This window comes from Caulobacter sp. GW821-FHT12D05, from assembly GCF_058807295.1.
On the sequence record NZ_JBXAQO010000003.1, the window covers coordinates 1 to 838,100 of the forward strand.

793 protein-coding genes, 4 tRNA genes, 21 pseudogenes and 1 riboswitch are annotated in these 838,100 nt (G+C 67.9%); of the genes and pseudogenes, 406 read left to right on the forward strand and 412 right to left on the reverse strand.

From position 1 onward, the window contains the following. Positions 1-77: transfer RNA gene (locus AC1RRR_RS12740), tRNA-Met, on the forward strand. Between the two features lie 411 nt (positions 78-488). Here the strand turns inward: AC1RRR_RS12740 and AC1RRR_RS12745 are convergent. From AC1RRR_RS12745 to AC1RRR_RS12755, 3 genes are read right to left on the reverse strand one after another with little or no spacing between them, the layout of a single operon-like run. Continuing rightward, positions 489-2,120: a Na+/H+ antiporter gene (locus tag AC1RRR_RS12745; protein ID WP_492813571.1), complete on the reverse strand. Its 1,632-nt coding sequence runs from the start codon at positions 2,118-2,120 to the stop codon at positions 489-491. Between the two features lie 29 nt (positions 2,121-2,149). Beyond that, positions 2,150-2,851 carry a response regulator gene (locus tag AC1RRR_RS12750; RefSeq protein WP_492813573.1) on the reverse strand — a complete coding sequence of 234 codons (702 nt, stop codon included), beginning with the start codon at positions 2,849-2,851 and terminating at the stop codon, positions 2,150-2,152. Continuing rightward, positions 2,848-4,305 (reverse strand): ATP-binding protein, encoded by a 1,458-nt coding sequence (locus AC1RRR_RS12755; protein ID WP_492813574.1) that lies wholly within the window; start codon positions 4,303-4,305, stop codon positions 2,848-2,850. Before AC1RRR_RS12755 ends, AC1RRR_RS12750 begins: the two co-directional genes overlap by 4 nt. 242 nt (positions 4,306-4,547) lie before the next feature. Between AC1RRR_RS12755 and pal the strand changes: the two genes are divergently transcribed. Next, positions 4,548-5,084 carry a peptidoglycan-associated lipoprotein Pal gene (gene pal / locus AC1RRR_RS12760; protein WP_492813575.1) on the forward strand — a complete coding sequence of 179 codons (537 nt, stop codon included), beginning with the start codon at positions 4,548-4,550 and terminating at the stop codon, positions 5,082-5,084. Positions 5,085-5,163: 79 nt separating this feature from the next. Here the strand turns inward: pal and AC1RRR_RS12765 are convergent, their stop codons facing one another. The 8 genes from AC1RRR_RS12765 to AC1RRR_RS12800 form a co-directional block, all read right to left on the reverse strand. Beyond that, complete coding sequence (locus AC1RRR_RS12765; protein ID WP_492813577.1) at positions 5,164-5,730, reverse strand: hypothetical protein; 567 nt, start codon at positions 5,728-5,730, stop codon at positions 5,164-5,166. A 71-nt stretch (positions 5,731-5,801) separates the two neighbouring features. Next, entirely contained in the window at positions 5,802-6,905 is a 1,104-nt protein-coding gene (locus AC1RRR_RS12770; RefSeq protein ID WP_492813578.1) for a glycosyltransferase, read from the reverse strand. Between the two features lie 2 nt (positions 6,906-6,907). After that, positions 6,908-7,996, reverse strand: coding sequence for a glycosyltransferase (locus AC1RRR_RS12775; RefSeq protein ID WP_492813580.1), 1,089 nt, complete (start codon positions 7,994-7,996; stop codon positions 6,908-6,910). Continuing rightward, positions 7,996-9,315, reverse strand: coding sequence for a lipopolysaccharide biosynthesis protein (locus tag AC1RRR_RS12780; RefSeq protein ID WP_492813582.1), 1,320 nt, complete (start codon positions 9,313-9,315; stop codon positions 7,996-7,998). Before AC1RRR_RS12780 ends, AC1RRR_RS12775 begins: the two co-directional genes overlap by 1 nt. Beyond that, positions 9,308-10,510 (reverse strand): CDP-glycerol glycerophosphotransferase family protein, encoded by a 1,203-nt coding sequence (locus AC1RRR_RS12785; RefSeq protein ID WP_492813584.1) that lies wholly within the window; start codon positions 10,508-10,510, stop codon positions 9,308-9,310. The genes AC1RRR_RS12780 and AC1RRR_RS12785 overlap by 8 nt, the downstream gene beginning before the upstream one ends. Positions 10,511-10,593: 83 nt before the next feature. Further along, positions 10,594-11,502, reverse strand: coding sequence for a glucosamine inositolphosphorylceramide transferase family protein (locus AC1RRR_RS12790; protein WP_492813585.1), 909 nt, complete (start codon positions 11,500-11,502; stop codon positions 10,594-10,596). Between the two features lie 79 nt (positions 11,503-11,581). After that, positions 11,582-11,824 (reverse strand): hypothetical protein, encoded by a 243-nt coding sequence (locus AC1RRR_RS12795; protein ID WP_492813587.1) that lies wholly within the window; start codon positions 11,822-11,824, stop codon positions 11,582-11,584. 99 nt (positions 11,825-11,923) lie between these two features. Beyond that, positions 11,924-13,405 (reverse strand): CYTH and CHAD domain-containing protein, encoded by a 1,482-nt coding sequence (locus tag AC1RRR_RS12800; protein ID WP_492813589.1) that lies wholly within the window; start codon positions 13,403-13,405, stop codon positions 11,924-11,926. A 101-nt stretch (positions 13,406-13,506) separates the two neighbouring features. Here AC1RRR_RS12800 and bioB point away from each other — a divergent pair, with 101 nt between their 5' ends. The 4 genes from bioB to AC1RRR_RS12820 all read left to right on the forward strand — a co-directional run bounded on the left by bioB (position 13,507) and on the right by AC1RRR_RS12820 (position 18,360). Then, a complete protein-coding gene (gene bioB / locus AC1RRR_RS12805; RefSeq protein ID WP_492815233.1) occupies positions 13,507-14,535 on the forward strand; it encodes a biotin synthase BioB in 1,029 nt (342 codons plus the stop codon). A gap of 280 nt (positions 14,536-14,815) precedes the next feature. Beyond that, entirely contained in the window at positions 14,816-16,387 is a 1,572-nt protein-coding gene (locus tag AC1RRR_RS12810) for an alpha-N-arabinofuranosidase (protein WP_492813591.1), read from the forward strand. An 11-nt stretch (positions 16,388-16,398) separates the two neighbouring features. Beyond that, positions 16,399-17,502 (forward strand): glycoside hydrolase family 43 protein, encoded by a 1,104-nt coding sequence (locus AC1RRR_RS12815; RefSeq protein WP_492813592.1) that lies wholly within the window; start codon positions 16,399-16,401, stop codon positions 17,500-17,502. A gap of 54 nt (positions 17,503-17,556) precedes the next feature. Then, positions 17,557-18,360 (forward strand): hypothetical protein, encoded by an 804-nt coding sequence (locus tag AC1RRR_RS12820; protein WP_492813594.1) that lies wholly within the window; start codon positions 17,557-17,559, stop codon positions 18,358-18,360. 33 nt (positions 18,361-18,393) lie between these two features. On the opposite strand, the gene AC1RRR_RS12825 is transcribed toward AC1RRR_RS12820, so the two are convergent. The 5 genes from AC1RRR_RS12825 to chvI form a co-directional block, all read right to left on the reverse strand. After that, a complete protein-coding gene (locus AC1RRR_RS12825) occupies positions 18,394-18,663 on the reverse strand; it encodes an HPr family phosphocarrier protein (RefSeq protein ID WP_492813595.1) in 270 nt (89 codons plus the stop codon). A gap of 5 nt (positions 18,664-18,668) precedes the next feature. Next, positions 18,669-19,076 (reverse strand): PTS sugar transporter subunit IIA, encoded by a 408-nt coding sequence (locus AC1RRR_RS12830; protein WP_291880350.1) that lies wholly within the window; start codon positions 19,074-19,076, stop codon positions 18,669-18,671. Positions 19,077-19,151: 75 nt separating this feature from the next. Next, the gene (locus AC1RRR_RS12835; RefSeq protein ID WP_492813597.1) at positions 19,152-19,613 is read right to left on the reverse strand and encodes an HPr kinase/phosphorylase; all 462 of its coding nucleotides are present in this window, start codon (positions 19,611-19,613) and stop codon (positions 19,152-19,154) included. Further along, complete coding sequence (gene chvG, locus AC1RRR_RS12840; RefSeq protein ID WP_492813599.1) at positions 19,610-21,229, reverse strand: two-component sensor histidine kinase ChvG; 1,620 nt, start codon at positions 21,227-21,229, stop codon at positions 19,610-19,612. Before chvG ends, AC1RRR_RS12835 begins: the two co-directional genes overlap by 4 nt. Beyond that, complete coding sequence (gene chvI, locus AC1RRR_RS12845) at positions 21,204-21,917, reverse strand: two-component response regulator ChvI (RefSeq protein WP_492813600.1); 714 nt, start codon at positions 21,915-21,917, stop codon at positions 21,204-21,206. The genes chvG and chvI overlap by 26 nt, the downstream gene beginning before the upstream one ends. Before the next feature lie 223 nt (positions 21,918-22,140). Here chvI and AC1RRR_RS12850 point away from each other — a divergent pair, with 223 nt between their 5' ends. Then, positions 22,141-23,841, forward strand: coding sequence for a hypothetical protein (locus AC1RRR_RS12850; RefSeq protein ID WP_492813602.1), 1,701 nt, complete (start codon positions 22,141-22,143; stop codon positions 23,839-23,841). Between the two features lie 12 nt (positions 23,842-23,853). Here AC1RRR_RS12850 and AC1RRR_RS12855 read toward each other — a convergent pair whose 3' ends face one another. Continuing rightward, entirely contained in the window at positions 23,854-24,159 is a 306-nt protein-coding gene (locus AC1RRR_RS12855; protein WP_492813603.1) for a GNAT family N-acetyltransferase, read from the reverse strand. 162 nt (positions 24,160-24,321) lie between these two features. Between AC1RRR_RS12855 and AC1RRR_RS12860 the strand changes: the two genes are divergently transcribed. Further along, positions 24,322-24,633, forward strand: coding sequence for an EthD family reductase (locus AC1RRR_RS12860; RefSeq protein ID WP_492813605.1), 312 nt, complete (start codon positions 24,322-24,324; stop codon positions 24,631-24,633). On the opposite strand, the gene pseC is transcribed toward AC1RRR_RS12860, so the two are convergent. Further along, on the reverse strand, positions 24,630-25,787 hold the full coding sequence (gene pseC, locus AC1RRR_RS12865; RefSeq protein WP_492813607.1) for a UDP-4-amino-4,6-dideoxy-N-acetyl-beta-L-altrosamine transaminase: 1,158 nt from the start codon (positions 25,785-25,787) through the stop codon (positions 24,630-24,632). The genes AC1RRR_RS12860 and pseC overlap by 4 nt on opposite strands. Then, positions 25,784-26,824, reverse strand: a complete 1,041-nt coding sequence (gene pseB, locus AC1RRR_RS12870) for a UDP-N-acetylglucosamine 4,6-dehydratase (inverting) (RefSeq protein ID WP_492813608.1) — start codon at positions 26,822-26,824, stop codon at positions 25,784-25,786. Before pseB ends, pseC begins: the two co-directional genes overlap by 4 nt. A 119-nt stretch (positions 26,825-26,943) precedes the next feature. Between pseB and AC1RRR_RS12875 the strand changes: the two genes are divergently transcribed. Then, positions 26,944-27,363, forward strand: a complete 420-nt coding sequence (locus tag AC1RRR_RS12875) for a hypothetical protein (protein WP_492813610.1) — start codon at positions 26,944-26,946, stop codon at positions 27,361-27,363. Here AC1RRR_RS12875 and tadA read toward each other — a convergent pair. Further along, complete coding sequence (gene tadA / locus AC1RRR_RS12880; protein WP_492813612.1) at positions 27,356-27,844, reverse strand: tRNA adenosine(34) deaminase TadA; 489 nt, start codon at positions 27,842-27,844, stop codon at positions 27,356-27,358. The two genes, AC1RRR_RS12875 and tadA, sit on opposite strands and share 8 nt — an antisense overlap. Before the next feature lie 52 nt (positions 27,845-27,896). Between tadA and AC1RRR_RS12885 the strand changes: the two genes are divergently transcribed. Beyond that, complete coding sequence (locus AC1RRR_RS12885) at positions 27,897-29,171, forward strand: pseudouridine synthase (protein ID WP_492813614.1); 1,275 nt, start codon at positions 27,897-27,899, stop codon at positions 29,169-29,171. On the opposite strand, the gene AC1RRR_RS12890 is transcribed toward AC1RRR_RS12885, so the two are convergent. Then, positions 29,168-30,139 (reverse strand): CPBP family intramembrane glutamic endopeptidase, encoded by a 972-nt coding sequence (locus AC1RRR_RS12890; RefSeq protein WP_492813616.1) that lies wholly within the window; start codon positions 30,137-30,139, stop codon positions 29,168-29,170. The genes AC1RRR_RS12885 and AC1RRR_RS12890 overlap by 4 nt on opposite strands. A gap of 134 nt (positions 30,140-30,273) precedes the next feature. Between AC1RRR_RS12890 and AC1RRR_RS12895 the strand changes: the two genes are divergently transcribed. Continuing rightward, on the forward strand, positions 30,274-30,897 hold the full coding sequence (locus AC1RRR_RS12895; protein ID WP_492813617.1) for a TMEM175 family protein: 624 nt from the start codon (positions 30,274-30,276) through the stop codon (positions 30,895-30,897). Beyond that, a complete protein-coding gene (gene rsmD, locus AC1RRR_RS12900) occupies positions 30,897-31,466 on the forward strand; it encodes a 16S rRNA (guanine(966)-N(2))-methyltransferase RsmD (protein ID WP_492813619.1) in 570 nt (189 codons plus the stop codon). The genes AC1RRR_RS12895 and rsmD overlap by 1 nt, the downstream gene beginning before the upstream one ends. Here the strand turns inward: rsmD and AC1RRR_RS12905 are convergent. The 5 genes from AC1RRR_RS12905 to AC1RRR_RS12925 all read right to left on the reverse strand — a co-directional run bounded on the left by AC1RRR_RS12905 (position 31,453) and on the right by AC1RRR_RS12925 (position 35,270). Beyond that, a complete protein-coding gene (locus AC1RRR_RS12905; RefSeq protein WP_492813621.1) occupies positions 31,453-31,728 on the reverse strand; it encodes a YjhX family toxin in 276 nt (91 codons plus the stop codon). The genes rsmD and AC1RRR_RS12905 overlap by 14 nt on opposite strands. Before the next feature lie 330 nt (positions 31,729-32,058). After that, a complete protein-coding gene (locus AC1RRR_RS12910) occupies positions 32,059-32,382 on the reverse strand; it encodes a DUF3060 domain-containing protein (RefSeq protein ID WP_492813623.1) in 324 nt (107 codons plus the stop codon). A 74-nt stretch (positions 32,383-32,456) separates the two neighbouring features. Continuing rightward, complete coding sequence (locus AC1RRR_RS12915; RefSeq protein WP_492813625.1) at positions 32,457-34,496, reverse strand: AsmA family protein; 2,040 nt, start codon at positions 34,494-34,496, stop codon at positions 32,457-32,459. A 103-nt stretch (positions 34,497-34,599) separates the two neighbouring features. After that, positions 34,600-34,704: a hypothetical protein gene (locus tag AC1RRR_RS12920; protein WP_295111711.1), complete on the reverse strand. Its 105-nt coding sequence runs from the start codon at positions 34,702-34,704 to the stop codon at positions 34,600-34,602. Positions 34,705-34,778: 74 nt separating this feature from the next. After that, on the reverse strand, positions 34,779-35,270 hold the full coding sequence (locus tag AC1RRR_RS12925; RefSeq protein ID WP_492813626.1) for a hypothetical protein: 492 nt from the start codon (positions 35,268-35,270) through the stop codon (positions 34,779-34,781). Between the two features lie 129 nt (positions 35,271-35,399). On the opposite strand from AC1RRR_RS12925, the gene AC1RRR_RS12930 reads away from it, so the two are divergent. From AC1RRR_RS12930 to AC1RRR_RS12940, 3 genes are read left to right on the forward strand one after another with little or no spacing between them, the layout of a single operon-like run. Next, positions 35,400-36,041: an HAD-IA family hydrolase gene (locus AC1RRR_RS12930; protein ID WP_492813628.1), complete on the forward strand. Its 642-nt coding sequence runs from the start codon at positions 35,400-35,402 to the stop codon at positions 36,039-36,041. A 27-nt stretch (positions 36,042-36,068) separates the two neighbouring features. Next, a complete protein-coding gene (locus AC1RRR_RS12935) occupies positions 36,069-36,353 on the forward strand; it encodes a 4a-hydroxytetrahydrobiopterin dehydratase (RefSeq protein ID WP_454718311.1) in 285 nt (94 codons plus the stop codon). A gap of 44 nt (positions 36,354-36,397) precedes the next feature. Continuing rightward, positions 36,398-37,183 carry an SDR family oxidoreductase gene (locus tag AC1RRR_RS12940; protein WP_492813630.1) on the forward strand — a complete coding sequence of 262 codons (786 nt, stop codon included), beginning with the start codon at positions 36,398-36,400 and terminating at the stop codon, positions 37,181-37,183. 175 nt (positions 37,184-37,358) lie between these two features. Here the strand turns inward: AC1RRR_RS12940 and spdR are convergent, their stop codons facing one another. Both spdR and AC1RRR_RS12950 read right to left on the reverse strand, forming a co-directional pair. Continuing rightward, positions 37,359-37,916, reverse strand: coding sequence for a stationary phase response regulator transcription factor SpdR (gene spdR / locus AC1RRR_RS12945; RefSeq protein ID WP_291880393.1), 558 nt, complete (start codon positions 37,914-37,916; stop codon positions 37,359-37,361). 76 nt (positions 37,917-37,992) lie between these two features. Then, a complete protein-coding gene (locus AC1RRR_RS12950) occupies positions 37,993-39,393 on the reverse strand; it encodes an ActS/PrrB/RegB family redox-sensitive histidine kinase (RefSeq protein WP_492813632.1) in 1,401 nt (466 codons plus the stop codon). Between the two features lie 74 nt (positions 39,394-39,467). On the opposite strand from AC1RRR_RS12950, the gene AC1RRR_RS12955 reads away from it, so the two are divergent. The 4 genes and pseudogenes from AC1RRR_RS12955 to AC1RRR_RS12970 all read left to right on the forward strand — a co-directional run. Continuing rightward, entirely contained in the window at positions 39,468-40,058 is a 591-nt protein-coding gene (locus AC1RRR_RS12955; RefSeq protein ID WP_492813634.1) for an SCO family protein, read from the forward strand. A 151-nt stretch (positions 40,059-40,209) separates the two neighbouring features. After that, positions 40,210-41,472 carry a polyhydroxyalkanoate depolymerase gene (locus AC1RRR_RS12960; RefSeq protein ID WP_492813636.1) on the forward strand — a complete coding sequence of 421 codons (1,263 nt, stop codon included), beginning with the start codon at positions 40,210-40,212 and terminating at the stop codon, positions 41,470-41,472. A 55-nt stretch (positions 41,473-41,527) separates the two neighbouring features. Further along, positions 41,528-42,247: a M48 family metallopeptidase gene (locus AC1RRR_RS12965; RefSeq protein ID WP_492813637.1), complete on the forward strand. Its 720-nt coding sequence runs from the start codon at positions 41,528-41,530 to the stop codon at positions 42,245-42,247. Beyond that, positions 42,240-42,365, forward strand: a pseudogene (locus AC1RRR_RS12970) (hypothetical protein); the annotation flags it as partial. The gene AC1RRR_RS12965 and the pseudogene AC1RRR_RS12970, both read left to right, overlap by 8 nt. Positions 42,366-42,382: 17 nt before the next feature. Here the strand turns inward: AC1RRR_RS12970 and AC1RRR_RS12975 are convergent. Further along, positions 42,383-44,344 (reverse strand): transglycosylase domain-containing protein, encoded by a 1,962-nt coding sequence (locus AC1RRR_RS12975; RefSeq protein WP_492813639.1) that lies wholly within the window; start codon positions 44,342-44,344, stop codon positions 42,383-42,385. A gap of 260 nt (positions 44,345-44,604) precedes the next feature. Between AC1RRR_RS12975 and recQ the strand changes: the two genes are divergently transcribed. The 3 genes and pseudogenes from recQ to AC1RRR_RS12990 form a co-directional block, all read left to right on the forward strand. After that, complete coding sequence (gene recQ, locus AC1RRR_RS12980; RefSeq protein WP_492813641.1) at positions 44,605-46,446, forward strand: DNA helicase RecQ; 1,842 nt, start codon at positions 44,605-44,607, stop codon at positions 46,444-46,446. A gap of 47 nt (positions 46,447-46,493) precedes the next feature. Next, the gene (locus AC1RRR_RS12985; RefSeq protein WP_454713705.1) at positions 46,494-46,817 is read left to right on the forward strand and encodes a hypothetical protein; all 324 of its coding nucleotides are present in this window, start codon (positions 46,494-46,496) and stop codon (positions 46,815-46,817) included. Continuing rightward, positions 46,807-46,913, forward strand: a pseudogene (locus AC1RRR_RS12990) (hypothetical protein); the annotation flags it as partial. The gene AC1RRR_RS12985 and the pseudogene AC1RRR_RS12990, both read left to right, overlap by 11 nt. Positions 46,914-46,919: 6 nt before the next feature. Here AC1RRR_RS12990 and mmcB read toward each other — a convergent pair. Then, the gene (mmcB, locus tag AC1RRR_RS12995; protein ID WP_492815235.1) at positions 46,920-47,375 is read right to left on the reverse strand and encodes a DNA repair putative endonuclease MmcB; all 456 of its coding nucleotides are present in this window, start codon (positions 47,373-47,375) and stop codon (positions 46,920-46,922) included. A 133-nt stretch (positions 47,376-47,508) separates the two neighbouring features. On the opposite strand from mmcB, the gene AC1RRR_RS13000 reads away from it, so the two are divergent. After that, the gene (locus tag AC1RRR_RS13000) at positions 47,509-48,567 is read left to right on the forward strand and encodes a hypothetical protein (RefSeq protein ID WP_492813643.1); all 1,059 of its coding nucleotides are present in this window, start codon (positions 47,509-47,511) and stop codon (positions 48,565-48,567) included. Here AC1RRR_RS13000 and AC1RRR_RS13005 read toward each other — a convergent pair. From AC1RRR_RS13005 to AC1RRR_RS13015, 3 genes are read right to left on the reverse strand one after another with little or no spacing between them, the layout of a single operon-like run. Beyond that, complete coding sequence (locus AC1RRR_RS13005) at positions 48,564-49,100, reverse strand: lipocalin family protein (RefSeq protein ID WP_492813644.1); 537 nt, start codon at positions 49,098-49,100, stop codon at positions 48,564-48,566. The two genes, AC1RRR_RS13000 and AC1RRR_RS13005, sit on opposite strands and share 4 nt — an antisense overlap. Further along, a complete protein-coding gene (locus AC1RRR_RS13010) occupies positions 49,097-49,627 on the reverse strand; it encodes a lipocalin family protein (protein WP_492813646.1) in 531 nt (176 codons plus the stop codon). The genes AC1RRR_RS13005 and AC1RRR_RS13010 overlap by 4 nt, the downstream gene beginning before the upstream one ends. Positions 49,628-49,682: 55 nt before the next feature. Beyond that, positions 49,683-50,810: a ferritin-like domain-containing protein gene (locus AC1RRR_RS13015; protein WP_492813648.1), complete on the reverse strand. Its 1,128-nt coding sequence runs from the start codon at positions 50,808-50,810 to the stop codon at positions 49,683-49,685. Positions 50,811-50,957: 147 nt separating this feature from the next. Here AC1RRR_RS13015 and AC1RRR_RS13020 point away from each other — a divergent pair, with 147 nt between their 5' ends. From AC1RRR_RS13020 to AC1RRR_RS13030, 3 genes are all read left to right on the forward strand, one after another. Then, positions 50,958-51,665, forward strand: coding sequence for an NAD-dependent deacylase (locus AC1RRR_RS13020; protein ID WP_492813649.1), 708 nt, complete (start codon positions 50,958-50,960; stop codon positions 51,663-51,665). Positions 51,666-51,838: 173 nt separating this feature from the next. Further along, complete coding sequence (locus AC1RRR_RS13025) at positions 51,839-52,321, forward strand: GFA family protein (RefSeq protein ID WP_492813651.1); 483 nt, start codon at positions 51,839-51,841, stop codon at positions 52,319-52,321. A 65-nt stretch (positions 52,322-52,386) separates the two neighbouring features. After that, positions 52,387-52,665: a hypothetical protein gene (locus AC1RRR_RS13030; RefSeq protein WP_492813653.1), complete on the forward strand. Its 279-nt coding sequence runs from the start codon at positions 52,387-52,389 to the stop codon at positions 52,663-52,665. 1 nt (position 52,666) lies between these two features. Here the strand turns inward: AC1RRR_RS13030 and AC1RRR_RS13035 are convergent, their stop codons facing one another. From AC1RRR_RS13035 to AC1RRR_RS13045, 3 genes are read right to left on the reverse strand one after another with little or no spacing between them, the layout of a single operon-like run. Beyond that, positions 52,667-53,164 (reverse strand): GNAT family N-acetyltransferase, encoded by a 498-nt coding sequence (locus AC1RRR_RS13035; RefSeq protein WP_492813654.1) that lies wholly within the window; start codon positions 53,162-53,164, stop codon positions 52,667-52,669. Next, positions 53,164-53,571: an SWIM zinc finger family protein gene (locus tag AC1RRR_RS13040; protein ID WP_492813656.1), complete on the reverse strand. Its 408-nt coding sequence runs from the start codon at positions 53,569-53,571 to the stop codon at positions 53,164-53,166. The genes AC1RRR_RS13035 and AC1RRR_RS13040 overlap by 1 nt, the downstream gene beginning before the upstream one ends. Then, positions 53,568-53,969 (reverse strand): metallopeptidase family protein, encoded by a 402-nt coding sequence (locus AC1RRR_RS13045; RefSeq protein WP_492813658.1) that lies wholly within the window; start codon positions 53,967-53,969, stop codon positions 53,568-53,570. Before AC1RRR_RS13045 ends, AC1RRR_RS13040 begins: the two co-directional genes overlap by 4 nt. Positions 53,970-54,098: 129 nt before the next feature. On the opposite strand from AC1RRR_RS13045, the gene divL reads away from it, so the two are divergent. Both divL and AC1RRR_RS13055 read left to right on the forward strand, forming a co-directional pair. Continuing rightward, complete coding sequence (gene divL, locus AC1RRR_RS13050) at positions 54,099-56,411, forward strand: cell cycle protein kinase DivL (RefSeq protein ID WP_492813660.1); 2,313 nt, start codon at positions 54,099-54,101, stop codon at positions 56,409-56,411. Between the two features lie 65 nt (positions 56,412-56,476). Next, positions 56,477-57,421, forward strand: a pseudogene (locus tag AC1RRR_RS13055) (DUF1176 domain-containing protein). Here AC1RRR_RS13055 and AC1RRR_RS13060 read toward each other — a convergent pair. Next, positions 57,418-58,248 (reverse strand): hypothetical protein, encoded by an 831-nt coding sequence (locus AC1RRR_RS13060; RefSeq protein ID WP_492813662.1) that lies wholly within the window; start codon positions 58,246-58,248, stop codon positions 57,418-57,420. The pseudogene AC1RRR_RS13055 and the gene AC1RRR_RS13060 sit on opposite strands and share 4 nt — an antisense overlap. A gap of 162 nt (positions 58,249-58,410) precedes the next feature. Here AC1RRR_RS13060 and ahcY point away from each other — a divergent pair, with 162 nt between their 5' ends. The 4 genes from ahcY to AC1RRR_RS13080 all read left to right on the forward strand — a co-directional run bounded on the left by ahcY (position 58,411) and on the right by AC1RRR_RS13080 (position 62,757). Continuing rightward, entirely contained in the window at positions 58,411-59,802 is a 1,392-nt protein-coding gene (gene ahcY / locus AC1RRR_RS13065; RefSeq protein WP_492813663.1) for an adenosylhomocysteinase, read from the forward strand. Between the two features lie 190 nt (positions 59,803-59,992). After that, positions 59,993-60,844: a bifunctional hydroxymethylpyrimidine kinase/phosphomethylpyrimidine kinase gene (locus AC1RRR_RS13070; RefSeq protein ID WP_492813665.1), complete on the forward strand. Its 852-nt coding sequence runs from the start codon at positions 59,993-59,995 to the stop codon at positions 60,842-60,844. 3 nt (positions 60,845-60,847) lie between these two features. Continuing rightward, the gene (locus tag AC1RRR_RS13075; RefSeq protein WP_492813667.1) at positions 60,848-61,975 is read left to right on the forward strand and encodes a serine hydrolase domain-containing protein; all 1,128 of its coding nucleotides are present in this window, start codon (positions 60,848-60,850) and stop codon (positions 61,973-61,975) included. Then, entirely contained in the window at positions 61,972-62,757 is a 786-nt protein-coding gene (locus AC1RRR_RS13080; protein ID WP_492813668.1) for a transporter, read from the forward strand. The genes AC1RRR_RS13075 and AC1RRR_RS13080 overlap by 4 nt, the downstream gene beginning before the upstream one ends. Here AC1RRR_RS13080 and AC1RRR_RS13085 read toward each other — a convergent pair. From AC1RRR_RS13085 to AC1RRR_RS13100, 4 genes are all read right to left on the reverse strand, one after another. Next, on the reverse strand, positions 62,702-64,108 hold the full coding sequence (locus tag AC1RRR_RS13085) for an MFS transporter (protein ID WP_492813670.1): 1,407 nt from the start codon (positions 64,106-64,108) through the stop codon (positions 62,702-62,704). The two genes, AC1RRR_RS13080 and AC1RRR_RS13085, sit on opposite strands and share 56 nt — an antisense overlap. A gap of 10 nt (positions 64,109-64,118) precedes the next feature. Further along, positions 64,119-65,030: an EamA family transporter RarD gene (gene rarD / locus AC1RRR_RS13090; protein WP_492813672.1), complete on the reverse strand. Its 912-nt coding sequence runs from the start codon at positions 65,028-65,030 to the stop codon at positions 64,119-64,121. 93 nt (positions 65,031-65,123) lie between these two features. Then, the gene (locus AC1RRR_RS13095; protein WP_492813674.1) at positions 65,124-66,152 is read right to left on the reverse strand and encodes an aspartate-semialdehyde dehydrogenase; all 1,029 of its coding nucleotides are present in this window, start codon (positions 66,150-66,152) and stop codon (positions 65,124-65,126) included. Positions 66,153-66,250: 98 nt separating this feature from the next. Further along, positions 66,251-67,585: a TonB family protein gene (locus AC1RRR_RS13100; RefSeq protein WP_492813676.1), complete on the reverse strand. Its 1,335-nt coding sequence runs from the start codon at positions 67,583-67,585 to the stop codon at positions 66,251-66,253. A gap of 126 nt (positions 67,586-67,711) precedes the next feature. On the opposite strand from AC1RRR_RS13100, the gene polA reads away from it, so the two are divergent. Both polA and AC1RRR_RS13110 read left to right on the forward strand, forming a co-directional pair. Continuing rightward, a complete protein-coding gene (gene polA, locus AC1RRR_RS13105; RefSeq protein WP_492813678.1) occupies positions 67,712-70,609 on the forward strand; it encodes a DNA polymerase I in 2,898 nt (965 codons plus the stop codon). Between the two features lie 263 nt (positions 70,610-70,872). Beyond that, positions 70,873-72,798 carry a methyl-accepting chemotaxis protein gene (locus AC1RRR_RS13110; RefSeq protein ID WP_492813680.1) on the forward strand — a complete coding sequence of 642 codons (1,926 nt, stop codon included), beginning with the start codon at positions 70,873-70,875 and terminating at the stop codon, positions 72,796-72,798. Positions 72,799-72,860: 62 nt separating this feature from the next. On the opposite strand, the gene AC1RRR_RS13115 is transcribed toward AC1RRR_RS13110, so the two are convergent. Both AC1RRR_RS13115 and AC1RRR_RS13120 read right to left on the reverse strand, forming a co-directional pair. Continuing rightward, on the reverse strand, positions 72,861-72,998 hold the full coding sequence (locus AC1RRR_RS13115) for a hypothetical protein (protein WP_492813682.1): 138 nt from the start codon (positions 72,996-72,998) through the stop codon (positions 72,861-72,863). A 209-nt stretch (positions 72,999-73,207) separates the two neighbouring features. Continuing rightward, positions 73,208-74,395, reverse strand: coding sequence for an acetyl-CoA C-acyltransferase (locus AC1RRR_RS13120; protein ID WP_492813684.1), 1,188 nt, complete (start codon positions 74,393-74,395; stop codon positions 73,208-73,210). 276 nt (positions 74,396-74,671) lie between these two features. Between AC1RRR_RS13120 and AC1RRR_RS13125 the strand changes: the two genes are divergently transcribed. Then, positions 74,672-77,062 carry a TonB-dependent receptor gene (locus tag AC1RRR_RS13125; RefSeq protein WP_492813686.1) on the forward strand — a complete coding sequence of 797 codons (2,391 nt, stop codon included), beginning with the start codon at positions 74,672-74,674 and terminating at the stop codon, positions 77,060-77,062. 53 nt (positions 77,063-77,115) lie between these two features. On the opposite strand, the gene AC1RRR_RS13130 is transcribed toward AC1RRR_RS13125, so the two are convergent. The 5 genes from AC1RRR_RS13130 to AC1RRR_RS13150 form a co-directional block, all read right to left on the reverse strand. Then, positions 77,116-77,523 carry a YybH family protein gene (locus AC1RRR_RS13130; RefSeq protein ID WP_492813687.1) on the reverse strand — a complete coding sequence of 136 codons (408 nt, stop codon included), beginning with the start codon at positions 77,521-77,523 and terminating at the stop codon, positions 77,116-77,118. A gap of 61 nt (positions 77,524-77,584) precedes the next feature. Further along, positions 77,585-78,286 (reverse strand): TPM domain-containing protein, encoded by a 702-nt coding sequence (locus AC1RRR_RS13135; protein WP_492813689.1) that lies wholly within the window; start codon positions 78,284-78,286, stop codon positions 77,585-77,587. Between the two features lies 1 nt (position 78,287). After that, positions 78,288-79,067 (reverse strand): TPM domain-containing protein, encoded by a 780-nt coding sequence (locus AC1RRR_RS13140; protein WP_492813691.1) that lies wholly within the window; start codon positions 79,065-79,067, stop codon positions 78,288-78,290. A 109-nt stretch (positions 79,068-79,176) separates the two neighbouring features. Beyond that, complete coding sequence (locus AC1RRR_RS13145) at positions 79,177-79,812, reverse strand: LemA family protein (RefSeq protein WP_492813692.1); 636 nt, start codon at positions 79,810-79,812, stop codon at positions 79,177-79,179. A gap of 157 nt (positions 79,813-79,969) precedes the next feature. Next, a complete protein-coding gene (locus AC1RRR_RS13150; protein WP_492813694.1) occupies positions 79,970-81,262 on the reverse strand; it encodes an acyl-CoA dehydrogenase family protein in 1,293 nt (430 codons plus the stop codon). A gap of 121 nt (positions 81,263-81,383) precedes the next feature. Between AC1RRR_RS13150 and AC1RRR_RS13155 the strand changes: the two genes are divergently transcribed. Then, positions 81,384-81,806, forward strand: a complete 423-nt coding sequence (locus AC1RRR_RS13155) for a hypothetical protein (RefSeq protein WP_492813696.1) — start codon at positions 81,384-81,386, stop codon at positions 81,804-81,806. 7 nt (positions 81,807-81,813) lie between these two features. Here the strand turns inward: AC1RRR_RS13155 and AC1RRR_RS13160 are convergent, their stop codons facing one another. Beyond that, positions 81,814-82,704, reverse strand: a complete 891-nt coding sequence (locus tag AC1RRR_RS13160; protein WP_492813698.1) for a hypothetical protein — start codon at positions 82,702-82,704, stop codon at positions 81,814-81,816. Positions 82,705-82,998: 294 nt separating this feature from the next. Here AC1RRR_RS13160 and AC1RRR_RS13165 point away from each other — a divergent pair, with 294 nt between their 5' ends. The 10 genes from AC1RRR_RS13165 to sugE all read left to right on the forward strand — a co-directional run bounded on the left by AC1RRR_RS13165 (position 82,999) and on the right by sugE (position 90,491). After that, positions 82,999-83,331, forward strand: coding sequence for a DUF8200 family protein (locus AC1RRR_RS13165; RefSeq protein WP_291874846.1), 333 nt, complete (start codon positions 82,999-83,001; stop codon positions 83,329-83,331). Between the two features lie 151 nt (positions 83,332-83,482). Next, complete coding sequence (locus AC1RRR_RS13170) at positions 83,483-83,722, forward strand: hotdog family protein (RefSeq protein ID WP_492813700.1); 240 nt, start codon at positions 83,483-83,485, stop codon at positions 83,720-83,722. Between the two features lie 180 nt (positions 83,723-83,902). Next, complete coding sequence (locus AC1RRR_RS13175; protein ID WP_492813702.1) at positions 83,903-84,457, forward strand: F0F1 ATP synthase subunit delta; 555 nt, start codon at positions 83,903-83,905, stop codon at positions 84,455-84,457. A 53-nt stretch (positions 84,458-84,510) separates the two neighbouring features. Beyond that, a complete protein-coding gene (atpA, locus tag AC1RRR_RS13180) occupies positions 84,511-86,043 on the forward strand; it encodes a F0F1 ATP synthase subunit alpha (RefSeq protein ID WP_492813704.1) in 1,533 nt (510 codons plus the stop codon). A 34-nt stretch (positions 86,044-86,077) separates the two neighbouring features. Then, positions 86,078-86,953 (forward strand): F0F1 ATP synthase subunit gamma, encoded by an 876-nt coding sequence (locus tag AC1RRR_RS13185; protein WP_492813705.1) that lies wholly within the window; start codon positions 86,078-86,080, stop codon positions 86,951-86,953. A gap of 46 nt (positions 86,954-86,999) precedes the next feature. Then, complete coding sequence (gene atpD / locus AC1RRR_RS13190) at positions 87,000-88,619, forward strand: F0F1 ATP synthase subunit beta (protein WP_492813707.1); 1,620 nt, start codon at positions 87,000-87,002, stop codon at positions 88,617-88,619. Then, positions 88,619-88,870 (forward strand): hypothetical protein, encoded by a 252-nt coding sequence (locus AC1RRR_RS13195; protein WP_492813709.1) that lies wholly within the window; start codon positions 88,619-88,621, stop codon positions 88,868-88,870. The genes atpD and AC1RRR_RS13195 overlap by 1 nt, the downstream gene beginning before the upstream one ends. Beyond that, positions 88,870-89,130, forward strand: a complete 261-nt coding sequence (locus tag AC1RRR_RS13200; RefSeq protein ID WP_004621865.1) for an ATP synthase F1 subunit epsilon — start codon at positions 88,870-88,872, stop codon at positions 89,128-89,130. The genes AC1RRR_RS13195 and AC1RRR_RS13200 overlap by 1 nt, the downstream gene beginning before the upstream one ends. Positions 89,131-89,301: 171 nt before the next feature. Beyond that, entirely contained in the window at positions 89,302-90,030 is a 729-nt protein-coding gene (locus AC1RRR_RS13205) for a hypothetical protein (RefSeq protein ID WP_492813710.1), read from the forward strand. A 131-nt stretch (positions 90,031-90,161) separates the two neighbouring features. Then, positions 90,162-90,491: a quaternary ammonium compound efflux SMR transporter SugE gene (sugE, locus tag AC1RRR_RS13210; protein ID WP_492813712.1), complete on the forward strand. Its 330-nt coding sequence runs from the start codon at positions 90,162-90,164 to the stop codon at positions 90,489-90,491. On the opposite strand, the gene AC1RRR_RS13215 is transcribed toward sugE, so the two are convergent. The 5 genes from AC1RRR_RS13215 to pdxR form a co-directional block, all read right to left on the reverse strand. Then, positions 90,488-91,237: an alpha/beta hydrolase gene (locus AC1RRR_RS13215; protein ID WP_492813714.1), complete on the reverse strand. Its 750-nt coding sequence runs from the start codon at positions 91,235-91,237 to the stop codon at positions 90,488-90,490. The genes sugE and AC1RRR_RS13215 overlap by 4 nt on opposite strands. Before the next feature lie 54 nt (positions 91,238-91,291). Continuing rightward, on the reverse strand, positions 91,292-92,734 hold the full coding sequence (locus AC1RRR_RS13220; protein ID WP_492813715.1) for an alpha/beta hydrolase: 1,443 nt from the start codon (positions 92,732-92,734) through the stop codon (positions 91,292-91,294). Positions 92,735-92,763: 29 nt separating this feature from the next. Continuing rightward, on the reverse strand, positions 92,764-93,252 hold the full coding sequence (locus AC1RRR_RS13225; protein WP_492813717.1) for an RNA pyrophosphohydrolase: 489 nt from the start codon (positions 93,250-93,252) through the stop codon (positions 92,764-92,766). A 39-nt stretch (positions 93,253-93,291) separates the two neighbouring features. Next, a complete protein-coding gene (locus AC1RRR_RS13230; protein WP_492813719.1) occupies positions 93,292-94,470 on the reverse strand; it encodes a divergent polysaccharide deacetylase family protein in 1,179 nt (392 codons plus the stop codon). Between the two features lie 99 nt (positions 94,471-94,569). Next, on the reverse strand, positions 94,570-95,940 hold the full coding sequence (pdxR, locus tag AC1RRR_RS13235; protein ID WP_492813720.1) for a MocR-like pyridoxine biosynthesis transcription factor PdxR: 1,371 nt from the start codon (positions 95,938-95,940) through the stop codon (positions 94,570-94,572). 130 nt (positions 95,941-96,070) lie between these two features. On the opposite strand from pdxR, the gene AC1RRR_RS13240 reads away from it, so the two are divergent. The 3 genes from AC1RRR_RS13240 to AC1RRR_RS13250 are packed head-to-tail and all read left to right on the forward strand — an operon-like array spanning position 96,071 to position 97,694. Next, positions 96,071-96,640 carry a DUF1579 domain-containing protein gene (locus AC1RRR_RS13240; protein WP_492813721.1) on the forward strand — a complete coding sequence of 190 codons (570 nt, stop codon included), beginning with the start codon at positions 96,071-96,073 and terminating at the stop codon, positions 96,638-96,640. After that, positions 96,640-97,200 carry a DUF1579 domain-containing protein gene (locus tag AC1RRR_RS13245; protein WP_492813722.1) on the forward strand — a complete coding sequence of 187 codons (561 nt, stop codon included), beginning with the start codon at positions 96,640-96,642 and terminating at the stop codon, positions 97,198-97,200. The genes AC1RRR_RS13240 and AC1RRR_RS13245 overlap by 1 nt, the downstream gene beginning before the upstream one ends. Beyond that, positions 97,197-97,694, forward strand: coding sequence for a GNAT family N-acetyltransferase (locus AC1RRR_RS13250; RefSeq protein WP_492813724.1), 498 nt, complete (start codon positions 97,197-97,199; stop codon positions 97,692-97,694). Before AC1RRR_RS13245 ends, AC1RRR_RS13250 begins: the two co-directional genes overlap by 4 nt. Here AC1RRR_RS13250 and AC1RRR_RS13255 read toward each other — a convergent pair. The 8 genes from AC1RRR_RS13255 to AC1RRR_RS13290 form a co-directional block, all read right to left on the reverse strand. Beyond that, complete coding sequence (locus AC1RRR_RS13255; RefSeq protein WP_492813725.1) at positions 97,632-98,435, reverse strand: TolB family protein; 804 nt, start codon at positions 98,433-98,435, stop codon at positions 97,632-97,634. The two genes, AC1RRR_RS13250 and AC1RRR_RS13255, sit on opposite strands and share 63 nt — an antisense overlap. Positions 98,436-98,544: 109 nt before the next feature. Beyond that, positions 98,545-99,933: a S41 family peptidase gene (locus AC1RRR_RS13260; RefSeq protein WP_492813727.1), complete on the reverse strand. Its 1,389-nt coding sequence runs from the start codon at positions 99,931-99,933 to the stop codon at positions 98,545-98,547. A gap of 114 nt (positions 99,934-100,047) precedes the next feature. Continuing rightward, the gene (locus AC1RRR_RS13265; RefSeq protein WP_492813729.1) at positions 100,048-101,103 is read right to left on the reverse strand and encodes a murein hydrolase activator EnvC family protein; all 1,056 of its coding nucleotides are present in this window, start codon (positions 101,101-101,103) and stop codon (positions 100,048-100,050) included. Between the two features lie 15 nt (positions 101,104-101,118). Next, complete coding sequence (gene rlmH, locus AC1RRR_RS13270) at positions 101,119-101,583, reverse strand: 23S rRNA (pseudouridine(1915)-N(3))-methyltransferase RlmH (protein ID WP_492813731.1); 465 nt, start codon at positions 101,581-101,583, stop codon at positions 101,119-101,121. Between the two features lie 56 nt (positions 101,584-101,639). Then, a complete protein-coding gene (rsfS, locus tag AC1RRR_RS13275) occupies positions 101,640-102,071 on the reverse strand; it encodes a ribosome silencing factor (RefSeq protein ID WP_492815236.1) in 432 nt (143 codons plus the stop codon). Between the two features lie 133 nt (positions 102,072-102,204). Further along, positions 102,205-102,867: a nicotinate-nucleotide adenylyltransferase gene (locus AC1RRR_RS13280; protein WP_492813733.1), complete on the reverse strand. Its 663-nt coding sequence runs from the start codon at positions 102,865-102,867 to the stop codon at positions 102,205-102,207. Further along, a complete protein-coding gene (locus AC1RRR_RS13285; protein ID WP_492813734.1) occupies positions 102,833-104,107 on the reverse strand; it encodes a glutamate-5-semialdehyde dehydrogenase in 1,275 nt (424 codons plus the stop codon). Before AC1RRR_RS13285 ends, AC1RRR_RS13280 begins: the two co-directional genes overlap by 35 nt. A gap of 107 nt (positions 104,108-104,214) precedes the next feature. After that, positions 104,215-105,177, reverse strand: a complete 963-nt coding sequence (locus AC1RRR_RS13290; protein ID WP_492813735.1) for a DUF6624 domain-containing protein — start codon at positions 105,175-105,177, stop codon at positions 104,215-104,217. Positions 105,178-105,397: 220 nt separating this feature from the next. Between AC1RRR_RS13290 and AC1RRR_RS13295 the strand changes: the two genes are divergently transcribed. After that, on the forward strand, positions 105,398-106,042 hold the full coding sequence (locus AC1RRR_RS13295) for a DedA family protein (RefSeq protein WP_492813737.1): 645 nt from the start codon (positions 105,398-105,400) through the stop codon (positions 106,040-106,042). 43 nt (positions 106,043-106,085) lie between these two features. Here the strand turns inward: AC1RRR_RS13295 and AC1RRR_RS13300 are convergent, their stop codons facing one another. The 3 genes from AC1RRR_RS13300 to AC1RRR_RS13310 are packed head-to-tail and all read right to left on the reverse strand — an operon-like array spanning position 106,086 to position 107,932. After that, complete coding sequence (locus AC1RRR_RS13300) at positions 106,086-106,925, reverse strand: aldo/keto reductase (protein WP_492813738.1); 840 nt, start codon at positions 106,923-106,925, stop codon at positions 106,086-106,088. Positions 106,926-106,946: 21 nt separating this feature from the next. Further along, entirely contained in the window at positions 106,947-107,591 is a 645-nt protein-coding gene (locus tag AC1RRR_RS13305) for a Pr6Pr family membrane protein (protein ID WP_492813740.1), read from the reverse strand. Next, on the reverse strand, positions 107,588-107,932 hold the full coding sequence (locus AC1RRR_RS13310; protein WP_492813741.1) for an MmcQ/YjbR family DNA-binding protein: 345 nt from the start codon (positions 107,930-107,932) through the stop codon (positions 107,588-107,590). The genes AC1RRR_RS13305 and AC1RRR_RS13310 overlap by 4 nt, the downstream gene beginning before the upstream one ends. A 34-nt stretch (positions 107,933-107,966) precedes the next feature. On the opposite strand from AC1RRR_RS13310, the gene AC1RRR_RS13315 reads away from it, so the two are divergent. Beyond that, positions 107,967-108,827 (forward strand): SDR family oxidoreductase, encoded by an 861-nt coding sequence (locus AC1RRR_RS13315; protein ID WP_492813743.1) that lies wholly within the window; start codon positions 107,967-107,969, stop codon positions 108,825-108,827. Positions 108,828-108,834: 7 nt separating this feature from the next. On the opposite strand, the gene AC1RRR_RS13320 is transcribed toward AC1RRR_RS13315, so the two are convergent. The 6 genes from AC1RRR_RS13320 to AC1RRR_RS13345 form a co-directional block, all read right to left on the reverse strand. Continuing rightward, positions 108,835-109,365, reverse strand: coding sequence for a CxxCxxCC domain-containing protein (locus AC1RRR_RS13320; protein ID WP_492813745.1), 531 nt, complete (start codon positions 109,363-109,365; stop codon positions 108,835-108,837). After that, positions 109,362-109,799 carry a YkgJ family cysteine cluster protein gene (locus AC1RRR_RS13325; RefSeq protein ID WP_492813746.1) on the reverse strand — a complete coding sequence of 146 codons (438 nt, stop codon included), beginning with the start codon at positions 109,797-109,799 and terminating at the stop codon, positions 109,362-109,364. The genes AC1RRR_RS13320 and AC1RRR_RS13325 overlap by 4 nt, the downstream gene beginning before the upstream one ends. Before the next feature lie 90 nt (positions 109,800-109,889). Then, positions 109,890-110,399, reverse strand: coding sequence for a hypothetical protein (locus tag AC1RRR_RS13330; protein WP_492813747.1), 510 nt, complete (start codon positions 110,397-110,399; stop codon positions 109,890-109,892). Between the two features lie 18 nt (positions 110,400-110,417). Further along, positions 110,418-110,771, reverse strand: coding sequence for a VOC family protein (locus tag AC1RRR_RS13335; RefSeq protein WP_454758387.1), 354 nt, complete (start codon positions 110,769-110,771; stop codon positions 110,418-110,420). Positions 110,772-110,815: 44 nt separating this feature from the next. Further along, the gene (locus tag AC1RRR_RS13340) at positions 110,816-111,475 is read right to left on the reverse strand and encodes a class I SAM-dependent methyltransferase (protein WP_492813749.1); all 660 of its coding nucleotides are present in this window, start codon (positions 111,473-111,475) and stop codon (positions 110,816-110,818) included. A gap of 24 nt (positions 111,476-111,499) precedes the next feature. Next, a complete protein-coding gene (locus AC1RRR_RS13345; protein ID WP_492813751.1) occupies positions 111,500-112,456 on the reverse strand; it encodes a fatty acid desaturase family protein in 957 nt (318 codons plus the stop codon). Between the two features lie 67 nt (positions 112,457-112,523). Between AC1RRR_RS13345 and AC1RRR_RS13350 the strand changes: the two genes are divergently transcribed. Beyond that, the gene (locus AC1RRR_RS13350; RefSeq protein ID WP_492813753.1) at positions 112,524-112,862 is read left to right on the forward strand and encodes a lysozyme inhibitor LprI family protein; all 339 of its coding nucleotides are present in this window, start codon (positions 112,524-112,526) and stop codon (positions 112,860-112,862) included. A 3-nt stretch (positions 112,863-112,865) separates the two neighbouring features. Here AC1RRR_RS13350 and ubiA read toward each other — a convergent pair whose 3' ends face one another. Further along, complete coding sequence (gene ubiA / locus AC1RRR_RS13355; protein WP_492813755.1) at positions 112,866-113,801, reverse strand: 4-hydroxybenzoate octaprenyltransferase; 936 nt, start codon at positions 113,799-113,801, stop codon at positions 112,866-112,868. A gap of 134 nt (positions 113,802-113,935) precedes the next feature. On the opposite strand from ubiA, the gene AC1RRR_RS13360 reads away from it, so the two are divergent. Genes AC1RRR_RS13360 through AC1RRR_RS13375 form a run of 4 tightly spaced genes read left to right on the forward strand, consistent with a single transcriptional unit; the run spans position 113,936 to position 116,899 of the window. Next, entirely contained in the window at positions 113,936-114,181 is a 246-nt protein-coding gene (locus AC1RRR_RS13360; protein ID WP_492813757.1) for a hypothetical protein, read from the forward strand. Positions 114,182-114,219: 38 nt separating this feature from the next. Beyond that, positions 114,220-114,498 carry a DUF454 family protein gene (locus AC1RRR_RS13365; protein WP_492813759.1) on the forward strand — a complete coding sequence of 93 codons (279 nt, stop codon included), beginning with the start codon at positions 114,220-114,222 and terminating at the stop codon, positions 114,496-114,498. 59 nt (positions 114,499-114,557) lie between these two features. After that, positions 114,558-115,061 (forward strand): hypothetical protein, encoded by a 504-nt coding sequence (locus AC1RRR_RS13370; RefSeq protein ID WP_492813761.1) that lies wholly within the window; start codon positions 114,558-114,560, stop codon positions 115,059-115,061. A gap of 44 nt (positions 115,062-115,105) precedes the next feature. Further along, positions 115,106-116,899 (forward strand): ABC transporter ATP-binding protein, encoded by a 1,794-nt coding sequence (locus AC1RRR_RS13375; protein ID WP_492813762.1) that lies wholly within the window; start codon positions 115,106-115,108, stop codon positions 116,897-116,899. On the opposite strand, the gene AC1RRR_RS13380 is transcribed toward AC1RRR_RS13375, so the two are convergent. Next, positions 116,880-118,670: a DUF4153 domain-containing protein gene (locus AC1RRR_RS13380; RefSeq protein WP_492813763.1), complete on the reverse strand. Its 1,791-nt coding sequence runs from the start codon at positions 118,668-118,670 to the stop codon at positions 116,880-116,882. The genes AC1RRR_RS13375 and AC1RRR_RS13380 overlap by 20 nt on opposite strands. 124 nt (positions 118,671-118,794) lie before the next feature. Between AC1RRR_RS13380 and AC1RRR_RS13385 the strand changes: the two genes are divergently transcribed. Further along, positions 118,795-119,178, forward strand: coding sequence for an iron chaperone (locus AC1RRR_RS13385; RefSeq protein ID WP_492813765.1), 384 nt, complete (start codon positions 118,795-118,797; stop codon positions 119,176-119,178). On the opposite strand, the gene ppk2 is transcribed toward AC1RRR_RS13385, so the two are convergent. Next, positions 119,175-119,936, reverse strand: a complete 762-nt coding sequence (gene ppk2 / locus AC1RRR_RS13390; RefSeq protein ID WP_492813767.1) for a polyphosphate kinase 2 — start codon at positions 119,934-119,936, stop codon at positions 119,175-119,177. The two genes, AC1RRR_RS13385 and ppk2, sit on opposite strands and share 4 nt — an antisense overlap. Before the next feature lie 46 nt (positions 119,937-119,982). On the opposite strand from ppk2, the gene AC1RRR_RS13395 reads away from it, so the two are divergent. From AC1RRR_RS13395 to AC1RRR_RS13415, 5 genes are all read left to right on the forward strand, one after another. After that, on the forward strand, positions 119,983-120,699 hold the full coding sequence (locus AC1RRR_RS13395) for a 16S rRNA (uracil(1498)-N(3))-methyltransferase (protein ID WP_492813769.1): 717 nt from the start codon (positions 119,983-119,985) through the stop codon (positions 120,697-120,699). Between the two features lie 135 nt (positions 120,700-120,834). Further along, a complete protein-coding gene (locus AC1RRR_RS13400; protein WP_492813771.1) occupies positions 120,835-122,196 on the forward strand; it encodes a glutamate--cysteine ligase in 1,362 nt (453 codons plus the stop codon). Positions 122,197-122,283: 87 nt separating this feature from the next. Next, entirely contained in the window at positions 122,284-124,323 is a 2,040-nt protein-coding gene (locus tag AC1RRR_RS13405; protein WP_492813772.1) for a TonB-dependent receptor plug domain-containing protein, read from the forward strand. 11 nt (positions 124,324-124,334) lie between these two features. Then, the gene (locus AC1RRR_RS13410) at positions 124,335-124,865 is read left to right on the forward strand and encodes a homogentisate 1,2-dioxygenase (RefSeq protein WP_492813773.1); all 531 of its coding nucleotides are present in this window, start codon (positions 124,335-124,337) and stop codon (positions 124,863-124,865) included. A 1-nt stretch (position 124,866) separates the two neighbouring features. After that, a complete protein-coding gene (locus tag AC1RRR_RS13415) occupies positions 124,867-125,847 on the forward strand; it encodes a cytochrome-c peroxidase (protein ID WP_492813774.1) in 981 nt (326 codons plus the stop codon). On the opposite strand, the gene AC1RRR_RS13420 is transcribed toward AC1RRR_RS13415, so the two are convergent. Together AC1RRR_RS13420 and AC1RRR_RS13425 are read right to left on the reverse strand one after the other, a co-directional pair. After that, positions 125,844-125,990, reverse strand: coding sequence for a hypothetical protein (locus AC1RRR_RS13420; RefSeq protein ID WP_492813775.1), 147 nt, complete (start codon positions 125,988-125,990; stop codon positions 125,844-125,846). The two genes, AC1RRR_RS13415 and AC1RRR_RS13420, sit on opposite strands and share 4 nt — an antisense overlap. 68 nt (positions 125,991-126,058) lie before the next feature. Then, positions 126,059-126,538, reverse strand: coding sequence for a DUF427 domain-containing protein (locus tag AC1RRR_RS13425; RefSeq protein ID WP_492813777.1), 480 nt, complete (start codon positions 126,536-126,538; stop codon positions 126,059-126,061). A 91-nt stretch (positions 126,539-126,629) separates the two neighbouring features. Between AC1RRR_RS13425 and AC1RRR_RS13430 the strand changes: the two are divergent. Both AC1RRR_RS13430 and AC1RRR_RS13435 read left to right on the forward strand, forming a co-directional pair. Beyond that, positions 126,630-126,698 (forward strand): annotated as a pseudogene (locus AC1RRR_RS13430) (hypothetical protein); the annotation flags it as partial. 53 nt (positions 126,699-126,751) lie between these two features. Continuing rightward, a complete protein-coding gene (locus AC1RRR_RS13435; RefSeq protein ID WP_492813778.1) occupies positions 126,752-128,656 on the forward strand; it encodes a peptide MFS transporter in 1,905 nt (634 codons plus the stop codon). Positions 128,657-128,783: 127 nt separating this feature from the next. Here AC1RRR_RS13435 and AC1RRR_RS13440 read toward each other — a convergent pair whose 3' ends face one another. Further along, entirely contained in the window at positions 128,784-130,841 is a 2,058-nt protein-coding gene (locus tag AC1RRR_RS13440; RefSeq protein WP_492813779.1) for a TonB-dependent receptor plug domain-containing protein, read from the reverse strand. Between the two features lie 197 nt (positions 130,842-131,038). Here AC1RRR_RS13440 and AC1RRR_RS13445 point away from each other — a divergent pair, with 197 nt between their 5' ends. Next, on the forward strand, positions 131,039-131,536 hold the full coding sequence (locus AC1RRR_RS13445; RefSeq protein WP_492813781.1) for a GNAT family N-acetyltransferase: 498 nt from the start codon (positions 131,039-131,041) through the stop codon (positions 131,534-131,536). Between the two features lie 133 nt (positions 131,537-131,669). On the opposite strand, the gene tldD is transcribed toward AC1RRR_RS13445, so the two are convergent. Genes tldD through AC1RRR_RS13465 form a run of 4 tightly spaced genes read right to left on the reverse strand, consistent with a single transcriptional unit; the run spans position 131,670 to position 134,883 of the window. Continuing rightward, positions 131,670-133,100: a metalloprotease TldD gene (gene tldD, locus AC1RRR_RS13450; protein WP_492813783.1), complete on the reverse strand. Its 1,431-nt coding sequence runs from the start codon at positions 133,098-133,100 to the stop codon at positions 131,670-131,672. A gap of 59 nt (positions 133,101-133,159) precedes the next feature. Next, positions 133,160-133,978, reverse strand: a complete 819-nt coding sequence (locus AC1RRR_RS13455; protein ID WP_492813785.1) for a GIN domain-containing protein — start codon at positions 133,976-133,978, stop codon at positions 133,160-133,162. A gap of 18 nt (positions 133,979-133,996) precedes the next feature. Then, positions 133,997-134,560, reverse strand: a complete 564-nt coding sequence (locus AC1RRR_RS13460) for a DUF1700 domain-containing protein (RefSeq protein ID WP_492813786.1) — start codon at positions 134,558-134,560, stop codon at positions 133,997-133,999. Next, entirely contained in the window at positions 134,557-134,883 is a 327-nt protein-coding gene (locus AC1RRR_RS13465; RefSeq protein ID WP_492813788.1) for a PadR family transcriptional regulator, read from the reverse strand. Before AC1RRR_RS13465 ends, AC1RRR_RS13460 begins: the two co-directional genes overlap by 4 nt. Positions 134,884-135,287: 404 nt before the next feature. Between AC1RRR_RS13465 and coxB the strand changes: the two genes are divergently transcribed. From coxB to AC1RRR_RS13525, 12 genes are all read left to right on the forward strand, one after another. After that, positions 135,288-136,235 carry a cytochrome c oxidase subunit II gene (gene coxB, locus AC1RRR_RS13470; RefSeq protein ID WP_492813789.1) on the forward strand — a complete coding sequence of 316 codons (948 nt, stop codon included), beginning with the start codon at positions 135,288-135,290 and terminating at the stop codon, positions 136,233-136,235. A gap of 22 nt (positions 136,236-136,257) precedes the next feature. Then, positions 136,258-137,922 (forward strand): cytochrome c oxidase subunit I, encoded by a 1,665-nt coding sequence (gene ctaD / locus AC1RRR_RS13475; protein ID WP_492813791.1) that lies wholly within the window; start codon positions 136,258-136,260, stop codon positions 137,920-137,922. Positions 137,923-138,024: 102 nt separating this feature from the next. Then, the gene (cyoE, locus tag AC1RRR_RS13480; RefSeq protein ID WP_492813792.1) at positions 138,025-139,032 is read left to right on the forward strand and encodes a heme o synthase; all 1,008 of its coding nucleotides are present in this window, start codon (positions 138,025-138,027) and stop codon (positions 139,030-139,032) included. Further along, the gene (locus AC1RRR_RS13485) at positions 139,029-139,178 is read left to right on the forward strand and encodes a cytochrome c oxidase system small membrane protein (RefSeq protein ID WP_492813794.1); all 150 of its coding nucleotides are present in this window, start codon (positions 139,029-139,031) and stop codon (positions 139,176-139,178) included. The genes cyoE and AC1RRR_RS13485 overlap by 4 nt, the downstream gene beginning before the upstream one ends. Beyond that, positions 139,159-139,815 (forward strand): cytochrome c oxidase assembly protein, encoded by a 657-nt coding sequence (locus AC1RRR_RS13490; protein ID WP_454713796.1) that lies wholly within the window; start codon positions 139,159-139,161, stop codon positions 139,813-139,815. The genes AC1RRR_RS13485 and AC1RRR_RS13490 overlap by 20 nt, the downstream gene beginning before the upstream one ends. 69 nt (positions 139,816-139,884) lie before the next feature. After that, positions 139,885-140,757, forward strand: a complete 873-nt coding sequence (locus tag AC1RRR_RS13495) for a cytochrome c oxidase subunit 3 (protein ID WP_291877769.1) — start codon at positions 139,885-139,887, stop codon at positions 140,755-140,757. Between the two features lie 72 nt (positions 140,758-140,829). Next, positions 140,830-141,207, forward strand: coding sequence for a DUF983 domain-containing protein (locus AC1RRR_RS13500; protein ID WP_492813796.1), 378 nt, complete (start codon positions 140,830-140,832; stop codon positions 141,205-141,207). After that, on the forward strand, positions 141,200-141,886 hold the full coding sequence (locus tag AC1RRR_RS13505) for an SURF1 family protein (RefSeq protein WP_492813798.1): 687 nt from the start codon (positions 141,200-141,202) through the stop codon (positions 141,884-141,886). The genes AC1RRR_RS13500 and AC1RRR_RS13505 overlap by 8 nt, the downstream gene beginning before the upstream one ends. Next, positions 141,886-143,283 (forward strand): threonine synthase, encoded by a 1,398-nt coding sequence (gene thrC, locus AC1RRR_RS13510; protein ID WP_492813800.1) that lies wholly within the window; start codon positions 141,886-141,888, stop codon positions 143,281-143,283. The genes AC1RRR_RS13505 and thrC overlap by 1 nt, the downstream gene beginning before the upstream one ends. Positions 143,284-143,329: 46 nt before the next feature. Beyond that, positions 143,330-144,589 carry a M16 family metallopeptidase gene (locus tag AC1RRR_RS13515; protein WP_492813802.1) on the forward strand — a complete coding sequence of 420 codons (1,260 nt, stop codon included), beginning with the start codon at positions 143,330-143,332 and terminating at the stop codon, positions 144,587-144,589. Between the two features lie 17 nt (positions 144,590-144,606). Then, positions 144,607-145,185 carry a GNAT family N-acetyltransferase gene (locus AC1RRR_RS13520; protein WP_492813804.1) on the forward strand — a complete coding sequence of 193 codons (579 nt, stop codon included), beginning with the start codon at positions 144,607-144,609 and terminating at the stop codon, positions 145,183-145,185. Positions 145,186-145,217: 32 nt separating this feature from the next. Then, positions 145,218-146,885 (forward strand): putative bifunctional diguanylate cyclase/phosphodiesterase, encoded by a 1,668-nt coding sequence (locus AC1RRR_RS13525; protein ID WP_492813806.1) that lies wholly within the window; start codon positions 145,218-145,220, stop codon positions 146,883-146,885. Positions 146,886-147,003: 118 nt separating this feature from the next. Here AC1RRR_RS13525 and AC1RRR_RS13530 read toward each other — a convergent pair whose 3' ends face one another. Beyond that, complete coding sequence (locus AC1RRR_RS13530; protein ID WP_492813807.1) at positions 147,004-147,597, reverse strand: YqgE/AlgH family protein; 594 nt, start codon at positions 147,595-147,597, stop codon at positions 147,004-147,006. Positions 147,598-147,726: 129 nt separating this feature from the next. Between AC1RRR_RS13530 and AC1RRR_RS13535 the strand changes: the two genes are divergently transcribed. Continuing rightward, the gene (locus AC1RRR_RS13535) at positions 147,727-148,209 is read left to right on the forward strand and encodes a peroxiredoxin (protein ID WP_492813809.1); all 483 of its coding nucleotides are present in this window, start codon (positions 147,727-147,729) and stop codon (positions 148,207-148,209) included. A gap of 149 nt (positions 148,210-148,358) precedes the next feature. On the opposite strand, the gene AC1RRR_RS13540 is transcribed toward AC1RRR_RS13535, so the two are convergent. Beyond that, on the reverse strand, positions 148,359-148,805 hold the full coding sequence (locus tag AC1RRR_RS13540; protein ID WP_492813811.1) for a MarR family winged helix-turn-helix transcriptional regulator: 447 nt from the start codon (positions 148,803-148,805) through the stop codon (positions 148,359-148,361). Between the two features lie 127 nt (positions 148,806-148,932). Between AC1RRR_RS13540 and AC1RRR_RS13545 the strand changes: the two genes are divergently transcribed. Further along, positions 148,933-149,910, forward strand: a complete 978-nt coding sequence (locus AC1RRR_RS13545) for an alpha/beta fold hydrolase (RefSeq protein WP_492813813.1) — start codon at positions 148,933-148,935, stop codon at positions 149,908-149,910. A 10-nt stretch (positions 149,911-149,920) separates the two neighbouring features. Here the strand turns inward: AC1RRR_RS13545 and AC1RRR_RS13550 are convergent. Both AC1RRR_RS13550 and AC1RRR_RS13555 read right to left on the reverse strand, forming a co-directional pair. Beyond that, positions 149,921-150,013 (reverse strand): annotated as a pseudogene (locus tag AC1RRR_RS13550) (hypothetical protein); the annotation flags it as partial. Between the two features lie 45 nt (positions 150,014-150,058). Continuing rightward, entirely contained in the window at positions 150,059-151,816 is a 1,758-nt protein-coding gene (locus AC1RRR_RS13555) for an acyl-CoA dehydrogenase family protein (RefSeq protein WP_492813815.1), read from the reverse strand. 197 nt (positions 151,817-152,013) lie between these two features. Here AC1RRR_RS13555 and AC1RRR_RS13560 point away from each other — a divergent pair, with 197 nt between their 5' ends. From AC1RRR_RS13560 to AC1RRR_RS13580, 5 genes are read left to right on the forward strand one after another with little or no spacing between them, the layout of a single operon-like run. Further along, the gene (locus AC1RRR_RS13560) at positions 152,014-152,646 is read left to right on the forward strand and encodes a YceI family protein (RefSeq protein WP_492813816.1); all 633 of its coding nucleotides are present in this window, start codon (positions 152,014-152,016) and stop codon (positions 152,644-152,646) included. A 29-nt stretch (positions 152,647-152,675) separates the two neighbouring features. After that, positions 152,676-153,950, forward strand: coding sequence for a YceI family protein (locus AC1RRR_RS13565; protein WP_492813818.1), 1,275 nt, complete (start codon positions 152,676-152,678; stop codon positions 153,948-153,950). Then, positions 153,881-154,858, forward strand: a complete 978-nt coding sequence (locus AC1RRR_RS13570) for an L-threonylcarbamoyladenylate synthase (RefSeq protein WP_492813819.1) — start codon at positions 153,881-153,883, stop codon at positions 154,856-154,858. The genes AC1RRR_RS13565 and AC1RRR_RS13570 overlap by 70 nt, the downstream gene beginning before the upstream one ends. A gap of 4 nt (positions 154,859-154,862) precedes the next feature. After that, the gene (locus tag AC1RRR_RS13575; RefSeq protein ID WP_492813821.1) at positions 154,863-155,186 is read left to right on the forward strand and encodes a 1-deoxy-D-xylulose-5-phosphate synthase; all 324 of its coding nucleotides are present in this window, start codon (positions 154,863-154,865) and stop codon (positions 155,184-155,186) included. 27 nt (positions 155,187-155,213) lie between these two features. Further along, entirely contained in the window at positions 155,214-156,623 is a 1,410-nt protein-coding gene (locus AC1RRR_RS13580; RefSeq protein ID WP_492813823.1) for an FAD-binding oxidoreductase, read from the forward strand. Here AC1RRR_RS13580 and AC1RRR_RS13585 read toward each other — a convergent pair. Then, positions 156,598-156,921 carry a hypothetical protein gene (locus AC1RRR_RS13585; protein ID WP_492813825.1) on the reverse strand — a complete coding sequence of 108 codons (324 nt, stop codon included), beginning with the start codon at positions 156,919-156,921 and terminating at the stop codon, positions 156,598-156,600. The genes AC1RRR_RS13580 and AC1RRR_RS13585 overlap by 26 nt on opposite strands. A gap of 78 nt (positions 156,922-156,999) precedes the next feature. Here AC1RRR_RS13585 and map point away from each other — a divergent pair, with 78 nt between their 5' ends. The 9 genes and pseudogenes from map (at position 157,000) to AC1RRR_RS13630 (ending at position 164,303) form a co-directional block, all read left to right on the forward strand. Beyond that, on the forward strand, positions 157,000-157,746 hold the full coding sequence (gene map, locus AC1RRR_RS13590) for a type I methionyl aminopeptidase (RefSeq protein WP_492813827.1): 747 nt from the start codon (positions 157,000-157,002) through the stop codon (positions 157,744-157,746). A gap of 384 nt (positions 157,747-158,130) precedes the next feature. Then, positions 158,131-158,260: pseudogene (locus AC1RRR_RS13595) on the forward strand (hypothetical protein); the annotation flags it as partial. A 191-nt stretch (positions 158,261-158,451) separates the two neighbouring features. Beyond that, a complete protein-coding gene (gene yaaA, locus AC1RRR_RS13600) occupies positions 158,452-159,219 on the forward strand; it encodes a peroxide stress protein YaaA (RefSeq protein WP_492813829.1) in 768 nt (255 codons plus the stop codon). 99 nt (positions 159,220-159,318) lie between these two features. Beyond that, the gene (locus AC1RRR_RS13605) at positions 159,319-160,116 is read left to right on the forward strand and encodes a 3-hydroxybutyrate dehydrogenase (protein ID WP_454713816.1); all 798 of its coding nucleotides are present in this window, start codon (positions 159,319-159,321) and stop codon (positions 160,114-160,116) included. 10 nt (positions 160,117-160,126) lie between these two features. After that, complete coding sequence (locus AC1RRR_RS13610) at positions 160,127-161,200, forward strand: patatin-like phospholipase family protein (RefSeq protein ID WP_492813831.1); 1,074 nt, start codon at positions 160,127-160,129, stop codon at positions 161,198-161,200. Then, positions 161,197-161,634 carry an NUDIX hydrolase gene (locus tag AC1RRR_RS13615; RefSeq protein ID WP_492813832.1) on the forward strand — a complete coding sequence of 146 codons (438 nt, stop codon included), beginning with the start codon at positions 161,197-161,199 and terminating at the stop codon, positions 161,632-161,634. Before AC1RRR_RS13610 ends, AC1RRR_RS13615 begins: the two co-directional genes overlap by 4 nt. Positions 161,635-161,652: 18 nt before the next feature. Then, positions 161,653-162,414, forward strand: coding sequence for a site-2 protease family protein (locus AC1RRR_RS13620; protein WP_492813834.1), 762 nt, complete (start codon positions 161,653-161,655; stop codon positions 162,412-162,414). 64 nt (positions 162,415-162,478) lie between these two features. Beyond that, positions 162,479-163,261: an SDR family NAD(P)-dependent oxidoreductase gene (locus tag AC1RRR_RS13625; RefSeq protein WP_492813835.1), complete on the forward strand. Its 783-nt coding sequence runs from the start codon at positions 162,479-162,481 to the stop codon at positions 163,259-163,261. 76 nt (positions 163,262-163,337) lie between these two features. Beyond that, on the forward strand, positions 163,338-164,303 hold the full coding sequence (locus AC1RRR_RS13630; RefSeq protein ID WP_492815238.1) for an NAD(P)H-dependent flavin oxidoreductase: 966 nt from the start codon (positions 163,338-163,340) through the stop codon (positions 164,301-164,303). On the opposite strand, the gene AC1RRR_RS13635 is transcribed toward AC1RRR_RS13630, so the two are convergent. After that, the gene (locus AC1RRR_RS13635; RefSeq protein WP_492813837.1) at positions 164,300-165,061 is read right to left on the reverse strand and encodes a Crp/Fnr family transcriptional regulator; all 762 of its coding nucleotides are present in this window, start codon (positions 165,059-165,061) and stop codon (positions 164,300-164,302) included. The two genes, AC1RRR_RS13630 and AC1RRR_RS13635, sit on opposite strands and share 4 nt — an antisense overlap. 107 nt (positions 165,062-165,168) lie before the next feature. Between AC1RRR_RS13635 and AC1RRR_RS13640 the strand changes: the two genes are divergently transcribed. Further along, entirely contained in the window at positions 165,169-165,711 is a 543-nt protein-coding gene (locus AC1RRR_RS13640; RefSeq protein WP_492813838.1) for a hypothetical protein, read from the forward strand. Here AC1RRR_RS13640 and AC1RRR_RS13645 read toward each other — a convergent pair. Beyond that, positions 165,708-165,917: a hypothetical protein gene (locus AC1RRR_RS13645; RefSeq protein WP_492813839.1), complete on the reverse strand. Its 210-nt coding sequence runs from the start codon at positions 165,915-165,917 to the stop codon at positions 165,708-165,710. The two genes, AC1RRR_RS13640 and AC1RRR_RS13645, sit on opposite strands and share 4 nt — an antisense overlap. Positions 165,918-166,108: 191 nt before the next feature. Here AC1RRR_RS13645 and AC1RRR_RS13650 point away from each other — a divergent pair, with 191 nt between their 5' ends. The 5 genes from AC1RRR_RS13650 (at position 166,109) to AC1RRR_RS13670 (ending at position 169,834) form a co-directional block, all read left to right on the forward strand. Then, positions 166,109-166,528 (forward strand): TIGR02301 family protein, encoded by a 420-nt coding sequence (locus AC1RRR_RS13650; RefSeq protein ID WP_492813840.1) that lies wholly within the window; start codon positions 166,109-166,111, stop codon positions 166,526-166,528. Positions 166,529-166,559: 31 nt separating this feature from the next. Next, positions 166,560-167,555: an SPFH domain-containing protein gene (locus AC1RRR_RS13655; protein WP_492813841.1), complete on the forward strand. Its 996-nt coding sequence runs from the start codon at positions 166,560-166,562 to the stop codon at positions 167,553-167,555. A 4-nt stretch (positions 167,556-167,559) separates the two neighbouring features. After that, positions 167,560-168,021, forward strand: coding sequence for an NfeD family protein (locus AC1RRR_RS13660; RefSeq protein WP_492813843.1), 462 nt, complete (start codon positions 167,560-167,562; stop codon positions 168,019-168,021). A gap of 101 nt (positions 168,022-168,122) precedes the next feature. After that, positions 168,123-169,076, forward strand: coding sequence for an ABC transporter ATP-binding protein (locus tag AC1RRR_RS13665; protein ID WP_492815240.1), 954 nt, complete (start codon positions 168,123-168,125; stop codon positions 169,074-169,076). Further along, positions 169,073-169,834: an ABC transporter permease gene (locus AC1RRR_RS13670; RefSeq protein WP_492813844.1), complete on the forward strand. Its 762-nt coding sequence runs from the start codon at positions 169,073-169,075 to the stop codon at positions 169,832-169,834. The genes AC1RRR_RS13665 and AC1RRR_RS13670 overlap by 4 nt, the downstream gene beginning before the upstream one ends. Here AC1RRR_RS13670 and AC1RRR_RS13675 read toward each other — a convergent pair. Together AC1RRR_RS13675 and AC1RRR_RS13680 are read right to left on the reverse strand one after the other, a co-directional pair. After that, positions 169,831-170,319, reverse strand: a complete 489-nt coding sequence (locus AC1RRR_RS13675; protein WP_492813846.1) for a recombinase family protein — start codon at positions 170,317-170,319, stop codon at positions 169,831-169,833. The genes AC1RRR_RS13670 and AC1RRR_RS13675 overlap by 4 nt on opposite strands. Before the next feature lie 73 nt (positions 170,320-170,392). Further along, entirely contained in the window at positions 170,393-171,247 is an 855-nt protein-coding gene (locus AC1RRR_RS13680; RefSeq protein WP_492813848.1) for an SDR family oxidoreductase, read from the reverse strand. Between the two features lie 75 nt (positions 171,248-171,322). On the opposite strand from AC1RRR_RS13680, the gene AC1RRR_RS13685 reads away from it, so the two are divergent. Beyond that, positions 171,323-171,697, forward strand: a complete 375-nt coding sequence (locus AC1RRR_RS13685) for a winged helix-turn-helix transcriptional regulator (RefSeq protein WP_492813849.1) — start codon at positions 171,323-171,325, stop codon at positions 171,695-171,697. Here the strand turns inward: AC1RRR_RS13685 and ftrA are convergent. Then, complete coding sequence (gene ftrA, locus AC1RRR_RS13690) at positions 171,694-172,647, reverse strand: transcriptional regulator FtrA (RefSeq protein WP_492813850.1); 954 nt, start codon at positions 172,645-172,647, stop codon at positions 171,694-171,696. The two genes, AC1RRR_RS13685 and ftrA, sit on opposite strands and share 4 nt — an antisense overlap. An 87-nt stretch (positions 172,648-172,734) precedes the next feature. On the opposite strand from ftrA, the gene AC1RRR_RS13695 reads away from it, so the two are divergent. After that, the gene (locus AC1RRR_RS13695; protein WP_492813852.1) at positions 172,735-173,154 is read left to right on the forward strand and encodes a rhodanese-like domain-containing protein; all 420 of its coding nucleotides are present in this window, start codon (positions 172,735-172,737) and stop codon (positions 173,152-173,154) included. 12 nt (positions 173,155-173,166) lie between these two features. On the opposite strand, the gene rnhA is transcribed toward AC1RRR_RS13695, so the two are convergent. The 3 genes from rnhA to ispH are packed head-to-tail and all read right to left on the reverse strand — an operon-like array spanning position 173,167 to position 175,568. Further along, a complete protein-coding gene (rnhA, locus tag AC1RRR_RS13700; RefSeq protein WP_492813854.1) occupies positions 173,167-173,616 on the reverse strand; it encodes a ribonuclease HI in 450 nt (149 codons plus the stop codon). Continuing rightward, complete coding sequence (gene thrB, locus AC1RRR_RS13705) at positions 173,613-174,566, reverse strand: homoserine kinase (RefSeq protein ID WP_492813856.1); 954 nt, start codon at positions 174,564-174,566, stop codon at positions 173,613-173,615. The genes rnhA and thrB overlap by 4 nt, the downstream gene beginning before the upstream one ends. A gap of 42 nt (positions 174,567-174,608) precedes the next feature. Beyond that, positions 174,609-175,568 carry a 4-hydroxy-3-methylbut-2-enyl diphosphate reductase gene (ispH, locus tag AC1RRR_RS13710; RefSeq protein ID WP_492813858.1) on the reverse strand — a complete coding sequence of 320 codons (960 nt, stop codon included), beginning with the start codon at positions 175,566-175,568 and terminating at the stop codon, positions 174,609-174,611. 142 nt (positions 175,569-175,710) lie between these two features. On the opposite strand from ispH, the gene AC1RRR_RS13715 reads away from it, so the two are divergent. The 10 genes and pseudogenes from AC1RRR_RS13715 to AC1RRR_RS13760 all read left to right on the forward strand — a co-directional run bounded on the left by AC1RRR_RS13715 (position 175,711) and on the right by AC1RRR_RS13760 (position 187,368). Further along, a complete protein-coding gene (locus AC1RRR_RS13715) occupies positions 175,711-176,406 on the forward strand; it encodes a Tat pathway signal sequence domain protein (protein WP_492813859.1) in 696 nt (231 codons plus the stop codon). After that, entirely contained in the window at positions 176,403-178,205 is a 1,803-nt protein-coding gene (locus AC1RRR_RS13720) for an arginine--tRNA ligase (RefSeq protein WP_492813861.1), read from the forward strand. The genes AC1RRR_RS13715 and AC1RRR_RS13720 overlap by 4 nt, the downstream gene beginning before the upstream one ends. Before the next feature lie 81 nt (positions 178,206-178,286). Beyond that, on the forward strand, positions 178,287-180,779 hold the full coding sequence (locus AC1RRR_RS13725) for a zinc-dependent metalloprotease (protein WP_492813863.1): 2,493 nt from the start codon (positions 178,287-178,289) through the stop codon (positions 180,777-180,779). Between the two features lie 41 nt (positions 180,780-180,820). Then, positions 180,821-180,911: riboswitch (glycine riboswitch) on the forward strand. Positions 180,912-181,077: 166 nt separating this feature from the next. Further along, entirely contained in the window at positions 181,078-182,190 is a 1,113-nt protein-coding gene (gcvT, locus tag AC1RRR_RS13730) for a glycine cleavage system aminomethyltransferase GcvT (protein WP_492813865.1), read from the forward strand. Positions 182,191-182,200: 10 nt separating this feature from the next. Next, positions 182,201-182,572: pseudogene (gene gcvH, locus AC1RRR_RS13735) on the forward strand (glycine cleavage system protein GcvH); the annotation flags it as partial. Positions 182,573-182,597: 25 nt separating this feature from the next. Continuing rightward, positions 182,598-183,944: an aminomethyl-transferring glycine dehydrogenase subunit GcvPA gene (gcvPA, locus tag AC1RRR_RS13740; protein WP_492813867.1), complete on the forward strand. Its 1,347-nt coding sequence runs from the start codon at positions 182,598-182,600 to the stop codon at positions 183,942-183,944. Continuing rightward, a complete protein-coding gene (gene gcvPB, locus AC1RRR_RS13745) occupies positions 183,941-185,515 on the forward strand; it encodes an aminomethyl-transferring glycine dehydrogenase subunit GcvPB (protein ID WP_492813868.1) in 1,575 nt (524 codons plus the stop codon). Before gcvPA ends, gcvPB begins: the two co-directional genes overlap by 4 nt. Before the next feature lie 134 nt (positions 185,516-185,649). Continuing rightward, positions 185,650-186,072 (forward strand): hypothetical protein, encoded by a 423-nt coding sequence (locus AC1RRR_RS13750; protein ID WP_492813870.1) that lies wholly within the window; start codon positions 185,650-185,652, stop codon positions 186,070-186,072. Then, a complete protein-coding gene (locus AC1RRR_RS13755) occupies positions 186,069-186,512 on the forward strand; it encodes a hypothetical protein (protein ID WP_492813872.1) in 444 nt (147 codons plus the stop codon). Before AC1RRR_RS13750 ends, AC1RRR_RS13755 begins: the two co-directional genes overlap by 4 nt. 79 nt (positions 186,513-186,591) lie before the next feature. Next, entirely contained in the window at positions 186,592-187,368 is a 777-nt protein-coding gene (locus tag AC1RRR_RS13760) for a transglutaminase-like domain-containing protein (RefSeq protein ID WP_492813874.1), read from the forward strand. Here AC1RRR_RS13760 and AC1RRR_RS13765 read toward each other — a convergent pair. The 6 genes from AC1RRR_RS13765 to AC1RRR_RS13790 form a co-directional block, all read right to left on the reverse strand. Continuing rightward, on the reverse strand, positions 187,356-188,426 hold the full coding sequence (locus AC1RRR_RS13765; protein WP_492813875.1) for a 2OG-Fe(II) oxygenase family protein: 1,071 nt from the start codon (positions 188,424-188,426) through the stop codon (positions 187,356-187,358). The genes AC1RRR_RS13760 and AC1RRR_RS13765 overlap by 13 nt on opposite strands. A gap of 328 nt (positions 188,427-188,754) precedes the next feature. Further along, entirely contained in the window at positions 188,755-189,264 is a 510-nt protein-coding gene (locus AC1RRR_RS13770) for a F0F1 ATP synthase subunit B (protein ID WP_492813877.1), read from the reverse strand. 10 nt (positions 189,265-189,274) lie between these two features. Next, positions 189,275-189,808: a F0F1 ATP synthase subunit B family protein gene (locus AC1RRR_RS13775; protein ID WP_492813879.1), complete on the reverse strand. Its 534-nt coding sequence runs from the start codon at positions 189,806-189,808 to the stop codon at positions 189,275-189,277. Positions 189,809-189,938: 130 nt separating this feature from the next. After that, positions 189,939-190,163, reverse strand: coding sequence for a F0F1 ATP synthase subunit C (locus AC1RRR_RS13780; protein ID WP_004615714.1), 225 nt, complete (start codon positions 190,161-190,163; stop codon positions 189,939-189,941). Between the two features lie 47 nt (positions 190,164-190,210). After that, positions 190,211-190,972 (reverse strand): F0F1 ATP synthase subunit A, encoded by a 762-nt coding sequence (locus AC1RRR_RS13785; RefSeq protein ID WP_492813881.1) that lies wholly within the window; start codon positions 190,970-190,972, stop codon positions 190,211-190,213. 5 nt (positions 190,973-190,977) lie between these two features. Beyond that, a complete protein-coding gene (locus AC1RRR_RS13790; protein ID WP_492813883.1) occupies positions 190,978-191,358 on the reverse strand; it encodes an AtpZ/AtpI family protein in 381 nt (126 codons plus the stop codon). 348 nt (positions 191,359-191,706) lie between these two features. Between AC1RRR_RS13790 and AC1RRR_RS13795 the strand changes: the two genes are divergently transcribed. Both AC1RRR_RS13795 and AC1RRR_RS13800 read left to right on the forward strand, forming a co-directional pair. Beyond that, a complete protein-coding gene (locus AC1RRR_RS13795) occupies positions 191,707-192,096 on the forward strand; it encodes a DUF6481 family protein (RefSeq protein WP_492813885.1) in 390 nt (129 codons plus the stop codon). A gap of 130 nt (positions 192,097-192,226) precedes the next feature. Then, positions 192,227-193,006, forward strand: a complete 780-nt coding sequence (locus AC1RRR_RS13800; protein ID WP_492813887.1) for a TSUP family transporter — start codon at positions 192,227-192,229, stop codon at positions 193,004-193,006. On the opposite strand, the gene smc is transcribed toward AC1RRR_RS13800, so the two are convergent. From smc to AC1RRR_RS13820, 4 genes are all read right to left on the reverse strand, one after another. Then, the gene (smc, locus tag AC1RRR_RS13805) at positions 193,007-196,447 is read right to left on the reverse strand and encodes a chromosome segregation protein SMC (RefSeq protein ID WP_492813889.1); all 3,441 of its coding nucleotides are present in this window, start codon (positions 196,445-196,447) and stop codon (positions 193,007-193,009) included. It abuts the gene before it with no gap. A gap of 20 nt (positions 196,448-196,467) precedes the next feature. Next, a complete protein-coding gene (locus AC1RRR_RS13810) occupies positions 196,468-197,073 on the reverse strand; it encodes a thioredoxin domain-containing protein (protein WP_492813891.1) in 606 nt (201 codons plus the stop codon). Continuing rightward, the gene (locus tag AC1RRR_RS13815; RefSeq protein ID WP_492813892.1) at positions 197,073-197,687 is read right to left on the reverse strand and encodes a DsbA family protein; all 615 of its coding nucleotides are present in this window, start codon (positions 197,685-197,687) and stop codon (positions 197,073-197,075) included. Before AC1RRR_RS13815 ends, AC1RRR_RS13810 begins: the two co-directional genes overlap by 1 nt. A 114-nt stretch (positions 197,688-197,801) precedes the next feature. Continuing rightward, positions 197,802-198,341, reverse strand: a complete 540-nt coding sequence (locus tag AC1RRR_RS13820; protein WP_492813894.1) for a DUF721 domain-containing protein — start codon at positions 198,339-198,341, stop codon at positions 197,802-197,804. 47 nt (positions 198,342-198,388) lie between these two features. Here AC1RRR_RS13820 and mutY point away from each other — a divergent pair, with 47 nt between their 5' ends. The 3 genes from mutY (at position 198,389) to AC1RRR_RS13835 (ending at position 201,041) form a co-directional block, all read left to right on the forward strand. Then, a complete protein-coding gene (gene mutY, locus AC1RRR_RS13825) occupies positions 198,389-199,438 on the forward strand; it encodes an A/G-specific adenine glycosylase (RefSeq protein ID WP_492813896.1) in 1,050 nt (349 codons plus the stop codon). A gap of 2 nt (positions 199,439-199,440) precedes the next feature. Continuing rightward, a complete protein-coding gene (gene gloA2 / locus AC1RRR_RS13830) occupies positions 199,441-199,818 on the forward strand; it encodes an SMU1112c/YaeR family gloxylase I-like metalloprotein (RefSeq protein ID WP_492813898.1) in 378 nt (125 codons plus the stop codon). A gap of 248 nt (positions 199,819-200,066) precedes the next feature. Continuing rightward, the gene (locus AC1RRR_RS13835) at positions 200,067-201,041 is read left to right on the forward strand and encodes an alpha/beta fold hydrolase (RefSeq protein WP_492813899.1); all 975 of its coding nucleotides are present in this window, start codon (positions 200,067-200,069) and stop codon (positions 201,039-201,041) included. Between the two features lie 118 nt (positions 201,042-201,159). On the opposite strand, the gene AC1RRR_RS13840 is transcribed toward AC1RRR_RS13835, so the two are convergent. After that, the gene (locus AC1RRR_RS13840; protein WP_492813901.1) at positions 201,160-202,236 is read right to left on the reverse strand and encodes a site-specific DNA-methyltransferase; all 1,077 of its coding nucleotides are present in this window, start codon (positions 202,234-202,236) and stop codon (positions 201,160-201,162) included. A 137-nt stretch (positions 202,237-202,373) separates the two neighbouring features. After that, positions 202,374-203,012 carry a ribonuclease HII gene (gene rnhB / locus AC1RRR_RS13845; RefSeq protein WP_492813903.1) on the reverse strand — a complete coding sequence of 213 codons (639 nt, stop codon included), beginning with the start codon at positions 203,010-203,012 and terminating at the stop codon, positions 202,374-202,376. A 119-nt stretch (positions 203,013-203,131) separates the two neighbouring features. On the opposite strand from rnhB, the gene AC1RRR_RS13850 reads away from it, so the two are divergent. From AC1RRR_RS13850 to AC1RRR_RS13870, 5 genes are all read left to right on the forward strand, one after another. After that, a complete protein-coding gene (locus AC1RRR_RS13850) occupies positions 203,132-205,117 on the forward strand; it encodes an acyltransferase family protein (protein ID WP_492813905.1) in 1,986 nt (661 codons plus the stop codon). Then, entirely contained in the window at positions 205,114-206,004 is an 891-nt protein-coding gene (locus AC1RRR_RS13855) for a glycoside hydrolase family 16 protein (protein ID WP_492813907.1), read from the forward strand. The genes AC1RRR_RS13850 and AC1RRR_RS13855 overlap by 4 nt, the downstream gene beginning before the upstream one ends. A 44-nt stretch (positions 206,005-206,048) precedes the next feature. Further along, complete coding sequence (locus tag AC1RRR_RS13860; RefSeq protein ID WP_492813909.1) at positions 206,049-206,591, forward strand: hypothetical protein; 543 nt, start codon at positions 206,049-206,051, stop codon at positions 206,589-206,591. 69 nt (positions 206,592-206,660) lie between these two features. Further along, positions 206,661-207,269 carry a DsbA family protein gene (locus AC1RRR_RS13865; RefSeq protein ID WP_492813911.1) on the forward strand — a complete coding sequence of 203 codons (609 nt, stop codon included), beginning with the start codon at positions 206,661-206,663 and terminating at the stop codon, positions 207,267-207,269. Positions 207,270-207,309: 40 nt separating this feature from the next. Beyond that, positions 207,310-208,668 carry an MFS transporter gene (locus AC1RRR_RS13870; RefSeq protein WP_492815242.1) on the forward strand — a complete coding sequence of 453 codons (1,359 nt, stop codon included), beginning with the start codon at positions 207,310-207,312 and terminating at the stop codon, positions 208,666-208,668. On the opposite strand, the gene AC1RRR_RS13875 is transcribed toward AC1RRR_RS13870, so the two are convergent. Both AC1RRR_RS13875 and AC1RRR_RS13880 read right to left on the reverse strand, forming a co-directional pair. Beyond that, positions 208,638-209,213, reverse strand: coding sequence for a cysteine hydrolase family protein (locus tag AC1RRR_RS13875; RefSeq protein ID WP_492813912.1), 576 nt, complete (start codon positions 209,211-209,213; stop codon positions 208,638-208,640). The two genes, AC1RRR_RS13870 and AC1RRR_RS13875, sit on opposite strands and share 31 nt — an antisense overlap. A 65-nt stretch (positions 209,214-209,278) precedes the next feature. Beyond that, the gene (locus AC1RRR_RS13880) at positions 209,279-209,875 is read right to left on the reverse strand and encodes a DNA-3-methyladenine glycosylase I (protein ID WP_492813913.1); all 597 of its coding nucleotides are present in this window, start codon (positions 209,873-209,875) and stop codon (positions 209,279-209,281) included. Between the two features lie 128 nt (positions 209,876-210,003). Here AC1RRR_RS13880 and AC1RRR_RS13885 point away from each other — a divergent pair, with 128 nt between their 5' ends. Then, on the forward strand, positions 210,004-210,429 hold the full coding sequence (locus tag AC1RRR_RS13885; RefSeq protein ID WP_291877584.1) for a hypothetical protein: 426 nt from the start codon (positions 210,004-210,006) through the stop codon (positions 210,427-210,429). Here the strand turns inward: AC1RRR_RS13885 and ygfZ are convergent. Continuing rightward, on the reverse strand, positions 210,426-211,226 hold the full coding sequence (ygfZ, locus tag AC1RRR_RS13890; RefSeq protein ID WP_492813915.1) for a CAF17-like 4Fe-4S cluster assembly/insertion protein YgfZ: 801 nt from the start codon (positions 211,224-211,226) through the stop codon (positions 210,426-210,428). The two genes, AC1RRR_RS13885 and ygfZ, sit on opposite strands and share 4 nt — an antisense overlap. A gap of 127 nt (positions 211,227-211,353) precedes the next feature. Between ygfZ and AC1RRR_RS13895 the strand changes: the two genes are divergently transcribed. After that, the gene (locus AC1RRR_RS13895; RefSeq protein ID WP_492813917.1) at positions 211,354-212,514 is read left to right on the forward strand and encodes a glycosyltransferase family 9 protein; all 1,161 of its coding nucleotides are present in this window, start codon (positions 211,354-211,356) and stop codon (positions 212,512-212,514) included. Positions 212,515-212,623: 109 nt separating this feature from the next. Further along, entirely contained in the window at positions 212,624-213,958 is a 1,335-nt protein-coding gene (locus tag AC1RRR_RS13900; RefSeq protein ID WP_492813918.1) for a dihydroorotase, read from the forward strand. Here AC1RRR_RS13900 and AC1RRR_RS13905 read toward each other — a convergent pair. Further along, positions 213,955-215,163 (reverse strand): RNA polymerase sigma factor, encoded by a 1,209-nt coding sequence (locus AC1RRR_RS13905; protein ID WP_492813919.1) that lies wholly within the window; start codon positions 215,161-215,163, stop codon positions 213,955-213,957. The two genes, AC1RRR_RS13900 and AC1RRR_RS13905, sit on opposite strands and share 4 nt — an antisense overlap. Further along, entirely contained in the window at positions 215,164-215,511 is a 348-nt protein-coding gene (locus AC1RRR_RS13910) for a YciI family protein (protein WP_492813921.1), read from the reverse strand. Between the two features lie 114 nt (positions 215,512-215,625). Between AC1RRR_RS13910 and AC1RRR_RS13915 the strand changes: the two genes are divergently transcribed. Beyond that, positions 215,626-217,416, forward strand: coding sequence for a feruloyl-CoA synthase (locus AC1RRR_RS13915; protein WP_492813923.1), 1,791 nt, complete (start codon positions 215,626-215,628; stop codon positions 217,414-217,416). On the opposite strand, the gene AC1RRR_RS13920 is transcribed toward AC1RRR_RS13915, so the two are convergent. Then, entirely contained in the window at positions 217,403-218,044 is a 642-nt protein-coding gene (locus tag AC1RRR_RS13920) for a lysoplasmalogenase family protein (protein WP_492813925.1), read from the reverse strand. The genes AC1RRR_RS13915 and AC1RRR_RS13920 overlap by 14 nt on opposite strands. Before the next feature lie 116 nt (positions 218,045-218,160). Between AC1RRR_RS13920 and AC1RRR_RS13925 the strand changes: the two genes are divergently transcribed. After that, positions 218,161-219,699: an acetolactate synthase large subunit gene (locus AC1RRR_RS13925; protein ID WP_492813927.1), complete on the forward strand. Its 1,539-nt coding sequence runs from the start codon at positions 218,161-218,163 to the stop codon at positions 219,697-219,699. Here AC1RRR_RS13925 and AC1RRR_RS13930 read toward each other — a convergent pair. Both AC1RRR_RS13930 and AC1RRR_RS13935 read right to left on the reverse strand, forming a co-directional pair. Next, on the reverse strand, positions 219,696-220,481 hold the full coding sequence (locus AC1RRR_RS13930; protein ID WP_492813928.1) for an SGNH/GDSL hydrolase family protein: 786 nt from the start codon (positions 220,479-220,481) through the stop codon (positions 219,696-219,698). The genes AC1RRR_RS13925 and AC1RRR_RS13930 overlap by 4 nt on opposite strands. Positions 220,482-220,569: 88 nt before the next feature. Further along, complete coding sequence (locus AC1RRR_RS13935; RefSeq protein ID WP_492813930.1) at positions 220,570-221,922, reverse strand: hypothetical protein; 1,353 nt, start codon at positions 221,920-221,922, stop codon at positions 220,570-220,572. 163 nt (positions 221,923-222,085) lie between these two features. Between AC1RRR_RS13935 and AC1RRR_RS13940 the strand changes: the two genes are divergently transcribed. The 7 genes from AC1RRR_RS13940 to AC1RRR_RS13970 are packed head-to-tail and all read left to right on the forward strand — an operon-like array spanning position 222,086 to position 227,247. Continuing rightward, entirely contained in the window at positions 222,086-223,183 is a 1,098-nt protein-coding gene (locus AC1RRR_RS13940; protein ID WP_492813932.1) for an MBL fold metallo-hydrolase, read from the forward strand. 45 nt (positions 223,184-223,228) lie between these two features. Continuing rightward, the gene (locus AC1RRR_RS13945; RefSeq protein ID WP_492813934.1) at positions 223,229-223,672 is read left to right on the forward strand and encodes a MarR family winged helix-turn-helix transcriptional regulator; all 444 of its coding nucleotides are present in this window, start codon (positions 223,229-223,231) and stop codon (positions 223,670-223,672) included. After that, positions 223,669-224,439 (forward strand): enoyl-CoA hydratase-related protein, encoded by a 771-nt coding sequence (locus tag AC1RRR_RS13950; protein WP_492813936.1) that lies wholly within the window; start codon positions 223,669-223,671, stop codon positions 224,437-224,439. Before AC1RRR_RS13945 ends, AC1RRR_RS13950 begins: the two co-directional genes overlap by 4 nt. A gap of 3 nt (positions 224,440-224,442) precedes the next feature. Continuing rightward, the gene (locus AC1RRR_RS13955; protein WP_492813937.1) at positions 224,443-224,859 is read left to right on the forward strand and encodes a DUF3995 domain-containing protein; all 417 of its coding nucleotides are present in this window, start codon (positions 224,443-224,445) and stop codon (positions 224,857-224,859) included. Between the two features lie 35 nt (positions 224,860-224,894). Next, complete coding sequence (locus tag AC1RRR_RS13960) at positions 224,895-225,866, forward strand: SDR family NAD(P)-dependent oxidoreductase (RefSeq protein WP_492813938.1); 972 nt, start codon at positions 224,895-224,897, stop codon at positions 225,864-225,866. After that, complete coding sequence (locus tag AC1RRR_RS13965) at positions 225,866-226,381, forward strand: hypothetical protein (RefSeq protein WP_492813940.1); 516 nt, start codon at positions 225,866-225,868, stop codon at positions 226,379-226,381. Before AC1RRR_RS13960 ends, AC1RRR_RS13965 begins: the two co-directional genes overlap by 1 nt. Beyond that, positions 226,378-227,247 carry an SDR family oxidoreductase gene (locus AC1RRR_RS13970; protein WP_492813941.1) on the forward strand — a complete coding sequence of 290 codons (870 nt, stop codon included), beginning with the start codon at positions 226,378-226,380 and terminating at the stop codon, positions 227,245-227,247. Before AC1RRR_RS13965 ends, AC1RRR_RS13970 begins: the two co-directional genes overlap by 4 nt. Here the strand turns inward: AC1RRR_RS13970 and AC1RRR_RS13975 are convergent. Next, entirely contained in the window at positions 227,244-227,657 is a 414-nt protein-coding gene (locus tag AC1RRR_RS13975) for a TfoX/Sxy family protein (protein ID WP_492813943.1), read from the reverse strand. The genes AC1RRR_RS13970 and AC1RRR_RS13975 overlap by 4 nt on opposite strands. Between AC1RRR_RS13975 and AC1RRR_RS13980 the strand changes: the two genes are divergently transcribed. Continuing rightward, on the forward strand, positions 227,599-228,078 hold the full coding sequence (locus tag AC1RRR_RS13980; RefSeq protein WP_492813945.1) for a GNAT family N-acetyltransferase: 480 nt from the start codon (positions 227,599-227,601) through the stop codon (positions 228,076-228,078). The two genes, AC1RRR_RS13975 and AC1RRR_RS13980, sit on opposite strands and share 59 nt — an antisense overlap. Here the strand turns inward: AC1RRR_RS13980 and AC1RRR_RS13985 are convergent, their stop codons facing one another. Continuing rightward, the gene (locus AC1RRR_RS13985) at positions 228,079-229,347 is read right to left on the reverse strand and encodes an MFS transporter (protein ID WP_492813946.1); all 1,269 of its coding nucleotides are present in this window, start codon (positions 229,345-229,347) and stop codon (positions 228,079-228,081) included. It abuts the gene before it with no gap. A 96-nt stretch (positions 229,348-229,443) separates the two neighbouring features. On the opposite strand from AC1RRR_RS13985, the gene AC1RRR_RS13990 reads away from it, so the two are divergent. The 7 genes from AC1RRR_RS13990 (at position 229,444) to AC1RRR_RS14020 (ending at position 234,063) form a co-directional block, all read left to right on the forward strand. Then, positions 229,444-229,488, forward strand: coding sequence for a hypothetical protein (locus AC1RRR_RS13990; RefSeq protein WP_454718615.1), 45 nt, complete (start codon positions 229,444-229,446; stop codon positions 229,486-229,488). 64 nt (positions 229,489-229,552) lie between these two features. After that, entirely contained in the window at positions 229,553-230,083 is a 531-nt protein-coding gene (locus tag AC1RRR_RS13995; RefSeq protein WP_492813948.1) for a GNAT family N-acetyltransferase, read from the forward strand. Between the two features lie 32 nt (positions 230,084-230,115). After that, positions 230,116-230,676, forward strand: coding sequence for a DUF1285 domain-containing protein (locus tag AC1RRR_RS14000; protein ID WP_492813949.1), 561 nt, complete (start codon positions 230,116-230,118; stop codon positions 230,674-230,676). After that, complete coding sequence (locus AC1RRR_RS14005; protein ID WP_492813950.1) at positions 230,673-231,332, forward strand: CoA pyrophosphatase; 660 nt, start codon at positions 230,673-230,675, stop codon at positions 231,330-231,332. Before AC1RRR_RS14000 ends, AC1RRR_RS14005 begins: the two co-directional genes overlap by 4 nt. Before the next feature lie 76 nt (positions 231,333-231,408). Beyond that, on the forward strand, positions 231,409-232,662 hold the full coding sequence (locus AC1RRR_RS14010) for a CCA tRNA nucleotidyltransferase (RefSeq protein WP_492813952.1): 1,254 nt from the start codon (positions 231,409-231,411) through the stop codon (positions 232,660-232,662). Between the two features lies 1 nt (position 232,663). Beyond that, positions 232,664-233,368 (forward strand): glutamine amidotransferase-related protein, encoded by a 705-nt coding sequence (locus AC1RRR_RS14015; RefSeq protein WP_492813953.1) that lies wholly within the window; start codon positions 232,664-232,666, stop codon positions 233,366-233,368. Between the two features lie 41 nt (positions 233,369-233,409). Then, the gene (locus AC1RRR_RS14020) at positions 233,410-234,063 is read left to right on the forward strand and encodes an Isoquinoline 1-oxidoreductase subunit (protein WP_492813955.1); all 654 of its coding nucleotides are present in this window, start codon (positions 233,410-233,412) and stop codon (positions 234,061-234,063) included. On the opposite strand, the gene hemF is transcribed toward AC1RRR_RS14020, so the two are convergent. Continuing rightward, positions 234,060-234,947: an oxygen-dependent coproporphyrinogen oxidase gene (gene hemF / locus AC1RRR_RS14025; RefSeq protein ID WP_492813956.1), complete on the reverse strand. Its 888-nt coding sequence runs from the start codon at positions 234,945-234,947 to the stop codon at positions 234,060-234,062. The genes AC1RRR_RS14020 and hemF overlap by 4 nt on opposite strands. 202 nt (positions 234,948-235,149) lie before the next feature. On the opposite strand from hemF, the gene AC1RRR_RS14030 reads away from it, so the two are divergent. From AC1RRR_RS14030 to AC1RRR_RS14040, 3 genes and pseudogenes are all read left to right on the forward strand, one after another. Continuing rightward, complete coding sequence (locus tag AC1RRR_RS14030) at positions 235,150-235,422, forward strand: DUF6289 family protein (RefSeq protein WP_492813958.1); 273 nt, start codon at positions 235,150-235,152, stop codon at positions 235,420-235,422. A gap of 81 nt (positions 235,423-235,503) precedes the next feature. Next, a complete protein-coding gene (locus AC1RRR_RS14035; RefSeq protein ID WP_492813960.1) occupies positions 235,504-236,784 on the forward strand; it encodes an acetyl-CoA C-acyltransferase in 1,281 nt (426 codons plus the stop codon). A 19-nt stretch (positions 236,785-236,803) separates the two neighbouring features. Further along, positions 236,804-236,901 (forward strand): annotated as a pseudogene (locus AC1RRR_RS14040) (hypothetical protein); the annotation flags it as partial. Here the strand turns inward: AC1RRR_RS14040 and AC1RRR_RS14045 are convergent. The 3 genes from AC1RRR_RS14045 to phaR form a co-directional block, all read right to left on the reverse strand. After that, positions 236,897-236,962, reverse strand: coding sequence for a hypothetical protein (locus tag AC1RRR_RS14045; protein WP_125155815.1), 66 nt, complete (start codon positions 236,960-236,962; stop codon positions 236,897-236,899). The pseudogene AC1RRR_RS14040 and the gene AC1RRR_RS14045 sit on opposite strands and share 5 nt — an antisense overlap. 88 nt (positions 236,963-237,050) lie before the next feature. Then, positions 237,051-237,377, reverse strand: coding sequence for a hypothetical protein (locus tag AC1RRR_RS14050; protein ID WP_492813962.1), 327 nt, complete (start codon positions 237,375-237,377; stop codon positions 237,051-237,053). Between the two features lie 49 nt (positions 237,378-237,426). Continuing rightward, a complete protein-coding gene (phaR, locus tag AC1RRR_RS14055) occupies positions 237,427-238,077 on the reverse strand; it encodes a polyhydroxyalkanoate synthesis repressor PhaR (RefSeq protein ID WP_492813964.1) in 651 nt (216 codons plus the stop codon). 218 nt (positions 238,078-238,295) lie between these two features. Here phaR and AC1RRR_RS14060 point away from each other — a divergent pair, with 218 nt between their 5' ends. The 4 genes from AC1RRR_RS14060 to AC1RRR_RS14075 all read left to right on the forward strand — a co-directional run bounded on the left by AC1RRR_RS14060 (position 238,296) and on the right by AC1RRR_RS14075 (position 242,502). Continuing rightward, positions 238,296-239,471: an acetyl-CoA C-acetyltransferase gene (locus AC1RRR_RS14060; protein WP_492813966.1), complete on the forward strand. Its 1,176-nt coding sequence runs from the start codon at positions 238,296-238,298 to the stop codon at positions 239,469-239,471. Positions 239,472-239,591: 120 nt separating this feature from the next. After that, complete coding sequence (locus AC1RRR_RS14065) at positions 239,592-240,314, forward strand: beta-ketoacyl-ACP reductase (protein ID WP_492813968.1); 723 nt, start codon at positions 239,592-239,594, stop codon at positions 240,312-240,314. 134 nt (positions 240,315-240,448) lie between these two features. Beyond that, positions 240,449-241,231 carry a DUF4908 domain-containing protein gene (locus tag AC1RRR_RS14070; RefSeq protein ID WP_492813969.1) on the forward strand — a complete coding sequence of 261 codons (783 nt, stop codon included), beginning with the start codon at positions 240,449-240,451 and terminating at the stop codon, positions 241,229-241,231. A 281-nt stretch (positions 241,232-241,512) separates the two neighbouring features. Further along, positions 241,513-242,502: a LacI family DNA-binding transcriptional regulator gene (locus AC1RRR_RS14075; protein WP_492815244.1), complete on the forward strand. Its 990-nt coding sequence runs from the start codon at positions 241,513-241,515 to the stop codon at positions 242,500-242,502. Here AC1RRR_RS14075 and AC1RRR_RS14080 read toward each other — a convergent pair. The 4 genes from AC1RRR_RS14080 to gloB form a co-directional block, all read right to left on the reverse strand. Continuing rightward, positions 242,499-243,671, reverse strand: a complete 1,173-nt coding sequence (locus AC1RRR_RS14080; protein WP_492813971.1) for an MFS transporter — start codon at positions 243,669-243,671, stop codon at positions 242,499-242,501. The two genes, AC1RRR_RS14075 and AC1RRR_RS14080, sit on opposite strands and share 4 nt — an antisense overlap. Before the next feature lie 9 nt (positions 243,672-243,680). Next, positions 243,681-244,121: a hypothetical protein gene (locus AC1RRR_RS14085; protein WP_295107667.1), complete on the reverse strand. Its 441-nt coding sequence runs from the start codon at positions 244,119-244,121 to the stop codon at positions 243,681-243,683. Between the two features lie 164 nt (positions 244,122-244,285). Then, positions 244,286-244,756, reverse strand: a complete 471-nt coding sequence (locus tag AC1RRR_RS14090) for a cupin domain-containing protein (protein WP_492813973.1) — start codon at positions 244,754-244,756, stop codon at positions 244,286-244,288. Between the two features lie 5 nt (positions 244,757-244,761). Continuing rightward, a complete protein-coding gene (gene gloB, locus AC1RRR_RS14095) occupies positions 244,762-245,511 on the reverse strand; it encodes a hydroxyacylglutathione hydrolase (protein WP_492813975.1) in 750 nt (249 codons plus the stop codon). Between the two features lie 65 nt (positions 245,512-245,576). Between gloB and AC1RRR_RS14100 the strand changes: the two genes are divergently transcribed. The 3 genes from AC1RRR_RS14100 (at position 245,577) to AC1RRR_RS14110 (ending at position 248,376) form a co-directional block, all read left to right on the forward strand. Next, complete coding sequence (locus AC1RRR_RS14100; protein WP_492813977.1) at positions 245,577-246,368, forward strand: class I SAM-dependent methyltransferase; 792 nt, start codon at positions 245,577-245,579, stop codon at positions 246,366-246,368. A 72-nt stretch (positions 246,369-246,440) separates the two neighbouring features. Beyond that, on the forward strand, positions 246,441-246,785 hold the full coding sequence (locus tag AC1RRR_RS14105) for a P-II family nitrogen regulator (protein WP_010918409.1): 345 nt from the start codon (positions 246,441-246,443) through the stop codon (positions 246,783-246,785). 79 nt (positions 246,786-246,864) lie between these two features. Next, positions 246,865-248,376, forward strand: a complete 1,512-nt coding sequence (locus AC1RRR_RS14110) for a phospholipase D-like domain-containing protein (RefSeq protein WP_492813979.1) — start codon at positions 246,865-246,867, stop codon at positions 248,374-248,376. Here AC1RRR_RS14110 and AC1RRR_RS14115 read toward each other — a convergent pair. From AC1RRR_RS14115 to metX, 3 genes are read right to left on the reverse strand one after another with little or no spacing between them, the layout of a single operon-like run. Beyond that, positions 248,333-249,112, reverse strand: coding sequence for an endonuclease/exonuclease/phosphatase family protein (locus tag AC1RRR_RS14115; RefSeq protein ID WP_492813981.1), 780 nt, complete (start codon positions 249,110-249,112; stop codon positions 248,333-248,335). The two genes, AC1RRR_RS14110 and AC1RRR_RS14115, sit on opposite strands and share 44 nt — an antisense overlap. Beyond that, on the reverse strand, positions 249,109-249,768 hold the full coding sequence (gene metW / locus AC1RRR_RS14120) for a methionine biosynthesis protein MetW (RefSeq protein ID WP_492815246.1): 660 nt from the start codon (positions 249,766-249,768) through the stop codon (positions 249,109-249,111). The genes AC1RRR_RS14115 and metW overlap by 4 nt, the downstream gene beginning before the upstream one ends. 5 nt (positions 249,769-249,773) lie before the next feature. Next, on the reverse strand, positions 249,774-250,934 hold the full coding sequence (metX, locus tag AC1RRR_RS14125; RefSeq protein ID WP_492813983.1) for a homoserine O-acetyltransferase MetX: 1,161 nt from the start codon (positions 250,932-250,934) through the stop codon (positions 249,774-249,776). A 77-nt stretch (positions 250,935-251,011) separates the two neighbouring features. On the opposite strand from metX, the gene AC1RRR_RS14130 reads away from it, so the two are divergent. The 6 genes from AC1RRR_RS14130 to AC1RRR_RS14155 are packed head-to-tail and all read left to right on the forward strand — an operon-like array spanning position 251,012 to position 255,381. Beyond that, complete coding sequence (locus AC1RRR_RS14130; protein WP_492813985.1) at positions 251,012-251,524, forward strand: SixA phosphatase family protein; 513 nt, start codon at positions 251,012-251,014, stop codon at positions 251,522-251,524. Continuing rightward, positions 251,521-251,865 (forward strand): DUF952 domain-containing protein, encoded by a 345-nt coding sequence (locus AC1RRR_RS14135; protein ID WP_492813987.1) that lies wholly within the window; start codon positions 251,521-251,523, stop codon positions 251,863-251,865. The genes AC1RRR_RS14130 and AC1RRR_RS14135 overlap by 4 nt, the downstream gene beginning before the upstream one ends. Then, a complete protein-coding gene (locus AC1RRR_RS14140; RefSeq protein WP_492813989.1) occupies positions 251,862-252,920 on the forward strand; it encodes a quinone-dependent dihydroorotate dehydrogenase in 1,059 nt (352 codons plus the stop codon). The genes AC1RRR_RS14135 and AC1RRR_RS14140 overlap by 4 nt, the downstream gene beginning before the upstream one ends. Continuing rightward, a complete protein-coding gene (locus AC1RRR_RS14145; protein ID WP_492813991.1) occupies positions 252,917-253,651 on the forward strand; it encodes a TVP38/TMEM64 family protein in 735 nt (244 codons plus the stop codon). The genes AC1RRR_RS14140 and AC1RRR_RS14145 overlap by 4 nt, the downstream gene beginning before the upstream one ends. Before the next feature lie 9 nt (positions 253,652-253,660). Beyond that, the gene (locus tag AC1RRR_RS14150; RefSeq protein WP_492813993.1) at positions 253,661-255,154 is read left to right on the forward strand and encodes a sensor histidine kinase; all 1,494 of its coding nucleotides are present in this window, start codon (positions 253,661-253,663) and stop codon (positions 255,152-255,154) included. 11 nt (positions 255,155-255,165) lie between these two features. Next, positions 255,166-255,381, forward strand: a complete 216-nt coding sequence (locus tag AC1RRR_RS14155) for a hypothetical protein (RefSeq protein WP_492084807.1) — start codon at positions 255,166-255,168, stop codon at positions 255,379-255,381. An 82-nt stretch (positions 255,382-255,463) separates the two neighbouring features. On the opposite strand, the gene ggt is transcribed toward AC1RRR_RS14155, so the two are convergent. Continuing rightward, positions 255,464-257,203 (reverse strand): gamma-glutamyltransferase, encoded by a 1,740-nt coding sequence (gene ggt, locus AC1RRR_RS14160; protein WP_492813995.1) that lies wholly within the window; start codon positions 257,201-257,203, stop codon positions 255,464-255,466. A 253-nt stretch (positions 257,204-257,456) separates the two neighbouring features. On the opposite strand from ggt, the gene AC1RRR_RS14165 reads away from it, so the two are divergent. Further along, positions 257,457-257,533 (forward strand) — tRNA-Arg (locus AC1RRR_RS14165). Between the two features lie 160 nt (positions 257,534-257,693). Here AC1RRR_RS14165 and AC1RRR_RS14170 read toward each other — a convergent pair. Beyond that, positions 257,694-258,431 (reverse strand): hypothetical protein, encoded by a 738-nt coding sequence (locus AC1RRR_RS14170; protein ID WP_492813997.1) that lies wholly within the window; start codon positions 258,429-258,431, stop codon positions 257,694-257,696. A gap of 334 nt (positions 258,432-258,765) precedes the next feature. On the opposite strand from AC1RRR_RS14170, the gene AC1RRR_RS14175 reads away from it, so the two are divergent. The 5 genes from AC1RRR_RS14175 (at position 258,766) to AC1RRR_RS14195 (ending at position 264,814) form a co-directional block, all read left to right on the forward strand. After that, positions 258,766-260,838: a TonB-dependent receptor domain-containing protein gene (locus AC1RRR_RS14175; RefSeq protein ID WP_492813999.1), complete on the forward strand. Its 2,073-nt coding sequence runs from the start codon at positions 258,766-258,768 to the stop codon at positions 260,836-260,838. A gap of 129 nt (positions 260,839-260,967) precedes the next feature. Beyond that, positions 260,968-262,143 (forward strand): radical SAM protein, encoded by a 1,176-nt coding sequence (locus tag AC1RRR_RS14180; protein WP_492814001.1) that lies wholly within the window; start codon positions 260,968-260,970, stop codon positions 262,141-262,143. Further along, positions 262,140-262,391: a hypothetical protein gene (locus AC1RRR_RS14185; protein WP_492814002.1), complete on the forward strand. Its 252-nt coding sequence runs from the start codon at positions 262,140-262,142 to the stop codon at positions 262,389-262,391. The genes AC1RRR_RS14180 and AC1RRR_RS14185 overlap by 4 nt, the downstream gene beginning before the upstream one ends. 10 nt (positions 262,392-262,401) lie before the next feature. Beyond that, positions 262,402-262,644, forward strand: a complete 243-nt coding sequence (locus AC1RRR_RS14190) for a hypothetical protein (protein WP_492814004.1) — start codon at positions 262,402-262,404, stop codon at positions 262,642-262,644. A gap of 13 nt (positions 262,645-262,657) precedes the next feature. Further along, a complete protein-coding gene (locus tag AC1RRR_RS14195) occupies positions 262,658-264,814 on the forward strand; it encodes a peptidase domain-containing ABC transporter (protein WP_492814006.1) in 2,157 nt (718 codons plus the stop codon). A gap of 181 nt (positions 264,815-264,995) precedes the next feature. On the opposite strand, the gene AC1RRR_RS14200 is transcribed toward AC1RRR_RS14195, so the two are convergent. The 5 genes from AC1RRR_RS14200 to AC1RRR_RS14220 all read right to left on the reverse strand — a co-directional run bounded on the left by AC1RRR_RS14200 (position 264,996) and on the right by AC1RRR_RS14220 (position 274,224). Further along, on the reverse strand, positions 264,996-266,735 hold the full coding sequence (locus AC1RRR_RS14200; protein ID WP_492814008.1) for a DUF6119 family protein: 1,740 nt from the start codon (positions 266,733-266,735) through the stop codon (positions 264,996-264,998). A gap of 103 nt (positions 266,736-266,838) precedes the next feature. Beyond that, entirely contained in the window at positions 266,839-267,537 is a 699-nt protein-coding gene (locus AC1RRR_RS14205; RefSeq protein ID WP_492814009.1) for a M48 family metallopeptidase, read from the reverse strand. Continuing rightward, complete coding sequence (locus tag AC1RRR_RS14210) at positions 267,537-270,587, reverse strand: type I restriction endonuclease subunit R (protein WP_492814011.1); 3,051 nt, start codon at positions 270,585-270,587, stop codon at positions 267,537-267,539. The genes AC1RRR_RS14205 and AC1RRR_RS14210 overlap by 1 nt, the downstream gene beginning before the upstream one ends. Beyond that, positions 270,584-271,804: a restriction endonuclease subunit S gene (locus AC1RRR_RS14215; RefSeq protein WP_492814013.1), complete on the reverse strand. Its 1,221-nt coding sequence runs from the start codon at positions 271,802-271,804 to the stop codon at positions 270,584-270,586. Before AC1RRR_RS14215 ends, AC1RRR_RS14210 begins: the two co-directional genes overlap by 4 nt. Beyond that, positions 271,798-274,224 (reverse strand): type I restriction-modification system subunit M, encoded by a 2,427-nt coding sequence (locus AC1RRR_RS14220; RefSeq protein WP_492814015.1) that lies wholly within the window; start codon positions 274,222-274,224, stop codon positions 271,798-271,800. The genes AC1RRR_RS14215 and AC1RRR_RS14220 overlap by 7 nt, the downstream gene beginning before the upstream one ends. A gap of 561 nt (positions 274,225-274,785) precedes the next feature. Here AC1RRR_RS14220 and AC1RRR_RS14225 point away from each other — a divergent pair. From AC1RRR_RS14225 to AC1RRR_RS14265, 9 genes are all read left to right on the forward strand, one after another. Beyond that, complete coding sequence (locus AC1RRR_RS14225) at positions 274,786-275,352, forward strand: GIY-YIG nuclease family protein (protein WP_492814017.1); 567 nt, start codon at positions 274,786-274,788, stop codon at positions 275,350-275,352. A 351-nt stretch (positions 275,353-275,703) separates the two neighbouring features. Beyond that, a complete protein-coding gene (locus tag AC1RRR_RS14230; protein WP_492814019.1) occupies positions 275,704-276,498 on the forward strand; it encodes a sigma-70 RNA polymerase sigma factor region 4 domain-containing protein in 795 nt (264 codons plus the stop codon). After that, positions 276,495-277,163: a hypothetical protein gene (locus tag AC1RRR_RS14235; protein ID WP_492814021.1), complete on the forward strand. Its 669-nt coding sequence runs from the start codon at positions 276,495-276,497 to the stop codon at positions 277,161-277,163. The genes AC1RRR_RS14230 and AC1RRR_RS14235 overlap by 4 nt, the downstream gene beginning before the upstream one ends. Positions 277,164-277,186: 23 nt before the next feature. Next, positions 277,187-280,501 (forward strand): UvrD-helicase domain-containing protein, encoded by a 3,315-nt coding sequence (locus AC1RRR_RS14240; protein ID WP_492814023.1) that lies wholly within the window; start codon positions 277,187-277,189, stop codon positions 280,499-280,501. Positions 280,502-280,598: 97 nt separating this feature from the next. Next, positions 280,599-281,087, forward strand: a complete 489-nt coding sequence (locus AC1RRR_RS14245; RefSeq protein ID WP_492814025.1) for a hypothetical protein — start codon at positions 280,599-280,601, stop codon at positions 281,085-281,087. A 1-nt stretch (position 281,088) separates the two neighbouring features. Beyond that, the gene (locus AC1RRR_RS14250) at positions 281,089-281,577 is read left to right on the forward strand and encodes a DUF7665 family protein (protein WP_492814027.1); all 489 of its coding nucleotides are present in this window, start codon (positions 281,089-281,091) and stop codon (positions 281,575-281,577) included. Continuing rightward, on the forward strand, positions 281,570-282,049 hold the full coding sequence (locus AC1RRR_RS14255) for a hypothetical protein (RefSeq protein WP_492814028.1): 480 nt from the start codon (positions 281,570-281,572) through the stop codon (positions 282,047-282,049). The genes AC1RRR_RS14250 and AC1RRR_RS14255 overlap by 8 nt, the downstream gene beginning before the upstream one ends. Continuing rightward, positions 282,049-283,413 carry a hypothetical protein gene (locus AC1RRR_RS14260; RefSeq protein ID WP_492814030.1) on the forward strand — a complete coding sequence of 455 codons (1,365 nt, stop codon included), beginning with the start codon at positions 282,049-282,051 and terminating at the stop codon, positions 283,411-283,413. Before AC1RRR_RS14255 ends, AC1RRR_RS14260 begins: the two co-directional genes overlap by 1 nt. Positions 283,414-283,516: 103 nt before the next feature. After that, on the forward strand, positions 283,517-283,960 hold the full coding sequence (locus tag AC1RRR_RS14265) for a DpnI domain-containing protein (RefSeq protein WP_492814031.1): 444 nt from the start codon (positions 283,517-283,519) through the stop codon (positions 283,958-283,960). Positions 283,961-283,985: 25 nt separating this feature from the next. Here AC1RRR_RS14265 and AC1RRR_RS14270 read toward each other — a convergent pair whose 3' ends face one another. Then, positions 283,986-284,756, reverse strand: coding sequence for a hypothetical protein (locus AC1RRR_RS14270; RefSeq protein ID WP_492814033.1), 771 nt, complete (start codon positions 284,754-284,756; stop codon positions 283,986-283,988). A 395-nt stretch (positions 284,757-285,151) separates the two neighbouring features. On the opposite strand from AC1RRR_RS14270, the gene AC1RRR_RS14275 reads away from it, so the two are divergent. Beyond that, positions 285,152-285,586, forward strand: a complete 435-nt coding sequence (locus AC1RRR_RS14275) for a Ros/MucR family transcriptional regulator (RefSeq protein ID WP_492814034.1) — start codon at positions 285,152-285,154, stop codon at positions 285,584-285,586. Here AC1RRR_RS14275 and AC1RRR_RS14280 read toward each other — a convergent pair. Together AC1RRR_RS14280 and AC1RRR_RS14285 are read right to left on the reverse strand one after the other, a co-directional pair. Then, the gene (locus AC1RRR_RS14280) at positions 285,583-286,578 is read right to left on the reverse strand and encodes a HEPN domain-containing protein (protein ID WP_492814036.1); all 996 of its coding nucleotides are present in this window, start codon (positions 286,576-286,578) and stop codon (positions 285,583-285,585) included. The two genes, AC1RRR_RS14275 and AC1RRR_RS14280, sit on opposite strands and share 4 nt — an antisense overlap. A 73-nt stretch (positions 286,579-286,651) precedes the next feature. Beyond that, positions 286,652-288,178 (reverse strand): integrase arm-type DNA-binding domain-containing protein, encoded by a 1,527-nt coding sequence (locus tag AC1RRR_RS14285; protein WP_492814037.1) that lies wholly within the window; start codon positions 288,176-288,178, stop codon positions 286,652-286,654. Between the two features lie 469 nt (positions 288,179-288,647). On the opposite strand from AC1RRR_RS14285, the gene AC1RRR_RS14290 reads away from it, so the two are divergent. The 9 genes from AC1RRR_RS14290 to AC1RRR_RS14330 all read left to right on the forward strand — a co-directional run bounded on the left by AC1RRR_RS14290 (position 288,648) and on the right by AC1RRR_RS14330 (position 297,895). After that, positions 288,648-288,968 (forward strand): STAS domain-containing protein, encoded by a 321-nt coding sequence (locus AC1RRR_RS14290; protein WP_492814038.1) that lies wholly within the window; start codon positions 288,648-288,650, stop codon positions 288,966-288,968. Continuing rightward, a complete protein-coding gene (locus AC1RRR_RS14295; protein WP_291876031.1) occupies positions 288,965-289,330 on the forward strand; it encodes a response regulator in 366 nt (121 codons plus the stop codon). Before AC1RRR_RS14290 ends, AC1RRR_RS14295 begins: the two co-directional genes overlap by 4 nt. Next, the gene (locus AC1RRR_RS14300) at positions 289,327-291,300 is read left to right on the forward strand and encodes a chemotaxis protein CheA (RefSeq protein ID WP_492814039.1); all 1,974 of its coding nucleotides are present in this window, start codon (positions 289,327-289,329) and stop codon (positions 291,298-291,300) included. Before AC1RRR_RS14295 ends, AC1RRR_RS14300 begins: the two co-directional genes overlap by 4 nt. Before the next feature lie 13 nt (positions 291,301-291,313). Beyond that, the gene (locus AC1RRR_RS14305) at positions 291,314-291,814 is read left to right on the forward strand and encodes a chemotaxis protein CheW (RefSeq protein WP_492814041.1); all 501 of its coding nucleotides are present in this window, start codon (positions 291,314-291,316) and stop codon (positions 291,812-291,814) included. Between the two features lie 14 nt (positions 291,815-291,828). Continuing rightward, positions 291,829-293,640, forward strand: a complete 1,812-nt coding sequence (locus tag AC1RRR_RS14310) for a methyl-accepting chemotaxis protein (protein ID WP_492814043.1) — start codon at positions 291,829-291,831, stop codon at positions 293,638-293,640. A gap of 49 nt (positions 293,641-293,689) precedes the next feature. Then, positions 293,690-295,378 carry a methyl-accepting chemotaxis protein gene (locus AC1RRR_RS14315; RefSeq protein ID WP_492814045.1) on the forward strand — a complete coding sequence of 563 codons (1,689 nt, stop codon included), beginning with the start codon at positions 293,690-293,692 and terminating at the stop codon, positions 295,376-295,378. Further along, a complete protein-coding gene (locus AC1RRR_RS14320; protein ID WP_492814047.1) occupies positions 295,378-295,854 on the forward strand; it encodes a chemotaxis protein CheW in 477 nt (158 codons plus the stop codon). Before AC1RRR_RS14315 ends, AC1RRR_RS14320 begins: the two co-directional genes overlap by 1 nt. Before the next feature lie 71 nt (positions 295,855-295,925). Beyond that, positions 295,926-296,786, forward strand: coding sequence for a CheR family methyltransferase (locus AC1RRR_RS14325; protein WP_492814049.1), 861 nt, complete (start codon positions 295,926-295,928; stop codon positions 296,784-296,786). An 8-nt stretch (positions 296,787-296,794) separates the two neighbouring features. Beyond that, complete coding sequence (locus tag AC1RRR_RS14330; protein ID WP_492814051.1) at positions 296,795-297,895, forward strand: protein-glutamate methylesterase/protein-glutamine glutaminase; 1,101 nt, start codon at positions 296,795-296,797, stop codon at positions 297,893-297,895. A gap of 103 nt (positions 297,896-297,998) precedes the next feature. Here AC1RRR_RS14330 and AC1RRR_RS14335 read toward each other — a convergent pair whose 3' ends face one another. Together AC1RRR_RS14335 and AC1RRR_RS14340 are read right to left on the reverse strand one after the other, a co-directional pair. Next, entirely contained in the window at positions 297,999-299,756 is a 1,758-nt protein-coding gene (locus AC1RRR_RS14335) for a hypothetical protein (protein WP_492814053.1), read from the reverse strand. A 94-nt stretch (positions 299,757-299,850) separates the two neighbouring features. Continuing rightward, positions 299,851-301,788, reverse strand: coding sequence for an ATP-binding protein (locus AC1RRR_RS14340; RefSeq protein ID WP_492814055.1), 1,938 nt, complete (start codon positions 301,786-301,788; stop codon positions 299,851-299,853). A 119-nt stretch (positions 301,789-301,907) separates the two neighbouring features. Between AC1RRR_RS14340 and AC1RRR_RS14345 the strand changes: the two genes are divergently transcribed. Both AC1RRR_RS14345 and AC1RRR_RS14350 read left to right on the forward strand, forming a co-directional pair. Beyond that, positions 301,908-302,210 (forward strand): DUF1244 domain-containing protein, encoded by a 303-nt coding sequence (locus AC1RRR_RS14345; RefSeq protein ID WP_492814057.1) that lies wholly within the window; start codon positions 301,908-301,910, stop codon positions 302,208-302,210. After that, entirely contained in the window at positions 302,207-303,547 is a 1,341-nt protein-coding gene (locus AC1RRR_RS14350) for a glycoside hydrolase family 27 protein (RefSeq protein ID WP_492814059.1), read from the forward strand. Before AC1RRR_RS14345 ends, AC1RRR_RS14350 begins: the two co-directional genes overlap by 4 nt. Here the strand turns inward: AC1RRR_RS14350 and AC1RRR_RS14355 are convergent. Then, positions 303,529-304,134: a DUF2306 domain-containing protein gene (locus tag AC1RRR_RS14355; RefSeq protein WP_492814061.1), complete on the reverse strand. Its 606-nt coding sequence runs from the start codon at positions 304,132-304,134 to the stop codon at positions 303,529-303,531. The genes AC1RRR_RS14350 and AC1RRR_RS14355 overlap by 19 nt on opposite strands. Positions 304,135-304,239: 105 nt before the next feature. On the opposite strand from AC1RRR_RS14355, the gene AC1RRR_RS14360 reads away from it, so the two are divergent. Continuing rightward, the gene (locus AC1RRR_RS14360; RefSeq protein WP_492814062.1) at positions 304,240-304,998 is read left to right on the forward strand and encodes a LytTR family DNA-binding domain-containing protein; all 759 of its coding nucleotides are present in this window, start codon (positions 304,240-304,242) and stop codon (positions 304,996-304,998) included. Here AC1RRR_RS14360 and AC1RRR_RS14365 read toward each other — a convergent pair. Then, entirely contained in the window at positions 304,995-306,008 is a 1,014-nt protein-coding gene (locus tag AC1RRR_RS14365; RefSeq protein ID WP_492814064.1) for a LacI family DNA-binding transcriptional regulator, read from the reverse strand. The genes AC1RRR_RS14360 and AC1RRR_RS14365 overlap by 4 nt on opposite strands. 141 nt (positions 306,009-306,149) lie before the next feature. Here AC1RRR_RS14365 and AC1RRR_RS14370 point away from each other — a divergent pair, with 141 nt between their 5' ends. The 14 genes from AC1RRR_RS14370 to AC1RRR_RS14435 all read left to right on the forward strand — a co-directional run bounded on the left by AC1RRR_RS14370 (position 306,150) and on the right by AC1RRR_RS14435 (position 326,752). Beyond that, positions 306,150-307,598 (forward strand): MFS transporter, encoded by a 1,449-nt coding sequence (locus tag AC1RRR_RS14370; protein ID WP_492815248.1) that lies wholly within the window; start codon positions 306,150-306,152, stop codon positions 307,596-307,598. A gap of 466 nt (positions 307,599-308,064) precedes the next feature. Next, a complete protein-coding gene (locus AC1RRR_RS14375; RefSeq protein ID WP_492814065.1) occupies positions 308,065-311,427 on the forward strand; it encodes a TonB-dependent receptor in 3,363 nt (1,120 codons plus the stop codon). A gap of 58 nt (positions 311,428-311,485) precedes the next feature. Next, positions 311,486-313,027, forward strand: a complete 1,542-nt coding sequence (locus tag AC1RRR_RS14380) for a tryptophan halogenase family protein (protein WP_492814067.1) — start codon at positions 311,486-311,488, stop codon at positions 313,025-313,027. Next, a complete protein-coding gene (locus tag AC1RRR_RS14385) occupies positions 313,024-314,499 on the forward strand; it encodes a tryptophan 7-halogenase (RefSeq protein ID WP_492814068.1) in 1,476 nt (491 codons plus the stop codon). The genes AC1RRR_RS14380 and AC1RRR_RS14385 overlap by 4 nt, the downstream gene beginning before the upstream one ends. Beyond that, positions 314,492-315,532 carry a cupin-like domain-containing protein gene (locus tag AC1RRR_RS14390; RefSeq protein WP_492814070.1) on the forward strand — a complete coding sequence of 347 codons (1,041 nt, stop codon included), beginning with the start codon at positions 314,492-314,494 and terminating at the stop codon, positions 315,530-315,532. Before AC1RRR_RS14385 ends, AC1RRR_RS14390 begins: the two co-directional genes overlap by 8 nt. Continuing rightward, positions 315,529-316,245, forward strand: coding sequence for a DUF6445 family protein (locus AC1RRR_RS14395; RefSeq protein ID WP_492814072.1), 717 nt, complete (start codon positions 315,529-315,531; stop codon positions 316,243-316,245). The genes AC1RRR_RS14390 and AC1RRR_RS14395 overlap by 4 nt, the downstream gene beginning before the upstream one ends. 159 nt (positions 316,246-316,404) lie before the next feature. Continuing rightward, positions 316,405-318,423: a glycoside hydrolase family 97 protein gene (locus AC1RRR_RS14400; RefSeq protein ID WP_492814074.1), complete on the forward strand. Its 2,019-nt coding sequence runs from the start codon at positions 316,405-316,407 to the stop codon at positions 318,421-318,423. A gap of 129 nt (positions 318,424-318,552) precedes the next feature. After that, entirely contained in the window at positions 318,553-319,344 is a 792-nt protein-coding gene (locus AC1RRR_RS14405; protein ID WP_492814076.1) for an ABC transporter permease, read from the forward strand. 9 nt (positions 319,345-319,353) lie between these two features. After that, a complete protein-coding gene (locus tag AC1RRR_RS14410; protein ID WP_492814078.1) occupies positions 319,354-320,106 on the forward strand; it encodes an ABC transporter ATP-binding protein in 753 nt (250 codons plus the stop codon). Continuing rightward, the gene (locus tag AC1RRR_RS14415; protein WP_492814079.1) at positions 320,103-321,023 is read left to right on the forward strand and encodes a class I SAM-dependent methyltransferase; all 921 of its coding nucleotides are present in this window, start codon (positions 320,103-320,105) and stop codon (positions 321,021-321,023) included. Before AC1RRR_RS14410 ends, AC1RRR_RS14415 begins: the two co-directional genes overlap by 4 nt. After that, on the forward strand, positions 321,020-323,476 hold the full coding sequence (locus AC1RRR_RS14420) for a glycoside hydrolase family 99-like domain-containing protein (protein ID WP_492814081.1): 2,457 nt from the start codon (positions 321,020-321,022) through the stop codon (positions 323,474-323,476). Before AC1RRR_RS14415 ends, AC1RRR_RS14420 begins: the two co-directional genes overlap by 4 nt. A gap of 8 nt (positions 323,477-323,484) precedes the next feature. Next, the gene (locus tag AC1RRR_RS14425; protein ID WP_492814083.1) at positions 323,485-324,504 is read left to right on the forward strand and encodes a glycosyltransferase family 61 protein; all 1,020 of its coding nucleotides are present in this window, start codon (positions 323,485-323,487) and stop codon (positions 324,502-324,504) included. Beyond that, on the forward strand, positions 324,504-325,673 hold the full coding sequence (locus AC1RRR_RS14430; RefSeq protein ID WP_492814084.1) for a glycosyltransferase family 61 protein: 1,170 nt from the start codon (positions 324,504-324,506) through the stop codon (positions 325,671-325,673). The genes AC1RRR_RS14425 and AC1RRR_RS14430 overlap by 1 nt, the downstream gene beginning before the upstream one ends. Beyond that, positions 325,670-326,752, forward strand: a complete 1,083-nt coding sequence (locus tag AC1RRR_RS14435; protein ID WP_492814086.1) for an esterase-like activity of phytase family protein — start codon at positions 325,670-325,672, stop codon at positions 326,750-326,752. Before AC1RRR_RS14430 ends, AC1RRR_RS14435 begins: the two co-directional genes overlap by 4 nt. Here AC1RRR_RS14435 and AC1RRR_RS14440 read toward each other — a convergent pair. Then, the gene (locus AC1RRR_RS14440; RefSeq protein ID WP_492814088.1) at positions 326,749-327,594 is read right to left on the reverse strand and encodes an oxidoreductase; all 846 of its coding nucleotides are present in this window, start codon (positions 327,592-327,594) and stop codon (positions 326,749-326,751) included. The two genes, AC1RRR_RS14435 and AC1RRR_RS14440, sit on opposite strands and share 4 nt — an antisense overlap. Before the next feature lie 121 nt (positions 327,595-327,715). On the opposite strand from AC1RRR_RS14440, the gene AC1RRR_RS14445 reads away from it, so the two are divergent. Then, positions 327,716-328,606 (forward strand): LysR family transcriptional regulator, encoded by an 891-nt coding sequence (locus AC1RRR_RS14445; RefSeq protein WP_492814089.1) that lies wholly within the window; start codon positions 327,716-327,718, stop codon positions 328,604-328,606. 6 nt (positions 328,607-328,612) lie between these two features. Here AC1RRR_RS14445 and AC1RRR_RS14450 read toward each other — a convergent pair whose 3' ends face one another. The 3 genes from AC1RRR_RS14450 to AC1RRR_RS14460 form a co-directional block, all read right to left on the reverse strand. Beyond that, positions 328,613-328,969 carry a response regulator gene (locus AC1RRR_RS14450; protein ID WP_492814091.1) on the reverse strand — a complete coding sequence of 119 codons (357 nt, stop codon included), beginning with the start codon at positions 328,967-328,969 and terminating at the stop codon, positions 328,613-328,615. Further along, positions 328,966-330,111 (reverse strand): sensor histidine kinase, encoded by a 1,146-nt coding sequence (locus AC1RRR_RS14455; protein WP_492814092.1) that lies wholly within the window; start codon positions 330,109-330,111, stop codon positions 328,966-328,968. The genes AC1RRR_RS14450 and AC1RRR_RS14455 overlap by 4 nt, the downstream gene beginning before the upstream one ends. A gap of 221 nt (positions 330,112-330,332) precedes the next feature. Then, entirely contained in the window at positions 330,333-331,610 is a 1,278-nt protein-coding gene (locus tag AC1RRR_RS14460) for a dicarboxylate/amino acid:cation symporter (protein ID WP_492814094.1), read from the reverse strand. 91 nt (positions 331,611-331,701) lie between these two features. On the opposite strand from AC1RRR_RS14460, the gene AC1RRR_RS14465 reads away from it, so the two are divergent. Together AC1RRR_RS14465 and AC1RRR_RS14470 are read left to right on the forward strand one after the other, a co-directional pair. Beyond that, positions 331,702-331,778 (forward strand) — tRNA-Arg (locus tag AC1RRR_RS14465). A gap of 28 nt (positions 331,779-331,806) precedes the next feature. Then, positions 331,807-332,175 carry a hypothetical protein gene (locus AC1RRR_RS14470; protein WP_492814096.1) on the forward strand — a complete coding sequence of 123 codons (369 nt, stop codon included), beginning with the start codon at positions 331,807-331,809 and terminating at the stop codon, positions 332,173-332,175. On the opposite strand, the gene AC1RRR_RS14475 is transcribed toward AC1RRR_RS14470, so the two are convergent. Genes AC1RRR_RS14475 through AC1RRR_RS14485 form a run of 3 tightly spaced genes read right to left on the reverse strand, consistent with a single transcriptional unit; the run spans position 332,176 to position 335,366 of the window. After that, positions 332,176-332,640 carry a nuclear transport factor 2 family protein gene (locus tag AC1RRR_RS14475; RefSeq protein ID WP_492814097.1) on the reverse strand — a complete coding sequence of 155 codons (465 nt, stop codon included), beginning with the start codon at positions 332,638-332,640 and terminating at the stop codon, positions 332,176-332,178. A gap of 32 nt (positions 332,641-332,672) precedes the next feature. Further along, positions 332,673-334,727 (reverse strand): 2Fe-2S iron-sulfur cluster-binding protein, encoded by a 2,055-nt coding sequence (locus AC1RRR_RS14480; protein WP_492814099.1) that lies wholly within the window; start codon positions 334,725-334,727, stop codon positions 332,673-332,675. Positions 334,728-334,754: 27 nt separating this feature from the next. Further along, on the reverse strand, positions 334,755-335,366 hold the full coding sequence (locus AC1RRR_RS14485; RefSeq protein WP_492814101.1) for a glutathione S-transferase family protein: 612 nt from the start codon (positions 335,364-335,366) through the stop codon (positions 334,755-334,757). Positions 335,367-335,611: 245 nt separating this feature from the next. Here AC1RRR_RS14485 and AC1RRR_RS14490 point away from each other — a divergent pair, with 245 nt between their 5' ends. Continuing rightward, positions 335,612-335,899 (forward strand): hypothetical protein, encoded by a 288-nt coding sequence (locus tag AC1RRR_RS14490; RefSeq protein ID WP_492814103.1) that lies wholly within the window; start codon positions 335,612-335,614, stop codon positions 335,897-335,899. Positions 335,900-336,014: 115 nt separating this feature from the next. On the opposite strand, the gene AC1RRR_RS14495 is transcribed toward AC1RRR_RS14490, so the two are convergent. Further along, a complete protein-coding gene (locus AC1RRR_RS14495; RefSeq protein ID WP_492814104.1) occupies positions 336,015-336,911 on the reverse strand; it encodes a LysR family transcriptional regulator in 897 nt (298 codons plus the stop codon). A gap of 33 nt (positions 336,912-336,944) precedes the next feature. Then, positions 336,945-337,916, reverse strand: coding sequence for an alpha/beta fold hydrolase (locus AC1RRR_RS14500; protein ID WP_492814106.1), 972 nt, complete (start codon positions 337,914-337,916; stop codon positions 336,945-336,947). 351 nt (positions 337,917-338,267) lie between these two features. On the opposite strand from AC1RRR_RS14500, the gene kduI reads away from it, so the two are divergent. The 6 genes from kduI to AC1RRR_RS14530 all read left to right on the forward strand — a co-directional run bounded on the left by kduI (position 338,268) and on the right by AC1RRR_RS14530 (position 347,027). Beyond that, positions 338,268-339,116 (forward strand): 5-dehydro-4-deoxy-D-glucuronate isomerase, encoded by an 849-nt coding sequence (kduI, locus tag AC1RRR_RS14505; protein ID WP_492815250.1) that lies wholly within the window; start codon positions 338,268-338,270, stop codon positions 339,114-339,116. A gap of 13 nt (positions 339,117-339,129) precedes the next feature. After that, complete coding sequence (locus AC1RRR_RS14510) at positions 339,130-340,437, forward strand: MFS transporter (RefSeq protein WP_492814107.1); 1,308 nt, start codon at positions 339,130-339,132, stop codon at positions 340,435-340,437. Next, positions 340,434-341,654: a glycoside hydrolase family 88/105 protein gene (locus AC1RRR_RS14515; RefSeq protein ID WP_492814109.1), complete on the forward strand. Its 1,221-nt coding sequence runs from the start codon at positions 340,434-340,436 to the stop codon at positions 341,652-341,654. Before AC1RRR_RS14510 ends, AC1RRR_RS14515 begins: the two co-directional genes overlap by 4 nt. Before the next feature lie 9 nt (positions 341,655-341,663). Continuing rightward, on the forward strand, positions 341,664-342,911 hold the full coding sequence (locus AC1RRR_RS14520) for a DUF2264 domain-containing protein (protein ID WP_492814111.1): 1,248 nt from the start codon (positions 341,664-341,666) through the stop codon (positions 342,909-342,911). Positions 342,912-343,020: 109 nt separating this feature from the next. Next, on the forward strand, positions 343,021-343,812 hold the full coding sequence (locus AC1RRR_RS14525; RefSeq protein ID WP_492814112.1) for an IclR family transcriptional regulator: 792 nt from the start codon (positions 343,021-343,023) through the stop codon (positions 343,810-343,812). 380 nt (positions 343,813-344,192) lie between these two features. Further along, a complete protein-coding gene (locus tag AC1RRR_RS14530; protein ID WP_492814114.1) occupies positions 344,193-347,027 on the forward strand; it encodes a TonB-dependent receptor in 2,835 nt (944 codons plus the stop codon). Positions 347,028-347,143: 116 nt separating this feature from the next. Here the strand turns inward: AC1RRR_RS14530 and AC1RRR_RS14535 are convergent, their stop codons facing one another. Together AC1RRR_RS14535 and AC1RRR_RS14540 are read right to left on the reverse strand one after the other, a co-directional pair. Next, positions 347,144-348,082 carry a FecR family protein gene (locus AC1RRR_RS14535; protein WP_492814115.1) on the reverse strand — a complete coding sequence of 313 codons (939 nt, stop codon included), beginning with the start codon at positions 348,080-348,082 and terminating at the stop codon, positions 347,144-347,146. Further along, on the reverse strand, positions 348,060-348,653 hold the full coding sequence (locus AC1RRR_RS14540) for an RNA polymerase sigma factor (RefSeq protein ID WP_492814117.1): 594 nt from the start codon (positions 348,651-348,653) through the stop codon (positions 348,060-348,062). Before AC1RRR_RS14540 ends, AC1RRR_RS14535 begins: the two co-directional genes overlap by 23 nt. Before the next feature lie 363 nt (positions 348,654-349,016). On the opposite strand from AC1RRR_RS14540, the gene AC1RRR_RS14545 reads away from it, so the two are divergent. The 4 genes from AC1RRR_RS14545 to AC1RRR_RS14560 all read left to right on the forward strand — a co-directional run bounded on the left by AC1RRR_RS14545 (position 349,017) and on the right by AC1RRR_RS14560 (position 355,963). Continuing rightward, entirely contained in the window at positions 349,017-349,319 is a 303-nt protein-coding gene (locus tag AC1RRR_RS14545) for an HU family DNA-binding protein (protein WP_492814119.1), read from the forward strand. Between the two features lie 132 nt (positions 349,320-349,451). Then, positions 349,452-352,913: a TonB-dependent receptor domain-containing protein gene (locus AC1RRR_RS14550; RefSeq protein WP_492814121.1), complete on the forward strand. Its 3,462-nt coding sequence runs from the start codon at positions 349,452-349,454 to the stop codon at positions 352,911-352,913. Between the two features lie 207 nt (positions 352,914-353,120). After that, a complete protein-coding gene (locus AC1RRR_RS14555) occupies positions 353,121-354,611 on the forward strand; it encodes a pectate lyase (RefSeq protein WP_492814123.1) in 1,491 nt (496 codons plus the stop codon). After that, positions 354,608-355,963 carry a pectinesterase family protein gene (locus AC1RRR_RS14560; protein WP_492814125.1) on the forward strand — a complete coding sequence of 452 codons (1,356 nt, stop codon included), beginning with the start codon at positions 354,608-354,610 and terminating at the stop codon, positions 355,961-355,963. The genes AC1RRR_RS14555 and AC1RRR_RS14560 overlap by 4 nt, the downstream gene beginning before the upstream one ends. Here the strand turns inward: AC1RRR_RS14560 and AC1RRR_RS14565 are convergent. Next, on the reverse strand, positions 355,947-357,425 hold the full coding sequence (locus tag AC1RRR_RS14565; RefSeq protein WP_492814127.1) for a nucleoside hydrolase-like domain-containing protein: 1,479 nt from the start codon (positions 357,423-357,425) through the stop codon (positions 355,947-355,949). The two genes, AC1RRR_RS14560 and AC1RRR_RS14565, sit on opposite strands and share 17 nt — an antisense overlap. Positions 357,426-357,526: 101 nt before the next feature. Between AC1RRR_RS14565 and AC1RRR_RS14570 the strand changes: the two genes are divergently transcribed. The 3 genes from AC1RRR_RS14570 to AC1RRR_RS14580 all read left to right on the forward strand — a co-directional run bounded on the left by AC1RRR_RS14570 (position 357,527) and on the right by AC1RRR_RS14580 (position 363,394). Further along, positions 357,527-357,745 (forward strand): hypothetical protein, encoded by a 219-nt coding sequence (locus AC1RRR_RS14570; protein ID WP_492814129.1) that lies wholly within the window; start codon positions 357,527-357,529, stop codon positions 357,743-357,745. Positions 357,746-357,983: 238 nt separating this feature from the next. Beyond that, complete coding sequence (locus AC1RRR_RS14575) at positions 357,984-360,917, forward strand: TonB-dependent receptor (protein WP_492814131.1); 2,934 nt, start codon at positions 357,984-357,986, stop codon at positions 360,915-360,917. Between the two features lie 107 nt (positions 360,918-361,024). After that, positions 361,025-363,394 (forward strand): glycoside hydrolase family 31 protein, encoded by a 2,370-nt coding sequence (locus tag AC1RRR_RS14580; RefSeq protein ID WP_492814133.1) that lies wholly within the window; start codon positions 361,025-361,027, stop codon positions 363,392-363,394. Between the two features lie 132 nt (positions 363,395-363,526). On the opposite strand, the gene AC1RRR_RS14585 is transcribed toward AC1RRR_RS14580, so the two are convergent. The 3 genes from AC1RRR_RS14585 to AC1RRR_RS14595 are packed head-to-tail and all read right to left on the reverse strand — an operon-like array spanning position 363,527 to position 366,762. After that, complete coding sequence (locus tag AC1RRR_RS14585; RefSeq protein WP_492814135.1) at positions 363,527-364,975, reverse strand: FGGY family carbohydrate kinase; 1,449 nt, start codon at positions 364,973-364,975, stop codon at positions 363,527-363,529. Next, positions 364,972-365,922 (reverse strand): transketolase family protein, encoded by a 951-nt coding sequence (locus AC1RRR_RS14590; RefSeq protein WP_492814137.1) that lies wholly within the window; start codon positions 365,920-365,922, stop codon positions 364,972-364,974. The genes AC1RRR_RS14585 and AC1RRR_RS14590 overlap by 4 nt, the downstream gene beginning before the upstream one ends. Then, positions 365,923-366,762 carry a transketolase gene (locus tag AC1RRR_RS14595; protein WP_492814139.1) on the reverse strand — a complete coding sequence of 280 codons (840 nt, stop codon included), beginning with the start codon at positions 366,760-366,762 and terminating at the stop codon, positions 365,923-365,925. It lies immediately after the preceding gene. A gap of 454 nt (positions 366,763-367,216) precedes the next feature. Here AC1RRR_RS14595 and AC1RRR_RS14600 point away from each other — a divergent pair, with 454 nt between their 5' ends. From AC1RRR_RS14600 to nanR, 7 genes are all read left to right on the forward strand, one after another. Beyond that, positions 367,217-367,828: a DUF2291 family protein gene (locus AC1RRR_RS14600; protein ID WP_492814141.1), complete on the forward strand. Its 612-nt coding sequence runs from the start codon at positions 367,217-367,219 to the stop codon at positions 367,826-367,828. A gap of 4 nt (positions 367,829-367,832) precedes the next feature. Then, positions 367,833-369,332: a sugar ABC transporter ATP-binding protein gene (locus tag AC1RRR_RS14605; protein ID WP_492814142.1), complete on the forward strand. Its 1,500-nt coding sequence runs from the start codon at positions 367,833-367,835 to the stop codon at positions 369,330-369,332. Next, positions 369,332-370,363 carry an ABC transporter permease gene (locus AC1RRR_RS14610; RefSeq protein WP_492814143.1) on the forward strand — a complete coding sequence of 344 codons (1,032 nt, stop codon included), beginning with the start codon at positions 369,332-369,334 and terminating at the stop codon, positions 370,361-370,363. The genes AC1RRR_RS14605 and AC1RRR_RS14610 overlap by 1 nt, the downstream gene beginning before the upstream one ends. A gap of 41 nt (positions 370,364-370,404) precedes the next feature. Next, a complete protein-coding gene (locus AC1RRR_RS14615) occupies positions 370,405-371,259 on the forward strand; it encodes a DeoR/GlpR family DNA-binding transcription regulator (RefSeq protein ID WP_492814144.1) in 855 nt (284 codons plus the stop codon). 8 nt (positions 371,260-371,267) lie between these two features. Beyond that, the gene (locus AC1RRR_RS14620) at positions 371,268-372,218 is read left to right on the forward strand and encodes a D-ribose ABC transporter substrate-binding protein (RefSeq protein WP_492814146.1); all 951 of its coding nucleotides are present in this window, start codon (positions 371,268-371,270) and stop codon (positions 372,216-372,218) included. Positions 372,219-372,236: 18 nt separating this feature from the next. After that, on the forward strand, positions 372,237-373,217 hold the full coding sequence (locus AC1RRR_RS14625) for a sugar phosphate isomerase/epimerase family protein (RefSeq protein WP_492814147.1): 981 nt from the start codon (positions 372,237-372,239) through the stop codon (positions 373,215-373,217). A gap of 157 nt (positions 373,218-373,374) precedes the next feature. Beyond that, positions 373,375-374,070 carry a transcriptional regulator NanR gene (gene nanR, locus AC1RRR_RS14630; RefSeq protein ID WP_492814148.1) on the forward strand — a complete coding sequence of 232 codons (696 nt, stop codon included), beginning with the start codon at positions 373,375-373,377 and terminating at the stop codon, positions 374,068-374,070. Here the strand turns inward: nanR and AC1RRR_RS14635 are convergent. Together AC1RRR_RS14635 and AC1RRR_RS14640 are read right to left on the reverse strand one after the other, a co-directional pair. After that, complete coding sequence (locus AC1RRR_RS14635) at positions 374,067-375,362, reverse strand: alpha/beta hydrolase family protein (RefSeq protein ID WP_492814150.1); 1,296 nt, start codon at positions 375,360-375,362, stop codon at positions 374,067-374,069. The genes nanR and AC1RRR_RS14635 overlap by 4 nt on opposite strands. Before the next feature lie 98 nt (positions 375,363-375,460). Further along, a complete protein-coding gene (locus AC1RRR_RS14640; protein WP_492814152.1) occupies positions 375,461-376,843 on the reverse strand; it encodes a DUF4861 family protein in 1,383 nt (460 codons plus the stop codon). Positions 376,844-376,991: 148 nt separating this feature from the next. Between AC1RRR_RS14640 and AC1RRR_RS14645 the strand changes: the two genes are divergently transcribed. After that, the gene (locus AC1RRR_RS14645) at positions 376,992-380,168 is read left to right on the forward strand and encodes a glycosyl hydrolase (protein WP_492814153.1); all 3,177 of its coding nucleotides are present in this window, start codon (positions 376,992-376,994) and stop codon (positions 380,166-380,168) included. Here AC1RRR_RS14645 and AC1RRR_RS14650 read toward each other — a convergent pair. The 7 genes from AC1RRR_RS14650 to AC1RRR_RS14680 form a co-directional block, all read right to left on the reverse strand. Then, positions 380,158-381,783 (reverse strand): alkaline phosphatase D family protein, encoded by a 1,626-nt coding sequence (locus tag AC1RRR_RS14650; RefSeq protein ID WP_492814155.1) that lies wholly within the window; start codon positions 381,781-381,783, stop codon positions 380,158-380,160. The two genes, AC1RRR_RS14645 and AC1RRR_RS14650, sit on opposite strands and share 11 nt — an antisense overlap. A gap of 70 nt (positions 381,784-381,853) precedes the next feature. Next, positions 381,854-385,096, reverse strand: a complete 3,243-nt coding sequence (locus AC1RRR_RS14655; RefSeq protein ID WP_492814156.1) for a TonB-dependent receptor domain-containing protein — start codon at positions 385,094-385,096, stop codon at positions 381,854-381,856. Between the two features lie 93 nt (positions 385,097-385,189). Next, positions 385,190-386,200 carry a FecR family protein gene (locus AC1RRR_RS14660; protein WP_492814158.1) on the reverse strand — a complete coding sequence of 337 codons (1,011 nt, stop codon included), beginning with the start codon at positions 386,198-386,200 and terminating at the stop codon, positions 385,190-385,192. Continuing rightward, positions 386,169-386,771, reverse strand: a complete 603-nt coding sequence (locus AC1RRR_RS14665) for an RNA polymerase sigma factor (RefSeq protein WP_492814159.1) — start codon at positions 386,769-386,771, stop codon at positions 386,169-386,171. The genes AC1RRR_RS14660 and AC1RRR_RS14665 overlap by 32 nt, the downstream gene beginning before the upstream one ends. 93 nt (positions 386,772-386,864) lie before the next feature. Further along, entirely contained in the window at positions 386,865-388,001 is a 1,137-nt protein-coding gene (locus tag AC1RRR_RS14670) for a hypothetical protein (RefSeq protein WP_492814161.1), read from the reverse strand. A gap of 74 nt (positions 388,002-388,075) precedes the next feature. Beyond that, complete coding sequence (locus AC1RRR_RS14675) at positions 388,076-389,902, reverse strand: hypothetical protein (RefSeq protein ID WP_492814162.1); 1,827 nt, start codon at positions 389,900-389,902, stop codon at positions 388,076-388,078. Between the two features lie 83 nt (positions 389,903-389,985). Next, positions 389,986-391,389, reverse strand: a complete 1,404-nt coding sequence (locus AC1RRR_RS14680) for an amidase (RefSeq protein ID WP_492814163.1) — start codon at positions 391,387-391,389, stop codon at positions 389,986-389,988. Between the two features lie 68 nt (positions 391,390-391,457). On the opposite strand from AC1RRR_RS14680, the gene AC1RRR_RS14685 reads away from it, so the two are divergent. Continuing rightward, positions 391,458-392,447: a P1 family peptidase gene (locus AC1RRR_RS14685; protein WP_492814164.1), complete on the forward strand. Its 990-nt coding sequence runs from the start codon at positions 391,458-391,460 to the stop codon at positions 392,445-392,447. On the opposite strand, the gene AC1RRR_RS14690 is transcribed toward AC1RRR_RS14685, so the two are convergent. Together AC1RRR_RS14690 and AC1RRR_RS14695 are read right to left on the reverse strand one after the other, a co-directional pair. Next, complete coding sequence (locus tag AC1RRR_RS14690; protein ID WP_492814165.1) at positions 392,444-393,802, reverse strand: tetratricopeptide repeat protein; 1,359 nt, start codon at positions 393,800-393,802, stop codon at positions 392,444-392,446. The two genes, AC1RRR_RS14685 and AC1RRR_RS14690, sit on opposite strands and share 4 nt — an antisense overlap. Beyond that, positions 393,803-394,549 carry a Crp/Fnr family transcriptional regulator gene (locus tag AC1RRR_RS14695; protein WP_492814167.1) on the reverse strand — a complete coding sequence of 249 codons (747 nt, stop codon included), beginning with the start codon at positions 394,547-394,549 and terminating at the stop codon, positions 393,803-393,805. A 38-nt stretch (positions 394,550-394,587) separates the two neighbouring features. Here AC1RRR_RS14695 and AC1RRR_RS14700 point away from each other — a divergent pair, with 38 nt between their 5' ends. The 6 genes from AC1RRR_RS14700 (at position 394,588) to AC1RRR_RS14725 (ending at position 400,769) form a co-directional block, all read left to right on the forward strand. Next, a complete protein-coding gene (locus AC1RRR_RS14700) occupies positions 394,588-396,648 on the forward strand; it encodes a toll/interleukin-1 receptor domain-containing protein (RefSeq protein WP_492814169.1) in 2,061 nt (686 codons plus the stop codon). Continuing rightward, complete coding sequence (locus AC1RRR_RS14705) at positions 396,645-397,052, forward strand: hypothetical protein (protein ID WP_454713992.1); 408 nt, start codon at positions 396,645-396,647, stop codon at positions 397,050-397,052. Before AC1RRR_RS14700 ends, AC1RRR_RS14705 begins: the two co-directional genes overlap by 4 nt. Before the next feature lie 11 nt (positions 397,053-397,063). Then, entirely contained in the window at positions 397,064-398,815 is a 1,752-nt protein-coding gene (locus tag AC1RRR_RS14710) for a tetratricopeptide repeat-containing protein (protein WP_492814171.1), read from the forward strand. Positions 398,816-399,097: 282 nt separating this feature from the next. Beyond that, a complete protein-coding gene (locus AC1RRR_RS14715) occupies positions 399,098-399,313 on the forward strand; it encodes a hypothetical protein (RefSeq protein WP_492814173.1) in 216 nt (71 codons plus the stop codon). Beyond that, positions 399,306-400,583 carry a hypothetical protein gene (locus AC1RRR_RS14720; RefSeq protein WP_492814174.1) on the forward strand — a complete coding sequence of 426 codons (1,278 nt, stop codon included), beginning with the start codon at positions 399,306-399,308 and terminating at the stop codon, positions 400,581-400,583. The genes AC1RRR_RS14715 and AC1RRR_RS14720 overlap by 8 nt, the downstream gene beginning before the upstream one ends. 6 nt (positions 400,584-400,589) lie before the next feature. After that, positions 400,590-400,769 carry a hypothetical protein gene (locus AC1RRR_RS14725; RefSeq protein WP_492814176.1) on the forward strand — a complete coding sequence of 60 codons (180 nt, stop codon included), beginning with the start codon at positions 400,590-400,592 and terminating at the stop codon, positions 400,767-400,769. Positions 400,770-400,782: 13 nt separating this feature from the next. Here AC1RRR_RS14725 and AC1RRR_RS14730 read toward each other — a convergent pair whose 3' ends face one another. The 3 genes from AC1RRR_RS14730 to AC1RRR_RS14740 form a co-directional block, all read right to left on the reverse strand. Beyond that, on the reverse strand, positions 400,783-401,160 hold the full coding sequence (locus AC1RRR_RS14730; protein WP_492814178.1) for a DUF6491 family protein: 378 nt from the start codon (positions 401,158-401,160) through the stop codon (positions 400,783-400,785). Positions 401,161-401,234: 74 nt separating this feature from the next. Continuing rightward, entirely contained in the window at positions 401,235-401,843 is a 609-nt protein-coding gene (locus AC1RRR_RS14735) for a glutathione S-transferase family protein (protein ID WP_492814180.1), read from the reverse strand. Next, positions 401,840-402,796, reverse strand: coding sequence for a pyridoxal-phosphate dependent enzyme (locus AC1RRR_RS14740; RefSeq protein WP_492814182.1), 957 nt, complete (start codon positions 402,794-402,796; stop codon positions 401,840-401,842). Before AC1RRR_RS14740 ends, AC1RRR_RS14735 begins: the two co-directional genes overlap by 4 nt. 101 nt (positions 402,797-402,897) lie before the next feature. On the opposite strand from AC1RRR_RS14740, the gene AC1RRR_RS14745 reads away from it, so the two are divergent. Beyond that, the gene (locus AC1RRR_RS14745) at positions 402,898-403,365 is read left to right on the forward strand and encodes an Lrp/AsnC family transcriptional regulator (RefSeq protein WP_492814184.1); all 468 of its coding nucleotides are present in this window, start codon (positions 402,898-402,900) and stop codon (positions 403,363-403,365) included. On the opposite strand, the gene nhaA is transcribed toward AC1RRR_RS14745, so the two are convergent. The 4 genes from nhaA to AC1RRR_RS14765 all read right to left on the reverse strand — a co-directional run bounded on the left by nhaA (position 403,349) and on the right by AC1RRR_RS14765 (position 410,205). Further along, positions 403,349-404,506: a Na+/H+ antiporter NhaA gene (gene nhaA / locus AC1RRR_RS14750; protein ID WP_492814186.1), complete on the reverse strand. Its 1,158-nt coding sequence runs from the start codon at positions 404,504-404,506 to the stop codon at positions 403,349-403,351. The two genes, AC1RRR_RS14745 and nhaA, sit on opposite strands and share 17 nt — an antisense overlap. Before the next feature lies 1 nt (position 404,507). Then, complete coding sequence (locus AC1RRR_RS14755) at positions 404,508-405,785, reverse strand: DUF5690 family protein (RefSeq protein WP_492814188.1); 1,278 nt, start codon at positions 405,783-405,785, stop codon at positions 404,508-404,510. A gap of 66 nt (positions 405,786-405,851) precedes the next feature. Beyond that, complete coding sequence (locus AC1RRR_RS14760) at positions 405,852-407,999, reverse strand: ATP-binding protein (protein ID WP_492814190.1); 2,148 nt, start codon at positions 407,997-407,999, stop codon at positions 405,852-405,854. Between the two features lie 109 nt (positions 408,000-408,108). Next, positions 408,109-410,205 (reverse strand): hypothetical protein, encoded by a 2,097-nt coding sequence (locus AC1RRR_RS14765; RefSeq protein WP_492814192.1) that lies wholly within the window; start codon positions 410,203-410,205, stop codon positions 408,109-408,111. A 147-nt stretch (positions 410,206-410,352) separates the two neighbouring features. On the opposite strand from AC1RRR_RS14765, the gene AC1RRR_RS14770 reads away from it, so the two are divergent. Then, the gene (locus tag AC1RRR_RS14770; protein ID WP_492814194.1) at positions 410,353-411,375 is read left to right on the forward strand and encodes an MBL fold metallo-hydrolase; all 1,023 of its coding nucleotides are present in this window, start codon (positions 410,353-410,355) and stop codon (positions 411,373-411,375) included. Positions 411,376-411,414: 39 nt separating this feature from the next. Here AC1RRR_RS14770 and AC1RRR_RS14775 read toward each other — a convergent pair whose 3' ends face one another. After that, on the reverse strand, positions 411,415-411,918 hold the full coding sequence (locus AC1RRR_RS14775; RefSeq protein WP_492814195.1) for a CarD family transcriptional regulator: 504 nt from the start codon (positions 411,916-411,918) through the stop codon (positions 411,415-411,417). 351 nt (positions 411,919-412,269) lie between these two features. Further along, the gene (gene fdxA / locus AC1RRR_RS14780) at positions 412,270-412,611 is read right to left on the reverse strand and encodes a ferredoxin FdxA (protein WP_295109221.1); all 342 of its coding nucleotides are present in this window, start codon (positions 412,609-412,611) and stop codon (positions 412,270-412,272) included. 276 nt (positions 412,612-412,887) lie between these two features. Here fdxA and AC1RRR_RS14785 point away from each other — a divergent pair, with 276 nt between their 5' ends. Then, on the forward strand, positions 412,888-414,972 hold the full coding sequence (locus AC1RRR_RS14785; RefSeq protein ID WP_492814198.1) for a putative bifunctional diguanylate cyclase/phosphodiesterase: 2,085 nt from the start codon (positions 412,888-412,890) through the stop codon (positions 414,970-414,972). 43 nt (positions 414,973-415,015) lie between these two features. Next, positions 415,016-416,347 carry an ATP-binding protein gene (locus AC1RRR_RS14790; RefSeq protein WP_492814200.1) on the forward strand — a complete coding sequence of 444 codons (1,332 nt, stop codon included), beginning with the start codon at positions 415,016-415,018 and terminating at the stop codon, positions 416,345-416,347. 192 nt (positions 416,348-416,539) lie between these two features. Here the strand turns inward: AC1RRR_RS14790 and AC1RRR_RS14795 are convergent, their stop codons facing one another. Next, positions 416,540-416,827, reverse strand: coding sequence for an RNA-binding S4 domain-containing protein (locus AC1RRR_RS14795; RefSeq protein ID WP_492814202.1), 288 nt, complete (start codon positions 416,825-416,827; stop codon positions 416,540-416,542). After that, positions 416,824-419,370, reverse strand: a complete 2,547-nt coding sequence (locus AC1RRR_RS14800; RefSeq protein ID WP_492814204.1) for a helicase-related protein — start codon at positions 419,368-419,370, stop codon at positions 416,824-416,826. The genes AC1RRR_RS14795 and AC1RRR_RS14800 overlap by 4 nt, the downstream gene beginning before the upstream one ends. Positions 419,371-419,393: 23 nt before the next feature. Here AC1RRR_RS14800 and AC1RRR_RS14805 point away from each other — a divergent pair. Continuing rightward, positions 419,394-419,524, forward strand: a pseudogene (locus AC1RRR_RS14805) (hypothetical protein). Here the strand turns inward: AC1RRR_RS14805 and AC1RRR_RS14810 are convergent. Beyond that, positions 419,521-421,155, reverse strand: a complete 1,635-nt coding sequence (locus AC1RRR_RS14810; RefSeq protein ID WP_492815252.1) for an amidohydrolase — start codon at positions 421,153-421,155, stop codon at positions 419,521-419,523. The pseudogene AC1RRR_RS14805 and the gene AC1RRR_RS14810 sit on opposite strands and share 4 nt — an antisense overlap. A 91-nt stretch (positions 421,156-421,246) precedes the next feature. On the opposite strand from AC1RRR_RS14810, the gene AC1RRR_RS14815 reads away from it, so the two are divergent. Beyond that, positions 421,247-421,822, forward strand: a complete 576-nt coding sequence (locus AC1RRR_RS14815; RefSeq protein ID WP_492814206.1) for a methylated-DNA--[protein]-cysteine S-methyltransferase — start codon at positions 421,247-421,249, stop codon at positions 421,820-421,822. A gap of 279 nt (positions 421,823-422,101) precedes the next feature. Here the strand turns inward: AC1RRR_RS14815 and AC1RRR_RS14820 are convergent, their stop codons facing one another. Beyond that, positions 422,102-422,602 (reverse strand): DUF3617 domain-containing protein, encoded by a 501-nt coding sequence (locus tag AC1RRR_RS14820; protein WP_492814207.1) that lies wholly within the window; start codon positions 422,600-422,602, stop codon positions 422,102-422,104. Between the two features lie 245 nt (positions 422,603-422,847). Here AC1RRR_RS14820 and rpmB point away from each other — a divergent pair, with 245 nt between their 5' ends. Beyond that, positions 422,848-423,147, forward strand: a complete 300-nt coding sequence (rpmB, locus tag AC1RRR_RS14825) for a 50S ribosomal protein L28 (RefSeq protein WP_492814208.1) — start codon at positions 422,848-422,850, stop codon at positions 423,145-423,147. 90 nt (positions 423,148-423,237) lie between these two features. Here rpmB and AC1RRR_RS14830 read toward each other — a convergent pair whose 3' ends face one another. The 5 genes from AC1RRR_RS14830 to cobT form a co-directional block, all read right to left on the reverse strand. After that, entirely contained in the window at positions 423,238-425,040 is a 1,803-nt protein-coding gene (locus tag AC1RRR_RS14830; RefSeq protein ID WP_492814210.1) for an ATP-binding protein, read from the reverse strand. Between the two features lie 211 nt (positions 425,041-425,251). Next, positions 425,252-425,551 carry a hypothetical protein gene (locus AC1RRR_RS14835; protein WP_492814212.1) on the reverse strand — a complete coding sequence of 100 codons (300 nt, stop codon included), beginning with the start codon at positions 425,549-425,551 and terminating at the stop codon, positions 425,252-425,254. A gap of 270 nt (positions 425,552-425,821) precedes the next feature. Beyond that, positions 425,822-426,133, reverse strand: coding sequence for a hypothetical protein (locus AC1RRR_RS14840; RefSeq protein WP_492814214.1), 312 nt, complete (start codon positions 426,131-426,133; stop codon positions 425,822-425,824). Between the two features lie 207 nt (positions 426,134-426,340). After that, the gene (locus AC1RRR_RS14845) at positions 426,341-427,438 is read right to left on the reverse strand and encodes an esterase-like activity of phytase family protein (protein ID WP_492814215.1); all 1,098 of its coding nucleotides are present in this window, start codon (positions 427,436-427,438) and stop codon (positions 426,341-426,343) included. Beyond that, positions 427,435-429,363, reverse strand: coding sequence for a cobaltochelatase subunit CobT (gene cobT / locus AC1RRR_RS14850; RefSeq protein WP_492814217.1), 1,929 nt, complete (start codon positions 429,361-429,363; stop codon positions 427,435-427,437). Before cobT ends, AC1RRR_RS14845 begins: the two co-directional genes overlap by 4 nt. 106 nt (positions 429,364-429,469) lie before the next feature. Here cobT and AC1RRR_RS14855 point away from each other — a divergent pair, with 106 nt between their 5' ends. Then, positions 429,470-429,655 carry a DUF1328 family protein gene (locus AC1RRR_RS14855; RefSeq protein WP_454714025.1) on the forward strand — a complete coding sequence of 62 codons (186 nt, stop codon included), beginning with the start codon at positions 429,470-429,472 and terminating at the stop codon, positions 429,653-429,655. Between the two features lie 78 nt (positions 429,656-429,733). Here the strand turns inward: AC1RRR_RS14855 and AC1RRR_RS14860 are convergent, their stop codons facing one another. Next, positions 429,734-430,891 carry a DUF3089 domain-containing protein gene (locus AC1RRR_RS14860; RefSeq protein ID WP_492814219.1) on the reverse strand — a complete coding sequence of 386 codons (1,158 nt, stop codon included), beginning with the start codon at positions 430,889-430,891 and terminating at the stop codon, positions 429,734-429,736. Between the two features lie 158 nt (positions 430,892-431,049). On the opposite strand from AC1RRR_RS14860, the gene AC1RRR_RS14865 reads away from it, so the two are divergent. Continuing rightward, positions 431,050-431,994: an IMCp domain-containing protein gene (locus tag AC1RRR_RS14865; RefSeq protein WP_492814221.1), complete on the forward strand. Its 945-nt coding sequence runs from the start codon at positions 431,050-431,052 to the stop codon at positions 431,992-431,994. 1 nt (position 431,995) lies between these two features. On the opposite strand, the gene AC1RRR_RS14870 is transcribed toward AC1RRR_RS14865, so the two are convergent. Then, positions 431,996-432,310 (reverse strand): hypothetical protein, encoded by a 315-nt coding sequence (locus AC1RRR_RS14870; protein WP_492814223.1) that lies wholly within the window; start codon positions 432,308-432,310, stop codon positions 431,996-431,998. A gap of 42 nt (positions 432,311-432,352) precedes the next feature. Then, positions 432,353-432,484 carry a hypothetical protein gene (locus tag AC1RRR_RS14875; protein WP_454714029.1) on the reverse strand — a complete coding sequence of 44 codons (132 nt, stop codon included), beginning with the start codon at positions 432,482-432,484 and terminating at the stop codon, positions 432,353-432,355. A gap of 180 nt (positions 432,485-432,664) precedes the next feature. Between AC1RRR_RS14875 and AC1RRR_RS14880 the strand changes: the two genes are divergently transcribed. Further along, on the forward strand, positions 432,665-433,105 hold the full coding sequence (locus tag AC1RRR_RS14880; RefSeq protein ID WP_492814225.1) for an RICIN domain-containing protein: 441 nt from the start codon (positions 432,665-432,667) through the stop codon (positions 433,103-433,105). 70 nt (positions 433,106-433,175) lie between these two features. On the opposite strand, the gene groL is transcribed toward AC1RRR_RS14880, so the two are convergent. Next, positions 433,176-434,819 carry a chaperonin GroEL gene (gene groL / locus AC1RRR_RS14885; protein WP_492814226.1) on the reverse strand — a complete coding sequence of 548 codons (1,644 nt, stop codon included), beginning with the start codon at positions 434,817-434,819 and terminating at the stop codon, positions 433,176-433,178. A gap of 63 nt (positions 434,820-434,882) precedes the next feature. Then, complete coding sequence (groES, locus tag AC1RRR_RS14890; protein WP_291876365.1) at positions 434,883-435,173, reverse strand: co-chaperone GroES; 291 nt, start codon at positions 435,171-435,173, stop codon at positions 434,883-434,885. A gap of 175 nt (positions 435,174-435,348) precedes the next feature. On the opposite strand from groES, the gene AC1RRR_RS14895 reads away from it, so the two are divergent. Further along, entirely contained in the window at positions 435,349-435,759 is a 411-nt protein-coding gene (locus AC1RRR_RS14895; RefSeq protein WP_492814228.1) for a VOC family protein, read from the forward strand. A gap of 32 nt (positions 435,760-435,791) precedes the next feature. Continuing rightward, on the forward strand, positions 435,792-436,220 hold the full coding sequence (locus AC1RRR_RS14900) for a DUF4345 family protein (RefSeq protein WP_492814230.1): 429 nt from the start codon (positions 435,792-435,794) through the stop codon (positions 436,218-436,220). Here the strand turns inward: AC1RRR_RS14900 and AC1RRR_RS14905 are convergent. Continuing rightward, positions 436,204-436,725: a methylated-DNA--[protein]-cysteine S-methyltransferase gene (locus AC1RRR_RS14905; protein WP_492814232.1), complete on the reverse strand. Its 522-nt coding sequence runs from the start codon at positions 436,723-436,725 to the stop codon at positions 436,204-436,206. The genes AC1RRR_RS14900 and AC1RRR_RS14905 overlap by 17 nt on opposite strands. Before the next feature lie 187 nt (positions 436,726-436,912). After that, positions 436,913-438,220 (reverse strand): acyl-CoA dehydrogenase family protein, encoded by a 1,308-nt coding sequence (locus tag AC1RRR_RS14910; RefSeq protein ID WP_492814234.1) that lies wholly within the window; start codon positions 438,218-438,220, stop codon positions 436,913-436,915. Positions 438,221-438,318: 98 nt separating this feature from the next. On the opposite strand from AC1RRR_RS14910, the gene AC1RRR_RS14915 reads away from it, so the two are divergent. After that, the gene (locus AC1RRR_RS14915) at positions 438,319-438,915 is read left to right on the forward strand and encodes a GNAT family N-acetyltransferase (RefSeq protein ID WP_492814235.1); all 597 of its coding nucleotides are present in this window, start codon (positions 438,319-438,321) and stop codon (positions 438,913-438,915) included. A gap of 106 nt (positions 438,916-439,021) precedes the next feature. Further along, positions 439,022-440,404 carry a hypothetical protein gene (locus AC1RRR_RS14920; protein ID WP_492814236.1) on the forward strand — a complete coding sequence of 461 codons (1,383 nt, stop codon included), beginning with the start codon at positions 439,022-439,024 and terminating at the stop codon, positions 440,402-440,404. Here AC1RRR_RS14920 and AC1RRR_RS14925 read toward each other — a convergent pair. Both AC1RRR_RS14925 and mutL read right to left on the reverse strand, forming a co-directional pair. Then, entirely contained in the window at positions 440,401-440,811 is a 411-nt protein-coding gene (locus AC1RRR_RS14925; protein WP_492814238.1) for a VOC family protein, read from the reverse strand. The two genes, AC1RRR_RS14920 and AC1RRR_RS14925, sit on opposite strands and share 4 nt — an antisense overlap. A gap of 48 nt (positions 440,812-440,859) precedes the next feature. Continuing rightward, positions 440,860-442,770 carry a DNA mismatch repair endonuclease MutL gene (mutL, locus tag AC1RRR_RS14930; RefSeq protein WP_492814240.1) on the reverse strand — a complete coding sequence of 637 codons (1,911 nt, stop codon included), beginning with the start codon at positions 442,768-442,770 and terminating at the stop codon, positions 440,860-440,862. An 86-nt stretch (positions 442,771-442,856) separates the two neighbouring features. On the opposite strand from mutL, the pseudogene AC1RRR_RS14935 reads away from it, so the two are divergent. The 3 genes and pseudogenes from AC1RRR_RS14935 to AC1RRR_RS14945 all read left to right on the forward strand — a co-directional run bounded on the left by AC1RRR_RS14935 (position 442,857) and on the right by AC1RRR_RS14945 (position 447,139). Continuing rightward, a pseudogene (locus tag AC1RRR_RS14935) lies at positions 442,857-443,920 on the forward strand (TraB/GumN family protein). Between the two features lie 57 nt (positions 443,921-443,977). Beyond that, positions 443,978-444,913: a TraB/GumN family protein gene (locus tag AC1RRR_RS14940; protein WP_492814241.1), complete on the forward strand. Its 936-nt coding sequence runs from the start codon at positions 443,978-443,980 to the stop codon at positions 444,911-444,913. 138 nt (positions 444,914-445,051) lie between these two features. Then, positions 445,052-447,139 carry a TonB-dependent siderophore receptor gene (locus tag AC1RRR_RS14945; RefSeq protein WP_492814243.1) on the forward strand — a complete coding sequence of 696 codons (2,088 nt, stop codon included), beginning with the start codon at positions 445,052-445,054 and terminating at the stop codon, positions 447,137-447,139. Positions 447,140-447,201: 62 nt separating this feature from the next. On the opposite strand, the gene AC1RRR_RS14950 is transcribed toward AC1RRR_RS14945, so the two are convergent. The 7 genes from AC1RRR_RS14950 to AC1RRR_RS14980 form a co-directional block, all read right to left on the reverse strand. Beyond that, on the reverse strand, positions 447,202-447,771 hold the full coding sequence (locus AC1RRR_RS14950) for a DUF3035 domain-containing protein (protein WP_492814245.1): 570 nt from the start codon (positions 447,769-447,771) through the stop codon (positions 447,202-447,204). Positions 447,772-447,884: 113 nt separating this feature from the next. Then, positions 447,885-448,382, reverse strand: a complete 498-nt coding sequence (gene lspA, locus AC1RRR_RS14955) for a signal peptidase II (RefSeq protein WP_492814247.1) — start codon at positions 448,380-448,382, stop codon at positions 447,885-447,887. 32 nt (positions 448,383-448,414) lie between these two features. Then, on the reverse strand, positions 448,415-451,324 hold the full coding sequence (gene ileS / locus AC1RRR_RS14960; RefSeq protein WP_492814248.1) for an isoleucine--tRNA ligase: 2,910 nt from the start codon (positions 451,322-451,324) through the stop codon (positions 448,415-448,417). A gap of 286 nt (positions 451,325-451,610) precedes the next feature. Continuing rightward, entirely contained in the window at positions 451,611-452,702 is a 1,092-nt protein-coding gene (locus tag AC1RRR_RS14965; protein ID WP_492814250.1) for a S1C family serine protease, read from the reverse strand. Between the two features lie 80 nt (positions 452,703-452,782). Further along, positions 452,783-453,724 carry a bifunctional riboflavin kinase/FAD synthetase gene (locus AC1RRR_RS14970; protein ID WP_492814252.1) on the reverse strand — a complete coding sequence of 314 codons (942 nt, stop codon included), beginning with the start codon at positions 453,722-453,724 and terminating at the stop codon, positions 452,783-452,785. Then, entirely contained in the window at positions 453,724-454,146 is a 423-nt protein-coding gene (locus tag AC1RRR_RS14975) for a MaoC family dehydratase (RefSeq protein ID WP_492814254.1), read from the reverse strand. The genes AC1RRR_RS14970 and AC1RRR_RS14975 overlap by 1 nt, the downstream gene beginning before the upstream one ends. A 10-nt stretch (positions 454,147-454,156) precedes the next feature. Next, positions 454,157-455,017 (reverse strand): TIGR01459 family HAD-type hydrolase, encoded by an 861-nt coding sequence (locus tag AC1RRR_RS14980; protein WP_492815254.1) that lies wholly within the window; start codon positions 455,015-455,017, stop codon positions 454,157-454,159. Between the two features lie 148 nt (positions 455,018-455,165). On the opposite strand from AC1RRR_RS14980, the gene AC1RRR_RS14985 reads away from it, so the two are divergent. Next, entirely contained in the window at positions 455,166-455,732 is a 567-nt protein-coding gene (locus AC1RRR_RS14985; RefSeq protein ID WP_492814255.1) for an NnrU family protein, read from the forward strand. A gap of 134 nt (positions 455,733-455,866) precedes the next feature. Here AC1RRR_RS14985 and AC1RRR_RS14990 read toward each other — a convergent pair whose 3' ends face one another. Further along, positions 455,867-456,553: a 2OG-Fe(II) oxygenase gene (locus AC1RRR_RS14990; RefSeq protein WP_492814256.1), complete on the reverse strand. Its 687-nt coding sequence runs from the start codon at positions 456,551-456,553 to the stop codon at positions 455,867-455,869. Beyond that, the gene (locus AC1RRR_RS14995; protein ID WP_492814258.1) at positions 456,550-457,269 is read right to left on the reverse strand and encodes a methylated-DNA--[protein]-cysteine S-methyltransferase; all 720 of its coding nucleotides are present in this window, start codon (positions 457,267-457,269) and stop codon (positions 456,550-456,552) included. Before AC1RRR_RS14995 ends, AC1RRR_RS14990 begins: the two co-directional genes overlap by 4 nt. 155 nt (positions 457,270-457,424) lie before the next feature. On the opposite strand from AC1RRR_RS14995, the gene AC1RRR_RS15000 reads away from it, so the two are divergent. Continuing rightward, positions 457,425-457,811, forward strand: a complete 387-nt coding sequence (locus AC1RRR_RS15000; protein ID WP_492814260.1) for a hypothetical protein — start codon at positions 457,425-457,427, stop codon at positions 457,809-457,811. Beyond that, positions 457,808-459,019 carry a hypothetical protein gene (locus AC1RRR_RS15005; RefSeq protein WP_492814262.1) on the forward strand — a complete coding sequence of 404 codons (1,212 nt, stop codon included), beginning with the start codon at positions 457,808-457,810 and terminating at the stop codon, positions 459,017-459,019. Before AC1RRR_RS15000 ends, AC1RRR_RS15005 begins: the two co-directional genes overlap by 4 nt. Before the next feature lie 3 nt (positions 459,020-459,022). Here the strand turns inward: AC1RRR_RS15005 and tipF are convergent, their stop codons facing one another. Further along, a complete protein-coding gene (gene tipF / locus AC1RRR_RS15010; RefSeq protein WP_492814263.1) occupies positions 459,023-460,300 on the reverse strand; it encodes a flagella assembly cyclic-di-GMP phosphodiesterase TipF in 1,278 nt (425 codons plus the stop codon). Between the two features lie 188 nt (positions 460,301-460,488). Between tipF and AC1RRR_RS15015 the strand changes: the two genes are divergently transcribed. Together AC1RRR_RS15015 and feoB are read left to right on the forward strand one after the other, a co-directional pair. Beyond that, entirely contained in the window at positions 460,489-460,812 is a 324-nt protein-coding gene (locus AC1RRR_RS15015) for a FeoA family protein (RefSeq protein WP_492814264.1), read from the forward strand. Between the two features lie 4 nt (positions 460,813-460,816). After that, the gene (feoB, locus tag AC1RRR_RS15020; RefSeq protein WP_492814266.1) at positions 460,817-462,721 is read left to right on the forward strand and encodes a ferrous iron transport protein B; all 1,905 of its coding nucleotides are present in this window, start codon (positions 460,817-460,819) and stop codon (positions 462,719-462,721) included. Between the two features lie 78 nt (positions 462,722-462,799). Here the strand turns inward: feoB and AC1RRR_RS15025 are convergent, their stop codons facing one another. The 7 genes from AC1RRR_RS15025 to epmA form a co-directional block, all read right to left on the reverse strand. Continuing rightward, entirely contained in the window at positions 462,800-463,678 is an 879-nt protein-coding gene (locus tag AC1RRR_RS15025; RefSeq protein ID WP_492814268.1) for a 3-hydroxybutyryl-CoA dehydrogenase, read from the reverse strand. Positions 463,679-463,821: 143 nt separating this feature from the next. Then, entirely contained in the window at positions 463,822-464,868 is a 1,047-nt protein-coding gene (locus AC1RRR_RS15030) for a lysine-2,3-aminomutase-like protein (protein WP_492814269.1), read from the reverse strand. A gap of 53 nt (positions 464,869-464,921) precedes the next feature. After that, the gene (locus AC1RRR_RS15035) at positions 464,922-466,070 is read right to left on the reverse strand and encodes a hybrid sensor histidine kinase/response regulator (RefSeq protein WP_492814271.1); all 1,149 of its coding nucleotides are present in this window, start codon (positions 466,068-466,070) and stop codon (positions 464,922-464,924) included. Then, positions 466,067-466,645 (reverse strand): chemotaxis protein CheB, encoded by a 579-nt coding sequence (locus AC1RRR_RS15040; protein WP_492814273.1) that lies wholly within the window; start codon positions 466,643-466,645, stop codon positions 466,067-466,069. Before AC1RRR_RS15040 ends, AC1RRR_RS15035 begins: the two co-directional genes overlap by 4 nt. Next, complete coding sequence (locus AC1RRR_RS15045) at positions 466,642-467,466, reverse strand: CheR family methyltransferase (RefSeq protein WP_492814275.1); 825 nt, start codon at positions 467,464-467,466, stop codon at positions 466,642-466,644. The genes AC1RRR_RS15040 and AC1RRR_RS15045 overlap by 4 nt, the downstream gene beginning before the upstream one ends. A 5-nt stretch (positions 467,467-467,471) precedes the next feature. Continuing rightward, positions 467,472-470,918 carry a response regulator gene (locus AC1RRR_RS15050; RefSeq protein WP_492814277.1) on the reverse strand — a complete coding sequence of 1,149 codons (3,447 nt, stop codon included), beginning with the start codon at positions 470,916-470,918 and terminating at the stop codon, positions 467,472-467,474. A gap of 204 nt (positions 470,919-471,122) precedes the next feature. After that, on the reverse strand, positions 471,123-472,172 hold the full coding sequence (epmA, locus tag AC1RRR_RS15055; RefSeq protein WP_492814279.1) for an EF-P lysine aminoacylase EpmA: 1,050 nt from the start codon (positions 472,170-472,172) through the stop codon (positions 471,123-471,125). 120 nt (positions 472,173-472,292) lie between these two features. On the opposite strand from epmA, the gene efp reads away from it, so the two are divergent. Both efp and AC1RRR_RS15065 read left to right on the forward strand, forming a co-directional pair. Continuing rightward, positions 472,293-472,859 (forward strand): elongation factor P, encoded by a 567-nt coding sequence (gene efp, locus AC1RRR_RS15060; protein ID WP_492815256.1) that lies wholly within the window; start codon positions 472,293-472,295, stop codon positions 472,857-472,859. A 174-nt stretch (positions 472,860-473,033) separates the two neighbouring features. After that, positions 473,034-473,456 carry a PH domain-containing protein gene (locus tag AC1RRR_RS15065; protein ID WP_492814281.1) on the forward strand — a complete coding sequence of 141 codons (423 nt, stop codon included), beginning with the start codon at positions 473,034-473,036 and terminating at the stop codon, positions 473,454-473,456. Positions 473,457-473,530: 74 nt separating this feature from the next. Here the strand turns inward: AC1RRR_RS15065 and AC1RRR_RS15070 are convergent, their stop codons facing one another. The 3 genes from AC1RRR_RS15070 to AC1RRR_RS15080 form a co-directional block, all read right to left on the reverse strand. Then, positions 473,531-476,002: a TonB-dependent receptor gene (locus tag AC1RRR_RS15070; protein WP_492814283.1), complete on the reverse strand. Its 2,472-nt coding sequence runs from the start codon at positions 476,000-476,002 to the stop codon at positions 473,531-473,533. A 118-nt stretch (positions 476,003-476,120) separates the two neighbouring features. Beyond that, positions 476,121-480,143, reverse strand: a complete 4,023-nt coding sequence (locus tag AC1RRR_RS15075; protein WP_492814284.1) for an ice nucleation protein — start codon at positions 480,141-480,143, stop codon at positions 476,121-476,123. A gap of 117 nt (positions 480,144-480,260) precedes the next feature. After that, on the reverse strand, positions 480,261-481,169 hold the full coding sequence (locus AC1RRR_RS15080; protein WP_492814286.1) for a LysR family transcriptional regulator: 909 nt from the start codon (positions 481,167-481,169) through the stop codon (positions 480,261-480,263). 90 nt (positions 481,170-481,259) lie between these two features. On the opposite strand from AC1RRR_RS15080, the gene AC1RRR_RS15085 reads away from it, so the two are divergent. Next, complete coding sequence (locus tag AC1RRR_RS15085) at positions 481,260-482,261, forward strand: NAD(P)H-binding protein (RefSeq protein WP_492814288.1); 1,002 nt, start codon at positions 481,260-481,262, stop codon at positions 482,259-482,261. Here the strand turns inward: AC1RRR_RS15085 and AC1RRR_RS15090 are convergent. The 3 genes from AC1RRR_RS15090 to AC1RRR_RS15100 form a co-directional block, all read right to left on the reverse strand. After that, on the reverse strand, positions 482,258-482,764 hold the full coding sequence (locus AC1RRR_RS15090; RefSeq protein ID WP_492814289.1) for a sugar O-acetyltransferase: 507 nt from the start codon (positions 482,762-482,764) through the stop codon (positions 482,258-482,260). The two genes, AC1RRR_RS15085 and AC1RRR_RS15090, sit on opposite strands and share 4 nt — an antisense overlap. Before the next feature lie 87 nt (positions 482,765-482,851). Next, the gene (locus AC1RRR_RS15095) at positions 482,852-483,241 is read right to left on the reverse strand and encodes a DUF1801 domain-containing protein (protein WP_492814291.1); all 390 of its coding nucleotides are present in this window, start codon (positions 483,239-483,241) and stop codon (positions 482,852-482,854) included. Next, positions 483,238-484,119 carry a LysR substrate-binding domain-containing protein gene (locus AC1RRR_RS15100; protein WP_492814293.1) on the reverse strand — a complete coding sequence of 294 codons (882 nt, stop codon included), beginning with the start codon at positions 484,117-484,119 and terminating at the stop codon, positions 483,238-483,240. Before AC1RRR_RS15100 ends, AC1RRR_RS15095 begins: the two co-directional genes overlap by 4 nt. Positions 484,120-484,265: 146 nt before the next feature. Here AC1RRR_RS15100 and AC1RRR_RS15105 point away from each other — a divergent pair, with 146 nt between their 5' ends. Continuing rightward, a complete protein-coding gene (locus AC1RRR_RS15105; protein WP_492814294.1) occupies positions 484,266-484,388 on the forward strand; it encodes a hypothetical protein in 123 nt (40 codons plus the stop codon). Between the two features lie 86 nt (positions 484,389-484,474). On the opposite strand, the gene AC1RRR_RS15110 is transcribed toward AC1RRR_RS15105, so the two are convergent. Continuing rightward, complete coding sequence (locus tag AC1RRR_RS15110; RefSeq protein WP_454714074.1) at positions 484,475-485,416, reverse strand: electron transfer flavoprotein subunit alpha/FixB family protein; 942 nt, start codon at positions 485,414-485,416, stop codon at positions 484,475-484,477. Beyond that, positions 485,416-486,162 carry an electron transfer flavoprotein subunit beta/FixA family protein gene (locus AC1RRR_RS15115; protein ID WP_492814295.1) on the reverse strand — a complete coding sequence of 249 codons (747 nt, stop codon included), beginning with the start codon at positions 486,160-486,162 and terminating at the stop codon, positions 485,416-485,418. The genes AC1RRR_RS15110 and AC1RRR_RS15115 overlap by 1 nt, the downstream gene beginning before the upstream one ends. Positions 486,163-486,368: 206 nt before the next feature. Here AC1RRR_RS15115 and AC1RRR_RS15120 point away from each other — a divergent pair, with 206 nt between their 5' ends. Then, entirely contained in the window at positions 486,369-486,644 is a 276-nt protein-coding gene (locus AC1RRR_RS15120; RefSeq protein ID WP_492814297.1) for a hypothetical protein, read from the forward strand. Positions 486,645-486,646: 2 nt separating this feature from the next. Here AC1RRR_RS15120 and AC1RRR_RS15125 read toward each other — a convergent pair. The 3 genes and pseudogenes from AC1RRR_RS15125 to AC1RRR_RS15135 form a co-directional block, all read right to left on the reverse strand. Next, positions 486,647-486,733, reverse strand: a pseudogene (locus AC1RRR_RS15125) (hypothetical protein); the annotation flags it as partial. A 63-nt stretch (positions 486,734-486,796) separates the two neighbouring features. After that, a complete protein-coding gene (locus AC1RRR_RS15130; protein ID WP_492814298.1) occupies positions 486,797-487,375 on the reverse strand; it encodes a cob(I)yrinic acid a,c-diamide adenosyltransferase in 579 nt (192 codons plus the stop codon). Positions 487,376-487,384: 9 nt separating this feature from the next. Continuing rightward, positions 487,385-487,591 (reverse strand): twin transmembrane helix small protein, encoded by a 207-nt coding sequence (locus AC1RRR_RS15135; protein ID WP_454714078.1) that lies wholly within the window; start codon positions 487,589-487,591, stop codon positions 487,385-487,387. 366 nt (positions 487,592-487,957) lie between these two features. On the opposite strand from AC1RRR_RS15135, the gene AC1RRR_RS15140 reads away from it, so the two are divergent. The 3 genes from AC1RRR_RS15140 (at position 487,958) to AC1RRR_RS15150 (ending at position 489,524) form a co-directional block, all read left to right on the forward strand. Then, positions 487,958-488,188, forward strand: coding sequence for a CC0731 family SpdR-regulated protein (locus AC1RRR_RS15140; RefSeq protein ID WP_454714079.1), 231 nt, complete (start codon positions 487,958-487,960; stop codon positions 488,186-488,188). Beyond that, positions 488,185-488,832, forward strand: a complete 648-nt coding sequence (locus tag AC1RRR_RS15145) for a TetR family transcriptional regulator (RefSeq protein WP_454758625.1) — start codon at positions 488,185-488,187, stop codon at positions 488,830-488,832. Before AC1RRR_RS15140 ends, AC1RRR_RS15145 begins: the two co-directional genes overlap by 4 nt. 83 nt (positions 488,833-488,915) lie before the next feature. Further along, on the forward strand, positions 488,916-489,524 hold the full coding sequence (locus tag AC1RRR_RS15150) for a TetR/AcrR family transcriptional regulator (protein ID WP_492814301.1): 609 nt from the start codon (positions 488,916-488,918) through the stop codon (positions 489,522-489,524). 6 nt (positions 489,525-489,530) lie between these two features. On the opposite strand, the gene AC1RRR_RS15155 is transcribed toward AC1RRR_RS15150, so the two are convergent. The 3 genes from AC1RRR_RS15155 to AC1RRR_RS15165 form a co-directional block, all read right to left on the reverse strand. Beyond that, the gene (locus tag AC1RRR_RS15155; RefSeq protein ID WP_492814303.1) at positions 489,531-490,031 is read right to left on the reverse strand and encodes an SRPBCC family protein; all 501 of its coding nucleotides are present in this window, start codon (positions 490,029-490,031) and stop codon (positions 489,531-489,533) included. Beyond that, complete coding sequence (locus AC1RRR_RS15160) at positions 490,028-490,360, reverse strand: ArsR/SmtB family transcription factor (protein ID WP_492814304.1); 333 nt, start codon at positions 490,358-490,360, stop codon at positions 490,028-490,030. Before AC1RRR_RS15160 ends, AC1RRR_RS15155 begins: the two co-directional genes overlap by 4 nt. Positions 490,361-490,457: 97 nt before the next feature. Continuing rightward, positions 490,458-491,501: an NAD(P)-dependent alcohol dehydrogenase gene (locus AC1RRR_RS15165; protein WP_492814306.1), complete on the reverse strand. Its 1,044-nt coding sequence runs from the start codon at positions 491,499-491,501 to the stop codon at positions 490,458-490,460. A 201-nt stretch (positions 491,502-491,702) separates the two neighbouring features. On the opposite strand from AC1RRR_RS15165, the gene AC1RRR_RS15170 reads away from it, so the two are divergent. Continuing rightward, positions 491,703-492,611: an AraC family transcriptional regulator gene (locus AC1RRR_RS15170; RefSeq protein ID WP_492814307.1), complete on the forward strand. Its 909-nt coding sequence runs from the start codon at positions 491,703-491,705 to the stop codon at positions 492,609-492,611. Between the two features lie 2 nt (positions 492,612-492,613). Here the strand turns inward: AC1RRR_RS15170 and AC1RRR_RS15175 are convergent, their stop codons facing one another. The 4 genes from AC1RRR_RS15175 to AC1RRR_RS15190 all read right to left on the reverse strand — a co-directional run bounded on the left by AC1RRR_RS15175 (position 492,614) and on the right by AC1RRR_RS15190 (position 504,119). Further along, entirely contained in the window at positions 492,614-494,614 is a 2,001-nt protein-coding gene (locus AC1RRR_RS15175; RefSeq protein ID WP_492814308.1) for a response regulator, read from the reverse strand. A 2-nt stretch (positions 494,615-494,616) separates the two neighbouring features. After that, the gene (locus AC1RRR_RS15180) at positions 494,617-500,466 is read right to left on the reverse strand and encodes a HAMP domain-containing protein (RefSeq protein ID WP_492814310.1); all 5,850 of its coding nucleotides are present in this window, start codon (positions 500,464-500,466) and stop codon (positions 494,617-494,619) included. A gap of 149 nt (positions 500,467-500,615) precedes the next feature. Next, positions 500,616-502,229, reverse strand: coding sequence for a serine hydrolase (locus AC1RRR_RS15185; protein WP_492814311.1), 1,614 nt, complete (start codon positions 502,227-502,229; stop codon positions 500,616-500,618). Positions 502,230-502,436: 207 nt separating this feature from the next. After that, positions 502,437-504,119, reverse strand: coding sequence for an acyl-CoA dehydrogenase family protein (locus AC1RRR_RS15190; RefSeq protein ID WP_492814312.1), 1,683 nt, complete (start codon positions 504,117-504,119; stop codon positions 502,437-502,439). A gap of 95 nt (positions 504,120-504,214) precedes the next feature. On the opposite strand from AC1RRR_RS15190, the gene AC1RRR_RS15195 reads away from it, so the two are divergent. Beyond that, positions 504,215-504,841 (forward strand): glutathione S-transferase family protein, encoded by a 627-nt coding sequence (locus AC1RRR_RS15195; protein WP_492814314.1) that lies wholly within the window; start codon positions 504,215-504,217, stop codon positions 504,839-504,841. Here the strand turns inward: AC1RRR_RS15195 and AC1RRR_RS15200 are convergent. Then, a complete protein-coding gene (locus AC1RRR_RS15200) occupies positions 504,838-505,161 on the reverse strand; it encodes a DUF2322 family protein (protein WP_492814316.1) in 324 nt (107 codons plus the stop codon). The two genes, AC1RRR_RS15195 and AC1RRR_RS15200, sit on opposite strands and share 4 nt — an antisense overlap. A 170-nt stretch (positions 505,162-505,331) precedes the next feature. On the opposite strand from AC1RRR_RS15200, the gene AC1RRR_RS15205 reads away from it, so the two are divergent. Beyond that, positions 505,332-505,889 carry an SH3 domain-containing protein gene (locus tag AC1RRR_RS15205; protein ID WP_492814318.1) on the forward strand — a complete coding sequence of 186 codons (558 nt, stop codon included), beginning with the start codon at positions 505,332-505,334 and terminating at the stop codon, positions 505,887-505,889. A gap of 102 nt (positions 505,890-505,991) precedes the next feature. Here AC1RRR_RS15205 and AC1RRR_RS15210 read toward each other — a convergent pair whose 3' ends face one another. The 3 genes from AC1RRR_RS15210 to AC1RRR_RS15220 form a co-directional block, all read right to left on the reverse strand. After that, positions 505,992-506,510, reverse strand: a complete 519-nt coding sequence (locus AC1RRR_RS15210) for a CPBP family glutamic-type intramembrane protease (protein WP_492814320.1) — start codon at positions 506,508-506,510, stop codon at positions 505,992-505,994. Positions 506,511-506,654: 144 nt separating this feature from the next. Next, positions 506,655-507,761 carry a Rieske 2Fe-2S domain-containing protein gene (locus AC1RRR_RS15215; protein ID WP_492814322.1) on the reverse strand — a complete coding sequence of 369 codons (1,107 nt, stop codon included), beginning with the start codon at positions 507,759-507,761 and terminating at the stop codon, positions 506,655-506,657. A 170-nt stretch (positions 507,762-507,931) separates the two neighbouring features. Beyond that, positions 507,932-509,410: a M20 family peptidase gene (locus AC1RRR_RS15220; protein WP_492814324.1), complete on the reverse strand. Its 1,479-nt coding sequence runs from the start codon at positions 509,408-509,410 to the stop codon at positions 507,932-507,934. A gap of 203 nt (positions 509,411-509,613) precedes the next feature. Here AC1RRR_RS15220 and AC1RRR_RS15225 point away from each other — a divergent pair, with 203 nt between their 5' ends. Further along, positions 509,614-509,913 (forward strand): hypothetical protein, encoded by a 300-nt coding sequence (locus AC1RRR_RS15225; protein ID WP_492814326.1) that lies wholly within the window; start codon positions 509,614-509,616, stop codon positions 509,911-509,913. 1 nt (position 509,914) lies between these two features. On the opposite strand, the gene AC1RRR_RS15230 is transcribed toward AC1RRR_RS15225, so the two are convergent. Then, positions 509,915-510,142 carry a hypothetical protein gene (locus AC1RRR_RS15230; protein ID WP_492814328.1) on the reverse strand — a complete coding sequence of 76 codons (228 nt, stop codon included), beginning with the start codon at positions 510,140-510,142 and terminating at the stop codon, positions 509,915-509,917. A gap of 140 nt (positions 510,143-510,282) precedes the next feature. Here AC1RRR_RS15230 and AC1RRR_RS15235 point away from each other — a divergent pair, with 140 nt between their 5' ends. The 5 genes from AC1RRR_RS15235 (at position 510,283) to AC1RRR_RS15255 (ending at position 513,187) form a co-directional block, all read left to right on the forward strand. Further along, the gene (locus AC1RRR_RS15235; RefSeq protein ID WP_165262165.1) at positions 510,283-510,366 is read left to right on the forward strand and encodes a hypothetical protein; all 84 of its coding nucleotides are present in this window, start codon (positions 510,283-510,285) and stop codon (positions 510,364-510,366) included. A 102-nt stretch (positions 510,367-510,468) separates the two neighbouring features. After that, positions 510,469-511,560 carry a 3-deoxy-7-phosphoheptulonate synthase gene (locus AC1RRR_RS15240; RefSeq protein ID WP_492814330.1) on the forward strand — a complete coding sequence of 364 codons (1,092 nt, stop codon included), beginning with the start codon at positions 510,469-510,471 and terminating at the stop codon, positions 511,558-511,560. Between the two features lie 50 nt (positions 511,561-511,610). Further along, on the forward strand, positions 511,611-511,904 hold the full coding sequence (locus tag AC1RRR_RS15245; protein ID WP_492814332.1) for a hypothetical protein: 294 nt from the start codon (positions 511,611-511,613) through the stop codon (positions 511,902-511,904). After that, positions 511,817-512,785 carry an MFS transporter gene (locus AC1RRR_RS15250; RefSeq protein ID WP_492815258.1) on the forward strand — a complete coding sequence of 323 codons (969 nt, stop codon included), beginning with the start codon at positions 511,817-511,819 and terminating at the stop codon, positions 512,783-512,785. The genes AC1RRR_RS15245 and AC1RRR_RS15250 overlap by 88 nt, the downstream gene beginning before the upstream one ends. 15 nt (positions 512,786-512,800) lie before the next feature. Continuing rightward, positions 512,801-513,187 carry a nuclear transport factor 2 family protein gene (locus tag AC1RRR_RS15255; protein ID WP_492814334.1) on the forward strand — a complete coding sequence of 129 codons (387 nt, stop codon included), beginning with the start codon at positions 512,801-512,803 and terminating at the stop codon, positions 513,185-513,187. Here AC1RRR_RS15255 and ccrA read toward each other — a convergent pair. Continuing rightward, positions 513,184-514,443: a crotonyl-CoA carboxylase/reductase gene (ccrA, locus tag AC1RRR_RS15260; RefSeq protein ID WP_492814336.1), complete on the reverse strand. Its 1,260-nt coding sequence runs from the start codon at positions 514,441-514,443 to the stop codon at positions 513,184-513,186. The genes AC1RRR_RS15255 and ccrA overlap by 4 nt on opposite strands. A 190-nt stretch (positions 514,444-514,633) precedes the next feature. On the opposite strand from ccrA, the gene AC1RRR_RS15265 reads away from it, so the two are divergent. Next, complete coding sequence (locus AC1RRR_RS15265; RefSeq protein ID WP_492815260.1) at positions 514,634-515,365, forward strand: enoyl-CoA hydratase/isomerase family protein; 732 nt, start codon at positions 514,634-514,636, stop codon at positions 515,363-515,365. On the opposite strand, the gene AC1RRR_RS15270 is transcribed toward AC1RRR_RS15265, so the two are convergent. After that, positions 515,362-515,721 (reverse strand): DUF6481 family protein, encoded by a 360-nt coding sequence (locus AC1RRR_RS15270; RefSeq protein WP_492814337.1) that lies wholly within the window; start codon positions 515,719-515,721, stop codon positions 515,362-515,364. The genes AC1RRR_RS15265 and AC1RRR_RS15270 overlap by 4 nt on opposite strands. A gap of 65 nt (positions 515,722-515,786) precedes the next feature. Further along, the gene (locus AC1RRR_RS15275) at positions 515,787-515,996 is read right to left on the reverse strand and encodes a cold-shock protein (protein WP_492814339.1); all 210 of its coding nucleotides are present in this window, start codon (positions 515,994-515,996) and stop codon (positions 515,787-515,789) included. 339 nt (positions 515,997-516,335) lie between these two features. Here AC1RRR_RS15275 and AC1RRR_RS15280 point away from each other — a divergent pair, with 339 nt between their 5' ends. The 4 genes from AC1RRR_RS15280 to AC1RRR_RS15295 are packed head-to-tail and all read left to right on the forward strand — an operon-like array spanning position 516,336 to position 519,509. Then, complete coding sequence (locus AC1RRR_RS15280) at positions 516,336-518,324, forward strand: methylmalonyl-CoA mutase family protein (protein WP_492814340.1); 1,989 nt, start codon at positions 516,336-516,338, stop codon at positions 518,322-518,324. 4 nt (positions 518,325-518,328) lie between these two features. After that, positions 518,329-518,838, forward strand: coding sequence for a hypothetical protein (locus AC1RRR_RS15285; protein ID WP_492814341.1), 510 nt, complete (start codon positions 518,329-518,331; stop codon positions 518,836-518,838). 31 nt (positions 518,839-518,869) lie between these two features. Further along, a complete protein-coding gene (locus AC1RRR_RS15290; RefSeq protein WP_492814343.1) occupies positions 518,870-519,160 on the forward strand; it encodes a nucleotidyltransferase family protein in 291 nt (96 codons plus the stop codon). Next, entirely contained in the window at positions 519,105-519,509 is a 405-nt protein-coding gene (locus AC1RRR_RS15295; RefSeq protein ID WP_492814345.1) for a HepT-like ribonuclease domain-containing protein, read from the forward strand. Before AC1RRR_RS15290 ends, AC1RRR_RS15295 begins: the two co-directional genes overlap by 56 nt. Here AC1RRR_RS15295 and AC1RRR_RS15300 read toward each other — a convergent pair. Beyond that, a complete protein-coding gene (locus tag AC1RRR_RS15300; protein WP_492814347.1) occupies positions 519,506-520,870 on the reverse strand; it encodes an MFS transporter in 1,365 nt (454 codons plus the stop codon). The genes AC1RRR_RS15295 and AC1RRR_RS15300 overlap by 4 nt on opposite strands. 81 nt (positions 520,871-520,951) lie before the next feature. Here AC1RRR_RS15300 and AC1RRR_RS15305 point away from each other — a divergent pair, with 81 nt between their 5' ends. Then, on the forward strand, positions 520,952-521,665 hold the full coding sequence (locus AC1RRR_RS15305; RefSeq protein ID WP_492814349.1) for an extensin-like domain-containing protein: 714 nt from the start codon (positions 520,952-520,954) through the stop codon (positions 521,663-521,665). Positions 521,666-521,752: 87 nt separating this feature from the next. Continuing rightward, positions 521,753-522,505, forward strand: a complete 753-nt coding sequence (locus tag AC1RRR_RS15310) for an extensin-like domain-containing protein (protein ID WP_492814351.1) — start codon at positions 521,753-521,755, stop codon at positions 522,503-522,505. A 7-nt stretch (positions 522,506-522,512) separates the two neighbouring features. Here the strand turns inward: AC1RRR_RS15310 and AC1RRR_RS15315 are convergent, their stop codons facing one another. Continuing rightward, positions 522,513-522,998 carry an SRPBCC family protein gene (locus tag AC1RRR_RS15315; RefSeq protein WP_492814352.1) on the reverse strand — a complete coding sequence of 162 codons (486 nt, stop codon included), beginning with the start codon at positions 522,996-522,998 and terminating at the stop codon, positions 522,513-522,515. A 130-nt stretch (positions 522,999-523,128) separates the two neighbouring features. Between AC1RRR_RS15315 and AC1RRR_RS15320 the strand changes: the two genes are divergently transcribed. The 4 genes and pseudogenes from AC1RRR_RS15320 to AC1RRR_RS15335 form a co-directional block, all read left to right on the forward strand. After that, complete coding sequence (locus AC1RRR_RS15320; RefSeq protein ID WP_492814354.1) at positions 523,129-523,314, forward strand: hypothetical protein; 186 nt, start codon at positions 523,129-523,131, stop codon at positions 523,312-523,314. A 171-nt stretch (positions 523,315-523,485) separates the two neighbouring features. Then, entirely contained in the window at positions 523,486-524,250 is a 765-nt protein-coding gene (locus AC1RRR_RS15325) for an SDR family oxidoreductase (RefSeq protein ID WP_492814355.1), read from the forward strand. A gap of 64 nt (positions 524,251-524,314) precedes the next feature. Further along, a complete protein-coding gene (locus AC1RRR_RS15330; protein ID WP_492814357.1) occupies positions 524,315-526,900 on the forward strand; it encodes a hybrid sensor histidine kinase/response regulator in 2,586 nt (861 codons plus the stop codon). Between the two features lie 12 nt (positions 526,901-526,912). Beyond that, a pseudogene (locus AC1RRR_RS15335) lies at positions 526,913-526,996 on the forward strand (hypothetical protein); the annotation flags it as partial. Between the two features lie 49 nt (positions 526,997-527,045). Here the strand turns inward: AC1RRR_RS15335 and AC1RRR_RS15340 are convergent. From AC1RRR_RS15340 to typA, 3 genes are all read right to left on the reverse strand, one after another. Beyond that, positions 527,046-528,206 carry an aminotransferase gene (locus AC1RRR_RS15340; RefSeq protein ID WP_492814359.1) on the reverse strand — a complete coding sequence of 387 codons (1,161 nt, stop codon included), beginning with the start codon at positions 528,204-528,206 and terminating at the stop codon, positions 527,046-527,048. A 166-nt stretch (positions 528,207-528,372) separates the two neighbouring features. Further along, the gene (locus tag AC1RRR_RS15345) at positions 528,373-530,775 is read right to left on the reverse strand and encodes a putative bifunctional diguanylate cyclase/phosphodiesterase (RefSeq protein ID WP_492814361.1); all 2,403 of its coding nucleotides are present in this window, start codon (positions 530,773-530,775) and stop codon (positions 528,373-528,375) included. A gap of 328 nt (positions 530,776-531,103) precedes the next feature. Further along, positions 531,104-532,939, reverse strand: coding sequence for a translational GTPase TypA (gene typA / locus AC1RRR_RS15350; RefSeq protein WP_492814362.1), 1,836 nt, complete (start codon positions 532,937-532,939; stop codon positions 531,104-531,106). 640 nt (positions 532,940-533,579) lie between these two features. Between typA and AC1RRR_RS15355 the strand changes: the two are divergent. Together AC1RRR_RS15355 and AC1RRR_RS15360 are read left to right on the forward strand one after the other, a co-directional pair. Continuing rightward, a pseudogene (locus tag AC1RRR_RS15355) lies at positions 533,580-533,894 on the forward strand (hypothetical protein); the annotation flags it as partial. 71 nt (positions 533,895-533,965) lie between these two features. After that, positions 533,966-534,646, forward strand: coding sequence for a hypothetical protein (locus tag AC1RRR_RS15360; RefSeq protein WP_492814364.1), 681 nt, complete (start codon positions 533,966-533,968; stop codon positions 534,644-534,646). Here AC1RRR_RS15360 and AC1RRR_RS15365 read toward each other — a convergent pair. Both AC1RRR_RS15365 and AC1RRR_RS15370 read right to left on the reverse strand, forming a co-directional pair. After that, complete coding sequence (locus AC1RRR_RS15365) at positions 534,643-535,416, reverse strand: hypothetical protein (RefSeq protein WP_492814366.1); 774 nt, start codon at positions 535,414-535,416, stop codon at positions 534,643-534,645. The genes AC1RRR_RS15360 and AC1RRR_RS15365 overlap by 4 nt on opposite strands. A gap of 27 nt (positions 535,417-535,443) precedes the next feature. Further along, on the reverse strand, positions 535,444-536,370 hold the full coding sequence (locus AC1RRR_RS15370; RefSeq protein WP_492814368.1) for an N-formylglutamate amidohydrolase: 927 nt from the start codon (positions 536,368-536,370) through the stop codon (positions 535,444-535,446). 179 nt (positions 536,371-536,549) lie between these two features. Here AC1RRR_RS15370 and cpdR point away from each other — a divergent pair, with 179 nt between their 5' ends. Both cpdR and AC1RRR_RS15380 read left to right on the forward strand, forming a co-directional pair. Continuing rightward, complete coding sequence (gene cpdR / locus AC1RRR_RS15375) at positions 536,550-536,906, forward strand: cell cycle two-component system response regulator CpdR (RefSeq protein WP_291871818.1); 357 nt, start codon at positions 536,550-536,552, stop codon at positions 536,904-536,906. A gap of 100 nt (positions 536,907-537,006) precedes the next feature. Beyond that, a tRNA-Val gene (locus tag AC1RRR_RS15380) sits at positions 537,007-537,081 on the forward strand. Between the two features lie 37 nt (positions 537,082-537,118). Here the strand turns inward: AC1RRR_RS15380 and AC1RRR_RS15385 are convergent. Beyond that, the gene (locus AC1RRR_RS15385; RefSeq protein WP_492814370.1) at positions 537,119-537,745 is read right to left on the reverse strand and encodes a TetR/AcrR family transcriptional regulator; all 627 of its coding nucleotides are present in this window, start codon (positions 537,743-537,745) and stop codon (positions 537,119-537,121) included. 93 nt (positions 537,746-537,838) lie between these two features. On the opposite strand from AC1RRR_RS15385, the gene AC1RRR_RS15390 reads away from it, so the two are divergent. From AC1RRR_RS15390 to AC1RRR_RS15400, 3 genes are all read left to right on the forward strand, one after another. After that, positions 537,839-538,390, forward strand: coding sequence for a GFA family protein (locus AC1RRR_RS15390; protein WP_492814372.1), 552 nt, complete (start codon positions 537,839-537,841; stop codon positions 538,388-538,390). Then, entirely contained in the window at positions 538,380-538,673 is a 294-nt protein-coding gene (locus tag AC1RRR_RS15395) for a DUF6958 family protein (protein ID WP_492814374.1), read from the forward strand. Before AC1RRR_RS15390 ends, AC1RRR_RS15395 begins: the two co-directional genes overlap by 11 nt. 68 nt (positions 538,674-538,741) lie before the next feature. Continuing rightward, positions 538,742-539,116, forward strand: coding sequence for a hypothetical protein (locus AC1RRR_RS15400; protein WP_492814375.1), 375 nt, complete (start codon positions 538,742-538,744; stop codon positions 539,114-539,116). A 1-nt stretch (position 539,117) separates the two neighbouring features. On the opposite strand, the gene AC1RRR_RS15405 is transcribed toward AC1RRR_RS15400, so the two are convergent. Further along, a complete protein-coding gene (locus AC1RRR_RS15405; protein WP_492814377.1) occupies positions 539,118-540,734 on the reverse strand; it encodes a hypothetical protein in 1,617 nt (538 codons plus the stop codon). Between the two features lie 81 nt (positions 540,735-540,815). Then, a complete protein-coding gene (sapA, locus tag AC1RRR_RS15410) occupies positions 540,816-542,816 on the reverse strand; it encodes a protease SapA (protein WP_492814379.1) in 2,001 nt (666 codons plus the stop codon). Positions 542,817-543,084: 268 nt separating this feature from the next. Between sapA and AC1RRR_RS15415 the strand changes: the two genes are divergently transcribed. Next, positions 543,085-544,296, forward strand: a complete 1,212-nt coding sequence (locus tag AC1RRR_RS15415) for an OmpA family protein (protein ID WP_492814381.1) — start codon at positions 543,085-543,087, stop codon at positions 544,294-544,296. Between the two features lie 309 nt (positions 544,297-544,605). Here the strand turns inward: AC1RRR_RS15415 and mnmC2 are convergent, their stop codons facing one another. The 3 genes from mnmC2 to motA form a co-directional block, all read right to left on the reverse strand. After that, positions 544,606-546,339, reverse strand: coding sequence for a tRNA (5-methylaminomethyl-2-thiouridine)(34)-methyltransferase MnmC2 (gene mnmC2 / locus AC1RRR_RS15420; RefSeq protein ID WP_492814382.1), 1,734 nt, complete (start codon positions 546,337-546,339; stop codon positions 544,606-544,608). A gap of 90 nt (positions 546,340-546,429) precedes the next feature. After that, complete coding sequence (locus AC1RRR_RS15425; protein ID WP_492814383.1) at positions 546,430-546,756, reverse strand: hypothetical protein; 327 nt, start codon at positions 546,754-546,756, stop codon at positions 546,430-546,432. Positions 546,757-546,838: 82 nt separating this feature from the next. Continuing rightward, the gene (gene motA, locus AC1RRR_RS15430) at positions 546,839-547,705 is read right to left on the reverse strand and encodes a flagellar motor stator protein MotA (protein WP_492814385.1); all 867 of its coding nucleotides are present in this window, start codon (positions 547,703-547,705) and stop codon (positions 546,839-546,841) included. Positions 547,706-547,844: 139 nt separating this feature from the next. Between motA and AC1RRR_RS15435 the strand changes: the two genes are divergently transcribed. Beyond that, positions 547,845-549,161 (forward strand): MFS transporter, encoded by a 1,317-nt coding sequence (locus tag AC1RRR_RS15435; protein WP_492814387.1) that lies wholly within the window; start codon positions 547,845-547,847, stop codon positions 549,159-549,161. A 190-nt stretch (positions 549,162-549,351) separates the two neighbouring features. On the opposite strand, the gene fixK is transcribed toward AC1RRR_RS15435, so the two are convergent. Further along, positions 549,352-549,996 (reverse strand): transcriptional regulator FixK, encoded by a 645-nt coding sequence (fixK, locus tag AC1RRR_RS15440; protein WP_492814389.1) that lies wholly within the window; start codon positions 549,994-549,996, stop codon positions 549,352-549,354. Positions 549,997-550,154: 158 nt separating this feature from the next. Here fixK and fixT point away from each other — a divergent pair, with 158 nt between their 5' ends. Both fixT and AC1RRR_RS15450 read left to right on the forward strand, forming a co-directional pair. After that, entirely contained in the window at positions 550,155-550,460 is a 306-nt protein-coding gene (fixT, locus tag AC1RRR_RS15445; RefSeq protein ID WP_492814391.1) for an oxygen-responsive sensory/signaling system negative regulator FixT, read from the forward strand. Positions 550,461-550,606: 146 nt separating this feature from the next. Further along, positions 550,607-551,083: a hypothetical protein gene (locus tag AC1RRR_RS15450; protein ID WP_492814393.1), complete on the forward strand. Its 477-nt coding sequence runs from the start codon at positions 550,607-550,609 to the stop codon at positions 551,081-551,083. Here the strand turns inward: AC1RRR_RS15450 and fixJ are convergent. Continuing rightward, positions 551,080-551,688 carry a response regulator FixJ gene (gene fixJ, locus AC1RRR_RS15455; RefSeq protein WP_492814395.1) on the reverse strand — a complete coding sequence of 203 codons (609 nt, stop codon included), beginning with the start codon at positions 551,686-551,688 and terminating at the stop codon, positions 551,080-551,082. The genes AC1RRR_RS15450 and fixJ overlap by 4 nt on opposite strands. Next, entirely contained in the window at positions 551,681-553,162 is a 1,482-nt protein-coding gene (locus AC1RRR_RS15460) for a PAS domain S-box protein (RefSeq protein WP_492814397.1), read from the reverse strand. Before AC1RRR_RS15460 ends, fixJ begins: the two co-directional genes overlap by 8 nt. Positions 553,163-553,445: 283 nt before the next feature. Here AC1RRR_RS15460 and AC1RRR_RS15465 point away from each other — a divergent pair, with 283 nt between their 5' ends. Continuing rightward, entirely contained in the window at positions 553,446-554,072 is a 627-nt protein-coding gene (locus tag AC1RRR_RS15465) for a hypothetical protein (protein ID WP_492814399.1), read from the forward strand. Here AC1RRR_RS15465 and AC1RRR_RS15470 read toward each other — a convergent pair. Further along, positions 554,069-555,598 (reverse strand): amino acid ABC transporter ATP-binding/permease protein, encoded by a 1,530-nt coding sequence (locus AC1RRR_RS15470; protein ID WP_492814401.1) that lies wholly within the window; start codon positions 555,596-555,598, stop codon positions 554,069-554,071. The genes AC1RRR_RS15465 and AC1RRR_RS15470 overlap by 4 nt on opposite strands. After that, complete coding sequence (gene cydD / locus AC1RRR_RS15475; protein WP_492815262.1) at positions 555,595-557,193, reverse strand: thiol reductant ABC exporter subunit CydD; 1,599 nt, start codon at positions 557,191-557,193, stop codon at positions 555,595-555,597. The genes AC1RRR_RS15470 and cydD overlap by 4 nt, the downstream gene beginning before the upstream one ends. Before the next feature lie 123 nt (positions 557,194-557,316). Between cydD and AC1RRR_RS15480 the strand changes: the two genes are divergently transcribed. The 4 genes from AC1RRR_RS15480 (at position 557,317) to AC1RRR_RS15495 (ending at position 560,785) form a co-directional block, all read left to right on the forward strand. Further along, positions 557,317-558,882, forward strand: a complete 1,566-nt coding sequence (locus AC1RRR_RS15480; protein ID WP_492814403.1) for a cytochrome ubiquinol oxidase subunit I — start codon at positions 557,317-557,319, stop codon at positions 558,880-558,882. A 14-nt stretch (positions 558,883-558,896) separates the two neighbouring features. After that, complete coding sequence (cydB, locus tag AC1RRR_RS15485) at positions 558,897-560,048, forward strand: cytochrome d ubiquinol oxidase subunit II (RefSeq protein ID WP_492814405.1); 1,152 nt, start codon at positions 558,897-558,899, stop codon at positions 560,046-560,048. A gap of 12 nt (positions 560,049-560,060) precedes the next feature. After that, positions 560,061-560,180, forward strand: a complete 120-nt coding sequence (gene cydX / locus AC1RRR_RS15490) for a cytochrome bd-I oxidase subunit CydX (protein WP_291871791.1) — start codon at positions 560,061-560,063, stop codon at positions 560,178-560,180. Between the two features lie 152 nt (positions 560,181-560,332). Next, positions 560,333-560,785 (forward strand): chemotaxis protein CheW, encoded by a 453-nt coding sequence (locus tag AC1RRR_RS15495; RefSeq protein WP_454714141.1) that lies wholly within the window; start codon positions 560,333-560,335, stop codon positions 560,783-560,785. A 74-nt stretch (positions 560,786-560,859) separates the two neighbouring features. Here the strand turns inward: AC1RRR_RS15495 and AC1RRR_RS15500 are convergent, their stop codons facing one another. The 17 genes and pseudogenes from AC1RRR_RS15500 to tet all read right to left on the reverse strand — a co-directional run bounded on the left by AC1RRR_RS15500 (position 560,860) and on the right by tet (position 575,104). Further along, the gene (locus AC1RRR_RS15500) at positions 560,860-561,339 is read right to left on the reverse strand and encodes an ASCH/PUA domain-containing protein (protein ID WP_492814407.1); all 480 of its coding nucleotides are present in this window, start codon (positions 561,337-561,339) and stop codon (positions 560,860-560,862) included. Between the two features lie 92 nt (positions 561,340-561,431). After that, a pseudogene (locus AC1RRR_RS15505) lies at positions 561,432-561,515 on the reverse strand (hypothetical protein); the annotation flags it as partial. Positions 561,516-561,564: 49 nt separating this feature from the next. Then, on the reverse strand, positions 561,565-562,242 hold the full coding sequence (gene yihA, locus AC1RRR_RS15510) for a ribosome biogenesis GTP-binding protein YihA/YsxC (RefSeq protein ID WP_492814409.1): 678 nt from the start codon (positions 562,240-562,242) through the stop codon (positions 561,565-561,567). Then, the gene (gene yidC / locus AC1RRR_RS15515; protein WP_492814411.1) at positions 562,242-564,098 is read right to left on the reverse strand and encodes a membrane protein insertase YidC; all 1,857 of its coding nucleotides are present in this window, start codon (positions 564,096-564,098) and stop codon (positions 562,242-562,244) included. The genes yihA and yidC overlap by 1 nt, the downstream gene beginning before the upstream one ends. A gap of 7 nt (positions 564,099-564,105) precedes the next feature. Next, positions 564,106-564,558: a ribonuclease P protein component gene (gene rnpA, locus AC1RRR_RS15520; RefSeq protein ID WP_492814413.1), complete on the reverse strand. Its 453-nt coding sequence runs from the start codon at positions 564,556-564,558 to the stop codon at positions 564,106-564,108. A 93-nt stretch (positions 564,559-564,651) separates the two neighbouring features. After that, positions 564,652-564,786 carry a 50S ribosomal protein L34 gene (rpmH, locus tag AC1RRR_RS15525; protein WP_012284717.1) on the reverse strand — a complete coding sequence of 45 codons (135 nt, stop codon included), beginning with the start codon at positions 564,784-564,786 and terminating at the stop codon, positions 564,652-564,654. 260 nt (positions 564,787-565,046) lie between these two features. After that, positions 565,047-566,024 carry an NADPH:quinone oxidoreductase family protein gene (locus tag AC1RRR_RS15530; RefSeq protein ID WP_492814416.1) on the reverse strand — a complete coding sequence of 326 codons (978 nt, stop codon included), beginning with the start codon at positions 566,022-566,024 and terminating at the stop codon, positions 565,047-565,049. A 162-nt stretch (positions 566,025-566,186) separates the two neighbouring features. Then, on the reverse strand, positions 566,187-567,233 hold the full coding sequence (locus AC1RRR_RS15535; protein WP_492814418.1) for an alpha/beta hydrolase: 1,047 nt from the start codon (positions 567,231-567,233) through the stop codon (positions 566,187-566,189). A 38-nt stretch (positions 567,234-567,271) separates the two neighbouring features. Further along, positions 567,272-567,907 carry a TetR/AcrR family transcriptional regulator gene (locus tag AC1RRR_RS15540; protein ID WP_492814420.1) on the reverse strand — a complete coding sequence of 212 codons (636 nt, stop codon included), beginning with the start codon at positions 567,905-567,907 and terminating at the stop codon, positions 567,272-567,274. A gap of 52 nt (positions 567,908-567,959) precedes the next feature. Beyond that, positions 567,960-569,384 carry a flavin-containing monooxygenase gene (locus AC1RRR_RS15545; RefSeq protein WP_492814422.1) on the reverse strand — a complete coding sequence of 475 codons (1,425 nt, stop codon included), beginning with the start codon at positions 569,382-569,384 and terminating at the stop codon, positions 567,960-567,962. Between the two features lie 98 nt (positions 569,385-569,482). Continuing rightward, the gene (locus AC1RRR_RS15550) at positions 569,483-569,731 is read right to left on the reverse strand and encodes a DUF2164 domain-containing protein (protein WP_492814424.1); all 249 of its coding nucleotides are present in this window, start codon (positions 569,729-569,731) and stop codon (positions 569,483-569,485) included. A gap of 111 nt (positions 569,732-569,842) precedes the next feature. After that, positions 569,843-571,225 (reverse strand): flavin-containing monooxygenase, encoded by a 1,383-nt coding sequence (locus tag AC1RRR_RS15555; protein ID WP_492814426.1) that lies wholly within the window; start codon positions 571,223-571,225, stop codon positions 569,843-569,845. Positions 571,226-571,342: 117 nt separating this feature from the next. Beyond that, the gene (locus AC1RRR_RS15560) at positions 571,343-571,489 is read right to left on the reverse strand and encodes a hypothetical protein (RefSeq protein ID WP_492814428.1); all 147 of its coding nucleotides are present in this window, start codon (positions 571,487-571,489) and stop codon (positions 571,343-571,345) included. A 52-nt stretch (positions 571,490-571,541) separates the two neighbouring features. After that, positions 571,542-571,853, reverse strand: coding sequence for a hypothetical protein (locus tag AC1RRR_RS15565; RefSeq protein WP_492814430.1), 312 nt, complete (start codon positions 571,851-571,853; stop codon positions 571,542-571,544). A gap of 63 nt (positions 571,854-571,916) precedes the next feature. Then, complete coding sequence (locus AC1RRR_RS15570; RefSeq protein WP_492814431.1) at positions 571,917-572,234, reverse strand: hypothetical protein; 318 nt, start codon at positions 572,232-572,234, stop codon at positions 571,917-571,919. Between the two features lie 177 nt (positions 572,235-572,411). Continuing rightward, positions 572,412-573,863 carry a carotenoid oxygenase family protein gene (locus AC1RRR_RS15575; protein ID WP_492814433.1) on the reverse strand — a complete coding sequence of 484 codons (1,452 nt, stop codon included), beginning with the start codon at positions 573,861-573,863 and terminating at the stop codon, positions 572,412-572,414. A 35-nt stretch (positions 573,864-573,898) separates the two neighbouring features. Further along, positions 573,899-575,104 carry a Tet(A)/Tet(B)/Tet(C) family tetracycline efflux MFS transporter gene (tet, locus tag AC1RRR_RS15580; protein WP_492814435.1) on the reverse strand — a complete coding sequence of 402 codons (1,206 nt, stop codon included), beginning with the start codon at positions 575,102-575,104 and terminating at the stop codon, positions 573,899-573,901. 69 nt (positions 575,105-575,173) lie between these two features. Between tet and tetR the strand changes: the two genes are divergently transcribed. Then, positions 575,174-575,788, forward strand: coding sequence for a tetracycline resistance transcriptional repressor TetR (gene tetR / locus AC1RRR_RS15585; protein WP_492814437.1), 615 nt, complete (start codon positions 575,174-575,176; stop codon positions 575,786-575,788). 7 nt (positions 575,789-575,795) lie between these two features. Here tetR and AC1RRR_RS15590 read toward each other — a convergent pair. Beyond that, positions 575,796-575,925: pseudogene (locus AC1RRR_RS15590) on the reverse strand (hypothetical protein); the annotation flags it as partial. Then, positions 575,922-577,244 (reverse strand): PQQ-dependent sugar dehydrogenase, encoded by a 1,323-nt coding sequence (locus AC1RRR_RS15595; protein WP_492814439.1) that lies wholly within the window; start codon positions 577,242-577,244, stop codon positions 575,922-575,924. The gene AC1RRR_RS15595 and the pseudogene AC1RRR_RS15590, both read right to left, overlap by 4 nt. A gap of 74 nt (positions 577,245-577,318) precedes the next feature. Here AC1RRR_RS15595 and AC1RRR_RS15600 point away from each other — a divergent pair, with 74 nt between their 5' ends. Then, positions 577,319-577,999 (forward strand): arylesterase, encoded by a 681-nt coding sequence (locus AC1RRR_RS15600; RefSeq protein ID WP_492814441.1) that lies wholly within the window; start codon positions 577,319-577,321, stop codon positions 577,997-577,999. Between the two features lie 120 nt (positions 578,000-578,119). On the opposite strand, the gene AC1RRR_RS15605 is transcribed toward AC1RRR_RS15600, so the two are convergent. The 14 genes and pseudogenes from AC1RRR_RS15605 to AC1RRR_RS15670 all read right to left on the reverse strand — a co-directional run bounded on the left by AC1RRR_RS15605 (position 578,120) and on the right by AC1RRR_RS15670 (position 593,566). Continuing rightward, positions 578,120-581,200, reverse strand: a complete 3,081-nt coding sequence (locus tag AC1RRR_RS15605; RefSeq protein ID WP_492814443.1) for an efflux RND transporter permease subunit — start codon at positions 581,198-581,200, stop codon at positions 578,120-578,122. Between the two features lie 10 nt (positions 581,201-581,210). Further along, positions 581,211-582,263, reverse strand: a complete 1,053-nt coding sequence (locus AC1RRR_RS15610) for an efflux RND transporter periplasmic adaptor subunit (protein ID WP_492814445.1) — start codon at positions 582,261-582,263, stop codon at positions 581,211-581,213. Positions 582,264-582,533: 270 nt separating this feature from the next. Beyond that, positions 582,534-583,706, reverse strand: a complete 1,173-nt coding sequence (locus AC1RRR_RS15615; RefSeq protein WP_492814447.1) for an acetyl-CoA C-acetyltransferase — start codon at positions 583,704-583,706, stop codon at positions 582,534-582,536. Between the two features lie 67 nt (positions 583,707-583,773). Further along, positions 583,774-584,235 carry a hypothetical protein gene (locus tag AC1RRR_RS15620; RefSeq protein ID WP_492814449.1) on the reverse strand — a complete coding sequence of 154 codons (462 nt, stop codon included), beginning with the start codon at positions 584,233-584,235 and terminating at the stop codon, positions 583,774-583,776. A gap of 53 nt (positions 584,236-584,288) precedes the next feature. Further along, positions 584,289-584,660, reverse strand: a complete 372-nt coding sequence (locus AC1RRR_RS15625; protein ID WP_492814451.1) for a hypothetical protein — start codon at positions 584,658-584,660, stop codon at positions 584,289-584,291. A gap of 190 nt (positions 584,661-584,850) precedes the next feature. Further along, positions 584,851-585,201, reverse strand: a complete 351-nt coding sequence (locus AC1RRR_RS15630; protein ID WP_492814453.1) for a hypothetical protein — start codon at positions 585,199-585,201, stop codon at positions 584,851-584,853. A 208-nt stretch (positions 585,202-585,409) separates the two neighbouring features. Continuing rightward, a pseudogene (locus tag AC1RRR_RS15635) lies at positions 585,410-585,559 on the reverse strand (helix-turn-helix domain-containing protein); the annotation flags it as partial. Positions 585,560-585,627: 68 nt separating this feature from the next. Then, positions 585,628-586,638, reverse strand: a complete 1,011-nt coding sequence (mgrA, locus tag AC1RRR_RS15640) for an L-glyceraldehyde 3-phosphate reductase (RefSeq protein ID WP_492815264.1) — start codon at positions 586,636-586,638, stop codon at positions 585,628-585,630. A gap of 52 nt (positions 586,639-586,690) precedes the next feature. Then, positions 586,691-587,692: a glycoside hydrolase family 5 protein gene (locus AC1RRR_RS15645; protein WP_492814455.1), complete on the reverse strand. Its 1,002-nt coding sequence runs from the start codon at positions 587,690-587,692 to the stop codon at positions 586,691-586,693. A 79-nt stretch (positions 587,693-587,771) separates the two neighbouring features. Beyond that, positions 587,772-588,500: a FadR/GntR family transcriptional regulator gene (locus AC1RRR_RS15650; RefSeq protein WP_492814457.1), complete on the reverse strand. Its 729-nt coding sequence runs from the start codon at positions 588,498-588,500 to the stop codon at positions 587,772-587,774. Positions 588,501-588,687: 187 nt separating this feature from the next. Continuing rightward, positions 588,688-590,259, reverse strand: coding sequence for a sodium/sugar symporter (locus AC1RRR_RS15655; RefSeq protein ID WP_492814458.1), 1,572 nt, complete (start codon positions 590,257-590,259; stop codon positions 588,688-588,690). A gap of 42 nt (positions 590,260-590,301) precedes the next feature. Further along, positions 590,302-590,910, reverse strand: a complete 609-nt coding sequence (locus AC1RRR_RS15660; protein WP_492814460.1) for a 2-dehydro-3-deoxy-6-phosphogalactonate aldolase — start codon at positions 590,908-590,910, stop codon at positions 590,302-590,304. 4 nt (positions 590,911-590,914) lie between these two features. Next, entirely contained in the window at positions 590,915-591,829 is a 915-nt protein-coding gene (locus tag AC1RRR_RS15665) for a 2-dehydro-3-deoxygalactonokinase (RefSeq protein WP_492814462.1), read from the reverse strand. Further along, positions 591,830-593,566 carry an IlvD/Edd family dehydratase gene (locus AC1RRR_RS15670; protein ID WP_492814464.1) on the reverse strand — a complete coding sequence of 579 codons (1,737 nt, stop codon included), beginning with the start codon at positions 593,564-593,566 and terminating at the stop codon, positions 591,830-591,832. A 328-nt stretch (positions 593,567-593,894) separates the two neighbouring features. Here AC1RRR_RS15670 and AC1RRR_RS15675 point away from each other — a divergent pair, with 328 nt between their 5' ends. The 4 genes from AC1RRR_RS15675 to AC1RRR_RS15690 all read left to right on the forward strand — a co-directional run bounded on the left by AC1RRR_RS15675 (position 593,895) and on the right by AC1RRR_RS15690 (position 603,205). Next, the gene (locus AC1RRR_RS15675; RefSeq protein WP_492814466.1) at positions 593,895-596,810 is read left to right on the forward strand and encodes a TonB-dependent receptor; all 2,916 of its coding nucleotides are present in this window, start codon (positions 593,895-593,897) and stop codon (positions 596,808-596,810) included. A 132-nt stretch (positions 596,811-596,942) separates the two neighbouring features. Then, on the forward strand, positions 596,943-598,448 hold the full coding sequence (locus AC1RRR_RS15680) for a tryptophan halogenase family protein (protein WP_492814468.1): 1,506 nt from the start codon (positions 596,943-596,945) through the stop codon (positions 598,446-598,448). 282 nt (positions 598,449-598,730) lie between these two features. Next, entirely contained in the window at positions 598,731-600,359 is a 1,629-nt protein-coding gene (locus AC1RRR_RS15685; protein ID WP_492814470.1) for a DUF5597 domain-containing protein, read from the forward strand. Next, entirely contained in the window at positions 600,260-603,205 is a 2,946-nt protein-coding gene (locus AC1RRR_RS15690; RefSeq protein WP_492814471.1) for a TIM-barrel domain-containing protein, read from the forward strand. Before AC1RRR_RS15685 ends, AC1RRR_RS15690 begins: the two co-directional genes overlap by 100 nt. A gap of 115 nt (positions 603,206-603,320) precedes the next feature. Here AC1RRR_RS15690 and AC1RRR_RS15695 read toward each other — a convergent pair whose 3' ends face one another. Then, positions 603,321-604,220 (reverse strand): LysR family transcriptional regulator, encoded by a 900-nt coding sequence (locus AC1RRR_RS15695; RefSeq protein WP_492814473.1) that lies wholly within the window; start codon positions 604,218-604,220, stop codon positions 603,321-603,323. Between the two features lie 142 nt (positions 604,221-604,362). Between AC1RRR_RS15695 and wrbA the strand changes: the two genes are divergently transcribed. The 4 genes from wrbA (at position 604,363) to AC1RRR_RS15715 (ending at position 607,994) form a co-directional block, all read left to right on the forward strand. Then, positions 604,363-604,962, forward strand: coding sequence for an NAD(P)H:quinone oxidoreductase (wrbA, locus tag AC1RRR_RS15700; protein ID WP_492814475.1), 600 nt, complete (start codon positions 604,363-604,365; stop codon positions 604,960-604,962). 500 nt (positions 604,963-605,462) lie between these two features. Further along, positions 605,463-606,284, forward strand: a complete 822-nt coding sequence (locus tag AC1RRR_RS15705) for a flagellin (RefSeq protein WP_492814477.1) — start codon at positions 605,463-605,465, stop codon at positions 606,282-606,284. Positions 606,285-606,566: 282 nt separating this feature from the next. Further along, positions 606,567-607,394, forward strand: a complete 828-nt coding sequence (locus AC1RRR_RS15710) for a flagellin (protein WP_492814479.1) — start codon at positions 606,567-606,569, stop codon at positions 607,392-607,394. A 180-nt stretch (positions 607,395-607,574) separates the two neighbouring features. Continuing rightward, positions 607,575-607,994 carry a hypothetical protein gene (locus AC1RRR_RS15715; RefSeq protein WP_492814481.1) on the forward strand — a complete coding sequence of 140 codons (420 nt, stop codon included), beginning with the start codon at positions 607,575-607,577 and terminating at the stop codon, positions 607,992-607,994. Here AC1RRR_RS15715 and AC1RRR_RS15720 read toward each other — a convergent pair whose 3' ends face one another. Together AC1RRR_RS15720 and AC1RRR_RS15725 are read right to left on the reverse strand one after the other, a co-directional pair. Beyond that, complete coding sequence (locus AC1RRR_RS15720; RefSeq protein ID WP_492814483.1) at positions 607,995-609,578, reverse strand: alpha-L-fucosidase; 1,584 nt, start codon at positions 609,576-609,578, stop codon at positions 607,995-607,997. Continuing rightward, a complete protein-coding gene (locus AC1RRR_RS15725) occupies positions 609,575-611,551 on the reverse strand; it encodes a glycoside hydrolase family 97 protein (protein ID WP_492814485.1) in 1,977 nt (658 codons plus the stop codon). The genes AC1RRR_RS15720 and AC1RRR_RS15725 overlap by 4 nt, the downstream gene beginning before the upstream one ends. Positions 611,552-611,672: 121 nt before the next feature. Between AC1RRR_RS15725 and AC1RRR_RS15730 the strand changes: the two genes are divergently transcribed. From AC1RRR_RS15730 to AC1RRR_RS15740, 3 genes are all read left to right on the forward strand, one after another. Further along, a complete protein-coding gene (locus tag AC1RRR_RS15730) occupies positions 611,673-614,138 on the forward strand; it encodes a glycoside hydrolase family 3 protein (RefSeq protein WP_492814487.1) in 2,466 nt (821 codons plus the stop codon). Positions 614,139-614,152: 14 nt separating this feature from the next. After that, positions 614,153-616,060 carry a sialate O-acetylesterase gene (locus tag AC1RRR_RS15735; protein WP_492814489.1) on the forward strand — a complete coding sequence of 636 codons (1,908 nt, stop codon included), beginning with the start codon at positions 614,153-614,155 and terminating at the stop codon, positions 616,058-616,060. Positions 616,061-616,294: 234 nt separating this feature from the next. Then, the gene (locus AC1RRR_RS15740) at positions 616,295-616,450 is read left to right on the forward strand and encodes a hypothetical protein (protein WP_492814491.1); all 156 of its coding nucleotides are present in this window, start codon (positions 616,295-616,297) and stop codon (positions 616,448-616,450) included. Here the strand turns inward: AC1RRR_RS15740 and AC1RRR_RS15745 are convergent. The 4 genes from AC1RRR_RS15745 to AC1RRR_RS15760 form a co-directional block, all read right to left on the reverse strand. Then, positions 616,431-618,047: a carboxylesterase/lipase family protein gene (locus AC1RRR_RS15745; RefSeq protein ID WP_492814493.1), complete on the reverse strand. Its 1,617-nt coding sequence runs from the start codon at positions 618,045-618,047 to the stop codon at positions 616,431-616,433. The two genes, AC1RRR_RS15740 and AC1RRR_RS15745, sit on opposite strands and share 20 nt — an antisense overlap. Before the next feature lie 77 nt (positions 618,048-618,124). Beyond that, positions 618,125-619,003 (reverse strand): SEL1-like repeat protein, encoded by an 879-nt coding sequence (locus AC1RRR_RS15750; protein ID WP_492814495.1) that lies wholly within the window; start codon positions 619,001-619,003, stop codon positions 618,125-618,127. Between the two features lie 5 nt (positions 619,004-619,008). Further along, on the reverse strand, positions 619,009-620,214 hold the full coding sequence (locus AC1RRR_RS15755) for a TonB family protein (RefSeq protein ID WP_492814497.1): 1,206 nt from the start codon (positions 620,212-620,214) through the stop codon (positions 619,009-619,011). After that, a complete protein-coding gene (locus AC1RRR_RS15760) occupies positions 620,211-620,573 on the reverse strand; it encodes a BlaI/MecI/CopY family transcriptional regulator (RefSeq protein ID WP_492814499.1) in 363 nt (120 codons plus the stop codon). The genes AC1RRR_RS15755 and AC1RRR_RS15760 overlap by 4 nt, the downstream gene beginning before the upstream one ends. Before the next feature lie 153 nt (positions 620,574-620,726). On the opposite strand from AC1RRR_RS15760, the gene AC1RRR_RS15765 reads away from it, so the two are divergent. Next, entirely contained in the window at positions 620,727-622,139 is a 1,413-nt protein-coding gene (locus tag AC1RRR_RS15765) for a S41 family peptidase (protein WP_492814501.1), read from the forward strand. Here the strand turns inward: AC1RRR_RS15765 and AC1RRR_RS15770 are convergent. From AC1RRR_RS15770 to putA, 5 genes are all read right to left on the reverse strand, one after another. After that, entirely contained in the window at positions 622,136-623,476 is a 1,341-nt protein-coding gene (locus AC1RRR_RS15770) for a glycoside hydrolase 5 family protein (protein WP_492814503.1), read from the reverse strand. The two genes, AC1RRR_RS15765 and AC1RRR_RS15770, sit on opposite strands and share 4 nt — an antisense overlap. Before the next feature lie 97 nt (positions 623,477-623,573). Next, the gene (locus AC1RRR_RS15775; RefSeq protein WP_492814505.1) at positions 623,574-624,938 is read right to left on the reverse strand and encodes an alpha/beta hydrolase family protein; all 1,365 of its coding nucleotides are present in this window, start codon (positions 624,936-624,938) and stop codon (positions 623,574-623,576) included. A gap of 58 nt (positions 624,939-624,996) precedes the next feature. Beyond that, on the reverse strand, positions 624,997-625,278 hold the full coding sequence (locus tag AC1RRR_RS15780; RefSeq protein WP_492814507.1) for a type II toxin-antitoxin system RelE/ParE family toxin: 282 nt from the start codon (positions 625,276-625,278) through the stop codon (positions 624,997-624,999). Next, positions 625,275-625,535: an antitoxin gene (locus AC1RRR_RS15785; protein WP_492814509.1), complete on the reverse strand. Its 261-nt coding sequence runs from the start codon at positions 625,533-625,535 to the stop codon at positions 625,275-625,277. Before AC1RRR_RS15785 ends, AC1RRR_RS15780 begins: the two co-directional genes overlap by 4 nt. 37 nt (positions 625,536-625,572) lie before the next feature. Then, a complete protein-coding gene (gene putA, locus AC1RRR_RS15790) occupies positions 625,573-628,662 on the reverse strand; it encodes a bifunctional proline dehydrogenase/L-glutamate gamma-semialdehyde dehydrogenase PutA (protein ID WP_492814511.1) in 3,090 nt (1,029 codons plus the stop codon). Between the two features lie 424 nt (positions 628,663-629,086). Here putA and AC1RRR_RS15795 point away from each other — a divergent pair, with 424 nt between their 5' ends. Further along, the gene (locus AC1RRR_RS15795; RefSeq protein ID WP_492814512.1) at positions 629,087-629,554 is read left to right on the forward strand and encodes an Lrp/AsnC ligand binding domain-containing protein; all 468 of its coding nucleotides are present in this window, start codon (positions 629,087-629,089) and stop codon (positions 629,552-629,554) included. Between the two features lie 187 nt (positions 629,555-629,741). Here AC1RRR_RS15795 and AC1RRR_RS15800 read toward each other — a convergent pair whose 3' ends face one another. Beyond that, on the reverse strand, positions 629,742-630,314 hold the full coding sequence (locus AC1RRR_RS15800; RefSeq protein WP_492814514.1) for a CGNR zinc finger domain-containing protein: 573 nt from the start codon (positions 630,312-630,314) through the stop codon (positions 629,742-629,744). A 91-nt stretch (positions 630,315-630,405) separates the two neighbouring features. On the opposite strand from AC1RRR_RS15800, the gene AC1RRR_RS15805 reads away from it, so the two are divergent. Then, the gene (locus tag AC1RRR_RS15805) at positions 630,406-630,864 is read left to right on the forward strand and encodes a lipocalin-like domain-containing protein (RefSeq protein ID WP_492814516.1); all 459 of its coding nucleotides are present in this window, start codon (positions 630,406-630,408) and stop codon (positions 630,862-630,864) included. A gap of 112 nt (positions 630,865-630,976) precedes the next feature. On the opposite strand, the gene AC1RRR_RS15810 is transcribed toward AC1RRR_RS15805, so the two are convergent. From AC1RRR_RS15810 to AC1RRR_RS15830, 5 genes are all read right to left on the reverse strand, one after another. Then, a complete protein-coding gene (locus AC1RRR_RS15810) occupies positions 630,977-631,939 on the reverse strand; it encodes a hypothetical protein (protein WP_492814518.1) in 963 nt (320 codons plus the stop codon). A gap of 99 nt (positions 631,940-632,038) precedes the next feature. Further along, a complete protein-coding gene (locus AC1RRR_RS15815) occupies positions 632,039-632,848 on the reverse strand; it encodes a hypothetical protein (RefSeq protein WP_492814520.1) in 810 nt (269 codons plus the stop codon). Between the two features lie 199 nt (positions 632,849-633,047). Further along, positions 633,048-634,454: an efflux transporter outer membrane subunit gene (locus AC1RRR_RS15820; protein WP_492814522.1), complete on the reverse strand. Its 1,407-nt coding sequence runs from the start codon at positions 634,452-634,454 to the stop codon at positions 633,048-633,050. Positions 634,455-634,456: 2 nt separating this feature from the next. Continuing rightward, positions 634,457-637,615, reverse strand: coding sequence for an efflux RND transporter permease subunit (locus AC1RRR_RS15825; protein ID WP_492814524.1), 3,159 nt, complete (start codon positions 637,613-637,615; stop codon positions 634,457-634,459). Positions 637,616-637,627: 12 nt separating this feature from the next. Then, on the reverse strand, positions 637,628-638,785 hold the full coding sequence (locus AC1RRR_RS15830) for an efflux RND transporter periplasmic adaptor subunit (RefSeq protein WP_492814526.1): 1,158 nt from the start codon (positions 638,783-638,785) through the stop codon (positions 637,628-637,630). Between the two features lie 186 nt (positions 638,786-638,971). On the opposite strand from AC1RRR_RS15830, the gene AC1RRR_RS15835 reads away from it, so the two are divergent. Further along, positions 638,972-639,568 carry a TetR/AcrR family transcriptional regulator gene (locus tag AC1RRR_RS15835; RefSeq protein ID WP_492814528.1) on the forward strand — a complete coding sequence of 199 codons (597 nt, stop codon included), beginning with the start codon at positions 638,972-638,974 and terminating at the stop codon, positions 639,566-639,568. Positions 639,569-639,709: 141 nt separating this feature from the next. Further along, entirely contained in the window at positions 639,710-640,390 is a 681-nt protein-coding gene (locus tag AC1RRR_RS15840) for a M23 family metallopeptidase (RefSeq protein WP_492814530.1), read from the forward strand. Positions 640,391-640,454: 64 nt separating this feature from the next. Here the strand turns inward: AC1RRR_RS15840 and AC1RRR_RS15845 are convergent, their stop codons facing one another. The 4 genes from AC1RRR_RS15845 to AC1RRR_RS15860 all read right to left on the reverse strand — a co-directional run bounded on the left by AC1RRR_RS15845 (position 640,455) and on the right by AC1RRR_RS15860 (position 645,902). Further along, positions 640,455-641,525, reverse strand: a complete 1,071-nt coding sequence (locus tag AC1RRR_RS15845; protein WP_492814531.1) for an AlbA family DNA-binding domain-containing protein — start codon at positions 641,523-641,525, stop codon at positions 640,455-640,457. A 230-nt stretch (positions 641,526-641,755) separates the two neighbouring features. After that, entirely contained in the window at positions 641,756-642,610 is an 855-nt protein-coding gene (locus tag AC1RRR_RS15850) for a rhamnogalacturonan acetylesterase (protein WP_492814533.1), read from the reverse strand. Next, positions 642,610-644,250, reverse strand: coding sequence for a family 43 glycosylhydrolase (locus tag AC1RRR_RS15855; protein WP_492814534.1), 1,641 nt, complete (start codon positions 644,248-644,250; stop codon positions 642,610-642,612). The genes AC1RRR_RS15850 and AC1RRR_RS15855 overlap by 1 nt, the downstream gene beginning before the upstream one ends. A 215-nt stretch (positions 644,251-644,465) precedes the next feature. Next, positions 644,466-645,902: a sugar porter family MFS transporter gene (locus tag AC1RRR_RS15860; RefSeq protein ID WP_492814536.1), complete on the reverse strand. Its 1,437-nt coding sequence runs from the start codon at positions 645,900-645,902 to the stop codon at positions 644,466-644,468. Positions 645,903-646,247: 345 nt separating this feature from the next. Here AC1RRR_RS15860 and AC1RRR_RS15865 point away from each other — a divergent pair, with 345 nt between their 5' ends. Continuing rightward, a complete protein-coding gene (locus tag AC1RRR_RS15865) occupies positions 646,248-648,437 on the forward strand; it encodes a TonB-dependent receptor domain-containing protein (protein ID WP_492814538.1) in 2,190 nt (729 codons plus the stop codon). Here the strand turns inward: AC1RRR_RS15865 and AC1RRR_RS15870 are convergent. From AC1RRR_RS15870 to AC1RRR_RS15885, 4 genes and pseudogenes are all read right to left on the reverse strand, one after another. Then, positions 648,434-648,901: pseudogene (locus tag AC1RRR_RS15870) on the reverse strand (GNAT family N-acetyltransferase); the annotation flags it as partial. The gene AC1RRR_RS15865 and the pseudogene AC1RRR_RS15870 sit on opposite strands and share 4 nt — an antisense overlap. Then, a complete protein-coding gene (locus AC1RRR_RS15875) occupies positions 648,874-649,482 on the reverse strand; it encodes a GNAT family N-acetyltransferase (RefSeq protein ID WP_492814540.1) in 609 nt (202 codons plus the stop codon). The gene AC1RRR_RS15875 and the pseudogene AC1RRR_RS15870, both read right to left, overlap by 28 nt. After that, positions 649,479-649,736 carry a hypothetical protein gene (locus tag AC1RRR_RS15880; RefSeq protein WP_492814542.1) on the reverse strand — a complete coding sequence of 86 codons (258 nt, stop codon included), beginning with the start codon at positions 649,734-649,736 and terminating at the stop codon, positions 649,479-649,481. Before AC1RRR_RS15880 ends, AC1RRR_RS15875 begins: the two co-directional genes overlap by 4 nt. Positions 649,737-649,830: 94 nt before the next feature. Continuing rightward, positions 649,831-651,237 carry a pyridoxal phosphate-dependent decarboxylase family protein gene (locus tag AC1RRR_RS15885; RefSeq protein WP_492814544.1) on the reverse strand — a complete coding sequence of 469 codons (1,407 nt, stop codon included), beginning with the start codon at positions 651,235-651,237 and terminating at the stop codon, positions 649,831-649,833. Positions 651,238-651,341: 104 nt separating this feature from the next. Between AC1RRR_RS15885 and AC1RRR_RS15890 the strand changes: the two genes are divergently transcribed. Beyond that, complete coding sequence (locus AC1RRR_RS15890) at positions 651,342-651,527, forward strand: hypothetical protein (protein ID WP_492814545.1); 186 nt, start codon at positions 651,342-651,344, stop codon at positions 651,525-651,527. A gap of 175 nt (positions 651,528-651,702) precedes the next feature. Here the strand turns inward: AC1RRR_RS15890 and xylD are convergent, their stop codons facing one another. The 6 genes from xylD to xylR all read right to left on the reverse strand — a co-directional run bounded on the left by xylD (position 651,703) and on the right by xylR (position 659,110). After that, positions 651,703-653,478, reverse strand: coding sequence for a xylonate dehydratase XylD (gene xylD, locus AC1RRR_RS15895; RefSeq protein ID WP_492814546.1), 1,776 nt, complete (start codon positions 653,476-653,478; stop codon positions 651,703-651,705). After that, the gene (xylC, locus tag AC1RRR_RS15900; RefSeq protein WP_492814547.1) at positions 653,471-654,334 is read right to left on the reverse strand and encodes a D-xylonolactone lactonase; all 864 of its coding nucleotides are present in this window, start codon (positions 654,332-654,334) and stop codon (positions 653,471-653,473) included. Before xylC ends, xylD begins: the two co-directional genes overlap by 8 nt. 109 nt (positions 654,335-654,443) lie before the next feature. Further along, positions 654,444-655,190, reverse strand: a complete 747-nt coding sequence (xylB, locus tag AC1RRR_RS15905) for a D-xylose 1-dehydrogenase (RefSeq protein ID WP_492814549.1) — start codon at positions 655,188-655,190, stop codon at positions 654,444-654,446. Positions 655,191-655,195: 5 nt separating this feature from the next. Then, positions 655,196-656,632, reverse strand: a complete 1,437-nt coding sequence (locus AC1RRR_RS15910) for an aldehyde dehydrogenase family protein (RefSeq protein ID WP_492814550.1) — start codon at positions 656,630-656,632, stop codon at positions 655,196-655,198. 16 nt (positions 656,633-656,648) lie between these two features. After that, entirely contained in the window at positions 656,649-657,803 is a 1,155-nt protein-coding gene (locus AC1RRR_RS15915) for a fumarylacetoacetate hydrolase family protein (RefSeq protein WP_492814552.1), read from the reverse strand. 251 nt (positions 657,804-658,054) lie between these two features. After that, on the reverse strand, positions 658,055-659,110 hold the full coding sequence (gene xylR, locus AC1RRR_RS15920) for a transcriptional regulatory XylR (RefSeq protein WP_492814554.1): 1,056 nt from the start codon (positions 659,108-659,110) through the stop codon (positions 658,055-658,057). Between the two features lie 88 nt (positions 659,111-659,198). On the opposite strand from xylR, the gene mobA reads away from it, so the two are divergent. Further along, positions 659,199-659,705, forward strand: a complete 507-nt coding sequence (gene mobA / locus AC1RRR_RS15925; RefSeq protein ID WP_492814556.1) for a molybdenum cofactor guanylyltransferase — start codon at positions 659,199-659,201, stop codon at positions 659,703-659,705. On the opposite strand, the gene AC1RRR_RS15930 is transcribed toward mobA, so the two are convergent. The 14 genes and pseudogenes from AC1RRR_RS15930 to AC1RRR_RS15995 form a co-directional block, all read right to left on the reverse strand. Then, positions 659,702-661,072: a sulfite reductase subunit alpha gene (locus AC1RRR_RS15930; protein WP_492814557.1), complete on the reverse strand. Its 1,371-nt coding sequence runs from the start codon at positions 661,070-661,072 to the stop codon at positions 659,702-659,704. The two genes, mobA and AC1RRR_RS15930, sit on opposite strands and share 4 nt — an antisense overlap. Continuing rightward, complete coding sequence (locus AC1RRR_RS15935) at positions 661,072-662,073, reverse strand: FAD:protein FMN transferase (protein WP_492814559.1); 1,002 nt, start codon at positions 662,071-662,073, stop codon at positions 661,072-661,074. The genes AC1RRR_RS15930 and AC1RRR_RS15935 overlap by 1 nt, the downstream gene beginning before the upstream one ends. A 143-nt stretch (positions 662,074-662,216) precedes the next feature. Beyond that, positions 662,217-663,146, reverse strand: coding sequence for a DUF4198 domain-containing protein (locus AC1RRR_RS15940; protein ID WP_492814560.1), 930 nt, complete (start codon positions 663,144-663,146; stop codon positions 662,217-662,219). After that, positions 663,143-663,655: a DUF2271 domain-containing protein gene (locus AC1RRR_RS15945; protein WP_492814562.1), complete on the reverse strand. Its 513-nt coding sequence runs from the start codon at positions 663,653-663,655 to the stop codon at positions 663,143-663,145. Before AC1RRR_RS15945 ends, AC1RRR_RS15940 begins: the two co-directional genes overlap by 4 nt. Positions 663,656-663,669: 14 nt before the next feature. Further along, positions 663,670-664,299: a PepSY-associated TM helix domain-containing protein gene (locus AC1RRR_RS15950; RefSeq protein WP_492814563.1), complete on the reverse strand. Its 630-nt coding sequence runs from the start codon at positions 664,297-664,299 to the stop codon at positions 663,670-663,672. Between the two features lie 102 nt (positions 664,300-664,401). Continuing rightward, positions 664,402-665,403: pseudogene (locus tag AC1RRR_RS15955) on the reverse strand (HWE histidine kinase domain-containing protein); the annotation flags it as partial. A 42-nt stretch (positions 665,404-665,445) separates the two neighbouring features. Further along, a pseudogene (locus AC1RRR_RS15960) lies at positions 665,446-666,354 on the reverse strand (PAS domain-containing protein); the annotation flags it as partial. A 108-nt stretch (positions 666,355-666,462) separates the two neighbouring features. Beyond that, positions 666,463-667,164: a 2OG-Fe dioxygenase family protein gene (locus tag AC1RRR_RS15965; protein ID WP_492814565.1), complete on the reverse strand. Its 702-nt coding sequence runs from the start codon at positions 667,162-667,164 to the stop codon at positions 666,463-666,465. Beyond that, a complete protein-coding gene (locus AC1RRR_RS15970) occupies positions 667,161-667,550 on the reverse strand; it encodes a group III truncated hemoglobin (RefSeq protein WP_492814567.1) in 390 nt (129 codons plus the stop codon). Before AC1RRR_RS15970 ends, AC1RRR_RS15965 begins: the two co-directional genes overlap by 4 nt. A 66-nt stretch (positions 667,551-667,616) precedes the next feature. After that, complete coding sequence (locus tag AC1RRR_RS15975; protein WP_492814569.1) at positions 667,617-670,403, reverse strand: glycosyl hydrolase 115 family protein; 2,787 nt, start codon at positions 670,401-670,403, stop codon at positions 667,617-667,619. After that, positions 670,403-672,304 (reverse strand): sialate O-acetylesterase, encoded by a 1,902-nt coding sequence (locus AC1RRR_RS15980; RefSeq protein ID WP_492814571.1) that lies wholly within the window; start codon positions 672,302-672,304, stop codon positions 670,403-670,405. Before AC1RRR_RS15980 ends, AC1RRR_RS15975 begins: the two co-directional genes overlap by 1 nt. A gap of 140 nt (positions 672,305-672,444) precedes the next feature. Further along, positions 672,445-674,862: a glycoside hydrolase family 3 N-terminal domain-containing protein gene (locus AC1RRR_RS15985; protein ID WP_492814572.1), complete on the reverse strand. Its 2,418-nt coding sequence runs from the start codon at positions 674,860-674,862 to the stop codon at positions 672,445-672,447. 116 nt (positions 674,863-674,978) lie between these two features. Further along, the gene (locus tag AC1RRR_RS15990; RefSeq protein ID WP_492814573.1) at positions 674,979-676,046 is read right to left on the reverse strand and encodes an SEL1-like repeat protein; all 1,068 of its coding nucleotides are present in this window, start codon (positions 676,044-676,046) and stop codon (positions 674,979-674,981) included. A 47-nt stretch (positions 676,047-676,093) separates the two neighbouring features. Beyond that, positions 676,094-676,582, reverse strand: coding sequence for a winged helix-turn-helix transcriptional regulator (locus tag AC1RRR_RS15995; RefSeq protein ID WP_492814574.1), 489 nt, complete (start codon positions 676,580-676,582; stop codon positions 676,094-676,096). Between the two features lie 104 nt (positions 676,583-676,686). On the opposite strand from AC1RRR_RS15995, the gene AC1RRR_RS16000 reads away from it, so the two are divergent. Then, positions 676,687-677,301, forward strand: coding sequence for a dihydrofolate reductase family protein (locus tag AC1RRR_RS16000; RefSeq protein ID WP_492814576.1), 615 nt, complete (start codon positions 676,687-676,689; stop codon positions 677,299-677,301). On the opposite strand, the gene AC1RRR_RS16005 is transcribed toward AC1RRR_RS16000, so the two are convergent. Continuing rightward, entirely contained in the window at positions 677,298-677,813 is a 516-nt protein-coding gene (locus AC1RRR_RS16005) for a hypothetical protein (protein WP_492814577.1), read from the reverse strand. The genes AC1RRR_RS16000 and AC1RRR_RS16005 overlap by 4 nt on opposite strands. 51 nt (positions 677,814-677,864) lie before the next feature. Between AC1RRR_RS16005 and AC1RRR_RS16010 the strand changes: the two genes are divergently transcribed. Further along, positions 677,865-678,422 (forward strand): alpha/beta fold hydrolase, encoded by a 558-nt coding sequence (locus AC1RRR_RS16010; protein ID WP_492814578.1) that lies wholly within the window; start codon positions 677,865-677,867, stop codon positions 678,420-678,422. A gap of 61 nt (positions 678,423-678,483) precedes the next feature. Next, entirely contained in the window at positions 678,484-679,002 is a 519-nt protein-coding gene (locus tag AC1RRR_RS16015) for a hypothetical protein (RefSeq protein WP_492814580.1), read from the forward strand. Positions 679,003-679,177: 175 nt separating this feature from the next. Here the strand turns inward: AC1RRR_RS16015 and AC1RRR_RS16020 are convergent, their stop codons facing one another. Continuing rightward, a complete protein-coding gene (locus AC1RRR_RS16020; protein ID WP_492814582.1) occupies positions 679,178-681,139 on the reverse strand; it encodes a M61 family metallopeptidase in 1,962 nt (653 codons plus the stop codon). Between the two features lie 230 nt (positions 681,140-681,369). Between AC1RRR_RS16020 and AC1RRR_RS16025 the strand changes: the two genes are divergently transcribed. Further along, positions 681,370-681,957: a LysE family translocator gene (locus AC1RRR_RS16025; protein WP_492814584.1), complete on the forward strand. Its 588-nt coding sequence runs from the start codon at positions 681,370-681,372 to the stop codon at positions 681,955-681,957. Between the two features lie 150 nt (positions 681,958-682,107). Here AC1RRR_RS16025 and AC1RRR_RS16030 read toward each other — a convergent pair whose 3' ends face one another. Beyond that, positions 682,108-683,019 (reverse strand): BON domain-containing protein, encoded by a 912-nt coding sequence (locus AC1RRR_RS16030; RefSeq protein ID WP_492814586.1) that lies wholly within the window; start codon positions 683,017-683,019, stop codon positions 682,108-682,110. Between the two features lie 183 nt (positions 683,020-683,202). Here AC1RRR_RS16030 and dnaG point away from each other — a divergent pair, with 183 nt between their 5' ends. After that, positions 683,203-685,140, forward strand: coding sequence for a DNA primase (gene dnaG / locus AC1RRR_RS16035; protein ID WP_492814588.1), 1,938 nt, complete (start codon positions 683,203-683,205; stop codon positions 685,138-685,140). A gap of 414 nt (positions 685,141-685,554) precedes the next feature. Further along, complete coding sequence (gene rpoD / locus AC1RRR_RS16040; protein WP_492814590.1) at positions 685,555-687,513, forward strand: RNA polymerase sigma factor RpoD; 1,959 nt, start codon at positions 685,555-685,557, stop codon at positions 687,511-687,513. 62 nt (positions 687,514-687,575) lie between these two features. Here the strand turns inward: rpoD and AC1RRR_RS16045 are convergent, their stop codons facing one another. The 3 genes from AC1RRR_RS16045 to AC1RRR_RS16055 all read right to left on the reverse strand — a co-directional run bounded on the left by AC1RRR_RS16045 (position 687,576) and on the right by AC1RRR_RS16055 (position 691,202). Further along, positions 687,576-689,009: a hypothetical protein gene (locus tag AC1RRR_RS16045; protein ID WP_492814592.1), complete on the reverse strand. Its 1,434-nt coding sequence runs from the start codon at positions 689,007-689,009 to the stop codon at positions 687,576-687,578. Between the two features lie 139 nt (positions 689,010-689,148). Continuing rightward, a complete protein-coding gene (locus tag AC1RRR_RS16050) occupies positions 689,149-690,831 on the reverse strand; it encodes a M56 family metallopeptidase (protein ID WP_492814593.1) in 1,683 nt (560 codons plus the stop codon). Further along, entirely contained in the window at positions 690,828-691,202 is a 375-nt protein-coding gene (locus AC1RRR_RS16055; RefSeq protein ID WP_454714238.1) for a BlaI/MecI/CopY family transcriptional regulator, read from the reverse strand. The genes AC1RRR_RS16050 and AC1RRR_RS16055 overlap by 4 nt, the downstream gene beginning before the upstream one ends. A gap of 145 nt (positions 691,203-691,347) precedes the next feature. Between AC1RRR_RS16055 and AC1RRR_RS16060 the strand changes: the two genes are divergently transcribed. From AC1RRR_RS16060 to AC1RRR_RS16080, 5 genes are all read left to right on the forward strand, one after another. After that, positions 691,348-692,292 (forward strand): LysR family transcriptional regulator, encoded by a 945-nt coding sequence (locus AC1RRR_RS16060; protein WP_492814596.1) that lies wholly within the window; start codon positions 691,348-691,350, stop codon positions 692,290-692,292. Between the two features lie 88 nt (positions 692,293-692,380). Next, positions 692,381-693,091: an SDR family NAD(P)-dependent oxidoreductase gene (locus AC1RRR_RS16065; RefSeq protein ID WP_492814598.1), complete on the forward strand. Its 711-nt coding sequence runs from the start codon at positions 692,381-692,383 to the stop codon at positions 693,089-693,091. Between the two features lie 4 nt (positions 693,092-693,095). Then, the gene (locus tag AC1RRR_RS16070) at positions 693,096-693,335 is read left to right on the forward strand and encodes a tautomerase family protein (protein ID WP_492814600.1); all 240 of its coding nucleotides are present in this window, start codon (positions 693,096-693,098) and stop codon (positions 693,333-693,335) included. A 66-nt stretch (positions 693,336-693,401) separates the two neighbouring features. Beyond that, complete coding sequence (locus tag AC1RRR_RS16075; RefSeq protein ID WP_492814602.1) at positions 693,402-694,439, forward strand: NAD(P)H-dependent flavin oxidoreductase; 1,038 nt, start codon at positions 693,402-693,404, stop codon at positions 694,437-694,439. Continuing rightward, positions 694,429-694,557 carry a hypothetical protein gene (locus AC1RRR_RS16080; protein WP_492815266.1) on the forward strand — a complete coding sequence of 43 codons (129 nt, stop codon included), beginning with the start codon at positions 694,429-694,431 and terminating at the stop codon, positions 694,555-694,557. The genes AC1RRR_RS16075 and AC1RRR_RS16080 overlap by 11 nt, the downstream gene beginning before the upstream one ends. Here the strand turns inward: AC1RRR_RS16080 and AC1RRR_RS16085 are convergent. The 6 genes from AC1RRR_RS16085 to AC1RRR_RS16110 all read right to left on the reverse strand — a co-directional run bounded on the left by AC1RRR_RS16085 (position 694,554) and on the right by AC1RRR_RS16110 (position 701,448). Next, positions 694,554-695,060 carry a VOC family protein gene (locus tag AC1RRR_RS16085; RefSeq protein ID WP_492814604.1) on the reverse strand — a complete coding sequence of 169 codons (507 nt, stop codon included), beginning with the start codon at positions 695,058-695,060 and terminating at the stop codon, positions 694,554-694,556. The two genes, AC1RRR_RS16080 and AC1RRR_RS16085, sit on opposite strands and share 4 nt — an antisense overlap. Before the next feature lie 274 nt (positions 695,061-695,334). Continuing rightward, the gene (locus AC1RRR_RS16090; protein ID WP_492814605.1) at positions 695,335-697,413 is read right to left on the reverse strand and encodes a hybrid sensor histidine kinase/response regulator; all 2,079 of its coding nucleotides are present in this window, start codon (positions 697,411-697,413) and stop codon (positions 695,335-695,337) included. A gap of 154 nt (positions 697,414-697,567) precedes the next feature. Further along, positions 697,568-698,635, reverse strand: a complete 1,068-nt coding sequence (locus tag AC1RRR_RS16095) for an endo-1,4-beta-xylanase (RefSeq protein WP_492814606.1) — start codon at positions 698,633-698,635, stop codon at positions 697,568-697,570. A 4-nt stretch (positions 698,636-698,639) separates the two neighbouring features. Next, positions 698,640-699,059 (reverse strand): flagellar export protein FliJ, encoded by a 420-nt coding sequence (locus tag AC1RRR_RS16100; RefSeq protein ID WP_454714246.1) that lies wholly within the window; start codon positions 699,057-699,059, stop codon positions 698,640-698,642. Next, positions 699,059-700,393: a flagellar protein export ATPase FliI gene (gene fliI / locus AC1RRR_RS16105; protein ID WP_492814609.1), complete on the reverse strand. Its 1,335-nt coding sequence runs from the start codon at positions 700,391-700,393 to the stop codon at positions 699,059-699,061. Before fliI ends, AC1RRR_RS16100 begins: the two co-directional genes overlap by 1 nt. A 56-nt stretch (positions 700,394-700,449) precedes the next feature. Continuing rightward, positions 700,450-701,448 (reverse strand): alpha/beta hydrolase family protein, encoded by a 999-nt coding sequence (locus AC1RRR_RS16110; RefSeq protein WP_492814610.1) that lies wholly within the window; start codon positions 701,446-701,448, stop codon positions 700,450-700,452. 219 nt (positions 701,449-701,667) lie between these two features. Here AC1RRR_RS16110 and AC1RRR_RS16115 point away from each other — a divergent pair, with 219 nt between their 5' ends. From AC1RRR_RS16115 to AC1RRR_RS16135, 5 genes are all read left to right on the forward strand, one after another. Beyond that, positions 701,668-702,003: a type II toxin-antitoxin system RelE/ParE family toxin gene (locus tag AC1RRR_RS16115; RefSeq protein WP_492814612.1), complete on the forward strand. Its 336-nt coding sequence runs from the start codon at positions 701,668-701,670 to the stop codon at positions 702,001-702,003. Continuing rightward, on the forward strand, positions 702,000-702,335 hold the full coding sequence (locus tag AC1RRR_RS16120; protein WP_492814614.1) for an addiction module antidote protein: 336 nt from the start codon (positions 702,000-702,002) through the stop codon (positions 702,333-702,335). Before AC1RRR_RS16115 ends, AC1RRR_RS16120 begins: the two co-directional genes overlap by 4 nt. Before the next feature lie 40 nt (positions 702,336-702,375). Then, positions 702,376-703,158, forward strand: coding sequence for a LytTR family DNA-binding domain-containing protein (locus AC1RRR_RS16125; protein ID WP_492814616.1), 783 nt, complete (start codon positions 702,376-702,378; stop codon positions 703,156-703,158). Positions 703,159-703,590: 432 nt separating this feature from the next. Further along, positions 703,591-704,286, forward strand: coding sequence for a response regulator transcription factor CtrA (gene ctrA, locus AC1RRR_RS16130; RefSeq protein ID WP_099581093.1), 696 nt, complete (start codon positions 703,591-703,593; stop codon positions 704,284-704,286). Positions 704,287-704,544: 258 nt separating this feature from the next. After that, positions 704,545-705,918 (forward strand): M23 family metallopeptidase, encoded by a 1,374-nt coding sequence (locus AC1RRR_RS16135; RefSeq protein WP_492814618.1) that lies wholly within the window; start codon positions 704,545-704,547, stop codon positions 705,916-705,918. On the opposite strand, the gene AC1RRR_RS16140 is transcribed toward AC1RRR_RS16135, so the two are convergent. Next, positions 705,915-707,450 carry a PAS domain-containing hybrid sensor histidine kinase/response regulator gene (locus tag AC1RRR_RS16140; RefSeq protein ID WP_492814620.1) on the reverse strand — a complete coding sequence of 512 codons (1,536 nt, stop codon included), beginning with the start codon at positions 707,448-707,450 and terminating at the stop codon, positions 705,915-705,917. The genes AC1RRR_RS16135 and AC1RRR_RS16140 overlap by 4 nt on opposite strands. Positions 707,451-707,768: 318 nt before the next feature. Between AC1RRR_RS16140 and AC1RRR_RS16145 the strand changes: the two genes are divergently transcribed. Beyond that, positions 707,769-708,644, forward strand: a complete 876-nt coding sequence (locus AC1RRR_RS16145; RefSeq protein WP_492815268.1) for a DMT family transporter — start codon at positions 707,769-707,771, stop codon at positions 708,642-708,644. Positions 708,645-708,764: 120 nt separating this feature from the next. Here AC1RRR_RS16145 and AC1RRR_RS16150 read toward each other — a convergent pair whose 3' ends face one another. The 5 genes from AC1RRR_RS16150 to AC1RRR_RS16170 all read right to left on the reverse strand — a co-directional run bounded on the left by AC1RRR_RS16150 (position 708,765) and on the right by AC1RRR_RS16170 (position 714,535). Beyond that, a complete protein-coding gene (locus tag AC1RRR_RS16150) occupies positions 708,765-710,033 on the reverse strand; it encodes a M20/M25/M40 family metallo-hydrolase (RefSeq protein WP_492814622.1) in 1,269 nt (422 codons plus the stop codon). A gap of 43 nt (positions 710,034-710,076) precedes the next feature. Continuing rightward, entirely contained in the window at positions 710,077-712,113 is a 2,037-nt protein-coding gene (locus AC1RRR_RS16155; RefSeq protein WP_492814623.1) for a phosphocholine-specific phospholipase C, read from the reverse strand. 83 nt (positions 712,114-712,196) lie between these two features. Next, positions 712,197-713,297 (reverse strand): Zn-dependent alcohol dehydrogenase, encoded by a 1,101-nt coding sequence (locus AC1RRR_RS16160; RefSeq protein ID WP_492814625.1) that lies wholly within the window; start codon positions 713,295-713,297, stop codon positions 712,197-712,199. Positions 713,298-713,376: 79 nt separating this feature from the next. Next, entirely contained in the window at positions 713,377-713,673 is a 297-nt protein-coding gene (locus tag AC1RRR_RS16165; protein WP_492814626.1) for a putative quinol monooxygenase, read from the reverse strand. Positions 713,674-713,737: 64 nt separating this feature from the next. After that, a complete protein-coding gene (locus AC1RRR_RS16170; protein WP_492814627.1) occupies positions 713,738-714,535 on the reverse strand; it encodes a type 1 glutamine amidotransferase domain-containing protein in 798 nt (265 codons plus the stop codon). Positions 714,536-714,653: 118 nt separating this feature from the next. Between AC1RRR_RS16170 and AC1RRR_RS16175 the strand changes: the two genes are divergently transcribed. After that, the gene (locus tag AC1RRR_RS16175; RefSeq protein WP_492814628.1) at positions 714,654-715,559 is read left to right on the forward strand and encodes a LysR family transcriptional regulator; all 906 of its coding nucleotides are present in this window, start codon (positions 714,654-714,656) and stop codon (positions 715,557-715,559) included. On the opposite strand, the gene AC1RRR_RS16180 is transcribed toward AC1RRR_RS16175, so the two are convergent. Next, entirely contained in the window at positions 715,556-716,029 is a 474-nt protein-coding gene (locus AC1RRR_RS16180) for a chemotaxis protein CheW (RefSeq protein ID WP_454714258.1), read from the reverse strand. The two genes, AC1RRR_RS16175 and AC1RRR_RS16180, sit on opposite strands and share 4 nt — an antisense overlap. Positions 716,030-716,221: 192 nt before the next feature. Here AC1RRR_RS16180 and AC1RRR_RS16185 point away from each other — a divergent pair, with 192 nt between their 5' ends. Next, positions 716,222-716,602, forward strand: a complete 381-nt coding sequence (locus tag AC1RRR_RS16185; protein ID WP_492814630.1) for a hypothetical protein — start codon at positions 716,222-716,224, stop codon at positions 716,600-716,602. Positions 716,603-716,784: 182 nt separating this feature from the next. After that, entirely contained in the window at positions 716,785-717,012 is a 228-nt protein-coding gene (locus tag AC1RRR_RS16190; protein ID WP_492814632.1) for a hypothetical protein, read from the forward strand. Positions 717,013-717,136: 124 nt separating this feature from the next. Here the strand turns inward: AC1RRR_RS16190 and AC1RRR_RS16195 are convergent, their stop codons facing one another. The 5 genes from AC1RRR_RS16195 to AC1RRR_RS16215 form a co-directional block, all read right to left on the reverse strand. Further along, positions 717,137-717,442 carry a hypothetical protein gene (locus tag AC1RRR_RS16195; RefSeq protein WP_492814633.1) on the reverse strand — a complete coding sequence of 102 codons (306 nt, stop codon included), beginning with the start codon at positions 717,440-717,442 and terminating at the stop codon, positions 717,137-717,139. A 154-nt stretch (positions 717,443-717,596) separates the two neighbouring features. After that, positions 717,597-718,151, reverse strand: coding sequence for a bactofilin family protein (locus AC1RRR_RS16200; protein ID WP_492814635.1), 555 nt, complete (start codon positions 718,149-718,151; stop codon positions 717,597-717,599). A 75-nt stretch (positions 718,152-718,226) separates the two neighbouring features. Then, positions 718,227-718,472, reverse strand: coding sequence for a DUF2188 domain-containing protein (locus AC1RRR_RS16205; RefSeq protein ID WP_492814637.1), 246 nt, complete (start codon positions 718,470-718,472; stop codon positions 718,227-718,229). 87 nt (positions 718,473-718,559) lie between these two features. After that, a complete protein-coding gene (cobS, locus tag AC1RRR_RS16210; protein WP_492814638.1) occupies positions 718,560-719,570 on the reverse strand; it encodes a cobaltochelatase subunit CobS in 1,011 nt (336 codons plus the stop codon). A gap of 76 nt (positions 719,571-719,646) precedes the next feature. Then, complete coding sequence (locus AC1RRR_RS16215; RefSeq protein ID WP_492814640.1) at positions 719,647-720,021, reverse strand: RcnB family protein; 375 nt, start codon at positions 720,019-720,021, stop codon at positions 719,647-719,649. Between the two features lie 135 nt (positions 720,022-720,156). On the opposite strand from AC1RRR_RS16215, the gene AC1RRR_RS16220 reads away from it, so the two are divergent. Beyond that, a complete protein-coding gene (locus tag AC1RRR_RS16220) occupies positions 720,157-720,861 on the forward strand; it encodes a phosphatase PAP2 family protein (RefSeq protein WP_492814642.1) in 705 nt (234 codons plus the stop codon). On the opposite strand, the gene AC1RRR_RS16225 is transcribed toward AC1RRR_RS16220, so the two are convergent. Both AC1RRR_RS16225 and AC1RRR_RS16230 read right to left on the reverse strand, forming a co-directional pair. Next, on the reverse strand, positions 720,845-721,282 hold the full coding sequence (locus tag AC1RRR_RS16225; protein WP_492814644.1) for a hypothetical protein: 438 nt from the start codon (positions 721,280-721,282) through the stop codon (positions 720,845-720,847). The two genes, AC1RRR_RS16220 and AC1RRR_RS16225, sit on opposite strands and share 17 nt — an antisense overlap. 80 nt (positions 721,283-721,362) lie before the next feature. Beyond that, positions 721,363-722,628, reverse strand: coding sequence for a family 43 glycosylhydrolase (locus AC1RRR_RS16230; RefSeq protein ID WP_492814646.1), 1,266 nt, complete (start codon positions 722,626-722,628; stop codon positions 721,363-721,365). A gap of 164 nt (positions 722,629-722,792) precedes the next feature. Between AC1RRR_RS16230 and AC1RRR_RS16235 the strand changes: the two genes are divergently transcribed. Further along, positions 722,793-723,998: a saccharopine dehydrogenase family protein gene (locus AC1RRR_RS16235; RefSeq protein ID WP_492814648.1), complete on the forward strand. Its 1,206-nt coding sequence runs from the start codon at positions 722,793-722,795 to the stop codon at positions 723,996-723,998. 17 nt (positions 723,999-724,015) lie between these two features. Further along, the gene (locus AC1RRR_RS16240; RefSeq protein ID WP_492814649.1) at positions 724,016-725,188 is read left to right on the forward strand and encodes a carboxynorspermidine decarboxylase; all 1,173 of its coding nucleotides are present in this window, start codon (positions 724,016-724,018) and stop codon (positions 725,186-725,188) included. A gap of 24 nt (positions 725,189-725,212) precedes the next feature. Here the strand turns inward: AC1RRR_RS16240 and AC1RRR_RS16245 are convergent, their stop codons facing one another. Next, entirely contained in the window at positions 725,213-725,869 is a 657-nt protein-coding gene (locus AC1RRR_RS16245) for a J domain-containing protein (protein ID WP_492814651.1), read from the reverse strand. A 58-nt stretch (positions 725,870-725,927) separates the two neighbouring features. Here AC1RRR_RS16245 and AC1RRR_RS16250 point away from each other — a divergent pair, with 58 nt between their 5' ends. The 3 genes from AC1RRR_RS16250 to AC1RRR_RS16260 all read left to right on the forward strand — a co-directional run bounded on the left by AC1RRR_RS16250 (position 725,928) and on the right by AC1RRR_RS16260 (position 730,181). Then, the gene (locus AC1RRR_RS16250) at positions 725,928-726,200 is read left to right on the forward strand and encodes a BolA family protein (RefSeq protein ID WP_492814652.1); all 273 of its coding nucleotides are present in this window, start codon (positions 725,928-725,930) and stop codon (positions 726,198-726,200) included. Positions 726,201-726,290: 90 nt separating this feature from the next. After that, complete coding sequence (gene cdd / locus AC1RRR_RS16255) at positions 726,291-726,707, forward strand: cytidine deaminase (protein WP_492814654.1); 417 nt, start codon at positions 726,291-726,293, stop codon at positions 726,705-726,707. A gap of 408 nt (positions 726,708-727,115) precedes the next feature. Beyond that, positions 727,116-730,181 (forward strand): TonB-dependent receptor domain-containing protein, encoded by a 3,066-nt coding sequence (locus AC1RRR_RS16260; RefSeq protein ID WP_492814656.1) that lies wholly within the window; start codon positions 727,116-727,118, stop codon positions 730,179-730,181. A gap of 133 nt (positions 730,182-730,314) precedes the next feature. On the opposite strand, the gene AC1RRR_RS16265 is transcribed toward AC1RRR_RS16260, so the two are convergent. The 3 genes from AC1RRR_RS16265 to AC1RRR_RS16275 all read right to left on the reverse strand — a co-directional run bounded on the left by AC1RRR_RS16265 (position 730,315) and on the right by AC1RRR_RS16275 (position 733,670). Next, on the reverse strand, positions 730,315-730,683 hold the full coding sequence (locus tag AC1RRR_RS16265) for a response regulator (protein WP_492814658.1): 369 nt from the start codon (positions 730,681-730,683) through the stop codon (positions 730,315-730,317). Positions 730,684-730,686: 3 nt separating this feature from the next. Continuing rightward, positions 730,687-732,282, reverse strand: a complete 1,596-nt coding sequence (locus tag AC1RRR_RS16270) for an HWE histidine kinase domain-containing protein (RefSeq protein ID WP_492814659.1) — start codon at positions 732,280-732,282, stop codon at positions 730,687-730,689. 101 nt (positions 732,283-732,383) lie between these two features. Continuing rightward, positions 732,384-733,670, reverse strand: a complete 1,287-nt coding sequence (locus AC1RRR_RS16275; protein WP_492814661.1) for an HlyC/CorC family transporter — start codon at positions 733,668-733,670, stop codon at positions 732,384-732,386. 135 nt (positions 733,671-733,805) lie between these two features. Between AC1RRR_RS16275 and AC1RRR_RS16280 the strand changes: the two genes are divergently transcribed. Continuing rightward, positions 733,806-734,369 carry a hypothetical protein gene (locus tag AC1RRR_RS16280; RefSeq protein ID WP_492814663.1) on the forward strand — a complete coding sequence of 188 codons (564 nt, stop codon included), beginning with the start codon at positions 733,806-733,808 and terminating at the stop codon, positions 734,367-734,369. 12 nt (positions 734,370-734,381) lie between these two features. On the opposite strand, the gene AC1RRR_RS16285 is transcribed toward AC1RRR_RS16280, so the two are convergent. Further along, entirely contained in the window at positions 734,382-734,837 is a 456-nt protein-coding gene (locus AC1RRR_RS16285; protein WP_492814664.1) for a MarR family winged helix-turn-helix transcriptional regulator, read from the reverse strand. A gap of 152 nt (positions 734,838-734,989) precedes the next feature. Between AC1RRR_RS16285 and AC1RRR_RS16290 the strand changes: the two genes are divergently transcribed. After that, the gene (locus tag AC1RRR_RS16290) at positions 734,990-735,550 is read left to right on the forward strand and encodes a DUF308 domain-containing protein (RefSeq protein ID WP_492814666.1); all 561 of its coding nucleotides are present in this window, start codon (positions 734,990-734,992) and stop codon (positions 735,548-735,550) included. Between the two features lie 47 nt (positions 735,551-735,597). On the opposite strand, the gene AC1RRR_RS16295 is transcribed toward AC1RRR_RS16290, so the two are convergent. From AC1RRR_RS16295 to AC1RRR_RS16305, 3 genes are read right to left on the reverse strand one after another with little or no spacing between them, the layout of a single operon-like run. Further along, positions 735,598-736,041 carry a hypothetical protein gene (locus AC1RRR_RS16295; protein ID WP_492814668.1) on the reverse strand — a complete coding sequence of 148 codons (444 nt, stop codon included), beginning with the start codon at positions 736,039-736,041 and terminating at the stop codon, positions 735,598-735,600. A 9-nt stretch (positions 736,042-736,050) separates the two neighbouring features. Further along, entirely contained in the window at positions 736,051-737,163 is a 1,113-nt protein-coding gene (gene aroB / locus AC1RRR_RS16300) for a 3-dehydroquinate synthase (RefSeq protein WP_492814670.1), read from the reverse strand. 10 nt (positions 737,164-737,173) lie between these two features. After that, positions 737,174-737,740, reverse strand: coding sequence for a shikimate kinase (locus tag AC1RRR_RS16305; protein WP_492814672.1), 567 nt, complete (start codon positions 737,738-737,740; stop codon positions 737,174-737,176). Positions 737,741-737,800: 60 nt separating this feature from the next. Between AC1RRR_RS16305 and AC1RRR_RS16310 the strand changes: the two genes are divergently transcribed. From AC1RRR_RS16310 to AC1RRR_RS16340, 7 genes are all read left to right on the forward strand, one after another. Beyond that, positions 737,801-739,276 carry a hypothetical protein gene (locus AC1RRR_RS16310; RefSeq protein ID WP_492814674.1) on the forward strand — a complete coding sequence of 492 codons (1,476 nt, stop codon included), beginning with the start codon at positions 737,801-737,803 and terminating at the stop codon, positions 739,274-739,276. Then, positions 739,273-740,190 carry a site-specific tyrosine recombinase XerD gene (locus AC1RRR_RS16315; protein WP_492814676.1) on the forward strand — a complete coding sequence of 306 codons (918 nt, stop codon included), beginning with the start codon at positions 739,273-739,275 and terminating at the stop codon, positions 740,188-740,190. The genes AC1RRR_RS16310 and AC1RRR_RS16315 overlap by 4 nt, the downstream gene beginning before the upstream one ends. Before the next feature lie 6 nt (positions 740,191-740,196). Beyond that, positions 740,197-740,418 (forward strand): alkylphosphonate utilization protein, encoded by a 222-nt coding sequence (locus AC1RRR_RS16320; protein WP_291871567.1) that lies wholly within the window; start codon positions 740,197-740,199, stop codon positions 740,416-740,418. A 61-nt stretch (positions 740,419-740,479) separates the two neighbouring features. Further along, complete coding sequence (locus AC1RRR_RS16325; RefSeq protein WP_492814678.1) at positions 740,480-741,172, forward strand: hypothetical protein; 693 nt, start codon at positions 740,480-740,482, stop codon at positions 741,170-741,172. Between the two features lie 38 nt (positions 741,173-741,210). Beyond that, positions 741,211-741,693, forward strand: coding sequence for a hypothetical protein (locus AC1RRR_RS16330; protein ID WP_492814679.1), 483 nt, complete (start codon positions 741,211-741,213; stop codon positions 741,691-741,693). 313 nt (positions 741,694-742,006) lie between these two features. Further along, positions 742,007-742,702 carry a response regulator gene (locus tag AC1RRR_RS16335; RefSeq protein WP_492814681.1) on the forward strand — a complete coding sequence of 232 codons (696 nt, stop codon included), beginning with the start codon at positions 742,007-742,009 and terminating at the stop codon, positions 742,700-742,702. Next, entirely contained in the window at positions 742,689-744,623 is a 1,935-nt protein-coding gene (locus tag AC1RRR_RS16340) for a sensor histidine kinase (protein ID WP_492814682.1), read from the forward strand. Before AC1RRR_RS16335 ends, AC1RRR_RS16340 begins: the two co-directional genes overlap by 14 nt. Here AC1RRR_RS16340 and AC1RRR_RS16345 read toward each other — a convergent pair. Next, complete coding sequence (locus AC1RRR_RS16345) at positions 744,608-745,090, reverse strand: VOC family protein (protein WP_492814684.1); 483 nt, start codon at positions 745,088-745,090, stop codon at positions 744,608-744,610. The two genes, AC1RRR_RS16340 and AC1RRR_RS16345, sit on opposite strands and share 16 nt — an antisense overlap. Before the next feature lie 216 nt (positions 745,091-745,306). Between AC1RRR_RS16345 and AC1RRR_RS16350 the strand changes: the two genes are divergently transcribed. The 4 genes from AC1RRR_RS16350 (at position 745,307) to AC1RRR_RS16365 (ending at position 748,870) form a co-directional block, all read left to right on the forward strand. After that, positions 745,307-746,308: an aldo/keto reductase gene (locus tag AC1RRR_RS16350; RefSeq protein ID WP_492814685.1), complete on the forward strand. Its 1,002-nt coding sequence runs from the start codon at positions 745,307-745,309 to the stop codon at positions 746,306-746,308. Between the two features lie 157 nt (positions 746,309-746,465). Continuing rightward, positions 746,466-746,840 (forward strand): hypothetical protein, encoded by a 375-nt coding sequence (locus AC1RRR_RS16355; RefSeq protein ID WP_492814686.1) that lies wholly within the window; start codon positions 746,466-746,468, stop codon positions 746,838-746,840. 163 nt (positions 746,841-747,003) lie between these two features. Beyond that, positions 747,004-747,978 (forward strand): transporter family protein, encoded by a 975-nt coding sequence (locus AC1RRR_RS16360; RefSeq protein ID WP_492814688.1) that lies wholly within the window; start codon positions 747,004-747,006, stop codon positions 747,976-747,978. 250 nt (positions 747,979-748,228) lie between these two features. Beyond that, complete coding sequence (locus AC1RRR_RS16365; protein WP_492814689.1) at positions 748,229-748,870, forward strand: response regulator transcription factor; 642 nt, start codon at positions 748,229-748,231, stop codon at positions 748,868-748,870. On the opposite strand, the gene AC1RRR_RS16370 is transcribed toward AC1RRR_RS16365, so the two are convergent. Next, a complete protein-coding gene (locus AC1RRR_RS16370) occupies positions 748,867-749,493 on the reverse strand; it encodes a TetR/AcrR family transcriptional regulator (protein WP_492814691.1) in 627 nt (208 codons plus the stop codon). The genes AC1RRR_RS16365 and AC1RRR_RS16370 overlap by 4 nt on opposite strands. A gap of 158 nt (positions 749,494-749,651) precedes the next feature. Between AC1RRR_RS16370 and AC1RRR_RS16375 the strand changes: the two genes are divergently transcribed. Beyond that, positions 749,652-750,683, forward strand: a complete 1,032-nt coding sequence (locus AC1RRR_RS16375; RefSeq protein ID WP_492814693.1) for a mechanosensitive ion channel family protein — start codon at positions 749,652-749,654, stop codon at positions 750,681-750,683. Between the two features lie 135 nt (positions 750,684-750,818). Then, positions 750,819-751,868, forward strand: a complete 1,050-nt coding sequence (locus AC1RRR_RS16380) for an HpcH/HpaI aldolase/citrate lyase family protein (protein WP_492814695.1) — start codon at positions 750,819-750,821, stop codon at positions 751,866-751,868. Between the two features lie 132 nt (positions 751,869-752,000). Here the strand turns inward: AC1RRR_RS16380 and AC1RRR_RS16385 are convergent, their stop codons facing one another. The 3 genes from AC1RRR_RS16385 to AC1RRR_RS16395 form a co-directional block, all read right to left on the reverse strand. Beyond that, entirely contained in the window at positions 752,001-752,429 is a 429-nt protein-coding gene (locus AC1RRR_RS16385) for an OsmC family protein (protein WP_492814697.1), read from the reverse strand. Positions 752,430-752,475: 46 nt separating this feature from the next. Further along, positions 752,476-753,864, reverse strand: a complete 1,389-nt coding sequence (locus AC1RRR_RS16390; protein WP_492814699.1) for a cytochrome P450 — start codon at positions 753,862-753,864, stop codon at positions 752,476-752,478. A gap of 107 nt (positions 753,865-753,971) precedes the next feature. After that, the gene (locus AC1RRR_RS16395) at positions 753,972-754,169 is read right to left on the reverse strand and encodes a hypothetical protein (protein ID WP_295109836.1); all 198 of its coding nucleotides are present in this window, start codon (positions 754,167-754,169) and stop codon (positions 753,972-753,974) included. A 286-nt stretch (positions 754,170-754,455) separates the two neighbouring features. Between AC1RRR_RS16395 and AC1RRR_RS16400 the strand changes: the two genes are divergently transcribed. From AC1RRR_RS16400 to AC1RRR_RS16420, 5 genes are all read left to right on the forward strand, one after another. Continuing rightward, complete coding sequence (locus AC1RRR_RS16400; protein WP_492814701.1) at positions 754,456-755,418, forward strand: acetyl-CoA carboxylase carboxyltransferase subunit alpha; 963 nt, start codon at positions 754,456-754,458, stop codon at positions 755,416-755,418. 92 nt (positions 755,419-755,510) lie between these two features. Beyond that, positions 755,511-755,942 carry a carboxymuconolactone decarboxylase family protein gene (locus AC1RRR_RS16405; RefSeq protein ID WP_492814703.1) on the forward strand — a complete coding sequence of 144 codons (432 nt, stop codon included), beginning with the start codon at positions 755,511-755,513 and terminating at the stop codon, positions 755,940-755,942. 42 nt (positions 755,943-755,984) lie between these two features. Beyond that, positions 755,985-756,377: a lysozyme inhibitor LprI family protein gene (locus tag AC1RRR_RS16410; RefSeq protein WP_492814705.1), complete on the forward strand. Its 393-nt coding sequence runs from the start codon at positions 755,985-755,987 to the stop codon at positions 756,375-756,377. Between the two features lie 38 nt (positions 756,378-756,415). After that, a complete protein-coding gene (locus AC1RRR_RS16415) occupies positions 756,416-756,817 on the forward strand; it encodes a lysozyme inhibitor LprI family protein (protein ID WP_492814707.1) in 402 nt (133 codons plus the stop codon). A 66-nt stretch (positions 756,818-756,883) separates the two neighbouring features. Then, the gene (locus AC1RRR_RS16420) at positions 756,884-757,861 is read left to right on the forward strand and encodes an NAD(P)H-dependent flavin oxidoreductase (RefSeq protein ID WP_492814709.1); all 978 of its coding nucleotides are present in this window, start codon (positions 756,884-756,886) and stop codon (positions 757,859-757,861) included. A gap of 4 nt (positions 757,862-757,865) precedes the next feature. Here the strand turns inward: AC1RRR_RS16420 and AC1RRR_RS16425 are convergent, their stop codons facing one another. The 4 genes from AC1RRR_RS16425 to AC1RRR_RS16440 all read right to left on the reverse strand — a co-directional run bounded on the left by AC1RRR_RS16425 (position 757,866) and on the right by AC1RRR_RS16440 (position 762,297). After that, positions 757,866-758,420 carry a DUF2199 domain-containing protein gene (locus tag AC1RRR_RS16425; protein ID WP_492814711.1) on the reverse strand — a complete coding sequence of 185 codons (555 nt, stop codon included), beginning with the start codon at positions 758,418-758,420 and terminating at the stop codon, positions 757,866-757,868. 3 nt (positions 758,421-758,423) lie between these two features. After that, positions 758,424-758,651 (reverse strand): GNAT family N-acetyltransferase, encoded by a 228-nt coding sequence (locus tag AC1RRR_RS16430; RefSeq protein ID WP_492814713.1) that lies wholly within the window; start codon positions 758,649-758,651, stop codon positions 758,424-758,426. Between the two features lie 19 nt (positions 758,652-758,670). After that, a complete protein-coding gene (locus AC1RRR_RS16435) occupies positions 758,671-761,478 on the reverse strand; it encodes a pentapeptide repeat-containing protein (RefSeq protein WP_492814715.1) in 2,808 nt (935 codons plus the stop codon). Between the two features lie 90 nt (positions 761,479-761,568). Beyond that, positions 761,569-762,297 (reverse strand): hypothetical protein, encoded by a 729-nt coding sequence (locus AC1RRR_RS16440; RefSeq protein ID WP_492814717.1) that lies wholly within the window; start codon positions 762,295-762,297, stop codon positions 761,569-761,571. Positions 762,298-762,461: 164 nt separating this feature from the next. On the opposite strand from AC1RRR_RS16440, the gene AC1RRR_RS16445 reads away from it, so the two are divergent. After that, entirely contained in the window at positions 762,462-763,079 is a 618-nt protein-coding gene (locus tag AC1RRR_RS16445) for a DUF1349 domain-containing protein (RefSeq protein ID WP_492814719.1), read from the forward strand. A gap of 155 nt (positions 763,080-763,234) precedes the next feature. Here the strand turns inward: AC1RRR_RS16445 and uvrB are convergent, their stop codons facing one another. The 5 genes from uvrB to AC1RRR_RS16470 all read right to left on the reverse strand — a co-directional run bounded on the left by uvrB (position 763,235) and on the right by AC1RRR_RS16470 (position 772,271). Then, complete coding sequence (gene uvrB, locus AC1RRR_RS16450) at positions 763,235-765,493, reverse strand: excinuclease ABC subunit UvrB (protein ID WP_492814721.1); 2,259 nt, start codon at positions 765,491-765,493, stop codon at positions 763,235-763,237. 68 nt (positions 765,494-765,561) lie between these two features. Beyond that, entirely contained in the window at positions 765,562-766,794 is a 1,233-nt protein-coding gene (locus AC1RRR_RS16455) for a hypothetical protein (protein WP_492814722.1), read from the reverse strand. Further along, on the reverse strand, positions 766,794-768,341 hold the full coding sequence (locus AC1RRR_RS16460) for a hypothetical protein (protein ID WP_492814724.1): 1,548 nt from the start codon (positions 768,339-768,341) through the stop codon (positions 766,794-766,796). Before AC1RRR_RS16460 ends, AC1RRR_RS16455 begins: the two co-directional genes overlap by 1 nt. 68 nt (positions 768,342-768,409) lie before the next feature. After that, positions 768,410-771,265 (reverse strand): TonB-dependent receptor, encoded by a 2,856-nt coding sequence (locus tag AC1RRR_RS16465; protein WP_492814725.1) that lies wholly within the window; start codon positions 771,263-771,265, stop codon positions 768,410-768,412. Between the two features lie 118 nt (positions 771,266-771,383). Then, positions 771,384-772,271: a LysR family transcriptional regulator gene (locus AC1RRR_RS16470; RefSeq protein WP_492814727.1), complete on the reverse strand. Its 888-nt coding sequence runs from the start codon at positions 772,269-772,271 to the stop codon at positions 771,384-771,386. Positions 772,272-772,426: 155 nt separating this feature from the next. Here AC1RRR_RS16470 and AC1RRR_RS16475 point away from each other — a divergent pair, with 155 nt between their 5' ends. Further along, complete coding sequence (locus AC1RRR_RS16475) at positions 772,427-773,407, forward strand: quinone oxidoreductase family protein (protein ID WP_492814729.1); 981 nt, start codon at positions 772,427-772,429, stop codon at positions 773,405-773,407. Here AC1RRR_RS16475 and AC1RRR_RS16480 read toward each other — a convergent pair. Together AC1RRR_RS16480 and AC1RRR_RS16485 are read right to left on the reverse strand one after the other, a co-directional pair. Then, a complete protein-coding gene (locus AC1RRR_RS16480) occupies positions 773,404-773,841 on the reverse strand; it encodes a DUF1810 domain-containing protein (RefSeq protein WP_492814731.1) in 438 nt (145 codons plus the stop codon). The two genes, AC1RRR_RS16475 and AC1RRR_RS16480, sit on opposite strands and share 4 nt — an antisense overlap. A 16-nt stretch (positions 773,842-773,857) precedes the next feature. Further along, on the reverse strand, positions 773,858-774,742 hold the full coding sequence (locus AC1RRR_RS16485) for a LysR family transcriptional regulator (RefSeq protein ID WP_492814733.1): 885 nt from the start codon (positions 774,740-774,742) through the stop codon (positions 773,858-773,860). Positions 774,743-774,847: 105 nt separating this feature from the next. Here AC1RRR_RS16485 and AC1RRR_RS16490 point away from each other — a divergent pair, with 105 nt between their 5' ends. From AC1RRR_RS16490 to AC1RRR_RS16510, 5 genes are all read left to right on the forward strand, one after another. Beyond that, positions 774,848-775,591 (forward strand): SDR family oxidoreductase, encoded by a 744-nt coding sequence (locus AC1RRR_RS16490; protein ID WP_492814735.1) that lies wholly within the window; start codon positions 774,848-774,850, stop codon positions 775,589-775,591. A 14-nt stretch (positions 775,592-775,605) separates the two neighbouring features. After that, complete coding sequence (locus AC1RRR_RS16495; protein WP_492814737.1) at positions 775,606-776,505, forward strand: SDR family oxidoreductase; 900 nt, start codon at positions 775,606-775,608, stop codon at positions 776,503-776,505. A gap of 117 nt (positions 776,506-776,622) precedes the next feature. Then, positions 776,623-776,952 carry a PadR family transcriptional regulator gene (locus AC1RRR_RS16500; RefSeq protein WP_492814739.1) on the forward strand — a complete coding sequence of 110 codons (330 nt, stop codon included), beginning with the start codon at positions 776,623-776,625 and terminating at the stop codon, positions 776,950-776,952. Positions 776,953-776,987: 35 nt separating this feature from the next. Beyond that, positions 776,988-778,007, forward strand: a complete 1,020-nt coding sequence (locus tag AC1RRR_RS16505) for a hypothetical protein (RefSeq protein WP_492814741.1) — start codon at positions 776,988-776,990, stop codon at positions 778,005-778,007. Between the two features lie 440 nt (positions 778,008-778,447). After that, positions 778,448-779,599 (forward strand): cell wall hydrolase, encoded by a 1,152-nt coding sequence (locus AC1RRR_RS16510; protein ID WP_492814743.1) that lies wholly within the window; start codon positions 778,448-778,450, stop codon positions 779,597-779,599. Here the strand turns inward: AC1RRR_RS16510 and AC1RRR_RS16515 are convergent. Both AC1RRR_RS16515 and AC1RRR_RS16520 read right to left on the reverse strand, forming a co-directional pair. After that, positions 779,559-780,389, reverse strand: a complete 831-nt coding sequence (locus tag AC1RRR_RS16515; RefSeq protein WP_492814745.1) for an SDR family oxidoreductase — start codon at positions 780,387-780,389, stop codon at positions 779,559-779,561. The genes AC1RRR_RS16510 and AC1RRR_RS16515 overlap by 41 nt on opposite strands. A 181-nt stretch (positions 780,390-780,570) precedes the next feature. Further along, a complete protein-coding gene (locus AC1RRR_RS16520) occupies positions 780,571-780,750 on the reverse strand; it encodes a YegP family protein (protein WP_492814747.1) in 180 nt (59 codons plus the stop codon). Between the two features lie 117 nt (positions 780,751-780,867). Here AC1RRR_RS16520 and AC1RRR_RS16525 point away from each other — a divergent pair, with 117 nt between their 5' ends. From AC1RRR_RS16525 to AC1RRR_RS16535, 3 genes and pseudogenes are all read left to right on the forward strand, one after another. Further along, on the forward strand, positions 780,868-781,425 hold the full coding sequence (locus AC1RRR_RS16525; protein WP_492814749.1) for a DUF1003 domain-containing protein: 558 nt from the start codon (positions 780,868-780,870) through the stop codon (positions 781,423-781,425). Beyond that, positions 781,422-782,327 carry a carbon-nitrogen hydrolase family protein gene (locus AC1RRR_RS16530; RefSeq protein WP_492814751.1) on the forward strand — a complete coding sequence of 302 codons (906 nt, stop codon included), beginning with the start codon at positions 781,422-781,424 and terminating at the stop codon, positions 782,325-782,327. Before AC1RRR_RS16525 ends, AC1RRR_RS16530 begins: the two co-directional genes overlap by 4 nt. 8 nt (positions 782,328-782,335) lie before the next feature. Then, positions 782,336-782,409, forward strand: a pseudogene (locus tag AC1RRR_RS16535) (hypothetical protein); the annotation flags it as partial. A 46-nt stretch (positions 782,410-782,455) separates the two neighbouring features. Here the strand turns inward: AC1RRR_RS16535 and AC1RRR_RS16540 are convergent. The 3 genes from AC1RRR_RS16540 to AC1RRR_RS16550 all read right to left on the reverse strand — a co-directional run bounded on the left by AC1RRR_RS16540 (position 782,456) and on the right by AC1RRR_RS16550 (position 784,009). Then, on the reverse strand, positions 782,456-782,713 hold the full coding sequence (locus tag AC1RRR_RS16540; protein WP_492814753.1) for a hypothetical protein: 258 nt from the start codon (positions 782,711-782,713) through the stop codon (positions 782,456-782,458). A 96-nt stretch (positions 782,714-782,809) separates the two neighbouring features. Beyond that, entirely contained in the window at positions 782,810-782,986 is a 177-nt protein-coding gene (locus AC1RRR_RS16545) for a hypothetical protein (protein ID WP_291871492.1), read from the reverse strand. 81 nt (positions 782,987-783,067) lie between these two features. After that, positions 783,068-784,009 (reverse strand): GlxA family transcriptional regulator, encoded by a 942-nt coding sequence (locus AC1RRR_RS16550; protein ID WP_492814755.1) that lies wholly within the window; start codon positions 784,007-784,009, stop codon positions 783,068-783,070. 83 nt (positions 784,010-784,092) lie between these two features. Here AC1RRR_RS16550 and AC1RRR_RS16555 point away from each other — a divergent pair, with 83 nt between their 5' ends. Further along, positions 784,093-784,773 (forward strand): DJ-1/PfpI family protein, encoded by a 681-nt coding sequence (locus AC1RRR_RS16555; RefSeq protein WP_492814757.1) that lies wholly within the window; start codon positions 784,093-784,095, stop codon positions 784,771-784,773. A 128-nt stretch (positions 784,774-784,901) separates the two neighbouring features. Here AC1RRR_RS16555 and ygiD read toward each other — a convergent pair whose 3' ends face one another. After that, entirely contained in the window at positions 784,902-785,672 is a 771-nt protein-coding gene (gene ygiD, locus AC1RRR_RS16560; RefSeq protein WP_492814759.1) for a 4,5-DOPA-extradiol-dioxygenase, read from the reverse strand. Positions 785,673-785,775: 103 nt separating this feature from the next. On the opposite strand from ygiD, the gene AC1RRR_RS16565 reads away from it, so the two are divergent. The 3 genes from AC1RRR_RS16565 (at position 785,776) to AC1RRR_RS16575 (ending at position 789,369) form a co-directional block, all read left to right on the forward strand. Further along, positions 785,776-786,939: an acyltransferase family protein gene (locus tag AC1RRR_RS16565; RefSeq protein ID WP_492814761.1), complete on the forward strand. Its 1,164-nt coding sequence runs from the start codon at positions 785,776-785,778 to the stop codon at positions 786,937-786,939. A gap of 1 nt (position 786,940) precedes the next feature. Then, the gene (locus tag AC1RRR_RS16570) at positions 786,941-787,714 is read left to right on the forward strand and encodes a tyrosine-protein phosphatase (protein WP_492814763.1); all 774 of its coding nucleotides are present in this window, start codon (positions 786,941-786,943) and stop codon (positions 787,712-787,714) included. A gap of 212 nt (positions 787,715-787,926) precedes the next feature. Further along, positions 787,927-789,369 (forward strand): MFS transporter, encoded by a 1,443-nt coding sequence (locus AC1RRR_RS16575; protein WP_492814765.1) that lies wholly within the window; start codon positions 787,927-787,929, stop codon positions 789,367-789,369. On the opposite strand, the gene AC1RRR_RS16580 is transcribed toward AC1RRR_RS16575, so the two are convergent. Next, positions 789,366-789,770, reverse strand: a complete 405-nt coding sequence (locus AC1RRR_RS16580) for a hypothetical protein (RefSeq protein WP_492814767.1) — start codon at positions 789,768-789,770, stop codon at positions 789,366-789,368. The genes AC1RRR_RS16575 and AC1RRR_RS16580 overlap by 4 nt on opposite strands. Before the next feature lie 69 nt (positions 789,771-789,839). Here AC1RRR_RS16580 and pabB point away from each other — a divergent pair, with 69 nt between their 5' ends. Then, positions 789,840-791,153 (forward strand): aminodeoxychorismate synthase, component I, encoded by a 1,314-nt coding sequence (pabB, locus tag AC1RRR_RS16585; RefSeq protein WP_492814769.1) that lies wholly within the window; start codon positions 789,840-789,842, stop codon positions 791,151-791,153. After that, positions 791,150-791,875, forward strand: coding sequence for an aminotransferase class IV (locus AC1RRR_RS16590; RefSeq protein WP_492814771.1), 726 nt, complete (start codon positions 791,150-791,152; stop codon positions 791,873-791,875). The genes pabB and AC1RRR_RS16590 overlap by 4 nt, the downstream gene beginning before the upstream one ends. Here AC1RRR_RS16590 and AC1RRR_RS16595 read toward each other — a convergent pair. From AC1RRR_RS16595 to AC1RRR_RS16605, 3 genes are all read right to left on the reverse strand, one after another. Further along, positions 791,872-792,435 (reverse strand): TadE/TadG family type IV pilus assembly protein, encoded by a 564-nt coding sequence (locus AC1RRR_RS16595; protein WP_492814773.1) that lies wholly within the window; start codon positions 792,433-792,435, stop codon positions 791,872-791,874. The two genes, AC1RRR_RS16590 and AC1RRR_RS16595, sit on opposite strands and share 4 nt — an antisense overlap. Beyond that, entirely contained in the window at positions 792,435-792,974 is a 540-nt protein-coding gene (locus AC1RRR_RS16600) for a TadE/TadG family type IV pilus assembly protein (RefSeq protein ID WP_492814775.1), read from the reverse strand. Before AC1RRR_RS16600 ends, AC1RRR_RS16595 begins: the two co-directional genes overlap by 1 nt. A 115-nt stretch (positions 792,975-793,089) precedes the next feature. Continuing rightward, entirely contained in the window at positions 793,090-793,533 is a 444-nt protein-coding gene (locus tag AC1RRR_RS16605) for a pilus assembly protein N-terminal domain-containing protein (RefSeq protein WP_492814777.1), read from the reverse strand. Between the two features lie 317 nt (positions 793,534-793,850). Here AC1RRR_RS16605 and AC1RRR_RS16610 point away from each other — a divergent pair, with 317 nt between their 5' ends. From AC1RRR_RS16610 to AC1RRR_RS16670, 13 genes and pseudogenes are all read left to right on the forward strand, one after another. Beyond that, positions 793,851-794,027: a Flp family type IVb pilin gene (locus tag AC1RRR_RS16610; RefSeq protein ID WP_492814779.1), complete on the forward strand. Its 177-nt coding sequence runs from the start codon at positions 793,851-793,853 to the stop codon at positions 794,025-794,027. Positions 794,028-794,226: 199 nt separating this feature from the next. Then, on the forward strand, positions 794,227-794,403 hold the full coding sequence (locus AC1RRR_RS16615) for a Flp family type IVb pilin (RefSeq protein WP_492814781.1): 177 nt from the start codon (positions 794,227-794,229) through the stop codon (positions 794,401-794,403). Positions 794,404-794,556: 153 nt separating this feature from the next. Then, positions 794,557-795,069, forward strand: coding sequence for an A24 family peptidase (locus AC1RRR_RS16620; RefSeq protein ID WP_492814783.1), 513 nt, complete (start codon positions 794,557-794,559; stop codon positions 795,067-795,069). A gap of 212 nt (positions 795,070-795,281) precedes the next feature. Further along, the gene (gene cpaB / locus AC1RRR_RS16625; protein WP_492814785.1) at positions 795,282-796,175 is read left to right on the forward strand and encodes a Flp pilus assembly protein CpaB; all 894 of its coding nucleotides are present in this window, start codon (positions 795,282-795,284) and stop codon (positions 796,173-796,175) included. A gap of 20 nt (positions 796,176-796,195) precedes the next feature. Continuing rightward, positions 796,196-797,899 carry a type II and III secretion system protein family protein gene (locus AC1RRR_RS16630; RefSeq protein WP_492815270.1) on the forward strand — a complete coding sequence of 568 codons (1,704 nt, stop codon included), beginning with the start codon at positions 796,196-796,198 and terminating at the stop codon, positions 797,897-797,899. A 9-nt stretch (positions 797,900-797,908) separates the two neighbouring features. Then, a complete protein-coding gene (locus tag AC1RRR_RS16635) occupies positions 797,909-798,589 on the forward strand; it encodes a CpaD family pilus assembly lipoprotein (RefSeq protein WP_492814787.1) in 681 nt (226 codons plus the stop codon). Beyond that, positions 798,589-800,157: a CpaE/TadZ family protein gene (locus tag AC1RRR_RS16640; RefSeq protein WP_492814789.1), complete on the forward strand. Its 1,569-nt coding sequence runs from the start codon at positions 798,589-798,591 to the stop codon at positions 800,155-800,157. The genes AC1RRR_RS16635 and AC1RRR_RS16640 overlap by 1 nt, the downstream gene beginning before the upstream one ends. Continuing rightward, a complete protein-coding gene (locus AC1RRR_RS16645; protein ID WP_492814791.1) occupies positions 800,158-801,672 on the forward strand; it encodes a TadA family conjugal transfer-associated ATPase in 1,515 nt (504 codons plus the stop codon). A 6-nt stretch (positions 801,673-801,678) separates the two neighbouring features. Then, entirely contained in the window at positions 801,679-802,656 is a 978-nt protein-coding gene (locus AC1RRR_RS16650) for a type II secretion system F family protein (protein ID WP_492814793.1), read from the forward strand. Positions 802,657-802,668: 12 nt separating this feature from the next. Continuing rightward, entirely contained in the window at positions 802,669-803,655 is a 987-nt protein-coding gene (locus tag AC1RRR_RS16655) for a type II secretion system F family protein (RefSeq protein WP_492814795.1), read from the forward strand. Further along, positions 803,652-803,761, forward strand: a pseudogene (locus AC1RRR_RS16660) (hypothetical protein); the annotation flags it as partial. The gene AC1RRR_RS16655 and the pseudogene AC1RRR_RS16660, both read left to right, overlap by 4 nt. Positions 803,762-803,834: 73 nt before the next feature. After that, positions 803,835-804,032 carry a hypothetical protein gene (locus AC1RRR_RS16665; protein ID WP_492814797.1) on the forward strand — a complete coding sequence of 66 codons (198 nt, stop codon included), beginning with the start codon at positions 803,835-803,837 and terminating at the stop codon, positions 804,030-804,032. Positions 804,033-804,237: 205 nt separating this feature from the next. Continuing rightward, on the forward strand, positions 804,238-804,564 hold the full coding sequence (locus AC1RRR_RS16670) for a GIY-YIG nuclease family protein (RefSeq protein ID WP_492814799.1): 327 nt from the start codon (positions 804,238-804,240) through the stop codon (positions 804,562-804,564). Between the two features lie 16 nt (positions 804,565-804,580). Here the strand turns inward: AC1RRR_RS16670 and AC1RRR_RS16675 are convergent, their stop codons facing one another. After that, the gene (locus tag AC1RRR_RS16675; RefSeq protein ID WP_492814801.1) at positions 804,581-805,393 is read right to left on the reverse strand and encodes a tetratricopeptide repeat protein; all 813 of its coding nucleotides are present in this window, start codon (positions 805,391-805,393) and stop codon (positions 804,581-804,583) included. Positions 805,394-805,478: 85 nt separating this feature from the next. On the opposite strand from AC1RRR_RS16675, the gene AC1RRR_RS16680 reads away from it, so the two are divergent. Next, positions 805,479-806,885, forward strand: coding sequence for a leucyl aminopeptidase family protein (locus AC1RRR_RS16680; RefSeq protein WP_492814803.1), 1,407 nt, complete (start codon positions 805,479-805,481; stop codon positions 806,883-806,885). Then, positions 806,882-807,715, forward strand: a complete 834-nt coding sequence (locus tag AC1RRR_RS16685) for a C40 family peptidase (protein WP_492814804.1) — start codon at positions 806,882-806,884, stop codon at positions 807,713-807,715. The genes AC1RRR_RS16680 and AC1RRR_RS16685 overlap by 4 nt, the downstream gene beginning before the upstream one ends. Positions 807,716-807,725: 10 nt before the next feature. Here the strand turns inward: AC1RRR_RS16685 and AC1RRR_RS16690 are convergent, their stop codons facing one another. Next, on the reverse strand, positions 807,726-808,694 hold the full coding sequence (locus tag AC1RRR_RS16690; protein ID WP_492814806.1) for a helix-turn-helix transcriptional regulator: 969 nt from the start codon (positions 808,692-808,694) through the stop codon (positions 807,726-807,728). Between the two features lie 209 nt (positions 808,695-808,903). Here AC1RRR_RS16690 and AC1RRR_RS16695 point away from each other — a divergent pair, with 209 nt between their 5' ends. Next, on the forward strand, positions 808,904-809,149 hold the full coding sequence (locus AC1RRR_RS16695) for a hypothetical protein (RefSeq protein WP_492814808.1): 246 nt from the start codon (positions 808,904-808,906) through the stop codon (positions 809,147-809,149). 28 nt (positions 809,150-809,177) lie between these two features. Here the strand turns inward: AC1RRR_RS16695 and AC1RRR_RS16700 are convergent, their stop codons facing one another. From AC1RRR_RS16700 to AC1RRR_RS16710, 3 genes are all read right to left on the reverse strand, one after another. Then, on the reverse strand, positions 809,178-810,218 hold the full coding sequence (locus AC1RRR_RS16700; protein ID WP_492814810.1) for an alpha/beta fold hydrolase: 1,041 nt from the start codon (positions 810,216-810,218) through the stop codon (positions 809,178-809,180). Between the two features lie 30 nt (positions 810,219-810,248). After that, a complete protein-coding gene (locus tag AC1RRR_RS16705) occupies positions 810,249-810,764 on the reverse strand; it encodes a thioredoxin family protein (protein ID WP_492814812.1) in 516 nt (171 codons plus the stop codon). A gap of 110 nt (positions 810,765-810,874) precedes the next feature. Beyond that, on the reverse strand, positions 810,875-811,576 hold the full coding sequence (locus AC1RRR_RS16710; RefSeq protein WP_492814813.1) for a c-type cytochrome: 702 nt from the start codon (positions 811,574-811,576) through the stop codon (positions 810,875-810,877). A 167-nt stretch (positions 811,577-811,743) separates the two neighbouring features. Here AC1RRR_RS16710 and AC1RRR_RS16715 point away from each other — a divergent pair, with 167 nt between their 5' ends. The 5 genes from AC1RRR_RS16715 (at position 811,744) to AC1RRR_RS16735 (ending at position 815,292) form a co-directional block, all read left to right on the forward strand. Continuing rightward, positions 811,744-812,484 (forward strand): 3-deoxy-manno-octulosonate cytidylyltransferase, encoded by a 741-nt coding sequence (locus tag AC1RRR_RS16715; protein WP_492814815.1) that lies wholly within the window; start codon positions 811,744-811,746, stop codon positions 812,482-812,484. After that, positions 812,481-813,329 (forward strand): prephenate dehydratase, encoded by an 849-nt coding sequence (locus AC1RRR_RS16720; protein ID WP_492814817.1) that lies wholly within the window; start codon positions 812,481-812,483, stop codon positions 813,327-813,329. The genes AC1RRR_RS16715 and AC1RRR_RS16720 overlap by 4 nt, the downstream gene beginning before the upstream one ends. Before the next feature lie 111 nt (positions 813,330-813,440). Then, positions 813,441-814,178: a phosphodiester glycosidase family protein gene (locus AC1RRR_RS16725; protein ID WP_492814819.1), complete on the forward strand. Its 738-nt coding sequence runs from the start codon at positions 813,441-813,443 to the stop codon at positions 814,176-814,178. After that, positions 814,175-814,756 carry a hypothetical protein gene (locus tag AC1RRR_RS16730; protein WP_492814822.1) on the forward strand — a complete coding sequence of 194 codons (582 nt, stop codon included), beginning with the start codon at positions 814,175-814,177 and terminating at the stop codon, positions 814,754-814,756. Before AC1RRR_RS16725 ends, AC1RRR_RS16730 begins: the two co-directional genes overlap by 4 nt. Positions 814,757-814,875: 119 nt before the next feature. Beyond that, positions 814,876-815,292 (forward strand): MAPEG family protein, encoded by a 417-nt coding sequence (locus tag AC1RRR_RS16735; protein ID WP_492814824.1) that lies wholly within the window; start codon positions 814,876-814,878, stop codon positions 815,290-815,292. 135 nt (positions 815,293-815,427) lie between these two features. Here the strand turns inward: AC1RRR_RS16735 and nadC are convergent, their stop codons facing one another. The 3 genes from nadC to nadA are packed head-to-tail and all read right to left on the reverse strand — an operon-like array spanning position 815,428 to position 818,934. Continuing rightward, positions 815,428-816,276: a carboxylating nicotinate-nucleotide diphosphorylase gene (nadC, locus tag AC1RRR_RS16740; RefSeq protein WP_492814826.1), complete on the reverse strand. Its 849-nt coding sequence runs from the start codon at positions 816,274-816,276 to the stop codon at positions 815,428-815,430. Further along, positions 816,273-817,787 (reverse strand): L-aspartate oxidase, encoded by a 1,515-nt coding sequence (locus AC1RRR_RS16745; protein WP_492814828.1) that lies wholly within the window; start codon positions 817,785-817,787, stop codon positions 816,273-816,275. The genes nadC and AC1RRR_RS16745 overlap by 4 nt, the downstream gene beginning before the upstream one ends. 43 nt (positions 817,788-817,830) lie before the next feature. Next, positions 817,831-818,934, reverse strand: coding sequence for a quinolinate synthase NadA (gene nadA, locus AC1RRR_RS16750; protein ID WP_492814830.1), 1,104 nt, complete (start codon positions 818,932-818,934; stop codon positions 817,831-817,833). Between the two features lie 726 nt (positions 818,935-819,660). Between nadA and AC1RRR_RS16755 the strand changes: the two genes are divergently transcribed. After that, a complete protein-coding gene (locus AC1RRR_RS16755; RefSeq protein WP_492815272.1) occupies positions 819,661-822,594 on the forward strand; it encodes a TonB-dependent receptor plug domain-containing protein in 2,934 nt (977 codons plus the stop codon). Positions 822,595-822,788: 194 nt separating this feature from the next. Beyond that, positions 822,789-825,134, forward strand: coding sequence for a hypothetical protein (locus AC1RRR_RS16760; RefSeq protein WP_492814832.1), 2,346 nt, complete (start codon positions 822,789-822,791; stop codon positions 825,132-825,134). Positions 825,135-825,138: 4 nt separating this feature from the next. Here the strand turns inward: AC1RRR_RS16760 and AC1RRR_RS16765 are convergent, their stop codons facing one another. The 5 genes from AC1RRR_RS16765 to AC1RRR_RS16785 all read right to left on the reverse strand — a co-directional run bounded on the left by AC1RRR_RS16765 (position 825,139) and on the right by AC1RRR_RS16785 (position 831,244). Next, positions 825,139-825,735: a hypothetical protein gene (locus tag AC1RRR_RS16765; RefSeq protein WP_492814834.1), complete on the reverse strand. Its 597-nt coding sequence runs from the start codon at positions 825,733-825,735 to the stop codon at positions 825,139-825,141. Between the two features lie 170 nt (positions 825,736-825,905). Then, the gene (locus AC1RRR_RS16770) at positions 825,906-828,224 is read right to left on the reverse strand and encodes a TonB-dependent receptor (protein ID WP_492814836.1); all 2,319 of its coding nucleotides are present in this window, start codon (positions 828,222-828,224) and stop codon (positions 825,906-825,908) included. Positions 828,225-828,435: 211 nt separating this feature from the next. Further along, positions 828,436-830,058, reverse strand: a complete 1,623-nt coding sequence (locus AC1RRR_RS16775; RefSeq protein WP_492814838.1) for an autotransporter outer membrane beta-barrel domain-containing protein — start codon at positions 830,056-830,058, stop codon at positions 828,436-828,438. 99 nt (positions 830,059-830,157) lie between these two features. After that, on the reverse strand, positions 830,158-830,847 hold the full coding sequence (locus AC1RRR_RS16780; protein WP_492814840.1) for a DUF1353 domain-containing protein: 690 nt from the start codon (positions 830,845-830,847) through the stop codon (positions 830,158-830,160). A 61-nt stretch (positions 830,848-830,908) separates the two neighbouring features. Next, a complete protein-coding gene (locus tag AC1RRR_RS16785) occupies positions 830,909-831,244 on the reverse strand; it encodes a winged helix-turn-helix transcriptional regulator (RefSeq protein WP_492814842.1) in 336 nt (111 codons plus the stop codon). 102 nt (positions 831,245-831,346) lie between these two features. Between AC1RRR_RS16785 and AC1RRR_RS16790 the strand changes: the two genes are divergently transcribed. Then, positions 831,347-832,219, forward strand: coding sequence for an NAD(P)-dependent oxidoreductase (locus AC1RRR_RS16790; RefSeq protein ID WP_492814844.1), 873 nt, complete (start codon positions 831,347-831,349; stop codon positions 832,217-832,219). Here the strand turns inward: AC1RRR_RS16790 and AC1RRR_RS16795 are convergent. From AC1RRR_RS16795 to AC1RRR_RS16815, 5 genes are all read right to left on the reverse strand, one after another. Continuing rightward, entirely contained in the window at positions 832,216-832,635 is a 420-nt protein-coding gene (locus tag AC1RRR_RS16795; protein WP_492814846.1) for a DUF1801 domain-containing protein, read from the reverse strand. The two genes, AC1RRR_RS16790 and AC1RRR_RS16795, sit on opposite strands and share 4 nt — an antisense overlap. 9 nt (positions 832,636-832,644) lie before the next feature. Further along, on the reverse strand, positions 832,645-832,845 hold the full coding sequence (locus AC1RRR_RS16800; RefSeq protein ID WP_492814848.1) for a hypothetical protein: 201 nt from the start codon (positions 832,843-832,845) through the stop codon (positions 832,645-832,647). A 5-nt stretch (positions 832,846-832,850) separates the two neighbouring features. Continuing rightward, a complete protein-coding gene (locus AC1RRR_RS16805; RefSeq protein ID WP_492814850.1) occupies positions 832,851-833,285 on the reverse strand; it encodes an SRPBCC family protein in 435 nt (144 codons plus the stop codon). Next, complete coding sequence (locus AC1RRR_RS16810) at positions 833,282-833,608, reverse strand: ArsR/SmtB family transcription factor (RefSeq protein WP_492814852.1); 327 nt, start codon at positions 833,606-833,608, stop codon at positions 833,282-833,284. The genes AC1RRR_RS16805 and AC1RRR_RS16810 overlap by 4 nt, the downstream gene beginning before the upstream one ends. Before the next feature lie 195 nt (positions 833,609-833,803). Continuing rightward, positions 833,804-836,203: a PAS domain-containing protein gene (locus AC1RRR_RS16815; RefSeq protein WP_492814854.1), complete on the reverse strand. Its 2,400-nt coding sequence runs from the start codon at positions 836,201-836,203 to the stop codon at positions 833,804-833,806. A 60-nt stretch (positions 836,204-836,263) separates the two neighbouring features. Here AC1RRR_RS16815 and AC1RRR_RS16820 point away from each other — a divergent pair, with 60 nt between their 5' ends. Both AC1RRR_RS16820 and AC1RRR_RS16825 read left to right on the forward strand, forming a co-directional pair. Continuing rightward, positions 836,264-836,743, forward strand: coding sequence for a Dps family protein (locus AC1RRR_RS16820; RefSeq protein ID WP_492814856.1), 480 nt, complete (start codon positions 836,264-836,266; stop codon positions 836,741-836,743). 27 nt (positions 836,744-836,770) lie between these two features. Further along, a complete protein-coding gene (locus tag AC1RRR_RS16825; protein ID WP_492815274.1) occupies positions 836,771-838,012 on the forward strand; it encodes a cell wall hydrolase in 1,242 nt (413 codons plus the stop codon). Positions 838,013-838,100 lie beyond the last annotated feature (88 nt).

An 838,100-nucleotide genomic window follows, 5' to 3' on the forward strand; every position in this document is an offset into this window, starting at 1 on the left:
CGCGGGGTGGAGCAGCCCGGTAGCTCGTCAGGCTCATAACCTGAAGGTCACAGGTTCAAATCCTGTCCCCGCACCCAGCGTATCCCCAGACATTCTAGCGTTGCTCTTCAACGCCCCTGACATCGTCAGGAGCGCGGCGATTTTGCCGCGCGCATTTAGATCGAAACGGCACATCCCCTGAAGCGGGATGCCCTCCATGCCTTCGATCCTCGCGCAGCGCCCTGCGCACCCCCTCCCCCTCAGAACCCTGCATCACTTTGGCCAAACGCCGCGTCAGCGCGTCGTAGGTCGCCACCGCACCCGGATGGATCGCCACCGCCGACGGTGTTTCGATCCCGGCGCGTTTCTCTTCGAGCTCCGCCTGTTTAGCCCTGCACACAGCGGTCAGTGTGTGGCGCAGAGCCGTCCCAATCGTCGGTCTTCAAGATATCCCTGGCGCCTCTGGCGAGCATGAGCACCAGCGCTTAGCCCTGGTCACTGTTGGCGCCCTAACTGCGCGCTCGAGCCTCGGCCAGATCCAGGTCGCGGGTCAGGCGTGCATGGACCCTGTCATTGACCGAGCGGCGACGGGCCAGCCCGCGAAGCGCGTCACGCTCGGCTTCCAAGGCCGCCAGGCGGATGTCACGCTCGAACGCCAGACTACGCTTGGCGGCGATCGCCACCTCGCCTGACTGCGCCAGGGCGTCGAGGCGGTCGCGATAGACGTCGGCGACACGCGCTGTGGCGGCCTGGAAGTCGTGATCGGCGGCGTGGGCCGAGGCGGTCATCAGCTGCTCGACCGCCAGGATCGCGGCGTTGGCCAAGGTCGTGCGAGCCTGCTCGGCCTGCTCCTGGCTGTCCGTATCGGGCGGCAGCTGCAGGTTCTTCAGCAGCAGCGGCAGGGCCACGCTGGAGATGATCAGCGACAGGATGATCACCCCCGCGGCCAGGAAGATGGCCAGGTCGCGGGCGGGAAAGGGCGCGCCGGCGGCGGTGGCGAGCGGCAGAGTCAGGACGCCGGCCAGGGTGATGGCGCCGCGCGCGCCGGCGCAGGCGGTGGCGGCGATGATCTTCCAGTCCGGGCTGGCCCGCTCCTCGCCGCGTCGGCGGGCGCGCAACAGGGTCAGCTTCAGCGAGCCCCACACCCAGGCGAAACGTAAGATCCCCAGGCCCAGGGTGATCGCCACGACATAGACGCCCAGCCACCAGGCGTCATGGTGACCGGTCGTATGAACAGTCTCGACCGCGCCGGCCAGGATGGAGGGCAGCTGCTCGCCCAGCAGCACGAAGATCACGCCGTTGGCGGTGAACTGCAGGGTGTCCCAGACCATGTTGCGACGAACGCGGGTCGCCGCGACGGTCTGGCGGGCGGCCTCGGAGAAGCTCATCGCCACGCCCGCCGCGACGGCGGCCAGGATGCCCGACGCATGGACCTTTTCAGCCAGCAGATAGGCCGCGAAAGGGATCAGCAGGCTGACCAGGGTCTGGGGGCCGGCGTCCTCGGCGCTGCGGCGCGACAGCCAGGCGTTCAGGGTGGTGACGACCAGGGTGGTCAGGACGCCGATCGCGACGCCGGCGATGGCGACCCACGCGAAGGTCAGCACCGCGTCCTTCAGCACGAAGGTCCCGGTGAGGGCGGCGGCGATGGCGAAGCGCAGGCAGACCAGGCCCGAAGCGTCGTTCAGCAGCGACTCCCCCTCCAGGATGTGCATCAGGCGCTTGGGAATCGGCACCCGCTGGGCGATGGCCGAGACCGCGATCGGGTCGGTCGGCGAGATCACGGCAGCCAGGGCGAAGGCGACGGCCACCGGCATGGCGGGGATCATCCAGTGGATGAACAGGCCCGCACCGACGACGGTCAGCACCACCAGGCCCAGGGCCATCTCCAGGATGATCGGCAAGTCGCGGAAGAAGTCGTCCTTGGGAATGCGCCAGCCGTCCAGGAACAGCAGCGGCGGCAGGAACAGCAGGAAGAACAGCTGCGGATCCAGGGCCACCGGGGCCTTGGTCACCAAAGCGATCAACGCGCCCAGGCCGATCTGCACCAGCGGCGCGGGCACGGCCAGGGGCAGGAAGCGCGCCGCGGCGCCGCTCAACACGACGGCGGCCAGGAGCGCCAGGACGATTTCGACAGTCTGCATGCGGTCCTCGAAATGTTCCTGCTGAACGTCTAGGGCTCATCCTCGGGGGCCAGGCGATAGCCCAGGCCCGGCTCGGTCAGCAGCAGGCGCGGGGAGGCCGGTTCCTCCTCCAGCTTCTGGCGAACCTGACCGACCAGGACGCGCACGAACTGGGCGTCGACCTGGGCGTCCGGACCCCAGACAGCGGTCATCAGCTGGCGATGGGTGACCACGCGTCCGGCATAGCGGGCCAGGCTGCGCAGCAGGTCGTATTCGCGCGGCGTCAGCCGAACCTCCTCGCCCAGCACGAAGACGTGGCGGTCGGCGAAGTTGATCTCCAGGTCGCCGCTCTTGAAGCGGGCCCGGGCCGAGAACCGGCGCTCACGACCGCGCATCGCCGCGCGCAGGCGGGCCAGCAGCTCGCCGATGCCGAAGGGCTTGTTGACGAAGTCGTCGGCGCCCAGGTCCAGGGCGGCGATCTTCTCATGCTCGATGTCGCGGGCCGACAGCACGACGATCGGCACCTCGGACCACTCGCGGATCCGGCCGATCACCGCCTTGCCATCTATGTCGGGCAGGCCCAGGTCCAGGATGACGGCGTCGCAGCCCTCGGCCGCCAGATGCGCGAGGGCCGCCTGGCCGCTGTCGGCGACCGACACCGCATAGCCGGCCGCCTTCAGCGCCGGCGTCAGGGCACGCACCAATTGCGGTTCGTCATCGACGAGCAGGACCTGGGCGAGGGGCTGGGTCATGCGGCGCGCTTTCTGGGGAGTATCAGGCTGACGACGAGGCCCGTGCGGTCGTCCGAACGCCCGGCGGCCCGGATCGAGCCGCCCATCGCCTCGACGAGGCCGCGGGCGATGGACAGGCCAAGGCCCGTGCCCTGGCTGGCCTTGGCCGAGGCCGGCGAGCGATAGAACTTCTCGAAGATCCGCGCCTGGTCGGCTTCGGGAACGCCGGGGCCTTCGTCGGCGACCTCGATCAGCACGGTGTCGTCCAGGGCGCGGACGCGCACGGCGATCGGCCTGTCGTCGTGGCCGTAACGCGCGGCGTTCTCCAGGACATTGCCCAGCGCCTGGTCCAGTAGGACCGGATCGCCCTCGACCATCGCCTGGTCCTCGATGGTCCGCTCGACCACGCAGCCCTGGCGGGCCAGGCGATCGGCGGCGCGATTGACCACTTCGGCGGCCGAGAACTTCTGGCTCTCCAGGACCAGGGCGCCGGACTCCAGCTTGGTCATGCTCAGGAGGTTGGCTACGAAGCGGTTCAGGCGCTCGGCCTCTTCCTCGATCGTGGTGACCAGGTCATCGCGGACGTCCTCGGGGAACTGGCCGCCGAACGCCTTGAGGCTGCTGGCCGAGGCCAGGATCGCCGCCAGCGGTGTGCGCAGGTCGTGCGAGATCGACGAGAGCAGGGCGTCGCGCAGCTGTTCGGTCCGGGCCGCGGCGGCGACCTCTGATCGGGCGGCCGAAACGCGGGCGCGCTGGATGGCGGCCGCGCCCAGGTCGGCCAGGACCTGGATCAGCCGCTCGCTGTCGGCGTCCGGCACACCCTCGGCGCCACGCCAGGCCACGACGCCCAGCTCGGCGCCGTCGGCGACCAGATCGCGAACCCACCAGCCCGGCTGGCTGAAGTCCGGCGGTTCGGGCGGCGCCGACAGCGTCTCCTCGGTGCGCGGGGAACTCCAGACCATGGCGCGATCGACCATGGCCGCCTCGCCCTTGGCGGCCGCGGCCATCTGCTCGACCACCAGCAGGCGGATGGCCATCTCGTCCTCGGCGGAGGAGAGCTGGCGGCTGGTCTCGAACAGGGCGGCGGTGGCGCGGGCTCGGATGCTGTTGCGCCGGGCCTCGTCGCGTAGGCGGCCCGTCAGCCCCCCGGTCAGCATGGCCACCGCCAGGAAGGTCAGCAGCACCAGCACGTCCTCGGTCGAGGCGAAGGTGAAGGTGAAGCGGGGCTCGACCAGATAGACGTTGTAGATCGCGAAGGCCAAAAAGGCGGCGAAGTAGCCGGGAGAGGCGCCCTGGGTGACCGCGGTCAGCAGCACGCCGGCCAGGAACACCATCGACAACCGGGTCGTATCGAACAGACGATAAAGCAGCTCGGACACGCCGGTGGCGCACAGCGTGTAGAGCAGCGCCGCGCCGTAGGGGCGCAGGCGGCGTGCGGCCAAAGTCAGCGGAACGGGGATCGTCTGCGCCATCATCACCCTGGAAAGCTACTCGCGCGCCGGTCGGGGGGCAGGGTCATGCGCCTTGCGCGAGGCAAGAACACACTAGGGGGTCGACCGACGCGCGCCCGGCGCGTTGCGGGAGCGACACCATGTCGATCCCGGTCGGCCGCGGCAATTATGGGCCCGTTATGGCCAGGGCGTTATAAGGTTCTTATGCTTGAGCTTGGCACGGCGGACCGGCTGCATGGCGGCGATCTTTGACCGTCGGATGCGCCATGTCTCGTTTGATTTCCGTTCCCCTGACCCTCGCTGTCGTTCTGGGCCTGTCGGCCTGCGCGTCCAAACCCAAGCCCGCGCCGGTCGCACCCGTCGCCGAAGCTCCGCCGCCTCCGGCCAGCGATCCCTACGCGCCGCCGGCGCTCGACCAGAACCCGGCCTACCGCAGCCTGCAGGAACAGCTGGCGGCTAGCGCTGGCGATCGAGTGTTCTTCGCGCTCGACAGCTACGATCTGAGCGGCGAGGCCCGCCAGGTCCTGGCCGCCCAGGCCCAGTGGCTGGCCAGCCATCCGGACGTGCGCGTGCTGGTCGCCGGCAACTGCGACGAACGCGGCACGCGCGAATACAACTTCGCGCTGGGCGCTCGCCGCGCGTCCAGCGCCCGTGACTTCCTGGTCGCCCAAGGCGTTTCCAGCGCCCGCATCCAGACCGTGTCGTACGGCAAGGAGCGTCCGATCGACGCCGGCGCCAGCGACGCCGCCTGGTCCCGTAACCGCAACGCCGGCACCGTGGTGGTGGATCTGGCGCCGCGTTGATGCGTCCTCCGGCGGCGACAGCCCATCGCCGCCGTCGCCGGCCGGAGCCCATGGCTCCGGCCGGTCCTTTGGTCAGCCATTAGCCGCCGCAATAGGCAGCGACCACGCCCGCGCAAGGATCGTAGGGCGCCGGTGTCGTGGTCGTCGTGGCGGCCGCCGCGCCGCCGCCGGATGCGGTCGCGCCCTGCAGATTGACCAGGACGCTGACGCCGGCCCCGCCGTCGGTAGAGGCCGTGGTCACGTTGGCGCTCTGACCTTCCGCCCGCAGTTGAGCCTGAATGGTCGGGGCGGTCGCGACCTGCTGGGCGAGGTCTGACGAGACCGACGAGGCGACCGAGATCGCCACGCCCGCGCTGATGATGTTGGAGGCCACGGCCTGGATCAGCGCCGCCGAGATCTGCTCCAGCGTCGCGCCGCTCTTGGCCAGGGCCGCGGCCACGGCCGCCTGAATGGCCGCCAGTTTTTGAGCCTTGCTCAGGCGGGCGAAGCCGGGCTGGCTGGCCGCGCCTTGGGCGGCGGCGGCGATCTGCTGTTGCAGCGACGCGGCGGTGACGGCCGGGGTTTGCTGAGCCAGGGCGCCGCTGGGCGCGAACGTCGCCAGCAGGCCCAGCGACAGGGCGGAAACGAGGAAACGATGGGCGCTCATGGCGTGCCTTTCGGGAATGATCTCGAAGACAAGCCAGCGCCGATCACTGTTCTTCGGCAAGTATAACGAACTTATACTGATGCTTGAGGTTGTCTTTCAGCAGTCTTGGATTGAAAGAGCTTGAGATAGGATGAGGCGACGGATGAAATCCGATAGTCTTGGACGGCTTCGATAAGGCGCAGCGGATCTGGCGACGGGGCGCTAAGTTGCGCGTCCAGCGCCGTGGCCAGTCCCTGAATATCGCCGGGCGCGGCGACGGCGCCGAACGCCGGGGCGCTCAGCAGGTCCTTGACCGCCGGCGTGCAGTTCGTGGCGACCACGGGGCGACCCCGTCCCAGGCTCTCTACGATGACCGCGCCAAAGCCTTCGTGCCAGGAGCTCAGCAGAAGCAGGCGAGCGCGATCGAGCCAGGGACGGATATCTGGTTGGTAGCCGACGAATTCGACGCGATCGCGGATACCGAGGCTGGTCGCCAGCGCCTCCAAGTCATCCCGCAACGGGCCGTCGCCTACGAAGGCCAGTCGCGCCTCAAGATCGCGAACCTGGGCGAAGGCCTTCAGCGCAACGTCATAGCCCTTCTCAGGCGCCAGGCGGCCCGCCGCGACGATCAGCTTACCCGAAGCAGCCTGGGCCGGACTGACCTCGTCGTCGAGCGCGGGCAGGGGGATCGCCGTGGCGATGCGGCGGCCGAGCAGGGCGTCGACCTCCGGCAAGGTCTGGGGCGACAGCGTCACGATCGCATCGGCATTGCGCAGGCGGCGGCGGGCGCCGACCTCGAAGGTCCATTGTTTCAGGCCGCTGCGGCCGTGCTTGAAGATCGGAGAGCTCACTTGGGCGACGATGGTCGGCCGGCGGGCGCCGAGGATCTGGGCCACGGAGCGACTGATCGACCAGTGGAAGTTTCCGGGTACAAACAGAACATCGGCGGGCTGGTGGCGCAGATGACGCGCGACAGCGCGACCCAGGTGGATCCGCGACCCGAAGCCGCGCGGGATCGGCGGGACGCACTCGACGAGCTCGACCCGTTCGGAGACCAGGGCAGCCTGGGCGCCGGTCGCTGAGCCGCAAAGCAGGGTTACGGCATGACCCGCCTTGGCCCAGGCGTCGGCCAGACGCAGGGCGACACGCTCGGTGCCGCCGAGCGGCAGGTCGTGCAGGACGACAAGGATCCTCATCTTCAGGCGGCCATGGCCCGCAGCCGGCTCACGATCGCCGCGCCGCGCGCCGCGAACTGGTCTGCGCCGAAGCGGGCCTGGACGCGCGCGCGGGCGGCCTGGCCCATGGCCTCCAGGCGTTCGGGCGCGGACAGGGCTTCAATCAGCGTGGCCGCCAGGGCGGTGGGATCGCGGGGCGGGGTCAGGAAGCCGGTCTCGCCGGGGCTGATGCTGTAGGGCAGCTCGCCCACCGCCGAGGCCAACACCGGCAGACGCGCTTGCATGGCCTCGTGGGCGGCGACGCACAGGCCCTCCGAGCGCGAGGGCTGTAGATAGAGGTGCAGCGTAGCCAGGAACTCAGGCGGATCCTGGCAGAAGCCGAGGAAGCGGACAGTGTCGAGGCCCGCCGCCGCCTTCTGCGCCTCCAGGCGCTCCAGCTCGGCCCCGTCGCCGGCGATCAGCACCTCGAAGGGAGCGGGCGGCGCGAAGCCTTGCGCCCTCAGCTGGGCCAGGGCGTCCAGCAGGACGTCATAGCCCTTCACCGGATGTAACCGGCCTAGCGCGCCCAGTCGCAGGGTCTGGCCGGGACGCCACGGGATGGCCTGGGGCGCGTCGGGTTTCACCGAGAAGATCGGCCAGCAAATCAGTCGATCGGGACCCGGCGCTATCCGCTCGGCGGTCAGGGCGGTGACGCTCTCGGAATCGCCGATCCACAGGGCCGAAGCCGAGCGGCGCGCTCGCAGCAGGGCGCGGTTGGCGGGCTTGAGGAAGGCGGCGTGCTGCCAGCTGACCACCGGCTTGCCCAGCCAACCGCCGACGATCTGGCCCATCAAGGTGGCGCGGGTGAGCGAGGTCCAGACGACGTCCGGCCGCCAGGCTTTCAGCTCGGCGTTCAGCCACGAGAGGGCGGTCAGCTGCTGCTTCTCGCCGGCCTCGCAGACGCGGACCTCCAGGCCAGCGGCCTCCATGGCGACCAAACCTCGACCGTCGCGGCGGCTGAGGGCGAAGACGACGACTTGCGCGCCTTCATCGTGGAGCACCTTGGCGATGGCGGGCACCGGCGACTGGGCGCCGCCGCCTTCGACCGAGTTGATGACATAGGCGATGCGCATCAGGCGGCCTTCGGCGCACGGGCCGCCGGCGCGGCCTGGGTCGCCAGGGCGACGGCCAGCAGGGTCATGGTCAGGAGCGCCTGGGCGACGACGCAGGGGCCGACCGCGCCTTCGCCCCAGAGCGGCAGGGCGATCATCAGCATCGCAACGAGACCCAGGCTCCCCGTCAGATTCATGGCTGCCGACAGGCTGGGACGACCCAGGGCGGTCAGGGCGGCGCTGAGGGGCGGGGCGCACAACAGCAAGGTGCGGGCGATGGCCAGCCACAGCATCAGCCCGCCGGCCGCGGCGAAGCCGTCGCCGCCCATGAGCTTGGCGAAGGTCTCGCCGAACAGACCGAACAACACGCAGATGGGAATAGCGATGGCCATGGTCACGCCGCTGGCGCGGGCGATGGTCGAGATGACAAGCGCCGTCTGGCCCTTGGCCGCCAGCTTGGCCAGCTCGGCATAGGCTGCTTGACCCAGACTCTGGGCGGGCTGGGCGATCACGACGGTGGCGCGCTGGGCGATGGCGAAGAGGCCGGCGGCAGCCGGTCCGGCCAGCCAGCCGATGGCCAACGGGGTCATGCGTGTGGCCAGCTCGGCGAAGGTCACGTCGGCATTGGCGCCCAGCATGAAACGCAGCAGGCCGGGGTTCTCGGCTCGAACGCCGCGTGCGCTGGTGCGGACGGCCAGGGCCCGCAAAGAGCGCGGCATGGTGGCGAAGGCCATGATCCACATCACCGCCCACTCCAGCACCGCGGCGGCCAGCCAGGCCCAGAGGAAGCCGACCAGGCCCCAGCCGCCGGCCCACGCAACCACGGCGCCGATCAGGCGGGCCAGGGCCGGGACCAGGCTGTGGGCGCCCAGAAGGTCGAAGCGTCCGATCACCTGCAGGTAGCCGGCGGCGGTGGCGCGCACCGTGGCCAGCACTGCGAGGCTATAGGGCAGGCTCAGTTCAATGGCGCGCGGCGTCCAGCCCAGCTTGGCGCCGATCCACGGCGCCAGCAGCGCCGCGACGACGACCGCGACGAGACCGCAGGCCAGCTCCAGCAGCGCGGCGAATTTCAGCAGGCGCGCCAAGCGCTGTTCGTCGCCGGCCAGCAGGGCCTGGGCGCCGTAGCGCACGACCGCGTGCCAGCCCGGGAACTCGATGACCCCGCCGACGGCCAGCACATAGGTGTGGACCAGGACCAGCACGCCATAGTCCGTCGGCCCCAGGGCGTGGGCCGCCAGGGCGATGTAGACGAGGCTGACGACCCCGGCTCCGGCCTTGCCGCTCAGCAGACGCAGCGTATCGCCGAAGATGCCGCGCAGCGCGCCGCGATCCTCAGCCATAGGCGATCCGGGCCATCTCGGTCAGGGGTTGCAGCAGTGGCGCGGTCAGGCCGGCGAAGGTCGCCACGGCCCGCGCGGCGCGGCGCGCCGAGGGTTCTTCGGTCAGGTGGAAGCTGTTTTCGAACAGCTCGCGCTGGACCTGGCCATAGCGCAGGGCGTGGTCGGACGAGGCCGTCTCCAGCGCGTCGCCCAGCTGTCCGACGCCGTCGATCACGCGGCCCAGGTTCCAGTGGCCGAAGTTCTTGTCGCCCTGCCAGTCATGGCCCTGCGGATTGAGGAAGATGCACGGCCGCGAGCGCAGCAGGAACTCGTAGACCTGGCTGCTGGCGTCGCCCAGATAGATGTCGGCGGCCTGGGTGTAGGCCATGGTCGTCGACGCGCGGCTGCCCAGGTCGATGTGGATGTTGGGCGCGTTCAGGTGGCGCGGCTCCAGCTTGCCGGGGCGATCGATGCGCAGCTTGTCGATGCTGATCGTGAACGGCCGCTCGAACAGCATGACGTGCGGCGCGAAGATCAGTTGATATTCGGGATGCTCGACGAACCAGTCCAGCACCTGACGGCCGGCGGTGAACCACGACGACAGGTGCGGCGAAACGTGCGGGTTGTAGAGCACCAGCGGTCGGCCGTCGTTGGGCAGCGGACGCGGCGGTGCGGCGGGCGCCAGGTCGAATTTCGGGTAGCCCACCACCGAGATGGCGTCGGGCTTCACACCGGTGTCGCTGACAAGACGCTCGCGGATCTTGGGACCCGAGACCAGCACGTGGTCGAACAGGGCGCTGGCGGGGTCGAAGCCGACGGCTCGGTCGCCGGCGCCGTGGCGGGTGTGGACGACCTTCAGGTGATCCAGGCCGAACTTGGTCTTGAGGATCAGCGAGGTCTTCTCGGCGACCACCAGCACGTCGACCTTGCGGAAGAAGTCGAGGTTGTCGCGATAGAACAGCAGCTTCTCGGCCGGCAGCAGGCCGCCCAGCGTGTGGTTGAGCAGTCGGCTGGAGCGCTTGTTCAGCCCCAGCTCCACGATCGGCAGGCCGGGGCGTCCGCCGCTGATGCGGGTCACCTCGGCCGTCAGCCGGGGATTGGACGTGGCGATGACGATCTCGGCGTCGAGATCGGCGTCCAGCATCGCCAGGGCGATCGGCAGGCTGTGCGCCACCTGATGGACTTGGTCGTGATTGAAGAGGAAACAGATCCGCATATCAATGTGACGCCACCGATCGCGCGGACCCTTACCCACTGTTAAGCTCTGCGGGTTGCGACCTCTCGTCGCGGATAAAATCCTTATAAGGAACGTGTTGCGCCGCGGCCCCGCAGCTTGCGGGCGATGGACATCGCCAGGCCGCGCGGCGAGACCTTGACCCATTTGGCGTCGATCAGGGTGACCGGCCCGCAGGCGCTGAGCGTGTGACGCCCGCCCGTATAGCGTCCCGCATCCTGGGGCGGGGCCAGGACCGGCGTGGCCTCGGCCTCGAAACGGTCGGGCGTCAGGACATTGATGACCAGCAGACGCAGGTCGCCGCCATAGGTGCGGGTGCAGTCCTGGACCGGCAGATGCAGTCGCCCTTCATGCACGAACGGCGTGCCGCCCGGCCGGCTGCTGGCCAGGTCGATCCGCACGGGATTGCCGGGATGCGTGGTCCAGGGACCGAGCAGGCTGTCGGCATAGGCCAGGTGCAGCTTGCCCTGCTTGTCCTGCTGAGACCCGTCCGGCGAATAGGCGCACCACCAGCGGCCTTCCCACTGGAAGAAGGTCGGGTCGATGGCTGGAGTGTCGAAGGCGAACTGCGCGGCCGGCTCCCAGACGTCCGGGAAATGCTTGGCCCGGTACAGGGTGAAGGTCCCGGACCGGAAGGCCTCCGGCGCCATCCAGGTCTCGCCCTCAGCCTCGAACACCATGGGATAGGAAAGGTGCCAGGGCTCGCGCAGCACCGTGCTGCGCGCGACGGGCCGGAAATCGCCGTCGAGTTCCAGGTGGTCGATGAAGCCATGGCGCGTGCGATAGTCGTAGCCCTCGGCGAAGACGTGCAGACGACCGTCGCGCCATAGCCCGAAAGGATCGGCCAGGAATGTGTAGTCCGGCTCTTCCGGGAGCCAGCGGACCTTGGCCTGGTGTAGGCCGCCGCTCTGGGCGATCGCCTGGATGGGGGATTCGAGGATACCGATCCGCCAAATGTCCGAAAAAAGAGGCATGCTTCTGCGCTAGCGCAAAGCGCTGGCGACTTTCAAGTTGGTTTACCGCCAGACCCGTGGTCCCGATCCGGCCGGATCGTCATGCCGCCTGACGGATCAGCGCGGGTTCGAAGCGCTCGGCATGCCAGCGGCCTCGCAAGGTCCCGTCGACGCCATAGACCAGGATCTCGCTGTCGAAGCCGCGAACCGAGGCGCGGGCGGCGAGGAATCGGGCGCGCCGCTCGGCCTGGCCCGGGTTCGTGAAGACGCCCACGAGTTCGTCATCGCCCAGATAGAGGCGCCAACCGTTCGAGGCGGCCAGGATGGAATAGCGGTGCGGCACGACAAGACCCCAACACCGCGATGTCGCGGCTGGGGCCAAACGCCCTGGGTTCGACGGCCGTTCCGTGGGCCAACATGGGCGGTAGTTCGGATTCCGGTCTCACCAGAACGGCTTGGCGTCGAGCAAGTCGTCCAGGGCCTTGCTGGCGGTCTTCAGCAGCTCGTTTTCGTCATCGGCCAGCACCACGCGGGCGGCGTCGCGAGCCAGGGCTTCGTCGCCGTGAGCGGCGGTTTCGACCAGGGTCTGGCGGACATGGCGGTCGTTCAACTGGCCCAGGACGTCCTGCACGGCCTTCGAAGCCTCGATGAAAACCTCGGCGCGTTTCGGATGATCCGGGAAGAGGACCACGAGATCCTCGGCGGCATAGCGCAGGGTCTTGCCCTTCAGGCGCAGCTTGTGACGCGCGTGGGCGTCGAGGTCGGCGAAAGACTTGGCGCGCTTCTTCACCTGCTGGCGGCGATGGTCGAGAACCTGCGCGGCGAACGCATCGGCGCGACCGTTGCGGACGTCCTTCAGCGCCGGATCGTGGGTCCAGGCGCCGGCTTCCAGCCAGGCCGCGGCCTCGAGCAGAACGTCGCGGGCGCGCGGACTTTCCAGCGCCGCTTCCATGCGCAGATAGGCGTTGGCGTGGGCGGCCTTGAGTCCGCGCTCGAAGGCGTCACGGCCGGTGAAAGTCACGCCAGTCACCTGCTTCTCCCAGACCTCGCCGACGAAGACGTCGAGATCGCGGGCGGCGTCGAACTCGCCGGCCAGCCAGTCCAGCTCGGCGTCGAGGCGGTGGGCGGCCTCGTCCTGCGTTAGAGGCTTGAAGATCTTCAAGAGCGCCCGCAGTCGACGGGTCGCCACGCGGGCCTGGTGCACGGCGTCGGGCTCGGGCCGTTCGCGCAGGGCCTCAAGGCCCGCGCAGAGGTGTGTGAGGCCCGCTTGCCCCAGCGCCTGCAGCGCCTCGGCGACCGTGGCGCGGGGCTCCAGCGTCGCGGCTTGGCGACGGGGAGCGGGGGCGTCGACGCCGGCGGCGAGGCCATAGCCGCGCTCGGCCTTGCTGATCAACGACAACCGCAGCGGCACATTGCGCGAGAGCTGCCGGGCCAGGTCGAACAGCGCGCCGGGTTCGCCGGATTTCAGTTCCAGTTCCAGCTCGCAGACCGGCGCGCGCCGGTCGTCGGCGCTGAGTTCGCCACGGTCGAGCGCCGCTTCGATCAACGCCTCGCCGACCCGGACCATCCGCACCGTCCGCTCGACGCGGGTCGTGAAGACCGGCGCCAGATCCTCGCCGGCCAGCATGGCGGCGGCGGGGGTGCGGGCCAGGGCGTCGCGATCGGGACCGGGGCCTGCGATTCTCTCTTCCCACTCGCCGCGCGAGAACACCCCGCCGGCCGAGGCCGATTTCAGGGTCTGCTTGCGGCCGCCCTCGCCGTCGCGCACCCGCAGGCCAAAGCCCGCCTTGCGCAGCGCATGGTCGGGGGTGTCGAAATAGGTGGCGTCCAGCTGGCGCACCGCGCCCTCGCCCTGCAGCTGGGCCAGGGCCAGAACCGCCGCTTCGGGCGGGATCAGGAACTTCAGCTCGATCTCGCGATCCATGGCTTACGAACTCCGGGCCCCGTCCAGCGGCACACCTCTAGCCCAAGTCTTGCCCCCAGTCTTGCCAAGCGTCATGTCCGGGTCCAAACGTGCGCGCCATGATGCAGATCAACACTTCGCAGCCCCGCCATGACTGGACCCTCGATCAAGTCGAGGCCCTGTTCGACCTGCCCTTCATGGAGCTGGTCTTCCAGGCGGCCAACGTGCACCGCGCGTACTTCGATCCCTCCGAGGTCCAGCTGTCGCAGCTGCTGTCGGTCAAGACCGGCGGCTGCGCCGAGAACTGCGGCTATTGCAGCCAGTCGGCCCACTTCAAGACCGGCCTCAAGGCCGAGAAGCTGATGGCTGCCGACGACGTGGTGGCCAAGGCTCGCGCGGCCCGCGACGGCGGCGCCCAGCGCTTCTGCATGGGCGCGGCCTGGCGTGAGCTGAAGGACCGCGACCTGCCCAAGCTGGCCGAGATGATTGGCGAGGTGAAGGCGCTGGGCATGGAGACCTGCGCCACGCTGGGCATGCTGACCGCCGACCAGGCCAAGGCCCTGAAGGACGCGGGTCTGGACTACTATAACCACAACCTCGACACCGGCCCGGACTACTACAAGGACGTGGTGACCACGCGCACCTACCAGGAGCGCCTCGACACCCTGGCCCACGTCCGCGACGCCGGCATGAGCACCTGCTGCGGCGGCATCGTTGGCATGGGCGAGCAGCGCCGCGACCGCGCCGGCCTGCTGCACCAGCTGGCCACCCTGCCGTCCCATCCCGACAGCCTGCCGATCAACGGCCTGGTGCCGGTCAGCGGCACGCCGCTGGGCGACCGCGTGCTGGCGGAAGGCAAGGCCATCGACTCGATCGAGTTCATCCGCACCATCGCCGTCGCCCGCATCGTCTGCCCGAAATCGATGGTCCGCCTGTCGGCCGGCCGCGAAGGCATGAGCCGCGAGCTGCAGGCCCTGTGCTTCATGGCCGGCGCCAACTCGATCTTCGTCGGCGGCAAGCTGCTGACGACCCCGCTGCCGGGCATGGACGAGGACAGCAAGCTGTTCCAGGACCTGGACCTGCGGCCGATGGGCGGCCAGGTGCGGGTCGAGGCCAAGGCCCATGCGCATGAGGTCATCGCGGCGGAGTAGGGCGCTAGCTCCTCCACCGGCTTCGCTGGTCCCCCTCCCCCAACAGGGGAATGCCCATCAGATCCTCCCCCCAGCGGGGGAGGTGTCGGCGCGTAGCGACGATGGAGGGGGAAGAGACCGGGCCAGGACAACTCCCCCCACCGGCGCTTCGCGCCACCTCCCCCTCTGGGGGGGAGGATCTGAGGCGACGCCTCCGACTTCCCCGTCCTTGACAAACCCCGCCCCCGTCGGCTTGGATCGTTTCCAATAGTCAGACAAAATAATCGGGACGGAAGCGGCGATGAAATCCACCTGGATGGCGGCAAGTTTCGCCATGGCTTTCCTGGCAACGGTCCCCGCGCACGCCGCCGAGCCCGCAACCAAGGTCACCATCGACGCCGCCAAACCCGGCGCGATCATCAACCGCAATATACTCGGACAATTCTCAGAACACCTTGGCCGAGGCGTCTACGAAGGCATCTGGGTCGGGACGGACTCGAAGATCCCCAACACCCGCGGCATCCGCAACGACGTCGTGGCGGCGCTGAAGGCGATCAAGGTTCCGAACGTGCGCTGGCCGGGCGGCTGTTTCGCCGACGAGTACCATTGGAAAAAAGGCATCGGCAAAGACCGCCCGACGACGATCAATTCCAGCTGGGGCGGCGTCACCGAGCCCAACACCTTTGGCACCCACGAGTTCATGGACTTCGTCGACCAGATCGGGGCCGACGCCTACATCTCGATCAATGTCGGCTCGGGCACGCCGCAGGAAAGCTCCGAGTGGCTGGAATACATGACCACCGACCTGCCGACGGAGCTGGGTCAGCTGCGCGCGGCCAACGGTCATCCCAAACCCTACAAGGTCTCGATCCTGGGCCTGGGCAATGAGAGCTGGGGCTGCGGCGGCGCGATGACGGCGGCCGAATATGTCCACGAGATGCGGCGCTACGCCAACTTCTCCAAGAGTTTCAACCCAGCCCAGAAGGACCCGAAATCAGGCCAGAAGATGCTGAAGATCGCCGTTGGCCCCGACCGCGACGACTACGGCTGGACCGAGACGGTGATGCAGGCCGCGGTCAAGACGGCGTGGAACTGGAGCATCGATGGCGTCTCGCTGCACAGCTACACCTGGCCCAAGAAGTCTGAGCGAGCGACGGGCTTCGACGCCCACCAATATGCCGAGCTGCTGAAGTCCACCCTGTGGATGGAGGAGCTGGTCACCAAGCATTCCGCGATCATGGACAAGCATGACCCGGAGAAGAAGGTCGGCCTGTATGTCGACGAGTGGGGGACCTGGTTCAAGGAAGAGGAGGGCGCGGCCAAGTCGTCGCTGTACCAGCAGAGCAGTCAGCGCGACGCGATCGTCGCGGCCCTGAACCTCAACATCTTCGCCCGCCACGCCGACCGGGTGCGCGGCGCCAACATCGCCCAGACGATCAACGTCCTGCAGGCGATGATCCTGACCGACGGCGACAAGATGCTGCTGACGCCGACCTACCATGTGTTCCGGATGTATGCGCCGTTCCAGGACGCCCGCGTCGTGCCGCTGGCCTATGAGGCCGGGGCCTACAAGGAGGGCGAGATCGCGCTCCCGCGCCTGGACGCCATGGGCGCGATCGGCAAGGACGGCAAGCTGTGGCTGTCGTTCACGAACCTCGATCCGCGCCAGCCGCTGACCATCACCCCGACGGTGGCTGGCTACACCTTCAAGGGCGCGACCGGCGACACCCTGGCCGGCGACGACATGGGCGCCTTCAACACCTTCGCCGCCCCCGCGCGGGTCAAGCCGCAGCCAGCGGTGATCAAGGCCGGCGGCGTTCTGGAGTTGCCGCCGCACTCGGTGACGGTGATCGGCCTGGATCCGGTGAAGTAGGAGCAAAGACGATGAAACGCCTGCTGAACGCGGCCGTCGCCGCCATCGCCCTGCTGGCCGCGAGCGCGCCGGCCTTCGCCGCCCCCAAGACGCTGGAGCTGGTCGACAAGCTGACCGGTCGCGCCGCCGCCGTCCCGGCCGCCAAGGCCCAGACCAGCTACCTCTTCGTCTATTTCAAGGACGAGACCCACGCGGTCTATTTCGCCACCTCGTTGGACGGTTACACCTTCACCGACGTCAACGGCGGCGAGCCGATCTTCACCGGCGCGCAGCTGGCCGACCAGAAGGGCGTGCGCGACCCCTATATCCTGCGCGGGCCAGACGGCGCCTTCTACCTGGCCATGACCGACCTGCACATCTACGCCCAGCGCGAGGGCTTGCGAACCACCCAGTGGGAGCGTCCGCAGGCCGAATGGGGCTGGGGCAACAACAAGAACCTGATCCTGATGAAGTCGTACGACCTCATCCACTGGACCCACGCCCGCGTGGCGCCCGACGACCTGTTCGACGAGGTGAAGGACCTCAGCGCCGCCTGGGCCCCGGAGCTGATCTGGGATCCGGCGGTCGGCAAGCTGATGGTCTACTACACCACCCGCGTCCACAACGACCCGGCCTACCTGGTCTATTCCTACGCCGACACGGCCTTCACCACCTTGACCACGGCGCCCAAGCGGCTGTTCGACTATCCGACCAAGGGCAAGGCCGCGATCGACGCCGACATCACCAAGGTTGGGGGCAAGTACCGGATGTTCTACGTCACTGACGAAGCGCCGGGGAACATCCGCCAGGCCGTCTCGGACCACCTGACCGGCGGCTACGCCTTCGATCCCACCAAGGTCGACCCTGAGACCGTCCATGCCGAGGCCCCCAACGTCTGGCGTCGCCACGGGACCGACAAATACGTGCTGATGTACGACGCCTTCGGGGCCAAGCCGAAGAACAACATGGGCTTCTCGGAGACGACGGATTTCGTCCACTTCAAGAACCTGGGCCGCTTCAACGAGCCGGACTCGCCGATGAAGGCGACCAACTTCGCCAATCCCAAGCACGGCGCGGTCATTCCGATCACGCCGGCGGAGGCGGAGCGGCTGAAGGGGTATTTCGTCGGGAAGTGACGAGCGGATCATGCACCATCTTCTGCGACTCACGCGGAGGGTGGAAAAAGCGCCATGCTCCTAGAAGACGCATTCCTGAAGAACCTCCATGTCGGACTGCCCCGGCAGGATCGCATGGCGCTTGAAGCGATCGGTTTCGCATTCGAGGCGCTTGGCTACGCGTACGATCGCCTGAGAGAGCATGGGCTTGCGCTCGCGGAGCACCCGCCGGAACAGATGAGGGCGTTCAATCTCACGCCTCTGTTCGTGAACGCCTGGGCTATCGTCGACCACGCGCACTTGGCCCGCAAACTGATCGGCTCGTTGAAGGCCGGCGAGGCGCTATCGGCCTATGTGACCGAGACGGAGGTCGCCACCCGGCTGCGGAACAAGCTGCATCACATCCGGGAGAATCTAGGAAACCTGGCGTCCAAGGAGGGAGGACCACCACTCTTTGGGGCGTTGACCCTGCACGTCGTTCAGGATGGCGATATTCAGCAACTGGAAGGCGGGGAGCCCCGGCTTCTGGGTTGGAGGCAGCTCGTTGTGAATGCCGGGCGTCCGATCTCAATGATGCACAAACTGGCCGATGGGGGCGGAGAGGGCGTCAGAATCGAAGTTCCGATTGGCCGTTTCCTGCTCGAGGCCTTCGATGTTCAGGTGAACCTCAGCGAGTTGGTCTTTTCGGCCCAGCGCGCCGTGCACCACTTCGATACCAAGGTGAAATCGCAAGTGGAGACGTCTGTTCGGGCGGCGGCCCTCGCAGCCGGAAAAGACCCTGAGGAAGAGTTGAAGAATACGGGAATCTCGATGGTCTGGGATATGAAGGTCCGCGCCACTGAAGAGGCTCCGGACATGGATCCTCACTCCGGCGACTAGTTTCGCATCGCGCGCCTAAGGATGAGGTTAGCCCTACCGCTCCTCGTCGAACCGGTTCTCGACCAGCTCGCACAGCGCTTCGAGCGCCGCCTGGGCCTCTGGGCCCTCGGCGGTGATGTCGATCGTCGAGCCGATGCCGGCGGCCAGCATCATCAGGCCCATGATCGAGCGGGCGTCGACGGACGAGCCTTCGCGGCTGACCGTCACCTCGGCGTCGAAACCGGACGCCATCTTCACGAACTTGGCCGAGGCCCGCGCGTGCAAGCCGCGCTCATTGACGATCTCGACCGTTCTGGACGTCATGCCTGCTACTTTTCCCCAGCCAGCACGTAGGAGGCCACGGAGATGTACTTGCGTCCAGCCTCCTGGGCGTGGGCGACGCAGGCTTGCAGGGTCTCGCGCTGGCGCACGCTGGCCAGCTTGATCAGCATGGGCAGGTTCAGGCCGGCGATGACCTCGGCCTTGGTCTGCTCCATGACCGAAATGGCCAGGTTGCTGGGCGTGCCGCCGAACATGTCGGTCAGCAGGATGACGCCCTCGCCGTCGACATCGACTTCGGCGCAGGCCTTCAAGATATCCGAGCGGCGACGTTCCATGTCGTCTTCGGGACCGATGCAGATCGCCTTCACGGCGGCCTGCGGCCCTACGACATGTTCCATGGCGGAGACGAACTCTTCCGCCAGACGCCCGTGCGTCACGATCACGAGCCCGATCATGCCTTGTGTCTCAAACGGGATCCCCATTCCCCTTCGCGACGGGAGAGCGTCGCGCGGGCGGCCTTGATACGCCCGTTAGGATGCGACTCCAAGAGACTGCATCATGCGGTCGATTTTCAAGGGCGCGGCGGGTTCTCGCGGCCACAGGTCGAAGGTGGGGATGGAAACGCCCGCGATCGACGTGAACCGGGGATCGGGCAGTCGCTCGACCGCTTCGAGCGTCTCGACGCAGCGGATGACCAGGGCGATCTGGCAAAAGTCCAGGGCAGGGGCGCGTACGATGCCCAGCCCGCGGATTTCCAGCAGGCCGGCCAGGGCCTCGTGCGGTTTGCCCCAGGCGCGGCCGGCGCTGGCGAAGGTCACGACCCGGTCGTCGGCCACCAGGCGAAAGCCGGTTTCGAGGGCGCGCAAGGCCAGGTCGCTCTTGCCGACGCCCGACGGTCCCTGGATCAGGACGCCGCGCCAGAAGCCGTCCTGGCGGCGGGCGATCAGGCCCCCATGGAGAACCTCTGGCAGAACCTCTGGCGGCCGAATCACGCGTAGGCCTCGGGCAGCTCGACAACGAAGCGGGCGCCGACGATCGCGCCGGTCGCGTCCGTGCGATTCTCGGCGTGGATCAGGCCGCCGTGGGCCTCGACGATCTGGCGAGCGATGGACAGGCCCAGGCCCGAATTGCCGCCGAACGCCCGGCCCTTGGGGCGTGAGGTGTAGAAGCGCTCGAAGATGGTCTCGAGATTGTCGGGCGGAATGCCCGGACCGTCGTCGTCGAGGATCACCGCAACCGTCGTCTTGCCGCGCGGGCGGATCAGGAAGACGCGCACCTCGCCGTCGTCGGGACTGAACGAGCGGGCGTTGTCGATCAGGTTGCGGAACACCTGGCCGATCGGGGTCTCGCGCGCCAGAATCAAGGGTGTCTTCTGGGAGGCCTCGATCGCCAGCTTGACCCGTACGCTGCCGGGCGCGGGGCCGGGGCGCAGCTGGGCCTCGTAGAGGGCGGCCACCTCGACCAGCAGCTTGCTCAGGTCCAGCGCCTTGGGATGCTCGCGCGACAGCTCCGCATCCAGGCGCGAGGCGTTGGAGATGTCGGTGACCAGGCGGTCCAGACGGTTGACGTCGTTCTGCAGGATGGCCAGCAGTCGCGCACGGGCGGCGGGGTCGGTGACCAGGTCCAGGGTCTCGATGGCCGAGCGAATTGAGGTCAGGGGGTTCTTGATCTCGTGGGCCACGTCGGCGGCGAAGCGCTCGATGGCGTCCATGCGCTCGGACAACGAGTGGGTCATGTCCTCCAGCGAGCGCGACAGGTCGCCGACCTCGTCACGGCGCTCGGACAGGTCGGGCAGCGAGATGGCGCGCGCCCCTTGCAGGCGGACATGGTCGGCGGCGCGGGCCAGGCGCAGTACCGGCACGGCCACCAGGCGGTGCAGCAGCACGCTGGACAGCACGATGGCGACCATGGCCACCAGGATGAACGGTAGGAGGGCCTTACGCTCGGCCGAGATGATCTCGTCGATGTCGCCGGCCTCCAGGGTCAGAACGCCCAGGATGGCGCGGACGTGCTGGATCGGGATCGACACCGACACCACCCGCTCGCCGTCCTCGGCCACCCGGACGCCGGCGGCGATGTGGCCTCGGCGGGCCTGGGCGATCTCGTTGGTCAGGTCCTGATGCGCCCGCTCGGCGCGAGCCTGCGCGGCGGGGCTGAGATGCGGGGGGCTGGTCTTCTCGCCGGGCTTGCGGGCCGGCGGCAGCACCTTCCAGTCGACGCGGTCGGCCACCACGAACGAGTCGGCCAGCACCTTGCCGTCGGCGTCGAACAGCCGGGCCCGCTGGCCGCGCGGAATGAACAGCAGCTGCATCAGCTGGCTGGCCGCCGAGGGATCCAGCATCGGCTCGGGATCGCCGATCGTGGCGGCCTGGTCGATGACCTTGGCGATCAGCTGGCCCTGGGTGGTCAGGCTGTCGATCCGCGCGTTGATCAGGCCGCTGCGCAGCTCGTTTAGCACCAAGGCCCCGACGATCACGATCGCCAGGGCCAGTACGTTCAGGGTGATGATCAGCCGTCCCAGCCGCGACCCGCGCGGCCAGGTGAAGCGCTTCCGGCGTTCCGGAGGAGCCTCGGGCGCGGGCTCAGGCTTCGCGGTAACGGTAGCCAACGCCGTACAGGGTCTCGATGGAGTCGAATTCCGAATCGACCTGACGGAACTTCTTGCGCATGCGCTTGATGTGGCTGTCGATCGTGCGGTCGTCGACATAGACCTGATCGTCGTAGGCGGCGTCCATCAGGTTGTCGCGGCTCTTCACGAAGCCCGGACGCTGGGCCAGGGCCTGCAGCAGCAGGAATTCGGTGACGGTCAGACGCACGGGGCGGCCGTCCCACAGGCTGTCGTGGCGCGCGGGGTCCAGGGTCAGCTTGCCGCGCTTCATGACCTTGGAGCCGGCGGCCCCGGCCGCGGCGGTTCCGCCGACCTCTTCCTCCTCCGGACGGGCGCGGCGCAGCACGGCCTTCACCCGCTCCAGCAGCAGGCGCTGGCTGAACGGCTTGTGCATGTAGTCGTCGGCGCCGAGGTTGAAGCCCAGGATCTCGTCGATCTCGTCGTCCTTGGACGTCAGCATGATCACCGGGATCTCGGACGTCTGGCGCAGGCGGCGCAGCACTTCCATGCCGTCCATGCGCGGCATCTTCACGTCCAGGATCACCAGGTCCGGCGGGCTGGCCTCGACGGCTTCCAGGCCGGAAGCCCCGTCATAATAGGCCTTCACCGCGTGGCCGTGGCTTTCCAGCGCCAGCGAGACCGAGGCGACGATGTTCTCGTCATCGTCAATGAGGGTGATGGCGGCCATTTGAGTCGATCTAGTCCTTCGCCTTCTCAATCAAGTCGATCTTATCCATCGACTGGATCAGCTTCAACGCGTGGCGCGGTAAAGCTTTCCATCGGTTCTGTTCGGCCTTTGCGGCCCGAGGAAGGCGCCATTTGTCGGAAAAACGGCGCCTCAACCTCACCTTAAGGTCTTGAGACCCATAGTGGGGCTTCCTGGGGGAGTGGGTTCCCGGAGCAATCGGCACATGAGCCAAGTCCATTACGAGCTTTTTGTCCGGCGGAAAGTCGGCGCGCAGTGGACGCTCGAGATCGCCTCGGAAAACCGCGCGCATGCGCTGCAGGTCGCCGAGGACGTCCTTGAGCAGGGCCGCGCCGTCGCCGTCCGCGTCAGCAAGGAAACCCTCGACAACGCCACCGGCGAATACAAGTCGATCGCCATCTTCACCAAGGGCATGGTCGACGGCGGCAAGCCGAAGAAGGAAGTCGAGGAGCGCGATCCGCTGTGCGTGCAGCCGGCCGACCTCTACACCGCCCACGCCCGTGACCGGATCGGCCGCCTGCTGGAAGGCTTCCTGAACCGGCACAAGGCCACCCCGTTCGAACTGCTGCACCGCCCCGACCTGGTTGAAAAGCTCGAAGCGTCCGGCACCGACCTGCAGCACGCGCTGCAGAAGATCGCCATTCCGGAAGCCGAGGCGCGCGGCCAGTCCGTGCACGAGGTCATCCGCCACTTCCAGGGTCTGGTCGAGCGCACGATCGCCAACCTGACCAAGGCCTTCAAGAAGGGCGCGCTGCCCGACCTCGACAAGGAAGGCTTCGCCAAAGCCGCCGAGCGCCTGGTCGCCGATCCGGACCGCGCCTTCCTGCTGGGGGCCGGCGTCGCCGCCTCGATCGCCGTGGCCACCAACTGGAGCGACAAGATCGCTCGCCTGCTGGACCTGGCCGACGCCGCGCCGGAAGAGCCGCGCGCCCGCGCCGCCGCCCTGGCCGCCATCGAGCAGCCGCTGTCCGAGATCATCGGCTCGCGGGCCGGCATGGGCGACCTGCTGGCGACCACCAACGAAGACCTGGGCGCCACCCTGGCGGCCATGACCCGCCTGACCGGCGGTGTCGCGGTCGAGGCCCTGATCAAGATCGAGAACAGCGTCCGCCACGTCATGCCCGAGCTGTCGGGCACCGCCCGTCGCCTGGGCGAATGGCTGTCGCGCGACGAGTTCCCCAGCGTGCGCAAGGCGATTGCTCAGCGCGTGCTCACCGAGCTGAACGGCGTGCGCCGCCTCAAGCCCAGCGACGCCGAGCAGGAGATCGAATACCTGCGCGCCCTGGCCATGAGCCTGACCGCCGCCGCGGGCCGCATCCTCCAGGCCGAGGACATCCAGAACGCCTTCACCACCCGTTCCAAGACCCTGCTGAACGGCGACTTCATCGACTCGCTGCTGGGCCGCGACCGCTCGGCCCACGAAGAGATCAAGATGCTGATCCGCCTAGCCGAAAACGTCATGGGCGCGGTCAACAAGCGCAATGCGGGCCGCTGGCTGAACGCCAATATCAGCGCCATGCGCTTCGAGAAGGAAATGCGCGCAGGCCCCGACTCGCCGGTCGCCAAGCTCGGCCACCTGGCCGGTCTGCAGCGCCAGCTCACCCGCTCGGGCCTGGTCCGCGAGGACTACGAGCCGCTCTGCGCCAAGCTGGGCGACATCGGCGCCCTGGTCGAGGCCGACACCCGCCTGCTGACCATGCTGGTCCGCGCCCCCGCCCCGCTGCCGCACCGCCTGCAACTCCTGGCCAAGTTGGCCATGGGCGAGGCGGGTCCGAGTGGTCCGGTGGCCGAGAAGGCGCGGATGGAAGCGCTGAAACTGGCGCGGGATCCGAGCTCGAGGGAACAGTTGGCCGGATCGCCCCAGACGATGGACCTGATCAAGACGCTGGTGGGACAGGCGGCCTAAGGGCCGCGCTGACTAGATCCCCAGTATGGTCCGATAGGTCGGGTGCACCACGTCCGCATGTTCGGGATGTTTCTGCAGGTAGCCCGCGAAGAACGGGCAAACCGGCAGGACGAGCAGGCCGCGATCCTTGGCGTCGGCGAGCACGTGTTTGGCGAGGCGGCTGGCGAGCCCTTTTCCTTCCAGCCTTTCGGGCACCAAGGTCTCGGTGATCATCAAACTGCCGGGGGACAGGTTGTAGGTCACCACCGCAAGCTCGCCGTCGACAGGCAGCTCGTAGCGATGCATCTCGGCGTGGTCACGGATCTCGGGGTCGGACATGGCGAGTCTCTGGGCTTTCTGAGTGAAGGCCTGTTTGGGCTTTGACGCGCAAGCGATCAAGCGTTTGGGGCCCGCCTGGCTTCGACCGGGTTTGACTCTTCCCCGACGGCGCCCGGTAGGGTCATTCCTATCGGTCGCTAAGGACCGTTCGGAGAGACCGCCATGGCCGTGTTCACCGTGCTCTATCCCGCCGTCGACGGGGCGAAGTTCGATCTCGACTATTACGAGACGACCCACATTCCGCTGGCCAAGGAAGCCTTCGCGGAAACGGGGCTGGAGAGCGTCCAGGTGCTCAAAGGCTTGGCCGCGCCGGGCGGTGGTCCCGCGCCCTATGTGGCGATCGCCCTCCTGACCTTCCGCGACGCGGCGGCCTTGCAGGCGTCGTTGGCCGGGCCGCGTGGACCCGAGGTGATGGCCGACGTCGCCAACTTCACCGACATCCAGCCGGTCGCGCAGATCAGCGAGGCGCGTTAGCCCAGGATCGCGGCGAGCGCGTCGACCACGCGCTCGACGTCGCCGTCGGTCATGGCCGGGTACAGCGGCAGGGTCAGGCAGCGGGCGTACCAGGCGTCCGCGCCGGGCAGGTCGGCCAGGCCCTGGCGGTTCACGTAGTAGGGCTGGCGGTGCACCGGGATGTAGTGGACCTGCGTCCCGATCCCCTGGCTCTTGAGGCTGTCGACCACCGTGCGGCGGCTCAGGCCCTCGGCCTCGAAGTCGATCAGCACGGTCAGCAGGTGCAGGGCCGGATCGGAATGCGCCGGGCTCGACGTCAGCCGCACGCGCGGCGCGCGCTGCGCCAGCAGTTTGGCGTACAGCGCCGTCAGTTCACGCCGGCGGGCGACGAAACGATCCAGCTTGGCCAGCTGCGACAGGCCCAGCGCGCAGAGCACGTCCGGGATGCGGTAGTTGAAGCCCAGCTCCGGCATCTCATACCACCACGGATCGCCGCCGGGCTGGCGGACCATGCCGTGTGAGCGCAGCAGGCGGGCCTTGGCCGCGAGCTCGGCGTCGTTGGTGGTCAGCATGCCGCCTTCGCCGGTGGCCAGCGTCTTGACCGGATGGAACGAGAAGCTGGCGAAGCTGGAATAGGCGCCGTCGCCGACGGGATGAGCCACGCCGCCGAACGTACCGATCGAGCCCAGCGCATGGGGCGCGTCCTCGACCAGCACCGCGCCGGAGGCCGAGGCCATGGCCTTCAGCGCCGGCAGGTCGCAGACATCACCGCGCAGGTGCACGGGCAGCACGGCCTTGACCCGCTTGCCCTTGATGCCGTTCAGCGCCTTGCCCAGCGTGTCGGGGGTCATCAGGCCGCTGTCGGGATCGACATCGGCGAACACCACCTCGGACCCGACGTAGCGGGCGCAGTTGGCGGTGGCCAGGAAGGTCACCGACGGCGCGACGCAGACATCGCCCTCGCCGACGCCCAGGGCCATCATCGCCAGGTGCAGGGTCGCCGTGCCGTTTGAGACGGCGATGGCATGCTGCGCGCCGACCCTGGCGGCGAAAGCGGTCTCGAAGGCCTCGACCGTGGGGCCGGTGGTCAGGAAATCACCGCGCAGCGCCTCGGCGACGGCGGCGATGTCGTCGTCCTCGATCGTCTGGCGACCGTAGGGGAGGAAGCCGCTCATCGCGCGGCCTTCTCCTCCAGCATGGCCAGCAGGCCTTCGGGGCTCAGCCAGTCGTGGTTGTTGTCGCTGCTGTACGAGAAGTCTTCCGCGACGGGCTTGGCGCCATCGGCGGCCGAATAGGGCGTGCGGCCGAATTCGGCGAAGTTGGGCTCGATGGCGAAGCGGTCCTCGAACTCGACGGTCGAGCGCGAGTCGTCGGCGCTGATCATGATCTCGTGCAGCTTCTCGCCGGGGCGGATGCCGATCACCTTCATGCCGGCGTCCGGCGACATGGCCTTGACCAGGTCGGGCATGGCCATCGAGGGGATCTTGGGCACGAAGATCTCGCCGCCGCGCATCATGGTCAGCGACGACAGCACGAAGTCGACGCCTTCGTTCAGGGTGATCCAGAAGCGGGTCATGCGCGGATCGGTGACCGGCAGCTCCGTCGCGCCCTGGCTCAGCAGGCGGCGATACAGCGGCACCACGCTACCGCGCGAGCCGACGACGTTGCCGTAGCGCACGACGCAGAAGCGTGTGCCGATGTCGCCGGACAGGTTGTTGGCGGCCACGAAGGTTTTGTCCGAGGCCAGCTTGGTCGCGCCATACAGGTTGGTCGGGTTGCAGGCCTTGTCGGTCGACAGGGCCACCACCTGCTTCACGCCGTTGTTCAGGCTGGCCCAGACCACGTTCTCGGCGCCCAGCACGTTGGTGTGGATGCATTCCGACGGATTGTACTCGGCCGCCGGCACCTGCTTCAGGGCCGCGGCGTGGATGACGATGTCGACACCGCGCAGGGCCAGGGTCAGGCGCTCGCGATCCCGGACGTCGCCGAGGAAGAAGCGCAGCTTGCCGTAGGTGGCCTCGTCGAACTGCTCGCGCATTTCGAGCTGCATGTCGCTCTGCTTCAGCTCGTCGCGCGAATAGATGATGACCTTGCGCGGGTCATAGCGTCGCAGCACCGTCTCGATGAAGCGGCGACCGAATGAGCCTGTGCCGCCGGTGACCAGGATCACCTTGCCGTCCAGATCGAGCGATTTGGGAGAAAAACGACCCAAGTCCAGCCTCCTGCGACGTGTGCAGCGCTTCCAAGCGCGGCTACGAATCGTGGTTAACGCCCCTGTTTGCGCCCGCAGATGTAAAGAGGACGTCAACCACGTTGCGGTAGCAAGGCGTCATGCGCCGCACTCGCCTCCTCCCGATCGCCCTGATCGCCGCCCTCGCCGGCGGCTCCCTGGCCGCGCCGACGGTCGCCTTCGCCGGTCACGGCGGGGGAGAGGAGAAGAAGGCGCCGCCGACCTATTTCGCCCTGGACCCGATCAATGCGGTGGTCCTGCGCCGCGACGGCCGCCGGGGCGTGATGACCGTCGAGGCGGGCATCCAGGCCAAGGATCCGACCCTGATGACCCGCGCTCAGGCCTCGACGCCGCGCCTGCGGGCCGCCTTCGCCCAGGTCTTGATGGTCTATGCCGCCGGCCTGCGCGGCGGCGTCGCCCCGGACATGGATCATGTCGGCCGCGAACTGCAGAAGGCCTGCGACCAGGTGCTGGGCAAGCCCGGCGCCCGGGTCCTGATGGGCTCGGCCCTGCTCAGCTAGGTTTGGATTTCCTGCGGGCTCTGAAGAAACCCCGCAGCAGCTCTGCGCTCTCTTCCGCCAGTACGCCGCCGGTCACGTCCGGCCGCCAGTGGCAGGTCGGCTGGGCGAAGAACTTCGGGCCGTGCACGACCGCGCCGCCCTTGGGATCTTCTGCCCCGAACACCACCCGGCCGATCCGCGCATGGCTGATCGCGCCGGCGCACATGGCGCAGGGCTCCAGGGTCACGACCAGGGTGAGGTCGGTGAGGCGGTAGTTTTCCAGCTTGGCGGCGGCGGCGCGCATGACGGCGATCTCGGCGTGGGCCGTCGGGTCGTGGGCGGCGATCGGGCCGTTGCCGGCCGTGGCGATGACCTCGCCGGTCTTCGGGTCCAGGATCACCGCGCCGACCGGGGTTTCGCCGGCCTCGGCGGCGGCGCGGGCGGCGTCGAGCGCCAGCCGCATCATGGCGTGGTCTTGATCCTCGTCCTGATCAGTGCGCATTACCAAGAAAAGCCCATCGAGAGATGCGCCCAGCCCGAGAAGGACGCCGAAAATGACCAAACCTCACGATCCCCTATACGAACCGCACCTCGACGGCGAGGACGGCGATCTGGAGAACGGTCCCGGCGAACGGGTGGCCAAGGCCCTGGCGCGGGCCGGCGTGGCGTCGCGGCGCGAGGTCGAACGGCTGATCGAGGCCGGCCGCGTGGCGATCAACGGCAAGGTGCTCACCACTCCGGCGGTCAAGGTCGCGCCCGGCGACTTCCTCACCGTCGACGGCCAGCTGGTGGCCGAGCGCGAGCCGACCCGGATCTTCCGCTACCACAAGCCCACCGGGCTGATGACCACCCACAACGACCCCAAGGGCCGGCCGACGGTGTTCGGCTCGCTGCCCAAGGATCTGCCGCGCCTGATCTCGGTCGGCCGCCTGGACTTGAACTCCGAAGGCCTGCTGCTGCTGACCAATGACGGCGAGCTGTCGCGCGCCCTGGAGACGCCCAGCAACGCCTGGGTCCGCCGTTACCGCGCCCGCGCCTTCGGCGACACGACGCAGGCCAAGCTGGACAGGCTGAAGGACGGGATCACCGTCGAGGGGGTCAAGTACGGCTCCATCGAGGCCAAGATCGACAAGGCCCATGACAAGGCCGGCGGCGGCAAGAACATCTGGATCACGGTCTCGCTCTCCGAAGGCAAGAACCGCGAAGTCCGCAAGGTGCTGGAAGCCCTGGGCCTGAAGGTCAACCGCCTGATCCGCATGTCCTACGGCCCGTTCGCCCTGGGTCCGCTGGAAGCCGGTCAGATCGAGGAGGTCGGCCCCCGGGTGATCCGCGAGCTCATGGAAGGCATCATCTCCGAAGAGAACATGCCGACCGGCGATCGTCCGAAGTTCGTCGGCATCGCCGCCGCCGTGAAGGCGCCCGGCACGCCGGGTGGCGGTGATCTGCAGCGTCGGGGCGCGCCGCGCGCTGACCGCGATCTCAAGCCGGACGCGCCGGAAAAGCCCGAAAAGCCGGTCTACAAGGCCGGCTGGGCCAAGCCGAAAAAGAAGGTCTCGCCGCACGCGCCGGCGAAGGTCGCCAAAGGTCCCGCCAAGGGACCGGCCAAGGCCAAGCGCCCGACCAAGTCCATCGAGAGCAAGTTCATCGACATCGGCAAACCCGCCGTCCGAGGCAAGCCGGCGGCGGCCCGCCCGGGCGCCAAGCCCGCCGAGGGCGCGGCGCGTCGAGTGTCGGAAAAGCCGGGTCGGGCGGCCCCGCGTTCAGCGGGCAAGCCTGCGGGTGGCGCGGGCGGGCGTGGTCCTGCGCCGCGCGGTGGTCCGAAGCGCTAGGCCGCCGCAGCCGCCGAAGCGCCCGTCCAGCGTCGCAGCGCCGGCCAGCGCAGCGACAGCTCGGCCACGCCGATGAAGCCGGCCAGGATCACCAGGGCGCTGCCGATCAGCCCCGCGCGGAACTCGTGCGGGGCGTCGGGGTGGCTGGTCATCGGCCGGATCAGCAGCACGATGACGGCGTTGTTGGCCGCGTGGGCGCCGACGCCCAGCTCGATGCCGCCCAGGCGCAGGGCCATCCAGGTCAGGCCCGCGCCCATGGCCGCGCGCACCAGGAAGGCGTCGATATTGGGGTCGAAGTGGATGGCGGCGAACAGCAGGCCGTTCAGCACCATCAGCGCCACGGGATTGTGGATGTAGGCGGCGCTCTGCTTCAGCAGCCAGCCCCGGAACAGGATCTCCTCGGCGGCGGCGGCCAGCACCAGCAGGGCGACGGCCAAGGCCCCGTAGATCGCCTGCCCGGCCAGGTTGGGCGAGATACGGCCGATCGGCGGATCCATGGCCTCGCCGCCCAGGGCGGCTGCGCCGACCACGGCAGTCATGACGACGCCGACCAGCACCAGGCCGCCCAGCAGCAGGCGCCAGCGGAACGCCTGACCGGCATTGATGTAGTCGGTGATCTTGCGGTGGTGGATCGCCCCGGCCGCGAACACGAAGCCGACCGCCGCGCCCAGGTTCACGCCGGCCAGCACGGTCAGCAGGAACAGCGACTGGCGCGCGGTCGGGAAGGCCGTGGGCGAGGCCGAGAAGACGGAAAACAGGTCGCCGGCCGCCGGCGCGCCGTCCAGGCCGCTGACCACCAGCATGGCGATCAGGGTCGCGGCGATGCCGCCCAGCAGGGCTCCGACGGCCGCCGCCAGCACGCCGATCGGCACGGCGAACACGGTCCGCCAAGGGTCGCGGTCATAGGGCGACAGGTCGGCCAGGAAGCGCGACCGCCTCACCGCCCCCATCAGCTCGCCCATGCCCATTGTCGGATCGCCTCTTGCCTGTCGCGGCGACTAAGAGGGGGCGGCCACGATCTTGTAAAGCGCGCGCTTGCCGCAGGGCGCTCGGGACGGCACACATCCGGTTACCGGTTGTAAGGGGCATGAGGGAAATGGGCATGAGCGACGGCGTTTTGAGCAAGGATGGGCACGACAGCACGCCCGGGCATCTGCATCGGCTGGTGTTGTTCTCGGACGCCGTGTTCGCCATCGCCATCACCCTGCTGGCCATCGAGATCCACCCGCCGCACCACTGGCATGGCATTGCCGACCTGTTCGCCCAGATGGGCGCCAAGCTGACCGCCTATGCCGTGTCGTTCGCGGTGGTCGGGGTCTGCTGGTTCAGCCACCGCCGGGTGTTCGCCCGTCTGGTCCGGGCCAATGGCGGCCTGGACGTCGTCAACCTGGTGGTCCTGGGCCTGATCGCCCTGCTGCCCCTGGTCACCGAGCTGCTCTGGGAGAACCGGGGCGGCGAGGCCGTGCTGGTCTATGTCGGCCACGTGGCGCTGATCGGCCTGGCCATGGGCCTGGTCTGGGCCTACGCCGCCTTCGTCGGCAAGCTGACCGAGCCGATGCCGACGGGCGAGGCGGTGTTCGTGCTGCTGCGCGTGGCGCTGCTGCCGGGCCTGATGTGCGGGCTGACGATCTTCAGCCTGGTCAAGCCGTGGGGCTGGGCCCTGCTGGCGGCGCTGGTGATCGGCCTCAACCTGATCGGCCGCCGCCTGACGCCGAAGGCCGCCTGATGCGCATCGTCTCGGGCCAGTATCGCGGCAAGGCCATCGCCACGCCGCCGGGCGGCACGACCCGCCCGACCTCCGACCGCGCCCGCCAGGCCGTGTTCAATATCCTGGAGCACGCCGCCTGGGCGCCGGAGCTGCATGGCGCGCGGGTGATCGACGTCTTCGCCGGCTCGGGCGCGCTGGGGCTGGAGGCCCTGTCGCGGGGCGCGGCCTTCTGCCTGTTCGTCGAGACCGACGACGCCGCGCGCGGGGCGATCCGCGAGAACATCGACGCCATGCACCTGTTCGGCGTCACCCGCGTGCACCGGCGCGACGCCACGGATCTCGGCCCCCGTCCGGCCAGCGCCGGCGCGCCGTTCGACATCGCCTTCCTGGACCCGCCCTACAACAAGGGCCTGGGCGAGAAGGCCGTCGCCGAGATGAAGGCCCACGACTGGCTGGCCCCCGGCGCGATCCTGATGTTCGAGCGCGGCCGGGGTGAGGTCGATCCGGTGCTGGACGGCTTCGAGCAGATCGACGCGCGCGACTACGGCGCCGCGCGCGTCCTGTTCTACAAGCTCACCACGCCTTAGCGCCCACTCTGTTGTCGAGTTGGGCGCGCAGGTTGCCCAGCCCCAACCGGGTGATCCGGTAGGGCCCGCCCTCCTGGCTGGCGATCAGCCGCTTGCGTTTCAGCGACTGGAAGACGCCGACATTGCAGTCGGTCAGCGCCCAGCCGTCGCGGGTGATGCAGTCGGCCGAGACGATCTTGCCGTTGTCGTCGCGTTCCAGTTCGATCCGGCCGCCTTGGGCCAGAGCATGCAGCGTGCGTTGCTGCGGTTTGGAGATGTTCAAGGGATTGTCCGAGAGATCGAGGCATACGATCACGCAGCCGCCTGGCGTCTGCGCGGGCGGATAGCGGGCCTCTAGACATTCGAACCGAGGTTCGGAGCCTGTTAGGCCCGCGCCTCGCGCACAATCTCGGACATGAACCACACAAGAAGAGTTGGTGTGGGGAAGATGGGGGAAGAGCCGGCAAAGCTCAAGTTATCCCTCTCCCCTTGCGGGAGAGGGTGGCCCGCGAAGCGGGTCGGGTGAGGGGTTGAAAGGCCTATCCGACAAGTCGGTGCGACCCCTCATCCGGCCCTTCGGGCCACCTTCTCCCGCAAGGAGAGAAGGGGATTCCTACGGCGCCTTGCTGACACTGTTGTCGATGCCGGTGACGCTGACCTTGGGCGGCTTGGTCGCGCGCCAACGGACCGTCTGGTCCGTGCCGGTCACCGTGATGGGCGCGCCGGGAGCCAGGTCGATCGTCACCTTGCTGCCCGTGCCCGTCAGCGTCAGGCCCGCGCAAGCGCCCGTGAAGGTCAGGGCGTGATCCGTGCCCTCGACGACGGCGGCGCGGCCATCGCATTCGATCGTGCGGGACTGGCCGATGCCGGTGACGCGAACCGAATCCGGTGCGCCGGCCAGGCCGGAAACAAGCGCGAGCAGGGACAGGGAAATCATGACGCGGCGGTCCTCAAGGTTACAGCTCGGCTGCAAACGCGCGGGCGGCCTGAAAGCTCCACCGAAGGTAGCGGTTATTTCTTGGCCTTGGCGGGCGTGGTCTGGCTGGCCTTGACCGGCGCGCCCTGCTGGCGGGCTTCGCTGACCAGGCCGGCGCAATCGGCGTCCTTGGCCTCGCCGGTTGTAACGAAGGGCAGCAGGGCGGCCAGCGGGTTGATGAGCGAGCCCAGCGCCGCGGCGATGCCGCCCTGGCCGACGGCCTGGCTGGCGTCCAGGCCGGGCTTCGGGGCCATGATCGGGCCTTTGATGGTGATCGGGATGAACAGCCGCACCAGGCGCGGCTTCTTGCTGTCGCCCTCGATGCGGAAGTCCATGCGCTCGGTGCGCAGGTCCACCGTGCCGCGACCCTTGGCCAGCACGACGCCGGTGTCGGCGACCAGGGTGCTGGTGGTCATCACCCCGTTCTTGACGTCGAAGTCGGCGACGGCGCAGCGCACCGGCGTCTCCTTGTTGCTCTTCGACAGCAGCAGGATCAGGCCCTTGGACGCGTTGACGCCCAAGAGCTCGGCGAAGGCCTGACGGATCTGGCCGCGCGGGGCGACCAGGGTCACCGAACCATCCGCCGTAGAGGCCGCGCGATGCACGCTGTTGCCGGTCCCCGTCAGCTTGGCGCGGGCCATGACCGCGCCCTCGATGGCCGGCTTGCCGTTAGCTTTGAACGGGATGAAGTCCTCCAGCCGGGCGTTCAGCAGGCGCACGTCGATGTCGGTCTTGGGCGTGGCCGGACGGGCGTCCAGACGGACCTTCCCTTTCAGATCGCCGCGCGAGAAGGTCAGGGCGATCGGGTCGACGGTCAGCACGCCCTTGTCCAGGACGACCTCGGCGCTGACCTTGCGCAGGGGCAGGTTGGGCGCGTTCACGGTCTCGGCGCGGTAGCTGACCTTGGCGTCCATGGCGCGGATGCGGTCGACCTGCAGGGTGGCGTCGGGCAGCAGGCGCTGGGTGGCGTCGCGCTGGGCGGCCTCGACCTTCTGGCCGGCCGAGGCGGTCTCGCCGCGACCCGTGGCCGGGGCGGCGCCGAACAGGCTGCCCAGGTCGTCGAAGTCCAGGCGACGCGAGCGCAGGTCGGCCTCCAGATAGGGCCGCTCGCGCCCGGTCAGCACGAAGAGATCGCCGCTGATGTCGCTGTCGCCGACCCGGCCCGACAGCTTTTCGAAGTCGTAGCGGTCGCCCTTGCGCGCCAGGTGGCCCGAGACCTTGTAGGGCGGGGTGTTGGGCAAGGTCAGGCCGGTCAGGTCGTGCAACCGGTTCAGGTCGGCGCCGGAGATGCTGAGCTGGGTCTCGAACCGGCCCAGGTCGAAGGGCTTGGTCACATTGCCCTCGGCGGTGATCTTGGTCGAACCCGCCTGGATCGACGCGTCGAACGGATAGGGCCGGCTGGGCGAGATGTTCAGCAGCGGGCCGCCCGTGATCTGGGCGACGAAGGCCGACTGGTTCAGGCTGCCCTTGCCCTCCAGTACGAAGCGGCCGCCCTTCTCGCCGGCGCGTTCCTGGGCGTTGACCGTGCCGACGAACAGCGCGCCGCGCTGGCGGTCGTCGACCCGCAGCTTGCCCTCGTTGATCACGAACCGCTGGATGGCCGGCAGCTTCAGCGGCTTGTCGCTCTTGGCCGCGCCGAAGGTCCAGTTGGCCCGGCCGTCCTTGTCGCGCAGCAGGCGCACGTCGGCCTTGTCGATGGCCAGGAACGGCAGGATGACGTCGCCCTTCAGCAGCGGCAGGATCTTGATCTGCACGGCGACGCGCTGGACCTGGGCCATCTGGCCGGCGTCCTTGTCGACCGTCTTGGCCCAGGCCGGCTGGCCGATGCGCAGGTTGTAGGCCTCGGCCTTGGGCGAGAACGACCACGGGTGGACCCGCAGGTCGCCGGCGATCACCACCTCGCGCTGAAGTTGGACCGAGGCGTAGCGGCCGATCGGTCCGCGCAGCCAGTTCCAGTCGAAGATCACCAGGAAGGCGATGATCGCCGCGACCAGCGCCAGGGCCGAGCCGATGCCGATGCGCGCGCGCCGAGACAGCCCTCGGAACGGGTTCCGAGGCGGTCTGGGCGCGGGCATGACGTCGGCGGTGGACAGGATCGTGGCTCCGGTTGAACCCTCACAACGCGTGAGGCCGGCGATCGTGTTCCAAATTGAAGCGTTTAGGCCTTGAAGGGCCTCGTCAGTAGACGAGACCGATCCGGCAGACGACCACCCCCGCGATCAGAAATACGGCGATGGCCACGAGTTCATAGGCCTTGAAAAACGGCCGGCTCGGCGTGCGCATGGTTAGTTGTTCCCCCGTCCCATTTTGGTGCGTGTAGACGCTCTTGGCGCAAGGGCGGCGCCACCCGCTTTGGGTTAGGGCGTCTTGCCGGGCCAGATCAGGTAACCGGCCTCGTCGCGCCCGGCGGCGACGTAACCGTACGCATACGGCGGCGGATAGTTTACGGCGGGGCCCCCACGGCCCTGTTCGTAACCATCGCTGTATGCGCGAACTTGTTCGTACTCATACTGATCGACCTGACGGCCATAACGCGACTCACGACGGGGCGCGCCGTAGCGGTCGCCCGCATAGCCGCCGCGTGTCTCAATATCGAGACGGCGGTTGCCGTAGCCCCACTGATCGTGATCGGACCAGCCGCGATCGGCGTCGCACTCGACACGATCCCAGCGATAGGCGCCGCCCGGACCGGTCACCCGGCGCACGACGCAGTCCCCCGGCCCCGAGTTCGGCGGCAGCAGTTCCGAATCCAACGGCAGGCCCACGCCCCGATGCGGCTGTGCCATCGCCGGCGCGGCGAGGCTCACCAAAGTCAGGGCCAGGACAGGCAGGAGGCGGAACGCGGTCATGGAGGTTAACAAAACATTTCCCGAGGCCGGGTGAGTGCGGTTTCACCCAATAAGCGAGCGTGGCCGTGGGCGCTTCCCTTGATGGCGCGCTGGGGCTAGCGTAGCCTCAAACAAGCGTTTGAGGCGGCCATGGCGATCGAGGCGGTGATCTGGGATTTCGGCGGTGTCTTCACGACCTCGCCGTTCGAGGCCTTCCGTCGCTACGAGACCGAACGCGGCCTGCCCGCGGACTTCATCCGCACCGTCAACGCGACCAATGGCGATGTGAACGCCTGGGCAAAATTCGAGCGGGCCGAGATCGACGCGACGGCCTTCGACACGCTGTTCCTGGAGGAGGCCACGCGCCTGGGCCACGCCGTGCGTGGGGGCGAGGTGCTGCCACTGCTTTACGGCGACCTGCGGCCTCGGGTGCTGGACGCGCTGAAGGTCTGCAAGACGCGGTTCAAGGTCGGCTGCATCACCAACAATGTCCCCACCGGCCACGGCCCCGGCATGGCCCAGAGCGCCGACAAGGCGCTGGCGGTGAGCGAGATCATGAGCTTGTTCGATGCGGTGATCGAAAGCTCCAAGGCGGGGGTGAGGAAGCCCGACCCGCGCATCTACCAGATGATGTGCGAGCTGCTGGATGTGGCGCCGGAGCAGTGTGTCTACCTCGACGACCTGGGCATCAACTGCAAGCCGGCGGCGGCCCTGGGCATGACGGCGATCAAGGTCTCGACCGAAGATCAGTTGCTGGCCGACCTTGCCGAAGCGACGAGATTGTCGTTCTGAGAGGACAAAGTTCTCTTGGAGATTCCCATGTCCCGTCCCCGCATCGGCGCCGACGCCGCGATCGCCCAACTGCAAGGCTGGAGCGCCGCGCCGGACCACAAGGACGCGATCGCCAAGACCTTTAAGTTCGCGGACTTCAACGAGGCCTTCGGCTTCATGACCCGCGTGGCGATCATGGCCGACAAGCTGGATCACCACCCCGAGTGGTTCAATGTCTACAACCGGGTCGAGGTGCTGCTGACGACGCATGACGCCGACGGGGTGACGGAACTCGACGTCCAGATGGCGAAGTTCATGGACAGCGCCGCCTGAAGAATTCAAACTCCCGTTTGAATTATAATCGGGAGGACGCCGCAATGGCGCAGAGCACGGGCCGGGTCGCCGGCAAGAAGGCCTTCATCACGGGCGGCGCCCAGGGCCTGGGCGCGGCGGCGGGGCGGATGCTGGCCAGCGAAGGGGCCAAGGTCGCCCTGGCCGACCTGAACCTGGCTGGCGCGCAAGCCGTGGCGGACGAGATCAACGCCGCCCACGGCGCGGGCACGGCCTTCGCCTACCAGCTGGACGTCACCCAGGAAGACCAGTGGGTCGAGGTCCTGGAGCAGGCGACAGCGGACATGGGCGGCCTGTCGGTGCTGGTCAACAATGCCGGCATCGGCGGCGATGGGCCCATCGAGAGCCTGGATTTCGGGCTCTGGAAGAAGGTGATGTCGGTCAATGTCGACAGCGTCTTCCTGGGCGCCAAGCACGCCCTGACCCATATGCGCGCCCACCAGCCCGGCTCGATCATCAATCTGAGCTCGATCGCCGGCCTGATCGCCAACGGCAATTCGCCGGCCTACAACGCCTCTAAGGCGGCGGTCTGGCTGCTCAGCAAGAACATCGCGCTGTATTGCGCCAAGATGAAGCTCGACATCCGGTCGAACTCGATCCACCCGACCTTCATCGACACCCCGATCCTGGACGGCTTCTCGGCCCGGTTCGGCAAGGAGGAGGCCTTCGCCAAGCTGGCCCGCCAGGTGCCGCTGGGCCGCATCGGCGAGCCGAACGACATCGCCAATGCAGTGCTCTATCTGGCCAGCGACGAGAGCAAGTTCATGACCGGCGCCGAGATCAAGGTCGACGGCGGCATCTCTGCGATGTGATGGGAGTATCCTTCTCCCCTTGCGGGAGAAGGTGTCGCCGCAGGCGACGGATGAGGGGTTGAAGAACGCAAAACGCCGCGACCGGCCTTTCGGCTGTCGCGGCGTTTCTGTCTGTGCGACCCCTCACCCGGCCCTTCGGGCCACCCTCTCCCGCAAGGGGAGAGGGGAGGTGGGATCAGCGCGGCGCGCGCTTGGCCAGAATCCGCTGCAGGGTCCGGCGGTGCATGTTCAGCCGCCGCGCCGTTTCCGACACGTTGTGACCGCACATCTCGTAGACGCGCTGGATGTGTTCCCAGCGCACCCGGTCGGCGCTCATCGGGTTCTCCGGCGGGGCTGGGGCGGCGTCCTTGGCGGCCAGCAGGGCGCGGGCCACGTCGTCGGCGTCGGCGGGCTTGGACAGGTAGTCGACCACCCCCGCCTTCACCGCCGCCACGGCGGTGGCGATGTTGCCGTAGCCGGTCAGCATGATGACCTTGGCGTCGGGCCGCGCGTCGCGCACCGCCTCGACCACCTTCAGGCCCGAGCCGTCTTCCAGCCGCATATCCAGCACCGCGTGGGCCGGAGCGGCGCCGCGCAGGATGGTCAGGGCCTCGGCGACGGAAGCGGCCAGGGTCACCTCGAAGCCGCGCTGCTCCAGCGCTCGTCCGAGCCGGGTCCGCAACGGGCCGTCATCGTCCAAAAGCAGCAGCGTCTTGTCCGGCAGGGCCGCGACCAGCTCACCAATATCCGCCATGAAGTCCGCGCCTCCCCAGCGCCAATACTCAACAGGCCAAATAACAACCCATAGTGTCCAGGATACGCAACGTACTTCAAGCCCCGATAAAGCCGGGAGCTTCAAGCGCCGGCCTGGGCCAACGAGCCGAGACTACGGCGCCGCCACGACGTCCATTGCGGAAATCCACGGTGGCGCCGGTTCGTTCCAGCAAGGTCTTTGCGATAAAGAAACCCAGCCCCATGCCGATATGGCCGGTGCGAGAGCCTTCCGCGCCCGGCCGGGTGGTGACATAGGGCTCGCCCAGCTTGGCCAGCACCTCGGGCGAGAAGCCGGCCCCGTCGTCGCGGGCCTCGATAACGATATAGCGGGCGTCGAAACGGGCGATGACGATCACCTCGCTGCGGGCGAAGTCGACCGCGTTCTCGACGATCGAGGTCATGGCGTGGATGATCTCGGGCCTCCGCCAGATGTCGGGCGCGGTTTCTCCCGAAGGACCGTTGACCACGGCCTCGACGCGGATGCCGTGCACCAGATGCGGCTCGATCACGTCCTGGACCAGTTGGACCAGGCTCATGCGCTCGTGCACGGCGTCTTTGGCCTCGGGCATCTCGGTCAGGCGCTGCAGGATCTCGCGGCAGCGGGCGGCCTGGCCGATCAGCAGTTCGGCGTCCTCGCGGATCTCCTCGCTGACGGCGTTGCGGGCCATCTCGCGCGAGACGACCGAGATGGTGGCCAGGGGCGTGCCCAGCTCGTGGGCGGCGGCGGCGGCCAGGGCGCCCAGGGCCGACAGGCGTTGCTCGCGGGCCAGCACGGTCTCGGTCACGTTGAGGGCCAACTCCATCCGCGCGGACTCGCTGGCGGCCTGCCAGGCGTAGGCGGCGGTCAGGCCGATGCCGATGATCCGCGCGCTGACCATGGTCCACAGCATCAGGGTGCTGGGCGTCGGCGAGGGGATCGCGCCGGCTAGGGTGGGCAGCGGCAGGTGGAACAGCGCCAGCGCCACGGTCGAGGCGACGGCCAGCAGGCCAAGGCCCAGGGCGTAGCGCGCCGGCAGGGTGGCGGCGGCCAGGGTGACGGGGGCGATCAGCAGCAGCGAGAACGGGTTCAGCGCCCCGCCGGTCAGGTACAACAGGCCCGACAGCTGCAGGATGTCGAAGGCGATCTGGGCGGTGGCCTCGCCGTCCCGCGCCAGGCGCTGACCGCTGGAGGCCAGGCCCAGGAGCACGTTCAGCCAGGCCGACAGGGCGATCAGGGTGAAGCACAGCGCCCACGGAACTTGCAACTTCAGCGCGAGGCCTGCAATCAGGAGGACGGCCGTCTGTCCGACCACCGAAAGCCACCGTTGGGCCAGCAGGGTGCGAACCCTTAAGCGTCCACGGCGCAGCCCTGGCGCGGTCCAGGACCAGGCGTCGTCTTGCGCCGGTTCCTCACCCGGATTATCGAGCCCTTTATGACGTTGATCGTCGGGCGTTCTCGCGAACGAAACGTCAGTCATGTCCGCAAGATTGTCCATATTCTCGCGCTTGGCGAGAGTGAAAGATCGGGCGGACGCAAAAGGATGAAATGCACATGCCGCGTCACCGCCTTGTCCTGATCCTGGCCTGCGTCGTCGGCCTCGTGGTCACCGCCGGCCTGGCCTGGAACGCGGGCGTGTTCAAGTCCGAGCCTCCGGTGCCGATCGGCGGTCCGTTCCAGATGGTCGACCAGAACGGCAAGCCCGCCACCGAGAAGGTGCTGAAGGGTAAATGGAGCCTGGTGTTCTTTGGTTTCACCTACTGCCCCGATGTCTGTCCCGGCACCCTGCAGGCCCTGTCGGCGGCGACCGACCAACTGGGTCCGAAAGCCAAGGATCTGCAGATCGTCTTCATCTCGGTCGACCCCGGTCGCGACAATCCTGAGCAGATGAAGACCTACCTGTCGAACGACTTCATCCCGAAATCGACCATTGGTCTTACGGGCACGCCCGAGCAGGTGCAGGTCGCGGCCAAGGCCTACAAGGTCTATTACGCCAAGAGCGGCGAGGGCCCGGGCTACACCATGGACCACTCGACGGTGACCTACCTGATGGACCCCAAGGGCCGCTACAAGACGGTGATCCCCTACGGCAGTCCGCCCGACGAGATCGCCCGCCGCGTCGGCGACGCGATGCGTGAAGGCTAAACGGGGCGCGAAGGCTAAAACGGGCGCGAGCGTTGAGAGCGCTACCATCTGCGCGAGCGGTGACGCTGTGACGCGGTGCAAAAAGCTTCCACGGGGTAGACTCCGTTAGGGTCTAACGTGGTATGTTGCATTGCAACATCGCGGATGCGCCATGCTTTACGCTATGCACGAGGCGGCTTACTACGCCTCCACTCCGATGCGCCAGATGGCGCTGGCGGCCCGGGATTTCTGGGGATCACCGCTGAATCCGGCCGCCGACACGGCCTTGGGCCGGCGTCTGCACGCCGGGGCGGATCTGTTCGCCAACATCACTCGCCGCTACGGCAAGCCGAAGTGGGGCCTCGACACGGTCAAGATCGGCCAGGTCGACGTCCGCGTCCGTGAGACGATCGTCTGGCAAAGCCCCTGGGCCCGCGTCATCCAGTTCGACCGCGACATGGCCGACATGCGCCGGGCCGGCAAGTTCAGCCTGGACCCCGCCGTGCTGATCGTCGCGCCGCTTTCGGGCCACTACGCCACCCTGCTGCGCGGCACGGTCGAGGCGTTCCTGCCCGACCACTCGGTGTTCATCGTCGACTGGGTCAATGCCCGCAACGTGTCGGTGCTGGAAGGCCGTTTCGACTTCCACGACTATATCGACCACATCATCCAGATGCTGTCGGTGCTGGGCCCGCGTCCGAACGTGGTGGCCGTCTGCCAGCCCGGTCCGCCGGTCCTGGCCGCCGCCGCCCTGATGGCCGAGCAGAACCATCCTTCGCGTCCGGCCAGCATGACCTTCATGGGCTCGCCGATCGACGCGCGCCTGTCGCCGACCGTGACCAACCAGCTGGCCGAGGAAAAGCCGTTCACCTGGTTCCAGTCGAACATGATCTACACGGTGCCGCCGCCCTATCCGGGCGCGGGCCGGCGCGTCTATCCGGGCTTCGTCCAGCTGGCCAGCTTCATGAGCATGAACGCCGAGCGCCACCAGGAGGCCCATCGCCGTTACTTCCAGGACCTAGTGAAGGGCGACGGCGACAGCGCCGACAAGCACCTAGAGTTCTACGACGAATATCTGTCGGTCCTGGACCTGACCGAGGAGTTCTACCTCCAGACCATCGACATCGTCTTCCAGCAGTACCTGCTGCCCAAGGGCGAGCTGATGCACCGTGGCACGCTGGTGAAGCCGGAAGCCGTCACCGACATCGGCCTGATGACGGTCGAGGGCGAGAACGACGACATCTCCGGCATCGGCCAGACCCAGGCCGCCCACGGCCTGTGCAAGAACATCCCGGACGAGCTGAAGCTGGACTATGTGCAGCCCGGCGTTGGCCACTACGGCGTGTTCAACGGTCGCCGCTTCCGCGAGGAGATCTATCCGCGCGTGCGCAAGTTCATCCGCAAGTGCGATCCGCACTTCGAGGAAGAGGCCTGATCTGACGTCGCGTCGCCCTTGCGAGACGGGGCGGCGCAGACGATCTTAGGCGCAGATGTTCGCGCTTAAGGCCCAACGTTTTTCCGACGGTGATCGACTGGAGATCGGCGGCTGGCCGGTTCGCCTGCGGGTGGACGGCCGGGCGCGCCGGATTTCGCTGCGCGTCGACCGGGCCAAGTCCGAGATCGTCGCCCTCTCGCCCACCGCCCGCCGCCTGAACGAAGCCGTCGCCTTCGCCCAGGAAAAGTCTGGCTGGATCGCCAAGCAGCTGGCGGCCTTGCCCGAGCGGATGAGCCTGGCGCCGGGCGGGACCTTGCGCCTGAACGGTCAAGCCTATCGCCTGGAGGTCGGCCCCGGCCGCGCCCGTATCGACGGTGATCGCATCGTCGCGCCCGACGACGCCAACTGGGGCCTGAAGGTCGTGCGGCTGGCCAAGCGCGAGGCCCTGGCGATCCTGACCGATCGCACCGCTGTCCACGCCGCCGCTCTCAATCGGCCGATGCCTTCGGTGGCCGTCGCCGACCCCAAGGCTCGCTGGGGCTCGTGCCGCCCGGCCACGCCCCGGACGCCGGCGGCGATCCGCTACAGCTGGCGACTGATCCTGGCCCCGGCGGCGGTGGCCGACTACGTCGTCGCCCACGAATGCGCCCACCTGATCGAGGCCAATCACGGCCCCAGGTTCTGGGCGCTGTGCGAGCAGTTGGTCGGCGATCCGGCGCCCCACCGCGCGTGGCTGAGAGCCCACGCGGCGGAACTGCACGCGATCGGGGCGTAAGTCTGAAGGCCCTCCCCCGTGGGGGAGGCGGCCGAAGGCCGGAGGGGGAAGAGCGGGCTATCCGGCTACTTCCCCCTCCGTCGGCTCCGCCGACACCTCCCCCGCTAGGGGGAGGATCTAGATCTCCGCTTCGACCTAGTAAGGCAGCTGATCCGCCGGCGGCGTCGTGCCGGCCGGGGTTTCGGCCGCCGGGCCTTCCGGCGTCGGGGTCGGGTTGATCAGGTCACCGATCGGGTCCGTCGGCGCGACGGGCGGAGGTTCGACGACGCCGCCCGGGATCGGGGTAGCCTTCAGGCGGGGCAGGGCGGCCGACATGAAGGTGCGCCAGACCTCGGCGGGGGCGCCGCCGCCGGTGACCCGCTTCATCGGGGTGTTGTCGTCCTTGCCGGTCCAGACGGCGGTGACGAAGCCGCCCGTGTAGCCGACGAACCAGGCGTCCTTGTAGTCGCTGGTCGTGCCGGTCTTGCCGGCGATGTCGTAGCCGGCGACCTTGGCGCGGGCCCCGGTGCCCGAGGCGACGACCTCGCGCATCATCTGGTTCATGTACTGCAGGGCCGGCGAGCCGATCACGGCCGAGCGGGCGGTCTTCTCGACGCTGTGGTCGTAGAGGACCTTGCCGGAAGCGGTGCGGATCCGCTCGATGCCGTAGCCCTTGGCCAGGAAGCCGCCGTTCGAGAACGGGGCATAGGCCTGGGCCATCTCCATGGGGCTGACCTCGACCGCGCCGAGAGCCATCGACGGATCCAGCTGGATCTTGCTGGTGATCCCCAGGCGGCGAGCGGTGGCGGCGACGTTGCTGGTGCCGACCTCGTTGGCCAGGCGCGCGGCGACCGTGTTGATCGACTGGGCCAGGGCCGTCTGCAGAGTCATCGGACCCAGATATTTGTTGGTGTAGTTGCGCGGCTCCCAATTGCCGATCTTGACCGGCTCGTCGACGACCATGACCGACGGATTGCGGCCGGCCTCCATGGCGGTCAGATAGACAAACGGCTTGAAGGCCGAGCCGGCCTGGCGGCGGGCGGTGGTGGCGCGGTCGAACTGGCTGTCGGAATAGTCGGCGCCGCCCACATAGGCGCGGATGCGGCCTTCGCCGTCGATGGCGACCAGCGCCGCCTGCTGCACGCCCTGGGCCCCGTGGCCCTCGACGCCCAGCTTCACGGCGCGCTCGGCCGAGACCTGGATCGGCAGGTCCAGCGTGGTCTCGACGACGAGGTCCTCGGTCGGTTCGCCGACCAGCGAGCGGACCTGGGCGTCGATATAGTCGGTGAAGTACTGGGCGCGCTGGTTGGCCAGGGTGGCCGAGACCTGCACCGGGGTCTTGAAGGCCTCGTCGCGCTGCTCGGCGGTGATGGCCTTGATGCGCACCATCTCATCGAGAACGATGGTGGCGCGGCGGGCGGCGCGTTCCTTGGCCGAGACCGGCGAATAGCGGGCCGGGCCCTTCATCATGCCGGCCAGCAGCGCGGCCTCGCCGATGGTCAGCTCGTTGGCGGGCTTGTTGAAATAGCGCTGCGAGGCGGCTTCGATGCCGTAGGCGCCGGCCCCGAAATAGACCCGGTTCATATAGAGGGCCAGGATCTGCTTTTTGCTGAACTTCAGCTCCAGCCAGACGGCCAGGATCAGTTCCTGGGCCTTGCGGCGATAGTTCTGGGCCGGGCTCAGGAACAGGTTGCGGGCCAGCTGCTGGGTGATGGTCGAGCCGCCGCGCTGGGGACCGTCATGGGTGGCGTTCCACGCCAGCGACCGCATGATGCCCCAGGGGTTGAAGCCGAAGTGGTGGTAGAACTGGCGGTCCTCGATCGCCACGAAGGCGGCCGGCACGTATTTGGGCAGAGCGTCGATATCGACTGGCGGCGCGTACTGGCTGCCCCGGACCGCGAGCAGGGCGCCCGAGCGATCCAGATAGTTGATCGAGGGCTGGCGCTTGACGTCGTACAGCTTGGACGTGTCGGGCAGGTCGCTGGCGAACACCGCGAAGAAGGCGACGACGAAGATCAGGCCCCAGACGCCCAGGACGGTGCCCCAATAGACCAGGGCCTGGAGCGGGGTGCGCTGCGGCTTGGCCGCCTTGTTCCCGCCGAAGGGTCCGTTCGCCATGGTCGTCCTTGAATTCCTGAGATGCCGCGCGGCCGCGCGTGCTGGCACACGTTCCGTTTAGCCGAAGCCCACAGAACGCGCGACAAGATTGACGAGAAGTGAACGCGCCATGCGGCGCTCTTGTGGCGATGGTTTCTTGGCGCCATGTTGCCACCTATAATTGAGGAAACAAACGGCGAACGACCATGGCGTTCCTAGCTCCGTCAGATGACGCGCTGTCGTGCTTGGCCTCGCCGCCCGAGGCTGCCAAAAGAGCCCCCGTGTACGTTCCTCCCGAATCCCCCGAACTCGACCACGCCCGCGACGTCCTGCGGCGCACATTTGGCCATGCCGATTTCCGGGGCATGCAGGCGGGGGTGATCAACGAGATCCTGGCCGGCCACAGCGCCATGGCCGTGCTGCCCACAGGCGGCGGCAAGTCGTTGTGCTACCAGATCCCGTCGCTGATCCGGCCGGGCGTGGGTTTGGTGATCTCGCCGCTGATCGCCCTGATGGCCGACCAGGTCCAGGGACTGCGCCAGGCGGGCGTGGCGGCCGAGCGGCTGGACAGCAACGTCTCGATGGACGAGCGGTCCGAGATCTGGCGGCGCATCGACGCCGGCGAGGTCGACATGCTGTACCTGTCGCCCGAAGGCCTGATGCAGCCATGGATGCTGGATCGCCTCTCGCGCACGCCGCTCGCTTTGATCGCCGTCGACGAGGCCCACTGCGTCAGCCAGTGGGGTCACGATTTCCGGCCCGAATACCGGATGATGGGCCGCCTCGCCGAGCTCTTCCCCGACATCCCGCGCCTGGCGGTCACCGCCACCGCCGACGCCCGCACCCGCGACGACATTCGTGCGGAACTGCGCCTGCAGGGCGCGGCCGAGTTCGTCGACAGCTTCGCCCGCCCCGAACTGGCGCTCAGCGCCGAGCGCAAGCGGGGTAAGGGCCACGACCGCGTGGTCGAGCTTGTTCTGGAGCGCCCCGGCCGCGCCGGCGTCGTCTATGCCGGCAGCCGCGACTCGACCGAGAAACTGGCCGAGAAACTGAATGCGGAGGGCATTCCGGCGCTCGCCTACCACGCCGGTCTGGACAAGGCTGTCCGCGCCCGCCGGCTGGAGGAGTTCCTCGAGGCCGACGCGGCGGTGATGGTGGCGACCATCGCGTTCGGCATGGGCGTCGACAAGCCCGATGTCCGTTTCGTGATCCACGCCGACCCACCGGCCGCCATCGAGGCCTACTGGCAGGAGGTCGGTCGCGCCGGCCGCGATGGCCAGCCGGCCGAGGGCATCACCCTGTACGGCTCGGCCGACATGGCCTGGGCCGGTCGCCGCATCGAGACCAAGGACGCGCCCGACGAGGTCAAGCAGGCGCAGTCGCGGAAGCTGCGCCAATTCTATTCGATGATGGAGGGCGTCACCTGCCGGGCCGCCGCCGTCCGTCGTTATTTCGGTGAAGAGGGCGTGGCCCCCTGCGGGGTCTGCGACGTCTGCGTCGCGCCGCCGACCGGCATCGACGCCACCGAGGCCGCCCAGAAGGCGCTGTCGGCCGTGCACCGCATGGGCGGCCGCTACGGGCGCGGGCGGATCATCGAGCACCTGATGGGCAAGACCAAGGACGTCACGCCCCAGGAGGCCCAGCTGCCGACCTTCGGCATCGGCCGCGAGTTCAGCCAGCCGACCTGGCGCGACCTGTTCGACACCCTGATCTTCGAGGGTCTGCTGCGCGAGGATCCCAATGACGGTCGGCCGCTGATCGGCTTAGGGGATGTCGAGGGCGTGCGGCAGGTCTATCGCAGCGAGCGCCGCGTGGCCCTGCGCCAGACGACCGAGGCGCCGGAGACGGGACGCGCCAGCACGGCCCGCAAGCGCCGCGAGGGCAAGGCCCTGACCATCCCGCTGGAAAACCAGATGCTGTTCGAGGCCCTGCGCGCCTGGCGCAAGGAGCAGGCCCAGGCCCAGCACGTGCCGCCCTATGTCATCTTCCACGACGCCACCCTGGCCGAGATCGCCGCCGCGCGGCCGGCCACCCTGGCGGCGCTGGGCAAGTCCGGCGGCGTGGGCCAGGGCAAGCTGGACCGTTATGGGGAAGCGGTTTTGAAGGTCGTGCGGGAGAACTAAACCTCGTCCCGCGAGTTAGCTTCCGGTCAAGCCGAGGAGCCTCCCCCATGACTGACATCAGCAGCTTCACCCCCGACACCTCGTCCGCCGCCGCGGCGCTGGACGGCGCCAAGAAGACGACGGCCGAAAAGACCCAGCAGGCCAAGGAAGCGGTCAGCAAGGCCGTGAAGTCGGCCCGCGAGACCGCCACAGAAGTGGCCGCCCAGACCCGCACCTTCGCCTCCGAAAAGGCCAAGGTCGGCGCCGCCTGGACCCGCGACAAGGCCCAGGTCGCCCATCACGCCGCTGAGGAGCACCCCGTGGGCGTCGCCCTGGGCGCGTTCGCGATCGGCTTGGGCGTGGGCTTCCTGATCGCGCGGAATTTGGACTAGCGGGTCCGTCCTCGCCCTTCGACGAGCTCAGGGTGAGGACTAGTGTTGGCGTTCGAGTAGAAACCTCATCCTGAGCTTGTCGAAGGACGAGGTTTCGGCTCCTCAAAGCGTCAATCGCTCCGCATTGACCCCTGCCGCCCGCAAGGCCGCGAGGCGCGCGAACGCCAGCGTCAGGGCTTTGCGACGCGCCGGCGCCAAGGGGGCGAGCGGCGCTTCACGCACGACCGCGCCGCCGAAGGCGTCGGTGACCAGCAGCCCCGGCTCGTCCGGCAGGATACCTTCCGGGAAATGCGGCGCCACCGCGAAGTAGAAGGCGTCGCAATAGGGTGCGTACTCGCCCCACTTTCGGTCGACGCGATAGTCCTCCAGCCCCGACTTCACCTCGACGATCAGCACGTCGCCTTTGGGGCCCAGCGCCATCAGGTCGGCCCGCCGTCCATTTGGCAGCGTCACCTCGGCCAGCGGCGCATAGCCCAGGTCGACCAGCAACCGCGCGGCCCCTCGGGTCACGGCCAAGGTGGTCTCGGGGCGGGTTTGGAGTTCGATGATCACGTCCATCGGCGCGATCATGTTCCAGCTTTGTTCGCGGATCAAGCTTGGAACACGGTTAAATAGCGTCGCGATAGGCGAGCGTGTTTGACCACAACCTCCCCGAGACCTAGCGCTGCCTTGGAAGCACAGCGGGGTGGGCATGAGCGCGCGGATCTGGATGTTGGGCGTGGCGATGGCGGCGGTGGCCGGCGTCTCGAACGCAGGCGTGAAGGCCACGCCGATCGCGGCGGTCGAGGGGCCGGAGACGATCGCCTATGGCGCATTGCGTCCGGGCGCGTTCTTCGCGGCGTCCAGCGGCCGCAACATCCTGATCGGCGGCCTGCTGGGCGCGCTGGTCGACATGTCCGACGGCAAGAACATCGTCGAGAAGAACGAGATCGGCGATCCGGCCGAGCCCATGGCGCGAAACCTGGCGTTCCAGCTGGCCGACCTGCGTGGCGCGACCGTGGACGACCGCCTGCTCGCGCTGGAGCGCATGAAGGCGCCGCAGATCGCCGCCGCCGGCGGATCGGCCCGCTATGTCGTGTCCACCCTCACGACCCAACGCAGCATCATGTGGCACTCGCTCGGCTGGAACCGCTACCGCGTCTACTACATGGCCGGCATGAACGTGGTCGATACGCGGACCCAGAAGGTCGCGCTGGCCGACGGGTGCAAGTGGAATTCCGACAAGAACGGCGCGCCGATGCCGGACGGCGCCCCGACGCGGGCCTCGCTGCTGGAGAACAAGGCGGCGCTGCTGAAGACGGTCTTCGACGAAGCCGGCCAGGCCTGTGAGGCCCAGTTCTCCGCCACCCTGGGCCGCTGGGCGGGACAGGCCATGCCGCGCACGACGCTGGCCGCCGCGTCGCGGGTCGAGACCCTGCCGCCGTCCGAGCCGGTCTACACGCCGCCCGAGCCGGTCGTAGCGGCTGCTCCGCCGCCGCCGGTTCCGGTCCGACTGGTCGAGGCCAAGGCGCCGACCCTCGTCGCTCCGGCCCAGGTCTTGCCGCCCGAACCCGCTCCCGCGCCGGTGATGATGGCGCGGGCCGAGCCGCCGCAGCGGGTCCCGGATCGTTATCCGATGTTCGACCATCGCCTGGCCGCGGCCTATGGCGAGCCGACGCCGTCGCCGGCTTTCGTCGCGCAGTCGTCTGGCGTCCGCGCCGCCGGTCGGGACGCCAACGGCTACCTGACCTGGCCGGGCAAGCGCCCTTAAGGCGCGGGCTGCTTGGTCGGCCGCAGCAGGTTCACATCATAGCCCAGCGCCTTGGCCCGCGCGGTCAGGGCCGCGCGGTCGGCGTCGGTCGGGAGCTTGCGTGACAGCAGCCACAGATACCGTCCCGACCCCTCGCCGACGATCGACCAGCTGTAGTCGTCCGCGTGGTCCAGCACCCAGTAGTCGCCGAAGAAGAACGGACCGAAGAAGCTGACCTTCAGCTTGGCGTTCGTGGCGGTATCGGCGACCTTGGCCTTGCCCTCGCTGACCTTCACTGGGCCGTCCACCGCGCCCTGATGGCAGGTGTTGAGCACCCGGATCAGACCGTCGGGTCGCTTGGAATATTCAGCGGTGACGCCTTCGCAGCCCTTCTCGAAGCGCATGTCGTAGCGGGCCACCTCGTACCAGCGGCCGGCATAACGCTCGAGGTCGACGGCCTTGGCCGGTTGCGGCGCGTTGGGATTGCCGACAGGGCCGGCGACACAGGCCGACAGGCTCAGCGCGGCGACCACCGCGAGGAGGGGAAGTCTCAAGCGCCGGCTCCTGGCGGATGTTGCGGATATTCCAGCTTGGCGTAGCCCAGCTCCTTCACCCGCTCGAGGGCGATGGCCTTGGTGGCGACGGGCATGTCGGGGGTGCGCGCGATCAGCCAGACATAGTTGCCGCCGGGCGTGGCCATGATCGCCCACGAGCCGTCGGCGGCGCAGTCCAGCACCCAGTATTCCTGCTTTCGCAGGCCGCCCAGGAAGCTCATCGTGAAGCGGGTGTTCTGGCTGTTCTCGACGATCTTGCCGTTGGTCGTGAACACCTTCTCGGCGCCCAGGGGCGAGCCGCGATGGCAGACCTGGCGGACCTTGAAGGTCGCCCCCTGCAGCGTGAAGTCGGTGGTCGGGGCCTCGCAGTCGCGCTGGCCGGCGTTGGGCGTGCGGGCGATCTCGAACCAGCGGCCCGAATAGAACTGCGCCGAGACCGGCTTGGCCGGCGGCTTGGCGGCCGCGAGAGCGCTGCCCGACAGCGTCACCGCGATCAGGCTCGTCAGGACGATCTTGGAAAAGCGCATGGGCGAACCTTTGCCTAGGTCCGCCCAAACGCGGCGAGTTGCAGCGAAGTTCCGCTTATTCGGCGGCGATGCTCACGGCGCCCGCGCGACCATCCTTGAAGTTGATGGCCTGCAGGTAGCGGATGCCTTCCTCGGCGATGTCGTCGCCGACCATGCGCTCGCCCTCGTTCTTCAGCTCGTTGAGGTCGACATACATGGCGTAGAACGCCCGCGTGCGGTCGGTGATGATGCCGGCGTTCAGCAGCGTCTTGACCAGCACCCGGAAGATGTTGGTCTGCTCCTTCATGTTCTCCCGACGCAGGTCGTCGGTCATGATCTTCCCGTACTCCTCGACCACCTTGTCGGGATCCAGGCCGAACTCGCGGTAGAGGTCCAGCTGCTGGTGCGGCGAGACCAGGTTGAACAGCAGGGTCTGGAAGCAGTGCGCCGCCCAGTCCTCGATGATGGCGTGTTCCTCGGGGCTCAGCTTGGGCACCGTGCGGTCGGCCCAGATCTTCCCGAACTTGTGGTGGAAGGCCTCGTCGGTCATCACCAGCTGCAGCAGCTTCTTGCCGACCGGGTCGTTGATATTGTTGAAGAAGGTGGCGAAGGCGCCCATGGCCAGGCCTTCCACCAGCATCTGCATGCCGATGATCTTCTTATAGACTTCGGGCGCGCCGATGATCTCGACCAGCAGCGTCTTCAGGGCCGGGCCGCACTCGACCGGGCGGCCCCAGCGGACCTTGATATATTTGGCGAAGGCCGTGACGTGGCGGGCCTCTTCGCGGGTCTGGTTGGCGGCGTATTCCTGGGCGCCCTGGTCCTTGAGCACATGGCACAGGCTGGCCGACAGGTTCAGCGCGCCCTGCTCGCCGTGCAGGATCGACGAGAAGCTGCGCAGCACCGACTGGTTGATGAAGCGGATACGCTGCTTGGGATCGGACAGGTGGTTGGAGACGTAGTCGGTCGACAGGGCGATCACGAGATCCTCGGGCACCAGGGCCTGGTTCTCCATGTCGAACGGCTCGTCGAAATCGATATAGGCCTTGTCCAGCGGATCCCAGAAGTGGTCGTGGGTCGCGGAAATGATCTTGTCGAAGGCGCTGGAGCGGTTGCCGTAGCGGTCGAGTTCGAGCATCGACTCGAAGTCGTCCGGCGCGACCGCGTCGTACATGGCGTCTTTGGTGATGTTCTTGTCGGTCATTGCGGCGCTCCCTATCGGCCGGGTGACGTCCATATGGCCGGGTCCGTCTTGCGCGGGTCCTCAGCGATCTAAACACTGTCAACTCAAGTGAGCGGGCGGGTCAAATTAAAAATGACGGCAGCGTCACCTTCATCGTCTGGAGTCGGAATGAAGATCTTCGTGCTGACCGGAGCCGGCGTCTCGGCCGAGAGCGGCCTGGGCACCTTCCGCGACAAGGACGGGGTGTGGACCAAATACGACCTCAACGAGGTCGCTACGCCGGAGGGTTTCGCGCGTAATCCGGCTTTGGTGCGGGATTTCTATAATGCGCGGCGGGTGAACCTGGCGGGCGCGGCGCCGAACGCGGCGCATGTCGCCCTGGCGCGGCTCGAGGCCGAGCTAGCGGCGCGTGGCGGCGAGCTTTTCCTCTGCACCCAGAACGTCGATGACCTGCACGAGAAAGCGGGCTCGAAGCGCGTGATCCACATGCACGGCGAGCTGGCGGTCACCCGCTGCCATCACTGCCAGGCGACGCGGCCGGACAGTGGGGCTTTGACCGCCGAGGCTGTCTGCGGGTCTTGCGGGAAAGAGGGCGGGGCAAGGCCGCACGTCGTGTGGTTCGGCGAGATGCCGCTGTTCATGGACGAGATCGAGGAGGCGCTGAGCGAGGCGGATCTCTTCGTGTCGATCGGGACGTCGGGGTCTGTATATCCGGCGGCGGGCTTCGTGACCGAGGCCCGGGCGATGGGGATCGCGACCTGCGAGATCAATCTCGAGCCGTCGGCTAACGCCTATGTGTTCGACGAGAAGCACTATGGCGCCGCGAGTGAGGTGGTGCCGGCGTGGGTGGAGACGGTTCTCAGATCCTCCCCCTAGCGGGGGAGGTGGCGCGAAGCGCCGGAGGGGGGCGTTGTCCTGGCCCGGCTTCTTCCCCCTCCCCCTCCGTCGCCGCTCCGCGTCGACACCTCCCCCGCTAGGGGGAGGGACTTGGATCCTGACACCGACTGGCAGCAATCAGGCTATGGAAGGGCAGCATACGGAGCCGCCCCATGCCCAAGCCCCTCAAACCCCCCGCCGAGGAAGCCGAAGGCGCCTGCGCGTGCGGCGCGGTCCGCCTGGCGATCGGCATCCCGGCCCGCTGGTCGTTCCACGACCACTCGGCCGCCAGCCGCCACGCCCAGGGCTGCGCCTATGTCACCTACACGGCCAGCTATCGCAGCCGTTTCCGCTGGCTGGACGGCGAGGACCTGGTCACCCGCCACGAGCACGAAGGGACCACCCGGGGCTTCTGCAGCCGCTGCGGCACACCGATCTTCATGGAGCGCAAGCGCAGCCCCACCATGATCAACCTGCCTCGCGCCCTGTTCGCCGGCCGCACCGGACGCGAGCCGCGCTACCACACGTCTTTGGACGAGGCGCCCGACTGGGCCTATGGCGGCGGCAAGCTGGTCCCGCTGAAGGGTTATCCCGGCGTGATGTGGGAGCGGCCCAAGCCGAAGCGGAAGCGCGCCGCGCTCGACGATTTTCTTTGAGCGCCGCGCCCTTGGCGGGGTGCGACGGGCGCGCCATCTAAGGTCGAGGTTCCATGGAGGGCGCCGTGCACGGCTCCTTTGCTCCGTTTTTCAGCCAGGCCGCCGTCGCGGCGGTTTTTGTCGTCGCCGTCCTGGCCGTCAGGCGTATCTCGGCGCACCGGATCCGAGCCCACTTCGCCGATGAGGGCGTGGTGCTGAGCGTGCGCAACATCGGATCAGGCGGCTTTCTGCTGAGCCGCGACCGGGCGCTGGAGTTCCGAGTCCAGGTCCGCCATCCCGACGGCCTCGTCGTGACCCACGCGGCGGAGATCCCCGCCTGGGGTCCGGTCCGCCGCCTCTGGTGAGCTAGCGCCGCAGCCGGAAGACGCCGCAGCCCGCTTCATGGAACCGCGCGTCGCGTTCGTAGGCGAAGCCGACCTTGCGCAGGACGTTTTCCGAGCCCGCATTACCCTTCACGAGGACGCCGACCAGTTCGGGCTGGTCGCACCGCTCGCGCCAGAGATCGACCATCGCCGTGGCGATCTCGGTCGCCAGGCCCTGGCCCCAGGCGGAGCTGGCCAGGGCGTAGGCGATCTCGAATTCGCGGACGCCTTCCAGGTCGATATAACGCAGCGCCGAGCGGCCGACGAAGGCGCCGTCGGCCGTGCGCAGGGTCCACAGGCCGACGCCATGGTCGCTCCAGTGGCGCAGGCCGGTCTCGATATAGGCGTCGGTGGCTTCGGGCGAACGGACGCCGCCCAGATAGCGTGAGGCTTCCGGATCGAGGTGCAGCGCCACCAGGTCGTCGCGATCCGCCGGCGAGAGCTTTGTAGCCTTCAGCCGGGCGGTCGCGAACGTCTCCATCAGCCGCGCCCCTCCAGCGCCGCCAGCACGCCCGGCTGCACGCGGGCCAGTTCGGCCAGGCGTTCGACCAGGGCGTCCTTGGTGTCCAGCGCCAGGCCGTCGCGCAGCTTGGCCATGCGGTCGCGGACCTTGGTCAGGTCGGCCGCGTTGGCGGCGGTGACCACGGCCGCCTGGTGCTTGCAGGCGCCGAACTTCTCGAAGCCGGGGCAGGTGCAGGAGCCCTCGCCGTTCGGGGCGCGCAGTTCCACGACGTAGAGGTCGCCGACGCTGCCGGTGACGTGGGCGGTGACCTTCTCGTCCTCGATCGCCACGAGGTCGACGTCACCCTTCTCGGCCATGGCCACGCCGGTGTCGAACCAGCGCTCGTCCATGCGTTCACGCCAGGACTCTACGTCGAACAGGCTCATTCCTCGTCCTCGATGCGGTGGATGTCGTCGTCCGACAGGCCGAAATGGTGGCCGATCTCGTGGACCAGCACGTGGGCGATCAGGTCGCCCAGAGTGACGTCGCCGCGCTCGGCCCACTCGTCCAGGATCGGGCGGCGGTAGAGAAAGACCCGCGACGGCTCGGTTCCGTAGTCCAGCACCGAGCGGCGGCCCAGGTCCACGCCCTGGTAGAGACCGGTCAGCTCGAAGGGATCTTCGATGCCCAGGCTGTCCAAGACGTCCTCGGCCGGAAAGTCGTCGACCCGGATGACCACGTCGCCCGACAGCTTGCGGAAGTCGTCAGGCAGGGCGTCGAAGGCCTGCTTGGCCAGGACGGCGAAGTCGTCGAGCGATGGCGCGGAGCGGTCGGACCAGGTCATGACCCTCCAAATAGAGCGATTGGCGCGCGACGCCATAGCCTCCAAGTCATACCCCCTCTGGCCCATAGCCCCCCTGGCCATAGGCGGACTATTCTGAAAGTCTGATTCGAGGACCCGCTGGGCGCACTGATGACTTCGTACGACCTGATCCTCGCGGCGGCGGCTGGCGCGGTTTGCCTCGCCATTTGCGTGACCCTGTGGTCGCTGGGGCAGCGCCGTAACTACGAGGCTCGCCTCGCCGCGCTGAAGAACCGGCTGACGCTGCAAGGCGGTGACGCCCTGGACGCGCCCGCCTGGGTCGAGGCCTTCGACACCGCCGTGCTGGCCGTCGAGGGCGGCCGTCCCAGCCTGGCCGCCGGGGCCGAGGGCTTGGCCGCCTGCGCCCGTGTGCTGGGGGCGCCGGCCGGCGTCGATGCGGTGGTCGCCGCCCTGGGCGCGGTCGATCCGGGTCATGCCCAGAAGCTGACGGCCCTGTTCGAGCGCGGCGAGCCCTGCGTGTTCGAGGCCCGCGGCAGCGGCGGCTGGATCTCGGTCGAGGGCCGCGCGGCCGGCGCCGTAGCCTGGCTGCGTCTGGCGCCCGCCAGCGGCGGTGACGCCAGCCTGCCGTCGGCGACCCGCTTCGCCGCCTTCGTCGACAGCGTGGCCGAGCCCGCCTGGATCGCCGGCGCCGATGGTCAGCCGGCCTGGGGCAACGACGCCTTCATCCGCGCGGTCGGCGCGGCCTCGGCCTCGGCCGCGGCCCTGGCCGGCAAGAGCTTCGATCGCGCCGCCGACGCCCTGGTCGTCGAGGCCGTGGAAAAGGGCGAGCGTCGCGAAGCTCTGCGCTGGATCAATCTGGAAGGCCGCCGCCGGGCGTTCCGCCTGTCGGCCCAGCCGCTGGACGGCGGCGGGGTGGGCGTGTTCTGCGCCGACGTCACCGAGATCGAGGACGTCCGCGACGCCTTCCGCAAGCACGTCGAGGCCCACGACGAGACCCTGAACCACATCGCCGAGGCCGTGGCGATCTTCAGCCAGACGCGGCGGCTGTCTTACTACAACACCTCGTTCGCCGAGCTGTGGGGCCTGGAGCCGGCCTGGCTGAGCGACCGTCCGACCCACGGCGAGATCCTGGACCGCCTGCGTCAGCGCCGCCGCCTGCCCGAGAGCATTGACTATTCCGGCTGGAAGGCCGCTGAGCTGGCCCGCTACGAGGACCTGGGACCCCAGGCCGACGACCTGTGGCACCTGCCCGACGGACGCACCCTCAAGGTCGTGCGCCAGCCTCACCCGCTGGGCGGCATGCTGCTGATCTATTCCGACATCACCGGCGAGCTGCGCCTGAAGGCCCAGTACAACGCCCTGATCCAGGTGCAGCAGGCGACCCTCGACAAGCTGAACGACGCCGTCGCCGTGTTCGGCTCGGACGGCCGCCTGCGCCTGCACAACGAGGCCTTCGAGACCTTCTGGAACGTCAGCGCCTTCTCGCTGGAGGCGGCCGGCGACTTCGAGGGCGTGGTCGAGCTGTGCGTGCCGCGCCTGCACGACCTGGCCTTCTGGCGCGAGCTGAAGGGCCGGGTGGCCGATCCCGATCCGCAGATGCGCGCCCCGACGTCGGGCGAGGTCCGCACCTCGGACGACCGCATCGTCGTCTACCAGAGCCGGCCGCTGCCGGACGGCGCGACCCTGATCGCCTTCGCCGACGTCACCGACACCCGCGACCTGCAGAACGCGCTGTCCGACCGCTCCGCCGCCCTGGCCGAGGCCGAGCGGCTGAAGCGCGACTTCGTCGGCAACGTCTCGTACGAGCTGCGCACGCCGCTGACGACGATCATCGGCTATTCCGAGCTGCTTGAGCGCGCCGACGGCATCTCCGAGCGCGGCCGCAATCATGTGGCCGCCGTCCGCGCCGCCGCCACCCAGTTGGCCCGCTCGATTGACGACGTGCTGGACATGGCTCAGATCGACGCCGGCGAGATGGCGCTGGAGATCGAGGACATCCGCGTCGCCGACCTGCTGCTGAACGCCCAGGAGCGCGCCCTGAAGGACGCCCAGCTGGGCGCCGTCACCCTGGCGGTCGAGTGCGAGGAAGACGTCGGCCTGATCCGTGGCGACGCCAAGCGCCTGGCCCAGACCCTGGATCACCTGGTCGAGAACGCCTTGCGCCAGACCCCGCCCGGCGGTCGCGTCACCCTGCAGGCCCGCCGCGCGCTGGGCGAGGTTCGGCTGGACGTCTCCGACACCGGCCGAGGCGTGCCGTTCCACGTCCAGGCCCACATCTTCGACCGCTTCGTTGGCCGCGATCGTGGTGGTCCCGGCCTGGGCCTGGCCCTGGTCAAGGCGCTGGTCGAGCTGCACGGCGGCTGGGTGGCGCTGGAGAGCGAGCCGGGCGCCGGCTCGACCTTCACCTGCCACCTGCCCGAGACCCAGCAACCGGGCGCCATGCAGCCGGAACTGGGCTTCTAGTGTTTCGCGCGGCGGTCCTGCTGGCGGGGCTGCTGGCGATCGCCGCGCCGGCCCGGGCCGAGGACGTGGCCATCAAGGACTGGTGGGTCGCCTGCGACAATGTCCGTATGTGCACGGCCTATGGCTTTCCGCCCGAGGACGCGTACGGCGTGGTGCTGCGCCTGCGCCGTGACGCTGAAGCCGAGGCGGTCGCCACGTTGGACCTGGGCATCGACGCCGAGACCGCCAAGGGCGTTTCCGGGCCTCTGACCCTGTCGGTCGACGGCAAGGCCGTGGCGCGCACAGAGCGGCCCGAAGGGACGGACGACGAATACCGCACCTGGTCGGTCTCGCCGGCCCAGACGCGAGCGCTGCTGGCGGCGATCGCGCGGGGCCAGGCCCTGGAGGCCAAGGACGGCCAGCGCACCGTCGCTACCGTGTCGCTGGCCGGAGGCTCGGCCAGTCTGCGCTGAATGGACGATCGCCAGAAGCGCGTTGGCGGCGTCACCGCCCTGGTCGCCAAGGGCACCGCCCCGGCCTCGGCGGTTCCGCCGCCGCCGCTCGCGCCGCTGGTCCGGGCGGCCAAGCCCGTGAGCCAGGACGGCTTGACCGACACCCCGCCGGCCGCCGTGCTGGCCGCGGCGAAGCCGATGGACTGCCAGGCGCAGGCGCCCGAGGAACCCAGTTCGAACCGTCTGGCGCCGGGCGTGGTGTTGTGGGTGATCCCCTGCTGGGTCGGGGCCTATCAGATCAGTTCGGCCCTGGTGCTGGCCGACGAGAAGGGCGGTCATGTCCGCCTGGCCGACCTGGGCGGGGCGGGCGACGCCCGGGCCATGGCCACCAACGCCGTGTTCAACACCGACGACCAGAAGCTCTACAGCTACGCCAAGGGGCGGGGCCTGGCCGACTGCGGCGAGTCCCGCACCTATGCCTGGACGGGCAAGGGCTTCGTCCTGATCGAGCGGACCGAGCTGCAGATCTGCCGAGGCCTGCCCGAGGACTACTGGGTCACGATGTACCGCACGCGCTAGTCCGCCGCCTTGGGCGCCTTGGGCCAGGCGCTGACTTCCTTTTCGCCACGCATCACCTGGACGTGGTCGATCCGCGCCGTAACGAAGCACTGGCGGTCCTTGATCCAGTTCGGGGTATTGCCGGTCAGTTCCTTGAAGGTCAGCGCGCCGCGATAGCCGCCGCAGAACACCTGCGATTTTTGGCCCAGATCGGTGATCTCGCCCTCGACCACCAGGGTCAGGTCGCGAGCGAAGCGTTCGGCGTGGTCGCGGCGACCGCGCGCCTGGCTGACCTCCAGCGGAGCCATGCCCGCCGGCAGGGCCGAGGGGCCGTTCTCCTCGTAGGGAATAGCCAGGCCGAAGCTGACGGCGCGAGTCGAGTCCGCCAGTTCATAGCTGGATGTGGGTGGTGGTTGGCGACCCGGAATTCCTGGCCGGATCCCCGGAACCGCCGACCGCACGATGAACGCCGGCGGCCGGCCCTTGGCGTCCAGCTGCGGCCCGCGCCGGGTGTCGACGTTGAAGAAGAACGACTGCAACGGCGGCAGGGCGGCCAGGCCGCTTTCCTTGAAGGTCCCGAAGTTACGGTCGGTGATCTCGCCCAGGCCGACCGAGGTGACCAGCGTTTGCTTCTTGCGGTCGTACAGCCAGCGGCCGGACTGCTTGAAGATGCCGTACTTGCGCGGCTTCTCCTCGACAAAGCGGGTGACGAGGCGAAAGCGCTGGCCGGTGAGGGCGCGAGCGCCGGGGTTGGCGGCGGCCTCGGTCATGGCCTGGCGCAGGCTCTGTTCGTCCAGGGGCGGCGCGTCGGCCGCCAGCAGGGCGAAGGCCAGAAGAAGTCCTGACATTGAGCATCTCCATATGCTCAACTAATGCGCGCGCAAATCGACGATGTGTCAACTTCCGACAGACATAAAGATATCTTTATGCGTTAATTGCTCGATAGGGCTCGGGGTTGTATAGACTGCGCCCAAGACCCTCACTTCCACGACCCGACGCAGGAGCCGCACGTGGCCGACTACATCGTCAAGGACATCTCGCTCGCCGACTACGGCCGCAAGGAACTGGCTATTGCCGAGACCGAAATGCCGGGCCTGATGGCCACGCGCGCCGAGTACGGTCCGCAGCAGATCCTGAAGGGCGCCCGCATCGCCGGCAGCCTGCACATGACCATCCAGACCGGCGTGCTGATCGAGACGCTGACGGCTCTCGGCGCCGAGGTCCGCTGGGCTTCGTGCAACATCTTCTCGACCCAGGACCACGCCGCGGCCGCCATCGCCGCCTCGGGCGTGCCGGTGTTCGCCTTCAAGGGTGAAAACCTGGTCGAGTACTGGGAATACGCCCACAAGATCTTCGAGTGGCACGACGGCGGCTACCCGAACCTGATTCTGGACGACGGCGGCGACGCCACCCTGCTCTGCGTGCTGGGCCCCAAGGCCGAGAAGGATCCGTCGATCCTGAACAACCCGCAGAACGAAGAAGAAGAAGCCCTGTTCGCGGTGATGAAGAAGTACCTGGCCGAAAAGCCGGGCTTCTACTCGGCCATCCGCGCGGCCATCGGCGGCGTCTCGGAAGAGACCACCACGGGCGTGCACCGCCTGTACCAGATGGCCGCCAAGGGCGACCTGCCGTTCCCGGCCATCAACGTCAATGACAGCGTCACCAAGTCGAAGTTCGACAACCTGTACGGCTGCCGTGAATCGCTGGTCGACGCCATCCGTCGCGGCACCGACGTCATGCTGTCGGGCAAGGTCGCGGTGGTCTGCGGCTACGGCGACGTGGGCAAGGGCTCGGCCGCCTCGCTGCGCCAGGGCGGCGCTCGCGTGATCGTCACCGAAATCGACCCGATCTGCGCCTTGCAGGCGGCGATGGAAGGCTATGAGGTCCAGACCCTGGACGACGTCGCCGGCCGGGCCGACATCTTCGTCACCGCCACGGGCAACAAGGACGTCATCACCGTCGATCACATGCGGCAGATGCGTAACAACGCCATAGTCTGCAACATCGGCCACTTCGACTCGGAGATCCAGGTCGCCGGCCTGAAGAACTTCAAGTGGGACGAGATCAAGCCGCAGGTCCACCACGTGGAATTCCCGGACGGCAAGAAGATCATCCTGCTGTCGGAAGGCCGCCTGGTGAACCTGGGCAACGCCACGGGCCACCCCTCGTTCGTGATGTCGGCCTCGTTCACCAACCAGACGCTGGCTCAGATCGAGCTCTGGACGAACAAGGACGCCTACCAGAACCAAGTCTACACCCTGCCCAAACACCTGGACGAGAAGGTCGCCTTCCTCCACCTGGAGAAGCTGGGCGCCAAGCTCTCGACCCTGCGCAAGGACCAGGCCGACTATATCGGCGTGCCGGAAACCGGCCCGTTCAAGCCGGACCACTATCGCTACTAAGAGCGCGTTAGGCGAAGTGTGGGCGGTTCGCCGCCCGGACGCGCGTCAACAGAATTAGCGACAGTTCCGCTACGGAAATCGTTTGAAAATCCAAGGGGAAGGCCTGCCAGCGATGGCGGGCCTTTCTCTTTTGATCGCTTCGGCGAAAGCGCCCTATTCAAGTCCGCATTGCTCGGCTAATCGCTTTTGCATGCCGCTAGCCTTGATCCTTTCCAGCCACGTCGCCGGCAGCCAGGTGGGCGCGACGGCTCAGGCCACCGCCCTGGCGCAATTCCGCATCGACTCGATGGTCGTGCCGACGGTTCTGTATGGCCGCCACCCCGGCTGGGGTCTGCCCGGCGGCGCGCCCGTGCCGATCGAGGTGTTCGAGGGCATGCTGGACGGCATCGAGGCCAACGGGCTGTTCGGCTTGGTCGACTTGGTCATCACCGGCTACTTCGCCACCGCCGCCCAGGCGCGCGCCGCCGCGCGGGTGATCGACGCCGTGCGTGAAGCGCCCCGGCCCAACGGCGCGGCGACCCGCCGACCCATCGTGGTGGTCGACCCGACCATGGGCGACGCCGGCAAGGGCCTGTACATCCCGACCGAGACCGCCGACGAGATCATCGCCGACCTGATCCCGCGCGCCGACGTCGTGGCCTGCAATTCCTGGGAGCTGCAGAAGCTGACCGGGACCGACGCCCGCGACCCGATCTCGGCCATGAAGGCCTCGCGCCTGCTGGGCAAGACGACCCTGGTTTCGTCCGTCCAGCGCGGGGCCGAGATCGGCGCAGTGCTCGCCGACCACAAGGAAGCCTGGCTGGCCGCCCACGCCAAGACCGAGCGCGCGCCCAACGGCACCGGCGACCTGCTGACGGCCCTCTACGCCGCCTCGATCCTGGAGGGGCAGACCTTCTCGTACGGCCTGGCCCGCGCCGTCGGCGGCGTGGCCGAGACCATCACCGCCGCCAACATCTGGAACGCGCCGGAGCTGCCGATCGTCGCCATGGGCGCGCGCATCAAGCAGACTTCGCCGACGGTGCGTATCGAGCGACTGGCCTAAGCGATGAGCGTCGACATCACCGGCCTGTGCCCTGACCGCTTCGCCCACGTCCGCGACGTCTTCGAGGCGAACTTCGAGAACAACGGCGAGCTGGGCGCGCGTTTCGCCTTCGCCATCGAAGGCGAGATCGTCGTCGACCTGATGGGCGGCTATGCCGACCGCAAGCGTGAGACGCCGTTCGGCCCGGACACCCTGACGGCCCTGTTCTCGACCACCAAGGCCGTGGCGGCCCTGCTGGTCGCGCGGCTGGTGGACGAAGGCCGGCTGGCCTACGACCAGCCCGTCGCCGACGTCTGGCCGGAGTTCGCGCAAGCCGGCAAGGCCGAGGTCACCGTCGAGCAGGCCCTGTCGCACCAGGCCGGGCTCTCCGGTTTCCCGGACGAGACCGATCCGGCGCTTTGGTTCGACTGGGACGCCACGTGCGCCAAGCTGGCCGCCATGGCCCCGCTGTTCCCGATCGGCTCGGCCAGCGGCTACCACCCCGTTACCTACGGCTACATCGCCGGCGAAATCTTCCGCCGGGTCGACGGCCGGACCATGGGCACGGCGCTGCGCGAGGATATCGCCGCGCCGCTGGGCCTCGACCTCTGGATCGGCCTGCCCGACAGCGAGCACGGCCGCGTCGCCGACCTGATGCGCCCGACCGCTATGCCGCAGTTCGGCGAGATCAATCCCGCCCTGACCGCCGCCTTCCTCAAGCCCTGGTCGTCGCCCGGCGGCAAGAGCGCGGCCGAGTGGCGGCGGGCTGAGATCCCCTCGGCCAACGGCCACGCCACCGCGCCGGCCCTGGCCCGCCTGATGGGCGCCCTGGCCAGCGGCGGCAGCCTGGATGGCCGCTCGCTGATCACCCCGGCGGGCATCAAGGCCGCCAGCGCCCAGCGCATCCGTGGCCAGGACCTCGTGTTGCCCTACGAGATCAGCTGGGGCGCGGGCTTCATGCGTAATGAGCCGAACCTGTTCTACGGTCCGACGGCCGAGGCGTTCGGTCACTCGGGCTGGGGCGGCTCGTGCGCCTTCGCCGACCCGACGCGCGGCGTCTCGGGAGCCTATGTGATGAACAAGCAGGGCGCGGCCCTGATCGGCGACCCGCGCGCGGTGAAGCTGATCGAAGCGGCCTACGCTTCCCTGTGATCCGCGCGGCGCTCGCCTTCCTGGTTCTGGCGGGCGCGGCGCATGCTGAAGAGCGCGACTTCTGCGCCGACCGGCCCGGCAAGGGCTCGCCGCCGTGCGTCCTGGACAAGGGCCGCTTCCAGGCCGAGGTCGGCGGTGTCGACGCGGCCTTCACGCGCGGGGGCGGGGTCTCGGTCGACGACGTCTCGTACGGCGGGCTGGAGCTGCGGCTGGGCCTGACCTCGACCATCGAAGGCCAGCTGAGCTGGACCGCCCATGAGCGCGTGCGGACCAAGGACCACGGCGTCATCGACACCGTCTCGGGCGCCGGCGACCTGGGCGCTGCCCTGCGGTGGTCGCTGAAGAACCCGGCGGGTGATGGCCTCTCGGTCGCCGTCCAGCCCTATGTCACCGCCCCGACTGGCGCGCACGGGATCGGCAGTGACGTCTGGCAGGGCGGGGTGGTCGTGCCCGTCTCGATCCCGCTCAATGCCGACTGGTCGCTGAGCCTGTCGCCGCAGGTCGAGGCGCGCGAGAACGCTTCGGGCGCGGGTCGCCACGCGGGCTACGCCCTGGCCGGCGGTGTCGGTCGCGCGGTGGGGCCGGTGAACTTGGGCGCGGAGCTGTGGGTCGATCGCGACGACGATCCGTCGGGCCATGTCACCCAGGCCAGCTTCGACCTGACCGCCGCCTGGACGCCCAAGCAGCTGCACGACGTTCAGCTGGACGCCTCGGCCTATGTCGGCCTTAACCGGCGGACGCCGGACCTGGAGCTGGTCGTGGGCCTGGCCCACCGCTTCTGATGGTCGCCGCGCCGACCAGGCCCGCCACGATCGCCGCTACGGCGCTGATACCCATCACCCACGGATAGCCGCCGCCTCCGGGCGCGAAATAGACCAGGCCCAGCACCGCCACGGCCAGCAGGCCGGCGATCCGGGCGACGGCGTTGTTGATGCCTGACGCCACGCCGGAATGACTGGAGGGAACCGCCGCCATCACCGTGCTGGTCAGGGGCGCGACGCTGATCGTCATGCCGAGGGCCAGCACCAGCAGACCGGGTAGCACGCCCGTCCAGAAGCCGCTGGCGATCCACGGCATGCCCAGCAAGGCGAAGCCGACGCCGGCGGTGATCGGTCCAACCGTCAGCATCGCCCGCGCGCCGACTTTGTTGGCGATCCGGCCGGCGAGGCCCGACAACGTCCCCATCACCGCCGACAGCGGCAGCAGGGTCGCGCCGGCCTCCGCGGCCTTGTAGCCGTGCTTGGCGATCAGCTCGTAGGGCAGGAAGAACATCGCGCCGGTCAGGCCGAAATAGAGGGCCAGGGTCAGCAGGTTGGCGCCGCTGAAGGTCGGGGAGCGATACAGCGACAGCGGCATCATCGGATGCGCCTCGCGGCCTTGCAGCACCACGAAGCCGACCAGGATCGCCGCGCCGGCGACGATGGCGCTCCAGACGGCGGGGCTGGTCCAGCCGCGCTCGCCGGCCGCGGTGAGGCCCCAGGTCAGGGCGCCCAGGCCGGCGGCGGCGAGGATCGCGCCGCGCCAGTCCAGGTGCTGGACGTCCGGATCGCGGCTCTCGGGGACCGCCTTCAGGGTCAGCCAGACGGTGGCGGCGGCGATCGGCAGGTTGATCAGGAAGACCGCGCGCCACGACACCGCGTCGACCAGCCAGCCGCCCAGCACCGGTCCGAGCGCGCCGGTCACCGCCCCGAACCCGGCCCAGGCGCCGATCATCGGCCCGCGTCGTTCTTCGTCGAAGGCCGCGCCCAGGATCGCCAAGCTGGCGGGCACGACCAGGGCGGCGGCGATCCCCTGCAAGGCGCGGGCGGCGATCAGCCAGGCGATGCTTGGCGAAAGGGCGCAGGCCAGGGAAGCGAGGGCGAACAGGATCACGCCGATCACGAACACCTTCCTCCGCCCCCAGCGATCGCCGGCCGAGCCGCCGATCAGGACCAACGAGCCGAGCAGCAGCAGGTAGGCGTTGACGATCCACTGGATCTCTTCCGGCCGCGCACTCAGCGCGCTGCGGATCGTCGGCAGGGCGACGTTGACGACCGAGCCGTCAATGAAGGCCAGGCTGGAGCCCAGCACGGTCGCGGCCAGGATCAGCCGGCCGCGACCTTTGGAGATGGCTTCGTCCATGGCGTCGACCATGGACCGGCCGTCAGGCCGGCGCCAGGGCCCGCGTCTTCTTCCAGGCACCGTAGGCGAAGGTCGCCACGCCCAGCCAGATGAACACGAACGACAGCGCCCGCAGCGGCGTGAACGCCTCGCCGAACGCCACGCCCAAGGCGAACTGCAAGGTCGGGGCGATGAACTGCAGGAAACCGACGGCGCTGAGCGGCAGGCGGCGAGCCGACCAGGCGAACAGCGCCAGCGGCACGACCGTGGCCGGGCCGGCCAGGGCCAGCAGGCCGGTGACCCCCGCGCCGGCGCCGAAGTGCCCCTGGCCGCTCGATTGCAAGAACCAGACATAGGCCAAGCCCGGCAGGGCCAGATAGGCGCACTCGACGAAGAGACCGGTCTGGGCGTCGGCCTTCACCTGCTTTCGCAGGATGGCGTAGGCGCAGAACGTCAGGGCCAGGCCCAGCGAGACGATCGGCAGGTGGCCCAGGGCCAGGGTCTGGATGGCCACGCCGACGGCCGCGAAACCGATGGCGACCTTGCCCTCGGTGGTCATGCGCTCGCGAAACAGCAGGGCGCCGGCGGCCATGTTCATCAGCGGGTTGATGTAATAGCCCAGGCTGGCCTCGATCACGTGGCCGGCGTTGACCGCGAAGACATAGATCGTCCAGTTGCTGAAGATCGCCAGGGTCGACAGGGCCAGCACGCCCAGCGTCTTGGGCTGGCGCAGCACCTGGGCGACCTGGCCGCCCTGCTTGGCGATCAGCACGAGGCCCCCAGCCCACAGCACCGACCACAACGAGCGGTGGGCGATCATCTCCCACGAGGTGACACCCAGGTTCGACAGCAGGTGGAAATACAGCGGCAGGAAGCCCCACAGCACGTAGCAGCCCACGCCGGCGGCGTAGGCGGCGCGACTTTCGGTCTGACTCTCGTTCACGCTCGCCGACATGGCGTCGTCCTCATGGTCTGAAATGAAAAAGGGCTCCCGGGAGGTCTGCCCCGGGAGCCCTGATTTCCACCCGCTAGTTGCGGATTTCGGATCTTAGGCGGGGGTCTTCTGCTTGATCAGGCCCTTGTCGTGCAGGAGCTGAGCAATCTGCACGGCATTGAGCGCCGCGCCCTTGCGCAGATTATCGGCCACGCACCACAGCGCGATGCCGTTCTCGACGGTCGGGTCGGTGCGGATGCGCGAGACATAGACCGGGAACTCGCCGGCGGCTTCCTTCGGCGTCATGTAGCCGCCGTCCTCGCGCTTATCGATGACTTCCACGCCATCGGCGTCGCGCAGGATCTCGCGGACGTCTTCCTCGTCCAGCGGGGTCTCGAACTCGATGTTCACCGACTCGGCGTGGCCCACCATGACCGGCACGCGCACGGCGGTGGCGGTCAGCTTGATCGCCGGATCCAAGATCTTCTTGGTCTCGGCCATCATCTTCCACTCTTCCTTCGTGTAGCCGTCCTCCATGAACACATCGATGTGCGGGATGACGTTGAAGGCGATCTGCTTGGTGAACTTCTTGGGCGGCGGGGCGCCCAGGACGAAGACGCCCTTGGTCTGGTCCCACAGCTCGTCCATGCCCTCTTTGCCGGCGCCCGACACCGACTGGTAGGTCGAGACGACGACGCGCTTGATCTTGGCTTCGGCGTGCAGGGGCGCCAGCACCACCACCAGCTGCGCGGTCGAGCAGTTGGGGTTGGCGATGATGTTCTTGGGCAGCTTGTCGACGGCGTTCGGGTTCACTTCCGGCACCACCAGCGGCACGTCCGGGTCCATCCGGAAGTGGCTGGAGTTGTCGATGACGATCGGACCGGCCGCGCCGATCTTCTCGCCCCACGCCTTGGAGATGGCGCCGCCGGCGCTCATCAGCACGATGTCGACGGTCGAGAAGTCGAACTGCTCAAGGTCCTCGCAGTGCAGGATCTTGTTGCCGAACGAGACCTCGACGCCGATGGATTTGCGGCTGGCGATGGCGTGCATCTTGTCGACCGGGAATTTGACTTCCTCGAGGATGTTGAACATCTCGCGGCCCACATTGCCCGTGGCGCCGACCACGGCGACCCGGTAACCCATCGCGCTCTCCTGAAACTTCTGTCCGCGTACCGCGCGGAGCGTGGTTCCCGTACGCCTCAAGCCAGGCGGGCGCAAGGCGAGGAAAGCTGGCGGGGCCTTTAGGGCTTAGGCGGCGCGGCCGGCACGTCCTCCAGGGTGAAGCTCATCGGGATGGTGATGCGCAGGCCGTCGACCGTGTCGCCCTCCTTGGTCCACGGGTTCATGCGCATGATCGCGGCGGCCTTGATCGCCGCGGCGCCGAAGTCGAGGCCGGCCGGCGTCTCGCGCGCGGCCTGGCAGTCGGCGAGTTCGCCCGTGGCGGTGACGGTGCAGGTCACCGCGCCCTCTCCGGAGCGTACGCCGGCCTTGACCGCCGCCTCGGGATAGACCGCGACCATGGCGTCGGGACCCAGGGTGCGGATCCAGCGCGGCTTGGTCATCTTGCGCGCGTCCGGCAGGGCCGGGTCACGGAAGCGGAACGGCACGTCGATCTTCACGCGCGTCGCCGCCTTTGCTTCCTCCGGTGCGAAGGTGAGGCGGAAGTCCTTGGCCAGGACCTTGGCGGCCTTGCCGAAGCCCTTGCCGCGCGGCAGTTCGGAGATGATCTCGCAGTCATCCAGCCCGCCAGTCTTGTCCAGCCCGCAGCGCAGGGCGGCCTGGCCCGAGGGCAGGCCGGCGGCCTCCTTGGGCCAGGCGGCGTCGACCGCGGCCTGGGTCGGGACGCGGGTCCACGGCGGGTCCAGCACGACCGCGGTGCTGCCCAGGATCATGGAGGGATTGGGCGCGCCCCAGTTGATCGGGATCGTCACCTTGCCGCCGGTCACGGCCTGGCCGCCACGGATCTTGGGCGTCATCAGGAATTGCGGGGCCAGCTGCAGGCCGGCCAGGCCGAAGTCGTAACCCTTGGGCGACTCGCTGCGCACGAAGCAGTTCTGCAGGAAGCCCTCGACGGTGACCTGGCACTGGATCGTGGCCTTGCCGGCGATGCCGTCCTCGATGGCCTTCTTGGGGAAGACATTGGCGATCTGGGCGCCGGTCGGCTTGCGCAGCCAGTTGGGATCGGCGTCGCCGGGGGCCAGGAACTCGAAGTTGGTCCGCACCGGCCGCCCGACCACCGAGGCGCCGGCCTCGTCCGTGGCCTTGATCCGCTCATAGCCCACCACCGACAGCGCCGCCTGGCCAAAGCCCTGGCCGGCGGGGTCTTCCTTGGCGATCCTGCAGTCGGCCAGCTTGCCGCCCTCGGCCGCCACGCAGTCCAGCGACGCCTTGCCGGTGGCCTTCGCGCCCTTGGGGAAGGCGGCCTTCATCTTGTCCTTGGGCACGTGAACCTGGAAGCGCGGCTTCCAGCCCTCGGTCTTGATCGGATTGTCATCGTCGTCGTCGGCCCAGGCGGCGTGGACACAGGCGATGGAAAGGCCAGCGGCGAGCAGCGCCGGCAGAAGCTTACGCGACACGGTGAAACCCTGAGCATAGGCCCGCGCGCGACCCCTTCGCTGCTCGACCTTAAGTGGAGAATAAGCCAGTCATTCGTGGTTCGCCAGAGGGTTCCCGACGCACGTCCGGCCCCCTATGTTGCCGCCATGACCGACGTCGCCGCGCCCCCGCTTCCGAACGCTTCCGAACTGACCCAGGACGGCCCCGCCGTCCGGCTCTTCCTGGTCGATGGCTCGGCCTATCTGTTCCGCGCCTATCACGCGCTGCCGCCGCTGACCCGCAAGAGCGACGGCCTGCCGGTGGGTGCCGTCCAGGGCTTCTGCAACATGCTGTGGAAGCTGATGCGCGACATGCAGGGCGATACGCCCACGCACCTGGCCGTGATCTGGGACCACTCGGAGAAGACGTTCCGCAACAGCCTGTACGACCAGTACAAGGCCCACCGTCCGCCGCCGCCGGAAGACCTGATCCCGCAGTTTCCGCTGGTGCGCGAGGCGACCCTGGCGTTCGGCGTGCCGGCCATCGAGCTGCCCGGCTACGAGGCCGACGACCTGATCGCCGCCTATGCCTGCAAGGCCCGCGAAGTCGGCGGCGAGGCGATCATCGTCTCGTCCGACAAGGACCTGATGCAGCTGGTCGGCGACGGCGTCTCGATGTTCGACCCGATGAAGGGCTTGCGCATCGACCGCGAGCAGGTGTTCGAGAAGTTCGGCGTCTATCCCGACAAGGTCGTCGACGTTCAGGCCCTGTGCGGCGACAGCGTCGACAACGTTCCGGGCGCGCCCGGCATCGGCATCAAGACCGCCGCCCAGCTGATCACCGAATATGGCGACCTCGACACGCTCCTGGAGCGGGCCGGCGAGATCAAGCAGCCCAAGCGCCGCGAGACCCTGATCAACTTCGCCGACCAGATCCGCCTGTCGCGGGCCCTGGTGAAGCTGGACTGCGACACGCCGCTGCCCCAGCCGCTGGACGAGCTGAAGGTGCGCGAGCCCGACAAGGAGGTGCTCGCCGCCTTCCTCGAGCAGATGGAATTCCGCACCCTGGCCCGCCGGGTCGGCGACGGCTCGGCCGCCGCGACGCCTGGTACGCTGGACCGCCCGCCGGCGGCTCAGCCCAAGGCCCCGGTCACCACGGTCTCGTACATGGGCGCGGCCGCCCGCGCCGCCGCCAATCCTGTAGCCGAGCCGGTCCAGATCGACCACGCGGCCTATGCCTGTGTGCGTGATCTCGACACCCTGAAGGCCTGGGTCGCCAAGGCGACCGTCAAGGGCGTGGTGGCCTTCGACACCGAGACCGACGCGCTGGGTTCGGCCACCGCCGGCCTGTGCGGCATCTCCCTGGCCGTGGCGGCCGGCGAGGCCTGCTACATCCCTCTGGGCCATTGCGAGAAGGCCGACGGCCTGGCCTTCGAGGCCCCCGCCGACATCGAGCAGATCCCGCTGGCCGACGTCATCGCGACCCTCAAGCCGCTGCTGGAAGATCCGGCGGTGCTGAAGGTGGCCCAGAACGCCAAGTATGACATCGCAGTGCTGTCGCGGTACGGCATCCAGGTCGCGCCGATCGACGACACCATGCTGATCTCCTACGTGCTGGAGGCCGGCCTGCACGGTCACGGCATGGACGAGCTGTCGGAGCTGTGGCTGGGCCATAAGCCGATTCCGTTCAAGCAGGTCTGCGGCACGGGCAAGGGGCAGATCAGCTTCAAGCACGTGGCCCTGCCCGAGGCGACCGCCTACGCCGCCGAGGACGCCGACGTCACCCTGCGCCTGTGGCAGGTGCTGAAGCCCCGCCTGGCGCGCGAGGGTCTGGCCACGGTCTACGAGACCCTGGAACGCCCGCTGCCGACCGTGCTGGCGCAGATGGAGAACAACGGCGTCCGCGTCGATCCCGAGGCGCTGCGCCTGCTCTCCAACGAGTTCTCGCTGCGCATGGCCAAGTTCGAGGAGCGCGCCCAGGAACTGGTCGGGCGTCCGTTCAACCTGGGCAGCCCCAAGCAGATCGGCGACGTGCTGTTTGGCGAGATGAACATGAAGGGCGGCAAGAAGACCGCCACCGGCCAGTGGTCGACCGACAGCGACGTGCTGGAAAGCCTGGCGCTGGAACACGAGCTGCCGCGCGTCCTGCTGGACTGGCGTCAGCTGTCCAAGCTGAAGGGCACCTATACCGAGAACCTGATCGCCGCGATCGCCGAAAGCACGGGCCGGGTGCACACCTCCTACGCCCTGGCCGCGACGACGACGGGGCGGCTGTCCTCGTCCGATCCCAACCTGCAGAACATCCCGGTCCGCACCGAGGAAGGCCGCAAGATCCGCAAGGCCTTCGTGGCCGCGCCGGGCAATGTGCTGATCAGCGCCGACTACAGCCAGATCGAGCTGCGCCTGCTGGCCCACATCGGCGACATCCCGCAGCTGAAGAAGGCCTTCCAGGAAGGCCTGGACATCCACGCCATGACGGCCTCGGAAATGTTCGACACGCCGATCGAGGGCATGGACCCGATGATCCGTCGCCGGGCCAAGGCCATCAATTTCGGCATCGTCTACGGCATCAGCGCCTTCGGCCTGGCCAACCAGCTGGGCATCGGCCAGGGCGAGGCCGGGGCCTATATCAAGACCTATTTCGAGCGCTTCCCGGGCATCCAGGCCTATATGGACGCGACCAAGGCCTTCGTGCGCGAGCACGGCTATGTCACGACCATCTTCGGTCGGAAGATCAATATTCCGGACATCGAGGCCAAGTCCGCCGCCCACCGGCAGTTCGCCGAGCGCGCGGCGATCAATGCCCCGATCCAGGGCGCGGCCGCCGACGTCATGCGCCGGGCCATGGTCCGCATGCCCGCGGCTCTGACGGCCGCTGGCCTGGAGGCCAAGATGCTGCTGCAGGTGCACGACGAACTGGTCTTCGAAGTTCCCGAAGGCGAGGCCGACCGGACCTGTGACGTGGTGAAGGCGGTGATGGAAAAGGCGGCCGAGCCGGCCGTCGCCCTGTCGATCCCGCTGACCGTTGACGCCCGCGCCGCCAAGAACTGGGACGAGGCGCACTAAGGGTTTTATCCGTGTTCGGAGCGAGTGCCAGCTGTCGCCGGCCTCGCCGCGTTCGCGCGCAGGTATCGGCCGAGCGTCTGCAACTTGTACGCAAGTCGTTGAGTTTGTGACGGAAACCGGAAGGATCCTGCGACCTTCCGCCACAGTACAGTTAACAGCCCAGCAACCTTGTAGACCTCAAAGATGGCGGTGTGTTCGGTTGCACGCAGGCTAGGGGGCTAGTCTCGTCCTGACCGAACCTCGCGAGAACCTCGGAGGCTGCGGTGAATTTCGGCAATTTCAGGATCCCCACGAAACTGCTGGTCGTGTTCGGCGTGCTGCTGGCGACCATCGCGACGATGGGCGTGGCGTTGTTCATCAACTCCAAGGTTCTGGAACACTCGGTCGCGCGCACCGACCGCGCCTACAAGGTGATGCAGGCGGCCGACACGGCCACCTTCCGCCTGACCCGCCAGGAAAACTCGCTGCGCGGCTATCTGCTTTCGGGCGACGACTATTACGTCAAGCGCATCGAGACCGTGCACAAGGTCAAGTTCTTCGGCGCCCTGGACAAGCTGGACACGCTGCAGGCCGACAAGGCCCAGGTGCAGGCGATCCGCGACGCCTATGCCGGCTACCGCAAGGAAGCCATCGATCCGGCCCTGAAGCTGGGCGCTGATCCGGCCACCCGTCCGCAGGCCGTCGAGCTGGTCCGTAACGACGGCGTCGCCGACAAGGCCGTGGTGCCGGTCGAAGACGCCCTGGAAGCCATCCAGACCTGGGCCCAGGCCCAGATCGACGCCGAGGCCCTGGCCCAGAAGAAGGCCCAGGCGCTGTCGAACCTGGTGCTGACCGCAGGCATCCTGCTGAGCGCCGCCATTGCTTTGGGCGGTGGTCTGCTGCTGTCGACCTCGATCGCCAAGCCGGTCGCCGCCATGACCGCCGCCATGCGCCGCCTGGCCTCGGGCGACAACGCCATCGACGTTCCGGCCACCGACCGCCGCGACGAAGTCGGCCAGATGGCCGCCGCCGTGATCCACTTCAAGGAAGCCGCGATCGCCAAGATCCGCGTCGAGCAGGACGCCGAGAGCACCCGCACGGCCGCCGAGCGTGACCGCGCCGCCAACGACGACGAGCGCCGCGCCGCCGAGGCCGAGCAGGCCGAAGTGGTCGAGGCCCTGGCCTCGGGCCTGTCGCGCCTGGCCGGCGGCGACCTGACCGCCCGTATCGACGCGCCGTTCGCCGGCCGTTACCAGCAACTGCGCGAGGACTTCAACGAAGCCGTCGCCAAGCTGCAGGAAGCCATGAAGGCCATCGTCGCGGCCACCGGCGGCGTCAACGCCGGCTCGGACGAGATCGCTGAAGCCTCCAACAACCTGTCGCGCCGCACCGAGCAGCAGGCCGCCGCCCTGGAAGAGACCGCCGCCGCCCTGGACGAGATCACCGCCACGGTCCGCAAGACCGCCGCGGGCGCCAAGGAAGCCTCGCAGGTCGTGGCCGCCGCCCGTTCGGACGCCGAGCGCTCGGGCCGCATCGTCGGCCAGGCTGTCTCGGCCATGACCGAGATCGAGACCTCGTCCAGCCAGGTCAGCCAGATCATCGGCGTGATCGACGAGATCGCCTTCCAGACCAATCTGCTGGCCCTCAACGCCGGCGTCGAAGCCGCGCGCGCCGGTGAAGCCGGTCGTGGCTTCGCCGTCGTCGCCCAGGAAGTGCGGGCCCTGGCCCAGCGCTCGGCCGACGCGGCCAAGGAAATCAAGACCCTGATCTCGACCTCGACCCAGCAGGTCGGGGCGGGCGTGGACCTGGTCGGCCAGACAGGCGAGGCGTTGAACCGCATCGTCGAGCAGGTCGCCTCGATCGACGCCCTGATGCAGGAGATCTCGGCCTCGACCACCGAACAGGCCACTGGCCTGAACGAGGTCAACACGGCCGTGAACCAGATGGACCAGGTCGTCCAGCAGAACGCCGCCATGGTGGAAGAAGCCACGGCCGCGACCCACTCGCTGAAGAACGAAGCCGGTTCGCTGGCCAGCATGGTGTCGCGCTTCAAGGTCGGCGCGGAAAACGCCGCCGTGCCGCAGGCTTCGCGTCCGGGTCAGCGCCCGGCGACGCCGGTGGTCAACCGGGCCAAACCCGTCTCGCGTCCCGCGCCGGTGTCGCGTGGCAACACCGCCGTGGCGGTCAGCGAGGACTGGGAAGAGTTCTGATCGTTTAGCCGATCAATAGAGACTTCAAGGGCTCTCCGGGAAACCGGGGAGCCCTTTCTCTATCAGCCCTTGTTCAGGGCGATCGTCTGGAACGACGACTGGGTCGTCTGCGGCCCATGCGGCGCATTGGGGGTCGGCAACGCCAGGCCGATGGCGGCGGCGATGAGGAGGGCGACGGCGAAGAAGGCCTTGCTGGCCATGGTCCTGATCTCTGGTCTGCGTCGTGAAGCGACAATCGCGGACGCTGACGGAGGCGCATATGGCCCCGCTCGCGTCGGGTTCAAGAGCTCGTCGACCAGCGTTCCTGGAAACGCGACGAAGGTGTCCTGATCCGACAAGAAAGGCCGGAAACCGCCTTAACGGTTCCCGGCCTTATTTCAGGGTCGAAATGGAACTTTTCGGGGTCTGTTTAGAAGATCTCGAAAAGACCGGCAGCGCCCATGCCGCCGCCGATGCACATGGTCACCACGCCCAGCTTGGCCTTGCGGCGCTTGCCTTCCAGCAGCAGGTGGCCGGCGCAGCGGGCGCCAGTCATGCCGAACGGGTGGCCGATGGCGATCGAGCCGCCGTTGACGTTGTACTTCTCCGGATCGATGCCCAGCTTGTCGCGGCTGTACAGGCACTGCGAGGCGAAGGCCTCGTTCAGCTCCCACAGGTCGATGTCGTCGACCTTCAGGCCGTGGCGTTCCAAGAGGCGCGGCACGGCGAAGACCGGGCCGATGCCCATTTCGTCGGGCTCGCAGCCGGCGATGGCGAAACCCTTGAACAGGCCCAGCGGCTCGAGGTTGCGCTTGGCGGCTTCCTTGGCTTCCATGATCACCACGGCGGCGGCGCCGTCCGACAGCTGGCTGGCGTTGCCGGCGGTGACGAAGTTGCCCGGACCCTTGACGGGTTCCAGTTTGGCCAGGCCCTCCAGCGTCGTCTCGGGACGATTACACTCGTCCTTGCTGACGACGTAGTCGACCAGGCTCTCTTCCTTGGTCTCCTTGTTGACCACCTTCATCTTGGTGGCCATCGGCACGATCTCGTTGTCGAACAGGCCGGCGGCCTGGGCGGCGGCGATGCGCTGCTGGCTGCGCAGGGCGTATTCGTCCTGATACTCGCGGCTGACATTGTAGCGCTTGGCCACGATGTCGGCGGTGTCGATCATCGCCATCCACAGGGCCGGATGGGTCTTGAGCAGCTTCTCTTCGGTGATGTGGTAGCGGTTCATGTGGCCGCCGGCATTGACCAGCGAGATCGACTCGACGCCGCCGCCGACCGCGACGGGCGCGCCGTCGTTGCGGACATAGTTGGCGGCCGTGGCGATCGCCTGCAGGCCCGACGAGCAGAAGCGATTGACGGTCTGGCCCGAGGTGGTCACCGGCAGGCCGGCCCACATCGCCGCGTTGCGGGCGACGTTCATGCCGGTGGCGCCTTCGGGACCGCCGCAGCCCAGGACCACGTCCTCGACCTCGGCCCCTTCCAGGCCGGCGCGCGACACGGCGTGCTGGATGGCGTGACCGGCCATGGCCGCGCCATGGGTGTTGTTGAAGCCGCCGCGAACGGACTTGGCCAGGCCCGTGCGGGCGTAAGAGACGATGACCGCTTCGCGCATTGAGGCGCACTCCCCGTTAAAACATTAGTTTGAATTGCGCCCACCCTAGACCGGCTTTTCGCGGTGCGAAAGATCACGTGCGCGTCAACGTCAGTCCGATCGCTGGCCGACCCACTTTTCATACGTCGATTTCGAAAGCTTCCGACACCGGTGTCTAAAACACTGATTTCTCAGCTTTTCGTTTCGCGTTGACTTTCCATGATTCCAGGATGAACGCTGCGATTGCGCCGCGAGCTCGACCTCGCGGCGCCAAAAAATGCCGTACGGGAGGTAAGAATGACCAAAGCTACATCGCGCCGTCAGGCGCGTCGCGCGCTGCTGGGCGCCAGCGCGCTCTCCACACTGATCCTGATGCCGGCCCTCGCGGCGGCGCAGCAGCAGAACTCCACCGCCGTCGACGAGATCATCGTCACCGCCACCAAGCGCGACGCGACGATCCAGGACATCCCCTTCTCGATCAACGCCCAGACCGAAAAGGACATCCAGCGTTCGGGCGCCGTCACTCTGGAGGACCTGTCGCGCAACGTCGCCGGCCTGACGATCCAGAACCTGGGTCCCGGCCAGAGCCAGGTGTCGGTGCGCGGCGTCTCGGCCGGCCAGGTCGTCCGCGACCAGCCCGGCGTCAAGGAACAGGTCGGGGTCTATCTCGACGAGTCCGTGATCTCGCTGTCGCTGTTCACGCCCGACATCGACCTGTTCGACCTGAACCGGGTGGAAACCCTGCGTGGCCCGCAAGGCACGCTGTTCGGCTCGGGCTCGGTGGGCGGCACGATCCGCTACATCACCAACCAGCCGAAGCTGGGCGTGAAGGAAGGGACCTTCGAGGCCAACGCCAACCTGGTCGGCGGCGATGACTTCGGCGGCCACGTGAAGGGCGCGGTCAACATCCCGATCTCCGAAAAGGTCGCGATGCGCGCGGTCGGCTACCTGACCCGCTATGGCGGCTTCATCGACGCCCTCAAGGAAGGCGGCAAGAAGGAGAAGAACGTCAACGACGGCACGCGTCGCGGCGGCCGGGTGTCGTTCTATGTCGAGCCGAACGAGACGTTCAACTTCACCCCGCGCCTGGTCTACCAGGAGATCCGGGCCCACGGCTTCAACCGCCAGGAATCGTTCAACCTCTTCGCCAATCCCAACACCACGACGCGGCCCAAGATCACCCTGGGCGAGCGCGAGCAGTACCTGCTGCTGGACGAGAGCTTCGCCGACGACACGATGCTGGCGGACCTGACGGCCAACGTGAACCTGGGCGGCGCCACCCTGACCTCTGTCACCAGCTATATCGACCGCAACATCACCGTGAACCGCGACGCCAGCGCGTTGTCGGGCAGCGTCTCGGTCGACCTGGGCTTCCCGGCGGCGGCGGTGACCCTGCCGTCCAAGCTGGTCGATACGACGGACCTCGAGCAATTCACCCAGGAACTGCGCCTGGCCTCGACGGGCGACGGACCGTTCCAGTGGGTGGTCGGCGGCTTCTATTCGAAGGTCGACCGCATCTATGAGCAGACCCTGCCGACCCCCGGCTACGACGCCTATACGGACGCCACCTTGGGCGCCGGCACCTCCGCGGCGGTGCGCAACGGCTTCGCGGCCAACTCGCCGTACAACGCCTACCTGCCCTACAACATCAAACAGAAGGCGGTGTTCGGGGAGGTGAACTACACCCTGGGCAAGCTGACCGCGACGGCGGGCGGTCGTTACTACGACTTCAGCGAGACGCGGCAGTTCAAGTCCGGCGGCCTGTTCGCCAACGGCGACAACCGTACCGACAAGACCTCGTCGGACGGCTTCACCCCGCGCTTCCTGCTGAGCTACGAGGCGACCGACCAGGTCACCTTCAACGCCCAGGCCTCGAAGGGCTTCCGCCTGGGCGGCGTCAACGATCCGCTGAACCTGCCGCTGTGCTCGGCCCAGGATCGGGCGATCTTCGGCGGTTACCAGAAGTACGACGACGAGACGCTGTGGAACTACGAGGGCGGCGTGAAGTCGCGCTTCGGCGGCGTCACCTTCAACGGCGCGGTGTTCTACACCGACATCAAGAACCTGCAGACGACGCTGGACGCCGGCTCGTGCTCGTCGCGCGTGGTGTTCAACGTGGCCAAGGCCCACACCAAGGGCATCGAGGGCGAGCTGACCGCGCGCCTGGCCTCGGGTCTGGACATCGGCCTGTCGGGCAGCCTGCTGGAAGCCGAGTTCGACACCACGGTGAAGGACGGCACCGGCGCGGTGATCGGCGGCATCCGCGAGGGCAACCGCCTGCCGTCGGTGCCGAAGTTCCAGATCTCGTTCGACGTCACCTACAGCCGCGAGGTGTGGGATGGCGCGAACGGCTATCTGAAGGCTTCGGTGCAGCACATCGGCAACCGCTTCACCCAGGCCAGCGACCAGGAGAACAACCCGCGCTCGTTCGTCTCGGGCCTGCCGTTCGGCGGGGCCACGGGAACCGTGCCGACGGTCGTGAACCTGCAGCTGCCCAGCTATGAGATCGTCAATCTCAGCGCCGGAGTCGAGATGGTGGACGGCGTGGACATCACCCTCTACGTCAACAACCTGTTCGACGAGAACGCCCTGCTGTCCTTCGACCGCGAACGCGGTGGTCGGGCGCGCCTGGGCTACTCGGTGGGCCAGCCGCGCACGGCGGGCGTGACGGTCCGCAAGTCGTTCTAACTCTAGAGAGGGCGGTCGCTTCGGCGGCCGCCCGCCTTCCGCCGGGGTAGGCGCTAGGCCGCCTTCGCCTCCGCAAGCGGGTCCGCATGGCGGTGGACCAGTTTCCAGCCGCCGTCCTCGCGACGGAAGAGTTCGGTGATCCGCAGGTGCATCTCGACCGGCTCGGGCTTGCCAGCGATGTGGACGGTCGCGTGTTGCAGGCCGGTCCAGTAGGCCAGGTCGCCGACGCTGTCGCTGTGCAGGATCTCCAGCCGCGTCTCGCCGCCCTCGCAGAAGGTTTCGGCGTCACGGGCATAGATGTTGGCCACCCACTCGGCGCCTTCCTCATGCCCGCCACGGGGCGGAAAGAAGCTGGCGGGGCAGGCGGTGGCGGCCATCACGCCCAGCGGTCCGGCATGTCCGTTCACATAGGCCTGGGCGGCGTGGCGGCGGATCTCGAGAAAGGCGTCGAAGTCGGACATAGCGCGCTCCTGATGGTCGTCAGAAAAGCGCGCGAGACACGGCTTAGGTTTCCCGAAAGGGCTACCGTTTCGGCAGGATCGTCAGCCCGTCGGGCAGTTCGTTGCGGTCGTCGCCGCGCGGCGGGACGTGGGCGGCCAGGATCTCGCCGGTGCGGGTGACGGCGGCGACGAAGCCGTCGGCGATCCTGCCGGCCTTGAGGCCGCCGACCAGGTCGGCCACGACCGCGTCCCAGACGGTGTCGGGCGCGGCCTTGTAGATGCCTTCGTCGGCGATGACCTCGACCCGATGCTCGGCCAGGGCGGCGAAGATCAGCACGCCGGTGCGGTCACGGGTGACGTGCAGGCCGTGGCCCAGGAACTGCTCCATGGCCGCGCGGCGCACGCGGGCGGTCTTCAGCGAACCGGGGGTGAGGGCGCGGCGCACCGGCGGGATCGAGACGACCAGGGCCGCGATCACGAACACCACCAGCTGCAGCGCGATATAGGTCGACAGCGCCGACAGGATCGCCCCGTCCAGCGCCGCCTGGTGGCCGATGCTCCAGCCGCCGAAGAGGCGCGTCAGCATCTCGGGCCGGAAGCCGGCGAACAGCGCGGCGGCGGGCAGGACCAGCGCCGTGGCGGCGGCCCAGACCAGCGGGGTCTCGCGATAGTCCGACACCTCGGGCGCCAGGACGCAGAAGATCTCGCCGGCGGTGGTCTTTTCCGCCTCGGCGACCGCGCCGGCGATGCGGTCGAGGTCCTGTGGGGTCATGCGTGTCGCCATCTCACCAGCTCCCCGAACTGCCGCCGCCGCCGAACGATCCGCCGCCGCCGGAGAAGCCACCGCCTCCGCCTCCGCCGCCACCGCCGCTCCAGCCACCGCCGCCCCGGCCGCTGTTGTTCAGGGCGCTGAGGATGATCCAGGGCAGGGCTGAACCCAGGCCGCTGCGGCCGCGCCGGCCTCGGAACAGGCTGGAGAACACGAAGATGATGAACAGGAAGACCAGCAGGCCGACGATCGGCGAGCCCTGGGCCTTATGCTTGGCGGGCTGGCTGGCCTCGGCGATGCGGGCCTTGGCCTGGTCGGCGGGCAGGCTGAGCTGCTCGACCAGGGCGTTGGTCCCCGCGACGATGCCACCCTCCATGTCGCCATCGCGGAACTTGGGCAGGATGGCGCTCTGGATGATGACGCTGGAGAGGGCGTCGGTCAGGACGGGCTCCAGCCCGTAGCCGACCTCGATGCGCACCTTTCGGTCATTGGGCGCGACCAGCAGGATCGCGCCCGTGTCCTTGTCCTTCTCGCCGATCCCCCAGGTCCGGCCCAGCTGATAGCCGTAGTCCTCGATCGGATAGCCTTGCAGGCTGGGGACCGTGGCCACGACCAGCTGGCGGCCGGTCGTGGTCTCGAGGTTTTCCAGCTTGGCCGACAGGTCGCGCTCGACGTGGGGCGACAGGATCCCGGCCTCGTCGACCACCCGCCCGGACAGGGCCGGGAAGGTCGGCGCGGCGAGGGCGGGGAGGGCCACCGTCAGGGCCAGCACCAACGCCACCAAAAGCCCGCTCATTCCCGCGAAAGCGGGAACCCAAGCGGACTTGGCCACGGCGACGCCGCGCGAAACCGTCAGGCTCGGCTTGGGTCCCTGCTTTCGCGGGGATGAGCGGAATGGGGACAAGTTACTGGACCTTCGGCGGAGCAGCCGTGGGAGGCGTGCTGAAGTCCACGGTCGGCGCGCTCTGGGCGGCGGCCGAGGCCTGGAACAGCTGGGCCGGCTTCTGGCCACTGTAGAGGGTCTTGGCCCACAGCAGGCTGGGGAAGGTGCGCAGGGTCGTGTTGTACTTCTGGGCGGTCTCGTTGTAGTCGCGCCGCGCGATCGTGATGCGGTTCTCGGTGCCTTCCAGCTGGCTTTGCAGGGCCAGGAAGTTCTGGTTCGATTTCAGGTCCGGATACTGCTCCTGGATGACCATCAGGCGGCCAAGGACGCCCGACAGCTTGTCCTGGGCGGCGGCGTATTGCTGGAAGGCGGCCGGGTCGGTGATGGTCGAGGCGTCGACCTTCACTTGCGTGGCGCTGGCGCGCGCCTGGGTCACCTCGACCAGCACGCTCTTTTCCTGGGCCGCATAGCCCTTCACCGTCGCGACCAGGTTCGGCACCAGGTCGGCCCGGCGCTGATACTGGTTCTGCACCTCGGCCCAAGCGGTCTTGGTCGCCTCGTCCTGGGTGGGGATGGTGTTGATCCCGCAGCCGGCCAGGGTCGCCGGGATGGCGACGATCAGGGCCACGCGGGCTGCGTTACGAGCCAGACGGTTCATCAAATCCCTCCGCGAGAGCCTGCCCGCTTCGAAGAAGCGGATCAGCAGGCTCGTCCAACCAGAATGCGAACATGTATGCCCGCGTATCGCTGTTAGATAGCGAGCCTACCGGTACACGTGAGAGGGCGACAGATTAAACCTTGTCCATCTCGGCGCCCTAGGTTTGGGAGAAGGCGGCCTTGCGCGGACCCATGTAGCCGAACAGCCAGGCGGCCACCTTGCGCATCTGGATCTCTTCCGACCCTTCGGTGATCCGGTAGCGGCGGTGGTGGCGATAGATGTGCTCGAACGGCTTGTGGCGCGAATAGCCGATGCCGCCGTGGATCTGCATGGCCCGGTCGGCGGCCTCGCAGCACAGGCGGTTGGCCCAGTAGTTACACATCGAGACCTTGTCGGAGAGGCGCTTTTCGACCTCGACCTTGGACATCTGGTCCATCTCCCAGGCGGTCTTGCGGATCAGCAGGCGCAGCATCTCGGCCTGGGTCGACAACTCGACGATCGGGAACTGGATGGCCTGGTTCTCGGCCAGGGCCTTGCCGAACGGCTTGCGCGCGCGCGCGTACGCGATGCTTTCTTCTATGCAGAACACCGCCGCCCCCAGGCTGGAGGCCGCCTGGCGGATGCGGTTCTCGTGCACGAAGTGCTGGGCGATGGCGAGGCCGCCGCCTTCGGGGCCGAACATCGCCGACTCCGGGACCCAGACATTGGTGAAGCTGACCCGAGGGTGGTCGGTCGGCATGTTGAAGGTCCAGAGGTACTCCTCGATCTTCACGCCGGGGGCATGGGCCGGGACCAGCAGGGCGGTGATGCCGCGCGCGTCGCCGTCCTCGCCGCTGGTGCGGGCGAACAGGCAGCAGTGGGTGGCCGCATGCATGCCCGTGGTCCACATCTTCTGGCCGTTGATCCGCCAGCCGGCCTCGCCCTTGTGCTCTTCACGGACCGCGCGGGTCTCCATGAAGGTGGCGTCCGAGCCATGTTCGGGCTCCGTCAGCCCGAAGGTCGGACGGAAGGCGCCCTTGTCCAGCATGTCGGTGATCAGGTGCTGCTGGTCGGGCCGGCCGAAGTCGCGCAGCATCAGCACGAACGGATTGTTGCCGACGATCGAGTGCTCGTTCTGCAGGTCGTTGAACAGGCCCAGACCCTTGGACGCCAGGTGCTCGCGGATCACCGCCATCCAGAGGTTCGAGCCGTCCTTGCCGCCGTATTCCTTGGGCAGGGCGAAGCGGTAGTGACCCGCCTGGTCGGCCAGCTTGCGGGCCTTGGCCAGCAGCTCTTCCCACTCGTGGCGCGGCAGGCCGCCCATGTCCCAGTCGGTGCGGGCCCATTCACGGCGATGGTCGAAGAAGCGTTCGTTGTCGTCGCGCGCCTGCAGGGGCGCGATCTCCTTCTCGATGAAGGCGTCGAGCTCGCTCAGATACGCGGCCAGCTCCGGCGGCAGATGGAAGTCCATGGCAAAGCCTCCCTGCACACATCTTATGGTTATGTGGAGAGACTAAGCGCGACGCGCGGTCGCGGCCAACCGTGCCCCTTGGGAACACCGCCTTAACCAAGCAGGGCGTAGGGTTTCCGCCATGATCACCATGGCCGCCTTCGCGATCATCGGCGCCGCGCTCGGAGCTTTCGTCCGTCCGCGCCTGCTGGGCGTGCTGTTGCCGGCGCTGATCGCGGTCACGATCGAGGGCGGGGTCTACTGGGCCATCGGCGTGATGGATCACCAGCCCAACCGCGAAGTGCTGATCATGCGCCTGCAGGCGATCTTCGGCGACGACCTGATCAGCATGGCCGGCCCGATCGCCGCGGCCGCCATCGGCGGCGTGGTCGCCGGGGTGCTGGGCTTCTTCACCGACCCGAAGACCGAGTCGGTGCTGAGCGCCGAGGGCATCCAACGCCGCGTCGGCAAGGACGGCCGCTACGCCCGCGCCGAAGGCATGGTCCAGGACCGCGCCATCCACGCCAAGGCCGAAAGCCGGATCGACCAGATCCTGGGGCTCTGACGCGCGATCAGCGCCGCTTACTGGGCGGCCAGGCAAAGGCCTCGTCACGATTGTGCGCGCCGCGCCAGGATCGCACCCGCAATGTCGAGACCTCCAGCGTCATCACCCGGATGAGTTCGTCGGACGGCCTTGTGCCCGCAGACTGCAACCACTCACCGATGAACTGGCCATAGGTCAGGAGGCGTTCGTCCAGCAGGTCCTGGATATGGTCGAGGGCGTTGTCGTAGGCCTCGGGCGGCCATTCGAAATGGGCATGGGCGTAGTCGACGCCGATCGTGATCTCGTCGCGCTGGGTGGAGATCCACAGTGGCCCGTTCATGTCCGCCTCCGGCGGCGGCGGGACTTCCACCCAGAGATAGGCCTGCTCATCCGACTCCTTCACCTGGGCGTATCCGCGCCAGTCGGGGTGCGCGGCGAACAGTTCGCGCGCGAAGTCGTCGAACGGCGCTTCCAGGCGATCGATCTCCGCTTCCGTGAGGGTGGAAGGGGCCGCGCCGGGCAGGTGGCCGGTGATGCTGAAGCCGCCGCCCGGGACGCCGTCCAGCGGCAGCTTGCCCAGAGACCGTAGCCGATCGCGAAGGCTTAGGATGGACTGGTAGCTGGAGAGCTTGCTCTTGCGCGGGCGCTGGACGTAGGCGCAAAGGGAAAGGCGCTCGATCGCCAGGTAGGGCCGCCATCCCAGCTCGGCGAACGGCGCGCCATGCTCATCGAAGGTTTGCGGCGCTTCGACCTGTTCCTCGACCGCGCCGTCCACCCATTTGATCCAGAGTTGCAAAGGTGGGTCATGGGGCGCGAGCAGGGCGAAAACCTCACGCCATTTGAAATCGGACATCAGCGACGCGCGATAGTTTTCGCGGACGAGCCGCCGATAGGCCTGTGCGAGCTGCTGGGATTCCATCGGCCAAGTTTGGCAGAGAGGGCCGGGTCCGCAACCCACGCGCTCGCCGTTTCCGCGCGGGCCTCGCCGCGTTTCGCCAGGAATCTCTGTTTTCTGAATTATCGACGTATCGACGAAATTCCACTTGCGGAATTTCTGATCACTGATATCTAAGCGATGCTTAGTTCGGATCCGAAGCACCGGTGGGGATATCGGTGCGACACCCCAGATGGGGTGGCGAGATCCGGGCGGCAAGTGCACAGCTTATCGCCGATCAACGATCTAACTGCTTCCCCAACGTCGGAGGGCTTTCTGATGAAGCTCCGTACCCTGGCGGCTGCCGCCGCCTTCACCATGCTCGCCACCTCGGCCTTCGCCGATGGCCGTATCGCCGCCGCCCTGGACGCGCCGGTCGCGGCCAAGACCAAGGTCGTCGCCGGCGGCGCCGTCTTCGTCTGCGAAGGCGCCGAGTGCGTCTCGACCCAAGCCCCCTCGCGGGCGCTCACCGCGGTGGCCTGCAAGGCCCTCGCCAAGGAAGTGGGTCGCGTCGCGGCCTTCGGCGGCGAAACCAAGTCGCTGGACGCCGATGACCTGACCCGCTGCAACGCCTCGGCCAAGGGCGGTTCCGCCCTGGCCTCGGCTAAGTAAGAACACGTATCGCTTTACCTGAGACCAGACGCTTTTGGGGCCGCCGTTTCTCCGGCCCGTCTGGCTGTTTCCTCGAGCATTCGCCTGAACGGGGCGGCGGATTTATTCCGCCGCCTCTTTTCTTTTCCGGACGCGTGATTAGTTGACCGACATGGACACGAGCTTGGCCGCCCAGCTGGAAACCGTTCTGCGCAAGGCCGCGGGCGATGGGACGGCGTTGGCCTCGATGACCGTGGACTATGCCGGCGAGCCCGGCAGCGGCGTCCTGGAGCCCAAGGGCTGGGTCGAGCGGGCCACCCGCAGCCTGGTCTTCGCTCAAGGCGAACTGCGTCGCGCCGACGGCGCGCTGGCGGCTTCGGCCTCGGCTGTGTTCCGCCGCGCCGGAGACTGATCGCGCCCCTTTGGTTGCGACTGCGAAAGGCCCGTGTTATCAGGCGCGCGGCTTCGGACAGGGCGACGCGGACGCGTCGACCTTCCATGTGCTTTTTACAAGCGCGCTCAAGCCTTTAAGCCGCGATAAGGGTTAACCTTCTTGTTCGCGGCCATTTACAACGCACCGGGCGGATACCAAGTGGCGGACGAAACCAAGGCGACGGATGCGGGTCAGCGCTATGCGCAGTCCCTCTTCGAACTGACGATCGAGAACGGCAACCTGGCTAAGGTCGAGAGCGACCTTAAGAGCCTGAAGGCGATGATCGCCGACAGCGCCGACCTGCGCCGCCTGATCGCCAGCCCCGCCTTCACGGCCGAGGATAAGGGCAAGGGTCTCGTCGCCGTGGCCGTGAAGGCCAAGTTCGACCTGCTGACCACGAAGTTCCTGGGCCTGGTGGCCTCGAACGGCCGCACCGGCGACCTGCTGGGCGCCATCACCGCCTTCACCGAACTGTCGGCCAAGCACCGCGGCGTCGTCACCGCCGAGGTCGTCTCGGCCATCGCCCTGTCGGCCGCCCAGCTGAAGGGCGTGCAAACGGCCCTGGCTGAAGCGCTCGGCAAGACCCCCGAAGTTTCCACGCGCGTCGATCCGTCCCTGCTGGGCGGTCTGAAGGTGCGCGTCGGTTCGCGTCTCTTCGACGCTTCGCTCCGTTCGAAGCTCGATTCCCTGAAATTCGCCCTGAAGCGCGCTTAAGCCTTTAATTAAGCGCCTCGAAAAAAATTAGATCGCAGAGAGCCCAGAAGACCATGGACATCCGCGCCGCCGAGATTTCGGCCATCCTCAAGTCGCAGATCGCCAACTTCGGCGAAGAAGCCGCCGTTTCGGACGTCGGCCAAGTGCTGTCCGTCGGTGACGGCATCGCCCGCATCTACGGCCTGGACAACGTCCAAGCCGGTGAAATGCTGGAATTCCCGAAGGCCGGCGTGAAGGGCATGGCCCTGAACCTCGAGCGCGACAATGTCGGCGCCGTGATCTTCGGCGCTGACGCCGAGATCAAGGAAGGCGACGAAGTCCGCCGCCTGGGCGAAATCGTCGACGTGCCGGTCGGCCGTGGCCTGCTGGGCCGCGTCGTCAACCCGCTGGGCGAGCCGATCGACGGCAAGGGCCCGATCCAGTTCACCGAGCGTCGCCGCGTCGACGTCAAGGCTCCGGGCATCATCCCGCGCAAGTCGGTGCACGAGCCCGTGCAGACCGGCCTGAAGTCGATCGACACCCTGATCCCGGTCGGCCGTGGCCAGCGCGAGCTGATCATCGGTGACCGTCAGACCGGCAAGACCGCCGTCGCCATCGACACCATCCTGAACCAGAAGGCCGCCAACGCCGGCAAGGACGAGAGCGCCAAGCTCTACTGCGTCTACGTCGCCATCGGCCAGAAGCGCTCGACCGTCGCCCAGATCGTCAAGACCCTGGAAGAGCACGGCGCCCTGGAATACACGATCGTCGTCGTCGCCTCGGCCTCGGAGCCGGCTCCGCTGCAATACCTGGCTCCGTTCTCGGGCTGCGCCATGGGCGAGTGGTTCCGCGACAACGGCCTGCACGGCCTGATCATCTATGACGATCTGTCCAAGCAAGCCGTCGCCTACCGCCAGATGTCGCTGCTGCTGCGCCGCCCGCCGGGCCGCGAAGCCTATCCGGGCGACGTGTTCTATCTGCACTCGCGCCTGCTGGAACGCGCCGCGAAGCTGAACGAAGACAACGGTTCGGGCTCGCTGACGGCGCTGCCGATCATCGAAACCCAGGCCAACGACGTGTCGGCCTACATCCCGACCAACGTGATCTCGATCACCGACGGCCAGATCTTCCTGGAAACCGACCTGTTCTATCAGGGCATCCGCCCGGCCGTGAACGTCGGCATCTCGGTGTCGCGCGTCGGCTCGTCGGCCCAGATCAAGGCCATGAAGCAAGTCGCCGGTCCGATTAAGGGCGAACTCGCCCAGTATCGTGAAATGGCCGCCTTCGCGAAGTTCGGCTCGGACCTGGACGCCTCGACCCAGAAGATGCTGGCCCGCGGCGAACGCCTGACCGAGCTGCTGAAGCAGCCGCAATACGCCCCGCAATCGGTCGAAGAGCAGGTCTGCGTGATCTACGCCGGCACGCGCGGCTATCTGGACAAGATCCCGACCTCGTCGGTTCGCCGTTTCGAGACCGAGTTCCTGGCCCGTCTGCACAGCGCCCATAAGGACTTGCTTGACGGCATCCGCACCAAGAAGGCCCTCGACAAGGACCTGGAAGCGTCGCTGAAGAGCGCGCTCGACAGCTTCTCGTCGACCTTCGCTTAAGTCCCTCGGAACCGCTCGGAGAGAGTAGCGCCGAATGGCCAGCTTGAAGGAAATGCGCAATCGGATCTCGAGCGTCAAAGCGACGCAAAAGATCACGAAAGCGATGCAGATGGTGGCAGCCGCCAAGCTGCGCCGGAGCCAGGACGCGGCTGAAGCCGCTCGTCCGTACGCTCGGCGTCTGGCTTCGGTCATCGCCAATCTCGCGGCCGGCGTGTCGGGCGACGGGGCTCCGGCCCTGCTGACCGGCACCGGTCGTGACGACCGCCACCTGATCGTCGTCGCGGCGGCCGATCGCGGCCTCGCCGGCGGCTTCACCTCGTCGATCGTGCGGGCCGCGCGCCAGCACATCGACGGCCTGATCGCCCAGGGCAAGGACGTCAAGATCGTCTGCGTCGGCAAGAAGGTCTCGGCTCAGCTGAAGCGCCCGTACGGCGACAAGGTTGTCGAGAACTTCGACCTGTCGGCCTACCGCCAGTTCACCCTGTCGGTCGCCCAGCCGATCGCCGACGTCGTCACGCGCCTGTATGAAGCCGGCGACATCGACATCGTCACGCTGTTCTACAGCCGCTTCAAGTCGGTGGTCATCCAGACCCCGACCGCGCTGCAGCTGATCCCGGCGACCGTCGAAGGCGTGGAAGCGCCGACCGGCCCGACGGCGGTCTACGAGTACGAGCCCTCGGAAGAGGCCATTCTCGAGACCCTGCTGCCGCGCAACCTGACGGTTCAGATCCTGTCGGCCCTGCTGGACAACATGGCCGGCTTCTACGCCAGCCAGATGACCGCGATGGACAACGCCACGCGCAACGCCGGCGACATGATCAAGCGCTACACCCTCGAGTACAATCGTTCCCGCCAGGCCCAGATCACCAAAGAGCTGATCGAGATCATCTCCGGCGCAGAAGCCGTCTGATCTAGCCTAACGACACAAGCACGCAGAGACCGAAAGACCGCACGCCATGGCCAAGACCCCCGCTGCAAAGCCGGCGACCGCCGCCGCCAAGACGCCCGCCGCCCCCAAGGCTGCGGCTGCTCCGAAGGCTGCCGCCACGAAGGCTCCGGCCGCCGCTAAGGCTCCCGCCGCCAAGAAGCCGGCCGCCCCGAAGGCCGCCGCTCCCAAGGCTCCGGCCACGAACCTGGATGGCGCCACCGGCCGCCTCGTCCAGATCATCGGCGCCGTCGTCGACATCGAGTTCACCGGCGAGCTGCCGGCGATCCTGAACGCCGTCGAGACCACCAACACCGCCACCGGCCAGCGCCTGGTGTTCGAAGTCGCCCAGCACCTGGGCCAGAACACCGTCCGCGCCATCGCCATGGACGCCACTGAAGGTCTGGTCCGCGGCCAGCCCGTCCGTGACACCGGCGAGTCGATCCGCGTTCCGGTCGGTCCGGGCACCCTGGGCCGCATCATGAACGTCATCGGCGAGCCGATCGACGAGCAGGGCCCGATCCAGTCGACCCTGTCGCGCCCGATCCACCGCGACGCCCCGACCTTCGCCGAGCAGACCAACACCGCTGAAGTGCTGGTCACGGGCATCAAGGTCATCGACTTGATGTGCCCCTACACCAAGGGCGGCAAGATCGGCCTGTTCGGCGGCGCCGGCGTCGGCAAGACCGTGACGATGCAGGAACTGATCAACAACATCGCCAAGGCTTACGGCGGTTACTCGGTTCTGGCCGGCGTGGGTGAACGCACCCGCGAAGGCAACGACCTGTATCACGAGATGATCGAGTCGAACGTCAACGTCGACCCGAAGGCCAACAACGGCTCGACCGAAGGCTCGCGCTGCGCCCTGGTCTACGGCCAGATGAACGAACCCCCGGGCGCCCGCGCCCGCGTGGCTCTGACCGGCCTGTCGATCGCGGAATACTTCCGTGACGAAGAAGGCAAGGACGTGCTGCTGTTCGTCGACAACATCTTCCGCTTCACCCAAGCCGGCGCCGAAGTGTCGGCTCTGCTGGGCCGCATCCCCTCGGCCGTGGGCTATCAGCCCACCCTGGCCACCGAGATGGGCAACCTGCAGGAGCGCATCACCTCGACGAACAAGGGCTCGATCACCTCGGTCCAGGCCATCTACGTCCCGGCCGATGACTTGACCGACCCGGCGCCCGCCGCCTCGTTCGCCCACTTGGACGCCACCACCGTTCTGTCGCGCGACATCGCCGCCCAGGCCATCTTCCCCGCCGTCGATCCGCTGGACTCGACCTCGCGGATCATGGACCCGCTGGTCATCGGTGAAGAGCACTACACGGTCGCCCGTCGCGTTCAGGAAGTCCTGCAGCAGTACAAGTCGCTGAAGGACATTATCGCCATCCTGGGCATGGACGAGCTGTCGGAAGACGACAAGCTGGTCGTGTCGCGCGCTCGCAAGATCTCGCGCTTCCTGTCGCAGCCGTTCCACGTCGCCGAGCAGTTCACCAACACGCCGGGCGCCTTCGTCCAGCTGAAGGACACGATCCGCTCGTTCAAGGGCATCGTGGACGGTGAGTACGATCACCTGCCGGAAGGCGCTTTCTACATGGTCGGCGCGATCGAAGAAGCCGTGGCCAAGGCCGAAAAGATGGCGGCGGAAGCCTAATGACCGAAGACGCCGATCTGGGCCAATTCTGCTGCGACGAACTGGCGGAAGCGGTGTCTCCGGACGCCAGCGCCAGCCTCATCGAGCATGACAGCGGCCTGATCCTGCTGAACCTCGGCGAACGCGAGGAAGAGGGCGAAACGGGCGTGGTGCTGGCCACCATCCGCTTCTGCCCCTTCTGCGGCACCGAGATCCAGACCGACGAAGACATCGAGGCCGCCCTGGGCGACGTCGAGGAGACCTTCAACTGATGGCCAAGCTGCACTTCTCTCTGGTCGCCCCCGAGCGTGAACTGTTCTCCGGCGACGTGGACCTGGTCCAGGCCCCGGGCTCGGAAGGCGACTTCGGCGTCCTGGCCGGCCACGCCCCGTTCATGACCACCCTGCGCGAAGGCAAGGTGACCGTGAAGGACGGCGCGACGACCAAGGTGTTCGATATCCAAGGCGGGTTCGCGGATGTGGGGCCCGATGGCCTGACCATCCTGGCCGAACACGCCGTCGAAGCGGCCTAGATTCGGGTCGCCCGTACGCTTCTGAAACGCCCTCGTTCCACCCGGATCGGGGGCGTTTTCGTATCTCTCTCGTGCCTGTTTCGTCTCTGGCGCGAAAAAATTACACTTGTGACCCAATCTCCGCCTCAATCGGTAGCCATAAGGGTTGCGAGGGATCGTCTGTCGGTTTTAATGCCGACCTCTCGTCTTGTTGGGGATAACCAGCCTATGCGCCTTGCGCTCGTCAGCCTGATCGCCCTCGGCGCGGTCTCGACCGCCGCCGTTGCCCAGGAAACTGCTCCGGCTCCTGCCGCCGCTCCCGCCGCTGCTCCGGCTCCGGCCCAAACCGCTCCGGCAGCGCCGGCTGATCAAGCTGCTCCGCCCGTCGCCGCGCCGGCCGCTGGCGCCGCTCCGGCCGAGACCTACACCGCTCCGGTCCGTGGTCCGCGCACCACCGACCCGCTGTCGGTCCGCCTGATGGACGTGCTGGACAAGGTCTGCAAGCCGTCGGTCGCTGGCGGCGACTTCGCCCAGTTGGTCAAGGACTACGGCTTCAAGAAGAAGAAGGAACAGTGGGTCCTGGCTCTGGAGAAGCCCTACAACATCACCCTGGACAACCCGGGCTCGAACAAGAACGTCTGCACGATCACCATCGACTATTCGCAGACCCCCGAGCAGGCCCAGGAACTGGCCAACGCCCTGCACGACTACGCCACCTGGGAAAACAGCCCGCAGCTGCGCCTGATCCGCAACGACCAGACGGTCGCCAGCGACTATCGCCGCTTCACCGTGTCGTGGGACGACGCCTGGGCCGGCGGCCACGCCGGTCTGGTGTTCATGCGCCTGAAGAAGACCGACGAGACCTCGGTCGGCAAGAACTTCGAGCGCGCCCAGGTCCTGTACAGCACGACCAGCCGCTAAGGCTCGCCTTGCCCCTCGCGGGCATGGGCTCTATTTAAGCGAGGCGCGGGGGACGACCCCCGCGCCTTTTGCTTTTTGCGAATGCTGATTGTCCGGGGACGACCCCACCTTTTTAGGAAAAGGGGCTCGTCATGGCCTGGATCATTCTCTTCATCGCTGGACTGTTCGAAATCGGTTGGGCCGTCGGCCTGAAATACACCGAGGGCTTCACCAAGCTCGTCCCCACGGTGCTCACGGGCGTCAGCTTGGTGCTGTCCATGGGCCTGCTGGGCTGGGCCGTGAAGACCCTGCCGCTGGGCACGGCCTATGCCGTCTGGACGGGCGTGGGCGCGGTCGGCACGGCCATCGTCGGCATCGTGCTGTTCAAGGAGCCGGCGACCGCCGCGCGGCTGGTCTGCCTGGGCCTGATCGTGGCCGGCATCCTGGGGCTGAAGGTGTTCAGTTCAGGCAGCGCGGCCTAAGCCGCGGCGCGGTCTTCGGCGCTGATGAAGTCGAGGCAGCGCTGGGCGACGTTTTCCCAGCCAGGTTCCCCGGGCAGCCAGTGGCTCATCTCGGGGAACACCTCGACGCTTCCGCCCAGGCGCGCGGCCGTCTGGCGGACCGTGGCCGGCGGGTGGATCACGTCCTGGCCGCCGGCGATGGCCAGCACCGGGCAGCCGGGGGCGGAGACTGACGTCGTCATGAACGGGTCCAGCCACCAGTTCAGCGTCTCCCACAGCGCCCGGCCGCTCTCGGCCGTCATGCGGGCGAAGATCGCCTTGCGCTCGGGGCGGGCCAGCTTGTCGACGCTGTAGCGGCGTACGACGCCGTAGTCGGGCGCGATGGCCTGCAGCCAGTAGGGACCGAAGGTGTAGAGGCTGACGGCCGACACGGCCTCTTCCAGGCTCGCGCCTGAGACGCCCCAGGGCGCCGAGGGGGCCAGCAGGATCAGCTTGGAAATCTTGGCGCGCGAGGCGGCCATCTGGGCGACCAGGCCGCCCATCGAGTGGCCGATCAGGATCGGCGGCGTCTCGCAGGTCTGGGCCAACTGGGCGATCTGGCGGGCGTAGTCGGTCATCGACACGCCGGCGGCGCTGCTGTGGCCGTCATGACCGATCAGGTCGGGCGTCAGCACACGATGACCCGCCGCCTCGAAGGGCTGGCGGAAAGCGTCGAAGGTCCAGCCGCCGCAAAAAGCGCCGTGGACCATGATCACGGGTGCGCGCATGGACGCCCTAGATAAACCCCGCCGACGAAGCAGCCGGCGGGGTTCAGCCTACACTTACTTCGCGGGCTTGGGCGAGGTTTTGGCGGGCGCCTTTGTCGCAGGCTTCTTGGCGGCCGCGGGGGCCTTTGCGGCGGCCGCCTTAGGCGCGGCGGCCGGCTTGGCAGCGGCCTTCGGGGCGGCGGCAGCCTTGGGAGCAGCAGCGGCCTTGGCCGGAGCCTTAGCCGCCGGCTTGGCGGCCGGAGCGGCCTTGGCGGGCGCGGCGGCTTTCGGAGCAGCCTTCGCGGCGGGCTTGGCGGCGGCCTTCGGGGCCGGAGCAGCCTCGGCCTTGGCTTTCGCCGGAGCCTTGGCGGCGGGCGCCTTGGCCGGAGCGGCAGCGGCCTTCTTCGGCGCAGGCGCGGCCTTCTCGGCGGCCGGCTTAGCAGCGGCTTTCGGGGCGACCTTGGCGGCCGGAGCCTTCGCAGCAGGAGCCTTGGCCGGCGCGGCGGCCTTGGGCTTGGCTTCAGCCTTCGGCTTCGGCGCGGCCTTAGCAGCCGGCGCCTTGGCGGCGGGAGCCGGCGCCGGCGTGGGGGCCGGAGTCGGAGCCGGGGTCGCCGCGACCGGGGCCGGTTCGGCCGCCTTTACGGGTTCCGGGGTGGGAGCGGGCGCGGGAGCCGGGGTCGGTTCCGGCTTCGGTGCGGGAGCGGGCGTCGGAGCCGCCGCAGCGGGAGCCGCTGGCGTCTGCTTCTTGCCGCTCAGCCAGTCGATCAGGTCGGAGAGGATGCTCATCGTGTTCGGCTCATCTATGAGGTAATGGGCGTTGTGGGGGTATTCGCGGTAGTCGGCGCCGGCGTACTTCTTGCCGACGAGGCGGACGTCCTCGACGGGTGTCGTACGATCCAGCGCGCCCGCCATCACCAGCACCGGCACGGTGACCTTGCTGGCGTCGACATGGGCGGTCTTGTGGGGGTCCTTGTGCGGCCAGGCCAGGTCGGCCAGCACCTGTCCGCTGTCATAGACCATCTTGGCGTAGAGGCCGTCGTGGCGCTCGGCCGGCACGGCGTTCATGACGCCGAACTTGAAGCCCGTCTTCCACATCTTGCCCGCCTTGGTCTCGGGCTTGGATTGCAGGGCCATGTTCAAAAAGGTGAAGACCGGCGTCAGCTTCGGCTTGCCGCGCGCGTCGGCTGGCGAGCCGGGCGCGAACAGGGCGATGGCGGCGGCGTGGCCGGCCTCGGCGATCTTCTGGGCGATCAGGCCGCCCATCGAGTGGCCGATGACGATCGGTTTGGCGCCGCCATTTTCCTTGGCCAGGGTCTGGGCCAGGGCGCTCATCTCGGCGACGTAGTCGGCCAGGGTCAGGCCGGCCAGGCCCGCGCGGGGACCTTCGACCGTACGCACGGCCGAGCGGATTGTGGGGGCCACGACGCGATAGCCCTCGGCGCGCAGACGTGCGGCGACAGGGTCCCAAACGTCCCCCGCGCACCCGTAGCCGTGAATTAGCAGAACCGTATCCGCCATACCGTTCTCCCCCGCGCCACAGCGCCAGATCAGACGCCGCGCGCGTACCCCGCGAAGGCGGCGACCACTGCTTCGTAGACGCCACGCTTGAAGGGTACGATCAGTTCGGGCGTTTCGTCGAGCCTGCCCCATTTCCAGGCGTCGAACTCGATGTGTTCATCCGCTTCCAGATCGATCTCGGACTCCTCGCCGATGAAGCGATAGGCGAACCAGACCTGCTTCTGACCAAGCCACCCACGCGAGTGTTTCTTGTCGGCCAGGATCTCGGGCGGAAAGTCGTAGGCGATCCAGCCCTCGGTGCGGCCCAGCAGTTCGACGGAGCTGACGCCGGTCTCTTCGGCCAGCTCGCGACGGGCGGCGGCTTCAAGGTCCTCGCCGTCGTCGACCCCGCCCTGCGGGAACTGCCAGTTGTACGGCGGCGCCTGTCGATAGCGCCGGCCCAGCCACACCCGGCCATCCTTGTGGAACAGGACGACGCCGACATTGGGACGATGCTTGGGATACTCACGCTCGGTCATGTCGAGCGTTGTTCCACGACTTGTCGTGGTGCGCCAGTTTTACCGGTGGGCGAGCGCCGAAGCGGGGGCCAGTTGCAGGCCACGCGCCTGCAGGCCGGCGGCCCAGATGCGCACCTGGGTGATGGTCACCGGATAGGCGAAGCCCGAGCCCAGCGATTGGCCGCGACCGGCCGCGCCGTTCTCCAGCGCCTTCAGCTGGCTGTCGATGGCGCCGGCCGACAGCTCGTCGTCGATCACCCGGTCGGCCGAGGCGCGGGGGATCGGACCGGCGCGACGCGCGGCTAGGCCGTCGTCGACAAAGGCCAGGCCACGGGCCTTCAGCACGGCGTTGAAGGTGTTCATCGCCTGGTCGTTGTCGACGAAGCGGGCCCCCAGATAGTTCGACAGGCCGAAATAGCCGGTGGCGCGCGACATCAGCCATTCCAGCTTGCGCACGGTGTCTTCGGGCCGATTGGCGGCAATCAGGGTGTAGGGGCCCGGATCGTTGGCCGGATAGTCGGCCGGCTCCATCGGGGTCTCGAGCAGCACCTCGTGGCCGTGGGCGCGGGCCAGGTCGATCCAGCCTTGCAGGCCCTCGGCATAGGGCGCGAACGACAGGGTAATCTCGCCCGGCAGGGTCTCGATCGCCGCGCGGGTCGTCTGGGCGTTGAGGCCCAGACCCCCGATGACCACCGACACCTTGGGGCGGCCATTGGGCTGGAACGGACGGGCATAGGCTTCAGCCGCCGTACGGCCATCCGCGCCGATGATCGGCAGCGGGCCGCCGCCCGGACCGGGCGCGGTCAAGCCAGCGATCGGGGCCTGGGCCAGGCCCGGACCCTGTTGGACCGGCGGCAGGTTGGCCAGGCCCTCGGCGGGCGGGGCTTCGGGCTCGGCGGCCGGCGGGGCGAACGGATTGCGCGACAGGCCCAGTTGGCCGGGGACCAGCTCGGCCTCGTGGGCGGGATCGCCGCCCAGCGCCTCGCGCCAGCCTTCGGGAATGTTCTTGGTCGCGCCGATCTTGGTCAGCGGCAGGCGAATCACCGGCGAGCCGGCGTGCGGGTCGCTGGTGATCAGCACCAGGGTCGCCAGCGAGGCCAGGAACAGCACGGCCGCGCCGCTGGCGGCGATATAGGGATTGCTGACGGCCGCCATCAGCTTGGCGCGCAGGTCGCCGGTCCCGCCCGAAGCGGGCGCGGCGGCGGCATAGGCGGGCTTGCGCGAGAAGGTGACGGCCATGACCCGCTCAGGCTAGTCGGGAAGCTTCGAAGATATGGTTAACGAGATGCTGCCAAACCGCGTCGGCGGCGCGGCGCGACGTCGCGCCCAAGGGGGCGTTCAGCCTATGGCTTGAACAAGGCGGCGGACCGCTTCGTCGATCCGCGCGGCCTCGATCTGGCCAAAGCCGAGGACCAGTCCTGGGGGCGCCGCACGCTCGGCGGCGTAGGTGTCCAGGGGATCCACGGCGACGCCAAAGGTCGCCGCGCGAACGACGACCGCGCGGGCGTCGGCGGACGGGGCGAGCAGGGCGGTGATGTGCAGACCGGCCGGGGCGGGGATCGGCTCCAGCTTGCCGTCGGCATGGGCCGCCAGGGCGTCCAGCAGGGCCGTGCGCCGCTCGGCATAGACCCGCCGCATCCGGCGTACGTGGCGGGCCAGGTGACCCTCGGCGATGAAGGCGGCCAGGGTGGCGTGCTCGATGGCCGGGCCGTGCCAGTCGCTGCGCTCGCGGGCGGCCAGCAGGGCGGCCCTGGCGCGCGCGGGGGCGACCACGAAGCCGATGCGCAGGGCCGGCAGCAGGCTCTGGGAGAAGGTGCCGACATAGACCACCCGCCCGTCGGGATCCTGGGCTCCCAGGGGCGGCTGCGGCGGGCTCTCGAAGCGGAACTCGCCGCCATAGTCGTCCTCGACCACCAGGGCGTCGTTGCGGGCCGCCCAGGCCGCCAGGACGGCGCGGCGAGCGGGTGAGAGCGGCGGCCCCAGCGGGTACTGCTGCGAGGGCGTCAGGCAGACCAGGGCGGCCCCTTCTGGCAGGGCCTCGACGACCAGGCCCTCGCGGTCGACCGGCGCGGCGACGACCTTCGCCCCGGCGGCGACGAAGGCCTCGCGGGCGGCGGGATAGCCAGGGTCCTCGACCACCACCGTACGACCGGGGCCGGTCAGGGTGCGAGCCACCAGCTCGAAGGCCTGCTGGGCGCCGACCGTGACGATGACGTCCTCGGCCGCGCAGGCCAGGCCGCGGGCGAAGGACAGGTGCCCGGCGATCGCCTCGCGCAGGGCCGGATGGCCGGCGGGCTCGCGATAGACCCCGCCGGCGCGCCCGAACTGTCGCAGCGCCCGGCCCGTCAGGCGGCCCCAGATGTCGAATGGAAAGGCGCTGGCGTCCGGACGTCCGGGGCGCAGGTTGAAGGCTGCCTCGGGCCGCGTGGCGGGGCCTGGCGACGCCTTCGCCGATCCGCCGGCCACGAAGGTCCCGGCGCCGGGCTTTGAGACGATATGGCCCTCGCTCAGCAGCAGGTCGTAAACGGCCATGGCGGTGTTGCGGGAGAGGCCAAGCTGCTCGGCCAGGGCGCGGCTGGCGGGCAGTTGCAGGCCGGGCGCCAGGCGGCCGTCCAGGATCGCCGCCTTCAGCTGCTCGTGCAGCCGGCGGCGCACGTCGCGCGAACCGGCGGGCGGCAGCTGCAGCGGCAGTTCCAGGACGACGCTCATGCCCGACTTTGTGCGCGTGGGCGCGCGCGAGCTCAAGCACCCGCCGCGCGGCGCCCCAAGGTTCGCGGGGATTGGCTCTCGTTCCCGCCCGGCGGCGGCTCCAGAACCCTCGCCAGAGAGGGAGGACGCCATGAAGCGATCGATCGCATGGGGTTTGCTGACGGCTTTGCTGCTGGCCGCGCCGGCCTGGGCCGACCAGGACAACGTCAAGGCCAAGCCCGCCCAGGATATGTCGGGCCTGACCGCTTTCGACCTGCGGGTCGGCAAGTGGAAGGCCACGCACCGCCGCCTGAAGGAGCGCCTGGTCGGCGACACCCGCTGGGAGACCTTCACCGGCGAGCAGGTCTGGTGGAAGACCATGAACGGCCAGGGCAATGCCGACGACAACCTGCTGCGCCTGCCCGACGGCGACTACTGGGGCCTGACGACGCGCGCCTACGACCCCGCGACCGGCGAGTGGGCCATCTGGTGGCTGGACGCCCGCCGGCCCGGCGTCATGGACACGCCGGTGAAGGGCAAGTTCGTAAATGGCGTCGGGACCTTCTATGCCGACGACACCCTGCGCGGGAAACCGATCAAGGTGCGCTTCACCTGGTCGAACATCACCGCGACCGGCGCCCACTGGGAGCAGGCCTTCTCGCCCGACGGCGGCAAGACCTGGGAAGTGAACTGGTACACCGACTTCGAGAAGATCAGCTGATGGACCTGTGTCGCCGCGACCTGATCGGTCTCGCCCTGGCCACGCCCGCCCTGATCGCCGCCCGCGAGGCCTTCGCCGGCGAGGGCAAGGGCTCGATCCACGACTTCGACTTCTTCATCGGCTCCTGGACCGTGCGCCACCGCCGCCTGCGCAAGCGCCTGGCGGGCAACACCGAGTGGGAGGCGTTCGACGGGACCACCGTGTGCCAGGCCCTGCTGGGCGGGGTGGTGAACCTCAACGAAAGCAAGGCCCTGCGCGCCACCGGTCCAACGGCGGGCATGGGGCTGCGGGCCTACGACGCCAAGACCGACACCTGGGCCGACTGGTATCTCAGCGCCGCCAATCCGCACGAGATCGGCCCGCCGGGCATCGGGCGCTTTTCGAACGGCGTCGGGACCTTCCTGTCGGACGAGACCTTCGAAGGCCGGCCGATCAAGGTGCGCGGCCAGTTCCGTTCGCTGTCGCCGACCGAGGCGCAGTGGGACCAGGCCTTCTCGCCCGACGGTGGCGCGACCTGGGAGACCAACTGGATCATGCGCTACTCAAAGGTCGCCGGATGATCGTTCGGCGCGCCCTGGCGGCGGACCTGCCGGTCCTGGCGCCGCTGTTCGATCGTTATCGCCAGTTCTACGGCCAACCGGCTGACCTTGAGCGGGCGCGGGCCTTCCTGACCGAGCGGTTCGAGCGGGGCGAGTCCGTGGTGTTCCTGGCCGTCCACGGCGGCGAGGCGATGGGGTTCGTGCAGCTCTATCCCGGCTTCTCGTCGGTGCGGGCGGCGCGGACCTTCGTGCTCAACGACCTGTATGTCACGGGTGATCGGCGGCGCGGCGGCGTCGGGCGGGCCTTGGTCGAAGCGGCGACGGCGCATGCCCGCGAAGCCGGAGCAGTCGGCCTGTCCCTGGTCACCGGCATCGACAACCGCCGGGCCCAGGCGCTGTACGAAGGCCTGGGCTGGGCGCGCGAGACGGCCTTCGTCGAATACGGCCTCTCCCTAGGGCGCGGGGACCTCGAAGATGTCCATCCGGCCGGGACCGATGGCCGGGCAGTAGGCTGAGTAGAACAGCAGGCCCGGTCGGCGCGGATCGACCGCCGGGCCGTTGTTGATCTCCGCCGAGCAGTTGACCGGCGTAGGCAGCGGCTGGCGGCCGGTGAAGGCCTTGGTCGCGATGTAGAGCTTCACGCCACTCTCGGCCTTCAGATCTCCGGAGGCGAAGACCAGGCGGCCATCCGCCAGCACCGTGGCGTCGAAGTCGTCCAGCGGGCCATTGACGCCGGGACCCAGGTTGCGGACCGGGGTGGCGCCCGCGAGGTCGCCTTCGAACAGATCCTGGCCGCCCGCGCCGCCATGGCCGCTGGACGAGAAGATCAGCTTGCCGTCCGCCGTGGGGTTCGGCGCCCACTCGTCGCCGGCCGTGTTGAAGCGGGGACCCAGATTGCGCGGCGTGCCGTAGACCAGGGTCTTGGGGTCCCGCTCGACCGCCCACAGGTCGTCGCCGCCCAGACCGCCGGGACGGTTGGAGAAGAAATAGACCGTGCGGCCGTCCGGCGAGAAGGCCGGGTCGAACTCGTTGGCTGGCGTCTCGAACGACACCGGCGCGGCCGGGCTCCAGCCGTCGCCCTCGCGGCAGGTCTGGAGGATCTTCCAGTCGTCCTTGGTGGTGATCGACCCCCACAGCATGCAGCGGCCATCGGGGCTGAAGGCTGGGCGGACCTCGGTCGCGGGCGTGTCGACTACACCCGGCATGAACGGCTTCGGGGCTGCGGCCAGGGCGAGGGCGGCGAGAAGGCTCAGCATGGGCCGACCTTACGCCTGCCTTGGCCGCCGACCAGGGGACGATTGCGGAAACGAAAAACGCCGCCCCGGTCTCCCGAGGCGGCGCTGATCTTATCGAGGGCGAAGAGCCCTACTTGTTCTCGGTGACCGGCTTGCCGGCCGCGGCGGCCGCCTTGGCGGTGACCTCGGCGACCTTGGCCGCCGGCTTGGGCAGCTTCGGCGTGTTGGCGACGCCGCCCGACTGCAGCACGGCGATGGCGCGTTGCAGCTGGAAGTCGCCCTTCTTGTCGTCGAAGGCGGTCGGCGGGGCTTCGGCCGGCGCGTGCGGCGCGATGCGGGTCTTGCCCTCGTCGGCGTTCAGCGCGTTCTTGAAGCTGGCTTCGCTGAACCAGACGCGGTTGGCGATGTCCTGGGCCTGGTCGCGGGTCTGAGCGACCTCGAGGTCCGGGGCGATGCCGGTCTTCTGGATCGAGCGGCCCGACGGCGTGAAGTACTTGGCCGTGGTCAGCTTCAGGGCGCCGTCGGCCCCGCCGCGCAGCGGGATCACGGTCTGCACCGAACCCTTGCCGAAGCTGGTCAGGCCGACCAGCTCGGCGCGGTGACGATCCTGCAGGGCGCCGGCGACGATTTCAGCGGCCGAGGCCGAGCCCTGGTTGATCAGCACCACCATCGGCAGGCCGTTCAGCATGTCGCCCGCGCGGGCGTTGTAGCGCTGGATGTTGCGCGGATCGCGGCCGCGCTGGCTGACCACCTCGCCGCCGTCCAGGAACACGTCGGCCACGCCGACGGCTTGATCCAGGAGACCGCCCGGATTGTTCCGCAGGTCGAGGATCAGGCCCTTCATCTTGGGGTTCTTGGCCTTCAGGTCGCTGATCGACGACACGAGGGCGTCGGTCGCCTTCTCGTTGAAGCCGGGCAGGCGCACATAGCCGTAGTCGCCTTCCATGCGGGCGATGGCGGCCTTGGGCTTGATCACTTCGCGGATCAGCTTGACGTCGAACGGATCGGTCTTGTCGCGGGCGATGGTCAGGGTGACGCCTTCGCCGGCCGTGCCGCGCATCTGCTTGACGGCCTCGGTGACCGTCAGGCCCAGCACGCTCTGGCCGTTGACCGCGGTGATGTAGTCGCCGGCCTGGATGCCCGCGCGCGAGGCCGGGGTGCCGTCCATCGGCGAGATGACCTTCACGACGCCGTCTTCGCTGGTGACCTCGATGCCGAGGCCGCCATATTCGCCGCGCGTGGTGTCCTGCATGTCTTCGTAGCTGTCGGGCGACAGGTAGCCCGAGTGCGGGTCAAGGCTGGTCAGCATGCCGTCCAGGGCCGCCTCGATCAGCTTCTTGTCGTCGACCTCGGTGACGTACTGGTCCTCGACCGTGCCCAGCACGTCGCCGAAGAGCTCCAGCATCTTGTAGGTCTTGGTCTTGGGGGCGTTGTTCGCCTGGGCAATGGGGCTGACATAGGCCATGGCCCCCGCACCGAGGACGAAGGCCGAAACTCCGATGAGCAGATACTTGCGCATTAAGGCCCAGAAGGCTCCCTGGCGACGCGCGGCGTCGCAAACCGTGTTTAGCCCCGTCCAACCACTGACAGAGGCCGTAGGTAGAATTACGGCCACCATTACTGAAAAAGTCGTCTATCGCGACTCTTGTTTGAGCCAGCGTTCCGGGTCCGCCGGCTCGCCGTTCTCGCGGACCTCCAGATAGAGCTCCGGATCGGAAGATACATGATCCGGCATCTTCCCGATGGGGGCGCCCGCCGCGACAGATTGTCCTTGTACCGCTGTTATCTGGTCCAGACCGGCCAGAACCAGGTGATAGGCGCCCTGTGATCGCAGGATCAGCACCGCGCCCCAGCCATTCAGCGCGCCGGCATATTCGACGGTTCCGGCGGCGGGGGCGGTGACGGTCAGGCCCTTGTCGACGCGCAAGGTCAGGCCGGGAGACTTGCCGCCGGCCGGCATCTCGGCGCCGAAGCGGCGGACGATGGCCCCGGCGGCGGGACTGCGCAGGTGCAGCGGCCCGGTGGCCTCGACCCGGCCCAGGCCGTCGGTCAGCACGCCCAGGGTGCGCAGCTCGTTTTCCTCGGTCAGGGCTTCCTGGGCGTAGGCGCGCTCCAGCTGAGTCTTCTCGATGATCAGCCGCTCGATCTCGCCCTTGCGGTCGGCGACCACGCTCTCGGCGGTGAACAGCTCGGCCGAGGCGGCGGCGGCCTCGCGGCGCAGGGTCCCCACAGCGGTGGCCTGGCGGGCATAGGCGTCGGCCCGGCGCTGCAGGTCGGGCGTCATGGCCCGGATCAGGATGGCGGCCCGCACCGCGTCGCGGGCGTTGTTGGGCGCGACCAGCAAGGCAGGCGGCGGATCGCGGCGGAACAGCTGCAGGGCCGAGAGCAGCAGCGACAGTCGCTGCCGATTGACGCCCAGGTCGGCCAGGATCGAGCGCTCGCGGGCGTTCAAGGCTTCCAGCCGCGCCCGCTTGGCGTCGACATCGGCGCCGGCGGTGATGCGGGCGTGGTCCAGGCGGTCCAGCTCGGTCCGCAGGTCTTGGATCTCGCGGCGGGTGTCTGCGGCCTGCTGACGGTCCTTGGCGCGCTGGGTCTCGACGGCGCGATCAGCGCGCTGCCAGCCGACCACGACCGTGGGCACGGCGAGGGTGACGGCGATCAGACCGATGACCAGGGGGCGGCGAAGCATCTAGGTCTAGATGCCCTAATCCCTGTGATAGGGCGAGCCCGACAGGATGGTGGCGGCGCGATAGATCTGCTCGGCCAGCATCGCCCGAGCCATGGCGTGCGGCCAGGTCTGGATGCCAAAGGCCATGGTCTCGTTCGCCGAGGACAGGATCGAAGCGTCCAGGCCGTCGGCCCCGCCGATCAGGAACACCACGCGCCGGTTGCCGTCGTCGCGCAGCCGGGCCAGATGGTCGGAAAAGGCGCGGCTCTTCCAGGCCTTGCCGTGCTCGTCGCAGGCCACGACATAGGCGCCCTCGAGGTGCGGACGCAGCACCTCGGCCTCGGCGGCCTTGCCGGGCTTGCGGGCCTCGACCTCGACGATCTCGATCGGACCCAGCGCCAGGGCGCGGCCGGATGCGGTGGCCCGGGACGCATAGTCCACGGCCAGCTGCGCCTCGACCATGCGGCCAAGTTTCCCGACGGTGAGGATGGTGATCTTCATGGGAAAACAGCTCTAGGCCGTCACTCCGCAAAGAGCGACGGCCGAGCGTAGAGAGATCAGTTCGCCGCGGTGCGGTGCGGGGCGTCGACGGCCCAGATCTTCTCGATGTTGTAGAAGCTGCGCACTTCGGGACGGAACAGGTGGATGACGACGTCGCCGGCGTCGATCAGCACCCAGTCGCAGTGCGGCAGGCCTTCGACCCGCGCCTTGCCGTAGCCGTTTTCCTTCAGGGCGCGCAGCAGGTGGTCGGCCAGAGCGCCGACGTGACGGTGCGAACGGCCCGACGCCACGATCAGGCTGTCGGCGACCGAGCTCTTGTCGGCCAGATCGATGTGGACGATGTCCTGCGCCTTGTCATCGTCGAGGCGGGTCAGGATCAGACGCTCGAGCGCCTTCAGGTCCAGGGGCAGACTCAGGCCCGGGGATTCGTTCGAGGACTCGGCGCCGGCCGGGCCTTCGTGCGCATTAAGCGCGGGGTCGCTACGCAGCGTATTGCTCCTTATGGGGTCGCTGTGGATATCCCCCATAGCACGGAATTGGGCGAAAAGTGAGAGTTCGCGTGCGGACGGTCGATTCAGCCGTCGGCTAGAGGCGTTCGGGCAACGCCGAAAAGCTTGGCCTTCAGCCTCGCTTCACGCCTTTTTGCCGCGCTCGCATCGCCGTCGAGGACGCGAAATTCAGCGGTCCCGTCAGGTAGACCCAGGCCGGCGACTTGGCGTCCGGCAGCTTGGCGGCGGCGCTGGCGGGCCAGCGGGCGAAGGCGAAACGACGGGCGGCGGGCGCGGTGCGGGCCTTCAGCGCGATCCAGGGGCGTGAGATCACCGCCACGGGCACCTCGCGCATGATCTGGGTCCAGCCGCGCCAGCGATGGAAGGTGGCTAGGCTGTCGGCGCCCATGACCCAGACGAACTTCACGCCGGGATAACGCGCCCGCAGCACGCGCAGGGTGTCGATCGTGTATTGCGAGCCCAGCCGCGTCTCGGCGTCCGAGACGATCATGCCCGAGCCGCGCGCCCAGCGGCGGGCATTGGCCATGCGTTCGGCCACCGGCCGCGTCTCGTGCGCCGACTTCAGCGGGTTCTGCGGCGAGACCAGCCAGATGACGCGGTCCAGCTCCAGGCGGCGCATGGCCGTCTCGGCCACGTGGGCGTGGCCCTCGTGCGCCGGGTTGAAGCTGCCGCCGAACAGGCCAACGCGCATCCCGGGCTCCAGGTGGAACCCCAGACGTTGCGCGCTCGGCCGACCGGCCTCAGGGACGAGTCTGGCCGGTCCCGCGAACCACATATTTGAACGTCGTCAGTTGCTCGGCCCCGACCGGGCCGCGGGCATGAAGCTTGTCGGTGGCGATGCCGATCTCGGCGCCGAAGCCGAACTCGCCGCCGTCGGCGAACTGGGTCGAGGCGTTGACCAGCACGATGGCGCTGTCGACCTCGTTGACGAAGGCGTCGGCGGCGCTGGCGTCTTCGGTGATGATCGCGTCGGTGTGACCCGAGCCATAGGACCGGATGTGCTGAGCCGCGCCTGCCACGCCGTCGACCACGGCCACGGCCAGGATCGGGGCCAGGTATTCGGTGACCCAGTCCTCGGTGGTCGCCTTCTTCATGGTCGGCTCGATGGCGCGGGCAGCGGCGTCGCCGCGCAGCTCGCAACCGGCCTTGATCAGGGCGTCGGCGATCGGCGGCAGCAGCTTTTCGGCGGCGGCCTTGTCGACCAGCAGGGTCTCGGCCGCGCCGCAGACCGACACCCGGCGCAGCTTGGCGTTGACGACGATGTCGACGGCCTTCTTCAGGTCGGCGCCGGCATGGACGAAGACGTGGTTGAGGCCTTCCAGGTGGCCCAGCACCGGGGCGCGGGCCTCGGCCTGGACGCGGGCGACCAGGCTCTTGCCGCCACGCGGGATGATCAGGTCGATGGCCTTGTCCAGGCCCGACAGGATGGCGCCGACGGCGGCGCGGTCCGGGGTCCTGACGATCTGGACGGCGGCGGCGGGCAGGCCCGCCTTCGCCAGGCCGCGCTCGATCGCAGCGTGGATGGCGAGGTTGGAGTGGATGCACTCCGACCCCCCGCGCAGGATCACCGCATTGCCCGAGCGCACGCACAAAGCGGCCGCGTCGGCGGTCACGTTGGGGCGGCTCTCATAGATCATGGCGATCACGCCGATCGGCGTGCGCACGCGGGCGATGTCCAGGCCATTGGGCCGAGTCCAGCGCGAGGTGGCGACGCCGATCGGATCGGGAATGGCCGCGACGGCCTCGACGCCGGCGGCGACGCCTTCCAGGCGCTTGTCGTCCAGCAGCAGACGTTCCTGCATCGGGGCGGTCAGGCCGTTGGCGCCGGCGCGGGCCAGGTCCTTGGCGTTGGCGGCCAGGATGGCGGCGGCGTCCTCGCGGATGGCGGCGGCCATGGCCTGGATGGCGGCGGTGCGCTGCTCTGGCGTGGCGAGGCGGAGCGCGCGCGCGCCCTCACGAGCCGTCCGGCCCATCCCCGCCATCGTCGCCTGGAGGCTCGCGCCCGCGTCGTCCATCACCCTGGTTCCCTGGTAAGTTATGCTCAGGTTGAGGCTTACCTAGGCCCTTTCAGGGCAGGATGGAACGGGGTTCGTCTGAAAACGGATGGAGTTTGTCTGGGCGGTCAAGGCTTGCAGGTGAAGCGCGCATTGTATTCCGCGAGCGAGCCCATGCCCACTTCGGCCCTGAGCTGGTCGACCCTGACGGGCTCTTCGAGCGGTTGGGTGAAGCGTTGGCCGTCCCGACAGCCACCTTGGGTGCCGTAGCGCTGGTGGCGGCCGGCGTTTGTCGCCACTCGGTCGTAAAGATAGGCGTAGCTCTTTGGATCGGTCTCACCTTTTGCCCGCAACTTGTCGAGCAAGGCCAGGACCTCAGTCTGGAAGGTGACATCATCGTCGGCATGCTGGACCAGCAGCCAGGCATCTCTCTCGGCCTCGCGCCCGTAGCGGGAGATCGCGAACCAGCCACGGTTGCGCACCTCTTGCTTAATCCAGGCCACGTTGTCCGCATCAGCCCGGCAAATGCGGGTCCAAAGCGGCCAACTCGTCAGGTCACGTGCCGAGGGCGAGAGCGCACCCAGCAGAGCATCGTTCTCGAAGGCCCTGCGCAGGGTCTGGTCCATCGCAACGCGCAGAGCAAGCTCACGCCCGCGCGTCGTCTTCTCTGTCTTGGCGCGGTGAAGAAACGGGCGGATCGCGGCATCAAGGCTTAGGTCACCGCTCGACCCGCCAGCCATCAGTGATGACACGGCCCGGTCCCACCGGCGGACAGCGGCTGCAGCGGCGTCACGATCTTCGTGCCACTGGCGAGATGATGCGGCGTGCTGAGCGCCGTTCAGCCCGGCCAGGACCTCGGCCTCGGCATCCGTGCGGCAACGGGCCGGCAACTTGCCGTCCTTCAATCCCATGGCCGTGTTGGCCTTCTCACGGTAGGGGCTTATGGCGTCGGGGCCCTGGTCACTCCGCAGCCGCCAATAGTCGAAGGTGCGGGCCGCGTCGGGATCCTTCAGCAGCCGCTGCAGGGGAAAGTCGGCGGGGGCTGTGCCGGTCGTCATCGCAAGCGCGGCGATCAGCGCGGTTTTCATCATCCCACTTGTCCGACCCAATTTTCATCAATCTAGGATTGATGAACGGAGATAGTGCGCGATGCAAGTTGCGACTGCTCTGGCTGCTTTCCCGACAGCGTCACCATGCCGCGCCCGCCCATAGTGGCATCTTGGTCGCAGTGGGAGCGGTATTCGTCGCCTGGTCACTTCCTCGCCTTATAGCGGGCATCGGGCGCACCTATCTGTGCGTTCCGAGGAGCCCATGGACAGTTTGCTTTCCCCCGTCAGCGCGTTTGTTTCCGAGCACCAGGCTTGGGCCGGTCCGATCCTTGGGGTCCTGACCTTGCTGGAGTCGATGCTCCTGATCGGGGCTTTCGTGCCGGCGACGGCGCTGATGCTGCTGGCTGGCGGTCTGATCGCCAGCGGCGCGCTGGATCCGGTCGAGGTGTTCTTCTGGTGTGTCGCCGGCGCGGTGCTGGGCGACGCCGTCTCGTTCCAGATCGGCCGTCAACTGGGCGCCCGCGCCCTGCGCCATCCGTCGCTGCGTCCGCGTCGCCGCGCCGTGGCCCGCACGCGTCTGTTCGCCCGCCGCTATGGCGTGGTCTCGGTGTTCATCGGCCGCTTTTTCGGCCCGCTGCGGGCCTTCGTGCCGGTAATGGTCGGCATGCTGCGGATGCGCAGCTGGGTCTTCCAGCTGGCCAATGTGACCTCGGCCATGCTGTGGGTCGGCGTGCTGCTGGCCCCGGGCTATCTGGCGGCGCGCGGCCTGGCGCTGCTGGAGCTGCAAGGCTGGGTGCTGTGGCTGGTCCTGGGCGGCGGCGCGATCGTCGTGCTGGGCGGCTCAGCCCTGATCAACGCCCTGCGCCGTCCGGCTCCGCGTCGGCGTCAGCTGGCGCCGACCTTCTAGAGCGAAGAGCCGGCGGACGCACCGCCGGCCCTCGCGATCTCTCCTATTTGGCGTCCCAGGCGTAGGCCTTGTCCAGCCAGTCGCCCAGGCGGCCGTCGGGACGGGCCAGGCCGTGAATCCGCGCCATCTCGTCGGCCGACAACTCGAAGTCGAGGATGTCGAAGTTCTCCTCGATGCGCTTGGGGTTGCTGGTGCGCGGGATGGCGATGATCCCCTGCTGGATGATCCAGCGCAGGGTGACCTGGCCCGGCGTCTTGCCGTGGGCCTTGCCGATCTCGACCAGCACCGGATCGTTGGCGATCTTGCCCTGAGCCAGGGGCGACCAGGCGGTGATCGAGGTTCCCAGTTCGTCGGCCTTGGCCTTCAGGGTCTTCAGCGACAGGTAGGGATGGAACTCGACCTGGTCGGTGGCGATCGGGGCTTCCGACAGCTTGCTGGCCTCTTCCAGCAGGGTCGAGGGGAAGTTCGACAGGCCGATGGCGCGGGTCAGGCCGCGCGAACGCACCTCGTTCAAGGCCTTCAGGGTCTGCGCCAGCGGGACCTCGGGCTTGGGCCAGTGCAGCAGCAAGAGGTCGACATGGTCGAGGCCCAGCTTCTCCAGGCTCTTCTCGGCCGAGCGTTGCAAATCACCGTCGGCGAACTGGTCGATCCAGACCTTGGTGGTCAGGAAGATGTCGTCGCGCTTGACGCCGCTGTTGCGGATCCCCGCGCCGACGTCGCGTTCGTTGCCATAGATCTGGGCGGTGTCGATGTGGCGGTAGCCGACCTCCAGCGCCTTTTCGACCAGCGGGACGGCCGTGCCGTTCTCCAGCTGCCAGGTGCCAAAACCGAGGGCGGGCATCAGGACGTCGCCCGAGCGGATGGCGGGAACGAGCTTGGACATCAGGGAACTCCGGGAAAACGGTCAGGCGGATATAGGGGCGGGCCTCTCCAGCGACACCCTGGTGCGAACGCGTAAGAGGAACACGAAGATCAGGGCCACGGCGGCGAAGGCCAGGCTCATCTCGACCATGGTCAGCACCACCGGCGGATAGCCGCGCTTGGCGACGTTCATGAACGGGTACGGATAGAAGCCCGACAACGCGCCGTGGACCAGGGTCCAGACGCCGAACAGGGCCGGGAAGGCCATGGCCTTGGCCGCCGCGATCCAGCGCGCTTCGCCGTGTCCGCCGCGCAGGGCGACATCGGCCAGATAGGCCAGCGGCGTGATCGTATGCAGGATGAGATTGGAGACGAAGCGCAGGCCTTGCGGGTTCCACTGGCTGGCCAGCATCGTGTGATAGACGACGGCGGTGATCGTCAGATAGGTCGCGATCGAAGCGCGCGGGCCGCTCTGTTCGGCCCAGACCGCGAACGGGCTGGTCGGCGCGACCAGCGGCGCGGTCAGAGCGGCGGCGGCCAGCATGTTCGACAGGATCGTGAAGTAGCTGAAGAACTCGACCGACTTCACGGCCGCCGAGACCAGGGTCTCGTCATAGACCATCAGGCCGTACTGCAGGGCGGGACCGAAGCACGCGACGGCGGCGATCAGGATGCGCCAAGCTTTCATGTGTGCGTCTCGTCCCAGGCTTTCAGGATCTTCTTCGGCGCGGTGGCGCGCCACTGGCGGGTGACCAGCCGTTCGACCGTGCCCGGATGCGCGCCCGCCAGCCGGACCAGGACATAGGGGTAGTTCTTGAAGTGGTCGGTGAAGTGGAAGACGTCCGGCTCGGCCTCGATTAGCATCTCGCGCTCGTCGAACGGCACGGCGGGGCAGACCAGGCTTTCGCCGTCCTCGAACAGGCGGGTCAGGAACTTGCCGTGCGCCTTCAGGCACGGGCGGCTATAGGCGGTCCCGTCCTCGACGCCGGGCAGTTTGAACGCGAAGGCTCTCACGTCTTCGTATGTCATGGGCGTCCTCTCCAACCATGACTATATCTAGCGAATGGACACCGAGAACACCCTGAAGACGCCGGTGCTGGTGCTGGGCGCGACCAGCCTGATCGGCGATCATCTGCTGACCCTGCTCAAGGCCGAGGACCTGAACCCGACGGCGCTGAGCCGTCGGCCGCCGACGCAGGACATCTGCTGGATCGGTGGCGACCTCAAGGACGCCGACCTCGACGAGCGCCTGCCGGTCTCGGCCACGGTGTTCTCGCTGTCGCCGATCTGGCTGCTGGCGCCCGCACTGCCGGCGCTGAAGGCGCGGGGCATGGAGCGCCTGATCGCCTTCTCCTCGACCAGCCGCTTCACCAAGACCGACTCTCCGGACGCCGGCGAGCGCGCCGTGGCCCAGCAGCTGGCGGATGCGGAAGCCGCGGTCCAGACCTGGTGCGCCGCGCACGGCGTGGCCTGGACCATCCTGCGCCCCACCTTGATCTATGACGAAGGCCACGACGAGAACGTCAGCCGCATAGCCCGCCTGGTGAAGCGCTTTGGCGTCATGCCGCTGTCGGGCAAGGGCGAGGGGCTGCGCCAGCCGGTGCACGCCGCCGACCTGGCCGCCGGCGCCCTGGCCGCCGCCCATGCGCCGTCCACCCGCGACCGCGCCTACGACCTGGTGGGCGGCGAGACCGTGACCTATCGCGTGATGGTCGACCGGGTGTTCGAGGGGCTGGGCAAGCATCCGCGCAGCTTGCCGATGCCGGTGTGGCTGTTTGGCCTGATCATGCGCCTGGCCAAGCCGTTCTATCCCGGCGCGACCACGGCCATGGGCGCGCGGATGGGCCAGGACCTGACGTTCGACAGCTCGGACGCGATGCGGGACTTCGCGTGGAGCCCTCGCAAGTTCCACCCGAAGTTCTAGTCCGCGCCTAGTCCGCGTCCGCCAGCACCATGGCGAAGGGCGTCAGGGCGCCGTCCTGCTCGACATAGCCGCTGACCAGCTTGCGGTCGGGCGGGATGACGCCCAGGTCGATCTCCTCGCCGGGGAAGACGACGATACGGCGGTCGCCGATGCAGACCACCAACTCGTAGCCGTCCAGCGCCCGGCGCGACATGTTCTTGATGTAGGAATAGTACGGCTCGCGCCGCCAGGACGCGGGCTTGCCGGCGTCGACCACCAGGTTCAGGCGCTTGCCGTCGCGGTCGGTGTACATCACGAAGCCTGACTTGTCGGGCCGCCACTCGGGACCCAGCTTCTCGGACGTGATCCACAGGCACATGAAGCCCCGGCAGGCCGTTGGGCGCAGCTCGTAATTGCCGCAACCGCCGCCCTTCTTGAAGTGCGAGCACCAGACACCGTCGGCCTTGTCCAGGGCCTCGATCGCCAGGACCTTGCAGCACAGCCCGCACGAGCCGCAGCTCTTGCCGGCGGCGGGTTGGGCGAACTCCAGCTCACTCATGCCGCGAAGCTCCGCACGACACCAAGATCGACATCGCGGTCGGGGCGGATCTCATAACCGCGCTGACCGACCAGCACGTTCAGCGTCAGGCCATCGGCGGCGCCGCGCGCGGCCCAGGCGCGCAGGGTGGCGTGGTAGGGGGCCTTGCGCCAGGCTTCGGGGCTGGCCGGATCGACCTCGACCACCATGCGCTGGCCCTGGTCCTCACGGTGCAGGATGAAGCGCGCCCGGTCGGGCCGCCACTCCTCGCCCAGGCCCTCGCTCTTGAGCCAATAACAGGCGAAGTCGGCGCAGGCGGTGGGGCGATCGGCATAGATCGCGCAGCCCGAACCTTTGCGGAAATGGCCGCACCAGGCGTGCGGCGGCTTGGCCAGCGCCTCCACGCCCATCAGCTTGCAGCACATGCCGCAACCGCCGCAGCTTTTGTCGCCCATCCGCCCCTGCCCGAATTGGCTCAATCGTCAGGAGGCGGACATTACGAAGCTTGTGTGACGGTTTGATGGGGGAGGCGCGTCAGCCGCTCTTCACGGGCAGGCTGAACGGCTCAACACGTATCGAGCGAACGGCGCTTCCTTGGCCCCGCTCTTGGCGACAATGGTCCAGGTCAGCCGATCGCCGTCGCGCCGCCAGCGGTTGACGAAGGTGGCGTCCGGATAGGCGTAGCTAACGTCGAACCCGCCCGGCACCGCCGCGCCCTGGCCCACGGCGGTGAAGTCGCCGCCGAAGCTGTCGGACCAGAAGCCGGAGATCGCCGTGGGCGCGCCGTCCTTGGGCGCCGCGCCCTTGCCACCCAGCACCAGGTGAGCGGCGTAGCGGTCCTTGGGATCGGCGGTCGCGTGGCTGTCGGCCTCGACCGTCAGCATGGTCCCGAGGGCGACCGGGCGGGCGGCGAGGGTGATCTCGACCGCCTTGCCCATCACGTCGCCCGCGCCGCGCCAGCAGCCTTCCAGCGCGCGAACCTCGGCCGGCACGGGCGCCGGCGGCGGATCATCCGCCCAGGCCGCGCCCGCCATCGCCCACGCCAGGACGCTCACCCCCAACACCCGCATGCCCTATTCAACCCCCGTCGCGCTCCAGACGCCCAGCTCATTGCCGGACGGGTCGGTGAAATGGAAGCGGCGGCCGCCGGGGAAGCTGAAGATCGGGGCGGTGATCACGCCGCCGGCCTTGACCACCTTGTCCAGCATGGCTTCCAGGTCGTTGGCGTACAGGATGACCAGCGGACGGTCGGTGGCGCCCTCTTGCGGCTTGGTGAAACCACCGTCGGCGCCCTGGCCCTCGAAGGCGACATAGTCGGGACCGTAGTCGACGAAGCTCCAGCCGAAGGCGGCCGAATAGAAGCTCTTGGTGGCCGGCAGGTCGCCGCCCGGCCACTCGATATAGTCGATCTTGCCGTCCTCGCGCATGGCGGTCTCCTCAAACGATGTTCTGCAAATGTTCTAGTTGGCGCTCACGGCAGAGTCCAGACGCTGGTGCGCTTGACGGCGAAGTCTTCGAGCTCGCGGGTGGTCTCGACCTGGTACTCGGCCAGCTTCACCAGGTCGTCCTTGCGGAAATAGGTGCGGCCCGGATCGCCGATGAACACGCTGGACCCGGCGGCTCGGCCCTGCCGCAGCCAGTCCATCACCGCCTCGGCCATGGGCTTTTCGTAGCAGATGTCGCCGGCCAGCAGCACGTCGGTCACCGGCGGCGGAGCGTCCAGCAGGTTGACGTCGGTGAAGGCGACCGCGACGCCGTTGGCCTCGGCGTTCAGGCCAACGGCCGCCTCGCAGAACACGTCGATGTCGGCCGCCAGCACGCTGGCCGCGCCGGCCTTCATGGCCGCGATAGCGACGATGCCCGAACCGGTGGCGAAGTCGATGACCCGCTTGCCGGCGACGGTCTGCGGATTGTCGAGAATGTAGCGCGCCAGGGCCTGGCCGCCGGCCCAGGCGAAGGCCCAGAACGGCGGCGGCAGGCCGATCTCCTCCAGAGCCTCTTCGGTGAGCTTCCAGATCGGGGTGATCTCGTCGGCCAGGTGCAGCGACAGTTCCGGCGCATGCGGCGTCGGCTGGAAACGCGTGTTGTCGCGGATGAAGGCCCGGCGGCCTTCCAGGGTCTGGACGATCATGCCGCGCTTAGAGCACGGAGCTCGTCAGGCGGCGACCGGTTTGCTGGACGCAGCCTTTAGCACGGTCAGATAGCCCGGCGCGGTCAGCATGCCGGACGTCAGGCCCTTCTTCTCGAGCAGCCGGTGGGCCATCGGCAGGTTCCAGCACGGGGTGTGCATGAACATGTGGTGCTCGGCGTGGAAATTGACGTGGTAGGGCGCGATCAGGGCGCGCTCGAGCCAGTTGGCCTCGGTGGTGCGGGCGTGGCGGAACGGGTCGGGCTCGTCCTTGGCCACCAGGGCGTGTTCGGCGATGTTGCGCAAGCGGGTGACCAGCGGGAACCAGGTGGCCATCGGCACGATCCAGAGGGCCAGCCACGCCCACCAGAGACCGAAGGCGCTGAGCACGACGAGGATACCCAGGTTCCACAGCAGGAATGGTTTCTGCCGCGCGACCTCGCCGGCGAAGATCGCGCCTTTCGGCTGCCCAATGGACTTCGAACCCTTCATCTTGCCGAGCAGCGGTCCGAACCGCTGCTTGAAGAAGGTCTGGCCCGTCAGGTCGCGAATGATCTTCCGCCGCAGGGACGCCCGTGTGGTCGGGAAGGGCGCCGACAGGATCAGGTCCGGGTCCTCGGCCTGCTGGGCGAACTTGTGGTGGGTCAGGTGGTAGGGGCGATAGCTGGCCAGCGAGGCGCCGGTTGGCGCGGCGCACAACCACTCGCCCAACCAGTCATTGACCTTGAGGTTCGGGTGCAGCCCGCCGTGCGCGGCCTCGTGCATCAGGATCGCCAGGCCCAGCTGCCGCGCGCCGATCAGCATCACGGCCAGGACATAGGTCAGCGGGTTCGGGAAGACGACGAACAGCGCACCGGCGCCGATGATCACGGCCCAGGCGTGGGCGACCATCGCGATGCCGCGCCAGGACGAGCGCGCGGAAATTCGCGTCCATTCGTCGGGCGTGAAAAGATCCTGGGGTTTGACACGCGCTGCGACGGCCATGGAACGATCATCGCACATTCAGATTAGGCCTGACAGCATGACCCGACGTCACATTCTGGAGCCCGATATGCGCCGACTGATCCTAGCTCTCGCCCTCTCGGCCGTCGCCATGCCGGCCGCCGCCGCCAGCTTCGATTGCCGCAAGGCTCGGACCTCGGACGAGAAAGCGATCTGCGCCAACCGCGACCTGAACGACCAGGACGTGCGGATGGACCAGCTGTATGGCATTACCCGCCACCTGGTGCCGATGGGCGGTCGCGGCGCGATCATGGACGATCAGCGTGCCTGGCTGCAGGCCCGCAAGGCGTGCGGCGCCAACCAGGCCTGCCTGAAACGCAGCTATGACGGCCGCATCCGCCAGCTGAACACGGTCATGGACCGCGTCTACAGCAACGGACCGTTCTAGTTTTTAGAAGCTGACGCCCGGCTTCCACAGCCCCGCGACCAGGCCGGCGAACACGATCAGGCCGGCGATGGCGTTGGACTTGAACAGCTTCAACGCCGCCGGGCCGTCGTCGACGCGGACGGCGGCCGCCTGGCGCGACAGGTGCAGGGCGAAGAGGGCCGCCAGCGGCAGGAACAGCGGGCCGATGTTCCCAACCCAGCCGGCCGCGACCAGCAAGCAGAACGAGGCCAGGTAGAAGCCGGCCACGCCGATCTGGAGGTGCTGGCCGAGGCGCCGGGTCGAGGACTTGATGCCGGCCAGGGCGTCGTCCTCGATGTCCTGGATGGCGTAGATCGTGTCGTAGCCCAGGGTCCAGAAGATGCCCGCGGCGTAGAGCAGGGCGGCCGACCACGACAGGTGATGGGTGGCGGCGGCGTAGCCCAGCAGGGCGCCCCAGTTGAAGGTCAGGCCAAGCCACGCCTGCGGCCACCAGGTGATCCGCTTCATGAACGGGTAGCCGGCCACCAGGCCCAGCGACAGCACGCCCAGCCCGATCGCCACCCAGCCCAGGGTGAGCAGGATCAAGAGGCTGACCAGGCTGCAACCCACCAGGAACATCCAGGCCTGCTTCACCGTGATCAGTCCGGCCGGGATCGGGCGCATGGCGGTGCGGGCCACCTGGGCGTCGAAGTCGCGGTCGACGATGTCGTTGAACGCGCAGCCGGCCGCCCGCATCAGGGCCGCGCCGATGAACACCGCCAGCAGCAGCAGCGGATTGGGCCAGTGGCCCTGTTCGGCGGCGGCCAGGGCGATGCCTTGCCAGCCGGGCAGCATCAGCAGCCAGATCCCCGCCGGCCGATCGAACCGGCCCAGCTTCAGCCAGGGGCGAAGTCCCACGGGCGCGTGGCGGTCGACCCAGTTGGTGGCGGCGGCGTCGGGCAGGATGGCGGTGGTCGTCATAGGGCGAGGCTTACCGCGCGAGCCGAAAGACGTCCTATAGGGAAGATCGATCCTCTCGAGAGAAATGATCAATTGGATTTATCTCGCCTCAGCGGCGAAGATCCTCCTGCAAGCCATTCGCAGGAGCGACAGCCATGACCACCACCGCCATTCGCCTGTCCGGCTGGAGCCTGCTGATCGCTGGCGTCGGGGCAGGGATCGTCCTGCCGCACCCGGTGACCACCACCCTGTGGACCGCCGCCGCCAAGCTGTTCACCCGCACCGGCGACCACAAGATGGTCCGCCGCCTGACGGCCGCGACCAAGTTCGGCCCGAAGATCCGCCGGGGCCTGGACGGCCGTCCCGCCCGTCGCATCGGCGGGGTGGCCGAGGCGTTCTGAGGCTTCCGGCCGCCGCGCCGAAGCGGTAGCGTCTGCGAATGAGTCTCAAGCCCCGCCGCAAGCGCCGCGACCTGACCCGCGTGGAACGCTGGGCGCTGGACGGCCTGGGCGGCGCGCTGTTCGCCACCGGCGCGGTCGGGGCGTTCGTTCCCGGCATGCCGACCACGGTGTTCTGGATCGGCGCGGTGCTGTGCTTCCTCAAGACCCGCCCCCACGCCGTGCGCCCGATGCTGCGCGTACCGGTGATCGGGCCGGCGATCCGCTGGTTCCTGCGCTGGCGGCCCTTCGGCGGCGGACGCAAGCGGCGGCGAAAGTAGGGCTTGCACCTCAAGGTTGATCCTTGTGAAGTGCGTTCGACTTCGTGAAAGGGGCGGTGATGCGGCGATGGATGCGCGGCGCGATGGTCGTGGTGATGCTGGCCTTCGCTTCGTCCGGCCAGGCGCGGCAGGTCACGGCCGAGGCCGGATCGTTCCGGATCGTCCAGGTCGCGACTGGGGACGCCGAGAAGTTCCTGGCCGACTGGGCCAAGCCCAGCGAGCCCGCTCGCCTGGAGACGCAGACCAGCGCGCGACGCGGCGAGGTCCTGACGACCTTCATCGTCTTCGCGGGCTGCAAGGCCGATACGGCGGGCAACTGCCAGGTGACGGTCGACTACCAGGTGCTCAAGCCCGATGGCGCCGTCTATGCCGATCCGAAGGGCGTCGAGGTCTATCGCGACAAGGCTCCGGCGCCGAACACCTTCTTCCTGTCGGTCTCGGGCCTGGGCCTGCGTTTCGAGCCGCAGGATCCGCTGGGCGCCTACGCCGTCAAGGCGGCCGTGACGGATCATGTCGCGGGGGTCACTGTGCGGACGCAACAGGTTCTGACCGCGACCGATTGAGCGTGGGCGTGACGGGGCGGGTGGAAATCCCTATCTAGCCGCCCATGACCGACGTGATCGAGGATGAAGACGAAACCGGCGCCCGCAAGCGCGCGCTGTCGAACCGCCAGGTGCTGGCCTTTGTGGCCCGCTTCTGGAAGCGGCGGCCGGTGCTGTTCGGCTTCGGCGTCACCCTGACCCTGGTGGCGATCGCCTTCGACCTGGCGCTGCCCTACGCCTCGGGCCACCTCGTGGACACCGTGACCAGCAAGCCGCGCGGCGACGTCGGCGCCTGGCAGGCGCTGGGCGTCTTCGTCGGCGTCTATCTGGCCTTCGCGATCATCCGCAACATCGCCCACCGGTTCTGGATCCCGCTGGCGGCCCGGAACATGGAGGAGATGACCAACGAGGGTTTCGCCAAGGTGCAGGCCTTCTCGTCGGACTGGCACGCCGACAGCTTCGCGGGCGCGACGGTGCGCAAGCTGACCCGCGCCATGTGGGGCTATGACAGCGTCACCGACGCGGTGACCATCTGGCTGGGGCCGGGGATCATCGTGCTGGTCGGCCTGTCGATCGGCATGCTGCTGCGCCAGCCGCTGGCCGGCGTGATCTCGCTGGTCGTCGTCGTGGCCTATCTGTCGGTGAACCTGTGGATCACCGAGCGTTATGTGCGGCCCAGCAACCTGCGCTCCAACGCCCTGGACTCGCAGATCGGCGGGGCCCTGGCCGACGCCGTGACCTCGAACCCGACCGTGAAGAGCTTCGGCGCCGAGCAGCGCGAGGCCGCGCGCCTGGCCGAAGTCACCGCCGCCTGGCGCGACGCGGTGATGGTCACCTGGAGCCGTTTCACCGACGTCTGGCTGGGCCAGAACCTGCTGCTGGTGATCCTGCAGGCGGGCCTGACCGGGGCGATGGTCTGGGGTTGGGCGCAAGGCACGGCCACGCCCGGCGACGTCGCCTTCGCCATCACTGCCTTCATGCTGATGAGCGGCTACCTGCGGAACCTGGGAGAGAACATCCGCATGCTGCAGAAGGGCATCGACGACACCGAGGACGTCGCGGCCTGGACGCGCTTGCAGCCGCAGATCGCCGACGCCCCCGGCGCGCCGGACTTCCAGCCCGGCCCCGGCGGCATCGAATTCAAGGACGTGACCTTCCGCTACAAGGCGGCCGGCGCGCCGCTGTACGACCACTTCTCGCTGAAGATCGCACCCGGCGAGCGGGTGGCGCTGGTGGGGCCGACGGGCTCGGGCAAGTCGACCTTCGTCAAGCTGGTCCAGCGCCTGCACGACTTGCAGGACGGGGCGATCGTCATCGACGGCCAGGATGTCTCGCGTGTGGCCCAGGCGTCCTTGCGCCGCGCCATCGCGGTGGTGCCGCAGGATCCGGCGTTGTTCCACCGGTCCCTGCTCGAGAACATCGCCTATGGACGCCCCGGCGCGACCCGCGAGGAGGTTGAAGCCGCCGCCAGGAAGGCCAAGGCCCACGAGTTCATCCTGCGCCTGCCCCAGGGCTACGACACATTGGTCGGCGAGCGGGGCGTCAAGCTGTCGGGCGGCGAGCGCCAGCGCGTGGCCATCGCCCGCGCCTTCCTGGCCGACGCGCCGATCCTGGTGCTGGACGAGGCCACCTCGTCGCTGGACGTCGAGACCGAGGGCCAGGTCCAGGCCGCCGCCGAGGCGCTGATGGAGGGCCGGACCACGATCGTCATCGCCCACCGCCTGTCGACCGTGCGCGGCGCCGACCGCATCCTGGTGTTCCAGGGCGGCCGCGTCGTTGAGGAAGGCCGCCATGCCGACCTGGCGGCCGGCGGCGGGGTCTATGCCCGGCTGAACGCGATCAGCGCGGGGGTGGCTTAGAGATCTCCAGCCTGACCAGCGCGTCCTTGAGCGGCGGCGCGGGCGCCGCACAGCCGTCGCCGGCCGGGACTACGGCCAGCCGCTGGTCGCCGACGATGAGGTCCTGCCGAGGCCTGGGCTCGGCCAGGCTCACCGTTCCGGCCTTCAGGGCCGCGTCGATGTCGACGCCGGGGCAGATCCCGTTGGCTTGGGCCATGCGCCGCCAGCCGCGGTCGCCGGACTTGAAGATGTCGAGCACCGAACCGCTGGCCAGCAGCACCTCTTCGGTTCCGTCGCCGTCGATGTCCATCATCAGGGCCGAGCAGCGCATGCCGGCGAACAGGCAGGTCGAATCCGAGCCGGCGGCGGTCCAGTCCTGGTCGCGGAAGCTGGCGGGCAGGGTCTTGCCGGCGGGATAGACCGTCATGTTGGCGAAGTCGGGCCCGCGCTTGGTCGGCGCGTAGGTCTTTTCCTTCTGGGCCAGGGCCTCGCTGGCGCGCTTGGCGATTTCGGCCTCGGGGCTGGCCTTCAGCCTCTCCAGCGCATCGCGCCCGTAGCGACCGCTCTCGAAGCGGAGGAACTGGAAGTCGAACTTCTCGGCCGAGACCTTGTCCGCCGCCAACCGCTTGACCTGGCTGGCGACCGACAGGCGCGCCGGGTCGGCGATCGGGGTGAACAGGGCGATCAGCAGCAGCACCGAGACGACGGCCATGATCAGGTTGGTCGGCTCCAGCGGCTTCATCCACGGGCCAGGCCGCAAGGCGGCCAGGGTGTAGCCGCCGGTGAAGCCGACCGCGACCACCAGATAGGCGGCGGCGAAGACCCGGTCAGGCGTCAGGCCATACTGCTCGACGCGCAGCCAAAGGGCGTAGCCCGCCAGCACGACGATCGGGATCAGCAGCAGGCTGGCGGCGCGCGCGGCCCAGCGCAGGATCGCATGCGGCGGCTCGCCCCCGTCCTGGTAGGCGGCGTTGATCAGGATGATCAGGGCGGCGGCGGCTGCCAGCAGCAGGGCGGCGGCGGCCTTGGTGCCCCACAGCGGCGCCAGACCGGTAAAGGGCAGGGTGGCCAGGAAGCCGCCGGCGATCACCACCATCAGGGGCAGCAGCCAGGCCAGCAGGACCAGGGCGACGGTCCGCACGCCGCGCACCAGGCCGGCCCGCGCCTCGGTCAGCTGCACGGCCATGTGGACGGCGGCGGCGAACATCAGGCCGGTGGCCGGGAAGGCGAAGGCGGTCTCGCCGATCAGCTTCTGGATGGCCTCGATGCCGATCAGCTTGAACAGGGCGGCGGCCAGGAACAGCAGCAGCCAGAAGGCGCCGGTGAAGGCCAGGGACAGGAACAGGCGCACGGCGTTGGTGCACGCCAGGTCGAAATAGTCCGCGTACGGCGCCACAGGCTTGCGGACGGCCTCGGCGGGCTGGATCAGGTGGTGGGCGATGAACAGCAGGGCCGCCACGGCGATGAACAGCGGCGGCGACAGCGGTCCCGCGCCCAGGCGATCGGGACCCGCGCCGGTCCAGGCGGCATGGACGGCCAGGATCGTCGCCAGCGCGGCGGCGATCAGGCTCCAGGCGATCAACGCAGGCCGCCGCATGGCCGACAACGCCGCCAGCGGGATCATCGGCACCATCAGGGCGCAGACCAGCAGCGGCGCGTACAGCATCGGCTGGGTCGCCGGCCATGCCTTGGACTCGTCCGCCTTCTGCAGCAGGAACAGCACGATCCCCTGGGCGAGGCCGATCGCCAGCCGCGTCGCGGCGGCGGTGCGAACCTGTTTAGCGTCGTCCATGGAGCCTCCCGTTTGCCGGCACAGCATCACGGTAACGCGCGGTTGTGAAGCTGAGTGTCGGGAAGGGGCCTTTTCGAACGTCCTTGGTCGCGGTCAGATGACCGCGTCCTGCGAGGATCTCGCGATGATGAAACCGCCCGCCGCCTCGATCGACGACTATCTGGAGAAGCTGCCGCCCGACCAGCGCCAGGCGCTGGAGACCCTGCGCGGCCAGATCCGCGCGCTGGCGCCGGAGGCCGAGGAGGCGATCAGCTACGGCCTGCCGACCTTCAAGCTGAAGGGAAACCTGGTGCACTTCGGCGCGGCGGCCAAGCACTGCGCCTTCTATCCGGGCGCGCTGATCGCTGAGTTCGCCGACCGGCTGGAAGGCTTCGAGACCGCCAAGGGCACGATCCGCTTCCAGCCCGAGAGCCCACTGCCGCCGGGCCTGATCGCCGACATCGTCCGGCATCGCATCGCCCAGAACGAAGCGATCGCGGCGGAGCGGGCGGCGAAGAAGAAGCGCTAGCGCGCCAGTCGCTCGTCCTCCAGCGCCGCCGGTTCGAACGAGAAGATCACGCTGGGGTCGGGCTTGGCCACGCCCTTGATCAGCTTCTTGTCGCCGGCCGCGTGCAGCAGCCAGCGGATGACGTTGAGGCGGGCGGCCTTCTTGTGGTCGGCGCGCACGCAGATCCACGGCGAGACGTCGCTGTGGGTGCGCATGAACATCTCGTCGCGGGCCTTGGTGTAGTCGTCCCACTTGTCCTGGGCGACCTTGTCCAGGTCACTGGTCTTGAAGGCCTTCAACGGATCCTCGCGGCGGGCCTTCAGGCGCTCGGCCTGCTCCTCGCGGCCGATGTCGAGCCAGAATTTCACATACCGCAGGCCGTTCTCGACCAGCATACGCTCGAAGGCCGGCACGTCGCGCAGGAACTGCTCCTGCTGCTCGGGCGTCGAGAAGCCCATGACCCGCTCGACCCCGGCGCGATTGTACCACGAGCGGTTGAAGATCACCGCCTCGCCGCAGGCCGGCAGGTAGTCGACATAACGCTGGAAGTACCACTCGCTGCGCTCGCGCTCGGTGGGCTTGGGCAAGGCGACGACGGTGGTGGCGCGCTTGGACAGGTGCTCGGTGACCCGGGCGATCGTGCCGTCCTTGCCGGCCGAGTCGCGGCCCTCGAAGATCACCAGGATCTTGTCGCCGTCCTTGATGGCCTTCTTCTGCAGGGCGATCAGGGCCAGCTGCAGCTGCATCAGTTCATTTTCGTAGTCGTCGGACTTGCTCATAAGCCGACCCTACCCCCGGAAAGTCGAGTTGCGCTAGAAGGACGAAATGATCCGTCTTTTCGTTCCCAACGATCTCTCCGCCGGGGCCGGCGTCGTCCCGTCCGTCGACCAGTCGCGCTACCTGACCTCGGTCATGCGCCAGGTGGTCGGCGATGAAGTCCTGCTGTTCAACGGCCGTGACGGCGAGTGGCGGGCGACCATCATCGAGTCGACCAAGCGGGGTTGTCTGCTGAAAGCCGAGGAGCAGACCCGTCCGATGGAACTCGGTCCGGACCTCGACTTGATCATCGCCATGGTCAAGCGCAGCCGGGTCGAGACCATCGTCGAGAAGGCCGCCGAGCTGGGCGCGCGCCGGGTGCGGCTGACCACGACCCGCCGCACCAATGTCGACTTCGTCAAGCTGGGCCGCCTCGACGCCATCGCCATGGAGGCCGCCGAGCAGACCGGCCGCCTGGACGTGCCCGAGGTCGCCGATCCCGAGAAGCTGGACAAGATCCTCGACGCCTGGGACCCGGCCCGGCGCCTGGTGTTCTGCGACGAGGGCGGTGACGCCAAGCCCGCCATCGAGGCCCTGGCCGGAACCGGCGCGCCGGCCGCCATCCTGATCGGTCCCGAGGGCGGGTTCGCGCCCGAGGAACGCGAGCGCCTGCGGGGGCTTTCCTTCGTCACGCCGGTGTCTCTGGGCCCGCGCATCCTGCGCGCCGACACGGCCGCCATCTCCGCGATGACGCTGTGGCAGGCTGCGGCCGGCGACTGGCGTTAGCATTTAAGGCGAAGGTCGCCTCTTGAGGTTCGCAAAGAAAACGCCCAACTGGGGCGTCACCGAGTATCGCCGTCGGCGGAGAGCATGGGCCCTCTCCACCCTCAGCATCGCAACCCCTGGGGAGGGACGGCTTGCATGGCCGACACCGCTAGCGTCCAAGAGCGTCAACTGACGCTCGCCGATCTGACCGACTATTTCGCCCGCGGGTCCAAGCCCAAGGAGGCCTTCCGCGTGGGGGCCGAGCACGAGAAGTTCGGCTTCTACCTGGGCTCGCACGATCCCGTTCCGTACGAAGGCGACAAGGGCGTCCACGCCCTGCTGACCGGGCTGCAACGCTTCGGCTGGAAGCCCGTCATGGAAGGCGAGGTCATCATCGGCCTGGAGCGCAACGGCGCCAATGTCAGCCTGGAGCCGGGCGGCCAGTTCGAGCTGTCGGGCGCGCCGCTGGCGACCATGCACGACATCTGCGAGGAGACCGGCCAGCACCTGGACGAAGTCAAGACCGTCGCCGACGAACTGGGCCTGGGCTTCACGGGCCTGGGCTTCTCGCCCGTGTGGACACGCGCGCAAGTGCCGATCATGCCCAAGGGCCGGTATGTGATCATGCGCAACTACATGCCCAAGGTCGGCAATCTGGGCCTGGACATGATGCTGCGCACCTGCACGGTGCAGGCCAATCTGGACTTCTCCAGCGAAGCCGACATGGTCGCCAAGTTCCGCATGAGCCTGGCCCTGCAGCCGATCGCCACGGCGCTGTTCGCCAATTCTCCGTTCACGGAAGGCAAGCCGAACGGCTTCCTCTCGGCGCGCGCCAATGTCTGGACCGACACCGACCCGAACCGCACGGGCCTGCTGGACTTCGTGTTCGAGGACGGCTTCGATTTCGAGCGTTACGCCCGCTATGCCCTCGACGTGCCGATGTATTTCGTCAAGCGCGGCGACAAGTATATCGACGTCGCCGGCCGCTCGTTCCGCGACTTCATCGAGGGCAAGCTGCCCGAGCTGCCGGGCGAGATCGCCACGATGAAGGACTTCGCCGACCACACGACGACGGCGTTCCCGGAAGTGCGTCTGAAGACCTATCTGGAGATGCGCGGCGCCGACGCCGGCCCGTGGAGCCGCCTGTGCGCCCTGCCGGCGCTGTGGACCGGCGTGTTCTATGACGACGCCGCGCTCGCGGCGGCCTGGGACCTCTGCAAGGACTGGTCGCTGGAGGACCGCGAAGGCCTGCGCCGCGACGTGCCGAAGCTGGGCTTGAAGGCTCAGGTCGCCGGCCGCTCCGCCCAGGACGTGGCCAAGGACTTCGTCGCCATCGCCAAGTCCGGCCTGAAGAACCGCGCCCACATCAATGGCGGTTTCCTGGACGAGACCATCTATCTGGGCGAGCTGGAACAGATCGCCGACAGCGGGATCACCCCCGCCGAGAAGCTGCTGTCGCTGTACAACGGCGAATGGCAGGGCGACATCAGCCGCGTCTTCACCGACTGCGCCTACTAGGCGAGCGTTTCAACTTAAGGGCCGGGAAAAACCTCGCCCTGGCCGACCCACCCCGTTATGTAGCTGACATACATAACGGGGTTTCGAATGCTGTTCCGATCCATGCTGCTGGCCGGTTCTCTCCTGGCCGGCGTGGCCCACGCCCAGACCGCGACCATCGACGACGTCTACGCCTTGGGCGAGGTTCGGGTGACCGCGCGGGGCAGCGATGGCGGGCTGATCGGCGGCTCGGTGATCAAGGGCGAGGATCTTCGCAAGTTCGACAAGATCAGCGTCGACCAGGCGCTGGACCTGATCCCCGGCGCCTCGGCCGGCAACAGCGGTGGTTCGCGCAACGAGCGGCTGGTGTTCATCCGCGGCTTCGATCGTTTCCAGACCACCCTGTCGATCGACGGCGTGCGGGTGTTCCTGCCGGCCGACAACCGCATCGACTTCGCGCGTTTCCTGACCGCCGACCTCTCCGAAGTGCAGGTCTCCAAGGGCTATGTCTCGGTGCTGGACGGCCCCGGCGGCATCGGCGGCGCGATCAACCTGGTGACCCGTACGCCCCAGGCCCCGTTCGAGGGCGAAATCCGGCTGGGCGCGGGCTTCGACGCCGACGGCTCGCTGAACAGCAACGCCATCTCGGGCCGGGTCGGCGGGCGCACCGAGCACTTCTACGTCCAGCTGTCGGGCGCGCGGAACGAGCGCAACCACTGGGCCCTGCCGGACGGTTATCGCCCCACCACCCTGGAGAACGGCGGCTATCGCGATCACTCCGACAGCGAGGACTGGCGGGTCAACGCCAAGGTCGGCTTCACCCCGCGCGAAGGCGACGACTATTCGCTGACCTTCACCCGCCAGGAGGGTTCGAAGAACGCGCCGTTCCACGTCACCGACACGGCCAGCACCCGCTACTGGACCTGGCCCTACTGGAACATCGACAGCCTGGCCCTGCTGACCCGCACCCAGATCGCCGAGCACGCCTGGCTGAAGACCCGCTTCTATCGCAACACCTTCGAGAACGGCCTGTTCTCGTACGACAACGCCCGCCAGAACACCCAGACACTGGGGCGGGCATTCCGGTCCTACTACGATGACGTCGCCTATGGCGGGAACGTCGAGCTGGGCGTCCAGCTGACCCCGAGCAACACCCTGAAGGCCGCCGCCTTCTATCGCCGCGACGAGCATGTCGAGTGGCAGACCAGCTACGCCCCGCCGCTGACCGAGCCCCGCCAGACCACGACCGAGGACACCACCTCGATCGCGCTGGAAGACACCCAGAGCTTCGGCAAGGACGTCGACCTGGTGGTGGGCGTCTCGCGCGACCATCGCGACCTGTCGATGGCCCAGGACTTCAACACCAACGTCCTGGTGGCCTATCCGCTGACCAGCGACAGCGCCTGGAACGGCCAGGCGGCGCTGGTCTGGCGGCCGACCGACACCGCCCAGCTGCACGCCAGCGTCTCGTCGCGCACCCGCTTCCCGACCCTGTTCGAGCGGTTCAGCTCGCGCTTCGGCACGGCGACCCCGAACCCGAACATCAAGGCCGAGCGGGCGGTGAACTACGAGGTCGGCGCGCGCGGCGACATCACGCCGTTCATCACGGTCGAGGGGGCGGTGTTCTACAGCGACGTTCGCGACGCCCTGATCGCCATCCCGGTCGCCCTGGGCGCGCCGTTCGGCACGGTCAGCCAGACCCGCAATGTCGGCGACGGGGAGTATTACGGGGCCGAGGCCTCGGTGACCGCGCGCGTGACGCCCAAGCTGACCCTGGGCGGCAACTACACCTATCTGCACCGCGACTTCACCGACCCGACCAACGCCGCGTTCCGGCCGCAGGGCGTGCCGACCCACAAGCTGTTCGCCTATGCCGACTGGCAGGTGGCCGAACGCCTGACCCTGACCCCCAGTGTCGAGACCGCCTCCAAGCGCTGGACGGTGACGTCGAGCAGCCTGATCACGCCGGTCCGCTACTACCGCACCGGCGCCTATGTGCTGGCCGCGCTGACGGCGCGGGTGCAGGTGACGCAGAAGATCGACGTGCAGCTGTCGGCCCGCAATCTGCTGGACCAGAAGTACCAGCTGGTGGACGGTTTCCCCGAGGAAGGCCGCAACTTCCGCGCCGACCTGCGGGTCAAGTTCTAGGAGAGATCCCAATGCGCCTGACCGTTCTCGCTGCTCTGGCTATTCTGGCCACGCCGTTCGCCGCTTCGGCCCAGATGGCGCCGGCCGCTCCCGCGCCGGCCTGCGCCGCCATGGACAAGGACCTGCCGGCCGAACTGGCCGCCTGGACCGCCAAGAAGGACCTCACCGCCGCCAAGGGCGTGGCCGACCTGGACAAGGCCGTGCTGACGCCGGGCCAGGCCTTCGTCGCCGCGCTCGCCCCGACGCCGGACGTGACCTACATCGTCCAGCCGGAAAAGCCGGGCGGCACGGTCAGCAAGGGCGGGCTGTTCGCGATCGATATCGCCACGGCGGGGACCTACACCATCGCCCTGGGCACGGGCGCCTGGATCGATGTGCTGAAGGGCGACGCGGCCCAGCGCTCGACCGGCCACGGTCGCGGGCCGGCCTGCACCACCCTGCGCAAGATGGTCAGCTTCGACCTGCAGCCGGGGCGCTATGTCGTGCAGATCTCGGCCAATGCCGAGGCCGCTCTGCCGATCATGGTCGCGGCCAAGCCCTGATATGAAACTGGGGGCGGTCAGCACGGCGCTGGGGCTGATCGGCGCCCTGTGCCTGCTGGCCGCCTTCACGCCGGGCCTCGCGCAGCGGCCCGCCTCTGAAGTCCGCGTCGAGCTGGGCCGGCGATTGTTCTACGACGCCGACCTGTCGATCGACGGGACCATGGCCTGCGCGACTTGCCACGAGCAGCACCACGGCTTCACCGACGGCAACGCCACCCGTCCCGGCGTCCATGGCGATCCGGGGCGGCGCAACATCCAGACCCTGGCCAATGTCGGGACCTTCGCCAGCCTGACCTGGGGCGACCCGCGCGTGACCCGGCTGGAAGACCAGGCCCTGATCCCGATCGCCGGGACCACGCCGGTCGAGATGGGCTTTCACGGCCAGGAAAAGGTGCTGGAAGACCGCATCGGCGGCCAGGCCTGCTATCGCAAACTGTTCGCCGCCGCGTTTCCGGGCCAGGCGGTGAACATGGGAACGATCACCAAGGCCCTGGCGGCGTTCCAGCGGACGATGGTGTCGCGCGATGCGCCCTACGACCGCAAGAAACGCGGCGAGGCGGTCGATACGTCGATCGAGGCCGTGCGGGGCGAGAAACTGTTCTTCGGCAAGGCCGGCTGTGCGACCTGCCACGCCGCGCCGGACTTCACGGATGCGACGGGCCCCAATGCCTTCCACCGCATCGACCTGCCGTTCTCCGGCGACCAGGGACTGGGCGAGATCACCGGCAAGGCGGCCGACAACGGCAAGTTCCGCACGCCGTCACTGCGCAATGTCGGGATCAGCGGACCCTATCTGCACGACGGCTCGGCTCGCACCCTGGCGGGCGCGATCCGGCGGCATCGGATGGCGACGGGTTTGAAGGACGGCGAGGTCGACGACCTCTCCGCATTCCTGCGCACGCTGACCGACGACCGCTTCGTCGCCGATCCGCGCTTTTCGCTGCCGAAGACCTCGTGCGAGGCCGAGGCAGCGAAGCTTTAAAAGAGCGCCCGCACGCCGGCGATGACGCCGACCCACAGGGTCACGGTCGCCGCCAGGGCGAACAGGCGGCCCCAGGCGAGCTTGCGCTGGGGTTGGGTGGTCGTCGCGTGAACAGCGTCCGTCCGATAGGAGACGTAGGCCATGGTTTCCTCCGCGCCCCTCTGATGGGAGCTAGACCGGTATGGTCACGCTCCCAGCGGTTAACGCGGGCTTAAGCCCGGTCTTGGTCGACATTCGGCGGCCAGTGCTCGGCCTGGCTGGAGCCCGAACCGCTGTCGGTGTGCTGGATCACGGCGTCCACGTTCAGGGCGGCCTTGGTCTCGGCGGCGGTCAGCTCGCCGAGCTGGAACTCGACATGCTCGGGATAGAAGGCCACGCGATTGGCGATGCTGCCGACCGCCGCATAGGGGTCCTCGTAGGACCACACCGCGTTCTCGATCAGCTGGGCGTCGCGATAGATGGTGAAGTAGCTGGCGTCGCCCTTGTAGGGGCAGTGGGTGACCTTGTCGGTCCGCCGCAGGAACGCCATCCGCACGTCGTCGCGCGGGAAGTAGTAGACGGCCGGATAACTGGCTTCTTTCAGGACCAGCACGTCATCGCTGTCGGCGATCTCGTGGCCCTCGAACAGCACCCGCACCGTGTTGGGCGATCGGGTGATGGTGATGGGGTGGCTTTCGTCGGGGATCTTCATCGGGGGCTCCCGCCGCAATGGCTTCCCCATGCAAACGCATAGGTAGAAGGCCAAGCTTCAACCCATAGATCGGAACGCCAAGCCCGTCCGGCAAGCCGTTGCTTGTGAAACCGTCGTGCGCGTGATCTTCTCCCCGCCAAATTGGGGCCGGCGGGGATGATTTGACCAATGGGGGGTCTGTCCGCGCCACTCGTTACGTTTCAAGGCTAGCGTATGAACATCGTTATCGCCGCGGGCATCCTGGTCACGCTCGTGACCGGCATTCCCGTTCTTGTGCAGTTGCTGAGGGGCCACCCGCGCGGCCTGATCATCTGCTTCCTGGCCGAGATGTGGGAGCGCTTCTCCTACTACGGCATGCGGGGCCTGCTGATCTTCTACCTGACCCAGCACTTCCTGTTCGACCCCAAGGTCGCCAGCGGCCACTACGGCTCGTACACCTCGCTGGTCTATATCGTGCCCCTGCTGGGCGGCTTCCTGGCCGACCGTTATCTGGGCACCCGCAAGGCCGTCGCGTTCGGCGCGATCCTGCTGGTGGCCGGCCACCTGGCCATGGCCGTCGAGGGCCAGCCGGCCGTCCAGACCCTGACCTATGCCGGCCAGACCTACGAGTTCCAGGCCAGCGGCCGGGGCGAGGAGCGGGTGGCCAAGATGATTGTGGCGGGCAAGCCCTACGACGTCTCGGCGACCGAGACGGGCGACTTCACGATCAAGAACCTGCCGGCCGACGCCGGCCTGCCCGCCGTGCTGGCCAAGGGCGCCTACAAGCTGGACGTCACGGGTCGCGACCCGATGTACCTGAACATCTTCTGGCTGGCCCTGTCGCTGATCATCGTCGGCGTGGGCTTCATGAAGTCGAACGTCGCGGCCCTGGTCGGGCAGCTCTATCCGCAGGGCGATCCGCGCCGGGATCCGGGCTTCACCCTCTACTATTTCGGCATCAATCTGGGCTCGTTCTGGGCCTCGATCCTGTGCGGCATCCTGGGCGTCAATGTCGGCTGGTGGGCCGGCTTCGGCGCCGCCGGTCTGGGCATGCTGGCCGGCTTCGTGATCTTCGTGCTGGGCAAGCCCTGGCTGCTGGGTCGCGGCGAGCCGCCGGAAGGCGCGAACCTGAAGGAGAAGGTCGCCGGTCCGATCACCCGCGAGGTCGTGATCTACGGCGTCTCACTGCTGGCCGTGGCGGCGGTGTTCCTGGTCGTCCAGCGCACCCCGGTGGTCAATGTCACCCTGCTGGCCGGCATGTTCGGCTCGCTGGGCTACATCCTGTGGTTCGCCTTCGCCAAGTGCGAGAAGGTCGAGCGTGAGCGCCTGCTCTTGGCCACGGTGCTGGTGCTGGGGGCGGTGGTGTTCTGGACCCTGTTCGAGCAGGCCGGCTCGTCGCTGAACCTGTTCGCCGCCACCAACGTCAACCTGACCCTGATCTCCAAGCCGGTCGAGTGGTTCGGCGGCTCGGTGGTGCTGGGCTCGCCCGCCCAGCTGACCGCCGCCGGCATCTCGACGGTCGGCAAGTTCTGGGTCAACACCGACTTCAACGCCGCCCAGACCCAAGCCATCAACGCCGGCTGGATCCTGATCTTCGCCCCGGTCTTCGCCGCCCTGTGGACGGTGCTGACCGCGCGCGGGATGAACCCCAACCCGATGATCAAGTTCGGCCTGTCGCTGATCCAGGTCGGGGCGGGTTTCCTGATCCTGCTGGTCGGCGCCCAGTTCGCCGACGGCGCCTTCAAGATGCCGCTGATCTTCCTGGTGCTGATGTACATGCTGCACACGGGCGGCGAGATGTGCATGTCGCCGGTCGGCCTGTCGCAGATGACCAAGCTGTCGCCGCTGCACATGGTCTCGTTCGTGATGGCCGTCTGGTACATGGCCCTGGCCATGGCCAACCTGTTCGGCGGTTGGATCGCCGCCATCGCCGCGACCGAGACCATCGGCGGCCAGGTCCTGAACCCCGCCGCCGCCATGGCCCAGTCGCTGCTGGTCTTCAAGGTCATCGGCCTGGCCGCCATCGGCCTGGGCGTGCTGTTCCTGATCCTGTCGCCGTTCCTCAAGAAGTGGTCGCACGGCGCCGACGAGACCGACCCGCAGCCGATCGCGGACTCGACCGTTACGGGCCAAGCCTAGGCCCACATGAAAGAAGGGCCCCGGCGGCTTGCCCGGGGCCCTTCACGAGGCGTGGAGGGGCCACGCCTCACCTTCGGGTGGGACGGTCTCGGGGGTGGCTCAAACCGCCCGAGACCGTTTCCGCTCCCTACCCAAAGCTCTTGCGCACCTTGACGAACAGGTACGGCTCGAACGGAAGTTCACGGTGCTCGACCTGGGTGACGACGCCCGTCCCCCGGCCGCCGGCATAGATCTCCCGGTCGCGAATCTTGTGCCGGCTGGTCCAGTTGGCCAGCTCGGTGCGGATGGTCAGGTCCTTGCGCGGCCGCCACTCGAAGAAGCCTTCGATCCACTGCTCGAACCTGAACGTGCGGACCTCGCCGACCCGGTAGTAGCGCTGCTCGTTCGGGCAGAAGGTGATCACCCCCCAGCTCCACTTGCCGCCCGGCATGTCGCGGGTGAAGCGCACGTCGCAGGTGAACGGCGTTTGGGCCGAGATGCGGCGCTTGCCCAGGGTGACGGGGTCGGTGACCTCGCTCTGCGCCCACGAGGCCCGCATCTTCAGCTGGCCGCCGCTGACGCCCAGCTTGTCGGTCGGCAGGGTCAGGTTGACCTGGTAGAAGTCGCTGGTCCCGTCGCCGATATTGCCCGGCGCCTCGAAGACCTTGTTGATCGGGATGACATCGACCACGTCCTGGATCTCGGCGTGGCGCCACAGCAGCACCAGGGCGCCGCCGCCCCAGAAGCGCTTCTCCCAGGCCGTCTCCAGCACCCATTTGCGCTCGGGCACCAGGTCGGGATTGCCGGCGTCGACCGTGCCGGTCTCGGTGCCGGCCGACGAAACGAAGTCGCCAAAGTCCAGCTGGCCCACCTCGCGCTCGATCCGCACCCGCAGCTGATCCGTCGAGGTCGGCGACCAGGTCGCGAGCACCCGGGGCTTGGGATAGAAGAACTTCTTCGAGAGGTCGGTGTCGCCGCTCTGGCTGATCTTCGAGACCTCCAGGCGCGCCCCGGCCTCGACGTTCAGCTTGGGACTGGCTCGCCAGATCGCCTTGCCCGACAGCTCGCCGCGCAGCTCCTCGACCTTGACCTGGGCGGCCGGCAGCGGGATGGCGACGCTGTTCTCGAAATAGCGCGTGTCGCCGTCCAGGACGTTGTAGGCGCCTTCCAGCCCAGCCTCGAACGACAGGCTGTCGCTGCGGCGGTGGCGCAGTTCCGAGCGGACGATGGTCTCGCCGGTGTCGGTGCGCGACTTGTAGTCCACGAACAGGCGCGGATCCTCGAAGGTCGAGCCGTAGATCTCGCGATTGAGGTTTTGCAAGACGACCAGCTGCAGGTCCGAGCGGGCCGACAGGGCGCGGTCGAAGCGGCCCCCGAACTCGCCCGTCCAGCTGTGCAGCTTCTCGCCGGTGACCTCGCGGCCTGGGGCGGGGAAGACCCGCGTGGCGGTCACGTCGCGGTCGTAGCCGAAATATTCGAGCTTGGCGTTGACCCGCGCCTTGCCGCCCAGGGTCGGCCGCTGCACCGCGCCGCGCAGCACGTAGTTGTAGATGGTGTCGTAGCCCTTCAGGGCGTCCTTGGCGGTGGGGACGCCCTTGCCGTCGGAGCGCAGACGCACGCCGCCGTCGAAGGTGTTGTCGGTGCGATCCTGGGTGGCCTTCAGCGAGCCTTCCAGGGCGTAGTCGCCCTCGCGACGCGAGCCCTCCAGCTCGACGATCGGACCGAACAGGCCGTCCGGATAGACATAGGTCTGGACGTTGACGACCTTCTGCACCTGGACCGTGCGCTTGAGCACGATGTTGGCCATCACCGTGCGGCCCTGCATGTCGATGCCCGGCGCGCCGCCGCGGATCAGGTCGATGCGCTCGACGGTCGTGGCCGCGATCCGCCGCAGCATGTCGTCCAGCGATTCGTTCTTGGTCGTCGGACGCTCGCCGTTGATCAGCACATTGCCGGCCGCGCCCGCGAAGCCCCGGACGTTGTCGCCCTGCTCCAGATTGAAGCCGGGCAGGCGGGTGATCATGTCCAGCGCCGTGCTGGGCTGGGCGGCGGCGAAGAATTCGGGCGGGTAGGGGATGACGCCGCGCTGGGACGGTTCGACGTCCTGAGCGGCCGGGGCAGGAGCCAAGGCCGCGGTCGAAACGGGTGGGTCGACGTCCAGCGGAGCGACCCCCGCCATGGCCATCAGCAGCACGCTCGCTAGCATCCGTCCGTTCCCCTTTTGAAGGCCCTCCCCAGGGACTTCGCTCGTGGGGGGCAACGTGGCCGGGGGCGTGGCGCGTTGAAAGTTACAAGCGTGAAATGTGGATTAAACTTCCGACACGTTGCCAGTGATCACTATCGCGGAGCCGCTTGCGGCAAGGCTTTGCCGGCCCTAGGTGCTCGGGCTCGAAGGAGCTTGTGATGACCAACGCCGTGACCCCGCTGACGACGAACAACCTGGCCGGCAGCGACGGCGAGGCCTTGCTGGCGCTGAACAACGCCCATGCGGTGGAGCTGTCGTGGCTGGAGCCAGAACGCTTGGCGCATCTGGTGAGCGAGGCCTTCGTGGCGCGACGCGTCGGGGTGGCGGACGCCCTGCTGCTGACCTTCGACCAGGCGGCCGACTATGACAGCGTGAATTACCTGTGGTTCCGCGAGCGGTATCCGGCCTTCGTCTATGTCGACCGGGTGGTGGTGGCCGACAGCGCGCGCGGCAGAGGCTTGGCGCGGGCGCTTTATGACGACCTGTTCGCGGCGGCCAAGGCGGCCGGGCACCAGCGGATCGTGTGTGAGGTCAATTCCGATCCGCCGAACCCGGCGTCGGACAAGTTCCACGCGGCGCTGGGGTTTGTGGTCGTCGGGACGGCCGAGATCCACGGCGGGAAGAAGACCGTCACCTACCTTGAACGCCTCCTCTGATCCGTCTTCCCGGCGAAAGCCGGGACCCAGATCGTAGGGCTGTGAGGCGCATGCAGAAACGCCCGCGATCCTGTTCGGAACGCGGGCGCTCTTGCATCTGGGCCCCGGCTTTCGCCGAGGAAACGGATAGAGGTTAAACCGCCGTCCCACCCACCGTCAGTCCGGTGATCTTCAGGCTCGGCTGCCCGACGCCCACCGGCACGCCCTGACCCGACTTGCCGCACACCCCGATGCCCGGGTCGAAGTCGAAGTCGTTGCCGATCATCGTCACCCGCGTCAGGGCCGACGGACCGTCGCCGATCAGGGTCGCGCCCTTGACCGGCGCGGTGATCTTGCCGTCCTCGACCAGATAGGCCTCGGTGCACTGGAAGACGAACTTGCCGTTGGTGATGTCGACCTGGCCGCCGCCGAAATTGGCGCAGTACAGGCCGCGCTTCAGCGAGGCGATCATCTCCTGCGGATCGTCATTGCCCGCCAGCATGCCGGTATTGGTCATGCGCGGCATCGGCATGTGGGCGTAGGACTGGCGGCGACCGTTGCCGGTGGCCTTCATGCCCATCAGGCGCGCGCTCATGCGGTCGTGCATATAGCCGACCAGGATACCGTCCTCGATCAGGATGGTGCGCTCGGTCGGCGTGCCCTCGTCGTCGACGGTCAGCGAGCCGCGACGGCCGGCCAGCGAGCCGTCGTCGAACACGGTGACACCCTTGGCGGCCACGCGCTCGCCGATGCGGCCCGAGAAGGCGCTGATGCCCTTGCGGTTGAAGTCGCCTTCCAGGCCGTGGCCGACGGCCTCGTGCAGCAGCACGCCGTTCCAGCCCGGACCCAGGACCACGTCCATTTCACCGGCCGGGCAGGCGATGGCGTCGAGATTGACCAGCGCCATGCGCAGGGCCTCGTCGACCTGGCCCTGCCACTTGTCGGGGCTGATCCAGGCCGAGAAGCCGGCGCGACCGCCGGCGCCGGAGCTGCCGGTCTCGCGGCGGCCGTCCTTCTCGACGGTGACCTGGACGTTGACCCGCACCAGCGGGCGCACGTCGCGGATCAGCTTGCCGTCGGCGCGCAGGATCTCGACCACGCGGCGCTCGCCGGCCATCGAGGCCATCACCTGGACGACGCGCGGATCGCGGGCGCGGGCGAAGGCGTCGATCTCCTGGAGCAGGCTGACCTTGTCGGAGAAGTCGGGCGCGCTGACGGGGTTGTCTTCGCCGTACAGCTTTTCATTCGTGGAGCGCGGGCCTTCGGCGCTGACGCCGGCATAGCCGCGCTTGGCCAGCTTGGCCGAATCGGCGGCGCGGCCGATGGCGGCTTCGGAAATCTCGGCGGCGTGGGCATAGCCGGCCGTCTCGCCGGCCACCACGCGCAGGCCGAAACCCTCGCCGCTGTCATAGGAGGCGCTCTTGAGGCGTCCGTCGTCGAAGACGAAGGCCTCGCTCTCGGAGCGTTCGAGGAACAGCTCGCCGTCGTCGGCGCCGGCTAGGGCCTCACCAAGGATCGACTGGGCGCGGTCACGATCGACGCCGGCGGCGTCCAGCAGGGAGGGGGCGGAGATGGGAGCGTTCATGCCTTACAGGTAAGACTTCCGAGCGCATCCGTCACCCCGCCCCTTTTGTCGCAAGCGGATCAATACTCGCGGCGCACTTCGCCGGAGCCGGTGATCTCGCTGCTGACCGACTTGGGTTCGGTGCGCAGTTCGACGTCGCCGCTGCCGGAGATGTCGATCTTGGCCTTGCCCGTGGCGAAGATCGCGCCGCCGCCGCTGCCCGAGACCGCCACGACGGCGTCCTTGGCCTTCAGGTCGGTCAGGTTGGCGTAGCCCGAGCCCGAATTGTCGACCGTGGCCACCTCGACCCGGCCCGTCGCATTGACATCGCCGCTGCCGCTGACCGTGACGCCGATGGCCGGATGGTCGTAGCGGCGGATGTCCAGGTCGCCCGAGCCGCGGATGTCGAAGCGGGTGACGTCCGGGGCGATGACCGTGATCTTCACCCGTTCGGAGTCGCTTTCGATCCGCAGGCCCTGGACGTCGATGGTCACGCGGTCGTGGTCGACCCCGTCGCCGCCATCCAGGAAGATGCGGCCGCCGTCGACCCGCAGGCGGTTGACGTAGTCCTTGGGGCCGGACGCCACGACCTTAGCCTCGGCGCCCTGGACGAAGACCACGTCGACCGGCAGGTCGATAGTCAGCTGGTCCTTGCCCGTCCAGGGCAGGGTGCGGTCGATGCGCGGCGAGGTCGCCTGGCCGGTGACCGTCACCTTGCGGGTCGAGCGGATCACCTTGCCGTCTTCGCGGACGATGACGGTCTCGCCATTGTCGTCGAAGGGCAGGGTCCAGCCGTTCTTGATGATTTCCGGGCCGGCGATGGCCGCCACCGCGGCGAAGCAACCGACGGACAGCGCGAAGCTGGCCCCGGCGACGATGAGCGTATTGCGGATCAACATGGTCCCCTCCTCTTCCGCTCAGGCTTGTTCGATGGCCGGCTTCAGCAGCCGGTAGTGAAGGCGGGCGTACCAGACGACCGCGTTGAAGACCCCGATGGTCACCAGCGTCAGCAGGGCGCCGAAGCAGGTGGCCAGGCCCATCAGGCCCAGGCCCGCCAGGAAGGCGGTGATCGGGCCGCCGGGCGGGGCGGTAAGCGGGCCGGCCGCGAACACGAAGCCGCCGGCGACGAACATGGTCACCACGGCGACCAGGAAGCCGAACAGGACGCCCAGCACGCCCATCAGCAGGGGCAGCAGGAACATCACGTCCAGCGCGCCCAGGCCGATCAGGGCGATGATCGCGCCCATGGCGTTGGACGGCGTCTTCTTCTCTTCCCAGGACTTCAGCCCGGCCTCGGCGCGCATTTCGCGGGCCAGGCGGTCGGGATCGCCTAAGGCGGCGGCGACCTCGGCCTCGGTGCGGCCGGCGGCCTGGCCGTCGGCGAAGTGGGCCTCGTGGTCGGCGACGATGTCGGCGATCGTGGTGACCGGCAGGCCAGCCAGGCCGCGACGCAGGCGGGTGATGAACTCGGCGCGGGTCATGCGGAAGCTCCCACGATGTCGTTGACCGCGGTCGAGAAGGCGGTCCATTCGGCCTTCTGCTGTTCCAGGCTCTGACGCCCGGTCTGCGTCAGGCGATAGTATTTGCGCGGCGGACCGCTCTGGCTTTCCACCAGATAGGTCTCGACCAGCCCATCCGACTGCATGCGGCGCATCAGCGGATAGATCGTCCCTTCCCCCATATCGATGTCCTTCGTGAGCCTGCTGGCGATCTCGTAGGCGTAGCTGTCGGCGTGCGAGAGCAGGGCCAGCACGCACAGCGCCAGCACGCCTTTCTTCAGTTGGATCTCAATCGTTTCCGGCACGGCGTCCTTGGCCTCCGTTGATGACTACCAATTACCGCCTGGTACTGGGTATCACAAGGTACCTATCAATGAACAATGCGTAATGATCCTTGGGGCTTTGGAGGGGCGCTCCAACGCCACTTTTGGGGTGGTGTTGAGAGGGGTTCGCAACTAGCTCCGCCCTTGTGACGCAAAGCGGGCAATCCCATGTCGCGCACGTGGTCTCTGGCGCTTGGCAACCGCTAGCGATGCGCGTATGCAGCCTCCGGACCGACCATCGAGCGGACTGGGCGTCGACGCGCGACTCACCTGTGAGCAGCATCGATTGCAGAGGGCCGGCCCGGGGGTCGTAATACGCAGAATCGGCGCGGCGCGGCCTTGGGTATTCCTGGGTCAACTCGCCGCCGAAACGGGCCGTGAGGGATATGAAGGCGCATTTTTCGGGGATTCGGCGGGTTTTGACGGGCGCGTCCGCCCTCGCCGCTACGATGATGTTCGCGGGGAATGCCCTCGCTGAAGATCTGCTGGGCCAGCCGACGCCGGGGGCGATCGACCTTCAGCCGGCCGCTTCCGAGCTGAAGCACCACGCGATCCAGTTCCACAACCTGGTCCTGATGCCGATCATCACGGCCATCACCTTGCTGGTGCTGGGCCTGCTGATCTGGATCGTGGTGCGCTACAACAAGAAAGCGAACCCGGTTCCGGCCAAGTTCAGCCACAACACCACGGTCGAGATCATCTGGACCCTGGTCCCGGTGCTGATCCTGATGGTCATCGCCATCTTCTCGTTCCGCCTGCTGTTCCACTACAACGACATGCCCAAGCCCTACATGACCGTGAAGGCCACGGGCTATCAGTGGTACTGGGGCTACGAGTATCCGGACCAGAAGATCAGCGAGATCGTGTCGCTGCCCCTGACCAAGGAACAGGCCGACGCCAAGAAGGTCCCGTACCTGCTGGCCGCCGACAAGGCGATGGTCGTCCCGGTCAACCAGGTCGTCCGCGTGCAGGTCACCGGCGCCGACGTGATCCACGCCTTCGCGCTTCCGGCTTTCGGCCTGAAGATCGACGCCATCCCCGGCCGCCTGAACGAAACCTGGTTCAAGGCCGAAAAGGTCGGCGTCTATTACGGCCAATGCTCGGAACTGTGCGGCGTCGATCACTCGAACATGCCGATCGAGATCCAGGTCGTGACCCAGGCCCAGTTCGACGCGTGGGTTAAGGAAAAGGTCGCTCCGCCGGCTCCGGCCGCCGCGCCGGCCGCTCCGGCCGAAGGCGCAGCTCCGGCTGCCGCTGCAGCGACCCCCGCCTCGGCTCCGGCCGCCGCCCCCGCTTCCGCTCCGGCCGCGGCTCCCGCCGCGCCGGCGGCCTAAGACTACGTAGGATAGAAGTCCGATGGCTCACGCCGCAGACACTCATGGCCACGGCGGTCACGACGACGCCGACCACAAGCCGCCCTTCATCGCCCGCTGGTTCTTCTCGACGAACCACAAGGACATCGGCACGCTGTACATCCTGTTCGCCATCATGGCGGGCCTGGTGGGCGGCCTCCTCTCGGGCCTGATCCGCTGGGAGCTGATGCACCCGGGCATCCAGGTGTTCACCGACAACGGCCTGCTGGCCCAGCTCGGCGTCTTCAAGGGCAAGCACGGCTTCAACGCCGTGGTCACCGCCCACGCCCTGATCATGATCTTCTTCATGGTCATGCCCGCCATGATCGGCGGCTATGGCAACTGGTTCGTGCCGATCATGATCGGCGCGCCGGACATGGCCTTCCCGCGCATGAACAACATCTCGTTCTGGCTGCTGGTCGCCGCCTGGATCCTGCTGGTCAGCTCGATGTTCGTCGACGGCGGCCCGGGCCACGGCTTCGGTGGCGGCTGGACGATCTATCCGCCCCTGTCGACCATCGGTCACAAGGGTCCGGCCATGGACCTGGCGATCCTGTCGCTCCACCTGGCCGGCGCTAGCTCGATCCTGGGCGCGATCAACTTCATCACCACGATCTTCAACATGCGCGCGCCGGGCATGACCCTGCACCGCATGCCGCTGTTCGCCTGGTCGGTGCTGATCACCGCCTTCCTGCTGCTGCTGTCGCTGCCCGTCCTGGCCGGCGCCATCACCATGCTGCTGACCGACCGTAACTTCGGCACCCACTTCTTCGACCCGGCCGCCGGCGGCGACCCCGTCATGTTCCAGCACCTGTTCTGGTTCTTCGGTCACCCGGAAGTGTACATCCTGATCCTGCCCGGGTTCGGCATCATCAGCCACATCGTCTCGACCTTCTCCAAGAAGCCGGTCTTCGGCTACCTGGCGATGGCCTACGCGATGGTCGCCATCGGCTTCGTCGGCTTCGTCGTGTGGGCGCACCACATGTACACGGTCGGCATGAGCATCAACCTGCGCGCCTACTTCGTGGCCGCCACGATGATCATCGCCGTCCCGACGGGCGTGAAGATCTTCAGCTGGATCGCCACGATGTGGGGCGGCTCGCTGGAGTTCAAGACGCCCATGCTGTGGGCGATCGGCTTCATCTTCCTGTTCACCGTCGGTGGCGTGACGGGCGTCGTCCTGTCGAACGCCGGCATCGACTACAGCCTGCACGACACCTACTACGTCGTCGCCCACTTCCACTACGTGCTGTCGCTGGGCGCGGTGTTCGCCATCTTCGCCGGCTTCTTCTACTGGTTCGAGAAGATGTGGGGCGTGAAGTACAACGAGTTCCTGGGCTGCCTGCAGTTCTGGATCATGTTCGTCGGCGTGAACCTGGTGTTCTTCCCGCAGCACTTCCTGGGCCTGCAAGGCATGCCGCGTCGCTACGTCGACTATCCGGAAGCCTTCGCGAAGTGGAACTACGTGTCGTCGGTCGGCTACATGATCACCGCCGCTGGCGTGGGCGTGTTCCTGATCCTGCTGCTGGAAGCCGCGATCCGTCGTCGCCCGGCCGTCGCCAACCCGTGGGGCGAAGGCGCCACGACGCTGGAATGGACGCTGTCGTCGCCGCCGCCGTTCCACCAGTTCAGCGAACCGCCGGTGATCAAGGAAGACAGCCACCACTAGGCTGACTTCCGGCTCAATCCGGACCTAAAGCGGGGGCGCGGCGGGGATCCTTAAGGGTCCAGGCCGCGCCCTTCGCCCATTCAGACCGATATATTCCCCTCGATGTCGAAGACCCTCGCCATGACCTCGGAGACCGCTGCGCCCGACACCACGCAGACCGCCAGCTGGAAGGACTACTTCCAGCTGATGAAGCCGCGCGTCATGTCGCTGGTGGTGTTCACGGGCCTGACGGGCCTGCTGGCCGCCCGCGCGCCTATCCATCCCGTGCTGGGCGCCATCGCGGTGCTGTGCATCGCCGTCGGGGCCGGGGCCTCGGGCGCGCTGAACATGTGGTACGACGCCGACATCGACCAGCAGATGCGCCGCACGCGCGGCCGCCCGGTGCCCGCCGGCAAGGTCAAGGGCGAGGAGGCCGCCTCGCTGGGCGTCGTCCTGTCCATCCTGTCGGTGATGTTCCTAGGCTTCGCGATCAACTGGTTCGCGGCCGCCCTGCTGGCCTTCACCATCGTCTTCTACGCCGTCGTCTACACGATGTGGCTCAAGCGCTGGACGGCGCAGAACATCGTCATCGGCGGCCTGGCCGGCGCCCTGCCGCCCGCCATCGGCTGGGCCGCGGCCACGGGCCACGCGCCGCTGAACGCCTGGCTGATGGTCGCCATCATCTTCTTCTGGACCCCGCCGCACTTCTGGGCGCTGTCGCTGTACGTCACCACCGACTACGCCAAGGCCGGCGTGCCGATGCTGCCGGTGGTCAAGGGCGCCAAGGAGACGCGCAAGCAGATCCTGCTCTACAGCCTGCTGCTGATCCCGATCTGCCTGTCGCCGGTGCTGACCGGTCTGGGCGGCCCGATCTACCTGGCCGTGGCAGCGCTGGGCGGGACGGTGTTCCTGATCCTGGCTTGGCGGGTGTTCGCCAGCAAGGCCGGCGACGCGGCCGACCCGCGCGTGGCCGACCGGGCTCTGTACGAAGTCACCGAGGACGAAAAGGCCGCCGGCTCGAAAGCCGCCCGCAACCTGTTCGCCTTCTCGATCCTGTATCTCTTCGCCCTGTTCGCCGCCCTGCTGGGCGAGGCCGTGGCCAACGTGCACGCCCTGGAGCTGCTCAAGTGAATCAACCGGTCGACAACAACGAAGCCGCCAAGAAGGCGCGGAACGGGCGCAACATCGCGCTCGCCCTGGGTCTGGTGGCCTTCGTCCTGCTGGTGTTCGTGGTCACCCTCGTGAGGCTCGGCGGCAATGTCGCGCACCCGCACTAAGAAGCCCGATTCGGAGCTCACCCCGCAGGAGCTGGCCGCCCGCCGCAACGGCAAGGTGGCGCTGATCTGCGCGGCGGCGTTCTTCGGCATGATCGGCGCGGCCTATGCCGCCGTGCCGCTGTACAAGCTGTTCTGCCAGGCCACCGGCTTCGACGGCACGGTGCGCAAGGCGCAGGCCGCCCCGACCAAGATCCTGGACCGCAAGGTCACCATCCGCTTCGACGCCAACATCCGCGACCTGCCGTGGCAGTTCCAGACCCTGCAGGCCAGCCAGGACATCCGGATTGGGGATACGGGCCTGGCCTTCTTCAAGGTCACCAACCCCACCGACAAGCCGCAGACCGGCCGGGCGCTGTATAATGTGGTGCCGGAATCGGCGGGTCCGTACTTCCAGAAGCTGGAGTGCTTCTGCTTCTCCAGCCAGACGATCCAGCCCCACCAGACGGTGGAATTCCCGGTCGTCTATTTCGTGGATCCCCAATTCGCGGACGATCCCGAGACCAAGGGCAAGAACGAGATCACGCTCAGCTACACGTTCTTCCCGGCCGTCGAGGACGATAAGAACAAAAAAGTCGCCGCCACGGCGACGCCTCGTATCGTGGAACCCCTTGGCGGCGCACCGTCGAGAGGGCTATAGCGTTCACAACGACCATGTCGCGGGGGGAACCGGCGACGTGATCAGAGGGATATAAGGGTTAGCAGCAACATGGCCGGCGCCGTCAAACACGACTACCACATCCTTCCGCCCAGCCCGTGGCCGTTCGTCGGCTCGATGGCCGCGACCGTCATGGCGATTGGCCTTATCGGCTGGATCAAGGGCGGCGTGTTCGGCATCGAGAAGGGCAACTGGGCCATCTTCGCGGCCGGCTTCGCGGGCGTGCTCTACACCATGTTCGGCTGGTGGTCGGACGTGGCCAAGGAAGCCAAGGCCGGCGACCACACCCCGGTCGTCTCGATCGGCCTGCGCTACGGCATGATCCTGTTCATCGCTTCGGAAGTGATGTTCTTCGTGGCGTGGTTCTGGATGTTCTTCGAGATGGCGCTGTTCCATCATCACCGCACCCTGTCGGGCATCGAAGAAGTCCGCACCGCCTGGGCCACCTGGCCGCCCGCCGGCGTCGAGACCGTCTCGCCCTGGCACCTGCCGCTGGTCAACACCCTGACCCTGCTGCTCTCGGGCACGACCGTCACCTGGGCGCACCACGCTCTGCAGGTCGGCGACCGCAAGGGCGCCAAGTGGGGCCTGATCCTGACCATCCTGCTGGGCGCGCTGTTCACCTGCATCCAGGTCTATGAATACGCCCACATCAACCACGAGCAGCTGTTCTACTCGGAAGCCGCGGCGAACTCGGGCCTGTACGGTTCGACCTTCTTCCTGGCCACCGGCTTCCACGGCTTCCACGTGTTCGTCGGCACCCTGTTCCTGATCGTGTGCCTGATCCGCCTGCTGAACGGCGCCTTCACGCCCAAGCAGCACTTCGGCTTCGAAGCGGCGGCCTGGTACTGGCACTTCGTGGACGTGGTCTGGCTGTTCCTGTTCGCGTTCATCTACGTGATCTTCGGGGCCTCGGCCCACTAGATCCAAAGATCCAGAGGGGCCCGGAACGCAGACCAGCGTTCCGGGCCTTTTTCGTTTTAGGTCCCTGTGCTGATGACCCCCATCCCCTCAAGCAAGACCAACCCCTACGCCGCCGGCGCGCGCGGCCTGTGCCCCCACTGCGGCGAGGGCTATCTGTTCGAGGGCTTCCTGAAGGTGGCCCAGACCTGCGAAGCCTGCGGCTTCGAGCTGGGCAAGTTCCAGACCGGCGACGGCGCGGCGACCTTCGTGATCCTGATCGCCGGCACGGTCTGCGCGTTCGGGGCGCTGTTTTCGATGTTCGCCTGGAACTGGCCGGTGTGGCTGCTGCTGATCGTCTGGCTGCCGGCGGTGCTGGTCATCACCCTGGGCCTGATGCGCCCGGCCAAGGGCCTGATGGTCGCCGCTCAGATCGCCCAGAAGGCCTCTGAAGCGGGTCGCGCCGATGTCTGAGCCCACCCCGAAGAAACCCGGCTTCCCGATCGGCCTGACGATCGCCACGGGCGTCTCGTTCGCCATCCTGTGCGGCCTGGGCGGCTGGCAGATGCAGCGCCTGCATTGGAAGGAAGACCTGCTGGCCCGGGTCGAGAAGCTGAAGACCGCGCCCGCCGTGCCGCTGGCCAGCGTGCTGACCGCCAGCGCTAAGCCCGAAGACCTGGCCTGGGAGCGGGTCAGCGTCGACTGCACCGACGTTCCGGGCGCGCCGCTGCCGTTGGCCTACGGCGTCCGCGACGGCGACATGGTCTGGCGCGCCCAGGCGGCCTGCGGGATCCAGGCGGGCGGCTATGACCTGATCCTGGTCGATCGTGGCGTCGTGCCCGGCCTGACCGGTCAGGTCCAGGCGCCGGCCAAGGCCTTCGCCGGCCCGCGCCAGGTCATCGGCGTGCTGACGCCGATCAAGCAGATGGGCGGCGACCGCGCCCAGGTGTTCGCCCGCTACCCCGGCCGCAAGCCCGCGCCGCTGGTGCTGATGGCCGAGCGCGAGACCCCGGCGCCGGCGGAAATCACCCCCGCGCCGCTGCCGGCAGAAATTTCCAATCGGCACCTGGAATACGCTCTGACGTGGTTCGGTCTTGCCGTAACCCTGCTGTTTATCTATGCCGCCATGCTCTGGCGGAGATTGAGACCCTGATGCGCTACGTGTCGACCCGCGGCCAGTCCGCGTCCATCGGCTTCCTGGATGCGGTGCTGGCCGGCCTGGCCCCCGACGGCGGCCTGTACGTGCCCTCCGAGTGGCCCAGCTTCACGAAAGCCGAGATCGCCGGCTTCGCGGGCAAGCCCTACGCCCAGGTGGCCGCCGCCGTGGTCGGCAAGTTCGTGGGCGACGACATCCCCAAGGACGACCTCGCCCACATGTGCGAGGAGGCCTACGCCACCTTCGCCCACACGGCTGTCGTCCCGGTCAAGCAACTGACCTCGAACCGCTACCTCTTGGAGCTGTTCCACGGCCCGACCCTGGCCTTCAAAGATGTTGCGATGCAGCTGCTGGGTCGCCTGTACGACTACGTGCTGGAGCGCCAGTCGCGGAAGATGACCATCATCTGCGCCACCTCGGGCGACACCGGCGGCGCGGCCGTCGAGGCGTTCCGGGGCCGCAAGAACGCCCGCATCGTCGCCCTCTTCCCGGAAGGCCGCATCAGCGAGGTGCAGCGCCGGTTCATGACCACGGCCGTCGACGGCAACGTGGCCTGCATCTCGGTGCTGGGCTCGTTCGACGACTGCCAGGCCATCGTCAAGCAGGCCTTCCAGGACGACCAGTTCCGCCATGCCGTGGACCTGTCGGGCGTCAACTCGATCAACTGGGCGCGGATCGCGGCCCAGAGCGTCTATTACTTCACCTCGGCTGTCGCCCTGGGCGCGCCCGAGCGCGAAGTCGCCTTCGTGGTCCCCACCGGCAATTTCGGCGACGCCTATGCCGCCTTCGTGGCCAAGAAGCTGGGCCTGCCGATCCACTCGGTGACCGCCGCCACCAATTCCAACGACATCCTGGCCCGCGCCATGGAGACCGGCCGTTATTCGCGCGGCGCCGTGGCCGCCACCCAGAGCCCGGCCATGGACATCCAGGTCGCCAGCAACTTCGAGCGCCTGTACTTCGAGGCCGTCCGCCGCGACGGCACTGAGACGGGCCGCGCCTTCCGCGCCTTCGCCGACACGGGCTTGCTGGACATCCCGCCGGGCGCCCACGCCTGGATGCGCGAGCTGTTCCGCGGCGCGGCGGTCAGCGAGGCCGACACCGCCAAGACCATGCTCTCGACCCTGAACGAGACCGGCGAGGTCATCGACCCGCACACCGCCGTCGGCCTGGCCGCCGCGCAGGGCGTCGATGTCCCGGCCTCGGTCCCGGTCGTGGTGCTGTCGACCGCCCATCCGGCCAAGTTCCCTGAGGCCGTCCAGGCGGCCACGGGCCTGCTGCCGAGCACGCCGCGCGCCACGCCCGACCTCTCCAAGAAGCCGGAGAAGTTCGAGCGCCTGCCCGCCGACGGTTCGTCGATCAAGGCGTTCGTGCGGACCTTCGCGGCCAATACTTGAGGCGGGACTGGTATTTAGGCTCAAGCGCGCCTAGATACCGCGCCACATGACGACCACTCTTCGCACCCTCCCCAACGGCGTCCGCGTCGTCTGTGACCCGATGCCGGGCCTTGAAACCCTGGCCCTGACGGTCGTGGCGGGACGCGGAGCGGCCTACGAGGATCCGGCGCGGTCGGGCTGGTCGCACCTGCTCGAGCACATGGTGTTCAAGGGCGCGGGCGGCCGTTCGGCGCGCGACATCGTCGAGGTCATCGAGAACCAGGGCGGCTCGATCAACGCCGCCACGGGCTACGAGCGCACCAGCTTCCAGGTCCGCGCGCTCAAGGGCGGCCTGGATCTGGGCATGGACGTCATCGCCGACCTGCTGCGCCGCCCGACCTTCGACCCGGCCGACCTGACCCGCGAAAAGCAGGTGGTGAAACAGGAGATCGCCGAGGCCGCCGATGCGCCCGACGACTACGTCTTCGACCTGATCCAGCGCGCCAGCTGGGGCGACCACCCGGTGGGCCGTCCGATCCTGGGCAGCGACCAGACCGTCGACGCGGCCAGCGTCGAGGCCCTGTCCGACTGGCGCGCTCAGGTCTACGCCGCCGACCGCCTGGTGGTCAGCGCCACGGGCGCGGTGAACGAGGCCGAACTGATGGCCGCCGCCGAGCGCGCCTTCGGCGACCTGCCGGCGACGGCTGGCGCAACGGTCCCGCAGCCGGCGACCTTCATCGGCGGCCCGCAGGCCGAGGCCCGCAAGCTGGAGCAGGCGCATCTGGTGTTCATGCTGCCGGCCTGCGGCTCGCGCCATGACGACTATTTCGCCCTGCGCATCTTCGCCGAGACGCTTGGCGGCGGCATGTCCTCGCGCCTGTTCCAGGAAGCGCGCGAGAAGCGCGGCCTCGCCTACAATATCGACGCCTATGCCGACACCTATGCCGACCACGGCGCGCTGGGCATCTATGCCGGCTGCGCGGCCGGCGACGCGGTCGAGACCGCCAAGGTCTGCGCCGAGGAGCTGGTCAAGCTGGCCGCCAAGATCGACGACGCCGAGTTGGCCCGCGCCAAGGCCCAGTTGAAGGCCCACATGTTCATGGCGCGCGAGCAGCCCCTGGCCCGCGCCGAGCAGGGCGCCGGGCAGGTCCTGCTGTTCGACCGCCTGTATCCGCCGGCGGAGCTGGCCGCCGAGGTCGATGCGGTCACCCCCGCCGACGTCGCCCGCCTGGGCCAGCGCCTGCTCTCCGGCCAGGCCGCCACCGCCGTGCTGGGCGCCAAGTCGGCCCTGAAGGCCGGTGAGGCGTTCTCCAAGGCTCTGGCCTGAGTTTAGAAGGTGCGGCCGTGAATGCCTTGCTGCCGTTCCTGAAGACCCGCCCCCGTCTGCAGCTGGAGGGCAACGCCGTCTATCTGCGGCCGCCGCGTCCGGGCGACCATCGGGCTTGGGCGGCCCTGCGCGCCAAGTCCCGGCCGTTCCTGGAGCCTTGGGAGCCGACCTGGCCCGAGCACGACCTGACCCGCGCCGCCTTCCGCGCCCGCCTGTCGGCCTATGCCCGCGAGCTGGAGCTGGGCGAGGCCTATCCGTTCTTCATCTTCCGCCGCGAAGACCACGCCCTGGTCGGCGCCCTGCGGCTTTTCCACGTGCGGCGTGGTGTCGCCCAGACCGGCTCGGTCGGCTACTGGATCGGCCAGCCCTTCACCCGCCAAGGTCACATGCGCGACGCCGTAGAGACCTTGATCCGCTTTGCTTTCGCCGGTCTGGGTCTCCATAGACTTGAGGCCGCATGCATGCCGGAAAACCACGCTTCGGCCGCGCTTTTGCTGAAATGTGGCTTTTCCGAAGAGGGATATGCGCCCGCTTATTTGAAAATTAACGGCGGTTGGCGAGATCATCGTCTGTTCGGCATGGTCGCGCCCGAGTAGCGGGTGGCCCCGGCCGAGAGTTTGGGACGGGCATGTCTTTTCGTACCGGTGAGCGACGCATCTGGGACACCACCGCCACGCTTGAAGCGTTGGGCGGGGCCGATGTCGCGCTGTGGATCTGGGAGCCCGAAGCCGACCGCCTGCGCCTGAACGGCGCGGCGCGCGCCCTGGGCCTGGGTCCGCTGGCCCCGGAATGTTCGTCCGCCGCCTTCCGCGCCCTGGCCCTGCCGCAAGACCGCGCCCAGGCCGAAGAAGTCCTCAAGGTTCGTGAGCCCGGCTGCGAAGTGGTCGCCCGCTTCCGCGTACGCGGCGGCGAGACCTGCCTCTGGCGGGGCGTGTGGCTGGAGGAGGGCGTCCGCGCCGCCGGCGTCGTCGCCCCCGAAACGAAATTCTCCGCCTCCGAGCGCGACGAGCTCACGGGCCTGCTCGACCGCCGCAGCTTCGTCGCCCGCGCCCGCGAGCGCCTGGGCCAGGACGGCATGCACGAGCTGGTCGTCGCCGACCTGGATCGCCTGCGCCGCCTGAACGAGGCCCTGGGCCACGAGCGCGCCGACCTCGTCCTGGCCGCCCTGGGCTCGCGCCTGGCCGCCGCCTTCCCGTCCGACGCCCTGCTGGGCCGCATCGGCGAGGACGAGTTCGCCGTGCTGTGCGAACCGCAGGGCTATGAGCCGGCGGACATGCTGCGCTCGGCCCTGGAGCAGCCGCTGCGCGTGGCCGGCTTCGACATCCACCCGACGCTGTCGATCGGCGCGGTCTCGGCCGAGGGCGGCCTGGACGCGCCGGACGCCTGCGAGCTGATCCGTCGCGCCGAGCTGGCCGTCGAGGCCGCCGCCTCGGCCGGCCGTGGCGGGGCCGCCGCCTACGGCCGCTCAATGGAGACCGACGGCCTCTCGCGCCTGGCCCTGGAAGCCGACCTGCGCGGCGCCATCGCACGCGGCGAGATCATGCCCTACTTCCAGCCCGTGGTGCGCCTGTCGACGGGCGCGCTGTCGGGCTTCGAGGCCCTGGCCCGCTGGATCCATCCGCGCCGGGGCATGCTGCCGCCCGACGAGTTCCTCCCCCTGATCGAAGAGATGGGGCTGATGAGCGAGCTGGGCGCGCACATGATGCACACCGCCGCCAAGCAGCTGGCGACCTGGCGCGATGCGCATCCGGCGATGGGCGCGCTGACCGTCAGCGTGAACCTGTCGACCGGCGAGATCGATCGTCCGGGCCTGGTGGCCGACGTGGCCGAGACCCTGCGCGTCAACCGTCTGCCGCGCGGCGCCCTGAAGCTGGAAGTCACCGAAAGCGACATCATGCGCGATCCCGAGCGGGCCGCCGTGATCCTGAAGACCTTGCGCGACGCGGGCGCCGGCCTGGCGCTGGACGACTTCGGCACCGGCTTCTCGTCGCTGTCGTATCTGACGCGCCTGCCGTTCGACACGCTGAAGATCGACCGCTACTTCGTCCGCACCATGGGCGGCAACGCCGGCTCGGCCAAGATCGTCCGCTCGGTCGTCAAGCTGGGCCAGGACCTGGACCTGGAAGTCGTCGCCGAAGGCGTCGAGAACGCCGAGATGGCCCGCGCCCTGCAGTCGCTGGGCTGCGACTATGGCCAGGGCTTCGGCTACGCGCCGGCCCTGTCGCCGCAGGAAGCCGAGGTCTATCTGAACGAGGCCTATGTGGACGGCGCCGCGCCGGTGAAGGCACGGGGCTAATTCCAGACCCTCCCCCCAGCGGGGGAGGCGGCCGAAGGCCGGAGGGGGAAGTGCTGCTGAGCCGGCCTCTTCCCTCTCCGTCGGCTGCGCCGACACCTCTCCCTCGGGGAGAGGGTCTCTAAGCCCGGCCCGCCGTCGCCGACAGGTGGTCGGCGGTGATCCCCAGCTTGGCCAGGGCCCGGGTCCATTTGTGCTCGTGGTCCTCGTCGAACAGGATGCCCTCGTCGGCGTCGCAGATCAGCCAGATGTTGTCGCGCAGCTCCTGCTCCAGCTGTCCCGGACCCCAGCCGGCATAACCCAGGGCCAGGATCGCCTTACGCGGGCGGCGCATGCGGCTGGCCATGGCGTCCAACACGTCGCGGGTGGCGGTCAGGCCCAAGCCGTCGGCCACCGGCACGGTCGACTCCGGCGAGTTGAAGTCGTCGGTGTGCAGGACAAAGCCTCGCTCGCGCTCGATCGGCCCGCCAAGCAGGACGAGGTCGCCCGGCGCCTGGATGTCGGACTTCACGCCCAGCCGGTCCAGCAGTTCGTAGACGGTGAGGCCATCGACGGGGCGGTTCACCGCCAGGCCCATGGCCTGTTCCTCGTCGTGGGCGCACAGGTAGAGGACCGTGCGCTCGAACCTCGGATCCTCGATTCCTGGCATGGCGACCAGCAGTCGGCCCGTCAGAAAGTCCGCGTCGTCGTCTTCTTCGTCGATGAAGCTGGCCATGAAGAGAGCATTGGCTTTCGACGTGACGGTTTCAAGTCGCAGACGTTATGAATGCGTGCTTGGCGGCGCCCTCGGTGAGGGATATGCGATCAAGCGCAATTCAATCGCACACACGAGGAAACACGGCCCATGGCGATCCAGGTTGGCGACACGCTGCCCGCGGCGACTTTCATGACCAGCACGGCCGAAGGGCCGGCCCCGCTGACCACCGACGACATCTTCAAGGGCAAGACCGTCGCCCTGTTCGCCGTCCCCGGCGCCTTCACCCCGACCTGCTCGGCCAAGCACCTGCCGGGCTTCAAGGAGAAGGCCGCCGAGCTGAAGGCCAAGGGCGTCGACACCATCGCCTGCGTCTCGGTCAACGACGTCTTCGTGATGAAGGCCTGGGGCAAGGACCAGGGCATCGATGGCGAAGTGCTGCTGCTGGCTGACGGCAATGGCGACTTCACCCGCACGATCGGCCTGGACTTCGACGGTTCGAAGTTCGGTATGGGCGGCCGCTCGCAGCGTTATTCGCTGATCGCCAAGGACGGCGTCGTGACCCAGCTGAACATCGAGGAAGCCGGCCAGTTCAAGGTCTCGTCGGCCGAGTACCTGCTGGAACAGCTGTAAGCGGCTGAGCCGTCTTAGACCCTCCCCCTAGCGGGGGAGGTGGTCGCGAAGCGACCGGAGGGGGAAGAAGCGGGCTGAGCCGGTTTCTTCCCTCTCCGTCGTCCCTTCGGGCCGACACCTCTCCCGCTAGGGAGAGGATCTTGGCGGCGCTATCCCTGCACGATCGCTTCGTGCAGCGCCTGGATCCGCTTGTTGAGCGCCCCCAGGTCCTCGCCTTCCATGCCGGACCGCTCCAGCAGCGTGTCGTTCAGGCATCCCGACTGGCCCAGCAGAGCCCGTCCAGCCTCCGTCATCGTCACCTCGACCCGGCGCTCGTCCTCGAGCCCGCGCCGCCGCGCGACCAGGCCGGCGGCCTCCAGGCGTTTGACCAGGGGGGTCACGGTGCTGGATTCCAGGTCCAGCCGCTCGGCGATGCCGCCGATGGTGACGCCTTCGCCAGCCTCGCCCAGCACGTTCAGCACCAGGTACTGCGGATAGGTCAGGCCTAGCGCGTCCAGCAGGGGCTTGTAGGCGCGGGTGATGGCCATGCTGGTCGCATACAGCGTGAAGCAGATCTGCTGATCCAGCGGGCGCGGAGCGGGGGTCTTGGTCGTCATGGATCCTTCTTACCACGAAAAAGGATATCGCGATAAAGAAAATGGTGGACACGCTGTCGCAGCCGGCCTATGACACTTTTCATTATCGCGATAACAATTATCGCAGACAAGAGATGAGGGTTGATCCATGAGCCAGTCGAACCAAGCTTCCCGTCGCGGCGTGATGACCGCCGGCTTCGGTCTCGCCGCCGTGGCGGCCGCCTCGCTGGGTCAGAGCGCCCAGGCCGCGACCCCGAAGGCTGCCACCACGCCGCACGCCGCGAACCGCGCCGAAAGCGGCTTCATCACTACCCAGGACGGCGTCCAGATCTTCTACAAGGACTGGGGTCCCAAGGACGCCCAGCCGATCGTGTTCCACCACGGCTGGCCGCTGTCGGCCGACGACTGGGACGCCCAGATGATGTTCTTCCTGCTGAAGGGCTATCGCGTCATCGCCCATGACCGCCGTGGCCACGGCCGCTCGACCCAGACCGACAGCGGCAACGAGATGGACACCTACGCGGCCGACGTCATCGCCCTGGCCGACCACCTGGACCTGAAGAACGCCTTCCACGTCGGCCACTCGACCGGCGGCGGCGAAGCCATCCACTACGCCGCCCGCGCCAAGCCGGGCCGTGTGGGCAAGGTGGTGCTGATCGGCGCCGTGCCGCCGGTGATGGTCAAGTCGGCCAAGAATCCGGGCGGCCTGCCGATCGAGGTGTTCGACGGTTTCCGCGCCGCCCTGGTCGCCAACCGCGCCCAGTTCTTCCGCGACATCCCTGAAGGTCCGTTCTTCGGCTTCAACCGTCCGGGCGCCAAGGTCAGCCAGGGCCTGATCGACAACTGGTGGCGCCAGGGCATGACCGGCGGCGCCAAGGCCCACTACGACTGCATCAAGGCGTTCTCGGAGACCGACTTCACCGACGACCTGAAGAAGGTCGACGTCCCGGTCTTCATCATGCACGGCGAAGACGACCAGATCGTCCCGATCGCCGACAGCGCTCACCTGGCCATCAAGCTGGTCAAGAAGGGCACGCTGAAGACCTATCCGGGCCTGCCGCACGGTATGGCGTCGACGCACCCGGAGGTGATCAACGCCGACCTGCTGGCGTTCTTCAAGGCGTAGTTCGCGACCTAACCCACCCGTCATCCCGCGCCTTGTGCGCGGGACCCATTTGTCCGCCGCAGGTGCGGAGCCAATTCAAGCTCTCACGTGAAAGCTGAACCATGGGTCCCGCGCATGAAGCGCGGGATGACGGTTCTGGTGTTGGGGACTAAGCCCCCAGAACCTCAGGCGTCATCGCCGCGAAGTCCTCGGCCCCGATCATCACCCCGGCCGCCGCGCCCGGAACCTGGGCCAGAACCGCTTCGGCGAACACCCGCGCCAGGGCCCGCTTGCTCTCCGCCCACGCCGCGTCCGCCTCGCCGTCGGCCGCCAGGGCGCCCTTGGCGAGCATCCAGCCGCCGACCACGTCGCCCAGCAACTTTTGATAGGCCGTGGCCCCAGACAGCGCGTCCGGCATCGACTTCGTGCGGCGTTCGATCAGCCAGGCGGTGGCCGAGGCCGCCGCGTTCAGGGCCGCTTCCAGGCGCAGGCCGACGGCCTTGAGGTCGCCAGCGACCAGGATCTCGATCGTATCGCGGATGTCGTCCATTAGGTCGCCGACCGCCTGGCCTTCGCCCAGCATCAGCTTGCGGCCGATCAGGTCGATGGCCTGGATGCCGTTGGTTCCTTCGTAGATCGGGGCGATGCGGGCGTCGCGATAGTGCTGGGCCGCGCCGGTCTCTTCGATGAAGCCCATGCCGCCGTGGATCTGCACGCCCAGCGAGGCGACCTGGACGCCGACATCGGTCGACCAGGCCTTGGCGATCGGGGTCAGCAGTTCCTCGCGCAGCTTGGCGGCCGTGCGGGTCGCTTCGTCCGAGGCGGCGCGCGACAGGTCGGCGGCGACGGCGGTCGACAGGCAGATGCCGCGCGCGGCCTCGATATGGGCCTTCATCAGCACCAGCGTGCGGCGGATATCCGGATGGTCGAAGATCCGGCTGGGGCTGGCGCCGGTCCACGCCGAGCGGCCCTGGACGCGTTCCTGACTGAACGCCAGCGCCTGTTGATAAGCGCGCTCGGCGATGGCGGTGCCTTGCGTCCCGACTTGGAGCCGCGCGGCGTTCATCATCGTGAACATGTTGGGCAGGCCCGCCCCCAGGCCGCCGACCAGTTCGGCCTTGGCGCCCTCAAACAGCATCACGCAGGTGGGCGAGCCGTGGATGCCCAGCTTGTGCTCCAGCCCGCCGACCCGCACGCCGTTGGCCTCGCCCAGCGAGCCGTCTTCATTGACCAGCACCTTCGGCGCCAGGAACAGCGAAATGCCTTTCACGCCGGGAGGGGCGTCGGGCGTGCGGGCCAACACCAAGTGGATGATGTTGTCGGCGGCGTCGTGGTCGCCCCAGGTGATGAAGATCTTCTGGCCGGTGATCTTCCAGCCGCCGTCACCGTCCGGCGTGGCCACCGTGGTCAGGGCCGCCAGGTCCGAACCGGCTTGAGGTTCGGTCAGGTTCATGGTGCCGGTCCACTCGCCCGAGACCAGGCGCGGCAGGTAGAGGTGTTTCTGGTGGTCGGAGCCGTGGTGCTCCAGCGCCTCGATCGCGCCCAGGCTCAGCATGGGGCACAGGCCGAAGGCCATGTTCGCGGCCTGGACCATTTCCAGCACCGCCACCTCCAGCGTCTTGGGCAAGCCCTGGCCGCCATGCTCGACCGGCGCGGCCAGGCTGGCCCAGCCGCCTTGCGCGAACTGCTTGTAGCCGTCCGCGAAACCGGGCGCGCAGCGGACCACGCCGTTCTCCAGCTTGGCGCCCACCAGGTCGCCCTGGCGGTTCAGCGGGGCCAGCACGTCGGCGGCGAAAGCGCCGGCCGCTTCCAGCACGGCCGCCACCGTGTCGGCGTCGGCTTCGGGGAAGGCGTCGGCCAGCCGCCCGAAATCCGCCGCATGGCGCAGCGAGAAGGCAAGGTCACGAACGGGCGCGCGGTAGGTCATGCCGAAAAACTCCAGACGGTCGCGGCCTGTTTAGGGAGGGTGACGTTACGTCGCCAAGCCGCTCGCGGCTTTCTGTGCAAGATCACGGTCTCGTGATCGCATGGCGGGCGCCGGGCCCTTCCATCCCACGGTGGAGTTCCTAACTCGGGGAAACAGTAACTGCTGCTGTTTTAGTTTTAACTGGAGCTTCCTCCCCGATGATCCGTCCCTACGCCTATGCGGCGCTCGCCGTTGCTCTCTTCACGGCCCCCGCCGCGCTGGCCGCGCCGGGCGTCTCCTCGACCAAGCCGGCCGACCTGCCCGCCGGCCACTACCTGCTCGACAAGACCCACGCCGTGCTGACCGCCAAGCTCAAGCACATGGGCTTCTCGAACTACACCCTGCGCTTCACCAAGCTGGACGCCGACTTCCACTATGATCCCAAGGCTCCGGAAGCCTCGAAGATCAACGTGACGATCGACCCGGCCTCGCTGGACACCGCCACGGGCGCTGACGCCTTCGGCCTGAAGTTCAACAAGGAGCTGATCGGCGACGGCTGGCTGGAAGCGGCCAAATACCCGACCATCACCTTCGTCTCGACCGCCATCAATGTCGGTGACGGCCAGCACGGCTCGGTGACCGGTGACCTGACCTTCCACGGCGTGACCAAGCCCGTGATCCTGGACGTCATTTTCAACGGCGTCGGTTCGGGCATGATCCCGCTGCAGACCCGCACGGGTTTCTCGGCCTCGACGACGATCAAGCGTTCGGAGTTCGGCGTCGGCAAGTACGCCCCGCTGATCGGCGACGACGTCACGCTGAACATCGAAGTCGAGTTCGAAAAGAAGTAAGCCTGACCTAAGGGATCTGGGAGATGTCCATGGCCGCGAGCCGTACGCGCTACACGACGGTGGCGATCGTCATTCACTGGCTGATCGCCGCGGCCATCATCTTCCAGATCATCCTGGGCTGGCGGATGGGCGACGGGCCTAAGGGCCCGACCACCTACGCCCTGTTCCAGCTGCACAAGTCGATCGGCATCACCATCCTGCTGCTCAGCCTGGCGCGGCTGGCCTGGCGGCTGTTCAACAAGCCGCCGGCCCCGCCCGAGGGCCAGCCGAAGTGGGAGAAGATCGCCTCTCACGTCGTGCACTGGGGCTTCTACGTGATCATGATCGGCCTGCCGGTGACGGGCTGGATCATCGTCTCGACCAGCCGGGTGCCGATCCCGACCCTGCTGTATGGGACCGTGCCGTGGCCGCACATCCCGGGCCTGCCCGAGCTGGCGGCCGGGGCCAAGCACGCCTGGCACCAGGCCGGCGAGCTGGGTCACGGCGTGCTGGTCAAGACCACCTACCTGCTGCTGCTCCTGCACCTGGGCGCGGTGGCCAAGCACCAGATCCTGGATCGCGACGAAGTGTTCGGCCACATGGCCGCCGGCGCCAAGCCGGGGATCAAGGAGCCGCGCCTGTGGCTGGCCGCGGCGGGGCTGGCTGCTGTCGTCGCCGCCGGCTACCTCTACATGCCGGCCGTGAAGGCCGCGCCCGCTCCGGGCCCCGCGCCCATCGAGGAGCCCGCTTCCGTCGCCGCGCCGGCGCCGGCTGACACTGCAGCGCCCGTCGCCGAGGCACCCGCGCCGGCCGAATCCGCTCTGAAGGACCCGGTCGCCTGGACCGTCCAGAAGAGCTCGACCCTGACCTTCACCGCCTCGTGGTCGGGCAGCGGCATCGAGGGCCGGTTCAAGACCTGGAGCGCCGACATCCTGTTCTCGCCGGAAGCCCTGGACCGCTCGAAGGTCACGGTGAGCATCGACATGGCTTCGGCCGCCACCGGCGACGACCAGCGCGACCAGAGCCTGCCCAGCGGCGACTTCTTCGACACCGCCGAGCACCCGAAGGCCACCTTCACGGCGACCAAGTTCCGCAAGACCGGCGAGGGCAAGTTCGTCGCCGACGGGACCCTGGACCTGCGCGGCGTGAAAAAGCCGCTCAGCCTGCCCTTCACCCTGAAGATCGACGGCGACACGGCGACCGCGCGGGGTGTAACGACCCTGGACCGGACGACGTTTGGAGTTGGGCAGGGCGAATGGGCGTCGACGGACGAAATCGCGGCGAAGGTGAAGGTCAGCTTCGCGATCACCGCCAAGAAGAAATAGCGGCGGCCGCCGACGCGCTGCGCGCCGGCGGGCTGGTGCTCTTGCCGACCGAGACGGTCTACGGGCTCGGGGCCGACGCCTCCAACCCGGCGGCCGTGGCGGCGATCTTCGAGGCCAAGGGCCGCCCGCGCTTCAACCCGCTGATCGCCCACGTCGCCGACCTGGAGACCGCCGCGCGGATCGCCGATCTGGACGATCGCGCCTATGCCCTGGCGCGCGAATTCTGGCCCGGTCCTCTGACCATCGTCGCGCCGATCAAGGACACATCAGCCGTCTGTGATCTGGCCCGTGCGGGTCTGGACACCGTGGCCATTCGGGTGCCGGGCCATCCGGTCTCGCACGCGGTGCTGGAAGCGTTCGGCGGCGCGGTCGTGGCCCCTTCAGCCAACCGCTCGGGCCGGCCCAGCCCGACCACCTTCGCCGACGCCGTCGCCGAGACCGGCGACAAGGCCGCCGCCATCCTGGATGGTGGGCCGTGCGCGGTGGGTCTGGAGTCCACCGTCGTCTCGGTGCTGGACGGCTATCCCCGCCTGCTGCGGCCCGGCGCCGTCACTCGCGTGCAGCTGCAGCAGATCGTCGGCCCGCTGGCGGAAGCCGATGACGACGCCAAGCGCTCGCCGGGCCGTCTGGCTTTGCACTACGCCCCCGACGCGCCAGTGCGGATCAACGCCAAGACGCCCGAGGCCGGCGAGGCCTATCTGGCGTTCGGCGACTGGCCCGAGAGTCCGCGCGTTTTCAATCTCAGCCCGGCCGGCGATCTCGCCCAAGCCGCCGCCAACCTTTTCGCGTACCTGCGCGCCGCCGACCGTCTGCGCCCCTCGGCCATCGCCGTCGCGCCGATCCCGGAAGACGGCCTGGGCGAAGCGATCAATGACCGGCTGCGCCGCGCCGCCGGCTTCGTAGGATAAGCCGATGAAGAGCAAGACCCGGATCATGTACGTCGAGGACAAGTCCAAGGGTATCAACGGGCCGGCGCGGATCGGGCGGGTCGTCTCGTCCAAGAGCGGCGAGACCCTGCACTATGCCGGACAGACGTTCTTCGCGCTGCGCCACTCGGGCTTGAAGGCCAACTTCCAGGACAGCGTGACCGGCCATGCGTATTGGATCGCCCGGGCGCGCAAGGACGGCGCCGACCGGCTCTTCAAGGGCGCGGGCGATCCGGCCGTGATCGACGACAATGTGCGCGAGGAATACTGGCGCGACATCCGCGGCCTGCCCGACCCGGCCTTGGGCTAGGCCCGCGAGACGCCTATACTGCGCGCCATGACCAAGCCCGTTCCCGCCGATGTCGTCTCCCGCCTGAAAGCCGTGCTCGGCGAGGGCGGCTGGAGCCAGGATCCCGAGGTGATCGCGCCCAAGCTGGTCGAGTGGCGTGGCCGCTGGAAGGGCGAGACGCCGCTGCTGGTCACGCCGCGATCGACCGCCGAGGTCGCCGCCGTGGTGGGCATCTGCGCGGCCGAGGGCGTGGCGATCACGCCCCAGGGCGGCAATACCGGGCTGGTCGCCGGCCAGATCCCGCACGGCGAGATCCTGCTGTCGACCCAGAAGCTGACGGCCATCCGCGACGTCGACCCGATCGACGACGCCATGGTGCTGGAGGCCGGGGTCACCCTGTACGAGGCCCATCAGCAGGCCGCCAAGGTCGGCCGCCGCTTCACTGTCGGCGTGGCCTCGGAAGGCTCGTGCACGATCGGCGGTCTGATCTCGACCAATGCCGGCGGCACCGCCGTCCTGCGCTACGGCATGATGCGCGAGCAGGTGCTGGGCATCGAGGCCGTGCTGCCCAATGGCGAGATCTGGAAGGGCCTGAAGCGCCTGCGCAAGGACAATACCGGCTACGACCTCAAGCAGCTGCTGATCGGGGCCGAGGGCACGCTGGGCGTGGTCACCGCCGCCAGCCTGAAGCTCCATGCGCTGCTGGCCTCGCGGGCCGTGGCGATCGTGGGCCTGGCCTCGCCGGCCGACGCCATCCAGCTGCTGGCGCGGGCAAAAGACGAGACCGGCGGCGCGGTCGAGGCTTTCGAGCTGATGGGCCGCCTGGGCTTCGAGCTGACCGTCCGCAACGTGCCGGGCCTGCGCGATCCGCTGCCCGACGTCCATCCCTGGTACGTGCTGATCGAGATCGCCAGCGGCGAGCCCGGCGCGGCCGAGGCGGCGCTGGAGCGGCTCTTGGCCGGCGCCCTGGAGCGGGGCCTGATCGCCGATGCGGCGGTGGCCCAGACCGAAACCCAGATGAAGGCCTTCTGGCACATCCGCGAAGGTCACTCGGCCGGCCAGAAGCCCGAAGGGACGGTGTGGAAGCACGACGTCAGCGTGCCGGTCTCCAAGATCCCCGACTTCATCGGCCAGGCCAACGCCGCGATCGAGAAGACCTTCCCCGGCACGCGCATCGTCGCCTTCGGCCATGTCGGCGACGGCAATGTCCATTACGACGTGCTGCAGCCGGTCGGCGGCGACGGCGACGCCCATGAGGCCCAGCGCGAGGCCGGCGCCAAGATCGTCCACGACATCACCGCGACCTTCTCGGGCTCGATCAGCGCCGAGCATGGCCTGGGGGCGATGAAGACGGCCGAGGCCCTGACCTACAAGGACCCGATCGAGGTCGCGGCCCTGCGCGCGATCCGAGGGGCGCTGGACCCGGCTCGGATCATGAATCCGAGGGTGCTGTTTTAGCAACCGCCGCACGCTTGCGGGCGCGCAGGAACAGCACGCCCAGCACGGCGAACGCGCCAGCGGGGATCGTGGCCTTGTAGAAGCCCGGCTGCATGCTGGGCATCAGGCTGATCGCCATCGGCACGAAGCCCCACCTGCCGCTCGACTGTTCCATCCAGAACGCCCCGACGCCGACGAACGACACCACCGCGAACACGATGCGGTGCTTCAACGTCCTGTCACGCAGGACGAAGAACACGGCCACGAACATCGGAAGCGGCCAGAGGAGGGCGGCCAGCAGGCCCAGGGTGTTGCTCATTCCCCGCTGATAGCCGGGACGGGGGCGTTGCGCCAACCTATCTAAGCCGACATCGTGCCTCTTAAGGAGACCCCCGCCATGACCATCGAGAACGAAGACCAGCTGGAGAAGCTGCGCACGGTCGGCAATCTGGTGGCCCGCACCCTGGCGGCCATGGGCGAGGCCCTGGAGCCCGGCATGACCACCCGCGAGCTGGACGATATCGGCCGCGCCCTCTTGGAAAAGGAAGGCGCGCGCTCGGCGCCGGAGCTGACCTACAACTTCCCGGGCGCGACCTGCATCTCGGTGGGGCCCGACTGCGCCCACGGCATCCCCGGCGACACGGTGGTCAAGGCCGGCGACCTGATCAATATCGACGTCTCGGCCGAGCTGAACGGCTATTTCGGCGACACCGGCGCCAGCTTCGCGGTGCCGCCGGTGACCAAACGCGTCGAGCGCCTGTGCCGCGACGGCCGGCGGGCGATGTGGGCCGGCATCAAGGCGGTGCAGCCCGGCGCCCGACTGAACGAGATCGGGCGCTCGATCGAGACCTTCGCCGACAAGAACGGCTACAGCCTGGTCCGCAACCTGGCCAGCCACGGCGTCGGCCGCTCGCTGCACGACGATCCGCGCGAGATCCCCACCTGGTATGAGCCGCGCGACCGCCGCACCATTCCCGAAGGCCTGGTCTTCACCATCGAGCCCTTCCTGTCGCTGGGCGCCGACTGGGTCGAGGAACTGGACGACGGCTGGACCCTGCGCCCGCCCCAGCGCCAGGCGACGGTGCAGTACGAGCACACGTTGGTCGCGACGAAGAACGGGCCGCTGGTGCTGACGCTGGTTTAGCGACCGCGCCCATAGATCCTCCCCCTAGCGGGGGAGGTGGCGCGGAGCGCCGGAGGGGGTCGTTGTCCTGGCCCGGTTTCTTCCCCCTCCGTCGTCGCTACGCGCCGACACCTCCCCCGCTAAGGGGGAGGATCTATGAGCGTTGACCGGCCTCTATCCTCGGCGTTCGCGAGATCGACTTGAGCGAAATCAATCGCTTGTCGATTTTACGCGCCTTCGAATGATCCGCGCTCAGAACCGCTGGACAATGATCCCACCTCGTCGCGAGGAAAGGGCGCACGGCCAGCGACCGTTGTGGCGGCGGGGTGTGATCGAGCGGTGAAGGTCCGAGGGGGATACTCGGACGGTCCGGGGCTTCAGCGTGCTGGCTGAACCCGCCCGCCGCTGGCGTGGTCGAAGGCAAAGGGGTGTGTCTTAGCCATTTTTGGCTCGCCTTCTTCGATCGCCGGGCTTCAGCGGAAACGCGAAAGCCTGGCTCCCGGTAAGGCCTGAACAGGGCCACCTGACGGGACGCTGGCGGATAACGATCGCGCGGAGCGTCTGGCTTCGTCGAAACGGTATCAAACTACTCACACTCCGGACGTCGTCCGGCGCTCCGCATCCCTTTCCATCTTCAGCGGTCTGCCGCGTGAAGCGGCGCCGTCATGTCCACCTCCGTACGCGCCCGGCTAGCGAAGCCGCCTGGAACCCTCTATCTCCCCGCCCATGCTGATGGTCATCTCGCCCGCCAAGTCGCTGGACTTCACCGCGCCCGCCCAGGCCCTGCCCCTGACGACGCCTGAGCTCAAGGCCCAGATCGCCGAACTGGCCAAGGTCGCGCGCAAGCTGACGGCCGCCGACCTGAAGCGGCTGATGCACATCTCCGACGCCCTGGCCAAGCTGAACCGCGAGCGGTTCCAGGCTTTCGATTCCGAGGTCGAGGAAGGCCTGCAGGCCGTCATCGCCTTCAATGGCGACGTCTATGGCGGCCTGGCTGCTCGCGAGCTGGACCGCCCGGCCCTGGAGTGGGCGCAGGACCACCTGCGGATCCTGTCGGGCCTGTACGGCGTGCTGCGCCCGTTCGACGCCTTGCAGCCCTATCGCCTGGAGATGGGCACGCGGCTGAAGACCAAGAAGGGTTCGAACCTCTACGACTTCTGGGGCGAGACGATCTCCAAGACCCTGAATGCCGCCGCCGAGGGCCAGACCGACCCGACGCTGGTGAACCTGGCCAGCCAGGAATATTTCGGCGCCGTCGACGCCAAGGCCCTGAAGCTGCCGGTCGTCACCTGCCACTTCAAGGAAGAGAAGGGCAACGAACTGCGGGTGCTGGGCTTCTTCGCCAAGAAGGCGCGCGGCCGCATGGCGCGCTACGCCATCGACAATCGCGTCGACCGGGCCGAGGGGCTGAAAAGCTTCAACCTGGATGGCTACGGCTTCCGCGCCGATCTCTCGACCGAGGCCGACTGGGTTTTTGCTCGCCCGCAGCCATAATTTCATCTATCGATGAATTTAATAAGGGCTCGCCTCTCGCAATGGCGAGCTATATGTTGCGTTGCAATATCATTGGGGCGTTGCCTTAGGAGCGCGTGAATGGCCGTCGATTTCGGTTTGCAGGGTCAAGTCGCCATCGTCACCGGGTCCACCAGCGGCATCGGTCACGCCTTGGCCGACGCGCTCGCCGCCCAGGGCTGCAACATCGTCATGAACGGCCTGGGCGAGATGAACGCCATCGAGCGGGCCCGCGCCGAGATGGCTGAAAAGCACGGCGTCGAGGTGCTGTATCACGGCGCCGACATGACCAAGCCGATCGAGATCGCCGACATGGTCCGCGCGGCCAAGGCCGAGTTCGGCGAGCTGGATATTCTCGTGAACAACGCCGGCGTCCAGCACGTGGCCCCGATCGAGGAGTTCCCGGACGACAAGTGGGACCTGATCATCGCCATCAACCTGTCCTCGGCCTTCCACGCCACCAAGGCGGCGGTGCCGATCATGAAGGAGCAGGGGCGCGGGCGGATCATCAACATCGCCTCGGCCCACGCCCTGGTCGCCTCGCCGTTCAAGTCGGCCTATGTGGCGGCCAAGCACGGCATCATGGGCCTGACCAAGACGGTCGCGCTCGAGGTCGCCCAGGACGGCATCACCTGCAACGCCATCTGCCCGGGCTTCGTGAAGACCCCGCTGGTCGAGGCTCAGATCGCCGACCAGGCCAAGGCCCGCGGCATTTCGGAAGAGGCCGTGATGAAGGACGTGATCCTGGCGGCTCAGCCGACCAAGCAGTTCGTCACCTTCGACCAGCTGGCCGGCATGCTGCTGTATCTGGTCTCCGACGCCGGGGCCTCGGCCAATGGCGCGGCCTTCCAGGTCGACGGCGGCTGGGTGGCGCAATAGGCTGGGCCCCGTGCCCATCCCGCCCTTCAAGAAGAAACCCGCCGGTCCCCGGCTGCTGAGCCTGGCCCTGCAGGGCGGCGGTTCGCATGGCGCTTTCGAATGGGGCGTCCTCGACCGCCTGCTCGAGGAAGACGATCTGGAGATCCGCGCCGTCACCGCCGCTTCGGCGGGTGCGATGAACGCGGTCTGCCTGGCGCAAGGTCTGATCGACGACGGCAAGGCGGGCGCCCGCAAGCGGCTGGACTCGTTCTGGCGGCAGGTGAACCGGCAGGGCGGCCGTAATGTCTTCGGCGACACCTCGATCTGGACCTCAGCTTTCGGGGGCGCGTTTGGCAGCGGCGCCGACTGGCTGAAGAACACGCCGGGCTGGCGGATGGCCGAGACCTTCGCCCTGTCGCTCAGCCCCTATGAGTTCAACCCGTTCAACCTGAACCCGCTGCACGACACGCTGGAAGCCGAGATCACCTTCAAGCAGATCCGCGAGAAGAGCCCGATCAAGCTGTATGTCGCCGCCACGGCGGTGCGGACCAGCAAGTCGGTGATCTTCCGCGAGACCGAGCTGACGTCCCGCCACATCATGGCCAGCGCCTGCCTGCCCCAGGTGTTCCAGGCGGTGGAGATCGACGGCGAGCCCTATTGGGACGGCGGTTTCCTGGCCAACCCGCCGCTGTGGCCGCTGTTCTATGACGACACGCCGGATGACATCCTGATCGTCAGCCTGAATCCCTTCGTCCGCGATGAGACGCCCAAGACGCCGGGCGAGATCATGGACCGGCTGAACGAGATCACCTTCAACGCCTCGCTGGCCTCGGAGCTGCGGGCCATCGGCTTCGTGCAGAAGCTGCTGGACGAGGGGCTTCTGAAGGACAACGCCCGGGGGCGTTATCGCCGGATGCTGGTCCACGCCATCACGGCCGACAAGCCGCTGGCGGACCTGTCGCTGTCGACCAAGTTCGACACCGAGTGGAGCTTCCTGACCGACCTCAAGGAACGCGGCCGCAAGGCGGCGGAGGCCTGGCTGACCGACTGCGGCAACTGCATCGGGGTGAAGTCCTCGGTCGATCTGAAGGTGGGTTTCCCATGAGCGGCAACCCTGTCCCGACCGTCGGTGTCGTCTGTCTGAAGGGCGACCAGGTGCTGCTGATCCGGCGCGGCCAGCCGCCCCGCCTGAACCAGTGGAGCCTGCCGGGCGGGCGATTGGAATGGGGCGAGACCTTGCAGGTCGCCGCCTTGCGGGAGCTGAAGGAAGAGACCGGTGTAGAGGCTGAGCTCCTGGGCCTGCTCGACGTGGTCGATGGCGTGTTTCCGGCGCGCCCCGGCGGTGAGATCACCCGCCACTACGTGATGATCGACTACGCTGCCCACTGGACCGCCGGCGAGCCCGTGGCTGGCGACGATGCGGCCGAGGCGAAGTTCGTGACCCTGGACGAGGCCATGGCCCTGGTCGAATGGGACGAAACCCGGCGGGTGATCGCGGAGACGTTCGAGAAGTTCGGGACGCTTGCGCTTCCGGCCTAGCTGCACGACATCTCGTCGATGACCGTCATCGAAGCCCGCGCGCCGCGCACCCCGATCAGTCCCAACGCCTTGATCCTGGTCGCCGCCTGCGTTGGCCTGGGCTGGGCAGTGGCGGCTGAGCTCCAGCCGGTCGGCGTCCTGACCTTCGCCTTCGTCGTCGCGGCCTGGATCCTCAGCGTCGGCGTCCACGAGTTCGGCCACGCCTTCACCGCCCACAAGGCCGGCGATACGACCATCGTCGAGAAGGGCTACCTGACCCTCGACCCACTGAAATATTCCGACCTGGTCACCACGATCATCTTCCCCCTGATCGCCCTGGCCCTGGGCGGCATCGGCTTTCCGGGCGGGGCGGTCTATCTGCGCGAGGACCTGATGCGGTCGAAGGGATGGCGGTCGCTGGCCTCGCTGGCCGGGCCGCTGGGGACCTTGCTGGTGCTGATCGTGCTGGGCGTCGCCTCGCCGTTCGTCGCCTCGGAGCCGCTGTACAACGCGCTTTCGATGCTGGCTTTCCTGCAGGCCAGCGCGCTGGTCCTGAACCTGCTGCCGATCCCCGGCCTGGACGGCTATGGCGTCCTCCGGCCGTTCCTGCCGGACGGCGTCCGCGCGGCGATGGCCAAGGTCGAGCGGGTCGGCTTCCTGCTGCTGTTCGCCCTGATCTTCTGGGTCCCCGGCGCCAGCCGTTTCATCTTCGGCGCGGCCCTGGCGATCACCGACCTGCTGGCCGTGCCGCGCGGGGCGATCGCCAGCGGCTGGCAGGCCTTCCACTTCTGGGGCTCTTGACCGCGACGGCCTGACCGCTTCTTCTTCAAACAAGCGTTTCAAGAAGAATGAGGGAGGGTTCGCCATGGCCTACGCGCCGTTCAACCTGTCGGGCAAGGTGGCCCTGGTCACCGGCGGCAATCGCGGCATCGGCCTTGGCATGGCCAAGGCGATGGCCCAGGCCGGCGCCGACATCGTCATCTGGGGCTCCAACCCCGAGCGCAATCTCGAGGCCGAAAAGCAGCTGACCAGTCTGGGCGTCCGGGTGAAGGCCCAGACCGTCGACGTTGCCGACGAGGCTCAGGTCCGCGAAGGCATGGAAGAGGCCGTGGCCGCCATGGGCCGGGTCGACAGTGTCTTCGCCAACGCCGGCATCGGCTACGGCTCGCCCTCGTTCGTCGAGATGAAGACCGAGACCTATCGCAAGGTGCTGTCGGTCAATCTGGACGGCGTGTTCTTCACCCTGCGCGAGGCCTGCCGCCACATGGTCGAGCGGGCCAAGACCGGCGACGCCGGCGGCTCGCTGGTCGGCATCGCCTCGTTGGCCGCCATCGAGGGCGCGGCCCGCAACGAGGCCTATGCCGCGACCAAGGGCGCGGTGATCTCGATGATCAAGTCGGTCGCGGTCGAGCACGCTCGCTACGGCGTACGCGCCAACGCCATCCTGCCCGGCTGGATCGCCACTGACATGACGGCCGGCGCGCAAGGCAACGCCGCCTTTGCCGAAAAGGTCATCCCCCGCGTGCCGGCCCGCCGCTGGGGCGAGCCCGAAGATTTCGGCGGCATGGCCGTCTACCTGGCCTCGGACGCGTCCAGCTACCAGTCGGGCACGACCATCGTCATCGACGGCGGATACTCGATCTTCTAGGGCGGCTAACCTCGCGGCACGCTTGCCGCGCTGGGCAGAGGCCGAAATCCTCCCTGGAAACATGGGAGGAACGATCATGGGCCTGCGCACGCCGCTCTGCGATCTTCTGGATATCCAGCATCCGATCCTGCTGGCCGGCATGGGCGGCGTCTCCTACGCGCCCCTGGCGGCGGCGGTGTCGAACGCCGGCGGCTATGGCGTGCTGGGCATGGCCGGAACCTCGCCGGACTTCATCCGCAGCCAGATGCGGGAAGTCCGCTCGCTGACTGACAAGCCGTTCGGCGTCGATCTCTTGGCCGCCACGCCGGATGCTCTGACCGCGAGCGTCGAGGTCATCATCGAGGAGGGCGCCAGTTCCTTCATCGCCGGCCTGGGCGTGCCGCTGCCGATCATCGAGCGGCTCAAGAAGGCCGGCCTGAAAGTCATGGTGGTCTGCGGGGCGGTGAAGCACGCCGTGAAAGCCGAACAGGCCGGCTGCGACGCCGTCATCTGCCAGGGCGGCGAGGGCGGCGGCCACACCGGCCTGGTCGGGACGCTGCCGCTGGTCGCCCAAGCGGTCGAAGCTGTGAAGATTCCGGTGATCGCCGCCGGCGGCCTGCACGACGGCCGGGGCCTTGCGGCATCTTTGGCCCTGGGCGCCCAAGGCGTCTGGATGGGCACCCGGTTCATCGCCGCGACCGAAGCCCATGCCGGCGACCTCTATCGCCAGGCGATCCTCGAGGCCGCCGACGAGGACACCGTCCGCACCCGCTGCTACTCGGGCAAGCCGATGCGGGTGCGCAAGAACCCCTATGTCGACGACTGGGAGAGCCGGCCGGCCGACATCCAGCCCTTCCCGCAGCAGGCCATGGTCTCGATCCGCAATGGCGCGATGGGCGGCATCGGCGGCCAGGTCGAGGGCCTGGATCCTGAGAAGTCCTGCTTCGCCATGGGTCAGAGCGCCGGTGGCGTGCGCGAGGTGCTGCCGGCGGCCGAGATCGTCGCGCGGCTGGTCAGCGAGGCGGAAGGCGCGCTCGACCGGGCCAGCGCCTTCCGGACCTAGGGGGTCTCGAACTTCGGCAGGATCCGCTTGAAGTGGGTCTCGACCGCGTCGTGGCACTCGCAGGCGCGTTTCTCGAGGGCCGGGCGGTCCAGGATCTCGACCCGGCCGCGGCCGATGTGGATGATCCCGTTGTCCTGCAGCACGCGGGCGACGGCGCTGATCGTCGTGCGCTGCACGCCCAGCATCTGGGCCAGGGTCTCCTGGGTCAGGCGGATCGGCTCGTCGCCCGAACGGTCGTGCGCGAACAGCAGCCAGCGGCAGGCGCGCTGCTCGATCGGGTGCAGGGCGTTGCAGGCCGCCACCTGCATCATCTGGGCGATGAAGACGTCGGCGGCGCGATCAAAGAGGTCGGCCACGACCGGATGCTGGGTCTTGATCTCCTCCAGCCGCGCGGTCGGGATGCAGAAGGCGCGGCCCTGAACGCGGACCACGGCGCGGCCGTAGGCGGGCTTGAAGCCGGCGCTGACCACGCCGCCGATCGCGCCTTCGAAGCCGATGCTGGCGGCCTCGATTTCCTGGCCGTCCGAGGTGACGACCAGCAGCGAAACCTGGGTCGGGCCGCAGGGCATATAGGTGTGCTCGACGTCGTCGCCGGCGTCGAACAGCACCGCGTCGGCGGGCAGGTCGACCAGCACCAGATAGGGCGCGAGCGCGGTCAGCGCCTCGGCGCGCAGGGCCGCCAGCAGGCGGTTGGAGGCATAGGGCGGCGCGGCGTCACCTTCGACGGTGCTGCGGACGATGCGGGCGAGGGCGGACATGCTGATCTCCCGTGAAGCTCGACGGGTAAAGCGCACAGCGCACGGCTTAGTTTCCCGTGGACGGCGAGACTCTTCCGAAGCACCCTTCTGCCGACGGGGAGGCGGCGATGATCGCGAAACGACATCTGAGGCGGCGGCTCAGCCAGTACGGCGCCCTGTGGCTGGGGGCGTTCGTCGTTACCTTGCTGGTGATGGCGGTGATGGTCTTCGCCGTCGGCATGCCAGTGGCGGACACCGCCGACCTGACCCTGCCGGTCGCCTTCGCGCTGCTGGGCTTGGCCGTGATCGCCGGTGTCGGCATCACCGTCGTCAAGGACGTGGGCCTGAGCACCAAGTCGCTGATCACGGCCCTGGCCCTGCTGCTGATCCTGCCGCTGCTCTGGGCGCCGGTGCTGGCCGTCGTGGTCACGGCCGCGATCGCCGGGGCGTCGGTCGAGTACTCAGAGGCCTATGCCCAGTTCCGGATCACGGTCAGCCACCTGATCTACCCGCTGGTCGCCATGCTGGGCGAGGACCCGTTGATCAGCTTCGTCTGGAATGCGTTCCAGGTCGTCGCCTCGATCGTCGGCGCGGTCGCCTCGGCCTTGCAGGTATGGCGCGTGCTCAAGCCGTTGCTGTACGGCGAGGATGAGGAGGCGGCCGAGGCCTAGCTCAGCTGCGTCGGACGGGGCAGCACCCAGTCCTCTTCCTGCACGTGCAGCATCACGGGCAGGCCTAGACCGGCCGGATGTTCGGCCAGGCGGCGAGCCGCATCGCGGGCTTCGCCGCGCGTCTCGTAGGCGCCGAAACGCAGATTGTCTCCGATGATCGACCAGCGGTCACCGACGCGCACGACACCGTAATGCACCTCAGTCATGGGCTTGACCTCCTTGCAGTATCCACAGGAAAGACCCGATCTGTGGCGATCGCAAGGCCTTTATCGTCAAAGCTTTTTTGACACCGGGGGACATTTGTCCCCAGGCTTGCCCCCAAGCTTCGACGTCCCGTTTCTCGCCTTTTGGGCGCGGGCTGATGACAGGTGAGGGGGCTTTGATGATAACTGACGGCATGTCGCGTCCGTTCCTCATCGGCGCCGTTCTGGCCGCCCTCGTCGTCACGCCCGTCCTGGCTCAGGAGCGGGATGCGAAGGACCGTCAGCGCCTCCTGGACCTGGCCTATACGCTGGGCGAGAGCCACGCCCTGCGCCAGGTCTGCCAGGGCGAGACCGACCAGTACTGGCGCTCGCGCATGGTGCGGCTGACCGAGGTGGAGCAGGCCGACCAGGCCTTCGACGCCCAGATGCGCGAGCGGTTCAACACCGGCTTCGCCTCGCGCCGCAGCGAGTATCCGACCTGCGACGACGCCAGTCGGAAGGCCGAGCAGCAGGTCTCGCGCAAGGGCCAGTCCCAGGCCCAGAAGATGTCGCAGTCGGTCCGCCAGGCGCATCGCGAACCGGATTCCATGGCGGACGACGAAGGGCCGCGCTAAGCTCCACCCAAAGTAGGTTGGGAGCAAAGTCTTGGGCAGCGTCGTCGTTCTGATTTTCCTGGGCTTTGCGTTCGTGCTGCTGTTCAGCGCGATCAAGATCGTGCCGCAGGGCCGCGAGTTCACCGTCGAGCGCTTCGGCCGTTACACCCGGACCCTCAAGCCCGGCATCACCATCCTGACCCCGTTCTTCGAGTCCATCGGCCGCAAGGTCAATGTGATGGAGCAGGTCCTGGAGGTGCCCCAGCAGGAGGTCATCACCAAGGACAACGTGTCGGTGAAGGTCGACGCCATCGTCTTCATCCAGGTGATGGACGCCGCGGCCGCCGCCTATCGCGTCGACAACCTGATCTACGCCATCACCCAGCTGGCCCAGACCAACCTGCGCACCGTGGTCGGCTCGCTGGAGCTGGACGAGGTGCTGAGCCAGCGCGACCAGATCAACACCCGCCTGCTCTCGACCATCGATCACGCCACCGGCCCCTGGGGCGTGAAGGTGGCTCGGATCGAGATCAAGGACCTGACGCCGCCGTCCGACATCACCAACGCCATGGCCCGCCAGATGAAGGCCGAGCGCGAGCGCCGCGCGGTGATCACCGAGGCCGAGGGCGAGAAGCAGTCCCAGATCGCTCGCGCCGAGGGCCAGAAGCAGTCGGCCATTCTGCAGGCCGAAGGCCGCCGCGAGGCCGCCTTCCGCGACGCCGAGGCCCGCGAGCGCGAAGCCGAGGCCGAAGCCAAGGCGACGGCCTTCGTGTCGGAGGCCATCTCCAAGGGCGACGTCAACGCGATCAACTACTTCATCGCCCAGAAATATGTCGAAGCGTTCGGCGAGCTGGCCCGCAGCCCGCAGCAGAAGACGGTCATCGTGCCGGCTGACTTCTCCGGTCTGACCGGGACCGTCGCGGGCGTCAGCGAGCTGATCAAGAGCCTGGGCGCGGACACGCCGCGCGCTGCGCCGGCGGCGCGTTCGTCGTCTTCCGCGTCGAGCGCTTCCACCACCACGCCGACCGGCGGCAAGCGCGGAGCCTGACACGATGGACGGCTTGGGAAGCTTCTACGCGCTGCATCCGTTCTGGGTCTGGCTGGCGGTCGCCGCCGCCATCCTGGCCGTCGAGGTCTCGACCGGCACCGGCTGGCTCTTGTGGCCGGCCGCCAGCGCCTTTGTCGTCGGGGCCATAGCCCAGCTGGTGCATCCGGGCCTGCTGGCCGATGTCGGCCTGTTCGCGGCCCTGACCATCGCCACGACCCTGCTGGCCCGGCGCTATTTGCGGCCCGTGCTGGAGCCCAATAGTCCCGACCTCAACGACTCCACCCAACGGCTGATCGGCCAGCGCGGCCAGGTGCTGTCGACCTTCGAGCAGGGCCGTGGCCGGGTGTTCGTCGACGGCAAGGACTGGGCGGCCGAGACCGATGAGCCGATCCCGGCGATCAGCCAGGAGGTCGTGGTCATCGGGGTCGACGGCGCGGTGCTGAAGGTCCGCAAGATCCCGACCTGACGACACCTGCTGACAGAAGACGGCCACTGCCCCTGTTATCCGACGCCGGCGACACCATTTAGCCGGGCATCAGCCACCTAGCAGGGCATGCGCGACGCTGCATCGTCGCGTTTAGGGGAGACGGCGTGACTTCAATCATATCGGTAAAGGGTCTGAACAAGACCTATGCGTCGGGCCATCAGGCCCTGAAGACGATCGACCTGGACATCCGGCAAGGCGAGATCTTCGCCCTGCTGGGGCCCAATGGGGCGGGCAAGACCACCCTGATCAGCATCATCTGCGGGATCGTGAACCCCAGCCAGGGCGTCGTCCTGGCCGACGGCCATGACGTGGTGAAGGACTACCGCGCCGCCCGCACCAAGATCGGCCTGGTGCCGCAGGAGCTGAACACCGACGCCTTCGAGACGGTGTGGGCCACGGTCACCTTCTCGCGCGGCCTGTTCGGCAAGCCGCGCAATGACGCCTTGATCGAGAAGATCCTTCGCGACCTGTCCTTGTGGGACAAGAAGGACAGCAAGATCATGGCGCTGTCGGGCGGCATGAAGCGCCGGGTGATGATCGCCAAGGCGCTGAGCCACGAGCCGACCATCCTGTTCCTGGACGAGCCCACCGCCGGCGTCGACGTCGAGCTGCGCCGCGACATGTGGGAGATGGTCCGCCAGCTTCGCGAGAACGGCGTCACCATCATCCTGACCACCCACTATATCGAGGAGGCCGAGGAGATGGCCGACCGGATCGGGGTGATCAACAAGGGCGAGATCATCCTGGTCGAGGACAAGACCGTCCTCATGCGCAAGCTGGGCAAGAAGCAACTGACCGTGCATCTGCGCGAGCCGCTGACGGCCTTGCCGGCCGGGCTGGCGGGCGATGCGTCGCTGAGCCTGATCAATGACGGCGCCGACCTCGTCTACACCTTCGACACCCAGGCCGACGACACCGGCATCGCCGACCTTCTGAAGCGCCTCTCCGAGAACGGCGTCGACTTCAAGGACCTGCAGACCGACCAGAGCTCTCTGGAAGACATCTTCGTCAGCCTGGTGAGGGCCCCGCAATGAACATCCACGCGATCAAGGCCATCTATCGCTTCGAGATGGCGCGGTGGTTCCGCACCCTGCTGCAGAGCATCCTGGCGCCGGTCATCTCGACCTCGCTGTATTTCGTGGTGTTCGGTTCGGCGATCGGCTCGCGCATGCAGGCCATCGACGGCGTCAGCTATGGCGCCTTCATCATTCCGGGCCTGATCATGCTGTCGCTGCTCAGCGAGAGCATCTCCAACGCCTCGTTCGGCATCTACATGCCCAAATGGGCCGGCACGATCTATGAGCTGCTGTCGGCCCCGGTGTCGTGGGTCGAGACGGTGATGGGCTATGTCGGGGCGGCGGCGACCAAGTCGATTTGCCTGGGCTTGCTGATCCTGGCCACGGCCCGTCTGTTCGTGCCGTTCGAGATCGCCCACCCGTTCGTGATGCTGCTGTTTTTGGTGCTGACGGCGGTGACCTTCAGCCTGTTCGGCTTCGTGATCGGCGTCTGGGCCGACAACTTCCAGAAGCTGCAGATCGTGCCGGCGCTGATCATCACGCCGCTGACCTTCCTGGGCGGCAGCTTCTACTCGATCAAGATGCTGCCGGAGATCTGGCAGAAGATCACCCTGTTCAACCCGGTGGTCTATCTGGTCAGCGGTTTCCGCTGGGCCTTCTACGGCCAGTCGGACGTCGGGGTCGGCGTCAGCCTGGGCATGACCGCTGTGTTCCTGGCCGTGTGCCTGACGGCCGTCTGGTGGATCTTCAAGACCGGCTATCGCCTAAAGGTCTAGTCCTCGTCTTCCGGAGCGTCCTCGGTCTCGACTTCGGTCTCGATCGGGGACGCTGTTTTCAGGCCCTTCATGCCGCCGGCCTTGCCGCCCTTGGCGATCAGGGCCGTCTCGGCGGCGCGGACCATCGGCCGTTCGCGGCTGAAGCCCATCAGCATCTCGCAGGTGTCGAAGAAGCCGGGATCGGTCCGTGTGTCGACCGGCGGCTGCTGCACGACCAGGTGCAGGCCCCGCGCCTTCAGCTTCAGCACGGCGTCGACCAGGCCGGCCATGTCGCCGCCCAGGGCATGGAAGCTGGGCACGGCCAGTGCGCCGCCCGCTCCCAGCGCCTCGACCGCCCGCGCCAGGCCCGGCCGCACGACGCCGGAAGCCAGGCACCGGTCGCTGAACACCTCCTCGCAGCCCGAGAGCAGCAGGCGCTCCTCCTGGGCGGGGCTGAAGAAGATCCCGCGCACGGGCGGCACGCGGTAGTAGCCGACGAGTTTCATCCTCGGTGCTTGGCAAACCGGCCGGCCGTTGGCGAGGACTTTCCGCCGCCGCCGGCCAGCCGCCCACAGCTTCCTAGTCGGCGGTCTTCAGGGCCTGCGCGACCGCATCGGTCAGCGACGTCGTCGGACGGCCGATCAGGCGCGACAGCGTGTGGCCGTCATCGAACAGCCCGCCTTGGCCCGCGCCGACATCCGACTGCGCCAGGATCGCCGCGAACGGCGCCGGCAGGCCAAAGCTCTCCAGGATGCCGGCATAGGTCGCCTCGGGCAGGTCGTTATAGGCGATGACCTTGCCGGTCTGGCGCGAGACCTCGGCGGCAAGGTCGGCGCGGGTGAAGGCGGTGTCGCCAGCCAGCTCATAGACCCGGTTCTCGGCGTCCGGCGTGGCGACCACGACGGCGGCGGCCTGCGCATAGTCACGGCGCGTGGCGGCCGAGATCCTGCCCTCGCCAGAGGCGCCGATGATGGCCCCAGCCGCGATCGCGCCGGCCAGGCTGCTGGTGTAGTTCTCGAAGTACCAGCCGTTGCGCAGCAGGGCGTAGGTCAGGCCCGAGGCCTTGATCAGCGCCTCGGTGGCGATGTGCTCCTCGGCCAGAGCGATCGGCGTCGTGTCGGCGCGCAGGATGCTGGTGTAGGCGATCCGCTTCACGCCGACGGCCTTGGCGGCCTCGATGACATTGCGATGCTGGGCCACGCGCTGGCCGACGGCGTCGCTGGAAATTAGCAGCAGGGTGTCGACGCCTTGGAGCGCGGCGGCAAGGGTCTCGGGCTGGGCGTAGTCGGCGGCGCGGACCGTGACGCCCAGGTCGGCCGCCTTGGCCGGATCGCGAGCCAGGGCGACGATGTCGCCGGCCGGGACGCGGGTCTTCAGGTCTTCGATGACGAGGCGGCCCAGCTGGCCGGTGGCTCCGGTGACGGCGATGGTCATGATCGTTCTCCGTTGATGACGGAAGCGATCTGGGCGCCTTGCTTACTTTCCGTAAGTACGTACATGAATGTAAGTATGAAAGAAAAGACGACCCTCTCCGAAAGACTGGCGCGCGGCGACCTGATGGAGCCCGACTGCCCGTCGCGTGGCGTGCTGATGCATGTCACCAGCCGCTGGGGTGTGCTGGTGCTGATCGCCCTGGAGACCGGCACGCGGCGCTTCAGCGAACTGCGGCGAGGCATCGGCGGCGTCAGCGAGCGGATGCTGGCCCAGACCCTGCAACAGCTGGAAGGCGACGGCTTCGTGCGCCGCGTGGCCTATCAGGTCGTGCCGCCGCACGTTGAATACAGCCTGACGCCGCTGGGCCTGGAGGTCGCCGAGAAGGTGCGCGGCCTGGCCGACTGGATCGAGCTCAACATCGAGCGGATCGTGGCGCGGGAGCCGGCCTAGGCCTGCGCGAACCGTGCCCGGTACGCGCTTGGCGTCGTCGAGAACTGTCGGCGGAAGTGATGCCGCAAGGCCGGCGCGCCCAGACCGACCGCTTCCGCGATCTGGTCGATGCCGGCGGGCGAGGTCTCCAGTAGATCCCGCGCCCGGTTCATCCGCTCGGCCAGCAGCCAGCGCGCCGGAGTGTCGCCGGTAGCCGCCTCGAACCGCCGCAGGAAGGTTCGCTCGCTCATCCCGGCCGCGTCGGCCAGGGCCTTGATGGTGTAGGCCCGCGAGAGGTCGCCGCGCATGCGGTCCAGGATCGGTCCCAGGCGTGATGCTTCGTGCGCCACCGGCACCGGCCGCTGCACGAACTGCGCCTGGCCGCCGTCGCGGTGTGGCGGCACCACCAGCCTGCGGGCCACCGTATTAGCGGCCTCGGGGCCGAAGTCGCGGCGGATCAGGTGCAAACCGAGGTCGATGCCAGCCGCGCTGCCAGCGGAGGTCAGCAGGTCGCCCTCGTCGACATACAGCACGTCCGGCTGGACCTGGATCGCCGGGTAGCGCTCGCGCAGGGCGTCGGCATAACGCCAGTGGGTCGTGGCCCGCCGCCCGTCCAGCAGGCCCGTCGCCGCCAGCACGAAGACGCCTGAACAGATCGACATCAGCCGCGCGCCCTTGGCATGGGCCGCCCGCAAGGCCTCGATCAGCGGTGCCGGCACGGGCTGATCCATCCCGCGCCAGCCCGGCGCCACGATGACGCTGGCCTGCGAGAGCAGCTCCAGCCCGCCATCGCCGACGATCCGCACCCCGCCCAGGCCGCGCAGATCGCCTGGCTCCACGGCGGCCGTGGCGAAGCGGTACCAGTCATCGCCCATCTCCGGCCGGGGCAGGGCGAACAGCTCCACCGCCACCCCGTACTCGAAGGTGCAGAGGCCGTCATAGGCAAGGGCGACGACAAGACGGTTTGGCATGATCTTTACGCTCAGTGTCGATCTCGCCAGCTAACGCGACTAGGCGGCATGCGGCAAGTCTCAGCTCATCAACTGCTGGAGAGCGCCATGAGCTACGTGTCCGAGATCCCCGCCGCGTCCTTCCGCGACGCCGCCGCCCACTTCGCCGCGCGCCTGTCGCTGGAGACCGACTGCGCCGACGTCGCCGCCTCCATGAAGGCCGGCAAGGTCGACTTCGTCCTGCTGCATGTCGTCGGCTCGCCCGAAGCCTATGCCCGCCGCCACGTGCCGGGCGCGATCCACCTGCGCCATGCCGACATGACGTTCGACCGGATGGCCGAGTGGCCCGCCAGCACGCTGTTCGTGGTCTATTGCGCCGGCCCGCACTGCAACGGCGCCGACCGCGCCGCGCTGAAGCTGGCCCAGCTGGGCCGGCCCGTGAAGCTGATGATCGGCGGCATCACCGGCTGGGAAGACGAAGGCCTGGCCTTCGCCACCGGCTCGGAACCCGGCAGCCTTGCCGCCTAAACGAAGCGGGGCCTAAACGAACCGGGGATTGGCCTTGCGCAGGCCTTCGTTGGCGAGCGCGTCGGCGCGCTCGTTCAGCGGATGGCCGGCGTGACCCTTGACCCAGCGCCAGTCGACGTCGTGCCGCGCGCGCGCGGCGTCGAGCCGCTTCCACAGGTCGTCGTTCTTGACGGGGCTCTTGTCGGCCGTCTTCCAGCCGCGGGCTTTCCAGCCCTTGATCCACTCCTGGATGCCCTTCATCACGTACTGGCTGTCGGTGTGCAGCTCGACTTTGCAGGGGCGATTCAAGAGCTCCAGCGCCGAGATCGCGCCCATCAACTCCATGCGGTTGTTGGTGGTCGCCGGCTCGCCGCCGCAGATTTCTTTCTTCTTGTCGCCATAGAACAGGATGGCGCCCCAGCCGCCCGGGCCGGGATTCCCCTTGCAGGCGCCGTCGGTATAGATCGTGACCTTGGGCGTCATGCGAACAGCACGAGCCCTTCGCGGTGGACGGCCAGCTTGCGCTCGTACTCCAGCGGATCCTTGGGCCTAACGAGGGCGCCGGCGGGCGTCGAACCCCAGTCGGCCAAGCGGGTCAGGAAGAAGCGCATGGCCGCCCCGCGCGCCAGGATCGGCAGGGCTTCCTTCTCGGCCGGGCTCAAGGGCCGGCGGCGCTCATAGCCGTTCAGCAGCGCCTTGGCGGCGGTGATGTTGAAGCTGCCGTCGGCCTCGAAGCACCAGGCGTTCAGGGTCACGGCCACGTCATAGGCGTAGCTGTCGTCGCAGGCGAAATAGAAGTCGATCGCGGCGGCGAACTTGCCGTCCGGCTGGAAGAAGACGTTGTCCGGGAAATAGTCGGCGTGGATCGTACCCGACGGCAGGTTACGCGGCCACATCAAGGACAGCTGGGCCAGGTCGTTGTCGATGGTCGCCGACAGGCCCGGCTTGAGGTCCTCGGCCGCCTTGCGGTGCTTGGAAAACAGCGGCGCCCAGGCGCTCTGACCCAGGTCGTTGGCGCGGCGGGCCGGATAACCCTCGCCGGCCAGATGCAGCCAGGCTAGGCCTTCGCCGGCTTCGCGGCAGTGGGCGGCGGTCGGCTTGCGCACCGACAGGCCGGGCAGGAACTCGACGATCGCGGCGGCCTTGCCGCGCAGGGTCGACAGCGTGGCGCCCTTGCGGTCGGCGATCGGCCGGGCGCTGGGATAACCCTTGTCGGCCAGCCAGGTCAGCATGTTGAGGAAGTAGGGCAGCTCCTCGGCCTTCACCCGCCGCTCGTAGACGGTGAGGATGTAGCGGCCCTTCTCCGTCTCCAGCAGGAAGTTGGAGTTCTCCACGCCCTCGGCGATGCCCTTGAACGCCAGCGCGGCGCCCAGGTCGTAGCCTTCCAGGAAGGTCGCGAGTTCTTGGTCGGTGATGTCGGTATAGACGGCCATGGCGCCGGATTGCTCGACGCGAGGCCTCCGGTCAAGCCGCCCTTATGCGGTGAGCAGGCGCGGCAGCTTGAACGTGATGGTCTCGCGGGCCTCGACCAGTTCCTCGACCGTGGTGTCGAAGCGGGCCGAGATGGCGTCGATGACGCCCTGCACCAGGTCTTCCGGGGCCGAGGCTCCGGCGGTCAAGCCGACGCGGGAGACGCCGTCGAACCAGGCCCAGTCGATGCCGCTGGCGTCGTCGATCAGGTGGGCGGCCGTGGCGCCGGCCTTCAGGCCGACTTCCATCAGGCGCACCGAGTTGGATGAGTTCTTCGAGCCGACCACCAGCACCAGCTCGGCCTGTTCGGCCAGGTGCTTGACCGCGTCCTGGCGGTTGGTGGTGGCGTAGCAGATGTCTTCCTTGTGCGGGGCGGCGATGTCGGGGAAACGCTCGCGCAGCAGGGCGATCATGTCGGCGGTGTCGTCGACCGACAGGGTGGTCTGGGTCAGGAAGGCGACGTTGGACACGTCCTTGGGCGTCCAGGCGGCGGCGTCCTTGATGTCCTCGATCAGGGTCACCGAGCCTTCCGGCAGCTGGCCCATGGTGCCGATCACTTCCGGGTGGCCGGCATGGCCGATCAGCACGATCTCGCGGCCGGCGTCGAAATGCTTCTGGGCCTCGACATGGACCTTGGAGACCAGCGGGCAGGTGGCGTCCAGATAGATCATCTGCCGCGACTGGGCCTCGGCCGGCACCGACTTGGGCACGCCGTGGGCCGAGAACACCACCGGGCGGTCGTCGGGCGCCTCGGACAGCTCCTCGATGAACACCGCGCCCAGGGCCTTGAGGCGATCGACGACGTGGCGGTTGTGCACGATCTCGTGACGCACATAGACCGGCGCGCCGAACTTCTCGACGGCGCGTTCGACGATCTGGATGGCGCGATCCACCCCGGCGCAGAAGCCGCGCGGGCTGGCCAGCACGAGCGAGATCGGGCGACGGATCGGGGTCTGGGCGTTCATGGCGCGGAAACTAGTCTCTCAAGAGGCCCGGCGCCAGGAGTCTGCGTCGTTGCGACGTCACGCATATGCCTTTATCAGGCTGCATGACGCCGAAGGGGCTCCATGGCCCCGCTTGGCTCTTCTTGTCCGGAACCGACGTTTCATGCGCCGCACCTTTTCGCTCGCCCTCAGCGCTTTGATGGCCGTCTCGATCGCCGCGACCACGGCGACGATCGCTCACGCCCAAGGCCCCGGCGGCGGCGGTGGCGGTCAGGACGACGGCGACCAGGCCGCCAAGAAGAAGAAGCGCGACGAGGAGTGGAACCAGCCCAAGGCGCCGCTGCCGCAGCTGCGCAACGCCGGTCCGTGCCCCTATGTGAAGGTGCTGTACGACGCCAGCCGCTATGTCGAGTTCAAGGACGCCAAGGAATCGGCCGCCCAGGCCGGCTTCACCGGCGAGATCCAGAGCCTGAGCTCGGGCTGCGCCTACAAGAGCGACGAGCCGATCAAGATCCGCGCCGAGGTCCTGTTCCAGCTGGGCAAGGGCCCGCAGGCTCAGGGCGACAAGCACGTCTACCGCTACTGGATCGCCGTGACCGAGCGGAACCAGTCGGTCATCGCCAAGGAATATTTCGACCTGCCGGTGACCTTCGCCGCCGGCCAGGACCGCGCCTATGCGCGTGAGACCATCGAGCAGATCACCATTCCGCGCGCCGACGCCAAGGTCAGCGGCGGGAACTTCGAGGTGCTGATCGGCTTCGACGTGACGCCGGAAATGGCGGCCTTCAACCGTGAGGGCAAGCGCTTCCGGGTCAATGCCGGCCAGACCGCCCAAGCAGGGACGACCACTAAGCAATGAACGATTTGAAGCGGTCCTTGAGCGAGGCGGCCGCGGCCGCTTTCCAGGCCGCCGGACTTCCTCCCGAGTTCGGACGCGTCACCGCCTCCGACCGACCCGACCTAGCCGATTTCCAGTGCAACGGCGCCCTCGCGGCGGCCAAGAGCGCCAAGCGTAATCCGCGCGAGATCGCGGTGCAGGTCGTCGATATCCTCAAAGGGGATCCCCGCCTGGCTTCGGTGGAGATCGCCGGGGTCGGCTTCATCAACATGCGCGTCAGCGACGAGGCCCTGTCGGCCCGCGTCCGCGAGATCGCCGGGGATGACCGCGTCGGCGCCCAGCTGCTGGAAGACCCGCGCCGCGTCCTGATCGACTATGCCGGCCCCAACGTCGCCAAGCCGATGCACGTGGGCCACCTGCGCGCCTCGATCATCGGCGAGTCGGTCAAGCGCCTGTACCGCTTCCGCGGCGACGACGTGGTGGGCGACGCGCACTTCGGCGACTGGGGCTTCCAGATGGGCCTGCTCATCTCGGCCATCGTCGACGAGGACGCCTTCATCCGCGCCCTGATGGACAAGCTGCCGGAAGCGCCGCGCGGCTTCAGCGCCGCCGACGAAGCCAAGGTGATGGCCGAGTTCGAGAGCCGGATCACCCTGGCCGATCTCGACCGTATCTATCCGGCCGCCTCGGTGCGCCAGAAGGAAGATCCGGCCTTCAAGGAGCGCGCCCGCAAGGCGACCGCCGAACTGCAGAACGGCCGCTTCGGCTACCGCCTGCTGTGGCGCCACTTCGTCAATGTCAGCCGCGTGGCCCTGGAGCGCGAGTTCCACGCCCTGGGCGTCGACTTCGACCTGTGGAAGGGCGAGAGCGACGTCAACGACCTGATCGAACCGATGGTCAACCAGCTGGAGCACAAGGGCTTGCTGGTCGAGGACCAGGGCGCCCGCATCGTCCGCGTGGCCCGCGAGGGCGACAAGCAGGACGTGCCGCCGTTGCTGGTGGTGTCGTCGGAAGGCTCGGCCATGTACGGCACGACCGACCTGGCCACGATCCTGGATCGTCGCAAGTCGTTCGACCCGCACCTGATCCTCTACTGCGTGGACCAGCGCCAGGCCCTGCACTTCGAGACCGTGTTCCGCGCCGCCTATCTGGCCGACTACGCCACCGAAGGCTCGTTGGAGCACATCGGCTTCGGCACCATGAACGGCACGGACGGCAAGCCCTTCAAGACCCGCGCCGGCGGCGTCCTGAAGCTGCACGACCTGATCGAGATGGCCCGCGAAAAGGCCCGCGAGCGCCTGCGCGAAGCGGGCCTGGGCGCCGAGCTGTCGGAAGCCCAGTTCGAAGACACCGCCCACAAGGTTGGCGTGGCGGCCCTGAAGTTCGCCGACCTGCAGAACTTCCGCGGCACCTCGTACGTCTTCGACCTCGACCGCTTCACCAGCTTCGAGGGCAAGACCGGCCCCTACCTGCTGTACCAGTCGGTGCGCATCAAGAGCGTGCTGCGCAAGGCGTCGGAAGCCGGCGCGACCGCCGGCCGCATCGTGATCCACGAACCGGCCGAGCGCGACCTGGCCATGCTGCTGGACGCCTTCGAGGGCGCCCTGCAGGAGGCCTATGACAAGAAGGCCCCCAACTTCGTGGCCGAGCACGCCTACAAGCTGGCCCAGACCTTCTCGAAGTTCTACGCCGCCTGCCCGATCATGAGCGCCGACACCGAAGAGCTGCGGGCCTCGCGCCTGAGCCTCGCCGAAACGACGCTGCGGCAGCTGGAGCTGACCCTCGACCTGCTGGGTATCGAAGCGCCCGAGCGGATGTAACCTCCCTCGCGCCCTCCGGCGGTTGCAATCGCCGCGAGGGCGCAGGACAGTCCCGGCGCTTTTATGCGTTCGGGAGGGGTTATGAATTCGTCCGTGGTCGCCATGTTGATGGCGAGCGTCTGCGTGAGCGCGATCGCTGGGCCGAGCCTGGCCGCCGACAAGGCCAAATCCACCGACAAGTTCGCTGAAGCCACCGCCGGGCTCGAGCGCAAGGACGGGCTGGTTCCGGTCTTCGTCGACAAGAAAGACGGCAAGGTCTTTCTGCTGCTGCCCAAGCCGGGCGCGGACGGGATCGCGGGGCGGTATCTTTACCAGACCTATCTGCGCGCTGGCCTGGGCTCGAACCCGACCGGCCTGGATCGCTCGGCGCCAGGCGACACCCAGATCATCGCCTTCCGCCGCGTGGGCGGGAAGGTCATCGCCCAGTTCGAGAACTGGGGGTTCCTGGCCCCGCGCGGCTCGGCCGACGAGCAGGCGGCGGTGAAGGACTCGTTCCCGGTCTCCAGCGTCTGGTCCAACGCCATCGAGGCCGAGGGCGCGGATGGCCGACTGCTGGTCGATGTCACCAGCTTCCTGGTCCGTGACGCTCAGGGCGTGGCCAAGACCCTCAAGCGCAGCAAGCAGGGCGACTTCCGGCTGAACGACGGCCTGTCCTATGCCGACACCGGCGAGGTGAACGTCTTCCCCCTGAACGTCGAGCTGGAGGCGGTCGAGACCTTCGTCGGCGATGATCCGGGCGGCGAGGTGCGCGGTATCGTGCCGGATCCGCGCAACGTCACCCTGGTGCTGCACCACTCATTCGTGGCCCTGCCCGAGCCGGGCTACATCCCGCGCCAGAACGACCCGCGTGTCGGCGTCATCGACCACACCGTGGCGGACTATTCCGCGCCGCTGAACGAGCCGGTGGTCTATCGCCTGGCGCACCGCTTCCGCCTGGAGAAGACCGATCCCGCCGCCGCCCGGTCGCCGGTCAAGAAGCCGATTGTCTTCTATGTCGACCGCGCCGCGCCCGAGCCGGTGCGCTCGGCCCTGGTCGAGGGCGGACGCTGGTGGAACCAGGCGTTCGAGGCGGCCGGCTTCATCGACGCCTTCAAGGTCGAGGTGCTGCCCGATGGGGTCAGCCCGCTGGACGCCCGCTACAACGTCGTCAACTGGGTGCACCGCCAGACGCGCGGTTGGTCCTACGGCCACGCGGTGGTCGATCCGCGCACCGGCGAGATCATCAAGGGCGACGTCCTCTTGGGCTCGGACCGCATCCGCCAGGATCGGCTGATCTTCGAGGGCCTGCTGGGCGCCGACAAGACCGGGACGGGCGGCCCCAACGATCCGATCGAGATTTCGCTGGCCCGCATCCGCCAGCTGTCGCCGCATGAGATCGGCCACTCGATCGGCTTGCAGCACAATTTCGCGGCCAGCACCTATGCCGGCCGCGCCTCGGTCATGGACTATCCGGGGCCGAAGGTCGCCATCAAGGACGGCCAGCTGGACTTCTCCGACGCCTACGGGCGCGGGATCGGGGCCTGGGACAAGTTCGTGATCGACTGGCTGTACGGCGTGGCCCCAGCGGGCGTCGACGAGAAGGCCTGGCTGAAGGCCAAGGCCGACAAGAGCCAGGCCGAGGGCCTGCGCTATGTCTCCGACGAGGACGCGCGGGGGCAGGATACGCCGCACCCGCTGGGCGCGGTCTGGGACAACGGCGCCGATCCGGTCGCCGAGCTCGACCAGACCATGGCGGTGCGCAAGATCGCCCTGGACCGTTTCGGCCTCGGCAACCTGCCCAAGGGCGCTTCGGTCGCCGACCTGCGCCGCATCGTCGTGCCGATCTACATCTTCCATCGTTACCAGGTCGACGCGACGGCCAAGCTGGTCGGCGGGGTCGACTTCACCTACGGCGCGCAGGGCGATGGCCATGAGGCCAGCAAGCCGGTCCCGGCCGCCCGCCAGGCCGCTGCGATCGACGCTCTGCTGAAGACGGTGACGCCGGCCGCGCTGGACCTCTCCGACAAGACCCTGGATGTCCTGACCTCGGGCCAATCGCAGGGAACCGACCACGCCTACGAGATCGAGACCTTCCAGCAGGGTCCGGTGTTTGACCTGCCCGCCACAGCCGAGGTCGCGGCCGACATGGTCTGGAGCGATCTCTTCGCGCCGGCGCGCCTGAACCGCCTGGTCGAGGCCAAGCGTCGTGACGCCGCCCAGCCGGGCGTCGAGGGGCTGCTGGACAAGGCCCTGGCCTTCGCTGCCTTCGACGGTAAGGCGACCGGTCGCCAAGCCGAACTGGCTCGCCGCGTGCGTCAGCGCATGGTGGTCAGCCTGGCCGACGCCCTGGCCGACAAGAGCCTGTCGCCGACCGCCGCCGCCGTGATCCGCGCGCGCCTGGCCGACTGGGGCAAGGGGCTGACGGCAGCAGCGACCGGCGGCGCGGCCGACCGCGCCCAGGCTCGCGCGCTGGCCGGGATCGTCGCCGACGAGAGCGGCGGTCGCCTGGCCGCCCTGGTCGAGGACGGCAAGGCCAAGGTTGTCACCCCGCCCGGTCCGCCGATCGGCGAGGACGACTGGTTCGGGGATCTTTAGGCCGCGCTTGACTCAGGGGCAGCCCTCCCGCATTGACCCCGACGACCCTCGCGGGAGACGTCGGGATTCGCTCCCGAGGCCGAAGGCGCAACCGCCCCGGAAACGCTCAGGCAAAAGGACCGCGCGGGTTTAGAAACGCTGGAAAGCAGTCGCTCGAAAGAGTGGCTCGCCGAAGGAGCAAGGCCGACCTCAAACAGCAGAGGGGGAAGGCCGGAATCTCTCAGGCACAAGGGACAGCGGGGGCGCGACCAACCGGCGGACGCCGGTCGTCTCGCCGACCCCGCTAGGAGCCCGCACAGTGTCCGATCAAGACCTCAAGAAGACCCCCTTGTTCGACGCCCACGTGGCGCTGGGCGCGCGCATGGTGCCGTTCGCCGGCTACTCCATGCCGGTGCAGTACAAGGACGGGGTGCTGAAAGAGCACCTCTGGACCCGCGAGCACGCTGGCCTGTTCGACGTCTCGCACATGGGCCAGGCCCGCCTGCGCGGCGAGAACCCCGCCAAGAGCTTCGAGAAGGTCGTCTCGGCCGACTACCAGGGCCTGAAGGCTGGCAAGCAGCGCTACGGCGTGCTGCTGAATGCCGAGGGCGGGATCATCGACGACCTGATGACCGCGCGTCCCGACGACGACGGCCTGTTCGTGGTGGTCAACGGCGCCTGCAAGGACAACGACTACAAGATCATCGCCGACGCCCTGGCCGGCGAGGCCACGGTGACCCGTCTGAAAGACCGCGCGCTGCTGGCGCTGCAAGGTCCGGAAGCCGCCGCCGTGCTGGCCGCGCATGTGCCGGAAGCCGCTGGCATGGTGTTCATGGACACTGTCGCCCTGGCCGCCTTCGGCGTCGACGCGATCATCTCGCGCTCGGGCTACACGGGCGAGGACGGCTACGAGATCTCGGTCCCAGCCGACGCCGCCGAGGGCATCTGGAACACCCTGCTGGCCGACGAACGCGTCAAGCCGATCGGCCTGGGCGCCCGCGACAGCCTGCGCCTGGAAGCGGGCCTGCCGCTGTACGGCCACGACCTGGACGAGACCGTCTCGCCGATTGAGGGCGGGCTGAACTTCGCCGTCGGCAAATCGCGCCGCGAGGCCGGCGACTATCTGGGCGCGGCCCGGATCGGCAAGGAACTGGCCGGCGAACTCTCGCGCGTCCGCGTCAATCTCAAGGTGCTGGAAGGCGCCCCGGCTCGTGAAGGCGCCGAGATCGCCGACGAAGCGGGCAATGTCATCGGCAAGGTGACCAGCGGCGGCTTCGCGCCCTCGCTCGGCTTCCCCATCGCCATCGGTTTCGCCCCGCCGGCCTATGCGGTCGTGGGCGCGAAGCTCAAGGTCATCGTTCGTGGAAAGCAGGCCGCTGCAGAAGTGGTCGCCACCCCGTTCGTTCCGAACCGTTACGTCCGCAAACTCTAATCAAGGGCCGACAGAGATGCGTTTCACCAAAGATCATGAATGGGTCGTCGTCCAAGGCGACGTCGCCACCGTCGGCATCACCGCCTACGCCGCCGAGCAACTGGGCGACGTGGTGTTCGTCGAAGTGCCGGAAGCCGGCAAGACCGTGAAACAGGGCGAGAACCTCGCCGTCGTCGAGAGCGTCAAGGCCGCCTCGGACGTCTACGCCCCGGTGTCGGGTGAAGTCGTCGAAGGCAATGCCGAGCTGGGCGATGCGCCGGAAACCGTCAACGCCCTGCCGGAAAGCGGCGGCTGGTTCGCCAAGATCAAGCTGTCGAACCCGGCCGAGGTCGACGCCCTGATGGACCGCGATGCCTACGAAGCGTTCCTGAGCACCCTCTAACTTTCGACCCCACGAAAGCAGATCAATGCGTTACCTCCCCCTGACCCCCGAAGACCGCGTCGAGATGCTCGGTGCGATCGGCGTGACGTCGATCGACGACCTGTTCGTCGACGTGCCGGCTTCGGCCCGCCGCGACGGAACCGTCGACCTGCCGCTGCATGCCGGCGAAATCGAAGTCGAGCGCGAGATGGCGGGCCTGGCCCGTCGCAACCGTTCGGCGGGGGAGGGACCGTTCTTCTGCGGGGCCGGCGCCTATCGCCACCACGTGCCGGCCACGGTCGACCACATCATCCAGCGGTCGGAATTCCTGACCAGCTACACGCCCTACCAGCCGGAAATCGCCCAAGGGACTCTTCAGGTACTCTTCGAGTTCCAGACCCAGGTCGCGGCCCTGACCGGCATGGAGGTGGCCAACGCCTCGCTCTATGACGGCTCGACCGGCGCGGCCGAGGCCGTGATGATGGCCCAGCGCGTCACCCGCCGGAACAAGGCGGTGATGTCGGGCGGCGTCCACCCGCACTACATCGAGACCATCGAGACCCTGGCCCACGCGGCCGGCGTCACGACCCAGGCCATGCCGGCCGCGGTCGACGCCGAGGATGCGGTGATCGCCGCCATCGACGCCGACACCGCCTGCGTCGTCGTCCAGACCCCGAACGTGTTCGGCACGGTCACGGACGTCACCAAGATCGCCGAGGCTGCTCACGCCGCCGGCGCGCTGCTGATCGTGGTCACCACCGAGGCCGTCTCGTACGGCCTGCTGAAGTCGCCCGGCGAAATGGGCGCCGACATCGCCGTGGCCGAGGGCCAGTCGATCGGCAATGGCCTGAACTTCGGCGGTCCCTATGTCGGTCTCTTCGCCTGCAAGGAAAAGTTCGTCCGCCAGATGCCGGGCCGCCTGTGCGGCGAGACGGTCGACGCCGATGGCAAGCGCGGTTTCGTGCTGACCCTGTCGACCCGCGAGCAGCACATTCGCCGCGACAAGGCGACCTCGAACATCTGCACCAACAGCGGCCTGTGCGCCCTGGCCTTCTCGATCCACATGAGCCTGCTCGGTGAGACCGGTCTGCGCCAGCTGGCCGCCCTGAACCACCAGAAGGCCGTGGCCCTGCGCGACGCCCTGAAGGCGGTGCCGGGCGTCGAGGTCCTGACCCCGCGCTTCTTCAACGAGTTCGCGATCCGCCTGCCGAAGAACGCCGCCGACGTGGTCGAGACCCTGGCCGGCCACGGCGTCATTGCCGGCGTGCCGTTCTCGCGCCTCGACGCGGGCGCGGGCCTGGACGACGTGCTGCTGGTCGCGGCTACCGAGACCACGCTGGACATCGACATCACTTTCTTCGCCAAGATCCTGACCAAGGCGGTGGGCCAATGAGCATGAACAACGTCGGCCGCCCCACGCGCCCCGAAACCGCCAACGACGCCGGTGGCCACGAGACCCTGACCGGCAATCGCGGCCTGCTGCAGAACGAAGCCCTGATCTTCGAACTGGACGGCTGGAACAAGACCGGTGTCGACCTGCCGCAAGCCGCCGCGCCGTCGAGCGACCTGGCCGGCCTGCTGCGCGACGCGCCGATCGGCCTGCCGGGTCTCTCCGAACCCGAAGCCGTCCGCCACTATGTGCGCCTGAGCCAGAAGAACCACGCCATCGACCTGGCGCTGTATCCGCTGGGCTCGTGCACGATGAAGCACAATCCGCGCCTGAACGAGAAGATGGCGCGCCTGCCGGGCTTCTCGGACATCCACCCGCTGCAGCCGCAGTCGACCGTGCAGGGCGCCCTGCAGCTGATGGACCGCCTGGCCCACTGGCTGAAGACCCTGACCGGCATGCCCGCTGTCGCGCTGAGCCCCAAGGCCGGCGCTCACGGCGAGCTGTGCGGCCTGCTGGCCATTCGCGCCGCCCACGAGGCGGCCGGCAACGGCCACCGCAAGACCGTCCTGGCCCCAACCAGCGCCCACGGCACCAACCCGGCCACGGCGGCCTTCGTCGGCTACACCGTCGTCGAGATCGCCCAGACCGATGACGGGCGCGTCGATCTGGCGGACCTGGAGTCCAAGCTGGGCGACCACGTGGCCGCCATCATGGTCACCAACCCCAACACCTGCGGCCTGTTCGAGCGCGACGTCGTCGAGATCGCTCGCCTGACCCACGCGGCGGGCGCGTACTTCTACTGCGACGGCGCCAACTTCAACGCCATCGTCGGCCGGGTGCGCCCGGGCGACCTGGGCGTCGACGCCATGCATATCAACCTGCACAAGACCTTCTCGACGCCCCACGGCGGCGGCGGTCCGGGCGCGGGTCCGGTGGTGCTGAGCGAGGCCCTGGCGGCCTTTGCCCCGACCCCCTGGCTGACCCACGGCGACGACGGCTTCGCCATGGTCGAGCACGCGGGCGAGGAGGGCGCCAAGACCGCCTTCGGCCGCATGAGCGCCTTCCACGGCCAGATGGGCATGTACGTCCGCGCCTACGCCTACATGCTGAGCCACGGGGCCGACGGCCTGCGTCAGGTGGCCGAGGACGCCGTCCTCAACGCCAACTACATCAAGGCCCAGCTGAAGGACGTGATGAGCCCGGCCTTCCCCGAAGGTCCGTGCATGCACGAGGCCCTGTTCGACGACAGCTGGCTGGAAGGCACCGGGGTGACCACGCTCGACTTCGCCAAGGCGATGATCGACGAGGGCTTCCACCCGATGACCATGTACTTCCCGCTGGTCGTCCACGGCGCGATGCTGATCGAGCCGACCGAGACCGAGAGCAAGCAGGAGCTGGATCGCTTCATCGAAGCGCTTCGTCTGCTGGCCGGCGCGGCCAAGGCGGGCGAGGTCGAGCGCTTCAAGGGCGCGCCGTTCCACGCCCCGCTCCGGCGCCTGGACGAGACCCAGGCGGCCCGCAAGCCCCGGTTGAGGTGGAAACCTGTGGCAGAAGCGCCACTGGCGGCTGAATAGCAAACACCATACCCCTGTTGCGACCAGAGGGCGCCTTTACGGCGCCCTCATCGGTCCACATATCGGGGGTGCGCGTCGGGGCGCTCTGGCTTTTCCAGGGAGCAAGCGGAGCGCAAGCCCGTTTCGTCCTCCCAATGACTGCTATCGCCCTCGCCATGCCGCGCGCCCGCCGCACCGCCGATGATCTCGCCCGTGAGCTCATCGCGCGATTCCTGCGCGTGATCCTGGTGACGCTGGGCGTGCTGCTGGTCATCGGCGGCATCGTCATCGCGCCGCTGCCGGGCCCCATGGGCCTGCCGCTGACCGTGGTCGGCCTGATGCTGGTGCTGCGCAACTCGTTCAAGGCGCGCAAGCAGTTCGTCCGCTTCCAGCACGCCCATCCCAAGCTGATCTTTCCGCTGCGTCGCCTGCTGCGTCGCGAGCCCGAGGTCGTGCTGGTGGCCTGGCAACAGGCCCTGCGCGTCGAGCGCCTGATCGTGCCGCGCAAGTGGCGCATGGCCGCCCGCTGGCGCAAGTCGTTCAAGCGTCGCGCCGCCGCGAAGCAAGCCGGACGGTGACAGCCACCGCCTCCACGATCGACATCAAGCACAGGGTCCGGCGCCGCGCGCGGTTGGCCTTGCTGCTGCGCGAGTCCGCGGCCCGCGCCTTCCGTTGGATCGCCATCGGCTTCGGCACGCTGGTGATCATCGCCGGCGCGGTGCTGACGCCGCTGCCGGGGCACGTGGGCCTGCCGCTGCTGGTCATCGGCCTGATGATCGTGCTGCGCTACTCGTTCCAGGCCCGGAAAACCTTCATCCGCTGGCAGAAGCGCCACCCCAAGCTGGTCTTCCCGATCCGCCGCCTGATGCGCCGCGAGCCCGAGGTGCTGCTGGTCGTCTGGCAGCAGATGCTCCGCACCGAGAAACTGGTCCTGCGCCGGGCCCGCTGGCGGCTGCTGAAGAAGACCCGCAAGCGCGTGAAGAAGTACGTGGCGCGAAAGATGGCCAAGACGGCCTGACCGCCAAGATCGTCCTGAACCCATCAGGTCCATGGGAATTGTAGCAGGCGCGCCGCCGCCATCGCCCCCAGGACACCTCATGCGTTTCGACGTCGAAGCCTCGCTGACCTACGACTTCGCCACTCCGTGCGAGGTGCTGCTGCTGATCGAGGCGGCGCATGGGCCAGACCAGATGGTCCATTCCGAGGCCCTGACCTTCTGGCCCAATGTCGACGCCGTTCGGGTCGACGATCCCGTCACCCACGAGCGCCGTACGGTGTTCACGGCGTCGGGCCGGGTGAACGCGCTCTACCGGGCCCAGGTCGAGGTGATGCACCGCGACCATGACCTGGCCGACGCCCCGGCCATGGCGATCCGCGACCTCCCCAGTGAGGTGCTGCCCTTCCTGCGCGCCAGCCGCTATGCGCCGTCCGACCGGCTGGAGCGGTTCTGCGAGCGCGAGTTCGGCGACCTGAAGGGCGGGCGTAAGGTCATGGCCATCCTGGATTGGATCGCCAAGCACGTGGACTATTGCTTCGGGGTCAGCGACGCGGCCACGACGGCCGTCGACACCCTGGTCGACCGAGCGGGCGTCTGCCGCGACTTCACCCATCTGGCGATCAGCCTGTGCCGCGCCGCCGACATCCCGGCCCGCGCGGTCAGCGCCTATGCCTGGCGGCTGGAGCCGCCGGACCTGCACGCCATCGCCGAGGTCTATCTGGGCGGACGCTGGCGGCTGATTGACGCCACGGGCCTGGCGCCGATCGAGGGCATGGTCCGCGTCGCCACCGGGCGCGACGCCGCCGACATCGCCTTCATGACCATCTTCGGCCAGGCGACCCTGATCGAGCAGAGCTTCTCGATTCAGGCTGTGTAGCGGTAGCCGTCGACGCCGACATGCTCGGCATTGCGTTCCCGCACCTGAGCGCCGGCCTCGTCGTACAGGAACGGCAGGAAGGCGTAGCGCTTGCCCCGGGTCACCGGCAGGGCTTCGTGCAGCAGCGAGCACGAGAACACGACCGCGCCACCCGTCGGGGCGCGATAGGTGCGGGGACCAAACTCCGGAAAGCGCAGGTCGCCGCCCTCATAGTCTTCGGCATTCAGGTTGATGGTCACGGCGAAGCGGCGGTGGGCGGTGCCCTTGGTGGTGTTGTCGCGGTGCGCCCGGAAGAAGCCGTGGTCGGCCGCGTCGTAGCAGGCCACCAGGTCGCGCTCCATGCGCGTGGCGGCGAACTGGAAGGCCTTGGCGATCTGCGGGGCCAGGCGGCGCTGGATCCGGGCCCGGACGGCGTCGCGCAGCTCGCCCGGCGGCAGCACCAGGTCGCGGCGGATCTTGTGGTTGGGGTCGCGGATCTCGACCGTCCGGCCCTCGAGCTCGCGCATGAAGCCCGAAGCCTCGCCGCCGTCGGCCTCATAGGCCGCGATCAGCATCTGGCACAGCTCAGGCTCGAACAGGCGTGGGACGACCAGCACGGGGGCGTGGAGCTCGACGCCGGCATGGGTCGCTACGGGTGGCAGGCCGGGCAGGATGCGCCCCAGGCGCTCGGTCTGGTCGGCGGGCAGGGTCGCGAGGATCCGGAAGTTCGGGTCGACCAGGATCCAGCCCGACCAGGTGGGGTCCTCGGCCGCCCCCAAGGCCGTGAAGGCCGCGCCGGCCTCGTCCAGCAGCCAGCGCGCGCCGGGCAGGCGGTTCTCGCGGCGGTTCCAGCGTTCGGTGTCACGCAACAGGCCGAAGAAGGCCAGGCTTTCGCCGTCGAAGCGCTCGGCATGTTCGTTCAGCACCTGCTCGACCAGATCGGCGAAGGCTTCGTCGCCGTCGCCGACCAGGGCCAGCAGCAGATAACGCCCGGCCGCGACATCGAACGCATAGCGGGGATTGCCGCGCGAGACGGCGAAGAACGACGGCGCGGGATCGCCGGGCAGCAGCTTGGTCATCGTCCCGCTGTTCTACACGCCAGGTTGCGCCGGCAAGGAAAAAAGCGTCAGGGCGCACCCGATCTCAGTTTCATGACGCGCCGTCTCAATCGGGGCTCGAGCGATTGCGCGCGGGGTGTCGCCGGTGGATCACCCCGCTGTGGCGAGCATCGTGAGTGTCACGCCTGAGCCGCGGGTCCGCCCGCGGACGCCGTTCCCTGAGCAGTGGGATCGGCGCACCCCGCGTTTCAACCCCTGAGGCGCGGGGTGTCGTCGTTTCCGGCCTGGCCAAAAGAAAGGGCGCGGACCTTGCGATCCGCGCCCTCTGTCTTGTTCGCTAAGCCCGCTGCTATTGCAGCTTGGAGCCCAGTTGGCTGATCGCGGCGTCGGCGAGCGGGTCGCTCTTGGCGCCGGCCAGACGGGCCGTCAGCACCGCTTCGGCGGCCTGGGCGGCGAGATCCACCGCCGCGGCCTTCACGTCGGCGGCGGCTTGCGCCTCGGCCTGAGCGATCTTGCGTTCGGCCATCTCGGCGCGGCGCTTGATCTGCTCCTCGAGCTTTTCCTTGGCTTCCTCGGCCAGACGCTTGGCGTCGGCCTTGGCGGCTTCCAGCATGCCCGTGGCCTGGCGCTCGGCTTCCTCGCGCTGGGCTTTCACGTCCGCGAGCAGGGCTTGAGCCTCTTCACGCAGTTGCTGGGCTTCATCGAGCTCGGCCTTGATCTTGGCGGCATAGCCGTCCAGCGCGCCGAACAGCGCGCCCGGCAGGACCTTCAGCACGACCAGCAGGCCGAAGAAGATCACCAGGGCGACCAGAACCCAGAATTCCGGGTTCGAGAAGCTGAACAGGGATTCGTGTTCCATCGTCAGCTCCTTAGGCCAGAGCCGACTTCAGCTCGGCGGCCGTGGCCACCTTGCCGGTCAGCTTCTCGACGATCGCGGCGGCCGTCTCTTCGGCGACCACGCGAACCTGACCCATGGCCTGGTCGCGGGCGGCCTGGATCGAAGCTTCGGCCGCGGCCAGCTTCTCGGCCAGGGCGGCCTCTTCCTTGGCCTGACGCTCGGCGGCTTCGGCCGTGGCCTTGGCCTTGGCGTCCGCTGCGGTCTTCTGGGCCTTGGCGCGAGCCTCGGCCACTTCCGCGGCGGCGGCGCGAGCCTGGGCTTCAGCCTCGTCCTTCATGCGACGGGCGTCGGCGATGTCGCCGGCGATCTTGCCGCCGCGCTCGTCGATCGCGCCGCTGACACGGGGCAGGAGCACCTTCGACAGCACGACATAGAGAACGGCGAAGATGAGCAGCAGCCAAACGATCTGGCCACCCCAGTGCTCGAACTGCAGCTGCGGAAGGCCGCCGCTTTCGTGCTTGGGGGTTTCAGTCGTCTCGACCGTGCCGTGATGTTCCGTCGCCATGGGCGAAGGCGCCTCTCAGCTAGAGCGTCCGCGAACAGGCCGGAAACCGGCCCGCATCAAGAGGACGCGAGAAAATAAGACAAGGAGCGCGGCGCTTCCGAACGAAGCGTCCGCGCTCCCCGGGATCCGATTACGAGAACAGGATCAGGAAGGCGATGACCAGGGCGAAGATGCCCAGGGCTTCCGTCAGAGCCATGCCCAGGAACAGCATCGGGCGCTCTTGAGCGGCGGCGGTCGGGTTACGCAGGGCGCCTTGGAAGTAGTTGCCGAACATCACGCCCAGGCCAACGCCCGCGCCGATCATGCCGAGCATGGCCAGGCCAGCGCCGATGTACTTAGCTGCAGCAGCGTCCATGATAGAGACTCCTTGGAAGGGTATTTGTTGGAAAGACTAAAGGTTGATCAGTGGCTGTCGAGGTGCACGACGTCGTTGATGTAGACGCATGCGAGCACCGCGAACACGAAGGCCTGCAGGAAGGCCACCATGAACTCGAGGGCCGTCAGGGCGACGACCGAGGTCAGGGCCAGGGCCGAACCGGCCCAGCCCAGGACGCCGAGACCGCCCAGGGCGATCACGAAACCGGCGAAGATCTTCAGCACGACGTGGCCGCCCAGCATGTTGCCGAACAGACGAAGGCCCAGGGTGATCGGACGGATCAGGAACGACAGGATCTCGATCGGCACCAGCAGGATGTACAGCACGGGGGGCACGCCCGACGGCGCGAACAGCTTGAAGAACTTCAGGCCGTTCTTGGCGAAGCCGACGGCGACCACGGTCAGGATGACCATCAGGCCCAGCGTCAGGGTTACAGCCAGCTGCGACGTGGCGGTGAACACCAGGAACATGCCCTGGATGTTCATGAACAGCACGAAGGCGAACAGCGTGAAGACGAAGGGCATGAACTTCTTGCCCTCGTGGCCGATGATCGACTCCGCGAGCCCATCGACCAGTCCGTAGAGCATCTCGCCCACCGCCTGCAGGCGGCCCGGGATGACGGCCTTGCGCGCGGCCAGGCTGTAGAACGTGATGACCAGCAGCGCCGCCAGCATCATCGCGGCCACGGAGTTCGTGATCGACAGGTCGATCGCGCCGAGGCCGGGAACGGTCACGGTGGGCAGTTCCACGATCTTCGCGATCTGGAACTGGTGCATCGGATCGGCCATTGGCCCTAGTCTCTCTTCTGCTTGGGGACGGTAGACCCGTCTCCCGTGTGTCCGTCGGCATTCCCTTGTGGGGACGGCGCCGACGCCTGCGCGCTTAGTTTCATCGCCTTGCGGACGATGGAGAATATCGCGAGCCCCAGACCGATCAGCAGACCGCCGACCATGCCCCAGGGGCTCGTGTGGACGTAGTGATCGAGCAGCCAGCCGAAGCCGAGACCCACCAATACGCCCCCGATCAAATCCGCCAACAGACGGTAACCGTCCTGGTTGGCCTTTTCGGTCGCCGCTTTCGCGGGCTTTTCCGCCGCCTTCTTCGCCTCAAATGCGTCGAGCCGAGCGTCGAGGCTTGCGAGGGCCTTGTCGTTCGGTTCGTCGGCCTTGGGCATGGGAAGCGGCAGGTCCGAAAACGCCGCGGACGCGCCAAAACAAGGCGCAATTCCGGCCGGCTTGATCGGCGCGGAACCTATAGACCTCGCTGCGGTGCGTCAAGGCGAGCGGTTCGCGGGCCAAGTGACGGGAATACTTAAGGATTTAGCCTTCGGCTTCGGGCGGGGGCAAAACGATCCCCAATCGGGACCGGTTAACGGGTCTACCAAAGCGCGGAACCGTTCCTATATGGAGCGTGCTCTTTCGGCGTCACCCCCAATAGGCAAGGGGCGACGAACCCGATGACGCATTGATTTTTGCGTAAATCTGGGCTTTAGAGCCGCCGCCTCCAAACAACACGAAGATTCATGTCGCACCTGAAGAACACCGGATTCGCCGATCGTATTTCCTCGCAGCAGGAAGCCAAGAAGGCCATGCTGGCCAAGTTCAAGGCCAAGCCGACCGTGCAGGATCCCGATTTCGACAAGCGTGAAGAGCTTCGCGCCGCCGAACTCGAAGCCGTCCGCGCCGCCCGCGCCGAAGCCAAGGAAGTCGCCCGCCTCGAAGCCCTGGCTCGCCAAGAGGCGATCATGGCCGTCAAGCGCGCCGAGCGTAAGGAACGCAAGACGCAGGAAGCTGCCGAGATGCGCGTCCGCAAGGAAGAGAAGGCCAAGGAGCGCGACGAGCTGCGCGCCCTGGGCAAGACGACCAACAGCAAGCAATCGCGGGCCCAGCAATGGGGCCACCTGCTGGGGTAGAGCCTGTCCGTTTCGGATGGAACATCCGAAACGGAAAAACAGGCTCGCCCTTTAGTGTTGGAGCGTGCTGCGCACGCTCCAATGTGATCAGGGGTCCTTCGGGGCCCCTTTTTCTTGACCTGTTATGCTGATGGCGCATCTCGACGTCCTCGCCAGCCTGTTCGTGGTCGCCGCCCTCGCGGGGGCGCTCGACGCCATCGCCGGCGGCGGTGGCCTGGTGACCCTGCCGGCCCTGCTGCTGGCGGGTCTGTCGCCGGTCCAGGCCCTGGGCACCAACAAGCTTCAGGGCGCCGTCAGCGCCCTGTCCTCGACCACGGCCTTCGCTCGGCGCGGCCTGATCGAGTGGAAGACCGCCCTGCCGGTCGCCGGCGCGGCCGCCGTAGCGGGTCTGTGCGGCGCCCTGTGCGCCAGCCTGCTGTCGCCGCAGCTGCTGCGAGCCATCGTGCCGCTGCTGCTGATCGCCATCGCCCTCTATTTCGGCTTCTCGCGCGCCCTCAAGGCCGAGGACGTGGCGCCACGCATGGCGCTGATCCCGTTCGCCTGTTTCGTCACGCCGCTGGTCGGCTTCTACGACGGCATCTTCGGACCCGGCGCGGGGGCCTTCTACATGGTCGCGATCGTGACCCTGCTGGGCTACGGCGTGCTCAAGGCCACCGCCCACACCAAGCTGGCCAACGCCGCCAGCAACCTGGGCAGCCTGACCCTGTTCATCATCAAGGGCGCGGTCGTCTGGCCGGTGGGTCTGGCCATGGCCGCAGGCGCCTTCATCGGCGCCCAGGTCGGCTCGCGCCTGGCCATGCGCTTCGGGCCCAAGCTGATCCGGCCGCTGCTGGTGGTCATCTCGTGCGCCATGGCCATCAAGCTGCTGGCCGATCCCGCCAACCCGATCCGCCAGGCGATCGGTTTCTAGTTAGGCGACCAGCTTTTCAGCCGTGCTCAGGTCGACGCTGACCAGCTGGCTCACCCCACGCTCGGCCATGGTCACGCCGAACAGGCGGTCCATCCGGCTCATAGTCACCGGGTTGTGGGTGATGGCGATGAAGCGCGTCTGGGTCCGCCGGCGCATCTCGTCGAGCATGTTGCAGTAGCGGTCAACGTTCGCATCGTCCAAGGGCGCGTCGACTTCGTCCAGCACGCAGATCGGGGCCGGATTGGCCAGGAACACGCCGAAGATCAGGGCGCTGGCCGTCAGGGCCTGCTCGCCGCCGCTCATCAGGCTCATGCTGGCCATGCGCTTGCCGGGCGGGCAGGCGAAGATCTCCAGGCCGGCTTCCAGCGGGTCGTCGCTCTCGATCAGCTTCAGCTCGGCCTGGCCACCGCCGAACAGGGCCTGGAAGAGGGTCTGGAAGTTGGCGTTGATCACGTCGAAGGCGGCCAGCAGGCGTTCGCGCCCCTCGGCGTTCAGCTCCTCGATACCGGCCCGCAGCTTGGTCACCGCGCCCGACAGGTCGGCCCGCTCGACGCGCATGATCTCCAGGCGGCCGGCATATTCCTGGGCCTCTTCCTCGGCGCGCAGGTTGACCGGGCCGATGGCGTCGCGCTCGCGTTCCAGGGCGAACAGGTGGGCCTCGACCCCGGCGGCGTCCTTCGGCACGGCCACGGCCTCGCCGGCGACGTGGCGGCCCAGCTCCTCGGGCTCCATGCGGGCCTGTTCGCGGATGGCCGAAGCGACCTCGGCGAAGCGCTGGCGGGCGCCGTCCAGGTGGGCGACCAGCGAGGCGCGTTTCTCGCGGGCTTCGCCGGCGGCCTGCTCGGCGGCGCGGGCGGTGCGGTCGTTGTTGAGGCGCAGGGTCTCGGCGGCCTCCAGGGCGTCGCTGGCCTTGGCGCGGCGAGCCTCTGCGGCGCCGAACTCGTCCAGCAGGGCGACCAGCTTTTCCTGTAAGGCGGCCGGGGCCTCGCGCGCGCCTTCCAGCGCGGCGGCGGCCTTCACGCGGTCGGCCTCCAGGGACTCGGTGCGCTTGCCGGCGGTCTCGGCGCGCTTGGCCCAGTCGGTGCGGTCACGCTCCAGGCTCTCCAGGCGACGCTGGCGGCCGGCGCGTTCGCGGGTCTCGACGTCCAGGGCCGTGCGAGCGGCGCTGGCGGCCTCGCGAGCCTGGGCCGAGGCCTGGCGGGCCTCCGCGAGCTGAGGCTGAAGGTCGCCCGAGGTCTGGGCGGCGGCGTGGGCTTCGCGGGCTGAGGCCAGAGCCGTATCGGACTCGACCTTCTCGGCCTCGAAGCGGGCGATGGTGTCGTCCAGCGATTGCGCTCGCGCAGCCCTCATCGCCTGCTCGCGTTCGAACTTGGCGACCTGCTCGCGGGCGCTGGTCAGCAGGCGCTCGGCGTCGGGCGGACCGCGGCGCTTGTCGCGTAGCAGGTCCTCGATAGCGCGCATGCGGTCGGCGGCGGTCTTCAGGGCGGCGGCGGTGGCCTCGGCGCGCGGGGCCAGGATGTCGATCTCGGCCTCGACCTCGGCCAGGCGGGTGCGCTGCTCCAGGCGCACGGCGGCGGGCTTGGGGGCGTCGGCGCGGGCCACGAAGCCGTCCCAGCGCCACAGGTCGCCTTCCTTGGACACCAGGCGAGCGCCGGGCTTGAGATCCTTCTGCAGGCGATCCCCGTCGGCGCGGGCCACGACGGCCACGTGCGAGAGGCGGGCGGCCAGGGCGGGCGGCGCCTTGACCAGCGGCGCCAGCGGCTGCGCGCCCTCCGGCCAACTCGGAGCTGGAGCCTCGGCGCCGCCCCAGTACGAGGGGGCCTTGGCGTCCAGGGCCGCGTCCAGGTCGTCGCCCAGCGCCGCCGCCAGGGCCGCGCCATAGCCCTTGTCGGGCGCGACGCTGTCCAGGGCCGGGGCGTGGCCGCTCTTGCTGCGCGGAGCCGTGAGCTGTGCCAGGCCCCGGGCTTCCGTGCGCAGGCGGCCCAGCTGGTCCTCGACATTGCGGGCCAGCTGGCGGGCCTGGGCTTCCTGCTCGGCGGCCTTGACCCGTTCGTTCTCGGCCTCTTCCAGCGCCGCGCGGGCGGCGGCCAGGGCGGCCTCGGCATTGGCGAAGCGCTGGCGGGCGTCGGCGGCGGCCGGGTCGATCTCGGGACCGACGGCGGCGCGTTCCGCCTTGGCCTGGTCGAGGGCGCGGTTGGTGCGGTTGGCGCGAGCCTCGGCTTCGGACAGGCGGGCGGCGGCGGCGCGGCCTTGCGCCTCCTCGGCGGCGACGCGGGCGGCCAGCTGCTCGACCTGGGTCTCGGCGGCGGCCCGCGCCGTCTCGGCGGCCTTGGCGGCGGCCTCCAGCTCGGGACCCCGCTCCGGCGCCGCGGCGACCAGGGCGCGGACCTCGGCCAGCTCCGCGTCGATGCGGGCCAGGGCGGCGGCGGCGTCGTCCTTGGCCTGGCTCTCGCGGGCGCGGTCGTCATCGATGCGAGCCAGGTCGTTCTTGAGCCGCTCGAACTCGGCCGAGGCCGCCTCGGCCTCACGCTCGGCGCGGTCCTTCTGGATGGCCAGCTGGCCCAGGATCGCCTGGGCGATGGTCGCCTCTTCCCGCAGCGGCGGCATGGCGGCCTCGGCCTCGGTGATGGCCACCTGGGCGGCGGCGCTGGCGCGGGCGGTTTCTTCAACGGTGCGGGCAGCTTCGGTCGCCTCGCGCTGGGTGCGCTCCAGGGTATCGCGGGCTTCGGTCCAGCGGGCGTAGAGCACGGCGCCCTGCACGGCGCGGATCTCGGACGACAGGCGCTTGTACTTCTCGGCCTGGCGGGCCTCGCGCTTGAGGCGGTTCAGGGCCGTCTCCAGCTCGCGGGCCACGTCCTCCAGGCGCGAGAGGTTGCTCTCGGCGGCCCGCAGCCGCAGCTCGGCCTCGTGGCGGCGGGTATGCAGGCCAGAGACCCCAGCGGCCTCTTCCAGGATGCGGCGGCGGTTCTGCGGCTTGGCGCCGATCAGCTCGCTGATCTGGCCCTGGCGCACCAGGGCCGGCGAGTTGGCCCCGGTCGAGGCGTCGGCGAACAGGAGCTGGACGTCACGGGCCCGCACCTCGCGGCCGTTGATCTTGTAGGTTGAGCCGGCCCCGCGATCGATGCGGCGCACGACCTCCAGCACCGGATCGTCGTTGAACTGGGCCGGGGCCGTGCGGTCGGCATTGTCGATGGTCAGGGCCACGTCGGCGTGGTTTCGCGGCGGGCGGGCGCCGCTGCCGGCGAAGATCACGTCGTCCATGCCGCCGGCCCGCATGGCCTTGGCCGAGTTGGCGCCCATCACCCAGCGCAGGGCTTCCAAGAGGTTGGACTTGCCGCAGCCGTTCGGGCCGACAATGCCCGTCAGCCCGGGCTCGATCCGAAACTCGGTCGGCTCGACGAAGGACTTAAAGCCCGAGAGGCGGAGGCGCTGGAACTGCACGGAGGCGGTCCCTTAGAGGCTCAGCGCTTCGCCGCCGAGGCGAAGGCCTTGGAGAGCACCGCGAAGTCGGCGCTGTGGTCGTAGGGCGCGCCGTTGACGAAGAAGGTCGGCGTGCCCTCGATGCCGTCGTCGATCGCCTTGGCGAAGCGGTCGTTGACCGCCTTCAGCGCCGCGTCGTCGCTCAGGGCCGCCTTGAACTGGTCGTCGGTCAGGCCGTACTGCTTGCCGATGGCCTGCAGGCCCTCGAACAGCCGCTCGCTGCGATAGATCTCTTCCTGCTTCTGGAAGACGGTGGTCAGCACCTCGAAATACTTCCCCGGAATCCGGCGGCACAGCATGAAGCCGGCCGCCGCGAACTCGTTGGGCGGGGTCAGGAATTCGCGGAACACCAGGCGCACCTTGCCGGTGTCGATGAAGCTCTTGCGCACCTGCGGCTGCACCGTCGTCCACCAGTGGGCGCAGTGCGGGCAGCTGGCCGAGGCGTAGACCACCAGCTGGATCGGCGCCTTGGCCGAGCCCAGCACCATGTCGCCCGGAAGCGCCGGCAGCGGCGCGGCGCGCGCGGCCGAGGCGCTGGCGGTGACCGCCAGGCCGGAAACGAGCAGCGCGCGCCGATCCAGAGCCATTATTTCGAGGCTTCCGCGATGGCGGCGTCCAGCTGGGCCAGGGTGGCTTCGCCGCCCTCTTCGCCGCCGACCTTCTTGCCGTTGACGATGAAGGTCGGGGTGCCCTGGATCTTGTCGGCCTTCATCTGCTTGTCGAGGCGCTCGGCCGACTTGGCGGCGTTCTCGTCGCTGAGGCAGCTGTTGAACTGCGCCTCGCTCATGCCGGCCGCGCGGGCGATGGTCAGCAGTTCGCCGCGGATGTCGCCGGTTTGGAAGATGCTGGCCTGGGCGTGGTACAGGGCGTCGGTCACCTGGAAGTACTTATCCTTGCCGGCGCAGCGGGCCAGCATGGCGCCGGCGTTGGCCAGGGTCGGCTCGCCGGTCAGGGCCTCGCGGGCCACGTAATTGACCTTGCCGGTGTCGATGTACTTGGCCTTGAAGGCCGGGAAGACTTCCTCGTTCCACTTGGCGCAGTGCGGGCAGGCGACCGAGGCGTATTCGACGACCGTGACCTTGGCGTTCGGATTGCCCAGGGTCATGTCCTCGGCCGTGACCTTGGTCCCCTTGGGACCGCAGGCGGCGAGACTGGCCGCGAGAGCGGCGACAAGGGTGACGCGGGTGATCAGCGAACGCATGAAAAGGCCCTTCGGCGGTCGATTGGGAAGTTAAACGCGATTCTCGCTAGCGAGCGAAAAAGGCGCAACCGTGACTGGCTCAAGAGCTTGAGCGAGCAGCGCTTGTCAACCGGCTCAGCGCTGCGATTGCAGCACGCCGCGGCCCAGCTTCAAGAGGGCTTGTTTCAGCTCGCCGTCCGGCTGGTCGGCCAGGCTGTCGGTCAGCTCTTTTTCCTGGGCGGCGTCCAGAGGCGGCTTGCGGCGGCGAACCTGCGAGACCGGCGCGGCGGCGGCCTTGACTGGGCCCTGGACGATGCGTAGCCGAGTGACCACGCCCTTGCCCAGCAGCATGTCCAGGCGCGCGGTGATCTGCGGAGCCTGGTGCTGGATCAGCGAGGCCACGGGGCCGTCGACGCGCAGCTCCAGCGCGCCGCCTTCGCCGTTGCGACCCTTGATGATGCGGACCGGCTCCGTCCGACGCGCCAGAGTGTCGCCGACGATCTCGCGCCAGCGGGCCTGCAAGACGGCGGGGCCCTGGCCGAACTGGGTCTCCAGCGCCTTGAGCAGCGGCGCCAAGTTCTTACCGGCCGGCGGCGGGGTGCGGAACTGCGGCTTGGTGCGCTTGCTCCGCAGGATCGCGAGCGCTTCTTCGGCGGTGGGCAGGGGGCGGCGCATGCGGGAAGGCTAGCACGCGGCGGGCCGTTCGCGGTAGGCGAGGGAAGATGAAAGACCGCGATCAGATCCGCTCGGCCCTCTTGGCCTGGTACGACGCCCAGGCCCGCGACCTGGCCTGGCGGACCTCGCCCGGCGACCGCCGCGCGGGCGTGCGCAGCGATCCCTACCGCGTCTGGCTGTCGGAGGTGATGCTGCAGCAGACCACCGTGCCGCACGCTACGCCGTATTTCCTCAGCTTCACCCAGCGCTGGCCGACCGTGTCGGACCTGGCGGCGGTGGAGGACGGCGACCTGATGGCCGCCTGGGCGGGGCTGGGCTACTACGCCCGCGCTCGCAACCTGCTGGCTTGCGCGCGGGCTGTGGCCGACCAGCACGGCGGCGTCTTCCCCGATACCGAGGAAGGCCTGCGCGCCCTGCCGGGCGTGGGCGCCTACACGGCCGCCGCCGTGGCCGCGATCGCCTTTGACCGCGCCGCCAATGTCGTCGACGGCAATGTCGAGCGGGTGATGTCGCGGCTGTTCGCGGTCGAAACGCCGCTGCCGGACGCCAAGCCCGAGCTCAAGGCCCTGGCCGGCGAGCTGGTCACCAACGAGCGCCCCGGCGACTGGGCGCAGGCGCTGATGGACCTGGGGGCCACGGTCTGCAAACCGAAGTCGCCGCTGTGCGATCGCTGCCCGATCGGGGCGTGGTGCGCGGCCTTCCAAGGCGGCGCGCCGGAGACCTATCCCCGCAAGACCAAGAAGGCCGACCGTCCGCGCCGTCACGGCGTCGCCTATGTGCTGACGCGGGGCGACGAGATGGCCCTGGTCCGCCGCCCGCCGAAAGGCCTGCTGGGCGGCATGTTGGGCCTGCCCACCAGCGACTGGCGGGCGAGCCCGTTCACCGACGCGGAGGCCATTGCCGCCGCGCCCGTCGCCGCCGCCTGGCGCGACCTGGGCGCGGTCGAGCACGTCTTCACCCACTTCTCGCTGACTTTGCGAGTGTTCACCGCCCAGGGCGCGAACGACGGCGACTTCGTCTGGACGTCGAGGGAAGGGCTCAGCGCGCTGCCCAGCGTGTTCCTGAAAGCGGCGTTGGCAGCGGAGCGACTGATCTGACCATGCCCAGCATCCACCACGTCGCCATCATCTGCTCGGACTATGATCGGTCCCGGCGCTTCTATGTCGAGGTGCTGGGCTTTGCGGTGATCCGCGAGGTCTTTCGCGAGGCGCGGAACTCGTGGAAGTGCGACCTGGACGCCGGCAACGCCCAGATCGAGCTCTTCTCGTTCCCCTCGCCGCCGCCCCGGCCCAGCTATCCGGAAGCCTGCGGCCTGCGCCACCTGGCCTTCGTCACGCCGGATCTGGAGGCCGAGGTCGCGCGGCTGACCGCGTTGGGCGTCGTGTGCGAGCCGGTGCGGATCGACGAATATACCGACCGCAAGTTCGCCTTCTTCGCCGACCCCGATGGGCTGCCGCTGGAGCTCTACGAGGTCTAGTGGGCCGCCTGATGAGCGGACTGCGTGGAGTTCCGTTAAGGGTGGGAAGCGGCCCACCCGTTGGTGCTCGACATCATCTCATTGACGACGAGAACTACAAATGTAATTCATGCGGTCCGGGCGAACTCTAGCTTGGGGACCATGCAGCCTTGGGAAAATTTATCGCAAGGCCTCTGCGCCGTAGACACTTGGCCTGGATCGGCGCGGCTCTAGCCTTAGGCGCAGCGCAAATGTGTGTTGCGGGGCCTGTGACCGGGCCTCTGGACTATACGCAGCCTGGCCAACTCGTCCCTGTATCCGGTGGAAGACTGCTGAATCTACGCTGCGTTGGAGAAGGGCCGACGACGGTCATTCTCGACGCTGGCGGTGGTCGCTTCAGCACCGCCTGGCGGAAGGTGCAGGGCGAAATCGCCAAGTTCGCGCGCGTCTGTTCCTACGACCGGGCCGGGTACGGCTTTAGCAGTCCCAACGACCGTCCTTCGACGGCGACCAATATCGTGGATGATCTACATCAGGCCCTTGGTCGGGCGGAGATCCGCTCGCCGCTGGTTCTGGTCGGACATTCAGCAGGGGGTCTCTATGCGACGCTCTATGCCGACCTCTATCCCTCCGAGGTCGCAGGGCTTGTTCTCGTGGATCCCGGATTCGCCAGTCAGAGCCACGACAACTTCCTGGCTGCCTGGTCAGGTTATCCCGATATCCTCGCCGAGCAGCGCGCCAAGCAGGTTGAAGGCGGGAAGCTCGTGCGAGAATGCGCCGATCTTGCGCGAGCAGGGCGACTGAAGACCAGCCTGGGTTCGTGCCCCTGCATCACCACGCCCAAGGATCAGCCTGAACTGGCCAGCTACGTCGCGGACTACTGCAGTGGACCCAAACAGTACGAGGGCATGTTGGCCGAAGAGGCCGCGCTGACCGGCATCATCGGCGAACCGACATCGATTTCCAACGAACAGGAGGCCGCCGCCGCTCGCGCGTTCGGAAGCATGCCTCTGACGGTTCTGACCAATGCCTCTGGCTGGAGCTATACGAGGAACGCGGATCTCAACGCGCGGCTGACGATGGTTTGGCGGGCCGGTCACGTGGGCCTGGCGGCCAGGTCCACAAGAGGCAAGGTCATTGTCGTTCCGCAATCTGGCCACACCATCCAGGGGGATCAACCGGGCGCGGTAATCGACGCCATCCGGGAAGTCGTCGGGGATGTTCAGGCTTCACGCCACGAATGATCGCGCCACACATTCGAAACCCGCCAGGACGTCAACCGTGCGAACGTCCCACTAGGGTCGAGCGTCGGCCTCCAGCCTTTCGGCAGCGGCCGGGTTACGAGCGCCAGGCCTACGAGGCTTAGTTCATCCCCGCGCGAACCTGCGCCCGCAGCACGTCGATCGGCGCCAGGCCCGCGTCGGTCTTGAAGTGCCAGTAGGTCCAGCCGTTGCAGGCCGGGGCCGATTGGACCAGGGCGCCGATCTTGTGGATCGAGCCCGACAGGTCGCCGACCGTGATCGAGCCGTCCGGACGCACCTTGGCGGCGTGGTTGCCCTTGCTGCAGTACAGCGTGTCACCAGGCGACAGCAGGCCGGTCTCGACGATGGTGCCGAAAGGCACGCGCGGCTCGGCGCGCTTGCTGCCCATGACCTCGAGGTCTTCCGGCGCGATCGGCACGACCTTGGCGATGCGGGCCTTGGCGTGTTCCAGATATTCGGCCTCGCGCTCGATGCCGATGAACTTGCGGCCCAGGCGCTTGGCGGCCGCGCCCGTGGTGCCGACGCCGAAGAACGGATCCAGGATCACGTCGCCCGGCTTGGTCGTCGACATGATCACCCGGTAGAGCAGCGCTTCGGGCTTCTGGGTCGGGTGCGCCTTCTGGCCGTCGGCGCCCTTGATGCGCTCCTCGCCGGTGCACAGCGGGATGGTCCAGTCCGAGCGCATCTGCACCTCGTCATTGGCCATCTTCAGGGCGTCGTAGTTGAAGGTGTAGCGCTTGGCGTTCTGGCTCTTGGACGCCCAGATCAGGGTCTCGTGAGCGTTGGCGAAGCGGGTGCCCTTGAAGTTGGGCATCGGGTTGGACTTGCGCCAGACGATGTCGTTGAGGATCCAGAAGCCCAGGTCCTGCACGGCCACGCCGACGCGGAAGATGTTGTGATAGCTGCCGATCACCCAGATCGCGCCATCGTCCTTCAGGACGCGGCGGGCGGCCTTCAGCCACGCGCGGGTGAACTGGTCGTAGGCGGCGAAGCTCTCGAACTGGTCCCAGTGGTCGTCGACCGCGTCGACCTTGGAATTGTCGGGACGCAGCAGGTCGCCGCCCAGCTGAAGATTGTAGGGCGGGTCGGCGAAGATCAGGTCGACCGACTTCTCCGGCAGGGCGTTCATCTGCTCGATGCAGTCGCCCAGAATGATGGTTTCCGGCCCGAACTTCATGGTCCCGTTCCTTTAGAAAGCGAACGGAATCATGAGTCTTGCTGGTAAATGCGACGTGTGCAGACGTGGTTAGCGGGGCGTTAACTCTACCCGAAAGCGACCTCTTGAGTCCGATCAGACTCAAAACCTCTTTGTGATCAGAGGGCTAGGTCTTCGGGCGCGGCAAGCTCACCGGCCAGGGCCGCCTTCACCGGCGCCCAGCCTAGGCGGTGGATCGGCGAGGGGCCAAGCTTGCGCAGACCTTCGACGTGGATCGGAGCGTGGTAGCCCTTGTGGCCGGCGAAGCCGTAGCCGGGATAGACCGCGTCCATCTCGACCATGATCCGGTCGCGGGCTTCCTTGGCCAGGATCGAGGCCGCCGCGATCGAGCACGACAGGCTGTCGCCCTTGACCACGGTCTTGATCGGGCACGGCAGCTTGAAGGCGTAGTTGCCGTCGACCAGCGCGATGACCGGCGTCACCGACAGGCCGTCGATGGCGCGGCACATGGCCAGACCGGCGGCGTGCAGGATGTTGAGCTGCGCGATCTCGTCGATCGAGGCCATGCCGACGCACCACGAAATGGCGACGGCCTTGATCTCTTCTTCCAGGGCCGCGCGGGCCTTGGCGGTGAGTTTCTTGGAGTCGTTCAGGCCCTTGGGGATGCGGTCGGGATCCAGGATCACCGCGCCGGCGCTGACCGGCCCGGCCCAGGGACCGCGCCCGGCCTCGTCCACCCCGCAGACAGGACCCTGTCCGCAGGCCAGTTCCAGCATCATGTCGGGTCCGGTGCGCATGGATCGGTGTTTAGGCCGGTTCGCGAGAGCGGAAAAGAAGTTTACGGATGTAATTATTTCTCTTGACGATGAGGCTTGGTCTCGCTCACGTGATTACGACTGTAGTTTCGGGGGCGAGCATGGGTCTGGACTATCGACGCGACATCGACGGGCTGCGGGCCGTGGCGGTGGGGGCCATCGTCATCCATCACGCCTTTCCGAGCCTGCTGCCGGGCGGCTTCGTCGGGGTGGACATGTTTTTCGTCATCTCGGGCTACCTGATCACTCGACTGATCGCAGAGGCGCGCGACGGCGGGAGCTTCTCGTGGGGCGGGTTCTATCTGCGGCGGGCGCGACGGATCGTGCCGGCCTATGTGCTGGCGGTGCTGGTCACGGCGGCGCTGGCGGTCTGGATCGAGATGCCGCGCCTCCTGGCCATGACCGGCGCGGCGACGGCGGCCTCGGGCCTGTTCGTCGCCAACATCCTGTTCACCCAGACCGCCGGCTATTTCGCGCCGGGCGCCCAGCAGAACCCGCTGCTGCACCTGTGGTCGCTGGGCGTGGAGGAGCAGTTCTACCTGCTCTGGCCGGCCCTGATCGCGCTGCTGTCGCTGAAGCCGCTGCGAGGGATGCGCGGGACCCTGGCGCTGGTGTTGTTGGTCGTCTCGCTAGTGCTGGCCCAGGCGACGATCACCAGCAACTGGGCGTTCTTCGGCCTGCCGATGCGGGCCTGGGAGTTCCTGGCCGGCGGGGTGCTGGCCCTAGGCCTGGTCAAGCCACCGGAGGACCGGACCACGGCCAAACTGGCAGGGATCCTCGGCGGGTTGGCGATCGCCGGCAGCCTCATCTGGCTGAACGAGGCCAGCGCCTTTCCGGGCTTCTCGGCGGTTCCTGTCTGCGTGGGAACGGCGCTGCTGGTCTGGAGCGGATCGGGCGCTTTCCAGGGCCTGGCCCCGCTGCGCTGGGCGCCGGTCGTCGGGCTGGGGAAGATCTCGTACTCGTTCTATCTGTGGCACTGGCCGTTGCTGGTCTTGGCCGCCGATGTCGCCCAGCAGCCGCTGACCGCGCCGCAACGCCTGGGCCTGGTCGGGCTGGCGCTGGTCCTGGCGATCCTCAGCTGGCGCTTCCTCGAGCAGCCTTTCCGACGGGGGGCGACCGACCGGCCTTGGCGGCGCCTGGGCCTGATGCTGCTGCCGCTGCTGGCCCCGATCGCCGTGGGCGCGCTGCTGTTCTTCACCCATGGCCTGCCCGGCCGCCTGTTACCCGAGGCCAAGGCCCTGGCCGACCTGGAGGAGACCGACGTCAATCCGGCCCGCAAGGCCTGTTTCGACAACGCCCGCAAGGCCAAGCCCGAGGACTGCCGGTTCGGCGCGACGTCGGACGGAGAGGGTGACGACGTCCTGGTCTGGGGTGACTCCCACGCCGACGCCGTGACCCCCGGCGTCGTGGATTGGGCCATGGCGCGCGGCTGGAGCGTCCGCGAGGTGGCCCGAGGCGGCTGCCCGCCGCTGGTCGGCGTCAGTGTCCGGACGATGTACCGCTTCAAGCTGGAATGCGGGGCGGCTGCCGACCAGGTCCTGGACCGGATCACCGCCGACAAGCGGCTGAAGCTGGTGGTGCTGGCCGCTCGCTGGCCGCTCTATCGCGACGCGCCGCCGTTCTACGACGTCAACTCGCCGCGCGTGACCATGCAGGCCGGCGGCAAGCGCACGGGCTTGGCCGCGCCGCTGGGCCGCACGCTGCGGGCCATCGCCCAGCGCCGTCCCGATCTGCGGGTGCTGATCATCGGTCCGGTCCCGGAGCTGACCCTGGGCGCACCCGAGTGCCTGGGGCAGTCCGCTCAGCTGGGGCTGAAGCCGGGCCGTTGCGCCAGCGTCGACGCCGAGCTGCCGCTGTCTCGCGCCGGTCCGGCCGAGGACGCGATCCGCGCGGCGATCCAGGACCGGCGCGGGGTGGCCGCCGTGTTCCCGTCGCAGACCCTGTGCGTCAACGGCCGGTGCCAGGCGATGATGGACGGCGAGCCGATCTATTTCGACGACGACCACCTCAGCGCCTCGGGCGCGCGGCGGCTGGTTCCGGCCTGGCTTGACGTGGGGTGGCAGGCGCTTGAGCATCCCAGGCCATGAGTATCAAGTCGATCGTCGCCGCCCTCGTCCTGCTGTCCGCCGCCGCGCCCGTCGCCCAAGCCGAGGAAGGCTGGAAACTGGTCTGGTCCGACGAGTTCGACGGCGACCGGCTGGATCAGAGCAAATGGAACTACGCCGCCGACTGCGGCGGCGGGGGCAATGATGAGCGCCAGTGCTACGAGCTCAGTCCCGAGACGGTGTCGGTCAAGGACGGCCTGCTGCGGCTGACGACGATCAAGCGCAAGACGCGGGGCTTGGCCAATCCGTGGGCTGGTCCGACCGGGCCGATGAAGACCGGCGACTACGCCTCGGGCAAGGTCCTGACCCAAGGCCTGGCCAGCTGGCGTTACGGCCGGTTCGAGGCGCGGGCGCGGGTTCCGGGCGGCCAGGGCGTGTGGCCGGCGATCTGGATGATGCCCGAGCTGTCGACCTATGGCGGCTGGCCCAAGTCCGGCGAGATCGACATCCTGGAGACAGTAAACTTGGGCGCGCCCTGTGCGCCGGAGGTCTGCCAGGGCGGGCGCGAGAACCGGATCTTCGGCACCATCCACTTCGCCGGCGATGCGTCCGGCGCTCACAAGCAGGTCAGCACGGGCGCGCCCATGCCGGTTTCACCGGATGGTTTCCACGTCTATGCGGTCGAGTGGACGCCCGAAGCGATCACCTGGTTCGTGGACGGACAGAAGTACGCGGAAGCCAAGGCCGCCGACTGGAAGCGCGACGACAAAGAGGTCGGCGCCGCGCCATTCGATCAGCCCTTCCACCTGATCCTGAACCTGGCCTTCGGCGGCCGCTGGCCCGAGGGCGCGAACGCCAAGGGCGTCGACGAGGCGGTTCTGCCGGCGACCATGGAGGTCGACTGGGTGCGGGTTAGCCAGCGGCCCTAGTGCCGAGCGCTCGGCCGCTCTAGAAGCGGGGCGGGGGAGTTCTCATGACGCTGCTGACCTACGCCGTGCCGCTGCTGTGGCTGATCGCTTCGGCCGGGGCGTTCTTCCTGGTGTTCAAGCCTCAGCCGCGCTGGCCGCTGGTCGGCACGCCCGCGCGGGCCCTGGTCGCGTTCATCGTGGTGTTCTTGGCCGGCGGCGCGCTGACCGCCGTGACCCGTCCGGACGACACGCCCGCGCCCAAGCTGGTGATCCCCCCGCGTCCGGCGAACCTGCCCGAGCCGGCCCTGGTTCGCGCCCATCCCGAGACGTATCTGACCTTGGGCAAGGTGACGTTCATCCGCGGCAAGACCGGATCACTGCTGGCCACCGGGCGGGCCAACAACATCTCGGGCCTGCCGCTGATGGATCCCACGGTCCGTTGCCGGATGATGAGCGGCGACGTCTCGGCGGGGGTAGTCTCGACCGTGATCCGCGCGACCGTGGTCCCCGGCGGCAGCCTGATCTTCGCCGCCGTCGACATGGGCCAGGTCGATGGTCCCTGGGACCACGGAGACTGCGGCATCGTCAAAGCCGAAGTCGCCGGCTAGGCGCGGCGTGCGCCTTGCGGAGGACACAACCGCTCGTATGGTGTCGCTTCCGGCTTTTGGGAGCAGCTGATGCGTAGTGTGAAGATCGCGGTCGCCGCGTTGATGGCTATGGCCCTGGCGGCGTGCGGCCAGCAGAAGGCCTACCAGGCGCTGCCGGACGACATGGATATGGGCAATAAGGACGCTAAGATCACGGTCGTCGAATACGCCTCGGTCGGCTGCCCGATCTGCGCCAAGTGGCAGGCGGAGGTCTATCCGGCCTTCAAGGCCAAGTATGTCGACACCGGCAAGGTCCACTACGTGTTCCGCGAGATGCTGGTCGGCGGCACGGAAGAAGTGACCGTGGCCGCGGGCGGCTTCCTGCTGGCGCGCTGCGCGGGCAAGGACAAGTACTTCGCCGTCAACGACGCGATCTTCGCCGCCCAGCCGGGCATCTTCTACTCACCGCGCGAAACCCTGTCGGACATCGCCAAGTCGGTGGGCATGAGCGAGGACCAGTTCCAGAAGTGCGTCAGCGACGAGGCCCAGATGGCGGCCCTGAACACGCGCGTGCAGAACAACGCCAAGGCCCACGACGTCAACGCCACCCCGACCTTCGAGGTCAACGGTCGCAAGATGGAGCCGGGCTACCACTCCCTGGCCGAGATCGACGCGGCGATCGAGAACGCGGGCAAATAACGAACGGCGTTCGGCGGGGCGTTGCGCCCCGCCTTGAGCCCTGGCACGGTCCGCCCCGGCGGGGCCGCCATGTCGTCGGGAGCCTTTCGTGACTCCATTCCATCATCTGCTGGCCAACAATCTCGTGGCCAACATCACCAACTTCACGGTCTGGTTCGCCCTGACCTTCTACGTCTATCTGGAGACCCGCTCGGTCTTCGCCACCGGCATGATCGCCGGCGTCTATCTGGTGCTGACCGCCGTGTCGGGCATCTGGTTCGGCAGCTTGGTCGATCATCACCGCAAGAAGACGGCGATGGCCGGGTCCAGCGTCGTGTCGCTGGGCTTCTACGCCCTGTCCCTGGCCTTGCTGGCAGCGGCCCCGAAGGGCGCGATCGCCGATGTGGGCCGGCCGTGGCTGTGGGCTCTGATCGGCCTGACCATGCTGGGCGTGATCGCCGGCAATGTCCGCAGCATCGCCCTGCCGACCCTGGTGACGATCCTGGTGCCCGAGGACCGGCGCGACAAGGCCAACGGCCTGGTGGGCATGGTCACGGGCATCGGCTTTTTGACCACCTCGGTGATCAGCGGCTTCCTGGTGGCCTGGGGCGGGATGACCGCGACCTTGCTGTTCGCGGCAGGCTTCACCGTCTTGGCCCTGCTGCATCTGCTGCCGATCAAGGTGGATGAGCCTCGCCCCCATCCGGACGCCCCGACCGAGCCGCGCAAGGTCGACCTGCCGGGCACGATCCGCGTCATCGCCGCCGTGCCGGGCCTGTTCGCGCTGATCTTCTTCGCGACCTTCAACAACTTCCTGGGCGGCATCTTCATGGCGCTGCTGGACGCCTATGGCCTGTCGCTGGTCTCGGTGCAGACCTGGGGCCTGCTGTTTGGCGTGCTGTCGGTGGCCTTCATCGTCAGCGGCGTCGCCATCAGCCGCACGGGCCTGGGACCCAGTCCTCTGCGAACACTGCTGCTGGTCAACCTGATCACCTGGTCGGTGTGTTGCGTCTTCACCCTGAAGTCGTCGATCATCCTGCTGGCGATCGGCTGCTTCATCTGGATGGCGCTCGGGCCCTATGCCGAGGCCGCCGAGCAGACCACCTTGCAGAAGGTGGTGCCGCTGGAGCGCCAGGGCCGGGTGTTCGGCTTCGCCCAGTCGGTCGAGCAGGCCGCCTCGCCGCTGACGGCCTTCCTGATCGGGCCGCTGACCCAGTTCATCGTCATCCCGTTCATGACCAACGGCGCGGGCGCGATGGCGATCGGCGACTGGTTCGGACGCGGGGCCGACCGGGGCATCGCCCTGGTCTTCACCGTGGCTGGGGTGATCGGGGTCGCCGCGACCGTGCTGGCCTTCAACTCTCGCCCGTACAAGCGGTTGTCGGCGGTCTATGCCAGCGGCGAGGCGAAGGCGGCGTAGGCCGACACGACGTCCTCGGTACTCGTAACGGTCGCGTATTCGCCGTGCATGTTCGAGAGGGCCATCACGTGCCAGTCCTCGGCGGGACGCGCGACGCCCAGGATATCGACCTTGTCGTAGGTATAGCAGGCGTCTCCGGGCAAGTTGACCTCGAACCCCAGGCAAAAGGCCGCGCGCACGGTGGCCTCCACGGAATTGTTGGTGCTGACGCCGGCCACGACCAGGCGGGAGATGTCGCGCAGGCGTAGCCAGCGCTCCAGCCCGCTGTTGGCGAAGGCGTCGTTGACGTTCTTCTCCAGCCTGTGCTCGTGCGGCAGCGGCTCGAAGCGTGGCTGAAACTCGCAGTTTTCGGACCCGGCCCAAAAGGATCCGCTGGCCTGCCTGCTGACATGGCGCACATGGACGATCGGCAGATCCCGCTCGCGCCAGACCGCCAGCAGCCGAGCGATATTGTCCTCCGCCGCCGGGTTGTTTCGAGGCCCGGTGTGCTCGGGCAGCATTCCGCGCTGCATGTCGATGATGATCAGGGCAACAGGACTGGGCATCGACCTCTCGTGAAGGACCAGAAAGGATCAGCGTGGAGTCAAAGCTCCAGGTCTGCAACCGATCGTCAGGGGCCCACCCGCTTGGCCATCGCCTTGCATTCCTCATGGCGGAAGCAGGTCACCAGGTGGTCGTTGACCAGGCCGGTGGCTTCCATGAAGGCGTAGACGATCACCGGGCCGCAGAACTTGAAGCCCTTGGCCTTCAGGGCCTTGGACATCTCGACGGCCAGCGGGGTCTGGGTCGGGACTTCGCCGGCGCGCCACTGGTTCTGGATCGGCGCGCCGCCGACCATGTCCCACAGGAACTGGCCGAAGTCCTCGCCGCGCTGCTGCATGTCCAGATAGATCCGCGCGCCCGAGATAGCGGCGTCGATCTTGCCGTTCGAGCGGATGATGCCGGCGTCGGCCATCAGCCGGGCGCGGTCGGTCTCGTCGAACCGCGCGACCTTCTCTGGATCGAAGCCCGCGAAGGCGGCGCGGAAGGCCTCGCGCTTGCGCAGGATGGTGATCCACGACAGCCCGGCCTGGAAACCGTCCAAGACGAGCTTCTCCCACAGGGCGCGGCTGTCCCACTCGGGCACGCCCCATTCGTGGTCATGATAGGCCTCGTAGAACGGGTCGCCGTTCATGCCTTTCCAGGTGCAACGCGTGGGCTCGGTCATGCGGCGAAGCTAGCAGAAGATCGCCGGCTGACTAGAACTTTTGGGGAACATCGGTTCACGAGCGACTGAATTGTCTGTCTCGTGCGTTGGAAGGCCAGAGGGATCGAACCAACGGAGGAAAGACGCTGATGAAGCGCCTCAAGACCTTGGCCATGCTGGCCCTGGCGACCACGGCCATGACCGCCACGCCGGTGCTGGCCCAGCGCCATCATGATCGCGACAACAATCCGCCCGGCCCGCGCGGCGGCCCCGGCACCAACTGGGAGAATCCGCCCGGCTGGCGCGGCGGTCCCGGCGCCTCGCCCGACCGTCGCTACTATCGCTGGAAGGGCCAGCGGGTCGAGTTCCGCTACCGCGACGGCTACTACTACAACCGCGCCTACGGCTATTATCACCCGCGCTTCGGCTGGTGGAATCCGCGCGCCAAGTGCTGGTTCGACAATGACAACAACCCGCCCGGTCCGCGTGGCGGTCCCGGCACCAACTGGGAAAACCCGCCCGGCTGGCGGGGTGGTCCGGGCGCTTCGCCCGATCGCTACGGCAGCTGCCGCTAGATGAGCCAGGCCGGCCGGTCCACCGTGACCGGCCGGCCTTCGACTGTCAGGTCCGCGCCCTCGATGCGGTCCAGCCGCAGGATGGCCATGGCCCGGCCATCGGCGCCGCTCAGAACCTCGCCGGCCCGCAGGCTGCCGCCGGCCAGCACCTCGGTCCCGAAGGCCGGGGCGGGGCCGTCGAAGGTGATCGGCAGCATGCGGTTCTTGATCGTCCCGCGCCGCTTCATGCGGCTGGTCGTCTCCTGGCCGACGAAGCAGCCCTTCTTGAAGTCGATGCCCGCCAGCAGGTCGAAGTCGGCCTCGATCGGATAGTTGGCCTCGCTGCCCCAGTCAGCCGGGCCGGGCACGCCCAGGGACAGGCGCCAGGCTTCATAGTCGGCCTCGGTGCTCTCGGCCTCGCAGTGGCCATAGGCGCGCGCGCCCAGGGCCGGCAGGCGCGGGTCGGTAAAGCCCCCGTCCATCGGCTCGCCAAACGCGGCGATGACTTTGAAGTCGCTGGGCTCCAGCGTCACCTTGGCCCGCAGGCGGTACATGGAAAGACGCGTCAGGATCGCGTCGCGGTGCTCGGCCGCCACGTCGAGCAGAGCTCCGTCTCCCATCTCCTCCGGATTTGCCGCCACGAACACGTCGTAAAGCAGCTTGCCTTGCGGGGTCAGCAAAGCCGCGAAGCGCAGCTCGCCCGGCTGGATGGTCTCGACATCCTGGGTCAGCAGGCCTTGCAGGAAGCTCTTCCAGTCCGGACCGGACACGGCGATGACGGCGCGGGACGTCAGATGGGCGGTGCGAAGCGAGCTCATGACCGCGATATAGGCCCGACCCCGTCTCGCCGCCAATGCGGTCGCGCGACGTTCGGTCGCAGGAAGGTAAAAGCTTAACCGCTATAGCGGGATGCGCCGACTCAACGACCGGCCTATAGATGGTCCGATGACACAGCGGGCCTTCCCGATTCTTTTCATCACGGCCACACGCATCGGTGATGCGGTGCTGTCGTCCGGCCTGATCAAAATGCTGGCCGACCAGATCCCCAACGCTCGCTTCACCATCGTCGCCGGCCCTCTGGCCGCGCCGCTGTTCGCCCACGTGCCGGGCCTGGACCGCGTGATCGTGATGGAAAAGGCCAAGGGGAAGGGCAAGAGCCACTGGTTCAAGCTCTGGAACCAGGTGCGCCACAAGAAGTGGAGCCTGGTCGTCGACCTGCGCGGCTCGGCCACGGCCCTCTTCCTGCGTCGCGAGAAGCGGGCGATCTGGAAGAAGTTGCCCGGCGACGTGGTGCACAAGGTGGTCGACGCCGCCCGCACCCTGAAGCTGGAAGGCGATCCGCCCGCGCCGCATCTCTACATCTCGCCCGACGTGCAGGCCCTGGCCGACGAGCTGCTGGGGGAGGGCGGCCCGATCCTGGCCATGGGCCCGGCCTCGAACTGGATCGGCAAGGTCTGGCCGATCGAGCGCTTCACCCAGACGGCGGCCCAGCTGCTGGACAAGGACGGCCCGATGGCCGGCGGTCGCCTGCTGATCCTGGGCGGCCCCGAAGACACCCGCATGGTCGAAGAGCTGCGCATGGCCTCGGCCCGTGGCCGGACCATCGACCTGACCGGCAAGGTGGATCTGCTGACCGCCTATGCCTGCCTGAAGCGCGCGCGCCTGTTCATCGGCAACGACTCCGGCCTGATGCACATCGCCGCCGCCGCCGGCGCGCCGACCATCGGCCTGTTCGGACCTTCGGACGAGCGCCGCTACGGCCCGTGGGGCGATCGCGCCGAGGCCGTGCGCGGCCCGCGCAGCTTTGACCAGTTCATGGCCATCGATCCGGACCTCTCCCAGGCCATCCGCCACATGAGCGATCTGCCGGTGGCCACGGTGGTCAAGGCAGCCAAGGCCCTGCTGGCCCGCACCGAACCCGAGGCCGAGCTCTCGCCGCAGGAAGCGGTGGTCGAGGAAGTGATCGCGGAAGAGGTCGCCGAGGCTGAAGCCGCTTCGGAACCGGTCGCCGAAGAAGCGGCTGAGTATCTCGAACTCGAAGCCGCCGCCGCCCATTCCCGCGAAGGCGATGATCCAGCCGAGCGAGACAAGACGGTGCGCGACTAGGCCGCCCGTCCGCATGGATCCCGGCTTTCGCGGGGATGAGCGGATATTTGTTGATCGGGGCGTGAGGCGGACCTAGACCCGCTGAAATCCATTCGCAGGAGCCGTCCCCATGACCCAGACCTTCGACCTGATCGTGCGTGGGGGCGAGGTGGTGAACCACGCGGGGCGCGGGATCACTGACATCGGCGTGCGGAACGGCAAGATCGTCGCGATCGGCGACCTGTCCCAGGCCTCGGCCGGCGAGATTTTTGACGCCACCGGCCTGACCGTTCTGCCCGGCGTGATCGACAGCCAGGTGCACTTCCGCGAGCCCGGGCTGGAGTGGAAGGAAGATCTCGAGAGCGGTTCGCGCGGCGCGGCCCTGGGCGGCGTGGTCGCCGTCTTCGAGATGCCCAACACCGAGCCGACGACCACCGATCCGGACGCTTTGGCCGACAAGCTCTCGCGCGCCAAGAACCGCATGCACACCGACCACGCCTTCTATGTCGGCGGCACCCACGAGAACGCCAACTTCCTGGGTGAGCTGGAGCGCTTGCCGGGCTGCTGCGGCATCAAGGTGTTCATGGGCGCCTCGACCGGCTCGTTGCTGGTGCAGGACGACGAGGGCGTCGAGAACGTGCTGCGGCACGTGAACCGTCGCGCCGCTTTCCACTCCGAGGACGAGTACCGCCTGGCCGAGCGCCGCCACCTGGCGCGCCCCGGCGACTGGACCAGCCACCCCGAGGTGCGCGACGCCCAGGCCGCCCTGCAGTCGACCCACCGCCTGGTCCGCATCGCCAAGAACCTGGGCAAGCGCATCCACGTGCTGCACGTGACCACCAAGGAAGAGATCGACTTCCTGGCCCAGAACAAGGACGTCGCCTCGGTCGAGGTCACGCCCCAGCACCTGACCCTGGTCGCGCCCGAGGCCTATGAACGCCTGAAGGGCTTTGCCCAGATGAACCCGCCAATCCGCTCGGCCGACCACGTGGCTGGCGTCTGGCGCGGCATCGAGGCCGGCATCGCCGACGTGCTGGGTTCGGATCACGCCCCCCACACCCGCGAGGAGAAGGCCCGGCCCTATCCGGCCTCGCCCTCGGGCATGCCGGGCGTCCAGACCCTGGTGCCGGTGATGTTGACCCACGTGGTGGACGGCAAGCTTTCCCTCGAGCGCTTCGTCGACCTGACCAGCCATGGCGTCAACCGCGTGTTCGGCCTGGCCGACAAGGGCCGTCTGGCCGAGGGCTTCGATGCCGACTTCACCATCGTCGACATGAAGGCCCGCAAGACCATCACCCACGAGCAGATGGCCAATCGCGCCGGCTGGACCCCGTTCGACGGCTTCGAGGCCAAGGCCTGGCCGGTGGCGACCATCGTGCGCGGCATCGTGGTCATGCGCGACGACGAGATCGTCGCCGAGGGCCGTGGCGAGCCCGTGCGGTTCCTGGAAACCCTGGCGCGCTAAAGGTCGCTTCGACGGCGGAGCAGCCACAGCAGCTCCGCCGGACCGGGCGCCAGCTCGATCGCCCGGTCATAGGCGGCCAGCGCCTCGTCGTGTCGGCCGAGCCTGGCCAGCAGGTCGGCCCGCACGGCATGGAACGGCTGGAAGTCCGCCAGCCGCGCCGCGTCCAGCGCCTCGATCTCCGCCAGAGCCACGGCCGGCCCGCCCAGTTCGGCCAGGGCCACGGCGCGGTTGATCCGCACGAACGGATCGTCCTGGTCGGCCAAGTCATACAGCGCCAGCACGGCCGACCACGGCGGCGGCTCGGCCAGCGAACGGCGTACGCACCACACGCCATGCAGAGCCGCCCGCAGTTGTCGCGGTCCGGGCCGGTTCAGCCGGGCGGCGCGGCGCAGCAGGGCGTCGGCCTCGTGGATCAGCGGCCGGTTCCATAGTCTCGGATCCTGCTCCGACAGCGGGACCATCGCCCCGTCCGCGTCCAGTCGCGCCGGCCGCCGGGCCTCGGCGAACCGCACCGTGGCGGCGAAGGCCAGGCACTCGGGCTCGTCGGGCAAGAGCTCGCCCAGGACGGCGGTCAGGTCCAGCATCTCGCGGGCGTAGCCGGCATGCTGCCCGGCTCCAGCGGCGTCCTCGTGGGCGCGAGCATAGGCGACTTCCAGGGTCGAGAGCACGGCCGCCAGGCGCTCGGGCCAGGCTTCGGGTCCGGGGACCTCGAACGACACCCCGGCCTGGGCGATCTTCTTCTTGGCGCGGGTCAGGCGCTGGAACATGGTGGGCTCAGTGACCAGGAAGGCCCTGGCGATCTCCTGCACGGTCAGGCCGCAGACCAGCCGCAGGGTCAGGGCCGCGCGCGCCTCGGGCGCGACGGCCGGGTGGCAGCAGACGAAGATCAGCCGCAGCCGCTCGTCCGGGATCAGGCGGGCGTCGGAAGCCAGGATGTCCTCCGCCGTGGCCTCTGGCTCCGGCGCATGGGGCGCGAGGCGGCTGCGGACGTTCCGCTTGCGGATCATATCCAGCGCGCACCGCCGCGCCGTGGCATAGAGCCAGGCCGGCGGGTCCAGGGGCGGGGCCGCCGGCCAGACGGCGGCGGCCCGCGCGCAGGCCTCGGCATAGGCCTCCTCGGCCAGGTCCAGGTCGCGGAAGGTCGCGGCGAGGGCGGCGACAATCCGCCCCCCGGCCTCCCGCGCGGTCTGGTCGAGGGTGACCAACTAGCAGTCCGTCGTCGGGCGCACCTCGACCGAGCCGTCGCCGGCCAGCGGGATGCGTTTGGCGACCGCCATGGCCGCGTCCAGGTCGGGAACCTCGACCAGATAGAACCCGCCCAGCTGCTCGCGCGCCTCGGCGAACGGACCGTCATGCAGCGCGTATTGGCCCCCGCTCTTGCGCAAGGTGGTGGCCGTGTCGCCGGTGTTCAGGCCCGAGCCGCCCCGCAGGATGCCCTCTTCCTCCAGCGCCTTGGCCAGGGCCATGTGGGCGGTGATGATCTCGTCCAGCGCGCGGCCGTTGTCGCCGCGATAGAGCTCTTCGTTCTCGTAGATCAGCAGGGCGTATTGCATCTTTGGTCTCCCATGAGCGCGCGGCCATCGCGACGCTTCGACCTGAGAGACGCGCGGGTTCGGTGGAATTCGACAGGTCTTGGAAAAAATGTCGAGGGGGGCGCATAACAGGCCATGGACGGATCAGCCCTCAACACCGCCCCCTTCCGCGACGCTCGCTATGCGCCCCGCGCGCTGGAGGTCGAGCGCCACGGCGAGACGCTGATCCTGCGCAATCCCATGCCCTATTCGGACGCGGTCCAGACCACGACCCAGCCGCTGGCGCGCTGGGCGATCGAGGCGGCGGATAGGGTCTGGCTGGCTGAACGCGATGGCGAAGGCTGGCGGACAGTGACCTATGCCCAGGCCAAGGAGCGGGTGGCGACGCTGGCCGGCGGTCTCGCGCAACTGGGTCTCTCGCGCGGCCAACCGCTGCTGATCCTGGCGCGCAACGGGATCGACCACGCCCTGATCGCCTACGCCGCCATGAGCCTGGGCGCGCCGGCCGCGCCGGTGTCGCCGCAGTACGGGCTGAAGGGCGCGGACCTCACCCGCCTGCAGCACGCCGTCGAGCGCCTGAAGCCCGCCGCCGTCTATGCCGACGACGCCGAGGCCTTCGGCGACGCCCTGGCCGCGCCGTTCCTGGCCGGCCTGCCGGTCGTGGTGAGCCGCAACGCGCGTCCCGGCGACGTGGCGTTTGATGAGTTGCTCAAGAGCCAGCCGGTCGAGCCCGTCGCCCATCCGGAAGACGTCGCCAAGCTGCTGCTGACCTCCGGCTCGACGGGACGCCCCAAGGCGGTGGTCTGCACCCACGCCAACATCGCGCTGAACGCCGCCCAGATCCAAGGCTGCTATGCCGACCCCGAGCCGCCGGTGCTGGTCAATTCCGCGCCCTGGAGCCATAGCCTGGGGGCCAACGCCATCCTGCACATGGTGCTGCACCGAGGCGGGACATTGTACATCGACGCCGGCCAGCCCGTGCCCGGCAAATTCGCCGAGACCGTCCGCAACCTCTCAGAGGTGGCGACAACCTATCACAACATGGTCCCGGCCGGCTGGGGGCTGTTCGTCGGCGAGCTGGAGCGCGACGAGGCCCTGGCGACCAAGTTCTTCGAGAAGGTCCGGGTGATCCAGTACGGCGGCGCCTCGATGGCCCAGTCGATCCTGGACCGCGTCCAGGCCGTGGCGGTGCGCACCGTCGGTGAGCGGATCACCTTCGCGGCCGGCTATGGCGCGACCGAGACCGGGCCGACGGCCTGCAACATCCACTGGCTGAATGCGCGCTCGGGCATGGTCGGCCTGCCGACGCCGGGGACCGCCGTGAAGCTCGTGCCCGCTGGCGACGGCGGCAAGTTCGAGATCCGGGTCAAGGGGCCGCAGGTCTCGCCCGGGTATCTCGACCAACCGGAAGCCACGGCGCAGGCCTTCGACGAGGATGGCTTCTACCGCCTGGGCGACGCCGCGCGGCTGGCCGATCCCGAGGACCCGGCGGCCGGCCTCGTGTTCGACGGTCGGCTGGTGGAGAACTTCAAGCTGGCCAGCGGGACCTTCGTCGCGGCCGGGGCCTTGCGGGTGGCGGCGGTGTCGGCGATCGGCGGTGTGGTCTCGGACGCGGTGGTCTGCGGCGAGGGGCAGGACGGGGTTGGCCTGATGCTGTTCCTGGACGCTAAGGCCTGCGAGCGGCTCGGGGACACGGACGTCGTCCGTGCCCAGATCTTCGAAGGCCTCTCACGCATGAACGCGGCGGCCAAGGGCGGTGGCGGCAAGATCGCGCGCGCCTTGATCTTGGACGGCGCGCCCGACGCGGCCAGCGGCGAGCTGACCGACAAGGGCTATATCAACCAGGCCCTGGCCAGGGATCGGCGGCCGAAAGAGCTGGCGCGGCTGTTCGCGGAAGCGCCGGATGCCGGGGTCATGCGGTTCTAGACTGCAGCGTACGCGCGACGCCGACGCAGATCAGCATCTGGCCGAAATAGTACAGACCCCACACCGCCAGCCCGGTCGCCAGATTGTCCGGCAGCGGACCCAGGCGGGCGAAGATCAGCAGGTCCGACAGCACGAACATCAGCGCCCCGCGCCCGACGCTCTTGTGCGGGAAGTGGCTGCCCAGGGCCGTGGCGGCCATCACCGACAGGAAGACGCTGTAGAGGGCGATGCTCGGCGCGGCGGCGCGGTCGGCGGGCAGCATCCAGGCGATGGCCGTGACCGCCGGGATCAGGACCAGCGGCGCCAGGGCGGCGCTTCGCCGATGGCGCAGATAAAGACCGCTGGCGACGAGGTGCCCCAGCAGGAAGGCGATGGCCCCGACCGTCAGGCCGTGGGTCTCCAATAAGACGTCACCGGCCGCGCCCAGAGCCATGGCCGCCACCAGCAACCAGCCGTCCAGGCTGCGGGCTCGCAACGCCGCGTGCAACGCCAGCAGCGCGACACCAGCGCCCTTCCAGGCGGTCTCGACCAGCGGCGGCAGCTCGACGACCCAGGTCGCGACATAGCTGACGCCGGCGATGACGGACGCGACCAGCGTCCAGCGCGCGGCCGGGCTCATGGCCTTCATGGCAAGTTTTCCCCCCATTTTGTCGACCAGACTGCAATAGCTGCCATCGGCAGCGCAACCGGGTTGGCGGCCTTGCCGAAATGTCGGAGACAGGAGGCATAAAAGTGGAGGACGGCATGAACGGCGCGGACGCCCTGATCACCACCCTGGCCGACAACGGGGTTACCGCCTGCTTCGCCAATCCCGGCACCAGCGAGATGCAGTTCGTCTCGGCCCTGGATCGCGAGCCGCGCATGCGCTCGGTGCTGTGCCTGTTCGAGGGCGTGGCGACCGGGGCTGCCGACGGTTATGGCCGCATGGCCGGCAAGCCCGCCTGCACCCTGCTGCATCTGGGCCCCGGCTACGCCAATGGCGCGGCCAACCTGCACAACGCCCGGAGAGCGTACACGCCGGTGGTCAATGTCATCGGCGACCACGCCACCTATCACCGTGGTTTCGACGCCCCGCTGAACAGCGACATCGCCGCCCTGGCCGCGCCCAACTCGCTGTGGGTCAAGTCGGCCGAGAGCGCCGATAGCGTCGGGCCACTGACCGCCGAGGCCATCGTCGCCAGCTACGGGACGCCCGGCGGCAACGCCTGTCTGGTCCTTCCGGCCGACGCGGCCTGGAACGAGGCGACCGTGAAGGGGCCGGTGGTGACGCCGCCCGCCTTCGCCAAGCCCGACAAGGCCGCCATCGAGAGTGTGCGCAAGGCGCTGTCCTTCGCCAAGAAACCCGTGCTGCTGCTGGGCTCGGGCGCGTGTGGCGAGGCCGCCCTGGCCGCCGCCGGCCGCTTGGCGGCGCATGGCGTGCGCGTGCTGACCGACACCTTCACCGCCCGCCAGGCGCGCGGCGAAGGCCGCTTCCGGCCCGACAAGCTGCCCTATTTCGCCGAGCAGGCCCTCAAGGACCTGGACGGCGTCGATCTGATGATTCTGGTCTCGACCGCCCGGCCGGTGGCGTTCTTCGCCTATCCCGACAGGCCCAGCGTGCTTGTGCCCGAGCACTGCTCGGTCGAGACCCTGTGCGGTCGCGAGGTCGATGCGGCGGCGGCGCTGAACGCCCTGGCCGACGCGGTCGGCGCGCCGGCCTCCGGACCGGTCGAGACCTATGCCGCGCCCGAGGCGCCGGCCGGGCGGTTCGACGCCTGGGCCATCGGCGCCTCGATCGCCAAGCACATGCCGACGGGCTCGGTGATTTCGGACGACGCGGTGACCGCCGGCCTGCCGATCTTCACCCAGACCAAGGCCGCCCGCGCTCACGAGTGGCTGTCGCTGACCGGCGGCGCGATCGGCCAGGGCATCCCGCTGGCGCTGGGCGCGGCCGTGGCCTGCCCGGACCGCAAGGTGCTGGCCCTGACCGGCGACGGCGCGGGCATGTACACGGTGCAGGGCCTGTGGACGATCGTCCGCGAGCAGTTGGACGTCACCGTCGTGGTCTTCGCCAACCACGCCTACCGCATCCTGGGCATCGAGCTGGGCCGCACCGGCGCCGGCAACCCCGGACCTGCGGCTTCGCGGCTGCTCGACCTGGGTGATCCGCGCATCGACTGGGTTCAGGTGGCCCAGGGCATGGGCATGACCGCCGAGCGCGCTGAGACGGCGCAGGCCTTCGATGACGCCTTCGCCCGCGCCATGGCGACGCCCGGTCCGCGTTTGATCGAGGCGGCGCTCTAGCGGGGCAGGGCGGCGTCCAGCGCCTGGGCGATGGCGGTCATGGCCGCCAGGTTCGGGTGATAGGGCGCGGCGCCCGGCGCCGGGTAGTCGTTCATCCAGGGCTGAGCCGCGCAGGCGTCATGACCTCGGCTGAAGTCGTCGGTGGTGATCACCGTGGCGCTACCCGACGTGGCGGCTTCGCGGGTGATGGCCGACAGCCGCGCGGCCTTGGCCCGCGCCGCGTCGGCGTCCGCATCGCTCAGCGGCGTGGCGGCGCAGGCGCCTTGCGGCGGCAAGATCGTCGGATATTCGACCAGCACGATCTTGGCCTTCGGCGCCCGCTGCCGGATCGCCGCGACCATGTCGGTCATGGCGGTTTTCAACGCCGCATAGTCCGCTTCGCCGGGCGTCGTCGCTGGCGCGCAATTGGCTTCGCCGAGCTTGCGGCACGAGGCGCCGTAGAGCCCGCCGACCAGGCCGATGTCGTTGCCGCCGATGGTCACCGTGACCAGGGCCGTGTCGGGCGTCACCGCGTCGATCTGGGCCGGCAGTTCGCCCCACGGCTGGAGGATCGCCGAGGTCTTGGCCCCGCTGCAGCCGACATCGACCAGCGTCAGGCCGCGCTTGGCCGCCAGCTGCTGGGCGTAGTTCCGCGTCGACCGCGCACACCGGGCCGGAGCGCCATCCTGATAAGGCGCGATCCCCAGGCCGGCGGCATAGGAGCTGCCCATAGAGACGTAGCGCTCACCGGCATGAGCCGTCGAGGCGATGAGGGCGAAGGCGAGGGTCAGGGCGCGGAGCATGACGAGAGCCTAGCCAGCCCTTCGGTCAAAAAGAAAGCCCGCCCGGAACGCTCCGGGCGGGCCTCTTCATTCAAGCTCTAGGCTGGGATCAGCTCTTGACCTTGTTGGTCGGCAGCTTGCAGCCGCCGCCGATGCCCTTGGCCTGGACGCAGGAGAGGAACTCCTTGGCGGCCGGCTTGGCGACACCGGTCGGATAGCCCAGCACCCAGCCCGGCAGACCGTCCGAGCAGGCGACTTCGACGAAGCCTTCAGTTTCGGTCGAGCCGATCACGCGGGCGTCCGAGACCTTGCACGAGGCCTTGTTGAAGCCGACCAGGTCCTGGCTCAGACGCGCGAACTGCGTGTCCTTCTTGGTGAAGCTGCAGCGATAGCCGTTGAACTCGGCCGTCAGGCAGTCGAACACCGTGCCGCCGGTGGCGGTGAAGACGGCGATGCCGCCGACTTCGCTGTTCTTGCACTTCAGCTCGACGATTTCCTTCTTCGGGTCTTGGCTCGGCAGCATGCCGTACTTTTCGACGTCGCAGGGGAAACCGGCCTTGGTCGCCAGCTTGCTGTAGAAGCCGGCCTGTTCGGTCTGCGCCGCGACCGCGTCGGTCATGGTGCAGCCGCCGCCGACGAAGCCGGCCTGGGCGCAGGGGATGGCCCGAGCGAAGGCGCCCGAAGCCGCCGTCTGCTGGTACATGTAGCCCTTGCCGTCCTGGCACGAGACTTCGAAATAGTTGTCGGTCTTGGTGCTGAGGACGTAGCGCTTGTCCTTGACGGCGCAAGCAGTACCCGCGGCCGCGGCGCCGGTGTTCAGCGTGTTGACGACGGCCAGCTGGGTCTCACGGTTGGTGAGCTTGCAGCTGACATTGCCGCCTTCTTCGTACAGCAGGCAGCTGTTCACCGTGACTTCGCCGTTGATGTTCAGCGGCGAGACCGTCTGGACGATGTAGCCGGCGCCGCCCTTACAGGCGACTTCGAAGTACGAGTTCTTGGCGCCCGAGCCGATGGCGCGGGTGTTTTCGATGTCGCAGGTCGCGCCGCCCTTCTTGACGAACGGGGCCAGGCCCGCGCCGGGGTTGGCGTTGCCGGGCAGCACGCAGGCCAGGCCGCCGGTCTTGCCGTCCGGACCCGGTTGGCTCGATTCCAGGCAGGTATAGATCTGCGGCGCGACGTCCTTCTTGGCGATCAGCGCGAAGCCCATGCCTTCGTTACAGGCGACTTCGTAGTACTTGGAGCCGGCCTTCTTGTCCTCGCCGATGAAGCGGGCGTCCGAAACCGTGCAGCCAGCGCCGGTGGCCTGGATCAGGGCCGGGGCGTCCTTCATGCCCGCTTCACGCGATTTCGCGTCGACAGCGGCGGGCTTGCCCTTCTCTTCCTTCTGCGCCGAAATAACGACTGCAGGGGTCAGAATGGCGACCGCGAGGGCGGCCGTCAGGCCGATCGCGAAACGCTTCATGGGAAATGTCTCCTGGGTGGATTCCTCGCGCGGACATAAGCGCGTGCCGGTACTAGGGGTCAAGATACCGTCCGACCTGGGCATGATGATGACTGGGTTCGGAGGCAAAAAATGGGTCAAATCAAGGACGAGCGCCGGTTGAACGGCGTCTGAAGGGAACGCGATGCGCGACGGATTCGAAGAGAGCGAGACGGCCGAAGAGACTCAGGAGCCCCGGAAGGGCCGCCTGGTCTATCCGTTCGAGACCGCGCCGGAGCAGGGCTCGGGCCAGGCGGTCGAGGTCGCGCCGGGCGTCCTGTGGCTGCGCATGCCGTTGGGCGGCTCGCTGCAGTTCATCAATGTCTGGGCTATTGCCGACGGGGAAGGCTGGGCGGTGGTCGACACCGGCGTCCAGACCAAGGAGACCAGCCAGGCCTGGCGCGCGGCCTTCGCCGACGCCTTGGGCGGCAAGCCGGTCACGCGGGTGATCTGCACCCACCTGCATCCCGACCATGTCGGCCTGGCCGGCTGGATGACCCGCAAGTTCGACTGCCGGCTGTGGATGACCCGCCTGGAATATTTCCAGTGCCGGATGCTGGTGGCCGACACTGGCCGCGCGGCGCCCGAGGACGGGGTGAAGTTCTTCCACGCCGCCGGCTGGGACGAGGACGCCATCGAAAACTACAAGGCCCGCTTCGGCGGCTTCGGCAAGGCGATCTACGCCCTGCCCGACAGCTATCGCCGCCTCAGCGACGGCGAGGATTTCGACATCGGCGGCAGGACCTGGCGGGTGGTGACGGGGCAGGGGCACTCGCCCGACCACGCCTGCCTGTGGTGCCCCGAGCTCAACGTGCTGATCTCGGGCGACCAGGTGCTGCCGCGCATCTCGTCCAACGTCTCGGTGTTCCCGACCGAGCCCGACGCCGATCCCTTGAGCGACTGGCTGCGGTCGCTGGCCAAGGTCAAGGCGGCGGTGCCCGACGAGGTGATCGTGCTGCCGGCTCACAACGATCCATTCGAGGGATTGCACACCCGGATCGACGGCTTGATCTCGGGCCACGAGCGGGGCCTCTCGCGCCTGGAAAAGAAGCTGGCCGAGCCCAAGCGGGTGGTCGACACGTTCGGCACCCTGTTCGCGCGGCCGATCGGGCCGGACCTGCTGGGGATGGCCACGGGCGAGGCGCTGGCGCACCTCAACTGCCTGATCGGGCGAGGGCGGATCCAGCGCACCGTCGATGACGAGGGCGTGGGCTGGTATTCGGCAAATTCAAGCGCCGCCTAAAAACGCCCGTTTGACATTTCGCATACGAAACATAATCTGGCGCGCATGCCCGTGCCCGCCGACCGCCGCCTGATCTTCCTGCTCAACGCCGGCCATCGGCGCGTGCAGCGCTGGATCGAGGGCAAGATGGCGGCCAAGGGCGTCACCACCGCCGCGCAGTCGGGGGTGCTGTTCTATCTCGGCGAACAGGACGGGGCGCTGATCGGCGAGGCCGCCGACGCCCTGGACCTGGCCCCCTCGGCCATGACCGGCCTGATCGACCGCATGACCAAGGCCGAGCTGGTCGAACGCCGCGCCGATCCCAAGGACGGCCGCGCCATGCGCCTGCATCTGACCGACAAGGGCCGCGCCGCCCGCGAGGCGGCCAAGGCTGGCCTGGACGGCATCAACGCCCACCTGACCGAAGGCTTCACGGACGAGGAGATCGGCGTCGTCGCGCGCTGGCTCTCCAGTCTGCAGACCAAGTTCCCCAAGGGAGATCACCAATGACGGACCACGTTAAGGTCGAGATCGACGCCGGCGTGATGACGCTGACCCTGGCGCGTCCGGAAAAGAAGAACGCCCTGTCCAACGACATGTACGGCGTGCTGGCCGACAGCCTGGAGGCCGCCGAGAAGGATCCGGCCGTGCGGGTCGTGATCTTCCAGGCCGACGGCGACAGCTTCACGGCCGGCAACGACCTGCAGGACTTCGCCGCCCAGGCCACGGGCGCGGCCACCGGCGAGCGCCACGTGATCCGCTTCCTGAAGGCCCTGGCCAATGCCACCCGGCCGCTGGTCGCCGCCGTCCATGGCCAGGCCGTGGGCGTGGGCACGACCATGCTGCTGCACTGCGACCTGGTCTACGTCACGCCCGACGCGCGCCTGACCGTGCCGTTCGTCAACCTGGCCCTGGTGCCGGAAGCCGCCTCCAGCTGGCTGCTGCCGGCCCGTATCGGCCATGCCCGCGCCTACGCCATGTTCGCCCTGGGCGAGGCGATCGACGGCGGCACCGCCGTGGCCTGGGGAATCGCCAACGGCTCGGCCGAGCTGGCTGACCTGCGGGCCCGCGCCCGCGCCGCCGCCGACCAGCTGGCCACCCGCCCGCTGGGCGCCCTGACCACGACCAAGCGCCTGATGCGCGACGCCGAGAAGATCGCCGAGCTGATGGACACCGAAGGCGCGCTGTTTGGCGAACGCCTCAAGACCGCCGAAGCCCGCGAGGCCTTCATGGCCTTCATGGAGCGGCGGGCTCCCGACTTCTCCAAGGTCGGCTAGGCCGTGCTGCTGGCCGGGCTGGTCGCCGGCGTCCTGTTCCTGCTGGCGGCCGTGCACCTCTATTGGGGCTTTGGCGGACGCTGGCCCGGCCACGACGAGGCTTCGATGGTCGAGCATGTCGTGGGCCGGACGCGCGGCATGAAGGCGCCGAGCCTGGTCGCCAGCGCGGCGGTCGCCCTGGCGCTCGCGATCGGCGGCGGTTTCGTTTTGGCCAGCGCCTTGCCGCCGACGCCGTTCGAGCCGTGGCTGCAGGCCGCGCGCTGGGGTCTGTTCCTGGTGTTCGCCGGCCGAGGCCTGGCGACCTATGTCCCGTCCATCTTCCGCTATGCCGAGGGCACGCCGTTCTGGCGCCTCAACCGCCGCGCCTATGGGCCGCTGTGCCTGGCGATCGCCCTGGGGATTTGCGCCATCCAGATGTAGCGTTCCAGACAACAAGAATACGAGGGAGGAACATCATGAGCGATCGCATCACCTCGCCCTTCGGGGCGAAATCGACGGCGCGCGAGGTCGTCGCGGGCCATGACCTGTCGGGGCGGACGGCCATCGTCACCGGCGCGGCCACCGGCATCGGCGTCGAGACGGCGCGGGCCCTGGCCCTGGCCGGCGCGGAGGTGATCATCGCCGCCCGCAAGCCGGACCTGGGCGAGGAAGTCGCCAACGCGATCAACGAAGAGGCGGGCTCTAAGCGCGCCAGCTTCGGCATGGTCGATCTGGCCAGCCTGGCGTCGATCCGCCACTTCGCCAACGTCTGGGGCGACCGGCCCGTCGACCTGCTGATCAACAATGCCGGCGTCATGGCCAGTCCTCTGATGCGCACGGCCGACGGCTTCGAGATGCAGTTCGGGACCAATCACCTGGGCCACTTCCTGCTGTCGGTGCTGCTGGCCCCGAACCTGGTCGCCGGCGCCAAGGCGTCCGGTAAGCGCTCGCGGCTGGTGTCGCTGTCGTCGATCGGCCACCGCCGGGCGGGGGTGAACTTCGACGACCCGAACTACGAGCATCGCGACTACGACAAGTGGGAAGCCTACGGCCAGGCCAAGACCGCCAACAGCCTGTTCGCGGTCGGCTTCGACAAACGCTTCAAGGACCAGGGCGTCAACGCCAACGCCGTCATGCCCGGCGGCATCATGACCCCGTTGCAGCGGCACATGTCGATCGAGGAACAGCGGGCCATGGGCTGGTTGGACGAGAACGACAAGCCGCGCGAGGGCTTCAAGAGCACCGAGCAGGGCGCGGCGACCAGTGTTTGGGCCGCGGTCGGTGACGAGCTGGACGGCGTCGGCGGGCTCTATCTGGAGGACTGCAACCAGGCGGTCCCGTGGAGCCAGGAGCGCCCTTGGAACGGTGTCATGCCCCATGCTCTCGACCCCGAAGCGGCCGACCGCCTATGGGACCTGTCGGTGAAAACGGTCGGAGCCGGCGCCTGATGGACAACCGGACTGTCCTGCGCCTGGCCGGCGTCGCCACGATCGTCGGGTCGGCCATCGATGTCGTCGCGCCGTTCCTGATCTATCCGCGCCTGGTCGATCCGCAGCCGCACCTCGTTTACGTGCTCATCGACCTCCTGCTGATGATCGGCATGCTGGGCGTTTGGTCGGCCAGCCGGCGGAGCGCGAGCGCCCTGGGCCTGATCGGCTTCGTGCTGGGCCTGCTGGGCGTGATGCTGGTGCGGACCTCGTCGGCCAAGATCTTCGGCGAGGCTTCGTACATGATCGCCTCCAGCGTCTGGTCGATCGGCATGGTGGTCTGGGCCATCGACCTGCTGCGAGCCAAGGCGTTCCGCATCTCCGCCGGGCTCTGGATCGCGGCGCTCGTCATCGGCCTTGCGGGGCTGGCGCTGAAGGATCAGGGTCCGATCGCGCACGTGGCCAAGATGAGCTTCATCGTGGGCTTCATCATCGCCGGCATCGACCTCGTCCGAACTCGGGAAGCACGCTCATGAGCCAAACTGGTCCCCTTGGGGGCAAGACCCTCTTCGTCACCGGCGCCTCGCGCGGCATCGGCCTGGCCATCGCCCTTCGCGCCGCCCGCGACGGGGCCAATATCGTCATCGCCGCCAAGACGGCCGAGGCCCATCCCAAGCTGCCGGGCACCATCTACACCGCCGCCAAGGAGATCGAGGCGGCCGGCGGCCAGGCCCTGCCGCTGGTGGTCGACGTGCGCGAGGAGGCCAATGTCCAGGAGGCGGTCGAGAAGGCCGTCGCCCAGTTTGGCGGGATCGACATCTGCGTGAACAACGCCTCGGCCATCTCGCTGACCGGCACGCTGTCGACCGACATGAAGCGCTACGACCTGATGCATCAGATCAATACGCGCGGCACGTTCCTGACCTCCAAGACCTGCATCCCGTACCTGAAGAAGTCGGCCAATCCGCACGTCCTGATGCTGTCGCCGCCGCTAGACATGTCGCCGCGCTGGTTCGGCTCGCACGTGGCCTACACCATGGCCAAGTTCGGCATGTCGATGTGCGTGTTGGGCATGGCCGAGGAGTTCAAGAGCGACGGGATCGCCTTCAACGCCCTGTGGCCCCGCACCGGCATCGCCACCGCCGCCATCCAGTTCGCCCTGACCGGCGAGGAGGGCCTGCGCCACTGCCGCACGCCAGAGATCATGGCCGACGCGGCCTATGCGATCTTCAACAAGCCGTCGCGCGAGCTGACCGGCCAGTTCCTGATCGACGACACCTTCCTGTACGGCGAGGGCGTGCGGGATTACGACCAGTACAAGGTCGATCCGGCCGCGACCCTGATGCCGGACTTCTTCGTGCCCGAGAGCAGCGAGCCGCCGCCGGGGGTGAAGATCGGCTAGCGCTTCTTCTTGGAGGTCGCTGCCTTCTTCGCGCTTGATTGGGCCGCGACCTCCAGCGACTTCCTCGACCATTCCAGCAGGATGTCCTGGTCGTCCAACGCCTCGGCCGGAGCGGTCCAGTAGGCCATCGGCTTGTCGTGACCGAACGGCGCGAAGGCGTGCGAGCCGGCGGCCTCGAACTCGCTCCTCAGGGTCTCGTCGCCCTTGAGGTACAGGGTGTCGTCGTCGATCAGCGCGAAGAACAGGCCGTTCGCATAGACGCCGACTCCGCCGAACATGGAGCGCGAGGTGATGTGGCCCAGCGGGGCCAGTTGCTCCAGAACGAAGTCCCGATAGTCCGCAGAGACCGCCATGCCTGTTTCCGTCCGCACCGCCACGCCCGCAGACGCCGCTTTGATCCACCAGTTCATCCTCGATCTGGCGGACTATGAAAAGCTGCTCGACACGGTGACGGCCAGCGAGGCTGATACGGCCGCCGCCCTGTTCGGCGACAATCCGCGCGCGTTCGCCGACATCGCCGAGCTGGACGGTCAGCCGGTCGGGTTCTCGCTGTGGTTCTACAACTACTCAACCTTCGTCGGCCGGCACGGGATCTGGCTGGAAGACCTGTTCGTGCGGCCATCGGCGCGGGGCTCGGGCGCCGGCAAGGCGCTGCTGGTCAATCTGGCCCGGCGCTGCGTCGCCGAGGGGCTGGGGCGCTTCGAATGGTCGGTGCTGGACTGGAATGCCCCGTCGATCGCCTTCTATGACAGCCTGGGGGCGGCCACGATGGACGAGTGGCTGATCCGCCGCCTGACGGGCGATGGGATCCGCAAGCTGGCGGGCGTCTAGCTACTCCAACCGGTCTGCCTTGCGCAGGTCGGGGAACAGCCAGGCCCAGGCGGCGGTGACCGCCATGGCCCCGACGCCGCCAAAGACCGCAGCCCCGATCGGACCCAGCAGCCAGGCCGCCGCCCCGCTCTCGACCTCGCCCAGCTCGTTGGAGGCGCTGATGAACACGCCCGAGACGGCGGCGACTCGCCCGCGCATGTGGTCCGGCGTGACGATCTGGACCAGGGTCTGGCGGACATAGACGCTGAGCATGTCGGCGCCGCCCAGCACGGCCAGGGCGGCCACCGACAGCCAGACCAGCTTGGAGAGGCCAAACACCACCGTGGCCAGGCCGAAGACCGCGACACCCGCGAACATGATCAGACCCGCATGGCGACGGATCGGCTGGCTGGCCAGGTAGACGCCGACCAGCGAGGCGCCGATGGCCGGGGCCGCGCGCAGCAGGCCGAAGCCGCCGGGCCCGATATGCAGCACGTCCTTGGCGAACACCGGCAGCAGGGCCGTGGCCCCGCCCAGGATCACCGCGAACAAATCCAGCGAGATCGAGCCGAAGACGATCTTGTTGTTCCAGACATAGGCCAGGCCTTCCTTGATCAGGTCGACGCGCGAGCCGGGCTGGGTCTCGGGCTTGGTGTTGCGGCGGATCGACAGCGCCAGCAGGGCGGCGACCAGGTAGAGGACCAGCGAGGTCCCGAAGGCCAGGGCCGGCGAGTGGATCAGCAGCAGGCCGCCCAGGGCCGGGCCGGCGATCGAGCCGCCCTGCCACGACAGCGAGTTCCAGGCGATGGCGCGCGGCAGCAGCGGGCGCGGCACCAGCATCGGCCCCATGGCGCTGCTGGCGGGCGACAGGAAGGCGCGGCTGGCCCCGAACAGCACCGAGATCGCGAAGATCGGCCACAGCTGGTGCGAGCCCATCAGGGCCAGGGTCAGCAGCACGCCGGCGCTGACGGCGTCCAGGGCCAGGGTGGTCGCGACGATCAGCTTGCGGGTCCGGCGGTCGGCATTCTCGCCGGCGACCAGGGTCAGCAGGAACAGCGGCACGAACTGCGCCAGGCCGATCATGCTGACCATGAAGGCCGACTCGCCGACCGAGTGGGTCAGGCGGGCGATGGCGTACACCTGCCAGCCCAAGGCGACCGACTGGATCTGCACGCCCAGGGTGGAGACGAAACGCGCCACCCAGAACAGCAGGAAGTCACGCTCCCGCAACAGGGCGCGGGTAGAGGTGTCGGGAACGGGCTCTGCGGCCGGGGACGCTGGGTCGGACATGGCGCCGAACATAGGGCCAAGCTGTCGCACCGCAACGTTATTGACCTGAGAAAGCCTTGGCCCTACAGCGCGCGCATCTTTTGGGAGTTTCAGGGCATGCGACGCCTGCGACGAATTCAGCGCGAACGCGCCACGACCTGAAGCCCTCCCGGTCGCGCCTTCGCGTCGGGAGCCCCCGACGCCCTTTCGCATTTCCCGAAGGCCGATGACCTCCGTTCAAAAGACTATTTCTCCCGCGCCCTATCCGCCGCTGGTCCATGAGACCCCGGCGATGGAGGCCGCTGTCACTCACCTGATCGACCGGGTCTTTGGCCCCGGCCGTTTCGCCAAGTCGTCCGAGCGCCTGCGCGAGGGCAACACCCTGCTGAGCGACTGCTCGTTCGTGGCCATCCGCGACGGGGCGCCGGTCGGCTGCTGCCGCATGTGGCCGGTGACGATCGGCAGTGAGCCGGTCGCGTTCCTGGGTCCGCTGGCCGTCGATCCCGACGAGCGCAGCGCGGGCCTGGGCCAGGCCTTGGTCGAGAGCGCCGTCGAGGCCGCCCGCGCCGCTGGCTGGCGGGCCGTGCTGCTGGTTGGCGACGGTCCTTATTTCGGCCGGGTGGGTTTCACCAACGCCCACACCGCCGGCGTCGTCATGCCCGGCCCCGTGGACCAGCGCCGCGTGCTGCTGTTGCCGCTACGGCAAGGTGGCGACGAGGGTCTGTCGGGTCTCGTCGCCATCGATCCGCGCGCTTGAGTGCCGGGCTGGTACGGCCTAACTGATCAGTGATGACCGATACGCCGAAAGCCGGACTGGACGGCGTCGCCCAAGCTGCGAAGGCGGCCGGCGTGCGCGGCCTGCCGCCGGTGCATCTGTGGAACCCGCCCCATTGCGGCGAGATCGACATTCGCATCCGCAAGGATGGGGTGTGGTTCCACGAAGGCACGCCGATCGGCCGCGAGGCTCTGGTGCGGCTGTTCTCAACCGTGCTGCGGCTCGATCCGGACGGCTATCACCTGGTCACGCCAGTGGAGAAGATGAAGATCACGGTCGAGGATGCACCGTTCATCGCCACGCGGGTCGACCGCGTGGGCGAGGCGCTCGTCTTCCAGACCAATGTCGGCGACGAGGTCGAGGCTGGTCCCGACAACGTCGTCCGTGTCGAGATCGACGCCGCGACTGGCGAGCCGCGACCCTACGTCCACGTCCGTCGCGGCCTGGAGGCCCTGATCGCCCGCCCGGTGTTCTACGAGCTGGCCGAGATGGCGAGCCTCAACGGCGACACCTGGGGCGTGACCTCGAACGGGGCCTTCTTCCCGATCGCCCCGCCCGGATCGGCGCCGGCATGACGAGAGATGAACGCCGCGCCTGGATCACCAGCCGCCTGCATCCGATCGCGGACTATGATCCGAGCCTCGCCAACCCCATGCGGTCCGACTACGACCTCAATCCGGGGCTGAAGGTCGACAATCCGCACGCCTTGCGCCCCGCCGCCGTGCTGGTGGGTCTGATCGAGCACGAGGAGGGCCTGACGGTGCTCCTGACGCGCCGGTCCGACACCATGCGCAGCCATACCGGCCAGATCGCCTTCCCCGGCGGTCGTTGCGACCCTGGCGAGCTGCCCTGGGAGACGGCCCTGCGCGAGGCGCAGGAAGAGGTGGCGCTGGACCCGGCCCGCGTGACCCTGGCCGGCCTGCTGCACGGCTATCAGACGGTGACCGGCTTCTACGTCACGCCGGTGGTCGGTTTCGTCGATCCGAAGGCGACTTTCACGGCCAGTCCGGAAGAAGTGGCCGACGTCTTCGAGACGCCGTTCGAGTTCCTGATGGATCCGGCCAACCACCAGCGCCAGCACCGCGAGGCGCCGGATGGCGCGCGCCGTCACTTTTACGCCATGCCGTGGAACGATCGGTTCATCTGGGGCGCGACGGCGGGCATGCTTCGGTCGCTGTACGAGGCGCTTTACGACGAAAACGGTCGTCACCCCTCCGAACAGGGCGTTTGACGGCTGGCGAAAACAGGGCCTCCTGGCCTAACAATGTCGCCCCCTAGACGGGCGCAACGCATGAGTGGGAACAGGCGTGAGCACTGAAACGATCGGCCCCGCGCCGTGGATAACCTCGCCGGAGACGAAGGCGGTGATCGCCGCCCTGGAGGCGCGCGGCTATCCGGGCTGCGCGCGGTTCGTCGGCGGCTGCGTGCGCAACACCATCATGGGCAAGCCGGTCGACGATATCGACATCGCCACGACCCTGACGCCCGACCTGGTCATCGACGCCCTGGAGCAGGCGGGCCTGCGCGCGATCCCGACCGGCGTCGACCACGGCACCATCACGGCGCTGTCGGGCGGCCAGCCCTACGAGATCACCACCCTGCGCAAGGACGTCTCGACCGACGGTCGCCGGGCGGTGGTGGCCTTCACCCAGGACTGGGGCCAGGACGCCGAGCGCCGCGACTTCCGCTTCAACGCCATCTATGCCGACGTCGAGGGTCACCTGTTCGACCCGACCGGTCACGGCATCGCCGATGCGCGCGAGGGCAAGGTGGTGTTCGTCGGCGATCCGATGACCCGCATCCGCGAGGACTATCTGCGCATCCTGCGCTTCTTCCGGTTCCAGGCCTGGTACGGCAAGGGCGAGGCCGACCAGAAGGGCCTGGCCGCCTGCAAGGCGCTGAAGGGCATGGTCTCGGGCCGCGCCGCCGAGCGCACCCAGAAGGAGCTGATGAAGATGCTGGCCGCGGAAGATCCGCGCCCAGCCTTCCGCCTGATGGCGGCCACGGCGGTGCTGGGCTCGATCCTGCCGTCGGTGAAGTCGCTGGCCCGCTTCGAAGCCCTGGTCGCCATCGAGACCGAGCAATTGTTCGAGAACGATCCCGACCTGCGCTTGGCCGCCCTGATCCCCGACGACGCCAAGGTCGCCGAGCAGGTGGCCGAGCGCCTGCGCCTGCCCAATAATGTCCGCGACCGCCTGGTCGACGCCGTGGGCAAGAACCCGCGCGTCGTCTCATGGATGAGCCCGCGCGAGGCCCGCCGCGCCGTCTACGGCCTGGGCGTGCGCGCCTTCAGTGATCGGATCAAGCTGGCCTGGGCGGGCTCGGGCCGCGACTCCACCGCCCCGCAATGGCGCGCCTTGCTGGCCCTGGCCGAGACCTGGACCCCGCCGACCTTCCCGCTGTCGGGCGACGAGATCATGATGGCCGGCGTGCCCAAGGGCCCGATGGTCGGCGAGGTGATGCGCGAGATCGAGATCTGGTGGATCGACCAGGACTTCATCGAGGACAAGTTCAGCGCGATCGAGCGGCTCAAAGCCGTGGCTCAGGGGATGGTCTACTAGGATGAAGATCGGCCTGCTTCAGACCGGCCATCCGCCGGGCGACCTGGCGGAGACCTACGGCAGCTATTCGGCGATGTTCGAGGCGCTGCTGGGCGATGGGCACAGCTACCAGGTCTACGACGTCGAGGCGGGCGAGTTGCCGGCCGATCCGGCCGAGAACGACGCCTATGTCATCACCGGCTCGGCGGCCGGGGTCTATGATCCGTTGCCGTGGATCGAGCCGCTGAAGGCTTTCCTGCGCCAGGCCAAGGGCGAGCAGCCGCTGGTCGGTGTGTGCTTTGGCCACCAGATCATGGCCGAAGCGTTCGGCGGCAAGGCCGAGAAGTCCGACAGGGGCTGGGGCGTGGGCCTGCAGGCCTACGAGGTGTCGGCGCACGAACCCTGGATGGACGATGCGGCCCATGTCTCCGTGCCCGGCTCCCACCAGGATCAGGTGACCGCCCTGCCGCCGGGCGCGCGGGTGCTGGGTGGCAGTGCGTTCACGCCCTACGGCATCCTGGCCTATGACGACGCCAAGGCGATCTCGATGCAGTTCCACCCGGAATTCACGCCGGCCTATGCCAAGGCGCTGATCGAGGCCCGGCGCGGGACCCGCTTCACCGACGAGCAGGCCGACGCGGCGATCGCCAGCCTGAGCGCCACGAACGACCGCGTGCGGATGGCCCAGTGGATCGGCCGGTTCCTGGCTCAGGAAACTCAAGGGTAAGCTGAAGCGTTCGAGTCCGGACCCTTCCGGAGAGAACGCTCATGCGCGCCGCTACCGTCGTCATGCTTGCCGGGGCCGTCGCGCTCGCCGGCGCCGTTGTCGCCGGCGCCCAGACCGCGCCTGATACGGCGGCCAAGCCCGCGCCGGTCGCGCTGAAGACCGCCGCCAGCTTCCAGTCCATCAAGGATCCGGGCGCGCGTTCGGTCGCCCTGTTCCAGGAAGCCGGCAAGGTGATCCAGAGCCCGCGCTGCCTGAACTGCCACCCCGTCCAGCGCGCCCCGACCCAGGGCGACGACCTGCATCCGCACAATCCGCCGATGGTGGCCGGCGACAGCGGCCATGGTCCCGCCGGCCTGGCTTGCTTCTCATGCCATACGGCAAAGAACGTCCCGACCTGGGGTCAGGACATCAAGAGCATCCCCGGCGATCCCAAGTGGGCGTTGGCGCCGGCCGAGATGGCCTGGCAGGGCAAGTCGCTGGCGCAGATCTGCGCCCAGATCAAGAATCCGGCGACCAATGGCGGCAAGTCGATGGCGCAGCTGCACGACCACATGGCTCGGGACCACCTGGTCGGCTGGGCCTGGAACCCCGGCGCGGGCCGCGTTCCTGCCCCGGGCACGCAGGCTCAGTTCGGCGAGCTGATCAAGGCGTGGATCGACACGGGGGCCAAGTGTCCCCAGTCACCCAAGGCTTAGAGCCACTTCACCGTCGGCGGCATCGAGCTGAGGATCGATTCGACATTGCCGCCGGTCTTCAGGCCGAACATCGTGCCGCGGTCGTAGAGCAGGTTGAACTCGACGTAGCGGCCGCGCTGGACCAGCTGCTGCTCGCGCTCGTCGGCGGTCCAGGCCTCGCCCATGCGGCGACGGACCAGCTCCGGATAGATCTCGAGGAATGCCCGCCCGACGTCCTGGGTGAAGGCGAAGTCCTTGGACCAGCTGCCGCTGTCGTGGTGGTCGTAGAAGATGCCGCCGATCCCGCGCGGCTCGTTGCGGTGGGGCAGGAAGAAGTACTCGTCGCACCAGGCCTTGTACTTGGCGTACCAGTCCGGATCGTACTTGTCGCAGGCCCGCTGGTAGGCGGCGTGGAAGTCGATGGCGTCCGGGAAGTCCTGTTGGCGCTGGTAGCCGAGCAGGGGCGTCAGGTCGCCGCCGCCGCCGAACCAGCTCTTGGTCGTGGCGATGAAGCGGGTGTTCATGTGCACGGCCGGCACGCGCGGATTGGTCATGTGCGCGATCAGACTGATGCCGGTGGCGAAGAAGCTGGGATCCTCGGCCGCGCCGGGCACGGTCTTGGCCATTTCGGGCGTGAAGGTCCCGTGCACCGTCGAGACGTGGACGCCGACCTTCTCGAACAGCCGGCCATGCATCATGCCCATGACGCCGCCGCCGCCGGCCGGCCGGTCCCACGGCTTCTTCTCGAAGCGGCCGGGTTTGCCCGGATAGAGGTCCGCCGGGGCCTCGTCCTCGAGCTGTTCGAACGCGGCGCAGATCTGGTCGCGCAGGCTTTCGAACCACGCCTTGGCGCGGGCCTTCTTGGCATCGAGGTCCAGGGTGTCGAGGTCTTGATCGGTGCTCATGCCGTCGGATTAAGCCGCTCGGCGTCGCCGCGCAAATAGGGCACCGCGCCTAAGGGGCGGACCGGAGCCTGAAATTGCGATGGCTCATGGCGCCGGCGCAAGCGGTCCCCGTCTTTCTACAAAAGAAATGATCATTCTAGATTGTTCAAATGAAAATACAGCCTTCAATTGTTTTGCGCATTCGCGCGACATGGAGGGTTGGATGAAACTGAAGACCATCATGAAAGCCGCCGCGGCCGCGACGCTGCTGGGGCTGAGCCTGTCGCTACCCGCTTCGGCGGCGCTGCAAAACGGCTGGGACCGAGTCTACTACTCCGACGAAACGCACGCCGAGATCGTTGGTGAGCGCACGCTGTACTGCTCCGGCCAGCAGTACCAATGGTGGGGAACGACATCTCCCTACTTCGAGCAGGATACGTTCGAGTGCCAGACTGACCCGCCGCCGACGCCAATCCCGGGGCCGAAAAACCCTTAGACGTCGATATTCGACAAGAGGCGGCGGGCGCGGTTCTGATCTACTACCTATAGCGAAGTCATTCCGCTTGGGGATCGAACCATGCCCGCCGCCAAATCCGCCTCGAATGTCTGGATCGCCCAGGGCGTCCGCACCCCCTTCGCCAAGGTCGATGGGCCGCTGGCTTCGTACGACGCGATCGAGCTGTCGGTGCCGGTGGTCAAGGCCATGCTGGCCCAGGGCGTGAAGCCTGACTTCGCGGTCTGGGGCACGGTCATTCCGAACCTGACCTGGAGCAACTTGGCGCGCGAGGTGCTGCTGGACGCCGGCGGCGATCCGACCATCCCGGCCTTCTCGACGATCATGGCCTGCTCGACCAGCATGATCGGCGCGATCGAAGCGGCCGGCATGGTCGACGGTCGCGGCCGGGATCTCGCTTTGGTCGGCGGGGTCGAGAGCATGAGCCGGGTGCAGATCGGCCTGTCGGTCGCGCTGTCGGACTGGATCCGCAAGTTCCAGGGCGCCAAGACCGGCGGGCAACGGCTGCAGGCCCTGGGCGCGCTGAACCTGAAGGACGTCAGGCTCTTCATTCCCAAGGTCGCCAACCGGGTCACCGGCCTGTCGATGGGCGAGCACACCGAGATCACCGCCAAGGAATGGAACCTGTCGCGCGGCGACCAGGACGCCCACGCCTTCGCCAGCCACCAGGGCGCGGTGAAGGGCTGGGAGGAAGGTTTCTTCGACGACCTGGTCATCCCGATCGGCGGCGCCAAGCGCGACACCATCCCGCGCAAGGACTCGACGCTGGAGAAGCTGGCCAAGCTGGGTCCCGCCTTCGATAAGACCAGCGGCAAGGGCACGCTGACGGCCGGCAATTCCTCGCCCCTGACCGACGGGGCGGCGGCGATCTGGGTCGGCTCCGAAGCCGGCATGGCCCGCCTGCCGGGCGAGACGCCGAAGGTGAAGATCGTCGACTACGAGGTCACCTCGATCGACCTGCGGCATGAGGGCCTGCTGATGGCCCCGGCCTATGGCGTGCCGCGCATGCTGGCCCGCAACGGCATGACCTATGCCGATGTCGGCCTGTGGGAGATCCACGAGGCCTTCGCGGCCCAGGTGCTGTCGCACATCGCCGCCTGGGAGAGCGCCAAGTTCCTGTCGGAGAAGGCGGGTGTCACGGCGCCGATGGGCGCTTTCCCGCGCGAGCGGATGAACCCGTACGGCGGGTCGCTGGCGCTGGGTCACCCGTTCGGGGCTACCGGGGCGCGGATCCTGAGCCAGGCGGTGAAGGAGCTGGCCGCCCGTCCGAAGGGCGAGCGCGCCATCGTCAGCATCTGCGCCGACGGCGGGCAGGGGACGATAATGCTGCTGGAGTCGGCTTGAAGCGCTGTAGGGCCGAAACCTCGTCCTTCGACAGGCTCAGGATGAGGTTTCTACTGAAGCGACGTCAAAATTAGCCCTCATCCTGAGCTTGTCGAAGGACGAGGGCGGACCCTCAGGTCAACGCCGTGAAGATCAGGGCCACGACGGCGACGTCGAAGATGCGGATGGCGACGGACAGCATGGCGGGCTCGCGGCGTTGATATCGTCAACGTCCAAGCAAGTTCCGCGCCAGCCCGGCGGTTCCCGTTTCGGGACCCGGGCGAGCCCTAGATGTTGGTCTTCTTCAGCAGGCCTGTTGGCGGACGACGATCGGCGGGGCCGGAATATTCCGTCCCGAGATAGGTCGATCTGGCCGTATCGAGCACTTCCTGCCCACCGCGCAGGCCGCGCTTCTGACCCGACTGGCCCATGACATGGGCGGCGAAGGCGGCGAAGCCTTCGCGACGCGGTGGGTCCTGGCGCGGTGGGGGGGCGTCTTCCTCCACGACGAAGACGGCCTCTTGCTCGTCCTCAGGACGTCGGTCATCGCGCGGCGCCGGCAAGGCGCGGCGTGCGGGACCTGGGCGTCGAAGAGGATCGATCGGGCCGTTCATACCCGAATTCGTAGAGCCGAGACGGTTAAGATCGCCTGGACTGTTGTGGTTAAGACTTGTTCGCCAACTTCGCGAGCTGCTCCTGCATCGCTTCCATCTGGCGCTTCAGCTCGGCCAGGGAATCGTCGCCGGCCGGGGCGGCGGCGGGAGCCGGAGCGGCTTCGGCCGGGGCGGCGCCGGCGTCCTCGGGGCGGACATAGGCGAACGGCGAGAACATCTTCATGGCGCGGTCGAACAGGGCCATGTTCTGGCGGATCTGTTCTTCATAGACGCCCATGCCAGGGATCTTGCCGGGGGCCAGCCCTGCGAACTGGCCGCGCATGCGTTCCTGCTGCTTGGAGAAGCTCTCCAGCGACATTTCCAGATACGACGGCAGGAAGGCCTGCATCGAATTGCCGTAGAAACCGATCAGCTGGCGGAGGAACTGGATAGGCAGCAGGTTCTGGCCGCCGCCGCGGTTTTCTTCTTCGAAGATGATCTGGGTCAGGACCGAACGGGTGATGTCGTCATTGGACTTGGCGTCATAGACCACAAAGTCGACGCCCTCTTTCACCATGTCCGACAGGTGTTCGAGGGTCACGTAGGACGAGGACGCCGTGTTGTAGAGGCGACGGTTGGCGTATTTCTTGATGATCACGCGCTGACCGGCGGCCTTCTCGGCGCCGGCGGTGCTTTCGCCTTTTTCAGGGTTCTCGGACATTTCGTTCCCTAGGGCAGCGGTTACATCCGCTTCTCGCACCGCACTATCGCTAATGCAAAGGCATGGCGCCAGTGGTCTGATGACTTGGAGCTGTCGCGAAGGCATGAAAATGTGGTCGTGACGCACGCGGCCGGATGTGCACTTTTGGCGCCGCACTGCAAAAACGGTGACGCTGCAACCGCGAAGGCGTCACGTCAGAACGTCACGGGAGCTATCCAATGAGCGACATCGTCATCGTCTCCGCCGCCCGCACCCCGGTCGGCTCGTTCAACGGGGCGCTCGCCAGCCTGCCCGCCTCCGACCTCGGCAAGATCGCCATCGAGGCGGCCGTGTCCCGCGCCGGCATCACGCCCGCCGACGTCGACGAAGTGATCCTGGGCCAGGTGCTGCAGGCCGCCGCCGGCCAGGGCCCGGCCCGCCAGGCTTCGGTCAAGGCCGGCGTCCCGGTCGAGAGCCCGGCCTGGAGCCTGAACCAGCTGTGCGGCTCGGGCCTGCGCGCGGTCGCCCTGGGCGCTCAGCAGATCGCCGACGGTTCGGCCAATATCGTCGTCGCCGGCGGTCAGGAGAGCATGAGCCAGGCGCCGCACGCCCAGAACCTGCGGGGCGGCCAGAAGATGGGCGACCTGCAATTCGTCGACACCATGATCAAGGACGGCCTGTGGGACGCCTTCCACGGCTACCACATGGGCCAGACGGCCGAGAACATCGCCAGCCGCTGGCAGATCACCCGCGAAGACCAGGACAAGTTCGCCGTCGCCTCGCAGAACAAGGCCGAGGCGGCCCAGAAGGGCGGCAAGTTCGACGACGAGATCGTCGCGGTCACCATCAAGGGCCGCAAGGGCGACACCATCGTCGACAAGGACGAGTTCATCCGCCACGGCGCGACGCTGGAAAGCGTCCAGGGCCTGAAGCCGGTCTTCAACAAGGAAGGCTCGGTCACCGCCGCCAACGCCTCGGGCCTGAATGACGGCGCCGCCGCCCTCGTTTTGATGAGCGCCGACGAAGCCGCCAAGCGCGGTCTCAAGCCGCTGGCCAAGATCGTCTCGTGGGCCAATGCCGGCGTCGAGCCCGAGATCATGGGCACCGGCCCGATCCCGGCCTCGAAGAAGGCGCTGGAAAAGGCCGGCTGGTCGGTTTCGGACCTGGATCTGGTCGAAAGCAACGAAGCCTTCGCCGCCCAGTCGCTGTGCGTGGTCCGCGAGCTGGGCCTCGACCCGGCCAAGGTCAATGTCAACGGCGGGGCCATCGCCATCGGCCACCCGATCGGCGCTTCGGGCGCGCGGATCCTGATCACCCTGGTGCACGAGCTGAAGCGCTCGGGCGGCAAGAAGGGCCTGGCCACCCTGTGCGTCGGCGGCGGCATGGGCGTCGCCATGTGTGTCGAAGCTCTCTGAGAAGAAGAGTTGGGCTGAGACAAAAACGTCGCGCAACCTTAGCCGTGGCCGCGCGCTTCCTCTTGCTGGGGCGCGCGGATCACGTGAACCATAAGAAAAATCGCGATCGGGAGAGATCAGATGACGAGAGTTGCGTTCGTGACCGGCGGCACCCGCGGTATCGGTCGGGCCATCTGTGAACGGCTGATCGCCGACGGCCACAAGGTGGCGGCGGGCTATTCCGGCAACGAAGAAGCGGCAGCCGCCTGCGCCAAGGAACTGGGCGTCATGGTCGTGAAGGGCAATGTCGGCCACTTCGAGGACTGCCAGGCGGCCGTGAAAAAGGTCGAGGCCGAGCTGGGCCCGGTCGACATCCTGGTCAACAACGCCGGCATCACCCGCGACGGCATGCTGCACAAGATGACCTATGAGCAGTGGTCCGAAGTGATCCGGGTCAACATGGACTCGGCCTTCAATATGACCCGCCCGGTAATCGAGGGCATGCGCGATCGCGGCTGGGGCCGGATCGTCAACATCAGCTCGATCAACGGCCAGAAGGGCCAGATGGGCCAGACCAACTATTCGGCCGCCAAGGCCGGCCTGATCGGCTTCACCAAGGCGCTCGCGCTCGAGAACGCCAAGAAGGGCGTGACGGTCAACGTGATCTGCCCCGGCTATATCGACACCGAAATGGTGGCGGCGGTGCCGGAAAACGTTCTGGCCCAGATCGTCGCCGGCATCCCGGTCGGCCGCCTGGGCAAGGGCGAGGAGATCGCCGACATGGTCTCGTTCCTGTCGGGCGAGCGGGCCGGTTTCGTGACCGGCGCGACGCTGAGCCTGAACGGCGGCCAGTACATGGCGTAAGCCAGGTCCTGACGACCTTCCCCGAAGCCTGGACTTGACGCCTGCTGTTGCAGTTTGGCCTCATGCGCGTGGCTTCGGGGTTTGGACGTTAACGCGTCCAAGATTCGCCCCAGTCGGCGGGCAGTACGGATCGCATGAAATTCTGTAAGGCGGAGCTTGGCGATTGGGGTGCGCGCGCGTCCCTGACCATCGCGGCTCTGATGGTCATGGCGGCGTCCGCGAACGCCCAGCAGCTGCCGCACGCGTTGCGGGACGCTCTGCTCGGCCACAAGGGCCCGGCGGAGGCCCGCCGAGTCACAGCCCCGCCCGTGGCCCGCTATGTCTCCGAAGCCGGTGGCGGTTTCATCTTCGACCAGGCCGCGCCCCGCCCCCTGATGAAGTTCGACAACAGCGCCGAGGTCTGGGTGCTGTCGCCGCAAGCCGCCTCGCGTGGCGACGTCATCTATCGCAACGACCTGGGCGAGCCCGTGCTGCGGGTGACCAAGCTGGGCGGGATGATCCTGTTCACCGACGACGCCCCGATGGGCGCGGCGGCCGCCCTGTCGGGCCGGGCCACCTCGATCCAGCCGCCGTCGATCCTGTCGTTCAGCGTCTTCGTCCAGCGGGTGCGCATCGCCACCGCCCGCGCCAGCCGCGCGGCCCAGCGCGACATCGAGTTCTCGACCGTCGAGGACGTGCGGCCCGAGACCTCGGTCCTGGCCGCCGATTCCGCCACCGTGGTCGCCGAGGCTTTCGAGCGCATGGCCCGCAAGGGCGATCGCTCGCTGATCTCGCGCATCGCCCGGGTGCTGCTGGCCGAGGGTCACAAGCCCGCCGCCAGCCTGAAGGATGGTTCGCTGACCATCACCTATTCGCCCGACCAGGGTGTGGCTGGTCGCCCTTCCTCCAAGCGCATCATCAAGGTGATCAACCGCTGACAGAGCGCGTCAGGCGAAGTGTGAGCGGTTCGCCGCCCGGACGCACTCCCGTCTCAAGGGTATCGCTTTGCAAATCTTGCAAGCGTAACCATAAGCGCTCAGTCGTCGTTTACTGGCCTCGAATAGCAGTGTTCGCTGTTCACGGCCTCCTGGCGCCGCTGCCCGCGCACAACCGCGCGTAATGCGACGCTAGCGAGGCTTTTCGCGCGTACGCAAGGTTCTATTGTCTCCTCATGGATAGCCCCGACATCGCCGAGGCGCCCGAACGTGGCCGCCTGAAGATGGCCGACATCGCTCGCATGGCGGGCGTGTCGATCTCGACGGTGTCCCGCGCCCTGGCCGGCAATCCGCTGATCCCCAAGACGCTGCGCGACCAGATCGTCGAGATCGCCCAGACCCACGGCTATGTCGTCAACCAGTCGGCGCGGTCCCTGCGCCTGCGCAAGACCGACACCATCGGCGTCGTCATTCCGCTGGCGCACGAAACCGGACAGCTGATCTCCGACCCGTTCTTCCTGGAAATGCTGGGCCGCCTGGCCGACGAGATCACCCGCCGCAACTATTCCGTCCTGCTGAACAAGGTGATCGTCACCGAGACCGGCTGGCTGGACCGGATCATCCAGTCGCACCGCGCCGACGGCCTCGTCCTGATCGGCCAGAGCACCCAGCATGACGCCCTGAACGCGGTCGCCGACAGCTACAAGCCGATGGTGGTCTGGGGCGCCCAGCTGCCGGGCCAGCGCTACTGCGCGGTGGGCAGCGACAATGTCGAGGGCGGTCGCCTGGCCGTCGCCCACCTGGCCGCCAGCGGCCGCAAGCGCATCGCCTTCTTCGGCGCGGTCGACGCGCCCGAGGCGGCGCTGCGGTTCGAAGGCTACAAGAAGGGCCTGGCCGAGGCCGGCCTGCCGTTCGATCCGGCCCTGGTCGTTTCCACGCCCTACACGATGGAAGAAGCGCAAGAAGCGGCGGGCGCCTTCCTGAAGACGGGCGCGCCATTCGACGGGATCTTCGCCTTCTCGGACGTCATCGCCCTGGCCGCCGTCGGCGCGCTGCATGCGGCCGGCAAGACCGTGCCTGGTGACGTGGCGGTGGTCGGCTTCGACGACATCGTCCTGGCGCGTCACAGCAACCCGCCGCTGACCACCGTGCGCCAGGACCTGGCGTTCGGGGCGCGGGCGATGGTCGATCTGCTGTTCCGCCGCATGGCCGGCGAGGATGCGCGCTCGACCCTGGCGCCGGTCGAGCTGGTGGTGCGCGGCTCCAGCGTCTAGGCGCGGGCCTTCGCGGCGTTGAAGACCAGGGCGGCGGTCAGGGCCAGCGCCATGCCGGTCGCCAGCGCAAAGCCCGCGCGCGGACCGCCGAAGGCGTCGCTAACCGCGCCGATCGCCAGCGGCGACAAGACGGCCGACAAACACGTCACGAACAGGATGAAGCCCGCCGCGGCGCCGTGCCGCTCGACCGGGAAACCGCTGATCGCCCGCGAGTTCAGGGTCGGATAGAGCACCGACATGAAGAGGCCCGACAGCGGCAGCAGCGTCGCCGCCGCCTGGTGTCCTCCCGCCAGGGCGCCCGCGAAACAGGCCAGCACCGCCACGCCGCAGACCGCCAGGGTCCGCGCCCAGCCCAGCCGCTCCAGCGTCCAAGCGCCGGCGAAGCGGCCCACGGCGCGCAGCACGAAGAAGGTCGATAGAGCCCAGGCGCCGGGCAGAAGGGTCTTGGCGCCCTCGGCCGCCAGCAGGGCAGGCATCCAGACATAGACGGCCGTCTCGACGCCGACATAGAGGAAGATGCAGGCGCCATACCCCAGGGCGGTTCGATCGCGGGCGATGGCCAGGGTGGCGATCATGCCGGCGCGCTCGGGCTCTGCCGACGGTCGGGCCGAGGGGAAGCGGACGATCAGGGCCAGCGCCAGCAGGCCCAGAGTCAGAGCGCCGGCCAGGCCGTAGAGCGCTGTCCACGGCAGGCCCGCCGCCAGCATCCGCGCCACGATCGGCGGGCCGGCGATGGCGCCGAGGGCGAAGAAGCCCTCGACGATGTTCATCTCGCGGGCATGCTCAGCTGGCGTGCGAGCCAGGTCGCCGATCAGGGCGATCGCCCCGGTCTTGAAGACGCCGATAGCCAGGCCGCTGGCGAACAACAGCACGAGCAGCGGCGCAAGCGCCCGGTTGAAGGCGATCAGGACCGAGGCCAGCGCGAACAGCGCCAGGCCCAGGATTACCGTCGTCCGGTGACCACGCCGGTCGGCCATGCCCCCCAGGAACAGGCCGGCCAGGGCGATGCCGGCCATGGTGGCGTACTGCAGACCGCCGGCCTCTGTCAGGTTCAGGCCGTAGGCCCTGGCGACCTCCGGGATCAGCACGCCCACGACGTTGGTCGTCATGGCCGTGACCAGGAACATCAGCCAGGCAAGGCCCCGCAGGGCGCGGTCGGCGGCGGGCACGAGGGGGCCTTAGGCCGCCTCGACGCCGATCGTCTTCAGTTCCTTGAGGAAGCGGGTCAGGCTGACGTGCGAGCGCTTCAGGCCCTGCACGACTTCGGGGCGGGCCAGGGCCGAGGACGGGACGATGAAGCCCTCGCGGCCGACGCGTTGCGCCATGCCCTTTTCCAGCATCTCGACGAAGCGGCGGCGCACGGTCTCGTAGGGCAGGCCCAGGGAGTCGGCGACCTGGCGCACGGTCAGCGGACGGCGCTCGTGATCGGGCGGAATGTCGTCGACCTCGGCATAGACGCCGCCGCGGATGTGCGAGCAGTTGCCGGCCCACAGGGTGGTGAAAACCAGGGCGTACAAAAGGTCGGACCCGTGGACCTCATTGGCGATTTCGACCCAGCGCAGGATGTAATCCGTCGCGTAGCGGGTGGCTGCGCGAGCGTTCATGTACTCTTCGGACATCTGTTACTTGGTTCCCCTGGGCCCACGCTATTAACGCGACCAGAAAAGGATTGCATGGCTCAGATACCGACGCCATGCGACCAAGTTACCCACTATGGGGACCCTGTTTGGGGACCCGCGACAGGTTGACGCGGGGGCTGGGGGAGCGCGGTTTCGGCGGCCGCTCACCCTTTCGACGGGCGCCAGTCGGGAGCGGCCATCTCGAAGCCTTCGAAACGGAAGCCCGGCGCGACCGTGCAGCCGACCAGGGTCCAGGCCCCCAGGCTGACGGCGGTCTGCCACCAGTCCTTCGGGACCACCACCTGAGGCCGGCAGCCGGCCCGCAGGTCGGGACCCAGCACATAGGCCGTGACGCCCTTGGCGTCGGGCGGCGACAGGCTGATCGAGATCGGCGCGCCGGCGTACCAGTGCCAGGTCTCGACCGCGTCGACCCGGTGCCAGACCGACACCTGCTCGGCCTCGAGCAGGAAATAGATGCAGGTCGAGGCCGGGCGGCCGTCGGGGCCGGGTTCGTCCTGGAAGGTCTGCTTGTACCAGCCGCCTTCCGGATGCGGCTGGAGGTCCAGCATCCGGACGATTTCCTTGGCGCCCAGGTCGCCGGCGATGGCCCGTTCCGCCTTATTTGGGTCAGTCACGCTACTCATCCCTTGAAGCTGTCCTTGGCGGCCCGGATCTCGGCGAAGGCCTGGGCCGGCGAGGCGGCGTCAGGTCGCAGCAGGGGCGCGCGCAGGAACGGATTGGTGGCCTTCTCGGCCTTGATCGTGGTCGGCACCGTCGGCTCGCCGCGCTCGCGGGCGGCGAAGATCTGGTCGGCGCGGGCCTTCAGCGCGGGGTCGTCGTCGACCGACAGGGCGAAGCGCGCGTTTGAGGCGGTGTATTCGTGGGCGCAATAGACGGTGGTGTCGTCGGGTAGGCCGGCGACGCGGGACAGCGAGTCCCACATCTGCTCGGGCGTGCCCTCGAACAGTCGGCCGCAGCCCAGGGCGAACAGGGTGTCGCCCACGAAGGCGATGGCGCCCTCGGCGTCGTGATAGGCGATGTGTCCCAGGGTGTGGCCGCCGCTGTCGATTACCTCGAACTGCGTCTCGCCCAGCGCGATCGTATCGCCGCCACACAGCACCCGGTCCAGCGGCGCGATGCGGGTCACCTCGGCCGGGCCGGCGATGGTCGCGCCGGTGGCCGTCTTCAGCGCCTCGTTGCCGCCGGCGTGGTCGGGGTGCCAGTGGGTGTTGAGGATCAGGTCCAGGCTCCAGCCCAGCGTGTCGAGCTGCGCCAGGATGGCGTCGGCGTCCGGCGTGTCGATCGTGGCGACCTTCCCGGTCGCCTCGTCGCGGATCAGGAAGCCGTAGTTGTCGGACAGACAGGGGAACTGATGAACGGTCAGGGGCATGTCGGTGCTCTGGTACGAGGGCGCGGGCGCGCCTACAAGGATGGGGCTTCGGCTCTGGAGACTCAATGCGCCGCGACGTGCTGGACCTGCGCGCTTTCTACGCCGCCCCCCTGGGGCGCGCGGCGCGGACCATGCTCACTCGCAAGGTCGAGGAGGCCTGGGGCGATACGCGGGATCTCGACATCCTGGGCGTGGGTTACGCCACGCCGTTCCTGGACGCCGCCCGCGCCCGGGCGCGCCGCGTGGTGGCCGCCATGCCCGCCCAGCAGGGCGTCGAGGTCTGGCCACACGGCGGCCGCAACCAGGCCTGCCTGGTCGAAGAGACCGCCCTGCCGCTGCCCAACGCCATGTTCGACCGCGTCCTGGCCGTCCACGCGCTTGAGGAAGCCGACGACCCGGCCGCCCTGCTGGCCGAGATCGGCCGGGTCATGGCGCCCACCGGCCGGCTGATCGTGGCCGCCTCGTCGCGCGACGGCGTCTGGACCGGGGCCGAGACCACGCCCTTCGGCCACGGCCGACCCTACAGCCGCAGCCAGCTGGAAAGCCTGATCCGCGAGGCGGGCCTGGAACCGGCCGGCTGGACCCGCGCCCTCTATGTGCCGCCGTTCGGGGCCATGTCCGGATGGGCCGAGGGTTTCGAGCAGGTAGGCGCGCGTCTGTGGCCGCGGTTCGCCGGCGTGATCCTGATGGAGGCGATCAAGCAGACCTTCGCGGTCAAGCCGCGGGGGCATCGGGCCCGGGCGAGGGTGTTCGCGCCCGGCGTTCTGCTGCCCAGTCCGGCGGGACCGACACCCGCGCGCCACACCGAAGGGCGTCCCGTGCCTGTCAATCAGGCGCCAGGCCCTCGTGAAGTCTGATCTTACTTGGAGCGAAGCGCTCGGACGCCTAGCTTGGAGTCGTAACAACCGTTCGCTCCTGGGAGCCGCGCCATGAAGATGATCGTCGCCGTGATTAAGCCGAGCCGCCTGGACGCGGTGCTCGAGGCCGTCACCGAGGCGGGGGCGTCGGGGCTGACGGTCACCGAGGTGCGCGGCTACGGCCGACAGAAAGGCAAGACCGAGGTCTATCGCGGCGCCGAATACGAGGTGAAGCTGCTGCCCAAGGTCAAGCTGGAGATCGCCGTGCCGACCGACGTGCTCGAGCCCGTCATCGAGGCCCTGCAGCGCACCGCCAACACCGGCAAGATCGGCGACGGCAAGGTCTTCGTCATGGACCTGGAACAGGCCCTGCGCATCCGCACCGGCGAACGCGACGCGGCCGCCATCGCGGGCTGAGGATTTCACGCGACGCCGTGAACAAGCGCAGCCATAAACGGCCCCGCGCGTTCTCTTAGCTCACGGCGTTTGGGGCGACATGGATCCGGGGTCTTCAGTCTTCCAACCGGGATACAACTGCTGGCGGGTCGAGCCCGCCGATCGTGTGGCCCTGTTCATCGACAACGACGAGGCGTTTGACTCGCTCAAGCCGCTGATCCTGTCGGCCAAGAAGTCGATCTGGATCCTGGCCTGGGTGTTCGATCCGCTGACGCGCCTGGATCCTGACCGCGTCCGGAAGAGCCGCGATCCTACTCACGCCGATCGCATCGGCCTGATCCTGCGGCGGCAAGCGGCCCTGAACCCGGCGCTGGACGTGCGGGTGCTGACCTGGGACATGCCGTTCCCGATCGCCGCCTCGCAGCTGTTCGGCCCCCACCGCGGCGCCGCCTTCTTCGCCGGCTCGCGGGTGAAGTACCGCCTGGACGCCACCCTGCCGGCCAGCGCCTGCCATCACCAGAAGGCGGTGATCATCGACGGCGTCACGGCCCTGATCAGCGGCGGCGACATCAGCGTCGATCGTTGGGACGACACCCGGCACCTGGACAACAACCCGCTGCGCCGCCTGCCGACGGGACGCCACTACCCGGCCCGCCACGAGGTCTCGATGCTGGTCGACGGCCGGGCGGGCGAGGCGATGGCCGACCTGTTCATGGACCGCTGGAAGGCCTCGGGCGGCGACCACGTCGAGCGACCAGAGCGCCCGGACGAGACGCCCTGGCCCGAGAACCTGTTTCCCGACCTGCGCCGCATGCCGATCGCCGTGGCCCGCACCTCGGCCGCCTGGCAGGGCCGGCCGGAGGTCATCGAGAGCCTGCTGCTGCACCTGTCGGCGATCCGCCGGGCGCGCAAGCTGATCTATCTGGAGAACCAGTACCTGACCTCGCCGATCATCGTCGAAGCCCTGGCCGAGCGCCTGGCCGAGCCGGACGGCCCCGAGGTGGTGACGATCGGCCCGGCCCGCAGTCCCAGCTATTTCGACCAGATGACCATGGACAGCGCCCGCACGGCGGCGATCAACCGCCTGCGCGAATGTGACGTCCATAAGCGATTCTCGGCCTTCTCGGCCCACACGCCCAAGGGCGCGCCGATCATCGTCCACTCCAAGGTGGCGATCATGGACGACTGGATGCTGCGGATCGGCAGCGCCAACCTCAACAACCGCTCGATCGGCCTGGACAGCGAGTGCGACCTGGCCTTCGAGGCCCGGTCGGAACTGGAGCGCGAGACGGTGCGCGCCTTCCTGGGCAGGCTGGTCGGCCACTTCATCGACCGCGACACCGAGACCGTGCTGGAGACGATGGCGCGGGAAGGCGGCCTGGGCGCGGCCATCAACGCCCTGGACGTGCGGGGCGGCCCGCCGCGCCGGCTGCAGCCTGTGCCGACGCGTCGCCTGACCGGGGTTCAGCAGTTCATCGCCGACTGGAGCCTGGGCGACGCCATCGCGCCGGACGACGCCTGGCGGCCCTGGGGCCGGCGCAAGCGCCTGAAGCGCGACATCGCCCGGCTTACCGAGCCGCCGCCGCTGCCGCCGGACCACCTTCAGCCGTGATCTCCAGATCGACCACCAGCGGCAGGTGGTCCGACGCGACACGGGCCATCGGGCTGAACGGCGAGCTGACGCCGCGCGTCTCCAGGCCCTTGGTCAGGAACACGTGGTCGATGCGCATGAACGGAAAGCTGGACGGGAAGGTCGCCGTGGCGGGACGCGGCCAGGTTGGCGTCGGCGCCTGGGCGTCGCGCAGGGCCGTCCGCAGCATTCGATAGGTCGCCGAATAGGGCGTGGCGTTGAAGTCGCCCAGCACCACGCCGGGAGCCAGCCACTTGTCGTCGCCCATCCAGTCGGGACCCAGCAGGGCGGCCGCCTGGCGCTTCTGCTCCTGCGGCACCAGGCCAAGGTGGGTGTTGATGATCTGGACCTTGGTTCCGCCCACATCGACCTCGACCCACAGGGCGCCGCGCGGTTCCAGGCCCGGCACGCGCTTGTAGAGCGGCAGGCCCTTGGCCTTGATCCGCGTCTCGGGCAGGGCGGTCAGGATGGCGTCGCCGTAGAGTTCTTCTTCCACGGTCATGGCCGGGTGGAAGTGGAAGCTCATCTTCAGGAGTTCTGCGAGGCGATGGGCCTGGTCGACGCCCTTGGTGCGGGCCCGAAGGACATCCAGCTCCTGCAAGGCCACGACGTCCGGGCGTTCAGCCGCGATCACCTCCGCCACACGCTCGACGTCGAGCCTGCGGTCGGTGCCCACGCAACGGTGGACATTGTAGGTCATGAGACGAAGTGTCTTCATCCGTCGAAGAGATCGCCCGAGCCGGGCAGAGGTTCCCTGGTTGGGGCCACACCGTTGCGGCTGAGCATGAAGAGGCAGGTCTCGGTCCGCCAATTTTCCAGCGCGCTGACGGGGTTCATGGCCCGCGCCGCGCCCGCTCCGGCGAAGGCGGCGCTGGCGTCGACCCGCAGATTGAGGTCGTCGGTCAGGGCCATGAAGTCGGCCAACGTGCACAGGTGGATGTTCGGCGTCGACCACCAGGGCATCGGCAGGGCCTTGGTCTCGGGCATCCGACCCCGGCTCAAGAGCGACCAGCGCACCCGCCAGTGGCCGAAATTGGGGAACGAGACGATGGCCCGGTCGGCGATGCGCAGCAGCTCGTCCAGCACGTGGCGCGGATTGCGCGTCGCCTGCAGGGTCTGGGACAGCACGGCGTAGTCGAACGAGCGGTCGGGGAAGTGATCCAGGTCCTGGTCGGCGTCGCCCTGCACCACCGACAGGCCGCGCGCCATGCAGGCGGCCACGCCGCTGGCGCTGATCTCCAGCCCCCGGCCGTCGACCTGCTTCTCCTGGGTCAGCAGGTCCAGCAGCGCGCCCTCGCCGCAGCCGACGTCCAGCACGCGCGAGCCCGGGCGCACCAGGCGCAGGATCTCGCGGAAGTCCTCACGGATAGCGATGTCGGTCAAGTCAGCCCCCGGTCGCGTTCGGCCGAGCTTAGGAAACCCGCCAGGGCCGCGTCCATCACCGGTTCGTCCAGCAGGAAGGCGTCGTGGCCTTTGTCGCTCTCGATCTCGGCGAAGGCGGCGCGTGCTCCCGCGGCGGTCAGGGCGCGCACCAGGTGGCGGCTCTCGGCGGTGGGGTAGAGCCAGTCGCTGGTGAAGCTGAGCACGCAGAATCGCACGTCGCGCGCGCCCGTGAAGGCCTTGGCCAGCACCCCGCCATGGCCGGCGGCGATGTCGAAATAGTCGGTGGCGCGGGTGATGTAGAGATAGCTGTTGGCGTCGAAGCGATCGACGAAACTGGCCCCCTGGTGGCGCAGGTAGCTCTCGACCTGGAAGTCGGCGTCGAAGCCCCAGGACAGGCCGTCGCGCTTCAGCTCGCGGCCGAACTTCCGTTGCAGGGCGGGCTCGGACAGATAGGTGATGTGCGCCGCCATCCGCGCCACGGCCAAGCCCTTGCCGGGCTGCACGCCGTGATCGGCGTAGGCGCCGCCGCGCCAGTCCGGGTCGGCCATGATCGCCTGGCGGCCCACCTCGTGGAAGGCGATGTTCTGGGCCGAGTGCCTTGAGGCGGAGGCCAGCACCACGACGCTGAACACCCGCTCGGGATAGTCCACCGCCCACTGCTGGGCCTGCATGCCGCCCATCGAGCCGCCGATCACCGCGAACAGGGTCTCGACGCCCAGCGCTTTGACCAGCATCGCCTGGGCGCGGACCATGTCGCCGATGGTGATGACCGGGAAGGTCAGGCCGTAGGGCTTGCCGGTGGCGGGATTGGTCGAGGCCGGGCCGGTCGAGCCCATGCAGCCGCCGATCACGTTCGAGCAGATGACGAAGTGGCGCGCCGGATCCAATGGCTTGCCGGGACCGATCAACCGGGTCCACCAGCCGGGCTTGCCCGTCACCGGATGCGGCGAGGCGACATGCTGGTCGCCGGTCAGGGCGTGGCAGATCAGGACGGCGTTGGACTTGTCGGCATTGAGCTGGCCGTAGGTCTGGTAGCCGATCTCCAGGCCTTCCAGCACCGCTCCCGAATCGAGCCGCAGCGGTTCGTCGGCGGGAAACCGCCAGGTTCCTCCCCCAGTGGGCGGGGCGGCGGGCGTGACCAGATCGAGCGCAGCCATGTCGCCTTGGAGCGCTATGCGAAGAAGGTGTCAACCGCGCGCTTCCTGCCGAGGCGACGGACGGCTATGGAGGACCCATGGAGCGACTGATCCTGATGCGCCACGGCAAGGCCGAGCGGCACGCCCAGAGCGGCGGCGACTTCGAGCGCGCCCTGGCGCCCAGCGGGCGCGAGGACGCCGCGCGGATGGGGCAAGTGCTGGCGGGCCTGGCCTATGCGCCGGAGCTGCTGCTGGTCTCGTCGGCGCGCCGCACGCGCGAGACCGCCGAACAGGTCGCGACAAGTTTCCCGAAGGCCAAGGTCGAGCACCTGCGCGATCTTTATCACGCCGATCCGGAAGAGATCGTCCAGGCGCTGGAGGATCACGGTGACGCGGTCGGCACGGTGATGGTCGTCGGCCACAATCCGGGCATGCACGAAATGGCCCTGCGCCTGGCCCTGACGGGCGGCGCCTCGCCGATCCAGACCAACAAGCTGCGCAGCCGCTTCCCGACCTCGACGGTCGTGGTCTTCAACTGGGGCGGCGGTGGTCCGCCGATCCTCGAACACGTGCTCTTCGTGAGCGAGAACGGCGGAGCCGGCGGCGAATGACCCTGATCTACAAGATCCTGTCCCGCGCCGAGTGGGACGCCGCCAAGGCCGTGGGCCGGTTCGAGGGCTCGGCTGTCGACCACCAGGACGGCTTCATCCACCTGTCCGGCGCCGACCAGGCCCAGACGACCGCCGCGCTCTACTTCAAGGGCCAGGCGGATCTCGTGCTGCTGGGCGTCGAGGCCGAGTCCCTGGGCGACGCGCTGAAGTGGGAGGCCTCGCGCGGCGGGGCCTTGTTCCCGCACCTCTTCCGCCCGCTGCTGATCAGCGAAGTGGTGACCGAGGCCGACCTGCAACTCGACGCCGACGGCGTGCCGCAATTGGGCGACCATCTCGCATGAGCCTTCACGATATCGCCGCCCGCGCGCTGCACGTCTTCGATCCCGAGGACGCGCACGGCTGGGCCATCCGGGGGCTGAAGTGGGGCCTGGGTCCGCGCGATGGAGGCCCTGACGATCCGATCCTGGCGGTGACGCTGGCGGGTCTGGACCTGCCCAACTGCGTCGGCCTGGCCGCCGGCTTCGACAAGAACGCCGAGGTGCCGGACGCCATGCTGGCCGCCGGCTTCGGCTTCGTGGAGGCGGGCACGGTCACGCCGCTGGCCCAGGCCGGCAATCCGCGCCCGCGCCTGTTCCGGCTGACCGAAGACCAGGCGGTGATCAACCGCATGGGCTTCAACAATGGCGGCCTGGAGCCGTTCGCCCGCAGCCTGTCGGCCCGCAAGGCCAAGGGCGGCGTGGTCGGGGCCAATATCGGCGCCAACAAGGACGCCGGCGACCGCATCCAGGACTACGTCACCGGCCTGACCCGCCTGTGGGGCCTGTCGGACTATTTCACCGCCAACATCTCCTCGCCCAACACGCCGGGCCTGCGCGCCCTGCAGACCAAGGCGGCGCTGGAGGAACTGCTGGGCCGCCTGTCCGAGACGCGCGAAGCGCTGAAGGTCGCGTCCGGCGCCGACTATCCGATCTTCCTGAAGGTCGCGCCGGATCTCGAGGATGGCGAGGTCGAGGCCATCGTCGAGGCGGTGGTCGGCGCGGGCCTGGACGCCATCATCGTCAGCAACACCACCATCGCTCGCCCGGACACCCTGAAGTCGGCCCATGCCGGCGAGAGCGGCGGCCTGTCGGGCGCGCCGCTGCTGGCGGCCTCGACCGAAGTGGTCAAGCGCTTCCACGCCGCCGCGGGCGGTCGCGTGGCCCTGATCGGCGCGGGCGGCATCGCCAGCGGCGCGGACGCCTACGCCAAGATCCGCGCTGGCGCGCGGGCCGTGCAGCTCTATTCGGCCCTGGTCTATGGCGGGCCGGGCCTGGTCACCCGCATCAAGCGCGACCTGGCCGCCCGCCTGCGCGCCGACGGCTTCACGGCGGTCGAGGACGCGGTCGGCGCGCCATGACGCGGGAACGGGCGCTGACTCTGCTGCGCCGTTTCGGGCCGCTCGCGGTCATCGTGATCCTGTCCGTGGCCGCCTTCTTCAGCGGCCTGGCCGGCCACCTGTCCTTGGAAGAGCTGCGCCTGCGCGGAACCGAGCTGCAGGCCTTCGCCAGCGAACGGCCGGTGCTGTGCGCGGCGATCTATCTGGCGATCTATGTCGGCTCGGTGGCGGTGTCGCTGCCGGGCGCGCTGATCCTGTCGCTGACCAGCGGCTTTCTCTTTGGACCCCTGGGCGGCGCGCTGGCGGTCACGGGCGCGACCGGTGGATCGACCGTCACCTATCTGGTTTTCCGCACCGCTTTCGGCGACGTGCTGCGCCGCAAGCCCGACGCCTTTCTGGCGCGCATGGCCGAGGGGCTGCGGCGCGACGCCTTCAACTACCTGCTGACCCTGAGGCTGATTCCGGCGTTTCCGCTGCTGGCGGTGAATGTCGCGGCGGGCGTGGCCAACATTCCCGTCCGCACCTTCGTCCTGGCCTCGATCCTGGGCATGATCCCGAGCTCGTTTGTCTATGCCGGCATTGGCGCGGGACTTGGCCATCTCTTCGCCCATGGCGGGCCCGTGACGCTGGAGACCCTCTTCTCGCCACGCATTTATCTTCCCATCATCGGCATGGGCGTTCTGGCCTTTCTGCCGCCGTTGTGGCGCCATTGGCGCAAAGGGCGCGGAGCCGCGCCTCTGGACGAGAAGTAGCCGCCCCGGATGGTCGAAACGGTTTCGCCGTCGGAAACGAAGACCGCCCCGCCTCGGAAGCGTTTTCCGTGGCCCGGCGGCCTGTCGGCGCGCCTGCTGCTGTTCACCGCCATCGTGGTGGCCTTAGGCGGGCTGCTGATCGTGCCGCCGACCCTGGCGGCCTATGAGGAGCAGTGGCTGCTGGACCGCGTGCGGGCCGGCGAACTGGCCTCGACCATTGCCGAGTCCGATCCCGAGCTGCGGGTCAGCGACGCGGTCGCCAACCAGATGTTCGACCAGGCCGGCGCCGTCACCGTCGCCGTCCAGGCCGAGGGCGCGCGGCGTCTCGTCTTGCCGCCCAAGGAACCGTTCAAGACGCCCTATCTGGTGGATCTGCGCCGCCAGAACCCCGGATCGTGGCTGGCCGCGCCGTTCTTCACCCTGACGAGCCCCAAGGGCAGCATGGTTCGGGTGATGGCCGAGCCGCGTTTCCGCAAGGCCGAGTTTGTCGAGGTGGTGGTGCCCGACGCGCCCCTGAAGGCCGCGCTGGTCGAGTATTTCTGGCGGCTGGCCGGCGTGACCATCTTCATCGCCGCCCTGGCCGGCTTGTTCGTCTACGCCTTCCTGAACGTCTTCCTGGTCAGGCCCATGCAGCGCATCACGCGGGCCATGGAAGCCTTCCGCGGCGATCCCGACGATCCGGCCGCCCGCATCACCGTCTCCAAGCGTCGCGACGAGATCGGCCGCGCTGAGGCCGAGCTGGATCGCATGCAGGCCGACCTGCTGGCGGCCCTGGCGTCCAAGGCCCGTCTGGCGGCCCTGGGTGAGGCGGTGGCCAAGATCAATCACGACCTGCGCAACATGCTGACCAGCGCTCAGATGGCGTCGGACCGTCTGGCCGCGCTGGGCGATCCCAAGGTGGCCCAGGCGTTGCCCCGCCTGGAGCGCGCTCTGGACCGCGCCATCACCCTGGCTTCGGACGTCATGGCCTATGGCAAGTCCAAGGAGCCCGAGCCGGTGACGCGGATCATCCCGCTGCGCCCGGCCCTGGAGATGGCGGCCGAGGACGCTGGCCTCACCGTCCAGGGCGTGGGGCTGGAGACGGTGATCGGTGCGCGTGAGCAGGTGCTGGCCGACCCCGACCAATTGCACCGCATCCTGACCAACCTGCTGCGCAACGCCCGTGAGGCCATCGAGGGCGCGCCGGACCGGGGCGGCAAGGGCAAGGTCTTCGTCGAACTGCGCCGCGCCGAGGGCTCCAGCATCCTGCGCCTGTCGGACGACGGCCCCGGCGTGCCCGAGCGCGCCCGCGCCAACCTGTTCCAGCCCTTCGTCGGCTCGGTGCGCCGTGGCGGCACGGGCCTGGGCCTGGCTATCGCCCGCGAGCTGGCGCAGGGTCATCATGGCGACCTGGCGCTGGTCGAGACCGGTCCGGGCGGTTCGGTGTTCGACCTGACCCTGGCCGGCGTTCCCGATCCGCTGCCGGAGCCGGACGACAAGGCCGCCGACGCTTCGGCGACCTAGGAGGAAGTCCGATGACGACGACCTGGACCATCGCCGTGAAGCTGGGCGCCTCTCCCGACCTCGCGCCGATCCATGAGATCACCGTCGAGGCGCCAGACGCCCCGACCGCGCTGCGTCGCGTGGCTGGGTTGATCGCGGTGCAGGAGGCGTCCGACGCCGAGCTGCTGCTGGACGGCCAGGAAGAGGTCTTCTCCCGCGCTGAGGTCGAGGCGGGCCTGGAGCCCTGATCGAACGATCAGGGCTTCCCTTGCAAGAGACCAGAGCGCGAACGCGCTCTGGACGAGCACCAGGCCCACACCTAAGGCCCGTCTAGAGGCCCTTGGCCACGCCCTCGCGACGCGGGTCCGCGCCGCCTTCCAGCACGCCGTTCGGACGCACGATCACGCCGTGCAGGCCCGAGGTCTCCAGCTGGCCGACCTTGACGTTGACGCCGCGCGCATTGAGCGCCGCCAGCATCTCCGGTCCGAACAAATCAGCGTCGCCCGAATAGCTGTCGCCGCGCGCCACCACGTTCGGCAGCGACACGGCCTGCTGCATGTTCAGGCCCCAGTAGAACAGCCCGACCATGGCCTTAAGGTTATAGGACAGGATGGCGTTGCCGCCCGGCGAACCCAGGGCCGCGACCAGCTTGCCCTTCTTGTCCAGCACGATCAGCGGGGCCATCGACGAGCGCGGGCGCTTGCCCGGCGCGATGGCGTTGGCGGCCGGCGCGCCGTCCTTCTCCTTGGGCGAGAACGAGAAGTCGGTCAGCTGGTTGTTCAGGAAGAAGCCGCCGACCATGCGGCCGTTGCCAAACACGCTCTCGACCGTGGTGGTCATCGAGACCACGTTGCCAGCCGTGTCGACCACGACCAGATGCGTGGTGCCGCCCGGCTCCTTGGTCATGTCGATCCCGACCTTGGGCGCACCCTTGGGGTGGCCGAACGGCGGGGCCTCGCCGGCCGTGGGCGTGACCAGCTTGGCGCGCTCGGCGACATATTTCGGGTCCAGCAGGCCGGCGACCGGCACGGTCACGAACGAAGGATCGCCCACGTAGCGGTCGCGGTCGGCGTACATGACCCGCTCGGCCTGGGCCAACAGGGTCCAGGCGACCGGATCGGTCGGGCCGCGCTTGCCGATGTCGGTGTGCTCCAGCATCTGCAACGCCTGGATCACCGCCAGGCCCGAGGACTGCGGGTTGGGCACGCAGACGCTATAGACCTTCCACGGACGGCACAGGGCCGGCGCCGAGCGCGGCTGATAGCTCTTGAGGTCTTGCAGGGTGATGCTGCTGGGCAGGTCGCCCTCGTGCAGGCGATCGACGATGGCCTTGGCCAGCGGACCGTCCAGCAGGGCGGCCGGGCCCTCGGCGGCGATCTTGCGCACCGTCTGCGCATAGGCCGGGTTCTTCAGCAGGTCGCCGGCCTGGTAGCGGGTCCCGTCCGGCTTGGTGAAGTACTTTACCGCGTCCGGCTGGCTGGCCTGCGGGGCGCGGCTGACGATCATGCCGGCCAGGCGCGGGCTGACCACGAAGCCCTCGTCGGCCAGCTTTTCGGCGTCCTTGAACAGCGTGTTCCAGGCGGCCTTGCCGTGTTCCTTCTGGGCTAGGGACAGCATGGCCACCGCGCCCGGCACGCCCGACGAGCGGCCCGACAGCAGCGCCTTGACGAAGGGCAGGGGCTTGCCGTCCGCACCCATGAACATGTCGGGCGAGGCGCCGGCGGGGGCCTTCTCGCGGCCGTCATAGGCCGTCACCTTGCCGGTCTTGGCGTCGTAGAACACCAGGAACGCGCCGCCGCCCAGGCCCGAGCTCTGCGGCTCGACCAGGCCCAGCACCGCCTGGATGGCCACCGCCGCGTCCACGGCCGAACCGCCGTCGCGCAGCACCCTCAGGCCCGCCTCGACCGCCAGCGGATTGGCGGCGGCGACCATGCCCTTGGCCGTGGTCGAGTGCACGACCGGCTTGGGCGTGGGCATGCCCAGCGGGATCGACTCCGCGCAAGCGGCGATTGGGGCCAGGGTCAGGGAGATGGCGGAGGAAAGGGCGAGCAGGGTTGCGAGACGACGCATACGGATCCTCAGGCAGACGTTGGGGACAGCCTGCCCGCCGTCCCGGAAGCGCTCCATGGACACCAATAGAGCGACGCTGTCACGCCCAGATCCTCTGACGCCGGCCTTAATTGCGGGCTCTGAACCCAGGCCGCACAAGGCTTTGGCGGCAACCGAACGCGGGTGCGTCAAACTTTTCCACAATATCCTTCAAACCGGGCTTGCGTTCCCGAAACGGACGGGCTACTTCCCCCGCCTCGCCGAAAGGCAATGCGCGCCCGTAGCTCAGCTGGATAGAGCATCAGACTACGAATCTGAGGGTCGGACGTTCGAATCGTTCCGGGCGCGCCATTCTTTCAATGCCTTAGCCGAATCCGGCTCCGCCGATTTCCCGTTTGGGACGGTGGTTGTGTCGGTGGTTGCGATTTTCGGATCGCGCGGCGGCCGCCTTTGAGTTCAGAAAAAATCGAATTCGCGTCCCGCCAGATTTGAGCGCGGGCCCTCCTGCGCCCTAAAGTTCGAGGCTTTCCGTAAATTGTCCCGACAGCACAGGGTCTATCGCGTCGGCCTGCGCCAGCGCCCATAGCGCCCAGCGTTCGACGACATCGCACGAAGCTGGCGTCGAGCCTTCTTCTGACGCGGTGCGAGCCGCAGTTACATACCGCCTAATCCTGGCCGCGCGCTCCAGCGCATCCGCATCGCTGAGTAGCCTTTCGACGCGCGCAGCCATCGCCGCCTTACCTTCTGCGACCCGGCGTGCTTCGGCCTGCTCGGCTGCGAGTTTGGCTTCCCTGGCCCGTCGCTCGTTCTCCTCGCACGTCCATTTGAAGTGCATGAGCGCGAACTTGCGTGTGTCCTCCTCAGCCTGGAGAAGGATGCCCCGCGAGGAGCTAGACTTCCGCTCGGCGTCTTCCTTCAGAAGACGGGCGACAATCGGATGCGGGATTTCCAGCGTCGACGGGACTTTGACCGTCTTCACCATCGCCCGAATTTCATCGCTGACCGCCGCTAGATCCCTGAACCGTGGCGGGTCGAGGGACGCTCCCGTCGCCCAGTCGGTCGCGCTGGAATCTGCCGTGACGTCTTGTTCCTGTGCAGGGAAGTAGTTCGCGAAGGTGAGATGCGCTGGCGGCAGGGGAGTGTTCCTGACCGGCTTGCCGGCCTCCCTTCGAACCCACCAGCCCCTTGGCGGAACCGGTATGCCTGCGGCCCGGCACCTTTTGGCCAGCGCCACGTCGGATATGCCCATCGACTTCGCAAGCGTCCTCATTGGCGCGGACCAGAGCCATGTCGAGATCGGTCCGGAAGAGCCGGGACGCGCATCCTGTTTGCATGGGCGGAGCGGCTCGAGGTGACACGATGCTGGATGATGTGGATTGCGGCAGTTGTGTAGATAAATCCAACTTGAAGTTGCTGACGCCAAATTTTCGTGTTTGGATTCTTGGGTCGGGCATTGGCTTACCCAGCTGACTGATTGTTTCGGCGCACTGCAGGTTGGACATTCGCGCCAGCCAACGTGCGTGCGCGAAGGCAGGTGGTCCCGGTCGTTTCAAATGTCGGGGCTCGTTGTGCCGTCGTTCTTGATGATCGCCTTCGTCGGAGGCACTGTCGGGCAGGCTGCCGCAACCGATCCGCCCCCCCCTTTGCCTCGGGCAGACAAGACGCCGGCGCCCGTCGAGGCCGTCATCGTCAACGCCCTGACCACCAACATCAGCACCCGCATCGATCGTCAGATCTATTCCCTGCGTGACGACCCGCAGTTGCAAGCGTCGCCACTGATCGACGTGCTCGCAAAACTGCCCTCCGTCACGCTAACCGCCAGTGGCGAACTGACATTGCTCGGTGTTCCGGGCGTGACCGTGCTGGTGGATGGAAAGCCGGTTCCCGACGTCCGTAGCCTTCTGCGCAGCCCAGGCGGCTCACGGATCGACCGCGTAGAGATCCTCACCAACCCGCCAGCGGAATTCGCTGCGGACGGTGTCGGTGGTGTCATCAACATCATAACCCACCACTCGTTCATCGACGGCCTGTCGGGAACCATCGACGCCAACGTCAATACCCTCGGTTCCTCGGACATCAGCCTGTCGCCGAACTGGAGCGCGGGTCGTTGGGCGGTGTCCGGTTCGGCCCGTTTGACAGCCGATCGTCCCGAGAGCCGCTCCATTCGAACGCGGGAGCTTTTGGGGGGCGGTCAGGGGGCGAACGCTTCCATCCAACGCTCGAAAATGACGGCGAACTTCAGGGGGGGCGCGGTTCAGCCCCAGTTTGTCTTCAGCGCCAGCGATCAGGTCAAAGTAGCTTTCGGCGGCGAAAGCAGCCGATCGCGAGGGCGTCAGACGACCAATACCGAGGTCGACGCCGCGGATACGTCCCTCTCCCGGCAGGAGCAGACGAAGCAGAAGACCCGGTTCGACATCGACAGCGCCAATCTCGGTTACGAGCGGGCAGGCCCGAAAGAGGGCGAGCGGTTCACGACGGACCTGACCTGGTCTCGACTTGCCTCGGACACGGACTTGCTGATCACACAGCATTTCACGTCCCGTGAGGCTGCAACATCGATCACCAACTGGACCGCCAACGAAGACGCGGCGCTCAGCGCCAAATATGAGCGGCCGATCGGGCCGGACGCGAGCCTGTCGACGGGGATGGGGTTCGAGCACGCCGGAAGATCGGTGCGGCAATCCCTTACCGCGCTCGCGGGTGAGCCAATCGGAATGCCAGACTTTGAGGACATGTCAGGCTGGCGCAATGTGGCGTCCGCCTATGGGAGTGCGCAGGCGAAATTTGGAGCCTGGACGGTCCTTCCCGGTATTCGGTTTGAGCGTGAGACCTATACAGTCTCCACCGGTGGGCCGAGAGCCTCGGGCGGGCGCTCGGATATCTTTCCCAGCCTGTTCCTGCGCCGTGCGCTCGGCAAGGCCGTAAACCTCAACATCAGCTATTCGGCCCGTATCTCGCGTCCGGACATCACGGCGTTCGACCCGCAGATTGTCTATTCATCGGCGACGCAGGCAAGCACCGGCAATCCGAATCTCAAGCCTGAGCAGATCGACTCCTTCGAAGCCAGGGTCGAGTACAAGAGGAACGGATCGGTCCTCAATATGACGTCCTATCGCCGCCTCTCGCGAAACGTGCTGGCCCAAGACTATCGCGTCCTCGACGGTGACGTGACGGTCTCGATGCCGGTCAATGCCGGCAAGCAGGACAGCTGGGGCGTCGACCTGAACGTCCAGCGCCGGCTGTCATCGCGCGTAAAGGCGACAGTGGCGGGCAACGTCTACAATCGAACCCTCGACCAGGCAGGCTTTGGCCCTCTCGGGGGCAATTGGTGGGGTTACGCCGGAAGTCTTCAGCTCGAATACAAGGCGCCACCGCGCAAGCAGCGGGACGGCGACACCTACCTCCTCACGGCCCGCTACGTCGGACCTATCGAGACCCCGCAGACCCGCTCGGACGGGTTCTTCAAGGTCGACGCGACGTGGCGCCATCCGCTCTCGGCCAAGGCGACTCTGGTCGTGACTGTCAGCGACCTGTTCGACAGTGTTCGCTACCGCAAGGTCATCGCGTCCGGCGTCGCCCGCGAGGAGGTTGAAAGCTGGAATCCGGCGCCGCTCCTGCGCATCGCTGTCAGCCGACAATTTGGGCGTGATGGCTAGTATTTGCGCCGCTCAACAAAAATGACAATTTCCGGTAGTTTAACGTTGTTGCGCACTCTAAAGTGGATCTAACCTTCAGCATCGTCCTTGAGCCGCTTCACGAGCCGCTCGGATGCCAAGGGGGATCACATGGATGTTCGCGAAGCTGCGGCTGTAGCGGGTTCGACCGGTCCGGCTGCCTGGAGCGGCCAGTTTTCGCGGCAACGGATCGGCTCGACGATCACTCCGCGACTGCAGGAACTGATCTTGCTTCCGACCGAGAAGTGCAACTTCCGCTGCACCTATTGTTATGAGGACTTCGCGATCGGTCGCATGTCGGCGACAGTTCAGCGTAGCGTCGAGCTCTTTGTCGAGCGCCGGATCGCGGAACTGGCGAAACTGCGCTTCAGCTGGTTCGGCGGTGAACCGCTGCTCGCCCGCGACGTGGTCACCAGATTGTCGCGACACGCTTTCGAGACCGCCAGGGCGCACGGCGTTGACTTCCAGGGTGGCCTGACGACGAACGCGTATCTGCTGACGCCCGAGCTGTTCGACGAGCTGCTGTCCTATCGGCAGAATTTCTACCAGATCACGTTGGACGGGTGGGGCGAGACCCACGATCAGGTCCGAAAACAGGCCAACGGACGCGGCTCCTTCGACCGCATCTGGAACAACATGATCGCGATGGCGAAGCACACAGGCGAATTCGAGGTTCTGATCCGGGTCCATCTGCGCCGGACGAACATCGACAGCGCCCGTCACCTCATGAAGGAAATCAGGGCGCAGTTCGGCGACGACAAGCGTTTCCGCGTGGACTTCGAACATCTGCGCGACCTCGGCGGCGATGGCGGAAAGACTGTTATCGCGCCTCTGTCGATCGCCGAGACCAAACAGATCGGTGAAGAGCTCAGGGCGATCCTGCGCTCGGGTCACGACGAGGTCCGCCTGGCGCAGATCGACAATCTCGATGTCGCGGTTGCCCAGGGCAAGCAGTTCGGCGAATCCGCTGCAGGCCAGCGGTCGAGCGATGTCGATCTGGATGGACCCTATATCTGCTACGCGGCGAAGGCCAATTCGCTGCTCGTCCGCGCCGATGGACGCGTCGGGAAATGCACCGTCGCCCTGAGTGACGATCGCAACACGATCGGCAGCCTGCGCCCCGACGGCACGGTTCAGATCGATAACGCCAAGTTGCGTCCATGGCTGCGCGGGCTCGAGAGCCTCGAGGAGGCCGAACTTGGCTGTCCGCTCTTCAATCTCGGGCGCGCGATCCCGCCCGTCCCCGATGAAGGCCTCCCAAGGGAAAAGCAGGAGATGAAAGGATGAGTTCAGGTATCAAATTGACCGGGGTGACGCTCGACGCCGACGGGCGGATGGTGCTCGATGACGAGTTCCTGAAGGGGCTTGCCGACGACGTTATGTTCACGACTGCCGGCGGTGACGGCGAGCGCAACACGCAGTGCTCGAACTTCTCGTCCTGCAACAACTCCTCCAACAGCGGCGGCTGCACGAACTCCTCTGGCCAGTGCGGGGGATCCACCAACGGCTTCATGCAGTGCAGAGTCACGAACTAGGAGAACGCGCATGATCTCTCTTGATCGCCTCGAACTGGGCGAAGACGGACGCCTCGTCCTCGACGATGCCGAGCTGTCGACGCTCGCCATGGATGCCGATCTCACCATGGCTGGCGGAGACCTCAATCCCGCCAACTGCTCCAATAGCGGGTGCGCGGGTTCAACCAACAACAGCCAGTGCACCAATACGGGCGGCTGTGACGGCAGCAGCAACTACAAGTGTAACAATGGCGGCCACGTTACGCGGCCCTGACCTGACGACGTGAATGGGGCTTTGCATCTTGTTCGCCCGAGCGGCAGAAACGCTCCGCCAGTTTCGACGGCCTGCGGTCGAGCCGCAGACTGAGCCCGCGGACTGCGGCTATGTCTGCATAGCCGCGGTTTCCGCTCTCTACGGGCGGCCCGTCCGGGTCGCCCAAATCAAATCGCAGGTTGGCTGGACCAGCCGCGGGCTGACCCTGCGCCAGGTGCGTGATGCGCTGACCGCGCTCGGCATCCCTGCCCAGGCCATCGCATTCGATCCGAAATCACCGAGTGCCTACCCCGCACCGGGCATCGTGCTGCTCCAGCGCGGCCACTACGTCGTCACCAGGCGTGCTAGGGGTAAAGCTGTTGAGGTTTTCGATCCGCGCTTCGGCTGGACCTGGATACCGCTGAAGCGGCTGGCCCGGGAGGCCAACGGTCTCGGCGTTCTCACGCAGAAACCCGTGGCCCCGCCCGTGCCGAGGAACGCAGACGCTGCGCCCAAGGCGCGGCAGCTCCTTGCCTATTTCAAGCACTATCTGGGTGCGCTCGGTGCGTGGGCGATCTTCTTTGCTTGTCTCGCGCAACTGCTGGCCTTGGGCCTGCCGCTGGTCAGCAAGCTGGCGATCGATAACCTCGTGCGCCTCCCGGGGCACTCGCCATCGACATTCATCATCGCTGCGTTCTCGATGATCGCGGTGGTCGGAGCGATCACTAACTTCGCCGGATCGACGCTCAACGGCATCGTGAAGCGAAAGGCGCTCAATTCCTTCAGCCGGTCGATGTTCGACAACTTCGCGGCCAAGCCATTCGAATGGTTCAATGCTGTCAGGCCGGCCACGGTCCAGGCCCAGATTTCCGCGGTGGAGAGTCAGCTCTCCTTCGCCGGTGAGGTTTTCAAGGCCGCCGGTACGACGGCCATCAGCATCGTCGTGGGCGTTGTCGTCCTTTTCAACATATCCCCATGGCTCGCGGCGCCCGGCTTCATCGGTTTGTCGCTGTCGATCATGATCGAGCTCGCGTTCAATCGCACCCAATCATCGCACTTGGCCGCCTCATTCGAGGCGTCGCAAGCGCGGCAGACTTTCAACCTCGAAGTCCTCGCGCAAATGCCGATGCTGGCGCGGTTCGGCTCCCTCGCGCGAGGGCGGACGCGCTACGCCATTGCGGTGTCGCGCATCGCGGAAGTCGAGTTCAAGCTCGAGAAAATCCGCAACATCCGCGATCTTGCCGAGACGTTCATCAAATCCGCGGAGACCCTGGCCTTTGTCTCGGTCGCGGCTTTGTTCGTAGCCTCGGACGGACGCGCGCTGGGTTCGTTTGTCGCTCTAGCCGCCTACAAGGATCTATTGTCCCAGGCCATCGCCGCCCTTTTCCAGCTCAGGCAACGCTATCGGGCCATGGAGATTGAACGGCTCGTGACGGAGGACTTTCAGCCGCAATTGAAGTTCGTACCGCCGCCGCCGCGGACGATCGAGCGCGGGATCGTCGATGTTCAAGACGTATCGTTCCGCTATGGCGCGCTGGATAATGAAGTCCTGTCCAACGTCACGCTCCATGTTGCGGCGGGAGAGTGCTTAGTCATCAAGGGCGGTTCCGGCTGCGGGAAATCCACCCTGGTCAAGCTCGTCTGCGGCTTGCTTGAGCCGACATCGGGGCAGGTACTGGTCGACGGACGTCGGCCAGAGCATCCTATGGCTGGATTTGCCACGGTTTTGCAGAGCGACCGATTGTTGCCCGGAAGCCTTCGAGACAATGTCGCCGTGTTCCGGCGCGGTATTGCCGATGGGCGAATCTACGAGGCGCTGCGGCTCGCGGATTTCGACGACTTCGTGCGTAATCTGCCGATGCGGCTGAACACCCAGGTCGGAGAGGGTCTAAGCGGTCTTTCGGGCGGCCAACGCCAAAGGATATTGCTGGCGCGAGCGCTACTGGATGAGCCCCGACTGATCATCCTGGACGAAGCGACCGCGAACCTGGATGTCGGTTCGGAGCGGAAGATCATCCAGGCCATCAAGGCGAGCGGAGCGACGCTGATCATCGTGTCTCACCGGCCCGAGATCTGGAAGTTGGGTGACCGCGTCATCGATTTCGTAGCGGGACGTTTCCAGTCCGTGGACCATCATGAGCCGCCGCCGCAAGAGACATCCAGCGAACCGGCGCTTAGGGCTGCGGTTTAGCGAGCCCCCGGCTCAAACGCCTCGCGCTAGCTGGCGATAAGGGAGCCCGTCTAATCGGCAAGCCGGAGCTTTGCGCTCCACAACCTACAAGCGCCATCAGCGGACCTTCCGATCAGTGCAGAGAGAAGACCTTGAGAAATGTGAGCGGCGGCGTTGGCTCGTACCATATCAACACCCCCGGCTAGGGTCTTGGTTGCGCCTGCGCCTGGCCCAGTTCGACCCGCCGGAAGCAGACACCCGCTTTGAAGCGACGATCCTCAGTTAGATAGCTGTGCGCAAGCATCAGCTCGTACCGTGCCATGAATGGCAGGTCCCCGAGCGCGAAGGCGTCGCTGTCGTGAAGAATGCAGAACACGACTGAGTAGTCGGTGTCGTTGAAGTCAGCTGCCTTTGCCGGAAGCAACCCCGCAAACCGCGCCTTGTCCTTGGTTGCGTTGGCGTCGTGGTCATCGTTCTGGACCCACTCGGCGATCCCCACACGGGTCGGCTCGTCGGAGCAGATCGCATGGGAGTACATCTTGGCCTGCGTGAACAGATGGCTGATGGAAGCTGATCCGGACGCGTACTTCTTCACATGCACGAAGTGCTTGTCGCCGTGCAGTAAATCACAAACCTCGTAAATGCGACGCCCCGCTATTTCGATCTTGGCTTGGTCGAGGAGGAAGAGGTCGTCGCTGCCCCGGGCGGCCGCCTCGTTGTAGACTTCCTCGCGGTTCTGGTTGCGCCCGGCATGGAAGATATTCGTTCCTGCGGGTAGGTACGGCGCATCAACGTCAAGATCGCGGCCGTTGAAGTAGCCATCGACCTTGTCCTTGAGCTCTTGCGAGACCTCGCGCCACAGGCCGTTCGAAAGGACGTAGGTCTTCCCCAGATACTCAAGTTCGGCGACGATGCACTGATAGGCATTCCAGAGAGGGAAGGTCCGCTCCTGCTCCTCATCGTACCGATAGATGGGCCACGTCCGGAGCTTGCCAGCCGTTAGGTTCCGGATGAACCGGCGGGTCGCCACGATGTCGTCGATCCGAAGGTCATCGAAACGGGGAACTTCGTCGTCGTCTTCCTCGCGCTTTCGGTAGGCGAAGCTTGGATCATCCACCTCAAGGAACTCCGGAGGAGCGAGATGGATCTTGGAGAAGTCCAGCGCTTCGATCTTCGCGCAGAGCGCCGCGTCGAGAGCATCCACGATGTCAGGGTCCGACTCGTGCCGAAGGTTGTCGTAGCTTCTGAATTCGGTGTCGCGGTAGTCGGCGGCCCAATAACGCTCTTCAAGGCGACGGCAGACGTCGGCGAGCGCCGACCAGCCGAACTGCGCATCCTTCGGTAGCTTGATCTGGATGCTGTCCTTGCCCTTGAAGGACTCGATCAGGTCGGTATAGGCATTCTTCACGCTCCCGGCGAGGGTACGAAGGATTTCCGCCTCGGTGTTGATCCCGAATGCGCGAAGGCTCGCGCCGATGCTGGCCTGGCGTTCGGTCTGGCGGCTGATCGCCTCGTGTGCGGATGTCTGGACGCGACGGAGTTTGTCGATGTCGCAGATATTTATCCCGACCTTGATGCCGAAGTCGTGGACGATGCGGGATCGATCGAGGAAGGCGTCGCCGTGCTGACCGAAGGTGGCGACGTAGTGGACATTGTCGCCGGCATCCGTCGAGACGCGCAGAGCCATGATGGCCCGCGGGAAGAAATTGTGGGCGACGTACGTGTATCGCTTGACGTCGAATCCCGAGTTCAGAAAACGCAGCCACGGAATGGCGTCGTCTGTCTTCTCAGCGCCGCCCGCTTTCACGTACTTGATGTAACCTGAGTAGCCGGCGTCGGCGTCGGCGAACGAGTCATACGTGTTCAGGTCGCCGTTGAGATAGTCGTCGAACTCAAGGTCGGACTTGATTTTGTAGAGAGTGACTCTCTTTATTTCACTCATCCTGCCCCCCCCTGGCAGCCGGCATTGCCAGCAGCTTAGCAGCGATGGAGGCAAATCCGCTAGGGATGGCTGTAGTACGAACGTATGCGCGCGTGGCGCGAGATCAAATCGCCGCAAGCGGCCCTTCATTTAGCCGCGCACGAACCTGCTGCCAGCCTGGCATGTGCCGATCGAGAAGGGCTGCGAAGTGTTCGTTGTGGTTCGGCACAACAAAGTGAGCGAGCTCGTGAAGCGCAACATAGTCGAGGCAATCGACCGGAAACCGCGCGAGATCGAGGTTGAGCCTGACGGTGCGGTTGCCGGGGTTGCTGCTGCCCCATTTGGTGCGCATGCGCTGGACGTAGAAGCGGTCGAGTGAGACGCCGAGCCGCTCCTGCCATTTAGCAAGGAGCGGAGCGGCCTGACGGCGCACTTCGGCCCGATACCAGTCCTCAAGCACTTGGCGGCGCGTCGCAGCCGTCGCCTGATGCGGCGCACTGAGTTCAATCGAGCGGCTGCTGATTTCGACGCCGGGATCGCCATCTGCCAGGCGGAGCAGATAGCGCCGGCCCCAGAGATAATGGCTTTCGCGCTCCAGAAACTCGCGGGGCGTTTCACGCGGCTGCGCACAGATCTTCCGCTGATGGCGCTTGATCCAACCGATCTTCGCGACCGCGAAGAGCCGTATGCGTTCGAGGGTCATGTGATGGGGCGCTGAGATGCGCACCCGGCCTGTGGGCGGATAGACGCTGAGGTGGACGTTCTTGATGTCCTTGAACACCACATCGACCGACACGTCGCCAAGGCTGAGCACCTGCGCCATCAATACTCCCGCTGAGCCTTGATGATCGCGAAAACGCGTTCGACCTCGGCTTCTTCGCCAAGGACGTCGTACATGGCGGCCTTAATGACGCGCTCCTTCGGCTCGACGCCGCGCCAGCCATCCGGACGAGCATCCTTGACGGCGTGATCAACGCGAAGGGCCAGCTCCTCGTTCTCGCCGAGGTTATTGAAGAGCGCGCGCTTGCCGGGCGTGTCGAGGGTCGGCGGCGCTGCGGCCGCCGCGCCCTTACTGAGCTGGGCGGCGATCTCCGCGATGCGCTTGAGATAGGCTTCGTAGTCGATGGCCTTGGCCTTGCGGGCCCGGATGATCTCTTCGAGCAGCGCTGAAATCCGCTCGTAATAGGCGGGGTCGTTCAGGTGCTCTTTGACGATCTTGCTGCGGACATTGTTTTCAATCGTCTCGGCGATGGCCTGCTGATTGCCCTTGAGGCCCCCAAGCTGGCCCGCGATCACGGCGGCAATGCCGCTTTTGACGATGAGATCGACGAGGCTGATCCCGTCGAAGGGGGAGATTTTCCGCGGCTCGTCAGCCTCGATATAGGTATCGATGAGGTGCCGCATATCGGCCTCGTAGGCCTTGAGATCGAGGACTTCGCTGCTGGCCAGCTTGATCATGTCGCGCAGGCGAACGTAGTGCTCCACTTGGCCTTTGATCCGGGTGATGTCGTCTTTGCTGTAGCCGGCTTCCTCCATCTCGTCGGCGATGCCCGCATAGGACCGGACGAGTGAGGCGACCGCCTTGTAGAGCGCGGCGCGCTGCGGCTCGTGCTCCTCGAGATCGGTGGCGATCTCGGTGTTGCCGCAGAAATAGCGGATGTGCTCGAGCTCGCCGCGCGGCGGCTCGACTGGCTCACACAGTGTCGCCAGCACTTCGAGCGCGTCGTCCAGGCGCTCGCGGCCCTTCTCAAGGCGGTCCTTGATCAGGATTTCGGGGCTCGCGCCGCCGGCGCTGTCGTCGATCTCGGAGGTGTAGACGGAGATCGCGTTCTCGACCTTCTTGAAGAGGTCTTTGTAGTCGACGATGTGGCCGAATTCCTTGCCCTCACCGTCGAGGCGGTTCGTCCGGCAGATGGCCTGGAACAGGCCGTGATCCTGCATGGATTTGTCGATGTAGAGATAGGTGCAGCTGGGGGCGTCGAAGCCGGTCAGCAACTTATCGACGACGACCAGCAGCTTCATGTTCACCGGCTGGTGGATGAAGCGGTCTTTGACATCCTCTTCGTAGCTCTCGGTCCGGGACATTCCGGGCTTGGCTTCAACGTCCTTCAGGAGCGCCGTGTAAGTGTTGTAGATGAACTGCTTGTCGGTTTCGGAGTTGGCACCGGTTTCCTCCTTGGTTACATCCTGGGCTTGCGGGTTGTAGGAGGTGACGAGCGCGCAGCGCCCTTTGAGGGTGGTCTTCTGGAACGCCTCATAAAACTTGCAGGCTTCGTAGATGCTGGACGCGACCAGGATGGCGTTGCCGCGGTCGTCGCTCAGGCGCGGTTTAACGCCAAAGTCATGGGCGATGTCCATGACGATGCGCTCGATCCGGTGCCGCGAGCTGAGCACGGTCTGCATCGTGCCCCACTTCTTCTTGAGCTCGTCCTTCTGCCAGTGGTTGAGCCCCTTGGTCTTGGCGTCGAACCAGGCCTCGATCTTGTCCTCTGAGCCGAGCTTCTGGTCGATGTCGCGGGCCTCGTAGACGAGATCGAGGACCACCTCGTCGTCGACGGCTTCGCTGAACTTGTAAGTGTGGATGTAGCTCCCAAAGACCTCGAGACTGGTGGCCTTGTCCTGCTTCAGGAGCGGCGTCCCGGTGAAGCCGACGAAGACGGCGTTCGGCATCATGGCCTTCATGGCGCGATGGAGTTTGCCGCTCTGTGTACGGTGGCACTCATCAACGAAGACGAACACTTCGCCGACCGCGACGCTCGGCTGCTCTTCAAGCTCCTTGATGAAGGCATCGAACTCGTCGCCCTTGCGCCCGAACTTGTGGACGAGCGAGCACAGCAGGCGCGGCGCGGCCTGGCCGAGTTTGGCCATGAGATCGCGGCCACTGCTGGTGCGGTGGATTTGTTCGCCGGCATCGGTGAAGACGCGCTTGATCTGCTTATCGAGTTCGTCGCGGTCGGTGATGATCACGATGCGCGCGTTCGGGTTTTTCTCCAGGATCCACTTGGCGAGGAGCACCATGACGATGCTCTTCCCGGAGCCCTGGGTGTGCCAGATGATCCCGCCCTTGCGCTGGCGGACATGCTCCTGCGCCGCCTTGATCCCGAAATACTGGTGAACCCGGGGCAGCTTCTTCTGGCCGCCATCGAAGAGCACGAAGTCGTGCATGAGCTCGATGAGCCGGTCTTTCCGGCAAAGTTTCAGGAGATACTTGTCGAGCTTGAAGCGGGCGTTGTCGTCTTCATCTTCCTTCCACTTGAGGAAGAACTTCTCCTGCGTGCCGATGGTCCCGTACTGGAGCCCTTCGGAGTCGTTGCCTGCGAAGACGATCTGCGTCGTCGCGAAGAAGGCCTGGTTGAACTCAGGCATCTGGTTCGAGAGGAGCTGACGGATCCCGTCGCCGATGCTGACGCGGCTGCTCTTCAGCTCGATCACGCCGACGGCGATGCCGTTGATGTAGAGCACAAGGTCAGGCCGGCGCTCATGGCCGCCCTTGAGCGTCACCTCTTCGGCGACGGCAAAGTCATTGGCCTCCGGGTTTTTCCAGTCGATGACGGTAACGAGCTCGGTGACCTTGCCGGCCTCAACCTTCACCGGGACGCCGTAGCGGAGTAGCGAGTAGACTGCCTTGTTGTTGTCGTAGAGGCTGCGGCTGCTGTTGATCGCCGCTAGGCGAAGCCGGTAGGTGGCCGCCGCAATCTGCGCGTCGGAATGGCCCCGGCCTTTAAGCCAGGGCGTAAGATACTCTTCTTCGATGCAGCTGTTGCTCTGCCGGTCGGACCAGTCGCCGAGATAGTCATATTTGAGCTCATCGCGGAGGAGCTCGATCACTCTCCGCTGCGTCGCGCGCTCTGCCTTGCCGACGTGATCGCTCATGCGAATGCCACCCGAGAGGCAAGGAGCTCTCGTCCCATGCCTTGCTTGATCTTGCGAGCCTTATCAAGGCGAAGGCTTAGGGCTTCGATCTCTCGATCTAGGTCCGAAAGAACACAAGCGATCGCGACTTGCTCGTCCGGGGGTGGCACATCCAGCTTGATGGCGGACAGGAGGCGGCCATTTGTCAGAGCCCGCGTCGTGTACGAAGCCGTCGCCATGATCTGACGGCGTACATACTCTGAGCGGAGAACGTGACCTGCGAAGGCTGGCTTCAGTAGGTCTTGCTTTGGCCTAGCACGGAGGACGAAGCCACTGAAGACAGCGTTTGCCAGCTCGTCAGTCAGAACGGATGCCATGCCGATTTCGTCGACCGTTTCGGAGGTTCTCGTGAAAAAGACGTCGTCCTGGCGGGCCGAGTAGTTGGATCGCTCGACCGCGCTGACCGTCACCCTGCCTGCGAGGCTATTCGGCCGAATATAGGGACTAGAGAACACATCCATGTAGTTGATTATAGGCGTGCCGATCCCAAAGAACCGCTTCTCCTTGTTGAGCCCATTTTTGAACTCGTAGGCGTCACTGAGGGTGTGCGGATTCCAAGCTTGCGTGAAACCGGCAAGGCGACGTTCACCAGTCAGCAGCTCCTGTGCGAACCCTTGCTTGATCGCCTTCTTCTTAGTGATGAGTGCCTGAATTCCATCTATCTGAGCGTCAGCGTCGAGGAGCTTGCGCGCGATATCTTCCTGCTCTGCGATGGTAGACGGGAGAGGAACATAGAGATTATTGAGATCGCGCAGGTTGACGACGATCTGAGCGGAGCCAGCGCTCGGCTTCAGAAACTCAGCTCTGCCAACTGAAGAGTTTAGGTAGCAAGTCAGGAACTCTGGCAGCAACTCGTCGGTGGGTCGAAGCAACCCGACGGCGCGCGAGATATTCGCGCCTTCAAGGTCTGGCGGAACCACCGCGGCCTCGCCTGGGTAGCCGACGAGCGCAATCAAGACGTCGCCCATCTTGACGATGGTTCGCTTAAACTCGTCGCTCTTCGCGGGCGATACATGGGGCATGTCCCGGCCGATCCGGCCGGCCTTGATGTCGCCGCCGCGCACCATCGGCACACCGCTGCGCACGAAGGTCCCGGCGGTGACGATGCCATAAGTCGCATCCTGACTAAGCAGCGAGCGAAGGCGGGTCGGGGTCCACTCTGAACGGTTTGCTACCATGCGAACCCCATGGCCTTGAGATGGCCCTCAACCTTGGCTGATAGCTGCTCCGTGTTTGCGATCAGTGTCGGGAGAGACGTTTCATAGCGATCCCCGAGGGTTCGCGTCCTATCAGTCAATGTCTGGCTAATCCGATCCATCTCGCCGTGAATGTCAGCGTCCACCCGAGCGAGCCACTTTTCGTCGACGGCAAGGATCTGAACCTCTGGCTCGGTGAGCTTGGCGTACTGTGCGAGTGCTTTGGCGTCGAGTTCTGCCTCGGCGCGCTTCAGCCGCCTTTTGAGATCAGCCTCAACTTCCGAGAGGCGCAGCCACTCCTGAAGGGCGGCCAGTTCCTCCTCGGCGTCGGCTGCGCCCTTGAGGTCCTTTGTCTGTGCCTTGACGGACTTGGCCGTGATCTTGCGCTTGTCGCCTTCGCCCTCGACGACGTCAATCAATAGCCCTTCGTCGCCGGCGTTCTCATCCTCGTAAGTCGCCAAGGCGTCCGACGCTGCTTCAAGACTGGCGGTGAGCGTTTCAATCTCCGCTTGCTCGGTCTCGAAGTAACGCGCGACGATCAGGTCCTTAGGCACGAGGTCGCAGGCCCAACCCTTGTCCTTCTCCCTACCCTTCTTGTCCTTCTCGATGATCCGGTAGGGGATCGCCTTCCAGCCGTCCTGCGCGACGGCGTAAACGTCGTCCTGCATCGTCTCCGCCCAGTAGTCCATAAGGTGCTGGTAGACGTCGTATTTGTCGATGAGGGGCTTGCCGGCGTAGTGGCCGAGGAGGCTCTCCGAAGTCTCGAAGATCACGTCATTGGGGTGGACGCCAACCTTCAATGCCTTCAGCTTCTGCGCGGCCTTCGTGCGCCAAGCATCGAAGTGATCGCCCATCGATTCGATGAACGCGGCGAACTCCGGGTGCTCGTAGATCGTCGTCTTGATCGCCGCTTTGTCGGCCGCGAGCGCTACATAGCCAGGGCGCAGATCGCGGAAGAGCGCTGACCTCAACCCGGCGCACACTGCCCAATAGGCTTGAAGCGCATCGATATCGGCTTGCGGGATGCCGCCGCGGAGGTGGCCCTCGATATCCTGCCGGTCCTCCTGCTTCTGGCTGTCGATGTAGCGGGGGAGATTGAGGTTGAACTCGTTCTTCTCGATCTCTTCGAACGGGACCATGCGGGAGTAGCCAGGGAGATCGGCGAGCTTCGTGAAGGCGTCGACAATCTTGTGGATGTCCTGCGCGCGGAGGCGGTTCTTGGGGCCGTCTTTGATGAAGCCCTGAGAAGCGTCGACGATGAAGATGCCTTTACGGGCCTGCGCGTCCTTCTTGTCGATCAGGACGATGCAGGCGGGGATGCCGGTCCCGTAGAACAGGTTCGCCGGTAGGCCGATGATGCCTTTGATGTAGCCCCTGCGGACGAGCGAACGGCGGATCTCGGCTTCCGCGCCCCCGCGGAAGAGTACGCCGTGGGGCAGGATGCAGGCGCCGGTCCCGGTGCTCTTCAGGGAGCGGACGATGTGAAGGAGGTAGGCATAGTCGCCTTGCTTCGCCGGCGGGATGCCGAAGCCTTTGAAGCGGCCATGCTTGTCTTTGAGCGTGTCCAGGCCGGTGCTCCAGCGCTTGTCGCTGAAGGGCGGATTGGCGACGACAAAGTCGAAGGATTTGACGGTTTCACCGTCGAGGAATTTCGGGTCGGTGAGCGTGTTACCTTGCTCCACGATGGCGGTCGGGTTGTCGTGGAGGATCATGTTCATGCGCGCGAGGCCGCTGGTCGCCGCGTCTTTCTCCTGGCCGTAGAGAGTGACCTTGGCCTTCGCCTCGTCGCCGACCTTGAGGAGCAGTGATCCTGAGCCGCAGGTGGGGTCATAGACGGTCGTGTCGTTACTGGTCGCGGCCTGGCGGATGCCGATGATCTGCGCCATGACCCGGCTGACTTCGGCCGGCGTGTAGAATTGACCTTTGGACTTGCCACTCTCCGTCGCGAAGTGACGCATCAGATATTCGTAGGCGTCGCCGAGAATGTCGTCGCCTTCGGCGCGGTTCTTAGAGAAGTCGAGGCTCGGCGCTTCGAAGATGGCGATGAGGTCCGTCAGGCGATCGACCATCTCCTTCCCGGAACCGAGCTTCACCGCGTCGTTGAAATCGGGGAAGTCCGCCTGGTTGAGCTGCTGGTTCGCGGTCGCCAGAGGCGCGATGATCTTCTTATTGATCTGGTCGCCGATGTCCGGCTTGCCCTTGAGCGCCACCATGTCGGCGAACGACGCGCCTTCGGGGATATTGATCGGCGCGAACTTCCGGCCCGCGTATTTGTCGCTCACATATTTGATGAACAGAAGCGAGAGGACGTAGTCCTTATACTGGCTGGCATCCATCCCGCCGCGCAGCGCGTCGCAGCTCGCCCAGATTGAGCTGTAGAGTTCGGATTTCTTGATAGCCATTCGCACTCGTCCAAGCCGCGAGCCTCAAGACGGCAGTCCGGCGATTCCCACCCATTGTGCGCGATCCGGGGGCCTCCCGATAGTGCTACGAAGGGGGCTTGGACTTCTGCAGAAGCTCTAGTCGGTGCCGGTCGCTCAAACTCCGAAGATCAGGTGAGCGTCGGCTGCTGACTGCGCGCGGCGAAGCTTGAATTGAGGGCGGAAGGCAGCCCTTCCGAACGTCGCCTAAGAGTCAGGTTACGCCGCTCTAGATGCGCGGGCGGGTGTTATACGAGACGGACGATTGCTCGTGGCCGCGATCTAGGCGTTCGAATCGTGTCCGGCGCACCAATATCGGCGCGCAGAATCGAATGCCGGCGACCACTACGCCTACGCAGCAGCGCTCTGAGGCACGAATTCCGTGCTCGCCAGCCCTCAACCGCCATATGGCCCTGACCACGGTCCATGCCGACAGGTTCGCCCGCCTCGACCTAAGGAGGTAGCCCGGCTAGTGAATCGATAATGGCGCAGGTTGACCTCTTTCCCCGCATAGATCTGTCTGAGACTTGGTCTCGGGCGGACTTGATCGCGCGGCCGTGCCCAGCGCCGACGGCGGCGGGGGTCTATGCCTGGTTCTTCTCCCGTGTCCCGCCTGGGATCGACGCCGCCGGCTGTTACGTCGCTGATGGCTGGACGCTGCTCTATGTCGGGATCTCGCCCAAAGAGCCGCCAACCAACGGACGGCCGCCGTCGCGCTCAACCCTGCGCCAGCGGCTGCGGACCCACTTCACCGGCAACTCTGCCGGCTCGACCCTTCGCAAGACCTTGGGCTGCCTCTTGGCCGACGACCTCGGCATCGCTCTGCGCCGCGTCGGGAGCGGCGACCGCTACACCCTGACCAATCCCGGCGAGCAGCGCCTTGACGCCTGGATGGCTGACTATTGCCGAGTGGCCTGGCGCGAAGTCGCCGCCCCCTGGCAGCTGGAGCGCGAGATCCTGTCTTCCGGGCTGATCCTGCCCCTCAATATCCGGGACAATCCCAGCTTAGCGCATACGGCGGTAGTCCAGGCCGCTCGCGCGACCGCCATGCGGGCGGCCGATGCTCTGCCGGTGATCGGTGACAGCGGCGGTCCACGGCGCGCGCGATGACCAACTTCTGCGGACCTTATGCATTGGAAATTCCCGCCCCACGCCAGAGTGCCGGGTAGGTCTTGGGCTGCCGTTATAAGGCTGGAGCGCAGGGTGATCGACAGGCGCTGGCGGCAGCAATCTATGCGGACGAGTTGGTCGCCCGGTCGACGTGGGGACTAGACCAGATGGCAGCCTCCAGTTGCGTTTGCCCGCAAACCCACTTCTAACTTGGCCTTGGCTAGGAGAAATGGGCCATCAATTCGCGATCGTCATCCCAAAATAACGAGCGGTTTCGGTTGCCTCGAGGAACCAGCCAAAAAATTTCACGCCCGGACTTCCGGTCGCACCTGAACTGCTCTTGAGCTTGGCATGAGCAAGTCGTCGCCGGATCAACAGCACCAGGAGACCGCCCCAAAGCGGGCGGCGCCGCTGACGTGCTGCCGGACAAGCGGTGAGCCGTACACTCGGCACCAAGGCGTCGAGGATGAAATCGCCTGCGCCCTAAACCTCCCGCATACCGAATGGTGCGACCGAACCTGGCGTATCGAGACGCTAGTACATCTCATCCGCCTCCGTCGGCACGACAATGACCCACAGGTTCTTGGTATGCTTACGTATCAGTTTCTCGAACGCGTGAAGCCGATCGTCGATCGCTGGTCACGCGGATACGGCCCAGCCGATAGCGAGGAAATTCACGTGGCCGTCGCCAATGAGCTTGGCGATCTACTCAACAAGTTTCCTCCGTCTCGTACGGCCGAATATCTTGAGATCGATGCAGCGACCGTCGTCAAACAGGCGACCCTCCGTGCGATTGGGCCAGATCGTCCAAAAGCTCGGGATTTTCAGTCGGCAGACCAGAATGACGACGGGCACTACACGCCGACCGTCGAACGCCTTGCATCACAGGATCCTGATCCCGTCGATCAACTCGTCGCCAAGATGGAAGCGGAGGCTGGCGGCGCGTTGAGATACCTCAATGCGGTGACCGATTCTCGCCATCGCGAGGCTTTCATCCTCCGGTACCTTTACAACTGGCCGGTCAAAGACGCGCCTGACGGCGTGCCGACCCTCTGTGAGAGATACAAGAAGAGCGACCGACAAATACGAACTTGGATCAACACAGCAAGAGAGCAGATGCGCGCAGCGCATGGAGCAGAGTCATGAGCCGTATGGATCAACCAACGGCGGACGACGTCATCTTCGACCTTCTCGTCGACGGCGTCGCGCCGACGCACGAAAATCTTATGGAGGCCATTGCCTCCCATCCGCAGCACCGCGAAGCGCTGGTGACGTTCTTCGCCAATCTCGCCGTTCAAACAGCTCTGGAAGGCGACGCGCCTTCTTTTGGCTGCAGCGTGGAACAATTTGCGAACATCGGCGTGAGCCGGGTTTTGGCACATCGCAATCATGCGCCGGAGCGGCCCACAGATCCCGATAGCGAGAGTGTGGCTGAACAAGCGCCACCTCCGGCCGCGCGCTTGTTGCACTTGGTCCGCGCTAGTGGCCGAAGCGAAGATCAGGTTGCCTCGGGCGCCGGTCTGGACTTGGGTCTGATGATGAAGCTTGATCGCCGTCGGATCGTCGGCAGGCGGCCTATGGAGCTTTTTCGGCGAATAGCCGCCGAGCTGCATATCCCGCCTGCACATGTGATCGCTTCGGCCACCGGCCCGCCGATCGCATCCTCCAGGGGCAACTTGCGAAAGGCAAAGGGGCAAATACAAATCGTAACCGAGACGTTTGAGGAGGCTATCAACGCCTCCACGCTCTCGGATGACCTGAAGGCTTTTTGGCTACAGCGACTAGCGGATGGGAGTGAGCCGACGGCATGAGTGCTTGGTCGGAACTACGCGCCATGGCCGCAGCATGGCACGAGGACCTGAATCCTCAGGCCGGCCTGTTGCGGGCGGACGCCCTCCTGGCCGCAGCGGAGCAGTCGAGCGGCGTCAAAGTTATGGTGTTGCCAGAGGGCGACGCGCTCCTGGACAACACCGAAGCCTCCTACGATCCCGACGGTCCGAGAATTCTCGTCTCAGCCGCGCTGAGCGCTGAGGAACGCGCCTTTCACGTCGCCCACGAGTTCGGGCACCACCGTTTGCACCATCCGAAAGACGACTGCCATCACGGAGACGTCGATCCATATTCGGCGTCCGAGCCAGAGAGCTCGGCGGTGGGCGAAAGCGATGCCTATAGCCCCAAACAGCGCAGGGAAGCCCAAGCCAATGTCTATGGCAGGGAGCTGTTGCTCCCTCGTGGACGGTTGAGAGCAGCATGTTTGGAGCAAAGCCTGACGGCAGATTCAATTGCTGCCGCGCTGGGCCTTCCTTTGAATCTAGTCCAGCAACAGATGGCCGACGCGCTCTTGCTGCCAGAGGATCGGCCACCCGCTACGGCCGGAGCAAGCCCGCCATTGGATGATAGCCAACGTGAGGCGGCTGAGGCAGACGCCGGTCCGGTGCAAGTGCGAGCTGGTCCCGGCACCGGCAAGACACGGACCCTAGTGGCACGGACGGCGTGGTTGATCCGCGAGAAACACGTCGATCCAGCATCCATACTTGCCCTAACCTATTCAAACGCCAGCGCCGATGATCTTTCTCGCCGGCTGCGCCTAGAGCTGGGCACCGAGGCAACTGCGGTCTGGTGCAGTACGTTTCACGCCTTCGGCCAGGAGATGCTGCGGCTGTACGGGGATCGCTTAGGCCTTTCGAGTACGCCGAAGCTCGTTGACCGCGCCGACTCTCTGTTTCTGTTGGAGGCTGAACTCCATCAGCTTCAGCTCGACTACTATTTCGAACTCCAGGAGCCTCTTCGCGGCCTCAAGTCGGTCCTGAACGCCATTTCGCGCGCCAAGGACGAGCTATGTGACCCACAGGCCTATCGAGCGCGCGCCGCAGCGATGGCGCCCGGCGAAGCCCGGGATAAGGCGCTGGAGGCGGCTCACATATATGCGGTCTATCAAGGGGCGCTTGAGGCCCGTGGCTGGATGGACTTTGGAGATCTCATCTCTCGCAGTGTCGATCTGCTGCGGAACCACGCCGATGTCGCCGCCGAAGTTCGCCAGCGGTACGGCCATGTCCTGGTCGACGAGTACCAGGATATGAACACCGCGAGCGCGACGCTGCTCAAGCTGCTCTCTACCCCCGCCGCCGGACCTTGGGTGGTCGGTGACGTCCGACAATCGATCTATCGTTTTCGCGGTGCGTCACCGCTCAACATGAGCACGTTTGCCGAAGTTTTTCCCGGCGCCCAGGTCAAGGACTTGGCGGTCAACTACCGCTCGGGCGGGCGCATCGTCCGGCTGTTTGACACCTACGGACGTGCGATGGCGGCCGCGCCGTTTGCGTCGAAAGATGAACTCTGTCCCAACCGAGGTAAGGGGACGGGGGAGGTCGCCTATCGCGTCGCCACAGACCGGGAGACCGAGGCCGAAGGCTTGGCGCAGGAGATCTTGGCGCGGCAGGCGGACGGTTTCAGCAAGCATGCCGTGTTGGGGCGAACGCACGGTGTGCTCACCACATTGGCCGCACATTTCGAGCGTGCAGGTGTGCCAGCGCTCTACTTCGGTGATTTCTTCGAGCGCACGGAAATCCGTGATCTGCTGTCGCTGATTTCCGTCGCCGGAGAACGCGATGGGGTCGGCCTGCTGCGGGTGGCGCAGTTCGAGCGCTACTCCGTACCGGTGCTGGACATCCTGGAACTGTTCCGGTTCAGGCAGACAGCGGACATCACCATGCTGGCGGCGTTGAAACGCCTGACCGAAGTGTCGTTGTCTGAGCCAGGGCGCGCTGGTTTGAAGATCCTCGCTAGCGACCTTGCGGGCGTCGACTTCAAGACCCCACCGCACGCTCTCCTCGCAACCTTCCTTTTTGGCAAACCCGCCGCGATCTATCGCGCGCCGTTCGCCGGCAGCGATGTGGCGTCCCAGCAACGTCAGCTCGCCGTGTATCAACTTCTCACCCTGGCATTCGGGCATCGGTCACCTGGAAACCGCGATTCCAAACGGGACCTTCTTGAGCACATCCGACGGCTTGAAGTTCTCGACGAGGAGAAGGAGCTCCGTCGTCTTCCGGCCGCAGCTTCCGGCATCGATGCCGTACAGCTCATGACGGTGCACGCCGCCAAAGGCCTGGAATTTGAGCACGTCTACGTTCCGTCCGTCAGCCCGTCCTGGTTTCCCCCAAACGCCCGACCGGACCTCTGTCCGTTGCCGCCAGGCATCGCGGCGGATGACGCACTGATGACGACGGACGCCGAGGAAGAAAGCTTGATGTTCGTGGCCCTATCCCGGGCCAAGGACCGGTTGACTGTCTCCCGGGCAAATCGATATGGCGGGGCTTCAAGGCCCAATCCGTCAAAACTTCTCAAGCCGCTGTCATCTATCTTGGTGCCAAGCGGTGAACCGTCCCCTCAATGGACAGCTGCGGGTCCAACCGACCCCAGCCCGACACTGCAAAAGGCGCCGGATGGGCTCTCGCCGGAGCTGGCTGTCAGCGCCCTCGAAGACTACATGGGCTGCCCGCGCCGCTACTATTACGGTGAGGCCTTGGGGCTGTCTCGCCGCCTCGCTGACACACCGTACCTACGGTTCCACGGTGTCATACGGGCAGGCCTGGATTGGCTACGCGCGCAACCTGCCCGGTCGACCGCCGACGTAGCCACCCACCTTGACTCCACCTGGTCCACGCGTGGCCCAGCCGACCACCCGGCGGCTACTCACTACAGAGGCGCCGCGCAGAGGATGTTGGCGAACGCCGGTGCGGCAATGAACGGCGAGATCTTGGCTACGGAACGCCGCCTCACAATCGAGGGAGTGACGATTACCGCGCGCGCCGATCACATCCAGTCGGTCGGCGGCGCCGTGGTTATTCAGCGCCTCAAAGCCGGGCGCTTGGCTAAGAGCGGTGAGTCCGCGAAGGCGCGCTACGCGCTTCTCCAGGCCATGGTGAAGCGGGACGAGGGCGTGACGGCCAGCTTTATGCACATCTCGCTACTCGATGGTGGCGAGAAGGACGGGACGGTTGACGCAAGCAAGCTGACTCAGGCGGTCGACGAGGCCGCGGCGGCGCTGAATGCTATCGCCGCGGGCAGGTTCGATCCAAAGCGCAACAGCCGCAACTGCCCCACCTGCCCATTCTTTTTCATCTGCCCGACCGACGGGCTAAGCCCCTAGCGAGAAATTCCTGCGACCGACTTCCGGTCTCGCTTCCCTCGCTCTTGGACCTCTTGCGGCGGTGAAACCCGCCCCACTTCAGCAAGAGGTTTTTCCAATGTCCCAACTGAAACTGTTCCTCCAGATCGAGGGCCGCCGGTCCATCGAACTGATCGAGATCGCCGAGGATGCGGGCCCCGACGTGGTTCTCGCCGCTGCGGCCGCCCTCGGCCTGGCCATCGAGGAGGCCATGGTCTTCGCCGGTGAAGACGAGCACCCGCTGCACTCCGACAAGCCCCTCCGCCACCAAGGCGTGAAGGACAAGCACCGGGTCCATGTGCACCGCTGCAAGAAGATCAAAGTCGCCCTGCACTACGCCGACACGCCCGAAGCGCATCACCAATTCGCGCCCACGGCCACGGTCCATCACGTCAAGCGCTGGTACGTGAACGAACTGAAAATGTCCCCGGTCGACGCCAGCGAGCACGTTCTCCAGATCACCGGCACCACCGACCGGCCGGACCCGGACGTGCAGATCGGCGCCCTGGTGTCGGGCCGCTGCGAGCTGACGTTCAGCCTCGTGCCGGTCAAGCGGGTCGAGGGCTAACATGAACGCGCTGCTCCCCCGCCCGGACGAGCAGGCCCTGCGGGACGAGGTGGCGGGGGGCGACTTTCAGCTCGCCGTCCACCTCGGCCGTTGGCGTGTCATCCGTATCGCCTGGCCAATCGCCCAGGTCGAGATTTCTGCTGCGTGCCGCACCGGCGCCCCTGAGGTCTACGGCTTCCAGTTCGACTGCACAGGCTATCCGCAAAACCCGCCGACGGCGCGCCCTTGGTCGACCGCGACGGACACTCCGCTCCCCTTCGGTCAATGGCCTGCCGGCGTGCGGCGGGTCTCGGCGGTGTTTCGCCCTGACTGGCAAAATGGGGTCTGCCTGTATGCGCCGTGCGACCGCCTGAGCATCGCCGGCCATGCGAACTGGCGGCAGGAGCATCCGGCGTACATCTGGCGCCCCGAAAAGGGCCTGCAGCTGTACCTCGAATTCCTGCACGAGCTGCTGAACAGCGAGGACTATACGGGGGTGCGTGGTGGCTGACGAACTCTTCATCCCACGCGGTAAGTGGCTGACCCTGATGTCCGAGTTGCGTCAGCGTGGCGGAGGGAGGACCGAAAGTGGCGCCTTCCTGCTTGGCAAGCGTCAGGGCGACCGGCGCCTGTACGAGACGTGCGTCTTCTACGACGAGGTCGATGCGAACGCTTACAGCACCGGGGTATGCGTCCTTTACGCTGACGCCTTCGACAAGCTTTGGGGCATTTGCCGCTCTTCCGGTTTGCAGGTGCTCGCCGACGTCCACACTCACGGTGGCTACGCGACGCAGAGCGAGGCCGATCGGCGCAACCCTATGATCGCCAGGCCCGGGCACCTCGCTCTGATAGTCGAACGCTTCGCGAGCGACCCGGTGTGGCGTCACCGCATGGGCCTCTACCGGTACGAGGGTTCGCACACGTGGACCGATTTCAGCGGATGGCGCAGCCGTCGCATCCTCAAGACGGGAACTTTCGCCTGATGAACAAGATGATCACCGACACGCGCCCCGACACTCTGCATCGGGGGGTCAAGATGGCTTTGGACAACGGCGAGGTCGACAGCGTCGAAGCTGCTTACGCCCTGTTCGCCGGCTACCGGATGGCCATCGGGCTGGGCTTCGGTGCTGGCCAATCGCCCGCCGTTCAAGCCGCCTTGCTGACCATGATCAACTGCGGCCGACGAGCTTTGTTGGGCGGGGTGGAAGTCATTGGCGACCTCAACGTTCCTCTGTTGGTCGAGCTTCCCGGCCTTGGCGAAACGTTGGGGGACGCGGTGGTGGCCCTGGGCGGAACTCCCAAGACGGAGGTTTCGCCCGGCACCTCGCTTGCCTGGCTGGGCATCGGGGCACCAGCTACAGCGCTGCAAGTCACCTTCGGCGACTGGCGCGGCGGTGTCTTCGTCGCCGGGGAAAACGAGCGCCTAGCCGAAGGCGTGAATGACATACCCGCCGCCGTGTTGGCCGGCGCCCTTGCGGTCGCCGAGATCTTCCAGCGCTTGCGTGGCAATCCCATGGCTGGCGACCGCGAAGTGGGGCTCTCGCTTTGGGATCCGGCGGCTCCTTGGCGCAGCGCGGCGGGTCCGGCGTCCTGGGTGGCCCCGAGCAAGCTTTGGATCCTCGGCCTTGGCCACCTTGGCCAGGCCTTTCTGTGGGTCTTCGGCCTGCTGCCGTTCGAGCAGGCGGCCGACGTCGAACTTACGCTCCAAGATTTCGACCGCCTCGCTCTCGCTAATGACAGCACCTCGGTGTTGACCGGGACCGACATGGTCGGCCGCCTCAAGACCCGCGAAATGGCCGTGTGGGCGGAAGCACGGGGCTTCCAAACCCGACTCATCGAACGCCGCTTCGCCGGGGATGTCGCTTTGGCCGAAGACGACCCACGGATCCTCTTCTGTGGCGTCGACAACGCCGAGGCGCGTGCGATGCTTGAGGATCCGCACTTTGACCTAGTGGTTGATGCGGGGCTGGGGGCCGGACCGCAGGAGTATCTGGCCATGCGGCTGCACGCGTTCCCCGGCCCGGTGACGGCCCGCGCGCGGTGGGGTGACGCCTCTGGCGCCCGCACTGCGGACGCCAAGGCGGTGGCGACTGCGGCCGCTTATCGGGACCTAGCGGAGCGCGGCCTAGATGACTGCGGGCTGCTGGAAATTGCCTCCAGAACCGTCGGCGTACCCTTTGTCGGCGTAATCGCCGCCACACTGGCGCTTATGGAGATCGTCCGTCGCCTCAACCATGGCCCCAGCCTCGGCGTACTTGACCTGACCCTTCGGGACGTTAGCGCCAGACAGGTTGTTGATGGCCCGACGCTGAAGCGGTTCAACCCTGGTTACACGAACCTGCGCTAGTGTCCTCAGCGAGGGATGGTCGGAAACACCACCTGCCATCTCTCACTAAAAACGGCGGCAGGCTGAAGGGTGAGCCTTTTCGGTGTTGGTGGGGGGAGATGCGGTGGCAACAGCCAGACAGGAGCTGGGGAAGTTCGGCGAGGAATACGTCTCTCGGCAATGCGTGTGTCCTAAGTGCAAGCGCGCCAAGACCCTCGTCAGGCTGCCACCCAACTTCAAATGCGCCGACCTGATCTGCGACTTTTGCGGATACCTCGCCCAGGTGAAGGCTACCCGGGTGACGGACGTGGACGTGGTTCCTCGCACGATCTTGGGCGCCGCCTGGGGGCCTCAAAGGGAGCGGATGGCGTCTGGCGTCTACTTTCCGCTCTTCCTCGTCCTGGTCTCGGAGGTGGCGACGGCGATCTACTATCTTTCAGCCGACTTGCAGACGCCGGAGATGTTCAAAGAACGGAATCCCCTCTCGCCTACCGCGAAGCGCGCGGGTTGGCAGGGCTTTCTCTACGACCTTACGAGCGTGCGTGGTCGCGTCGTTCGCGTTGGCTAGCGCTCTCGAAAACAGCGTGCAACGGCTACTCGGCGGCGTGTTCGAAGTATCCAGGTCCAGCGTCTGTTAGACGCTCGGCTACCCCACTTGAGCCAAGCCAATCGACCCACAGCGCAAGGAATTCCTCAAAGGCCGGGACTGCTATGCGCAAGAGGCGAAGTTCATCCCCGCCATCGCCTTGGCGCCTACTAGCGAACCCCAGCATGTTCGTAGCGGAGTAGGTGTGCCCGCCTTCAGCATCAAGGTAGGTCACACCGCCATGGGCCAAACTGTTCCTGATTGCGATGAGCACTTCTCCGGCCCCTGCATCGGCGGCGGCTTGACGGGCGTCGACTTGAGCCAAAGCTTTGAGGGCATGACTAGGCCACTGCCCGCCGACCTGGAACGACTTGGTCCTCGCGTAGCTCCAGGCGCCATCGCGGTAGAACGGTGCATCGCCAAAGCGACATCCTTGTCCAAGGTGTTGCGCGATGTGGCCGGCAAGCTTGGGGTCGAGTGCGCTATCGTCAGCGACCCCGCTCTTGTTCCAAACCACTGGCTTAAAGATGCGCTCGATCGGCAACACGATAATTGGGGTCGCCATCGCCAACAGGAAGGTCGTCTTTAGCGGCCCGCCCCATTGGCCGGCGGGATCGGAGTCCTCCTCAACCTTCGCACTAAGCATCGCTATTAGCGCTTGGCAGCGAGCCGGTATTTCGGAGCTGTAGTGAACCGGCCTGCCCATCGGTTTTGCCTCTTTGGTGGTGTTGGTCGCAGCAGGAATGTCTGGCGGGATCGACTGCGGGATCGACTGCAAGATAAAAGGGCCGGGACCTTTGGTCGCTAGGCCGTTGATGGTGTTAGAGAATTTCCGGGACCCTACTTTAGGGGAGGTCCCGGGCTTCAACGATTTCCCTTAGCATTCCGCAGCTTATCCGGGACCAATCGTCTCCGAGTTAGCCACTCCACGCCCTGAAGTGCTTGGTGGAACGAGGGCCGGACGGGCTGTTGAGCGTCAAGGGTGCGCGCCTTGGCGCGCATCGCGGAGCGACGGCGAAGCCGCCCTTGACCCTCAGCATCCCGCCCGGCAGAGGCTCTCCAAGCGCTTTAGGCGAGCACCGACCTTTCAGGTCTTGGCTCCCTCGCCATCGGGTTGCCCTCCCTGACAGAACAGTGCGAGCCTTCCTCTCTAGTGGTGTTGGAGAGGCCTTGATGGCGGACGAACAGGACAGGTTGGCGAAGCTCACGGCTGGTGTCGTAGCGGCCTATGTCAGCGCTCATAACGTCATGGTCGGTGATCTGCCTGGGCTGATCGCCAGCGTCTACGGCGCCTTGAGCAGAGCTGGTTTGCCCGACGCAGCGCCGGTCGCCGCGCAACCGGCGATGAAGCTCACGGCGGCGCAGATCCGCAAGAGCATCACGCCGGACGCCTTGATCAGCTTTATCGATGGTCGCCCGTACAAGACCCTCAAGCGGCATCTCGGCGCGCACGGCATCAGCGTTGAGGACTACAAGGGTAGGTATGGCCTGCCGGACGAGTATCCGATGTCAGCGCCAGCCTACAGCGCTGCACGTAGCGCCATGGCGAAGGCCATTGGCCTGGGGCAGGGGGGGCGCAAGCCTAAGAGTGTTGCCAAGAAGCGCTAGGTCGAGGCTGCGTCCTGGAGCTGCTTCAGGCGGGCTTCGCAGAGCTCGCGGACCAGAGCTTGGAGCAGTTCGACGCGCTCCTGGATCCAGGTCAGCTCCTCGGCGGTGATCTTGTAGTGCGGCGAATAGCGGGCCTTCACATAGGCCGCGCGCAGCAGCTCGAAGCAGCGTTTGTGGAATTTGGTGTCGGTCGGCCAGACCTCTGCGAGGCGTGGGTCCAGCGGTTCGGCCAGGCCGCGTAGGCGCACGAGATTGTGGGACTTTGGTGCATAGAGAGAAACGGCGAGCAGCAGGCAGTTGTAGAGGCTCTCAGCTGCTTGGTGCAGCGAGAAAGCAGCCAGCTTGGGGTGCCCTTGGGCGACGTAAAATTCCGCGCCGGCGACTAAGGCCGAGGCTGGATTAAACCACTCTTCGTAGTAGGCGCGACTCTCATCCAAGGCTTGCTCGGCGGAAAGCGGTTTGGGTTCGAGAAGGTCGTGGCCAGGCTCTTCGAATAGCACCACGCCATCGCGGACGATGTCGGTGAAGAAGTAGCGGCCCAGCCGCAGTTGCTCGTTCACATCGTCGAGGTCGTGGACGATGAAGTTCACCGGCGTACGCAGGCGCTGTCCGGCCGACAGCTCGTCGAGCAGGCGCTTCTCTGCCCCTTCCCAGAACTCCAGGGTATCGGCGAGCTTCTCCTGATCGACCACGATCAGGAGATCGTAGTCGGAGAAGTACCGTCCCACCGGGTCCTCGACCCAATCGCCCCGGGCGTACGATCCGAAGAGGATGATCTTGAGGATCTTGCCCTGCCCGAGCGTCCCCGAGCGCTTGGCGACCTCCTCGGCGAAAGCCCCTTTCAGGATCTCGACCACAAACGCCAGCTCGCGCTGCTTTCCGGCCGGCAGATGGTCGATGGAGTTGCCCATGCCTGCTGTCTCGCCCGCAGCCCGCTGCGTGGCAAGAGCCTCCTCAGCCCGCTCTGCGCGGTGATGTTCGGGCTTGGTCATCCGTCACTCTGAACCACGAGAACAATACCAAAGCTGAGTCTACACGTTGGGGTTGGGCGCAGCCAGTGGAGCTTCATCCCAGGCCCGCCGCTGTCAGCCGCCGACGAAGATCGAGATCCCAGTCATCTTCAATGAGGGCGATGGGCGAGGGCGGCGCTGGCGGCTTAGGCGGACTTCCGCCCCCTTTGGGACGACCGCCATAACCCTTGCCAATGCGTGGGTCGGGCGGTGTGGGATCAAGCACCGGATCACCGATCCTTCGACTGGGCAGCAGCGGCCAGGCCCGCTCAGGCGGCGGCTCGCCGCGCCGACGCACACGCCCCATGTCGATGATGAACCGCGACAGCTTTTCCTGACCGGTCAGGAGGTGGTCGCCCAGAAGCTTGGCGCGGGTGATGTAGCCGGCGTTCACGCCAGGGATCGAGTGGTTCATCATCAGGTGCATGTCGATCTCGGAGAGACCGCAGGCCTGACCGAGAGTGCGGTAGCTCTGGCGAAGATCGTTGCCCCATTTGAAAAGCTTCGAGCGTGGCTCGTCATGCTCGGCCAGATGGCCCACGCCGCTGTTGGCCGCGAAGATCCAGGTCCGCGCTTGCTTGGGATGAAGCAGGCGGCTGACCCGCATGGCCCGGATGAGGCAGTGGATCATGGGACGTGAGAGGGGGATGTCGAACGCCCTGGAGGGGCCACCCTTCGGGTTGGGTATCCGCAGCAGCCGCTTGGCGAAATTGATGTGCTCGACCTTGGCCACCAGCAGGGCGCCCGGCCGGCTTCCCGACAGCAGGAGGAAGAGGTGGAACTCCCGCCGGATCGGGTGACGCAGGCGGCCAGCTTCCGTGAACCAGCGCGGAAGATCGCTCGTCCCCATGGCGGTGTCCTTGCGACGCTCGACGTTCCAGTCGACCCCGAAGGTCGGGTTGTCGGCGGGCAGGGCGCGGCAGGTCTTGCGGGCGTGGTTGTAGATGGCGCGTAGGGTACGCATGGCGCCATTGGCCGCGTATGGACCGTGCTGGCTGCTTATCTTGTCGTGCCGGTCGGCGACCATCCTGGGGTTCTCGCCCAAGGTCAGCATGGGGTAGTCCAGCCAGTCGCGGAGCAAGCGTTCGACGTGATCCTGGTAGCTGGCGATCGTCCATCCACTGCGCCCGCGCCGCTGCATGTGGGACTCGCGGTACCGCGCCCAGGCTTCGCGTAAGGTCGGGCCTAGATCGGCCTTCGGCGCAGCTACCGAGCCTTCCGGCGGCTCGCCCTTGGCGATGGCCGCCAACCTGGCCTTGGCCTCAGCGCGCGCTTCGCGCGCGCTGATCTCCTCGGCGTCGCCGATGCGGACCTTGACGCTCCGGCGCTTGGCGCCTTGCCAGAGGTCGCCCTGGGCATAGTAGGTCTTGCGTCGTGATCCGACGATCAGGAAAAACCCGCCAAGCACCTCGTCGCGCGCGACGTAGCGCCCGCCATCAGAAAACGGCAGAGCGGCCACGGAGCGGTCCGTCAGCGCCAGCCGAATTGGATCATTCCGTGAACTGGCCATTGAACACACCCGGAACGTTGTGTCGGTGGTTGGGACGGTGTTTGCACACCCCAACGACAGCGCCTGAAACATCGACAGGGTGGCCGGGTCTACGATTTTATCAAGTCATGCCAAGGGGTTAGGCGAAGTCTGGCGTAGAAAATCTAAGGATAGGATGTTCTCGGAATGTCCAACCGCCGCCGCTACGAATCTGAGGGTCGGACGTTCGGATCTGGCGCTACTTTCACCCGAGCCTTGAAGTCGAACGTCACGGTGTTTCCGAGCGCTGGGTTCGGGCGCTTTCACACGGCCTTTTTGTCATTAACCCTGGATGCGTCATTCAGCCGCAGAGGTGCGCGTGAAAGCGCAACCGTGAAGGGTGATCCCTGGCCGTGGCAGCTCTTGAGGGGCGCAAACTTGGCCTTTTGCCGGCCCTGGCGGCAAATTGCCGCTCCGCCTCAGGTTGTCCGGTTTACCTTACCTTAAGGCTAAGGCCCACAAAGTTTCCACAAGCGAATATTCCGCATAACGTCGATATATATTTGCTGTGGGGGCGACTGTATTGTCTGAGGTCGGAGAGAGAACGATTTCGTTCGCCGGTGAGGTGACGATCTCGAATATCGGTGAGGCTCACGAGCAGCTCGGCGCTTTGCTGCGCGAGCAGGACTCCGTCGTCGTCGACGTTGAAGACCTCACTGAAACTGATCTGACATTCGTCCAACTCTTGGAATCTGCTCGCCGCAAGGCAAGCGAAAGCGGCGTCGGCCTGTCGCTCAACAAGCCGGCCGCTGGCGCTCTACTGGAAGTCCTCCGGCGCGGTGGGTTTCTCGACAACGACACCTCGGACCGCGCCCAGTTCTGGCTTCAAGGGGCAGCTCAATGACCGCCATCCTCACCGTCGACGACTCCGCCTCCATCCGCCAGGCGATCAAGATCGCCCTGAGCGGCGAGGGCTATGCCGTGACCGAGGCCGTCAATGGCCAGGACGGCCTGGACAAGGGCAGCGCGGGCGGCTTCGACCTGATCGTCACCGACCTGAACATGCCGGTCATGGACGGCCTGGCCATGATCCGCGAGCTGCGCCAGCGCCCGGCCGGGGCCGGCGTGCCGATCCTGTTCCTGACCACCGAGAGCGACGCCGAGATCAAGGCTCAAGCGAAAGCGGCCGGCGCGACCGGCTGGCTGACCAAGCCCTTCGACCCTGAACAGCTGGTTCGGGTCGTGAAGAAGGTCCTCGCCAAGTGAGCGGCCAGGATCCCGTCGAGATTTTCCGCCAGGAAGCGCAGGAGCTGTTCGAAGACATCGAGCAGGGCCTTCTGGACCTGGCGCACCGCCCCGGCGACCGTGACCTGGTCGACGCGGTGTTCCGCGGGCTCCACACCCTGAAGGGCTCGGGCGCCATGTTCGGCTTCGACGCCCTGGCCGCCTTCACCCACCACTGCGAAACCGCCTTCGACCGCGTCCGCAAGGGCGAGGTCGCCGCGACGTCCGAGCTGGTCGGCGCCGTCCTGGCCTGCCAGGACCACATGCGCGCCCTGGCCGAGGGCCGTCCCGCTGAACAAGCGACCGGCGACGCCCTGCTGGCCGAGCTGCACCGCGTGGTCGCCAGCGCCGGCGGCGCCGAGGCGGCTCCGGTCGCCGCGCCCGCCGCTCCGGGCCTCAACACCTGGCGCGTGAAGTTCAGCCTGCCGGCCGACGCCCTGGTCAACGGCACCCGCCCCCTGCCGCTGCTGGACGAACTGCGCGAGCTGGGCGAGTGCACGGTCGCCGCCGTCACCGACGCCATTCCCGACTTCGACGCCCTGGTCCCGACCGAGTGCCACCTGGCCTGGGACGTGACCCTGGTCACCAAGCACGGCCGCGACGCGATCGAGGACGTCTTCATCTTCGTGATCGACGACATGACCCTGGACATCCAGGATCTGACCGACGCGCCGGTTGAAGTCGTCGCCGAGGCCGTCGTCGAAGCCGCGCCTGTCGCTCAAGCCGCGCAGGCCGCCGCACCGGAAGCCGCCAACGAAGGCCGCGCCGCCAAGGCCGGCGGCGACACCGTCCGCGTCCCGGCCGAGCGCCTGGACGAGATGATGGACCGCGTCGGCGAGCTGGTCATCGCCCAGTCGCGCCTGAAGCAGCTGGCCGCCAGCAGCAGCGACATCGCCCTGCGCGCCGTCGCCGAGGAAATCGAGCGCCTGGCCTCGGAAATGCGCGACACCATGATGGTCGTCCGCATGGTGCCGATCGCCCAGCTGTTCGGCCGCTTCCGCCGCCTGATCCACGACCTGGCCCGCGACACCGGCAAAACCATCGAGCTGTCGACCGAGGGCGAAGCCACCGAGCTGGACAAGACGGTCATCGAGCGCCTGGCCGATCCGCTGATCCACCTGATCCGCAACTCGGCCGACCACGGCCTGGAAACCCCCGAGCAGCGCATCGCCGCCGGCAAGTCCGCCGCCGGCCACATCGTGCTGGCCGCCCGCCAGTCGGGCGCCGAGGTGGTGATCACCATCACCGACGACGGCCGCGGCGTCGACCGCGCCCGCGTCCGCGCCAAGGCCGAGGAAAACGGCCTGATCCAGCCCGGCCAGGTGCTGAGCGACAACGAGCTGCTGCAGCTGATCTTCGCCCCCGGTTTCTCGACCGCGGCGGCGATCACCAACCTGTCGGGTCGCGGCGTCGGCATGGACGTCGTCAAGAAGACCATCGAGGGCCTGCGCGGCGCGATTGAGATCACCAGCACGCCGGGCCACGGCTCGGTGGTGTCGCTGCGCATCCCGCTGACCCTGGCGATCATCGACGGCCTGCTCGTGCGGGTCGGGACCAGCCGCTACGTCATCCCGCTGTCCTCGGTCGAGGAATGCGTGGAGCTGTCGGTCGAGCAGGACGTCCGCTCGGCGGGCCGCAGCCTGATCACGCTGCGCGACCAGCTGGTGCCGTTCATCCGCCTACGGCAAATGTTCAACACGGGCCTGGCCCCGGATCCCCACCAGAAGATCGTCGTGGTCTCCACGGGGCAGGAGCGCGTGGGCCTGGTCGTCGACCAGATCCTGGGCGACCACCAGACCGTCATCAAGCCGCTGTCGCCCTTCCACGCCGATGTCGGCGCCTTCTCGGGCGCGACGATCCTGGGCGACGGGGGCGTGGCGCTGATCCTCGACATCGGCAGCCTGGTGGCCGCCGGCCAACGTCAGGACGCGCAGCTGCGCGCCGCCGGTTGAGGAAGGGCAGGACATGAACACCGAACTTTCCCAAGGTCCGATCGAAGCCCTGACCTTCGACCTTTACGGCGAGACCTTCGCCCTGGAGGCCGGTCTGGTACGTGAAGTGCTGGACCTGCTGCCGGAGACCGGCGTGCCGGGCGCCCCCGCCTTCGTCAACGCCGTGATCAATTTCCGCGGCCGGGTCATCCCGCTGATCGACCTGCGCGTGGCCTTCGACATGGACGCCCGTGAGCCGACGATCGACAGCCGCATCGTCGTCATCGAGCACGCCCTGGACGGCGAGCCCACCCTGATCGGCCTGCGCGCCGACAAGGTGCACGAGGTCACCACCATCCATCGCGACATCACCGAGGAGGCGCCCCGCGTCGGCCTGCGGTGGCGCGCGGACTTCATTCGCCTGCTGGCGCGCCGGGACGGCGACGTGATCGTCATTCCCGACCTCGACCAGATCTTCGCGGCGCGCGGCCAATCGACCGCCACCGTCACCCCCATCCACGCGCCGCAAGCCTGAGCCGGAACCCAAAGATGCGCTTCACGATCAAACTCAAGCTCGGCCTGGCCTTCGGCCTCCTCATCGTCCTGATGACGGCCGCGACGCTGCTGGGCATCAGCTCGCTGAACAAGATCAACACGGCCCAGACCGAGATGATCGCCGGTCCGATGGCGCAGCTTCAGCGCGCCCAGGCCGCCAATATCGCCCTGCTGCAGATCACCCGCGCCCAGAAGAACATGGCGCTGGCGACCGACAACGAGGAACTGCACAGCCAGAACGGCAAGGCCGACAAGCAGCGCAAGGTCGTCGAGGGGCTGATCACCGAAGGCCTGGCCAAGGCGTCGTCGGACGAGGCCAAGGTCAAGTGGAACGCTCTCGAGCAGGACTGGGAAGCCTATGCCGCCGTCGACCTGAAGCAGCGTGACGCCATGATGACGGGCCGCCGCGCCGAAGCCGTCACCATGATGTCGACCGTGCAGCGCCCGCTGACCAATGCCGTCACCCAGAAGGTCGACGACCTGGTCGCCTACAACACCCAGCAACTGCATGACGCCGATGAAGCCGGCAACCAGACCTTCTCCACCGCGCGCAACGTCCTGATCACGGTGCTGGTCGGCTCGCTGCTGATGGCCATCGCCGCCGCCGCCTGGATCTCGATCACGATCGGCAAGGGCCTGGGCAAGATCGCCAGCCTGGCCGACGCCGTCGCCTTGGGCGACCTGGACCAGCGCGTCAACGTCACCACCAACGACGAGATCAAGGACCTGGTCGAGACGGTCAATCGCATGACCGAGAACCTGCGCGCCACGGCCGCCGTGGCCGACAAGGTGGCCGACGGCGACCTGACCGTCGAAACCAAGCCGCTGTCGGACAAGGACACCCTGGGCATCGCGCTCGAGCGCATGGTCGAGCGTCTGCGCGGCGTGGTCTCGGACGCCATCTCGGCCTCGGAAAACGTCTCGGCCGGCAGCCAGGAGCTGTCGTCGGCCTCGGAGCAGGTCAGCCAGGGCGCCACTGAGCAGGCCTCGTCGGCCGAAGAGGCTTCGGCCTCGATGGAAGAGATGGCCGCCAACATCAAGCAGAACGCCGACAACGCCGCCCAGACCGAGAAGATCGCTCGCCAGTCGGCTCAGGACGCCGAAGCTTCGGGTGACGCCGTCAACCGCGCCGTCGACGCCATGCAGACGATCGCCGAGAAGATCGCGATCGTGCAGGAAATCGCCCGCCAGACCGATCTGCTGGCCCTCAATGCCGCCGTCGAGGCTGCTCGGGCCGGCGAGCACGGCCGCGGCTTCGCCGTCGTCGCCTCGGAAGTGCGCAAGCTGGCCGAGCGTTCGCAGACCGCCGCCACCGAGATCAGCGCCGTGTCTTCGAACACCGTCAAGGCCGCCCAGTCGGCCGGCGAGATGCTGACCACCCTGGTGCCGAACATCCGCAAGACCGCCGAACTGGTCAGCGAAATCAGCGCCGCCTGCCGCGAGCAGGACATCGGCGCCTCGCAGATCAACGAGGCCATCCAGCAGCTGGACAAGGTCACCCAACAGAACGCTTCGGCCTCGGAGCAGATGTCGGCGACCTCGGAAGAACTGGCCGCCCAGGCCGAAGAGCTGCAGACCTCGATCGCCTACTTCCGCCTGTCGAACGGCGGCAGCGCCCGCAAGGCCGCCGCGGCTCCGGTGGTCCGCCTGCCGGCCCGCGCCGCCAAGCCCGCCGCCGTGTCCAAGGCTCCCGCCCGCAAGGCGCCGCGCGCCGTCGCCGCCCAGCAGGCTCGCGCCCAGGGTTTCGCCCTGGACCTGAGCCAGGGCGGTCCGGACGCCGACGACCGCGAATTCACTGAATACTAGCCCCCAAGTTTACTGACCCTCGACCCGCTCACGCCGAAGGATCCAGACCATGCGTTTCACGATCAAATTACAGCTCGGCCTGGCCTTCGGCCTGGTGATCGCCCTGCTTCTGACGGCCACCCTGTTCGGGGTGAACAGCCTGTCCTCGACCAACCGCGACATGAACGCGATGGTCGACGGCCCGGCCGTGCGCCTTCAGGCCGCGCAGGAGCTGAACATCCATCTGCTGAACATCGTCCGGTTCGAGAAGAACATGGTCCTGGTCGACACCGCCGAGGAGGTGAAGACCCTGGAAACGTCGGTCGACAAGGAGAAGAAGTCGTTCGAAGCCCTGCTGGCCAAGGCCGAGGGCCTGGCGACCGCCGAGGGCAAGCCCAAGTGGCAGTCGCTGGGCAGCGCCTTTGAGCGCCTGATCGCCGCGCATGACACGGTCTACGGCCTGGCCCTGACCAACAACGACGTGGCCGCCACCGCCGTGTCGATGGGCGAAGGCCGCAAGTCGGTCACCGAGGCCGCCGCCCAGGTGCAGGAACTGGTCGAGCTGTCGCAAGCCCAGCTGAACGCCGCCACCGACAAGGCCGACGCCGACTTCGAAAAGGTCCGCACCAGCCTGATCGTGCTGGCCGCCGTCTCGCTGCTGATCGCCGCCGCCGCCGCCGTCTACATCTCGACCATGGTCAGCAAGGGCCTGAACCGCGCTTCGGACGCCGTCCGCGCCGTGGCCGAGGGCGACCTGACCAAGACCATCGACATCACCACCAAGGACGAGATCGCCGACCTGCTGGGCCATGTGAACGTCATGATCGAACGCCTGCGTGGCGTGGTCTCGGACGCCATCTCGGCCTCGGAAAACGTCTCGGCCGGCAGCCAGGAACTCTCGGCCGCCTCGGAGCAAGTCAGCCAAGGCGCCACTGAGCAGGCGTCGTCGGCCGAAGAGGCCTCGGCCTCGATGGAAGAGATGGCCGCCAACATCAAGCAGAACGCCGACAACGCCGCCCAGACCGAGAAGATCGCTCGCCAGTCGGCCCAGGACGCCGAGGCCTCGGGCCAGGCCGTGAACAAGGCTGTCGACGCCATGCAGACGATCGCCGAAAAGATCGGCATCGTGCAGGAGATCGCCCGCCAGACCGACCTGCTGGCCCTGAACGCCGCCGTCGAGGCTGCCCGCGCCGGTGAGCACGGCCGCGGCTTCGCCGTCGTCGCCTCGGAAGTGCGCAAGCTGGCTGAACGCTCGCAGACCGCCGCCGCCGAGATCAGCGCCGTGTCGTCCGACACCGTCAAGGCCGCCCAGTCGGCTGGCGAGATGCTGACCACCCTGGTGCCGAACATCCGCAAGACCGCCGAGCTGGTCTCGGAAATCAGCGCCGCCTGCCGTGAGCAGGACATCGGCGCCAGCCAGATCAACGAAGCCATCCAGCAGCTGGACAAGGTCACCCAACAGAACGCTTCGGCTTCGGAGCAGATGTCGGCGACCTCGGAAGAACTGGCCGCCCAGGCCGAAGAGCTGCAGACCTCGATCGCCTACTTCCGCACCAGCGCCAACGGCCACTCGGCTCCGCGTCGCCCGGCGGCTCGTCCCGCCGCCAAGCGCCCGGCCGCGCCGGTCGCCCGCAAGACGACCGGCGCGCCGACCCGCAACACGGTCGCCGCTCAACAGGCTCGCGCCAACGGTTTCGCCCTGGACCTGACCAATGGCGGCCCGGACGCCGACGACGCCGACTTCCGCGAGTACGCCTGATGGCCAGCGCCGCTGATCTCCAGTTCGTCACGCTGGGCCTCGGCGCCGAGGTCTTCGCGGTTCCCGTCAGCCATGTGCGCGAGATCCTCGACTACCAGGCGCCGTTCGCGATCCCGGAAGGGCCCAACTACCTGATGGGCCTGACCGACGTGCGCGGCCGGGGCACCCCGACGATCGACCTGCGCATGAAGCTGGGCCTGCCGGCCATTCCGCCGGACGGCGCGACCCGCATCCTGGTGCTGGACGTGCCGCTGGAGGACCGTGAGCTGTCGCTGGGCCTGATCGCCGACCGCGTCATCGAGGTCGTGGCCTTCTCGGAAGCCCAGATCGAGGCCGCGCCGGACATCGGCGTGCCGTGGCGCTCGGAATATATCCGGGGCGTCGTGCGGCGGGAGAACGGCGGCTTCGTCGTGATCTTCGACCTGGCCCGCCTGCTGACCAGCCAGGACGCCGCCGCCCTCAGCCAGGCGGCCTGACGTCCAGTCCGGCGGTCCAGAAAGGACCGCCCGTATTTTACGGCGCGTAGACGCCGCGAACGGAGAACCCCGTGTCGAGACAAGCCGCCGCCGCGCTTCAGGCGAACGAAATCGAACAGCTCAGCGCCCGCAATTTCCAGCGGCTGGCGACGTTCATCCAGGACTACAGCGGCATCAAGATGCCGGCCAACAAGCGCACCATGCTGGAAGGCCGCCTGCGCCGCCGCATGCGCGCCACCCGGATCGGCGACGTCAACGAGTACTGCCGCTTCCTGTTCGACGAGGATGGCCTGGCGTCCGAGACGATCCACCTGATCGACGCGGTGACGACGAACAAGACCGAGTTCTTCCGCGAGCCGGCCCACTTTGATTTCATGATCGCCAAGGGCCTGCCCGCCCTGGCCGCCAAGGGCAAGCGCGAGATCAAGATCTGGAGCTCGGCCTGCTCGACCGGCGCCGAGCCCTACACGATCGCCATGGTCATGGACGAGTTCTGCGAGAAGCAGCGCGGCGTCGACTACTCGATCCTGTGCACGGACATCTGCACCGAGGTGCTGGACCAGGCCATCGCCGGCCGCTTCGCCGAGGCGATGATCGAGCCGGTCTCGATGGCCCGCCGCCAGCGCTACGTGATGCGCTCGCGCGACGCGGGCTCGCACGAGGTGCGGATCAAGCCGGACCTGCGCAGCAAGCTGTCGTTCGCCCGTCTGAACCTGATGGACGACGCCTATCCGATCGAGAACGACCTCGACATCGTCTTCTGCCGCAACATCCTGATCTATTTCGACAAGCCCACCCAGGCCAAGGTGCTCAAGCGCCTGTGCAACCATCTGGCTCCTGGCGGGTATCTGTTCCTGGGCCACTCTGAATCGATCGTCGGCATCGACCTGCCGGTCGTCCAGATCGCCAACACCGTGTTCCAGAAGCGGTAGGAGCCTGCATGGTCGTGGCCCGGAAGATCCGAGTTCTGATCATCGACGATTCCGCCACCGTGCGGCAGACCCTGGCCTCGATCCTGTCGGAGGATCCGCAGATCGAGGTGCTGGGCGTGGCGTCCGATCCCTTCGTGGCCGCGCGCCGGATCGCCGAAGAGATTCCCGACGTCATCACCCTGGACGTCGAGATGCCGCGCATGGACGGCATCACCTTCCTGCGCAAGCTGATGGCCCAGCGGCCGATCCCGGTGGTGATGTGCTCGTCCCTGACCGAGGCGGGGTCCGAGACCTTGCTCCAGGCCCTGGAAGCCGGCGCGGTCGACATCATCCTGAAGCCCAAGATGGGCGTGGCCGACCACCTGCTCGAGTCCAAGATCCGCATCTGCGACGCGGTGAAGGCCGCGGCCGGCGCTAAGATCGCCGGCTCCAAGCGGGTGATCCCGCAGATCGCGCGCCTGGATCACGAACCGCAGAAGAAGCTGACCGCCGACGCCATGCTGCCGCCGCCGGTGGCCACGCGGGCCATGGCGCGCACGACCGAGTCGATCATCTGCATCGGCGCCTCGACCGGCGGCACCGAAGCTCTGCGTGTGCTGCTGGAAGGCCTGCCGCCGGACTCGCCGGGCGTGGTCATTGTCCAGCACATGCCCGAGAAGTTCACCGCCTCGTTCGCCAAGCGCCTGGACAGCCTGTGCGCGGTCGAGGTGAAGGAAGCCGAGGACGGCGACACCGTCCGTCGCGGCCGGGTGCTGATCGCGCCGGGCAACAAGCACACCCTCTTGGAGCGTTCGGGCGCCCGCTACTACGTCACGGTCAAGGACGGCCCGCTGGTCTCGCGCCACCGGCCGTCGGTCGACGTGCTGTTCCGCTCGGCCACCCGCTCGGCCGGCTCCAACGCCGTGGGCGTGATCATGACCGGCATGGGCGACGACGGCGCGCGCGGCATGTCCGAGATGAAGGCGGCCGGGGCGTTCACCCTGGCGCAGGACGAGGCCACGTCGGTGGTGTTCGGCATGCCCAAGGAAGCGATCGCGCTGGGCTGTGTGGATCGGGTGGTGCCGCTGCAGAACCTGGCGACCGAGATGCTGCGGGCGGCGGACCGGTAGGGGCCGAAACCTCGTCCTTCGACAAGCTCAGGATGAGGTTTCTACTGCTAGCGCGTCAAAGGTAGTCCTCATCCTGAGCTTGTCGAAGGACGAGGACGGGCCCTCAGAATAGCAGGTCGTCATCCTCGACGACGTCCGCCGTCTCAACCTCGACCGCAGCCTCACCCAACCCCTCGGTCAGCGCGCGGTGAACCTCGCGTTCCTGGGCCATGGTGTACTGCTTGGCCAACTTGTCGCTCAGCGGACGCAGGGCTGGGGCGATGTCGCCGGTCTCGATGTGGTCGTCGCCGGCCATGTCCAGAAGCTGGTTGGCGGCGGCGTCCAGCACCGAGCCAATCTGCTTGTGGAAGTCGAACCGCTGGCTGGCGCGGCGCAGCATGTCGACGACCTCGGCGCCTTGGCGCGCCACGGCGGTGAGGGCGGTTTCGACGCCGTCGCCGGCCTTGCCGATGCGGGTGACCGCGTCGCTCAGCACATTGGCGGCCGCGGCGGCCTTGCCGTCTTCGCTGCCCTGCGCGGCTTCGCGCTGGCCCAGGGCCTCGGCGGCGTTGAACAGGCCTTCCAGGGCGCTGGTCGTGTGGGCGGCGGACTTTTCCAGGTGGATGGCGTGCTGGCGCAGCTCGATGGCGATGACGCCCAGCGGCTTGCCGGTCTCGCCGATGCGGCTGCACTTCAGCGTGGTGTTCAGCGCCATCATCTGCACGTCGGCGCGGATGTTCTGGATGCCGGCGATACGTTCGGACAGGTCGCGGGCCGAGACGGCGGCCGAGCGGCTGACGTCCTCGGCGGCCTGCTCGCCGGCAGTCATGTCGCCGACCAGCTCCAGGGCCTGGCCGACATTGCCTTCCAGATTGCGCAGGAAGTTGGTGTCCTTGCCATCGGTCTGGCCCGAGGCCAGGTCGCGCAGGCGCAGCAGTTCGGTCGCGTCGGCGGCCATGCCGATGACGTTCTGGCCGATGCGCGAGACGTCGCGGTGGAAATCCTCGGCCGTCGCCACCAGCTGGGCGCCCAGCAGGCGGTGGACGAAGGCGTGAGCGCGCGCGCGGGGCTCGGCGTCCAGGGCGGCGATTTCGGCGCTGTCGTCCAGATACTTCAGGCCCGCCTGGACGTGTTCGATCCGCTGGCGGGTGATGTCGCCGATCTGCAGGGCCGCAAGACCCGAGCCGACCTTCTTCTGGACGTCGCGCGCCAGGCTGGCCACGCTCTGGGCGACCTCGGCGATCTTGGCGTGGTGGTCGGCGATGGCGCCGGCGCTGGCGGTCAGGGCGTCGGGCACGGCCGGCAGCAGGGCCACGCAGTCGCGGGCCAGGTCGTGTTCGTGGGTCAGGGCCCCGCGCAGGGTGTGGTCCAGACCGGCCAGCTCGCCGGCGAAGGCGTCCAGCTGGGTGCGGCCCAGGTCGATGCAGTCGTAGATCTCCTGGGCGAAGATCGCGAACTCCGGCCCGGCGGCGGCGATGCCGCCCGAGGTGATCTTGATGTTGATGGCGAAGACCCGGAGATAGGCCAGGTGCTGGCGCATCTCCTCGATGCAGGCGCCCAGGCGGTCGCCGAACTTGACCAGCTCGCTGACCCGCTCGCGACGGGCGCCCAGGCTGTCGGGCAGGGACTTCAGGGACTCGGCGGCGCGGGCCAGGTCGGCGGTGGTGCTCGACACCGTGTCGGCGTCGAGATTGCCGCGCATGCTGTCCAGGCCCGCGATCAGGGCGCTGACGCCATCGACCGCGCGCGACAGCACGTCGCCGGCTTCCAGGAAGCGGCTTTCGACCACCTGACGGGCGGACTCCAGGCGCTGGCTGATCCGCGCGCCTTCGCCGGACGCCGCCGTGGTCTGGGAGACCGTCGCTTCTGCTGACAAGCCCATGAATTCGCCGATTGTTTTTCGTGATCTCCACTATCGCGCGGGATGTGCGAAGGCGGGGTAAAGATCAGCGAAAAATTTAGGCGTTTCAGGCGTTTCAGGCGCTGATCGCCGTGTCCTGATCATTGTCGGCGCGGACGTCCATCGCCTCGCCGATGGCGGCGAACAGGGCGGCGCTGGTGATCGGTTTTTGCAGGTGGACGTCGGCCCCGGCCTCGCGGCTGGCCTGGACGTGTTCGGGCCGCGCATTGGCCGTCAGCATGATGATCGGCGCGCGGGGCGAGCCTCGCGAGGCTTCCAGCGCGCGGATCTGTCGGACCGCCTCCAGGCCGTCCATGACCGGCATCTGCATGTCCATCAGCACGAGGTCGGGCGGGGACAGGCCGTACATCTCGACCGCTTCCTGGCCGTTCTCGACCGAGACGATGTCGGCGACGTCGGCCAGCATTAGCTCGACGACCTTGCGGTTGGTCGGATGGTCGTCGGCGACCAGCACGCGCGGCGCGCCGGAGGGGGCCGCGGCGACCTCGTCGACGTGTGGCGCGCTGTCAGCGCAGGATGTCAGCGGCAGCGAGAACCAGAACGACGAGCCGACCTCGGGCGTGCTGTCGCAATCCAGCGCGCCGCCCATCAGCTCGATCAGCTCGCGCGAGATGGCCAGGCCCAGGCCGGTGCCGCCGAAGCGACGGGTGAACGAGGCGTCCGCCTGCTGGAAGCGCTCGCAGATCCGGGCCTTGGTGGCCTCGTCGAAGCCGATGCCGGTGTCGGTGACCGTGAAGCGGGTGCGGCCGTCGTCATCCAGGGTCACGGCCAGCGAGACCTCGCCGCGGTCGGTGAACTTGACGGCGTTGCTGAGCAGGTTGGTCAGCACCTGGCGCAGGCGGGCGCTGTCGCCGGTGACGGCCCGGTCGACGCCGACCTCGACCGCAACGCTCATGCGCACGCCCTTTTCGTCGGCGCGCAGGGCGCACAGCGCGGCGACCGAGCGGGCCATGTCGCCCAGCTCGAACGGCGCGGTCTCGACCAGCATCTGGCCGGCCTCGATGCGAACCAAGTCCAGCACGTCCGACAACAAGCGTTCAAGACTGCGGCCCGAGGCCGAGATGATGTCGACCAGCTCGCGGGCGCGAGGATCGGTGGAAACCTTCGACAGCAGGTCCGCGCCGGCGATGATGCCGTTCAGCGGGGTGCGGATCTCGTGGCTCATATTGGCCAGGAAGGCGCTCTTGGCCTGGCTGGCCTGTTCGGCTTCGTCCAGGGCGGCGCGCAGGGCGACGGCCGCGGCGCGGCGGGCGGTGATGTCCTCGCCCAGGGTGATCATGTGGCGCGCGCCGACGTCGTCGTAGGTCGCCAGGGTCTTGATCAGCAGGTGGCGGGTCTCGCCACCGATCTCGATGGCTTCCTCCAGCACCTGCATCTCGCCATGGCGCAGGACGGCGGCTTCGATCGTATGAGTGCGCTCGGCGCGGACGGCGGGCAGCACCTCGTCGACGGTCTTGCCGATGGCCTCGTCGGCGACCAGGTCCAGGACGTCCTCGGCGGCGCGGTTGATCAGGACGTAGCGCTGGTCCTCGACGTTCTTGACGGTCAGGGGCAGCGGCAGCAGCTGCAGGACGGTGCGCAGGAAGCCTTGGGTTTCCACCTCTTCGGTCACGTCGCGGGCGGTGGCCAGCAGGCGGACGATGTTGCCCTGCGCGTCGCGCATCGGGGCGATGGTGGTGTCGGAATAGACCCGCGCCTTGGAGACCCCGCCCAGGAAGGCGCGGAAGCGGGCGACCGTGCCTTCGGCGGCAAGGTTGAACGAGCGGTCCAGCGAGAAGCGGCTTTCCTCGGGCCACAGGGCGCGCCAGTCGGCGGCGACGCCCGAGGGTTCTCCGAACAGGGCCAGGGCTTTCTGGTTGGCGTGCTCGACGTGGCCGTCGGTGCGCAGGATCCAGGCGCTGTCCTGGTTGGCTTCGAGCAGGCTCAGATAGCCGTAGGCGCAGGTCGAGTCTGAAGTCGTTCTGGAATCGAATTCAGAATCTGGTTGCGACATGAAGTCCCGTGACCTCCGGTCCAGCATAGGCGCACGGCGGGCTGAAAAGACCGTTAAGTGTTGAAGGCGACACGACAGCTGTTCACAGTCGCCGTCTCCGAATCCGGTAGGGCCCCCGCATGACCGACATCGACGACCGTATCGCCGCGGCGGCCTTCCGCCGCCTGGTCGAGCACCTGCGGATGCGGACCGACGCCCAGAATGTCGACCTGATGGGCCTGGCCGGCTTCTGCCGCAACTGCCTGGGCGACTGGGTCAGTGAGGCCTCGGACGGGACGATCAGCAAGGAGGCCGGGCGGGAGGCGGTCTACGGCATGCCGATGTCCGAGTGGAAGGCCAACCACCAGACGCCGGCGACGCCGGAACAACTGGCGCGCATGGACGAGAGCGTGGCGCTGAACAAGAAGCTGCGGGGCGAATGATGAGTGGGCCCAGCCGTCGCGGGATCCTCGGCGGCTCGGCCGCCTTGGCCTTGGCGAGCGGCGCGACCGCCGCGCCGAAGAAGAAGGCCCCGTTGCTGGCCCCAACCCCGCCAATGGGCTGGAACAGCTGGAACAGCTTCGCCACTACGATCAACGAGGCCCAGACCCTTGAAACCGCCGGGATCATGGCCCGGGAGCTGCTGCCGGCCGGTTACGACATCCTGACGGTCGACATCCAGTGGTACGAGCCCGGCGCCAGCAGCTACGAATACGCCAAGGCCCCGGTCCCGACGATGGATGACCACGGCTGCCTGCTGCCCGCGCCCAACCGTTTCCCGTCCAGCGCCGGCGGCCAGGGCTTCAAGCCGCTGGCCGACAAGGTGCATGCGCTTGGCCTGCGGTTCGGCGTCCACCTGATGCGCGGCGCGCCCCGCCTGGCGGTCGAGCGGGGGCTGAAGGTGGTCGGGACGAGCATCCCGATCGCCGACATCGTCGACAAGCGCAGCGTCTGCTCCTGGAATCCCGACATGTACGGGGTCGACATGAGCAAGGCCGGCGCTCAGGCCTATTACGACAGCGTCTTTGCGCTGCTGGCGTCCTGGGGCGTGGACTTCGTCAAGGTCGACGACCTCTCGCGGCCCTATGACGCCCATGCGGCCGAGATCGAGGCGATCCACCGCGCCATCGGTCGTTCGGGTCGGCCGATGATCCTCAGCATGTCGCCCGGCGAGACGCCGGTGATCCGCGGCGCCCACGCCAAGCAGCATGCCCAGATGTGGCGCATCTCCGACGACTTCTGGGACGACTGGAAGATGCTGGACGCCCAGTTCACCCGGTTGGAGAACTGGTCGCCCTTCATCGGCGATGGCGGCTGGCCCGACGCCGACATGCTGCCGCTGGGTCGCCTGGCCCTGGGGGAAAGAGACACCAAGTTCACGCCCGACGAGCAGCGCACTCTGATGACCCTGTGGTCGATTGCCCGCTCGCCGCTGATCATGGGTGGGGATCTGCGCCATCTGGACGCGGCGACCAAGGCCCTGCTGACCAATCCGGAAGTCATCGCGGTCAACCAGGCTTCCAGCGGCAATCGCCCGCACTTCGTCGAGGACGGCATCCGCGTCTGTACCGCCAAAACGGCGAATGGCGACGACTACCTGGCGCTCTTCAACACCGGCGGCAAGCCTCGCGAAGTCGGCGTGAACATGAAGGCGATGGGCCTGCCGGCCTCGGTCGCCGTGCGGGATCTGTGGAGCCGAAGCGACGCCGGGAGAGCCGCCGGCCGCTTCGCCGTCCCGCTGCCGCCGCACGGTGCGGGGCTCTACCGCCTGCGCAGATAGACCTCGGCGATCAGCAGGTTCGGGACCCAGCACAGGAACGAGATCGCGCGGTACCAGGGCAGGAACGGCAGGTCGAGCACCAGCACCGCCGGCAGGTAGAGCCGCAGGGTGACCGCCGCCAGGGTCAGGGCCCAGGAGCGGATCATCCAGCGGCGATGCGCGTCGAAGCGCCCTTGCAACGCCGCGCGCCAGCCCAGCAGATTCACGGCGATCCAGATAACCGCCAGGCTGCCGAAGCCCGCCGAGGCGATCGGGCCGGCCGAGGAGCCCGGCGCCAGGATCAGGCCCGCCACGCCGCCGACCAGGCAGCCCAGCACATAGGTCCGGCCGATCCAGCGGTGAGCGCCAGCTTGGCGCAGCACGGGCAGGAACTGCAACGAGCCCAGCACCAGGGCCGTGACCCCGCCTGTGATGTGGACGACCAGCCAGGGGACGCCCAGCGTATTGCCCAGGGCCTCCTTCGGCGTCGTCGGCGGGTGCAGCAGGTACCGCGCGGAATAGGCGGCGATACCCAAGCAGAGCAGGGCGGCCAGCAGCCAGAAAACTCGGGCGGGCCAGCGGGTCGGGGTCAGGGCTGCGGTGGTCAAGGCGGGTCCTCGGCGTGATCTCGCCGAACGTCGTTGCGGCGATCGCCTCGGCTCGCTAGGCGTTGCTTCGCGAACGGCGCCACGGCTGCGCGAATGGGATCGGGGATGGCGGAGAGCACCAGCGCGAGGCGGCAATGGGCGGTCGACCTGGCGGTGCTGGTCGCCATCGGCCTGCTGATGGGCTTCCTCGGACCCTACGGCACGGTGCACATGCCGGCCGTGCCGGGCTACGTCTATTGGATGGCCTGCATGGTCGGCAGCGGCCTGATCGGCATCGTGCTGGACCACCTGCTGGCAAGGCGTCTGACCCACACCTGGCCGCGTGTGGCCCTGGTCACGGCGCTGATGACCCCGCTGTGCGTGCTGCTGGTGATGACCTGCGCGGTGGTCATCTTCCACGACCGGTACAGCTGGGCTGGGTTCTGGAGGCTGCTGCCGCAAGTGTGGCCGATCGCCCTGGCGGTTATGGCGGTCCGCGCCCTGGTCTGGCGGCCCAGGCCGCATAGGGTCGAGACTCGCACCGTCGTCGAACCGCCTCTGCCCGAGGCCGAGGCCGCCTTCCGCAAGCGCCTGTCGGCCAAGCGGCGCGGCGCCCGCCTGATCGCCGTCGAGGCCCACGACCACTATCTAAAGGTCCACACCGACGCCGGCGAGGAACTGATCACCCTGCGTTTCGCCGACGCCCTGGACGAGCTGGCCAAGGTCCACGGCTGGCGCGTCCACCGCTCCTGGTGGATCGCCGCCGAAGCCGTCGAGAGCGTGCGCTGGCGACGCGGCGCGGGCGAGGCGCGCCTCGCTGGCGGCCTGGAGGCGCCGGTTAGCCGGACCTATGCGCCGGTGCTGAAAGCGGCGGGTTGGTTCTAACCCCCGCAGGACTCCCGCACGATCAGGTCCGTCGGCAGGGTCTCCGGTCCGTGATCGCCATCCTGGTCCAGGATGCGCGAGACCAGCAGACGTCCGGCCTTGGAGGTGTCCTGCTTGATGGTGCTGAGGGCGGGGGTCGAGAGGCGGCTCAGCAGCATGTCGTCATAGCCGACCACCGAGACGTCCTCGGGCGCGCGCAGTCCGGCCTTCTGCAGGGCCCGGATGGCGCCCAAGGCGATCAGGTCGGACGAGGCGAAGATGGCGTCGAAGGTCGCGCCACGGCGCAGCAGGCGGCTGACGGCGGCCTCGGCCGACTCCATTTCGAAGTCGACGGGCAGCACCAGGGACGGTTCGGGCTCCAGGCCGCTTTCGCGCAAGGCGTCCAGATAGCCTTCGCGGCGCTGGGTCGCTTCGGGATGGGTCTCGCCTAGGAACACGATCTTCTTGCGGCCCAGGCGCGCCAGGTGGAGCGTCGCGCGGCGGCCGCCCAGGAAATTGTCCGAGCCGATCGAGCAGTACTTCTGGCCGGGCAGTTGGGCGCCCCAGACCACGAAGCGGGCGTCGGTGGCGGCCAGCTGGTTGAAGGCCTCGTGCAGGTCGCCTTGGCCCAGGAAGATCGTGCCATTGGCCCGGCTGGCGGTGACGGCCAGGTAGAGGTCGTCATAGCTGGCCGGGGCGGTGTGGCTGACGGTGAAGTCGCAGCCGCGATCGCGGGCGGCCTCGCCGATATTGGCCAGCAGCTCGAGGAAGAAGGGGTGGGACAATGGCAGCGGGCGGCCGTGGGTGCGGGGCAGGACGATGGCGATCGCGCCCTCGGCCCCGATCGGGGCGGCCGGCATGTAGCGGCGGAACGAGTAGCCGCGCTCCTTGGCCAGGGCCCAGATCTTCTGCTTGGTCTTGGTGCTGATCGAGTGGTGATCGTTCAGCGCCCGCGACACCGTCGAGACCGACACCCCGGCGATCGCCGCCAGGTCTTCAAGCGTGATGTTGTTGCTGTTATCGTCGGCCATTGAGCCCTAGCTAACAAAAATAGGGCCGTAAGGCCGGGGGATAAGGAAGCTTTGCCAGGAGAGCCGCAAGACCTTGCGGGCGTGGCCTCGGCCGCGTCGCCGCCGGCCAAGGCCCGCCTGAGCTTCCTTCAGATCTGGAACATGTGCTGCGGCCTGTTCGGCGTGCAGATCGTCTGGGGTCTGCAGAACGTCAACACCAGCCGGATCTTCCAGACCCTGGGCGCGGACGTCAACGAACTGGCCATCCTGTGGATCGCCGCGCCCATCACGGGCCTCTTGGTGCAGCCGGTCATCGGCCATCTGAGCGACCGGACCTGGGGACGCCTGGGGCGTCGCCGGCCCTATCTGCTGTACGGCTCGATCGTGACCGCCATCGCCCTGGTGCTGATGCCCAACGCGCCGACCGTGGTCACCGCCAGCCTGGCGCTGTGGCTGCTTACCGCCTCGATCAATGTCGCCATGGAGCCGTTCCGGGCCTTCGTCGCCGACAGCCTGCCCGACGAGCAGCGTACGGCGGGCTTCGCCATGCAGGTGTTCTTCATCGGGGCGGGGGCGGTGTTCGCCTCTGCCCTGCCGTGGCTGCTGTCCCACGGTTTCGGCGTGTCGAGCCAGGCCGCGCCGGGCGTCCTGCCGCCGTCCGTGCACGCGGCCTTCTATGTCGGGGCCGCCGGCCTGATGGTCGCGGTGCTGTGGACCGTGTTCACCACCAGCGAGACCCCGTCCGAGCGCCTGGCCTCGGGCGCGCCGGCCATTGCCGCCCGCACGCCGTCGCCGGAGACGGTGGTCTGGATGCGCAACAGCGGCCTCTTGTGGATCGCCGGCGCGGCGATCGTTGGCCTCTGCGCCTTCCTCGGCCACTGGGGGCGCGAGATCTACGTCCTGGCGATCATGGGCGTGATCTTCGGCGCCGCCCAGCTGGCGACCAGCTGGCAGCGCGGCCGGGGGCGGACCTCGGTGGGCCTGCTGGAAGTGGTCGAGGACATCGTCCACATGCCGGAGGTGCTGAAGCGCCTGGCGGTGGTCCAGTTCTTCACCTGGTTTGGCCTGTTCGCCCTGTGGATCTACGCCACGCCGGCCGTGACCGCCCGCCACTACGACACCGTCGACACCGCCTCGGCCGCCTACAATGCGGGGGCCGACTGGGTGGGGGTGCTGTTCGCCGGCTACAATGGCGTCGCGGCCCTGGCGGCCCTGGCATTGCCGCTGCTGGCCCGCCGGGTGGGACGTCCCGCCAGCCACGCCATCTGCCTTGCCCTGGGCGCGGCGGGCTTCGCCGGTTTCGTGCTGATCGACGATCCGGTGCTGCTGTGGATCCCGATCGTCGGCATCGGCCTGGCCTGGGCGTCGATCATGTCGGCCCCCTACGCCATGCTCTCCAGCGCCGTGCCGCCCGGCAAGATGGGCGTCTATATGGGGATCCATAACCTGTTCCTGGTGATCCCCCAGATGGTGGCCGCGACCCTGCTGGGGCCGCTGGTCGCCCGCGTGCTGGGCGGCCAGGCGATCCTGGCCCTGGCCCTGGCCGGCGGGGCCTTCGCCATCGCGGCCGTGCTGGCCCTGACCGTGCGCGACCACGCCGAGCGCGGCTGATCGCGTTGGGCGCTCTGGCGCGGCGTTGCGCAGGATTGCGGTGAGTCCCTTCATCAAGCGGCACTATCGGCTTCACGCAAAATTTGCGCAACCATTTTGCGTAACGCGGGTCGCAAAGCCTTATCTGGCAACGATCTTGCGTGTCTTTGCGCGGCTTTTTGCGTAAATTTCCGTAACGCTGCTATTGCAACCGGCGCAAATTGGCGCAAAAACAACGCAACACGAGAGCGCGGCGGTCCACGGCGATCGCCAAGAATTGCGCAAAAATTGCGTAAATCTCTCGCGGGGGAAACGAAGGAGGGAACGGCGTCGCAGGGCGCCTGTCCGGCTGGCGAGCACGAAGCGCGGCCCGGATCATCGACATCACAAGACCAATACGCTCGGCCCGATCGGTGGGACCGGTGCGAGGCGAACACAAACGACCCGCGGTTCAGGCGCGGGCGCAAAGACGTTAGGGAGCAGAGGGATGAGGAAGTTCGATTTCGGCCCAGGCCGGAAGACTGTCCTGCGGGGGACTGTTTCGCTGGTGGCGCTGGCCGCCCTGGGCATGGCCGGCACGGCCTACGCACAGGCGACCGCCAAGAGCGATCCGGCCGACACCGTCGACGAGGTCGTCGTGGTGGGCGTGCGCAAGTCGCTGGAGACGGCGCAGAACATCAAGAAGAATTCCGACACGGTGGTCGACTCGATCACCGCGACCGACATCGGGGCCTTCCCCGACAAGTCCGTGGCCGAGGCGCTGCAGCGCGTGCCCGGCATCACCGTCTCGCGCCTGCAGTCCAGCGACGACAGCTCGCACTTCTCGGCCGAGCCGGCCAGCGTGCTGATCCGCGGCCTGACCCAGGTGCGCACCGAGTTCAACGGCCGTGACAGCTTCTCGGCCGACGCCAATCGCGGCCTGAACTTCAACGACATCTCGCCCGAGCTGATGGCCGGCGTCGACAGCTACAAGAACCAGACGGCCGAGATGATCGAGGGCGGCATCGCCGGCACGGTCAACCTGCGCACCCGCCTGCCGTTCGATGCGAAGGACCAGGTGATCTCGCTCACCGGCAAGGCCAACTACGGCGACAAGTCCGAGAAGGTCACCTACGAATATTCGGGCATCATCACCAAAAACTGGGACACCAGCATCGGCCGCGTCGGCCTGATGGCCAACTACGCCAACTCGCACGTCCTGACCCAGACCGAAGGCGTGGTCATGCAGCGCCTGGGCACCTTCTGCTCGGCCGGCTACCAAGACGCGTCGGGCAAGCCGATCGTCAAGTCGGACGGCACGATCGCCTGTACGGCCAACCCGTACGGCGGGTCGAGCTGGGTGTTCATCCCCGACCAGGTCAACTACTCGCAGGTCGTCTACGACCGTAAGCGCCACGGCACGGCGCTGGCCTTCCAGTACGAGAACAACGAAGGCAACGTTCGTTTCACCGCCCAGTACAACGACAGCTACTACAAGAACGCCTGGCTTGAGCGCAGCGTGAACGTGGTGGGCTTTGGCCTGTGGGCCTCGCCGGCCTTCTCGCCGCAGACCACGGCCTTCCTGGCCCCGGCGGCCGGCACCTCGCCCTTCACCTTCGGCGCCGACGGCATGCTGACCTCGGGCACCATCACCCAGCCGACCGGCGACTGGGGCGGCAGCACGGCCGACAACATCGCGCGCGGCTCGGCCGTCGCGGGCCTGCCGTTCGTCAACTACTGCGGGGCCGGCGCGACCTGCGCCACCCAGCGCCAGGGCCTCTACATCGAGAACCAGGCCCGCAACTTCAATCACTCGGAGGGGACCAAGGACTTCTCGATGCATCTCGACTGGGATGTCAGCGAGAACCTGAAGACCAGCTTCGACAGCCAGTACATCAAGGCCGACACCAACAACTACGACATCCTGGTCGCCAACCGCACGATGGCCGACGCCAAGTACGCGGTGAACAAGGACGGCACACCGCAGATCACCCTGCTGCCGGGCTCCAATGTCAACTACGCGCCGGGGGGCCTCGCCAACCCGCACAACTACTGGATCCCGTTCATCCAGGACCACTACGAGGACAACGACGCCAAGGAACTGGCCCTGCGCGCCGACGCCGAATACAGCTTCGGCGGGGGCGGTTGGCTGAACTCGCTGAAGGTGGGCGTGCGTTACGCCGATCGGAAGCAGAACGTCCGCTACTCGACCTACAACTGGTCGCCGGTGGCCGCGCCGTGGAACTGCAACGGCCCGGGCTTCAACATCGACAACACCACCCCGACCCCGTACCCGGCCGCCTGCGGTCGCACCGACACTTTCAAGGGTTACGGCGCGGGCATCTGGACCTCGACGGGTCTCGACGACTTCTACAACGGCAAGGTCTTCCCGAACGGCGACCTGGTGTTCCTGAGCAAGGACACGCTGGCCGACCACGACGGGCTGATCAAGGCGCTGTCGGGCAAGACCACCAACTCGCCCATGCAGTGGACCCCGCTGTGCGAGCGCACCACCAACACCGAGGGCTGCTTCATCCCGCCCGAGATGCTGAAGGTGCAGGAGAAGACCCAGGCCGCCTACGCCATGCTGCGCTTCGGCGGCGACGACAAGACCATCGGCGGCATGACCGTCCAGGGCAATGTCGGCATCCGCTTCGTGCGCACCGACGTCCAGAGCTCGGGCGGCGTCGCCTTCCCGGTCAACACCTGGTACACGACCGCGGCCGCGATCCCGTGTGGCACGCCGCTGTCGGGCAACAACGTCACCAACATCTCGTGCTGGCTGAAGCCCGAGCTGCTGGCGTTCTCGAACGGCGGCTCGTCGCTGAACGAGTACGGCCAGAAGCACGACAACTGGCTGCCCAGCTTCAACGTCCGCTTCGGCCTGACCGACAAGCAGTTCGTTCGCTTCGCCGCCTCGCGCGCCTTGTCGCGTCCGGACTTCGGCCTGCTGCGCAACTATGTCGGCGTCCAAAGCCCGGCCATCAACACCGGCCCGGACTCGCCGTACATCATCTGGAACGACCCGAACGCGCCGCACACCGCGGCGAACGTGAAGGGCTATAACTTCCAGTTCAACGCGGACTCCGGCTATGCGGCGCTCAAGCCGATCACCGCCGACCAGTTCGACGTCACCTACGAGAACTACTTCACGCCCTCGAGCTCGTTCACGGTGGCGGCGTTCTACAAGAAGCTGAACGGCAGCATTGCCTATGGCGAGTTCCTGCGCTCGTTCACCAACAACGGTTCGACCCAGAACGTGCTGGTGCGCGGTCCGCGTAACGGCAATGGCGGCGGCGAGCTGAAGGGCTTCGAGGTCTCGTACCAGAGCTTCTTCGACTTCCTGCCGGGCCTGTGGAGCGGCCTGGGCGTGCAGGCCAACTGGACGCACACCAAGCAGTCGGGGATCAGCAACTCCAACCTGGCCAACCAGCCGGGCTACGCGGCCGGCGGCACCGTCGCCTTCGGCGGCGGCCTGCAGGTCAACGGCCAGGTCATGGACAGCCACCGCCTCGCCGGCATCTCGGACAACGCCTACAACATCGTGGGCCTGTACGAGAAAGGCCCGATCGCGATGCGCCTGGCCTACAACTGGCGGTCCAAGTTCCTGACCAACAACCTCGACTGCTGCATCGGCATGCCGATCTACCAGAAGGCCGCCGGCTATCTGGACGGCTCGATCCGCTGGTCGGTCAACGACAAGGTCGAGGTGTCGATGGAAGCGTCGAACCTGCTTAACACCACCTCGGTGTTCCAGCAGCAGGTGTTCGGCGACAGCGGCCTGACGCCCAACGCCAAGCCGGTCGTCAAGGACACGGGTTGGATCCGCAACGACCGCCGTATCCAGTTCGGCGTCCGCGTGAAGTACTAGTCTAGAGGAACGGCGCCGCGATCACCGTCGCGGCGCCGGACCCATTCGAGGTCCGGCCATGCGGGCAGACACCTTCAAAGTCGTCATCGTCGGCGGAGGCACGGCGGGATGGATGTGCGCGGCCGGCATGTCGCGGCTTCTGGACCCGCGCGACTATGCCATCACCCTGGTCGAGTCCGACGAGATCGCCACGGTGGGCGTGGGTGAAGCCACCCTGCCGCACATCAAGACCTTCAACGACATGCTGGGCATCGACGAGGTCGAGTTCCTGCGTGAGACCCAAGGCACGTTCAAGCTCGGCATCGAGTTTCGCAACTGGGGCAAGCCGGGCGACCTCTATCACCACCCGTTCGGCACGTTCGGCGAGCCTTGGGCCGGGGTCGACTTCCAGCATCACTGGGCGCGCGCCAAGCTGGCCGGTCTCGAGCCGGCTCCGCTGCAGGCCTATTCGTACGCCGTGGTCGCGGCCCGCGCGAACGCCTTCGAGTTTCCGAACGAGGATCAAAAGTCGATCCGCTCGACCTATGCCTACGCCTATCACTTCGACGCCGGGCTCTATGCCGCCTACCTGCGGCGGTGGTCGACCGCGCGAGGCGTGAACCGCATCGAGGGGATGGTCACCGACATCGCCCAGGACGGCGAGCGCGGCGATGTCACCGCCATCACGCTGCGGTCCAGACAACGGATCGAGGGCGACCTCTTCATCGACTGCTCGGGGTTCCGCTCGCTGCTGTTGGGCGGGAAGATGGGCGCCGAGTGGGAAGACTGGACCAAGTGGCTGCCGTGCGATCGCGCCCTGGCGGTTCCGTGCGCGCGCGCCGGCGAGTTCAGTCCCTATACCCGCTCCACCGCCCAGGAGGGCGGCTGGATCTGGCGCATCCCGCTGCAGCACCGCACCGGCAACGGCTACGTCTTCTCAAGCGCCTTCATGGGCGAGGAGAAGGCCCGCGACACGCTGCTGGCCCAGTTGGACGCTCCGGCGCAGATGGAGCCGAAGCTGCTGCGCTTCGCCGCCGGCCGTCGCAAGTCGGGTTGGACCCGGAATGTCGTGGCCATGGGCCTGGCGAGTGGTTTCCTGGAACCGCTGGAGAGCACCAGCATCTTCCTGATCCAGGCCGCGGTGGTCGATCTGATCAACCTGATGCCGACCAAACGCACGGGCATGGACCCGCGCCTGGCGGCCGAGTTCAACCGGCTGTTCGAGATCCAGTACGACCGGATCCGCGACTTCCTGATCCTGCACTACCGGCTGAACCAGCGGGTTGGCCAGCCGCTGTGGGATCACGTGCGGACGATGGAGATCCCCGCCAGCCTGGAAGAGAAGCTGGCCCTGTGGGAGGGCCGCGCTGGCCTGCCGGACTACAAGTACGGCCTGTTCTCGCGCGACAGCTGGCTGTCGGTGCTGGAAGGGCAGGGGCTGACGCCGCGCGCCTATGATCGCCTAGCCGAGACCATGCCGCTGGACGTGCTGGGCGCCAAGCTCGCCGACTTGAAGACGCGGATCGACACGAACGTGGCGGCGATGAGCTCGCACGCCGACTTCATCGCCCGCTATGCGCCGGGAGCGGCCGAGGCGCCCCGAAAGGCGGTCGCCCAATGAGCGCCGCGCCAAAGTCCGTTGTCGCCGTGGGCCGCGACGCCTCGCTGTGGCTGTCCGCCGCCGTCCTGCGCGCGGCGTTGGAGCCCGCCGGCGTGGCGGTTACGGCGGTGGAGCTGCCCAGCCGCCTGACCGCCGCCAGCGTCCACGCGACCCTGCCGGCGCTGGAGGCTCTTCACAATCTCCTGGGCCTGGACGAGTCGGCCCTGCTGCGCAGCGTCGGCGGGACGTTCTCGCTGGGCGGCAATTTCACCGACCTGACCGGCCAGGCCGGGAGCTTCTTCCATGCCCATGGCGCCCACGGCGCGCCGATCGATGGGCGCGACTTCTTTCCGTTCTGGCTGAAGGCGCGCGGCCTGGGCCTGAACGCGCAGTTCGCCGACTTCTCGTTGATGGCCGTCGCCGCCAGGCATGGCCGCTTCGTGATGCCGGACGAAGAGACCGAGGTCTTCGGCCGCGCCGACTATGGCTACCACCTGCCGGCCCTGGCCTATGCCGGGGCGCTGAAGAGCCTGGCCGTCCGTCGCGGCGTTGAGGCCTATCAGGCGCTGGACGTCACGGTCGAACGCACCGAGGCCGGCGACGTCGCCGCCATCGGCATCGGCGAAGGCCGCCGCGTGACCGGCGACCTCTTCATCGACGTCGAGGGCCTGATCGACGGCCCGCGTGAGGCCTGGAGCTTCCCGGCTGACCGCATCCTGACCGCGCTCGCCCCAGCCTTTCCGTCGATCCCGGCCTATGCCGAGACCCGCGCCTGGGCGCGCGGCTGGACGACGCTGCATCCGGCCCAGAACGCCACGCACATTGTTCAAGTCTACGCATCCGATCTGTGTGCGGATGAAGAGGCCTTGCAAGCCGCCAGCGCCGCCTCCGGACTGCCGATCCACGACGCCTCGGTGCGCGCCTTCGCCCCCGGCCGCCGCCTGTCGGCCTGGGATCGCAACGTCGTCGCTATCGGCGAAGCAGCCTGCGTGTTCGATCCGCTGCACGGTGTCGACCTGCACGCAGTGCAGATGGGGCTCGTCCAACTGCTGGCCCTGTTCCCGGTCTCCGACGACTGGCGCTGGGAGCAGGGCGCCTACAACAAGGCCATGGCGGAGCAATTCGACCGCGTGCGCGACTTCCAGCAGCTGCACTATGCGGTGAACGGCTACGGGACCTCGGACTTCTGGACCCGCGCTCGCCAGGCGCCGGCAGCGCCGGAGCTGGCCCAGCGCATCGCCCTGTTCCGCGCCCGCGGCGAGATCGCGCCGTTCGAGCACGACAGCTTTTCCAACGACAGCTGGCGGGCGGTGTTCGTCGGCCATGGCGTCACGCCCGACAGCCACGCCCCGATGATCGACGCCACCGCGCCCGAACTGATGAAGCACGAGTTCCGGCGCATCCTCTCCTTCATCAAGGACCAGGTCGAACGCCAACCGACCCACGACCTCTATCTGGAGAGCTTCTGTGGCCGGGAGCCCGTCCATGGATAGCGGCCTCGCCATCGACTCAGGCCTGAGCCTGGAGGCCTTGCCACGCGTGGCCGCCGTCGCCGCGCCGAGCCCGGAAGGCTTCGAGCGGATCATCGCGGCCGAAGCGCCGGTGGTGATCAAGGGCCTGGTCGACGCCTGGCCCGCCCTGGCCGCCGGGCGTTCGCCGGGTTCGATGAACGCCTATCTCAAGGCCATGGACTCAGGCTTGCCGGGGCCAGTCATGGAAGCGCCCGCCAGCACCAATGGCTGGTACGCCTACGGCCCAGACCTGCGCGAGTTCAGCTTCTCCAAGCGCAACGCCGGCATCAGTCAGACCCTGGACCGCATCGAGGCCCTGCTGGGCCAGAAGGATGCGCCTTTCGTGGCCATCCAGATGCTGCCGCTGGCCACGCACATGCCCGAGTTCGTGCGCCAGAACCCGATGCCGCTGGTCTCGCCCAAGGTCATGCCGCGCCTGTGGATTGGCGGACCGCTGCGGACCCAGACCCACAACGACCGCGACCACAACCTGGCCTGCGTGCTCGCCGGCCGCCGCCGCTTCGTGCTCTATCCGCCCGAGCAGGTCAGCAATCTCTATGTCGGCCCGCTGGAGAACCCGCCGCCGCTGTCGCTGGTCGATCCGGAAGCGCCGGATCTCGCCAAGTTCCCGAAGTATCGCGACGCCTACGCCGCCGCCCGGGTGGCGTGGTTGGAGCCGGGCGACGCGCTGTTCATGCCCAAGCACTGGTGGCACCACGTCACCTCGCTCGAGCCCTACAACGCCATGGTCAACTACTGGTGGGGCGACACGGGCGTCGGGCTGGAGCGGCCGGTCGACGTCTTCCAGATCGCCGTGCTGGCCCTGAAGGATCTGCCCGAGGGCGAGAAGGCCTACTGGCGCGAGATGTTCGCCACCTATGTCTTCGGCGACCGGGGCGAGGCGACGGCGCATATCCCCGAGGCCCTGCGCGGCGCGCTCGGGACCCTGAGCCCCGCCCAGCGCAACGCCCTGAAGCAGCAGTTGAAGATGGCCGTGCTGAGGTCGCCGACATGACCGTCGCGACCGCCGTCAAACCCCTGATGCTGGGACCAAACATCAGCGTCCGCCTGCGCAAGATCGGGAAGGAGCAGCAACCGCTGCTGATCGTCGACGACGTGCTGGCCGACCCATGGGCCATGGTCGACGCCGCTCGCGCCGCCGACTTCTACCGCCCGCCGCACACCAACTATCCGGGCCTGAACGCCAACCTGCCCGAGGCCTACTACCGCACCGTGGTCACCGCCCTGCGTGGCCCGATCGAGGCGGCGTTCGGCCTGCCGGCCAGTGCGGTGCTGAAGTTCTTCGGCTTCTTCGCCCTGGCCACCACGCCGGCCTCGGCCGCCACGCCGGTGCAGACGATCCCGCACCTGGACGGGCCGGATCCCAGCCGCCTGGCCATGGTCCACTACTTTTGCCAAGGCGACTTCGGCGGCACCGGCTTCTTCCGCCACCAGGCCACCGGCTTCGAGTCGGTCGACGCTAGCCGCACGGACGCCTACGCAACGGCTCTCAAGGCCGAGTTGGCCCACGAGCGCCGCGCCTTCGCCGGCGTCGACACGCCGGGCTACGACCTGATCGAAGCGGTCGAGCCCGTCTTCAACCGACTGATCCTCTACCGAGGCCACGTCCTCCACGCCGGCCTTCTAGGCCAGGGCGGCGGCGCGGCCGATCCCGCCACGGGCCGGCTGACGGCCAACGGCTTCATCGAGGCGGTCGACACCGGATAGCGCCCGCCCAGTACCCCCTTGTCCGATCTTCGTCCGGCGCGGGCGTCCAGTGCGCGCCAACCTTGCGTTCGGCTGGATCCGTCCAGCCCAAGTTCTCCCCCTGCGCCTCCGGCTCCGATCCTGCGGAGCCGGGGCGCCCTTTTCGAAAGAGACCGTTCGATGAGCTTCCGAACCCTGGCCCTGCTGGCCGCCCTGGCCTCGCCGGCGCTCGCTCAGGCCGCGGAACGCGAGTGCGCGCAGTCGCCGGGCAAGGTGATCGAGGTGTGCGTCTTCACCCGGGACGGTCAGGCCTTCTACGAGGTGAGCAAGGGCGGCAAGGTGGTGCTGGCGCCAGGGGCGATGGGGCTGACCTTCGCTGGCGAGGCCCAGGCCCGCTATTCGAGCATCACGGCCGCCAAGCGCTCGGCCAGCGACACCAGCTGGGAGCAGCCCTGGGGCGAGCAGCGGGTCATCCGCGACAATCACAGCGAACTGACCGTCTCGCTGGCCGGCGACACGGCGCTGAACAAGAGCGTCGACGTCACCTTCCGCCTGTTCGACGACGGCCTGGGCTTCCGCTACGCCTACACCGCCATCCCGGCCGGCCAGGCCGTGGCGGTCACCGACGACCGCACCGAGTTCAAGCCCGTCGGCGCCTATGACGCCTGGTGGTACGAAGCCCTGGGCCAGGAGCGCGACGAGTACCTCTACAAGCAGACCGACGCGCGCCGCATCACCCTCGCCGAGACGCCTTTGACGATGCGCGAGAAGGGCGGCCTGCACCTGTCGTTCCACGAGGCGGCGCTGATCGACTTCCCCAGCATGCTGCTCGCGGGCAATGGCGCCGGGACCTACAAGGCCAAGCTGATGCCGTGGCAGGACGGGATCCTGGCCAAGAAGACCGGCGCCTTCACCACCCCCTGGCGCACCGTGCTGATCGGCGACACCGCCGGCGCCCTGGCCGACAGCCGCATCGAGCTGAACCTCAACGAGCCCAGCAAGCTCGCCGACACCTCGTGGATCAAGCCGGGCAAGTATGTCGGCATCTGGTGGGAGATGCACCTGCAGCGGTCGACCTGGGGCAGCGGCCCGATCCATGGCGCGACGACCGAGAACACCAAGCGCTACATCGACTTCGCCGCCAAATACGGCTTCGACGGCGTGCTGGTCGAGGGTTGGAACAAGGGCTGGGACGGCGACTGGATCGCCAACGGCGAGAAGTTCAGCTTCACGCAGGCCTATCCCGACTTCGACATCAAGGCGATCACCGACTATGGCCGCGCCAAGGGCGTCAAGCTGATCGGCCACAACGAGACGGCTGGCGCGGTGCCCAACTACGAGGCCCAGCTGGAAGACGCCATGAAGCTCTACGAGAGCGTCGGGGTCAGCCAGGTCAAGACCGGCTATGTCCGCCACAGCGGCACGATCGTCGACCAGGACGGCCAGCAGCAGTGGTTCGCCGGCCAGTACATGGTGCGCCACAACCTGCACGTCGCCGAGGTGGCCGCGCGCCACAAGATCTCGATCGACGCTCACGAACCGGTCAAGGACACCGGCCTGCGCCGCACCTGGCCCAACATGCTGAGCCGCGAAGGCGCGCGCGGGCAGGAGTTCAACGCCTGGGGCGATCCGACCAACCCGCCCGAGCACACAGTGATCATCCCGTTCACCCGCATGCTGGCCGGGCCGATGGACTTCACGCCGGGCGTCATGGACGTGGTGCACGGCAAGACCGAGCTGACCCGCCGCGGCCAGTCGACCATCGCCACCCAACTGGCGCTCTATGTCGTGCTCTACAGCCCGATCCACATGGCCGCCGATTTGCCGGAGAACTACGAGGCCCGTCCGGACGCCTTCCAGTTCATCCGCGACGTGCCGACCGATTGGGAGACGTCGAAGACCCTGCAGGGCCAGGTCGGCGACTATGTCGTGGTCGCCCGCCAGCAGCGCGGGGCCAAGGACTGGTTCCTGGGCGCCCTGACCGACGAGCAGCCGCGCAAGCTGAGCCAGAAGCTGGACTTCCTGACTGCCGGCAAGCGCTATGAGGCCCAGATCTATCGCGACGGGCCGTGGGCCGACTTCCGCACCAACCCCGGCGCCCTGACGGTCGAGAAGAAGATCGTCACCGCCAAGGACAGCCTGGACCTGGACATGGCCCCCGGCGGCGGCGCGGCGATCCGGTTCAAAATCCTGGACTGACGGGCTTGGAACTATAGTTTTTACGCAACACGACGTTCATCGACCTTCCAAAGCAATTGTCGGGCGGCTCGGGGCTCTATAAGCAGGCCCCTTACTGGTCGCCCGACGTGGCGTTTTGGAAGGTCGCGAATGCCGAGTCCCGTGATGGCGGCGCTCAAGGACGTGGGAGACGGGATCCGTCTCGCGCCCCTGTGGTGGCGGCTCGGCCTGGACCAGACGGCCTCGCGCTTCCAGCGGTCGATCCTGGGTCCGTTCTGGATGGCCTGCAACCTGCTGGTCGTCGCCTTCGCCCTGGCTTTCCTGGTCAGCGCCCTGATGGGCGCGGACATCATGAAAAACTATCCGCAGGTGGTGGCGGGTCTTCTGGCCTGGTCGCTGGTCGGCACGGCCATGGCCGAGTCCCAGGCGATCTTCCTCTACAATGCCGGCCTGATGCAGAACCAGCGCCTGCCGCTCAGCTTCTATGTCTTCCTGCACGTCCAGAAGGCCGCGACGAACTTCCTGTTCCAGGCCATCGCGTACTGGGCAGTGATGCTGCTGATCGGCCGGTTCGTCGTGCCGCACTGGACGCTGATCCCGGCGGTCGTGGTGATGCTGCTGATCGTGGGGCTGCAGGGCTTCGTCATCGCCGTCCCGTCGACCCGCTTCCGCGATGTGGCCTACATGATGAGCTATGTCGTCCAGCTGCTGTTCTACGTGACGCCCGTGTTCTGGATGGCCACCAATGTCAGCGCCAAGCATCGCTGGGTGGTCGAGCTGAACCCGTTCGCCCACCAGGTGGAACTGCTGCGCGCCCCGCTGACCGGCCACGCGCCGGCTCTCATCGACTGGTGCTGGACCCTGGGCACAACCGGCGTCCTGGCCGTCATCGCCCTCACGCTGCTGGCCTTGTTCCGCAAACGCGTGGTCTTCTGGCTGTAGGAGCAGGCGATGACGCACCGGATCACGCTGAACAACGTCGACCTCGACTACTTCGTCTACAGCCTGCGCTCGCAGTCGCTGCGTAGCGCGGTGTTCAACCTCGCGGTCGGCGGCAAGATGTACAAGGCCGCCGGCGATGTCGCCGCGGTCAAGGCGCTGCACGACATCAGCCTGGACATCGTCGAAGGCGATCGCATCGCCCTGGTCGGCCACAACGGCTCGGGCAAGACGACCCTGCTCAAGGTCATCGCCGGCATCTACCACCCCACGCGGGGCGAGCTGTCGATCGACGGCGACATCACCTCGATGATCGCCATCAACGCCGGTCTCGACATGGAGGCCACCGGCCTTCGCAACATCCACAAGCTGGGCATGATGCGCCGGCTGTCGCGCAAGACGATCGAAAGCCGGATCGAGTCCATCGCCGAGTTCTCGGGGCTGGGCGACTTCCTGCACCTGCCGGTGCGGACCTATTCGGCCGGCATGCAGGCGCGCCTGATGTTCGCTGTGGCCACCGAGTTCGAGGCCGACATCCTGGTGCTGGACGAGTGGCTCAGCGCCGGCGACGCCGCCTTCGTGCAAAAGGCCGCCGACCGCATGCATCGGATGGTCGAGGACGCCAAGATCGTGGTCCTGGCCACCCACGACCACGACCTGGTCCGCCGGGTCTGTAACCGCGTCTGCGAACTGCAGGGCGGCCGTATCGCCTTCCTGGGCACGACCGAGGAATGGCTGGCTTACAAGGAATCCCAGGCCGCATGACCGACACCGTCCGTCGTATCGCGCACGAAGACCTCAAGGGCGTGGCCGCCGACGTGTGGCTGGCGCGCCTGAAGCGTTCGGTCGCCGAGCGGGTTCAGGGCGGGGTGCTGTATCCCGACTTCCCGTCGGCCGAGATCCAGCGCCAGTTCGTCGGTTCGGCCTATGAGGACGCCCTGGACGAGGCCGGCCGCTTCTATCGTTTCGCCCAGGAGAGCATGGGCGATCGCGGCTACAAGCAGTCCAGCGGCAAGGGCTATCTGGACTTCGGCTGCGGCTGGGGCCGCATCGGCCGCTTCTTCCTGCGCGATTTCCAGGCCGACGATATCGTGGGCGTCGACATCGATCCGGACATGGTCGCCTTCTGCGCCGGCGCTAACCTGCCGGGAAGCTTCGACACCATCGTCAACGGCCAGCCGCTGCCGTTCGCCGACGGCCACTTCCGGCTGGTGACGGCCTATTCGGTGTTCACCCACCTGCCGCCGCACCTGTTCCGCGCCTGGCTGGCTGAGCTGATGCGCGTGCTGGCCCCGGGCGGCCTGCTGGTCTTCACGGTCGAGCCGCCGCGCTTCCTGGACTTCATGGACGCGGCCGATCCCAACTCGTCCAACGCCTGGCACGTGGCCCTGTCGGCCTACAAGGACCAGCTGCCGCGCATGCGGGCCGAGCTGGCCAAGGACGGCATCGCCTATCTGCCTTCGGGCGGCGGCGCCTATCGCGAGTCCGACGTCTATGGCGACACGACCGTGACCGCCAAGTACGTGGCCAGGGAAGCCGCCCCGCACGGCGGCGAAGTGGTGCGCTACATCGACGATCCGGCCCGCTTCTTCCAGGCGGCGGTGGTCATCCGCAAGCGCGATCCCAACCGCCCGCAAGGCTTCTTCGCGCGCCTGCTGGCCCGGCTTTCGAGCAAGGCATGAGCACGCTGCCGCCCGGTCTTAAGCCTGGCAGAGACGTCACGATCCGGGGCGGCGACGCTCAGGGCCGGACGATCCTGGCGGCGGCCGGCGGCGACCCGCAGATGCTGTGGACCCCGACCCGCGCCGAGCGGGCGGGGCTGAAGGCGGCCAAGGCTGTCCGCATCGACCTGAAGCTGGAAGCCGTCGAGGGCCAGCTGGTCGGTCCGGCCCTCTATGCCGACTGGGGCGATGGTTTTTCCGAGGATTCCTACACCCGCCTGAAGGCCGGTCCCGACGGCTGGTTCGCCTCGCTGCCGGCTCGCAGCTGGCAGCTGAACGCCGTACGGCTCGACCCATCCGAGGGCGAATGCGCCTTCACCGTCAGCGACTTCAAGGTCACTCGCATCGGCGACCTGGGCGCGGATCCGCGCGGCCTGCGCGGCGCGGTGATCCAGACGCTGAAGCCGGCCTTGGGGCCGCTGGGCAAGCCCGTCGGCGCGGTCTGGCGGCGGGGCAGGGCGATGCTGCAACGCTCGCGCGGAACCCGCGCGGTCGCCGGCGACGCCGGGCCGGTCCGCGCGACCTACCAGCATGCGATCGCGGTCTCGAAGAACCTGCGCAGCCCGCACTTCGCCGCCCCGATCGCCGCGCCGATCGTGCTGCCGGCCGATGCGCCGAAGGTCGTGGCGTTCTACCTGCCGCAGTTCCATCCGTTCCCGGAGAATGACCTGTGGTGGGGCAAGGGCTTCACCGAGTGGACCAACGTCTCCAAGGCCCAGCCGCAGTTCCTGGGCCACTACCAGCCGCGCCTGCCGGCGGACTTGGGGTTCTACGACCTGCGCCAGCGCGAGGTCATCGCCCAACAGATCGACCTGGCCAAGGGCGCGGGCGTCTCGGCCTTCTGCTTCCACTACTACTGGTTCGCCGGAAAGCGCCTGCTGGAGCGGCCGATCGAACTCGTTTTGGCCGACCCGACCTTGGACTTCCCGTTCGCCCTGTGTTGGGCCAACGAGAACTGGACCCGGCGCTGGGACGGCGACGAGAGCGACGTCCTGATGGGCCAGGACCACTCGCCGGAAGATGACCGCGCCGTGTTCGAGGACATGGCCCGCTATATCCGCGACCCGCGCTATCTGAAGGTCGGCGGCAAGCCGGTGCTGGTGCTGTATCGCCCCGAGATCCTGCCGGACGCCAAGGCCACGACCGACCGCTGGCGCGCGCAGGCGCGGGCCATGGGGCTGGGCGAGCTGCACCTGCTGTGCACCACGGCGTTTGGTTTCCGGGACTATGCCAGCCACGGTTTCGACGGGCTGATCGACTTCCCGCCGCATGCCATCGTCGAGGGTGAGATCACCCGCTCGGTGACGCCGCTGCATCCGAACTTCACCGGCAAGGTCTACGACTATCCCACCGTCGTGCAGCACAAGCTGGACGAGCTGGAGGCCGCGCCGGCCGCCTTCGTGCCGGGCGTCATGCCGGGCTGGGACAACCAGGCCCGCAAGCCGTGGGCCGGCCATGCCTTCCATAACGCCGATCCGGAAAGCTATCTGACCTGGCTGTCGGGGGCGCTGAAGCACGTCGAGGCGCGTCATCCGAAGGGTGAGGCGCTGGTCTTCGTCAACGCCTGGAACGAGTGGGGCGAGGGCGCTTACCTGGAGCCGGACCGCTGGTTCGGCCACGGCTATCTGCACGCCACCCGCACGGCCCTGGGGGCCTATGTCCCGCGCCTGACCGACGCCCATCCGCTGGTGGCGCAGGCGCAGGGCGCTTTCCAGAAGCGTGCCGACGCCGTGGTGCTGCTGCACCTGTTCTATCCCGAGCTGATCGACTGGTTCGCCCAGCGCCTGGCCGCGACGGCCGGCGGTCTGGATGTGATGATCACCGTGCCGGAGAGCTGGAACGAGGCCGACCTGGCTCGCGTCCGCGCCGCTTTCCCGACCGCGCATCTGGCCATCGCCGAGAACCGCGGCCGCGACATCCGGCCGTTCGTCCAGACCCTGCGCCGCGCCCGCGCCCTGGGCTATTCGGTGTTCTGCAAGCTGCACTCAAAACGCTCGCCGCACCGGGCCAAGGGCGATGAATGGCGGGCCGAGCTGTTCGACGGCCTGCTGGGCGGCGAGGCCGCGTCCCTGGCCCTGCGCGCCTTCGCCCAGGATTCGAAGCTGGGCCTGCTGGCCTCGTCCGAGGCCCGCATGCGGATCGGCGATCCGGACGTCATGGCCAACAATGGCGCGGCCGTGGAGCGCCTGTCGGCCCGCATGGGGCTGAAGCCTAGCCCTGAGACGCCGTTCGCGGCCGGCTCGATGTTCTGGGGACGGACCGAGGCCTTCGCGCCGCTGTCGGATCTGGCCGACGCCGAGATCGGCTTCGAGCCGGAGCTGGGCCGGGTCGACGGCACGACGGCTCATGCGATCGAGCGGCTGACCGCCGCGATCGTCGCCCGCGCCGGCTATCGCGCGAGCTTCGAGCTGTGAAACAGGTGATGAGCCTGGCCCGCCGCACGGCGCGCCGGCTGAAGACCCTGGTCCCCAAGGCTCCGCTTCCTAGGCCGCCCTCTGTACCTCTGATGATCGCTGAGAGCAGCGATCCCGTGGTGCGCGACGCCTGGTACGCGCCGGCCTTCGGGGCGGTGTTCGATGACCAGGGACGGGTGTCCGAGGCTACGGTCCGCTCGGCGCTCAGCTACACGCCGACCCTGGCGGCCTTGCCGAACGCGTGGCGCGAGGGCGAGACGACCCAGTTCGGCCTGCCCCACGAGGCGGTCCAGATCCCCCGCGCCACGGTGTTCGTGAGCTGGGGCGGCCTGCACAACTACGCCAGCTTCCTGCTGAGTGACCTGCCGAGCCTCGTCGCGGCCGAACAGACGGGCGCGCTGGCCACCCATCCGCCGATCGCGCCGCCGCTGCTGCCCTGGCAGGCGCAACTGCTGGACCTGACCCTGGGCGGTGCGGCGAAGCCCACGATCGTCGAGGCGCCGATTGTCCGCTTGGGCGAGGCGGTGTTCGCGGCGCCGAACTTGGCGTTGGCGCGCGAGCGGATCCTGACCCATGTGGCGGTGCCGCACGACCCGGGCGCCCCCAAGCGCATCTATGTCAGCCGCCGGGGCGCGCTGAAGGGCCAGTTGCTCAACGAGGCCGAACTGGAAGCGGCTCTGGAAGCACGCGGCTTCTTTGTCGTGCGCCCCGAGGTCTGGTCGATCCGGGCGCAGATTATCCTGTTCCATCGCGCCGACATCGTTGTAGGCGCAACCGGCGTGGCCATGGCCAATGTTCTGTTTTGTCGATCGGGGACGAAGGTTGTCGAGATCCAGCCCGACGCTCTCGCAGGAGATTGGGTGCGCGACCTGGCTCAACGGGGCGGCGTCGAGACGCTGACCTTCTCATCGCCCGCGTTGCCCAACGACACCGAAGTCCTGACCGAAGGCCTGTCGCCTCCGGCCTCTGAGTTCGCGTGGCGGCTGGACCTGGACGCCTTCCTGCCCTTGCTGGACGAGGCGCTCTAGTGGTCGCGTTTGTCGATATCACCGGCGCCGAGCGGCTCTCGATGGGCAAGGCCCTGAACGGCGCGCAGCGGGTCGCGCGGGTCAAGCTGATGGGCTCCAGCGGGCCGATCCCGCCGCGCCCAATGCTGTGGCCCTGCGCCGGAGACATGCTGAACGGCATGCACGACCTGCCCGATGCGGTCGCGCCGGAGATCGATCTCGTGGTCGTCCACCGGGCCGTGGCGGGCGGATCGGGCGCGCAGCTGAAGCTGGACGACGCCTATGTCCACGCCGACGAGGCCTATCCCCGCTACATCCGCTACCGGTACGAGCACGACATCGCCGCCGACGCCTGGCGCTTCGACGTCCCGGTCCGCAAGCGCCTGGACCGGGCGTTCGTGATCACCCACTACAACTACGTCTGGGGTCACTGGCTGACCGAGATGTATCCCAAGCTGTTCCTGATCCGGGCGCTGCTGGCGGCGGGCGTCGTGGCGCCGCTGCTGCTGCCGGTCACCGCCCCGGCCTATGTGGCCAAGATCGCCCAGGAGCTGGTCCCCGACCTGGAGATCGTCACCTACTACCCGCGTGACGAGGCGGTGGAGATCGGGACCGTCCTGCTGCCGCACATGCTGAGCCAGGACTACTATTTCCACGATGTCCTGCGCTGGAGCCTGGAGCGCGAGGCCCTGGCCTGGCCGCGCGGCGGGACGCCCGACAAGGTGTTCGTCAGCCGGGCCGGGGTGGGCGCCACCTTCCGCGAGCTGACCAACGAGGCCGAGATCGAGGGCGTCGCCGAAGAGCTGGGCCTGACCCTGGTGCGACCCGAGGCGCTGCCCTGGGCGGAGCAGGCTCGGATCTTCTCGCGCGCCAGCGTCGTGGCCGGCGAGTTCGGCTCGGGCCTGCACAACGCCCTGCTGTCGCCGGCGGGCTGCCAGGTGGTGTCGCTGAACTGGCTGGTCGACGTGCAGTCGCGGATCGCCAACTTCCGCCGGCAGGACGTCGGCTACATCCTGCCGGCGGACGGGCGCGCGCGCCTGCACGCGGAAGAGCAGCAGAGCCAGCCGTTCACGATCGATCCCGTCGAGTTCCGGACCAAGCTGGCCATCGCGGTCGAGCGCGCCGAGGCCAAGGCCGCCTTGATCGGCTGGGAGGATGGCCCCGTGGTCCTGCCGGAGCTGACCCTATGAAGGCGCTGGCCCTGACCGTCCTGCTGCTGGCGACGCCGGCCGCCTCGGCCGAGCGGGTCTCGCTGCTCAAGGCCTGCGAGACGCCCAAGGGGATCGAATTCCAGGGCGGCGGCTACGGCGGGATCTCGGGGATAGACCACGATCCGCGCACCGGCCTGTGGGCTTTCATCAGTGACGACAAGTCCGAGCATGGGCCGTCACACGCCTTCCTGGGCCGGCTCGACGTGCGACCCGGAAAACCCTGCGGCCCGGTGCTGGAAACGATGATCCCGCTGCGCCGCGAGGACGGCTCGCTCTTTCCCGACCGCAAGGCCGGGGCCGAGGCCGCCGACGGCGAGTCCATCCGCTTCGATCCGCTGAACCACGACCTGGTCTGGGCCACCGAGGGCGACTTCGACCACGGCTATCCGCCGTCGGTGCGGCGGATGAAGGCCGACGGGACGCCGGTCGCGCGACAGGTCGTGCCTGAAAACCTGACCTTCCACGACAGCGGCAAGACCGGCGCGCGCAAGAACGCCACCACCGAAGGCATGAGCTGGTCCGTCGACGGACGGTCCCTGTGGCTATCGATGGAATGGCCCCTGGCCCAGGATGACCCGATCCCCTCGGTGGCCGAGGGCGGCCTCACGCGGCTGACCAAGCTGGATCGCGCGGGCAAGGTGCTGGCCCAGTACGCCTATCGCATCGACCCGGTGCAGGTCGCCTCGCCCGTGGGCGTCGGCGACAACGGGATCAGCGAGATTCTGGCCCTGGACGCCCATCGCCTGCTGGTGCTGGAGCGCTCTGGCATCAAGGGCGCGGACGGTCGCTACAGCTATCACATCCGCCTGTATGTGGCCGACCTGGCTAAGGCCCAGGACGTCTCGAAGGTCCAGAGCCTGTCGGCGACGCCGGTGCGGGCTGCCGACAAGCGCCTGCTGCTGAACTTCGACAGTCTGGGCGTCCGGATCGACAATCTAGAAGCCATGGCGTGGGGCTCGCGCCTCAAGGACGGGGCCCGCACGCTGGTTCTGGCTTCGGACGACAATTACGACGCCAACCAGGTCAACCAGATCCTGGTCCTGAGGGTCGACCCTTAAGCGGCGGCCTCCTCAGCCGGGAAGTCGGTCGAGACCGCCACGGCCCGCCAGTCTTTCAGCACCGCCAGGTGCGCGGCCGCCACGGCTTCAGTGGCGGCGGCCGTGTCGCTGCCCAGCGGCAGGCGGACCGGCGGGTTGGGCGCATCGACGAAGTCGACCAGCACCTTGGCCAGGCGGCTGGGATCGCCGGGCTGGTTGTGGCTGACCTGGGCGGCCAGGGTCCGCACCGCGCCGGCCGTCTCGTTGTAGTCGGCGATGCTGGCCGGGCTGATGCTCAGCGAGGTGGAGTCCAGGAAGTCGGTGCGGAAATAGCCGGGCTCGACGGCCGTGGCGAAGATGCCCAGCGGGGCCAGCTCGGCGGCCAGGGCCTGGGTCAGGCCCTCGACGGCGAACTTGGTCGAGCAGTAGACGCCAAAGCCCGCGCCCGAGCGGATGCCGCCCACCGACGACAGGTTCAGGATCCGGCCCGAGCGTTGGCGACGCATGTGCGGCAGCACCGCGCGGGTCACGGCCAGCAGGCCAAAGACGTTGGTGCGGTACAGGGCCTCGACCTCGGCGCCGGTGGCTTCCTCGACCGCGCCCAGCAGACCGTAGCCGGCGTTGTTGACCAGCACGTCGATGCGACCGAAACGCTCGACGGCGGCCTTGGCGGCGGCGTGGGCCTGGGCCTCGTCGGTGACGTCCAGGGCCACGGCCAGGAGGTTGGGATGCTGGCCCAGGCGCTCGGTGATCGAGGCCGGGTTGCGGGCGGTGGCGACGACGGCGTCGCCGGCGGCCAGGGCTTGTTTGGCGATCAGCGCGCCGAAGCCGCGCGAGGCGCCGGTGATGAACCAGGTGCGCATGTCTCGTTCCTTCCGTTTGCCGCGTCCGGGGAGCGTCGCGGCGACGGAGGAATATCTAGACCTCGCGCTTAGATGAGATAATCATCCCATTTCTCGACAAGTCAGTGAGTTGGTCTCATCAATGCGTCCCGTCGCGCCCGCCGACCTGGCCAGCTTCCTGGCCATCGCCCGCCACAAGAGCTTCCGCCGCGCGGCCGACGAACTGGGCTGCACGCCGTCGGCGCTGAGCCACGCCCTGCGCAGCATCGAGGAGCGCCTGGACCTGCGCCTGGTCAACCGCACCACCCGCAGCGTCGCCCTGACCGAGGCCGGCGAGCAGCTGTTCGAGCGTGTGTCGCCGGCCTTCCGCGACATCGACGACGCCCTGGACGATCTCAACAACTTCCGCGGCCAGCCGATGGGCGCGCTGCGCTTCAACGCCGCGCGCGGGGCGGCCGAAATGGTCCTGCTGCCGATGGTGACCCGGTTCCTGGCCCAGCAGCCCGGGGTGACGGTTGAGATCATCGCCGACTCCGCCCTGGTCGACATGGTGGCCGAGGGCTGCGACGCCGGCATCCGTTTCGGCGAGACCATCGCCCAGGACATGGTCGCTGTGCCGATCGGCGGCCGACAGCGCACCGCCATCGTCGCCTCGCCAGCCTTCTTCGAGAAATATCCCAAGCCGACCACGCCCGAGCAGCTGAAGGAAATCCCCTGCATCCGCTACCGCTTCGCCAGCGGCCGGTTCTATGCCTGGGAGTTCGAGCGCGGCGGGATCGAGGTCAACATCGAGGTCGACGGGCCCCTGGCCCTCAATGACCAGCAGCTGACCATCCAGGCGGCCCTGGACGGCATCGGCGCGACCTTCGCCTTCGAGGAGCAGGTCACCGACCTGATCGCGGCGGGCAAGCTGGTGCGGGTGCTGGAGGACTGGTGCCCGTACTACAGCGGCTTCTATCTCTATTATCCCAGCCGTCGCCGCGCGCCCGCGCCGTTGCGAGCGTTCATCGACTTCATCCGCGAGGGCGGGTGAGGCAGGCTATTCGGGTTGGAACTTGTCCACGGCCCTGCGCAGGGCGCCGGCATTGATCGGCTTGGCCAGCACCTCGATGCTTTCGAAGCCCTTGCGTGGCAGGTCGCCATAGCCGGTGGCGAACACGAACGGCACGCCGCGCTCGCGCAGCTGTTCGGCGACCGGAAACACCATCTCGCCGCCGATATTGACGTCCAACACCGCGCCGTCGGGCGCCGGTTCGCCGCTGCCCAGCCATTCCAGGGCGTCATTGACGGCCCCAAAGGAGCCGGCGATCTCGCAGCCCAGATCGCCGAGCATGTCCTCGACCATCATGGCCACCAGGGCCTCGTCCTCGACGATCATCACCTTGCTGGACTTCATGCCGCGAGACTCATCCTTTGCGACAGCGGAGCGCGCAGGGTGTAGACCACGCCCGCCGGCGTGAAGTCGAGATTGGCCTTGCCGCCCAGGTCGCGCGACAGGCCGCGCTCGATCATCTGGAGGCCAAAGCCCTTGTGCTCGGGCTTGCCGGCCACGGCCGGGCCGTCAACTTCGCGCCAGGTCAGGGTCAGCATCGGCGGCGTCGCGGTTTCCTCGACGCTCCAGCGGATCACCACCCGGCCTTCGGGCGTCGACAGGGCGCCGTGCTTGGCCGCGTTCACCGCCAACTCGTGCAGGGTCATGTGCACCGACACCGAGGTCTCGGCGCTGAAGGTCAGGGCCGGGCCGATGATGTCGAACCGCTCGGCCAGGTCGGGGCTGAACGGTGCCAGGGCCTTGCTCAGAATCTCATGCAGGTCGGCGCGGCCCCAGGCGCGGCGGGTCAGCAGTTCGTGGGCCTGCGACAGGGCCAGAATGCGGTTCTCGAAGGTCTCGGCGAAGGCTTCCGGCGTCGGCGTCGAACGCAGCGTCTGGCGCGAGATCGACTGGACGATGGCCAGGGTGTTCTTCACCCGGTGGTCCAGCTCCTGCAGTAGGAAGGTGCCGTGGTGGCGGGCGTCGACCAGGCTGTCGTGCAGCCGGCCGCTTTCCAGGGCCGAGGCCGTGGCGCGGGCGATCACCTGCAGCTTCTTGACGATCTCGGGGGCGGGAACGTGCTCGTGCGACCAGTAGGCGCCGATGGCCGCCACCGGATCCTCCATGCGCACCGGCGTCATCACCAGGCTTTTGACGAAGGTCGGGCGATAGGCGTCGTGCGGGATGCGCTCGTCCAGATAGATGTCGGGGATGATCACCGTCTGGCGGTTCAGCATCGCCCAGCCCGAGATGCAGGCCGTCAGCGGGAAGCGCTTGCCCTTCCACAGCGGGCCGATCGCGTCCTCGTCGAAGTACCAGCACTTGTCGTTGTCGCGCAGGACGAAGGCGACACCGTCGGCGCCGGAAACGCGCCGGGCCGCCTTGCGGACGACCTCGGCCACTTCGCTGATGGTGCGGGTCGCCGACAGGGCCTCGATCGTTTCGATGAGCGTCAGCAGGTCCGTTTCGGACTTCGTGACATCGTCTCTAGGGGCCAAATCCAGCATTATTTGAAGATCGCACGTCGGTTGTGTTTGAAACCCTAACATGCAGACGGCGCCGGACAAGCGGAGCCGCCGGACGCTGGTGTGATCGTTTGCACATGCGCCAAGGTTGAGCTTGTGCGACGGTGTGGGTCGGATAGCCGACGAATATGGCGCGAGCCGTGCAAGAACGCTGATAGATCAACGTTCTGGCGAGGTTGCGCGCCAGCGCTCGCTGGCCGTGCTCACGCCGCGGAGGGCTCGATGGGGCCCTTTTCGCCCCGCAGGACGCGCGACAACCTGTCGCGGTCCAGGGCGCCTTCCCAGCGTGCGACGACCAGGGTGGCCACGCCGTTGCCGACTAGGTTGGTCAGGGCTCGGCACTCGCTCATGAACCGGTCGACGCCGACCAGCACCGCCAGGGCCGCGATCGGGATGTCGGGCACGACCGCCAGGGTGGCGGCCAGGGTGATGAAGCCCGCGCCCGTGACGCCCGACGCGCCCTTCGAGGTCAGCATGGCCACGCCCAGCAAGGCCAGCTCCTGCCCCAGGCTGATGTGGGTGTTGGTCGCCTGGGCCAGGAACAGGGTGGCCAGGGTCATGTAGATGTTGGTGCCGTCCAGGTTGAAGCTGTAGCCGGTGGGAATGACCAGGCCGACGACCGAGCGCCGCGCGCCGGCGTTCTCCAGCTTCTCCATGATCTGCGGCAGCACGCTCTCGGACGAGCTGGTGCCCAGCACGATCAGCAGCTCCTCGCGGATGTAGGCCAGGAACCGCAGGATCGAAAATCCACTGGCCCAGGCGATCGTCCCCAGCACCACCAGCACGAACAGCAGCGAGGTGATGTAGAAGGTCGCCACCAGCGCCCCCAGCTGCATCAGCGCGCCGATCCCGTACTTGCCGATCGTGAAGCCCATGGCCCCGAACGCGCCCAGCGGCGCCAGGCGGACCACGATGTGGATGACGCCGAAGAACAGCTTGGCCGCGTCCTCCAGCACATTGGCGACCTTGTCGCCGAAGTCGCCCAGCCGCGTGCAGGCAAAGCCCGTCAGGATGGCGATGACCAGCACCTGCAGCAGGTTGCCCTCGGCGAAGGCGCTGAAGAAGGTGTCGGGGATCAGGTGCAGCAGATAGGGGATCAGGCCCTCGCCGTGCTTGGCCTTCTCGACATAGCCGGCGGCGATGGACGGATCGAGCGTGGCCGGGTCGATGTTGAAGCCGTCGCCGGGCCGCAGGGTGCGTCCGACCACCAGGCCCAGGATCAGGGCCAGGGTCGACACCACCTCGAAATAGAGCAGGGCTTTGACGCCCACCCGGCCGAACGCCTTGATGTCGCCCATCCTGGCGATGCCGCCGGCCACGGTGCAGAAGATCACCGGTGCAATGACCAGCTTGATCAGCTTGATGAAGGCGTCGCCCAGCGGCTTCACCGCCACCCCGATCTTGGGCCACAGCGCGCCGACCAATATGCCCAGCGCGATGGCGATCAGGACCTGCACATAGATCGATTTGAGATGCCGCACCGCGTTCGCCCCCACCTGCCCCTAAAGCCGTTGTAGACGGGGTTCGCACGCCCGCCATCTTGCGCTATTGACCCTGGCCCGCGCGAAGCGAGGCCCAGTAGCTCAGCAGGATAGAGCAGCGCTTTCCTAAAGCGAAGGTCGGGGGTTCGAGTCCCTCCTGGGCCGCCAGGGCCTAGCGCCAACGAGCCGCACCACCATGACCTCGACCTCCCGCAAACCGCCCTCTTCGTTCAAGCCTATCGTCCTCACCGAGGAAGCCGGCGTCGCGTTTCTTCAGCGCCACCCCGCCACGCGCGAGGTGGTGACGGGCTCGGCGCGGGATGGGCTGACCGAGGCCTCGCTGCATTTCCGAGACGACGTCAGTTCGCCTTCGCAGGAGGCATGGGCCATGCCGAACAGTAACGTGCCGCGTGACCGGGACGCGGACCTGCGTTTCGAGAACACGGGCCACGCGCCGCCGCTCGGCTTCTGGATGACCCATCCCGACGTCCTGGCGTGGACGACGTCCTCGATCGAGGATGCATCGCCCAGCTGGTGGGTCGAGGTCTGGCTGAAGGGCCGCTGACTAGAACCCGAAGTCGCTCAGCCCCGGGTGGTCGTCCGGCCGCCGGCCCAGGGGCCAGCGGAACTTGCGGTCGGCTTCGGTGATCGGGTGTTCGTTGATGCTGGCGTGGCGGTTGCGCATCAGGCCGTCGGCGTCGAATTCCCAGTTCTCGTTGCCGTAGGCGCGGAACCAGTTGCCGCTGTCGTCGTGATATTCGTAGGCGTAGCGCACCGCGATGCGATTACCCTCGAAGGCCCACAGTTCCTTGATCAGCCGGTAGTCCAGCTCCTTGGCCCACTTGCGGGTCAGGAAGGCCTGGGCCTCGTCGCGGCCGTTCAGGAACTCGGCGCGGTTTCGCCAGCGGGTGTCGGTCGTATAGGCCAGGGCGACCTTGGCGGCGTCGCGGCTGTTCCAGCCGTCCTCGGCCAGGCGGACCTTTTCGATGGCGGTTTCGCGGGTGAACGGGGGCAGCGGCGGACGGGACATGGGGAGCTCCTGGGTCGCGGGTTAGATAGGGATCACAGCGCCAATTGCAGCGCTTGGCCGTCGGCCGCCGGGACGGCGCAGCAGATCAGCGCCTCGTCATCGCTGACCTGGGCCGTAGGGTGCTTCAGATACGAGACCGCGCCTTGAACGATCCTGGTTTTGCAGGAGCCGCAGGTCCCGGCGCGGCAGCTGAATTCCGGCTGCAACCCGCGCGCCTCGGCCAGATCCAGCAGCGTGCCTGAGCCGGGCTCCCAGCGCGTCTCCTTGGACGACTCCAGGAAGAACACCGGCTTGGCGGTGGTCGCGGGCGGCGGGCCGGCCGGGATCGGCGCGGCGCCGGCGTCGGGCGTGCGCTGCATCGAGGCCGGACTGAACGCCTCGGCATGGATGCGCTGGTCGGCGATGTTCATCCCGCGCAGCCCGTCATAGACCGCCTGCATGAAGGCCGGCGGGCCGCACAGATAGAAGTCGTAGTCGTCGAACGGCAGCTCGGCGCGCAGGGCGTCCATGTCCAGCCGACCCAGCAGGTCGTAGTCGTCGCCGTCCGCGCCCTCGGTGTCGCTGAGGATCCGCGTCAGATGCATCGCGCCGCCGGTCGCCTCGACCAGGGCCGAGAGCTCCGCGTCGAAGGCGCGCTCGGCCTTGGTCCGCGCGGCCTGGAAGATATAGGTCCGCCGGACGCCGCGCTTGCGGAAGCCCTCGAACAGCAGGTGGCGGACCATGGCGATCATCGGCGTGATACCGACGCCGGCCGCCAGCAGCACGGCGGGGCGTTTCTCGAGCGCGTCGATCGTGAAGTCGCCGGCCGGGGCGCGGGCTTCGATCAGGTCCCCCTCGCGGATGTGGTCGTGCAGGTATCGCGAGACCGCGCCGTCGCGCTTGACGCTGATCCGGTAGAACGGGTCCGAGGGCGCGACCGACAGGGTGTAGGTGCGGATCACGGGGCGCTCGGCGCCGGGCGGCTGCACGCGGATCGGCAGGTGCTGGCCGGCCAGGTGCGGCATGGCGACGGCGCCGTCGGCGGGCTCCAGCTCGAACGAGGCGATCGTTGCGCTCTCCTGAACGATCTTCCGCACCCGGAACGGTCGCCACTGATCGGCCAGCGCGGCGGCCTTCAGGCGCGCGGCGGTCTCGTCCCAGTCGCCGGTGATCAGGGCGTTGGGCGAGGCGCCGTCCTGGCGGGTGCTCCAGCGGACGGGCAGGGCGGCGCGGCGGCGCACAAGGCGGGTCGGACGCACGCGCCACAGGCGCTCGGCTCCCTGGAAGGCGGCGATCTCGGGCGAGTCCAGAACGACCTCGGCGTCGCCGGTCAGTTGCAGCAGGTCGCCGCTGGCGAAGTCGACGAAAACGAGGCCCGCCTTGCCGTTCAGTAGGATGTTGCCCAGCGTGTTGAAGAACAGGTTGCCGGCGAAGTCGGGGATGGTCAGGACGCCGTCCTCGCCGATCCGCACGAAGCCGGGCTTGCCGCCCCGGTGCGAGACATCGACCTCGCGGCCGTTCTCCTCGCTATAGGAGGCGACGAAGAAGGCGTCGGCGGCTTCGATTGTCCGCCGGGCCTCGGCGTCCAGAACGTCGAAGGTCTCGACCTCGCCGCCATAGGGCGCGGCCGGATCGCCGATCACGTCGAAGTCGCGCAGCTGAATATATTGCGGGCAGTTGCCATAGCTCTGGCCGACCGTGACGTCGAAACCGTAGGCTTGGCGGACCAGCGTCCCGTTCATGCGGTTGCGACGGCGGGTATGCAGCTCGATGCCCAGCAGGCCGACGGGATCACCGTCCTCCATGCCCGCATCGGCCGGGTCACTGGGCTGGCGCACGGCGGTGATCGCCAAGGTGTGGATGTCGGGCGAAGAGATAAAGCCCGGCTGGCCGGCGACGATGGTCGCCCACGGCGCGCCGGCCGGTTCGACGCTGCCCAGCACTAGGAACGGCAGCTGCGGGAAGAACTGGCGGTGTTGGTCCAGCAGGTAGTCGCGCAGCACGCGGCGGCCGATCTCGTCCATGCGCTTGTCGACGCCGACGGCGCGCTGCATCTCGATCTCGCCGCGATGCCAGGGAGAGGGCTTTTCGATCTCTGTCGTGGTCATGGCGCTCTCCCTGGCAGTCCGGCGGCGTTACGCGGCCAGGCCGATGGGCGTGCGGCGGAAGGGCACGAAGCCCGGCAGGGCTTCGATGCGGGCCAGCCACTGGCGGACGGCGGGATAGGGCTCGAGGTCGACATTCCCCTCGGGCGCGCTGGCCGTGTAGCTGTAGAGGGCGACGTCGGCGATGGTCGGGCGGCCGGCGACCAGCCAGTCTTGCTGGGCCAGCAGGTCTTCCAGGGTCGTGAGCAGGGCGTGGCCGCGACCGATGACCTCGTCGGTGTCAAACTTGGCGCCGAACACGGTGACCAGGCGCGCGGCGGCCGAGCCGTAGGCCAGCTGGCCGGCGGCGACCGATAGCCAGCGCTGCACCTGGGCGGCCTGGACGACGTCTTCCGGCAGCCAGTCGGTCTTGCCGTACTTCTTGGCCAGATAGACGAGGATGCTGTTGGAGTCCGGGATGACGACGTCGCCGTCTTCGAGCACCGGCACCTGGCCGAACGGGTTCAGCTTCAGGAACGCGGGCTGCTTATGGGCGCCGCCGGCGAGGTCGACCTCGACCAGCTCGGCCTCGACGCCGATCAGCGACAGGAACAGCTGGGCGCGGTGGGCGTGGCCCGAGAGCGGGAAGTAGTGCAGACGCATCGTCGTGTCCTTTGGGGCGGAGCGGCTGGACACGGCGTCCATCCGATGTCCCGAAAACTAGACGCTGCCCGGCCGCGCTGAAGCCGCGACGGGGTAAAGGCACTATTCCGCACAGTGAAATGGTGAGTGGATCGTCTCGCTTGCGTTTCGATCGGCGGAACAATCCATTCCGCCGGATCCGCGTTCTTCCGATCCCGCCCGGGGCTCATATCGGTCTCATCGGCCAACCCCCGCCGGAGAGAACCATGACCCCCGTAGACTTGAACCCCAGGCTGGCCGTGCAGGTCCGGCTGGCCCTGTTCCCGACCGAACCCGCCGTGGCGGGGGAGGCTTCGCTAGCCGGCCTGACCAGGGCCGAGATCGACGCCGCCCGCGAAGGGCGCAGCTTCGACATCCAGGCCCAGGCGGCGATCGTCCTGGCCCTGGCGCTGCGGGCCGGCGTCGTGACGGATGCGGCCCGAAGCCGAGCCGAGCGTGTCGGTCTGTGCGCCGGTCAGATCCGGGCGCTGCTGACCCTGGCGCGGGAGGATTGAGCGATGCCCCGCTTCAGGTTCCGCAGGACGGCCAAGACCTTCCTGCACGACGTCTTCGCCAGGCTCGCCGAAGGGCAAACGGTCGACGCGATCTCGTGGATGGGCCTGCTGTAGCCTAGTTCAACAGGCGGTCGGCCCGCAGCCGTTCGCCGGCGAAGTCGATGAAGGTCCGGACCTTGGCCGGCGCCTGCCGTCCTTCGGGGTGGACCAGGTGGATGGGCAGAGGGGCCTCTTCATAGGCCGACAGCACCGTCTGCAGCTCGCCCGACACCAGCGACGGGGCGACCTGGTACGACAGCACCCGCGTCAGGCCGAACCCGGCGATCGCCGCCTGCAAGGCCGCGTCATTGGTGTTGCAGAACAGGCGCGGATGGACGTGGACGATGGTCTTGTCGTCCTGGCCGAAGCGCCATTCCGACGACGCCCAGGCGCTGGTCGTGGCGATGACCGCGTGGTTGGCCAGGTCAGCTGGAGTCGCCGGCGCGCCGTTCTTCTCGAAATAGTCCGGTGACCCGCAGATCACCCGGCGGACTTGGCCGACGCGCAGGGCGCTGAAGCCGGAATTGGGCAGGTTGCCGATGCGCACCGCCAGGTCGACGCCCTCGTCGACGATATTGACCATGCGATCGACGAACAGGGTGCGGACGCTGACCTGCGGATGCTGCGCCAGATAGTCCATGATGATCGGCAGGATATAGCGGTGGCCGAAGATCACCGGGGCGGTGATGTTCAGCACGCCGCTGGGCTTGGCGAAACTGCCGGCGGCGCTGGCCTCGGCCTCGGCCAGGTCGGCCAGGATCCGCGTGCAGTCCTCGAAGAACCGCGCCCCAGCGTCGGTCAGGGTGACCGAGCGGGTGGTGCGGGTCAGCAGGCGCGCGCCGATGGTCTCTTCCAGAGCCGCCACCGCGCGGGTGACGGCGGGCGGGCTCATGTGCAGATGTCGCGCGGCCTCGGCGAAGCCCTTGGCTTCGGCCACCTTCACGAACACTCTCATCGCCTGCCAGCGATCCATGACGCCCGCCCCTACCTTAAGTCTCCCTTATAGTCAGCGGGCGACCTTGCGATCCAGGAAGTCGCGGATCAGCGGGGCGATCTCGTCCAGCTTGTCTTCCAGGGCGAAGTGGCCGGTGTCGAGCAGGTGCATCTCGGCGTCCGGCAGGTCGCGCTTGTAGGGCAGGGCGCCCTCGGCGGGGAAGATCTGGTCGTTCTTGCCCCACACCACCAGGGTCGGCGGCTTTCGCTCGCGGAAGAAGGCCTGGAATTGCGGGTAGAGCGGCACGTTGGTGCGGTAGTCGTAGAACAGGTCCAGCTGGATCTCTCGGTTGCCAGGGCGGTCCAGCAGAGCCTGGTCGTGGGTCCAGTTGTCGGGGCTGATGCGGCTGACGTCCTTCACGCCGTCCGTGTACTGAAATTTCGTGGTGTCCAGGGTCAGCACGCCCGCCAGCGCTTCGCGATGGGCGGCCGAGCCGTCGGCCCAGTAGGCCTTGATCGGGTTCCAGAACTCCCGCAGGCCCTCTTCATAGGCGTTGCCGTTCTGGACGATCAGGCCGCTGACCCGCTCGGGGTGGTTGATGGCCAGGCGGTAGCCGACCGGCGCGCCGTAATCCATCACATAGAGGGCGTAGCGCTCGGCCTTCAGCTGGGTCAGCAGCGTGTCGGTCATGTCGGCGAAGTGGCCGAAGCTGTATTCGAACTTCGTGTGGTCCGGCGCGTCGCTCTGGCCAAAGCCCGGATAGTCGGGGGCGATCACGTGGTAGCGGTCGGCCAGCAGCGGGATCAGGTTGCGGAACATGTGCGACGAGGTCGGGAAGCCGTGCAGCAGCACGACGACCGGCGCGTTGGCGGGGCCGGCCTCGCGGTAGAACATCTTCACGCCGTCGATGGTGGCGGAGCGGTAGTGGACCACCGGCGGGGCCTGGCGCTCGACGGCGGCCGGCGCCTTGGGCGCGGCGATCGCGGCGGTCATCGGGGCCAGGCTGGCGGTGGCCAGTAGCAACGGAACGAGCAGGCGCTTCATGTCGGATCTCCTCAGATGTGAGGCCGGACCGTCTGTCGTCGTCGCCTCATGGCGAGGAAGATATTGCTGCGTCGATTTTCTTTAATTGGCGTGATGTGGAAGGGATTGTTTCGGCTTTCGCAATTATCGGCCCAGTTCTAGATGGCCGTACTGCCGTTCCACTTTTGTGTGACAAAGTGTGAAAGTCCGTGACGGAAATCGCGCTTTTCAGCCTTCTACGACCATCCGTTCCGATTTGTGGACTTGCGTTCCGAATATAGTTTTGCCAGAAAATCTCACCGGGCGGACTTCGGACGCCGCCCCGCCGTCGGCGAACACGCCGAGGCATATTGGGGTGGGGACTTTGGCTTGATCTACGACAGAGTCTTCTACGCCACCCATCCGGACATGATGGCCGGCGCCAGCAACCAGGACCTGCGCGAGCGGTATCTGGTCGATGGCCTGTTCGTCGCCGGCGGCCTGACTCTGAACTATCTGCACCAGGAGCGTCTGGTGCTGGGCGGCGCAACGCCGCTGGACCAGCCGCTGGCTTTGCCCGTCCAGACCGAGCCGCCGTCCCACGCCGGCAAGCCGTTCCTGGCGGCGCGCGAGATGGGTGTCGTCAATGTCGGCCATGGCGCCGGGCGCATCGTCGTCGATGGCCAGGTGTTCGCCTTGGCCCCGCTGGATGCCCTGTACATCACGCGCGGCGCGGTCAAGGTGCGGTTCGAGAGCGACGACCCGGCCAATCCCGCCCGCTTCTACCTGGCCTCGACCCCGGCCCACGCCGCCTTCGAGACCAAGGCCCTGTCGACCGCCGCCGCCATCCCACTGGAGCGCGGCACGCAGGACACCGCCAATCACCGCATCATCTACCAGATGGTCATTCCGGGGGTCTGCGCCTCGGCTCAGCTGTTGATGGGCCTGACCATCCTGCGCTCGGGCAGCGTCTGGAACACCATGCCGCCGCATGTTCATGACCGGCGCTCGGAGGCCTATTTCTATTTCCGCCTGCCGCAGACCGAGCGGGTGCTGCATTTCATGGGCGAGGCCGATGAGCTGCGCACCCTGGTGGTCGCCAACGAGGAGGCGGTGATCTGCCCGCCCTGGTCGGTGCACATGGGGGTCGGCGCCCACGCCTACGCCTTCATCTGGGCGATGGGCGGCGAGAACCTCGACTACGAGGACATGACGCCCATCGACCTTTGCCAGCTGCGATAGGGGAGCGCGCGCCATGACCATCGCCTCGTCCGACAAGCCCGGCTCGCGTTATCGCTGGCTGATCTGTGCGCTGCTGTTCCTGGCGATCGGCATCAACTACATCGACCGGCAGATGATCGGCATCCTGAAGCCGACCCTGCAGAAGGACCTGGGCTGGACCGAGGTCTCGTACGCCAACATCGTCTTCTGGTTCCAGCTGGCCTACGCCATCGGCTTCGTCACCTTCGGGCGGGCGATCGACCTGCTGGGCGTGCGCATCGGCTATGCGGTGGCCTTCGTGGTCTGGACGATCGCCAGTATCGCCCACGGCTTTGCCCATACGGTGACCCAGTTCGCACTCGCCCGGTTCAGCCTGGGCCTGGGCGAGTCCGGGGCCTTCCCGGCCAGCTTGAAGGCGGTGTCGGAGTGGTTCCCGCAGAATGAGCGCGCCCAGGCGGTCGGCCTGTTCAACGCCGGCACGGCGCTGGGCCCCATCGTCACGCCGCTGCTGGTGCCGGCCGTGACCCTGGCGTTCGGCTGGCGCGCGGCGTTCATCGCCACCGGCCTGATCACCCTGCTGTGGCTGGTCGCCTGGCTGCTGGTCTACCGCTCGCCCGAGCAGCATTCGAAGATCTCGGCCAGCGAGCTGGCCTATATCCAGGACGGACGCTCGGAGGAGGTCGCCGTGCGCACGCCGTGGCGGCGTCTGCTGCAGCGGCGCGAGGCCTGGGCCTATGCGGTCGGCAAGTTCCTTACCGATCCGGTCTGGTGGCTCTATCTCTTCTGGCTGCCCGACTTCCTGCACAAACGGCACGGCCTTGATTTGAAGTCATTCGGCCCGCCGCTGATCGCCATCTATCTGGTCGCCGACGTCGGCTCGATCCTGGGCGGCTGGAGCTCGTCGCGGCAGATGAAGGCAGGGCGCTCGGCCAATGCGGCGCGCAAGTGGACTCTGCTGGCCTGCGCCCTGGCCGTGACCCCGATCGTGCTGGTGCAGTTCGTCGACAACCTGTGGGGCGCGGTGGCGATCATCGCTCTGGCGGCCGCGGCGCACCAGGCCTGGTCGGCCAACCTGATGACCCTGCCGTCGGACCTGTTCCCGCGCCAGTCGGTCGCCTCGGTGATCGGGCTGGGCGGCGCGGCTGGCGCGATCGGCGGCATGCTGATGACCACCTTCAACGGCCGGGTGCTCGAGGCGCTGGGCTCGTACCAGCCGATCTTCATGGTCGCCGGCGGGGCCTATCTGGTCGCGCTGCTGCTGATCCACCTGCTGACGCCGAGGCTCCGTCCGGTACGGGCCGAGGATCTGACACCACGAACCGGAGAGGAAACCGCCCGATGAAGGTCATCGCTGGACTCACCCTGGGCCTGGCCGCCCTGAGCGCCCTGCCCATGGCCGCCTCGGCCCAGGCTCCTGCCGCCCAGGTCGCGCCCCAAGCAGGCCAGGGCGTCGAGACGCCCTGGCGTCGCGCCGACGTCCTGCGCCTGGCCGAACGGGTCGCCGACTACCAGCTGGCCACCATGGCCGCCGGCTACATCCCGCCGGAAGCCGCGCGCGACACCGTCGATCCGGCCGGCTGGGTGCAGGGCGCGTTGTTCGTCGGCCTGCGTGACCTGGCCGACCGCTCGGACAACACCGCCTATCGCCAGGCGATCCTGGCGCGCGGCGCGGCCAACAAGTGGGCGCTGGGCAAGCGCTTCTATCACGCCGACGAGCACGTGATCGGCCAGTCCTATCTGTGGGCGGCCAAGCACGGCGCGGGCGACGCGGCGATCGGCCCGCTGCGCCAGCGCTTCGACGCCATCCTGGCCTATCCGCCCAAGGTTGGTTTGGAGCACGCCGAATATACCGACCCGCGCGGCGCCGACTGCGACCAGCGCTGGTGCTGGAGCGACGCCCTGTTCATGGCCCCGGCGACCTGGTTCGAGCTGTCGGCCGTGACCGGCGACCCCAAATACGCCGCCTATGCCCGCAAGGAGTTCGCGGCCACCACCGACTATCTCTACGACAAGGAAGAGCACCTCTATTACCGGGACTCGCGGTTCTTCACCCGTCGCGGTCCGGACGGCGAGAAGGTGTTCTGGAGCCGGGGCGACGGCTGGGTCGTGGCCGGCCTGGCGCGGGTGATCCCGATGCTGCCGCCGGGCGATCCCGACCGCGTGCGCCTGGAGACCGTCTTCAAGGAGATGGCCGCCAAGCTGAAGGCCATCCAGAAGCCCGACGGCTACTGGTCGCCGTCGCTGCTGGCCAATCCCGCCAAGTCGCTGCCGGAGTCCAGCGGCACGGCCTTCTTCACCTACGGCCTGGCCTGGGGCGTCAAGGCCGGCCTGCTGGACCGCGCGACCTACGAGCCGACCATCCGCAAGGGCTGGGGCGCCCTGACCCGCGCGGTGCACCCGGACGGCAAGTTCGGCTGGGTGCAGCCGATCGGCGATCGTCCCGAAAGCGTCAGCTACGAGGACACCCAGTTCTACGGCGTCGGGGCCTTCCTGCTGGCCGCGACGGCGATGGCGGATCTCGATCTCAAGGCGCCCGCCGCGTCCAAACAAGCTCGATAGGGGGCAGTCATGCACAAGCGCGATTTCATGAAGGCGGCCCTGGTCGGCGCCGCATCCTTAAGCGCCGGCGCGGCCAATGCCGCCAAGCCGGCGGCGGCGATCGACGACCGCGCCTACATGGCCGGCCTACTGGAAAAGATCGCCAGTCCGGTCCTGGCGGCCATGTCGAAAGGTGAGCTGAAGAAGACCTTCCCGCTGGAGCTCAGCCCCACCTGGGACGGCCGCGACCGTAACGTGGCCTATCTGGAATGCTTCGGCCGCCTGATCTCGGGCGTGTCGCCGTGGCTGGCCCTGCCCGACGACGACACCGCCGAGGGCAAGGTGCGCAAGCGCCTGAAGGACCAGGCGGTGCAGGCCTATGTTCACTCAGTGGATCCCAAGAGCCCCGACTATCTGGCCTGGGGCGGCACGGGCCAGGCCCTGGTCGACTCGTCCTACTACACCCAGGCCCTGCTGCGGGCGCCCAAGACCCTGTGGGATCCGCTGGACGCCACGACCAAGAAGCGCATCGTCGCCGAGATCAAGGGCCTGCGCCGGGCCAATCCTCCGATCACGAATTGGCTGCTGTTCGCCGCCATGAACGAAGCCTTCCTGATGCAGATCGGCGAGGAATACGACCCGATGCGCATGAGCTTGGCCGTGCGGGCGATCAACGACTGGTACGTCGGCGACGGCTGGATCAAGGACGGCGAGAAGTTCCACTTCGACTACTACAACTCGTTCGTCATGCACCCGATGATGGTCCAGGTGCTGGAGATCATGGAGGCCAACAAGGCCCCGTTCTGGAAGGACGACCTGACCAAGTGGCGCGAGCTGGCCGTTCGCCGGGCGCAGCGCTATTGCGAACATCTGGAGCGCCTGGTCTCGCCCGAAGGGACCTTCCCGCCGTTCGGCCGCTCGCTGACCTATCGCACCGCGGCCTTCCAGCCGCTGGCGTTCCTGGCCAAGCGCAAGCAGCTGCCCCAGAAGCTGACCGAAGGCCAGGTGCGGGCCGCCCTGACCGCCGTGCACAAGGCGGTGTTCAGCCAGGCCAGCAACTTCAAGGACGGTTTCCTGACGATCGGCTTCGTCGGCGCCAATCCGGCCCTGGGCGACTGGTATTCAAACAACGGCAGCATGTACATCACGACCGAGGGCTTCCTGGCCCTGGGCCTGCCGGCCAACGACAGCTTCTGGACGACCCCGGCCCAACCCTGGACCCAGAAGCTGGCATTCTCGGGACAGCCGTTCCTCAAGGACTACGCCGTCGACTACTAGGATATGAGTTCCGACACCGGTGTCAGGCTTGTATTGCCCTGCGAGGGGCGTATCACTATTCGGGACGGCCCTGGGCAATGTCGCCATCGGGCCAGCATGAACGGTTGATATGAAGGACATCGCCACGGCGGATGTGGAAGAGGTCGCGTCGGCGCGGGCCAATGCCGGCGCCCAGACCCTCTTCAAGGGGCTCGAGGTTCTGAGCCGGGTGGCCAAGGGCGACACCACGCTCGGTAAGATGGCCAAGTCGCTGGACCTCAATAAGACGACGGTGCACCGCCTGGCCTCGACCCTGGTCGAGGCCGGCTTCCTGTCGTTCTCGACGCGCGAGGGCTACGCCTTGGGCACCAAGCTCCTCGAGCTGGGCTACGCGGCCTCGCAGCAGATCACGCTGACCCGGGTCAGCCATGATCACCTGCGCCAGCTGTCGGTCGACACCGGCGACACGGTGAACCTGGGCGTGCTGGAGCGTGACCAGGTCCACTATATCGACAAGATCCCCGGCACCCGCCGCATCGAGGTGCGCTGCGTGATCGGCGAGCGCCAGCCGCTGCGCCATACGGGCCTGGGCAAGGCCCTGCTGCTGGACGAGAGTGAAGAGGTCCTGCGCGAGGTGTTCCTGCGCGAGGCGACGATCTTCCCGCGCTATCGCTACGACCTGCGCCAGTGGCTGGACGTCATGGCCCGCTATCGCAGCCTGGGCTACACGATGGATCTGGACGAGAACGAGGACCACATCCGCTGTGTGGCCGCGCCGATCCGCGACATGGGCGGCAAGATCATCGCGGCCGTTTCGGTGTCCTCGATCGCCCAGTACATGGACGACGCGCGGATCGAGGCCGTGGCTGACTACGTCAAGGAAACCACCCAAAAGATCAGCGCCGAGTTCGGCTACCGCTGATCCCCCTTCCTTTCGAATCCTTTGAGCACGCGCGCGGGCGACCGCGCGCGTGTTTTCGTATGTCAAATGCTCTGAGGTCTGATGTGGCCGGCGTGCAACGGCGCCTGTCGAAACATTTCAGCGGCGAAAAAATCAGACAAACGTCGTTCCGATATATGTGGACTCGCTTCGATATGTGTTACGCCTATCGACAGAAGCGAAAAGCTCGAATGCGAGGAAACATGTCTAGGGCACTGCGGCGCGGCTAGTCCGCGCCATCACGCATAACGCGTCTCCAGTTCGATTTTTGAAATGCTCCGCCAACGGCGGGCAACCCCCTCGGGCACGCCGGGCGGGGAGGGGAAAACTGCGCGGCGAATGACCGCGACGGGGAGGGACCAATGAAGAAGCAACTTCTGCTGACGACGATTCTGGCCGCTGGCCTGGGCGGCGTCGCCACCAACGCGTGGGCTCAAACGGCGGCGCCGGCGGCCGGCCAGGACACCGTGGAGGAGGTGATCGTCACCGGCTTCCGGTCCTCGCTGCAAAAGTCGCTGGGCCTGAAGAAGGACGCCATCGTCGTCCGCGACTCCATCGTCGCCGAGGACATCGGCAAGTTCCCCGAAGCCAACGTCGCCGAAGCCCTGCAGCGTATTCCGGGCGTGTATCTCAGCCGTGACGGCGCGTCGAACGAGGGCCAGCGCATCTCGATCCGCGGCCTGGGCTCGGACTACAACGTCACCACCATCAACGGCGCCCCGGTCCGCACGACCTCGTCGGGCAATGTCGGCGGCTCGTCGCGCGACTTCAACTACGACGTCTTCGCCTCGGAACTGTTCGGCCGCGTCGACTTCTACAAGACGCCGCTGGCCGAGCTGGAAGAAGGCGGCATCGGCGGTGTCGTCGACCTGCAGACGCCGCGTCCGTTCGACAAGGCCGGCCGCAACATTCGCTACCAGGTCGTGGGCTCGTACAACGACAAGTCCAAGCACCTGGACCCGGCCGGTTTCGCCCTGTTCTCCAACACCTGGGGCAATTTCGGCGCGCTGTTCGCCGTGGCCCATTCCAAGAGCGTGAACAACCGTTCCGGCTTCGAGGCCACCGGCGGCTACAACAGCCACGCCCTCGCCAGCCTGTCGCCCAACAAGGGCCAGTTCGCCTTCGCGTTCGACTTCGCCGACCCGCGCTACAACCGCGGCGCGCTGACCCAGGCCCAGATCGAGAACGGCTATCTGCCGCGCTTCTACCGCTACTACGGCGGTGAAAACACGCGCGAGCGCACCGGCGCGGTCGGCTCGCTGCAGTATCAGAACGAGAAGCTGAACATCAGCGTCGACGGCCTGTATTCCAAGCTGCAGGACTCGCTGGACGAATACACCTTCGGCCTGCCGATCCGGAACTCGCGCACCACCATCCCGACCGCCAAGCCGGGCGCGCCGGGTCACAACGGCTTCGTGCCGATCAATGTGACGCTGGATCCGAAGTCCAACCTGCTGGAAGGCACGTTCGGCAACACCTCGTACCTGGGCGAGAGCTACTATTACGACTCCCAGACCGAGTTCAAAATGGCGTCGTTCAACGCCGCCTATCAGGCCACGGACAAGCTGAAGGTTACCGCCCAGGGCAGCCTGAGCGAAAGCGACGCCTTCTTCACCGGCAACCGCCTGATCTCGAACCTGTACGGCGTCACCACGACCATCAAGTACACGGACGATCACGTCTATCCGGCCCTGTCGGCGCCCGGCGTCGACTTCACCGACCCGGCCAACTACGAGGACTTCGGCGTCGGCTTCGACTGGCGGCGTGAGGTCGACAAGGAAAAGACGGCCAAGCTGTTCGCCGACTACGACTACGGCGTGTTCGGCATCGAGGGTCACCTGAAGGGCGGCTTCACGTACGTCTCGACCAAGAAGACCACCACCAAGCGCAACGCCACCGCCGCCGGCACCGCCAAGATCGCGGCCCTGGGCGCGGCCACCCTGCGCGGCGCCATGCTGCGCGAGGTGCCGATCGACAACCTGGTGATCGGCTCGGGCTATCCGCAGCAGTGGGCGGTGTTCGGCCGCGACTACGTGATGAGCACCTTCGACCCGATCGGCACAGCCAAGGCCACACCGGTCGACTTCAACGCCTCGTTCGGAGCCGAGGAAACGGTCAAGACCGCCTTCGTGCAGAGCGACCTGAAGGGCCAGGTCCTGGACCGCGAGCTGCGCGTCAATGTCGGCGTCCGCTACTCGGAGACCGACACCCACATCGACAACTATCTGCGCCAGACCAACAACGGCGTGACGACCTATCAGCCGAACGAGGCCCAGGGCTCGTACAAGAACACCCTGCCGTCGGCCAGCTTCGCCTACGACCTGAACGACAAGCTGATCTGGCGGGGTTCGTGGGGCAAGACGATCACTCGCGCCTCGCTGTCGATCATCGCCGCCAACACCGTGATCCCCAACATCTACGAGACCCGCGCCACGGCCGGTAACCCCAACCTGCTGCCGCAGACCGCGACCAACTACGACACCGGCGTGGAGTGGTACTTCGGCCGCGGCGGCATCCTCAGCGCCGGCTTCTTCTGGAAGGAGCTGAAGGACACCACCGTCTCGACCAATATCAACGTGCCGTTCTCGTCGCTGGGCCTGCCCGACGCGGCCCTGGCGCCGATCTTCCAGAACCCGGCGACCGGCAAGATCGACCCGAACCTGCCGATCACCCTGTCGACCTTCTATAACCAGGGCACGATCAAGCTGGACGGCTACGAGCTGGCCTATCAGCAGTCGTTCGACTTCCTGCCCGGCTTCTGGAGCGGCTTCGGCGCCCTGGCCAGCTTCACCCACGTCAACACGTCGGGCTTCGACTACACGACGACGGGCGGCAAGATCCTGAACGTCAACACGGTGCCCAAGTACTCGTACAGCCTGACGGGCTATTACGAGAAGGGTCCGTTCGGGGTGCGCCTGTCGTACAACTACAAGGCCAAGAACATCATCGAGACGTCCAACAACGGCTCGGACCTGCAGCGCTGGCACTCGGGCGCCGGCTTCCTAGACGGCAACGTGACCTACAAGGTCAATGACAGCATCGAGGTCCGCCTCGACGCGCTGAACCTGGCTAACGCCCTGCAGTACGACTTCTTCGACGACGTCAGCGGCCGCTACGGCAACGGCCGCAAGACCCGCATGGACTACGCCAAGTACAACGGCCGGACCATCAAGTTCGGCGTGCGCGGCAAGTTCTAGGCGCTGCCGGCGGGAGGGGATCTCTCCCGCCCCTCATCCCTGATGTTTGTGAGCACTCCCCCGCACACAGGCATGACTGAAGCCGGTGAGGTCCGCCTCGCCGGCTTTCTTTTGTTCTAGCGCGGCGAGACCACCAGCACACCGTCGGCGCGCGGGCGCACGGTGACCGGCAGGGCGGTGGGCAGGTTGGCGACGAAGACGCGCGACTGGTCGGCGCGGAAGCTGGCGGTCACCCGCAGGTCGGCCGCGCCGGGGGCGGCGACCACCCGCACAGCCGAGAAACGGCCGATGTCGCTGGCCACGTCGGTCAGGCGGGCCGAGACATAGCTCAAGCGACCCTGACGCCAGCTGGCGATGGCGGCGGGATCGGCCAGCTTGGCCCGGTGGGCGCCGGCCGCATCCAGGGTGACGCTGTCACCGCGCGCCAGGACGGCGTCGAAGGCGGGGCCGCCCTCGTCACGATGCACGGCGACGCGGCCGTGCTCGACCGCCACGCCGATCTCGCCACTGGGCGCATGACGAACCTCGAAGCGGGTGCCCAGCACGGTGACTTCCGTCTCGCCGGCCTCGACCTGGAACTTGCGGCCCTGAGCGTGGCGGACGTCGAACAGCGCCTCGCCGCGCTCGAGCACGTAATGGCGACCGCCCAGCAGGCCGACCTTCCGCAGGCGGGTCTCGGGGGCCAGGGTCGCGACGCTGCCGTCGCTGAGCGTGGCGGTGCGCACCACGCGGCCGCTCTCCAGGATCTCGGGCGGGCGCGTCGCCAAGCCGATGCCGATCGCCAGGCAGGCGGCCAGCGGCAGGCCGGCGGCGGCGATCCAGCGCCAAGCCGGGGCGCGCGTCGGGCGCTGCTCGTGGGCCAGGACGTCGACGCTGCTCAGGGCCAGCATCAACTGCTCGGCCCGGTCATAGGCCTGCACATGGCGAGGATCGGCGGCCAGCCAGTCGCGCAGGTCGTCGGCGCGCTCGGGCGACAGGCGCTCGCCGAACACGGTCAGGGCCCAGTCGCGGGCCTTTCCCTCGATGTCGTCGTCAGGCGCGACGGTTGCGTTCACGAGACAATCCTCGAAAGTCTATCTGACCGCCCGCGATGGCGCGCTGGCAGGCGGCGACGGCTTCCCCGACCGTTTTCCGCACCAACGCCTCGGACACGCCGTTCTGGCGAGCGATCTCGGCAAAGCTTTGGCCGGCCACGCGGTTGGCCGCCAGGAAGCGGCGGTGACGCGGAGGCAGGCCTTCGACAACGCGGCTCAGCACGCCCAGCTCCTGCTTGGCGATGATGGTCCGCTCGGCGTCAGGTTCGGCGTCCGCCTCCAGCGCCGGCGCGGAGGCCGACACCAGGCGGGATGCCATCTTCTGACGTCGCAAGGCGTCGCGCGCGAGATTGATGGCCACGCGAAACACGAAGGCCCGAGGGCTCTCGTGGTCCTGGTCCGCCGGCCGCTCGCCCAGCTTGACGAAGGCCTGTTGCGCCAGGTCCTCGGGCTCGGGCGGGCCGGGGCCGAACCGCGCCCGCAGAAAGCGGCGCAGGTCCTCCCAGTCATCGCAGTAGCTCTCGCGGAAGGCCGACTGGCCGCTCCACGTTCGCACGTCGTTGTCGGCGCTCGGCCGGTGCGGTTTCGCCACGGCCCCTCCCTATAAGTCACGCGCCGTCTTATGCCGCCGACGATGCGGGTTCGCGGCCGCCGGTTCAATGCGCCAACAAAAAAATCGCCGTTCGGACATCTTTGTTGTGCGGATCGGTTTGGCTCATTCGTTGATCTTGGTTTGGGGCAATTCTAAGCAAGTATTTGCCCTATAAATCGCATGTGACCGGTAACTTTTCTCTTTCCGATTTAAATTCGGCATGTTTATGTCGAAACAAGTGACACCGGTGTCCAATCGGGAAAGCGGCGTTTTCGCCGATTAGGGAAGGGGAGGCGGGCCAATTGCGAGCCCTGAGCCATATAGATCGCCTTGCGCGGATCGCCTCGATTGAGCGGGGCGCCCATGCGCGTTGATGGCGGCTTCGTCCAACCCTTCATGGATTTCTCGCGCATGGATCGCGAGGTCAGCGACGTGCTGGTCCAGGCGCTGTTGAACCGCATGCGCCAGGCGCTGCTGGACGGCCACAGCCTGGACGTGCCGAGCATCGGCGAACTGACCATCCACCAGACCCGGCCTCGCGCCCTCGTCAATCCGACCAGCGGCCAGACCCGCGAACTGGGCGGCGAGCGCACCGTGCTGTTTCGCCCTGACCGCCAGCTGGTGCGGGAGCTGAACGCCACCCGGAAAGATCACGATGTCGACTGACCGCCACGCACCGCAGGGCGTGAACGCCAGCCGACGGACCACGGCCGACTAGGGGCCATCAACAGGCGAAGGGACGGACAGAGAAACATCCGCCGCCCGGAGTCGAAAAGTCAGATTGGGGAGGAAACCTAAATGACCATCCATCGAGACCACCACAAGAAGCGAGCCCTGCTGCTCGCCAGCATCTCCACCGCCGCCTTCGTCGCCGCCGCGCCGAGCTTCGCGGCCGCCCAGGATACGGCCGCCGCGCCGGCCACTACGTCCGACACCGTCACCGAGGTCGTCGTCACGGGCTACCGCGCCGCTCTGCAAAGCGCGCTGAACCTGAAGAAGAACTCGGACGTGATGATGGACGCCATCAACGCCGAGGACATCGCCGACTTCCCCGACTCCAACCTGGCCGAGTCGCTGCAGCGCCTGCCGGGCATCTCGATCGACCGCGACAACGGCGAAGGCCGCACCATCAGCGTGCGCGGCCTGTCGGGTGACTTCAGCCGTGTGCGGATCAACAACATGGAAGCGCTGTCGACCGGCGCGGCCAACGACGCCGGCTCCAGTCCGAACCGTTCGCGCGCCTTCGACTTCAACGCCTTCGCCTCGGAGCTGTTCAGCTCGGTGCGCGTGCGCAAGTCGTCTTCGGCCGAGGCCGACGAAGGCTCGCTGGGCGCGACCGTCGACCTGATCACCGGTCGGCCGTTTGACTACAAGAATAGCGCCGCGGCCTTCTCGGCCGAGGACTCCTACTACCAGAACGGCAAGAAGCACGCGCCGCGCATCACCGGCCTGTTCTCCGACCGCTTCTTCGACGGCAAGCTGGGCGTGCTGGTCTCGGCCGCCTGGGCCAAGCGCAATTCCGAGGACGACAACTACGCCCGCGGCACCGGCTCGTCGGACTATGTCTATCGCGGCTCGACCTGGACCGGTGACGAACTGCCCGGCCGCGCCGGCTTCGCCGCGCCGACCGGCACGGTGTTCAGCGCCCTGATCCCGACCACCCTGACGGGCTCGGCCCTGGACGCCTACAAGGCCAATCCGGCCAACTACTACAACCCGATGGCCAATCCGGACGCCTATGCGGCGATGACCGGTTCGGACCCGGTCGCCTACGCCAAACTCTATCCGGGCTGCGCGGCGGTGACCTCGGCCCCGGTGGCGGGCCTCACCCCCACCAGCCCGGGCTGCAACAACTCGCTGGTTCGTTTCCCGGCCCTGCCGTCGATCCAGCAGCGCAATGTCGAGACCGAGCGTCTGGGCCTGACGGGTTCGTTCCAGCTGCAGCTGGCCGAGCGCACGCGCCTGACGGTGGACGGCCTGTACTCGAAGTTCGAGAGCACCAGCACCAACTACCAGCTGGGTCCGGTCGGCCTGAACCGCAACAACACCAACGCCAGCTATCAGTACGGCGCCAACGTCCCGACGGCCACGGCGCGCGCCGGCACGCCGTTCACCGACGCCCAGCGTCGCGCGCTGTATCCCGGCACCTGCACCGCCGCCGCCGAGACCGAGCTCGCGCCCGGCACCGACTGCGGCCAGGCGCTGAACGGCAATAACCCGCTGCCGGGCTACACCTTCAGCTACAACCCCAACAACCTGGACGCCTACGAGTACTACACCAACCCAGCCTCGCCCGGTTACGCCGGTCCGGCCTCGTCCCTGCCGTTCCGCGGCCAGCTGATCGGCCGCCCGGCGGTCAAGGTGCTGGACGCCGACGTCGTGGGCCAGAACGCCGAGTATCTGAAGTTGGGCAATGTCGACTGGCGTTCGGCCGCCGACCGCGGCGCCTACACCACCGACTTCCGCCAGGTGTCGGCCACGGTCGACCACGAGTTCAGCGACAAGCTGAAGGCCACGGCTTCGCTGGGGACCTCGCGTTCGGAGAACGTCAACGTCGGCACCCTGGTCGAGTTCAACGCCATGGACGTCCAGGGCCCGTTCGTTTTCGACGAGCGCGGCGCGACGGGCATGCCCAAGTTCGACGCCGGCTTCAACGCCGCCGACCCGAAGAACTGGGGCATCATCAAGGGCTTCTCGGGCATGCGCCACTATCGGCGCACGACGATCAACGACTACACGGGCGGCAAGATCGACGTCACCTACGAGCTCGACGATCACTGGACGATCAAGGCCGGCATCACCAAGCGTGAGTTCAAGTTCTCGACCGACCAGTACGAGCGCAACAACGACCTGCTGAACCCGACCGAAAAGGAAGCCAAGGTCTCGGTGGCGTCGCTGAGCCAGGTGATCGAGTTCGGCAACGGCCTGGACGTGCCGGCCGGTTCGACGACCAGCTTCATCGTTCCGAACATGGAGGCGTTCAGCAACGTCTTCGGCTTCGACTGCAACTGCATCAACAAGTTCGGCGACTTCACGATCACGCGGAAGCGCAACCGCACCGCCACCTTCGGCGTGACCGAGAAGAACCTGTCGTACTACGCGCAGTTCAACTTCGACTACGAAGTCTGGGGCGGCCGTCGCCTGTTCGGTAACGTCGGCGTGCGCCAGGCGGAAACCGACGTTCTCGCTTACGGTGAGACGACCGCTGGTCGTCGCATCACCGGCGAGAACCACTACACCGACACCCTGCCGTCCGGGAACATCACCTGGGAAGCCTACGACAACCTCTACATCCGCGCCGCGGCGGCCAAGGTCATGGCCCGTCCGCTGCTGGGCAACCTGTCGCCGGCCATCACCGGCATCAGCATCCCGGGCGACGGCTCCAGCATCGGCGGCACCATCACGGTCGGCAACACCAAGCTCTCGCCGTTCCGCGGCGAGGCCTATGACATCGCCGCCGAGTGGTACTTCAACAAGGGCGGCCTGATCAGCCTGGGCTACTTCCGCAAGGATATCTCCAGCTTCCCGCAGACCGTCTTCTATGAAGCGCCGCTGACCCAGTTCCTGGACGCCGACGCCATCGCGGCCCTGAAGCTGCAGTTCCCGGGCGAGACCGGCGCCGACGTCCTGCGTCGCGCCTATATCGACGCCAATAACCCGGTCCTGGCCCGCCAGGTCCGCGACGCGCCCGGCGGCTACCTGCAGGGCTGGGAGTTCAACTTCCAGCAGGACCTGACCTTCCTGCCCTGGTACTTCAAGAACCTGGGCGTCCAGTTCAACATGACCAAGCTGGACACCCAGCTGACCTACATCCTGGATCCGGGCACCGTGGTGGCCGGCGCCGGCACGGTCACCAAGGCCCCGACCTATGGCAAGGGCCCGTGGCTGGGCGCCTCGCCCAAGGGCCTGAACTTCACGCTCTACTACGAGACCGAGAAGTTCAACGCCCGCGTCTCGGTGGCCAAGCGCGACGCCTACAAGACGACCTACCCGCTGACCGCCGGCAACTGCGACCCCGGTCTGCAGTCGAACGGCGCGGCGTGCGACAGCCCGCTGATCAACGAGTTCGGCTCGTCGGCTGCGACCACCAATGTCGACATGTCGGTGCGCTGGTCGCCGCTCAAGAAGGTCAGCATCACCTTCGAGGCGCTGAACATCACCGACGAAAAGGCGACCCGCTACAGCTACACCGATCCGGTGATCCAGTCGTACGGCGCCAGCGGCCCGAACTATCGTCTGGGTGTCCGCTACAAGTTCTAGGCTGACTTCCTCTCATGACCCGGGCCGCCTCCAACGGTCCGGGTTCCAGAGCGACGCCGGCGATCCCCATCGCCGGCGTCGAGCTTTTTGGTGGAGTGTGGAATGTTCTCGCGACGCACCTTGCTGGGCTCCGTGGCGGCCTTGCCTTTCCTGGGAAGCGCTGCGGAGGCGGCGACAGGGCCGACTCCCGAACAGGTCAAGGCGACCATGGCTCGGGCCACCCGCTTCATGACCGACAAGGTCGCGGTGCATGGCGGCTATGTCTGGTCCTACCTGCCGGACCTCTCGCGCCGCTGGGGCGAGATGGAGGCCTATCCGTCCATGGTCTGGACCCAGGCGCCGGGCACGCCCGAGATGGGCCAGATCTTCCTCGACGCCTATCACGCCACCGGCGACGAGGCCTATTACAAGGCCGCCGAGCAGTCGGCCGCCGCCCTGATCGCGGGCCAGCATCCATCGGGCGGCTGGAACTACATCATCGATTTCGCCGGCGAGGCCTCGCTGAAGCGGTGGTACGAGACGATCGGGACCAACGGCTGGCGGCTGGAGGAATTCCAGCACTATTACGGCAACGCCACCTTCGACGACCATGTGACGGTCGAGTGCGGTCGCTTCCTGCTGCGCCTTTGCCTGGAGAAGAGTGATCCCAAGTACCGCGCCGCCGTCGACAAGGCCGTCGATTTCGTCCTGAAGAGCCAATATCCGAGCGGCGGCTGGCCCCAGCGTTGGCCGCGCATGGGCGAGTTCACCAAGCAGGGCCGCCCCGACTACACCGGCTTCATCACGATGAACGACGAGGTGGCCGAGGAGAACATCGACTTCCTGCTGCTCGTCTTGCAGCAGCTGAAGGACGAGCGGGTCCGCGAACCCCTCAAGCGCGGCATGGCGCTGATCATCGCCCTGCAGCAGCCGCAGCCGACGCCGGGCTGGGCCATGCAGTATTCGCTCGATCTGAAGCCGGCGACCGGCCGTACCTACGAGCCCGTCTCGATCACCCCGCACGGCACGGCCGCGGCGGTGGTGCAGCTCATCAACTACTACCAGCAGACCGGCGAACGGAAGTACCTGGTCCGCGTGCCCGAGGCGCTGGACTGGCTGACCAGCGTCGAGATCCCGGCCGACAAGCGCGGACCCGACGGGCGCAACTTCTACCGCAATTACGATCCTTCGACCGGCAAGCTTCTGGGCGGCCACCGCAGCGGTTCGAACAGCCAGAACGGCAAGTTCTGGGCCGACTTCAACACCGAAGACACGCGGGCGGAGAAGCACATCAACGTCGCGTCCCTGCGCGCCCGCTACGAGCGCGTCGCGGCGATGTCGCCGGAGGAGGCGACCAAGGCCTCGACCCTGATGGGGCGCGGGCCGTCGCTGCTGCCGCCCTATCTGATCAGCCATGTCGGCGGGTCGGACCTGAACGTCACGGTCGCCGACGGCAAGCGCGCGGCGGCCGTGGCCGAGCTGGTCGGCGGTCTGAACGCCGAGGGCTACTGGCCCGTGGAGTTGCGCACGACCAGCCATCCTTATCAGGGACCCGGTCCGGACAAGCCGCCCGCCGGCTTCGTCGATGTCGGCCAGGTCGGGGATGCCTGGGACACCTCGCCCTTCACCCTGCCCAGCGGCCCGATGGGTATTTCCACCGGCGCCTATATCAACAACATGGCGCGCCTGATCACCTATCTGCGGACCCAGACAGCATGACCTTCTCGATGACGCGCCGCGTGGCGCTGGCCGGCATCTCGGCGCTGCCGATGGCGGCGCGGGCCGCGACGCCGGCCCCGGCGACCTACGCCCTGGCCCCCGACATCGTGGTGGCCAAGGACGGCTCGGGCCAGTTCAGCACAATCGCGGCGGCGCTGAAGTCGATTGCCCCCGACAACCGCGAGCGCAAGGTTATCCTGGTCCGCAACGGCTTCTACGACGAGGCCGTGCGGGTCGACGCGCCCTATGTGACCCTGCGTGGCGAGAGCCGGCTGGGCGTGCGGCTGCAGGCCAACCGGCCGGCCAACGACGCCAAGGACGAGATCGGCCAGGGGGTGGTCAATATCGCGGCCACCGCCCACGACTTCGTCCTGGAGCACATGACGGTGCACAACATCGTCACCCAGGCTGGCCCGCACGCCTTCGCGGTGCTGGGCCGCGCCGACCGCACGATCATCCAGGACGCCGACCTGCTCAGCCTGGGCGCCGACACCCTGGCGCTGTGGCGGACCGGCAAGTCCAAGGCCGAGGACGGCCTGTCGGAAGCGCCGGGCGCCACGCCGCTCAGCCCCGACGGCGGGCGCTACTACCACACCGATCTGCGGATCACCGGCGCGGTGGACTTCGTCTGTCCGCGCGGCTGGTGCTTCATGGCCGATTCCGAGATCGTCCAGATCTACCCCCGCGCCGAGGCCGCCGTCTGGCACGATGGCAGCGGCAATGCCGACAAGAAGTTCGTCATGAAGGGCTGCACGTTCGACGGTCCGCCGAACTTCTATCTGGGCCGCCATCACCGCGACGCCCAGTTCTATTTCCTCGACTGCGCCTTCTCAGAACGCATGCGCGACAAGCCGACCTATCAGGTGATCTATCCGCTGGACGGCGGGACCCCCAGCCCGGCCGACATCGAGCGCAACCGCGTTGCTGCCGCCGAGACCAAGTGGGGCGAGCGCCGCTACTTCAGCAACAGCCACCGCGCCGGCGGTGACTACGCCTGGATGGCCGACAACGTGAGCAAGGCCCAGGCGGCCAAGATCGACGCGGCCTGGACCTTCGCCGGGACCTGGAACCCCGAGCGCGCCGACGGCCCGCGCGTCATCGCCGTCGCTGCCGAGGGCGGCCAGGCGAAGCTGACCTTCGACCGCTTGGTCACGGTCAAGGGCGCGCCACGGCTGGTCTCGGCCAGCGGTCAGGCCGGCAAGTATGTCGAGGGCAGCGGGACCAACACCCTCACCTTCGAAACGGCCGGCGCCCCCGCGCGTCTCGACTTCGCGCAGGGTACGGTGATCGGTACGGAGGCCGTCGCGAAGACGGCCTTCGCGCGGACCAGCCTGCCTACTTCACGTCGATGATCACCCGCTTGTAGCGGGTCAGGCGCGGGGAGCCGTGGTCGGTGACGGCCAGGATGATGTGCATGGTCCCCGTGCCGGGCGGCACGACGCGGTTGGTCTTCACGGTCAGCCAGGCTTTGGGCTGGTCGGCGTTGTTGATGTCCAGTTTCACGCCCGAGGCCGAGCTGGTCATGCCGCGGGTGCCGGCCTCCTCGTAGCAGAACCACTCGTAGGACAGGGCGTCGCCGTCCGGATCGCTGGAGCCGACGGCGCTGAGGTCCACCCGGTCGCCGGGCTTGGCGATGATGTAGTCCGGGGTCTCCAGCTTGGGGACTGGCGGGTGGTTGGCTTCCTTGTAGGGCTTGGTCGTCCAGTCCATGCGGGCGGCGAAGTCGTTCTGGAACGCCTCGCGCCAGCGCCACACGGTGGCCTGGGCGGTGGTGTGCCACTCGCCGTCGCGGCCATAGACCTCGTCCATGGCGTTGGTCCAGATCGGCCGGGTCTCGGGCTCCAGGAACCAGCGCTCCTTGCGCGGGGTGTAGAGCTCGTAGCGGCCGCCCCAGCCGCCCCATTCGGGGTGGTCGGGATCGGACAGGCCGTTGTCGATCAGGTTCAGGAACGACGGGGTGTCGCCCTCCATCTGGAACTTCCAGCTGGGATAGGCCGCGCCCAGCGGGCCCTTGGCGCGGATGTTGGCGTTCAGCCATTCGTTGCTGACGAGATATTCGTTCGCTCCGCCGAAGCGGCCGTGGAAATTGTCGCCGCCGATGCCGATCCAGGTCGACATGTGGAACGAGACGCCGGGGCTGACGATGTAGTGCAGGTCCGGGAACTCGCGGCGGATCCAGGGGCCGCTGTCGTCCTGGTCCGAGATCGCATAGACGCGCAGCTTCGAGACGAACTTGGCCAGCGCCGCCTTGGAGCGGGTGTTGCGCACCTTCCACAGGGCCTGGCCCAGCACGGTGGGGCCGCCCCAGACGGTCACCCAGACCGGACGCGGATCATCGCGGTCGACAGCCTTGATCAGCAGATCAGAGCCGGGCGAGTCCTTGCCCGCGCCGATCGCGGTCTTGCCGTCCGGAACCAGGGCCTGGGAGATCGTCGCCTTCAGCGCGTCCGCCGTGGGAAAGCCCTTCTCGTGCTGCTCGAGATTGTCGCGGACCTGGCCGTAGGTGTCGACGATGTGGGTGATCAGCTGCGGATTGACCTCGCCCTTCACCGTGGTGGCGACCAGGCCTTCGATGTCGACCTGGTTGGCATAGGTCATCAGGCGGACCATCGACTCCTGGTCGTCGGGGTCGCCGCCGATGTCGGTCAGCACGAACAGGCGCGGCTTTTCGTGCGCGGCCTTGAGTGGCGACTGCGATGGGGCGGGAGCGGCCGGCGCCTGGGCCGCCATGACCGGCGAGGCCGTCAGGGCGGCGATGATGGCCAGGCTGACGCCCGTACGCAGCCCGGCGGCTAGCGAAGCAAATCCCGTCATGCGCGAATCCTTTCCCCGTTCGGACCTTCGTGGTCCCGGCGCTCCGGGATCTGGGTCCTCTTTCTGGCGCTCATGCGCCTTGGCTGGCGCAACAGGTACCGATGGCCAAGGTGGGGGTCAACGCGGATTTCGCGCGGTTCAATCGAAAAGAAAGGAAAACGAAAGTCGCTGTTCCCATCATCTGGGAATGGTGCTTTCGCCTTGAAATTCCTTGCCAGAACGCGCTGGGCGGCGGGATCGCGCAGCGCCGCCTGGCCCCGAAAACCCATTCCTCAGACATATCTTTCGCCATCAATACGTTTTCGATTGATTTCGATTGATGTCCTTTGATAACGCTTTTGTTCAGCGAACAGCGAATACGGCGCCATCCCAGACCTCCTCTCGGGGTTGGGGCCGTGTCTAAGGCGGCGTCGGCTTCCTTTCCGGCCGACGTCGCCGCTTTCCGCCCGGGGCGTGTTTCCGGGCGTCGGACTTCAAGACGACGAGGCGCTCGACAGAAGCGTCACGAGGAAACGCAAACGACCGCGCCGAGAGCGCGCGGCGAAGGGGAAACGGGAAATGATCGACAGGTTCCAAAAGCAATTGGCGGGTGGCGTTTCGGGCCTGGCCCTGGTGCTGGCCTTGGGCGGCGTCGCCCACGCCGAGGACGCCATCGCCACGGCGAGCAGCGCGGCCGCTCCGACCGCCATGGCCGCCGCAGCCCTGCAAGACGCAGCCGCGGCCCAGGCCGACGACACCGCCGTGACCGAGGTCGTGGTGACCGGCTTCCGCAACAGCCTGGCCAAGGCCCTGGAGCTGAAGCGCACCAGCACCGGCGTGGTCGACTCGATCCTGGCCGAGGACATCGCCAAGTTCCCCGACAACAACCTGGCCGAATCCATCCAGCGGATTCCCGGCGTCGCTATCAGCCGCGACCAGGGCGAAGGCCGGGCGCTGTCCGTCCGGGGCCTGGGTCCCGACTTCACCCGCGTGCGCATCAACGGCATGGAGGCCCAGGCCTCGACCGACGGCTACAGCGGCGCCAACCGTGGCCGTGGCTTCGACTTCAACGTCTTCGCCTCGGAGCTCTTCAACCGCATCGACGTGCGCAAGACGCCGTCGGCCGACGTGGAAGAAGGTTCGCTGGGCGCGACGGTCGACCTCGTGACCGGCCATCCGTTCGACTACAAGGGCTTCAAGCTGGCCGCCTCGGCCCAGGCCGGCTACAACGACCAGACCGGCAAGACCCGCCCGCGCATGGCGCTGCTGGTGTCCAACACCTTCGCCGACGACAAGCTGGGCGCGCTGTTCTCGGTGGCCTATTCCAAGACCGCCGTCGACTTCCAGCAGTCCAGCTCGGGCCTGTGGAACCAGGGCAATGGCGACGGCGGCTGGTGCAAGCCGACCACGGGTACGGGCGGCATCTGCGACGTGCCGGCGGCCGACTTCGCCAAGGCCAACTCGATCTACACCCTGGCCAGCTCGCCCACGACCTACTACCCGCGCTTCATGCGCTACGTGCAGGGCCTGGGTAAGACCGAGCGCCTGGGCCTGACCGGCTCGCTGCAATGGCAGCCGACCGACGACACCAAGGTCACGCTGGACGGCTTGTTCTCGCGCTACAAGGTCAGCCGCGATGACTGGCCCCTGGAGGCCATCGGCTTTTCCCGCGGCGCCTCGCAAGGCGGCAAGCCCGAGATGCTGGTCCGGGACATGATCCTGGATAGCAAGAACACCATGCTCTACGGCCTGTTCGACAATGTCGACATGCGCTCGGAGCATAACCGTGACGAGTTCTCGACCGACTTCGGCCAGTGGACCCTGACCGCCGAGCACAAGTTCAACGACAAGTTCAGTATCGACGGCGTCGCCGGTTATTCGTACTCGGACTTCGACAACTTCAACGACATCTCGACCCAGATCGACCGCTTCAACGTCGATGGCTACTCGATCGACATCCGGCCCAAGGGCCAGTACCTGCCGGCGATCAACTACGGCTTCGACGTCACCAACCCGTCGCTGTGGTATTTCGGCCCGACCGTGACCCAGCCCGGCGGCACCGGCCCGACCGGTCCCGAAATCCGCCTGCGCCCGAACTACACCGACAACAAGTACAAGACCGTCCAGGTCAACGGTAAGTACGCCCTCAACGACGGCCTGACGGTCCGCGCCGGCGCCAACTGGAAGCAGTACGACTTCAGCGCCCAGTCCTATCGCTACGCCCTGGGCGAGGCGAACTTCCCGGCCATCCCGGCCGGCTACACCATCCAAAGCCTGACCGAGCAGTTCTGCGGCCTGGCGAAGATGAACGTGCCGACGCCGACCCCGACCTGCTGGACGACGCCGAACATCGACGCCTTCCAGGCCGCCTACAACATCTACTCCAACACCGGCCGCACGGCCCTTTCGCAGACCGTCGCCAGCGTGCGCGGCGAGAACCGCTCGGTGAAAGAAGAGGACAAGACCGGCTACGTCATGGCCAATTTCGACCAGGAGGTCGGAAGCTGGCGGGTGCGCGGCGACGTCGGTGTCCGTTATGTCGAGACCAACCAGACCTCGAACTTCTACACCAACGTCCCGACCTCGGTGAACGCCGCCGGCTTCGTGATGACCACGGTCAAGCGGACCTACACCGACACCCTGCCGTCGCTGAACCTGGTGCTGGAGCCGACCGACAAGCTGCAGGTCCGCTTCTCGGCGGCCAAGGTCATGGCGCGTCCGGCCCTGGGCAACCTGGCGGCGGCGACCAGCGTCTCGGTGGCCGGCGGTTCGCGCTCGGTCTCGACCGGCAACGCCAACCTCGACCCCTACCGCGCCAAGTCGGCCGACTTCTCGATCGAGTGGTATCCGAAGTCGGGGACGATCGTGTCGGCGGGCTTCTTCTACAAGAAGATCAGCACCTACGTTCAGACCATCACCACCGTGGCGCCCTATTCGTCGACGGGCCTGCCGGTCTCGCTGCTGGACGGCACGGGCGTCAATGCCAATGACGACTTCAGCATCACCAACGTCATCAACACCCCCGGCGGTCCGCTGAAGGGCTTCGAGCTGAACTACCAGCAGCCGCTGGACTTCCTGCCCGACATGTTCCGCGGCTTCGGCGTGCTGGCCAACTACACCTATGTCGATAGCAGCATCGACTATTTCGCCACCACGGCGGCGGGCGCGGCCAAGATCAACGCGCCGCTGCTGAACCTGTCGAAGAACGCCGCCAACGCCACGCTCTACTACGAGCGCGGCAAGGTGCAGGCGCGCGTGTCGGTGAACTATCGCGACAAGTACCTGACCGCCGTCCCGGGCCGCTACAACCAAGATGTCCAGGGCAACCTGTCGACCACGTTCTTCGACGCCTCGGCCTCGTACAAGGTCACCGACCAGCTGTCGGTCAGCGTCGACGCGCTGAACCTGAGCAACGAGAAGGACATCTCGTACATCGACTCCACGACCCAGCGTTTCGAGAACTACCGGGTCGGCGGCCGTCAGTTCTACGTGGGCGCGCGCTACACCTTCTAGCCGCCCGCTAGCCTTCACCAACGGTGTGTGCCCTCCTGCGCAAACCGTACTTCGGCGCCGGTCCCCCCGACCGGCGCCGCCTTTGTTTCCCGGCGAGGTTTGAGAACATGGCCCCTCGTATGGCGCTTCGACTGGCGGTTCTGGCGATGTTGGCCCTGCCGGCCGCAGCCCTGGCCGAGGTGCAGGTCAGCCAGGTCGGCGAGGTGGTCGAGGTCCGCAACGGGGCCGATGTCATGCGGCTGTCAGTCTGCGCCGACGGCGTGGTGCGGGTGGTGGCCAGCCCCGACGGCCAGGCGGTGGGCTCGTCGCCGCAGCAGCCGTGGTTCTCCAAACCCTGCATGCCTCAGGCGGTGACCCTGACCGACGCGACGGCGACCGGCACGGGCGTCAACACCGCCGCCGGCGGCGGCACGGCCAAGGCCGTCGCCAAGGTGCTGAAGACCGGCGACCTGCGCGTCTCGATCTCGCTGTCCGACGGGACCCTGACCTTCCTGGCCCCCGACGACCGCATCCTGCTGCAGGAGATGGGCGAGCGGCCGCGCATCTACGAACCCCAGGCGCTGTCCGATGGCTCAAAGGCTTACAAGGTCACCGAGCGCTTCCACCCGGCCCTGCGCCAGGGGCTCTACGGCCTGGGCCAGCACCAGTCCGGCCAGTTCAACTACCAGGGCGCGGTGGTTCGCCTGGCCCAGGCCAATACCGACATCGCCCATCCGCTGATGATGTCGACCGAGGGCTTCGGCCTGCTGTGGAACACCGCCTCGGCCTCGACCCTGGACAACCGCTTCCCGACTGAACTGACACTGACCGCTGATGTCGGCCAGGCGATCGACTACGTCTTCGTCTACGGCCCCGAGTTCGACCAGGTCGTCGCCAAGTACCGCGACATGACGGGCGCGGCGCCGCTATTCCCGCGCTGGGCCTATGGCCTGTTCCAGTCGATGGACCGCTATGCCAGCGGCCAGGAGCTGCTGGATGTCACTAAGCGCTATCGCGACGGCGACGCCCCGGTCGACGTCATCGTCCAGGACTGGCGGTGGTGGAGCCGGATGGGCGATCCGGAGTTCCGGCCCGACGGCTATCCCGACGTGCCGGGCCTGCTGAACACCCTGCGTGAGCGCAAGGTCCACACCATGCTCAGCATGTGGCCGCTGCTGTCCAAGTCGTCCCAGCTCTACAAGCTCATGAACAAGCGCGGCTGGCTGATCCCCGGCACGGCGCTGTACGACCCGACCAACCCGGAAGCCGCCGACCTCTACTGGTCGCACCTGGGATCCAAGCTGCTCGACCAGGGCTGGGACGCGTTCTGGCTGGACGGCTCCGAGCCCGAGCTGCACCTGCCGACCATGGCCGAGACCGACCGCACCCTGAACGGCCGCAAACTGGCGATCGGACCGGGCGAGCTCTACGGCAACGCCTTCCCGCTGGCCCACGTGGCGGCGGTGTCGGACCGCTGGCGAAAGCAGCGCGACGACAAGCGGGTGTTCATCCTGTCGCGCTCGTCGTTCGCCGGCGTGCAGCGCTACGGCGCGGCCTCGTGGTCGGGCGACATCCTCAACGGTTTCCCGGTGTTCCAGCGCCAGATGCAGGGCGGGCTGAACTTCGCGCTGTCGGGCATGCCGTACTGGACCACCGACATCGGCGGCTACTACGGCGGCGTGCTGGACAACCCGCCGACGGGGCCGGCGACCACCGACCCGGCGTTCCAGGAGCTGTATGTCCGCTGGTACCAGTTCGGCGTCTTCAACCCGCTGTTCCGCACCCACGGCAAGCGCGAGAACAACCGCAACGACCTGTTCGCCTATGGCGATAAGACGCCGATCCTCCTGGACTACGACCGGCTGCGCTATCGGCTGATGCCCTACATCTACGGCCTGGCCTGGCGGGTGACCGACAAGGCCGACACCATCATGCGGCCGCTGGTCATGGACTGGCGGACCGACGAGCGGACCTGGAACATCGGCGACCAGTTCCTGTTCGGGCCTTCGCTGATGGTCGCGCCGGTGATGAACGCGGGGCAGCGCTCGCGGCAGGTGTTCCTGCCGGGGAGCGCGCCCTGGTACGACTTCTGGACCGGCAAGAAGTTGGCGGGCGGCCAGTGGCTGGACGCCGCCGCGCCGCTGGAGAAGATCCCGCTGTATGCGAAGGCTGGTGCGATACTGCCGCTGGGTGGGGCGGTGACCTATGCCGACCAGGATCCGCAGGGGCCGCTGGAGCTGCGGGTCTATGCCGGCGCGGACGGCCAGTTCGAGCTCTATGACGACGCTGGTGACAGCTACGCCTACGAGCGCGGCGAGCGGGCGGTGACACCGCTGGCGTGGAGCGATGGCGGCCGGAAGCTGACCATCGGCGCGCGGGTGGGGAGCTTCCCGGGGATGGTGCGGGAGCGGACGTTCAAGGTCGTGCTGATCGACGGCGGTCGCGAGCGGGTGAAGACCGTTCGGTACAGCGGCGCACCAATAGACATCGCCTTCTAACCCCAACACCGCTCATCCCCGCGAAAGCGGGGACCCAAGCTGACTTTCGGGATGGAGCGCTGCCGAGCGAGCACCGCTGACGCGGCTTGGGTCCCCGCTTTCGCGGGGATGAGCGGATAAGGGTGTGGCCTTCTAGAGCATCGCCCGCCGCAAGGCGTCCTGCCAGCGTGCGACGGTCTCGCCGCGCGCTTCGGCGCTCATCGCCGGCTCGAAGGTCCGCTCCGCTGGACGCGCCGGCGGGGCCTTCACACCCATCCCCTCGGCCGCCAGCCGCGCCGCGCCCAGGGCGCTGAGTTCGGCCGCGTCGGCGCGGATCACCGGGCGGTCGATCAGGTCGGCCAGCAGCTGCATCAGCACGTCGTTGCGCGAGGCGCCGCCGTCGACGTTCAGGGCTGGCAGGTCGCCGTGCAGGTCGGCCTGCATGGCCATGAACACGTCGTGGATCTGCAGAGCCACCGCCTCCAGCGCCGCGCGGGCCAGGTGGGCGGGCGTGGTGCCCAGGTTCATGCCGCTGACCAGACCTCGGGCCTCGTCGCGCCAGTGCGGGGCGCCCAGGCCGGCGAGGGCCGGGACCAGGACGACGCCGCCGCTGTCGGGGACGGTGAGGGCGAGGTCCGTGAGCGTGTGCTCGTCCCGCAGGTTCAGCAGCTTGGTCACGAACGCCACCGTGTGACCCGAGACCGAGATATTGCCTTCCAGCGCGTGCAGCGCGCCGCCTGTCCGGCTCCAGGCGATGGTGCTGGACAGGCCGTGAGCCGACCAGATCCGCTCCTTGGTCACCGTCATCAACGACGAGCCGGTGCCGCAGGTGGCCTTGATCCGGCCGGGGCCGTCCAGGCCGTGGCCGTAGAGGGCCGCGTGGGAGTCGCCCATGGCGGCGTGAATTGGAATGCCGGCGGGCAGGGCGGTCGCGCCCCGCGCGGTCTCGCCGAACAGGCTGTCGGACGGCCGGATTTCCGGAAGCACCTCCAGCGGGATGTCGAAGAGCCGCGCCATCTCCGGGTCCCATGCCAGGCTGGAGAGGTTCATCAGCTGGGTGCGCGAGGCGTTGCTGTGGTCGGTGGCGTGCTGCGCGCCGCCGGTCAGGTTCCACAGCAGCCAAGCGTCGACCGTGCCGGCCTTCAGCTGGCCTCGCGCGGCGCGGGCGCGACCGTCTTCCGCATGGTCCAGAAGCCACGAGAGCTTGCCGGCCGAGAACATCGGATTGAGCGTCAGGCCGGTGCGGGCGATGGCGTCGGGCTCGTAACCCTCGGCCTTTAGCGCCTCGCAACGCGACGCAGAGCGGCCGCATTGCCAGATCACGCAGGGGCCGACCGGGCGGCCGGTGGCGGCGTCCCACAGCACGACGGACTCGCGCTGGTTGGAGAGGCCGATCGCGGCGACGGGGCAGCCCAAGCCGACGATCTCTTTGATCACGCCGGCGACGCTGGCCCAGATGTCGTCGGCAGAGGACTCCGCCCAGCCAGGTTGCGGATAGCGGACCGCCGTCGGTCGCGAGGCCTGGGCCAGGATCTCGCCCTCGGGGCCGACCAACACCGCCTTGGTGTTGGTCGTGCCCTGGTCGATCGCAAGGATGTTCATTTGGCCAGCAGGTCGCGGGCGGCGCCGGCGATGCCGTCGGCGGTCAGGCCGTAGCGCTCCATCAGGAACTCGGCCGAGCCGGTGGGCAGGAAGCCGGGGAAGCCCAGGATCCGCATCGGGGTGGGGGTGTTGGTGGCCAGCACCTCGGCCACCGCGCCGCCCAGGCCCCCGCGCACCGAGTGCTCCTCGACCGTGATCACCGCGCCGGTCTTGGCGGCGTCCAGGATGGCGGTCTCGTCGAGCGGGGTCAGGGTGGCCATGTTGATCACCTTGGCCTCGACGCCCTCGGTCGCCAAGAGCCGGGCGGCGGCCAGGGCGCGATGGACCATGGTGCCGTTGGCGATGATGGCGACGTCGCCGCCCTCGCGCAGGGTCTCGGCCTTGCCGATCTGGAAGGTCTCGGCGGTGTGGACCAGGGCCGGCACCGGCATGCGGCTGATGCGGACGAACACCGGCCCGTCGAAGGCGGCGGCGGCCTTGATCGCCTCGCTGGTCTCCCACGGATCGGACGGCACGATGACGGTCAGGTGCGGCGCCATCGGCCGCAGCCAGGCCAGGTCCTCGATCGAGTGGTGGGTGGGGCCCAGCTCCCCGTAGGCGATGCCGCTGGAGATACCGCACAGCTTCACATTGGCTTGCGAGTAGGCGATGTCGGCCTTGATCTGCTCCAGCGCCCGGCCGGTCAGGAAGCAGGCCGCGCCGCTGACGAACGGGATCTTGCCGCCGTTGGCCAGGCCGGCGCCGACGCCGATCATGTTCTGCTCGGCGATGCCGACGTTGATCAGCCGCTCGGGAAACTTCTTGCGGAAGCCGCCCAGCTTGCTGGAGCCGACGCTGTCATTGACCACGGCGACGATCCGCGCGTCCGTTTCCGCCAGGGCTTCCAGCGTGGCGACATAGGCCTCGCGGCAGTCGAACAGGCCTTCGGTCTTTTCGGGATCGTTCACTTAAGCGAGCTCCGCCAAGGCTTGAGCATACTGTTCGGGGGTCGGGCAGCCATGGTGCCAGCCGGCCTGGTTTTCCATGTACGACACGCCCTTGCCCTTCACGGTCGAGGCGATGATGCACAGCGGCTTTTCGCCGGTGGTTTCCAGGGCGGTGATCAGGGCGGCCGGGTCGTGGCCGTCGATCTCGAGCACGTCCCAACCGAAGGCGCGCCACTTGTCGGCCAGGGGTTCCAGGCTGACGGTCTCTTCGGTCGGCGCGCCCTGCTGCAGGCGGTTGCGGTCGACGATCAGGGTCAGGTTCGACAGCTTGCGGTGGCCGGCGGTCATGGCCGCTTCCCAGCAGCTGCCTTCCTGCAGTTCGCCGTCGCCGGTCAGCACGAAGACGCGGAAGTCGGCCTTGTCGATCTGGCCGGCAATGGCCGCGCCGACGGCGACCGGTAGGCCGTGGCCCAGCGGACCGGTATTGGTCTCGACGCCCGGCAGATAGGTGCGGCTGGGGTGGCCGTTCAGGCGCGACAGCGGCTGGAGGTAGGTCGCGAGCTCCGCCTCCGGGAAGAAACCCGCGCCGGCCAGCACGGAATAGAAGGCGCCGGTGCAGTGGCCCTTGCTCATGATGAAGCGGTCGCGGCCCAGGTCATTGGGCTGGGTCGCGTCGTAGCGCATGACGTCGAAATAGAGGGCCGCCAGGATGTCGGCCGCCGACAGGTCGCCACCGGGATGGCCCTGCTTGGCCTCGAAGATCATCTTCAGCGCGCTGCGACGGATCCAGTTGGCGCGCCGCGCCACATGGGCGGCGCGGCTTTGCAGGTCGTCCGCGCCCTGGCGGTGAACTTGGTTCATCTTCGACGGTCTCACTGGTCGTCGCGGCATGGGTCGAGGGTGCGTGCGACCGCGGAAGAGGCGCGTTTTTCGACCGCGCTCGATTCCGCCTGGTTCCAGGCCTCCCTCGATCCGCAAACTAGGCGGGGCGGTTTGCGAGTGCAACGACGAAATGCGTCGTTTGTTTTCGATTTTCTTCGTTTCGAGTGCTGCGGGAAAGCCCGATAAGTACGCCGGGACGACCGGTTCCGCGGGCTAAGTCTATATGTATAAGGCGAAAATCACGCCCGCCAAAGGTCGGTAGCCCCTTTGCGGTAAGGGCTGATTGACAGTCCCAATCCGCCATGACACGTTTCGTCCGAATTCGAAATCATTCGAAAGTAGCGCCGAAAATGGCGCACGATCCGGGGAGAGGCTGACGTTGCGGCAGGCGGGCGAGCAGGATCACGGCGATAGCATGCGACGGGCGGGCCTGATGCTCGTCCTGGTCGCCCTGCTGCCCGTGGTCAGCGCCTGCAAGGTCATCCCCATCGCCGCCGATCGCGCCGCCCGCGAGCGCCAGGCCGGCAGCTTCGACGCTGCGCGTTATGTCGACGCCGTCTGGGACGCCCAGGCCGCGCCCTACTGGGACAAGCAGGCCAAGCCGCTTGGTGCGCTGTCCAAGAGCATCGACCTGAACCTGGACGCCGCCGGCGCCGCTGATGGCCGCAAGGCCGGCGACGGCTCGCCCTGGACCTTCGTCACCCAGGGCGAGGGCCAGGTCACGGCCGTGAAGACCAATGCCCGCGCCGGCGCGGTGACCGTCACGGTCGACGGCAAGCCGGTCGAGGTGCTGGTCGGACCGGTCGTGTCGGGCTCGGCGCTGCGCGACAGCCTGCCGTTCGTGACCTTCAACGACTTCTCCAACCAGATCGCCTTCGCCGAGGTCGGCGGGGCCCTGACCAAACGAGCCCTGCGCCAGGCGCGGCCGGCCGCCGAGAGCCTCAAGCCCGGCGACCGCGTGCGGTTCCAAGGCGTGTTCCAGCTGGGCAAGGCCGACGATCCGGTGGTCGTCACGCCCGTGCGCCTCGAGCGGGTCGGAGTCTGACGCCGTGCTGCGGGCGGAGAAGATTGGCAAGACCTATGGCGGCGTCACGGCGCTGGACGGCGTCGACTTCGATGTTCACGCCGGGGCGGTCAATGTGCTGATCGGTGAGAACGGCGCGGGCAAGTCGACCCTGATGAAGATCCTGGCCGGGGTGGAGCAGCCCACCTCGGGCCGCCTGCTGCTGGACGGCCAGCCGGTGCGTTTCGCCTCGGTGCGCGAGGCCGCCAAGGCCGGCGTCGGCATCGTCTTCCAGGAACTGAACCTCTGCCCGAACCTGACCGTCATCCAGAACATCTTCCTGGGCCGTGAGCTGACCAAGGTCGGCGCGACCGACCATGCCGCCGAGAACACCCGCGCCCGCGCGGTGCTGGCGCGCCTGGCCCACGGCATCGATCCCGACGCGCCCGTCGGCGACCTGCGGGTCGGCGAGCAGCAGATCGTCGAGATCGCCAAGGCCCTGGTCGAGGACGCCCGGGTGCTGATCCTGGACGAGCCGACCTCGGCCCTCAGCGCCGCCGAGGTCGAGGTGCTGTTCGGCGTGATCGGCGAGCTGAAGCGCGCCGGCGTGGCGGTGATCTACATCTCCCACCGGCTGGAAGAGCTGATGCGCATCGGCGACTACGTCACCGTGCTGCGCGACGGCCGGCTGATCGCTTCCGAGCCGGCGTCCAAGGTTTCCGTGACCTGGATCATCGAGAAGATGCTGGGCGACAAGGCCCGTCAGCGGCCGCGCGGCGGGACGCGCAAGGCTGGCGAGGTCGTGCTGTCGGCCCGCGACATCGCCCTGCCGCGTCGCGGCGGCGGTTTCCTGGTCGACCATGTCAGCGCCGACTTCCGGGCCGGTGAAGTGACAGCCGTCTACGGCCTGCTGGGCTCGGGCCGCACCGAGCTGTTGGAGAGCCTGTGCGGCGCGCGCAACGCCGGCGGCACCGTGATCCTGAACGGCGAGGACGTCTCGTCGCTGAGCCTGGCCGAGCGCTGTCGCAAGCGCATGCGTTTCGTCCCCGAGGACCGCCAGCGCGACGGCCTGTTCCACAATCTGTCCGTGGGCGGAAACCTCGGCCTTTCCAGTCTGCTGGGCTTCCTGCGCGGCGGCCGGATCAGTGAAGGCCAGGAGCGCTCGACCATCGCCGACATGATGGCCCGTCTGGGCGTCAAGGCGGCGGGCGCGGAAGCCGCGATCGGCTCGCTGTCGGGCGGCAACCAGCAGAAAGTGGTGATCGGGCGTGGCCTGATGACCGGGCCGCTGGTTATGCTGCTGGACGAGCCCAGCCGGGGCGTCGACATCGGCGCGCGCGGCGAGGTGTTCGACACCATGCGCGCCCTCGCCGACCAGGGCCTGGCTGTGGTCTTCGCCACCTCCGACCTGTTGGAAGCCCAGGCCGTCGCCGACCGCGTGCTGGTGCTGGCCGCTGGCCGTCTGACCGCCGACCTGACGATCGAACAGGCCACGGAGAGCGCGCTGGTGGCCGCCTCCAACGCCGTCATGGAGACCGCCGCGTAATGGCGACCGAAGTTACTTCCTCGACGGGCCCGAGCGTCGTCGCGTTGCTGCTGAAGCTGCGCGCCCTGATCGCCCTGGCGGTGGTCATCGCCTTCTTCTCGGTGATGGCCCCCAACTTCCTGTCGGCGTCCAACTTCCTGATCATGTTCAAGCACGTGGCGATCACGGCGATCCTGGCGATCGGCATGACCTATGTGATCCTGACCGGCGGCATCGACCTGTCGGTGGGCTCGATCGCGGGCCTGGCCGGCATGGTCGCGGGCGCCCTGATCCTGAACGGCGTGACGTTGCAGCCGCTGGGCGTGGTCGTCTATCCCAGCGTGCCGGTGGTCGTCGTCCTCGTGCTGGTGCTGGGCGGGATCGCGGGCCTGTTCAACGGTGTGCTGGTGGCGCGTTTCCGCATCGCGCCGTTCATTGCCACCCTGGGCGTCCTCTACGTGGCGCGCGGCGCGGCCATGCTGCTGTCGAACGGCGCGACCTTCCCCAACCTGGTCGGCCGTCCGGACCTGGGCAACGAGGGCTTCCCGCTGCTGGGCTCGGCCTCGGTCCTGGGTCTGCCGGTGACGGTGATCCTGCTGGCGCTGATCGCCCTGGTCGCCGCCTTCGTCGCCAAGGACACGCCGTTCGGCCGCTGGGTCTACGCCATCGGCGGCAACGAGCGCGCGGCCATGCTGTCGGGCGTGCGGGTCGAGCGGGTCAAGGTCGCCGTCTATGTCATCTCCGGCGTCTGCGCGGCGCTGGTGGGCCTGATCGTCTCCTCCGAGCTGGTGGCCGCCCATCCGGCCAGCGGTGAGACCTTCGAACTCTCCGCCATCGCGGCCGTCGTGCTGGGCGGCGCGTCGCTGTCGGGCGGGCGTGGAACGGTCGGCGGCGCATTGATCGGCGCCTGCGTGATCGGCGTGCTGGGCGATGGCCTGGTGATGATGGGCGTCAGTGAGTTTTGGCAGATGGTCATCAAAGGACTTGTGATCATCGCCGCTGTCGTGCTCGACCAACTGCAAGGACGCCTCACGGCGGCAGGCAAGGCCTGACCGTGACCAAGGGCGCCGTCACGCAGAGGAGCAAGAGAGCCATGGCCAAGTCCGGTCCGAAAGGCGCTCAGAACGACACCGCGGCCAAGAGCTCGGCCCGCCAGCGCGCCATGGCCACGGCCGGCTCGGGGCTGCTGGCCGAGCCGCGCCGCATGAAGATCCTGGAGTGGCTGCAGGAAGAAGGCAGCGCCCGCGTGCGCGAGCTGTCCGAAGCCTTCGGCGTCTCCGAACCCACCATCCGCCAGGACCTGGAGAAGCTGGAGGTCGAAGGCCACATCGTGCGCGAGCACGGCGGCGCCTTCCTGCGTTCGGTGCCCCAGCAGGTGCGCGACATGGCCCTGCAGCACCGGGTCAACATGGAAGCCAAGCGCCGGATCGGCCGCCTGGCCGCATCCTTGGTCACCGACGGCCAGACCCTGATCCTCGATAGCGGCTCGACCACCACCGAGGTGGCCCTGAACCTCTTGGAACGGCAGAACCTCAACGTCGTCACCAACGCCCTGAACATCGCCCTGACCCTGGGGGCGCTGCCCTCGTGCACGGTCCACATGCCGGGCGGTCAGTTCAAGGCCCCGACCCTGTCGTTGAGCGGCGAGCGCTCGGCCGCCTATTTCGAGGGCCTGTACGCCGAGACCTGTTTCCTGGCGACGGCGGCGATCTCGCTGGAGGCCGGCCTGACCTATCCGTCCCTGGCCGACCTGCCGATCAAGAAGGCGATGATCGCGGCGGCCTCGCATGTCTGCCTGGTGGCGGACTCCACCAAGATCGGCCGCACCTCGTTCTCGTCGCTGGGCGGCGGGGTCGAGGTCATCCAGACCCTGATCACCGACGACGGCATCCGCGACGAGGACCGCAAGGCCCTCGAGGCCCGCGGCATCCGCGTGTTGACCGCCTAAGGAGCGCCATGAAACGCAGCCACCTGATCATCGCGATCGCCGCCGTCGTCGCGGTCGTCCTCGGGATCTCGTGGCTGGCGCCCAAGGGCCGCTCGAACCTGATCGTCATCATCACGCCGTCGATGGACAATCCGTTCTTCGGCCAGGAGGCGGCAGGCGCTGAGGCGCGGGCCAAGGCCCTGGGCTACGAGACCCTGAAGTTCTCGCACGACGACGACGCCTACAAGCAGAGCCAGCTGATCGACACCGCGATCGCCCGCAACGCCGCCGCGATCATCCTGGACAACGCCGGGGCCGACGCCAGCGCCGCCGCGATCGGCAAGGCCAAGGCGGCCGGCGTGCCGGTGTTCCTGATCGACCGCGAGATCAATGTGCGCGGCCTGGCCACCGCCCAGATCGTCTCCAACAACTTCCAGGGCGCAGCCCTGGGCGCCGAGGCCTTCGTCCAGGCGATGGGGGAGAAGGGCGGTTACGTCGAGCTGGTCGGCAAGGAGAGCGACACCAACGCCGCCATCCGCTCGCGCGGCTTCCACGAGGTGATCGACCAGTATCCGGACCTGAAGATGATCGGCCGCCAGTCGGCCAATTGGAGCCAGTCGGAAGCCTTCGCCAAGACCCAGTCGATCCTGCAGGCCCATCCCGAGGTGAAGGGGATCGTCGCCGGCAACGACACCATGGCCATGGGCGCGGTGGCGGCCCTGGAAAGCGCCGGGCGCGGCGACGTCGTGGTGGTCGGCTTCGACGGCTCCAACGACGCCCGCGACGCAATCCTGGCCGGCAAACTGAAAGCCACCGTACTGCAGCCGGCCTTCCGCCAGGCCCAGTACGCCGTCGAGCTGGCCGACCGCTACCTGAAGACCGGCAAGACCGGTCAGCCGGAGAAGCAGCTGATGGACTGCTTCCTGGTCACGTCGGCCAACGCCCGCGACCTCGACAATTTCAATCTCAACCGTCGTTAGTTTCTGGAGTACGCGCTCATGAGCAAGCTGAAGTTCGGAGCCGGCATCTGGCACTTCGCCACCTATGTCGACCGCTACGCCACCGACGGTTACGGCCCGCCCGTCAGCCTGATCGAGGCCATCGACAAGGCCGGCCAGGTCGGCGACCTGTCGGTGGTCGACCTGAACTATCCGTTCGTCGATCCGAACCTCAGCCTGGACGAGGTCGAGGTCGCGCTGAAGCGCAACAACCTCGGGGTCATCGGCATCACGCCCGAGATCTATACTCGTCAGTTCTCGAAGGGCGCCTTCACCAATCCCGATCCGGGCGTGCGCCGCCTGGCCAACGAGATGTGCAATGACGCCGCCAACGTGGTCCGCCGCTTCGGCGCCGACTACGTCAAGCTGTGGCCGGGCCAGGATGGTTGGGACTACCCCTTCCAGGTCGACCACAAGAAGCTGTGGCAGATGTCGATGGACGGCGTCGGCGAGCTGGCCAGCCAGAACCCCGACCTGAAGTTCGTCATCGAATACAAGCCGCGCGAGCCGCGCAACCACATGAGCTTCGACTCGGTGGCCCGCACCCTGCTGGGCATCGAGAAGATCGGCCTGCCCAACATCGGCATCCTGCTGGACTTCGGCCACTCGCTGTACGGCGGCGAGTCGCCGGCCGATGCGGCCCAGCTGGCCATCGACCACGGCCGCCTGTTCGGCATGGACGTCAACGACAACCTGCGCAGCTGGGACGACGACATGGTCGCCGGCTCGGTCCACCCGATCGAGCTGTTCGAGTTCTTCTACGTGCTGCGCAAGAACAACTGGGAAGGCGTCTGGCAGTTGGACCAGTTCCCGTTCCGCGAGGACAGCGTCACGGCCGCCAAGCTGGCGATCGACTTCCTGAAGGTCATCGACCGGGCGCTGGACAAGCTGGACTTCGACGCCATGCAGGCCGCCCAGGATCGCCAGGACGCCCTGGAGGCCCAGCGCCTGGCCCGCGCGGCGCTGTTCTCGTCGTACTGACATGGCGCGGCGGTCGCTCCAGCGCCTCAAGCCCCGGGGCGTCGAACGGCGTCCCGCGCAGGCAGGGGCGATCCGCCGCCCGGCTTTCCACCGGGCGCGAGGCTGGGTTCAGATCCACTGGCTGGACTTCGAACCGGCGTTGCTACAGTTTCCGGGCATGGCGCTCCGGAATGCAGACGGAGGGCTGGTCGAGACGCCGATCGCCAAGCGCAAGCTCTCCGACCATGTCCTCGACCGCCTCAAGGCGATGATCACCTCGGGCGAGTACGCGCCGGGCGAGGCGCTGCCGTCCGAGCGCGAGCTGATGGTCCGTTACGGCGTGGGTCGCCCGGCGATCCGCGAGGCCATGCAGGCTTTGGCCAACCAGGGCCTGATCACCATCAAGCACGGCGAGCGCGCCCGCGTGCGACCGCTGACGGCCAAGGCGGCGGTCGGCCAGCTGGACCTGGTGGCCCAGCTGATGCTGTCGGCCTCGCCGAACATGGTCGAGAACCTCAAGGAAGCCCGCCGCTTCTTCGAACGCGGCATGGTCCGCGAGGCGGCGGTAAAGGCCGAGGCCGCCGATCTGGAGCAGCTGGAGCGCCTGGTCGCCCAGCAGCGCCAGGCCTTGGACGACGCCGAGGCCTTCGTCGCCCTGGACCGCGCCTTCCATGGCAAGCTGGCGGCCATCTCACGCAACGCCATCTTCGACGCGGTGGCCGAGGCGATGCTGGGCTGGCTGCCGGCCAATGCCGACGAGCCGGCCGAGCACCGCGCCAGGCTGGTCGCCGAATACGCCCAGATCGTCGAGCGTTTGACGGCCCGCGACCCGGACGGCGCCGAGGCCGCACTGCTGCGCTCGCTGGACCTCTAGTCCGCCGCTGGCGCGACCACGAAGGCGCCAGTTCCCGGAAGTTTCCGGTCCTTGATCCAGTCGGCGGTGATGTCGAACAGGCCCGCCGCATAGGCGCTCTTGCTTCGCTCGATCAGCCCGTGGTCAGCCTTCGGAAAGACGACGACGGCGAGGTCGGGCCGCTTGACCTGCACCTCCTTGAGAATGGCCTGGGTGCGCGCGTTCGGCGCCTGGCGGTCACTGCCGCCCAGCAGCCATAGCTGGCGTGGCCGGATCGTCTCGATCAGCGGGCGCGGCTCGTAGCCGAAGCTGAGGCTGTGGGACGCCGCCACGCCGCCCGCCCTGGCGTCGGCGCTGGACACCGTCAGTAGGATGCCCGTGTGCGAGCGCGGCTGGATGACCTTCAGCCAGGGCTCGCCGGCATGCTGCGCCCGGAAGGCGTCCAGCTCGGCGAAGCCGTCGGTGAAGTTGGAGCGGACGACGCGCGCGGTGAGATCGGTCAGCGTCCTGGCCTTGGCGAGGTCTTCGTCCTGGAAGCCCGCTTGGCGCACCTGGGCTTCGACCAGCAGGCGGTCCTGGGCGATCGGGCCCTCGGCCAAGGTGAAGGCGGGGATGACGAAGTCCAGCGGGGTCAAGGTCGCGGTCAGGGGCGCGACCCAGCCGCCCTGGCTGCCGCCGATGACGCCGACTTGGCGCACGTCTGGGGCCATTCGCCGCGCCGCCTTGACCGCCGCGGCCGTGTCGCGCGCCCGCACATCGAAATTGGCTGACAGCGCGCCGGCGGATCCGCCTGTCCCGCGCTTGTCGTAGACGAACACCGCCACGCCGCGCCGGGCCAGCTCGTACGGCCAGATGGCGTCGTCGGTCGATGGGTCGTTGTTGGAGCCCTCGATCCAGACGGCCAGGGCCTTGGCGCGGCCGCCCTGCGGCATGACCAGCTTGCCATGCATCGCGACGCCTTCGCTGGTGAAGGTCGTCTGCGTCTCGGCCAGCGGCAGGCGGGCGCCTTGCTCCGTGACAGCGCCCCACGTCAGCGTCAGGCGGCCGGTCTCGCAGGGTTCGAAGGCGATCGTCAGCGGCCCGCCGGCATAGACGCCGTCCGGGCGTTCCTGCAGCCGGCCGAAGGCGCCGGTCGAGAGCGTGTATTTCAGGTTCCGGGGATGACCGTCGGCGCCGGTGATGGTCACAACCTGGCCGGCGGGCAGGGCATAGGCGCCCAGCCGGCAGCGCAGGGCCTCATCCAGGCGGGTCTGCGGAACGGCGTCGAGCTGAGGCGAAGCGGCCACGAGGGCTGCGGCGAGGAAGGCGAGCATGGTCGGTCTCGGCGTTGTCGGGTGGCCCAAGTCACCCGTCCGGCGCCGCTCCGCCAGCGCCGCTTCGCGAACGGCGCCGCGCTTGCGCGAGCGGCGCCCTAGCGCTTCTCCTCCGCTACGCCGCCGACCCGAACCGGCGAATTGTACTCGCGCGCGGACTTGATCACGTAGGCCTTGAAGGCGTCGGCGGTCTTCAAGGTCGGGCCTTCGCTCCAGGCGGCGGCGATCATGTATTCGAAGCGGTTGTCCTTGGTCGGGGCCACCTTGAAGACGTGGTTGCCCTGGCGGTCTGGGCTGGAGACGTAGGTCGGCTTGTAGGCGTCGCGAACGACCAGGGCCGAGCCGGCATAGTCGATGCGGAAGCCGTTCTGCACCGCCTCCTTGTCGTCGGGATTGCGCACCAGCTCGCTGCCTCCGGTGATCGCCACGCCGCCCTGCTGGTAGAGGATCTCCTCGGGCGCGTGCTTGCGGATCCCGGCCGCCCAGGCCGCACCCGTCTTGGCCTTCGGCGCAAAGGTCTTGAAGGTCACGCGGGCCGTCGAATAGTTCTGGCCGGCATAGGCGGTGTAGAGCTGCTCGACTTCGTAACGGCCCTTGCCGCTGTCCCAGTTCATGGTCTTGACGCGGATCATGCTGCGCAGGGGACCGTTGGTGACGACCTCGAAGGCGTAGCGCGTGTCGGTCAGGCCGTTGCCGTTGAAGCGGTTGGCCTGGTCGGACTTGGGCGTGAAGCGCGGGCGCGAGATCGCGTCGGGCTTGGCCGGGTCGTCGAACACCCCGATGCCGCCGCCGCCGAAGCTGTCGTCCACCGACATGATGTCCGAGCCCAGCTTGGGATCGATCCGCGACACCGCGTAGCCGTCCAGGTTCTCGCCATACAGGCGCGGCGACATCAGCAGCGGCGCGCGCTTGCCGTAGACGTCAGCGTCGGTCGGGAACCACAGTTTCCAGCCGACGGCCTCGGACTCCCAGAAGGGCACGGTGTGGCGCATGTAGCTGCCGATGCCGGCGTGGGTGCGGTGCGGGTTCCAGCCGCGCTGCTGGAAGCCGCGATAGATGTAGATCGTCTTGGTCTCGTGGGCCTTGAGGTTCACCTGGAAGAACAGCTCGTCCCACAGGCCGTCGGCGTTCAGGTCGTCCAGCTGGTAGTCGACGGCGCGGCCGTTGGCCTCGACCAGATGACCATGCGGGCCTTCCATGGCCTGGCGCTCGTGGTCGGGGGCGGGGCGCGGCTTTCCGTCGGGATCGACCAGGGTCACGGTCAGGGCCTGGGCGCCGCGCAGCATCGGCAGCTGCTCGGGCGTCAGGGTCACGGGGCTGTTCACGCGGTCTTCGTCCAGGTCGTTGGTGACCTGGATGGCGATGCGTTCGGTCGGGGCGAAGGCGCCTTGGGTGTACCAGGGGCGGTCGGCCGCGTGCGCCGCGCCGGCCAGGGAAAAGGCGAGCGCCGAGGCGGCGAACAGACGGCGATCGATAAGCATGGTTAGCCTCCCTGGCTTTGCGCCATCAAAGGCGACGCCGTAGGGGAAGGCAAGCTGATATACTCATCATACCAGCTTTGAATTTCGGCCTCGGACGCTATTGTGCGGGCGGCCGCTTCGGAGCGCCAGCCTTTGAAGGAGAAGCGGCGTGAACAAACGCCCGGTCGCGCTGGGTCTGATCCTGGCTCTGAGCGTCAGCCATATCGCCTTGGCGGCGGATGCGTTGCGCGACGGCTTCGCGACCCCGCCGGCCGAGGCGCGACCGCAGGTCTTCTGGCAGTGGATCAATGGCAACGTCACGCAAGAGGGCATCCACCTCGATCTGGAATGGATGAAGCGCGCCGGCATCGGCGGCTCGATCCTGTTCGACATCGGTTTCGGCTCGCCGCCGATCCCGCAGTATGTGGAAAAGCGTGTCGGCTACGGCTCGCCCGAGTGGAAGGCGGCGGTGCGCTACGCGGCGGCGGAGTCCAAGCGCCTGGGGCTACAGTTCGGCATGCAGGCCGGCGGCGGTTGGAGCGAGACCGGTGGGCCTTGGGTCAAACCCGAAGAGGCGATGAAGAAGCTGGTCTGGAGCGAGACCGTCGTCTCCGGCAAGGGGCCGGTCGTCCTGGCCCCGCCGCCCGGCGTCAGCGGCCCGTTCCAGGACCTGCCGATCTCCGCCCGCTTCGCCGAGCCGAGGCTCTATCGCGATGTGGCCGTAGTCGCTTGGCGCGAGGACACCGCGCCGGCGGTTGCCGAAGCCACTTCCAGCGCCGGAACGGTCGTCGCTGCGAAGCTGGCGGACGGCGCCTATGCCGCCCCGGCGGTCGAGAAGGTGGCGGGCGACGGTTGGGTGCTGCTGCGCTACGCCAAGCCCATCGAGGCGCACGCGGTGACCGTGGCGGTGGACGGCGTCCTGCCCAATGGCGTGGTCGAGGCCAGCGATGATGGGCAATCATTCCGTATACTGACGACATTGCCCGGCGAGGCTCGCCAAGGGCTGCCGGTGCGCACCTTCGCCTTCGCCAAAACGACGGCCAGCGTCTTCCGCCTGCGCCTGGCGGCGGACGCCAAGCCGACGGCCGTCACCGAGTTCGCCATCCACGCCGACGCCCGCGTCGACCGCTTCCAGGAGAAGGCCGGCTGGGGCGTGCTCACCGACAACTGGGCCTCGGCGACCCCGGCCACGGATGCGGCCATCGCGCCGGCTGGCGTGCTGGACCTGACCAGCCGTCTGAAATCCGACGGGACCCTGGACTGGACCCCGCCCTCCGCCGGCCGCTGGCGCGTGGTCCGCTACGGCTGGTCCCTGACCGGCCGCCGCGATACCCCCGCCGCCGCCGAGAGTCTGGGCCTGGAGGTCGACAAGCTGAACGCCGACCACGTCCGCGCGCACATGAAGGGCCTGCTGGAGCCGCTGAAGGCGCAGATGGGCGACCTCTATGGGAAAGACGGCCTGGGCTTCGTCATCACCGACAGCTGGGAGGTCGGGCAGCAGAACTGGACCGAGGCCATGGCCGCCGAGTTCGCTGCCCGGCGCGGCTATGCCCTGACGCCGTGGCTGCCGGTGCTGGCGGGCCGCGTAGTGCAGAGCGCCGAGGCCTCCGACCGCTTCCTGGCCGACTATCGCCGCACGATCGCCGACCTGCTGACCGAGCGCCACTTCGCCGAGATCACCAAGATCCTGCACGAAGAGGGCATGCGCTACGACGCCGAGGCGCCGGGCGTGGACCTGCCCACCATCGCCGACGGCCTGCAGGCCAAGGGCCGGGTCGACATCCCGATGGGCGAGTTCTGGGTCTATCCGGAGGGTAAGCCGCCTCCGCCTGCGCACCTGGCGGACGTGCGCGAGGCGGCTTCGGCCGCTCACGTCTACGGCAAGCCCCTGGTCGGCGCCGAGGCCCTGACCACCATGGGCGAGGACCCCTGGCGCACCGGCCCCTGGCAGCACAAGCGCATCGTCGACCGCTACATGGCCGAGGGCATCAACCACTTCGTCCTGCATACCTCGGCCCACCAGCCGTTCACCGACCGCAAGCCGGGCGTGACCCTGCGCCAGTACGGCCAGCACCTGTCGCGCAACGAGACCTGGGCCGAGGGCGAGATGCGCGCCTGGACCGATTATCTGGCCCGCAGCGGCTGGCTGCTGCGCCAGGGTCGACCGGGGGCGGACATCGCCTACTTCCAGGGTGAGGACGCGGCGACGGCGCTACCCTATGTCGAAGGCGGCAAGCCGAACCTGCCCGCCGGCTGGGACTTCGACTATCTGGACGCCGAGAGCCTCGTCCAGAGCCTGGAGGTCAAGAACGGTCGTCTGGTCCTGCCGTCGGGCGCCAGCTACGCGGCTCTGGTCATTCCGGCGCGGGTCGAGCGGATCAGCCTGCCGGCCTTGCGCAAGATCGAGGCCCTCGTCGCAGCCGGCGGCCTCGTCGTTGGTGAACGCCCGAAGGCCTCGCCGACCCTCACCGGCGGCGCTGCGGCCGACGCCGAATGGAAGGCTCTGGTCGACAAGCTGTGGAGCGGCCCGGTCCGCACGGGTCCGGTCGAGGCCGCCCTGGGCGCACCGGCGATCACCGGCCAAGGCCAGGACCTCGTCTGGACCCGGCGCGTGCTGGACGATGGCGAACTCTATTTCCTGGCCAACACCAGCGGTCGCCCGCTGCAGGTCGTGCCGTCCTTCCGCATCGCCGGCAAGGCCCCCGAGCTTTGGCGCGCCGATACCGGACAGGGCGAGCCCACCGCCTTCGCCCAGCGCGATGGTCGCACGGAAGTCCCGCTGGAGTTGGCCCCGTACGATGCGGTGTTCGTGGTCTTCCGGACGCCGACCACCGACCTGGCGCGCCTGGAGCTGGTGGGCCCCGCGCGGGTCTCGAAGCCCATCGACGGTCCTTGGATCGTGAAGTTCGAACCCGGCTGGGGGGCGCCGGCCAGCGTCACGCTGCCGAAGCTGGCTTCATGGGCCGACAGCGCCGATCCGGGCGTGCGCTACTATTCCGGCGCGGCGACCTACGAAAAGACGCTCGAGGTTCCGAAGGCCTGGCTGAAGGGCCGGGTCCAGCTCGACCTGGGCGAGGTGCGCGAGTTCGCCACCATCACCCTGAACGGCAAGACCCTGCCTACCCAGTGGAAGCCGCCCTACGCCCTCGACGTCACCGACTTCCTCAAGCCTGGCCGCAACACCCTGAGCATCCGGGTGGTGAACTTCTGGGCCAACCGGATGATCGGCGACCTGCAGCCGGGGATGAAACGCTACACCTTCGCCGCCATCCAGCCGTTCAAGCCCGACGACGCCTTGTCGCCGTCGGGCCTGCTGGGGCCGGTAACGCTGAAGGTCAGGCCGTGAACACCCGCCGTCCGCGCTCGACCGACATCCGGTGCGAGCCGGACAGGGCGGTCGAGCGGGCCTTGATGGTCTGCAGGAACAGCCACTCGCCCGAGACGCGCTGGGGCGTGACCTCGATCATCATGTAGCCGCGCTGGCTGGTGTCGGCCCATTTCAGCTCGGGATTGGCGGCCATGAAGCCCTTGGCCACGAGCTTGGGATCGGCGCCCATGTCGCCTTCCATGCCGTTGGAGGTGACGGCCTGGCCGGCGAATTCGACGCCGGCCGGCTTGCCGCCCTCGACCAGGCCATAGGCCCAGGCGTTGTGGCTGTCGCCCGACAGCATGACCAGGTCGGCGTCGGCGGCCTGGGCCGATTTCAGCAGGCGCGAGCGGGCGGCGGGGTAGCCGTCCCAGCGGTCCATCCACATCGGCAGGCCCTGCTGGGCGGCGCGGATGTTGTTGCGATAGCCGGCGACCTTCTTCTCATTGACCTCGGGGCGCAGCCAGTCGACGGCGTCCTTGGGCATGACCGTCCGTCCCAGGATGGTGCCCATGCCGACCAGCTGCCAGGCGCCCTTGGTCGCCTTCATCTGGTGGGCCAGCCAGCTTTCCTGGGTCGAGCCCATCATGGTCGCCGACGGATCCTTCCAGACGCCGTCGCGGAACGCCTTCAGGGCCGCATCGGGATCGGCGGCCTTGAAGGTCGCGCCCAGGTCGGCCGGCTTGGTGCGGGCCAGCAGGCGAGACTCGGTGCGGTACAGCGTGGCCAGGGTCCCGATGGCGTAGGCCTTCCACGGCTCGTCCGAGACCGGCATCCACTCGCGATAGACCTGCATGGCCGCCGCGCGACGGATGTTCCAGTCGCCTTCCTTGTCGGGCTGGTGGTTCTGGGCGCCGGCCTCGTAGCTGTCGTTCGAGGATTCGTGGTCGTCCCACAGCGCCACCATCGGGGCCAGCTGGTGCAGGCGTTGCAGGTCCGGATCGGCGCGATAGCTGGCATAGCGTAGACGGTAGTCGGCGATGGCCAGGATCTCGGTGGCCGGCAGCAGCTGCTCCTTGCGGCCTTCCGCCCAGTCGGCCTCGCGGGTCGAGGCCACGCCGTATTCGTAGATGTAGTCGCCGGTGTGCAGCCACAGGTCCACGTCTTTACGCGCGGCAGCGTGAGCGTAAGCGTTGAACAGGCCCTGAGGCAGGTTTGAGCACGAGAAGACCGCCAGGTTGAAGCGGTCGACCTTGCCTTCGGGCAGGGTCTTGGTGCGGCCGACCGGCGAGCGCTCGCCGTTCGGGGCGATGAAGCGGTACCAGTAGACGGTGCCGGGCTTGAGCCCATCGACGGTGATCTTGGCCGTCCAGTCGCGATAGGCGCCGGTGCGCACGGCGCCGCCGCCGACCACCTTGGCGAAGTCCGGATCCAGGGCCACCTCGGCCTCCAGCCGGGTGACGCCGTCGCTCATCGGCACGTAGCGCGTCCACAGCAGCATCGAGTCCGGGCCGGGCTCACCGCTGGCGACATTGTGGGTGAAGCCGGTGGCGGCAGCCATCTGCCGGGCCAGGGCCTGGCCGGCGGGCAGCATCAGGCCAGACAGGCCGAGGCCCCCCATGACCAGGCGACGACGATCGATCCTCAGAACCATGCGAGGTCTCCGTAAAAAGAAAACTCCCGCGGCCGGTGGGCCGCGGGAGGTGAAGTTGCTCAGGGGAAAACTAGAAGGTGCCTTTGAGGCCGATGTTCCACATCGAACCGTAGATGCTGTACTGCTGCACCCGGGTGCGGACGTTCGAATAGACGACGTCCGGTTCGTTGAAGATGTTGCGCCCGGCCAGCATGACCTCGAACTGCTTGTTGATCTTGTAGCTGGCGCTGACGTTCCACAGCTCGCGGGCGGCGCGATACAGGATGCCGTTGTTGGCGGTGGTCGGGGTGTTGCCCAGCGCGCTGGTGCGAGCCGACGATTGGTAGTTGCCGGTCAGCTGCAGGTCGAACTTGCCGTAGCGATACCGCAGACCCCAGTTGGCCGAGGTCTTGGGCAGGTTCACGCGCTCGCCGTCGGGATCGACCTTGGTGATCGAACCGCGCAGGCCAAGGCCGCGCAGCGCGCCCGGCAGGAAGGTCAGCTGCTGGTCGTATTCCAGCGTGACGCCCTTGTTGCGGCTGGTGCCCGGCAGGTTTTGGGCGCTGCGGAAGGTGTAGCCGGCATAGTCGGCCGGGTTGTAGCCGACGTCCTCGGGGTTCACGGTCAGGCCGGTGACCTGCATGTCCTGCACGTCCAGCTGATAGGCCGAGAGGCCGATCACGCCCGACGGCTCCAGATAGTACTGCAGGCTGGCGAAGTACTTGGTCGAGTGCTCGGGCTTGAGCAGCGGGTTGGGCACCGTGACGATCAGGTTGTTGTCGTCGACGGCCACCACGCCGCCCAGATTGCCGTAGTCGGGACGCAGGATCGACTGGCTGAAGGCCAGCTGGCCGACCAGCTTCTTGTTGAAGTCGTACTTGACGCCGCCGCTCCAGAACCAGTCGTCATACTCGCCCTCGCGGGTCGTGTAGGTCCCGTTGCGGTACTGGTACATCAGGCCCGCGACGGTGCTGGTCGACAGGCCGGCGGCCGTGACTTCCTTGGCCGGACGGATGTCGGCGACGCGCGCTTCGGTCTTGGTCTTTTCGTAGCGCAGGCCCAGGTCGAACGAGGCCTTGCCGATGCGCGGCTGCACCTCGGCATAGGCGGCGCTGACCTCCTCGCCGATCTTGCGGTTGTTATCCAGCTGGCGCTTCAGGTTGCCCACCGTGTCGGGCACGAAGTACTCGGGGTGCTGGGCGTAGATGTCGTACGTGCCGTAATTGCTGTCGGCGCGCCAGTTCTGGTCGTTGATGTTGCCGGCGTCGAAGCCGTGGATCTTGAAGTCGTAGTTCTTGGTCCAGGGGATGACGGCTTCCGGGGCCTTCTGGGTCAGATCGTTGGTCGGACCGACGTACTGGAACTGCTTGAACGAGCCCTCGACCGTCTTCCAGGCGTTGGTGCGGAAGGCCGCGCCGCCCAGCAGCTTCATCTGCACATTGCCGAAGGCCAGCTTCTTCTTCAGGTCCAGATTGACGCCGTACATCTGGTTGTTGGCGTTCGACTGCGACGTGCGGATGTTGTTGCCGATGTCGTCGTCGCGGTTGAAGCTGGTCGGGTCGCTCCACGAGCGGCCGGCGGTCTGCTTCAGGGTCCAGGCGTTGCTGTCTTCCGACGCGCGGTCCAGCGTGAAGCCGATGCGGGTCAGGTAGCTGTCGGTGCGGACGAAGAAGCCGCGGTCATTGTCCTCGAAATTGAATTCCGAGCTGGAATAGTTGGCCCGCAGCAGGGCCTCGAACGTGTCGCCACGGTACTCGAGCTTGGGCGCGAACACCCAGGCCGGGGTGCCGGCGTAGCGGTGCGAGTACTGGGTGTGCAGGCGGGTGTTGGTCCCGTTCGGATTGACCACGATGTGGGTGCCGGTCGAGTCCGCCGTGGCCTGCGTCGCCGTCGTCGTGCCGAAGATCAGGTAGGTGTACTGGTTGAAGTACTCGACGTCGTAGAACGAGTAGGTCGAGCGCAGGCTCAGGGCCAGCTGGTCGGTGATCTTGTAGTCCAGGCTGAGATTGGCCGCCTTGCGGTGGGTCAGCTTCGGACCAGGACGGTACATGACCTGGTACGGAATGATCCGGCCGTTGGCGAGGTACGACCAGTCGGTCTGGATGCGGTCCTGCTGGACGAAGTTGGCGTTGTAGCTGGCGTTGAATGCCACGCCCAGACGACCGTCCAGGAACACATCCGCATAGCCGACCTGGGCCGACGGATAGATCGTCGAGTGCTTCTTGTCGTCCGGCAGGTACTGACGCGACAACGTGCTGTCGGACGTGCCGACGCCACCGATCTGGAAGCGCAGCAGGCGGCTGGTGCGCTGGAACGCGTACTTGCTGCGCAGGTTGATGGCGCCGCCGGGGCTGTCGGCGTCCATATTGGCCTGCAGGGTGTTGTTCAGCTCGATCGAGTCGATGCCGGTGATCGACATCTGCTCGAAGGAGTTCTGGCGGCCGGCGTTGTTGTTCGAGGTGGCCGTGGCCATCCGCGCGCCGTCGGTGGTGAAGGTCGAGTATTTCGGGTCCAGGCCGCCGATGCGGACGGCCGTGGCGTCGACCTCGGTGTAGTCCAGCGAGATGCCGGGCATGTTCTTCATGAACTCGCCCACGTCGCCCATGGTCAGGGCGCCGAAGTTGTCGGCGGCCACGACGTTCTTGGCGTTGGTCGAGGCGCGGCGCTCCATGATGGCGGCGGCCTGGCCTTCGCGGGCGGCGGTGATGGTGACGGCCTCGACCTCGCCGGCGGCGGCGGTGTGGCTGCCGGGGTTCAGCGAGACCTCGATGACCGAGGGCTGGCCGGGCGTGACGGTCAGGACCGTGCGCGACTCCTGCAGGCCGGCGTACTTGACCAGGACGCTGACGTCGCCGGACGGAACGCCGGTCAGGCGGAAGTCGCCGTCGTCTTCCGAGTAGGCGACGATGGGCGTGCCTTCGACGCGGATCTCGGCGTTGCGGACATATTCGCCGGTGGCGGTGTTGAGGACGCGGCCTCGAACGATCCCGCTACCGACGCCGGCCTGGGGGCGCGGCGCGACCGCGCCAGCGTTGGCGCGCAGGGTGATGATCTGGCCGTCGTCGCTGTCGATGGTCAGCGGCGTGCCGGCGATCAGGCGGCGCAGGGCGGTGCGCACGTCCATGGCGCCCTTCACGGCGGGGGTGTTGATGCCTTCCAGCTGGCGAGCCGGGGCCACGATCTGCACCTGGCCCTGGCGGGCCAGTTCGGGGATGGCGCGGACGGCCGGCTGGGCCGGGATGTCGAACACGCGCTGCTGGGCGCTGGCCGACGCGGCGATCGCCATGGCGACGACGGACGCCCCATAGGCGAGGAGGCAATAGCGAGACTTCATGGCTTTCAGAGACCCCGATAGTCGCGTTGGTCGCGACGTTGCCGGTTGAGAGCCGTTGGCCAGGGGTCTTCCGCTATATGTTGCAAAAACTTCTTATTGCGCGGCCGTCTGGGCGGCGTTCGCGCGGGTCAGGACCACCGTGTCCGGGCCCTGTTCCAGCCGGGCGTCGAACACCCGGGCGATGGCGCGGCTGAAGCCCACCGGGTCGTTGGCGGCGAACAGGCCGGTGACCGGTTCGCGAGCCAGTTCGGCGTCGCGGATCTGGATGTGGGTGTCGCTGTAGCGGGCGAATTCGGCGGCGGCCTCGCCCAGGGTCTGGCCTTCGAAGGCCAGCTTGCCCTCGCGCCAGGCCAGCTCGCGGGTGACGATCTGGGGCGGGATCGGCAACGGGCGCTCGGCCGAGATGTGGGCCGGGTCTGACAGCGCCAGACGGGTGTTGGACGTCACGGCGATGATCTTGGGCGACCCGATCAACGGCGCGGCAGAGACCTCGACCTGGCCCAGATTGACCAGCACGTCGACCGGGGCTTCGTCCAGCTTGCGCACGCGGAAGCCGGCCTGGGTGGTGCGCAGCCGGCGGCCGTTGACCTCGACCACGAAGGGCCGCTTCTCGTCGCGCGCCACCGAAAAATAGGCCTCGCCCTTCAGCAGGGTGACGACCCGCTGGTCCTTGTCGTAGCGGACCCGGATGCGGGTGTCGGTGTTCAGGAGGACGGTCGAGCCGTCCTTCAGCGGGGCCAGTCGGATCTCGCCGCGGTCGGTGCTGATCACCGTGCCGGCGGCGGCCGAGGTCACGCCCAGGGCGGCCAGCGAGGCGGCCGCCGCGGCGGCGCCCGTCCAGGCCAGCGCTTGCCGGCGCGAGACACGCGGGCGGCGCGGCGCGGCGAAGGTCGCGGGGTCGAAGTCGTCGCCCAGGGCCTGGGCCGACTCGCTCATCATCGCCAGGGCGCGGGCGCGCAGCAGGGCGCCCTTGGCGCGCGGATCGCTCTCCAGCCAGGCCTGGTGCGCCGCCGCCTGCTCCGGAGACAGCGGCCCACGATCCAGCCGCGCCGTCCATTCGGACGCCGCCTGGTCAATGTCGCGACTGGTGTCTCGTTCGGCCATTTATCGGGGTGTTCTCTGCTTCCGCGGTCTTAGAGGTTTGGGGTGGGGTGTTTCCGCTACGACCGAACCAATCAATCAGAAACAGAATGCCTCGGGAGATGTGAGTCTCCACCGTATTTTCCGAAATCCGCATGCGGGCGGCGATCTCGCGCTGGGGCAGGCCCCTGACCCTTCGCAGCACGAAGGCCTCGCGGGTCTTCAGCGGCATGGCCGAGATCGCCTTGGCCAACTGCCGCAGCTCGTCGCGGTCGATGGTTCGCCGCTCGGGAGAGGCCGCATCGTCGGGATGCTCCAGGCGCTCCAGGTCGTCGACCGCGTGGATGGCCACGATCCGGGCTCGGCGCACGTGCCGGGTGATCACCGAGCGGGCCACCTGGAACAGGTAGGCGCGCGGGTGGCGGATCTCGTCGACGCTCTCCAGCTCGGCCAGGATCGTATAGGCCTCCTGGATGATGTCGTCGGGATCCACGCCCGTCGGCGCGGCGCGCGACAGCCATCCCTTCAAGGCCGGCTCGTGCGGAAGGATGTTCCGCAAGAACCACCGTGTTCTTTCCCTGTCGGCGCCGCTCATCCCGGACTCGCTGGCTGGACACTGCTGAGGCCGCCTGGCTAGCGGCCGTTTGTGACAGCCCGGTTGGGCCGCACGCGGAGGATTTAGCGGCGGTTATCGTGCAACCTTGGCAAGGTCTTCGGCGGTGGCCGGGACGTAGGGCGCGGTCGCGTCGCCGGTCCAGCGCATCAGGGTCAGGTCGGCGGTCTGCTTGCCATCGACCTTGGTGTTGACCGCCAGATAGGCCAAGCCGTTCCCGACCGGCTGGAGGCCGACATCCGCCTTCTGGTTCCAGCCTCGGACGCCGGTGGCGGGGTCCTTCAGGCCGTCGTCGGCCAGCGCCAGCAGTTGGCCCTTTTCCCCGGGCACGCCCACGAGGTCAGCGGTCACCGGCTTGGTCCGGGCCTCGACCGCGAACAGGCCGTAGTTCGGGAAGCTGGTCTTCTTGCCCAGATAGACGCCCATCAGCCAACGCTCCTGGGCCTCGTCATAGGCCAGGTTCTGGACGCCGTAGCTGGTGTTGCCGGTGCGCACGAACACCTTGGCGGTCGGCGCGGCGGGACCGTTGTGGTGCGGCGCGGCTTCGGTCAGCGGGCTGGCGTATTTCGCCCAGTCGGCTACGTCGTACTGCAGCAGCACCTGGTGGTCATTGTCGGCGCGCTCGGTGTTGCCGTAGATGCCGTAGGCCACGGTCAGGTAGCGCGGCCCGTCAGCCTTGCCGAATGCCGGACCGAACGAGACGCCGTCGATGCCTGAGCACCCGTAGCGGTGGTCGGCGGTCTTGCCGACGTCGCCGTCGAACTTCCCGTCGGCGTCCATGTCGGCGGCGTAGTCCTTGGCCACTTCGGGCAGGTAGACGGTGCGGAAGAGCTCGGTCTGGCTGGCCTCGACGCCCACCTTGTCCAGGCGGGCTACGTCGATCACGGCGATGTAGAAGGCCTTGTCCTTCTTGTACTCCAGCGAGCCATAGACCTTGCCGTCGGCCGGGTTGAAGTCGAGGTCGCCCAGGTGCCCGGTCCAGCCGACCAGGGTGCCGACCAGATTGCCCTTCAGGTCGTATTTCGCCAGCAGATTGGTGAACGAGTAATAGACGTAGCCGCCCTTCACATCGACGGCGATCCCCTGCACGTGGCCGGACGCCCAGGTCCCGCCGTTCTGCTTGAGCGGCAGGTCCGCCAGGGTGGCTGAGAGCGCCGGCGGCGCTATCGCCAGAACGGCGCAGACCATGAGGAGCGGAAGACGCGTTTTCATGGGGAGCGCCGACTATCCCCAATAGGTGACAGTTTGACGAAAGGCGCTCCCGAAGCCGGGAGCGCCTCGCGTCGTCAGGTCAGAAGATCGCGCAGGCTTTTCAGCCAGGACACGTTCGCCGAATTGGACGGCGGCAAGCGGCTCAACCAGTACGAATTGTGCGAGATCCCCTTGGCGGTCAGCTTCCCAGGCTCGAAACCCTCGTCCTGGACGCCCTCGCCGAACAGCGGCCCGTCGGCATCGGCGACCAGGGCGCCGCCGACCAGGTCGTCGGAGAAGTAGAGATTGGTCCAGCGGGTCGTCAGGAACAGGTCGGCCGGATCCAGGCCCGTGCGGTTGGCCAGGTCGACGGGCGGGCAGGCGGGGGCGGCGTAGGTGATGTCGCGCTGGGCCACGAAGCGCGAGGCGCTGTGCGGCGAGTCCGGCGACCCTTCCAGCAGCAGTCGCGCATGAGCAAGCGGCGAGCCCAGGGTGACGAAGTCTGAGACGCTCCATTGCGGGAAGGTCTTCCAGCTGCCGAATGCGGCGGCCTGGGCCAAGCGCCATTGGTCGCGGTTGAAAGATGGGGCCAAGGCCGCCTTCACCAGGTTCGCCCGTTGCGCTGGGGGCAGGATGAGGCCGTCGCAGACCAGGCCCCAATACTGCCGCAGGATATCGTAGGCCACGACGGTGCCCAGGCTGTGGGCGACGACGATGATCTTGTCGTAGCGTCCGGTTCGATGCAGCGCCGTCAGCATGTCGACGCCCGCCTGCCGGATCTCGTGGCGCGCCATGATGTTCTCGGGACGATCGTTCAGATAGCGCGCGGAGTCGCCCATCACCTCGACCAGGAAGGGGCGGATGTAGATGCGCCACAGCGTCCAGACGATGGCGCCGAGGAAGGTCAGTACGATCGTCGCCAGCATGTGCCCGCTGTCACCGGCGCGGGCCAGAACGACGGGACTGACAAAGACCATCGGCGCCGAGCACAGATCGTTGAGTTCGGCTCCGCCGGTGTTCTCCAGGTCGCTCCACTCCAGTTCCTGTTTGCTTTTGACGACGACCCGGTCCGACCGTGAGGCTGGGCCGCTTTCCGGCGTGGATCCATCGGTGCCGCAAAGGGCGTTGGAGAGGCCGGCGACCGCGTTCAGGACAAAGCTTGGATTGACCTTGGTCTTGGCGCGGATAGTCTCAAGATTATCGTCGTCGTTCTTTTCGGGCTTGGTGATCCGAGCGCCCCAGACGTTGAGGTCGATGGCTGTTTCCAGGCGGGTGACGTCCTCGGAGATCTGGTCCTCGGCGTTGGTGATCGACGGCGCCACCGCGCAGACGAGGACGGCCGACAGGCAGAAGCTGAGACACCAACCGTAGCGTCGTCTCGCGATGGCGACGATCGCGGAAACCGCCAGGACCAGCGCGATCGCGAATACCGCCAGGCGCAGGTCGAACCGGAAGGCGAACAGGTCGCTGAGGCCATGATCATAGACCTGCACGATCTGCACCGGGAACATCGCCCCCATGGTCAGCCACAGATACGCCAGCAGCACGAACAGCGCCGCCCACACGCCCGCCCGCACCAGGGGAATCGCCACACGGACCCGCTTGGGAATTTCGCGCGCGGGCCGGCGCAGCAGGTTGAAGAACCAGTTCTGAAAATGGACCAGTTGGTTCCCCGCCATGCGGGGCGCCCAATAGAACTCGAACAGATCCAGGTCCGGGTTCTTGCCGCGCTGGCGAACCTCAATCCGGCGGATGTCTTCCAGGCCGGTCGTGTCCTCGGGACGCCACTTCACCTCGGGACTGGAGCCCTTGGTCGCGAAGTCGGCCATCAACACATGTTCCGCGAATTCGGCGCCCATCCGCATGGGTCGCTGGTCGCCCTGTCCGTGGATCAGGACGACGCCATAACGGGCCTTGGCCATCGTATTTCCCCCTAAACCCCACATCAGTAGGCGCGCCTTGCAAATGCGCGTCAAGATTGCGATTTGGGATTTATACGCGTCGACTAACGACTGTCCGGGAATGGCGCGGCCGGCCAGGGGCGTTGCGCGGGGCGCAGGCGCTCCCAAGCGCGCGACAGGCGTAAGGTCCCCAGATCGTCGAACCGGCGGCCCACGATCTGCAGGCCGATGGGCAGCCCTTCGGCCGTGTAGCCGGCGTTGATCGAGGCCGCTGGTTGCTCGGTCATGTTGAAGGCGACGGTGAAGCCGATGTGCTCGAACGGCCGGTTTGGATCGTTGGTGGGCGAGGGCAGGTGGGCGTCGAAGGCCGGGGCCGGGGCGGTCGGCGACAGCACGAAATCGAACGGCTGGAAGGCCTTGGCGCCGAACTCGCGGATGCGCTGGATCTGGTTGAAACCCCGATAGACCGCGACGCCATCCGCGCCCTCGGCGGCCCGCGCCCACTCCAGGATGTAGGGCAGGGCGCGCTCGGCCTGGCCCGGCGGCAAGGCGTTGAGATCGTTCAGGGATCGGGTGCGCCAGAAGAGGTCCAGGCCGTCCAGCATCTCGCGGGTCAGGAACGGCGCGAACGGTTCGACGATGGCCCCGGCGGCTTCGAAGGCGCGGGCGGCGGCGGTGACCGCTTCGGCCACTTCGGGCTCGACGGGCAGGCCGACGCCGGCGTCCAGCAGCAGGCCGATGCGCAGGCCTTTGAGGTCGATGTCGAGGTCGTCCCAGGCCAGATGCTCGGGCGGCAGGCTCATATAGTCCCGCCAGTCGGGGGCGGAGAGGACGGTCATGGCCAGCGCGGCGTCCTCGACCGTGCGGGTCATCGGTCCGGCGCAGCGGCCGATATAGGGTGGGTCGATCGGGATGCGGCCGTTGCTGGGCTTCAGGCCGTAGATCCCGCACCAGCCGGCCGGCAGGCGGATCGAGCCGCCGATGTCGGTGCCCAGGTGGATCGGGCCATAACCCGCGGCCGCCGCCGAGCCCGCGCCGGCGCTGGAACCGCCAGGGGTCTTGGCCAGGTCCCAGGGATTGCGCGACAGCTGGTGGAAGCTCGATAGGCCCGACGACAGCATGCCGAAATCGGGATTGGTGGTCTTGGCCAGGATCACCGCCCCGGCTTCGCGCAGCCGTGCGGCCGGCGGGGCATCGACGGGTTCGGGAACCACGGCCGAAGCCGCCGAGCCGATCGGCTTGGGTGTGCCGCGCGTGGCGATCAGTTCCTTGATGGTGACCGGCACGCCGTCCAGCGGCCCCAGGGCCTCGCCGCGTCGCCAGCGCGCCGCCGAAGCGCGGCCCGCCTCCATCGCGGCCTGCGCGTCCAGCGCCCAGGTGGCGGCGAGGTCGGGCTCCCAGGCCTCGATCCGCGCCAGCACGGCCTGGGTGACCTCGACGGGCGACACCTCGCCGTCGCGGTAGAGCCGGGAGAGTTCGGTCGCGGTCAGGTCGGGCAGCTGGCTCATGCATCGAGACTAGGCCCGGCGCGGCCGGCTTCGCTAGAGTGCGGGGCAACCTTGCGAAGGATATCGCCTTGCTTCGACCCGGCCCGCTCAATCTGCTCACCGACGTGCCTGGCGTGACGGTCGGCCACGCCACGGACGCGGCCGTGAAGACCGGCGTCACCGTGGCGCGTTTCCCCGGCGGCTGGACGGCGGCGGTCGATGTGCGTGGCGGCGGGCCTGGCGTGCGCGAGACGGCCGCCCTGTCGCCGGAGAACAGCTTCGCCAAGCTGCACGCCCTGACCCTCAGCGGCGGCTCGGTGTTCGGCCTGGCCGCCGCCGACGCGGTGACCACGGCCTTGTCGCAAGCCGGCGAAGGCTTCCAGCTGCGGCTGCAAACCCATCCGACCCCGATCGTCGGCGGTGCGGTGCTCTACGACCTGGCCAATGACGGCGACAAGGCGTGGGGCGACGAACCGCCTTATCGCCGCCTGGGCCGGGAAGCCTTCGACGCCTTGGACACGACCTTCGCCCTGGGCGCGGTCGGGGCTGGGCGCGGCGCCAAGGCTGGCGTCGTGCAAGGCGGCCTGGGCTCGGCCTCGCTGGATCTGGGCGATGGTCTGGTCGTCGGCGCCTTGGTCGCCGTGAACTCAGTGGGTTCGGTCTACATGCCCGACGGTCAGACCTTCTGGGCCTGGCCGTTCGAGATCGAAGGCGAGTTCGGTGGTCGCACGCCCTCGGGACCCGGCGGCGCGGTCGAGCCGCTGCCCGACGGTTCGCGCCTGGCGGGGCTGGGCCGGCTGAACCCCGGAACCAACACCACCCTGGCGGTGGTCGCCGTCAATGCCGACCTGACCGCCGGCGAGTGCCAGCGGCTGGCGATCATGGCCCAAGACGGCCTCTCCCGCGCCATCCGTCCGGCGCATACGCCGTTCGACGGCGACGTGGTGTTCGCCGCCGCCTCGGGCGCGGTCGCTCTGGGTCAGGAGGGCCGGCAGATCATCCTGGCGCGGCTGGGCGCGGCGGCCGGCGACTGCCTGGCGCGGGCCATCGCGCGCGGTGTCTACGCCGCGAACGGTTAGGCGATCCGAGCCCGCGCCTTGGCGGCTTCGTTGGGCAGGCCGAGGCGCTCGTAGACCTCCGCCAGAGCCCGGTTCAGCGGCACGCCGTCGGGATCGAAACCCCGCCGCAGCTCTAGCGCCTGCTGGGCCTCCGACAGGCAGCCGGCGCGGATCAGGGCGTCTAGGATCAGTTGCTCGAAGAGATCGCGCTGAGCGTGGCTGCCGCCGATCTCGGCCAGGCGCGGCAGAGCGGCGCGCAGGCCGCGTAGTGCTGCCTCGAAGTTACCGCGCGTGTGAGCGACCAGCCCCTCGGCGGCGGGCAGGGCGACCTCGGCCCAGGTCTGGCGGACGTGCTCCGGCGCTTCGACCGCAGCCCGGCGCACAGCGGCCAACAAGCTGTCGGCTTCAGGTCGCCCCGCACGTGCCAGGCCATAGAGGTACTGCAAGGTCAGGAACGGCTGCACCACGTCGTCGGCGCGGACGGCCAGATGCTCGGCCAGCTCGCTCCAGCGATCGCCGACATCGACCCCGGCCAGTTCCAGCCGCGCCAAGAGCGACACCGCCCCAACCTGATCCTGGGAGTAGCCCTTCTCCTGCGCCCAGCAGTGGTCGTCATAGGCGGCCAGCGCCGCCTCGAACCGGCCCTGGCTCAGATAGAACAGCGCCAGGTGCCACCACAGGTGCGTGTCCATGAACGAGTTCAGGCCCGTCCATGTGTCGCGCGCGCCCTCCAGGAAGGCCACGCCCTCGGCGATGCGGCCTTGGGTCAGCATCACATGGGCCAGGGCGTGCTGGGCCCAGGGCTCCTTGCGCTTGAGGGCCAGCGCCTTGCGGGCGGCGGCTTCGGCCTCGTCCAGCAGGTGGCACTGGTCATAGGCGAAGGCGATCATGCCGTGGATGTAGGCGATATCGTCCGTATACGGCAGAATGGCGCTGACGGCGCGCAACATGGCCGGGAAGTCGCCGCGGTTGAAGTCGTGATAGTGCGCAAGCTTCAGCACCAGCAGGTCGCGCGGCCAGGCCGCCAGGATCGTGTCGGCGATCGCCAGAGCGGCGGGGATGTCGTCGGCTGACCAGGCGGTGACGAAGTCGACGAAGGCCTGTTCGCGCGGATGGGCGCTCGCCGCCGCCACCTGGGCACGGGCCAGGTAGGGCGCGGCGCGCTCGGCCGCCTCGGGCGCTTCCAGCAGCAGCCACAGCGTGGCGGCATAGGCGTTCAGCAGCACGTTGCCGGGATGCGCCTCGGCCGCTCCGATCACGCTCGCGGCGCGAGTCTCGTAGGCGAGAAAGCCGTCGATGAAGTCGTCGATCGCCGCCAGGGCCTCGGCCGAGGTCGGACCGACCGGATTGCCGAGATAGTCGACGGCGCCCGACACCTAGAGCTCGCCGCCGATCCGCTCGACCTCGTCGGCCAGGGCCGCCAGGTCGAGGATCTTCAGGGTGCGGCCGCTCTGGCGGACGATGTTCAGGCTGGCCAGGCGGTTCAGCTCGCGGGTCACCGGCTCGCGCTGGCTGCCGACCAGCACGGCCAGCTCGGCATGGGTCGGGCAGGGCTGGATCACCACCTCGTTGGCGTCGCCGGCCACGGCCGAGCCCATGCGCAGCAGCTCGATGTCGACCCGGCAGGCCACCGAGACGGCGGTCAGCTCGAACAGCCGGTCGGTCAGGGCGCGGGTCAGGCTGGCCATGTCCTCCAGCAGCGCCCGCATGAAGCGCGGCGAGTCGTCGAACAGGCGCAGCACCAGCCGCTGGGGCAGGCGCACCAGCCGCACGTCCTCCAGGGCCACGATATTGACCGAGCGCGGCAGGCCGTCGATGGCGGCGATCTCGCCGAAATAGCCGCCCGGCGGAATGCGGCGATAGCCGACCTCGCGCCCCGAGCGGGCATACAGGTTGGCCAGCAGCGCGCCCTCCAGCAGCAGATAGATGCCGCCGTCCTCGTCGCGGCGCTGCAGGATCATCTCGCCCTTGCCGTAGCGCAGGTGCTCGACCTGCGGCCCCAGCGCCTCGATCTCCTCGCGGCGCATGTGGCGGAACAGCTTGTTGGCGCGATAGTCCTCTGGCGGGAACATGGTTGGCGCAAACGTTTGTGCACGCGGGGAGGGTGGAGGAATCACGGTCATCGGGTACGGTCCTGCACAGTCGTGCTGGGGGGCGGCGTATGGAAAATCGACAGCGTTACAAGGCCTTTATCAGCTATAGTCACCATGACCGCCAAGCTGCGGAATGGCTTCATCGCGCTTTGGAGAGCTATCGCGCGCCGCCCAGGTTGTCGGCCAAGAATGGCGCTAGCATCGCGGGTGGCCTGAAGCCGATTTTTCGCGACCGTGACGAGCTGAGCGCGGCGGCCGATCTGGGCGAGACCATCCGCGACGCCCTGGACCGCTCCGACGCCCTGATCGTGCTGTGCTCGCCGACGGCGGCGACTTCGCGCTGGGTCGACCAGGAGCTGGCCTATTTCATCAAGGATCGCGGCCCCGGCGCGGTGCTGTGCGTGATCACCCCCTCGACGCCGGACGACGCTGCGCTGGACGCGGTGATGCCGCCGGCCCTGCGCGCGGCCCTGCCGAAGGACGTCGAGCCGCTGGCCGTCGACCTGCGCCGCGACGCCGACGGTAAACGCCTGGCCCGGCTGAAGATCGCCGCCCGCCTGCTGAACGTCAGCCTGGATCAGCTGGTCCAGCGCGACGCCCGCCGCCGTCTGCGGGTGATGGCCGCCTTCACGGGCCTCGCCGCCGTGGTCACCGTCGGCATGGGGGCCATGACCGTCGCCACCCTCAAGTCCCGCCAGATCGCCCGCGAGCAGCGCGACGAGACCGAGGCCCTGGTCGCCTACATGCTGGGCGACCTGCGCCAGCAGCTGGAGCCCGTCGGGCGGCTGGACCTGCTGGACGGCGTCAGCGCCAAGGTGCTGGCCTACTATGCCAAGGACCGCACCGACCGCCTGGACGACAAGGCTCTGGCCCAGCGCGCCAAGGCCCAGACCCTGCTGGGCACGATCCGCGAGCAACGCGCCGACTATGCCGGGGCCGAGGACGCCTTCCGGCAGGCAGCGGCCACGACCCACATCCTGGTCGAGCGCGACCCGACCAACGGCGACCGCATCTTCGACGAGGCCCAGAACGTCTACTGGCTGGGCTATATGGGCTGGCGCAGCGGTGATCTGGCCAGCGCCGAGCGCGGCTTCCGGGGTTATGCCGAGTTGGCCGACAAGCTGGTCAAGCTGGACCCCAAGCGCCCCGAGTGGCGGATGGAGGTCGCCTATGCCGCGACCAATCTGGGCACTCTGTTCTTCGAGCAGGAGCGGATGGACGAGGCGCTGGTCGCCTTCCGTCGGTCGCTGGCCGAAAAGCGGGCCGCCCTGGCGCGCGCGCCGCAGGACAAGGCGCGGATCGCCGACGTCGCCAATACCCAGGCCTGGATCGCCGACACCCTGGGCCGGCTGGGCCGCGTGCGCGAGAGCTATGACGAGCGCGCGGCGGCGACCGCTCTGGTGAATGAGGCCGCAGCCAAGGATCCCAGCGACAAGCGGCTGGCGGCCAAGGCGGTGGGCACGCAGATGGCGCTGGCCCGGCTGGAACTGGACCTGGGGCGGCCCGCTAAGGCCCGCGCCCTGTCCGACACGGCCTTGCGCAAGGTGCGTGAACTGGCGGCCCTGGACCCGACCAATGCGCGCTGGGGCGAGTTCCAGGTGGTCACCCTGCTGGACCGCGTGGACATCGCCTGCTGGTCGGACGATCTGGTCGAGGCGCGCGCCAGCCATGCGGCGGCCAGCGCCAATCTGGCCAAGCTGCACGGCGGGGACGCCAAGAGCTGGCGACCGGACCTGGAGGGGCGTCTGGCCCTGCAGGCGGTGATGCTGGCGCGCCGGGCGGGCGACACGGCGCTCGAGCGCCGTCTGGCGCAGGATCTGCTGACGGTCCTGGACACCGTGCCGGGGTCACGCGAGCTGCAGGCCGAGCGCATGATCCTGGCGGCGGCGGCGAAATTGTCGGCCGGACAGGCGTCCCAGACCATCACGATCCTGTCGCCGAAACTGCCGTCGCTGGCCTCTTCAGGACGCGATGTGCTGGCTCGCGCATACCTTGCAGCGGGGCAACGCAACCAAGCCGAGAAGATCGTGCGTGAGTTGAAAAAACACGGCTACGCTCATCCTGGCTTCCTTGCCTTTTGGGCAGATTCCCCCGTAGGTGGAATCTCCGGTCGGGAGGCTATTAAATGACGGAACCAGTACCCGCTAAACTTGTCGAGCTCGTTATCGGCTTGGACAAGAACTTCAACTTCATGAACTTCTTGCATCCGGAGCGGCCCACGCGGCTGAGCCTGGATCTGACCGAGCGTTGCGAGCTTGTCTTCACGCTCAGCGATCAACTGATCAACGCCGGCTGGAAATTCCAGCGTCGTCCGATCGAGTTCGATCGCGACTACGGCGTCAACTTCTCCAGCTTCGTCTGGGTGCCGTATTCGATCGACGGCGGCGATATGCTGCCGCGCGCGCGCTTCAAGGTCATCTACGAAGACGCCCGCATGGGTGAGTACACCTACAGCCTGTTCATGCTGGACAGCCATGACCAGAAGATCGATCTCGATCCCGATATCGACAACGGCTTCGGTCGTCTGCCCTGATCGCGCAAGCGGTGTTCGACCAGGACCAGGTCGCCGCGCTGATCCGGCGCGGCGAGATCCTGGCCGCCTACGACATCGCTCGCGCCGCCCTCGAGGCGGGTGAGGCTTCGCGTGACGTCGCCTATGCCGCCGTGCTGTGCCTGGCGCGGTCGGGGGCCATCGACTTCGCGCGCTCCGAATATGTCCGCCTGGGCCTCGACCGGGCGGACGACTCGGACGCCGTGGCCTTGGGGGCGCGGCTTCTGAAGGACGTGGCCCTGGCCGCGCGCGGTCCGCGCCGCGCCGCCTTCGCCCGCGCCTCGATCCGGCGTTACGAGGCCCTGTTCCAGAGGTTCGGCGGCCTGTACGGCGCCATCAACGCAGCGACCATGACCCTGGTGGCCGGCGATCCCGACGGCGCCCGCGCCCGCGCCGCCGCGGCGCTGGAGATCGCGCCGCCGCCCGGCCTGACTGGCGAGGCCGCCTATTACGAGGCCGCCAGCCGGGCCGAGGCCCGTTTCCTGACCGGCGACGTCTTCGCCGCGCGCGAGACCCTGGCCGCCGCCGTGACCTTCGCGCCCCAGGCCTATGCCGCCCACGCCTCGACCCTGCGCCAGCTGGACATGCTGTGCCGCGAGACGCAGGTCGATCCCGCCTGGCTGGCCCCCTTCCGCCCGCCGGTCTGCGCCCACTTCACCGGCCACATCCTGGGACCCGACAAGGACGCGGCGCTGTCGGACTGCGCCCTGCGCCGCCAGGTCGACCAGCTGCTCAAGGACCAGCGGGTCGGCTTCGGCTATGGCAGCCTGGCGGCGGGCGCCGACATCGTCTTCGCCGAGGCCCTGCTGGCGGCGGGGGCCGAGCTGCACGTGGTGCTGCCGGTCAGCCGCGCCTCGTTCATCGAGGTCTCGGTGGCTCCGTTCGGCGCAGACTGGATCGTCCGCTTCGACGCCTGCATGGCTCGGGCGACCTCGATCCGCTACGCCTCGCGCGACCCCTATCTGGGCGACGAGCAGGTGTTCGCCTATTCCAGCCAGTTCGCCATGGGCTGCGCGGTGCTGCGCGCCCAGACCCTGTCGACCGAGGCCATCCAGCTGGCGGTCTGGGACGGTCACGAGACCGGCGGCCCGGCCGGGGTGTCCTACGACCTGACCTATTGGGCGCGCAGCGGCCGCCGCAGGGCGGTGGTGTCGATCGAGCGCCCGGCGCCGGCTCGCCGGCCGCCGATCAATTCGGACGAGCCGCCCAAGCGGGCCATGAAGGCGATGCTGTTCGCCGACGTCCAGGGCTTCGGCACGCTGCGCGACGACCAGATCCCGCCCTTCATCGAGACGGTGATGGGCCGCATGGCCAAGGCCGTCGAGTGGCTGGCCGCCCCGCCCACCCATGTCGAGACCTGGGGCGACGGCCTGTTCCTGGTCTTCGACCGTCCTATCGACGCGGCCCTGGCGGCGCTGGCCCTGCTGGAGGGGCACAAGGCGCTGGACCTGAAGGCGCTGGGCCTGCCACGCAGCCTGGGCCTGCGGGTGGCCGGACACTACGGGCCGGTGCACCTGCGCCGCCATCCCCTGACCCACGCCCCGGCGGTGATCGGCACGCACGTGGTCGTCGCCGCCCGCATCGAGCCCGATGTCGCCCCCGGCTCGGCCGGGATCAGCGAGGCCCTGGCCGGGGCGCTGGCCACCTTCCACGGCGACGCGGTGGCGTGCGGTTATGTCGGCCGCACCCAGACCCGCAAGGGCTTCCCGGCCACCCCGATCTTCAGCCTCTCGCGCGCTCCGTAAACGGTCGAAACATCCTCAGGGCGTGGCGGCAATCGATTGCTCGCCCAGGACGTTTTGACGACCGGCGGTATGCGATCTGCGGCCGGTGTGCAGATCGGCACATCAGAAACCGGAATTTCTCCCCATGGTCCAGCTGTCGACCGCGACGGGGTCCTCCCCGCCGTCGGCCGCGTGAACCGACTAGAGGGTCCGGCCACCCGCCGGCCGGGCCCTTCTTTTCGGAAGAGCCTTTCCCACGGTCGCGGCGACCCCGCGGCCCCCGCCACGCCAAAGGAGTCGACCATGCTTCTCGAAAAGTCCTTCGACGCACCCAACGCCGTCCTCAACGCCGCGCCGCCGGCCGATGACGCCGCCGCCCGCCTGCTGCGCCACGTGCTGAAGGTCTGGGCCCGCGAGCAGGGCGTGACCGAAGCCGAGGCGCCCGCCTTCATCGACGGCGTGATCCAGTACGCCACCGCGAGCATCCTGGACGGCCGCTACGGACGCACCGGTGCGTAGTCTTCGGCTCTTCGCCGATCGCGGGGGCGATTTCGCCCGCGTCCGGAGCGTGGTCGCCGGCGCCGAGGTCCTGCCTCGGCCGGCGCCGGCTCCGGTCGAGTCGCTGTCGGCGCTGGAGACCGAGGCCTGGCGCCTGCTGTGCCTGATGGCGGCCGAGGGCCGTCGTCGCGCCGCCCCCGCCCAGGACATCGCGCGGGTCACCTGGTTCTCCGACCCGTCGCTGCTGAACGCCTGGACCGACTTCGCCGTCGCCGCCGACGCCTGGGACGGCGAGGGGCGCGGCAAGACCCGCACCCTGGCCGAGGACATCGTCAGCTACGCCAAGGATGCGGCTGAACTCTATCGCCGCCTGGCCGCCCTGATGGCGCCGATGAAGGCGAGAGCCCCGTCGCTGGAGGAGGCCAAGGCCTGCCAGGCGATCCTGGACACCTTGGCCCGCGCCGCCGAGGAGCGCGCCCGTCGGGCCGGCGCACTGGGCGAGTCCGTCGCGCCGCTGGCCAAGGCCGCCACCCGCCTGGGCGCGGTGTTCGCCGGCCGCGAGCGCAATCCGCCCGTTCGCATCATCCTGCCCCATGTGCCGGGCCTGTGCCTGGCCTATGACGACCATTTCGAAGCCTGCGTCAGCGACATGGCGATCTTCGACAAGCGTCAGTTCTGGACGCTGGAGCCCAGCGGCGAGGCCTATGCGCTGGTCAGCGCCGCCGACCCCAGCCTAGTCCTGATCGTCGACCAGGACGAAGAGCTGATCCCGCTGACCCGCACGCCGCCGCCGTTCACCTTCGCCGACCGGGGGCCGCGCCCGCGCGTGGCGCGCCGCGAGGCCACGCCGATCGAGGCCGCGCGGTTCCTTGTCTCGCTCTCGCCCGACCTCTATCTGCAGAACGTCAGCTACCAGACCCTGGCCCTGGAATGCCCGGGCGATGGCGGTTGGCGGCACGGCGCGCCGGTTGTCACCCGCCTGAAGCGCGGAGGCTCGACCCAGCGCTGGGCGTTCGAGCCGCCGCTGCGCTCGCGCCAGGAGCTGATCTTCCACGACGTCGTCGCCCCGGCCGCGATCCACGGGCTTGAGGTCGGCGGTCTGATCCGCCTGGCCGACGACTGGGCCGCCATCGCTGACGACCTGCGGGCCGGCGCCGCCCAGGTCCAGGCCTGCGCCGAGCGCGATCAGGCGTTCGTGGCCAGCGGTTCGGTGGTCGATGTGCTGGAGAGTTGGCGTCGCGTGGCCGGCGAGGCGCGCAACGCCTCGACCGACCTGTCGGGAGAGGACTAAGGGCCGATGCTGGACGCCATCCTCACGGGCCTGCTGGCCGGATCGCCCCTGATCGTGACTCTTAAGCTGGCCGCCCTGGTCGCCGGCTTCGGGCTGGGCGTGCGCCTGCTGGCCGGCGGCGGCCGCACGGCCGACGATCGCGACCGCTCGCTGCTGGACGCGGTCCGCCGTCGCCGCCCCAACTAGGGGCCGAACTAGGCTACTTCTTCTTTTCGGCCGCCAGCTCTTCCGGCGTCAGCTTGCGCACCTGCGTCACCGGATAGCGCCGCCGGCCGGTCGCGTCCGGCACGATGATCTCGGCGTCATAGCCCGAGCACACCCAAGAGCGGCCGCGCGAATAGATGCCGATGCGCAGCGACCAGTCGATGTCGGGCGACGGCGAGAACAGCGTCAGGCGGTAGACGTTCTTGGGACTGATGCTGACGTCGACGGTGCTGTCGTCGATGACGGTGAAGCCGTTGACGTCGTCGGGCCGGAAGCACGCGCTCTTGGTCCGTTCCGGCTTGGCGCCAGCGGCGAGGACGGGACCGGCGGACACGAGCGCCGCCAGCACGATGGATCCGATCAGGACACGCATGATCAAACACTCCTAGAGGCGCCCGCCGTAAGCATCCTCGCGCGCAAGCGTGGCCGGCTCAAGGCTCGTGTGTTTCAGGCGTCCAACGTTTCGCCGACCAGGGTCGTTGCGCGCATAGATGGCCGTTGCTCGAAGGCGTCCAGCCAGGCGCTCAGGCGCGGATAGGCGGCCAGGTCGTGGATCTCGCGGAAGGCGATCCAGCTGAGGGCCGTGGCGATGGCGATCTCGGCCAGGCCGGGCGTGTTGGCAGGGTGGAAGTGGGCCTCCAGATAGGCGCAAGCGCCGGCGACCTTGGCCAGGTGGCCCTCGCCGAGGGGCGGGTAGCGCAGGTGTTCCGGCCGGCGGGTAGTCTCCCAGCGCACCAGGATGCCGGCCTCGGAGATGCCGTTGGCCACGGCCTGCCAGCGCAGGGCGGCGATGCGGTCGGCCGGGATGAGCGGCGGGCCGCCGTGGAGGCCGTCCAGATATTCGCAGATCACGCCGGAGTCGAAGATCGCCTCGCCGTCGTCGGTGATCAGCACCGGGACCTTGCCTAACGGGTTCAGCGCGAAGACCTCGTCGTTGCGCAGGGTGGGGCTGGTCTCGTGGTGGATGACCTCGATGCGATCGGCCAGCCCGGCCTCGTGGGCGAAGACCAGGGCCTTGCGGGCGAAGGGCGAGTGGGTCTGGTAGAGCAGCTTCATGCCAGCGGTCCTTCGGTCAGGATGATCAGGGGGCGGCTGTCGACGGGCAGGGCGTCGGCCAGCAGGGCCGCGAAACCGGCCGCGCCAGAGGGCGTGGTGGGCAGGCCCGCGAAGGCCAGGTGGCCGGCGGCGGTCTGAGCGGCCGCGTCGCTGACGGTGGCGTAGTTGACCTCGCAGCGCGCCAGCACCGCGTGGGCCAGCACCGACGGCGCCTTGCAGTCCAGGCGGCCCATCACCGAGTCCGGCCCCTCGACCCGCACCGGCCGGCCCGCGCGGGCGCTGGCGGCGAGGCATGGCGCGGCGTCAGGCTCGACGATGACGAGGCGCGGCTGGACCCGCCAGTTGCGGCGGATCATGTGGGCCAGGGCGGCGGCCAGGCCGCCGACGCCGGCTTGCAGATAGACCTCCGTCGGCCAGCGGCCCGAGACCTCGAACACCGCCCGCAGTTCCTCGGCGATGATCGTGTAGCCCTCCATGACCAGGGCCGGCGGGCGGTCGTCTAGCGTGTCGGCGGTGTCGGACAACAGGATCGCCCCAGTCTTCGTGGCGTCGGCCTGGGCTTCCAGCAGGAGTTCGTCATAGCGGGCGTCGCTGATCACCACCTCGGCTCCGGCGAGCTGGAGGCGGGCGACGAACGGCGTCGGCGTCGAGCGCGACAGATGGATCCGCGCCTTGGCGCCCAGCAGCCGCGCCCCGGTCGCGACCGCATAGCCGTGGTTGCCGGCGCTGGCGCAGACGAAGGTCGGGATGTCGCCGCGCTCGGCCAGCAAGGTCGCCACCGCATGGATGCCGCCGATCGCCTTGAAGGCCCCCAGGCCCATGCGGTCGCGCTCGTCCTTGATCAGGATGGTCGGGCCTGCCGGCTGGGCCAGGGTGCGCAACGGTGTGGCGGCGAAGCCGGGCAGGGCGCTCAAGGTGCGCAGCGGGGCGGCGGGATCAGGGCTGAACGTCATGCCGTCAGGTTAGCGAAAAGCGCTGCGCTGTTTGTCTCGCTGGCGGGCGATCATTCGGCTAAGTTTCCCGAAAATGTGCCGCAGGATGAGAGAAATCGATCATGGCCGCTGAGCCGCTCGACCAGGCCGACCGCATCCTGCTGGACCAGCTGCAGACCGACGCCACGCAAGGCATCGACGCCTTGGCCCACGCCTGTGGCCTGTCGGTCGCCTCGGTGCAGCGACGGCTCAAGCGCCTGCGGGCAAGTGGGGCCATCGCTCGGGAAGCCGCCCAACTGGAGCCGGCGGCGTTGGGCTTGCCGATGACCTTCGTGATCATGGTCGAGCTGGAGCGCGAGCGCCGCGAGCAGCTGGCCGATTTCCGCGCCCGGGTCCGCGACGAGCCCCAGGTGCAGCAGGCCTACTACGTGACCGGCGAGAGCGACTTTGCTTTGGTCTGCGTGGCTAGGGACATGGCCGACTTCGAGGCCCTGACCCACCGGCTGTTCTTCGAGAACGGCAATGTCCGCCGCTTCCGCACCTCGGTGGTGATGGAGCGGACCAAGGTCGGGCTCAGCGTCCCGGTTTAGCGAGCTTCAGGATCGCCATGCCGACCAGGGCCGAGGCCAGGGAGCCGGCCAGGACGCCGATCTTGGTCTCGTCGATCAGGTGCGGGTCCTTGAAGGCCAGGGCGCCGATGAACAGGCTCATGGTGAAGCCGATGCCGCACAACACCGCCACGCCGTAGAGCTGACCGACGCTGGCCCCACGCGGCAGCCGCGCCCAACCCAGCTTGATCAGGCCGAAGGCGACGCCGAACACCCCGACCTGCTTGCCGACGAACAGGCCCAGCGCCACGCCTAGCGGTACGGGATCGAGCAGGGCCGCGAGGCCGACACCGGCGAACGACAGCCCGGCATTGGCGAAGCCGAAGATGGGCGTGACCACGAAGGCCACCGGCTTGTGCAGGGCGTGCTCCAGCCGGTGCAGCGGCGAGTGGTCGCCTTCGCGCAACGGGATGGTCAGGGCCAGCGCGACGCCGGCCAGGGTGGCGTGGATGCCCGACTTCAGCACCAGGACCCACAGCACCGCGCCCAGCAGCAGGTAGGGCCACAGCTTCAACACCTTGAGCCGGTTCAGGGCGACCAGGACCAGCAGCACGACGCCCGCGCCGGCCAGGTACAGCAGGTGCAGCTGGGCAGTGTAGAACAGGGCGATGATCACGATGGCCGCCAGGTCGTCCATAATGGCGATGGCGGTCAGGAACACCTTCAAGCTGGTCGGCACACGCGGCCCCAGCAGGGCCAGCACCCCCAGCGCAAAGGCGATGTCGGTGGCCGACGGGATGGCCCAGCCGGCGATGCTGGCCGGGTGTCCGGCGTTGAAGGCCAGATAGATCACCGCCGGCAGCGCCACCCCGCCCAGGGCCGCCGCGCCGGGCAGGATCACGTCGGCGGGGCGCGACAGCTGGCCGTCCAGCACCTCGCGCTTGATCTCCAGCCCGACCAGCAGGAAGAACGCGGCCATCAGGCCGTCATTGATCCAGTGCTGGGCGCTTAGCGGACCCAGATAGATGTGCAGCGCGCCGAAGTAAGCTTCGGCCAGCGGCGAGTTGGCGACGACCAGGGCCAGGGCCGCGGCGGCCATCAGCACATAGCCGCCGGCCGCCTCGTCCTGGAGGAACTCGGCAAGCGCCCGGCGGGCGCGCAGGCTGATGGTCTTAAGCGCCATGTCAGAGCGTCCTCAGGAACCGGTTGGCGAAGAACAGGCCGACCAGGCCCAGGCCGCAGGCGATATAGGCGCCGTTCGCCAGGAACTGGCCCCATTCGATGTCCAGCTTGGCGAACGACTTCACCAGCAAGAGCGAGATGCTGCCGATATAGCCGAACGAGTCGGCGACATAGATCAGGAACCCCGCAGTGCCGACCTTGCCGGTGGCGGCGATCATCCGGTCGAACAGCATGGCGTTGAACGGCGTGTAGCCCATGTACAGCCCCGCGCCGGCCAGGATCATCCACCACACCGGCGGCAGCACGTGCAGCTGATAGGCCAGGGTCGAGGCGCCCAGCAGCACGAAACCCAGGGCCACGAAGCCGATGTTGAAGCCGACGGCCCGGCGGTTGTCCTTGACCCCCATCAGGGCGGCCAGGCCGACCAGCACGATGGCGGCCACCGGCAGCTCCGACAGGGTGAAGATCGCGGCGGCGTTCTTGAAGCCCAGCTCGGCCCAGATCTCGGCCGAGAAGTTGTCGCGGAAGTCGCGCAGGGCGGTCAGGATCACATAGACGGCGATCAGCAGGATCAGGGCCGGGGCGTGGGCGGCGAAGAGAGCGATGCGGTCCTGGCGGCTCATCGGCGCGCGCTTGACCCGCTCGGCCTCGTCGGCGGCGTTGGGCGGCGGCAGCTGGGCCAGGGCGACGACCGCGATCAGCATCAGCGGCGCGAAGACAAGGCCCGAGACGGCCGGCATCCACTTCTCATCGACATCGGCCAGCAGCAGCATCTTGCCGACCGACTTGGCCACGCCCGACGACAGGATGAAGCTGGCGCACAGCATGGCCCCCAGCACCTCGGTCAGTCGGCGACCCTCCAGGAAACCGAACACCAGGCCCCAGATCATGCCCAGGCACAGCCCGTTCAGGTACATGGCCATCGGCCCGATCACCGTCGGCAGGGTCCCGAACAGCAGCAGCGACATCTGCGCCCCGAAGATCAGGGTCAGGATGCCCATGGCCCGTTTGCTGCCTGGCATCTCGGAGATCACCTTGACCCCGATGAACTTGGCCGTGGCGTAGCCGGCGACCTGGGCGATGACGAGGGCGATCTTGAAGTCGAAGGCGAACGGCCAGCCTTCCGGGTGGCTGAAGGCGGCGGCCGTGAACGGCTTGCGATAGCCGAACATGGCGAAATAGACGGCGAACGAGGACAGGCCGCCATAGAGGGCGAACAGCCAGGGCGGGGCCGTGGTCAGAAAGCGGGTCACCGCGCCTGGCTTGGCGTGTTCGTTCATGCGCGGTCCCCTTACGAACGATCAGCTAGCCCGCTTCGTTCGCCGGGGGCAACGAGAGACGCCCCCTTAGGCGGCCCGGGCGCCGCCGATGACCACGTTCCAGAGCCTTTCGCGGTCGATCGGCTTGGCCAGGTGGGCGTCGGCGCCGGCGGCCAGGGCGGCTAGCTGGTGCTCGGGACCGATATTGGCGGTCAGCATGACGATCGGCGTGCGGCCCTCGCCCCGCGCGGCCTCGATGGCGCGCAAGCGCCGGGTGGCGGCCAGGCCGTCGACGCGGGGCATCTGCATGTCCATCAACACCAGGTCGAAGCGGTCGCCCTCGAAGGCCTCGATGCCCTCCTGGCCATCGCACGCCATGACCAGTTCGACGCCCAGCGGGGCTAGCAGCAGCTCGACGACGGCGCGGTTGACCTCGTGGTCCTCGACCAGTAGCACCCGGGCGGGGCGCTCGGGCAGTTCATTGGCCGCAACGGGCGCGGCCGCCGTCGCCACCCGCAGCGGCACGGTGAAGCGGAACAGGCTGCCGACGCCGCGCTTGGACCGCGCCTCCAGCGTCCCGCCCAAGAGCTCGACGATCGCCTTGCAGATGGGGAGGCCCAAGCCACCGCCGCCATAACGCCGCGACAGCGAGCCGTCGGCCTGGGTGAAGGGCTGCAGCAGCTTGGGCAGCAAGGCCTCGTCGAAGCCGACCCCGGTGTCGCGCACCTCGACGGTCAGGCTGCGGGTCGTGGGCGAGGCGGTGGGCAGGGTGGCGATCGAGACCACGACCTCGCCCTCCTCGGTGAACTTCACGGCGTTGGCGGCCAGGTTGCCGACCACCTGGGCCAGGCGGGCCGGATCGCCCTCGAAATGGCCGTCGGTCTGGGCGTTGAGGTCCAGGCGCAGGGTCAGGCCCTTCTCGGCGGCGCGAGCGCGCAAAGGGGCGATGGCGTCCTCAATGGTCTCGACCAGGTCGAAGGCGGCCAGTTCCAGCTTCAGGTCGCCGGCGTCCAGGCTGGCGACGTCCAGAATATCGGACATCAGCCGCTCGACGTCGCGGCCCGAGGCGCGGATCAGGTCGACCATGCGCCGCTGCTCTTGGCTGAGCGCGGTCTGGGACAGGGCGCTGCTGGCCCCGATGACCCCGTTCAACGGGGTGCGGATCTCGTGGCTGATATTGGCCAGGAACACCGACTTGGCGCGGTCGGCGGCGGCGGCGTCCTGTTCCAGCTGGGCGCGCTCCAGCTGGCTCTCGCGGAAGGCCACGACGGTCTCGGCGATGCGGCCGAACTCGTTGCGCTGGTCCAGGTGCGGGACCTCGACATCCAGGTCGCCGGCGATCAGCCGCGACATGGCCGCGATCAGCCCGTCGATCCGCCGGGTGATGCCCCGGTGGATGGCAAAGGCCAAGGCTAGGGCGCCAGCCACCGAGACCGCCACGATCAGCAGGCTGACCCCGAAGCGGATGACCAGCAGGTCCAGCTCCTGCTTGACCGAAGCGTGCAACTGGCGGGCGCTGACGTCCCAGGCCGCCGTGGCCGCCTTGCGCAGGCGTGCAAGGTCCGGCCGCGCCCCCGCCGCCACGGCCTCGCGCTGCGACAGGGCGTCCGCGCGGGCCAGGTTCAGCTCGGCCCGGCGCTTCTCCAGCAAGGCGCCGATCGCGACGTCGGGATGGTTGCCGCCGGCCTTGACCAGAGACTGGTCCAGGATCTCGGCCTGGGCGTTCAGCCGCTCATAGGCCGAGAACACCCGCTGGCGACGGCCGGTCATCTCGTCGGGCAGGGCGCCGACCTGGTCCAGGCGCGCGATCGCGGTCCAAAGGTTCGGCAGGCCGACGGCGGCCGTGTCGCCCAAGTAGAAGCGGGCGAGATCCCGGTCCAAAGTCAGGTTCGAGGCGTCGGCGATCGCGCCGATCAGCACCGCTCCGGCCTCGGCGCGGTTGCCGGGCTGGGCGGCGGCGAAGGCGTGCAGCGGGTCGACGACGCCCAGCTTGCGAGCGGGTTCTTCCAGAGCCTGGATCTGACGGTGGGCGGGATCGACCACGCCCGGCCAGGCCTGGCGCAGCAGTTTCGCGCCGCGCACCTCGCGCTCGGTGAAGGCGATGTCGCGCAGGGCGTAGACGGTCAGGGTCGACAGCAGGATAGCCAGCGGGACCAGGAACAGGACCGTCAGCAGGCTCAGGCGCTGGGCAAGGGTCGTGGCGCCGTCGAAGCGCTTCAGTGGGCCGAGCTGCACGGGGTCTTGCACTCCGGGCCGCCCTCGACCCCGCCCCCCGGCAGGCGTCCGTGCGACCGCACGCGCATATGAGGGCGGAACGCGGCGGGGAGCAAGCTTGGCCGGGGCTTCAGTCCGCGGGGACGAGGTCGCGCGGGCCGCCGACCGCCCGCACGATCTGGTCCGCCATCACGGCGTGGGCCTGGGCGGTCGGATGGATGGTGCCGCTGACGGCCTCGTCGCGGCCCTTCTCGCGCTTGAACACGACATACTGGGTCAGGGCCGCGTCGTTGGCGGTGCGGAACCAGCGGCCCGAACGGGGCGCGTAGGCGTTCCAGTCGGTCGGGGCGGGGTACTTCGGGTTCCAGCCGGCGGCGGTCCAGCGCGGCCAGCCGAATTCCTGTTTGTAGGTCTGGCCAAGGCCGTCGCGAGCGCACAGGCCGTGCCGCGCGGTGACCGGCGCCTGGTCGACCACGTTCCAGCCGCTCCGGGCCATGACCTCGCCGACGCTGCGGTTCAGGTTGGCCCAGGCGCGCTTTTCGAGCACGCAGGCGGAATAGTAGGCGACGTTGTCGGGGGCGCCGTAGAGGCAGTCCTTGCCGTCCGGCGCGTTCGCGATGCCGAAGCTCGTTCTATCGGGCTTCAGGAAGGCGGGCGCGCGGGTGAACTGGGCCAGCCACGGTTCGCGCTGCTTTTGCAGGCCTTCGTCCTTTTCGGGGATGACACCGACCCCGGGCGGCTTGGTCCAAAGCTCGCCGCAGAGCCGCCCCTCCTCGTCGCGCAGGATGCTGGGGTACAGGGTGTGGATCTTGACCTTGGCCTTGGCGCCCAGGCCCGAGAGGTCGAAGGCGCGCGCGCCCAGATCCAGCATGGCGGGCAGGTCGATCAGCGCCATTTCCTCGGCGGTAGGGGCATAGTTCCAGGTCAAGGGGTTCCACTGGCTGGCGATGGTCTGACAACGCCATTGCCCGGGGACCCTAAGGGGGCAGACCAGGCCCATATCCGGGTTGCGGCTGTCTTCCAACTGGCTGTTGGCCAGGAAGAAGACGCTTCCCGGGACACGCCCGGCCGCCGGCATCACGGCCCAGGCGGCGACGCCGGCGAAACCGATGTCGTTGCCGCCCAGGGTGTTCAGCACCACGTCGGGCTGCCGCCGCCAAGACGAGCAGGTGTTGACGACCACCTCCTGCCGGCTTTGTCCGGGCTTCTTGCGGGTCTTGCTGGAAAGCTGGTTCCAGTAGGTCAGGCCTTGGGGAATGGATAGCTTCCGCTCCGGCCCCTTGGTTTTACACAGCAGGTCCACCGCCTGGTTGATCTGGGACTCTCTGTAGGCGATCGAGTCCCACTCGCCGCCGGCATGGCGCTTGCCGCCCGGCGCCGAGGTGCGCGGCGCGACGAAGCCGTCCAGCATGGTCGCGCCCGAGCAGGCGAACGAGACGAAGGTCACCGATCGCCGCCGGTCCCGCGCTGCCAGGCTGAGGGCCGCCAGCGCATGCTGAGACAGCAGGGAGCGATGGCAGGTGTTGTCCCACCAGTCGGCCGAGGCGTCCTTGTCCAGCTTGAGCGACGACCACCAGTCGATCCCGCCTCGCTTGGCGGCCGCACCTTTGGCGGTGAGGTGGGACCAGTCGGTCGGGCGATCAGGATTGCCCTCGCCGGCGGCGAACGAGTCGCCCAGGGCCAGGATCAGGGTGTCCTCGACCCTGACGCAGGTTGCGACGGGCGCGCCGCCGGCGATCTCGGCGGTGACGTCGACGTCCGTGGCGGGTTCGACCTCGAGCGCCGTCGCCTCGGCGCAGGCGCGCGGGGCGGTGGTGTTCGCGCCGATCCGCCAGACGCAGTCGCCCGCCTGGCCCGGCATCCGGATCCAGATCCGGCGGTGATCGGGCGTCAGGAACGCCTTCTTGTCGTCGTCGTAACGCTCGGTCGACCGGTTGTAGAAGGTCGCCTTATAGAGGCCGCCACCGGGCAGGTCGGTTTCCACCAGATGGCGGATCGCCGTCTCATAGGCCTTTTCCATCGAGACCGTGGTCGATCCCGCATTGGCGGCGGCCAAGTCGTCCAGCAGGGCGTCGCCGGCCTGGCGACCGGCCTCGGTCTTGTTGAACAGGGCAAACCCGCCGGCGACCTGCCAGTCGATCCGCGAGTTGTCCGCGCAGGCCGCGAAGGCGGGGCCGGCGATGAGGCCGAGGCTGAGCGCCGCCACAACCGCTATCGTCTTCCGCATCTGGCCCCCCGACCGTCTTACGCTATGAGCGAAGTCGGCTCATCCAAGGACTCAAGGTTGACGGCGTCAAGCTGGGAAACCATCGTTCACCCAATCTAAGGGGCTGAGGGCGGCAAGGTGGGTCCTATTCGCAGCGTTTTCGCCGGCGTGAGCCTGGGTCTTGCGCTGCTGGCGGGGCCTGCCGCCGCCGAGCCCGGCCCCGTGACGGAAGGCTGTCCCAAGGACAAGAACTTGGCCACGAGCGCGCCCGCCGGGCCGCTGAAGGTCACGTTTCTCGGCGTCTCGACACTGCTGTTCGACGACGGTGAAAGCCAGCTGCTGATCGACGGCTACTTCACGCGGCCCGACCTGGGCGACACGCTGTTCGGGCGTATCGGGCCTGATCGCAAGGCGCTGGAGGCGCAACTCGACAAGGTCGGCGTCAAGCGCCTGCGCGCCGTGCTCGTGGCGCACGCCCATCACGACCACGCCATGGATGCGCCGATGATCGCGCAGTTGCGCGAGGGGACGGTCGTGGTCGGCGGAACCTCGACCGTGAACCTGGGTCTCGCCGCCGATGTGCCCAAGACCCAGCTGTGCACGGTCCATGATCGCCAGACGCTTTATTTCGGTCCCTACGAGGTCCAGGTCTTCAAGGCGCCGCACGGTGATACGGGCCGCCTGCTGGGCTGGCTCCTGACCGGCGACACGCCGTCGACCCAGACCCTGCCGGCCCACTTCCGGAAGCTGAAGGACAGGGAGAACTTCTCCTACCGGATCCGCCATGGCGACCGCGCGATCCTGGTCCATCCCAGCGCGGGCTTTTCCCGCAACGCCTATGCCGAGGTCAGCGCGCAGGTCGTGTTCCTGGGCGTCGGTCGGCTGGGCAAGCTGTCGCAGGAGAAGGTCACGACGTACTGGCGGCAGGTCGGCGGCGCGGTCGGGGCGTCGACCGTCGTTCCGGTCCACTGGGACAACTTCACGCGGCCGATCGACAAGCCGTTGAAGCCGCTGCCCTGGCCGCTGGACCGCTTCGAACGCGGACAACAGAGGCTGGGCCGCGCGATCGCCGAGAGCGACCGGCCAGCGGCGATCCTGCGCCTGGACGCCCATGACGCGCTGGTCGTCGCGCCGGGCGGGGCGGTGTCGGTCGTCCGCCCGTCCGACCCAAACAAAAACGCCCCCCGCTGAGCGGAGGGCGTCTTCGTATTTCCGAAAGCCTGGAAAGGCTTAGGCGGCCTTGACCAGCGACTTGGTCAGGATGCCGATGGCGGCTTCGCGGTCGATGCGCTCGATGGCGGCGACTTCGCGGGCCATGCGGTCCAGGGCCGATTCATACAGCTGGCGTTCCGAATAGGACTGTTCCGGCTGGTTCTCGGCGCGGTGCAGGTCGCGAACGACCTCGGCGATCGAGATCAGGTCGCCCGAGTTGATCTTGGCTTCGTACTCTTGAGCGCGACGCGACCACATGGTGCGCTTCACGCGGGCGCGGCCCTTCAGGGTGGTCAGGGCTTGCGAGACGGTGCCGCCTTCGGCCAGCGGACGCAGGCCGGCCGTCTTGGCCTTCTTGGTCGGGACGCGCAGCGTCATTTTTTCATGGTCGAAAGTGATGACGTAGACTTCGAGCGACATACCGGCCACTTCCTGGGTCTCGACCGCCTGAATGGTGCCCACGCCATGCGCGGGGTAAACGACGTGATCGCCGACCGAGAATTCCAGACCAGTCTTGCTCATGTTCGTCCTCATGTATGCGGGTCCTCGGGACCCGAACGCCGTAACCCACCCCAAATCAAAAACGACAGGTTCTTGCTCCGCGGAAGAAGGTGCGCGGGGCCAAGCCTGTCAGGATTTGGAATAGATCTCTAAGACACCCTTCGCCTTCGATCGGGCGAGCCGGTTCAAAGTGGTTTGTTGAAACGGCTTCTTCGACAAGACGGACGGTCGCGAATAGCCGCAGCCGTCACGTCGAGGGCGACAATAGCATAAAATTCAGCCCTATGAAAGGGTTGCGTCCCGGCATGCGGGACGAACCGTCAAGCTTTCACGGCCTGACGTCTTTTGACGCTTGAGAAATCGCGGGGGCGCTTAGGAGCCCTTGCCCGGCTTTTCGCTGAAGTACTTCTCGAACTTGCCGGTCTCGCGTTCGAACGCCTCGCGGTCGGCGGGCGGCTCGCCCTTCACCGTGATGTTCGGCCAGACCTTGGCGTAGTCGGCGTTGATCTTCAGCCACTTGCCGTCGGCCTCGTCCTCGGTGTCGGGCTTGATGGCGTCGATCGGGCACTCCGGCTCGCAGACGCCGCAGTCGATGCATTCGTCGGGATTGATGACGAGGAAGTTCTCGCCTTCGTAGAAGCAATCGACCGGGCACACCTCCACGCAGTCCATGAACTTGCAGCGGACGCAGGCGTCGGTGACGATGTAGGTCATCGAAAACTCGGATGAGGTCGGACGGAGTTAGGCGCGGGCGTTTTCGAAGTCCCAGGCCCTCTTGTCAATGCGGCTTGGCCGCACGCGGTCCCAGGAATTCTCTAGGCGTGGCCAGGGCGCGACCACTTTCTGCACGTCCTTATGCGTTCTGCAGGAATGCCGCGCGACATCTGGTCGTCTTGGGTTCGTCTGGGCGCAAACCATTTCTTATTGAACGAACGTGATTATGCGGGTCAGGAAACGCCCAATAAAAACAAAGTCGGAAAGCCGACAAATATGAAGATTGACGCCTTGGCTGTCCAACCCACGCTGGAAGCCGATACCGCCACACGCGCCCTGGCCAGGGCGCGTGCGCGCGCGTTCGGTGAGTTCGTCCGCGAGATTCCCTTCGCCGCGGCCTTGCTGGACCGCGATCTGACGCTGGTGGCGGTCAGCCGTGAGTGGGCGCAGCAGGGCATCGCGGCGGGCGTGGCCATCGGCGCCGACGCCGGGGCGGGCGGCCTGGTGGCTCCCGAGGACGCCGGCGTGCTCTTGGCCTGCGCCGAGGAAGGCGTGCCGTTTTCGCGTTATCTGCCGACGCTTGACGCTCAGGGCGTCCAGCACGTCTGGCGCACGGAGTTCTCCGCCTGCGTGGACGCCGGTGAGAACTACGCTGTCATGATCACCGCCCGCGACGTCACCGGCTATGCCGAGAGCGTGTTGCGCGCCGAACGCGATCAGCAGCGCCTGAAGATGGCGCTGGAGCTGGATGACCTGCTGGTCCGCGAATACGACCTGCGCACGCGCGAGATCTATTTCTCGGGCACCGCGCCCGAGCTGCAGAAGTGGTGCCTGTTCGACAAGGACCCGCTGGAGATCGTCCATCCCGACGACCGCCAGCGCTGCGCCGACGCCGTGGCCACCCGCAAGATCGGCGAGGCCCGGGTCTTCGAGTTCAAGCTGAACCGCGACGACGGGCTCGAGACCTGGGTCCGCTCGGTCGGCAAGGTGTTCGTCGGGGCCGACGGCAAGCCCGAAAAGCTGGTCAACCTGTTCAAGGACATCACCGACCGCCGCCGCCAGACCGAGGCGATCGAGACCCTGGCCTTCAAGGACCCGCTGACGGGATTGCCCAACCGCGCCCTGTTCCAGCACCGCTTCCAGGAGGCGGTGACGGCGTCCGAGACGCTGGGCGAGATGTTCGGCCTGATCATGATCGACGTCGATCATTTCAAGGACATCAACGACAGCCTGGGCCATGACGCGGGCGACGCTCTGCTCCGGCGCCTGGCGGGCATGCTGGAACACGCCTTCCGCAGCAACGACACGGTGGCCCGCCTGGGCGGGGACGAGTTCGCGGTGATCCTGCGCGGCCTGCATGGCGAGGCCGACATGCTGCGGCCGATCGGCAAGCTGCAGGACCTGCTGCGCCAGCCCATCGAGCATGGCGGTCGCAGCTTCACCGCCAGCGCCAGCATCGGGGCGGCCCTGCACGGCGACCCCGACGCCGACCCGGCCCACATGATCAAGAACGCCGACATCGCGCTGTACCGCGCCAAGGAGGCCGGCCGAAACCGCAGCATCGTGTTCGAGCCGTCGATGCGGTCCGAGGTCGAGCAGCGGCTGGAGCTGCTGCGCGACGTGCGCATGGCCCTGGCCGACAACGAGTTCACTCTGTTCTATCAGCCGGTGGTCGACATCCGCGAGAACAAGGTCGCCGGCTTCGAGGCCCTGATGCGCTGGGTGCACCCCGAGCAGGGCGTGCTGACCCCGGCCCGCTTCATGCCCGCCTTCGAGGACCAGGACCTCTCCCTGAAGCTGGGCGACGTGGCCTTCGAGGCGGCGCTGCGCCAGATGCGCGAATGGCTGGATGAGGGCGTCGACTTCGGCCGCGTGGCGGTCAATATCAGCTCGGCCCAGTTCCGCTCGGGCCGTCTGGCCGAGGAGATCCAGGAGCGCCTGGCCCGCTGGAACGTGCCGTGCGAGCGGCTGACCATCGAGGTCACCGAGAACGTCTATATGGGCTGGGGCTCAGACCTGGTCAGCGACACCGTGCGCCGCCTGCATGAGGCCGGAGTGATGATCGCCCTGGACGACTTCGGCACCGGCTATGCCTCGCTGGCCAACCTGCGCCAGTTCCCGATCGACCGGCTCAAGATCGACAAGTCCTTCGTCCAGAACACCGAGGACGAGGCGATCGTGAAGGCCGTCATCACCCTGGGCACCTCGATGGGCATGAAGGTGGTGGCCGAGGGCGTCGAGGACGCCGAGCAACTGAAGGCGCTGGAGCACTATGGCTGCGACCAGGTGCAGGGCTACCATTTCGGCCGTCCGATGCCGGCCGACGCGGTGGCGGGGTTCCTGAAAGGCTTCGGCGGTTAGCCCTTAGTGGCCTGCGACGCCGCCGATCGTGTAGCGTCGGCCCATGACACTGACGGTGCGCAAAGTGCTGCGGCGATCCCGCGGCTTCGTAGGGCGATCCATCTGGGTGGTGGTCGCCATCGTGCTGGTGCAGCTGACGGCCAGCGTGGCCTTCTACAGCGCCATCGATCGCCAGACCCTGCGCGAGGACCACGCCCGCCGCATCGCCGAGCTGCTGGTGGTCGGCGAGCGGGTCGCCCGCCTGACCCAGGCCGATTTCGACCAGGTGATGAGCTCACACTACCTCCAGGCCGAGGTGGTCGCCCTGCCGCCTGAGGGACCGCCGACCACCCGCGATCAGACCGACGAGGCCAAGGCCATCGCCGACTATGTCCAGCGCTGGGAGCCGGCCCTGGCCGGCCACCCCCTGCGCCTGTGGTCCGAGAGTCGGCCAGATGGGGGGCGTGACTTGGTCGGCGTCATGGGGTTGAAGGACGGCCGGTGGTTGACCTTCCGCTCGCGCAACTTCCCCCGGCCCTGGCCGATCGCCCTGCGCGCGGTGGCCACGACGCTGGTCTTCTCCCTAGCCTGCGTGGCCCTGGGCGCCTACGCCCTGCGCCAGCTGGGCGAGCCGCTGCGCCGCCTGACCCAGGCCTCGCGCCACGTCGGTGAAAGCCCGCCGTCGCCGATCGTGGTCGAAGGCCCCAACGACATCGTCGAGCTGGGTCGGGCCTTCAACGACATGCAGCGCCGCATCGCCAGCCTGATCGAGGACCAGGCCAAGGCCATGGAGGCGCTCAGCCATGACCTGCGCACGCCCCTGGCCCGCCTGACCCTGGCCGCCGACTATATCGAGCCCGACGACATCAAGACCCTGGTCGCCGACAACACCCACGAACTGGACGCCATGTTGCGCTCCCTGGCCGACTGGCTGCGCGCCCAGCACTCGGCCAGCACGGCCGAGGTCGTCGACCTGCCGTCGCTGATCCAGGGGATCACGGCGCGCTGGCCGGACGCGGTCCGCTACGAGGGCGACAAGGCGCTGCTGGTCACCACCCATCGCGGCCCGCTGGAACAGGCCCTGATCCGCCTGATCGACAACGCCGTCCGCTTCGGCGGCCAGGCCAAGGTGCGGCTGTCCGACGGTCCGGACGGCCCGCTGATCGAGGTGCTGGATCACGGTCCCGGCCTGACCGACGAGGCCATGGCGCGGATCTACGAGCCGTTCTTCCGGGGCGACGCGGCGCGGGCGCGGGATACGGGCGGCTTCGGCCTAGGGATCCCGACGGCCGAACGCCTGATCAAACGCTTCGGCGGCAAGCTGGTGATCGGCAACCGCGAGGGCGGGGGAGTGAGCGCGCGGGTGTGGCCGCCTCTCGCAAACCCTCTCTCTTAGAGAGAGGGAGGGGCCCACGCAGAGCGTGGGAGGGTGAGTGGTTACACCCTCAACCGGCGTGCCGGCACATCGCTCGCAGCAGCGCCAAGATCACCCACGGGCTTCGCCTACCCACTCACCCTCCCACCGCTTCGCGGCGGGCCCCTCCCTCTCTCCATGAGAGAGGGTTTCGGAAGGGCTGTTCCGGCGGTTCTAACCCTCGACGGCCTCGTACAGTCCGCGCGCTTCCGTCGCCGGCCCGCGCCGTTCGCCGCAGTCCAGCACCCGCACGGCAATCAGTCGCCCGCCGAGCCCGAACACCACCACATCGCCGGGCTTCAGCGTTCGGGAGGGCTTATCCACCCGGCTCTCCGTCCCCCCTCGGGTCAGGCGAATGCGGCCTTCGTCGACGAATTTGGCGGCCAGGGAGCGGGTCTTGAAGAAGCGGGCGCGCCAGAGCCAGACGTCGGCGCGGACGCTGTCGCCATGGGTGTCGGTCATGACGCGGCTTTCTGGGCGGCCGGCTTGCGGCGGCGCGGTTTCTTCCGCCTCGGCGGCGGCTCGGTCAGCTTGGCGAGCGCGGCGAACGGCGAGTCCGGCCGCGCTTTGATCGGCTTCTGTTCCAGCTTGGCCGCGCCGCGGCGTTTCCAGACGATCGGCTGGTCGGGCTTGGCGCGGATGGCTGGGGTGTAGTCCAGGGCCCGCAGCACGTTGGAGGCCTGCTTGGTGGTCCAGCCCAGCTTTTCCAGGGCCTTGTCGGTCAGGATGACGCCGCCGTGGTGCTGCTCGGCGCGCAGTAGGGCGTCCAGTTCTTCCAGCGCCTCCACGGGCACGCTGAACCCGGCCACGGCGCGCAGGCCGCTGGCCGACAGCTCACGGGCCGAGGGTTCGGGTGAGGGCAGGGCCTCCAGCGTGGTCAGCGCCCCGCGCCAGCCGGTCGGGTTCAAAGCACGCGCGCAGGCGATGGCCTCGGCCTTGATCGCGGCCGGGCAGTAGAGGCTGAACGCCCCGATCCGCACGCCCAGGCTCTTGAGCGTCCGGCGTTCGCCTTGGCTCAGGGCTTTCAGCTCCGGATCGACCGGCCGCTTGTCCAACACCCCGCCGGCCTCCAGCAGGCGGTGGGCCACGCCGCGTGGCAGGCCGCGCAGCTCGCCGCCACCCAAGGCGCGCTCCAGCTTGCGCAGCGGGGCCAGATGCTTGTCGACCTCCGAGGCCAGGAACGCGTCCAGCCGCCGCTCGGCTCGTTCGCGCACGGCGGCCGCGCCCAGTTCGCCCAACAGGCGGGCGCGGGGCGAGAGCAGGGGCAAGTCGCGGCGCACGGCCCCGGCCGCCTCGCCGCGCCACAGGATCGCGCCGTCGGGCGTCAGGGCGAAGGCGTCGTCGGGCTCGCTGGCCATCACGCCCAGGCGGCGGGCGATCTCGGGGCCGACCGCGCGCTGGGCGGCATTGCGCAGGGCCTTTTCCTCCAGGGGCGAGGCGGCCTTGACCGGGGTGAAGGCCACGCCCGACAGGTGGCCGACCACGTGGCCCTCGACCGTCACCTCGCCGTCCTGGCCGACGCCCGCGTACAGCGTCTCGCGCTCGCCCAGCTGCTTCATCAGCACGCTGGTGCGGCGGTCGATGAACCGGGCCATCAGCTTTTCGTGCAGGGTGTCGCTGATCCGGTCTTCCAGCTGGCGGGTCAGGCCCTGCCAGTGGGCGGGGTTGGCCACCCAGTCGGGGCGGTTAGCGATGTAGCTGAGCGTGCGCACGCCCGACAGCCGCGCGGCCAGGCTGTCGATCTCGCCGTCGACCCGGTCCAGCGCCTTGAACTGGCCGTTGACCCAATCCTCGGGCAAGCGCTTGCGGCCGGTGGTCAGGTCGTCGAACAGGGTGCGCGCCATGCGCTGGTGGTCGTCGTCGGTGGTCTTGCGGAAGTCCGGCGTCTGGCACACGTCCCACAGGCGCAGCAGGGCCGAGCGGTCAGTCTTGCAGCGCTTGATGACGTCCTCGTCCTTGGCCAGGGCGCGCAGGGTGCGTTCGTCCAGCGCCTCCTGCGACAGCGACAGGCTCTTGCGTCCCGGCGGCTCGTTCAGCGAGCGCAGCAGGCCGGGCAACGAGCCGAAGTCCAGGCGCGCGTTGCGCCACTCGGCCTGGGTGATCGGCTCGAAGGTGTGGCTTTCGACGGCCTCGACCAGATCCTCGTCGATCTCCTCGCAGTCGCCGGTGACACCAAAGGTGCCGTCGCGGGTGTAGCGGCCCGCCCGGCCGGCGATCTGGCCGACCTCCTGCGGATAGAGCCAGCGGGTGCGCTTGCCGTCGAACTTGCGAAGCCCCGCGAAGGCCACGTGGTCGACGTCCATGTTCAGGCCCATGCCGATGGCGTCGGTGGCCACCAGGAAGTCGACTTCGCCGGACTGGTAGAGCGCGACCTGGGCGTTGCGAGTGCGGGGGCTCAGGGAGCCCATCACCACGGCCGCGCCGCCACGCTGACGCCGGATCAACTCGGCGATGCCGTAGACCGCGTCTGTGGAGAAGGCGACGATCGCCGTCCGTCGCGGCAGGCGGGTCAGCTTCTTGGAGCCGGCATAGGACAGGTTGGAGAACCGCTCACGCCCGACGATCTCGGCGTCCGGCAGCAGGCGGCGGACCAGCGGACCCATGGTCCCGGCGCCCAGGAACATGGTCTCGAACTTGCCGCGCGCATGCAGCAGGCGGTGGGTGAAGATGTGGCCGCGCTCGGGATCGGCGCACAGCTGGATCTCGTCGACCGCCAGGAAGTCGACCTCGCGGGCCAACGGCATGGCCTCGACCGTGCAGACGAAATAGGCCGCGCGCGGCGGGGTGATCTTCTCCTCGCCGGTGATCAAGGCCACGCTGGCCTTGCCGCGCAGCTTGACGATCCGGTCGTAGATCTCGCGCGCCAACAGGCGCAGCGGCAGGCCGATCATGCCCGAGGCGTGGCCCAGCATGCGTTCGACGGCCAGATGGGTTTTGCCGGTATTGGTGGGCCCCAGGACCGCGGTCAGCTTCGAAGGGGCCAGGCCGGTCGAACGGTCACTCATACTGGGAAGGTGGGGCGGGAATCGTGGGGAGGCAAGGCGGTGCGTCCTTCGAGGCTCGCCTTCGGCTCACACCTCAGGATGAGGAATTCAGCAAAGACGACCTCATCCTGAGGTGCGCGCTCCTGAGCGCGCCTCGAAGGACGCACGGCGTTAGCGGCTGAACACCACCTTCCCGTCCACCACCGTCAGCACTGGCTGCGCCGTCAGGATCGCCTTCGGTTCCACCGTCATCAGGTCCCGATCAAAAGCCGTCACGTCCGCCTTCTTCCCTGCCTCCAAGGTCCCCAGCTCCTTCTCGCGGAACACCGCATAGGCCGGCGCCAGGGTCAGCATCTTCAGGGCCTGGGCGCGGGACACCGCCTCTTCCAGATGCCAGTCCTCGTTGGCGAAGCCGGTCAGGCTGTGGCGATAGACGGCGGCGTAGAACTCGATGCGCGGGTCGCCGACCTCGACCGGGGCGTCCGACCCGGCGGCGACCACGACCCCGGCCTTCAGGAAGTCGTTCCAGCGATAGCCCTCGTGCAGGCGCGCCTTGCCCAGGCGCGCGGGCGCGAAATAAAAGTCGCCGATGGCGTGGCTGGGCTGCATCGAGGCGATGACCCCCAGCTTGGCGAAGCGCGGCACGTCGGTGTCGGCGACGATCTGCGCGTGCTCGATGCGCCAGCGGGCGGCGGTGTCGCCCGAGAGGCTCTGCTCGAACCAGTCCAAGGTCATGCGGTTGCCGCGATCGCCGATGGCGTGCATGGCCACCTGGGCGCTGACGGCCTTGGCCCGCTTCATCAGGGCCAGGCCCTTGTCCTGCGGGGTCAGCTGCAGGCCCAGGCTCTCGGCGTCGCTATAGGGTTCGAGCAGCGCCGCGCCACGCGAGCCCAGGGCACCGTCCATATAGAGCTTGATGCCGCGCACACGGATGAGCCCCGTGGCGTCGCTCGTGGGACCCTTGGCCAGCACCTCGGCCGCGCCGCTGGGGTCCATGTAGTTGTCGACACGGATCTTGAAGGCGCCCTTGGCGGCCTCGTCGCGGATCAAAGCGAGGTCGTCGCCCATGACGCTCATATTGTCCAAGCCGGTCCAGCCGCGCGCGGCATAGAGCGCGCCGGCCTTGCGGACGGCCTCGCGCTTCAGGGCCTCGCTGGGCGGCGGGATGACGCCCTCGACCAGGCTCTGGGCGTGGTCGATCAGCATGCCGTCGGGAGACCCGTCGGCGCCTTTCAGGATCTGGCCGCCGGCCGGGGCGGCGGTGGTCGCCGTGACGCCCGCCTTGGCCAGGGCGGCGCTGGAGGCGACGCTGGCGTGGCCGTCCGAGCGTTCCAGCACGACGATGCGACCCGGCGCGGCGGCGTCCAGGTCGGCCTTGGTCGGGAAGCGCTTCTCGGGCCAGTGGGTCTCGATCCAGCCCCGGCCGAAGATCGCGCCCTCGGGATGGGCGGCGGCATAGGCCTTCACCGTGGCGACCAGTTCGGCGATCGACTGGATCTGGTCGAGATTGAGAGTCAGCTCGCGCAGGCCGATGCCGACCAGGTGGGCGTGGGCGTCGACGAAGCCGGGATAGGCGGCGGCGCCCTTCAGGTCGATGTCGCGGACGTCCTTGGCGGCCTTGGCCTTCGCGGCGACCAAGGGGCCGACGAACAGGATCTTGTCGTCGCGGATCAGCACCGCCTCGGCGGTCGGCGCGGCGTCGACCCCGGTGTGGATCGGACCACCGTGGATCAGGATATCGGCCGCGTTCGCCGAGGTGATCGAGGTGGCGGCCAGCAGGGCGGCTAAGGGGGCGGCGAGAAGAATCGGGCGCAAGGCCAGCCTCCGAAAACAGCAAGTTCCGGAAATCGTACGGGCCGCACCTCCCAACTCGCAACAGGCCTGCTATTTTTCTCGCATGACCGACCAGGGTTTCACCCTTTTCGACACGGTGATCGGGCGCTGTGGCCTCGCCTGGGGCGATCGCGGCCTGATCGGCGTGCAGTTGCCGGAAAGCTCGCCGGGCGCGGCCTGGGCGCGGCTGCGGCGTCGGTTTCCCGACGCGATCGAGGCCGAGCCTTCGCCGGAGATCGACGCGGTCATCGAGCGGATCCGCGATCTCTTGGCCGGCGGCCGCGACGACCTGTCGGACATCCCGCTGGATCTGGACGGCCAGTCGGCCTTCAACCTGCGGGTCTACGAGATCGCCCGGGCCATCACGCCGGGCGACACCTCGACCTATGGCGAGGTGGCCAAGGCTATGGGCGAGCCGGGCGCGGCGCGAGCCGTCGGCAAGGCCCTGGGCGAGAACCCCTGGCCGATCGTGGTGCCCTGCCACCGCGTGCTGGGCTCGTCGGGCAATATGGGCGGCTTCTCGGCGCCGGGCGGGGCGGAGACCAAGGCCAAGCTGCTGACCATCGAGAAGGCCAAGACCAGCGCGGTCCCGACGCTGTTTGACCTGGAGTTCTCGGTCGCGCCGCCGCGCGGGGTCTGAGGGACCGCAACCTCGCCCTTCGACAAGCTCAGGGTGAGGTTTCTACTGATACCGCGTCAAAAGTAGTCCTCATCCTGAGCTTGTCGAAGGACGAGGACGGGCCGATGGCGGTTGGTTTTCAAAGCTTCTGAAGATCGTCCGACCACGCCTCTTAACGCGCGGTAACGCTTCCTCGAACAGGGGCGAAACGAATCAGGACCGAATCGGCGACGTTCCCCGATTCAGTGTTTGTTCCCTACAAGCTATTGTAGCTTAAAGCGGATTAACCACAAATCGGTTTCAGGACGCCGGCTGCTTGGCGGGCGTTTCCTCGGCCTTCTTCTCTTCCGCCTTCTTCTCTTCAGGAGGGCACTCGGCCGCCAGGCGCTTGGCGGTCAGGCTGCCGGCCAGGGGCATGCCGTTGATGGTCTTGATGTGGATGTCCATCTTGAAGGCCTCGGGCGAATAGACGCCATTGGCGGTGACCGGCGACACGCGGTCCTTCTTGTCGGTCCAGGTGCCCTTCAGCGCGATCTTGCCGTCGCGGACCACATTGGTGGTGTACTCGCAGCGATAGCGCTTGGTGCAGATACCGCGCGAGAACTGCTCGGCGTCGGCGGGCTTGAGGCACTTGGTCTCGCTGCTGACCGGGATCATGCCGATCCGGTAGTCGTACTCCCACTGGCCGGGGAGAATCGTTGAGCGGGCAGGCGCGCGCGTCGTCTGGGCCAGGCTGAAGCCGGCGAGGGCCAGGCCGGCCGACAGGGTGACAGCGGCGGCGACGAGGGCGGTGGAACGCATACGACGGGTCTCCTTCATGCGGTCCCTATATAGAGCGTGATATGAACCGTGCTTGAAGGCGGTGGTGAGGCGTCGGGTTCCTTCGCGGTTGCGAGGCCAGGAGCCTTGACTCAGGGGTGACCCTTCGCCTATATCGCCCGCTCTCGCGCGGTCGGCCTGGTCCAACCGTGTGTCCGAATTCATATCTTATCGGAGCCAGGCTCTTCACCGAGCCAGACGGTTTCGCCCAAGCCAAGGTAACCACCATGTCGCGCCGTTGCGAACTTACCGGTATCGGTCCGATGGTCGGCCACAATGTGAGCCACTCGAACATCAAGACCAAGCGCCGCTTCCTGCCGGCCCTGTCGCCGGCGACGCTGGCCTCGGAGTCGCTGGGCCAGACGTTCCGTCTGCGCATCAGCAACGCCGCCCTGCGCACCCTGGACTTCAAGGGCGGCCTGGACGTGTTCCTGCTGGGCGCCAAGGACGAGCAGCTGTCGCCGCGCGCCCTGAAGATCAAGTCGCAGGTCAAGGCCAAGGCCAAGGCCGCCGCGCAAGCCGCCTAAGGCTTACGGTCCTTCAAGGCTGAAACGACAAAGCCCGCCGGGGTCTCCCGGCGGGCTTTTCGTCGTGTGTGCGTGGCTAGCGCATAGAAGCTAGTGGCGGGCCGAGCGCAGGATGCGGCCCAGTTCGCCGATCGAATAGGGCTTCTGCAGGACTGGGAAACCGTGGTGGGTGTCGTCGGCCAGCACCTGGCTGTAGCCGCTGGTCAGCACCACCGGCAGGCTGGGCCAGCGGCTGCGGATCCGGCGGCCCAGCTCCAGCCCGCTGATGCCCGGCATGACCACGTCGGTGAAGACATAGTCGAAGCCGCCGCCGCGCTCTTCCAGGACGGCGATGGCGCGCTGGCCGTTGGCCACGAGGCAGGTCTCGAAACCCAGATCGTCCAGCAGCTGCCGTGCGAACTCGCCGACCTCGGCATTGTCCTCGACGATCAGGATGGCCCCGTGCGGATCGGCCGACGGCTCTACGGCGTCCTGAGCGTCGACATGGGCCGGCGCGTCGACGCGCGGCAGGTACAGGGTGAAGGTCGAGCCTGACCCGGCCTGGCTTTCGACGTCCACGTCGCCGCCGGACTGCTTGGCGAAGCCGAACACCTGCGACAGGCCCAGCCCGGTGCCCTTGCCCACGCCCTTGGTGGTGAAGAAGGGTTCGAAGATCTGTTCCAGCACCTGGGGCGACATGCCCGCGCCGGTGTCGGTGATGGAGATGGCGATGAAGGGGCCTTCGTGGCCGCCGTGCCCGCGCAGGGGCGGCAACGACGCCGCCTCATAGGCCCGGATGACCAGGTCGCCTTCGCCGTCCATGGCGTCGCGGGCGTTCACGGCCATGTTGACCAGGGCGGTCTCGAACTGGCTGGCGTCGGCTTCCACGAAGCAGGGGGTCGGACAGGGCTCGACGGCCAGCCGGATGCGTCCGCCGACGACGGTCCCCAGCATGTCGGCGACGCTGGCGATCCGGTCGCCGACATTGAAGGTGGTGGGTTTCAGGGTCTGGCGACGGGCGAAGGCCAGCAGCTGGGCGGTCAGCTTGGCGGCGCGGTCGGCCGTGTCGGAAATCGCGTCCAGATACCGCTCGCGCTTCTCGGCGGGCAGGCTGGGCCGGCGCAGCAGCTCGGCCGAGGAGCGGATCACGGTCAGCAGGTTGTTGAAGTCATGCGCCACGCCGCCGGTCAGCTGGCCGATGGCCTCCAGCTTCTGCATCTGGCGAACCTGGCCCTCGGCGGCGAGCAGGGCGTTGGTGCGTTGCTGGACCTGGGTCTCGAGCGTCTCGTTCAGGCTCCGCAGTCGGGCCTCGGCCTCGCGCAGGGCCTCCTCACCGATCGTGCGCTCTAGCAGGTCGGCGGCTTGGCGGGCCAGGATGTCGAGCAGGCGCAGGTCACGCTGCGAGGGCTGGTGGACCTTGCTCCAGTGGGTCGAGATCATGCCCAGCAGGCGACCGTCACGGGCGCGCAAGGGCGTGGTCTGGGCCGAGCGGATCCCCGTGCGCCGGAAGGCCATCAGGTCCTCGGTGCCGGCGATCTCGTCCCAGGCCTCATAGTCGGGAATGACGGTGCGGGCGTTGGTCTTCAGCGCCATCGTGCAGCTGCTGTGGGCCGAGGGGCTGACCCACTGCCAGAACGCCACGGCCTCGGGCGGCAGACGGCGATGGCAGAGCAGCTGCAGCTCGCCGCCATGGCCCGACGGGTCGCCCTGCGGGCACAGCAACTGCATGGTGCCGAACTGCGAGCGGGTGATCGACACCGCGGCGTCTACGATCTTGTTGTACAGCTCCACCCGGTCCTGCTCGCCGATCAGCGCGACGCTGATGCTGTGCAGCAGCTCGATATCGGCGAGGCCGTCGTCGGCAGGCGCCGAGCGGTCTGGATCCATCGCGTATTCATGGACGGAATCGAGCATGACCGCTCCTGTGAGGCGGGCGACTAAACCATGCTCCAGCTGGCTCGACCGCTCGCTAGACGACATTGTGCCGATAATATCCCAGCTTCAAGCTTCACTGTTTCTCGTGCGGGCGTTAACGCACGAAACGGTCAGAGGTTTCCTGGCAAAGCAAAACCCGCCGCGACCTCTGCCGCGGCGGGTTTTGAACGCTTGGTACTCGTGTTGTCGCTTAGCGCGCGACGACGGCGCCCGACGACGGGTTGGCCGAGTTGTAGGCGGTCAGCGCCGGATTGTTGATCTTCGACACGGCGTCGTTGACCGAGGCGCGGATGCAGGCCGGGTACAGGTAGCCAGCCAGGGCTTCGCCGCGGATGTCTTGCCAGCAGACGGTCGAGGCGGCCTTGACGATTTCGGCGCGGACTTCAGCGGCCGACTTGCCGGTGACCTTGACGCGGATTTCAGCGGCCGAGGCCGGAGCGGCGGCGGCGAGGACGATGGCCGAAGCGGCCAGAACGATGGAGCGGATCATCTCGAAAGTTCCGAAAGGGGGTTGTGATCAACCACCTCCAGACGCGTTCCCCTGACGGCCCGTACCCGGTCTATCGCCTGCTCAGCCCGTCGCGTTGTTTATAGCAACGTTCTCTTGAGTTATCAACGATTATATTGCATTGCACCCTTAGCTTGAGCGCAACGGTGTTTCGCGTGCGAACAATCGATTTCAGGCCGAGAAACAGGCACGAAAAAGCCCGCGAAGCCTAAGCTTCGCGGGCCTCATTTAGTTCAGCAAGCGCTCCGCTGATTAGCGAGCGGCGACTCGCATGAAGTAGACGCTGCGGCCTTGAGCCTTGTCGTAGGCGACCAGCTCGGGGCTCTTGGTGCGCGAGACGGCGTCGCGGGTGATTTCGCGGACGCAGTAGGGGGCCAGGTCGGCGGCGTCGCGGGTGCCGGCCAGGTCTTCTTGGCACAGCTGCTTGGCGGCGTTGATGATGTCGGCGTGGACGGCCGGGGTGGCGCGACCGGCGACCTTGATGGTGATTTCACCAGCGCTGGCCGAGGTGGCGGCAGCGGTGGACATCAGGGCGGCGATGGCGATAGCGAGCAGACGGATCATTTTGATAGTCCCGGAAAGGAGGTTGGATTCAACCGCCTCCAGGTGCGTTCCTCTGACGGCCCAGGTTCTCGCCCTCTCGTCGTCCGTCACTGACACCGGTATCTGGTACCGGTACCTATTGCAAGTGCGAAATCGGATTTTCCGGAAAAAAGTTCAATAGTATCATATAGTTGGCAATGAAACCGTCTCGTGTGAAACGAAACCGGTTTAGCGTTTGCGAACAGGACGCCTGACGGGCTTGGGCGGAAGCGGGGCCGGCATGGGCGGCGCGACCCAGTCGAAGGCCAGGAGCAGGGTGCGCTGGCTGTTGCTGACCGCGCCGTCGTCCGAGATCACATAGATCCGCGTGGAGCCGGCCGGCGCGCCCGCCGGCGGGGCGGTCAGGGACACGCCTTCGAAGTTGTCGCGCGGCATGGCGCCTTCGATGTGCAGGGCCGCCGAGGTGCGCTGCTGGGCCAGGGGCTTGGTCGGGTCCGAGATGAACCGCACCACCGAGCGCCAGCCGCGTACGGGGTCATAGCCGCGATGCAGGGTGGCGATGGCCGTGCCCGCGAAGGGCGCGAAGCCGGTCAGGCCCCAGGTGAAGTCCGGACCCGATTGCGGCGGCAGCGCCTTGCAGTCGGACGACAGGCGACACAGCCACACCTCGCCCTCCTCGCCGCCGACGATATAGGCGTCGGGGCCGGCGGCCGGATAGGCGGTGATCGCCTCCATGCCCTCGTTGTCGGGGAAGATGGTGGCGGGCTTGGGCGCGGGGGCCGGCAGGCTCCACCGGCCGTCGGGGCCGACGGCGTAGCGCCAGATGCGGTGATCGCGCTCGAAGCTGACCAGGCGGTCGCCATTGGGCAGCACGGTCAGGCCTTCGGCGTCCTGATGCTCCTTGCCTTGCAGGGGCTGGCCGTCGGGGCCCTTCAGGGGCCACAGCTTGCCGTCGGTGACGCCGACCAGGCGGCCGGTCGCATCCAGCTGCAGCTTGGCCTCGAACACGTCGCCGTCGTCGCTGATCGCGGTCAGGCGGCCGTCGGGGCTCACCGACAGGTCCGACAGGCCGTGCAGGCGCGTGGTGTCGGCGCTGGTCAGGTGCAGGCCGCCGGCATAGGTGAAGCCGCCGCCGGCGTCGATCTTGGCCGGGTTGGCCGCGTCCATCGGCACGGGCGTGGCGACGACGCCAATCTCGGGACCAGCCTTGACCGGCGCGGCCGGCGTGGCGACCACCGGCGGGTCGCGGCGCGGCGTGCACTGGGTGGCCATGCCGCCCAGCCCGCCGACCAGACCCAGGATCAGCGCGAACCGCGGACCGATCACGCCGGAACCTTGCCGGGCGCCTTGGCGGCTTGCGGCGTCACGACCGGCGGCGGCGCCAGCAGGCCGCGCGTGCGGGCGATCTGGCGCGGCTCTTCCTCGAACAGGGCGGCCAGCTGTTCGACCAGCACCCCGCCCAGCTGTTCGACGTCGACGATGGTGACGGCGCGGCGGTAATAGCGCGTGACGTCGTGGCCGATGCCGATGGCGATCAGCTCCACGGGGCTCTTGCCCTCGATCTCACCGATGACCTGGCGCAAGTGACGCTCCAGATAGTGGCCCGAATTGACGCTGAGGGTGGAGTCGTCCACCGGCGCGCCATCGGAAATCACCATCAGAATGCGGCGGGCTTCGGGCCGGTTGATGACGCGCTGGTGCGCCCACATCAGGGCCTCGCCGTCGATGTTCTCCTTCAGGAGCCCCTCGCGCATCATCAGGCCCAGGTTCTTGCGGGCTCTTCTCCAAGGGGCGTCCGCGGCCTTGTAGATGATGTGGCGCAGGTCGTTCAGGCGGCCCGGCGCGGCGGGCTTGCCCGACTTGATCCACTCATCGCGGCTGGTCCCGCCCTTCCAGGCGCGGGTGGTGAAGCCCAGCACCTCGGTCTTGACGCCGCAGCGCTCCAGGGTACGCGCCAGAATGTCGGCGCAGATCGCCGCCACCATGATCGGGCGGCCGCGCATCGAGCCGGAATTGTCGATCAGCAGGGTCACGACCGTGTCGCGGAACTCCTGGTCCTCTTCCTGCTTGAAGGAGAGGGGGGCGGTCGGATCGATGATCACCCGCGTCAGGCGGGCGACGTCCAGCATCCCTTCCTCGAGATCGAAGGTCCAGGCGCGGTTCTGCTGGGCCAGCAGGCGGCGCTGCAGCTTGTTGGCCAGGCGCGAGACGACGCTGGAGAGGGCCGACAGCTGCTGGTCCAGATAGGCCCGCAGCCGGGTCAGTTCCTCGGCGTCGCACAGGTCCTCGGCGTCGACGATCTCGTCGTGGGCCGTGGTGAAGATCTTGTACAGCGGCTCGCCGCCCTGGGCGTTGCTGGTGTCGGGCCGCGCGGCCTTGGCGCCGTCGCCCATGTCGGGGGTCTCGTCGGACTCCTCGGGCTCGCCTTCCTGGTCCGACTGGACCATCTCCTCGTCGCCGGCTTCGGTCTCGCGGTCGGAGGCTTCGCTTTCCTGCGGGGAGCTGCCTTCAGGCTGCTCGCCTTCGCCCTCGCCCTGATCCTCGTCGGAATTCTCGGTCGCGCCCTCGTCCTCGCCGTCGTCCTCGTCGGCGCTTTCGGTGGCCTCGGACATGTCTTCGCCTAGGTCGAGGTCGCGCAGGATCTCGCGCGTCACCCGGGCGAAGGCGGCCTGGTCGTCGATGGCGGCGGCCAGACGGTCCAGGTCCTTGCCGGCCCGCAGCTCGATGTCATTGCGCAGGATGTCGACCAGGGCCTTGGCGCCGTCAGGCGGGGCGTCGCCGGTCAGGCGCTCGCGGACCATCAGGCCCAGGATCTCGGCCATCGGCGCGGACTGGCGGTCCATGGCCACGGCGCGGGTCAGGCCCTGCTTCTCCAGTCGCGCCTCGAGGGCGGCGGTCAGGTTCTGGCGGACGCCGCCCAGGGCGTTGGCGCCAATCGCTTCCAGGCGGGCCTGCTCGATCGACTCGAACGCCGCCTGGCCGTCGGGCGAGGCCGGACGCGCGCGGGCGTGGGCCATCGGGTCGTGGTGGGCCAGGCGCAGGGCCATCTGGTCGGCCAGGCCCCGGATGCGCGCGGCCTCCTTGCTGGACAGATCACGCGGCGGATGCGGCAGCACCGCGCGCTTGCCCAAGAGCTGGGGACCATCGCCCGAGAACACGACCTCCAGGTCGGGCGTCTCGGCGAGCGAGCGCGCGGCGTGCGCCAGGGCGCGCTTGAAGGGTTCGGTCGGGCTTTCGGGCTTGGAGGCCATGGCTTCGAGTTAGCGGCGCCGGGCGGCGAAAACAAGGAACGGCGTGAACGGAGGAGGCGTTGTTTTCCCAACGGCGCCGCTCGCGCGCCCTTCGAAGGAACTCAGTATGCTCAAGTGGGCCATCATTCTCGCCGTCGTCGCCCTGATCGCCGGGGCCCTGGGCTTCACGGGTATCGCGGGCGCCGCGGCCGGCGTGGCCAAGATCCTGTTCTTCTTGTTCCTGCTCGGCTTCGTGATCGTGATGCTGCTGGGCGTGACCGTGTTCAAGGCGGCGGCCGGCCCGAAAGGCTAGCCGCGCGCCTTGCGCGGGCCGGAGCGGACGTCGACCCCGCCGCCGGCATTCGATGGCGCTAGGGCTCGTGGGTGAGTCCTAGCGTCCCGCGTACGCCTTGGCCTGACGATCAGCCAGGGCCACCAGGTCGCCCATCTCAAGATTGACGTCGATCAGGTGCAGGCCCCAGTCCTTCAGGACGGCGCCGCCCGGCAGCACGATGTCGCCGGTGATCTCGTCGGTGCGCGGATCGGCCGGGTCGGCGTTCACCTTCACCGCCAGATAGCTGAAGTCGCCCTCGCTGACGCACTTGGCCGACAGCAGGCCGGGCAGCGACACGAACGGCGTCGTCACGTTCACGTCCTTGGCGAACGGCTTGGGCGGCAGGCTCGACAGGAACGGCTTGGTCCCCAGATAGGCGTGCAGGGTCGCTTCATCGGTCGAGGCCTTGCCAGCCAAGAGGGCGGCGGGGTTCACGCAGCCGGCGCGGCGGCCCTGCTCGTCGGTCTTGCCAAATCGGCTGTTGGCCGGCGGCGGACTGTTGGCGCGGAACGATACGTAGGTCACCAGGCACCCGGCCTGGTCGGCCTTGGCGCACAGCGGGATCGAGCCGAACTTGTTGTCGGCCACCGGGGTGTTCATGCCCAGCACATAGGCCGAGATCATCTGCTTCTGGGCCGGCTTGCCGTCGATCTCGTTCTTCAACAGGTCCAGCAGCATGCGCGAGCCCTGGCTGTGGCCGATCAGGACGACGCCGCGCCCCTTATTCTCGTTGGCCAGATACCAGCGCCAGGCGTCGCGCACGTCGCCATAGGCGAGCACGCCGTTGCCCGGCGAGGGCTGGCCCATCATCACCGTGCGCAGGGCCGCCAGGGTCACCTGGCGGTACATCGGCGCGAACACCCGGCACTTGGAGCCGAAGCGGGCCAGCTGCTGCTCGACCACCCGGCGCTCGGCCTCGTCGATGACCATGTCGCTGTTGCCGCCCGGATCGGTCGAGACGGTCGGATAGACGTAGAAGCAGTCATAGCCGGGGTTCGTGGCGGCCTTGAACGTCTCGGTCGAGGTCTTGCCATCGGCCTGGACGATGGTCGTGGTCTGGTCGACCGCGCAGGCGTCGGCCCGGCCGGGCCAGCACAGCCAGCTGTCCTTATTGCCGTAGTCGTTGGGGGCGACGTTCGCCGGGGCTTGGGCGCAGGCCGCGCCGGTCAGGGCCAGGCCCAGGGTCAGGGCCATCGCGGCCAGGGTTCTCGCCATCGTCTTCTCCCCTCAAACATTCGTTTGGCGCGGAGCATGACCACACAGAACGCCATTAGCCAAGAGGGGGGCGCCAAGAGGCTTTGGCGCGGGGATTGCGGGATGAGGCGGGAGTCGTCCCGCTCCGGGACGGTCGAGCTTTGCGTACGAGGACGGCGATGTCTCTCCGGACCCTTCTTCTGGTTGGCGCCACGGCCGCCTTTGCTGGCGCGGCGGCGATTTCGCCCGCCCTGGCCGACGGCTTCCCCGGCGCGCCGGTGCGTGGCGAGCATGTGCCGAAACGGGTCGCGCCCAAGGTTCGCACCAAGATCGTCTATGTCGACCGCCCGGTCGTCGTGGAGAAGCCGTTCTATGTCGATCGTCCCACCACCCAGGTGGTCGAGAAGGTCATCGACCGGCCCGTGATCGTGGAGAAGCGGATCGAGGTCCCGGTCGTGAAGATCGTGGAAAAGCCCGTCGTCGTGGAAAAACGCGTCGAGGTGCCCGTCGAGCGCATCGTCGAGAAGACCGTCTATGTCGACCGCCCCGTCGACCGCGTCATCGAAAGGCCGGTGGTGGTCGAAAAGCGGGTCGAGGTTCCGGTCGTGAAGGTCGTGGAAAAGCCGGTCTACGTCGAAAAGCGTATCGAGGTCCCGATCGAGCGGGTCGTCGAGAAACCGGTCTATATCGAGCGTCCGGTCTATGTGGACCGCTATGTCGATCGCCCGGCGCCTCGCTATCAGGAACGCGCGGTCGAGAGCTACGAAGAGACCCGCGAGACCGAGCGTTATGAAGAGAGCTCGTCTTCCTCCAGCTACTCCGGCTCGCGCTATGGCGCTGGCGGCGGCTGGAATGCCGGTTCGGCCCCGGCCCAGGCCTGGGGCGGCTATGTCGAGCCTCCGCCGCTGCCGATGGGTTATGTCGGCGCCCAGTCGGGCGGACGGGGCGGCGGCTACGGCGGTTATGGCCTGGTGGGCGGCGGCGGCTGGGCCGGCGGCTACGCCTCGGGCCGCGCTTCGTCCTCGGCCAGCGCCTCGGCTTCGGCCTCGTCGTCGGTCTCGGTGCGTGTCGGCGGTCGGGGCGGTGGCGGCGGCTGCAACTGCGGCGGCGGCAAGCGCCACTAGATCAGAGCGAAAGCCACCGGCGGGGGTTCTTGTCGCCCAGCGCGCGGGCCTCGCCGGGCTTCAGCCCCAGGTCGCGCATGCGGAAGGCGACGATCTCGCGCAAGGCCTCGACGGGCTCCTTGCCGCCCACGGGGCTGGAGGCCACGGAACCGGCGTTCATCGCCAGGTCCACGGCCGTCCATTCGGCCTGGGCCCGGTCGGCCTTGCCGACGGCGAAGTAGTGGCGGACGGGCGCGCGCTCGCCTGGGACCTCGACCATGACGCCGATGACCCAGCCTTGAACGATGAGATCGGCGTCGGGGCGCTGGCGGAACATGGGTGCGCATGTAGCGCTCGCTCAGCGTCGCCGAAAGGGGCTTCAGCCAATCAGCTGAAACGCCGCCTGGCTCAGTAGGCCCAGCACCAACCAGGCCGAAAGCGCGACCACGACCAGGGTCGGGCGCGACATGCGACGCCGACGATGGGTGGGAATTTCACGCACGAACGCCATCAACTGCCTCCATGCTCTAGAGCTATGGGGCCGTTAACGCCTGTGGCGAAGTTTGGATGCGGACGATTTTCGCCTCTCACGGGAGTGTGAGAACGCTGTTACGCGAAGTGCGCTTCTGCACAGCCCGGACCAGCCGCCGGGCGCAACGTCCTCCGCACAAACAATCGTGGGGAGGTTGCGATGCCGCAGATACCGGACAACGCCGTGGTGCGTTTTCACGCCTATTCCGACCAGAACTACGTGATCGGACATGTGGACGAATACCAGAACGGCTATGGCGCGGCGGTCCTGCGGCCGTTGAGCCGATACAACGACAACTCCACGCTCTGGCGGACCAAGTACGTGCCGAATGGCTTCTCGCTGCAGTGGGTCGCGGGCGAGGGACCCAATCCGCTGCGACTGGGTTTCGGCGATGAAGCGGACGCTTTGCGGCTGAGCGCGCAATTCTACGCGGCCTTCACCACCGACTATCTCGACGACACCTGGTTCGCGCTGAACAACTGGGACCACAGTCAGGTCGCCGACATCGACCGCGAGACCATCGGCGATGGCGTGCGGATCATCAGCTATCCGTGGCACGACGGCGACAATCAGAAATGGCGCGCCGAGGTCGTCGGCTAGCGGCCAAGAAAAAGGGCGGGACCTTTCGATCCCGCCCTCATCCATTTCAGCGAAGCGCTGAACTTCTAAATTAGAAGTCCATGTCGCCCATGCCGCCCGGCATGCCGCCGCCGGCGGGGGCGCCGCCGCCCTTCTTGGGGGCTTCGACGATCGCGGCTTCCGTGGTGATCAGCAGGCCGGCCACCGAGGCGGCGTTCTGCAGAGCGGTGCGGACAACCTTGGCCGGGTCGATGACGCCGTCGACGACCAGGTCGACGTACTGCTCGGTCTGGGCGTTGAAGCCGAACGAGCTCGAGGCGTTTTCCAGGATCTTGCCGACCACGATCGAACCTTCGACGCCGGCGTTCTCGGCGATCTGGCGGATCGGCGATTGCAGGGCGCGACGGACGATGGCGATGCCGGCGGTCTGGTCGTCGTTGTCGCCGGTCACGCCGGCCAGGGCCTTGGAAGCCCACAGCAGGGCGGTGCCGCCACCCGGGACGATGCCTTCATCCACGGCCGCGCGGGTCGCGTTCAGGGCGTCGTCAACGCGGTCCTTCTTTTCCTTCACTTCGACTTCGGTCTGGCCACCGACGCGGATAACGGCAACACCGCCGGCCAGCTTGGCCAGGCGCTCTTGCAGCTTTTCCTTGTCGTAGTCCGACGTGGTGTCTTCGATCTGCTTCTTGATCTGACCCACGCGTGCATCAATGTCAGCCTTTTCACCGACGCCGTCCACGATCGTGGTGTCGTCCTTGGTGATCGAGACCTTCTTGGCCTTGCCCAGCATGTCGAGCGAGACGCTTTCGAGCTTGATGCCCAGGTCTTCAGACACGACTTGAGCGCCGGTCAGGATGGCGATGTCTTCCAGCATGGCCTTGCGGCGGTCGCCGAAGCCCGGAGCCTTGACGGCGGCGACGCGCAGGCCGCCACGCAGCTTGTTGACGACCAGCGTGGCCAGGGCCTCGCCTTCGACGTCTTCGGCGATGATCAGCAGCGGGCGGCCCGACTGGACGACGGCTTCCAGCACCGGCAGCAGCGGCTGCAGCGACGACAGCTTCTTTTCGAACAGGAGGATCAGCGGGTCTTCCAGCTGAACTTCCATCTTGTCGGCGTTGGTGATGAAGTACGGCGACAGGTAGCCGCGGTCGAACTGCATGCCTTCGACGACGTCGAGTTCGGTTTCGGCGGTCTTGGCTTCTTCGACGGTGATGACGCCTTCGTTGCCGACCTTGGCCATGGCTTCAGCGATTTTATCGCCGACTTCCTTGTCGCCGTTGGCCGAGATGGTGCCGACCTGAGCGATTTCAGCGTTGGTCGTGACCTTCTTCGACGAGGTCTTGATGTCCTCGACGGCGATCAGGACGGCCTTGTCGATGCCGCGCTTCAGGTCCATCGGGTTCATGCCGGCGGCGACCGACTTGAGGCCTTCCTGGACGATGGCTTGGGCCAGGACCGTGGCGGTCGTGGTGCCGTCGCCGGCCTTGTCGTTGGTCTTCGAGGCGACTTCGCGGATCATCTGCGCGCCGAGGTTCTCGAACTTATCCGACAGCTCGATTTCCTTGGCGACCGAGACGCCGTCCTTGGTGGTGCGCGGGGCGCCGAACGACTTTTCGATGACGACGTTGCGGCCCTTGGGGCCCAGGGTCACCTTCACCGCGTTGGCGAGGATGTTGACGCCGCGCAGCATCTTGTCGCGCGCGTCCGAGCCGAAATAAACGTCTTTAGCGGCCATGGTGGGCGCCTTTCTGAATCTGGAATTCTGGGAAGAAAGAAGCGTCTGGGAAGACGGGAGGGATTAGCCCTCGACCACGCCCAGGACGTCGCTTTCCTTCATGATCAGGAGGTCCTGACCGTCGACCTTCACTTCCGTGCCCGACCACTTGCCGAACAGGATACGGTCACCGGCCTTGACGTCCAGGGCGACGACTTCGCCCTTGTCGTTGCGCGCGCCGGGGCCGACGGCGACGACTTCGCCTTCCTGCGGCTTTTCCTTGGCGGTGTCGGGGATGATGATCCCGCCCTTGGTCTTGGTTTCTTCTTCGACGCGCTTCACGAGGACGCGGTCGCCCAGGGGACGAAACTTCATGGTGTTCTCCGTCGGAACGGTTTCAAATAAAGGCTGAGTTGGACCGGGGAGCGTTGCTGTTAGCAGTCGCTCCCATCGAGTGCCAACGTCGGGCGTGAGTTAGGCAGGGGGCTCGGGGGAGTCAAGGACGACGCCCGCGAACTTTTCGCGAAGAATGAATGAGAGGGAGGTTCCGATGATCGATCATATGGGCGTTACGGTCCGTGATCTCCAGGCGGCCAAGACGTTTTATGACGCCGCCTTCGCCCCGCTGGGCATCACCATCGTCATGAGCGTCAGCGCCGAGCAGACCGGCGGCTCGGCCTTCTACGGCTATGGTCCGACGGAGGACCGGCGCGACATCCAGGCCGGCAAGCCCAGCTTCTGGGTCGGCCAGGGCGAGACCGCCACGGGGCCAATGCACGTGGCCTTCCTGGCGGCCAACCGCGCCCAGGTCGACGCCTTCCACGCCGCGGCCCTGGCGGCGGGCGGGACCGACAATGGCGCGCCGGGCGTGCGGCCTCATTATCATCCCAATTACTATGGCGCGTTCGTGCTTGACCCGGACGGCCGAAACGTCGAGGCCGTCTGTCACGCGCCAGTCTGACGTCATCTCCTGACGTGTTCTGAGGATCTTGTATGTCCAGCTATGTCCTGTCGCTGTTCCTGGCGGTCGTGGCCTGCGTCATCGGCGGGACGCTGGGCGGCATGATCCTGGCGCGGCCGCAGGTGATGCTGGGCATGGCCGGCATCGCCGACGAGGACACGCCCAAGCCGCCGCTGTTCGCCGAAGGCCGGGCGCTGGGCGGGGTGCTGATCGCCTCGCACGGGGTGGCGGCGCTGTATCTGGGCTACCAGCCCCGGATCGGCGCGGCCATGGCCCTGGCGCTGGCCGTGGCCTGGCTGGGCGCGGCGGCGGGCCGGGCGGTGTCGGCGGCGCTGGACGGCGCGGCGGGGCGCTACAACAACGGCGCGATGGTGTTCAACGCCCTGATCGGCATCACCCTGAGCCTGCCGTTCTTCCAGATCGGCCGCGTTGTGCTGCGGGGCGTCACGAGTTTCGCCTGACCCCTTCGTGCTCCAGCAGCCAACGCTTGCGTTCGATGCCGCCGCCATAGCCGGTGAGCGCGCCGTCCATGCCGATCACCCGGTGGCAGGGCGCGACGATGCTGAGCGGGTTTGAGCCATTGGCATGGCCGGCGGCGCGGACCGCGGCTGGGCGGCCGGCGCGACGGGCCAGCTCGGAATAGGTGATCGTCTCGCCGGCCGGGATTTCGCACAGCGCCGTCCACACGGCATGCTGGAAAGCCGTCCCGTTGGTGGCCCAAGCGATGGTGTTCAGGACCTCGAACCGGCCGGTGAAGTAGGCGGCCATGGCCTCGCGGATCGCAGCGGGCGCGGCGCCGGGCTCGGGCCGCAACGGGCCGTAGTGAGTCTTCAGCAGCCGGTCGAGGCGGTGCTCGTGGTCGTGGAAGTCGACGGCGCGCAGCAGGCCGGCCTCGTCGGTGACGATCAGCAGCTCGCCGATCGGCGACGGCGCGCGGTCCAGGAGCAGGCGGGCGGGACGACTCATGGGGCGATCATCGCCGGAGGAGGCGCGGGTGTCCGCCCGGATTTTGCTGCGACGAAGTCTCCCTCCCCCTTGATGGGGGAGGGGCAGGGGTGGGGGTGACTACGGCGGTTGATGCAGCGCAACGCCGCTAGCTCAGCAGATCACCCCCATCCCCAACCCTTCCCCCATCAAGGGGGAAGGGAGCCGATCACCGAATCCCCGGCACCTGCATGGCCGCTTCCTTCTCGGCCTTCTGCTTGAAGACCAGGTCCCCGTACTTGCCGTACTCCATCCGCGCGATCGTGCGCTGGTGCACTTCGTCCGGGCCGTCGGCCAGGCGCAGGGTGCGGATGCCGGCATAGGCCTTGGCGAGCCCAAAGTCGGTGGTCACGCCGCCGCCGCCGTGGGCCTGGATGGCGTCGTCGATGATCTTCAAGGCCAGGCGCGGGGCCGCGACCTTGATCATGGCGATCTCCAGACGGGCCGACTTGTTGCCGGCCTTGTCCATCATGTCGGCGGCCTTCAGGCACAGCAGGCGGCACATCTCGATGTCGATGCGGGCGTCGGCGACGCGCTCTTCCCACACCGAGTGGTCCGAGACGTACTTGCCGAAGGCTTTGCGGCTCATCAGGCGCTTGCACATCTTCTCCAGCGCGACTTCCGCCGTGCCGATGGTGCGCATGCAGTGGTGGATGCGGCCAGGGCCCAGGCGGCCCTGGGCGATCTCGAAGCCGCGGCCTTCGCCCAGCAGCAGGGCGTCCTCGATCGGCACGCGCACGTCCTTGAGGATGACCTCGGCGTGGCCGTGCGGGGCGTCGTCATAGCCGAACACCGGCAGCATACGGACGATCTCGATGCCCGGGGCGTCCAGCGGCACCAGGACCTGGCTTTGCTGCTGGTGGCGGCTGGCGTTGTCGGGATCGGTCTTGCCCATGACGATGGCGACCTTGCAGCGCGGATCGCCCACGCCCGAGGACCACCACTTGCGGCCGTTGATCACGTAGTGGTCGCCGTCGCGCTCGATGCGGGTCTCGATATTGGTGGCGTCCGAGCTGGCCACCGCCGGTTCGGTCATTAGGAAGGCCGAGCGGATCTCGCCGTTCATCAGCGGGCGCAGCCACTTTTCCTTCTGCGCCAGCGTGCCGTAGCGCATCAGCACTTCCATGTTGCCGGTGTCGGGCGCCGAGCAGTTGAAGACTTCCGAGGCGAAGCCGACCTTGCCCAGCTGTTCGGCGATCAGGCTGTATTCCAGGTTGGTCAGCTGCACGCCTTCGAACTGGAAGGTGTCGTCGACGTGCGTCTGGCCGCTGTGCGGCGGCATGAAGAAGTTCCACAGGCCGGCCGCCTTGGCCTTGGCCTTCAGCTCTTCCACGACCTGGACGACCTTCCAGCGCTCGGCGCCGAGGACGTTCATCTCGGCCTCGTAGACCGGGATCGCCGGAACGATGTGCTCGTCCATGAACGCGGTGACGCGATCCAGGAAAGCCCGCTGCGTGGGGGAGATATCGAAGTCCATGGCCGTTCCCTCAACCCGCTGTCTTGTGTCAAACGCTTGTTTGAAGTGGTTGTAGACTGGCTTGACGCGGGCGGCAAGCCTGTCCGACAACGGCAGCCATGCTGACCTTGACCGCCGACACCCTCCAGGGCCGCTACGTCCGGCTCGAACCCATCACCGTCGATCATCGCGACGAGCTGAAGGCCGCCATCGACTGTGACCCCGACAGCTGGGAGATCATGTCGGTCAACGGCTGCGGCGAAGGCTTCGAGGACTTCTGGGGCTCGCTGCAGGGCGAGACCGACCGCGGCGAGCGCATCGGCTACGTCATCCGCCGCCTGTCGGACGGCAAGGTGGTCGGCACCTCCAGCTACATGAACATCCGCCGCCTGCATGGCGGGCTGGAGATCGGCTCGACCTTCCTGAACCCGGAGGCGCGTTCGGGCCCGATCAATCCCGAGAGCAAGCGCCTGATGCTGGGCCACGCCTTCGACAAGGGCGGCGCGATCCGCATCGAGCTGGTCACCGACGTGCGCAACGCCCGCAGCCAGGCGGCGATCCAGAAGCTGGGCGCGACCAAGGAAGGCGTGCTGCGCAATCACAAGGTCACCTGGACCGGCCATGTGCGCGACACCGCCGTGTTCTCGATCACCGACTACGACTGGCCGGCGGTCCGCGAGCGGCTGGAATTCCGGCTGAGCGAGACGTTCGTCTAAACCCTGGCGGGTGCGACGGAACGACGCGCCCTCAGGTCTAGATAAAACGTCGTTATCCCGACGGTTGTAACCAATCGCAAATGAAGGCGCGCTACCGTCAGGCCTCATGACGGCCATCGCCTGCCTTCGAATTTTGTTCACCGCCGATGGCGACAGCCAGCCGGGCGACATCCCCAAGCACAAGGCGCAGGGGGTAGCGGACGCGTTCCTGAAGGCCCGCTGGCGCAAGCCGCGCAAGTGCGGGGCCGTGGCCCCCCTGGCCTTCGTCATCGCCGACCACAATGTCGAGCACCTGGATCCGTCCGAGGTCCAGGGCCTGGCCGCCGAGCTGGAGAAGGTTCTGTTCCCCGGCCGTCCGATCGGCCAGATCGCCCTGATGACCTTCGAGGGCGACGAGCAGGCGGTGCTGAAGTTCGCCGCCCTGACCCAGACCGAACTGCGCGGCCTGATGAACGGCGAGGGTTACGAAGGTGACCCCGGCCGCGTCCACGTGATCACCGCCGACTCCATCGACGGCCCGCTGCCCAGCACCCGCGCCGAGGCCAAGGCCTACGCCGCCGAAAAGGCCGATGCGAAGAAGGCGTCGGGCGGCCTGACGACCGCCACCACGATCGAAAAAGAACCCGCGCCGGCCGCCAAGAGCGCCGCGCCGATCTCGACCATCCCGACGGCAGAAGCTCCGAAGGCCGCGCCGATCGCGCCGGAGCCTCCGCCGGTCGTCGAACCCGCCAAGGCGTCGCCCGCGCCGGCTCCCGCCGCCAAGAAGGCCGAGGCCAAGGTCGCGCCGCCGCCGCCGCCCGCCGAGACCGGCTGGTGGGGCGTCTACGACCTGGCGCAAGGCGCCTTCGTCGGCTCGACCATCGGCATGCGTTCCGACCTGCTGGGCCCCGCGCCCGAGGACGACGCCAAACTGCTGAAGCGTGATCTGGTCTGCCTGACCGACGCCCAGGCCGCCCTGAAGAAGGGCCCCTATGGCGAGATCCACGTGCCGTTCGGCTTCTGGAACCTGACCACGCCGTCGTCGCAGGAGGCCTATAAGGGCCGCCTGTCGCGCTATCCGCTGGACCAGCAACCGCGCCTGGTCGCCACGATCTACGCCACGCCGCGCGAGGCCTCGATCGGCATGATCCAGCAGATGCGGGCGTTCCTGAAGAGCAGCTTCGCGCGCCTGGACGTGCGGATCAGCGACCCGACCTTCCCGATCCAGGGCCTGCCGCCCGAGCTGGTCGACACCATCACCCTGGTGCTGGACGGCGAGACCGAGCACGATCGCCTGAAGCAGATCCTCAAGTTCGTCGAGCGCAAGTCCGGTTACGCCGCAAAGGGCGTCGTCCAGGCCCTGGCCGGCGTCAGCTCGTCGATGGAGCTGGAAGCAGCCAAGGCCGGCGGCATCGCCCTGGTCCAAGGCCTGGCGGTCACCGAACTGCTGGACAACCCCATCGGCGGCCCCGACGGCGCGCCGCTGGCGCTGGCCCAGAACGCCGCCTAGGCTTTCGGCATCTCGAAGGTGAACACCACGCTGTCGGCCGAGCGTTCGCTGGGGCCGTGGAACACCGCCTCGATATTGTTGCCGTCCGGATCGTACAGGAACGCGGCGTAGTAGCCCGGATGATAGGGCCGCTCGCCCGGCCCGCCGTTGTCACGCCCGCCGGCCTCGACGCCCGCTTTGTGGAACCGCTCGACCGTCTCGCGATCCTTGGCCTGGAACGCCAGATGAATGTGGGTGGCCGGCTCGCCCGCGTCGATCCAGATCTCGTCGCAGTCCAGGTGGGTGTCGTCTTCGTTGTAGGGCACGCCCAGCACGTCCAGCACCGCGCGATAGAAGCGCTTGGTCGTGTCCAGGTCCTTGGCGCGCAGCTGGATGTGGTCGATCAGTCGGCCGCGATGAACTTCCATGGGTAGGCCTCCGGGTTTGGAGGCGAACGCCTGGGCGGGGCTTAGGTTCTAGCGCCGCCCGAACAGCTTCTCGATATCGGCCAGCTTCAGCTCCACATAGGTCGGGCGGCCGTGGTTGCACTGGCCCGAGTGGGGCGTGGCTTCCATCTCGCGGAGCAGGGCGTTCATTTCGGCGCCGTTCAGGCGGCGCCCGGCGCGGACGCTGCCGTGGCAGGCCATGGTCGAGCAGACCTCTTCCAGGCGCTCCTTCAGGGCCAGGGCCTGACCGTTCTCGGCCAGGTCGTCGGCGATGTCGCGGATCAGGGCGGCGGCGTCGGTCTTGCCAAGCAGGGCCGGCGTCTCGCGCACCAGCACCGCGCCGGGGCCGAAGCTCTCGATGACCAGGCCCAGGCTGGCGAGTTCCTCGGAGCGAGCGATGACACGCTCGGCCTCGGCGGGATCCAGGTCCACCACCTCGGGCAGCAGCAGGGTCTGGCGGGCCACGCCGCCGGCGGCCATCTCGCCCTTCATGCGCTCATAGACCAGGCGCTCGTGGGCGGCGTGCTGGTCGACGATGACCATACCGTCGCGGGTCTGGGCGACGATGTAGGTCTCGTGCACCTGCGCCCGCGCCGCGCCCAGCGGGAAGTCGACGGGGTCGAACGGCGCGGCCTGCGCGTAGTCGGGGGCGGGGCGGTCCTCGAAGGCGACCGAGGTGTAGGCCTCGCGCACGACCTCGGCCAGTTCACCGCCAAAGCTGGGTTCGACGCGGGCCGAGACTTCGTTCAGCCCCGGCAGGTCCATCGGCCGCTGGGTCGGCGGCATCCAGCCGCCTTCCCGCCAGGCCGAGAAGCCGGCGGGCGAGGGGCCCGGCTGGTACTGGGGCTGATAGCCCGGGAACGGGCTCTGCTGGGCGCGGATGCTGTCCAGGGCCTGGTTGGCGACGGTGGTCGAGGCGCGGTGGCCGGCGCCGGCCAAGGCGTGGCGCAGGGCCCCGACGATCAGGCCGCGCACCAGGGCCGGGTCACGGAAACGCACCTCGGCCTTGGCGGGGTGGACGTTGACGTCGACCTCGGTCGGATCGAGCGTCACGTAAAGCGCCGCCGTCGGGTGGCGGTCGCGGGCCAGGAAATCGGCATAGGCCGCGCGCAGGGCGCCGGTCAGCAGGCGGTCGCGCACCGGCCGGCCGTTGACGAACAGGTACTGGTGAGCCGCGTTGCCGCGATTGTAGGTCGGCAGGCCCGCGAAGCCCGACAGCCGCACGCCGTCGCGCACCTGGTCGATCTCGATGGCGTTCTCCTGGAAGTCGCGGCCCAGCACGTTGGCCAGGCGGGCCAGGCGCCCCTGCGGACCCGGATGCTCGGCCGGCAGGCGCAAAATACGGCGGCCGTCGATGTCCAGCGAGAAGCCGATGCTCTCATTGGCCATGGCCAGGCGCTTGATCTCTTCCGTGATCGCCAGGGCCTCGGCGCGCTCGGACTTCATGAACTTCAGGCGCGCGGGGGTGGCGTAGAACAGGTCGCGCACCTCGATCCGCGCCCCGTGCGGGCCGGGGAAGGCGGCCGGCGCGACGTCGCCGACGCTGCCGCCCTCGACCAGGATCGAGAAGGCGTCGTTACCGCCCTTGGCGCGCGAAGAGATCTGCAGACGCGCCACCGAGCCGATCGACGGCAGGGCCTCGCCCCGGAAACCCATGGTGTGGATGCGCAGTAGGTCCCACAGGCCGTCCTCGTCGGGGGCCAGCTTGGAGGTCGCGTGGCGCTCGATGGCGACGGGCAGTTCCTCGGCCGAGAGGCCGCAGCCGTCGTCGGCCACCAGGATCCGGGTCAGGCCGCCGCCGTGGGCCTCGACCTCGATCCGCGTGGCGCCGGCGTCGATGGCGTTGTCGACCAGCTCCTTGATGGCGCTGGCCGGGCGCTCGACCACCTCGCCGGCGGCGATGCGGTTGACGGTCTCGGGCGGCAGGCGGCGGATAGGCATGACACGGACTTTCACGAGGCAGGCCCGGGCCGAAGCTCGAGCATTGCAACTCCTTAAGTTGACCGGACGGTCAGCGACGGAGATCGATGAGTTTAGCTCGATTCCGCGAGCGTTCGAGGATCTGAAGATAGTGACCCTGACCCGTTTCGCCGCCGCCGGCCTGGCGATTTCCCTGCTTTGCGGCGGTTCCGCCCTGGCTCAAGCCCAGGGCCAGGCAGGGGGCAAGAACGAGGTCTCGATCCACCAGACCAAGCCCGTCGACCTGACGCCGGTCGACAGCCAGGCCAACCTGGTCGAGGAACTGATCGTCAATGCCCGCCTGCCGGGGCCGGCCTGGTGGAAGGTCTCCGACGGCGACACCACGGTCTATGTCATGGGCATGCCGGCCTTCGCGCCGAAGACGCTGGATTTCGACGACTCGGTCCTGCGCCGTCGGCTGGACGGGGCCAATGTGCTGATCCTGGGCCAGGAGCCGGAGGTCCGCATCCTGAGCCTGCTGGGCCTGATCCCCGGCAAGGGCAAGCAGTTCAAGATGGACAAGCCGATGCGCGACAGCCTGCCGTCCGACCTGCGCGCGCGCCTGGAGACGCGGCTGAAGGCCCAGGGCAAGCCCTTGACCGAATACGACGATCTCAAGCCGGCGCTGGCGGGCTTCGTCGTCGCCAACGACCGGGGCAGTGGCGTCACCATCAGCCTGGGCAGCCTGAGTGACCGCATACGCGACCTGGCCAAGGGCAAGACGGTCGTCGTCCAGCCGCGCGTGAAGAAGCTGGACGACTACGACCTGATCGGGATGGTCAAGTCGCTGGCTGAGGCCCCTCAGCCGCTGCAGGAGCTGTGCCTGGACGCGGGCCTGAAGGAGGCCGAGAACGGCCTGGCCAGCGTCCGCGAGACCGCCGAGCAGTGGGCCGAGGGCCAGGTGCGCGAGGTCGTCTCGGCCGAGCGCGGCTATCAGCGGTGCTTGGCCTCCACGCCTTGGATCGCCCGCCAGTTCAAGGACGGCCAGGACGACGCGGTCGGCGCCATCACCTCGGCCCTGAAGAAGCCAGGCAAGGCCGTGGCGGTGATCGAGCTGCGCTCGCTGCTGACCGAGGGCGGGGTGCTGGACCGCCTGCGCGCCAAGGGCTTCACCGTCACAGCGCCCGAATAAGGCCAAGCTTCCGCCGCATCGGCCCGCGAAGGTTGCGCCTCACACGGGGAATTTGAGATGCGTTCGATACTGGCCGGCCTGGCCTTGGCCTTTGCTACCGGCGCATCCGCCCAGGTCATCGACGATCCGCAGGCCAATGTCGTCGAGGCCCTGGTGGTCAGCGCCAAGCTGCCCGGTCCGGCCTGGTGGCGGGTGTCGGACGCCGACACGACCATCTACGTGCTGGGCATGCCGGCTTCCGTGCCCAAGGGCATGGCCTGGGACAAGTCGGTGGTCGAGCGCCGCCTGGACGGGGCCTTCGCCCTGCTGACCCCGCCGGAGTGGCGCGCGGGCCTGACCGACCTGCCGGCCCTCTTGAAGCTGCGCAAGAAACTGAAGGACGACGGCGACTGGGCGGCGCACGATCCGGCGCTGGCGGCCCGGACCCAGCGGGCGTGGGCGGCGGCCGATCCCAAGAAGCCCGACGGCTGGAAGGACTGGAAGCCGCTGTTCATCGCCATGCAGCTGGGCGGCAAGGCCGACCGCGCCGCCGGCCTGCTGATGTCCGAACCCGACCGCACCATCGACGCCCTGGCCAAGAAGCGCCGGGTCAAGGCACGCTCGGCCAAGGTCGGCAAGGCCATGCCGATGCTGAAGTCCCTGGCCCGCGAGCACACCGACGAGGCGGGCCGGGTCTGCCTCACCGAGACCCTCGAAACCGTCGAGGCCGGTCCCGCCGCCCGTCGCGCCGCCGCCGAGGCCTGGGCGCGGGGCGACGTGAAGGCCGCCCTGGCCGCGCCCCGCAGCGCCGAGCGCTGCCAGCTCTTGCTGCCCGGCGTTCCCGAGCTGATGCGCCAGTCGGTCGATGACGAAGCCGACGCCTTGGCCGAGCTGCTCAAGACCCCCGGCCACGCGGTGGCGCTCTATCCGATCCGGGGCCTGGTGGCCGAGAAGGGCGTGCTGGACAAGCTGCGGGCGCGCGGGATCACGGTGCGGACGCCCGGCGACGGGTAGAAATCCATCTGGACGGTAACTTGCAAGTGAATCTCATATGCAATACTCGAAGCGCTCCAAAAATGGGTGGAGCGATCGATGTCCGGGACAACTTCTTCAAGGCTGACGTGGGCGCGATCGGCGTCGGTTCTGGCGCTGATGCTGGCGCTGCCTGCCGTGGCGGCAGCACAGGAAACGGCCGCCGAGGATAAGGTCGCGGTCGACGAGCTCTTGGTCTACGGGCGCGGCGCGACCAAGAACACCCTGGCCACGGGCCTGAGCCTGACGCCGAAGGAGACGCCGCAGTCCCTCAGCATCATCACCCGCGAGCAGATCCAGGATCAGGCCGCCGCCAAGGTCACCGACGTGCTGGCCTACACCACCGGGATCTCGGTGAAGGCCGTCGACCGGGGCCGCAACGGCCTGTCGGCGCGGGGTTTCGAGATCACCAACTTCCAGCTGGACGGCGTGCCGTTCGAGACCGGCAATATCGGCCTGGAAGAGACCAGCACCGCGATCTACGAGCGGGTCGAGGTGGTGCGCGGCGCCACCGGCCTGATGCAGGGGGCGGGCGAGCCGTCGGCCTCGATCAACCTGGTGCGCAAGCACGCCGACGCCCGCGAGCTGTCGGGTCAGCTGACCCTGGAGGGCGGCTCCTGGAACCGCTTCGCCGGCACGGTGGACGTCTCGGCCCCGCTGGCCCGCGACGGCGCGGTGCGCGGCCGGTTCGTCGCCGAGATCTATGACGAGGAGGCGTTCGTCGACCTGGAGGCCAATAAGGGCTTCACCCTGTACGGCGTGGTCGACGCCGACCTGGGCGACAGGACTCGCCTCAGCTTCGGCGCCAGCCACCAGCGCGACGAGCGCAGCGGCACGCTGTGGGGCCAGCTGCCCTACTGGTACAGCAACGGGACGCGCACCAACTGGCCACGCTCGCAGACCAGCGCCGCCAAGTGGAACCAGTGGGACACCACCGAACAGGCGGCCTTCGTCACCCTGGAGCACCGCCTGAACGAACGCTGGTCGATCCGCGGCGACGCCGCCTATCACCGCCAGAAGGAAGATTCCAAGCTGCTGTGGATGTGGGGCGACCTGGATGAGCAGACCGGCGTCGGCATGAGCGCTTGGCCCTACTGGTACAAGACCGCGCCCAAGCAGTGGAACCTGAACCTGACCGTCAAGGGGACCTACGACCTGTTCGGCCGTGAGCACGAGCTGGTGCTGGGCGCGATGTACAACCGCCTGTCCACCGGCTGGACCAACCAGGACCCGGTCTCGGTCGTGCCCGACTCCGGCGACTTCCGCCGCTGGGACGGCAGCTATCCCGAGCCGACCTGGGGGCCGCGCTACGACATGTCGGGCCTGGGGACCACCAAGCAGGGCGCGGTCTATGGCGCGACTCGCCTGCAGCTGCTGGACCGGCTGAAGCTGGTCGCCGGCGTGCGCCTCAGCTACTGGCGGCGCGACGAGGAGGTCGCGACCTACACGCCCGCAGCCTTCACGCTGAAGCAGAAGAATGTCGTCACGCCCTATGCCGGGCTGATCTACGACATCACGCCGAACGTGTCGGCCTATGCCAGCTACACCAGCATCTTCGACCCGCAGACCTACAAGGACCGCAACGGCAAGTACTTGGACCCGCTGGAGGGCGACAACTACGAGGCCGGGCTGAAAGCCGACTTCCTGAACGGGCGGCTGCGGGCGTCCACGGCGGTGTTCCGGGTCGAGCAGAACAACTTCCCGGTCGTCGACGCCGGCTTCTTCGTGCCCGGCACGATCGATCCGGCCTATCGCGGCGCCCAGGGCACGGTCTCAAAGGGCTATGAGGCCGAGCTGCAAGGCCAGGTGCTGGAGGGCTGGGACGTCAGCATGGGCTGGAGCCAGTTCACCGCCAAGGACGCCGACGGCGTGGACGTTCAGGCCCACCACCCGCGCCGGGTCTTCCGCCTGTCCACCAAGTACGCGCTGCCCGGCGACCGGATCAGCGTCGGCGGCTCGCTGCGCTGGGAAAGCCGGCCGCCGCAGACGGGGGTGAACCCGGGTACCGGCAAGACCGAACCCGTCGGCCAGCCGGCCTATGTGCTGGTCAACCTGATGGGGCAGTACAAGGTCACGGAGCGGACCTCGATCCAGCTCAACGTCGATAACGTGTTCGACAAGACCTACTACAGCAACAATGTCTGGTTCGCCGGCTTCGTGTACGGCGAGCCGCGCCGGGCCCGCGTGACGCTGCGCCACGCATTCTAGTCAAAGAAAAGGCCCGGAACCGTGAGGTCCCGGGCCTTTCGAATCTTTAGAGCAGTCAGGCCTTAGAGGCCCGGCAGCTTGATGCCGCCCTTCTTGTCGCGGCTGATGACCACGCCACCCGTGCCGACCAGCTTCTTCAGACGGGCTTCCTCGGCGGCGGCGTCGACCTCGACCGGGGCGTTGGCGCCCGACTCGGCGGCGGTGGCCACGTTGGTGGTCTTCTGGCCCTTTTTCCAGAACATCACCTTGCTGGCGAAGCTCTCGTCCTTGTGGGCCAGGTCGCCGTTCTCGTCATCGACGACGAAGCGGATCAGCGGATCGGCCTTTTCAGACCCGGCGCGCGAGACCAGCAGCTTTTCGCCTTCCGAGCGGCCCGAGGCGTTGCTCTGGCCGATCAGGGCGGCGCGCGCGGCGCTTTCCGGCTGCAGCTCTTGCGGACGCGGCTCGCCGGGCGCCGGCGGGCGCAGGGCGTAGTCCGGCGGCACGGCCAGCGGGGCCTTGCTGACGACGCGGAATTCGTCGGGAACCACCTTGCTCATGCCCAGGGCCTTCTGGGTCGAGGTGCAGCCAGCCATGCCGATCGCGGCCACGGCGGTCAGGGCGCTAATGGTCGCGACCCGATTGAAACTCATCAAACCATGCTCCAGCAGGCCGACCCCCGGCCAAAATTTTGGACGCTCTCGATACGACATCCTCGCGCGGGCGCCAATCTCCCACGCGAATGCGGCGTCATTCAGTCGCCAAGCTACTCCGTTTCAGCGAGTTTCTTCTCGCCGTACAGGAAGCTGTCCAGCAGCAGCAGGGCCACGCCGATCGAGATCCCCGAGTCGGCGACGTTGAACACCCACGGGAAATACAGGCGCGAGACGTCGATGAAGTCGACGACATAGCCGTACATCACCCGGTCGATCAGGTTGTTGCCGATGGCCCCGCCGATGATCATGCCAATGCCGAGGGTCGGCAGCAGCTTGGTCGCCTTGCGCGCCCACCAGGCCAGGCCGATCACCACGATGATCGAGAAGCCGATCAGCAGCCAGCGGCCCCAGTCGTTGCCGCGCAGCAGGCCAAAGCTCATGCCGTAGTTATGGACCATGGTCAGGTGCAGCGGGCCCAGCAGCGGCAGGGACGAGCCCTGCTCGCGGCCCAGCAGGCCCAGGACCCACAGCTTGCTGATCTGGTCCAGGACCACGGTGGCGGCGGCGATGGCGTAGGCGGTCCAGCCCAGGCGAGTGATAGACTTCATCTGCTTAGCTAAACCGTCCTACGCCCCAATGCCTAGCCTTGCGCCGCGTCCCAATAGGCCACGGCCTCGGCGTCGCGAAGGCTAAGCTCCGGATAGCGGGCATCGGTTCCCACCTCCGGCAGGATGCGCCACGAGCGGGCGCACTTGTTCCCCTCGGCCAGTTTCGGATCCACCGACACGCCCTTGACCTCGTCGGTCGAGAACGCGCCGCCTTCACCGGCGACCAGGGTCGCGGCCGACGTGCGGAACACCTCGGCGGCGTCCAGGCCCTCGAAGGCGGCCAGCAGCTCGGCGTCGGCCACGTGGACGACCGGAGCCGCTTCCAGGGCCGAGCCGATACGCTTTTCGCGGCGTTCGACTTCCAGGGCGCCGGTCACGACCGACATCACGGTCTCGACCTTGGCCCAGCGGGCGGCTTCGGCGTCGTTCTTCCACTCGGCCGGCGTCACCGGGATCACCCGCAGGCTGTTGGAGCCGGCGTCGGGGAAGCGCGTCTGCCACGCCTCTTCCATGGTGAAGCTGGTCAGCGGCGACAGCCAGATGGTCAGGCGCTCGAACACATAGTCCAGCACCGTGCGATAGGCTCGGCGACGGATGGCGTCGGGGCGGTCGCAGTACAGGCTGTCCTTGCGGATGTCGAAGAACAGGGTGGAGAGATCCCCCTGGCAGAACTCGATCAGCGGCCGGACCACGTCGCTGAAACGGTAGCTCTCGTAGGCGGCGCGGACGTCGCGATCCAGTTCCCACAGGCGGTGCAGGATGTACTTCTCCAGCGGCGGGAAGTCGGCGTAGTTCGTGACCCGCTCGGCCTCGTCGAAGCCGGCCAGGGCGCCCAGCAGGTAGCGCGTGGTGTTGCGCAGCTTGCGATAGGCGTCCGTCGTCGTGGCCAGGATCGTCTTGCCGATCCGCTGGTCTTCCGAATAGTCGACCATCGCCGCCCACAGACGCAGGATCTCGGCGCCGCTTTCCTTGGTGATGGTCTGCGGCTCGACGGTGTTGCCCTTGGACTTGGACATCTTCTCGCCGTTCTCGTCCTGGGTGAACCCGTGGGTGAGAACCGCCTTGTAGGGCGCGCGGCCGCGCGAGCCGCAGCCTTCGAGCAGCGACGATTGGAACCAGCCGCGATGCTGGTCGGAGCCTTCGAGATACAGGTCGGCCGGCCAGGCGCTGTCGTCGCGGCCTTCGATCGTGAAGGCGTGGGTGCAGCCCGAGTCGAACCAGACATCCAGGATGTCGGTGATCTTCTCGTACTGGGCCGGGTCGTGCACGCCCAGGAAGTCGGCGTCGGGACGCGTGAACCAGGCGTCGGCGCCACCTTCGCGGATGGCGTCCAGGATGCGGGCGTTGACCGCCGGATCGTTCAGCGGGTGGCCGGTGTGCTTGTCCACGAACATGGCCAGGGGCGTGCCCCAGTTGCGCTGGCGGCTGACCAGCCAGTCGGGACGCGTCTCGACCATCGAGCCGATGCGGTTGCGGCCCGCGTCGGGGTGGAAGGCGGTGTCGGCGATGGCCTGCACGGCCGTCTCGCGCAGGGTCTTGCCGCCCAGGCTGTCCACCGCGTGGTCCATGCGGATGAACCACTGCGGGGTGTTGCGGAAGATCACCGGAGCCTTCGAGCGCCAGCTGTGCGGATAGCTGTGCTCGACGCGGCCGCGCGCCAAGAGGTTTCCGGCCTCGATCAGCTTGTCCATCACCGCGCCGTTGGCCGGACCGAATTTGCCGGTCTTCTTGCCTTCGGTCTCGATGACCTTCAGGCCGCCGAACATCGGCACGTGCGCGTAGTAGGCGCCGTCCGGATCGACGGTGTCGGGGATCTCGCGATGACCGTGGGCCAGCCAGACATTGTAGTCGTCGGCGCCGTGGCCCGGGGCGGTGTGGACGAAGCCGGTGCCGGCGTCGTCGGTCACGTGGTCGCCGGCCAGCATCGGCACGGCATAGCCGAAGTGGGTGTCGAGGTCGGCCAGCGGGTGGGCCAGGACCATGCCTTCGCAGTCGACGGCTTCGACCTTCTTGAAGGCCGCGACCTTGGCGGCCTTGAAGACCTCCTCGGCCAGCTTCTCGGCCACGATCAGGCGATCGCCGACGGTCGACCAGGGGGCGAACTCGAGGTTCTCCTCCAGGGCCGTGACCTCATAGACGGCGTACGGGATGTCGGGGTTGTACGAGACCGCGCGGTTGGCGGGGATGGTCCACGGCGTGGTGGTCCAGATCACCAGCTTGGCGCCGACGGCGGCGTCCGAGCCCTCGACGACCGGGAACTTCACCCAGATCGTGGGCGAGACGTGGTCGTGATATTCGATCTCGGCGTCGGCCAGGGCCGTGCGCTCGACCGGGCTCCACATCACCGGCTTGGAGCCGCGATAGAGCTGGCCGGTCTCAAGGAACTTGTGGAACTCGGCGACGATCGTGGCTTCGCTGGTGAAGTCCATGGTGGCGTAGCGGTTCCACCAGTCGCCCAGGATGCCCAGGCGCTGGAACTCGACCTTCTGGGCCTCGATCCAGCCGCCGGCATAGGCGCGGCATTCGCGGCGGAATTCCTCGGCCGGGACCTCGTCCTTGCGGCGGCCCTTGGCGCGGAACTGCTCCTCGATCTTCCACTCGATCGGCAGGCCGTGGCAGTCCCAGCCCGGCACGTAGTCGACGTCGAAGCCCAAAGCAAAGCGCGAGCGGACCACGAAGTCCTTCAGTGTCTTGTTCAGGGCGTGACCGATGTGGATCGCGCCATTGGCGTAGGGTGGGCCGTCGTGCAGCACGAACAGCGGCGCGCCGTCGGCCTGGCGCTTGGCGCGCACGGCGCCGTAAAGGCCCTTGGGCGACAGGGCGGCCCAGCCCTCCAGGATCTCGGGCTCCTTCTTGGGCAGGCCCCCGCGCATCGGGAACGGGGTGTCGGGAAGGAAGACGGTTTCGCGATAGTCGCGGGCGGTCGTGGCGTCGTCGGCCATGGAATAGCTATCCAAGTTGGAAGTTCGGGAGGGGCGCGGACTGAAAACCCGGCGCGCGCGCAAGCCTGACCGGCGGCGTCACGCCGGGCGGATAATTCGCGCTGTATTCCGAACGGAACTCATGGGGAGCGGGGATAGCAGAGGGATGGCGCTGAGCCAATAGATGCTCCCCCGTGATACGGGGGAGCTGTCGCGGAGCGACTGAGGGGGCGAGCTGGGCATATGCCGCGTTAGCCCCCTCCGGCCCTCTGGGCCACCTCCCCCGCATCGCGGGGGAGGATCTCGGCTAAGCCCCCGGCTTCCGCAGCTTCGGCGTCACCGCCACTGTCATCAGCCGCGCATTGCGGATGACCAGGAAGTCCGTCGGCCGCCCGATGCTGTGGTGGTCCAGGGCCCGCAGCAGATCATCAAGCCCAGTCAGGACCTGGCCGCCAGCCGCGGCCAGCAGGTCGCCCTCCTTGATCCCCGCCTTGGCGGCGGGGCCGCCGGCGTCGACATGGGCGACATAGACCGCATAGGGCTGGTGCAGGCCGGTGGCCTTGGCCAGGGCCGGCGGGATCGGGGCCTGCTGGGCGATCAGGCCGATCGAGCCGCGCCGCACGTGGCCGTGCTCGAGCAGCTCGGCGATCACGAAGCGGGCGGTGTTGGCCGCCACCGCGAAGCACAGGCCCTGGTAGCCGGCGATGATCGCCGTGGCGATGCCGATCACCTCGCCGGTGGAATTGACCAGCGGCCCGCCGCTGTTGCCGGGATTGAGCGCCGCGTCGGTCTGGATCAGGTCCTCGATCAGCCGGCCGCGCTCGCCGCGCAAGCTGCGGCCCATCGCCGAGACCACGCCGGTGGTCACCGTGGCCTCGAAGCCCAGCGGCGCGCCGACGGCGATGACCAGCTGGCCGCGCCGCAGCTTCTTGGAGTCGCCCAGCTTGGCGACCGGCAGGTTGACGGCCTGGTCGATCTTGATGACGGCCAGATCGGTGTCGGGATCATCGCCCACGCAGCGGGCGGTGAAGCTGCGGCCCTCTGCATTGATCACGATGTAGCGGCTGGCGCCTTGGATCACGTGGCTGTTGGTCAGGATCAAGCCGTCGGACCCGATGACGAAGCCCGAGCCGACGCCGGACATCCGGGGGTCTTCCAGCATCGGATGGATGCGCACGACGCTGGGCCCGATCCGCTCGACGGCGCGGACCACGGCGTTGGAATAAGCGTCCAGCAGATCACCGTCGGGCAGGGCGCAATAGCCGCCCTCGACCTCGACCGCCTTGCCCGTGTCGAACACGAACTGGGCGCCCTCGGGATAGGCGAGGATCTCGTGGCGACGCCTGGTCACCCCGTGTTTCGCCCGCGCGAACTGCTGGTACTTGCGCCCCTTGAGCATCGGTCCCCACCCTGCCGTTAAACAAGGTTAACGGGGCGGCGGCGCTTGGGAAACCCCTTCTCCCCTTGCGGGAGAAGGAACTAGAACCCCGGCGCCACGATCGCCCGCGCCGCCTGCTCGTCCTTGTGGATCTGCTCGATCATCAGCTCCAGGCTGTCGAACTTGAGTTCGGGGCGCAGGAAGGCGATCAGGTCGGTCTCGATGATCTGGCCGTACAGGTCCTCGTCGAAGTCGAACAGCCAGGTCTCCAGCCGGGTCTCGACGATGCCCGTCGTGGGGTTGTTGCCCAGGTTGGCCACGCCGGGGACCTCGCGGCCGTCGGGCAGGCGGGTGCGGGTGGCGTAGACGCCCAGGCGCGGCACGACATAGTCCTCGACCTCGACATTGGCGGTCGGGAAGCCCAGCTGGCGGCCCAGCTGCTGGCCCCGGCGCACCACGCCCTCGATGGCGAAGGGGCGTCCGAGAATGCGGGCTGCCTGGTCGGGCTGGCCGTCGCGCAGGGCGTCGCGGACGCCGGTGGACGAGAACTTGTCGCCATCACGGCTGGCGACCGGCTCGGCCACCGAGACGGTGAAGCCATACTCGTCGCCATAGGCCTTCATCAGTTCGGCGCTGCCGCTGCGGCCTCGGCCGAACGAGATGTCGAAGCCGACGGCGACGTGTTTCACGCCCAGGCCCTCGACCAGGACCTTCTCGACGAACTCGCGGTCGCCGAAGCTGGCCATCTCGAAGTCGAACGGCAGCAGGTACAGCAGGTCGACGCCCAGGCCACCCAGGGCGCGGGCCTGCTGGCCGTGGGTCATCAGCTTGAAGGCCGGCTCGGTCGGGCGGAACAGGCGGCGCGGGTGCGGATCGAAGGTGACCACGCCCAGCGGCGTGTGCTGCGCCAGGGCGGCTTTGGCGGCTTGGGCGATCACCTGCTGGTGGCCGCGATGCACGCCGTCGAAATTGCCCAGGGCCACGGCGGCGCCGCGCTCTTCGGCGGCCAGGTTCTTCCAGGCGTTGATCGTCTTCAGGGGCATCAGGCGGCCTTGCGCGGAACCATGACGGTGGCTTCGCCGTCGACGACGGCCTTGCCATTGACCTTGCAGACGGTCGACAGCGTCACTTGAGCCTTACTTTCGTTGATCTCGGTGACGGTGACGATCGCGGTGACCTCGTCGCCGATCTTCACGGGGCGGCGGAAGCGCAGGCCTTGGGTCAGATAGATCGCGCCGGGACCGGGCAGCTGCGTGCCCAGCACCGCCGAGATATAGCCGGCCGACAGCATGCCGTGGGCGATGCGCTGGCCAAAGCTGGTGGTCGCCGCATAGTCGGCGTCCAGGTGCACCGGATTGGTGTCGCCGGTCACTTCCGCGAAAGCGACGATGTCGGCCTCGCCGACGGTGCGGACCAGCTGGGCCGACTGGCCGACGCTGAGCTCTTCTAGGAATTTCCCCTGCATAGCCGACCTCCTACCAGACCAGATCGCCGATGGCGTGGGTCGCGCCCACGGCCTCGGCGTCCAGCAGGGCGTGGACGGCGTCGGGGACCAGCTGGCCGTCCGGACCGACGGCTTTTTCGCCATGGATGCCCTTGGCGACGAACAGGCAGGCCAGCTGCTGGTCGTGGGCGCCCTTCACGTCGGTGATGACGCCGTCGCCGATGCAGAGGATCCGGTCGCGATCGACGGGACGACCCAGCAACTCGGCGGCCTTGGCCAGCGACAGGTCGTAGATGGCGCCGAACGGCTTGCCGGCCATGACCACCTTGCCGCCCAGGCTTTCATAGAGGTCGGCCAGGGCGCCGGCGCAGAAGATCAGCCGGTCGCCGCGCTGCACGACGCGATCGGGATTGGCGCAGATGAACAGCAGACCCCGGTCGGCGGCGACCTTCAGGCGGTCGCGGTAGTCCTCGGGGACTTCCTTCTCGTCCTCATAGAGGCCGGTGCACGAGATGAAGTCGGCGTCCTCGCAGCCGCCGTCCGTCAGGGCCATGCCCTCGTACAGCACCTCATCGCGCGCGGGGCCGATCTTCCAGACCTTGCCGGGCGCGCGGGCCCGCAACAGCGCCTGGGTGGCGTCGCCGGAGGTCACGAAACCGCTCCAGGCCGAGCGCGGCACGCCCAGGCTGTCCAGCTGCGCCACCACGTCGGCCGACGGGCGCGGCGAGTTGGAGATCAACACCACCGGCCCCTTGGTCTCGCCCCACTTCGTCAGCGCGTCGCAGGCTTCGGGGAAGCTGGCGACCCCATTGTGGATCACGCCCCAGACGTCGCACAGCACGACGTCGTAGCGGTCGGAAAGGGCGGAAAGGCCGGCGGGGAAGTCCATCATGGCTTGGGCGGTAACGATCCAGGGGCGAGGCGTCAATGTCGCCAGGGTCTCAGCTATCCCCTGACGTCGCGTATTCAAGGGTCGTGAGGTCAAGCTTTCGGAGACCCGCGTTCCGTGACTATCCTCCGCGCATCAAGGGGAGGGGCCGATGACGATTTTGATCCTGGGTCTGGTGGTGTTCTTAGGGATTCACTCGGTGCGGATCCTGGCCGGACCGTTCCGCGACGCGCAGGTCGCCGCCAATCCCAAGCGCTGGAAGGGGCTCTACACCCTGGTCTCGTTCGTGGGCTTAGGGCTGATCATCTGGGGCTGGATCCTGGCCCGGCCGGCCGCGCCGCAGCTCTACGACCCGCCGACCTGGGGCCGCCACGCGACCCTGGCGCTGGTCTGGGTCGCGTTCATCCTGATGCCGACCGCCAATGCGCCGACGGGCCGGATCAAGGCCACGGTGCGCCACCCGATGCTGCTGGGGGTGATCTTCTGGTCGGCCGGGCATTTGCTGGCCAACGGGGACCAGGCGTCGGTGACGCTGTTCGGGGCGTTTCTGGTGTGGGCGATCCTGGACCTAATCTCGGCGCTGCGGCGCGGGGAGCCGGCGCCGGTGGTAGTGAAGCCGAGGGCGGATGTGATCGCGGTGTTCGCGGGAACGATGCTGTGGGCGGTGTTCGTGCTGGTCCTGCACCGGGTGTTGTTCGGGGTGTCGCCGCTGGGGTGAGGCCGTAGAGCGCCCCCTCCGCCCCTTCGGGGCACCTCCCCCGTTTTACGGGGGAGGAGGAAGCTGCTCTTCTCCTGCCCCGCTTGCGGGGGAGGTGGCGCGGCGCCGATAGGCGACGTGACGGAGGGGGCGTTCTACGTCGCGTCGTGGAAGATCACGCCCAGAGTGCGTCGGCGGCCTGAGCGGATTTCACTCACCCCATGCCGCAACACCCGCCGGTGCACGCCCCGCGTCCCCTCCGCCGGCCGCTCGCGCACCGCGAAGATCACCCCCTCACCCTGCCTGAGGGGCACCACCTGCGGCGCCGACTGCTGTCTCGGCCGCTGCTCGACAATCACGAATTCGCCGCCGTCGAAGTCCCGCCCCGGCTCGTCCAGCAGGAACGCCGCCTGCAGCGGAAAGACGTGTTCGCCGTACAGATCCTGGTGCAGGCAATTGTAGTCGCCCGGCCCGTAGGTCAGCAGCAACGGCGTCGGCCGCGCCTGGCCCGCATCGCGGCACCTCGCCAGCATGTCGTCCAGCGCCTCCGGAAACCGCCGCTCGTCACCCAGCCGCTCGGCCCAGGCGTTGGCGATCCCTGACAAAGGCCCGTACAGCCCCTGCCGGAGCCGCTGCACGACCTCCGGCAGGGGATAGCTGAAGTACTTGTACTCGCCGCGTCCGAAGCCGTGGCGAGCCATCACCACCCGGCTGCGGAAGCCCGCGTCCTGCGGATAGAGATCGGCGATCGCCGCGCAGGTCTCGGGCTTCAGCATCGGGCCGGTCAAGGCCCAGCCGCGCGCATCCAGCTCGGCGGAAATGCGGCTCCAGTCCAGGGTCACGCCGCCTCCCGCGCCAGCAGGGCCCGCTTGCGCTCGACGCCCCAGCGGTAGCCGGACAGGCCGCCGTCGGCGCGGACCACGCGGTGGCAGGGGGTGATCACCGCCAGCGGATTGGCTCCGCAGGCCTGGGCCACGGCGCGGAAGGCGGTGGGGCGGCCGATCGCGCGGGCGATGTCGGCATAGGACGCCGTCTGGCCGGCGGGGATCTCGCGCAGGGCGGCCCAGACGGCCTTCTGCAGCTCGGTGCCCTGGTCGTCGATCGGCAGGCTGAGGGTGTGGTCGGGATGGTCGACCAAGTCCGCCACCGCCTTAAGGTCGGCCGCCAAGCCCTCCGCGTCCGGCACGATCCGCGCGTGCTTGAAGCGCTTCTCCAGATCCGCCTGCAACGCCGCCGCGTCGTCACCCAGCGTCACCAGCCGCAGGCCGGCCTCGGAGCGGGCCACCAGCGCCAGCCCCAGACTGGTCTGGCCGACCGCCCAGCGCAGGGTCTCGCGGTTCAGGTCGGGCTTGCAGCGCAGGCAGGCGCGCAGGCCGGCGGCGCGGGCGTCCTCGCGGGTGGGATAGAAGCTGACGTTCTTGCGCAACGGACGGCCGCCGCAGCTGGCGACGCAATAGACGCCAGTGGTGCGCACGCCGATATAGAAGGCGCCTTCAGCCGCGCGATCCTTGGCGCGCATGGCGTCCCAGCGGGCGTCGTCGTTCTGGTAGGTCGTCATAGGTTGGTCTCCTTTCGTGCAGAGACCATGCGCCAGCTCGCGCCCAGGATCATTCCGATGCTTGCGGCCGCAGACCCAAAGCTGTCAGCAGTGATGGCGGCTTGCGGCCCCCTGGCGCGGCGCCCTAACCAGAGATGGCGCTTCGGGGGGAAGACATGCGTTCAGCTGTGTGTGGTTTGGCCTTGGCCTTGATGGCCTCGCCCGCTTTGGCCGGACCCGGCGCCCGAGTGACCCTGACGCCCAACGCCCAAGGGGTGACCGCCGAGGTGGTCCTGCCCGAGGCCGCTACCCGCTTCGCCTTCGAGGAAAATGCCGACGACGTCCGGCAGGACACCTGGCGTCCCACCGCCGACATGGTGCTGAAGGACGGCGTGCTGAGCCGTCGCGACGGCAAGGCTTTCTCCAGCTTCACGATCCAGCTGACCCCTGACACCGCGCCGCGCGACCGGCGCTACCCGGCCCTGACGCGGGTGGGCGAGGGCTGGCAGATCTATGGCCCTTATTCGCTGGCCAGACGACGCCCGCGCCCGCTGCGACCGTGATCGCCAAGAAGGGCTGGCAGGCGCTGCCCAAGGCCAAGGCTGGCAAGGTCTCGCTGGCGGGCTATGTCTATGTTGGCCCATCCAGCCTGGTCAGCGACGGCGCGGCGACCTTCGTCGCGGCCCCGAACGTCAGCTCGGAGCTGCGCGCCCAGATCGCCAAGGCCGGCCAGGGCACGGCGGCCTACTACCAGCGCCGCCTGGGCGTCGGACTGCCGGCCAGGCCCGTGCTGATCACTACGCGCGTGCCGGAATTCGCCGGCGGCGGCTGGCAGGGCGACACGGTCGACGGCCCGATGATGTCGCTGCGCTTCTTCGGTCCCGCCACGCCGGGCTCGGAAGAGGCGGCGGCGGTGTCGGGCTTCGTCGCGCACGAGACCTTCCACTTCCGGAACAGCCGGTTCCTGGCCTCGGGCGACGCCGAGAGCGCGCCGTGGCTGCACGAGGGCGCGGCCGAATATGCGTCGCTGCTGGCCACGCGCGAACTGGGGACCCGTGGCGAGGCGGCGGTGGGCCAGGCCCTGGCCGAACGCCTGACGGCCTGCGCCGCAGCGCTGGGCGACAAGGACCTGGCCGAGCACGGGCCGCGCCGCAACAAGGCCGTCTATGACTGCGGCGTCGTGATCCAGTGGACGGCGGACCTCAAGCTGCGCGCCGCCTCGGGCGGCAAGCGCGACGTGCTGGATGCCTGGCGCGAGGTCTTCGGCCACGCCGGGACGGGCAACCATCACTATGGGGTCAAGGACTTCATGGCGTCGGCGGGATTGAGCGAGGCGGACGAAGATCCGCTGCGCCTGCTAATGCAGCCGGGACAAGGCGATCGCTGGAGCCGCGTTACGGTGGCCTTGAACGGTCTGGGCGCGACGGTGACGCCAGCGCGTTCGGCTGTCGCCGAGCGTGGCGCGCTGATGTTCGCTTTGCTGGGGCCGCTGTGTAAGGGCGAGTATGGCTTCTTCGGCGGCCAGGGCGACCACATCACGCTGGACACCGGCGACCGCTGCGGACCGGCCAACGGCAATCCGAAGGTCGACCAGGTGGCCGGCCACGACATCATCAAGGACGCCTCGGCCGCGTTCGATGCGGTGACCGCGTTGTGCGCCTCGGACACGGGCAAGGTGCCGCTGGGCTATCAGGGCCAGGTCGTCGCGACCCTGCCGTGCCGCAAGCTGCCGTCGGCTCCGAAGGCCTGGACAGTCACGAAATGGCGGTAAAGCTTACCAGCCCACCGCGCGGCGGCGCAGGGCGCCGCGCATGAAGTCCTGCGGCGGCTCGGCCTCGGCCAGGACGGCGTCGCGGATGGCGCGGGGTTCGCCGAACAGGTGGCCTTGGCCGTAGCCGATGTCGAGATCCAGGATGTCGACGATCTGCTTCTCGGCCTCGACCTTCTCGACGATGACCTCGATGCCGTAGCGGCGGGTCAGGGCGGCGAAGTCGCTGGCGTTCAGGTCGGGCAGCGAGGCGATGACCAGCTTGCCGTCCTGCTCTTCCAGCTGGTCCAGCATCATCTGGGCGCCGACCTTCAGGTACTTCACGTCGGCGCGGGCCAGGTCCTGGAAGTCCAGGTCCAGGTCGTTGACCTTGTCCAGGCTGAAGCTGAAGCCCAGGCTGGCCAGGCGAGCCATGTGGCGGGCCTCGACCGGACCACGGCGCTCGAACGCCGCCTGGCCCAGCTCGAAGATCACCGCGCCGGCCAGGTCCTTGTTGCCCTGCATGAATTCCAGGAACTGCGGGAAGAAGCTCTCGTCGCCCAGGCTGGCCAGCGAGATGTTGCAGAAGATGCCGATCTTGCGGTCCTGCTTGGCCAGGCGGCGCACGATCTGCACGCAGCGGAACAGCAGCAGGTTGTCGATGGCCGTCATCAGGCCCTCGGGCTCGGCCACGGCCAGATATTCGGCCGGCATCATCACGCGGCCGGTCTCGTCGCGCAGGCGCGAGAAGCTTTCGTAGAAGACGGTCCGGCGCTGGGGCAGGCTGACGATCGGCTGCAGGTACAGATCGACGCGGTTCTCGGCCAGGGCGTCCTGCACGACCTGCAGCATGTGGCTGGCCTGCGGCGCGCGCTCGCGGCCAATGCTGCCCTGGCTGCGGGCCGAGGCGGCGGCGACCTGGTGGCTGAGCTGCTGCTCCATCCGGTCGCTCATCTGGGAGATCATGTCTTCCAGCTGGTGGACCTCGGTCGACAGTTCCTCGGTGCGGCGCTGGGCGTCGGCGGCGACGGTCTCGACCAGGTCCGACACGCGGGCGTCGACCTTCTCGATCTGGTCCAGGAGGATGGCGTGGGCTTCACGCACGGTGTCGATGTCGCCGCGCAGGGCGGCGGCCAGGAAGGTTTGGCCCAGCAGGCCGTGGAAGGCGAAGCACAGGCCCAGCGTGCCGATGAAGGCCGAGACGCCGACAGCCGGCGTCGCGCCCATCCTCCAGAGGAAGAGGGAGACGATCAGAGCCAGACAAAGATAGGCCCCCGTCAGGAGCCCCAGCATCAGCCTACGCATAATCCGCCCACACGAATCGAAACACGTAATCAGACCGAGCGGCGTTCGAAGAGTCGAATCTATTAACGACCCTGCGCCATTCGGTCCCAACAGCCCTTAAGTGCTGAGCATACCTCAAAACGCCAGGATCGCTGAATCGACATTGGTCTCTTCGACTGATAATCGTTCGCAATCTAATCGGAGCCATTATGTCCGAAGCGTATGCGTTGTCCTCTGAATTCAACCCGGCCGAGAGCGATCCCGGCGGTCTGCGTCCCCTGGCCTCGGCCCGGCGCGGTGACCGTGGCGTGATCGCCCGCGTGACCGGCGTCTCGGGCGCGGCCGAGGCCGTCGCCGCCGAGGAGCTGGAGCGCCGCCTGCTGGAGATGGGTTTCGTGGAAGGCGCGACGATCGAGGTGCTGCACGAGGGCCTGTTCGGCCGCGACCCGATCGCCGTGCGCGTGGACGACACCCGGGTGGCTTTGCGCCGCCGCGAGGCCGGCGCGGTCTCTGTGAAATTCGACGGACGTTAAGACCTTGGCGCTCGATACCGCTGTCGACGTTTCCGACACCCCCGCTCAGAACACCACCACTCGGATCGCCCTGGTCGGCAATCCCAACTCCGGCAAGACCGCGCTGTTCAACGCCCTGACCGGCAGCCGCCAGAAGGTGGCCAACTACGCCGGCGTCACGGTCGAGCGGAAGGAAGGCTCGCTGACCACGGCGTCTGGCCGCGCGCTGCGCGTGCTGGACCTGCCCGGCACCTATTCCTTGCGCGCCCGCAGCCCCGACGAGGTCGTCACTCGCGACGCCGTGCTGGGCAAGCTGGAAGGCGAGACCGCGCCCGCCTGCCTGGTCTGCGTGGCCGACGCCACCAACCTGCGCATGGTGCTGCGCCTGGTTCTCGAGCTGAAGCAGGTGGGCCGCCCGTTCGTGCTGGCCCTCAACATGTTCGACATCGCCCAGCGCCAGGGTCTGCGTATCGACCTGGAGCAACTGTCCAAGGAGATCGGCGCGCCGATCGTCACCACGGTGGCCACCCGCAAGCGCGGCCTGCCCGAGCTGCTGGAAAAGGTCGAGGCCATCGTCGATGCCCGCGCCGTCGAGGCCGAGAACGTCTGGCACGAGCCGACCGCCGGCGAGATCCGCTCGGCCCACGCCGAGGCCCAGCGCATCTTCAAGGCCTGCGTGAAGCCGCCCGAGCGGCCCGATACGGTCACCGGCAAGGTCGACGACGTGCTGCTGCACCCGATCGCGGGCCTGGCCATCCTGTTCACCTTGCTGTTCGTGATGTTCCAGGCGGTGTTCACCTGGGCCACGGTCCCGGCCGACGCCATCGACGGCGCCTTCGCCAGCCTGGCCGGCTGGGTGGGCGAGACCCTGCCGCACGGCCTGCTGGCCAGCTTCATCGCCGACGGCCTGATCGCCGGCGTCGGCAGCGTGCTGGTGTTCCTGCCGCAGATCCTGATCCTGTTCTTCTTCATCCTGCTCTTGGAAGACAGCGGCTACATGGCCCGCGCGGCCTTCCTGATGGACAAGATCATGGGCGGCGCCGGCCTGCACGGGCGGGCGTTCATCCCGCTGCTCAGCAGCTTCGCCTGCGCCATCCCCGGGATCATGTCGACGCGGGTGATCGACAACAAGCACGACCGCCTGACCACCATCCTGGTCGCCCCGCTGATGACCTGCTCGGCGCGGATCCCGGTCTACACCCTGATCATCAGCGCCTTTATCCCGAACCACACCGTCTGGGGCTTCCTGTCCCTGCAGGGCCTGGTGATGTTCGGCCTCTATGCCGGCGGCATCGTCAGCGCCCTGGTGGTGTCGTTCGTCATCCGCAGCGTCTTCTGGCGCGGCGCGGTCGAGCCCTTCATGATGGAACTGCCGACCTATCGCTGGCCCGAGCCGCGCAATGTCCTGCTGAACCTGTGGACCCGCGCGCAGATCTTCCTGAACCGCGCCGGCCGCATCATCCTGCCGCTGATGGTGCTGGTCTGGGTGCTGTCGACCTTCCCCTATCCGCCGGAAGGCGCGACGGGCCCGGCCATCGACTACAGCTTCGCCGGCCGGATCGGTCACCTGATCGCGCCGGTCATGGCTCCGATCGGCTTCAACTGGCAGATGACCATCGCCCTGATCCCGGGCTTCGCGGCCCGCGAGGTCGCGGTGGCGGCGCTGGGCACGGTCTACGCGGTCGGCGGCGACGACGACGCGGGCACCAAGCTGGGCGTCCTGCTGGCCGGCAAGTGGTCGCTGGCCACGGCTCTGTCGTTCCTGTCCTGGTACATCTTCGCGCCCCAGTGCGCGGCGACCCTGGGCGTGGTCAAGCGCGAGACCAACGGCTGGACCTGGCCGACCGTGATGTTCCTGTACATGACCGGTTTGGCCTATCTGGCCTCGTTCGCGACCTATCACATCGCCGTGGCGATGGGGGCGGGCTAAGGGCCTTCGAACTCCAAAGAAAAAGCCCGCTCCGGGAGACCGGGGCGGGCTTTGTCGTATCGGATGCGGAAGACGCCGTTACCGCGTCGGGACCGGGACCTCGCCGCGATAGTCGTAGAAGCCGCGACCGGTCTTCTTGCCCAGCCAGCCGGCCTCGACATATTTCACCAATAGCGGGCAGGGGCGGTACTTGCTGTCGGCCAGGCCTTCGTAGAGCACGTTCATGATGCTCAGCACGGTGTCCAGGCCGATGAAGTCGCCCAGCTCCAGCGGGCCCATCGGATGGTTGGCGCCCAGCTTCATCGCCGTGTCGATGGCGTCGACGGTGCCGACCCCTTCGTACAGGGTGTAGATCGCCTCGTTGATCATCGGCACCAGCACGCGGTTGACGATGAAGGCGGGGAAGTCTTCGGCGTTGGACGTGATCTTGCCCAGCGACTGGGCGAAGGACACGGCGCGCTCATAGGTCGGGACGTCCGTGGCGATGCCGCGGATGATCTCCACCAGCTTCATCAACGGCACCGGGTTCATGAAGTGCAGGCCGATGAAGCGCTCGGGGCGGTCCGTGGCCGAGGCCAGGCGCGTGATCGAGATCGACGAGGTGTTCGACGCCAGGATCGTGGTGGGCGTCAGGTACGGCTGCAGGCTGCGGAAGATCGACTTCTTGATCTCCTCGTTCTCGGTCGCCGCCTCGATGGCCAGGTCGGTGGCGCCGATCGCCTCTAGACCTTCGGCCGGCTTGATGCGGGCCAGGGCCGTCTTCATCGCGTCATCGTCGATGATGCCGCGACCGACCTGGCGGGCCAGGTTCTTCTCGATCAAGGCCAGGCCGGCGTCGATCCGCTCGCGCGAGACGTCATGAAGCCACACGTCGTAGCCGCCCAGGGCGACGACATGCGCGATGCCCGACCCCATCTGGCCGGCGCCGATAATGCCGACCGATTTGATTTCACTCATAAAAGCCAAGCCTTCGCTTGAATTCGCGTCGACTGACGCGACCGGATCCTCGGATATGCCGACTTTTCTAGCACGAGAAACACTGCTCTCGTCCAGAATTTGCTGCGATGCAGCGAGAGCGCGGCCGCAAAGCCTTGCCGGGCCTAGGCTTCGGGGGCAGGCGGGTAGGGGTGAGCGGTCCCATTCGGATCCTCGACCGATCCGCCATCGACATAGGCGGGACCGACCGGCACCTTGCCGTGGCCGCCGGGGATATCCAGCACATAGGTCGGCTGGGCCAGGCCCGAGACCGTGCCGCGCAGGGCCTTCATGATCGCCTGGCCCTCGGCGATCGTGGTGCGCAGGTGGGCGGTGCCGGGCGCATAGTCGTGGTGGTGCAGGTAGTATGGCCGGATCCGGGTCTCGACGAAGGCCCGCATCAGCTCGCCCATCACCGCCGGGTCGTCGTTGACGCCCTTCAGCAGCACGGTCTGGGAGAGCATCGGGATGCCGGCGTCGATGATCCGAGCGCAGGCGGCGCGGGCGGCCGGGGTCAGTTCGCGGACGTGGTTGGCGTGCAGGGCGACATAAACGGTCTTGGTCGTGCGCTTCAGCGCCGCCACCAGCTCGTCGGTCACGGCGCCCGGATCCACCGCCGGCACGCGGGTGTGGAAGCGGACGATCTTGACGTGCGGAATGGCGTCCAGCCGGTCCATCAGCTCGGCCAGGCGCCGGGGCGACAGCACGAACGGATCGCCGCCGGTGACGATGACCTCCCAGATCTGGGGGCGGCTGGCGATATAGGCGAAGGCGGCGTCCAGCTGGGCCGGGGTCAGGTTCGACAGCCCCTCGGGCCCGACCATCTCGCGGCGGAAGCAGAACCGGCAATAGACCGCGCAGGTATGGGTCGGCTTCAGCAGCACCCGGTCGGGGTAGCGATGCACGATTCCATCCACAGGGCTGTGGATATCGTCGCCGATCGGGTCGCCGTCCTCGCCGGGGCTGGCGATCAGCTCTTCCGAAGAGGGGATGAACTGGCGGGCGATCGGGTCATCGTCGTTCGTGGGATCGATCAGCTCGGCCATCGCCGGGGTGATCGCCACCGCGTAGCGCGCCGCCACCGCCTCCAGCGCCGGCAGGCGCTCGGGCGGGACCAGTCCAGCCTCGGTCAGGGACCGGGCGTCGCGCAGGGTCTTTGCGGTGGGAGCCATGAGGCGCGGGGATATGCGGGATTTCAGCCCCAGAGGCAAATCAGAGGGGCAAATCAGCCCGGATCGCGCGCCAGCGGAATGATCACCGTGAAGGTGCTGCCCTTGTTCAGCCCGGCGCTGGCCACGTCGATGGTCCCGCCGTGCAGGGCGACCAGTTGCTTGCAGAGCGCCAGGCCGATGCCCAGGCCGCCTTGCGACTTGGACAGGTGGTCCTCGACCTGGGCGAAGATCTCGAAGATGCCTGCCTGCAGCTCGGCCGGGATGCCGACGCCGGTGTCGGACACCCGGATCTCGGCCACGCCGTCGCGGCGATGGGCCGACAGGGTCACCGTGCCGCCGGGCGAGGTGTATTTAGCGGCGTTGTTGAGCAGGTTGCCGATCACCTGGGCCAGGCGGGTGTGGTCGGCGTCCAGCCAGATCGGGCCGGTGGCGATGTCGGTGATCAGCGTGTGGCCGGCCTGGTCCATGTGGTGCTGGCTGGCCTCGATGGCCGAGGTCAGAATCTCGCCCAGCTCGACCCGCGCCTTCTTCAGCGTGATCTTGCCCTCATTGACCCGCGAGACGTCCAGCAGGTCGTCGACCAGGTGCGAGAGGTGCGACAGCATCCGGTCCATGCGGGCGCGGATGTCGGTCGAGCGCTCGACCGGGATGTCCTTGCCCAGGAGGTGCAGGCCGCCGGCCAGGGCGGCGATCGGGTTGCGCAGTTCGTGGGCCAGCACGGCCAGGAAGCTGTCCTTGTGGCGGTCGGCGCGGCGTAGGGCCTGGGCGGCGGCCTCCAGCTCGTCACGCTGGCGCTCCAACTGCTGGCGCTGGCGATAGAGGTCGAAGAAGACGTTGGCCTTGCTGCGCAGGACGTCCGGCTCGATCGGCTTGTTGATGAAGTCGACGGCGCCGGCCTCATAGCCGCGGAAGCGCCGCTGGGCGTCGGCGGCGGTGCCGGCGGTCAGGAAGATGATCGGCACATGGCGCGTGCGCATGGCCCCGCGCATGAACTCGGCCAGCTCGAAGCCGTCCATGCCGGGCATCTGCACGTCCAGCAAAGCCAGGGCGACGTCGTGGCGCAGCAGTAGCTCCAGCGCTTCCTCGCCCGAGCGGGCCTTCAGCAGGACGAGGTCCTCGCGGCGCAGCAGCGCCTCCAGCGAGACCAGGTTCTCGGCCAGGTCGTCGACCAGCAGGAAATGGACAGGCCGCAAAGCGCTCATCGCTTATTCCCCAAACTCCGCAAATAGACGCCGATCTCTTCCAGCGTCATCACCCGCGCCTCTGGCCAGGCGGCCAGGGCCGCTTCCGGCATGGCCTCGGCCGCCGCGCTGGCGGGATCCTCGACCACGACCACGCCGCCGGCCTGGCCTATGGCTTTCAGGCCCTCGGCGCCATCCTGGTTGGCGCCGGTCAGGATGATCCCGACCAGCCCCTCGCCGAACGCGTCGGCGGCGCTCTCGAACAGAACGTCGATCGAGGGCCGCGAGTGCAGGACGGGCTCGTCGGTCGACAGGGCCAGCAGCTGCGGCGTCTCGACCAGCAGGTGATAGTCCGGCGGCGCGAAATAGATCACGCCCGGCTGAAGCGGCTCCTTGTCCTCGGCCTCGCGCACGGTCATGGCGCAGCGGGTCTGGAAGAGTTCGGTCAGGGCGTTGCGGCGGTCGGGCGGCACGTGCACGACCACCATCACCGGCAGCGGATAGTCGGCCGGCAGCGGCGGCAGGATCGCCGACAGCGCCTGCACGGCGCCGGCCGAGGTCCCGATCACGACGGCTTGGATGGGGGAAGCGGTCATGGTTCGCGCTTCTGGTAGATCTTCTCGTCGCGCTCGAACTCGGCGAAGGCGCCGGTATGGGCCGAGAAGCGCAGGCTCTCCTTGGCCCCGAGGCCCAGGAACCCCTTGCGGGCCAGCGAGTCGCGGAACAGGCCGATGGCCCGGTCCTGCAGGTCGCGATCGAAATAGATCAGCACGTTGCGGCACGAGATCAGGTGCATCTCGCCGAACACCGCGTCGGTGACCAGGCTGTGGTCGGAGAACACCACCCGCTCGCGCAGGGTCTTGTCGAACACCGCCCCGCCATAGCCGGTGGTGTAGTAGTTCGACAGCGAGGACTTGCCGCCCGAGCGGCGGTGGTTCTCGGTGAACAGCTTCAGGCGATCGATCGGATAGATGCCGCGCGCGGCGGCCTGCAGGGCGTCCGGGTTGATGTCGGTGGCGTAGAACAGGGTCCGGTCTTCCAGCCCCTCCTCGCGGAACAGGATGGCCAGGGAGTACAGCTCCTCGCCCTCGCTGCAGCCGGCCACCCAGACCTTCAGCGACGGATAGGTCTTCAGGTGCGGCAGCACCGTCTCGCGCAGGGCCTTGAAGTAGCTGGGGTCGCGGAACATCTCGCTGACCTGCACGGTCAGATAGCCCAGGAGCTGCTCCAGCATCTCCGGATCGTGCAGCAGGGCGTCCTGCATGGCCGAGTAGCTGGCATAGCCCAGCTGCTCGCGGGCCTGCTTCAGGCGGCGCTTGACCGACGCCTTGGCATAGCGCCGGAAGTCGTAGTGGTAGCGCTGGTACAGCGCCTCCAGCAGCAGCCTGATCTCGATGTCCTCGACGTCGTCACGCATGGCGGTCAGCGGGGCATCCAGACACGAACGAGGGACAAGAGCTGGTCAACGTCCAGCGGCTTGGCCATGTAGTCGTTGGCCCCGGCCTCGATGCAGCGGGCCTGGTCGTCGGGCATGGCCTTGGCCGTCAGGGTGATGATCGGCAGCTTCTTGAAGCGCGCGTCCTTGCGAATCTCGGCGGTGGCGGTCAGGCCGTCCATCACCGGCATCATCACGTCCATCAGCACGAGGTCGATGGCGCTGCCCTCGTCCTTGGCCGATTTCTCCAGCGCCTCGATGGCTTCCTTGCCGTTGCGGGCGATCTCGATCAGCGCGCCGCGCGGCTCCAGGATGTTGGTGATGGAGTAGACGTTGCGGACGTCGTCCTCGACCACGAGGATCCGGCGGCCCTCCAGGGCGGCGTCGCGGTTGTGGGCCTTCTTGATCATCGACTGCTGCTCGGGCGGCAGGTCGGTGACCACCTGGTGCAGGAACAGCGAGACTTCATCCAGCAAACGTTCTGGTGAACGCGCGCCCTTGACGATGATCGAGTCCGAATAGCGGCGCAGGCGCTGCTCGTCGGCCTGGGACAGGTCGTGGCCGGTATAGACGATGACCGGCGGGAAGGCGTAGCCGCCCTCGTGGCTCAAGGTTTCCAGCAGACTGAAACCGGAGGCGTCGGGCAGGTTCAAATCCAGGACCATGCAATCGAAGGTCTCGGTCTTCAGCCGTTCCAGGCACTCGGCCGCGGTGGCCACGCCGACGGTCTCGACATCGCCGGAGGACAGGAGCTTGCCGACCGCCTCGCGCTGGACCTTGTCGTCCTCGACGATCAGCACGCGGCGCGACGAGGCCGACAGGCGCGAGGTCAGGGCGTCCAGCGCGTTGGTCAGCGCCTCGCGCTTCACGGGCTTGACCAGGTAGCCGATGGCGCCCAGCGACAGGGCCGTCTGGGTGTGGTCGGCGGCCGAGACGACGTGGACCGGGATGTGGCGGGTGTCGACGTCGCGCTTCAGGCGTTCCAGCACCGCCAGGCCCGACTGGTCGGGCAGGCCGACGTCCAGCACGATGGCGCTGGGGCGGTGCTTGCGGGCCAGGACCAGGGCCTCCTCGGCCGAGGCCGCGACCAGGCACTGGAAGCCCGCCTCGCGCGCGACGTCGCGCAGGATGCCGGCGAAGCTGGAGTCATCCTCGACCACCAGCAGGATGCGCTGGCCGCCGGACAGGATCTCGCGGTCGTCGTCGACGCGCGGGCCGGTCGGGACGTAGCGGCGCTCCTCGGTCGCCTTCTTGGTCGGCGCGGCGGCGGCGGGCAGGGGGGCGGGTTCGGCGCGCTGCGGCACCAGGGCGGGGTCGTAGTCCAGCGGCATCGACAGGGTGAAGCGGCTGCCCTTGCCGTGCACGCTGGTCAGGCTGAGCGTCGCGCCCAACAGGCGGGCCAGCTCGCGGCTGATCGACAGGCCCAGGCCCGTGCCCCCGTACTTGCGGCTGATCGTGCCGTCGGCCTGGCGGAAGGCTTCGAAGATGGCCGCCTGCTGCTCCTCGGCGATGCCGATGCCGGTGTCGGTTACCGATAGGGCCAGGCGATCGTCGCCTTCGCGAGCGATCTCCAGCGTCACGCCGCCCTTCTCGGTGAACTTGAAGGCGTTCGACAGCAGGTTCTTCAGCACCTGTTCCAGGCGCAGGCGGTCGCTGACCATCGAGGCCGGGACGTCCTCGGCGACGTTGATCGCGAAATCCAGCTTCCGCTCGGCGGCGAGGGGAGCAAACAGCTGGCGCAGGTCAGTGCCCAGGCGTTTCAGCGACATGGTCTCGGGCCGGATCTCCAGGTGGCCGGCCTCGATCTTGGACAGATCGAGAATGTCATTGATCAGCGTTAGCAGGTCGTTGCCCGACGACTGGATCGTGCGGGCATGCTGGACCTGCTCCTCGGACAGGTTGCCGACCGGGTTGTCGCCCAGCAGCTTGGACAGGATCAGCAGCGAGTTCAGCGGCGTACGCAGCTCGTGGCTCATATTGGCCAGGAAGTCGGACTTGTAGCGACTGGCCTGCTCCAGCTCGCGGGCCTTCAGCTCGACGGCGGCGCCCGAGCGTTCCAGGTCGTCGCGCTGGCTCTCCAGCAACTGGGCCTGTTCTTCCAGCTGGCTGTTGGTCTGTTCCAGCTCGGCCTGCTGCTGCTCCAGACGGACCTGGGATTCCTTCAGGGCGCGGCCCTGCTCCTCCAGCTCCTCGTTGGAGACGCGCAGTTCCTCGCTCTGGACCTGCAGCTCTTCGGCTTGCGCCTGGGTCTTTTCCAAGAGCTCGCGCAGCTCGGCGCGGTAGCGGGCCGAGCGCAGGGCGATGCCGACGGCCTCGGAGGCCTCGTTCAAGAACTCGCGGACACGGTCGTCGACGGCGTTGAGGAAGCCCAGCTCCACCACGCCATGGACGCCGTCTTCGGCGACGGCGGGGAACAGGATCAAGTGGCGCGGCTTGTCGCGGCCCAGGGCCGAGCCGATGGTCAGGTAGCCCTCGGGCACGTCGGCCAGGACCGTGGTCTCGCGGCTGGCGGCGACCTGGCCCAGCAGGCCCTCGCGCAGGCCGAAGCGCTCGACGATCTGGGCGTCGCTCGGCACGCCGTAGCTGGCCACGCGGCTGTAGCGCTCGCCATCGGCGGCGAACACCGCCCCGGCCTGGGCGCCGGCGAACCGAGCCAGGAAGGTCAGGATGTTCTCGCCCAGCTCCTGGCTCTCCTGGTCGCCCAGCATCGCCGAGGCCAGGCCCACCTGGCCCGAGGCCAGCCACTGGCGGCGCTCGTTGGCGACGGCGGCGCGGCGGATCAGGACGCCGACCACCAGGGTCAGGACGATGCCCAGCACGCCCGACATCAGGCCGCTGACCAGGGCCGACTGATAGGCCGCGTCCATCTCGGCCAGGCGTTCGCGGCGAAGGCGCGCCTCTTCCTGCTGCATCGTCGTCAGGCCGCCGCGGATGGCGTCCATCTCGGCCTTGCCGCGATCGGAATTGACGATCGCCAGGGCGGCCGCCGGGCCTTGGGCGCGGCGGACGTCGATGGTGCTCTTCAGCTCGGCCAGCTTGGCGGTCACATGGCGTTGCAGGCTGGTGATGCGGTCCTGCTGGCCGGCGTTGTCGCTGGTCAGGGTCGCCAGCTTCTCGATCTGGCGCTCGACATTGGCCACCGCCGCCTCATAGGGCTCGAGATAGCGGTCGTTGCCGGTCAGCAGATAGCCGCGCTGGCCGGTCTCGGCGTCCTGGACGCTGGAGCGCAGCTCGCCGATCGCCACGATGACCTCGTGCGAGTGGAAGATCTGCCGGGCGTCGTCGCGCAGGACGTTGGTGTTGCGGTGGGCCACCATGCCGCTGCCGACGAAGAAGGCGATCGCCAGGGCCAGGCCCAGGAAGGTCTTCGGGTCCAGGAACGACGATTTCTTCTGCGTCGAGGCCGCGAGCGCGGCGTTCATCCGGTTAGGCATGGGTATGGTCCCGGCGGTGATTGGCGCGCGCGGCGGCATAGGGGCCAGGATTCGCCAGACCCGACGGTCGGACAGCCGACGTCGCCGGCCCGATCGCGCTACACGCCAAAGACATGAGAAATACGCCCCACTCAGGCGTATCCCACTGATACGCCGCCCCAGCGGGCGTAAACGTCGCCGTAGGCGATCCGTTCCCTGTTAAAATCACGCGCCCGCGACCGGAGTCCAGACCACGTCCTCGATCCGCCGCGCGCCGGCAGCCAGCAGCACCAGTCGGTCGAAGCCCAACGCGGATCCGGACGCCTCTGGCATGTGCTCCAGGGCGGCCAGGAAATCCTCGTCGATGGGGTATCGCTCGCCGTAGATGCGGGCCTTCTCGTCCATCTCGATCATGAAGCGGCGGCGCTGCTCGGCCGGGTCGGTCAGCTCGCCGAAGGCGTTGGCCAGCTCGACCCCGCAGGCGTAGAGCTCGAAGCGTTCGGCCACGCGCGGGTCGGCGTCCTTGGGGCGGGCCAAGGCCGCCTCGCTGATCGGGTACTCGCACAGCACCGTGGCGCGGCCCTCGCCCAGACGCGGCTCGACCTTCTCGACGATGATGCGGCTGAAGATGTCGGCCCAGCCGTCATCCTCGGCGACCCGGATGCCGGCGTCACGGGCGGCGGCGGCCAGGGCGTCGCGGTCGGTCGAGCCGTCGGCGGCGACGCTGGCCAGGAGGTTGACGCTGGCGTGGCGCTGGAAGGCCTCAGCCACCGACAGCCGCTCGGGCTGCGCGAAGGGGTCACAGCTCATGCCTCGGAAGTCGAAGCTTTTGGTCCCCGCCGTTTCAGCCGCGAGCGCTAGCAGAGTGGCGCAGTCGTCCATCAGGGTCTGGTAGGGCGCGTCGGCGCGGTACCACTCCAGCATCGTGAACTCGGGATGGTGCAGCGGCCCGCGCTCGCGGTTGCGCCACACCTTGCCCAGGCTGAAGATCTTCTCCTCACCGGCGGCCAGCAGCTTCTTGCAGGCGAACTCCGGCGACGTGTGCAGATAGAGCGGCGAGGCCTCGCCCGAGATCGTCAGGGCTTGCGTGGCGAAGGCGTGCAGGTGCGCTTCGTTGCCGGGCGAGACCTGCAAGGCGGCGGCCTCGACCTCCTCGAAACCCTCGGCCTCGAACCAGGCGCGGAAGGCCTTGGTGATGCGGTTGCGGGCCAGCAGGAACGGCCGGCGGTCGGCGTGGACGTCGCTGCGCCACCAGGTCTGGGAAGTATCGGACAAAGGCTAACAACCGAAGAGACTGGAGATTTCGCCCCGATCGCTATACGAGGGCGGGCACAGATCAATAGCATGATCGCGCCCGCGGCCTCGCGCGCGCTTTCTTCCAAGGACGATAACTACGTGAAGGTCGCAGCCAGCTCGCTCCGCAAAGGCGCCGTCGTCGACATGGACGGCAAGCTCTACGTCGTCCTGACGGTCGACAACATCCACCCCGGCAAGGGCACCCCGGTGACCCAGCTGAACATGCGCCGCATCTCGGACGGCGTGAAGGTTTCGGAGCGTTACCGCACCACCGAGCAGGTCGAGCGCGCCTTCGTCGACCAGCGCAACCACACCTTCCTGTACCAGGACGGCGACGGCTTCCACTTCATGAACCCGGAAACCTACGACCAGCTCGTGGCCACCGAAGACGTGATCGGCGACGCCGCGCCCTATCTGCAAGAGAACATGACGGTGCAGCTGTCGACGCACAACGACGTGCCGATCGCCATCGAACTGCCGCGCACCGTGGTCCTGGAAATCGTCGACACCGAACCGTCGGTGAAGGGCCAGACCGCCAGCTCGTCGTACAAGCCGGCCGTCCTCAGCAACGGCGTCAAGACCACCGTCCCGCCGTACATCACCGTCGGCACCCGGGTGATCATCCTGACGGAAGACAACAGCTACCAGGAACGCGCCAAGGACTAAGGTCTCAAGTGTTCTGAAAGACGAAGGCCCGGCGGGAAACTGCCGGGCCTTTTTCTTGGCTGGACACGCGCCTCAATCCTGACGACCTGGGGCCCGCTCTGGGCCTATCTCGGGTTGACATCGGTGGACGCTCTAATATGAGTGCGATGGGTTGTTTTCTTAGGGGGTGAGCGCGTGGCGCGTTATATTGACCAAGTTATCACGGGTGATGAGAAGATCCTGTTCGATGCCAAGGTTCATTGGGGCATCTATATTTGGCCGGCATTTTGGACCATCGTTAGCTTCGGTGTTCTGCTTCCGGTTACTTTCGTTTGGTTCATCTTTGCGCTGATGTATCAATTGAATTCGGATTTCGCCGTCACCAACAAGCGCCTGATCGCCAAGTTCGGCTTTATCAACCGCACCACGATCGAGCAGCGCCTGAACAAGGTCGACACCATCATCGTCAACCAGGGCATCCTGGGCCGGATGCTGAACTACGGCCGCATCGTCGTGCGCGGCACGGGCGTCTCGGCCTCGCCGTTCGGCCCGGTCGCCCAGCCGCTGGATTTCAAGCGCGCGATCGAGGAAGCCATCGAGGCCGCCGAAGCCAAGTAGCTTCGCGCCGATCGAAACAACGAAGGCCCGGCGGGAAACCGCCGGGCCTTTTTTGTTTTCCGGGATGCCAGGTCCTAGAAGTCCGCAGACACCGTCACGAAGCCCATGCGCGGAGCCTGCGGGAAGGCCGTGTAGCCGCCCGTGTTGCTGGTGACGCCGGCCGTCGAGACGCCCTTCTTGTCGAAGAGGTTGGTGACGTTGGCGCTCAGGCGCAGGCCCTTCACGAAGCCCTTGTCGCTCATGTCGAAGGTGTAGCCGGCCTGCAGGTCGACCAGCATCATCGACTTGACCGACAGGTCGTTGAGGTAGGTCACGAAACGCTTGCCGACATAGTCGCCGCTGATCTGGGCGTCGAAGGCGCCGTAGTTGAAGCGGGCGATGGTCTTGTTCATCCACTTGGGCATCAGCGGCACGTACTTGCCGCCGGTGGCCACGGTGACCGGGGTCGAGACGCCGCCGACCAGGGTGGTGCCCGACTGGTAGTCCTGGTCGTACTTGGACTCGTTGTAGGACAGCGCGTTGTAGAGCTGGAAGTGCTCGCCGAACTTCAGCGTGCCGGCGATGTCGACGCCCTTGGTGGTCACGTCGCCGACATTGGCCAGGATGGCCGGCGCCGGGTTGATGAAGTTGTAGGGCGCGATGTTCAGCAGGCGGTTGCTGAACTTCACATTGTAGGCGTTGATCTGGCCATCGACGCCGGTGATCGGGCCCCAGGCCACGTCGTGACGCGTGCGCAGGCCGATCTCATAGGTCCACGAGGTCTCGGGCTTCACCGTCGTCTTGAACAGCTCGAACGCCGCTTGCGTGCCCAGGCTCCAGGCCGAGAAGCCGTAGAAGCCGCTGCCGGCGCCGTACGGGATGAACTGGCGCATGTTCTGCTGGACGTTGACGAACACCTGCTCGTTCTCGGTGGCGTCCCACAGCAGGCCCGCTTGCGGCAGGAACCACTTGTTGGAGGTGATCGAGCCGGTCGGATAACGCACCGGCACGGCCACGGTCGGCAGGTTGACCTGGTTGACCGGGAACTTGCCGGTGGCGTCCTGCAGGCTGGACTTGAAGCCGGCCTGCAGCAGCAGGTTCGGCATGACGCGCCACTGGTCCTGCAGGTGCAGCTGGATGTCGTTGGTGAAGAACTCGGCCGCGTACTGGGTCAGGGCCTTCTTGCCGCGCGGCACGTCGTACGGCGACAGGTCGTTGTTCTCCTTGGTCATCGGATACCAGGCGCGCTGCTGGGCCGGTTCATTGTGCTCGAACCAGACGCCGCCCTTGATCTGATGGTCGCCCAGGGTCCACTCGGCCGTCGAGATCAGGCCCGTGCGGTTGATGCGGTACTCGGTGGTGCGCACCGCGTTGCCCGTGCCGCCCATCAGCGCGACGATGTTGGCCAGGGTGCCCGGGCTGGTCGCCGAGCCGCCGACCACCAGGTTCGGATAGTAGGTGGCGAACAGGGCCGGCAGGCCGGCGGTGTTGACCGGGCCGGCGACGATGCCGCGGCCGAAGTTGTAGTGGTGATAGATCTGGTTGGTCCAGGTGAAGCCCTCGACCGGCTTCCACTCGTACTTGAGGTACGAGAGGATGTCTTCGCGCTGGGCGGCGCTGAAGCAGTTCGAGAAGTTGTTGCCCTGGGCCGGGTTCGGGGTGCCCGGACCGCCGGTCAGCGTGCTCGTGCAGGCCGCCAGGTTCGGATACAGGAACGGACGGCTATAGGGCGTGAAGCCGGCCGCCGCGGCGGTCTGCTGGTTGCCCATGGCGGTGGCGTCTTCGTTCGGCTCCACCTTCATCTGCCAGTCGGCGTAGAAGGTCAGCACGCCCTTGTCGGCTTCCTTGACCAGCTTCAGGTTCACCTGATGGCCGCGCTGGTGACCGTCGAAGTCCCAGGCCTTGGCGTCCTGGCGCAGGTACGAGACATAGCCCTTGAAGCCATTGCTCATGTCGCCGCTGTCGAGGCGCACGAAGGTGCGGCTGGTCTCGTTGCTGCCGACGGTCTGGCGGATGTTCAGACCACGCTCGGCCGACGGATCACGGCTGAAAGTCTCGATGGCGCCGCCCAGGTTGCTGGTCGAGGCCACGCCCAGCGAGCCGGCGCCCGAGGACAGGGTCACGCGCGAGACGTTTTCCGAAGTGACGGCGCGCGACACCGACAGGCCGTTGTAGTTGCCGTACTGCTGGTCGCCCAGCGGCACGCCGTCCATGGTGAAGCCCAGCTGCTGGGTCGAGAAGCCGTGGACGAACAGCGACAGGTTCTGCTCGTTGTTGCCCCATGGATCGGCGGTCCGATAGACGACGCCCGGCAGGAACTGGATGGCCTTCAGCGGGCTGGCGCCGGGCAGGACCGACTGGATCTGCGACGACTGCATGGTCACCGCCGAGCGGGTCTCGCGCTGGCTGGTGATGATGACCTGCTCGACGCTGGTCGAATCGGTTTCAGCGGCGGCCGGCGTCGCGGCGGCGGTCTCGGCGGCGTGAGCGCTGGCGCCCATCAGCGCCAGCAGCGCGGCGCTGCACCACAGCGCGGCTTGCCGGCTGGTCTTCTTGTCGAATTGCATCTTGTGCCCATCCCTCTTCGCAAATGCGAATTCCCGAAGGCGGGGATAGGGACGCCCCAAGACGGAGCCGCGACAGAAACACGACGCTCGCGTTACGGTGGCGCCGAAGACACAGGTGCTAGAGCCCGATGGCCTCCAGCTGAGCCCTCGACATGGCGTCCAGCTGCGACGAGGTCAGCTTGTTGACCTGGGCGCGCGACAGGCCGCTGAGCTGGCCGGGCGAGAAGGCGGCGATCTGCTGGCTGGTGAAGCCCGGGATCTGGGTGGGCATCAGCTGGCCGATCTGGGTGGCGCTCAGGCTCTGGACCGCCACGGTCGGAATCTGGCCGATCTGGGTGGTGGTCAGGGCCCCCAGCTGGGCGCCCGACAGCCGCGCCAGGCCGTCGGCCCCGAAGGCCGTCAGCTGCTCGCCCGAGAAGCCCCGCACCTGGGTCGCCGACAGGCTGCCAAAATAGTCCGCGCTCATGCCGTTCAGCGCCGTCATCGACAGGGCGCTGATCTGGCCGGCGCTGATGGCGCCCAGCTGGGTCTTGTTGAACTCGCCCATGTCGGTCGCCGACAGGCCGCGCACCTGGATCGGCGTCAGGGACTGGATCTGGGCGGCCGACAGGGCGGCGACCTGGGTCACGGTGAAGGCCGAGATGTCGGCGGCCGAGAAGCCTTCCAGCTGCGCCGCGCCCAGGGCCCCGACCTGGCTGACGGTGAAGTCGCCGATGTCCTCGGCGGTGAAACCCTCGATCTGGGTCGCCGTCAGGCCGCGGATCTGGCTGGTGGTCAGGCGGGCGAACTCCGTGGCGTTCAGGGCCGACAGGATCTCGCCGCGCACCGCGCCGATCTGGGCCGAGGACAGCACCGCCACCTGGCTGGACGACAGCAGGCCGAAGCTGGAGGCGTCCAGGCCGGCTACCTGAGTGGTCGACAGGCCGCCGACCTGGGTGGTGGTCATGCTGGACAGGCGCGAGGTTCCCAGGGCCGCGAAGGCCGAGGACGACAGGGCGCCGATCTGGCTGGGGCTCAGGGCCGCGAACTCGGTGGTGTTCAGGCTGCCGATCAGGGTGGTCGACAGGCCCGCCATCTGGGTGGCGCTGAGCTGGCCCAGGCGGCCCCGGATCAGGCTGTCGGACAGGCCCGACAGCTGGGTCGGCGACAGGCCCGCGAACTGGGTCGCCGACAGGCTGGCGATGGCGGTGGTCGACAGGCTGCCCAGGTTCGTGCCCGACAGGGCGCCCAGCTGCGAGGCGGTCAGATAGCCGACCTGGGTGGCCGACAGCTCGCCGAAGTCCGTGCTGGACAGGCTGCCGACCTGGGTCGTGCTCAGGCTTTGGACCTGGGTGGACGACAGACGCGCGACCTGGGTCGTGGTCAGGGCCGACAGGGCGGTGGCCGATAGCGACGACAGGAAGGTGGCGTTCAGGCCGCCGACCTGGGTCGTGGCCAGGGCCATCAGCTGGGTCGCGGTCAGCGTCCCGGCCTGGGTCGCCGACAGGCCGGCCAATTGGCCCGAGGTCAGGCCGGCCACCTGGGTGGCGCTCATCGCCGGCAGGACGTCGGCGGCCAGGGCGCTCAGCTGGGCCGAACTCAGCGCCGCCAGCTGGGCGGCCGACAGGCCTTCCATCTGGGTGGGGCGCAGGGCGGTGATCTGGGCGGCGACCAGCGCCTTGACCTGGGTGGTGCTCAGCGCGCTCAGCTGGGTGGCGCTCAGGGCCGCGACGTCGGTGGCGGGCAGGGCGGCCAGCTGGGTCGGTCCGATCGCGCCGATCTGGGTGGCGCTGAACTCGGCCATGTCGTTGGGCGTCAGCCCGGCCAGCTGGCTGGAGGTCAGGCCCCGGATCTGCTGGGTGCTGAGCGCGCCGATGTGGTCGGCGTCCAGGGCCTGGAAGGTGGTGGGCGACAGGCCCGACAGCTGCGTGGACGACAGCAGGGCCAGGCGCTCGGGCTCCAGCCCGGTCACGGCGGTGATCGACAGGCCGGCGATCTGGGTCGAGCGCAGGGCCTGCCACTGCGCGGTGCTGAGATGGTCCAGGTCGTCGCCGTCCAGGCCGCCGATCTGGACGGCCGACAGGCCCTGGACCTGGGTGGGGGCCAGGCTGGCCCACTGGGTGGCGTCGAGATCGGCGATCAGGGTCGGCGACAGCGCGCCCACCTGGGCGGTGGTCAGGGCCGAGACCTGGGTGGTCGAGAGCAGGCCGAAGGTGGTGGTCGAGAAGCTCTTGATCTGGGTCGCCGTCAGGGCGCGGAGCTGGGCGATGCTCAGCTGGTCCAGGCTTTCGTCGGCCAGCTGGTTCAGGGTGGTGGTCGACAGGGCCGCGATCTGGCTGGGGTACAGCGCGCCGACCTGGGTGGCGCTCAGCGCCTCGACCATGGTCGAGGGCAGGTTGGCCATGTGCTCGTTCGTCAGGCTGCGCATCTGCACCGACGTCAGGGCGGCGATCTGCGTCTCGGAGAGCGAGGACAGGGCGCCCACCGGCATGCGGCCGATCTGCGTCCCGCTCAGCTTGCCGACCGCGGTGGTCGACAGGTGCGGGATCATCACCGCGATCTGCGTTCCGTCCAGGGCGCCCAGCTGCGCGACGCCCAGCTGGGCGACGTCGGTGTCCGACAGGCCCTTCAGCTGCGTCGTCGTCAGGGCTTTGATCTGCTGGGTCGTCAGCTTGAGCGACTGGCTCTCGCTCAGGGCCGACAGCGCCTCGGGCGTGAAGCCGTTGATCTGGGCCGGGGCGATGCCGCTCAGCTCGGTCAGGCTGAGGCGCGCCACGTCGGTGGCCGAGAGGGTCTTCAGCTGGGCGGCCGTCACGCCCGTCCACTGGGTGCGGGTCAGTTCCGCCACCCCGCGCAGCGCCGCCAGCTGCGGCCCGGTCAAGGCGCCGATCTGGCCGGCGTTGAAGGCCGTGGTCTGCTCCGGCGTCATGGCCGCGATGTCGGTGGTCGACAGCGCCTTCAGCTGCAGCGCCGTCAGGTTCTTGAGCTGGGTGGGGCTGAAGGCCGCGAACTGCTCGTCCGACAGGGCCGCCAGACGCTCGGGCGCCAGCGTGGCCAGCTGGGCGGCCGTGAAGGCCTTCAGCTGGGCGCGGGTGAACTCGTTGAGGTCGTCGCCGTCCAGCATCCTCAGCTGCTCGGGACGCAGGGTGGCGATCTGGGCGGCGCTGAGCGCGCTGACCTGGGTGGCGTCCAGCGCCGCGAAACCGGTGGGCGGCAGGCCGCCGATGGCGCCGGGCGTCAGGGCGGCCAGTTGTTCGGGGCTGAGGCCGGCGACCGCCGTGATCGACAGGGCGGCGGTCTGGTTGTTGGCCAGGCCCGACAGCTGGGTCGGCGTCAGCGCATCCAGAAAAACCGAGCCGGCCTTGCCCAGCTCGGTGGCCGACAGCGCGCGGATCTGGGTCGGCTGCAGGCTGGCCGAGCGGCTGCCGGCCAGGGCCTTCAGCTGGTCGCTGTTCAGCGCCGACAGCTGCAGGTTGGTGACCTTCGACCACTGCTCCGGCGTGGTCAGGGCGATGTCCTCGGCGCTGAGGGTGCGCAGGATCGGAACGCTCAGGCTGGCGAACTGCGTCGCGGACAGGGCGCGCAGCTGATCAGGCGTCAGGGTCTGGACCTGGGTCTGGCTCAAGGCGGCGACCTGGGAGGGCGTCAGGCCGCTGATCTGTTCGGACGTGAACTCGGCCAGGTCGCTCAGCGGCAGGGCGCGCAGCTGCGACGGCGACAGGGCGCGGACCTGGGCCAGGCTCAGACTCTGCACCTGGGTCTGGTTCAGGGCCGAGAAGCTGGTCGCGCTCAGGGCCGACACCTGGGTCGTGGCCATGGCGTCCAGCGTCTGGGTGCTGAGCGCCGCCATCTGGGTCGTCGACAGCGACTGCACCTGGGCCTGGTTCAGCAGCCCCAGCTGGGAGGGGCTGAAGCTGATCGCGTTCGACAGGCGCGGCAGCTGGGTGGCCGTGAGACCGGGCAGCTGGTTCTGATTGAACTTGGCGAACTGCTCGGCGGTCAGGCCGCCGATCGCGGTGGCCGAGATGGCCGACACCTGGGCGCGGGTCAGCTTGGCGAATTCCGAAGGCGGGGCGTTGGCCAGCTCGGCGGCCGTCAGCGTCGCGATCTTGGCGGCCGTCAGGGTGGAGAGGGCCGGCGTATCGGAATTGATGGCAACCATGCGCGCACCGAACTCGAAAGCCGCCGCGCGATCCTCTTCGAGGGCGCATGGCGAATGGGCCGCCAACTTCCGGGCGGCGATTCTGCAGTCTCCACTCTAGGTGGAAAGATGTTTAGTTCAAACTGTATTTCCTATCTTGGCATACATGGTCAAGCCTGACACCAGGGCGTCGAACACCAATCTCACCCGCCGGACGTCCTTCAGATCCTCGTGGGTGACGACGAAGGTCTCCAGGTCGAAGCTGAACACCTCGGGCAGGACGCGCTCCAGCATCGGGTCGCGGGCGGCCAGCCCGACCTGGCAGACGCCCAGGCCCAGACCCGCCCGGATCGCCGCCAGCTGGGCCACGTCGTTGTCGGTGCGGAAGGCGAATTCGTCGACGCGCAAATCCAGGCCCATGGCCTTGACCGCCCGCACGCCGATGGTCTCGCTCTCGTAGCCGATCAGCGGCATCCGGCGGGCTTCCTCCAGATTGGCCGGCCGGCCCCAGGCGTCCAGCATCCGTTTGTGGGCGTGCATGCCCAGCGTGATGTTCCCCACCCGCTTGGCGACCAGCGCCTCCTGGGTGGGGCGAACCATACGCACGGCGATGTCGGCCTCGCGGCGCAGCAGGTCCTCGCTGCGGTTGGTCAGGGCCAGCTCCAGGACGATGCCCGGATGAACCTCTCGCAGCTGGGCCAGGATCGCCGGCAGCACCTCCATGCCCACCACCTCGCTGGCGGTGATCCGCACCACGCCCGACGCCGCCCCCGCCTCGGCCGAGGCGGCGCGGGCCAGGGACGCCGCCGCGATGGCCATGGCCCGCGCGTGCTGGGCCAAGTCGCGGCCTAGGGGCGTGGGCGACAGGCCCGAGGGCGAGCGGGTGAACAGGGCCACGCCCAGCTGGGCCTCCAGGTCCTCGATCCGTCGGCGCACGGTGGGCTGGGCCGCGCCCAGCTCGCGGGCGGCGGCCGACAGGCTGCCGGTGTCGATGACGGCCAGGAAGGCGCGCTGGCGTTCCCAGTCGATGGTGGTCGGAGTGCTCATACATTTTTGATAGGCCGATAGAGTGTTCTGGGCAATTTCTATCGAGGTGGTCGCGCTGCATCTTCGGGTCATCAACTTGAGGAGCCCGCCATGACCGTCCCCGAACCCCGCATCGCTCTTGTCCTCGGCGCCAATGGCGGCGTGGGCGGCGAGACCGCCGCCGCCCTGGTCCGCCACGGCTGGACCGTCCGCGCCCTGGTCCGTGACACCAGCAAGGCCCGCCTGCCGGGCGTGACCTACCTGCAAGGCGACGTGATGGACCGCGCCGCCGTGGTCGCGGCGGCGGAGGGCGCATCGATCATCGTCCACGCGGTGAACCCGCCCGGCTACCAGGGCTGGAAGAAGCTGGTGCTGCCGATGATCGACAACACCGTGGCCGCCGCCCGCGTCAGCGGGGCGCGGATCCTGCTGCCGGGCACGATCTACAACTACGACCCCGCCGCCCACGCGGTGATCGACGAGGCCACGCCCCAGCGCGCCTACACTCGCAAGGGCAAGATCCGCATCGAGATGGAGGCCCGGCTCGAGGCTGCTTCCGCAAGCGGCGTCCGATCGCTGATCCTGCGGGCCGGCGATTATTTCGGCCCGCGCTCGACCGCCAACAGCTGGTTCGCCTCGGGCCTGGTCAAGCCAGGCCAGCCGGTGAAGACCATCCTCTATCCGGGCGACAAGGGCGTCGGCCACGCCTGGGCCTATCTGCCCGACGTCGGCGAGACCTTCGCGAGACTGGCCGACCGTGAGGGCCAGCTGCCGGCCTTCGCCCGCTTCCACTTCGCGGGCCACTGGGACGCCGACGGTACCGCCATGATCCGCGCCATCGCCCGCGCGGCCGGCCAAAAGCGCCCCAACGCGCTGCGCCTGCCCTGGGGCCTGTTGCCGATCGCCGGCCTGTTCAGCGAGACCCTCCGGGAACTGGCCGAGATGCAGCCCTTCTGGCGCCATCCGGTCCGCCTGGAGAACCGCAAGCTGGAAGCCTTCCTCGGCGAGGAGCCCCGCACGCCGCTGGACCTGGCGGTGACGTCGACGATGCGCGGACTGAACGTGCCGGTGGCCGAGAGCGCGCCGACGCTGCGGTTGGCGCGGGCGGCTTAAGGAGTCTCGGCGATCGAGCGGATGACCCGGGCAGGATTGCCGCCGACCAGCGTATTGGGCGGCACGTCCTTGGTGACCACCGAGCCGGCCGCGACGACGGAGTTCTCGCCCACGGTCACGCCGCCGATGATCGTCACGCCCGCCGCGATCCAGACATTGCGCGCGATCACGATGGGCGCGGCGGTCACGCCGTCGCGCCGCCGGGAGGGCTCGATCGGATGGCCCGAGGTGATCAGGCTGACATTGGGGCCGATCATCACGTCGTCGCCGATCTCGACCCCGCCCAGGTCGTAGATGGTGCAGTTCTGGTTGATGAAGACGTTGCGGCCGACGCGGATGTCGGGCCCGCCGGTCGTGAAGAACGGCGGCAGCAGCAGGAAGGTCTCGTCGACCGCCTTGCCGATCAGCTCGCTAAACAGCCGCCGGATCTCATCGGCGTCGTTGAAGGTCAGGCGGTTGAGGGCCGGGACGAGGGTCGCCGCGCGCTTGACGTTGGCGGTCATCGCCGCCGACTCCGCCGTCCGCCGGGGGATGAACCGCTCGCGACCGTTGCCTGCCATCTTCGAATCCTCACGCGACAAAACGCGAGCCTAGGCGAGGCGCTTCTGGATGTCCTCGTACGCCGCCGCGATCAGCGCGGTCAGCGCCGCCTCGTCCGTGGGCTGGCCCCAGACCACCTTCACGTGCCGCATCAGCTTGCCCGAGCCCTGCAGCAGGCCGGCCGGGTCGGGGAGCTCGGCGCCGTGGAAGAAGCCGATATTCACGTGGGCCTTGAAGGCGTCGACATAGGCGAAGGCAGCGTCGGCGACGCAGGCGGTGGGATGGCCGTCGTGCAGCAGCTCGCGGACGTCGGGGCCACAGGCGCGGATCGCCTCGAACCAGGGGCGGGCCAGTTGGCGCAGCGGATCGGGCGCGGTGAGCCAGGCCTCGACGTCGGGATCATGGCGGACGGCGCTGGGCAGCAGGAACAGTCGGCTCATCGCCCCCGCTCGCCTTCCGTCTTGGCCAGGAACCAGTCGCGCAGTTTCAGGATCCTGGGCAGTTTGGGATTGTTCTGCCGCCAGACGAAGTTGTGGCCGGTCTCGACGTCGATCTCGCCGGGCAGGGGACGGACCAGGCGGCCCTCGTCGATGTCGCGCTTGGCGTAGCCGCCTCGGGCCAAGGCAAAGCCCAGGCTCTGGGCCGCGGCGTCCAGCATCATGGCTGAACCGTCGAAGCCTAGCGCCGGCCGCAGTTCCGGCGGCTCGATGCCCATCGCGCGGAACCACATGGACCACGGCAGGTCGGTGTGGCGCAGCAGCGGGGCCGACAGCAGGTCCTCGGGCTTTTCGATCGGGTGGCGGGCCAGCAGCGCCGGGCTGCAGACCGGGAAGATGCGTTCGTCCATCAGCCGCACCGACTCCAGGCCGGGCCAGGGCCCGATCCCGTAGCGCAGCGCGACGTCCACGCCGTCGGTGGCCAGGTCCGAGACCCGGTCCTCCACCCGGATGGTCAGGTCCAGCTCGCCCGTCTCGATCGACAGGCGCGCCAGTTGCGGCGACAGCCAGCTGGTGGCGAAGGCCGGGCCGGCGGAGAGGACGATCGGGCCGCTGGCCGCGCGTCGCGCCGAGTCGACCCCTTCGCGCAGGCTGGTGATCGCCTCGCCGATCCGGGCCGCCAGGGTCGCGCCGACGGAGGTGGGCTCCATCTGGTTGCCGCGCCGGGTGAACAGCTGGACTCCCAGCTCCTCCTCCAGCTTGCGGACCTGCTGGCTGACCGCGCCATGGGTCACGAACAGCTCGTCGGCCGCCCGGCTATAGGACCGGTGGCGGGCGGCGGCCTCCAAGGCGACCAGGGACGAGAAGGGCGGCAGGCGCATGGCGGGGGAGCCAGGTTGTTAGCCAGGCTCACAAGTTCCCGCAAATAGCATCGTTCGTAAAGCCCCGGTCGGTTTGGCATTGTCCTGATCACGGGAGACGCGCTGCCCCGCCCCACCAACCGGCGCTCTGGACAAGGAAGACGACGATGAAGACCCTGCTGCTCGCGGGCGCGATGGTGCTCGCCCTGGCCACTGGCGCCGTCCGCACCCCCTCGACCCTGGACGACCCCCATGCGCAATGGGCCAAGATCATCCACACGGCGCGCTGAGCGCGCGCCACATGACCAGCCCAACAAGAAAGGCCCGGAGTTTCCTCCGGGCCTTTCTCTTATTCAGAAGCCTGTAGCGACCGGGCTTATTTGCCGGCGGCGGTCAGGGCGTCCATCAGTTCCGGGACGGCCGTCTTGTAGTCGGCGACCAGGCCGAAGTCGGCCACCTGGAAGATCGGCGCGTCGGCGTCCTTGTTGATCGCGACGATCACTTTGGAGTCCTTCATGCCGGCCAGGTGCTGGATGGCGCCCGAGATGCCGATGGCGACGTACAGCGACGGCGCCACGACCTTGCCCGTTTGGCCGACCTGGTAGTCGTTCGGGGCGTAGCCGGCGTCGACGGCCGCGCGCGAGGCGCCGACGGCGGCGCCCAGCTTGTCGGCCAGCGGCTCGATCACGCGCTGGAACTCTTCGGCCGAACCCATGGCGCGACCGCCGGAGACGACGATCTTGGCCGCGGCCAGTTCCGGACGGTCCGACTTGACCATCTCTTCGCTGACGAAGCGGGTCTTGCCGGCGTCGGCGCCGCCCACGGTTTCCACCGAGGCGCTGCCGCCTTCACCCGCCGCCGCGAAGGCGGTCGGACGGACGGTGATCACCTTCTTGGCGTCCGACGTCTGGATGGTCTCCAGCGCGTTGCCGGCATAGATCGGGCGCGTGAAGGTGTCGGCCGAGACGACCTCGATGATTTCCGAGATCGGGGCGACGTCCAGCTTGGCGGCGACGCGCGGGGCGAAATTCTTGCCGCCGGCGGTGGCCGGGACCAGGATCGCATCGTAATTGCCAGCCAGGGCCAGAACCGCGTCGGCTTGAGCCTCGGCGATGCCGTGACCCAGGGCGTCGGACTCGGCCAGCAGCACCTTGCGGACGCCGGCGATCTTGGCCGCGGCGTCGGCCACGGCCTTGGCGCCCTTGCCCAGGACCAGCACGTCCACGTCGCCCGAGATCTTCAGGGCGGCGGTGACGGTCTTGTGGGTGCCGTCGCGCAGGTGCGCGTTGTCGTTATCAGCGACGACGAGAACAGCCATTACAGCACCCCCGCGGTGTTGAGCTTGGAAACCAGGTCAGCGGCGGTTTCGACCTTGATGCCGGCCGAGCGCTTCGCCGGTTCGGTGACCTTCAGGACCTTGAGGCGCGGAGCCACATCGACGCCGTAGTCGGCGACCGCCTTCTGGGCGATCTCCTTCTTCTTGGCCTTCATGATGTTGGGCAGAGACGCATAGCGCGGCTCGTTCAGGCGCAGGTCCGCCGTGATGATGGCCGGCAGGTCGACGTCCAGGGTCTGGAGGCCGCCGTCGACTTCACGGGTGACCTTGGCGGTCGAGCCCGAGACTTCGAGGGCCGAGGCGTAGGTGGCTTGCGGCCAGCCCAGCAGGGCCGACAGCATCTGGCCGACGGCGTTGTTGTCGCCGTCGATCGCCTGCTTGCCCATGACCACCAGGTTGGGGTTTTCCTCGGCCACGACGGCCGCCAGCAGCTTGGCCACGGCCAGCGGCTCGAGATCGGCGTCGGACGTGATCAGGATGCCGCGGTCGCCGCCCATGGCCAGGGCCGTGCGGATCGTTTCCTGAGCTTGCGCCGGACCGATGCTGACGATGACGACCTCGGTCGCCACGCCCTTTTCCTTGAGACGCACGGCTTCTTCGACCGCGATCTCGCAGAAGGGGTTCATCGACATCTTGACGTTCGCAAGGTCGACACCGGTCTGGTCCGCCTTCACGCGGGCCTTGACGTTGTAATCGATAACCCGTTTGACCGGGACTAGGACCTTCATCGGTTTCCACCGCCTCCAGGCTGCTTTTTATCCTGCTTGGCATCCGACTTACCGCTTGTGCGCCGCAATGCAAGTTTCCCTTTGCGTAAGCGTAATGTGGAAACTTGGGTTCCGTTCAAACGGTTGTACGATTTTCGGCGTTTCACGGTGATCCCACGTCGGTCGAGCCAATTCCCTTAAGGACGGAAAGGCGCTAAGGGGCGGCCATGAACAAGACCTTCACCCGCCTGAAGTACATCTTTCTGGCCCTGTTCCTGCTCGGCAGCGCCGGGGTGCTGGCCTATCACAGCCTGTGGGTGTGGCCGAAAGAGAAGTGCGAAGCCCGCGGCGGCGCCTGGGCCGGCAAGTGGCTGAAGTGCGCGACGGTCTACCCGATCGAGACGATGACGCGCCGGCCGGCGGGGACCCCGCCGATCAATGGGGAGAAGGCGGCTGCTCCGGCTGCGGCGGCGGCTACTCCTGCTGCTCCCGCTAAGAAATAAGGGTCGTCATCCCGCGCTTTATGCGCGGGACCCATCGTTCCGCCGCAGGTGCGGAGCGGAATGGTCCTCTCACGTGCAAGCTGACCCATGGGTCCCGCGCATGAAGCGCGGGATGACGGGTTTGGTTTGAGGTGACGAGTGGAATTAGCGACCTACCGCGTCGCGCCCGGCTTCCACAGCACGTCCGCGCTCCCCTTGTCGTTGCTCCACCGCGCGGCGACGAACAGCAGGTCCGACAGCCGGTTCAGGTACTTGATCGCCGGGGCGCCCACGATCTCGCCTTCCATCCCCGACAACGCCACGCAGGTCCGCTCCGCCCGGCGGCAGACCGTGCGCGCCACGTGCAGCGCCGCCGCCGCCGGCGACCCGGCAGGGAGCACGAACGACGTCAGCGGCTGCATCTCGCCGTTCAGCAGGTCGATCTCCTGCTCCAGCCGGTCGACCTGGCTGTCGAGGATGCGCAGCGGCTCCCACTCGGGCTTGCCGTGCTGCTCGGGCGTGGCGAGATCCGCGCCCAGGTCGAAGAGGTCGTTCTGGATGCGCTCCAGGATCGCGTCGAGCACCGCATCCGCGCCGGTGTGCTGCCGCGCCATGCCGATCGCGGCGTTGGTCTCGTCGACCCCGCCATAGGCTTCGACCCGCAGCGAGGCCTTGCTGACCGGCGCGCCGGTGGCCAGGCGCGTCGAGCCGCCGTCGCCGGTCCGGGTGTAGATGCGGTTCAGCGTGACCATGCTCGCCTCTTAAGCGCCGCCCTTGCGCCACCAGAAGGCCGCGGCGACCAGCACGATGATGGCGATGAACTGCAGCAGCACGCGCAGCCGCATCATCTTGTTGGAATAGGAGCGCCCGAAGTCGCCGCCCCGGAACAGGGCGTACAGGCCCACGCCGAGGGCGATCAGGACCGCCAGCAAAGCGGCGGGAACGAGGAAGTCGAAGAGGTGGCTCATGGGCGCGGAAGATAGGCCGCGCCGCACCGCTTAGCCATACATCCCGGAGCCGTAAGGAAGCTGGGGCGTTACGCGCCTTCAGGTTAGCGACTCAGTTCGGTGACCATCGTCCGTTGAGTCAATTCGGCGAACCTGTTCGGTGAGCCCATTTGTCGCAGTGACGCTTTGAGAGCGCTCCCATATCTATGCCGTACGCCAAAGTTCGGTGATTTGAGTTCGTTTTCGCGGTTGCAATGCGCTTCCCCTGGCGTTATTGCGCCGCCTTCCTATTTTCAGTGCGCGTTCGTTGAACATGATCAACCTCCCCCACCGCGGATCGGTTCGACGCTTATTCACTCACCCCAGCGGGGGTAGGAGCTAACCGCAATGGCCCAGAGCGCTCTGCTCTCGACCAACGCCGGCGTCTCCGCGAACGATCGCGAAGAAGCCATGGCCGAAGTCCGCCAACTGATCACCGACCTGCGCGACGCCGCGCAAGACGGTCGCCAGCTGGCCCGCCGTTATGCCGACGTCCTGCAAAACGTCGTCGACGAGTACTGCATTGAATTCGAGAAGCGCGCCGAGGCCGCTCTCGCCCGTCTGGAGGCCGCCGCATGAGCTTTGTGTCCGTCAATATCGAGCCGGCCACCGACTCGCCCGTGAAGCTGACCCGCCGGGCCCTGGCCAAGCAGCGCACCCGTGAGCGCGTCCTGGCCGCCGCCCGCCGCCTGTTCAGCGAGCGCGGCTACGAAGGCGCCACCATCCGTGACATCGCCCAGGCCGCCGGCATGTCGACCGGCGCCGTGTTCGCCAGCTTCGCCGACAAGTCGGAGCTGTTCGAAGAAATCCTGACCGCCGACTACGAAGTCATCTACGCCCAGATGACCCAGGCCTCGCGCACCGCCAAGACGATCGACGAAGCCCTGATGGGTCTGTTCGGCGTCGCCTACGGCTTCCACGTCGAGCAACTGCCGCTGCTGCGCGCCAGCATCGCCGTGTCGTGGACCCGTTCGGAAGCCGCCGAGCGCCGCGCCCGCACGGATCTGAAGCACATCTTCCGCCTGATCGCCGACGCCCTGCAACGCGGCGTCGAAGAAGGTCAGTTGAAGAAAGATATCGACGCCAAGCTCTTGGCTGAGATCACCTGGGACGTGTATGTCGCCAACTATCGCCGCGCCGTCTACGACGGGTGGTCGGTTGAGGCTCTGCTGGCGCGGCTTTCGGAACAACTGAAAGTCATCTTCGCAGGGGCCCGCGCCTAACCAAGTCCGGAGGTCGCTCCGTTCGGGGGAACGGGGCGGCCTGCGATTGAACAATGACGCTAGCGTGTTCGAGGGGGACGTGCGTGGGCGTAAGAGATGATCAAAAGGCGGCGACCCGGGAACGGGTGCTTGAGGCCGCCCGAGACCTCTTCAACGAGGTTGGCTACGAGGAGACCACCATCCGCGCCATCGCGGAGCGGGCCGGTGTCTCCGTCGGTAGCGTGTTCACCACCTTCGCCTCCAAGGCGGAGGTGCTGAGCCATGTCATGACCCACCGGTTGAGCGAGCTCTATGCCGAGTTCGACCGGGTGGTGCCGTATCTGCGCGGCAGCACGGCCGACCGCCTGTGCTCGATCTTCGCCATCCACTACGAGTTCGAGACCCGGCGGGCCAAGCTATTCCTGGCCCACATCGCCGCCTCGTATAATCCCAGCAACGACCCGGGCGTCACGCCCTACGGCCGCAATCCGCGCCTGACCCAGATGCTGCTGGACGTCCTGGAAGAGGGCGTGCGCAAGGGCGAGGTGCGGGGCGACCTGGATCTGCGCCTGATCGTCGACACGCTGAAGGCCGCCTATGCCTGGAACTACCGCATGACGGCGGCCGCCGGCGGGACCCTGCCGGCGGCCGAGATGTCGGCGGTGATGGACAAGCAGATCGGCGTGATCGCCGAGGGGTGGAAGCCGCGGTAGGGGCGGCTAGAGCCGCTCCTCCCACCCGTACTTGCGGTCCAGCTTGGTGATCTGGCTGGTGAAGCCCATGACCGCCATCTTGGTCCAGTGCGGGTCGCGGTGTGGGTGGATGGTGACCACCATGCGGGCCTCTTCGCCCTTGGGGTAGAAGTCGACCTCGATGACGCTCTCATAGGTCTCCATGCCCGGCACGAAGTCGATGTCGTGGGTCAGGACGAGGCGCGTCGTCGGCTTGAACGTGGTGTAGCGGCCGTGGGTGTTGTGCGAGATCGGCTGGCCCATCTGCTTCATGGCCGCGATGGCGTCGGGCGCGTCGGCGATCATGTCATAGGTCAGCTTACCGCCCTCGCGCGGCTCCAGGGCGTGGACCTCGACGCGGAAGCCTTCCGGGCCCCACCACGACTCGAAGCCGTCCTTGGTGGCCCACAGGGCCCACAGGTCCTCGACGCTGGCGCGGTAGGTGCGTTCGACGACCACGATGGCCTGGGGTTCGGCGGTGTCGGTCATGCCTTGGGTTCCTTGGATTGTTGGCGTTTCTCGAGCGCGGCCCCGAAGCGGTCGAGGCGGGCCTCCCACAGCTGCCGGTAGCCGGCCAGCCAGGCCTCGAGCTCCTGGAAGGGTTCGGGCTTGAGGGCGTAGAGGCGGCGTTGGCCGTCGGGGCGCACCGTAACGAACCCCGCCTCGTGCAGGATCCGCAGGTGGCGCGAGACGCCGGACTGGTGGATGCCGGCGACCTCGACGATGTCGTTCACCTGGCGCTCGCCATGGCGCAGCGCGTCGATGATGAGGCGACGCTTGGGGTCGGCCAGGGTTTCGAAGGGATCGGTTTGCATCATGATGCATATGCATATAAGTGCATATACCGAGGCGTCAAGAGACCGCCGCGAGCGTGAGCTCACGGCGGTCCTTTTGATCAGCGGATAGCGAAGGCCCTTACAGCGTCGCCATGTCGATCACGAAGCGGTAGCGCACGTCGCTCTTGGCCATGCGCTTGTAGGCCTCGTTGATCTGATCGATGGCGATGACCTCGATGTCGGCGACGATGTTGTTCGCGCCGCAGAAGTCGAGCATCTCCTGGGTTTCCTTGATCGAGCCGATCATCGAGCCGGCCAGGGTGCGGCGGCCGGGGATCAGCGCGAAGGCGTTCAGCGGCACGGGCTCTTCCGGCGCGCCGACCAGGACCATGGTCCCGTCGACCTTCAGGAGGTTCAGGTAGCTGCCCCAGTCGATGTCGGCCGAGACGGTGCAGATCAGCAGGTCGAATTCACCGGCCAGGGTCTCGAAGGTCTTCGCGTCGCTGGTGGCGTAGTAGTGGTCCGCGCCCATCTTCAGGCCGTCGGCCTGCTTGGACAGGGTCTGGCTTAGCACGGTGACTTCCGCGCCCATGGCGTGGGCCAGCTTGACGCCCATGTGGCCAAGACCGCCCATGCCCAGGATCGCGACCTTCTTGCCGGGGCCGGCATTCCAGTGGCGCAGGGGCGAGTACAGGGTGATGCCGGCGCACAGCAGCGGGGCGGCGGCGTCCAGGGCTAGGTTGCCGGGGATCGACAGGACGTAGTCTTCCTTGACCACCATGTGGTCGGAATAGCCGCCATAGGTCGGGGTGTCCGAACCCGGCTCGAAGCCGCTGTAGGTCAGGACCAGACCCGGCTGGTACTGCTCGCGGTCCAGGTCGCGGGCTTCCTTGCAGGTGACGCAGCTGTCGACGAAGCAGCCGACGCCGACATGGTCGCCTTCCTTGAACTTGGTGACGTTGGAGCCGACGGCGGTGACGACGCCCGCGACCTCGTGGCCGGGGACGATCGGATAGACGCTCTGGCCCCAGCCGTTGTCGACCATGTGGATGTCGGAGTGGCAGACGCCGCAGTACTTGATCGAGATGACGACGTCGTCGGGATTGGGCGCGCGGCGTTCGAAGCTGAACGGCGCCAGGGGCGCGCCGGCGGCGGGGGCCGCATAGCCTTTAGCGGTGGCCATTCGGGATTTTCCTTGGAAAGCGTGGGAGGCCTCGATCGGGGAGGATCGGGCGACCGGAGATGTGCCACGCGCCGAGGCGCCGCCGTTATGCCGATCCTGCAAAGCTCATGCACGATCCTGCAAAACGCGGCCGGAGCGGTTTTCGGCGGCCTCGCGGGGGCGTAGAGCTGAAGCCGTCCGAAAGCCTTGGAAACCAAGCCCTTGAGCGCTCCCACCCTTGCCGATGTCTATGCCGAGATCGCCCAGATCGTCGCCCGTTACGCCAAGGAGGACGCGATCGAGTCGCCGATCGACGGCCTGTTCATCGTCAAGCGCAGCTCGCCCACCCAGCCCCTGCACGCCCATCAGAGGCCGTCCTTCTGGCTGGTCGCCCAGGGCCGCAAGTGCGTGAAGCTGGGCGAGGACGAGCTGCACTACGGCGTCGGCGACTGCCTGCTGGTGGCGCTGGACATGCCGATGACCTCGCGCATCACCCACGCCACCGAGGCAGAGCCGCACCTGTGCGTCGGGGTCGAGATCAATCCGGCCCGGCTGGCCGAGCTGATGGGCCGCCTGCCGCCCGAGACCGCCGCCCCGATCGACGGGATCCGTGGCGTGGCGGTCACCAAGGCCGCGCCGGCCCTGCTGGACGCCACCCTGCGGCTGCTGCGCCTGCTGGACCGTCCCCAGGACGTGGCGGGCCTGGCTCCGCTGATCGAGCAGGAGATCCTCTATCACCTGCTGAGCGGTCCGTGCGGCGCGCGGCTGCTGCACATCACCCTGGCCGAGGGCCACGGGCACCGCGTCACCCGCGCGGTCGCCTGGCTGCGCGACCACTTCGCCGCCACTCTGCGCATCGAGGCTTTGGCCGACCATGTGGGCATGAGCGAGAGCTCGCTGCACCACCACTTCAAGGCCGTCACCGGCATGACGCCGATGCAGTACCAGAAGCAGCTGCGGCTCTATGAGGCCCGCCGGCTGATGCTGGTCGAGGGCCTGGACGTCGGAGCGGCCGGCTTCAATGTCGGCTATCAGAGCCCCTCGCAGTTCAGCCGGGAATACCGCCGCCTCTACGGCCTGCCGCCGGCGCGGGACATCGAGGTGCTGCGGACGCCGGTGGCGGCGGAGTAGCCTTAAGCGTCCAGCACCGACCGCACCTTGGCGGCCAGCGACGGCGAGTCATACGGCTTGTCCAGCATCGGATATTCATCCGCCCAATCGATGGCCTCCTCGCCGATGAAGCCGGAGGTCAGCAGCACCTTCAGGTCCGGATTGCCAACCCGGGCCTTGCGGGCCAGGTCCAGGCCGCTGACGCCGCCGGGCATGACCACGTCCGAGAACAGCATCTCGAAGGCCGCGCCGCCCTTCAGTCGGCGCAGGGCGCTGGCGGCGTTGTTGGCGGTCGTGACACGGTAGCCCAGCGACTCCAGCGTATCGACCGCCAGGGCCAGCAGGGCCGGGTCGTCCTCGACCACCAGGATATGCTCCGAACCCGTCGCATCTTCGGAGGGCGTGACCGGGGCGGCTTCGACCGGCGCTGGGGCCGCGATGGCGGGCAGGGTGATCTGGAAGGCCGCGCCTTCGCCAGGGGCGGTGACCACCGTCACCTCGCCGCCCGACTGCTGGACGAAGCCATAGACCTGCGACAGGCCCAGGCCCGAGCCCTTGCCGACGTCCTTGGTGGTGAAGAACGGCTCGAAGATCCGCGAGGCGACGTCGGTGGCCATGCCGGGGCCGGTGTCGCGGACCACCAGGCGGTGGCGGCCGGCCGGGTCGGCCTGGATGCTGATGGTGATGCCGCCGGCGCCGTCCATGGCGTCGCGGGCGTTGACGGCCAGGTTCAGCAGGGCGCTTTCCATCTGGGCCGGGTCGATATGGACGAAGGCCGGGGCCTCGCCCGGCTCCCACTGCACCGACACCGCTTCGCCGACCGCCTGCTTGATCAGGGGGGAGAAGTCGCGGACCAGGTCGTTCAGGTCGACGGCCGCCGGGTCCAGGCGTTGGCGACGCGAGAAGGCCAGCAGCTGGCGGGTCAGGGCCGCGCCGCGCTCGGTGGCCTGGCGCACGGCCCGCACCTGGCGGTCGAAGGCGAAACCCTCGCCGCAGCGGCGCTGGATCAAGTCGACATTGCCCAGGATTACGGTCAGCAGGTTGTTGAAGTCGTGGGCGACGCCGCCGGTCAGCTGACCGACCGTCTCCATCTTGCGGGCGTGGCCCAGGGCCTCTTCCAGGGCGCGGCGCTCGGTATTGTCCAGCAGGGTGCCGAACACCACGGCCGCCCCGGTGTCGGGATCCTCGCTGAGAATGCCCTGATCGATCAAGGACTTGTAGGTGCCGTCGGCGCACAGCCAGCGGTACTCGCAGGTGTAGGAGCCGGCCCGACGGGCCTCTTCCTGGGCGCGCGCGACGATGTGCTGGTCGTCGGGATGGACCTGGCCGTAACCGAAGTCGGGGTCCTCGGTGAAGTCGGCGGCGTCGTAGCCGGTCAGGCCCTTGATGCTGTCGCTGACCGAAATGGCCGCATACGGAGGATCGGCCATCCGCGAATAGAACACGATCGGCAGGGCGCGCTGGATGGCCTGCTGGCGGCGCAGGCTGGCCTGCAGCGAACGCTCGGCCTCCAGCTTCTCGGCCTGGACGCGGGCGTTCTCTTCCAGCAGGCGCTGGCGGATCTCCAGCTCGTTGGCCAGCTCGACGCGTTTCAGATGCAGGTCGACCAGCACCTGCACCTTGGAGCGCAGGATGAACGGGTCCACCGGCTTGAACACCACGTCCACGGCCCCGGCCGAATAGGCCTTGAAGATGTGGCCTTCGTCGCGGAACACCGCCGTCAGGAACACGATCGGCACGTCGCGGGTGCGGCGCCGCTCGCGGATCAGGGCGGCGGTCTCGTAGCCGTCCATGCCGGGCATGTGCAGGTCCAGCAGGATCACCGCGAAGTCGTCGTGCAGCAGCTTGCGCAGCGCCTCGGGCCCCGAGCGGGCGATGACCAGCTCCTGACCCAGGGCCTCCAGCGCCTGGCTGGCGGCGAAGGCGTTGCGCTCGTCGTCGTCGACGATCAGCACCTTGGCCCGCGGTCGGTCGACCGGGACAGGCTCTGGCGGGAACTGGACCGCGGGGGTGGAGGTCATCATGTTCACTGGAGCGCGCCGGCCGGGGCGAGGCTGGCCAGGGTCACGATGTTGTCGCCGGCCATCTTACGGGCGTCGGCGCGCTGCACCGAGACCCGCAGGACCGAGATCAGCTGGTCCAGGTCGACGGGCTTGGACACATAGTCCGAGGCCCCGGCCTGGATGCACTTCTGGCGGTCACCCTTCATGGCCTTGGCGGTGACGGCCACCACCGGCAGGTCCATGAACCGCGAGCGCGAGCGGATCTCGCGCATGGTCTCGTAGCCGTCCATGTCGGGCATCATGATGTCCACGAGGACCATGTCGACCGAGGGCAGGCTATCCAGCAGTTCCAGCCCCGCGCGGCCGCTTTCGGCGTAGCGCAGCTCGATGCCGTACTCCTCCAGGGCGCTGGCCAGGGAGAAGATGTTGCGGATGTCGTCGTCGATGACCACGGCGGTGCGGCCGGTCAGGACTGCGTCAGCGTGCTTGGTCCGGGTCAGCATGGCGCGGGCCGTGTCGGGCAGGCGCTCGACCGGGGCGTGCTGGATCAGGGCCACGTGGTCGATCAGCTGCTCGGCCGTGCGGGCGATACGGGCGGCGCCGGTAAAGACCGACAGGCGCAGGCGGCGCTCGTCCTCGGCGTCCAGGTCGCTGGCGGCATAGAGCACCGTCGAGCCCGAGACCGCGCCGCGTTGCTTGAGCAGGTCCAGGGTCGCGCCGACGGAGCCGCCGCCCACCGCCACGACCAGACAGCCCTGTTCGCCGGTGAAGGCTTCGGGCGGCAGGGCGTCGAGAGCGGTCTCGGTGCGGACCGTGCCGAACACGGTCTTGAGCAGCTCGGCCGTGGTCTTGTCGCCGCCGACCAGGATCGGGGTGCGTTCGGGCTGGTCGGCCAGGCGGCGCACGCGGTCCAGGGTGGAAACCACCGCCTCCTGCTCGACCGGCTTGCTGGTGAAGCCCAGGGCGCCCATCGACAGCGACAGGCCGCCACGATCGTCGGCCGAGATCACCTGCACCGGGATGTGCCGGGTTTCGGGCGTGCGCTTGAGCAGATCGAGCAGCGCCAGGCCGTCCATGTCGGGCAGGCCGACATCCAGCAGGATGGCCTCGGGGGCGAAGCGGCGGGCCAGGGACGGCACCGAGGAGCCCTCGCTGGTCACCACGCCCTTGAAGCCGTTGTCGCGGGCCAGGGCCAGCAGGATCGAGGCGAAGCGCGGATCATCCTCGACGATCAGCACGGTCGGGTCCTCGGGCGTGACCGTGTCGCGGTCGTCGATCACGCTCTCGACCGGCTCGTACGACGGGGCGTCGGCGGTCGAGAAGGTGAAGGTCGAGGACGGGGCGGACGGCGCGCGCGGCGACAGCAGCGGCGAGGGCTGGGCCGTCGGGCTGAAGTTCAGCGGCAGGTACAGGGTGAAGGTCGAGCCCTCGCCCGGGGTTGAGACGACCTTCAGCTCACCGCCCAGCAGGCGGGTGATCTCGCGGCTGATCGACAGGCCCAGGCCCGTGCCGCCGTACTTGCGGCTGGTGGTGCCGTCGGCCTGCTGGAAGGCCTCGAAGATGATCCGCTGCTTGTCCTCGGGGATGCCGATGCCGGTGTCGGCGACCTCGAAGGCCAGCACCTGGCCGGCCTTGTTCAGGTGGTCGTTGCTCAGCGCCCAGCCGGACTCGGCGCGGCGCACGGCCAGCTTGACCGAGCCGGCCTGGGTGAACTTGAAGGCGTTGGACAGCAGGTTCTTGATGACCTGCTGCAGGCGCTTGTCGTCGGTGTACATGGCCGGCGGCAGGGCCGGGTCGATGTCGATGCCGAAGTCCAGCTTTTTGTCCTGGGCCAGCTGGGCGAAGGTGCGCTGGGTCTGGTCGCGCAGGGACGCGAACGGCATCTGGCCGATGTCCAGGGTGACGGTGCCGCTTTCGATCTTGGACAGGTCGAGGATGTCGTTGATCAGGCCCAAGAGGTCGGCGCCGGCCGAGTGGATGTTCTTAGAGAACTCCACCTGCTTGTCGCTGAGGTTGCCCTGCGCGTTCTCGCTGAGCATCTTCGACAGGATAAGCAGGCTGTTCAGCGGCGTGCGCAGTTCGTGGCTCATATTGGCCAGGAATTCGGACTTGTACTTGGAGGTCAGGGCCAGCTGTTCGGCCTTCTCCTCCAGCGCCGCCTTGGCCTGTTCGACCTCGGCGTTCTTGGCTTCCACCTGCTTGTTCTGGGCCGACAGCAGGACGGCCTTGTCCTCCAGTTCGGCGTTGGTGGTCTGCAGCTCGTCCTGTTTGGAGCGCAGCAGTTCCTCGGATTGGCGGAGGCTGGTGGCCTGCAGTTCGAGGCGGTCGTTGGTCTTTTTCAGCTCTTCCTGTTGAGCCTGCAGTTCCGAGGTCAGCAGCTGGGATTGTTCCAGCAGGCCTTCGGTCCGCATGTTGGCGGCGATGGTCGACAGCACGATGCCGATGGATTCCATCAGCTGGTCCAGGAACGCCTGCTGGGTCTCGTTGAACTCGCCGAAGCTGGCCAGCTCGATCACCGCCTTCAGCTCGCCTTCGAACAGGGCGGGCAGGACGATGATGCTGCGCGGGGCGCTTTCGCCGAGTCCTGAGCTGACCTTGACGTAGTCCTTGGGGACGTTGGTCAGCAGGATGCGTTCCTTCTCGGCCGCGCACTGACCGATCAGGCCTTCGCGCAGGTGCAGCTGGCCCGCCGGGGGCTTGCGGCGATTGCCGGCATAGCTGGCGGCCAGGTTCAGCACCGCCTCGCCGGCCTCGTTGGTGTCGGAGACGTAGAACACCCCGTGCTGGGCGTTGATCAGCGGGGCCAGCTCGGAGAGGACCAGGTTCGACACGGTCGACAGGTCGCGCTCGCCCTGCAGCATGCGGCTGAACCGGGCCAGGTTGGTCTTCAGCCAGTCCTGCTCGGTGTTCTTCAGAGTCTGATCCTTCAGGTTACGGATCATCTCGTTGATGTTGTCCTTGAGCGCGGCCACTTCGCCCGAGGCTTCCACGGTGATCGACCGCGTCAGGTCGCCCTTGGTCACGGCCGTCGACACCTCGGCGATGGCGCGGACCTGGGTGGTCAGGTTGGCGGCCAGCTCGTTGACGTTGTCGGTCAGGTCGCGCCACAGGCCCGCGGCCCCGGGCACGCGGGCCTGGCCGCCCAGCTTGCCTTCCGAACCCACTTCACGGGCCACGTTGGTCACCTGGTCGGCGAAGGTGGCCAGGGTCTCGATCATGCCGTTGATGGTGTCGGCCAGCGAGGCGATCTCGCCCTTGGCGTCCAGGGTCAGCTTGCGCTTGAGGTTGCCTTGCGCGACCGAGGTCACGACGTCGGCGATGTTCCGGACCTGGCCGGTCAGGTTGGCGGCCATCATGTTGACGTTGTCAGTCAGGTCCTTCCAGGTGCCGGCCACGCCGGGCACCTGGGCCTGGCCGCCCAGCTTGCCTTCCGTACCCACTTCGCGGGCCAGACGGGTCACTTCGCTGGCGAAGCCGTTCAGCTGATCGACCATGACGTTGATGGTCGACTTCAGTTCAAGGATCTCGCCCTTCACGTCGACGGTGATCTTCTTGGAAAGGTCGCCCTTGGCGACGGCGGTCGTCACGTCGGCGATGTTGCGGACCTGGCCGGTCAGGTTGGCGGCCATGAAGTTGACGTTGTCGGTCAGGTCCTTCCAGGCGCCGGTCACGCCCTTCACCTGAGCCTGGCCGCCCAGCTTGCCTTCGGTGCCGACTTCCCGCGCCACGCGGGTCACTTCCGACGAGAAGCTGTTCAGCTGGTCCACCATGACGTTGATGGTGTTCTTCAGCTCCAGGATCTCGCCCTTCACGTCGACGGTGATCTTCTTGGACAAGTCGCCCATGGCGACGGCGGTGGTCACCTCGGCGATGTTGCGGACCTGGCCGGTCAGGTTGCCGGCCATCAGGTTGACGTTGTCGGTCAGTTCCTTCCAGGCGCCGCCGACGCCCTTCACCTGGGCCTGGCCGCCCAGCTTGCCTTCGGTGCCGACTTCGCGGGCCACACGAGTCACTTCCGAGGCGAAGGCGTTCAGCTGGTCGACCATGATGTTGATGGTCGACTTCAGCTCCAGGATCTCGCCTTTCACGTCGACGGTGATCTTCTTGGAGAGGTCGCCATTGGCCACGGCGGTCGTGACGTCGGCGATGTTGCGGACCTGGCCGGTCAGGTTGGCGGCCATGAAGTTGACGTTGTCGGTCAGGTCCTTCCAGGCGCCGGTGACGCCCTTGACCTGGGCCTGGCCGCCCAGCTTGCCTTCCGTGCCGACTTCGCGGGCCACGCGGGTCACTTCCGAGCTGAACGAGTTGAGCTGGTCCACCATGGTGTTGATGGTGTTCTTCAGCTCCAGGATCTCGCCCTTCACGTCGACGGTGATCTTCTTGGACAGGTCGCCCATGGCGACGGCGGTGGTCACCTCGGCGATGTTACGGACCTGGCCGGTCAGGTTGCCGGCCATCAGGTTGACGTTGTCGGTCAGCTCCTTCCAGGTGCCGCCCACGCCGGTGACGTTGGCCTGGCCGCCCAGCTTGCCTTCGGTGCCGACTTCGCGGGCCACGCGCGTCACTTCCGAGGCGAAGGCGTTCAGCTGATCGACCATGACGTTGATGGTCGACTTGAGTTCGAGGATCTCGCCCTTCACGTCGACGGTGATCTTCTTGGAGAGGTCGCCATTGGCGACGGCGGTCGTCACCTCGGCGATGTTGCGCACCTGGCCGGTCAGGTTGGCGGCCATGAAGTTGACGTTGTCGGTCAGGTCCTTCCAGGTGCCGGCGACGCCTTCCACGCGCGCCTGGCCGCCCAGCTTGCCTTCCGTGCCGACTTCGCGCGCCACGCGGGTCACTTCCGAGGCGAAGCCGTTCAGCTGGTCCACCATGGTGTTGATGGTGTCCTTCAGCTCCAGGATTTCGCCGCGCACGTCGACGGTGATCTTCTTGGAGAGGTCGCCGCGGGCCACGGCGGTGGTCACCTCGGCGATGTTGCGGACCTGGCCTGTCAGGTTGCCGGCCATCAGGTTGACGTTGTCGGTCAGCTCCTTCCAGGCGCCGGTGACGCCCTTCACCTGGGCCTGGCCGCCCAGCTTGCCTTCCGTGCCCACTTCCCGGGCCACGCGGGTCACTTCCGAGGCGAAGCTGTTGAGCTGGTCCACCATGGTGTTGATGGTGTTCTTCAGCTCCAGCACCTCGCCCTTCACGTCGACGGTGATCTTACGGCTCAAGTCGCCGTTGGCGACGGCGGTGGTCACTTCGGCGATGTTGCGGACCTGGCCGGTCAGGTTGCCGGCCATCAGGTTGACGTTGTCGGTGAGGTCCTTCCAGGCGCCGGTGACGCCCTTGACCTGGGCCTGGCCGCCCAGCTTGCCCTCGGTGCCGACTTCCCGCGCCACGCGGGTGACTTCCGAGGCGAAGCTGCCCAGCTGGCCCACCATGGTGTTGACGACCTTGCCGGTGCGCAGGAACTCGCCGCGCAGGGGTCGGTCCTCGTTCTCCAGGTCCATGGTCTGGGAAAGGTCGCCATTGGCCACGGCGCCAATGACGCGGGCCATTTCGGCGGTCGGGTGCACCATGTCGGTGATCAGGCTGTTGACGGCCTCGACGCTCTCGGCCCAGGCGCCCACGGCGCCCGGCAGCTGGGCGCGCTGGTTGATCTTGCCCTGGCGGCCGACCACGTCGCGCAGCCGTTCGAACTCTTTGGAGATCCGGTCGTTTAGATCGACAGCATCGTTGAAGGCCTCGGCCAGCTCGCCGTCCAGCCCCGACAGGTCGGTCGGCAGGCGGACCGAGAAGTCGCCGCGGCGGAACGCGCGCAGCGCCGCCAGCAGCTGATGGCCGTCGAGCTCGCGGCCACTGGCGGACCGCTCCATAACGCCTTGCATATGCATGCACCCCCACGTGCGTTGACTGGCGTTTGGGGGTGAGGGGCGGCGGCCAAACCTTGACCGTATCGCCTAGAGCAAACCCACCCCCAAACTCATTCGACAACGCGGCTGTTGGGGGCGAGTTCCGAAGCTTTGCAATTGAGCCGCTAATTGATCTTCGACAGCCGCAGGTCCTGATAGTCGTAGCTGAAGTCGGCCAGCGGCGAGACCGCCTTGACCAGGGCCGAAACCACCTTGCCGTCCTTCAGGTCGAAGGTCAGGAAGGCGTCCTCCTGGGTGCGGTCGTCGAACGTGGTCTTGAACATCTCGCCGTCGAACGGATCCAGCTTGCCGCGCAGGGCCGGGGTCTTGTCGAACGCGACGTGCAGGCCCTGTTTCTTGCCCTTTCCGACGACGGTGATCGTCACCGTGCCGTACCAGGGATCACGATAGACGCCGGCATAGGCGGCCAGCGGCAGGCTGGGCTTGGCCCCGCCGGGCGTGGCGGTGGTGGTGGCGCGGGCGGCGTCCTTGATCGTGTCGGCGTCCGCCTGGGCCTGGACCCGCTTGGACGACGCGATCCAGTCGAAGTCGTTGCGGCCCTGCAGCCGGTCGGGACCGCCGTAGCGCAGGGTGCGCAGGACCGGCGTCTCCTCGGCGTTGGTCATGATCATGATGCCCGACTTCCGGCCCGGCAGCAGGCCGGTATACGAGATGAAGCCGGCCAGGCCGCCGGTGTGCCACAGCAGCCGCTCGCCCCGGTGGTCCTGGACGAACCAGCCCAGGCCATAGGCCTGCATCGACGGGCGCACCGGGTTCTCGTCGCTGGGACCGTCGGCCCAGGCGGTGAGGGTGTGCGGCTTCCACATCTCGCGGGCCGAGGGCTCGCCCCACAGGCGCTTGCCGCTGGGGGTCATGCCCAGCCCCAGCTGGACCATCATCCACTGGGCGATGTCCTTGGGCGTGGAATTGACCCCGCCGGCGGGGGCGGCCGAGGCGAAACTGTTGTCGAACGGCAGCACCGTCTGCGGACCCAGGCCCCGGACGGGCGGACCCAGGCGCGCATGCGGCGCGGCGCGGCGGGACTTGTCGACCAGCGAGGGGCTGGAAACCGTGCTGGTCATGGCCAGGGGATCGAAGATCCGGGCCTTGATCACCGCTTCCCACGACTGGCCGGTGACCGCCTCGATCACCGCCCCGGCGGCGACATAGAGCACGTTGTCATAGGCGTAGCCGCCCCGGAACTGGCCGCTGATCGGCAGGTACTTCAGCCCCGCCACGATGTCGGCGCGGGTGTGGGTCGGGTCGGGCCAGATCATCAGGTCGCCCGCGCCGAGGGAGAGGCCGCTGCGGTGGACCAGCAGGTCGCGGACGGTCATCAGCTTGGTGATGACGGGATCGCTCATCTGGAAGGCCGGCAGGTGCTTGGTCACCGGATCGTCCCAGGCCAGCTTGCCCTCCTCGACCAGCATGGCGATCAGGGCCGCGGTCATGGCCTTGGTGTTGGAGGCGATGCCGAAGATGGTGTTCTCGTCGCAGCGGTCCGGCTGGCCCAGCGTCTTGACGCCATAACCCTTGGCCAGGGTGACCTTGCCCTTCTCGACCACGGTGATCCCCAGGCCCGGCTGGTCGGGGAAGGCGGCCATGACGTCCTGCGCCAGCTTGTCCACGGCGACGGCGACCGAGCCGGTCTCCTGAGCGAAGGCCCGACTGCCAAACGCCGCCAGACCCGTGGTCGCGAGGGCCGAGACAAGAGCGGTGCGGCGGGTCGTGGCGAGCATGGGCGGTCCTTACGGTGAAGGTCGCGAGGCTATTCCGATGCTCGGCCAGCGGACAAGGCGCAATTATCATCCCTCTCTCATGGAGAGAGGGAGGGGCCCATTGCGCAGCAATGGGAGGGTGAGTGGGTACGCCGGTGGACGGCGTGCCGGCACTCCGGCTGACGCCGTAACCACTCACCCCAACCCTCTCTCTAAGAGAGAGGGAGCTTAGTTGGCGCCATCCAATAATCTCCTGGCGATCACCTGCGCCTGGATCTCGCCCGCGCCCTCGAAGATGTTGAGGATCCGCGCATCGGCCAGCAGCCGGCTGGCCGCATACTCCATCGCGAACCCGTTCCCCCCGTGGATCTGCAAGGCGTTGTCCGCCGCCGCCCAGGCCACGCGCGCCGCGACCAGCTTGGCCATGCCGGCCTCGAGATCACACCGCTTGCCCTCGTCCTTCTGGCGGGCGGCGTAGTAGGTCAGCTGGCGCACGCCCATGATCTCGGCGGCCATCATGGCCAGCTTGTTGGAGACCCGGGGGAAGTCGAAGATCGCCTGGCCGAACTGCTGGCGGTCCAGCGCGTAGGCCAGGCCCGTCTCCAGCGCCGCCTGGGCGACGCCGACCGCGCGGGCGGCGGTCTGGATGCGGGCGCTCTCGAAAGTGGCCATCAGCTGCTTGAAACCCTGGCCGGGGACCCCGCCCAGCAGGTTCTCGGCCGGGACCTCGAACCCGTCGAAGCCCAGCTCGAACTCCTTCATGCCGCGATAGCCGATCACCCCGATCTCGCCGCCGCTCATGCCCTGGGCGGGGAAGTCGTCGCCTTCCAAGCCGCGCGGCTTCGGGGCCAGCAGCATGGACAGGCCGCGATAGTCGGTGGTGGCCGGGTCGGTGCGGACCAGCAGGGTCATGACGTCGGCGCGGGCGGCGTGGGTGATCCAGGTCTTGGCGCCGGTCACCACATATTGGTCGCCCTTCAGCTCGGCTCGCGTCCGCAAGCTACCCAGGTCGCTGCCGGTATTGGGTTCGGTGAAGACGGCGGTCGGCAGGATCTCGGCGCTGGCGATCTTCGGCAGCCAGTACTCCTTCTGGGCGTCGGTGCCGCCGGTCAGGATCAGCTCGCCGGCGATTTCCGAGCGGGTGGCCAGCGAGCCGACGCCGATCCAGGCGCGCGACAGCTCCTCGGACACCACGCACATGGCGGTCTTGCCCATGCCGCTGCCGCCGAACTCTTCCGGGATGGTCAGGCCGAACACGCCCAGGGCGCCCAGCTCCTCGACCAGCTCGATCGGGATCAGCTGGTCCTTCAGGTGCCACTCGTGAGCGAAGGGGGTGACCTTTTCCTCCGCGAAAGCGTGGAACTGGTCGCGGATCATCTCGAAGGTCTCGTCGAGACCGGTCTGTTCCAGCGTCGGCTTGCCGCGCGCCTGCGACAGATGCTGGGCGACGCGGGTCTTCACGGCCTGCGTCCCGCCCTCGACCATCAGCTTCATCAGGCCGTTGGAATAGAGCCGGTTCAGCACCGCGCGGTCTTCCACGAGGTGGGCCGGCCGGACGATCTCGCCCTGGTTCATCGGCACGCCGCCGACCAACTGGGCGCAGTATTCGGAGAACAGCAGCTGGGCCAGCAGGGCCTCGATCTCGCCGAACCGGCCCTCGTCCTGCAGCCGCTCGGCCCAGCCGGCGACCTGGTTCAGCAGCTCGGCATAGGCGGCGTACCAGCCGTAGCCGTGGACCCGGTGCTGGTGGATGTCGGCCAGCTTGCGGTCGATCTTTTCGCCATCCGGCGCGATGTGGGCCAGGATCTGCGGCTTGGCCTCGGCCACGAACAGCCCGGCCGCGTCGGCGGCTTCACGCAGCAGACCGGTCAGGCCGGGGAGAATGAGGGTCTCGCTTGCCGTATGCGTCATGCTTGCTCCCCGGCTCCAAACGGTTGTTTTCTTTCACCCTGGCGCTTTTCGCACCTGCGAGCAATGCCGCAGCGCACAAGGTCGAGGAAGAAACAATGCTGACGGTTCATCACCTCAACGAGTCGCGCTCGCAGCGGATCCTGTGGCTGCTGGAGGAACTGGGCGTCCCGTACGAGATCGTCCAGCACACCCGCGATCCCAAGACCCGCCTGGCCCCGCCGTCGCTGCTGGCCGTGCATCCGCTGGGCAAGTCGCCTGTGGTGGTGGATGGCGACCTGACCGTCATCGAGTCCGGCGCGATCATCGACTACGTGATCCGACGCCACGGCGAGGGGCGCCTGGCCCCGGATCCGGCCAGCGCCGACTACGACCGCTATCAGCAGTGGCTGCACTATGCCGAGGGTTCGGCCATGCTGCCGCTGATGCTCAACATGTATGTCGGCCGCCTGGGCGAGGCCGGCGCGCCGCTGCACCCGCGCATCCAGAGCGAGATCGCCAACCACCTGGCGTTCGTCAACGACAGCCTGGCCGGGCGTGAGTTCTTCGTCGGCGAGGCCCTGACCGGCGCCGACATCCAGATGAGCTTCGTGCCCGAGGTGGCTAAGGCCATGGGCAAGCTGGCCGACTATCCGCACATGGCCGCCTGGATCGGCCGCATGCACGCGCGGCCGGCCTGGGCCAAGGCGCTGGAGAAGAGCGGGCCTTACGCCCTCGGCGCCTAGACGATCTCGATGCTGAGCGGCGCGCCGCCGGCGGCGATCTCCAGCAGGCGGTCGACGTTCGGGTGCGCGCCGGGACGCTCGCGGGCGTCGGCCGTGTGCTCGCCGAACACGGCCAGGCCGTGCTCGGCCGCCTTGGCATCGAGGGCGCCGAAGGCCTGCTTCAGATACTGATAGACGGCTACCGAGCCTTGCTTGCCCGGTTGGTTCTCGATGCTGGCGACCACGCCGCCCGCTGCGTCGACCAGGTCGATGCGCTGCACGCCGTCGATGGCGGGCAGCTGCTGAAGGTTGTCCTTGAAGGTCGCGCCAGGTTGGATCATCGCCAGCTTTCTTAAGGTCGTTGCGGGCGGGGCTCGTAGCACCTCCAGCCAACTTTTTTCAACATGAACGAAATCTGCTGAACGGGTTCCCGCAACCGTTCAGCTTCGCCCTGTCATGGTCTGTCTCACGGGGTTGCTGACCCCGCAGACTTTGAAAAGGGACAAAGACCATGACCATCTCGATGAAGATCAAGACCACCGCCCTGACCCTGGGCGCCGCCGCCGCCGCTCTGTCGCTGGCCGCCGCGCCCCAAGCCAATGCCGGCGTCGTCGGCTGCAAGGCCTCGGGTTCCAAGCAGGAAGTCGGCGCGGTCCTGGGCGGCCTGCTGGGCGGCCTGGCCGGCAACAAGATCGCCGGCAAGGGCGATCGCGGCACGGGCACGGCCATCGGCGCCGTGGTCGGCGCGGGCGCCGGCTCGGCCATCGGCTGCGGCATGCAGAAGACCGAGGCGGCTAAGGACGTCGGCGGCATCTACAAGTCGGGCGGCTATCGCTACGCCCAGACCGTCGAGGCCGCGCCCCTGGTCAAGATGGACAAGAAGTACGTCACCCGCTCGACCGTGAACCTGCGGGCCGAAGCCTCCACGCGCGGCGAGCGCCTGGGTTCGGTCAGCTCGGGCTCGACCTTCCAGGCCCTGGGCCGCACCGGTGACGGCAAGTGGATCCTGGTCGGCCAGAACGGCGTCGGCGTCGGCTACGTCTCGAGCGCCTACGTCTACCGCGCCTAACCAGGCCTGAGCTTTCGGAGCGCGTCCGCTCCGTCCCTCTGGCCGCGCTTCGAAGAGAGCCCGCCCGGTCCACCCCCTAGGACCGGGCGGGCTTTTTCGTTGTTACGAGAGAGCACTCACCCCGCCCAGCCAGGTCTGCCAGACCACCACCAGCGCCCAGTGCAGGAGCACCGCCGGCCAGATCGAGCCGGTCACTCGCCTGGTGATCGCGCAGCCCAGGCCCAGCACCGCGCAGCACAGCAGGAAGTCGGGCCGCAGGAAGATCCCAGCGGCGGACTTCAGGAAGGTCACGGCCTCGAACACGTGCCAGACGGTGTAGAGGGCGGTCGAGACGGCGATCTCCAGCTTGGGGCGCACGCTCTCGCTGGGGCCGGGGGTGAGCAGGCCTCGGAACGGGATCTCCTCGCCCAGGGCGGGGATGAAGAACACGATTAGCATCCGCAGCGGTAGGCCGGGCTCGGTCGGCTGGAGCTTGTAGAGCCCGGTGGCGAAACCGATGAGCACCATGGTCGCCAGGGTGGCGGCGGAGGCGGCGGCGCAGAACAGCCAGCCGCGTGCGGTGGGCAGGGTGCGCAGGCTGTCTACCAGTCTTGTTTGGTATGTCTTGAAGCTCAGCGCCATTCCCTTCCCCTTCTCCCCTTGCGGGAGAAGGTGTCAGCGTAGCTGACGGATGAGGGGTTGATAGGCCTATCCGACAGCGGAGCGCGACCCCTCACCCGACCCGCTTCGCGGGCCACCCTCTCCCGCAGGGGGAGAGGGGAATTTCTACGTCCGCCACCGCAGCGTCTGATCCTTCACCGGATTAACAAACGCCCGCCCTTCACGCCGGCTGGCCATCCATTCCCGCTTGCACTGGTGGTACCAGCGCGCCTGCTGATCGGCGTCGCCCACCCACATCAGCGGCGGGTTCTGCTGCAGCCCCGGCGTCTGAGCCGCCACGATCGCGCCGTCCTGGCGCAGGAAGGCGCGGGCGGCCACGCGGATGATCGGATAAAAGGCCGTGAAGGCCCAGTGATCCGACCACATGATCTGGTTCATCCGGGTCTTGGTGGCGTTGATCGGCGTCATCGCCGACAGGGCCAGCACCTGTTTGTCGCCGACCGTCACATGCTCCCAGCGCAGGCCCGGCAGGCGGAAGGTGATCTCGGTCAGGGGCTCGCCGCCCAGGATGGCGTAGGCCTTGGAGTTCTTGGACGGCTCGTGCCGCACCATGGTGAAGCCGGCCTCCGAGGCGCAGAAGGTCTTCTTCTTCTCGTGCTGGCTGGTCTTGGTCCGCCACCACCATTGCTGATGGACGTAAGGGCCGTGGGCCGGGTCGATCAGGCCCAGCACGGCGTGGTCGATATGGATGTCGTAGTCCAGGTGATCGACCAGCTTGGGCTTGCCGCCCACCACGCCGGGGATGGTCGGCGGGGGCTCGGGCGGTTCGCCGTCGAAGCGCGGGTTGGAGGACATCCAGATCCAGACCATGCCCTGCTGTTCGACGGTCGGATACTTGCGCACCCGCACCTTGGAGATGTCGAAGTCGCTGTCGCCGGTCAGGGACGGGATCGACTTGCAGGCCCCGTCGGGCCCGAAGCGCCAGCCGTGATAGGGGCACTCGATGCTGTCGGTGCCGTCGGCCTCGCGGTGCACGCGGCCGGCCGACAGGGCGGCGGCGCGGTGGGGGCAGATGTCGCGGATGGCGTAGACTTGGCCCGCGCGGGTGCGGCCCAGCAGGATCGGCTCGCCCAGATATTCGCGCTTCTCGGCCTTGCCGGGTTTGATGTCGGGCGACAGGCAGGCGACGTACCAGGCGTCCCAGACAAAGCCCTCGCCGAACTTGTCAGCGATAGGCTTGGCCTTGATCAGCGGGGCGTCGTCGGCGGGCATGGGCGTGCTTTTAGCGGTTGGGATAACGCTGTGACTTGAGGCGCAGTGTCGCAGCGGATTGCGACACCCGTACTCAGGTCCGGAAAAGCGACAGCCAAAGTTGTGGGCGGTTTACCCCCGCCAAGTCCCCCGACCGTGTTCCCCCGAACACGCCCCGCCCGAAGCAGACCTCACCGCGACGCGGCGGTCTCCACCAGGCGCTGATAGAAGCGCACCATTCGCGCGACATTGTCCAGGCTGATGTGCTCGTCGGTGCCGTGGATGATCTTGGTCTCCTCGACCTTCAGCACCAGCGGCTGGAAGCGGTAGACGTCGCTGGCCACCCCGCCCATGTAGCGGCTGTCGGTGCCGGCGGTGACCAGGCCCGGCACGACCGGGGCCTTGCTCTCGTCGCCCGCCAGGCCGGCGATGGTCTTCCAGGCGTCCGAGCTGGTCGACGAGACGGTCGAGGGCTCGTCCGGCGTCTTGCTCCAGGCCAGCTGGACCGGCAGCTTGCCGACCGCGTCCTTGGCCCGCGCCATCACCGTGGCCGAGCTGTCGCCCGGCGCGATGCGATAGTTGATCCAGGCCGTGGCGTCCTGCGGCAGGACGTTTTCCTTGGGCGAGCCTTTCAGCATGGTCGGCGCGATGGTGGTGTGCAGCATGGCCGCGCCCGCCGGGGTCTTGGCCGTGACCTTCACCAAGAGCGGCGAGAACAGCCAGGTGTTGGCGGCGAAGATCTTCACCTCGGGCTTGGCGTGCGGGGCGATGGCGCCCAGCATGTCGGCGCCGGGGCCCTGGAACTTCATCGGGAAGGGGTGGTCATTGATCGCCGCCACGGCCTTGGACAGGGCGACCACGCCGCCGCCGTCCGCCGGCGGCGCCGAGCTGTGGCCGCCGACCGCCGGAGCGGTGACCGTCATCGTGGCGTAGCCCTTCTCGGCCGTGCCGATGATGGCGGCGGGCTTGCCGGTGACCGGGTGGTCGGCGACCACGGCCATGCCCTCGTCCAGCACGAACTGGGCCTTGATGTTGCGCGACTTCAGCAGGGCCGCGGCGGCGCGGGCGCCGACGCCGCGCACCTCCTCGTCATGGCCGCTGACGATGATCACCGTGCGCACGGGCTTGAAGCCGCTGGCCGCGACGCCTTCCAGCGCTTCGAACAGGGTGATCAGCGAACCCTTGTCGTCGATCGCGCCCCGGCCCCAGACCGCGCCGTCGGCGATCACGCCGTCGAACGGCGGATGGCTCCACTGGCCCTCGCTGCCCGGCGTCACCGGCACCACGTCCTGGTGGGCCATCAGCACGATCGGCGGCAGGGCGGGGTTGCTGCCCGTCCAGGTGTAGACCAGCGTGTGGTCGGCCACGACCTCGCGGGTCATGACCTTGTGCGCCTGCGGATAGGTCGTTTGCAGCCAGGCGTGCAGCTTGTCCCACTCGGCCGGCTGGTCCTCGGCGCGGTCCTGGTGGCTGATGGTCTGGAAGCGGACGGCCTGCGCCAGGTGGTCGGCGGCCTTGGCGACATCGACGGGGCGAGCCGAGGCCAGTTTCACCGCCGCGGGATCGACCACGGCCGGCGCCTTGAAGGTGGCGGTGCGCACGGCGACCACGGCCGTCACGGCCAGAACCAGACCCACGGCCGTCAGCGCGACCTTACCCCCGACACCCATAATCATCTCCCCGAACACTTGTTGGGGAGACTGTGCGTTGGATTTCGATACGCGACAATCTCGTTATCGAACGGCTGCGAAGTTATCCACAGGGCGCCGCTCAATCCCCGTACTTTTCGGAAGCGCCCTGAGCCAATTCAAAGGCTTACGGGAAAGCGCAGGTTTCTTGTCCCCGGTCTGTCAGGCGGCCGCAAGCTGGGGGCATGACACAGACTTCTGCTGAACGCTGGTGTGAAGACACCCAAGCCAAGCTGATGGCGATGCTGGACGCCGTCTGGGCCTCGATCGAGGCCACGGACGACCCCGTCCTGATCCGCAAGGCCCGCGAAAAGGCCAGGGTCTGCGGCGTCATGGCCGCCACCGCCCGCAAGATCGCGGCGATGGTCCCGGAGCGGAAGCCGACGGCGGCTCTGCGCCCGGCTTTCACCGAGACGCCGCCGCCGCCGCCGCATACGCCCCGCGCCCTGGACCGCCTGAAGGGCGGCCGGCGCGGGCGATTGTGATTTAGACCGTGAACACGAACTCGACGCCGCCCGGGCCGCCGTGCTGGGCGATCAGGGCCAGGTCCTTGGTCGTCAGGGCGTCGGTGTGCAGCACGCGCATCCAGGCGCCGTTGCACAGCGCGTCGGCGGCCTTCACCAGCTCGTCCAGGCTGTAGTCGTTGGCGCTGACCTGAAAGCCGCCGCCATAGGTCGCGATGGCCACCAGATCGGCCAAGGTTCTCGTCGTCATGATCAATCCCCCTATCGCCCCACAGTGGGCGTGACAGGGGAGGTGCCAGCCGAAGTTGAGTTTTTGGTAAAGCGCAGTTTGCCATGCGCGTCGAACGTGGCGCTCGACTCCCGCGAAACTTCACTCTAGGCTTCCCGCCGATGACCCTCGCCGCCAGCCAACAGCTGTTTTGGTACTTTAGCTATCCGACGCCTCTGGCGCCGGGAGGGGATCGTTTGGCCTGAGATCAACCAGGACCACAAACATCTTCACCAGCCGCCAGGGGTTCCCCGGGCGGCTTTTTTGATGGCCGCCGGACCTCTCCAAAAGATTTCCCGGAGTACGCCATGCCTTCCTCGACCGCCGCCAATGTCGTCACGATCCCGGTCCCGACCGACGATCTGCGCATCCAGAAACTGCAGACCCTCAGCCCGCCCGCCCAGGTGATCGGCGAGGCCCCGGCCACCTCGCAGGTCGCCGAGGTCGTGGGCGCCGGCCGCCGGGCCGTGCACGAGATCCTGAACGGGCGCGACGACCGCCTGGTGGTGGTGATCGGCCCCTGCTCGATCCACGATCCCAAGGCGGCCCTGGACTACGCCCAGCGCCTGGCCGCCGAGCGCGAGCGTCACGCCGGCGAGCTGGAAATCGTCATGCGGGTCTATTTCGAGAAGCCGCGCACGACCGTGGGCTGGAAGGGCCTGATCAACGACCCGGACCTGGACGGCGGCTTCCGGATCAATGACGGCCTGCGCCTGGCGCGGCGCGTGCTGCTGGACGTCTGCGCCCAAGGCCTGCCGGCGGCCTGCGAGTTCCTGGACGTGACGACGCCGCAGTACATCGCCGACCTGGTGGCCTGGGGCGCGATCGGGGCCCGCACGACCGAGAGCCAGATCCACCGCGAGATGGCCTCGGGCCTGTCGTGCCCGGTCGGCTTCAAGAACGGCACCAATGGCGACGTGAAGGTGGCGGTCGACGCGGTGATGGCCGCCAGCCAGCCGCACCACTTCCTGGCCGTGACCAAGGAAGGCCGCGCGGCCATCGCCACCACCACCGGCAACAAGGACTGCCACGTGGTGCTGCGCGGCGGCAAGACGCCCAACTACGACGCCGCCAGCGTCGCCGCTGCGGCCGAAGCCGTGGCCAAGGCGGGCATGCCGGCCCGGATCATGGTCGATGTCAGCCACGCCAACAGCGGCAAGAACCACGAGAACCAGCCGGCGGTGGCGGCCGACATCTGCGCCCAGGTGGCGACCGGGACCTCGCCGGTCATGGGCGTGATGATCGAGAGCAACCTGGTCGCCGGCCGCCAGGACATCGTCCCCGGCCAGTCCCTGACCTACGGCCAGTCGGTCACCGACGCCTGCATCGACTGGGAGACCTCGGTGAAGGTGCTGGAGGATCTGGCGGCGGCGGTGAAGGCGGGTCGGGCGGCGCGCTAGCCGAGCTCCCGCGCGCGGCCTAGTCTCTTCCCCAAACCGGGGAGGGGACCATGGACGCCAAGGACAAACCCATCTGGGCGGTGCTGGCCGTCTGCCTCCTAGCCGCCATGCTGGAGGGGTTCGACATCCAGTCGATGGGCGTGGCCGCGCCGCGCATGGTCCCGGCCCTGGGCCTGACGCCGGGCCAGGCCGGCTGGGCGTTTAGCGCCAGCCTGATCGGGCTGATGCTGGGCGCCTCGGCCGGCGGCCGGTGCTGGTGTTCTCGGCGGCGGCCTTTGGTCTGTTCTCGCTGGCGACGCCTTTGGCCAAGGACTTCGAAGCTCTGCTGGTCGTGCGCATCCTGACGGGCGTGGGCCTGGGCGGAGCCATGCCGATGCTGATCGCCTTGGCCTCCGAGCAGGCGGGACCCGCACGCAAGACCGTGACGGTGGGCCTGGTCACCGCCGGCCTGCCGCTGGGCGGGGCGGTGGCGGGCCTCTTGGCGCGCTCGCCCCTGGCCGAGGACTGGCGGATGATCTTCGTGGTCGGCGGGATCGCGCCGCTGTTGGCCGCGCCACTGCTGCATCTCGTCCTGCCGCTGGGCCGGCCGCAAGCGATCGAACGGCAGGGCCGAGCGGCCCTGACCGCCCTGTTCTCGCCGCGCCGCCTGCCGATCACGGTCAGCCTGTGGCTGGGCGTGGCCCTCACCGCGCTGATCCTGCACCTGCTGCTGAACTGGCTGCCGACCCTGCTGGTCGCGCGCGGCCTGCCCAAGAGCGCCGCTTTCGGGGCGGCGGCGCTGTTCAATCTGGGCGGCGCCGCCGGTGGGGTGCTGCTGGGCCTGCTCGTGGACCGCATCGGGCCGCGCTGGCCGCTGGTCGGGACCTTCGCCGGCCTCGCCTTGGCGCTGCTGGGCCTGGCCAGCGCGGGCAATGGCGGCGAGATCGCCGTGCTGGCCTTCGTCGCCGGCTTCCTGCTGATGGGCGGCCAGTTCACGCTCTACAGCCTGGCGCCCCAGCTCTATGCCGACGCGGTGCGCGGCAGCGGCGTCGGCGCGGCCATCGCCGCCAGCCGGCTGGGCTCGATCCTCGGCCCGCTGGCCGCCGCCCAGCTTATCGGCGCGGGCGCGGCAGGCGGGGCGGTGGTCGGAGCGCTGGTCCCTGTAGCCCTGGCCACGGGGCTGTCGGCCGGCCTGCTGACAGTCTTCGGATCGCGGGCGGCTAGAGCGGAGACACCCGAAGCTTAAGCCCGCGAGCGCCCCATGCCCAACTCCGTCGGTGACGCCGTCCACGCCTATGCCGCCGCCTGGCGAGCGGGCGACCTGCCGGCCATGGTCGGCGGCTATCACGACGACTTCACCCTGCACTATGCCGGCCGCAACAGCCTGGCCGGCGTCCATGTGGGCAAGGCCAAGGCGCTGGCGGTATTGGCCGAGGTCTCGCGTCGCACCAACCGCCAGCTGGTCGAAATCGTCGACGTCCTGGTCGGCGAGACCCGCGCCGCCATCCTGGCCCGCGAGCGTTTCCGCCGCGACGGCCGCGAGGCGGCGGTCGAGCGCCTGCTGGTCTACACCGCCAAGGACGGCCGGCTGGACGCCTGCTGGGTGCACGAGACCGACCAGGCGCTGGCCGACAGCTTCCTGGACTAGCTCCCGCCGCCCAGCTCCTGCACTTCCTCGAAGGTCCGCAGGCCCGGACGCTGGGCGCAGACCAGCACGGCCATGTTCCCCGGCAGGTGCTGGTTGGCCAGCATCTTCTCGTGGGCGGCCGGGATCTGGTCCCAGGGGAAGACCTCCGACAGGCACGGATCGACGCGGCGGTCGATGACCAGCTGGTTGGCGGCGCTGGCCTGCATCAGGTTGGCGAAGTGGCTGCCCTGCACGCGCTTCTGGCGCATCCACAGAAACCGCGCGTCCATGGTCAGGTTGAAGCCCGAGGTGCCGGCGCAGATGGCGACCATGCCGCCGCGCTTCACGACGAACACGCTGACCGGGAAGGTCGACTCGCCCGGGTGCTCGAAGACGAGGTCCACGTCGCGGTTGCCGGTGATCTGCCAGATGGCTTTGCCGAACTTGCGGCTCTCCTTCATGTAGTCGGTGAACTCGGGCCCGTTGACCTTGGGCAGCTGGCCCCAGCAGTCGAATTCCTTGCGGTTCAGCACCGCCTTGGCGCCCATCGACAGCACGAACTCGCGCTTGTCGTCGTCGCTGACCACGCCGATGGCATTGGCCCCAGCGACGGCGGCCAGCTGCACGGCGAAGACCCCCAGACCGCCGGAAGCGCCCCAGACCAGCACGTTCTGGCCGGGCTTCAGCTCATGCGGCTTGTGGCCGAACAGCATGCGGTAGGCGGTGGCGAGGGTGAGCGTGTAGCAGGCGGCCTCTTCCCAGGTCAGGTGCCGGGGGCGCGGCATCAGCTGGCGCGACTGCACCCGGCAGAACTGGGCGAAACTGCCGTCCGGCGTCTCGTAGCCCCAGATGCGCTGGCTGGACGAGAACATCGGGTCGCCGCCGTTGCACTCCTCATCGTCGCCGTCGTCCTGATTGCAGTGGATGACGACCTCGTCGCCCAGCTTCCATCGCTTCACCTTGGCGCCCACGGCCCAGACAATGCCCGAGGCGTCGGACCCGGCGATGTGGAAAGGCTGCTTGTGACCGTCCAGCGGGCTGATCGGTTCGCCCAGCGCCGCCCAGATGCCGTTGTAATTGACCCCGGCGGCCATCACGAGGACCAGCACCTCGTCCTCGCCGATGTCCCAGGTGGGGACCACCTCGACCTGCATGGCGTCGGAGGGCTTGCCGTGGCGGTCCTTGCGGATGCTCCAGGCGTACATGGACTTGGGCACGTGGAAGGCCGGCGGGATCTCGCCGATCTCGTACAGGTCCTTCAGGACAGGCTCGGCCATGTCACTCTCCCCGTGTTCTCGCATCGCAACAACGCTTGAGGACTAAACTCGGCTATGCGCGCCCGTTTGATTTCGGATCTTGGAAGCGAGGCTGAGACAACTGTTTGAAAGTGGCAAGGAGAAACTTGTGCGTCGCAGCATGGCGCTGCGGAAGGTTGCTCGCGCTGGTGGGGCGGGCGAGGGTGCGGCCATGATCCACCTGTCGGCTCCCGAACCGTCGATCGCCCTGATCGAACTGGACACCGCCCCCGCCAACGTCCTGGCCATGGCCGAACGCGCCAGGCTGCTGGAGGCCTTCGCCGCCGTGGAAGCCGACAAGGCGGTGCGCGTCGCGATCCTCACCGGCCGCAACGGCGCCTTCTGCACCGGTGACGACCTGGCCGAGTCCCTGTCGCGCGACGTCGAAACCCAGAGCGCCGCGATCCTCCACTTCCTGGCCATGTGCGATCGCGTGTCCGCCTGTCGCGTCCCGGTCATCGCGGCCGTGGACGGCTGGTGCATCGGCGGCGGCTTGGAACTGGCGCTGGCCTGCGACATCCGCCTGGCCAGTGACCGGGCGAGCTTCGCCTGCTCGGCGGTCCGCATGGGGCTGACGGCCTCGGCGGGACGACTGACGGCGCTGATCGGCCAAAGCCGCGCCAAACCGCATCTGCTGACCGGCGCGCCCTTCGACGCCGCGCGAGCGCTGGCGGATGGGGTAGCGGCCGAGGTTCATCCGGCCGAGGACTTACTGGATGCGGCCCTGGCCATGGCGAAGCTCATCGCCTCCCGCGCGCCGCTCGCCATCGAGGCGACCAAGCGCGTGGCGTCAGGCGTCTCGACGACGGAGGCGGAAACGCCGGGGCTCGCCGCGACGGCCGATCACGCCGAGGCGCGAGCGGCGTTCATCGCCAAGCGGCCAGCGGTGTTCAGGGGGCGCTAGCGGCGCGCCTGGCGAGCGGCGTAGCGCGCGTCGCGTTTGGCCTTGGCGTCGAGCGCGGACAGCGCCTTGCGCTCCTTGCGTTCGCCGCGCTTGGCGGTGAGTTCGGCGGCCTGCGCATCGGCGACGGCCTGGGCATCGGCGGCCAGGGTCGCCGCGGCGGCGTCCTGCTTGGCGGTCTTGGCGAGGGCGCGGTCGGCGCGAACCTGGGCCAACATCACCTTGCGCTCGCTCGTCCTGTCGATGCGCTCCAGCGCGGGACGAGCCTCTTGAGGCTTGAAGCGGGAGAGCAGCGCCTGACGGGCGGCTGCGGCGGTCTTGAGGCGATCTGCGAAGCCGGCGTTGGGCGTGTTCTGCACGAAGTCTTTCTGGATGGAGGAGAAGGCGTTGGCCCCCGAACCTGGCGGATCGAGGGCCTTGAGGCTTAGACCGCTTGAAGCTGGCCGGCCGAGGTCTTGCCGCTGCGCTGGTCCTGCTCGAGCTCGTAGCCGATCTTCTGGCCTTCCTGCAGCGAGCCGAGGCTCGACCGCTCGACGGCCGAAGCGTGGACGAAAACGTCCTGGCCGCCATTGTCAGGTTGAATGAAGCCGAAGCCCTTGGTCGAATTGAACCACTTCACGGTACCGGTTGCCATGGGAAACACCTTTCAGGTGTGAATGTTCTCACGCCTCGGTCGAGGTGTGACGTCAAATTCGAAGAGGAGCGGAGACAGACCCGGAAGCTCAATCCTGAGATTGAAACCTGGAGAGCGACCGTAGCCAAGGCGATATTCGATTTTCGGACACTGGCACGGGCGCGTCTGCATAGCGAGCTATTATTTTATTTTTCCGGTTGTCCGGCGAAGTTTACTTGAGCGCTTCTACGTCTGAACTGAAGCTTCCGCACCCGCGAACCCTCACATTGCATCGCAGCAAAACCAGGCTCATCATCGGCGCCAACCAAGAGCCATAAGCGCCGCCTCGGGAGCTCCGCCATGTCCTCGACGCCGTACCAGCATGCGCCGGATCCGCCGTGGATCTTCCGCACCTATGCCGGCCATTCGACGGCGGAGAAGTCCAACGCGCTGTACCGGGCCAACCTCTCCAAGGGCCAGACCGGGCTGTCGGTGGCCTTCGACCTGCCGACCCAGACCGGCTACGACCCCGACCACATCCTGGCGCGCGGCGAGGTCGGCAAGGTGGGCGTGCCGATCAGCCATCTGGGCGACATGCGCCAGCTCTTCAGCGAGATCCCGCTGGAGAAGATGAACACCTCCATGACCATCAACGCCCCGGCCGCCTGGCTGCTGGCGATGTATGTGGCGCTGGCCGACGAGCAGGGGGCGGACCGGGCCTTGCTGCAAGGCACCACGCAGAATGATCTGATCAAGGAGTATCTGTCGCGCGGGACGTACATCTTCCCGCCGCAGCCGTCCTTGCGGCTGATCGGCGACATGATCGCCTGGTGCTATCGCGAGGTTCCCAAGTGGAACCCGATGAACGTCTGCAGCTACCACCTGCAGGAGGCCGGCGCGACGCCGGAGCAGGAGCTGGCCTTCGCCCTGGCCACGGCGATCTCGGTGCTCGATACGGTCAAGGCCGGCGGCCAGGTGCCGGACGAGGACTTCGAGATCGTCGCCTCGCGGATCAGCTTCTTCGTCAATGCCGGCGTGCGGTTCGTGACCGAGCTGTGCAAGATGCGCAGCTTCACCAAGCTGTGGGACCAGATCCTGCTGGAGCGCTACGGCGTGCAGGACAAGAAGGCGCGGCGGTTCCGCTACGGGGTGCAGGTCAACAGCCTGGGCCTGACCGAGCCGCAGCCCGAGAACAATGTCTACCGCATCCTGATCGAGGCCCTGGCCGTCACGCTCAGCAAGGACGCCCGCTGCCGGGCCCTGCAGCTGCCGGCCTGGAACGAGGCCCTGGGCCTGCCGCGGCCGTGGGACCAGCAGTGGTCGCTGCGGATGCAGCAGGTGCTGGCCTACGAGACCGACCTGCTGGAATACGAGGACCTGTTCGACGGCTCCCACGTAGTCGAGGCCAAGGTCGCCGAGCTGTCGAAGGGCGCGCTGGAACAGCTGGCGACGATCGACGCCATGGGCGGGGCGTCCAGCGCCATCGACTACATGAAAGCCGAGCTGGTGGCCTCCAACGCCCAGCGGGTCCGCGCGGTCGAGACCGGCGACCTGACCGTGGTGGGCGTCAACCGCTGGACCGACACCGAGGTCTCGCCGCTGTCGGCGGGGGAGGGGGCGATCGAGACGGTGGATCCGCGCCTCGAGGCCGATGTCGTCACGCGGCTGAAGGCCTGGCGCGAGGCTCGCGACGACGGCGCGGTGCAGGCCGCCCTCGCCGACCTGCAAGCCGCCGCCCGCGACGGCCGCAACGTGATGGCGCCCTCGATCGCGGCGGCCAAGGCCGGGGTCACCACCGGCGAATGGGCCGGCGCGCTGCGGGAGGTATTTGGCGAATATCGCGGCCCGACCGGCGTGGCGATCGTCGTCTCCACGGGCGAGGCCGAGGACGTCGAGGCGGTGAAGGCCGAGGTCGAACGGGTCTCGGAACTGCTGGGCCGCACGCTCACCTATCTCGTCGGCAAGCCCGGCCTGGACGGCCACTCCAACGGCGCCGAACAGATCGCCACCCGCGCCCGCGCCGTCGGCATGGAGGTCGTCTACGACGGCATCCGCTCGACCCCGGAAGAGATCGTCCGCCGCGCCAAGGAAAGCCGCGCCCACGTGGTGGGCCTGTCGATCCTGTCGGGCTCACACCTGGACCTGATGCAGGAAGTCATCCGCGTGATGCGCGCCGAGGGCCTGGGCCACATCCCCGTCGTTGCCGGCGGCATTATCCCCGAAGCCGACGCCCTGGTGCTCAAACAGATGGGCGTGGCGCGGATCTACACGCCCAAGGACTTCCGGATCACCGAGATCATGGGCGACGTGGTGCGGCTGGTGGAGGCGACGGCGCTTGAGGGGGCGTGAGCTGATGGATACCGATCACCACGCCATTCATTCGGTCCTGCGTGAGCGGATCGTCGAGCACGTCTTCCTCGGCGGGCTGTTGCAGGGGCTGTGGCGCGCCCGACGTTTCGATGTCGAGGTGCTGCGGGCGGAGTTCGACGCGGGCGGCTATGATCTGGTCATCCGCTGCGGTCCGACCGTGCGGTATATTCAGCTGAAGGTTGCTCGGCGGGGCGGCGCAACGGCCTCGGTGAAGGTCAGCCTGGCGCTCGTGGGACGCCCCGGCGGGTGCGTCATCTGGATCGTCGTCGATGACGATCTGAACCTCGACCATTTTCGCTGGTTTGGAACGGTCCCGGAAATGGCGCTGCCCAGCCTGGAGGCCCTCAAGGTGGCGAGGCACGTCAAGGGCAACGCCAAGGGCGAGAAGCTTGAGCGCGTGAACCATCGTGTGCTTCCCAAAGGAAGGTTCGAACGGATCGACGGCTTCGAGGCTTTGGTCGACCGTCTCTTCCCGATCCGGGATGAAGCTTAGAGCGTTCCTCTCCGCGTGTTAGGATAGCGCCATGACCCTGGACGAGGCCCTGACCAGACTGCGCGCGGCCAAGCCGCTGCTCGACCGCTACGGCGTCGCGCGGGTGGGCGTGTTCGGCTCGACGGCGCGGGGCGAGGCGGGGCCGGATAGCGATGTGGATGTGCTGGTGGAGTTCGCGCCTGATCAACATCCCGGCCTGGCCTTCTTCCGCTTGCAGGATGACTTGGCCGAGGTTCTGGCAAGTGAGATCGATCTGGTGACGCCTGGTGGTCTGCACAGGCTGGTGCGAGACCGTGTCCTGCGTGAAGTCGCCTATGTCTAAGGCGGAGCGGGACGCCGAACTGCGGTTGGACGATATCCTGGAAGCGATCGAACGGATCCGATCCTACATCGCGGACGCCGACTTCGCCCGATTTCAAGCTGAGCCGATGCTGTTCGATGCGGTGTCGATGAACGTCCTCGTCATCGGTGAGTCGATTGGCCGGCTACCCGATCGGCTCAAAGAGCGGTTGGGCGGGTTACCTTGGAAGAGCATCGTCGCTGTCCGAAACCTGGTGGCGCATGGCTATCCGGAGCTAGACCCGAAGATCGTCTGGGACATTGCGACGACCAAGCTCGATGAGTTGGAGGCGGTGATCGCGCCGATGTTCGCCGAGACGCAGAAGCCCTAGCTCCGCCCCAACCGCCACGCCGCCACAAACCCCACCACCGCCAGCGGCAGGAACGCCCCGAACAGCACCAGCCCCTGCGTCGGGGCCAGGGCCAGGTCGATCCCGTGGCTGAAGCCCAGGATGTTGGCCATCGCGCCGGCGCCGGCCGCGCCGACGGCGCCGCCGATCAGCTGGGCGGTGGGCACCGCGCCCGAGGCCATGGCCTGTTCGTCGGCTGGGGCGCCGGCGATGGCGCGGCGGGCGATGAAGGCGTGCGCCAGGCCAAAGCCCGAGCCCATGACCAGGAAGGCGGCCGCGATCTCCCACAGATTGCCGCGCGCGACGGTCCAGGCGCTGAGCGCCGCGCCCAGCAGGATCACGCCGGCCCCGAGGCGCACCAGGCGGCCGTCCTTCTCGGCGGGGGTGTGGCCGAAGACCATGGCGCACAGGGTCCAGCCGGCGGCGATGGCGCCGGTGACGTAACCGGCCGTCAGGGGCGAGGCGTGGTGGCGGGCCTGGATGAAGGCGGGGCCATAGACGGTGAAGCCGATCACCGCCGCCTCGCAGGCGAAGATGATCAGCAGGCCAAGGCCCGTGGCGGTCTTGAGGTCGGCAGCCGACTTGGGCAGCAGGCGGTCGTGGGTGCGGGTGTTGGCGGCCAGCATGGCGGCCATGCCGATGACGCCGCCGACCGCCAGGATCGCCGCCCATTGAGCCGAGGCGACGACACCGGCTCCGCCGATCAGGCTGACGCCGATGACCAGCAGGATCAGCTGCAGGGTCGGGATCCGGCCTCGGCCCGCGTCTTTGTTGCCGGCGGGCAGCATGACCATGACCGCGCCGACGAAGATGATCGCCTGGACCACGAACATCCAGAACGCCCCGCGCCAGAAGCCGGCGGCGGCGAACAGGCCGCCCAGCAGCGGACCCAGCAGGGTCGCCGCGCCCCAGATCCCGGCCACCGCGCCATAGACGCGCGGCCACAGGCGCTCGGGGAACAGGGCGGTGATGGCCACATAGCACAGGGCGACCACGGCCCCCGCGCCCAGGCCCTGGATCAGCCGGCCCAGGATGAAGGTGACGAACTCGGGCGCCAGGGCGCTCATCGCGCAGCCGATGGCGTAGACGAGGCCGGTCAGGGCGGTGGCCGTGCGCAGCCCCAGGGCCATCGACAGCTTGCCCGAGCAGGCCCCGGCGACGATCGAGCCGGTCAGATAGGCCGCCACCGACCAGCCGAAATACTGGTAGCCGCCGATCTCGCGGGCGACGCTGGGCATGATGGTGGCGGTGACCAGGGTGTCGGCGGCGTTCAGCCAGATGCCGAGACACAGCAGGGCGAAGCGCGGCGCCAGGTCCTTGTCGATCTTCAGTCCGGCGGCCATGGGGTCCCCTCCCGTTCGTCCCCCATCTAGGGTGATGCGGGGCCTAAGTGAACCCAGGCGAGGGCGTGACGTTGGTCCGGGGTGAAGCTCGTCTCGCCCCAGACCCTTGCGCTTGCCCAGCTGTGGTCGGTCCTGATCGACCTGGCCCTGGCCGGCATGCTGGCCTTCCTACTGGTCGACCGCCTGGCGCCGCCGCAGGACCTGCCGTGGAAGCCGTTCGCGCTGAACCAGCCGATCGGCCTGGCGACGGCGGGCAAGCTGGCGGTCATCACCGCCGATCCGGCCAAGTGTCGCGCGGCGCTGAAGGCGGGCGGGATCAGCTTCGTCGATCAGCCCGTGCGGGAAGAGGGTTTCTGCTCCACACGCGACACGCTGAGGACGCCGAGCCTTCTGGTCCCGAAGGCGCCGGTCATGACCTGTCCGCTGGCCTTGCGCTACGCCCTGTGGGAGCGGCAGGTGGCGGCCCCGAAGGCGCGTGAGATCCTGGGATCGCCCGTGGTCCGGATCGACCAACTGGGGACCTATGCGTGCCGCACGATCTATGGCCGGACCGGCGCGCGGCCTAGCGAGCATGCCCGCGCCAACGCCCTGGACGTGGCCGGTTTCCGCATCGCCGACGGCCGGCGGATCACGGTGCTGAAGGATTTCGCCAAGGACACGCCCGAGGGGCGCTTCGTCCGGGCCGCGCGCGACGGGGCCTGCCGGGTGTTCGGGGCGACCCTCAGCCCGGACTACAACGCCGAGCACGCCGACCATCTGCACCTGAACCCGGCGGGTTACAGTCTTTGCCGCTGATGACAGTGGGGGAGGTTGAACCCGTCGCCATGGTCGTGCTTGGGTGCGGCGTTAACCATTTGCTCCCGTAAGGCGCTCCCCCGCTTCATGCGTTATCGCGTACCCCACAACCCGCGCATCGAGCACGAGGTTCGCCACCGCGCGCGCTATGCCCGCTATGCGGGCCTGGTGATCCTGTGGCTGATCGTGCTGCTGATGGCCTTCGTGGCCGAGCGCAAGATCCCCGACCAGCATCTGCCGTGGAAGCCGCTCAGTGTGGTCGATCCGGTCGGCCTGGCCACGCGGGTCAAGGCGGCGCGGGCGGGCGCGGATCCCAAGCTATGTCGCGGGATCATGAGCCGGGCCGGCGTGACCTATGCCGAGGTTCCCGACCGCACCGAGGGTGAGTTCTGCCAGCTGCGCGACGCCGTCCAGCTGCAGGCCGGCCTGGCCAAGTTCGAGCCGGCCGAGGCGCCCCTGGCCTGCAAGGAGGCCTTGGCCCTGACCATCTGGGAGCGCCAGGTGGTGCAGCCGGCGGCCGACGAACTGCTGGGCCAGGGCGTCTCGTCCCTGGTGCACTACGGAAGTTATGCCTGCCGGCGGATGTACGGCCTGCAGGAGGGCCCGGTCAGCGAGCACGCCACCGCCGACGCCATCGACGTGGCCGGGTTCCGGCTGGCCGACGGCTCGGTGATCAGCGTGGCGACGGACTGGACCGATCCGGGCCCGCGCGGCCAGTTCCTGCGGCGCACGCGGGACGGCGCCTGCAAGGTGTTCCTGACCACGCTGAGCCCGGACTACAACGCCGAGCACCGCGACCACTTCCACCTGGATATGAGCGGGTGGACGAAGTGCGCGTGACGCCGCGCTAGAGCGTCTTAGCCAGCGCTTCCAGCTGACCGGCGACGGTGCCCCAGCCTTCGTGGAAGCCCATCTGTTCGTGCATGGCCTTGTCCTCGGCCGACCAGTGGCGGGCCACGGCGCGGTAGCGGGTCTTGCCGTCGCCCAGGTCCTCGAAGGTGACGATGGCGACCATGAACGGCTTGGCCGAGGGCTGCCAGGTTTCGGTGAAGGCGTCGGTGAAGACGATCTTCTTGTTCGGCACGACTTCCAGATAGACGCCCGGCTGCGGCATGACCTCGCCGTTGGGGCCGTGCATTTCCAGATAGGTGTTGCCGCCCGTGCGCACGTCGGTGCGGACGTTCTTGACGGTCCAGGGCTTGGGGCAGAACCACTGCTCCATCAGCTCCGGCGTGGTCCAGCACTTGTAGAGCTTGTCGGCCGGCGCATCGAGGACGCGGTCCAGAACCAGTTCGCGGTCAGCGGGGAATTCAGCGGCGGTATCGAGGGCCATCGGTTGTCTCCGTGTTTGAAGTGAACTTTCGCCTCAAGGACGGGTCGCTTCCACCGTCCCCGACATCTGAGCCGAAACTTTTTTCGCGGGGGCTCGTTGGCGTCTCACACCAACACCAGGAGCGACCGTCATGCCCGAACGCGAAGACGCCTACGAACCCACCAGCGTCGAGGTCGAACGCAACATCCAGCAAGGCGGCGGCGTCGGCGCCCGTGACCTGGCGCGCCAGGCCGAGCCGTCGGTGATTGTCCCCGAGGACGCGGATGAGGACGACGGCGTCGAGGAGTCGATCGGGCGGGCGCATCCGCACGAGTAGGTGGGGCCGCCCTCGTCCTTCGACAGGCTCAGGATGAGGGCTACTTTTTGCGCCGTTTCAGTAGAGACCTCATCCTGAGCTTGTCGAAGGACGAGGTCTCGGCTCCCAACCCTTGACCCCAACCCCTCCCCGCCGCACTCTCCTTTCAAACAAGTGTTTAGGGAGCGCGCCGTGAACCTCTTCGACCTGACCGGCAAGGTGGCGATCATCACCGGGTCCTCGCGCGGGATCGGCAAGGCGATCGCTGAACGGATGGCCGAGCACGGGGCCAAGGTGGTGATCTCGTCGCGCAAGCTAGAACCTTGCCAGGAGGTCGCCGCCGCGCTCAACGCCAAGCACGGCGCGGGCACGGCCATCGCGGTCCCGGCCAATATCGCCTCCAAGGACGACCTGCAGAACCTGGTCGACGAGACCCTGAAGGCGTTCGGCCAGGTCGACATCTGCGTCTGCAACGCCGCCAGCAATCCCTATTACGGCCCGCTGGCCGGGATCAGCGACGACCAGTTCCGCAAGATCCTGGACAACAACATCATCAGCAATCACTGGCTGATCGGCATGGTCGCGCCGGCGATGCGTGAGCGCAAGGACGGCGCGATCATTATCGTCTCGTCGATCGGCGGCCTGCGCGGCAACGCCATCATCGGGGCCTACAACATCTCAAAGGCCGCCGACTTCCAACTGGCCCGCAACCTGGCCCACGAGTTCGGCCCCGACAATGTGCGGGTCAACTGCATCGCGCCGGGCCTGATCAAGACCGACTTCGCCAAGGCGCTGTGGGACAATCCCGAGACCCTGGAGCGCTCGACCAAGGGCGTGCCGCTGCGCCGAATCGGCGAGCCGGACGAGTTGGCCGGGGCGGCGATCTACCTGGCCTCAAAGGCCGGCAGCTTCATGACTGGACAAGCTCTGGTAGTGGACGGGGGCGCAACGATCTAATCCTTGCAACCTCGGCGGTAAGCTTAACCCTTCCCACATCTATACCCGCGAAATCTGCGGGCCAATGCGACGCTTGCTCACGTCCCTTGCGCTGTTTGTCAGTCTCGCGGCCTCCGCCGCCGGGGCGCAGACCAGTATTCCTCAAACAAGCGCCCCCTTGGGCCAGCGCCTGGACCAGCTGAGCCGCGAGATCGGCGCGCACGAGGTCCGCCATCCGCCGCGCGGCAACGAAGACATCGAGCGGGCCGGCCGGCGGTCGATCCAGGAGCACGGCAACGCCCGGCTCTATGGCCTGTGGCGGGTGCTGTACGCCTATAAGAGCAACCAGATCCCCGGCCGCTTCGACGCCTGGGCCAAGGAGGCCCGCGAGGTCGCCGCCCGCGATCACGACACGACCCTGGCGACGCTGGTTGACCTGGAGACCATCGCCTATCGCCACGAGACGCGGGGCTTCCGCGCCTTCACCGAGGCCGACTGGAACCGGTTCATGCTGCGGTCGGGCTCGGACATCCGGCTGATGGCGGGGATCGAGCGGGTGCGCCATCTGGGGCAGGTGGGGCGCTGGGCGCAGGCCGCCCGCCTGGCCGCCGACCTGACCACGGATCTCGAGAAACGCGGCCGCATCGCCCAGCCGCTGCTGGCCGAGCTGCATCAGGTGCACAGCTACACGCTGTCGGACATCGGCGACAAGGAAGGGGCCCTGGACCACATGGCCCAGGCCGCGCGGCTGGACGAGCGCGACGTCTTCTACCTGCGCCGGATCGAGCGGATCTACGACATCGCCTACACCGCCGCCGACCTGGGCGAGCTGGACGCGGCCGAGCGCTTCTCGGACCTGCATCACAAGATGACCACGGCCGATGGCGACAAGGACCTGCTGACCTGGGACCGTTTCCTGTGCGCCCGGATCGCCGCCTATCGCAACGCGCCGCAAAGGGTGCTGGACTGCGTGGCGCCCGCCGCTCCCAACCTGGCCGCGCCGGACCGCCGGCTGCAGGTGCTGATGCTGGGCCAGCGCGCCCTGGCGCAAGGCCAGCTGGGCCAGGCCGCCGCGGCCCGCGCGGATCTGGCCCGCCTGAAGGCCATCCCGACCACCTTGGCGGCCCGCGACCCGCACCTGGAAAACCTGATCAGCGCCTATATCGACCAGGCCGAGGGTAGAGGCGCCGACGCCTTCCGCAAGCTGGACGCCTGGCGGCGCATCGACGGCGTCGAGGCCGAACGCGCCCACTCGCGCAGCGTCGCCGAGATGTCGTCGGCCCTGGACAGCGAGCTGCGCGCCAAGCGTGACGACAACCGCCGCCTGACCGAGGAGGTGCGCCTGTCGCGCAGCCTGGCGCGGGCCTCGGTGGTGATCGCCCTGTTGCTGGGCGTGCTGGTCGCCGGCGGCGTGGCCTGGGCCGTGCACCAGCGCCGGGCCTCGCGCCGCTTCAAGGACGCGCAGGAGCACGCCGAGGCCGCCAATAAGGCCAAGTCCGCGTTCCTGGCGGTGATGAGCCACGAGTTGCGCACGCCCTTGAACGGCATGCTGGGCGTGGGCCAGGCCCTGCGCGCCGGCAAGCTGACCTCCGAACAGAAAGATCAGGTCGACCTGATCATGGACAGCGGCGACACCCTGCTCGTTTTGCTCAACGACATCCTCGACCTTTCCAAGATCGAGGCCGGCAAGCTGGAGATCGCCCCGACGGTCGGCGACCTGGTCCAGACCTGCTCGCGCCTGGTCAATGGCTACCAGCCCACGGCCCGCGAGAAGGGCGTCTGCCTGACCTTCAAGCTGGAGAGCGAGGCCCCGGGGCCGCTGATGTTCGACGGCGTGCGGGTGCGTCAGTGCCTGACGAACCTGGTGTCCAACGCCCTGAAGTTCACGACCCACGGCAAGGTCGAGGTGGCCCTGGCCTGCTATCCGGAAGACGACGGGCCCAATGGAATGGGAAGGGTGCGGGTGCGCCTGCGCGTGGCCGACACCGGCATCGGCATGAACACGGCCACGGTCGGCAAGCTGTTCCGGCCCTTCGTCCAGGCCGACGCCTCGACCACCCGCAATTTCGGCGGCACGGGCCTGGGGCTGAACATCACCCGCCGTCTGGTCGAGCTGATGCGCGGCGAGATCCGCGTCGAGAGCGAAGAAGGGCTGGGCTCGGTCTTCACGATCGAGATGCTGGTCGACGCCGCCGAGGCCGCCGACGTCCCGGTCTGGGAGGCCGATGCGGGCGACGAGGAGGCCGGCGGCTTCGCTGCGCTGCAGGGCCGGCGGGTGCTGGTGGTCGACGACCACCCGGTCAACCGCCGCGTCATCCGCCTGTTCCTCGAGCCGTTCGACTGCGAACTGATCGAAGCCGAGAACGGCCAGCAGGCCCTGGACGCCCTGGAAGGCCAGCCGGTCGACATCGTGCTGATGGACGTCAACATGCCGGTGCTGGACGGCCTGGAAGCCACGCGGCGGCTGCGCAAGGATCCGCGGTTCGTACGGTTGCCGGTGATCGCCCTGACGGCCGACGTGATGAGCGCGCAGATCAAGACGTGCCTGGAGGCGGGCTGCGATGCGCACGTGGCCAAGCCGATCGACCTGCGGAATCTGCTGTCGGCGATGGACCGGTGCCTGGCGCGGGGTGTCGCGCGGGAGCTGATGGCGGGGCTGAGCGCGCTTTAGGGGCAGCAGAGCGCCCCCTCCGTCTCGTCGCCTATCGGCGCCGATCCACCTCCCCCGCAAGCGGGGCAGGAAAGAGCAGCTTCCTCCTCACCCGTGAAACGGGGGAGGTGGCGCGCTGCGGATACGCAGCGTGACGGAGGGGGCGCTAAGCGAACGCCAACTTCGCCGCCGCCAGCCGCTCCAACGCCGTGTCCAGCGTCTCATCCTTCTTGGCGAAGCACAGCCGGACCACGTTGGTCACCGCATCCTCCGCGAAGAACGCCGACACCGGGATCGCCGCCACCCCAAACTCCACGACGCACCGCTCGCAGAACGTCACGTCATCCAGCGCCACGCCGGACGCCGTCAGGTCGACGTTCAGGAAGTAGGTCCCCTGGCTCTCCAGCACCACATACCCCGCCGCCCTTAGTCCCGCCGTCAGGCGGTCCCGCGACCGCTGCAGATCAGCCGGCATCTCGTCGAACCAGGCGCGGTGGTGCTCCAGCCCCCACGCCACACCCGCCTGCAGGTTCGGCGGCGTCGTGAAGGTCAGGAACTGGTGCGCGGCCGCCAGGGCCTTGGTCAGGGCGGGGGCGGCCATCAGGAAGCCGACCTTCCAGCCGGTCATGCCGAACAGCTTGCCGGCCGAGCCGATCTTCACCGTCCGCTCGCGCATGCCGGGGAAGGTGATCAGCGGACTGTGCTTACGGCCGTCGAAGACCACGGCTTCCCAGACCTCGTCACACACCGCGATGGTGTCGTGCTTCACGCAGAACTCGGCGAGCAGCGCCAAGTCCTCGTCGGGCGTGACGACGCCGGCCGGGTTCAGGGGGCTGTTGAGGACGACCATGCGGGTCTTGTCGCTGAACACCGCCTCCAGCATCTCGCGCGTGAAGCGCCAGTCCGGCGGGGCCAGGCGGACGAGTTTCGGCACGCCTCCGGCCCGGCGCACCAGCGGCAGGTAGGCGTCGTACAGCGGCTGGAACAGCACCACCTCGTCGCCCGGCGAGATCAGGGCCGTGAACGCCGCGGCTAGGGCCTCGGTCGCGCCGGAGGTGACGACGATCTCGGTGTCGGGGTCGAGCTGGAGGTTCTGGGTCCGCCCGTAGTGTCCTGCCACGGCGGCGCGCAGTTCGGGCAAGCCGCGCATCGGCGGGTACTGGTTGGAGCCCTCGATCAGCGCCCTGGCGGCGGCTTCGCGCACGGGCAGGGGGCCTTGGTCGTCGGGAAAACCCTGGCCCAGATTGATCGCGCCATGCTGGCGGGCCAGGCCGCTCATGCGCTCGAAGATGGTGGTCGGCAGGTTGTCGAAGACGGGGTGAACCATGGGGCATGGCTAACACGGCCGGCGGCTTTGCGCCCCCTCCGTCACGCCGTCTATCGACGGCGCGCCACCTCCCCCGCAAGCGGGGCAGGAGGGTGAAGCTGCCTCCTCCCTCGTGAAACGGGGGAGGTGGATCGCTGCGGATACGCAGCGAGACGGAGGGGGCGCTCTACCCCGTGACCGCCTCTTCGGCCCCGTCGTCCCCTCTCTCCCGCCGCATCTGCCGCGCCAGGTTCGAGAGCAGGAAGCTCGGAATATCCCCCACCGGCATCGGCCGGCCGTACAGGAAGCCCTGGAACGTGTCGCACTGCATGTCCGACAGCAGCTTGGCCTGGGCCTGGGTCTCGACGCCTTCGGCGGTGACTTCCAGGTTCAGGGTCTGACCCAAGAGGGCGATGGTGCGCAGGATGTCGGCGATGGCCGTGTTGTCCTGCATCTCGGCCACGAACGAGCGGTCGATCTTGATCTTGTCGAACGGGAACCGCCACAGATAGGCCAGGCTGGAATAGCCGGTGCCGAAGTCGTCCATGGCGATCTTGACGCCCAGGGCCTTCAGGGCGGCCAGCTGTTCCAGAGTCTTGGCGCTGTCGTGCAGCAAGAGGCCCTCGGTGATCTCCAGCTCCAGCCGTTGGGGGGCCAGGCCCGAGTCCTTCAGGGCCGCGCGGACCTGGGCCACCAGATCGCCCGAGGCGAACTGGTTGGGCGACAGGTTCACCGCCACGGTCAGGTGCGAGGGCCAGGTCGCGGCCGTGCGGCAGGCCTCGTGCAGCACCCACTCGCCGATGGCGCCGATCAGGCCCCATTGCTCGGCGCACTCGATGAAGTCGGCCGGCGGCACCAGGCCCCGGCGCGGATGCTGCCAGCGCAGCAGGGCCTCGAAGCCGGTGGTCTCGTGCTCGACGCTGCCGATCAGCGGCTGGAAGAACAGCTTCAGCTCGTGGTTGGCCAGGGCGTCGCGCAGGTCCAGTTCCAGGGCGCGGCGCTCCTGGGCCCAGACGTCCATGGCGGTCTCGAAGAACCGGTAAGCGCCTCGGCCGTCGCCCTTGGCGCGGTAGAGGGCCAGGTCCGCGTTCTTCAGCAGGCCGTCCGGGTCATCGGCGTCGAACGGGGCGACGGCGATGCCGACGCTGGCCCCGATCAGCACGTGATGGCCGCGCACGTCGTAAGGATCCGACAGGGTGGCGACGATGGCGCGGGCCAGCTCGCCCAGGGCCTCGTGGCCGGGCGAGGGGGCGATGACGACGGCGAACTCGTCGCCGCCCAGGCGCGAGACCAGGCCCATCTCGCCGACGCAGTCTCGCAGGCGGGCCGAGGCCTGGATCAGCAAATCGTCGCCGATCGGATGGCCCAGGCTGTCATTGACGCCCTTGAAGTGGTCGAGGTCCAGGCAGAGGACGGCGCAGCCGGTCTCGCCGCGCTTGCCATGCTCGGTCCAGGCCTTGCTCAGGGCCTGCAGGAACGACAGGCGGTTGGGCAGGGTGGTCAGCACGTCGTAGTGGGCCAGGCGCGAGATGCGGGCCTGGTCCTCGCGGGCCTGGGTGATGTCGGCGCCCACGCCGCGGAAGCCGGTGAAGACGCCGCTCAGGTCGTGGACCGGTTTCGCGGAAAGCGACCACCAGTGGGTCTGGCCGCCGACGCCGATCGAGACGGTCACGTCGCGGAAGGCCTTCTGGTCGAAGAACAGCGGGGCCAGGGCGGCGATCGGGCCCATCGGACCCTCGGCCGCGCCGCACAGCTCCGACATCGGACGACCCAGCAGCTGGCTCTTGTCGACCCCGGCCGCGGCGGCCATGCGGTCGGAGACGTAGGTCATGGCGCCGCTGGCGTCGACTTCCCACAGCCAGTCGCTGGCGCCCTCCTCGAAGTCGGACAGCAGCAGGCTGACGACCTGGCGCTGCTGCTCCAGCTCCTCGGCGGCGACCAGGCGGTCGGCGAAGATCTTGGCGTGCGACAGGCACGAGACGCTGACCACCATGTGGCAGAAGATCAGCAGGCCCCCCAGGGCGAACAGGATCGGGTCGTTGCTGGTGGCCAGCACCCACAGCGCGCCGACGACCATCGGGGTCGAATAGGCGATGGCGGCCGCCGGCAGGGTCAGCATGGCGAAGCCGCCGCAGCCGATCATGCCGGCCAGCACCGAGGCGACCAGCATCGGCATGGCGCCGGCGAAGCCTTGTTGCTGCGGCATGGTCAGGATCGGCAGCACGCCCCACAGGCAGCCCAGCACGCCGGCCTGCCAGGTGATGCGGCGCACGCCCCGGGCCGAGACGGTCTGCTTGCTGCTCTTGCGGCGCTGCGAGACGACCCAGCCGCGCAGGCCCAAGAGGCCGTAGCTGATCACCAGCGCGGCCCAGACGGTCAGGACGGCGGTGTGTCGGCTATTGAGGCCGGCCAGGCCGACCAGCAGGGCGATGACGATGTTGGCGCCCATCATCACGGGGGTCATGCGCAGGATGCTCTGCACCTGCTCCATGCGGACGCGGCCGGCCATGGCCTCGGGCACGTGCGGAAGCAGGCGGTCGTGCAGCGCGGACGCGCCGCGATTGATCAGCGTGCTGGCGGCGATGCGCACGACGCGTGCCCTCTGGTTCAGACGGAGCGGAAGTCCCCCGCGGAAACCATGGTTCGGCCGGGTAAACCTGCGGTTAAGTTCGCGTTTTCGCGGAGTAAATTGAGGTGGGAAATGAGTAGGGCGAGGGTATTCGCCCCCTCTTTACCGATCATCCCCGCGAAAGCGGGGATCCAAGCCGAGTCCAGCGAAGGTTTCGAGGTCGCGCAACCTTCCGCAGCGTCAGCTTGGATCCCCGCTTTCGCGGGGATGGTCGGGGGAGGGGCAGCGCCCAAAGAAAAAGGCCGCCGTTCTTGCGAACGGCGGCCCCAATCTTAGCGGTCGTAAACGACTACTCTTCCTTGACGCGACGCTTGCGGAACGACGGGTTCAGGATCTGCTTGCGCAGACGGATGTTCTTCGGGGTCACCTCGACCAGCTCGTCTTCCTCGATATAGGCGATGGCCTGTTCGAGGGTCATCTTGCGCGGCGGGGTCAGGCGGATCGACTCGTCCTTGCCCGAGGCGCGGACGTTGGTCAGCTGCTTGGCCTTCATCGGGTTGACGTCGAGATCGTCCGAACGGGCGTTCTCGCCGATGATCATGCCCAGATAGGTCTTCTCGCCGGCGCCGACGAACATCACGCCGCGCTCTTCCAGGTTCCACAGCGCGTAGGCCGCGGTTTCACCGTCCGAGTTCGAGATCAGCACGCCCTTGCGCTGTTGGTCGATGGCGCCCTTGTACGCTTCGTAGTGGCTGAACACGCGGTTCAGCACGCCCGAGCCGCGCGTGTCGGTCAGGAACTCGCCCTGATAGCCGATCAGCGAGCGCGACGGGGCGGTCAGCTGGATGCGGGTCTTGCCGGCGCCTGACGGACCCATGTCCTTCAGCTCGGCCTTACGCAGCGACAGCTTCTCGATGACGATGCCCGAGAATTCGTCGTCGACGTCGATCATGACGTCTTCCATCGGCTCCAGGCGCTTGCCGGTTTCCGGATCGGTCTGGAACACGACGCGGGGACGCGAGATCGAGACCTCGAAGCCTTCGCGGCGCATGTTTTCGATCAGGACGCCCAGCTGCAGTTCGCCGCGGCCCGAGACTTCGTAGGCGTCGCCTTCGCTGGTCTCGGTCACCTTGATGGCGACGTTGCTCTCGGCTTCCTTCAGTAGACGGTCGCGGATGACGCGCGACTGGACCTTGTCGCCTTCGCGGCCGGCCAGCGGGCTGTCATTGACCGAGACGGTCATCGAGATGGTCGGCGGATCGATCGGCTGGGCCGGCAGGGCCTCGGTGACGTCCAGGGCGCACAGGGTGTCGGCCACGGTGGCCTTCGACATGCCGGCGATGGCGACGATGTCACCGGCTTCGGCGCCTTCGTCGATCGGCTGGCGCTTCAGGCCGCGGAAGGCCAGCACCTTGGTGATGCGGCCGCGCTCGATTTCCTTGCCGTTGCGGTCCAGGGCCTTGATGGCCATGCCGGGAACGGCCTTGCCGCTCTCGATGCGGCCGGTCAGCAGGCGGCCCAGGAACGGGTCGCTTTCGATCAGCACGTTCAGGATCTGGAAGGGCTGGTCGACCTTGGCGATCTGCTTGGGTTCCGGCACGTGGCGGACGATCAGGTCGAACAGCGGGGCGAGGTTGTCGCTGGGCACGTTCATGTCCAGCGTCGCCCAGCCCGAACGGCCCGAAGCGTAGATGTGCGGGAAGTCCAGCTGCTCGTCCGTGGCGCCGATGGCGGCGAACAGGTCGAAGGCGGCGTTGTGGACGCGGTCGGGATCGGCGTGGGCGCGGTCGACCTTGTTGATGCAGAGGATCGGGCGCAGGCCCATCTTCAGCGCCTTGGTCAGCACGAACTTGGTCTGCGGCATGACGCCTTCTTCGGCGTCGATCAGCAGGACGCAGCCGTCCACCATGCCCAGGATGCGTTCGACTTCACCGCCGAAGTCGGCGTGGCCGGGGGTGTCGATGATGTTGATGCGGGTCTCGCCCGCCTCACCGTTCCACAGCACGCTGGTGCACTTGGCCAGAATGGTGATGCCGCGCTCACGCTCCTGGTCGTTGGAGTCCATGGCGCGCTCGGTCGTGGCTTCGTTGGCGCGGAAGACGCCCGATTGGGCCAGCAGCTGGTCGACGAGGGTGGTCTTGCCATGATCGACGTGCGCGATGATGGCGATATTTCGCATGGACATGGGGACGGACGGACTTTCGGGAGGAATAGGGATGACGCTCTACGCGTCAGGCGCGCGGCTTTTACGCGACTGCGGCCGATTTATCTAGCCCTGACGCTGTGAAACACTTGTCGCAGGTAACCGGTGTCATGGCCAAAGCCTTGCCGCGCTTGGCTTTGCGCGATGTTTGCTCGAGAGACCGTTTCAAACGCAACAAATTGTGCACTGCAACATGCACAATTTTTAGGCTATTTCAAATAGCGACGTTACGTAATCCTTGTGGCGCAAAGGGTTGCATCAATCCCCTGTCAAAAAATCGACATTGAAGCCCAATTTTCTGCTTGCCTAATTTTGCGCCGCACCCTATAAACAATCCTGTGAGGCGGCGCTGCCGCTTCTGCCCTTCCTGGGCGTTTCCTCCCTAATGAACTGGCCCGGTGGTTTCACCGGGCTTTTTTTTGGCCGCAGCCGACCCGGAGGTCGCAAGCGGCCCTGGAGCTCACCTCAAACGCGCGGGCGTTTGACAGGAAAGCGCCGATCCCTCCCACTGCTGACGATTGCAGAGCGAACCGGGGGGTAAGCTTTGAAACGACGACGCATAACGTTCGGGGCGGCTCTTCTGATCCTGCTTGGTGTCACGGGTATGACGCCCGCCCAGCAACGCCTGCCGCCGCTGCAGATCCTGAAATCGCCATCGCCGGAAGTCCTGGCCGGCCTGTTCCCCGCCACCGCCCGCCGGGCCGGCGTCGAGGGCGCGGCCACGCTGGAATGCGTGATCCGTCGCGACGGCGGGTTCGGCGAGTGCGTGGTGCGGGGCGAGAATCCCGAAGGCCTGGGCTTTGGCGGCGCGGCCCTGATGGCCATGACCTACTACCAGGTCGACGTCACGGGCCCGAACGCGGTGCAGGTCTCGCGGCGCATGCCGGGAATCACGATTCGCTTCGCCTTGCCGCCAAAGGCCCAGGCCGAGCGCTGATCCGCCAGCGCCTGGACGCGCGGGAGCGCCTGTCGCAGGGTGAGGCCCGTTGGCGTGGAGACGGCGGCCCCATGGACTTCATGAAGATCCTCAGATCGCTCGAAGAGCTAGTCTTCGAGGTGATGAGCTGGCTGGTCTTCTATCCGCTGGTGTTCTTCCGGACCCTGTTCGTCCCGCGCCGCATGCTGGACCACGCCCATGCCGAGCTGCGCAAGCGCGAGGAGGACCAGTTCGACGACGCCCTGAGCCCGCCGCTGTTCCTGATGCTGAGCCTGCTGATCTCGCACCTGGTCCGCCTGGGGATCGGGCCCCTGGCGCCGACCCACCTGCCGGAGGCGCCGCTCAAGGCGCTGCACTCGCACGAGAACATCGTGCTGTTCCAGTCGATGCTGTACGGCGTCTTCCCGCTGCTGTTCGCCCTGGAGCGGACCCTGACGGCCAAGGAACCGCTGACGCGCAAGACGCTGCGCGGCCACGTCTATCCCGAATGCTTCCCGGCCGCCGTCTACGCCCTGGTCGTGGGCGTCGCGGCGATGGCGGGCTCCGGCTGGCCGGACCTGCGCACGGGCGCGGTGCTGGCGTTCGTCATCATCTCGGGCTGGTACGTGACGGTCGAGGCCCTCTGGCGGCGGCGTAACGGCTACGGACGGGTCCACGCCGTCGCCGCGGCGCTCGGCTGTTTCGTGGTCGCCTGGACCATCGTCACCGGCGTGGCCCTGTTGCTGAGCGTGGTCGGCGGCAAGCCCGCCTAGAACTTGCGGTCGCCGTCCAGCGGCGTGCAGGTCCCGCTGAACTTGGTCAGGCCGTCCAGGTTGATGTGGCCGGCGCGGCGGTCGATCGACAGCCTGGGCTTGTTCATGCCGTTCAGCCGGAACTCGCCCCGGATCATGTCGCGGGAGACCACGAGATTGGCGATGTCGTACCAGCCGTCGTCGCTGCCCGAGCGGATCGGCGGCAGCATCGACTTGGCCGGCCGGATGCGGCCTTGAGCGCCGTCGATCTCGATGGTGACCGAGGTGTCGTACTCCTTGTTGGTCCAGTCATAGCCGGACCGGGGCTTGTAGCGCCGCTTGTCGGGATCCCATTCGTAGCCCGAACGGGTCTCGGCGGTCAGCTTCTGGCCCTCGCCGTAGCAGATCAGGGCGATGTGTTCGCGATAGCCGCCGCCGTCGCGTCCGTAGCCGAAGGCGGGCGGCTGGAAGCGGTCATCGCCGCCGCCTCCACCGCTCCCATTCCGCCGGCAATCGGGGGCGGGCGTGGTGACGATCGAGTCGTAGCGGCCATTGACCGTGGCGACCGACAGGCAGACGCCGCGCTGCCCGTTCCACCAGGTGGTCCATTTGCGATCGTCGCCGGTCTGGACGCCGACATTGACGTAACCGCGCGCCAGCAGCTGGGTCTCGCCGCCGGCGGCGCGGGCCCCGACCAGGTCGCGGACGTCGGACGGGGTGTTCTGAGCCAGGGCAGGGGTCGCGAGAAGGGCGGCGGCGATGACCGCCAGGCCAAGGGTCGAGGTCTTCATCTGCACGTCTCCCGTTGGTGTGTAAGGCTACTTCAGCTCCGTGACATCCAGCCCCGCCAGCGCCCGCGTCAGGGCCTCGGCGTCGGCCGTCAGCTTGATCAAGCCCTCGGTCGGCTCGCGCGTGATCTCGTTCATATAGAGCGCGCGGTTGATCTCGATCTGCAGGGCGTGGGTGCGCTTGGCCGGGCGGCCGTAGTGTTCGGTGGTGTAGCCGCCGGCATAGGGGGCGTTGCGCACGACGCGGTAGCCCAGGGCTTCCAGCTCGCGCTCGACCAGGCCGGTCAGCTTGGGCGAGCAGGCCGCGCCGAAGCGGTCGCCCAGCACGATGTCGCATGGCCCGCCGCCCTTGGCCCGCTGGCCGCGCGCGGCGGCGGCCGGCATCGAGTGCCAGTCGATCAGGATCGCCACGCCATGCGCCGCCCGCGCCGCCGCCAGCTGGCGGTCCAGGGCGTCGTGATAAGGGCGGTGGGCCAGCTCGACCCGGTCCTTGGCCTCGGCGAAGGTCAGCTTGCGGGCATAGATCGGCCGGCCCTCGCCGGCGATGCGCGGAATGGTGCCCAGGCCCGCCGCCACCCGAGCGGTGCGGCCGCGGGCGTATTCGGGCAGCTCGCCCTCGAACATCGCCGGGTCCAGCTCCCACGGCTCGCGATTGAGGTCGACATAGGCGCGGGCGAAGCGGGCGCGGATCAGGCTGGCGCCCAGGGCGGGGGTGCCGGCCACGATGCGGTCGACGAAGGCGTCCTCGGAGGCGCGCAGGGTCTCGACCGGCAGGCGGGCGGCCGAGGTCATGTCTTCGGGATAGACGTCGCCCGAGTGGGGCGAGGCGAACACCAGGGCCGTCGGCGGCGGGGCGCCGGCCGGGGCGGCGCGCGTGATCTCGAACGCCGGCCCGCTGAGGGTCTCCAGCGGCGTTGTTACCGATTGATCGGTGGAGAGGGGCCGCCAAGCGCTCATGCCGGCATCATCGAAGGCGGGCGGGCCGGGGTCAAACGCGAATAGTTCGCAAGGCTCGGAATGAGGCGATCCGTCCACAAGGCAGATGTCGCCCGCGACGATTAGGTTCATCCCCGATTTACGATGCGCGCGGTAAGGTGGCCTCTCGACCGACGCACATCTTCCGGACACGTGACCTGATGGCCCGCATCCTCCTCGCCGAAGACGACGATTCCCTCCGTGGCTTCCTGGCCCGGGCGCTGGAGCGCGCCGGCTTCGAAGTCCAGGCCTGCGCCGACGGCGAAGAGGCCGTCCAGCACCTGGAAGCCCCTTGGGATCTGCTGCTGACCGACATCGTTATGCCGGGCATGGACGGTATCGAGGTGGCCCGCCAGGCCGCCGCCCGCGATCCGTCCCTGCGCATCATGTTCATCACCGGTTTCGCCGCCGTCGCCCTGTCGGCGCAGGACCGCGCGCCGGCCGGCGCCAAGGTGCTGTCCAAGCCCGTCCACCTGCGCGACCTGGTCGCCGAGGTGGAAAAAATGATGGCCGCTTAAAAATCTGGTTTTGGCGGCTTGCGCACCGGCAAAGCCGCCGCTATACCCCCACACCTTCCCGGCCGGGACGCTTCTCGAAGCGCTTCCGGTTCGCTTCGGCGGACGCGTAGCTCAGCGGGAGAGCACTACGTTGACATCGTAGGGGTCACAGGTTCAATCCCTGTCGCGTCCACCATTCCCTTCCTGAAAATCTGAAGACTTGACGATCCTGGTCAGGCGCCGTGCGCCGCCAGGAACACGTCGATCGCGGCTTTCGCATGGGCCCGCAGATCGGCGGCCGATGGAATGGCGCCGTCGCCCAGCAGCATGGCGTCGTGGGTCGGTTCGCCCATGATCAGCCAGTTGAGGAAGGTCGCGGCCTTGCGCGGATCCTCGACCTTGACCTCTCCCTTCGCCCGATAATGCTCCAACGTGCGGGTCAGCCGGCCGATCGAGCGGGCGGGTCCGCGCGCGTGCAGGGTGCGACCCAGTTCCGGGAAGCGCGCCACCTCGCCGATGACCAGCCGGCGCAGGCGCATCAGCTCGGGCGTCATCACGTTGGTCAGCAGGCGTTCGGCATATTCGATCAGGTAGGCCTGGATCGCTCGCTCGTCGAAATCCGTGGTCAGCTGGGCCTGGAACGTGTCGCCCGCCCCGCCGGTCATGCTGTCGACCAGCTCCAGGAACAGCCCCTCCTTGGTGTGGAAGTGGGCATAGACCGTCTGCTTGGAGACGCCGGCCGCGGCGGCGATCTCGTCCATGCTGGTGGGCAGGTAGCCGCTCTTCAGGAACAGACCGCGCGCGGCGTCCAGGATGCAGTTTCGCGTGCGCTGCATCCGCGTTTCCTGGGCTTGGCTCATGCGACCTGATTCCTTCCGGCGAGGAGTCTACACGGTCGCGGCTTGACGCATCAAACTAGACCGTCCAGTCTAGTTTCTCAGGAGGAGCGCCTGATGAACAAAGACACTCGAACGGCCGCGCGATGCCGGTGCGGCCAGGTCGCCCTGGAGCTGACCGGTCGCCCGATCCTGACGGCGACCTGTCATTGCGACAGCTGCCGGCGGGCCGCGGCGGTGCTGGAGGCGCTGCCGGGCGCCGGGCCGGTCCGTAGCGCGGAGGGCGGGACCGACTACGTCCTGTGCCGCAAGGACCGCGCGCGGCCGACGGCGGGCGCCGAGCGGCTGCGGGAATTCCGCCTGGGACCGCAGTCGCCGACGCGCCGCGTGGTGGCGACCTGCTGCGCCTCGCCCATGTTCCTGGAGTTCGAGAACGGCCACTGGCTGAGCGTCTATCGCGACCGCCTCGCGCCGGGGGAGCGCCCGCCGATCCAGATGCGGACCATGACCCAGGACCTGGGCGCGGCGGCGGCCGACCTCGACCCGTCCATCCCGTCCGTCGGCATGGCCGCGCCCGCCTTCATGGGGCGGCTGCTGGGCGCCTGGATCGCCATGGGCTTCAAGGTCCCCAAGACCGACTACGTACAGGGGACGCTGGATGCCGGTTGATCGCATCGAGATCGAGAACTTCACGTCGCCCGGCCGGACCTATCGTGTGGAGCGGGCCAAGTACGAGGCGATGCGCGACGCGCTGCTGAAGGTGCTGCCCGCCGTCGGGGCCGGCATGACCGTGGCCGACGCCAAGACCGCCTTGCTGCCGCTGCTGCCCGACGACCTGTTTCCCGGCGGGGAGAAGGCCGGCTGGTGGCTGAAGGCCGCGCAGCTGGACCTGGAGGCCAAGGGCGTGATCCGACGCGGCCCGGGCAGCCCGGTGCGGCTTTCGCGGGTCTGAAGGCGGGGCTGGCGGCGCCAAACGCCCTCTCCAGCGTTGACCTTCAGCAGACGGCTGGAGGCTCACACATGCTGGACGACTTCATCGATGACCTGATTTCGCGGCTGATGACGGGCGCGGGCCTGATCATGGCGGCGGCGATCGCGGCGGTGACCGGGGCGATGGCGGTGTTCGCGTTCCTGGCCCCGCATCTGGGCCGGGCCTGGGCCTATGTGGCGGTCACCGCCCTGGCGGGCGTGACGGTCGCGGTGTGGGCCTTGGCGCACAAGCAGCACCGGGCGCGGCATCGCCGGCCCTCGATCGAGCAGCGGATCGTCGACCTGATCCAGGCCCATCCCAGCGGCGCCTTCGTCGCCGGGCTGGCGGCCGGCGTGGCGGTCAAGGGCAAGCCGTGGGAGGCCCTGGCGATCCTCAAGGCCAGGCCGCCGAAGGCGAAGGCCTAGACTACATCGCGTCCAGGAACGTGCCCGGCCCGTAGATGGCGACCAGGTCGACATTGTGCTGGGCCGTGCTGTCCATGAGGTCGAGATAGAAGTTCTCGACCGCGCGGGCATAGGCGCCGACATGGGCCTTCTGGCCCTCGGCGATCAGGTAGCCGACCATGCCGGCCTTCATGGCGAGGTCGTGGTCGAAGCCGCCCATGCGTTCGGCGGCCAGGGCGCTGAAATAGCTCTGCGTGGCCACGACGCTGTCGATGGCGGCGGCGACATTGACGCCGGCGGCCTGGGCATAGGCCTTGCCGATCACGGTGTCGTAGGCCTTGTCGACCGCCTGCCGGAAGGTGAGGCCCTGATAGGCGCTGGCGAAGGCCGCCTTGCCCTCGCCGACCAGACCCAGATTGGCGGCGAAGTTGATGTAGCGGTTCTCGGTGTTCATCCCCGCATAGATGCCGCCCGCGTCGTTCAGGTCGCTGGCGTTGTCGGGCGAGTTGACCAGGTACTTCAGGCCGGCCTGGCCCGGGCTCTTGCCGCTGAAGAACTGGTAGGCCGTCAGGGCCACCGAGGTGTTGGCCAGGACGAAGGGCTCGATCAGCCGGACATAGTCTCGCCCGGGCGGCGGCCACGTGCCGCTCGGCACGGTGGACAGCGCCGCGGCGTCGCCCGGTCGGACGGCATCCAGCAGCGTCAGGTTCTTGTAGGCATAGGTCGGGTTGCCGTACGCGACGCTGAAGCCCTTCTGGTCATTGTCGACGAGGGTGAGGGTGATGCTGGCCGGGTTCAGCGGGTTGGAGGCGTAGCCCGAGGCGGACGCCGAGATTGCCACCTGCCCGCGCGTGTCCAGATACCCTTCGTCCTCGATGGCGATGACGGCCTGACCCTTGGTCTGACCGGGCTGCAGGGTCACGAAGACCGATCTGCCCGCCGAATTGTTGTCGCTGAGCCGTGTGGGGCTGACGTAGACTTGGACGGTTTCCGTGGACGGCGCCGAGAGGGTTACGTCCACCGTCACCGTGCCGCCCTCCATGACGCTGGTCGCCGCGGTCGATATCGAGACCGAGGCCGGGTAGGGGACGACGCCGGTCTTCATGCCGCCCAGCTGGGCGGTGGTGAACTGGCTGGCGTCGCGACCCAGGATGTAGCCGAAGGTCCGCCACTCGCCGTTGGCGCCCTTGATCTGCAGCATCGCGTCGGCGCCCAGCTGCATGAAGCGCGCATAGCCGGAAGCGAAGGGGTCGGGGCCGGCTGGAAGGCTCAGATATTCGAAGTGGGGCAGGACATCGAGCACGTCGTCGGCCGAGAAGTCGGCGATCCTGAAGGGGAGGCGGCCGGAATCGTCGGTCAGCTTGAAGATGTCCGCGCCCGCATCGCCATAGACGGTTCCGCCGTAGAACAGCCGGAAGGTGTCGTTGCCCGCGCCACCGTGAAGGATCGTGGGGCCGTTCGAGATGTCCTTGACCAGGAACAGGTCGTCGCCGTCCCCAGCATCGACCCGCAGCTTCCCGACGCCGAAGGAGGCGCTGATCGCGAACCGGTCGTTGCCCGCGCCGGCGAAGACCTCGTCGTCCTGGTTGGCCGAGAGGAAGAAGTCGTCGTTGCCGGGCGTTCCGTTGATGACGGCCAAGGCGGGCTCCTGTCGCTCTGCGTGCGGGCTATAACCCTCAGGTAGAGCGACAAGGTTGCCATTTCTTGACCGTGGCGGACCTCAGACCAGATTATATTCCGGCTTGGCGTAGGTCCCGAGCAGGTCGACGCCGTAGACATTGTGGCTGGCCTGGTCGGCGAACAGGGCGTCGGCGGACTTGGCGTAGACGCCCAGGTCAGCCTTGGCGGCCTCGGCCATCAGCCAGCCGACCATGGCCGCCTTGGTGCCCTGGCCGTTCAGGCCGTCCTGGCCGTAATAGGCGAAGTACTGGGCGCGGGTCATGGTCTGGCCGCTGAAATTGAAGGTCGCGTCCAAGAGCTCGTGAACCTTGGCGGCGGTCGGGGTCGCGCCGAAGATCCGGGCATAGGCGGCGCTGGTGGTGTCCTCGAGCGAGGCCCCGCCGAAGGTGGCGGCGAAGCTGGCCGCGCCCTCGCCGACCTTGCCCAGATTGACCGCGAAATTGATGTAGCGGTTCTCGAGATTGAACGACTGGTAGTAGGCGCTGTTGAGGTTGGCGGTGTTGGCGCCATCGGGATTGACCAGATAGTCCATGCCCGCCGCGGTCGGCGTCTTGCCGGTGAAGAACTGGTAGCTGAGCACCGCCACCTCGGCGGTCGAAATCGCCGCCTTGGTCACCTGGGCGATGGCGTCCGTGTAGCTGGCCCCGCCGGCCATGGCCGCGGCGATGGTCTTGATCGTGGCGTCGCCCGTGACCGAGAAGGGAGCGATGCGCAGCACGTTGGTGATCACCGTGGCCACGCGGCTGTCGACGATCGAGACCGTGCGGTCCGAGAAGGCCAGGCTCTCGATGTTGATGACGCTGTCCGTGCCTTCGCCCAGGCCGCCATTGTCCTTGATCTGCCAGCCGCCGTCGGCCTTGGCGCTGATGGCGTAGCTGCCGAACTTGCCGCCGTAGACGGCCGTGTCGACGCCCAGGCCGCCGTCGATGATGTCGTTGCCCTGGCCGCCGGTGATGCGGTTGGCGACGGCGTTGCCGTTGATGGTGTCGGCCGCCGAGCCGCCGATGGCGTTCTCGATCGTCGCGCCCATGGCGATGGTGACGTTGCCGGTCAGGCCGCCGACACTGGAGAAATAGCCCGAGCGCAGGTCGATGGTCTGGGCGACTTTGTAGCCGGAGAAGTCGAAGGTGTCGGTCCCGCCGGCGTCCCAGGCGGCGAAGATCAGCTTGGGCGTGGCGACGGCGCTGAACCAGTCGCGGCCGGCGGTCGAGTTGAAGCCATAGACCGTGTCGCCGGTGCGGGTGCTCATATTGGCGCCATAGGCCAGCTGGGCGGCGGCGATGTCGTCCAGCAGCGGCGAGGAGGCGTAGGCCCCGGAGAACGAACCGCCCGTGTTGCTCTCGCTGAAATAGGACATCACCGTGTACTGGCGGCTGTCCTCGTAATAGCCGGCGTCGGCGGCGTAGGTCAGGGCCTTGCTGCTGTCGGCGTCGTAGTCGGCCGGATGGCCCAGGCCGATGGCGTGGCCGATCTCGTGCACCAGCACCATGCCGCCATAGTTCGAGCCGGTCGGGATGGAATTGTAGCTCAGGCTGGAATTGATCCAGACGTCGCCGTCCTCGCTGAAGGTCGCGGGGTTACCCGGAATATAGGCGAACGCCGCCGCGCCGGTCTGGCCGCTGTTGTAGTTGCCGAACAGGATCGTGGCGTTGTTGCTGTAGGCCGCGTCGCCGCTGCCCGTGCCGACGCGGGTGAAGATGACGTTGGCCACGTCGGACCAGGCGGTCAGGGCCTTTTCGGTCTGGGTGATCTGGGCGCCCGAGAACTGGGTGAAGGTCGCCGTGTCGGTGGGCATCTTGGTGGGCGCGGTCGCGCGGAAGGCGTAACTGACCGTCGCGGCCTTCTGCAGGGCCGGACCCCAGCCCGGCTCGCCACGGATCAGCTGCGAGGCGGCCTGGTCGACCGTCAGGCTGGTCTTGCCGGCCACGATGCCGACCCGGGTGTCGGCGTTGACGAAGGCGTTCGGCTGCCCGCCGCCGGTGATCGCCTCCGCCGTTCCCGAAAATTCGTCCGCCGCCAGAGGGAAGGGTTCAACACTCACGACCGTACTCCACGCGCCACTTCAGACGAGTATGATGAATCCTGATTTCTCCTGCAATCTCGGCTATTTGCGACAAACGCGCACAGCTTCCAGCCAAGCTTTCCGGCCAAGCTAAGCGCTGCCGGAGCATGGCGCCCTCCGCCACAATTTTCACATTCTGGGCGCCGGTGTGGCTCATTCGACACACCCATTTCCGGACATGACGCGTTTGTCGTCTCGAGCGCCGGGCAAGTCGGGCCCGCGACATTTCGATTGAAGAGGGTACAACATGAAAATGCGGTTGCTGGTCAGCGTCGCGGCGGTTGCGCTGAGCGCCGCCTCGGGCGCCTTGGCCCAGAGCGCCACGAGTGGTTTTTATGTCGCGGGCGACGTCGGCTATCATGAGCCGGACTCGGTCAAGGCGAACTCCACCAACAATTATCAGTGGGACTTCTCGGCCGATAAGGATTGGGCCGCGTTCGGCCGCTTCGGCTACAAGTTCACCCCGAACTTCCGCGTCGAGGCCGAATACGGCTATCGCCCGGGCGACTTCCAGAGCGTGCGTGGCGTCGGCTCCAGCGCCGGCCAGCCGATCGGTCTCTGCACCGCCGGCGTGCAGCGCACCGCCGCCGCCCCGGCCTGCGGTGAGCCGAAGGGTTCGCTGAAGGCCACGACCCTGATGGCCAACGCCATCTACGACTTCGCCCCCAACTCCAGCATCAGCCCGTTCGTCGGCGTCGGCGCCGGTACGGCCTGGGTGCACAACAAGGTCTATGGCCAGCTGTCGGGCGTCCCGGCCGGCGCCGCCATCTACCAGAACACCAGCTTCGACGACGTCGACCAGGCGTTCGCCCTGCAGGGCCTGGTGGGCGTGGCCTGGAACTTCGCCGAGAACTGGTCGCTGGACCTGACCGGCCGCTACCTGCGCACGTCCAAGCTGGACTGGGGTTCGGTGACGCAGAACGCCGGCCCGGCCGGTGGTTCGATCACGGACGTCGGCACCTTCTCGGGCCGCTACAAGGACACCTCGGTGACCCTGGGCCTGCGCTACACCTTCGGGTCGGCCCCGCCGCCCCCGCCGCCCCCGCCTCCGCCCCCGCCGCCCCCGCCGCCGGAGCCGGCTCCTCCGCCGCCCCCGCCGCCGCCTCCGGCCGCTCCGGCCTACGAGTCGCGTGAGTTCGTGGTCTACTTCCCGTTCGATCAGTACGTGCTGACGACGGAAGCCCAGGCGGTGGTCCAGCAGGCCGCCGAATACGCCAAGGGCGGCGGCGCTTCGAAGATCGTGGTGACGGGTCATACCGACACCTCGGGCTCGAACAAGTACAACGCCAAGCTCTCGGAACGCCGCGCCAAGGCCGTCGCCGATGGCCTGGTCAGCATGGGCGTCAACGCCACGGCCCTGGCGGTCGACTGGAAGGGCGAAAGCGCTCCGGCCGTTGCTACGGGTGACGGCGTGAAGGAACCGCTGAACCGCCGTTCGACGGTTTCGATCAACTTCTAATAAATAAGAAGACTGATTGGTGGGGTGACAGGGGGTCGGCCTTCGGGCCGGCCCCCTAGCCTTGTCTGGAGCCTGGCTCCGATACGAAAAGACGCTCCCGATGGGGCGTCGGGCCACCTTACCCGAAGGGGGAGGCCAAAAACGAAAAGACGCCCCCGATGGGGCGTCGGGGGCGTCCGATCCGGCGGACCAAGAGGGCGGAGGGCCGCCGTCACGCGAGCCGGCCTGAAGGGGTGGCCGGCCTCGTTTGGAAATGAAGTGGGACGCGGGAAATGGGGACCGCTTCCGCGCTCCGATAACCGTGTTCGACTATACGCCGCTGCTCGTCTCAGGCGAGTCGAAACGGCCAGATTCAACCGGGTGCGACAAAACGCGCGGCAGGGGCGAGGGCAGGTCCAGCAGGCGCGCGACCAGATGCTCGGCCAGCAGCGGCGCCAGGCAGAAGCCGCGCGAGCCCAGGCCCGTCAGCACCAGCCATCCATCCTGAGTGATCCCGGCCAGCGGCATGCGGTCCGGCGTGGTGGCGCGGATCGCCGCCCGGCCTTCGAAGGTCTTGCCCGCCAGGGACGCCGCCAGGTCCGGCAGGCCCTTGGCCAGGGTGTCGAGATTGCGGGCGTGGTCGTCGGCCCGGACGTCGGTGGCGGTTTCGCCGCGATCGTGGGTGGCCCCGAACAGCACGCCGTCGCGGGTCGGGACCGCATAGCCGCCGAACGCCGTCGGTGCGGGGGCAGGAGCGTCCGTCCAGCTGGCCTGGCCGCGCACGGGCTTGAGGGGCAAGGGCGCGAGATCGGCGGTGGCGACGCCGCCGGCCAGGGCCACGCGGTCGGCGCGCAGGATCAGGTCGCCGGCCTCGTCCAGGAGCTTCCAGCCTTCGCCATCACGCTCCAGGCGGGCGACACGGCGATGCATGACCTCGCTGGACCAGGCGGCGGTGACGGCGGCGGGCTGGATGACCAGGCTGCTGGTCATGGAGAGACCCGTCTCCGTCGTCTGCATCGCGCCGGGCTCGAACAGGTCCTGCTCGGCGACCTTGGCGAAGCGGGCCGGGTCGCGCTCGCCGGTGGCCAGTTGCGTCACGCCGTGGGCGATCACCGCCCCAGGCTCGGCTTCGTAGAGCGTGACGGCGCGCGCCAGGGCTTGGGCATAGAGCGCCGCGCGGGGACCGCCGCCGGCGTCCAGGGCGGGCGTGACCAGGGCGGCGGGATTGCCGGAAGCCGCGACGCCGTCGGGATCGTCCAGCACGGTGACGGAGAGGCCCTCGGCGCGGCCCGCGCGGGCCAGGGACGCGCCGGCAATGCCGCCACCGATGATGGCGAGCGTTCCGGGGCGAGGCGGGGTTTGGCGCTCACCCGGCAGCCAGGCCTCCAGCCGTTCGCGCTTGCGGCCAAAGCCCGGACGCTTGGCGATCTCGAAGCCGGCGGCTTGCAGGCCGCGCCGCACGGCTCCAGCCACGGTGAAGGTCGCGGCCTTCGCGCCGGGCGCGGAACGCTTGGCGACGGCGGCCAGGACCTCTTCGCGCCACATGGCCGGGTTCAGGGCGGGGGAGAAGCCGTCCAGGAACCAGGCGTCGGCCGCGCCGTCCCAGGCCTCCAGCGCCTCGACCACGTCCATGACCGCCAGGTCCAGCACGGCGTCGAAGCCGGGCAGGTCCACACGGTGGAAGCCCTTGGCGCGGCCCGGCCAGTGGTCCAGCAGCACCTGCGCGGCCTCGCCCAACTCCGGCCAGTGGGCCAGGATCCGGGCGGCCTCGTCGCGCGCCAGCGGGTGGGCCTCGATCGAGAAGATGTGGAGCTTGGCGCCTTCGGGTTTCTCGCGCCGCCACAGGTCCAGCAGGGCGGCGATGTTCAGGCCCGACCCGAAGCCCAACTCGCCGACGGTGAAGTCTCTGGAGAACCGCTCCGGCAGCCCGCAGCCAGCCAAGAACACCGCCCGCGTCTCGGCCAGGCCGTCGACGCTGGAGAAATAGACGTCGCCGTACAGGCTGGACTGCGGCAGGCCGTCCTCGCGCCAGAGCAGGGGACTGGAAGGGGCGGTGGGATCCATGCGGGTCTAGAGCGCGGGCTCGCGCCTACCGTCAACGAAAAAGGGCCGCCCGGTGGGGCGGCCCTTCGTTCTTGCGCGGAGCAAAGCGGCTTAGTGCGCCGCCTTCTTCTCTTCCGGCTTCGGCGCTTCGGCGGCCGGGGCCGAGGTGGCGCCCGTCGCGGCCGCGTCGCTGGCGGTCTGAGCGGCGGCGTCCGCCGGATCGGCCGGCGCGGCAGCGGCGTCGGCGGCGGCCTTGTTGGCGTCGGCGGCGGCCTGGTCCTGGGCCGAGGCGGCGTCGGTCACGGTCGAGGCGTCGGCGGCGGCGGCCTTGGCGGCGGCGTCTTCACCGCCGGCTTCCTCGTGCTTGCCGCCGCAGGCGGCCAGCGACAGGGCCGAGACGGCGATGCCGGCGATCAGCAGTTTGCGAATGGTGCTCATGAGGCTTCCCCTTGCGTCGTTTGTTGACGGCAAGGAATACCGGTTCGAAAGCGCGTGCAAGTTACGACGCGCTAACCTGCGCCTACTCGTTGGGGATCTGCGAGAGCGCCTCTTCCAGCTCGGCGAAGCTGGGCTGGGCGGGCGAGGGCACGTTGCCGCGGCCGATCTCGACCGAGATCTGGGCGGCGTTGCCGTGCAGGTGGGCGACCAGGACGGCCTGGATGATCTTGTAGAAGGCGCCGTCCTCGTTGACGACGGCCTGCAGGCGCGTGGCCATCGGGCCGACGATGCCATAGGCGATGAACACGCCCAGGAAGGTGCCGACCAGAGCGCCGCCGATCATGCCGCCCAGGACGGCCGGCGGTTCGGTGATCGAGCCCATGGTCTTGATGACGCCCAGCACGGCGGCGACGATGCCCAGGGCGGGCAGGGCGTCGGCCATGGCCTGCAGGGCGTGGGCGGGCTCCAGCGCCTCGTGGTGGTGCTTCTCGAGCTGCTTCTCCATCGCGTCCTCGACCTGGTGGGGATCCTCCAGGTTCATGGTCATCATCCGCAGGGTGTCACAGATGAAGTCGACGGCGAAGTGGTCGTGGGTGACCTTGGGATAGCGCGCGAAGATCGTGCTCTCGTGCGGCTTTTCGATGTGGCTTTCCAGGGCGATGACGCCCTTGGACTTCATCGTCTTGGTCAGCAGGAACAGCAGGGACAGCAGGTCGCGATAGTCGGCCGGCTTCCACTTGGGGCCCTTGAAGATCTTGCCGAAGCCGCCGGCCGTGCCCTTGATGACGACCATCGAGTTGGAGATCAGGAACGCGGCTACGGCCGCGCCCAGAATGGCCATCAGCTCGTGCGGGGCGGCTTCGATGATGACGTCCATCTTGCCGCCACCCATCAGGTAGCTGCCGAACACCATGCCGAAGAGCATTAGGATGCCGATGATCTGGAACATGGTGGTGGAAGCCCGACCCCGAGAATGACGGCGCATCATCCGGATTAATGATTAATCCAACGTTCTCACCCGTTCGGCCAGCCGGTCTGTGACCTGCGACACATTGCGTGTGAAGCTTGCCGGCTCTAACGTTTGTTTGATGAGTGGGGAAACAAAGCCAGCGCCGGACCACCGGCGCGCATTCGCCATCCTCTTCGGCGTGTCGGTCGCGACCGCCCTGGGGAACACCGGCATGCTGTCGGTGCTGCCGGCGATCGGCCGCCAGATCGGCATCCCTGACGCCCTGGTGGCGGGCATCTTCTCGCTGTCGGCCGTGCTGTGGGCGGTGACCTCGCCGATCTGGGCGCGGCAGTCGGACCTGCGAGGCCGCAAGCCGCTGATCCTGCTGGGCCTGGCGGGCTTCTCCATCTCGATGCTGCTGTGCGCCCTGGTCGTCTCGGCCGGCCTGCATCACCTGGCCCCGCCGATGGTGATCTTCGTGCTGTTTTTGCTGTGCCGGGCGCTGTTCGGCGGCTTCGGCTCGGCGGCCAATCCGGCGACCCAGGCCTATATGGCCGAGCGCACCACGCGCGAGGAGCGCACCCAGACCATGGCCACCCTGGCCGGGGCGTTCGGCCTGGGCACCGTGGTCGGGCCGCTGCTGGCCCCGCTGTTCGTGCTGCCGGGCGTGGGTTTGGCCGGGCCGATGTTCGCCTTCGCCATCGTCGCCGCGGTGATGATGGTCGTCGTCCATCGCGGCCTGCCCGAGACCTTCAAGCCCGGACGCGGCGACAGCCCGCCCCGCCACCGCCGTTTCGGCCTGCCCTGGCGCGGCGAGGGCGCGGCGCTGTGGAAGGACCCGCGTCTGAAGCCCTTCCTGATCTTCGGGTTCCTGGTCGCCTCGTGCCAGACCGCCCAGACCCAGACCCTGGGCTTTCTGATCATCGACAAGCTGGGGCTCGAGCCGGTCAAGGCCCAGGGCTTCATCACCCTGGCCATGGCCGCCGGCGCGGTGGCGGGCCTGCTGGCCCAGTGGGGCCTGATCCGCATGTTCCAGATGGGCCCGCGCGAGCTGATGCGCTGGGGCGTCGGCTGCGCGGCCCTGGGCAATATCGTGGTCGCCTTCGCGCCGGACTACGCCGCCGTCGCCATCGGCTACGCCATCGCCAGCCTGGGTTACGGCTTCGCGCGGCCGGGCTTCACGGCGGGGGCCTCGCTGTCGGTCGACGCCAAGGACCAGGCCGGCGCGGCCGGAGCCATCGCAGCGATCAACGGCCTCAACGTCGTGGTCGCCCCGCTGTTCGTGCTGCTCTACGAGAAGATCGGCTGGGGCCCGTTCGTGCTGAACGCGGTGATCCTGGCGGCGCTGCTCGGCTACGCCCTGCGGCAGGCGATGCTGCGCGCGGCCGGCGACCGCGACGCCCGCGACGAGGCGACGATCGCCGGGCTGGAGCGGACGGACGAGGGGGGTGTTTGACCGTCCCACAACCCACCCATTCCTGCCTTCCTAGGCCTTGTGCCTAGGACCCATCGTTCCGCCAGGTTCTGAGGTTTCGAGAGCGTCCGGCAGCGTGGCAACGCGCCCGGATGCGCCATGCGAGCGTCGGCATGGGTCCTAGGCACAAGGCCTAGGAAGGCAGAGTTTTTGGTTAGGTGAGTGGCGAACCTCAGCTCACCATCCGCTCCAGCGCCCGACGGTCCTTCAGCACCACGTGCCGCACCGTCGGCAGCGCGATCAGCCCCTCGTCCTGCAACGCCGTCAGCGTCCGCGACACCGTCTCGATCGTCAGGCCCAGATAATCCGCCATGTCCTGGCGGCCCATCGGCACGTCCAGCTCGGCGGTCGCGTGGGTGCGTTCGGCGATGTCGAGCAGCAGGCCGACGACCCGCTCCTGGGCCGAGCGGCGGCCCAGCATCAGCACGTGGTCCTGGCAGCGCTGCAGGTTCTCGGCGGTCAGGCGAAACAGCGCCCGCGCCGCGTCGCCGCGCCGGGCGGCCAGCTCGCTGAGCGCTCCGCGTCGGATCATGCGGATGCTGGCGTCGGTCATGGCCTCGGCCGTGACCCGGTGGGCCTCGCCCATCTCCAGGCCGAAATAGTCGCCGGCGAAGTGGAACTCGTCGATCTGCCGGCGGCCGTCGCGCAGGATGCGGTAGGTGCGCACCGCGCCCGACACCACCTGATAGACGTGCGAGGCTTCCTCGCCCTCGCCGAAGACCTCTTCGTCGCGGCGGAAATGCGGGCAGGCGCCGGGGATGGCCAGGACGGGATCCAGGGCAATTGGGGCAGCGTCGATGCGGAGCGGAGACAGCATGGAAAGACCCTTCTGTTGCTAAGGTCTTTGCGCCCTTTCCGCGCCGCGTGACAGTCGGGGGCCGCGCCTAAGGAAACCCCCTTACGCGGGGTTGCGGGCGCCCTCCGGTTTTGAGGCGGATCAAGGTTTCGCCGCCCTGGCGCACGCAAGATGACAGAATGCCCAACCGTCCCCTGATCCTGCTGCTGGTCGACGACGAGCCCCTGCGCGAGGCGCTGCGCTTCTCGCTGGAGACGGAGGGCTACAGAGTGGCCACGCGGCCCGATGGCCGGCCCTTGGCGGCGGTGGTCATCGACGATGGGAGCGGGGATTTGCCGGCGGTGGAAGGGCTGCCGACCATCGTGCTGACGGGGGACGCCGAACGGCTCATCCGTCGGGGCGTCAGCGGGGTGAGCCTCGTGGAAAAGCCGCTGCTGGACGATGCGTTGGAGCGGAGGCTGTCGGCGCTGCTGGCGCGGCCCTAGGGCAAATACAACCGGGAGAAACTTGCCCGGCCCGCGTCGGACGGCGGCAGCGGCGAAGTTTTTCGCGTTCTAATTCAAGCGCTTGTATCTTGGTTGAGTTGGCGCGTTTCCTGCACGCTCCCGGCGAGCCGTCGAGGATGCCGACCATGACCATCACGAACCTGGAGCGGGGCATGGCGATCCGCGCCGAGCTCGCAAGCCGGATCTCCAAGGCCACGCCGACCGACATCAGCCCCGCTGGCCCGGCGCGCCTGATCGAACTGACGCCGGCGCAGAAGGCCGATATCGCGGAGACGGAAAGGCGCACCTCGGCGGGGGATGCCCAGTCGAAGATCTTGAGGGAGCAGGCGCAGGCCGCCGCGGTGGCGCGCCAGAACTGGCGTCCGTTCCCGTTCGGCGACTTCACCAACTACACGGTCGACCAGGCGAAAACCCAGCTCGCCGCGCTCGAGAAGGTCGCGTCGAGCCCGATGGTGAAGAAGGGGCTCTTCGAGGCGAAGATGGGCGACCAGAAGACGACCTCGCCCCAGGTCATGATCGACTGGCTGCGTCAGAAGATCGGCGGCGAGGCCAGCGATCCCGCCAGCGTGAAGCCCGGCGCGCTTGTGAACTTTTCGGCCTAGCCGCCGCGCGCCGACAGCGTCATCCGCACCAGCGCGGCCAGGTTATCCGCCTGCATCTTGGTCATCAGCTTGGCGCGATAGATCTCGACCGTCCGGGGGCTGATGCCCAGTTCCCGCGCGATGACCTTGTTGGCATGCCCCGCCACCACGCCGTCCAGCACCTGGCGCTCGCGTTCGGACAGGGTCTCCAGCCGGTGCAGCACGGCGGCCTGGTCGTCGCTGACGGGCGAGGCTTCTGCGGCCTTCATGGCGCGTTCCAGGGCGTCCAGCATGCGGGCGTCCGAGAACGGTTTTTCGATGAAGTCCACCACGCCCGAGCGCATCGCCTCGACCGCCATCGGGATGTCGCCGTGGCCGGTAATCATGATGATCGGCATGCGGATCTTTTGGGCCGCCAGCCGGGCGACCAGCTCCTGGCCGCTCATCTCGGGCATGCGTACGTCGGTGATGATCACCCCCGGCCGAGCGGCTGGCAGCGCCTCCAGGAAGGCCGGTGCGCTGGCATAGGAGACGACCTCGAAGTCGGCCGACTCCAGCAGGAAGGCCAGGGACTCGCGGGCGCTTTCGTCGTCGTCGACCACGTGCACGACGGGGGCGTCACTCATCGACGGTCTCCTTCTGATGATGCTCGGCGGGCGGCAGGGTGAAGCTAAACAGCGCCCCGCCGCCGGGATTGGCCTGCGCCCAGATGCGGCCGCCATGGGCCTCGATGATCGAGCGCGAGATCGACAAACCGACGCCCATGCCCTGCGGCTTGGTGGTCATGAAGGGCTGGAACAGGCGCTCCAGCACCGCGTCGGCAATGCCCGGACCGGTGTCGGCGACGCTGACCCGCGACCAGCCTTCCTCGGTGACGTCGGTGGTGATCAGCAGGGCGCGGCGGCGGGCGGTCTGGTCCTGCATGGCGTCGATGCCGTTGCGGATCAGGTTCAGCAGCACCTGCTGCACCTGGACCCGGTCGGCGAACACGGCATCGGCGGCCGGATCCAAGGACAGGCGCACGTCGACCTGGCGATCCTTCTCGCCGATCAGGGCAAGCGCGGACGCCTCCTCGATCAGCTTGGACAGGCTCTCGGCCTCGCGCTCGCTGGCCCCCCGGCGCACGAAGTCGCGCATGCGGTGGATCACCTCGCCGGCCCGAAGGGCCTGGTTGGCGGCCTTGTCGATGGCGTCGCGCACCTTGGCCTGGTCGGCCTCGCGGCCCCGGTCGATCAGGCGGCGCGAGCCGGTCAAGAGGTTGGCGATGGCCGACAGCGGCTGGTTCAGCTCGTGCGCCAGGGTCGAGGCCATCTCGCCCATGGCTGTCAGGCGCGAGACGTGGATCAGCTCGTTCTGCAGCTCTTGCAGGCGGGTCTCGGTCTCCTGCGTCTCGGTCAGGTCACGGATAAAGCCGGTATAGGAGGGCACCTGTCCTTGAGTCTCGCCGACCGCCAGCTCCATCGGAAAGGTCGAGCCGTCCTTGCGTATGCCGACCACGACGCGGCCCGCGCCGATGATCCGCTTCTCGCCGGTGCGGTGGTAGCGCTGGATGTAGCCGTCGTGGGCGGCGGCGTTGGGCTGGGGCATCAGCAGGCTGACGTTCTTGCCCAGCACCTGCGACGCCCTCCAGCCGAACATGCGCTCGGCGGCGGGGCTGAACGAGGTCATGATCCCGGCGCGGTCGATGACCACCACCCCGTCGGGCACGGTGTCGAGGATCGATTGCAGGTGGTCGTTGATCGCCGCCGCCCGCCGCCGCGCGGCGTGGAACCAGCCGCCGCCGACGGCCATGCCGAAACCGACCGACAGGAAGATCGCCGCGCAGATGCCGCTGACCAGGTTGAACGGGATGGACCGCGTCACCCACCACACCGTGCCCCAGGCGAAGGTGGTGGCGAAGACGCCCGGGCCCAGGCCTCCCAGGGCGGCGGCGATCAGCACGGCCGGCACGAACAGCAGGAACGACGACGGCGCGGTGAAGGCCTCGGGCAGGTACAGGCGCGCCACCGCTGTCGCCATCACCGCCGCGAAGGCGGCCAGATAGGCGGTCGGGTGCGGATCGCTGAACAGGGTCGAGGACAGGCCCCGGGCCGGCTTCATGAGTGCTCCAGTCGTGCGGTCCTTATAGCCGCGCCGGTTTGAGCCAGGTCAAGGACGGGCCAATGCGTAGGTCCGACGGTGCTCCCGCCAACACACGGGAGATTTCGATGTCGGGCGGGCAAATGGCGTATCTGGGTCTGGTGATCGCGGCGTTCAGCGTGTTCGCCGTGGTGCTGTTCGTGACCTATATCCGGGTCAACATGAAGTAGCGTTCCGCCCTGTCGTGACTTCCCGGAGTTCAGGCTCTATGCCGGCTTAGGGAAGCTTCGCGGCGGGGTGTCTGGTGAGTGCGTTCGAGTTCTTCTTCAGCTTCTATGGCCTGGTCCTGGGCTTTTCCGCCGCCGAGCTGGTGGGCGGGTTCGCGGGGCTGGTGCAGCGGCGGCGCAAGATCCGCTTCGGCCACCTGACCCTGTTCCTGGCCGCCTTCGTCGCCATCGACATCGCGACCTTCTGGGCCCAGGCCTGGACGATCCTGCGCTTTGCGCCGTTCAACTTCGCCCTGCTGATCCTGGGGCTGGTGGTGGCCAGCGTGTTCTACGTCGCCGCCAGCCTGGTGTTCCCCAAGGACGCCGCCGACGGCGCGGCGCTGGACGACCACTTCTGGGAAAACCGCACCATCGTGCTGCTGTGCGTGCTGGCGGCCAATCTCTCGATGGCGGCGGTGCTGACCATCCTGACCCTGGGCACCGGCGAGTTCGGCGCCATCAGCCGGCCGATGCTGTGGATCGGCCTGGCGATCTTCACCGTCTTCACCCTGATCGCGGCCCTGGCCAAGAAGAAGGGCGTGGTCGTGGCGGCGCTGCTGATCCTGCTGTTCTATCAAGGCCAGACCATCGGCCGCTCGATCAGCGCTCTGGTCGATGGCGGCGGTTGGACCGTGCTGCAGAGCAAGGCGCCGAAGGAAGACTAGCCCATCCTCACCGTGCGGTCGCAGAGGGCGGCCGGGGCGGGGCGGTGGCTGACCACGACCAGGCCTTGGCCGGTTTGCTGGAGCCGGGCGTTCAGCCGCTCCACGACGAGGGCCTCGGTCGCCGCGTCCAGGCCCTCGGTGGGCTCGTCCAGCAGCAGCCACGGGGCGTCGCGCAGATAGGCGCGGGCCAAAGCCAGCCGTCGCCGCTCGCCGCCGGAGAGACGCTCGCCGTCGTCGCCGAGATAAGCCGCCAGGCCCTGCGGCGCGGCGCGGATCCGGTCGCCGAGGGCGGCAGCTTCCAGGACCTCCCACAGCTGGTCGTCGGTCGCCTTGGGCGATGCGAGGCGGAGGTTCTCGCGCACCGTGCCGGCGATCAGGCCGGCGTCTTGCGGGAGCCAGGCGAAGGCGGCGCGGGGGTTTGAGGCCTCACCTCGGAGCCCCGGCAGGGTCTCGATCGCGGTGGTCTTGCCGCAGCCGGATGGGCCGATGATGGCCAGGCGTTCGCCGGGGTTCAGGGTCTCGCCGAGGAGGGTGAGCGTGGGGGCGGTTTCCAGCTGCGACGTGGGCTGCGGTTGATGGCGCAGAATGCCGTCCAGCCGCTCGCGCGCCTCTCGCGCCGCGCCGTCCTGGTCGAAGGCGTGGGCCAGGCCTGCCAGGGCGTCCACCCCCATGGCGGCGGCCAGACCCGCCAGCGCCGCGAGGGCTGGACCCGCGGGCGCGGCGGTCGCGATGGCGGCGGCGACCGCGCCGCCGAGGATCACGGCCTGGCTGGCGACGATCATCCCCTGGGCGCGGGCGGCGGCCAGGCGGGCGCCGTCCAGCTCGGCGGCCTTGGCGTTCAGGGTGTCGCCGGCCCAGGCCTCCAGGCCGTAGGCGCGTAGCTCGGCCGAGGCGGCGACCAGGGTGGCGGTGGTGTCTTTCAGCGCCCCGACCTTGGCCTGGATGGCAGCGCGGGCCGGGGTGGAGAAGCGCTTGGCCAGAGCGCGGGCGGCCAGGATCGCCGCGAGGGCCGCGACCAGGATCACGACGGCCGGCGCCGGTCCCGCGAGCGCGGCCATGGCGATCGCCGAGGCCAGGCCGGCGACGGCGCTCCACGGCGCGGAGAGGTGGACGAAGCGGGTCTCGATCGCGTCGACATCCTGCACCAGCCGGGCCGAGGCCTCGCCGCGTGACAGGCCCAGGGCCTCCGAGGGCGGCGCGGCGGCGAGGCTGGCGAACACCGCCGGGCGGATGGCGGCCAGGGCGCGCAGGGCGGCGGCGTGTCCGGACAGACGCTCGCCATACCGCGCGGCGGTGCGGCCGATGGCCAGCAGGCGGATCATGGCGCTGGGGATCAGCACGTTGAACGTATGGGCGACCGCCAGCCCCGCCGCGCCGGCGATGGCGCTGGCCACGATGAACCAGCCGGACAGGCCCATCAGCACGGTTGACGCCGCGCCCAGCACCACGGCGCTGGCGATCGCCAGCCGCAGGGCGCCGGCCCGCTCGCGCTTCTGGGCGCGAATGAGTCGGTCTAGGGGGCTCACAGCCGCACCACCTGGTCGGCGAGGGCCGCCACGGCTTCAGAGTGCGTCGCGATCAAGGTCGTGCGCCCTCGCGCGGCCTCGCGGATGGCGTCCAGCAGCGCCACCTCCGACGCCGCGTCCAGGTTCGCCGTCGGCTCGTCCAGCAGCAGGATCGGGGCGGGCTTGAGCAGGGCGCGGGCCAGGGAGAGGCGCCGGCGCTCGCCGCCCGAGAGGCCGCTGCCGCGTTCGTCCAGCACGAAGTCCAAGCCGCCGGGACGGTCGAGGATCAGGCCCACGGCCTTGGCGGCGGCTTCGATCTCGGCGCGGGTCGCGTCGCGTCTGGCCAAGGCGATGTTGTCGGCGATCGAGGCGGGCAGGATCAGCGGTGACTGGCCGGCCCAGGCGATCTCGCCCTCGGCCTCAATGCGGCCGGCGGTCAGCGGCGCAAGGTCCAGCAGCAGGTTCAGCAGCGAGCTCTTGCCCGCGCCGCTGGGGCCGACCAGGGCGGTGATGGTCCCGGCCTCGGCCACGAGGTTGAAGTTCTCCAGCGCCGGCGTGTCGGCGTCGGGGTAGCGGACGGTGACGTCCTCGAAGCGGATGGTGGGGGCCTTGGTCAGTGGCGCCGCAACCCGCCGAGGTTCGGGCGCTTCAAGCGTCGACAGGCTGGCGCTCGCCGCCTCCGCCGCCTGCCGGTCGTGATAGGCGGCGGCCAGACGGCGCATCGGCGCGTAGACCTCCGGCGCCAGGGCCAGGACGAAGAAGGCGCGCTTCAGATCCAGGGTCTCGGGGACCGGGAAGGGCAGCAGGCGCAGCAGGTTGAAGCCGCAATAGACCGCTACCAGCGCCACCGACAGGGCGGCGAAGAACTCCAGCGCGGCCGACGAGATGAAGGCCACGCGCAGCACCCGGATCGTTCGCTCGGCCAGCTCCGACGCCGAGCGTTTCAAGGCCGCCGTGGTCGTTCCCTCCGCCTGGAAAGCCAGCACGACGGGCAGGGCGCGGACGCGGTCGAGGAACAGACCCGACAGGCGCTCCAGGGCCAGGAACTGCGCCCGGCTCTCGGCGGCGGCGGCCGTGCCGGCCAGGACCATGGCGGCGATGAACGGGACCAGCGTGGCCAGCAGGATGCCGGCGCAGATCGGGCTGGCGATGGCGGCGACGGCGATCATCACCAGCGGCAGGACGGCGGCCGACAGCCGGGCCGGCAGGAAGCGCGCGAACAGCCCGTCCAGGGCCTCGACGCCTTCCACGAGCGCGGTGGTCGCCTCGCCGGCCGGACGACGCGGGCCGCCGAAGATCGACCGGGCCAGATCGGCACGCACGCCCGCCTTGGCCTCGGCCGCCGCCAACGCCCCGGCGACACCGGTGAGGTTGGCCAGCACGCCCCGAATCGCCATGGCCGTGACCGTCAGGGCCAGCCACGGGATCAGCGGAGCCTGCCGCGCGACGGCGTCGATGCCGAACGCCAGGCCCGCCGCGAAGGCGATCGCGGCCAGGCCGTCCAGCAGCGTGAGCCCCCGCGCAAGCCGGCCCGCCTGGCTCGGGACACGGCTTATCCCCTCCAACCAGCGCTTGCCCACGGCTATATGATCAATCTGTACTATGCGGGCGCCCATGGGTTGAGTGTAGGGTCGGTTCATCCGGAAGCCTTGATCCCGATCAAGGACCGGGCGGTCGCGAGGGTCTAGGGCTTAGCTCTCGATCGGCGTGATCTTCGGCCGTTCGTCTCGGAGCTGTCCATGGACCCCGCCGTCATCGACCTGTCGCGCCTCCAGTTCGCGCTGACCGCCCTGTACCACTTCCTGTTCGTTCCGCTCACCATCGGGCTCAGCTTCATGCTGGTCATCATGGAGAGCGTCTATGTGATGACCAAGCGCCCGATCTGGCGAACGGTGACGCGTTTCTGGGGCGTGCTGTTCGGGATCAACTTCGCCCTGGGCGTGGCCACCGGCATCACCATGGAATTCCAGTTCGGCATGAACTGGTCCTACTACTCGCACTATGTCGGCGACATCTTCGGCGCCCCGCTGGCGATCGAGGGGCTGATGGCCTTCTTCCTGGAGGCCACCTTCGTCGGGCTGATGTTCTTCGGCTGGGACAAGCTGAAACCCGTCAGCCACCTGTTCGTGACCTTCATGGTCGCCCTGGGCACCAACCTGTCGGCGCTGTGGATTCTGGTCGCCAACGGCTGGATGCAGAACCCGATCGGGGCTGCCTTCAACCCCGAGACCATGCGCATGGAGGTCTCCAGCTTCCGTGACGTGCTGTTCAACCCGGTGGCCCAGGCCAAGTTCGTGCACACGGTCAGCGCCGGCTACGTCATTGCCTCGGTGTTCGTGCTGGGCGTCTCGGCCTGGTACCTGCTGAAGGGCAAGCACATCGGCGTGGCCAAGCGGTCGATGACCGTGGCCGCCGCCTTTGGTCTCGCTTCGTCGCTGTCCGTCGTCGTGCTGGGCGACGAGAGCGGCTACGCCCTGACCGACAACCAGAAAATGAAGCTCGCGGCCCTCGAGGCCATGTGGGAGACCGAGCCCGCCCCGGCCGGCCTGACCGCCTTCGGCATCCCGGACCTGAAGGCGCGCACGACCCACGCCGAGGTCAAGATCCCCTATGTCCTGGGCCTGATCGCCACCCGCAGCTTCGACAAGCCGGTGGAGGGCATCTTCTCGCTGGTCGCCAAGGCCGAGGACCGCATCGAAAGCGGCGTCGTCGCCTATGGCGCGGTCGAGGCGTTGAAGGTCAATCCGCAGGACGTCGCCGCCCGCGCGACCTTCGAACAGCACCGCCGCGACCTGGGCTACGCCCTGCTGCTCAAGCGTTATGTCGCCGATCCGCGCACGGCCACGCCGGACCTGATCAAGAAGACCGCCTGGGACGCGGTGCCCAACGTGCCGGTGATGTTCTGGGCCTTCCGGATCATGGCCGGGATCGGGGTCTTGATGATCGCGATGTTCGCCACCGCCTTCGTGTTGGTGACCATGCGCAAGCATGAGACCAAATGGTTCTTGTGGATCGCCGTGCTGGCCCTGCCGCTGCCGTGGATCTCGACGGAGTTGGGCTGGGTGCTGGCCGAGGTGGGGCGTCAGCCCTGGGCGGTGGACGGCGTGCTGCCGACCTTCCTGTCGGCCTCCAGCCTGACCGTGCCGCAGCTGCTGACCAGCATCGCGGTGTTCACCCTGCTGTACGGCGCGCTGGCCGTGGTCGAGGTCGGCCTGATCCTGCGCGCCATCAAGAAAGGCCCGTTCGCTCAGCACGACCCCGTCCCGGACGGCGAGCCTGCTGATCCCGAACCGGCCGTCGCTTAAGAGGAGCCCTGAACATGGAACTCCCTATCGACTACGCCACCCTTCGCGTCATCTGGTGGGCCCTGGTGGGCATCCTCCTGATCGGCTTTGCTTTGACCGACGGCTTCGACATGGGCGTGGGGGCCTTGCTGCCCTTCGTCGCCAAGGACGACGCCGAACGGCGCATGGTCATCAACACCGTCGGCCCGACCTGGGAAGGCAACCAGGTGTGGTTCATCCTGGGCGGCGGCGCGATCTTCGCGGCCTGGCCATTCGTCTACGCCATCAGCTTCTCGGGCTTCTACCTGGCCATGTTCGTGGTGCTGGCGGCGATGATCCTGCGGCCGGTCAGCTTCAAGTACCGCTCCAAGCGCGCCGACCCGCGCTGGCGGGCGTTCTGGGACTGGGGCCTGTTCATCGGCGGCTTCGTGCCGGTGCTGGTGTTCGGCGTGGCCATGGGCAACGTGCTGCAGGGTGCGCCCTTCCGCCTGGATAGCGACCTGCGGGCCTTCTACGAGGGCGCCTTCATCGGCCTGTTCTCGCCGTTCGCCCTGCTGTGCGGCCTGTTGTCGGTGTCGATGCTGGTCCTGCACGGCGCGGCCTGGCTGACGGTCAAGGCTGAGGAAGGCCCGGTCACCGAACGCGCCCGCCGCATCGGCGAGATCGCCGGCCTGGCCAGCATCGTGCTGTTCGCGGCCGGCGGCTTCTGGGTGGCGTTCGGCGGCATGGGCTTCCGGATCGAAGGCCTGGCCGACGCGGCCGGTCCCTCGAACCCGCTGCGCGGCGCCGCCGCGGTCAGGGCCCCGGGCGCGTGGCTGGACAACTATGGCCGCCACGGCTGGATGATCATCGCCCCGGTGCTGGGCTTCGTCGGCGCGGCCCTAGCCCTCTATGGCATGCGGTTCAACAAGGCCTGGGCGGCGTTCGGCGGCTCGTCGGCCTCGGCCCTGGGCATCGTCGCCACCGTGGGCCTGTCGATGTTCCCGTTCATTTTGCCGAGCAGCTACGATCCGCGCTCCAGCCTGACGGTGTGGAACGCCTCGTCGACCCACCTGACGCTGTTTGTGATGATGATCGTCACGGCGGTCTTCCTGCCGCTGATCCTGCTGTACACCGCGTGGGTCTACAAAGTCCTGTGGGGCAAGAGCACTACCGGCGCCCTCGCCACCAACCCCGACCTGTCCTGAGGAGGCCTGAGCATGTGGTACTTCACCTGGATCCTGGGCCTGGGCCTCGCCGTCGGCTTCGGCGTGCTGAACGGCATCTGGTACGAGTTCAACCTGTCGGACGAGGGCGACGAGGGGCTGGACGCGCCGTAGCACCCGCTTTGAGGGGGCGCGACATTGCACCGCGCCCCTTCGCGCTCAGCCTTAACGGTTGTTAAAGGCGCTTCGGGCTCTTCTGGCATCCAGCCACGGGAGCGCGCCGAACGCGCCGCTCCGGGCAAGTCATCGATCCGGGGACTACGACCATGACCGACAACACCGCGCCCGCGCTGGAACTGATCTCGTTCTGCATCGGCGAGCAGGAATTCTGCATCGACGTGAAGACGGTCCGCGAAATCCGCGGCTGGACCCCGGCCACCCCGATCCCGCACGCCCCGGCCTATATGCGCGGCGTCATCAACCTGCGCGGCGCGATCATGCCGGTCATCGACCTGCGCAACCGCCTGGGCCTGGGCGTCACCATCCCCGAGACCCGCCACGTGATCGTGGTCGTCGAGTGCCAGGACCGCCTGGCCGGCATCCTGGTCGACGCCGTGTCGGAAACCTTCACCGTGCCGCGCGACAGCCTGCAGCCGGCCCCGGACGTCGGCGTGGAAGAGCTGCGCTACATCCAGGCCATCATCTCGATGGAAAACCGCCTGATCACCTATCTGCGCATGGACGACGTCTTCCCGACCGTGATCCGCGAAGCGGCTTAAGCCTCTTCCGCCAGACCAAAGAAAAGGCCGCCGAGGGCAACCTCGGCGGCCTTTTCTGTGCGCGCTGCGCTGGATCAGCCCTTGCGGACGATCCGGGCCGCGGCGGCGTGGAAGCCGGCCTCGGCGGCGGCCAGGTCGGCCACGGCGCCGTGGCGGTCGCGGGCCACGCCCATATTGCTGGCGGCGTAGCTTTCGGAGACCTTGCGGGCCTCCTGGGCGCGCAGGGCGGCGTTGGAGGCGGCGGTCTCGTGCCAGGTCGCCAGGCTTTCGGCGGTGACCTCGGCGTCGGCGTCCGGATGCGGGGCCACTTCACCAAAGCCGATGGCCACGAAGCCGTGGATGACGCCGCCATAGTCTTCTTCCGACAGCAGGAAGGTCACCTGCCGCTCTTCGGTCTGGCCGGTATAGCTGTCGGTCTCCGGATCGAACTCCGACAGCACCAGGATGTCGCCGACCTTGAAGTCGCGGTCGTTGCGGCGGATCTCGAAGCGCTTCTGGCCCGAGCGCACGGCGGCGAAATATTTGGGCCAGGTCTTGAGTTCGTGGCGGGTCATGGCGGCTTCAATCTACGAAATGGGAAGGCGGGGGTTCTGGCGATCGAACCCTAGCGCACGGTTAATAGCTCAAACATATCCCCAACAACCCCGTCATCCCGCGCTTTATGCGCGGGACCCATCTGTCGGTCGCAGGTGCGGAGCGGAAGTTCGCTCTCACGTGGAAGCTGAACAATGGGTCCCGCGCATAAAGCGCGGGATGACGGCATGAGTGGGGCCGTTAGTTCACTCGTCGATACACAGCCGCACGATTTCCGCGCGCAGCTCCGGCATGCCCAGGCCCTTTTCGGACGAGGTGGCCAGCACGCGGGGGAAGGCGGCGGCGCGCTTGGAGATCGCCTTCAGCGTCTCGGCCACGACCTTGTCGACCTCGTGCGGCTTGATCTTGTCGGCCTTGGTCAGGACGATCTGGTAGCTGACGGCCGCCACGTCCAGGGCGTCCAGCGCCTCCAGGTCGACCTTCTTCAGGCCATGGCGGGCGTCGATCAGCACATAGACGCGCTTCAGGTTCGGACGACCGCGCAGATAGGCGCGGCCCAGGTCCTGGAACTTGTCGGCGATCGAGCGCGAGACGCGCGCGAAGCCGTAGCCGGGCAGGTCGACCAGGCGCACCTGTTCGGCCAGCAGGAAGAAGTTGATCTCCCGCGTGCGGCCCGGCTCGTTCGAGGCGCGGGCCAGGTACTTCTGCCCCACCAGCCCGTTGATCAGGCTGGACTTGCCGACGTTGGAGCGGCCCGCGAAGGCCACTTCCGGCAGGTCGGGCGCGGGCATGGTGTCCATGCGCACCGCGCCCATCATGAACGAGACGGGCTGGGCGAAGAAAACCCGCGCCGTCTCGATCTGCTCTTCCGTGAACCCGGACTTGTCCGAGAAGTCGGGCTGGATGGTGGGTTCGTCGGTCATCAAGTCGTTGCGTTCGCGGGCTTGCCCTGCAGGCGAGCGATGATCTTGTCGATCGGGTTCTCGACCTGGTAGCGGCGCATGATGATGTACTGCTGGATGATGGTCAGGATGTTCGACCAGCACCAGTAGATCACCAGGCCCACCGCGAACTGCGACAGGGTGAAGGTGAAGATGATCGGGAACAGCTGGAAGATCCGCTGTTGGATGGGGTCGCCGGCCGGCGGGTTCATCGCCGTCGTCAGCCACATCGTGAAGCCGTACAGCAACGGCCAGACGCCGATGTGCAGGGTGGTGCCCAGGAAGGCGCCGATCAGCGGGGCCGACGCCGGATCCCACGGGATCGCGCCGAACAGGTTGAAGATCGTCGTCGGATCGCGCGACGACAGGTCGTGGATCCAGCCGAAGAACGGCGCGTGGCGCATTTCGATCGTAACGGTCAGCACCTTGTACAGCGAGTAGAAGACCGGGATCTGCACCAGCATGGGCAGGCAGCCCATCATCGGATTGATCTTCTCCTTCGCATACAGCTGCATCATTTCCTGCTGCTGCTTGGTCGGGTCGTCCTTGTGCTTGGCCTTGAGCTTCTCGACCTCGGGCTGGATCTTCTTGATCTTGGCCATGCTCTCATAGCTCTTGTCCGCCATCGGATAGAGGACGAGCTTGAGCACGACGGTCAGCAGCATGATGGCCAGACCGAAGTTGCCGACCAGGCGATAGAAGATCTCTAGGATGTTGAAGATCGGACGGGTGAACATGGAGAACATGCCCCAGTCCACGGCCCAGTCGAAGCGCGGGATCTCGGCCTTGCGGTCGTCCCAGAACTTCCACCACTCGGGCGCCTGGCCATTGTACTCGTACTTGCGCAGCAGCGGCACGGTCTTGGCGCCGGCGAACAGGCGGGTCTTCTGAGTGAGGGTCGCGCCCGGGTTCAGGGCCTGGGTCGGGCCGACGATGTTGACGTCATAGACATCGGTGCCGCCGACCGCGGTCATGCGGTACTGGGCCTTGATGGCCTGGTCCTGGCTCGGGACCAGGGCCGCCAGCCAGTACTTGTCGGTGATGCCGGCCCAGCCGCCGACCGAGTCGAAGGTCGTGAGCGGCTTGTCCTTCTTCCACTTCCCGTACTTGTTCAGCTCAAGCTTCTGGTCCTTGCCCGAGCCCAGCACGCCGATGGCGCCTTCGTGGACGATCTGGGTCTTGCCCAGGTGGTCGGTGATGCCCTGGCGCTGGACGGTGGCGTAGGGGGCCAGCTGGAAGGCGGCGGTCCCGTTGTTCTTGACGCTGTCGGTGACGGTGAACATCGCGTCGGCGTCGACCGAGATCACGCGGGTGAAGATCAGGCCCGCGCCGTTGTCGAAGGTCAGGGTGACGGGCGTGGTCGGACGCAGCACCTGGCCCGGCGCGGCGGTCCAGACGGTGCGGCTGTCAGGCAGGCCGGGCAGGTTGGCGCCGGCCCAGCCGAAATCGGCGAACCAGGCGTGCTCGGCGCCCTCGGGGCGGAAGAGCTCGACCGGCGGCGAATTCTTGTCGGTGGTCTCGGCGTACTTGCGCAGGAACAGGTCGTCGATGCGGCCGCCCTTCAGGGCGATCGAGCCCGACAGGGCCGGGGTGTCGACGGGAACGCGCGGGCTGGCCGCCTTGGCCACATCACGCGACAGGCGCAGCGGCGCGGGGTTGCCATTGGCGTCCAGGGTCACGCCGGGCTGGCTCGCCACCTGGGCGGCGACCGCCTTCTTGGCGCGCGCCTCGGCCTCGGCCTTACGCTGCTGCGGACCCAGGACGAAGAACTGGTACCCGATCAGGATCGCGAACGCGCTGACGATGAACATCAGCGTGTTTTTGTTGTCGTTCTGCATGGAGCGCTTAACCGGAAACTTTGGGATCGGGTTGTTGGGAAGAGGCGTCTTGAGATGGGGCGCCGGGGCGACGTTGGGGAACCTTGGCTCCTCCGCGATCGTACTCGGCGGCGAGGCTTATCAGCGCGGTTTTGACGTCGTCAAGCAAACGCCCCCATTCGCGGGCGGTCGTCCCGCCTCGGGCGATGAACACATAGTCGTGCGAAGGGCGCGCATGAAGGGGTAGCACCAGCCTGGCGGCCTCTCTGAGGCGGCGTTTGGCGCGATTTCGGTCGACGGCCCCGCCGATCTTCTTGGTGGCGGTGAAGCCGACCCGGACCGTGGGGTCTTCGTCGTCGGGGCGCTTGCGCATCTGGATGAAGACCGCGCCGCGCGACAGGGCCGGGGCCTTGGCCGCCAGCAGGAAGTCGGGGCGCTTGCGCAGCCGCTCGAACTTCAGGGCTTCTTGGGCGTCAGCCATGAAAAAAGCCGCCTTTCCGGCGAGAACCTGAAACCAGGTCTGTGGAAAAGGCGGCTTTGATCATCGTCTTGCCTCCCGGGGGAGGAAGAGAAATTAGGCGGTCAGGCGCTTGCGGCCCTTGGCGCGGCGACGCGCGACGATCTTTTGACCGTTCTTGGTGGCCATACGCGCGCGGTAGCCGTGACGGCGAGCACGCACGAGCTTCGACGGCTGGAAGGTGCGCTTCACGACGTGGCTCCGAAATGCATAAACGTTGGACGCGAGGCCAAGGGCTCCGCGAGTGAGGGGCGGTGGATAAAAGAACGGGCGAGGGATGTCAACCTGAGTCGGTTCAGAGGGTTAGGAAGTTTCCCAAACCCGCTCCAACCCCAATCCGACTATCCCCGCGAAAGCGGGGATCCAAGCCGAGCTTGATCGGTCCTCCGCGCTTCCCGTCCGACACTGCTTGGATCCCCGCTTTCGCGGGGATGGTCGGGGGAGGGGGAGGTTCAGGGAACAATCACCGCCTTGCCCACCACCTTGCGTCCGGCCAGCAGCTCGAAGGCTTCCCGCCAGCGATCCAGCGGTAGCTCGGCGTGGACGTGGGGCCTTATGACGCCCTCGTCGGCCATTTTCCAGATCGCCTCGCCGTTCTCGCGGCCTTTGTCCGGGAATTGCCGGCCGTACTCGCCCGCTCGCACGCCCATGACCGAGAAGCCCTTGATCAGCAGCATGTTGACCGAGACCGTCGGGATCCGCCCCGAGGTGAAGCCGATCACCAGCAACCGCCCGTCAAAGGCGATGCAGCGGACGCTCTCGTCGAACACGTCGCCGCCCACGGGGTCGTAGATCACGTCGGCCCCGTGGCTGCCGGTGATCTCTTTCACGCGCTCGCGGAAGCCGCTGGTGACGTTGACGGTGGCGTCAGGGGCGTACAGCGCCTGGACCTGCGCCAGCTTCTCGTCAGAGGCGGACGCCGCGATCACCCGCGCGCCCAGCGCCTTGGCCAGATCCACCGCCGCCAGGCCCACCCCGCCGGCCGCGCCGTGGACCAGCACCCACTCGCCTGGCTCGAGCCGCGCGCGACGGACCAGGGCGACATAGGCGGTGAGATAGGCCGCGCCATAGGCGGCCGCTTCGGCGAAGGACAGCCGCGCGGGCTTGGGCTTCAGGGCGTCGGCCGACAGCACGGCATATTCCGCGAACCCACCCAGCCGCGCTCCGCCGACCACGGCGTTGCCGATATTCAGGCTGGTGACGCCTTCGCCCAGCGCCGCGACCTCGCCGGCGATGTCCAGGCCCGGCGTGAAGGGCAGGGGCGGTTTGAACTGGTACTCGCCGCGCGTCATCAGCAGGTCGGGGAAGTTGACGCTGGCGGCGCGGATGCGGACCAGGACTTCGCCGGGGCCAGGAGCGGGCGTCGGGACGTCACGGATGGCGCAGCCGGCGAAGTCCGGGGCCAGATCCTCGACAACGAGGGCGCGCATCGTTGTCATGCTCCCTACCCCCTTTGATGGGGGAAGGGTTGGGGATGGGGGTGACAGCGTTTCAGGATGTGGCTCGACCGCGCGCAATCGTCCGGCGGTGTCACCCCCATCCCCGCCCTTCCCCCATCAAAGGGGGAAGGGAGACGGTAAGCGCGCATCGGCCTAGACCTTCGCCTTCTCGAACGTCTCCCGCACCAGCCCCGCGATCTCGCGACACGCCCCGTCCGCCGCCGGGATCGCGCCCGTGAACGCCGTGAACCCGTGCGCCAGGCTGTCGTAGCAGCGGTACAGCACCGGCACGCCGGCGCCCTGCAGGCGCTTGGCGTAGGCCTCGCCCTGGTCGACCAGGGGATCGAAGCCGGCGGTGGCGATGATCGCGGGCGCCAAACCAGCCAAATCCAAGGTCTTGTCCGGCGACAGGCGCGGGTCGGCCGGGTCGGCGTCGGCGCTCATATAGTGGCCCATGAACCAGTCCATGGTCGCGCGGGTCAGCGGATAGGCGTCGGCATAGGTGGTCATGGACGCGGTCTCGCTGGCCACGTCCACGGCGGGGTAGATCAGGATCTGGGCGGCCGGCTGCGGCTCGCCCTTCCTCTGCATCTCCTGGGCGATGATGGCCGCGAAATTGCCGCCCATGCTGTCGCCGCCGATGGCCGGCGGGACCGCCGCCGCGCCGAAGCGCGTCGCGTTGTCCCGCGCCCAGCGATAGGCGGCCAGCACGTCCTCCAGCCCGGCCGGGAACTTGTGGTCCGGGGCCAGGCGGTAGTCGACCGAGATCACCGCCGTGCGCACGATGCGCGCCAGGATCGAACAGAAGGCGTGGCAGGTCTCCAGGTCCCCGATCACCCCGCCGCCCATGTGGGCATAGACGATCAGGGGCGCGGTCGAGTCCTGGTTCTCCGGCCGATAGGCGCGGGCCGGGATTGCCCCGTTCGGCCCTTCGATCGACAGGCTCTCGGTGCGCACGCCGGGCTCCAGCGGACCCTGCACGGCGGCCAGGCCCTTGGCGCTGCCGGCCACGGCCTCGGCGGGCGACACGCTGCTCATCGGCGGCATCTTCTTGGCCGCGTGGGCGAAGAACTGGAAGCGGGGGTCCAGGGTGCGGCCGCCCTTATAGACGACCCCGCCGCCCGACATGGCCCGCAGGACCGGGCTGGGCAGCGACAGGATCAGCTTCAGGATGGTCTTCTGGGCGGCGTCCGAGGCCATGATACTAACTCCCCACTCTTTGTTGTTTTCTTTGGTTCTTACAGTCTTGGCAGGGCCGGCAGCCCGCCCAGGATCAGCTTGACGGCGAAGTCCGCCGCGCCCTCCGTATCGACGGGGCGCCGCTCCAGCATCTTGTCGCCGATCTCGCGGGCCACCGCGATGCAGGCCGTGGTCAGGTAATCGAGGTCGACCGGCGGGGCGTGGGTGTGTTCCAGCACGCGGGCGAAGGCCTCACGCACCTCGTCGAACACGGCGGTGACCTCCGGCGTCGGACGGGCGTGCGGGATCTGCTCGCCCGGCGGCCGGTTGATCCGCCAGGCCTCCTGCTCGGTGGCCACGAAGTTGAAATAGGCCAGGATCGCCCCGCGCACGAAGCTCTCGAAGTCGGTGGCCTTCTCGGACTGTTCGCGCAGCAGCGGCCGGAAGCGGCGGGCGCCGTCATCGGCCAGGGCGTCGAACACCTCCTCCTTGGACTTGTAGTAGTTGTAGAAGGTGCCCGAGGCCAAACCCGTGCGGCGGATGATGTCGCGCACCGTGGCGGCGTCATAGCCCAGCTCGCCGAACACCTCGCGCGCGGCGTCCAGGATCGCCTGGCGATTGGCGGTCTTGGTGCGTTCCCGCTTTCCCGGCCGCTGGTCGACATGGGGTTTCGGGAAGTAGGCGATATTCGACATGGACCGCGACTCGAAGGCGGAGCGTTCGTGACGCCCCGTCACGATCACAGCCTTACTCTGCGGCAACACGCAAGACCTTCGCTGCCCGCGGTTGAATCGGCAGTTTGTTACCGGCCGCCTTCGCCCGCTTGATCCCGCGCTTCAGCTCCTTGCGCAGGTCGTAGGCGTACTCCCCGCAATTGATCTGGATCGTGTGCCGGGCCGAGGCGACATAGTGCGACTTCACCGCCTGGTGCATGGCGTCGCGCTCCTGGGCCATGGTCGCCGCGTCAGGCATCGCGTAGCGGCCGGTCAGGTAGGCGGCGATCAGTTTCGACTGCTCCTCGGCGATCGGCATCATGGCGCACAGCGGCTGGACCAGGGCGACCATGAACAGGTTGTCGAAGCGCGGATCGACCATGCGCTTCCACAGGGCGATGTCGTTGTCGGGCGCGTCGATGACCAGGCTGTCGAAGAACGGGAAGGTGATCTTGTAGCCGGTGCACCAGATGACCGCGTCGGCCTCGACGCTGGTCCCGTCCTTGAAGAACACTTGGCGGCCGTCGAACCGCTCGATGTCGGGTTTGATGGCCACGTCGCCCGAACCGATCCGGTTATAGAGCTCGTGGCTGATGGCCGGGTGTGACGCCCCGAAGTCGTGGTCGGGCTTGGGCAGGCCGTGGTCCTCGGGCCGGCCGTGCACGGCGGCGATCTTCTTCTCGATGGCCTTGGCGACCATCTTGCCGGGCAGCAGGCGCGCCATCAGCGGCGGGTCCTGGCTGGGGTGGTTGTTGAAGAAATCCAGCACGTCCGAGCCGAAATAGCGCGGCACCACCCAGTAGCCGCGCCGAACCGACAGATAGACCCCGTCGGTGTTCTCGCGCCGGCCCAGCTCGCAGGCCAGGTCCAGCGCCGAGTTGCCGAAGCCGACGATGACCACCTTCTTGCCGCGCAGGTCGTGGGGCGTGGCCGGGTCGATATAGTAGTGGCTGTGCATCTCCAGCCCGGTGAACTGGCCTGGCGGCTTGGGCTCGGGCCAGCGCGGGTCCCAGTGGTGGCCGTTGGCGACGCACAGGGCGTCGTAGAGCCGCTTCTCGCCGGTCTCCAGGGTGACTTCCCACAGGCCGTCGTCGCGACGCTTGGCCCAGGTCACCGCGCACTGGAAGGTGATCCGGTCGCGGAAGCCGAAGTGGTCGACGTAAGTGTCGAAGTACTTCGCGATGTGGCTGTGGTGCGGATAGTCCGGATAGTCGGCCGGCATCGGAAAGTCCGAATAGGCCATCTTGTCCCGGCTGGTGTTGATGTGCAGCGAGCGATAGGCGCTGCTCATGCCGTTGCGGTTCTGGAACACCCAGTTGCCGCCGACCCGGTCCGAGGCCTCGAAGCAGTCGAACGGGATGCCCGCTTCGGCCAGCTGCTTGCAGGTCGCGATCCCCGAGCTGCCCGCGCCGATGACGCAGACCCGTGGCAAGGCGAAGGCGGCGGAGCCGTCGGTCATCAAGCTTCCTCCCGTCGCCCGGTTGAGGAGGGCGACTTATCGTTGTTCAGGAAGCATGCGCCGCTGGCGGTGGGCGTCAATGTTTACGCGAGGGGAAGTCAGGTCTTGATCGGCTGCTCGATCTCGTAGACCGCCTCCAGCACCGCCTCGAACTTGGTCCGGAACAGCTCCTGGGCGTCCTGGAGGCCCTGGTTGTAGTAGTGCGGACCCAGGGTCTCGCTGACGAAGTCCAGCAGGAACTCGGCGTCGAAGCCCTTAACCTCCAGATCCAGCTCGGTCCGCAGATAGTCGGACAGAGCGCCGGCCAGCTGGGTGCGGGTGGCCTTGTCGAAGGTGATCTTGGGCATTGTTCCGTCCTGTCATCCCGGACAAGCGCGAAGCGCGCCGATCCGGGACCGCCGGAAGCTCCGAGCCTGTGGCGGTCCCGGCTCTTCGCTACGCTACGGCCGGGATGACAATCAACTTGCGAGCAGTGGCTCCATCTTGATTTCCGCCAGCGCCGCCACCGGCAGCTTGCCGCCCGCAGCTTTCGCCCGCGCCTCGCCCTTGGCGATCTCCTTCTTGAGATCCGCGCAGGAGACGTTGAAGTCCACCTGGATGGTGTGGCGGGCCGAGTCATAGAACTGCCCCGTGTGGCGCTCCTCGTCCTTGGCCGTGATCCGAACCATCTCCGCCTCGCTCGGCAGCGCGTACTTCCCGGCCAGGTACCCCGCCGCCAGCTTGGCCTGCTGCTCGGCGAAGTTCACCAGGGTCGGCAGCGGCTGGGCCAGGCCCATGAAGAACAGGTTGGCCACCCCCGGCTTCATCATCCGCTTGAACAGCGGCAGGCGGTGGTCGGCGTCGGGCAGCAGGGCCGGGTCGTCGAAGAACGGGAAGCTGATCTTGTACCCCGTCGCGAAGACGATCGCGTCGACCGCCTCGACCGTGTCGTCGGCGAAGCGCACGCGCTTGCCCTCCAGCGCCTTGATCGCCGGTTTGAACTTGATGTCGCCGCAGCCGGCGCGGGTCAGGAACTCGCCCGAGACCGACGGGTGGGCCTCCAGCGGCTCGTGGTCGGGCTTGGGCAGGCCGTAGTCTTCCATCTTGCCGATGGTCTTCTTGATCACCGAGCGGGCCAGCTTCAGCCCCAGCGCCTTGGGCATCCAGGCCGGCATGGCGCTCTTATCGGCCGGCTTGCCGTTCAGATATTTCGGGAACACCCAGACCCCGCGCCGGGCCGAGACCCACAGGTTTTTCGCGATCGGCCGCTGCGAAAGCTCGCTGGCGATGTCCATGGCCGAGTTGCCCATGCCGACCACCACGACGTTCTTGCCGCGCATGTCGACCGGATCGAACGGGTCGCTATAGGCGTGGGCGTGGAAGGCCGGGCCGTCGAACTCGCCGGGATATTCCGGAACGCGCGGGTCCCAGTGGTGGCCGTTGCAGACGAACAGCACGTCGTAGAGCCGCGTCTCGCCGGTCGACAGCGTCACCGACCACAGGCCCTCGTCGGTGCGGCGGGCGGTCTCGACGCGGGTGTTGAAGGTGATCGTCGGACGCAGGCCGAAGTGGTCGACATAGTCCTTGAAGTACTGGAACAGCTGCGCGTGGTGCGGGAAGTCGGGCCAGTCCTTCGGCACGGGGAAGTCCTCGAAGGCCAGCCGCCACTTGCTGGTGTCGATATGCAGGCTCTCGTAGCAGGCCGACATGCCGTTGGGGTTCTTGAAGTACCAGTTGCCCCCGACCTCGTCGGACATCTCGAAGCAGTCGTAGGGGACGCCGTAGTCCTTCAGGCGCTTGATCGTGGTGAAGCCGCTGCAGCCCGCGCCGATGACGCACGCCTTAGGGAGCCTGGTCGTCATCGCGCCCTCCTGACTTATCGTTGTTCAGGACTGTATCGGCGTTATGCGAACCGGCAAGCGGCCCTTGGGGAAGCGGAAAAGCGCCCGCCCCGCGAAGGGCGAGCGCTCCGGCCTGGCCTAGCAGCAGGGGCCGCCGTTGCAGCACGCCGCGCCCAGGGCGCAGCAGGCTTCGACGGCCTTGTGGACGGCTTCCGGCGCGGCGGCGTAGGCGGCCGTGGCGGAGGCGAGCAGCGTCAGGGCCGCGATCGAGAAGATGCGTTTCATGTTTGAGATTCCGATTTTCAGGTTGATGTGAGTGGTCCTGGAAATGCGGGTCTCAACGGGGCGGGGGCGACTCCGGCTGGATGTCGCGGCCGATCAGGCGCGGCAGGGCGCCGGGTTCCGGAGGGGCGGCGTCCAGGACGACCGGCTCGGCCAGGGTCTCGGCGGGCGCCGGAATGGCGGTGCAGGCCACCGCGCAGGCTTGCGGACACATCGACTTGTCGAGGTCGCGGCAGGGAGCGTCCGGGCAGCAGTCCATCGGCATGGCCATGGCCGGCGCGGGGAACGGCGCGGCCACTAGCATCACCGCTGCCAGCAGGGACAGCAGTCTGGCCAGGAAGCGCGGACGGATCGCCGGGGCGGTCATGGCGTCACGATAGCCGCGTGGACCCCGGCGGCAAGCTTGGGCGGCTACTTAGGGGGCTCGGCCTTAGCGGAAGCGCGGCGCGACATAGGTCGCCTTACACGAGGCGGCGCACTGGGCGTAGAGGCTGCCGCAGCTTCCGTCGTCGCCGTCGACGCCGCAGAAATAGAGCTGCTTGGCGCACGAGGCCCGGCACTGCCCGGCGTCGCCGCCGGGGCGCTGCGAGGCCAGCGGGATCATCGGCGGCAGGACGTAGTTCTGGGTGTCCGGCAGCACCTGCGAGGCCATGGCCACCGGCTTGGGCTTGGCCACGACCTTGGCGGCCGGCCCGGCGAGGGCCGGGGTGGCGATCAGGAGCAGCAGGGCGAGCAGCGGGCGGCGCATGGGAGGATCATGCGCACAACACGGTAAAGGGCCGATTAACCATGTTTCCCCTTCTCCCCCTGCGGGAGAAGGTGTCGGCGAAGCCGACGGATGAGGGGTTGAAAGGCCTGTCCGGATAGCGGAGCGCGACCCCTCACCCGGCCCTTCGGGCCACCCTCTCCCGCAAGGGGAGAGGGGCTAGGCCTTCAGCATCTCCCGCCCCGCCCACACCGAGTGCGTCCCGCTGCTGAGCTTGTGCGGCAGGGCCACGCGACACACGATCTGGAAGCTCTTCGCATCCACGATCGCGCACTCCGAGGTCCCCCGGTTCTCATCGATCAAGAAACTCACCAGATAGCCGTCGTCCTCGGACGTCGCCCCAACCTTCGGCGCGAACGGGGCCTCACTCGCATAGACGCCCTCGGGCAGCTGGATCTCCCAGCTCTCCCCCGTCTCCAGGTCGTGCTTCACGAAGCCGTTGAACAGGAACCAGCCCGGCTTGCTCGTGGTCGAGTACGCATACCGATACGGCTTGCCGGCGTATTTCTGGTTGAACATGCCGAACTCCAGCACCCGGTCGTCCAGATGCCGTTCGGTCGTCTCGCCGGTCGCCAGGTTGAAGCGCCAGCGGTGCAGTTTCGAACGGAAGCTGTGCTCGTCCAGATAGGCCATCAGGTGGTTGTGGCCGTCGGGCGCGGTCTCCAGCGGGCGCGGGATCGGGTTCTCCTGGAAGTAGCCGTCCAGCACCACCTCGTCGCCATCCTCATACGCATTGAGCCAATGCAAGACGTAGGTCGGCGCAGCCTCGAACCAGCGCGGCTCGCCGCCCTCGCGCGGCACCAAAGCAAAGCGCGATGGCAGGCCCTTGTGCAGGCGCACGGCGTGGATGCCCTTGGCCATCAGGTCCTGGTCCCAGAACACCGGCAGGTCGTTGAGGATCGCGTATTTGGACGAGAAGGTCATGTCGTGCGGCAGGCGCGGGCCGGGCAGGGGCACGCCCTGGTAGACGGTGCGCTTGCCGCCTGCGTCCACGACGCCGTAGTGCATGTAGGGCCAGGTCTTGGAGTAGTTGAAGAACATCAGCTGGCCCGTGGCCTCGTCGACCTTGGGGTGGGCCGAGACGCCTTCCAGCGGGGCCCAGGCCGCGACGCCCAGGTTCTCCAGCGTCAGGGGATCCAGCCGATAGGCCTCGCCGCACTGGTAGAAGGTGGCGATGGCCTCGCCATTGTGGACGACGATGTCGGTGCTGGCGGTGTCCTTCAGCGAGCCGTGGGCGCCGAAGCCGGGGAGCTTGGAGGTCCCCGGGCCATCCATCAGCCCGCCCCACAGGCCCTCGCCGGCTTCCTGCTCGGCCTCGAAACACCGTGTACGGATGAAGCGGTTGCGGTAGGTCGCTTCACCGCCCTTGAACTCGATCGCGTGCACCATGCCGTCGCCGTCGAACGGGTGGTAGCGACCGACGGGATCGTGCACCGGGTTCTCGGTGTTGCGCAGATAGACGCCGTCCAGGTCGGCCGGAATGGCGCCCTCCAGCACCTCCAGGTCCCAGGCGTTGACCTCCTCGTGCAGCGGCGTCCAGGCGCCGGTCATGTACGGGTGGTTGGTCGGCGACAGCGAGGTCCGCACCTTGGGCAGGCGATCAACTTTCATGGGCTTCCTCCGCTTTGGGAGGAACCCTGACCCAGTCAGTCCTGTTGTGCAAGTTTCCCTTGAGGCCTGCTCATCAGGATCGGCAGGCACAGCAGGCCCAGCCCCGCGGCGACCGCCCAGACCAGGCCGGGGAACACCCCGCGACTGGCGAAATAGACCTGGGCGATGACCACCGGGCCGATCACCGAGGCGAGGCTCGCCAGGCTGGCCATCACGCCCTGCAGTCGCCCTTGCTGGTCCTCGCCGACCTGGGCCGACAAGAGCGAGGCGATCGCCGCGTGGCCGATGCCGCCCAGGCAGAAGAACGGCAGCAGCGCGAACGCCATCCAGCCCTTGTTGGCCAAAGCGATGGCCCCATAGGCGAAGGCGTCGCAGACGATGGCGATGGCCAGGGTCTTGCGCTCGCCGAACCGTTCGGCGACCGGGCCGGCCACGAAGGCCTGGGCCAGGGCGGTGAAGACGCCGAAACCGGCCAGCGAGAAGCCGACGGTCCACGGATCCCAGGCGAACTTGTCCTCGCCGTACAGCACCCAGATGGTGCCGCCGACCTCGCCGACGATGGCCAGCAGGACGAAGGCGGCCATCAGCGGCAGCAGGGCCGGGAAGGCCGTGGTCCAGCGCAGCGAGGCGAACGGGTTGAAGGCCGCGCGGTCGATCACGCCGCCGCGCTTCTCATGCGACTCCGGCAGCACCAAGACGGCCAGCAGGAAGTTCAGGGCGTTCAGCGCCGCCGCCGCCAGGAACGGTGCGCGGGTCCAGACCTCCCCTAAGAACCCGCCCATCACCGGCCCCAGGATGAAGCCCACCCCGAACATGGCGCTGAACAGGCCAAAGCGGCGGGTGCGCTGCGCCTCGGGGGTGATATCGGCGATATAGGCCTGGGCCACGGCCATGTTGGCCCCGGTGACCCCGGCGATGGCGCGGCCGACGAACAGCCACCACAGCGACGGGGCAAGGGCCATGAACACATAGTCGATCGCCGCCCCGGCCAGCGAGACCAGCAGCACCGGCCGGCGGCCGACCTTGTCGCTGATCGCGCCCAGCACCGGGGCGCACAGGAACTGCATCAGGGCGTACAAGCCCAGGAATGCCCCGAACCGCCAGCCCAGGTCGCCGGTATGGCCGACCTCGCGCAGCAGGCGAGGGATGATCGGCATGACCAGGCCGATGCCGACCGCGTCCAGGGCGACGGTGGTCAGGATCAGGCCGAAGGCGGCTTTCGAGCGGTCAAACTTTATCATCGATAAATTCCTTTATCGGCGATAAAGTTCATATCGGCCGCGAGGTCAAGATGATTCAGATCGGGATATATGAAGGTCGACCGCCAACGCATCCTGGACACCGCCCTGGAGCTCCTGAACGAGGTCGGCATCGACGCCCTGTCGACACGCGCCATCGCCCAGCGCCTGGGCGTGCAGCAGCCGGCCCTGTACTGGCACTTCAAGAACAAGCAGGCCCTGCTGGACGCCATCAACGGCGAGATCCTGGCGCGGGCCTCGGACGCGCGCACGCCGCGGCCGGACGAGACCTGGCAGGACTTCCTGCGCCGCAACGCCAGGAGCTTCCGCGCCGCGCTGCTGTCCTATCGCGACGGCGCGCGGGTCCATGCCGGCACCGAGGCCGCGCCCGACGACTTGGACCATGTCGAGGTCCAGATCCGGTGTCTGACGGCGGCGGGGTTCTCGCCCGGCGAGGCGCTGCAGCTGTTCGTGGCGATCAGCCGCTACGTCGTCGGCTGCGTGCTGGAGGAGCAGGCCTCGCCCATCACCGGCTCGGCCGAGCAGGCGCGGCTGGATGAGGCGGCTCGGGCCTATCCGGCGCTGGCGGAGGCGATCGCGTTTTATCGCCGGAGCGACCACGCGGGGCTGTTCGAGCGCGGGCTGGAGCTGATCGTGAAGGGCGCGGAGGCGGAGTTGAGAGGCTAGTGCGTGATCCTCGTCCTTCGACAAGCTCAGGATGAGGATCAAGGTTGGCGCAGCAAGAGGATCTAGGTGAGGGCGGTTCAGTAAGAAACCTCATCCTGAGCTTGTCGAAGGACGAGGTTTCGGTCCCGCCGAGCTATTTACTGACCCGCCACACCACGTTCCCCACGTCATCCGCGACCAGCAGCGCCCCGGCGCCGTCCACCGTCACGCCGACCGGCCGGCCTTGCGCCTTGCCCTCAGCATCCAGGAACCCGGTCAGGAAGTCCTCCACCCCGCCAGCCGGCTTGCCCCCGGCGAACGGCACGAAGATCACCTTGTACCCCGCCTGGGGCTTGCGATTCCAAGACCCGTGCTGGCCGATGAACACCCCGTCCTTGTAGTGGGCCGGGAAGCTGGCGCCCGTATAGAAGGTCAGGCCCAGCGAGGCGGTGTGGGCGCCCAGGGCGTAGTCGGGGACCATGGCGCGCTCGACCATGTCTGGACGGCGGTCGGCGTCCTTGACCCGCTTGTCGACGTGACGGCCGAACCAGCTGTAGGGCCAGCCGTAGAAGCCGCCCTCATGCACCGAGGTCATGTAGTCGGGCACCAGGTCGTTGCCCAGTTCGTCGCGCTCGTTGACCGTGGTCCACAGCTGCCCGCCGACCGGGTTCCAGCCCATGCCGTTGGGATTGCGCAGGCCGCTGGCGAACAGGCGCTTGCTGCCGGTGGCCAGGTCGACTTCCAGGATGGCGGCGCGGTCGACCTCGTTGGCCATGCCGTTCTCGCCGACATTGCTGTTGGAGCCGACCGTGGCGAACAGCTTGGAGCCGTCCGGGCTGGCGATGATGTTCTTGGTCCAGTGGTGGTTGATCGGCCCGCCCGGCAGGTCGGCGACCTTGCGCGGCGCGGCGGTGATGCTGGTGGCGCCCGCCACATAGGGGAAGGCGACGATGGCGTCGGCATTGGCGACGTACAAAGTGTCGCCGACCAGGGCCATGCCGAACGGCGAATAGAGGCCGGTCAGGAAAGGCGTCTTCACCTCGGCCACGCCGTCGTGGTCGGCGTCGCGCAGCAGGGTGATGCGGTTGGCGCTGGGCACGCCGGCCCCGGCCTTCTTCATCAGCTTGGCCTCGAAGAAGCCCTTGATCCCCTTGTTCGGCTCCTTCTTGGGCGGCGCATTGCTTTCGGCGACCAGCACGTCGCCATTGGGCAGGACGAGCAGCCAGCGCGGATGGTCCAGGCCCGTGGCGAACGGCTGCACGCGGAAGCCGGCGGGGGCGCGAGGCGTGACGCCCGCCGGCCAGCCGACCACCTCGGACACCTTCACGGTCGGGATCAAGGTGCGGGTCGGCTCGGGCAGGGCGGGGTTAGGCCCGTAGCCGACCGTGCTGTTCTGCTGGCTGTTGCTTTGACCGCAGGCGGCGACCGCCGCGACGGCGCCGCCGACAATCAAGATTTCGCGAACTCGGCGATGCATCGGCGGTTCTCCCTTCACCCTGCGTTCAACGCGGATGGACTTTAGTGTGTTCTGGAGATTGATACGGTTCGACCATGGTTAAGTTCCAGTCCCGCGTTTTTGATCGTCGCAGCCTGCTTGGCAGCCTTGTGGCTGTGGCCTTGCCGGGCGGCGCCTTAGCGGCCTCGCGCAAGAAGGCCGCGCCCAAGCCGCCGCCCCCTCCGCCGCCGCCGCCCCTGGTGACGGTGCTGGGCGACTCGATCACGGCCGGGTTGGGCTTGAAGAGCGACATGGCCATGCCCGCGCGGCTGCAGGCGGCGCTGGATCGGATGAGCATCAAGTCGCGGGTGCAGGGCTTCGGCGTCCTGGGCGACACCAGCGCCAACGGCCTGGCCCGCGTCGACCGCGTGCCGCCCGAGACGACGGTGTGCGTGATCGCCCTGGGCGGCAACGACCTGTTGCTGGGCCTGGACCCCTCGATGACCAAGGCCAACCTGCGGGCCATCATCCAGCACCTGAAGAACCGTGGCGTCCGCGTCGTGCTGGCGGGCGTGACCGCGCCGGCCCTGCTGGGCGTGGCCTATGCCCGGCGCTTCACGGCGCTCTATCCGGAGCTGGCCAAGGAGCAGGGGGTGTTCTACGCGCCGGACTTCTTCACCGGCGTGATCGGGGTCTCGCGCTACATGCAGCGGGACGGGATCCATCCCAATGCCGAGGGCGCGCGGATCATCGCCGACCGGCTGGCGCCGGTGGTGGCTCAGGCGCTGAAGGCGTAGATGCTCCCCCGCGTTGCGGGGGAGCTGTCACGAAGTGACTGAGGGGGCTAATGCGGCCCAAGCCGAGCTGGCCCCCTCCGGCCCTCTGGGCCACCTCCCCCGCATCGCGGGGGAGGATCTTTATTCGACGATCGGCTTCTTCGCCGCCACGTGGTGCTGGCCGCCGAAGATGCGGTGCATCAGCTTGCCCGTCCGCACCGTCAGGCCGTCCATCAGGATGAACACCACCGGGATGTAGAGCAGCGACAGCAGGGTCGAGGTGATCAGGCCGCCGATGACCGCGATGGCCATGGGGGCGCGGAACTCGACCTCGGCGCCCAGGCCGATGGCGGTGGGCAGCATGCCCGCGCCCATGGCCACGGTGGTCATCAGGATCGGCCGCGCCCGCTTGTGGGCGGCGTCCATGATGGCCGTGCGCTTGTCCATGCCCTGTTCCTTCATGGCCATGATCGCGTACTCGACCAGCAGGATCGAGTTCTTGGCCGCGATGCCCATCAGCATCAGGATCCCGATCAGGGTCGAGATCGAGAAGCTGGACTTGGCCAGCACCAGCAGGCCGAAGGCGCCGCCGATGGCCAGCGGCAGGGCCACCATGATGGTGATCGGGTGGGCGAAGCTGCGGAACAGCAGCACCAGCACGACGTACATCAGGAGGATGCCGGTGATCAGCGCGCCCAGGAAGCCGGTGACCATCTCCTGGATGAACTCGGCGTCGCCGGCGGCCACTTCCTTGACGCCCGTGGGCAATTTCTTGACCGAGGGCAGGGCGTGGACGCGCTTGGCCGCCTCGCCGACGACGATGCCGTCCAGCTCGGCGGTGATGGTGGCCACGCGCGAGCGGTCGCGGCGGTCGATCTGCGAGGGACCGGCGCCGAAACGCACGTCGGCGACCGCGTTCAGTGGCACGGGACCGTTGGCCGACGGCACCTGCAGGGTCTGCAGCACGGCGATGTCGCCGCGAGCGTCGTCGTTCAGGCGCAGGCGGATCGGCACCTGGCGGTCGCCCAGATTGTACTTGGGCAGGTTCTGGTCGACGTCGCCGATGGTGGCCACGCGCACGGCCTGGCTGATCGCCCCGGCCGAGACGCCGGCGCGGGCGGCCTGGTCGGGCTTGGGCGTGACGACGATCTCGGGACGGGCGATCGAGGCGGTGTTGACCACGTGGGCCAGGCCGGGGACCGAGCGCATCTCGGCCTCGACCTTGCGGGCGGCCGCTTCCAGGGCCGGGCCGTTGTCGCTGACCAGGCTCAGGGTGTAGCCACTGCCGTCCGAAGGACCGCCGCCGTTGTTGCCGCCCACGCCGATCCGCGCGCCGGGGATGGCGGCGAACTGGTCGACCATCTGGCGGCTGAACACCTTCTGGCTGATCCGCTGGCTCTTGTCGGTCAGGTCGGCGGTCACCGAGCCCTTGTTGACCGCATTGTTGCTGCCGACCGAGCTGTAGACGCTGACAACCTCGGTGCGGGCGCGCAGTTCGCGGGTCACGCGCTGCACCACCGCGTCGGTCTCGTCCAGGGTGGCGCCCGGCGGCAGCTCGACCGAGAACTGAGCCCGGCCGCGGTCGGCCTGGGGCTGGAACTCGAACGGCAGGCGGGTGGCCAGGAAGATCGAGATGATGAACATCGGGATGCCCATCAAGAGGACCTTCCAGCGATTGTTCAGGCCCCAGCTCAGGCTCTTCAGATAGGGACCCATCCACGGCGGGTCCTTGTCCTCGTGCTTGACGTCGGCCTTGAGCATGTAGGCGCCCATCAGCGGCGTCAGCAGGCGGGCGACCACCAGCGAGAACAGCACCGAGACGCAGGCCGCCAGCGCAAAGGCCTTGAAGAACTGGCCGACGATGCCGGGCATGAAGCCGACCGGCGCGAACACCGCCACGATGGTGAAGGTGGTGGCCACGACGGCCAGGCCGATCTCGTCCGCCGCCTCCATGGCCGCCGCATAGGGGCTTTTGCCCCCGCGCATGTGGCGGACCATGTTCTCGATCTCGACGATGGCGTCGTCCACGAGGATGCCGACGGTCAGCGACAGGGCCAGCAGGGTGATGCCGTTCAGCGACTGGCCCATCGGCGCCAGCACCGCGAAGGTCGGGATCAGCGACATCGGGATGGCCACGGCCGACAGGAAGGTGGCGCGCCAGTCGCGCAGGAACAGCAGCACCACCAGCACGGCCAGGATGGCGCCGATGATCAGCGCCTCCATCGAAGCGATGTAGCTCTCCTCGATATATTTCACGTTCGAGGTGATCTCTTCGATCTGGACCTCGGGGTGTTCTTTGTCGAGCTTCTCGACGGCCTTGCGGACCTTCTCGGCGGTCTGCACTTCCGAGGCGCCGCGCGAGCGGATCATCGAGAAGGTCACGACCTCCTGGCCATCATAACGGGCGCGCGAGCGGGGCTCGGCCCAGTGGTCGGTGACATTGCCCAGGTCGGCCAGGCGCACGGTCTCGCCGCCCGCGACGGGGACGCGGGTCTCGCGCAGCTGCTCGACCGAGCCGGCCGCGCCCAGGGTGCGGATGGCGCGCTCGGCGCCCGAGATGGTCACCCGGCCGCCGGGCAGGTCGGCGTTGGACGAGACCAGGGCCTGGCTGACGGCGGCGGCGGTGACGCCGCGCGCGGCCAGGCGGTCGGGGGCGAGGGCGACCTCGATCTCGCGGCTGACGCCGCCCCGGCGGTTGACCTCGCCGATGCCGCGGATGGCCAGCAGGGTGCGGGACACGTCGTTATCGACGAACCAGCTGCGCTGCTCGGGCGTCAGGGTCGGGGCCTTGACCACATAGGTGATCAGGTCATCGCCCGAGATGTCGACGCGGGTGACGGTCGGCTCCTGCATGTCCTGGGGCAGGCTGCCCCGCAGGTTGGACATGGCGTTGCGCACGTCGTTGGTGACGCGCTCGTGGTCGACGCCCAGCTCGAACTCGATGACCGTGGTCGAGGCGCCGTCGACGACGGTGGAGTTGGTGTGGCGCACCTGGCCCAGGCCGGCGATCGAGTCCTCGATCAGGCGGGTGACTTGGGTCTCAAGCTCGCTGGGCGCGGCGCCGGGGCGTACGGCCGTGACGACGACGATCGGCAGGTCGACGTCGGGATTGTTGTTGATCCGCATGCTGTTGAAGCTGGCCACGCCGTAGACGCACAGCAGGACGAACAGCAGGATGACGGGGATCGGGTTCTTGATCGCCCAGGATGAGATGTTGCGCATCGGCCGGTCCTCAGCGCGCCGACTTGGCGGCGCTGATGCGCACCAGGTCGCCTTCGCCCAGGAAGCCGGCGCCGTCGACCACCACGCTGTCGCCGGCGGTCAGGCCGGTGGCGGCGACGCGGTCACCGGTGTTGGTCAGGACGACGATGCGGCGGAAGTGGACCTTCTTGGCGGCGTCGACCACGAACACGCCGGGACGGTTCTCGCGGTACAGCACAGCGGCCGAGGGCACGACCAGGGCGGGCTGGTCGCCGGCGTCGATCGTGGCGCGGGCGAACATCCCCGGACGGAAGCCGCCCATCGACGACAGGGCGACGCGGGCCGTGCCGATGCGGGTCTGGGCGTTGACCTCGGAGGTGACGATGCGGACGCGGCCGGTCGCCTCGCCCAGCTTCTCGGAATAGATCTTGGCCGGCATGCCGGCCTTCACGGCCGCCAGGTCGGTCTCGGGAATGTCGGCGTCCAGCTCCAGGCGGCCGTCGCGGACGATGCGGAAGAGTTCCGAACCGGCCGAAACGATCTGGCCCTTGGTGACGCTGCGGCGGCTGATCAGTCCGCCGACGGGGGCGCGGATCGAGGTCTGGGCCACGCGGGCGGCGGTCTCGCCTCGGCCGGCTTCGGCGGCGGCCAGGTTGGCGGCGCTGGTGCCTTGACGGGCGGTGGCGGTGTCGAGGCCGGCTTGGCTCAGATAGCCCTTGGCGTTCAGCTCGCGGGCGCGGTTCAAGGCGGCGCTGGCCTCGGCCAGGGTGGCCTTGGCGCTGGCGACGTTCGCATCTTGCTGGCGCAGCTGGGCGCTGATCAGCGCGCTGTTCAGCTGGACCAGCACCTGGCCGGCCTGGACGACCTGGCCTTCCTCGGCATTGACCGAGACGGCCGTCAGGCCGCCGGTCTCGGCGCCGACCGGCACCTCTTCCCAGGGCGAGATCGTGCCGGTGGCGTTGATCTGGCGGGCGATCGGCTGGCTGGTCACCGTGACGACGCTGACGGTGGCCGAGGCGGAGGGCGACGCCTTCTCCTTCTTGGCCTTCTTGTCGCCGCAGCCTGACAGAGCGATCGCGCTCACGCCCAGGACCAAGACCAGCGCGCTCAAAGTCGGGCGGCGCCCATTGATCCGGTAAAGCACGATTATCCCCAGCGACAGTTAGAGCCCGACGGCCTTCTAGCCGACAAACCCCGGGTCGCTGAGTTAATTTGCCGTAAGACGATAAAATCCAGATCCTCCCCCCGTGGGGGAGGCGGCCGAAGGCCGGAGGGGGAACAGCGGGTTATCCGGTTACTTCCCCCTCCGTCGGCTTCGCCGACACCTCCCCCGCTAGGGGGAGGATCCTGGCCTCTAAAGCCGCTCCACGATCGTCACGTTGGCCAATCCCCCGCCCTCGCACATCGTCTGCAGCCCGTACCGCGCGCCGCGGTCCTGCATCGCATGCACCAGGGTCGTCATCAGCTTCGCCCCCGACCCACCCAGCGGATGGCCCAAGGCGATGGCGCCGCCGTTGACGTTCAGCTTGTCCGGATCGCCGCCCGTCACCTTCAGCCACGCCGTCGGCACCGAGGCGAAGGCTTCGTTGACTTCGTAGAGATCGATGTCGCCGATCTTCAGGCCGGCCCGGTCCAGGGCCTTCAGGGTGGCGGGGATCGGGGCCTCCAGCATGATCACCGGGTCGTGGCCGATCACGGTCATGCTGTGGATCCGCGCCAAGGGCTTGACGCCCAAGGCCTTCAACCCCCGTTCATTGACGATCATCACGCCGGCCGCGCCGTCGCAGATCTGGCTGGAGGTGGCGGCGGTGATGCGGCCGTCCTCGGCCAGCAGCTTCACCGCGCCGATCGACTCCAGGGTGGCGTCCCAGCGGATGCCTTCGTCGGCGTCGTGGCGGGCCGCGGTGCCGTCCTCCAGCGTCACGTCGATCGGCACGATCTCGGCGGCGAACTTGCCGCCCTTGGTGGCGGCCATGGCCCGCTGGTGGCTCTTCAGCGCGTAGGCGTCGAGTTCGGCCCGCGACAGGTCGTACTTCTTAGCCAGCATCTCGGCGCCGGTGAACTGGCTGAACTGGATGCCGGGATAACGATCCTCGATGCGCGGGCTCTTGTAGGTGCCGAAACCGTTCTTGTAGGGCAGCTGCGACGACAGCCCCATCGGCACGCGGCTCATGCTCTCGACGCCGGCGGCGATGACGATGTCCATGGCGCCGGACATCACGGTGGCGGCGGCGAAGTGGATGGCTTGCTGCGACGAGCCGCATTGGCGGTCGACCGAGGTGCCGGGCACGCTCTCGGGCAGGCTGGAGGCGAGGATGGCGTTGCGGGCGATGTTCAGGCCCTGCTCGCCGACCTGGCCCACGCAGCCCATGATCACGTCCTCGATCAGGGCCGGATCGGCGCCGGTGCGCGCGACCAGAGCGTCCAGGATGGCGCCGCCCAGATCGGCCGGATGCCAGCCCGAGACCTTGCCGCCCTTGCGCCCGCCGGCCGTCCGCGCGGCCGCCACGATATAGGCTTCACCCATGAGTTCTCTCCCTGTCGTTGACGGGAGTGAAACAGGCGTTCGAAGGGCTGTCAGCCGTGACGCGGCGTCAGGTCGTGCGCCGCTCGCGCGGGGGTCGGCCCAGGGCGCCCAGCAACAGGGCGATCATGACCAGGTAGCTGAACACCGAGCTGGCGATGAAGTACGACCAGGCCCAGATCTTGGCGTCGGCGATGACGGCCACGTGCAGCACGACGTTCATGGCCTGGAACCCGCAGGCCCACAGCGGCCACCAGCGGTTGGACTTGAGCGCGACATAGAGCAGGGCGGCAAACAGGCCCGCATCGACGATCATCACGCCCTCCTGCACGCCGAAGCGCTGCAGGCCGTTCTGCACCAGGGGGGTGGCGAACCAGGCGATGATCATCGCCAGGGCCCCGGAGCGCTCGGGCCAGTCGCCGCGCCACAGCGCCATGGTCGCCGTGACGACCAGCGCGATCAGGCTCGCCCATTGATAGAGGAAGTGCAGGAACATCGCGGGCAGCTTGCCGGGCGCGAGGCTCGAAAGCAACGGCCCTCCGGCGACGCCGGAGGGCCGAGAACCGATCTTTCGATCGACGAACTTTAGGCGGCGTTGCGGTTGTCGGCCGCCAGGGTGAACACGCCCGTCGGCACGCCGGGCTTGTCTTCCGGACCTTGCTTGTAGCCGCCGTCGCCGAACGACACCGCCGCCAGGCCCATGTCGCGCTGGGCGGTGGTCAGGTGGCGGTGGGTGGTGACGATGCCTTCGCGGGCCGCGCCCAGCGCGCCCATGGTCTGGATCGTGGTCATCAGGGCTTCCTGGCCGATCATGGCCGAGAGGTTGGCCTGCTGGCGCTGCTCGGGGATCAGGCCCGCCAGGGCGGCGGTGCTGGCGATGGCGGCGTCGATCGCGCGCTCGGCGGCGAACAGGGCTTCGGCGACGGTTTCGGCGGCCAGGCGACGTTGCTTGAGCATAGCTTCTCTCCTCGCGCCGGAAGGGTCCGTCGGCGCGTCATGGATTGTTCGATTGTCGGGAGGCTTGAGCCCGAGGGCGGGCTTTAGTGCGCGAGGCCTTCGAGGGCGTGGAGCCCCGCCAGGATCGAGCCGAACGCAAAGGCGGTCACGATCATCACGGCGACGATGAAGGCCAGTCGGAGCGGGACGCTCAGCTCATTGGGCCGTCCTCCTCCAAGTCCTGAGACGAGGAGTCGGAGTCCGTCAGGAACGTCTCGTCCATCACCGCGCTGGCGATACACAGGATCTCGCGCATCACCAGCTCGTTCGGCTTGAACGAAGCCTGCTTGCGCGTAGCCGCCACCAGGTCCGGCACCATGGACGCCGCGGTCGGGGTGGCCGCCAGGTTCATGAGCTGGCGCTCGAGCTCGCTCCACGTGAGCGGGGGCAAGAGCTCGGCCGAATTCAGCCTCGGCCACGTGTCCTGGAAGCTCGAGACTTCCCGACGCAGGTGAGCGGCTCGGCCGATCGCGTCCTTCTGATGGGGGGTCAACTCGTTCACTGGGAACTCCTTCCTCAATGCGGTCAGCTGACCGTGAGGAAGGAGGTTCGCCTAGCCGGGCCGCGTCGGACCCTGACGCGATCGGAGGGGGGGTATCAGTCGTCGGAGGGGGGGCGCCCCGATCCCCATTTGGCCGGTCGAAAACCCGCCGGGCCGCGTCGTAGCGGTCCGCCGCGCCCAGGCGCTTGCGGGCCTTGTCCAGGTGCCAGTCGACAGTGTGCTTGGAGAGGCCTAGCTCGCGGGCGATCTCCTTGGAGCTCATGTGACGATCGACGAGTCGAAGGCACTCGCGCTCACGCTCGGTGAGGCGGTCGAGACCTATGGCCTCGTCAGACAGGGTAGGGTCGCCCTTATCCATCGCGCAGAACCTTATGCGAACGCGCGCCTTCGACAAGCCGTCGGAACATTAAACCTTGGCTATTATGGTTACGGCAGGTCGCCTGGTGCGAGCTCTGAGGACACCTTCCACAGATCAACGCCGCCTTCCGAGGCATGGCTGTCGATCTCGGTCAGCTCTTCAGCGGTAAACGACAGCGTGTTCAGCGCGGCCAGAGAGTCCTCCAGCTGGGCCACCGTGCGGGCGCCGATCAGGGCCGATGTGACGCGCGGATCACGCAGCACCCACGACAGGGCCAGCTGGGCCAGGGTCTGGCCGCGGCGCTTGGCGATGGCGTCCAGCGCGCGGATGCGGGCGATGTTGTCTTCGCTCAGCAGGTGACCGCCGAACGAGCCGCCCTTGGCCGCCCGGGAGTCGGCGGGCGCGCCGTTCAGGTACTTGCTGGTCAGCAGGCCCTGGGCCAGCGGCGAGAAGGCGATGCAGCCGACGCCCAGGGCCTCGAGGGTGTCCAGCAGCTCGTCCTCGATCCAGCGATTGACCATCGAATAGGACGGCTGGTGGATCAGCAGCGGCACGCCTTCGCTCTTGAGGATGGCGTGGGCTTGGCGGGTCAGCTCGGGCGAGTAGGACGAGATGCCGACGTACAGCGCCTTGCCCTGGCGGTGCAGGTGGGCGAGAGCGCCCATGGTCTCTTCCAGCGGCGTCGTGGGATCGACGCGGTGCGAATAGAAGATGTCGACATAGTCGACGCCCATGCGCTTGAGGCTCTGGTCGCAGCTGGCGATCAGGTACTTCCGCGAGCCGCCGATGCCGCCATAGGGGCCCGGCCACATGTCCCAGCCGGCCTTGGTCGAGATCACCAGCTCGTCGCGATGGGCCTTGAAATCGTCGTTCAGCACCTTGCCGAAGTTCTCTTCCGCCGAGCCGTAAGGTGGGCCGTAGTTGTTGGCCAGGTCGAAGTGGGTGACGCCCAGGTCGAACGCCCGGCGCAGGATGGCGCGGCCGGTCTCGAACACGTCGGCGCCGCCGAAGTTCTGCCACAGGCCCAGCGAGATGGCCGGCAGATCCAGGCCGCTGCGGCCCGTGCGGCGATAGGGCATCGACGAATAGCGGTCGGCGGCGGCGACGTACGGAGCTTGCACGAGAAAGGTCCTACTTCTTGGTGATCAGAGCGTCGTGAATGGGGGCGTTCCAGGCGTCGGCCTTGATGTCGTAGACCACGAAGTCGCTGTCAAACTGCCAGTAAGCCCAGGCGAAACCATGGGCCTCGGCCGCGCGGGCGACAGCTTGCGTATAGGCGATGCGCGAGTCGATTGGACCTTTGTCGTAGGCCCCGAATTCGCCCAGCAGAACGGGGCGGCGCTCGGCCTTGGCCCAGGCGACCACGGTGTCGAAATCCTTGTCGATGCGGGCGTGCTCGTCCGCCGTGCCCCAGCTGACGCCGACCGGCGGAACCGGGCTGGCCCACGACGCGCCCTGGTGAGTGAACGGGAACGGATCGTAGTAGTGGAAGGTCACGATCAGGTGACGATCGGCCTTGGGCAGCTGCAGGTCCGCCAGGCGGTGCAGGCTGTTCCAGTTGGTCGGGCCGACGATGACGTTGCGGGTCGGATTGGTCGGGCGGATGGCGGCCAGCAGGTCGGGGATCCAGGCGTTCCACACCGTGTCCATGGCGCGGTTGGGCTCGTTCAAAAGCTCGAACACCACCTGGTCCGGGGTCGCCTTGTACCGCTCGGCGATCTGTTTCCAGAAGCCGGTCAGCTTGGGCTTGCAGGCCGCCAGGTCGTCCTGGCAGGCGTTGAAGTCGTGCTCGTCCAGGATGACGGTCAGCTTGGCGGCCAGGGCCTCCTTCACGACCTTGTCCAGCGTCGCCAGCCACTGCGGATCCAGCCGGCCTTCGGCGTCCATGTGGGCGAAGGCGTGCAGGTTGACCCGCACCGTGTCGAAGCCGCCGGCCTTGATGGTCTTGAAGTGGCGATCCAGCTGGAAACGGGCCTTGGCGGGGTCCTTCCACAGCGGGTCGTAGCCGATGATGTTGACGCCGCGCTTCATGGCGGCGACCTGCGCTTCCGGCGAGATCTCGCGGGCGGCAACGGGCAAGGCCAGCAGGGCGACAAGCGCGCCCAGGCCCAGAACTTTGCGGATCGAGACCATGGCGTGCTCCCAGAGACGGCTCTAGCGGCCGCTACTTGACAACGTTGTCAATTCCAATCCGAAAAGCAAGCGCCGAGCGTCAGGCTTCGCGTCGCGCCGCTTCGCTTTCGGTGGACGGCGAGGCCGCGCGGATCAGCTCCAGCACGTCGACGATGATCTCGCGCATGGCCGCCGAGGCCTTGTCGGCGTCGCGGGCGATGATCGCCTCGGCCACGTCCTCGTGCGAGGGGATCGAGGCGGTGCGGCCCTTGATGCGGTTGGTGAACCGGATCGAGATGCGCAGCGCCGTGTTCACCAGCTCGTGCAGCTCGCGATAGAACGGGTTCTTGGTCGCGCTGAGGATGGCGATGTGGAAGGCGATGTCGGCGGTGAGGGGATCGTCCTCGCCCTGGGCGGCGGCCTTCATCCGGCGCAAGCCCCTGCGGATCTCCTCCAGTCCCGCCTCGTCGGCGTTGCGGGCGGCCAGGGCCGCGGCGGCGGGCTCGATGCCCAGGCGCATTTCCGTGAAGTCGGCCAGCAGGCGCAGGCTGAACTTGCGCTCCAGCAGCCAGCGCAGGACGTCCGGGTCCAGCATGTTCCACTCGGCTTCCGGCTCGACCACGGTGCCGTGGCGCGGGCGGGCGCTGAGCAGGCCCTTGGCGGTCAGCATCTTGACCGCCTCGCGGGTGACGGTGCGGCTGGCGCCGAACTGCTTGGAAAGCTCGCCCTCGGTCGGAAAGCCCACCTCGGCATATTCGCCGGTCACGATGGCCTGACCAAGTTGCTCGACCAGACCGTACGTCAAACTCAGGCCGGGCTGCGTGCGCATCGGCGGATCTTCTTTCCTGCGGCGGGGACGAAAAACGCGGTCGCCGCTGTCTAACTTGATTTGCTCCGCTCGCGAATGGAGCGGTTGCGCTGAATACAGCCGCGCCGGGAGCATTCGGCAAGAGCGTTCAGGTCGGAGGTCTGACCAAATGCAAAAAATGGGCGAGCCAATGGCCCGCCCATTGGCTTCACCACCAGGTGGCGTAGAGCGCGATGAGGATCAGGATGACGCCGATCCCGGCGATGTTGAAACCGGTCGAGGTCTTGTAGCTGACCCCTTCCAGGGTCACGACGCTGACCGGTGTCTTCTGCGGCGCGACCAGCGAGACCAGCACGGCCCCGGCCAGCGACAGCAGGAAGACGACGCCGACGCGGTTCATGAACGGCATGGTGTAGATGGCCTGTTCCTGCAGGTACCAGAACACCGCCGACAGCACGGCCGAGCCGATGGCGGCGGTCAGGGCCCCGGCGGTGGTCGCCTTCTTCCAGAACATACCCAGGATGAAGATCACCACGATCCCCGGCGTGAAGAAGCCGGTGAACTCCTGGATGAACTGGAAGGCCTGCTCGGCGCCGCCCAGCAGCGGCTTGGCGGTCAGCACACCGATGATCACCGCGATGACGGCGGTCAGGCGGCCGACAGTGACCAGCTGCTTCTCGCTCGTTCCCGGACGGGCCTTGGCGTAGACGTCCAGGGTGAAGATGGTGGCGATCGAATTGATCTTGGCCGCCAGCGACGCGACGATCGCCGCCACCAGGGCCGCGAACACCAGGCCCAGCAGGCCGGGCGGCAGCAGCTTCATCATCTCCGGATAGGCCTGGTCGGGCTTGATGCCTTGCGGGGCCAGAACCAGGGCGGCGATGCCCGGCAGCACCACGATCACCGGCATCAGCAGCTTCAGATAGGCCGCCATGGCGATGCCCTTCTGGGCTTCCTTGAGGTCCTTGGCGCCCAGGGCGCGCTGGATGATGTACTGGTTGAAGCCCCAGTAGCTGATGTTCATGATCCACAGGCCGCCGACCAGCACCGCGATGCCGGGCAGGTCCTTGTAGTGCGTGTTGTCCTTGCTGAGGATCATGTCGAACTTCTCGGGGAACTGGGTCGTCAGGTGGTGGAAGCCCGCGACCACGTCGCCGTTGCCGATCTTGCCCAGCGACAGCCAGGCGATGATCAGGCCGCCGGTGACCAGCAGCGCCACCTGGACGATGTCGGTGAGCGCGACCGCCTTCAGCCCGCCCCAGATCTGATAGGCCAGGGCGAAGGCGCCGATGGCGGCCAGGGCCCACATCTGGTCCAGGCCGGTGACGGTGTGGATGGCGATCGAGCCCAGCCACAGGATCGAGGTCAGGTTCACGAAGACGTACAGGCCCAGCCAGAACACGGCCATCAGGGTCCGCACGCTGGGGCCATACCGCTGCTCCAGGAACTGCGGCATGGTGTAGACGCCGTTCTTCAGGAACACCGGCAGGAAATACTTCCCGACGATCAGCAGGGTCAGGGCCGCCATCCACTCATAGGAGGCGATGGCCAGGCCGATGGCGTAGCCCGAGCCGCTCATGCCGATGATCTGCTCGGCCGAGATGTTGGCGGCGATCAGCGAGGCGCCGATGGCCCACCAGGGCAGGGCCTTGCCGGCCAGGAAGTAGTCGGTCGAGTCCTTCTGGTGGCCGCCCTTGTCGCGGCTGACCCACTGGGCCAGGCCGAAGATGGCGACGGCGTAGATCGCCAGCACCGCGATATCGATGGCTGCTAGGTTCATGGTCCTCCCCCTCCGTTCTTGTCGTCGTCGTTCTTGTTGTCGTTAGGCGTTCCAGGCCGCGACCAGGGCGGCGGCGCGTTCGCCGACCTCCTGGGCGGTGAAGCCCGGCTTGTAGAGCTCGCCGCCGACGCCGATGCCGGCCACGCCGGCGGCCTTCCAGACGTCGAGATTGGCCGCGCCGACACCGCCGACGGCGTAGACGGCGATGTCCTTGGGCAGCACGTCCTTGATCGCCTTGATGTGGCCCGGACCGAAGGTGCCGGCCGGGAACAGCTTCAGGGCTTTCGCGCCCGCTTTGACGGCCGCGAAGGCCTCGGACGGCGTGGCGAAGCCGGGCATGGCGGTCAGGTTCAGGGCGACCGCGCGGGCGATGACCTCGGGGTCGGTGTTGGGCGTGACGATCAGCTTGCCGCCCACGGATGCGACGTCGTCCACGGCTTGCGGCGACAGCACGGTGCCGGCCCCGCACAGGGCCTGTTCCCCGAAGGCGTCGCACAGCTTACCGATGCTCTCCAGCGGGTCGGGCGAGTTCAGCGGCACCTCGATGCCCTTGATCCCGGCGGCCACCAGGGCGGCGGCGATGTCGAGGATCTCGGTCGGCTTCACGCCGCGCAGGATGGCCACGATCGGGGGCGGAGCGGCGTTGGTCATAAGCTTACTGGTCCTGAATTCTGGAAATCGCCGACAGTCCGGCCAGGACGGCCGCATCGCCGCCGACGGTGTTGGCTTCGACGCCGGCCTTGGCCAGCGCATGGACGTAGAGGTCGCTCAAGGCCCCGGCGCCGATCACGGTGACGGCCTGCATCGGTCCGAACCAGTCGCGGGCGGCGGCCACGTCGGCCCCGATCAACAGGCCGGACAGGAAGCCCATGGCGTCGGCGGAGGACATGTCCTCCAGCAGTTGCCGCGCGCGGGTCTCGAACATCAGGTGCGGCAGGCGCTGGGCGCCGTGCTCGGCGATGCGGAACAGGCCTTGCGCGAAGCCCTCGGCCGAACCGTCGGCCTGAGAACCGCCGCCGGCCGCCAGGGTCGAGTGCTGCTTGAGCAGCGCGAAGGTCTCGCCGACCGGAGCGGTGACGAAACCCATGATCTGGCCGTCCTCGACCACGGTCCACTTGTTGTGGGTGCCGGGCAAAACGAGCAGGTGGCGGCCGGTGCGCAAGGTCCCATCCAGCGCCAGGGCGCCGAAGACCTGCGTCTCCTCGCCGCGCATCACGTCGGGACCGCCCAGCGGGTTGGCGCAGGACAGGCCCGGGACCAGGGTCACCGGCAGGCCGTCGGCCTCGAACCGCAGTGCCTTCTCCGCCACATCAGCGGGACCAGCCGGGCAGGCGGCGTAGGGCGCTTCCTTCCAGCCGATGCGCGAGCCGACCATGCCGCACATCAGGGCGCCGGCCGGATGGGCCTCGCGCCAGTCGCCGACCAGGTCGAGGAAGGTCTTCTCCGGCGTGTCGGTCAGGGCCGAGACGCCCGGGCCATCGCGGCGATGGATCACGCTCTTGCCCTGGCGCAGCCACAGCCGCAGGCGCGAGGTGCCCCAGTCGCCGACGATGACGATGTCCTGGTCCATCTAGTGGCTCTCGCGCGTGACGACCGAGCCCGAGGCCCCGACCAGGAAGTCCAGGTCCGCGCCCTGGTCGGCCTGCAGCACGTGGTCGACATAAAGCTTGGCGTAGCCGCGCGTGTATTTCGCCGGCGGCGGATCGGCGCGCCAGGCGGCCAGGCGGCTCTCCAGCTCGGCGTCGCTGATGGCCAGGCTGAGCGAACGCGCCGGCCCATCGAACACGATCTCGTCGCCATTGCGCACCACGGCCAGCGGGCCGCCGGCGTCGGACTCGGGCGAGACGTGCAGGATCACCGCGCCATAGGCGGTGCCGCTCATCCGGGCGTCGCTGATCCGCAGCATGTCCTTGACGCCCTTTTCCAGCAGCTTGCGAGGCAGCGGCATGTTGCCGACCTCGGGCATGCCCGGATAGCCCTTGGGACCACAGCCCTTCAAGACCAGGATCGAGCTGGCGTCGACGTCCAGGTCCGGATCGTCGATGCGGGCGCGGAAGTCCTCGATGGTCTCGAACACCACGGCCTTGCCGCGATGGCTGAGCAGCTCGGGCGAGGCCGCGCTGGGCTTCATCACCGCGCCGCCGGGGGCGAGGTTGCCGCGCAGCACCCAGATGCCGCTGTCGGGCTTCACCGGATCGGCCATCGTGCGGATGACCTCGGCGTTGAACACCTCGGCGGCTTCGTACTGGGCGCCGATGCGGTGGCCGGCCACGGTCGGGGCGTTCGGATCGAGCACCGGCTCCAGCTGCTTCATCACCGCCGGCAGGCCGCCGGCATAGTGCAGGTCCTCCATCAGGAACCTGCCCGAGGGCTGCAGGTCGACCAGCAGCGGCACGTCGCGCGACAAGTGGTCGAAGTCCTCGAGATCCAGCTTCACGCCCAGGCGACCGGCCAGGGCCAGCAGGTGGACCACGGCGTTGGTCGAGCCGCCGATCGCGGCGTGGACGCGCAAAGCGTTTTCGAACGCGGCGCGGGTGGCGACCTTGGACAGCGTCCGGTCTTCCTTGACCATCCGCACGATGGTCCGGCCGGTCTCGTGCGACAGGGCCCGGCGGCGGGCGTCCACGGCGGGGATACTAGCGTTGTAGGGCAGGGACAGGCCCATGGCCTCGATGATCGCGGCCATGGTCGAGGCCGTGCCCATGGTCATGCAGGTGCCCGGCGAGCGGCTCATGCCGCTCTCGGCCGACATGAAATCAGCCAGAGTCATCTCACCCGCCCGGACGGCTTCGGAGAACTTCCAGACGTCGGTGCCCGAGCCGATGTCCTTGCCGCGGAACTTGCCGTTCAGCATCGGCCCGGACGAGACGACGATGGTCGGCAAGTCCACGCTGGCCGCGCCCATCAGCTGGCCGGGCGTGGTCTTGTCGCAGCCGCCCAGCAGCACGACGCCGTCGATCGGATTGCCCCGGATCGACTCCTCGACCTCCATGGCCAAGAGGTTGCGGAACAGCATGGCGGTGGGCCGCATCTGGGTCTCGCCCAGCGACATGGCCGGGAACTCCAGCGGCAGGCCGCCGGCCTCCCAGACGCCGCGCTTCACGTGCTCGGCGATCTCGCGCAGGTGGGCATTGCAGGGAGTGATCTCGGACCAGGTGTTGCAGATGCCGATCACCGGCCGGCCGTCGAACACGTCGTCGGGCAGGCCCTGGCTCTTCATCCACGATCGGTGGATGAACCCGTCCCGATCCAGCTTGCCATAGGTGCCGCCGCTGCGCAGGCCCTTGCCCGCGGTGTCGTCGCTCATGTCCGTCCCTAACGCGGGCTACTGGCCCCGCCCCTCAGAATTATGCGGCCATTTATAGTATAATAATGATCTAGGCAATCGGCCGCCGGAACAGCCGAGCTTTGGAAGCGCTTCCGGATTTCCTGCGGTTGATCGCGGTGTCATTGCCTGCGGTGTGGCCGAAACAACGCTGTCATGTCGGAAATGATAGCGCTATCAATTTCGGCTTGAAGGTAGCAATTATACGATTATAGCTACCGAATATGGAGCAAGCGGCATGTCAGGCCGCACGTCACCGGTCGCTCAAGAACGAACCGGGACGGCTCCCCATAGGGGAAGGGAACAGCGCATGCAGCGCCTCAATTCGTCTCGTCGTAAAATCATGCTGGCTGGCGCTTCGGCCCTGGTTCTGTGCGCCGCCGCGCCCGCGGCCTTCGCCCAGCAGATCGAAAGCACGGCCGTCGACGAGGTCGTCGTCACCGGCCAGCGCGCCGCCATCCAGTCGGCGCAGAAACTGAAACAGAACGCCGAGCAACTGGTCGACTCGATCACCGCCACGGACATCGGCGCCCTGCCGGACCGCTCGGTCACCGAGGCCCTGCAACGGGTCGCCGGCGTCACCATCGGCCGCACCTCGGACGGCCGCGACGCCGACCGCCTGTCGGTCGAGGGCTCGGGCGTGCAGGTCCGCGGCCTGAGCTGGGTGCGCGGGGAACTGAACGGCCGCGACAGCTTCTCGGCCAAGAGCGGCCGCACCCTGAGCTTCGAGGATATCCCGCCCGAGCTGATGGCCGGCGTGGACGTCTACAAGAACCCCTCGGCCGACATCATCGAAGGCGGCGTCGGCGGCACGGTCAACCTGCGCACCCGCCTGCCATTCGACAGCGCCAAGCGCATCATCGCCTATTCGATCGACGGCTCGTACGGCGACCTGGCTAAGAAGTGGAAGCCCTCGGGCTCGGTCCTCTACAGCGATCGCTTCCAGACCGGCATCGGCGAGGTCGGCTTCCTGATCGACCTGTCGGACTCCAAGCTGAAGAGCCGCACCGACACCATCTCGGTCGACCCGTACTTCGTCCGCACCGACCTGGCGCCCGGCAAGACGGTCTATGTCCCCGGGGGCTTCGGCTACCGCAGCCTGGACTTCGACCGCGAGCGCAAGGGCATCGACGCCGCCGTGCAATGGCGCCCGAACGACCAGTGGGAAGCGACCCTGCAGTTCCTGCGCTCGTCGGCCCTGATGGCCTCGTCCGAGCACGCGGTGGGCTTCAATGTCGGCTCGACCAACGGCCCGGCCGCCGGCACGACCTTCACCTATGACAACGGCGGCCACTTCACCAAGGGCACGCTGGCCCAGACGCCGGGCGGCACCAGCCTGGGCTCGTCGACCATCGACACCCGCTATGCCGAGCGCAGCTCGGTGACCTCGGACTACTCGCTGAACCTGAAGTACAATCCCAACGACAAGTGGTCGTTCAGCGGCGACGTCCAGTACATCTACGCCAAGACCAAGACCGTCGACACGACCGCGTTCAACGCGCTCAGCTCGGACGCCTCGCCCGCCAGCCTGGACCTGACGAGCGACCTGCCGACCATCACGATGAACAACAACACGGCGTTCACCTCGAACCCGGCCAGCTACTACCTGCAGGCCGTGATGGACCACCACGACCGCAACGAGGGCAGCGAGCTGGCCACGCGGCTGGACGGCGGCTACGAGTTCGACGACGACGGCTGGCTGAAGTCGCTGAAGTTCGGCGTCCGCAGCACCTATCGCCAGACCACGACCCGTGAGACGGCCTATCGCTGGGACACGGTGGCGCCCAGCTGGTCCGCCCCGTCGATCGACCAGCTGGCCCCGTACAAGGGCCACTACAGCCTCTATCCGTTCGACGACTATTTCCGCGGCGCGGTGCACCTGCCGGCGACCTTCGTCATGCCGAACGCCGAGTTCGTCCACGACTACGCCAGCTTCGCCAAGACGATCGAGCAGATCGCCATCGCGGGCGGCGGCGGCTGGCGTCCGTTCGCGGGCGACTTCGAAAGCCAGGCCCAGAACGGCGGCAAGGGCAGCACCAACCACCAGAAGGAAAAGACCCTGGCGGGCTACGCCATGCTGCGCTTCGGCCACGACGTCGCGATCGGCGGCGAGGAACGCGAGCTGGACGGCAATATCGGCGTCCGCGTCGTCAAGACCGAGACCACCAGCCAGGGCATCCAGGTCTTCAACACCAACACCCAGACGACCGTCCCGGCGGCCGACCTGGCTTTCGCCAATGGGGCCCGGAGCGCCTTCGTCGGCGGTCGCGACTACGTCAACGTCCTGCCCAGCCTGAACGTGCGCCTGAAGGTGACGCCGGAGATGTTCCTGCGCTTCGCCGCCGCCAAGGCGGTGGTGCGTCCGGATTTCGCCCAGCTGCAGCCGAACTACGCGATCAGCGCCACCAACGGCTTCCTGACCGGCGGCGCCTGCTCCAGCACCATCCCCGGCGGCGCCCAGGCCAACTGCGTGTTCCAGTACACGGCCAACGCCGGCAATCCGAACCTGAAGCCGATCCGCTCCACCCAGTACGACCTGGCCTGGGAGTGGTACTTCGCCCCGACCGGCAGCCTGACGGCTACCGTGTTCTACAAGGACATCTACGGCTTCATCACCAACGGCGCCCAGCCCGTCACCTTCACCAACAACGGGGTGACCCGCACGGTCCAGGTGATCCAGCCGTACAATGCCGGCAAGGGCTCGATCAAAGGCTTCGAGGTCGCCTACCAGCAGTACTACGACTTCCTGCCGGGCCTGCTGAAGGGCTTCGGCGTGCAGGCCAACTTCACCTATGTCGACAGCAAGGGCGCGCGTAACGCCGCGTCCAACCCGTACGACAACAGCCAGCTGACCAACATCACCACGCACGGCGAGGAGATGCCGCTCGAGGGCCTGTCGAAGAAGAGCTACAACCTCGCGGCCCTGTACGACCTGGGCAGGGTGTCGGCCCGCCTGGCCTACAACTGGCGTGAGCGTTACCTGCTGACCACCACGGCGGCGAACATCAACATCCCCGCCTGGTACGACGACTACGGCCAGCTGGACGGCTCGGTGTTCTACACGGTCAACGACAAGATCAAGGTCGGCTTCCAGGCCGTGAACCTGACCAACACCAAGACCAAGATCCTGGTCAGCTATCCGGGGCGTCCGGAAGAAGGCCTGACGGGCCACAACTGGGTGGTGGCCGATCGCCGCTACTCGGTGGTGCTGCGCGGGACGTTCTAGCGCCGTAAAAACTGTCATCCCGGCCAAGCGCGCAGCGCGCCGAGCCGGGACCGCAGCAGGCTCAGAGCTTGCCGCGGTCCCGGCTCTCCGCTTCGCTACGGCCGGGATGACAGGTTTGGTTGAGGGATCGATATGTATCGCAAGTTCGTGGTGGTCGGCGGCGGCACGGCCGGCTGGATCGCCGCGGCGACCCTGATCCAGGCCATGAAGGGCCGGATCGGCGAGGTCGAGCTGATCGAGTCCGAGGAGATCGGCACGGTCGGCGTCGGCGAGGCCACCATCCCGCCGATCCAGTTCCTGAACGGCCTCCTGGGCATCGACGAGATCGACTTCATCAAGCAGACCCAGGCGACGTTCAAGCTGGGCATCCAGTTCCGCGACTGGGGCCGCCTGGGCGCGGAGTATTTCCACCCCTTCGGCCCTTACGGCCAGGCGATCGAGGGCGTGGGTTTCCATCACTACTGGCTGCGGCTGAAGGCCCAGGGCGAGGGCGGCAGCCTGGACAGCTACGCTCTGGCCACGGTCGCGGCCAAGGCCGGCAAGTTCGCCCTGCCGCCCAAGGACCTGCCGCCCGGCGTGCCGGGCCTGGGCTACGCCTACCACTTCGACGCCGGCCTCTACGCCAAGTACCTGCGCGGTTACGCCGAGGCGCGGGGCGTCAAGCGCACCGAGGGCAAGATCGCCAAGGTCGAGCAGGACCCCGAGAGCGGCTTCGTCACCGGCCTGACCCTGGCCGACGGCCGCCGGGTCGAGGGTGACTTCTTCGTCGACTGTTCGGGGTTTCGGGGCCTGCTGATCGAGCAGGCGCTGGAGGCGGGTTACGAGGACTGGTCGCACTGGCTGCCCTGCGATCGCGCCCTGGCCGTGCCGTGCGAGAACGCCTATCCGCTGACGCCCTACACCCGCTCGACCGCGCGCGAGGCCGGCTGGCAGTGGCGGATCCCGCTGCAGCACCGAACCGGCAACGGCTATGTCTATTGCAGCAGCCATATCAGCGATGATGCGGCCGCCGACACGCTGCTCGCCAACCTGGACGGCAAGGCCCTGGCCGACCCGCGCCCGCTACGCTTCACCGCCGGTCGCCGCAAGAAGAGCTGGAGCAAGAACGTGGTGGCCTTGGGGTTGGCCGGCGGCTTCATGGAGCCGCTGGAATCGACCAGCATCCACCTGATCCAGACCGGGGCCATGCGCCTTTTGTCGCTGCTTCCGATCGGCGGCTACGACCCGGCCGCCGAGGCCGAGTTCAACCGGCTGACCCAGATCGAATACGAGCAGATCCGCGACTTCATCGTCCTGCACTACAAGGCGACCCAGCGCGATGACGCCGAGCTTTGGCGCTACTGCCGCGACATGGCCGTCCCCGACAGCCTGGCCCACAAGATCGAGCTCTTCGAAAGCCGCGCCAAGATCGCCCGCTTCGACGAGCAGCTGTTCGCCGAGCCCAGCTGGCTGGCGGTGTTCCTGGGGCAGGGGATTTCGCCCCGCGACTACGACCGCCTGGCGGACGTGCCGGCCTATGACGAGGTGGCTGGCGCGCTGCTCCGGATCGGTCGGATGAATGCCGACATCGTGGCCCGCCTGCCCACGCATGACGCCTTCATCGCAGCGGCCTGCAAGGCCGACCCGGTGGCCCTTTGAATGGATGACAACGCTATCAAAACTTCTTGTTGGTCTGAATTATACGACTATAGTCTGACTAGCTTAGGCGGTGCGGCAGAGGGTTTCATGGCCCTGGCCTCGCCTCGCGCGACACCTCTCCCCGAGGTCGCGCGACGTCTTTCCCCGCGCATCGTCACCTGCGGCGGTGCGCGGATTTTTTTGAGCCACGCGGACTTGCTTGCGCCCTCCGGCGGGGCAATGGTCCGACAATAAGATTGATAGCGCTAACATCGATTTGGCGCTCGCGTACGGAGGAGGCGGATGGGACTTTCGCGCTTCATAGCGACCCTCGGAATGGTCTCGGCCTTGGCCCTGTCGACGGACGCCATCGCGGCCGATCGCGAGATCCCGCGTCTGGTCGAGAAGGACGGTCGCCATGCCCTGATGGTCGACGGCGCGCCGTTCCTGATCCTGGGCGCCCAGGTCAACAACTCGTCCGCCTGGCCCTCGCAGATGCCCAAGGTCTGGCCGGCCGTCGCCAAGATGGGCGCCAACACCGTCCAGGTGCCGATTGCCTGGGAGCAGATCGAGCCGGTCGAGGGCAAGTTCGACTTCTCGTACCTGGACCTGCTGCTCAAGCAGGCCCGCGAGCATGACGTGCGCCTGGTCCTCCTGTGGTTCGGCACCTGGAAGAACAGCTCGCCGTCCTACGCCCCCGAGTGGGTCAAGCTGGACGACAAGCGCTTCCCGCGCCTGAAGAAGGAGGACGGTCAGCGCTCGTACTCGATGTCGCCGCTGGCCCAGTCGACGCTCGATGCCGACCGCAAGGCCTTCGTGGCCCTGATGACCCACCTGAAGGCCAAGGACAGCGCCGAGCGCACCGTCATCATGGTTCAGGTCGAGAACGAGACCGGCACCTACGGCACGGTCCGCGACTTCGGCCCCGCCGCCCAGAAGGTGTTCGAGGGTCCCGCGCCGGCGGCGCTGGTGAAGGCCGTGGGCGCCAAGCCCGGCACGTGGTCGCAAGCCTTCGGCAAGGACGCCGACGAGTACTTCCACGCCTGGCATATCGGCCGCTTCGTCGACCAGGTGACCGCCGCCGGCAAGGCCGTCTATCCGCTGCCGATGTACGTCAACGCCGCCCTGCGCGACCCGATCAAGCCGGGCGAGCCCAAGAGCTATTCGGCCGGCGGCCCGACCGACAATGTCATCGGCGTCTGGAAGGCCGCGGCCCCCTCGGTCGATCTGATCGCGCCCGACATCTACATGAAGGAGTCGGTCAAATATTCGGCCGCCCTGGCCCACTACAAACGGCCCGGCAACGCGCTGTTCGTGGCCGAGACCGGCAACGATCCGGTCTATGCCCGCTACGTCTTCGATGCGCTGGGCCGCCAGGGCATCGGCTTCTCGCCGTTCGGCATGGACTATACCGGCTACGCCAACTTCCCGCTGGGCGCGGCCAAGCTGGACGACGCCACGGTCGAGGCCTTCGCGGCCAACTACCGCCTGCTGGGCGGCATGGCCCGCGAGTGGGCCAAGCTGTCCTTCGAGAACAAGGTGTTCGGCGGCTCCGAGCCCGACGACCGCGCGCCCCAGACCACGACCATGGGCGCCTGGACCGTCACCCTGCGCTACGGCAAGTGGCAGTTCGGGGCGTCCGACTGGGCCTGGCTCAAGGACCGCCCGCCCGGCCCGCAAGGTCCTGACGGCGGCGGCGTCGTCGCCCAGCTGTCGCCCGACGAGTTCCTGGTCACCGGCCGCAATGTCCGCTTCGAGTTCGGCCGCGCGCTGAAGGACAACAAGCCGATGCTGATGGCCCGCGTGGAAGAGGGTCACTTCGAGAACGGCCAATGGGTCTTCGACCGCCTGTGGAACGGCGACCAGACCGACTACGGCCTCAACTTCACCGGCGGCGCGCAGATCCTGCGGGTCAAGCTCGCCACCTACTGACGGGACCAGCCATGCGTATCCTAGCTCTCTCTACGTTCAGCCTCGCCTTGCTGGCCTCCACCTCGGCGCTGGCCCTCGACGGCGGCTTCGAGAAGACCGCCGACGGCGTCATCGTCACCCCCGCCTCGGGAGCGGCCAAGAAGGTCCGCCTGCAGGTGATGAGCGACCGCGCCATCCGCGTCACCGCCTCACCCACCGACACGATCGACGCGCCTCAGAGCCTGATGGTCATCGCCCAGCCGAAGACCAGCGGCTTCACGGTCACCGAGACCGCCGGCAAGGTCGTGCTGAAGGCCGGCAAGGCCACCGCCGAAGTGACGCTGAAGGACGGCCAGGTCTCGTTCAAGGACGCGGCCGGCAAGACGGTTCTGGCCGAGCAGGGGCGGGCGGCGTTCAAGCCGCACACCATCGACGGCAAGGGCTTCTACGCCATCAGCCAGCGTTTCAATCCGTCCACGAATGAAGGCTTCTACGGCCTAGGGCAGCACCAGAACGGCCAGATGAACTACAACGGCCAGGACGTCGAGCTGGCCCAGTATAATCGCGACATCGCCGTCCCGTTCGTGCTGTCGACCCGCAACTACGGCGTCCTGTGGGACAATAACGGTATCACCCGCTTCGGCGACCCGACGCCCTATGCCCTGGCCTCGCGCGACCTGAAGATCACCGACGCCAGCGGCAAGCCCGGCGGCTTCACCGCCAAGTACTACGTCAAGGGCGAGCTGAAGCTGACCCGGACCGAGAAGGACATCGACTACCAATATCTGGACGACCTGCCCAATTGGCCGGCCGAGCTGCAGACCGCCGACAAGAAGCCGGTGAAGGGCGCGACCGTGGTCTGGGAGGGCTTCGTCGAGCCTAAGGCCAGCGGCGTCCAGAAGTTCAAGCTGTACTCGTCCAGCTACGCCAAGATCTGGGTCGACGGGCAGCTGAAGATCGATCGCTGGCGGCAAAATTGGAACCCGTGGTTCCACAATTTCACCGTCCCGATGAAGGCCGGCATGCGCCACAAGGTCCGCGTCGAGTGGGATCCCAACGACGGCTATGTCGCCCTGCTGCACAACGACCCGATCCCGGCGGCGCAGCAGAAGTCGCTGACCCTGACGTCAGACGTCGCCCATACGATCGACTACTACTTCGTGGCCGGCGACAACCTGGACCAGGTCGTGTCCGGCTATCGTGAGCTGACCGGCAAGGCCCAGGCCCTGCCGCGCTGGTCGTACGGCTTCTGGCAGAGCCGCCAGCGCTACAACACCCAGGACGAGCTGGTCGGGGTGGTCAAGGAGTACCGCAAGCGCCAGGTCCCGCTGGACAACATCGTCCTCGACTGGCGCTACTGGAAGGACGACAGCTGGGGCAGCCACAAGTTCGACGAAACGCGCTTCCCCGACCCCAAGAAGATGCTGAAGGACGTCCACGACCTGGACGCCCACTTCATGATCTCGATCTGGCCCAAGTTCTATCCGACGACCAAGAACTACAAGGAGCTGGACGCCAAGGGCTTCATGTACCGCCGCAATGTCGAGCAGGGCGCGCTGGACTGGGTGGGGCCGGGGTATCTGAACTCGTTCTACGACCCCTATACGCAGGAAGCGCGCGACATCTACTGGCGCCAGGTCAAGGAGAACCTGGGCGGCGTGGGCATCGACGCCTGGTGGATGGACAGCGACGAGCCGGACATGCACTCCAACCTCGACATCCCCGAGCGCACCCTGCGCATGGGGCCGACCGCCAAGGGGCCGGGCGCGGAGTTCTTCAACTCGTACCCGCTGCTGCACACCCAGGCGGTGTTCGACGGCGAGCATCAGCGTGATCCGGACAAGCGCTCGTACATCTTCTCACGCTCGGGCTTTGGCGGCATCCAGCGCCAGGGCGTGGCCCTGTGGAGCGGCGACGTCGTGGCCCGCTGGGACGACTTCAAGGACCAGATCTCGGCCGGTGTGAACCTGTCGATGTCGGGCATCCCCAACTGGACCACCGACATCGGCGGCTTCTCGGTCGAGGAGCGTTATGAAAAGCGCGATCCCAAGCACTGGGCCGAGTGGCAGGAGCTGAACCTGCGCTGGTTCCAGTTCGGCGCCTTCTCGCCCCTGTTCCGCAGCCACGGCGAGGAGCCCTTCCGCGAGATCTGGAACCTCGCCGACGAGGGGACCGAGGTCTACAACTCGCTCGTCTGGTACGATCAGCTGCGCTACCGGCTGATGCCCTACACCCTGACCCTGGCGGGCGAGACCTATCACCGCGATGGCAGCATCATGCGCGGCCTGGTCATGGACTATCCCAACGACCTGAAGGCGCGGGACGTCAATGACGAGTACCTGTACGGCTCGGCGTTCCTGGTCGCCCCGGTCACCGAGTTCAAGGCGCGCTCGCGGTCGGTGTACCTGCCGGCCGGGACCACCTGGTATGACTTCGAGACCGGCAAGGCTCACGCCGGTGGCCAGTCGATCAAGGCCGACGCGCCGCTGGGCCGCATGCCGCTGTTCGTGAAGGCCGGCGCCATCGTGCCGACCACCGAGGTCCAGCAATATGTCGGCGAGAAGCCGGACCTGCCGATCACCCTGGTGATCTACACGGGTAAGGACGGCCAGTACGAGCTCTACGAGGACGACGGCCTGACCATGGCCTATCAGCGCGGGGCCTACAGCCGGATCCCGATCAGCTACGACAACGCCTCGGGCCGAGTCGTGATCGGGGCGCGGTCGGGCAAGTTCGACGGCATGGTCGACAAGCGGACGTTCAAGGTGCGGTTCATCGGGGCGGGCGCCAAGCCGACCGACTTCGCGGCGGCGGCCGATGCGACGGTGGAGTACGCCGGTGACGCGGTCGTGGTGACGCGGAAGTAGGCCGCTGAAACGGAAACCTCGCCCTTCGACAAGCTCAGGGTGAGGTTTCCTACTGAACCGCCGCGAAAAGTAGTCCTCATCCTGAGCTTGTCGAAGGATGAGGACGGCCGCACCGTCAGTCCGCCTGCCCTCTAAACCGCTCGATCAGAAACGCCGTCGCCGGGCCCGGCGGCGTATCGCTCCGATGCACCGCGTGCAGCGTGTAGTGCGCGCTCGCCATCTCGGCCATGTCCAGCCGCACCAAGCGCCCAACCTCCAGATCCTCGCGCACCATGGGCTCGGGCATGTTGCCCCAGCCCAGGCCCTCCTTCAGCAGGATGTGCTTGGCCCCCAGGTCCGCCAGCCGCCACGTGTGGGCGCTGGCGACGGCGAAGTCGCGGCCTTCGGTCAGATGCGAGCGGTCGGTGAGCACCAGCTGGGTGTGGTCGCGGCCCGCGCCCGGCGGGTTGGGACCCTTCGCCAGCGGATGGTCCGGCGCGGCCACGGGGATGAGCAAGGTGGCGCCGACCGCGATATAGTCCAGCTCGTCGCCGCCATGGACGACGTCCAGCGGCCCGGCCACGCCCAGGGTGGCGCGGCGGTCCAGCACCATCTGGGTCACGGCGCCCAGGCCCTCGACATGCAAGCGCAGGGTCACGGTCGGGAAGGCCTCGCGGAAGGCGCGCAGCGCATCGACCACCCGCGCCGTCGGCAGCATGACGTCCAGCACCAGGTGCACCTCGGCCTCGAGGCCCTGCAGCAGGCCCTTGGCCTGAGCCCGAAGGGCCGCCACATCGCCGGCGATCACCCGGGCGCGGGCCAGCATCGCCTTGCCGGCCTCGGTCAGCACCGGGCTCTTGGCGGCGTCGCGGTCAAACAGCGCCAGGCCCAGTTGGGCCTCGAGATTGGCGATGGCGTAGCTGATCACCGAATTGGCCCGGTTCAGCCGCCGGGCCGCAGCCGCGAAGCCGCCTTCCTCGACGATGGTCAGGAACACGGTCAGCTGGTCCAGGGTCGGTGTGCCGGGCTCGCTCATAGTGGTCTCATCGTTCGAAAATCTCGAACGTCATAGACGATTTTATTCGGATATCGCGCAAGCCCAAGCGGCGCCAAAACCCACGACAACGACGAGGACATGACGTCCCCGCCATTCGCATCAAGGCAAGGGATTAGCCGTCATGGCCAAGGTTCTGGTTCTCTACTATTCGTCCTACGGTCACCTGGAAACGATGGCCAAGGCCGTCGCCGAGGGCGCGCGCGAAGCCGGCGCGAGCGTCGACATCAAGCGCGTGCCGGAAACCGTGCCGCTGGAGATCGCCAAGGGCGCCCACTTCAAGCTCGATCAAGAAGCCCCGGTCGCGGCCGTGGAAGATCTGGCCAACTACGACGCCATCATCGTCGGCGCCCCGACCCGCTTTGGCCGGATGGCCTCGCAGGTCGCGGCCTTCTTCGACGCGGCTGGCGGCCTGTGGGCCCGCGGCGCCCTGCACGGCAAGGTGGCCGGCGCCTTCACCTCGACGGCGACCCAGCACGGCGGTCAGGAGACCACCCTGTTCTCGATCATCACCAACCTGCTGCACTTCGGCACGACGATCGTGGGCCTGGACTACGGCCACGCCGGCCAGATGACCCTGGATGAAGTCACCGGCGGCAGCCCGTACGGCGCCACCACCATCGCCGGCGGCGACGGCTCGCGTCAGCCCAGCGCCAACGAGCTGGACGGCGCCCGCTATCAGGGCCGCAAGATCGCCGAGACCGCGATCAAGCTGCACGGCTGATCGCACTGAGTTTGTAACCGGTCGTCTCTCCCCCACCGACGACCGGCAGTCGAGGCCGGCTGGCTCCTTTCCCCTCCCTCTCTCTTGAGAAGGAATGGGAGCCGGTCGGCCTTTTCCTTCGTTCCACCTCAAAACAAGGAGTCTCTCCCATGCGCCGTCGCAGCAGCCTTCTTGGCGATCTCTGGAAAGGGTTCGTCTTCGTGATCACCATCCGGGCGATCGCCAAGCACTATCGTTCGCCCCGCCTCTACCTGGCCGATCGTTGATCTCGAGGTGACTACACCTCAAGGTGTACCCAAGTTGAGTTGAAGTTGTGCCATTTTGATACAGGTATAGAAGTAGTCTTCATTTAATAATTAACAAAATAGTTCGAAATCTTAATTGTAGAATACTGAAATATCAACGAACGCTTAGTCCTATTGTGTGAGGATGCACGTGAGCAAAACGCTCACCGGCCGTCAAAATGACGCCGGAACACCTCGAATAGGAGCTACTTCGTTATGGCGCTGAACAGCATCAACACGAACAGCGGGGCCATGATCGCCCTGCAAAACCTGAACTCGACCAACAACGAACTGCAAGTCACCCAGCAGCGCATCAACACCGGCAAGAAGGTGGGCAGCGCCAAGGACAACGGCGCCATCTGGGCCATGTCCAAGAACCAGTCGGCCACGGCTTCGTCGCTGAACGCCGTCAAGGACTCGCTGCAGCGCGGTCAATCGACCATCGACGTGGCTCTGGCGGCCGGTGACACCATCACCGACCTGCTTGGCAAGATGAAGGAAAAGGCCCTGGCCGCTTCCGACACCTCGCTGAACACCTCGTCGTTCAACGCCCTGGTCTCGGACTTCAACTCGCTGAAGGACCAGATCACGAAGGCGGCCTCGAACGCCAAGTTCAACGGCATCAGCATCGCTGACGGCAGCACCGCCAACCTGACCTTCCTGGCCAACACCGATGGCTCGGGCTTCACGGTCAAGGCGCAGTCTCTGACCCTGGGCGGTCTGGGTCTGTCGGGTGTCGCGACCTTCGCCACGGCCAGCGCGGCCAAGTCGATGATCGCTACGATCGACAAGGCCATCGGCACCGCCACCAACAAGCTGGCGACCCTGGGTACGTCTTCGACGGGCCTGGACACCCACCTGACCTTCGTCGGCAAGCTGCAAGACAGCCTGGAAGCCGGCGTGGGCAACCTGGTGGACGCCGACCTGGCCAAGGAAAGCGCCAAGCTGCAGTCGCTGCAAACCAAGCAACAGCTGGGCATCCAGGCCCTGTCGATCGCGAACCAATCCAGTTCGTCGATCCTCAGCCTGTTCCGCTAAAGCTGACTTCGGCGATTTTGGTCGTCGAGAGGGGCGGGCCTTCGGGTCCGCCCTTTTTCTATGCCGCCAGTATTCGTGAAGTAGAATGAGTCTGATCGGACTCATGTTTGAGTCTGGTCAGACTCACCGTTAAAAGTATTTAACGCATTAGTTTGGTTGTTAAGAAAGTAACTACAACTCATAAAGGGTATTGAAAGGTCAGCGTCATAGTGTCGCGGTGGGTAAAATGCCCACCGGTCGTCAAAAAGACGCCGGAACACCTCGAATAGGAGTTGTTTCGTTATGGCGCTGAACAGCATCAACACGAACAGCGGGGCCATGATCGCCCTGCAGAACCTGAACTCGACCAACAGCGAACTGCAGGTCGTCCAGCAGCGCATCAACACCGGCAAGAAGGTCGGTAGCGCCAAGGACAACGGCGCCATCTGGGCCATGTCCAAGAACCAGTCGGCCACCGCCTCGTCGCTGAACGCCGTGAAGGACTCGCTGCAGCGCGGTCAGTCGACCATCGACGTGGCCCTGGCGGCCGGCGACACCATCACCGACCTGCTGGGCAAGATGAAGGAAAAGGCCCTGGCCGCTTCCGACACCTCGCTGAACACCTCGTCGTTCAACGCCCTGGTGTCGGACTTCGACTCGCTGCGTGTGCAGGTCGAGAAGGCCGCCACGAACGCCAAGTTCAACGGCATCAGCATCGCCGACGGCAAGACCAGCAACCTGATGTTCCTGGCCAACACCGATGGCTCGACCTTCACGGTCCAGGCGCAGTCGCTGACCCTGGCGGGTCTGGGCCTGGGCGTGACCGCGGTCCCGACCTTCACCAACGCCAGCGCGGCCAAGACGATGATCACCACCATCGACAAGGCTATCGGCACCGCCACCAACAAGCTGGCGTCGCTGGGCACGGCCTCGACCGGTCTGGACACCCACCTGACCTTCGTCGGCAAGCTGCAAGACAGCCTGGAAGCCGGCGTGGGCAACCTGGTGGACGCCGACCTGGCCAAGGAAAGCGCCAAGCTGCAATCGCTGCAGACCAAGCAGCAGCTGGGCATCCAGGCCCTGTCGATCGCGAACCAGTCGTCGTCGTCGATCCTGAGCCTGTTCCGCTAAGCCAAGAACACCGCGCGGCCGCGTAAAAGGTCGCTTGGAAAGACTGGGGCGAGCCGCGAGGCTCGCCCCTTTTTCGTGGCTGAGAGGTCGGTATCCACAGATCCGGAGAATCGTCTCAGTATAGCTTGAGTAAATAAAGTTCTATGCCGTGCGCGTCCGAGCAAATTCGGAGGTTGTCTTTTGGCAAGAGAAGCTGAAATCGAACGCGTCCGCAAAGATGAGGCGGTATGGCGCGCCGAAGTCCGTCGCCTCCTGACCCGGCATGAGGAGAGCTCGTTCACGGACTGGGAGCTGGATTTCCTCGATGGTTTGGATGGGCGAAAGCGCATCGACGAACTGAGCTATCGCCAGTGTGAAGTCATGCTGGGCATTCGCGACGACCTCGCGATCGTTTTTCACTACAAGGATGCGAGCGTCGGGTATTTGCTCAAAGCGGCCTACGAAGGGCGGCTCAACTACGACGATGACGACCGAGACTGGGTTGTGGCGTTGTACGCGGAAAATCCGGCCTCCATTCGCAAGAAGGCGGCGCGCAGACTTTGGGCGCTCGCCAAGCAAGCGGCCCAAGCCGAAGGTGAGGAAGACATTCTGGGCGACTAGTTAAACCAGGCCCGGCCCTTCTATCTTCAGCACCGGGGTGAAGGCTGGTCGCCGCTGGGGCAGCTCGACCGTCAGGCCGCTAGCCTCGCGGCGGAAGGGCAGGGGATCGTTTCCGCCCAGCAGGGTCACGCGCCGCACCTCGCCGGGCGCGGCTCCCAGGCTCTCGATCTTCAAGCTCCCCTCGGGCCAGGCCATCGGCAGGGCGTAGAGCGCGCCGGCTTTGGTGGTGAAGCGGATGTCGGCGGCCTCGAACGGCTTGGCGCCGCCTTCGTTCTGCATGCCCTCGACCAGCTTGGTCGGGCCCTCGCCGAACACGCGCCAAGGGCGGGTGGCGTAGATCGCCTCGCCATTGACCGCGATCCACGCGCCCATGTCGGCCAGGACCTTTTCTTCCTTGTCGTCGATCGAGCCGTCGCCGCGCTGGGGGATGGATAGCAAGAGGCATCCGTTCTTGCTGACCACGTCGATCAGCCGCTGGATAACGTCGCGGCCCGACTTGTAGCCGCCGCGTTCGTACAGCGGCCGGCTGTAGTGCCAATCGCCGATGCAGGTGTCGGTCTGCCAGGGCTCGGGCCGCAGTCGGTCGGAGAAGCCGCGCTCGACATCCTCGACGATGGCCCGGCGTTGCAGCGGCGACAGCTTCTTGCCCGTCACCACGACGTCGCCGCCGTGGCGATTGTAGTAGTGCGCCGTCGCGTCCAGCCCCGCCTGGCCCAGCGGCAGGCCGTAGTTGTCGAAATAGACCAGGTCGGGCCGGTAGCGGTCCACGAGGTCGTTCTGGCGATCCAGCCAGTTCTTCACGAAGCCCGGATTGTTCGGCGGCGGGGTCTCCAGCCATTCGCCGTCGTGCTTGTCGTGCCAGGCGTTGGCGGCCTTGATGGTGTCGATCCCGTCGGGGATGACCATGTTGCGGCCCGTGTAGAGCGCCTGCGGATCCAGCCCCTGCCACCACTGACCCTTGCCGTCGGCCTTGGTCAAGTTGAAGGCGTCGTAGCGCTGGCCTTTGCGCGGGCCCTCGGCGTCGTAGCCATAGGCCGTCTGCCACCAGTGCCAGGCGTGGGCGCCGTGGTTGGACACGCCAAACTTCAGGCCATGCGCCCGGGCGACCTTGGCCCAGGTCCCGACGATGTCGCGCCGGGGGCCGACCCGCGTGGTGTTCCAGGCGTGGTGGCGGCTGTCGAACATGTCGAGGTTGTCGTGGTGGTTGGCCATCGACATGAAGTATTTCGCGCCGGCGGCGACATACTTCTTCATCAGGTCCTGCGGATCCCAGCGGTCGGCTTTCCAGCGCGGGATGAACTGCATGAAGCCGAAGTCGGCCGGGTGACCGTAGGTCTTCAGGTGGTGCTCGTAGACCTTGTTGCCCTGCTGGTACATCTGCCGGCCGTACCAGTCGCCGAACTCGGGCACGCACTGCGGCCCCCAGTGCGACCAGATGCCGAGCTTGGCGTCGCGGAACCACTCGGGGACCTGGTAGCCGGCGGCTAGCGAGTCCCAGGAGGGCTGGAAGCGCTGAGCGGCGAGGGCGGGGCTGGCGGAGAGCGCGGCGGTCGCCGCCAGCATGTCGCGTCGGGTGAAGGTCATCGGCGCACCGGGCTCAGATGGATGACGCCGCCGCCGCTGGGGGCGAGCGCGAGGGTCAGGGCCGTCTTGCTCGTCACCGCCTGGCTGCGGGTCTTCAGCGCCGTGGGTTCGGCGCCGTCCTCGCGGATCTCGGCCTTGAAGCTGCCCGCGCCCAGGAAGCCCAGCGGGACTTTCACTGTCCGACCGGTCTCGTTGGTCATGGCCCCGACCCACCAGTCGTCGCCCTTGCGGCGGGCGATGACGATGGACTGGCCGATCTCGCCCGACAGCACGCGGGTCTCGTCCCAGCTGGTTGGCACGGCGCTGATGAAGTCGAGCCCGGCGGGCGAGGCGGCGTAGCTCAAGGGGCTGTCGCTGACCATGGTCAGCGGGCTGTCGAACACCACATACATGGCCAGCGCCTGGCCGCGCGTGGTCTGCACGGTGGGCAGCAGGAACTGGTCCTTGAAGTCTTGCGGCCGCACGTTCCGGAAGCCGCCGGGCGTGTAGTCCATCGGCCCCAGCAGCATCCGCGTGAAGGGCAGGGTGACGTTGTGAGTGGCAGTCACGCGGCTGCTCCACTTGTTGTACTCCGCCCCCAGTACGCCCTCCTGGGTGACATAGTGCGGATAGGTCCGGATCAGGCCCGTCGGGCGATAGGCGCCGTGCAGGTCGACCATCAGCTTGTGCTGACCGGCCTTCTCCAGCAGGCGGTGGTAGTAGTCGACGATTTGCTGGTCGTCGCGGTCCATGAAGTCGACCTTGATCCCCTTCACGCCCCACTTTTCGTAGGCCGCCAAGGCCTCGTCCATCTGGTCGTCCAGGGCCTTCCATTGGACCCAGACCATGATGCCTACGCCTCGCTCGCGGCCGTAGGCGACCAGCTCTGGCAAGTTGATCGCCGGGATCGAGCGGGTAACGTCCGTGCCGGGAAGAATTCGCGGCGCTTGGCCGGAGCCGGCGTACCAACCGTCGTCGATCAGCATGTACTCCAGCTTGTTGGCGGCCGCGAAGTCGATGAAGCCCTTTATCGTCGCGTCGTTCATGCCCTCGGCCCCGGCGACCTTGGAGCCGTTCCACCAATCCCAGGCGGCCTTGCCGGGCTTGATCCAGCTGGTGTCGGTCAGAGCGGTAGGCGGGTTCAGGCTGGTCATCAGGTTCGAGCTGACCAGGTCGCCCGGCGTGTCGCCCATCATCACCACGCGCCAGGACGAGACGGTGTCCGTCCCAATCCGCGTGGTCACCGCCTTGGCCGGATCGTCCAGGCGCGGCGACAGTTTGGCTTGCAGGCCCAGGCCACCGTCCTCGCGGCCGGTCAGGTACAGGCCGGCCCAGTTCTTGAGGTCTGCCTCGGCCAGGGCGAAGGCCGCGGTCTTGGTCTGGCAGACCACTGGCAGCTCGTAGAGCGCCGAGGCCCGGAAGCTCTTCGCCGGGATCGGATCGTACTCACCCTCGTGCGAGGTGCCAAAGCGCCCCAGGTTCAGCGCCCAGCAGCGCTCGTCACCGGACAGCGCGAACTTGGTCTCCTCGCCGCGCACCGCCACGCCGGCCAGATTCGGCTGGTCGGGTAGCACGTAGCGGAAGGCGACGCCGTCGTCATAGGCGCGGGCGATGATTTTCAGCCGCCGCTGCAGGCCGGTCGTTTCGAGAAATTCTACGGTCGTCTCGGCGTAGCGATCCCGCACCGTCCGGGTCTTGCCGACGACCAGGTCATAGGTTTCGTCGACCTTGCGGGTGCTCACGCCAGCGATCTTCAGGTTGCGCGACAGCAGCCCGCCCTTGTCCAGGATCAGCCCCAGGGGCGAGGGCGCGACCAGGGTCTGGCCCTTGAACTTCAACGAGAAATTGGCCTGACCACTTTCATCCGAAATACGGATTTCTGTCTGGCCGCCTGGCGAGGTCACGACCTGCTCGGCGGCCTGCGCGCAGCCTGCGGCGGCGCTGAACAGGGTGGCTGCTGTTAGCGCTGTCAAAAAATAGCCGGATGGCTTCATGAGGAGTTCCCAACCCGAGTTTCTTCTGCGTATTTGTCATACAAACTAAGCGGGCTATGGATCGCCGTCCAGGGGTATGACAACGTTGTCCCAGTCGAACTTGGCGACAACGAAAGAAGAGTTGGGGAGTATGAACACCAGGACCCTGTGCGTCGCCTTGTTGGCGTCGACCGTTCTGTCCGGCGTGGCCGCCGCGCAGACGGGCCCGCAGAACACCGCCAATCCCGCCAACTGGCCCGCGGCCAAGAGCCAGGGCCTGGTCGATCCGGCCACCGAGGCCTTCGTCGATAGTCTCCTGACCAAGCTGACCTTGGAAGAGAAGGTCGGCCAGCTGATCCAGGCCGACATCGGCCAGATCAAGCCCGAGGAGCTGAAGACCTATCCGCTGGGCTCGATCCTGGGCGGGGGCAGCTCGCCGCCGCTGGGCGCGCCCGACCGCTCGCCGCAGAAGCCGTGGGTCGACACCGCTAAGGCCTTCCGTGAGGGCGCGGCGCAGCGCGAGGGCGGGACGCACATCCCGCTGATGTTCGGCATCGACGCGGTGCACGGCAACAACAACGTCGTCGGCGCGACCCTCTTCCCGCACAACATCGCCCTGGGCGCGGCGCACGATCCCGAGCTGATCCGTCGCATCGGCAAGGCCACCGCGTTCGAGACCTCGGCCGCCGGCTTCGACTGGGCGTTCGGCCCGACCCTGGCCGTGCCGCGCGACGACCGCTGGGGCCGCGCCTATGAGGGCTATTCCGAGGATCCCCTCATCGTCCGCCAATATGCCGGCGAGATGATCCTGGGCCTGCAGGGCGCTGTCTCTCAGGGCGGCGTCATCCAGCAGGGCCACGTGGCCGCCAGCGCCAAGCACTTCCTGGGCGACGGCGGCACCGAGAACGGCGTCGATCAGGGCAACACCAAGGTGTCGGAGGCCGACCTCGTCCGCCTGCACGCCCAGGGCTATGTGCCGGCGATCAACGCCGGGACCCTGACGATCATGGCCTCGTTCAACAGCTGGAACGGCGTCAAGATGCACGGCAACAAGAGCCTGCTGACCGACGTGCTGAAGGGCAAGATGGGCTTCGACGGCTTCGTCGTCGGCGACTGGAACGGCCACGGCCAGGTGACGGGCTGCAAGCCCACCGACTGCCCGCAGTCGATCAATGCCGGCCTGGACATGTTCATGGCCCCCGACAGCTGGAAGGCCCTCTACGCCAACACCCTGGCCGAGGTGAAGTCGGGCGTGATCCCGATGGCCCGCCTGGACGACGCGGTGCGCCGCATCCTGCGGGTGAAGGCCAAGATGGGCTTGTTCCAGGCCGCCCGTCCCTATGAGGGCCGTGAGGGCGTGATCGGCAATGCCGAGCACCGCGCCGTCGCCCGCGAGGCGGTGCGCAAGTCGCTGGTGCTGCTGAAGAACAACGGCATCCTGCCGGTCAAGGCCAGCGCGAACGTGCTGGTCGCCGGCTCGGGCGCGGACGACATCGGCAAGCAGTCGGGCGGCTGGACCCTGTCGTGGCAGGGCACGGGCAACACCAATGCCGACTTCCCCAATGCGGAGTCGATCTATGCCGGCGTGAAGACCGCGGTCGAGGCCGGCGGCGGTTCGGCCGCGCTCTCGGTCGATGGTTCGTTCGACAAGAAGCCCGACGTCGCCATCGTTGTCTTTGGAGAAAATCCGTATGCGGAAGGTGTTGGCGACCTGAAGACCACGCTGGAGTACCAGCCGGGCGCCAAGACCGACCTGGCCTTGCTCAAGAGCCTGAAGGCCAAGGGCGTGCCGGTGGTGGCCGTGTTCCTGTCGGGCCGTCCGCTGTGGGTGAACCCCGAGATCAACGCCTCGGACGCCTTCGTGGCCGCCTGGCTGCCGGGCTCGGAAGGCGGCGGGATCGCCGACGTGCTGGTCGGCGACAAGGCCGGCAAGCCGCGCACCGACTTCCACGGCAAGCTGTCGTTTAGCTGGCCCAAGACCGCCGCCCAATTCAGCCTGAACAAGGGCGACAAGGGTTATGATCCGCTGTTCGCCTATGGCTATGGCCTGAGCTACGCGCGTCCGGGCAAGGTGGCCAAGCTGTCGGAAGTCTCGGGCGTCAAGCCGGTGGCCGACAACGCCGTGAACTACTTCGTGGGCGGCAAGACCCCGCCGCCGTTCGAGTTCAAGGCCTCGCCCTCGTCGTCGGTGCAGATCGCCCCGGTCGACGCCGGCAACGTCCAGGAAGCTGGCCGCCAGATCACCTATGCCGGCGACAAGCTGGGCCGGGCGACGATCGTCGGCGAGAAGCCGCTGGACCTGTCGTTCCAGACCAATGCCGACATGGCGCTGGCCTTCGAGTACCGCATCGACGTCCTGCCGACCAAGCCGGTGATCCTGGCCATCGGCGCGGGCAAGCTGGACGCCACCCCGCCGGCCGGAACCCCGACCGGCCAGTGGGCCAGCGTCAAGATCCCGCTGAAGTGCTTCCAGGCCGCCGGGACCGACGTGACCAAGGTGGTCGCGCCGTTCGACCTGGGCACGGCCGGGACCTTCCAGGTCTCGATCGCCAACGTGAAACTGACGGCCGACCCCGCCGGGGCGGTCTGTCCGCCGAAAGCGCAGTAAAAGATGGAGCAGGGATGCGGTTGAAAATTCTGGCCCTAGCGGCCGCGTCCCTGCTTGCCAGCCCGGCCCTTGCCGGCCCTCTGGCCTCCGTCTTCAGCGACCATGCGGTGTTGCAGCGCGACCAGCCCATCCGGGTGTGGGGCCGCGCGGCGCCGAACGCGACGGTTAGCGTCGATCTCTCCGGAGCCGGCGTCAGCTCTACGGCCGGCGGCGATGGCCGCTGGAGCGTCGTGTTGCCGGCGCGTCCGGGCGGCGGTCCGGCCCTGACCCTGACGGTCCAGGCGGGCGCTGAGCGCCAGGTCGTCTCCGACCTCGTCATGGGCGATGTCTGGCTGTGCTCAGGCCAGTCGAACATGGAATATCCGCTGCGCCGCACTCTGGCCGGCGACAGCGAGGTGGCCGCCGCGGCCGACCCCAATATCCGCCTGCTGCAGACCGGCAAGATCAGCCAGCCCGCGCCGCAGGAGACCCTGCCGGCCAGCGTCGTCTGGAAGGCCGCCACGCCCACGAGCGCGGCCGAGTTCAGCGCCGCCTGCTTCTTCCTGGGCAAGGATCTGCGCAAGTCGACCAACGTCCCGATCGGCCTGATCGACGCCACCTGGGGTGGGTCGGTGATCCAGGACTGGATCAGCCGCGAGGGGCTGGCTGCGCTGAAGACCTATGACGAGGGCCTGACGGTCCTCGACGACTACGCCCGCGACCCGGTGGTGGGCCAGGCCAAGTGGGCGGGGATGCTGGACCGCTGGGCGGGGGCCAAGCTGGGCGCGGCCAATGATGGCATGCGGCCGGACCTGGACGACCGGGCCTGGAAGACCGTGCCGATGGAGAACTTCTGGGAGAACTACCCCGGCCTCGAAGGCTTCGACGGCGTCGTCTGGCTGCGCACCGAGATCACCCTGACCAAGGCCCAGGCGTCCCAAGGCGCGACCCTGGCCTTGGGGCCAGTCGACGACATGGACACCACCTTCGTCAACGGCCGCGAAGTGGGCGCGACCCAGAGCTGGAACGGGCCTCGGAACTACAGGATCGCGCCGGGCGTGCTGAAGGCCGGCCGCAACGTGCTGGCCGTCCGCGCCATCGACACGGGCGGCGGCGGCGGGACCTGGGGTAAGGCGGTTGAGAAGGGCCTTCGCTTTGACGATGGCAGCGTCGTGCCGCTCAGCGGTACCTGGCGCTACAAGATCGCCGCGCCGCTGTCGCAGACCGCCCTGCCGCCCAACGCGCCGTGGCTCGGGGCCAGCGGTCTCTCGACTCTGCGCAACGGCATGATCGCGCCGCTGGTCCCGTACGGCCTCAAGGGCTTTGCCTGGTACCAGGGCGAGGCCAATGTCACCGAGGCGGCGGAGTACGCCCGCCTGATGCCGGCCATGATCGCCGACTGGCGCAGGGCGTTTGGGGCGCAGCCGTTCCTGCTGGTGCAGCTGGCCGCGTTCGGGGCGCAGAAGCCCGGCGTGGCGAACTCCGACTGGGCCGCCCTGCGCGACGTCCAGCGCCGGGTGGCGGCGGCCGATCCGCAGGTCGGCATGGCCAGCGCGGTCGACATCGGCTCGCCCTACGACATCCACCCGGCGGACAAGACGCGGGTGGGGCAGCGGTTGGGCCTGCTGGCGCGGAAGATCGCCTATGGCGAGGCCGTACTGGCGGCCGGCCCGGCGCCGCTCTCGGCCCGCCGCGATGGCGCGGACGTCGTGGTGACCCTGGACCAGCCGGCGGTCGTCTACGGCGCGGCGCGGCCGATCGGCTTTGAGCTGTGCGACACGACCTGCCGCTTCGTCGACGCGACCGTGGAGGGGGCGACCATCCGCCTCGCCGGCGGCGCCGGCGCGACCAAGGTCCGCTACGCCTGGGCCGACAGTCCGATCATCAACCTGTTCGGCGCGACGGGCCTGCCGGCGACGCCGTTCGAAATCACCATCCCATAACCACCGTCATCCCGCGCTTTATGCGCGGGACCCATTTGTCCGCCGCAGGTGAAGTACGGGCTTACGCTTTCACGTAGAAGCTGAACCATGGGTCCCGCGCATAAAGCGCGGGATGACGGGATGTGGGGTAGCGGTGAAGGTTAAAAGCTTCACAACAGTTTTCGTGGTTACCCCGCCGTTAACCAGCAACCTCTTGTTAGCACTGACATTTCGCTCTCAGTCAGGAGCGTTTCAGTGACCTTCGAAGAGCGTCAGGCATGGATCGGTTTGTGGGAGGCGGTGTTCGGCGAGCCGCCGCCCATCGAGGCCGCGCCCGACGTGACCGCAAGAATCCTCGTCGAGCACCTGCCGCCCCTGCCGCCCTTCGAGTTTAAGTCCCGAACTGAGTGAACGGCACGCGGTTGAAGAACTCCCGCTCGGCCCCGCGCGGGTCGTCTTCCAGCCTCGAGGTGTTGTCGAACACCATCGTCTGGCGACGAGGCAGGGTGTAGGGCTCCCACTTGGGCAGGGTCCCGCCATTGGGATCGCCCGTGGCGGCGAAGCGCACGAAGGCGTCGCTCATCGTGTTCGACATCGCCACCGACTCCGGACCCGTCCCGACGATCGAGCCCTTGGCGTCCAGCGTGCCGAACACCAGGCCGATGTCGATGGTGTGCGGCGCGCCGAAGATGCCGCCGTCCTTGGGCGATTTCCAATTGACCTGGTAGGCGAAGGCCGGCGCGCCGGCCTTGGCGCGTTCCTCGTCCTGAATGATTGCCGCCTTCCACGAACGGCCGGCCGTCGAGGCGGCGAAATAGACGTCCGACGGCGAATAGTTCGGATAGGTCTGGCGGTAGAAGGCGATCACCGTCTCGGGATCGATGTCGATGCGGCCGGCGAACTGACTGGGCAGCTTGGCCAGCACCTCGTCCCAGGTCTTGGGGAACACCTTGGCGTCGAAGCCGATGAAGCCCTTGGTCTCGTCGTGGGTGTTGCCGCACATCATCGGCACCGACAGGCCCACCGGCGAGGCGTCGGGGAAGAACGGGTGGCGGGTCAGGCTGCGCTCGTCCAGCACGGGGCCCATATAGACCGAGCCCTGGCCGGCGATCGGGTCGGTGGCGCGCAGGCCCTCGACCATCTTGTCGACCGGCAGGGCGCGCAGGGCGGCCAGGTCCTTGGCGCCCGTCTTGTCCATGAAAGCCTTGGCGCGCTTGGTGGCGTTGAACGGGCCGCCGGCGGTGACCTGCTGGCCGCTCATGGTGGCGGCGCGATGCAGCAGGCCCTTGGCGGCCGGCATGGCCATCAGGGTGGCGATCTTGGCGCCGCCGCCCGATTGCCCGAACAGCATCACCCGTTCCGGATCGCCGCCGAACTGGGCGATGTTGTCCCGCACCCATTGCAGGGCGAGCACCAGGTCCAGCTGGCCGTTGTTGCCGCTGTCGGCCACCGACGGATCGTTGAACAGGCGCGCCAGGTACAGGTAGCCGAAAGCGTTCAGGCGGTGGTTCACGGTGACCACCACCACGTCGCTGCGCTTGGCCAGCTTGGTCCCTTCGTACCAGGGGCTCGAGCCCGAGCCGGTGTTGTAGGCGCCGCCGTGGATGTAGAACATCACCGGGCGCTTGCCGCCGTCCGCGAGACTGTCCTTCTTCGCCTTCGCCGGGGTCCAGACGTTGAGGAACAGGCAGTCCTCGGACTGGACCTCGTCCTCGCCCTTACCCTGCGGGCACGAGGCGCCATAGGTCTGGGCGTCCTTCACGTCGGTCCACGGCTCGGGCTTGATCGGCGGCATGAAGCGGCGGGCGCCGCCGGTGTCCTGGCCGTAGCGCAGGCCCTTGAACACGCTGACTTCGCCGTCGACATAGCCGCGTACCTTGCCGGCGGTGGTCTTGATGACCGGCGAGCGCTTCTCGGCCGCGGCATAGCTCGCGCCCGGCAGGGCGGCGAAGGCGGCCAGGGCGGCGGCCCCGGTGATCAGGGTGCGGCGGTTCTGAACGGTGTCCACGAGGCTTCCTCCGGCGCGTCTAACGCACGATTTGCCGGTAGCGGTAGCATGGGTGACACCGGTGACAATCCACTATTTCAGACGTTTGGGCAGGGATGCCCGCGCAGGCAGCTGACCGAGGCCGGGTCACCCTGGGCGACGATCCGGGCGCGCACGGCCGCCCATTCCGGCGCGAGTTCGGTCCACGGAACGCGACGTAGGGCAGCGGCGGCCGCCTCAGTGCGAGCCTGCTGCTCGGGCGTCAGCTTGGCCCAGGCCGCGTCGCGACGGGCGGCGAAGCGGACCGGCTGCGTACGGGCCAGGTCGGCCAGCAGGGTGTAGTTATCCACAGGGTCGGGCAGGGCGCTGAGCAGATCCTCGCGGCAGCCGTTGCCGCTGGCCCGCAGGCACAGCACGGCCAGCCGCCGGCCAAGATCCGGATCGACCGGATACTGGTGCCGGCCGCCGCGGATATAGGTCGCCAGCATCGACAACCCGCCGACCTCGCCCCGCGCGGCGGCCTGCTCGATCAGGTCCAGGGTCTTGGCCCGATTGCGCTGGATGGCCGCGAAGCTGCCGTCGCCCTTGTCGTGCCAGGTCTCCATCATCAGCTCCAGCTGCGCGCCGGGATCGCCCAGGGCGGCGGCGCAGTGCATCAGCCGGGTCCACTGGACGGGATCGGCGAAGCCGGAGTCGGCCGACTGGTACTGCCGGGCGAGGGCGAAGATGGCGCTGACATTGCCGTGCTCGGCCAAGGGCTTCAGGGCGGCGAAGCGGTCCTGGTGATAGCGGCGCTGCAGAGACAGGAAGGTCTCGCCCGCCGCGCCCTGGTCGAGCGCCTTCATCCGGGCATCGTGGGCGGCGGCGACCGGGGCGACGGCGCGCGCCATCTCGGCCTGGTCGGCGGCCCGGTCGCGCGGAGCGGCCGGGGCGCAAGGGAGGGCCAGCGCGGCGGCCAGGGCGAGGGCGGGGAACATGCGCTCTAGGCCTTCGGGTCCTGGAACACGATCGGCAGGCGGATCACGCCGCCGGCGGTCGGTTTGCCGTCGCGATCCTCGGGGGCCATCTGGAAGTGGCGGGCCAGCTTGATGGTGGCCTCGCCGAAGCCGTACTGCGCCGGGTCTTCCTGGCGGACCAGGCAGTTCTCCAGCCGGCCTTCGGCGGTGATCGAGCAGTCGATCAGCACCCGGGCGGCGGTGACGCCGGCCTCATGCGCGGCTTCGGGATAGTAGCGGGCCATGTCCTCGCCGCCCGGACGCTGGGTCCAGACCGGCAGGCGGACGGTCGGTTCGGGCGCGTTGGCGGCCCACACCGCGCCGGCGGCGGCCAGGCCCAGCGTCCCGATCAGCAGGGCGCCCAGGGTCTTGCGGGCGGGCGTCGTGGAGGTGTTCTGCAACATCGTCAGTCTCTCCTTCAGGGGATGGACGCCGACGGCGGGCCAGTGGCAGCCGAACGGGGCGGACAAGGGGGTAAGGGCGCTGCCGAGCAGGGTCTCGGCGTAAAGGCGCGCGGCGTCGGGATGGCGCTCGACCACGGCGGCGTCGCAGGCGATCTCCTGGTCGATGCGCAGCGACTTGGCGGCGACGTGGACCAGCGGGTTGAACCAGGCCAGGCACCGCACGGCGACGACCAGGGCGTTCACGGCCGCGTCGCCGCGCGCCAGGTGGACGCGCTCGTGGGCCAGGACCAGATCGCGGGCGGGACCCTGGAAGCGGGCCTCGAAGTCGGCCGGCGCGACGATCCGGGGCCGCAGGGCGCCCAGCAGCATCGGTCCGGCGCCGGTGTGCTGGCCCAGCAGCAGCGTACGGTCGCCGGGAGAGGGCGCCAGGCGGCCCAGGCTCTTCACGAACCGTGCCTGGCGCAGGGCGAACAACGCCGCCGCCGCCAGCGCGCCGACGAGCCATAGCGCCGTCAGGATCTCCGAGACCTTGTGGACCTGACGCGAGACCGGCCGCACCGACCAGGCGGCGTCGGCGGCCAGGGTGACCACCGGGGCCATGGCCCCGGACGGTACAGGCGCGGGCAGCAGCGCCGCGACCACGCACAGCGGCGCGACCAGCCACAGGCGATAGGCGGCCAGCGGACCGAGCGTTCGCCGGACGGGTCGGCGCAGGGCCAGGACCAGCAGCACGCCGACCGTCAGGGCCAGCTCGCCACGAATGAGCAGGGTGAGCAGGGCGTCGTTCATTTGCCGATCTTCTCGATCAGCGCCTTGAGGTCGGCGACGTCCTGCTCGCTCAGCTTGTCGCTGTCGGAGAAGTGGGCCACCAGCGGCGCCAGCCGGCCGTCGAACAATCGGTCCAAGAGGCCCTGGCTCTCGCTGCCGACATAGGCCTCGCGGGTGACCAGCGGTGAATACAGATAGCGCCGACCCTCGGCGGTCGCGCCGATGGCCTTCTTCTTCAAGAGGCGGCTGATCAGCACCTTCACGGTGCCCTCGGTCCAGGCGTTGGGCTCGCCGACCTCGGCCATGATGGCCTCGGACGTCAGGGGACTGCGCCGCCACAGCGCCTCCATCACCACACTCTCGGCCGCGCTGATCTTCATGTCCGCCTCATCGATGACAGGTGTCAACGAGTCGATGTTGACACCTGTCATCGTGAGCGTCAAGCGGCGACGTCGGGCGGAAAATAGGAGCACCCCTGGCGTGACTTCGCCTTGTCGCACGACTAGAGGTGGTGGGTGAGTCTCGGGGGCTTCATGCAATTTGTTCGCGTCGTTCTGGCGGTGATCGCCGCCTGGAGCCTGGCCGCACCGGCCCATGCCTATGATCCCGCGCCGTGGGTCGAGGACATACGCCAGATCCGCGCGACGCTGGACGCCCGCTATGCCAACCTCGAATGGCAGACGGTCGAGCGGGGGCTGGATCTCGACGCCCGCTTCGGGAGCCTGGAAGGCGCGGTGGGCAAGGTGTCGTCGGATGCCGAGGCCAGGGTGCTGGTCGACCGGGCGTTGGCCTATCTGGCCGACGGGCATCTGACGATCAGCTGGACGCGTCCGGCGACGGCCATGAACGGGCAGGCCGCGCCGAAGCTGCCCTGCGCCGATCCGGATGGACCGCGCGCCAAGGCCCCAGTGGCCGCCGGCCTGGCGGACTGGACGCCGCTGGACGGCGCGGGCGCGCGGGAGTTTCCGGGCGGAACGGTAATGGTCGACGGCCGCAAGCTCGGCGTCGTGCAGATCGGCCTGTTCGCGGCCGACCAGGCCGTGTGTGAGGCGGCCGCGGCTCGCCTAAAGCTGCCGCTGGACAAGCCGTGCGAGGGTGATTGCGAAGGACGGCTGGACACGGCCGTCTACCAGGAACTGACCGACCGTTTCGCCGCCCGCCTCGAGGGCATGAAGGCGGCCGGCGCGCAGGTGCTGATGATCGACCTGGCCGGCAACGGCGGCGGCCGAGAATGGGCCGAGGTCGCCGCCCGCATGGTCACGCCGGTGCGCCTGAACAGCGCGCCGGCCCGCTTCGTCCGTTCGCCCGAGGCCGCCGCCGAGCTGGAGGCTCGGGCGCTGGATATCGAGATGAACGTCAAGGAAGAGCGTGGTCCGCTGAAGGCGCAGCTGCTGGCCCAGACGGCCGACCTGCGGGTCCGCGCGGCGCAGGCGCGGCGTCCTTGCGAGCCAGGCCAGCCCTGCGCGCGCCTGGTCGACGCCGGCTACGGGACCGGGACCTGGGCCGCCGCCGACCCTCTGGTCCTGGCCGGCAAGCCCTGGGGGCAGTCGGTGTTTAACCCGATGAAATGGGCCTGGCGCGAGGGCGTCTGGGCGGGGCCGCTGATCGTGCTGGTCGATAGCCGCACCGGCAGCGCCGCCGAGGAGTTCAGCGCGCAGATGCAGGACAACAAGGCGGCGATCATCCTGGGCTCGCCCAGCGCCGGATCGGGCTGCGGCCACGCCACGGCGGCCGGGCCCGTGACGCTGAAGAACAGCGGCGGACGCCTGTTCCTGCCCGACTGCCTGCGCCTGCGGGCCGACGGCTCCAACGAGTTGGGCGGGATCGATCCCGACGTGCTGGTCGGCTTCCGCACGACCGACAGCGCGCCCTTGAAGGCCCGGCGCCTGGCCGTGCGCCTGCCCGACGCCGTGGCCAGGGCCGTGGCCCAGGCGGCCGCGCGCTAGAGCGCCGCCACCGCCGCCGCGTGCTCGGCGATCACCGCCTTGGTCGAGGCGTCGTTGTCGAACACCCCGTACAGGCCCTGCTCCTCCTGGGGCGGATCGCCGACGAAGCTCTTGTCGCCGTGCACGAACCAGGCGTCGGGATGCTGGGCGCGGCCTTCGCCGTTCCAGGCCCAGAAGTTGGTGCCGGCCACGGGGCCGCCGGCCTTCATGTCGTCCAGGGCCAGGCCGTAGATGGTCTTGTAGAACCGGTCCTTGTCGGCCGTGGCCGAGCCGGGGACGAAGGCGCGTTCCTCGCGGATCAGGCCGAACTCCTCGATGACCAGCGGCTTGTTCAGCGACCTGGCCAGGGCGATGTGGCGGGTGACGTAGTCGCGGCACTTGGCCTCGCCGTCGGCATAGGTCGCCGGCTGGTTCTTGACGTCGATCCAGCCCCAGTTGTTGGGCCAAACGTGCAGGGTCAGGTAGTCGATGGTCTCGGGCTTGTGGGCCTCGACCACGCAGGTCTCGCTGTGCAGGCAGCCCATGCTGCCCTCGCTGCCGGTGCTGACCAGGTGCTTGGGATCCAGCGTCTTGATGATCGTCGAGACGTCGCGGATCCACTTGTAATAGGTCGGCAGGTTCTTGTTGCCGAACGCATCGGTGCCGCCCGGTCGCGGCTCGTTGGCCAGCTGCCAGGCCATGATGGTCGGGTCGTCGCGATAGGCCTTGCCGGTGACCGTGTTCTGGCGGCCGACCAGCCCCATCAGGTAACGGCGGAACAGCGCATTGGCCTTCTCGTCGCCGTAGAAGCGGCCCGAATAGTCGGGGAATTCCGGCCACGGGTGGGCCGGGTCGCCCTGCTGGAACCACGGGCCATTGCCGACCCAGTTCAGATAGGCGGGCATGCCGCCCGACCAGTCCCAGAAATTGTTGACGTAGATCACCGCCTTCATGTCGCGCTTGGCCATCTCGGCCAGCAGCACGTCCAGGCCCTTGAGCAGGTCCTGGTCATAGACGCCGGGCTTTTCCTGGAAGGTCGGGGCGACAGCCGCCTTGGCCGGCGAGCGCTCGCCCGCGCCCAGGACCCGCAGGTTGGTGACGCCCAGGGCCTTCAGCCGGTCCAGTTCGCGCTTGAGCCGCGCGTGGTCGCCGGTGGCCCCGGGCGATCCCAGCCAGGCCCCGTACCACAGGTTCGCGCCGGTGAAGCGGTAGCGCTTGCCGTCCAGCATCAGCCGGCCGTCCTTGACGGTCACGAAGCCTTTGGGCGGGGCGGCGGGTTTCTTGGCGGCTGCCGCCAGGGCCGGGGCGGCGATCAGGCCGGCGGCCGCGCCGGCCAAGAGAAAGCGTCTGCTCAGCATCCTGGTGTTCCCCCGTAACCTTGTTTTGCGGGAGCCTAGCCGAGCGCGCCCCGACGGGGAAGGCGATTAAATAAAGATGATGAAAGAAATGCCGATCTCAGCGAGAGTGGGTGTGGGCGACGGTCCAGTCGACGATCGTGGCCAGCGCGCTCGGGGCGATGGTCTCTTCGATATTGGCGTACTCGCCCGGCGCGCCGGTGCGGGCGGTCTGGAACAGGTGGTTCAGGTCCGGCAACACCAGGGTCGTGGCGTCGGCGTTGCCGGCCAGGGCCGCCTTGATCGCCGGGATGTTCACCGCCGCCGAGACCTGCATGTCCTTGGCGCCGTTGATCGCCAGCACCGGCGCGCGGACTTGGGCCAGGGCCTGGGCGGGATCCACCGTCAGGAAGGTGCGGTACCAGGCCGAGTTGATCAGGGCGGAATTGCCCTCGGCGGCCTGCGGATTGCCGCCGCCCGCGAACAGCTTGAGCAGCTGCGGCTTGGCCTTGGCCTCGTCGGGCTCGGCCCGGACGAGGGCGTTGGCGGCCTCGACCAGCTTGGCCTGCTGGGTGGCGGCCTTCTCGCCGGCGCCGGAGGAGACGTAGATGTCGTGATACTGCCGGGGCAGGACCTGGTCGCCGGGCACGCCCGTGCCGGCCATCAGCACGATGAAGGCGATGCGCGGGTCCTTGGCGGCGACCAGCGGCGCGATGACCCCGCCTTCGCTGTGACCGATCAAGCCGACGCGCGCCGGGTCGATGTCCTTGCGACCGCGCAGATAGGCGACCCCGGCGGCGACGTCGGTGGCGAAGTCCAGCGTTGTGGCCTTGGCGAAGTCGCCGGGCTGCGAGCCGCCGACGCCGCGGTCGTCGACGCGCAGCACGGCCACGCCGCGCCGGGTCAGGGCGTCGGCCAGCACCAGGAAGGGCTTGTGGTCGAAGATCGTCTCATCGCGGTCCTGCGGGCCCGAGCCGGTGATCAGCAGGGCCACTGGGAATGGCCCCTCGCCCGGCGGCAGGGTCAGCGTACCGGCCAGGGTCAGGCCCGAGGCGGGATTGGCGTAGGCGACGTCCTCGGCGCGATAGGGGAACGGCGGCTTGGGGGTCTGTGGCCGCTTGGGCGCGACGATGGCCTGCGGCGTGCGCTCCAGCCGCAGCGGCAGGCGTGCGCCGTTCTGCGCCCACTCGCCCACGATCGACTTGCGGTCGGCGGCGACCTTGCCTTCGTAGGTCGCGGCCGGCGTGGTCAGGGTGACGGTCAGCTGGTCGCCGGCCAGGGTCGCGGTCGCCTTCAGGCCGGTCGTCTTCTGGGCCGGGCTGTCGACGCTGGCGGTCCCGTCGGCCTGCAGGTGGAACACCAGCGGCAGCTTCACCCCGACATCCAGCGTCCCGTACCAGTCGCCAGCGATCGGCGCGATCTGGGCGACCGCGACGACCGGCGCGAGCAAGGCGGCGACGAACGCCGCGCGAGGCAGGAAACGCATGTGGCTGTGAACTCCCCGAACTTTGCCGGGGAGGATGATCATGGGTAGAGCGCGGCGTCTACCGTCGCTCCAGGCTGTGGCGGATTCGGGTGACGATCACGTGTGAGCCGCGAACCCTGTAGCGGATAATGTAGGCGTGGCGGCCGAAAGGAACATTGATTTCGCGGGTGGTCGGGCCGGTGGCGCGACCGCGTAGCGGCGTCTCGGCCAAGCTGTCGAACGCCTCCAGCAACAGAGGGCCCACGCGCGCGGCCGCGTTGAGATCATGTGCGCAAAGCCAGGCCTCGAGACGGTCGACGTCTCTCTGAGCGTTCTCCGAAACGGAGACGGTGAAGCTCAATCGCGACCGCCGAAGCGGCGCAAGCGTTCGCGGAACTCGGACAGAGGGATCGACGCCATTTCGCCGCGTTCGACGGCGTCGGCAATGGCCTCGTCGATGGTCGAGTCCAGATCGATTGCAGGACTGGCGGCCAGCTCGATCTCGCGATTGATCAGGAGCGTGGCGTAGTCTTCCGGAGACATGTCCAGCCGTTCCGCCAAAGCCTTCAGCTTTTCGGCCTGCTCAGCGCTGATGTGGATGTCGAAACCATCGGCCATGGGCGAAGGGTCTCGCCCATGGCCTTCGAGGTCAAGATCAGAGATTCAGCAGCGCTGGGTCGCCGCCCTGGGCCGTGATGTTGACGCTGACCGCGCGTTCCACCGCGAACCGCAGCAGGGCATGCGGCCCGCCGGCCTTGGGGCCGGTGCCCGACAGGCCTTCGCCGCCGAACGGCTGGACGCCGACGACGGCGCCGGTCATCGAGCGGTTGACATAGGCGTTGCCGGCCGGGACCAGGCGCTGGACGTCGGCCGCGAAGCTTTCGATCCGCGAGTGGATGCCCAGGGTCAGGCCGTAGCGGCGGGCCGCCAGGGCGCCGGCGACCGCGTCCAGGTGCTCGGGCTTGTAGCGGACCACGTGCAGGATCGGGCCGAACACCTCGCGCTCCAGGAAGTCGGCGGCCGGGATCTCGGCCAGGACCGGGGCGAAGAAGGTCCCGCCGGCCGGGGCGGCCAGGGCGTGCAGCACCTTGGCTTCCTTCTTCAGGCGCACGTGGTGCTTGTCCAGCGCGTCCTTGGCCTCGGCGTCGATGACCGGGCCGACGTCGGTGATGGCCAGGGCCGGGTCGCCGACCACGAGGGCGTCCATGGCGCCCTTCAGGCCGTCGATGATGTGCTCGGCGGTGTCTTCCGGCAGGAACAGCAGGCGCAGGGCCGAGCAGCGCTGGCCGGCCGAGCCGAAGGCCGACAGGATCACGTCGTCGATGACCTGTTCACGCTGGGCGGTGGTGTCGACGAACATGCCGTTGAGGCCGCCGGTCTCGGCGATGAACGGCACGATCGGGCCTTGGCGCTGGGCCAGGGTCTGGTTGATCCGCCAGGCGGTGTCGGTGCCGCCGGTGAAGGCGACGCCGTCCAGGCCTTCGTGGCTGGTCAGGGCCGCGCCGACGGTCTCGCCGCGACCCGGCAGCAGGGCCAGCAGGCGGCTGTCCAGGCCGGCGGCGTGGTAGAGCTTCACGGCCTCGAAGGCGATCAGCGGGGTCTGCTCGGCGGGTTTGGCCAGCACGGCGTTGCCGGCGGCCAGGGCGGCGGCGATCTGGCCGGTGAAGATGGCCAGCGGGAAGTTCCACGGGCTGATGCAGACGAAGACGCCGCGACCGGCCAGATGCAGGGTGTTGGTCTCGCCGACCGGGCCCTTCAGGACTTCACCCGCGCCGAACTGATCCTCGGCCAGCACCGCGTAGTAGCGGCAGAAGTCGACGGCCTCGCGGACCTCGGCGATGCCGTCGCTCAGGGTCTTGCCGGCTTCGCGGGCCAGGATGGCGATCAGGCGGTCGATGTTGTTTTCCAGCGCGTCGGCCATGGCGCGCAGGGTCTTGGCGCGAGCCGGGCCGCCGGCCTGGTCCCAGGCGGGCTGGGCCGCGCGGGCCAGGCGGAAGGCTTCGTCGATCTGTGGGATCTGGGCTTCGGAGACCGCGCCGACCGTCTTGTGCTCGTCGGTGGGGGCGACCACGGCCAGCGGCGGGCCGCCGGCGGTGAGCTTGCCGCCGATCAGCGGGCCGGCCGACAGGGTGACGCCGTCCAGCGCGGCGACGGCGGCTTCCAGGCGCGTGCGGTCAGCTTTCACGGAGAGGTCGAGACCGGCGGAGTTCTGGCGACGCGGGCCGTAGACGTCGATCGGCGTCGGGATCTTGGCGTGGCGCTCGGGGTGGGCTTCGACGGTGTCGATCGGGTCGGTGACGACCTTCTCGACCGGCACGCGCTCGTCCAGCAGGGCGTGCACGAACGACGTGTTGGCGCCGTTCTCCAGCAGGCGACGCACCAGATAGGGCAGCAGGTCCTCGTGGCCGCCGACCGGGGCGTAGGCCCGCAGGGTGATGCCGTCATAGAGGTCGTCGGCGGCCTTGTAGAGAGCCTCACCCATGCCGTGCAGGCGCTGGTGCTCGATCTTGACGCCGGCGTTCTTGGCCATGCGGACCACGGCCGCCAGGGTGTGGGCGTTGTGGGTGGCGAACTGGGCGTAGAGGTGCGGGGCGGCCTCGATCAGGGCCTTGGCGTTGACCAGGTACGACAGGTCGGTGGCCGGCTTGGTCGTGTAGACCGGATAGTCCGGACGGCCGGCGACCTGGGCGCGCTTGATCTCGCTGTCCCAATAGGCGCCCTTGACCAGGCGCACCATCAGGCGGCGGCCGGTCTCTTGGCTAAGGGCCTTCAGGCGAGCGATGACCTCGCCGCAGCGCTTCTGGTAGGCCTGGACGGCTAGGCCGAGGCCTGTCCACTCACCCAGCTCTGGCTCTCGGCACAGGCGGTCCAGCAGCTTCAGCGACAGGGCCAGGCGGTCGGCCTCTTCGGCGTCGATGGTGAAGTTGATGTTGTGGCGGGCGGCGATCAGGGCTAGGCGCAGGGTGCGGGGATAGAGCTCCTCCCACACGCGGTCCTCGTGGGTGGCCTCATAGCGCGGGCACAGGGCCGACAGCTTGACCGACACGCCGTGGCCGGCCTCCGGAGCGGCGGCCTTGGACAGCTTGCCGACCGTCTCGATGGCGTCGGCGTAGGACTTTTCGTAGCGCTCGGCGTCGGCGGCGGTGCGGGCGCCTTCGCCCAGCATGTCGAAGCTGCACATGTCGCCTTCGTTGGCGGCGCGCTTGATGGCGGCCTCGATCGTCCGCCCTAGGACGAACTGCTCGCCCATGATGCGGATCGCCTGGCCGACGGCGGCGCGGATCACCGGTTCGCCGATGCGGCCGGCCAGCTTCTTGATGAAGCCGGGCAGGTCCTTCTGGGCCTCGGTGTCGGGCTCGACGATCTTGCCGGTCAGCATTAGGCCCCAGGTCGAGGCGTTGACGAACAGGCTGTCGCTGCCGCCCAGGTGGCTGGCCCAGTCGGCCGAGCCGATCTTCTCGGCGATCAGCTTGTCGCGGGTGTCGTCGTCGGGGGTGCGCAGCAGGGCCTCGGCCAGGCACATCAGCGCCAGGCCCTCGCGGGTGCCCAGGCTGAACTCCTGCAGGAAGCTCTCGACCACGCCTTGCTTGCGGACACTGCGGCGGGCCCCGCGGACCAGGGCCTCGGCCTCGGCGCGGACGGCGGCGCGGTCCTCGGCGGACAGGGGCTTGGCGGCCAGCAGGTCGGCGATCACGGCGGCTTCGTCGCGATACTTGCCGGCGTCGAGGCTGTCCCAGTCGGTCATGGTCGGTCCTTCGTTAGAATATCATCGGTCTAACTTGGCTTCGACAGAAGGTGCTTCGTTTGTTGAGTGGCGGGTCCGTATGTTCTTCGGTCAAAGCGCGAAAAACGTTCGTCCGCTCCAGCGCGCGTCAGGGCGCGACGTGATGAGCGCACGTGGGGGACAATGCTCTGGAAGTGGGGAGGGAGGAAGGGGCGCGGCTATTGGGGGGAGCGCACACGCCCCTTCCTCTCTTGCGCGACGCCCTATTGGGGGGAGCGAGCGTCGCGTAGGTTCCAGACTGCCGGTGGCTGACCGGTCCGCTCGCGCCTTCAGGAGGAGGGGAGCGCAAGCGGCGCTGGAACGATCGGAGGTGTAACGCTAAGCTTGCCGAAGGTGCTACGTTTGTGAGCGCTACTTTTCGAAGCTTCTTCGGTGAAATCGCCCCATGTCCATTTCTGCTCTAGATGACACCGATCGCCGGCTGTTGAAGGTTCTGCAGGTCGACGGCCGCATCACCAACGCCGAGCTGGCCAAGCGCTGCAACCTCTCGCCGGCCGCCACCTTCGACCGCGTGCGCCGCCTGCGCGAGCGCGGCTACATCACCGGCTATGCGGCCTTGCTGGATCCGGCCAAGGTCGACCGGGCGCTGCTGATCTTCGTGGAAGTCGTGCTGGAGCGCACCACGGGCGAGGTGTTCGAGGACTTCGCCGCCGCCGTCCGCCGCGCGCCCGAGATCCTGGAGTGCCACATGGTGGCCGGCGGCTTCGACTATCTGATCAAGGCCCGCGTGCGCGACATGGAGGCCTACCGCAACTTCCTGGGCGACATCCTGGTGAAGATGCCGGGCGTGCGCGAGACGCGGACCTATGCGGTGCTCGAGGAAGTGAAGAGCACGGTGCAGCTGCCACTCTAGGCTGGAGACCGCGCCAACCGGTGGGGCAGTGGCGCGGTCTTCGCCGAGACGACGCGGCTGGTGCGTCGAAACTGACGGTCATCGCGGGCGGAGACTTGGGGGACGCCATCCCGCCGACGACAGCTCAGCTTTATCGCAATCGTTTGCGCAGTCACGCAACCTCAGGCGTCAACGACCCCGCTTCGGGTTACCCGGCCCGCTCGCGATCGCGGAAGGCGGCCACCTTGGCGCGATTGCCGCACGCGCTCATCGAGCACCAGCGGCGGTCGCCCTTCCGCGACGTGTCCAGGAACAGGATCGCGCACACCGGCCCCTGGCATTGGCGGATGCGCGACCCGTCGGGGCCGCCCAACAGGTCGATGGCCTCGCGGGCCACGCTGGTCAGGAGGTCGCGCGCCGAGCCCTTCAGGCGCGGGGCGCCCGAGGCGTCCAGCCACGGCGCGGCGGCGGGCTTGGCGGCGAAGGCATTGAGTGCTTCGCGCGGTGTCTCGGGCAGGGGGCGGTCTTCGGCGCGGGCCAGGGCCAAGGCGTAGAGCGTCTCGCGAAGCTCCCGCGCGGCCGAAAGATCTTCGGTCGAAGCGCTGCTCAAGCCGTCAGTCAATCCCGCCGCCACCAGCCAGCGGTCGAGGTCGCCCGGCGCGGCCAGGGCGTCGCGGTGGTTCCCGCTCACCCGCCCCGCCAGGGTGGCCGGCAGATCCAGGGGCAGGCGGCCGCCCCGGAAGCGGAAGCCGTCGCGGGTCTCTTCAAGTTTGGGTGTCACGAACATCTCTATGGAAACCGGATTGACAGGTTAGCGGCGTTCGCCGAGTTTGCGCCAGTAACCTATTTAACAAGTTACATGGGGTGCGAAGATGCTGACGACCATGACGGTGCTGGCCCTGCTGGCCGCCGACTTCCCCCTGGCCGGGACCTGGACCCTGACGGCCGCCGACCGCCTCACCCCGGCGGGCGTGCGCGAGCACGACTATGGCGCGGCGCCCAAGGGCCGGCTGATCGTCGACCAGGCGGGCCGCTACAGCCTGCAGATCTTCAAGTCCGAACGCACGGGCTTCGCCTCGGGCGACAAGAAGCGCGGGACGGCGGAGGAGTATGCGGACGCCGCCCTGGGCTCCTCGACCCACTACGGGACGATCGCGATCGACGAAGCCGCCCACCAACTGGTGTTCAAGATCGAACGCGCGTCGTTCAAGAACTGGGAGGGGACCACCCAGCGACGGGCCTACGACCTGAAAGGCGACGCCCTGAGCTGGCGCGTGCCCAAGGCCCCGGACGGCAACGTGCCGATCTCGGAATGGAAGCGCGAGCGGTAGGGCTGGTTTCGATCCACTATACAACCTGGGTGCGGCCAAACGCGCTGACTGCGTAACGACTGCCGATTCCGAGTCTAAAGGGACGCCAGAGCGATGTAGCTCTGCGGTGGCGCTAAGTGGCAATGTTGCCTGTAGGCTCGGCGATAAGAACGCAGTTCTCATTCAGCTCATAAGGGCCGCCGTATGTAAGATTGAAAAGCGTTTCGCGCTTCTTTCCAAAGACATCCACGTATTCCGCTCCGCCAATGACGCGAATACAGACGGTACCATTCTCAAGCTGAGAAGCGATCTCCTTAGTGATCGGGGAAGGGAGTCTCACCGTGAGGTGTTTTTCTTGCCCGGGTCCAATGCTGCCACCACTGTCAGGAAATTTATCCGGTCTAGCAGGGTACTTCTCGGCCGGGTTATGTGGTCCAAGGCCAACTCCTACCCAAGATCGCATCTCGCTAGCTGGAGTGTTGCCACAGTTCTTTATTGCAACGTGAGCCTGTGGCTGGCCGCCGATTTCCAATCCCCTAATCTCGGCAAGAGATACCGACAGGTAGGCTCGAAGTTGAGTTTCGGACTGCGTGCGCATGATCTCGGCTTGGCGATCGGCGGCGTAGGCAAGTTGCCTGCTAGCGTCAAGCTGAGCGGCAAATCTCCGCTCCTGTTCGGCAGAGTCGGCCCGTTGTTCTTTTAAGGCCTCTTTGGTCAGTTCAAGATTGTCGTTATCGGCCCTTGCGCTGTCGCGCGCTGCCATCCAGGCATTGCGGGCGTAGAGGACAGTCATGGCGAGACCAACGAGCCCAACGAAACTGAAGGCTGTCTGCCAAATCGCCACATGGACCGCATTCTCGGCAGCTACGGCAGATCGAGTATCGGCAGCAGCGCTTTCGCAGTTCTTTGGGGCGGACTGGCCGAGGCATTGTGCAGAGGCTTGGCGCGCCATTTCCTCGCGCGCTGAAATATGCCCCATGTCGGCCGCAGTCGTAAGCAGGAGCCACACAACCCCCATCAGTGCTATGCCAGCAACCAGACCGCCCATAGCGGCGCTATACTGACTGGAGCGGCTAGCGCCGCCATCGCCCATCATATTGCCTCTCCGAACGGGGGTCGGCGACGTTTGCACAGCGAGGGTTCAAGCGCAAAGCTCTAGCAGCCATCGCTGTCCAGGCCGTGACCGCCGTCACGCTTAGTGCCCCTTGATCCACGCCCGCGTGTTCGCCAAGTCCAACGTCACTACCCAGTCCTTGAGCAGCGGCACGCCGATATTGCCGTCGATGACCAGGTCCATGACCAGCCCCTGGGTCGCGACCTTCGGCCCGCCCGGGATCGACAGGGCCACCGGCTGGCGGTCCTTGCTCTCCGGGTTCAGGCCCAGCAGGGCGGCGTTGTGTTGGGCGACGACGACGGCGCCGTTGCTGCCGCTGTCGAGCTCCATCCAGACCGCGCCCTTGGGGGTCTCGACCGGTACGAACGGGGTCAGGGCCAGGCCGCCGGCGTCGCGGGCGAAGCGGACGGGGACCTCCTGGGCGCCCTTGATGCGGGCCTTGAAGCTGGCGGGGGTCTCGACGACCAGCTTCTGGCCGCCGAGGTCGAGCGTGACGACCTGGCCGGCGAAGGCGTCCAGCGCGACCGAGCCCTCCAGCGTCGGGGCGTCGGGCGGCAGGAGCTTGGAGAAGTCGAAGACGCCGGCGGTCGGCACGGCCAGCTTGGCGCCGGCGGCCTCGATCACGACCTTGTCGCAGCGGGTCAGGTCGACGCGGTCGCCGCGCATGCGGTGGCCGGTGATGCGGCCCCAGGGCTCGCAGCCGATCTTCTTGGCGGTGGCCGGGGTGATGGCGGTGATGCCGCCGGCGGTGTCGAGCAGGTAGCGACCGCCGTCCTTGGCCTGGAACGACCACAGCACGCCCAGATAGGGCTCGAGCGGGATGGTCACCTGCGCGGCGGCGGGCGTGGCGGCCAGCAAGGCGGTAGCGATAAGCGAAGACAGAAAACGCATGGGCCCCTCAGCGACACGATCAACCTTCGGTCGCGCACGGCAGGGGCGCTGTAAAGTTACAAAGCTTTGAAACAGGGTGGAACGGGCGGCTCCAGGGATGGGGGGAGGAGCACGCCCGTTCCGTTCGCGAGACCATCGGGGGTGGGGGATGATGGCCAGCGAACTTCCCCGGATGGGCCTCCGGGGAAGGCATTGAGACTTACGAGGCGGCCGGAGCGCCGCCGCCGAGGGTCTTGTAGAGGGTCACCAGGTTGGTCGCCCGGGCCAGGCGCGCGGTGATCAGGCCCTGCTGGGCCGAGTACAGCGTGCGCTGGCTGTCCAGCAGGGTCAGGGCGCTGTCGAGGCCCGCGTCGGCGCGTTGCTGCGACAGGCGCTGGCTGTCCGTGGCCGCCGTGACCAGGCGCTCCTGCGAGGTCAGGCGGTCGACGACCGTCTGGCGCACCGACAGGGCGTCGGAGACCTCGCGGAACGCGGTCTGCACCGTCTTCTCGTAGGTCGCCACGGCGATGTCGCGGTTGGCCTTGGAGACGTTCAGATTGGCCACGTTCGCGCCGCCGGCGAAGATCGGCAGGGTGATCGAGGGCGTGAAGCTCCAGGCCTTGGTGCCGCCCTTGAACAGGCCGTCCAGGTCGCCGCTGGCCGAGCCGTACGAGCCGGTCAGGGCGATGCGCGGGAAGAAGGCCGCGCGGGCCGCGCCGATATTGGCGTTGGCGCCTTGCAGCGTGTGCTCGGCGGCCAGCACGTCGGGGCGACGCGTCAGCACGTCCGACGGCACGCCGGCCGGCAGGTCGGCCAGGATCTGCGCCTTGGCCAGGTCCGCCGAGGGCAGCATGCTGTCGGGCACATTGCCGCCGGTCAGCAGGGTCAGGGCGTTCAGGTCCTGGGCGACCTGGGCGGTATAGACCGCCACGTCGCTGCGGGCCGTCTCGGCCTGGACCTGGGCGTTGCGCAGGGTCGCCAGCGAGCCGACGCCGCCGTCGACCTGCTGCTGGGTCAGGCGCAGCGTGTCTTCCCGCGTGCCCAGCGTGCTCTTGGCCAGCGCCAGGCGCTCCTGGTCGGCGGCCAAGGTCAGCCAGGCGTTGGCCGTCTCGGCGATCAGGCTGACACGCACCGAGCGGGCGGTGTCCTGCTGGGCCAGATAGGCTTGCAGCGCCTGGGCGTTCAGGCTGCGGACGCGGCCGAACAGGTCCAGCTCATAGGCCGTGAAGCCGATCGTGGCGGTGTAGGCCTCGATCTCCATCGCCGTGCCGATCTGCGAGGTGGCGGCCGGGGTGTGGCTGCGTTGCTCGCTGAGCGTGCCGTTGATGGCCGGGAACAGGTTGGCGCGCTGGATGCCGTACTGGCCGCGGGCCTTCTCGATGTTCAGCACCGCCACGCGCAGGTCGCGGTTCTGCTTGAGGGCCAGGTCGACCACGCCTTGCAGGCGCGGATCGACCAGAACCTGGCGCCAGTCGAGGTCGGCGGCCGACACCGAGCTCGCGGGCTCGGCGGCGGGCGTAGACCAGGTCTGGGCCACCGGCAGGGTCGGACGCTTGTAGTCCGGAGCCATGGTGCAGGCGCTGACCGCCGTGGAGGCCAGCAGGATCAGGGTGAGATTACGGAACATGATCAGTGCGCCTCCGGAGCCGGGTCGCTATGCGCGACGGCCTCGTCGTGGCCTTTGTGCTTGGGTTTGAAGACCCGTTCGACGATCACGAAGAACAGCGGGACGAAGAAGATCGCCAGGATGGTGGCCGACAGCATGCCGCCGATCACGCCGGTGCCGATGGCGTGCTGGCTGCCCGAGCCCGCGCCGTTGGAGATGGCCAGGGGCAGCACGCCGAACACGAAGGCCAGCGAGGTCATGATGATCGGGCGCAGACGGATGCGGACCGCTTCCACCGTCGCCTCGACCAGGCCCATGCCCTTCTCGTACAGGTCCTTGGCGAACTCGACGATCAGGATAGCGTTCTTGGACGCCAGGCCCATGGTCGTCAGCAGGCCGACCTGGAAGTAGATGTCGTTGGACAGGCCGCGCAGGGTGGTGGCCAGCAGGGCGCCGACGATGCCCAGCGGGATGACCATGATCACCGACAGCGGGATCGACCAGCTCTCGTACAGGGCCGCCAGCAGCAGGAATACGACCAGGATCGAGATGCCGTACAGGGCGGGGGCCTGGTTGCCCGACTCCAGCTCCTGGGCCGACAGGCCGGTCCACTCGTAACCGATGCCCGGAGGCAGCTGGGCGGCGATCTTCTCCATGGCCTTGATCGCGTCGCCCGAGCTCTTGCCCGGGGCCGGCGAGCCCTGGATGTTCAGCGACGACAGGCCGTTATAGCGCTCCAGACGCGGCGAGCCGTAGATCCAGTGCGTCGTCGCGAACGACGAGAACGGGGCCATCGTGCCGCTGCTGGTGCGGACGTACCAGTTGTTCAGGTCTTCCGGACGCATGCGGTAGGGCGCGTCGGCCTGGACATAGACCTTCTTCACACGGCCACGGTCGATGAAGTCGTTGACATAGGCGCCGCCCCACGCGGCGCTGAGCGCGGCGTTGATGTCGGCGGTGGTCAGGCCCATCGCTCCGGCCTTGGCCTGGTCGATCTCGATCTTCAGCTGCGGGGTGTCGTCCTGGCCGTTGGGGCGGACGCCGACCAGGGTCGGATCCTTGGCGGCCATGCCCAGCACCTGGTTGCGCGCGGCGACCAGGGCCTCGTGGCCGACGCCGCCGATGTCCTGCAGCTGGAAGTCGAAGCCCGACGAGGTGCCCAGTTCCGGCACGGCCGGCGGCACGATCGCGAAGACCATGGCGTCCCGGATCTGCATGAACTTGCCCATGGCGCGACCGGCGACGGCCGGCGCCTTGAGGTTGGCGGCCTTGCGGTGCTCGAAGTCCTTCAGGCGGATGAAGGCCAGGCCGGCGTTCTGGCCGGCGCCGGCGAAGCTGAAGCCGGCGACGGTGAAGACGGCCTGCACGGCGTCCTTCTCGTCGTTCAGGAAGTGGTTGCGCACCTCGGTCAGCACGGCTTGCGTACGCTCTTCCGGGGCGCCGGGCGGCAGCTGGACGATGGTGAACATCGTCCCCTGGTCTTCTTCCGGCAGGAAGGCGCTGGGCAGGCGGACGAACAGCAGGCCCATGACCAGGATGATCACGCCATAGGCGACCATCCAGCGACCGCTCTTGCCGAGCAGGCCGCGGACGACGCCTTGATAACGGCCGCTGACGTCGTCGAAGCTGCGGTTGAACCAGCCGAAGAAGCCGGTCTTGTGCTCCTTGTGGCCCTTCTCGACGGGCTTGAGCAGGGTGGCGCACAGGGCCGGGGTCAGGACCAGGGCGACCAGCACCGACAGGGCCATGGCCGAGACGATGGTGATCGAGAACTGACGGTAGATCACGCCTTGCGAGCCGCCGAAGAAGGCCATGGGCACGAACACCGCGGCCAGCACCAGGGCGATGCCGATCAGGGCGCCCGTGATCTCGTTCATCGACTTGCGGGTGGCTTCGACGGGGCTGAGCCCTTCTTCCTCCATCACGCGCTCGACGTTCTCGACCACGACGATGGCGTCGTCGACCAGCAGGCCGATGGCCAGCACCAGGCCGAACATGGTCAGCGTGTTGATCGAGTAGCCGAAGACCGCCAGCACCCCGAAGGTGCCCAAGAGGACGACCGGCACGGCGATGGTCGGGATCAGGGTCGCGCGCCAGTTCTGCAGGAACAGGAACATGACGATGAAGACCAGCACGATGGCTTCGATCAGCGTCTTGACCACTTCCTCGATCGACAGCTTCACGAACGGCGTCGAGTCGTAGGGGATCACGTAGCGGAAGCTGGCCGGGAAGTTCTTCTCCAGCTGGGTCATCCGCGACTTGATGGCGTCGGCGGTGTTCAGCGCGTTCGCGCCGGGGGCCAGGCGGATGGCGAGACCCGCGGCCGGCTTGCCGTTGTACTTGGCGCCGAAGCCGTAGCTTTCCGCGCCCAGCTCCACGCGGGCCACGTCACGCAGGTGGACGATGGCACCGCCGGGGCTGTTCTTGACGATGATCTCTTGGAACTGAGCCGGGGTGGTCAGGCGCGACTGCGCCGTGATCGTGGCGTTCAGGCCGATGCCCGGCAGGTTGGGCACGCCGCCCAGCTGACCGGCCGAGACCTGGGCGTTCTGGGCCCGGATGGCGGCGATGACGTCGGCGGGGGTCAGGTTGTAGCTGGCCAGCTGGTTGGGGTTCAGCCAGATGCGCATGGCGTACTGGGCGCCGAACAGCTGCACTTCACCCACGCCGTCGACGCGGCTCAGGGGGTCCTGCAGGTTGCTGGCGATGTAGTCGGCCAGGTCGGTGTTGGTGGTCTTCGGATCTTCCGAGTACATGCCGACGATCAGCAGGAAGTTCCGCGCCGACTTGGCGACGGTCAGGCCCTGCTGCTGGACCTCTTGCGGCAGCAGCGCGGTGGCCGTCTGCAGCTTGTTCTGGACCTGCACCTGGGCGATGTCGATGTTGGTGCCGGCCTTGAAGCTCAGCGTGGTGGTGGCCGCGCCCGAGCTGTCGCTGGTCGACGACATGTAGTCCAGGCCGTCCAGGCCCTTCATCTTCTGTTCGATGACCTGGGTGACGCTGTCCTCGACGGTCTTGGCCGAGGCGCCGGGATAGACGGCGCTGATCGAGACCTGGGGCAGGGCGATGTCGGGATACTGGGCGATCGGCAGGCCACGGATGGCCAGGGCGCCGGCCAGCATGATGACGATGGCGACGACCCACGCGAAGATGGGTCTGTCGATGAAGAAGCGGGAAAGCATGACGGGCCGCCCTTAGCGTTGCGCTTGCGCGGTGAGGACGACGGGCTTCACGGGCGCGCCGGGGCGCACCTTCTGCAGGCCCTCGACAATGACCTTCTCGCCGGGCTGCAGGCCCGAGGTCACCAGCCACTTGTCACCCACGGTCTGGGCGGCGACGACAGTACGCGGCGCGACGCCGCCCTTGGCGTCGACCACCATCACGGTGGCGTTGCCCTTGGGATCGCGGCTGACCGCGGCCTGCGGGATCAGCATGCCGTCATTGGCCGTGCCCTTGCTCAGCTGAGCGCGGACATACATGCCCGGCAGCAGCACGCCGTTCGGGTTCGGGAAGATGGCGCGCAGCACCACCGAACCGGTGGTCGGGTCGACGGTGACGTCCGAGAACTCCAGGCGGCCCGGGACCGGATAGGTCGAGCCGTCTTCCAGCTTCAGGCTGACCTGGGCCGAGGCCGAGCGGCCCAGCTTGCCGCTGGCGAACTGCTGCTGCAGCTTCAGCATCTCGGCCGACGACTGGGTCAGGTCGACATAGATGCTGGACAGGTCCTGCACGGTGGCCAGGGCCTGGGCCTGGCTGGCGGTGACCAGCGCGCCCGGCGTGACCGAGCTCTTGCCGATCTTGCCCGAGATCGGGGCGGCGACCTTGGTGTAGTTCAGGTTGATGCGGGCGTTGTCCAGGTTGGCGCGCTGGACCGACACGGCGGCGGCGGTCTGGGCGGCGGCGGCCTGGGCGTCGTCATTGTCCTGCTTGGACACCGCGCCGGTCTCGACCAGACCCTTGTAGCGGTCGGCCTTCAGCTTGGCGGCGGTGGCGGTGGCTTGCGCCTGGGCCAGGGCGGCGGCGGCGCTGTTGACGTTGGCTTGGAAGATCGCCGGATCGATCTGGTACAGCGACTGGCCGGCGCGCACGTACGAGCCTTCCTGGAACAGGCGCGACTTGATCACGCCGCCCACCTGCGGGCGCACTTCCGAGACCAGATAGGCCGAGGTGCGGCCCGACAGCTCGGTGGTCAGAGCCACGGGCTGGGTCTGGGCGACGACGACGCCGACCTCGGCGGGACCGCCCGCGCCCATGCCGCCGCCGGCGCCGCCTTTCTGGCCGCAGGCCGCGAGGGTGAGGGCGATGGCGGCGAGCCCCACGGCGGTGACCGTGGCGGAGCGTTGGAAGTGCATTATCTGACCCCGGATGCGATGGCTGCGTGAGCTATTGCTCTTGACGAAACCAGCATGATGAACAATCTGAGAATGAACGTTCATTCTCAAGCGGGCTGGACATAGGTGCGGTACTGGCGCAAGTCAACCTCTGCACCCCACGGCTCGGCTGACCTAACGGAAATGTAATGCCCACCAGGATTTTCAATGCCTGACGAGACACATTCCAATCGCCCGTCGCCGGAATCGCGCCGCCAGCAGATTCTGGACGCGGCGTGCGAACGTGTGAGGCAGTCGGGCTTCCACGGCGCCAGCATGGCCGACATCGCCAAGGCCGCGGGCCTCAGCGTCGGGCAGATCTACCGCTACTTCGAGAACAAGGAAGCGATCATCGCCGCCATCGTCGCCCAGGACCTGGCCGAGATGCGCGACAAGTTCGCCGAGATGGAAAGCCAGCCGGGCACCCTGCTGGACGCGATCGAGGACCATCTGCCGGAAGGCATCGACAAGTGCTTCGACCCGCGCCGCGCCGCCCTGGCCCTCGAGGTCGTGGCCGAGGCCGCCCGCAATCCCAAGGTCGCCGCCATCGTCCGCGAGGCCGACCACCAGGAACGCGCCCTCGCCAAGACCATGATGGAGCGCGACCGCAAGCCCGAATGGACCGAGGAAGAGTTCCAGGCTCGCTGCGAGGTCGTGGGCCTGATCTTCGACGGCCTGCTGATGCGCGGCGTGAACCACCCGGACCTGAACCGCGGGGCCCTGACGACGGTGCTGCGCGCGACCATTCGTGGGTTGCTGACCTAGCGCCGATCCGAGGATTGTGTCAAAAATTCGCCAATGAATTCATAGCTTAAGCATGAATTTTCGCGACGTCCGGTCGCATGGCGAAGGCGCGTTAACCCATCCATATCTGCCGGCCACACGCTCACAGCCGGAAAGTCCCCCATGACCGCATCGATCGCGAAGACGCCGGCCGCCCTGCGGTGCGCCCTGGGCCTGGCGGTCGTTTTCGCGCCGATGGTGGTGGCGGCCATGGAGCGTCCGGTCTCGCGCCATCCGACCCCGTCTCCGATCGTCAAGCTGCTGGCCGGCATCGCCCCGGCCAAGGCCGCGCCCCCGCCGGTCATGGAGCTGGTCTGGAAGGGCGCCGACATCGACGGCGACGGGGCCAGCGACTTCGCCAACCCGACCGGCGCGGCCCCGCGCGGCCACGACGACTTCGGCGACGGCTTCTTCGGCGCCCGCCGCGACGGCGGCAGCCGCGCCCACGAGGGCGTCGATTATGTCGCCCAGGCCGGCCAGACCGTCCGCGCCCCGATGTCGGGCTACGTCACCAAGATCGGCTACGCCTATGCCGGCGACACCGACCTGAAGTTCGTCGAGATCACCAACCCGGCCCTCGGCTACGCCGCACGGTCGTTCTACGTGAGCCCGGACGTCGAGGTCGGCCAAGCGGTCCGCCTGGGCGATGCGATCGGCAAGGTCGAGAGCCTGCAGAGCCACTACCCCGGCATCACCGACCACGTGCACCTGGAGATCCTGGCGCCGGGCGGGGATCGCGTGAACGCGGCGGGGCTGATTACGCCGAGGATGGTGGCGGTCAGCCAGGACACGGCCGCCGACTGACGCGAAAACGGCGAGCTTCCAGTTTCAATCCGTCGCTTCCGTCCGAAACGTCCGCTGCCAGCGGCTAAGTCAGAAATTGTTCGATGGCCTGAACCGTTTGATCGATGTCCCAAACATCGTTGATCGACACTTGTTTTGGTTCGCCCGGCGAGGTCTCGGTAGCCAGCGCAAAACCAATGCTAAGTGGTCCAAGCATTTCCTGTAGTTGCATGCGAAGCTGCTCTGGAGACAGAAGTTGTAAGCCGATTGCTCGCGTAACTGTGTGATAGTCTCCAGGCAAGATGGTGCTGTCTAAGGATATTGACGTTGTTCCCCCTCGTTTGATGGGGAATTTGGAGCTGTCAAAAATTATCCGGTCCGCGAGTGTCATGTCTCTGTCGAGAAGCGGATGGCCAATATTCCTTACTCGAAGCCCCCATTTGTAAGCGGCAACTTGACCAACATTCTCTACTTCAAGTTCAAGCTCACATTGGATAAATGGTCCTGGGCTATGTTTGTCGGCACTTTTTACGCGAAAACCGGTTAAGCGGAAATCGAGAGATGGATTGGTAAGTCGGCTTCGTAATAATTCAAGGTAGAAATGCGATGCTGGTTTCGAATGACCACCAACGCGATGGTAGTATATTTTACTCCTCTTATCTTGATGCGGTGCAAGTGCGCTGTCGCCGATATCGACAACAATAACATCTTTATTTTCCGGTATTTTTGATGGCGTATCGCGTTCAACAGTGTGAACTCGAAAATCACTCAATGGGTGCTCTAAAAGGTTTGGGATCTTCTGTTCGAGCCATTCACGTGTTGGTGTGCGCCCGCGCAATGGCTCAATGCCCGAAATTGCGCCGCCATCCTCTACGCCAAGGACAAGAGAGCCGCCGCCGGTATTCGCAAACGCGGATAGAGCTTTGGCGAACGCATTGAGGAATTTTTCGGGATCCTCGAACAGTTGACCGCTCTTGCGTTCAAATTCGTCGTGTTCCCCTACTGGTAGCCCAACTATGTCGGCTTCCGTCCAGCGATCGCGCTTCATCCACGGCCCTTCCGAACGCTGTCGCATCAGTTGGGCTTGAGTGGCCGTCGTGGCTCCGCGCTCAACATTTTGCCTTTTTGGAACTTCCGCTAAGCCAAATGGAAACATGGCCGAGTCCTCGCTTCGCGAGTGTGTTGCTCGTGAAGATTACCGTCAAGCTTGCGACGCGAGACACCAGTTGCGGAAATCAAAACCCCTCTCTCATTGAGAGAGGGAGGGGCCCGCCGCGTAGCGGTGGGAGGGTGAGTGGTTACGTCGGTTGACGGCGTGCCGGCACTCCGGCTGACGCCATAGCCCCTCACCCCGACCCTCTCCCTATGGGAGAGGGAGTACTTCTCTTACGGCAGCAGCTGCCGCCCCAGCTCGGGAACCGCGGCCGCCAGGGCTTTGGCCACCATCGCCGAGAACACGTCCGCCCCCTCGGCGCCGACGTGGGTGTAGTCGAACACCGGCTTGAAGCTGCCCATCGCGCTCGGCGGCGAGGGCGGAGCGGCCGGCGGACGCGGTGGGACGACGGCGCCAGGGATGGCGGGTTCGTAGAAGGCCGCGCCGGTGGTGGTGCCGGACTTGGCGGCGGCCGCGACGTCGGCGGGCGGCGGTGCTTCGCCGAGTTTCAACGCCTCGACCGGACCCATGGCCTGGACGGCGTCCTTGGACAGCTTGTGCAGGTCGACCAGCGGGGCGCCGGTCTCGGCGGCGACCTTGCGGATCGCGTCGGCCCAGGGGGCCAGGTCGTCATGGACCTGGCCGTCCTTGAACTGGCGGCGGATCAGCGGCGTGACCAGCACCGGGGTCGCGCCGGCCGCGCGGGCCTCGTCGACGAAGCGCTTGATGTTGACCGGGAACTCGGTGGCCAGGTCCGTCGAGCGCTCGGGCCGGCCTGGCTGGTCGTTGTGGCCCAGCTGGATCAGGACATAGGTCTTGGCGAAGCCGCCCGACGTCATCTCCTTCAGGGCCAGGGCCCACGAGCCCTCCTCGCGATAGGTCCGAGTGGACCGCCCGCCGCGGCCCAGGTTCACGCAGGCGACGTTCGAGCTGACGTGCTTGGCGCAGAAGCTGCCGCCCCAGCCACTGCTCACGGCCGTGGTGGAGTCGCCCACGAGGACGATCTTCGGGGCCTTGAACATCGGCTCTTGAGCCTGGGCCGTCAGCGGCAGCGCGATGAGCGCCGCCGCCAGGAGGGCGGCGCGCATTACGCCAGGGCCCGGTACTTGAAGTTCTTGAACCGCGCCGAGCCCTTGCCGGCCGCATAGAGGCCCGGCTTCAGCATCAGGAAGCCGCCGCGCACATTGTGGTGGTAGCCGCTGACTTCCATGCCGCGGTCGAAGCGCTTCCAGGTCTGGCCGCCGTCGCCGCTGGTGTGGAAGCTGACGATGTGGCGGGTGTTGATCAGCTTCATCAGCATCTTCGCGCCGTGCGGGTTCGCAGGGCGGCCGCGCTCGATGCCGTACTGGTGGGTGACGAAGTTCTTCGCATCGAAGCCCAGGCCCGCATACAGCTGGCGATCGTAGAACAGGATCAGGCCGGCGCGGGTGTCGGCGTCGACCTCGATCTCGCACTCGATCTCATAGGCCTGGTCGCCGTTGACGAAGATCAGCGGCGCGCCGCTGGACGGGGCCTCGCCGGCGCCCTTCAGGGTCATGACGCCGTTGGCGCGGGTCAGGCGCTGGTGCTCGCCCGGCTTGGGATCGAAGAAGTTCCACTGCACGCCGTACTTGTCGGCCTGGAAGTCGTCCGACAGCGCCATGCCGTGCGGGCCAGCCTTGCCGCCCTTGGGCTTCTTGATCGGTTGCGAGAGATCGCCGCCGCCCACGTCGAACCAGCCGTCGGCGGTCCAGGTCACCGGGGCCAGCAGGGTCTGGCGGCCCAGCGTGTAATAGCCGTTCTCGTAGCCGTGATAGACGGTCCACCAGTCGCCCGGCGTCGGGCCCTCGACCAGGGTGGCGTGGCCGCGCGACCACCACTTCTCGCTGTTGTCGACGGTGCGCACGATCGGGTTGCGCGGATGGTCTTCCCACGGGCCGGCCAGCGACTTCGAACGCGCGACGATGACCATGTGGCCGGTCGGCGGACCCGCCGTGCCGCCCACGGCGGTGACCAGGTAGAAGTACTCGCCGCGCTTCATGACCTTGGGGCCTTCGGGCGAGAAGCCTTCGACGTCCCAGGTGTCGGGATAGCGCCACGGGTTGTAGACGTGCTCGGGCGCGCCGACCGTCGACAGGCCGTCGGGGGCCAGCTTGATGCGGTCGCCGCCCGACAGGAACAGCCAGCGGTCGCCCTTCTCGTCGACGATGTGGCCGGGGTCGATATAGCGCGGCAGCTTCAGGTCGACCGGCTCGGACCACGGGCCTTCGATCTTGTCGGCCCAGATCACGTAGCTGGTGTTGTTGTTGGGCATCTTGGCCGGCAGGTAGATGTAGTAGCGGCCCTTGTGCTTGCAGATCTCGGGCGCCCAGATCGAGCCGACATTGGTCTTCAGCGTCGTGGTGACCGGGGTCCAGTTCACCAGGTCCTTGGAGTGCCAGATCAAGAGACCCGGATACGCGTCGAACGACGAGTGGGTCATGTAGTAGTCGTCGCCGTCCTTCAGGATCGACGGGTCGGGGTGGTCGCCGGCCAGGATCGGATTGAGGAACGTGCCGTCGCCCAGGTCGGCCTTGCGCTGGCCCTCGACGCCCTTGACCCAGGTCGGGCCGGTCGTGCTCTTGGCGGGCAGCAGGCCCATCTGGCCCATTCCTGCCATTGGGGCAGCTTCGGAGGTGGCGGGCAGGGCGGCCAGGCCGGCGCCGGTCAGCAGCGAGCCCAGCGCGCCGCGACGATTGATATCGACCATGGGGTATTCCTCCCGACGAGTACTTTGGTTGCGGTCACTTAGCGGCAAGCGCGCTCCACTGTCCACCGGTGTCATACTTTGTTGCGTTTGATTTCTATGACGTTTTTCCAAAACGCTACAAAGGGCCGTAACAACGATGCGCCCCCGAAAATCCGCACAAAAAAACGCCCGGGAGATGACCCCGGGCGCTTCTTGTCGTCGGCTGATGGCGGGGTTTAGCCCTCCATCGCCTCCAGTTCCTTGCCACGGGTCTCGTGGATCAGCTTCTGGACCAGGAAGAACGAGACCACGGCGCTGGCGGCGTAGAAGCCGTAGGTCGCGGCCAGGCTCAGCTTGGCCATGGCCGGGAAGCTGAACGAGATGGCGAAGTTGGCCATCCACTGGGCGAAGCCGGCGACGGCCAGGGCCGAGCCGCGCATCTGGTTGGGGAACATCTCGCCCAGCATGACCCACATGACCGGACCCCAGGAGAGGTTGAAGAAGATCACGTACAGGTTGGCGGCGATCAGGGCGATCGGGCCGACGCTGGCGTCCAGGTGCAGGGCGCCGTTGACCGTGGTGGCGGTCGAGAAGCACCAGGTCAGGACGCCCAGGGTCACGGCCATGCCGGCCGAACCGATCAGCAGCAGGGGCTTGCGGCCAATGCGGTCGATCAGGGCGATGGCGGCCAGGCAGGCGATGATCGACAGCGCGCCCGACAGGATATTGATCTTCAGGCTGTCGTCCTCGGTGAAGCCCACCGACTGCCACAGCACCGAGCCGTAGTAGAAGACGATGTTGATGCCGACGAACTGCTGGAAGATGGCCAGCACCAGGCCGGCCCACAGGATCGGACGGATCTTCTTGGTGGCCGGGTCCAGCAGGTCCGAGAACTTCGGCTTGTGGTCGGCGTTCAGCGAGGCGCGGATCTCGGCGACCTTGGCCGCGCCGGCGCCGGCGCCGAACAGGCGCGAGAGGACCTTTTCAGCCTCGGCTTCCTTGCCCTTGGCGACCAGGTAGCGTGGGCTTTCCGGGATGCCCAGCAGGCACACCAGGAACACGCCGGCCGGGATGACCTGCATCCAGAACATCCAGCGCCAGGCGGGCAGGCCCAGCCAGAACTCGGCGGTCGAGCTGCCGGCGGTGTGGGCCAGGATGTAGTTGGCCAGGAACGCGCCGGTCAGGCCGGTGATGATCATGATCTGCTGCACGGACGACAGGCGGCCGCGGATGTTCGCGGGCGTGACTTCCGAGATGTAGACGGGGCACAGCACGCTGGCCGCGCCGACGCCCAGGCCGCCGATCAGGCGGAAGATGACGAAGATGGTCGAGGTGTGAGCCGCGCCGGTGCCGAGAGCGCTGATGATGAACAGGATGGCCGAGATGATCATCACCGTGCGGCGGCCCCAGACGTCGGCCAGGCGGCCGGCGGCGAAGGCGCCAATCGCGCAGCCGATCAGGATGGCGGCCACGTTCAGGCCGGTGCCGAAGGCGGTGAGCTTGAAGGCGCTGTTCAGGCCTTCCTGCGTGCCGTTGATGACGCCGCTGTCATAGCCGAACATGAAGCCGCCGATCGTGGCGACGGCGACGATGCCGGCGACGAAGGCCATATTGACCTTGCCCCCATCGGCGCTCATGCCGGCGCTAGGGCCAGCGTTGGAAACTGAAGCCACAGGTGTCCTCCCCGTTGGGCCCGTCCGGCCCGTTTGATGCCCTATGGTCCTTGTCGGACCTCTAGTTGCCGGCGACATTAGTGTTACCGGTATCAGCGCGCAAGCGGCGGTTCTTCGACCCCCTTCAGCGCACGAGACTCACCCCTGCGGTCCTTCGATAGCAGTTTCCGTGACGTCATGAGTAGGACGCGCGGCGGCGAACATTGCGGAAAAGATATTTGTCTTCCGGGCGAAAGGGGCGCTACACATCGGAAGGCTAAATCTTACACATGTACTTTTTGTAATGTTACCGGTGTCGGCGTTGCAGCGTCGGCGCGTCGGGGCCTTGAGTCTCTGGGGGATACCGTGCGTCTGAAGCTTGCTCTTTTCGCCGCCGCGACGGCGTTGCTGCCGGTCGTTGGCCACGCGCAGACCGCCCCAGCGCCGTCCGCTCAGGCCGCGCCGAAGCCCGCCGCGAAAGAGGGCTCGACCTCGGTTGAAGCCGTGACGATCACGTCGGACTCCACGGCCACCCGCACCTCGATCGACAGCCGCAGCTACAGCGTCGCCAATGACCTGACGGCCAAGACCGGCTCGATCGCCGACGCCCTGCGCAACGTGCCCTCGGTCGAGGTCGACGTGCGCGGCAATGTCAGCCTGCGCGGCGACGCCAACGTCACGATCATGATCGACGGCAAGCCCAGCAACCAGTTCACCGGCGAGGGCAAGGGCGACGCCCTGATGTCGATGCCGGCCGACCAGATCGATCGGGTCGAGGTGATGACCAACCCGTCGGCCGCCTTCCGTCCGGACGGCTCGGCCGGGATCATCAACCTGGTCACCAAGAAGACCATGAAGCCGGGCACGAACGGCACCTTCCGCTTCAATGTCGACACCCTGGGCCGCCACAACGGCGGCGTCAGCGCCACGCGCCGCAACGGCAAGCTGACCCTGAGCGGCGACGCCAGCTATCGCCACGACACCCAGGACGCCCGCCAGCTGATCCAGCGCGAGACCCTGGACACCGCCAGCGGCCGCTTCCTGCCCAGCACCCAGGACGCCGACGTCCAGAACAAGGGCGGCATGGCCAACCTGCGCGGCGGCGTCGACTACGACCTCGACAAGCAGAACCGCATCAGCGGCGAGGTTCGCTATCGCCGCATGCAGTTCGACAGCGACATCCACGAGACCTACGCCGCCCAGAACGCCGCCGGCGCGGGCGCTCGCGCCTATGTCCGCGACCTGGACGGCGAGATGACTCGCGACAACGCCGCCGTCAGCGCCGACTGGCGCCGGCAGCTGAAGGGCGCCGACCACCTGCTGACCTCGCACCTGGAGTACGAGGTCACCGACTTCCAGCGCGACTTCGACGCCCGCACGGCCAACACGCCGGGCGCGACGGTCTACGAGCATGTCGGCCTGGGCGTCGACCAGGAGCGGGCCAACTGGAAGCTGGACTACGTCAAGCCGCTGCCCAAGGACGTCAAGCTTAAGACCGGCCTGGACTTCGAGCTGTCCAGCAACGACTTCACCAATTTCGGGGCCAGCGGCGCCAGCACGGGCGGCCTGGTGACCGATCCGGCGCGGACCAACCGCTACCTGTACGACCAGGACGTCTATGCCGGTTACGTCACCTACGAGCGCCCGTTCGGCGACTTTACCGTCCAGGGCGGCTTGCGGGCCGAGCAGGTGCAGATCGACCTGAACGACGTCACCCACGCGGTGCGAGCCGACAACAGCTACTTCAAGGTCTATCCGACCCTGCACACCGGCTATCGCCTGAACGAGAACCAGAACCTCAGCGCCAGCTTCAGCCGCCGCGTCCAGCGGCCGGGCGCCCAGGACCTGCATCCGTATCGGGTCTATATCGACCCGTTCAACTACCGGCAGGGCAACCCGAACCTCAAACCCCAGATCACCGACTCGTTCGAGCTGGGCTACCAGTACCGCAAGGGCCCGACGACCTATCTGGCCACGGCCTATTTCCGTGACGCCAAGGACGGGGTGACCGACGTGGTCAGCAACCTGGGCAATGGCGTCTTCCTGACCACCCGCGAGAACCTGGGCAAGAGCCGCAGCGGCGGCGTCGAGCTGGTCGCCAACGGCCGCCTGACCAAGACCCTGACCTACAACCTCTCGGGCAACGTGTTCTGGAACGAGATCGACGCGGCCAATCTGGGCTTTGCCGGCAACCGTTCGGGCACGACCCTGTCGGGCCGCGCCAACCTGAACTGGCAGGCCACGCCCAAGGACTTCTTCCAGGCCAACGTCTTCACCTCGGGCAAACGCATCACCCCGCAGGGCTATCGCGAGCCGTTCAAGATGCTGAACCTGGGCTATCGCCGGAAGGTCAACGACAAGCTGTCGTTCGTGGTCACGGCCCAGGACGCGGCGGACTGGTTCCAGGAGGTGGTGGTCACCGAGACCCCGACCCTGCGTGACCGCACCCGCCGCAGCGCCAATGTCCGCTCGGTGTTCTTCGGCTTCAGCTACGCCTTCGGCGGTGGCAAGGCGCGGCCCGAGCAGTTCGACTTCAGCGGCGGCGGGCCAGGCTAGGTCAGGGCCTTCTCGTAGCGCCAGACCTCGAGCGGGAACATGCCCGCCGAGGTCTCGGTGGGCACGACCTCGGTGCGGGCCAGGGTCCAGCCGCTCTTCTCGTAGAACCGCGCCGCGCGGGCGTTGCCGATGGCGCAGGCCAGCCACGGCGTGGTGATCCCCAGGTCTAGCAGCCGCGCCTCGGCGTCGGCCATCAGAGCGGCGGCTGCGCCCGTGCCGCGCGCCTCGCCGGCCAGGTAGAACTGGTTCAGCTCGTCGGCCTTGATGAAGTGGAAGCCCAGCGGCGCCCCGACCGGTCCCAGCACCCGCACGCCGGGCAAGGCGGCGGCCATGCGGTCGGTGAAGCTGTCCAGCGTGCGCAGGGCGACCAGGGCCTCGGGGACCAGCGTCAGGTGCGCGTCGCGCCAGCCCTGATGCCAGAGGCCGGCCAAGGCGGTCAGTTCGGAAGGTTCGGCGGGACGGAGGTCCATGGCGTCACTCGGTGCAGGCGTTCCTCCGCCTGCGTAGCGCGTTCGGCGGCGCGCCGCGACCCGAACAGCTCTCGCTCCGCGCGGTCCGCCCAGGGCGAGGTCAGGGCCAGCTGTTTTTCGTAGCGCCAGATCTTCAGCGGATACCAGCCGCCGGGGATCTCGGTCGGGATGGTCTGGGCGCGGGCCAGGGTCCAGCCGGTCTTCTGGCAGAAGCGGGCGGCGCGGGTGTTGCCGATCGGGCAGGCCAGCCAGGGCGTGTCGATCCCGGCGTCCAGCAGGCGCGCCTCGGCGTCGACGACCAGCATGGTGGCGATGCCCGCGCCCCGGTACTCCTCGTCGACATAGAGCTGGTTCAGCTCGTCGTCCTTGACCAGGTGGAAGCCCAGGGGCGCGCCGACCGGTCCCAGCGTCCGCACGCGGGGCAGGGCCACGGCCATGCGGTCGATGAAGCTGTCCAGCGTGCGCCTTGCGGCCAGGGCCTTGGGGACCAGCGGCAGATAGGCGTCGCGCCAGCCCTGCCACCACAGGCGGGCCAAGGGCGCGAGATCAGGGGCCTGGGCGGGGCGAACGCTCATCGACGGTCCTCCGAAGATGGCAGGACAGCCGGCGTCTTGCGCAGCGCGCCGCGCACGCTTTTGAAGACCAAGACGGTTAAGGCGGCGATCGCGGCGGGGATCAAGGCCAGGAGCCAGACCACCACGACCAGGCCGAGCTGCAGCGCCGTCACCAAGACCACCAGGGTCGGCGATTCCGGACGTTCAACAGGGGCTCGTGTCACCGACAACATGCTGTCCGCACTAGATAAAACAGCCCCCGATACCGCAACCATAGACCTATTTTGAGTTTCAACCCAGAAGAGAATTTTACAATTCACTGCAGGTTTTTTAGGAAATTCTTAAGCTTCTTTACATGGTCAGGCTCGTTTACTTTTGAGCCTCTTTAACCATACGCCACGCCGCGATCACCGCGGCGACCGTGATCTCGCCGTCGCGGTCGGTGGTGGCGGCCGACGAGACCGAGACCCGCATCACCCAGCGTCCCCGCCAGGTCGCCGCGCCGATGAAGGCGATGGCGTCGGCCTGGATCTGCTCGACCGTGGCCAGGGTGGCGGCGTCGTCGTCGCCAAAGCGGACCATGAACTGGTTCAGCACCACCTCGGCGACCAGGTCGACGCCGGGCTCGGCGGCCAGGGCGCTGGCCATGTCCGACGCGATGCGGCAGCCGCGCTCGACCAGCTCGGCAATGCCGGAGCGGCCGTACTGGCGCAGCATGGCCCAGGTCGAGAGGCCCCGCGCCCGCCGCGACAGCTCGGGCACATAGGCCGAGGGCTCGCGGTCCGCGCCTTGGGCCGGTGGCAGGTAGCTGGCCGAGATGGCCATGGCCCGGCGGTGGGCCTCGGCGTCGCGGACGATGGCGAAGCCGCAGTCATAGGGCGTCTGCAGCCACTTGTGGCCGTCGGTGGCCCAGCTGTCGGCCTGGTCGACGCCGGCCAGCTGGTCGGCGCGGCCGGGCGCGGCGCGTCCCCACAGGCCAAAGGCGCCGTCGACATGCAGCCAGGCCCCGGCCGCCTTGGCCATCGGCGCGATCTCGAGGAAGGGATCGCTGGCTCCGGTGTTGATCTGACCGGCCTGGGCGATGGCGATGACCGGGCCTTCTCCCTTGATCGCCTGCTCGAAGGCCGACGGCAGCATGCGGCCCAGGTCATCGGTCTCGACCGTGATCACCCGCCTAGCGCCCAGGCCCAGATACTTCAGCCCTGAGAAGACGGTGGCGTGGGCGTCGGCGCCGATCAACACCCGCACCGGCGGCGCGCCGATCAGGCCGTCGGCCTCGACGTCCCAGCCGACTTCTCTAAGCACCTCCGACCGCGCGGCGGCCAGGCAGACGAAGTTGGCGACCGTGGCGCCGGTGACGTAGCCGACCGAGGCCTGGCGCGGCAGGTCCAGGATCTCCAGCAGCCAACTGGCCGCCACCGTCTCGATCGCGGCGGCGGCCGGGGCCGAGGTGAGGTTGCCGACGTTCTGGCCCCAGGCCGAGGCCAGCCAGTCGGCGGCGACGCCCGTCGGGTGCGAATTGCCGATCACCCAGCCGAAGAACCGTGGCCCGGTCGCGGCGCGGACGCCCGGCGTGGCGCGGGTGATCAGGTCGTCGATGATCGCGCCCGGCGCGTCCGGGGTCTCGGGCAGGGGCGCATCGAAGACCGCCAGCATGTCGCGATAGGTCGCCACCGGCGTCGTCTCGGCGGCGGCGACGCCCCGTCGATAGGCGATCGCCTCCCGCGCGGCCGCCTCCATGGCCGCCAAGCCGTCTTCGAAGTCCTGCGATGTCATGGGTCCCTCCGTTCACCATGAGGGGATCCACAGGCCAAGCGGTCAAGCTGCCATGCTCTGGCCCAATTGAGGCTCGACGTTGCGTTGAGCGTTTGAGTGGCTGGATGTCCGACCAGAACCGAAATCTTTCCGTACGCCGCTATGGCGACCGTTGGGCCGTGGCGGTCGGCGACGAGGTCGTGCTGGTCTCGCGTTCGAAGCAGGACGCCGAGTCGGTGGTCGCCATCGCCAACGACGTGCTGGAACAGAGCGGCATCGACGCCGAGCGGCGATCGTTCGCGGAGGACTAGGGGAATTCCCTCTCCCCTTGCGGGAGAGGGTGGCCCACGAAGTGGGTCGGGTGAGGGGTTGAAGAACGAAAACGCCGCGACTAGCCCATCGGCCAGTCGCGGCGTTTCCTTTAGTGCGACCCCTCATCCGTCGCCCTTGGCGACACCTTCTCCCGCAGGGGGAGAAGGGAAGAGGTTAGTGGTTATGCCGGGGAAGTTTGGACGCCAGGTCCTGGTACTTCACCGCGAATTCCAAAACCCCGCCGGTCTCCAGCTGGCCCGTGTGGGCGCGGTAGATTTCCTGCCAGGGAGTCATGGTCTCAGGCACGGCCGGGATGCCTTCCTTGCGGCGCTCGGCGATGGTCGCCTCGTCCACCAGGGCGTCGCAGCGGCCGGTGTTGATGTCGATGCGGATGGTGTCGCCGGTGCGCAGCCACGACAGGCCGCCGCCGATGGCGCTTTCCGGCGAGGCGTTGAGGATCGAGGGGCTGTCGGCGGTGCCCGACTGACGGCCGTCGCCCAGCGTCGGCAGGGACATGATGCCCTTCTTCAGCAGGTGATCCGGCGGCTGCATGTTGACGACCTCGGCCGAGCCGGGCCAGCCGATCGGGCCGGCGCCGCGGATGACGAGAATGCAGCTCTCGTCGATGTTCAGCGCCGGGTCGTTGATCCGGTGGTGATAGTCGTCCGAGCCGTCGAACACGATGGCGCGGGCCTCGAACACGCCTTCCTGGCCCGGCTTGGACAGGTAGCGTTCGCGGAAGTCGGCGCCGATGACGCTGGCCTTCATGATCGCGAAGTCGAACAGGTTGCCCTTCAGCACCAGGAAGCCGGCCTTCTCGGCCAGCGGCTCGGCATAGGGGAAGATCACCTCGCGGTCGCCGGTTTCCCGGCCTTCCAGGTTCTCGGCCATGGTCCTGCCGGTCACCGTCAAGACGTCGCCATGCAGGCGGCCCTGCTGCAGCAGTTCCCACAGCACGGCGGGGGCCCCGCCGGCGCGGTGGAAGCGCTCGCCCAGATACTTGCCGGCCGGCTGCATGTTGACGATCAGCGGGATGTCGTAGGCCGCGCGCCAGTCGTCGGCGGTCACTTCCAGCCCGGCGTGACGCGCCATGGCCGCGATGTGCGGCTGGGCGTTGGTCGAGCCGCCGGCCGCCGCCACCAGGGCGATGGCGTTCTCGAAGGCCTTCTTCGTCAGGATGTCCTTGGGCTTGATGTCCTCATAGGCCAGGTCGACGATCCGCTGGCCCGTGCGATAGGCCATCTGGCCACGCTCGCGATAGGGGGCCGGGATGGCCGCGCAGCCGGTCAGCGACAGGCCCAGGGCCTCGGCGACCGCGTTCATGGTCGAGGCCGTGCCCATGGTGTTGCAGTGGCCCGCCGAGGGGGCCGAGGAGGCCGCGCGCTCGATGAACTCGGCTTCGGTGATCTCGCCGGCCGCCAGCTTGCGGCGCGAGCGCCAGATCACGGTGCCCGAGCCGACCAGCTCGTTCTCGTGCCAGCCGTCCAGCATCGGGCCGCCCGACAGCACGATGGCCGGGATGTTGACGGTGGTGGCGGCCATGATGCCGGCCGGGGTGGTCTTGTCGCAGCCGGTGGTCAGGACGACGGCGTCGATCGGATAGCCGTGCAGGGTCTCGACCAGACCCAGGTACGACAGGTTCCGGTCCAGCGCCGCCGTCGGACGACGGCAGTTCTCGAAGATCGGGTGGACCGGGAACTCCATGGGAATGCCGCCGGCGTCGCGGATCCCGTCCCGGACCCGGGTGACCAGGTCCAGGTGGATGCGGTTGCACGGCGAGATGTCGCTGCCGGTCTGGGCGATGCCGATGATCGGCTTGCCGCTGCGCAGCTCCTCCGGCGTGATCCCGTAGTTCATGAAGCGCTCCAGATAGAGCGCGGTCATGTCGATATGATCCGGGTTATCGAACCAATCGCGGGACCGGAACCGGCGGGGCGTGCGATCAGACAAGGCGAACCTCGTGTTGGGGCTGGCCCGCGACATCGACCCGAACCGCGAACAGGCCGCCGGCCAGCGGATACTGGGCCAGGGTTTCGTCGCTCAGGCCCTTGCGGGCGGTGGTGAAGAACAGGATGTTGAGGTCAGGACCGCCGAAGCAGACCTTGGTGACGTTCGGGGCGGGCAGCTCGATGCGGGCGACCAGTTCGCCTTCCGGCGAGACGCGGATCACGCCGAAGCCGCCCCACAGGGCGATCCACAGATGGCCTTGGGAATCGACCACCGTGCCGTCCGGATAGACGTCGTCGCCCAGCTTGACGTTCACGAACGCGCGCTTGTTCGACAGGGCGCCGTCCTCGGCCAGGTCATAGGCCCAGACGATCTTTTCCAGGGTATCGGTGTGGTAGAAGGTCTTGCCGTCCGGCGAGACGCACGGGCCGTTGGTGATGCAGATGTCCTTGTCCATCCGCGCCACGCCGGTCGCGTCCATGCGGTACAGCGAGCCGCTCTTGGTCGCTTCGCCGTCGTGCATGGTGCCGAACCACAGGCGGTGTTGGGCGTCGACGGTGGCGTCGTTGGGGCGGTTGTTCAGCGCGGGGTCTTCCACGGTGACCAGCGGCCTGAAGCCCAGGGCCTGGTGGAAGCGGTGCAGGCCGCTCTTGAGGCCGACGATGAAGCCGCCTTCCGGCGCCAGCGGAGCCAGGAACGTCACCTGCTCGGGCGCGTCGATGCTCAGCGTCTCGCCGTCGAGGGTGTAGCGGTGGATCTTGTGGCCCTTGATGTCCACGAACCACAGGGCGTCGCCGTGCCAGATGGGGCCTTCGCCCAGGGTGGCCTTCAGATCCCAAACGCAGGTAGCGGCGCTCATGCTCGCATCGTCTCCGTAAAACCGGTGTTGGCCGTTCGATAGGACGGGGAGGGCCTCCAGGGAAGTCCTCCTTTCGTCGAACGGCCTTGCCAGTTAGCGGCTTGGCCGATCAGCGCCAGCCCGCGTCGATCCAGTACTCGTGGCCGGTGCAGAGGCTGGCGTCGTCCGAGGCCAGGAACAGCACCAGCGAGGCGACGTTCTCCGGGACCAGGCGGCCCTTCAGGCACTGGGCCTTGACGATCTCGGCCTCGCCTTCCGGCGTGTACCACTTCTCCTGGCGCTTGGTCTTGACGTTGCCCGGCACCACGCAGGTGACGCGGATGTCGTCAGGACCCAGCTCACGGGCGAGAGCCCGGGTCATGCCCTCGATGCCGGCCTTGGCGGTTTCGTAGAGAACCAGGTCTTCGAGGCCGAGGTGCCAGCTGATCGAACCGAAGTTGATCACCGCGCCGCCGCCACGCTTGGCCATGCCCGGCGCGACGGCCTGGGTGCAGAACAGCATGTGGCGCAGGTTGACGTTGATCCGCTCGTCCCAATAGGCCGGCGTGACATCGCCCAGGCTGTGGCGGTCGTCATTGCCGGCGTTGTTGACCAGCACGTCGACGTCGCCGATCTCGGCGAACACCGCCTTGATCGAGTCCAGGTTCAGCAGGTCGCAGCGCTTGTAGACCGGCGGGATGGCCGAGCCCGAGAGCTCGGCCTCCAGCGCCTTGGAGTCTTCGTCGGCGATGTCCAGGAAGATCACTTCCGCGCCCTGGCGCGCGAAGCCGGCGGTGAGGCCGGCCCCGATCCCCGAGCCGCCGCCGGTGATGACGACGCGCTTGCCCTTCAGGCTGGGGTAGATAGCTGACGACATGCTGCTTACGACCACGAGTAGGAGGTTTTGGTCTGGGTGAAGAACTCGACCGCCGCGAAGCCCTGTTCACGGGCGCCGTAGCTGGAGCTCTTCGTGCCGCCGAACGGCACGTGGTAGTCGACGCCGGCCGTGGCAAGATTGACCATGGTCATGCCGGCCTTGGCGTGGCGCTGGAAGTGGCGCGCATATTTCAGCGAGGTCGTGGCGATGCCGGCCGACAGGCCGAACTCGACGCCGTTGGCGATCTCCAGGGCTTCCTCGTACGACCCGACGCGGATGGTCGAGGCGACGGGGCCGAAGACCTCCTCGTTGTTGATGCGCATGCCGGCTTGCGTGTCGGCGATCAGGGTCGGCTGCACGTACCAGCCCGGATTGTCCAGCTTCAGGCGATCACCGCCGGTGACCAGGCGGCCGCCTTCGCCCTTGGCGATGTCGATGTACTTGTAGCTCGTCTCCATCTGGTCTTCGGAGACGGCCGGGCCGATCTGGGTGTTGGGATCCAGAGCATCGCCAACGCGCAGGGCGGCGACCTTCTCGGCCAGCAGGGCCACGAACTTGTCGTGGATGCCGTCCTGGACGATCAGGCGCGAGCTGGCGGTGCAGCGCTGGCCGGTGGCGTAGAACGAGCCGTCCAGGGCGATGGCGACGGCGCGCTCCAGGTCGGCGTCGTCCAGGATGATCAGCGGGTTCTTGCCGCCCATCTCCAGCTGCACGCGGGCCTGGCGGGCCACGGCGGCGGCGGCGACCTGCGCGCCCACGCCCTGCGAGCCGGTGAACGAGACGCCGTCGACGTCCTTGTGCTTGATCAGGGCGTCGCCCATCGCGCCGCGGCCGAACAGCATGTTGAACACGCCGGCCGGAGCGCCGCATTCCTGCATGATATCCGCCAGCACGTTGGCGGTGGCCGGGGTCGGGCCGGCCGGCTTGATCACCACGGTGTTGCCGAAGGCCAGGGCCGGAGCCGCCTTCCAGGCCGGGATGGCGATCGGGAAGTTCCAGGGGGTCACGAGACCGAACACGCCGACGGCCTGGCGATAGGTCTGGACCTCGACGCCCGGACGGGTGCTTTCCAGGTTCTGGCCGTGGCGGCGCAGGGCTTCGCCGGCGAAGTACTTGAAGATGCGGCCGGCGCGGACGGTCTCGCCGACGCCCTCGGCGACGGTCTTGCCTTCTTCGCGGGCCAGCAGCTTACCGATGTCGGCGCTGCGGGCGATGATGGTGCTGCCGACCTTGTCCAGCAGGTCCGAGCGGACTTCCGGCGAGGCTTCCGACCACGAGGGGAAGGCCTTCTTGGCGGCGTCGACGGCGGCGTCGACCTCGGCCGAGCCGCCGTTCGGAACCTGGGCGACGATGTCGTTGGTGTTCGACGGGTTCAGGCTCTGGGTCGGGGCGTCCGAAGCGACGCGTTCGCCGCCGATGTAGTGGCGCAGGGTGTCGGTCATCGCGGTGTCTTTCGGATTAGAGGAGGCCGCGGCCGGCCAGGTTGCGGATCAGGGCCGAGATGCCGAACGTCCACGGCTGGGCCTTGTCGCAGGTGGTGACTTCGTTCTCGAGCACGCCCAGCTTGGCGGTCGAGACACGGACGCGGTCGCCGACCTTGTGCGTAAAGCCCTGACCGGCGGTGTCGCGATCCTGGATCGGGGCGAACATGGTGCCCAGGAACAGGGCGAAGCCGTCCGGATACTGGTGCTGCTTGCCGAACGCCTGACCGGCCAGCACGGCGGGGTCACGGCTGATCAGGCTCATGTTGCTGTGGCCATCCAGCACGAAGTTGTCGCGGCCGGTGATCTTCAGCGTGACCTCGGCCGAGCGGACGTCATCCAGCGAGAAGGCGTCGTCGAACAGGCGGAAGAACGGGCCGATGGCGCACGAGGCGTTGTTGTCCTTGGCCTTGCTGAGCAGCAGGGCCGAGCGGCCTTCGAAGTCGCGCAGGTTGACGTCGTTGCCCAGCGAAGCGCCGCGGATTTGGCCCGAACCGTCGCACAGCAGCACGACTTCCGGCTCCGGATTGTTCCAGTGGCTGTCATAGCGGACGCCGACATGGTCGCCCCAGCCCATCGACGACAGGGTCGGGCCCTTGGTGAAGATCTCGGCGTCGGGACCGATGGCGACCTCGAGGTACTGCGACCACAGGCCGTCCTTGATCAGGGTCTGCTTCAGGCGCTCGGCGCCGTCGGAGCCCGGGTTCACGCTCTTCAGGTCGCCGCCCATGCTGGCCGACAGCTGTTCGCGGATCTGCAGGGCGGCGGCGGCGTCGCCGCGCGCGCGCTCTTCGATCACTCGCTCCAGGGTCGAGACGGCGAAGGTCACGCCGGCGGCTTTGAGCACCTGCAGGTCGACGGGGGCCAGCAGCTTCACGGCCGCCGCGCCGTCGGCGTCTTCCCACACCGGGCGGATGTCGAGGGCTTCCAGCGGACCCTTGTCCTCGCCACGCGGGATCGCCGCGCCGGGGCCGAAGGCGTTCATCAGATCGGCGACGGTGGGGGCGATTTTCGAGACATCCTCGACGCGGCCGCCGCGCACCAGCACGGGCGTCGGGCCATCGCCGAAGTCGATACGACCCAGCAGAGTCGCGTCTTTCCAGTCTTCCGGAAGGAATTCACTCACGCCCACGGCGTCGTCTCCCCTTTGTTCGAGCGTCTCAAGGCTGCCGACAACTATCGGCGGCGCTCGTTCGTCAAATGCTTGGTAGCGCTAACATGTCGAGGCCGCAAGCACGTTGTCTGACCAATTTTGGGAAACCCAGCGGGGAGGGGCCGTCCTCCTCCTTCGACAGGCTCAGGATGAGGACGACTTGTCGCTGCGCTTCAGTCGAAACCTCATCCTGAGCTTGTCGAAGGAGGAGGTTTCGAGGCGCGAGCGTCTTATTCGCTCACCGGCCCGCTGGAATCCCGCACGATCAGCGTGTGCGGATGCATCAGCTGCCTCGGCTCCCCACCCCCGTCGCGATGGCGGCGGATTTCTTCCAGGACCAGGTCGACGGCGGCCCGGGCCATGGCGGCGATCGGCTGGTGGACGGTGGTCAGGGCCGGCCAGATGTTGTCGGCGATCGAGGTGTCGTCGAAGCCGACGATCGACACGTCACCCGGCACGTCCAGGCCCAGACGATGGGCCAGGCCCGCGGCGGCGGCGGCCATGTCGTCATTGGCGGCGAAGATGGCGGTCGGGCGCGGCTCATGGGCCATCAGCTTCTCGGCCGCTTCCAGGCCCGAGCGATAGGTGAAGTAGCCCTGCTCGACCCGGATGTCCTCCATCGGGATCCCGGCGGCCTTGAGGGCGGCCATGAAGCCGTCCAGGCGCTGCTGGCTGACGGTCTGGTTGGGGTGGCCCTTGATGAAGCCGAAGCGCTTGTGGCCCAGGTTCAGCAGGTGCTGGGTCAGCTCGTAGGCGGCCGCTTCGTTGTCGATGCGGATGGTGGCCATGTCGGTGCTGGTCGTGCCCGGCGCCACGGCCACGGCGGCCGCGCCGGCGGCCTTCACCTCGGCCAGGACCTGGGGCGACTCGCACAGCGGCGGCGGCAGGATCAGGCCGTCGACGCCGGTCTTCAGGAGGCGGGTTAGGGTGGCGCCGGCCAGCTCGGGCTCGGCGCACTTCTCGATGACGATCTGGGCGCCGGTGCGGCTGCTCTCGTCCAGGGCCCCGACCAGGAATTCCGACAGGTAGCCGGTCGAGGGGTTGTCGTAGAGCAGGCCGATGCGGAAGGGGGCGCTGCCGGCCAGGCTGCGGGCGGCGGGGTTGGGGGCGTAGTTGAGGTCGGCGATGGCCTTCTCGACCAGGGCGCGGGTCTCTTCCTTGACCGTGCTCTCGCGATTGATCACCCGCGACACGGTCATGGGCGACACGCCCGCCCGCGCGGCGACGTCACGGATCGTGGCGCTCTGGGTCGTGCGACGACGCTGGCGCTCGGCAGGCTGGCTCATTCTTTTTTCCGTCCCTTTGCGGGGCGGACACTAGACCGCTTCGGGCGCAGCTTGGAAGAGGAGTGGAAAATCCTGCTAAGACGCGGGCATGACCATGCTTGGCGCGATCATTCTGTGCGGTGGAGGTTCCCGACGGATGGGGCGCGACAAGGCCGTGCTCGACTGGGACGGCGTGCGGGCGGTGGATCGGGTGGCGGCCCTGGCGCGGGCCGTTGGCGCTGAGGCGCTGGTCACGGCTGGGGCGGATCTGAGCTTGCCGTGGGTTGCCGATGACGAGGCCGGGGCGGGCCCGGTCGGCGGGGTGCTGGCCGGGGCGCGGGCGCTGGGCTGCGAGCGGCTGCTGGTGCTGGCCGTGGATGCGCCGACCCTGAGGCCTGAGGACCTGGCGCCGCTGCTGGCGGTTGGCGGCTACTACGAGGGCTTGCCCGTGCCGATGGTGGTGGAGGCCAGCGCGATCCCCGTCGATGCGCAGGCGGGCTGGCCGTTGCGGCGGTTCGTGGAGCGGGCGGGGCTGGTGGCCTTGCCGGTCCCGGAGGGCGCGCTGGCGCGGCTGCGCGGCGCCAATACGCCGGAGGAGCGCGAGGCGCTGCGCTAGTAGACGTCGCGTCGGTAGCGGCCTTCGTCGGCCAGGCGCTCGACCATCTCGGCGCCCAGCACCTCGACCAGCACGGCGTGGACATCGCGCGACATGCCTTCCAGCGACCCGCAGACATAGATCGCCGCGCCGTTGGCGACCCAGCGGCGCAGGATGTCGGCGGCCGCGCGCAGGCGGTGCTGGACGTAGAGGCGGCTCTCCTGGTCGCGGGAGAAGGCCAGGTCCACGCGGTCCAGCAGGCCCGAGGCCTTCCAGCCCTCGATCTCGGCGCGGTGGAAGTAGTCGTGGGCGCTGGTGCGTTCGCCGAAGACCAGCCAGTTCCAGCGCACGCCGGCGGCGGCGCGGGCCTTCAGATGGGCGCGCAGGCCGGCCAAGCCGGTGCCCGAGCCGATCAGGATCAATGGGCGGTTGGCGTCCGGGGCGTGGAAGCTGCGGTTGGTCCGCACGCGAGCGTCGATCGTCTGGCCGACCTCCGCGAGGCGGCACAGCCAGCCCGAGCCCAGGCCCAACTGGCCGTCCGCGCGGTTCGTCAGGCGGACGATCAGCTCGACGGCGCCGTCGCTGGGCAGCGAGGCGATCGAATATTCGCGGTGCGGGAGCTCCGGGTCGTTCCGAGGACCGACTTCCAGGATGTCGCCGGCCTGCCAGGTCGCGTCGTCCGTCGGGACCAGGCGGATGTGCCAGGCCTCGCCGCCAGGGCTGCCGGGATTGAGCAGGGTGCGCTCGGCCAGGGTCCAGCGGCCGTAAGCGGGGCGGCTCCAGTCGGGCGCGTCGCTGACGCCGGTGAGCACGCTGAGCTGACTCTGCCAGTGGCGCAGGGCGGCCGGATCGCCGTCGTCGACCTCGACGCGGTCAAACAGCGGGGTCGCGCCCGAATGGGCCAGCCAGGCGTCCAGCGAGCGGCCGAAGGCGCAGTATTCGGTGTAGGTCGAGTCCCCCAGAGCCAGCACGCCGTAGCGCAGGGCCGACAGGTCGGCACCGTCCTTCATCACGTCGCGGATGAAGGCGCGGGCTGGGTCGGGGGCGTCGCCCTCGCCGGTGGTGCTGACCACGAACAGCGCGCGACCGGTGAGGTCCGCGGCGGTGACGGCGGAAAGCTCGCGCAGGGTGACCGGGGCGCCGGCTTCCGACAGGGCCTTGGCGGTGGCGTTGGCCAGCTCTTCGGCGAAACCGGTCTGGCTGGCGAAGGCGACCAGCACGGGCTCGCCAGCGCCTTGCGACAGGGCCTTGGCTTCTCGGCGGACGGCGGCGGTGCGCAGAGCCTCGCGCACCGCGATGCCGGCGCAGAACAGGGCGTAGATCCCGGCCACGGCGCCGGCCTCGATTAGGCGGCGAGTCTCAGGCGGAAGGACGGAGAAATCGAGCATCAGTCCAGCATCGCCCGCAGGGCCGGCGACAGGCGCTCTTCAAGACCGGCGGATCCTCGGCTGACGATCAGGGCCGCCAGGTCGCGCTCGGCGGCGAAGGCCAGGGCCGCGTCGGGGGCCATGACGGTCAGGGCCGTGGCCCAGGCGTCGGCGCTCATGCAGTCCTTGGCCAGCACTGTGACGCTGACGATCGCGTTGGTCGTGGGCGCGCCGGTGGCCGGGTCCAGGGTGTGGGCGTAGCGCTGGCCGCCATGGTCAAAGAACCGGCGGTAGTCGCCCGAGGTGGCGACGGCCAGGTCGTGCAGGGCGACGACGGTGTGCTCGGCGTCGTTGGCGCCAAAGCCGAGGGAAGTCGGGCGTTCCAGCTCGACCCACCAGGGCTGGCCGTCGGGCTTGGCGCCCGTGCCGCGCAATTCGCCGCCGACCTCGACGAGGTAGCTCTTCACCTGGGCGCGATCCAGCGCGGCGGCGGCCTGATCGACGCCGAAGCCCTTGGCGATACCGTTGAGGTCCAGGCGCAGACCGCCCGGCTGGAACAGGGCGTCACCATCGAGCGTCAGGCGTTTCCAGCCGCCGGCGTCGCGCAGCGGGGCGATGGCCTCGGCTTCGGGCGGGCTACCGGAGAATGGGCGGGGGCCGAAGCCCCAGAGGTCGGTCAGGGCGCCCAGGGTCGGGTCGAAGGCGCCGTTGGTCTGCTCGGCCACGTCGATCGCGCGGCGCAGGACCGTGGCGGTCGCGGCGGGCAGCGTCGTCCAGCTCCCGGCCGGGCTGCGGTTGTAGCGCGACAGGTCCGACAGCGGCTCCCACGGGCTCATCTCGGCCACCACGGCGTCGAGCGCGCGCTGAACCATGGCCTCGAGCGCCGGGAGGTCGGTGGTGGCCGGCAACACCGCCTTCACCGACCAGGTCGTGCCCATGGTCGCGCCGCCAAACGCGCGCACGCTGCCGCCGACGGGGCGGGCAGGCGGCGTGGTCAGGGCGGGGACGAGGACGCGGGGCATTGGCAACCAGATCGAACCCTTCCCCCTTGATGGGGGAAGGGCAGGGTTGGGGGTGATGCGGCGGTGGGGATGGCGCTGGGTCCTGACGCGGCGCCACCCCCATCCCCGACCCTTCCCCCATCCAAGGGGGAAGGGAGCTTTGCTTACGGCCGTTGGGCTTCGATCACGGCGGTGTAGCTGGCGCTCTGGCCGTTGCCGGCCAGCGGCTGGGCCGGAGCAGGGGCCGCGCCCGGCGCCGGCGGAGCGCCGCCACCCGGACCGCCTTGGCCGCCGCCCATGCCACCGCCCGGACCACCCGGACCACGACCGGTCTCACCCGAGCGGACCGTGGCGTTGACCCAGTACATGCCAGCTTCCGGAAGGGTGAACTTCACCGCGCCGTCGGGACCCGTCTTCAGCTTGATCTCGCCCGGATTGGCGCGCCAGCGGTGGCCGCCGGGGGCGAAGGTGACTTCCAGGTCGGCGGCCGGCTTGCCGTCCAGCACGAACTTGAAGGTCGCCGGCTCAGTGGCCACCACGTCGGTCGGGTGGGTGACGGGCACCAGTTCCAGGCCCTTGCCGGTCGGCTTCAGGGCGTCGGTGTTCGGCTTGTCGCGCGTGACGAAGGTCTCGTTGCGGCTGGCCATCTTGATGACCTTCAGGTCGGCGGCGCCGGCCGGGACCTGCTTGGCGAAGTCTTCCGCCGAGCCACGGAAGCGCTTCACCACGCCGCCCTCGGTGTAGCTGGCCATCACCGAATTGGTCGCGGTGAAGATCTTGTAGGTGCCCGGCTTGCTCAGCTGGACGTCGAACACCGAGCGCAGCTGGCCGGTGACGCTGTTCTGGATCTTGTCCGGCGTCCCGTCCGGAGCCAGCACCTGCACGCCGTCCAGGCGCATGGGGCGGTGGTCGGGGTGGAACAGCTCGTTGGACACGGCCGCGTCGATGGTCGCCCACGCGCCTTCGCCCGACAGGTTGGTGAACGACGGGACCATCCAGCCACGGTGGGCCGAGGCCGACATCGGCAGTGCGAGGGCCAGGCCGACAGCGGCGACGGCCAGAAGGCGCTTCTTGAAGGTCATGGCTTTTCTCACTTCACGGAAACGGTGACGGCGCCCAGTTCGGTCGCGCCCTTGGCGGTGGCCTTGCCCGGCTTGCCCCAGGTGAACGGCACGCGGACGGCCTCATGGCCGCCGACTTCGCGAGCGGCTTCGACGACCAGGTTGTAGGCGCCGGGCTTGAGGGCCTTCAGCGCGCCCTTCGAACCGGCGAAGACCACGGTCTGCGGACCGGGCGCGCGGGTGGCGCCCGAGACGCCATCGGCCGGGAAGCTCATTTCGCGGCCGGCCTTGCGCCACCACTGGCGCATGTCCTTCAGCCACTTGGTGCCGTGGTCTTCCTTGGAGTCGGCGTCGTACCAGACCGCCAGGGTGCCGGCGGCGGTGCTGTCGGCCGGGTTCTCGATCCAGATGGCGACATAGGGCTTGTGGTACTCGGCCACCGTCAGCTTCGGCACCTCGACGGTGACGTTCAGGTCGGCGGCCATGGCCGGGGCGCCAATCGCGGCGCCGGCGAAGGTGAGCAGGGAGATCGAACGCTTCACGGGAGTCTCTGCCTCTAAAGGTGGACGAACAGGATGATCAGAATGAGCGGGGCGGCCAAACCAAGGCCGACCAGCGGCCAGGTCAGCGGCCGGGCGCGGGCGTGGAACTGCAGCAGGATCAGGCCGGTGACGGTGAAGATCACGCAGGCGGCGGCGAACACGTCGATGAACCAGGCCCAGGCCTTGCCGGTGTTGCGGCCCTTGTGCAGGTCGTTGAGCAGGGACACCGCGCCACGCGTGGTCTTCTCGTGCTCGACGGCGCCGGTCTCGCGGTCGATCGACACCCAGGCGTCGCCGCCCGGACGGGCCAAGGCGACATAGACCTCGTCGGCCGACCACTCGCCCTCGCGGCCCGCGACGTCGGCGCCGACGGCCTTGTCGAGGAAGGGCTCCAGCTGCACGGGCAGGGGGCGCTTGCCCTCTTCCGGACCCTTGGCCAGCACGGCCAGCAGCTCGGGCGGCAGGGTCGCCTTGCGCGAGACGACGACGGGTTTGCCCTCGATCTGGCCGGCGTGGTTCAGGGTGATGCCGGTGATGGCGAACAGCATCATGCCGATCAGGGACACCGCCGCGCTGATCCAATGCCACTGGTGCAGCTGCTTCAGCCAGAAAGAGCGGCGATGCTGGTCGGCGGTGGATTTCACGGCGTACTGACGAACCTTGGCGTTGGAGGCTCGTCCTTACTTGAGAACGAATTGCAATTTCAAGCCACAACACGCGCCGTGGGGCGGAACGGGCTAAAACGCCTACTGCGCGGGGACGGGCGCCCCTCTCGCGAGCGCGCCCAGCAAGGCGCTAGTGGCCACGGGCTTGCGCAGGATCGGGCCGTCGTCGACGTCGGGCTCCTGGTAGCCGGTCAGGTAGACGAACGGGATGCGGCGGCGGCTCAAGGCCAAGGCCACCGGCGTGATCAGCCGGCCGCCCAGATTGACGTCCAGCAGGGCGCGGTCGATCGGCTGGTCGTCCAGCAGGAGCAAGGCCTCCTCGATCGTGCCGGCCGGGCCGACGACCTTGGCGCCGGCGGCGGTCAGGACGCGGGTCAGCTCCATGGCCACCACGGCCTCGTCCTCGACCACCAGCACCCGCTGGTCGCGCAGGGCGGGGCTCTCGTCGGCGGAGAGGCCGGGGCGGTAGACGGGCGCGGCTTCCGTCGCGCGGGGCTGGGCGCCTTTCAGGATGTCCAGGCGGACCTTCAGGCCCTGCGGACGCCAGGTCAGCTCGACCTTGCCGCCCACCTGCTTGACCGCGCTCTCGATCAGGGTCGAGCCGAAGCCGCGTCGGGCGGGGGCGACCACGGGCGCGCCGGCGTCCTCGCGCCAGATCAGGCGCAGCACATCGCCGACGTCCCAGATCCAGCTGACGTTCAGGCGGCCCAGCGGCCGGGAGAGCGCGCCGTACTTGCTGGCGTTGGTGGCCAGCTCATGGATGACCAGGGCCAGGGACTGGGCGGCTTGGGCGTCGATCAGGGCCGGCGGGCCGTCGATGACGATCTGGCCCTCGCCGTCGATGCCGTAAGGATCCAGCTCCAGCCGCAGAAGGTCGTGCAGGTCGACGCCGGTCCATCGGGCGGTCGACAGCAGGCTGTGGGCGCGGGCCAGCGAGCCGATGCGCCCCGACAGCGCCTGGACGTACTGGGCCTTGTCCTCGAACGGGGTCAGCTGGGCCAGGGACTGGACCACTGCCAGCACGTTCTTGGCGCGGTGGTCGACTTCGCGGATCAGCAGGCGCTCGGTCTCCTGGGCGCGCTTGAGGGCCAGGTCCGAGCGGGCCCGCTCGCTGGCCGTCCAGATCAGTTCGGCGACATCGGCGACAAAGGCGACCTCGTCCGGCGGGAACGCGCGCGGCTCCGGGTGGGAGAGATAGACATAGGCCGACAGCACCCCGGCCTTGACCAGGGAGATGGTCATGAAGGACCGCACGCCGAGGCCGGCATAGGCCTCCAGGGCGTCGGGGGCGTTGGTGCGGTGGTCCAGCGCGATGTCTCCGACCGTGACCGCGTGGCCCGCGCGCATGTCGGCGCTCATCGAGGGGCCGAAGTCGTCGAGGCGGATCTGCTGTCCCTTCAGCGGTGCGACGCTGCGATCGCCCCCGCCATCGTCGGCGACGATATCGGCCACCTCATTGACGACGTCCATCTCGGCATAGCCGGCGCGGCCCACGCCCAGCTGCTCGGTCAGCATGCGGGCGGCCTTCTGCGCGATGCAGAGCGGATCGGCCTCGTCGCGCAGCTTCTGGCCCAGGTCCAGCAGGGCCGTCCGCCGCCGCTCGCCGACCAGCATCCGCTCCAGCTCGGCGGCTTGCTGCTTGCGTTCGGAGATGTCGGTGACCAGCACATAGTAGCCGGGGATCTCGCCGTTGCGGGCGATGTCGGGCACGTACTGGGCCTCGATATAGCGGGCGCCGGCCTGGTAGCTGACCTCGCCCTCGAAGGTGACGCTCTCGCCGGCCAGAGCGCGGGTCACGTGGCCGCGCAGCCGGCCGTAGGCTTCCTGGCCCAGCACCTCCAGCAGGGTGCGGCCCTCGATCTCCGACCGTTCGATCCCGAACCAGCGCTCGTAGGCGCGGTTGACGAACCGGTAGCGCTGCTCGCGGTCGACATAGCCGATCAGGATCGGAACCGCGTCGGCCATCGCGCTGGAGAACACCGCGCGGCGCTCCAGGGGCGGGTAGGACGGCAAGGCGTTGTCGTCTCTGGACATGCGCGACGGACGCTCAATCCCTTGGGAAGCGGAACCTCACCGTGGCACGTCGTGATCACAGTCCGCATGCGACAAGCGGTCGCAGCGGCAACCTTGGCGGGTGTTTGGTTAACCGGTTTCTTCGCGGCGGTAGGTCACCACCAGCACATCGCGCACCGCCGGCTGGGCCGGATCCAGCGGCCGGATCGGGGTCACGCCGTGCAGCACGCGGTGGTCGTCCAGGAACACCGCGTCGCCGGGCGCCGTGAGCGTGAACGACCCCAGGCTGGTCCCGTCCGGGGCGAAGATGTCGGTGACGCCGCTGTCGACGTTCTGGCGGTCGACCAGCATGACGATCACCCAGTCGACGCCGTCGCGGTGCGCGCCCTCGGGCGTGGGCTGGCCCTCTTCGCCGGCGCGGGCCTCGATGCGGAACTGGTGCAGCTCGACGTGCCAGGCGGCCGGGGCCAGCGAGGTGATCGGGTGGAAGAGCTCCAGGCCGGCGCGGATCACGCCCTGCGTCACCGGATGCTCGGCGATCGTGTCGGTGACCGGCTCGAACCAGCGCTGCACGCCGCCGTTCAGCGGGTTGTAGTCGCGGCTCTGCCAGTGCGGCTGGTGGGGCTTGCGCTCGACGCCTTGGGGCGAGGCCGAGAACGCCGCGAACCGGCGCCGGCGATACCGCCCGCCGTCGGCCATGAAGCCGTCCAGCGGCAGGTCATTCCAGCTGTCGGCGAAACTGGTCCACGCGGCCGTGGCCGCCGGGCCCAGTAGCGTTTTCGTCTCGTCGGCCTCGAACCGGACGAAGCCTTCCTCGGACAGGGCGCTCAAGCGACCGCATCCGGCTTGAAGAACAGGCCCAGCTTCAGGCTGGCGGCGATGCGCTCGGCCTTCTGGCCGACGATGGCGGCGCGCGGGGCGTCGAACAGCTCGACGCAGGTCTGATGGAACAGGTTCAGCCAGGGCATGAACAGGCCTTCGGTCAGGCCCTCGACATGCTGGTGCACGACCATCGGCTGGCCCTTGTAGCGGCCGGTGGTGTTCAGCACTGACGACCAGAAGTCCTTCAGCGTCGCCAGGTGCGCGGGCCAGCCGTCCTCGCCGATCGCGTTCTCGAAGATCGGCCCCAGGCGGTGGTGCCGGCGGATGCGCGCGTAGAAGGTCTCGACCAGCCGGTCGATCTCGTCATCGGTGAATTGGGGCGGGGGAACAGCCATGGGCGGAACATGGGTCTTTCAGGCCGTGGACTGAACCCCGCGTGGATCAAACTTCACTTCGGATTCTTACTTAAGGGGCGCCCGGACGGATTCCGGCGGACCCAGATAGCTCGCCGGCACAGCGCCCCGCGACAGCACCAGGCGCTGGAACACCACGCCCGGATCCACCCGCCACAGTCGCACCTTGTGCGGGCCGGCCGAGGGGATGTTCAGCGTCGTGGTCTGGCTGCGAACGTTGTCGGCGACGGCCTTGTCCCAGGCCTTGTTCGACAGGTCCGGCTGGCTGTTGACCACCACTGGCGCGCCGTCGTCGATCGAGACGGCGTAGGCCAGGCCCTTGCCGCCCCGGAAGTCCAGGGTGGGCGAGACCAGCACGGTCAGGTCGACGGGCCCGGCCTTCTCGAAGTCGACCAGATAGTCCAGCGACGGCGCCCCCTTGCCCGGCGTCGAAGCTGGCGCGGTCGAGGGATAGCTGGTCACGCCCGACAGGGTGCGGCCCAGGTTCGGGATGACCTTCCAGACGCCGCCGGTCGCCGTCGCATAGTGCTCGGCCTCGATCACCGTAAGGCCGCTGGCCTCGACGAAGGCGCCCTTGGCCGGTTTGCGGTCGGGGTTGGAGACCTGGACGGCGACCGTCTTGGTCTCGCCGTCGACCGCGGTCACGGTGGCGGTGTGATCACCCTTCGGCGCTCTGGCCCAGTCGACCGAGACCTCCAGGCGCACGTCGCCGAGCGCGTTGGCGGGGCTCTTGCCGATCTTCAACCACGGAACGTCGGCCGAGACCTTGGGCCGGATCGGCGCGAACTTGGTGAAGACGTCGATCCAGCGGCCCTGCGGACCCCAGCGGGTCAGCGGCGGCAAGGTCTCGGCCCCGCCTTCCAGCGCCACGCCGAAGCCGCCGGTCGGATCGGCCCGCTCGGTCTTGGGGATGATGTTCGCATCCGGCTGCTGCCAGATCGTGTAGCCGATGTGGGTCTGGTCCATCATGTGGACCCACTTGCCGCCATTGATCGCGTCGTGCTGGCGGGTCAGCTCGGCGTCGCGGTCGAACAGGTTCTGCACCAGCGTCGCTTGGGCGTTGGCGGCGATCCGACCCTGGCTGGCATAGAGCCGGTTGCGGCCCGTGGCGATGTACAGCCGGTTGAAGTTGGCGCTGGCCTTGATCGGGAACCAGACCAGCTGGAAGAAGGCGCTGTCCTGGTCCTTCGGGACCACCGCGCGCAGGGCGTCGGCGCGTTTCTCCAGCGCGGCCCATTCCGCCTCGACCCGCTCGGCCTCGCGGAAGTTGACCAGGCTGAAGGTCGCCTCATTGATCAGCTCGGGCTTACGCCGGGCGTTGAGCTTGGTGTAGCCGTCCAGCAGCGCCGCGATCTCGCCCGCGCGCTCGGGCCCGAACTGCTGGGTCGCCCAGCCCTTGGTGTAGGCCGGCAGAGCCTCCACCGGCATTGCGGCTGGGTTCCAGGCATAATCCAGGAAGAACTCGGTCGGCAGCTCCATGGGTTTCAGGTCGCCGACATTGACGATCCACAGCTGGTCCGCGCCGTAGTCGGACGCCAGCTTCATCTGCTCCCAGGTGCGCTCGATCTGGTTGGTGTTCAGCCACTTGTAGTTCCGGGGACCGCCCACATAGTCGAAGTGGTAGTAGACCCCGTAGCCGCCGGGCCGCGTCTTACCGACCTCGGGAAGGCGGCGGATGTTGCCCCAGTTGTCGTCGGCGAACAGCAGGGTGACGTCGTCGGGCACCCGCATGCCGGCGTCGTAATAGTCCTGGACCTCCTTGTAGAGCGCCCAGACCTGAGGGGTCTTGGCTGGGTCCTTGCCGGTCACTTCGCCGATGATCTTGCGCTGGTCGGCGACGATGGTTTCCAGCAGCTGGGTGGCCGTGCCCTCGCTCATCGGCTCGTCGCCGTCGCCGCGCATGCCGACCGTGACCAGGCTCTCGTTGGCGCCCATCCGCGTGACGCCCTCGCGCCAGAACTCGCGCAGCTTTTCGGGGTTCTTGGCGTAGTCCCAGCGGCCCGATCCGTAGCGCTCCCACTCGACATGGGCGCGGCTCATCGGCTCGTGGTGCGAGGTGCCCAGCACGACGCCCATCTGGTCGGCCAGGGGCGCGCTCATCGGGTCGTCGTCATAGATCGACTTGCCCCACATGGCCGGCCACAGATAGTCGCCCTTCAGCCGCAGGATCAGCTCGAACACCCGCTCGTAGAAGGCGTGGTTGAAGCCGCCGAACGTCTTGTTGGCCCAGCCGTACAGGGCGGGGTTCTCGTCGTTCAGGAAGATGCCGCGATACTTGACCGCCGGCTTCTGGATGTTGGCGCCGGGGGCGACGAAGACGTCCGTGCGCTTAGGCACGGGCACATCGGCCCACCAGGTCCAGGGCGAGACGCCGGCGCGTTCGGACAGGTCATAGGCCCCGAAGATCGTGCCGCGCTTGTCGGAGCCGGCGATGACCAGGGCGCGGGCGACGCCGGGGCGGGGGTTCTCGACCACCTGCTGGACGAAGGCTTCCCACTGGCCGGTGACCTTGGAGACGTCCAGCTTGCCCGAGGCGACCAGCGCGTCGATGGCGGCGCTCTTGCCGATCGTGCCAATGATCACGACCGGCGCGTCCTTGGCCGGGGCGGCGGCCCCCGACAGCGCGGCGAGGTCGTCGCGTAGCCCCTGGATGGCGCGGATGGCGCCGGGGAAGTCGGTCTGGTCGTACTCGATCCGCGCGGTCTTGCCGGCGGCGATCAACGGGAAGGCGTCGGCCGAAGCGCTCAGCGAGATCGCGGCGGGCTCGGCGGCGAAGGCCGGGACCGCGAAGGCCAGGCTGGCGGCGAGGGCCAGGGCGGAGACGGCGTGACGCACTACTGAACCCCGATCTCGAACGGCCCCGCCGGCAGGCCCGACGCGTCGAACAGGTTGAAGGTCGGGCTGTCGGCCCAGGCGAAGCGGACCTTGGTTCCCGCGCCGGTCAGCACCACCGTATTTCCGTCGATCTTGCCGTCGGCCCAGTGACAGGCGCTATCGCACAGCTCGAAGCCGATGACCTTGTCGCTACCACGCGTCACCAGACGGCCGCCGACCTGGGCGAAGGTCACCACCACGGTGTCACCCGCGCGCTTGGCCGAGACGACCTCCGGCCCCGTGGTCACGGCCTCGCCGTAGACGCGGCGGGCGGCCAGGGCCAGGCGGCGGCCGACCTCCTGCTTCTCGCTCGGGTGGATGTCGTAGGGATTGCCGATGTCGTGGGTGACGGCCAGGCCGGCGTGCTTGTCGGCGACGACCGCGCGGCGCTGGGCGTCGCGTAGCGCCGCCGTGGCGAAAGCCCCCGGCTGCTCGGCGAAGGCGCCGTAGTCGGCCAGCTGCACCACCAGGAACGGAATGTCGGCGGCCTGGCCCTGACGGCGCTCGGCCATGAAGGCGTTCAGCAGCGGGGCGTAGGTCTGGTCGCGGCCCACGTTCGTCTCGCCCTGGTACCAGGCGACGCCGGCATAGGCGTAGGGACCCATCGGCGCGAGCATGCCGTTGTACAGGGTCGAGACGCCGGCCAGGGTGTCCCACGGCGCGCGCGGCTGGTTGGGGCCGGTCTTGGGCTCGATCTGGTAGGTCCAGGCGGTCAGCGGCAGGCGCGTGCCGTCGGCCAGGGTCAGGGCGCGCTTGGCGCCGTCGCCGTACATCCCGCCATTGGCGTAGGTATCGTAGGCCGAGACCACGATGGTGTTCTTGCCGGCCTTCAGCGTTCCGGCGGTCAGCGGATACGTCCGGTCCAGCCACGCGCCCGAGGTCGCGCCGATGCCGACGCCATTGACGTAGGTGGTGTCCATCTCGTCGACCTGGCCGACGGTGAGCACGGCGCCTTGCTTGGCCTGGGCGGCGGTCAGCTCGACCTCGGCCTTGAACCAGACCACGCCGTTGAAGTCGGCCAGCGCCGGCACGCCCCAGCGCTCCCAGACGCCCAGGCCGTCGGGCGCGACCGTCCAGGCGCCGGCGCCGGTCCACGGGGTGGCGGTGACGCCGGGGTTCTTGGCGGTCCACCAGCCCTTGATGGTCTCGCCCCACCGGCGGTTGGCGGCGACGGGGTCCTTGATCGAGAGGTTCAGGGTCTCGATGGCGTCGTCATAACCGCCGACCTTGCGCAGGGCGGTGGGGGTCATCCAGGCCTCGATGCCGGACCCGCCCCACGAGGCGTGGACCAGGCCCAGCGGGACCTTCCGCGTCTTCTGCAGTTCGCGGGCGAAGTAGAAACAGGCGGCCGAGAAGGCGCCGACCGTGTCCTTGTTGGTGGGCTTCCAGGCCGGCGGCTTCTTGTAGTCGGCGGCCGGTGCGCGGCCGTCGGCCTTCTCGATCGTCGCCATGCGGATGGTGTCGTTGGGCGCGCCGTTGTTGATCTGGTTCCAGGCGTCGCCCGAGGCGCTGACCTGCATCTCCATGTTCGACTGGCCCGAGCACAGCCAGACATCGCCGACCAGGACGTCGGAGGCCTTGGCGGCAGCCGAGGGGCTGGAGGCGGTGATCTGGTAGGGACCGCCGGCGGGCGTCGCCGGGAAGTCGACGCGCCAGGCGCCGGTGGCGTCGGCCTTGGCGGTCAGGGTCTGGCCGGCGAAGGCGGCGGTGACGGTCTCGCCAGGCTTGGCCGTGCCGAACACGGGCAGGGGGCGGTCGCGCTGGACGACGGCGTGGTCGGAGAACAGGCCGTTGAGGAGGGATTGGGCGGAGGCTGGCGAGGCGGCGAGGGCGGCCAGCAGGATCGGCGCGAAACGGCGCATGGGTGTTCTCCTCCCTGTTTTTATATCTCCTCCCCTCTTGGGGGAGGTGGTCCGGAGGACCGGAGGGGGCTAGCTCCGCCTAAGCCGAGCTGCCCCCTCAGTCGCTCCGCGACAGCTCCCCCAAAAGGGGAGCAGAGTTACTAGACGACGGTCAGCGTCGCCGTCTTCAGGTCCACCGAGTTCGGACCCACCAGGATCTTGAAGTCCCCCGGCTCGACCACGCGCTTCATGTCCAGGTTCCACATCCACAGGTCCGACGGCTTGATCTCGAAGGTCACCGTCGTCTTGGCCCCCGCCGCGAGCGTCACGCGCTTGAAGTGCTTCAGCTCCAGCACCGGACGGGTGACGCTGGCCTCCTCGTCGTGGACGTACAGCTGCACCACCTCGTCGCCGGCGACCTTGCCGGTGTTGGTGACGTCGACCTCGACCTTGACGCTTTCGGTCGTGCCGATCTTGGCCTTGGCCAGGCGCGGGGCCGAGATGTCGAAGCTGGTGTACGACAGGCCGAAGCCGAACGGATACAGCGGGCTGGTGTCACCCAGCAGATAGCCGCGGCGGGCCGTGGGCTTGCGGTTGTAGTAGATCGGCAGCTGGCCGACGTCGCGGGCGATGCTGACCGGCAGCTTGCCGCCCGGATTGGCGCGGCCGAACAGCACGTCGGCGGCGGCATTGCCGGTCTGCTCGCCCAGGTACCAACCCTCGATGATGGCGTCGGCGCGCTGGGCCAGCAGGTTGATCGACAGCGGACGACCGTTCAGCAGGAACACCACGGTCGGCTTGCCCAGGTCGAAGATCGCCTTGGCCAGGTCGTTCTGCTGGCCGATCAGGTCCAGGCTGTCACGGTCGCCCAGGTGAGCGTCGGCCCAGGCCTCGCGGCTGGTCTGCTCGTTGTCGCCCAGCACCATGACCACCACGTCGGCGTTCTTGGCGACCTCGACGGCTTCCGCGATCAGCTTGGCGTTGACGGCCGGGTCGACCAGCTTGACCTCGTCCTGCGCCCAGATCCGCGATTCCGTGATGCGCACGGCCTCGGCGTAGTCGAGCTGGAAGCCTTGCGCCTTGGCCTCGGCGGTCAGGCCCTCGTGGATCGAGACCACGTGGCGCGGGATGTCGGAATAGCCGCCGATCGGCGTGTCCTTGGCGTGGGTGCCCAGCAGGGCGACGCGCTTGACCTTCTTGCCGTCCAGCGGCAGCAGGCCCTTGTCGTTCTTCAGCAGGACCACGGCCTTGCGGGCGGCCTCGCGGGCCAGGGCGACGGCGTCGGGCGTGGCGGTCTTGGCGTCGGCGGTCTTCTCGTCGCAGTAGGGGTTCTCGAACAGGCCGCCTTCGAACTTCATGGTCAGGACGCGGGCCACGGCGGCGTCGACCTCGAACTGCGGGATGCGGCCGTCCTTCACCAGCTGCGGGATCAGGGCGTAGGCCTCGCCGTCGGGCAGCTCGACATCAACGCCGGCATGCATGGCCATAACGGCCGTCTGGCCCAGGTCGTTGGTCAGCTTGTGGCGGGCGATCAGCTCCTTGATCGCGAAGTAGTCGGACTGGATCGAGCCCTTGTAGCCCCACTCCTCGCGCAGGATCTTGGTCAGCAGCCAGCGGTTGGCGTGCGAGGGGACGCCGTCGATCTCGTTGTACGACGGCATGACCGCACGCACCGGCAGCTCGGTGACCGCGCGCTCGAACGGCGGGAAGAAGTTCTCGCGCAGGGTGCGCTCGGCGATCTGGGCCGGGCCGACATTGGTGCCGTTCTCGGGCTGGCCGTGGCCGGTCATGTGCTTGAGAGTGACGAAGACCTTGTCCTTGGCCAGCGGCAGGGTGGTCCCCTGGAAACCGCGGATGGCGGCCAGGCCGATCTCGGCGCAGACGTGCGGGTCTTCGCCATAGGTCTCCTCGATGCGGCCCCAGCGCGGGTCGCGGGCCACGTCGACCACGGGGGCCAGGGCCAGGTTCGAGCCCCGGGCGCGCATCTCGCGGGCGGCGACGGCGAAGATCTTCTCGGTCAGCTCGGTGTCGAAGGTCGAGGCCAGGGCGATGGCCTGCGGGAAGCTGGTGGCGTCACGGGCGACATAGCCGTGCAGGGCCTCGTCGTGCATCAGCAGCGGGATGCCCAGGCGGGTCTTTTCCACGGCCCACTTCTGGGCGGCGTTGGTGTAGCGGGCGGTTTCCTTGGCGTTGCGGTTGGTCGCGCCATCGTCGGCGCCGGCCGCCGCGTCGACCACCGTGGCGGGTTTCAGACCCTTGCGATCCGACGGACGCGAGATCTGGCCCAGACCATTGGGGAAGTTCTTGGCCGCCTGTTCGGCCGAGAACTCGCCGGCGTCGGTCTGGATCTTGGCCTTGGTCAGCCAGATGCCGATCAGCTGGGCGGCCTTCTCTTCCAGCGTCATGCGGCCCAGCAGGTCCTGGACGCGGGCGTCGATCGGCTGGCTGGCGTCCTTGTAGAGCGGCTTGTCGCCCTTCTTCGCGGCCTTCTCGGCGGCCTGGACGAGGCCTGGCATGGCGGCGGCGGACAGCGCCGCGAGACTCGCGCCGAACAGGCGGCGGGTGAGGGTGGTGGTCATCCTGGTGTTTCCCCGAGGCTGCGCAATGGCTGTAGCGGCTCTGAGCGGCCGCCCGTTGCCTGGCACTATGGGGGTAGTTGTCAGACCACTCAAGACCGAAATGGTACCGGTCTCATTCAATCGCCGGGGCGTCGGGTCCAGTTGGCCGCCAGGGCCTGGGCGCGGGCGATCTCGTCGTCGCTCATCTCCACGGCCAGGGCGTCTAGCGAGGCTAGCGCGGCGTCGCGATAGTCGATGGCCGAGTGGTTGTTGGCCTTCAGCGCCAGCGACAGCCACTTGTAGGCCGCGACCGTGTCCTTGGGCACGCCGCGCCCGGCCTGCAGCATCTGGCCCAGCCGCCATTGGGCCAGACCGACGCCGGCGTCGGCCGCCCGTTCGTAGAGGCCGGCGGCCTTGGCCAGGTCGACCGGGGCGCCGCGTCCCAGCGCATAGGCCTCGGCCAGGCCGGTTAGCCCGTCGCGCTCGCCCTGGGCGGCCGAGCGGCTGTACCAGGTGAAGGCCTCGGCGGGGTTGGGTGCGACGCCGCCCTCGCCCAGGACGTACATCTCGCCGACGGCGGCCTGGGCGAAGGCGTAGCCGCTCTCGGCCGCGCGACGGATCAGGGCGAAGCCGGCCGGCCTGTCCTTGGGAACGCCCAGGCCGTCGGCATACAGCAGGCCCAACGCGAACATCGCCTTGGCGTCGCCCTGGTCAGCCGCCATGCGCAGCCAACGCGCGGCCTTGCCATAGACCTTCATGTCGAAGGCCTGGTCGCCTGCCGCCAAGGCGGCGGGCCGGTCGCCGGCTTCGGCCGCCAGGCCCAGCCAGTACAGGGCCTTGGCGTTGTCCACGGGGACGCCGTCGCCGCGCTGATACAGACGCCCCAGGGCGTACATGGCGCGCGCCCAGCCCTTGTCGGCCGCGCTCTGATAGAGGGCCTGGGCCTTGTCGATATCGCGCGGCACGCCCCAGCCCTGATAGTACATCAGGCCCAGCCGGGTCTGGGCCTGCGGGTCGCCCGCCTCGGCCGCCGGTCGCAGCAGGGTCAGCATGGTCGCGTAGTCGCGGGTCTGGAAGGCGGCGTCGACCGGATCGGCGGCCTGAACCGGTGTCGATTGCGCCAGGGCCGAGCCCGTCAACGCAGCCGCCAGCATCGTCCCGGCCAGGGACGCGCGCAGCCATTTTGACACGACTTCAGGACGCAACTGTCTACTCCCGTTCAACGGGGGCCTGCTTCGCAAGAAGCCGGCCACTAGGCGCAGGCGGCCTCGTAAGCCTCGCGCAGCTGGCGGAAGACGGTCAGGCCTTCGGGCGGCAGGGGCGCGCCCAGGTGCAGGACGCGCAGTTCGTCCATCAGGCCGTTCCATAGCGCCGGACCGCCATCCTCGAGCAGTTCGGCGCGCACCGACAGTTCATGCGTCACCGGCATGTGCCGCCGGCCCCAGGCGCCCATCACCGCCAGCATCGGCACCAGCTGGATAGCCTTTTCGGTCAGGCTGTAGCGGACCTTCTGCTTGTGGCCGGGCTCGTCGGCCTTCGACAACAGGCCGCCCTCGACCAGGCTCTTCAGGCGACTGGCCAGGATGTTGGAGGCGATGCCCTCCTGCGAGCCGGCCAGCAGTTCGCGGAAGTGGCGTTTGTTGCCGAACATGATGTCGCGGATGACGATCAGGCTCCACCGATCGCCCAGCGCCTCCAGGGTCAGGTTGATCGGGCAGCCCGATCTTTGGTCGTCAACCAAAACCACGTCCTCGCAAAAACCGGTTGCAGAATACAATCGGATATGCAGGATGCAACCAGTTTCAAATTGCAATCGGTTTTGCCAGTCCATTCGAGGAGGCCGCCATGGGCAAGGTTCGCGTTCGCAACTTCAGCATCTCGCTGGACGGCTATGCCGCCGGCCCCGACCAGTCGCTGCAGGATCCGCTGGGCGTGGGCGGCGAGGACCTCCATCGGTGGGCCTTCGCAGCGCAGATGGATCCGGTCGACCAGCGCTTCGCCGACGCGATCACCGACGGCGTCGGGGCCTGGATCATGGGTCGCAACATGTTCGGTCACGAGCGGGGCGACTGGTCGAACTTCGACTGGCAGGGCTGGTGGGGCCCGAATCCGCCGTATCACGCGCCGGTCTTCGTCCTGACGCACCACGCGCGGCCGTCATTCGAGATGGAGGGCGGCAACAGCTTCCACTTCATCACCGACGGGATCGAGGCGGCGCTGGAGCAGGCCCGAGCAGCGGCGGGCGAGCAGGACGTCGGCATCGGCGGCGGGGCCTCGACCGTACGGCAGTATCTGGAAAAGCGCCTGATCGACGAACTGCACCTGGTGGTGACGCCGGTGCTGCTGGGCCGGGGCGAGCCGCTGCTGGCGGGGCTGGACCTGCTGGCGCTGGGCTACGAGGTCACCGACTACACGCCCTCGTCGCGGGCGGCGCACATGTCGCTGCGCAAGACGGGCTAATGCAGGGCGGTGGTCTGGGCGGGCGGCGCGATGTGCGCCTCGTCCATCCAGGCCGGCCAGGCGGTCGTCGGCCACTCGCCGGCGACGTACTGATTGCGGACGATGCCCAGCCACTGGCGCAGGGCCTCGGTTGGGAAGGGCAGGCTGGCCAGCGGGGTGTTGTCCTCGGTCTTGAAGACCAGGGTCGCGCCGTCCGCGCGGACAAGGATGTCGACCGTGACCACCAGCGCGGTCGTCTCGGAGGCGACGGGCCGCACTGCCGGCTCGGCCGCCAGCGACGCCTCGGCGGCCTGCTGGACGAACTCCTGCAGCGCCTCGCCGCCGGTCCCGCCCTGCTGCTCCAGCCATCCCGTCAGCTGCGGGATCAGCAGGTTCATCATCCTCTGGGACAGCCACAACACCACGGTCTGGTCGTCGGCCGTCGCGCCCGACAGCCGCAGGCGGTCCTCGACGACCACGTACTCGGTGGTGATGCGCAGCAGTTCCGGACAGTCCGGCATCGTCAGACTCAATCTTTGAACCCACGGCCGACAGATAACCGGCCAGACACCAAAGGACACGCCATGAAGACGCAGATTCTGTTCATCCAGGGCGCCGGCGAAGGCACGCACGCCGATTGGGACAGCAGGCTGGTCGACAGCCTGCGCCGCGAACTGGGCGACGCCTACGTGGTTCAGTATCCGACGATGCCCGACGAAGGCGAGCCCGACTTCGCCCGCTGGTGCGAGACCATCAGCCAGACGCTGGAGACGATGGGCGAGGGCGTCGTGCTGGTCGGCCACTCGTTCGGCGGCACGGCCATCGCCGGCGCCCTGGCCCGCACGCCGCCGGCCAACCGACCCGCTGCCGTGTTCCTGATCGCCGCGCCGTTCTTCGGCGAAGGCGGCTGGGAGGACGACGGCATCGCGATCGCCGACCTGGGCGCCAAGTTGCCGGAAGGCATGCCCGTCCGCCTCTACCAGGGCGACGCCGATGGCGACGTGCCGCCCGAGCATCTGGACCTCTACGCCAAGGCGATCCCCCAAGCCGCGGCCCGCCGGCTGCCCGGCCGCGATCATCAGCTGAACGACGACCTGACCGAGGTGGCGGCCGACATCCGAGCGCTACCCCAAGTTCGGTAGCGCTGCCTGGACTCAACGCCAGCTTGGCCATAAGCCTTGCGAACAACTTCCGGGGGGAACCATGAAAGTTAGATTTGCGGCCGCGCTGGGCGGCCTGGCGCTGCTCGTGTCCACGTCGGCCTTCGCCGCCGAGATCGTCATTCCGGAGGGCACGGAAGTGGCGATGCGTCTCGAGGATTCGCTCTCCAGCTCGGTCGCCAAGGAAGGCGACCGTTTCACCATCAGCCTGGACGATGACGTCAAGCTGCCGGACGGCACGATCCTGCGCGCCGGCTATCGTGGCGTGGGCGAGGTCGTCGAGGCCCGCGACAACGGCATGCTGGGCAAGAACGGCAAGCTGAACGTGCGCCTGCTCTACATGAAGATCGGCGACGACCGCGTCCGTCTGCGGGCCAACCGGGGCGCCAAGGGCGAGACCCGCGTGGGCGCCACCGTCGTGACGACGCTGCTGTTCTGGCCGGCCGCGCCCTTCATCAAGGGCAAGGATGTCGGCATGAAGAAGGGCACCGTCATGACGGCCTATGTCGACCAGGACGTGAAGCTGCCGTCCCCGCTGACGCCGCCGCCCGTCGCCGACTAAGCCAGACTCCAGACGCAAAAAAGGGCCCGCCTTGGGAGAGGGAGCGGGCCCTTTTCGGTACGCGTTCAGAGGGATTGAACAGTCGGGAAGATGACACACCGGTCGTCTTCCCGCGCTTCCCCAAATCGTCGCAGGCTGCGAACGCTTCGCAACCTGGCGGCGACCTTCTCGTCTTTTACTTGCGCGGCGTCAGGATGTCGTCCAGGCGCGACGGCACGCCGGGGATCTTCTCCAGGCGCGGGTAACGCAGGCCGCCGCGATAGTCGATCTTGACCATCCGGTAGCGCGAGCCGTCCTTGACCAGCAGTTCGACCAGCGGGTTCTCCGGCGTCTTGGCGGCGGTGACGGCGGCCTTCAGCTTGTCGCCGTCGAAGGCCTCGCCATTGACCGCGACCACCGTCAGGCCCTGGGTCAGGCCGGCCTTGAACGCCGGGCCGCCCCACTGCACGTCGGTCAGCACGCCGTCCGAGCCCACCGACAGGCCCAGCGAATAGGGCAGGCCGGTGCTCTTGGCCTTGGTCTCGGCCGTCTTCATGAACTCGGTGGGCGTGTCGGTATAGACCAGCTTGTAGCCGCCGCGGGCATAGCCATCCAGCGGGGCCTTTTCCTGGACGTCCTGGATGCGGGTCTTCAGGAACGTGGCCCAGTCATAGGCGTAGACGCCGTTCAGGGTGCTGACCACGTCCTCGAACGTGTAGGTGCGCGGCACGTACGAGCCGTTGTCGACGCCGAAGAAGGCCTTGGCGAAGTCGTCCAGCGACTTCTTGCCGCCGGTCTTCTCGCGGATCAGGGTGTCGGCGTCGAGCCAGACCAGCAGGCCCTCGGAATAGTAGTCCTCGCTGCGCTGCCACGACAGCCACGACAGTGGCTTGCGGTTGGCGATGATCGGGTCGTTGGTGGTGTCCTGCACCGGACGCCAGTCGCGGCCGCGACGGTTGTCGTAGGCGGCGGCGGTCGAGGCCAGGCTGTCCAGCGCTTGCTGCTTGGTCAGCAGGCCCGAGCGCGCGGCCAGGACGTTGCCCCAGTACTGGGTCTGGCCCTCATAGACCCACATCATGCTGTCGCGCATCGGCACGTTCAGGTTCGGGGTCCACAGGTCGGCGGCGCGGCGGAACTTGCCGTTCCACGAGTGGGTGTATTCGTGGCTGAGCAGGTCGCGGCCCACGAAGCTCTTGTCCCACTCGGTGAAGTACTTCGGCACCACGCGGTTTTCGGACGAGCGGTGGTGCTCCAGGCCGATGCCGCCGATCTTGTCCGACAGGAAGACCAGGAAGTCGTAGTGGTCGTAGTGGTGCGAGCCGTACAGCTTGTAGGCCTGCTGCACGAGGTCCTTGTGGACCTGGATCTGCTCGGGCTTGGCCTCCAGCAGCTCGGGGCTGTCGGCGACCAGGTTCAGGCGCACGGGCGCGGGGCCGGTGGGATCCAGGTCGATCGACTTGAAGTACTTGCCCGCGAAGATCGGCGAGTCGACCAGGGTCTCGACCGTGGTGGTCTTGAAGGTGGTCGTGGCGCCGTCGGTCTTGGCGGTTTCCAGCGCCGTGGCCAGCTTCCAGCCGTCGGGCAGCTTGACGCTGGCGTCGATCGGGATCTGGCGGGTGTAGTAGCCGGCCGGATACATCGTCACCTGCAGCCATTGCAGGTTCAGCATCTCGGGCGTGACTTCCGTGCGGCCGACCTTGGCCTCGACGGCGGTCAGGAACTGGTAGCTGATCGTCAGCTCGGTCGCGCCGGCTGGGACGTCGACGTGGAACGCGTTCACCGACACGACGTCACGGGTCCAGGGGATGCGCTTGCCGTTGGCCGTGACCACCAGGCCCGCCAGCTTGTCCAGGTCGTTGCGCGGCGAGTGACCGCCCGGGACCCACTGCGGATACAGGAACACGAAGTCGCCGGCCTTGCTGACCGGCATGGTCGTGGTGACGTTCCAGATCTTGCGGTCCAGGTCGGTGGCGTCGACGGCCACCTTCACCGTGCCGGCGAAGGGCACGTCGCGCGGCGCTTCGATCGGCGGGGTCGCCAAGGCCGACTCCGGCATCGGCTGGTTGGCTCCAGGGGTAGGGACCTGAGCCATGGCGGCGGTCGCGACCAGCGACAGGACGGAAACGGAGAAGAACAGCGCTTTCACGAAACACCCCAATGCGGCGCGCGGGCTCCCTCCCGCGGCAAAGAAGCCGGGATGTTTGTGCCGTTAACCTGTGCTTGTCGAGGGTAAGTTCGTCTCCGTATGCAGAACATGGGTACGCGGAGCGTCGTTCCGTTTCCGGATGGAAACAAAGCGACGCGCGCGCAATCGGGAGGCCCGGTTTACAAGGGTTTCAGATATGACATAAAGATATGCATATATCTTTATGTCATATGAGGCGGGTGATGGAAGCGGTTCTGTTCGTGCTGGCGGCGACAGCCCTGCTGGGCTCGCCGGGACCGGGGATCGCGGCGCTAATCGTGGCGGGGCGGACCTTGGGGCTGGCCGGCGGTTTGCGGCTCTATGCCGGCATGCAGGTGGGCTTGGCCCCGGCGGCGGGTTTGAGCGCGGCGGGCCTGGCCTCGCTGCTGGCCGCCGCGCCGATGCTGCGGCTGGCCCTGACCGTGGTGTCGATCGGCTATCTGGTCTGGCTGGCCTGGAGCGTGGCCACCGCGCCGCCGGAAGGCGAGGTCGGCGGCGGGACCTCGGCCAGCCTGACCTTCATGGGAGGGTTCGTGCTGGGCGCGGCCAACCCCAAGGCCTATCTGGCCTTCGTCTCGCTGTTCGGCTCGTTCGTGGTGGCGTCGCCGCGCTGGGACGCGCCGGTGAAGTGGGCGCTGTGCGTGGCGGTGATGGTCGTGGTCGACCTGGCCTGGCTGGCGCTGGGCGTGGTGCTGGGCCGGGTGAAGCTGTCGGCGAAGGGCCAGCGGGTGATGAACTGGGCCATGGGCGGCGCGATCCTGGCGGCGGCGGGGATGGCGGTGGTGGGGTAGGGCGGCGCTAGCACAGGAAATCTGCTCCCCCGCTGGGGGAGCTGTCGGCGAAGCCGACTGAGGGGGCTGCTCGGCATAGGCCGCGCTGCCCCCTCCGACCCTACGGGCCACCTCCCCCAGCGGGGGAGGAGAGTCTTTGATCGCCGCGCCTTACAGCGGATCCGACAGCGGCACCGTCGTCGCCGTCGTCCCGGTCCCGCGATCAATACGCAGATTGTTCTGGACGTTGTCGACGCCCGTCACGCTCTCCGCGAGCGCCTCGGCGCGCTTCTTGTCCTCACGCGAGCGGACCGAGCCGGTGAGGGTGACGTCGCCGTCCGAGACCGAGACCTCGACGTCGCTGGCGTTCAGCCAGCTGTCGTCGGTCAGGCGGTCGCTGACGTCCTCGCGGATGCGTTCGTCCGAGCGGCGATAGCCCTTGGGGCCGCGGCCGCGATGGGCGCCGTCTTCCTGGCGGCGGTGCAGGGCGTCCTGGTCGCCCATCCACGAGGAGACCTCGTCGCGGGCCCGGTCGAACCAGCTGCGATCTTCCTCCTGCCGCCGGCCGGGGCCGAACGAGCGGTAGGGGTCATGATTGCCGTAGGCCCCGCGATAGCTGCGCTCGCGGGCTTCCTGGTCGCGGTCGTGGTGGTCGAAATACCGCTCGTCGCCATAGTCGGCCGTACGGCTGGAATAGCCGCTGGAGCCGTAGTCGCCGGTCGCGCCGCCGAAGTCGTGGCCGCCCACGCGGCCGTAACCGCCGGGCGACTGGTAGCCGCCAGCGCCACCGCCGTAGTCCGCGCCCGAGCGTATGCGGCCATAGCCGATGTCGCCGCCTTGTTGGGCCGCGCGCAGGAACTCGCTGCCGCCACGACGCGGGCCGCGATAGCTCTCGCGCGGGGCGTCCTGCCCGTACGAGCGATCATAGCCGGAATTGGCGTAGCTGGAGCGTTCCGGGCCGGGGCGGCGCTGGGCGTCGTAGCCGTAGCCGCGATCACGGTCACGGTCCTGGCGGTTGCGGTCGAAATCGCCGTCGGCCTCGACGTCGAAGCGGCCTTCGCGGTCATTCCATCTCTGGGGCATGGGTGTACTCCGTGGCGTTCTGGGAAGCTGCGGGCGCGTCGAGGCGCCCCGGCTCTCAAAACGGACGGCCGGAGTCGGTGTTCCTAGCGCTCAGCTTGCCGCGACGGATTGTCGGGCCAATTATTGGGCCTACAAACAATATGCCTGACAGACATATCCGCTGGCCCTATTGACCGCCCCTCAATGCGTTTCGACGATCGTTTCCTCGAAGAACTGAAGTCCCGCCTTCGCCCGTCCGACGTCGTCGGCAAGTCGGTGAAGCTGCGGCGGCAGGGGCGCGAGTATGCGGGGCTGTCGCCGTTCACCAAGGAAAAGAGCCCGTCGTTCTTCGTCAACGACGAGAAGGGCTTCTATCACTGCTTCTCCAGCGGCAAGCACGGCGACATCATCAGCTTCCTGCAGGAGACCGAGCGGCTGACCTTCGCCGAGGCGGTCGAGCGGCTGGCGGCCGAGGCCGGCATGAGCCTGCCCGCCGTCGACCCGCAGATGGCCCGCGAGGAGCAGAAGCGCTCTTCCCTGGGCGACTGGATGGAGCTGGCCTCGGCATGGTTCGAGGCCGAGCTGCGTCGCCCCGTCGGCCAGGCCGCCCGCGCCTATCTGGAAAAGCGCGGCCTGCCGGAGAAAGAATGGAGCCGCTTCAGCATCGGCTTCGCCCCCAATAACCGCACGGGCCTGAAGGACTACCTTATCGCCAAGGGCGCCAAGCCGGGCGACCTGGTCGACGCCGGGGTGCTGATCGCGCCCGAGGACGGCGGCCAACCCTATGACCGCTTCCGCGATCGGATCATCTTCCCGATCACCGACAGCCGCGGGAAGGTGGTGTCGTTCGGCGGCCGGGCCATGGATCCCAACGCCCGCGCCAAATATCTGAACGGTCCCGAGACCGGGCTCTTCCACAAGAGCCGGGTGCTGTACGGCCTGTTCGAGGCCCGCAAGATCCTGCACGCCAACCAGTCGGCAGCGCCCAACGCGCGCACGCCGATGGTGGTGGTCGAGGGCTATATGGACGTCATCGCCTGCCAGCGCGCCAATGTGCCGGCCGTGGCGGCCATGGGCACGGCCCTGACCGAGGAGCAGATGGAGGCCCTGTGGCGCCTGCATCCCGAGCCGACCCTGTGCTTCGACGGCGACAAGGCCGGCCAGCGCGCCGCCCACCGTTCGATCGACCGCGCCTTGCCGTTGCTCAAGCCCGGCCGTTCGTTCCGCTTCTCGATGCCGGTCGGCGGCAAGGACCCCGACGACGTGCTGCGCGACCAGGGCCCCGACGCCCTGCGCGAGCAACTGGCCGACACCAAGCCCTTCGTGGTCGCCCTGTTCGAGCGTGAGCGGGATCTGGAGGAGCTGGACACGCCCGAGCGCAAGGCCGGCCTGCGCCAGCGCCTGCGCGCGGCGGCCGGGACCATCGCCGACAAGGACCTGGCCCAGGCCTACAAGGACGACCTGCGCGAACGCTATGACGAGCTCTTCCAGCGCCGGCGGCCGCCCCAGGACGGCGGTGGCGGCGGCGACTATGGCGGTGGCTACAATGGCGGGGGCGGCGGTGGTTTCCGCGATCGGCCGTTCACGCCCCGCAGCGGGGGCGGGACCTGGAAGAACGGCAAGCGCGAGCCGCCGGATCCGGGCCTGCGTCCGACCGCCCGCGTGCAGATCACCGGCCGCATCAAGCCCTTCCACGCCGCCATCGCCCTGGCCGCCATCGACCACCCGGGCTGGGCGCGGGCCTATGACGAGGCGATCGAGCGGGTGGGCTTTGGCGATCCGCGCCTGAAGCCCCTGTCGCACGAGCTGTTCATGGCCCTGTGCGACGACCACGGCGACGACGTCCCGCTGCGCGAGCGCCTGAGCCGCAAGGGCCTCTCCGAGCCGCTGGCCGAGATCGAGCGCCTGGCGGTCGCCGACGCGCCGTTCCTGGACGCCCGCTTCGACCCGGCCAAGGCCCGCGCCCTATGGGCCGCCTGCTATGAGGCGGTGATCGAGATCGCCGATTCCGAGCGGGCCCTGGACGGCATGCGCCGCGAGGAAGTCACCGCCGCCAGCCTCACCGCCACCCGCGACCTGCGCGACCGGATCGCCGTTCTGCAGCGCCAGATCAGCAATCTGGAGTTCTGGCGGGCGCAGTAATTAGAGTTGCAAATTTTGCGATAGTGACCCGTGCCATCTTGACACCGGCGTCACCCAAAGCCACATGCCGACTCAAGGAACTGCCAAGCAACTGACTGACATCGCTCGGGCCGCCGCTGCGCGCGCCCTATACCGAAACAGGATGTCACCCTCGTTGCCGCCCCAGGTCCCCAGCGGTCGTCGACCCGATCAGGGAAGACGCCAGGCCGCGCCCACGCCTTTGGGCCTCCGCCGGGTTTCCCGCGGAGCGTTCGTACATGGCGGAAAGGGCGCGCTTAGGCGACTTCTGACGGGAACGTGATCATTGGGAGTGCGCTGAGTCACAGCGCCGGCCGGCGAGACAGTCCTTTTCGAAACGGATTTTTTCGGCGCCGCTCTTGCTAGAGCCCAGCGGTGTCGATTTCGGAGAGCTTGATGAGCAACAATTCCTCGGCCGAGACGGAAGCGCCCGAAGCCACCGGTGGTGACGGTCCTCTGCTCGACCTGACCGATGCCGGCGTAAAGAAGTTCATCAAGCAGGCGAAGGCCCGCGGCTACGTCACGATGGACGAGCTGAACAAGGTGCTGCCGTCCGAGGAAGTCAGCCCCGACGCCATCGAAGACACCCTCGCCATGCTGAGCGAGATGGGCGTCAACGTGGTCGAGGCCGAAGAAGACGCCGAAGGCTCGGAAGGCGGCGAGGTCGCCACCCGCGACGAGAACACCGCCGTCATCACCAGCGACAAGCCGGCCGCCTACGACCGCACCGACGACCCCGTGCGCATGTACCTGCGCGAGATGGGCTCGGTCGAGCTGCTGTCGCGCGAAGGCGAAATCGCCATCGCCAAGCGCATCGAGGCCGGCCGCGACACCATGATCCGCGGCCTGTGCGAGTCGGCCCTGACCTTCGAAGCCATCATGGTGTGGCGCGAGGAACTGGGCACCGGCCGCATCCTGCTGCGTGAAGTCATCGACCTGGAAGGCACCTACGCCGCCATCAACGGCGTCGCCGCCCAGCCGGCCGCCGACGAGGAGGCCGAGCCGGCCGAACCCGTCGACGACGAAGCCGGCGAGGCCAAGCCCGAGGGCGCCGAAGGCGAGGACGAGGACGACTTCGACGATGGCGCCGGTCCTACCGTCAGCGCCATGGAAGGCGAACTGCGCGAAGGCGTCATGGCCATCCTGGACGCCATCGCCAGCGAGTTCGAAAGCTTCCGCAAGCTGCAGGACAAGCTGGTCGGCAGCCGCCTGAAGGGCGAGGACCTGACCGACGCCGATCGTAAGGCCTATGAAGGCCTGTCGCAGACGATCATCCAGCACCTGAAGACGCTGAAGCTGAACAACAACCGCATCGAGGCGCTGGTCGAGCAGCTCTATGCGATCAACAAGCGCCTGATCGGCCTGGAAGGTCGCCTGCTGCGCCTGGCCGACAGCTACGGCATCAGCCGCGGCGAGTTCCTGAAGGCCTATTTCGGTTCGGAGCTGAACCCGAACTGGGGCGATCAGGTCAAGGGTATGGGCGTACGCTGGACCAAGTTCGTCGAGAACGACAGCCAGTCGGTGACCGACATCCGTGGCGAGATCGCCGCCCTGGCCACCGAGACCGGCGTGCCGATCGACGACTATCGCCGCATCGTCCAGACGGTCCAGAAGGGCGAACGCGAAGCCCGTCAGGCCAAGAAGGAAATGGTCGAGGCCAACCTGCGCCTCGTGATCTCGATCGCCAAGAAGTACACCAACCGCGGCCTGCAGTTCCTGGACCTGATCCAGGAAGGCAATATCGGCCTGATGAAGGCCGTCGATAAGTTCGAATATCGCCGCGGCTACAAGTTCTCGACCTACGCCACCTGGTGGATCCGCCAGGCGATCACCCGCTCGATCGCCGACCAGGCGCGGACCATCCGCATCCCGGTGCACATGATCGAGACGATCAACAAGATCGTCCGCACCAGCCGCCAGATGCTGCACGAGATCGGCCGCGAGCCGACCCCGGAAGAGCTGGCCGAAAAGCTGGCCATGCCGCTGGAAAAGGTCCGCAAGGTCCTGAAGATCGCCAAGGAGCCGATCTCGCTCGAAACGCCGATCGGCGACGAGGAAGACAGCCACCTGGGCGACTTCATCGAGGACAAGAACGCCGTCCTGCCGATCGACGCGGCCATCCAGTCCAACCTGCGGGAAACCACCACCCGCGTGCTGGCCTCGCTGACCCCGCGTGAAGAACGCGTGCTGCGCATGCGCTTCGGCATCGGCATGAACACCGACCACACCCTGGAAGAAGTCGGCCAGCAGTTCTCGGTCACCCGCGAACGCATCCGCCAGATCGAAGCCAAGGCGCTGCGCAAGCTGAAGCACCCGAGCCGGAGCCGGAAGCTGCGGAGCTTCCTGGACTCGTAAGAGCCGGCGAGAGCCACAAACGAAGACGCCCCGGTCGCAGGACGGGGGCGTTTTTGTTTCTGCTAAGAGGATGCCTGCGCGGGGAGGTAACGGCGTTGCACGACCGTTTTTGAGATGTGCCGGCGTACGGCTCCGTCAATGCCAAAGGTCACCGTGGGTAAGCCGAATTGCTCCCACATATCCTTAGCGTTCTTTGCGAATTGCAGCGCTATCCCCGCGCTGGTGACGGCAAACGCGCCTCTGGCCCATATGCAGCCGATGGTCGCCAGGCAACCGCCCGTGACACCGGAAAGGAGGGCGATATTCCTCCCCCAGATCGAGACCATGCCATCCTTCTCGGTCAGGTGAAAATCCGTCAGTTTCTTGCTTAGAACTTCGAGCATGCGCTTGGCGGCCACGTCGAGTTCTTCCTCGGTATGGGCCTCACTGGCGTCGAAGGCCGCCTGCCGCCAATCATCGTCTTCGACGACCTTCTTAAAAACGCTCCAGTCGAGCTCAAAGTAGCGCTCGGTGATCGAAACGGGAGCGTCGCTGAACTGGGCGTGGCCACGATAAAATACGTTTCGATCAGTGTGAGCATCGAGCGTTTCACGCCGCAGATAATCCGACGAGCTGATGCAGTTTTGAGCCCCATAGGCATCCAGGCGATTGAGGTGCCAGTCGTGTTCGACCCAGAAGCGGGCGAGTTCGAAGTTCTCGCCATAAATGAGAGGACCTTCACGGAAGAAGAGGCCCATGGGTACTGCTCGGGAGTACTTTGCCACGAACTCTGAATTGGTTTCCGTAAGGATATCGCGATGGTGTGGGCTGATCAGGCGTCGACTGCGCTGTTCGATCACGTCGGCCGGCGAGAACGATCTTACCGCTTTCAGGAAAATCCTCTCATCCAGCGACCGAAATTCTCCAAACTCCATGAGGTAGGCATCGATACGCTCCAGGTGAGCGGGCATCTTTTTGTTCAGAAGACTATCGCGTAAGCCGACAAAGAAATCCCCACCCGGCCCGGTGGACAGAATAACGTGAGGGGCGAACAGCTTTTCCATCGCTTTCGGCAGAGCCTTGTAGCTTTTCGCCATCATGGCTTGGTGGGCGGCGTGACGAGCTCTGTCGATGTCGTCCGGATCGAGATCGGGATCATCTACCCGGAACATTGAAAACGGTAGCTTTGGATTGGCCCATCGTTCCACAAGGAACTCCTGGGGGGAAACGGCGCTGGTGCGGGTCTCGATCTGCAGTTCCAAGGGTCTCCAGCCGTGTGTCCGGCAGAAATCCAAGTCGATCGCCTGAAACAGCTCCCCGAATATCTGGATGGCGATCGGGGAGTCGTAAAAGCTCTCGGCGGAAGCGACGACGGTATTGCCGAAAAGTAGCGCCAGAAGCACGTCTGACCGGGCTTGGGCGAGCAGGTGATCAAAGAAGGCGGCGTTCCGTGGCTGTGCCTTGCCGCTATAGAGCGACTGTAGAACGATCTTGTTCTGACGTTCGTGCTGGCTCATGTCCGCTCGCACCCCTTGCGGTCATGTGGTGACGCTACCATCGCGAGCTTTTTAGCGAAACAAGCTTGGCCTTTGCGGCGCAAAAGAAAACGCCCCGATCAAAGGACCGGGGCGTTTCTGTTTTCGCGTCAGGGGCTCCTCAGCTCATATCCCGCACCTTCTCCGCCAGCTTTTCGGCCTGACGTTCCAGGTCATCCGCCTGGCCCGGCAGCTTGCGGGCGACCTCCAGCAGTTCCTCGTCGGTGACCTCGCGGTTGCCGCGGGCGCGGTTCTCGGCGATCTGTTTGGCGCGGTAGGCGGGGTCGCGCAGGCGGGAGGCTTCCTCGCGCATCTGGCGGGCGCCCGAGCGCATTTGACCCACGCCCTTGGTCATCTCGACGCGGGCCACCTGCATGGCCTGGACGCGGATGCGTTCGCCGTTACGGCGGGCTTCCTCACCCGCGCGGCGGGCGTCCTCGCCGGCCCGGCGGGCCTGGTCACTGATGCGGCGGGCGTCTTCGGCCGAGAGGCGGGCCTGGTCGGCGGCGATGCGGGCGGCGGCTTCGATCTCGCCGCGATGGGCCTCGACCTCGCGGCGGGCGTCTTCGGAGATACGGCGCATGTCCTCGGCGCTGAGGCGGGCCAGTTCGGCCTCGGCGCGGGCGTGCTCGGCCTGTTGGCGGGCTTCCTCGATGGCCTTGATGTCGGCGTCGCTCAGCCAGCGGTGCGAGAAGGCGAAGTTCCAGCCCTTGGCCGGCGGCGCGGGCGGAGCCGGCGGAGCGGGCGGGGCTTCGGGCGCGGGCGGGGCGGCTTCGGCGGGCGCGGCGGGAGGCGCGGGCGGCGCCGGCGGCGCCTGTTCGGCGACAGCGGCCGGCGGCGTCGGCGGCACGGGCGGGACCGGGGCGACCTGGCGGCTCAGGCCGAAGGCGGCCAGCGGGGTGGCGACGATCGCCAGGGCGGCGACGGTGAGGCCCACGGTCAGCGGACGGCGGCGGTCGGGCGTGTCGGTCATCAGGCAGGCGATCCTTGTCTTGAGCGTCTTGGCGTCGGCGGCCATCGCAGTAGCGCCGTGCGGGACGGGAGAGGCGGCCAGGCGCACCAGGGTGCGGGCGTAGAGGGTGCGGTCCACGCTGCCGACGGCGGCGGCGTCGGCCGCTTCCTCGGTGCGCTCGGCCAGCACCGCGTGCAGGCGCCAGACCAGCGGGTTGAACCAGAAGATGGCCAAGGCCAGGCGCGACAGGATCAGGAAGATCCAGTCGTGGCGGCGCAGGTGGGCCAACTCGTGCGCCATGATGGCGGGCGCGGAGCGAGGCTCGGCCAAGGTAGCGGGATCCAGCAGGATGGCGCCGGGCGCGACGCCCCAGCTGAGCGGGCCGGTGACGCGGTCGCTGGCCACCAGGCCCGGACGGTCGGCGGGCGAGAGATTCTCGATCGGGGCCAGCCAGGCGGGATCGGTGACCGGCGCGCCCTTGCGGGTCCAGCGCTCCAAGGTGTTGAGGCCCACGGCCAAGCGGCCGCCGATCAGCGCCGCGCCCAGCAGCCACAGGCCGCCGGTGATCGCGCCGGGCGACATCCACCAGGGATTGGGATCCAGCTGGGTCGGCGCCTCGCCCGTGACGGGCGGCAGCACGACCGGCTCGGCCGGCAGCGGCGGCAGCAGGGCAAGTTCCAGCGGCGGCAGCATGTTCATGATCGCCGGCAGGGCCAGCAGCAGGCAGACCGTGCCGCGCAGGATGTCGACACGCTCGACCGGGCGGCGGGTCATGTGGCGGGAGCAGGCCAGGCCCGCGCCGGCGACCAGGCTGGATTTGACCAGCAGCGAGATCAGCAGGATCCAGGTCACGCCTTATCCTCCACGCGTTCGTCGATGAGGGCTTCCAGGGCCGCGGCCTCTTGCGGGGTCAGGCGCTCGCCCATGCCCAGCAGGGCCGTGGCGGCGCTGGCGGCCGAGCCGGCGAAGAAGGTGTCGATCACCCGCCGCAGGGCGCTGACGGCCACCGTCTCGGTCTCCTGCACGGGGCTGAAGCGCACGCCGTCGGGGCCGCTGGCCCGCTCGACCAGGCCCTTGGCCTCCAGCCGCGAGAGCATGGTGCGCACGGCGCTGTCGCTGAGCGGATCCGACAGCGCGCCCCGCACCTCGGCGGTCGTGCCGGCCTCGAGCCGGCACAGGGTCTCGAAGACCTCGCGTTCGCGTCTGGGCAGGGCGTCGATCATGGCGCGTTCCGATCTCTCTTCGCTACAGGTGTAGCGCTACGTCTGTAGCGATGGAAGTGAACTCGGCGTAATGCGTGGATTGCGCTGGTCGGCGGCGGTAGGCTGCCGCTTCAGGCCTTCATTCTTGCGGAAAGCGGCGGACTGGGTGGATCGGATCGAGGCGATGCGGGTGTTCGTGGCCGCCCTGGACGAGGGCAGCCTGGCCGGGGCTGGCCGCCGGCTGAACCGCTCACCGGCCGCCGTCAGCCGCGCCATCGCCTTCCTGGAGCAGCATGTCGGGGCCGAGCTGTTGCATCGCACGACCCGCTCGCTGCGGCTGTCGGAGGCCGGCGACCGCTACGCCGCCGCCTGTCGCCGCATCCTGACCGACCTGGAGGAGGCCGATCTGGCGGCCCTGGGCGAGCGCTCGGCCCCGCGCGGCATGCTGACCATCACCGCCCCGCCGATCAGCGGCGAGGACGTGCTGCGGCCGATCGTCGATGCGTATCTCGACGCCTATCCGGCCGTGTCGGTGAATCTGGTCCTGCTCGACCGCCACACCAACCTGGTCGAGGAGGGCTTTGACGTCGCCCTGCGGGTGGGCCAGCTGCCGGACTCGTCGCTGGTGGCCACGCGAGTGGGCGGAGACGTGCGGCGGGTGATCGTCGGGGCGCCGCGCTATCTGGATCAGCATCCGCGCATCGTCGAGCCGGCGGATTTGGCCAAGCACCAGGTCGTCACCACCACCCACTTTGGCCACGACACCTGGGTGTTCCCGCCGGCGCCGGGCCAGACCATCGCCCGCGCGGTGCATTTCAAGCCGCGCCTGGTGGTCAACAGCGTGCGCGCGGCCCTGGCCTCGGCGGTCGAGGGGCGGGGCGTGACGCGGCTCTATACCTATCATGTGGCCGAGCGGGTGCTGGACGGGAGCCTGCGGATCGTCCTGCGCGACGCCGAGCCAGCTCCGCTGCCGGTGCATCTGCTGACGCCTCAGGGCCGCACCGCCACGCCCAAGGTCCGCGCCTTCATCGACTTCGCCGCGCCTCGGCTGCGGGCGATCTTCGCGCGGCTGTCGGCGGACTCCGAGGTGCTGAGTCATTCCGCCGTTTGACGGAAGACTGACTGCCAATCAGCGTCCATTCACCCGATCAACGATCGATCCGACATTGCTGCTCATGGACAACGCCAAGGAGGCAGTCATGAGCAACGAACGGAAAGTCGCCATCGTCACCGGGGCCTCGCAAGGCATCGGCGAGGCGCTGGTCAAGGCCTATCGCGACCGCGATTACCGCGTGGTCGCCACCTCGCGATCGATCAAGCAGGGCAGCGACCCGGACATCCTGGCCGTCGCCGGCGACATCGGCGATCCGGCCACCGCCGAGCGGGTGGTCACCGAAGCCCTGGCGCGCTTCGGCCGCGTCGACACCCTGGTCAACAACGCCGGGATCTTCATGGCCAAGCCGTTCACGGCCTACACCGAAGAAGACTTCCAGACCAAGATCGCCACCAACCTGGCCGGCTTCTTCCACATCACCCAGCGCGCCTCGGCCCAAATGCTGAAGCAGGGCGCGGGACACATCGTCAGCATCACCACCACCCTGACCGACCACGCCCTGGCCGACGTGCCCTCGGTGCTGGCCAGCCTGACCAAGGGCGGCATCAACTCGGCGACCAAGTCGCTGGCCATCGAGTTCGCCAACAAGGGTGTGCGGGTCAACGCCGTCTCGCCCGGCGTGATCAAGACCCCGATGCACGCGCCCGAGACCCACGCCTTCCTGGCCGGCCTGCATCCGGTGGGTCGCCTGGGCGAGATCCGCGACGTGGTCGAGGCCGTGCTTTATCTGGAAACCGCCGGCTTCGTGACGGGCGAAATCCTGCACGTCGACGGCGGCCAGAGCGCGGGGCACTAAAGTCATGCCGATGGTCAACATCCAGGTTACCCGCGAAGGCTCCGCCCCCGGCCGCTCGGCCGTCACGGCGGACGAGAAGGCCCAACTCATCGCCGGCGTCAGCCAGCTGTTGCTGGACGTGCTGGGCAAGCCGCTGGACTCGACGTTCGTGGTCATCCAGGAGGTCGAGCTGGAGAACTGGGGCTGGGGCGGCATGCCTGTGCCCGAATATCGCCGGCGCGTCGCCGCCGGCGAGGCATTCTAGCTAGCGCGTTTTCTGACGACGAACCGGTTCCCACTTCGTCTGAAAACGCTTGGAGGAGGTTCCGCCATGTCCAACCGCGTGCTCGACCTGTTCGGTATCGACCTGCCGATCATCCAGGCCCCGATGGCCGGGGCGACCTCGCCGGAGATGGTCATCGCCGCCAGCAATGCAGGGGGTCTCGGCTCCCTGCCCAGCGCGCTCTATTCCGAAGAGCAGCTGCGGGCGGCGCTGGACACGGTGCGGGCGGGCACGAAGAAGCCGATCAACGTCAACTTCTTCAGCCACCAGAACCCGGCCGACGACCCGGCCGCCCAGGCGGCATGGCGCGAGCGGCTGCGGCCCTACTATGTCGAGGAGGGCCTCGATCCCGACCAACCGATCCCCGCCGCCGGCCGCGCGCCGTTCAACGACGCCTTCGCCAAGGTGGTCGAGGACTATCGCCCCGAGGTGGTCAGCTTCCACTTCGGTCTGCCGTCGCCGGAGCTGGTCGAGCGGGTCCGGCGCACCGGCGCCAAGGTCATCTCGTCGGCGACGACGGTGGCCGAAGCTCAGTGGCTGGAGGCGCGGGGCGTCGATGCGGTGATCGCCATGGGCTTCGACGCCGGCGGCCATCGCGGCAATTTCCTGACGGGCGACATGAGCCAGCAGGTCGGGACCTTCTCGCTAGTGCCGAGGATCGTTGATGCGGTCTCGGTCCCGGTGATCGCGGCCGGCGGCATCGCCGACCGGCGCGGGGTGCTGGCGGCTTTCGCGCTGGGGGCTGAGGCGGCGCAAGTCGGCACGGCCTATCTGCTGACGCCCGAAGCGGCGATCTCGGACGTCTATCGAGAAGCCCTGAAGTCCGCCGAGGAAGTCACCGCCGTGACCAACCTCTTCACCGGCCGCCCCGCACGCGGCATCGTCAACCGGCTAATGGCCGAAGTCGGCCCGCTGTCTGACCTCGCCCCGGCCTTCCCGACCGCAGGGGCGGCCGTGCTGCCCCTCCGCAAAGCCGCCGAAGCCACCGGTCGCGGCGATTTCAGCTCGCTGTGGGCCGGCCAGGCGTTCCGCGCCAGCCAGCCGATGAGCTCGGCCGCGCTGACGCGGGTATTGGCTGGGCTCTAGCCCATGGTGTCATCCCGGCCGCAGCGAAGCGGAGAGCCGGGACCCAGGGGTAACCGCAGTGCGCCGGCCCCTGGGTCCCGGATCGGCTACGCCGTCCGGGATGACACATGAGAGCTAGGCGTTTTCGAGAGTACGCGCCTGCGGCTGGTGGTCGACCAGCGCCTGGTTCGGATCGGCCATCTCCGTCACCGCGCCGGCGAAGGTCAGGTACTCGGCGGCGAAGTCCAGCGGCAGGATCTCGACCAGCCAGGTGTTCTCGATCCACACCTCGATGACGTGGAAGTGGCCGCCGCGGTCGCAGACATAGGTCTCCCAGCCCTTGGCCGCGGCCTTGGCCATGACGTCCTCGCGGGACATCGAGACGCTGAGGGCGAAGTGGGTCGGCGAGCGGCGATCGCTGCCGTCCGGCTGGCGCACGAAGACCGTGCCCGGCTCGCCGTTGGGGACCATGACGGTGCCGGCCGGATAGATCTCGATGGCGGTGCCCATGCCGTCGGCCTTGAACACCATGACGCTGCCGGGATTGGGCGGGAAGTCGACGACGACGCCGCCCATGATGTCGGCGAAGAATTGGCCCGCGCCTTGAGGATCGGCGGCGCTGACGGACAGGTGGTGGATCATTGGAGTGCTGCTCTGTGTGCTGGCGCAACCGTCCGCGCGGCGCGCAACAGCCGTCGCGCGCGGTCCAGATACGCTGATGATGGAAAAACGAACGGCGTTACTTCGCCGAGGCCGCGCGGTGTACGGGCGGCCGAAGTAAGTCTCAACTTACAAGATTGTCATGAGATGGATTTAACCCTGCGAGGCGCGACAGGGCGATGGGTAGTCCTCGCCTTCGCTCCACGTCTCGGACACCGCGACAGGGGCGGCCGCCGACGAGACCAGGCGACGGAAGTTACGCCCGGGCGACGTCTGAGCGGCTGTCCGGCGCGGCTTCCAGAGCGCGCGCGACCGTCGCGATCAGCTCTTCGCGGCGGATCGGCTTGGCCACGTGGTCGTCCATGCCGGCGGCGCGGCAGCGGGCGATCTGCTCGGGCAGGACGTCGGCGCTGAGCGCGACGATCGGGATGGCCCCGATCGGAGCGGGCAGGGCGCGGATGGCGCGAGTGGCGGCCAGGCCGTCCATCTCTGGCATGTGGACGTCCATCAAGACGAGGTCGAAGTCGCCCGACTGCACCGCGTCCAGCGCCTGATGGCCGTCGTCGGCGGTGACCACCTCGCAGCCGGCCAGGGTCAGCAGGGCCTTGCCCAGCTCGCGGTTCATCGGGTGGTCGTCGACCAGCAGCACGCGGGCCGCGCGCTCTGGGGCGATGGGGGCGGGGCCGTCGGAGGCCAGCGGCAGGACGGCCGGCTCGGCGGCCAGGGTGATCCAGAAGCGCGCGCCTTGGCCCAGCTGGCTCTCGACGCCGATCGCGCCGCCCATGCGGCTGACCAGGGCCTTGCTGATCGCCAGGCCCAGGCCGGTGCCGCCATAGCTGCGGCTGATCGAGCTGTCGGCCTGGCTGAAGCGCTGGAACAGGCGGGCCTGCACCTCGGGCGCGATGCCGATGCCGGTGTCGATCACCTCGAACCGCAGCACGCCCGGCGCGGGACCAGCGGTCAGGCGCACGGTGACGCCGCCCTCCGAGGTGAACTTCAGGGCGTTGGCCAGCAGGTTCAGCAGCACCTGGCGCAGGCGGGTCTCGTCCAGCGACAGGGGCTGGTCGACGTCGGCCTTGCCCGAGGCCTCGCAGACGGTGCGCAGATACAGGCCCTTGGCGGCGGCCTCGGGGGCGATGATGGCGACGGCGTCGCGCAGCAGGGCCGACGGCGAGGCAGGGGTCAGGGTCAGGTCCAGGCGCCCGGCCTCGACCTTGGCGAAGTCCAGCAGATCGCCGACGATCTCGGCCAGCGAGCGGCCGGCGCGGCCGACCAGGTCCAGGCGGCGGCGGTTCTCGGGCGACAGCTGCGGGTCGTCGGCGACCAGCGAGGCGAAACCCAGGATGCTGTTGAGCGGCGTGCGGATCTCGTGGCTGATCGTGGCCAGGAAGTCGGACTTGGCCTGGCTGGCGGCCTGGGCGCGGGCCTGGGCGGCGCGGGCGGCGGCCTGGCGGCGCAGCAGCAGGGCCTGCAGGCGCGCCTGGCGGCTCAGGGCCAGGGCGGCGACGAAGCTGACGGCGTACAGCACGACGTGGAACAGCAGGGCGTGGCGCAGCGGACCCAGGGCGACCTTGATGTCGATGCCAGTGCGGTGAAGGACGGCCGGAATGGCCACGGCCAGCGAGGTGGTGACGATCACCGCCACGGCGCGCGGCCCGCCTCGGAACGCGGCCAGCAGGGCGGGGGCGAACAGCAGCACCTGCAGGCTGGCGTCATTGACGAACACCCAGGACGAGGCCCCGATCACCAGCATCAAGGTGGCGGCGGCCTCCAGCGGGCGGACGTGGAAGCCTTCTCGGTGGCGATGGTCGGTCAGGATCAGGATCACGGGCAGGATGACGGCCACGCCCAGCACGTTGGACGCCGTCCAGTCCTCCCAGCCACGGAAGAAGGGCCCGCCACGGCTGGCGGCCAGCACGCCGTGGACCAGGATCGCGCCGATCGCCGTCACCAGCGAGGCCACGATGATGACCTGGAACAGGCTGCGCGGGCCCCGCACCCGGGTCGGCACGCGCATCCAGCGCAGCAGGGCGGCGGTGCCGGCGGTCTGGATCGTGTCCAGCACCGTCACGATCAGCACGAAGCGCAGCGGCGCGCCGATCAGCAGCTCCAGCACGATGTGCAGCACGCCGGTGGCGACCATGAAGGTCAGCGCCTGGCGCCGGTTCAGGACCATGAAGGCGGCGATGGCGACCGCGTTGGCCGTCCAGATCGTCGGGATGTTGTGCGTGGCGCCGGCCAGGAACAGGCTGTAGGCGAGCCCGGCGACATAGGCGCAGATCAGGGCGACCGGCTTGGCCGACCCCTGAAACGCAGTCCCCCGCTGTACGCCCACACTCACTTCGCCCCACCTCTCCCCGATGTTCGAAGGATGCGACTATGCGTCGCAAAACGTCGGTGTTTCGTTAAGGCGAGCACAGGCGCGATCTTGGGCGCTGCAAGGCTTTGCTGACTGTGCAAAGCTGCACCTAGTGAGGGTGAAGAGGACCTTAAGCCCGCCGCCCAAACACGTCCGCCAGCGCCCGGCACGTCGCCTTCGCCTTGCCCGCTTCGTCGAACAGCAGCGGCTGGTCCTTCGGGCGTTGGCCGGAGTCGCCACGCAGCCAGGTGTTGTCGTCGCGCAGGCCCCAGATGGTGAAGGCGAAGCGTTGGCGGGCGGGGAGGGCCATGAAGGCTTCCGCGACCTCGGCGTATTTGGCGACCTGGCGCTTGATCCGGTCGCCGGGGATGGCCGGGACGTAGTGGTCGCCCAGCGAGATATCGAGCTCGGACAGGTGGATCGGCAGGCCGAAGCTGGCCAGGTCCTTGAGCGCGGCTTCGACCGCGCCGGCCGGCAGGTCGTAGTCGATGTGGGTCTGGGTGCCGATGCCGCTGAGCGGCGCGCCGCGCTTCAGGAGGCGCTCGATCAGCCGCATGAAGGTGGCGCGTTTGTTGGGCTTTAGTTCCAGATGGTAGTCGTTGAGGAACAGCACCGCGTTCGGATCGGCCTCGTGGGCGTGCTCCAGCGCCAGGGCGATATGGTCGTCCGCGCCCAGATTGCGTGACCACAGGCTTTCGCGGAGATGGTCGCCGTCGTCGGCGACCGGCTCGTTGACCACGTCCCAGCTGCGGGCCTGGCCGCGATAGCGTCCGACGACCGCCAGGATGTAGTTGCGATAGGCGTCAGCGAACGGCTTGCCCCGGCCGTCCAGGCGCTTGAAGGCGTCGTTCTCGTTGGCGAACCAGATCAGCGAGTGGCCGTGCAGGGCCATGTCGCGGGCCTTGGCGAACGAGGCGATGCTGTCGGGCCGGTCGAACTGGAAGCCGCCATCCTCGCGCAGGATGTATTCCATCTTCATCTCCCACTCGGCGGTGAGTTGGGAGAACTGCTCGCCCAGCAGGTCCATGTATTCGGGCTCGTGCAGCCAGCGTTCCTGCACGCAGCAGCCGATCGGGAAGGGCGTCAGGGTCCGCAGCGGCGGGGGCGGCGTCACGGCCGGCTGGCCCTTGGCGCCTTGGCTGCAAGCGGAGAGGGCGAGCGCGGAAGCGATCGCGGAGCGGCGCGTGAGCCGCTGCACGGTCTTACCGACCGCCCATGGCGGCGCGGCGGATGCTGACCTCGTCCATCTGGGCGGCTTCGAACTGGCCCAGCTTCTTGGCCGCCAGCACCTTGGCCTGCTCGGCGACGTGTTCGTACTTCTTGAGGTTCTCGAAGGCTTCCGAGAGGGCGTCGCGGGCGCCGACTTCCTCGGCCTGGCACTGGTCGATCTGGACAAGCATGTCGGCGCGGCGGCGCTTATAGCCCTCGCGGTAGCCGATCATGTACCAGCCGGCCGACGCGTCGCCCTCGGCGTTCTTGGCTTCGGCTTCGGCTTCGGCGTCCAGCATGGTGACGCGCAGTTCGGCCGCCATGCGGCGCTCGTTGATCTCGGCGAGGCGTTTTTGCAGCGTCTCGACCTCGTGGTTCGAGATGCGGATCAGCGAGGCGGCCCACTTGGTCATCAGTACTCACTCGCCAGGATCTGCCCCAGATGACCGAAAGAGTCGTCCAGAGAGGTTGCTTCTTCCTTATCCTGGCTAAGGAAGGCTTCGATTGCGGGGTTCAGGCGGATCGCGCGGTCGACCGTCGGGTCGGCCCCGGCGCGGTAAGCGCCGATGCGGATCAGTTCTTCCATGTTGGCGTAGGCGGCCATGACCTGGCGCGCGCCCTTGACGATGTCGCGCTCGTGCGGGTGCTGGCAGCCCGGCATGGTCCGGCTGATCGACTTCAGGACATTGATCGCCGGGAAGCGGCCGCGCTCGGCGATGGCGCGCTCCATGACGATGTGGCCGTCCAGGATACCGCGCGTGGCGTCGGCGATCGGCTCGTTGTGGTCGTCGCCGTCCACCAGCACGGTGAAGAGGGCGGTGATGGGAGCTGCCGTGGTGCCGTCCGGACGGATCGGGCCGGGACCGGCGCGTTCCAGCAGCTTGGGCAGCTCGGTGAAGACGGTGGGCGTGTAGCCCTTGGTGGTCGGCGGCTCGCCGGCGGCCAGGCCGATCTCGCGCTGGGCCATGGCGAAGCGGGTGACCGAGTCCATCAGGCACAGGACTTCCTGGTCCTGGTCGCGCATGTACTCGCTGATCGCCAGGGTCATGTAGGCGGCCTGGCGACGGGTCAGGGCGGGCTCGTCCGAGGTGGCCACGACGACGACGGCGCGGCGCAGGCCCTCTTCGCCCAGGGTCTCTTCCACGAACTCGCGGACCTCGCGGCCCCGTTCGCCGATCAGGCCGACGACGACGGCGTCGCAGGTGGCTTCCTTGGCCAGCATCGACAGCAGCACGGACTTACCGACGCCCGAGCCGGCGAAGATGCCCAGGCGCTGGCCGCGACAGGTGGTGGTGAAGACGTTCATCGAGCGCACGCCCAGGTCCAGGCGCTCGCCCACCCGGCCGCGAGCGTGAGCCGGCGGCGGCGAGGTCTTCAAGGGATAGGGGATCTCGCCCTGGGGCAGCGGACCAAGGCCGTCGATCGGCTCGCCGAAGGCGTTGATGATGCGGCCCAGCCAGGCCTTGGTCGGACGGACCACGGCGCCTTCCGGCATGACGCGGATCTCCGCGCCCGGGCCGACGCCTTCGACGGGGCCGAAGGGCATCAGCAGGGCGCGGGCCTCGCGGAAACCGACGACCTCGGCCGGCAGGGGCTTTTGGCCCAGGCGCTCGATCTCGACACGGGCGCCGACCGACAGCCGGGTCAGGCCGCCGCGCACCTCGATCAGCAGGCCGTTCACGGCGGCCACGCGGCCGTAGATGGTCAGCGGGTCGATACGTTCAACGGCGGCGATGAGGCTACGCAAGACGGCTCCTAAACAGCACGCGCAGACTCGACCATCGTGGTTAATCAGGTGTGAAATTACGGGCGGGCGGGCGACTTCACCGGTGCGACCAATTGGTCGGTGAAGAACCGGGTCACCGCCGCGTTGAAGTCCCTGTGGAAAGCGACGCGGTCGAAGCCGGGAGCGCTGGCGCACAGGATCTCGACGCCCTTCGTGCTGGTGCACGGCGTCAGGAAGTCGAAGTGCCGCGCCCCTTTGACGACGTGGTAGTCGTGCGGCCGGTTCAGGGTCCTGTGGACGAACTCGGCGTAGTCGTCGCCGGGCAGCACCTCGTCGTCGCTGGCCTTCCATAGCTGCAGCGGAGCCTTGATCCCCTTCAGCCCGTCCTTGCCGAACGTGAAACCCAGGGCGGGGGCGGCCGAGACCACGGCCTTGATACGGGCGTCATGCGCCCACTTGGCGGTCAGGATGTCGGCCGGGATTGGGTGTTCGGCGGTCAGCTTGCAGTCGTAGTTGCTCGGATGGGCTTTGCAGTGGCTGGGCACGCGGCCCATGTCCGGCTCGCCCCCGGCCGCCGCCAGAACGGTGAAGCCGCCGGATGAGAAGCCGAACGCCCCGACACGTTCCGGATCAATCCCGGCCTTCAACGGCGAGGCGTCCAGCATCCAGCCGATCAGGTCCGACAGCGCGGCCGGGCGGTCGGCCATGGCGGTGGCGCGGCTCTGGTCCTTGTAGTTGTCGCCGGGGTGGGTGAGGGCGGCCACGACGAAGCCGGCCTCGGCCAGCGCCTGGGCGGTGTCGGCATGACCGCCGAAGAAGCCGCCATTGCCGTGCGACATGACGATCAGCGGCAGACGCTCGCCAACGATCGGCGCACCGGCCGCGACCGTATGGCCCCAGCCGCCCAAGGCCATGAAGCTGGGCGCGGCGTCGGTGGGATACCAGACCCCGACCTCGACCGGCGGCGCGTTCGGGCGAGGCTCCTGCAGCACCATGAAGCCGGCATTGGCGGCGAGGGCGGGGGAGCTGACGGTGGCCGCGAGCAGGGCGGCGGCGAAGAAATGGCGGAGCGACATGGCGGTCCTTCAGCGAGTGACGATGAGGCCGCTGTGAAGCCGTGTTTCCGCCGCTGCCAGCGCTCCTGCGCGAATGGGCGAACGGGTTCGTGGGCGGGCGGATGGGCAGCGCTTGCGGTTGTCGTGGAAGTTATGTTCTTGTTATGTTCCATTCGGAGTTGTGCACTGACCCGATGTGTCTCCGCCTTGCTCTGGTGTATCTAGTAGGATACATTTCCAATGGTCGATGTTCTGGAAACCAAGACCTTCGTCGATTGGCTAGGCGCTCTGCGAGACAGAAGGGCGCTCAATCTGATCGTCGGTCGTCTGCACCGTCTTCAGCGCGGCCTGTTTGGTGATGCGAGGTCTGTTGGCGGCGGCGTCAGTGAACTGCGTATCCACGCTGGTCCGGGCTATCGCATCTACTTCGTCCGGCGAGGCGAGCTCGTGGTGGTGCTGCTCTCGGGCGGTGACAAGGGTTCGCAGACAGCGGACATCGAACGCGCCAAGGCGATGGCGGAAACGCTCCAGGCGAGCGATCTGAAGTCGCTGCGGATCTTCGGAGAAGGCCCATGACGTTAGAGTTGCGACGCTTCGATCCGGCCAACTATCTCAAGAGCGACGAGGACCTTGTCATCTTCCTCACCGACTGCCTGGAGAGTGGCCATACCGGCGTCATCCTCGACGCTCTGTCCGTTGCCGCTCGTGTGAAAGGCATGACCGAGGTCGCCCAGAAGGCCGGTCTTGGGCGCGAGAGCCTCTACAAGGCCCTGAAAGATGGCGCGTCGCCTCGGTTCGATACCGTGCTGCGGGTGATCCAGGCTCTGGGACTGAAGCTGACCGTGGCCAAGGCTGGCGAGACGGCCGAGGGCGATACTGACGAAGAGGGCGCCGAGGCTGCCGCCTGACCCCTGGCGACTCCGCATAACGGCGATCTATACGAAGGGCATGAGCGCCTCTGCTTCCAAGCCACCACTGCTGGGGACCGCCCGTGAATGGGCGGTGGACCTCACCGTGGGCGTGGGGATCGGGCTGCTGCTGGGGCTGATGGGGCCGTTTGGCAGCTTCTTCAACGACAACCCACCGATGCGGATCGCCTACTGGATCGGGACCATCTCCAGCGGGATGGTGTTCTTCGGGATCGTGACCCGGCTGGCGGCGGCGGGCGCGCACCGGCTTGGCGCACCGGACTGGGCGGTGGTCCCGCCGGTCATCCTGCTGGGCAGCGCGGTCCAGGGCCTGCCGCTGCGCATCGTGGCGATCGCCATCTGGCCGCAGATCGAGCACGCCGTGCCGCCGCTGGAGTGGTACGGACAGTGCGTGGCGATCACGACGCCGATCGTGCTGGCCTACTACTTCCTCCGCATACGCACGCATACACGCACGCTCACGCCCGCGCGCGAGGGGCTGGTCCCCGTGGCCGCCCCGGCGCCCGATCCGGGCGCGGTGCTCTATCTGCGGATGGAGGACCACTATGTCCGGATCCGCACCGAGCATGGCTCGCGGCTGGAGATGGGGCCGTTGGCGCGGGTGACCTCCGGCCTGTCCGGGATCGAGGGCCTGCAGGTCCACCGCTCGTGGTGGGTGGCGCGGCGGGCGATCACGGGCGTCGAGAAGGACGGCCGGAACCTTCGCCTTAAGCTCGTCGACGGCGAAACCGCCCCGGTCAGCCGCGCCTCGGTGGCCAAGCTGCGGGCCGCCGGCTGGCTGGCCGAAGAAAATCCCGCCTAGACCCTGCGGCGGGGCGTCGCGGCCTGGCCGGAATAGCTCAGCTTCAACCTCCGGATCGCCACCCGCCAAGCGCGAGCATGTCGTTCAAATTCCCGCGACGGAACGCCGCAATCTCGCCTCATGAGCGAACGGAAAGGCAGCTGAGCCTTACTGGCGTAACGCCGTTCGGATCGTTGCAAGCGCACGGATTTTAGGGATCTTTACCGCCGAATTAGGGGTTTCCGAGAGGCGCCTGCGACGCCTGCGACCAATGTGACCAAGGGGCCGCGGGCCGCTTGCACCCGATTCGCAAATCAGATTAACCATTCGACCAACGGAAACATTCACCATTAACCAGTCTTAAATTAACTCTACGCCACAGTGGCCGCAGGGTTTATCGGCGGACTTCCGCCTAAGACGTTCGAATACGCCAGGATTGGCGTGGAGGGGCTCATGCGCGTACTGTTGATCGAGGATGACAGCGCGACGGCGCAGACCATCGAACTGATGCTGAAGTCTGAAGGCTTCAACGTCTATACGACGGATCTGGGTGAGGAAGGCGTGGATCTGGGTAAGATCTACGACTACGACCTCATTCTGCTCGACCTCAATCTTCCGGATATGAGCGGCATCGATGTTCTGCGCACCCTGCGGGTCGCGAAGATCAACACGCCGATCATGATCCTGTCGGGCTCGTCGGAAATCGATACGAAGGTGAAGACCTTCTCGGGCGGCGCTGACGACTACATGACCAAGCCCTTCCACAAGGACGAGATGATCGCCCGCATCCATGCGGTGGTCCGTCGTTCGAAGGGTCACGCCCAGTCGGTCATCAAGACCGGCGACATCGTGGTCAACCTGGACGCCAAGACGGTCGAAGTGAACAGCAACCGCGTTCACCTGACCGGCAAGGAATACCAGATGCTGGAGCTGCTTTCCCTGCGTAAGGGCACGACCCTGACCAAGGAAATGTTCCTGAACCACCTGTATGGCGGCATGGACGAGCCGGAACTGAAGATCATCGACGTCTTCATCTGCAAGCTGCGCAAGAAGCTGGCGGCCTCGGCCCATGGCAAGCACCACATCGAGACGGTCTGGGGCCGCGGCTACGTGCTGCGCGACCCGAACGAACAGGTCAACGCGGCCTGATCTCGGACGACTTAGTAAGCGTAACAGTAAAAGCGTACCCAAAGCGCCCACCGGCAACGGTGGGCGTTTTCTTTTATCGATCATATGGTTACGTTTCGGCTGTTAACCGACGTTAACCATGCCGTGACAAAACGACCGAAGCGCCGAATAGTCCTTGCCGCCGAGAGCGGGGGAAACCATGTTCCGGCCCGACAGTTGCTGGGGGGCTACCCGGCCGTGTCATTTTGACTTGCGCGGCATCGAACCGACGGGGGCACGATGCAGGAATTTGATCCGCGACGCAGCGCAACGCGCTGGGCGCCGAGGGTTTTCACCGCCGTGGCCGGGCTCGCCGCCCTGAGCCTGGGCTGGAAGCTGACCGCCGACGACGCCAAGACTCCGGGGACGGAGAAGGCCGCGCTGGATCCGGCCGCCCTGGTCGCCCTGCAGCATGTCGCCTTCGCCAGCGCCGAGGCCCAGCCCGGCTTCGAGCGTCCCGAGAACGTCGCCGTCAAGGTGCGCCCGGGCGAGACCCTGCAAGGCGCCGTGCAGCGCGCCGGCGTGGCTCCGGAAGACGCTCAGGCCGTCGTCGCCACCCTGCAAGGCGCGATCGACACCGTGAACATCAAGGCCGGCATGGCCTTCGAGGCCGCCATCGCCCAGCGTCGCGGCCAGCGCGGCCCGGCCCGCCTGATCGGCCTGTCCATGCGGGCCAGCCCGTCCTCGACCCTGACCGTCTCGCGCACCTTCGACGGCGCCATGCGCCTGCGCGAGCTGGAGGAGAAGGTCCGCGACGAGCAGAAAGTGGCCTGCGGGGAGATGAACGGCTCGTTCTATGAGAGCGTGGCCAATGTCGGCGGCACGCCGGCGATCATCAGCCAGGCCGCCAAGCTGTTCTCGCACAAGATCGACTTCTCGCGCGACATCAAGGAAGGCGACCGCTTCTGCCTGGTGTTCGACCGCAAGGTCACCGAGAGCGGCCGCACCATCGAGGCCGGCGATCTCGAATACGCCGAAGTGAAGGGCCAGAAGTTCTACGCCTTCGACCGCAAGGACAGCGACGGCAAGAGCCAGTTCTTCGACGAGTTCGGCAAGAACATCAAAGGCTTCCTGCTGCGCACCCCGGTGGATGGCGCGCGGATCACCTCGGTGTTCGGCGCGCGCAAGCACCCGGTGCTGGGCTATACCCGCGCGCACAAGGGCGTCGACTTCGGGGCCGGCACCGGCACCCCGATCCTGGCCGCCGGCGACGGCGTCGTGCTGGAAGCTCGCCGCTGGAGCGGCTACGGCAACTGGCTGCGCATCCGCCACTCGGGCCAGTGGGACACCGGCTACGGCCACATCTCGCGCTACGCCCCGGGCATCCGCGCCGGCACGCGCGTGCGCCAGGGCCAGGTGGTGGCCTATGTCGGCGCGACGGGTCTGGCGACCGGTCCGCACCTGCACTACGAGGTCTGGCTTAAGGGCGAGCGCGTCAATCCGATCGGCGCCAAGGTGCCGCAAGGCACCATCCTGGCCGGCTCGGAACTGGCCTCGTTCAAGTCGCAGAAGTCGCGCATCGACCGCATGCTGGCGGCGGGTGGTGAGGCGGTCAGCGGCGAGGATACGCCGAAGCTGGCTCAGGCGGACCTGGAAAAGGTCAAGCTGCGCTAACCCACCGCCGCCTGGATCCCCGCCAGCAGGTTCGCCGCCGTAATCGGTTTCGACACATGCAGGTCCGCGCCCGCCGCCAGGGTCTGTTCCCGGTGCGCCGTCAAGGCGTTGGCGCTGAGCATGATGATCGGGGTGCGGACCGCGCCGGCTTCCAGCTCCAGGGCCCGGATCGTGCGGGTGGCCTCCAGGCCGTCCATGCGCGGCATCTGCATGTCCATCAGCACTACGTCGAAGGTCCCGGCCTTGAAGGCGTCGATGGCGTCCAGGCCGTCGCCGACCGTGACGACGTCCGCGCCCTGGGTCGCCAGGATCAGCTGGGCGACACGCTGGTTGGTCGGGTGATCCTCGACCAGCAGCACCCGTAGAGGCGCATCCGACGGCTCGAGCGGCGCGGCCGGAGTCTCGCGGACCTCCGGCGCCATATCGACCGGCGGCAGGGGCAGGAAGACGGTGAAGCGGCTGCCCGCCCCCGGCGTCGAGACCGCTGAGATCCGTCCGCCCATCATCTCGACCAGCGAGTGGCAGATCGCCAGGCCCAGGCCCGTGCCGCCGAACCGGCGGCTGATCGAGGCGTCGGCCTGGTGGAAGCGGGCGAATAGGCCCGCGGCGTGTTCGGCGTCGAAACCGATGCCGGTGTCCTCGATCTCTAGCGTCAGGCCGGCCGCCGCACGCGTGATGTGCAGCGTGACGCCGCCGGTTTCGGTGAATTTGATGGCGTTGGACAGCAGGTTGCCGACCACCTGGCCGATCCGCGTGCCGTCGCCCAGGTAACGGCCCCCTTGTCCATTGGCCAGCTCGCCGACGACCTGGAAGGCCAGGCCCTTCTCCTCGGCGCGATGGCGCATGACCTCGATACCTGGCCGCAACGCGTGGTCCAGCTCGAAGGCGCGCTCCTCCAGCCGCAGCTGGCCGGCCTCGATCTTGGCGACATCGAGAAAGTCGGAGACCAGCCGCTCCAGAGTCGCGCCGCTATCGCGGATCAGCCCGACCATCTCGGCCTGGTCGGCGCTGAGCGGCGTGCGTGACAAGGCGTCGACGATGCCGATGACGCCGTTCAGCGGCGTGCGGATCTCGTGGCTGATGTTCGCAAGAAAGTCGGTCTTGGCGCGGTTGGAGGCCTCGGCCGCCGCCTTGGCCTCGACCAGGGCGCGCTCGGCCGCCACCCGTTCGGTGACGTCGCGGGCCACGCCATAGATGCGGTCGCCCAGCCGCTGGGCGCGCCACTCAAAGGTCAGGTAGTGACCGTCCTTGTGGCGGTAGCGGTTGACGTAGCCGACGACCGGGTCGCCGTCCTTGCGGCTCTCGACTTCGATCACGCTGGTCAGGGTGCCGGGCATGTCTTCGGGATGCACCAGGCGCAGCAGCTTCTGGCCCACCATCTCGGCGGGGTCGTGACCCAGCTTTGTGAGCCAGGACCCGCTGGCCTTGAGCACGCGGCCTTCGATGTCGCGGATGATCAAGAGGTCCAGCGAGACGTCGAAGAAGGCGATGATGTCCTCGGACAGGGTCTTGTGGACTGTCGCCTGGGTCATCCCCGCTCAATGCCTCACTTATGCCGAATACCAGAACATCGATATCAGTGACGCTTGGGATGTGGGAACAACCCTGGGGAGATTGTCTGAAAAGACTTGGCTCCTGTGTCGATATGTCTCCCGGATCAGGGGAAATGCCTGGCGCGGATAACGTCGTTATTCAAATAGAGTCGACGAATATTTCCGTAAGCGTCAAGCAGTGGCCGTGATTGAAGCGCCGCGCCCCACGCCCTAGAAGCGGCGCTTCACCTTGCGCCGAGACGCCGTTTGTCCAGTTCTTCGACCGACCTTTACCGCGACAAGCGTTTCGTCATCGGCATGGCTGTGCTGTGCTGCCTGCTGTGGGGCAGCGCCTTTCCGGCGGTGAAGGCCGGCTACGCGCTGCTGCACGTGGCCAAGACCGACACGGCGACGCAGATGCTGTTCGCCGGCTGGCGGTTCCTGGCGGCGGGGCTGATCCTGCTGGTGCTGGCGGTGCTGAACCGCAAGCCGGTCGCCATTCCGCGCGCGGAGGTCGGGCGGATCATCGGCTTGGGCCTGTTCCAGACCACCGTGCAGTACGTGTTCTTCTATGTCGGCCTGGCCCACGCCACGGGCGTCAAGTCGTCGATCATGAACGCCACCGGCGCGTTCTTCGGCGTGATCCTGGCCCACTTCCTGTTCAAGGACGACCGCCTGACGCCGCGCAAGGTCGCCGGCTGTCTGCTGGGCTTCGCCGGCGTGCTGGCCGTGAACCTGGGCGGCAAGGGCCTCGATTTCGAGTTCAGCCTGCTGGGCGAGGGTTTCGTGGTCGTCGCCGCCTTCGTGCTCGCGGCGGCCTCGATCTGGGGCAAGAGCATCTCGCAGAAGATCGACCCGATGGTGATGACCGGCTGGCAGCTGGCCATCGGCGGGACGGCGCTGCTGGCGACCGGCGAGGTCGCGGGCGGTCATCTAGGCGGATTCGATGTGCGGTCGCTGACCCTGCTGGCCTATATGGCCGCGCTGTCGGCGGCGGCGTTTGCGTTGTGGAGCCTGCTGATCAAGCACAACCCGGTCGGCATGCTGGCGGTGTTCAACTTCCTGATCCCGGTGTTCGGGGTCCTGCTGTCGGCGGTGTTCCTGCACGAGCCGGTGCTGGCCTGGAAGAACGCGGCGGCGCTGGCGCTGGTGTGCGCGGGGATCTGGCTGGTGACGCGGAAGGCGGCGAAGTAGCTGCTCCCCCGCGATGCGGGGGAGCTGTCGCGGAGCGACTGAGGGGGCGAGTGCTGCATAGGCCGAGCTAGCCCCCTCCGGCCCTCTGGGCCACCTCCCCCGCATCGCGGGGGAGGATCTTTAGTCCACGCCCGCTACCGCCAGCAGCGCGGCCAGACCCACCTGCATGCCCTTCAGGCTCTCGGCCTTCTCGACGTCGATCCATTCGTCCAGGGCGTGGGCGCGGCCGGCCTTGCCGCCGGCGCCGATGGTGACGGCGGGGATGCCAAGGCTCATCGGCACGTTGCTGTCGGTCGAGCTGTCCTCGTGCTGGGGCGAAAAGCCCAGGGCGGTGATCGCGCCGGCGGTCAGCTTCACGATCTCGGCCGTCTGGGGCGTGTTCCCCGCCGGCCGCTCGCCGATGACCTTGGCGTCGTAGCTGACCTTGCCGTTGCGGGTGTCGCGGGCGGCGTTTTCGCCTTCGACGGCCTTGTCCAGAATGCCGACCAGGGTCTGGTCCAGCTTGGCCAGTTCGGCGGCGCTTTCCGAGCGCATGTCGAACTCCATGAACACCGCGTTCGGGATCGAGTTCACCGAGGTGCCGCCGCCGGTGACGCTGGCCGAATAGGTGGTCTTGGGCTCTTTCGGCGTCTGCACGGCGTAGAGGTCGGTCACCGCTCGCGCCATGGCCGCCATCGGATTGACGATGCCGAACGCGCCGTAGCTGTGGCCGCCCGGACCCTTGAAGGTCACGCGATAACGCTTGGAGCCGACGCCCTTGTCGACGATCCGCGACGGGTCCGAGCCGTCCATCGAGAAGAAGGCGGCGATCCGGCCCTTGTACGGACCCTTGTTGAACAGGAACCGCGTGCCGCGCAGGTCGCCGGGGCCTTCTTCGCCGACATTGCCGACGAACAGGATGTCGGCCTTGGTCTTGATGCCGGCGGCGTCGAGGGCGCGGAGGTAGGCGAGCAGGGTGGCGAGAGCCCGAGTGTCGTCGCCGATGCCGGGGGCCATCAGCTTGGTGCCTTCGCGGCGGACCTTCACGTCGGTGCCTTCGGGGAAGACGGTGTCCAGGTGGGCGGCGATGACCACGAACGGGCCCTTGCCCTTGGTCGCCGTGCCGGCGCGCACGCCCATGACATTGCCCTCGGCGTCCATCTCGACGTTCGTCAGGCCGTGGGCCTTCAGCATCTCGAGATAGGCCTTGGCGCGGGCTTCTTCCTTGAACGGCGGGGCCGGGATCTCGGTCAGGGTGACGATGTCGGCGACCGTGCGGTCGTAGTCGGCGTCCAGCTTGGCCACGGCCTTCTTGAACGCCGGCGAGGTCACGAGCTTGGCCGGATCGGTCGCGGCGGCGGGCAGGGCGATCAGCGCGAGCGCCAGGGCGAGCAGGGAGGGGCGGAGCATGGCGGCGAATCCTTGAGTTCGCCGCCAGCCTAACCTTCGTGGGTCACAGCGCCAGTCGCGCCGCCCCGCCCATCAGCGGATCGCTGATCGAGTCCTTGCCCGTCTCGATCCGTCCCGCCAGGCGCCGCACCCAGGTCGCGTCGGCGGCGTCGTGGACGGTCAGGTCGTACCAGCCCTGGGTCGTGGCGAAGGCGTGGGCCTTGGTCTCGCCGGCCTTCAAGGTGATGCGCCAGGGCCGGTCGCCTTCGACGCTGACGATGCGCGGCTCGCGGCCGGTGTTGCTGAGGGTCAGCAGCAGCGCCTGGCCATCCGCCCGCGCGGTGACCTCGACGCCCGCCAGCGCGCCGGCGAAGCGGCGGTGGAAGCCGTTCGGACCCAGTACCCACAGGTCGTGCGGACCGGCCGGCCAGGCGTCTTCCAGCCAGGCCTTGGGGCCAACCGTGTAGCGGCGCGGAACCTGATCCAGCCGCAGCTGGTCATAGACGTGCAGCACCGCCGCCTGGGCGCCGGTATTGGCCAGGGTCAGCGTCATGGCGCCGCTCTTGACCCGGCCGTCCACGGCCAGGGCGTAGGGCAGGGCGCGGGAGGGGCGGGTCCCCTTGTCCTGGATCGGCGCGACCACCGTGGTCGGCGTCGGCGGCTTGGTCTCCGGCAGCTTGGCGGCGCGGGCGGCGGCCTCGGCCACCGACGGCAGGGGCGCGAACGGCTGGTGGTTGGGGGTCTTGAAGTCGAAGCACGAGGTGAGATCCCCGCACACCGCCCGTCGCCAGGGCGCGATGTTGGGCTCCATCACCCCGAAGCGCGTCTCCAGGAACCGGATCACCGAGGTGTGGTCGAACACCTGGCTGTTGGCGTAGCCGCCCCGACTCCACGGCGAGATGGCGTACAGCGGCACGCGCGGCCCCAGGCCGTAAGGCCGGTGCATCAGGTCGTCGCGCTCGGCCTTGGCCTCGGTCGGGTTGCGCACGGTGTGGTGCATGCCGGCGATGTCGACGGTCGAGCCGCCGATCAGCTTGCCGTCGGCGTCCTTCGAAGGCGGCGACGGCGGCGGCATGTGGTCGAAGAAGCCGTCGTTCTCGTCGAAATTGACGATCAGCACCGTCCGCGCCCAGACCTTGGGATCGGCGGTCAGGGCCTCGATGACCTTGGCGGTATAGGCCGCGCCCTGGGCCGGGCTGGAGGGGCTGGGGTGCTCGCTATCGGCGGCCGGGGCGATGATCCACGACACCTGCGGCAGGCGGCCGGACGTGACGTCCTCGCGCAGCTTGTCCAGGTGCCAGGTGCTCAGCGCCAGGTCCTTCAGGCGCTCGTCCGAGCCCGGAACGTCCTTGTGGGCGTCGCGATAGGCCTTGAACCCGGCCAGCGGGTTGTCGGTGAAGTTGTCGGCCATGTCCTGGTAGATCCGCCAGGTCACGCCGGCCTGCAGCAGCCGCTCGGGATAGGTCGTCCAGCGGTAGGAGTCCGCCGCGCCGCCCTTTTCAGGGAAGTCGTCGTGCGAGTTCGAGATCGACGGACCGCCCAGGTCGCCGGCCGGGTTGTTGGTCCCGGTCCACAGGAACAGGCGGTTGGTGTTGGTGCCGGTCTGGGTCGAGCAGTGGTAGGCGTCGCAGAGGGTGAAGGTCTCGGCCAGGGCGAACTGGAAAGGAATGTCGGCCCGCTCGAAATAGCCCATCGACCAGGGCTCCTTGGACTCCGGCCAGCGGTCCATGCGGCCCTGGTCCCAGGCGTCCTGGGCGTTGGTCCAGCTGTGCGGCGTGCTCTCGACCCGCATGTGGGCGAAGGTCTTGGTGGTCTCCAGCGGGAACGGCGCGATCCGCTGGTCCTTGTAGGTCTGGTTGAAGACCGTGCGGCCATCGCGCACGGGCGTCGGGAAGCGATCGCCGAAACCCCGCACGCCCTTCAGCGTCCCGAAATAGTGGTCGAAGCTGCGGTTCTCCTGCATCAGGATCACCACGTGCTCGACGTCCTTGATGGTGCCCGTACGCACGTCGGCGTCGATCGCGGCGGCCCGCGCCAGGGCCGGCGGCAAGGCCATGGCGCCGATGGCGGCGAGCAGGCTGCGGCGGTCGAGCTGGGGCATGGGGCGCACTCCGGGAAGAACCTTCGCCGGAGTTAGCACGGGTCATTCGTCAGGGATGTGACAACTGGACTAGACCAGAGTGATCAATCAAACACGATCACCGACCGCGCCAGCTCCCCGCGCTTCAGCTCGTCGAACGCGCTGTTCACGTCCTCCAGCTTGATCCGGCGCGAGATCAGTTCGTCCAGCTTCAGCCGCCCCTGCATGTAGAAATCCACCAGCCGAGGCATGTCGACCGGGAAGCGGTTGGAGCCCATGTAGCTGCCCTGGATGCGGCGCTCGCCCAGGAAGTCGACGCCGTGCAGCTCGATCTTGGTGCCAACCGGGATCATGCCGATCACGTTGGCCGTGCCGCCCCGGCGTAGCATCTTGAACGAGGCCTCGGCGGTGGCCTTCAGGCCGATGGCCTCGAAGCTGTGGTGGACGCCGCCGCCGGTCAGCTCGACGACGGCCTTGGCGATATCGTCGACCGCCGAGCCGTCGATGACGTCGGTGGCGCCGAACTGCTTGGCCAGCTCCAGCTTGGAGGCCACCCGGTCGATGGCGATGATCCGGCCCGCGCCGGCGATGGCCGCGCCGTTGATGGTGGCCAGGCCCACGCCGCCGCAGCCGATCACGGCCACGGTCTCGCCCGGCCGGACGTTGGAGGTGTGCATCACCGCCCCGACCCCGGTCATCACCGAGCAGCCGATCAGGGCGGCGCGGTCGAACGGCATGTCCTTGCGGATGGCGACGCAGGCGTGCTCGTGGACCAGCATCATCTCGGCGAAGGACGACAGGTTCAGGAACTGGGCCATCTTGCCGGTCCCGCCGCCAAGGTCCTCCTTGAAGAGGCGGGGCTCGGCGTCCTTGGGCCGCTTGGTCTCCGGGCTGATGCACAGGTTCATGTGCCCGGTCAGGCAGACCTCGCAGTGGCCGCAATAGGGGTTGAGGCAGGTGATGACGTGGTCGCCGACCTTGACGGTCCGCACCTCGTCGCCGACCGCCTCGACGATGCCAGCGCTCTCGTGGCCCAGCACGGCGGGCAGGGGGTGGCTGTAGGAACCTTCGATGAAGTGCAGGTCGGAGTGGCAGACGCCGGCCGCCTTGGTGCGGATCAGCACCTCGCGCGGGCCGGGCTTGCCGATGGCCACGGTCTCGATCTCGAGGGGCTTGCCCACCTCGCGCAGAACAGCGGCCTTCATGCGTCTCTCCCTTTGACTTGCCGGGAGACTAGCGTTCGCCGAGGGGCGAGCGGAAGGGGAAATTCGAACAAATGTTTAGTCAGGCGACCTCGACCGGATCGGCGACCAGCGCCGTCCGCTCGGCCAGGTCGTTGATGCGCGCGAAATAGCCCTGGAAGTGCGGCGTCTGGCGGTGGGCGGCCACGGCGGCGTTGTCGACATAGAGCTCGTCCAGGACGAAGCGCGTCGCGTCGGCCTGGTCGCGCCAGATGTCCCAGCGCAGGTTGCCCGGCTCGGCGCGGCTGGGGGCGACCATGCCGGACAGCAGGGTCCACAGCGCTTCGGCCTTGCCCGGACGGGCGGTCAGGATGGCCACGATCTTCACGGGGTTTGACATCGTTCTCGTTCCTCAATTCAGAGACCGGGCGGCCGGTCCGACCGACCGCCCAGGCCGTCAGGGATTAGGCCGCTGCCAGCGACCGGTCGAGCGCGGCGACCAGCGTCGCGGCCAGCGGATGGTCCGACCGGGGGTTCTGGCCGGTGATCAGCTCGCGGTCCTCGATCACGTTCGGCTCGAAGTTCACCGGATTGGTGATCACCTTGCCGCCGGCGATCTCCAGGGCGTCGGCGACGGTGAAGAACAGCTTGTCGTGCAGGACGTGCTCCTCGACGACCTTCTCCTCGCTGTTGGAGAAGATGGTCATGTTGTAGCCGGCATAGGGCCAACCCTTGGCCAGCTGCGCGGCCTTGGCGGTGTCGCCGGCGATCAGGGCGGCGCGGAAGCCGGCGGCGTCGTCGATAGCCGAGGCGATGGCGATCGGGCCGTGGCACAGCAGGGCCGTCGGCTGACCACGATCGTGGAAGTGGCGCAGGATCACGCCGGTCTCGGCGTCCTGCATCAGGTCGACGCCGGGAGCCTGGCCGCCGGGCACGAACACGCCGACGAAGTTGTCCAGGCCCTCGCCGATCACCGAGCGCAGGGTGCGCGGCTGGTTCATGGCCGGATCGGTCTCGTAGAAGGCCTTGCCGCGCTCATAGGCGGCCTGGTCGTTGTCGAAGTGACCGGCGTCGTCCGAGGCCGGATCGATGTACGGCTTCGCACCCGTAGGCGTGGCCAGCACGATCTCGTAGCCGGCGGCGACCAGCGCCATGGCCGGCACGACGGTCTCGTTCAGATATTGGCCGGTGGCGCCCAGGCCGCCGCGCACTTCGATCTGCGTGGCGTTCGAGCCGATGATGAGAACCTTACCCTTGGACATGATGGCCTCCTTGGCCTGTGTGGTTGGCGTCCCCTCGGGACAGGCCAAACATGCGCCGGATGCAGGTATTCCAGAACTTTATTGATGTGATTTTAGATATCGCTCATGGTGATATCTAATGCGGTACGACCTCAATCTCCTGCCGATCTTCGTGGCCCTGATGGAGGAGCGCAGCGTCACCCGCGCCGCCCAGCGCCTGGGCATTACCCAGCCGGCCCTGTCGAACGCCCTCGCACGGCTGCGCGTGACGATGCGGGATCCGCTGTTCATCCGCGAACGCTACGGCGTGCGACCCACCCAGATGGCCGAGGAGCTGGCGCCGGTGATCGCCGCGGCCCTGGCCCGGCTGGACGACGCCATCCTGGGGCAGCAGGACTTCGATCCGGGCGAGGCCGTGCGCCTCTTCACGATCGCGCCCAACAGCTATGTCGAGTTCGTGCTGGCTCCGGCGATCGTGATGCGGCTGCGTGAGCGGGCGCCGGGCATCAGGCTGCGCCTCATGCCGTTCGGCAACGATCTGACCGAGACGGGGGTGATGTCAGGCGACACGGCCATGGTGCTGGGGCGCATCGTCGACCCGCCGGACAATCTGGTCGTGCAGCACCTGATGGACGAGGGCCTGTCCTGCGTGGTGCGGGCCGACCATCCCGAGATCGGCGAGGCGATCTCACGCGAGCAGTACGAGCGGCTGAAGCACGTCAATGTGCTGCCGCCGGGGCGAATGCGGACGGGCCTGTTCCAGGCGTTGGACCAGAGGGGGCTACGGCGCGAGGTGGCCGTGTCGGTCACCCACTTCCTGGCGGTGCCGGAGATGGTGGCGGCCACGGACTACTGCGCGACCTTGCCGAACCTGATCTGCCGCCATCTGACGCGCGATGCTCGGCTGAAGGTGCTGCCGGCCCCCGTCGATCTGGGGACCTTCCCGGTGCAGATGGGCTGGCACGTGCGCTACCGGCAGGATCCGGCGCACCGCTGGCTGCGGGCGCTGATCGCGGAAGTAGCGGCGAGTGTGGTGGCGGCTTAGGCCGCGAGCGCGACCTGGCGTTCCGGCAGGATGCGGCTGACGGCCAGCAGGACCGTCATGTCGCCTTCGCCCGAGGTGATCACGGCCGAGACCAGCGGGGAGTCTTCGCCGTCGCCCAGGGGCGGGGGCGCATTGATGTGCTCGGCTTCGACGGTGAAGCTGTCGCAGACCGCGTCGACCAGCAGACCGGCGACGTCGTTCTGGTTCTCGACCACGATGATCACCTGGCGGGCGCCGTCCTGCGCCGCGCCCTTGCCCAGGCGCCACGACAGGTCGATGACTGGCATGACCTGGCCACGCAGGTTGATGACGCCGCGCACATAGGGCGGAGCCTCGGGCAGAGGGGTCGGCGGAGTGACGCCGCGGATCTCGCGAACGGCGCTGACGGGGACGCAATAGGTCTGGGCGCCAACCTCGAACGACAGGACCTGCAGGGCCTGGCCTTGGGCGTACGACACGGTGCTGGACATGGCGATCTCCGTAGCGCGGAGGTCGCTTGGAACCCCCGTTCGCCACCACCCTGGCGGAAAAAGGTGAACAAACCGGTTCCGCCATTCGTTGAAAGAATCCGTTCAGGCGCCGTTCAGGCGGGAAGTCCGATCGTCATCTTCGACGCTGGACGACGCGAAGGGCGCCGGGAAGCGAAACTCAAGGAGGCCTCCATGGCCCGCAACCTGTTCAGCACGGTCGGCAAGGTCGCCGCCGGCGCCGCTGCTCTGTCGCTGGTGGTCGCGACGACCGCCTCGGCCGATCCGCGCTATCGTCATCACCGTGGTCACGGCAACGACACCGCCGCCGTGGCTGTCGCCGCCGGCATCGTCGGCCTGGCCGTCGGCGCCGCGATCTCGGACGGCAATCGCAACGATCGCTACTACGACGATCGTTATTACGGCCGCCGCGCCTACGCCCCGCCGCCCCCGCCGCGTTACGGCTATGGCTACGGCTACGCCCCGCGTCCGTACTATGGCGACCGCGAGTGCTGGACCACGCGCGACTACGATCGCTACGAGGGCGTCTACCGCGAGCGGACCGTCTGCCGCTAAGCCCTTCTGAAGATTGGGCGGGCGTTGTGAGCCGGCCGCCTGATACCGCGTAGGTCCGCCCCGACCTCGCAGACCCCGAGGTCTCCGGATCTCGGGGTTTTTCATGTCCCGAAATGGGGACTCGACTCTCTTGCGGAATGCGAACAAAAAAGGAACATTACTGCCGACCGCAGGAGGCTCCCATGTCGTTCGCCACTGAATATGCTGTTTCGCAGAGCCCGTTCGGCGCGGGCCTGGCCCTGGCCGACGATCGCCTGGACATCGCCGAGGCCGTGCTGGCTGGCGCCTGGCGCACCTTGCGCGCGGCCGGCTTCGGCGAGGCCGAGGTCCAGGCCCTGTTCGACCAGATCGCCGACCGGCCCGAAGACCTGGCGCGGCGGCTGCGGAAGATGGCGAACGCGGGAGCGTAGGGCGTCCCGGCTTGGCACAGGGGCCGAAACCTCGTCCTTCGACAGGCTCAGGATGAGGTTTCTAGTGAACCGTCGTCAAAAGTAGTCCTCATCCTGAGCTTGTCGAAGGACGAGGACGGACCCGCTAGTGCAGCCGCTCCAACAGCGCCCGCAGGATCTCGGCCCGCTGGGCGGTGTCCACCCCGATGCGGCCCGCCAGTTCGCGGATGCCGGCCGGATAGGCCTCGCCGCCGTCGGCGATCGTCTTGGCCTGGTCGGCGAGCTTGCGAAGGTCGCGGTCCAGGCGTTCGACCTCTTCGCGGGCCAGCATGCGGGCTTCGTTCTGAAGGCGTTTGACGCGCTGGGCGGTGGACTCGGGACCGCGTCCCAGGTCGTAGACTTCCGCCACGCCCGAGACGGGCGGCACGATGTGCAAAGGCTTGCCGGCCATGGATTTGGGCTCCTTGATCCGGGTTGGTTCTCGCCAACCCACACCATAACAAAGCCCGGCTTAGCGTGAGCGTTCCGCCGGTTTTCCCGAAGCTGGAAAAGCGTGGCCGCCGCGCCACAGAAGCCGGCGCGGCGCCTGAAAAGCCGTCAAAATCCTAGTGCGAGACGTGGCTGTAGGGCGTCTGCGAGGCCGAAGGGGCCGGTTGCGGCGCGGCTTGCGGGACCGGCGCCTGTTGTGCGTGAGGCTGAGGGGCGTGGCCCTGGGCTTGCGGTTGCGGCTGAGCCGGGCGGCGGAACTTCAGGCTGCGGCCCTGGAACTCGGCGCCGGTTTCCATGGCCAGCTGCTCATGGGTGATGTCGCCGTCGACGCGAGCGGTGCCGTACAGGCGCACGGCCTGGGCGGTGACCGCGCCGATGACCAGGCCATGGATTTCGATGGCCTGGGCGATGATCGAGCCTTCGATGCGGGCATTGGGGCCGACCACCAGCTTGCCCACCTTCACGTCGCCCAGCACCGCGCAGTCGACGTGCACCTCGACGTCGCCGACGATGTCGCCGCGCACGGTCAGGCCTTGCGAGAACAGCGAGGCGGGCTTGGGACGCGCGGGGGCGGCCTGCTGCGGCTGGACCGCGGCCGGCGCGGCCGGGCGCGGTTGTTCCAGCGGAGTCAGGGCCAGCGACGCGGGGGCTTCTTTCTTCTTGGCGAACATCGGCGGCGACCTTGTCTCAAAATGGGCTTCAGGAAGCTTCGTGCCGCAAGATCAGGGCCAATTTCTGGAAGGCGGCTACTTCGAGTCCTCGACATGGGTCGTCGGACGGTCGTCGCCGGACGCGACCTCGCCGTGCCAGACCGCGTTCTTGTCTTCGTAGACGATGCCTTCGGTCTCGCCCGGCTGGCGTTGCTCGGCGGCCGCGGTCTTGGCGGCCTTCAGCGCCGCGTCGTGCGACGCAAAGGTCTCGGAGAAGGTGTCGCCCACCTTGTAGGCCCAGCCGCCGTCGTGTTCGACGATGGTGTAGGTGATGTCGGTCATGGGGCGTCTCCGGAAAGTGTCGCAGGTCAACGGACCGCCAGTAGAGGCGGTTCCGATGACGCTGTCTTGTCCGAAACGCTCCGGAGCCTAGGCGACCTTCACCCGCGCGGCGCTTTCCGGCAGATCCGTTCCGAACGCGCGCTGGAAGAACTCGGCCACCGTGGGGCGTTCCAGCTCGTCGCACTTGTTCAGGAAGGTCAGGCGGAAGGCCAGGGCCACGTCGTGATCGAAGATCTCGGCGTTCTGGGCCCAGGTGATCACCGTACGCGGGCTCATGACGGTCGAGATGTCGCCGTTCATGAAGGCGTTGCGGGTCATGTCGGCGACGCGGACCATGGCGGCCAGGGTGCGCTTGCCCTCGGCCGTGTCGTACGACGGGTTCTTGGCCAGCACGATGGCGGCCTCGACGTCGTGCTCCAGATAGTTCAGCGTCGTGACGATCGACCAGCGGTCCATCTGGCCTTGGTTGATCTGCTGGGTGCCGTGATAGAGGCCGGTGGTGTCGCCCAGACCGATGGTGTTGGTCGTCGAGAACAGCCGGAAATACGGGTTGGCGCGGATGACGCGGTTCTGGTCCAGCAGGGTCAGCTTGCCGCCGGCTTCCAGCACGCGCTGGATCACGAACATCACGTCCGGACGGCCGGCGTCGTATTCGTCGAACACCAGGGCGATCGGGCGCTGCAGGGCCCAGGGCAGGATGCCTTCGCGGAATTCGGTGACCTGCTTGCCTTCCTTCAGGACGATGGCGTCCTTGCCGACCAGGTCGATACGCGAGACGTGGCTGTCCAGGTTCACGCGGACCAGCGGCCAGTTCAGGCGCGCGGCGATCTGCTCGATGTGGGTGGACTTGCCGGTGCCGTGATAGCCCTGGACCATCACGCGGCGGTCCTTGGCGAAGCCGGCGCAGATGGCCTTCGTCGTCTGCGGGTCGAACTTGTAGGCCGTGTCGATCTCGGGGACGTGCGCGTCGCGGTGCGAGAAGAACGGGACCTTCATGTCGCTGTCGACGCCGAATGCGTCGCGGAGCGTCACCCACTTGTCGGGGACCAGGGTGATCAGGGGATCGTTGGCGGAGCTGTTATCGGCGAACTCGGGCATGGCACCGAATTAGCCCTTTGACCTAGGGTGAGGGAAGGGGGCGCCGCAGCGCGACACCCCCTCGAGACCCATTTTTTTAGCGGTTGGCGATGATCACCGAAGCGATCAGGCCGGTAGCGACGGCGGCCAGGACGTATTGGTCGTCCACGCGCTGCCAGCGATAGCCGCGCGGCGGGGCGCGCAGACCGCGGGCGCGGTAGTCGCTGACATAGTAGCTGTTGCCGCGATAGCGTTGGTCCAGACGCTGGCCCTTGGCCCAGCGGCGGTATTCACGGCGATCGCGACGGTCTTCGGCGCGGGCCTGGTCGCGGCGGCCGTTTTCATAGGCGCGGTCGCGGCTGTCGTAGCGGCCGTTGTTGTTGTGGTCGCGGCGATAGTCCTGGGCGGAAGCGGCGGAGGCGCCGCCGGCCAGCATCAGAACGGCGAGCGAAGCAGTGATCAGGCGTTTCATGTCGGGTCTCCTTGTTGAGAAGTCGAACCTACGAGGTCCGACATGCTTGGAACCTGAACGGCCCTGGTCAGCTTAAGTTCATGTTTCAAAAGGGAAATATTGTAGCATGAACCCGACGGTCCAGGAGCTATCCGCTTGATCCGTATCGCCTTTCGAGGACTTTTGGACACCGCCCGGCGCGAGCTGGGCGCGACCGCGGCCCTGCTGATCGCGGCCTTCGGGGCCTGGGGTTTCCTGTCGATCGCCGAAGAAGTTGCCGAAGGTGAGACCCGGGCGCTGGACATGGCGGTGCTGCGGGCCTTGCGAGTCGACGGCCTGCCGCACGAGCTGGTCGGGCCCAAGTGGCTGCACCTGGCGGCGACCGACATCACGGCTCTGGGCTCGGTGGCGGTGCTGACCCTGGTGATCGCCCTGGCCTTCGCCCTGTTGGCGTCCTTGCGGCGCTGGACCGAGGCCCTGTTGCTGTTGGCGGGGGCCGGGGGCGGCCTGCTGATCAGTCAGGGGCTGAAGCTGGTCTTCGGGCGCGAACGGCCGGACCTGGCCTATCGGGCGGTCGAGGCGGTCAATGCCAGCTTCCCGTCGGGCCACGCGATGCTGTCGGCCGTGGTCTTTCTCACCTTGGGCGTGCTGGCCGCGCGCTTCGCCGACAAACGGCGGGTCAAGGTGCTGGCGGTGGGGGCAGGTGTGCTGGTCAGCCTGATGGTGGGCCTTAGCCGCATCTATCTGGGCGTCCACTGGGCCAGCGACGTGCTGGCCGGCTGGTGCGTCGGCGCGGCCTGGGCCATGGCCTGCTGGTTCGCGGCGTTCCTGGTGCAGCGGCGGTTCAAGCCTTCGGCTTAGGCCGCCAGCGCAGTTCCAGCGTCGTCCACACCGCGCCGACGAAGTCCACCAGGCCCACGGCCAGCCAGGCCTTGGGCAGCCAGTCCAGCAGCACGAAGGCGCCGATCACCACCAGCGAGAACACCCGCAGCACCACCGAGGCCCGCATATAGGTGCGCTGTCCGGTCCAGCCGGCGACGTGGTAGCCCATGGCGTAGGCCAGGAGGACGAGACCCGCGAACCGCACCCAGGGCAGGCCCGACGCGCCGACATCCACGTCCAGCAGGTGCAGCACGACGCGTGGCGCGACGGCCAGGGCCAGGCCCGCCGTCGAGATCAGCCCGCCCCAGAACCAGATGCTCCAGGGCTTGCCGAACGGCACGGGCGTCACGGGCGTCGGCGGATCGGCCGGGGCGCGCCACTCGCGATCGGTGTCGGTCATCGAAGAGTCGTCCCTCGCCCAGTGGCGGCGAAAGATGGCTCAGTCAGCGACTGCTTCGCAAGTGAACTAGGCGCCAGACACTAAGTGAACGGCTTGAAGGGTTGGTCCTTGGAGGCCACCACGCGGCCGGCCTTGTCGAATTCGATGGCGATCAGGCCCGGCTTTTCGCGGAAGGGCATCTGGTCGTCATTGCCGAAGAAGGTCTGCCACCAGCGGCCGGTCTTGTCGCGGAACAGGTTGCCGCCGCCGCCGCCCGGCGGGCCCTCGTGACGGTCGGAATAGGGGCCCAGGAGGTTGTCCGACGAGGCGAACCAGAACGAATAGCGGCCCTCGTCCTTGTTGCAGGCCCCGACATAGTACTTGCCGTTGGCCCGGAAGAAGGTCGCGCCCTCGAAACCCACGCGGCGCAAGGGCTTGCCGGCCTTTTGGGCCTTGGGATCGACGCCGTCGTCGGCGAACACCAGGTCCTGCCAGTCGCCGGCGAAGTCGCTGAAGTCGGGCTTGATCTCGCGAATCTTGGTGGCCGCGCCCCACGACAGATAGATCTTGCCGTCGGCGGCCTCGAACAGGGTTGAGTCGATGCCGCCCTTGATCGGTTTGTCCGACAATACGTGGGCGTAGGGGCCTTCGGCGCGTCCGGTGGTGCTCTTCAGCACGCCGATGCCGACGCCGCTGATGCAGTGGCAGATGTAGAAGTTCCCGCCCAGGAAGTGGATTTCCGGGGCCCACAGGGCGCGGAACGGCACGCCGGCGCGGGCGGTCCAATTCTGCTCCCAGGTCCCGTCGCGGTCGATGCTCCAGACCAGGCCCAGATAGTTCCAGCTCTTGAGATCGCGAGAGCGCCACAGCTCGACGCCGTCGTTCACCGCCCAGCAGTTATCGCCGGTGGTGCCGGTCATGTAGTAGAAGCCGTCGCCGCCCAGGCAGACGATGGTGTCGCGGATGTGGGCGTCCCAGATCGGGCGGATGGCGGGCAGCTTGCCGCTCTTCACGGCCGAGCCGCTGTCGGCTTGGCCCCAAGGCGCGATGGGGTAGGGGCGCGGCTCGGGCCCCTTGTAGCTGACCTCCGACAGGCCCGACAGCCAGCCGCCGTCCTGGGTCGCCTTGGTGACGGGGCGGCCCGCGCCGCTGATGCGGGCATAGGGCCAGTAGTCCTTGGCGGGCGGATCGATGATCCGGCGGCTGCTGTCAGCGCCTTCCAGTTTGGGCGTGCCCGGCTTGGGATAGGTGGGATAGAACAGGCCTTGGCTCTGGGCGAAGGCCGGCGCGCCCATCAAGCCTAGAGCCGCCGTGCTCAGTCCCGCCAGCAGCGTCCGGCGGTCAGTGGTCTTCCCGTAGCGCGGCATGTGTCCTCACGGCGTCGTTATTACTCGGACAAATATCGCAGGCGCGTCCTGTGTCAAATCATCGAACCGCGCGGTTAGCGAAGACACGATCCGCGTGATAGTAGGCGCGCCCCCCTGAGCCAGCTCAGCGCGTTAGGGGAGACTGGACTTTAGGAGAAGCCAAAATGAGCAGGGTGCTGGTTATCGGCGCAGGTGGCGTTGGTTCGGTCGCTGTCCACAAGATGGCGATGAACACGGATATTTTCTCGCACATCACGCTGGCGAGTCGGACGAAGTCGAAATGCGACGCCATCGCCCAGTCGGTGAAGGACCGCACGGGCGTGACCATCGAGACGGCCGCGATCGACGCCGACGATGTCGCCGCGACGACCGCTCTGATCAAGGCCGTGCAGCCGGGCCTGGTGGTCAATCTGGCGCTGCCCTACCAGGATCTGGCGATCATGGACGCCTGCCTGGCGGCCGGCGTGAACTATCTGGACACGGCCAATTACGAGCCGCGCGACGCGGCCAAGTTCGAATACAGCTGGCAGTGGGCCTATCAGGACCGCTTCAAGGACGCGGGCCTGATGGCGTTGCTGGGCAGCGGCTTCGACCCGGGCGTGACCTCGGTGTTCACGACCTACACCAAGAAGCACCTGCTGGACCGGATCGACACGCTGGACATCCTGGACTGCAACGGCGGCGACACCGGTCTGCCGTTCGCCACCAACTTCAATCCCGAGATCAACCTGCGCGAAGTGACCGCGCCGTCGCGTCACTGGGAAAACGGCCAGTGGGTCGAAGGCCCGGCGCTGAGCCACAAGCAGGTGTTCGACTTCGAGGCCGTCGGCCCCAAGAACATGTACCTCATGTACCATGAGGAGCTGGAATCCCTGGCCAAGTTCTACCCGGAGATCCAGCGCATCCGCTTCTGGATGACCTTCGGCGACAGCTATCTCAAGCACCTGGAAGTGCTGGAGAACGTCGGCATGACCCGCATCGAGCCGATGATGTTCCAGGGCCGCGAGATCATCCCGATCGAGTTCCTCAAGGCGCTGCTGCCCGAGCCGTCGTCGCTGGGCCCGATCACCAAGGGCAACACCAATATCGGCACGATCGCCACCGGCCAGAAGGACGGCCAGGCCCGGACGGTCTACGTCAACAACGTCTGCAGCCACGAGGCGGCCTATGCCGAGACCGGCAACCAGGCGGTCAGCTACACCACGGGCGTGCCGGCCATGATCGGCGCGGCCCTGATGCTGACGGGCCAGTGGAAGGGCGAGGGCGTGTTCAACATGGAGCAGCTGGACCCCGATCCGTTCATGGACATGCTGAACCAGCACGGCCTGCCGTGGAAGGTTCAGGACCTGGCGCAACCGCTGGCGTTCTAGGGAAACGGAACAGACCCATGGAAACCAGGGCCGGTGATCCGGGCGCCTTCGCGCATTTCGACCTGAACCGCGTCGCCTCGCCCGCCTTCGTGGTGGACGAGGTCGCGGTGCGGCGCAATCTGGCGGTGCTGAAGGATGTGCGCGACCGGGGCAACGCCCGCGTCCTGCTGGCCCTGAAGGCCTTTTCCATGTGGTCGCTGGCGGACGTCGTCGGGGACTATCTCGACGGCGTCTGCGCCTCCGGGCTGTGGGAGGCGCGGCTGGCGCGCGAATTCTACAAGGGCGAGCTGACCACCTATTCGCCCGCCTACAAGGCCGAGGACCTGCCGGAAATCCTGCGGCTGTCCGACCACGTGATCTTCAACTCGCCGGACCAGGTCACGCGCTTCGAAGGCGTGATCGCCAAGGCGCGCGCCGAGGGCGAGGTCTTCGAGATCGGCCTGCGGCTGAACCCCGAACATTCCGAGGGCGAGGTCGCCAAGTACGACCCGGCCCAGCCCTGCTCGCGCCTGGGCTTCCCGGTGTCGCAGCTGCGGCCCGAGCACATGCGGGGCGTCGACGGCCTGCACATCCACGCTCTGTGCGAGCAGGATTTCGAGCCGCTGGCCCGTATCTGGGCGGCGGTGGAGCCCAAGCTGGCCCCGCTGCTGGGCGGGGTGAAGTGGTTGAACCTTGGCGGCGGCCACCACGTGACCCGCGCCGACTATCAGACGGAGCGCCTGGTCGATTTCCTGAACGAACTGGCCCAGCGCCATGGCGTGCAGGTCTATCTGGAGCCGGGCGAGGCCGTGGCGCTGGACGCGGGCATCCTGGTCGGCGAGGTGCTGGACGTCTTCGACAACGGCATGCCCATCGCCATCACCGACATCTCGGCGACCTGCCACATGCCGGACGTGATCGAGGCCCCGTATCGCCCCGCCATGCTGGGCGAGCCGCAGGCGGGCGTCGCCGTCCGCCTGGGCGGTCCGTCGTGCCTGGCCGGCGACGTCATCGGCGACTACGTCTTCGCCGAACGCCCGACCCCAGGAACGCGCATCGCGTTCCTGGACCAGGCCCACTATTCGATGGTCAAGACCAACACCTTCAACGGCGTGCCGCTGCCGGCGATCGCGCTGTGGAACAGCGACACCGACGCGCTGAAGGTGGTGCGCCAGTTCGACTACGCCGCGTTCCGCGACCGCCTGTCCTGACGGTCGCGCCCAAGGCGGGCCGGTCTAGCTCTTCACCATCCCGGCCTTCTGCAGGGTCTTGTAGGCCTTGATGACCCGCTGCAGCTTGTGCTCGGCGCTGCGGTCGCCGCCATTGGCGTCCGGGTGGAAGCGCTTGAGCAGCTCCTTGTACTTGGCCTTGATCGCGGCGCTGTCGACGCCGGCTTCCAGGTCCAGGTCGGCCAGGGCCCCGCGTTCCAGCTTGCCCAGGCTGCGCTCGGCGGCGCTGCGCGCGGACTCGGCCTTGCGCTGCTGGGCGCGGAAGATCCCGAACGGGTCGGCGAAGGCGCGGGCGTCGCGCGCGGCGGCCGCCGCGGCTTCGCGCGAATTGGCGTCGGCCTTGAAGCTCCAGGTCGGACGGCCGCCGGTCTGGCGTTCGGTCTCCTGGGCGGCGCGGATCTGCGCCTCGCTCATGCCGGCGTAGAAGTTCCAGTTCTTGTTGTACTCGGCCGCGTGGGCCTGACAGAACCAGTAGTGCTGGTTCGGCAGGTCGCGCGACTTCGGCGCCCTGGTCGATCCGGCCAGGCGACAGTCGGGATGGTCACACCGTTTCTCGCCGGGCTTGAGGCCAAGCACGTCGTTGACCGGGTCGTCCTCGCCCTTCTTGGGCGGCCGGACCCGGATGTCGGTGAATTTGGGACGGTATTCGAACTCGCGGCTCATGGCGTCTAGAGTAAGCCCAGGCTATTTCCGTTCAAGGATTGACAAGCAAGAGACCGACATGGGCGCCGTCACGGACACCATCCGCAGCAAGCTGGAGGAGGCTTTTTCGCCCTCGAAGCTGGAGCTTGTGGACGATAGCGACCGCCATCACGGCCACGCTGGGCACACTGGAGCGGGCGAAAGCCACTTCAATCTGCGAATCGAGGCGCAGGCCTTTGCAGGCAAGGCGCGGGTGATGCGCCAGCGCATGGTGATGAAGGTGCTGGCCGAGGAGTTGGCGGGCCCCGTCCACGCCCTGTCGATCATCGCGACGGCGCCGGGCGAGGGGTAAGGCGGCGCTTACTTTTTTGCTTGCCTGGGAGGGCTGCGGCTGATTGCCTCTCTCCCCGGCGCGATCCACTGCCGGAAGGCAGGAAAGACCATGAGCGCTACCCACCACACCGTTGAACAGGACGCCGCCAAGGTCCTGCCTGGCCTGCTGGAGCGCTCGTACGCCCGCTATTCGAAGTTCACGGTGGCGGCGGCGGTGATCGACGCCGAGGGCCGGGTCCATTACGGCGTCAATGTCGAGAACGCTGCCTATCCAGTCGGGACCTGCGCCGAACAGACGGCGATCGGCGCCATGATCACGGCCGGCGGCTCGCGGGTCATCGACAAGGTGCTGATCGCGGCCGGCTCGGACGCCGTGGTCCAGCCCTGCGGCGCCTGCCGCCAACGCATCGCCGAGTTCGCCGGCGAGGCTTGCGAGGTGGTTTCTGTGCAGGGCGGAGAGACCACCGAGCGGGTCGATTTCTGGAGCCTGCTGCCCCGTTCGTTCGGCCCGCGCGACCTCGACTGAGGCCGAATTCGGGCAAAAAGGTCAAAATCTTGGACTTTAGAATTCGGGTGTACAGTTCAAACGAATGTTCCGAACTCGATCATCGAATTGTGACGTTCGGTGAAAATTTTTGCCCTAACTGCGTGACATGTACGGAAAAATGGATGTTTTTGCCGCCATTTCCGGGTGTGCGGGCAGAACCTATTAACTTCGTGTAATGCAACGTTCCATGTCCAAGCTGGGCCTCTATGGCATTTCTGTGTCCTGGAGGTAACGGTTTGGGCACGAAGTCACAGCGTTCGGCGTATTGGTGGTGTCACCCAACCGACGCTCGCCTACGCTCCCCCACAAGGCTCACTCCGAAGTCCCGCGTTTGGCTGATGCGGGGCTCAGTGGGCCGCTTGTCCAATTCGGGGGTTTTTTCCTTACATGATCAGTCGTTCCCTCCTCCTCGGCACCAGCATGCTGATCGCGCTGGCCAGCGCGAGCACCGCTTTCGCTCAAGCCGAGCAAGCCAGCGCTCCGAAAGAGGATACCGCTGAACTCGAAGCCGTCGTCGTCACCGGTTCGCGCATCCGCCGTCCGGACCTCGTCTCGGCGCAACCGATCCAGGTGCTGAGCTCGGAGTCGATCGACTCGAAGGGCTACACCAACGTCGCCGACGCCCTGAACGACATGCCGTCGGCCGGCGTCCCGATCAATCCGATCGGCGACCAAGGCTCGTTCGGCACGGGTCGTAACTACATCAACCTGTTCAACCTGGGCACCAACCGCACCCTGACCCTGGTGAACGGCCGCCGCTTCGTCGGCAGCAACGTGGCTTCGCTGTTCTCGGGTTCGGGCGCTGGTGGTCAGGTCGACTTCAACGCCATCCCGACCGGTCTGATCGACCGCATCGAAACCATCCAGGCCGGCGGCGCCGCCGTCTACGGCTCGGACGCCATCGCCGGCGTCATCAACGTCATCACCAAGACCCACTACGAAGGCGTCGAAATCGACGGCCAGTACGGCGTCTCGGACCGTAACGACGCTGACGTCTATCGCGGCCGCATCACGGTCGGCCGTAACTTCATGGACGGCCGCCTGAACCTGTCGGGCAGCTACGAGTACAACGAAACCACCCAGCTGGGCTTCAACGATCGTCCGATCACCGCCCGTCAGCTGGCCTTCGTCGTCAACCCGGCCAACCGCACCACGACCGATGGCATCCCGGGCTCGATCATCGCCCTGAACCGCCGCATCCCGGAAGTGACCCTGGGCGGTCTGGCGTTCCGCAACAGCGGTTCGGCCCTGTCGAGCCTGCTGACCATCGCCGACCCGAGCAACCCGGGCCAGCGCATCACGGCCCAGTTCGGTCCGGGCGGCACGCTGATCCCGTACAACACCGGACAGTTCTGGAGCGCCAGCGTCGCCTCGGGCGGCGACGGCATGAACCTGGCCGACCTGTCGTCGCTGATCTCGCCGGTGAAGCGTCACGTCGCGACCTTCTTCGCGCGCTACGACGTCACCGACCACATCCGCTTCAACTCGGAACTGTTCTACAACCACCAGACGTCGGTCGAGCCGTACAACCAGCCGATCTACAACGCCCCGATCTTCGGCGGTAACTCGGCTTCGCTGGCCTTCTCGACGGCCAACCCCTTCCTGCCGGCGGCGACCCGCACCGCTCTGCTGGGTCAGCCGACCCCGCTGACGGCCGACACCGCCAACCCGGGCGAAGGCATCTTCTACCTGAGCCGCGCTTCGGCCGACCTGGGTAACAACAAGACCAGCACCGAAGGCGACCTGCTGCGCACGGTGTTCAACCTGGAAGGCGACTTCGAATTCGCCGACCGCAAGTTCTTCTGGAACGTCGCGGCCAACTTCGGCAAGTCGTGGGGCACCTTCTCCTCGCCGAACATCGACCAGGTGAAGTTCACCAACGCGATCGACGCGGTGCGTGACGGTACGGGCGCCATCGTCTGCCGTAGCGCCGCTGCTCGCGCCGCCGGCTGCGCCCCGCTGAACATGTTCGGTCTGGGCGCTCCGAGCGAAGCGGCCAAGAAGTACATCAGCGTCGACTTCGTCAGCGACTACGCCCTGATCCAAACGGGCTACGAAGCCAACTTCGGCGGTGACATCGTGAAGCTGCCGGCCGGTATGGTCAGCTTCAACGCCGGCTACGAGTACCGTAAGGAAAAGTCGCGCTTCACGCCGAACGACGCCCAGCGTCTGGGCGTGGGCCGTTCGGCCGCCATCTCGTCGCTGAGCGGTTCGTACGAGACCAAGGAAGCCTACATCGAAGGTCTGATCCCGATCTTCGGCGGTGACTTCTCGTTCCCGGGCATGCGTAGCCTGGAACTGGAAGGCGCGCGTCGTCGCGTGGACAACTCGCTGGCCGGCAAGAACGACGCCTGGAGCTATGGCGTTCGTTGGAAGCCGATCAACGACCTGCTGATCCGCGGCACCCGCTCGGGCTCGTTCCGCGCCCCGGCGATCACCGAGCTGTTCCTGCCGAACGCGGTCAGCTTCATGACCGCCACCGACCCCTGCGATGCGCGTAACATCAACTCGGGCCCGAACCCGGCGACCCGCGGCGCCAACTGCCGCGCCGACTTCGCCGCTCTGGGTCTGCCGTCGAACTTCAGCCTGACCTCGAACGTCCAGGCCGCGACCGTCCAAGGCACCACCTCGGGCAACCGCAGCCTGCGCAACGAACTGGCTGACGAATGGTCGGTGGGCTTCGTCTACCAGCCCTCGTTCATCAAGGGCCTGGCGATCAGCTTCGACTGGGTGAACGTCGACATCACCGACGCCATCGCCAACTTCACGCTCAGCTCGATCATGCAGGTCTGCTACGACTCGCCGAGCAAGCCGGCCGACGTTTGCTCGCGCTTCCGTCGTAACTCGACCGGCCAAGTCGTGACCGCCGACCAGACCACCGGTTACACCGGCCCGGCCACCGGCTTCGTCAACGCTGGCTACACCAACTTCCAGGGCGCCACCCTGGGCGTGGACTACAACTTCGAACTGACCGACATCCCGTTCCTGGCTAAGAGCGCCAACGGCGCCGACCTGGGCGGCTTCGGCTTCAACTTCGACCTGTTCCACGTCAACAAGCAGGAGACCTCGGTCACCGGCCTGGGCTTCGACCTGAACGACGACAAGGGCGAAATCGGTAACCCGGACGTCTCCTGGCGCCTGGACACCACCTACAAGCGCGGTCCGCTGGCCGTCACCCTGACGACCAGCTTCACGGGCAAGTCCTACTTCAACAAGGACTTCACCCCGGAAACCCGCGATCCGCTGTGGGTCAAGGACTACTACCTGAACGACCTGGCCATCTCGTACGACCTGACCGAACTGGTCGGTGGTCGTCTGGGTCTGGACCGCGTGAAGGCTCGCCTCAACGTCCGCAACCTGTTCGACGAAGAAGCGCCGTGGGGCACCACGGGCCTGGGCGTCTACGACGTCCTGGGTCGCTACTACCAAGTCGGCCTGAACGCCCGCTTCTAAGCGATGACGGCCGGGAGGTTCGCCTCCCGGCCGCTCTTCCAGAGCGGCGATCAGCCAAAGAGAAAGGGCGGCTCCTCGCGGAGCCGCCCTTTTTCGTGTCTTGCGATGGGGGAGGGCCGTTAGGCCGCCTCCCTTATGCCGTCTGGCTGACCAGGCTCTCCAGCACGCGGCGGAGATCCGCCTCGCGGAAGGGCTTCTGCAGCACCGTGGCGCCCTTGTGGTCCTCGGTCAGGCCCGCCTCGCCATAGCCGCTGGCGAAGGCGAAGGGCACGCCACGCGCCTTCAGGGCGTCGGCCACCGGGAAGATCGGGCGACCGCCCAGATTGACGTCCAGCAGGGCCGCATCGATGTCGGCCGAGGTGGCCAGCTTCAGGGCTTCCTCGATCTCGGCGGCGGGGCCGACGATCGTGCAGCCGAGATCGGTCAGCATGTCCTCGACCAGCATCGAGACCAGGGCTTCGTCTTCGACGACCAAAACCTTGAGGGCGGAAAGTGCAGTCATGTGTCAGGGCTCCAGCGCGCGCAGGGGCAACGCCATTTGGCAGACGAGTCCCGTCGCATCATAGGTCAGCTCGACCCCGCCGGATAGCTCGGCCGCAAGGCCGCGCTCCAGAAGGCGGACGCCAAAGCCGCGACGGGCCGGTGGGGTGACGGGCGGGCCGCCGCTTTCGGTCCAGATCAGGCGGAGGACCCCGTCCTCCTGCGACCAATCCACGGCCACGCGGCCGTCCGGTGTCGAAAGGGCGCCGTACTTGACCGCATTGGTGGCCAGCTCGTGGATGCCCATTCCCAAGGCCACCGCGGCCTTGGGGTTCAGGCGCACGTCGCCGAGATAGTCGAAGGTCACGCGGTCCTCGCCGGCCATGGCGTGCAGCTCGACGTCGAACACTTCGCGCAGGCTGGCGCCGGCCCAGCTTTCGCGGGTCAGCAGGTCGTGGGTGTGGGACAGGGCGATCAGCCGGGTCTCGAAGGCGTCGCGGAAATATTCCGGCGCGGCCACCGAGCGCAGGGTCTGGGCGGCGATCGACTGCACCGTGGCCAGGCTGTTCTTCACGCGGTGATTCAGCTCGTTGACCAGCAGCTTCTGGCGCTCGTCCGAGCGCTTGCGCTCGGTGATGTCCAGCGAGACCCCGGCCAGGCGGCGCACGCCGCCGTCGTCGGCGGTCTGGGCCGCGCGGCCGCGTGCGTGCAGCCAGCGCAGCTCGCCGGTCGGATGGATCACGCGGTACTCGACGTCGTACTCGGCCCCGTCGCGGATGGCGGTCTCGATGGCGCTGAGGATGCGCGGCCGGTCCTCGGGATGGATGGTGGCGATCAGGTCGGCGAAGGTGAAGGCCTCGTCCGGACGGCGGCCGTAATTGGCCTTGCACAGGTCCGAGGCCTCGTAGGCCTTGGTGGCCACGTCCAGGTCCCACGAGCCCATGCCGCCGCTGTCCAGGGCGAACTTCAGCCGCTCCTCGGCCTTGCGGCGATGGTCCAGCTCGGCCCGCGAGCCGGCGTTCAGCTTGATCGACTCGATGGTGGCCGCGACCTGGGCGCCCAGGCCCACCAGCAGGGTCTCGTCGCGCGGCGAGAAGCGGCCCGGCTCGGAATGGCCGAAAAACAGGCCGCCCAGCACCTCGCCCTGGCGGCTGGAGACCGGAATGGCCAGGTAGCTGCGCACCGGCAGGTGGCCCTCGGGCATGCCCTTGCGCGGCGCGTTGCGGCCGTAGCGCGGATCCTGGGTGATGTCGTCGGAGCGCACCACGCCGGTCCCGTCGAAGGTCGGGGCGAAGATCTCGGTCTTGCGCGGCATGGGGAAGTTGGCGAAGGCCTCGGGCGGCGCGCCCGACAGCCGGTACAGGGTGTAGGACTCGCCCTCGGCGTCGACCAGATTGTAGAAGAAGGCTCCGAACTGGGCGCCGCTGATCTCGCGGGCTCCGTCGATCACCACCTGCACGCAGCTGTCGATGTCGAGGCTGGAGGCGACCGCCTCGCTGACCCGCGCCAGGGTGTCGGATTTGCGGATTTCATCGGCCAGCGCGCTATCCAGCCGGGCCAGACGCGCACGCAGAACGGCTTCGCCGTCCTCGCGAATGTCCGTCTCAGCCAACTTGACCAACGCGCCCCTCCACGCCGGACCGCCCCTGGTCCGTAAGGACACGAAACGCGTCCTTTCTCATCCGGTTCCCAAAGCGAAGCCGGAAACTTGACCGTAGTGATTCAGAGTTCGCTGTCGTCGTCCAGAGGGGCGCTGATCCGCAGGGCGGTGATCTGGTTTCTCTGACGACGGAACACCTGGAACCGGTGGCGGTGGAAGATGAAGGTCTGGCCCGGTTCGGGGATCATCTGGGCCTCGTGGATGACCAGGCCGGCGATGGTGACGGCGTCGCCTTCGGGCAGGCGCCAGTCCATGGCCCGGTTCAGGTCGCGCACGGTGACGTGGCCGTCGACATTGACCGAGCCGTCGCCCTGGCGCCGCACGCCCTCCAGCGCGGTGTCGTGCTCGTCGTCGATCTCACCGACGATCTCTTCCAGGATGTCCTCCAGCGTCACCAGGCCCTGCAGGGCGCCGTACTCGTCGACGACCAGGGCGAAGTGGCTCTTGCGCTTGAGGAAGGCGTTCAGCTGGTCCTTGAGGTTGGTCGTATCGGGGATGAACCACGGCTCGCGGACGATGGCGGCGATGTCCAGGCCCTCGACGCCCGTCGGGGACTGGGCCAGGGCTTTCAGCAGGTCGCGGGCGTGCAGCACGCCGACGATGTTGTCGGGCTCGTCGCGATAGAGGGGCACGCGGGTGTGCTGGGCCTCCAGCACCTCGTCGACCAGCTCGCGGGCGGGCAGGTCGGCGTCCAGCAGCACCATCGACTTGCGGTGGACCATGATCTCCGAGACGTCCATGTCGGAGAGGTCCAGCACGCCGCCCAGCATGCGCCGGTCGCCGCTTTCGACCAGGCCTTCGGAATGGTGGTAGTCGACCGCGCCGCGGATCTCCTCGTGGGCGGCCAGCACGTCGACGGCCATGTCCAGCTTGACGCCGAACAGGCGTAGGGTGCGGCGCACGATCCACTGGATGGCGTAGATGATCGGGCCGAACGCCCGGACGATGAACAGGGTCGGCCCCGACAGCGTGCGGGCCACGTCGTCCGAGCGGACGATGGCCACGGTCTTGGGCAGCACCTCGGCGAAGACCAGAACCAGCACGGTCATGACGGCGGTGGCGACGGCCACGCCCCACGGGCCGGGGATCAGCGTGGTCAGCACCTGGGTGGTCAGGGCCGAAGCCAGGATGTTGATCAGGTTGTTGCCCAGCAGCACCGCCCCGATCATCGTCTCCTGGTCGGACAGCAGCTTGTTGACCCGCCGCGCCGGCGCGTCGCCCTCGCGCTCCAGCTGGTGCATGCGAGCGCGGCTGGCCCCGGTCATCGACGTCTCGGCGGCCGAGAAGATCGCCGACAGGGTGAGCAGGGCGATAACGACGGGCGCGAGGCCGAGCAGGGCGGTGAGCATGGGGGTGTTCTAGGCCAAGCCGGCGACGTCGGGGAGGGACAAAGACCGCGCCTCCAGGGCGCTCGCGTGCGCCGCGTTGGTCGCCGCAGAAAAATCAACTAGGGATCGAGCGCTGACCGAGCCGGGGGGAGGTCTATGGAATTCATCGTCGAAATGCTCGCGGGATTGGGCAAGTTCGTTTTCCGCCTGACGGTCGGCGCCGCGGGGCTCGTCGTCTTCGTCTACTTGGCCGTGGCCCTGGTCAGGTTCCTTCGGGGGCCGCTGAGGCCCGGGGTGCTGAGGCATGGCGCCATTGTGGGGGTGCTGTCCGTCTTCGCCTGGGCTTTCCTCGCCATGGCGTTCGCCTGGAGCTGGATGGGGGGTCCCGGCTGGGAGGCGCGTGGACCCCGGGCCATCGTCTTCTACCTGCTGGTGGCCATGATTTCGTCCGGCGCGCTTTACTTCGCCAACCTGTCGCTCTGGCGGGTCGATTTCTCCGGCGACGAGATCGTGGAGCACCGCACCATCCTGCGGCGCAGGACGGTCAGGTGGCGCGACGTGGTGTCGTGGTCATTGGACGACCGGTCGGCCTGCCTCATGCTCAAGCTCAGGAGCGGGGGAGTATTCGACATCTTCTTTTCGGATGTCGAAGGCGCGCCCGCGCTGTTCGAGGCTTTGGAAGCGCGAGGCTTGTCGCGGGAAGAGCCGGCGACGCCGTAGGTCGCTCCTTGCTCAAGGCCTGGGCTGGTCGCTGACGAACCGCGCGACCGAGTCGCGGAACGCCTGGACGTCCTTGTTCAGCTGCACCAGTTGCGTGACGCTCATGCCGCCGGCGGCGAACAGGGTCTGGCCGAGGCACGTGCTGCGGGCCTGCATGTCGCGGCCGGCGTCGGTCAGGCTGACCACGACCTGGCGCTCGTCGGCTGGATTGCGGACACGGCCGACCAGCCCCGCGGCCTCCATGCGCTTGACCAGCGGGGTGACGTTGCTGGAGTCGAGGCCCAGCCGCTCGCCGATCGCGCCCACGCTGAGGCCGTCGCTCTCCCACAGGGCGCTCAGCACCAGGTACTGCGGATAGGTGATCTCCAGCGCGTCCAGCAGCGGCTTGTAGGCGCGGTTGATCGCCAGGCTGGCCCCGTACAGCGAGAAGCACAGCTGCTGGTCGAGGGTGGGGATGAAGTCGGACACGGCGGGGCTCCTGATCGTCGAGGGTTCTTACCGCGAAATTAGATGTCGTGACAAATAATGGCTGGACTCGGCCAGTGCGGCTCTGTAGAGCGGATTCATATGTCGCGACATATAATGTCTCGGCATGGAAAATTCACTCCAGGGAGGCCGTCATGGCCCATGTCGAAGACGTTCAGCGCGACGGTCTCAAGCGCTATTATTTCCTGCGGGCCGGCGTGTCGGTCGCCTGGATCCTCGCCGCGGTGGCGGTCGGGACCGGCAATCCGCTGATCGGCGGCGTGCTGCTGGTGGCCTATCCGGCCTGGGACGCCCTGGCCAATGCGCTGGACGCCCGGTCCAACGGCGGTTTCGCGGCCAACCCGCCGCAGACCTTCAACCTGTTCGTCAGCCTGACGGTGGCCTTCGCCGTGGTGTTCGCCTTGCAGGCCGATCCGCGCCGGGTGCTGACCGTGTTCGGCGTCTGGGCGGCGTTCTCGGGGATCCTGCAACTGGTCGCCGGCCTGCGGCGCTGGCGCTCGGTGGGCGGCCAGTGGCCGATGGTGCTGAGCGGCGCGCAGTCGGTGCTGGCCGGGGTGTTCATGATCGCCGGCTCGCTGAAGGCGGGTGGGCATCCGCCCGCGCCGGTGGAGATCGCGCCTTATGCCGGGTTCGGGGCGTTTTATTTCCTGGTGGCGGCGATCGCGCTGACGCTGAAGGGGCGCAAGCGGACTTAGACCTAATAGCTCCTCCCCCGCGATGCGGGGGGGGATCTACTCATGGCCTAGCCGGAGCACCAGCTGGCCAGCGGCGAAAACACCAGCGCCTTTTCGGCCTGATAGTGCTCCGCTCCGAAGCCCTCGAAATCCGCATACGGGATGAAGGCGCTGACGCTCTTTCCGGGGCTGACCTTGGCGACGTAGCAGCCGCCGATGCAGTAGCCGCCGTTCCAGTCTTCGAGCGGATAGCGGGTCCCGCCGACCTTCACCGCGACATAGTCCCTGGCCCAGTCGATCTTGCCGATGGGGCCGGGCCACTGCTCCGGCAGCAGGCAGAGCTTGCGTTTGGAGCGTGACGTCAGGCTGACGTCGAAACGCTGGGCGGTGGCGTTGTCGTGGACAGAGACGACATAGTCCACGCCGGGAATCGGCGCCTCGGGCCGCCCCAGGACGGCGCATCCTCCGATCAGGGCGGCGACAGTGGCGACCCCGACGACCGTCCGCAGCATAGCCGCCTCCTAGACCGCGCCTTCCTCGACCAGGAACGCCTTCAGCGCCTCGCGATCCACGTCCTTGGCCACGAAGGCGTCGCCAATCCCGCGCACCAGCACGAAGGTCAGCTTGCCGCCCTCGGCCTTCTTGTCCTGGCCGCAGTGGGCGACCAGGGCGTCGGCGTTGAAGGGGGCGGGACGCACGTCGCTCATCCGCGTCGGCAGGCCGGCGGCCTTGATCGCCGCCTCGGCCCGGACCGCGTCCTGGCTCGAGCACAGTCCCTGACGCGCCGAGAAGCGGAACGCCTGGGCCATGCCCACGCCCACCGCCTCGCCGTGCTTCAACGCATCGCCAAAGCCCATCTCGGCCTCGATCGCGTGACCGAAGGTGTGGCCCAGGTTCAGCAGGGCCCGGCGGCCGGCTTCCTTCTCGTCTTCCTCGACGATCTCGGCCTTCATCTCTACCGAGCGGCCGACGGCGCGGACCAGGGCGTCGACGTCGCGCTCCAGCACGGCGTGGACGTTCTTTTCCAGCCACTCGAAGAAGGCGAAGTCGCCCAGCAGGCCGTACTTGATGATCTCGGCATAACCGCAGGCCAGCTCGCGGGCGGGCAGGGTGCACAGCACGTCCAGGTCGGCCAGGACGAGGCGCGGCTGGTGGAAAGCGCCGATCAGGTTCTTGCCGCGCGGGGTGTCGATGGCGGTCTTGCCGCCCACCGAGCTGTCGACCTGGGCCAGCAGGGTGGTCGGCACCTGCACGAAGTCGATGCCGCGCTTGTAGATCGCCGCCGCGAAGCCGGCGAGGTCGCCGACGACGCCGCCGCCGAACGCCACGATCTGGTCGCCGCGCTCCAGGCCCAGGGCCAGCAGGCGGTCGGACAGGTCCTGCAGGCCCTCGAAGCTCTTGCTCTCCTCGCCCGGCGGAATGGTGATGACGTCGACCGCGACGCCGGCCTTTTCCAGCGACACGGCCAGGCGCTCGCCGTGGTGCTCGCCGACATTGCTGTCCGTGACGATGGCCACGCGCTTGCGCTTGCCCAGGACTGGGGCGATCCGCTCGCCGGCCTTGTCGATCAGGCCAGGACCGATGACCACGTCATAGGCGCGATCGCCCAGGCCCACGGGAACGGTGCGGATCATGGCGGTACTCCTACTCGGTGGGGGCCGGATGGGCGCGCAGGGCGGCCAGGATGGCCTCGACCGCCACCATGTGCGGCGTGTCGCCGGTCTGGACGTGCACCTGGGCCTCGGCATAGGCGGGGTTGCGGGTCTCGGCCAGCTGGGTCAGCACCTGGACCGGGTCCTTGCCCCGCACCAGCGGCCGGTTGTCCTTGCGCGAGACGCGGCGGGCCAGGAGCTCGACATCGGCCTTCAGCCAGACCGAGACGGCCTTCTCGTTGATCAGGGCGCGGGTCTCGGGATTGACGAAGGCCCCGCCGCCGGTGGCCAGCACGTGCGGCGGCTCGTCCAGCAGGCGGCCGATCACCCGGCGCTCGCCGTCGCGGAACGCCGACTCGCCCAGCTCGGCGAAGATCTCGGAGATCGAGCGACCGGCGGCGGCCTCGACCTCGTTGTCGGCGTCGCGGAACGGCAGGTCCAGCACCCCGGCCAGGCGGCGGCCGACGCTGGATTTCCCCACGCCCATCAGTCCCACCAGGACGATGGTCTTCTCGCGCAGCGGGGCGAGATCTTCAGCGGTGTGAGCGAGTTCGGTCATGATGCGGTCGCGGGTTTACACGAGGCTTGGCCAAACCGCCAAGTTTGCGAGAACTCCGTCATGCGTCATAACCGGTCCATGGTCCTTTCGATGCGTTCTCCGCAAGCGCTCGCGCTGCTCGTCGCCCTGGCTGCCGCCGGTCCCGTCGCCGCCCAGGAAGAGGTCAAGGTCACCAGCCTGGCCGCGCCCGACTACTTCTCGGCCCCCGCCGCCGACACCGGCCTGCCGGGCGACCTGTGGAAGGACGCCGCGCCCGACATCCTGCGCGACGTGATTCCCAAACTGGGCGGGACCAAGCCCCTGTCGCCGGCCTTCGCCAGCCTGGCCAAGCGGTTGCTAGCCACCGGGGCTAACGGCCCGGCCGGCGTGGGCGACAATGTCGAGATGGGCGCCCAGCGGGCGCTGGCCCTGATCGCCCTGGGCGAGGCCAAGGGCGCCAACACCATCCTGGACCGCGCGACCGGGGCGCCCGGCAGCGCGGCGCTGTCGATGGCCACCGCAGAGGCGGCCCTGATCGCTGGCGACGACGACAAGGCCTGCCGCACGCAGGACGCCCTGACCGTCGATCGCGGCGGCGCCTACTGGCTGCGGCTGCGGGCCTTCTGCCAGCTGAAGGCCGGTCAGAACGATCCCGCCCAGCTGACCTTCCAGTTGGCCCAGAACGCCACGAAAGACGCCGACTACGCCCGCCTGATGGGCGCGGCCCTGAGCGGCACGGCGCCAGGCGCGGCCAACCTGAAGAACGGCGTGAACTACGCCCTGTCGCGCCGCCTGAACCTGGACATCCAGTCGGCCGCCGCCATCGTCTCGGCCTCGCCGGCGCTGAAGCCCCTGATCAAGACCAGCGGCGACATCTCGGGCGTGTCGTCCGGCGCCGACCTGACCGCGCAGGAGGCCTCGAACCTGGCCTTCCTGCGCCAGGCCAAGACCCTGCCGGCCTTCATCGACGCCGCCCGCGCCGCATCGGCCTCGATCGCCGCCCTGGCGGCGGCGGGTGGACCGTTGCAGGACCCAGTGCTGATGGCCCGCGCGGCTCTGGCGGCCGGCGACGTCGCCAGCGCCCAGGCCATCCGTAGCCGTCTGACCGGCGACACCATCCCCGGCGCGACCGCCGCCGACCTCGCCACGCTGGACGCCCTGATCGCCGCCGCCTCCGGCAAGGTCGACAACCAGGTGCTGGGCAATCTGATCTCGCGCGGCGTCTCCGGCGGTGCGAAGGCGCAGGCCGCCGCCGTGCTGCTGTCCAGCCTGGGCGGCAGCCTCGACCCCGACGACCGCGCCCAGTTCGCCGGCTTCGACCTCGCCAAGTCCGTCGCCTCGCCGGCGCGGATGCAGGTGCTGGAGGACGCCGGCGCGGCCAAGCGCAAGGGCGAGGCGGGCCTGCTGGCCCTGTCGATCGCCGTCGACAGCGGCGCGACCGGCCCGATCCCCGCCGACCGCGCCCGCATCGCCCGCGCCCTGAACCCTGCCGGCCTCTCCGCCGACGCCCGCGCCATCGTCGTCGAGGGGTTGCTGGGCCTGGCCTTCGTGAAATGAGCACGAAAGGCGCGGGCTGGGTCGACGCGTTCCTGGAGATGATGGCCGTCGAGCGCGCGGCCGCCCGCAACACCCTGACCGCCTACGGCAAGGACCTGGACGACGCCCGGACCTTCCTGGCCGGCAAGGGCTGCGACCTGGACGACGCCGACGCCGAAACGGTCGAGGCCTATTTCCAGGACCTCGCCGCGCGCGGCCTGTCGCCGGCCACCGCCGCCCGTCGCCGCTCGGCCGTGCGCCAGTTCTACCGTTTCGTGCTGGGCGAGACCTGGCGCGCCGACGACCCCTCCCGCCGCGTCGCCGCCCCCAAGGCCGGCCGCCCTCTGCCCAAGGTGCTGGAGCGCGAGGAGATCGAGCGCCTGCTGGCCGCCGCGATCCAGAAGGACGGCGCCCAGGGCCTGCGCCTGTCGTGCATGATCGAGCTGATCTACGCCTCGGGCCTGCGGATCTCCGAGCTCTTGGCCCTGCCTCTGACCGCCCTGGCGCGCGATCCGGCCTATCTGATCGTCAAGGGCAAGGGCGGCAAGGAGCGGCTGGCCCCCCTGAACGACGCCGCCCGCACGGCGGTGAAGGCCTATCTGACCGAGCGTCCCAGCTTCCTGCCCAAGGGTGCGAAAGACAGCCCCTGGCTGTTCCCCTCGCGCGGTGCGGCAGGCCGCCTGACCGCCCGCCGCGTCGGCCAGCTGCTGGAAGACGCCGCCATCGCCGCCGGGGTCGACCGCGAGAAGGTCAGCCCCCACGTCCTGCGCCACGCCTTCGCCACCCACCTTCTGGAAGGCGGCGCCGACTTAAGGGTCATCCAGACCTTGCTTGGCCACGCTGACATTGCGACCACCCAGATCTACACCCACGTGGCCGGCGAGCACTTGCAGCACGTCGTCCAGACCAAGCATCCGCTTGGCAGAAAGCGCTAGAGAGCCATGAGCGAAGAGACCCGCGACTCCAACGGAACCCTGCTGGCCGACGGCGACACCGTCACCCTGATCAAGGACCTGAAGGTCAAGGGCTCGGGCGGCGTCACCCTGAAGCGCGGCACGGTGGTCAAGAAGATCCGCCTGACCGGCGACCCCGACGAGATCGAGGCCAATGTCGACAAGGTGAAGGGCCTGGTTCTGCGCACCGAGTTCGTGAAGAAGGCCTAGCTTAACCTCAGTGGACTAGTCTGCCCCACGATCAGGCCAGAAGGCCGGTGGGGCAGAAGCCATGATGACGGCGGCGGGGCAGGCGGGACCGATGGTCCTGGCGGCCTATGGCAAGGCGATGGGCGTGACGCCCCCAATTGCTCAAGAGGCGGCGAAGGACGAGCCGGTGGCCAAGAGCCCCGAGGCCGAGGCGCTGGATCGCCTGAAGGCCAGCCAGCGCAACGACCGCCGCAACGCCATCGGCGACGCCAAGGGCCGCGCCCGCGAGAAGCTGCAGAAGCTGATGGAAAAGCTGAAGCTGCTCAAGAAGCTGTACGCCAACGACCCCAAGATGATGGCCAAGACCCTGGCCGCGGCGGCCAAGGAGCTGCAGGGCGCGGTCAAGGACTACGCCAAGGCCGCCAAGGACAGCGGCGAGCTGTTCAAGGCCGACTTCGCCGCCGCGCCGGACGCCTCGCTCACGCCCGACCAGCAGCTGTCGGCCCGCAAGGACCTGGAGGACCAGGCCAAGGCCGAGGCCAGCGGCGACATGGACTTCATCAAGAGCGTGCGCAGTATCGCCAACGCCCTGAAGGACGACCTGACTACGGCCAAGACCAAGGGCATCCTGACCCAGCCGGGCAAGTTCGAGCGCTCGGACGAGGTCAAGGAAGCCGAGGAGAACCTCAAGGACCTCGAGACGATGACCGAGGACCTGGACCAGCAGATCCGTCGCGACATGCCGCCGGGCAGTCTGATGAAGCTGGAAGCCTAGGCGAAGCTGATCTACCTTGGGTGGATTGGAGGCCGCCCATGCTGGACCTGATCTGTGACGCCGCGCCGTTCTGCGTCGCCCGCGACTACGCCCCGGCGGCCGAGACCACCGGCATGTTCCGCAAGGTGGATACGGCCGGACAGCCGATCCGGGCGGATGACGAAGCAGCCAAGCGGCTGGGCGTGCGGATCCAGTACGTCTCGAACGACTTCCTCAACACCGTCCCGGCCAAGGCCTTGCGCCAGACCTGCGCGGAGGGCGCCTGCGTCGTCTTCCGGATGTCGTGCGACGACCTGACCTGCACGTGGCACGCGGCGCCAGCGAAGGCGGGGCCGGTCTATCTGCGAGAGATCCGCCTGACCGCGACCAGCGCCGAGGGCCTGGCCCGGGCGAAGGCCAAGGTCTTCGTGTCCGCCGGCGGGCATGCGATCAGCCTGGCGCAACTGGACCGCAGCGAGCCGGCGCCGGCGGGCGACTACACCGCGCCGGTCACGGCCGAGGACCAGGCCTCGCGGCGCTAGCGGCATGTCGCCGGATCGGCGGCGACATGCCGCCCGCCTCGCAAGACGGGATCGAGCCGGAGCGGAGACGTCGTACGGGCTACGACGCCTCCGTCCTTTATGCGCCCCACCGCGCGAGCCCTTCGAAGGCCGCCGTTGCTCACCGGCCTTTCGACACCGTCTAGTTGCCGACAGAAGGCGCTCGGAGCAATGTCCGGGGTGTCGCAAGATGTGATGACGTCGTGAGACGAGAGTTCGAGAACGCCTTTTGTTACAAGGGTTTTGTTTAGGGGTTTTGTCTCCAGGATCGGTCCGGGAGAACGAGGAAAGCCGAATGAGCATGGAAGCTGCGTCGACGACGCCGCTGAAGGTCGCCTTGGTCGAGGACGACGCCGCGTTCCAGCAGGCGTTTCGCAACGCCCTGGCCGCCGCCCCGGACCTGTCGATGGTCGGCGTCGCCGCCACCGCCGCCGAGGCGCGCGCCATGCTGGGCGAGGCGCCCTGCGACGTCTTGGTCGTGGATCTGGGCCTGCCGGATGGCTCGGGCGTCGACATCATCGGCGAGGCCCATGGCCGCTGGCCGGGCTGCGCCATCATGGTCGCCACCACCTTCGCCGACGAGCGCCACGTCATCGCCTCGATCGAGGCCGGGGCCAGCGGCTACCTGCTCAAGGACAGCCCGCTGCCGACCATCGCCGAGGACATCCGCGTCCTGCACGCCGGTGGCAGCCCGATCAGCCCGCGCATCGCCCGCCAGGTGCTGATGCGCTTCCGCCCCGACGAGAAGCCCGCCGAGGAGGGCGCCGTCGACGCCGAGGCCGCCGAGAAGTCGGGCATTCCCAGCCTGTCCGAGCGCGAGAAGGAGACGCTGCAGCTGATCACCCGGGGCTTCTCGTTTGAGGAGATCGCCGAGCTGATGGGCGTGTCGCGCAACACGGTGCTGACCTTCGTGCGCCGGATCTACGCCAAGCTGGAAGTGCGCTCGAAGACCGAGGCGGTGTTCGAGGCCCGCGCCTATGGCCTCCTCTAGGGCCAAGCTCACCGACTACCGCTGGTTTCCGTGGGTGGCCTGGGTCCTGGCGGGGCTGGTCGTCCTGGGCGTGGCCTTCGTCATCGAGTCGCGGTCCGGCGGTCATCGCCTGACCGCCGCGCGGATGACCACGATCGACACGGTCGGCTATCAGCTGCCGCCGGCGGCCAGCCCGAAGACACTGCAGGCCAGCGGCCAGGCCGTGACCATGCCGCACGCGCCGCCGCCGGTGTTCGCGCCCACGGCCGAGACCTCGCCGCAGAAGATCGCCACCCGCGTCACCTGGTACTCGCTGAGCGTCCCGCCGCTGCCGGACGACGGCCGCCAGCTCTATCTCTACATCCCGCGCTGGAAGTCGGACGGCTCGCTGGCGGTCTATGCCGACGGCCACCTTATCCACCAGTCGCACGCCAACCTGCAATGGAACGGCTCCAACGAGCCCTTGCTGATCAAGGTTCCACGCACCGACGTCTCACATCCGCCCCGGACGCTGGACATTCGGATGCAGCATGTGCGCGGCATCGGCGGGGCGTTCTCGTCGGTCTGGATCGGGACCTATCGCCAGCTGGCCCCGCGCTACACGATCCGCGAGATCCTGCAGGTGCAGCTGACCTCGTTCTCGTCCTTCGCCTTCCTGGCGACGGGGGTGTTCGCCTTCTTCGTCTGGCTGACCCGGCGCAACGAGCCGATCTACCTGCTGTACTTCCTGACCTCGGCCGTCGTCTTCGTGCGGATGCTGCACACCTTCGTCGGCGTGCACCCGCTGATCCTCTCGGACGCCTGGTTCGGCTGGCTCACCGTCGTCTCGCCCTACTGGATGATCGTGGTGCTGCATCTGTTTGTGGCCGAGCTGCACGGCAAGCGTCAGCCCATACTGACCGGCGCGGCCCTACTGGTCAGCATCGTGTTGACCATCGCCACCCTGCCGGGCCTGATCGATCCCACCCTGATGTCGGCGCCCGTCTACGCCAACCTGCTGGTGCTGGGCGTTATCGTGGCCGCCAACGGCGTGCTGCAGTCGGTCCGGTTCAAGTCGCGCGACGCCATGCTGCTGTCGATCTGGTGCCTGATCACCGTGCTGTCGGGCATCTACGATCTGGGCCTGCAGCAGAACCTGATCAGCATCGAGAGCGTGTTCGTCAGCAACTTCACGGGCGTCGGGTTCACCCTGCTGTTCTGGTACATCATGTTCGGCCGCTACATCGAGGCGCTGGAGACGGCGACCCGGGCCAAGGCCGACCTGGCCCAGCGCCTGGCCCAGCGCGAGGCCGAGCTGACCGCCAGCCACGCCAAGTTGCGCGAGGTCGAGCGCCGCGAGCTGCTGCACCAGGAACGCCAGCGGCTGATGCAGGACATGCATGACGGCCTGGGCTCGACCCTGGTCGGCGCCCTGCGCGCCTTCGAGGGCGGCAAGGCGGCCGAGCTCGACACCGTCAGCATCCTGCGCGGCTGCATCGACGACCTGAAGCTGACCATCGACTCCATGGAGCCGGTCGAGACCGACCTGCTGCTGCTCTTGGCCACCCTGCGGTTCCGCCTGCAGCCGCGCCTGGAGGCCGCCGGTGTCAAGCTGGTCTGGGACGCCGGCGAGGTCCCGCCGCTGGAGTGGCTGGACCAGCGCCACGCCCTGCACATCCTGCGGATCATGCAGGAAGCCATCGCCAACGTGCTCAAGCACAGCGGCGCGAAGACCCTGACGGTCTCGGTGCGGGCCGAGGGCGACCAGGTGCTGGTGCGGGTACAGGACGACGGCCGAGGCTTCGAGCCGGCCGGCCTGCCCTCTGGCGGGCGCGGCCTGGCCAACCAGCTCAGCCGCGCCGAGGCGATCGGCGGGGCCATCCGCTGGGAAGAGGCCGAACGCGGCAGCAGCCTGGCCCTGGCGCTGCCGGTCAGCAAGCGGTTGGCTCAGCGCCCCTCATAGGCCGCCTGGATCGCCGCGACGTTGATCTTCTTCATGCCCATCATGGCCTGGAAGGCGCGGCCGGCGCCGGCGCGGTCGGGGCCGGTGGTGGCCTCGATCAACTGGCGCGGGGTGACCTGCCACGACAGGCCGAAACGATCCTTCAGCCAGCCGCACTGGCTTTCCTGCCCGCCGTCGGCGGTGAGGGCGTTCCAGTAGTGGTCGACCTCGGCTTGGCCGTCGCAGTCGATGACGAACGAGAAGGCCTCGCTGAGCTTGAAGGTCGGGCCGGCGTTGAGCGCGGTGACCTTCTGGCCGTCGATCTCGAAGGCCACTGTCATCACCTTGCCGGGTTTGCCGCCGCCAGGGGCTTCGCCGGGATAGTAGTCGACGCTGGTGATCTTCGAATTCGGGAACAGCGAGACGTACAGCTTGGCGGCGTCCTCGGCCTGGTTGTCGAACCACAGGAACGGGGTGATCTTGGGCATGGGTCTTCCTCCAGTGTTGATCCAAGGACGGTGCAGGCGCCGACGTTCCGACACGGGCGAAAAAGAAAAGTCACGACGTCGATTGACTGTCGCGACCGGACTATTGCCCGATCCTCCAGAACCACGCGGCGGGCCCTGTCATCCACGCGCGTTACGCCCATCTCCCAACAGCCGGCGGTACGGACCGCCGCGCCATTCCGGACAAGGAGCATACCCATGAAGACGCGCAAACTCGGCGACGGCCTGGAAGTGTCGGCCATCGGCCTCGGCTGCATGGGCATGGGCCAGGTCTACGGCACGGCGCTGGACACCGCCGACGCCCACAAGCTGCTGGCCCAGGCCGTCGAGCGAGGCGTGACCTTCTTCGACACGGCCGAGGTCTACGGCCCCTATCTGAACGAGGAACTGGTCGGCGCGGGCTTGAAGCCCTTCCGCGACAAGGTCGTGATCGCCACCAAGTTCGGCTTCGACATCGCCCCCGAAGGGACCGGCGAGGGCTTCACGCGCATGCGCGGCGTCAACAGCCGTCCCGAGCACATCCGTGAGGTCGCAGAAGCCTCGCTCAAGCGCCTGGGCATCGAAGTCATCGACCTCTTCTACCAGCACCGCGTCGACCCGAACGTGCCGATCGAGGATGTGGCCGGCACGGTCAAGGACCTGATCGCCGAGGGCAAGGTCAAGCACTTCGGCCTCTCGGAAGCCGGCGCCGCCACCATCCGCAAGGCCCACGCCGTCCAGCCCGTCGCGGCCCTGCAGAGCGAATACTCGCTGTGGTTCCGCGAGCTGGAGGCCGAGATCATCCCGACCCTGCGCGAGCTGGGCATCGGCCTGGTGCCCTACAGCCCGCTGGGCCGGGGCTTCCTGACCGGCGCCTTCAAGGACGCGCCGGTGGCCGACAACGACTTCCGCCGCGGCCTGCCGCGCTTCCAGGGCGAGGCTTTCGCCAAGAACCTGTCGCTGGTCGACGCCCTGACGGCCATTGCCGCCGACAAGGGCATCACGCCCGCCCAGCTGGCCCTGGCCTGGATCCTGACGCAGGGGCCCGACATCGCCCCGATCCCCGGCACCACCAAGCTGGCGCGGCTGGAGGAGAACATCGGCGCGGTCGATGTCGTGCTCACGCCCGAAGACTTGGCCGCCATCGCCGCGGCGGTGCCGGAGACGGCGATCGAGGGCGAACGTTATGCGCCGGCCGGGTTGGCGATGGTGGGGCGGTAGGAAGACTTAGATCCTCCCCCGCAATGCGGGGGAGGTGGCCCGGAGGGCCGGAGGGGGCGAGCTGGGCTTATGCCATAAAGGCCCCCTCAGTCGCTCCGCGACAGCTCCCCCGCATCGCGGGGGAGCATCTTTTCGGCCGGCTCCGCATTTCCCGGTCATGCTCGAACTGATCCTCGATCTCTGCAACATCCTGGGCGGCTTCCTGCTGGCCATCGGCCTGCTGACGTTGCTCCCCCGCGCCGGCGACGACCTTGGCCGGTTCGCCGACCGCCTGGCCCCCTTCCGCTGGATCGTCGGCGTCGCGGCGCTGGTGTGCGGCGGCTATTTCCTGATCGTGCACCTGACCAGCGGACCCAAGGTCTTCCACTTCGAGGTCGTGGGCGTCGTCGTCGGGGTCCTGCTGCTGTGGGACCGCTTGCGGGCGGGGCGCAACCTGCCGGCCAGCGGGTCCAGCGGTCCCGGCCTGATCCTGGCCGTGTTCGGGGTCATCGCCATGATCGTCGGCCTGCAAGGCATCTTCACGCCGGACTGACGATTGGCGCCCCGGAAACCCCGGGGATTGGCGCCTGACACCGACAAATCCTGCCTCCCATCTGCAGGCTGCTGACAGAATCCGGTCGTCCATCCGCAAGTTTCGGGCGGAGCGACGTCGGAAGGCGGCCTAAGGCGCAATGACGTCTTTCCGGGGAGGATCCATGTACTCGACCATTCGCGCCGCCGTGATCGCGGCCGCCGTCTGCGCCGCCGCAACGCCCGCCTTCGCCACCGTCGACACCCCGCAGCGCCAGAGCCTGGACGACGCCTGGTGGACCGGGCCGCTGTTGGCCTCCGGCGCCTCGACCCTGCCCAAGGGCCACATCCTGTTCGAGCCCTATCTGTACGACGCCAAGCCGTACGGAAGCTTCGACGCCAGCGGCAAGCGCAAGAGCGCCCCGGACGCCGACAACATCGGCTCGTCGGCCTACATGCTGTACGGCGTCACCGACACCCTGACGGCCGGCTTCATCCCGCACCTGGGCTACAAGCGCGCGGGCGGGCGCTGGAGCCAGGGGCTGGGCATCGGCGACCTGACCGCCCAGGCCCAGTTCCGCTTGCTGAAATTCGAGGAAGGCCGCCACGTCCCGACCGTCTCGATCATGCTGCAGGAGAACCTGCCGATCGGCCGCCACGACAAGCTGGACGACCGGCCCAATGACGGCTTCGGCAGCGGGGCCTACGCCACCACCGTCGGGATCAATTCGCAGTACATCTGGTGGGCCCCGAACGGCCGTATCGTCCGCACCCGCCTGAACGCCCAATATACCCGCTCGGACAATACGCGGGTGCGGGGGAGCAGCGTCTACGGCACGCCCAAGGGCTTCGCGGGCAAGGCCCAGCCGGGCGACAGCTTCCTGGTCGACCTGGCCTTCGAGTATAGCATCACCCGCAACTGGGTGGCGGCCATGGACCTGGGCTGGCAGCGCGACGCCTCGACCAAGGTGACGGGGATGCTGGCGGGCTCGCACTTCGAGCGGCGCTATCCGGTCAGCAAGGCGCTGATCCTGGCCCCGGCCGTCGAGTACAATTTCAACAGCCGCGTGGGGGTGATCGTCGGCGCCCGGATCATCCCGGCCGGCCGCAACACCACGGCCTCGGTGACGCCCGCCATCGCCTTCAACTACGTCCGCTGACAACGTTTGCAGGCCATTCGCGCGAGAGAAAACTAAAACCGTCAGTACCACTTTTGCGACATCCCGTCGCGACCGCGAATGATGGCCATATAGTGACGTTATCTGTTATCTATCTGAATTAGAAGAAGAAATTGTGGCGCGAAGCGTGCGAATAGTCAGGCTTGCGCAGCCCTATGCGACATATTGGACTTTGTCGGTGGTGGTACATCCGGCCCATGCTCGCCCTGCAGTTGCCGAGTGGGGGCAGAACATGAAACGAGTACTGGTCGTCGAGAGCCAACCGCTGATGCGCGCGGCGATCGTCCGTCTGCTGGAGACCGCCTGGCCCAAGGCCAGCATCGTCGAGGCCGGCGACCTGGCCGGGGTCGACGCGGCCTGTCGCGCGGGCCATGTCGGTCTGGTGATCCTGGAGCCGGCCCTGCCCGACGCCACGGGCCTGGGCGCCCTGGTCGCGGTGCAGCGTCGCCTGCCGGACGCGCCGGTGGTGGTCTATACCGCGCGCCGCGACGACCAGGTGATCAGCTCCAGCAACGCCCTGGGCGCGGCCGGCTATGTCCACAAGTCCGCCCAGATCGACGAGCTGCTGGCGGTGCTGCAAGCCGCCGCCGCCGGGGCGCGGTCGTTCCCGTCGCTGAACGGCGCGGTGTCGGCCGACCAGGAGATCGCCGCCATGCGCAAGCGCCTGAACTCGCTGACCGCCACCCAGATGAAGGTGCTGATGAGCGTCGCCGACGGCCGGCTGAACAAGCAGGTGGCCGCCGACTTCAACGTCTCGGAAGCCGCGATCAAGGCCCACCTGACGGGGATCTTCCGCAAGCTGGGCGTCCACAACCGCACCCAGGCCATGCTGGCCCTGCAGCCGGTGCTGGGCGGCCACGCGATGGCCGCCTAGAGCGCCTCGCCGTCTCGTCCGAACCTAGCGCGTAGCGTCTTCACCGCCTCGCGGGCGATCTCCGTCGCATCGCGCGGTCCAGGATCGTCCGTGCCGCTGAAGGTGCCCAGGATCAGGGTTTCGTGTTCCAGCATGCCCAGCAGCTGGCGCGAGGCCATCTCGGCCACGCCGTGGGTGAAGCGGCCTTCGTTGGCCAGCCGCTCGAACAGGGCGACCGCCGACTGGTGAGCCTTCAGCCGCGTATGGGTGTCGAAGAACGCCAGGGCCTCGGGGAACCTGCGACCCTGCTTGCCCATGATGCGGAAGAGAGCGCGCAGGTCCGGATCGTTCAGCCGACCCATGATCGCCAGGGCCAGCTTCTCGATCGGATCGCCATCCGGCGCATGCAGCGCCTCCAGCAGCTCGACCTCGATATTGCCGGCCACCTTCTCGACGACCGCGCGGAACAGGTCGTCCTTGCTGGGAAAATAGGCGTAGACGGTCGCGGTGGAGACGCCGGCCTCCGTGGCGATGGCGCTCATCTTGGCCGGGTCGAGGCCTTCGGCGAGCACGATGCGGCTGGCCGCGTCGATGATCGCTTGCAGCTTCTTCCGCCCTGCCAGCCCCCTAGGCTGTCTGAGCATGCTGGCCTCCAAAAACGCTCGCTAACTGATTGAGTCGGAACTCGTCGTGAACGCTATAGGCGCGAGCATGGCGCACGAAATACAATTGTTGAAGTGTCGGGTAACGCACATTGGGGAGGTCTTGATCCTTTGCGTGTGATCCGAACACACTCCGCTCCATGGAAACCAACCCGCTTCGCACGCTCGATTCCTTTGAACTGCTGAAGCTGGGCAAGGCCTCGGTGACCGTCGGCGGGCTGGCCGCCGGCATCCTGATCGTGGTGGTGGCGATCATCGCCGCGCGGCTGACCTCGGCGGGCCTGCGCAAGCTGCGCGAGAAGGCCGCCGGCAGCGCCGCCTCGCTGTACATCGTCGAGAAGGTCGCCACCTACGGCCTGGTGCTCATCGGCGTGATCGCGGGCCTGTCGACCATGGGCGTCGACCTGACCTCGCTCACCGTGTTCGCCGGCGCCCTGGGCGTCGGCGTCGGCCTGGGCCTGCAGGGCATCATCAAGGACTTCGCGTCCGGGGTAAGCCTGGTGTTCGAGCGGCTGGTGGCGGTGGGCGACTTCGTCGAGCTGCCCAATGGCGGCCGCGGCGTGGTGCACGAGATCGGCCCCCGCGCCACCCGCATCCGCACCAATGACAGCACCGACATCATCGTCCCCAACTCGGTGCTGGTGAACGACCAGGTCATCAACTGGACCCTGCGCAACACCAACCGCCGCCTGCGCGTGCCGTTCGTCACCGCCTTCGGGGCCGACAAGGAGAAGGTGCGCGAGGCGGTGCTGAAGGCCGCCAAGGCCGCGCCCTATACCTCGCCCGACGACGCCACCCGCCGGGCCCAGGTCTGGCTGGTCGGCTATGGCGACAGCAGCCTGAAGTTCGAGCTGGTGGTCTGGCCGACCGTCGAGGCCGTGCGTCGCCCGGCGGCGATCTTCGCGGCCTATACCTGGCTGATCGACGACGCCCTGCGCGGCGCCGGCATCGAGATCCCGTACCCGCAGCGCGACGTGCGCCTGCGCGGCCTGTTCGGCGAGGAGGGCGAGGACGCCCTGACCAGCCTGCGCCTGGAACCCGCCGCCCGCCGCCGCAAGGCCGCCAAGGCCGTCAAGCCTGGCTCCAGCAACGACGCGGCCCTGGACCTGGAGCGCGAGGATCCCGACGAGATGCCGCCGCCCGTCGCCAAGCCGCCGGCGGCCAAGACTTAACGGCGATAACCTTGACGGTCCTTCCGCGTCGCCGCATGGTTCTCGCAACTGCGAAACGGTAGCGCGACAGCCGAAAGTGGATGCTGGTTTCGGCGACCGTCGCGCGTCGAATAAAGAACAATCGGGGAGTAGGCGATGAAGACGCCGCGCGGCTTTTTCAAACCTCTGGCCATCGGCGCGCCCGAGCCCTACCGCGAGCTGCCGGCCCGCGTGGAGCGGATGATCCACTTCGTGCCGCCGCACCTGGACAAGGTGCGCGCCAAGGTCTCCGAGATCGCCCCGACCGTCGACGTCATCCTGGCCAACCTGGAAGACGCCATCCCCGCCGACGCCAAGGGCGCGGCCCTGGCCGGGCTGGTGGCGATGTCGCGCGAGGTCGACTTCAAGGCCTTGGGCGTGGGCTTCTGGACGCGGATCAACTGCCTGAATTCGCCCTGGCACCTGGATGAGGTCGCTACGATCGTCGAGAAGGCCGGCGACAAGATCGACGTGATCATGGTCCCCAAGGTCGAGGGGCCGTGGGACATCTTCTACATAGACCAGCTCCTGGCCTCGCTGGAGGCCAAGCACGGCGTGACCCGGCCGATCCTGCTGCACGCCATCCTGGAGACGGCCGAGGGCGTGATGAACGTCGAGGCCATCGCGGCGGCCAGCCCGCGCATGCAGGGGATTTCGCTGGGCCCGGCCGACCTGGCCGCTAGTCGGGCGATGAAGACCACCCGCGTCGGCGGCGGTCATCCCGGCTACCGCGTGGTGGAAGATCCGCATGCGGACGGATCGCCGCGCGCCTCGGTGCAGCAGGACCTCTGGCACTACACCTTCGCCAAGATGGTCGACGCCTGCGCCGCCCACGGCATCAAGCCGTTCTACGGTCCGTTCGGGGCGATCGACGACCCGATCGCCTGCGAACAGCAGTTCCGCAACGCCTTCCTGATGGGCTGCGCCGGCGCCTGGAGCCTGCACCCCAGCCAGATCGACATCGCCAAGCGGGTGTTCAGCCCCGATCCGGCCGAGGTGGCCTTCGCCAAGCGGATCCTGGAAGCGATGCCGGACGGCACGGGCGTGGCCATGATCGACGGCAAGATGCAGGACGACGCCACCTGGAAGCAGGCCAAGGTGATGGTCGACTGCGCCCGGCAGATCGCGGGGAAGGATGCGGGGTACGCGGGGCTGTACGGCTTCTAGGACATAGATCCTCCCCTAGCGGGGGAGGCGGCGCGAAGCGCCGGAGGGGGAAGTGCTTGATGCCTTGCCTCTTCCCCCTCCGTCGTCTCTTCGAGCCGACACCTCCCCCGCTAGGGGGAGGGTCTTGAGCGGTCAGCCCTCGCCGCCTACCGTCGTCACGACCCGCGCGCCGCTCGTCAGCAGCTTGTGGATCGGGCAGCGGTCGGCGATCTCGAACAGGCGCTCCATCTGCTCCTCGTTGAGGTTGCCCTCGATAGTCAGCACGCGCTCGAAGCGGTCGTGCGGGGTCTGGTCGGCGTCGAAGTGGTGGAAGACCTCGACGTGCATGGCCGTGACCTCCCAGTTTTTGCGGTTGGCGTAGAGGCGCAGGGTCTGGCTGGTGCAGGCGGCCAGGCCGGCGCAGACCAGCTCGTGCGGATCGGGACCCAGGTCGAGGCCCCCGTGCGCCACCGAGACGTCGGCGACGATGGTCGAGGGGCCGGCCGTGACGAAGGTCTGCAGGACGCCCGTGCCGGTGTCGGTGGCGGTGGCGAACGGGCGGGTGACGGCGGCTTCGGTCATGGCGAGATCCTCGAGAAGGGTAGGCGGCCCCTTCCTACCGCAAGCTTCAGGGTCGTGCTTGCACGATCGGCTTCAGACGGAAGTCCGGCTCGTGATCCGGCCCCAGGGTGATCGAGGCCCGGGGAATGACCGGCCGGTCGCCGGCCATGGCGATCTGGAACCGTTCCAGCAGGCTGGCCAGCACGATCTGGGCTTCGGCCATGGCGAAGCCAGCGCCGATGCAGACGCGCGGTCCCGCGCCGAACGGGATGAACGCCTCGATGCCCCACGGATGGACCTGGTCGATGAAACGCTCGGGCCGGAAGGCGGTGGGGGCGTCCCACAGCTTGCGGTGCCGGTGCATGACCCAGGGGCTGATGGTGATCATGCAGCCGGGGACGACCGGGCAGTCCAGGACCTCGTCGGCCTCCAGGGCCTGGCGGGCGATCATCGGGGCGGAGGGATAGAGCCGCAGGGTCTCGAACAGCACCGAGCGCAGTAGCGGCCAGGCTTTCAGGTCGTCCAGGCTGGCGACCCGCTCGGCGGGGAACGCCTGGACCTCGGCCCGGACCCGCGCCTGCGTCGCCGGATCCAGAGCCAGCAGATAGGCGGCCCAGAACAGCAGGCGCGAGGTGGTCTCGAAGCCGGCGGCCAGCATCGAGCTGCACTGGTCGCGGATTTCCTGGTCGGGCAGGGGGCGATCGTCCTCGTCGCGGGCGGCCAGCAGCCGGTCCAGCATGTCGAGGACTTCCGGATGCGGGTTCCGCCGCCGCTCCTCGATCAGGGCGTCCACCGCCTTGAACCAGCGCGCGCCCATCCGCCGCCGCTCGCCGTCCAGGAAGGTCAGGTCGTCGGCGCCCTTGGCCACGAAGTCGAAGAGGTTGAAGTGCGCCGGCCCCTCCATGTAGCGGCGAGCCAGGTCCGCCAGGATCGCGCCTTCCGCGTCGGCGCGGCGCGAGAACAGGGCGCGCAGCACCGCGTCCAGGGTCGCGTGGTGGAAGGCTTGAGCCAGGTTGGCGCGATCTCGTCCCGCCAACGCCTGCGTCAGGCCTTCGCCGGCGGCGACGAAGTGGGGCAGCAGGCCGCCGGTCGCGGCGGGGGTGAAGACGGGGGCCAGGCTCTTGCGCTGGCGTCGCCAGGTCTCGCCCTCGGACATCAGCACGCCCTCGCCGACCAGGGGCTTGAGCGAGCGGGCGGCTTTCACCGGCCGGGCGTATTTGGGCGAGCTCAGCACGCGGCGCACGCTGCCGGGGTCGTTCAGGAACAGGCCCGGCTGGCCCATGAACATGTAGGGCGCGGCGAGGCTCTCATAGTCCTCTTCGCAATAGGCCCCGATCAGGCTGCGGCCCATCTCCAGGGCCACGCGCAGCTGGCCCAGCGGCGTGACGCCCAAGGGGCGCGGATGGATCTTGGGAGCAGGCGGGATGAGCGGCGCGGTGAGGACGGCAGAGTCCATGGAGCAGCGGCCTTCCGGAAAGCGGAGCCCGTTTTAGGCTCCATCCGGACGTCGACGCTATAACCGCTCAAGTTGCGGCGCAATAATTCATCGCGCGCTGAAAATACTTAAGCAGCGATCGCCTGGGGCGAGACGTCGAACACGCGCTGCGACCCGCGCCAGACTTCCACGAAGTCACAGCGGTGGTGCATGTCCAGCAACTCGTAAGCTCTCGCGCGCGCCGCAGAGTCGTCAGCGCAGGGCGTGACGTCAAAACGCGGGACCGAGCCGTCAGACTCGACACAGAAAAAGGTGAACACCTGCATGGGAACTGTGCGCTCTCATCAGGCGGGTCCGCGCACATTCGATGGCGGGGCCGCAGGGGCGCAAGTCGTCTTCCGCGACCTGCTACATAAGAACGTAGGACTCTTTGTCGCGATTCACCAGAGGAGAGAGTCTCGATTCGAGACTCACCTGTGAACCGCACCTTCGAGCCTGTGGATAAAACCCGGCTGATTCATGACGGTTCCCGGCCAGAATCTCGCCCCTTTCCCTCGGGGGATTCCGCCACTAGGTTCGCACCCTTTCATCAACGGCGACGTTTAAGAGTCCATGGCCGCCCATTATCTCGATTTCGAACGCCCAATCGCTGACCTGGAAAGCAAAATCGAAGAGCTGTCCCGGCTCTCCGAGACGGCTGGACCAGGCTCGTTCGACACCGAGATCCAGGCCCTGCGTGACCGCGCCCAGGAACTCCGCAAGGAGGCCTACGCCAATCTGGACGCCTGGCAGAAGACCATGGTCGCCCGGCACCCCCAGCGGCCCCATCTGCGCGATTATGTCGCAGGCCTGATCGACGAGTTCGTCGAGCTGCGCGGCGACCGCAAGTTCGCCGACGACCAGGCCATTGTCGGCGGCCTGGGCCGTTTCCGTGGTCAGCCCGTTGTGGTCATGGGCCACGAGAAGGGTCACGACACCACCACGCGCCTGAAGCACAACTTCGGCATGGCCCGCCCCGAGGGCTATCGTAAAGCCGTGCGCCTGATGGACATGGCCGAGCGTTTCTCGCTCCCCGTCATCACCTTCGTCGACACCGCCGGCGCGTATCCTGGCCTCGGCGCCGAGGAGCGCGGCCAGGCCGAGGCTATCGCCCGCTCGACCGAGCGCTGCCTCACGCTGGAAGTCCCGATGGTCGCCACCATCGTCGGCGAAGGCGGCAGCGGCGGGGCCATCGCCCTGGCCGGCGCCAACCGCGTGCTGATCCTGGAGCACTCGATCTATTCGGTGATCTCGCCGGAAGGCGCGGCCTCGATCCTGTGGCGCGACGGCGCCCGGGCCAAGGACGCGGCGACCAACATGCGCATCACCGCCCAGGACCTGATCAAGCTGGGCATCGTCGACCGCATCATCGAAGAGCCCGCCGGCGGCGCCCATTCCGACACCGAGACGGCCATCGCGGCCGTTGGCGACGCGGTCGAGGACGAGCTGAAGGCCATGGCGTCGATGAGCGCGGCCGAGCTGAAGAAGCAACGCGCCGAGCGCTTCTACGCCATCGGTCGCGCGGGCCTGCAGTAAGGTTTTTTGACCGGCGGATGTCACGTCCGCCGGTACTGCCTCGTCTTAGCTCTCGAAGGGCCGCTCCCAGGCCCCGAACGGAGCTTACGACCATGGGCGACACCGCCGCCTTCCGCCACGACCAGAACGTTCCCGAGGTCTACAAGGCCTTCCTCGCCGCCGAGATGGCGGTGCGCGCCGCCGGCATCCCGTCGGCCTTGAAGCACCTGATCTATCTGCGCGTCTCGCAGCTGAACGACTGCGCCTACTGCGTGAAGATGCACAGCCACGAGGCCCGCGAGGACGGCGAGACCAACGCCCGCCTGGATCGCCTGGTCGTCTGGCGCCACGTCGAGGACTTCACCGCCGCCGAAAAGGCCGCCCTGGCCTGGGCCGAGGCCCTGACCAAGCTGCCCCAGCCCGAGGGCTTCGCCGCCTTGCGCGGTGAGCTGCGCGAGCACTGGACCGATCAGCAGGCCAGCGCCCTGACGGTCATCGTCGCTCAGATCAATCTCTGGAACCGTCTGGGCGTTTCGAGCCATTAGACAGCGTCGGCGGCGAAGGGCCCCGGCCTGCTGGAGCCTTGCATGATCCGTCTCTTCGCCGCCGCGACCGTCCTGCTGCTGGCCACCTCGGCCCACGCCGAGCCGAAGTTCACCCCGGCCTACCAGAAGTGCCTCGCCGCCCCCTCGGGCCAGAGCACCGCCGGCATGATCGACTGCATCGGCGCGGAGCTGAAGATCCAGGACGCCCGCCTGAACCGCAGCTACCAGGCCGCCCAGAAGCGCATGAGCCTGCCGCGCCAGAAGGCGGCCCTGACCAAGGCCCAGCGCGCCTGGATCGCCTTCCGCGACGCCGACTGCGCCAGTCGTTATGACGAGGCCTGGGGCACGCTGAGCCGGATCGAGGCCAACAGCTGCGTGCTCGACCGCACGGCCGAACGCGCCGACGAACTGGACGCGTTCCAAGGCCAGCAATGACGCGCTAGGGTGGCGCTTCCTGAGGGGGAGCTCCATCCATGATCCGTGTCCTCGCCGTCGCGACGGTGCTTCTGGCCACGCCCGCCGCCCAGGCGCAGGGCCAGCGCCCGCTCACGCCGATGGAGCGCTGCGATCGCGCCGGCGGCCCGACCATCGAGATCATGAGCTGCGTCGCGGACTATGCCGACAAGCAGGACGTCCGCCTGAACCGCGCCTACCAGGCGGCGATGGGGCGTCTGAAGACGTCGCGCGAGAAGATCCTCCTGCGCAACGCCCAGCGCGCCTGGATCAAGGACCGCGACGCCGAGTGCCGGGCCTATCTGGACGAGGCCGAGTACGGCCGTCAGGGCGGCATCGAGGCCCAGGCCTGCATCCTCGACTGGACTGAGGCGCGCGCCGACGAGCTGGAGCGCATGGCCCGCCCGCGCCGGCCGCGATAGGCCTCTTGCCTGACCTAGGGGCCGCCCCCGCATAGTCCTCCCAAAACCAGAGGGAGGCATGCCGCCATGGCCATCAAGACCCGTTTCACCGAGCTGTTCGGCGTCGAGCACCCGATCGCCCAGGGCGGCATGCAGTGGGTCGGCAAGGCCGAGCTCGTCTCCGCCGTCGCCAATGCCGGGGCGCTGGGCTTCCTGACCGCCCTGACCCAGCCCACGCCCGAGGCGCTCTCCCAGGAGATCGCCCGCTGCCGCGAGATGACCGACAAGCCGTTCGGCGTGAACCTGACCATCCTGCCGGCCATGAAGCCGCCGCCCTATGCCGAGTACCGCGCGGCGATCATCGAGAGCGGGATCAAGATCGTCGAGACCGCCGGCTACAAGCCGCAGGAGCATGTCGACGACCTCAAGGCCCACGGGGTCAAGGTGATCCACAAGTGCACCGCCGTCCGCCACGCCCTCAGCGCCGAGCGGATGGGCGTCGACGCCATCTCGATCGACGGTTTCGAGTGCGCCGGCCATCCGGGCGAGGACGACATTCCCGGCCTGATCCTGATCCCGGTCGCCGCCCAGAAGGTGAAGATCCCGATGATCGCCTCGGGCGGCTTCGGCGACGCCCGCGGCCTGGTCGCGGCCCTGGCCCTGGGCGCCGACGGCGTCAACATGGGCACCCGCTTCTGCGCCACGGTCGAGGCCCCGATCCACGAGAACTTCAAGCAACAGATGGTCGCCAATGACGAGCGCGCCACCGACCTGATCTTCCGCACCCTGCACAACACCGCCCGCGTGGCCCGCAACACCGTCAGCCAGCAGGTGGTGGCCATCGAGCGGGCCGGCGGCGCCAAGTTCGAGGACGTCGCCGAGCTGGTGAAGGGCGTGCGGGGCCGCGAGGGCCTCGAGACCGGTGACACCGACCACGGCATCTGGAGCGCCGGCATGGTCCAGGGCCTGATCCACGACGTGCCGACGGTGAAGGACCTCGTCGACCGGATCGTGTCCGAGGCCGAGGACCTGATCCGCCAGCGGCTGGCGGGGATGGTGAGCTAGGCGCTCAGAGGCCCAGATGCTTGTGCAGATAGGCCGTGATCTCGGCGAAGGTCAGGCCATCGTGCTGCTGGCGGTACAGCAGGTGGTCGCAGGCCTGGAGTTCGATCAGCGGTCGCAGCCCGCCCGTGCGGGGATGGATGTTGCACTTGAGGTTCAGCGTCTCGGGATAGCCGGGCAGGCTGTTGGAGAACCAGCCGAACATCGTCGGCGGCGCGATCGCGGGCTGGGTCTCGAAGGCCTCGTGATAGCGCTGGAAACGCTTGCGGCTTAGCGACGTCCACACGCCGAAATGCAGCACCTCGCCGTCGCGGTCGATGCAGGGGATCTCCAGGCAGGCGCGGATGAAGAAGTGCTCCAGCTTCCAGACGCAGAAGTCGCTGGTCAGCTCGAAGTCGGCCGCTCGTTCGGCGTCGGAGGCGATCTCCCAGGCCAGCGGACCTTCGGAACTGGCGGCGGGCAGGTCGTGATGGGCCTGGCCGCAGGTGGGGCAGCGCCAATCAGCGGACGTGGCGGCGGGCGCGGGGCGACGGCCGGTCAGTCGATCGAGGAAGCGCCGCACGCGCTAGACCTTCACCCGGAAGTGGAACGCATCCACCGCCAGCCCCTCGCGGAAATAGAAGGCGTGGGCGCGCTCGCGGACGACGTTGGAGATCAGCTCCAGATGCCCGCACCCCTGCCGCCGCGCCTCGTCCTTCAGCCAGTCCAGCAGCGCCTTGCCGTGGCCCTGGGAGCGCGCGTCCGGGTCCGAGACCAGGTCGTCGACGCTCAGGAACTTGCCGCAATACAGCATGTCCAGCGCGCATTCGGAGCTATCTCCTATTTGGATGCCCGTCAGATTTTGTTGATTTCATAATATTTCTAATTCTCTTAGATCTCGAGAATATATCTTTTTCTCTAGGTATTTCATCAATATGTCGGAAATTGAATGCCTTCATTTTGCTAGAGACTTTTTCGAAGGATTCTAAATCTGCGTAAAGTAGTGTTGCTGTGCTGATTACAGCGTTGTCGAAATTCGAACTCGATACATCTATTCTCGACATTCTGGCGTCTATAAGGTTCGCTTCGGAGAAATTGGCCCCTTGAATTTGGGATCCATCAAGCATGCAGCGCTCAAAGTGCGCGCCTTGAAAATCCGCATCCCTCAAATCAGCGCTGATAAGATGGCATCCGGACATCGTAGAGCCAGGCATTATGGCTCCTCTCAAATTTATTCCGCTAATGGCGAGTCCAAATAGGAACGAATTTGGAGCAGTTACATAAGAAAAGCATTTGTACGCCGGAGTTGCATAGCTTCGCACCTCTGCAATGCGGCTTAAAAGTTGATGCATAGACGATTCTGGATCTGGCCATTCAATGTGAATTATTTTCTTTGGTGATCCAAAGTGGGAAAGTGCATTGCTCATGCAGTGCAGAACAGCCCATGCCATGATCTCCGAGCTCTTTTGCCTCGACTCGGCTGATCTCCAGGTCCCTCCATCTAGTGTGACGGGAAAGCCTTCTAGTAGTACCGTGTTGATCAACCTTTCAAAGTGTTCCTTTGATGTTTCAAGGCGCTCAATGTCAATATCCTTTAGGTTGTCGGAAATAATAAGTCGAACTTCATCGCGAAGAAATTGTAAAATTTCGTCCGTAAGTTGGCCGTTTCCAATGGCGCTTATCCATTCGGAAAGCGCATGATCCATTCTTCTATTTATGAGTGCTGGTAAATCAAACGAAATGTCCAGGATGGCGCGAGCAGCGAGGTAATCACCAAAGCTCTTGTGGGTAAATTCAAATCCTCTGTGGCGACCTTCTGATGACTTTAGATAAAAATTCATTGCTAGATTTGTTACGTCCGAACCATTGTCCTTTTTGAAGGAATCCCACGCTCTCTCTGTCCGGCAAATTCTAATTGCGGCCTCAAAACCGGCCTCGCTCGCAACGCGAGTATCTCCACCCTGCCAAGCGGAAAGCGCAATTGTTTGCATTAGGGAGTTGAAATCTGGGAGCGTTAAGGTTCGACCTGCGCCCAGCCTTTTTATTGCTCCTTCACCCCAGCCTCTGTGCCAAATCGAGTCCACAAGTTGTCGATAAATGCGATTTGGATTTTCGGCAGCTTCCTCCCAGTTTTCTGTTGCGTATCCTGATAAAACTAGAAGGTAACATAGTAGGGGTTCGTGGGTAATTCCCTCAAGTTGCTTGCTGGAAAAGGCGGGTGGGGTGCTGGTGGATTGATTTGTAAGTTTTGCATACTGAGACCACCAGGTCTCTCTTTGATCCTCATCCAATATGCCACTTTTGGGGCCTCTATGGGAAATGGGGGAAAAACCATATACTTCGAGGCAGGCCTCCCTGGGGGCAGATATATACCTCTTGGCCGCCTGAAAGGCGGGCATGCGGCCGCTGACTACAGTGCGAAGTTTGCTAATTCCGTCGCCACGTAGAGATGCGGTAAGGTGCGCAAGCTTCGTACTGAACAGGTTCACTACGTCGCTGGCGCCTTCGCCGGGCCTGGCAAGTTCATCCAGGCCATCAAATATCAGGAGTAGCGGCGGGCCATCCTCAATCGCTGCTCGAGCGAGTGGCGGTTGATTGAAGTCGCTGTTTGTCTTTTCTGTAAAGTGGCGATTGATTGCTTCTCTCAGGTCTCCTTCCAATTCCATATGTTGCAGTGGAATAAGTAATGGTCGCCATTCGGGTCGGCTTGCGGCTCTTCTTGCAAGCGCTCGCAGTGTGGTGCTCTTCCCACTACCTGGTCCGCCGCCAATTAGGCGAAGTTGATCTTCAGATGGAGCATTGTCTAACCACTCATCAAGATATTCGTCTAAAAGTATGTAGTTCCTTTTATCTTCACCAATTGTTCCGACTTCGCTTTCGTGTAACTGCTTTTCGGATATCCAGAAGCCGCGTAGCGGAACATATATTTGTGACAGGGATATTTTTGAAGACTCTTGGCCGAAAGTTGGTTTTACCTCAAAATCGTGGATAATTCTTCGACGATAAGCGTCCCAATCCATCTGTGACTGGGCTGGTGTGGACTTTAAGCCGTCTAGAAGGTTATGAATTGGCTGTATTAGTTCTGGCCTTTTCGACAACACTTCAAATATCGCCCTCTCATAAGCTGCGTCAAAGCGAGCTTTGAGGGCATCATTCGTTTCATTTACGCCGCAACGATATTTGTGCCTAAGTGGTATAAAATGATCTCTCAAGTGAATGTATAGAGTTAGTTTTGTTGGTCGACTTATAAAATCTATCGGCGCGTAATTTTCACCAGAATCAAGAAGTGACTTAGCTTTTGTGGATATTTCTTTTGAAATTCCGGATATGTATTGTGTGTCTGGGCTAGATATAAGTTCTCCTAGCGCCCACGCAAAGCATAATACGGAGAGGCGATACAAATTCTCGGAGGGCGGGGAGTCTATCTTTATTGATTTTGCTGCAGCAATAAGGTTGGCTGTTCCGCCAACATAAGATGCGGGGGAAAGAGGAGAGCTGGCTAGATTTCCTATAAAATTTAATACTTTTTCGGAAAAATCGAACCAATTTATATTTATATCTGAATGATTTGTAATTTTTACGCTTGGCGTTGAATATGTTTGCTTGCTGTTTGGATTCTTCTTGTCCAGGTTTTCAGTCATGGCTAGCCCAATATATGGTGGTAAAGGCCAGTCTATGCTATCGTAAGATGTTTTTTTGGCAAGCGCAGCGGCGCTAACACCTGACCTCAGCTATTCGGGTTCGGCGCTCAGCAGCGTCCGAAATTGGGCTAGTTTGGCCCTATTCAGCCCCCGCCCGTAGTACGCCACGCACCCCGCGTCCGTGCTGACGAACCTCGGCGCTCCCCGCGCACGCAGCGTCGCGTCGATCACCGCCAGCCTCGCCGTCAGGGTCTTCATGTCGCCCGTCTCGCGCGCCAGGTTCGCCTCGCGGCCGCTCGGGAACGCCACGTCGTAGTTGAGTTTCGGCTCGACCTTGCCGGTGGTCTCGTCCTTCTGGTTGGTGCAGCCGATGCCGACGCTGGTGGCGGTGCCCCAGGACCAGTGCTCGCGGGCTTTGCCGTCGTAGAGCCAGGCCGCACCGAACGGGGTGGCGACGCCGACTTCCTGGCGGCCGGCGATGCCGCCCCAGGCGACTCCGGTGGCGACGCAGGCGGCGGTGGCGGCGACCAGGATCCAGCGGGCGCGGCGGGTGATCGGCGGCATGCCGCGGCTGAGGCCGAAAGCGCCGGGCAGCAGGATCAGCGGGGCGATGGCGATCAGCATCATCGGCAGGAAAGCGTCGCCGCCCTCGCGCCAGGTCACCAGCACGTCGGGGATGGTGCGCAGGATGGCGGTGTCGCGCTGCTCGAACCAGGTCTGGACCAGGGCCAGCCCCGCGAAGCCGCAGCCCACCAGGCCGGCGGTGATCAGCACCCCGGCCAGCTTGTCGGCCATGCCGGTTCCGGCGTTCTCGCTCATGCGGTCGATCCTCGTCCTGGGGACCCTGACTACAGCGAGTTGCGCGGGAAGGGGAGGGGCGTGCGGTGACTGCTCCACCAGAGCGAGAACATAAGACCACTGCGCTTTACCGAGCGCTGGAATGCCAATAGCTGGGACGGCCTCGAATTGTCCGGAGCCGTTGCATGACCCTCAAGACCGACCGCCGTTCCCTGTTGCTGGCCGCCGCCGCCCTGGCCTTGCCTGGCGGTGCCCGCGCCGCCGATGACTGGCGCTGGCTGAACGCCCCCAAGCGCTGGTCGTGGACGGACGGGACCCTGGCCTGCGGAGCCGAGCCGGGCTCGGACTTCTGGCGCAAGACGGCCGGCGGGCCGGAGGTCGACAGCGGTCACTTCTTCTTCCGCCGTCAGACGGGCGACTTCGAGATGACCGCCGTGCTGGACGGCGACTACGCCGCCGACGCCGACCAGACCGGCCTGATGCTGCGCCTCGACGAGAAGACCTGGATGAAGCACGGCGTGGAGTGGCTGAGCGGCAAGCCGCACGTGGCCAGCGTGTTCACGCGGGACTGGTCGGACGGGACGGCGGCGGAGATCGCCTCGGCTCGGGGTGTCCGGGTGCGGTTGGCGCGGAAGGGGCAGACGCTGGTGTGCTCGCATGCGCTGGGCGCGGGCGAGTGGGTGGTGGATCGGTACGGGTATCTGCCTATGGGGGAGAGCGTGGAGCTGGGGCTGGTGGTCGCGGCGCCGCTGGGGAAGGGGTTTGGGGCGCGGATTTCGAGGGTGGAGGTCAAGGGGGCGTAGGCGCTGGCCCCTCCACCGCCTTCGGCGGTCCCCCTCCCCCAAAAGGGGGAGGAGAGGGCTCCGCCCGGCGCGGACGGTGTGGTTCCTCTCCGCCCCGCTTGGGGGCGGACAGACCTCGCGGAGCGAGGTCAGGTGGGGGCCTGTGCTGAGCCGGCCTACTTCCGCTTCTTCCGAAACTCTTCCGCCTTCTCCGCCCGGATCTCCGCCCGGATCCGCTTCGGCGCGGAGCGATCGACCTCATCCCCCGTCGCCGACAGAACCTCATTGGCGAACTCGAGATCCATCAGCTTCATCCGCTTGATCTCATCGCGCAGCCGCGCCGCCGTCTCGAACTCGAGGTTCGCGGCGGCCTCGCGCATCTTGGCTTCCAGGTCCTTGAGCGCGGCCTTGAAGTTGTCGCCGCTGAACGGGCGGTCGTCGGTTTCGGACATGCCCATCGGCACCAGCACGCGGTCTCCGCGCTCGTAGGGGCTGTTGAGGATGTCTTTGATGTCGCGCTTGACGCTCTCGGGCGTGATGCCGTGCTCGAGGTTATAGGCGTGCTGCTTCTCGCGGCGGCGGGCGGTCTCGGCCATGGCCCGCTCCATGCTGCCGGTGATCCGGTCGGCATAGAGGATGACCTTGCCGTCGACGTTCCGCGCGGCCCGGCCGATGGTCTGGATCAGGCTGGTCTCCGAGCGCAGGAAACCTTCCTTGTCGGCGTCGAGAATGGCCACGAAGCCGCACTCGGGGATGTCCAGGCCTTCGCGCAACAGGTTGATGCCCACCAGCACGTCGATATTGCCCATCCGCAGTTCACGGATGATCTCGATGCGCTCCAGCGTATCGATGTCGGAGTGCATGTAGCGGACCTTGATGCCCTGCTCGTTCAGGTACTCCGACAGGTCCTCGGCCATCTTCTTGGTCAGCACGGTGACCAGGGTGCGGTAGCCCTTCTTGATGGTCTGGCGGATCTCGTCGACCACGTCGTCGACCTGGCTGGCATTGTCCTTGGAGACCGGGCGCACCTCGACCGGCGGGTCGATCAGGCCGGTGGGGCGGATGACCTGCTCGGCGAAGACGCCGCCGGCCCGCTCCATCTCCCAGTTGGCCGGGGTGGCGCTGACGTGCACCGACTGCGGCCGCATGGCGTCCCACTCCTCGAACTTGAGGGGGCGGTTATCCAGGGCCGAGGGCAGGCGGAAGCCGTACTCCGCCAGGGTCCATTTGCGATTGCGGTCGCCCTTGTACATGGCGCCGATCTGCGGAACCGTCTGGTGGCTCTCGTCGGTGAACAGCAGGGCGTTGTCGGGGATGTATTCAAAGAAGGTCGGCGGCGGCTCGCCCGGCCGGCGGCCCGACAGGTAGCGGCTGTAGTTCTCGATGCCGGCGCATGAGCCGGTGGTCTCGATCATCTCGAGATCGAAGGTCGTGCGCTGCTCCAGGCGCTGGGCCTCCAGCAGCTTGCCGTTGGCGACCAGCCACTCCAGGCGCTCCTTCAGCTCCTGGCGAATGGCGATGATCGCCTGGCGCAGGGTCGGACGCGGGGTGACGTGGTGGCTGTTGGCGTAGACCTTGATGGTCTCCAGCTCGGACGTCTTCTTGCCGGTCAGGGTGTCGAATTCCGAGATCGCTTCGACCTCGTCGCCGAACATGGTCACGCGCCAGGCGCGGTCCTCGTAGTGGGCGGGGAAGATCTCGATGGTGTCGCCCCGGCGGCGGAAGGTGCCGCGCTCGAAGGCCGCGTCGTTGCGCTTGTACTGCTGGGCCACCAGGTCGGCGATCAGCTGCTTCTCGTTGACCTTGTCGCCGACCGTCAGGGTGAAGGTCATGGCCGTATAGGTCTCGACCGAGCCGATGCCGTAGATGCAGCTGACCGAGGCCACGACGATGACGTCGTCGCGCTCCAGGATCGCCCGGGTGGCCGAGTGGCGCATACGGTCGATCTGCTCGTTGATCGAGCTGTCCTTCTCGATGAAGGTGTCGGTCCGGGGGACGTAGGCTTCCGGCTGGTAATAGTCGTAGTAGCTGACGAAGTACTCGACCGCGTTATCGGGGAAGAACCCCTTCATCTCGCTGTAGAGCTGGGCGGCCAGGGTCTTGTTCGGGGCCAGGATCAGCGCCGGGCGCTGGGTCTTCTCGATGACCTGGGCCATGGTGAAGGTCTTGCCCGAGCCCGTGACGCCCAGCAGCACCTGGTCCTGGTCGTGGGCGTTGATGCCGTCGACCAGCTCCTTGATCGCCGTCGGCTGGTCGCCGGCGGGCTGGTAGTCGCTGACCAGCTTGAACTTCTTGCCGCCCTCGGACTTGTCCGGCCGCGCGGGGCGGTGCGGGGTCCAGAGCATGGGCATGACGCCGTCGGCGACGTCCTGGACCGTGTCCATGACGAAGGGCGTCGAGACGTCCGAGACGCCGCTGTTATCGGAAGAAGGCATGGCCCCAAGTTAGGGACGCGCGCGGGTCTCGGCTAGGGGGTCTGCTGACGGGGAGTGGCAGCAGTCTGTCACCAGTTCTCGCCGCCCGACGGGACGAGCGGCGAGCGCCGGGCGCCGCCGGCCGCGACCAGGGCGGCCTGGACGTCGGAGCGGGCGGCGACCTCGGCCTGGCGGTCCAGCATCACGGTGTCCCAGGATCCGACGGTCTTGGGACGGGCGCGCGCCGATAGGGCCAGGATCGCCCACGGCGCGGCGTCGGCATCGGCCAGTCGCGCCCGGTAGCTGGCGGCGGCGGCGTCCAGATCGTCCAGGCACAGCAGGGCGTAGGTGCGGGCCGGCAGGGTGTCGCCTTTCAGGTCCTTCAGATCGCGGCGGGCGGCGGTCAGCCGGCCGAGCTGGACATTGACGCAGACCGAGCGCGCCACGATCCAGTCGCCTAGGTTCCCGTTGGGCCGATAGAGGAAGTAGTCGAGCGCCTTCAGCGCGTCCTTGGCGCGACCGCTGCCGGCGAGATGGCCGACCAGCATGTTGTCGGCCCAGCCGTCATAGCCCTCACCCGGGCGGGCGGCCTTCACGATGGCGCGGTCTTCCGCGATGGCGTCGTCGAAGCGGCCCAGCTGCCACAGGCTGAAGGCCCGCTCGGCGCGCAGGTTCAAGAGGGCGCCGTCGGTGTCGCTGAAGCTCTGCGGTGAGACCTCGACCCGCAGCAGGGCCTTGTCGACCAGGGCCAGGGCCTCGGCGGGACGGCCCAGGCGCTCCAGCAAGTCGGCGCGCAGGGTGACCAGGGCCAGGCGGTCGGTCTCCTTGACCGCCAGCCGGTCGGCCCGCGTGAAGGCGCGCATGACGATGGCGTTGGGCTCGAACCAGGCCTCGTCCAGCCGGCGGGCGGCGGCGAAGCGCGGCGACAGGGCAGCGCCCAGCTGCTCGTCGACGCCGACCAGGCGCTTGAGGGCGGCCAGTACCACGCGCGGCGCGGCGCGGCTGTCGACCAGCAGGCGGGCCTGGTCCTCCCAGAACTGGTCCTCGTCGTCGATGGCGTCGACGGAGGCGAAGTTCAGCGTGCCCAGGGCGTTCAGCAGCCGCAGGCGCAGGGCGTCGTTGTCAGCCAGCGCCTGCCACAGGTCGTGGATCTGCTGGTGGTCGAAGGCGCTGATCGGACTGCCGGCCCGCACCGCGCGCTCGACCTGGGCGACGGCGTCAGCGGGCTGGGTCAGCTCCAGCGGCGTGTCGGCGAAGCGCTGGGCCATGGCCGGCGCGGCGAGCGCCAGGGCCGCCGACAGGGCGAGGAGCAGACGCCGCATCAGTACACCGCCGGATAGGGCTGACGCTCGACGCGACCGACAGCGGCGACGGCGGCGCGGACGTCGGGGCGGGCGTAGAGCGCGCGGCGGCGGGCCAGCTGGGCGCGGCGGAACGGGGCGGTGACCGCCTCTTCCGGATAGTCCTGGGCGTCGGCCAGGGCTTCCAGCCGGGTCTCGGGATCCTTGAGCAGGGCGATCAGCACGGCGGCCGCGCCGTCCTGGTCGCCGGCGCACAGATGGCCGCTCATCTCCAGGAACGGGATGGCGTCGCGGTCGGCGGCCAGGGCGGCGAAGGCCCGGTCGACGCCGGCGCGGTCGCCCAGTTGGGCGTTGGCGCAGGCCGACAGGTTGGCGGCGACCATGCGGCCGAAGGCGCTGACCTTGTCGGGTTTCACGCCGCCGACGATCGTCAGGACCTCGGCGGGGCGATCCAGCTCCAGCAGGGCGTCGGCCAGGTTCAGCTCCTGGCTGACGCCGCCGCCGATCTCGGGCCGGGTGGCCACGCGCCAGGCGGTCAAAGCGGCGTCGAAGCGGCCCAGGTCGCGCAGGGCGCGGGCCTGGATATCCAGCGTCCAGGGGCGGTCCTGGGCGTCGTCCCAGCTGTCGATCTTGCGGTCGAGGGCGGCCTGGGTCACGGCGAAGACCTCGACGTAGCGACCCATGCCCAGCAGGGCCAGGGCGTGGGCGTTGACCGCCCCCAGCGAGCGGGGCTTCTCGGCCATGCGGGCGCGGGTGGTTTCGACGCGCGCGGCATGGGCCTTGGCCACATCGAAGCGGGCCGGATCCTGGCGCAGCAGCGGGGCGAAGCGGCGATCGGCGCGAGCCGAGGCCAAGGCGTCGGGGGCTGTGACCCGCGCCATCGCCTTGCCGGCCCGCGCGACGTCGCCGCGATCCAGCAGTCGGGCGGCGTGTTCCTGCCAGACGTCGCTCCAGTCGCCATTGGCGTCGCGCGGCTTCCAGTCGAGGTCCAGCAGGTCGTCGACCAGGGCCATCTGCCGCTGTTCGCCGCGCGACAGCTCCAAAGCCTGGCGACGAAGCTCGCCGATGAAATGGTCGTCGACCTGCGCCAGCGGCTCCGGGTCGGTCTCGAGCATGGTGGTGAAGGCGTAGACGGAGTCCTGCGGGTCCTTGTCGCCCTGGGCGGTGTAGGCCCGGTACAGCCAATCCCAGCCGATCGCGCCGGCCAGCTTGGACGAGGTCTTGAAGGCCTTGTGCGCCTCGGGCAGGCGGTCGGTCTGCCAGGCGCCCAGGCCCACCAGATGCCAGGCCAGGTGGCGCACCGTCTCGGGCAGGGTCTCGAAGTCGGGGCGTTCGGTATAGGGTTTGGCCAGGGCGTAGACGCCCGGATAGTCGTCGGCCTTCAGCTTCTCCAGCGCCGCCTTCAGCGGGGCGGTCATGGCGTCGGGCGGCGGGGTCCAGGGCGTGTGCGGCGTCAGCTTGCCGGCGACCTGGGTGCGGCTCGCGGCGGTGCTGGCGGCGGCAGGCCCGGCCGCCCCGCTGCAGATCACCGACACGGCGGCCAGAGCGACCGCCAACCCTCTACGCATGCCTTCCCCACAACGCGACGCCCGGCGACCTTGATAACGTCCCGAGCGCTGCGGCAAAGCCTTACGCTCTAGAAGCGAGCAATGATTGTCGCCTCCAACCGGCGTTTCAGCGGATCGTCGATCGACCAGCGGTCGAACAGGTTGCGCACGCCCAGCCGCAGCTCGGTCTCGGAGGCGCCGGGCGGACGCGGCAGGCTCCAGCCCAGCGCCAGGTCCACCGTCGTGCGCGCGGCCAGGGATGTGGGGCCGTTGGCGCTGATGTAGCGGGCCGTGGCCGAGGCCGCGAAGCTGGGCGTCGACCAGCGTACGCCAGCGGCCCCGCGCCACTCGGGCGCCCCGCCGTCGGGCGTGCGTTTGCCCAGCCAGTTGTCGGGCGCGGTGCGCAGGGTCAGGGTCGGTTGCCAGGTCGCCGTGGCGCTGAGGCTGAGGCGCCCGCCGGCCAGGTCGAGGTCGTGCTGGGCGGTCATGTCCACCGCCTGGACCAGGCTGGCCCCGCTGTTCTCGTTGAGGTCGCGCACCTCCAGGATCTTGCCGCCCGTATAGCCCTTGGCCCGGTCGGCGTCGGTCAGCGGCGCGCGGACCACGGCGCCCGGATAGCGATCCTCGTTGAGGATGTAGAAGTCGGCGCCTCGGTAGACGCTGACCAGCAGGTCGTGGCCCTCGATACGCGTGTAGTCGACCGACAGCCGTGTGCGCGGGATCAGCGGCGAGGCCAGCACCACGCCGGCGGACAAGGTCCGGGTCTGGTCGGGCTTGAGGTCGGGCGAGCCGCCATAGACGCCCCAGAACCAGCCCTCGGCCGAGATCGGCGCGTTCGGATTGCGCTTGGGATCGATCATGTTGCTGCCGTTGGTGCCCCGCATGTTCATGAACATGGTGGGCTCAGGCAGCTGGGCGCCGGAGGCGTAGGCTCCGCGCAGGAGCAGGCCCCGGACCGGCTCGGCCTTCAGCCCGACCAGATAGAGGTCGGCGGACTTCTCCACGGCGGCATAACCGCCGTATTCGATGCGGATGCGGCCGGTCTGGCGGCGCGCCGCGGCTTGCAGCTCCAGGCCGCGCACGCCGAAGACCTCCTCCAGCGGCGCGCGCAGCTCGGCGAACAACGACCGCGAGCGCATCGACAGGTGATGGCTGGCCGCGCCGGCCATGTGCGGCATGCCCTCCCATAGCTGCTGGGCGGTCAGGGACAGGGTCACGTCGCGGTCCTTGACCCGGGCGATCGGTCCCGAGGCGCGCAGCGAGATGTCCTCCAGCCGCGTCCCGCTCAGGGGCTCGGCGGACGCGCCCTGGGTCGCATAGCCCTTGAGGTCCGCCAGGAACTTGGCCTGGTCGCCAAAGGGGTTGGGCGCGGGCCGGCCGTCGGGCATGACCCCGTCGGCGACGCTCTGGAAGGTCTCATAGGGAAAGCCGTAGTCGCCGCCCAGATAGCGAATGCGCGAGGAGCCCACGGCGTAGTCGACGCCGCCGCGCCAGCGGGCCGGCAGGTCGAACACCAGGCCCGCCGTGACGCGGCGCGTGATCGTCCGGGTGTCGGTGGTCCCGAAGGTGTGGGGCACGGGCGCGACCAGCTCGATCTGGCTGGATCCCGAGAACCGGACCCCCGCGCCCTGGCCCGGCGTCAGCCAGGTGTAGAAGCCGCCATAGGGCGCGAAGAACGAGTCGTGGCTGGCCAGGTAGATGTAGTCGACATAGGCCTCGGCCCCGCTCCACAGCCGCTGGCGCAGATTGGCCAGGATCGCGTCGCTGCGGCTGTCGGCCGAGAGCTGCCGGTCCTTGTGGCCCTGGGCCAGGCCGGGGGCGGAGAGGCCCGCGTTGCGGATCAGCACCGCCTCGATCGGTTCGCGGCCGTCATAGTCGGCGGGGATGTAGCTCTTGGTCATCGAGACGCCGCCGACCGTGAACGGGCCGCTGACCCCGAACAGGGTGGTCCCGTCGCCCGGCGGACTGTTGAAGCTCTGGCCGGCCTTCAGCTGCGCCCCGTCCAGCGGCGCGGAGGCCTCGACCCGGTCGCCGACCGTGACGCCGTTGAAGCGCCTCTGGCCGTAGCGGACCATCATCGCCGTCCCGCCGCCCTTGGAGCTCCAGCCCAGGCGGGCGTCGAAGCGGCCGTACTCGCCGTCGCCCTTCTTGCCCGCGCCATAGGTCCCGGCGACCTCGGCGCCGCTGTAGTCGCGATCCAGCACCAGATTGACCACGCCATTGACCGCGCCCAGGCCGTAGAGCGCGCCGCTGCTGGAGCCAAGGGTCTCGATGCGTCCGATCGCGGCCAGGGGGATGGGGCCGATATCGGCCTGGGTCATCTGGTTGGCGGTCGGGATGGCCGGCATGCGCCGCCCGTCGACCAGCACCAGTGTCGCGGCCTGGGCGTTGGGATCGCGGAACGAGAAGTTCGAGCGCGAGGGCGGCAGGCCGCGCAGGCGGGTCGGGACGGATTGGTAGCTGTAGGTGTTGGCGGTCAGCCAGGTCTGCAGGAAGTCGTCGGCCGACAGGCTCTGGGCGCCCCGCAGCGTGCTGCGCTCATAGACCTGGTAGGGCTGGATGTCGTCGGGGTCGCGCGGCTGGTCGACGTTCTGGCTGCGCACGCCGACGATCAGCAGCTCGGGCAGGGCCGTCGGCGTCTCGGGCCGTTCGGCTGCTGCGCTGGGTCGGACGCGCACGACATAGACCCCGGGCTCGGTCCGCTCATAGGTCAGGCCGGAGCCCGCCAGCAGTTGCTCAAGCGCCTGGGCCGGCGTGAGGCGGCCGCGCAGAGGCGGGGCGCGGCGCTCGCCGACCACGGCCGGGGCGGCCAGGATGTCCACTCCGATCTGGCGGCCCAGCTCGCCCAGCGCTCGGCTCAGCGGCTGAGGGGGCAGGACGATCGTCGCAGCGCGCTCGGCTGCGGTCGCTGACGCCGTGAGGGCGCAAACGTACAAGACCGCCAATAGAGATCGTCTCAGAAAGGTCACCCCGACCCGTTTCGCCCAGACATTGACAGCGTTGCTTTAGAGCGAACGTTGTTATCTGGGCAAGCGCGTGTGAGTTGAAAGTTTTGCTAAGGTCTCAATGCGCGGCGCGGGCGGCCAGGGCGTGGTCGATCACTGCCCGGACCTTGGGCGACAGTTGCCGCGTGGCGGGATAGAGGGCGTAGAGTTCTCGGTCCTCGACCCGCCAATCCCCCAGTGACAGTTCGACCAGCTCCGGGAACCGCCCGGCCAGACCCTTGGGCAGATAGGCCACGCCCAGCCCCTGGCTGGCGGCCAGGGCGCCCAGTGACAGGTCGTCGACCGAAGCCCCGAGGGTGCGCGGCGCGACGGCCAGGGTCTCGCCGCCGGCGTGGACGAACCGCCAGGCCAGGATCGGCGGGGTGACGACGGCGGGCAGGCGGGCCAGGCGTTTGGGATGATCCAGGCCGGCGGCCTCGGGATGCTTGGCCAGGAACTCCCGGCTGGCCCACAGGCCATAGGGCGCGGTCCACAGCTTGCGCGCCACGTGCCGGCCCTCGGGCAGCGGCGCCAGCTGGAAGGCGACGTCGATCCCCTCCTCGACCAGGTCCGGCGCGCCGTTGGTCAGGCGCAGGTCCATGACGAGGTCGGGATGCCTGGCGGCGAAGGCCAGCAGGTGCGGGGCGAATTCCTCGTTGCAGACATGGTGCGGGGCCGTGACGGTCAGCTTGCCCGACAGGCGACTGTCGCAGACGTCCAGGCCCCGTGCGGCGGCCTCCAGCTCGTCCATGGCCGCGGCGGCGCGGTCGACGAAGGCGCGGCCGTCGTCGGTCAGGCTGACGGCGCGGGTGGTCCGGCGCAGCAGCTGGGTCTTGAAGCGTTCCTCCAGCGCCGCGACCCGGCGGCTGACCGTGCTGGTCGGCAGGCCCAGCGCCTGGGCGGCGGCGACAAAACTGCCCTCGCGCGCCACCCGCAGGAAGATCGCCACGTCGTCATAGCCCAGCATGCGCCGCTCCTCGCTCGCCCAGGAGATCGGCGCGCGGCGATTTCGGCGCAAGGTCGGCGATTGTCCCGCTGGCGGAAAACAGAGCTCCCGACGGAGCGATTGTCCCGGCGGGCGGTGGTCTTCATCTGACGCTCCGAGTTCAACGGAGCACAGCCATGAAAGCCCTGGTTCAAGATCGTCTCGGTTCGCCCCTCGATGTCGTGGCGTTGCGGGAGGTCGCCCAGCCCGTCCCCGCGCCTGGAGAGGCCCTGGTGCGAATGGTCGCCGTCGGCATCCATCCGGGCGACTTCTTCTACACCCAGGGCCAGTACCCCGAAGCCAAGCGACCCAGCCTGCCCGGCCAGATCGTCGGCAACCACGGCGTCGGCCGGGTGGTCGAGACCGGCGGCCGCGCCGACCTTTCGCCCGGCATGCTGGTTGCTTTCAGCGCCACGCGGCTGTGGGCGGAGTACGTCACGGTCGATCCGGCGGCGCTGGTTCCGCTGCCCGACGACTACCCCGTCGAGCGCGCCGCCCAGTTCATGCCGGCGGTCACCGCCCGCGATCTGCTGGAGGCCTCTGAGGTCCAGGCCGGCCAATGGCTGGCAGTGACGGCGGGGCACTCCCTGGTCTCCACCCTCCTGATCCAGATGGCCGCCCGCCGCGGCGTGAAGGTCGTCGCCATCGTCCGCCGCAAGGTCGAGGGCCGCGACCTGACCGCCCTGGGCGCGGCGGCGGTGATCGAGCTGTCGGCGCTTGAGGTCCCGCTGGCCGACGCCGTGCGCGCTGCGATCGGCGACGAGACCCTGTCTGGCGTTGTCGACGCGATCGGTGGGCAAGTGCTGACCCAGCTGCTGGAGGCCCTCGGCTTCCGAGGCCGCGCCGTGATCGTCGGCGCCTACGACCTGGCCCCGTTCCAGACCAACGCGCTGAAGGTGCTGATGCAGGACCAGATTATCCGCGCCTACATCTACCGCTACTTCTTCGACGCCCCGCCGGTCAGTGATGCGGCCTGGATCGCGAGCGTGCTGGAAGAGCTGGCCGATCCGAGCGTCGAGGTGCTGATCGCGGGCGTGCGGCCGCTAGAGGACTTCCGCACGGCGCTGGAAGAGACGGTTCGCGCGCCGGAGCGGGGCAAGCAGGTGCTGGTGTTCTAGGAGAGCTTCTCCAGCGTCAGCATGTCCTCGCGCCCGGCGAAGTACTTCACCAGCGCCTGCCCGAACACCGGCTCCTCCGGCGCCGCCGCCTGGAACAGCGTCAGGCTGGAACGCAGCTTCAGGTCATCGGGCGAGCCGAACACCGCGTGGGCGTCGCGGCCGGGCAGGGCCAGGAGGGTTTCGACGGCTTCGACCAGGCGGGGGCCCAGCACGGGATGGGCCAGGTAGGCGCGGGCTTCGGCCAGGTCGGCGATGGCGTAGAACTGCGCGGTCGGGCTGCGGCCCAGGCCGGCGATCTGCGGGAAGACGAACCACATCCAGTGGCTGGTCTTCTCGCCGCGCCGCAACTCGGCCATCGCGCGGTCGTAGGTGGAACTCTGGGCGTCGACGAAGCGGCTCAGCGGATTGGGGGGACGTGGCGCGGCGTGACCCATGGCGGTCTCCTCACCGTCAGGCGGCGAAACGCTTCGCGACCCAGTCGATGAACACTCGAACGCGCGGGGACAGCTGTCGGCTGCGTGGATAGAGCAGGGAAACCGGCGTCGGGGGCGGCGGATGGTCGGTCAGCACCTCGACCAGGGTCCCGTCCGCCAGGCAGTCCTCGACCCGGTAGCGGGGCGCCTGGATCAGACCCAGGCCCAGGAGGCCCATGGCGACCGTGTTCTCGGCCGAATTGATCGTCACGTCCGCCTCCACCGCGACCTGGCGGACCTTGCCGTCCACGGTCAGCTCCAGCGGGTAGATGTGACCGGTCGCGGCGTTGAGGAAGCCGACCATGCGGTGGCCCGCGAGGTCGTCGGGCGTCCGGGGCGTTCCCCGCCGCGCGAGATAGGCCGGCGCGGCGCAGGTCACTTCCGGCAGCAGGGCCACGCGCCGGGCCACCATGGCGCTGTCGGTCAGGTCGCCCAGGCGCAGCACGCAGTCGACGCCTTCGCGCACCAGGTCGACCAGCCGGTCGCCTTCGGTCATCTGGATCTTCAGCTCGGGATAGGCGGCCAGGAAGTCGGGCAGGCCGGGCAGCACGAACCGCCGCGCCAGGGCGCCCTGCACGTCGACCCGCAGCAGGCCGGTCGGGGTGCGCTGGCGAAAGGCGCCCTCGGCCTCTTCCAGCTCGTCCAGCAGGCGCAGGCAGCGCTGGTAATAGGCCTCGCCGTCCAGGGTGGGGCTGACCTGGCGGGTGGTGCGCTGGAGCAGCCGCACGCCCAGCCGCGCCTCCAGCTGCTGCACGGCCTCGGTGGCGGTCGAGCGGGGCAGGTCGAGGTCGGCGGCGGCCTGGGTGAAGCTGCGGCGCTCCACGATCCGGGTGAACAGGCGCATGGCCTCGAACCGATCCACGCCGCGCGCTCCTATTATTCGACAATACGAATAGTCATGTCGTGTTTGGCTGAATTATTCAACTCAGGCGAAGGCGCATGGTCGCTCCATCGAAGGAGACCAACCATGACCCAATCGACTGAGAACAAGGTGGCGCTGGTGACCGGCGCCTCGGGCGGCATCGGCGCGGAGACCGCCAAGCGTCTGGCCCGCGACGGCTTCACCGTCATCGTCAACTACGCCGGTAACGCCGCCCCCGCCGAGGCGACCGTGCGCGAGATCGAGGCGGCCGGCGGCAAGGCCATCACCGCCCAGGCCGACGTCAGCGATCCGGCCGCCGTGCGCCGGCTGTTCGACCATGCCGAGGCGGCCTTCGGCGGCGTCGACGTCCTGGTCAACAATGCCGGGATCATGAAGCTGGCCAGCCTGGCCGACACCGACGACGCCCTGTTCGACCAGACGATCGCCGTGAACCTGAAGGGCGTCTTCAACACCCTGCGCGAGGCTTCCCGTCGCCTGCGCGACGGCGGCCGGATCATCAACCTCTCGTCCAGCGTCGTGGGCCTGCTGCCGGTGAACTACGGCGTCTATGCCGCGACCAAGGCGGCGGTCGAGACCATGAGCGCCATCCTGACCAAGGAGCTGCGCGGCCGGAACATCACGGTCAACAGCATCGCGCCCGGCCCGACGGCGACCAAGCTGTTCCTGGACGGCAAGCCCGACGAGGTGATCGAGCGCCTGACCAAGGCCGCGCCTCTGGAGCGCCTCGGCCAGCCCGAGGACATCGCGTCGACCATCGCCTTCCTGGCCGGTCCGGACGGCGCCTGGGTCAACGGCCAGACCCTGCGCGTCAACGGCGGCATCATCTGAGAAGGAGCCCTGTCATGAGCAAGCAAGTCATCCTCGTCACCGGCGCATCCTCGGGCTTCGGGGCGCTGACCGCCCGCGAACTGGCCGGCGCCGGCCACACCGTCTACGCCTCGATGCGCGAGACGACCGGCCGCAACGCGCCGCAAGTGGCCGCCGCCGCCGACTACGCCAAGGCGCACGGCGTCGACCTGCGCACCGTCGAGCTGGACGTGGCCTCGGAGGCCTCGGTGCAGGCCGCCATCGACCAGATCGTCGCCAAGGACGGCCGCCTGGACGTCATCGTCCATAATGCCGGCCATATGAGCTTTGGCCCCGCCGAGGCCTTCACACCCGAGCAGTACACGCAGCTGTTCGACGTCAACGTCCTCTCGACTCAGCGCGTTAACCGCGCCGCCTTGCCGGTCCTGCGCCAGCTGGGGCGTGGCTTGGTGGTCTGGGTGTCGTCCAGCTCGACCCGGGGCGGCACCCCGCCGTTCCTGGCTCCGTACTTCGCGGCCAAGGCGGCGATGGACAGCCTGGCGGTCTCCTACGCCAGTGAGCTGACCCGCTGGGGCATCGAGACCTCGATCATCGTGCCGGGGGCCTTCACCAAGGGCACCAACCACTTCGCTCACTCCGGTAAGCCGGCCGATGAGGCGGTGGCTGGGGCATACATGGACGGGCCCTATGCCGGCGTGGCCGAGGCGGCGCTGAACGGCCTGACCGCGCTGGAGCCCGCTGACGCCGACGCCGGCGAGGTGGCCAAGGCCATCGCCCGGGTGGTCGACACGCCCTTCGGCCAGCGTCCATTCCGGGTGCACATCGACCCCTCGCAGGACGGGGCCGAGATCGTCAACGGCGTGGCGGATCGCGTGCGGGCCGAGCTGTTCTGGCGGGTGGGCCTGCAGGACCTGCTGAAGCCGGTGGTGAAGTAGCGCGGACAAAGATGCTCCCCCGCATCGCGGGGGAGCATCTGTTGACTCCTGATCATACTGTGTGACATACAGTGTGCGTCACACACCATGTGATGCACACTATGTGGCGCACACCCCATGCCGACCGATACGGACATCTTTGAATCGCTCCGACAGGAGCTGCGGCGGGGGACGCTGATCCTGGCCGTGCTCGCCCAGCTGCGGGAGGAGCGTTACGGCTACAGCCTGCGCCAGGCCCTCTCGACCGTAGGTGTCGAGATCGACGAAGGCGCGCTCTATCCCATGCTGCGTCGGCTGGAGAGCCAAGGGCTCCTGGCCAGCGAATGGCGCGAGGAAGACAAGCGCAAGAAGCGTTTCTACCAGCTGTCGGCGGAGGGCCGGGCGGTGCTCGTCCGTCTCGCCGACGAATGGCGCGCGATCAACGCCGCCCTCGAGCCGCTGCTGTGATGCCGGCTCCACACCATTCTCAAGGGGACAAGACCATGAGCGATCTGATCGATCGTTATCTGGCGGCCGTGGCCGCCCTGCTGCCGAAGGCCTCGCGCCAGGACATCGTCGCCGAGCTGCGCGACCTGATCATGAACCGTGTCGAGGAGAAGGAGGCGGCGCTGGGCCGTCCGCTCGACAAGGCCGGCACGGAAAGCCTGCTGCGCGAGATCGGTCACCCGATCGCCGTGGCCGGCCGCTACGGCCCGCACCGCGCGCTGGTCGGGCCGGAGATCTATCCGTTCTGGCTGTTCGCCGTGAAGGTGCTGCTGGCCATCGCCGCCCTGGCCACGGTGGTCCCGGCGGTGGTGGTGCTGATCGCCGGCCAGGGTAACAACCATCGGATCGGCGGCATCCTGTCGGACTTCATCCCCACCGCGCTCAGCCTGATCGGCACGGCCACGGTGATCGCGGCGGCGGTCGAGCGCGGCTGGATCAAGGTCGGCGACTTGGCCAACTGGAAGGTCAGCGATCTGCCCGTCCTGCCGGAAGGCAAGGACTGGATGGGCGGTGGCGACTGGACCTGGTCGAGCTGGACCGGCGGCAAGGGCTGGTTCGCCAAGACCCGTTTCGAAGCCGTGTTCGAACTGGCGGCCGTCGCCTTGTTCATCGCCTGGTGGACCGGCACCCTGCCGTTCCCGATGGAGCGGATCGTGCACGCGCCCGACGGTTTCGGCGTTGTCGTGAGCCCGGTCGTCCTGGCCCTGCACTGGCCGATCCTGGGCCTGGCCGTCCTGCAAGGCTTGTCGGCTCTGATCCTGGTGATCCAGCCGGCCTGGGTGCGAGCGCGGGCGGCGACCGAGATCCTGGCCGCGCTGGGTGGCCTGGCGATCAGCGCCATCCTGTGGCCCGCCTTCCCGCTGGTCACCTTCGTGACGAACGGCGACCACGCGGCCGACTTCGCCAAGCTGCAGCAGGTGGTCGACACGACCTTCATGGTGATCCTGGCAGTCGCCGTGGCGGCCAACGTGACCAAGCTGTTCGTCGACGGGTGGCGGCTGGTGAAGGGGCGGTAGGGCGGCGAGGGCGGGGCCGACAGTTCGTCCGGAACCCGCCCAATCCGCGCGGCCAATTAAGCAAGATTGTTAAGGTTTATGTCGTCGTCGAGTATCGATGCGGCGCCGCCGAAGTCTCGCGCGAAAAGTCCGAGCAAAGACGTGGCAAGGGTTTTTGATCCACAAAAAAACGCCGATCGCACTTGTCGAGCTTTTCGCTACGATTCAACGCGTTAACAATTTGACTGTGCGACTTCTAAGCGCAGACGCCATGCTGCAGTGCGGCAAGTGCTTGCGAGTCGTTCATGGATACGTCATAAGCCCCATCAAGCAGGATCTTGGCCACAGCGTGTTACGGCCAGTCCACCCGCTTCGAAGGGTTCCCCGCCAGTGAATTTCGGGGGTTTCGAGGTGGTTTTTGTCGGGGGGCCGGAGCGCCCTCGCCGCGCAGGACGCTAGTTTTGTATATCAAGTCGCAGACGCGCGCGGACGCGCGCGGGCTGGTCGGCGCCGTATTGGTCGGATCCATCACGGGTCTGGCTCTGGGCGGCGTTTACCTTCTGGGTGGCCTGGCTCAATCGGCCTCCACCCACGCCCGCGTCGCCCGATTGGCGGAAGGCGCATCGGGGGATTTCTCCGACGCGGCCATGCTGAGCGCTTCTACGCGTATGGACCCCGGCGCGCTCGCCGTGGCCAAGCGTCACGATCCTTATCTGTTTGCCGCTCTCGACGATCAGCGCGACCGCCAGTCGGCCATGCTGACCGCGCGCCTGGAAGGCGCGAACCTGCGTCCCGGCCAGTCGGGCCGCACCGGTCCGCTGATGCTGCGCGCCAGCTTCGGCTCTGCATTCAACCCCGGGATCGCGGGTCCGTTCCAACTGCGCAATGCTTTGGAGAGCTCGCGCGAGCTGGAATGCCTGGCTGACGCCGTCTATTACGAAGCCCGTGGCGAGACCCCCAGCGGCCAGGCGGCCGTGGCCCAGGTGGTCATGAACCGCGTGCGTCACCCGGCCTTCCCGAAGTCGATCTGCGGCGTGGTGTTCCAAGGCGCCTATAACCGCACGGGCTGCCAGTTCAGCTTCGCCTGCGACGGCTCGATGCGCCGCGCCCGCGACATCGGCGCCTGGTCGCGCGCTCGCAAGGTCGCCTCGCGCACCCTGGCCGGCGAGATGTCCAGCGCGGTCGGTTCGGCCACGCACTTCCACACGATCAATGTCTCGCCCGGCTGGGGTCCGCGCCTGCTGCGCGTGGCTCAGGTGGGCATGCACATCTTCTATCGTTTCGGCCGTCATGGCGCGTCGTCGGGCAGCTTCGCCCCGTCGCACCTGCCGACCGTCGATGACATCGCGCCGTCCGAGATCGCCAGCCTGACGGCTGATGGTCGTCCGCCGGTGGTCTATGCCGCCAGCGCCATCGGCCGTCTGGAGCCGGCGTCGAACGCGCCGGGCATGGGCGGTCCGGTCGGCGCGCAGGTGACCGAGCCGGCCTCGGCCCCGATCGCCACGGCCCCCAAGACTCAGGCCACCCCGGTCAAGGCCCTGGTCCCGACGTCCGACCGTCCGCTGGACGGCCTCAAGACGACAGTAGGGGCTGCGAGCGGAGCCGCTTCCTAACGGCATTGGGCATGTGGCTGCTGGCGAAGCGCATCTGCTTCGCCCGCTTGCCCACGAAATAGTGCAGCGCCTTGCCGTGCGCGGCCTCCCAGACCACCTGGGCGGCGTCCTCCACCGGATAGACCTCCAGGCCGCCGGCGCGCAAAGCGTCGGCCATCTGCTCGTTCGTGCCTGAGGCCCCGGCGTTCAGGATCGGCGTCTCGACGAACCACGGCATGACGCAGGCGACGCTGACGCCGTGCAGGGCGTATTCGACGTCGAGCGCTTCCGACAGCCCCCGCACCGCGAACTTGGTGGCCGAATAGACCGCCAGCTTGGGCGAGCCGTACAGGCCCGCGCACGAAGCGATATTGATCAGTCGCCCGCCGGCGCTTTTAAGCAGCGGCAGGCCCACGCGGGCGCCGTTGATCACGCCCTTGATGTTGACGTCGATCTGGATGTCGCAGTCGGCGTCCGACAGGTCCTCCAGCACCCCGAAGCGGGCGACGCCGGCGTTGTTCAGGATCACGTCCGCCTTGCCGCCGGTCTCGCGGCCGAAGTCGCCCAGGGCGTTGGCCCAGCCCTCGCGGTCGCGGACGTCCAGCGGATGGACCGAAGCGTTGTCGGGGCCGATGGCTTCGCGCGCCGCCGAGAGGCCGACCTTGTCGATGTCCGACAGCCCGACGAACCAGCCGGCCCGCGCGAACCGCTTAGCGCAGGCCAGGCCGATGCCGCTGGCGGCCCCGGTGATGAAGATGGATTTCCGGCCATTGGCGGCCATGGCATTCCCCTCCCGTATCATTGTTATCAATGATCAGATGCCTAAGCGGCGGAAGGGTCAAGGGCGCCTGGTAGATCCTCCCCCGCGTTGCGGGGGAGGTGGCCCGGAGGGCCGGAGGGGGCTAGCTGGATCGAGGCCGAGTTGGCCCCCTCAGTCGCTCCGCGACAGCTCCCCCGCATCGCGGGGGAGCATCTATGCCGAGCGCTTCCGCTTAGTCCGTCTGGTCGTCGACCTCGGCGTCCGGGCCGTTCTTCTTGATCGACTCGATGGCGTTCTTGGCCCCGGCTTTCGAGGAATAGCCTTCGGTCCAGAAGATGTTCTCGCTGTTGTAGGTGAAGTAGGCGACGAACTCGCCCGCCTTGTTCTTCTTGATCAGAAACTTATGGGCCATCGGTCTTCTCCTTGAGGAAGGAACAGGAAGTCATCGGCCCCACCCGATGCAGGGACCGTCGCCTTCCAGACACGACCCTGTCAATCTCGGCTTTGTAACGTCCGCCGTGAGTCCCCGATGACCCAGGAACACCTCGACCAGCTGTCCCGCGAACTGCTCAGCCAGCCCTATGCCGAGCTCAGCGACGTGCAGAAGCGGGTCATCGACCTGATCCTGCACGAGGAGCCTTCCGACGAGCCCGACGAGGATGACGACAACACCTTCTGGACCCGCCTGGCCGACCGGGTGGCGGCCATCGGCGGCTCGTGGGGCTTTATCGGCGGCTTTGGCGCGGCGCTGTTCCTGTGGATGGGGCTGAACCTGGCGCTGGCCCCGTTCAAGCACGCCTTCGACCCGTATCCCTTCATCTTCCTGAACCTGCTGCTCTCGACCCTGGCGGCCATCCAGGCGCCGGTGATCATGATGAGCCAGAACCGCCAGGCGGCGAAGGACCGCAAGACCGCCGAGCACGACTACGCCGTCAACCTGCGCGCCGAGCTGGAGATCATGCGGGTGATCGACAAGCTGGACGCCCTGCGCAGCGACGAGCTGATGGTCCTGTGCCGCGAACACGCCGCCCGGCTGAGCGAGCTGCAGACGGAGGTGGCGCGGCTGCGGGCGGAGCGGCCGGCGTGAGGGTCGCCACCGCTCAGTTCGCGGTCTCGGCCGACATCGCCGCGAACCTGGCGGCGGTCCAGCGGCTGATGCGCCAGGCCAAGGCGGCGGGGGCGGATGTGGCCCACTTCTGCGAGGCGGCGTTGTCGGGTTACGCCGGCGTCGACTTCGAAAGCTTCGACGGTTTCGACTGGGACGCCTGCCAGGCCGCGACGCGGGCGGTGATGAGGTTGGCGGGAGAGCTGGAGCTCTGGACCGTGGTCGGCTCAGCCCATCGATTGAGCGGCGGGCACAAGCCGCACAACAGCGTCTATGTCATCGACGCCACAGGCGCGCTGGTCGACCGCTATGACAAGCGGTTCTGCGCCGGCGACGCGGAAGGGCTGACGGGGGACCTGGCCCACTACTCGCCTGGCGACCACTTCGCGGTGTTCGAGATCGGCGGCGTCCGGTGTGGGGTGCTGGTCTGCCATGACTACCGGTATCCGGAGCTCTATCGGGCCTACTACCGGCTGGGCGTGCGAATGATGTTCCACGGCTTCCACGCGGGTGGACTGAGCGAGACACGGTTCGCGGAGATGGAAGCGGGGGTCGGCACGCATCTTCTGACCGGCGGGACCACCTTGCCGGCCATCACCATGCCCGCGGGCATGATCGCCAGCGCCTCGAACAACAACATGTGGATCAGCTGCCCGAACTCGACGGCGCCCAGGAGCTGCTGGCCGTCGTTCTGCGTGCGGCCGGATGGGGTGATCACCGGGGTGCTGGAGGCGGAGACGGAGGGGCTGTTGGTGTCGGAGGTCGACCTAAGCGCCGACATCTACGACAGCACCGTCGCCTGGCGAGGGCGCGCGATCGACGGGGTGTTGAACTCGGGGGACGTGGTGGTGGATCCGCGGTCGGCGGATCGGCGGGCGGTTTAGCCCCTACGTGTCATCCCGGCCGCAGCGAAGCGGAGAGCCGGGACCCAGGGCAACCGCAGTACGCCGGCCCCTGGGTCCCGGATAGCCTCTGCGAGGCTTCCGGGATGACACGCTTTGGAACTTAGAAATTACCGCCAGGTCCAGTAACACACCCGTTCGCGGTGGCCGTGCCGCCACTCGCGGTGGCAGACCTTGACCTTGTGGCCGCGGTGGTGGCGGCCGCGATCGTAACGCACGCGATCGTAGCGGCCTCGGTCGTAGCGGTCGTGGCGTTCGTGCCGGTCATAACGGTCACGACGGTCGTGGGCGTCGGCGGCAGCGGGAACGCTGACCACCAGGGCCGAGGCCGCGATGACCGCGACGCTCAGCAGTTTCATGACGGACATTTGTCCTCCAAGGATCGATGGTCCCTCGATCGGTAACCACGATCCTTGCCGGTCGTTGCAAAACTATGTCCGAAATGTACGGCCCCGCTTAGGTTTTTAGCGGCGGGTCACCCAGTGGCAGACCTTGGTCTTGTGACCGTGATGGCGCTCCCACTTGCAGACCTTCACCTTGTGCGGCTTGCCGTGGTGATAGGGGGCGGCGCTGGCGGGGACGGCGAGGGTCAGGGCGGCGGCGACCAGGGCCGAGGCCCCCAACATCTTCGCGACGGTCATTGAGTTCTCCGGGATGAAGGTTTGTGTCCCCCGACCCGGCCACCGTCCGCGCCCTGTGTTGCTGGTCGATGTCGCCGTGTTTCAGCTTGCTTTCGAAGCGCGTCTCAGCGCCTGCGGCGGCTGGCCATAGGCGCGAATGAAGGCACGACGCATGCGCTCAGAGTCGCCAAAGCCGGTCTCCAGCGCGACGTCCTCGACCTGCAGCGGGCCGCTGTCCAGCAAGGCGCGAGCGGCCTCGACCCGCAGGCGCTCGACGGCCTTGGCGGGGGTGACGCCGGTCTCTTGGGCGAACAGGCGAGCGAAGTTGCGCGGGCTCATGGCGGCGCGGTCGGCCAGTTGCTCGACCGACAGGGCCTCGGCCAGGTTCTGGCGCGCCCAGGACAGCAGGGCGTCGAAGCGGCCGGGGCGCAGGTCGATCAACGCCGAATGCTGCGACTGGCCGCCGGGGCGGTGATGATAGACCACCAACTGCTGGGCCGTGCGGCAGGCCACGGCCTCGCCCTCGTCGGCGCCGATCAGGGCCAGCGCCAGGTCGATGCCGGCGGTGATGCCGGCCGAACTCCAGATCGCCCCGTCCTGGATGAAGATCCGGTCGGGCTCCAGACGGATCTTGGGATAGCGCCGCTGGAAGTCCTTGGTCCGGCTCCAGTGGGTGGTGGCGCGCTTGCCGTCCAGCAGGCCCGCCTCGGCCAGGACGTAGGTCCCGGAGCACACCGAGGCCACGCGCCGCGACAGCCGGCCGGCCTCACGCACGAAGGCCAGGGTGGCGTCGCAGGTGGCCGGCACCTTCACCCCGTCGCCGCCGGAGATCAGCAGGGTGTCCAGGCGTGGGCAGTCAGCCAGGGCGGTGGTCTGGATCACCACGCCCGAGGAGCTGGGCGTCAGGCCGCCGTGCAGCGACAGGAAATGCAGGGAATAGGCGCCGGGCGACAGGCGGCCGGCGATCTCGAAGGCGGCGATGGGGCCTGTGGCGTCCAGCAGCTGGAAGCCTGGGTAGACGAGGAAGCCGATTGCGCGTGCCATGGCGGTTTCCGTGGGAACTATGTCATTTCAGACAGACGCTAACTGAACCATGTTCTCTCCGCAATCATGACGGAGACCATCGCATGAGCCAGCCGCTACAAATCGTGATCGCCCTGTTCCCCGGCGTGACCCACCTGGACTTCACCGGTCCGCACCAGATCCTGTGCCGCTTGCCCGGCGCCAAAGTCACCGTCGCCAGCCTGGACGGCGGCGAGATCGAGGCCGACGGCCTGGTCTTCGCGCACCTGCCCAAGCTGTCGGATATCGAGGCCTGCGACCTGCTGCTGGTGCCGGGCGGCTTCGGCACGACAGAGGCGATGGGGAACATGGACTTCATCGCCGAGATCCGGCGGCTGGCCGATGGGGCGAAGTATGTGACCTCGGTCTGCACGGGCTCGCTGGTGCTGGGCGCGGCGGGGTTGCTGAAGGGCAAGCGGGCGGCGTGCCACTGGGCTTGGCGCGACCAGCTGGCGCTGTTCGGCGCGATCCCCGATCCGTCGCGGGTGGCGCGGGACGGGCGCTACATCACAGGCGGCGGGGTGACGGCGGGGATCGACTTCGCCCTGACGGTGGTGGCCGAGCTGGCGGGGGACGACATGGCGCAGAGCATTCAGCTGGCGGTGGAGTATGCGCCGGACCCGCCGTTCAACGCCGGGCGGCCGGAGACGGCGCCGGAGGCGGTGCGGCGGCGGGTGAGCGGGATTTACGGGAAGGGGATGGAGGAGCGGGAGGCGGCAGCGAAGAAGGCGGCGGAAGCGTTGTAGATCCTCCCCCGCGATGCGGGGGAGGTGGCCCAGAGGGCCGGAGGGGGCCAGCTGGGCTTAAGCCGCGCTCGCCCCCTCAGTCGCTCCGCGACAGCTCCCCCGCATCGCGGGGGAGCATCTTTTCAGCGCTAGCCGATCTTTACGCCGGTCATCGAAATCGCCGCGAACACGTCGTCATTGAAGAAGCTCACAGCCTCCCCAGTCTCCTGCGCGCCCAGCACATAAAGCAGCGGCAGGTAATGCTCCGCGCTGTTGATCGAGATCTCCGCATCCGGCCCCAGGCTCCGCCAGTCGATCAGCGGATCATGATCACCGGCCAAGATCAGCGCCTTCGCACGCTCATTAAACCGATCCGCCCATTCCGGCGCCTCGGGCCGCCGGAAGTCCGCCGCCCGCAGGTTATGGACGATGTCGCCGCTGCCCATGATCAGCACGCCTTCATCCCGCAGGACGCTGAGGCGACGGCCGGCCTCATAGTGCCACCGGTCCGACCGCCCGCGATCCAGGCTCAGCTGCACCACCGGCACGTCGGCGTGCGGATACATCGGCTTCAACACACCCCAAGCCCCATGGTCCAACCCCCGCGTCGGATGCTGCACCACCGGATCGGGCGACAAGAGCTCGGCCACCCGCGCCGCCAAGGCCGGATCTCCCGGCGCGCGGTACTGGACGTCGAACAGCGCCTGCGGGAAGCCGCCGAAATCATGGATGGTCTTGGGCGCTTCCGAGGCGCTGACCGCCGAGGCGCCGCGCGTCTCCCAGTGGGCGCTGATCATCAGCACCGCCTTGGGCCGCGGCAGCTCGACGCCCAGCCGCGCCCAGTCGCGGTTCCAGGCATTGTCCTCGATGGCGTTCATCGGCGAGCCGTGGCCGACGAACAGGACGGGCATGCGAGACATGGCTTGACCTATCAGAAACAGTAGAAGTTGCAGATAGTGGCCGCGACGCCATATCGCAAGACGACCTTCCGGCGACGGCTTTTCCGGGGGCGGCGCCTTTGCTATGGCCACCCTCGTGACCGTCCCGCTTTCCCAGATTCCTTCGGGTGAGACGCCCGTTGCGGAGCCTGTCGGCTTCAAGCCCGGCAAGGACGCCGTGCGCGGCGGATCGCTGGACTTCCTGCGCTTCCTCGCCTCGCTGCTGATCGTCGTCTACCACTATGGCGCCGAGAGCCCGATGCGGATCGAGCGTTTCGGCCAGGTGTTCTCGCGCGGGTTCCTGGCGACGGACTTCTTTCTCATGTTGTCGGGCTACGTGCTGGGCCGGGCCTATGGCGGCTCGGTGCTGAGCGGCCGGGTCAGCCCGCCGCGCTTCTGGGTCCGCCGCGCCGCGCGCGTGTGGCCGGGACACCTGGTGGTGCTGGGCTGCCTGGCCATCCTCGTTTTGCTGCTCAACACCGTCGGCACCGACGCCCACAAGCCTAGCCGCTTTGCCTGGGACCAACTGCCGGTCCAGGCCCTGCTGATCCACGCCTGGGGCTTCCCCAGCGATGGCTGGAACCTGCCCAGCTGGTCGCTGTCGGCCCTGATCGTCTGCTACGCCCTGTTCCCGTTCTTCTGGAAGACCGTCAGCAAGGTGCGCCACGCCTGGATCCTGCCGCTAGGCGCGGCCGTAATCCTGGGCGTGTTCGAGATCATCGCCCGCAAGGCCTTCCATCACCCGCTGCCCGACCTGCCGTTCCAGTACGGCGTCGTGCGGGCCCTGCCGCTGTTCATTCTGGGCGTCTGCCTGGCGCGGGCCGTCGACATGCGCTGGCCGTCCGAGCAGGCGGCCAAGGCCCTGCTGTGGGGCGGGGTGGCCTTGCTGGTCATCACCCAGCCGCTGGACCGCTACGCCCTGCCGGATCCCTGGCTGTTCGACGCGCCATCGCTCTTGGCCATCGCCATGATCGTGCTGGGCGCTGGCCGCCTGCCGGTCAAGCAGCCCCGCAAGTGGATCGAGGAGGGCGCCAAGCTGTCCTTCGCGCTGTTCATCACCCACATCTTCGTCGGCGTGATCTATTGGAGCGCCGTGCACGAGCTGATCGACACCGTGCCGATCGGCATCGGCTGGCAGTGGCTGATGTGGCTGGCCGGCTTCCCGGTCGCCTACGGCGCGGCCTGGCTGTTCCACACCTATATCGACCAGCCGATCCAGGATCGGCTGCAGCCGCTTTTGAGGAAGTAGAATGACCCGGCACATCCCCCTCCAAGGCGTCGAGAACTTCCGCGATTTCGGCGACTACGCCGCGGGGGAGGGGCGCCTGAAGAAGGGCGTGCTGTTCCGGGCGGCCCACCAGGCCGAGGCGACCGACGAGGATCTCGCCGCGCTCGCCGCCCTGGGCATCGTCACCCTGGTCGACCTGCGCCGGCCCAACGAGCGCGAACGTTCGCCCTCGCGCCGCTGGACGGGCTTTACCGCCCAGGTGATCGACAACGAGATGGGCGCGACCGGCCCCGATCCGTGGCTGGAGTTCATCAGCAGCGCCGAGCTGACCGAGGCCTCGGTCCACACCTACATGGACGAATATTATCGCCGCCTGCCGTTCAAGGAGCGGCATATCGACCTCTTCCGCCGGTTCTTCCTGGCGCTGGCGGAAGCCAAGGGTCCGGCCCTGATCCACTGCGCGGCCGGCAAGGACCGCACCGGCGTGCTGGCGGCCTTGACCCACCACATCGCGGGCGTGGGTGATGACGACGTCATCGACGACTACCTGCTGACCAACGATCCGGGCCGTTTCGACCGGCGGGGGCATGCGTTCATGGATCATATCGCGGAGGCTACTGGCCGGCGTCCGTCGGAGGCGGCCATGCGCGCGGCGATGGGCGTCGAGGCGCGGTACCTCGCGGCGGCGTTCGAGGTGATCAAGGATCAGCACGGGTCGCTGGATGGGTATCTGGAGCAGGCGGTGGGGTTGGACACCGACACCCGCGAGAAGGTGCGGGCGCACATCCTGCTTTAGTCTCTGCTCCCCTTTTGGGGGAGCTGTCGGCGGAGCCGACTGAGGGGGCATCGCCGGCATAGGCCGAGCTGCCCCCTCCGGCCCTTCGGGCCACCTCCCCCAGAGGGGGAGGAGAGGGGATGCCTCAAATCCGTAAGGTGACAAACGTCTGTTTAAGGTCCAGCCTCCCCTGACGGCCCCGACAGAGGGCCGAGCATCATCAGGGTTGCGGTATGAGCGAGTTGGCGGGTTCGGCTCCGGGCATGAACGACGTCGCGGGTGACGACACCCTCGTCCCCATTCCCAAACAGAAGCTCTCCCGCAGCGCGCTCAGCTGGATCCTGCACCAGGGCACGCGCGACCCGTACGTCATCCTGATCACCATCTATGTCTTCGCGCCGTACTTCTCGCGGGTGCTGGTCGGCGATCCGGTCAAGGGCCAGGCGGTCGTCGCCGACATCTCGACTGTCTATGGCCTGCTGACCGCCCTGATCGCGCCGATCCTGGGGGCCTCGATCGAGCGCTTCGGGCCGCGCAAGCCGTTCATGGGCCTGGTCCTGGCGATCATGGTTCCGGTCCTGTACGCCCTGTGGCTGGCCAAGCCCGGCGGCCTGCCGGTCGACCTGGTGGGCCTGGCGCTGATCGTGCTGGGCGTGGCCTATAACAGCGGCGACGTGCTCAACAACTCGCTGTTGTCGCGCTCGGCCGCGCCGGGGCAGGAGCCGGTGCTGTCGGGCCTGGGCTATGCCGCCGCCAACGGCCTGTCGGTCAGTCTGCTGATCTTCGTGATGTGGGCCTTCGTACTGCCGGGCATGGTGCCGTGGTCGTTCGTGCCGGCCTCGCCGCTGCTGGGTCTCAGCCAGGCCGACCACGAGCCCAGCCGCATCGTCGGCCCGCTGGCCGCCACGGTCATGCTGCTCGGCGCGATCCCGTTCTTCCTGTGGACCCACGACGCGCCCCGCACCGGGGTGTCGCTGACCGGCGCGATCAAGGAAGGCGTGAAGCTGATCGCCGACACCTTCGGCAACCTCAAGGGCCATGCCGACGTCGCCAAGTTCCTGGGCGCGCGCATGCTCTATTGCGACGGCATGACCGCGCTGCTGATCTTCGGCGGCCTGTTCGCGGCGGGCCTGATGAAGTGGGGCGAGCTGGAGATGCTGGCCTACGGTATCTCGCTGTCGATCTTCGGGGTGCTGGGCGGCCTGATCGCGCCGTGGTTCGACAAGACCCTGGGGCCGCGCCGGGCGATCCAGCTCGAGGTCGGCATGTGCATCCTGGTGCTGCTGGGCACGCTGGGCATGGGCCGCGAGAAGATCCTCTACTTCTGGACCTGGGACGCGGCGACCCACCCGGCCGTCTGGAACGGCCCGCTGTTTCGCACCCTGCCGGAGATCATCTATCTGGGCATGGGCCTCTTGATCGCCGTCTTCGTCACGGCGCAGTACGCTTCGAGCCGCACCCTGCTGGTGCGCCTGGCCCCGCCGGATCGGATGGCGGCGTTCTTCGGCCTGTTCTCGCTGTCGGGCACCGCGACCATGTGGCTGGGCTCGTTGCTGGTGGCCCTGGCGACCAAGATCTTCGCCAGCCAGGTCGCGGGCTTCATCCCGATCGCGGGGTTGCTGGCGCTGGGGCTGGTGGGGCTGTTCACCGTCAAGGGCGGAGAGCGGGAGGCCTAAGGCAGCGCCGCGTCGATGGCCTGGTAGTAGTCGGGCCAGAGCTTGCGCCAGGTGTCGCGATAGGCCTTTTGCCGGCCTACGAAGGCCGCGACCTCGTCGAGATGCTCCGGGTACGGCTCGCCAACCGCGATGAACACGAAGCCGGCCCGCACGATCGCTTCGACCTTGCGCCACTGCCGGTCGTCATCGCGGGGCGGTGGCTTGAACCTGGAATAGAGCGGCGCCGCTGGCTTGGCGCATCGCGGGCATGGGCGCGCATAGCCGCCGTGCATAACGGGCCGCCTGAAGCATGACCGGCAATGGAAGCAGACATGCGGATAGGGCATCGACGGCGGCCCACGCTCGCGCCGCGCGGTGAAAGGGCCCGCATAGACCGGCGGCTTATAGCGGTCGTGAAGCATGCCGCAGGCATAACAAGCCTGCCCGCGATCGGGTAGCCGGGTCGGTCCCTTGGCGCTACACCGGCTTGCATGCGCCGCGTCGCCCTCCTTACCGCCCCCTGGCGCGAGCCGGTCTGGGCGCTGGCTCCATTCCGGGATGAGCCGTATGCCTGCGCGCTGGTGACGGGCGGGCAGGGGCGGTGGTCGTACCTGTTGCGCGCACCAGACAAGACGTTCAGCGTCGCCGAGGATCCGTTCGCCGCGTTGATCGACCTGCTGGGCCCCCGCCTTGCCGGTGATCCTGAAGGGCCGCCGTTCCAGGGTGGCGTCGTGGGCTTGGCATCTTACGAGCTGGGCGACCGCGTAGAGGCGCTGGGCCTTTCCCGCACCGACTGGCCGGACCTGACCTGCGCGCGTTACCCGGCCCTGCTGGCCTTCGACCATCACGCGCGGCAGGTGGTCGCGGTCGGGCGCGGCGACACCGATGCGCAAGCCTCCGAGCGCGCCCGCGCGGCGCTGGCCTGGCTGGACGCCTCCACTGACCGCGCTGCGTTCGAAGGCCCGCTATGCCCCGACCTCATCGCCTCCAACGGCGAAGCCTATGAGGCCGCCGTCGCGCAGGTCGTCGACCGCATCATCGGCGGCGAGATCTTCCAGGCCAATATCGCCCGCGCCTGGACGGGGCGCCTGGCCGCCGGCGCCGATCCGTTCGACCTGTTCGTCCGCCTGCGCGGCCAGAGCCCGGCGCCGTTCTCGGCCTATCTGCGCCTGCCGGGCCGGGCGGTGGTGTCCAACTCGCCCGAGCGGTTCCTGAAGCTCGATCCGGCCGGCGCGATCGAGACCAAGCCGATCAAGGGCACCCGCCCGCGCGGCCGCGACGCCGCGCAGGACCAGGCCCTGGCCGCCGAGCTGCTGGCCAGCGACAAGGACCGGGCCGAGAACCTGATGATCGTCGACCTGATGCGCAACGACCTGGCGCGGGTGTCGCCGCCGGGCAGCGTCCGCGCGCCGGAGCTCTTCAAGGTCGAGAGCTTCGCCAATGTCCATCATCTGGTCTCGACCGTGACCGCGCGGCTGGCGGAGGGGCGGACCGTCGCCGACTTGCTGCGGGCCAGCTTCCCGCCGGGATCGATCACCGGCGCGCCCAAGGTCCAGGCCATGAAGGTCATCGCCGGCCTGGAGCCGCCGCGCGGACCCTATTGCGGCAGCCTGTTCTGGGCCGGCTTCGACGGGGCGTTCGATAGCAGCGTCCTGATCCGCACCGTCGGCCTCGTCCAGGACGGAGACGGCTGGCGCCTCGAAGCCCGCGCCGGGGCCGGCATCGTCGCCGACAGCGACCCGCACGGCGAACGCCTGGAGACCGAGGCCAAGATCGCCGCCCTGAAGAAGGCCCTGACCGAATGATCCCTATCGAAGATCGCGGCCTGTTGCTGGGCGATGGCCTGTTCGAGACCCTGCTGGCCCTCGACGGCGACCTGCCGTACCTGGCCGCCCACCTCGACCGCATGGCCGCCGGCTGCGCGGTCCTTAACCTGCCGTTCGATCGCGCCGAGGCCGAGCGCCTGGTTCGCGAGGCCGCGCCGACCGAAGGCCGCTTCGCCGTCCGCCTGACCCTGACTGCCGGCTCCGGCGGCCGAGGCCTCGACCGTCCCGCTGCGCCAGCGCCAGTCATGTTCGCCAAGGCCGCGCCGTCGGTTGCGCCCGTGACCCCCGCCGCCGTGATCGTCGCGACGACCCGCCGCAACGAAGGCTCGCCGGCCTCGCGGCTGAAGACCCTGAGCTATCTCGACAACGTCCTGGCCCGCGCCGAGGCTGCGGCCGCCGGCGCCGACGAGGCGGTGATGCTGAACAATCGCGGCGAACTCGCCTGCGCCGCCGCCGCCAACCTGTTCTGGATCAAGGAGCGCCGCCTGTTCACGCCCCGGCTGGACTGCGGCGTACTGGCGGGCATCACCCGCGCGCGGCTGCTGGCTTCGCACGCGGTCGAAGAGGTCGCCGCCGGGATCGAAGCCCTGGAAACCGCCGACGCGATCTTCCTGACCAACAGCCTGATCGGCGTGCGTGAAGTCTCCCGGCTCGGCGCCAAAGAGTTCGCGCCGAATTCTCTGGCGAATACTCTGCTCTAGCTCGACTGGTTCCACAGCACCGCGTCCGCCTTGCGCGGGCGCAGGTAGTAGGTGCGGTTGAAGGTCAGGCCCGAGGGCAGGAACATCTTGATGGCCGGGGTGTAGGTGTAGCTGACGCGGGCCATGATCACGCTCTGGCTAGCGGGCAGCACGCCGGTGGAGACGTCGGTCAGGACGGCGCCCGCGGCCGGGCAGTTGGTCATGCCGGTGACCGAGGGCCTGGACCAGGCGACGGTGTCCTTGCCTTTCGAGTCCGAGGTGACGCTGAGCAGGCACATCTTCAGCGCGCCCGTGGTCGGGAACGGCGCCATGATGGTGTTGCCGATCTTGAAGATGTCGTCGATCTTCAGCGGGCCGGTCTGGGTGCCCTGGGCCACCAGGTCGCCGATCGCCGAGGCGATGTTGGACAGGCGCCGCTGGGCCAGCATGGCCTGGGTCAGCTCGGCCATGCCGCAATACAGGGTGATCAGGATCGGCGCGATCAGGGCGAACTCGACGGCGGTCGCGCCGCGGCGGCTGCGCCAGAAGGTCTTCAGGCGAGAGGGTTTGCGCGCGCTCATCAGTAGGGCTCGTTGGAGAAGGCGGTGGCGGCGTAGATGATCCGCTTGCCGTCGGACGATTGCAGGCCGGTGCTCAGCAGCGGCGTGATCAGCGGCCAGGTGTAGTAGGCGCGGATCAGCACGATCGAACCCTGCGAGCCCGGATCCCAGCTCATCGTCGCGGGCACGGTCAGGTTGGCGGACGAGGTGTTGGTGCTGGCGAAGTCGCTGAAGGTGCGCACGTCGATCCGCAGCGCGCCCTGGCACCTGGAGCCCAGCCAGCTCAGCTTGTTGCAGACGGCGGTCTTGAAGCCGGCGGCCGTGCCGCCGGTGGTCTGCAGCTCGCCGGTGCGGATGGTGCGGCCCACGTCGGAGACGGCGGTCTCCAGCGTCAGCGAGACCAGGAACACCAGGCCCAGCTCGATGATCCCGAAGACCAGCATCAGGAAGGGGATGGCGACGAGAGCGAATTCGACGGCGGTGGCCCCGCGCTCGGCGCGCGAGAACCGGTCGAGATGGCGGGCCAGCCGCTGCCTGGCGCGGGCGAGAATGCGGGCCATGTGGCGAAATTCCCTTCGGACCCGGACGGGTCGGTCGAGGGAAAGACTAGCCGAACGATCCTAACGGCGCGTTAGGCGCGCGCCCGCGTACGTAGGGGGCGTTTTGGCGCGGCCCTTACGGCGTGGTGGTCGCGGCGGGTGCGGCCGCAGCGCCGCCCAGGCGGGTGCATTGCGATCCGCAGGCATAGTTGCTGGCGGTCTGGCCGCGATAGACGGTGACGCTGCCGCTGCCGTTCTCCGACACCACGATCTGGCGGTCGGCCAGGGCGCGGCCGCTGGGACCGAAGGCCAGCAGGGTGGTGACGCCCGGGCGCTTGCCCAGAACGACGAGGGTGCGGTCGTTGACGACGCTGACGTCGGCGATGCTGGGATCGCCCACCACGATGTCGCGCACCGCGCCGCCCAGGGTGACGTACGAGGCCTGGCCCGAGGCGACCGCCAGGTCGGTCGACGTGCTCACGGGTGTCGTGCTGACCGTCCTGTGGGCGGGCAGGGACTGGGCGTTGGCGACGCCCCAGAAGGTCAGGGCGGCGGCGATGGCGAGCGAAAGGCGGCGCATGGAGGTTTCCGATCTCGGATCCGAACGTCCTCCAACATCACTTTGTTTGGTCAACAAAAGACTAAAGCGCCGCCGTGTGCGTCCAAGCGTCGCTTGAGAAACTCCTTGATTCCAAAGGGTTTGAGAGGTCTTCGAGGTGTCGTGGTTAAGAACAAGTAATGGTAAATACAAATAAACCAAAAGAAAATCGGCGAAAACTATTCGGTGTTTACTGGACATTAAGTGCGCTGGGCGAAATTGATCGTGTTTTCGGGGGTGAGCAAGTCGAACGGCTTGAGAGCCTCAAATCAACTGCTACTGGTTTAGGAGACCAAGTCATGACCAAGTTCGTCACTCGCTTCCTGAAGGATGAATCGGGCGCCACGGCCATCGAATACGGCCTGATCGTCGCCCTGATCTCGGTGATCATCGTGACCGCCGTCACGACCCTGGGCACCAACATCAAGGGCGCCTTCCAAAAGGCCGCGACGGCTACGACGGCCGCGGGTTCCTAATCGGATCCTTCGCACGCTCGAAAAAAGAGGGTCGAGGCTTACGCCTCGGCCCTTTTTCTTTGTTTTCAACACTCTATCGCTATCGGAATGGTCGAATTTCTTTAGGTTGCATGGCGCATTAACTGACAACCCTAAGGCTTGATTCACTATCGGCGACATATTGTCGCGGCGTTGGTTCAACCTTACGGAGACTGCGTTCATGACGCGCCTGCTCAAAGCCTTCGCCCAAGATGAATCCGGCGCCACCGCCATCGAATACGGCCTGATCGTCGCCCTGATCGCGGTGATCATCGTCGGCGCGGTGACCACGCTGGGCACGAATATTTCGGGCGCCTTTTCCAAGGCCGCCACCGAGACGACCGCCGCCGGTTCCTAATCGGGATCCAGCGGACACGCTCGAAAACGGAAAGGGTCGAGACCATGTCTCGGCCCTTTTCCTTTTGAGGCTCTTCTTCTTCGCGGTGAGCAACGTTTGCTTCACCCGTCCGTCCCACAATGAAGCGATCCAAACGAAGGCGCGTTTTTCGCCATGCAGGCTCTTCAGATCTCGCTGCTGCTGGTTTTCCCCGCCCTGGCCATCGTCGGGGCGCTGAAGGACCTGACCAGCTACACGATCCCCAACTGGGTCTCGCTGGCCCTGATCGGCGTCTTCCCGATCGCGGCCCTGGCCGTCGGCGCGCCCCTGGGCGATGTCGGCCTGTGCGCCGCCACGGGGTTCGTCGGCCTGCTGATGGGCATGGGCATGTTCGCGGCCGGCTGGATCGGCGGCGGCGACGGCAAGCTGTTCGCGGCCTGCGCCCTGTGGGTCGGCTGGCCCGCCGCCCTGCCGTTCATGCTCTATACGGGCCTGGCCGGCGGCGCCCTGACCTTCGCCATCCTGGGCCTGCGTTCGGGCTATCTTGCCCCGGCCGTGGCCGGCGGCCCGGCTTGGCTACGCAAATTGGGTACGAACGGCGGCGACCTGCCCTACGGCGTCGCCATCGCCATCGGGGCCCTGGCGGCCTTCCCGCAGAGCCCCCTGGCGCACGGACTCCTGGGCTAATTGAGCGCCGCACGCGTCGGTTGCAGCCGCGCTTGCCCGACTCGTCCCGCGACAGCCTGTCGCGCGCATCCCGGCTTTCGAGTTAAAAACTTTTAGCGCCCGTTAACCATGCGCAAGCGACCATGGGACGTGGCCAGAAAGGCTGACTGACGAATCGTGCGTGCTCGCCTGAAGGCGACCGTGCGGCTCACCCTAGAGTTTCAGCCCGCGCCATGAGCCCCGTTCGCCTCCTGATCGTCCTGGTCGCCGCCATCTCGGCCATCGGCCTCGCCGTGGTCCTGCAGAAGGCCATGGGCGGCAAGCCGGCCGCCGCGCCGACGGCCCGGGCCGCGCCTGTGGAGGCGCCGGGCAAGCCCATGACCCAGGTCCTGGTGGCCAAGCGCGACCTGCCGATCGGCACCCGCCTGGTGGCCGCCGACGTCGACTGGCAGGCCTGGCCGTCCGACGCCATCAACAGCGCTTTCATCACCAATGGGGCCGCGCCCGCCAAGCCCGACGGCAAGGTCGAGGCCGCCAAGGCCAGCCTGGCCGCCACCGCCGACCAGATGATCGGCGGCGATCCGGCCAAGGTCGTCGAGGGCGCGATCGTTCGCGACCCGATCCTGACCGGCGAGCCGATCACCAACCGCAAGATCGTGCGCGGCGGGGAGGGCGGTTACCTCTCGGTCGTGCTGACCCCGGGCAAGCGCGCCATGTCCGTGCCCGTGACTTCCGACACCGCCGTCGGCGGCTTCATCCTGCCCGGCGACCGCGTCGACGTGCTGATGACCCGCGACGCCCAGAACAACTCGGCCGACGGCGGCTCGACCAAGACGGTCATCGCCGAGACCGTGCTGCAGAACATCCGCGTCCTGGCCCTGGACCAGAACACCGCCGCCGAGAAGGACGCCAAGTCCATCGTCGCGGCGACCGCCACCCTCGAGGTCGGCCCGGTCGAAGCCGAGGCCCTGACCCGCGCCAAGGCCAATGGTCCGGTGACCCTGGCCCTGCGCGCCTATACCGACCTGGGCGGACCCTCGGGCATGACGCGCCCGGCCGCCCAAGACGACTCCACCGTCCGCATCAATCGCGGCGGTCAGACCACCAACGTGGCGGTGCGCCCATGAGCCGTCCGGTGAAAGCCAACATGACCCACAAGCGCCTGACGGTCCCCGTGGCCGCCATGCTGGCCCTCTCCTGGACCGCGCCGGTGTTCGCCGACGGTCCGGTGGGCGGCTCGCATGTCTATCGCCCCGCCGCCCGCGTCTCGCGTCCGGCCCCGCCGCCCGCGCCGGTCTATGCGCCGCCGCCCGGCGAGCAGGTGGTGCGCATCACCCTGACCGCCGACCAGAACGCGGCCGCCGTCGAGCTGGCCAAGGGCAAGTCGGCGATCATCGAGCTGCCGACCGACGTCCGCGACCTGCTGGTCACCAACCCGACCATCGCCGACGCGGTGCTGCGCGACAAACGCCGCATCTATGTGGTCGGCCTGACCGAGGGCACGACCGACGCGGCCTTCTTCGACGCCACCGGCCGCCGCATCGTGTCGCTGAACATCCGGGTGACCCAGCCGATCGACCAGCTGGCCGACATGCTGAGCAGCGTGCTGCCCGACGCCAAGATCCGCGTGCAGCCGATCCGCGACAGCGTGGTGCTGACCGGCATGGTCCGCAACGCCTCGGAATCCGACGCCGCCTCGCGCATCGCCGTCCGCTATGTCGGCGGCGAGGACAAGGTCCTGAACATGCTGAGCATCGCCGGCAAGGACCAGGTGATGCTGCAGGTCCGCATCGTCGAAGTGCAGCGCAACGTCGTCAAACAGCTGGGCGTCGACCTGAACGCGGTGCTGGGCCAGCTGGGCCAGGACCAGTTCTCGTTCGGCCTGTCGCCGACCTACGGCGTCAACGGCAGCCTGCTGGGCGGGGTGACCGGCGGCTACAACCTCAACACCACCAAGCAGCCGACGCTGGGCGTTCCCTGCATGGACGGCGTGGCCGATGACGCCAAGTGCCTGGCCGTGGTGCACGGCAAGAACTACGCGACCGGGGTCATCAACCCGCTCACCGGCCGCGAGATCGTCGCCAGCAACGGCGACACCGCCACCATCACCGACACCGCCGGCAGCACGGGCCTGAACCAGGCCAAGAGCATGCTGCAGGCCTTCGAACGCGTCGGCCTGGTCCGCACCCTGGCCGAGCCCAGCCTGACAGCCGTGTCGGGCGAGGCGGGCCACTTCCTGGTCGGCGGCGAGTTCCCGGTCCCGACCGGCAGCGACGCCACCGGCAAGGTGTCGATCGAATTCAAGCCGTACGGCGTGGGCCTGGGTTACACCCCGGTGGTCCTGTCGGGCGGTCGCATCTCGCTGAAGATCTCGACCGAGGTGTCGGAGCTGTCCAGCCTGGGCGCGTTCACCCTGGTGAACAGCACCACCTCGACCTCGGGCACGACGACGTCGTCGCCGGCCCTGACGGTCCCCGGCCTGGCCGTGCGCCGCGCCGAGACGACGGTCGAGCTGCCGTCGGGCGGGTCGTTCATGATCGCGGGCCTGCTGCAGCAGACCACCAAGCAGACCATCGACTCCATACCGGGCATGACCTCCATGCCGATCCTGGGGACGCTGTTCCGCTCGCGCGACTTCCTGAACAACCAGACCGAACTGGTGATCATCGTCACCCCGTACATCGTCGACCCGACCCGTCCGCAGAACCTGCAGACGCCGGCCGACGGCCTGAGGTTCGCCAGTGACATGAGCACGGTCTTCATGGGCCGCATCAACAAGGTCGTGAAGGCGCCGCCCGGCGCGAACGCGGGGCGCGCGTATCAAGGCCCCGTTGGCTATGTGATCGAGTAGGACGCCGCCATGACGCTTCGCACCTCCGTCAAGATCGTCCTGATGGCCGCCGCCGTGGCGGGCCTGTCGGCCTGCGCCTCGGCGCCGAAGGACGAGGGCCCGTCCACGACCGCCGCCACCGAGACCCAGCAATGGGTCGACAAGATCAAGGTCACCTCCGCGCCGGACGAGATCGTGCTGGCCCCGCATGCGACGGGCCTGTCGGCCAACCAGTCGGCCGCCCTGGAAGACCTGCACCGCCGCTGGCTGGAGGCCGAGAGCCGCGAACTGGTCGTCACCGCGCCCAACAGCTCGGGCATGATGGCCACGCAGATCCGCGACCGCCTGATCGGCCTGGGCGCGCCGGGCGCGCGGGTGCGCGTGGTCGGCTTCAATCCGGTCGGTCCCGAGGACAACACCATCCGCGTCGGCTTCCTGCGCTACGAGGCCGAGAAGCTGAAGTGCGGCCAGCAGTGGGAAAACCTGACGGCGACGCGCAACAACGTCGCCTATGACAACTTCGGCTGCGCCATGGCCGCCAATCTGGCGGCGCAGGTCGCCAACCCCGAGGACCTGATCCGGCCGCGCGACATGACGCCGGCCGACACCGGCCGCCGCGACCGTGTCACGGGTCTCTACCGCAAGGGCGAGATCACCAGCACGGCCAAGGACGAGCAGGCGACAGGCTCGATCTCGAAGGCGATCCCGTAATGCGGCCGACCGACAACGATCCTTTCGACCTGGGCTTCGACGCCGCCGACGAGTTCACGACCGGCGCGTCCGATCCGTGGCGCTCGTCCGCCCCCTCGCTGACGCCGGCAGGCGGCTTCGACGACCCGTTCGCCGACTTCCCGCCGGCCCGTCCGCGCGACGACGCCCCGCCGGCCCGCGCGCCGCAAGCCGCGCCGCCGGTCACGCGTCCGCAGCAACAGCAGGTTCGCCAGGCCCAGCCGCAGCAGCAGCGCGCGCCGCAGCCGGCCGTCGCCGCGGCCGACCTTCACGACCGCGACCTGGACATCGCGCCCCGCGCTCCGGTCGCGCCCGAGCCCGTCTACAACGAGCCGATCCCCGACAACGGCATGGGCGAGGCGGTGATCCCGCGCATCACCCTGCACGCCTTCTGCGCCCGTCCCGAGACGATGGCGCTGATCGAGCACGCCGCCGCCGACCGCCGCATGGCCCGCGCCTCGACCATCGTCCGCGACGGCGGCCTGGAAGCGGCCGTCGAGTACTATCAGAACCAGCCGACGCCCTCGCTGGTCATGGTCGAGACCAACGACACCGCCCAGCGCCTGCTGCACCTGCTCGATAGCCTGGCCCAGGTCTGCGACCCGGGCACCAAGGTGGTCGTGGTCGGCCAGACCAACGACATCGCTCTGTATCGCGAGCTGATCCGTCGCGGCGTTTCCGAGTACCTGACCCAGCCGCTGTCGCCCCTGCAGGTGATCCGCGCGGTCGGCGGCCTGTATGCCGACCCGTCCGCGCCGTTCATCGGCCGCCAGATCGCCTTCGTCGGCGCCAAGGGCGGGGTGGGGGCCTCGACGCTGTCGCACAACTTCGCCTGGGCCATGGCCGAGAAGATGCAGACCGCCACCGTGCTGGTCGATCTGGACCTGGCCTTCGGCACCGCCGGCCTCGACTTCAACCAGGACCCGCTGCAAGGCGTGCTGGACGCGCTGAGCCAGCCCGACCGCCTGGACCCGGTGCTGATGGACCGGATGATGGTCCGCTGCGGCGATCGTCTCAGCCTGTTCGCCGCCCCGGCCTCGCTGGACGACGACTACGAGATCACCGCCGACGCCTATGAGGAAGTGACCCAGAAGATCCGCGGCGCCGCGCCCTTCGTGGTGCTGGACATCCCGCACATCTGGAACGCCGCCGCCCGCCGCGTGCTGGTCGGTTCGGACGAGCTGGTGGTGGTGGCGACGCCGGATCTCGCGTCCCTACGCAACGCCAAGAACATCATCGACCTGGTCAAGGGCTCGCGCCCCAACGACGTGCCGCCGCGCCTCGTGCTGAACCAGGTCGGCGTGCCCGGCCGTCCCGAGATCCCCGTGAAGGACTTCGGCGAGGCCCTGGGCGTCCAGCCCTCGCTGGTGCTGCCGTTCGATCCCAAGCCCTATGGCCAGGCGGCCAACAACGGTCAGATGCTGGCCGAGGTGGCGCCCAAGTCGAAGGCCGCCGAGGGACTGGAGCACCTGGCCCGCCTGATCAGCCGGCGCGAGCCGCCGCCCGTCCAGAAATCTTCCATGCTCTCGGGCCTGTTCAAGAAGAAATAGATGTTCGGCAAGCGCGATCAGTCAGCCCCCGCCGAACAGAAGGCGCCGCCCCCCGCTCCGGCGGGCGGCGCGCCTATCGCCACGCGCCCGCAACGGGTCGAGCCGTCCGCGACCGCGCCTGAACCGAAAGCGCCGGCGCCCAAGGTCAACGGCCCCGCGCCCAAGTCGACCGCCGGCCTGGACCAGCTGCGCGCCGCCCAGGGCGTGGCCGCCGCCCAGACGACCAACATCGTCCGCGAGCAGAGCGACTACTACCACGCCACCAAGACCACGATCTTCAACGCCCTGCTCAACACCATCGACCTGAGCCAACTGGCCCAGCTCGACCAGAAGCAGGCGGCCGAAGAGATCCGCGACATCGTCGCCGAGCTGGTGGCGATCAAGAACGTCTCGATGTCGGTGGCGGAACAGGAACACCTGGTCCAGGACATCATCAACGACGTCCTCGGCTACGGTCCGCTGGAGCCGCTGCTGGCCCGCGACGACATCGCCGACATCATGGTCAATGGCGCGCACCGCGTGTTCATCGAAGTGGGCGGCAAGGTCCAGCTGACCAACGTGCGCTTCCGCGACAATCTGCAGCTGATGAACATCTGCCAGCGGATCGTCAGCCAGGTCGGCCGCCGCGTCGACGAAAGCTCGCCGATCTGCGACGCCCGCCTGCCCGACGGCTCGCGCGTCAACGTCATCGCCCCGCCCTTGGCTCTGGATGGTCCGACCCTGACCATCCGGAAGTTCAAGAAGGACAAGCTGACGATGAAGAACCTGGTGGAGTTCGCCTCCATCAGCCCGGAAGGGGCGCGGGTTCTGGGGGTCATCGGCGCCTGCCGCTGCAACATCGTCATCTCGGGCGGTACGGGTTCGGGCAAGACGACCCTGCTCAACACCATGACCGCCTTCATCGACCCCACCGAACGGGTCGTGACCTGCGAAGACGCCGCCGAACTGCAGCTGCAGCAGCCGCACGTGGTGCGCCTGGAAACCCGTCCGCCGAACCTGGAAGGCTCCGGCGCGGTGACCATGCGCGATCTCGTCAAGAACTGTCTGCGGATGCGTCCCGAACGCATCATCGTCGGCGAAGTCCGTGGCCCCGAAGCGTTCGACCTGCTTCAGGCCATGAACACCGGCCACGACGGCTCGATGGGCACGCTGCACGCCAACAGCCCGCGTGAAGCCATCAGCCGTATCGAGAGCATGATCACCATGGGCGGCTACGGCCTGCCCTCGAAGACCATCAAGGAGATGATCGTCGGCTCGGTCGACGTCATCGTCCAGGCCGCCCGTCTGCGCGACGGTTCGCGCCGCATCACCCACATCACCGAAGTCGTGGGCCTGGAAGGCGACGTCATCGTCACCCAGGACCTCTTCGTCTATGAGATCACCGGCGAGGACGAGGCGGGCAAGGTCGTGGGCAAGCACCGCTCGACCGGCATCGCCCGCCCGCGCTTCTGGGACCGCGCCCGCTATTACGGCCTGGAGCGCGAGCTGGCCGAAGCCCTCGACGCGGCGGAGTAGGCGGCGATGCTGTTCATCATCGCCGGGATCCTGGGCTTCATCACCATCGCGGGGCTGGGCTTCGCCTTCGCCGGCGGCGACAGCGACACGGTCAAGGCGACCAAGCGCGCCCAGCTGATCGCCGGCGGCGGCGAGCGCCAGGCCAGCGTCCGCGCCAAGGCCGCCGCCAACACGCCCGACGCCCGTCGCCAGGCCATCCTCAAGTCCCTGAAGGACCAGGAGCGCAAGCAGAAGAAGGCCTCGCTGAGCATCGGCGCGCGCATGCAGGCCGCGGGCCTCGCGCCGAACGTCAAGATGTTCTGGATCGTCAGCGGCGTGCTGGGCGTGTTCGTGGCCCTGATCATCCTGGTGCTGGGCCAGTCGCCGCTGGGCGCCCTGGGCGCGGGCTTCGCCGCGGGCCTGGGCCTGCCGCGCTGGGTGCTGGGTTTCCTGGGCAAGAGCCGCACCACCAAGTTCACCGAGGCCTTCGCCGACGCCGTCGACATCATCGTGCGCGGCATCAAGTCGGGCCTGCCGGTCCACGACTGCCTGAAGATCATCGGCAAGGAGTGCCCCGAGCCCCTGGCCGGCGAGTTCCGCACCCTGACCGAGAACGTCGCCATGGGCGTGCCGATGGATGCGGCCCTGGAGAAGATGTACGAGCGCATGCCGACCAACGAGCTGCGCTTCTTCTCGATCGTGCTGGCCATCCAGCAGAAGACCGGCGGCAACTTGGCTGAAGCCCTGGGCAACCTCTCCACCGTGCTGCGCGCGCGCAAGCTGATGAAGGAGAAGATCAAGGCGCTCTCCGCAGAGGCGGTCGCCTCGGCCTTCATCATCGGCTGCATGCCGCCGGCCGTGGTCACCCTGATCACCGTGACGTCGCCGGCCTACATGAAGCCGATGTTCACCGACCCGCGCGGCCACCTGATGCTGCTGGCCGGCGCCACCCTGATGACCATGGGCATCTTCGTGATGCGCAAGATGATCAACTTCAAGTTCTAGGGGGAGGGCCGCATGACCATCGTCGACACCCTGACCGATCCCTCGAACCTGCTGACGGCGTTCATCGCGCTGGTCGTGTTCGCCACCATCATCACCCTGGCCGCCCCGGCCATGCGCGACAACAACCTGGAAGGCCGCCTGAAGTCGGTGGCCAACCGCCGCGAGGAGCTCAGGCGCCGCTCGCGCCAGAACATCGCCACGCGCACCGGTCCGGGCAGCAGCTCGCTGCGCCACACCGACGAAGGCCTCTACAAGAACGTCGTCGAGCGTCTGCAGCTGTCGCGGCTGCTGGAGGATCCCAAGGTCGTCGACAAGCTGGCCCAGGCCGGCTTCCGCGGCCCGCGCCCGGTCTCGACCTTCTACTTCTTCCGCTTCGTCATGCCGTTCGCCTGCGCGGCCATCGCGGCGTTCTATCTGTACGTGATCAACGGCTTTGGCCTGCTGCCCATCCAGAAGGTCTGCTTCTGCGTGGGCTTCCTGGCGCTGGGCTACTACGCGCCCAACGTCTACATCACCAACATCGCCCAGAAGCGCCGCGAGTCGATCGTCGCCGCCTTCCCCGACGCGCTGGACCTGCTGCTGATCTGCGTGGAAAGCGGCATGTCGATCGAGGCGGCCATCCAGAAGGTCGGCTCGGAAGTCGGCGCCTCGTCGATGGAGCTGGCCGAGGAACTCAGCCTGCTCACCGCCGAGCTGTCGTACCTGCCCGATCGCCGCCAGGCCTACGAGAACCTGTCGCGCCGGACCAACCATCCGGGCATCAAGTCCGTGGCCACCGCCATGATCCAGGCCGAGCGCTACGGCACGCCGCTGGGCACCGCCCTGCGCGTCATGGCCAAGGAAAACCGCGAACTGCGCCTCTCGGCCGCCGAGAAGAAGGCCGCGGCCCTGCCGGCCCAGCTGACCGTGCCGATGATCATGTTCTTCCTACCGGTGCTGTTCCTGATGATCCTGGGCCCGGCGATCATGAGCATCATGGACGTCTTCGGGAAGAAGTGACGCCCGAGCGCGAAAACCTCGTCCTTCGACAAGCTCAGGATGAGGTTTTCGACTGAACCGCCCTGCCAATAGCCCTCATCCTGAGCTTGTCGAAGGACGAGGGCGGACCCACGGCCTCCCCGCAACTGGCGTATGGTTTGCGAGTCCTTAACCGGAACGTTTCGGTTTGGGACAGTGCGATGGATTACGGCTTCGGCAAGGGTCCTCCGATCCGCGTGTTCGCGGAGGAGGAAGAGGGCGGCGCGGCCCTGGAGATGGGTCTGCTGCTAGGGCTGGCGGCGTTCTTCGCGTTCACAATGAAACACCTGATCGCCGCGCCCCTGCTGAGCACGTTCACCAAGGCGGCGCAGGTGATGAGCCAGGCGCTGGCGGGGTAGAATACTCTCACCTCAAAAATTCAACCGTCATTCCCGCCCTTGTGGCGGGAACCCCTGGTTCAGCCCGCAAGTGAGACGCAAGCGGAGCGCTTTGGCGTGAAGTCACGCCCGCACCTGCGACGGACAGAGGGGTTCCCGCCACAAGGGCGGGAATGACGGGATTATTTGTTCGCGTATTGTTCTTTCTGTGCAAGGGGGAGGACACATGGTTCCACGCGAAGCCTGGATCGCCGTCTACATGATGGCTGACCGCTATCGCGGGACGCTGTACGTCGGCGTGACCGGCCATCTCTTCACCCGCGCCACTGACCACCGTGAAGGACGACACGGCGGTTTCACGCGCAAATACGGGCTGACCCGCCTCGTCTGGTACGAGGAACACGAGCTGATGACCGAGGCCATTCAGCGCGAGACCTCGATCAAGCGCTGGCCGCGCCAGTGGAAGATCAATCTGATTGAGCGGGACAACCCTCGTTGGGATGATCTGTACGCGGCCGCCTTCGAGTGGACGCCCGTTCCCCGCCAGATCTAACGGCCTACCCCGATCCCTACTGCCCGCCGCCGGCCTTCAGGGAATCCCAGCTGCGGTTCGCGCCGGCTTGGCCGGTCGCGGCGCGGAGGTAGGCCAGGTTGTTGGCGACCTGTTCGGGGGGGAGGTCGGCGCGGGCCAGTTTTTCGGCTTCGGGCAGGCGGCCTTGCAGACCGACGACCAAGGCGAGGTTCTGGCGCACCTGGATGGTGGCTGACGGCAGGGCGGCGGCGCGGCGCAGTTGCGCTTCGGCGCCGGGCAGGTCGCCCTTGGCGGCCAGGTGCATGGCGTAGTTGGCCAGCGGCGTGGCTTCGGTCGGGGCCAGAGCGAGCGCCTGGCGGTGCGCGACCTCGGCCTCGTCGTCGCGTTCCGCCTGCTCGTAGGCCACGCCCAGCAGGGTCAGCGGACGCCAGTCCCTGGGGTTGGCCGCGGCGGCCTTGCGGGCCGGATCGATGGCGTAGAAGCCCTGGCCGCGCGCGATGTGGGCGCGGGCCAGTTCCAGCAGCAGGGTCTCGTCATTGGGGTTGGAGACCAGCGCCTTGGTCGCGGCCTCGGCGGCGTCGTCGTTGCGACCAAGGCCGCGCAGGGCCTGGGCCAGGCCAGCGCCGGCCTGGGCGTCGGCCGGATCGATCTCGAACTCCGAGCCCCAGAAGGCCGCGCGGGCCAGCGGGTCCAGGCGCGCGGCTTCGGCGCGCTGCTGCGGCGAGGCCTTGACCGGGGCGGCGACGGCCGGCGAGGCCGGCTTGGGCGCGTCCGCCGCGAAGGCGGGAGCGGCCAAAGCCAAGAAAGCCGGGGCGAGAACGGTTGCGACGAGCGCGCGCTTGCGACACATGAAAGACATGTCTCCAGAGAGTGCGCGCATCATCCGGGCGCGGCCCTCAAGGAATCGTTAAGCATAATTTTAAAGGGTTTCGCCGATGTCCGACGTCACGCACCCGATCCTCGCCGACGCCCCGGGCCAGGCGATCCCGGTCCATCCGTTGGCGGAGAGCGAAGTCGAGGCCTTCCTGGCGCAAAAGCGTGCTCCGGTAAGGACTTACGCCGCCGCCAACAAGTTCTCGGGCAAGACCGGCCAGGTGCTGACGGTCCCGGGCGCGAGTGGCGCTGTCGAGCGGGTGCTGCTGGGCACCGGACCTGGCCGCGTTGATCTGTCGCTGTTTCGGACGCTCGCGGGCAAGCTGCCGGCCGGCGACTACGCCCTGGCCAAGCTGCCCAAGGGCATTGATCCGGCCGAGGCCGCCCTGGCCTTCGCCCTGGGGACCTACCGTTTCGATCGCTACAAGAAGAAGGGCGAGCCGATCGCCCGCCTGGTCGCGCCCAAGGGCGTCGACGCCGCCGCCGTGACCGCCTTCGCCCACGCCTGCGCCCTGGCGCGCGACATGGTCAACACCCCGGCCAACGACATGGGGCCGCTGCAGATCGAGACCATCGCCGGCGAGATCGCGCAGAAGTACGGCGCGACCCTGTCGGTGGTGCGCGGCGATGACCTGCTGAAGGAGAACTACCCCGCCGTCCACGCCGTGGGCCGCGCCGCGGTCGACGCGCGTGCGCCGCGGATGATCGAGGTGTCGTGGGGCGATCCTTCGCATCCCGTGCTGGTGCTGGTCGGCAAGGGCGTGGTGTTCGACACCGGCGGCCTGGACATCAAGCCCTCGGCCGGCATGCGGCTGATGAAGAAGGACATGGGCGGCGCCGCTCACGCCCTGGCGCTGGGCCGCATGATCATGGAAGCCAGGCTGCCGGTGCGGCTGGTGATCCTGACCCCCGTGGTCGAGAACGCCATCGCCGGCGACGCCATGCGGCCGGGCGATGTGCTGCAGACCCGCGCCGGCCTGACCGTGGAGGTGGGCAACACCGACGCCGAGGGCCGCCTGATCCTGGCCGACGCCCTGACCCGCGCCGGCGAGCTCAAGCCCGCCCTGACCCTGGACTTCGCCACCCTGACCGGCGCGGCGCGGATGGCCATGGGGCCGTTCGTGATCCCGTTCTGGACGAGCGACGACAAGCTGGCCGGCCAGATCGAGGCGGCCTCGCGCCAGGTCTCCGACGCCCTGTGGCGCATGCCGCTGACCGAGGCCTATCGTGAGGCCCTGGACAGCGATATCGCCGACCTCAAGAACGATCCCGACGGCTGGGCCCAGGCCGGCGCCACCACGGCGGCCTTGTTCCTGCAGCGTTTCGCGCCAAATGGAGAAGAGTTCGGTCCCTGGGCTCACTTCGACGTCTTCGCCTGGAACCCCAAGGGACGCCCCGGATTCCCGGTAGGGGCGGAGGTCCAGGCCATCCGCGCCGCGTTCGCCATGATCAAGAGCCGCTTCGCATGACGCTAGACACCCGCATCACCCTGGCCCGTCCGGATCTGGCCGACCAGCGCCTGGAAGGCCTGGCCCCGGCCGAACGTTACGCCGAGAGCCGGGTCATGGTCTGCGCGGTCCCGTCCACGGCCATCCGCGCCGCCGCGGCGCCCGACGCCGAGCAGTGGGACCAGCTGCTGTTCGGCGAGGTCTTCCGCGTGCTGGAGGAAAAAGACGGCTTCGCCTGGGGCCAGGCGCCGCGCGATGGCTATGTCGGCTACGTCGCCGTCTCCGACCTGGCCGAGCAGGGCCATCCGCCGACCCACGCGGTCAGCGCCATCCGCACCTACGCGTTCAGCAAGCCCGACATCAAGTCGCGGCCCGAAGGCCTGTACAGCCTCAACAGCCTGATCACGATCGAGGCGCGCGAAGGCCGCTTCGCCAAGGGCGCCGGCACCGGTTGGTTCGTCGAGGCTCACCTGACCGCCATCGGCCGGGGCCAGCGCGACTACGTGTCCGTCGCCGAGCGCTTCCTGGGCGCGCCCTACCAGTGGGGCGGCCGCGAGAGCCTGGGCCTGGACTGCTCGGGCCTGGTCCAGCAGGCGCTGTACGCCTGCGCCCGCGCCTGCCCGCGCGACACCGACATGCAGCGCGGCTTCTTCCCGGAGGTGGCCGAAGCCGACCGCCGGCGCGGCGACCTGATCTTCTGGAAGGGCCACGTCGCCATCCTGCTGGACGCCGACACCATCCTGCACGCCAACGCCCACCACATGGCCACGGCCGTGGAGCCGCTGGCCGAGGCGGTCGCGCGGATCGAGGGCACGCCGACGGGCGGGGTGCTGGGGTATCGGCGGGTCTAACGCGCCGCCTTTATCGTCCCCGCGCCTGGCTTGGCGAGAGGCCGTACGTTCGGCGAAACTGTCTGTTGAAATACGACAGATCGTTGAAGCCGCTCGCCGCGGCGATATCGGTGATGCGCAGCACATCGCCTTCCGCGCTGGTCAGCAGTGACATGGCGCGTGCGAGCCGCAAGGCGTTGACGCGCTGGTCCAGCGACTGTCCGGTCTCCGCCAGCAGCTCATTGACGTAGCGTCGTGACAGACCCAGCGATCGCGCCAACACCTCCGACGAAAACCCAGGCTGCGCGAAGCGGCTATCGATGGCGAGCAGGACATCGGTGAGCCGTTTCGCGCGCAACCCCCTGCCGATCGCCGCTTCGGCCGCGTCTCCCCTGCCGCCCAGTCCCAGCACCGCCAGATCGGTCAACATGGCGCCGATGCTGACGCCGACGGCCGGCGGCAGGGCCTGTTCGCCGCTGCGCAGCAGGAAATCGGCATAGCTCTGCAGGTGCCGCAGGGCGGGCGTATTGACCGCGATCGGGCGGGCCACGGCATCCTCGATCTCCGGCGCCAGGGCCGCCAATCGCGCCCGGTCGAAGCCGATCATGTGGCCGGAAACGCGATCCTGCTCGCGCCGTTCGAAGGCGACGGTATTGCTCCAGATCAGCATCTCGCCGGCATGGATCACGCTGTCGCGACCGCAGTGGCGCACCCAGACCGGCCGCGGCGATCGGTTGAAGCCCATATAGAGATAGTCGTGCTTGTCGGCGGCCGCCTGCGCCGCGGTGCGCACATAGTGGCTCGTCGTCGCATCGACCTGCGCGACGACGACCTCGTCGAACCAGGCGACGTCGGCCCGCGCCTCGAACGGCCGGTCCGGGATCGCCGCGATATCGCAGGCGCCGACTTCGTCGCCCCAAAGCTCCTGCCAACGCGCGACACGGGTCTTGTCGCTCAAATGGGCCGGCAGGCTACGGGACGTGAAGGTCTTGCGGTTCATTCGACGTCCAGCGCTGTGTCCGCACACCTTGCAGGTCGCGGAAGCGCAAGAAAACCGGTCTTGCCGCCCAGCGGTCATAAAAGTCCGCGGTTCCGCTCGTCAGTCCGCACCCAGCGCTCCAGAGGTCAAGCCCTCCGCCGTGGGTTCACCGTAAAGGTTCCCGCGATTTCAAAACCGGCGTCGCTGTCGGACATCCCAGGGAGTGTTTCATGACCATCGTCCGTCGCGTTCGATCGCTATCGATCGCCGTCTGCATCGCTTCGACCAGTCTCCTGGCCACCCAGCCGGCGCTGGCCGGTCCGGTCGGAACCGGGACGAAGGCCGCGGAGGCCACGTCGGCCGCCCAGGATCAGCAGGAGGCCCTGAAGGGCTTCGTCGCGAAGATCCTGCAGATGCTGCAGGAGCTTCGCGAGCGGTCGTCCGAGTCCTCGACCCAGACCATCAAGCGGGGCTGATGGTCGAAGCCGGTGCAAGCAGGGGACTCTAGCGGTCCCCCGCGAGCGCTTTGGCCCGCACCGCCATCAGCGCCGCGAACTGCGCGTCGATCATCGTCAGGTTCGGGTCGTGTCCCGTCCGAGCCAGCGGGACCCAGGTCTTCTTCGGCGCGATGATCTCGTCGAAATAGGCCTTCGACACCTCGGGCGGCGTGACCAGGTCGGCGTTGCCTTGCAGCATCCAGACCGGCATGGCGAACCGGGTCCCCAGCTTGCGCAGGTCGATCTTCGGGCCCATGCCGTCGCCGGCCGGGCCGACGAATTCGAAGAACGAATAGTCCTCGCCGGCCGTGTAGTCGGCTTCGTAGACGGGGGTGTCGTAGCCTGGGGCGAAGGCGAACCAGCCCGTGGGCGGCGGGTCGCTGGCCAGGGCTTCGTATTTGCGGCCGATGCGGCGCAGGATCCCGAAGTTGCGAGGATTGGTCCAGGGCGGCGGGCCGATCGTCTCCAGCTTGCTCAAGGACTCCGCGTCGCCGGCGGCCTTCACCAGGGCCAGGGTCCGTGCGTAACCGGCCTGGACGTCCAGCTGGTAGTTCACCAGCTGGGCCGTGCCGACATAGGCGTGGAACAGATCGGGCTGGGCCATGGCCATGTTGACGGCGAGGGCCGAACCCCACGACCCGCCCATCAGGATCATCTTGCGCTTGCCAAGGTGGCCGGCGGCGTAGCGGGCGACCTCGACGCCGTCCTGCGTCAGGCGTGCCATGGTCAGGCGCTCGCCTTCCGCGGGCTTGCTTTCAGCATAGGTCTTGCCCGCGCCGCGCTGGTCCCACTGGACGATCGTGAAGTCGCGGGTCCAGGCGCCGAACAGGGCCTCGGCGAAGGGCGTGTTCGGATTGCCCGGGCCGCCGTGGACGATCAGCACCACGGGGTTGGCGCAGTCCTGGCCGTTGACCGTCACCCACTGGCGGATGCCGCCAATCTGGACAAAGCTGGCCTCGCCGATCGCCTGGCCTGCCTTGCAGTCCGCCTGGGCGATCCCCGGCGCAAGCAACAACACGGCCGCCGCGACAGCCCACAAACGCTTCATCACGCCCCCGGAGGAAAAGCTCTCTTCCGCCTACTTCACCCATTGGGCCAGCCAGTCGACGATCGACTGCGGCGTCATGTGGCGGGCGTCGGTGAGGGCGAAGAAGGCGCCGTCATTGACCAGCTTGCCCTTGGTGTCGACGACCAGGAAGGACGGCACGCCCTTCAGCTTGTCGACGCCGTAGCGGGCCGGGATCTGCATGTTGTGGTCGTAGCGGCCGACATTGATGGTCACGACCTCGTAGTGCTTGTCGACCCAGCGCTTGACGTCGGGCTGCTCGATGACGCCGGCGAAGACGCGGCAGTCGCCGCACCAGTTGCCGCCCAGGTCGATCAGGACCAGCTTCTTGTGGGCCTTGGCCTTCTTGAGCGCGACGGCCAGGTCGGCCTCGGCGTCGGCCTTTTCGTCATAGGGATAGGGCAGGGGCGTCGGCAGGCCGTCGATCGACTTCAGGGCGACGGTCGGGGCCTTGGCGGCGAGGGCCATGGCCGGAGCGGTGAGGGCCAGGAGGCCGGCGACGGCCAGGACGCGGAGCTTCATCGACATAAGGCTTTCAAGCGGACGTTCAGTCCTCAAAGCCTAGCTGCCGGATAGAAAAAGGGCCGCGAAGAAAACTTCGCGGCCCTTTCAGATTCGGTGATCCGCTTAAGAAGCGATCAGACCTTCGGCGGCGCCGCAGCGCCACCGGCTTGCGGGGCGGCCGGAGCGGCAGCCGCGCCAGCGGCCGGAGCGGTCGTGCCGCCCACAGCGCCAGGCGCGGCGGCGTCGGCAGCCGGAGCGCCAGCAGCGGCCGGAGCCGCGGCGGCGGCGGCCGGACGCGGCGGCGGCACCGGCAGCTTGCTGCCCAGGCTGTGCAGGTAGGCGATCATCGCGATGCGATCTTCCGGCTTCTTCAGACCCACGAAGGTCATGTTGGTGCCGGGGACGTCCTTACCGGGCGCCTTCAGGAACAGGTACAGGGCGTCGTAGTCCCACACCGGGGTCTTGCCCGAGAAGTCCTTCATCGCGCCCGAATAGTTGAAGCCCGGGTGCGCGGCTGGCTTGCGACCGACAACGTCCCACAGGCCGGGGCCGGTGGCGTTGGCGTTCGAGGCGTCCAGCTTGTGGCAAGCGGCGCACTTGGCGGCGACGGCTTCACCGGCGGCCACGTTGGCCGGGGTCAGCACGGCATTCCAGTCTGGCGGGGTGTCGACCGCGGCGGCGCCGCCGGCCGATTCTTCCTGCACGGCGATCTCGTAGCCGGCCTTCTCGACTTCATGCTTCTTGAAGACGATGTCCGACGCCTCGCGGAGACCGAAGATAACGAGGCCGGTCAGCAGCACGCCGCCAGCGATCTTGTTGAACGTCAGGTCGCTCATTTCAGCCTTGTCAGCCTCTTGTCCACCCGTCGGAAGGCGGGTCTGAAACCTGCGTACCGGAAGCCCCCCAAATGAGTCCCCAGTACGCGTCATGTTGCGCTCGCGTCTCTTACACGCTACCGCCCCTCGCGCAACCGGTTGGCAAAGATTTGAGGCCACGAAGCGTCATGAACCCCATCGTCCTGATCCCGGCGCGGATGGCGGCGACGCGTCTGCCGAACAAGCCGCTGGCCGATATCGGCGGCCTGCCGATGATCGTCCGGGTTCTGAACCAGGCTTTGGCGGCCAGGATCGGCCCGGTGGCCGTGGCGGCCGGCGATGCGGAGATCGTCGAGGCGGTGCGGGCGGCCGGCGGGACGGCGGTGCTGACCGATCCGGCCCTGCCCTCGGGCTCGGACCGCATCCTGGCGGCGCTCGCTGAGCTGGATCCCCAGTTCGAGCACGACGTGGTCATCAACCTGCAGGGCGACATGCCGTTCGTCGATCCGGCCGTGCTCAGCGACTGCGCGCGCATCCTGGAAGAGTTCGGCGACGCCGACATCGCCACCGTGGTCGCGCCCGAGGCCTCGCCCGCCGACCGGTCCAACCCCGATGTGGTCAAGGCCGTGCTGGCCATGGAGGACGACGGTCAAAGCGGCCGCGCGCTCTATTTCACCCGCTCGACGCTCTATGGCGACGCGCCGGTGTGGCGCCACATCGGCATCTACGGCTATCGCCGCGAGGCGCTGGAGGCCTTCAACGCCGCCTCGCCCTCGCCGCTGGAACAGCGCGAGAAGCTGGAACAGCTGCGCGCCCTGGAGCAGGGCATGATCATCCGCGCGGCCGTGGCCGCCGAGGCCCCGATCTCCGTCGACAATCCTTCAGACCTAGAAGCCGCACGCCAAGAAGCTGGAAAACAGGCCCAATGAGCATCCTCAAGAAGATCGCCTTCCAGGGCGAGCCCGGCGCCAACAGCCACGAGGCGTGCCGGACCTATTTCCCGGATCACGAGGCCTATCCCTGCGCGACGTTCCAGGAGGCGTTCGAGGCCATCAAGACCGGCGTGTGCGAGCTGGGCATGATCCCGATCGAGAACTCGATCGCCGGCCGGGTCGCCGACGTGCACCACCTGCTGCCGGCCTCGGGCCTGAAGATCATCGGCGAGCGCTTCAAGCCGATCCGCTTCCAGCTGATGGCCAACAAGGGCGTCAAGCTGTCGGACGTCAAGGTGGTGGCCTCGATGCCGATCGCCCTGGCCCAGTGCCGTCACAGCCTCAACAAGCTGGGCGTGGCCACCGAGGCGGCGGGCGACACCGCCGGCGCGGCCAAGGCCCTGGCCCTGAAGCCCGACCCGACGCGCGGCGCCGTCGCGCCCGCCCTGGCCGCCGAAATCTACGGCCTGGACATCCTGGCCAGCGACATCGAGGACGAGCGCCACAACACCACCCGCTTCCTGGTGATGACGGCCGACAAGGCCCCGCCGGCCCCGGACTTCACCCATCGCTGCGTGACTAGCTTCGTGTTCCGCGTCCGCAACCTGCCGGCGGCCCTGTACAAGGCCCTGGGCGGGTTCGCGACCAACGGCGTCAACATGACCAAGCTGGAAAGCTACATGGAAGGCGGCGCCTTCACGGCGACCTTCTTCTACGCCGAGGTCGACGGCCGGCCAGAGGACCGCTCGCTGGCCCTGGCCCTGGACGAGCTGAAGTTCTTCTCCGAGCGCTTCGAGATCCTGGGCGTGTACCCGGCCGATCCGTTCCGCGATCGGGGCTAGGGGTCCCGCTCCATTCTCCCTAGCGCCTGCCGTTAGGCGGGTATATGTAGGCGGAACTCTTAAAAGTAGCGCCGATCTGGCTCAACGCGTTCTGCCCGGGGGACCGGCGCGATGGCGAAGTGGACGACAACCGCGCGTTTGCTTGCGGGTATCCTGACGGCTGCCGGTTGGGGAGCGGTCGCCCTTGCCGAGCCGCCACAGCTGCAGATCAAGGCCGTGAGCAAGGATCTGGCCTATGCCTATGTGGTCCTTCCGGCCGACTATCGTCTTTCGGTGAAGTTCCCTTTGCTGGACGGACGTGTTGCGCAGGTGTCGAAGATCCTGCGGTGCGATGGCGTGGCTATGACTGGCGGGTTCTCCAGCAGAGGCTCCCGGACGAAACCGGAAGGCCTCATCATCGTGGATGGCCATCAAATCAGCCGTTTCAAGCAGCGGCCGGACGGCGGGGTTGTCGTCCTGGAGGACGGTGACGCGCGGATATTTCGCCTTCGGGATAGGGCTCAGTGGCCGGAAGGTGCGCGCAACGTCATTCAGTCCCATCCGATCCTCTTCATGGACGGAAAGCTCGACGGACTAGAGGACCCCAAGAAGGCCAATCGGGTCGCCCTGGGGCGGCTCAAGGACGGCCGGCGCTTCATGATCATGGCCTACAACCGAGACCATGGCGGCCTCTCCGCATTGTCGCTGAAGCGGTTCGCCGAAGGCGCATCGACAATGCTCGACCACAAGATCGACTGGATGATGAATTTCGACGGTGGGCCTTCGGCGTTTCTGGCGACCCCCAAGAAGTCGATCGCGCCATCCACCGGCAAGATCACCTCTTATCTTTGCGCAGAGTCTCGTCGATGACCCAGCTCGAACAAGTCCAATCCGAACCAGAGAAGTCCGAACCGGAGAAGCCCAAGGAAACCCTCGGCTCGTTGTTCCAATCGAAGATCGTCGAGGCCGTGGCCGGCGCTCTGGTGCTCGCGGTGGCGGGTTATCTGGGCGCCTTGGTGATCTCGCCTGCCGCGCTGGCCCAAAAGCTCTTCGGCCCCGATCCGGACCACTACCTGGGTGAGTGGGGCGGTATGGTGGGAGGGCGACCTGTGGTGCTGGACATCAAGGAGCAGGTCGCCGCCCAGGACGGCAGGATCTACGCGATCAAGGGAACGCTGAACTATGTCGGCTCGCCCAAGAAGATCCAGGTCGAGGGCTTGGGCGACAGCAGCTTCATTCTCTCCGGACGTGTGGACGAGGGACAGCTCAATATCGAACTGGAACGGGAAGAAACCGAGGCCGGGGCGGTGAAGGGCCGCTATGTCAGAATGTTGCCGTCCGCCGGTGTGGCGGGCGCGCGCATATGCCCGCCGGTTGAGGACATCACCAAGATGGTATCCGCCGAGCAGTGCCACGAGCTCCCCGGCAAGACGATGTTCGTCAGGTAGTTTCGGGTAGCGCAGCAACGAAGCACCGTCCTCCCCAAACGTCACTATTTGCGCGAACGTCGTTCTCTGATCTTCTCCCCGGGGTAACAACGAGAAATCCCTGGGGAGGGGACGAGAAGATGCAAGCTTCGATGATCGCGCCGGTCATGGCGCTGGTGGGCTGGTCGCTGCTGATCTGGCTGTGGATGTACGTCCAGCGGATCCCGGCGATGCAGAAGGCCGGGATCAAGCCGCAGGACGCGCGGTTTCCCGGATCGCTGGACGGGCTGCCCGACACGGCCCGCCAGGCGGCCGACAACTACAACCACCTGATGGAGCAGCCGACGATCTTCTACGCGGCGGCGCTGGCCATCCAGGTGGCGGGGCATGCCGACGGCATGGCCGTGCATTTCGCGTGGGTCTATGTCGGCGTGCGGGTGCTGCACAGCCTGCTGCAGGTCAGCGTGAACCTGGTGGCGGTGCGGTTCTTGTTGTTCGTGATTTCCACGGGCGTGCTGGCGGCGATGGTGGTGCGGGAGTTGATGCGGATTTTCTAGATCCTCCCCCGCGATGCGGGGGAGGTGGCCCAGAGGGCCGGAGGGGGCTAGCTCGGCTTTCGCAGCACTTGCCCCCTCAGTCGCTCCGCGACAGCTCCCCCGCATCGCGGGGGAGCATCTAGCGCCGCTTTGCCGCTAGTTGGCGTCTAGCCCAATGTCGAGCACCGGTGCGGAATGGGTGAGCGCCCCGACGCTGATCACGTCCACGCCCGTCTCCGCGATCGCCCGGACCGTGGTCAGGTTCACCCCACCCGACGCCTCCAGCACCGCCCGACCCTTGGCCAGGCCCACCGCCGTCCGCAGGTCCTCGAGACTGAAGTTATCCAGCATCACCACGTCCGGCCCGTGCTTCAGAGCCTCGTCCAGCTGGTTCAGGCCGTCGACCTCGACCTCGACCTTCACCAGGTGGCCGGCGTGAGCCCGCGCCCGGCGGACGGCTTCGCCGACGCCGCCGCAGGCGACGACGTGGTTGTCCTTGATCAGGATGGCGTCATCCAGGCCGAAGCGGTGATTGACCCCGCCGCCGCAGCGGACGGCGTATTTCTCCAGGGCGCGCAGGCCCGGCGTGGTCTTGCGGGTGTCGACGATGGTGGCGCCCGTACCCTCGACCAGGCGGACATAGGCCCGCGTCAGGGTGGCGATGCCCGACAGGCGGCCCAGCAGGTTCAGGCCGGTGCGCTCGGCGATCAGCACCGCGCGGGCGTTGCCCTCGGCGCGCGCCAGGACCGTGCCCGGAACGACGTCCGAGCCGTCCGGCGTCACGACTTCGAAGCTGGCGCTCGGGTCCAGGGCGGCCAGGGACAGGCGCGCGCAGGAAAGGCCGGAGACCCTGCCATCCTGCCGGCTGGCCCAGACCACCGACAGGCGGGCGTCCGGGTCGATGCAGGCCTGGCCGGTGATGTCGCCGGCGCGGCCCAGGTCCTCGGCCAGGGCCAGGTCGACGATCGGACGGACCAAGAGGTCGTCCAGCGGTTGGATGGTCATTCGGCGGCGTAACGGACGGTGGCGTCCGCATTCTCCAGGGTAACAAAGGTGCGGACCGGCTGGGCGGTCGCGGGGAAGTCGCTGCGATAGTGGCCGCCACGGCTTTCCTGGCGGGCCAGGGCGGCGTCGACGATCAGGCGGGCGGCGACCAGGGGCGGGCATGGGCCGTAGGCCGGCTCCAGGGCGTCGATCTGCGCGAGCAGGCGGGTCAGGCCCGCCTCGTCGCGGATGACGCCGGCGTCGCGGCTCATGGCCTTGCGCAGCACCTGCAAGGTGGCGTCGGGCAGGTCGGGCACGGGCTCCAGGCTGACCGGCTCGCCGCCGCTCACACCTTCGGCGGCAGCGGCATGGCCGGCGCGGGCGCCGAACACGGCCGCTTCCAGCAGGCTGTTGGAGGCCAGGCGGTTGGCGCCCTGCACGCCGGTCGAGGCGCACTCGCCGGCGGCGTACAGGCCCGGCAGGCTGGCGCGGCCGTCCAGGTCGGTGGCCACACCGCCCATGTGATAGTGCACGGCCGGCGTGACCGGGATCATCTCGCGGCGCGGATCGATGCCGGCGCTCTGGCAGGCCTCGAACACGGCCGGGAACTCGTGCGGGAAGTGCGCGCCGACCGCCGTGGTGGCGTCGAGGAAGGCGCCGCGGCCCGCCGCGCGCTCGGCATGGATAGCGCGGGCGACGACGTCGCGCGGGGCCAAGTCCTTGGCCGGGTGGTATTCGGCCATGAAGGCATGGCCATCCGTATTACGCAGGATCGAGCCCTCGCCGCGCAGGGCCTCGGTGGCCAGGGGGGCGGGGTCGCGGCCGATGTCGATCGCGGTCGGGTGGAACTGCACGAACTCCGGATCGGCGATCGTCGCGCCGGCCAGGGCGGCCAGGCCCAGGCCCTCGCCGCGCACCTGGGCGGGCGTGGTGGTGACGGCATAGAGCCCGCCGACGCCGCCGGTGGCCAGGATCACGGCCTTGGCGCGGATTTCCACGAGCGCGCCGTCGATTTCGGCCAGCACCCCGACCACGCGGCCGGTCTTGTCCTGCAGTAGGCGGCGGGCGCGGGCGGTCTCGCGGACCTCGATGGTCGGCGTCGCGCGGACGGCGGCCACGACGGCGGCCATGATCGCCGCGCCAGCCCCGTCGCCGCCGACCCGGGCGACGCGGGCCTTGGCGTGGGCGGCTTCGAGGCTGAGCACGAAGTCTCCGCTGACTTTCCGGTCGAACGGCGCGCCCAGGGCGGCCAGGTCTCGCACGGCCTGCGGGCCTTCGGTGGTGAGCAGTTCGACGGCGTTCGGATCGCAGAGGCCCGCCCCGGCGGCGATGGTGTCGGCGGCGTGCAGCGCGGGCGTGTCGTCAGCGGCCAGAGCGGCGGCCATGCCGCCTTGCGCCCAAGCGCTGGAGCAGCCGGTCGCCAGAGGCGTCGGCGACAGCACCAGGGCCTTGCCCGCCGCCAGCGCGGCGCTGAGACCGGCCAGCCCGGCCCCGAGGATCACGGGGCTGTCGAAGTTCACGCGTTCGGTCACTGAAAACGACTCCCAGGGGAGAGGGGAGATAAGAAAGGCGGCTCTAGATCAGCTCGACATCCACGTGATGCCGCGCCTTCACCAGGTCGTACCGGGCCGGCACCGCCGGCGGCGGCAGGTCGATCATCCGCTGCACGGCCAGGCGGGCACGGTCGAGGACGTCGGCGTCGACCGTCACCTCGTACTGCTCGTAGACCAGGGCGTCGTGGATGTTCTGCAGGGTGATGCGCTTCATGTGCGGGCACATGTTGCAGGGGCCGATGAACTGGGTCGCCGGGCTTTCGGCCTGGACGTTGCTGGCCATCGAGCACTCGGTGATCAGCACCACCTGCGCCGGCTTCTTGGCGGCGACATAGTCGTTCATCGCCGCGGTCGAGCCGGCGAAGTCGGCGGCTTCCAGGATCTCGGCCGGGCACTCGGGGTGGGCCAGCACTTCCGCGCCCGGCCAGGCCGCGCGCATGTCGGCGATGTCGCTGACGGTGAAGCGCTTGTGCACTTCGCAGTGACCCGCCCAGGCGATGATCTTGACGTCCGTCTGGCGGGCGACGTTGCGGGCGAGGAACTCGTCGGGGATCAGGATGACCTTGTCGGTCCCCCATTCCTTGGCGGCCCACTCGACGACTTGCACGGCGTTGGCGCTGGTGCAGCAGATGTCGGTCTCGGCCTTCACGTCGGCGGTGGTGTTGACATAGGTGACCACCGGCACGCCCGGATAGCGCTGCTTGATCAGTCGCACGTCGGCGCCCGTGATCGAGCTGGCCAGGCTGCAGCCGGCCTTGAGGTCGGGGATCAGGATCTTCTTTTCGGGGCTCAGGACCTTGCTGGTCTCGGCCATGAAGTGCACGCCGGCCTGGACGATGATCTTGGCGTCGCTCTTGGCCGCCTCTTTCGCCAGGGCCAGGCTGTCGCCCACGAAGTCGCCCACGCCATGGAAGATGTCCGGCGTCATGTAGTTGTGGGCCAGGATGGCGGCATTCTTCTCGCGCTTCAGGCGGTTGATCTCCGCGATCAGCGGGGCCTGCGCGCGCCACTCCATCGGGGTGACGTGATGCTTGACCTTGTCCCAGATCCCGCTGGTCTCCGCTTCGACTTGAGCGGTGAATTCCCCCCTGAAGGGTTTTGGGGAAGCGGCAAACCCGTCGGCCATCTGATACTCCGTTATGCTCAAAGTGAGCATTTCCAGGGCCTCAAAAAACGCCGGAGCTTGACGGAGCGTTCCGCTGGGACCCGGCGTCCTGGTTATGCTGAAAGTGAGCATAACCTACTCGTCACATATAGCGCCTGCGAAGCGGAATGCAAACCCTGGAGAATCTGAAAGCAGGGGCGCCATTTTCTGAGGCGCGGGTCCCGGGCATCGGTGCAATGGTTTAAGCGCGACAAGGCGTCGCGGCACATTAGCTTGCCAAGAACAGCGTTATCTTCGCTGGTTTTAATCCTTACAAATCGGTAATGCGGAAGAAAAATTCCGCCACAGCCGCAGGTACGCAGAAAGCTCGCGCCCCAATCATATGATGCTTTATGTACAGTAATTGCTGTACAAATAGTCGTAACTAATTCCCGTATCGAAATTCGAAAATTACGAGCAGTTCGCCGAACCCAAAGTGGCAATCTCGTCTTTGTGTATATTGTCTCGCAACTTTAGAGTATTTAAATTACCTAATTGTAATGATGTGACTTTAATGAGACAGCGGATTTACGCGTTGTTTCAGCGTCGCAATGTTCGTTGACCTAGGATCATTTCGGCCCGTAGCTCCCCGCCAGCCGGATTCAACGAGGGGTCCGACAACCGAGCATGTTCGCATGCACGCGCTAAGACGCTGGGGAGTTTAACTTGATTACGAAGTCCATCCGGGAGCGCCTGCTGGCCTCCTCCATGATCTGCGGCATGGCCGTGCTGGCCGCTGGCCAAGCCGCCGCCCAGACCGCTGCTCCGGCTCCGGCCGAAGACACGCAAGTCGAAGAAATCGTCGTCACCGGCTCGCTGTTCCGCCGGACCGACACCGAAACGCCGTCGCCGGTCACCGTGCTGACGTCGGAAAACCTGCAACGCGCGGGCATCAGCACCGCTTCGGACGCCATCCGCACGATCTCGGCCGACGGCGCCGGTTCGATCCCGACCGGCTTCCAGGGCGGCTTCAGCGCCGGCGGCTCGGCCGTCTCGCTGCGCGGCCTGGGCGTCTCCTCGACGCTGGTGCTGGTCGACGGCCTGCGCTCGACCAACTTCCCGCTGAACGACGACGGCCACAACGCCTATGTCGACCTCAACACCATTCCGTTCAGCCTGATCGACAAGATCGAAGTCCTGAAGGACGGCGCTTCGTCGTCGTACGGCGCTGACGCCATCGGCGGCGTCGTGAACCTGAAGCTGAAGAAGACCTTCGTCGGCGTGGCCGGCAGCCTGGAAGCCGGTGAAAGCGACCGCGGCGACGCCTCGCACAAGCGCGGCGACCTGACCCTGGGCTTCGGCGACTACCGCGAGAGCGGCTGGAACGTCTACATCAACGCCGAGTACCAGAAGGACGGCCGGGTCACGAACCACAGCCGTGGCTTCCCGTACAACACCCTGGACCTGACCCCGATCGGCGGCGTCGACAACAACACCGCCGACAGCAGCCTGACGGTCACCACCGGCACGCCGACCGCCGTCGTCACCCGCGTGGGCCAGACCGACCTCAACAACCCGCTGTCGGGCGCGGCCGGTTCGCCGTTCACCAACCAGTACCAGGCCCTGAACCTGAACTGCGCCAACGGCACGTTCACCGTCACCACCGGCGCCGCCCAAGGCACCAGCTGCAAGTACAACTTGCAGGACATGTACAACCAGATCCAGCCGCTGCAGAAGCGCTACGCCTTCAACGGCCGCCTGAGCGTGCGTCTGACCGACAACATCGAAGCCTACGCCACCGGCAGCTTCTCGCGTAACGAAGTCAGCATCAAAGGCCAGCCGCAGAACACCCGTCTGCGTCAGCCGTTCGGCGCCGCCGCTTCGCTGGCCTCGAACAACCCCGGCATGGTCCTGCCGGTGTGGATCTGCTCGGCGGGCGTCAACTGCTCGACCGCTTCGGATCGCGCTCTGAACCCGAACAACCCGTATGCGGCCGCCTACGCCAACGATCCGTCGAACGGCGCGGCCCGCATCTACTACGTGTTCGGCGACATCCCGTTCGCCAGCGACCGTCGCAACGACGTCATCCGCGGCACCGCGGGCCTGTCGGGCGACTTCGGCGGTGACTGGAACTGGCGCATCGAAGCCGTCGGCGCCAAGGACAACCTGCGCCTGGTCCAGCACGGCTACCTGAACATCGCCAACACGCTGAAGGCCATCAACACCGGCTCGTACAACTTCGTCGATCCGTCGAAGAACACGGCCGCTGTGCGCCAGTCGATCGCGCCGGACATCACCACGCCGTCCAGCTCGTCGCTGATGGCGCTGGACGCTTCGATCACCAAGCGTCTGTGGACCCTGCCGGGCGGCGACATGCAGCTGGCCGTCGGCGCCCAGATCCGTCGCGAGGAACTGGAAAACAACAACCAGAACGCCCGCCTGGACACCTGGACCCTGACCACCTCGTCGGCGTTCGGTAAGCACACGGTTTCGGCCGGCTACTTCGAAGTGCTGGCTCCGGTGCTCGACACCCTGGAAGTCAACCTGTCGGGTCGTTACGACCACTACTCGGAAGGCTACGGCCACTTCTCGCCCAAGATCGGCGCCAAGTTCACGCCGATCAAGCAACTGGCCTTCCGCGGCACCTACTCGAAGGGCTTCCGCGCCCCGACCTTCGCCGAAGCCAGCCCGCGCTCGCAATATGCCGGCTTCTCGAACTACACCCCGCCGGTCGCGTTCCAGAACGCTCACGGCGGCACGGTCACCGGCGGCAACAAGAACCCCTATGCCGGCCAGTACTCGATCGGCGGCGGCTACAACGGCAACCCGGACCTGAAGCCGGAAACCTCGCGTAGCTTCACCGTCGGCGCGATCTACGAGCCGACCCGTTGGCTCAGCATGACGGTCGACTACTACAACGTGAAGAAGTCGGACCTGATCGTGTCCGGTCCGCTGATGGCCGACGCTCGCGCCGCCTACTTCAGCAAGACCAACGTTGCCGACGCCTGCGCCGCCGTGGCGGCCGTGGGTCCGGGCTATTCGTGCAACGTCGTCGACGGTGTCGACCCGCTGTTCCCGACCGCCCTGCCGCGCGTGCTGATCATCAACGCGCCGTTCGTCAACGCCAACTACCAGATCACCTCGGGCGTCGACTTCGCCGCCACGGGTCGCTTCAACATCACCGACAGCCTCAAGCTGACGAGCCGTGTCGAAGTCACCCACGTGATCAAGTCGGACCTGCATGCCGCCAACGGCGTGCAGAAGTACGCTGGTACGCTGGGCCCGAACGGTCTGTCGGCCGGTAACGGCACGCCGAACTGGCGTGGCAACTGGCAGAACACCTTGTCGTTCGGCGACAAGTACACCCTGTCGGCCACCACCTACTTCGTCGGCAAGATCAAGCAGGTCGCTGCTGACGTCTACACCGACACCAGCTGCGCCAAGGGCAACCTGTACAACAACGGCGACCAGGCGATGGGCGAGAAGTTCTGCTACGTCAGCAAGTTCGTCAATGTTGACCTGAACGGCACCGCCCAGGTGACCGACCAGGTCCAGGTCTATGCCAACGTGGCCAACCTGTTCGACGAAAAGGCTCCGGTCGCTCCGGGCGCCTATACCTCGAACCCGAACTATCTGAGCGCCTTCCACTACGCCGGCCTGATCGGCCGTTCGTTCAAGCTGGGCGTCCGCTTCCAGTACTAAGACTCTCGAGCCTCACGGCGAGAGGGAAGGGCCGGTTCCGAAAGGGCCGGCCCTTTTTCTTGCGCGGTGATCCACTTTTTTGACGAGATAATTACGACGCACAAATGTATCGAATTGATCTTTAGGTAAGTGTCGGATAGCTGACTCAACCCAGCTGAAGGCGCTGCGTGGGGCGCGCCCGAGGGGGATGCGAGATGGCCTATACGCTGGAACAGCTGACGCTGGCCCATACGGCGGTGCATGACGGGATCGCGCCGAGCGCGGCGGCCCTGGCCAATTTCGAGATGGTGGCCATCTTGAGCGCCAATGGGCAGCTGAGCGACGCCCAGATCCTGGCGAACATCATCAACAGCGCCGACGGCACGACGGCCCTGGCGGTGCTGAGCTACCAGTTCTTCACCGGCAAGAGCCCGTCGAAGGCGGGGCTGGACTACCTGGTCAATTCGCCGACCAACACCAGCGACCTGAACGACCCGTACTACGCCCGTTTCGGCCTGGAGAACCGCTACATCAACTTCGCCGCCAACCTCGGGGTCCGGGGGGAAGGGGCGGCGAGCTTCGCGACCAAGTACGGCGCGATGAGCTTTGGCGAGTATGTGGCGGCGATCTACCAGACCATCATCGGCGCCTCATACGCCCAGGCCGCCGGCGTCGACGCCGCCAAGGCCATCGCCGACATCGTCAGCCGCAAGGACGCCATCCTGGCCACCGCCCAGGGCGCGGGCATGATCACCCCGGCCATGACCGCCGCCCAGGTCGACCTGGCGGTGAAGGCCGCGGCCGCCGGCTACCTGCTGGGCGAGGCGATCAAGGCGGACATCGGCCTCTACGCCGCAGCGGCCAGCAACTTCATGGCCGCCCTGGCCACGGGGACGGCGGTCTACAACACCGACATCACCCAGACCTATCGGCCGACCGCGGACTCCATCGCCCACGGCACGGGCAAGGCGGCGGACCGGGGCGCGGTGCTGCCCGCGCCCGAGCCGCCTCCGTCGAGCGGTTCCCTCGACATGACGATCGTGCTGACCGGCGGGGTCGCCACCGTGCGCGGCGGCGCCGGGAACGACAGCTTCATCGGCACGAACCTGACCTTCGCCGGCGTCACGACCTTGGGCGGCGGGCCTGGGAACGACAGCCTGACAATCAATGTCGGCGTCGGCGGCTACGTCCTTCCGGTTCCCGCGGCCACGGGCGTGGAGACGGTGACCATCAACGGCGTCAACGGCTTTACCGACGACATCTCGAGCTGGACGGGCGTGACGCGGCACAACGTCAACGGCCAGGCCGCCATGATGCTGAGAGCGTCGGGGACCACCGACATCGTCGTCGCCAACACAAGCCAGGGGAGCGGCCGCGTTAAGGTCGACGGCGGGCGCGACGTCACCGTCACGACGGCCGACAGCTCGAATGCCGTCGTGATCGGCGAAAACTTGGAACCGACCGGAAGCATCTCCGTCATCCAGACCGGCGCTGGCGGCGGCATGGTCGTCGCGGTCGGGGGGACGGCCGTCAGCATCACGCAGAGCGCTGGCGACTCGTACGTCCTCGGGGGCGCCTTCACCACCTCGGCGAAGGTCAAGCACACCACCGGACCTCAGTATGTCCAGGTTGACGACATCAACCATGGCTCGGCGACGGTGGGCACGATCAAGACCATCGATCTCGATAGCTATTTGAACCCGGTGATCCGCGCCAGCGGCGTGACCACGCTGAAGCTGGCGAACGGTTCGACCGACATCAACATGCAGCGCACGGGTGCGGTCGGTGCGCCGACCTCCCTGGCCCTGACACTGAATGGCGTTGCCGGCGGCGCGCTGACTGACGATTCCGACACCTATGCGACCATCAACATCACCACCACGGGCGCGGACTCGATCTTCGGGCTTGTCGACAGCGGCCTGACGACGCTGAACATCGCCGGCTCCAACCGGCTGACCCTGGCGACGGCCAACGCCCTGAACGTGACCACGGTCGACGCCACCGCAATGACGGCCGGCGGCCTCATCTGGTTCGCGGGCGCCCAGAACAACGCCCTGACGGTCAAGGGCGCGGCGACCAGCGCCAACACGATCGACGTCGGGGCTGCGGTCTCGACGGTGAACTACACCGGCGGGACGGCGGCGGACACGATCACGGTCAACAACAAGGCCAATACCATCGACGTCGGGACCGACGCCGCCGTCGACACGGTGAAGATCGGCGCGCCGGGGGCCACCGGCGCGGTGTTCACGACGATCTCGCACCTGGCGGCGGGCGACAAGCTGGACCTGACGGCCGTCAATTCGGGCATGACCAGCCTGGCGGCGCCGACGGCGCTGGGCGTTCAGCCCAGCCTGGCCGCCGCGCTGAACATCGCCACGGCCGGCGACGGCTCGGTGACGCCGATCCTGACCTGGTTCACCTGGGGCGGCGACACCTATGTGGTCGCCGACCGCAGCGCCGGCGGCAGCTTCGTCGACGGCGTCGACTACGTGGTCAAGCTGGCCGGAACCAGCCTGACCTTGGCGTCGATCGCCGGGACGGTTCTCACCTTCGCGTAAAGGCTCAGCGGCTGGGCGGGTGGACGAAGTCCCAGGCGGTGATGACCTTGTCCGGAAGGTTGACCTGGAACTCTTCCTGGGCGGCCCTGGAGAACGTGACCGGGGCGAAGGTGCTCAGGCCCAGGGTCGTCGTCGCGTCGCCACGGGACACGGCCACGCCCGAGACGCGGCCCAGCTTGTTGGGATCACGGGCGTCGTCCTGCGTGGCGGGGCGCGGCGACTTGGCCGCGTCGAGCAGCAGATAGGTGCCGACGGGGCCGCTGGTGGTCGACTGGCCACCCGCCCAGGCCACGGCCGCGGCTTCGGCGCGACGGTCGGCGGGGCCCGAGATCGAGCAGGTGCGGCGCTCGCCGCGGGCCATCCGCTGGACGGCCGAGGTCAGGATGTAGCCGTCGCGCGACCAGGCCTTGGCGCGGTCGAAGCCTTGCGGCGTCTTGACGGTGCGCCAGCCCTTGGCGGCGGTGCGCACGCGCTCGGGCTGGGCGTTGGCCTGGACGCAGGCCTGCTGGAACTGGCTGAAGAGATCGGCTTGTTGAGCGGAAGCGGCGGCCGGCACGGCCATGACGGCGGTGAGAGCTAGGATCGACCATGTTGAGCGCATGGCAAGGCTCCGGATGACTGTTTACCGGCAGAGCCTAGTCCCCAAATGCGCGTACTGACAATCCCTAGGTTGAGTTGGGGTTTGTAACAAAGAAATGCCCCGGAGCTTGCAGGCTCCGGGGCAGACAGGGGTGGCTCGACCCGCAAGGGGTCGAGCCGGGGAAGAAGCGACTATTTCAGCTTGGCGCTCAGCGAGACGCCGACGATGCGGGGCTCGTTGTAGACGGCGGCCATGTAGTTCTCGATCACGCCTTTGAGGTTCTTCTCGTTCGTGATGTTGCGGCCGAACAGGGCGATCTCGTAGCCCTTGTCCAGGTTCTCGTAGCCCAGCTTCAGACCGCCTTCGAAGGCGCCCTTGGCGTAGAACTCCTTGGTCTTGTAGAGCACGAAGTTCGTGTAGCCCTGGACGTTCCAGTCGGTGGCCGCGAAGAAGCGACCGGCGTCGCCGACTGGGATGTTGTAGCGGGCGGTGAAGTTCAGGTTGTACTTCGGGGCGTTCGGCAGCGGCTGGCCGTCGATCTGGGCGAAGGTGTTGGCCCCCACCTTGATCGTCGGGTTTTCGACCGTGCAGACCACCACGCCGTTCAGCGCGCAGACCTGGGCGTAGACGCGCTTGTCCTTGATCTCGCTGTGCAGGTAGCTGGCGCCAGCCGTCAGCAGCAGGTTCTGGACCGGACGCCATTCCAGGTCGGCTTCGACGCCGTAGGCCTGAGCCTTGTCGGCGTTGAACAGCACGCCGTTGCCGTTGCTGTCGTTGCCGTTCAGCTGGATGTCCTTGACCTCATAGGTGAAGGCCGAGGCGTTGAAGCGCAGGGTGTTGTCGAGCAGGAAGCTCTTGAAGCCCACTTCGTACGACTGGATCGTTTCGGAGTCCGCCGTGGTGAAGTCGGCGTTGAACACCGCCGAGCGGCCCTGGATGGTCGGGCCGCGGAAGCCCTTGGCCGTACGGGCATAGATGCTGACGTCCGGATTGACCTGGTAGTTGGCCGACAGGTCCCAGCTGACCTGCTCGTCGGCCAGGCGCACATAGCGACGACCCGTGTAGGTCGAGACGTTGGCGGCGTTGTTCGAGGTCTTCACCAGGACGGTCTTCTTGGCGTCGTAGGTGTCACGGATGCCGGCCGTGATCGTCAGGGCGTCGGTCAGCGCGTAGCTGGCCTGGCCGAACACCGCCCACGAGGTGTTCAGGTTGTTCAGGCGCACCCAGTTGTTGGGGTTGTAGCCGGCCGAGGTCGGCAGCAGGAAATAGCCGCGCTGATAGAAGTCGGTGGTGTCGCGCGAGTCGAAGTACAGGCCGCCGACTTGCCACTTCAGCTTGCCTTCGCCGTTGCTGGCCAGGCGGATTTCCTGGGTCAGCTGGTCCAGGTCGCGGACCTGGCCCATCGACTGGCCAAAGCCGTTCGGCACGCCGCCGACCGGGAAGTTGGCCGCCGCGCCGCCGTCGGTGTCGCCACGGCTGTAGCCCTTGGTGTGCTCCAGGGCGCTGATCGAGGTCAGGGTCACCGGGCCGAAGTCGTAGTCGACGTGGGCCGAGATGCCGTAGGTGTCATAGGCCTGCGGGTTGTTGGCCGCTTCGTCGAAGGCGACCTTGTCGCGCGGGGCGGCGCTGTCGTTCGAACCCTTGGTCAGGGCCTGGCGCAGGAACAGGGTCGAGGTGCCTTCGTACGAACGGGCGTGGGCTGAGACCAGGACCGACAGCTTGTCGTTCGGCTTGGCCAGCACCTGCAGGCGGGCGTCCTTTTCGGTGAAGCCGCCCATGGCGTTCTTCTCGGGCGTCTTGGTGCCGTCGGCGCTGACGCCGGCGAAGGTGTTGTCCACCCAGTCGTCGCGGTGCTGGTACAGGACCGAGGCGCGGAACATCAGGCCGTCGGCGATCGGGCCGCCGATACCACCATCGAAGGTGGTCGTGCCGTAGGTGCCGTACGAGGCCGAGAAGCGGCCGTTGAAGTCTTCGCTGGGCTTGATGGTGTCGAACTTGACGATGCCGGCGGTGGTGTTGCGGCCAAACAGCGAGCCTTGCGGGCCGCGCAGCACTTCGACCTGGGCGATGTCGAACAGCGGGTTCGACTTCAGGACCACGTGCTCCAGCACGACGTCGTCATGGATGATCGACACGGGCTGCGAGGCGCCCAGGTAGAAGTCGATGTTGCCCAGGCCGCGGATGTAGAAGCGCGGGAAGATGCGGCCCGTGGTGGTCTCGGCGTAGAAGCTGGGGACCTTGCCCGACAGGGCCAGGATGTCGCCGCCGTCGGCGGTGACGGCGCGCAGCTGGTCGCCCGAGACGGCGGCCACCGACAGCGGCACCTTCTGCAGGTTTTCCGAGCGGCGCTCGGCGGTGACGACGATGGCGTCCAGCTGGGCGCTGTCGGCCTGAGCCTGGGTTTGGGCTTGTTGGGCGTGGGCGGCGCCGGCGAAAGCCAGGGTCGCGGAAGCCGCGCCCAGCAGCAGGGCCAGCTTGCTGGCCCACTGGGGGGAGGAGAGGAGACGCATGGGGAGAGACCTTTCATCGCGGCCGTTGGCGGCCGTCTTCGTGAAGCGCCAGCGACCTAGCGGAGCGAACGCGATTCGTCCCGCTACCAGCGCGTCCGCGCTATAGGCCTCTTCCATGTCGGTTCAGTGAAGGACTTACTTACTTGGCTGTAGGCGACAGCCCGTGGGTGAGGCGCGAAAGCCTCACCCACGGGCGTTACCTTGGGAACGGCTAGAAGCCGATCCGTACGCCCAGGCGCAGGGCGCCGCCGGTGCGGCCGTCGCCGGCTTCGCCCGCGCCTTCCAGGAAGGTGACCACGGCGCCGCCGGCGCGGTAGCTGAGACCCGCCGTCAGTTGGCCGAAGGTGCGGCCGCCGTCCTGGGACAGGTGCTCGCGCTGGTCGCCGCTGACCAGGTCCAGGCTGTTCTTGATCGTGAAGTCATGCGCGACGAAGGCCGAGCCGTAGGTGGTGAGCACCCCGCCCAGCGCCTCGCTCTCGACCGAACCGCGTACGCCCAGCTTGGCGACGAAGCCGGTGGCGTTGTCGAAGTCCAGCTTCTGCGAGAACACCGCCGCGTCGTCGAGCCGGGCGCTGACATAGTTGATGCTCAGCAGCTGCTCGAAGTGGACGCCGTCGCCGCCCGAGCGCAGGCCGGCCTCGAGCAGGCCGCCATAGGCCTTGCCGTCGAATTTGAAATCGATCGCGTCGGGACCGTTGGTGACCTTGATCGACTGGCTGTCGACCTTGGCCAGGGCGTTCATGAAGAAGCCGCCGTGGGTCAGGCCGATATAGCCGCCGAAATTGGCGACCTGCAGCTTGGCGGTCTGGGCGCCGTAGCCGCTGAAGCGCTGGCGGGCGTCGGCATAGCCGCCGGTCAGGCCCAGCAGGATGCGGTTGTCGTCCATGCCGGCATTGATCAGGTCGACGCCCATCTGGCCGCCATACGTGGTCTGGCGATAGTCGACCTCGACGGTCTGGTCGCCGCTGCCGATCTTGCCGTCGCGATCCAGGCGGCTGCCGAAGGCCTGGCCCCAGACGCCCATGCCGCTGGCGTCATGGCCGGCGTCGCGCAGGCTGGCCACGTGAGCGCTCCAGGCCTCGGACGACTGGCGCCAGAGGTCGCGCACGCTCTCGGAGACCTTCAGCATCTCATAGGCCCGCTGACCGGCCACGCCCTTCAGGCGGTAGGTGACGGTCTTGTCGGCCGCGACGTCCTGGACCAGGCCGTAGCGGACGAAGCCGATGTCGGCGTTCTCGATCGAGAAGGCGTCCTTGGTCGACTCCGCGCCCGCCTGGATCAGCACCGGGCCCTTGTCGCCGGTCAGGGCGGCGGTCTTGGCGGTGAGGCCGCCCAGGACGACGGCGGTCTTGCCGTTGGCCACGTCGCCGATCACCAGGCGGTCGACGCCGCCGGGACCGACGTCCAGGCCCAGGCGCGCCTTGCCCGAGCCGGCATAGTCGCCCGACAGGGTCAGGACGTCGCCGACATGGCCGTTGCGCAGGTCGATCAGGCCGGCGTTCTTCAGGGCGTCCAGCTGCAGCAGCTTGACCTCGACGGGCGCCGTCGCCTTGGCGCCGATCGTGATGGTCGCGTTGTTGGTCAGCGAATTGGCGCCGCCGCCAAAGTCGACGCTGTTGATCAGGTCGACGGTCTTTTCGTTGGTGATGGCGTCGTCGCTGTCGGTCAGCGTCTTGTCGCCGAACGTCTTGTCGGGATCCTTAGGCGCTTCCTGGGCATGGACCGCGAGCGGCGCGGCCAGGACCAGAGCGATGGCGGAAAGGGCTGCCGGCGTCACGCGGGGCAGCCAGGAACGATCCGCGGCGGCCTGGCCGGCGCGGAGAACTGGAAACAACACTTACTGGACTCCGTAAGCGATCGCGCCCCCGCGATGCCTGGGGGTCTACTATGGCGGCGCTGTCGCAATCAAGGCGGAGTTGTGGTGGGCAGATTGCTAGGCGTAGCCGATTGCGCTGCGAACCTCTTCGGCCTCGTTCTCGAGGTCATCGAGCGAAGCCTCGCCCAGGCGTTCGGCGTTCTGTTCAAGCAGCGAGGCCAGGGCCTGCTCCTGTTCGGCGGTCATGGGGGCGTCCGAGACCTCGAAGTCACCGACATCGGCGGCGTCGAAGTCCGTTTCGAAACTGCCGCCGCCGGTCTCGAAGCTGGCCGCGGCGTCGAGGTCGAGGCCCAGGCCGACCGAGCCTCCGCCGAAACGCTCCGTCAGACCGCCATGGGCGCCGCCGACGGTTATCCCGGCCGTCGAGATGCCGGTGTTGGCGATGGCCTGGTCGTTCCATCGCGGACCACCGACCAGAACGCCCAGATACATCGTCTTGGCGAGAGCCTCCGGCGTGCCGGCGGTCAACATCGCATTATAGAACATCTTGTGGACCTGCTTCCACGGGCGGAGCCTTACGTCGCAGTACCAGTCGTGAACCACCGCCGCGTCGCGATAGGGCGCATCGAACGGCGAGCCGAGCGCTGTCCACAGGATGCGCGGGATCGACGCGCCATCGGTCTCGGCCCCCTTGGGAACGGACCAGAGGATCGTGGCGGGGTCGGTGTAGCTGAAGTCCTCGAGTAGCTTCATCCGGCCGTTGTTCAGCCATTGGACATTGATAAGACCACTAAAGCTGCCGGCCATTGCTTCCCCCATGGCGTGTGCCTGGTCGCAATATCGCGCCAATGTTGCTCGCTGTGAAGACTCAACCTTCCGGATAGAGCCCGTGCGCCTTGGCATAGGCCTCGCCCCAGTCGGCGATCGGGGCCAGGGCGGTGTTCAGCTGCACGCCCCACGCGGTCAGTTCGTACTCCACCCGCGGCGGGACCTCGGGGAACATGCGGCGCTCCACCAGACCGTCGCGTTCCAGTTCGCGCAGCTGCTGGATCAGCATCTTCTCGGTGACGCCGGGCACGCGGCGCTTGAGCTCGCCGTAGCGCAGGGCGCCGGCGTTCAGCTCCCAGAGCAGGGCGGCCTTCCACTTGCCGCCGATGACGCCGAAGGCGGGGCCGATGCCGCAGGCGTAGCCGGGATGCTTCATGACTTACCTTTTGGATAGTACCTTACAATTTGGTCAGTTCTTGCGATCTGGAATGTAGGCTTCCTACTTGCGGCGTCCAACATTTTCGCAAGGAGAAAGCAAATGTCGGACGTCAGCTTGATCGGCCTGGGCGCCATGGGCGTGGTGCTGGGCGACCTGCTCCTGAAGGCCAGGAAGTCGGTCACGGTGTGGAACCGCTCGCCCGACAAGGCGCGGGACCTGGAAGGGCAGGGGGCGGTGGTCGCCGTCAGCCCGGCCGAGGCCGTGGCGGCCAGCCCGGTGACCCTGGCCATCCTCTATGACGACGCCGCCGTCGAGGCGGTGCTGGCCGCGTCGGGCGTGGACGCCGCGCTGAAGGGCCGTGTGTTCGTCAACCTCGGCACCACGGGGCCGGAAGCCGCCCGCGCCTTCGCCGCGCGGATCGAGGCGGCCGGCGGTCGCTATGTCGACGGCGCCATCCAGGCCGCGCCCAGCCAGATGGGCCAGCCCGACACCCCGGTGCTCGTCGCCGGCGCGGCCGCTGACCTCAAGGCCGTTGAGCCCTTGCTGCGCCTCCTGGGCGGCAACCTGGTCAAGGTCGGCGAGCGGGTCGACGCGGCCGCCTTCATGGACCTGGCGACCCTGTCCTATGTCTACGGCGCCTATGCCGGCTTCGCCCACGGGGCCCGCATCGCCGAGGCGGTCGGCATCGACGTCGCCGCCTACGGCACGCTGGTCAAGGACATCTCGCCCAGCTTCGGCGCGTTCTTCGAGCACCAGGGCGGGGTGATCAAGTCAGGCGACTTCACGATCAGCCAGAGCCCGCTGCGCATCTCGATCTCGGCCGTCGACCGGATCTTGAAGAGCTCGCGCGACCTCAAGCTGAACGACCAGTTGCCGGCCCTGGTCGACGGCTGGCTGCAAGAGGCCGACCGCCAGGGCCTGGCCGACCAGGAGCTGGCCGCCGTGGTCAAGGTGCTGGGCAGTCCGGCCTAGGCCTTCTTCTTCTTGGCGGTCCGCGCGGCCTGGTCGGCCTTGTTCACGGCCACGGCCGCGCGGATCAGGGCCTTGAAGGCGTCCGCGTCGATCGGCTCGCCCTGCTTGAAGTCGATCGCCCGGCGGACATTGCCGTCCAGGCTGGAGTTGAACAGGCCCTTCGGATCGGCCACCGACGCCCCCTTGGCGAAGGTGGTCTTCACATAGGCCTTGTAGGTCTCGCCGGTGCAGATCAGGCCGTCGTGCGACCAGACCGGCTTGCCCCATTTCCACTCCTCGACCACGTCGGGATCGGCCTCATGGATCAGGGCGCGCAGGCGGGCCAGGGTCTCGCCGCGCCAGTCGCCCAGATTGGCGATGGCTTCGTCGATCAGGTCGGCAACCGGGACGCCGGCCGGGGCGGGTTTCATCGGCATGGCGTCCTCCTAGGCTTTCGCGCCGCGCCGCACGTACGGCAGCACGAAGAGATAGAGCCCCGAGATCAGCAGCAGGATCAGCGGGATCAGGGCGAACAGGCCAACCCAGTAGGGCGGCTGGCCTTGGCTCATGACGATGATGTAGCCCAGCACCCCGGCGGTGAAGGCGATCGACAGCCAGCGGTGGGTCTGGCGGATCAGCTTGGTCATGGCGCTCAGCCTTCCTTGTCCAGCAGGGTGTCGAGCTTCTCGAGGAAGCCCTTCCAGCCGGCATGGGCGCCGCCGAAGGCCTGCTTCTGGTCGGGACGGAAGCCGGCCTGTTCCACGCGCAGATGCGTGCCGGTCGGCGTGGGCGTCAGGGTGAAGGTCACGACGCTGGTCAGGTCGTAGGCCGGGTCCTCGTGCTTGAAGTTCCAGCTGTAGGACAGGCTGCTATGGGGCTGGATCGTCAGCACCTCGCAGTCCAGCACGCCGCCCCATTCGCCGCGCAGGTTGAACTTGTGGCCCACCTGGGGCTGGAAGTCGTTCTTCATCAGCCATTCCTCCATCAGGTGCGGCTGGGTCAGGGCGCGCCACAGCTTCTCGGGCGGGTGGCGCAGGTCGCGTTCGATGACGACCGTCTTGGTATTTTCGCTAAGGGTGGGGGTCATTGGTCCATCCTGTTCAAAAGGTCTTCGAGCTTGTCGAACCGGCCTTCCCAGAAGCCGGCCATCTTGCTCGTCCAGTCGATGAGCGGGGCCAGGGCATTCAGCTGGGCGCTGTAGTGCGTCTGGCGGCCCTCGTGCCGGTCGGCGACCAGGCCGGCGGTTTTCAGCACCGCCAGGTGCTTGGACACCGCCGGCTGGCTGACCCCCGCCTGAGCGGTGAGCGCGCCAACCGTCTGCTCGCCGTCCCGACACAGGCGCTCGAACAGGGCGCGGCGGGTCGGATCGGCGAGGGTGCGGAAGAGGGTGTCGTGGGGTGTTTCGGTCACTGACTCATAACTCATGGGCTATGGGTTTTTGTATAACTCTGGAGTTATGGGTTGGTCAAGCGCCCATTCTCCTCCCCCGCGATGCGGGGGGAGGTGGCCCGGAGGGCCGGAGGGGGCAAGCTGGGCTTAGGCCGTGAAGGCCCCCTCAGTCGCTCCGCGACAGCTCCCCCGCATCGCGGGGGAGCAGATTCCGATTTAATGCGGCCGCGCCTGCGCGAGCGCCTGCGCCAAGGTCTCCAACGAGAACGGCTTCGAAATAAACGGCCAATCCCCGGCCCGCGCCCGCCCCTGGTCCCCGCCCGTGTAGCCCGAGCACAGCACCACCGGCAGCCCCGGCCGGTCCGCTGCCAGCTGCTCGGCCAGATCGACGCCGCTCTTGCCGCCCGGCATGATCACGTCGCTGAGCACCAGCTGGATGCCGTCGTCCTGGGCCAGCCGGCTCAAGGCCTCGTCCACCCCACCGGCCCGCACCACGCTGTGCCCCAGGTCGTGCAGCATCACCCCGACCAGCTCGGCCACCTGCGGATCGTCCTCGACCAGCAGCACGCGCGAGGGGACCTGGGCTTGCACATGATCGACCGCCGGAGCGGTCTCGGCGGCGACGTCGTTCAGGTCGATCGGCAGCAGCAAGGCGATGGTCGCGCCCTGGCCGGGCTTGCTCTCGATGTCGACCGAGCCACCCGACTGCCGCGCAAAGCCGTAGACCTGGCTAAGGCCCAGGCCGGTGCCCTCACCGGGGGCCTTGGTGGTGAAGAACGGTTCGACCGCGCGGATGATGGTGGCCGCGTCCATGCCGGTTCCGGTGTCGCGCACGGCGACGCGCAGATATTCCCCAGGCTCCAGCTCGCCCTGCTTGCGGGTGATGGTGACCGGGCGGCTCTCGATGGTGACCTCGCCGCCGGGCGGGGTGGCGTCGCGGGCGTTGACCACCAGATTCAGCAGCGCCGCCTCGAACTGGCCGGCGTCGATCCGGGCCGCGCGCACACCCGCGCCCAGGCGCAGGTGGAAGGTGTAGGCGTCGCCCAGGGCGCGTTTCAGCAGGCCCTCGCACTCGGCGATCAGGCGGTCGACGCGGCAGACCTCCGGCTTCAGCGGCTGGCGGCGGGCGAAGGCCAGGAGGTGCTGGGTCAGCTTCTCGCCGCGCTTGGCCGCCGCCAGGGCCGCGCCGATCATCTTCTCGCGCCGGCGCTCGTCGTCGGGGTGGCGCTCGACCACGTCCAGGGCGCCGATGATCACCGTCAGCAGGTTGTTGAAGTCATGGGCCACCCCGCCGGTCAGCTGGCCGATGGCCTCCAGCTTCTGGGATTGCAGCAGCGCCGCCTGGGCCGCGTCGCGCTCGGCCACGGCGGCCTCGACCCGCTCTTCCAGCAGTTCGTTGACCCCGGTCAGCTTGGCCTCGGCCTGCTTGGCGTCGGTGGTGTCGAAGGCGATGCCGATGAAGCCGATGAAAGCCCCGTCGGGCCCGAAGCGCGGCTGCGAGAACGACTTCAGCCACCGCCACTGGCCGTCGTTGCGGCGATAGCGACCCTCCAGGTGGAACGGCTTGCGCGAGGCCTCGCCCGCCACCTGGGCCTTGAGGATGCCCGGCAGGTCCTCGGGGAACAGCCGCGTGCGCCAGTCCATGGTCAGGGCGCCGTCATAGTCCAGGCCCGCGAACTCGACATAGGCCTTGTTGACGAACTCGCGGATGCCGCCAGGCCGCGACACCCACATCAGGGCCGGGGCGCTGTCGGCCAGGTTCCGGAAGCGGGCCTCGCTCTCGCGCACCTGCTCTTCGGAACGCCGGCGGTTGGTGACGTCGAAGTTCAGGCCGATCATGCGGACCGGCTTGCCCTCCTCGTCGCGGATCACCTCGCCGCGGCCGTGCACCCAGCGCTCGCCCTGGCTGGTGTCGGCCAGGCGATACTCGACCTCGTACTCCTCCAGCCCCTGCAGCGCCCGTCGCACCCGCTCGCGCGCCATCTCGCGGTCGTCGGGGTGGACGTAGGACGGCAGGTCGCCGATCCGGACCCGGCCCCCGTCGGGCGCGCCCATGTTCCGCCGCGCGCCGGGCGACAGATAGAGCTCGTCATGGACCATGTCGTAGTCCCAGGGTCCGACGCCGGCGGCGGTCTGGGTCACGCGCAGGCGGGCCTCGGCGTCGGCGCGCTCCTCGCGGGCCCGGGCCAGCATCCGCATCGCCCCGCGCAGGCCCTCGGCCGCCGCCACGATCATCACCGCGCACAGCAGGAAGATGACCAGGGTGGCCAGCTCGTCCTCGGAGATCGCGGTCGTGCCCTGGTCGGTCCACAGGTAGAAGCCGAACGCCGCGCCGGCGCCCAGCGGGACCAGCCCCCAGCGCCAGCCGGCATACAGGGTGACCAGCATGATGGCCGGGAAGAACGGCTGGGTGGCCCCCACGCCGCCGTGCAGGCCCAGCAGGGCCACGCGCATCAGCACGGCCATGGCCACGCCGATCAAGGCGGCCACGGCGCATCGCCACGCCGGTGGTGGAACCGGAGGGATAAGCCACGCGCTAACTAGAGCATGGATTCGACGGTGCTCGTCGGAAGCCAAGTTCGGGGCGTCTTCTTTTACCACCTCTGCTCCCCGCAAAGATGTCTTGCCAAGAGCATGGACACGCTTACCTAGAGCACGCAACCGAGGAGATCAGTGATGGCCGACACCTTGAACACCGGGCTGAGCGCCAAGCAGCGCGCCGACATCGCAGCTGCCCTGAACAAGGTCTTGGCCGACAGCTACGCGCTCTATCTCAAGACGCATGGTTATCACTGGAACGTCCGGGGTCCGAACTTCCAGTCCCTGCACGTTCTTCTGGAAGGCCAGTACCAGGAAGAGTGGGCGGCGCTGGACGACATCGCCGAGCGTATTCGCGCTCTGGGCGAGCTGGCCCCGATGGGCTACGGCGCCTTCGGCAACCTCTCCAGCCTCAAGGACGGCAATCCCGAAAATGAGTGGGAAGCCATGCTGAGCGAGCTGAAGGCCGACAACGAAACGGTTATCCGCACCCTGCGCGACGCCTTCCCGATCGCCGACGACGCCGGCGACGAGGCCACGGCCGACCTGCTGACCCAACGCCTCCAGGCCCACGAGAAACACGCCTGGATGATCCGCTCCACTCTCGGTAGCAAGTAGCTGCTGGCCGGGGGCAGGGTGGGGACCCTGAACATCACCGGCCTTCGCGCCGGAAACTGGAAGACCGCCGCGACCGTCCTGGTCGTCGGCGGTCTTTCGGCGTGCGCCACCACCACCTATTACGTGCCGGCCGGATCGGGGCGCGAGGCGGGTCTGATGCGCGTGACGCGCAGCTTCAGCGAGCGCGCGCTGCGCCACTATGTCGCGGACTTCGACCCCGCCATGCTGGCTCTAGCCCAGCGTCACGACCCTCGTCCGCACAAGGACTACTGGGGACGGGTCGAGGGCTGGGAAGTCATCAATCTCAAGGACATCCCGCGTCTGGGCGACCGCGTCGCCGACTTCGACGAGGCGCGGATCATCAACGCCCTGCGCCCGGCGGTTCCGGAAGAGTTGGAAGCCGCCCGCCCGTTCGTGATCACCGGCTCGGCCGACGCCCGCGCCAGGGCGCTGAACTGCCTGACCCAGGCGGTCTATTACGAGGCCGGCTTCGAGCCCGGCGAGGGCCAGATGGCCGTGGCCCAGACGGTGATCAACCGCATGCGCCACCCGGGCTATCCGAAGTCGATCTGCGGGGTGATCTACGAGGGCGCGGCGCGCTCGACCGGCTGCCAGTTCAGCTTCGCCTGCGACGGCTCGCTGGCCCGCGTGCCGCCGCCGGCCCTGTGGGCCAACGCCCAGGCCGTGGCCAAGCGGGCGCTGAGCGGCTTCGTGTTCAAGCCGGTGGGCGTGGCCACCCACTACCACGCCGACTACGTCTCGCCTTATTGGGCCCCGACGCTCGTTAAGCTGAAGCAGTTCGGCCAGCACATCTTCTATCGCTGGACCGGCCCGGCCGGCATGCTGAAGGCCTTCAACGGCAAGTATTCCGGCAACGAGACGGTCAGCGCCGAGATCCTGATGGCCGCCGACCCGCGCACCCTGGAAGCCGCCCCGCCCGAGGTGCTGGCCGCCCAGAACGCGCCGGCGATCGCCTCCAGCGCCGCGGCCCGGATGCTGGGCGTCGACAACCTGGTCCTGCCCGAGGCCAAGCTGATGGCGGTGCCGGACGCCAACTCGCCGACGGGCGAGCGGTTCACGATGGTGGGCACGGTGGCCGGTCGCCGGATCCCGACGGCCGAAGAGATCGCCAAGATCAACAAGGCGCTGGAAGCGGTGGCTGAGCCTCCGCCGCCGGCCGTGGAAGCGCCGGCGGCTCCGCCCACGCCGCCACCGCCGCCGCCGAAGCCCAAGCCCCGGCCGCCGAGTTTGTTGAATCCGTTGAATTAGCGGCGGTGAAACAATCTGCTCCCCCGCTGGGGGAGCTGTCGGCGAAGCCGACTGAGGGGGCATCGCCGGCCTAAGCCGAGCGGGGGGG

Bases quoted from the DNA above. Each gene is read 5' to 3' on its own strand.
- AC1RRR_RS12920 (WP_295111711.1), bottom strand. From the start codon at position 34,704: ATGCGCACGCCGAGCCGGCCGTTTTTCAAGGCCTATGAACTCGTGGCC.
- AC1RRR_RS15670 (WP_492814464.1), bottom strand. From the start codon at position 593,566: ATGAGCGACGACACCGCGGGCAAGGGCCTGCGCAGCGGCGGCACCTAT.
- tipF (WP_492814263.1), bottom strand. From the start codon at position 460,300: ATGCGTAGGCTGATGCTGGGGCTCCTGACGGGGGCCTATCTTTGTCTG.
- AC1RRR_RS16800 (WP_492814848.1), bottom strand. From the start codon at position 832,845: ATGACCAAGCTGATCCGCCAGACCCACCGCTGGCTGTCGATCGCCTTC.
- AC1RRR_RS16340 (WP_492814682.1), top strand. From the start codon at position 742,689: ATGGCCTCCTCTAGGGCCAAGCTCACCGACTACCGCTGGTTTCCGTGG.
- spdR (WP_291880393.1), bottom strand. From the start codon at position 37,916: ATGGCGGATATTGGTGAGCTGGTCGCGGCCCTGCCGGACAAGACGCTG.
- AC1RRR_RS13185 (WP_492813705.1), top strand. From the start codon at position 86,078: ATGGCCAGCTTGAAGGAAATGCGCAATCGGATCTCGAGCGTCAAAGCG.
- AC1RRR_RS15045 (WP_492814275.1), bottom strand. From the start codon at position 467,466: ATGCGTGACGACGTCGAGGACATCGAGATCAGGCTGCTGCTGGAGGCG.
- thrB (WP_492813856.1), bottom strand. From the start codon at position 174,566: ATGGCCGTCTATACCGACATCACCGACCAAGAACTCGCGACCTTCCTG.
- AC1RRR_RS13010 (WP_492813646.1), bottom strand. From the start codon at position 49,627: ATGCGCTTTTCCAAGATCGTCCTGACGAGCCTGATCGCGGTGACGCTG.
- AC1RRR_RS16320 (WP_291871567.1), top strand. From the start codon at position 740,197: ATGAGCGAAGAGACCCGCGACTCCAACGGAACCCTGCTGGCCGACGGC.
- AC1RRR_RS15225 (WP_492814326.1), top strand. From the start codon at position 509,614: ATGACACAGACTTCTGCTGAACGCTGGTGTGAAGACACCCAAGCCAAG.
- AC1RRR_RS16440 (WP_492814717.1), bottom strand. From the start codon at position 762,297: ATGAGCGAGAACGCCGGAACCGGCATGGCCGACAAGCTGGCCGGGGTG.
- AC1RRR_RS14510 (WP_492814107.1), top strand. From the start codon at position 339,130: ATGACCATCGCCTCGTCCGACAAGCCCGGCTCGCGTTATCGCTGGCTG.
- AC1RRR_RS16310 (WP_492814674.1), top strand. From the start codon at position 737,801: ATGCGTCATAACCGGTCCATGGTCCTTTCGATGCGTTCTCCGCAAGCG.
- AC1RRR_RS16100 (WP_454714246.1), bottom strand. From the start codon at position 699,059: ATGACCAAGTGGGCCGCCTCGCTGATCCGCATCTCGAACCACGAGGTC.
- AC1RRR_RS13425 (WP_492813777.1), bottom strand. From the start codon at position 126,538: ATGAAGATCCCCGACGAAAGCCACCCCATCACCATCACCCGATCGCCC.
- AC1RRR_RS16710 (WP_492814813.1), bottom strand. From the start codon at position 811,576: ATGAGCGACCTGACGTTCAACAAGATCGCTGGCGGCGTGCTGCTGACC.
- AC1RRR_RS14480 (WP_492814099.1), bottom strand. From the start codon at position 334,727: ATGACCACGACAGAGATCGAAAAGCCCTCTCCCTGGCATCGCGGCGAG.
- AC1RRR_RS15385 (WP_492814370.1), bottom strand. From the start codon at position 537,745: ATGAGCCAAGCCCAGGAAACGCGGATGCAGCGCACGCGAAACTGCATC.
- AC1RRR_RS16305 (WP_492814672.1), bottom strand. From the start codon at position 737,740: ATGACCGAACTCGCTCACACCGCTGAAGATCTCGCCCCGCTGCGCGAG.
- AC1RRR_RS16525 (WP_492814749.1), top strand. From the start codon at position 780,868: ATGACCCAGGAACACCTCGACCAGCTGTCCCGCGAACTGCTCAGCCAG.
- AC1RRR_RS16590 (WP_492814771.1), top strand. From the start codon at position 791,150: ATGATCCCTATCGAAGATCGCGGCCTGTTGCTGGGCGATGGCCTGTTC.
- AC1RRR_RS13545 (WP_492813813.1), top strand. From the start codon at position 148,933: ATGAGCCAGTCGAACCAAGCTTCCCGTCGCGGCGTGATGACCGCCGGC.
- AC1RRR_RS15340 (WP_492814359.1), bottom strand. From the start codon at position 528,206: ATGGTTCACCCCGTCTTCGACAACCTGCCGACCACCATCTTCGAGCGC.
- AC1RRR_RS14215 (WP_492814013.1), bottom strand. From the start codon at position 271,804: ATGGTAGCAAACCGTTCAGAGTGGACCCCGACCCGCCTTCGCTCGCTG.
- AC1RRR_RS13075 (WP_492813667.1), top strand. From the start codon at position 60,848: ATGAGCGTCGACATCACCGGCCTGTGCCCTGACCGCTTCGCCCACGTC.
- AC1RRR_RS16235 (WP_492814648.1), top strand. From the start codon at position 722,793: ATGAGCAGGGTGCTGGTTATCGGCGCAGGTGGCGTTGGTTCGGTCGCT.
- AC1RRR_RS16205 (WP_492814637.1), bottom strand. From the start codon at position 718,472: ATGACCGACATCACCTACACCATCGTCGAACACGACGGCGGCTGGGCC.
- AC1RRR_RS14305 (WP_492814041.1), top strand. From the start codon at position 291,314: ATGAACACCGAACTTTCCCAAGGTCCGATCGAAGCCCTGACCTTCGAC.
- AC1RRR_RS13440 (WP_492813779.1), bottom strand. From the start codon at position 130,841: ATGCTAGCGAGCGTGCTGCTGATGGCCATGGCGGGGGTCGCTCCGCTG.
- AC1RRR_RS15090 (WP_492814289.1), bottom strand. From the start codon at position 482,764: ATGACCGCCAACGTCAAGCGCGCGGCGACCCTCGTCCCGGCCCTCAAC.
- AC1RRR_RS14330 (WP_492814051.1), top strand. From the start codon at position 296,795: ATGGTCGTGGCCCGGAAGATCCGAGTTCTGATCATCGACGATTCCGCC.
- AC1RRR_RS16805 (WP_492814850.1), bottom strand. From the start codon at position 833,285: ATGACCCCCACCCTTAGCGAAAATACCAAGACGGTCGTCATCGAACGC.
- AC1RRR_RS16280 (WP_492814663.1), top strand. From the start codon at position 733,806: ATGGAATTCATCGTCGAAATGCTCGCGGGATTGGGCAAGTTCGTTTTC.
- AC1RRR_RS14705 (WP_454713992.1), top strand. From the start codon at position 396,645: ATGACGGAACCAGTACCCGCTAAACTTGTCGAGCTCGTTATCGGCTTG.
- AC1RRR_RS13540 (WP_492813811.1), bottom strand. From the start codon at position 148,805: ATGACGACCAAGACCCCCGCTCCGCGCCCGCTGGATCAGCAGATCTGC.
- AC1RRR_RS15655 (WP_492814458.1), bottom strand. From the start codon at position 590,259: ATGAACCTAGCAGCCATCGATATCGCGGTGCTGGCGATCTACGCCGTC.
- AC1RRR_RS15650 (WP_492814457.1), bottom strand. From the start codon at position 588,500: ATGCGCACGCAGCCCGGCCTGAGTTTGACGTACGGTCTGGTCGAGCAA.
- AC1RRR_RS13245 (WP_492813722.1), top strand. From the start codon at position 96,640: ATGGACCTGTGTCGCCGCGACCTGATCGGTCTCGCCCTGGCCACGCCC.
- AC1RRR_RS12935 (WP_454718311.1), top strand. From the start codon at position 36,069: ATGTCCCGTCCCCGCATCGGCGCCGACGCCGCGATCGCCCAACTGCAA.
- AC1RRR_RS14115 (WP_492813981.1), bottom strand. From the start codon at position 249,112: ATGAAGACACTTCGTCTCATGACCTACAATGTCCACCGTTGCGTGGGC.
- rpoD (WP_492814590.1), top strand. From the start codon at position 685,555: ATGAGCAACAATTCCTCGGCCGAGACGGAAGCGCCCGAAGCCACCGGT.
- groES (WP_291876365.1), bottom strand. From the start codon at position 435,173: ATGAAGTTTCGTCCCCTGGGCGACCGCGTCCTCGTGAAGCGCGTCGAA.
- AC1RRR_RS13200 (WP_004621865.1), top strand. From the start codon at position 88,870: ATGGCCAAGCTGCACTTCTCTCTGGTCGCCCCCGAGCGTGAACTGTTC.
- AC1RRR_RS13965 (WP_492813940.1), top strand. From the start codon at position 225,866: ATGGACAACCGGACTGTCCTGCGCCTGGCCGGCGTCGCCACGATCGTC.
- AC1RRR_RS14550 (WP_492814121.1), top strand. From the start codon at position 349,452: ATGACCATCCATCGAGACCACCACAAGAAGCGAGCCCTGCTGCTCGCC.
- AC1RRR_RS13585 (WP_492813825.1), bottom strand. From the start codon at position 156,921: ATGAGCAACACCCTGGGCCTGCTGGCCGCCCTCCTCTGGCCGCTTCCG.
- AC1RRR_RS14620 (WP_492814146.1), top strand. From the start codon at position 371,268: ATGAAACGCAGCCACCTGATCATCGCGATCGCCGCCGTCGTCGCGGTC.
- cobS (WP_492814638.1), bottom strand. From the start codon at position 719,570: ATGCCCGAGTTCGCCGATAACAGCTCCGCCAACGATCCCCTGATCACC.
- nanR (WP_492814148.1), top strand. From the start codon at position 373,375: ATGGCGCTCCGGAATGCAGACGGAGGGCTGGTCGAGACGCCGATCGCC.
- AC1RRR_RS14210 (WP_492814011.1), bottom strand. From the start codon at position 270,587: ATGAGCGATCACGTCGGCAAGGCAGAGCGCGCGACGCAGCGGAGAGTG.
- AC1RRR_RS13360 (WP_492813757.1), top strand. From the start codon at position 113,936: ATGACCACCACCGCCATTCGCCTGTCCGGCTGGAGCCTGCTGATCGCT.
- AC1RRR_RS16765 (WP_492814834.1), bottom strand. From the start codon at position 825,735: ATGCGCTCAACATGGTCGATCCTAGCTCTCACCGCCGTCATGGCCGTG.
- tetR (WP_492814437.1), top strand. From the start codon at position 575,174: ATGAAGGTCGACCGCCAACGCATCCTGGACACCGCCCTGGAGCTCCTG.
- AC1RRR_RS14815 (WP_492814206.1), top strand. From the start codon at position 421,247: ATGACCGACCAGGGTTTCACCCTTTTCGACACGGTGATCGGGCGCTGT.
- AC1RRR_RS14445 (WP_492814089.1), top strand. From the start codon at position 327,716: ATGCGTCCCGTCGCGCCCGCCGACCTGGCCAGCTTCCTGGCCATCGCC.
- AC1RRR_RS13750 (WP_492813870.1), top strand. From the start codon at position 185,650: ATGACTGCTATCGCCCTCGCCATGCCGCGCGCCCGCCGCACCGCCGAT.
- AC1RRR_RS15135 (WP_454714078.1), bottom strand. From the start codon at position 487,591: ATGAGCCACCTCTTCGACTTCCTCGTTCCCGCCGCTTTGCTGGCGGTC.
- AC1RRR_RS16570 (WP_492814763.1), top strand. From the start codon at position 786,941: ATGACCCGGCACATCCCCCTCCAAGGCGTCGAGAACTTCCGCGATTTC.
- yidC (WP_492814411.1), bottom strand. From the start codon at position 564,098: ATGCAGAACGACAACAAAAACACGCTGATGTTCATCGTCAGCGCGTTC.
- AC1RRR_RS14830 (WP_492814210.1), bottom strand. From the start codon at position 425,040: ATGCTCGATTCCGTCCATGAATACGCGATGGATCCAGACCGCTCGGCG.
- map (WP_492813827.1), top strand. From the start codon at position 157,000: ATGACCATCGAGAACGAAGACCAGCTGGAGAAGCTGCGCACGGTCGGC.
- AC1RRR_RS15095 (WP_492814291.1), bottom strand. From the start codon at position 483,241: ATGAGCCGACTGTTCCTGCTGCCCAGCGCCGTCCGCCATGATCCCGAC.
- AC1RRR_RS13060 (WP_492813662.1), bottom strand. From the start codon at position 58,248: ATGTCAGGACTTCTTCTGGCCTTCGCCCTGCTGGCGGCCGACGCGCCG.
- AC1RRR_RS16420 (WP_492814709.1), top strand. From the start codon at position 756,884: ATGGCCATCAAGACCCGTTTCACCGAGCTGTTCGGCGTCGAGCACCCG.
- AC1RRR_RS13435 (WP_492813778.1), top strand. From the start codon at position 126,752: ATGAACATCGTTATCGCCGCGGGCATCCTGGTCACGCTCGTGACCGGC.
- AC1RRR_RS15395 (WP_492814374.1), top strand. From the start codon at position 538,380: ATGCCGGTTGATCGCATCGAGATCGAGAACTTCACGTCGCCCGGCCGG.
- AC1RRR_RS14345 (WP_492814057.1), top strand. From the start codon at position 301,908: ATGACCGACATCGACGACCGTATCGCCGCGGCGGCCTTCCGCCGCCTG.
- AC1RRR_RS12790 (WP_492813585.1), bottom strand. From the start codon at position 11,502: ATGCCTCTTTTTTCGGACATTTGGCGGATCGGTATCCTCGAATCCCCC.
- ctaD (WP_492813791.1), top strand. From the start codon at position 136,258: ATGGCTCACGCCGCAGACACTCATGGCCACGGCGGTCACGACGACGCC.
- AC1RRR_RS13000 (WP_492813643.1), top strand. From the start codon at position 47,509: ATGAGCGCGCGGATCTGGATGTTGGGCGTGGCGATGGCGGCGGTGGCC.
- AC1RRR_RS15710 (WP_492814479.1), top strand. From the start codon at position 606,567: ATGGCGCTGAACAGCATCAACACGAACAGCGGGGCCATGATCGCCCTG.
- AC1RRR_RS13920 (WP_492813925.1), bottom strand. From the start codon at position 218,044: ATGAAGGCCATGAGCCCGGCCGCGCGCTGGACGCTGGTCGCGTCCGTC.
- AC1RRR_RS16755 (WP_492815272.1), top strand. From the start codon at position 819,661: ATGATCTGCGGCATGGCCGTGCTGGCCGCTGGCCAAGCCGCCGCCCAG.
- AC1RRR_RS16675 (WP_492814801.1), bottom strand. From the start codon at position 805,393: ATGTGTCGCAAGCGCGCGCTCGTCGCAACCGTTCTCGCCCCGGCTTTC.
- AC1RRR_RS13565 (WP_492813818.1), top strand. From the start codon at position 152,676: ATGGCCGCGAGCCGTACGCGCTACACGACGGTGGCGATCGTCATTCAC.
- AC1RRR_RS13680 (WP_492813848.1), bottom strand. From the start codon at position 171,247: ATGACCATCGCCGTCACCGGAGCCACCGGCCAGCTGGGCCGCCTCGTC.
- AC1RRR_RS14180 (WP_492814001.1), top strand. From the start codon at position 260,968: ATGGATGTTCGCGAAGCTGCGGCTGTAGCGGGTTCGACCGGTCCGGCT.
- AC1RRR_RS14085 (WP_295107667.1), bottom strand. From the start codon at position 244,121: ATGTCCGAAGAGTACATGAACGCTCGCGCAGCCACCCGCTACGCGACG.
- cdd (WP_492814654.1), top strand. From the start codon at position 726,291: ATGAGCGCTACCCACCACACCGTTGAACAGGACGCCGCCAAGGTCCTG.
- AC1RRR_RS13320 (WP_492813745.1), bottom strand. From the start codon at position 109,365: ATGAGTGAGCTGGAGTTCGCCCAACCCGCCGCCGGCAAGAGCTGCGGC.
- AC1RRR_RS14965 (WP_492814250.1), bottom strand. From the start codon at position 452,702: ATGCTCAAGGGGCGCAAGTACCAGCAGTTCGCGCGGGCGAAACACGGG.
- AC1RRR_RS14530 (WP_492814114.1), top strand. From the start codon at position 344,193: ATGAAGAAGCAACTTCTGCTGACGACGATTCTGGCCGCTGGCCTGGGC.
- AC1RRR_RS13515 (WP_492813802.1), top strand. From the start codon at position 143,330: ATGACGACCACTCTTCGCACCCTCCCCAACGGCGTCCGCGTCGTCTGT.
- AC1RRR_RS14365 (WP_492814064.1), bottom strand. From the start codon at position 306,008: ATGGCCGACGATAACAGCAACAACATCACGCTTGAAGACCTGGCGGCG.
- AC1RRR_RS16170 (WP_492814627.1), bottom strand. From the start codon at position 714,535: ATGTCCAAGGGTAAGGTTCTCATCATCGGCTCGAACGCCACGCAGATC.
- AC1RRR_RS14005 (WP_492813950.1), top strand. From the start codon at position 230,673: ATGACGAGAGATGAACGCCGCGCCTGGATCACCAGCCGCCTGCATCCG.
- ctrA (WP_099581093.1), top strand. From the start codon at position 703,591: ATGCGCGTACTGTTGATCGAGGATGACAGCGCGACGGCGCAGACCATC.
- ispH (WP_492813858.1), bottom strand. From the start codon at position 175,568: ATGAACGCCCAGACCCCGATCCGTCGCCCGATCTCGCTCGTGCTGGCC.
- hemF (WP_492813956.1), bottom strand. From the start codon at position 234,947: ATGAGCACCGATCAAGACCTCGACACCCTGGACCTCGATGCCAAGAAG.
- AC1RRR_RS14240 (WP_492814023.1), top strand. From the start codon at position 277,187: ATGGCCGCAGCATGGCACGAGGACCTGAATCCTCAGGCCGGCCTGTTG.
- AC1RRR_RS14205 (WP_492814009.1), bottom strand. From the start codon at position 267,537: ATGGCGCAGGTGCTCAGCCTTGGCGACGTGTCGGTCGATGTGGTGTTC.
- AC1RRR_RS15535 (WP_492814418.1), bottom strand. From the start codon at position 567,233: ATGGCCTCGGACGCCGCCCAGAAGACCATCCTGAAGCTGATCCTGTCG.
- yihA (WP_492814409.1), bottom strand. From the start codon at position 562,242: ATGACCGACGAACCCACCATCCAGCCCGACTTCTCGGACAAGTCCGGG.
- AC1RRR_RS16245 (WP_492814651.1), bottom strand. From the start codon at position 725,869: ATGAGCCGCGAGTTCGAATACCGTCCCAAATTCACCGACATCCGGGTC.
- AC1RRR_RS14030 (WP_492813958.1), top strand. From the start codon at position 235,150: ATGAAACTGAAGACCATCATGAAAGCCGCCGCGGCCGCGACGCTGCTG.
- fixJ (WP_492814395.1), bottom strand. From the start codon at position 551,688: ATGAGTGACGCCCCCGTCGTGCACGTGGTCGACGACGACGAAAGCGCC.
- AC1RRR_RS15815 (WP_492814520.1), bottom strand. From the start codon at position 632,848: ATGCGTTTTCTGTCTTCGCTTATCGCTACCGCCTTGCTGGCCGCCACG.
- AC1RRR_RS13815 (WP_492813892.1), bottom strand. From the start codon at position 197,687: ATGCGTTCGCTGATCACCCGCGTCACCCTTGTCGCCGCTCTCGCGGCC.
- AC1RRR_RS13420 (WP_492813775.1), bottom strand. From the start codon at position 125,990: ATGGCCTACGTCTCCTATCGGACGGACGCTGTTCACGCGACGACCACC.
- AC1RRR_RS15625 (WP_492814451.1), bottom strand. From the start codon at position 584,660: ATGCTCAAGCAACGTCGCCTGGCCGCCGAAACCGTCGCCGAAGCCCTG.
- AC1RRR_RS12885 (WP_492813614.1), top strand. From the start codon at position 27,897: ATGACCAAACCTCACGATCCCCTATACGAACCGCACCTCGACGGCGAG.
- AC1RRR_RS14820 (WP_492814207.1), bottom strand. From the start codon at position 422,602: ATGCGTTCCACCGCCCTCGTCGCCGCCGCTGTCACCCTGTCGGCCGGC.
- motA (WP_492814385.1), bottom strand. From the start codon at position 547,705: ATGTTCCAGATCATCGGCATCCTAATGCTCTTCGGCATGGTGTTCGGC.
- AC1RRR_RS16735 (WP_492814824.1), top strand. From the start codon at position 814,876: ATGCAAGCTTCGATGATCGCGCCGGTCATGGCGCTGGTGGGCTGGTCG.
- AC1RRR_RS15120 (WP_492814297.1), top strand. From the start codon at position 486,369: ATGAACAAGACCTTCACCCGCCTGAAGTACATCTTTCTGGCCCTGTTC.
- AC1RRR_RS14995 (WP_492814258.1), bottom strand. From the start codon at position 457,269: ATGACGACCTACCAGAACGACGACGCCCGCTGGGACGCCATGCGCGCC.
- AC1RRR_RS13570 (WP_492813819.1), top strand. From the start codon at position 153,881: ATGGGCGTCGACGGACGAAATCGCGGCGAAGGTGAAGGTCAGCTTCGC.
- AC1RRR_RS13980 (WP_492813945.1), top strand. From the start codon at position 227,599: ATGCCTGTTTCCGTCCGCACCGCCACGCCCGCAGACGCCGCTTTGATC.
- AC1RRR_RS16055 (WP_454714238.1), bottom strand. From the start codon at position 691,202: ATGATCGACGCCCTGCCCAGACGCGAACGCGAGGTCTTCGAGACCCTG.
- AC1RRR_RS14675 (WP_492814162.1), bottom strand. From the start codon at position 389,902: ATGGCCAAGGCCCGTTATGGCGTCGTCCTGATCCACGGACAGGGCGAC.
- AC1RRR_RS14375 (WP_492814065.1), top strand. From the start codon at position 308,065: ATGAGGAAGTTCGATTTCGGCCCAGGCCGGAAGACTGTCCTGCGGGGG.
- AC1RRR_RS13765 (WP_492813875.1), bottom strand. From the start codon at position 188,426: ATGACCAAGCTGCTGCCCGGCGATCCCGCGCCGTCGTTCTTCGCCGTC.
- AC1RRR_RS13660 (WP_492813843.1), top strand. From the start codon at position 167,560: ATGGACGGCTTGGGAAGCTTCTACGCGCTGCATCCGTTCTGGGTCTGG.
- ftrA (WP_492813850.1), bottom strand. From the start codon at position 172,647: ATGCCAAACCGTCTTGTCGTCGCCCTTGCCTATGACGGCCTCTGCACC.
- fixK (WP_492814389.1), bottom strand. From the start codon at position 549,996: ATGCTGTCTCCGCTCCGCATCGACGCTGCCCCAATTGCCCTGGATCCC.
- AC1RRR_RS14235 (WP_492814021.1), top strand. From the start codon at position 276,495: ATGAGCCGTATGGATCAACCAACGGCGGACGACGTCATCTTCGACCTT.
- AC1RRR_RS14755 (WP_492814188.1), bottom strand. From the start codon at position 405,785: ATGAACGAACACGCCAAGCCAGGCGCGGTGACCCGCTTTCTGACCACG.
- AC1RRR_RS13145 (WP_492813692.1), bottom strand. From the start codon at position 79,812: ATGAACCGTCTGGCTCGTAACGCAGCCCGCGTGGCCCTGATCGTCGCC.
- AC1RRR_RS14840 (WP_492814214.1), bottom strand. From the start codon at position 426,133: ATGATCCGTCTGCTCGCTATCGCCATCGCCGCCCTGATGTCCACCGCT.
- AC1RRR_RS16275 (WP_492814661.1), bottom strand. From the start codon at position 733,670: ATGCTCACCGCCCTGCTCGGCCTCGCGCCCGTCGTTATCGCCCTGCTC.
- AC1RRR_RS15315 (WP_492814352.1), bottom strand. From the start codon at position 522,998: ATGGCCCTCGATACCGCCGCTGAATTCCCCGCTGACCGCGAACTGGTT.
- AC1RRR_RS13850 (WP_492813905.1), top strand. From the start codon at position 203,132: ATGGGTCTGGACTATCGACGCGACATCGACGGGCTGCGGGCCGTGGCG.
- AC1RRR_RS14555 (WP_492814123.1), top strand. From the start codon at position 353,121: ATGGCTCGGGCCACCCGCTTCATGACCGACAAGGTCGCGGTGCATGGC.
- AC1RRR_RS14065 (WP_492813968.1), top strand. From the start codon at position 239,592: ATGACGAGAGTTGCGTTCGTGACCGGCGGCACCCGCGGTATCGGTCGG.
- AC1RRR_RS13265 (WP_492813729.1), bottom strand. From the start codon at position 101,103: ATGCTTCGCCGCCCCCTGGTCATCGGTCTGATCGCCGTCACCCTCGCC.
- AC1RRR_RS13860 (WP_492813909.1), top strand. From the start codon at position 206,049: ATGACGCTGCTGACCTACGCCGTGCCGCTGCTGTGGCTGATCGCTTCG.
- AC1RRR_RS15115 (WP_492814295.1), bottom strand. From the start codon at position 486,162: ATGAAGGTCCTAGTCCCGGTCAAACGGGTTATCGATTACAACGTCAAG.
- AC1RRR_RS15775 (WP_492814505.1), bottom strand. From the start codon at position 624,938: ATGCGTTTCCTGCCTCGCGCGGCGTTCGTCGCCGCCTTGCTCGCGCCG.
- AC1RRR_RS14410 (WP_492814078.1), top strand. From the start codon at position 319,354: ATGACGCACCGGATCACGCTGAACAACGTCGACCTCGACTACTTCGTC.
- AC1RRR_RS15205 (WP_492814318.1), top strand. From the start codon at position 505,332: ATGACCATCTCGATGAAGATCAAGACCACCGCCCTGACCCTGGGCGCC.
- AC1RRR_RS13960 (WP_492813938.1), top strand. From the start codon at position 224,895: ATGAGCGATCGCATCACCTCGCCCTTCGGGGCGAAATCGACGGCGCGC.
- AC1RRR_RS15360 (WP_492814364.1), top strand. From the start codon at position 533,966: ATGGACTTCATGAAGATCCTCAGATCGCTCGAAGAGCTAGTCTTCGAG.
- AC1RRR_RS12820 (WP_492813594.1), top strand. From the start codon at position 17,557: ATGCTCCTAGAAGACGCATTCCTGAAGAACCTCCATGTCGGACTGCCC.
- AC1RRR_RS15560 (WP_492814428.1), bottom strand. From the start codon at position 571,489: ATGAAACGCATCTTCTCGATCGCGGCCCTGACGCTGCTCGCCTCCGCC.
- AC1RRR_RS15890 (WP_492814545.1), top strand. From the start codon at position 651,342: ATGTCCGACCAGAACCGAAATCTTTCCGTACGCCGCTATGGCGACCGT.
- AC1RRR_RS13810 (WP_492813891.1), bottom strand. From the start codon at position 197,073: ATGGCTCTGGATCGGCGCGCGCTGCTCGTTTCCGGCCTGGCGGTCACC.
- uvrB (WP_492814721.1), bottom strand. From the start codon at position 765,493: ATGCCTTCTTCCGATAACAGCGGCGTCTCGGACGTCTCGACGCCCTTC.
- AC1RRR_RS13790 (WP_492813883.1), bottom strand. From the start codon at position 191,358: ATGCCCAAGGCCGACGAACCGAACGACAAGGCCCTCGCAAGCCTCGAC.
- AC1RRR_RS14415 (WP_492814079.1), top strand. From the start codon at position 320,103: ATGACCGACACCGTCCGTCGTATCGCGCACGAAGACCTCAAGGGCGTG.
- AC1RRR_RS16125 (WP_492814616.1), top strand. From the start codon at position 702,376: ATGAGCGCCTCTGCTTCCAAGCCACCACTGCTGGGGACCGCCCGTGAA.
- fixT (WP_492814391.1), top strand. From the start codon at position 550,155: ATGCCCAACCGTCCCCTGATCCTGCTGCTGGTCGACGACGAGCCCCTG.
- AC1RRR_RS16795 (WP_492814846.1), bottom strand. From the start codon at position 832,635: ATGCCGATGAAACCCGCCCCGGCCGGCGTCCCGGTTGCCGACCTGATC.
- AC1RRR_RS14485 (WP_492814101.1), bottom strand. From the start codon at position 335,366: ATGCGTCTGCACTACTTCCCGCTCTCGGGCCACGCCCACCGCGCCCAG.
- dnaG (WP_492814588.1), top strand. From the start codon at position 683,203: ATGCGTTTCGACGATCGTTTCCTCGAAGAACTGAAGTCCCGCCTTCGC.
- AC1RRR_RS16520 (WP_492814747.1), bottom strand. From the start codon at position 780,750: ATGGCCCATAAGTTTCTGATCAAGAAGAACAAGGCGGGCGAGTTCGTC.
- AC1RRR_RS16495 (WP_492814737.1), top strand. From the start codon at position 775,606: ATGAGCAAGCAAGTCATCCTCGTCACCGGCGCATCCTCGGGCTTCGGG.
- AC1RRR_RS13310 (WP_492813741.1), bottom strand. From the start codon at position 107,932: ATGACATACGAAGACGTGAGAGCCTTCGCGTTCAAACTGCCCGGCGTC.
- AC1RRR_RS16490 (WP_492814735.1), top strand. From the start codon at position 774,848: ATGACCCAATCGACTGAGAACAAGGTGGCGCTGGTGACCGGCGCCTCG.
- AC1RRR_RS16550 (WP_492814755.1), bottom strand. From the start codon at position 784,009: ATGGCACGCGCAATCGGCTTCCTCGTCTACCCAGGCTTCCAGCTGCTG.
- nadC (WP_492814826.1), bottom strand. From the start codon at position 816,276: ATGACCATCCAACCGCTGGACGACCTCTTGGTCCGTCCGATCGTCGAC.
- AC1RRR_RS15980 (WP_492814571.1), bottom strand. From the start codon at position 672,304: ATGCGCCGTTTCGCGCCGATCCTGCTGGCCGCCCTCGCCGCCTCGCCA.
- AC1RRR_RS16580 (WP_492814767.1), bottom strand. From the start codon at position 789,770: ATGCTTCACGACCGCTATAAGCCGCCGGTCTATGCGGGCCCTTTCACC.
- AC1RRR_RS15290 (WP_492814343.1), top strand. From the start codon at position 518,870: ATGACCCTGGACGAGGCCCTGACCAGACTGCGCGCGGCCAAGCCGCTG.
- AC1RRR_RS13635 (WP_492813837.1), bottom strand. From the start codon at position 165,061: ATGTCCGCCCTCGCCCGCATCGTCCGCAGCACCGTCGAAGGTGACGCC.
- AC1RRR_RS16380 (WP_492814695.1), top strand. From the start codon at position 750,819: ATGAAGACGCCGCGCGGCTTTTTCAAACCTCTGGCCATCGGCGCGCCC.
- AC1RRR_RS15030 (WP_492814269.1), bottom strand. From the start codon at position 464,868: ATGGCTCCCACCGCAAAGACCCTGCGCGACGCCCGGTCCCTGACCGAG.
- AC1RRR_RS16240 (WP_492814649.1), top strand. From the start codon at position 724,016: ATGGAAACCAGGGCCGGTGATCCGGGCGCCTTCGCGCATTTCGACCTG.
- AC1RRR_RS14400 (WP_492814074.1), top strand. From the start codon at position 316,405: ATGAGCTTCCGAACCCTGGCCCTGCTGGCCGCCCTGGCCTCGCCGGCG.
- AC1RRR_RS14020 (WP_492813955.1), top strand. From the start codon at position 233,410: ATGCGCGCCGCTACCGTCGTCATGCTTGCCGGGGCCGTCGCGCTCGCC.
- AC1RRR_RS14035 (WP_492813960.1), top strand. From the start codon at position 235,504: ATGCCCGCCGCCAAATCCGCCTCGAATGTCTGGATCGCCCAGGGCGTC.
- AC1RRR_RS14470 (WP_492814096.1), top strand. From the start codon at position 331,807: ATGACCTCGACCTCCCGCAAACCGCCCTCTTCGTTCAAGCCTATCGTC.
- bioB (WP_492815233.1), top strand. From the start codon at position 13,507: ATGCAGATCAACACTTCGCAGCCCCGCCATGACTGGACCCTCGATCAA.
- AC1RRR_RS14785 (WP_492814198.1), top strand. From the start codon at position 412,888: ATGAAGATTGACGCCTTGGCTGTCCAACCCACGCTGGAAGCCGATACC.
- AC1RRR_RS13170 (WP_492813700.1), top strand. From the start codon at position 83,483: ATGGACACGAGCTTGGCCGCCCAGCTGGAAACCGTTCTGCGCAAGGCC.
- AC1RRR_RS13140 (WP_492813691.1), bottom strand. From the start codon at position 79,067: ATGAGCGGGCTTTTGGTGGCGTTGGTGCTGGCCCTGACGGTGGCCCTC.
- AC1RRR_RS13985 (WP_492813946.1), bottom strand. From the start codon at position 229,347: ATGTCCGACCCAGCGTCCCCGGCCGCAGAGCCCGTTCCCGACACCTCT.
- AC1RRR_RS14715 (WP_492814173.1), top strand. From the start codon at position 399,098: ATGCTTCTCGAAAAGTCCTTCGACGCACCCAACGCCGTCCTCAACGCC.
- AC1RRR_RS13395 (WP_492813769.1), top strand. From the start codon at position 119,983: ATGATCCGTCTTTTCGTTCCCAACGATCTCTCCGCCGGGGCCGGCGTC.
- AC1RRR_RS12975 (WP_492813639.1), bottom strand. From the start codon at position 44,344: ATGGCGAACGGACCCTTCGGCGGGAACAAGGCGGCCAAGCCGCAGCGC.
- xylR (WP_492814554.1), bottom strand. From the start codon at position 659,110: ATGAGCCAGCCTGCCGAGCGCCAGCGTCGTCGCACGACCCAGAGCGCC.
- AC1RRR_RS14775 (WP_492814195.1), bottom strand. From the start codon at position 411,918: ATGAGCAAGACTGGTCTGGAATTCTCGGTCGGCGATCACGTCGTTTAC.
- thrC (WP_492813800.1), top strand. From the start codon at position 141,886: ATGCGCTACGTGTCGACCCGCGGCCAGTCCGCGTCCATCGGCTTCCTG.
- AC1RRR_RS16295 (WP_492814668.1), bottom strand. From the start codon at position 736,041: ATGCTGCGGACGGTCGTCGGGGTCGCCACTGTCGCCGCCCTGATCGGA.
- AC1RRR_RS16385 (WP_492814697.1), bottom strand. From the start codon at position 752,429: ATGACCGAAGCCGCCGTCACCCGCCCGTTCGCCACCGCCACCGACACC.
- AC1RRR_RS16315 (WP_492814676.1), top strand. From the start codon at position 739,273: ATGAGCACGAAAGGCGCGGGCTGGGTCGACGCGTTCCTGGAGATGATG.
- AC1RRR_RS16375 (WP_492814693.1), top strand. From the start codon at position 749,652: ATGGAAACCAACCCGCTTCGCACGCTCGATTCCTTTGAACTGCTGAAG.
- AC1RRR_RS12765 (WP_492813577.1), bottom strand. From the start codon at position 5,730: ATGAGCGCCCATCGTTTCCTCGTTTCCGCCCTGTCGCTGGGCCTGCTG.
- AC1RRR_RS14140 (WP_492813989.1), top strand. From the start codon at position 251,862: ATGAGCCTTCACGATATCGCCGCCCGCGCGCTGCACGTCTTCGATCCC.
- pdxR (WP_492813720.1), bottom strand. From the start codon at position 95,940: ATGAGCGTCGTCCTGGAACTGCCGCTGCAGCTGCCGCCCGCCGGTTCG.
- AC1RRR_RS16085 (WP_492814604.1), bottom strand. From the start codon at position 695,060: ATGATCCACCACCTGTCCGTCAGCGCCGCCGATCCTCAAGGCGCGGGC.
- phaR (WP_492813964.1), bottom strand. From the start codon at position 238,077: ATGTCCGAGAACCCTGAAAAAGGCGAAAGCACCGCCGGCGCCGAGAAG.
- AC1RRR_RS12965 (WP_492813637.1), top strand. From the start codon at position 41,528: ATGTTCGCGCTTAAGGCCCAACGTTTTTCCGACGGTGATCGACTGGAG.
- AC1RRR_RS16685 (WP_492814804.1), top strand. From the start codon at position 806,882: ATGACGCTAGACACCCGCATCACCCTGGCCCGTCCGGATCTGGCCGAC.
- AC1RRR_RS15770 (WP_492814503.1), bottom strand. From the start codon at position 623,476: ATGCTGAGCAGACGCTTTCTCTTGGCCGGCGCGGCCGCCGGCCTGATC.
- AC1RRR_RS14650 (WP_492814155.1), bottom strand. From the start codon at position 381,783: ATGGTTCTGAGGATCGATCGTCGTCGCCTGGTCATGGGGGGCCTCGGC.
- mutY (WP_492813896.1), top strand. From the start codon at position 198,389: ATGAAAGACCGCGATCAGATCCGCTCGGCCCTCTTGGCCTGGTACGAC.
- mmcB (WP_492815235.1), bottom strand. From the start codon at position 47,375: ATGGACGTGATCATCGAACTCCAAACCCGCCCCGAGACCACCTTGGCC.
- AC1RRR_RS14000 (WP_492813949.1), top strand. From the start codon at position 230,116: ATGACCGATACGCCGAAAGCCGGACTGGACGGCGTCGCCCAAGCTGCG.
- AC1RRR_RS14200 (WP_492814008.1), bottom strand. From the start codon at position 266,735: ATGAGTGAAATAAAGAGAGTCACTCTCTACAAAATCAAGTCCGACCTT.
- AC1RRR_RS14985 (WP_492814255.1), top strand. From the start codon at position 455,166: ATGACGATTTTGATCCTGGGTCTGGTGGTGTTCTTAGGGATTCACTCG.
- AC1RRR_RS14285 (WP_492814037.1), bottom strand. From the start codon at position 288,178: ATGTTTCAGGCGCTGTCGTTGGGGTGTGCAAACACCGTCCCAACCACC.
- pseC (WP_492813607.1), bottom strand. From the start codon at position 25,787: ATGAGCGGCTTCCTCCCCTACGGTCGCCAGACGATCGAGGACGACGAC.
- AC1RRR_RS15765 (WP_492814501.1), top strand. From the start codon at position 620,727: ATGCAATTTGTTCGCGTCGTTCTGGCGGTGATCGCCGCCTGGAGCCTG.
- AC1RRR_RS14855 (WP_454714025.1), top strand. From the start codon at position 429,470: ATGCTCAAGTGGGCCATCATTCTCGCCGTCGTCGCCCTGATCGCCGGG.
- AC1RRR_RS13840 (WP_492813901.1), bottom strand. From the start codon at position 202,236: ATGAAGTTCGGGCCGGAAACCATCATTCTGGGCGACTGCATCGAGCAG.
- ubiA (WP_492813755.1), bottom strand. From the start codon at position 113,801: ATGACGACCACCGCCATCCTGCCCGACGCCGCCGCCACCAACTGGGTC.
- AC1RRR_RS13220 (WP_492813715.1), bottom strand. From the start codon at position 92,734: ATGGCGGATACGGTTCTGCTAATTCACGGCTACGGGTGCGCGGGGGAC.
- AC1RRR_RS15235 (WP_165262165.1), top strand. From the start codon at position 510,283: ATGACCCTCGCCGCCAGCCAACAGCTGTTTTGGTACTTTAGCTATCCG.
- AC1RRR_RS14900 (WP_492814230.1), top strand. From the start codon at position 435,792: ATGTCCAGCTATGTCCTGTCGCTGTTCCTGGCGGTCGTGGCCTGCGTC.
- AC1RRR_RS16015 (WP_492814580.1), top strand. From the start codon at position 678,484: ATGAAAGTTAGATTTGCGGCCGCGCTGGGCGGCCTGGCGCTGCTCGTG.
- AC1RRR_RS14980 (WP_492815254.1), bottom strand. From the start codon at position 455,017: ATGATGGACTTCCCCGCCGGCCTTTCCGCCCTTTCCGACCGCTACGAC.
- AC1RRR_RS15500 (WP_492814407.1), bottom strand. From the start codon at position 561,339: ATGACCCGCCACGAACTCAAGACCTGGCCCAAATATTTCGCCGCCGTG.
- AC1RRR_RS16165 (WP_492814626.1), bottom strand. From the start codon at position 713,673: ATGTCAAACCCCGTGAAGATCGTGGCCATCCTGACCGCCCGTCCGGGC.
- AC1RRR_RS13780 (WP_004615714.1), bottom strand. From the start codon at position 190,163: ATGGACGCTGCTGCAGCTAAGTACATCGGCGCTGGCCTGGCCATGCTC.
- AC1RRR_RS14915 (WP_492814235.1), top strand. From the start codon at position 438,319: ATGCTGACCTTGACCGCCGACACCCTCCAGGGCCGCTACGTCCGGCTC.
- AC1RRR_RS13925 (WP_492813927.1), top strand. From the start codon at position 218,161: ATGAACGGCGCGGACGCCCTGATCACCACCCTGGCCGACAACGGGGTT.
- AC1RRR_RS15220 (WP_492814324.1), bottom strand. From the start codon at position 509,410: ATGGGTGTCGGGGGTAAGGTCGCGCTGACGGCCGTGGGTCTGGTTCTG.
- cydD (WP_492815262.1), bottom strand. From the start codon at position 557,193: ATGGGCGCCCGCATAGTACAGATTGATCATATAGCCGTGGGCAAGCGC.
- AC1RRR_RS14520 (WP_492814111.1), top strand. From the start codon at position 341,664: ATGCACAAGCGCGATTTCATGAAGGCGGCCCTGGTCGGCGCCGCATCC.
- gloB (WP_492813975.1), bottom strand. From the start codon at position 245,511: ATGCCCCTGACCGTTCATCAGTTCCCCTGTCTGTCCGACAACTACGGC.
- rpmB (WP_492814208.1), top strand. From the start codon at position 422,848: ATGTCGCGCCGTTGCGAACTTACCGGTATCGGTCCGATGGTCGGCCAC.
- AC1RRR_RS15660 (WP_492814460.1), bottom strand. From the start codon at position 590,910: ATGACCAACGCCGCTCCGCCCCCGATCGTGGCCATCCTGCGCGGCGTG.
- AC1RRR_RS13935 (WP_492813930.1), bottom strand. From the start codon at position 221,922: ATGAAGCGTTTCGCGATCGGCCTGACGGCCGCCCTCGCGGTCGCCATT.
- AC1RRR_RS14635 (WP_492814150.1), bottom strand. From the start codon at position 375,362: ATGCTCGCCTTCCTCGCCGCAGCCCTCGTGGCCGCTTCGCCTCAGCTC.
- AC1RRR_RS13215 (WP_492813714.1), bottom strand. From the start codon at position 91,237: ATGCGCGCACCCGTGATCATGGTCCACGGCGCTTTTTGCGGCGGCTGG.
- AC1RRR_RS14700 (WP_492814169.1), top strand. From the start codon at position 394,588: ATGGAAAATCGACAGCGTTACAAGGCCTTTATCAGCTATAGTCACCAT.
- AC1RRR_RS13855 (WP_492813907.1), top strand. From the start codon at position 205,114: ATGAGTATCAAGTCGATCGTCGCCGCCCTCGTCCTGCTGTCCGCCGCC.
- AC1RRR_RS13615 (WP_492813832.1), top strand. From the start codon at position 161,197: ATGAGCGGCAACCCTGTCCCGACCGTCGGTGTCGTCTGTCTGAAGGGC.
- AC1RRR_RS16680 (WP_492814803.1), top strand. From the start codon at position 805,479: ATGTCCGACGTCACGCACCCGATCCTCGCCGACGCCCCGGGCCAGGCG.
- AC1RRR_RS12860 (WP_492813605.1), top strand. From the start codon at position 24,322: ATGGCCGTGTTCACCGTGCTCTATCCCGCCGTCGACGGGGCGAAGTTC.
- nhaA (WP_492814186.1), bottom strand. From the start codon at position 404,506: ATGGCGCTTAAGACCATCAGCCTGCGCGCCCGCCGGGCGCTTGCCGAG.
- AC1RRR_RS13400 (WP_492813771.1), top strand. From the start codon at position 120,835: ATGGCCGACACCGCTAGCGTCCAAGAGCGTCAACTGACGCTCGCCGAT.
- AC1RRR_RS15550 (WP_492814424.1), bottom strand. From the start codon at position 569,731: ATGCCCAAGATCACCTTCGACAAGGCCACCCGCACCCAGCTGGCCGGC.
- AC1RRR_RS16760 (WP_492814832.1), top strand. From the start codon at position 822,789: ATGGCCTATACGCTGGAACAGCTGACGCTGGCCCATACGGCGGTGCAT.
- AC1RRR_RS16000 (WP_492814576.1), top strand. From the start codon at position 676,687: ATGGGCAAGGTTCGCGTTCGCAACTTCAGCATCTCGCTGGACGGCTAT.
- AC1RRR_RS15275 (WP_492814339.1), bottom strand. From the start codon at position 515,996: ATGGCAACCGGTACCGTGAAGTGGTTCAATTCGACCAAGGGCTTCGGC.
- AC1RRR_RS16395 (WP_295109836.1), bottom strand. From the start codon at position 754,169: ATGCAGGTGTTCACCTTTTTCTGTGTCGAGTCTGACGGCTCGGTCCCG.
- AC1RRR_RS14610 (WP_492814143.1), top strand. From the start codon at position 369,332: ATGGCGACCGAAGTTACTTCCTCGACGGGCCCGAGCGTCGTCGCGTTG.
- pal (WP_492813575.1), top strand. From the start codon at position 4,548: ATGTCTCGTTTGATTTCCGTTCCCCTGACCCTCGCTGTCGTTCTGGGC.
- ccrA (WP_492814336.1), bottom strand. From the start codon at position 514,443: ATGGCCGAGCCTGTCCTGAAGGACCTGTACGAGATCGGCGAGATCCCG.
- AC1RRR_RS16410 (WP_492814705.1), top strand. From the start codon at position 755,985: ATGATCCGTCTCTTCGCCGCCGCGACCGTCCTGCTGCTGGCCACCTCG.
- AC1RRR_RS14725 (WP_492814176.1), top strand. From the start codon at position 400,590: ATGCTGGACGCCATCCTCACGGGCCTGCTGGCCGGATCGCCCCTGATC.
- AC1RRR_RS13630 (WP_492815238.1), top strand. From the start codon at position 163,338: ATGGGCCTGCGCACGCCGCTCTGCGATCTTCTGGATATCCAGCATCCG.
- AC1RRR_RS14745 (WP_492814184.1), top strand. From the start codon at position 402,898: ATGGCCGCTGAGCCGCTCGACCAGGCCGACCGCATCCTGCTGGACCAG.
- AC1RRR_RS15285 (WP_492814341.1), top strand. From the start codon at position 518,329: ATGGATACCGATCACCACGCCATTCATTCGGTCCTGCGTGAGCGGATC.
- cpdR (WP_291871818.1), top strand. From the start codon at position 536,550: ATGGCCCGCATCCTCCTCGCCGAAGACGACGATTCCCTCCGTGGCTTC.
- AC1RRR_RS16345 (WP_492814684.1), bottom strand. From the start codon at position 745,090: ATGCCCAAGATCACCCCGTTCCTGTGGTTCGACAACCAGGCCGAGGAC.
- AC1RRR_RS15000 (WP_492814260.1), top strand. From the start codon at position 457,425: ATGCGTTCAGCTGTGTGTGGTTTGGCCTTGGCCTTGATGGCCTCGCCC.
- AC1RRR_RS14100 (WP_492813977.1), top strand. From the start codon at position 245,577: ATGCGCCGCGACGTGCTGGACCTGCGCGCTTTCTACGCCGCCCCCCTG.
- AC1RRR_RS16600 (WP_492814775.1), bottom strand. From the start codon at position 792,974: ATGGCCCGCATTCTCGCCCGCGCCAGGCAGCGGCTGGCCCGCCATCTC.
- AC1RRR_RS12770 (WP_492813578.1), bottom strand. From the start codon at position 6,905: ATGAGGATCCTTGTCGTCCTGCACGACCTGCCGCTCGGCGGCACCGAG.
- AC1RRR_RS15110 (WP_454714074.1), bottom strand. From the start codon at position 485,416: ATGGCTGTTCTCGTCGTCGCTGATAACGACAACGCGCACCTGCGCGAC.
- AC1RRR_RS14475 (WP_492814097.1), bottom strand. From the start codon at position 332,640: ATGTCCCGTCCGCCGCTGCCCCCGTTCACCCGCGAAACCGCCATCGAA.
- AC1RRR_RS15240 (WP_492814330.1), top strand. From the start codon at position 510,469: ATGCCTTCCTCGACCGCCGCCAATGTCGTCACGATCCCGGTCCCGACC.
- aroB (WP_492814670.1), bottom strand. From the start codon at position 737,163: ATGATCCGCACCGTTCCCGTGGGCCTGGGCGATCGCGCCTATGACGTG.
- AC1RRR_RS15210 (WP_492814320.1), bottom strand. From the start codon at position 506,510: ATGGCGCTGAGCTTCAAGACATACCAAACAAGACTGGTAGACAGCCTG.
- pabB (WP_492814769.1), top strand. From the start codon at position 789,840: ATGCGCCGCGTCGCCCTCCTTACCGCCCCCTGGCGCGAGCCGGTCTGG.
- AC1RRR_RS16790 (WP_492814844.1), top strand. From the start codon at position 831,347: ATGTCGGACGTCAGCTTGATCGGCCTGGGCGCCATGGGCGTGGTGCTG.
- AC1RRR_RS13205 (WP_492813710.1), top strand. From the start codon at position 89,302: ATGCCGACCTCTCGTCTTGTTGGGGATAACCAGCCTATGCGCCTTGCG.
- mgrA (WP_492815264.1), bottom strand. From the start codon at position 586,638: ATGCCCTATCGCCGCACGGGCCGCAGCGGCCTGGATCTGCCGGCCATC.
- AC1RRR_RS15935 (WP_492814559.1), bottom strand. From the start codon at position 662,073: ATGCCCCGCGTCCTCGTCCCCGCCCTGACCACGCCGCCTGCCCGCCCC.
- AC1RRR_RS14490 (WP_492814103.1), top strand. From the start codon at position 335,612: ATGACCCCCGTAGACTTGAACCCCAGGCTGGCCGTGCAGGTCCGGCTG.
- AC1RRR_RS12875 (WP_492813610.1), top strand. From the start codon at position 26,944: ATGCGCCGCACTCGCCTCCTCCCGATCGCCCTGATCGCCGCCCTCGCC.
- yaaA (WP_492813829.1), top strand. From the start codon at position 158,452: ATGCTGATGGTCATCTCGCCCGCCAAGTCGCTGGACTTCACCGCGCCC.
- AC1RRR_RS15165 (WP_492814306.1), bottom strand. From the start codon at position 491,501: ATGGCCACCGCTAAAGGCTATGCGGCCCCCGCCGCCGGCGCGCCCCTG.
- AC1RRR_RS16175 (WP_492814628.1), top strand. From the start codon at position 714,654: ATGCGGTACGACCTCAATCTCCTGCCGATCTTCGTGGCCCTGATGGAG.
- rsmD (WP_492813619.1), top strand. From the start codon at position 30,897: ATGCGCATCGTCTCGGGCCAGTATCGCGGCAAGGCCATCGCCACGCCG.
- AC1RRR_RS15185 (WP_492814311.1), bottom strand. From the start codon at position 502,229: ATGCTCGCCACGACCCGCCGCACCGCTCTTGTCTCGGCCCTCGCGACC.
- gloA2 (WP_492813898.1), top strand. From the start codon at position 199,441: ATGCCCAGCATCCACCACGTCGCCATCATCTGCTCGGACTATGATCGG.
- AC1RRR_RS14075 (WP_492815244.1), top strand. From the start codon at position 241,513: ATGGCCGACATCGCTCGCATGGCGGGCGTGTCGATCTCGACGGTGTCC.
- AC1RRR_RS16365 (WP_492814689.1), top strand. From the start codon at position 748,229: ATGAAACGAGTACTGGTCGTCGAGAGCCAACCGCTGATGCGCGCGGCG.
- AC1RRR_RS15080 (WP_492814286.1), bottom strand. From the start codon at position 481,169: ATGAGCACTCCGACCACCATCGACTGGGAACGCCAGCGCGCCTTCCTG.
- AC1RRR_RS14615 (WP_492814144.1), top strand. From the start codon at position 370,405: ATGGCCAAGTCCGGTCCGAAAGGCGCTCAGAACGACACCGCGGCCAAG.
- AC1RRR_RS16415 (WP_492814707.1), top strand. From the start codon at position 756,416: ATGATCCGTGTCCTCGCCGTCGCGACGGTGCTTCTGGCCACGCCCGCC.
- AC1RRR_RS14380 (WP_492814067.1), top strand. From the start codon at position 311,486: ATGCGGGCAGACACCTTCAAAGTCGTCATCGTCGGCGGAGGCACGGCG.
- AC1RRR_RS12755 (WP_492813574.1), bottom strand. From the start codon at position 4,305: ATGATGGCGCAGACGATCCCCGTTCCGCTGACTTTGGCCGCACGCCGC.
- AC1RRR_RS16075 (WP_492814602.1), top strand. From the start codon at position 693,402: ATGTCCAACCGCGTGCTCGACCTGTTCGGTATCGACCTGCCGATCATC.
- AC1RRR_RS12780 (WP_492813582.1), bottom strand. From the start codon at position 9,315: ATGGCTGAGGATCGCGGCGCGCTGCGCGGCATCTTCGGCGATACGCTG.
- AC1RRR_RS14145 (WP_492813991.1), top strand. From the start codon at position 252,917: ATGACGCGGGAACGGGCGCTGACTCTGCTGCGCCGTTTCGGGCCGCTC.
- AC1RRR_RS16555 (WP_492814757.1), top strand. From the start codon at position 784,093: ATGAGCCAGCCGCTACAAATCGTGATCGCCCTGTTCCCCGGCGTGACC.
- AC1RRR_RS15035 (WP_492814271.1), bottom strand. From the start codon at position 466,070: ATGAGCGCTTTGCGGCCTGTCCATTTCCTGCTGGTCGACGACCTGGCC.
- AC1RRR_RS14370 (WP_492815248.1), top strand. From the start codon at position 306,150: ATGTGCTGCGGCCTGTTCGGCGTGCAGATCGTCTGGGGTCTGCAGAAC.
- AC1RRR_RS13695 (WP_492813852.1), top strand. From the start codon at position 172,735: ATGAGCTACGTGTCCGAGATCCCCGCCGCGTCCTTCCGCGACGCCGCC.
- AC1RRR_RS16140 (WP_492814620.1), bottom strand. From the start codon at position 707,450: ATGACCCAGGCGACAGTCCACAAGACCCTGTCCGAGGACATCATCGCC.
- AC1RRR_RS16030 (WP_492814586.1), bottom strand. From the start codon at position 683,019: ATGCCCCAGAGATGGAATGACCGCGAAGGCCGCTTCGACGTCGAGGCC.
- AC1RRR_RS15695 (WP_492814473.1), bottom strand. From the start codon at position 604,220: ATGAGCGAGCCCGGCACACCGACCCTGGACCAGCTGACCGTGTTCCTG.
- AC1RRR_RS15685 (WP_492814470.1), top strand. From the start codon at position 598,731: ATGGGACTTTCGCGCTTCATAGCGACCCTCGGAATGGTCTCGGCCTTG.
- AC1RRR_RS13095 (WP_492813674.1), bottom strand. From the start codon at position 66,152: ATGGGTTACCGGGTCGCCGTGGTCGGCGCCACGGGCAATGTGGGCCGC.
- AC1RRR_RS15930 (WP_492814557.1), bottom strand. From the start codon at position 661,072: ATGCTCGATTTCTCCGTCCTTCCGCCTGAGACTCGCCGCCTAATCGAG.
- AC1RRR_RS14655 (WP_492814156.1), bottom strand. From the start codon at position 385,096: ATGAAGTCTCGCTATTGCCTCCTCGCCTATGGGGCGTCCGTCGTCGCC.
- AC1RRR_RS14575 (WP_492814131.1), top strand. From the start codon at position 357,984: ATGATCGACAGGTTCCAAAAGCAATTGGCGGGTGGCGTTTCGGGCCTG.
- AC1RRR_RS12890 (WP_492813616.1), bottom strand. From the start codon at position 30,139: ATGGGCATGGGCGAGCTGATGGGGGCGGTGAGGCGGTCGCGCTTCCTG.
- AC1RRR_RS12850 (WP_492813602.1), top strand. From the start codon at position 22,141: ATGAGCCAAGTCCATTACGAGCTTTTTGTCCGGCGGAAAGTCGGCGCG.
- AC1RRR_RS16695 (WP_492814808.1), top strand. From the start codon at position 808,904: ATGACCATCGTCCGTCGCGTTCGATCGCTATCGATCGCCGTCTGCATC.
- AC1RRR_RS14185 (WP_492814002.1), top strand. From the start codon at position 262,140: ATGAGTTCAGGTATCAAATTGACCGGGGTGACGCTCGACGCCGACGGG.
- AC1RRR_RS13460 (WP_492813786.1), bottom strand. From the start codon at position 134,560: ATGACCCGCGCCGAGTTCATCACCCGCCTGCGTCGCGGCCTGGCTGGC.
- AC1RRR_RS15425 (WP_492814383.1), bottom strand. From the start codon at position 546,756: ATGAGCACCATTCGCAAACTGCTGATCGCCGGCATCGCCGTCTCGGCC.
- AC1RRR_RS15300 (WP_492814347.1), bottom strand. From the start codon at position 520,870: ATGGCCGCCGGACTGAAGATCGACAAGGACCTGGCGCCGCGCTTCGCC.
- AC1RRR_RS14515 (WP_492814109.1), top strand. From the start codon at position 340,434: ATGAAGGTCATCGCTGGACTCACCCTGGGCCTGGCCGCCCTGAGCGCC.
- AC1RRR_RS16265 (WP_492814658.1), bottom strand. From the start codon at position 730,683: ATGACTGCACTTTCCGCCCTCAAGGTTTTGGTCGTCGAAGACGAAGCC.
- AC1RRR_RS16260 (WP_492814656.1), top strand. From the start codon at position 727,116: ATGATCAGTCGTTCCCTCCTCCTCGGCACCAGCATGCTGATCGCGCTG.
- AC1RRR_RS15785 (WP_492814509.1), bottom strand. From the start codon at position 625,535: ATGGCCGATGGTTTCGACATCCACATCAGCGCTGAGCAGGCCGAAAAG.
- AC1RRR_RS16645 (WP_492814791.1), top strand. From the start codon at position 800,158: ATGTTCGGCAAGCGCGATCAGTCAGCCCCCGCCGAACAGAAGGCGCCG.
- AC1RRR_RS16350 (WP_492814685.1), top strand. From the start codon at position 745,307: ATGAAGACGCGCAAACTCGGCGACGGCCTGGAAGTGTCGGCCATCGGC.
- AC1RRR_RS15615 (WP_492814447.1), bottom strand. From the start codon at position 583,706: ATGGGTGAAGCCTATATCGTGGCGGCCGCGCGGACGGCCGGCGGGCGC.
- AC1RRR_RS15755 (WP_492814497.1), bottom strand. From the start codon at position 620,214: ATGAACGACGCCCTGCTCACCCTGCTCATTCGTGGCGAGCTGGCCCTG.
- groL (WP_492814226.1), bottom strand. From the start codon at position 434,819: ATGGCCGCTAAAGACGTTTATTTCGGCTCGGACGCGCGCGACAAGATG.
- AC1RRR_RS16115 (WP_492814612.1), top strand. From the start codon at position 701,668: ATGGTCGATGTTCTGGAAACCAAGACCTTCGTCGATTGGCTAGGCGCT.
- cyoE (WP_492813792.1), top strand. From the start codon at position 138,025: ATGTCGAAGACCCTCGCCATGACCTCGGAGACCGCTGCGCCCGACACC.
- AC1RRR_RS12825 (WP_492813595.1), bottom strand. From the start codon at position 18,663: ATGACGTCCAGAACGGTCGAGATCGTCAATGAGCGCGGCTTGCACGCG.
- AC1RRR_RS15720 (WP_492814483.1), bottom strand. From the start codon at position 609,578: ATGACCTTCACCCGACGCGACATGCTGGCGGCGACCGCCGCGCTCTCC.
- AC1RRR_RS14295 (WP_291876031.1), top strand. From the start codon at position 288,965: ATGACCGCCATCCTCACCGTCGACGACTCCGCCTCCATCCGCCAGGCG.
- AC1RRR_RS13685 (WP_492813849.1), top strand. From the start codon at position 171,323: ATGAAAGAAAAGACGACCCTCTCCGAAAGACTGGCGCGCGGCGACCTG.
- AC1RRR_RS16135 (WP_492814618.1), top strand. From the start codon at position 704,545: ATGCAGGAATTTGATCCGCGACGCAGCGCAACGCGCTGGGCGCCGAGG.
- AC1RRR_RS15310 (WP_492814351.1), top strand. From the start codon at position 521,753: ATGCGTTATCGCGTACCCCACAACCCGCGCATCGAGCACGAGGTTCGC.
- AC1RRR_RS13995 (WP_492813948.1), top strand. From the start codon at position 229,553: ATGACCTCCGTTCAAAAGACTATTTCTCCCGCGCCCTATCCGCCGCTG.
- AC1RRR_RS16500 (WP_492814739.1), top strand. From the start codon at position 776,623: ATGCCGACCGATACGGACATCTTTGAATCGCTCCGACAGGAGCTGCGG.
- ppk2 (WP_492813767.1), bottom strand. From the start codon at position 119,936: ATGAGCAAGTCCGACGACTACGAAAATGAACTGATGCAGCTGCAGCTG.
- AC1RRR_RS15320 (WP_492814354.1), top strand. From the start codon at position 523,129: ATGCCCGAACGCGAAGACGCCTACGAACCCACCAGCGTCGAGGTCGAA.
- AC1RRR_RS15530 (WP_492814416.1), bottom strand. From the start codon at position 566,024: ATGCGCGCCCTCGTTGTCGAGGATCTGGCCCCGGACTTCGCCGGCTGC.
- AC1RRR_RS15155 (WP_492814303.1), bottom strand. From the start codon at position 490,031: ATGACCGACACCGCCGAACCCCAGGCCATCGTGGTCGTCGAACGCACC.
- AC1RRR_RS16620 (WP_492814783.1), top strand. From the start codon at position 794,557: ATGCAGGCTCTTCAGATCTCGCTGCTGCTGGTTTTCCCCGCCCTGGCC.
- AC1RRR_RS16355 (WP_492814686.1), top strand. From the start codon at position 746,466: ATGCTCGAACTGATCCTCGATCTCTGCAACATCCTGGGCGGCTTCCTG.
- AC1RRR_RS16770 (WP_492814836.1), bottom strand. From the start codon at position 828,224: ATGCGTCTCCTCTCCTCCCCCCAGTGGGCCAGCAAGCTGGCCCTGCTG.
- mobA (WP_492814556.1), top strand. From the start codon at position 659,199: ATGACCATGCTTGGCGCGATCATTCTGTGCGGTGGAGGTTCCCGACGG.
- AC1RRR_RS13240 (WP_492813721.1), top strand. From the start codon at position 96,071: ATGAAGCGATCGATCGCATGGGGTTTGCTGACGGCTTTGCTGCTGGCC.
- AC1RRR_RS14925 (WP_492814238.1), bottom strand. From the start codon at position 440,811: ATGGAAGTTCATCGCGGCCGACTGATCGACCACATCCAGCTGCGCGCC.
- AC1RRR_RS15195 (WP_492814314.1), top strand. From the start codon at position 504,215: ATGCTGACGGTTCATCACCTCAACGAGTCGCGCTCGCAGCGGATCCTG.
- AC1RRR_RS12775 (WP_492813580.1), bottom strand. From the start codon at position 7,996: ATGCGCATCGCCTATGTCATCAACTCGGTCGAAGGCGGCGGCGCCCAG.
- tadA (WP_492813612.1), bottom strand. From the start codon at position 27,844: ATGCGCACTGATCAGGACGAGGATCAAGACCACGCCATGATGCGGCTG.
- AC1RRR_RS15100 (WP_492814293.1), bottom strand. From the start codon at position 484,119: ATGCGCCTGCCGCCCTTCTCGTCCCTGGTCGCCTTGGAGGCCGCCGCC.
- AC1RRR_RS15680 (WP_492814468.1), top strand. From the start codon at position 596,943: ATGTATCGCAAGTTCGTGGTGGTCGGCGGCGGCACGGCCGGCTGGATC.
- AC1RRR_RS16190 (WP_492814632.1), top strand. From the start codon at position 716,785: ATGTCGTTCGCCACTGAATATGCTGTTTCGCAGAGCCCGTTCGGCGCG.
- AC1RRR_RS16565 (WP_492814761.1), top strand. From the start codon at position 785,776: ATGGCCACCCTCGTGACCGTCCCGCTTTCCCAGATTCCTTCGGGTGAG.
- AC1RRR_RS16390 (WP_492814699.1), bottom strand. From the start codon at position 753,864: ATGGACTCTGCCGTCCTCACCGCGCCGCTCATCCCGCCTGCTCCCAAG.
- AC1RRR_RS13350 (WP_492813753.1), top strand. From the start codon at position 112,524: ATGCGCCGACTGATCCTAGCTCTCGCCCTCTCGGCCGTCGCCATGCCG.
- AC1RRR_RS13490 (WP_454713796.1), top strand. From the start codon at position 139,159: ATGTCGCGCACCCGCACTAAGAAGCCCGATTCGGAGCTCACCCCGCAG.
- AC1RRR_RS13040 (WP_492813656.1), bottom strand. From the start codon at position 53,571: ATGAGCCTGTTCGACGTAGAGTCCTGGCGTGAACGCATGGACGAGCGC.
- AC1RRR_RS16225 (WP_492814644.1), bottom strand. From the start codon at position 721,282: ATGACCGACACCGATCGCGAGTGGCGCGCCCCGGCCGATCCGCCGACG.
- putA (WP_492814511.1), bottom strand. From the start codon at position 628,662: ATGACCGACTGGGACAGCCTCGACGCCGGCAAGTATCGCGACGAAGCC.
- gcvPA (WP_492813867.1), top strand. From the start codon at position 182,598: ATGCGTTACCTCCCCCTGACCCCCGAAGACCGCGTCGAGATGCTCGGT.
- AC1RRR_RS13555 (WP_492813815.1), bottom strand. From the start codon at position 151,816: ATGACCTACCGCGCGCCCGTTCGTGACCTTGCCTTCTCGCTGCGCCAT.
- AC1RRR_RS14680 (WP_492814163.1), bottom strand. From the start codon at position 391,389: ATGAGCCAGCTGCCCGACCTGACCGCGACCGAACTCTCCCGGCTCTAC.
- AC1RRR_RS13725 (WP_492813863.1), top strand. From the start codon at position 178,287: ATGAATTCGTCCGTGGTCGCCATGTTGATGGCGAGCGTCTGCGTGAGC.
- cydB (WP_492814405.1), top strand. From the start codon at position 558,897: ATGGAACTCCCTATCGACTACGCCACCCTTCGCGTCATCTGGTGGGCC.
- AC1RRR_RS15015 (WP_492814264.1), top strand. From the start codon at position 460,489: ATGTCCGAAGCGTATGCGTTGTCCTCTGAATTCAACCCGGCCGAGAGC.
- AC1RRR_RS13405 (WP_492813772.1), top strand. From the start codon at position 122,284: ATGCTGTTCCGATCCATGCTGCTGGCCGGTTCTCTCCTGGCCGGCGTG.
- AC1RRR_RS15545 (WP_492814422.1), bottom strand. From the start codon at position 569,384: ATGACCGACGGCTCCGCCGCCTTCGCCTTGCCACGGGTCTGCGTCATC.
- AC1RRR_RS15180 (WP_492814310.1), bottom strand. From the start codon at position 500,466: ATGCAAGGCGTTATGGAGCGGTCCGCCAGTGGCCGCGAGCTCGACGGC.
- AC1RRR_RS15145 (WP_454758625.1), top strand. From the start codon at position 488,185: ATGAGCTTTGTGTCCGTCAATATCGAGCCGGCCACCGACTCGCCCGTG.
- AC1RRR_RS14395 (WP_492814072.1), top strand. From the start codon at position 315,529: ATGACCGTCGCGACCGCCGTCAAACCCCTGATGCTGGGACCAAACATC.
- lspA (WP_492814247.1), bottom strand. From the start codon at position 448,382: ATGAAGTCTATCACTCGCCTGGGCTGGACCGCCTACGCCATCGCCGCC.
- AC1RRR_RS14870 (WP_492814223.1), bottom strand. From the start codon at position 432,310: ATGTTCCGCCAGCGCCCCGACGCCGATCTCATCGTTCAAGGCTGGGTC.
- AC1RRR_RS16650 (WP_492814793.1), top strand. From the start codon at position 801,679: ATGCTGTTCATCATCGCCGGGATCCTGGGCTTCATCACCATCGCGGGG.
- AC1RRR_RS13605 (WP_454713816.1), top strand. From the start codon at position 159,319: ATGGCCGTCGATTTCGGTTTGCAGGGTCAAGTCGCCATCGTCACCGGG.
- AC1RRR_RS16330 (WP_492814679.1), top strand. From the start codon at position 741,211: ATGCTGGACCTGATCTGTGACGCCGCGCCGTTCTGCGTCGCCCGCGAC.
- AC1RRR_RS12745 (WP_492813571.1), bottom strand. From the start codon at position 2,120: ATGCAGACTGTCGAAATCGTCCTGGCGCTCCTGGCCGCCGTCGTGTTG.
- AC1RRR_RS14765 (WP_492814192.1), bottom strand. From the start codon at position 410,205: ATGCGGAAGACGATAGCGGTTGTGGCGGCGCTCAGCCTCGGCCTCATC.
- AC1RRR_RS16195 (WP_492814633.1), bottom strand. From the start codon at position 717,442: ATGGCCGGCAAGCCTTTGCACATCGTGCCGCCCGTCTCGGGCGTGGCG.
- AC1RRR_RS13445 (WP_492813781.1), top strand. From the start codon at position 131,039: ATGACCAACGCCGTGACCCCGCTGACGACGAACAACCTGGCCGGCAGC.
- AC1RRR_RS13500 (WP_492813796.1), top strand. From the start codon at position 140,830: ATGACCCCCATCCCCTCAAGCAAGACCAACCCCTACGCCGCCGGCGCG.
- AC1RRR_RS14905 (WP_492814232.1), bottom strand. From the start codon at position 436,725: ATGAGTCGTCCCGCCCGCCTGCTCCTGGACCGCGCGCCGTCGCCGATC.
- AC1RRR_RS13950 (WP_492813936.1), top strand. From the start codon at position 223,669: ATGACGGACCACGTTAAGGTCGAGATCGACGCCGGCGTGATGACGCTG.
- AC1RRR_RS16325 (WP_492814678.1), top strand. From the start codon at position 740,480: ATGATGACGGCGGCGGGGCAGGCGGGACCGATGGTCCTGGCGGCCTAT.
- AC1RRR_RS13900 (WP_492813918.1), top strand. From the start codon at position 212,624: ATGACCCAGACCTTCGACCTGATCGTGCGTGGGGGCGAGGTGGTGAAC.
- AC1RRR_RS13155 (WP_492813696.1), top strand. From the start codon at position 81,384: ATGATCACCATGGCCGCCTTCGCGATCATCGGCGCCGCGCTCGGAGCT.
- AC1RRR_RS14155 (WP_492084807.1), top strand. From the start codon at position 255,166: ATGACGACGACCTGGACCATCGCCGTGAAGCTGGGCGCCTCTCCCGAC.
- AC1RRR_RS13165 (WP_291874846.1), top strand. From the start codon at position 82,999: ATGAAGCTCCGTACCCTGGCGGCTGCCGCCGCCTTCACCATGCTCGCC.
- AC1RRR_RS15480 (WP_492814403.1), top strand. From the start codon at position 557,317: ATGGACCCCGCCGTCATCGACCTGTCGCGCCTCCAGTTCGCGCTGACC.
- AC1RRR_RS16780 (WP_492814840.1), bottom strand. From the start codon at position 830,847: ATGGCCGGCAGCTTTAGTGGTCTTATCAATGTCCAATGGCTGAACAAC.
- AC1RRR_RS16690 (WP_492814806.1), bottom strand. From the start codon at position 808,694: ATGAACCGCAAGACCTTCACGTCCCGTAGCCTGCCGGCCCATTTGAGC.
- AC1RRR_RS15595 (WP_492814439.1), bottom strand. From the start codon at position 577,244: ATGCATCGCCGAGTTCGCGAAATCTTGATTGTCGGCGGCGCCGTCGCG.
- AC1RRR_RS14800 (WP_492814204.1), bottom strand. From the start codon at position 419,370: ATGAGTGACCGTTCGACCGGCCTGGCCCCTTCGAAGCTGACCGCGGTC.
- AC1RRR_RS13560 (WP_492813816.1), top strand. From the start codon at position 152,014: ATGATCCGTCCCTACGCCTATGCGGCGCTCGCCGTTGCTCTCTTCACG.
- AC1RRR_RS15245 (WP_492814332.1), top strand. From the start codon at position 511,611: ATGGACGCCAAGGACAAACCCATCTGGGCGGTGCTGGCCGTCTGCCTC.
- AC1RRR_RS15810 (WP_492814518.1), bottom strand. From the start codon at position 631,939: ATGATGGGCGATGGCGGCGCTAGCCGCTCCAGTCAGTATAGCGCCGCT.
- AC1RRR_RS13385 (WP_492813765.1), top strand. From the start codon at position 118,795: ATGATGAAACCGCCCGCCGCCTCGATCGACGACTATCTGGAGAAGCTG.
- AC1RRR_RS15400 (WP_492814375.1), top strand. From the start codon at position 538,742: ATGCTGGACGACTTCATCGATGACCTGATTTCGCGGCTGATGACGGGC.
- AC1RRR_RS16025 (WP_492814584.1), top strand. From the start codon at position 681,370: ATGGAAGCGGTTCTGTTCGTGCTGGCGGCGACAGCCCTGCTGGGCTCG.
- AC1RRR_RS15795 (WP_492814512.1), top strand. From the start codon at position 629,087: ATGTCCATTTCTGCTCTAGATGACACCGATCGCCGGCTGTTGAAGGTT.
- AC1RRR_RS16045 (WP_492814592.1), bottom strand. From the start codon at position 689,009: ATGAGCCAGCACGAACGTCAGAACAAGATCGTTCTACAGTCGCTCTAT.
- AC1RRR_RS16820 (WP_492814856.1), top strand. From the start codon at position 836,264: ATGGCCGACACCTTGAACACCGGGCTGAGCGCCAAGCAGCGCGCCGAC.
- AC1RRR_RS15190 (WP_492814312.1), bottom strand. From the start codon at position 504,119: ATGACGCATACGGCAAGCGAGACCCTCATTCTCCCCGGCCTGACCGGT.
- rnpA (WP_492814413.1), bottom strand. From the start codon at position 564,558: ATGGCTGACGCCCAAGAAGCCCTGAAGTTCGAGCGGCTGCGCAAGCGC.
- cydX (WP_291871791.1), top strand. From the start codon at position 560,061: ATGTGGTACTTCACCTGGATCCTGGGCCTGGGCCTCGCCGTCGGCTTC.
- AC1RRR_RS13775 (WP_492813879.1), bottom strand. From the start codon at position 189,808: ATGGCGACGGAACATCACGGCACGGTCGAGACGACTGAAACCCCCAAG.
- AC1RRR_RS15675 (WP_492814466.1), top strand. From the start codon at position 593,895: ATGCAGCGCCTCAATTCGTCTCGTCGTAAAATCATGCTGGCTGGCGCT.
- AC1RRR_RS16445 (WP_492814719.1), top strand. From the start codon at position 762,462: ATGACCCTCAAGACCGACCGCCGTTCCCTGTTGCTGGCCGCCGCCGCC.
- AC1RRR_RS12810 (WP_492813591.1), top strand. From the start codon at position 14,816: ATGAAATCCACCTGGATGGCGGCAAGTTTCGCCATGGCTTTCCTGGCA.
- AC1RRR_RS15665 (WP_492814462.1), bottom strand. From the start codon at position 591,829: ATGGACCAGGACATCGTCATCGTCGGCGACTGGGGCACCTCGCGCCTG.
- AC1RRR_RS15760 (WP_492814499.1), bottom strand. From the start codon at position 620,573: ATGAAGATCAGCGCGGCCGAGAGTGTGGTGATGGAGGCGCTGTGGCGG.
- divL (WP_492813660.1), top strand. From the start codon at position 54,099: ATGACTTCGTACGACCTGATCCTCGCGGCGGCGGCTGGCGCGGTTTGC.
- AC1RRR_RS15750 (WP_492814495.1), bottom strand. From the start codon at position 619,003: ATGTTCCCCGCCCTCGCCCTGGCCGCCGCGCTGGCCCTCCCTTGCGCC.
- AC1RRR_RS15415 (WP_492814381.1), top strand. From the start codon at position 543,085: ATGAAAATGCGGTTGCTGGTCAGCGTCGCGGCGGTTGCGCTGAGCGCC.
- AC1RRR_RS16120 (WP_492814614.1), top strand. From the start codon at position 702,000: ATGACGTTAGAGTTGCGACGCTTCGATCCGGCCAACTATCTCAAGAGC.
- AC1RRR_RS15605 (WP_492814443.1), bottom strand. From the start codon at position 581,200: ATGCGCAACATCTCATCCTGGGCGATCAAGAACCCGATCCCCGTCATC.
- AC1RRR_RS16070 (WP_492814600.1), top strand. From the start codon at position 693,096: ATGCCGATGGTCAACATCCAGGTTACCCGCGAAGGCTCCGCCCCCGGC.
- AC1RRR_RS13150 (WP_492813694.1), bottom strand. From the start codon at position 81,262: ATGGACTTCCATCTGCCGCCGGAGCTGGCCGCGTATCTGAGCGAGCTC.
- AC1RRR_RS12785 (WP_492813584.1), bottom strand. From the start codon at position 10,510: ATGCGGATCTGTTTCCTCTTCAATCACGACCAAGTCCATCAGGTGGCG.
- AC1RRR_RS13250 (WP_492813724.1), top strand. From the start codon at position 97,197: ATGATCGTTCGGCGCGCCCTGGCGGCGGACCTGCCGGTCCTGGCGCCG.
- AC1RRR_RS14175 (WP_492813999.1), top strand. From the start codon at position 258,766: ATGATCGCCTTCGTCGGAGGCACTGTCGGGCAGGCTGCCGCAACCGAT.
- AC1RRR_RS15645 (WP_492814455.1), bottom strand. From the start codon at position 587,692: ATGGTCTCGATCCGCAAAGTTCTGGGCCTGGGCGCGCTTGTCGCCCTG.
- rnhB (WP_492813903.1), bottom strand. From the start codon at position 203,012: ATGCGCACCGGACCCGACATGATGCTGGAACTGGCCTGCGGACAGGGT.
- AC1RRR_RS15570 (WP_492814431.1), bottom strand. From the start codon at position 572,234: ATGCGCCGCCCGCTGCTCGCCCTGCTGCTCCTGATCGCCACCCCGGCC.
- AC1RRR_RS15075 (WP_492814284.1), bottom strand. From the start codon at position 480,143: ATGGTTGCCATCAATTCCGATACGCCGGCCCTCTCCACCCTGACGGCC.
- AC1RRR_RS14670 (WP_492814161.1), bottom strand. From the start codon at position 388,001: ATGAAAACGCGTCTTCCGCTCCTCATGGTCTGCGCCGTTCTGGCGATA.
- AC1RRR_RS15805 (WP_492814516.1), top strand. From the start codon at position 630,406: ATGCTGACGACCATGACGGTGCTGGCCCTGCTGGCCGCCGACTTCCCC.
- AC1RRR_RS15230 (WP_492814328.1), bottom strand. From the start codon at position 510,142: ATGACGACGAGAACCTTGGCCGATCTGGTGGCCATCGCGACCTATGGC.
- AC1RRR_RS12955 (WP_492813634.1), top strand. From the start codon at position 39,468: ATGCCGCGTCACCGCCTTGTCCTGATCCTGGCCTGCGTCGTCGGCCTC.
- AC1RRR_RS13130 (WP_492813687.1), bottom strand. From the start codon at position 77,523: ATGTCCGACTTCGACGCCTTTCTCGAGATCCGCCGCCACGCCGCCCAG.
- AC1RRR_RS13675 (WP_492813846.1), bottom strand. From the start codon at position 170,319: ATGAAACTCGTCGGCTACTACCGCGTGCCGCCCGTGCGCGGGATCTTC.
- AC1RRR_RS14695 (WP_492814167.1), bottom strand. From the start codon at position 394,549: ATGACCGTGATTCCTCCACCCTCCCCGCGTGCACAAACGTTTGCGCCA.
- AC1RRR_RS16230 (WP_492814646.1), bottom strand. From the start codon at position 722,628: ATGCCGCGCTACGGGAAGACCACTGACCGCCGGACGCTGCTGGCGGGA.
- AC1RRR_RS14660 (WP_492814158.1), bottom strand. From the start codon at position 386,200: ATGGCCGAACGAGACACCAGTCGCGACATTGACCAGGCGGCGTCCGAA.
- AC1RRR_RS14015 (WP_492813953.1), top strand. From the start codon at position 232,664: ATGAAGATCGGCCTGCTTCAGACCGGCCATCCGCCGGGCGACCTGGCG.
- AC1RRR_RS15555 (WP_492814426.1), bottom strand. From the start codon at position 571,225: ATGACGACCAGGCTCCCTAAGGCGTGCGTCATCGGCGCGGGCTGCAGC.
- AC1RRR_RS13375 (WP_492813762.1), top strand. From the start codon at position 115,106: ATGACCGACGTGATCGAGGATGAAGACGAAACCGGCGCCCGCAAGCGC.
- AC1RRR_RS13785 (WP_492813881.1), bottom strand. From the start codon at position 190,972: ATGGCCGATCCGATGCACCAGTTCCAGATCGCGAAGATCGTGGAACTG.
- AC1RRR_RS16505 (WP_492814741.1), top strand. From the start codon at position 776,988: ATGAGCGATCTGATCGATCGTTATCTGGCGGCCGTGGCCGCCCTGCTG.
- AC1RRR_RS13415 (WP_492813774.1), top strand. From the start codon at position 124,867: ATGAAACTGGGGGCGGTCAGCACGGCGCTGGGGCTGATCGGCGCCCTG.
- AC1RRR_RS13580 (WP_492813823.1), top strand. From the start codon at position 155,214: ATGACCAAGCCCGTTCCCGCCGATGTCGTCTCCCGCCTGAAAGCCGTG.
- AC1RRR_RS14525 (WP_492814112.1), top strand. From the start codon at position 343,021: ATGAAGGACATCGCCACGGCGGATGTGGAAGAGGTCGCGTCGGCGCGG.
- AC1RRR_RS14625 (WP_492814147.1), top strand. From the start codon at position 372,237: ATGAGCAAGCTGAAGTTCGGAGCCGGCATCTGGCACTTCGCCACCTAT.
- AC1RRR_RS16610 (WP_492814779.1), top strand. From the start codon at position 793,851: ATGACCAAGTTCGTCACTCGCTTCCTGAAGGATGAATCGGGCGCCACG.
- atpD (WP_492813707.1), top strand. From the start codon at position 87,000: ATGGCCAAGACCCCCGCTGCAAAGCCGGCGACCGCCGCCGCCAAGACG.
- AC1RRR_RS16700 (WP_492814810.1), bottom strand. From the start codon at position 810,218: ATGAAGCGTTTGTGGGCTGTCGCGGCGGCCGTGTTGTTGCTTGCGCCG.
- AC1RRR_RS14880 (WP_492814225.1), top strand. From the start codon at position 432,665: ATGCCGCAGATACCGGACAACGCCGTGGTGCGTTTTCACGCCTATTCC.
- AC1RRR_RS15830 (WP_492814526.1), bottom strand. From the start codon at position 638,785: ATGCACTTCCAACGCTCCGCCACGGTCACCGCCGTGGGGCTCGCCGCC.
- AC1RRR_RS16470 (WP_492814727.1), bottom strand. From the start codon at position 772,271: ATGCTGGGCTATGACGACGTGGCGATCTTCCTGCGGGTGGCGCGCGAG.
- AC1RRR_RS13255 (WP_492813725.1), bottom strand. From the start codon at position 98,435: ATGCTGAGCCTTCTCGCCGCCCTCGCCCTGGCCGCAGCCCCGAAGCCG.
- AC1RRR_RS13620 (WP_492813834.1), top strand. From the start codon at position 161,653: ATGACCGTCATCGAAGCCCGCGCGCCGCGCACCCCGATCAGTCCCAAC.
- AC1RRR_RS15565 (WP_492814430.1), bottom strand. From the start codon at position 571,853: ATGACCGCCCCGGCGATCCGTCCGCGCTTCCTGGCCAGACTGCTGTCC.
- AC1RRR_RS16215 (WP_492814640.1), bottom strand. From the start codon at position 720,021: ATGAAACGCCTGATCACTGCTTCGCTCGCCGTTCTGATGCTGGCCGGC.
- AC1RRR_RS16730 (WP_492814822.1), top strand. From the start codon at position 814,175: ATGACCCAGCTCGAACAAGTCCAATCCGAACCAGAGAAGTCCGAACCG.
- AC1RRR_RS15880 (WP_492814542.1), bottom strand. From the start codon at position 649,736: ATGGTTGCGGTATCGGGGGCTGTTTTATCTAGTGCGGACAGCATGTTG.
- AC1RRR_RS13535 (WP_492813809.1), top strand. From the start codon at position 147,727: ATGGCGATCCAGGTTGGCGACACGCTGCCCGCGGCGACTTTCATGACC.
- typA (WP_492814362.1), bottom strand. From the start codon at position 532,939: ATGTCCATGCGAAATATCGCCATCATCGCGCACGTCGATCATGGCAAG.
- AC1RRR_RS15460 (WP_492814397.1), bottom strand. From the start codon at position 553,162: ATGAAGCCGGCCCGGGGCCTGTCCTCGACCCTGTTCAGCGATCCGCAC.
- AC1RRR_RS14195 (WP_492814006.1), top strand. From the start codon at position 262,658: ATGGGGCTTTGCATCTTGTTCGCCCGAGCGGCAGAAACGCTCCGCCAG.
- AC1RRR_RS15140 (WP_454714079.1), top strand. From the start codon at position 487,958: ATGGCCCAGAGCGCTCTGCTCTCGACCAACGCCGGCGTCTCCGCGAAC.
- AC1RRR_RS15040 (WP_492814273.1), bottom strand. From the start codon at position 466,645: ATGACCGCTTCCCCCATCCAAGCCGTCGTGATCGGGACCTCGGCCGGC.
- AC1RRR_RS12915 (WP_492813625.1), bottom strand. From the start codon at position 34,496: ATGCCCGCGCCCAGACCGCCTCGGAACCCGTTCCGAGGGCTGTCTCGG.
- AC1RRR_RS13910 (WP_492813921.1), bottom strand. From the start codon at position 215,511: ATGCAATACGCCCTGCTGATCTACGAGAACGAAGAGCTCTATCGCGGC.
- AC1RRR_RS14790 (WP_492814200.1), top strand. From the start codon at position 415,016: ATGACACTGACGGTGCGCAAAGTGCTGCGGCGATCCCGCGGCTTCGTA.
- AC1RRR_RS13285 (WP_492813734.1), bottom strand. From the start codon at position 104,107: ATGGACGACGCGGGCGCGAGCCTCCAGGCGACGATGGCGGGGATGGGC.
- AC1RRR_RS13045 (WP_492813658.1), bottom strand. From the start codon at position 53,969: ATGACCTGGTCCGACCGCTCCGCGCCATCGCTCGACGACTTCGCCGTC.
- AC1RRR_RS15435 (WP_492814387.1), top strand. From the start codon at position 547,845: ATGAGTGGGGAAACAAAGCCAGCGCCGGACCACCGGCGCGCATTCGCC.
- tet (WP_492814435.1), bottom strand. From the start codon at position 575,104: ATGATAAAGTTTGACCGCTCGAAAGCCGCCTTCGGCCTGATCCTGACC.
- AC1RRR_RS13325 (WP_492813746.1), bottom strand. From the start codon at position 109,799: ATGGGCGACAAAAGCTGCGGCGGTTGCGGCATGTGCTGCAAGCTGATG.
- AC1RRR_RS13340 (WP_492813749.1), bottom strand. From the start codon at position 111,475: ATGATCGTCCAGACCCTGGAAGGCCGCCGGGCCTTCATCCGCGACAAC.
- AC1RRR_RS13940 (WP_492813932.1), top strand. From the start codon at position 222,086: ATGCGCGACGGATTCGAAGAGAGCGAGACGGCCGAAGAGACTCAGGAG.
- AC1RRR_RS14640 (WP_492814152.1), bottom strand. From the start codon at position 376,843: ATGCTTATCGATCGCCGTCTGTTCGCCGCCTCGGCGCTCGCCTTTTCC.
- AC1RRR_RS16545 (WP_291871492.1), bottom strand. From the start codon at position 782,986: ATGACCGTCGCGAAGATGTTGGGGGCCTCGGCCCTGGTCGCCGCCGCC.
- AC1RRR_RS14835 (WP_492814212.1), bottom strand. From the start codon at position 425,551: ATGATCCGCTCCATCGTTCTGGCCGCTTCGGCCATCGTCCTCGCCGCC.
- AC1RRR_RS15825 (WP_492814524.1), bottom strand. From the start codon at position 637,615: ATGCTTTCCCGCTTCTTCATCGACAGACCCATCTTCGCGTGGGTCGTC.
- AC1RRR_RS12830 (WP_291880350.1), bottom strand. From the start codon at position 19,076: ATGATCGGGCTCGTGATCGTGACGCACGGGCGTCTGGCGGAAGAGTTC.
- AC1RRR_RS15280 (WP_492814340.1), top strand. From the start codon at position 516,336: ATGTCCTCGACGCCGTACCAGCATGCGCCGGATCCGCCGTGGATCTTC.
- AC1RRR_RS15085 (WP_492814288.1), top strand. From the start codon at position 481,260: ATGACCGTCCCCGAACCCCGCATCGCTCTTGTCCTCGGCGCCAATGGC.
- AC1RRR_RS16200 (WP_492814635.1), bottom strand. From the start codon at position 718,151: ATGTTCGCCAAGAAGAAAGAAGCCCCCGCGTCGCTGGCCCTGACTCCG.
- AC1RRR_RS15885 (WP_492814544.1), bottom strand. From the start codon at position 651,237: ATGACATCGCAGGACTTCGAAGACGGCTTGGCGGCCATGGAGGCGGCC.
- atpA (WP_492813704.1), top strand. From the start codon at position 84,511: ATGGACATCCGCGCCGCCGAGATTTCGGCCATCCTCAAGTCGCAGATC.
- AC1RRR_RS12750 (WP_492813573.1), bottom strand. From the start codon at position 2,851: ATGACCCAGCCCCTCGCCCAGGTCCTGCTCGTCGATGACGAACCGCAA.
- AC1RRR_RS12925 (WP_492813626.1), bottom strand. From the start codon at position 35,270: ATGACCGCGTTCCGCCTCCTGCCTGTCCTGGCCCTGACTTTGGTGAGC.
- AC1RRR_RS14170 (WP_492813997.1), bottom strand. From the start codon at position 258,431: ATGGGCATATCCGACGTGGCGCTGGCCAAAAGGTGCCGGGCCGCAGGC.
- AC1RRR_RS12940 (WP_492813630.1), top strand. From the start codon at position 36,398: ATGGCGCAGAGCACGGGCCGGGTCGCCGGCAAGAAGGCCTTCATCACG.
- AC1RRR_RS13115 (WP_492813682.1), bottom strand. From the start codon at position 72,998: ATGGCCAGCAAGGCCTTCTTCGCCGTCGCCCTCCTCATCGCCGCCGCC.
- AC1RRR_RS16180 (WP_454714258.1), bottom strand. From the start codon at position 716,029: ATGTCCAGCACCGTGTCGTACGCCCAAGGCCAGGCCCTGCAGGTCCTG.
- AC1RRR_RS13305 (WP_492813740.1), bottom strand. From the start codon at position 107,591: ATGAAAGCTTGGCGCATCCTGATCGCCGCCGTCGCGTGCTTCGGTCCC.
- AC1RRR_RS14545 (WP_492814119.1), top strand. From the start codon at position 349,017: ATGCGCGTTGATGGCGGCTTCGTCCAACCCTTCATGGATTTCTCGCGC.
- AC1RRR_RS13035 (WP_492813654.1), bottom strand. From the start codon at position 53,164: ATGGAGACGTTCGCGACCGCCCGGCTGAAGGCTACAAAGCTCTCGCCG.
- ileS (WP_492814248.1), bottom strand. From the start codon at position 451,324: ATGGCCGACGACGCCACGACCGCCCGCGACTATCGCGAAACCGTCTTC.
- AC1RRR_RS15985 (WP_492814572.1), bottom strand. From the start codon at position 674,862: ATGACCACCACCCTCACCCGCCGCCTGTTCGGCGCGAGTCTCGCGGCG.
- mnmC2 (WP_492814382.1), bottom strand. From the start codon at position 546,339: ATGGATCCCACCGCCCCTTCCAGTCCCCTGCTCTGGCGCGAGGACGGC.
- AC1RRR_RS13880 (WP_492813913.1), bottom strand. From the start codon at position 209,875: ATGACCGAGCCCACGCGTTGCACCTGGAAAGGCATGAACGGCGACCCG.
- AC1RRR_RS16785 (WP_492814842.1), bottom strand. From the start codon at position 831,244: ATGAAGCATCCCGGCTACGCCTGCGGCATCGGCCCCGCCTTCGGCGTC.
- AC1RRR_RS14730 (WP_492814178.1), bottom strand. From the start codon at position 401,160: ATGCGTGTCCTGATCGGATCCATCGTGCTGGCGGCGCTCGTGTCCGCC.
- AC1RRR_RS15690 (WP_492814471.1), top strand. From the start codon at position 600,260: ATGGGTCTTCGACCGCCTGTGGAACGGCGACCAGACCGACTACGGCCT.
- AC1RRR_RS14920 (WP_492814236.1), top strand. From the start codon at position 439,022: ATGACGGCCATCGCCTGCCTTCGAATTTTGTTCACCGCCGATGGCGAC.
- AC1RRR_RS16400 (WP_492814701.1), top strand. From the start codon at position 754,456: ATGGCCGCCCATTATCTCGATTTCGAACGCCCAATCGCTGACCTGGAA.
- AC1RRR_RS12815 (WP_492813592.1), top strand. From the start codon at position 16,399: ATGAAACGCCTGCTGAACGCGGCCGTCGCCGCCATCGCCCTGCTGGCC.
- AC1RRR_RS14895 (WP_492814228.1), top strand. From the start codon at position 435,349: ATGATCGATCATATGGGCGTTACGGTCCGTGATCTCCAGGCGGCCAAG.
- AC1RRR_RS14360 (WP_492814062.1), top strand. From the start codon at position 304,240: ATGGCGGAGAGCACCAGCGCGAGGCGGCAATGGGCGGTCGACCTGGCG.
- AC1RRR_RS14585 (WP_492814135.1), bottom strand. From the start codon at position 364,975: ATGAACATCCTTGCGATCGACCAGGGCACGACCAACACCAAGGCGGTG.
- AC1RRR_RS12960 (WP_492813636.1), top strand. From the start codon at position 40,210: ATGCTTTACGCTATGCACGAGGCGGCTTACTACGCCTCCACTCCGATG.
- AC1RRR_RS14500 (WP_492814106.1), bottom strand. From the start codon at position 337,916: ATGAAGCGCCTGCTCGTTCCGTTGCTACTGGCCACCGCCAGCCTGGCC.
- AC1RRR_RS16635 (WP_492814787.1), top strand. From the start codon at position 797,909: ATGACGCTTCGCACCTCCGTCAAGATCGTCCTGATGGCCGCCGCCGTG.
- xylB (WP_492814549.1), bottom strand. From the start codon at position 655,190: ATGTCGTCAGCTATCTACCCCAGCCTGAAGGGCAAGCGCGTCGTCATC.
- AC1RRR_RS12895 (WP_492813617.1), top strand. From the start codon at position 30,274: ATGAGCGACGGCGTTTTGAGCAAGGATGGGCACGACAGCACGCCCGGG.
- AC1RRR_RS14260 (WP_492814030.1), top strand. From the start codon at position 282,049: ATGAACAAGATGATCACCGACACGCGCCCCGACACTCTGCATCGGGGG.
- AC1RRR_RS14860 (WP_492814219.1), bottom strand. From the start codon at position 430,891: ATGGCGAGAACCCTGGCCGCGATGGCCCTGACCCTGGGCCTGGCCCTG.
- AC1RRR_RS15050 (WP_492814277.1), bottom strand. From the start codon at position 470,918: ATGCCTAACCGGATGAACGCCGCGCTCGCGGCCTCGACGCAGAAGAAA.
- tldD (WP_492813783.1), bottom strand. From the start codon at position 133,100: ATGAACGCTCCCATCTCCGCCCCCTCCCTGCTGGACGCCGCCGGCGTC.
- AC1RRR_RS13380 (WP_492813763.1), bottom strand. From the start codon at position 118,670: ATGGACGACGCTAAACAGGTTCGCACCGCCGCCGCGACGCGGCTGGCG.
- AC1RRR_RS15875 (WP_492814540.1), bottom strand. From the start codon at position 649,482: ATGAGCGTTCGCCCCGCCCAGGCCCCTGATCTCGCGCCCTTGGCCCGC.
- AC1RRR_RS14315 (WP_492814045.1), top strand. From the start codon at position 293,690: ATGCGTTTCACGATCAAATTACAGCTCGGCCTGGCCTTCGGCCTGGTG.
- AC1RRR_RS16640 (WP_492814789.1), top strand. From the start codon at position 798,589: ATGCGGCCGACCGACAACGATCCTTTCGACCTGGGCTTCGACGCCGCC.
- AC1RRR_RS14280 (WP_492814036.1), bottom strand. From the start codon at position 286,578: ATGACCAAGCCCGAACATCACCGCGCAGAGCGGGCTGAGGAGGCTCTT.
- AC1RRR_RS15390 (WP_492814372.1), top strand. From the start codon at position 537,839: ATGAACAAAGACACTCGAACGGCCGCGCGATGCCGGTGCGGCCAGGTC.
- AC1RRR_RS16630 (WP_492815270.1), top strand. From the start codon at position 796,196: ATGACCCACAAGCGCCTGACGGTCCCCGTGGCCGCCATGCTGGCCCTC.
- AC1RRR_RS12800 (WP_492813589.1), bottom strand. From the start codon at position 13,405: ATGGATCGCGAGATCGAGCTGAAGTTCCTGATCCCGCCCGAAGCGGCG.
- AC1RRR_RS13015 (WP_492813648.1), bottom strand. From the start codon at position 50,810: ATGACCGACAAGAACATCACCAAAGACGCCATGTACGACGCGGTCGCG.
- AC1RRR_RS13295 (WP_492813737.1), top strand. From the start codon at position 105,398: ATGGACAGTTTGCTTTCCCCCGTCAGCGCGTTTGTTTCCGAGCACCAG.
- AC1RRR_RS14570 (WP_492814129.1), top strand. From the start codon at position 357,527: ATGGCCAAGGTGGGGGTCAACGCGGATTTCGCGCGGTTCAATCGAAAA.
- nadA (WP_492814830.1), bottom strand. From the start codon at position 818,934: ATGGCCGACGGGTTTGCCGCTTCCCCAAAACCCTTCAGGGGGGAATTC.
- AC1RRR_RS14230 (WP_492814019.1), top strand. From the start codon at position 275,704: ATGAGCAAGTCGTCGCCGGATCAACAGCACCAGGAGACCGCCCCAAAG.
- rarD (WP_492813672.1), bottom strand. From the start codon at position 65,030: ATGTCGGCGAGCGTGAACGAGAGTCAGACCGAAAGTCGCGCCGCCTAC.
- AC1RRR_RS15540 (WP_492814420.1), bottom strand. From the start codon at position 567,907: ATGTCGAATATCGCCTACTTCCCGAAACCCCATGTCGACCAGCGGCCG.
- AC1RRR_RS16460 (WP_492814724.1), bottom strand. From the start codon at position 768,341: ATGCGTAGAGGGTTGGCGGTCGCTCTGGCCGCCGTGTCGGTGATCTGC.
- AC1RRR_RS12930 (WP_492813628.1), top strand. From the start codon at position 35,400: ATGGCGATCGAGGCGGTGATCTGGGATTTCGGCGGTGTCTTCACGACC.
- AC1RRR_RS16430 (WP_492814713.1), bottom strand. From the start codon at position 758,651: ATGCTGTATTGCGGCAAGTTCCTGAGCGTCGACGACCTGGTCTCGGAC.
- AC1RRR_RS14435 (WP_492814086.1), top strand. From the start codon at position 325,670: ATGAAGGCGCTGGCCCTGACCGTCCTGCTGCTGGCGACGCCGGCCGCC.
- AC1RRR_RS14665 (WP_492814159.1), bottom strand. From the start codon at position 386,771: ATGAGCGGCGCCGACAGGGAAAGAACACGGTGGTTCTTGCGGAACATC.
- AC1RRR_RS13525 (WP_492813806.1), top strand. From the start codon at position 145,218: ATGTCTTTTCGTACCGGTGAGCGACGCATCTGGGACACCACCGCCACG.
- AC1RRR_RS13875 (WP_492813912.1), bottom strand. From the start codon at position 209,213: ATGCCCAGTCCTGTTGCCCTGATCATCATCGACATGCAGCGCGGAATG.
- mutL (WP_492814240.1), bottom strand. From the start codon at position 442,770: ATGCCTATCCGCCGCCTGCCGCCCGAGACCGTCAACCGCATCGCCGCC.
- AC1RRR_RS14940 (WP_492814241.1), top strand. From the start codon at position 443,978: ATGCGTTCGATACTGGCCGGCCTGGCCTTGGCCTTTGCTACCGGCGCA.
- AC1RRR_RS15705 (WP_492814477.1), top strand. From the start codon at position 605,463: ATGGCGCTGAACAGCATCAACACGAACAGCGGGGCCATGATCGCCCTG.
- AC1RRR_RS14105 (WP_010918409.1), top strand. From the start codon at position 246,441: ATGAAGATGATCGTCGCCGTGATTAAGCCGAGCCGCCTGGACGCGGTG.
- AC1RRR_RS14390 (WP_492814070.1), top strand. From the start codon at position 314,492: ATGGATAGCGGCCTCGCCATCGACTCAGGCCTGAGCCTGGAGGCCTTG.
- AC1RRR_RS14975 (WP_492814254.1), bottom strand. From the start codon at position 454,146: ATGCAGGGGAAATTCCTAGAAGAGCTCAGCGTCGGCCAGTCGGCCCAG.
- AC1RRR_RS16715 (WP_492814815.1), top strand. From the start codon at position 811,744: ATGAACCCCATCGTCCTGATCCCGGCGCGGATGGCGGCGACGCGTCTG.
- AC1RRR_RS13820 (WP_492813894.1), bottom strand. From the start codon at position 198,341: ATGCGCCGCCCCCTGCCCACCGCCGAAGAAGCGCTCGCGATCCTGCGG.
- AC1RRR_RS14335 (WP_492814053.1), bottom strand. From the start codon at position 299,756: ATGGGCTTGTCAGCAGAAGCGACGGTCTCCCAGACCACGGCGGCGTCC.
- AC1RRR_RS14580 (WP_492814133.1), top strand. From the start codon at position 361,025: ATGGCCCCTCGTATGGCGCTTCGACTGGCGGTTCTGGCGATGTTGGCC.
- AC1RRR_RS16670 (WP_492814799.1), top strand. From the start codon at position 804,238: ATGGTTCCACGCGAAGCCTGGATCGCCGTCTACATGATGGCTGACCGC.
- AC1RRR_RS16605 (WP_492814777.1), bottom strand. From the start codon at position 793,533: ATGCGCCGCCTTTCGCTCGCCATCGCCGCCGCCCTGACCTTCTGGGGC.
- AC1RRR_RS13795 (WP_492813885.1), top strand. From the start codon at position 191,707: ATGTCGCACCTGAAGAACACCGGATTCGCCGATCGTATTTCCTCGCAG.
- AC1RRR_RS14950 (WP_492814245.1), bottom strand. From the start codon at position 447,771: ATGAGTTTCAATCGGGTCGCGACCATTAGCGCCCTGACCGCCGTGGCC.
- AC1RRR_RS12910 (WP_492813623.1), bottom strand. From the start codon at position 32,382: ATGATTTCCCTGTCCCTGCTCGCGCTTGTTTCCGGCCTGGCCGGCGCA.
- AC1RRR_RS13085 (WP_492813670.1), bottom strand. From the start codon at position 64,108: ATGGTCGACGCCATGGACGAAGCCATCTCCAAAGGTCGCGGCCGGCTG.
- AC1RRR_RS13135 (WP_492813689.1), bottom strand. From the start codon at position 78,286: ATGGCGACACGCATGACCCCACAGGACCTCGACCGCATCGCCGGCGCG.
- AC1RRR_RS15850 (WP_492814533.1), bottom strand. From the start codon at position 642,610: ATGCGCGCCGCCCTCCTGGCGGCGGCGCTCATCGCGCTGCCGCTGACG.
- AC1RRR_RS13650 (WP_492813840.1), top strand. From the start codon at position 166,109: ATGTCGCGTCCGTTCCTCATCGGCGCCGTTCTGGCCGCCCTCGTCGTC.
- AC1RRR_RS14795 (WP_492814202.1), bottom strand. From the start codon at position 416,827: ATGACCGACACCCATGGCGACAGCGTCCGCGCCGACGTCTGGCTCTGG.
- AC1RRR_RS14110 (WP_492813979.1), top strand. From the start codon at position 246,865: ATGGATCCGGGGTCTTCAGTCTTCCAACCGGGATACAACTGCTGGCGG.
- AC1RRR_RS13645 (WP_492813839.1), bottom strand. From the start codon at position 165,917: ATGACTGAGGTGCATTACGGTGTCGTGCGCGTCGGTGACCGCTGGTCG.
- wrbA (WP_492814475.1), top strand. From the start codon at position 604,363: ATGGCCAAGGTTCTGGTTCTCTACTATTCGTCCTACGGTCACCTGGAA.
- AC1RRR_RS13315 (WP_492813743.1), top strand. From the start codon at position 107,967: ATGGACACCGAGAACACCCTGAAGACGCCGGTGCTGGTGCTGGGCGCG.
- AC1RRR_RS16185 (WP_492814630.1), top strand. From the start codon at position 716,222: ATGGCCCGCAACCTGTTCAGCACGGTCGGCAAGGTCGCCGCCGGCGCC.
- AC1RRR_RS13495 (WP_291877769.1), top strand. From the start codon at position 139,885: ATGGCCGGCGCCGTCAAACACGACTACCACATCCTTCCGCCCAGCCCG.
- AC1RRR_RS16110 (WP_492814610.1), bottom strand. From the start codon at position 701,448: ATGTCGCTCCGCCATTTCTTCGCCGCCGCCCTGCTCGCGGCCACCGTC.
- rnhA (WP_492813854.1), bottom strand. From the start codon at position 173,616: ATGACGCCCAAGGTCACGATCTATACCGACGGCGCCTGCAAGGGGAAT.
- AC1RRR_RS13160 (WP_492813698.1), bottom strand. From the start codon at position 82,704: ATGGAATCCCAGCAGCTCGCACAGGCCTATCGGCGGCTCGTCCGCGAA.
- AC1RRR_RS13455 (WP_492813785.1), bottom strand. From the start codon at position 133,978: ATGTTGATCCGCAATACGCTCATCGTCGCCGGGGCCAGCTTCGCGCTG.
- AC1RRR_RS15840 (WP_492814530.1), top strand. From the start codon at position 639,710: ATGACCGCATCGATCGCGAAGACGCCGGCCGCCCTGCGGTGCGCCCTG.
- ygfZ (WP_492813915.1), bottom strand. From the start codon at position 211,226: ATGAGCTCGCTTCGCACCGCCCATCTGACGTCCCGCGCCGTCATCGCC.
- AC1RRR_RS16145 (WP_492815268.1), top strand. From the start codon at position 707,769: ATGGCTGTGCTGTGCTGCCTGCTGTGGGGCAGCGCCTTTCCGGCGGTG.
- AC1RRR_RS14735 (WP_492814180.1), bottom strand. From the start codon at position 401,843: ATGAAGCTGCTCTACCAGACCCACTCGCCCTTCGCCCGCAAGGCCCTG.
- AC1RRR_RS12950 (WP_492813632.1), bottom strand. From the start codon at position 39,393: ATGACTGACGTTTCGTTCGCGAGAACGCCCGACGATCAACGTCATAAA.
- AC1RRR_RS13410 (WP_492813773.1), top strand. From the start codon at position 124,335: ATGCGCCTGACCGTTCTCGCTGCTCTGGCTATTCTGGCCACGCCGTTC.
- AC1RRR_RS15835 (WP_492814528.1), top strand. From the start codon at position 638,972: ATGCCTGACGAGACACATTCCAATCGCCCGTCGCCGGAATCGCGCCGC.
- AC1RRR_RS16480 (WP_492814731.1), bottom strand. From the start codon at position 773,841: ATGGGTCACGCCGCGCCACGTCCCCCCAATCCGCTGAGCCGCTTCGTC.
- AC1RRR_RS13365 (WP_492813759.1), top strand. From the start codon at position 114,220: ATGAGTCTCAAGCCCCGCCGCAAGCGCCGCGACCTGACCCGCGTGGAA.
- polA (WP_492813678.1), top strand. From the start codon at position 67,712: ATGACCGACGTCGCCGCGCCCCCGCTTCCGAACGCTTCCGAACTGACC.
- AC1RRR_RS15910 (WP_492814550.1), bottom strand. From the start codon at position 656,632: ATGACCGACACCCTGCGCCACTACATCGGCGGCGAACGCGTCGCTTCG.
- AC1RRR_RS13195 (WP_492813709.1), top strand. From the start codon at position 88,619: ATGACCGAAGACGCCGATCTGGGCCAATTCTGCTGCGACGAACTGGCG.
- AC1RRR_RS15970 (WP_492814567.1), bottom strand. From the start codon at position 667,550: ATGGCTGTTCCCCCGCCCCAATTCACCGATGACGAGATCGACCGGCTG.
- AC1RRR_RS16615 (WP_492814781.1), top strand. From the start codon at position 794,227: ATGACGCGCCTGCTCAAAGCCTTCGCCCAAGATGAATCCGGCGCCACC.
- ggt (WP_492813995.1), bottom strand. From the start codon at position 257,203: ATGCGTCGTCTCGCAACCCTGCTCGCCCTTTCCTCCGCCATCTCCCTG.
- AC1RRR_RS13715 (WP_492813859.1), top strand. From the start codon at position 175,711: ATGCGCCGCACCTTTTCGCTCGCCCTCAGCGCTTTGATGGCCGTCTCG.
- AC1RRR_RS15575 (WP_492814433.1), bottom strand. From the start codon at position 573,863: ATGAAAGTTGATCGCCTGCCCAAGGTGCGGACCTCGCTGTCGCCGACC.
- AC1RRR_RS14050 (WP_492813962.1), bottom strand. From the start codon at position 237,377: ATGAACGGCCCGATCGATCCTCTTCGACGCCCAGGTCCCGCACGCCGC.
- AC1RRR_RS13025 (WP_492813651.1), top strand. From the start codon at position 51,839: ATGCCCAAGCCCCTCAAACCCCCCGCCGAGGAAGCCGAAGGCGCCTGC.
- AC1RRR_RS14600 (WP_492814141.1), top strand. From the start codon at position 367,217: ATGCTCGTCCTGGTCGCCCTGCTGCCCGTGGTCAGCGCCTGCAAGGTC.
- AC1RRR_RS15845 (WP_492814531.1), bottom strand. From the start codon at position 641,525: ATGTTTCCATTTGGCTTAGCGGAAGTTCCAAAAAGGCAAAATGTTGAG.
- AC1RRR_RS15495 (WP_454714141.1), top strand. From the start codon at position 560,333: ATGACCGACAACACCGCGCCCGCGCTGGAACTGATCTCGTTCTGCATC.
- AC1RRR_RS13370 (WP_492813761.1), top strand. From the start codon at position 114,558: ATGCGGCGATGGATGCGCGGCGCGATGGTCGTGGTGATGCTGGCCTTC.
- AC1RRR_RS13530 (WP_492813807.1), bottom strand. From the start codon at position 147,597: ATGGCCAGCTTCATCGACGAAGAAGACGACGACGCGGACTTTCTGACG.
- AC1RRR_RS13300 (WP_492813738.1), bottom strand. From the start codon at position 106,925: ATGTCCAAGCTCGTTCCCGCCATCCGCTCGGGCGACGTCCTGATGCCC.
- AC1RRR_RS14450 (WP_492814091.1), bottom strand. From the start codon at position 328,969: ATGAAGTCCAGCAAGGTGATGATCGTCGAGGACGAGGCCCTGGTGGCC.
- AC1RRR_RS14310 (WP_492814043.1), top strand. From the start codon at position 291,829: ATGCGCTTCACGATCAAACTCAAGCTCGGCCTGGCCTTCGGCCTCCTC.
- AC1RRR_RS14320 (WP_492814047.1), top strand. From the start codon at position 295,378: ATGGCCAGCGCCGCTGATCTCCAGTTCGTCACGCTGGGCCTCGGCGCC.
- chvI (WP_492813600.1), bottom strand. From the start codon at position 21,917: ATGGCCGCCATCACCCTCATTGACGATGACGAGAACATCGTCGCCTCG.
- AC1RRR_RS14595 (WP_492814139.1), bottom strand. From the start codon at position 366,762: ATGAACCAAGTTCACCGCCAGGGCGCGGACGACCTGCAAAGCCGCGCC.
- AC1RRR_RS15600 (WP_492814441.1), top strand. From the start codon at position 577,319: ATGGTTAAGTTCCAGTCCCGCGTTTTTGATCGTCGCAGCCTGCTTGGC.
- AC1RRR_RS14220 (WP_492814015.1), bottom strand. From the start codon at position 274,224: ATGGCTATCAAGAAATCCGAACTCTACAGCTCAATCTGGGCGAGCTGC.
- AC1RRR_RS16725 (WP_492814819.1), top strand. From the start codon at position 813,441: ATGGCGAAGTGGACGACAACCGCGCGTTTGCTTGCGGGTATCCTGACG.
- AC1RRR_RS15025 (WP_492814268.1), bottom strand. From the start codon at position 463,678: ATGAGTGAAATCAAATCGGTCGGCATTATCGGCGCCGGCCAGATGGGG.
- AC1RRR_RS14425 (WP_492814083.1), top strand. From the start codon at position 323,485: ATGAGCCTGGCCCGCCGCACGGCGCGCCGGCTGAAGACCCTGGTCCCC.
- AC1RRR_RS12855 (WP_492813603.1), bottom strand. From the start codon at position 24,159: ATGTCCGACCCCGAGATCCGTGACCACGCCGAGATGCATCGCTACGAG.
- AC1RRR_RS16065 (WP_492814598.1), top strand. From the start codon at position 692,381: ATGAGCAACGAACGGAAAGTCGCCATCGTCACCGGGGCCTCGCAAGGC.
- AC1RRR_RS16250 (WP_492814652.1), top strand. From the start codon at position 725,928: ATGGGCGCCGTCACGGACACCATCCGCAGCAAGCTGGAGGAGGCTTTT.
- AC1RRR_RS14385 (WP_492814068.1), top strand. From the start codon at position 313,024: ATGAGCGCCGCGCCAAAGTCCGTTGTCGCCGTGGGCCGCGACGCCTCG.
- AC1RRR_RS16540 (WP_492814753.1), bottom strand. From the start codon at position 782,713: ATGTCCGTCATGAAACTGCTGAGCGTCGCGGTCATCGCGGCCTCGGCC.
- AC1RRR_RS14245 (WP_492814025.1), top strand. From the start codon at position 280,599: ATGTCCCAACTGAAACTGTTCCTCCAGATCGAGGGCCGCCGGTCCATC.
- AC1RRR_RS16155 (WP_492814623.1), bottom strand. From the start codon at position 712,113: ATGCCCCAGCTCGACCGCCGCAGCCTGCTCGCCGCCATCGGCGCCATG.
- AC1RRR_RS13975 (WP_492813943.1), bottom strand. From the start codon at position 227,657: ATGAACTGGTGGATCAAAGCGGCGTCTGCGGGCGTGGCGGTGCGGACG.
- AC1RRR_RS13070 (WP_492813665.1), top strand. From the start codon at position 59,993: ATGCCGCTAGCCTTGATCCTTTCCAGCCACGTCGCCGGCAGCCAGGTG.
- AC1RRR_RS13280 (WP_492813733.1), bottom strand. From the start codon at position 102,867: ATGTGGTTCGCGGGACCGGCCAGACTCGTCCCTGAGGCCGGTCGGCCG.
- AC1RRR_RS13335 (WP_454758387.1), bottom strand. From the start codon at position 110,771: ATGCGCGAGGACGGCAAGATCGACTATATCGAGTGGCCGGGCGGCGAC.
- AC1RRR_RS14135 (WP_492813987.1), top strand. From the start codon at position 251,521: ATGACCCTGATCTACAAGATCCTGTCCCGCGCCGAGTGGGACGCCGCC.
- AC1RRR_RS14910 (WP_492814234.1), bottom strand. From the start codon at position 438,220: ATGGACTTCGATATCTCCCCCACGCAGCGGGCTTTCCTGGATCGCGTC.
- AC1RRR_RS15365 (WP_492814366.1), bottom strand. From the start codon at position 535,416: ATGAAGACCTCGACCCTTGGCCTGGCGGTCATCGCCGCCGCCCTTCTC.
- AC1RRR_RS16455 (WP_492814722.1), bottom strand. From the start codon at position 766,794: ATGCGGCGTCTGCTCCTCGCCCTGTCGGCGGCCCTGGCGCTCGCCGCG.
- AC1RRR_RS15855 (WP_492814534.1), bottom strand. From the start codon at position 644,250: ATGGTCGATATCAATCGTCGCGGCGCGCTGGGCTCGCTGCTGACCGGC.
- AC1RRR_RS15200 (WP_492814316.1), bottom strand. From the start codon at position 505,161: ATGATCCAACCTGGCGCGACCTTCAAGGACAACCTTCAGCAGCTGCCC.
- AC1RRR_RS15725 (WP_492814485.1), bottom strand. From the start codon at position 611,551: ATGAAGCCATCCGGCTATTTTTTGACAGCGCTAACAGCAGCCACCCTG.
- AC1RRR_RS13290 (WP_492813735.1), bottom strand. From the start codon at position 105,177: ATGATGAAAACCGCGCTGATCGCCGCGCTTGCGATGACGACCGGCACA.
- AC1RRR_RS16575 (WP_492814765.1), top strand. From the start codon at position 787,927: ATGAGCGAGTTGGCGGGTTCGGCTCCGGGCATGAACGACGTCGCGGGT.
- AC1RRR_RS13760 (WP_492813874.1), top strand. From the start codon at position 186,592: ATGCGTTTCGACGTCGAAGCCTCGCTGACCTACGACTTCGCCACTCCG.
- AC1RRR_RS14190 (WP_492814004.1), top strand. From the start codon at position 262,402: ATGATCTCTCTTGATCGCCTCGAACTGGGCGAAGACGGACGCCTCGTC.
- AC1RRR_RS16435 (WP_492814715.1), bottom strand. From the start codon at position 761,478: ATGACTGAAAACCTGGACAAGAAGAATCCAAACAGCAAGCAAACATAT.
- AC1RRR_RS14495 (WP_492814104.1), bottom strand. From the start codon at position 336,911: ATGGATCGCTGGCAGGCGATGAGAGTGTTCGTGAAGGTGGCCGAAGCC.
- AC1RRR_RS16360 (WP_492814688.1), top strand. From the start codon at position 747,004: ATGTACTCGACCATTCGCGCCGCCGTGATCGCGGCCGCCGTCTGCGCC.
- AC1RRR_RS16160 (WP_492814625.1), bottom strand. From the start codon at position 713,297: ATGAAGGCCGCTGTTCTGCGCGAGGTGGGCAAGCCCCTCGAGATCGAG.
- AC1RRR_RS14455 (WP_492814092.1), bottom strand. From the start codon at position 330,111: ATGCTGGATTTGGCCCCTAGAGACGATGTCACGAAGTCCGAAACGGAC.
- fdxA (WP_295109221.1), bottom strand. From the start codon at position 412,611: ATGACCTACATCGTCACCGACGCCTGCGTCCGCTGCAAGTTCATGGAC.
- AC1RRR_RS12985 (WP_454713705.1), top strand. From the start codon at position 46,494: ATGACTGACATCAGCAGCTTCACCCCCGACACCTCGTCCGCCGCCGCG.
- AC1RRR_RS13505 (WP_492813798.1), top strand. From the start codon at position 141,200: ATGTCTGAGCCCACCCCGAAGAAACCCGGCTTCCCGATCGGCCTGACG.
- AC1RRR_RS14875 (WP_454714029.1), bottom strand. From the start codon at position 432,484: ATGGCGTTCGTGCGTGAAATTCCCACCCATCGTCGGCGTCGCATGTCG.
- xylC (WP_492814547.1), bottom strand. From the start codon at position 654,334: ATGAGCGCCGCTACCTGCGTTTGGGATCTGAAGGCCACCCTGGGCGAA.
- AC1RRR_RS16665 (WP_492814797.1), top strand. From the start codon at position 803,835: ATGGATTACGGCTTCGGCAAGGGTCCTCCGATCCGCGTGTTCGCGGAG.
- AC1RRR_RS14560 (WP_492814125.1), top strand. From the start codon at position 354,608: ATGACCTTCTCGATGACGCGCCGCGTGGCGCTGGCCGGCATCTCGGCG.
- AC1RRR_RS14440 (WP_492814088.1), bottom strand. From the start codon at position 327,594: ATGCGCACCTGGTTCATCACCGGCGCCTCGCGCGGCTTCGGCGCGCTG.
- AC1RRR_RS13895 (WP_492813917.1), top strand. From the start codon at position 211,354: ATGACACAGCGGGCCTTCCCGATTCTTTTCATCACGGCCACACGCATC.
- rlmH (WP_492813731.1), bottom strand. From the start codon at position 101,583: ATGAAGATCACCATCCTCACCGTCGGGAAACTTGGCCGCATGGTCGAG.
- gcvPB (WP_492813868.1), top strand. From the start codon at position 183,941: ATGAGCATGAACAACGTCGGCCGCCCCACGCGCCCCGAAACCGCCAAC.
- AC1RRR_RS14150 (WP_492813993.1), top strand. From the start codon at position 253,661: ATGGTCGAAACGGTTTCGCCGTCGGAAACGAAGACCGCCCCGCCTCGG.
- AC1RRR_RS13770 (WP_492813877.1), bottom strand. From the start codon at position 189,264: ATGGAACACGAATCCCTGTTCAGCTTCTCGAACCCGGAATTCTGGGTT.
- AC1RRR_RS13120 (WP_492813684.1), bottom strand. From the start codon at position 74,395: ATGCGCGAAGCGGTCATCGTCTCTTACGCCCGCACGGGCCTGGCCAAG.
- AC1RRR_RS15070 (WP_492814283.1), bottom strand. From the start codon at position 476,002: ATGCAATTCGACAAGAAGACCAGCCGGCAAGCCGCGCTGTGGTGCAGC.
- AC1RRR_RS15215 (WP_492814322.1), bottom strand. From the start codon at position 507,761: ATGCCCGCCGACGACGCCCCGCTGATCAAGGCCAAGCCTATCGCTGAC.
- ygiD (WP_492814759.1), bottom strand. From the start codon at position 785,672: ATGTCTCGCATGCCCGTCCTGTTCGTCGGCCACGGCTCGCCGATGAAC.
- AC1RRR_RS13800 (WP_492813887.1), top strand. From the start codon at position 192,227: ATGGCGCATCTCGACGTCCTCGCCAGCCTGTTCGTGGTCGCCGCCCTC.
- AC1RRR_RS16705 (WP_492814812.1), bottom strand. From the start codon at position 810,764: ATGTCGATGAAGCTCCGCGTCCTGGCCGTCGCCGGCCTCCTGGCCCTC.
- AC1RRR_RS13885 (WP_291877584.1), top strand. From the start codon at position 210,004: ATGAAGCGCCTCAAGACCTTGGCCATGCTGGCCCTGGCGACCACGGCC.
- AC1RRR_RS15175 (WP_492814308.1), bottom strand. From the start codon at position 494,614: ATGATGACCTCCACCCCCGCGGTCCAGTTCCCGCCAGAGCCTGTCCCG.
- AC1RRR_RS14130 (WP_492813985.1), top strand. From the start codon at position 251,012: ATGGAGCGACTGATCCTGATGCGCCACGGCAAGGCCGAGCGGCACGCC.
- AC1RRR_RS14350 (WP_492814059.1), top strand. From the start codon at position 302,207: ATGATGAGTGGGCCCAGCCGTCGCGGGATCCTCGGCGGCTCGGCCGCC.
- AC1RRR_RS14060 (WP_492813966.1), top strand. From the start codon at position 238,296: ATGAGCGACATCGTCATCGTCTCCGCCGCCCGCACCCCGGTCGGCTCG.
- AC1RRR_RS13640 (WP_492813838.1), top strand. From the start codon at position 165,169: ATGATCGCGAAACGACATCTGAGGCGGCGGCTCAGCCAGTACGGCGCC.
- AC1RRR_RS15130 (WP_492814298.1), bottom strand. From the start codon at position 487,375: ATGGTCACGCTGAACCGCATCTACACCCGGACCGGCGACGGCGGCTCG.
- AC1RRR_RS15105 (WP_492814294.1), top strand. From the start codon at position 484,266: ATGAAGACCCTGCTGCTCGCGGGCGCGATGGTGCTCGCCCTGGCCACT.
- AC1RRR_RS13230 (WP_492813719.1), bottom strand. From the start codon at position 94,470: ATGGCCGTCACCTTCTCGCGCAAGCCCGCCTATGCCGCCGCCGCGCCC.
- AC1RRR_RS14420 (WP_492814081.1), top strand. From the start codon at position 321,020: ATGAGCACGCTGCCGCCCGGTCTTAAGCCTGGCAGAGACGTCACGATC.
- AC1RRR_RS14405 (WP_492814076.1), top strand. From the start codon at position 318,553: ATGCCGAGTCCCGTGATGGCGGCGCTCAAGGACGTGGGAGACGGGATC.
- coxB (WP_492813789.1), top strand. From the start codon at position 135,288: ATGAAGGCGCATTTTTCGGGGATTCGGCGGGTTTTGACGGGCGCGTCC.
- AC1RRR_RS16595 (WP_492814773.1), bottom strand. From the start codon at position 792,435: ATGAGCGCGCGCAAACCCTCTCGCCTGAAGACCTTCTGGCGCAGCCGC.
- AC1RRR_RS13260 (WP_492813727.1), bottom strand. From the start codon at position 99,933: ATGCGCAAGTATCTGCTCATCGGAGTTTCGGCCTTCGTCCTCGGTGCG.
- AC1RRR_RS15160 (WP_492814304.1), bottom strand. From the start codon at position 490,360: ATGATGCAAACCGATCCCTTCGAAACCCTGGCCGACCCCAAGCGTCGC.
- AC1RRR_RS13345 (WP_492813751.1), bottom strand. From the start codon at position 112,456: ATGGCCGTCGCAGCGCGTGTCAAACCCCAGGATCTTTTCACGCCCGAC.
- AC1RRR_RS15370 (WP_492814368.1), bottom strand. From the start codon at position 536,370: ATGAGCGCTTGGCGGCCCCTCTCCACCGATCAATCGGTAACAACGCCG.
- AC1RRR_RS13970 (WP_492813941.1), top strand. From the start codon at position 226,378: ATGAGCCAAACTGGTCCCCTTGGGGGCAAGACCCTCTTCGTCACCGGC.
- AC1RRR_RS16655 (WP_492814795.1), top strand. From the start codon at position 802,669: ATGACCATCGTCGACACCCTGACCGATCCCTCGAACCTGCTGACGGCG.
- AC1RRR_RS16720 (WP_492814817.1), top strand. From the start codon at position 812,481: ATGAGCATCCTCAAGAAGATCGCCTTCCAGGGCGAGCCCGGCGCCAAC.
- AC1RRR_RS13865 (WP_492813911.1), top strand. From the start codon at position 206,661: ATGCGTAGTGTGAAGATCGCGGTCGCCGCGTTGATGGCTATGGCCCTG.
- AC1RRR_RS14865 (WP_492814221.1), top strand. From the start codon at position 431,050: ATGTCTCTCCGGACCCTTCTTCTGGTTGGCGCCACGGCCGCCTTTGCT.
- metX (WP_492813983.1), bottom strand. From the start codon at position 250,934: ATGGCTGCGCTCGATCTGGTCACGCCCGCCGCCCCGCCCACTGGGGGA.
- AC1RRR_RS13930 (WP_492813928.1), bottom strand. From the start codon at position 220,481: ATGCTCCGCGCCCTGACCCTCGCCTTCGCCCTCATCGCCTCGACGGCT.
- AC1RRR_RS16290 (WP_492814666.1), top strand. From the start codon at position 734,990: ATGGCCCATGTCGAAGACGTTCAGCGCGACGGTCTCAAGCGCTATTAT.
- AC1RRR_RS14340 (WP_492814055.1), bottom strand. From the start codon at position 301,788: ATGTCGCAACCAGATTCTGAATTCGATTCCAGAACGACTTCAGACTCG.
- AC1RRR_RS15820 (WP_492814522.1), bottom strand. From the start codon at position 634,454: ATGTTCCGTAATCTCACCCTGATCCTGCTGGCCTCCACGGCGGTCAGC.
- cobT (WP_492814217.1), bottom strand. From the start codon at position 429,363: ATGGCCTCCAAGCCCGAAAGCCCGACCGAACCCTTCAAGCGCGCCCTG.
- AC1RRR_RS16010 (WP_492814578.1), top strand. From the start codon at position 677,865: ATGAAGACGCAGATTCTGTTCATCCAGGGCGCCGGCGAAGGCACGCAC.
- AC1RRR_RS14070 (WP_492813969.1), top strand. From the start codon at position 240,449: ATGAAATTCTGTAAGGCGGAGCTTGGCGATTGGGGTGCGCGCGCGTCC.
- AC1RRR_RS13915 (WP_492813923.1), top strand. From the start codon at position 215,626: ATGGACGGATCAGCCCTCAACACCGCCCCCTTCCGCGACGCTCGCTAT.
- AC1RRR_RS15330 (WP_492814357.1), top strand. From the start codon at position 524,315: ATGCGACGCTTGCTCACGTCCCTTGCGCTGTTTGTCAGTCTCGCGGCC.
- AC1RRR_RS14945 (WP_492814243.1), top strand. From the start codon at position 445,052: ATGCTGGCGCTGCCTGCCGTGGCGGCAGCACAGGAAACGGCCGCCGAG.
- AC1RRR_RS13575 (WP_492813821.1), top strand. From the start codon at position 154,863: ATGAAGAGCAAGACCCGGATCATGTACGTCGAGGACAAGTCCAAGGGT.
- AC1RRR_RS16405 (WP_492814703.1), top strand. From the start codon at position 755,511: ATGGGCGACACCGCCGCCTTCCGCCACGACCAGAACGTTCCCGAGGTC.
- AC1RRR_RS14740 (WP_492814182.1), bottom strand. From the start codon at position 402,796: ATGACGTTCAGCCCTGATCCCGCCGCCCCGCTGCGCACCTTGAGCGCC.
- AC1RRR_RS14275 (WP_492814034.1), top strand. From the start codon at position 285,152: ATGGCGGACGAACAGGACAGGTTGGCGAAGCTCACGGCTGGTGTCGTA.
- cpaB (WP_492814785.1), top strand. From the start codon at position 795,282: ATGAGCCCCGTTCGCCTCCTGATCGTCCTGGTCGCCGCCATCTCGGCC.
- AC1RRR_RS16150 (WP_492814622.1), bottom strand. From the start codon at position 710,033: ATGCTCCGCCCCTCCCTGCTCGCCCTGGCGCTCGCGCTGATCGCCCTG.
- AC1RRR_RS16370 (WP_492814691.1), bottom strand. From the start codon at position 749,493: ATGCTCAGACAGCCTAGGGGGCTGGCAGGGCGGAAGAAGCTGCAAGCG.
- AC1RRR_RS16335 (WP_492814681.1), top strand. From the start codon at position 742,007: ATGAGCATGGAAGCTGCGTCGACGACGCCGCTGAAGGTCGCCTTGGTC.
- AC1RRR_RS16475 (WP_492814729.1), top strand. From the start codon at position 772,427: ATGAAAGCCCTGGTTCAAGATCGTCTCGGTTCGCCCCTCGATGTCGTG.
- AC1RRR_RS13020 (WP_492813649.1), top strand. From the start codon at position 50,958: ATGAAGATCTTCGTGCTGACCGGAGCCGGCGTCTCGGCCGAGAGCGGC.
- AC1RRR_RS15255 (WP_492814334.1), top strand. From the start codon at position 512,801: ATGCCCAACTCCGTCGGTGACGCCGTCCACGCCTATGCCGCCGCCTGG.
- AC1RRR_RS14565 (WP_492814127.1), bottom strand. From the start codon at position 357,425: ATGACGGGATTTGCTTCGCTAGCCGCCGGGCTGCGTACGGGCGTCAGC.
- AC1RRR_RS13945 (WP_492813934.1), top strand. From the start codon at position 223,229: ATGCCCGTGCCCGCCGACCGCCGCCTGATCTTCCTGCTCAACGCCGGC.
- AC1RRR_RS15735 (WP_492814489.1), top strand. From the start codon at position 614,153: ATGCGGTTGAAAATTCTGGCCCTAGCGGCCGCGTCCCTGCTTGCCAGC.
- AC1RRR_RS13670 (WP_492813844.1), top strand. From the start codon at position 169,073: ATGAACATCCACGCGATCAAGGCCATCTATCGCTTCGAGATGGCGCGG.
- AC1RRR_RS15450 (WP_492814393.1), top strand. From the start codon at position 550,607: ATGACCATCACGAACCTGGAGCGGGGCATGGCGATCCGCGCCGAGCTC.
- AC1RRR_RS13625 (WP_492813835.1), top strand. From the start codon at position 162,479: ATGGCCTACGCGCCGTTCAACCTGTCGGGCAAGGTGGCCCTGGTCACC.
- AC1RRR_RS13125 (WP_492813686.1), top strand. From the start codon at position 74,672: ATGACCAAAGCTACATCGCGCCGTCAGGCGCGTCGCGCGCTGCTGGGC.
- AC1RRR_RS13225 (WP_492813717.1), bottom strand. From the start codon at position 93,252: ATGACCGAGCGTGAGTATCCCAAGCATCGTCCCAATGTCGGCGTCGTC.
- sugE (WP_492813712.1), top strand. From the start codon at position 90,162: ATGGCCTGGATCATTCTCTTCATCGCTGGACTGTTCGAAATCGGTTGG.
- AC1RRR_RS15265 (WP_492815260.1), top strand. From the start codon at position 514,634: ATGATCCACCTGTCGGCTCCCGAACCGTCGATCGCCCTGATCGAACTG.
- AC1RRR_RS14250 (WP_492814027.1), top strand. From the start codon at position 281,089: ATGAACGCGCTGCTCCCCCGCCCGGACGAGCAGGCCCTGCGGGACGAG.
- AC1RRR_RS13720 (WP_492813861.1), top strand. From the start codon at position 176,403: ATGAACGATTTGAAGCGGTCCTTGAGCGAGGCGGCCGCGGCCGCTTTC.
- AC1RRR_RS14970 (WP_492814252.1), bottom strand. From the start codon at position 453,724: ATGCCCCTGAAGACGATCAACGCCTGGAAGAACCTGGCCGCCGAAGAG.